Raw genomic sequence first — 922,746 nt, forward strand, 5'->3', positions numbered from 1 at the left:
AGGTACTAATCGGTCGAGGACTTGACCAGATTTTGCATTGTTTAATTTTGAAGGTACATTTATGTATCACATCTAGTGACAATAGCGAGGAGGCTACACCTGTTCCCATATCGAACACAGAAGTTAAGCTCCTCAGCGCTGATGGTACTTGGGCGGTAGCGCCCTGGGAGAGTAGGTCGTCGCTAGTTTAAAGCCACAGTGATTATAGTTATTGTGGTTTTTTATTGCGAAAATAACATATTCATTTACATTTTATCTATTGAATGATAATAAAAAAAGTTCTTGACAGGGAACAAGAAAAATGATAAGATGATTAAGTCGTCAAAACGACGGCTACTTAAAAAGAGATTGACCTTTGAAAACTAAACAGCACAAGAAATGACAAGCAAAAACATGCAAAATGCCAAAATGTTATTTTGAGCAAGAAGCACAAACCTCGAAGATTTTAATTGAGAGTTTGATCCTGGCTCAGGATGAACGCTGGCGGCGTGCCTAACACATGCAAGTCGAGCGAACAAATTTTTAGGAAGCCTTCGGGTGGAATAAAAAGGAGTTAGCGGCGGACGGGTGAGTAACGCGTGGGCAACCTGCCCTATACGGAGGGATAGCCTCGGGAAACCGGGATTAATACCTCATAAAACTCTAGTATGGCATCATATAGGAGTCAAAGATTTATCGGTATAGGATGGGCCCGCGTCTGATTAGCTAGTTGGTAAGGTAACGGCTTACCAAGGCAACGATCAGTAGCCGACCTGAGAGGGTGATCGGCCACATTGGAACTGAGACACGGTCCAAACTCCTACGGGAGGCAGCAGTGGGGAATATTGCACAATGGGCGCAAGCCTGATGCAGCAACGCCGCGTGAGTGATGAAGGCCTTCGGGTCGTAAAACTCTGTCCTAAGGGAAGAATAATGACGGTACCTTAGGAGGAAGCCCCGGCTAACTACGTGCCAGCAGCCGCGGTAATACGTAGGGGGCGAGCGTTATCCGGAATCACTGGGCGTAAAGGGTGCGTAGGCGGTCAGTAAAGTCTGGGGTGAAAGGCTACGGCTTAACCGTAGTAAGCCTTGGAAACTTACTGACTTGAGTGCAGGAGAGGAGAGCGGAATTCCTAGTGTAGCGGTGAAATGCGTAGATATTAGGAGGAACACCAGTGGCGAAGGCGGCTCTCTGGACTGTAACTGACGCTGAGGCACGAAAGCGTGGGTAGCGAACAGGATTAGATACCCTGGTAGTCCACGCCGTAAACGATGAGTGCTAGGTGTCGGGGGTTACCCCCCTCGGTGCCGCAGTTAACGCAATAAGCACTCCGCCTGGGGAGTACGGTCGCAAGACTGAAACTCAAAGGAATTGACGGGGACCCGCACAAGCAGCGGAGCATGTGGTTTAATTCGAAGCAACGCGAAGAACCTTACCAGGACTTGACATCCTCTGCATTACCCTTAATCGGGGAAATCCCTTCGGGGACAGAGAGACAGGTGGTGCATGGTTGTCGTCAGCTCGTGTCGTGAGATGTTGGGTTAAGTCCCGCAACGAGCGCAACCCTTGTCTTTAGTTGCCAGCACTTTGGGTGGGCACTCTAAAGAGACCGCCGAGGATAACTCGGAGGAAGGTGGGGATGACGTCAAATCATCATGCCCCTTATGTTCTGGGCTACACACGTGCTACAATGGCTGGTACAACGGGTAGCGAAAGAGTAATCTGGAGCCAATCTTAAAAGCCAGTCTCAGTTCGGATTGTGGGCTGCAACTCGCCCACATGAAGCTGGAGTTGCTAGTAATCGCGGATCAGAATGTCGCGGTGAATGCGTTCCCGGGTCTTGTACACACCGCCCGTCACACCATGGGAGTTGGGGGCACCCGAAGTCAGCGATCTAACCGCAAGGAAGAAGCTGCCGAAGGTGAAATCAATAACTAGGGTGAAGTCGTAACAAGGTAGCCGTATCGGAAGGTGCGGCTGGATCACCTCCTTTCTAAGGAGCAAATCATTTCTTGAGCTGTCTAGTTTTGAGAGGTTAACTNTCGCTAGTTTAAAACCACAATGAGTATAGTCATTGTGGTTTTTTATTGTGAAAATACCGTAGTCATTTACACCCTATCTATTGAATGATATAATGAAAAAAATAAAAAGACAAAACAAGAGCCATCTAAGTTTAAAAGGAATATTTAAAAAGGGAAGAGAATATATTATAGCTAAGGAGGAAAAAAAATTGAGCAATCCATTTTATGATAAAATAGGAATCAATCCTATTATTGCAGCTGTAAATAGCATGGAAAAGTTAGATTTAGCTATAGAATCTCCTTGTGAAATTATATTTTTACTCTGTGGAAATATTTTTAATTTAAAAGAAATTATTCACAAAGTAAAAGAAAATAATATGGATATCTATGTACATATTGATTTAATGGAAGGATTTTCAAAAGATTCTATGGCTCTCAAATATATCAATGAAAATCTAAAACCAGATGGAATTATTACAACAAAAAGCAGCTTAGTTAAAAAAGCTAAAAATATGAATATATTTACGATTCAAAGACTTTTTATGTTAGATTCTTTGTCTCTTGATACAGGAATTGGTTCTATTAAAAATACTCGACCAGATGCGGTAGAGATTATGCCAGGAATTATGCCTAAGATTATTAAGAAAGTATATGAAGATACAAATATTCCAGTAATTGGAGGAGGCCTCATTAGTGATAAAGAAGATGTGATTGAGAGTTTAAAAGCAGGTGCAGTTGGCATATCTACAAGCAAACAAGAAATATGGTATATGTAAATGACAAGTATTTACAAAATATTGTATTCGTGTTATAATTTTTTTATATTGTTATAGTACAGTATATAAAATGGCAGAGTAAAAGGAGAGCCGTGTAATTCAACCTATGAGAATAGGTTTGATTTACATGGCTTTTATTATTTATAAAAAAAGGAGGGATAAGAAAACGTTTTAATGTTAGTAAAAAATAATATGATTATGGGAGGGGTATCATGTCAGCATTTTTAGGTGAACTTATAGGAACTATGTTATTAATTATTCTGGGTGATGGAGTAGTTGGAGGAGTAGTGCTTAACAAATCAAAGGCACAAAACAGTGGATGGATTGTTATCACAGTAGGTTGGGGTTTAGCAGTAGCTATGGCAGCTTACGCAGTTGGAAGATTTAGTGGAGCTCATTTAAATCCAGCATTAACTATAGGTCTTGCAACTATAGGAAAATTTCCATGGAGTATGGTGCCATCTTATATTGTAGCCCAAATGATAGGTGGAATTTTAGGAGGCGTTGTTGTTTGGCTTCATTATCTTCCTCATTGGAAAGAAACAGAGGATGCAGATGGAAAGCTTGGTGTATTTTGTACAGCTCCAGCTATTAGAGATACAGTGCCTAATTTAATTAGTGAAATTATAGGAACATTTATATTGGTATTAGGGATTTTAGCAATAGGCGCGAATGTTTTTGCAGATGGAGTCAATACATTAATTGTAGGAGCTTTAATTATGGCTATAGGTCTTTCTTTAGGAGGTCCTACTGGATATGCTATTAATCCTGCAAGGGATTTAGGACCTAGAATTGCTCATTTTATACTTCCAATAGCAGGAAAAAGAGATTCTGATTGGGGATATTCTTGGATTCCAGTAGTAGGGCCAGTAATCGGAGGAATACTTGGAGCAGTTTTCTATGCTACATTCTTTGGTGCTTAAAAATATAGAGGGGGAAAGAATATGAAAACATATGTAATGGCATTAGATCAAGGAACTACAAGTTCTAGAGCGATTTTATTTAATCACGATGGAGAGATTGTAAAAGTTGCTCAAAAGGAATTTACTCAAATTTATCCAAAAGCTGGATGGGTTGAACATGATCCAATGGAAATATGGGGAACACAAAGTGGAGTAGCAAGAGAAGTATTGGAAACTACAGGGATAAGACCAGATGAGATTGCGGCTATTGGAATTACCAATCAAAGAGAAACTACTGTAGTATGGGATAAAAATACCGGAAAACCTATTTATAATGCTATTGTTTGGCAGTCTCGTCAAACAGCAGGGATTTGTGATGAGCTTAAAAAAAGAGGATTAGAAGAGTATATTAGAGAAAATACTGGTCTTGTGATTGATGCTTATTTTTCAGGTACAAAGATAAAATGGATTCTAGATCATGTAGAGGGAGCTCATGAAAAAGCAAAAAATGGAGAGCTTTTATTTGGAACGATGGATACATGGATTATTTGGAATTTGACACGTGGAAAAGTACATGTAACAGATTATTCGAATGCATCAAGAACAATGCTTTATAATATAAAGGAACTAAAATGGGATGAAAAAATATTAAAGGAATTAGATATTCCTATGAGTATGCTTCCTGAAGTAAAGCCTTCTAGTGAGGTTTATGGATATACGGATGAAAGAACATTTGGAGGAGCTCAAATTCCTATATCAGGGGCAGCAGGAGATCAACAAGCAGCTTTATTTGGGCAAGCGTGTTTTGGTGCTGGTATGGCGAAGAATACCTATGGAACAGGATGTTTTATGCTCATGAATACAGGAGAGGATAAAATATTCTCTAACAATGGACTTTTAACTACCATTGCTTGGGGAGTAGATGGAAAAGTAGAATATGCTCTAGAAGGAAGTATATTTGTAGGAGGAGCATCTATTCAATGGCTTAGAGATGAACTAAGGCTGATTAATGATGCAGCAGATAGTGAATATTTTGCTACAAAAGTAAAAGACTCTAATGGAGTTTATGTAGTTCCTGCTTTTGTAGGACTAGGGGCACCTTATTGGGATATGTATGCAAGAGGTACGATTGTAGGACTTACAAGAGGAGCAAATAGAAATCATATTATTCGTGCAACCCTTGAATCTATAGCATATCAAACAAGAGATGTATTAGAGGCTATGCAAGAGGATTCAGGAATTGATCTTAAAGCTTTAAAGGTTGATGGAGGAGCTGTTGCAAACAACTTCTTAATGCAATTTCAATCAGATCTTTTAGGAGTACCTGTAAATAGACCAAAGGTTATTGAAACAACTGCTCTAGGAGCGGCATATTTAGCAGGATTGGCAGTAGGATTCTGGAAAGATAAAGATGAGATTTCAAAGAGATGGAATGAAGATAGAATGTTTACACCAAATATGGATGAAGAAACAAAGGAAACAAAATATAAAGGATGGAAAAAAGCTGTACAAAGAGCTTTACAATGGGAAGAAGAATAGATTTTACAAAGCATAAAGAAAGTGTTATAATACACCTAAAGAGAATATAAGGCTGAGAATAAGAGAGCCACACAAAATACCTTTAGAAGTAAAGGGTATCTTTGTGTGGCATTTTTCATATAAAAAGGAGGAAGTCATATGTATGATGTAGCCGTGATTGGAGCAGGTATTACAGGTACATTTGTTGCAAGAGAATTATCTAGATATGATTTAAAAATAGTACTCATTGAGAGAGATATGGATGTTGCAAATGAAACGACAAAGGCAAATAGTGCATTGGTTCATGCAGGTTATGATGCAAAACCAAATACACTAAAAGCAAAATTAAATGCTATGGGAAATCCATTATTTGATCAGGTTTGTAAAGAGCTGGATGTTCCTTTTAAAAGAATAGGTTCTTTGGTCATTGCTTTTGATGAAGAAGACATAGAAAGTATAAAAGAACTTTATGAAAGAGGAATACAAAATAAAATCCCTCATTTAAAGCTTCTTTCTAAAGAAGAAGTTTTAAATATGGAGCCTAATATCAATCAAGATATTAAGGGTGCTTTATATGCACCTACAGCAGGAATTGTAAGTCCTTGGGAACTAGCTGTAGCATTAGCTGAAAATGCAATGGACAATGGAGTAGAACTTAAGCTAAATAGCGAAGTGACAGATATAAATAAAATAGATGATGGATACGAGATTTTTATAGGAGAGGAAATTTTAAAAACAAAGTATGTAATCAATTGTACAGGAGTACATGCAGATCAAATTAATGAAATGGTAGGACCTAAAACATTTGAGATTCATCCAAGAAGAGGTCAATACAATATATTAGATAAAAGTGCAGGAGATTTTATCAATCATACTATTTTCCAAGCACCAAACAAGTTAGGAAAGGGAGTTGTAGTAGCTCCTACTGTTCATGGAAATCTATTAGTAGGACCAGATGCAGAGGACTTAGATGATAGAGAAAATAAATCTACAACAAATGAAAGAATTTCATTTGTAAGAGAAACAGCAAGAAAGACTTCTAAAAATATACCTTTTCATGAAACCATTACAAGCTTTTCTGGACTTAGAGCAGTACCAAGTACAGGAGATTTTATTATAGAAGAATCAAAAGATTCAAAAGGATTCATTAATGTGGCAGGAATTGAATCTCCAGGCCTTTCAGCTTCTCCTGCTATTGCAAATTATGTAGTAGAAATTTTAAAAGGTAGTACCACATTAAAAGAAAATAAAGATTTTAATCCTATAAGAAAACCATTTATTCGTTTTATGGAACTAAGTGATGAAGAAAAAGAAGAAATTATTAAAAAAGATCCTAGATACGGAAAAATAATCTGTAGATGTGAAAATATTACAGAAGGTGAAATTGTAGATGTAATTCATAGAAATGCAGGAGCAACAACAGTTGACGGAATCAAAAGAAGAGCAAGACCTGGTATGGGAAGATGCCAAGGAGGATTTTGTGGACCAAGGGTTATGGAGATTTTAGCAAGAGAGTTAAATATTCAAATAACAGATGTAATGAAGGATAGCAAAAAATCTTATATTCTAACAGGACCTACTAAAAACTAGAAGGACAAGGAGTGATGACATGTTAAAGTATGATGTTGTAGTGATCGGAGGAGGACCTGCAGGACTTGCAGCGGCTATAGAAGCAAAAGAAAATGGAGTCCATAGTATTTTAGTGATCGAAAGAGATAGAGAACTAGGGGGAATACTTCAGCAATGTATTCATAATGGTTTTGGACTCCATATTTTCAAAGAAGAATTGACAGGTCCTGAGTATGCTCAAAGGTTTATTCACAAACTAAAAGATATGAATATAGAATATAAATTAGACACAATGGTTTTAGATATCAATGAAGAAAAAATCATTCATGCCATTAATGAAAAGGATGGATTAATGGTCATTCAGGGAAAAGCGATTGTTCTTGCTATGGGATGTAGAGAAAGAACAAGAGGGGCTGTAAATATTGCAGGAACTCGTCCAGCAGGAGTATTTACAGCAGGAACTGCTCAAAGGTTTGTGAACATGGAAGGATATATGGTCGGAAAAAAAGTAGTCATATTAGGATCTGGAGACATAGGACTTATTATGGCAAGAAGACTTACCCTAGAAGGAGCTGAAGTTTTAGCTGTAGCAGAGCTTATGCCTTATTCTGGAGGGCTTACACGTAATATTGTGCAATGTTTGGATGATTATAATATTCCACTACTTCTTAGTCATACAGTAGTAGACATCAAAGGAAAGGATCGAGTAGAAGAAGTCGTTATTGCAAAGGTAGATGAAAATAGAAGACCTATTCCTGGTACAGAAAAGCATTTTGAGTGTGATACACTTCTTTTATCTGTAGGATTAATTCCAGAAAATGAATTATCTAAAAATGCAGGAATAACAATAGATCCTATTACATCAGGACCTATTGTCAATGAAGCTATGGAAACAAATATAGAAGGAATATTTGCTTGTGGAAATGTAGTACATGTTCATGATTTAGTAGATTTTGTTACAGGAGAAAGCAAAAGAGCAGGAAAGAATGCTGCAAAATATGTTAAAAATCAATTAAAAAAAGAAGGACAAATCATAGAAACCAATGCAGGAGAAGGGATTCGATATATTGTTCCACATAAAATAAGAGTAGAAAATATAGAAGAAAAATTAGATTTATTTATGAGAGTAAGTGGGGTTTATAAAAATATGGACATGGTAGTATCCATAGGAGATGAAGAAATAAAAAGAATTAAGAAAAAGCATTTGGCTCCTGGAGAGATGGAATCTATTACCCTTTTTAAAAGCGATTTAAATCAAGATGGAATATTGACAGTTTCCTTACAAAGGGAGGATGTTTAAATGAAAAAAGAAATGATCTGTATTGTTTGTCCTATGGGATGTCATCTAGAAGTGGACAAACAAGGAGAAGAATATACAGTACAGGGAAATAAATGCAAAAGAGGACAAGAATATGCTGTAAAAGAGCTTACAGCTCCTACAAGAGTAGTAACGACTACTGTAAAAATAAAAAATGGAATTTTAAATAGACTACCTGTAAAAACCAAAGAACCTATTCCAAAGGATAAAATATTTGAGTGTATGAAGCTTATGGATTCTATAGAAGTTACAGCACCTATTCATGTAGGAGATGTAATCATAAAAGATATTTTAGGAACAGGAGTAGATTTAGTAGCAGCAAGAGATATGTAAATAAAAAAGATATAAGTACATCTTTATAAAAGAGGATGTACTTATTTTATTGTCAAAGATAAAAATATTATTAAATGTCCCTAAGGGCCTAAATTGATACTTTTTCTTAACCATTTTCTCGACAAAATATATTATAATGGGTATTGAATTTTATATAGTTCGTTGGAGGTATCAAATGGGGAGACTAAGAAGTAAGAAAAAGTACAATAGATATAAAAAAATAAAACTTGTTGTATGTATGATTTTGATTGGATTCATATGTATGATGACCTTGTGGATAGAGAAATGTATTGCAGATAGTGTTCCAAAAGAAAATGCTTTGATTTCTGAACAGCAAAATAATATGCCTAAAACAGTAAAGAAAGAAGATGAGAAGATTCATGAACAAAATGACTCGGCGATTAACGATTTAGTAGAAGCAAAAAAGGAGGAGAAAGAAAATGTAAACAAAGAGACTATAATAGAAGATGAAAAACAAGAAAATAAAAAATATAATTATAAAGAAATTTTTTATAAAGATGTATTCATAGGAGATTCTATTACAAATGCTTTATCCTTTTATCATTTATTAGAGGATAAAAAAGTAATTGCAAATTTAGGAGATACTCTTTCGAAAGCAGAGAAGAGAGTAGATGAAGTTGCAAAAATAAATCCAGAGAATATTTTTATACTATTTGGAGTAAATGACCTAAAAGCTTATCAAACACAGGAGGAATTTGTAAAGCATTATGAAAGATTGATTTGTAAACTAAAAGATCAATTACCAAATACAAATATTTATGTTCAATCTATATTACCTGTATCCGTTAAAGCTGAACAAAAGAATCCTTATATTACCAATAAAAAAATAGAAAGTATGAATGGTGTTCTTATGAATATGTGTGAAAAGAATAATGTAACTTATATTCATATAGCAACAGTAATAGAAAGTATGAATGAAGATTTACATGAAGGAGATGGAATTCATTTTCAATACAAATTTTATCCTTTATGGCTTAATTTTTTAATAGATTATACAAAGGAGGAGTATCAAAATGAAAATATTTAAAAATAGAGCATGGACAATGATACTTATTATATTAATCCTAGGAACTTTAGCAGGATGTGGAAAAGAAAAGTCAAAGGATGTATCTATTGAAGATATAAATCAAAAGATCAATCAAGAAGTGGATTTATCTTCTATGGTAAAGGGTGACATGGAACAACTTGAAAAATTATATGACATAGAGAAAGAAAAGGTAGATTCCTTTGTATTATATACAGCTTCTACAAATATAAAAGCAGATGAAATTGCTATAGTAAAAGTAAAAGATTCTAATGATATAGAAAAAGTTCAAGAAGCATTTCAAAATAGAATAGACAAACAATCTAAAGCTTTTCAAGATTATCTTCCAGAAGAATATTTTTTAATAGAAAATCATGTTTTAAAGAATAATGGAGAATATATTATTTTTATCATATCCAAAGATACACAAAAAATAGAAGAAATCGTGGATGGATGTTTTTAGAGGAAATGAATTGGAGGAATGAGGTTTGGTATTTAGCAGTTTAATATTTATTTTTTTGTTTTTACCTTTTATGATTTTTATATATTATTTATCACCAAGGTTTCTTAGAAACCTTGTTTTACTTCTAGGAAGTTTGGCATTTTATGCTTGGGGAGAACCCATTTATATACTCATTATGATTTTTTCTACTGTTTTTGATTATGTAAATGGTTTGCTGATAGAAAAATATAAAAATAAAAAAAGAGTTGCCAAAAGTATATTATTTTTATCTATGGTTGTTAATTTAGGAATATTATGTTTTTTTAAATACTATGGTTTTATCATAACAAATATCAATGGAATTTTTCATATGAGTATGACAAATATAGATCTTCCGTTGCCTGTAGGAATATCTTTTTATACATTTCAGACTATGTCTTATGTTATAGATGTATATAGAGGAGAAGTTTGTGCACAGAAAAATATTATTTCTTTTGGAACATATGTAGCCATGTTTCCCCAATTGGTAGCAGGGCCTATTGTAAAATATAAAGATATTTCAAAAGAATTATCTTATAGAAAAGAAAATATAAAATTATTTGGAGAAGGAGTACAGCTTTTTATTATAGGATTATCTAAAAAAGTACTTCTTGCCAATAACATAGGACTTCTTTGGGACAGCATAAAAGGACTGCCTAGCCATGAAATATCTATTGTCTCTGCATGGACAGGTATTATTGCATTTACATTTCAAATTTATTTTGATTTTAGTGGATACTCAGATATGGCTATAGGCTTAGGAAAAATATTTGGTTTTCATTTCACAAAGAATTTTAATTATCCATATATCTCTAAAAGTGTAACGGAATTTTGGAGAAGATGGCATATTTCATTAGGAACATGGTTTAGAGAATATGTGTATATTCCTCTTGGAGGAAATAGACTTAGCTCAATCAAGCAGTATAGAAATTTATTGATTGTATGGTTTTTGACAGGATTATGGCATGGTGCAAATTGGAATTTTATTCTTTGGGGAATATACTTTGGTATATTTGTGACCATAGAAAAGTTATTTTTACTTAAGTGGTTAGAAAATCGTTCTGCTTGGATTCGTCATATTTATACGATGATAGTTGTTATGATTGGATGGGTATTTTTTGAATTTGAAAGTATGATTTCAGCTGTAGATTTTATCGAAACTATGTTTGGATGGAATTCATCTTTATGGATTGATTCAAAGGGAATTTATGATTTGTATACAAATATTTTATTATTTGTGATTTTATTTATTTGTTCTACTCCTGTTCCTAAAAATATGATTCATAAGTGGAGACAAAAATATAGTGTAGGAAAAGATATACTTTTATCTTTTACAACTATGATTCTTTTGTTAATTTGTACAGCCTATTTAGTAAATGAAAGCTATAATCCATTTTTGTATTTTAGATTTTAAAAGAGGTGCTTATATGAATCAAAATAATCTTTATCAAAAGATGATTTCTATTCTTTTTTTAGCTTATATAGGAATGAGTGTAATATTTAACTTGATCAGTCCAGATTTAACTTTTTCAGAATCAGAAAATAGAATGCTCCAACAAAAGCCTTATTTTTCTTTTAAGAAAATAATAGATGGTAAATGGATTTCACAATATGAAAAATATTTTACAGATCAATTTATTGTAAGAGATTTTTGGATAGGAATTCGATCAGATACAGAAAGAATATTTGGGAAAAAAGAAAATAATAATGTTTATTTGGGAAAAGAGAGTTATTTGATGGAAGCTTTTCAAAAGCCTAGTGAAGAGAATTTTAATAAAAAACTAAAGGAGTTACAATCATTTTCAGATTCTACTCCCAATACAAATAAATATTTTTTATTGGTTCCCAATGCAGTAAGTATATTAAAAGATAAGCTTCCATCTTATGCACCTACAGATGATCAATTATTTTATATCGAAAAGTTAAAAAAGAATATGATTCAAAACATAAGATTTTTAGATATATACCCTACACTATACAATAGAAAAAATGAATATATTTTTTATAAAACAGACCATCACTGGACGACAAAGGGCGCTTATTATGCTTATGAAAAAATTGCTAAGGATATGGGATTTACTCCTTATAAAAAAGAGGATTTTAAAATTCAAAAGGTTACAGATAAATTTTATGGATCTCTTTATTCAAAGAGTGGATTTAGACATATAAAGCCAGATGATATTGAGTTGTATATTCCCAAAAAAGAAAATCAGTATAAAGTAGAGTATATAGAGGAAAATAAAGTGGATCATTCTTTTTATAAATTAGATAATCTGGAAAAAAAAGATAAATACAAAGTTTTTTTTGATGGAAATCATCCCCTTATAAAAATTTCTTCTGAGCAAGAAAATACAAAAAAATTATTAATGATTAAAGATTCTTATGCAAATAGCTTGATTCCTTTTTTAGCATTGCATTATAGTGATATATATGTAGTAGATCTTAGATATTATCAAAAAGATTTACAAGAATTGATAGATAAAAATCATATTGAAGATGTTTTAATTTTATATAATGAAAATACATTTTTTCAAGATTCTATAGAGTAAGGAGATAAAAATCACGGAAATTTTTCAAAAAATCTTATATAATAATAAAAAATCAGATAATATATAGGGGGATTTTTATGAAAAATATAGGAATTATCAATTGCTATAATGTATCCCAAAAATGTTCTTCTTCAGGATGTTTTAAAGCTTTATATAATGAGACAGGATCTTTTGAAAGATATAAAGGAGAAGGGGCGAGAATCATTAGCTTTGTTCATTGCAATGGATGCAGTGATCAAGTAGTCAATCAGTTTTTAGAAAGAGCTGAAAGAATGGTTCAAAAGGGAGTAGAGGTGATTCATCTTTCTACTTGTGTAAGGTCTAAATGTCCATGGTATGATGAAGTGATAAAAAATTTATCAGAAAAATATGAAATAGAAGGATATAGCCATGCTAAAAAAAACTCTAGGTAATAGAGTTTTTTTTAGCATTTTGCAAGAAAAAATTTATATAATTCTCTTTTAAAGTAAATAAAAAAATAGAAAATTATAAAAATATGGATTTATAGAGCTTGTGATAAACAATTCAGAATACTGCATAATAAGATTAAAGAATAAATGAAAGAATAAACTGTAAAACCTTCAAAATACTTGGAAATACTTGTATACATTGACATTATCGTATATTTGTATTACAATAAACTTGCAGGGAAAAAGGTTTCCTGCAAGTTTATAAAAAACGGAATAGGTAAAATATGTAAAAATGGAGGAGATTATGGCCAGAGATATTTTAAATGATGATCATACAGGTCTATCCCTAACGTCAAAAATTTTCAATATATTAAGAGAAGATATACTCAATGGAAAATATACAGAAGGCGAAAAGCTAGGAGAAGCAAAATTAGCAGAAGAGTTAGGTGTAAGTCGTACCCCAGTGAGAGAAGCTCTAAAACAACTTGAATTAGATGGGATTGTTGAAAACAAACCTAATCGTGGAGTGATGGTATTAGGTATATCCAAACAAGATATTGAGGACATATTTACCATTCGAACAGCTATTGAAGGAATTGCTGCAAGATGGGCAGTAGAAAGAATTACGAATGATGAAGTTAGACAATTAACAGAAAGCTATGAACTAATGGAGTTTTATACTTTTAAAAATGATATTGAAAAATTTTCAGAAATCAATACAATATTTCATGAAATTATTTATAAGGCTACAAAGAGCAGATATTTAGAGCAAGTATTAAAAGATTTTCAATATTATATGAAACAGACAAGAAGAAGATCATTACAAGTAGAGGGAAGAATGAAAATTTCATTGCAAGAACATAAAGCAATTTTAGATGCATTTTTAAATAAAGACAAAGAAGGTGCACAAAAAGCTTTAGCCAATCATATTGCAAATTCAAAAAAGAATGTAGAGAATAATACGGATCAATAAAAGACTACGAATGAGTAGTCTTTTATTTTTAAGGAGGAAGAGATGGATACTTGTATCATAAACAAACTAAAATCTATGAGAGATGAAAATATTATATCTTTTCATGTACCAGGACATAAGAATGGAAAAGCTTATGAGAAATATAATATAGGAAATTTATTATCTATAGATGTGACAGAAATAGAAGGGACAGATAATCTTCATGAGCCTGCAGGAATTATAAAAGACGCTCAAGATCATGCAGCTCAATTTTTTGGGGCGGATCATACTTTTTTTCTTGTAAATGGTACATCTTGTGGAAATATATCTGCTTTAATGGCCGTTGCAAATCCTAAGGATCAAGTGATAGTTCCTAGAGATTGCCATAAATCTGTTATGAATGGGTTGATTCTTGGAGGAATTGATCCTATTTACATAGAGCCTAAGGTAGACGAAAAAAATAGATTACCAATGGGGGTTACCCATGAAGAAGTAAGAAAAGCCATTATCAATCATCCAGATATAAAGGCTGTTGTTCTTACTTATCCCAATTATTATGGTATTTGTCCAGATATAAACAAAATAGTACAAGTAGTTCATGAATATAACAAAATTCTTATTGTAGATGAAGCTCATGGTTCTCATTTTATACTTAATGAAGATCTTCCTTGTAGTGCGTTACAGGCAGGAGCAGATATAGTTATTCAAAGTACCCATAAAACTTTATTTGGATTTACTCAAGCTTCTATGCTGCATGTAAAATCTAAAAGAGTAGATATAGAAAGACTAAGGTTTATGTTAACCATTCATCAAAGTAGTAGTCCTTCGTATTTGTTGATGAGTTCATTAGATATGGCAAGAGCCATTGCACAAAGAAAAGGAACAATTCTTATGGGAGAGCTTTTAAAAAATATAGATTGGTTTTCTGATGAATTACAAAAAATAGATGGAGTAAAAATTATAGATACAGTAAGTCCATGGAATAAAGATCAAACAAGACTTGTGATCAGTATGAAAAAATTAGGAATTAGCGGAGTAGAACTTGAAAATATTTTAAGAAAAGAATATAAAATTCAAATGGAAATGAGTGATTCTCATTATATTGTAGGAGTATGCACTATTGGAAATACAAAAGAAGATTTTAAAAAACTACTTTATGCTATAAAAGAGATTAAAGGTCAATCTAAAGAAATTCATGAAGAAGAAAAAATTTCATGTTCTTATGTATCTCCTATTGTTCGTATTTCTCCTAGAGAAGCAGTATTTTTACCTAAAAAAATCATTCCTATGGAGGAGAGCATAGGAAAAGTCAGTGGTGAATATATTATTCCATATCCTCCAGGAGTTCCTATGGTTTGCCCAGGAGAAGAGATTACAGAAGAAATTATCAATCAAATCATGTATATGAAAAAAAATAAAATCAATATGATAGGAATGGAGGATTCTTCCTTACAAAGTCTAAAAATCATTATAGAAAAATAAATATATTTTTGAGCTTGTAGACAGCGTGCCCAGCGAAGCTGTAATTTACTTGCTGATGAAAGTTCAGTCTAGGTAATTGCCAAGAAGCCTAGTAGCTATAAGACCAGTGCTATCAGAGATGGTAATACTGAAGCGTCTTGAAAATGTGCTCTAGTAGTGCTAGCAAAGATGCAGACCGTAACATAAAGTGAATCCTGCAGCACTGTTATCTCAACCCGTTAGGGAGAAAAGAGGAAGACGAGTCTCTTGTCTTAAGATGAAGTCCATGGAATGTGTGAAGAACTTGGATTACAGCACAGAAGAATCCTCTGGTGTATGGGGAGCGGTATGTATCGAAAGTAAATTATGGAACTGGGGAGACCCTACTTTACACAGCGATAGCTGTAAAGCAGATGCATATAAGCCGATAGGTGAAATTACATTCTAGTAGGGAGGGAGTCGGAGGGGAACATAGTACCAAATATGGAATGGACAACAAAACCATTCTTAGGAAAGGTTCCCTACTTTGTTCACGTTTTCTGAGGAGGTAAGAGTGAGTGAATGTCCAAAAGACTAACGACACCATAGATAAAGTTCGACAACTTCAAAGGAAACTATACCAATCAGCCAAGAGTAATAAAAGCAGAAGGTTTCATGCTTTATACGATAAGATATATAGAAAAGATGTACTTGAGAAGGCATGGAAACAAGTCAAAACTAATAAAGGAAGTGCAGGAGTAGATGAACAAACTATAGCAGACATTGAAGATATTGGGGTAGAAAAGATATTAGAGGAAATACAAATTCAAATATCAAAAGGAACATATAATCCACCACCAGTATTAAGAAAAGAAATTCCGAAGGATAATGGAAAGGTAAGACCTCTAGGAATTCCCACAGTAAAAGATAGAATAATACAAACAGCAACAAAGATAGTGATAGAACCTGTTTTTGAAGCTAATTTCAAGGAATGTTCTTATGGATTTAGACCTAAGAAAAATCAGCATCAAGCACTTGATAAAATAAGGCGAGCTTGTAATAACAAAGGAATGTGGGTGTTAGATGCAGATATATCAGGATACTTTGATAATATAAATCATATGAAATTATTACTGCTAGTTGAAAGACGAATAAGTGATAGGAGAGTAATTAAGCTTATACGAAAATGGCTAGAAGCAGGAGTAATGAAGGATGGGATAGTTGTTCAAAGTGAACTGGGAAGTCCTCAAGGAGGTGTGATATCTCCATTACTAGCAAATATTTACTTAGATTACCTAGATACGGTATGGGAGAAACATTACAAGCATTTAGGTAAACTAATTAGATTTTGTGATGACTTTGTAGTTGTTTGCAAGAACTATAAAGATGTAAAACATACACATAAAGCTATAAGCCTTATAATGCAAAGATTAGAATTGAATCTAAATAAAAGCAAGACGAAAATTATATCTTTATGGGAAGGAAAAGAAGGTTTTGATTTTCTAGGGTTTCATAATCGTAAGGTTAAGACAAAGACTATAGATGGTAGAATCTACTATACACTTATCCAGTGGATTAGTAATCAATCAATAAAGAAAATATATGACAAAGTTAAGAAGACTCTAGATAGGAAAACCCTATATGTCTCTAGTAAAGAAATGGTTAAGACATTAAATCGAAAGATTATAGGATGGCGAAACTATTATGGATTGTCACCATTCAATAAACTGGTGAAGATTGATAAATATATAAGAAAGCGGCTAGTCATTTGGTTTAACAACAAAAGACAGGCACGAAAGAGAAAAGAATTTTATGAAATAGTAAGTCGATTTAATGATATGGGCCTAAAATATGTTGCTTAAAAACTCGTAATGCAGATGGAAGAAGAACATCGGAAAGCCGTATGAGGGAAAACCTCACGTACGGTTTGATGAGGAGATGGTGGAAGAGATTAAATCAAATCCACCATTTTACTCTACAAGTCATAAAAAATGTCACTAAATTTTCAAAGTTGGAAAATATATAGAAACGGTCGAAAATAGCATTACAAACTCGCTATGCTCAAACAGTGTAATGCTAAGCATTTTCTTCCTTATTCTATATTTTCACAAATTCTCAATAATTGTTCCTTATTTTTATGATTTTGCTAAAATATACTTTGTCAGCAGTCTGAAAAATAAATATATTTTTGCTAAAACAATTTTTCTATTGAGATGAATATAAATAAGGAATATAGTATAATTTGTAAATATAAATAGATTTTTATCAAAATAGAGGAGGGTATATTATGCACCATATGAAGACTGTAGTCATTACTGGTGCTTCTAGAGGTATAGGAAAAGCAATGACTCAAATGTTTGCTCAAAAAGGATACAATGTACTTATGAATTTTAACAAGTCAGAAAAAGAAGCTACAGAATTATATGATTTATTAAAAAATCAAGGATGTTCTGTAAAAATTTTCAAGGCAGATGTATCCAAAAGAAATGAAGTAAATAATATGATAGAATTTTGTGTTCAAGAATTTGGCACAATTGATATCCTCATTAATAATGCAGGAATTAGTCAGGAAAAGTTATTTACAGATCTAACGGACGAAGACTGGGATACAATGATGAATGTCAATTTAAAAGGTGTTTTTTATTGTACACAAAAGGTTTTACAATATATGATTCCAAGAAAGAAGGGGAAAATAATTAACATTTCCTCTATTTGGGGCATGATTGGAGGTTCTTGTGAAGTTCATTATTCAGTAGCAAAAGCTGGAATAATAGGTCTTACAAAAGCTCTAGCCAAGGAATTAGGGCCATCTAATATACAAATCAATTGTATTGCTCCAGGAATTATTCAAACAGATATGCTTAGTCCTTATGATGAAAATGAGTTAAAAGCTCTTATAGAAGAGACTCCTTTAATGAAATTAGGAAACCCTTCTGATATTGCTAGCTGTGCGTATTTTTTAGCATCTAATCATTCAAATTTTATAACAGGTCAAATTATTAGTCCAAATGGAGGATTTGTCATTTAAATTTTTAGAAAATAAATTACTTGATTTTTGTATAAAAAATGGAATACCAATTGACTAAAAAGAAGGAAAATAGAGAATGTTGTCGAAATAGTAAAGAAAAATGATGGAGATGATTTTATGCAAAAGTTAAAACATCAATTTATCGCTATTATATTGTTAATTGTTGTCATACCCTTTGTGATTTCTAGTATCATTAATTATTATTTTATCTCTACCAATTACAAAAAAGAGATGGAAAAGAATAATCAATTTCTTGCTCATTCTATTGCTTCACAAGTGAATTTATTTATTGAAAAAGCTTATTCTACTACAGAAGAGTTGGCAAATAATCTCCAGATTCGAAAATTTGATCCTAATGATCAAAAGACTGTGTTAATAGACGTAGCTAAAAGGAATCCTTATTTTGATCTTTTGTACATCCAAGGAATAGATGGAATGCAAACAGCAAAGGATCAAGGAACTCTTGGAGATCGGTCTAATAGATGGTGGTTTCAAAAGTTTATGAAAGAACAAAAACCTTTTGTAAGTCAATCCTATTATTCTATCAATGGAAATATTCCTGTCACTTCTATATTTCTTCCTATTTATGACGAACAAAAAAATTTGAAGGGAATTATGGCATCAGACGTAAAATTAGATGCTCTGCAAAAACTTGTAGAGAAATTTAATCATCAACAAAGTCAAAGTGCTTATATTATTGATAGTGAAGGAGTCGTCATTGCTCATACAGATGAAAAACAAGTGCAAGAACAATACAATTATAAAAATATTACCAAAACTGTTTTAATGAAAGACTCAAATGGAGAAGTTTTATTAGATGAAGAAGGAAATCCAAAACAAGAAATCAAGCCCATTGAAGTACCTAAGGAAGTTCAAAAAATGGCCCAAGACGTGTTAAAGGGAAAATCAAGTGTTATAGAATATAAGGACCATAATGGTGACGAGGTAGTGAGTGCTTATACAAGTATTTCTGTACCAGGAAATTCAAAGCCGTGGGGAGTTATTACAGTACAAAAAAAATCTGTAGCTGTAAATTTTGTAACAGAGGTTCAAAAGAAAAATTTATTTATGATTTTTATTTTACTTATTTTAGCCATAGGTGTTGCTTATATGGTAGCACAAAAGATTACAAAACCCATTGTAGATATGATGAAGCTTATGAGTCAAGCGTCTAATGGAGAATTAGGGGTAAGATGTTCGGTGAAATCTAAGAATGAAATAGGGAAATTAGGAGAAAGCTTTAATAAAATGTTAGAAGGGATGAAAGAGCTTCTTTATAAAGTTCAAAATGTTTCTAATGAAGTTACAAAATCATCTCATCTTTTATCCACAACAACAGAAGAGTCATCGTCTGCTATAGAAGAAGTAGCAAGAACCATATCAGAGGTAGCAAATGGTGCAAATGATCAAGCAAGAGATGCAGAAACAGGAGTCATAGAAGTAGCTAAGCTTTCAGAAGAAATAGAAAAGGCCATAGAAAAAATCAAAGAAAGTAAAGAGTATGCAGATCAAATGTATACAGTCAATTCTAAAGGATTAGAAGTAATTCAAAATCTTGAGAAAAAAACTATCGAAAGTAATGAAGCAGGAAAAGAAGTGACAAAAGTAGTAAATGCTTTAAGTACAAAAACAGAAGAAATAGGAAATATATTAGAAACCATTATGGATATTTCACAGCAGACAAATCTTTTAGCACTCAATGCAGCTATTGAAGCGGCTCGTGCAGGAGAAGCAGGTAAAGGCTTTGCTGTAGTAGCAGAGGAAGTAAGAAAGCTTGCAGAGAGTACAGGACAGTCTAGCAATCATGTAAAAGAGATTATTACAGATATTCAAAAGGATGTAAAGATGGCTCAAATAACCATTCAAGGCTCAGAAAAGGTTATGAAGGGCCAAAATGAAGCTATTGATCATACTCAAAAGACATTTCATCATATTGCAAATACTATATCTAATATTATAAATAGAATTCATGACATGGGACAAAATATGGAGGAAATCTCTTCTTCTAAAGAAAAAGTTATGGCAGTTATTGAGAATGTATCAGCGGTATCAGAGGAAACAGCAGCAGCATCTCAAGAGGTATCTGCATCTACTGAGGAGCAGGCAGCTTCCATTCAAGAAATTAGTCATTTAGCAGAAGAAATGAAGCGTATGGTCAATGAATTAAATGAAAATATGAGTCAATTTAAATTTTAAAGGATTTCATTAGATGAGAGATACAAAAAATGAAAGCACTTTTAGAAAGTTATGATTCTAAAGGTGCTTTTTTATAATATAAGAAAATTATTTTATCTTTAAAATAATATTGGTAATACTAATAATATCTTTACTTAAAGTTTCTAAATCCTCCTTTTGTAGAGAGGATATTTTTTTTTGTAAACTATTTTTTATTTTTTTTTCTTCATTTTTTATAAATTGATGACCTTCATCTGTTAATTCAATATTTATGATTCTTCTATCATTAGGATCATAACATCTTTTCACTATATTTTTATCAATAAGTCTATCTATGATAGGTGTCATATTGGGTTTGGATATAGTAAGATTTTTAGCAATCTGAGAAATAGAAGAAGTGCCATTATGCCTAAGGTAGATAATGACTTTTACATGAGATGGTGGCAGTGGAAAGTTTTTCATCATTTCATTTGGATCAATAATTTTACTGTGTAAATATAAAAATAAATCATATAGATCTTCAGATAGTTTATTGAGTTGAATTGTATCCATATTATCCTCCTTATATAAATTCTATAAGTTTATTTATATTATAATGCATATATAATTATTATACAATGAAGAAAATTATTAACATATAAAAGTTATTGACATATAAATTTTATTTAAATATAATTGTTATGAAAACATAATTATATTTAAATAAGAATGATAAATAAATTTCAAGGATAGAAAGAGGTGCATAAAATGCTAAAAATCATAAAGTATCTTAAACCTTTTATGGTTTCCATCGTACTCATCATAGCTTTGTTATTTGTGCAAGCTATATGCGATTTATCTCTTCCTGATTATATGTCTAATATTGTGAATGTAGGGATTCAACAGGGAGGAGTAGAAAATGCTGTTCCTAAAATCATTCGAAAAAGTCAATGGGATAAGCTTATGTTTTTTATGAATGAAGAGGATCAGAAAAAGGTAGAAAAGCAATATATTCTTTTGGATCAAAAAACTCTTTCTAAAAGTGAGTGGAGTGAGTATTTAAAGGAATATCCAAAGCTTGAGGAAGAACCCCTATATCAGTTAAATACAAAAGATGAAGATAAAATAGATGAATTAAATCATATACTGGGTAAACCTATATTTATTGTAAGTGGAATGGAAAAGAAAGACTCAAATAAAAACTTATTTATAAATGATTCAAAAATGCCTAAAGGGCAGATCAATGAAATGCAAAAAAAGATATTTGAAAAATTAGAAGATATGCCTGATAGTATGATTACTCAATCAGCTACTATTTTTATTCATAAAGAATATGAGTATATAGGAATCAATACAGACAAGCTTCAATCTCATTATATATGGATTTCAGGTGGGAAGATGCTTGCTTTAGCACTTCTTAGTATGGTTGCTACTGTCATTGTCGGATTATTGGCTTCTAAAGTAGCAGCAGGACTTGGAAGAGATCTGAGAGGAAGGGTATTTAGAAAGGTGATTCATTTTTCTAATACAGAATTTGATAAATTTTCAACAGCTTCTTTAATTACAAGAAGTACAAATGATATTCAACAAGTGCAAATGCTCATGGTTATTTTGCTTAGGATGATATTTTATGCGCCTATTTTAGGTATTGGTGGAGTGATCAAGGTACTTCGTACAGATACCTCTATGGGATGGATTATAGCTGTAGCAGTCATGGCCATTCTTACATTAGTTGTTTTATTATTTTCATTGGCTATTCCTAAGTTTAAAAGAGTACAAACTCTTGTGGATAAGATCAACCTTATTGTTCGTGAATCATTGATAGGAATGTTAGTGATTCGTGCTTTTAATACTCAAAAATATGAAGAAGAGAAATTTGAAAAAGCAAATAGGGATTTAACCCATACCAATTTATTTGTGAGTCGTTTAATGACCCTTATGATGCCTATGATGATGCTGATTATGAATTGTATCACCATCCTTATTGTATGGGTAGGAGCGCATCAAATAGATACAGGGAATATGCAGGTAGGAGATATGATGGCTTTCATACAATATACGATGCAAATTATTATGGCTTTTTTAATGATCTCTATGGTATCTATTATGTTACCTCGTGCATCTGTATCTGCACAACGTATATGTGAGGTTTTAGATACAAAAGTGACGATTATAGATACAAAAGAACCTAATGAATTTAAAAATGATCATAAAGGGTGTGTAGAGTTTCAAAATGTTTGCTTTAGATATCCAGGTGCAAAGGAGGATGCTCTTTCAAATATTTCTTTTACTGCTAAGCCTGGTGAAACTACTGCATTTATTGGAAGTACAGGCAGTGGTAAATCCACTTTAGTACATTTGCTTACAAGATTTTATGATGTAACGAGTGGAAAAATACTAGTAGATGGAGTGGATATCAGATATGTATCTCAAAAGAAATTAAGAGAAAAGCTTGGTTATGTACCTCAAAAGGGAGTTTTATTCTCAGGAACTATTCAAAGTAATATTCAATATGGAAATAAAGATATGACTGAAGAAGAATTAATAAAAATATCAGAAATTGCACAAGCTATGGAATTCATTGGTACAAAACCAAAAGGATTACATTCTGAAATCTCTCAAGGAGGAAGTAATGTTTCAGGAGGGCAAAAACAAAGATTATCTATTGCTCGTGCCCTTGCTAAGAAACCAGAGATTTTTATATTTGATGATAGTTTTTCAGCTCTTGATTTTAAGACAGAGAAATTGCTTCGTAATGCATTAAAAAGTGAAATAGTAGAAAGTACTATTTTAGTAGTTGCACAAAGAATTAGTACTATTATGAATGCAGAACAGATTATTGTATTAGATGAAGGAAAGGTGGTAGGGCGAGGTACTCATCAGGAGCTTATGAAACACTGTGAGGTATATAAACAAATTGCTCTATCACAGCTTTCAAAGGAGGAGCTTTCATCATGAGTAATAAAAAAATAGAGAATAAAAAATCTGGTCATTTTGGTGGACCTATGGGAAATATAGGGAAAGTAGAAAAAGCAAAAGATTTTAAAGGAACTATGAATAAATTAATAGAGTATTTAAAGCCCTATAATATATGGATGATCATTGTCATTATTTTTGCCATAGGAAGTGCAGCTTTTTCTATTGTAGGTCCTAAAATTTTAGGAAAAGCTACAACCAAAATTTTTGAAGGATTAGTAAGTAAGATTATGGGGGTTGAAGGTGCTTTTATTGATTTTTCTTATATTAAAAATATCCTCCTTTGGTTGTTGGGACTATATCTAGTCAGTGCTGTATTTTCAATTATACAAGGCTATATTATATCAGGAGTGGCTCAAAAGGTATCTTATCATTTAAGAAAAGAAATTTCAGAGAAAATAAATCGTATGCCTTTAAAATATTTTGATCAAAGGACTCATGGAGAAGTATTATCAAGAGTTACAAATGATGTAGATACAGTAAGCCAAACTTTAAATCAAAGTATGTCACAGATGATTACATCTATCGTTACAATCATTGGAGTACTCATTATGATGTTATCGATCAGTTGGAAAATGACTATGGTAGCACTTTTAATACTTCCAGTATCTATGATATTAATTATATTTGTAATAAAGAAATCTCAAAAGTATTTTAAATCTCAACAAGAATTTTTAGGGCATGTCAATGGACATGTAGAAGAAATGTATGGGGGACACAATATAGTAAAAGCTTTTAATGGAGAAGAAGAAGCTATTGATCAATTTGAAACAATGAATCATACACTTTATCATTCAGCATGGAAATCTCAATTTTTATCTGGAATGATGATTCCGATTATGACTTTTATTGGAAATATCGGTTATGTAGCTGTATCTATTTTAGGTGGATGGCTTGCGATTCAAAAAACTATTGAAGTTGGAGATATATTATCTTTTGTTCAATATATGAGAACTTTTACTCAACCTATAGGTCAAGTAGCACAAATTTCTAATGTTTTACAATCCACAGCAGCAGCAGCAGAAAGAGTTTTTGAATTTTTAGAAGAGCCAGAAGAAGCTTTAGATCCAGAAAGTCCAGTGAAACTTAAAGAGGTGAAGGGAGAAGTTGATTTTTCTCATGTTCATTTTGGATATGATGAGGATAAGACCATTATCAATGATTTTTCAACTCATATTCGTAAAGGTCAAAAGGTAGCTATTGTAGGACCAACAGGTGCAGGAAAAACAACAATTGTAAAGCTACTGATGAACTTTTACCCTATTCAGAGAGGAGATATATGTATTGATGGATATCCTATCAATGATTTTAAAAAATCGGATTTACGAAGTATATTTGGAATGGTGCTTCAAGATACATGGTTATTTAAGGGATCTATTATGGAAAATATCCGTTATGGAAGACTGAATGCTACAGATGAAGAAGTCATGGAAGCAGCAAGACTGGCTCATGTAGAAAGCTTTGTGAAGATGTTACCAAATGGATACAATATGGAAATCAATGAAGAAGCAAACAATTTATCTGGGGGGCAAAAGCAATTAATTACCATTGCTCGTGCAATCCTTGCAGATCCTAAAATACTAATTTTGGATGAAGCCACAAGTTCAGTAGATACTCGTACTGAAATTTTTATTCAAAGAGCTATGGAAAACTTAATGAAGGATCGGACAAGTTTTATTATTGCTCATAGATTATCTACTATACGTGATGCAGATTTGATACTTGTTATGAAGGATGGAGATATTATAGAGCAAGGTCATCATGAAGAATTATTAAAAGATAATGGTTTTTATGCTTCTCTTTACAATAGTCAGTTTGAAAAATAATGAGGCATCCTTAGTACAGGATACTTTAGTTTGTAGACAAAGTCATAAAAAACGTCACTAAATTTTCAAATTTGGAAAATATATAGAAACGATCGAAAATAGCATTACAAACTCGCTGTGCTCAAACAGTGTAATGCTAAGCATTTTCTCACTTATTCTATATTTTCACAAATTCTTAATAATTGTTCCTTATTTTTTATGACTTTGCTACATTATACTTTGTCAACAGTATGAGGCATCCTTAGGATAAGATGCTTCTTTTTTAAAAAAAATCTGATATAATGAAAATAAATTTTTAAATTTTTAGAAAGGAAGATTTCATGACAACGGATGAAAGAAGAAGAGAAATTATCTCCATTTTAAAAAAGAATACAGATCCTATTACAGGAACAGAGTTTGCAAAAAAATTTGGTGTCAGTAGACAAGTCATTGTACAAGACATTGCAGTGATTCGGGCAGAAGGATATAATATTTTGGCCACTTCTAATGGATATTTAATTCCTACTATTGATGAAAAGAAAAGAAATATTCAAACTATTGTATGTTCTCATGAAAGATATGATCAAATTGAAGAAGAGTTAACCATTATGGTAGATATGGGTGCAAAGGTACTAGATGTGATTGTAGATCATCCTGTTTATGGAGAAATTAGAAGTTCTTTAATGATAGGGTCAAGAATGGATATAGAAGACTTTATGGAGAAAGTGAAAAAAAGTAGTGCACAACCGTTATCTTCTTTAACAGGTGGAGAACACATTCATACCATAGAAGTCCCTAATAATCGAGCTTATGAAAGAATAATAAAAAAATTAAGAGAAAAAGGATATTTTTTAAGCGAGTAATTTTGAATATAACAAATTTATCTTATTGTAAAAATACAAAAAATTTGTTATATTTTTTGTATGACAGGTGACAAGACACATGTAAAAACATAACGAAGGGATTGGAAAAAAATGACTCAAAAAGAAATGATAGAAGAAATTCAAAAGCTAAAAGAGAAAAAAAATGCAGTCATCTTAGCCCATAATTATCAAATTCCAGAAATTCAAGATATAGCAGATATAGTAGGCGATTCTTTGAAATTAAGTGAAGAAGCAGCAAAAACAAATGCAGATTGTATTGTATTTTGTGGAGTACATTTTATGGCAGAAAGTGCAAAGATATTATCTCCTAATAAAAAAGTATTACTTCCTGTAGAGGATGCAACTTGTCCTATGGCAGATATGGTTAATAAAGATGATTTAGTTAATTTTAAAAAAGAAAATCCTCATATTCCTATTGTCTGCTATGTGAATTCATCAGCAGAGGTAAAAGCAGAAAGTCATGTATGTTGTACTTCATCTAATGCATTAAGAGTGGTAGAGGGGTTAAAGGAAGATACTGTATTATTTGTCCCAGATGTGAATTTAGGAAGCTATATTAAAAGTAAATTGACTCAAAAGAATATAATCCTATGGACAGGTTATTGTATTACCCATCATAGAGTCAAAGGATCAGAAGTAGAAAAAGTAAAAACAAAGTATCCTCATACAAAGCTATTGGTTCATCCTGAGTGTAATGAAGACGTAGTAAAAAAAGCAGATTTTGTAGGAAGTACTTCAGAGATTATTCAGTATGCTTCCACTTGTGAAGATGAAGAATTTATTATTGGAACAGAGATGGGCGTATTACATTCACTTCAAAATAAAAATCCAAATAAAAAATTTTATTTATTATCCCAGCATCTTACATGTTTGAATATGAAAAAAACTACTTTAGAAGATGTATACAAAGCTCTTTATTATGAAAAAAATGAAGTAAAGGTAGAAGAAGAAATAAGGAAAAAAGCTTTACAATCTCTTAACAAAATGCTTGAATTAGGGAGATGAAAAAAATGAATAATAAAATATTTGGGAGTGTAGAGGAAGATCCTAAGAAAGAGATTTGTGATGTACTCATTTTAGGAACTGGGGTTTCTGGACTTTATTCCTCTTTAAATATTGATTCAAAGTATCAAATTATTCTTATTTCTAAAACAACCTTAGATCAAAATAATAGTTCTCTCGCTCAAGGAGGAATTGCAGCTTGTATAGATGAACATGATGATTTTTTTTCTCATTATGAAGATACCTTAAGGGCAGGAGCTTACTATAATAGAGAAGAGACAACAAAAGTACTAATCAAAGAAGCTCCAAATAATATTGAGAAGCTTTTAGAATATGGAGTCATGTTTGATCGTGATGAATTCGGTCATCTTAAAGTGACAAAAGAAGGAGGACATTCAAAGAGAAGAATTGTTCATGTAAAGGATGCAACAGGAAAAGAAGTCATAAGAGCATTAGGAGAAGAAGTGAAAAAAAGAAAAAATATCAAATTATATGAAAACACATTTGCAGTAAAGCTTTTCACTTATGAAGGAAAAGTATGCGGAGTATTGGCCATAAAGGATAATCAAAAGGTTATTTATCAAAGCAAAGTAGTGATTTTGGCAACAGGAGGGGCAGGTCAGGTTTATAAAAATACTACAAATCCACATACGGCTACAGGGGATGGAATTGCTATGGCCGTAAACGTAGGTGCTAAGATCAAGGATATGGAATTTATTCAGTTTCATCCTACAGCTTTGTATGATCAATATCATGATCAGAAATTTTTAATATCAGAAGCTGTAAGGGGAGAGGGAGCCATTCTTAGAAATATAAAAGGAGAAGCTTTCATGAAAAAATATCATCCAATGAAAGACTTAGCTCCAAGAGATATTGTAGCAAGAAGTATTTTTATAGAGAAAGAAAAGACAAAAAAGAGTCATGTTTATTTAGATATTACACATAAAAGCTCGGATTTTATAAAGGAGAGGTTTCCAACTATATATAATAGATGCTTAGAAGATGGTATAGATATGACAAAAGAATATATTCCAGTATCTCCAGTTCAGCACTATACCATGGGAGGAATTGATACAGACGTAAATGGAAAAACAAATATAGATAGACTTTATGCTTGTGGGGAGTGTGCTTGTAGTGGAGTTCATGGGGCCAATAGACTGGCTAGTAATTCTTTATTAGAAGGAATTGTATTTGGAAAAAGGGTAGCGGATCATATTCATAAAACTATAGATTCTCTAGATTTATTGCCTATTCATATAGAACAAGAACAAAAGGGATGTAGGATAAAAAATAATATAGATACACAAAAAATAAAAGAGAGAATAAAAAAGATGATGGATGCAAAAGTATTCATTATGAGAAACGAGAAAGACCTATTGTATGCTCATAAAGAAATAGAAAAAATAGAAAATATCATAAAAGATCAAACAAGTACCATAGATGAATATGAATGTATGAATCTTTGTATCGTAGCCAAACTAATTATAGATGCTTCGTTAAAAAGAACAAAAAGCATAGGAGCTCATTACAGAATAGATGAGGAGGGGAGAAATTGTATAATCAATTTTTAGTAGAAAAGATTATTAAAAATGCACTCATAGAAGATATGAATGATAAAGATTTGACTACAGACCTTTTAATAGAAGATGATTTATATTCTACAGCTTATATGATTGCAAAGGAAGAAGGCGTTTTAGCCGGAATTTTAGTTGCAAAAAAGGTATTTACAATGTTAGATACGGATATTTCATTTGAAATTTTAAAAGAGGATGGAAGTATTCTAAAAAAGGGAGAAAAAATTGTAAAAATAAAAGGAAAAACAAAATCAATTTTAAAAGGGGAAAGAACGGCTCTTAATTTACTTCAGAGAATGTCAGGTATTGCATCTTTAACGAATAAATATGTAGATACTATCAAAGAATATCCTACAAGAATTGTGGATACAAGAAAAACTACTCCTAATTTAAGGATATTAGAAAAATATGCAGTTTCTATAGGAGGAGGATACAATCATAGATTTAATTTATCAGATGCAGTAATGATTAAAGATAATCACATAAAAGCTGTTGGAGGTATCAAAGAAGCTATTCAAAAAGCGAAAAGAAATATCCCGCATACAGCAAAAATAGAAATAGAGGTTACATCCTTAGAAGAATTAAAAGAAGCTTTAGATGAAGGTGTAGATATTATTATGCTAGATAATATGGATCTACTTACAATGGAGAAAGCAGTAAAAATAAATAACAAACAATCTATATTGGAAGCTTCAGGGAATATTACAATAGAAAGAGTAAAAGAGATAGCAGCCATAGGAGTAGATATAATTTCAGTAGGAGCCCTTACTCATTCAGTGAAGGCTATGGATATAAGCTTATTATTTACAGATGGAGGAGAATAGATTGAAAAGTAGATTTTCTTTTAGAGATTATATAACAAATGCATTAAATGGAATGGCATTAGGACTTTTTTCTTCTTTGATTATAGGACTTATATTAAAACAAATAGGAGAGTATACAAATATTTCTTTCTTGATAAATTTTGGTAAAGTTGCTCAATTTTTAATGGGGCCTGCTATTGGTGCAGGAGTAGCTTTTAGTATAAAGGCACCTCCTCTTGGAATATTTGCATCTATTGTAACAGGAGCTATAGGAGCAGGAACGATTGTACCGATAGATACATCTTTTACTATTACTATAGGAGAGCCTGTAGGGGCATTTATAGGATCGTTAATAGGAGCTGAATTTGCCAAAATAGTATCAGGAAAAACAAAAGTAGATATTGTAATTATTCCACTAGGAACCATATTGGTAGGAGGAATGGCAGGAGTATTTATAGGTCCTTTTATATCATCTTTTATGAAAGGTTTAGGAGCAATGATCAATCATGCTACAGAGCTTCAGCCTATTCCTATGGGTATAGTAGTTGCAGCTTTAATGGGAATGATCTTGACGCTTCCTATTAGTAGTGCAGCTTTATCTATTTCATTAGGACTTAGTGGTCTAGCAGCAGGAGCTTCTGTAGTAGGATGTGCAACACAAATGATTGGGTTTGCTATTGCAAGTTACAAAGAAAACGGATTTGGAGGAGCAATTGCTCAAGGGATTGGAACATCTATGTTACAAGTTCCAAATATTATTAAAAACCCTCTTATCTGGATACCGCCTACATTGGCTAGTGCTATTTTAGGACCTATTGCGACTACTATTTTAAAGATGGAGAATAATAGCATTGGAGCTGGAATGGGAACAAGTGGATTGGTGGGCCAATTTGGAACCATTGCTGTCATGAAAGGAACAGAGCCTATGAATTGGATTGTGGGGAAAATTTTAATCCTTCATTTTATTCTTCCAGCTTTACTTACACTGATGATTTCTAATTATATGAGAAAAAAAAGATGGATTAAATTAGGTGATATGAAATTAAACCCATAGTTTGAAAAAAATTCTGCTCGATAGTATAATGAGACTATCGAGCTTATTTTTGCAAGAAATAGGGTATATTATACATAACTCATTTGTAAAGAGGTGAAAAGTGTGAAAAAATCATCAGGATTTTTATTAGGATTATTGGTCATAGGAGTGATTTTTGTACTGACTTCTTTTGGGACAATTATTCATTTTATTACTGATTATCAGTGGTTTTCCGAAGTAGGGTATACAAAAATATTTTTAACAAAACTTACTACACAATTTAAGATAGGAATTCCTTTCTTTATTGTACTTACTCTTTTTATTCATTTCTATTTACTGTCCATTAAAAGAAGCTATAACCAAAAAATTCATACATCTTATGTAGGAATAAGTGAAAAGAAAATAAACAGGATTATTCTAGGAATATCAGCGATCTTTTCCTTATTTGCAACCATTACAGTCAATAGCAGTTTATGGTTTGAGATTCTTAAATTTTTCAATGGAACAAATTTTAATATCAAAGATCCTATTTTTCATAATGATGTAGGTTTTTATATGTTTAAGCTTCCATTGATTGAAAGAATGTACTATTTATCCATTAGTTTTATTATATTTTTAGGAATCCTTACAGTGATTTTGTATATGATTTTAGTAAGTGTGAAAAGGCCTACTTTATTTGATGTAAATCATGATATGCAAGGTACTCCGAATAAAAGAATAGACATAGATAATCTAAAGCAGCTTTTTCATATTGCCTTTGGACAGATTATTATTTTAGGAACGATTCTATTTGTTTTATTAGGAATAGGATATGTATTAAAAATGTATGATCTTTTGTATTCTCCTAGAGGAGTAGCTTATGGAGCGAGTTTTACAGATGTTCATGTAACCTTGTGGGTATACAGAATACAAATTGTTTTAGCAGGTATCTCAGCTGTATTATTTATAATAGGAGCAAAAGGGAAAAAGCTAAGATTAGCTCTTACAGGACCAGTCCTTATGGTTTTGATATCTATTTTAGGAAATGTAGCAGCTTTAGGAGTACAAAACTTTATTGTAGCTCCTGATGAAATTTCAAAAGAAAGAAAATATCTTGCGGATCATATTGATTATACCAACAAAGCTTATGGATTAGATGAAATAGAAAAAAAGAAGTTTACAGCAGAACAAAATCTAACAAAAGAAGATATTAAAGAAAATCAAGAGACTTTAAATAATATAAGAATTAATGATTATAGACCTACAAAACAATACTACAATCAAAGACAAGGAATTCGTCTTTATTATCAATTTCATGATGTAGATGTAGATCGATACAACATAGATGGAAAATTGACTCAAGTTTTTCTATCTCCAAGAGAAATAGATGAAAATAAAATAAGCAAACAATGGATCAATCAACACCTAAAATATACTCATGGGTATGGAGTAGCATTGTCTTCTGTACGTGATATTACAGATGAAGGTCAGCCAGATCTTTTGATCAAAGATATTCCTCCTCAATCATTGATAAAAGATTTACAAATTAAACAACCTCAAATTTATTTTGGAGAGCTTACCAATAATTATGTTATTACCAATACAAAAGAAGAAGAATTCGATTATCCTAAAGGAGATGGGAATGCAGAAACTTTTTATAAGGGAAATGCAGGAATCAAATTAGGAGGACTCAACAAAATTTTATATGCCATTAAAGAGGGAAGCTTTAAGATACTCATATCAGGAAATATTACAAAAGATAGTAAAATTTTACTTTATAGAAATATAGAAGAAAGAGCTAGAAAAATCGCACCTTTTATTTACTATGATGATGATCCTTATTTAGTAGTAGAAAATGGAAAAATCTCTTGGATATTAGATGGATATACTTTAAGTGGGAATTATCCTTATGCAAAGCCCTTTGGAGAAGATGATACAAATTATATTAGAAATTCAGTAAAAGTAGTAATAGATGCATATAATGGAGATATTAAATATTATATATCTGATAAAAAAGACCCAGTGATCAAAACTATGGCAAAGATATTCCCTGATTTATTTGTAAGCATGGATCAAATGCCAAAGGAAATTAAAAGTCATATAAGATACCCGCAAGCTTTCTTTGATATACAAGCAGATATCTATAAAACTTATCATATGAATGATATAGATGTATTTTATCAACAAGAGGATTTATGGGATATTGCCAATGAAATATATGATCGAGAAAAACAACAAATGGAATCTAACTATTTTGTTATGAAGCTTCCAGAAGAAGAAAAAGAGGAGTTTTTGCTTACGATTCCATATACACCAAAAAATAAACCAAACTTAACAGCTCTTTTAATGGCACGAAATGATGGAGAAAATTATGGAAAGCTCATTATTTATACAATGCCAAAGCAAAAAAACATTTATGGACCTATGCAGATTGAGTCTAAAATTGATCAAGACACAAATATTTCTAAAGAATTTTCTTTATGGGGACAGAAGGGATCTACTTATATTAGAGGAAATGTAATGACCATCCCTATTGAGAACTCACTTTTATATGTAGAGACAATTTATTTAAAAGCAGATAATGAAAATAGCCTTCCAGAGGTAAAAAGAGTAGTTGTAGCTTATGGAGACAAGATTGCTTATGAAAGTACATTAGAAAAAGCTTTAGAGAGCTTATTTGGAGTAGAGGAAGAAATATCACCTACTATACCAACAAAAGAAGAAGAGGTAATGGATACAAAAGGATTGATTGTAAAGGCAAATGAATTATTTAAAAAGGCAGAAGAATCTCAAAGAAATGGAAATTGGGCAGAGTATGGGAAATACATTGATGAATTAAGAGGAGTTTTAGAAAAATTAAATCAAATGTAAAAGGGAATCCTATGGATTCCCTGATCTTGTAGACAAAGTCATAAAAAACGTCACTGATTTTCAAATTTGGAAAATATAAAGAAACGCTCGAAAATAGCATTACAAACTCGCTATGTTCAAACAGTGTAATGCTAATCATTTTCTTACTTATTCTATATTTTCACAAATTCTCAATAAATGTTCCGCATTTTATGACTTTGCTAAAATATACTTTGTATTTAGTATAAAAGGGAATCCTATGGATTCCCTTTTAACTATATAAATAGAAAAATACTTAAAAGCTGTTGATAGACCATTTGAATAGGAGGCCCCATAATTTTGTCTATCATATTGGTAATAATCAGTAGTGCTAAAATAAATCTTCCTTTTGAAGCAATTTCATAATAGATAGGTTTATCCTTCATCCCTAATATTCCAAATAAAATATGAGATCCATCTAGTGGCGGAATAGGAAGAAGGTTAAATACAAATAAAACTACATTGATCCATACAGTGTAATCAAAAACTTCCATGAAAGTATTGTAAAAGTTACCTAACAAGGTAGCTGGAGTAATTTTCATAATGGTAAGAAAAAATATTGCAATGAGTAAATTCATCGCAGGGCCAGCTAAAGATACTAAAATATCATCTCTTTTGGGATTTTTAAAATTATTTTCATTAATATGAACAGGCTTTGCCCATCCAAAACCAGCTAAAAGAATAAATAAAAATCCGAAAGGGTCGATATGTACGCCTGGATTTAAAGAAAGCCTTCCTTCATCTTGTGGAGTATGATCTCCTAACCAAACAGCTACTTGTGCATGAGCATACTCATGAAAGGCAAATCCTATAATGATACCAGGAATAATTAAAAGTGTTTGTCTAATATCCATTCATTTCCTCCTTTATTGGACCAAAGTATATGTATATATTATACCAAAAGATAAGATTGAAAAACACTTGCTTATGAAAAAACATATATTTTCATGAGAGGACATGACAAAGTCTATTTTAGGAGTTGAAGAATTTATAAATATTGTTTATAATATACTCAAAATATAAAATTGCAATAAAGGCAGAGTAGGTATTTGTGCGTCAAGTGCTAAAAGAACGGGAAGTTGTCTTTTAGACGAAGAGCAAAATTTAGCTTGCGATACATTCACCGCATTCCGCTGCCGCAAAAGGGTTTATTCTTTCTTTTGCCGGCATATTGCAGGAAAAGGAGGAGTAAAATGAAAAAGTCACAGAAGTTAGTGTATTTGAGTTTACTAGTATCCATAGAGATTGTGCTAACTAGGTTTTTTGCTATTGAAACCCCTATTATTAGAATTGGGTTTGGTTTTTTACCTGTAGCTATGTGTGGAGCTATATTTGGACCAGTTTCAGCAGGACTAACTGCAGCAGTAGCAGATATTTTGGGAATGATGATTTTTCCAAAGGGGGCTTATTTTCCAGGTTTTACTTTAAGCGCTTTTTTGGGAGGAACGATTTATGGAGTATTTCTTTATCAAAAAGAAGTAAATTTAAAAAGAGTAAGTATAGCTGTTTTTGTAATTACAATATTTGTTAATTTGTTTTTAAATACTTGTTGGTTAAGTATGATTACAGGAAAAGCGGCACAAATTTTAATGATTCCAAGATTAAAAAAAGAAATTATTATGTTTCCAATTCATGTATATTTAATTTTTACAGTATATAAGTCTATGGATAAAATAGGAATATTTTTTCCAAAGCTAAATCATAAAACGAAGTAATATAAGACGTAAAATCATTATATAGATTCACATTGATAAAATTATTGGAATGAAAAAAAGAACCTTATTTGATTTAATGGTAGTATGATCATACCTTAGTCAAGGGAGGTTCTTTTTGATTTACTATAATAATACAACAATTTTTGAAAAAAACTCCATGTTATTGTAAAATGTGTTAATTTCAAAATTATCTAAAAGAGTAAAAGGAGATAACTACGAAAGAAAGGGGAATAAGATTATGGATAATTCAAAGCATTTACCAAAAGGTACATTATTCTTAATTAGTATATTTATAATTATATTTATATTAGATAAAATAGTACTTAAAGGAATATTATTTGAATGGGGTGCTCTAAAAAAAGATGCAGTATTAATAAAAAGGGAATATTGGAGGGTTATAACTGCATCGTTTTTTCATGGAGGAATTATCCATATATTAGCAAATATAATAGGTTTGTATTGTGTAGGTCGATTATTAGAAAGAGAAATTGGGAGTGTTGGATTAAATAGTATATTTATAATTGGAAATATTATAACTAATATACTATTTATGGTTACATACTCTTTTGAGTCGTCTATTGGAGGATCCCCAGGGATTTATGCATTGATAGGTGTTGTTTTGATACTATGCTTTAAAGAAAAAAAGCTTTTAGAAACATATTTACACAATAGAGAATTGGATTCGTTAATAGTTTATTTTATTGCAGGCAATTTCAAAGGATTAGATGCATTATTTGTTCATTCGGTAGGATTTTCTACTGGTATTATAATTAGTATGCTATGCAGCAAGGTACGTTAATTTAAAATAGTTCCAACACAAAATAGTTGTAAGTTAGTTGCACATAAAAGTTTTTAGTAGGGGTAATGAGACGGTAGTTGTTACCAAAGGAACACTCAATTATATTTTTAAATAACAATCAGCTATACATATTGAAATTACTATATTTTTACTTTGATACTTTCTAAAATTTTGAAAAAACTAAGATTTGTCATAGATTACTTTAAAATAGAGTTATGATAAACTCAAAAATAAGTTTTCGCCAATATAAGAATTTTAAAAAAGCACAGTCAAGCTATTTTAATTACTTGACTGTGCTTTTTTATTTGTCAAAATGTTTATTGTGTAAAATGGAGTTTTCCTTCTATAACAGCTACCGTCCTATTATCCACTAATGTGGTTAGGTCAATTATCTGATCGAGGCAAGGAACTTAAAAGGATTAATACTAAACGTGTACGTCTGCTACATCTGAATATTTATTTGAATTTATACAAATACTATTTTTGAATATATTATTAAAGGAGGTGTCATATATGCCGGGAAAAGCTAAACAATACGTTGACCAAGGTATGTCATCAGTGCAAAGTACTGTTAACACATTACAACAAGCACTTAATTCTGCGGAAAAACCAGACAACAAAAACAAGATTCAACAAGCAATAAATTCACTTAATTCTGCAAATCAACAATTATCTGGGTATCAAGATTAGTAAGTATCTAAATCAATTTTTTATTAAAACCTATTAAAAACACTTTACTCTGACTTACTCAGAGTAAAGTGTTTCTTCATATGCGTCCACAGTATGGGTTCTTATAACTTATGCAGTGATGTCTTAGTGATTCAGGAGTTCTTATACTATGATAAAATAAGTAATACGCAGTTGTAGAAAAATACAAAGCAAATATTAATCCAGTATTGATTTATGACAATTACCTGATATTCTAAGTATAAATTAATGAATGAATTTCCTTTGGAATAGCGACCTTTGGTAGTTCACCATCCATACCTAAATAATAATGTCTTATTGGATTTAGGTTTTCATTTAACTCATATACAAGAGGTATTCCAGTAGGAATGTTTAAAGTTGAAACTCCATCATCAGGTATGTTGTCTAAATATCTTACTAAAGCTCTTAAAGTATTACCATGAGCAGATATAATCACTTTTTTCCCTGATTTAATAGAAGGTGCAATAGTATTATGCCAATAGACTAACACTCTCTTTTCTGTATTATTAAGATTTTCTGTAAGAGGAATGTCTGAGGTTCTCAAATCTTTATATTTTAATTCTAGACCAGGATATCTTTTATCTGTCTTTTCTATTGCGGGAGGTGTGACATATACAGACCTTCTCCATTTGTTAACCGGTTCTTCTCCATATTTTTTAGATGTTTCTTCCTTATCTAGACCTTGAAGTGCACCAAATGGCATCAGGGACGGTTAAGAACTTTTATTATTTATAAAATTCAAATGAAATGTTTTTAGGGGTTAGGTTAATGGGGTTTATAATGAAAAAAAAGCATTAACCGTCCCTGAGATTCCTGAGATTCTGAGATTCCTGAGATTTATTTAAAAATCTTTATCTACTATGAAAATAATATCAAAGAAAAAACTTGACTTATTATAGTCAAGTCTATTCACAGGTTGCTCATTCATTTAGATGAATAATAACAGTCTGTGTCTCTTCATTCCAATCTACTTTAGCCCCTAGCCATTCAGAAGCATATCTTACTGGAATAAATGTTCTTCCTTCTTTGATCTCTGGAGTAGTATCCATATATACTTCTTGTCCGTTTCGTAGAGCTTTAGGGCTACCAATAATCATATCTACTCTATTATTTCCTTTGATACCCCATACTTTTCTTTCATTTGGATTTGTAAAGTCATAATCTACCTCTGCCCCTAGAGCTTCAAAGATTGCCCTAAATGGAATCATTGTTCTACCATTTCTTAAATATGGAGGTACATCAACATTTACCTTTATTCCATTTACTTCAACTGTTAGTTCTTTTGGTGTTGTAACTTGTGGTACTTCTCCAACTGGTTTTCCTGTTTTTACATCTATTCCATCAAATACTTTACAATTATTTTTATATGCAAAATCTTGTATTTTTTTAATTGCTTCTTGTTCTGAAACATTAATTTTGTTCAGTCCTAAAACTTCACGATAAATATTCACTTCTTCTAATGCAGTTACTTCTGGAATCTTTCTTTGTTCACTTTTTTTATTAAGTTCTCTTAATCTTTCCATGTGATCAATATTTCCTGCCATATTTACATATTCTGTTTTTTCTATAGGAACACCATCAATAGAATAGATACTTTCTACTGCATAATCATACCATAGATTAATAACTGCTTCTTTCATAATTACTTTATTCATTGCTTCATCTAGTTTTTCATTGCCTGTAAATTTTTGCACTTTCGTATCTCTTTGTACTTCTCTTACGAGATAACTATTTTTACCATCTGGTACATGATTGTCGTATATTTTATAAACAATCTCTCCAATTTTAACAAAATCTTTTGACGCTTCTGTTGGCAACGGTGTTGATACATAAGTTCTATCATTTGCAGGGTGTGTTGGATCTTTGACGATATTATCTGCAAAGACAGGGATTGCCATAGTGCTAACAATTAATGCTGTTACTAACATTCGTTTTAAAGTCTTATGTTTTGCCATGTTCCTTCCTCCTTTTATTGTTGTTTGAATTTTTAATTACCTTATATATTAATAAATATAGGTTTTTCTAGCAATGTCAAGGTATTTTGGTATATATTAGAAAGTATTTCACGCACTAGATATTATACAGTATTTTGTAGAAATTTGTAATAGAAGATTACAAATTACACATCAGGGACGGTTAAGAACTTTTAGGCATTAGTTTTATTATTTATAAAATTCAAATGAGACATTTTTAGGGGTTAGGTTAATGGGGTTTATAATGAAGAAAAAGCATTAACTGGGTTAAGATTACTGGTGATCTAGGAGATTAATTAATACCTAAACATACATTTGAGGAATAGTTGAAAGTTAAATAGAAGTATATAACTATATGAAAAATTTACAAAAAATGTTAAAATGAATTTGGATAGTTTATACGCTAAACTAATGGTTAGTACTTATTAACATTATTAAAGGAGGTATTTAGACAGTGAATTGTAGGAAATATATATCAAATATTATTTTAACTATTTTTTTAATTACTTTAACAGGATGCTCAAGTGTTACTAGTACAGCCATAGAACTTCCAGAAATCAAAGAAGCACAATTGTCTTATCCTGCTAATATCGAGGATCTTTATATACTTCCAATAAATGAAAACAGGGTTATAGTATATGACTATGACACAGAATTATCTGGAATATATACTACAGAAGGTGAAGAAATTGTAGCCCCAAAGTCAATGTATCCATATAATTGTGAAAATGGATATGTTTTAGTTGGTGAAAATAAAAAAGAAGATGCACATTTATATGACACTGATCCTGATGTATATCAAACTTTCAAACTAATTAATGTTAATGGAGATGAAATAAAGAAGCTCGATCATCGAATAACGGGTATTTGTTTTTCAAAACTTTCATTAACACTAGTAAAAACTCCAGTATATTCATTTGAATCAAATAGAAAATTTGGATTATATAACTATAAAGGTGAAATTATTCACCCTTCAACTATAGACAGTGCCCCAATAACTCTTGGAGAAGGTTTCATAGGATTTACAGAAAACGACCAATGGGGATGCTTAGATATGTCTGGAAATGTTGTAATACAGCCACAATACGATCAGATATATAACTTTTCTAATAATATGACTCGAGTTTGTAAAGATGGTAAGTTTGGAATAATTAACAAGAAAAATGATTTTATACTTCCATTAAAATTTGATTTTTTAGATCCTTTTGAAAAAGATTATCTTTATAGTAGATATGCAATAAAAAATAAAAATTCAGAGTCCCAAGATAATGACATGAAATATGGAATTATCAATAAAGATGGAAACATTGTTGTTGAAGCAAAATATGATCAAATCAGATTATATGATGATGGTTATATTTTCTGCACAAATGAAAAAGAAGGATTCCAAAGTTTTAATAAAGATATATATATTCCAGCTATTTATGATTCGATTGAAATTTGTAAAAATAATAAAAAATTTTTTAATGTAAAAAAAGGTGAAGAAGAAGGCGTTATTAATAGTAAAAATCAAATAATAATTCCTTTTGCGAAACAGTTTATATGTCCTATTTATAAAGGCTTTTTAATCGAAAAAAATGGTAAAACCTCTATTTTTAATAAAGAAGGTAAATTTATCATGGATACTAAATATACATTTGAAAGCAGGGTACATCCTACAATAACAGACTTTTGTGAACCAGTAGTACTAAATAATAAATGGGGGTTAATAAATAGGGAAGAAGAAACACTGATTGAACCTAAATATGATTATCTTACTGTATGGGATAATGACAATATTATAGTTAAACTTAAAGATAAATATGGAGTTGTAAATATGAGAGGACAATTGTTAATTCCTATAGAATATGACTTGATTACACCTATTTTAAACAAAGATGAAAGTGTAAAGACTTTGTTTCTGTTTAAAGACAACAAAAGTTATTATTGCAACAGATAAAACCAATAAGGTATATGATACTGATCTAATAGTAAAAAAATTAAAAGACCCTTAAAATATGGGTCTTTTTTATATAAAACAATTCTATAAATAAAGGAAAATGAAAAAAGGATCCTTTGCTCAATAATCGCAAAGGTCTGATTGAAAAAGTGCTCCCAAAAGCCTTGTACGATTACATCAAGTGAATTTTGTTCCATCGTTCTGATAGAGGATTTGCTGTCAAAGGTGTTGAATAGTTTACAGTCATCAGTACAGTCATCAGCAGTCATCAGGTCATCAGGGACGGTTAAGAACTTTTATTATTTATAAAATTCAAATGACATCTTCTTAGGGGTGAGGTTAATGGGGGTTATAATGAAGAAAAAGCATTAACGGGGTTAAGATTACTGGTGATCTAGGAGATTAATTAATACCTAAACATAGATTTGAGGAATAGTTGAATTTAAAATAGAGATATAGAACTACGTTGATATTTACCATATGATGCTAAAATATGTTAATATTATGTATAAAATAAATTTTTTACAAATTAATGTTTATGAATAAAAAGCAAATATTATATGGGAGGTTGAAAAATTGTTTAGTTATATAAAAAATCAAAAAGAACTTATTAAAATTTTTATTCTGGTTAATACTATTATTTTCTTTATATCTACATATACTTTTGCTGAAAGCATGCCCAATTTTATTCAGAAGCTTCCATCTGATCCATGTTTTTTAAAACATCCAGGTAACATAGCAATAGATAATATAGGAAATATATATGTAACTGATGAAGTGAAAAATTGCGTACATAAATTAGATTCGAATGGTAATCATATAGTATCTTGGGGGAATGAAGGAAGTTCTAATGGTCAGTTTGATTATCCTCAAGACATAGTCTTAGATAACATAGGTAATATCTATGTAGTAGACACTGGGAATGATCGTATCCAAAAGTTTAATACTGATGGAAAGTATATTACTTCTTGGGGGAATAAGGGTGACAAGGATGGACAATTTAACTCTCCATTTGGTATAGCAATAGATCATGCAGGCAATATTTATGTAGCTGATACTTATAACAATCGTATCCAAAAGTTCAATGCTGATGGCAAATATATTACTTCTTGGGGTAGCGAAAGAGATAAACCTGGACAATTTAATTTTCCACGAGGTATAGCAATAGATCATATAGGAAATATATATGTAGTTGATACAGGTAATCATCGTATCCAAAAGTTTAATGCTGATGGCAAATACATTACTTCTTGGGGAGATAAAGGAGATAAGGCTGAGCAATTTGATGATCCATTTGCCATAGCAATAGATTATGTAGGAAATATATATATAGCTGATACGTATAACAATCGTATTCAAAAGTTTAATGCTGATGGCAAATACATTACTTCTTGGGGTAGCTTTGGTGATAAACCTGGACAATTTAATTTTCCACGAAGTATAGCAATAGATCATGTAGGAAATATATATGTAACAGATACGTCTAAAGAAGTTATCCAAAAGTTTAATTTTAATGGAACTTTTATCACCTATTTTGGAGATTCAGGTAACAAAAAAGGGCAATTTAAATATCCATCTGATATAACAGTAGACCACTTAGGGAATATGTATGTAGCTGATACATATAATCATCGTATCCAAAAGTTCAATGCTGATGGCAAATATATTACTTCTTGGGGTAGCGAAGGAGATAAACCTGGACAATTTAATTTTCCACGAGGTATAGCAATAGATCATATAGGAAATATATATGTAGTTGATACAGGTAATCATCGTATTCAAAAGTTCGATACTGATGGTAAATATATTACTACTTGGGGTAACGAAGGAGATAAAGCTGGGCAATTTAAATGCCCATATAGCATAGCAATAGATAGTAAAAGCAATATATATATAGCAGATCAGGATAATGATCGCATTCAAAAGTTTAATTCTAATGGACAGTATATTACTTCTTGGGGCTGTGAGGGGTATGACAAAGGTGAATTTAAAAGTATTGTTGATATAGCAATAGATAGTGAAGATAATATATATGTAGTTGATTTATCAACGAAATATATCCAAAAGTTTAATGTTGATGGAAAGTATATCACTTCTTGGAAAATAAATAAAAAAAATAAATTTACAAGTTCATACGGTATAGCAATAGATCATATAGGAAATATATATATATCAGACACATATAAAGAACAAATACAACAATTTAGTTCCAATGGAACTTTTATTACATATTGGGGCAGTGCAGGAAATAATGAGGGGCAATTCAACAGTCCTACTAGGATAATAGTAGATAGTAAAGGAAATATATATGTAGTGGATACAGGTAATCATCGTATACAATTTATGGATATGAAATTTCCAAGAACTAATCTCACTACCCTATCTAAATAAAAAGGTTAATTAACTTTCTTAGGGAGTGTAAATCATTCTGTGTATTCTCTCTTTTTATAGCAAAGAATATCATCAGGGACGGTTAAGAACTTTTATCATCAGGGACGGTTAAGAACTTTTATTATTTATAAAATTCAAATGAAATGTTTTTAGGGGTTAGGTTAATGGGGTTTATAATGAAGAAAAAGCATTAACCTTCCCTAAGATTCTTACCTAAGATTCTATTAACCGTCCCTAAGATTCTAAGATTTCTAAGTTATGATTTATAATGATATTAAATACTACTAAGGAGTTTAGCTTATGAATAAAACAACAAGAAATATGCATTGTGTAGCTCTAATACTTGCGGTACTATCTGGAAGTCTATTTTTGATATACTCAATTATTTCTCTTTATCTAGATAAAAATATGATCAATAGTATTCATGCCTTTTTAGCAGGTCTAATAATATTTTATGGAGTTTATATAGTGTTAAAAACGAAATCCTCTCCAAGTTATATGAGAAGAGTATCATTGTTATATTTTTTATGTGTTTTTTCTTTCAAGATTCCATTCGGACTAATAATTTTAATGATAATAATGATTTTATTAGCAAATAAATATAGAAACTTAATTAAGTTTCATAGATGATTTACAACTTAATTAACGCAATACAATGATAATTCTGTTGTGTTCATAAAAACAACCTAAAATATTGAAATTATAATCTTACAAGGTGGTTTTTATAATTTTCTTTTTATGTGTTATTTTTTTAATGCAACATATTACATAGTATATTTGTCATATGTTGATTTTGAAGTGAATGTATCATATAGTTGAACAATAGTAGAATCATCAAAAAAGAACCTTCTCTGACAGGTGTATTGGTATACTACCATTCAATCAAAGAAAGTTCTTTTTAAAATTTTTCAAATATAAATTTATATAAAAGGGATGGAATTATGTTTATCTATTTCTTAATATTTTTAATTCTTCTAAAGACATGTCATCTAAGTGCCTTGCCATATGAGAAAATTCTCTACGACTCATGAATCCTTTTTCAATCAAAATTTCTATAATAGTAGCAATAGCTAAAGTGTTTCTATAATCGATTTCTTTTAAATCACCAATTTGTGCATATAAATCAATATCATACATATTGTTACCCCCCTTGGATATTCTATAATGATTATTATTAACTAAATTTAAAACAAATATACATGATGGAGAAAAATTGTATATGGGTCACATAAATGAATTTTATACATAATATAAAATAGGTCTATTTCTTTAGGAGGAGGGGCTATGCAAAAGGAATATGAGATTACTACAGGAACTTATTGTGTAAAGATTATAAAGTATTTGTTTCAAGGTTTGTTTGCTTATCTACAAAGAAATGATCAAAAGCTTGAAAGAATATATTATGAAATGATGGATTTACATATGGATTATATAGAAAAATACTATGAGGATGAAGAAAAAGAAGAAAAATTAAAAGAAAGTATTGAGGAAATCATAAGTATAGTTTCTATAGTAGATGGGAAAGATTTATTAAAAGTAGGAGATGAAGAATATATAGGATTAAAATTAAGAGAAAATATTATACATGATTTGTATATAGAACTTTGGCTTATAGAAAAAGAATTATATTTATATATATTTAAAGGAAAAGAAAGAAAAGAAGAGATTATTCCATTTTGTATCAATGATCCTTACTTAATTCGATTAGACCAAGTATACGAAGCTTTGAGAGAGAAAAGAATTCCTGGACTTTTATCTTTTGTGAGTGAAAAAGGTTAGGTATAAAAAGATAAACATATTGAAATGATATATATAATATGTTAAAATATCTTAAACATGAGGAAAGACAATGATGGGAAATAGTAAATGATATAGTTTCTTTAGAGAGTCGGTGGAAGGTGCAAACCGATGAAGCTTATGATTGAATCCATCCCTGAGTTACAAACTGAACTAAAAGTAGGTTTTGTCGGGTGCGACCGTTATATCGCTAGAAGGTGGACTGAAATATTCAGCCAACAAGGGTGGCAACGCGGAAGAGTAACCTTTCGTCCCTATTTTTAGGGATGAAAGGTTTTTTTATATTTTTTTATAAAGCAGAAGGAGGAAGGAAAATGTTAGATATTAAAAGACTAAGAACGAATCTAGCTGAAGTAAAGGAATTAGTAGAAAGACGTGGACACGGAGATTATGGAATTCATACAGTGGTAGAATTAGATGAAAAAAGAAGAGGAATTCTCCAAGAAGTAGAGCAAATGAAAAATAGACAAAATACAGTTTCAAAAGAAATTCCAAAGCTTAAAAAAGAGGGTAAGGATGCAACATCAGTTTTAGAAGAAATGAAAGGGTTATCTAATAAGATAAAAGAATTAGATGAAGAAGTAAAAAATATAGAAGCACAAATAAAAGATATTCTTCTAGGTATTCCAAATACACCACATCCAAGTGTTCCTGTAGGAGATAGTGATGCAGATAATTTAGAAGTAAAAAAATGGGGAGAGCCTACAAAATTTGATTTTGAACATAAAGCCCATTGGGATATTGGTACTGATTTAGGAATATTAGATTTTGAAACAGCAGCCAAAATTACAGGTACAAGATTTACTGTATACAAAGGATCAGGAGCTAGATTAGAAAGAGCGGTTGTAAACTTTATGCTTGATCTTCATACAACAGAGCATGGATTTACAGAAATACTACCACCATTTATGGTGAATAGAGATAGTATGACAGGAACTGGACAGCTTCCAAAATTTGAAGACGATATGTTCCATATTCCAAGCAAGGACTTTTTCTTGATTCCAACAGCAGAAGTTCCTGTGACAAATCTTTATATGAATGATATTTTAGATGGCGCTAAACTTCCTATTTATCATACCGCTTATACACCTTGTTTTAGAAAAGAAGCAGGTTCAGCAGGAAGGGATACAAGAGGTTTGATTAGACAACATCAATTTAATAAAGTAGAGCTTGTGAAATTTGTAAATCCAGAAGAATCTTATCAAGAATTAGAAGCATTGCTTTTGGCAGCAGAAGAAATACTAAAAAGGTTAAATATTCCTTATAGAGTCGTTAAACTTTGTACAGGAGATTTGGGATTTAGTTCTGCTTGTACTTATGATATTGAAGTATGGATGCCAAGCTATGGAAGATATTTAGAAATTTCTTCTTGTAGCAACTTTGAAGATTTTCAGGCAAGACGTGCTAATATAAGATTTAGACCAGAGGGAAAAGGAAAAGTTGAATATGTGCATACATTAAATGGATCAGGACTTGCAGTCGGAAGAACAGTAGCTGCTATTTTAGAAAATTATCAACAAGAAGATGGATCTGTAATCATTCCAGATGCATTAAGAGGATATATGGGTGGCTTAGAAAGAATTACAAAATAAGAAGGCCTATAGCCTTCTTATTTTGTATACAAAAACTGTCTTGACTTGTCGCAATTTTCATGAGACGATAAATTAAGAAAATATTTACAATAATGAGACAGACAGAAAAATAAGGAGGAAATAGGAATGAGTGAAAGGGTAAAAGGAATAAGCAAAAAACAAAGTTTATTGGCAGATGTTTCTTTACTTTTAGTAGCGATTATTTGGGGTGGCGGATTTATTTTTATGAAGGATAGTCTAGACATTCTAAAGCCTTTTTATATGAATGGAATTCGATTTACATTAGCTTTTGTCACATTAGCCATTATATTTTGGAAAAGATTTATTAAGATTACTAAAAAGGATTTTATCTCTGGAACTATTGTAGGAATTTTTTTGTTTTTAGCATTTATTATCCAAACAATAGGATTACAATATACAACTGCTAGTAAATCTGCATTTTTAACAGGAACCAATGTGGTAATCGTTCCATTTTTAGTGTGGGGAATCACTAGAAAAAGACCAGATGGGTACAATATGATAGGTGCATTTTTGACAGCTATAGGAATCGGACTTTTAACTCTTCAGGGAAGCTTACATATTGGAATAGGAGATAGTCTCACATTATTATGTGCAGTATTATTTGCAGCTCATATTACTTCTGTAGGTCATTTTGCAGAGGATATGGATCCTATTGCACTTGCTACAATTCAAATAGGAGTTACAGGAGTATTGAGTTTAATAGGAGCTTTTATGTTTGAACCTGCTCCTGTATTTGAAGGAAATCTTAAAGATATAGGAATTGCAATTGGTTATATGACTTTTGTATCGACTATGGGTGCATTACTCATTCAGAATGTTGCACAAAAGTATACCGTTTCTACTCATGCAGCTATTATTTTATCTTTAGAATCTGTATTTGGAACTATATTTGGAGTACTTCTTTTAGGAGATTTGTTAACTTCTAAGATGATTTTAGGATGTTTCCTAATTTTCTGCGCCATTATTATTACGGAGACGAAATTAAGTTTTTTATTTCCTGATAAAAAAGAAAAAAATAATATGAGGTAATGAGTTTTATAATAGCTTTACCTAGCTGCTTGTAGGCAAAGTCATAAAAAACGTCACTAAATTTTCAAGTTTGGAAAATATAGTTTATCTTCAGTCTGTAGCTTTACCTAAAAGGTGAAGCTATTATCTTATGGAATAAAAGGAGGAAAATTTATGAAAAAATACAATATTGCAGTGATACCAGGAGATGGAATTGGGATTGAAGTGATGAAGGAAGGAATTAAGGTTTTAAACTTCTTGGAGAATATAGAGTTTACTTTTGATTGGTATGATTGGGGATGCGAATATTATTTAAAACATGGAAAGATGATGGACGATGATGGATTGGAAAAATTAAAAAAGTATGATGCAATTTTGCTTGGAGCTGTAGGATTTCCAGGAGTTGAAGATCATATATCCTTGAGAGGCCTTCTTCTAAAGATTAGACAAGGATTTAATCAATATATCAATCTAAGACCCGTTAGACTTTTAGATGAAAGAGATTGCCCTCTTAAAAATAAAGATGTTCAAGATATTGATATGATATTTGTAAGAGAAAATACAGAAGGGGAATATGCAGGAGTAGGAGGAATACAAAGAGAAGGAACAGATGATGAAGTAGCTATTCAAACTAGTATTTTTACCAAAAGAAACACAAAAAAAGTAATGAAATATGCATTTGAATTAGCTAAAAAAAGAAATAAATTTAATAAAGTAACAAGTGTAACAAAATCTAATGCACTCAATTATAGTATGGTTTTTTGGGATAAAGTTTTTGAAGAAACAGCAAAAGAGTATGAAAGGATACAAAAAGAATCTTTTCATGTGGATGCTACAGCCATGTATATGTTACAAAAGCCAGAAACTTTTGATGTGATTGTTACTTCTAATCTTTTTGGAGATATTTTGACAGATCTAGGAGCTTCCTTACAAGGTGGATTGGGTTTTGCAGCAGGAGCCAATATCAATCCAGAAAGAGAATATCCATCTATGTTTGAACCAGTACATGGATCAGCTCCTGAGATTGCAGGAAAAGGACTTGCAAATCCTATTGCTATGATTTGGTCTGTAAAAATGATGCTTGATTTTTTAGGACATGAGGATTTAGGAGATCAAGTGATGAAAGGAATTGAGAGAGCCTTAGAAGATAGAGAGAAACTTACTCCAGATTTAGGAGGAAAGGGTACTACATCACAAACAGGAGATATCATATGTGAATATATGAAAAAGTAAGATCTAAATTGTAGTGTATTCATGATTTTATGTTTACGTAAGTTTTATAGACAGATATAATAAATATAAAGGAATTCTTTAAAGGGTCATTTGGAGGTGAAAATATGAAATTTGATAGTATTGATGTAGCGAGAGCATCTGTTGAGATTGCTATTTCTTCTTCAAGAGCCATAGAAGAAGAACAAATACAAAAGTTAAAGGAAAAAGGAATAAAGGGTGCAGCTGTAGATATAGGAGGAAATTTAATTCAATCTATTCCTAAGATTATTGAAAGAGCCATTATTGCATCCAGAAAAACAGGAGTCATAAAAGAATCTCATGTTTATGATGGAGCTGTAGCAGGAGCAGCAAGAGAGGCCATTATGCAAGTGGCTATGAAGGCAAATGGATTGAATGTAGGAGGAAAGATCGGAATTGCCAGAAGTGGAGAACATTTAAGTGTATGTATTTTTATGAGTATAGGACTACTTCATTTAAATGAAGTAGTGATGGGACTTGCCCATCGTTCTGTTCCAGATCATATATAAAAATCAAACCTCTATCTTATGAAAGATAGAGGTTTTGCTATTATATTAATAGTTTTAATTTTTTTGCCATATATTCTGTAGTGCTTGCTTGCACAACTAAAGTGACTAATATAGTCATAAATACTACAGATGAAATAATATCATTATGAGGAATATGCATACTTGTAATCATTCCAGATAATGCTGCTGGGATAACTCCTGTTTCTCTTACCCATGTAATAAAAAGCTTATCGTTAAGAGTCCATTTTTCTTTTCTATAAAGACTTGTACAAACCCATACGACAATAGGTCTTGCAATAAACATAAGAATTAAAACAATGACAAGTGATAGTTTCCAATATTTAGATAGAGCGATAAAATCTACATGAGTTCCTAATAATATAAAAATGCTCATTCTCATCAATAATGATAAAGTTTCTCTTACATGAGTTTGAGTTGAAAAATTTTCTTCAGGAACAAAAAATCCAAAGTTTTTTTTATTTCCACAAACAAGTCCTAATATAAATGTTGCCATGTATCCACTTCCATGAATAGCTTCAGCTAAAGTAAAAGAAATGACCACACCTAGTATAGAAATAATAGGAGCATATTCTTTGAAAATACCATATTTTTCATCAATAGAAAATGAAAATAATATACCCATTATGATTCCTACAGCAGCTCCTCCTAAAATCATAATCAATAGATTTACTATATTTCCCTGTAGAGAAAAGGTTCCTGAGTGGATAATCGTTAAAATAGAAAATACCAATATAGCTCCAGCTGCATCATTAAAGGCAGATTCACTGATTACGGCTTGTTTTACGTTATCCTTTATATGTACCTTTTGAAATACAGGTACTAATGTGGCAGGATCTGTAGAGGCAATTACTGATCCTAACAGAAGAGCGTAAATAAAATCTATATGAAATACATACATAATAATGGTTCCCATAATTAAGGCAGATAAAAATACTCCTACAGTAGATAAAAGACCTACAGTAATTTTAATATTGTTAAGAATAGATAGTTTAATTTCTCTTCCTCCATCATATAGTATAAATGCGGAACCAAAAGTTAGAATAAGTTGATAAGTAATAGCGTTTCCATGGATATCAATAAGATTTAATCCAGCAGGACCAATAATAATTCCTGCAATTAAAAATAGAACCACATCAGGAAGTTTTATAAACTTACTAATTTTCCCAGAAACCATTCCAGCAATAATTACTGTAACAAAGGCAATAAACATTTTGTGTGTAGCTACAATAGCAGCAGTTTCCATAAAAAATCCTCCTCTCTCTTTTAAAAAACTATAGGTTAAAAAGTGAAAACTCAATCATTATATAACGATCTTTACACATATGCAAGAGGTCTTTTATATTTTGGAAAAAATGAATTTTTTCCGTCAAAAACTTGAAAATGATGAAATACTTCGATTTTTTACATATTAAATATGATAAATTATATTGGAGTTTGTAGAAAAAGTCATAAAAAACGTCACTAAATTTTCAAATTTGGAAAATATATAGAAACGATCGAAAATAGCATTACAAACTCACTATGTTCAAACAGTGTAATGCTAAGCATTTTCTCACTTATTCTATATTTTCACAAATTCTCAATAATTGTTCCTTATTCTTATGACTTTGCTAAAATATAGTTTGTTCACAGTCTGAAATATGATAAATTATATTGACATAATTATAGTATTAACATATAATAATATAAAAATTAGTAGGCAGTTGGTAGGTAGTTTTGTAGGATGGTAGGAATGTAGTTTATAAAAAAAGGTAGCTAAGGTAGAATGGTAGGGAGAATAGAAGTCCTTTTTAAGGATTTATTTGTGTATGCAAAACTCTCTTACTGGGAGTTTTTTTTATTACAAAAAATTAGGAGGATGGTAGAATGGTAGGAAAAAATTTATTGAAAAAAGTAGCAGTGTTTTTGGTAGGTTTGGTATTTTTGGTAGGATGCAGTGAACAAACTACATCAGATAATCAAGAGAAAATGATTCAAGTGGGCATTAGCCAAATTATTGAACATCCAGCACTAGATGCAGCGAGAAAAGGGTTTGAAGATGCTTTAGAAGAAGAGTTTTCAGGAAAAATAAATATTGATTTTCAAAATGCCCAAGGGGATATTCCTACAGCACAAGCTATTGCACAAAATTTTGTATCCCAAAAAAAAGATATGATTTTTGCTATTGCAACACCAGCAGTACAAGCAGCTTTTAATGCTACAAAGGAAATTCCAATTGTAATGGCTGCAGTTACAGATCCTGTGGAGGCAGAACTTGTAAAATCTTTAGAAAAACCAGGAACAAATGTTACAGGAACAATTGATATGGCACCTATGAACAAGCAATTTCAATTATTAAAAACAATTGTACCTAATGCAAAAAAGGTAGGTATTTTATACAATACAAGTGAAATTAATTCAGAAATTCAAATGAAAATGGCCAAAAATGAAGCAAAAAAATTAGGGCTAGAAGTGATTGCATCAGGAGTTACAAATGTAAATGAAGTATCCCAAGCTTTAAGTATTCTTTCAAAGGACATTGATGTTTTATATACTCCAACAGATAATTTGGTAGCATCTTCTATGACTTTAATTACAGAAGAATGCACAAAGAAAGGAATTCCTGTAATTGGAGCAGAAGAAGCTCATGTAAAAGGTGGAGCTTTAGCAACAGAAGGAATCGATTACTATAAATCAGGATTTGAAGCAGGGAAAATAGCCAGTGAAATATTAAAGGGAAAAGATCCAAAGGAAATTCCTATTGGACTACCAAAGGATACTCAATTGGTGATCAATATGGATACAGCTAAAAAGTTAAATATTCAAATACCAAAAGAGTTAGAAAGTAAAGCTGAAATGATAGGAAGTGGTGAGTAATATGGAGTTTTGGGTTAATATATTAGAGCAGGGATTGTTGTTTGGAATTATGGTTTTAGGCGTATATATTACTTATAAAATATTAGATTTTCCGGATCTTTCAGTAGATGGAACTTTTCCTCTCGGAGCAGCAGTAACGGCTGCTGCTCTTACAAAGGGAATAGACCCTATTTTTTCTATGATTTTATCAGTAATAGCTGGAATGATTGGAGGATTCGTTACAGGATACCTTCATGTAAAGCTTAAAATTACTAACTTATTATCAGGAATATTAGTCATGATTGGACTATATTCTATTAACTTAAGAATTATGGGAAAAGCCAATGTTCCTCTTTTTAATCAAAAAACTATTTTTAGTATAGGAATCAAACCGATTTGGATTATTTTATTGTTTGCATTATGTATTAAACTGTTATTAGATATTTTTTTAAAGACAAAGTTTGGATTTTTATTAAAAGCTACAGGAGATAATCCTCAATTGGTTACTTCTTTAGGAATAGATATAGGATTTACAAAAATAGTAGGACTCATGTTTTCAAATGGACTCGTAGCTTTATCAGGATCACTAGCAGCTCAATATCAAAATTTTTCAGATATAGGAATGGGTACAGGAATTGTTGTTATGGGGCTTGCATCTATTATATTTGGAGAAGCTGTTTTAAGCAAAATTTCATTTATTCTTCCTACAACTATGGCGTTAGTAGGATCTATTCTTTATAAAATGAGTATGGCTTTTGCACTAAGATTAAATTTTCCACCTACAGATTTAAAACTCATTACAGCTGTAATTGTAGCATTAGCATTAGCATTAAATGAGAAGAAAATTGGAGCTTCTATTAAAAAAATATTTATAGTAGGAGGGGATTGTCCTGTTACGAATACGAAATCTATCTAAAACTTTTCATAAAGATACGGTAAATGAAAAAAAGGTATTTGAAAACTTTTCAATACATGTAGAAAAAGGAGATTTTATTACGATTATAGGAAGTAATGGAGCAGGAAAGTCTACTCTTTTGAATTTGATATCAGGATCTATTCCTATGGACATGGGAAGTCTTCTTTTAAGAGATGAGGATATTTCTAAGAAGCCAGAATATAAAAGAACGAAAGTAATTGGAAGGGTTTTTCAGGATCCTACCATGGGTACATCTCCATCTATGACTATACTTGAAAATCTTTCTATGGCAGCTCATAAGGGGAAGAAGTTTAATTTAACTATGGGTATTTCCAAAAAAGATATTTCTCAATTTGTAGATTTAGTATCTCAACTTTCTTTAGGTCTTGAGAATCAAATTCATACGAAAGTAGGTTTATTATCCGGAGGACAAAGGCAAGCGTTGGCTCTTTTAATGTCTACCATTTCAAATCCTCATGTTCTTTTATTAGATGAGCATACAGCAGCACTTGATCCAAAGACTTCTGAAAGAATTATAGAGCTTACTCAAAAAATTGTGGAAGATAGAAAAATTACAACTTTAATGGTGACCCATAATCTTCATCAAGCTATCTCTATAGGAAATAGACTCATTATGATGCACAAAGGAAATATTATATTAGACATGAAGGGACAACAAAAAAAGGAATTGACCATAGAAAAGCTTTTAAATTGTTTTGAACAAATTCAAAAAGATGATGTATTTAGCGATCGCTTGTTATTTTCATAAAATAAAAAAATCAACCATATTGGTTGATTTTTTTATTTATTGGATTTTTCCATCCAAGCTTTTAATTGATCTGCAAGAGGATTAAAAGCTTCTTTGTTTTCAGGATCTTGATAGTTCATATTGTTTTTCTTTTGTTTTGGGCGACGAGGACGATTTTCTTGAGTAGTTTCTGGAGCAGGTTGTGTTTCACGAATAGAAAGTGAAATTTTTCCGGACGTTTCGTCTACAGAAAGTACTTTTACTTGTACTTCATCTCCAACAGAAAGAAAATCATTGATATCCTTCACAAATGCATGAGCTACTTGTGAAATATGAACTAATCCTTCTTTTCCTTCTTCAAGTGCTACAAAAGCACCAAAAGGTTTAATGGCAGTAACTTTGCCAGTAAGAATGTTTCCTGTTTGAATAGTATTTGACATAAGCACAACTCCTAATTGTTTTTTTCCTATTTAGTATACCACAATGACATAAAAAAACAAGGAAATGAGAATGATTTAAAAGTATCTTATTTTGTATTATCTACAAGGAAACGAGATTAATCCTAAAAGAAAGTGGTATAATTTAGGGAAATAGATATATTTGTAGAGGAATGAGTGTATAAGCATGAGAATTGTTTTTGACGAATAAATAGAGCAATCTTATAATTAATAGTTAGTTAATATAAAATACGCTGAGTTCTAAAAAGAAGCGGGGGACCCTTTATTAGGGGCGAATTCCAAAAGGATAGGATAACTCTTTCAATCCGAGCCCGACAGCTAACCTCGTAAGTGTTGAAAGAGGAGATGACAGGATAAAAAATCATGGTTTCTCCATGATTTTTTTTATTTTCAAAATTTGATAGTTGGTGGTGTAGTAATGAATACTAGAAAGAAGATGGACTTATTTCAATTAGATCCGAGCCAAATTTTAGTTTTGGGATTTTCGATTGTTATTATTATAGGATCTATACTTTTAAACCTTCCGATCGCTTCTAAAAGTGGTGAAAGTGTGGGCTTTATTAATGCATTTTTTACAGCAACATCATCAGTATGTGTTACAGGTCTTATTGTAGTAGATACAGGAACACACTGGACTGTTTTTGGTCAAACCATTATTATACTCTTGATTCAAGTGGGTGGATTAGGATTTATGACAATGGGGACGTTTATTGCATTTGTAGTGGGAAAAAAAATCACATTAAAAGAGCGTCTTGTCATGCAGGAAGCTTTAAATCAGTTTTCGATCTCTGGTATTGTTAGATTTACAAAATATATTCTTATTACTACCTTTGTAATTGAAAGTATAGGAGCTATTTTATTATCTATTAAATTTGTTCCTAGGTTTGGATGGACCAAAGGAATTGGATATGGAATTTTCCATGCAATTTCTGCATTTTGCAATGCAGGATTTGATTTGATAGGAAATTTTTCAAGTCTTACAGGATATGTAGATGATGTTTTAGTGAATTTTACAATCTGTGGTTTGATTATATGTGGAGGACTTGGATATACAGTAATTCTTGAAATGATTACAAAAAAAAGAGTGAGCAAATTTTCTCTTCATTCAAAAATGGTGCTAATGATTACAACTGTATTAATTGTAGCAGGATTTGTAGCTATTTTTGTATTAGAATATAATAATCCAGATACTTTACAAAAACTTAGTTTGAAAGGAAAAATTCTTGCATCTGTGTTTCAGTCTGTTTCACCAAGGACAGCTGGATTTAATACAGTACCTATAGATAAAATGACTATGGCATCTATATTTTTTACAATTCTTTTAATGTTTATAGGAGGATCTCCAGCAGGTACAGCAGGAGGAATTAAAACTACAACAGCAGGAGTACTCATTCTTACTATTATTTCTGTGATTAAAGGAAAAGAGGATACACAAATTTTTGATAGACGTATTGCAAAAGATTTGATTAATAGAGCCTTAGCTGTAGTAGGAATTGCTATGATGATTGTAGTTGTGATTACAATACTTCTTTCTATAACGGAGAAGGGTTTTCAATTTATTGAGATATTATTTGAAGTGGTTTCAGCGTTTGGTACAGTAGGACTTTCTGTAGGAATTACTTCTAAGCTTACTTCTATAGGAAAAATACTTATTGCTTTTACTATGTTTGCAGGAAGAGTAGGACCTCTTACCATTGCCGTAGCTTTAGCTAAAAAACAAAAGAAGGAAAAAGCCTGTATCAGATACCCAGAGGATAAAGTGATTGTAGGATAATTATTTAGATCAATAAGGGGAAAACAATATATAGTAGATATATTACATCTATCCACAAATTATTGTGGATAGATGTGGATAACTTACAAAAAAAGAAATTTCACACACATGGTTCCAAATTGTCACAAAAATATTAAAATTGTTTTTGGTCTATAGAAGATGAAAGAAAAGGGGAAAATAAATAAAAGATATGAAATAAGGAATAAAATACATATTGACATAAAATAATAATATATGATAGTATAAAATGAAAATAAATAACGAGCCTTTAAATCGGTCCAGAGAGACTGAAAAGGATATGAAAAGAAAAGATGCACATAAAGTGTGATCTATTCTTAGTGCAATCAAAACCTTTTGTCTCTTGGCAAAAGGTTTTTTTAATATATTAAATGAATATTTATGAAGCTATTATAAAATAAAAATTAAATTTTTTTAAGAATATGTGAATAAATATACAAATATACGAATAAATAAAACGGAGGGATAGGTATGACGGGCATATTGTATTTAGAAGATGGTACCATATACAAAGGAAAAGGGTTCGGAAAAAAAGGGATTTCAGTAGGAGAATTGGTATTTAATACTTCTATTACAGGATATCAAGAAATACTTACAGATCCGTCCTATGCAGGACAAATTATCACCATGACATATCCTTTAATAGGAAATTACGGCATGAATCAAGTAGGAAATCAATCCTCTCAGATTTATGCAAAAGGTTTTGTAACAAAGTCTATAGATCAAACTCCATCTCATTATATGAATGAAGAAAATTTAGAACAAATGTTAGAAAGAATGGGTGTTGTGGGAATTTCAGATGTAGATACAAGAAGTATTACAAAGAAAATTAGAAAAACAGGACCTTTAAAATGTGTCATATCTAATGAAGAAACATCTATAGAGACGTTAAAAGAACATCTTCATAAAGTAGATCTTCAAGAAGACTGGATGAAATATGTAGGAACGAAAAAGATACTTCATATACCAGGAAAAGGACCGAAAGTAGCAGTAATAGATTTTGGAATAAAAAAGAATATTTTAGAAAATCTTAAAGGTAGAGGCTGTGATATTACCGTATTTCCTTATGAAAGCTCGTATGAAGAAATTATGAATATGAGTCCTGATGGAGTATTTTTAAGCAACGGACCAGGAAATCCAGAAGCTGCAACAGAAGCAATTGATACGGTGAAAAAAATCATTCAAAAGATTCCTACCTTTGGGATTTGTATGGGACATCAAATCATGGCCTTAGCAGTAGGAGGGCATACTTATAAAATGAAGTACGGTCATAGAGGAGGAAATCATGGAGTGTATGATATACAACAAGATAGAGCTTATATTACCTCTCAAAATCATGGATATGCAGTAGATAAAAAAAGTGTAGAAGATAAAGGAATGATTATTACTCATATGAATCTTAATGATGATACAGTAGAAGGTATGATGCATAAGGAACTTCCGATTTTTTCTGTACAATTCCATCCAGAAGGAGCACCAGGACCTACAGATGCAACTTACCTATTTGATAAATTCGTAAGTATATTAAAGGGGGAGACAATATGCCAGTAAACGATAAGTTAAAGAAGGTAATGATTATTGGATCAGGACCTATTGTGATAGGGCAAGCAGCAGAATTTGATTACTCAGGAACTCAAGCTTGTAAAGCTATTAAAGAAGAAGGAATCTATACAATTTTAGTAAATAGCAATCCAGCAACCATCATGACAGATACAAATGTAGCAGATCAAGTTTATATAGAGCCTTTAACAATAGAGAGTCTCTCAAAGATTATTGAAAAAGAAAGACCAGATGGAATTTTAGCAGGTTTTGGAGGTCAAACTGCATTAAACCTTGCTATGGAACTAGAAAAAACAGGAGTATTAAAAAAATATGAAGTACAGCTATTGGGAACAGATTCTAAAACAATCAAACAAGCAGAAGATCGAGAAGCTTTTAGAGATTTAATGATACAAATTCATGAACCTATTCCTGAAAGTATTATTGCGACAAAATTAAAAGAATGTGAGGATTTTGTAGAGAAAAACGGATATCCTGTCATTATTAGACCTGCATATACTTTAGGAGGAACAGGAGGAGGTATTGCAAATAATCATGATCAGCTTATACAAATTTGCCAAAGTGGAATTGAAAATAGCCCTATTGGACAAATTCTTTTAGAGCAAAGTGTAGCAGGCTGGAAGGAAATTGAATACGAAGTCATTAGAGACAAAAAAGACAATTGTATCATTATTTGTAATATGGAAAATATGGATCCTGTAGGAGTTCATACGGGAGATAGTATAGTGGTTGCACCTTCCCAAACATTAAGAGATGAAGAATATCAAATGTTAAGAGCATCATCTATAAAAATTATAAGAAGTTTAAAAATAGAAGGAGGATGCAATATACAATTTGCGCTAGATCCTAAAAGCAATAATTATATTGTAATAGAAGTAAATCCTAGAGTAAGTAGATCAAGTGCACTAGCATCAAAAGCAGCAGGATATCCAATTGCAAAAATTGCATCAAAAATAGCCATAGGATATAGCTTAGATGAACTAAGAAATTATGTAACAACAAATTCAAGTGCTTGCTTTGAACCTTCATTAGATTATGTAGTAGTAAAATTCCCAAAATGGCCTTTTGATAAATTTCAAAGAGCGAAAAGAACACTAGGAACTCAAATGAAGGCTACAGGAGAAGTAATGGCTATTAGCAGAGATTTTGAAAGTGCTCTTTTAAAAGCTCTTACCTCACTTGAGGGAAAATTTACAGGACTTAGAATGTTTTCTATTATGGATATGACAGATGAAGAATTGATCAATAAAATAAAACTTTGTGATGATGAAAGAATATTTGCCCTTTCAGAAGGAGTTAGAAGAGGAATAACAGTTTCAAAGCTTCATGAAATGACCAAAATTGATTTATGGTTCTTAAACAAAATAAAAAATATTATAGATATGGAAAAAAGAATCAGTAATGAAAATATAGACGAAAATTTATTATATGAAGCAGAGAAAATGGGATTTACAGATAGGGAAATTAGTGATTTATCAGGAAGAGATCATGAAGAGATACATCTTATGAGAAAACAACATGAAATCAGACCGGTTTATAAGATGGTAGATACTTGTAGTGGCGAGTTTGAAGCAGAAACTCCTTATTATTACTCCTGCTATGAACAAGAAGACGAAAATATTATATCAGAGAAGAAAAAAATTATCGTAATAGGTTCAGGACCTATACGAATTGGACAAGGAATAGAATTTGACTACTCTTGTGTTCACGGAGTATGGGCCATTAAAAATGCTGGATATGAATCTATTATGATTAACAACAATCCAGAAACTGTAAGTACAGATTTTGATACGGCAGATAAACTGTATTTTGAATCCTTGTATATCGATCATGTAATGGACATTATTGAAAAAGAAAAACCAGAGGGAGTTATTCTCCAACTAGGAGGACAAACTTCTGTAAACTTAGCAGAAAAACTATATAAAAGAGGAGTCAATATATTAGGAACATCTTACAACTCTATGGATCTAGCAGAAGATCGAGATAAATTTAGAGACTTTTTAGAAGAAATCCATATTCCATCTCCTACAGGTATGGCTATTACAAGTATGGAAGAAGCATTAAAAGGGGTAGACAAAATAGGGTATCCAGTAGTGGTAAGACCATCTTATGTAATAGGTGGAAGAGCTATGCAGGTTGTACATGATGAAGTAGGACTGAGAAGATATATAGAAGAAGCTGTAACTCTTTCTAAAAAATATCCTGTTTTGATGGATAGATATGTAAAGGGAACTGAAATAGAAGTAGATGCTGTAGGAGATGGGGAAGATGTACTGATCCCTGGAATTATGGAACATATTGAAAGGACAGGAGTCCACTCAGGGGATAGCATTAGTGTGTATCCATATTTAAACCTAAGTGAAGAAACAGTTCAAAAATTAGTAGACTATACAAAACGAATTGTAAAAGGATTAAAAATTGTAGGACTTGTGAATATTCAATATGTATTTGATGGAAAAGACATATATGTCATAGAAGTAAATCCAAGGGCATCAAGAACCGTTCCAATCCTTAGTAAAGTAACAGATACACCAATGGTGAAGATTGCAGTAGAAACTATGTTAGGTAAAAAATTAAAGGATACTTCTTATGGAACAGGACTTATGAAAAATAAAGAGCTATATGCAGTTAAAGTACCAGTATTTTCAGGGGAGAAGCTTACAGACGTGGATATGTATCTAGGGCCTGAGATGAAATCTACAGGGGAGGTCCTAGGAATAGATAAAGATCTAAGGAAAGCTCTTTACAAAGGATTTAAAGGGGCAGGATACAAAATTCCAACCCAAGGAGGTATTTATGTATCTTTAAGAGATGTAGACAAAAAAGAAGGCATAGAGATTATAAAGGATTATGAATCTATGGGATTTATGATTTATGCATCAGAAGGTACAAGTGAATTTTTAAATGAAAATAAGGTTTCTTGTGAAACAATTCCTCTAGATGAGATTTCAAAGTATATTGTAGAAGGAAAAATTTCTATGATGATTAATACTCCTACAAGAGGAAATAACGAAAAGAGCCTTGGATTCAAAGTTAGAAGAAAAATGAGTGAATATAGGCTTCCTATATTTACTTGCATCGATACAGCTAAAATATTTAAAACAGCTATTCGTATGAAGAAAAATAATGAACACATTGAGTATAAGCCTCTAAGTGAATATCTGAAGTAAGAATGATGCTCATAGAAATTGAAAATTTCTATGGGCATTTATATGTTTATATATAATATATGAGTACATATATCATAGTATTGATAAAAATAGAGCCTATTATTTACCAATTATTTATTTCTATTATTCGTCTGTCCGTATATAATATGGATATGTAGAATAAAAGGACGGTTATCATATGGAATATATGTCTGCCCCAGAAGCCGCTAAAAAATGGGGTATGTAAGAATGGTAGGTGCAAAAACTTTGTGAGTAAAACCTCATACTGAGTGTTGAGAAATTTAGCCCTATTTAGCTGATAACGAAAAATGTATAGAAGCCTATTGACGGGCGAAGAAAGTTACATCTAAAAGTTGATAAATAGTTGGATATTATTAGCTATATTAGTTATTTAGGGAGGTGTGCAAATTGCGCAATAAAATTTTGATAGCTGACGATGAAGCAGATATTGTTTTAATGCTCACCTATTTTTTTGAAAGCAAGGGATATGATGTACTGACAGCTTCAAACGGAGTTGAAACCTTAAAGCAAGTTGAGCATAGTCCAGATATTATTTTACTCGATATCAATATGCCTGGATTGGATGGCTTGGAGGTTTGCGAACGTATCCGAGATCATGTATCTTGTCCCATTCTTTTTCTGACTGCACGAATTGAGGATACTGATAAAGTAAAAGGATTTTCCGTTGGTGGTGATGATTATATCGTTAAGCCCTTTTCACTTGTAGAATTAGACGCAAGAATACGCGCTCATCTGCGCAGGGAAGCACGCCATAATTTTGAAGCACAGATCAAGTTTGCAGGTGACCTTACAATAGATTTTTCGGAACGCTGCTTATTCTATAAAGGTGTAAAAATTACTCTTGCAAAAAAGGAATTTGATATTGTTGAACTTCTCTCTCAAAATTCAGGGCAAGTTTTTGACAAGGAACGGATTTATGAAAGAGTATGGGGATATGACAGCGAGGGAGACAGCAGCGTAGTGGCAGAACATATTCGCAGGGTACGGACAAAAATCGCTCCATTTACCGATAGAAACTATATTGAAACAGTTTGGGGGTGCGGTTACAAATGGACAAAGTAAAGCGACTTTGGGGGGATTTATCTTTGAGAAAAAGCATTGTGCTCTATGTGGTGGTATTCGTGATAGTTGCTCTTGCTTTGAGCGTGATAACCGCCTCTGTTTGTAATAGTATTGTTGAGAATATTCAAGACAAATATCCACCAACAGGTGAAAAATACTATCTGACAAATGAAATGGGAGAACAATTAGGAGAGGGGACTTATATAGGAACTGTACCTACTCCGTTATGTGAACAAGATCAACGCTTGGTGTTTATTTTGGAAATTCTTCCGATTGTAGCAGCTCCAATTTATTCTGCATTATGTATTATAGCTGCAGCATTGCTTTTTTACAGAAACAAATTGAAAAAGCCACTTGCAGAGCTAAAAGCTGCTTCAGAAAAGATTTCAAATAATAACTTGGATTTTTCTATTACATACAGAAGTAAAGATGAATTAGGACAGTTATGCGCTTCTTTTGAATTGATGCGCTCCACCCTTGTAAATAACTTTTCTGAAATGTGGCGGCAAATCGAGGAACGAAAGCAACTCAATGCTGTGTTTGCCCACGATTTGCGTACCCCGCTTACGGTACTCAAGGGGTATGATGAAATGCTACAAGCAAGTAATGACACACAAACAAGAGATACCGCCGCCACGATGGGAAAACATATAGGGCGGTTAGAGTATTATATTGATAGCATGAGCAGTTTGAGGCGGTTGGAAGATACGCAGCCGGAATACAAAGACATTTCTCTACAAGAATTTCTATCCTCTTTGTCCGAAAGTGCTTATGTTTTATGTGGGCGAAACAGGAAAAAATTGTGTCTGAAAAATAGGACAACAGCAGAGCGGCTGTCTGTCGATACAGATTTTATTTCGCAAGTATGTAATAATTTGTTCTCAAATGCTATTCGCTATGCCGCATCTACTGTTACAATTACCTTTGAAGAAACAAATAATGGATTGCTACTGTCTGTATCTGACGATGGCAAAGGATTTTCCAAAAACAGTTTATACAACGCAACAAGTCCCTACTTTACAGAAGAAAAAAACCATTCTGAACATTTTGGACTAGGACTATATATTTGCAAGGTACTTTGTGAACATCACGGTGGATACGTGAAAATCGAAAATCGTACTGCTGGGGCAACTGTGCTTGCTTTCTTCAAATCCTTTGTTTTGTAGATAAAAAGTAGAATATTATACGCTATACTCTCCATGTAAATACATGGAGAGTATTTTTTGTTCCCTATAACGAAAGGAGTTTTTATATGGAATTGGCAACGAATAATCTGACAAAGTGTTATGGAAACAAAACAGCCGTAAACCACTTAAACATTATTTTGTCAAATGGAGTTTATGGCTTGCTCGGCGCAAATGGCGCAGGGAAAACAACACTCATGCGCCTTTTATGTGCTATTCAAACGCCCACCTCTGGAAAAATTACTTTAGATGGCAAAAACATTATGCATATGGGAGAAAGATACCGAAAACATTTAGGGTATTTCCCGCAACAATTTGGGTATTATCCCGATTTTACAGCACGCGACTTTTTGCTTTATATTGCTGCCTTAAAGGGATTGAGTGGCACGGATGCAAAACAAAAGTCAAAAGAGTTACTTGAAGCTGTTGGTCTAATTGAGGAGAGTAACCATAAAATCAAAACCTTTTCAGGTGGTATGAAACAACGATTAGGAATTGCACAAGCTATGTTGAATGACCCGCATATTCTCATATTAGATGAACCAACGGCTGGACTTGACCCGAAAGAGCGTGTACGTTTTCGCAATTTGATCAGTGCATTTTCTAAAGACAGGATTGTTGTTTTATCTACGCATATTGTTTCTGACATTGAGTTTATTGCTGGAGAAATTATAATGATGAAATCTGGGCAAGTGCTTCACTTTGGAAAGCCAAATGAAATCACTTCTGAAATAAATGGAAAAGTATGGGAATGTGTTGTTTCAACTGATCGAGTGGAACAGTGTAGCTTAACTCTCAATATCAGCAATTTGCGGAATATGGAGAATAACCAAACTGTACTACGGATTATGGATGAACACAAGCCTATGACAAATGCTGTGGAGGTACAGCCAAATTTAGAGGATTTGTATCTTTTCTATTTCAAAGGAGGGAATAATTAATGACAACGTTGGTTCTATTTGAACTTCGGAAAATACTAACAAAGCGGATTACGCTTATTGGTATTGTTGCTGTTTTGATATTAAATTTTCTGTTGGTGTTTTCTACTTTGCAATCAATGTATTCCTTTGATGGCAGGAACAGGGAGGGAACGGGTATAACTGCTGTAAATATTGACAAAGAAATTGCCCAGAAATATCAAGGAACTTTAACAGATGAAAAAGTACAGAAGATGTTGAATGACTTCAAGCCTACAACAGATTTCCATGGATTGAATGTAGCTTATTTATACACAAACGCCACGCAGTCTTCTGTTCACGCTCGATTTTCTGACCAAAATGGAGATTGGAATGGGATAACTGTTGCAGACGTTTTTAGCCACGAGAAAATCACAATTGGTTATGTCAATGGTTGGCTTCATGTTAGTCAATACATGACGCGAGTTTTTATCGTTCTTTCTCTGCTGATTGTACTAATGATTGCACCTGTATTTTCTGGTGAATACGGTGGAGTTGATAGTTTAATTCTAACGACAAAGTATGGAAAAACAAGGTGCGGAACAGCAAAAAATATAGGGGCTCTGTTAGCGGCGCTTCTTGTAACTGCATTTTTTGTTGTTCTTAACATCGTAGCTGCACTTGTAATATACGGACATGAGGGGCTTGATTGCAGCATTCTTTTTGCACCGCAAGGATTTATTGAAGCCTATATCCCATTTAATATTACTTGTGCAACATTGATTAAATATCAAATGCTTTTGACATTTACTTGCATGATGAGTGTTGTAGGTATCACCATACTTTTATCATCAATTTGCAAAAATCAAATAGTAGCGCTTGTGACTTCTGCTTCAATTTTTATGCTACCACTTTTATTGCCTGTAGCAGAAACAAATTTGCTTTATAAGTTAGTAGTCCTTATGCCTGTCTATCAAGCACAATTCATTTCAATTATGTCGGTTGAGCAAATGAGTAATGGACTCTTGTACGCAATATGGGCTATCCCGATGGCAGTGATTTTGATAATGATTGGCTATATTATTTCACGCAGAGCTTTTGCTAAACATCAAGTTTCATAAATACCAATTTTTACAAAGTCGCACTTTTTCAAGAATAAGGCAGTATTTAAGGATATATCCCTGGGTATAGGGTTGCTTTCCAATACTCCTATGAGTTTTATCAATAAAAAAAGCTTATATCTCCCAACGGGATATTTTAGTTATCAAGATGAATACACTTCAAAAAAGATATATAGGTATGGAAATAATAGGAAAAATCAAAATGATTTTTATATATTTTTAAAAAATATATATTGACTTAATTGATTTTAGATAATATAATAGCAATAATTATAAAATTGAAGATCACTTTTTAAAAGGCTATGAACGGTAGTAGTAAATAATCCTTTGTTTGTAGAGAGTCGATGTGTGGTGAAAATCGATAGCAAAGCTTATTGAATCCGACCGGAAGCTGCATAGGGGTCATAACCTGTGCCGGGGCTCCCGTTATGAGTAAGAGGCTGTAATCAGCAAAAAAAGGTGGTACCACGTGGATATTATCCCCGTCCTTGTATATACAAGGACGGGTTTTTTATTTTTAAGCAACGGAAATTCCTAAAGAAATGAAGGAATTTTGTTGGCGCCATGAAGCGGTTTCCGTAAGGAATTGCGAAATTTCTACATGTAGAAGCTCCCATTTTAATAAAAAATACAATTTTGGAGGAGATTCGAATGGAAAATAAGAAAAAAGTAATTGTGACAGAAAGAGTAGATGAAGAAGGAATCAAGCTATTACAAAAGCATCTAGATGTAGATGTTTGTTTAAATATAACTAGAGAAGAACTATTAAAGAGAATTCATGAATATGATGCTCTTTTAGTAAGAAGTGTTACAAAAGTAGATGAAGAGCTTTTGTCTTTTGGTGAGAAGTTAAAAGTAGTAGGAAGAGCAGGAAATGGTACAGATAATATAGATATACCTGCTGCAACAAAGAGGGGAATTGTTGTTGCCAATACACCAGATAGTAATACGATGTCTGCAGGAGAATTAGCCATAGGACTTTTATTGGCTCAATCTAGAAATATCCCTCAAGCCAATGCATATATAAAATCAGGAAAATGGGCTAGAAATCCTTTTAAGGGAGTTGAGCTTTATAATAAAACTCTTGGGATTGTAGGTCTTGGAAGGATAGGATCATTAGTTGCTACAAGAATGAATGCTTTTGGAATGAAGGTGATTGCATATGATCCTTATATTTCAGATGAAAGGTTTAAAAGATTCCAAGTGGAAAAGAAAGATACTTTAAAAGAGTTGATCAAAGAGGCTGACTTTATCACTGTTCATACTCCAAAGACAAAAGAGACTTATGGTATGATTGGAGAAGAAGAAATAGAGTGGATGAAGGATGGAGTAAGAATCGTCAATGATGCAAGAGGCGGGATTGTCAATGAAAAAGCATTGTTAAAAGGATTAAAAAGTGGAAAGATTGCAAGCGCAGGTTTAGATGTTCATGATGAAGAACCTAGCTTTAATAATCCTTTATTTGAACTAGATAATGTGATCGTGACTCCTCATATTGGAGCAAGTACAACAGAAGCACAAATCAATGTAGGAATCACAGTAGCACAGCAAGTAATCAATGCATTAAAGGGAGAAATTGTTCCCAATGCAGTAAATTTACCTACTATGCACAGAGATGAACTAGCAGTGTTAAAACCTTATATTGAACTAATGGAGAAGTTGGGAAAAACATATTATCAATTGTATCAAGAGCCTATTGAGCATATTAGCATTGAGTATTGGGGAGGCATTGCAAAACAGGATATAGAAATGTGTAGTATTGCTTTTATAAAAGGAGTGTTAGAACCTGTATTAGAAGATAAAGTAAATTATATTAATGCTATGATTTTGGCAGAACAAAGAGGAATTTCTATTGATCAAAGAAAAAATAAAGAGAATTATAATGGATATTTAGATTATATAGAAATGAAAATTAAGACAAAGAATCAAGTATTTGAGATTGCAGGAAATCTATCTTCTAAAAGAGAAGGAAGACTTATAAAAATACAAGGATATGAAGTAGATGTAACCCCAAGCAATCATATGTTATTTATACAAAATAAAGACGTACCAGGAGTAATTGGTCATATTGGAATGGCATTAGGAGAAGAAGGGATAAATGTTGCAACTATGCAGGTTGGAAGAAATGCAAAAGGAGATAAGGCTTTAATGGTACTGACGATTGATGATGAAGTATCTAAGGAAGGGTTAAAAAGACTTACTCAAAAAGAAAATGTATTGTGTGCAAAATATGTGAAGTTATAAAATAAGAGGCGATCATTGCCTTTTATTTTTTTCTATATATTCATATAATGATAGTAAAGTAATTGTAAGGGGGGAAGGTTATGAAAAGAATAGAGTTTCAAATTGGGATATGGATGGTTATCATTACTTTGTTATTTACTGGGTGTACAAAAGAGGATGTACAAAAAAGACCTACTATTATAGTAGAGGATTATAATGGAACAGATATGAAAAAGATCAATCAGTATCATATGGATCTTGTTTTTGATCCAAAGAATAAAACCATAAAAGGAAATCAAAGGATCGAGTATATAAACCAAGAAAATATATCTTTGAACGAAGTGTATTTTCATTTGTATCCTAATGTATTTTCAAAGAAAGAGACAGCTCCATTTTGGGATGAAGATTTCAAAGAGGCATATCCTAATGGATTTGGGTTTGGTGGAATCAAAATAAAAGAAGTATCTATAGACAATCAAAAGATAAATTATACGATAGAAGGAAAAGATGATACGATTATGAAGGTTCCTCTATTAAAATCTTTAAAACCGGGAGAGAAAGTAACTATAGAGATGACTTATACCATAAAATTGCCTCCTGCAAGAGAACGGTTTGGATATGGAGAAGATATTTTTAATCTAGGAAATTTTTATCCTATTGCAGCTGTTTATGATGAGACAGGATGGAATTTAGATCCTTATTATGTGATTGGAGATCCGTTTTATAGTGATGTAAGTAATTATGATGTACATATTGAAACTCCAAAGGATTATATAGTTGCAGCTTCTGGAAATATTATAAAGGATCAAATGAAAGATCAAAAAAGAAAATGGGAAATAGAAGCCAAACTCATGAGAGACTTTGCGTTTGTAACAAGTAATAGATTTGAGGTAGAAAATCAAGAGGTAGAAGGAACTACTTTAAATATGTATTTTTTGAAGGATAAAAATATAGAAAAAGATGTAAAAAAACAAGCTACAAAGGCAGCTCAAAAATCTTTGCAAACCTTTAATAAAATATATGGAAAGTATCCATATGGACAATATTCTGTAGTTCAAACCAATTTTCCATCAGGAATGGAGTACCCTGGTATCGTATTGATTGATAAAAATTGTTATGATGAGAATTATATAGATTATTTAGAAATGGTTATTGTTCATGAATCAGCTCATCAATGGTGGTATGGAGTCGTAGGAAATGATGAAATTGATGAAGCTTGGTTAGATGAAGGCTTAACCAACTATTCAGAAGTTATTTATACAATAGAAAACTATGGGAAACAAAAGGGAAAAGAATATCATAAATATATGAATGAACAAGAATATGAAATGATCAAAAAAGATGGAAAGATAAAAAATGAAAGGATTTTAAGACCTCTCGATGAATTTGAGGGATGGGAAGATTATGGAGTATTGGTATATAATAAGGGAGCTATGTTTATGAATTCTCTTTATGAAAAATACGGGAAAGAAAAATTTTATGAGATGATGAATAAATACTATGAAACTTATAAATTTAAAAATGCTACAACAAAGGATTTTCAAAAAATATGTGAAGAAGTTATGGGAGAGAATATGGAGGATTTATTTAAAGAGTGGATCTATAAATAGATAAAGCTTGTAGACAAAATCATAAAATTCGTCACTAAATTTTCAAATTTGGAAAATATATAGAAATGCTCGAAAACAGCATTACAAACTCACTCCGCTCAAACAGTGTAATGCTAATCATTTTCTCACTCATTCTATATTTTCACAAATTCTCAATAATTGTTCCTCATTTTTATGACTTTTCTAAAATATAAGTTATCAACAGTTTGGACCTATAAATAGATAAATTTTATATGGTATAATACTAGCGGGAGGGATTGAGTTGAAAAAAATTACAGCATTGATTTGTGCAATGATTCTAGCAGCTAATATTTCTTTTTCTTATGGACAGGATATAGAAATAAAAGGGAAAGCAGCTTTATTAATGGAAGAGGAAACTGGTAAAATATTATATGAAAAAAATATAAAAGAAGTATTTCCTCCAGCTAGTATTACAAAATTAATGACATATCTTGTAACTATGGATGAGATTCAAAAGGGAAAGATCTCTTTAGAAGATGAAGTGATCATTAGTGAAAGAGCCTCTAAAGAAAGAGGAGCTTCCTATCACCTTGTTTCATTTGAAAAAATAAAGCTAAAAGAATTAATAGAAGTAATGATGATTGTTTCTGCTAATGATGCAGCTTTTGCTATTTCAGAACATGTAGGAGGAAGTATGGAAAACTTCGTAAACATGATGAATCAAAAAGCAAAAGATATTGGTCTTGAGGATACTCATTTTGACAATCCAAATGGAATGCCCCAAAAAGATGGTGGAAATTTAATGACTGCAAAGGATATTGCTTCTTTAGGAAAGTATATTATAGATCATCATAAAGAAATTCTTTCTCTTACAGATCAAGAATTTTATGAAAATCCTATGAGAGATTTCTATAAAGAAAATACCAATAAACTTTTAAAAATTATTCCTCAAGTAGATGGACTTAAAACAGGATATACAGATGCAGCAGGATATTGTCTTGCATCTAGCATGCAGGTTCATAAGAATAGTGAGGATGAAAAGGATTTTAGACTCATTGCAGTAGTATTAGGGACGGATAGTGAAGAAGCTCGGTTTAGAGAAAGCAAAAAGCTTTTAGAATATGGGTCAGAAGGTTTTGTGAAAAAGAGAATAGTAAAAAAGAATGAAAAAATAAAAACAATTCATTTATGGGGAGAAAAAAAGCTTCCCATAACACTTTTAGCAAAAGAAGATATTTGGACATTAGGACCTAAAGAGAAGATAGGAAAAAATAGAGAAATTCTGTTAGTGAAGAAAATGCCCTATCCTATATCTAAAGGACAAAAAATAGGGGAGTTAAAAGTTACTACTTATGATGGAAAGATGATCAAAACAGATTTGGTAAGTGATAGAGACATTAGAAAGCTTTCTTTTAAACTATTTATTACAAACTTTTTTCATATTTTTGCAAGTGTTTTTTCTAATATGTGGTAAATTATAGGCATCCTTGACAAAAATAAAAAATAGGATTATCATAGAAATGATTCCTATGCATCCGTAGCTCAGGGGATAGAGCGTCGGTTTCCTAAACCGTGCGTCGGAGGTTCGAATCCTCTCGGGTGCACCAAAATATAGCCTTACTTTCTTTGGTTTTCCAAGGAAGGTGAGGTTTTTTGTTTTGTGGGGGATTTTTAGTTAGTTGTGATTTGTTTCTAAAAAATCTTGGTTGTGGTCGGCGTTACGACGTCAAAAGGACGTCGTGGAGAATTTGGTGGGTGTTAGAGATTTTAATAGAAGCGAATTAAAGTGAAAAAATTTAGTGACAAAAAGAGATTTAGGATAATTAGAGCTGAACCATATCATAAATAACGGCGTTTTTGACAAATAGGTACCACAATTTTGACTAAATATTAAGAAAGAACTACATAAATAGCTATAATATTACTTTTATTTTGATTAAGGGATAAAAAAATGTATAATATAGGTAAGTATAATAAGGGGGTACAGAAGTGAAAGTTATAACTTTTTTCAATAATAAAGGGGGAGTTGGGAAGACAACTTCTGCAGTTAATATTGCAAGCTATTTTGCTAAAAAACTAGATAAAAGAATTCTTTTTATGGATCTTGATCCTCAATCAAATTCTACACAATTAGTAGTACGTGAAGAAGATTGGGGAAAATTTTATGGTCCTGATAGAACTGAAAAAACTATTTATGATTACTTTAGAAAAATAATTATAGGTGAGGCTAATATTCAGTTTTACGAAGTTCCAATAAAAACAAGTGATACTAGATATAATTTTCATCTAATTCCTGGACATCCTAAACTATCTATAATTGAAGAGAAATTAAGTAAGGCATGGACTTCTTGTTTTGAAGGAGATATTGGAGGGTTCAGGGTAACTAATTGGTTGAGACAGTTTGAAGATCATTATAAAGAAGAATATGATTATATAATTATTGATTTAGGACCATCATTAGGAGCATTGAATAGGAGTATTTTACTTAATTCACACTATTTTATTACACCGATGGGATCTGATATTTTTAGCTTGTTGGGCATTGATAACTTAAGTCAATGGTTTAACACATGGAAAACACTATATAAGGATGCTTTGAAAGTTTTGCATAGACAATACGAAGTAGAGGATTACGAATCATTTAATATAAATCATAACCCTGATGAAATGACTAAATTTATTGGGTTTTCAGTACAGCAATATGTTAAACGTAAATTTAAGTCTGGATATAGAGCGATAAGAGCATATGAAGAAGTTATAGAAAATATGCCAAATGAAATCAAGGAAAAACTTCAAATACATAGTTTTGAAAATCTAACTTTAGACGATTTAAAATTAGGAGATATTCCATATTTATATAGTTTGATACCTTTATCTCAAACTTCAAAAGCTCCGATATTTGAGTTAGAGTATTCTGATGGTGTACGAGGTGCTCAATCAATAGCTGCTGAAGAGTATGGTCAATTAATGGACTCCATTACAAAGAAAATTTTAAGTAATATGGAGGTGAACAGATGATAGTTAACTGGCCTGAAAATCTTCTAGAAGAAATTGCAGCACAGAGGTGTATATTATTTATAGGATCTGGACTAACTTCGACTTGTGTGGATGAAGGAGGTAGAAGACCTCCTGGGTGGGAACAATTCATAAGGAATTTTTTAGATGAGATAAAAAAAGGACATACAGTTGAAGAAAATATTAGTTTTATAGAGAATATGTTGAAACAGAAAAACTACCTTATGGCACTTCAGGGTATATATAATAATATAGACCCTGGAATGTATTCAAGATTCTTAAAGAGACAGTTTATGCTAAATGGTTATACAGAATCATCAGCATATAAAGATATAATAAAACTAAATTGTAAAATTACAGTTACAACAAACTTTGATAAGATGTTAGATAAACATTATCATAATGATAATTTTGTTGTTGCTGATTATCATGATACTTCAAGAATAATATCAAACATAAAGGCTCCACAAAATATATTAATTAAAGCTCATGGCACTATTGATAATACTAATAAAATGATTTTTACTAACCAACAATACTTTAAAGCAAGAACAGAAAACCCACAGTTTTACAAAATATTAGAAGCTTTATTTTTAACGAATACAGTATTATTCATTGGTTATAGCATGAATGATCCAGATATTCATCTAATACTAGAAGCTCTTTCGCATGTAAGTGCGGATTCTTCACCACATTATATATTAACTGAACAAAATAGTTATCCAAGTCAGATTACTGAGTATTGGAATAATGCATTTAACTTAAATACCATAACCTATACAGGTAAAAATTATGAGAACTTTTTACAAGCCATATCAACTTTGGTAAAAGAAGTGGATCAGTTTAGGCTATAATAAAAATAGGGTGAGGCATAGCATCACCCTTTTCTTAATATTAATATAGAGTCCTTTTATGATTAAAAAATTATACTTTTGCTCTACCATCTGTACCTTTTAATATTCTTGGAACATCAGAAGTTAAGACATCATGTTCAATTTCAATGATTATAACACAACCTTCCTTAAGATCATATCTTGCTTTGTTCCATACTTGAAAATAAGGTTCAAGTTCATCAAAATTTCCAACTCTATCTGTTAAGTACTTATACATTTCTTTTGACGGCAAGATAAGCACGCCACAAAGTAATTTGTCTTGCAAGAGTCCAGCTATAAGCTTATTTACAGCTCTATGGGAAACTAATATATTTCCAGTTTCTCACTCTACTGCAATATATTTTCGTGAATCATCTTGTAGTTGATATGTAGCATGAATTGGACCAGGTTTTCTTTGAGTAATACTAAGGTTCAGTCTATGTTCTAATTCCCAATTATCTGAAAAAAGAATGAGTCTTTGATAGATTTTAAACCATTACCCTTCATAGTTAAATTTAAGTGAAATGCTCCACTATTCTTTGGATGTTGCATATTATTAATATGCTTTGTTATTTCATTTAGTACATGTTTAACTCTATTATCCCTAAAAGCATCATTAATGTCTACTAAGGGAACTACTCTTAAAACTTTCATGAAAATACCTCCTCGTATTTATTAAAAGGACTACGAAAATAAAGGATTACATTTAAGAAGGTATTAACATAAATTGTATTTTATATCAATAGGTTTATATGTTAAAATTTTAGAGAGGTGAAACTATTGTGAAAAACACTATTCATATAAATAGACTTTACAAGATATTAGGTATTACTAATAACGATGAAGCTGTTAAAGTAGCGAGAAAACTTAAAATACCAAAAAAACAACTTGAATATTATAATAATGAGAGAATACTACCTATTGGAGCATGTCTTGAGAAGATAAAAGAACATCTTAATGTGGATACACCAAAATTAAAAATTATGCTTGGTATATTTGATAGAGATCTAATTGATTGGCTCTCAGATAATAATCACCTATTTTTGGAAGAGTATAATAACACACAAATAAATGATGTAATAGAGTTAAGACCAGAATTTACTACTGAAAATGGGCGATTATATAGAAGTGATTGTATTGAATTAATGCAGTCAATGGACGATAATAGCGTAGATACCATATTTGCAGATCCACCTTTTAACTTATCAAAAGTATATGAGTCAGGGATTGATGACAATTTATCAGAAGATAGCTATCTAATTTGGACCGAAAAGTGGTTATTAGAATGTATTAGAATATTAAAACCAGGAGGTGCATTATTTGTTTATAATATACCAAAGTGGTTAACTGAAACAGCATATATTCTGAATAATTATCTTGATTTCAGACATTGGATAGCACTTAACTTTAGAGGATATACACCACCAATTCCTAACAAATTAAATGTAAGTCATTATGGATTACTTTATTATACTAAGGGATCTCAAGTAAATGTATTTAATAAGCAGAGAATACCAATGAAAACATGTAGACATTGTGGTGGAGAGATACATGATTATGGGGGAAAGAAAAGAGATGTCCCTATAAATGGTCAAACTATCTCTGATACATGGGAAGATATACATCCAGTGAGACATAAGTCCCATAAAAATAGAGAAGAAAATGAATTACCATTAAAGTTACTTTTAAGAGTAATTTCATTGACAACTAATGAAGGAAATATAGTGTTTGATCCGTTTGGTGGAAGTGGTACAACCTATGTTGCATCGGAATTATTAAGGAGAAAATGGATTGGCTGTGAAATTGGAAGCTTAAATCCTATAATTAATAGATTTAATAATAATGAAAGAGATACTTCTATATACGGACAGTTTATTGAAGAAAGTAATACTATTTTTATAAATAAACAGAGGGAATTGAGAGCAGATAATGGATTTTGGTTGCCTGAAGATTATCAAAGAGAATAATATAATTAATGTAAGTTGTTAAAATACTACTATTAGTGAGATAGGTCAACGACACATCAGGAAAGGAAATAAGACAAATAAAATGTAAATAAATGGAATTAAAATATATATAATATTAATGAGAATCCTCTAACAGAAATTCTGTTAGAGGTGTTTCTATTTCAAATTAAAATGGATGGGAAATGTATGTTCACTAAAAACATACCACTAATACTAAATCAATTTTTCATAAGAGAATTTCAGCAACTAATGGACAAGTACAATTATGTAAATGAAGAGAATACAAAAAAGATACAAAGATTACTTAGACTTACAGAAGAGATTGAAGAAAAAAATATATTTTTCAAGACTGCAACAGAGCATTAGCACTAGCAAGGAAATATAAAGAAGATAATATTGAATAATTGGAGCTATACTTATGGGTAAATAATCATGTAGAGGAAATACAAAACTATGAAGTTGAATAAATAAATTTCGAAAGACAATAATAAAAAGTGAGGAAATATCTCATGAATTATTCACAAAAGCGATAGAATGTACTATAATAATATAAAGGAGTGAGTAAAATGCTCATACAATTCAATTTCAAAAACTTTAAAGGCTTTAGAGATGAAGTTTCATTAGATATGACAGCGACTTCATTAAAAGAGCATCCATATAATCTTATAGATACAAATAAAAAAGAATCATTTTTAAAAGTTACAGCTATATATGGTGCAAATGGAAGTGGAAAGAGTTCTGTAATACAAGCATTTGAGTTTATGCGTAAGTGGGTATTAACATCATTTAAAAGAGAGAGTGAAAAGAAAGGAATACCTATTAAAAGATTTGCATTCGATAATGTAAGTAGGAAAAAAACTGCTGAATTTGAAGTGTTTTTTAGATGTAAGTCTAATGAATATCAATATGGATTTACGGTAGATGATAAAAAAATTCATGAAGAATGGCTTTATAAGAGAGATTTTACAAGCAAAAATAAGTATGATACCTTATTTGAAAGAATTGGAGATAAAATAGAGTGTAGTAATAAATTAAAAAGTGCAGAAAATCTAGTTGAATTAGTAGAAGAATCTACCCTATTTTTATCCATAATAGCAAGTGCTAAAATTATGTATGCAAAAGAGGTTTTTAAGTGGTTTTTAGATACAGATATAATAGATTTTGGGGATATTGGGTTAGAGATGTTTTTAACTAGAATGTTACCTCCTTATATAGAGGAAGAAGAATACCTTGAAGGAATGAAAGCATTTTTAAAAGCAGTAGATATAAACATTGATGGAATAAGAGTTGAAAAAAAAGAAATATCTGATGAAGAAAGGGATGAATATAAAATTTTTTCAAAACATTTATCCCAAGACAAAAAAACAATATATGAAATTCCATTTACAGAAGAATCAAGTGGAACTCAAAAAATGTTTGCTTTATATAATTTTATTATATCAACCATAAAAAATGGAAATACATTAATCGTTGATGAGTTGGATGCAAAACTCCATCCTCTATTACTAAGATATGTAATAAATATGTTTCATAATGATGAGATTAATAAAAAAGGAGCACAACTTATATATACTACCCATGATAATTATACATTGACTAGAGAAATATTTAGGAGAGACCAAGTATGGTTTGTTGAAAAAAATGAAGAAGCTGTCTCAGATCTATATTCTTTGGCAGAATTAAAGCTAGAAGATAATACAAAAGTTAGAAATGATGCAACATATAATAAACAATACTTACTTGGGAGATATGGAGCAGTTCCTGTATTAAGAGGATTTGATATGTGGAGGAATGAATATGGGGAAGTTAAATAGAGGTGGAAAGAAGAGAAGTAGGGAAATTAATACTAGAGAAGTTGCTCCGGCGTATTGTTTAATAATAACCGAAGGTACTGAAACAGAGGTGAATTATTTTGAAAACATTAAAGATATAATCAATAAGAATTATAAAGGTAGGATAAAAGTACAGCCAATAGCTTTAAAAGTAAAAGGAATAGGCAAGAGTACTTGTGCATTAGTAAAAGAAGCAGTAAAGCGAAGAAGTTTAGGGAATTTTAGTGATGTTTGGGTAGTATTTGATAAAGATGATAATATTGATTTTGATGATGCTATAAAATTAGCAAAGAACGAAGGGCTAAATATAGCTTGGTCAAATGAAAGTTTTGAACTATGGTTATTACTACATTTCCAGGAGTTAAATTCGCCTTTGACAAGAAATTATTATGAAAGTAAATTAGATAGTCATTTTAAAAGATTGAATTATAATAATGGCAAATATGAAAAAAATATTAAAACTATATTTGAATTAATGAGAGATAATACTTTGAAAGCGATAGAACGGGGTGATAAATTATTGAATGAATATAAATGTAATAGAATAAATATATGTTCTAAAATGAATCCAGCAACTACTGTACAAGATTTGGTTAATATTTTATTACCTTATATTAAGTAAAGTAATTATTTGAATGAAGAAGAGATAATGGTAATTTCTATATGTTGCAATTTGTTCTAAGTTCTTCTCAGTAGTTTTTCCTACTACGTTGACAAACTGACGTCAAAATGGAAGCAACCAGTCACTCGGCATCGTGGATAGGGGGAGGATTAGAAGGATGTCTTAGACAGAAACACTGCATTGTCGGTGAAAAAAATCACCGATACAGAATTTCCTAAACTGTGCGTCGGAGGTTCGAATCCTCTCGGGTGCACCAAAATAAAACCTCATTTTTCTTGAAATTTCAAGAAAGATGAGGTTTTTTATATTGTTGGAGATTTTCTAGTAGTTGATATTCGTTTTTAGGGTGGGACAATAGGATTTTTCGAATCTGTCTCTTTTTATTCAATAGGATTTACATCTATACATGCTTGTGGATACTTTAAATAAGCTTTTGTTTTTTCTCCAAAAAGTACGGTGCATAGTAAGATGATGAAAAGGACTGACATAATAGGATTTTTCAAATGAGTTACGAGCTGTAATCCCAACAACCAACAAATCCATTTATAAGATCTTTTAGCAATACTTCTTAGAGTGGAAATAACTAAAATGATATGAAAAAAAATATAACCTTGAAATACAGCAACAAATTCTGGTCTAAGCAAACACATTCGTTTCACAAGCTCACTTTCAGTGTCTAACATATAAGCTAGACAGCTTAATAAAAATATACTTGATAAGATAATTAATTTTGTCCATAGTATGAAATTAATTAATTTTATACTAAATGTTTTTTTCATTTGCTTAGATTCCTTTCTACATGATGTGTTTTTGGGAGTTAGATTTATTTATAATTGCATTGAATATATTACCATATGCCTTAATAAATGGATATAGTGCAAAAGGATTATATAAGGTATTGGGACAAGTTCATTGTCTCTTTAGTAATACTATGAATGTTATAAGAACAAACCAGCTTGAAATAGTCACATTAAAATGTTGTTACTCATATCAAAACAAGATTCTATAAGGATAATGAAGAGTCTATGAAGCCTCATTTTTCTTGAAATTTCAAGGAAGATGAGGTTCTGTATTATAAGGGATGATGACAATATATATGAAAGTGAGAGCAGATTTTTTTCCTAAGGTATCTGGATACTATCCAAGTATGTAATTGAATTGTAAAAAAAATAGCATAATGTTAGAATAAAAATAGGTAGGGGAATTGCAAATAAAACTTATTGTTCAACCAATTATGGAGGATTTATGAAAAAGAGAAAGATCATAATCTTAACTATACTGCTAATTATGGGTTTCATTAGTATAAGGAAGTTAGACATAAATTTAAGATATAATATGGGGATGCGTGAATATTATAAATACAATACTCCATTAAGCGAAAAGGAAAAAGAGTTGTTAAAGAAAAAACCTTTTATTGTAGGGGTTTATAATGATCCCCCTTTGGCATTTATTAATGAATTTAATAATTATAATACTGGAATTATGGTAGATTATTTATCCCAGTTGGCAATTGAATTAAGTAGTAATATTCATTTAAAAGTAGGATCAAAGGACTATCTCCTTGATGCAATGAAAAGTGATGAAGTGGATGTCATGGTTGTGGAAAATACATATCAGAATAAAAAAGAGTTTGACATAAGTCAGCCACTTTGTGTTGTTAAGGTGAAAATACTAGTTAAGAACAACTCCAATATAGAAAATATTAAGGATCTAAAGGATATGACTTTAGTCACATTGGAGAGAGATAATATAGATGGGCGCATAAATAAATATTTTAAATATAAAAGTAATGTTAAAATCATTGAAGTAGACAATATCTATCAATGCTTTGCTTTAATCAATAAGAATAGTGCAGTTGGATTTGTGGGAGATGATATGGAAGCTGCACATTTTCTTAATGTGACCAATAGAGGTACAAATTTCAGGTTTTTAGAACCGACTCTTTATGAGAAAAAGATGTGCTTAGCTGTTAAAAAAGAAAATAGCTATTTACTTAATATATTGAACAAAGGTATATTAGAATTAAAGAAAAAAAATTTGATCGCACAGACTCAATATAAATGGCTTGGAGATTTTGACACTCATAGTATTGATTTAAGAAATATTGAGTTGGCCTATAAAGTAGTAATTGGCATTTTATTTATTATAGGTATCTTTTCTAGCTGGAATTATGTTATTACTCAAAGAGTGAATACCAAGACTAAGGAACTATCTGAGAGTAAAGAAGAATTACGTTTGATTATTGATACCATGCAAAGCGGTATTATGGTTATAGAAAATGATTGTATAATTGTGGAATGCAATGATGCAGTGACTAGTATAACGAATATGCCTAGAGAAGCTTTAATAGGGGTTGACTATAACCAGCTTAAAGTATTAGAGCCTTTTGTTGACAAAGATCAAATGAATAAGGTATTAAATGTAGGTAAGGCATATTATTATGTTACTAGTCAGAAAATTGCTAGCAATAAAAGTATGATTATAATTGAAAACTATACAGAAAAGTATTTAAATGAAAAGAAGGCTAGACAGGAAGCTAAATTGATAGCTGTTGGACAGCTATCAGCTGGATTGGCTCATGAAATAAGAAATCCATTAGGCTTAATAAAAAGCTATAGTTATATTATTGAAAAGTATTGTGTGAATGAAATTTGTGAGCATGCTATATTAGTGATAAATGACTCGGTAGCAAGAATTAACAAGCTTATTGAGAACTTGTTGAGATTTTCAAAGCTTTCAAATGATGAAATAAAATCAGTGAATATTGAAAACTTAGTAAGTTTAATACTAGATTTGGAAAAAAAGAATATTGAACAAAATGAAATCAATATGATCTGCAAGATCACAGGAAACCATTCAAAGCCAGTTTTAATCAATGAAGATGTACTAAGAATGGTACTGCTTAATCTAATAAATAATAGTATTAATTCATTTGAAGGTGTTGAGAGAGAAAAAAAGAATATCTACTTAACAATGAAAATTGAAGAAGACTATTTAAATATCAAGGTTATAGATAATGGCTGTGGTATAGAAAAGGAAAAGCTTGAGAACATATTTGATCCTTTTTATTCTACTAAAGAGAATGGAACAGGCTTAGGTCTCTATATTATTAGTACAGAAATATCCAATAATGATGGAAGGATATCTGTAAAAAGTAATTTTGGAGAAGGTACAGAGTTTGATATAGTTTTACCAATAAAGGGGTAGTGCAAATGGTTAAAAAAAAGGGATATAAAATACTAATTGTAGATGACGAAATTGAGTATCAAAAGGTTCTGTCTTTAATACTTTCAGATGTTGGATATGATATAGCGAGTTGTTCTAATGGGCATGAAGCGCTTGAACATATGGAGAACAATATCGTAAATCTTGTACTTACGGATTTAAAAATGCCAGTTATGGATGGAGTTGAGCTGATCAAGAGAATAAAAGAAAAATACGATGAGGTTGAAGTAATTGTTATGACAGCCTTTGGGAGCATTGAAAGTGCAGTTGATTCAATAAAATATGGTGCAATCGATTATTTTGTTAAGAGCAGTGATATAAAAGAATTGGTTATGAAAGTTGATCGGTTAGCTAAAATATATAGATTAGAGCGACATAGTTCATTTCTACTTAAGAATCAAAATGAAACTGAATTATTTATCGAGTCTAAAAATGAGGGATATTTGAATCTTTTGGAGATGTGTAAAAGAGTTGCGGATACAGGTATTAACATTTTGTTATTAGGAGAATCTGGAGTAGGTAAGGAGGTCATTGCCAATTATATTCACCGATTAAGTAAAAGAAGGCAAGAACCTTTTGTTCCTGTAAATTGCCAAGTTTTTCCTGAAGGAGTCATAGAATCTGAGTTGTTTGGTCATGAAAAAGGTTCATTTACAGGGGCCATTGACACTAGAATCGGAAAATTTGAACAAGCCAACTTTGGCACCTTATTCTTAGATGAAATTGGAGATTTGCCTATTGTAACACAAGGAAAATTACTAAGAGCTTTAGAAAGTAGGAAAGTAGAAAGACTAGGCAGTAATAAGACAATTGATTTAGATGTGAGATTTATTTCAGCTACTAATAAAGACCTTTCAAAGCAAATCGTTGAAGGAGATTTTAGAGAGGATTTGTTATATAGAATTAATACATTGACGCTGAATATACCACCGCTAAGAGAAAGAAGAGAAGATTTGCCAGAACTGATTCGTTTTTTTATTAAAAAAATTGAAATGGATCAAAAGAAAAAAATTAAGAAAATTGATGACGAGGTAATGGGTTTTTTATTAGGATATGATTATCCAGGAAATATTAGAGAACTTAAGAATATCATTGAAAGAATGATAGCATTAAGTAAAGATGGTGTGATTACAGTTAATGAAATATTAATGCCAATAGGTTGTGTTCAAAAGAGAAAATTGATGGATAATAATTGTGAAAAGACCTTAAAGGAGGCTCGTGCTAATTTTGAAAAGATTTTTATATTAGAAGCCTTAAAGAACAATAATGGAAATGTTACCAAAACAGCAGATGAATTAGAAATAAGCACAAGACAATTGTGGAATAAGATCAATCAATATAAGATAGAGTTGGAAAAAGTGTGAATAATTTTTCAGTGTTGAGTATGAAAGTGTGAAAAATAATTCACACTTTTTATTTTTATATAAATATTGATTATCTTAAAATAAGCATTACACTAAGATTACAGGTTATGAATTGATTTTAAATAATTGGCATGACAGTTGCAATTATAAAATAATGAGAACATCATGAATGTTAAAAATTAAAAGAAAGGATTGAAAAACATGAGAAAAGGAAGAATGCTAGCTTTTATCCTAACATTGGTGTTGACCATGAGTGTTGTAGGAGGTTGTGGAAGGAAGGATGCTACTACAGCAGAGAATGGACCAATTGTTATCAAAATTGGACATACGGATTCATCACAAAGATCGACTCACAAATGGAGTGAAGCTTTAGGAGAATATTTAGAAAAAGAAGCACCTGGTAAGTTTAAAGTAGAGGTTTATTCAGATGGACAATTAGGAGATACACCAGATTTAGTATCAGGCATTAAACTAGGAACGGTTACAATGATGTTTGACTTATCAACAGCAATTACATCTGCAGCAGGTCCGGCTTCAACTTGTATTGATTTACCTTATTTATATCCTTCGTTTGAGGCTTGGGAAAAGGGTACCTTTGACAATGGTGGGCTAGAGTTATTCAATGAAACTTTAAAAGATTCAGGATATTATTGTATAGATATGTATTATAACGGGATGAGACAAGTAATCAGTAGAGATAAAATTTATAAAACAAAAGCTGATTTTAAAGGACAAAAAGTTCGTATTGCACAAAATGATTTAAATATTGAAATTTGGAAAGCTATGGGAGCTAATCCAACACCTATGGCTTGGGGAGAAGTAGTAACTTCATTATCTCAAGGTCAGATTAATGCATTAGATCATTCTCTAGGTGTATTTAATGATTTTAATCTACATGAAATTGCTCCACATATAACATTAACAAATCATGCTTCTTCACCATTCCCAATTATCTGTTCAAGAGACTGGATTGAATCTTTAGATCCAGCGGATAGAAAAGTATTGGAAGCAGGAGTTAAAGAAGTTGCTAAGAAACAAAGAGAAGAGGAATTTGCTAAAGAGCAAGGTTATATAAAGAGATTTATAGATGAAGGTGCAGAGGTTCATGAATTAACTCCTGATGAAATAAAGGCATTTGAAGAAGCTGTAAAACCAGTATATGACTATCAACGTAAAATTGTTGGAGATGAAATGGTTGATAAATGGTTAAAAACACGTCCTTAGTTTAAATAAATACAAGAAGTAATATAGATATATTACTTCTTGTATGATGATACAAACTAGGATATTAAGGAGAAAAATATCTTTATCGAATGAGTCATTTTAAGAAGTCAGATGATTGATAAGATAGTATGAAAGGAGGTTAGGTCATTACTCTTTTACTAGGGTAATGGTATAACATGAAAAATAAAGTTTTGAAAGCTTTAGATAAAATCGAAGATACGGTTTTGATAACGATGTTTATGGCAATGGTAGGTGTAATCTGTTTTCAAGTTATTATGAGGTATGTTTTCAATAATTCACTATCTTGGTCAGAAGAACTAGGAAAATTTTTATTTGTGTGGCTTTCATGGTTAGGAATAAGTATAGGTCATAGAAGAAAAGAACATATACAAATTACATTATTGATTGATAAATTACCATATAAGTTAAAGAAATTGATAGAAGCAATAACAGAACTAATTGTAATTGTGATTTGTGGCGTTACAATGTATTACGGATTTACAATGATTAACATACAAATGAATGTTCCTTATGCAGGAATTAAAATCAGTACAGCATGGGGATATATGTCTCTTGTCCTTGGATGCGGAATCTTTATAATCAGGGCAGGTGCATACTTTTTAGAGGCAGTCCAATGCATTCTTAACAAAGAAGTAATTTCATAAGGAGGGAAGACAGAATGGCAGTACCTGTATTATTTATTGCATTGTTTGTGATGTTATTGATAGGTGTTCCAGTTGGATTTGCAATAGGTGGAGCTACTATGTTATCAATGTTTATGTATTCAGACTTGAACATGGCCATCAATGCGCAATATTGCTATAGTGGAATATTTTCATTTACTGTAATGGCAATACCGTTTTTTATGTTGGCTGGACTTATTATGTCAACAGGTGGAATCGCCAAAAGAATTGTTGATTTTGCATCAGCATTAATAAGCTTTGTAAGTGGTGCCATTGGTTGTGTAACAATCATTGCATGTATGTTCTTTGGGGCTTTATCAGGATCTGGAATGGCGACAACATCAGCAATTGGTGGGATGATGATTCCAGAAATGAAGAGAAAGGGATATGACCCAGCGTATGCAGCTACGATCGTTTGTTTTGGAGGTATTATCGGACCAATCATTCCTCCAAGTTTATCCTTTGTATTATATGGGGCTTCAACGGGAGTATCTATTTCACAATTATTCTTGGCAGGAGTATTACCAGGAGTATTAATGGGTCTTTTGTTTTTAGGAACAAACATTGTGATCTGTACTATAAAGGGAGTAGATTTAAAACAAAAAAGAAGTAATGAGACCGATGAAAAAGTACCGATTGGCGAAGCTATGAAATATAGATTTTCAGAAATTGCTAAAAGTATGAAAGAAGGTTTTTGGGCATTATTATCTCCAGTTATTATTTTAGGAGGTATTTATTCAGGGGTTTTCACTCCTACGGAAGCAGCTTGTATATCTGTTGTATACTCTATTATAATAAGTTTATATGTATATAAAGATTTAACATGGGCGGGATTAAAAAATGTATTTTTGGATACAGCAGTATTAAATGGAATAACTTCATTTTTATTAGGATATTCTACTGTATTTTCTACATTTATGACATATGAAAGAGTGCCACAGACTATTACAGAGTTTTTAACAAGTGTATCTACCAATCCTTTAATTGTATTATTGTTTGTTAATTTAATACTATTAGCTGTAGGGTTATTTCTAGATACAGTGCCAGCGATTATTGTTATGGCTCCAATGTTAATGCCTACAGTTCAAGTATTAGGTATTGATCCTATACACTTTGGAGTATTGATGACTGTAAACTTAGCACTAGGTTTATGTACTCCTCCTTATGGTTGCAATCTATTTGTAGGTGCAGCTGTTGCTAAGATAAAAATGGAAAGTATGTTTGCACATATTCTACCCTTATTCATAGTGGGATTAATTGGGTTACTTGTAGTGACCTATGTACCGTGGCTATCACTTGTATTTACAAATTAGATCCATAGTGGGAGTAGGAGTTAATAAATTCTTGCTTCTCAAAATGAAAGCCTTATTTTTCTTGTAAGTTCAAGGAAAATGAGGCTTTCATTTTGAGGATAAATATTTAGATTGAGAAAACAACAAATTAATTTATTTTAATTTTTATGATCTTCATCATTTTTTTAAATCTTGGGATACACCAAAGCAATCTCATACCTTTCCATCTTTTTCCACCTATATCAAAATGATACCATTCTTTTACAAAATGAAGGCGATGATCAAAGCATTCAATTTCTTTTCCTGATTTAAATCCGGATTGAAATTCAGATTGGGTTTTTAGTTTTTTGACGGATTCATGATGCTTTGCTTTCCCTACTATAATAGGATCAAATGTTTCAAAAACAATTTCAGAGTTTGTAAAATGATCTGCTAATTTTTGAAATAAATCTTTTAGTTGATCTATTTTAAAATACATAAATATACCTTCTGCTATAATGAAAACATTCTCTTTTTTATCTATTAAATCCATCCACGTATAGTCAAATACTGATTTTTCTATAAATGTAAGATGATCTGTTTCATTTATGAATTGTCTTCTGATGTTTATTCCTTCAGATAAATCTATATCATACCACGTGATGTTTTTAAGGTCTATTCTAGTGGGGCGTGTATCTAGACCAGAACCTATATTGATGATTGTACCATTAGGATTTTTTTGTATATATTCTTGCACTAGAGCATCTAGTATCTTAGTTCTTGCTGAAACACCAACCTGTGTTTTGTAAAATTGATTATAATCTCCAAATACGGAAAAATCGTAATCAACTTTTTCTACGATTTCTAAAGCTTTACAATCTTTTATAATGTGATCTTCCCTTTTTGTTTCTTGTGCTCTAGCCCATACAGGTATAAGCATTGTTTCTGGAACGCCTACTAATTTTTCTTCATATTTCTCCATACTATCCCATCCTTTCTTTACTTTGCAAATTTTTATAAAAAATATTATGAATAGATAAACTTAATAAACAATATTGAAAATCATTATCAATAAATTTTCAAAAAAATATGTATTTCCAATAAAATACATGATAAAAGTTATGGTTTTAATTTGTAAGATTATTTCTAATGGATAAAATTTTGAATTAAAATAATCAGATACAATGATATTCATTTGTCATTTTCATCTCTTTTTATGATATCATATAATATATTTTTTTTCACTATAATAAATGAAAGTATGAATAAATGATGAACCGTCCATATAATTTGCCTTATTAGGTTTTTTAAAATAAGAAAAGGATATTTAAGAATTTTGTTGAAATATTTAGAAATCAATTTAAAAAGTATTAATTCATATATAAAGAACTTTTAGAGAAAAATTATCTTTAGACAATGAAATTGCTGATGACAGAGTAGGAGGTTTTACTTTATGGATGATAAAAAGGTAACAATTGTTGTATCTGGGGATATATGCATAAATTCTCTTCGATGGATTACATATCCTCAAAATAATGATGGATTAAATTGGCAAACCTATTTGAATATGCATACTATTTTAAAACCTGGTGAATCTTTATTGTTATCAAAGCTTGTGGCTTTGGCAACGGGTGTCTCCGTACGTTCACCTAAAATTAAGGATATAGAGTTAGATGTACCAAAAGGATTTCTTCTTTCTAATGCAACAATAGAGTTATTTCCTGTATCTGCTGATGAAAAAGATAAGGATCAAGTATACAGAGTGAAAGATTTTATGGGATTTACAGGTCCATCAGCTGGTAACCCAAAGTTACTTCCTATTCATGACGATGATACAAATGCGGATCTTGTGATCATAGATGATGAAAATAATGGTTTTAATTCTAATGAAGAGTTTTGGCCATTGGCAATAAAATCATCTAAAAAATCACCTATCGTATTATATAAAATGAATAATCCTATTTCATCTAGTGATCTTTGGAAACACTTAGAAAAATTTCATATTAAAAATACCATTGTTGTGATCAATGCGGATGATTTACGTTCAAAGGGAGTGAATATCAGTAAAAGTCTTTCTTGGGAAAGAACATCTCAGGATTTTGTTTGGCAAATCAACAATAATCCAAATCTTGCATTTTTATCAAAATGTCATCATCTCATAGTGCCTTTTGGACTGGAAGGAGCTATTTATTATAGAAATGATGGCACAGAAGCTGAATCTAGATTATATTTTCTTCCTTATGAATTTGAAGGAGGTTTTGTAAAAGATACCCAAGGCAAAATGTATGGATTGACTTCTTGTTTTGTTGCTGGATTATCACGTAGTATTGTTGCTTTCAAAAATCATAATAAAAAAAGTCTTTCTTACTGGCTTGGAAAAGGAATTCGAGAAGGCATTGTTTTTGCACAAAAATATTTCATTGAAGGATTTGGTAAAAATATTGAAAAATTTATTTTTCCTAATGCTTCCATATTTGTTGAAGGAGAAAATGACTTTATATATAAAGAGTATGTACAAGATGTGAAAATACCTAATGAATCTCATATAAATGGATATTCTACATGGTATATTCTTGAAGAAAAAAGCTCTGCAAATTTAGCAGAAATGGCTTATGATATTGTTAAAAATGGAGAAAGAAAAGTACTAAAATCTATTCCTAGTGCCCAGTTTGGAAAATTAAAAACTGTAGATCGAACAGAGATTGAAAGCTATAGAAGTATAAAAAATTTGATGTTAGAATATATTTCTACAACCAATACGGTTCGGCCTCTTTCTATCTCTGTATTTGGCACTCCGGGATCAGGAAAATCCTTTGGGATCATGGAAATAGCTGCTAGTATTGCACCAAATCTTATTCAACCATTAAATTTTAATTTATCTCAATTTCGTACAACACAAGATTTAATCAATTGCTTTCATAAAGTAAGGGATTTATCTTTGGAAGGAAAAGTTCCATTAGTATTTTTTGATGAATTTGATTCTACTTTTGAAGGAAATTTGGGATGGTTAAAATATTTCTTAGCACCTATGCAAGATGGTGTTTTTAGAGAAGGAGATGTTCTTCATCCTATTGGAAAAGCTATTTTTGTATTTGGAGGAGGAACAAGCAGTTCTTTTAAAGAATTCTGTGGAGAAGATATTACAGATGAACAAGAACAAAAACAGTTTCTAAAAGCATTCAAAAGTGCCAAAGGACCTGACTTTATTAGTCGTTTGAGGGGATATGTAAATATTTTAGGACCTAATCAAGCAAATGGAAAATTAGATCAGCTATTTATTATTCGAAGAGCCATGCTGTTACGTTCGTTATTAGAACGTAAAGAACCTCATTTGATCAATGAAAAGGGAGAAGCTCAAATTGATAATGGAGTATTAAGAGCACTCCTTAAAATTCCAAGATATAAACATGAATCAAGATCTATGGAAGCGATCCTAGAGATGAGCATGTTAAATAAAGCAAAGAAATGGGAGCAATCTCATCTACCTTCTAGAGAGCAGTTAAAACTCCATGTAGACGAAGACCAATTTTTACGTCATTTAATGCAGGATGCATTCTTTAGTGAAAAAATTGAAAATCTTGCAAAAGCCATTCATGAAAAATATATTATGCTTAATAAAGATAATAAAAACATGGATATAGATTTTGTAAAGCCTTGGGAAGAACTGAGCGAAGATCTTAAAAGCTCTAATCTTGATCATGCGAAAAATATTCCTAGTGCGTTGCTTAAAATTAATTATGATGTTGTATCTGTTAAAGAGAAACCCAAATACATTCATTTTACAGAAGATGAACTAGATATTTTAGCAAACTACGAACATACTCGTTGGTGTCTCCATAGAAAAGAAGCAGGTTGGACTCATGGAAGCATAAAAGATATGGAGAGAAAAACAGATCCGGCTTTAGTGCCTTGGGAGTCATTACCTGAAGATAAAAAAAATAAAGTCTATCAAATGGTTAAGATTTGGCCAGAAATATTATCCAATTCAAATTTTAAAATAGAACCATTAAAGTTTTCATCTGATAAGCATTCAATCTAGGAAATCTTTTAATACAAGTTAAATAAGCAGAGGGACAATGAATTTGTCCCTCTGTTTTAATTATACGTTAAATTTACCAACTTGCTTTTTTAATTTGCTTACAAGTTGTACAAGTTCATCTGTATTTTCTGTAATGGTATGAATCTTGCTAGATTGTTTCTTAATGTCTGATACAGAATGAACAGTTGAGATAGAATAACCTTGTATGATATTTGCTATTTCCTTTGTATTTTTTAAAACAGATTCCATACTATTTAATAGGTCATAGAATATATTTTGAGTTTGCTGTGCGTTCATATCAGATATTTCTACTTTGTCAACAACAGTGGATAAAGCTTGACTACAATTATTAATGATGTCCCCTTGTTGATCAACTGCACACATACCATGATTCATAGTTTCAACGGTACTTTTCGTATCTTTTTGTATATCTTTTACTAAAAGAGATATTTCTTCAGTTGATTTTTTAGATTGCTCTGCAAGTTTTCTAATTTCATCAGCTACAACTGCAAAACCTTGTCCATGTTCTCCAGCCCTAGCCGCTTCTATACTAGCATTTAACGCAAGTAGATTGGTTTGTTCAGATATATCTTTTATAATAGTTACAATATTACCGATTTGTAAAGAATGATCATCTAATTTATGAATAGCTTCAGTAGCATGTTTTACAGTTTGATGAACAGAATCAAGATGAATAGTAGCTTCTTTCATAGAAGTCATACTTTTATATACAAGCTCTGTGGATTCTTTTGTGTTTATTGTATTTTTTTCAATTTGTTGTGTACCTTGGGTTACTTGCTTTTCTACTTTTTCTATCATTTCCATAATATTGTTTGTATAAGTGCTTTGTTGCTCCGCTGTAATTGCCATATCTTCTATTACGTTAGAAACTTGATCCATTGAAGTTTTTACTTCTTGTGTGGATAATAGCAATTGTTGTGAAAAGTTATCCACATGTCCAAAGCCACTACTTACATTCCCAACTATCGTCCCAAGATTCATAAGAAACTGATTTACAGCATTGCCGAGTTTGCCAATTTCATCGTGGCTTTTCATATGAATACGTGCTGTTAGGTCCCCACCATTCTCCGAAAGATTATTTAACTCAGTTTCCAAAATATTCAATGGCTTGATTACAATCATATTTGTAATCAAATAAATAATACATGTGATCATTAATAAAAGTACCAATAAAACAGCTCCAACAATCCAAACAAATTTTAGGGAATGTTTTATAACTTCCATATTAGACTGTACAAAGACTAAATACCATTGATTAAGGTAATTGTCATTTCCAAAATCATACTTTTGTATGGTATAGGTTTTATCTTGGCCTTGAAAATTTAGAGAGGTGTAGGTTTCGCCTTTAAGAATCTTATCTAGTAAAGGCTTGTACTTTGTAACAGCCTTCTCATTGAGTATATTTTCCTTTTGTGGATGTGAAATCAAAAATCCATTTTCGTCCATCATAAACATATAACCTGTATCTCCCAATTTAATATTATTCACAAATATGTCTGTGAAATGATTCATGGGCAGTGCCATATGTGCTGTACCAATGAGTTTTTCTTCATGCATAACAGGAACTGAAATAACAAACACTGGATTGCCATATATAAGACTACGGTATACATGAGTAACGACATGGGGTTTACCCTCACTATAAATGCCTTTTGCCATAGGATGATCTGCACTAGATTTTCCAACAGAAGCTCCGTTAGATGAGTCTACAAAGAAAGTACCTCTTTGTATGATATGCTCTTTTCCATCAACAGATGTAATATTTAAACTAGTTTCAGGACTAAGATTTGAAGCCAAAGCAATATTTTCATAATATTTGTTTTGGTCAGCTATGGATAAAAGAAGTTCATTTGCTTTTGCTACTGCTTCTTCGTTTGCTGGATTTAAACAAGCTTCTATAGTACGTGGGTCTTTTGCAATGATCAATAAAGTAGACATTTGATCATCTATCCATGTTTTTAGAGTTTTATTAGCTTGGTCTAACACTTTTACATTAAATTCTTTATTTGATTTTGTTTGACTGATTTTATTTAAATGGAATATTCCTGCTCCAAGTCCTACTAGTAAACATAACAATATGGGTAGGATCCACATAATATATGTATGTGCGATTTTTTTTTGTGTTACATTTTTTGATTTAAAAATATTTTTAACCATATATTCCTCCTACAAATGTGATTAATATTTATGAATGTTTTTTTGATAGAAAAAAGAAATAGAATGATTTATGAACCATATAAAAGATAAAAATAATGATGAACTTTTGGAGTATAAAGAAAAAATGAAAGTAACAGATGATTTTTTTAGGATGTGTTTGAGGATCGTTAGATTTATGGATATATATGAAGTATATTACTACATATTTCGATAAAACTATATAGTCCGAATGGATTATATGAGGCATTTTTCAGTTTCAAAACTGTGTCTTTTTTTAAAAAACAAATGTTACAATTAACAAATATGAACATAAACACAATAGAGGGAGGGGAGTTGTTTTGGATAAGTTTTTTATTACATTATGTGAAAGATATCATTCGAAAATCTTAAAATATCTATATTATTCTATAGGAAATGCAGAAGATGCCAAAGATTTGACTCAAGAAGTATTTGTTATTGTATATAATCGTATAGATGAATTGCAAAATCATGAAAATATAGGGGGATTCATTTATCAAACAGCAAAATTTGTAGCAGCTAATTTTAAGAGAAAAGCTATTCAAAAGAATTTAAAGGAAACTCCTATAAATATGGAAATAGGAAGTAAAGAGTTGGATTTGCATGAAGAACTCATTACAAATTATGATCGTAAAATTGATGAAAGTCAGTATGTGGATCATATATTATCATTGCTTTCAGAAGATAAGTACAAGCTTTATGAACTTTATTATATTGAAAATAAAAGTTATAAAGAAATAGCGAAAATACTGAATGTTAATGAAGTAAGCTTACGCATGAGATATGTGCGATTAAGACGTGAAATAAAAAAATTAACACATGATATAGCGAATAAAAAATTTGTTACAAATAAATATTGATGACATATATGAAGTGATAGGATATGAGCTCAATCCTAACGAAAAGGAGGATATTTAATGGAAAAAAATTTTAAAAATACTCCACAATTTCAAAGTATACATAATAAGCTTGACGAGGCTATTGACCATATGGATACGATAGAAATTGAAAGACAACTTGAAAGGCTATCTAAAGAAAAGCCCATGCCATATGAAATAGAAGATAGCAAGATATTTGCCAAAAGAATTATAAAACAAAATAAGAAAGGACATGGTATTATGAAAAAGAGTATAAAAAAATCAGGAATATTAGCAGCTTGTTTAGTTTTAACTATAGGTGTAACAGCAGCTTATGGGACAGATTTATTTAAAAACTTCAAATTTTACAATAAAGATACAACAGTTGAAATAAGAACAAACGCAAATATAAGTGATAAAGAGGCAGAAAGACTTGCAAAGGAAGCTAAAGATCATTATAATTCTCCAGATAAACAAGGGACAATTCAAGAAGCTAAAACAACGACATTTTCTAGCATAAAAGAGGTTGAAAAAGCCTTAGGGGTAAAAGTTATTTTACCTTCATATATACCAAAAGATTTTCAAATGGAAAAAGATATCATAGCTCAGGAGTTTTTGAATAATAATCACAATATATATATTACTTATAAATCAAAGGATCAAGAGAATCGATTGTTTGGAGTTACAATCATAACACAAGATATGCCAGAGGATAGTACTGTTGTAACGGTAACAGATTCCGTTCATAAAGAAGACTATAAGACTCCAGATGGAAGGAAATATTCAATATTAGAGGAAGGTGAAGGGATTATAGCAAACACGGATATTGACAATGTAAATTATAATTTAATTTTTATGGGAGTCAGTGAAAAAGAGATGCATAAAGTGATTAATAGTGCTGATTTAAGTGGTTATATTCAATAAGTTATATATGAGACTACTTTATAACATAAGGTAAAGGCCTTACGTATGAAGTGGTCTTTTTTATTGTTATGGTATAATGGAAAAAAACTTAAAATACGAGGTTGATAAAAGTGAAAATAGCTTATACAAAACACATAAAAATCTTATGCATATTATTATTTACATGTATGTTGATGACTTCATGTAATTTTGCTTCTGATGATTCTAAAAAGCCTGATGTGAGAAATGATAAGAGTGAAAAAATAGTGGTTAGTGATCCTGTAAAAGAGGAGAGTTCTGATTTAGCAAAAGCTCAGCAGATATTAAATGAAATGAGTCTTGAAGAAAAGGTGGGGCAAATGTTTATTGTCCGTTGTCCCCAGGAAAATGCAGTACAATCTATTTTAAAGTATCATTTGGGTGGCTATATTCTTTTTGGTCGTGATTTTAAAAATAAAACACAGAAAGAAGTTTCTCTAAATATCCAAAGTTATCAAAATGCTTCAAAGATAGACATGCTGATTGGTGTTGACGAGGAAGGAGGAACGGTGAATCGGGTTAGTTTATATGATCAATTTCGTTCTTCTCGGTTTAAGTCTCCACAGGATTTATATGAAGAAGGGGGATGGGATTTGATTGCAAAAGATACAGAGGAAAAATCTAACCTCCTTAAATCTCTTGGAATCAATCTCAACATGGCACCTGTTTGTGATGTATCTACCAATCCATCTGATTATATGTATGATCGTACATTTGGAAAAGATGCAAAACTTACTTCAAAATATGTCCAAAAAGTTGTAAGTGCAATGAATGACAACAAACTCGGTTGTGTTTTAAAACATTTTCCCGGGTATGGGAATAATGTGGATACCCATACGGGAATGGCTTATGATCATCGCAGTTATGAATCCTTTGTCAAAAATGATTTTTTGCCATTTATTTCAGGAATCAAAGAGGGAGCCAATTCAATATTGGTATCACATAATATTATAGATTGCATGGACTTACAATATCCTGCATCTCTATCTGCAAAGGTTCATAAAATATTGAGAGAAGATTTAAGATTTGATGGTGTTATCATGACAGATGATTTATATATGGATGCTATTCAAAAGTATACAAAAGCAAAAGAAGCAGCAGTAATTGCCGTATTAGCAGGAAACGATATGATTTGCTGTACAGATTTTGAAGCACAAATTCCTGCTGTTATTGATGCTGTTAAAAATGGAACAATTTCAGAGAGTATGATTGACGAATCAGTTCTTAGAATATTATGTTGGAAATTGAGTTTGGGCATAATCTAATAGTATAAAAAAAGATATGATCATAAAAAACTTTGGTGAATAGATACCAAAGTTTTTATGTATTTAAAGGGAGAAACAATGAAAAAGTAGAACCCTTTGATACCTTAGAGTGTACTTTAATATATCCATTTTGTCTTGTAATAATTTCCCGGGCAAGATAAAGCCCTAAGCCTACTCCATCTTCATCATATGTATTTTCTCCTCTATAGAATCTTTTAAAAATATTATTGATTTCTTTCTCATGGATGCCCATTCCATTATCAGTAATATTAATTCTTGCAAACATTTCATATTGTAAAAGATCAATAAGTATAGTGCCTTTATGATTTGTATATTTTACTGCATTGTCAATGATGTTGAAAACTGCTTCTACAGTCCAATTTTTATCAATATTTAAAATAATATTTTCTCTAGGATCAAATTTTATTTCTATATTTTTATTTTTTGCTTTTTCATAGGATTGTTTGATGGCAGTTAAACAAACGTTATTTAAACTAGTTTTAGTTTGAATAAGTTGAATAATACCACCCTCAAGTCTAGACATTTTAATCATACTTTCTAATAAGAAACTAAGATGTTTAATTTGAAGGTTCATATTATGACTAAATTCTTTATACTCTTCTTTTGAAAGGGAAGAATCTTGCATGAGATCATAATATAATCGCAGATTGGATAAAGGAGTTTTGAGTTGATGAGAAATATCAGAGATTAATGATTTTATCTCATCTCGTTCTTTTTTAATTCTTTTATTTTGAGCTTTTAGTATATTGGTTAGTTTAATTACTTGAGATTGTAGCTTTGAAAGCATATCATCATCAAAAACAGAGAATATTTCTTTTTCATTCATATTGATCATAGAGGAGATCATTTGTGAAAGCTGGATAAGGATATGTTGCATATATTTCTTAAAATGATATATAAACAATATAGATAATAAGATGATAATTGTACAAAACAAAGCAATAATAGTTAATAAAGTCGTGTTTTTGTATATAAACCATATATATAGATTTAGCAGAATACAGCAGATCAATATGGAAGAAAAATAGATGATTATTTTTGTGTTCATTTTCAAGATGATTCACCCCATGTATATCCAATTCCAAATACTGTAATAATATATTTGGGTTTTTTAGGATTATCTTCAATTTTTCGTCTTATTCTTCGAATATTTACACTTAATGCATTTTCATCAACAAAATTACCATCCACATCCCATAATTTTTCTAATATGGTTTGTCTTGAAATGACCTGACCTTTATTTTGGGTAAGTAATTCGATTAATTTATATTCTGTTTTTGTTAATTGAATGATTTCTGTTCCTTTTTTTAAAAGCATCCGATCATAATCTATATAGATATGATCATATTGAAATATATTTTTATAGGGCATATGTGTTCTTTTTAATATGGCCAGTATTCTTTGTTTTAAAATTTCTATAGAAAAAGGCTTGGATATATAATCATCACACCCAGTTTGAAAGCCTCTTATAATATCATGTTCTGTATCATTTACAGTTATAAATATGATAGGCACATGAGACGTTTTTCGAATCTCTTCGCATAGGTTCAATCCACTTTGCTCTTTTAAATTAATATCAAGAAGTACTAAGTCAATAGGATGATTTAAAAAAGTATTGTACCCTTCATCATAATCAAAAGCACTTAATACATGATATTGATCTTTTGTGAGAGCATACGAAATACCTTTGTTTAAGAGTTTATCATCTTCTACAATTAATATATTTTTCAAAAAATCACCACCCTATGATACATATTATATCACCTAATGAAGGATACACAAATCATGTGTATCCTTCATTATTATTTATTCAATCTCTCTTAATCTTTCAACAATAGTTTGTTTATGGATACTTCTATGAGAAATTAGAGGAACAAATACAGATATTAAAATTAAAATAGGTGATACCATTAAAATTGGACGGATAATAAATTTATACTTATAAAACCATATACTACTTGCAATTGGTTTGATAATTATAAAAGACACGATACTTCCTAATAGTATAGAAATGATTAGGGTGGATAAAGCATAAAAAAGACCTTCTAATATTAACATTTTATTTAACTGTTGATTGGTCATACCGATGCTTTGAAGCACGGCAAATTCTCTTTTCCTTGAGGTAATGCTTGTAAGGATAGCATTAATAAAGTTGAGTATTCCAATAAACCCAATAATAAAGCTAAGAACACCACCTACTAATAAAAACATGTTTTGAAATTGATAAAAATTATCTATATATTTCTTTTTAGATTCATAGTCCATTTGTGGGTCAATATGATTCGTATAATTGTTTAAAAAGTTTTCTACTTCATTGATAGATTGATCTTCTACATTAAAAATATAACTCATAGTTAAAGGTTTTTTGATTTGATTGACAAACTCATTTGCAGGAAGATACATGGTGCAAGAATCTACTAGGTAATATCTAACAGACATACTATGTATAAGCTCTGCTTTTGCCATCACCTCATATTCTTTTGTAATGTTATCTTCAAAGGTGATTTTAACTTTATCTCCTATATGATATTTGCTTGTTTCGTATCGGATATTTCTATTATCATCTGAAGAGACTCCTTCAATAATATAGTTGCCTGTCTTAAACTTTTCTAGATCTATTTCTCCTTCAAATATATTTAATTGGGATAGAGGAAAGTCCTCCAATCCGTATAATTGTATGATAGAATCTTGTTTATTCATGTGTGTCGTATAATAAATTCTTCCCTTGTCTTCTATGCCATCAAGTTTATTGATACGATCAATCATTTGATCTGATACCGTATCGCTTTCTGAATCGAAATGATTCATATTAAAGTAGTTTGCATGACCTGCTGTAAAATCTGTTATGACAAAGTTACTTAAAAATTTATCCATATCAAAGCCATTAGTTAATGTAAATACAGAATTTAGAAGTATGATACTTAAAGACATAGAAATCACTACTAAAATGTTTTTTTTCTTATTTCTTAAAAGGTTAGAAAATGCCATATGATGTACTTTTCCACCCTTGAAAGATTTTTTCTCTTTTTTATAAATGATGGGGACATCTATATATCTTGTTGCTTCTACTGGAGAAACCTTTGATGCCATATTACCTGGTTTTCTACAACTAATCCATACAGTAATCAGAGAAAAAATAGAAGAACCTATAAATATAATAGGGCTAAAGGAATTAGAAGCGATTTGAATATTGGATGTACTTATAATAATGGGTAAAAGAATATTTCCTACTACATAACCAATTACAAGACCTATAGGTATACCTATTATTGATAATAAAAAAGCTTGTTTTTGTATAATTTTTTTGATTTGTTTGGGTGTAGTACCAATAGTTTTTAATAAACCATAAAAACGAATATCTTTCATGACAGATATTTGAAATATATTATAAATAATTAAATATCCTGTAAATATAATTAAAAGACTTGCACTTAAAATAGCAAGGATTGTTGGAGGATCCATACTAAAGTTGGTAGATAAGTAGGCCCAGTTCACTCCTGTTTTGATATGATTAGGTGCATTTTTATTCATACTATAGCCGCTATCTATAAGGACTTTTTCCATATTCTTTTCAATATTTTGGCTATTTTTAAACATGACATCTAAAAAGATCAAGCCTGTTCCTATACTTTCTTGATTTTTTCTAGGAATATTCATAGATAAAATATTCTTATTAACAAAATCATAAGAAACAAATAACATACTTGCACAAGAAACTTCATCATACTCCCAAAATCCAGATAAAATAAGCTCTTTATGAAATTTTTTTTTTCCAATAGTATATTCAATGGGAATTTTTTCACCTATTTTATGAGGTATTTTTAATAAATCAAGAACTCTTGTATCCGTGGCCACTTCATTGATGTTTTGTGGCATTTTTCCTGTTGTAGGATAACTAAAAAACATTTTTGCTTGTGTATCTGTAGCGTATCTAATTTCTGTATGGTGTTTTAAAAACTCTTTGTTCTTGGCCATATTGACCATGATGGAATAACCATATTCTTGAATGAGAGGATGATTTTTAATTTTATCAAATTCTTCTTTGTTTAGTTCTTTAAAACTACCATGAGCATATCCTCCTACCTGTCTTAAGGTTTGTTGTTCCATAGATTCAATCAAACCCATTCCTATTGTAAATAAAGAGGTAAATAAAATTGTTGTAAGGGTGATAGCAATGATTGCAAATAAATTCCTTAATTGATTTGCTTTTATACTTTTTCTTGTTATTTTATGAATGATGGCTTGATTATTGTTTTTAAATTTCATTGAAGATCACCTCCTACGATGTTGCCATCTTCAATGTGAATGATTCTATCGGCAAGCTGTGCAATTTCTTCGTTATGGGTGATCATTACTATGGTTTGATTAAATTTTTTACTTGTCATTTTTAAAAGACCAATAACCTCCATACTTGTTTTGCTATCAAGATTTCCAGTAGGTTCATCTGCAAGTATGATTGTAGGTTTGGTGGCCAATGCTCTTGCTATGGCGACCCGTTGTTGTTGACCTCCAGAAAGATTATTTGGCATATTATGTATTTTATTTTCAAGTCCTAAGGTTCTTATAATATTATCTAAAAAGATGTGATCAATAGTGCCCCCATCTAGTTCTATAGGTAATGTAATATTTTCATATACATTTAATACAGGTACAAGATTGTAATTTTGAAATACAAAGCCTATATTTCTACGTCGAAATATTGTTAATTCTTCATCATTTAATGAAAAGATTTCTTTATTACCTATCCATACATCTCCACTTGTTGCCCGATCCAATCCTCCAAGCATATGTAAAAGGGTACTTTTTCCACTCCCCGATGTCCCTACAATAGATACAAATTCTCCTTCATGGATTTCAACATCTACGCCATCCAGGGCTTTTACAATATTTGGTCCATTTCCATAGTATTTTTTTAGTTTTTTGGTTTTTAATATGCTCATCAAAATCATCTCCGTATTTCTTTTTAGATTGAAGCTTTATATGTACAATATAGATTGTAAAGGATACTTCTTACAATCTCGTGACAAATTTATATTTTCATAATCAAAAAGTTTACATCTTGGAAATATTTTATTTATTTTTTAGAAAAGAAAAGAAGCTATAATTTTAATATAAGATGATGAAGAGGGGGAGAAATATGAAATCCAAATTGATAAAAAAAATAGTTTGTACTTCTTTAGTAGGAATCATTACTGTATGTGGAATGACTGCTTGTAGCTCAAATGAAAAAGAAAAGGAGGTTGTGGTACTTAACAATCAACAAGACGAGATTAATGACGTTTTATCTATCAAAAAAATTGATGAAATTGATAATTTTACAGGAGAGGCTTGGTTGGATAATGGAAAAATTTTAGGGATAAAGAACTTTAGTATTTCACATGAAAATAAAAAAATTCCTAATATAGCTATATATGATACAAATAGTGGAGAGCTTCAAACTTTGAGTAAAAATGAGGATAGTGGTAAAACGTTATTATCTACTAGGGACATAACAAAAGATGAAAGATATGTATTGTATACAAAAAGATTCGATTGGTATAGTTGGGATGATAGCAGAAATGTTTATGTGATTGACTTAAAAACTGGAGAAGAAAAGAAAATAGCAGAAAAAGTAAATACTGCATCTGGATTTCTGGATGAAAATAAAATAATTTGTTCAAAAGGTATGGAGCTATCTATATATGATGTAGATGGAAATGAAGAAAAAGTTAAGCTTCCAGATAAACTAGTTGAAAACTTAAATGATTTTAACGAATATAGCTTTGAAAAATACTTAAAATTATATTATGATGGAGAGTCTCTTGATGATAAAGAGCTTAAAGAAGCAAAAGAAAGATATCAATATGAAAAAGAAAATAACTCTATACGATTTCCTAGTAAAAAAGGTGATGAAATTTTACTAGAAACATATACTCGAGCTCCTTTTGTATATAATTTAAAAACGAAAGAATATAAAGTACCAACCAAGACAGAGGCTAAAAAGTTTTATTATCATAGAGACAAGCCACATACAGCTAAATTAGAAGAAAATGCTTCGGGAGAGAGAGAACTTTGGGAATTAGATGAAAATGGAAAACATAAAAAAATTATTGCAAAAGGTGATATAAGAGGAAGTGTTCAAGTTTCACCAGATAAGACAAAGGTTGCTTACCGTGTATATGGTGAAAAAGGAGAAAAGAATATGTTTGTTTATGACTTTGAAACAGAAAAAAGCTTTAAGATTTTTTCACAATGTGTTTCCGAAGCTTATTGGGATAAAGATTCAAATCAATTTTTTATGACATCTTATAAAGAATCAGATAAAGGATCACAAAATCCTCATGATTCTTATGTAACCAGTGTAGTAACTTTAAATTAGAAATATGATTTATTGAAAGAAGAGCAAATATGCTCTTTTTTCTGTTTAAAATATTATGCTAAAATAGGGTTAGATAAGGGGAGGTATATATGGAAATCAAAATATTAGTAGCAGATGATGAAGAAAATATAACAGATTCAATCGCTTATGTCCTAAAGCGTGAACAATATACAGTGTATAAAGCTTATGATGGGGAGGAAGCGGTAAGTCAGATACACAAGCTTCGTCCAGATTTATTGATTTTAGATATAATGATGCCAAAGCTTAATGGATATGAGGTTTGTAAAAAAATAGAAAATAATAACAATATAGGTATTATCATGCTTACAGCTAAAAGTGATTTGATAGATAAAGTATTAGGGCTTGAATTAGGTGCTGATGATTATATGACAAAACCATTTGATATGGTAGAGCTTCTTGCAAGAGTTAGATCTTTAAGTAGAAGAATAAAAAAAGGAAATAGCATAATAGAAAAAAGATCTGATGAAGTTTTAAAGCTACATGAAATAAAAATATGTTTAAGAGAAAGAGTCGTTTATATAGAAAATGATATGATAGATTTAAAACCGAAAGAATTTGATCTTTTATCATTTCTTGTGGAAAATAAGGAAAAAACTTTTACAAGAGATGAGATCCTAGATAGAGTTTGGGGACAAGATTATTTTGGAGGAACAAGAACTATTGATATACATATCCAAAGAATTAGAAAAAAGATAGGAAAATATAGTGAAATCATAAAGACTGTACCTAAAATCGGATATAAAGTAGTGGAGAAAATTTATGAAAGCTAGTATAAAAATAAAATGGGCTATATTTATTATTTTATTACTTATTTTTAATCTTTTTATCATAAGTTTTTTTATGTTAAAAGGAATAGAGAAAAATCAAAGACAATCTTATGAAGCATTCTTAAAAGACAATAGTAAAACTGCAAATCTTTATATAAGGGAGAAATTTCTTTCTAGTAATTATAAAGATTATGAAAAATTTTATACTGAAAATGCACAAGAAATTAGATTGAACTTAGGGAGAATATTAGATTTATATATTTCATTTTATGATATGAAAGGAAATTTAATATCAAGTATACACGATGATAGAGAAGATCAAAAAAAATTAAAAATAATGAAGGAAGCTTTAAATAATAAAATTGTATATGAAAAAAGTAATGAAAAGATATTGTATCTAGCTCCTGTGTATGATTTGAAAAAACAAATTGGTGTATTAAAATTTGAATATAATACAAAAAAAGAAAAAGATTTTTATAAAGAAATCAGACTGCTTTTCTTAGAAGTTGGAATGATTTCAATTGTTGGAACTTACCTATTGGCACGTCTTTATTTTTCAAAAATTGTTCATAACATATTAGGACTTAAAAAATCTGTAAAAGAAATTGAAAAAGGAAATTATGAAGGAGTAAAAATATTAGATGAAAAAGACGAGATAGGCGATTTAAGTAAAGGAATATCCTTTATGGCGAGTAAAATAAAAGAAAATATGAATGAGATTCATGATGAAAAAGAAAAGCTACAGCTTGCAGTAGACAAGCTTCAAAGTTTAGAGAAGCAACAGAAAGAATTTATAGGAAACATCACTCATGAATTTAAAACTCCACTAACTGTAATAAAAGCACAAATAGATTTGATGACCCTTTATCAAGATGATGAAGATATGGTATATAAATCAAAGGAAATCGCAGAAAAAGAATTAAAAAGATTAGATAGTATGGTTGAAAATATACTTTACTTATCTAAACTTGAAAAGTATGATTTTGAAATAAAAAAAGAAAAGATAGATACACAAACACTTCTTGTAGATATATGCAATAGAATGAGTGGAAAGGCTTCTAAATTTGGTATAGAGATCATAAAAAATATCCAGTCTGCTTATATTTTTATGGATTCTGAAAGCTTTATGCAGATCTTTATTAATCTTATAGATAATGCAATCAAATATAATGTGAGCGGTGGAAAAATATATATAAGAAGCTATGTAAAGGATGATTTTAACTATATTGAAGTTGAAGATACAGGAATCGGAATACCTAATGAACATAGAGAAAAAATATTTGAACCTTTTTATACAGTAGATAAAAATCGATCTAAAAAATTTTCGGGAACAGGTTTAGGACTTTCTCTTGTCCACAATCTTGTAAAAAGACAAAAGGGACGGTTAACGATTTTAGATTGTAAAGTAGGAACTATTTTTCAAGTTGCATTTCCTATTTATAATAAAAAAATAATGTGAAATAAAGATTTTGTTAGAATATATATTCCCTGTTTTATTAGTTGAAGTAAAGCAGGGATTTTTGTATTCATAAATTTTTATAAAATTTTTTAAGAGAAAACCCGTACTTAGTGTGTAGTAATATATGAAAGGAGATGAATATTTTGGAATACTCACAAAGTGCACTTGTGGAAGGAATGAAGAATAAAGATGTAGCCGCTTATGAATATATGATAAGCAAATATACAAAAACAATATATTACTTAGCTTATACTATTTTATCAGGGGCATTAAATAAGGAAGATATTGAGGAATGTGTATCAGATGTTTTTTTAGATGCCTGGATAAAAATTAATGAATTTGATGAAGAAAAAGGAAACTTTAGGACATGGCTTTTAATTTTGACAAAATATAAGGCACTTACATATAAAAGAAAGAAAAAGCTAACAAATATCATAAATATTGAGGAATTTGAAATTAAAGATAGTTACAATTTAGAGAAACAGTTTTTTCAAAGACAAGAGCAAGAGACGGTTATAAAAACCATCAATACTTTTAACAAGATAGATAAGGAAATATTTTTTAGAAGATATTTTTTTGGCGAAAAAATAAATGATTTGGCAAAAGCCTTTAATTTATCCAGATCAGCTATAGACAATAGGCTTTTAAGAGGAAGAATGGCTATAAAGGAGGAGTTAAATTATGAATGAAGATAAATTAATCGAATTGTTAAGCAATTTGGATGATGATTTGGCTGAAAAAGAAATCGATAAATTATTAGAAGGGGTGGAAATTGATATGAATTCTATCAATAAAAAAGCGAATGAGAAGTTAAAAAATCATAATAAAAAAAATAATGGAAGAAAAAAAATAAAGTATGTGGCTGCTGCTTGTATAGGATTACTATGCATAACTACTGCATATGCAGATGATATTTCAGAAGCAATAAAAGTGTTCTTTAATAAAACTCCAGTATATTCTACTATGGTTGATGGAGAGGCCTATTATTTAAAAGGAAGCTATTCTTTAAATGAAGATATTCAACTTAAAAGTTTAATGGTTTCAGAAGGAAAGTTAGAAATGGAATTGACTTCAAGTTTAAGTGAAGATGAACTAGAGGAGATCAATATTATACCTAAGAAGGATCCTAATACAGTTTATGGTGTAGGTGGTTACTCAAAAGAAGGAGGAGCATATTCTTTTAGCTTTATGAATAAGAATGAAGAGAATTATAACATAAAACCTTTTAAAGATCTTGAAATTAAAATAGCAGGAAAATCTTATGAAGTTTCATTAGAAGAAGCAAAAAGCTTAAATGGAAAAGATCAAATTTATACTAGCAATAATAATGTGAAAGGTGTAAATGTAGGTGCTACAAAGATTGATGAAAATGGAAAATTAAATATTCAAGTCATTACAGCGTTTGAAGATGAAGCTTTAAAATTAGCAAGCCTTGGAAAACCAAGCAAAACAAAGGTAGTATGTACAACAGAAAATACAGGAGAAGGAATCCTTGGTAGCGGTACAAGTAGTAAAACAGATGATATTTATGTAGTAGATGAAAAAAATAAGGAATACAAGCTTGAAATTCCAAAAGATTCAAAAGGTCGCCCTGTAACAATATTTGAAACAAATGCACCAAAGGATCAAAAATTAACATTAAAATTACCTGCTATGATTGCATTATATGAAAAAACAATTGATTCATTTAAACTTAATATTCCTAAGGAAGGAGAAGAAGCTTTAAATAAAGAACTTGATTTTAATATCCAAAAGGCTGTTATTAAAAACATTAAAAGAACATCAAAAACATCTGCTAAGTTAGAAATAGAGTTAAATACTGGTGGAGATGAAAGTGTAGATATAAGATCTTTTGATTTTTATAGTCCTGATGTGAAAAAAATATCTTCTGAATTTAAAGGTGATCAAGGGGTTATCACTTTAGAGTTTGATGAAAATATGGATACTACCGACATAGAGATATCTTATCCTGAATTTGTAATGAATGGAAATTGGTTAGTGGATATGAAGTAGAGGTATAGGATACAAACAACAATTCTTATGAGAACATGAGGATTGTTGTTTGAGGTTTTATTAGAATGTTTCACGTTTAAATTTATTCATTTTACGATAAAAATATTTATACATACTTCAATTTGAGTATGGATATTGACGTTTCGCTGATTTAGGGTTGTTTAAATTGATTTTTAATATTAAAATAACAAAATGAGTAAATTTTATTTGTTAGCAGGTGTATTTATTGAACAAAATAAGTAAAAAAATAATTGACTGGATGAAAAACTATATAGATCATCCTTCAGAAGAAGAAATAGAAATAGCAGAATATGGGATAACTTCTTTTTTAATTAATATCTATAAAATACCTATATTCTTTTTGATAGCTTATTTATTGGGTATTTTGAAATATTATATGCTCACTACCTTTTTATTTTCTATTATAAAGATGCATAGTTGGGGAATACATATGCGTAGTGGATTTACTTGCATATTAGCAACTTTAGTTTCATTTGTTTTAATTATATATATATCAATATTTTTTAATATATGTATATTTATAAAATTACTATTATCCACCATATCTTTATATTTTTTATATAAATATGCTCCAGCAGATACAGAAGAACGACCGTGCTTAAATGAAAATATTAGAAAAAAGTTTAAAAAAAGATCTATTATAATTGGTATGATATATGTAATTTGCTCATTTGCATATCCAAGTCAAATAGTTTCTAATATTTTTATACTTATATTATTTTTGCAAACTATTTGTATTTTACCTTTTACATATAATGTCTTTCATAGGAGGTATAACAATTATGAATATTACTAACAAAGTATTAAAAACAATAGCAAAGGCAATTTTTAGTATGGCTTTTCTTATTAGTTTTTTACCTTGTTCTTTTGCTACTGGATTTGAAGAAATAAAAGCTCCTGATTCAATTATAAAAAGATAAACTATTTTAAATAGTTTATCTTTTTATAATTAATTCAATATGAAATAAATGATCTTCGATAAATGTATTTAGGTCTATATTTTTATATTTTTTCTCTTGAAATTCTTTTACTATACTTAAACCAAGGCCACTATGATCAACTTTATTTGAATACCCATCTTCAAATAGCTTGTGTAGTTTAGGCTTTTCTTTATAAGAATTTGAAATAATGATGTAAATTTCATTTACATCATTGATTATTCCCAAATTAATAGTCTTGTCATTAGATTCTAAACTTGCTTCTATAGCATTATCTATTAATATTCCCAAAATTCTACAAATATCAATCTGCTTTATTACAAAATCTTCTATTTCATTTAAAATATTTAAATTGAAATAAATTCCATTATATATAATTTCTGAGATTTTAATGCTGAGTAATCCTTTAACAGGGATATCGTTTATATTGGCTAAATGATACATATTATTATGATTTATTTTATAATTTTTTAAAATTTGTTTATAAAAATACTCTTTTAATCCTTGTATATCTTCAGTTTGTAGATATCCTTCTATAGTTTTGAGAATATTATTAAAATCATGTTTATACTTTTTTGTATTTTCAAGAGATTTTTCAATAATATTGCTATATATTTCTAAATGTTTTTTTTCTATTCTTTCAATATGTAACCTATTCAAAATAAAAAATATTATAAAGTGTACAATAAGAATGCAACTAAATATTGTAATTAATATAAAAAAATATTCATTTAATTTCTGACTATATAAATTTAAAAAAATCAATGTAATTACATAACTTATAATTATAAAAATGCAATACATAAAAACTGCCAATTTGTCTTCTTTAGTTAAATAGTTACTAAAATTTACGAGGTTCAATTTTGATAGAAGATAAGAAATACTTATAAAGCAAGTTATTAAAGATAGATTTAATACAATCATGATATATATTTGGTTATTAAAATAATTCATGATCTTTAATTTATAAATAAGTAGATATCCCATAATATTATCACTAAAAATAAAGACTATAAAAGTTAATATAAAATAATTTAAAAATAAAACATTTTTATTTGAATATATTTTATATGCTGAGAGCATAAAGACAACATAATAAATTCCTAGTTGTATAGCTGTATTTTTTATATAAAAGGCTAGAAGTAATCGAAAAAATGAAATAGCTATAATGAAAAGTATTTCTTTTAATTTACTAATTTTATAATTTCCAAGTCTTTTCAATATATATGTATAAGAATACATGACAAAAAAATTAGATGTAAAGTTTAATAAGGAATTATACAATAGCAGTCAACCCCTTTAAACCACTCCTAGATAATAGACTTTTCTGTCCGTTTTTCATTAAAATATACAAATCATATGGATCTTTATTAATCATTTGAATATAATCTGTATTAATTAAACAAGCTCTATGAGATTGATAAAATCTTTTATCTAGCACAGATGAAAGATCTTTAAGTTTTCCATAAAACTCTATCTGACTATTCAAAGTAGTTACTCTTATTTTATGATTGATTCCTGTCATTTGAAAGTCTATGATTTCATCAAAATTTAGAATATAAGTTCTACTCCCTTTTTGAATGGTTATGGACTTTTGGTCTTTTTCTATATCTTTTCTTTTGAAATTATTCAAAATAGAGCAAAAAAAGGGACAGTTAAACATTAAGAATAATAAATCATAAAATACAAAAACTACTCCTAAACGAAGAAAGGAGTAGCTTTTATATGCCTAGAGCAGCACGAATAAAAAATGAAGAAGGAATTTATCATATTATGTGTCGAAGTATAAGTGAAGTTAATTTATTTTTAGAGGATCAAGATAAAATCAAATATTTTCAGTTGATTCAAAAATATAAAGAGAAGTTTCGATTCAAGGTATATGCATATTGTTTAATGGATAATCATGGACACCTAATTATAGATTGTAATGGAGTAGATATATCTAAAATTATGCATAGTATTAATTTTTGCTACGCTCAATATTTTAATAGGAAATATAATAGACATGGACATTTATTTCAAGATAGATTCAAGAGCAAACTGATCAAGGATGAAAAATATTTGATTACATTATCTGCTTATATTCATAATAATCCTAAGGATTTATCTGATTATAAATATCAAGTAGAAAGATATCAATTTTCTAGTTTAAATGATTATATAAAAGAAACAAATAGCTTTGAAATATTAGATACTTCTTTTCTAATTCAATTACTTAATTTAAATAATAAGAAAAATAAACGAGCATATATTGAATTTGTAAAAAAATGTGAAAGTGAAGATGATCCTATTGATGTAGAATTTGAAAGTGTTGAAAATGTATATAAAAGTGAAAGAAAAATTCTTTCAAGGCATTATACAGGAGAACAAGTCATAGAAATAGTAGCTAAATATTTAGATATAGAGGAAAATAGAGTACATGTAAAATACAAAAGGCAATATGTAAAATTAAGAGCTATTAGTTGTTTTTTGATGAGTTGCTATTGTAATATGAAGCAAAAAAATATATGCGAATTAATCGGAAATATTAGCCAAACTAGAGTGTCAAGTTTATCTATGATAGGAATGAAAATGGCGTTTGAAGAACAGAAATTATTAGATAAGTTTTTAAAAAGTGCTTAGGGTCAAATAAATATCATATGAAATGAAGGGTTTATTTTGAGTGCTCAAAAACAAAATATTATCTAATAAGATAGTCTTTTATCTAATGATAAAGGATTTTTTTGTTGAAGAATTATAATGATTAAAAACAATTAACCGTCCCTAACTGTACTATAATGATTAAAAACAATTAACCGTCCCTAACTGTAAAAACAATTAACCGTCCCTAACTGTCACCTAACTGTCCCTAACTGTACCTAACTGTATTCCTATATATAAGTTTACGTTATAGATATATTATAAATCATAATTTGAGATTATAATAAATGGGTGGTAATATAAAAATACAATAAAAATATGAAGTTTATTATAGCTTTGAATATGATTTTATGAAAATATAAGGAGGCTTATATATGAAAGTTAAGTTGACTACTGAAGAAATTGCTAGGTTAAAAGGACAAGGATTTATTTTGCAAAGAGATCAACAATATTTTGTATGCAGAGTGATTACAGTAGATGGAAATTTAAATGAAAAGGAAGCCAAAAAAGTTGCAGATATTGCAAAAAAATATGGTAAAGGATATATGAGTTTTACAATGAGATTGACAGTTGAAATTCCGGGGATAGAGTATGAAAATATTGAAAAGGTTAAAGAAGAATTAAAAGAAGTGGGACTGTACTCAGGAGGAACAGGAGCAAGAGTAAGGCCTATCGTAGCTTGTAAGGGGACAGTCTGTAAATTCGGTCTGCTAGATACTCAGAATTTGAGCCGTAAAATTCATGAAAGATTTTATTTAGGATGGTATGATGTAGCTCTTCCTCATAAATTTAAAATATGTGTGGGAGGCTGTCCAAATAATTGTGCAAAGCCTGATTTGAATGATATTGGAATCATGGGCCAGAAAAAACCTCAGGTTGATTTAGATTTGTGCAGAGGTTGTAAAAAATGTAATGTAGAAAGTGTCTGTAGAGTGGGGGCAGCAAAGGTAGTAGACGGGAAAATCAAAATAGATGCAGACAAATGCATTCATTGTGGATTGTGTATAGATGCATGTCATTTTAATGCTTTTCAAATTGGTCAAGAGGGAGTAAAGATTTTTATAGGAGGCATGTGGGGAAAAGAGCCTCATATAGGAGAATCATTTGATAAAATATTTACAGAGGAAGAAGCTATGGATATGATAGAAAAAATCATATTGTATTATAAAGAAAAGGGTATGCATAAAGAAAGATTTGGAAAAATGGTTCAAAGAATAGGTTTTGAAAAAGTAGAAAAAGATTTATTGCAGGATCAATAAAATATGCTCATTTTCCTTTGAGGAAAATGAGCATATTTCTTTTGACACAAGGACTAAAACATATGAGTATAATAAAATATAAATAAATGGATAGAAGGAGGAATTTTAATTGGCCCTTTCGGAAAATGTTCAACATGATTTATTGTTAGTAATTACTTCTATGTTATTTATTCTATTTGTTACAGGTTGTGCAGGTCCTTCTGAAATATCTGAGGAACCAACTATTATTCCAGGATAAGATATTGATCGAATAAACTTATAAAAAGGAGGAAAGATCAGTGGTTTCAAAGGATCCAATGGATTTGCTTCTAAAAAAAGTAATGGAAGGGTTTGGGATAAAAGAAGAATATGAAAACATCAATAAAAGTAGTAAAAATAAAAATTGTAATCAATCTAATTTGAAGCCGGGACAGATATTAGTAATTGCAGCATTGTTAGGGGGTGTATTAGAAGTAGACTCTATTTTAATAGATAAAGATCAAATTGTACAAATTCTTTTGACCGGATCACTAAAAAGACCAAAGGCTAAAACACAATTAGAACAAATTATGGATCAAGTGGGATGTATGCCTTTTGATCAAGTGATGAAAAATTTACTAGGCAGATATTGATGAAAAAAGTATATTTTTATATGGATAAATGAGTCTCAATAAATAATGGACAAGCATCGGAAAAATTCTGAAAATAAAGAAAAATAGATATAAAGAAATATTAAAATATAGTATTTTCAACAAAGGAGACAATGAATTACAAATAAACAAGTGAAAATTTTAATAAACCTAGCATATAAGTATGTAAAAATGAAAGATGATATGATATAATAGATAAAAAAATGAAGGAAATGGAAAAGAAACCATCATATACTATCTTCTAAGAGGATGAAAATAAAATGCATTATACTTAATCTAAAATCATTCAAAAGGTAAATATGCAGATAAGTCTATAAATTTTAAGATAGTTATGCATGATAAAAAAATTTTTTTCATATATTTGAGAAAAGGGGGGGGATTTTGAATTTGTATCATTTTGTAAGACCACAAAGAAAAATTAAGGGGGAAAAAATAATGAGAAAAAAAATGAAACTATTATCAGTATTCACAATATGTGCTATGATTGCAGGGTTATTAGGAGGATGTGGAGGACAAACACAAGATACAAGTAATGAGGCTCAACAAGTTTTTGTCAATATTGGAACAGGCGGAACAGCAGGTACATATTTCCCATTAGGGGGAGCTTTTGCTGAAATATGGAACAATAACATAAAAGGAGTTAATGCTACTGCTCAAAGTACAGGAGCATCTGTAGCCAATATTAACTTATTAAAAGATAAAAAAGTAGAAGTTGTAATTGTACAAAATGACGTTGCTTGGTATACAGAAAATGGAGAAGAAATGTTTAAGGATGCTAAATATGCAAACATTAGAGGGTTAACCACTATGTATAGTGAACCTCTTCAAATCATTACTACAGATCCAAATATTAAAAGTGTAGGAGATTTAAAGGGCAAAAATGTTGCTGTAGGAGCTATTGGTAGTGGAGTGGAAGCAAACGCTAGACAAATTATAGCTGCTGCTGGAATGGATTTTGAAAAAGATATCAATGCAAAATTTTTATCTTTCTCAGAAGCATCATCAGGTCTTAAAGATAAACAAGTAGATGCTGCATTTTTAACAGCAGGAATTCCAACAGCTGCAATTCAAGATTTGGGAGCTCAAAATGATGTACACGTAGTACCTGTAGATGGAGAAGTAGCAGATAAATTATTAAATAAATACAAATTCTTTACAAAGTTTACTATTCCTGCAAACACTTATAAAGGTCAAACAGAAGATATACAAACTTTAACAGTAAAAGCAATGCTTGCTGTAAATGCTGATTTGGATGAAGACTTAGTATATCAACTTGTAAAAACTCTTTATGACAATCATGATAGAATAGTAGCAGCTCACAATGTAGGAAAAAATATTACAAAAGACACAGGGTTAGAAGGAATGTCTATTACATTACATCCTGGAGCTGAAAAATACTTTAAAGAGGAAGGATTATTAAAGTAAGGAGATTGAAAGGATTTGGACATAAAGAGAGTGAGCAGATGGAAAATCATTGTTTTGTGTATTTTAATTGTAGGATTGATTTTGATTAGGAATATGAAATGTGAAAAGGTATTAGTAGTTGAAGATGTAGATGAACATGTAAAAAATGAATTCATCCTCTTGGATCCAAAGTTTACTATTGGATATACACATTCTGTATTACTGACTCCAGTAGAAGAATTTTTTCAAGTGAAGGATAGTCATAAGTTATTTCTTTATGAAACCATATATGAATCCTTTGGAGTAGGGCTTCCTTATTCACAAGAAGAAGGAGATTTTCAGATAAAGGATGGAAAGTTTATATTAAAAATACAAAGAAATTTTGATGCGATTCATTTAAGAGTATCACCAATTCCTAAACATTGGTTATCTGTTGGAGATCATCGATATGAACTTATAGATTTAGTAAAGAAACCTGATGATCTGATTAAAATTTATGTGGTAGATAGATGGGTCTTAAAGATTGGCAAAGATTATAAAACTTTTTAATGTTGTTTATTCTCAAACCTCTTTTTAAAAAGGGGTTTGGGTATACCCTTTATATTAAAGTTGAAGATAAAAATGTTTAAAGACAAGAGAAGATGTTGGGAAAGGGGATAAGAAATGAAACAAAATAAAGATATAAAACCCCAAGAAATAGGAGAAATGAGTGGGGGTGATACACAGGATATATTAAGAAAATATGATAAGGGTTCAGATTTTCGTCAGCTAAAAGGATTTGCAGGTAAAGTCATATCTGCTCTTTTAATATGTTTTACTCTTTTTCAATTATATACAGGTGTATTTGGAGTTATGGATGCTATGCTTCAAAGAGCAGTACATTTAGCTTTTGGTTTATCCTTGGTATTCCTTTTGTATCCATCTAGAAAAAATTGGCCAAGAGAAAAGATGCACCCTGTAGATATTTTACTTGCGATTATAGCGGCTACTGTCTGCATGTATGTAGTAGTTTTTTACAAAGAACTTGTATTAAGAGCTGGAACGGTAAATACTACGGATATGATTATAGGAGTTTTGGCTATTATTTTAGTATTAGAGGCTGCTAGAAGAGTGATTGGGTGGCCTATGGTAATTATTGCGGGCTTATTTATTCTATATGCTTTATTTGGAGCTTATATTCCAGGGCAACTTGCTCATAGAGGAGTAGATATCGAAAATTTAGTTCAACAATTATTTTTTACAACAGAAGGAATATTTGGTATTCCTATAGGAGTATCTTCTACTTTTATATTTATGTTTTTATTATTTGGGGCTTATCTTGAAAAGACTGGAATGGGAGAATTCTTTATTGATAGTGCCAATGCATTGGCAGGGTTTGCAGCTGGAGGACCTGCAAAGGTTGCTGTAATTTCTAGTGGTTGTATGGGAACATTAACAGGAAGCTCTGTAGCCAATGTAGTTGGAACAGGAAGCTTTACAATCCCTATGATGAAAAAATTAGGATATAAAAGTGAGTTCGCTGGAGCTGTTGAAGCTACTGCATCAACTGGAGGACAACTGATGCCACCTATTATGGGTGCTGCGGCTTTTTTAATGGCAGAATTTACAAATACCCCATATGTAAGGATTATTTCTGCTGCTTGTATTCCAGCTTTATTATATTATTTTGGAGTGTTTTCTGGAGTGCATTTTGAGGCAAAAAAACTTGGGTTAGAAGGGCTTCCAAAAGATAAACTTCCTAAGTTTGGGCGCATCATAAAGGAAAGAGGTCATTTGCTTATTCCGATTATCATTGTAATTTATTTATTGATTGCAGGGTATACACCTATTCGAGCAGCATTAGGTGCTATTGTTACATCTATTTTATGTGCTTCTATTAAAAAAGAAACAAGATTAAGCTTTAAAGATATAGTAGATGGGTTAGAAAAAGGAGCAAGAGGAGCTTTAACAGTAATTGCTGCATGTGCTTGTGCAGGAATTATTATAGGGGTTGTAACTCAAACAGGGTTAGGACTTAAAATGGGTTCTATTTTGGTTAGTATTGCAAAAGGAAAGCTTCTTCTTACATTATTTTTTACTATGATAACTTCCTTAATTTTAGGAATCGGTGTTCCTACTACAGCCAATTATGTAATCACATCTACCATTGCAGCACCAGCTCTTTTATTGATGAATGTTCCTGTAATGGCAGCGCACATGTTTGCTTTTTATTTTGGGATCGTTGCAGATGTAACACCACCAGTTTGTCTAGCAGCTGTTGCAGCTGCAGGAGTAGCAAAATCTGAGCCTATGAGAACAGGAGTGCAGGCAGCTAGACTTGCTATAGCAGCATTTTTGATTCCATATATTTTTGTATATAGTCCTGAACTTTTACTGATTGATGTAGAGCCTCTTGAAATGGTTGTAATTATTATTACGGCTTTAATAGGAATTGTATGTGTAGCAGCAGCTCTTACAGGGTATTTTAGAGCAAATATGTCTATGATAGAAAGAGGATTATTTGTTTTTGGAGGAATATTACTTGTGACTACAGATCTAAAATTGAATATAGCAGGTGCGATTCTTTTGGCAGCAGGATATTGGATGCAAAGAGGAAAAGTAAAAAAAGAAATGATTGCATAGTTTATATTATTTAGGTTCACTATAATGTATAGTGGACCTATTATTATGTTATAATCAGATAATATGTAAAAATATGTATAAATATTGATTAATTTGGCTATTGATGATATACTAACAGTTGAAATATTTATACTTTAGAGGTAAAGAATGAGAGAATATTATATGAAAGAAGCCTTAATAGAGGCAAATAAAGCTAGAGAACTAGAAGAGGTGCCTATAGGAGCAGTGATTGTGAAAGATGGGCAAGTTATTGCAAGAGCTCATAATTTAAGAGAGACAGCGAAAGATCCTACAGCTCATGCAGAAATATTGGCTATTCAAAAGGCAGCCAAATTCTTAGGGGGATGGAGATTATCAGGCTGTGAGCTTTATGTAACGGTAGAGCCTTGTCCTATGTGTGCAGGTGCTATTATTCTTTCTAGGATAGATACACTGATTATAGGAACTATGGATCCAAAAGGTGGAGGTGCAGGTTCTTTATTTAATATTCCAGAAGATGAAAGATTAAATCATAAAACAAAAGTAATAAAAGGAATATTAAAGGATGAATGCGCAACACTTATGAAAAATTTTTTTAAATATCTTAGAAATAAAAATAAATAAATGGAGAGATGGCAGAGCGGTTGATTGTGCTCGACTCGAAATCGAGTTTACTAATTTTAGTAACGTGGGTTCAAATCCCACTCTCTCCGCCAAAAAAATGGCTTTAGCAAATCAGCTAAAGCCATTTTTAAATACATAGAAACATGTAAAGTTTTTATTTTGTAGAGTGTCTTTTGTGAAATTTTAAGCAGCGAAAATATGAAATAAAATGAGATATTTTACTGGAAATATAACATTTGAATTGCTTTAAAAATTTAACTTTAGTAGTCCAAATAGAATATAATCTAGAAAGAGAAAAAGTTTCTAGTATAAAGCAAATAAAAATAATTGTTAAAGATAAGATAGAATAATATATGTTGTTTAAATAATCAGAAAGCATTCCTAATACGGCAGCAATGAGTACTAATAACAAAGTCATGTAAAATTTATTCATTTATGTCACCTCGAAATTTAGCATCTACTTTAGCATACATCATTTTTGCGTAAAAAAAAAGTTTAAAAATTGTAAAATAGTTATGAAATTCTTAACATATTATTAATGGAGGTTGTATTAGAAGTTATGAGGGGGATTAAAATGTTTATTTTAGTTTTTTTATTTATAGTATTGTTATGGTGTGCTTATTATATGGTAGAAAATAAAAAGGTTTCATTTATATTGAAATTTGTATTATGTTCTTTTTTATTTGGATTTTTAGGATATTGGTTAGAAGATATTTTATATGGTCAGGTAGACATTTTTACTGCCACAGGAGCTATATTAGGAGGATTGTTAGCTATAGGATTAAAAGAATAGTTTAAGTTTTTAATTTATGGGTATATTTAAGATATACCAATGGAAAAAAATAAGGGAGGTCTTAAGATGAAAAAAATATTGATTGCTTATGACGGTTCAGATTATGCTAAGAAAGCTCTTTTAAAAGGAAAAGAAATAGCTGAAAAGTTTGGAAGTTCTATAAAGGTTGTTTATGTTGTAGATGATACTCCATTTCGAAGAGGATTAATGGAAACAGATGTGGCATTTCAAAAATTGAAAGAAGCTGTTTTAGAAAAAAGTCACGGAATGTTAGAAGAGGGATTGAAGGATTTGAAAGATTTTTCAGGAAAAGTGGATTCAGCTATAGAATTTGGACATCCTGCCCATAAAATTATTGAGGTGGCTGAAAAAGAAGATATGGATTTAATTGTAATGAGTAATAGAGGTTTAGGATCTTTTCAAAAGGCTATGTTAGGAAGTGTGTCTCATAAAGTATTGAGTCATTCAAAGGTCTCCGTTTTAATTGTAAAATAATTTATAGATTTGTATATAAGTAGTTTGCACGGAAAATATTTTTATAAGTTAGTATCTATACGAATAGCCAAAAAGAAGAGGATGGTTTGGAAGTTGATTGAAACCATTCTCTTCTTTTTAGTTTTACAGCAAATTATGTATTGAATAAAATTGCAAGCTAGATTTTTAAAAAGGATTATCAAGAAAACTTCCTTTTTATATATGAATTGTTGAAAGTATTGTATATAAACTAGTGATTAGAATTTTTAATGACTTTTAAGATCGTATCTAAATAGTTACTAATCATATAAATATCAGCATCTACTAAGTCTTCATTATTGTTTATTTTACGAGTAATTAAGGTGTGGACAGAATCCATCAAATGAATAGTAGTATGCATAGTTCGCTCCTCCTTTTCTAAAAATTAAGATGTTGATTTTAATCTATATTCCTATTTTGTAACACATAGAAAATTATGTGATAAAAAGTGTTTTGTAAAATAAATAATATGTTTAAAAGAGTATTTATATATTAGCATACTTTATATATTTTTCAACTAAAAAGGAGGGGTGTGTATAAGAAAAGATGGCGTAAATTAATTTTTTGCAGGATCACTTCAATGTTCGTTTTTAATGAAATAAATATATTTGTTTATATATAAATACAAAAAATAATACTCAAAAACACGAACATTTTAAAATAAAAATAGAAAAAAGTTGACTTTTGTAGAATAATGGATTAAAATGACAATATCAATTTAATGTATAGGAGGATGAACATGGAAGTAATATGTAGATGGATGAATTTTTTTAAGCTAGAAGAACATGAAACAAATATAAAAACAGAAGCAACAGCAGGACTTACAACATTTATGACAATGGCATATATTCTTATTGTACAGCCAAGCATGATGTCTGCTGCTGGTATGGACACAGGGGCAGTTACGGTAGTAACAGCTTTACTTTCAGGAGTGTTTACACTATTTATGGCTCTTTATACAAACCTTCCGTTTGCTTTAGCACCTGCTATGGGAAGTAATGCTTTTTTTGCTTTTACATTAGTAGCAGGAGGATTAGTAACTTGGCAACAAGGACTTGGAATGGTATTTATATCAGGAATGATTTTTATATTACTTACGATCTTAGGACTTCGTGAAATTGTGGTTAAGATGATTCCTAAGAATGTAAAAATTGCTATTGGATCAGCTGTAGGATTCTTTATTGTACTTGTTGGATTTAAAAGTGCTAAATTTATGACGATTACAGAAGGTTCTATTAAGATGGGAGATTTAGGAGATCCTATTGCCAAATTATCTTTAATTGGATTAGCTGTAGCAGTGATTTTAATGTCACATAAAGTAAAAGGTGCTCTTTTGTGGGCAATGATTGGAACGACTATCATTGGGATTCCTATGGGAATTACAAAGGTACCTAGTAGCTTGATATCTATGCCTCCATCTATTTCCCCTATTGCGTTTCAATTAGATATTATGGGCGCATTAAAATGGAGCTTCTTTCCACTTATGTTTACATTCTTTGTAGGAGATTTTTTTTCTACATTAGGTACTTTACTGGGGGTATCGGCAAAAGCAGGATTTTTAGATGAAGAAGGAAATTTACCAAATATAGATAAACCCTTTTTAGTAGATGCTATAGCTACCATAGTAGGAGCTTTGTTAGGTTCTACGGTAGTTACAACTTATATTGAATCAGCATCAGGAGTAGAGGCAGGAGGACGTACTGGACTTACGGGAGTTGTAACAGGAATTTGTTTTTTACTTACTATGTTTTTTACACCTATTGCAGGTATGATTCCAGCAGCAGCTACAGCACCTGCGTTAATTTTGATCGGTCTTTTGATGTTATCGGGAATGAGTGAAATTGATTATTCAGATTTTACAGAAGCTTTCCCTGCATTTGCGACTATTATTTTTACTGCTTATACATCAAGTATTGCAAATGGAATCAGTATAGGAATTATTTCTTATACTTTTGTGAAACTAGTTTCAGGAAAAGCAAGAGAACTTCATTTTGGAATTTATATTTTATGTATTCCTCTAATTTTTTACTTTATGATTATGTAATTCTACAGATATTAGAAAGGGGTAAGGATAATGAAAATATTTCCGAAAGATAAAAAAGCATTGATTGAAGCTGCTATGGGAAAAAGACCATGTGATTTAGTTATTCAAAATGTAAATATGCTAAATGTATTTACAGGAGAAATTTATAAAGCAAATATAGGAATTTATGACGGATTTATTGCTCATATTCAGTGTGATCCAGATGATTTACATAGACAAGAAAACGAATTAATAGGAAAAGAGTATTATGATGGTTGTGGAAAATACATGATTCCAGGACTGATTGATGCACACATTCATATAGAAAGTACTATGATGACACCAAGAAACTTTGCACAAGCAGTTGTTCCTCATGGAACAACTACTGTTGTTACAGATCCTCATGAAATTGCAAATGTATGTGGAATAGACGGAGTTATGTATATGCATGAATCAAGTGAAGATATTCCTATGAGACAGTATATTTTAGCTCCCTCTTGTGTGCCTGCTGTTCCTGGCAAGGAAAATGCAGGAGCGATTTTTAAACACAAAGAAGTCAAACAATTATTAGAATTAAAAAGGGTAATCGGATTAGCAGAAGTAATGGATTATCCAGGTGTGATTCATAATGATCAAAGAATGGTAGACATATTAGATTGTGTAGAAAAAAGAAATCTTTTTATGCAAGGACATGCTCCTTTTGTAAGTGGAAGAGAGCTTTCAGCTTATTTATGTGCAGGACCAAGTAGTGATCATGAAAGTCGTATAGGACAAGAAGCAAGAGATAAAATGAGAGCAGGTATGTATGTAGATGCTAGAGAAAGTTCTATTTCAAAAAACGTAGAAGATATTATTAAAAATATAAAGGATTTTAGATATTTTACTTATCTGACTCTTTGCACAGATGATAGAGAAGCAGAAGATATTTTAAGAAGTGGACATATGAATGATGTAGTAAGAAAAGCAATACAATGTGGTATGAATCCTATAGATGCCATTAGAAGTGCTACTTTAAATGCAGCAAAAGAGATTGGAATGAACAATTTAGGAGCTATTGCACCTGGATACGTGGCAGATTTAGTCTTATTAGATTCATTAGAGGAAATGAGTCCTTGTGCAGTATTTTTTGAAGGCAAATTAGTTGCAGAAAATAAAGAGTTAAAAGCAGAGATTTTACATAAATCTTTTGAATTAGAAAATAAAAATACTATGTTTGTAGAGAATATATCAGTAGATGATTTTAAAATAAAAGCACCCATACAAGAAGGAAAAATAAAAACAAGAATTATACAGTATCAAGAGCTTAATTTTTCTACAACAGATTTTGTCATAGAAGAGCTTCCTGTAAAAAATGGATATTTAGATATTTCTCATGATCCAACTCTCAAATTTGTTATTGTGATCAATAGACATAAAGGATATGAAACAAAGGGGTATGGAATAGTGAGAAACTTTGGTACTCATACAGGAGCTGTAGGAAGTACAGTATCTCATGATTGTCACAATTTAACCATTGTTTATGATATTTCAAAGAATGCTTATATGGTTGCTAAGGATTTGATTGAGCTTGGTGGAGGAATAAATTGCGCAAAAGATGAAAAAATAATAGAGCATCTTCCTCTTCCGATAGGAGGACTTATGTCTAATAAATCTTGCTATGTCATTGCTCAAGAAGCAACCAAAATGAAAAAAGCTTTAAAAGATTTAGGACTTACAGAAATTGAGAATCCTCTTTTAAGAATTGCTACATTGGCTCTTCCAGTGATACCAAATGCAAAGATGTCTGACCTTGGAATGGTTGATGTACTAAAACAAGAAATTGTAGATTTATTTATTTAAACCACTGAACTTTTCAGTGGTTTTTTTATATAAAAAATAATATTTAATTTGAAATTAACAGACTTTTTAAATGTTGATAACATATTATAAATATAATAATGATGAAAATACTTAAAGGAGGTTTTTAGATTGAGAAGAAAAGGACTCTTAAAAGTTATATTTTCAGTAGTATTCATTGTTATGGTTGCTGTAAGTGGCATGAATTTGTTTCAACAAGATGAAGTTTGTGAAAATGTAGTAGAAGCTACGTTACAAGATTCACCTAAATATGTTTTTTATTTTATAGGGGATGGGTTAGGAGCAGGACAAAGGCAGATGGCACAATATTATTTGCAGCAGTTTAAAAACAATAAAGAAGAAAAATTATTAATTAATAATTTGCCTATATCAGGGATTAATACAACTCATGCTAAGGATACTTTAGTTACAGATTCAGCGGCAGCAGGAACTGCATTAGCTACAGGACATAAAACAAATAATGGAATCATTTCAATGCTTCCAGATGGAAAAAAAGTAAAGACTCTGATAGAGGCTGCCGAAGAAAAGAAAATGGCTACAGGAATTATTACAACGACTCGATTAACCCATGCAACGCCAGCAGTTTTTGCATCTCATAATGTACATAGAGATAATGAAAATGAAATTGCAGAGGAATATGTAAAAAGTGGAGTGGACTTCTTTGCAGGTGGAGGAGCAAGACATTTTATTCCTAAAAGTGGATGGTTAGACGGAGAGGTAAACATTCAATCAAAAAGAAAAGATGATAAAAATCTGGTAGACGAATTTAAAAAATTAGGATATCAAACTTTCTTAGGAAAAACATCAACCAATGGATTTAGGAATATGGTTGTAGATGGTAAAGAAAAAGTATTTGCTGTTTTTCAAGAATCTCATATGCCTTATGAGGTAGACAGATCACATAAAAAAGATACTCCTAGTTTAGCAGAAATGACGAAAAAGGGTATTGAAGTATTATCAAAATATGATCAAGGTTTTTTTATGATGGTAGAAGGTGGAAGGATCGACCATGCCTGTCATGCAAATGATGCAAAGAGTGCAATTGAGGATACATTAGCTTTTGATGAAGCAGTTCAACAGGCATATGAATTTTATAAAGTTCACCCAGAAGAGACCCTAATAGTAGTTGTAGGAGATCATGAAACAGGAGGTATGGGATTAGGATTTGGTAATAACTATTTTTTAAATATGAATCATTTAGATCATGTAAAAATTTCTGTAGAGGATGTTTTACAAGGAAAATATACAGGAAATCGTGAAGAATATTTTGGTTACATCGCTGAAAATTTTGGCCTAAAAAATTTAACAGTTGAAGAAAAATCTAAAATAGAAAAAGCAATGAATATGGTAGATCAAAAAATAAAGACCGATTCTAATGCGTATGGAGGATATGATCCAGTTGCAATTGAAGCCACTCATATTCTTTCAGAAAGAGTAAATATGCAGTGGACTAGTTATGCACATACAGGAACTTCTATTCCTATGTCTGCTGTAGGCACAGGGCAAGAAAACTTTTTAGGATATAAAGATAATACTGAAATTGCAAAAGCTATGGCAAGTTTAATGGGGTTTAAATTAACAAAATAAAACATATCAATAGCTAGGGCAATCCTGGCTATTGATGTTTTATCATAAGAAATTTTAATGATTATAAATATAGAGAGGATGTATTCATGAAAAAACGAATATATATGTTTTTGATGATAGGGATGGTTATTTCTATATTCACATTTTATAATCAATCCTTTAGAAAAAGTGAAAATACATTTGAATTAAGAGGTATGGTATTAGAAACAAATGATTCAGAAATGATACAAGCAGGGATTTCTAAAATAGGAGATCAATCTGTAAAGGTAATGATAAAAGAAGGAAAATATAAAGGGAAAACAATAGAAGCTAAAAATCATCTTACAGGAAATTTAGAATATGATAATTATTATAAAAAGGGAGATGAAATAGTAGTAGCCATATTAGAAGAAAATCACATTATTAAGCAGGCCGTAACGATAGATATATATAGACAGGGATGGCAGATGATTTTATTTATTTTATTTGTATTATGTTTAATTTTATATGCAGGTGTAATAGGGGTAAAAGCTATATTTTCTTTTATGGCAAGTGTATATATTATATGGATGTTTCTCATTCCTCAACTATTAATAGGTAAAAATCCACTAATTGTGACTGTTATTACACTTACTGTATTATCAGCAATTATTATTTTTTCTATAGGAGGATTTACAAAAAAAGGATATTCTGCTTTTGTAGGCACTATGACTGGAATTATTGTAACAATAGGAGTAACTACTTTTTTTGGCAAAAAATTAAATCTTTGTGGAATGACGAGTCCTTTTGCAGAAACTTTATTGTTTAGTGGGTATTTAAATTTGAATATGCAACAAATTTTTTATGCTGCTATTATTATAGGTGCTTCAGGAGCTGCTATGGATATTGCTATGGATATTTGTGCTTCTATAGAAGAAATTAAAATGAAAAAGCCAGATATAGATCGAAAAAGCTTAATACAATCGGGGTTGAATATAGGAAAGTCAGTGATAGGGACCATGACTACAACACTTTTATTAGCTTATTCTGGAGGATATTTAACACTGCTGATGCTTTTTATGAGCAAAAATACTAGCTTTACGAGAATGATGAATTTAAAAATTGTAGCAGCAGAAATTATGAGAACGATGGTGGGGAGTATAGGATTAGTTTTAGTAGCACCTATTACAGCATTTGTTGCTGGATATATTTTTAGCTGTGATTTCCCTTGTAGAAAAAATTATAAAAAACGTCACTAAATTTTAAATCATTGCTCTACCTTTTATGACTTTGCTAAAATATAGTTTAGCTTGCAAAAGAATCGTTTGTTTGATAGGCTGAGAAATATGAAAGCTTATGTAGAAAGAAGGAGAAAAATGAAATCTAGTTTCATAAGAATCAAAAGGGATATAGAAAAATTAAGTGAGTTTAGTGAGACTCAAATAGGATGTACTCGTTTTCCTTATACAAAGGAAGATAAAAGTGCTCGAAATTACCTAATAGAAGAAATGAAAAAAATAGGTTTATCTGTGAGGATAGATGGAATAGGAAATATACATGGGGTTTTAGAAGGGACAAAGGATTTGCCTAAGGTTATGATGGGCTCTCATATAGATACAGTTTTTGAGGGTGGAAATTTTGATGGAGTAGGAGGTGTAATCTGTGGTCTTGAGGTCATGAGAGTATTAAAAGAAGAAAAGATCATTCTTGATCACCCAGTAGAATTAGTAGTTTTTGTAGGAGAAGAGGGATGTGACTTTGATTCTCCATATATAGGAAGTAAAGTGCTTACAGGAAAATTTCATATAGAAGATTTAAAGAAAATAAGAAACAAAAAAGGAATATCTGCTTATAATGCAGCCAAAGATTTTGGACTTGATCCAGACACAATCCATAAGGACGTTCTTGTTTCCAAAGATATAAAAGCAATGGTTGAGCTACATATAGAACAAAGCCTTGTATTAGATCATGAAAATATTTCTATCGGAATTGTAGAAAATATTGCAGGACTCAGTAGGCTAGAGGTCATAGTAAAAGGAGTTGCAAATCATTCAGGAGCTACTCCTATGTATTTAAGACAAGATGCTTTATTAGCTTGTGCAAGGATGATTACAAAAGTTAATGAAATTACAATAGAAAAAGGAAACTGCTCTACAGTAGCAACAGTAGGCAGAATTTTATGTAGTCCTAATCAAGTGAATGCCATTGGGGGGGAAGTATCTTTTACGATTGATATAAGAGATATAGATAAAAAAATGATACAAACTATCACAGAAGAAGTCATAAAAAATATAAAAGAAATAGCGGTGAATGAGCATGTAGAAATTCAAATTTATAATATAGGAACAGGAGATCCTATGGAGCTTTCCTCAAATATTATAGATATGATTGAAGAAGTAGTGAAAAGTAAAAATATAAAAAGCAAAAGGATGAATAGTGGAGCAGGACATGATGCTTGTATGTTTGAAGATATTACAGATGTAGGAATGATTTTTGTACCTAGCGTAGGGGGAAGAAGTCATGTTCCAGAAGAATTTACTAAGTATGAAGATTTGCAGTTAGGATGTGAAGTACTACTAGATACCATTATAAAATTAGCTTTAGATTTTTATTCAAAATAACTAGATGGAGTGTGACAGATGAATAAAAAAATTTTAAAAGGATTATCTGTATTTTTTATATTATTATCTATTGTTTTAGTTTTTACAGGGTGTGATAATCAAGGAGCCATAGAGACAAGCAGTGAGTCAGAACCTTTAAAAGAACAAGCAACTACCCAAGTAGTAGGAGACTTAAAGGTTCATTTTATTGATGTAGGTCAAGCAGATAGTATTCTCATTCAAAATGAAGATCATAATATGCTCATTGATGCAGGAAATAATGGAGATGGCGATTTAGTAGTAAATTATTTAAAAAAGCAAGGGATTGAAAAATTAGATTATGTAGTAGGAACCCATCCTCACGAAGACCATATAGGTGGATTAGATGATGTGATTGACAATTTTCATATTGAAAAGGTATACATGCCAAAGGTTACTCATACAAGTAAAACTTTTAAAGATGTAATGACTTCTATTAAAAATAAAGGACTTAAAATATCTACTCCTCATGTAGGAGAAGAAATCATACTTGGAGATGCAAAAGGGATGATTCTTGCACCCAATAACCTAGAATATAAGGACTATAACAATTATTCTATTGTTATAAAATTAGTCTATGGAAATACTTCATTTTTATTTACTGGAGACGCAGAAAGTATTTCAGAAGCTGAAATGTTAAAGAATGGGTTAGATTTATCATCAGATGTATTAAAGGTAGGACATCATGGAAGTCATTCTTCTACAACTATTCCATTTTTAGATCAAGTAAATCCTAAATATGCAGTGATTATGTGTGAAACAGGAAATGATTATGGACATCCTCATAAAGAGACCATGGAAAAATTAGAACAAAGAAATATTTCTATTTACAGAACAGATCAGCAGGGAACTATTATTGCTAGTAGCAATGGGCAAGAAATAAATTTTAATATATCATCTACAAATGATGCTTATAAAAAAGATACAAACATAAATGATAAAAAAGAAATTTCTAAAGAGCAATCTACGGAAAGCACAGAAGGACTTATTAAAGGAAATATAAACAGCAAAGGAGAAAAAATCTATCATATGCCAGATGGGGTCTATTATGCAAAGGTCAATGCAGAAGTTTACTTTAAAACAGAAGAAGAAGCACAGAAGGCTGGATTTAGAAAATCAAAAAGGTAGGGGATAGAATGTATCTTGTAATTGACAGATTTGAAGGAAGTTATGCAATATGTGAAGATGAAGAAAAAAATATGATCTCTATGGAAAAAGAAAAACTTCCCAAAGAAGCAAAGGAAGGGGATGTATTATTTGTCTCTGAGGAAAGAATTATTATAGATTATGAGGAAACCAATAAAAGAAAAAAAGAGATAGAAAAAATAATAGATGATCTGTGGGAATAACCTTCTAGGAAACTAGGAGGTTTTTTGATGAAATTAAAAATAAGTTGACGGAGATTATATTTTTTATTATAATGAATAGTAATTCATTATAATATGAATCTAAATTCATAAAAGAGGTGAAAAAATGCCTAAAATCATAAAGGATATAGAGGAAAATATATTTAATGGAGCAATGGATTTATTTGGAGAGCATGGATATACAGAAGTAGATATGAAAATGATTTCAAAAAAGGTAGGAATCGCAGTAGGAACACTATATAATTATTATCCCAATAAACAAAAGTTATTTATGGATGTTTTGAGAAAAAGTTGGGAAATAACATTTGAAAAACTAGAGAATGTGTTACAAGAAAGTATAGATGTAGATGTGAAATTAGAAAAATTTATTTCTGTTTTATATGATGAGATATCTACAAGAAAAGGCTTGGGAGGAGCTTTAAATAAAGAAGATGTTTTTAAAGGAGAAGATCTATCACTTATTTTTAAAATGAAAGAAAATATTTTTGAAAAGATGATGAAAATTCTTGCTCTGATAGAATTGAAAAAAAATATTATATTAACAGAAGCAGTGAAAAAAAGAATAGGAATGAGTATGATCATTATGATTTCCGGTATGATTAAAGAATATCCACAAGAGAAGGATATAAACGTGGAGTTTGTTAAAAGTTGGATAACATGTTTATTACAATCAGTAAAGACTTGTGGTAATAAGTCAAGATAGAAAAAGATAGGTTTTGATTAAACTTACAATAATATTTTCTAAAAAAGTCAGCACTTAATAAACCTAAGGTAAATTAGGATTAAAACGAAAAGATTGCGCATCGAAGATTATTCGATATTATACACTCCTTTCTGGTGCATAAAGTTGGTGATTGCGTAGCAGCACATCCACCATGCGCACAAATTTTCTTGCAGTAAGGACGAGAGCTCTTTTATGTTGATGCTTAGGAACTTCATGATATTTCTTGAGATAGTATTCTCTATAAACAGGTTCATTACGCATAAGTGAATTGGCAGCTTCAATCAAGTAATAGCGAAGGTAATGATTTCCCGTTTTAGTCATTGTAGTTCTTTCAGATTCAAAATTACCAGATTGTTTTCGCTTCCAGTAAAGACCTGCATATTTGGCAATTTTGGATTCATTTTCGAAGCGTTGAATTTGACCAATTTCGGCTATTATGCCAGCAGCATAAACAGGTCCAATGCCTGGAATGCTAAGCAATGATTTGGATTCAGGTAAAATTTCAAATAATTGCTGAATTGCTTTATCAAGTTCTTTGATCTGTTTTTTTATGGTTTTAATCATCATAGCATATGAAGCCAAAATAACATCGACTGAATTCTGCATGACTTTTCCTAGTCGATAAGAGTCTCTAATGGCTTTTGAAAGTGATTTCGCAAGCTTTTCAGGATTGCTAAATCGACCACGGCCTTTTTCTTGTAAAATAGCAGCNAGGAATAGGACTCAATATCCAAGTCGATAGATGAAAATTTTTGAATTTAAATATATTATACGAGGAGAGTAATGTATGACAGAAAGAGAAAAAATGATGGGAGAAGAGAAAATTTCTAGCGTATTATTAAAATTGTCTATACCAGCAATTATAGGCATGTTGGTAAATGCTATTTATAATATAGTAGATACTGCCTTTGTAGGAATGTTAAAAAATACGAGTGCGATTGCTGCTGTTAGTGTGGCTTTTCCTATGTTTGTTATGATAGGCGCCATAGGACTGATGTTTGGAATAGGGGCTGCATCGTATATATCTAGACTTCTAGGAGAAAAGAATAAAAAATTAGCAGATCAAACGGCTTCTACTACATTTTTTACGAGTTTGATTTTTAGTATGTTTTTTACAATATTTGGGGTTGTGTTTATTGTTCCTATATTAAAAATGTTTGGGGCTACAGATACGATTATGATTTTTGCAAAAGATTATTCGAAGATTATTATGTTCGGATCTACTTTTACAATTATGAATATGACGCTTAATAATATGATTCGAGCAGAAGGAAATGCAAAATATAGTATGATGGCTATGAGTATAGGAGCACTTCTTAATATTATATTAGATCCTATTTTTATGTTTGTATTTGATATGGGTATCAAAGGAGCTGCAGTAGCTACAGTTGTGGCTCAAAGCATATCTTTTATATTTTTGATGAGATACTATATATTTAAAAAAAGTTATATTCATATTTCTATAAAATATTTTTCTTTTTCTATAAAGATTTATAATGAAATTATGAAAATAGGGCTGGCTACTTTTGCTAGACAAGCTTTAGGAAGTTTTGCTTTGGGCTTTATCAATCTAGCTGCAAAAGGATATGGCGATGCAGCTGTTGCGGCTATGGGGATTTCTTTAAGAGTATTTTCGCTAGGAATGTTTGTAATATTTGGATACAATCAAGGATTTCAACCTGTAGTGGGTTATAATTATGGAGCAAAAAAATACAAAAGATTAAAAGAGGCTATCGAAATATCTGTAAAATGGACTAGTATATTTTGCATCATAGTTACTATAGTATTTGCTATTTTTGCAAAAGAAATTGTATTAGTATTTAGTCAGGATATGGATGTGGTAACTATTGGAGCAAAGACTTTAAGAGTCATGAGCATATTATTCCCTTTATTTGGATTTCAACAAGTTTATGGAGTATTATTTCAAGCACTGGGAAAAGGAAAGGAAGCGTTAGCTTTATCTGTGGCAAGACAAGGGATATTTTTACTTCCTGCTATTTTTATTTTACCAAAATGGTTTGAATTAGATGGAGTCATCTGGAGTCAGACTGTTGCAGATTTATTAACACTGATATTTACCAGCATACTAGCTATTAGATTGCATAAAGAAATTAGAAAAGAGATGACAGATCAAAGGGCATAGAGTTAAAAAAGGGAGGAATGATATTTTGATAAAAATGATGAAACCAATGATTGTTGTTTTATTATGTATATTATTTGGAACTATGACTTATGCGCAAAGTCCATCAAAAGGAACGATCATAGAAAATGGAGCTATTTTATGCAAAGAGCCTAAGGCATCTTCTCAAGTTATAGAAAGACTTTCATTAGGAGAAGAGATATATATAGAAGACAATCACGGTAGATGGTATAAGATTTCTACAAAGAGAGGAACTTTTGGGTGGATTCATAGTGAATATGTACTTTTAAAAAAAGAAGAAAAGCCGTTTATACAAAATGCTTTTGTGAATACAGAATCTATAAATATATATAAAGAAGCAAATATAGAATCAGATATTGTAGGAAGGTTAGGTTTTTCTACTAAGATTGCATTAGTAAAAAGAAAAGATAGATGGATTGAGGTTTCTATGGGAGATGAGGTTTTAGGATGGGTAGTAGATGAAAATATACAAATTATTCCTCATATTTCAAAAGGAAAAGTGTTGATAGAAAGTGAAATTTTGTCTAAGCCTTCAGCAGGTATGAAAAGTATAGATACAATTAATAAAAATACCAAAGTCAATATTCTTAATTTACAAGATGGTTATTTTGAAATTGAATATCAAAGTAAAAAAGGATGGATTCTGGCAAGGAATGTAAGTCTTATTCATGAAGAATTTTTTTCTGAAAGTTTCATAAAGAAAGAAATAGATATCAAAGAAGAAAAAGAAGATAATGTTACAACATATGGACAGATTATAGAAGATGCAAAACTTTTAGGAAATGATTATAAAGTAATGGCTTATGATTTGTCTATAGGATCTTGTGGAAAAAGTGTAGGATCAAAATATAGAGGGTATACTCGAACAGGTATTAATTTAAATGGAAAACAATGGGGAGAAGTAATGGTTGTTGCTGTAGATTCAAAAAAAATTCCTCTTGGAAGTAAGGTACTTATAGTATTTGATGAAAAAGATTGGAGATCCAAATATAATGGTATTTATCTTGCCGCAGACACAGGTGGTGGAGTGCAGGGAAATGAGATGGATATTTATTTAGGAGATGGAGGAAATGACCGGATTCAAGCTGTAAAAGATTTTGGAACAGCTAATCATGTAAGTGTATATCTTTTAAATTAAGCCCTTATGGGCTTTTTTTGTATACAAAAACAAATGGATGGGAAAAATAACATGGGAGGTGAAAAATTGAAACAAATTCTTACTCATAGACAAATTTCATTTATTGTTTTTGGATTGACTGTAGGTTATGGGCTTATTAATTTACCACAAAAAGTAGCAGAAGATGGAGGAACAAGAGGATGGGTTTCTTTAGTCTTTGCCACACTTGTTACAATATTTTTTACCTATATTATTCTGAAGCTTAGTTGTAGTTACCCAAACCAAACCATTGAGGAATATAGTAAGACATTAACTAATGGATTTTTTTCATCTTTGATTGTCCTATTTTATATTATATATTTTTTTATTTCCTTTTGTATGATGACAAGAATTACTTGTGAGACTATTAAGCTGACTATACTCATTAAGACGCCTATATGGGTACTTTCTTTTTCTTTATTAATGGTTGTTTATTATGCAATGATACATAAAATATTTACAGTAGGAAGAATATGTGAAATTTATGGAACAATTATTATTATAGGTGCTCTTTTTTTATTTTTTTCCATTTTTTTAGAAGGAGAATGGATTCATTTACGCCCTTTTTTTGAAGTAAAGGAGTTGCCTAAATATATCTATCATTCTACAACTATTATTTTCTCTTTTCTAGGAATAGAAATTTTAATTATTATTCCAATTGAAAAAAAAGTTCATACTCATATCTATAAATATATTTTGGGTATGATTTTGTTTATAGGTTTTTTTTATATTTTAGATGTGGAAGCTTGTATATCTGTGATGGGGGCTGAAAATATTGTTTATTACAATGATGCATTATTGGCCACCTTAAGAAGAATAGATATTAAAGGACTCCAATTTATTAGAAGATTAGATGGAATTTTTATTATCATATGGATTATGTCTGTCTTTTGTAGTATATTGATTGAAGCCTATGCAACAGCTTATTTGATTCATAAAAAGGTTGAAAAAATATCTTTTTCTAAAATATCTTTTTTTGTAATCAGCATGGGATTTTTGGTATCCTTGGTGCCCGCAACATTTATGGAAACAGAAGAAATGTTAGATATAGTGAGTAAATTGGGAATTTGGGCTAGTGCTGTTATTCCTACCATATTGTTAATGATTGAAAAGGTGAAAAAAAATGCTAAAAAAAGTATATAAATGGATGATTTTAATTTTATTGGGCAACATTTTATGTGGATGCTGGGATTATAGGGATATTGATAAAAAATGTGTAGTGGTTTCTATAGGAGTAGATAGGATAAAGGATATGATTGAATTTTCAGCAGAGTTGGCTCAGCTTAATTCTCCGAAAGAGAAAAGTGAAAAAGCACAAGTAGCAAATGTATACAATATGATATCTCAAGGAAAAACCTTTGAAGATGCTAGAAGGAACTATGATGCAAGCAATCCATTTCCCATTTTTTTAGGAGCTTCAAGAGTAGTTGTTTTTGGAGAAGTTTATGCCAAAGAAGGAATAGGGGCTTATTTGAATAGAGTAGATCGTACTACAGATTATAGAAAGACAGTTTTAGCTGTAGTGAGTAAAGAAAGACCTTCTATTCTTTTAAATAGAAATATAAAAAAAGATATAGCCGTAGGATTTTTGGTTGAGGATATTATAGACAATTTATCCAATAGAGGAAAAACTATATATTCTACAGTGGGGGACCTTTTATCAGATGTAGAATTGCAACAAGGAGGATATATCATGCCTTATATAGGTATGAGAAAAAATAATATATCTTATTTAGGACTGGCAGTTATGAAGGATTCAAAGTTGATAGATGTAATTGATGAGAAAGATACCCAAGGACTTTTGTATTTGTTGGTCAAAAACATTTCATCATTTGAAGGAATAGAGGAGATAAAGAATAAAGACAATATGTATTCATTTTTAATATCTATTAGAAAAAGAAAAATAAAGATAGATTATGAAGAAAATACACCTACTATTTATGTTGATTTAAAATTAGAGGGACAGCTTTCCTATCAATATTATCGTGGTCATCTACATAAAAAAGATATAAAAAATTTAGAAGAAAAAATTTCTAAAATAGAAAAACAAAAAATACAAGAGATCATTCAAAAAGCTCAAAAAGAATACAAATGTGATATTTTTGGATTTGTTGAATATTTTAGAGCACAACATATACAAGAATATGAAAAGATGCAATGGAGAAAAATATTTCCAAATGCTAAAGTAGTGGTTCGTGTCAATACTAAGATAGTAAACACGAATCTAGTCAATCAAAATGCTAAAAAACCACTTGAGGAATGAATAGGATGAATAATAAAAAACTATGGATAGAAAGATTACAACAAATAGATGGGGAAATGCTTATCAAGAAAATTTCTATGAATGGTCAAGATATTTTTTTAGCATATCTTCCTTTATTAACAAATAAAAAAATGATTTCTGAATATATTATTAAACCCATATTAAACGAAAAAAATGAAAAAGTGGATATACAAAAGCTGTTGGAATCTATTCTTTATATAGATGATGCATTTTTAGATGAAGATATGGATAAATTAGAAAATTATATTTTGAAAGGGTATTCTATTATCTTTTGTTCTCATTGCAAAAATTATATTGTGGCCAATACGAAAAAGACAGAAAAAAGATCAGTGAGTCCTCCAGAATTAGAAACTACATTAAGAGCTCCTAAGGATGCATTTACAGAAAGTCTAGAAACAAATTTATCTTTGATTCGATCTAGAATTAAAGATAAATCATTAAAGATGGATTTTTATTGTATAGGAACAAGAACACAGACAGATGTAGTGATGATGTATATGGAAGATATAGCTAATGAAGAGTTTGTAGAGGAAGTGAAAGAAAAATTATCAAAAATACATATAGATGGAATTTTAGAATCAGGGTATATACAAAAGATTTTACTAGATAATACATTTGATCTGTTTCCTCAGACAGGAATTGCAGAAAGATCTGATACAGTATGTGCCAATATTTTAGAAGGAAAAATTGCTATTTTTGTAGAAGGTAGTAATTTGGCTTTGATCGTACCTAAAATATTTATTGAGTTTTTAGATGCAGGGGAAGATCATTATGACAATCTATATTTAGGGATTTTTTCTAAAGTTTTAAGAATATTTTCTTTGTTTTCATCATTATTACTATCTTCTTTATATGTAGCTGTAGTAAGCTTTCATACAGATATTTTACCTCCTCAATTTATATTAGCATTAGCTACATCTAGAACGGCAGTTCCATTTAATTCTATTATAGAGGCTGTACTAATGGAACTTGTAGTAGAAATATTAAGAGAAGCTAGTATTAGGCTTCCCAAGCAAGTAGGACCTGCAATTGGAATTGTAGGAGCCATTGTAATAGGGCAAGCAGCTGTTGCAGCAGGGGTGATAAGTCCTTTGATTGTAATTATTGTGTCTCTTGCTATGTTATGTTCTTTTGTGGCTCCAGATTATACAATCATGAGCCCTTTTAGAATTTTAAAATTTATGATTATTTTTTTTACAGGCATTCTAGGTTTGTTTGGATTGGTTATGGGTATTACATTGATTGTTATTCATCTTAGTAGTTTAACAACACTAGGGATTCCGTATCTTTCAGTCTTGTCGCCATTTCATAGAGAGGATCTAAAGAAATATTTTCTAAGTGAAATTACTTTAGCTAAAAAAAGACCAAGCTTTTTAAGAACAAAGAATCCAATAAGAAAATAAATGCTCCTGTAAAAGGGAGCTTGTTCATTTTTTGATAATTTTTGTATAGATACAATATAAAATGTATGGGCATTGTGATACAATATAAAAAGAATATGATAAAATAAAAATGAAAGTTATAGGAAAGGGGACCTTAAATTGAAAAAATACAATCATCTATTTGGACCTGTTCCCTCAAGAAGAATGGGATTGTCTATTGGAGTAAGTCCTATTCCCCCAAAATACTGCAATTATTCTTGTGTATATTGTCAGCTTGGGAGAACTACTAAAATGACCAATACAAAAGAAACATTTTTTGAAACAAATTTAATTCTTAAAGAGTTTAAAGAATATTTAAAAGAAAATATAGATTTTGATGTAGTGACCATCGTAGGAGAAGGGGAGCCTACTTTATATAAAAATATAAAAGAGCTTATTTTGGAATTAAAACAATTGACTCAAAAACCTATAGCAGTCATTACAAATGGATCTTTTCTGAATGAAGAAGAGGTCAGAAATAGTCTTTTAGATGCAGATATTGTCCTTCCTTCTTTAGATGCATATGATGAAGAAAGTTTTAGAAAAATAGATAGACCTTACAAAAAAATAAAATTTGATGAAATTTATAATGGACTTATAGATTTTTCAAAGATTTATAAAGGGCAATTGTGGGTTGAAACTATGATCATAAAAGATATGAATGATGATGAAGAATCCTTATTAAAATTTAAAAATATTTTAAAACCCATTGAGTATGACAGACTTTATATCAATACTCCAGTAAGACCTCCAGCAGAGGGATGGGTAGAGATGGCGAGTGAAGATAGTATAAAAAAAGCAGTAGAAATCCTAGGAGGAATTTCTATTGATATGTTAGGTACACAAGGCTTTTTTAGCGAAGAAGAGGATGATTATGAGGCAGTTTTAAGTATTATTAGAAGACACCCCATGAATCAATATGAGGTTGAGAGCTTTTTGAAATCTAGAGATTGTAAAAATATAAAAGATATATTTGATCAATTTAAAGAGGATGAAAGAATTTCTATTGTAAATTACAAAGGCTACAATACATATAGATGTCAATAGATTAGGGAGGAGGAAAATTATGGATAAACCTGTAAAAAGAGTAGCTGCCATCCATGACCTTTCAGGATTTGGGAGATCTTCTTTATCAGTGATTATTCCTATTTTATCTACTATGAAAGTTCAAGTCTGTCCGGTTCCTACTGCTGTTTTATCTACTCATACGGGAGGGTTTGAAGGATATAGTTTTGTGGATTTGACAGACACGATGGAGGATTATATTCAACATTGGAAAAAACTAGATATAGATTTTGATTGTATATATAGTGGATTTTTAGGTTCTCCTAAACAAATTGATATTGTCTCTCGATTTATTGATTTGTTTGGAAATAAAGAAAATCTAAAGGTAATAGACCCTGTAATGGGAGATAATGGACAGCTTTATAGTACCATGAATGAAGAAATGATAGATAAGATGAAAAAACTCATTAAAAAAGCAGATATTATCACTCCTAATTTTACAGAAGCAGCTTATTTATTAGATGAATCTTATGATACAAAAATGTCAGAAGAGATGATAAAAAATTGGCTTGTAAGATTAGCGGATATGGGTCCTAAGATTGTGATTATTACGAGTGTTCCAGAAAAAGAATGTAAAAACACCAGTGTAATTGCTTATGATCGAGAAGGAAAAAAATTTTGGAAAGTAAGTTGTCTATATATTCCTGCTCATTTTCCAGGGACAGGAGATACTTTTACAAGTGTATTAGTAGGAAGTCTATTACAAGGAGATAGTTTACCTGTTGCAATGGATAGAAGTGTACAATTTATTATTTCTGCCATCAGAGCAAGTTATGGATTTGATTATCCTGAGAGAGAAGGCATTTTATTAGAGAGAGTTTTAGAAAATCTAAAATTACCGGTTTTAGTCAATAGCTATGAAATTCTTAAATAAAAAGGCACATGAATCCTTCCTTCTTTGTACATAATAATCAGGAAGGAGTGTGATCATATGCAATTTTATGAAGTAATTGAAAATCGAAAAAGTATAAAATCTTTTAAACAGTCGCCCATTGAAAAAAATAAACTATCTAGAATGATGCATGCAGCTATGCAATGCCCTTCGTGGAAGAATCATACATCTTATAAATTTATTTTAGTAGAAGGTGAAAGAGAAAAAAAAGAATTATCTAAAGCAATTATGAATGAAACGCAAGAAGCTTCAAATGCAATTGTGGAAGCTCCTATGGTGGCAGTAGTGGTAGGAGAGCCTTTAAGTTCAGGGATTATAACAGACAAGGAATATTACTTAGTGGATGGAGCCATTGCTATGGAACACTTTGTCTTAGCAGCTACCAATGAAGGATATGGAACTTGTTGGATTGCTGCATTAGATGAAGAAAAAGTAAGAAATGCTCTTTCTATCCCTAATGAATTTAGAGTCATTGCCATGACTCCAATAGGCGAAATAGAAGAAGAAACACCTTATGAAGATAAAAAAGATGTGAGAGAACAGGTATTTTTAAATCAATGGGGAAAAACTTATACAGAAAATGAAGTACAGTCTATACATTAAAGCATTATCCACTGGATAATGCTTTTGTATATAGGATGGATAAAAGAATATGGAAAAATATAAAAATAGATGAAACTTTTATTAGGAATTTTCGTCTAAACAATTAAAATGAAAAAGGAGTGAGGATATGAAAAAGATGATAGTTTTTTGCATGGTATGTTCTTTATTATTTATGAGTGTACAGCCTATGAATGCATTTGCTCAGGAAGATGTAAAATTAGAAAAAGCTATTCAAAAGGCAAAAGAGGTGTTTGATATCCCTCAGGAATTTACAGAATTTGAGTATGATGTTTCTTCTTCTAATAATGGAAGTGAGTGGAATATGCAATGGTATAGTAAGGATCAGAAGGAAGGAAGAATTAAAGTTTCTGTAGATGAAAGAGGAAATATTATATCTTATTATAAAAATAAGAGAAAAGAGATTAAAAATCAACTTCCTATCTATAATAAAAATCAAGGAAAAAAAATCGCTGAGGATTTCATTAAAAAAGTAGATGAAAATCTTTTTACACAATTAATATATGAAGACAATACAAGATCAGGGATACAAGATACATATTATTATGATTATATTAGAAAGGTGAATGAGATTCCTTTTTATGAGGATTGTGTATCTGTGGGAGTAAATAGTTATACAGGAGAGATAGAGAGCTTTTATAAAAACTGGAGCAATCATATTTCTTTTCCAAAGAGTGAAAATATTTTATCTATAGAAGATGCAAAGAAAGCTTTTAAAAAAGAATTGGGATTAGAGTTAGCTTATAGATATAAATATGAACAAGATCAGGTAAAGCCATATCTTGTATATGCTACAAAATATGAAACAGATTATGCGATTGATGCTATTACGGGGAAAAAAATAAAAATTGCAAGTCCTATTATGTACAAATCAGCTATGGATCAAAGTGCAAATTTAGAAGCAGGGACAAGTAAAAATGAAATTTCTTTAAATCCAGAGGAATTAAAGGCTGTAAAAGAAGCTGAAAAGTTAATGTCTAAGAAAGATGTAGAACAAATTGCTAGAGATGAAGAATTATTAGGAATCACGAAAGATATGAAATTATCTTTTTCAAATATATATAAAGATTGGCCTATGAAGGATTCATTTATATGGAAATTGTCTTTTGAGAACCCAAAAGATGAAAAACATCAGTATGTGAGTGTAGAAATAGATGCTTTTAGTGGAAAAATAAAAAGTTTTTACATTGACAATCATGAAGAAAACAAAAAACCTGCATATGACCAAGAATATGCCAAGAAAGAAGTAGAAGAATTTTTGAAAAATTTTATAGGAGATCAGTATGCTCAAACTACCTATAAAGAAAATATACAAGATGAAATGATCATGAAAAATGAAAAATTACCTTATTATGATTTTAGTTATGTAAGAAAAATTCATGGGGTACCCTTTGATGACAATGGTATTCATGTACGATTCAATGCCATAACTGGGAAAATCCAAAGCTTTGATATAAGGTGGTTTGATATTTCATTTAAAGCTCCAAATCAATTAGTATCTATAGATCAGCTATATAATAAGTTATTTGAGGATATAGGATTTACTCTTAGATATAAACAAATTAGAGTAAATTCTCAACAAAATAATGAAATAAAATTGGTATATGGAATAGATGACAAAAAACCTGCTGTTTTTGATGCACATACAGGAGCAATATTGAAATACAATGGAGAACCTTATGAAGAGAAAAAGAAAATTTTATATAAAGATGTTGAGGGACATAAAGCTCAAAAGGAAATTGAAGCTTTGAAAGAATATAATATTGGTTTTAAAGAAGAAAACTTCAGACCAAATGACCAAATGACACAAAAAGATTTTTTATATCTTCTTGCACAAGCACTCAGTCCATATGGTGAATACGATGATACAAATCAAATGTATGAAGAGTTAATGAGACAAAATATAATAAAAGAAGAAGAAAAAAGACCAAATGAATTCTTAACAAAAGAAGAAAGTGTAAAATTTATCATAAGAGCTTTAAAATATGATGATATAGGAAAGATCAAAGGAATTTACAAGTATCCTTTTACAGATGAAAAAAGTGCTAATCCAGATTTAATGGGACATATTTCTATTGCTTATGGACTAGGCATTGTAAAAGGAGAGAATGGAGTTTTTGATCCTAAAGGAAAAATTTCTAGAGGAGATGGAGCAGTAGAAATTTATAATTACTTACAAAAAAGCAGGTAAATCCTGCTTTTTTTATGTGTTTGATGATATACTTATGATATAAAAATGATTTTTTAGGGAGGAGAAAAAATGATAGAAGAAAAAAACATTCAAGATTTTAAAGCAGGAGATGATATTCAAAGTTTTTTTATAGTAAAAAAAATAGAAAAAAAAACCTCTTCTAATAATAAATTTTTTTTGGACTTGACTTTAGGAGATAAAACAGGAGAAATAAACGGAAAAGTTTGGGATTACAAAGAAGGGCAAGAGGAAGAATTTAAAGCAGGAAGTTTAATAAAGGTAAGAGGGAGTGTTTCAGAGTGGAAAGGAAAGCCTCAAATCAAAGCAAATAAAATACGATTAGCCAATGAAGAAGATGAAAAAAAGATTGAAGACTTTGTACAATCTGCTCCTATTTCTAGTGAGGATATGTTCGATGAAGTGTATAGCTTTGTACATAAAATAAAGGATGAAAGAATAAAAAAAATTGTAGATCATATTATTTTAGATTCTAAAGAGAAGCTTATGTATTATCCAGCAGCAAAATCACTTCATCATGCCATAAGATCTGGTCTTTTATATCATATATTGAGGATGTTAAGAACCGGAGAACGATTAAGTGAAGTATATGAAAATATAAATAAAGATCTTTTATTTGCAGGAATTTTACTGCATGATATGCAAAAGCTTGAAGAACTTAATGCAGATTCATTAGGAATTGCAGAATATAGTACCAAAGGGCAACTTCTTGGACATATCAATATGGGAATTGATCAAATAGGAAAGGCAGGAGAAAATTTAGGCATAGATGAAGAAATTATTATGATTCTTCAACATATGGTTTTATCTCATCATTATGAACCAGAGTTTGGAAGCCCTAAAAAACCTATGATTCCAGAAGCAGAATTGCTTCATTATATTGATATGATTGATGCAAGAATGTATGATATGGAGGATCATTTAAAAAATATTGAGGCAGGGCAATTTACAGAACCTATCTGGTCCTTAGACAATAGAAGATTGTATAAACCTATTTTTTCAAAGTGAGTGTAAGCTCACTTTTTTTATTTAGAAGAATCAATCACCATGGTAGAATGGTAGTTTGTCATAAAATCATAATAATAGCATATATGTAATATAAAATCAAATGAATTTTACAAAAAAAGAAGGAATTTTGAATTAAAGGAAGAATTTTGTATAGGAATAAAGACCTAGAATACATAGGACTTTATTATTAAAACTTCATGTGGTCAATAGCAAACTTATTGAAAAATAAGGACGCAAAGCCATGGGTCTAAGGAAATTGATATTTCTATGATTGCCAGGCTACCAAAGCATGAATGTAGACGAATTGCCATGTTGAAAAAGGCTCCTACATCATAGGGGTCTTTCTATTTTGTTTATAAAAAAATGAAAAACATCAAAAGGGGTGCTTTCATTGAAAAATGGGGGATATGGAGATTATATGTGGAGAGGTATCGTGTATTTATCAAATGTATTGCTTTTTATGTGGAATATAAAAAATTATTTTTCTTGGGAGAGTTCTTTTTTGTATTTACTAGGAATTGCTATAGGATTTTCTTTTTTTCATTATATGAAGGATGTCAATCTTTATACATGTATTACTTTGATGATGAATATAATAGGAATTTTAATCGTACCATACATCGAAGTTGGAAAAGCTAGTTATTTTATGTACACACTATGTATACTGATTATCTTTTTTATGATTACTCGTAGAAGAATTCAAACAGAATGTAGTACAATCGAAAGAAAGTTATTTGAAAAAACAAGATTTGATCATATTAAAGATGGAATTTTAGTATGTAGATATGAAGATTTAAAGGTAATAGAATACAATGATACCATATATTCTTTTTTGCAAAAAAAGGAATTAATAGGAAAGTGCATACATGAAATTTTTGATGAGTCTATAACGATGACAATAACTCAAGAAAAACTAAAACATTATTTTGAGAATGCAAAGAAAGAAGTAATTTTTCAAAATAAAAAATTAGGTTCTAAATGGGTGGATTTAACGATGAAGATATTTGATGTTTTTGATCAAAAATATTTACTGCTTTGCATATCTGATGTAAGTGCTCATAGGAAGTATAAAGAGGATGTAGAGTATCTCGCTTATCATGATGATCTTACGAATTTACCTAATAGAAGGTATGGAAATGAAAAATTAAAAAGCATTCTTGAAAGAGCAAAAACTGAAAAAACAATGTTAGGGGTTATGTTTATAGATCTGGATAAATTCAAATTTGCCAATGATCTTTTAGGTCATGCAGCAGGAGATGAATTATTGAAAAAAGTTGCTAAAAGAATGCAACAAAGTATAAGGAAAAATGATTTGGTAGTTCGAATAGGTGGAGATGAATTTATGGTTTTAGTAGATGGCTTTTATTTAAAAGATGAAGTGATACAGATTGCAGATAGAATTTTAGGTACTTTTTCCAAAGCTTTTTGTATAAAGAATAGGGAAGTATTTGTAACTTGTAGTATAGGTATTTCCATTTTTCCAGACCATGGGATAAATATAGAAGAGATTCTAGAACGTGCGGATATAGCCATGTATGAAGCAAAAAATAATGGGAGAAACAACTATAAAATATATGATGAAAAAATGGATGAAAATATTCTGATTCAAAAAACAGTCCATTTTTAATGAGCTAAGCTTGCTAAAATATACTTTGTCAACAGTCTGAACAGTTCATTTTTAATGAACTGTTTTTTTAATGTATAGGTAGAATATATGTAATAGGTAAAAATATGAAAATGGATTATATTTCTTATTAATTTATACATTTTTTTATTGATTTTGACAAATACTAATGGTATTATGACATTATTATCAACTAATAATATTATGAGTAATAAGAAAAATTAAATTATAAAATATAGGTATGAATTAAATTTTAATTCATAAAAGGGAATTGGGTGAGACTCCTAAACTATCCCGTAGCTGTATTAGAAGAGTTTAAGTATACAATGCCACTTTTAAAAAGGGAAGGCGTACTTAAATGATGATTCTTAAGTCAGAAGACCTGCCTATATTTTGCACGATCAACTCTACGAGGAATAGAGAAGGTGTCATCATATTTAGTTTGCCAATTTTTAAAATTGTGTATGATGGATTATGTTTACCTTTTAACAAACTTGTTAAAAGGATTTTTTGATTGGAGCATAAAGGAATAAAAAGAAACAATACTATAAAATAAAGAGGTGATTGCATGTCAAAAAAATATCAAATTTCTTTAGGAATATTTTTGGCCTTATTATTCATACCTAAAACTGTATTTGCAATGCATATTATGGAAGGGTTTTTACCTCCTGTATGGGCAATTTCATGGGGAGGATTGTGTATACCATTTGTTGTAGCAGGGTTATTTTCTATTCACAAAAAAACAAAATCCAATCCGCGTATCAAAATGCTTATTGCAATGGCAGGAGCTTTTGCTTTTGTATTGTCTGCTCTTAAAATTCCATCAGTAACAGGAAGTTGCTCTCATCCAACAGGAGTAGGCTTGGGAGCTATACTCTTTGGACCAGCAGTTATGAGTGTTTTAGGATTGATTGTTTTGATTTTTCAAGCTTTATTACTTGCCCATGGGGGACTAACAACTCTTGGAGCAAATACTTTTTCAATGGGTATTGTAGGACCTATTGTATCTTATGTATTATATAAGGTTTTAAAGAAAATGAATGTGTCTCAATCAATTTCTATATTTATTGCAGCTGCTGTTGGAAATTTGATGACTTATATTACTACTTCTATTCAACTTGCATTAGCTTTTCCAGATCCAACAGGAGGATTTATATTATCCTTAGGAAAGTTTATGGGTATTTTTGCTGTGACACAAATACCACTTGCTATTAGTGAAGGAATTTTAACAGTTATTGTATTTAATCTTTTGACAAATTATAATAAAGATGAATTATTAGAGCTAGATGTAATTTCTAAGGAGGCATAAACATGAAAAAAAATAAAAGTATCATGAAAAAAAATATGATATTAGGATTTCTTGTAATAGTAATTGCTGTTACACCTCTTTTGTTTTTAAAAAATGCTTCCTTTGAAGGAGCAGATGCTCAAGCAGAAAATACCATTTCAGAGGTAGATGCTAATTATAAGCCATGGTTTTCTCCTATTTGGGAACCTCCAAGTGGAGAAATTGAAAGCTTATTGTTTTCTTTACAAGCAGCTATAGGAGCAGGATTTATAGGATATTATTTTGGATATGTCAAAGGCAAAAAAGGAAATAAGAAGAGTCAAGAACTATGATTTCAATAGATAAATTAGCTTATACATCTACCCTAAGAAGAGTAAATCCATTAGAAAAATTTATATTTGTTTTATCTACTATGATGATATGCCTTATCTGTAATCATATGATAGTTTCTATTGCTGTACTTTTTACTATGTCTTTTATGACTGTTGTAAGAGGAAAAATAAATTTTAAATTATATTTAAAATTTATGAGTATTCCATTGGCTTTCTTAATCATTGGGATTATTAGTATTGCCTTAAACATGGGATACTCTAAAGATTTTTTGTTTAGTTTTGGAGTATTAGGATTACAATTTGGATGCACAAAAGAAAGTATAGGATTGGCTGTGAATATATTATTAAAATCTTTTGCTTGTGTATCTGGTTTATATTTTTTATCTTTTACAACTCCTATGATTGAGCTTTTATCTGTGCTGAAGAAATTAAAGTTTCCTAGCCTTTTAATAGAATTGATGAGTTTGATCTATAGATTTATTTTTGTTCTTTTAGAAACTGTCAATATGATTTATATTGCTCAAGACTCAAGATTAGGATATGTAGATTTTAAGTCAAGTTATTATTCTTTAGGGAAGTTAATTACTTCCTTATTTGTTACTTCATATAAGAAAGCACAAGATTTGTATATTTCTTTAGAAGCTAGAGGATATGATGGAGAGATTCATGTCATAGAAAATACTTATTCAATTTCTTATAAAAATTTAGGAATGATGATAGTATTTGAATTATTTTTAGTGCTTATTTATATATATGTATAACTATATAAGAAGATCTATATACAAGCTAATTGGGGGAATAGTCCTATGAAAGAATATATTTTAAAGACGGAAAATTTAAGCTATGAATATCCAGATGGAACAAAAGCCTTAAAGAATCTTCATTTGAAAATAGAAAAAGGTAAAAAGATAGCCATATTAGGAGTAAATGGTTCAGGCAAATCTACTTTATTTTTAAATTTAAATGGGATTTTAAGGCCCACTAGTGGAAAAGTTGTCTATAATGGAGAAGAAGTAAAGTATGATCGAAAATCTTTACTTAACTTAAGAAAAAATATTGGAATTGTATTTCAAGATCCAGATAAACAGCTTTTTTCTGCAAGTGTATATCAAGAGGTTTCATTTGGTGCAATGAATTTAAAGCTTTCAGAGGATGAAGTTAGAAAAAGAGTAGATCATGCTTTATATAGTATAGAAATGTATGAATACAAAGATAAGGCAGTTCATTTTCTAAGCTATGGACAAAAAAAGAGAGTTTCTATAGCAGATATTCTTGTGATGAATCCAGAGATTATTATATTTGATGAACCTACCTCAAGTTTAGATCCAAGACATGCAAAGCAGATGATTGATATATTTGATGATTTAAATCAAAGGGGTATGACCGTGATTTTATCTACTCATGATGTAGAGCTTGCATATTCTTGGTCCGATTATATTGTTGTAATGAAAAATGGAGAAATTATTAAGGAAGGTACTCCTTATGAAATTTTTTCAGATGATGAACTTATAAAAAATGCTTATCTTGAAAAGCCTATTGTTTTAGAAGTGTTTGAAGTTTTATGTAAAAATGATCAAATCAACGATCAAAAGTATATCCCTAAAAACAGAGAAGAGCTTTTAAAAATGATACAAAATAAAAAAAAATAAGTTGCCCTAAAAATAAAATGTACTTTTACAGTACGTTTTATTTTTTTGCAATCTAATCCTATTTTACAGGAATGATTGTAATACCCTATAAATGATTGAAAAGAGATAAGAAAAATGCTACAATTAAGGTAAACGTTTTACTTAAACGTTTACCTCGATAAGGGAGGATAAATATGAAAATTACAATTAAAGATATTGCAAGGTTAGCACAAGTATCAACAGCAACCGTTTCAAAAGTAATTAATAATAAAGATGAACATATTAGTGATCCTACAAGAAAAAAAATACTAAACATTATGAATGAATATAACTATATTCCAAATACAGCGGCAAGAAGTCTTGTGACAAAGAAAACAAATACCATTGGACTGATTATTCCTGATATACGAAATCCATTTTTTCCCGAACTTGCCAGAGGGGTAGAGGATCAAGCAAATGAATCAGGGTATAATGTGATTTTATGTAATACAGATGATGATGAAGAGAAGGAAGAAAAATGTGTAAGTATGCTTATTGAAAAAATGGTAGATGGCATTATTTTTACTGCTTCATCTAAAAGAACAGGAGAATTTCGTCGTTTTAAAAACAATAAAATCCCTATTATTTTAGTCGATAGAGATCTTGATTTAAAGCATATAAAAGGAAAAATAACAGTAGATAATAGAAATGGAGCTTATGAAGGAGTTAAGCATTTGATTACATGTGGATACGAAGAAATCCTTTTCTTATCAGGACCTTATACATCTTATACGTCTGTTGAAAGGTTAGAGGGATATAAAAAAGCCTTAAAAGAATATTCTATACCATATAAAGGAGAGAATATCATAGAAGGAACCTATCAAAGAGGATGGGGATATGAAATTATCAAAAAACTTTTAGGAGAAAAAAGAAAATTTGATGGTTTGTTTTGTGGAAATGATTTGATTGCTATAGAAGCTATAAAGGCTTTGCAAGAAGAAGGTATAAAAGTCCCATATGAAGTAGGCGTGGTAGGGTTTGATGATATTTATATGAGTAGCCTGATTGATCCTTCTTTGACAACCATTAAACAACCTATTTATGAAATGGGATATAAAGCCGTGCAAATGCTTATAAATACTTTACAAGGACATATAAATAATCCGCAAAATATTTTATTAGAGACTCAATTGATCATTCGAAATTCTACTGTGAAGAAATAAGGAGGCAATATTGTGGGAAAAATTACAGTGATCGGAAGCATGAATATGGATTTAGTAGCAAACGTAGATCATATGCCCAAGACAGGGGAGACTATTATAGGAAAATCTTTTGAAGAAATTCCTGGAGGAAAGGGCGCCAATCAAGCTGTAGCTATGGCTAGATTAGGTGGTCAGGTGAATATGATTGGAAAACTTGGAGATGACGGCTTTGGAAAAACTCTTTTAAAAGGACTTCAAAAAGATGAAATTTCTGTAGAGGGTGTACAAATAGAAGAAAATACTCCTTCAGGAGTGGCACTTATTACTGTAAGTAAGGAAGCGCATAATTCAATTATTGTTGTTCCAGGAGCAAATTTTAAATTAAAAAAAGAAGATATAGATAGAAATATACAAATTATCAAAGAGTCAGATTTTTTAGTTCTTCAATTAGAAGTTCCAATAGATACAGTTAAGCATTCATTAAAGCGTGCTAAAGACTTAGGGGTATATACAATCTTAAATCCTGCACCTGCACAAAAACTAGATAAAAGTATTATTGAAAATGTAGATCTTTTAATTCCTAATGAAACAGAGCTTGAAATATTAAGCGGAATAGAAATAAATAACGAAGAAGATGTAATTAAAGCTTCAAAGAGCTTGATAGAAAAGGGAGTAGAATCTTTGATTGTTACATTAGGAGAAAAAGGGTCTATGTATATAGATGAAAAAGGATTTAAAAAATTTAAAGCCCATAAAGTAAAAGCAGTAGATACTACAGCAGCAGGAGATAGTTTCATAGGAGGAGTATGTGTTTCCTTATCAGAAGGAAAGACTATAGAAGAAGCAATAGGATACGGATCAAAGGTAGGAGCTTTAACTGTAACAAAAAAAGGAGCACAAAGCTCTCTTCCTTATAAAGAAGAAATAGAAGCACTCAAGGAGGCATAAAAATGAAAAAGACAACTTTAATTCATAGTGAAATTTCTTATATGATTTCTCAAATGGGACATACAGACAAACTAACTATTGCTGATAGTGGACTGCCTATTCCTAATGAAGTAAAAAGAATAGATCTAGCACTTAGAAAAGGAATACCTAGCTTTATGGATACTCTAGATACGATTTTAGAGGAATTAAAAGTGGAGGAAGTAATTGTTGCAAAGGAAATGGAGACAGCAAGTCCTATTCTTTATGAAAAATTTATGAGAAAAATTTACGAAGTAGAAGAAAATGAAAATACAAAAATAAAAATTACAAAAGTAGATCATGAGACTTTTAAGGATATGACAAAAGAATCAAAAGGAATTGTGAGAACAGGAGAACATACTCCATATGCAAATGTAATCTTAAAATCAGGTGTTGTATTTTAAGGAGAGATGGGAATGAATAAACCTATATTTGAAATGAAGGGGATTATAAAAGAATTCCCAGGGGTAAAAGCTTTAGATGGTGTAGATCTTAAAATTCATCAAGGAAGAGTAATGGCTCTACTTGGAGAAAATGGGGCAGGAAAATCTACTCTTATGAAAATATTAAGTGGTGTGTACACAAAAGATCAAGGTCAACTTATTTATAATGGAGAAGAAATTCATTTAAAAGGCCCAAAAGATGCCCAAGATCTTGGAATCAGTATTATTCATCAGGAATTGAATTTAATTCCTCATTTAACTATTGGAGAGAATATATTTTTAGGAAGAGAACCTGTAAACTCATTTAAAAAAATAGACTGGAAAAAGCTTTATCAAGATAGTGAAAAATTGTTAAAAAAACTCAAAGTAGATAAAGATCCTAGACAAAAGGTTTCTCAGCTAAGTGTTGGTCAGCAGCAAATGGTTGAAATTGCAAAGGCTATTTCTTTAAATACAAAAATTATTATTATGGATGAACCGACAGATGCTCTAACAAAAAAAGAAACAGAAAGTTTATTTGAAGTAATTGATGAATTAAAAAAAGATGAAAAAGGAATTGTTTATATATCTCATAGACTTGAGGAAATTTTTAGGATGTGTGATGATGTGACGGTTTTAAGAGATGGAAAGTTTATTGGGGAAGATGAAGTGAAAAATTTAGAAGAAAATCAATTAATAGAAATGATGGTAGGCAGAAAGCTTACAGAGCAATTTCCTAGAATTCCTGCACAAAAAGGAGAAATGTCCTTAGAAGTAAAGAATCTGTCTAATGAATATATAAAAGGTATTGATTTTACATTAAGAAAAGGAGAAATTCTTGGAATTTCAGGACTTATGGGCTCTGGAAGAACAGAGCTTGCAAAGACTTTATATGGAGCGATTCAAAAAAGTTCAGGAGAAATCTATATAGAAGGAAAAAAAGTAGAAATAAAATCCCCTCAACAAGCTTTACAAAAAGGAATTGCTTATGTATCAGAGGATCGAAAAGGAGATGGATTAATTTTAGGACTTTCTGTAAAAGAAAATATGACTATATGTTCTTTGAAAAAATTTGAGGAGTTTTTATTAAAAATTAGTCCTAAAAAAGAAAAAGAAGCTGTAAAAAAATATATTGATCACATGAATATAAAAACTCCTAGTGAAAATCAAAGAATTAAAAATTTAAGTGGAGGAAATCAGCAAAAAGTTTCTATTGCAAAAGGACTGATGACAAAACCTAAAATTTTAATATTAGATGAACCTACTAGAGGAGTGGACGTAGGAGCAAAAAAAGAAATATATGATTTAATTAATGAATTTAAAAAAGAGGGTATGAGCATTATTATGATTTCTTCAGAGATGCCAGAGGTATTAGGCATGAGTGATCGTATTTTAGTTATGTATCAAGGAACAATTAGTGGAGAATTTTCTATAGAAGATGCTTCCCAAGAAAAAATTATGAAATGTGCTGTAGGTATAAAGGAGGCTTAAACAAAGTATGAATAAAAAATTACTCATGAAATTTAAATCTATTATAGGACTCATTGTTTTTTCCCTCATTGTTTCTTTACTGAGTCCTAGATTTTTGACATTACCCAATATACTCAATGTATTAAGACAAACTTCAATTAATTCTATTATTGCAGCAGGTATGACTTTTGTTATTTTAACAGGAGGAATAGACTTATCTGTAGGTTCTATTTTAGCTTTTTCTGGTGCTGTATCTGCATATCTTATTTCATCAGGAGTCCATGTGTTTTTATCTGTAGCCATCGCTTTAGTGATTGGTGTGTTAGCAGGATGTTTTAGTGGAATGATTATTAGTAAGGGAAAAGTTCAGCCCTTTATTGCAACTTTAGTTACAATGACTGTTTTAAGAGGAGCAACTTTAGTTTTTTCTGATGGAAAGCCTATTACATTAGCAGGAGATCAGACCTCTGAGTTGTTTTCAAATATTGGAGGAGGATATTTCTTAAAAATTCCTATTCCAGTTTATTTAATGGTTTTAGTGTTTATCTTATCCTATTATATTTTAACTCAAACAAGAATAGGAAGATATATTTATGCTTTAGGTGGAAATGAAGAAGCATCCAAGCTTTCAGGACTTAGAGTGTCTAATATTAAACTTTCTGTATATGCCATCAGTGGATTTTTAGCAGCTTTAGCAGGAATTATTACTACATCAAGAATTTCTTCAGCAGATCCTAATGCAGGGATTGGATACGAATTAGATGCCATTGCAGCTGTTGTATTAGGAGGAACAAGTCTTGCAGGAGGAGCAGGAAGTGTATTAGGAACCATCATAGGAGCTTTAATTATAGGGATTTTAAACAACGCTTTAAATTTACTCAATGTTTCTTCGTATTATCAAATGATTGCAAAGGGAGCAGTTATATTAATTGCAGTATTATCTGATCGAAAAGAAAAATAAATAGTTTATTTTTCTTGAAAAGGGATAAAATAACATTGTCATGATGGGTTTGTTTTTTAAAATCCATATATATAAATTATAAAGGAATGGGGGAATTAAAAATGAAAAAGGTAGTATCTATTTTCATGGTAGCCATTTTGGCTATGGGATTATTAGCAGGTTGTACAGGGAAGCAAGCAGAGCCTCAGAAAGAAGAAGCTAAAAAAATAGGATTGATTATTTCCACTTTAAACAATCCATTTTTTGTAACATTAAAAGAGGGTGCTGAGGCAAAAGCCAAAGAATTAGGGTATGAGTTAATTGTATTAGATTCGCAAGATAAGTCAGAGAAGGAACTTTCTAATATGGAAGATATGGTAACAAGAGGCGTTTCAGCTATTATGATCAATCCAACAAACTCTGATACAGTAGGAAATGCCATTAAGATTTCAAATGATGCAAATATTCCAGTACTTACTCTAGATAGAGGAGCAAAAAGCGGAGAGGTAGTATCTCATATTGCTTCTGATAATGTAGCAGGTGGAAAAATGGCAGGAGAATACATTGTAGAAAAACTTGGAGAAAAAGGAAAATTAGTAGAGTTAGAGGGAATTCCAGGAGCTTCTGCTACAGTAGATAGAGGAGCAGGATTTAATGAAGCGATCAAAGGAAAAGAATTAACAGTAGTAGCAAAACAAACTGCAAACTTTAATAGAACAGAAGGTTTGACAGTGATGGAAAATATCTTACAAGCACAACCAGAAATCAATGCTGTTTTTGCTCATAATGATGAAATGGCTTTAGGTGCATTAAAAGCTATCGAAGGAACCAAAAGAGACATTATGGTTGTTGGTTTTGATGCTACAGAGGATGCAGTTACATCTGTAAAAGAAGGAAAACTTGCTGCAACTGTTGCACAGCAACCAGATAAAATAGGATCTTTAGGAATAGAAACAGCAGATAAAATAATCAAAGGGGAAAAAGTAGATGACTTTATTCCTGTTGATTTAAAATTAATAACAGAATAATAAGACTTTACAAAAAACAAAAATAAGAATACAATGAAAGCAACAAGATAGTTTTGCTAGGGGGGCCTTTTGGCTGAGAAGGATTTTTCCTGACCCTTATTACCTGATGCAGGTCATACTGACGTAGGGAAGCAACGAGAGATCAAGCTTACCTTCGGGTAAGCTTTTTTTGTAAGTAAAGCCATAAAATGAATAAACTGGGGAGCTCATAAATGGGCTGAGAAAGAGATGTGATCTCTGACCCGTATAACCTGATTTGGATAATGCCAACGTAGGGAATCTTTCTGCATGCAAAGTGGGAGTTCTCTGAGAATTCCCACTTTTTTGTATAATTTATAAAATTTCAATGAAGGGAGGGGAAAAGATGATTGTAAATGGAAAGATGATGAATATTCCACAAATGCATATAGAAGAATTTTTGAAACATTTAAATTTAGAAAAAGACAAAATAGTCATAGAAGTCAATGAAAAAATTATTGTAAAGGAAGAGTATAAAGAACATATTCTTAATGAAGAAGACAAGATAGAAATTGTAAGTTTTGTAGGAGAAGGTTGATATGAACATATTTGTGAATGAAAAAAGCTAGAAGTAAAGAGTGATGCAACTGTATTTCATGTGAAAAATTTTTATAAAAACGATGCAGATATTATGATACGAAATGGATTTCCAATCAAGGAAGATCAAAAATCAAAAGAAGGAGACCACATTATTCTTATAAGGAGAGCAGAACTTAGAGAAAACCTAATTCCTCTTGGAGTTACAAAAGTTTCTGCAGGAGTTACTACAGAGGTGGGGGGACATAGTGCAGAAGATAAGGGAGATGGACAGTTTGACATATCAGATACAAGAAGTGTAGAAGAAATGAAAAAAGCCATATTAGAAAAAGGATATCAGCCTATATTAAAAGACTGGATGATTATATAAAGGAGATGAAAGTATGTATACAACTCAAATGGATGCTGCTAAACGAGGGATTATTACTAAAGAAATGGAAATTGTATCAAAAAAGGAGAATATAGAAGTAGATATTTTAAGAAAACTTATTGCAGAGGGAAAAGTAATTATTCCTGCCAATAAAAATCACAAATCATTAGATCCTGAAGGAGTAGGAGAGGGACTTAAAACGAAGATCAATGTAAATTTAGGTATTTCTAAAGATTGTTGTGATATAGAAAAAGAACTTGAAAAAGTAAAGGTAGCTTTAGATATGAAAGCAGAGGCTATTATGGATTTGAGTTCTTATGGTAAAACAGAAGAATTTAGAAGAAAATTAATTAAAAGATCAAGTGCTATGATAGGGACTGTCCCTATATATGATGCGGTAGGCTTTTATGATAAGGAATTAAAAGATATTACTGCAAAAGAATTTTTAGATGTAGTAAGAAAACATGCAAAGGATGGAGTAGATTTTGTAACCATTCATGCAGGGCTGAATAAAAATACCGCAGAAACTTTCAAAAGAAATAAAAGACTTACGAACATTGTATCTAGAGGTGGATCATTGCTTTATGCATGGATGGAGCTAAATAATCAAGAAAATCCATTTTATGAATATTATGATGAGCTATTAGATATTTGTGGGGAATATGATGTAGCATTAAGTTTAGGAGATGCATGTCGACCAGGAAGTATTAATGACTCTACGGATGCAAGTCAAATACATGAATTAATGGTCTTAGGAGAACTTACCTTAAGAGCATGGGAAAAAAATGTTCAAGTAATGATTGAAGGACCAGGACATATGGCAATTAACGAAATTCAGGCTAATGTATTATTAGAAAAGAAGCTTTGCCATGGGGCTCCCTTTTATGTACTAGGGCCTATTGTTACAGATATAGCGCCTGGATATGATCATATTACAAGTGCCATTGGAGGAGCTTTAGCTGCAAGCTGTGGAGTAGACTTTTTATGCTATGTTACACCAGCAGAACATTTAAGACTACCAACCTTAGAGGATATGAAGGAAGGAATTATTGCAACAAAGATTGCAGCTCATGCTGGAGATTTAGGAAAGAATATAAAAGGTGCAAGAGATTGGGACCATGCTATGAGTACAGCAAGACAAAAGCTAGATTGGGAAAGTATGTTTTCACTTGCTATCGATGAAGAAAAAGCCAGAAAATATAGAAAAGAATCTATGCCTGCTCATGAAGATAGTTGTACCATGTGTGGAAAAATGTGTTCTATGAGAAATATGAATAAAGTGATGGAAGGAAAAAATATTAATATGTTAAGAGATGAGGATTAAATGTTATTTTTAATTACCAATAGGAAAATAATGAAATATTCTTTTGAAGAAATTATAGAAAAAATAAATTATTGATGGTCAATAGTAATTTATATGTGGCAAAAGAAGTGGATGCAGATGGAATAGCTGGCATGTCTTATATGATGGCATCAGATGATCCTTATAAATCATCAAAGAAAATAAAAGAAAAAATGTCATATTATTTTGAAAAAAACAATATTTATAATAAAAATAATATTGACAAAATAAGAAGATGTTGGTAGAATTAACAACAATATAAATATTTATGAAATAAGGCGATGAAGGAGAGAAAAATATACTCTTCGTTTCTAGAGAGTCAGTGGGTGGTGTAAACTGATAACAAGGTATATATAATATTCACTCCCAAGCTATGAGGTTGAAAAAGCTTTTGAGTAGATCGATTCGATTTGCAACCGTTAAATTGCAAGGTTTAAACCGATAAAGTGATGTTTGTATGTATAAACATAAAAAGGGTGGTACCGCGAGAAACGCTTCTCGTCCCTCTAGGGATGAGGAGCTTTTTATATATAAAAAAGATAAAGGAGGAAAATGAATGAGTTTGATGATGGCATTTTGTGTAGTTCTTTTGGTACTTGCCATTGGAGATGTTGTATCTACCAAAACAAAGGCATTCGTACCATCTGTGTTTGTATCAGCGCTTTTATTTTTATTTGGATTTTGGACTTTTTTCCCAGCAGATATTGTAGGGTTAGCAGGGTTTGAAAAGACGATTATTACATTATCTATGTTTTTATTAATTACTCATATGGGTACTATGTTAAGTATTAAAGAACTTATATCCCAATGGAGAACAGTAACTGTTGCTTTAGCTGGAATTGTAGGGATTTGTATTATGACTTTGACTATTGGTAGAGTATTATTTGGATGGGAAACAGTCATTGCTGCTACTCCTCCTTTAACAGGTGGAATTGTAGCTGCTATTCTGATGTCAGATGCAGCAGCAGCAAAAGGAATGGAAAATCTAGCAGTTCTGGCAATTGTCATGTATGTCATGCAGGGATTTGCAGGATATCCTCTAACAGCTATTATGCTTAAAAAAGAAGGAAATAGGCTTTTAACTTTATTTAGAAGTGGAGTCATAAATATTCAAAAGAATGTAATGGATGAAACAGCTGTAACCGTAGAGGAGAGTAAGTATAGAATTTTCCCTCCACTACCTGCTAAATATCAAACTACTTATATGCTTTTATTAAAATTAGGAATAGTAGCTTGGGCTGCAGTAGGATTTTCGGCTTGGTTTCAAGAGACTACTGGGTTTACTTTCTTATCTCAATATGTAGTCTGTTTAATCTTTGGAGTTATTTTTTCTGAAATAGGATTACTAGAAAGAAAGCCACTTAATCTTTCAGGATCTTTTGGATTTTTCATGACAGGTCTTATGGCTTTTATATTTACAGGACTTGCAAAAGCAACTCCTAATATGTTAGGACAAATTGCGGGACCTTTGATGGGAATTATTATTCTTGGTGTGATAGGAATGGCCATTTTATCCATGTTGGTAGGAAAAGCATTAGGATATACAAAAGAAATGGCTTTTGCTGTAGCACTCACTGCTCTTTATGGATTTCCACCAAACTATATTTTAACAGAAGAAGCTACAAAAGCATTAACAGAGGATGAAGAAGAAAGAAAATATTTAATGGATCAAATGCTTCCTAAAATGTTAGTAGGTGGATTTACAACAGTTACAATTGTATCTGTTATTGTTGCAGGCTTGTTTGTAAATATGTTTTAAATATTATAGATAGAGGTGAATAAACATGAGTGTAAAAGAATTATCAAAAAAGTACAAAGAATATGTAATTGAATTAAGAAGGGAGTTTCATCAAAATCCTGAGCCAAGCTGGCATGAAGAAAGAACTTCTAAAAGGATTAAAGAAGAACTAGATAAAATGGGTATTCCTTATGTATCTATAGCAAAAACAGGAGTTCTAGCTACAATAGAAGGAACAAATCCAGGAAAAACTGTAGCGTTAAGAGCCGATATAGATGCTTTGCAAGTAAATGAAGAAAATGATATATCCTATAAATCTCAAAATCCAGGGATTATGCATGCATGTGGCCATGATGGCCATGCAGCTATGCTTTTAGGAGCAGCAAAGATATTAAGTGAAATGAAGGAACAAATAAATGGAGTGGTAAAATTATTTTTCCAACCAGCAGAAGAGGCAGCTAGAGGGGCTCAGAAAATGATAGAAGAAGGTGCTATGGAAGGAGTAGATGAAGTATTTGGAATTCATTTATGGAGTGATCTAAAAAGTGGTGTCATTTCAGTAGAAGAAGGACCTCGTATGGCATCAGCAGATATGTTTACCATTCATGTAAAAGGAAAGGGAGGACATGGATCTTTACCTCATCAAGGGGTTGATGCAGTAGTAGTAGCTTCTGCTATTGTAATGAATTTACAATCTGTAGTAAGTAGAGAAATCAGTCCACTAGAGTCTGCTGTAGTTAGTGTAGGTCAAATTCAATCAGGAACAAGATTTAATGTCATTGCAGGAGAAGCTACATTAGAAGGAACTACAAGATGCTTTAATAATGATATAAGAGATCAATTTCCTAGTATTTTAGATAGGGTTGCAAAATCTACAGCACAGGCTTATCGTGCAGAGGCAACACTTGAATATGTAGCAGGAACACCAGCTACTATCAATGAGAAAAATTCTTCTATAAGAGCAGCTAAATCTGTTGAAAGGATTCTTGGAAAAGAAGGAGTAAGTCTTATGGAGAAAGTAACAGGTGGAGAAGATTTTGCTGAATATCTTAAATTAGCTCCAGGAGTGATTGCTTTTGTAGGAGTAAGAAATGAAGAAAAGGGAGCAGATTTTCCACATCATCATCCAAGATTTAATATAGATGAAGATGCACTACAGTCAGGAGCAGCTCTATATGCTCAATATGCAATAGATTTTTTAAGTGAAAAATAAGGAAATATGGTTTATCTTCAGTATGAACCCAGATCGAAAGATCTGGGTTTTTGTTATATTTACAAGAGGAATGTATGTATTTGTAATAAAAACACTAAATATTTTGGGAGGAACATATACATCTATATAGAAAGATATATTTATGTAAATAAATGTAAAGATATCACTAGATTTGTAGGTTATCAACAAGGGGGAGATAAAATTGAAGGGGACAGAAGTAGCGAATCTAAAGGGAATGGAAAAATGTAAATTTCACAATACTTTTATACGAAATTATATAGGACCATTTCTGACGTTGATACTATTAGGATGTATTCAAGTGATATATTATTCAGATATAAAAAGTCCAGATTTTGTTGGAATATTTTCAATTCTAGTATGTTATTCTGCATGGGCCGGAGAAAAACGAAGTGGCTATATGAGTGTTTTGATAACTGTAGTATATATCATACAATCCATATATATAAGAGTTTTTATTTTTCGTCATTCTAACATTTATTTATTATTTAGATCTATCAATAGTATTTTATTAATAGGAGGAGCTCTTCAAATAGGATGGATTACGAAAAGATTAAACATCTCCAATCAAAGATTATTTACTCAACAAATCCAAATTCAAAAAGCAGAGGAATTATCTTATGTGATGGTGGCTCGTAGTCATATGAGTGGCAAAGTAATCAAAGTGCCTCCTAAGTTTATAAAAATGATAGGATATGCCGATGAAGAATTTATGTCTATGAATATAGAAGATTTCACTCATCCTGATGATTTTAAAAAACAAATAAAGAAGATGAAAGATTTATGGAATAAAAAATATACTTCGTTTGATATAGAGAAAAGATATATTAAGAAAAATAAAGAAATTGTTTGGGTGTATATAAATATGTCTTTAGTGTGTGACGAAGATGGAAATCCCCTATACTTTTTAAATTATGTAAAAGATATTTCAAAAAGAAAAGAAGCCGAAGAAGCGCTGGAAAAGAGTGAAAAAAGGTTACGCCAAATTACAAATAGTATGTGTGATATGATTAGTCAGGTTAATGCTCAAGGAATGATTGAATATGTGAGCCCCTCATGTATGAGTATTTCAGGTTATAAAGAAGAGGAACTAATAGGAAAATCTATATTTGATTTTGTTCATCCTAAAGATTTAGATAGAGTACTAAGTATATCTCAAAAAGCAATAGAGGAACATATAGAAACTAGAGTAGAATGTAGATATCTTCATGCTGATGGACATTATATATGGATTGAAGAAGTAGGTAGGCCTTGTTATGATGGGAATGAAAAAAATATATATAGTACAATTTGTAGTCGTGATGTGACGTACCGAAAAAGGGCACAAGAAAATGAAAAATTATTAAGAGAAGCCAAAGAATACGATGAACTTCGAAATGAATTTTTCGCTAACATTTCCCATGAGCTAAGAACTCCGTTAAATGTCATATTAGGAGTAATACAACTACTAGAATTTTATAACGATTCTTTAAAGGATGAGAAGAGTGAAAAAAAAGTAAATAAATATATAAAAGTAATGAAACAAAATTGTAATCGATTATTAAGATTAGTAAATAATTTGATTGATATAACTAAAATTGATGCTGGATTTTTAGAACTTCATTTAAAAAATGTCGAAGTGATCAACATATTAGAGGAGATTACCTTGTCTGTAGCTGATTATGTGGAAAATAAAGGTATTGCCCTTGAATTTGATACAGCTGTGGAAGAAAAAGTAATGGCTTGTGATCCAGACAAATTGGAGAGAATTCTTCTAAATCTTCTTTCTAATGCAGTAAAATTTACAGATCAAGGAGGAAAAATTAGTGTAAATATAGAAGACCATGTGAAAAGTTTATGCATAAAGGTAAAGGATACAGGGATAGGGATTCCAGAGGAAGAATGTAATAAGATATTTGAAAGATTCAGGCAAGTAGATCAATCTTTAACAAGAAATCGAGAGGGAAGTGGGATTGGACTTTCCTTAGTAAAGTCATTAGTGGAAATGCACCATGGAACTATTCAATTAAAAAGTAAGTGGCAAAAAGGAAGCGAATTTATTATAAATATTCCTATTACTTTAGTAAAAGAGAAAGATTCTTGTGATCATGAATATGTAGACTGGGAGTGTAAAGAGAGAATTCATATTGAGTTTTCAGATATTTATGCATAGTGAATGGTGTAGGACGAAATATAGAAAGTATTATGATAAAATAGATTATAAAAAGGATTGTAGGAGGGATACAAGTGGAGTATAAGGATATGATTCAAAATGCTAAAAATATTTCTGATTTTAAATGTAGAGTATGTCCTATATGTAATGGAAAGGTATGTAGGGGAGAAATTCCAGGAGTAGGGGGAAAGGGAACGGGTTCTACATTTATACGCAATGTAGAAAAATTAGATGAGATTTTACTGAATATGGATACCATTTATGATTGTAATTATGTGGATCCTTCTATAGAATTGTTTGGGAAAAAGTTTACATATCCAGTTTTTGCGGCTCCTATAGGAGGTCTTATTCCTTGCTATGGGCAGAAGTTGTCAGATTATGAGTATGCAAAGGCTATTATTAGAGGATGTAAAGATGCAGGAACTATTGGGTTTACAGGAGATGGAGTAAAAGACGAATATTTTATGGATCCATTAAAAGTGATTGAAGAAAATGGAGGATGGGGAATTCCGACGATTAAACCTTGGAGTAAAAAAGAAATATTAGAAAGATTATATGCAGCAGAGCAAAAAAATGTTTTAGCAGTCTGTATGGATATTGATGCAGCAGGACTATCTATACTTGCAAAGGCTGGAAAACCTGTAAGTCCAAAATCAGCAAAAGATTTAAAAGAAATTATTGATTCTACAAAACTTCCATTTATTTTAAAAGGAATTATGACTGTAAAAGGTGCGATAAAGGCTATGAAGGCAGGAGCTTATGGAATTGTGGTATCTAATCATGGAGGAAGGGTATTAGATCATACACCTGCAACAGTAGAAGTTCTTCCTCAAATCGTAAAGGCTGTAGAAGGAAAAATGAAAATATTTATAGATGGAGGAATTCGAACAGGCTTAGATGTTTTAAAGGTTTTATCATTAGGAGCAGATGCAGTTTTGATTGGAAGACCTTATGCAGTAGCAGCTTATGGAGGAGATGCAGAGGGAGTAGCTATGTATACAGAAAAAATAGGAAAAGAATTAGTAGAAGGTATGATTATGACAGGATGTAGAAATCTAAAAGAAGTGAACGAAGAAATTTTGTTTAGACCGTCTTTTGAATAGACGGTTTTTTGTTTTGTAGGAGGGATCTATATATGATAGAATAAATTATAAAAGATAACATTTATAGGAGATTATAGTATGAAAAATAAATTAATGATTTATTTAACTATGATTCTAATTTGTTCTAATATTTTTTTAGTATCTATTTTTGAAAATTATGTGCATTATAAAATAGATTCATTATATGGAATGATCACTTTTTCTTTTTTTATAGCACTTTTTAATTTTTTAATCATTTATCAATCTTTTCATCAATATATGATGAGAAAAATTGATAGGATTAATGATGCATTAGATCAAATACATAAAGGAAAATATAATGGAACGATTTTTTCAGAGTCTAATGATGAATTTGAATTGGTGATTGAAAATGTAAATAAAATGAAGGAAAAAATCAAGCAAAAAGAAAAAGAATTATTAAAAAATCAAGAGAAAATTCAGTATTTAGCTTATTATGATCCTTTAACAGGACTTTATAATCGAGTCTTTTTTGAAAAAAAATTAGGTCATTTATTAGAAGACGCAAAAATAAAAAAAGAAAATGGGGCTCTTTTGTATTTTGACTTAGATAATTTTAAAAAAGTAAATGATACAATTGGACATATGTTTGGAGATCTACTTCTTAAGAATGTAGGGGGATTGATGAAAAAATATTTAGGAGACCATTCTATCATTGCTCGATTAGGAGGAGATGAATTTGTAGCTTTATTACCAAATGCACAAATGAGTCATGTTCAGAATATAGCAAAAAAAATTATACAGTCCTTTCAAAATCCTTGGATTTTAGATGATCGAGAATTCTACATTACAGTAAGTATGGGGATTACCATGTATCCAAAGGATGGAGAAAATGCAAGTATATTACTAAAAAATGCAGATACGGCTATGTATGAAGCCAAAAATAATGGGAAAAATAGTTATTCTTTTTATACCTATGATATGCATCAGAAGATGTTAGAAAAATTAGAAATGGAAAATGATTTAAGGCATGCTATAGAAAAAGAAGAATTTATTGTCTATTATCAGCCTAAAATAGGAATTCGAAGTGGAAAAATTGAAGGGACAGAAGCTCTTGTAAGATGGAATCACCCTACAAAGGGAATGATTTCTCCTAATATATTTATTCCATTAGCAGAAGAAACAAGGCTGATTATTCCTATAGGAGATTTTGTGTTAAGAACTGCTTGCAATCAAATTAAAAAATGGCAAGAAAATGGTCAATATACCATGTATGTGTCTGTAAATATATCAGTGATCCAAATTCAACAAGATGATTTTGTGGAAAAAGTAGTAAATATCATAAAAGAAACAGGAATTTGTCCTTCTTCTTTAGAGCTTGAAATTACAGAAAATACAATCATGCAAAACTTTGAATATACAAATGAAATTTTACAAAAGCTACGAGGTTTAGGAATACATATTTCTTTAGATGACTTTGGAAAAGGCTATTCTTCTTTAAATTATTTAAAACAGCTTGAAATCGATGTTTTAAAAATTGATAAATCTTTTATTGATGATATTACTCAAAACAAGAATCAACAGGCTATTGTGAAATCTGTTATTGAAATGGCTCAGAGTATGAATATGCGCGTTATTGCAGAAGGAGTAGAAATGTGGGAGCAATTTAATTTTCTAAAAGAGTTAGGCTGCGATGAAGTACAAGGATATTTATTTAGCAAACCCTTATGTGTAATGAAGATGGAGAATATGATAAAAGAAAAAAGAAAAGTTTGTTAGAAATTCACATGTTGTGATTACAACATGTGAATTTGTTATTCTTTAGGAAATTATACAAATGAATAAATTATAAATAACTTTAGAAAGTTAGATTTTCATCAAATTTTAAGCAACGGAAATTCTGAATGGAATGGAAGAATTTAGTTGGCGATATGAGCAGTTCCGATAGGAACATGCGAATTTTTATGATATAAAAAGATTGGATTTGTTATAATACATATAGGAATGTAAGAAAGGAAGATTTTATGGAAAGTATAAGAAATTTATTAGATGAAGTGATACAAGAAGAAAGTTTGATAGATTGTATGATTAGCAATGTAAGAAAAAAAGAGGAGTATAATAAAATAAGCATAAGACCTATTCTTTTAAAAGAGAAACTTATGTACCAATTTACATATCATTATGATAAAAAAGTAGTTCATGAAAATGTAGAGAAGGATCAAATGCTAGGAAAGATGATTTCTTTATTCGAAACAAATTTTAAACAAGGGCAAATTTATACAAAAGAAGCAGATTATCAAATACTCATTAGCAAAAAATTTAAAGTAAAAATTTTGAAAAAAGCTCCTACAAAAAAACAAAAAAATTTATCTCATAATAGAAAGAAGAATTATATTATTCCTGAGAATATTCCAAATCCATTCTTATATCGATTAGGAGTTATGAATGAAAAAGGAAAAGTCTTTTCTCAAAAGTATGATAAGTTTAGACAAATTAATAGATTTTTAGAAATGGTAAGAGATATAGTAGATGAGCTAAAAAATAAAGAAAAAATAAAAGTAATTGATTTTGGTTGTGGAAAATCTTATCTGACATTTGCTCTTTATTATTATTTTGTGGATATTTTAAATATGGATGTGGATATTATAGGCTTGGATTTAAAAGAAGATGTAGTGATGCATTGTAATGAAATTGCAAAGGATTTAAGGTATGAAAAATTAAAATTTATGATGGGTGATATTGCACACTTTAATCAAGCAAATCAAGTAGATATGGTGGTTACACTTCATGCTTGTGATACAGCAACGGATGCAGCCTTAGTAAAAGCCATAGAGTGGAATGCAAAGATTATTTTATCTGTTCCTTGTTGTCAGCATGAATTATTTGATAAAATTCATAACCCATTGATGATGCCTATGGAAAAGCACGGAATCATTAAAGAAAGAATGTCAGCTTTGATTACGGATAGTATAAGAGCAAATATATTAGAAATTATGGGATACGATACTCAAATATTAGAATTTATTGATATGGAGCATACTCCAAAGAATTTATTAATTCGAGGAGTAAAGGGAAATACAGGTTATGAAAAAGCAGTGAAAGAATATGTATCCTTTAAGGAATTTTGGGGGATCACTCCTTATTTTGAAAAAGAATTAGGGGAAAAATTACAAAAAAGAATTACTGAATAATTTGTGGATACTTTTATAAAAATATAAAATAATCCACAACTAAAATAGAAGCCTAAGGCTTCTATTTTAGTCTAATTTGATGATATGTTTTCTTTCCTTTTTTAATCATAAGGGCATTATCTTTAAAGTAATCTTTTGTAATAAGTGTATTTATGTCTGTTATTTTTTCATCATTGATAGAAACTCCACCTTGTTGGACTAGACGTCTTCCTTCACTACGAGAAGGAATTAAACTGGCTTTAGACAAAAGAGATAAAATATCCATTCCTTCTAATTCATCAGAAGATATTTCTGTAAAAGGAATATTATCTGTTTGAGGTCCAGAACCAAACAAAGCTTTTGCAGCAGCTTCAGCTTTCTTCGCTTCTTCTTCTCCATGAACTAAGCTTGTGATTTCAAAGGCTAGTATTTCTTTTGCTTTGTTAATTTCAGCTCCTTCTAAGCTACCAAGTCTTCTGACTTCATCCATAGGAAGGAAAGTAAGTAAAGATAGACATTTCTCTACATCTGCATCATCAACATTTCTCCAGTATTGGTAAAAATCATAAGGAGATGTTTTCTCAGGATCAAGCCATAAAGCCCCTGCTTCTGTTTTACCCATTTTCTTTCCTGTACTAGTAGTAAGAAGAGAAAAAGTCATACCATAAACAGATTTTTGATCTACTCTTCTAACTAAATCTACTCCTCCTAATATATTAGACCATTGATCGTCTCCACCAAGCTCTAGAGAACAATTATATTCTCTACTTAATTTTAAAAAGTCATAAGATTGCATGATCATGTAATTAAATTCAAGGAAAGAAAGTCCTCTTTCCATACGGCTTTTAAAACATTCTGCTGTAAGCATTCTATTGACTGAAAAATGTCTTCCAATATCTCTTAAGAAAGGAATATACTCAAGGTTTAATAGCCAATCTCCATTGTTAACCATCATAGCTTTTCCTTCTGAGAAATCAAGGAACTTTGAAAGCTGTTTTTTAAAGCAGTCACAATGATATTGTACAGTTTCTGGTGTCATGAATTTTCTCATATCTGTTTTTCCAGTAGGGTCTCCAATCATACCTGTTCCCCCACCGATTAATATAATTGGACGATGACCTGCACGTTGCATATGCATCATAGTAATAACTTGTACAAAGTGACCTACATGTAAACTATCTGCAGTAGGGTCAAAACCAATATAAAAAGTAACAGATTCCTTTCCAAGAAGTTCTCTGATTTCATCTTCATGAGTTGCTTGCTGAATAAAACCTCTTTCCTTCAGCACATCAAATACATTTGACATAATAAAACCTCCTCCATTTATACAAAAATAAAAGGACCTTCTCATCTAGTAAGGACGAGAAAGCCCGTGGTACCACCTTAATTCGCATAAAGCCTCTAGCCACGATAACGAGTGGAAACCGTCGAAGTTTTTAGTTTCGAAACTCCAGAGTGTAATTCATCTTTTATATCCTTCAGACTTTTCACCAACCAGTCTGCTCTCTATATGGTTATTATAAAAGACTACTGAATTCCTTCATAGTTTGTATAAATTTATTTTATCCATATCTTAACACAAATATGAATGATGGACAAGCTTTTTAATAGATTAGTAGAAAATAAATAAAAATACATGATTGAATGAATAAATTCAAATACTAAATAAAAATAATGCTGGAGGGACATGAATGAACATAGAGAAGATCTCTACAAAACAAGGAATTTCCTTGATTATTTTATTTATAGTGGGTTCTAGCTCTATATTTGCACAAGGGTTAGAAGCAGGGCATGATCTATGGCTTGCTTTTATCATAGGAATAGGTATGGTAATTCCTATGATCATGATTTATGCAAGACTTCATTGTCTTTTTCCAAACAAAAATTTATTTGATATGATAGAAATCTGTTTTGGAAAAATCATAGGAAAAATAATAGTTATACTATATACTTGGTTTGTTTTTTTTATGATGAGTGATATATTACTTAATTATAGTCAGTTTGTTCAAGGAGTAAGTTTTATAGAAACCCCCCATACCGTCATACACATATTATTTATACTCATATGTGCATGGGGGATTAAAGAAGGGATAGAGGTAATGGGTAGATGTAGTGAATTGTTTATATATATACCTATATTGTCGATCTGTTTTATTGTATTATTATCTATTCCAAATATGGAAATAAATAATATATTGCCTGTATTGTCTAAAGGTATGAAACCTGTTTTTAAAGGTGCTTTTAGTATAATGACATTTCCACTTATTCAGATTGTAGTGTTTACTATGGTTTTTGATGATATAAAGAATAATCAATCTATGTATAAAATTTATTTGTTGGGGATGATTATAGGAGGGGTATATTTATTTATGCTTTCTATAACAAATATTTTGGTAGTAGGAGTAGAAGGTGCAACAAGTTTATATTATCCTACTTATGGAACTATTTCAAGAATTAAAATAGGAAATATATTACAAAGAATAGAGGTAATCATAAGCGTTGTTTTTTTATTGGGAGGATTTATTAAAATTAGCATATTACTTTTATGTACATGTAAAGGAATTGCCAAAGTATTTAATATGAAAGAATATCGTTTCATTGTTTTACCTATGTCATTATTAGGGGTTAATTTAGCTTATTTTCAATATGATAGTGTAATGGACTATTTTGAATTCAATAGAGATATATGGCCGTATTATCATTTTCCATTTCAAATTATTTTTCCTATTATTTTATGGATTGTTGCTGAAAAAAAAAAGAACCCATTGACAATAGATCATAAAGAATGATAATATATCCACTGGGTTTATAGATATAGCGTCAGTTCGCAATATCCTGACGATAAAAAAAACTACGGAGGGTAAAAAAGTGAAAAGAACAAATTATATTGTACAAGCAGCATTTATTGCGGCTATTTATGCTGCCATGACTATCATGTTTGCACCTATTAGTTATGGACAAATTCAAGTCAGAATTTCAGAAAGCTTAACTGTTTTGCCCATGTTTACACCTGCTGCTATACCAGGGCTTTTTGTAGGGTGTATTTTGGCAAATATTTATGGCGGTGGAGGATTAGTAGATATAGTGTTTGGTAGCTTAGCTACTTTAGCAGCTGCCTATTTATCTTATAAGCTGCCTAAAAAATGGCTTGTTCCTATGCCACCAGTAATTGTAAATGGTATTGTAATCGGATTTATACTAAATTATCTTTATGGAGTACCGTTGTTTATCACTATGGGATGGGTTACATTAGGACAACTCATTGCCTGCTATGGATTAGGATATCCTTTGATCTTGACACTAGATAGATATAAGGACAAGGTATTTAAGAAATAAAACGAGAGATGAAAAAATTCATCTCTTTTTTTGTTGTATGAAAAATATATAGGTTTTTAGGATAAAAGTCTTATTTTTACATAATTTAGAATAAAAAGAAGGAATTTCTATAAATATGTCGAATGGTTTTGATAACTATGCTATTATTCTATAATATTTATGTCATCATGGATCAACAGAAAGAGGTGCTTAAGTATGAAATTTAACAAAATGCTAGAGAGAGTCAAGAAAAAAAAATTAGGAAAAGAGAAACAGAAAAAAAGTTCTAAAAAATTGAATGAAACGAAAGAGAAATTAAAAAAGTTTAGATGGAATCATTTAAGAATAGGATATAAATATGGGGCAGTTTTATTTCTGGTAGTCATGTTTTTCTTAACATCCACTGCCATAACGATTCAAGCACTAAATCATATCAACTACAATATTGATATTATTGATAAAGTAGGAAAAAGTGCATTAACTATTACTCAAATGGGATCATTATATAGAGAAAAGGATGCAAAGATTGGAGAATATGTATTCTTTAAACAAAATACATATTTAGAAGATTATGAAAAAGTGGAAGTAGAATTTCAACAAGTGCTTAAAGATATAGATGTAGTGATCAAAGAGATGGAAAGCTTTATAAATGTAGATGAATTAAAATTTTTATATACCCATATTCAATCCAATGATGAAAAAATGAATGATATATTACAAAAAGATATTATACCAGCTATCAAAGCAAATGATAATAAAAAAGTTATGGAAGCTAAGTTTGAGACATCTAAGCTTAGAACTAGAACCGTTTCTTTACTTGAAAATATGAGAGAGATTGTACAAGAGTCTAGACAGATGGCCATAGATCAAGCTCGTATGAGTATGCAAAAAGCTAAATTTATTTTACTTATTAGTGTGACACTATCTATTATATTTGGACTTATTATTATGATTATCATAGGAAGAATGATTCGAAAAAATTTAAATCAAGTTATTTATGTGAGTGATGAAGCTGCAAAAGGAAATTTACTTGTGGAAAAAATTGATTATGAAGGAAAAGATGAAATTGGACAATTATCATTTTCTATTAATCAAATGGTAGATAATTTAAGAGAGATGATGCAAGAAGTTATGAATGTATCTAATGAGGCAAACAATCAAACAGCATCTTTTGAAAATATATCTAAAGAAGTTAGAAGAGGAAGTGAACAAATCGCCTCCACTATGCAACAAATGGCAGTTGGAGCAGAAGAACAAGCAAATTCAGCCACAGAGATTGCACATGCTATCAATCAATTAGGAAAATTAATAGAAGAAACAAATGAAAAAGGGGAAGAATTAAATCAAAGTTCAAGAGCCGTATTAGATATTGCTCAAATTGGAAATCAACAGATCTTAGCATCTGTAGATCAGATTTATGTCATTAATGATGTAGTGAAAGATTCTGTGAATCAAGTACAAAGATTGAATGAAAAAGCTCAGAATATTTCCCAATTGGTAGAGGTCATTAATCAAATATCAGATCAAACAAATCTTTTAGCATTAAATGCAGCGATTGAAGCAGCAAGAGCAGGAGAAGCAGGAAGAGGATTTGCTGTAGTATCTGATGAGATTAGAAAATTAGCAGAACAAGTAGGACATTCTGCTACAGAAATTAGGGAAATTATACAAGGCATACAAAAAGAATCTCAAGATATGACAATTTCCTTACAAGATGGATATAAGCAAGTAGAAAATGGAACCAATCAAATTAAAAATACTGAAAAATCATTCCAAGAAATTAATGGGAAAGTAGAGAATATGGTATTAAGGATCAAACAAGTATCTCAAAATTTAGAAAAGGTATCGGAGCATAGTGTAGAAATCAGCTCTTCTGTTGAACAAGTTGCATCTATTGCAGAAGAAAATTCAGCTTCGATTGAGCAAACTTCTGCTTTAGCACAAGAAGAAAATAGTGCTATGGAGCTCATGAAAGAAGAAAATAATAAAATGGTTGTACTTATTGAAAAGTTAAGACATTCTATGAGCAAATTTAAGATATAGGTATATTTTCCTTTAATATGAAAAAACTTATAAAGTAGAAGGAATTTATACAATGTAGGAAGAATAATACATAAATTTAAATTTAGATTGAGTATTATTTTTACTTCTTTTGAATCATATTGTATAATTCAATTATATTGTATAATGTATAGGAATGAAAAAATTTACAAAAGAATATGAGGAGGTTTGATGATGGCTATTAGTTTACAAAAAGGACAAAAAGTAGATTTAACAAAAACAAACCCAGGACTTACAAAAGTATTAGTAGGATTAGGATGGGATACAAACAAATATGATGGAGGCCAAGACTTCGATTTAGATGCAGCAGCTTTTATGTTAGGAGAAAATGGAAAAGTTTCAAGTGACAATGATTTTATCTTTTATAATAATTTAAAAGATGCAGCTGAGTCTGTGACTCATCTTGGAGACAATCTTACAGGAGAAGGAGATGGAGATGATGAGCAGGTTAAAATAGATCTTGCTAAAGTTCCTGCTCATGTTCATAAAATTGATTTTACTGTAACGATTCATCAAGCAACAGAAAGAAATCAAAACTTTGGACAAGTATCTAATGCATTTATTCGAATTGCAAATGAACAAACGGGAGAAGAATTAATTCGATATGATCTTGGAGAAGATTTTAGTGTAGAAACTGCTGTTGTAGTAGCAGAATTGTATCGTCATAATGGAGAATGGAAATTTAATGCTATTGGTAGTGGATTCAGTGGAGGATTGGCAGCTTTATGCCAAAACTTTGGAATCAATATATAAGACAGAGCCCTATGGCTCTGTCTTTGTATCAAGTAAAATAGAGGGAGGCATTTATTTGGATTATAAAATATTATATGAAGGAGCTTTTCCATTAGTAGAAGTAAATTTACAAAGAGGAGAAAATATAAAAGCTGAATCAGGTGCCATGGTTTCTATGTCCAATACGATAGAAGTAGATGGGCGTATGGAAGGTGGTTTTATGAATGGTCTTGGAAGAATGCTGGCAGGAGAAAAATTCTTCTTTCAAACCCTCTCAGCAGCAAAAGGAGCTGGAAAAGTTCTTTTAGCAGCAACAGCACCAGGAGGAGTAGTAGATGTAAATTTAGATGGTTCTTATGATCTTTGTGTACAAAAGGATGGTTTTTTAGCAGCTACATCAGGTATAGAAGTTTCTACAAAAATGCAAAACCTAGCAAAGGGATTATTTTCAGGAGAAGGATTTTTTATTGTGAAGATTAGTGGAAAAGGAATGGTCTTTTTAAGCTCTTTTGGAGCTATTCATCCTATCAATCTTTCTGAGGGAGAAGAGGTAATTATAGATAATAGCCATCTTGTAGCGTGGCCTGAATATATGAATTATACTATTGAAAAAGCATCAAAGGGATGGATTTCAAGTATTACATCTGGTGAAGGTCTTGTTTGTAGATTTAGAGGACCAGGAACAGTACTTATTCAAAGTAGAAATCCAGGAGCATTTGGGGGTTGGATTAGACAATTTATTCCTTCTCAAAAATAAAGTATATATTTTTGGAGGAATTTTTTGAAAAAGTTAGAATTAATAAATAGGATGCAAAAATTTACAATAAAAAGTATTTATTTGGAATATTTATGATAGAGGAGGAATTATTATGGCAATTAATCTTCAAAAAGGACAAAGAATTGATCTTACAAAAGGAAATGCAGGACTTTCTAAAATATTAGTAGGACTCGGATGGGATCCTGTTGAAAAAGAAAGAAGTGGTGGCTTTTTATCAGGGTTATTTGGGGGAAGTAGTGCAAGTGCAGATATCGATTGTGATGCATCTGTACTTATGTTAGATATGAATGGTAAGCTTTCTAGAAAACAAGATCTTATTTATTTTGGAAATTTAAGAAGTATGTGTGGCAGTGTTATTCATACAGGAGATAATCTAACAGGAGAAGGAGAAGGAGACGACGAACAAATCCTTGTAGATTTAAACTTAGTTCCTCAAAATATTCATAAATTAGTATTTGTTGTAAATATCTATGATTGTATTAGACGTAAGCAAGATTTTGGACTTATAAAAAATGCTTTTATTCGTGTAGCGAATACAGATAATAAACAAGAGTTAATTAGATACAATTTAACAGATAACTATGCAGGAAAAACTACTTTAATTGTGGGAGAGATTTATCGTCACAGTGGAGAATGGAAATTTGCTGCTATTGGAGAAGGAACTCAGGATGCTTCATTAAGTGAAATTGTTCAAAAGTATTAGTAAAATAGGAGGGAAATATTATGTCTATCAATCTTCAAAAAGGACAAAGAATTGATTTAACAAAATCTAATCCAGATTTAAAAAAAGTAATTGTAGGTCTTGGATGGGACACAAACAAGTATGCAGGAGGATATGATTTTGACTTAGATGCATCCGCTTTTTTGGCAGCAGAAAATGGTAAAGTGCTACATGATGAGGATTTTGTATTTTATAATAATTTACAGGGCGGAAATGGTTCAGTCATTCATACGGGAGATAATAGAACAGGAGAAGGAGATGGAGATGATGAACAGATTAAGGTTGATTTTACCAAAATTCCAGAGCATGTTCATCGTATAGGCATTACAGTTACCATACATGAAGCGAAGGAGAGAGATCAAAATTTTGGACAAGTATCCAATGCTTATGTGAGAGTAGTGAATGAAGAAAATAATGAGGAAGTTCTTCGTTATGATCTAGGAGAAGAATTCTCAGTAGAAACTGCTTTAGTAGTTTGCGAACTGTATAGACATAATGGAGAATGGAAGTTTAATGCGATTGGAAGCGGATTTAGCGGAGGGTTAGCAGATCTTTGCAGAAATTATGGTCTTTCAGTGTAATCAAAAATAATAGAAACCTAACCTTAAGGTTTAGGTTTTTATTATTTTCTAATATAAAGGAGATAGAGTATGAGATATTTTAGTCATTTGACTCCTCAAGAAGAAAAGTCTATTTTTTATGAAATTCCTCATGATTTTCATAGAGAAAGTCCTAAAGAGATTCTTTCCTATGCTTTAGGAGCTACTCTTTATATGCCTGCTGTAAAGGAAAATATTGCAAAAGATGTATTGTCTTTTAAATATCCTATTACATCTATGGTCATTTGTTTAGAGGATGCTATTGGGGATTTGGCTGTTGAGAAAGCAGAAAAGAAAGTAGTAAAAGAATTCCAAATCATTGATGAAGGTGTAAAAAGTGGACAAATCCATATAAAAGATATTCCTTTTATCTTTTTAAGAATAAGAAATAAAGAGCAAATGGTAAGATTAGCATATGAACTTAAAGAATATAGTTCATATCTTATGGGGTTTGTATTTCCTAAGTTTTCAGTAGAAAATGGAATAGATTATTTTAAAAGTTTAAAAGAAATTTGTAACGAGTTTGGAAAAAAAATTTATGGAATGCCTATTTTAGAAACAAAAGAAATTATATATAAAGAAAAAAGAATAGATACTCTTTTAAAGATCAGAGATATTTTAATAGAGAATAAAGAGTGGGTTTTGAATATAAGAGTTGGAGGAACAGATTTTTCAAGCATATTTGGAATTCGAAGAAGTCCTAAAGTTTCTATTTATGATATTTCAATGATTTCAGATTGTCTTTCGGATATTCTCAATTTTTTTATAAGAGAAGAGGGAGAATTTGTAGTTTCGGGACCTGTCTGGGAATACTTTTCAGATAATCATATAGATGGATTTATTCATGAAATATTATTAGATCAGGAAAATGGATTTGTAGGAAAAACGATTATTCATCCAAATCATTTAAAAGTAGCTCAATCTCTTTATGTAGTAAGTCATGAAGAATATATGGATGCTTTAAGTATTGTAAAGAATTATAATGGAAATGTAGGAGTTTTAAAGAGTGAATATAAAAATAAAATGAATGAAATCAAGCCTCATTTGAATTGGGCAAAAAAGATACTCATAAAATCAAAAATATACGGGGTGTATCATGAAGGAAAAAATTTTACCCACCTATTTAATGGAAAAGGTTTATAATATGGAACAAGGATTATCAGTGAAAGTAAAGATCCATAAAAATATATATCATATTCCTATGGAATCCCTCTTTTTAATGGCGGCAAGAAAAAATAAAAAAAGAGCTTTTCTGTTTGTAAGTAAAGTCTTAGGAAAGCATATCCCAGTCATTCCTCAAGTTTCTCTTTTAACAAGTATGTTATTAGCTTATTCTTATGCAAACGAAATCTATAATATACATGGGTCTTATGAAGAGATCTCTAGAGGAATTATAAATGAAGAGGAAGGGTCAAGGATTTATGAAAAATTCAAAAAAGAAAAAATAAGTATAGATGAATCTCTTTTATTTATTGGATTTGCAGAAACAGCTACGGCTCTAGGACATGGAGTATTTGAATGCTTTGAGGGAGACGTAGGATATATTCATACGACGAGAGATGAAATATTAGGATGTTATGAGACGATTCAATTTGAAGAAGAACATTCTCATGCTACGACCCATAGGTTGTATCCTATAGAGGATAGGCTTTTAATGTCAAATTGTCCTATTATTTTTATAGATGATGAGATCACAACAGGAAAAACTATTTTAAATATGATCAAAGAGATTCAAAAGATTTATCCAAGAAAACAATATGCTGTATTGTCTATACTAGACTGGAGAAATAAAGAAGATATAAAAAAATATAAATGCCTTGAAGAAGAATTAGGAATAAAAATTCATACAGTTTCTTTAGTATCAGGAGAAATAGAGGTATCAGGAGAAGTAAAAGAACAATATGATTCTTTGGAAAATAAAAAGAAAATCATTCCAAATATAAAGAAAATAAAGCTTCAAGAAAGTAAACAGTTCTTTGAAAGTATACTTTTGTCTTCTGAAGATACAAAACAAAATATAAGCAATTGTCCCTATATAAAAGAAACCGGAAGGTTTGGAATTTATGAAAAAGATCATAAAAAGCTGGATGATGTATGTAAAAGAATAGGTATATATTTAGAAAAAAAGAGAATAGGAAAAAGAACTCTTTGTTTAGGAACAGGAGAATTTATGTATATTCCTATGAAGATCGCTTCTTACATGGGAGATGGAGTAAAATATCATTCTACTACAAGAAGTCCTATTCATCCACTGAATCAAGAGGAATATGGAGTAAAAAATGCATACTCATTTGAAAGCTTTGATGATCCTTCTATTTTAAATTATTTTTATAATGTTCCTTATAAGGGGTATGATGATTTATTTATTTTTATAGAAAGAGAAATATCATCTCAAAAATTACATTCATTTATAGAGAGTCTCAAATATACAGGTATTTCCAATATTTATATTATATTTTGTGCGGATCATTATTTGCATATTAAAATGCCTGATCCTATGGGAACTTATAAAAAAGAAGATGTGATTTTTTTATTAAAAGATTTAAGCTTTTTGATGAAGGAAAGAGGTACAAAGGAGAGAGAAGTGGCCATACAAAGTGGAACCCATTATTCTGAAATGCTTCCAGTGGAGTATATGCCATCTGATGAGTATATGGATATTTTTTATTCTTCTTTAAAAGAATCTTCTAAAAAAATGGCCATAGCAGTAGGAAGGGTAGCACAAAAGATTATAGAGAAAAAAGGAAAGGATACCATACTTGTTTCTTTGGCAAGAGCAGGTACACCTATAGGAATTTTGATCAAAAGATATATTTTATATCAGTATGGTATAGATCTACCTCATTATAGTATTTCTATTATTAGAGGAAAAGGAATAGATGAAAATGCTATAAAATATATATTAAAGAATCATCCTAGCTTTAAAATACAATTTATTGATGGTTGGACTGGAAAAGGAGCAATTGCAAAGGTTTTAGAAAATTCATGTGAAAGTTTTCAAAAGAAGTATGGAGTATTTTTAGATGATACATTAGCAGTACTTGCAGATCCAGGGTATTGCGCTTCTATATTTGGAACAAGAGAGGATTTTTTAATTCCTAGTGCGTGTTTAAATTCTACTGTTTCAGGACTTGTTAGTAGAACAGTTCATAGAAAAGATTTGATTGAAGAAGATGATTTCCATGGAGCAAAATATTATAAAGAATTAAAAGAAAAAGATGTATCTAATTTTTTTATTGATACCATTACAAAAGAATTTGAAAATGTAAAAAATGAGATAAGTATAAATTTAAAAGAAGAAGAGGATACTCCAACTTGGGAAGGTTTGAAAAACATCAAAACTATTCAAAAGGATTTTAAAATAGATGATATCAATTTGATTAAACCAGGAATAGGAGAGACTACCAGAGTTCTTTTAAGAAGAATTCCATGGAAGGTTTTAGTGAAAGAAAAAGGACGTCCTAATTTAGAACATATTGAACTTTTAGCAAAAGAAAAAAATGTTTTAGTAGAAGTATATCCTCATATGACCTATGAATGTTGTGGGCTGATAAAGCCTTTGAAGGGTGATCAAAAATGATATTTGCAAGTGATTTAGATAGAACACTTATTTATTCTGAAAAGTTTACACAAGATCTTTTACAAGATCAAATAGAGATTGTAGAAAAAAAAGAAGAAAAGCCTTTATCTTATATGACAAAAGAAGCTGTCAAAAATCTTAAAAAAATCCATGAGAAAATATTATTTATTCCTGTTACTACAAGGACAATAGAGCAATATAGAAGAATTCATTTATTTAAGCATATGGATATTGAGTATGCCATTACAAGTAATGGAGGCAATATATTAGTAAATGGAGAAGTAGACAAAGAGTGGAATCATTTTATTATGGATACAATAAAGAAAGAGTGTATTTCTTTTGAAGATGTATTTTTAAAATTTAAAGAAATAGAATCAAAAGAATGGATGATTAAAAACAGAGTAGCAGATGATTTGTTTATCTATTATATTATTCATAAAGATTATATTCCAGAGAGATTATATGATTTTATACAGTGGTTAGAAGATAGAAATTTTAGGGTATCTATTCAGGGAAGAAAAATGTATTTTGTTCCTAAATGTGTGTCAAAAGGGAAGGCATTATCTTATATCAAAGAAAAAGAAGGAATAGAAGATATGATTGTAGCAGGGGATTCTCTTTTAGATCTTCCTATGTTAAAAATAGGAGATCATTCTATCGCTCCAACTCACGGAGAAATTTATCAAATAAAAGAAAAAGTAGATTTTATAAATTTTACAGAAAAAGAGGGGATTTTTGCTGGAGAAGAGATTTTAAAAAAAGTATCAGAGTGTATGGAAAATGAAAAATGTTTTTGCTCATATTAAATAAAGGAGGTAAAATAGCTGCTGATAAAACCTTATAGAAGTTTATATAACCTTATTGGGTTTACCTAAAGATTATATTATGATAAATTCAGAGGTGATATAAATGAAATATTATTCTATAGGGCAATTTTCAAAATTAATAGGAAAAAATCCTCAAACATTGAGAGAATGGGATAAAAAACATATATTAAAGCCACATCATGTTGCACCAACAGGATATAGGTATTATTCGCAAGAACAACTTAATCATTTTTTAGGAATTAAAGGTATTGAAATTAAAACTAAAAAAGTAATAGGATATTGTAGAGTTAGTTCCCATAAACAAAAAGATGACCTTGAAAGGCAAATAGAAAATGTTAAAACATATATGATTGCTAAAGGTTATCAATTTGAAATTATCCAAGATATAGGAAGTGGAATAAACTACAACAAAAAAGGATTAAATCAACTAATAGATATGGTAACTAATTCAGAAGTTGAAAAAATAGTAATTTTATATAAAGATAGGCTATTAAGATTTGGGTTTGAGATTATAGAAAACCTATGTAATAAGTATGGGACTACCATTGAAATTATAGACAATACTGAAAAGACAGAGGAACAGGAACTAGTTGAGGATTTAATCCAAATTGTTACGGTTTTTAGCAAGAGAGCCAATAAAGCTAAAAAAATGATTAAGGAGTTGTTAGAAAGTGATATTGGGGAAGAAAGTTAGATTATACCCAACGAAAGAGCAGGAACAAAAATTATGGCAATCAGTTGGTACTGCAAGATTTATTTATAATTGGACACTTGCAAGACAAGAAGAAAATTATAAAAACGGTGGTAAATTTATAAATGATGGTGATTTGAGAAAAGAGTTAACTATTCTAAAGAAATCGGAACTTAAATGGCTTAATGAAGTATCTAACAATGTGGCAAAACAGGCTGTAAAAGATGCTTGTAATGCTTATAAAAATTTTTTTAAAGGGTTAACCGATAAGCCAAAATTTAAGAGTAGAAGAAAAAGCAGACCTTCATTCTATAATGATACATCAAAACTTAAAGTTAAAGAGAATTTAGTATTAATTGAAAAAGTAGGCTGGATTAAAATATCAGAACAAATACCAATGGATGTTAAATACACCAATCCAAGAGTAAGTTTTGACGGAAAGTATTGGTATGTATCTGTAAGTATTGAAAATGAAAATCATGTAATAGAATTAACTGATGAAAGTATAGGCATAGATGTAGGTATTAAAGACCTTGCTATATGCTCAAACGGAATGACTTTTGAAAATATTAATAAAACAAGATTAGTTAAGAAATTAGAGAAAAGATTACGTAGGTTGCAACGTAAAATATCTAAAAAATATGAGTTGAATAAAGAAGGGAGGAAGTTCGTCAAAACTTGCAACATTATAAAACTTGAAAAGCATATTAGACTACTTCATAGAAGATTATCTAATATTAGGAACAATCACTTACACCAAGCAACTACAAAGATAGTGAAAACCAAGCCATCAAGAGTAGTGATGGAAACACTTAATATCAAAGATATGATGAAAAATCGCCATTTATCTAAAGCAATAGCTAAGCAAGGACTATATGAGTTCAAAAGACAACTTCAATACAAATGTGAGTTCTATGGAATTGAATTTGTTGAAGCAGATAAATGGTATCCATCATCAAAAATATGTAGTGAGTGCGGACATAAAAAGACTAAATTATGGCTATTTGAAAGGACTTATATCTGTGAAGAATGTGGAGCAGTAATTGATAGAGATCTTAATGCTTCAATTAATTTAAGCAGATATTCAGCATAACTACTTAAACAGTTATGCTTGAGGTGTAGGATTCGTTGTATCCGAAGTTAAGCCCTCGGAGTGCTATACAAACCAAAGTAGCTACGGCAAAATGGAGTACGTTGAACAGGGAACTAAACCAACTTATAGAGTTTTATAAGGTTTTGGCAACGGAAAGCATATGAAGAATTTTAAATTGTATCTTCCAACAAAAATCATATTTGGTAAGGATACAGAAAGCAAAGCAGGGCAAGAAACGAAAAAATATAGCAAAAAAGTTTTGCTTCATTATGGAGGAGGAAGCATCAAAAAATATGGGCTTTATGAAAAGATTACAACATCTTTAAAAGAAGAAGGAATTGATTGTATTGAATTAGGAGGTGTACAGCCTAATCCCAGATTAAGTTTAGTACAAGAAGGAATCAAAATTTGTAGAGAAGAAAAAATAGATTTTATTTTGGCAGTGGGTGGAGGAAGTGTCATTGATTCTGCAAAATCTATTGCAATAGGAGTGCCTTATAGTGGTGATGTATGGGATTTTTATACAGAAAAAGCAAGACCTAAAGAAGTACTTCCTATAGGGGTTGTTTTGACCATTCCTGCTACAGGTAGTGAAGCAAGCATGGGCTCTGTCATTACCAATGAAGAAGGATGGTATAAAAAAGCATGCAATCATGATCTTTTGCGTCCTCAGTTTGCTATTATGAATCCTGAAGTTACTTATACACTTCCTCCTTATCAAACATCAGCAGGAGCTGTCGATATTATGGCACATGTGATAGAAAGATATTTTACCAATACAGACCATGTAGATTTGACAGATAGACTTTGTGAGGCAACTTTAAAAACAATGATTAAAAATACTCCTATGGCATTAAAAGATCCAAAGGATTATCATGCTCGTGCAGAAATTATGTGGGCAGGTACTATTGCTCATAATGGAATTTTAGGTACAGGAAGAGTAGAAGATTGGGGATCTCATAGAATTGAACATGAATTAAGTGGAATTTATGATGTAACTCATGGAGCAGGTCTTGCAGTAATTATCCCTGCGTGGATGAAGTATGTATACAAACATAATATCAATCGATTTGCTCAATTTGCGATGAGAGTATGGGATGTAGAGTATGATTTTGAATACCCTGAAAATACAGCATTAGAAGGAATTCGAAGACTAGAAAATTTCTTTCAAGAAATAAAAATGCCTACTACTTTAGAAGAACTCAATATAGGACAAGAACATTTTGAAGAGATGGCCCAAAAATGTACACAAAATAAAACACAAAGTGTAGGAAGCTTTGTAACTTTACATGAAAAAGATGTAGTGAATATATTTCAATTAGCAACAAAAGCGACCTAATAGGTCGCTTTTGCGTTTATTGAATATCTATTTTTTTTCCCTTTATTTGAGATGCTTCTTTTTTAGGAAGACAGATAGAAAGAATACCATTATTAAATTGAGCTGCTACTTTCTCAGGTTCTACATTTTCTATATAGAAATTTCTCATCATAGAACCATATTTTCTTTCTTTTCGAATATAATTTTCTTTTTCTTCATTTGTTACTTCATTTTTTTCAACAGAAATAGTAAGACGATCATCTTTAAGATCAATATGGATTTCTTCTTTATTTACTCCTGGTAATTCTGCTTCTACAATATATTCGTTTTCCTTTTCTTTAATATCTACCTTCATTTGACCCATAGTGGTATTCATAGGTGCAAAAAATGAGTGGGTAAAGAAATCTTCAAAGAAATTTTCCATATTGAATAAATCATAATTTCTCCTTAGCATTTGGTTTTTTCTGTTAAAAGGGGTCATTCCAAACATAGTTTAACACCTCCATAAGTATTTTGACTTTCTTTGACCTTAATTATTTTATATCATTTATATGATTTTTATACAATCCCTATTTTAGATTAATTTCATGGATTATCTTTGTTTTTGGTATGAATTTGAGGATTATTACATGATTTTATAAGTTTTCTATTTATAGCATATGCAAATGTCTTGACAATATATGCATAGCTCTAGAGTATACGAGGATCCCTGTTATTCATAAGAAGATGGGGATTTTTATGTGGCAATATAAAAATAAAGGGTTGAAACAATAATGATTATCATTTACAATTGATACAGAAGGACTGAAAAATTTAAAATCAACTAAGAAGCGGAGGAGAAGATATGAATCAAATTTTAAAAATAAGGATGAGCATTCAAAGTAAATTAATTATCATTTCTATGATTTTGATTGCTGTACCTTTAATTATTTTAGGACAAAATACTTATAAAAAATCAGTAGAAGTAACAGGAAAGGAACTAGGGAGGTCTTCTCTGGCATATATTAAGCAATTAGAAATTTCTATTAGAAATGAATTAAAAGGAGTAGAACAAGTGCTTGCCTTTATGAGTGAAGATTCTATTTTTCAAAAGAATGAAGACTTAGAATATATTTCAGATGAAATGATTTATCATTTTAAAAAATTAAAAGAAAATAATCCTAATATTTTAAATATATACTTTGTAAAAACAAATGGTACAATTTATGATTATCCTTCTTACTCAGATAAAAATCATTATGATCTTACACAAAGGAATTGGTATAAAGAGGCGGTTAAGAAAAAAGCAATGATTTGGGCACAGCCTTATGAAGATTTAGATACTCATCAATATGTAGTTTCTTTAGCCACTCCTATTTATGATGGGAACAGTCAACTATTAGGAGTATTAGGAGCAGATGTATCTATGGAAACTATCAATAAAATGATGAAACATGTAAAAATAGGACACGAGGGATATGCTTTTATATTAGAGGAGACAGATAAAGTAATTACTCATAAGAATAAAGACTTGGTAGGAAAGATCTTTCCATCTAAAGAAGTAATAGATGCAATCAAGAAAAATAAAGAAGGTGTAGTCCATTATTTATGGAAAGAAAACAATAAAAAGTACAAGAAATTTGCTGTATATACGAAACTAGAAGAACTAAATTGGACAATACTTGGAGGTATGTACATAGATGAAATTCAAGATCAGACTTCTGTGATTTTGGATTATATTTTATGGATCGGGGGGATATCCCTATTTTGTGCAATTTTTATTGCATATGTATTTTCAAACCGTATGTCCAAAGCAATAAAACTTTTGGTTAATAGTATGCAGAAAGTGAGAGATGGGGATTTAAATATTTACATACAAAATAATAGAAAAGATGAAATTGGACTACTTAATGAAAATTTTAATAATATGGTGCAAAAACTGAAGGATTTAACAAAGAAGATTCAAGATGTATCTATAGAGGTAACTTCTTCTTCTCAAAATTTAGTAGCCACTTCTGAAATTACTAGTGTTTCTTTAGAACAAGTTGCATCAGCATCAGAAATTATTGCACAAGGAGCATCAGAACAAGCATCAGAAGCAGAAAAAGCGGCTCATCTTACTATGAATTTAGCAGAAGTTTTTCAAAAATTAATAAAAAATATGGAACCTATTGAAATATCTTCTGAAGAAGCGATTTTAAGAGGTCAAGAAGGAATAGAGGCAGTAATAGAGTTGGAGGAAAAGACCAATGTGACTCAAGAAGAAATCAATGAAATAGAAAAAGCTGTCATTGATTTAGATGGAAGGATAAAAACTATTGGAAAGATTTTAGAGACTATGGATTCTATTTCAGAGCAAACAAATTTATTAGCTTTAAATGCTTCTATAGAGGCGGCAAGAGCTGGAGAATCAGGAAAGGGATTTGCAGTAGTAGCAGAAGAAATTAGAAAGCTTGCAGAGGAATCAAAAAATTCTTCTAATGGAATTAAGAACATCATTATGAGTATTCAATCAGAAAGTGAATATACAGTAAATACTATGAAAGAAGTAAAAACAACTACCTTAGCACAAAAAGAAGGAGTCGATAAAGTCAATGAATCTTTTCAAAAAATAGATGGGTCTATACAAGAAGTGACAAAAGATATTGAAAATATTCAAAGAATAATAGGAAAATTAGATGGACAAAAAGATGAAATTGTAAGAGCTATAGAAAATATTTCTGCTATATCACAAGAGACAGCATCTTCATCAGAAGAAGTAAGTGCATCCATTGAGCAACAAACTATGGCTATGAAAGAAATTGCAACAGCTACAGACGAGTTAGATGAATTAGCTATTCGTTTGAATGCAGAACTACTAAAATTTAAGATTTAATACAAACCCCCAAGGGACAATAAAATGTACTTTGGGGGTATTTTACATATATTTCATGGTATAAAAAAATCATTTCTATTGATTCATTCTCCATATTTCCTTATAATAAAGAAAAAAGAAGATATTTGTAGAAAAATATCAAAAAATACAATATAAAAGTTTGAAATGGATATGAATAAGGTATATTTTTAAATAATAATATGTATGTAACTAGGGTTTATGAAGGATTATAAGGGGGAGAATATGAAGAAATTTAAAAATATTACTATTTTTATTTTAATAGGAATGGTTATAGGATTAGGGGTATTACAATATGGAAATTTTAAAGATGAAAAAGAAAGTATAAGCGCTGAGGTTGTAGAACAAACTATATCTCAAATGTCTGAGTTAGTTACTATAAAATACAATTATAAAAATGTAGTAGCTTATAAAAATGCAAGAAAATTTAATGGAGTAGAGTTGCCATTTACAAAAAAATCATTTTTAATTGTTTATACAGGCTATATAAAAGCAGGTGTAGATTTAAAATCAGTAGATGTAAAAATGATTTCAAATCATGAGATAGATGTAACTATAGATCAAGCAAAAATTTTGGATAATGTACTTAATGAAGAAGATGTAACTATTTATGATGAAAATTCTGCTCTTTTGAATCCATTAAAGTTTGGTGATTTGATGAAAGTATTAACAAAAGAAAAGAAAAAAGTAGAAAAAGAAGTTGTTGAAAAAGGATTTTTAAAAGAGGCTAATGAATATACAAAAAAATTGATGGAAACCAATTTAAAAAGCATGGGTTTTGAAAAAGTAAATATTCGCTTTAGATAATCATATAAAATCTCTTCTTCTTTATAGTTTGGAAGAGATTTTTACGTAGAGGGGAGGAAAAGATATTTGAATATAGATAAAAATGGGTAATTTTATATAAAAGGAAAATTTAAAAAACAAAAAGGGGGGTTTTTATTGAAAAGTATAGGAAATAAATTAATCGTTTATTTTTCTGTATTATTGTTAGTAGTTTGTAGTATCATGGGATGGTTTGCTCAGTATGAAGTGGAAGGTACAGTAATTGATGAGGTACAAAAGACATTGCCTCAGACTGCTCAGGAAGCTTCAAATTTGATTCATACCTATGTAGATAGACAATATGTTTTTTTAGAAGGTGTTGCAAGTCGTGATAGAATTTCAAATTCACAAAATAATATACAAGATAAAATATCTATATTAAATGAGGCAGCTAAAAAAGAAGGATATTTGAGGATGGGTGTAGCAGATCTACAAGGAAATCTTTATTTGACAGATACATATGGTATAAATGGACAAGTTGTAGATGTATCTAGCAGGGAATATTATAAGGTAGCACTACAAGGGAAAAGGGGAGTAATGGAACCTACTGTTAGTATCAATCCAGATGATCATGGAGGGTTAGTGATGGTATATGCTGTACCTATTTATGATCATGGAGTTATGACAGGTGTTTTAGTAGCTATAGGAGATGGAAACTTTTTAAGCAATATTACAAATAATATAACTTTTGGAGAAACAGGCTATGCTTATATGATTAACAAAAATACAAAATTGATTGCGCACAAAGATAAAAATTTGGTAATAGAAGGAATTAGAATATTAGAAAGAGCTCAAAAAGATAAAGAATGGGAATCTATAGCAGAGCAAAGTCAAAATATGATCAATGAAAAAATTGGTTTTGGAGAATATGAATTTAAAGGAGAAGAGTTGTATGCTGGATTTTCTCATATAGAAAATACAGATTGGATTGTAGTGATTACAGTACAAAAATCAGAAATGCTTTCTATGTTGCCTGACATGAAGAAAAAAGTAATATTGGTTACTGTTTTGATATTATTGATAGGAATTGGTGTGGCATATTTCATTGGAAAAACTATTTCAAAACCTATTGTAGGGATCAAACATTATGCAGAAAAAATTGCTGATTTAGATGTGAGGGAAGATGTAGATGAGAAATATACAAAAAGAAAAGATGAGATCGGAATATTGGCAAATTCTTTTCAATTGGTAACCCATAATTTAAGAAAATTTATTGAGCATATACAAAGCTCTTCAGAGCAAGTAGCAAGTTCATCAGAGGAGTTAAAGGCTACATCAGAACAATCTGCATTAGCATCTGAACATGTAGCTACTTCTTCTACGGAAGTAGCATCTCATACAGGAAAACAGCTTAATGAAGTGCTCAATGCGACTTCTGCTATGCAGCAAATATCTGCAAGTATTGAAGAAATATCTGCAACTTCTCAAGAGGTAAATCAATTAAGTACTACTGTATATGAAAAGTCTAATATAGGAAAACAAGAAATCAGTGGAGTGATTCTTCAAATGAATCATATTGGAAATAGTACGAATGAAGTTCAAAATGCTTTGGTTCAAATTACGCAAAGTTCTAAAAAAATTGATAATATTATTAATTTAATTCAAGATATTTCTCAACAAACAAATCTGTTGGCTTTAAATGCAGCTATAGAAGCTGCACGTGCAGGGGATGCAGGTAAAGGATTTGCAGTGGTTGCAGAAGAGGTTAGAAAGCTTGCAGAAGAAACTCAAAGAGCTACGGAAGACATTAATGATTTGATTGAAGAAAATGGGAATAATATTCTTTATGCAGATCAAAAGATGAATGAAGGACTCAAAGAAGTAGATAAAGGAATACAAGCTGTAAAAGGAACAGAAAAAACTTTTGGTGAAATTTCATATTTAGTAGATCAAGTAAATAATCAAATAGAAACTATGACCGAATCCATTCGCCAAGTAGCAGAGGGTAGTCAAGATATTGTTTATTCTACAACTCAAATAGAAGAAACAAGTAAAGAAGTGGCAAGTCAAATTCAAAATGTATCGGCTGCTGCCGAGGAACAAACAGCGTCTATGGAAGAAATTGCATCAGCTAGTGAAAGTTTATCAGAGCTTTCTATGGAACTTCAAGAATTGGTGAAAAAGTTTAAAATTTAGTATAATGAAAGTGCCTGTATTATACAGGCACTTAGTTTTTGAAAAGGAAATCTTTTTAATTATTTAAAGGACTTTAAATAAATATTATTGACGTAGTTTATAATGTTTTTTTCAGCATCTTCCATATCTTTCTGAGGAATATCATTTAAGGGTTCCATGTTTTCATTTAACCAAAGTACTAGTTTATTGTCTTTAAATACATAGTAGGCAAAGGGCGCACGAAGAATAATAAGTTGGCCATTTTGAAAATAGTAATCAGATGTACCTGCCATTTTCCCTGTATCATCCGCTTCTGTTACGACCAATTTGACAGGTTTACCATTTTGACTCCAGAGAGTAAGGGTTTGTGCTTCCCATTCTTTTTTGATAGGAGGCAATTGAGATTTGTTTGTATCAAGACCATCCAAGTTTTGATTTATAGAGTTCATTTCATTTTTAACATTTTCAATAATATCTTGTGTAGACTGAGGATCTGTGGATTGAGATTTTTTATCTACAGAAGTAATAGTATCTTCTGAGAGGGACGGGTTACTAGTCACATTGTCCTTCTGAGAACATCCTACACTTAAAATTAAACTGGCACTTAATAAGCTATATAATAATAGTTTTTTCATATATTAAGCTCCTTTCTAAAATAAATTCTAAATTTAGTATAGTATGCTTTTTAGTTAATTGAGTTACAAAAGAGTTACAATAAGGTATAGGAGGAACAATTTCCATTGAGAATGGTTAGAAAATTTAATATTTGATATAATAAAATAACTTGTATATTTATTGAATATGGAAAGGAGGATTTTAATGGAAAAGCTAAAAAGGTATATAAAAAGTCAACAGATTCATGAAGTAAAGGAAATAGAAATAGATGATTTAATCATTCACAAAAAGGTAAGAGATGCGTGCATTCGTAATAAGTGTGGACAGTATGGAAAAAATTTTATGTGTCCTCCTTATGTGGGAGAAATAGAAGATTTTCAAAAAAGATTAAAAGAATACGAAAAAGGTTTTTTAATAACCATTCAAGATCATATTAAACAACCTTCTATTATGGAGAATTTTTATGTATCTGCTATAAAACTTCATCATATTCTTTTGGATATAGAAAAAGAAGCAAAAAAAATAGGATATGAAAAAGCGTATGCATTAATTGGGGGAAATTGCAAATTATGCAAGGTATGCAATGCAAAATTGGGAAAAGATATTTGTAATGATCCAAAGAGGGCAAGACCATCTTTAGAAGCAGTAGGAATTGATGTAATAGATACTTGTAAAAAAGTAGGAATCTCTATCGAATTTAAAAAAAATGAAGTGACTTGGGTAGGGCTTATTCTTATATAAGAAAATTTTTATAATATATAATAGAAAAAATGTTGAAAAAAAGCGAAAATAAGTATAAAATAAATAGAAAGATATAGAAAATCATTCCACAATCAGAAATATATTTATAGAGAGCATCTGAAGTGGAATTTATTTTTTATCTTTTCGCTTTATCTAAATAAAGCGAAAAAGCGAAAAAGGAGAGTGAAGAAATGTTAACAGATGAAATCAAAGCACTATCACAAAAATATTTTGAAAAAATGAAAGAATTAAGACATGAGTTTCATATGCATCCAGAACTAGCTTTTGAAGAATATGAAACATCTAGAATTGTAGCAGAAGAACTAAGAAAGTTAGGAATAGAAGTCAAAACAAATATAGCTAAAACAGGAGTAGTAGGACTCATAGAAGGTAAATATCCTGGAAAGACAGTTTTATTAAGAGCAGATATGGATGCTTTGCCTATTGACGAAGAAGCAGAGGTATCCTATAAGTCAAGAGTAAAAGGAAAAATGCACGCTTGTGGACATGATGGTCATACAGCAGGACTTTTAGGAGCAGCTATGATTCTAAATGAATTAAAAGATCAGATTCATGGAAATGTAAAACTTGTCTTTCAGCCAGCAGAGGAAGACGATGGAGGGGCAAAACCTATGATTGAAGAAGGAGTTTTGGAAAATCCAAAAGTGGATGCAGCTTTTGCGTGTCACTTGATGGGATTTGTTCCAAAGAATCATATTATGGTGAAATATGGACCTATGATGGCTGCTCCAGATAAATTTGTTTTTAAGGTTATTGGAAAGGGAGGTCATGCAGCCAGTCCTCATACATGTGTAGATCCTGTGATGACTTCTGTGCAAGCTATTAACAATATGCAATCTATCATTAGTAGAAGGCTCAATCCAGTAAAACCTGCTGTCATTTCTTTTTGTACCATTCATGGAGGAGAAGGACATAATGTGATTCCTAATGAGGTAGAAGTGAGTGGTACCATAAGAACCTTTGATGAAGAGATTAGAGAATGGATTCCAAAGACTATGGAAGAAATTTTAAAAGGAATTTGTTTAGGATGTGGTGCATCTTATACATTTAAGCTTACAAAGCATTTTCCGCCTTTGATCAATCATGATAATATGACAGATTTAGTAAAAGCTTCTGCTCAAAAGATTATAGGAGAAGAAAATATTTTAATTGGAAAAGAACCGAGCATGGGAGGAGAAGATTTTGCTTATTTTGCTCAAGAGGTACCTTCAGCCTTTTTCTTTGTAGGAATTGCACAGGATGAACAAAATCCTATTCAAATGCATCACCCCAAATTTAGCTGGAAGGATGAAAATTTACTTATATCTTCTCAAATTTTATCACAGATCAGTATAGATTTTTTAAATCAATGAAAGGAAGGATTGTATGAAAGCAGAACAAGTAAAAAAGAAAAAGCGGTTTGAAACCATATTAGAAAAAGCTTTATCTTTTATTGAAAAAGCAGGAAATAAATTACCTGATCCTATTACATTGTTTGTAATTTTTTGTGGATTGATTTTATTGATTTCATATATAGGAGCAAAGATGGGAATATCTGTAGTACATCCATCTACAAAAGAGACGATTCAGGTAGTAAATTTAATTACAAAAGATGGGCTCAGACAAATTGTTGGTGGCATTGTAGGAAATTTTCAATCCTTCCCTCCTTTAGGATTGGTATTAGTAGTCATGATTGGAGCAGGAGTTGCTGAAAAGTCAGGGCTAATGAAGGCTGTTTTGGAAAATTCAGTTACAAAGGTTCCTAAAAATTTTATGACAGCTATGATTGTATTGGTAGGTATTTTAGCCAATGCAGTAGGAGATGCTGGATTTATTGTTCTTCCTCCACTTGCTGCTATTATATTTTTAGGAACAGGGAGACACCCTTTAGTAGGTTTATTTGCAGCTTATGCAGGGGTATCTGGAGGATTTGCAGCAAATCTTATGATCAATATGTCAGATGTATTAGCAGCAAGTTTTACAATTCCAGCAGCTCAGATGATTGATTCAAGTTATCAAGGAACTCCTGCTATGAATCTTTACTTTATTGCTGTATCTACTATTTTTCTTGTAGGAGTGGGAGTATGGGTAACAGAAAAAATAGTAGAACCACGTTTCCCAAAATATGAAGGAGAAAATTTGGGAGAGCATACAAAAAATTTAAGTGAAATTGAGAAAAAAGGATTAAAGTATGCAGGATGGTCTGTAATGATTTTAATTCTTGTTATTATAGGTCTTTGTATAGGAAAAGATGCATTTATGCAGGATCCAAAGTCAGGTTCTATACTAGCTTATGAATCTACATTGATGCAAGGGATTATACCTATTGTTACATTTGTATTTTTAATTCCAGGTCTTATATATGGAAAGATTACAGGGACTATTAAAACCGATAAGGATGCAACAGCTATGATGGGATCAGCCATGAGTGATATGGGGCCTTATATTGTCTTGGCATTTGTAGCATCACAGTTTTTAGCTTATTTTAAATGGAGCAATGTAGGGATTGTACTTTCTATTAAGGGAGCAGAATTTTTAAAAGATGCAGGAATGACAGGATATGGATTGATCATTGGATTTATTTTTATTTCTTGTTTGATTAATATATTTGTAGGAAGTGCTTCTGCAAAGTGGGCAATTATGGCACCTGTATTTGTCCCTATGTTTTTACTTTTAGGATATGATCCAGCCCTTACTCAAATGGCTTATCGTATAGGAGACTCTATTACAAATACAATTAGTCCTCTATTTCCTTATTTTCCAATTCTTCTGGCATTTATCAATAAATATGATAAAAATGCAGGAATGGGTACAGTAATTGCTAATATGATTCCTTATTCTATTGCATTTGGAGTATTATGGACGATTTTATTAATTGTATTTATGGTTTTTCACATTCCACTAGGGCCAAACGCAGGAATTTATTATATGCTTCATTAAAAAACATCTCAAAAGATTTATATCTTTTGAGATGTTTTTTGAATACTATTAAATATGTTTTTATACTCTTCAAAATTTAAGGACTGAGGACCATCGCTTAAAGCTTTCTCAGGGTTTGGATGAACTTCGATCATAATGCCATCTGCTCCAGCTGCAATAGAAGCTTTTGTCATAGGTGCAATAAGCCTTCTTAATCCTGTTGCATGGCTAGGATCTACAACCATAGGAAGTCCGGTTTCTTCTTTCATAATAGGAATACAAGCTAAATCTAATGTGTTTCTTGTATACGTTTCAAAGGTTCGTATACCTCGCTCGCAAAGAATGATTTGATTATTTCCTTGGGATGCAATATATTCAGCAGCCATAATCCATTCTTTGATAGTAGCACTCATTCCTCTTTTTAAAAGAATAGGTTTGTTTAGTTTTCCTAAAGTTTTTAAAAGAGGGTAATTATACATATTTCTAGATCCAACTTGAATTATATCTACATATTCTAGAGCAATATCTAAATATTTTTCTTCCATAATTTCTGTTACGATAGGAAGATCTACTTTATTGGCAGCTTCTCTTAAAAGTTTTAATCCCTCAATCTCAAGTCCTTGAAAGTCATAAGGACTTGTCCTTGGTTTAAATACTCCACCTCTTAAAATATCTACGCCTATTTTTTTTAGAGCAGTTGCAGATTCAAATATTTGTTCTTTTGATTCCACAGAGCAAGGACCTGCAATCCAAACAGGAGGATGGTTTCCTCCTATTTTTATATCTTTTACTGAAACGATGATTTCTTTCCCTGTTAATATACGTGCATTATTCATAATAAACCTTCCTAACTTCTTCTTTTTCGTATGATTTAAAATTTAGTTATATAATTTAGAATACCCATTATTTTTTCTTCTTATCTATTATATCGGCTAATATTTATTCTATCAACTCATGAAATAAGCAATATTTTAGGAAGATTTTTTTATAATTGAATTTGAGTCCATTTTTGTCTTTTAAATCTTATAAACATAATAGATGCAAATACAAAGAATGAAAGAATTTCACTAATCCACATACCTGCAATCCCTATTTTTAATAAAATAATAAATACATAACATAGTGGAACGTACATAGACCAAGCCCTTAATGCACTGATGATCATAACAGTTTTTGTATCTCCCGCTCCTCTTAAAGCACCTGATATGATGATCATAAAATTAAGAAAAGGCTGATTAAATCCTGCAACATACATGGCTAGTAAGGAAGTATCAACAAGAATTGCTTCTTTTGTAAATAAACTTAAAAACATTTTAGGGAAACTAATAAAAATAATACCCATGAAAATACCCCAAGATACGCCTAAAAATGTAGCTGTATAACCTGTATCCAAGCTTTTTGGAATGTCTTTTTCTCCTAAAGATTTTCCAACCAAGGCAGAAGCTGCGATAGATATACCCATGGCAGGCATAAAAGACAATCTCTCAATACTGAGAACAATACGAAAAGCTGCTTCTCCATTTGTATCTAAAAGAGATACAATCATTCCTGCTGCAATATAAGAAAGACTCATAGAAACCTGTTCAATAGCTCCTGGATAACTAATATTCCAAAGAGGGATTAAAATATTTTTAGTAATTTTTAAATTTTCAGATACAATTTTCAAATGATGAGATCCTTTTGTTAAAAAGTAAAGATACAAAACCATCCCTATAAATCTTGAGATGCTTGTGGAAAGGGCAGCTCCCTCAATACCCATATTGGGAAAAATCCAAAAACCTGTCATTAAACAGTAATTACCTATAATATTTAAAATATTGGTAATAGCCGTAATGATCATAGGCGTCTTTGTATCACTTACTCCTCTTAAACATGCAGCTGCACAAAAGGAGATAAACATACAAGGAATACTATAAGAAAGAATACGAAAATATTGCAAAGACATATTTAAAACATCAGAGGACATATCATAAATCATTAAAATTTCTTTTGCAAATACAAAGGATAGAATAGAAATAATAAGCCCTATGATAAAATTTAAAGAGAGATTTTGCCCCATAATTTTATTTAAGCTTGTATAATCCTTCTCTCCATATCTTCTTGCAATCATAGCTGTCGCACCTGTATTAAAAGAAGAAAAAATAAATATTAAAGAAAATATGATTTCATTACAAAAGCCTGATGCAGCCAATGCTTCTTTTCCGATAAGTCTTCCAACCATAACTGTATCTGCAAGGTTTACTAAAGTATTTAGCCCCATTTCTGCAACGGCAGGAAGAGTAATCATTAGAATAGATAAAACTAATTTTTTATTTTTTATCATCATAGCACTTCCTTATCAAATATAAAAAGATTACGTATGATTATAACATATTTTTCCTATCAACTGTGTTAGAATATAGATAAGAAATAAGGAAATAAACAAACAAGAGTAGGACATTTTAATTAAGAGGGAAATAGATAAACTAAGAAAGGGTAGTGGACTTTTACATGAAGAATATCAAGTTAGAAATAGAATATGATGGAAGTCGATATAATGGATGGCAAAAGCTAGGGAATACCCAAAATACAATCCAAGGAAAAATAGAAGAAGTACTTTCTAAAATGACAAAAGAAGATATAGAGATTATAGGATCAGGCAGGACAGATGCAGGAGTCCATGCCATTTCTCAAATTGCAAATTTTAAAAGTGATACAGAGATAAATGTAGATGAAATAAAAGATTATTGCAATGAATATCTTCCCCAAGATATTGTTATTAAAAAAGTAGAACAAGTAGATGAAAGATTTCATGCAAGATATAATGCAAAAGGGAAGAGATATCTTTATAGAATATGGAATGGTGAAGTTCCAACAGCTTTTCATAGAAAATATACTTACTATATAAAAGATCCTCTTTATATAGAACGTATGAAAAAAGCAAGTCAATATTTTATTGGAGAGCATGATTTTAAATCTTTTTGTTCTTCTAGGTCTAAAAAGAAGAAAACTGTAAGAGAAATTTATGAAATAGATATAGAAAAAATAGGATCAGAAATACACATGGTATTCTATGGGAATGGATTTTTGTATAATATGGTTCGGATTATGGTAGGAACCTTAATAGAAATCGGACAGGGTAAAAGAGAGATAGATTCTATTGAAAAAATATTAAGTTTAAAATCTAGAGAAGAAGCAGGAGTGACTGCACCAGCACAAGGACTTTTCTTATATGAAGTATACTATGATTAAGGATTTGTAGACAAAACTACAAATCTTTTTTTGTATATAGGTAAAATTAATGAAACTATAGAGAATATATATAAGGATAATTATTGACAAATCCTATCAAAAAAAATATAATGAAATAGTTTTAGTTTTAATAAACTTTAAGGTTAGAAATACTAAATATTTATTTTTTATAAAACACGTACAAATAAGTAATTATAAAAGAAAAGGGAGGGTTATAAGTATGCAAGATTATATCATTGAATTAAGAGGCATTACAAAGAGTTTTGGAGACAAGGAAGTATTATGTCATATGGATTTGGGCATAAGGCCTAAAGAATTTGTAACCCTTTTAGGACCAAGTGGTTGTGGAAAAACTACAACCCTAAGAATTATAGGAGGATTTGAGCAGGCGACAAGAGGAGATCTATATTTTGAAGGAGAAAGAATCAATAAGGTACCTCCCTTTAAGAGGCAAATCAACACAGTTTTTCAAAGGTATGCTCTTTTTCCACATTTAAATGTTTTTGAAAATATAGCTTTTGGCTTACATATAAAAAAGATGGAAGAATCTTTAATCAAAGAAAAAGTAAAAGAAATGTTAAAGCTTGTAAACTTAGTAGGGTTTGAAAAAAGAAAAATAAATTCACTAAGTGGAGGGCAACAGCAAAGAATTGCTATTGCAAGAGCCTTAGTGAATGAACCAAGAGTTCTTTTATTAGATGAACCACTAGGAGCATTAGATTTAAAATTAAGAAAAGAAATGCAGATAGAATTAAAAAAGATACAGCAAAGGGTAGGCATTACTTTTATATATGTGACTCATGATCAAGAAGAAGCTCTGACTATGTCAGACCGAGTGATTGTTATGAGTGAAGGAGAAATTCAACAAATAGGTACGCCAGAAGATATCTATAATGAGCCTGTGAATCAGTTCGTGGCTGATTTTATAGGAGAAGGAAACATTGTAGATGGAATTATGGTTAAAGATTTTCAGGTTAAGATTGAAGAACAATTATTTACTTGTGTAGATAAGGGATTTGATGAGAATGAATTGATTGAGGTACTTGTAAGACCTGAGGATATAGATATTGTAAAAGAAGATGAAGGAATGTTAAAAGGAAATGTAAGGTCTGTAGTATTTAAAGGAGTTCATTATGAAATGGAAATAAAGGATGATAATGGATTATTATGGATGGTTCATAGTACAGATATGGCGAGAAAGGGAGAAAGAGTAGGACTTTTTATTGAGCCAGATGCCATACATATTATGAAAAAGGTGGTGTAGAAATGAATAAAAAGTGGCTTTCTATACCTTATGCATTATGGTCTTTACTTTTTAGTATTGTTCCAATCATTATTATTACTATATATAGCTTTTGTAAGAGATCTCCCTATGGAAATATTATTTATGAATTTACTTTAGATAATTATAAACAGTTTCTAGAACCAATTTATTTAAATGTTTTGTGGAGGTCTATTCTTTTGGCAGTTGTGAGTACTACAGCTTGTTTGGTCATTGGTTATCCTATGGCTATGATTATTTCAAAGACAAGCATAAAAAAAAGAAATGTGCTAATTATGTTATTTGTTCTTCCTTTATGGACCAACTTTTTGCTTAGAACATATGCGTGGATGGTTCTTTTAAGGGATCAAGGAGCCATTAACCAGTTTTTAATGTCCCTTGGTATCATCAAAGAGCCATTACATCTTTTGTATAATACAGGGGCAGTGATCATGGGAATGGTATATAATTTTCTTCCATTTATGGTACTTCCTATTTATTCTGTATTATCTAAAATGGATGATAGCTTAGTAGAAGCTGCTCAAGATTTAGGAGCAACCTCAGGAGAAGTATTTAGAAAGGTGATATTTCCTCTTAGTATGCCAGGAGTGGTATCGGGACTGATTATGGTATTTATGCCTGCTGTAAGTACATTTGTAATCTCTGATTTACTGGGAGGAGGTCAAACTGTACTTTTGGGAAATTTGATTCAAAATCAATTTTTAGTAGCAAGAAATTGGCAGTTTGGTTCTGCAATTTCTATGATTATGATGGTTCTTATATTAATTGCTATTCGTCTTAGTAGTAAGTATCAGGATGAAGAGGGGGGAGGATTATGGTAAGAAAATTATTAAAAAGAGGATATGCTTCTTTGGTATATTTGTTTTTGTATCTTCCCATATTTTTCTTAATTCTTTATTCTTTTAATGATTCAAAATATAGAGGAAAATGGAATGGCTTTACACTAAGATGGTATGAAGAACTTTTAAAGGATAAGGCCATTATGGCGGCTTTGTATAATACTTTTATGATCGCTCTTTTGGCAGCGATTATATCAACAATTGTAGGAACGATTAGTGCAATTGCTATACATAAAATGTCATCAAAGTGGAAAGTCATATTTATGAATGTAACCTACATTCCTGTAATGAATCCAGATATTGTAATAGGGATTTCTCTTTTAGCATTGTTTGTAGCACTTAATATGAGATTAGGATTTTTTACATTGCTTCTTGCTCATATTACTTTTAATATACCTTATGTAATTTTAGCTGTACTTCCTAAGTTGAAGCAGCTCAATCCATACCTTGAAGAAGCAGCATTAGATCTTGGAGCAACTCCTATTTACGCCTTCTTTAAGGTTGTATTACCTGAAATTATGCCAGGGGTAATTACAGGGGCACTACTAGCTTTTACATTATCACTAGATGATTTTATGGTAAGTTTCTTTACTACAGGTTCAGGAGTAAATACTTTATCTATAAGGGTTTATTCTATGACAAAGGTAGGCGTAAGTCCTAAGATTAATGCTTTGTCTACTGTACTTTTCTTGGGAGTTTTAGGACTTTTAATTTTACTTCAAAAAAGAGAAAAAAATTTAAATGAGTGAAAGGGTGGTTGGATTGAAAAAAATTGCAGTTTTCCTTGTGCTTTGTATGACAATAGTTTTGTTTAGTGGTTGTGGACAAGGAAAGGTAAATGAAAAGGGTTATTATGATACCCTAAATGTATACAATTGGGGAGATTATATTGATCCTTCTGTATTAGAAGATTTTGAAAAAGAATATGGTATCAAAGTAAATTATGATACTTTTGCCAATAATGAAGAAATGCTTGCAAAGATTCAACAAGGAGGAAATGATTATGATGTCATTTTCCCTTCAGAATATATGATTGAAACTATGATTAAGGAAAACTTACTTCAAAAATTAGATTATAAAAATCTTCCGAACTTTAAAAATATAGGGGAACAATTTAAAAATCTTCCTTATGATCCAAATAACAAATATTCTGTTCCATATTTTTGGGGAAGTATGGGAATTATCTACAATACAAAAAAGGTAAGTGAACCAGTAGATAGTTGGGATATTCTTTGGAATGAAAAATATAAAGGAAATATTTTTATGTTAGATAGTGTGAGAGATACAGTAGGGATTACACTTAAAAAACTTGGATATTCTTTAAATACAAAGAATATAGATGAGTTAGAAAAAGCAAAAGAAGAATTAATCAAACAAAAACCTCTTGTAAAAGCTTATGAAGTAGATAATTATAAAAGTATGATGATTGCAGGGGAAGGAGCGATGGCTCTTACTTGGTCAGGAGATGCTATGCTTTTGATTGATGAAAATAAAGATCTTGCTTATGCTATTCCAAAAGAGGGAACAAATCTTTGGTTTGATACGATGGCTGTTCCTGTAACAAGTAAGCATAAAAAAGAAGCTGAGCTTTTTATTGATTATATGATGAGACCAGAGGTTGCTGCAAAATGTGCAGGGTATGTAAAATATGCAACTGCTAATGTTAAAGCTCTAGAGCATCTTCCAAAGGAAGAAGTAGAAAATGAATTGGCTTATCCAAAGGGAAATATATTTGAAAAAGGAGAAGTATTTATAGACTTAGGAGATTTTACTAGAGAATATGATCGTATTTGGACAGAAATAAAAGCTCATTAAAAAATAAAATTTTATAAGATTTATATATCACTAGAAAACCACAAATTTCAATATAAGAGCATATGATATGAATTGTCATATGCTCTTATATTTTGAAAATAATTCAAAATAAATGGAAAAAGTTTATAATTTTTAGAGGAATCTTCAAAAATTTGGCGAATGTAAATATTAGTAGAGAACAAAATGGGAGTTATGTCCTATTTATGAAAAAAAAGGGGAATTCAAAATGGGAAATTGTATAGAGAAACTTTTAGCTTTTTATCAACACAATGTAGGTATTGATAAAGATCAAGAAGCTATTTTACGCTATGGATTGTATATATTCATAAGCGGAATGATTTCCTATGCCATGGCTTTAATAGCAGGATACTTTTTAGGAATTTTCGGGAATGTACTAGTAATGATGATCATTGTTTCTATACTAAGATCTTCCTCTGGAGGAGCTCATTGTGAAAGTATGTTCAATTGTGCTTTATTTGGAGCTATTGTTACCAATTTATTGGGATGGATTGCACAAGAAATTCCATTGACAGGAAAGATGGTATTTTCTATATGTTCTATTGTATTTTTATTTGGTATATGGGCTATAGGGAAATATGCTCCTGCAGATACACCTCAAAAACCTATTACATCACCAGAAAAAAGATATATATTAAAAAGAAAGTCTTTAATTTATATGGCTTTATGGTATATGGGAGTTGGAATGTATTTTTTACTTTTTCAAAAGCTGCATGTTTTTATGATTGCAACAGCTTTTGGAGTATTGATTCAATGCATGTCCATTACAGATTTGGGGTATAAAATTTGGCATAGAGGAGATTTTTTAATAGATAAACTAAAATTTCATTAAAGAGTAATTGAATTTATGCTATCTAGGAAGGCTGTAATAGCCATTAGATAAAAAACTAAAGACAAAGGGGGATGCCATATGAAGGCAAAATTATTACAAATTTCTATTGCTGTACTTACATTCCTAGCTTTTACTAGTGCTGTATCAGCTTGCTCTACTGTAAGTTATCAACCAGAATTGCCAGAGCAATTAAAGGAAATGTAGTAGGCTTGGTAGCAAAACACTTTGGTGTTTTGCTACCAAATTTAGCTTGTAGACAGAAGGTGAAAATATGATAATAGTAGAAAAATTGTTAGCTCATTTTATAGAGACTTTTTTAATGCTAGGGGCAGGACTAGGAGCATTAGGAATAAGACTAAAATTTAAACAAATAATGGGAATGGGGATTGTATTTTCACCAATTATATATGGAATTAGAGAGATATATGTGGATTATAAAATTCCATTTGGAACACATATATTTATATTATTTATCTGCTTTATATTGTTGATAAGATTCATAGGAAAACAAAGAATATTAGATAGTATCATTGCAGGACTTATTAGTTTTTCATTATTGCTTTGGGGAGAGGGGTTTTTTTTCCTTCCTATGCTAAAAGTTTTTAATCTTAATCCTACAACATTAATGTTTCAACCAGGAGGAACATTATTAGGAGGAGTTATATCTAATATACTTTTGATTATAGTATTTTTTATAGGGTATGTTCTTAAAATTACTTTGATTGATTTTTCGTATTTTCATAATTATGATAAATAAGGATGGTATGTATGAAACTTTCTATTCGTGCATATATTTTAGTTGGGCTTATATTATTACAAAGCTTTATGATTATGTTTTTAACTAATCATACAATTCTAAATTTAATGGGGAATATTATTATTCAATTTCAATATCCATTTTTTATGGGGATTGTGATTAATATTTTGGGAATTAGCGCAATCATTTGTGTTTTTTATATGGTGCATTTTTTAAAAAAAGAAAAAGAATCTATTATGAAGTTGAACCATTCCAAAGAAGTTATTGATGCATTACAAGGACAAAAGCATGATTTTATTAACCATTTAAATTTGATTGCAGGACTTTTGCAATTAAAACAAAGTGAAAGGGCTTTAGAATATATTTTTAAGATTTCCCAAAGAGTAGAAGAAGTATTTTCAATTTCTAAAATAGAAAATGTAGAAATTGCAGCTACTTTAGGAAGAAAATGTGCAATTGCACAAAGTAAAGGGATTAAAGTAGAGTTAGATATAGGATCTACATTAGATCATTTATATATTAATTCTATTGATTTATCCCAAGTGTTATTTAATTTGATAGACAATGCAATCTATGAATTAGAACATTGTAAAGAAGAAGATAAAATACTTACTATAGATATTCAAGAGTGTGAAGATGAATGTGTGATTGCCATAGGAAATTCCTATCCAATCTTATCAAACAGACTATATGATAAAATATTTGAAAAGGGATATTCTACTAAAAATGGTAATGATCATGGATATGGTTTAAACATTGTAAAACAATTTATTCAAAATAACAAAGGAAGAATTGAAGTAGAAAGTTATGAAGATGTAGGAACTATATTTACTATTTTTTTACCTATGAAAACGAAAATAGCTACATCTAGTTAAGAGGTAATATATACCTCTTTTTGTGTTTCAAATTTGATTTATATCCTTATAAAACCAGTATGAAATAATAAATTGACAAGAGAAAAATATGGTGATAACATAGTTGTGAAATACCTTTAAAAGAAGTCCAGTGAGGCTAACAAGGAGGATAAAAAATGAATATAAGTCAAGAAATAGCTAAAAATCTTTTAGAAATTGAAGCAGTTACTATTAGAAGTACAGACAATCTTTTTACATGGGCATCAGGAATCAAGTCACCTATTTATTGTGACAATCGTCTTACTATGAGCTATCCAAAGGTAAGAGATCTAATTGCAAAAGGATTTGAAAAATTGATTGAACAAAAATATGCTGATGTAGAGGTTATTGTAGGAACAGCTACAGCAGGAATTCCTCATGCTGCATGGGTATCTGAGAAAATGAATCTTCCTATGGCGTATGTAAGAAGTAGTGCAAAGGATCATGGAAAAGGAAATCAGATTGAGGGTCTTGTAAAAAAAGGACAAAAGGTTGTGGTGATTGAAGACTTGCTTTCTACAGGAGGGAGCTCTATAAAAGCTGTACAAGCTCTTAAAGAAGTAGGAGCAGAAGTTCTAGGGGTGGTAGCTATATTTACTTATAATTTTGATCAAGTAGATAAGCTGTTTTCAGAAGTTAATGTTTCTTATGATACATTAACTGGATATAATATTCTTCTTCCTATCGCCATAGATATGGGATATATCAAAGAAGAAGAAAAAGAAATGTTAACGAAATGGAGTAAAAATCCTTATATATTTACGAAAGAATAAAAGGATATGCCTTAGGCATATCCTTTTATTCTTTGAAAATATAATAAAATATAAAAGTAAGAACAGAAAAGAACTATAGAGGATATATATATAAATAGGTCAAAATCTGTAAGAATTCATTCAATAGAAAACTTGTCATAAATGGGGACAATGGTGCATAATATACAATATGTGGTGTGAGCAAGATCAAGAAACACAATAGGAGGGGTAACATGTCAGTTACAAAGGTTCAAAAGAGAAATGGAGAAATTGTCGACTTTGATAGTAGTAAAATCAAGTTTGCTATCTTTGCTGCAGCTAAATCTGTAGGAGGAAAAGACGAAATGGTAGCAGCGAGATTATCAAAAATAGTAGTTGATATTATTCATGAGACTTATGGAGCAAGTATTCCATCTGTAGAAGATGTTCAAGATATAGTAGAAAAAGTATTGATTGAGGAAGGTCATGCTAAAACATCAAAAGCATATATATTATATAGAAAAAAACATGAAGAAATTAGGGAAGTAAAAAATTTATTCATGGATGCAGAAAGAATGATTGAAGAATATGTGAATTTAGAAGATTGGCGTGTCAATGAAAATGCGAATATGGGATTTTCATTACAGGGACTAAATAATCATATTGTAGAGAGTATTACTAAAAAATATTGGCTTAATAAGATATATCGAAAAGAATTAAGAGAAGTACATATTAGAGGAGATCTACATATACATGATTTAGGTCTGTTGGCGCCTTATTGCTGTGGATGGGATCTTGAATCTTTTTTAAGATATGGTTTTAGAGGAGCAAAAGGAAAGATTGAATCTAAACCACCAAGACATTTAGAATCTGCTTTGGGACAGCTTGTGAATCTACTTTATACACTTCAAGGAGAATCAGCTGGAGCCCAAGCTGTATCTAGTATAGATACTTATTTAGCACCTTTTATTTATTATGACAATTTAAGTTATGAACAAGTAAAAAAAGCTTTGCAAAGATTTGTGTTTAATTTAAATGTACCAACTCGAGTAGGTTTTCAAACTCCTTTTACGAATGTTACACTAGATATTACACCTCATCCACTTCTTAAAAATCAACCAGTAATGATTGGTGGAGAGATGATGGATAAAACTTATAAAGAGTTTCAAAAGGAAATGGATATATTTAATAAAGCTTTTTGTGAGGTAATGATGGAAGGAGATGGAGCAGGAAGGGCATTTAGCTTCCCTATTCCTACTGTAAATATTACACCAGATTTTCCATGGAATTCTGAATCTGTCAATGCCATTATGGAAATGACAAGAAAATTTGGTACACCTTATTTTGCAAACTTTTTAAATTCTGATTTGTCTCCAGAAGATGTAAGAAGTATGTGTTGTAGACTTAGATTAGACAATAGGGAATTAAGAAGAAGAGGTGGGGGATTGTTTGGAGCAAATCCTTTAACTGGGTCGATTAATGTAGTGACTTTAAATATGGCAAGAATCGGATATCTTTCAAAAACTGTAGAAGAATTTAAAAGAAGAGTAAAAAATTTAATGGAAATTGCAAAAGAAATCTGTGAAACAAAAAGAGAAGTCCTAGAACAATATATGGATGCAGGACTATATCCTTATTCAAGATTCTATCTCCAAGGAGTTAAGGACGGAACGGGAGAGTACTTTAAAAATCATTTCTCAACTATAGGTTTAAATGGAATGAATGAAGCTTGTATTAACTTATTAGGAGTAGATATTACAACAGAAGAAGGAAATGAGTTTGCTGTTGAAATTATGGAATTTATGAATAGAGTGATTCAAATATTCCAAGAAGAGACTGGAAGCCTGTGGAACTTAGAAGCATCTCCTGCTGAAGGAGCAAGCTATAGATTTGCAAGAATTGATAAAAAAATGTATCCAAATATCTGCACACAAGGAGAAGATGAACCATATTATACCAACTCTACTCAACTCCCTGTAAATTACACAAATGATGTATTTGAGGCTATTGAGTTGCAAGAGAAGTTACAATCCCTTTATACAGGGGGAACTGTATTTCATGGATTTATTGGAGAAGAAATTGATAGTATAGAAACTTGTAAACTTCTTCTTAAAAAAGTAATGGAAAATAGTAGTATTCCTTATGTAACCATTACACCTACATTCTCTATTTGTGAAGATCATGGATATATTTCAGGAGAGCATTTTAATTGTCCTCATTGTGGAAAAGAATCAGAAGTATGGACACGTGTAGTAGGATTTCATAGACCAGTTCAATCATGGAACAAAGGAAAACAAGAAGAATTTAAGGATAGAAAAGAGTTTTCTCATATAGAAAGTTTAAAAAATAAGTCTGAGAGAGTAGCTATAAAAATTGGGTAATGATTTATTTATTGTAGGTCATGAGAAAACTTCATTTATAGATTATCCTGATAAAATATGTACCATGTACTTTTTAGGAGGATGTAATTTTTTATGTCCTTACTGTCATAATGCCCATGTAGTACATAGCAAAGAAAATTGTATTCGTAAAGAAGAGGTATTTGCATTTTTAAAAAGGAGAAAAAAATTTGTAGATTCTGTATGTATATCAGGAGGAGAACCTACAATTCATAAGGGACTTTATGAATTTATCTATCAAATAAAAGTAGAAGGATTTTTAGTAAAGCTAGATACCAATGGAACAAATCCTAGTATCATACAAAGATTGATAAATGAAAAGTTGATAGATTATATAGCAATGGATATAAAAGGTCCTCTTTCGAAATATGAAAAAATTTCTAATACTCATGTAAATATGGAGTATATCAAAAGAAGTATAGATATTATTAGAAATTCTCATATAGATTATGAATTTAGAACTACTGTATGCAAAGAACTTTTAACAAAAGAAGATATCTTAGAAATTGCAAAATATTTAAAGGATAGCAAAAAATATATATTGCAAAATTTTAGAGATGGAGAAACGGTTTTAGGAGGAAAAAATGTGTTTCATCCATACGAGCTTGGAATATTAGAAGATATAAAAAAAGAAATAGAAGGTTATTTTGAAATCTTTAAAATAAGATAGAGGGCATATGCCCTCTATTTATCTATTCCTTCTCTACTTAGTACTCCTTTTGTATAATAATGTTTTACTTCTTTCATTTCAGTGACTAAATCAGCTGCATCTATTATTTCTTGAGGACAATATCTTCCTGTAATAATGAGTTCTACATGATCAGGTTTGTTTTGGATTAAAGATAAAACATCTTTTGTATGAAGGAGATGAAAATAAATGGCGATTGTTATTTCATCTAAAATGACTAGATCATATAAACCAGTCATCAAAATGTCTTTTACCTCATTTAGACCTTCTTTAGCAGCTAAAATATCTTCTTCTGTGGGACTTTGATTGATAAAGCATCCATGACCATATAGTTTTACCTGTATAGAAGAAAGAGATTTTAAAGCTTTTAATTCATTATACTCCATTGATTTGACAAACTGAGCAATAAAAACTTTTTTGTTAGCACCACAAGCCCGTAAGGAAAGTCCTAAAGCAGCAGTGGTTTTTCCTTTTCCGTTACCCGTATATACTTGTACATAGCCTTTCATATGATTCACTCCTTTGTAAGATGAATGATTAGCTTGCAGACAAAGTCATAAAAAATGTCACTGATTTTCAAATTTGGAAGATATATAGAAACGATCGAAAATAGCATTACAAACTCGCTACGCTCAAACAGTGTAATGCTAAGCATTTTCTCACTTATTCTATATTTTCACAAATTCTCAATAAATGTTCCTAATTTTTATGACTTTGCTACAATATACTTTGTCAATACTCTGTGATAAATAATATATTTATCCATATTATATCAGACTGTAGAAAAAGTATTAGGTTAGAAAATCATAAGAAATTCGTAAACTTAAACTAAAGTTTATTTTTAAAGTTTTTATGATAAAATAATGTAGATAGAAATAGGGGTATATACAAAGAATATATAAGGAGAGGTAAAGTTGAAAAGTGATAAAATAAAAGTTTATAAAAGGGATTTTGATTACGAAGAAGATGATTATGATCGATTAAATAGAATGACTAAGAGAAGTACATTTACAAACAAAGCAAAACTAAAAAAGTTTGAATTTGACTATGAAGAAGATCCTTATGAACCTATACATAGACAATAATAAAAAAATATATAAAAATAGTTGACGAAGATAATAAAGTGTGTTATAGTTGATACTGTTCCTTTCAAAAGGAAAGTTTCATGAAAATAAATTTTAGAAAAAATATTGACATGAAGATGAAAATATGGTACAGTAGATATTGTCATCTGTGAGAAATGAAACGCACTTGACAAAAGCTGAAAAGTATGATATAGTAATGAAGTTGACCTTTGAAAACTAAACAGCACAAGAAATGACAAGCAAAAACATGCAAAATGCCAAAATGATATTTTGAGCAAGAAGCACAAACCTCGAAGATTTTAATTGAGAGTTTGATCCTGGCTCAGGATGAACGCTGGCGGCGTGCCTAACACATGCAAGTCGAGCGAACAAATTTTTAGGAAGCCTTCGGGTGGAATAAAAAGGAGTTAGCGGCGGACGGGTGAGTAACGCGTGGGCAACCTGCCCTATACAGAGGGATAGCCTCGGGAAACCGGGATTAATACCTCATAAAACTCTAGTATGGCATCATATAGGAGTCAAAGATTTATCGGTATAGGATGGGCCCGCGTCTGATTAGCTAGTTGGTAAGGTAACGGCTTACCAAGGCAACGATCAGTAGCCGACCTGAGAGGGTGATCGGCCACATTGGAACTGAGACACGGTCCAAACTCCTACGGGAGGCAGCAGTGGGGAATATTGCACAATGGGCGCAAGCCTGATGCAGCAACGCCGCGTGAGTGATGAAGGCCTTCGGGTCGTAAAACTCTGTCCTAAGGGAAGAATAATGACGGTACCTTAGGAGGAAGCCCCGGCTAACTACGTGCCAGCAGCCGCGGTAATACGTAGGGGGCGAGCGTTATCCGGAATCACTGGGCGTAAAGGGTGCGTAGGCGGTCAGTAAAGTCTGGGGTGAAAGGCTACGGCTTAACCGTAGTAAGCCTTGGAAACTTACTGACTTGAGTGCAGGAGAGGAGAGCGGAATTCCTAGTGTAGCGGTGAAATGCGTAGATATTAGGAGGAACACCAGTGGCGAAGGCGGCTCTCTGGACTGTAACTGACGCTGAGGCACGAAAGCGTGGGTAGCGAACAGGATTAGATACCCTGGTAGTCCACGCCGTAAACGATGAGTGCTAGGTGTCGGGGGTTACCCCCCTCGGTGCCGCAGTTAACGCAATAAGCACTCCGCCTGGGGAGTACGGTCGCAAGACTGAAACTCAAAGGAATTGACGGGGACCCGCACAAGCAGCGGAGCATGTGGTTTAATTCGAAGCAACGCGAAGAACCTTACCAGGACTTGACATCCTCTGCATTACCCTTAATCGGGGAAATCCCTTCGGGGACAGAGAGACAGGTGGTGCATGGTTGTCGTCAGCTCGTGTCGTGAGATGTTGGGTTAAGTCCCGCAACGAGCGCAACCCTTGTCTTTAGTTGCCAGCACTTTGGGTGGGCACTCTAAAGAGACCGCCGAGGATAACTCGGAGGAAGGTGGGGATGACGTCAAATCATCATGCCCCTTATGTTCTGGGCTACACACGTGCTACAATGGCTGGTACAACGGGTAGCGAAAGAGTAATCTGGAGCCAATCTTAAAAGCCAGTCTCAGTTCGGATTGTGGGCTGCAACTCGCCCACATGAAGCTGGAGTTGCTAGTAATCGCGGATCAGAATGTCGCGGTGAATGCGTTCCCGGGTCTTGTACACACCGCCCGTCACACCATGGGAGTTGGGGGCACCCGAAGTCAGCGATCTAACCGCAAGGAAGAAGCTGCCGAAGGTGAAATCAATAACTAGGGTGAAGTCGTAACAAGGTAGCCGTATCGGAAGGTGCGGCTGGATCACCTCCTTTCTAAGGAGCAAATCATTTCTTGAGCTGTCTAGTTTTGAGAGGTTAACTNCGGAGGTAGAGCACTGAATGTCCTAGGGGCCCTCACCGGTTACCGAAGACTATCAAACTCCGAATGCCGTAATCATATCTTTAGGAGTCAGACTATGGGTGATAAGATTCATAGTCAAAAGGGAAACAGCCCAGACCGTCAGCTAAGGTCCCTAAGTACAGGTTAAGTGGAAAAGGATGTGGGATTGCACAGACAACTAGGATGTTGGCTTAGAAGCAGCCATTCATTCAAAGAGTGCGTAATAGCTCACTAGTCGAGTGATCCTGCGCCGAAAATTACCGGGGCTCAAACCTGTCACCGAAGCTACGGCTTGTCGTAGTATGAATACTGATTTTAGAAAGAAGCAGAAAAGGTAATTTATACCGAAGGTATCATTAGATACAATCGGAGGCCTTCGGCCAAATTATCAAAAAGCTCAAACTAAAGCTAAGGTTAGTATTCATACTACGACAGGGGTAGGGGAGCATTGTATATGGGTTGAAGTCATACCGTAAGGAGTGGTGGACTATATACAAGAGAGAATGTTGGCATGAGTAGCGAAAGGCAGGTGAGAATCCTGCCCGCCGAATACCTAAGGTTTCCTGAGGAAGGGTCGTCCTCTCAGGGTTAGTCGGGACCTAAGCCGAGAACGAAAGTTGTAGGCGATGGACAACAGGTTGATATTCCTGTACCACCAAAGATCGTTTGAGTGATGGGGTGACACAGTAGGATAGGTCAAGCGCACCGTTGGTTGTGTGCGTCTAAGCCCGTAGGGAGTCTATATAGGCAAATCCGTATAGACAATCCTAAAAGGTGATGGGGAGCGAAATTTAAGTAGCGAACTTACTGATTCCACACTGTCAAGAAAAGCCTCTAGCGAGATCCTAGGTGCCCGTACCGCAAACCGACACAGGTAGGTGAGGAGAGAATCCTAAGGCGAGCGAGAGAACTATTGTTAAGGAACTCGGCAAAATGACCCCGTAACTTCGGGAGAAGGGGTGCCACGTTAGGGTGTTAAAGCCCGAGGTGGCCGCAGAGAATAGGCCCAAGCGACTGTTTAGCAAAAACACAGGTCTCTGCTAAGTCGAAAGACGATGTATAGGGGCTGACGCCTGCCCGGTGCTGGAAGGTTAAGGGGACGTGTTAACGTAAGTGAAGCACTGAACTTAAGCCCCAGTAAACGGCGGCCGTAACTATAACGGTCCTAAGGTAGCGAAATTCCTTGTCGGGTAAGTTCCGACCCGCACGAAAGGCGTAACGATTTGGGCACTGTCTCAACAATAGACTCGGTGAAATTGTAGTACCAGTGAAGATGCTGGTTACCCGCAGCAGGACGGAAAGACCCCGTGGAGCTTTACTGTAGCCTGACATTGGATTTCGGTATTGCATGTACAGGATAGGTGGGAGACTTGGATACATGGACGCCAGTCTGTGTGGAGTCGACGTTGGGATACCACTCTTGTAATACTGAAGTTCTAACCATAGACAGTTACCCTGTCTTGGGACATTGTCAGGTGGGCAGTTTGACTGGGGCGGTCGCCTCCCAAAAAGTAACGGAGGCGCCCAAAGGTTCCCTCAGCGCGGTCGGAAATCGCGCGTAGAGTGTAAAGGCACAAGGGAGCTTGATTGCGAGACATACAGGTCGAGCAAGGACGAAAGTCGGGCTTAGTGATCCGGTGGTTCCGAGTGGAAGGGCCATCGCTCAACGGATAAAAGCTACCCCGGGGATAACAGGCTTATCTCCCCCAAGAGTCCACATCGACGGGGAGGTTTGGCACCTCGATGTCGGCTCGTCTCATCCTGGGGCTGAAGTAGGTCCCAAGGGTTGGGCTGTTCGCCCATTAAAGAGGCACGCGAGCTGGGTTCAGAACGTCGTGAGACAGTTCGGTCCCTATCCGCTGTGGGCGCAGGAAATTTGAGAGGAGCTGTCCTTAGTACGAGAGGACCGGGATGGACATACCTCTGGTGTATCAGTTGTCGCGCCAGCGGCACGGCTGAGTAGCTATGTATGGACGGGATAAGCGCTGAAGGCATCTAAGCGCGAAGCCTCCCTCAAGATGAGATTTCCCACTTTTTAAGGTAAGACCCCAGATAGACCATCTGGTTGATAGGCCTAGGGTGTAAGGGCAGCAATGTCTTTAGCTGATAGGTACTAATCGGTCGAGGACTTGACCAGATTTTGCATTGTTTAATTTTGAAGGTACATTTATGTATCACATCTAGTGACAATAGCGAGGAGGCTACACCTGTTCCCATATCGAACACAGAAGTTAAGCTCCTCAGCGCTGATGGTACTTGGGCGGTAGCGCCCTGGGAGAGTAGGTCGTCGCTGGTTTGTTTTGGGCGCATAGCTCAGCTGGGAGAGCACCTGCCTTACAAGCAGGGGGTCATAGGTTCGAGCCCTATTGCGCCCACCAAAATAAAATATTTATGCCATGCGGGTGTGGCGGAATTGGCAGACGCACTAGACTTAGGATCTAGCGCCTTGTGCGTGGGGGTTCAAGTCCCTCCACCCGCACCATTTTTATATGGAGAAGTACTCAAGAGGCTGAAGAGGACGGTTTGCTAAACCGTTAGGCCGGGTAACTGGTGCGCGGGTTCGAATCCCGCCTTCTCCGCCAAAAAAGATATCTTTTATAGATATCTTTTTTTATTTTTAGAAAAATAAAAAATTTTATTAGCCATATGAATAGTTTTTATAGGAACATGGGAAATTTATTGACTTTTATAGATAGATATGATGGAATATCTTTATAGACTTTGTATATAAAGGGGGATTTATATGAATACAAAATATGTAGTTATGATTCAGTGTGATTTGGCTCATAGAAGATGTAGCGGTTTTGCCTGTACCAACACTTTTTATAAAAAAGAAGGAAAGTTTGAAGGGTATACACATAACGTTCCATATATTGCATTTACTTGTGGAGGCTGTTGTGGGAAAGGAGTAGCTGCTAAAATAGAACATTTTTCTAGGCAATTAAAAAAGAATGCAGATATAAAACAAGAAGAAGTAAGTATTCATTTGTCTTCTTGTATGACTACAGATAATCATCATTATGACCGATGTCCTCATATAGACTATATTAAAAATATTTTAAATAAAAAAGGATTCTATCATATTATAGAAGGAACATATATTACGAAAAGTGCTACTCACTTAAGGGAAAAAGGCGTTTATAAAACATACTAGTAAAAGAGGTGAAAAGATGAGCAGAATTGGAGATCAAATTAAGGAAGAAAGAATTAAAAAAGGGATGACGCCTAAACAGTTAGGGAAAAAATGTGGAGTTGCAGAATCTTTTATTATAGATATAGAAACAGGGAAAAAAATTATTAATGAAAAACAATTAAAGCAAATAGAAAAGATTTTAGGAAAAAACTTTGAAGAATCAGTGAGTTTTTCTATTGAAGAAAAGAAGGAAGAAACAAAACCTATATTCAAAGAAAAAACAGTTCATAGAAGAGATGTAAACCCCCTAGACCAGTGGGAGGATGCTTTATACAATATTATTAAAAAAGTGCCTATTTATAATTTGAATATGGACAAAATAAAAGAATATAAGTATTTTCCTATTATTGATAAAAAAGTGGAAGGGCTTAATCCTGAAAAAATAATATACATACAAGTTCCTAACGATGATTTAAAAGAGTTTAGAATTTGTAGAGGAGATTACATTTTAATTTATTTAAATAGTGAGATTGTCAATCATTCTATTGGACTTATTGAGTATGAAGGGAAAAAACAATTAAGAAAAATAAAGAAGATAGATGCCAATCAAATAGAAATCATATCTTTAGTGGATTCTAAAAGAGATGTGGTATCTATAAAAGATATAAAAGTTATTGGAAGAGGTATAAGAGTAGAGATGAATTTAAATCATTAAAGATGAACCAGCGGATGCTGGTTCATTCTATAAATTTTCTTTTATTTTTATATGAAAAAATTTATAAATATTTTTTTGAGGAATTTGAAGAATAAATATAGCCGATAGAATCAATACTCCTCCAATAATCATAGGAAGAGTTAATACTTCGTCTAATATAAAAAATCCAGAAACACAAGCTACTACAGGTTCAAAGGTACTAATAATTACAGCAGTAGAAGGACCAATAAGTTGAATTCCTTTACAAAAGGTAATAGTTGCAAAAACTGTAGAAAACGTAGCAAGTATAAGAATATAGATCCAGCCATTTGTAGTAGTTGGAATAAAGATCGTATGTTTGAAAAGGCCTACTATAAAATAGCTAATAGAACAGAAAAATGATACATATCCACTAATTACAATGGAATTCAATTTTCTTGTTCTCTTTTCATTTAGTCCTAGAGCATAAAAAGAGTAGCATATAGCTGATAATAAACTAAAAATAACTCCTAATATATTTAATTCTATATTAGGGCTCCATACAACTAAAATCATTCCTATAGTTGCACAGATTAAAGCTAAAATTTTTCTAATATCTCTACTGGTTTTCATCACAAAAAATTCATAGCATGAAATCATTGCAGGATGGGTAAATAATATAATTGTAGCCAAAGAACCAGAAATATAAGTATATGCTACATATATAAAATATGCTGTTCCTAAAAAACCTACAATGCTTAATATTCCTAAATAAAAAAAGTGGGACAAGTCTATTTTATAATTTAGTTTTTTTGTAAAAATATATGTCCAGGTAATGCATGAGGCAATAAAAAACCTAAAAAAAAGAACAGTAGGAATATTTAAATTTTCATGAAGTGCCAATTGAGATATTACAGGAATAGCTCCAAAGGCAAAGGTAGATAAAATAACAAGGATGCTTCCTTTTAATGCATGATTTTTCAATAAAGGTCACTCTCTTTCTTCATAAACTGACAAAATAATTATATCACAAATTATTTGTCATGAAAGACCAAATCAAAACAATTATGCGTATACTAATACTAAAAGAAAAGTAGAAAGGGTGGGAAACGTGTGAAAAAAAATAAGATAGTATTTTATATGGCTTTATTAATTATATTCCTATCCACTACTCGTATTTGTGCATTAGAGATCAATGAACCACAAGGATTCATGATGAAAATGGATATGATAAGAAATATGATTATAAAAACAGATATGCATATATCTATACAGAAAATAAAAGGATATATAGGAACAGTTTTTACCATATATACAATATTTATTGGAATTGTTATATTTATGGAAAATAAAAATCCATCTAAAACGATTGCATGGCTTTTAGTTTTAACGTTAGTTCCTGTTATTGGATTTATTGTGTACTTATTTATGGGGCCAAATGTAAGAAAGAAAAAAATATTTAATAAGAAAAAAAGTAAGGATTTTATATATTTCGAGCAAATAGCCAATGGGCAAAAAGACGCTATTGAAGGAAAAGCTTTATTTAAAGAAGATGAAAGCTTTGTAAAAAAGAGACTCATTAGTTTGATTTTAAATAGTGCAAAATCTCCCTTTACGGTAAACAACAAAGTAAAGGTTTTGAGTAATGGAGATGAAACTTTTTCATCAATTATTGAAGTTTTGGCAGAAGCAAAGGACCATATACATCTAGAATATTTTATTATTAAAGATGATAACATAGGAAAAATTATTAAAAATATATTAATGAATAAAGCAAGAGAAGGAGTAAAGGTAAGGGTAATTTACGATAGCGTAGGAAGCTGGAGGCTGAGTAGAAAATATTTGAGAGAAATGAAAGAAGCAGGTGTAGAAATCTATGGATTCTCTCCCGTAGTATTTCCTATTTTAAGTAGAAAGCTAAATTACAGAAATCATAGAAAGATTATTGTGGTAGATGGCAAAATAGGATTTGTAGGAGGATTAAATATTGGCGATGAATATTTAGGAAAAGATCCTTACTTAGGATTTTGGAGGGACAGTCATGCAAAAGTAGAAGGAGAAGCTGTGTATGCTTTGCAAAATATTTTTTTTAGAGATTGGATGTTTGTGAGCAAGGAAGAAATTCTCTTGTCTTCTCGTTATTATCCAAAGCTTTCTTATTATGGAGAACAGCTTGTGCAAATTATAGCAAGCGGTCCAGATACAGATTGGCAATCTATTATGCAGGCATATTTTTTGATTATTGCATCATCAGAGAATCGAATATGGATGAATACGCCTTATTTGGTGCCAGGAGAAAGTATTATGATGGCTTTAAAAACAGCAGCTTTAAGTGGAGTGGATGTACGAATTATTCTACCAGGAAAAGCTGACCATAAAACAGTATTCTGGGCGTCTTTATCTCATGTAGAAGAACTTTTGGAAGCTGGTGTAAAAGTATATCAATATAAAAAAGGCTTTATTCATGGAAAAATTATGTTAGTAGATGGAGAAGCTGCATCTATAGGAACTGCTAATTTAGATTTAAGAAGCTTTGAAATTAATTTTGAGGTGAATGCTTTTATTTATGACCAAGAGATTATAGCACAAATGGAAGAGCATTTTTTGATAGATATAAAAGATAGTGAAGAGATTATATTGGAAGAATATAAACGTAGATCTATATTCAATAAAATAAAAGAATCAACAGCAAGATTATTTTCTCCATTATTATAGAAAAAAAACCTATTTGTATGAACAAATAGGTTTTTACTTTATGATTTTTTATTTGCTGATTTTGCACGTTGATCTTTACTTAATATTTTTTTTCTTAAACGAATGCTCTCTGGAGTAACCTCCACAAGTTCATCTTCTGTAATAAATTCTAATGCTCTTTCTAGATACATATCTACAGGAGGAACTAATTTTAAAGCATCATCTGATCCTGAAGCACGAGTATTGGTAAGTTGTTTTTTCTTACATACATTGACTACAATATCTCCACTTCTAGCATTTTCTCCTACAATCATACCTTCATAAACTTCAGTACCTGCTGGGATAAATAAATTTCCTCTATCTTGTGCATTGAAAAGTCCATAGGCAACAGCTGTTCCTGTTTCAAAAGCAACTATAGATCCTCTTGATCTAGATGGAATGTCTCCTTTGTATGGAGTATATCCAGCAAAAGTATGATTTAATATTCCTGTTCCACGTGTATCTGTCATAAATTGAGATCTATAACCAATAAGTCCTCTAGCTGGAATATTAAATTCTAATTTCATGCCACCATTGTTATTAGGAAGCATATTAACCATTTCACCTTTTCTTTGTCCTAAGGTTTCAATGACTACTCCTGTATATTCTTCAGGAACTTCAATAATAGCATTTTCCATAGGTTCATGAAGTTGTCCATCTATTTTTTTAAATATTACTTCAGGTTTAGATACAGATAATTCATATCCTTCTCTTCTCATGTTTTCAATTAAGATAGAAAGATGAAGTTCACCTCTACCAGATACTTTAAAAGCATCTGCTGTATCTGTTGCTTCTACTTTTAAAGCTACATTAGATAAAAGCTCTTTTTCAAGTCTATCCTTTAAATGTCTACTTGTTACAAATTGACCTTCACGGCCAGCAAAAGGGCTATCATTAATAATAAAATTCATAGAAAGAGTAGGTTCATCAATTTTTACAAATGGAAGAGGCTCTATATTGTCTGTAGAACATACAGTCTCTCCAATATTAATATTATAATTTCCAGATATTGTAACAATTTCTCCGAAACCTGCTTCATTTATTTCTTCTTTTTTAAGTCCATTGAAAGTATAAAGCTTGCTAACTCTAAAGTTTTCAAACTTGCCATCACCAGTACATAAAACTACTTCTTGATTTTTTTTGACAGATCCTCTAGTGATTTTTCCAATTCCCATTCTACCTACATATTTATCATAATCAATAGAGGTAATTCTTAATTGAAGACCTCCCTCAAGGCTTCCTGTTGGAGAAGGCATTTCTTTTAATATCATATCTAATAGAGGGATAAGATCCATATTGTCATCAGACATATTATATCTTGCAAATCCACTTCTTCCAGATGCATAAATCACTGGGAAATCAAGTTGATCTTCATTGGCATCTAGTTCAATAAAAAGATCTAATACTTCATCTACGACTTCTTCTACTCTTGCTTCTGGTTTGTCTATTTTATTTACTACTACAATAGGTTTTACTCCTGCAGCTAAAGCTTTTTTGAGTACAAATTTTGTTTGTGGCATAGGTCCTTCAAAAGCATCTACTAAAAGAAGTACACCATCTACCATTTGCATAATTCTTTCTACTTCTCCTCCAAAGTCTGCATGGCCTGGAGTATCTACAATATTTACTTTCACATCTTTATATAGAATAGATGTGTTTTTAGAAAGAATAGTAATTCCTCTTTCTCTTTCTATATCATTAGAATCCATTACTCTTTCTGTTACTTGCTCATTTTGTCTAAATGTACCACTTTGTTTTAACATTTCATCTACTAGTGTTGTTTTACCATGGTCAACATGGGCAATAATTGCAACATTTCTTATGTTTTCTTGAATCATCGAATACTTCCTTTCAAATAAATTGTTCAACGTACTATTTTAACACAAATTGTGACAAAAAAAAAGGAGCAGAATTGCTCCTATTCTCTTGAAAATCTTTCCAAAAGCTCATCTATTACATTTTTTACAGATGTGATTTTGTCAATTTTATATACTTGGGAGCCAGTAAATGCAAATCCTCTTTCTAGATTTCCCTGTTGTGCTTGAATGAGAGCATCTGCTATACAATATGGTGTTTCTTTTGGATTGCAAGTTTTTAAACAATTAATACATGAAATAGGATCTCTTTTTTCTTGAGAATGAACTCTTTCTACAAAGGTATTTTTTAAAGCTCTACCAGGAAGACCCACAGGACTTTTAATAATAGTTACATCTTCTTTTGTCGCATCCACATAAGCTTTCTTAAATGCATCAGATGCATCACATTCATAAGTTGCTACAAAACGTGTACCAATTTGAGCAGCAGAAGCTCCTGCCTTTATGATGTCGTAGACATCATCTCCACTAAAGAGCCCTCCACCTGCAATAATAGGAATCTTTTTATTATATTTTTGTTCAAATGGTTCAATGGCTTTTAACACGTCTGCAACAATACTTTTAAGAGTGATATTTTTATTATAAAGATCATCTAATGAAAATCCAAGATGTCCTCCAGCTTCTGGACCTTCTACTACAATGGCATCTGGAATATAGTTATGCTTTCTATCCCATTGTTTACATATTAAATTTGCAACCTTTCCAGAGGATACAATAGGTGCAATTTTAGTGAAGGATCCTTTTACAAGTTCAGGAAGCTTCATAGGAAGTCCTGCTCCTGAAAAGATGATATCAATCTTTTCTTTTACAGCAACTTTTACCATGTCTTCAAATGTGGTAAGAGCAGTCATAATATTGACTCCAATAATTCCTTTTGGAGCTAATTCTTTTGCTTTTCGAATATGATACGTAAGACCATCTAGATTGGCCTTATGCTTATTTTCTTTATAGTAGCTTAAGTTAAAGCCTGGTTCTACTCCAGAAATTACACCAATGCCTCCACAATTGGCTACTGCTGCAGCTAATCCAGATAAGGAAATCCCAACGCCCATTCCTCCTTGGACAATAGGAATTTTAGCAACTAAGTCGCCTATTTTTAATTCAGGTATACGCATGACGCCACTCCTTTAAAATCAATAGTTAGAAATATTATATACCAAAAGATTATCATGTACAAATAATTATTTAAAGGGTGATGTGGAAATTTTGAGTAAAATTTTAGAAAAATAAATTTTGATTAATGTTTTTTTCTTGGGGTATACTTTCTAAAGAAACAAATGGAAAGGGGAAAGAATAGATGGAAAAAAGAACAGGAATCACTATGAAACAAAATCCAGTTACATTAGTAGGAAAAGAAATAAAAGTAGGAGATCAAGCTCCAGACTTTACAGTTTTGACTACAGATATGCAGCCTTTTTCTTTAAAGGATGTAGGAGATAAAGTAAAGATTATTAGTGTAGTTCCTTCATTAGATACGGGAGTATGTGAATTTCAAACTATTCATTTTAATGAAGAAGCAGCTTTATTAGGAGATGTAGCCATTCTTACTATTAGTGTAGATCTTCCATTTGCGCAAAAAAGATTTTGTGGAGCAAAAGGAATTGATGCAGTGATTACTTTATCTGATCATAGAGATCTCTCTTTTGGTTTAAATTATGGCTTTGTAATAGAAGAATTAAGACTTTTAAGTAGAGGAATTGTAGTTTTAGATCAAAACAATAAAGTGACTTATGTAGAATATGTGAAAGAAGTAACAAATCATCCAGATTATGAAAAAGCTATAGAAGAAGTGAAAAAACTAATATAAAAACCCGCCATTGGTGGGTTTTTATATTGTATAAGTTTCCCCAGGATTTAAAATAATTATTTCTGATGAGGTTTGTGTTTTCAATTTTTCTGGATCTGCTTTTATGAGAGGAAAAGTATTGTAATGCATAGGGATGACTTTTTTAGGCTTTATAAAATCTACTGCCAAGGAAGCATCTTCTATATCCATCGTAAAGTTTCCTCCTATAGGAAGAAGTGCTAGATCAATATTTTCTCTTTCTAAAAGCTTCATATCCATAGTAAGACCTGTATCTCCTGCATGATAGATTGTATTTTTTCCTATCTTTATTACAAATCCACAAGGATTTCCCCCATAAAGCATACCTTCTGTTGTTTCAATAGAAGAACCATGAAGAGCAGGAGTCATTTTTACAACTCCAAAATCAAAAGATGTTCTTCCCCCAATATGCATAGGATGAGTAGTTATGTCCTTTGTTCCAAGAAAACAAGCTATCTCATAATTTGTAATGACCATAGAATTGGTTTTCCTAGCAATTTCTATCGTATCTCCTAGGTGATCTCCATGACCATGGGTAACAAAAATATGAGTGATAGAAGAAAAGTCATCAGGAGACAGAGGGCAATTTTCATTACCAGTCATAAAAGGGTCAATCAAAGCTTTAAAATTATTTTCTTCCAAATAAAAACAAGAATGTCCTAAAAATTGAATTTTCATTTTAGGGCTCCTTTCTATCATAATTTTATATATATTATTAGGATAACATAAATTTTATGAAATTATGAACAGTGATTATGATAAGATGATTTTCGAATCCATCCCATATATCCATAGAAAATTGTAAGAATAGGGGTAATATAGCAAAAAATGCTAAAGGGAGCAAAATCAAGAACGTTTACATGAAAAAGAGTCATAATAAAAATAGCATTAGAATTAGAAGGAATTAAAGGAACAAGAACAATTGCAGTATCCGCTAAAGTACGAGCTAAGGTATTTTTAGATATATTTTTTCTTTCAAAATGAGTTTGTAGAAATTTCCCTGGGATAATAATAGATATGGTTTGATTGCTTGTTATAAATGCAATGATCAAGCTTAAGAAAGATGTTTTTAAAATAAGGTTTCCTGTACTTTTTACTTTTTTAATAAATGTGTCAATAATAGGTTGAATCATATTTGTACCGTCCAATATTCCAGTTAATGCAGTAGAAGCTACAATAATAAGAATAATATATCTCATAGAAAAAATACCTCCACCTGATACAATAGAAGAAATTTGTGGATGATTAGAATGAAATCCCCAAAAAGAAACATAAATAATTTTAGAAATAGAAAATTGTTCAATAAACAATGTGATGAAAAGACTCACCATGAGTCCAGTACTCAAACTTTTAATCATAGAATACCGAAATAGTGCCATAATCAAAATTAAAAAAGGAGAAATAAGCAAAAAACATGAAATGAAAAAATGTGTAGAAAGAATGTTTTGAAGGGTTATTATTTTTTCAAGGGGTGTAATACCCATATTTTTTTTGCCCATAAATGTATAAAAAATAATACATAGTATATAAGAGGGAATAAGAGTAGTCATCATATGTTTTAAGTTATCCATTAAATTTGTTTTTGTAATAATGGCAGTTAAATTGGCACTACTAGATAAAGGAGAAGAACGATCTCCTATATAGCTAGCAGAAACAATGGCTCCAGCCAATAAAGGCGTAGAAATATGAAGACTTTTACCAATTCCCATAAGTGCCATACCTATTGTACTGATACTCCCCAAAGAAGTTCCCAAAATTATAGAGATGATACTTGTAATCAAAAAAGCTACTAACACAAAGTTGAGATGAGACAAATAAGAAAAGCCCATATGCATGATGGTAGGGATGGTACCATTTAACATCCATATTCCTATAAGTATACTAATGATGATCATCATTAGTATGACAATAGATACACTTTTTAAACCTTTGGTCATCATATAAAATATTTCTTTATGAGAATAGCCATTGAAATATGAAAGGATGTATGCACATAAAAGTCCTAAAAATATACCATAAAGAGGAGAATAATTTAATTTTAAACATATGTAAATTCCAACAATTAACACAATGAATACAGCATAAGTGCATTTTTTAGAAATTACTTTTTTCATACGATTCCTCTTTTCTTACTATCATGGATAGCTGAATGGATCAATATCATTGTATAATAAATCCACTAAAAAGTGAATGCAAAATTTCATTGTTAATAAAATTCAAAAAATTAATTGAAACATATTCATTTATCATGTATAATGGAAACATGATATTTGAAAAATAGTCCATATCAAATGACTTTCTTATAAATGTTTTAAAGTGTACACAGTCGAAAGGAGGAGAAAGCAATGCATTATATCAAGAGACTATTAGAAAAAAGAGATTTGCTGATGAATAAATATGCTTTATTATTTCAAAAACCTAATTTAACAGAAGATGAAATGAAGGAAAAAAATAAAATAAATCAGGAAATTATTCATTTGGATTTTGAAATTGAAAATGTAAAAAGAGAGAAAAATATTAGTTAAGAAAAAATTAGGAAAGGAGTCTCCTTTCCTAATTTTTTTCTATATCATCTTCATCTTTTAATTCTTCTGATTCTTTTTGAATTTTGTGCCCACAGTGAGGGCAAAAATTTGGATTTTCTTCTATTTCATTACCACATGCATCACATCTTGTAATACCCTTTAGAAGTTTGATTTTTTCTTCATAGTCATTAATTCTTGCTAAAGTAGCATGAAGTTCCATAATGGAAAATTCTACTTCATCTGATAAGCTTATATCAGGGTTTTCTTGATAGAAATCATATAGTTTTCTTCCTAAATTATAATAGAGCTCATCTATTCTTGAGATATCTTTAGATAAAGCAATTTTCATTCTAGTTAATTCTGTCATATCCGAAGAAATTTCTTGAATAGCTTTTTTCCCATCGATCATTCCTTGTTTTACCTTATTTAATAAATTCATATTGCTTCCCCCTTTTATAAAGTGTATTTTAACTAAATATACTTTATGCTTGTAAAATGCAAAAAATTCACAAAAATCTAATGATAATGGCTATTGTTCATGTTTCTTACAATAGATTTCAAAAAAGAAAAAGAGCTACAAAAACAGATAAAGTGGCCTTTTTTCTTTTTTCAAAATTTATAATTATAAAATACAGAAATGTCTGAAAAAATGAAAAGGCTAAAGAAAATAAAAGGAAAGCATTAGCAAATTGTTAAAGATTTGTCATAGAGGGGGTTTTTATTTTTGTCCATAAGGTGTATAATTTGGAATAAGGATAGTAATATTAGGGGGTGCAGAAATGACATATCAGTTTATTCGAATTGAGCAACAAGAAAAGGTTGCCATATTAAAAATTAATAGACCAAAAGCATTAAATGCACTAAACTCTGAAGTGTTAAAAGAATTAGATTGTGCAGTATATGGACTTGAAACTGATGAAAATGTAGATGTAATTATTATTACAGGTGAAGGAAAAGCTTTTGTTGCTGGAGCAGATATTGGAGAAATGAAAGATTTAGGAGCAGAAGAAGGAAGAATATTTGGAAATTTAGGTCAACAAGTATTCAGAAGAATTGAAAAAATGGAAAAACCAGTAATTGCTGCCGTGAATGGTTTTGCTTTGGGAGGCGGCTGTGAATTAGCTATGTGCTGCGATATACGTATTGCTAGTGAAAAAGCAAAATTTGGCCAACCAGAAGTTGGTTTAGGAATTATACCAGGATTTTCAGGAACACAAAGATTACCTAGGTTAGTAGGAACAGGAAAAGCAAAAGAATTAATTTTTACAGCAGACATTATCAATGCTTTAGAGGCTGAAAAAATAGGACTTGTAAATAAAGTAGTAGCTCCTGAAGAATTAATGAAGGAAGCTATGAATTTAGCAAAGAAAATTGCTAAAAATGCTCAGAAAGCTGTAAGATATGCAAATATTGCCATCAATAGAGGCATTGAGACAGATATAGAAACAGGAATTGAAATGGAAGGAAATCTATTTGGATTATGTTTTGCTACAAAAGATCAAAAAGAAGGAATGACAGCTTTTTTAGAAAAAAGAAGTGCAGCTTTTCAAGGAGAGTAATTTTAAAAAATTATAATACATAGGGGGTAATCTTATGAAAAAAATTGGTATATTAGGAACAGGAACTATGGGTTCTGGAATCATGCAAGTTTTTGCACAAAATGGATATGAAGTTTATGTAAGAGCAAGAAGACAAGAATCTATTGATAAAGGAATAAAAACAGTTACTAAGAATTTAGATAAAAGTATTAAAAAAGGAAAAATGACAGAAGAAGAAAAAACTCAAATATTAGATAGAATTCATACATCTACAGAAATTGATATTATAAAAGATTGTGATTTGATTGTTGAAGCTGCGGTAGAAAATATGGAAGCAAAGAAAAAAATATTTGCTGAAATAGATGAAGTATGTAAAGCTGAAACAATTATTGCTACAAATACATCTTCTTTATCTATTACTGAAATTGCATCTGCAACAAAAAGAGCAGATAAAGTAATTGGTATGCACTTCTTTAATCCTGTACCAGTAATGAAATTAGTTGAAATTATTAAAGGAATTGCTACTTCTGAAGAAACTAAAAATGCAATTGTAGAGCTAACAAAAGCTATTGGAAAAACTCCAGTAGAAGTAGAAGAAGCTCCTGGATTTGTTGTAAATAGGATATTAATTCCAATGATCAATGAAGCAGTAGGAATTTTAGCTGATGGTGTTGCGAAAGCTGAGGACATTGATGAAGCTATGAAACTAGGTGCAAACCATCCAATTGGACCATTAGCATTGGGAGATTTAATAGGACTTGATGTATGTTTAGCAATCATGGAAGTATTATATACTGAATTTGGTGATTCTAAATATAGACCTCATCCACTACTTAGAAAAATGGTAAGAGGTAACTTATTAGGAAGAAAAACAGGTAAAGGATTTTATGATTATCAATAATGAAAAGCTCTCCGAAAGGAGAGCTTTTATCATTTATAAATTGTAATAAAATTTTAACCACTATAATGCAATGTTGTGATAAAATGTTTTCAGAAAACCTCTGAAAGGAGTATATTATGAAAACTTTTTTTAAAGTCTTTGCAATTTCTTTTTTATGTTTTACAGTAACTATGGGAGCAGGGCTATGGGCCTTTTCTAAATTTTATCATGCACAAGAAAAAGAGACAGAATCTATAGAGGTTGTAGAAAATGAAGAAAAACAAGAAGAAAATAAAGGAGAAGATATCAAGCAGTACCAAACAGAGTTGGAAAAACTTATTCATGAAAGCAGTAGAACAAATATATTGCTTTTAGGAATGGAAGGAGTAAGAACAGATACTATTGTTTTGGCAAGCTTTGATAAAAAAAGTAAAAATCTAGATTTAATATCTGTACCTAGAGATACCTATTATGAAAGAAGAGAGTATCGTGCAGCAGATAAACAAAAGATTAATGCTGTATATGGGGATTCTGGAATAAAAGGAACAAAGAGGGCAATTTCTGAGGTGTTAAATATACCTATTGACTATTATGTGAAGGTGACTTACAAAGGAGTAGAAAAAATTGTAGATTCATTAGGAGGGGTAGAGGTAAATATCCCTGTTAAAATGGATTATGATGACCCTTATGATAAACCGCCTCTTCATATTCATTTCAATAAGGGAAGACAAGTGTTAAATGGAAAAAATGCTGTAAAGTTTTTGCGCTTTAGAAAGGGAAACAAGGGTGGAGGATATCCTGATGGAGATTTAGGCAGAATGAAAGCCCAACAACAATTTATGAAAAATGCATTAAAAAAAGCATTTGGTTTCAGGCTTCCGGTAGTCGCAAATACTGTAGTTCAATATGTAGATACAGATATTCCTCTATCTCAAATTGCAATCTTGGCAAAGGATGCAGTAGGCATGGATATGGAAAATATAGAAGCTTATTCTCTTCCAGGAGAAGCTATAATGAAGAAATTATCTTATTTTATACCGGATGAAGATGAGGTAGAAGAATTAATGAAACAAATTTATAAAAGAGGAAAAGAAGAGTAGTATATAGGATATTACTGAGCTTGTAGACAAAGTCATCAAAAACGTCACTAATTTTCAAAATTGGAAAATATAAAGAAATGATCGAAAATAGCATTACAAACTCGCTATGCTCAAACAGTGTAATGCTAAGCATTTTCTCACTTATTCTATATTTTCACAAATTCTCAATAAATGTTCCTTATTTTTATGACTTTGCTAAAATATAGTTGGTCAACAGTTTGAGTAGTATCTAGGATACTACTTTTTAATATATGAAAAAATAAAAAATTTAGAAAATATGAAATGTTATAGATGAAGAAGGGTTTTTTGCAATAAATGTAGAATAATAGTTTTACCATATAGTTTTAGGAGTGGATAGAATGAAAAGAAGAAAGATAGGAGTTCTTTTGGGGACTTTTATAGGGATTGCAATTATTAGTGGTGCCATTACCTCAGCTGTGTTATTTTATCATCATAAAAAAAATCAAGATATGCAGGAGAAAATGGCTAGTCAATCTGTAGAAGAAGAGAAAGAAGAAAAGGCGAGTATCAAAGAGATTATACAAAAATCTGATGAAATGTATTTAGAGTCTTATTTGGGGTCAACTCATCTTGTAGAAATAGATCAAGAGGATAAGGAAGAAATATTAAATGAGATTAAAAAATTAGATGTAAAATTACTTGTTCATTCTAAAGAAGGAATGGAAGATTTAGAAGAGTATGATGAATTTTTATATGGGATTCATATTAAAAATAAAAATATGAAAATAAAAACAAATGAAAAATATATTATTGTAGAAGATACAAAAGGGGATACTAAATTTTTTGAAGGAGATTCTACCCATTTACAATCATTGAATGATAAATTAAAAAATATTTATATGAATAAATATAATGATAACAAATGGATTAAGCAAGCGAAAGAGATTATGATAGAAGCAAAAGATGAAAATCAAAAATGGATATTAAGAGAAAATGATAAGAAGAAATTATTAGAGCTCATAGAGTTAATGGCTCCCGTAGAAAAAAAAGAAATTATTGGAATTTGTAGTGAGTATCCAGATTATGTAATCGAGATTACAGCAGAAGAAAAAAAGTATAAAATTCATATGCTCAACAAAGAAATATTGAATTTAGATACATCAGATAATTATGTTTATTACCGATATAATTCTAAATTATGGGATTTTATTACTAAAAAATATCCAGTCAAATTTGCCAATACAGACCCTTGTAAAGAACTTTTAAAAGCTTCAAAGATTATTGTAGACGATGCATCAGATGAATTTGATTTTGAAGATACTACATTTTATCCGCTAGAAATGGCAAGATGGATTATTAAAGCACCTAAAGAAGAGGTAGATGAGCTTCCTATGTATGAACCAATCTCTTATGAAATAAAATTTCAGGGAAAAAATAAAATGATGGAAGTTAAGATTTATGAAGATTATATTGTATATGAAGGTAAAATTTATCGCAGTGAAAAAATAGGTGAAACCATAAGAAGTGCTTTAAATGTATAAAAGGTTAAGGAAATTCCTTAACCTTTTATATTTAAAAGTATTTTTCCAACATCATAAATATCTCCAGCGCCCATGGTAATAATGATATCATTAGGCTGTGCGTGCTCTTGAATATAAGAGGCAATTTTTTCAAAGTCATTTAAATATAAAACATCTTTATGATGATCTTTTATTTTTGTAACTAAATCTTTTGAATGAATTGTTCCTGGGTCTTTTTCCCTTGCAGCATAGATATCGGAAATAATAATTTTGTCTGCGTCAAAAAAAGAATTAGAAAAATCATCTAAAAGTGCTCTTGTACGAGTATAGGTATGAGGTTGAAAAACACACCAAATATGATGATGAGGAATATTGGATGCTGCTTTTAAAGTAGCTTTTACTTCTGTAGGATGATGAGCATAATCATCTATTATTTTTATATTTTGTTTTAAAGTACCTAATAAATCAAATCTTCTATGAGTTCCTGTGAAAGATGTAAGATATTTTTTAATATCATCTATATGAATTCCTAATGTATGAGTAGATGCAATAGCAGCTAATGCATTATACACATTATGGATTCCAGGGATAGAAAGCTTAAAACTATCTAAAAATTCATTTTGGTAAAAAGCATCAAAAGTAGGGTAGCCGTCTTCGTTAAATTGAATATTTTCTACTCTATAAGTACAATCAGGATTTGACCCATAAGTAATAATTTTACAATCAGCTTTTGATAGAACCTGTTGAACATAGGGATCGTCATTAAATCCTATTAAGATTCCATCTTTAGGAATGAGTTTGGCAAACTTCTCAAAGGTTTGAATAATATCATCCATATCTTTAAAATAGTCTAAATGATCTTTATCAATATTTAAAATGATTCCGAAGTTTGGGAAGAAGTTTAAAAAGCTTCCTACATATTCACAGGCTTCTGTGACAAAGTAATTTCTTTCTCCAATTTTCACATTTCCTCCAATAGCATCTAGTTCTCCTCCTACCATGATGGTAGGATGAAAATTACTATATTCTAAAATAAGAGAAATCATGGAGGTGGTAGTAGTTTTTCCATGAGTACCAGAAACTGCAATACTTGTTTTAAATTTTTTCATTAAAAGACCGAGCATTTGAGATCTAGAAATGATTGGAATATTTAAATCTTTTGATTTTATAAGTTCAGGATTATCCTTTTTTACTGCAGCAGTATATACTACTAGATCACAATGATTAATATTTTCCTCAGAATGACCAATGTAGATGGTAGCTCCTTTTTGAGATAGTTTTTCAGTCATATGAGAAGGCTTCATATCTGAACCAGATACTTTATAACCAAAAGTAAGTAGTGTTTCAGCGATGGCGCTCATGCTGATCCCACCAATTCCAATAAAGTGAATATGGTTTATATCATGTTTATCTAAATCAAAATCAATCATTTTTCAATTCTCCTTCACTAATACATTTTTTTATAGTATTACCATATTCATGTAATCCTATATATATTTCTTTTAAAAAGAAAATTCATGTAAAAATCTAGTCAAATTATATCACAAAATACTTTTAATGAAAAAGAAAAGAGAAATTAACCGTTGAATAATTTTTTAAAACCGAATAAAATGATATAGAAAAAATAAAAACATTCGGAATGGAGAATCAAAGAAATGAAAATTAAAAGAAATGGACGTATAGGGGCATTGATAAAAATTCTTTGCGAAAATCCTAATAAAATATTTACTTTAAGTTATTTCACAAATAAATTCAATGCAGCAAAATCCAGTATCAGTGAAGACATTGTGGTGGCAAAAAAAATAATGGAGGATTTAGAGTTAGGAAAAATAGAAACCATAGCAGGAGCAGCAGGAGGAGTAAAATATATTCCGTTTATTGGTAAAAGTGAAAGCAAAGAAATATTAGAAAGTGTATGTAATAAACTTTCTGAGTCTCAACGTATTATTCCTGGAGCTTTTTTATATATGGCAGATATTATATACAATCCTTCTATTGTCCGTAAGCTTGGACAAATTCTTGCTACTCAGTTTATAGGAGAGGATATAGATTACGTAGTGACAGTTGAAACAAAAGGTATTCCTATTGCTTTAATGACTGCCAATGCTTTAAATGTTCCTCTTATTATTTTAAGAAGGGATAGCAAAGTAACAGAAGGTTCTACAGTAAGTATTAATTATTTATCAGGTTCTACAGGAAAAATTCAAACCATGTCTATCTCTAAAAGAGCTATTAAAAATGGTGCAAATGTAATCATTATTGATGACTTTATGAAGGCTGGAGGAACAGCCAAGGGTATGATGGATATGATGAGAGAATTTGAAGCAAATGTTGTGGGCATTGGAGTGATGATCGCAACAAAGGAACCAGAAAATAAAGTGGTAAAAGACTATATTCCTTTATTAGTGTTAGAAAAAGTAGATGAACTTAATGAAAAAGTATATATTCATCCAAATGAGGACTTAATATAAAAATTCTAAATTTTTACAAAATACAAGAAGGATATTTAAAAAAATTGAAGAATATGTAACTAAGCTTAGAAGTTAAGACTGGGAAGGTGGTGAAAATTATGGAGGTTACTGATGTTCGCATGCGTAAAATCAGTGATGAAGGAAAGATGAAAGCTATTGTGTCAGTAACTTTTGATAATGCATTTGTAGTTCATGATATTAAAATCATCGAAGGACAAAATGGATTATTCATAGCGATGCCTAGTAGAAAAATAGGAGAAGGAGATTTTAGAGATATTGCCCATCCTATTAATTCAGAGACAAGAGAGAAACTTCAACAAAAAATATTTGAAGAATATGAAAAAGTAAAAAATGAACAGGAAGTATAAAAATAAATTTTATGATCTTCCTAAAAATGCCTCCTCTGGGAAAAAAATATTTTCTGAGTAAGGAGGTTTATTTTTGGAGACTTTTAGTATAATAAAAAAAGTGATATACTAAAGAACGAATGAAAAAGAAAGAAGTAAATGTATAAAAAGAGCGAACATTTACGAAAAAAATAAATTTTTCGATCAACACATGGCGAAAATAATGTATAATAGGGAGTGGTATGGATGGATCATATAACGGCTGTTATATTAGCTGCAGGGGCAGGAACAAGAATGAAATCTAAATTGCCTAAGGTATTGCATCCTGTTTGTGGCAAACCAATGATTGAACATGTCATAGATGTGACAAAAAAACATACCCAAAAGACTATTGTAGTCATTGGACATGAAGGAAATCAAGTAAAAAAATCTATAGAAAATAGAGAAGTATACTTTTCTTGGCAGAAAGAACAATTAGGAACAGGACATGCTGTCATGCAGGCAGAAGGTTTCATAGATAATGCAGGAGATGTTCTTGTATTATGTGGAGATACTCCTCTTATTAGTGAAGAAACCATAAAAAATTTAATAGATTTTCATCAAAAAAATCATTTTCAAGGAACCATACTAACAGCTGAATTTGAAAATCCAAAAGGTTACGGAAGAATTATTAGAGATCAAAATGAAAATGTACTAAAAATTGTAGAACAAAAAGATGCAACAGAAGAAGAACAAAAAGTAAAAGAAGTCAATTCTGGAATGTATTGTTTTGATGCCAATTTATTAAAAAAAGCTTTAAAGCTCATTACCAATCAAAATGAACAAAAGGAGTACTATATTACAGATGTAATTGAAATACTTAAAAAAGAAGGACATAAGGTAGGAGCTTATAGGGTAGAAGACAAAATGGATATTATGGGTGTTAATTCAAGAGTTCAACTTTCAGAAGCTGAAAGAGTCATGAAAGAAAGAATTTTGATCAAGCATATGGAAGAGGGAGTAACCATTATTGACCCGAACCATACATATATTGAGAAAAATGTAAAAATTGGAAGAGATACAGTAATCTATCCAGGAGTGATATTAAAAGGAAAGACTGAGATAGGTGAAGATTGTATCATAGGTTATAATAGCCGAATTGAAAATTCTACGATTCATACAGGAGTACAAATTCAGAGCTCTACAATTATAGATAGTTTTGTAGATGAATATTGTACCATAGGGCCATATGCTTATTTAAGACCAAAAAGTAAGTTAGGCAAAAAAGTAAAAATAGGAGATTTTGTAGAAGTAAAAAATTCTACAATTTCAGATGGTTCTAAGGCATCACATCTTGCGTACATAGGAGATGCAGAAGTTGGAAAAAATGTAAATATAGGCTGTGGAGTAGTTTTTGTAAACTATGATGGAAAAAATAAATACAAAACCATTGTAGAAGACAATGCATTTATAGGAAGCAATACCAACTTAGTAGCTCCTGTAGTAGTGAGAGAAAAAGGATATATTGCAACAGGCTCTACCATTACAAAAGAAGTTCCAGAGGGAGCATTATCTGTAGCAAGAGAAAGGCAAAAAAATATACTAGGCTGGGTGGAGAGAAAAGGGTTACTCTAAAAAGATGAATATAGGGAGGATTACAAATGAACATCAATGGACAAGAAATTAAAGTTTTTGCTGGTAATGCTAGCAAGGACCTAGCCCTTAAAATTTGTGAATGTTTAAATACAAAACTTGGGGATGCAGAAGTCGGTACATTTAGTGATGGAGAGATTACAGTAAACATCAATCAAACTGTAAGAGGGGCAGATGTATTTGTAGTACAATCTACTTGTGCACCTGGAAATAAAAACTTAATGGAGCTTTTGATTATGATTGATGCACTTAAGAGAGCTTCAGCAGGTAGAATTACAGCAGTAATCCCTTATTATGGATATGCAAGACAAGATAGAAAAGCAAAAGCAAGAGATCCAATTACAGCAAAGCTTGTAGCAGATATTTTGACTACTGCAGGAGCAGATAGAGTCTTAACAATGGATTTACATGCAGCTCAAATCCAAGGATATTTTAATATCCCTGTAGATCATCTTTTAGGAGTTCCTATTTTAGCAAAATATTTCAAACAATTAGAGCTAAAGGATTTGGTGATTGTTTCTCCAGATCTTGGAAGTGTTACAAGAGCAAGAAACTTCGCAAATATATTAGATGCAAATATTGCTATTATTGATAAAAGAAGACCAAAGGCAAATGTTTCAGAGGTTATGAATATTATTGGAGATATTAAAGATAAAAATGTAATTTTAGTAGATGATATGATTGATACAGCAGGAACGATTACACAAGGAGCAAAAGCACTAAAAGATTTTGGAGCAAAGGAAGTATATGCATGTTGTACCCATCCAGTTTTATCAGGACCAGCTATGGAGCGTATTAAAGATTCTGTCATCAAAGAGCTCGTAATATTAGATACTATTCCATTACCTGAAGAAAAGAAATTAGAAAATATCCATACTTTATCAGTAGCACCAATTTTTGCAGAAGCCATCAGAAGAATATATGAAAATGTATCTGTAAGCAGATTATTTGATTAAAAAAGTGGAGTTAAATCCACTTTTTTACATAGAATGAAAAAATATTTTATAAGCTGTGGGGAGGAATAGAGTATGAAACAAAGTCTTCAAAGAAAGCTTATGATTGCATTTGTTTTTTTGATTGTAATATCTATGATTGCTGTAAGTATAAGTTCTTTCACATCTTCTGCGAAAATTATGAAGAATGAATTGAAAATAAGTACAGCATCTACCATTCATGAAGTAGAGAATATGATCGACACATACTTAAGAAATATAGAGGAAAACATTTTCATGTTTTCCATTCATCAAGATGTATCTTCTGTACTAACTGGAGAGATGGCGGTACAAAGGACAGTACAATCTTTCACAGAGTATGGTAAAACTCACCCAGATGTATTAAGTATTTACATGGGTACAGCAGACAAAAGATTAATAGCTTATCCAATAGAAACAGATATGCCCGAGGGGTGGGATCCTACTACAAGACCGTGGTATCAAAAGGCTGTAGAGACAGGAAAAGTGATTTGGGAAGATCCATATAAGGATGATGATACAGGAAAAATAGTAGTTACAGCTGCCAAAGCTGTTTATGATCAAAACAATCAATTGGTTGGAGTAGTAGCAATAGATATTACACTAGATAAATTATCAAGCGTTATAGAAAACATTAAAGTAGGACAAAAGGGATATGCATTTTTAGTAGATAATAAAGGAAATATTTTAGCCCATAAAGACCGAAATCTTTTAGAAAAATCTATTCCAGTAAAAAAATTAGCAGAGGAAGTTTCCAAAGGAGGAAGCAATACTGTAGATTATGATCAAAAAGAAAATGGAAAGATTCAAAAGAAATTTGCTACTTTTATTACTTTAAATAGAATGGGCTGGAAACTTGTAGGAAACATGTATGAAGATGAAATTTATAGTAATTATAAAATACTTCTCTTCTCTATTCTAAAAATTAGTTTGATTACATTTATTATAGGGATTTTCATAGCTATGATGGTTTCAAAAGGAATTACCAAATCACTAAAAGCATTATCTATGGATATGGAAAAGATAAAAGAAGGAGATTTATCTGTTGTCTGTCTTGTGGATTCAAAAGATGAGATAGGAAAGCTTTCTGAAAACTTTAATTTGATGATTAAAGGATTAAAGGAATTGGTAGGACAAGTGACTCATGTGAGTAATAGTGTAAAAGAGTCAGCAGTGACTTTAGCTCATACTTCTGAAGAAACAAGTCATTCTACAGAACAAGTGGCAAGAGCAGTCGATGGAATCGCTCAGGGAAGTTCTGAGCAAGCTATAGAAACAGAAAAAGGAGTGTATAAAGTTTCACAGATTGCAAATAAACTAAAAACACTTACAGGGTATACTGGAGAAATGCTTAAAGAATCTGAGATTGTGAAAAAAGCAAATACAGATGGAATTCAAACCGTAAACCTCTTAAAAGAAAAAACTCAGATAAATTATGAAGTTACAGTAAGGATTGTAAACGCTGTTGAGAAATTAAGTATGGAATCTCAAAATATAGGTACTATATTAGAAACTATTAACAATATTGCACAGCAAACAAACTTATTGGCATTAAATGCAGCCATTGAAGCAGCAAGAGCAGGAGATGCAGGTAAAGGATTTGCTGTGGTGGCAGAAGAAATTAGAAAGCTAGCAGAAGAATCATCAAAATCTACACAAGAGATCAAAGATATGATCCAAAATATCCAAAATTATACTCATTCTACTGTTACCTTAATTGAAGAAGTCAAACAAGGAAACAAACATGAGGTAGATGCAGTAAAAGAGGTAAATAAATCTTTTGAAGAAATTGTGGGAGCCATTGAGAAGATTCAAGAAAGAATAGAAAATATAAGTGGATATGCAGTAGAAATGAATGAAGATGGTCAAAATATTGTATCTTCTATAGAGGCTATATCTAGTGTGTCTGAAGAAATGGCAGCTTCTTCCCAAGAAGTAAGTGCATCCATGCAACAAAATTCGTCTACTATGGATGAAGTTTCTTCTGTAGCAGATCATTTAAAGAGATTGAGTGAGGATTTAGAACAAGCATTAAATCGATTTAAAATATGATATAATATGTAAGAGTGTATATAGATAGAAAGGATGCAGAATATGATTGTCATTGTAGGACTAGGGAACCCAGGGAAGCAATATGAAAAAACTAGGCATAATGTAGGCTTTGATACAATAGATTATTTAGCAAGTGAGCATAATATTTTTATGAATAAAGTAAAATACAAGGCAATTGTTGGCGAAGGAAATATTTATGGTCAGAAGGTAATGCTTGTAAAGCCTCAAACTTATATGAATCTTAGTGGAAGAAGTATTATGGAGATCGTAAATTTTTATAAACTAAATGTAAAAGATCTTATTGTCATTTATGATGATATTGATACAGAGATAGGAAAGCTAAGAATTAGACAAAAAGGCAGTGCAGGAACTCACAATGGAATGAAGTCTATTATCTATGAAATTCAATCAGATCAATTTCCTAGGGTGAGAATAGGAATAGGAAAACCAACTTATGGAGATCTAGCAGATTTTGTATTAGGTAAATTTTCAAAAGAAGAAAGAGTTTATATTGATGAAACCATTCAAAGGGCATCCCAAGGGGTAGAGGCTTTTATCAAAGAAGGAATAGATATAGCTATGAATAGATATAATGGATAATAGAAACTTTCACTTAGCCCAGATAAATATCTGGGCTTAAAGTGCTTTGAAAATTAGAAGGATGTGAGGAGTTTGCAGACAAATATTTTTTTACAGACCATAAAAAATTTAAGAGAGTATAAAGAACTTGAGTATGGGATAGAGAAAGGTACGTATCCTATTCTTGTAAATGGCCTTATGGATGCCCAAACTGCTCATATGATATTTGCACTGAGCAAGAATTATAAAAAGCAATCTTTGATTATTACTTCTAATGAATATGAAGGGAAAAAGCTTTATGAAAATTTAAAATTTTTTAGGGACGAGGTATATTTTTATCCAGCAAAAGAACTTATTTTCTATCATTATGAAGCTCATAGTCATCAAAGACTTGAGGAAAGATTAAACGGAATGATTCAAATTCTTCAAAACCCAAATTGTATTGTAGTGGCTCCTATTGAGAGTATTCTTTATCCTATTATGCCAAAAGATGAATTTGAGAAAAAATCTATTAAGCTTATATACGGACAAGTGATTGAACTTACAAAGGTAATAAGGGATTTTATAGATCTAGGATATGAAAGAGTAGATATGGTAGAGGCAAAAGGACAATTTAGTGTAAGAGGAGGAATTATAGATTTTTTTCCTATTACCAATGAAAATCCTTATCGAATTGAGTTATTTGATGATGAGATTGATTCTATAAGAGCTTTTGATATTTATTCTCAGCTTTCTATACAAAATGAAAAAGAAGTCTGTATTCCACCTGCTCAAGAAGTGTTATTTAGTCAAGAAGTAAAAAAAGATTCTATAGAAAAGGTACAACAAGAGTTGAAAGAACAACTCAAAAAATTAAAAAAGGAAGAAAAAAATAAATTAGAGGAAAAGATCAATAGTTTTTTAGAAGGGTTACAAATAGAAGATCATCCTCAAGGGTTTGAAAATTATTTAAATTACTATTATAAAAAACTGGATTTTTTAACAGATTATATAAAAGACGAAGCATTTATTTTCATAGATGATCCTTCTAGAATGAAAGAAAGGGCAGTGACTGCCTATAAAGAATTTACAGATTCTTTTAAGGAGCTTTTACAAAGAGGGGCAGTTCTTCCCATGCAGGTAAATATGATGAGTAGGTATGAGGATTTTGTATTTTCATTAAAAGAAAGAAATGTATTTCTTCTTAGTCGTTTGCCTCAAAATATATCTGATTTTTCACCTGGAAAAATTGTAGGATTTTCTGCAAAAACCCCGTCTGCTTTTCATGGCAAAATGAATTTATTTGCTCAAGAATTAAAAGATTTAAAATATAAGGGTTATAAAACCATATTACTTTGTGGAACAAAAGAAAGAGGAAATAGACTAGAGAGAGAACTTAAGGAACAAGGAATAGAATGTACCTATTTAGATGATTTGAATCACTCTATTGAGTCAGGACAGACATTCATTTTACAAGGAAATTTAGGAAAAGGATTTGAATATGTTTCAAACAAATTTTTGGTGATTACAGAAGATGAAATATTTGGTAATCCAAAGAGAAAAAGAAGTTCTAAAAAAAGAAAAGATGGACGTCCTATCAAATCTTTTATGGATTTAAATATAGGAGATTATGTAGTTCATGAAAATCATGGGATAGGCAAATATGTAGGTGTAGAACAATTAAAAGTAGAAGGTGCAAAAAAGGATTATTTAAAGTTAAAATATTCTGGAGAAGATCTTTTATATGTTCCTATTGAGCAAATGGACTTGGTTCAGAAATATATTGGAGCAGATGGGACAGGTCCAAAGCTTAATAAATTAGGAGGAGTGGAGTGGAAAAAGACTAAGGCAAAGGCAAAAGGTGCTATTGTAGATATGGCAAAGGATCTTTTGAAGTTAAGTGCCCTTCGTCAATCATCAAAAGGGTATACTTTTTCAGAAGATACACCTTGGCAAAGGCAGTTTGAAGATAGCTTTCCTTATGAAGAAACTCCAGATCAACTTCGTTGTGCTGATGAAATAAAAAAGGATATGGAAAAAGCTATCCCAATGGATAGACTTTTATGTGGAGATGTAGGGTATGGAAAAACAGAAGTCGCTATAAGAGCAGCTTTTAAATGTGTTATGGATGGAAAACAAGTGGCAGTATTAGTACCTACTACTATACTAGCTCAACAGCACTACAATACGTTTTTAGATAGATTTAAAAACTTTCCTGTAGAGATTGAAATGCTTAGTAGGTTTAAAACAGGAAAAGAACAAGGTCATATTATGGAAAAAGCAAAGATAGGATCTGTAGATATTTTAATAGGAACCCATAGACTCCTTTCAAAAGATATTGTATTTAAAGATTTAGGGCTTTTGATTATTGATGAGGAACAAAGATTTGGGGTCCAACATAAAGAGGCTTTAAAGCATCTTAGAAAAAATGTAGATGTACTTACCCTAACAGCTACCCCAATTCCTAGGACTCTACATATGTCTTTAATTGGACTTAGGGATATGAGTGTCATAGAAGACCCTCCTGAGGAGAGATATCCTGTTCAAACTTATGTGTTAGAATATAATGATGAAGTAGTAAAGGATGCAATTCTTAGGGAAATGGGAAGGGGAGGACAAGTTTATTTTGTGTTCAATCGAGTCATAGGAATACAACAAATGGCTTCAAGAATACAAAAGCTGATTCCAGAGGTAAGAATTGCTGTAGGTCATGGACAAATGAGTGAAAGACAGCTTGAGAATATTATGCTAGCTTTTATGGATGGAGAATATGATGTATTACTTTGTACTACTATTATTGAAACGGGATTAGATATATCTAATGTAAATACTATTATTATTTATGATGCAGATAAAATGGGACTGTCACAACTCTATCAGTTAAGAGGTCGAGTAGGAAGATCCAATCGATTGGCGTATGCTTATCTTACTTATCAAAAGGACAAGATTTTGACGGAAGTAGCTGAAAAGAGGTTAAGAGCTATTAAAGAATTTACAGAGTTTGGTTCAGGTTTTAAGATCGCTATGAGAGATTTAGAAATAAGAGGGGCAGGAAATCTTTTGGGAGGAGAACAACATGGGCATATGGAATCTATTGGATATGATCTGTATTGCAAACTCTTAGAAGATACAGTAAGGGAAATGAAGGGAGAACAAATACAAGAAAACATAGAAACATCTATAGAAATTAATGTGAATGCTTTTGTTCCAGAAGGATATATTTCTAATGAAAATCATAAATTAGAGCTATACAAAAAAATTGCATCTATAAAAGATAGGCAAGATGTAAAAGATCTAGAGGAAGAGATTGAAGATAGGTTTGGAGATATTCCAAAGGCTGTTATGAATTTGATTTCTATTGCTCACATAAAAGCTATGGCTCAAAAAATAGGGATGATTCGTATTACAGAGACAAAAATGCATGCCAAACTAGAATTTCATATTTCAAGCAAAATGAATCCTTTTATGATTAGTGAAATGATTCAAGTCTATGGAAATAGAGTGTATGTCAATGCAGGAAATACGCCATATATTAAGTTTAGATATTCCATATTGGAACAAAGGGTAAAAGAGTTACAAAATTTGTTAGAAAAAATTAGTGGTTTGCAGGAAGACAAAATTTAGATATAATGGACTTTAGGAAGAAATTTGGATAAGGGAGAGGATATCGTGAAACCCATAATAAAGAATATGAAAGGTTTTGTAGTACTGATTCTAACGGTGGCATTGATTATTTCAGGATGTAGTACTCAAGGAGCAGGAATTAGCAAGAAGGAAGCTGTTGCTAAGGTAGGAAATGAATTTATTAGTATAGAAGCATATAATAAAAAGTTTACATTGATTAAAAAAGATATTGAACGTATGTATGGAGATAAAATTTGGAGTGAAGATGTAAAAGGAACTCCATATCTTAAAGTAGTACAAGAACAAGTATTAGAAACTATGATTAATGATGAGGCCATTATTCAATATATGGATTCTCAAAATATAAAAATAAGTCAAGAAGAAATAGAAAAAGAATATAAGGTTTTTGAAAAAAAGCTTAAAGAAAATAAAGAAGCAGAACAATTTTTTAAAGAGAGTGGAATGGATGCAGAATTAATAAAAGAAAATATTAAAATGCAAAAGTATGGATCAAAATTTCAAGAAAAGGTAATGAAAAAAATAGAAGTTACAAAGAAAGAAATACAAGAGAAAAAAGATTTTTATGTAAACAATCCATATGTAAGAGCGAGTCATATTTTAGTAGATAAAGAAGAAACGGCAAAAGATATTTTAAATAAAATCAATAGTGGAGAAGATTTTGTGAAACTTGCAAAAGAATATTCACAAGACCCAGGATCAGCTCAAAGCGGTGGGGAGTTAGGGATATTTGGACAAGGACAAATGGTTCCAGAATTTGAGCAAGCAGCTTTTGTATTAAAAGATGAAGAAGTAAGTGGACTTGTAAAAAGTCAATATGGATATCATATTATTAAAAGATTACCTATGACAGATGAATCTGTTAAAGTGGAAATTCAAAAAGAAAAATTTCCACAAGAGATGGATAAAGAGTTAGAAAAAATTAAGAAAGATTTAAAAGTAGAAAAATATCCTGAAAACATAAAAAACCAACCTAAATAATAGGTTGGTTTTCTTATGGAAATTTTTTTGATGAAAAATTTCCATGGATGCATAAAAAAAGTATCTTAGTAAATAATAAACTTACACAAATATTTACAGTATCACTTTATACCAATGACATTAGGAGGGAAAATAAGTGAAAGCGACAGGAATAGTTAGAAGAATTGATGATTTAGGTAGAGTAGTGATTCCAAAGGAAATCAGAAGAACTTTAAGAATTAGAGAAGGAGATCCATTAGAAATTTTTACAGATAGAGATGGAGAAGTAATTCTTAAAAAATATTCTCCAATAGGAGAGTTAAATGAGTTTGCAGTAGAATATGCTGAATCCTTATATGATGCATTAGGTCATATAGCAGTCATAGCAGATAGAGATACGATTATTGCTTTGGCAGGAGGATCTAAAAAAGAATTTTTAGAAAAAAGAGTGAGTAAATCTTTTGAAAAGGCAATGGAAAATAAAAAACCAGTACTTATTACAGAAAAAGATAACACATATTCTTTGACAGCAGATGGATCAGATGAAAATAAGTATACATCCCAAGTCATTGTTCCTATTATAACACAAGGAGATGCTATTGGAGCAGTGGTACTTTTATCTAAAGACCCAGACAAAATATTAGGGGAATTAGAAATAAAAGTTGCAGAAACTGCTGCAAATTTCTTAGGCAAACAAATGGAACAATAAAAGAGGAATAATAAATAAAATATTTTGTAGTAGCCTTTGGCTACTACTTTTGTATTTTTGTTGATAAATTACTTCCAAACAACCCTATTTCTGATATAATAGATTTGTTCACAGTCCAAAATTACTGTATTGGAGGAAAATTTATGAGCAGTAAATCATTTTTAAAAGGAGCTGCTATCCTTGGAATAGCAGGTATCATTGTAAAAATAATGGGGGCATTTTTTAGGATTCCCCTTGGCAATATGATTGGAGAAGAAGGAATGGGATATTATCAAGCATCTTATCCAATTTATGTGTTTTTACTTACTATCTCTACGGCGGGGATTCCTACTGCTATATCCAAGCTTGTTTCAGAAAAGAATGCAGTTGGAGACCGATATGGAGCCCATAGAGTTTTTAAGGTTTCATTTATTCTTCTTTTAGGAATTGGGATTGTTACTTCAGCCATGTTATTTTTTGGAGCAAAGGTAATTGTAGGATTTATTAAAAATGAAGGAGCATATTATTCTATGCTAGCCATTGCACCAGCTTTATTATTTGTTCCTATTATGGCTGCTTTTCGTGGATATTTTCAAGGACTTCAGGACATGATTCCTACTGCCATATCTCAAATCATTGAGCAATTTGGTAGGACAGTAGTGGGTATTGTCTTGGCCATTATTCTTTTAAAAAGAGGAACGGAAGTGGCAGCAGCAGGAGCTTCCTTTGGAGCAGCAGCAGGGGCCATTACAGGAGCTTTGATGATTATTTTCATTTATTATAAAAGAAGAAACAAGATTATGCATGAAATTAGTTTAAGACCTAGAGGATATGAAGAAGCGGCAGGAAAAATTTTAGCCAAAATTTTTGCAATAGCAGTGCCTATTACTATAGGGGCAGCCATACTTCCTATTATGAATATGATTGATGTGGCTATTGTTATGAGAAGACTTCAAGCTATTGGATTTTCACCAGAAGATGCCAATGGCTTATATGGACAATTAACAGGAATGGCGGCACCTCTTATTAATTTTCCACAAATCATTACAGTAGGACTTGCGGTGAGTCTAGTTCCAGCCATATCTGATGCTAGTCAAAGAAAAGATATGAATCTTGTAAGAGAAAATGTACAAATGGGAACAAGGGTATCATTACTCATAGGACTTCCAGCTGCTATTGGACTTGTTACTTTGGCAAAGCCTATTATGTTACTTCTTTTTCCATTAAGAGTACAAAGCGCAATAAGTGCAGCAGGATCTTTGGCTATATTGGGATTTGGAGTGATTTTTTTAACACTTGTACAAACATTTACAGGGGTTTTACAGGGACTAGGAAGACCTACTATACCAGTGATAAACTTATTTATTGGTTCTTTCTTTAAAATTTTAGCAACTTATTCTTTAACATCTATTCCATCTTTAAATGTAAAAGGAGCAGCGATAGGAACTGTAACAGCTTATATGGTAGCAGCTCTTCTTAATTTTTTTGCAGTAAAGAGACTGACAAAAACAAAATTTAGTGTGATACAGTTTTTAGTAAAGCCTATTATATCAGTAGGAGCCATGGGTATATCTGTTTTATTTGTATATACTAGGTTTATAGGTGTATTTGGAAATAGAATCACGACAGTTGCAGCAGTAGGCATAGGAGCATTGATTTATGGAATGATGTTGATTGCAACGGGAAGCATTACAAAAGATGATTTTGATATTTTACCAGGAGGAAGTAAGATAGGAAAAATATTGAGTAGTATAGGATTACTTAGGAAATAATAAAATAGGAGGTGGTGCTATGCATACTCTTACCATTATAGGATTAGGACCTGGAAGTAAAGAATATTTGACTTTAGGTGCTTTTGAAAAAATGAAGCAAACAAATAAGGTTTATCTTAGAACAAATAAGCATCCTGTAGTGTCTTTCCTAGAGTCAGAAGAAATTCATTATGAAAGCTTTGATTTTTTCTATGAAAAGGAAGAAAATTTTGATAAGGTTTATGAAAGTATTGTAAATTCCCTAGTAGATATGGTACAATCAGAGAATATTATTTATGCTGTTCCAGGAAGTCCATTTGTAGCAGAAAATACAGTACAAATGCTTATGAAGGAAGCTCAAAAAAATAAATTTTTGCTAGATTTTATTCCTTCGGTAAGTTTTATAGAGGCGCTTTTACACACCTTGAGAAAGGATCCAATACATGGCCTTAAAATCATTGATGGATTAAGCTTTGATGATCAAATCGATGTACAAACAGATACGATTATTACACAAGTATATAATCAATTTGTAGCTTCTCAAATAAAGCTCAAGTTAATGGAATATTATCCAGATGAACATCCTATTATTGTAGTGCGAGGAGCTGGAATCCCTAATGAGGAGAAAATGCAAGAGATTATGCTTTATGAGTTAGATCGTATTCATTGGTTAGATTATCTTACAAGTGTATATATTCCTAAAGTAGAAGGCAAAATAAGAAAAAAATATGAATTAAGAGATCTTATGAACCTTATGGTACTCTTAAGAGGAAAAGATGGATGCCCTTGGGATCAAAAGCAAACTCATGAAAGTTTGAAGCCTCATTTAATAGAAGAAGCTTATGAAGTTTTAGAGGCCTTAGATCAAGAGGATATGGTTCTTTTAGAAGAAGAGTTAGGAGACTTGCTATTACAAGTTGTATTTCACGCACTACTTGCTTCCGAAAGAGAAGAGTTTGATATGCATGATGTAATCAAAGGAATATGTACCAAGTTAATTTATAGACATCCTCATGTATTTAAAGATGTAGTGGCAGAGTCTTCAGAGGAAGCTATAAAAAGCTGGGAAGGCATGAAACGAAAAGAAAAAAATATCAAAACTTATACAGAAGGATTAAAAAGAATTCCAAACCATCTTCCAGCACTGATAAAAAGTTATAAAGTTCAAGGAAAAGCAAAAGAAGTAGGCTTTGATTGGGATCGTGTAGAAGAGGCTCTAAAAAAGGTAGAAGAAGAATATAAAGAGCTTTTAGAGGTATATAATACAGAAGAAAATGAAAAAATAAAAGAAGAAGTAGGAGATTTATTATTTGCAGTAGTAAATGTAGCGAGATTTTTAGAAATCAATCCAGAAATGGCTCTAAATGATACTGTAAAAAAATTCATTTCTAGATTTTCTTTCATAGAAGAAAATGCAATCAAAAATGATAGAAAGTTAGAAGAAATGTCTCTTGAAGAAATGGATGAACTATGGAATTTGGCAAAAATACATAAAAAAGAAAAAAATACAAAAAATATTGGTAAAGTAGAAGGATTTTTCAATAAAAGATAGAATATGCTTATACGTATTCTAAATATCAAGGAGGTAATGATTGTGAATAAAGCTGAATTAGTTGCTAGTATGGCAGAAAAGTCAGGGCTTACAAAGAAAGATGCAGAAGCAGCATTAAATGCATTTATTAACAGTGTAGAAGAAGCTCTTGCAAAAGATGATAAAGTTCAATTAGTAGGATTTGGTACTTTTGATGTAAGAGAAAGAAAAGCAAGACAAGGTAGAAATCCAAGAAACCCTGAACAAGTAATAGATATTCCTGCTTCAAAAGCACCTGTATTTAAAGCAGGTAAAGCATTAAAAGATATGGTGAACGCTTAAGAAAAAAGCAGCTAGTCTGCTTTTTTGATTTAGGAGAGAATAAAATGCGTTTAGATAAATTCTTAAAAAATTCAAGACTTATAAAGAGAAGAACAATTGCCAAAGAAGCCTGCGATCAAGGAAGAGTAAGTATCAATGGAAAAGAGGCAAAAGCATCTACTGAAGTAAATGTTGGAGATAAGATGGAAATTACCTTTGGAACCCGAACAACAAGGGTAGAGGTATTAGATATCTCTGAACATGTAACAAAGGATTTAGCAAAAGAAATGTATAAAATTATAGAATAGTACCTATTAGGTACTATTTTGTTTTTGGTATAAATTCTTCCATAGGAGCATATCTTTTAATAAGAATAATAGGAAAAGAAGGGAGAAACTATGGAGGAAAGAAGAAGTATAAAAAGCAAAAACCAAAATATTATTTTGGAAAATAGAGAAAAATTAAGCGTTTCAGGAGTAGAGCATGTAACGAGTTTTGATGAAAATACTGTCATATTAGATACAGCAAAAGGAGTCCTTACAATAAAAGGAAGCCATTTAGATATTAATAAATTAAATCTAGATGATGGAAATGTGATTGTAGAGGGAGAGATTGGGACTATGATCTATAGTGAGAAAGAGAGCTTTGGGAACAAAGGGATAGGATTTTTAGGAAAGATGTTTAAATAACCGCAAAGCGGTTATTTTTTTAACTGTTTTAAATCTTTGGTGAAAGCAGGGGGTCATATGATTACTTATGTATCCGAACAGATCTATGTATTTTTAGCTACTTTATATGGAGGAATTATTATAGGGTTTATATATGATTTGTATAGAATTTTTAGAGGTGTGTTTAAACCTAAGAAAATTGCTACAATGATTGAAGATCTTATTTTTTGGATTATTATTGGAGTGGCAGCAGTGTTTGTACTCCTTTTTTCTAATGATGGCCAAATTAGATTATATACATTTTTAGGATTTGTTGTAGGAGCTACTTTGTATTATAAAATTTTAAGTCGTTTTGTGATTTATTTATTGATAAAAATAATAAGGATCATTCAAAAAATATTTATGAAGATATGTAAAATCATTTTGTATCCTATAAATAAATTGATAAAATGGATAAAAAGACCTTGTAGAGTGATAAAAAAGAGAGTTTCTTTTGTTGGGTATAAAATTAAAAGGATAGCTTCATTGCCAGGGAGGGTATATAAAGAATGTAGAAAATATATAAAATGGATGAGAAGAAAAAAATAGAAGGAAAAAAAAGTTTGTTATAGAATTAATTAAAGAAATAATATAATGAGGGATGCAATCATGGATAAATATATAAAGAAACCAAAGAAAAAGAAAATAAATAAAATTCCTATCTTTTTTTTAGTGATAGGACTTTATATCGGTTGGATTTTTGTCAGACAGCAAATAGAATTAAAAGAGTTAAAAGAGCAAGAAAACATTTTATATAAGCAAATGGCAGAACTTAAAAAAGAAAAGGCTCAATTGGAAGAAGAAAAAAATATGGGTAATGATCCTAAATATATTGAAAAAATAGCTAGAGAAAGATTAAAAATGGTAAAGATGAACGAAATTATTTATATAGATACTCATAAATCTAGCCAAAATTAGATAAAAATTCAAATATAGTTGTAGCATATTGACAGGCTTATAAATATAATTTATAATGAGTGCAAATAGATTTGTAATTATTTAAAAGGAGGAAGATTTGATTTATGCCCGTTGAAATAGGAAAAGTTGTAGAGGGCACTGTGACTGGCATTACAAATTTTGGTGCTTTTGTTGAACTGCCAGAAGGAAAAACAGGGTTGTGCCACATTTCAGAGGTAGCAGATGATTATGTAAAGGATATTCGTAGTTATCTGAAAGAACAGCAAAAGGTAAAGGTGAAAATTGTTTCTATTGATGAAAAAGGAAAAATAAGTCTTTCTATTAGGAAAGCTATATCTAAACCTCCTCAAAAACCAATATCTAAGCCTGTAGAGGTAGATTGGAAGAAAAAGGAAAGCGAAAAGCGCTTGTCTTTTGAAGATAAATTGAGTCAGTTTTTAAAGGATAGCGAAGAAAAACAACAACAAGTGAAAAAGCATATGAATACAAGAAGAGGAAATGGATTCAATAGAAAAGAATTAGTTAGATAATAACCGAGACAATGTCTCGGTTTTATATATTTTAGGAGGATACAAAATGAAAAAGCTCGGGGCTATTGATATTGGAACAAACTCTATGAGAATATTGATTGCAAAAGTAAAGAATAATCAGATCATAGAAAGCTTCAAAGATTTAAGGAGTACTAGGATTGGTGAAGGAGTAGATAAAACAGGAGTTCTTTCAAATCATGCGATACAAAGAAATATAGATGCATTAAAAGAATTTGTAGAAATTGCACACAAGGAAAAGGTAGAAAAATTATCTATTATTGCAACAAGTGCAGTAAGAGATGCAAAGAATAAAGGAGAATTTCTAAGAAGAGCTTCTAAAGAAGCAGGAGTACAGATTGAAGTAATTAGTGGAGAAAGAGAAGCTACGCTTGGATTTTTAGGAGTTTTAAAAGGAATAGAACAAAAGAAAAACATATTAGTAGTAGACATTGGAGGGGGAAGTACAGAATTTATTTTAGGAAATGAAAAAGGAATCGATCATGTGATCAGTATGAATATGGGAGCAGTTCGAATGACAGAAAAGTTTGTTCATACAGATCCTGTATCTAAAGAGGAAATAGACCAAATGTCTAAAGATATAGATAAGCAAATTGAAATAGCTATGGATTCTATAAAAGACCTTTCTATAGATTGTGTTGTAGGAATTGGAGGAACCATTACTACTTTAGCAGCAGTACATAAGAAATTAAAAGTATATGATAGAAATGAAGTTCACAATACAAAGCTTAGACATGACCAAATTCAAAAGATTTTAGATGAGTTTTTATCTAAAAATATGGAAGAAAGAATAAAAATGGAAGGTGTTCATCCTAAAAGGGCGGATATTATTACAGCAGGTACCCTGATTTTAGACAGGATTCTTTCTTGGGTTCATAAAGATATTATAGTAAGTGAATATGATAATTTAGAAGGACTTATATTTGATGAGTTGCATTAGCAACTCATTTTTTTATCGATAAACTTTTGGTGTGCTCAACAAAGTTTAACAGCAAAAAAGTTTATGTTTTGGTTTGTATTTCAAAAAAAGAAAGAAGTCAACAGAATATACAAAATAAAATGTAAAAAGGGAACAATAGATGTCTGAAATTTCTAAAAATACGTACACACAACTTGACAAATGTTTTGAGCACTTATTGATATAATTTCTTTAAGAATAATCAATGGGTGGTGTAGAAATGGCAGAAAGAACAAGTATAATTCCTTATAAGAGGGAGTATGGTGGACAAGCTAGAGGGATTTTTAAAGACAGAAAGAAACAAGAAAGTTTTCATTTATCAAAAAATATGGGGGTACTATTGCTGATTGCTTTTCTATTAGGTAGAGCAACGATTTTAGAGAGTCTTGCTCCTTTTGGTATAGCTCTTTATATAACTCTTGTCGTGAAAGATAAAAGATATACTTATTTGGGATTATTTATTTTATTTGGAATATTTACAGCAGGAGATGGAATTAGTGTTGCTAAGTATTTTATAGCCATTGCACTTTCATTTATGATTTTTAGTTATATAAGAGAGAAGAGAGAGCTTAAAACTTTTATCTTAGCCCTTTGTGCAGGAGGGACCATGTTTGTTTCGGGGCTTATTTTTATGATGGCAACAGAATTTTATATGTATGATTTATTTATGACAGGTTTTGAATCTGTAGTAGTGTTTGTGTTTGTATATATTCTTGCCTATGCAGTACCAATTATTGTCCAAAGAAGAAATAGAAAAATTTTATCTAATGAAGAATTGGTTTGTATAGCAATTCTTATGGCTATTGTAGTTTCAGGTTTTTCTAATATTTCTTTAGGAGGATGCAGTCTTAAAAATATATTTGGTATGTTACTTACGCTTGTGTTTGCTTATAAAGGAGGACCAAGTATAGGAGCAAGTGTGGGAATTACTATTGGGATTATTACAAGTATGTCTACCATAGGAGCTCCTTTTATGATAGGAATATATGGATTTTGCGGATTGTTAGCAGGGATCTTTAAAGATTTAGGGCGAATTGGATCAGGGGTAGGAATTATACTAGGAAATGCTATTTTAACTTTTTATACAAATGGTTCTACAGAGGTGTTAATACAGATCCAAGAAATTATTGTAGCATTAGGATTTTTCATGATTACGCCAAAGTCTATTATGAAGTATATGGACAAGTTTGTAGGTACAAATGGTATACAAGGAGATCGAACCTATAGTGAAAGAATACAAAGAATAGTATCTGAAAAATTACAAGCTTATTCTAATGCTTTTTCTGAGTTAGCTGTAACTTATGGAAATATTGCAGAGACAAAGCAAGTCCTAGATCAAGGGGACATGGCCAATATGGTAGATGATATTGTAGAAAAACTTTGCAAAAATTGTGGTATGTGCAGAAGCTGTTGGCAAAATAATTTTTATGGTACGTATAATGATGTATTAGATGTTGTTACATATTTAGAAACCTATGGAAGCATTAAAGAAAGTCAAATTCCTAATACTTTAAGAAAAAGATGTATTAAATTAGACACTTTAATGGAAGTGATTTATGGAAGGTTTGAAATATGTAAAGTTCATTATGAATGGCAAAGAAGATTATTTGAAGGAAGACAATTGGTTGCAGAACAATTTAAGGGAGTATCTAATATTATCCATGACCTTTCGAAAGAAATAAATACAAAGATAGAATTTAAGATAGACATAGAAGATGCGTTATATGCAGCTTTTGACAAAGAAGAAATTTCTGTTGATAAAATTACTATAATGGAAAGGGAAGATGAAAAATTTGAAATAGAAATACAAAAAAGAGCATGCTTTGATAGGAATAGATGTGAAGAAGAAATTATTCCTATTGTATCTAAGGTCATTGGAAGGGAAGTAGTAAAAAAAGATAATCATTGCAGATGTGATGAAGATACAGGAAAGTGTACATTTACATTGGTAGAAGCAAAAAAATACAAAGTCCTTACAGGAGTAGCCAGGGTATCAAAAGATGATCGAGGTATTTGTGGAGACAATTATTCATTTATTGATTTAGAGGATGGAAAATACATGATGGCTTTAAGTGATGGTATGGGATCAGGAGAAAAAGCAGCAAAAGAAAGTCAAGCAACTATTTCTGTGTTGGAGCATTTAATGGAAGCCGGTTTTGAAAAAGATATAGCTATTAAAACAATTAATTCAATTTTGGTACTCAAATCTTCAGAAGAAATTTTTTCTACAATGGATTTGTCTATACTAGATTTATATACAGGAAAAATAGAGTTTGTAAAAATTGGTGCAGCTTCTAGTTTTGTTAAAAGAGCCAGTGGAAAAGTAGAAGTTATAAGATCGACTTCTTTACCTATAGGAATTTTAAATAATATAGATATAGAAAGCTTTGGACAAGAATTAGAAGATGGAGATTTTATCATTATGATGTCTGATGGGGTAGCAGATGCAGATAAAAATATGGAAGATGGATGGGTTGTGGAGGCTATAAAAGGAATTAATAGCAAAAATCCTGAAAAAATAGCAGACAAGCTTTTGGATATGGCGATCCAAAAGTATGGAAATAAAATAGAAGATGATATGACTGTGATGGTATCAAAAATTTGGAAAGTATAAAAAGAGCCGTAAGGCTCTTTTTTGGTGTATAGAAAAATATGGAAAAGACAATAATGAATAAAAAGAAAGGGGAGATTCAATTGGAAATGAAACAAATTATAGTTGTGACAGATGGGCAATCAAATATAGGTGGAAATCCTGTACTAGCGGCAAAAGAAGCGAAGAATGAAGGTGTTATTGTAAATGCTATTGGAATTATAGATGATCAGTCAGATGATGCTCTTTGGGAGGTTGAAAAAATTGCACAAGGAGGAGGAGGCATTTGGGAAAATACAATGATAAAAGAATTAGGACAAACTATGCATGCAGTGACTCAAAAAACTATTAATAAGACTATTGAAACCATTGTAGGAAAACAATTAAAACAAATCATAGGAACAGACCTTGAAAATATTCCACCTAAAGAAAGAAGTAAAATCATAGATTATATGGATAAAATCAGTGAAGAAATAGAGATCAAATGTTGTATTGTCATGGATTGTAGTGGAAGTATGAAAAATAAGATGGCGGTAGCAAGACAAAGCATTATAGAACTTATGAATTCGTTAAAGGGTAGAAAAGGAAGAAATGAAATAGCAATTATTGCATATCCAGGGGAAGATGGAGAATGTACAAAGGTAATTAGTAATTTTACACAAGATATTCAAAAAATAAAAGAAAAAGTTTTTTTACTGAAAGCTTCAGGAACTACACCTACAGCAGCAGCAATCAATCATGCTATTTCGTTATTTAAGCAAGATGTATCTATCAGTGAGGAAGTGCTTTTAGAGGAAAGTATGGTGTAAAACGACTATTCTTAGTCGTTTTTTTGTGAGAAAGGGAGAGATATATGAACAAAGTAAGACTTTCTCAAGGAGAGTATATTATCGGAAAGTGGAATAAAAATGTATATAAGATACTAGATATATTAGGGGAGGGAGGGGTTGGCAAGGTCTATAAAGTAAAGGATCAAAGTACAAATCAGATATGGGCATTAAAAGTTAGTGATGATTTACAGAGTATTACAAAAGAATATGATATGCTAAAAAAATTTTTTTATATGGATGCTATTCCTTGTATTAAAGAAATAGATGACTTTATATTTCAAAATCATAGATTATACTATATAGTTATGGAATATATACAAGGCAAAAATCTAAAAGAATACATAAAAACAAAAAAAGTAAGTATAAAAAGTACTCTAGGAATTATTTTATTTATTGGAAATGTATTTAAGAACCTTCATGATCAAAATTTTATATTTGGAGATTTAAAGCTTGAAAATATTATGATTGATGAAAAAAATCATAAGATAAAAATTATTGATCTAGGAGGTGTAGTATGTGTAGGGGATTCTATAAAAGAATTCACACCTAATTATGATCGAGCGAGCTGGAATATGGGGATTAGAAGAGCTGATGAGAAGTATGATCTGTTTTCTATTACCATTTTAATGATTCATCTTTTAACAGGTACTATTTTTTGTCCTCATGAAACAAGTATCAAAAAAATGATTCAAAAATTAAAAGAACTTAAATTTTCTACTCAATTGATCTTTTGTATTCAAAAATGTTTAAATCAAACGATTACTTTTAAAATATTTTTAATAGAGATAGAAAAACATTATAAAGCAGAAAGACATAAGAAAAATGTATTCGTTTTTGATGTATATAAAAGTATTGATATAGTATTTATAGGAAGTTTTATTTTTTTTATATTGGTTTTGTACAAGTGTTGTATAAAATAAAGAAAAAGTATTGAAAAGATAAAAACTATTTAGTTTTAGCAGGGTTTTAAGGGTAATATATAGAAGTATAGGATAGAAAAGTTAAGAACAGGAGTAAAGAGATGTTAAAAAAGTTTTTAAAGACAATACAGGAACATAAAATGATTCAAAGGGGAGACGGTATTGTTATAGGGGTTTCTGGAGGGCCTGATTCTATTTGTCTTTTGCACCTTTTGTGTAAGATTCAAAAAGAATATGATTTAAAGCTTTATGTGGTACATTTGAATCATCAATTTAGAGGAGACGCAGCAGATCAAGATGCAGCATATGTAGAAAAAATTTGTAAAAAGCTTAATATTCCTGCCTTTATCTATACAAGAAATGTAGAGGAGTATAGTAAAGATAGAGGAATTACTTTTGAAGAGGGAGGACGAGAAATAAGATATGATCTATTTGAAGAAGTTTTAAAAAAAACAAAATCTAAAAAAATAGCAGTTGCACAAAATATGGATGATCAAGCAGAGACAGTGCTCATGAGACTTATGAGAGGATCTGGTCTTGAAGGATTGTGTGCTATTTCTTATGTAAGAGATGAAAAAATTATAAGACCCATTTTAGACATTAGCAGGTATGAAATAGAAGATTATTGTGAAAAAAATAATCTTCATCCAAGAATAGACCATACTAATCTAGAAACTATTTATACAAGAAATAGAATAAGGTTAGAGTTTATTCCATACATACAAAAATATTTTAATCCTAATATTAAGGAAACTCTATCAAGAACAGCTAATGTTTTAAGGGAGGATAAAAATTTTATAGAAGATTATCAAAAAGATGTATATGATATAATTGTAAAAAGAAGAGATAAAGAAATTTGTATTGATAAAATTTTGCTTAAACGGCAACATAGAGCCATTCAAAAGAGGATACTTAGACAAGCCATATGGGAAATGGTCGGAAATTTAAAAGATATACAAATGAAACATATTCAAAGTATTATAAATCTTGTAGAAAAGAATAATTTAGGAAACAAAATAGATCTTCCAAGAGGTTTATGGGTTAGAATAGAAGAGGAATATTTAATTTTTTCTATAGAAAAAAAAGAAATAGAAAAGTATGATTTTGAATACAATATAAATATTGGTGAAATACTATACCTTCAAGAAACAAGCAGTGAAATTTTTTCTCATATCATGGATAGGAAAGACTTAAAACAGATTTCAAAGGAAGATCATGTAAAATTATTTGATTATGATAAAATTAGGGGAAATCTAGTGATTAGAAATCGAAAAGATGGAGATCGATTTTTTCCTTTAGGAATGAAAGGAAGTAAAAAGCTAAAGGACTTTTTTATTGATGAAAAAATACCAAAACAAAAAAGAGATGAAATTCCTCTTATATGTGATGAAAAAGAGATTATGTGGATTGTGGGGTATAGAGTAAGTGAAAAATATAAGATTGATCAAGATACGAAAAAAATTTTAGTGATGAGCTATAAGAAGAAAAAATAAAAATTTTTAAAATTTTTTAATCATACAGATAAATAGTCTTTGTTGTTTTACCAAAAAAAATATGGTAGAATAAAAAGATGTTACATGAAAGGAAATAATCGCATTGAAGGGAGGGCTTTTGTTGAAGAAGTTTTTTAGGGGAGCTAGCTTCTACATACTATTATTCATTATTATTATCTCTATTGTGCATTTTTATGGTCAGCCAACACAAGAGAGAGTGCCTTTAGGTATGTCTGACTTTGTCATGGAGCTACAAAAACAAAACGTTAAAGAAGTTTATATTGTTGAGAATTTAGTAAAGGGTGAACTGAAGAGTAATGGTAAGTCCTTTGAAACATATATACCTCCAGTGGTCCGTTCAGAAATTTTAACAGAAAAATATATACTTCCCCAAATGGAAAGTGGAGTTTTAAAAGTTTCGGGAGAACCACCAGCAAAGACACCTTGGTTTTTTGAAATATTACCTTCCATATTTATGGTCTTGATATTTGTTGTATTTTGGTTTGTATTTATGCAACAGTCTCAAGGTGGTGGGAGCAGAGTTATGTCTTTTGGAAAGAGTAAAGCAAAGCTCCATAAAGAAGATGAAAGAAAAAAAGTTACTTTTAATGATGTAGCAGGCTTAGATGAAGAAAAAGAAGAACTGCAAGAAGTCGTTGATTTCTTAAAAAATCCTAAAAAATATATGGAATTAGGAGCAAGGATTCCGAAAGGAATATTAATGGTAGGACCTCCAGGAACTGGAAAAACATATTTATCTAGAGCCACTGCAGGAGAAGCGGGAGTGCCATTTTTTAGTATTAGTGGTTCTGATTTTGTTGAAATGTTTGTAGGAGTAGGAGCATCTCGTGTAAGAGATCTTTTTGAACAAGCAAAGAAAAATTCTCCATGTATTGTATTTATCGATGAAATTGATGCAGTAGGAAGAAAAAGAGGAGCAGGTCTTGGTGGAGGACATGATGAAAGAGAACAAACTCTAAACCAATTATTAGTTGAAATGGACGGGTTTGGAATCAACGAAGGAATTATTATCATTGCAGCTACCAATAGACCAGATATATTAGATCCAGCATTACTTAGACCAGGAAGATTTGATAGACAAGTAATGGTAGGAGTACCAGATATTAAGGGAAGAGAAGAAATTCTAAAAGTTCATTCAAGAAATAAGCCATTAGAAGATGATGTAGACTTGAAAGTATTAGCAAAAAGAACACCAGGTTTTACACCTGCTGATATTGAAAATCTTATGAATGAGGCTGCCCTTTTATCTGCAAGAAAAGATAGAAAGAAAATCAATATGGATACGATAGAAGAAGCTATTACAAAAGTCATTGCAGGACCAGAAAAAAGAAGTAGAGTAGTAAGTGACGAAGATAGAAGACTTACAGCTTTTCATGAAGCAGGTCATGCAGTTGTAGCTAGAATGATTCCACATTCTGACCCAGTTCATCAAGTAACGATTATTCCTAGAGGAAGGGCTGGCGGATTTACTATGTATCTTCCTAAAGAGGAAAAATCTTATACTACTAAAAGAGAAATGGAAGATAGAATTGTACAATTATTAGGTGGTAGAGTAGCAGAAAAACTAGTATTAGATGATATTAGCACAGGAGCAAGTAATGATTTAGAAAGAGCTACAAATATTGCTATGGCCATGGTTACTAAATACGGAATGAGTGAGACTTTAGGATCTGTAAACTATAGCTCTGAAGATGAGGTATTCTTAGGAAGAGATTTTTCTACAAAGAGAAATTATTCTGAAGAAATTGCTTCTAAGATAGATAAAGAAGTAAGAAAGATCATTGATCATGCTTATGAAAGAGCAGAAACCATATTAAATGAAAATATGGATAAACTTCATCTTGTAGCCAATCAACTTTTAGAGGTAGAAACATTAAATGCAGAGGAATTTGAAAAATTATTTACAGGAGAAATAAACTTAGAAAAAACACAAGAAAAAGACGATCTAATAGACTTAGATAAAGAATAATCACAAGCCCCTTTTGTATATGAAAAGGGGTTGTTTTTTTAAAATGAAATAGAAGTAAAAAATGATGGAGAATATATAAAAATTTCCTAGGAAATACTTATATATTGACAAAAAATTTTTAAAATTGTTGTATAATGAATCATATAAAAGAACGAGGAGGTATAATCCATGGCAGATTATAATGAAATGGCACTAAAGTTACATAAAGAAAATAAGGGGAAGATTTCAATAGAAAGTAAAATCCCTGTAAAAAATAAGGATGATCTTTCTATTGCGTATACTCCTGGAGTGGCAGAGCCTTGTAGAAAAATTAATGAAAATAAAGAAAATGTTTATACGTATACATCAAAAGGAAATATGGTGGCTGTTGTAAGTGATGGCACAGCTGTATTAGGACTTGGAGATATAGGCCCTTATGCAGCTATTCCTGTTATGGAAGGAAAAGCTGTACTTTTTAAAGAATTTGCTGGAGTAGATGCTTTTCCTATTTGTTTAAATACAAAAGATGAAGAAGAAATTATAAGGACAATAAAGCTTATGGAGCCTATGTTTGGAGGAATCAATTTAGAGGATATTGCAGCACCTAGATGTTTTGAAATAGAAAGAAGGCTTCAAGAAGAATTAGATATTCCTGTGTTTCATGATGATCAACATGGTACAGCTATTGTATGCTTGGCGGCTTTAATTAATGCATTGAAGCTTGCAGGCAAAAAAATAGAGGATACAGAAGTTGTTATTAATGGACCAGGTTCAGCAGGAATAGCAATCGGAAAGATTCTTTTACAAGCAGGAGTAAAAGATATTATCTTTTGTAATAAAGCAGGAGCTATTTATGAAGGAATGGAAGGCTTAAATTGGGCACAAGAAGAAATTTCAAAAATAACTAATAAGAAAAAGCAAAAGGGAAAATTAAAAGATGTGATCGAAAATAAAGATGTATTTATAGGAGTATCTGTTCCAAATGTATTAACAAAAGAAATGGTATCTTCTATGAATCAAAAATCTATTTTATTTGCAATGGCAAATCCTACTCCAGAAATTATGCCTGATGATGCTAAGGAAGCTGGGGCCTTTATTGTAGGAACAGGAAGATCTGATTTTCCAAATCAAATTAATAATGTACTTGCTTTTCCTGGGATATTTAAAGGAGCATTAGCTGTTCGAGCAGAAAAAATTACTGAAAATATGAAGCTTAAGGCAGCTTATGCTATTGCCAATGTTTTGAGAGAGGATGAATTAGGAGTAGATCAAATTATTCCAAATCCTTTTGATCAAAAAGTGTCGCAAGCTGTAGCCAATGCAGTTATGAAAGCTGCAAGAGAAGAAGGAATTGCAAGAATATAAAAAGCCCGTAAGGGCTTTTTATATTCTTGCGTTTGTAGACAAAGTCATAAAAAACGTCACAAATTCTCAATAAATGTTTCTTATTTTTATAACTTTGCTCAAATATTCTTTAGGGGATGAATCGAGGATGATTTTAAAGAGAAAAAAGGTGTTTTTTTGAATATATAGAATTATATTAATATTACTCTGTATAGGAGTGAAATCAGTGAAAAGTTTAAAAATAAAAATACCTATGTTCATTATTTTGTTGGTTGTATTTACTATTTTGGCAAGCAGTTATGCATCTTATAAAATATTTTCAGAACAAATCAGAAAACATATTGTGAATGAAAATGAAAGAATCGGTAATATGGTTTCTGATCAAGTCAATCAATATTTACTAGATGCACAAAATACAGTAGAATATGTAGCAAAAAATGCTACAGGACAGAGCATGGAAAATATTCAAAAGCATATTTTAGAAGTTTATAATAGTTATAGATGGATGGATGTTATGTTTTTTATGAGTGTGGATGGTAAAATAGTTTATAGCATTCCTCATAATGATATTATCTATCATAGAGATTATGTAAAAAGAGAATATTATCATTATATTATAGAAAATAAGAAGACATATATTAGTAAAGTCTTTATCAGTAGCCTTCTGAATCAACCTCATATCATGATAGTTTCTCCTATATTTAAACCCCATAGTACCGTTATGAGTGGAATGATAGGAGGAGGAGTTCCGTTAGAATCTATTCGAGATATCATATACAAAACTCAAAAATCCTATGATGGAAGAATTTATGTAATTGATAATGATAGAAAAATATTAGTTAGTCCTGAACATGAGCATATAGGGAAAAAAGTATTTTTACAGAGAAAGATTCAAATGAATCATCAAACATATACTTTGGATGAAATCATAAAAAAGAATATAAAAGGTGTAGGAAAATATGAAAAAGGACTTCATACAGTTTATATTTCTTTTCATGATATTGAAAACTACGAAGGACTTGTAGTAGTTGAAAGAGATGAAGCTTATATTGGGGAAGAAATAAAGCGTATTCAAAAAGAATTGATTCCTTGGATTATTATGATTATGATTACAGCATTAATACTTAGTTTATTTATTGCATATACCATTACAAAACCTATTGAAAAATTAGTAATATACACAAGAAAAATAAGCAAAGATATAAAACAGGGGCTTAAAGGGTTTAGAGTAACAAAAAATAATGAGATAGGAGAATTACAACTTGCTTTTTATAGAATGAGTAAAGATTTAGATACAAAAATAGAAGATTTAAAGACATTGCATAAAAAAGAGCAGGATACTAGAAAGTATTTGAATAATATTTTAAGAAGTGCAGGAATGGGTGTTATTGTAATTAATGAAGAAAAACAAATTGTGATATTTAATAAAACCTCTGAAGATATTATAGGTGTGGCTGGAATCGATGTTATAGGAGAAAAAGTCGAAAGGCTAGTTTCTTCTTTATATTTTCCAGATGAAATATTTAGTATTTCTCAAAAAGAAAAAAATAAAATTATAGAAAAAGAATATAAAATACAAAATAGTAAAAAAGAAGAAGTTTTTATCAGTATGATTATTTCATCTGTATACAATGATGATGGAGAAATCATAGGAATTGTTTGTTTGATGAAAGATGTAACTCGTATAAAAATGTTAGAAGAACAATTAAAAAGAGAAGATAAATTAAAAACCATAGGAGAATTATCTTCTGCCATCATTCATGAAATAGGAAATCCATTAGCAGGAATGACAAATCTTTTAGAAGTATTAAAAGAAAATATGGATCATGAAGATGTAAGAGAAGAAATTATACATGCCCTTATAGAAGAAGTAGGCATGCTTAATAATATTGTAATCAATTATTTAGAGTTTACAAGAATGCATAATAATGAAAAGGTATATGTAAATATATTGCATATTATAGATAGTGCACTTAATATATTAAAATCAGAAATTAGATATAAGCAAATTCGAATTATGAAACAATTTCCATCTCAAGTTCCTTTGATCAAAGTATCTCCTTCTGCCATTCGACAAGCTATTGTAAATATTATTAAAAATGGAATACAAGCTGTTGACAATTATGGGATTATTCAAATCAAAGTACAAGGAGTAGAATCTAACAATGTAATGATTTCAATAAAAGACAATGGAAATGGAATGGATGAAGATGTAGTGGATAAAATATTTAATCCATTTTTCAGTACAAAAGAAGATGGAACAGGATTAGGCCTTTCTATTGTGCATAAAATCATTAAGGACAATAACGGAAATATTTCTGTAAAAAGTCAAAAGGAAGAAGGAACAGACTTTATATTGACCTTTGAAGGAGGAGATCCAACTGAAGGTACTGATTATTGATGATGAAAAAAGTATAAGATTATCTCTAAGAGTAGGCATTGAAAAAACAGGTGTAAAAATTTTTACTGCTGCTTCAGGAGAAGAAGGTATGGAAATTTTCTATAAAGAAAAGCCAAATTTGTGTATTGTGGATATAAATTTACCTGGAATCAATGGAATAGAAGTATTAAGAAAAATTCGAAAACAAAATAAAGATTGTATGGTGATAATGATTACATATATTAGTGAAGTAAAACTTGCAGTAGAAGCCATGAAATTAGGAGCAAATGATTATTTTACAAAGCCATTTCATATTAAAGAAATCACAGAAAGTATAGAAAATAATATAAAATATATACAAAAAACAAGAGAATTATCTGATCATAAAGAAAATGAAATGGAAATTATAGGAGAAAGTCAGTGGATTGAATATATTAGGCAGATTGCTTATAAAGTGGGAAATATGACTTATGATACTTTTATTTTTATTCAAGGAGAAAGTGGTACAGGAAAAGATGTTATTGCAAAGGCGATCCATTTTAATGGGTTTCGAAAAAATAAGCCTTATGTGGCGCTAAATTGTGCAGCTATTCCAAAAAATTTACAAGAGAGCGAATTATTTGGATATGAGAAAGGAGCTTTTTCTGATGCAAAAACTCAAAAAAAGGGACTCATAGAAGAAGCAAATGAAGGAACGTTATTTTTAGATGAAATAGGAGATATGGATATTTTACTCCAAGCAAAACTCTTAAGAGTGTTACAAGAAAAAAAATTTAGAAGAGTGGGTGGAGTAAAAGAGATTGGATTTCGTACAAATGTGATTGCTGCCACAAATAAAGATATTATACAAGAGATAAAAAATGGTAATTTTAGAGAAGATCTTTATTATCGGTTAAATGTCATTCCTATTTACACAAAACCCTTGAGAGAAAGAAAAGAAGATATTCCAGTTTTATTAGAGTTTTTTATCAATCAATACAATAAAGATTTAAATAAAAGTATAAAGGGAATGACACAAGAAGTCTTAAATATTGCAAAGAACTATGATTGGAAAGGAAATGTAAGAGAATTAAAAAATCTTGTGGAAAGAGTCATGATTTTTCAAGAAGATGAGTGGATTGATGTGGAGGATTTACCACAGAATCTAATTAGCTGCCAGAATATGAATCAAAATAATGAATTGAATATGAATCTTGAAAATGTTGAAATGGAAGCTATTCATTCTGCATTAAGAAAAAACGAATGGAATATTACGAAGACGGCAGAAACATTAGGTATATCTCGTGTGACTTTAAGGAGAAAAATTGAAAAATATAGTATAAATAAATAGGTGGTAAAATTTGAAACAAAGGTGGTAAATTATTTACCACCTTTGTTTTTTAAAAAAGAAAGAAATAATTATAAATTATAATTTCAAACAACTAAATAAACTAAATTGTTTGAAGATTAAACAAAATAGGAAAGACACTGAAAAAATAGAGACGCTTATTAGCAAGGATTACAGAATAAAATAACGAAAAATTCAGAAAAATACCTATATATTTTTTAAAACATACAAAATGTGGAATAGAATTTGCAATAAAAATCCATACAACTTAAAAATAAGAACATAATAAATCTGAATAATGTGAAAAATGTTAAAGGGGGGAAGATAGCAATAAAAGTAGTGAGCGGTTGGAGCCAATTTTTAAAAAATAAGGAGGCGAATTTATGAAATTTGATTTAGAAGCATGGATGATGAGCCCTTATATTCTTATGTTTATTGCTGTGTTTACAGGTTTATTATTTGGAAAAATAAAGTTTGGAAAATTCAACTTTGGAATATCGGGAACGTTGTTTACTGGACTCGTTATAGGATGGTGGGTATTAGGATATGCAAATGGGTTTACACAGTCTGATGCAAACTTTTCTACAGCTCAAAAATTAATTGAAGCAGGAGTGATTTCTAAAAATTTCTTTACTATCTTTTTAATTTTATTTGTAGCAGCAGTAGGACTTTTAGCAGCAAAAGACATGGGTACGGTTTTGAAAAGATATGGAATAAAGTTTGTAGTATTAGGAGTACTCATTACTTTAATGGGTGCTGCTGCAACTTATGGAATGACTCTTTTAAGTGACGATGCAAATCCATATCAAGTATCTGGAGTGTATACAGGAGCTTTAACTAGCTCACCAGGGCTTGCAGCAGCTATTGAAACAGCAACTGGACACTCTACAAAGGCTGTAGCAGATTATGAAAATGATACAAGAGAAGGAAAACAAAAGCTATTAAAATTATTAGATCCATCTGGAAGATTAACTCCAGAAAATACGCCTACTTTAACAGAGGAACAAAAAAAGCAATTTATAAAAGATGCACAAGCAGGAATTGGAGTAGGGCATGCCATTGGCTATCCTTTTGGAGTAATTATTGTAATTTTAGCAGTAAATTTAATTCCTAAGTTATTTGGAATCAATGTGGAAAGTGAATTGAATCAATTTAGAAAAGAGATGGAAGAAGCGAGGAAATCAAAAGGAGAAAAAGAAATTCAAGAAGTTTCTTTTGATTTACTAGCTTTTACAGTAGCCTGTTTCTTTGGATATACTATTGGGGTGATACAAATTCCTCTAGGACCTTTGGGAAATTTTAGTTTAGGATCTACAGGAGGAGTCTTAATTGGGTCTTTGATTTTAGGATATATAGGTAAGATTGGTTTTATGAATTTTAGAATGGATAATAAAATATTAGGTGTAATTCGTCAAATTGCTCTAGCATTTTTCTTAGCCATTGTAGGATTACAATATGGATTTAAAGTATTTGATGCTTTAGCTGGAAGTGGACTATATTTGGCTGTAGTATCTTTAGTAGTAGGTTTTGTAGCTTGTGTAGTAGGGTTTGTAGTGGGTAAATATATACTAAATATTAACTGGATTATGTTATCAGGTGCCATTTGCGGAGGAATGACATCTACTCCAGGATTAGGAGCAGCTATAGATGCAGTAGGAAGTGATGAACCGGCAGCAGGATATGGAGCTACTTATCCATTTGCTCTTTTAGGAATGGTACTTTGGACCATATTATTACACAATATGCCTATGTAAAAGAGAATAAAGATTAGATTTTTATATTTTTAAATATGTATAGGTGGGAGGAATAAGCATGTTAGAAAGAAGAATTAGAAGAGAAGATTTAAAAAGTAAAATTATGTCTGCACAAGAAGCTGCTATGTTTTTTAAAGATGGAATGACTGTTGCAACAAGTGGATTTACTCCTGCTGGATATCCAAAAGCAGTTCCTTCAGCATTAGCAAAAAGGTCAGAGGAAGGTGAAAAAATAGGTATTACTCTGATTACAGGAGCTTCTGTAGGAGATGAATTGGATGGAGCATTAACAAGATCTGGAGTGATCCAAAGAAGGTTTCCTTATCAAACACATAAAGATATAAGAAATAGTATCAATGAAGGAAGCATTTTGTATCAAGATATGCATCTTAGTCATGTTCCACAATATATAGATTATGGTTTCTTTGGAGAAATTGATATTGCACTGGTAGAAGCTTTGGCTATAACAGAGGATGGAGGAATTATTCCTACCATGTCGGTAGGATTGTCTCCTCATGCTATTAAAAATGCAAAAAAAGTTATTGTAGAAATTAATACAAGCCAACCTATGGAACTAGAAGGAGTACATGATATTTATATTCCAAATAAACCGCCACATAGAAAACCTATTCCTATTGTTCATCCAGGAGATCGTATTGGGACACATTATATTCCATGTGATCCAGAAAAAATTCAAGCTATTGTTATTACAGATATAAAAGATAAAGTAAGACCTCTTGGATCTATTGACGAAGATTCACAAAAAATATCTGGATACATTATAGATTTTTTAGAACATGAAGTAAAAATGAATAGAATGCCTAAAAATTTATTACCATTACAATCAGGAGTAGGATCTGTTGCCAATGCAGTTTTAGGAGGAATAGTAGATTCGAAATTTGAAAATTTAACTTGTTATACAGAAGTTATTCAGGATTCTATGTTTGATTTAATTGATGCTGGAAAAGTAACCGTAGCTTCTGGGACTTCCTTCACTCCATCAGAGGAAGGTTTAAAAAGACTCATTAAAAATATGAAGCATTATGCAAAACATTGTATTTTAAGGCCTATGGAAATTAGCAACAATCCAGAAGTAGCAAGAAGATTAGGTGTGATTGCTATGAATACAGCCATAGAAGTAGACATATATGGACATGTAAATTCTACCAATATCATGGGATCTAGAATGATGAATGGAATAGGAGGATCAGGAGATTTTACAAGAAATGCGTACCTTTCTATATTTACTACAGTCTCTACTGCTAAGAATGGAGATATTTCTTCTATTGTGCCTATGGTGTCTCATGTAGATCATACAGAACATGATGTGGAAGTCATTGTTACAGAACAGGGGATTGCGGATTTAAGAGGAACTTCTCCAGTAGAAAGAGCCAAAAAGATAATAAAAAATTGTGCCCATCCTAATTATAAAGATACCCTTATGGATTACTTAAAAAGAGCAGAGAATGGGAAAGCTAAACATGAACCACATCTATTAGATGAAGCGTTGTCTTTTCATCATAGATTTTTGAAAACAGGTAGTATGAAGATGAGATAAATGTTGTATGTTATATAACACAATGTATACAAACATACTTTCTAAAACAGGGTACAAAATTATAGTATTTATGATATTCTTAAAGTATATTAAACATCCTATATAGTCAGAAGAGGAGGAGGAGAAATATGTTTCAAAAAGAAAAACTAGACAAAATTAGAGAAAGATTCACAGCTTATGAGGAAAAGGTAGGAGAGTCTATACAAAAAAGACCAGAAAGAAAAGAAATATTTGAAAGTGGTTCAGGAGAGGTAGTCAATAGACTATATACTCCTCTAGATATTGAGGATTTTGATTATGAAAAAGATTTAGGAATGCCAGGAAGTTTTCCTTATACAAGGGGTGTTCAACCTAATATGTATAGAGGAAGATTTTGGACTATGCGTATGTATGCAGGTTTTGCTACAGCAGAAGAATCTAATAAACGTTATAAATTCTTAATTGAACAAGGGTCAATGGGACTTTCCGTAGCTTTTGATCTTCCAACTCAAATAGGATATGATTCGGACCATCCATTGGCTGAAGGGGAAGTTGGAAAAGTTGGAGTTGCTATTGATTCTTTAGCAGATATGGAAATTTTATTCGATGGTATTCCATTAGATAAAGTTTCTACTTCTATGACTATTAATGCACCAGCATCTGTGCTTTTGGCTATGTATATTGCAGTTGCTGAAAAACAAGGTGTTACTGCAGATAAATTAAGAGGAACTATCCAAAATGATATTTTAAAAGAGTATATTGCACGTGGAACTTATATTTTCCCAACAGAAGCATCTATGAGGCTTATTACCAATATATTTGAGTATTGCTCAAAGGAAGTGCCACAATGGAACACTATTAGTATTTCAGGATACCACATTAGAGAAGCTGGATCTACTGCTGCACAAGAAGTAGGCTTTACTTTGGCAGATGGAATTGCTTATGTAGAAGCAGCTATTAAAGCAGGACTAGATGTAGATACTTTTGCACCAAGACTATCTTTCTTCTTTAATGCTCATAATGATATTTTAGAAGAAGTTTCAAAATTTAGAGCAGCAAGAAGATTATGGGCAAGAATCATGAAAGAAAGATTTGGAGCGAAAAAAGAAAAATCTATGAAGCTTAAATTTCATACACAAACAGGTGGATCTACTCTTACAGCCCAACAACCAGAAAACAATATTGTACGTGTAGCTATTCAAACATTAGCAGCTGTTTTAGGAGGGACTCAGTCTCTACATACAAATTCTAAGGATGAAGCACTAGCTCTTCCTACTGAAGAATCTGTAAGAACAGCTTTAAGAACACAACAAATTGTAGCTTATGAAAGTGGTGCTGCAGATACGGTAGATCCTTTGGCAGGTTCATATTTTATTGAAGCCAAAACAAAACAAATAGAAGAAGAAGCGATGGAATATATTAGAAAAATAGATGAAATAGGTGGTGCACCTAGAGCCATTGATAATGGATATATTCAGCAAGAGATTATGGATGCTGCTTATAATTATCAAAAAGATATAGAAAATGGAAAAAGAATTATTGTAGGTATGAATAAATTTCAAGTAGAAGAACAGCCACCGAAGGGATTATTAAGAGTAGACCCGGTAGTGGGAGAACTTCAAAAGAAAAAATTAGAAGATTTAAGAGGAAAGAGAGACAATAATATTGTAAAAGAAAGATTAGAAGATTTAAGAAACGCATGTCAAGGAGACAATAATTTAATGCCATATATATTAGATGCAGTAAGAGCATATGCAACATTAGGAGAAATTTGTGGTGTTATGAGAGAAGTTTTTGGGGAATATCAACAAAGCGTGCAATTATAGAGAAATATTTTAAAAATATATAAAGGAGGAAAAATTTATGGATAGACCCATTAGAGTATTAGTAGCAAAACCTGGCCTAGATGGGCATGATAGAGGTGCAAAAGTAATTGCAAGAGCTTTAAGAGATGCAGGAATGGAAGTTATTTATACAGGACTTAGACAAACACCAGAACAAATTGTTAGTGCTGCTATTCAAGAGGATGTTGAATGTATTGCCATGAGTATTTTATCTGGAGCTCATAACACACTTCTTCCAAAAGTAGTGGAATTATTAGAACAAGAAGGAGTAGATGATATTTTAGTTTTAGGTGGTGGAGTGATTCCAGATGAGGATATTCCATTTTTAAAAGAGAAAGGAATAAAAGAAATTTTTACTCCAGGTACTCCAACTTCAAAAACAATTGAATTTATAAAAAATAATGTAAGAAAATAATAATATACACAAAAGCAGACGCAGATCAATGGGTCTGTGCTCTGCGTTATGACTGTTTGTATAGGCGGTGATGGAATGGATTTAGGAGATAGATTGTTAAAAGGGGAAAAAAGAGCAGTTGCAAGATTGATTACAATGATTGAGAATCAGGAAAAAGAAGCAATTGATATTTTGAAAAAATGTTATCATAAGACAGGAAATGCTCATGTGATTGGTATTACAGGACCTCCTGGTGCAGGAAAGAGTACCTTGACAGATAAGATTGTAAAAGCTTTAAGAAGAGAAGGAAAAACAATAGGTGTGATTGCCATAGACCCTACTAGTCCTTTTACAGGAGGATCTATACTAGGAGATCGGGTAAGAATGAATGAATTAAGTATTGATCCAGGTGTTTTTATAAGAAGTATGGGAACAAGGGGACATCTAGGAGGACTTTCTAAGGCTACACAAGGAGCTGTAAAAATATTGGATATTTATGGAGCAGATTACATATTTATTGAAACAGTAGGGGTAGGACAATCTGAAGTAGATATTGCAAAAAATGCAGATACTACGCTTATGGTCATGGTCCCAGGACTTGGAGATGATATTCAGGCTATTAAAGCAGGTATTATGGAAATAGGAGATGTGTTTGCTATTAATAAAGCAGATAGAGATGGAGCAAAAAGAACGGCAACAGAGATTGAAATGATGCTTGATTTTAATAAATCAGATCGAAGACCACCCGTACAAAAGGTCATAGCTATAGAAAATAAGGGGATTGAGGAACTAATTGGACATATCAAAGAACACATGAATTATTTAAAAGAAACAGGAAAACTGAAAGAAAAAAGAATGAAAAATAGCAAATTAGAAATTATTGATTTGATCCAGCAAAAGATGATGAGTATGATCTTAGATCAATCATCTAAAGAAGATATGGTCAATCAATTGGCACAGGATGTTGCCCTAAGAAATATAGATCCATATTCAGCTGGGGAAAAAATATTAGAGAAAATGAAATAGAAAAAATAAGGAGGAGATAAAATGAAAGTATTAAGAGTAGATCATATTGGTGTGGCTGTAAAGAGCTTAGATGAAACATTAAAATTTTATCAAGATATCCTAGGTCTTGATTTACAAGGAACAGAAGTAGTAGAAGAACAAAAGGTAAAAGTAGCATTTCTTCCAGTAGGAGATACAGAAGTTGAACTATTAGAATCTACAGACCCAGATGGTCCCATTGCAAAATTTATTGAGAAAAAAGGAGCAGGAATTCAACATATTGCTTTTAGAGTTCCCAATATTGAAGAAGCTATTGAGGAATTAAAAGAAAAAGGAGTTAGAATGATAGATGAAAAGCCAAGATATGGAGCAGGGGGCGCCAAAATTGCATTTTGTCATCCTAAGAGTACAAATGGAGTACTTGTAGAATTAAGTGAAAGACAATAGGAAACACTTTTATATATGATAGAGAACAGGAGGGCAAATTCATGGCAAATATGAAAATAGAAGATTTACAAAAACGCAGAGAAAAAATAATCCTTGGAGGCGGTCAAAAAAGAATTGAAAAGCAACATGCTTCAGGGAAATTAACAGCAAGAGAGAGATTGAATCTTTTGTTTGATGAAGGAACATTTGTGGAATTAGATGCTTTTGTCAAACATAGATGCACAAATTTCTCAATGGAAAAAGAAGAGGCACCAGGTGAAGGGGTAGTCACTGGATATGGTATGGTAGATGGAAGATTAGTATATGCTTTTGCGCAAGATTTTACGGTGATTGGCGGATCGTTAGGTGAAATGCATGCAGCAAAAATATGTAAGGTACAAGAAAATGCACTAAAGGTAGGTGCGCCTGTAGTAGGTCTGAATGATTCAGGAGGAGCTAGAATTCAAGAAGCAGTAGATGCACTATCAGGATATGGGAAAATATTTTATAGAAATACTATTGCTTCAGGAGTAATTCCTCAAATATCAGCTATTATGGGGCCTTCTGCAGGTGGAGCCGTATATTCTCCAGGAATTACAGATTTTATATATATGGTAGACCAAACAAGTAAAATGTTTATTACGGGACCTCAAGTCATTAAGACAGTGACAGGAGAAGAGGTTTCAGCAGAAGCTTTAGGTGGAGCTATGACTCATAATACAATTAGTGGGGTTGCTCACTTTGTAGCAGTAGATGATGAAGATTGTATTATGCAAATTAGAAGACTTTTAAGCTTCTTACCATCTAATAATATGGAAAATCCTCCGATTTATGAGACGCAAGATGACATCAATAGAATCATTCCAGAACTTGATGAATTGCTTCCAGATCATCCTAATAAACCATATGATATGTTTGATGTGATTTCAAGAATTGTAGATGATGGAGATTACTATGAAGTGCATCCTCATTTTGCAAAAAATATTATTACTTGTTTTGCAAGAATCAATGGAAGTACAGTAGGAATTATTGCAAACCAACCTAAATTCCTAGCAGGATGTTTAGACATTAATGCATCTGATAAATCCGCAAGATTTATAAGATTTTGTGATGCTTTTAATATTCCACTTCTTAATATTGTAGACGTTCCAGGATTTTTGCCAGGAACCAATCAAGAATATGGTGGAATCATAAGACATGGAGCAAAAATGCTTTATGCATATAGTGAAGCTACTGTACCTAAAGTGACGCTTATTACAAGAAAAGCTTATGGAGGATCTTATATTGCTATGTGTAATAAAGAATTAGGAGCAGATATCGTACTGGCATGGCCAAGTGCTGAAATTGCAGTAATGGGACCGGAAGGAGCTGCAAATATTATTTTTAGAAATGATATTAAAAATGCAGAAAATCCTGCTGAGGAAAGAGCTAAAAAAATTCAAGAATATACAGCTGAATTTGCTACTCCTTATAAAGCAGCAGAAAGAGGATATGTAGATGATGTAATTGAACCAAATGCCACAAGACCAAGACTTGTAGATGCACTAAATATGCTTATGTCCAAGAGAGAAACTAGACCAGCAAAAAAACATGGAAATATTCCTCTATAAAGTTAGTGATACTCTTAAAAGAGAGGTGAAAATATGGATAAACTTACTTTATTGGAAAAATTTTCTGATGAAAATTTAATTCATAGTTTGTCTATGGGAGATAAATTATTAGCTTCCATATATGTGATGATTCTAGGAATGAGTGTAACAATTATAGCGTTAAGTATTTTATGGGGGTTGATTGTTTTTATGTCTAAAGCTCTTCAAAACAAAGGAAAAGAAAGAAAAGAAGAAGTATTTGTACAACAAGAACAAAAAATAAATAATGAGACGAACGAAGAAGAATTGATTGCAGTTATTACTGCGGCAATTGCTGCGAGTATGAAAACTTCTACTCACAATATTGTTGTAAAAAATATTAAGAGAGTAGCAGATCCTACACCGGCTTGGGGTAGAGCGGGAAGGATGGAACAAATGAATCGCAGAGTACTTCATTAGGATGTATGAAGGATATAAAAAAGATAGGAGGATTAGAAAAATGAAAAAATTTAATATTACAGTAAATGGAAATAGCTATGAAGTGGAAGTAGAAGAACTTGGAGGCGTAACATCAACTCCGGCACAAAGACCTGTAGTACAAAGATCACAAGCCCCAGTACCAAAGGCAGCGCCAAAGCCACAACCACAAAAGGCAGCAAAAGCTCCAGTTGGAGGAAATACAGTTACAGCTCCAATGCCAGGAACTATTTTAGACATTAAAGTAAAAGAAGGAGATACAGTAGATAACGGACAGGTACTTTTAATTTTAGAGGCTATGAAGATGGAGAATGAAATTATGGCGCCTTTAGCAGGAAAGGTAGTTTCTATTCATACAACAAAGGGAGCTTCTGTAAATGCAGGAGATGTTTTGGTTGTATTAGGATAATTCTCAATTTCTTAAATACATAGGAAAGGAGATATAAATATGGGAGATACCATCATAAAGTTCCTGCATGATACAGGATTTAGAGGACTGTATGAACAACCAGGGAGTATTCTTATGATTGCCATTTCTTTTGTATTATTATATCTGGCAATTAAGAAAGGGTTTGAACCTCTCCTTTTGATACCTATAGCTTTTGGTATGTTTTTAGCAAATTTACCATTTGCAGATTTGATGAAGCCTCATGGACTTCATGGATCTCCAGGAGGACTCCTATGGTATTTTTTCCAGGGAGATGAACTAGGAATTTTTCCACCGATTATTTTTATGGGAGTAGGTGCCATGACTGATTTTGGACCTCTTATTGCAAATCCAAAATCTCTACTTTTAGGAGCGGCAGCTCAGTTTGGAATATTTACAACTTTTATTGGAGCTATTATATTAGGATTTACAGGAAAAGAGGCAGCATCTATAGGGATTATAGGAGGAGCAGATGGACCTACAGCCATTTTTTTGGCATCTAAATTAGCACCCCATTTATTAGGAGCTATTGCTGTGGCAGCTTATTCTTATATGGCACTTGTACCTATCATTCAGCCTCCTATTATGAAGCTTTTAACTACAAAAGAAGAGCGTATGATTAAGATGGATCAACTAAGAAATGTATCAAAAACGGAAAAGATTTTATTTCCTATTATGGTTACATTGGTAGTATCTTTAATGCTTCCTCCAGCAGCAACCTTAATTGGAATGCTCATGCTTGGAAATTTATTTAGAGAAAGTGGGTTAACAGGAAGGTTAGCAGATACAGCACAAAATGCTTTGATTAATATTGTAACTATATTTTTAGGACTTTCTGTAGGAGCTACTGCAAGTGCAAAGAATTTTTTAACAGAGGAAACTTTAAAAATAATTTTATTAGGAGTAGCAGCCTTTGCAGTAGGTACAGCAGCAGGAGTGATTATTGCAAAGATTATGAATAAATTATCTGGTGGAAAAATCAATCCACTGATTGGTTCAGCTGGAGTTTCAGCAGTACCAATGGCGGCTAGAGTTTCACAAGTAGTAGGACAAAAGGAAAATCCTTCTAACTTTTTATTGATGCATGCTATGGGACCAAATGTAGCAGGGGTTATAGGTTCCGCTGTTGCGGCAGGGATTATGCTTTCATTGTTCGGTTAAAAAACAGGCAGATGGTTCTGCCTGTTTTTTATTTAGATAAGAAATTTATAGCATAATAGAAGTTTTTTGTGTACCATATAGATAGGATTATATGAAGGAGAGATAGACTTATGAAAAAGCAAATTCTAAGTGCTTTAAAAAATAATCAAGATCAATTTATATCAGGAGAGGAATTAAGTCATCAAATAGGAGTAACAAGAACAGCAGTGTGGAAACAAATCAAAGGATTAAAAGAAGATGGATACGAGATAGAATCTATATCAAGAAAAGGATATAGACTTGTAAAAGAACCTGATATTTTAGATGGAGATATTTTAGAAATAGAAATAAAAAATAAATTAATTGGAAAAAAAGTATTTCATTTTGAAGAAGTAGACTCTACCAATACCATTGCAAAGAAAATGGCTAGTGAGGGAGCAGAGGAAGGGACTATCGTCATTGCAGAAGAACAAACTGTAGGAAGAGGAAGGTTAGGTAGAAGCTGGGTATCCCCAAAGAAAAAAGGAATATGGATGTCTATTATTTTAAGACCTTCCATAGATCCTATGGAAGCTTCGAAGGTAACACAAATTGCAGCTGCAGCTGTGGCAAAAGGACTTATGAACATTACTCATGGGTTTGTGGGGATAAAATGGCCAAATGATATTATTATCCACAACAAAAAAGTATGTGGGATTTTAACAGAAATGAGCGCTGAATTAAATTCCATGAATTATATGATTGTTGGAATTGGAATGAATGTGAATATGACAAATGAAGAATTCCCAAAAGAAATCCAAAATAAAGCTACTTCTATAAGAGAATTTATAGGAAAAGAGGTATCTAGAAAGGAAATTGTAAAAGAAGTTTTATATGCCTTTGAAGATTTGTATTTAGATTTTATTCAAAACAAAAATATAAAAAAAAGTATAGATTTATGTAAAAACTATTCAGTGACTTTAGGAAAAGAAGTAAAGATCAAAAGTCAACATGAAGAGATCATAGCTTATGCTATAGATCTTACCCATGATGGACAGTTGATGATTAGAAAGAATACAGGAGAAATGGAGACGGTTTTATCAGGAGAAGTATCTGTAAGAGGGATTACAGATTATGTATGAAGATGAATAAAGAGGTTATAATGAAATAAGGTAGATTTATACTTTTTTGTTGCAAAATAAATACTCAAATGATAACATATAAAAAGAAAAAAACAGATTTTAACATGATAAAGAACCAAGGGAGAAAGGTTGATCAAAAATATGTTATTAGCATTCGATGTCGGGAATACCAATATTGTTCTAGGAGCATATAAAGGAGAAAAACTACTAAATTATTGGAGATTTGCTACAGATAAGGCGAAAAGCTCAGATGAATATGGAATTTTGATTCATCAATTATTTGAATATGAGGGACTCAAACTAAAAGATGTAGAAGATGTAATTATTTCATCTGTTGTACCGCCTATTATGTATACACTTGAACATGCAGCTTCAAAATACTGTAATAAAAAAGCAATGGTGATCGGTCCTGGCATCAAAACAGGAATGAACATAAGATATGACAACCCAAAACAAGTAGGAGCAGACCGAATTGTCAATGCAGTTGCAGCATATGAAAAATATGGAGGACCTTTAGTAATAGTAGATTTTGGAACAGCTACGACCTTTTGTGCCATATCAGAAAAGGGAGAATATTTAGGAGGAACCATCGCACCAGGAATAAAAATTTCTAGTGAGGCATTGTTTGAGCATGCAGCCAAATTACCTAGAGTAGAACTTGTAAAGCCTGGAAAGGTAATATGTAAAAATACTGTAAGCAGTATGCAATCAGGAATGGTTTATGGATATGTAGGGCTTGTAGATTATATTGTTCGTAGAATGAAAAAAGAATTAGAAAATGAAAAAACAAAAGTAATCGCAACGGGAGGTCTTGCAAGTCTTATTATGACTGAATCAGAGACTATAGATCATATTGATAAGCTTCTTACCCTTGAGGGACTTAGAATTATTTATAAAAGAAACAAGGAATAAAATAAGAATTAGGGTCATGATTAGATTGTTTCTAAGAGTGACCCTAATTTATTACATAAAAAGAAATTATATTGGTTATAGATAAGAAACAGGGGTGAAAAAATGAAAATAGGAGATGTAGTACTCAAAAACAATTTATCTTTAGGACCCATGGCAGGAGTAACAGACTTATCCTTTAGGCTTCTTTGCAAAGAGCAAGAAGTAGGACTTGTTTATACAGAGATGATTAGTGCAAAAGGACTTTTTTATAATGATCAAAAGACTGAAAAGCTTATTGAAATTCATGAAAAAGAAAAACCTGTAGCTCTTCAAATATTTGGATCAGATCCTTATTTTATGGCCAAAGCTGCTCAAAAGTTAAATGATCATGATCATGCCATATTAGATATTAATATGGGATGTCCTACTCCTAAGATTGTAAAAAATGGAGATGGATCAGCTCTGATGAAGGACCCTAAGCTTGCAGGAGAAATTGTAGGTGCAGTAGTGAAGAACACAGAAAAACCTGTTACTGTAAAAATCAGAAAGGGTTGGGATGACGATCATGTAAATGCAGTAGAGATGGCAAAAAGAATAGAAGAAAATGGAGCAAAAGCTATTGCTGTACATGGAAGGACACGAGAACAATTTTATACAGGTAAAGCTGATTGGAATATTATTAAAGAAGTAAAAAATTCAGTGTCTATCCCAGTAATAGGAAATGGAGATGTGTTTACGATAGAAGATGCACTAAAAATGAAGGAAATGACAAATTGTGATGGTATTATGATTGCAAGAGGAGCCCAAGGTAATCCATGGATTTTTAAAAGAATAGCTCATTATATCAATACAGGAGAAATCTTATCAGAACCTACTATAGAAGAAAAAGTAAATATGATGATGAAGCATTTTTATTTATTGATTGAATATAAAGGAGAATATGTGGCAGTTCGAGAAATGAGAAAACATATAGGATGGTATTTAAAAGGAGTTAGAAATTCTAGTATTATTCGTGGAAGCTTAAATGGGATTCAAAGGAAAGAAGATATGGAACAGATGTTGCAAAAACTTTTAGACTATTGTGTATAAGTAGATTTCAAAATATTCAGGGCATAGCTTGACAATGAATACTATGTACATTATAATATTTCGCATATAGTGATGAAAAGAATCAAATATTTTGAAAATTGTATGCAGTATATAAGATGGATATAATACGAATAAAATTATGATGAAAACATATAATGATTAACAAGCATTTTATAAAAGGGAAAAGGAGAGAAAGTGGATGGCTGATAAGGAGATTATATTAACTCGTCAAGGATTAGAAAAACTAGAAGAGGAATTAGAGAATCTAAAAACTGTTAGAAGAAAAGAAGTAGCAGAAAGAATAAAAGAAGCGATTGCTTTTGGAGATATAAGTGAAAATTCAGAATATGATGAAGCGAAAAATGAACAAGCACAAGTAGAAGAAAGAATTGCAAAGCTTGAAGCGACTTTAAGAAAAGCAAAAGTTATTGATGAAGAAGATATATCTTTAGATGTAGTAGGAATTGGAACTACTGTAAAAGTGAAAGATTTAGAATATAATGAAGAAATGGAATATACTATTGTAGGTTCTGCAGAAGCAGATCCTTATGAATTGAAAATCTCTAATGAATCTCCTGTAGGAAGAGGATTATTAGGAAAAAAAGTAGGAGAAGTTGTAGATGTACAAGTTCCAGATGGAATTATAAAATATGAAATATTAGAAATTAGCAGGTAATTTTGGAGGTGTACAAAAGATGAGTGAAGAAATGAGTCTTAGCGAAGTATTACAAGTTAGAAGAGATAAACTTAAAAAACTTCAAGAGATGGGTAGAAACCCATTCCAAGTGGAAAAATATGAACAAACTGCATTTAGCCAAGATATAAAAGATGATTTTGACAATATGGAAGGGCAGGAAGTATCTATTGCTGGAAGAATTATGGCAAAAAGAACTATGGGAAAGGCTTCTTTTTTGGATATACAAGATAAACAAGGAAGAATTCAATCTTATGTTCGAAAAGATGCATTAGGTGACGAAGAGTATGAAATTGTTCTTACATATGATATTGGAGATATTATAGGGGTAAAAGGAAACGTGTTTAGAACGAAGAGAGGAGAAATCTCTATAAAAGCTCAAAATATAGAGCTTCTTTCTAAATCATTACAACCTCTTCCAGAAAAATGGCATGGTTTGAAAGACAAAGAATTAAGATATAGACAAAGATATGTAGATTTAATTGTAAATCCTCAAGTAAAAGAAACTTTCATAGCTAGAACAAAAGCTATAAAAGCATTAAGAAAATATCTAGATGATCGTGACTTTTTAGAAGTAGAAACTCCTATATTAGATTCTGTGGCATCAGGTGCTACTGCTAGACCTTTTGTTACCCATCATAATACTTTAGATATAGACATGTATATGAGAATAGCTACAGAACTACATTTGAAAAGATTAGTGGTAGGCGGAATAGATCGAGTATATGAAATAGGAAGACTATTTAGAAACGAAGGAATGTCTCAAAGACATAATCCAGAATTTACAACTATTGAATGGTATATGGCATATGCAGACTATGAAGTCATGATGAAAATGTGCGAAGAAGTAGTATCAGAAATGGCAATGGCTGCAGCTGGACAAACCAAACTAATGTATCAAGGACAGGAAATAGATTTTACTCCTCCATGGAGAAGAATAAGAATGGTAGATTTAGTTACAGAAACAACAGGTATTAATTTTGAAGAAGTAAGTACAGATGAAGAAGCAAAAAAAATTGCTAAAGAAAAAGGAATTGAAATAGAAAAAGAAACTACAAAAGGAGAAATTATTAACCTATTCTTTGAAGAATTTTGTGAAAAAACATTGATGCAACCTACTTTTGTTACGCATCATCCAGTTGAAATTTCACCTTTTGCAAAGAGAGATCCACAAAATCCAGGATATACTCATAGATTTGAGGCGTTTGCAAACACTTGGGAAATTGCAAATGCATTCTCAGAATTAAATGATGCTATGGACCAAAGGGGTAGATTTGAAGATCAAATAAGAAAGAAAGAATTGGGAGAAGATGAAGTTGCTATGATGGATGAGGATTTCCTAAATGCTCTTGAAGTAGGACTTCCACCAACAGGAGGAATTGGAATTGGTATCGATAGATTAGTGATGCTTCTTACGGATTCTCCAACCATTAGAGATGTAATTTTATTTCCAACAATGAAGCCTATTGAAAAGTAAATCATAGGGGATTGCCCCTGTGCTATGATTTTTAGACAAAGTCATAAAATTCGTCACTAAATTTTTAATAAATGTTCCTCATCTTTATGACTTTGCTAAAATAAAAACTTGTAAATAGTATGGAGCATAGGGGCTTACCTCTATGCTTTGATTTTTAGATAAAATTTTTAGTAAATGAAAGAAAATAAGAATATATTAAAAAAAAACGCATATAATGATAAATGTAGGCAAAAAATATAGTTGCATAGGATTGATATATATGCTATAGTATGTATTGTTGTTAGGAAATGTACAGTTTTGGAAACGATTACCTAACAAAAAATAATTGACATGACATATTATATTATGATATATTAGTACATGTCACTTGTTAGAGATTGACCTTTGAAAACTAAACAGCACAAGAAATGACAAGCAAAAACATGCAAAATGCCAAAATGATATTTTGAGCAAGAAGCACAAACCTCGAAGATTTTTTATGAGAGTTTGATCCTGGCTCAGGATGAACGCTGGCGGCGTGCCTAACACATGCAAGTCGAGCGAACAAATTTTTAGGAAGCCTTCGGGTGGAATAAAAAGGAGTTAGCGGCGGACGGGTGAGTAACGCGTGGGCAACCTGCCCTATACAGAGGGATAGCCTCGGGAAACCGGGATTAATACCTCATAAAACTCTAGTATGGCATCATATAGGAGTCAAAGATTTATCGGTATAGGATGGGCCCGCGTCTGATTAGCTAGTTGGTAAGGTAACGGCTTACCAAGGCGACGATCAGTAGCCGACCTGAGAGGGTGATCGGCCACATTGGAACTGAGACACGGTCCAAACTCCTACGGGAGGCAGCAGTGGGGAATATTGCACAATGGGCGCAAGCCTGATGCAGCAACGCCGCGTGAGTGATGAAGGCCTTCGGGTCGTAAAACTCTGTCCTAAGGGAAGAATAATGACGGTACCTTAGGAGGAAGCCCCGGCTAACTACGTGCCAGCAGCCGCGGTAATACGTAGGGGGCGAGCGTTATCCGGAATCACTGGGCGTAAAGGGTGCGTAGGCGGTCAGTAAAGTCTGGGGTGAAAGGCTACGGCTTAACCGTAGTAAGCCTTGGAAACTTATTGACTTGAGTGCAGGAGAGGAGAGCGGAATTCCTAGTGTAGCGGTGAAATGCGTAGATATTAGGAGGAACACCAGTGGCGAAGGCGGCTCTCTGGACTGTAACTGACGCTGAGGCACGAAAGCGTGGGTAGCGAACAGGATTAGATACCCTGGTAGTCCACGCCGTAAACGATGAGTGCTAGGTGTCGGGGGTTACCCCCCTCGGTGCCGCAGTTAACGCAATAAGCACTCCGCCTGGGGAGTACGGTCGCAAGACTGAAACTCAAAGGAATTGACGGGGACCCGCACAAGCAGCGGAGCATGTGGTTTAATTCGAAGCAACGCGAAGAACCTTACCAGGACTTGACATCCTCTGCATTACCCTTAATCGGGGAAATCCCTTCGGGGACAGAGAGACAGGTGGTGCATGGTTGTCGTCAGCTCGTGTCGTGAGATGTTGGGTTAAGTCCCGCAACGAGCGCAACCCTTGTCTTTAGTTGCCAGCACTTTGGGTGGGCACTCTAAAGAGACCGCCGAGGATAACTCGGAGGAAGGTGGGGATGACGTCAAATCATCATGCCCCTTATGTTCTGGGCTACACACGTGCTACAATGGCTGGTACAACGGGTAGCGAAAGAGTAATCTGGAGCCAATCTTAAAAGCCAGTCTCAGTTCGGATTGTGGGCTGCAACTCGCCCACATGAAGCTGGAGTTGCTAGTAATCGCGGATCAGAATGTCGCGGTGAATGCGTTCCCGGGTCTTGTACACACCGCCCGTCACACCATGGGAGTTGGGGGCACCCGAAGTCAGCGATCTAACCGCAAGGAAGAAGCTGCCGAAGGTGAAATCAATAACTAGGGTGAAGTCGTAACAAGGTAGCCGTATCGGAAGGTGCGGCTGGATCACCTCCTTTCTAAGGAGCAAGTCTTTCTGTGCTGTCTAGTTTTGAGAGGTTAACTCTCCATGGGCTTGTAGCTCAGGTGGTTAGAGCGCACGCCTGATAAGCGTGAGGTCGGAGGTTCGAGTCCTCCCAAGCCCACCAATGTACTTTGAGCAACGGAAATTGTGAATAATATGAACAATTTCGTTGGCGATGTACGTTTATGTACCTTGAAAATTGAACAATGCAAATGAAAAGAAATACAATTTCTGGTCAAGTTATTAAGAGCATAGGGCGAATGCCTTGGCACCAGGAGTCGATGAAGGACGTGGTAAGCTGCGATAAGCCACGGGTAGCCGCAAGCAGGCTTTGATCCGTGGATTTCCGAATGGGGAAACCTACCTAGGGTAATACTTAGGTACCCACTGCTGAATACATAGGTAGTGAGGAGACATACCAGGGGAACTGAAACATCTAAGTACCCTGAGGAAGAGAAAGAAAACTCGATTCCCTAAGTAGCGGCGAGCGAAAGGGGATTAGCCCAAACCTAAAAGTTATCTTTTAGGGGTTGAGGATATACTCGTTAAGAGCAAAGAATTTGTAGTCGAAGAGGTCTGGAAAGGCCCACCANTGTTGGTTGTGTGCGTCTAAGCCCGTAGGGAGTCTATATAGGCAAATCCGTATAGACAATCCTAAAAGGTGATGGGGAGCGAAATTTAAGTAGCGAACTTACTGATTCCACACTGTCAAGAAAAGCCTCTAGCGAGATCCTAGGTGCCCGTACCGCAAACCGACACAGGTAGGTGAGGAGAGAATCCTAAGGCGAGCGAGAGAACTATTGTTAAGGAACTCGGCAAAATGACCCCGTAACTTCGGGAGAAGGGGTGCCACGTTAGGGTGTTAAAGCCCGAGGTGGCCGCAGAGAATAGGCCCAAGCGACTGTTTAGCAAAAACACAGGTCTCTGCTAAGTCGAAAGACGATGTATAGGGGCTGACGCCTGCCCGGTGCTGGAAGGTTAAGGGGACGTGTTAACGTAAGTGAAGCACTGAACTTAAGCCCCAGTAAACGGCGGCCGTAACTATAACGGTCCTAAGGTAGCGAAATTCCTTGTCGGGTAAGTTCCGACCCGCACGAAAGGCGTAACGATTTGGGCACTGTCTCAACAATAGACTCGGTGAAATTGTAGTACCAGTGAAGATGCTGGTTACCCGCAGCAGGACGGAAAGACCCCGTGGAGCTTTACTGTAGCCTGACATTGGATTTCGGTATTGCATGTACAGGATAGGTGGGAGACTTGGATACATGGACGCCAGTCTGTGTGGAGTCGACGTTGGGATACCACTCTTGTAATACTGAAGTTCTAACCATAGACAGTTACCCTGTCTTGGGACATTGTCAGGTGGGCAGTTTGACTGGGGCGGTCGCCTCCCAAAAAGTAACGGAGGCGCCCAAAGGTTCCCTCAGCGCGGTCGGAAATCGCGCGTAGAGTGTAAAGGCACAAGGGAGCTTGATTGCGAGACATACAGGTCGAGCAAGGACGAAAGTCGGGCTTAGTGATCCGGTGGTTCCGAGTGGAAGGGCCATCGCTCAACGGATAAAAGCTACCCCGGGGATAACAGGCTTATCTCCCCCAAGAGTCCACATCGACGGGGAGGTTTGGCACCTCGATGTCGGCTCGTCTCATCCTGGGGCTGAAGTAGGTCCCAAGGGTTGGGCTGTTCGCCCATTAAAGAGGCACGCGAGCTGGGTTCAGAACGTCGTGAGACAGTTCGGTCCCTATCCGCTGTGGGCGCAGGAAATTTGAGAGGAGCTGTCCTTAGTACGAGAGGACCGGGATGGACATACCTCTGGTGTATCAGTTGTCGCGCCAGCGGCACGGCTGAGTAGCTATGTATGGACGGGATAAGCGCTGAAGGCATCTAAGCGCGAAGCCTCCCTCAAGATGAGATTTCCCACTTTTTAAGGTAAGACCCCAGATAGACCATCTGGTTGATAGGCCTAGGGTGTAAGGGCAGCAATGTCTTTAGCTGATAGGTACTAATCGGTCGAGGACTTGACCAGATTTTGCATTGTTTAATTTTGAAAGTATATATTTATGAGTTATACTACTGTTTTTAAAAAGGTATATAGAATAGACATAATAAAAAATAGATTATCTAGTGACAATAGCGAAGGAGTTATACCTGTTCCCATATCGAACACAGAAGTTAAGCCCTTCAGCGCTGATGGTACTTGGGCGGTAGCGCCCTGGGAGAGTAGGTCGTTGCTAGATAATTTTTTTTTATTGTAAGCAATGAAAAATTTGGTGGTGTTAGGATTAACAATTCTAAAAAACAATTTTTTACATATATATAAATTAAACCTTACTATATTTTTAAAACTTTTTAGAGAAGCTGTTGTTTTCATATGGATGAACGAAATAAGGGGGAGATCTAATGGATATACGAGAACTTTTCCAAAAGGGAATTTCTTTCATAGACTTTGTGAATCAAGACAAAGATACTTATAGGGAAAAAACACTAGAAATATATAATCACATTAAAATAGAGGAAGAAATTTTAGAAGGAATAGGATCTATTCATCATCTAGTTCATATTTTAGTATTTGCAGAAATATGGTGTCCTGATTGTATGATTAATGTACCTGCAGTACAAACGATAGCAGATCATAATTCAAATTTTAATATTTCTATTGTGTCAAGAGAGGGAAATGAAGATTATATGGAAGATTATAAAGTCAATGGAAAATCTAAAATTCCTACTTTTCTTATTATGGATGATGAATTTAATGTATTAGGTACTTTTGTGGAACAACCTCAAATGATTAAAGAAATAGAACAAAAAGGAAAACAGGTGGAAATTATTGTTGCTAAAAGAAAATATAGAAAAGGCGAGTATATAAACGAAACTATAAAAGAAATATTAGATATATCAAAAAAATAGATGGCTTTGAGCCATCTATTTTTTTGACAATATAACATTTAGCTGCTACAATATATAGTACTTCGAAAGAATACATATACTAAATAATGTGTAATATGTTAATCTATATTCTATATAGAGAATATATAGCGAGCATGTAAATAAAGTTATAAAATTCGCAAGCTCATGGCGCCAACGAAATTTTTTCATTTCATTCAAGATTTCCGTTGCTTAAAAAACGTCACTAAATTTTCAATAAATGCTCCTAATTTTTATAACTTTACTACAATTAGAAATAAAGGGATTTTTTATGAAAGGGGAATTTTATATTGGAAGTTATTAAAAGAAATAAAAAGATGGTTTCATTTGACTTAAAAAAGATTATAAATGCTATTGAAAGAGCCATGTCGGAAACAAAAATAGGAGTAGATTCAAATTTAAGTAAAGAAATTGCTAATTTAATATATGAAAAAATTAAAAAACAGAAACATCCCATACATGTAGAAGAAATACAAGATATGGTAGAAGAACTTTTAATGTCTAGCAATCGAAAAGATGTTGCAAAAACATACATAATTTATCGAGAAGAACATAACAAGCTTAGAAAGATAAAAAAAATAAAAAAAATTGGATTGTTAACAGATGAATTTATAAGTCAATACAAGCATAGATCTTCTCCCATGGGGCATCTTGGTAATTTTGTATATTATAGAACTTATTCTAGATGGCTTCCAGAACAAAAAAGAAGAGAATATTGGTGGGAGACAGTAAGACGTGCTGTTGAATACAATTGTGGTCTTGTTCCTACTTCTAAGGAAGAAGCAGAAAAATTATATGACAATGTCTATAATTTAAGACAATTTTTGTCAGGAAGAACTTTTTGGGTAGGAGATACTCCTGTGGCAAGAAATTATCCCATGGCAAACTATAATTGTGCATTTCTTATAATAGATTCCTTTGAGAGTTTTAAAGATCTTTTTTATCTTCTTATGATTGGATCTGGCGTAGGAGTTAGAGTATTAAAAGAAGATATAAAAACTCTTCCAAAGGTTCGTATAGATTATGAAATGATTCACAAGGATTATACACCTACTCCTATTTTAGAGAGAGAAGATTGTACAAGCTTAGAATTCTTTCACAATCATACTGTCAAAATTACAGTAGGAGATAGCAAAGAAGGGTGGACTCAAGCTTTAGATTTCTTTCTCAAATTAATTTATAGCAATGAATATAGAAATGTAAAAACTGTGATTGTAGATTATGATCATGTAAGACCAAAAGGGGAAAAACTCAAAACTTTTGGAGGAACTGCTAGTGGTCATTCTAGCCTTAAAAATATGTTTGTAAAAATAGATAAAGTTTTAAAAAGAAATAGAATAGAATATGCTCATAAAAGAGTGAAATTAAAGCCTATTGACTGTTTGGATATTGCTAATATTATAGGAGAAAATGTGGTAGTTGGAGGAGTTAGACGTACTGCAGAGATGATTTTAATTGATCCAAATGATTATGAATCCATTGAAGCAAAATCTAATTTATATAAAAAAATTAATGGACAATGGAGGGTAGATCAAGAAATTATTCATAGACAAATGAGTAATAATTCTATTTATTATACAGCTAAGCCTACAAGAGAAAAATTGCATTGGCAGATTGAAAAAATGAGATATTCAGGAGAACCAGGATGGGTCAATGCAGAAGCAGCCTCCAAGAGAAGACCAGATATGAATGGAGTAAATCCTTGTGGAGAAATATTACTAGATTCAAAAGGTCTTTGTAATCTTACAACCATTAATGTATATGCTTTTATAAAAGAAGATCACACCTTAGATGTAGAAGGTTTAGTAGAGGCTCAGAGACTTTCTGTAAGAGCTGGATATAGAATGACATGTGTAGAGTTAGAACTCCCTAAATGGAATGATGTACAACAAAGGGACAAACTTGTAGGATGTTCGTTAACAGGATGGCAAGACATGGTCAATATGACAGAGATGATGAAAGAAAATCAAGAAGAAGTATTGAAAGTTCTAAGAGATGCGGCTCATGAAGAAGTAGAAAAATACGCAAAAGAAATTGGACAAAATAAGCCTCTTTTAGTAACTACAGTAAAACCTGAAGGAACACTCAGTCAACTTCCTACTGTATCTAGTGGAGTTCATTATTCTCACTCTCCATATTATATAAGAAGGATTCGTATTAGTGCAGATGATCCATTGGTAAAGGTATGTGAAGAATTAGGATATCCTGTATTCCCTGAAGTAGGGCAAGAGTGGGATACTTGTGCTACAAAGGTAGTAGAATTTCCTGTAAAAGCCCCTTTCGGAAAAACCAAATATGATGTTTCTGCAATTGAGCAATTAGAGAATTATAGAATGTTTATGAAATATTATGTAGATCATAATTGTTCTATTACGGTTCATGTAAGAGAACATGAATGGGAAGAAGTAGAACAATGGGTTTGGGATCATTGGCATGAGGTAGTCGCTCTTTCGTTTTTATCTTTAGATGATAATTTTTATAAGCTGCTCCCTTATGAAGCCATAGATGAAAAAGATTATAACAAAAGAGTGAAAGAAATGAAACCTTTTGTACCTTCTTTAATTAGAAAATATGAAAAAGAAGAAATAGAGATAGATTTAGGCAATGAAAGTTGTGAAGGGGGCATTTGTCCAATTAGATAGAAGTGCTTTTAAGAAATTCTGAGTTTATAGATAAAGTCATAAAAAACATCACTAAATTTTCAATAATTGTTTCTTATTTCTAAGCAACGGAAATCTTGAATGAAATGAAAAGATTTCGTTGGCGCCATGAGTTTGCGAATTTTATGACTTTGCTAAAATATAGTTTGTCTTTAGTCGGAGAAGTGCTTTTAAGCACTTCTTTGTTTATAACTAAAAAGAAAAGTGATATAATAAATAAAAAAATAAGGAGGCAAGTATATGACCTTTCAAATGTCAACCTATGAACACTTAACAGGAGCCACAAAACAAACGCCTTCCTATTCTTGTGTAGCACAAGGAAATGGATTTTTCTTTGCAAAAAAAGGAGCTATGGTAGCAGATCAAGGAAGCTTCAAATATGAGAAGGTTCTTTTAGATCCTAATGCAGGAGCAGGAATTGCAAGAGGAATTATGAATAATATTTCTAGAAGACTAACAGGCGAGAATATGGAAATTATGAAAGTAACAGGAAATGGTATGTGTGTATTAGCTTTTCAAGGAAAGAATGTAACCATTGTACCTCTTCAGTCTGGAGAAAAAATAGGTGTAGAAGCAGAAAATATATTAGCATTTTCGGGAAATCTAACTTATGGAGTTCGATTCATAGGAGCAGGAGTTTTATCACAAAAGGGAATGTTTACAACAAATTTTGAGAATCGATCTTCAGAAGTAGGCTATGTAGCCATTATTACAGAGGGCAATGCCATTGTACTTCAAACTCCATGCAGGGTAGATCCTGATGCGATTATATGTTGGACAGGATCAGATCCTAATTTAAAAACAGATATTAATTGGAAGACATTTATTGGACAAACTTCAGGAGAATCCTATATGTTTGAATTTTCTCAAGGAGGACAAACTGTTGTATTGCAGCCTTCAGAAAGAAAAGCAGGATTAGATGTGGGGATTGATAGAGGAGGACCTATCGGAAGTCAATCTAGTGCATTTGAAAATTCTGTAGAGAGTGGACAAAATATGATGAATACTTTAGGAAACTTCTTTGGAAATAGATAAAGGAGGAAATAATATGGGGCTTAGTGGAATTTCAGGGTTAGGAGGAAATATAAATCCCAATCCACAAGAAGAAGGATTAAACAGCTTAGGAGGACTTACAGGAAGTAATGTAGTATCTTTAAAAAAGGGACAAAAAGTATCTTTAAAGAAAGCAGCGCAAGATGCAGGAGTAGCTGGAAGTTTATCTAAAATTCATGTGGGATTAGGATGGGATGTAAACAAATTTGATGGAAAAGATTTTGATCTAGATGTATTTACTTTTGCTGTAAAGGAAGATGGAAAAGTAAGAGATGAAAAAGATTTTGTATTTTATGGGAATCCTAATCCACAAGGTCTCTCAGTTTCTTTTGGAGGAGACAATCGAACAGGGCAGGGTTCAGGAGACGATGAGATAATTTTAGTAGATTTAGCAGGGATTCCTCTTGATATTCATAAAATAATTTTTGCCATTACCATTTATGAAGGAAAAGAAAGGGGACAAAATTTTGGAATGGTTGACAATGCTTTTGTCCGCTTAGCAGATAAAAATACAGGAAAAGAATTTTTAAGATATGATTTATCAGAAGAGTATAGTATGGAGACAGCAGTAGTAGTAGGAGAAATGTATAGACATAATGGAGAATGGAAATTTAATGCTATAGGATCAGGTTTTAAAGATGGATTGGTGGCACTTTGTGCTTGTTATGGAGTTAGTGCAGAATAAGGACTATAAAAATTCCTTCCTAGTGATCATTATGATGATTAGAAAGGAATTTTTTATGTGAATCAAAATAGTATATATAGAAAAAATAATAAAATTTTTTTTTGCTACATATATATATTAGAGACATTTATATAAGTAGGTTTCAACCATAGGTAAATATGTAAATACATAGGAATACCCAATTTTTGTAATTGTACTTTTAGAAAAACTGTATTATCATACAAGTAAGGAGAATATTTCGATGATTAAAAGGAGATGAATGAATATGAACCGAAAGTTCATAAATGTAGAGGGAAATATTCATCAGATTAAGCTTCAACAATTAGGAGCACAGGTTGAGGTTATTCAAGGGATTATGTATTTTGTACAAATGGATATTGAAGATACAAAGTTAAAATATGTTTATCATGTTAATGAAAAAGGAGATTATTTTATTCAGCGAAGAGCTCCATATCCTATTAATTTAGGTACATATTCTTCCCATGAAGATGTTGTAAATATTATTAAACATGATATATTACAAATGAAAAATGCAAAGAGAAGTAAAAAATTTGATAAATTCATAGAGATCAATCAAACACTTAGTGAAATTGCTCAAAATTTTGAAGAATTGTATTTATACTATAATGTAGCAGGCGTACAAACCAAAAAATTTGATGCAAAAATTGAAGAATTAAAAAGATTGATCAAAGAGACAAAGGATCAAAGTAAACGAGTATATTTTGAAAAAGAACCAGATCATATATAGAATATGTACAAATTCATATGAATAAAGTCAAAAAAATGAATTGCATAGAGCAATTCATTTTTTTGACTTTTCAGTAAACAATAAAAAGTAGAAGATTTTAATAGAAAACAGAATAAAAGCAGAGGAAATGAAAGATGTTGTAAGAGTTATACATTTATTTGACCATAATGAGCAGAAATTAATAAAAAGCATAATTAAAGTCAAGATATTACATTTTATTATTTGTAGAGAAAAGCATACAATGTATTCATTGTTATAATTTAAAGAGGAGGGGATGATGTTGACATTATTTTTAACCGTATCCATTTTTATACTAACTTATGCAGTGATTATATCAGAAAAAATTAATCGTATGACGATTTCTTTTTTTGGAGTTATTTTACTTGTATTATTTCATGTGATTGATTTAAAATTTGCTTTTTCATCTATTGATTTTGATACAATTTCTTTGCTAATTGGAATGATGATTATTGTAAATATTACAAAAAGAACAGGGGTTTTTCAGTATATAGCTATTCGATCAGCAAAACTTGCGAAAGGAGATCCTTGGAAAATATTACTTATTTTATCTATTATTACAGCAGTTTCTTCTGCTTTATTAGACAATGTAACTACTGTTTTACTGATTGCTCCTATTACTTTAGTTATGACAGAAGCATTAGAAATTGATCCTATTCCATTTATGTTTGCTCAGATTCTTTCAGCTAATATAGGAGGAACAGCTACTTTAATTGGGGACCCTCCTAATATTATGATTGGAAGTGAAACGGGATTAGGATTTATGGACTTTTTATTGAATTTATTTCCTGTTGTCTTCATTATATTTATTAGTACATTATTTTTATTAAAAAGAAGATATAAGTCTAGCCTTCATGTAGAAGAAAGATTAAAGAAAAAAATAATGAAGATGGATGAAAAATTAGCTTTAACAGATATTAAATTATTAAAAAAATCCATGACTGTCTTAATGTGTACTATTATTGGATTTGCCATTCATCAGTTTATAGGATTAGAAACTGCAACGGTAGCATTGTCAGGAGCAGCAATACTATTACTTATTAGTAATATAGATCCTGAAGAGATTTTACATGAAATAGAGTGGATTACTATATTTTTCTTTGCATTTTTATTTATATTAGTAGCAGCTTTAGAGAATGTAGGAGTAATTGATTGGATTGCCCATGGTATGGTAGATTTAACAAAAGGAAATCTAGTTTTTACAGCACTTTTAATATTATGGGTTTCTGCTTTAGCATCTTCATTCTTAGATAATATTCCTTTTGTAGCAACTATGATTCCACTTATCAAAAGTATAGGTGCTTTATCTACTTTTAACATTCTTCCTTTATGGTGGGCATTAGCATTAGGAGCTTGTTTAGGAGGAAATGGAACCATGATTGGAGCGTCTGCTAATGTAGTAGTAGCAGGAATATTAGAAAAACACAATCATAAGATTTCTTTTATACATTATATGAAAGTAGCATTTCCTTTAATGATCTTATCTATTATTATTTCTACTATCTATTTATATATATTTTATTTATAGTAAAAATAGAAAGGAGCTGATGTTCAGCTCCTTAAATTTTTACCTCCATTCCTAAAATACATATATCATCTTCAAAATCTTTAATTTTTTTATATTCAGAGATATCTTCATATATATGATGAATAAGAGAGGCAATATTTTCATTTTGATATTTTAATATAAATTCTTTTAAAGTGGTTGTATGAGATGGAGAATGGTCTATAGATTCAGTTAATCCATCTGTATAAAAAATAAGTTTATCCTTTGGCTTAAGGTGAATAGTTTTACTTTCAAAGTTGATATTTTCAAATACACCTAAAACAGTACTTCCACCTGTTTTTAATTCTATATATTCATGGTTTCGGATTAATATAGGATAGGGGTGGCCACATCTTATATAAGTAAATTCATGAGTTTTTATGTTATAAATTCCATAAAGAGCTGTTAAGTACATAGTTGTACCAATATTCATTAATTTCTTATTCAAATAGCTCATGAGTACAGCTGGATGATTAAATAAATATTTTCCTGTTTCCATAATAGCTTTTACCATTGCTGTAACCATGGCAGCAGGAACTCCATGACCAGATATATCACTTAAAAAAATCCCTATAGTATCTTCATCAATTTTTATAAAATCATACAAATCTCCACCAATTTCTTCAAGAGGTTGGTAAATAGAAGTTAATGAGATTCCTTCTAATTCAGGTATCTTTTTAGGAATTAAATTTTGTTGAACATTTTTTGCAAGGAATAGCTCGTCTTTCAAACGTTTGTGATAAGATTCAATCATCTTATTTCTTTCCTCTAATTTTTTCTTACTGATTTCTATTTGGGTAATGTCATCTAAAATGATGATAACCATATCTTCTTCATTAAAAGTAATATGTTTTGTAGTAAATTGAAAATATTTTTCTATACATTGATCTTTTATATAAAACTGTCTATTGAATACATTTTTGAAAGTAGGAGTTTTTTCTTTAAATGCTTTCATAATAGATTTTCTGATAAGACATTTATCGCAATTACTAGTAGAACCACAATTTTTTTTCTCTTCAATTGTATATTTGCATCCTATAACATTGCCACAAAGATTACCAATAATTTGATCTTCTCTTTTATTAAATAATATTTGAAAAGGTTCATTAAATTGTTGAACTTCTATATTTCTATCTACCAAAAGAATAGCAGAAGTAATATTTTCAAAAATTGTATTTAAAAAAAAGTTGGAATCTTTTAGTTCTTTTAAAGATACTTTCATAGGATCACCTCAAAGAAACTTTTTATTTATTGTATCATATATCATAAAAAGAATGTAAAAATTCTAGATATAAAAAAGGAAAATAAGATGAATTGTAGAATGAAAGCATATAGATTCAAAAGTTTTGGGTAAAATAGTTTTGACAGATTATTTCCTAAATATTATAATATCCATAATGACAAATATAGATAAATACAAGGACGAGAAGAGTACATATAAGATAAAGTCATAGCGAGTCAGTGACGGTGGGAGACTGATACAAAGCTTATATGGAAGAACATCTCTGAGTTTCTAACCAAAATCCGTGAGAAAGTAGGCTTAGACGGAATCAGGCCGTTACAACTGATGACCAAGTTGGCTAAGATTTAGCAATTAGGGTGGCACCGCGAATAAAACCTTTCGTCCCTTTCATGAGACGAAGGGTTTTTGTATGAAAAGGGAGGTAAAAATATGAAAACAACTTTAGTAAGAGATCTTTATAAAGATTATGAAAAATTTAATGATCAAGAATTGATTATTGCAGGTTGGGTAAGAACATTAAGAGCATCTAAAGCGTTTGGATTTATTGAAGTAAATGATGGAACTTTCTTTAAAAATATTCAAGTAGTTTTTGAAGAAGGGTTAGAGAATTTTGCAGAAATATCAAAGCTTACGATTAGTTCATCTATTATTGTAACAGGAAAGATTGTACTTACACCAGATGCAAAGCAACCTTTTGAAATTAAGGCAACAAATATTTTAGTAGAAGGAAATTCAGATGGAGATTATCCTCTTCAAAAGAAAAGACATAGCCTAGAATTTTTAAGAAGCATTGCACATTTAAGATTTAGAAGCAATACCTTCTCAGCAGTATTTCGTGTACGTTCTATTGCAGCTTTTGCAATTCATAAATTTTTTCAAGAAAAAGGATTTGTATATGCCCATACGCCTATTATCACAGGAAGTGATTGTGAAGGGGCAGGAGAAATGTTTAGAATATCTACTATAGATTTTGATAATATCCCAAGAACTGAAGAAGGAAAAGTAGATTATAAAGAGGATTTCTTCGGAAAAGAAACAAATCTTACAGTAAGTGGTCAGCTAGAAGCAGAAGCTTATGCATTAGCTTTTAGAAATGTATATACATTTGGACCTACCTTTAGAGCTGAAAATTCTAATACAGCAAGACATGCGGCAGAGTTTTGGATGATAGAGCCTGAAATTGCATTTGCAGATTTAGGAGATGATATGGAGCTAGCAGAAGAAATGATCAAATATGTTATGAAATATGTAATGGAAAATGCTCCAGATGAAATGAACTTTTTCAATCAATTTATAGACAAAGGATTGATAGAAAGATTAAATCATATTATTCATTCTGATTTTGAAAGGGTAACTTATACAAAAGCTGTAGAATTATTAAAAGAATCAGGTCAAAAGTTTGAATATGATGTAGAATGGGGCTGTGATCTTCAAACAGAGCATGAGAGATATTTAACAGAGAAAATATTTAAAAAGCCTACCTTTGTAACAAATTATCCAAAAGAGATCAAAGCGTTTTATATGAGATTAAACGATGATCAAAAAACTGTAGCAGCAATGGATCTTTTAGTTCCAGGAGTAGGTGAAATTATAGGAGGAAGTCAAAGGGAAGAAAGAATAGATATACTAGAAAGTAGAATGGATGAGATGAATCTTCCTAAAGAAGATTATTGGTGGTATTTAGAGCTTAGAAAATATGGAGGAACAAAGCACGCAGGTTTTGGACTTGGATTTGAAAGACTCATTATGTATATAACAGGAATGAGTAATATACGAGATGTGATTGCTTTCCCTAGAACTGCTAATTATGCGGAATTTTAGAGAATAAGGAGTGGGCGTATGCTTGAGTCTATTAAAGAGGGTATTAAAAAAGGAATAGAAACAACTTGGATGTTAGGTAAAATTATTATCCCTGTATATCTATTTATAACGATTTTAAAATATACACCTGTACTTGAATACATTGCTCAAATTTTTAGCCCATTGATGAAACTATTTAACTTGCCTGGAGAGGCAGCTATTGTATTAGTCTTAGGAAATTGCTTGAATATATATGCCGCTATTGGTGCCATTAAGGCTATAGATCTAACGCCTATGGAAGTAACTACCTTAGCAGTCATGCTATCTTTTTGCCATTCTTTATTTATGGAAACAGCTGTTGTAAAACAATTAAAAGTCAATGTGATCAAGGTGATTTTACTTCGAGCAGGACTTGCGGTAGGAGTAGGAATGGTTATAGGACAGGTAGGTGCATGGATATGATTATGATTTTGAAAGAAGGAGTTATAGGAAGTTTAAAATCAGTTTATACCATTGCAGTAATTGTAATTCCTTTGATGGTTATTTTACAGCTGGCAAAAGATTATCACATATTAAACAAAATTGCAGAAAAGTTTATATTTATTACGAAATTGTTTTCTATTTCCAAAGAAGCGATTGTACCTCTTTTAGTAGGACTTATTTTTGGAATATCCTATGGAGCAGGAGTAATTGTTCAAAGTTCTAAGGAAGGAGATCTTACAAAAGTAGATCTTGTTCTTTTGATTACCTTTTTAGTTACTTGTCATGCTATATTTGAAGATACATTAGTATTTGTAGCCGTAGGTGCAAATGGATATTTATTATTAGGGATTAGACTATTGATGGCTATCGTGATTACTTATTTCTTATCTAAAAGATTGTCTAAAAAAATATCTGTAAAACAACAAGAATAAGGATCTTTTAAAGATCCTTATTCTTGTGTTGTTGGAGGGACAAAGGTTCTTTGGGCAAGTTCTGTATCTAACATATAAAGGGCATTGCTATTTTCACTAATTCTTTCTAACTTTTTAACAAGAGCGCCAAAGTTTGATTCTTCTTCTACTTGTTCATCAATAAACCATTTTAAGAAGCTTATGGTAGCATGTTCTCTTTCTTCAGTAGCTAGATCTGTAAGATCATATATTCTTTTTGTTACTATTCTTTCATGAGCCAATCCCTTTTTAAAAACATCTAAAATAGATGCATATTCATTTTCAGGATCCTCGAAAGAAGAAATATTTACTCGTCCTCCCATTTCGGATATATAATTAAATATTTTCATGGCATGAAATCTTTCTTCTTCTGCTTGAACGATAAAGAAGTTAGAAAACCCATCTAAATCCTCTGAAGCACAAAAACCTGCCATAGCTAAGTATACATGAGCAGAATAAAACTCATAATTCATTTGATCATTTAAAGCATTCATCAATTTTTCACTAATCATTATAAATCCTCCTCTTTGCAATAAGTTATAGATTTTAAAAATAAGTATATAAAATTATGGATTCAAAATTTTATCTATATTTATTATGGTACCACAAAAGATTATGGTTTAAACAAAAATTTCCTATTTTGAAAATATTATATATATTGAGATGAAAAAGACGTTGACAAAAAAATAGAAAAATGGCAATATGAAAGAAAATTAGAAAGAAGGTGTATCATATGGAATTTACTTTTAATCATAATAATATCAATGTATTTGATCTTCAAAAAAGTATAGATTTTTATAAAGATGCATTAGGTTTAGTAGAGACCAAAAGAAAAGAAGCACAAGATGGAAGTTTTACTTTGGTATTTTTAGGAGATAGTAAAACTCATCATAAAATTGAATTGACTTGGCTAAGAGATAGAACGACACCTTATAATCTAGGAGATAATGAGAGTCACTTGGCATTTACTACAGATGATTATAAAAAAGCTCATGATCATCATGAAAAAATGGGATGTATCTGTTTTGAAAACAAAGAAATGGGATTATATTTTATCAATGATCCAGATGGGTATTGGATCGAAATTCTTCCAGAGAAAAGATAAGACAGGCTTTGCCTGTCTTTTATCCTATCATTCTTTGTTTCTTTTCATTTGGATAGATTCCAAGCATATAATAAGAACAAGGTTTTAAGAAATATTTATCCTTTGGAATTTGCTCTTTGATAAATTCTGCAATAAACGCACTTTCTAAATCACTTTGAATCATAACCAAAGGAAGATTTCCACCATATCCTCTTTTTTGACATTCTTTAGGAGTGAGAAGTTGACATTCATCTTGGATTTTCTCTTGCTTTAAAATAAAAAGAACTTCTTTGGCAGCGCTTGTTTTAATATATTGTATATATTCTTCGTAAAAAACATCAAAAGATTTTTTATTTGTTCTTCTTAACCAACTTCCATATTTTTTTATTCTCCTATTTTGACTACATTTATCTTTTTTGGGAACGCCCAACGCATTAAGATGTTCTTCATACATTTTTTTTGTAATTTTCATTTTAATACCCCCAATGAAACATTCTTTTGCAACATAATCTTACTTAATCTTTTCTTTAAAGTTATAAAGATTCCTCTAAGAAAAGAAAAAAATTCAGAATTTTCGTTCGACTACATTTTTTGTATATGTTTCATTTTTTGTTAAGGGATCAATGAATCAATCACATTTTGTAAAATTAGATAAATAATTGAATATCTGAGCCGAGTGCATCTTCTATGTATTCTTTTGAAGTAATCACTTCTAGTTCAGGCAGCAACTCTTCTTTTTGAAAGCCCATAATTTCCATGGAAAGTTTACATCCATAAAATTTGACACCTTTTTTAATAGCACCCTTTAAAAAGGCTGTTAAAGAAGGTGCATCATCATCCTTCATCATGGAAATGAGCATTTGCTTTCCTATTCCACTAAAGTTCATTTTAGATAAAGGAAGGTCTTCTGGACCCTTTGGAGTCATAGCAGCAAACATTTTTTCAAAATTTGTTTTATCTTCCATGCTCATTTTTTCAGGATCTCTTAATAATAAAAGACCCCAAAAGGCAAAAAATAATGTGACATCTATATTCATTTCTCTTGCTGTATTGGCTAGGATCATGGCAGCTAGTGCTTTATCGTAGTCTCCGCTAAATATAAGCAAACTCATTTTTTTCAATGATTCAAGCTCCTTTCTATAAAATATAATTGTGCTTTTAGTCTAACCTATTTTGTAAAAAAAAATCCTCCCTAAAGAGAGGAATCAAAATCTTTGTATTTGTTTATATAAAAATCTCTATTTTTAGAGATTTTTTTAAGCATATTTATGAATACATCAATTTCATCATAGTCATTATAAAGACCAAAACTAATTCGAACCATTCCAGGATGTACCATAAGAGGATCATTTATTCTTTCCTCAATATCTTCTTGTGAAAGACCTAAAAGATTTTGAATATAAGGTTGAGCACAAAAACACCCATTTCTAACAGCAATACCAGATTCACAAGATAATATATAGGCTAGTAGGTTATGAGGGATATTTTCCATATTAAAAGAGATAATACTAATCCGATCTTCATAATCTTCATCTCCATAAATTTTTATATAAGGAATATTCTTTAATTGTTTTAAGGTATATCGAATTAAATTTCTTTCATATTTTTCTATATGATCCATACCAATTTGAGAAAGAGTTTGGATAGCTTTAGTCAAAGCAAGGACTCCCATAAGATTTGGAGTGCCAGATTCTTCTTTAGAAGGAGGCTCAGTCCACTTAATAAAATCATGGGTAACCATATCTACAGTACCTCCTCCAGGATATTCAGGAGGTCCGTTTTCAAAGATATTTTTTGATCCTATTAATACACCACTACCAAAAGGAGCATACATTTTGTGAGCAGAAAAAACAACATAATCAATATACTCTAAAGGATGAGATCCTTTCATAGAAAAGGGTCCATGTGGAATAAGTTGAGCACCATCTACCAATATTTGTGCTCCATACATATGAGCTAATTTTCCTATTTCATGAATAGGATTTTTATATCCAGTTACATTAGAAGCTCCTGTAACAGTGACTAGTGCTACTTGATCTTTATATTTCTCAAGTTTATTCTTTAAATCATCTAAACAAAGTTTTCCTAATGTATTTACTTGAATATAGTCTATATGATAGTGATTTCTCCAAGGAAGGTCATTAGAATGATGTTCCATATAAGTAGATAATACAACCTTTTTTTCACTACATAATCGATAAGCAATTTTATTGATGGCTTCTGTAGCATTTTTTACAAAAATGACAGTATCTTTTTTTTCATCAGCTTCTACAAAATTTCTTACAATTTCTCTACATTTTTCATAAATAGAAGAAGAAAATTGAGATTTATATCCTGTCCCTCTATGAATAGAAGAATACCATGGAGAAAAATTTATAATTTCATAAATGACGGACCATAGGGGAGGTGTTGTAGCAGCATTGTCAAAATTAATAGCTTTTACCCATCTACCATTAGATAGGGGAATAAATGTATCTACACCAACAAAAAGATTTCTAAAGGGAGACTTTAAAAATTTCTTATTCAATAGAGTTCACCCGCCTTACAGGACTTTACTAATTATTTTATGCATAGAAGGAGAAAAGAGTGAAATAAATTTTATTGAATAAATTATAAAATAAGAAGGAATTTTCAGAATAGTAAAGAATATATTTAATAAAGTTGTCTAAAGATTACAACAAATTCTGGAATGAGGGGGAAGTAATATGAAGGAATATGGAAGTGATCAAATAAGGAATGTGGCATTCGTAGGACATGGGGGGTGTGGAAAAACTGCTTTAACAGAAGCTATTTTATATACAACAAAAGTTACAAATAGATTAGGAAAAACGGAAGAAGGAAATACTATATCAGATTTTGACAAACAAGAGATCGAGAGAAAACTTTCCATCAATACCAGTGTGATTCCTATTGAGTGGGATCGATATAAATATAATATATTAGATACACCAGGTTACTTTGATTTTATAGGAGAAGTCAATAGTACTCTTCGTGTAGCAGGAGGAGCAATTATTGTAGTAGATGCAAGTTCTGGTGTGGAAGTAGGAACAGAAAAGGCATGGAAGTATGCAAACAATAAAAAAATGCCTAAATTCATATTCCTCAATAAAATGGATAAAGAAAATGTAAATTATGATAAAGTCATTAACCAATTGAGAGAAAAATTTGGAAAGGCCGTTGCACCTTTTGCAATTCCCTTGGGAACGGACCATGGATTGAGGGGATTTGTAAATGTAGTAGATCTAATTGCAAGAGAATATAATGGAAAAGAATGTGTAGATGCTCCCATTAAAGAAGAATGGATGGAAAAAATTCTACCCATTAGAGAGATGCTTATAGAATCAGTAGCAGAAAGCGATGAAATGCTAATGGAAAAATATTTTGAAGGAGAGGAATTTAGCCAAGAGGAGATTCATGAGGGCTTAAGAAAAGGTGTATTAGCAGGAGAGATTGTACCTGTGTTAGTGGGTTCTGCAGCAAATAATATAGGTGTACATACACTTTTGGAAATGATCAATCATTATATGCCTAGTCCTAAGGATATGACAGGATATGAAGGAGTAAGTCCTCATGATGGAAAAAAAGTGGTAAGAAATATAAGGGAAGAAGAACCTTTTTCTGCATTGATCTTTAAAACCATTGTAGACCCATATATAGGGAAAATTTCACTAATGAAAGTAATTTCAGGTAGTCTTACAGGAGATATGGAAGTATATAACCCTGAAAAAGAGCAATTAGAGAAAATAGGAAATCTATTTTTGATGAGAGGAAAAAGTCAAATTCCAGTACAAAAAGTAGTAGCAGGGGATATTGTAGCTGTATCAAAACTTCAGTATACACAAACAGGAGATACTTTATGTGATAAGATTGCTCCTATTCAATACTCTAAAATAGAATTTCCACAACCTACTCTCTTTATGGCTGTAGAACCGAAGGCAAAGGGAGACGAAGAAAAAATAGGGACAGGATTACATAGATTAGCAGAAGAAGATCCAAGCTTTATGGTTTATCGTAATACAGAAACGAAACAAACATTAATTGGTGGCCAAGGAGATATGCATATAGATGTGATTACCAGCAAATTAAAAAATAAATTTGGTGTAGACGTAAATATTGTAGATCAAATCATTCCTTATCGTGAAACAATAAAAGGAAAAGCTGATGTACAAGGAAAGCATAAAAAGCAATCTGGTGGACATGGACAATATGGAGACGTAAAAATAAGATTCGAACCTGTAGAAGAAGAATTTTTATTTGAGGAAGAAATTTTTGGAGGTTCTGTGCCTAAAAACTATATTCCAGCTGTTGAAAAAGGACTTAGGGAATGTCTAGATTGTGGAGTATTAGCAGGATATCCTGTAGTAAATTTAAGAGCTATTTTATATGATGGATCTTATCATGATGTGGATTCATCAGAAATGGCATTTAAAATTGCAGCATCCTTAGCATTTAAAAAAGGAATGCAGGAAGCAAATCCAGTTTTATTAGAACCTATTATGCGTGTAGAAATTATTGTTCCAGATGATTATATGGGAGATATTATGGGAGATATGAATAAAAGAAGAGGAAGAATTCTTGGAATGGAGCCTTTAGAAGATGGAAGTCAAAAGGTTATTGCAGAGGCTCCTCAAGCAGAATTATTTAAATATGCCATTGACCTTCGCTCTATGACTCAAGCAAGGGGAAGCTTTACTATGGAATTTACTAGGTATGAAGAAGTTCCAGGTCAACTTACCCCTAAAATTATTGAAGCTACAAAGGCAAGAAAGTAAAATATAGTTTCTCAACAGTTTAAAGCCAATCTAGGATTGGCTTTTTTCTATGATAGATAAAAAGAGAGATAAAGGGTAAAAATATACAGAAAGATAAAGAAAAACAAGGATGATGATGATTAATTTTCAAAAAAAGGGAAATAAACAAGAAGATAGCCCTTGAAAATATGATAAAAATTCATTAAAATATACTAAAGTCAAAGAAAGTCAAAAAGGGAGATGACAATGGCAAGAATAAGTGATTTAATTGAAATATTTATAAAAGAATTGCTAGAAGAAGCCAATAATAGAAGTATTGAAATTCAAAGAAACGAATTAGCTAGTTATTTTAATTGTGCTCCTTCACAAATTAATTATGTACTTACTACTCGTTTTACAATAGATAAAGGATATTTGATTGAAAGTAGAAGGGGTGGAGGGGGACATATTAAAATTGCACAAACCAATATAGATAAAAATCAATATATAAATGTATTGCTTCGTGAAATTGGACATGGTATGAGTAGTATGAAGGCAGAAGCTATCATTGATTTTTTAACAGATAAAAAAATCATTACAGAAAGAGAAAAATCAATTATGAAATCAGCTATAAGTGACAGAAGTATTAGTACCCCTATGAATATAAAGGATGAAATTAGAGCAAATCTCCTTAAAAGTATGATTGTTGCGGTATTTAATTTTAAAGGGAGGGACTAAATATGATATGTGAAAGATGTAATAAAAGACCTGCTACTGTGCATTTGACTAAGATTTTAAATGATAAAAAAACGGAAGTTCATTTATGTGAACAATGTGCTAAGCAAACAGAACAAGTAACATTTGAAAACTCTTTTTCTATCAATAATTTTTTAACGGGCATATTAGATTCTATACAAGATTCTCCTATCAAGGTAGATTATATCCAAGCTACCAAGTGTGATCATTGTGGTATGACTTATGGAAAATTTAAGCAGTTGGGAAGGTTAGGATGTTCAAAATGTTATCATGCTTTTTACGAGAAACTCAATACATTGATCAAAAGAATACAAGGAAATGAAAGTCATATAGGAAAAATTCCCAAGAGAGCTGGAGGATCATTAAGAATTAAAAATCAAATTAAAGAATTAAAAATGAAGTTAAATGATGCTATTAGAAAAGAAGCTTTTGAAGATGCAGCTCTTTTTAGAGACCAAATCAAAGAACTTGAAAGTCAGATGAAAAGGGAAGATGAGGAGGTGTAGATATGACAAAATGGATGAATGAGGTAGGTCCAGATGGGGATATTATCATTAGTAGCAGAATACGTCTCGCTAGAAATCTTGAGGAATTTCCTTTTCCAATTGCTTTAACAAAAGGAAAAAGTAAAGAAGTATATGAGCTGATTTCTGATACCATATTAAAAGGAAATAGTGCTTTAAAAGACGAGAGTGAATTGATTAAGTTAGATGAAATTTCTCCACTAGAAAGGCAGGTGTTTGTAGAAAAACATATTATTAGTCCTTATTTAGCAACAAACTATGAAAAAAGCGCTGCTCTTTTGAACAAAGATGAGTCTATTAGTATTATGATTAATGAAGAAGATCATATAAGAATTCAATGTCTCTTACCAGGATTTCAACTAGAGAATGCTTTTGATTTAGCAGATAAAGTAGATGATGTTCTAGAAGAGGGAGTAAAATATGCTTTTGATGAAAAATTAGGATACTTAACATCTTGTCCTACAAATATAGGAACAGGAATGAGAGCTTCAGTAATGATTCATCTTCCTGCTTTATCTATGATTGGATATATGAATAGAATTTTGCAAGCAGCAAATCAAATTGGTCTTGCAGTGAGAGGTCTTTATGGAGAAGGAACAGAATTTATTGGCAATTTATTTCAAATATCTAATCAACTAACCCTCGGAAGAAGTGAAAAAGAAATCATCCAAAATCTTAAGGATGTGACAAAACAAATTATTCAAAAGGAGAGAGATGCAAGAAGTACAATTCTTTCTAATAATAAAACTCAGTTAGAGGATAAAATTTATAGATCTTTTGGAATACTATGTAATGCAAGAATTTTAACTACTCAAGAATGTATGAAGCTTCTATCTGATGTAAGACTTGGAATGGATCTAGGAATTTTAAAAGATATTTCTACTGAAAATGTAAATGAAATTATGGTTTTAATTCAACCTGCTTATCTTCAAAAACAAGCAAATAAGTCTTTAAGTAGTAACGAAAGGGATATAAGAAGAGCTACTATGGTTAGAGAAAAATTAAAATACTAGGAGGTGCATTGTTATGGATATGTTTAATAGATTTACAGAGCGTGCACAAAAGGTAATTATACTTTCTCAAGAAGAAGCTAGAAGTCTTGGGCATAATTATGTGGGAACAGAACATCTTTTATTAGGGCTTTTAAGAGAAGGGGAAGGTATTGCAGCAAAAGCTCTACAGAATATGAATGTAAATGTAGAAGAAATTAAGGAAAAAATAAAAGATCTAATAGGTTTAGGAAATATGGATGACATTCAAGTTATGGGATTTACTCCACGGACCAAAAGAATATTTGAGCTTAGTTTTGTAGAAGGAAGAAGATTAGGACATAACTATATAGGAACAGAACATCTTTTATTAGGGATTATACGTGAAGGAGAAGGAGTAGCAGCAAAGCTTTTAATAGATAGTGGTGTAAGTCTATCTAAGGCAAGAGAAGAAGTAATGAAGCTTTTAAGTACTCCAAATGGAGATCATATAGAAAAAGTATATCATAAGGAAACACCTACTTTAAATGAATATGGAAGAGATCTTACGAAGATGGTCAAAGAAGGAAAAGTAGATCCTGTCATTGGAAGAGAAAAAGAGATTGAAAGAGTCATACAAATATTAAGTAGAAGAACGAAAAATAATCCTTGTTTAATTGGAGAGCCAGGAGTAGGAAAAACTGCCATAGCAGAAGGTTTGGCTCAAAAAATTGTAGAAGGTAATATTCCACAGACTCTAAAAGACAAAAGAGTTGTAACGCTTGATTTAGCTTCCATGGTTGCAGGGGCAAAATATAGGGGAGAGTTTGAAGATCGTCTAAAAAAAGTTATGAATGAATTAAGAGAGTCAAAGGATGTTATTTTATTTATAGATGAGATGCATACAATTATTGGAGCAGGAGCAGCAGAAGGATCTATTGATGCATCTAATATTTTAAAGCCAGCTTTGGCAAGAGGAGAACTTCAAGCAATTGGTGCTACTACTTTAGATGAGTATAGAAAGCACATTGAAAAAGACCCTGCTTTAGAAAGAAGATTCCAACCTATTCAAGTGGAAGAACCTACTATAGAAGAAACCATAGAAATTCTAAAAGGATTAAGAGATAAATATGAAGCTCATCATGGAGTAAAAATTACAGACGAAGCATTAAAAGCGGCAGCAAATTTATCTCATAGATATATTACAGATCGATTTTTACCAGATAAAGCAGTAGATTTAATTGATGAGGCAGCCTCAAAGCTTCGTTTACAAATGGTAACTCAGCCTCCAGAGCTTAAGGATTTAGAAGAAAAATTAGAAGAAATAGCAAAGGAAAAGGAAGAATCTATCAGTATTCAAGATTTTGAAAAAGCTGCAAGATTAAGAGATAAAGAAAAAAGAGTAAAAGAAGAACTAAATAATAGACAAAAAAATTGGAAGGTAGGGCAAACGGGAAAAGCTACTGTAGCAGAAGAGGAAATTGCTCAAACAGTATCTAGCTGGACTGGAATTCCAGTAAATAAATTAGCAAAAGAAGAATCCAATAAACTACTAAATATGGAAGCTATTTTACATGAGAGAGTGATTGGACAAGAAGAAGCTGTTGAAGCCATTGCTAAAGCAGTAAGAAGGGCTAGAGTAGGACTTAAAGATCCAAAACGCCCAGTAGGATCATTCATTTTTTTAGGACCTACAGGAGTAGGAAAAACTGAGCTTTCAAAGGCATTAGCAGAAGTTTTATTTGGAGATGAAGATGCCCTCATTCGTATTGATATGTCTGAGTATATGGAAAAGCATGCGGTATCTCGTCTTGTTGGATCTCCTCCAGGATATGTAGGATATGATGAAGGAGGACAATTAACAGAAAAAATAAGAAGAAAGCCTTATTCAGTAGTATTATTTGATGAGATTGAAAAAGCTCATCCAGATGTATTTAATATATTGCTTCAAATTTTAGATGATGGAAGATTGACAGATTCACAGGGGAAGGTAGTAGATTTTAAAAATACAGTAATCATCATGACTTCCAATGTAGGAGCTCATACTATTAAGAAGCAAAAAACATTAGGATTTACAGGAAACATAGAAGATGAGAAAAAAGATGCCTATGAAAAAATGAAAGAAAATGTGATAGGTGAGCTAAAGAGAAGTTTCCGACCAGAATTTTTAAATAGAATTGATGAAGTTATTGTATTCCATGGATTAAATCAAAGTGATATTTATGAAATTGTAGATCTTATGATTTTAGATTTAACTAAGAGAATGAAAGAATTAAATATTCACATGGAAATTTCAGATGAAGCCAAGAAGTTGCTTGGAGAAAAAGGATTTGATCCAGAATATGGAGCACGTCCATTAAAAAGAGCTATACGAAAGATGATAGAAGATTCTTTATCAGAAGAAATTTTAAGAGGAAATATTTCTAAGAATGATGAAATTTTTGTAGATGTACAAAATGGAGAGATTATATTTAGAAATAAGTTAAAACTTGGAAAGAATGAATAAATAAAGCTGCTTTTATAAGCAGTATAGACAAAGTCAGAAAAAACGTCACTAATTTTCAAATTTGGAAAATATCTAGAAACGGTCGAAAATAGCATTACAAACTCGCTACGCTCAAACAGTGTAATTCTAACCATTTTCTCTCTTATTCTATATTTTCATAAATTCTCAATAAATGTGCCTTATTTTTTATGACTTTGTTAAAATATAATGTGATAACAGTTTAAAAGCTGCTTTTAGGAGCAGCTTTTTTTATAAAAAATATATTGTATATAAGAGAAAGATGTGGTACTATTAGAAATAAGTTCGCAAGAAAAGAACAAGTGTTTACATTAAAGAGACAAAAAGGAGTGAACTAGGTGAGTAATAGGAAGTTTTTAATTATAGATACTACGATCCTCCCAGATATTTATGAAAAGGTATTAGAAACGAAAGAATTATTAAGAAGAGGAAAAGCAAAAGGGGTAACGGAGGCAACTCAAATGACTGGAATTAGTAGAAGTACTTTTTATAAATATAAAGATTATATATCGACTCCATCAGAAGGAAGTAGGGGACAAAAGGTAACCATCACACTCTTACTAGAACATTCGCCTGGAAATTTATCAAAGATTTTAAATACAATAGCAAATTGTAATATGAATATATTAACCATTAATCAAGATATCCCCATCAATGGAATTGCTAATGTAAGTATTACATTTGATATATCAGAATCTAATAGAGATATTGATTATGTTTTAGAAGCTTTAAATAATATAGAAGGCACTACAAAAATAGAACTCATCGCTATGGAATAAGGAGGAAAATAAAATGAAATGGCAAGGACTCATTCATAAGTACAGAGAATATTTACCTATAGGAGAAAATACAAATATTATTTCCTTATGCGAAGGAAATACACCACTCATTCGAGCAAGAAATATTGAGAAAGAAATGGAAGGTTTAGAGATTTATTTAAAATATGATGGACTGAATCCTACTGGATCTTTTAAAGATAGAGGAATGACTATGGCAGTAACAAAAGCTGTAGAAGAAGGGTCGAAAGCTATTATTTGTGCATCAACAGGAAATACATCAGCGGCGGCTGCCGCTTTTGCAGCCAAGGCAGGGATAAAATCTATTGTGATTATTCCTAATAAAAAAATTGCTATGGGAAAATTAGCTCAAGCCATTGCGTATGGAGCTCAAATTATTGCTATAGATGGAAATTTTGATGATGCTTTGAATATGGTAAAAGAAATTTCAAAGAAACATCCTATTACTCTTGTAAATTCTGTGAATCCTTATAGAATCGAAGGACAAAAAACAGCAGCCTTTGAAGTATGTGATCAATTAGAAGAAGCACCAGATTATTTATCTATTCCAGTAGGAAATGCAGGAAATATAACTGCTTATTGGAAAGGATTTAAAGAATATAAGGAACATGAAAAAATTAATAAACTGCCTCAATTGTTAGGCTTTCAAGCAGAGGGAGCTGCTCCAATTGTAGAGAATAAGGTATTTGAAAATCCTGAAACTATTGCTACAGCTATTCGAATAGGCAATCCTGCTAGCTGGGAAAAAGCTGTAGCAGCCCTTGAAGAATCTAATGGAGCAATTAATAAAATTAGCGATGAAGAAATTTTAAAAGCTTATGGAATTTTGGCAAGTAAAGAAGGTATTTTTGCAGAACCTGCTTCTTGCATTTCTATCGCAGGAATATATAAGCTATATAAAGAAGGAAAACTAAAAAAAGGTAAGGTTGTATGTGTTCTTACAGGAAATGGACTGAAAGATCCTGATATTGCAGTAAACATGGGAGGAAATATTAAAGAAATAAAAGCAGATTTTGACCTTGTAGAAAAAGAGATTATAGGTTAGGATGATGAATATGTTTAAGGTACGTGTGCCTGCAACTACTGCAAATATGGGTCCTGGATTTGATACATTGGGAATGGCTTTATCTCTTTATAATGAATGGAAAGTAGAAAAGGTTGAAAAGGGATTTACGATGGTAGACTGTGATCTTTCTCTAGAAGATAACTTGGTTTATCAAAGCATGAAAAAGGTCTTAGATGAACATAAAACAAAAATAGATGGAATAAAAATTACACCGAGTATACAAATACCTATGAGCAGAGGGCTAGGGAGTAGTGCAACCGCTATCGTAGGTGGAATAATGATTGCAAATATATTACTTGGAAATGTACTGACAAAAGATGATATGATTCATATAGGAACAAAAATGGAAGGACATCCAGATAATATTGTACCTGCTGTTTTAGGAGGTATGTATGCATCTATTTATGAAAATGGAGAAGTCATCTATTCAAAAGTAAATGTTCCTAAAAATTTAAGATTTGTTGTAATGAGTCCTGATTTTTTTGTATCTACTCATGAAGCAAGAAAAGTGCTTCCACATTCTTATAGCAAAGAGAATTGTATTTTTAATTTATCTAGAGTGGCAATGCTTATTTGTGCTATGAATAATGGAGAAATAGATAAGCTTCGGATATCCATGGAAGATAAGATTCATCAGCCCTATAGAGCTCCACTTATCAAAGATATAAAAGAAATATTTGATCATTCCAAATTATTAGGATCAAAGGCAGAAGTCATAAGTGGTTCAGGATCTACTCTTCTTGCTATCGTAGAAGAAGATAATACCACATTTCAAGAAAAAATGAATGAATATTTAGAAAAATTAGAAAATAATTGGGATTTAAAAATGTTAAAAATGGATGAAATGGGAGTGCAAATAGGATAAACTCATGAGAGTTTATCCTATTTTTAAAATTTAGTAGGTATAAAGTCCCTGATTGACTATATAAGAGGGAAAGTATAAAATCAGAATAGATAGGCTATATTTTTGATAGAGAATAAGGATTTCGGAGGATAAAATGGCAAAAAAGGAAAAAACTATTTTTGTATGTCAAGAATGTGGATACGAAAGTCCGAAGTGGATGGGCCAATGTGTATGTGGAACTTGGAATAGTATGGTGGAGGAGAGGATACAAGAAAATAAGTATAAAAAATCACCTACCATTACAGGAATGAATAAACCTCTTCCTATTGGAGAGATCAAATCAGGTACTTATGATCGATTAGATACTCATATAGGAGAACTTAATAGAGTTCTTGGAGGAGGACTTGTGAAGGGTTCTTTGGTGCTTATTTCAGGAGAGCCTGGAATTGGGAAGTCAACCCTTATTCTACAGGCTAGTAGTACCATCGCAAAAGCATATGGAACCACTCTTTATGTATCGGGAGAAGAATCAGAAGAACAAATTAAAATGAGAGCAGAAAGACTTGAGGCTATTGAAAAAGATTTAATGATTGTATCAGAAACCAATGTAGGTAAGATTAAAGAACATATAAAAAGTTTAAATCCTTCATTAGTAATTATAGATTCTATTCAAACATTATTTCAACCGGAGCTTTCTTCTGCTCCTGGCAGTGTATCTCAAGTAAGAGAATGTACCAATCATATTATGCATGTGGCAAAGACAAAGAATATTCCTATTTTTATCGTAGCACATGTGACCAAAACAGGGGAATTAGCAGGACCTAGAATACTTGAGCATCTTGTAGATACGGTACTTCATTTTACGGGAGAAAGAACACAAGAATTAAGAGTGTTACGTTCCCTTAAAAACAGGTTTGGGACAACTAGTGAAATAGGTGTATTTGAAATGAGAGAAGAAGGATTAAAAGAAGTACTAAATCCATCAGAAACTTTTTTAGAAGGGGTAGTAGACACGGAAGGAGCTATTGTCATCAGTAGCTTAGAAGGAACAAGACCTCTTCTCTTGGAAGTGCAAGCTTTGGTAGCTCCTACTAATTTAGGATTTGCAAGAAGAGCTGCTATTGGAGTAGATCTGAATAGATTAAATTTAATTTTGGCTGTTTTAGAAAAGAAGGTAGGAGTTCCTCTTGCCAATCAAGATGTATATGTAAACGTAGTAGGAGGATTAAAGCTAGAAGGGACTTCAGCAGATTTGGGAGTAGCATTGGCTATATTTTCAAGTATGAGGGGATTGATTATTAAAACGACAAATACTATTGCTATTGGAGAAATTGGACTTACAGGGGAAATAAGACCTGTTTCAAATATGGAAAAAATGATTAAGGAAGCAGGAAAAATGGGTTTTAAAAGATGTATACTTCCTCAAAAAAGCATTAAAAAAATTCAAAATGCTGAAATGGAATTAATAGGAGTTTATTCTTTAAAAGATGCAATAGATCATATGTTTCTGAAAAATGAAACAAACTTTTAAAAAATCCTTTTATCCTAATGAATATATGTAATATAATAGAAAAATAGGAAAAATGATATTAGGAGGATAAAGCAATTGGTAAAAGAGGATAAAGTAAAAGAAAAAGGAATTATGGAGTCTATTAAGATCATAGCGCCAGGAGCTCCTTTAAGAGAAGGATTAGAAAATGTCCTAAGGGCAAAAACTGGAGGATTAATAGTTATAGGGGATAATGAAGAGGTGATGAATCTCGTAGATGGAGGATTTTATATTAATGTAGATTTATCTAGTGCTTATTTATATGAACTTGCTAAAATGGATGGAGCTATTATTTTAAGTTCAGATGTAAAAAAGATATTATATGCAAATACTCAACTCATACCAGATCCTTCTATTCCATCTTCGGAAACAGGAATTAGACACCGAACGGCAGAAAGAGTTGCAAGACAAACAGGACTTATTGTTATATCTATTTCTCAAAGAAGAAATATTATAACCATCTATAAAGGATATTCTAAATATATTATTCAAGATACAAATAAAATATTAAATAAAGCAAATCAAGCTATTCAGACTTTGGAAAAATATAGAAAAGTTTTAGATCAAGCTATGACTAACTTAAGTGGTTTAGAGTTTGAAGATTTAGTAACTATTCAAGATGTTTCTATAGTGCTACAAAGGACAGAAATGGTTATGAGAGTTGTAGTAGAAATAGAAAAATATATTAGTGAGCTTGGAAATGAAGGACGCCTTATTAGTATGCAGTTAGAAGAATTATTAGATCATGTAAAAGAAGATGGAAAATTTGTAGTAGAAGACTATATTATTAAGACAGAAGATCGTGATTATCCTATTACTGCAAGACAAATTAAAAACTTATCTTCTGAAGAACTTCTTGACTTATCCAATATTGGGAAAATCTTGGGATATGGAGGAGTAAATGATTTATTAGATATGCCTGCTTCTCCAAGGGGATATAGGATATTAAGTAAAATTCCTAGATTGCCTATGGGTGTTATTCAAAATGTAGTAAATCATTTTGGAGATTTTCAAAAAATTCTAAAGGCATCTATTGAAGAATTAGATGATGTAGAAGGAATTGGAGAAATAAGAGCAAGAGCTATTAAAGAAGGATTAAGAAGAGTTCAGGAGCAAGTTTTATTAGATCGACATATTAGATAATGAAAAAATCGCGTGTTCCCAAAGGAACATGCGATTTTTAGTATAAGCTGTATTTTCCTAAAGTTTGAATATGTTTAGATTGTTTTAATAGTATTTCATTTAAATCAAGATTTAAAGAATTGCATATTGCCACGAGATAAAAAAGATGATTTCCTATTTCTTCTTCTATTTTATCTTTACAAATTTCACAAAGCTCACCAGAAATATGGTTGTCCATAAAATTCTTTAACTCTTCATAAGAAATTTCATCTGGAATGGATTGTTTTTTTGCATCAATATGAAGACAGCCGCAATTGGTTGCTGATTTTATAATAGATCTATTGACTTTACTGCAACTTTCTTGGTATTTAGATATAATATCTAAAATACTTTTATGTCGAATTAATACATTCGATACGCTATCTTGAAATTGATTCAGTGGAGAATTATTCATAAATTTAGTCACCTCGATCAAAATAAATGAAAACATTTTCAACTTAAGTTTATTCTAGCATATTATGGGTAAAAATAAAAGGAATTATGATAAAATAGAACTTGGCAAATAATGATAAACTTTTCTGAAAAAATATATGAAATAAAAAATGATCAAAAGAACATTGACAATCTTATAATGGTATGGTAAAATTATTATTTTCTTGACAAAAGATCTTCCATGTTGTATACTAAATTATAGGTAAAGTGTAACTTGGGAGGTTTTGCCGTATGTTCAATATAGGTGATAAAGTGGTTTATCCTATGCATGGAGCAGGAATTATTGAAGCGATAGAGGAAAAAGAAATCTTAGGGAAGAAACGGAAATATTATATTATGAAGATGCCCCTAGGAGATATGAAGGTAATGATTCCACTAGAAAATGTAGAAGACATCGGCTTAAGAGAAATTATATCTTTTAAAGAAGTAGATCAAGTAATGGCTGTACTAAATGACGATATATCAAAGATGCCTAAAAATTGGAACAGAAGATATAGGGCAAATATGGATAAAATCAAAAGTGGAGATATTTACGAAGTGGCTATGGTTGTAAGAAATCTTACTCTTAGAGATAGAGAAAAAGGACTATCTACGGGAGAAAGGAAAATGTTAGCCAATGCAAAGCAAATTCTAGTAAGTGAATTAGTATTAGCAGGAAGCATAGAAGAAGATAAAGCAGAAGAATTGATCAATGAAGCGATTCAATAAATCAATTCCTAAGTGAAGCGTCTTATGACGCTTCACTTTTTATCATACATAGTATGAAATGACTAAAATATATAAAATAGGTTGAAAAGTGGTAGTATTTAGTTATAAAATAAAATTAGCATGGCTATACTTCTCAGATAGGAGGTGAGCATTTATGTTCAATAAAATTATAAGAGGAGCACTGACACTAGCAGGTGCTTCATTAGGATATGCAGTGACCATGCTTTTGTTAAAGCTTGCAAAGTTTCAGGAATTCATAGAAATACCTACAATTACCCCTCTTATGGCTTTTATAATTGGTATCATAGGTGCAGTTGGTGGCGGAATTATATTTTTTATTATTGCTCCATGGTTGATGGAAAAAGGTCTCAATTCTGCCAATTGGGTAGAAGGAGAGTTGCAAAAGATTCCTACCATGGATATGATTGTTGGGTCTGTAGGGTTGACTATAGGACTTTTGATTGCTTATTTAATTAGCAATATTTTAATGGGTATATCTATACCAATAGTTGGAACTATTTTATCCATTATGCTTTACATATTCTTAGGATATCTTGGAGTAAGTATTGCTACTAAAAAAAGAGATGATCTTGGAAATTTGGCTGTATTATTTAAAAGAAATGCAAAAGAGAAAACAGAAACAAAAGGAAGTAAAGCGGCAACTCCTAAAATATTAGATACAAGTGTTATTATTGATGGAAGAATTGCGGACATTACTCAAACAGGATTTGTGGAAGGAGCTATTGTGATTCCAGAATTTGTATTAGAAGAATTAAGACATATTGCGGATTCCTCAGATAGTTTAAAAAGGGCTAGAGGAAGAAGAGGTTTAGACATTTTGAATAAAATTCAAAAAGAACTAAATATGGAAGTACAAATTACAGATAAAGATTTTGAAGATGTTGCAGAGGTAGATATTAAGTTGTTAAAACTTGCTCAATTTATGGATGGGAAAGTAGTTACTAATGATTACAATCTTAATAAAGTAGCAGAACTTCAAGGAGTTCCCGTTTTAAATATTAATGAACTTGCCAATGCAATAAAACCTGTAGTGTTACCAGGAGAAGAAATGATTGTGCAAGTTATTAAAGAAGGTAAGGAATCGGGACAGGGAGTTGCTTATTTAGATGATGGAACAATGATTGTAGTAGAAGGTGGAAGAAAACATATTGGAGAGACTATGGGAGTATTAGTTACAAGTGTATTACAAACAGCGGCAGGAAGAATGATTTTTGCAAAGCCTAAAATGTTAGTAGATAAAACTGCATAATAATATATGTTATAATAAAATTAAGCCCAGCATATGCTGGGCTTAATTTTGAGAAGAGGTGAAAAAGTGCTAAGAGATCACTTTATATCAGTTATTATTGCAGCAGCAGGGCAGGGAAAAAGAATGAATCAAAAGATCAATAAACAATATATAAATCTTTTAGGCAAGCCTATTTTAGCTCATACCCTTGAAGTTTTTGAACAATCAAGTTTTATAGATGAAATAATTGTGGTTACACATCCAGATGAAATAAATTATTGCGATAAAAATATTATTTCTTTTTACGATTTTAAAAAAGTAAAAAAAGTGATATCAGGAGGAAAAGAAAGACAAAATTCTATTTATAATGGTTTACAAGAAGTAGATGCAAAATGTAGTATTGTAATGATTCATGATGGAGCAAGACCTTTTATTAAAGAAGAAAATATCATAGAGAGTATTGATGAAGCTATAAAATACAAAGCTGTAGGAGTAGGAGTACCTGTAAAAGACACAATCAAAGTGGTAGATGAAGATAAAAATATTGTAAGTACTCCTAATAGAAAGTTTTTATGGGCTATTCAAACACCACAAGTTTTTTGTTATGATCTTTTAATAAAGGCACATAAAAAGGCCATAAAAGATCAATATATAGGGACAGATGATACAGTGTTGATAGAAAGAATGGGACAGAAAGTAAAAATGTTAATGGGAAACTATGAAAATATAAAAATTACTACTCCAGAGGATTTATACATAGGAGAAGCTATTTTAAAAAGGAGGAATAAAAGTGAGAGTAGGAATGGGGTATGATGTACATAAGCTTGTAGAAAATAGAAAGCTTATTATAGGAGGTGTGGATATTCCATATGAAAAGGGACTCCTAGGGCATTCTGATGCAGATGTATTACTTCATGCTATTATGGATTCTTTATTAGGAGCAGCAGCTCTCGGAGATATAGGAAGACATTTCCCAGACACAGATGAAGAATTTAAAGATGCAGATAGTATAAAACTTTTAGAGGAAGTAAATAATATTTTAAGAAATAAAGGGTATAAAATTATCAATATAGATGCTACCATTGTAGCTCAAAAGCCAAAGATGGCTCCTTACATAGAAGATATGAGAAAAAATATTGCAAATACATTAAAGCTCCATATAAACCAGGTAAATGTAAAAGCTACTACAACAGAAGGTTTAGGATTTGTGGGACAAGGTGAAGGAATTGCATCTTATGCAGTTGCAAGCGTTGAATGATTTATATTGACAAACAAATTGTTATTGGGTAATATGTATATAAGTTAAAATGGATATAGGCTGTGATAGGAAATAGTAGATTGGAAGATCCTTTTAGAGAGCAAGGTTCTAAGGCTGAAAGACTTTGTATGTGATATCTTTTCGAACCCATCCTGGAGCTTAAGGCTGAAAAAAGTAAGTCTTTACGGTGCTAGTCCGTTATTTCTAGTATGAGGGCATTCTTTATGAAATGAATTAGAGTGGTACCGCGAAATAAAACCTTTCGTCTCTATAAGCAGATGAAGGGTTTTTTAAATTTTTGGAAAAGGAGATTGATTATGGGAAAAAAAGATAAACAATTTGTACAAGATATTACACCTATGGAAGTAGATTTTCCACAGTGGTATACAGATGTAATTTTAAAAACAGATTTAGTAGATTATTCACCTGTAAAAGGATTTATGGTTATTAAACCTTATGGATATGCAATATGGGAAAACATTCAAAAATATATGGACAAAAGATTTAAAGATACTGGACATAAAAATATGTATTTTCCATTACTTATTCCTGAAAGTCTTTTAAAAAAAGAAGAGGAGCATGTAGAAGGATTTGCACCAGAGGTTGCGTGGGTTACTCATGGAGGAAAAGAGGAATTAGCAGAAAGACTTTGTGTAAGACCTACTTCAGAGACTATTATTTGTTCTATGTACTCAAAATGGCTTAATTCTTATAGAGAACTTCCATATCTTTACAATCAATGGTGTAGTGTAGTCAGATGGGAAAAAGCAACAAGACCATTTTTAAGAACCTCAGAGTTTTTATGGCAAGAAGGACATACCCTTCATGAAACTTATGAGGAAGCTCAACAAGAAACTTTGCAAATGCTTAATATTTATAGAGAAACGGCGGAAGATTTACTTGCTATGCCTGTTGTAACAGGAAGAAAAAGTGAAAAAGAAAAATTTGCAGGAGCTTATGCAACTTATACAATGGAAGCTTTGATGCATGATGGGAAAGCATTACAAGCAGGAACTTCTCATAATTTAGGACAACATTTTACAAAAGCTTTTGATATTACTTATCTTGGAAGAAATGGTGAGATGGAACATCCTTATCATACATCATGGGGAGTATCTACAAGATTAATAGGTGGAATCATCATGGTACATGGAGACAATAGAGGTCTTGTATTACCTCCAAGAGTAGCTCCTATTCAAGTTGTTATCGTCCCTATTGCACAACATAAAGAAGGCGTATTAGATAAAGCATATGAGCTTAAGAAAGGGTTAGGAGACGAAATAAGAATTGAAATTGATGATAATGAAAACTACTCACCTGGATGGAAATTTAATGAGTGGGAAATGAAAGGGGTTCCAATTCGTATAGAAATAGGGCCAAGAGATATAGAAAATAATCAAGTAATGATTTTTAGAAGAGATACATTAGAGAAAGAAGCTGTTTCTATGGATCATTTAAAGGAAACAGTAGAAAAATTATTAGATGATATTCATAACAATCTTTTAGAAAAAGCGAGAAAGCATAGAGATGAAAAAACTTATTATGTAGAAAGCTTTGAAGATTTTAAAGAAAAAATGGATAAAGAGCCTGGATTTGCAAAAGCTATGTGGTGCGGAGAAAAAGAATGCGAAGAAAATGTAAAAGCACAGACAAGTGCTACTATTAGATGTATTCCTTTTGAGCAAGAAAATTTAGGACACAAATGTCATTTCTGTGGAAAAGAAGCAAAACATATGGTTTATGTAGCAAAAGCATATTAACTTTAGGATAAAACACCTGTTAGAGAAATCTAACAGGTGTTTTATTTTATGGGATTGATAATTTTGTATCTAAATATTTATATTTGCTATCATGATTTTGTATATATTTGTAATATTTTAAATGATGATGTAAAAAATGTAATATATTGGTTGAAAAATAATGACATATGGTATAAACTAGTAAAGTCAGATAAGTTTATAAACTTGAATGATACTGTTATAAAAAACTAAATAATTGTTTTTAGGTTCTTTGATATAAAATTCAAAGATGAAAAGGGAATTAGGTGAAAATCCTAAACGGTCCGGCCACTGTAAGTGGGAAGTACTTCTTTTATATGTCACTGGGAAACTGCTGGGAAGACAAAGAAAAACGATGATCCATAAGTCAGGAGACCTGCCTAAAAATTGTAGCATATGACCTTCCGAGAAAAGGATAGATGCAAGATAAAATATGTCTTATATATCATTACTTATCAATATAGAAGTGTGGATATAAGTCTATATTGTATGTTTAGAATAAAAAGTCTTGATCTTTTGTGGAGGTCAAGACTTTTTTATTTTTATAAGTGTTAAAAAATGAAAAAAGTGATAAATATGATGATCAATCATCCCTTAGATGAATTTTAAAAAAGGAAAGGAGAGATTTTATGTAAAAAATGAAGGAGATATATAAATAAAATATCAAATGAAAAAGTATGTGATTAGAAATAGCATTGATAGATATTGATTTTAATAAGATTATAAACATACTTATATTTTTAAAATCATAAGTAACTGAAAGCAGAATTATAAAATAAAACTAGGGGATGAATTATGATTTAAATAAAATGTAAAAAAAGGAGAGACATTATGAATATTTTTAAAGACATTCATAGGCGAATTAGTATTTTGTTAATAATGGTTTTGATTATAGGAGGAATACCTCAAGCTTCAATAGCTATTTCCGATGAAGAGAGTGTATCTATACAAGAAGTAAGCAGTGTAGATAAAGAAGAAAAGAGTCAGGATAAGACAGACCATGAAGTATCAGATGAATCTGATGAAGATGTACAAACTATAGAAAATAATAAAGAAAAGCAAGATATAGAGGATATAGATAAAAAATCAGATGATGGAATAGAGGTAACCGCAGAAAATGATAATGATGATGTAAAAGAAGAAAATGAAATAAAATCAGATCAAGATATAGAAGAAGTTATAGACGATACCCAAGAAAAACAAGATACAATTCATATAGAAAAAGAATCAGAGGAGACGGAAACAGAATCTAAAGAAAAAAATGATAAAGAGATCAAAGAAGACAGCAAAATAGAAATAGATGCAGAAACTTTAAAAAGTGAAGATCAAAAGCAAGAACAAGAAGATCAAGAAAGTTTAGATAAAAATCAAGTAAAAATAGAAAATAAAATGGAGGAAAAACAAGAGGAAGAAAACTTAGAACCAAAACCAGAACCAGAAAAACCAATTATAGAACTAAATAAAAATGGAACATATGAAGTAGAAGTAAAAGGATTACAAGAAAAAGAAGATAAAGAATCTATAGCAGGAGCTTATCTAGGAGAGAAAGCAAAAATCCAAGTCAAAGATTCAAAGAAATATATGATTTTGTTATTAAAGAGAAGTGACTGGATGAGCAATATAAAAATAAGTGTAGGTGGACAAGAAGTAAAACATGAAGCAAAAGTGATTAATAAAAATGAAGAAGAAGAAACAGAAAGTAGCATAAAATTTGAAATACCAAATTTAGAATCAGAAATTCAATTTAGTATGAATGTAGAACCAATGGGAAATATGCCAGCAATTTTTAGAGTAGTGCCCAATAAAGATACATTAAAATTTATGAAAGAAGATATAGATGAAGAAAAACCAGAACCAAAACCAGAGAAACCAAGTATAGAATTAGATAAAAATGGAACATATGAAGTAGAAGTAAAAGGATTACAAGAAAAAGAAGATAAAGAATCTATAGCAGGAGCTTATCTAGGAGAGAAAGCAAAAATCCAAGTCAAAGATTCAAAGAAATATATGATTTTGTTATTAAAGAGAAGTGACTGGATGAGCAATATAAAAATAAGTGTAGGTGGACAAGAAGTAAAACATGAAGCAAAAGTGATTAATCAAAATGAAGAAGGAGAAACAGAAAGTAGTATAAAATTTGAGATACCCAATTTAGAATCAGAAATTCAATTTAGTATGAATGTAGAACCAATGGGAAATATGCCAGCAATTTTTAGAGTAGTACCAAATAAAGATACATTAAAATTCATGAAAGAAGATATAGATGAAGAGAAACCAGAACCAAAACCAGAAGAACCAAATGTAGATATTAGTAAAAATGGAACATATGAAGGAAATGTAAAAGTACTTCAAAAAGAAAATAATGAACTATCAGATACTTTAGATTGGCTGTTAGCAGATCAAGGGAAATTACAAATTATAGATGGTAAAAAATACGTTGAAATTGCAATATTTAAGTCTGAAGGTATAAAGATAGGAAAAATAGCTGTAGATGGAAAAGAAGTAAAGTATACACAACGAACAGGTAAGATAAAAACTGACGATTATTTATTCATAAAATATGAAGTTCCAAGTATAGATTCTGAGATGATTATGACTATACCAATACATTATGAACCATGGAATTTAGAAGGTAGAATAGTATTTGACAAAAATACATTACATTTAATTGAAGAATCCAAAGATGAAGAAAAGCCAGAACCAAAACCAGAAAAACCAAGTATAGAATTAGACAAAAATGGAACATATGAAGTAGAAGTAAAAGGATTACAAGAAAAAGAAGATAAAGAATCTATAGCAGGAGCTTATCTAGGAGAGAAAGCAAAAATCGAAGTAAAAGATTCAAAGAAATATATGATTTTGTTATTAAAGAGAAGTGACTGGATGAGCAATATAAAAATAAGTGTAGGTGGACAAGAAGTAAAACATGAAGAGACAATTGTTAATAAAAATGAAGAAGGAGAAACAGAAAGTAGTATAAAATTTGAGATACCAAATTTAGAATCAGAAATTCAATTTAGTATGAATGTAGAACCAATGGGAAATATGCCAGCAATTTTTAGAGTAGTACCAAATAAAGATACATTAAAATTTATTAAAGAAGATATAGAAGAAGAAAAGCCAGAACCAGAAAAACCGGATACAAAACCAGAAAAACCAAGTACAGAATTAAACAAAAACGGAATCTATGAAGTAGAAGTAAAAGGATTAAAAGAAGATGTAGATGAAGAATCTAGAGCAGGAAAATATTTAGGAGAAAAAGCAGAAATTCAAGTAAAAGATGCAAAAAAATATATGATTGTTCAATTGAATCAAAGAAATATAATGAACAACATACAAGTAAGTGTAGATGGCAAAGTAGTAAAACATGAAGAAAAAATAAATGAAAGTAAAGAAACAGAAAGCAATGTAAAATTTGAAATACCAAGTTTAGATGTAGAAATAAAAATAAATATGAATGTGACACTAATGGGAAATAGGAGAACTGGATTTAGAATAGTACCTACTAAAGATACATTAAAGTTTATCAAAGAAGATATAGAAGAAGAAAAACCAGAAAAACCAGAAAAACCAAGTGTAGAATTAGACAAAAATGGAACATATGAAGTAGAAGTAAAAGGATTACAAGAAAAAGAAGATAAAGAATCTATAGCAGGAGCTTATGTAGGAGAGAAAGCAAAAATCCAAGTCAAAGATGCAAAGAAATATATGACATTGTTATTAAAGAGCAGTAACTGGATGAGTAATATAAGAATAAGTGTAGGTGGACAAGAAGTAAAACATGAAGCAAAAGTGATTAATAAAAATGAAGAAGGAGAAACAGAAAGTAGTATAAAATTTGAGATACCCAATTTAGAATCAGAAATTAAATTTAGTATGAATGTAAAACCAATGGGAAATATGCCAGCAATTTTTAGAGTAGTACCAAACAAAGACACATTAAAATTCATCAAAGAAGATACAGAAGAAGAAAAGCCAGAACCAAAACCAGAAAAGCCCAATACTGATCAACCAAAAGACAATGAACAAGTAATTGAAATTTCATTGGAAAAACCAATGGAATTACAAGTTACTGATCAATCTAAAAGAATAGTAATTCCTAAATTAACAGATGAAATCATTCAAAAAGGTCAACTTAATATTAATGTAGAAGATATAAAAAATGCAACGATTCAAGTACCTGTATCAGGAAATGAAAAGAAAGAAGTAAAACTTCCTAAAATAGCAATAGATTCAAATATAGCTCAAGTAGAAATACCAAAAGGCATTACAATAACCTCTGAAAATGGGAAATGGGATGGAACTATTAAAATGCCAACTCTTATAGAGAATGAAAATATATCTAATATTCAATTAGAAAGAGTAGTAGAAGTTGGTTTTGAAGATGGAAATTTAAACTTTGATCAACCAATAAGATTAGTGATGAAAGGTCAGGCAGGCAAAAAAGCAGGCTATTTAAAAGATGGACAACTTAAAGAAATTACAAATATACTTTCTCAAGATACTCAACAAGCAGCAAATCATATGCTGAGCAAAGATGCTAACAGACAAGAGGCTAAAATAGATGTAGGAAAAGATTTAGTAATTTGGACTAAGCATTTTACCAAATTTGTAGCTTATAAAGAATTAGACAGTAGTAATAATCCAGGAAATAATGGGGGTAGTAATGGAAACGGAGGTAAAAATGATAGCATTAATGAAAATGAAGATGGGATATATGGAGTAAAGATTAAAACTTTAAAAGAAAATGATGATTCAGAATCTATGGCGATTACATATTTAAGTGATGAAGCAATTTATGAAGTGAAGAATGGGAAAAAATATATAAAATTTGTTTTAATTCACAGTGATTGGATGAAAGATAAAGAAGTATTTGTAGATGGCAAAAAAGTAAACTATACCCTTACAACTATCAAAGAATATGATGAAAAAAATCAAGAAGGAAAAAACAAAATAGATAGTATGATTAAATTTGAAATTCCAAGTTTAGATTCAAAAATAGTGTGTAAAATGACTATTATGCCAATAGGTGATATCCGCGTAGCTTTTCGACTTGTCCCACAAAAGAATACACTTATAAAAAAAGATAGTGATGATATTAGTTATAACTCAAGAAAAGGACAAACCAATATAAATATAGAAATGGATAAAAACGGAATATATGGAGTGGATCTCAAACTTGTTAATGAAAAGGGCGAGGAAGTATCAGATTTAAAAGAATATATAGGACAAAAGGCTAATATTAAAGTGGAAGATTCAAAAAAATATATGAAAATGCTTTTAAAGAAAAGTGGACAAATGAAAAATATTGAAATAACAGTAGATGGCAATAAGGTAGAGCATAAGATTGAGGACATTAAAAAATATGAAGACGGAAAAATAGTGAGCACCATCCAATTTAAGATTAAAGACTTAGATTCAAAAATAAAATTACAAATGGATCTAGAGGGTAAAGAGAATAAAAAAGTTGTATTGGAGGTTCTTCCTCAAAAAGAAAGCGTCATAATTAAGGAAAAAGATGACTTTCAAGATGATATGAATGAATTTTCAAAGATCAATTTAGAGGAAGACGGTATATATGAAGCAGAAGTAGAAATATTAAAAGAAATTAATGATCATTCAGAAATGGTAAAACCGTATTTAAAAGACAATATAAGACTTAGAGTAGAAGATAAAAAAACATATATGACAGTATTTTTTGAAAAAAGTGAAGAAATAAAAGATCTTACAGCATTTGTGGACTGGTCAAGTGTAAAACATGAGTGGAAAGATACAGATCATAGTGAAGTAGAATTTGAGATACCAAATATAGATTCCAAATATAGATTTCATATGAATATAGACTCTATCAAAAATAAAAGACTTGAGTTTAGTATTATTCCAAAGAAAGAAACTTTTAAAGTGAAAGATCAAAAAAATAAAGGAGAGAGTCATGATGAAAAGTAAAGTGTTTAAAATCTGTACGATAACATTTGTAATAGGAGCTTTGTTGTTACCATCTACACAAGCTTTTGCTCAAAAGGGAAAGGTAAATAAAGTAAATACTACAAAAAAAACAGTACAAGTAAAAGAAAAGGAACCTTTAAAAATAGGAAAATATACTGTAAGTGCTGATGTACTTAAAATAAATGCAGATGAATTATCTATAGCAGGTCAATATATGGATCCACAGGCTGTTTTAGAGGTAACAAAAGATAAAAAAAAGAAAGAAAAAAAATATATAGAGTTAAAGCTTATAAGAAGTGATTGGATGAAAAATGTCAAAGTAACAGTGGATGGTAAAAATGTAGACCATACTAGTAAAGTAACAAAAACATACAAAGAAAAAAATGAAGAAGGAAAAAACAAAACAGATAGTACGATTCGATTTGAAATTCCAAAGCTAGATTCCAAAATTAAGCTAGGTATGACTGTGGTTCCTATGGGAAATGCAGATGTTGAATTTAGAGTACAATTACAAGATGATATTACAAAACTACAAGACAAAGCTGTAAATAAAAATACACCAAAGTCTAATAAAGTAGTGAAAAAGAAAAAATAGTAGATAGAAATTTATTAAAATAATCAGTTTTTGAATGATAACTCTGTTTTAAGCGAATTTATATTTTCTTAAAACGGAGTTTATTCATGGATATAGGGGGGATTATGAATGAAAAGAGTGGTAGCTATTATAATGGCGCTTATGATGAGTATGTTATTTGTTGGTTGTAGCGCAAAAGGGGCACAGGTAGATTCTAAAGAAACAGACTCCAAAAAAGAAGTAAGAATTGTGGCAGGAAGTGTAGCTGTAGCAGAGATGCTAGCAGAGCTAGATATAAAAATGGTGGCAAGACCCAGCACTCAATATGGTATATCTGATAAAATAAAGGATCTTCCAGAAATAGGATTGCCTATCAATCCAGATTTAGAAAAAATTCGAAGTTTGAATTCTGATATATTTATTACTTCTAGCGCTATTCAAGAATTAATAGGAAATAAATTTGAACAAAATGGAATCAACACTAGATATTGTGATTTGAACTCTTATGATTCTGTAAAAAATACTATAAGAGAATTATCCACTGAATTTGGTCAAGAAGAAAATGGAAAAAGATTAATCGAAGAATTTGAAAAAAAGGAAAAAGAAATATTAAAAGATATGGATCCAAACAAAAAAGTAAAGGTTATGATTTTATTTGGAGCACCAGGTCATTTTATGCTTGCTACTAAAAATTCTTTTACAGGAAGCTTAATTGATAAATTAGGAGCAGAAAATATTACATCACAAGTTAAATCGAAATATAAAGGAGCTTATGTACCTTTTTCCTTAGAAGTAGCATTAAAGGAAAATCCAGATGTTATTTTTAGAATGTATCATGGATACATAGATGAATCAAAAAAACAAGTAGCAGAGGAATTTGAGAAAAATCCTCAATGGAAAAAATTTAAAGCCGTAAAAGAAAATAGAATATATGATTTAGATCCAAAAGAGTTTGGAGTAACAGGAGATATACATGCAACTAAATCCCTAGAAAAAATGAAAGAATATCTATACAAATAATAAGGAAAATGGTGAAAATATGAAAAATAGAAAAGAAAAAAGAAAAATATGGATAATATTTTTCAGTTTAATATTGTTGATACTTTTAATTATTGCAACAATTGGAGTGGGAAGTGTAGATTTATCTATTAGAGAAATCATAGATACTTTTTTAGGAAAAGGGGATGAAATCAATGCCAGCATTATTATGGATATGAGATTGCCTAGAATTATATTAGCAGTATTTGTAGGGGCAAGCTTATCTATATCTGGAGCATTGCTTCAATCAGTTATGAGAAATCCATTGGCTGATCCTGGAATTACAGGAGTTTCTTCTGGAGGAAGTTTAGCAGCTATTTTAATGATGTTATATTTCCCACAGTTTTATAGATTATTGCCTCTTATGGCCTTTTTAGGAGCCATACTCGCATGTACATTAGTATTTATTTTATCCTGGGATAACGGCATTAAGCCTATTAGAGTGATCTTATCAGGAGTAGCCATCAATGCTATGTTTGCAGGAGCTACTGCTTTGTTAGCGATTATGAACAGTGATAAAATCCAAGGAGTTTTACTGTGGATTAATGGAAGTATTGCCTATAGAGGATGGAGGGAAGTGAGCTACTTTTTACCTTATTGTATTGTAGGGCTTATATTATCTTTATTTTGTATTCGAGGAGCCAATCTTTTAGCCCTAGGGGATGATGTAGCTACTAACTTAGGTATGAATGTAAATAGAGCAAGAATATTTATATCCTTAGTTGCAGTATTTTTAGCAGGAATTAGCACTTCTGCTGTAGGGATTATAGGGTTTATAGGAATTATTGTTCCTCATATATGCAGGCTGATCTTAGGATCTGACTATAAATATTTGATTCCTATGAGTACTATTTTAGGAGGAATAATCCTTCTTTTAGCAGATACTTTAGCTAGATATATTGCAAGACCTATAGAATTACCTGTAGGAGTAATGATGGCTATGATTGGCTGTCCATTTTTTTTATTCCTTCTAAGGAGGCGAAAATACAGTGCTTAAGGTGAATGATTTTAAAGTAGGATATGATGGAAAAACCATTGTAAAAGATTTTAATTTACATGTAAAAAAGGGAGAAATCATTACAATTATTGGACCCAATGGTTCGGGAAAGTCAACGGTTTTAAAGGCTATAGGAAGATTATTAAAGCCTATGGGTGGAACTATTTATTTAGACAAACAATTGCTTTGGAAAATGAATGGAAAAGAAATAGCAAAAGAGATGGCATGTCTTTCTCAACATAATATAGCTCCTGAAGATATGACTATAAGAAAAATCGTAAGTTTTGGTAGAAATCCTCATAAAGCATGGTTTGAGGGACTTAGTAAAAAAGATGAAGAAATTATAGATTGGGCTATTGAAAAAACAAATCTAAAATCTATGCAAGATAAGAAAATGATCCATATATCAGGAGGAGAAAGCCAAAGGGCATGGATTGCAATGGCTCTTGCTCAACAGCCAAAGATTTTATTATTAGATGAACCTACAACTTATTTAGATATTAACAATCAAATAGAAATATTAGAACTTGTGAAAGAATTAAATGAAAAATTAAAACTCACTGTAATTATGGTTCTTCATGATTTGAATCAAGCAGCCAAATATAGTGATGAAGTGATTGTCCTTAAAAATGGAGAGATTAAAGCTTTAGGAAAACCCGAAGAAATATTAAATCAGGATTTGATCAGAGAAATTTATAATGTAGAGATGAATATATTGAAAAATCAATTTGGAGAAAAAATTATATTGATTCCTAAAAAAATCTATGCAAAAGAAGCATAGAAAGTAGGAGGATGGTAGCATGTTTAATAAAAGATTAATCCAACTCGTACCAACTTGTAAAAGATGGATTTTTCTTACTGTATTCATCAATTGGTTAGGGTTGATATTGAATATAGGAGGAATATTTTCTATTGCTTCCTATATTGAGTATATATATTTATATGGAGTGAGTTGGGAAAAAAGTATAGTTACTCTATGGGTTCTTATTGGAATTGTCATGGGTAGGCTTCTATGCAATTATATAGGAACAAAAATGGCAGGCAAATGTTCGAAGGATGCAAGAATTACTCTTAGACATATTCTATACAAGAAATTATTAGATTTAGGAATACATTATCAAGAAATGACTTCTACTTCAGAAGTGGTTCAAGTTGCAATTGATGGAATAGAAAGATTAGATATGTATTTTGGAAGATATTTACCACAATTTTTTTATAGTTTAATTGCACCTATTACTTTATTTACGATCATAAGCTTTATAAATATAAAGATTGCAGTTGTTTTACTAGGATGTGTTCCTTTGATTCCTATATCTATAATTGCTGTTATGAAAATTGCTAAAAATCTTCTTTCAAAATATTGGGGAATTTATGTGAATTTGGGAGATACTTTTTTAGAAAACTTAAGAGGATTGACAACATTAAAAATATATGGAAGAGATGAAGAAAAAAATGAACAAATGAATCAACAAGCAGAAAATTTTAGAAAAATTACTATGAAGGTTTTAGCCATGCAATTAAACTCTATTACGATTATGGATTTCATTGCTTTTGGAGGAAGTGCTCTAGGCATTATTTTTGTTTTAAAGGAATTCATAAAATTGAATATAACTATTGGAGGCGGCTTTTTCATTATACTTCTTGCTTCAGAATTTTTTATTCCTTTAAGAGTTTTAGGTTCATGTTTTCATATTGCTATAGATGGACTTGCAGCAGCGGATAAAATATTTTCCATTCTAGATATCCCTGTAATAAAGTACCCAACAAAGAAGATTAAAGATTTCAATCATATAGATATCCGATTTAAAAATGTAAATTTTTCATATGAAGAAGATAGAAAAATTTTAAAAGATATTCATTTAGATATTGAAAATGGTCAAATCACTGGACTAGTAGGAAGCTCAGGTTGTGGAAAAAGTACAATAGCCAATATAATTATGGGCTTTTATAAAAATTATGATGGAGAAATTTTACTCAATGAATATGAGCTAAGAAGTATAGATCCTGCTCAACTTAGAAAAAAGATCAATGTAGTTACCAATAATAGCTATATTTTTACAGGAACCATTGAAGAAAACTTAAAAATGGGAAAATCAAATGTTACACAAGAAGAAATGTATGAGGTGCTAAAAAAAGTCAATTTATATGAATTTGTTTTGTCACTAGAAAAAGGTTTACAAACACAAATCAAAGAAGGAGGAGCAAATCTTTCAGGAGGACAAAGACAAAGACTGGCTTTGGCAAGAGCATTATTATATGATAGTGAAATTTATATATTTGATGAAGCTACTTCTAATATAGATGTAGAAAGTGAAAATATTATTATGAATTTAATTTATGAACTAGGAAAGGTAAAAACTGTAATTTTAATATCTCATAGACTTTATAATGTACGAGGAGCAGATAAGATTTATGTATTATCAAATGGAGAAATACAACAAGTAGGAAATCATCAAACGTTAATAGATGAGAAAGGTCTTTATGCTCAATTGGTTTATGAGCAAAATGAATTAGAAAATATAGGAGGTGAAAGTTGTGCGTAGAGACGGAATTGTGATTATGGGAAAGCTTATAGGTCTTGTAAAACCTTTAATACATATTATGGCTATTACTATTACTATGGGAGTGTTGGGATTTTTAGCTGCAATATTTATTACGATTTATGGCGGAATAGGTATTTTAGAGAGCATAGGTTTTGATATGGGGTTACCTTTACAAAAAATATTTATTATATTAGGAGGTCTAGCTATATCAAGAGGTTTTTTAAGGTACCTCGAACAATATACAGGACATTTTATAGCATTTAAATTATTAGCGATCTTAAGAGACGTAGTTTTTAAAAAGTTACGAAATCTTTCACCAGCAAAGCTTGAGGGAGAAGAAAAAGGAAATCTTATATCTATTATAACTAGCGATATAGAGTTATTAGAGGTCTTTTACGCCCATACGATTGCACCTATTATGATAGGACTTATAACATCTATGATCATGATTTTTTATATTGGGAAAATACATATTTATCTGGGAATCATAGCAGCTTTAGGCTATATTACTGTAGGCTTGATCATTCCTTATTTTTCATCTCGATTAGGCAATAAAGCAGGGGTAGACTATAGAAACTCTTTTGGAAAAATGAATAGCTTTATGCTAGATGCTTTAAAAGGAATGAAAGAGATTATGATGTTTCGTTTAGGAGAGCAAAGACTTTCTTTGATAGATCAAAAGGGAAAACTACTGAATAAAGAAATAGACAAGATGAAAAAGCATGAAGGTTTTGTTAGAGCTCTTGGAGAAGCAAGTGTATTTGTTTTTACAATGATTGTTTTGTTTATGAGTACATATTTACTTGATCAAAATGTAATAAGTTTTAAGGAAATGGTTATTGCGACCATTGCTATGATGAGTTCCTTTGGACCTGTGATTGCTTTAAATAATTTGTCTAATAATTTATTAGTAACCCTTGCAGCAGGAGATAGAGTATTAAATTTATTAGAGGAAAAGCCAATTGTAAAAGAAGTGGATGATCAAAAGGATATTTCTTTTGGAGACATCAAAATGAAAGAGGTATCTTTTTCTTATGATGAAAATATCCCTATTTTAAAAGATATAAATGTGACCTTTCCTAAAGGAAAAATTATTTGCATAGTTGGAGAAAGTGGATGTGGGAAAAGTACACTTTTAAGACTGATCATGAGATTTTGGGATGCAACAAAGGGAAGTATACAAATCAATGGGGAAGGAATTCAAAATGTTAATACCAATTCGCTACGAAGAATCCAAAGTTTTGTCACACAAACAACATTTTTATTTAATGATACGATAGAAGAAAATATACGTATAGGTAAAAAGGATGCAACTATAGAAGAAATTAAAGAAGCTGCAAAAAAAGCATCTATACATGACTTTATAGAAAGTCTTCCAAAAAAGTATCAAACAACAGTAGGGGAGTTAGGAGAAAGCTTGTCGGGAGGAGAAAGGCAAAGGCTGGGAATTGCAAGAGCTTTTTTACATGAATCAGATGTGATTTTATTAGATGAGCCTACCAGTAATTTAGATAGTTTGAATGAAAAGGTTATTATAAAAGCATTAAAAGATGAATGTAGTCAAAAGACAGTCATTTTAGTTTCACATAGAATGTCCACCATATCCATAGCAGACGAAGTATATGTGATGCATAAAGGAAAGATACAGAAAAAAGAAAGAGTTATGGCTCTTAATTAAATAGAAGCTAGAGTAAAACTCTAGCTTTATCTATCCTCAATATCACCTTCTAGTTCTAAAAAGGATTTTTGAAGTTCGTAGATTTGGTGATCTTGAGCATTCCAATAACCCCTTTGATTATATTCAAGCATTTGTTTGATCATTTCAATATAAGCATAGGGATTGTTTTCTTGCAGTTTATTTTTTACAGAAGGATCTAATACATATTGGTTATAAAGTGAATCATATACCCATTGATTGATTTGATTTGTGGTAGCGGCTAGACCTTGGATGTTTTCAAATCTTTTGGCAATAGCTGAAGCACCATGATATTTATGTTTAAGCATTTCATCAATCCATTTTGGATTAAGAAGTCGAGTTCGAATACCTCTTTCTATTGATTTCTCAACTTTCTCAGTTTCTATGTATTCTGTTGTAGTATCAGAGATCAAAACTTCACTTTTTTGTCCTCTTGTGATTTCTACAGATTTGGATAACCCCCCAAAGAATTCATAATAATGATCTAAATCTACAATTTCATATTCATGATTATTTCTTACTTGTGATATTAATTCGATCATGGATAAATTTTTCTCATATAAATTTTTAAAATGTACACCATGATGATTTTTGCTATAAACATGCTTCATGCTATCTATAAAGTTTTTTCCTATTTCTAATTCTTCTTCCCAATTTTTTTCTTTGATCAAAGAAGTAACATTGGTTCCATATTCTGATTGACTAGGACCAAATATTCTAGATTGTGATAATTCCATAGCAGTATCTTTTTCATACCCTTCTTTTATCAATTCATCATATAATCTTTTTGTGTTTATATGAAAGTAATTGAGATTGTTTTCGTTTCCTAAATTATAGATAGCTTCGAAAATCTCATTTAAAATAATAATAATATTTTCAAACATATCTCTAAAAAATCCACATATATGAACTACAACGTCTATTCTAGGTCTGTTTAATTCTTTTATTGGAATAATCTCAAATTCAGGCTCCCACACATTATTATTTTCTTTCATTTTCACACCAAGATAATATAAAATTTGTCCTATGGTTTCTCCTTGACTACGACAAGTTTCTAAACCCCATAATATGACAGATGTAACCTTTGGATATTCTCCATGTAATTTTTTATATATATTTAAAGTGTTTTGTGCAATTTTTTGTCCTCTCATCATGGCAACATAAGATGGAACAAATCTACTATCAAATTGATACAAATTATAGCCAGAAGGTAATACATGAGGATTTTTTATAGGATCTCCTGCTATTTTAGCTTTTAGGTACTCTCCGTTTAAAATTTTTATAAGTCCTTGTCTTTCATGATTTTTACGTATTTGATTACAAATATCAAATCCATATTCAAAAGTTTCTTTGATTTCATTGCCATAGACTTGAATTAATTTTTTATCAAAGGAAGAATCAAAATGGATTTGATTGAAAATATGTTCCACTTCTTGATCTAGTAATTTTAGCTTGTGAATATTATTTTCATCTATGATTTGATCGTAGTCTAAGTTGTTTTTTTGCGCAACAATTCTTTTTAAAGATTTAATTTTTCCTCTATCATATTTAAGTAAAGACCATAAAAAATCTTTTAATTCTGTATTGGAATAAGATTTACCAAATACATGAAGGCCTTTTGGAATAAGGGATGACTTCATTTTATATAATTCTTTTTCAATCCATTCTAGATCTTTTTCAAGATGTAAAGCATCAGAGATTTTAAATATTTCTTTTAATAAATCCTTACAGGATGCAGGGGACATATGCAATGCTTCGTGATATTGTGCAATAAGGTCTTCAAGCTTTGTATATTCTTCATAAAGATTGGCTGTAGTAAAAATAGGAGGTTGATAACTTACTAAAACAGCATGAGATCTTCTTTTTGCAGTCATTGCTTCTGCTGGATTTCCACAATAATATAGATAAGCATGAGGAATATCTCCAATTAAATAATCAGAGTAGCAATTATGAGTCATTCCACATTCTTTTCCTGGTAAAAGCTCTAATGTACCATGAGTACCTACATGGAGGATAATATCTGCATGAAAATCATCTTGTAACCATTTATAAAAAGCTAAATATTGATGATGGGGTATGGCATATTTATCATGGTATAGATGACTGTCGTTGCTATTGCTTCCTTTTGAAGGCTGAAGTCCTATAAAAATATTTCCGTTTAAGATTCCAGGAATCAAAAAATCTTTTTCTTTACACATGACAGATCCAGGAGCATTGCCCCAATGGTCTATGACATCTTTTATAGGAGGAAAATCTTTTGAGCTTTCTATATATTTTTGGCTAGGATAATTAATATAGCTTTGTTTTTCATAATAATAGTGAGGAGAATTAACTAGCCCCTTGTTTAAAAATGTATCCATTAATTCTTCAGAGCTAAGGACATTTAATTGATAGTCTTCTTCTTTTAAAGTCTTTAAGATTTCAGAGATAGACTGAAAGGTATCTAAATATGCAGAATGAAAAAGATGATCTTCTCCAGGAGGGTAATTATAGCCTATAATAGCTATTTTTTTCTGAGAATTATTTTTCTTTTGAAGACTAACCCAATTTTTTACACGATGGACTAATTTTTCTACTCGTTCTTCCATACAATCTATTTCATTGAGTTGAATATTAAGATTAGGATCTAGTCCCTTTGGGTGGATTGCCCCCACAGGATACGTTTCTATTGCACCATCCATTTCAGGAAGCATAATAGATAGCATAAATTCAGAGCTATTGATTCGATCCTCTGAAGTTTTCCAATCATCTATAGTTGTTCTAGAAAGGAAAAAAGGGTGTAGTACAGGCACGTTTAATTCTTCAAATAAATCAACTATTTCTTCAGCATTTCCTCCCATTGGACCTGCCCCAATTCTAAAGGATAAGAAGCTTATGATGATACTCACCTTTTGATCATATGGATGAAGAAGTCTTTTGATTTCTTTAGGATCATTTCCGGATGTCTTTGTAAATCCTATAGGGACTATATTTCCTATGGATCTAAGTTTTTCTACTATTTTTTCAATGGCTGATGAACAATCATTGGGATAAGTATGTCCATAGAAGAATACTCCAATATTTGGTTTTTCGGGATTGTATCCATGCAGATTTGCATAAGAGAGATAATCATCATGAAATCGCCTGTTATAAGGATCACATATTCCAACATCCATAAGTTCAATAGGTTTTTGTGGAATAGAGATGGATGGATATCCTCCATAAAATTTAAGGAGTAAACAAATCATGCTTTCGAGTTGGTCTGGGGATGCATTTTTAAAATATTTTGCAATATGTGACATATTCCTTATATCTCTTAATCTTCCAGGAAGTACTTTTCCTAATTTTTCAGCCATAGATATCATTTTTTGTATTTTTTTCATATCGGGTTTTTTGTCAGACTTCATCATTTTATTATTGGGTTTAAAGCTTCCCAATTTCATAAAAGCTCTTCCAAAACCTCCTATGGGAATAACATGTCCATTGTAATTTTCTAGTGCATCATATACAGCTTCTACGATTGGTTTTGGACTACCCATTAAATCTATAATGATAGCATGGGAAGATAAAATATCTTCTTTTATAATTGATAATTTATCATCAGAAGAGGTTGAAGCAGCATAATAAAGTGCTACTTCTAAGGAGTCGTTGATTTGAGAATTTATTTTACTTAGTATAGAAGAAATATTTGAAATAACAGTTGTAGAAACAGTTAAAATACAAATTTTCATCAAAATAACCTCCATTCATCTATTTACTTTCAAACATTTACATTATATTCTAATATATGGGAATCATCAAGATGACCACATAGGATCGAAAAAGGAGAAAAGAACAATGAATAAAAAAATATATCCGTTTACAGCTATTGTAGGACAGGAAAAAATGAAAAAGGCTCTTATGCTTAATGTGATCAATCCTAAAATAGGGGGAGTGTTGATTCGAGGAGAAAAAGGAACAGCCAAATCCACAGCAGTGCGAGCTTTAGTAGAAGTGCTGCCAACAAAAGAGGTGGTAAAGGACTGTCCTTTTAATTGTGAACCCAATAAACAGAATGAAATCTGTGATGGATGCAAAGAAAAAATAAAACGCAATCAAATTTATACAGAAAGAAGAAGAATGAAAGTAATAGAGCTTCCAATTGGTTGTACAGAAGATCGTGCTATTGGAACATTAGATATTGAGCATGCTATTCAAACAGGAGAAAAGAAATTTGAAGCAGGTATTTTGGCGCAAGCCAATGGAAATTTACTTTATGTAGATGAGGTCAATTTATTAAATGATCATATTGTAGATGTTTTATTAGATGTGGCTGCTATGGGAGTCAATCATGTAGAGCGGGAAGGGGTATCTTATTCACATCCATCTCACTTTATTTTAATAGGAACTATGAATCCAGAGGAAGGAGATTTAAGACCTCAACTTCTGGATCGATTTGGACTTGTGGTAGATGTATTTGGAGAAAGAAATGTAGAGGATCGAGTAAGAGTGATTCAAAGAAGATTATTATTTGAAAAAGATCCTTATGAATTTATGGAAGTATATAAGGAAGAACAAATAAAGTTATCACAAAAAATTGAAAAAGCTAAAGACATATTAAATAAAGTACATATAGAAGATCAATTACTATCTTTGACAGCTGAAATTTCAATTGAATTAGGAGTAGATGGTCATCGTGCTGATATTACTATGATTAAAACTGCAAAAACTATAGCTGCCTTGAATAATAGAAAAGAAGTAAATCGGGAGGATATTTTGGAAGCTGCTGAGTTTGTTTTGCCCCATAGAATGAGAACTCTACCTTTTGAAGAAGGTGTACTTAATAAGGAGTCTTTGAAAAAGTGGATAGAGGGAGAAAATCTATGAACAAAAGGACATATCCATTTACAGCAATTGTAGGAATGGAAGAAGTAAAAAAGGCTTTGATTCTTAATATGATCCATCCACAAATTGGAGGAGTTTTACTAGCAGGCGAAAAGGGTACTGCAAAATCAACGATTGTAAGAGCACTAGGACAATTGATGGGAAATAAGAAAGTTATTACACTACCTTTGGGAACTACAGAAGATCGACTAATAGGAAGTATCAACATGAAAGATGCTATGACAAAGGGAGTTAAAAACTTTGAATCAGGAATATTAGCAAAAGCTCATAATAATATTTTATATGTGGATGAAGTGAATTTATTATCCGAAACACTAACCAATACGATTTTAGATGTAGCATCATCTAAAATAAATAAAGTAGAAAGAGAAGGTATTTCTTATAGTCATCCTTGTGAATTTATTTTAATAGGAACTATGAATCCAGAAGAAGGAAATTTAAAACCTCAATTGTTAGATCGATTTGGACTATATGTAGAGGTAAAAGGAGAAAAAGACAAAGAAAATAGAGTTGAAATTATAAAAAGAAGATTAGAATATGAAAAAAACCCAAATATTTTTTATGATCAATTTTTAAAATCAGAAAGAATATTAAAGAATCATATTGTAAATGCTCAAAAAAAATTGAAAGACATATGTATTTCTAATGAAATTTTAAAAAAGATTGCAAGAATCAATATAGAAGGAAATACAGCAGGACATAGAGGTGATTTGGCTGTATCAATGGCTGCATTCGCTCATGCTGCATATTGTAATAAAGATCAAGTAGAGTTTGAAGATGTAAAAGAAGTGATTTCTATGTCTTTAGAGCATAGACTAAGAACACCTCCTAAAAAGAAAAAAGAGGATAGGGACGATCTTAATAATCAAAATTCAAAATCTCATTCAGAGAATTATGATCATAACTTAAAAAATGATAAAGATAGACCTATAGATTGGGGTAAAGATTTATCTAGTGATGAGGATGAATGTGAATGCAATCCTTCATCTATAGAAAAAGAATTTCATATTGGACATGTATTTGATGCTAGTGGTATCATGAAAAGTATTCAAGATGGAAAAACAAGAAAAAATGGAAGTGGAAGAAGAAGTAAAACAAAAATATCTTCTCATATAGGTAGATATATTGGATATAAAATTCCAAAGGGAAAAATAAACGATATTGCACTAGATGCGACTCTTCGGGCTGCAGCTCCATATCAAAAGCTAAGAGAAAAAAATGGGATGGCTTTTATTATTAAAAAAGAAGATATTCGAGAGAAAATAAGAGAACAAAGAGTTGGAAATACCATTTTATTTTTAGTAGACGCTAGTGGGTCTATGGGAATCGAAAAAAGAATGGTAGAATCTAAAGCCGCTATTTTGTCTTTGTTAAAAGATGCTTACCAAAAAAGAGATACGGTAGGAATGATGACCTTTAGAGGAGAAGAGGCATCTGTAATATTGCCACCTACTAGAAGTGTAGAGCTTGCTTACAAGTATTTAAAGGATATAAAAGTAGGAGGAAAAACACCTTTATCATTAGGACTTACAAAGAGTGTAGAATATATCAATCATTTGAAAGTAAAAAACCGAGAAATTATGCCAATGATTGTTATCTTATCAGATGGGCGTGGAAATGTTTCTATGAAAGGGAAAGATCCTTTGCAAGAAATTTTAGATATAGCAAAAAAATTTAAAAATGAAAAAATTAAATTTATAGTAGTAGATACAGAAACTGGTTTTTTAAGATTAGGACTTGCCAAAAGATTAAGCGATACTCTTTTAGGGGATTATTTTAAGTTAGACGATATAAGTCATAAGGGTTTAGAACAAGTGATTCGATCATCTTCGATCATTGGATATTAAGTATTAAAATTTTATAAAAAGAAGGGGAGTCTATGGAACTATCTAATGTATATGTGCATACTTATAAAGAAATTACTTCTGAAGTAGAAAAAATATCAGAAAGAAATCTCATAAAAGCAGGAATGCTTCAAAAAATATCAGGAGCATATGCTTATTTACCATTAGGACATAAAATGTTAACTCGTATTCAAGAACAAGCTAAAAAAGTCTTAGAACAAAACGGATTTGAAGAAATATTGTTTTTAGGAAATCAAGATGGTTTTTTAAAAAAAGTAAAAAAAGGTATGAAAAAAGATAAAGTATTTTTTTATCAAGTAGAACAAATGGTTCCTTCTAGAGAAAATAAAAGGGGAAGTCTTTTTATAAAGGGAGAAGTAGTGTATAAAGATGTGAAAGAAATAAAAAAAGATTTTTTCTTTATTGAAGATTTATGCAATGAGGTGTTAAGAATATGTGGATTAAATGGAGAGAAAATAAAAGATATCCACAATCAGGAGGATATTCTTTCATCTATTATAGGAATACCTTCAGAAGAAGGAAAAGAAAATATAGTTTCTTGTTCATGTGGATATAAAGCAACTCAAAGATATGCGCCTTGTAAAAAAGAAAGTTTTGAAAATGAAGTAGAGTTTTCTTTGGAAAAAGTATATACTCCAGATGTAAAAACAATTGATCAGCTTACAAAGTTTTTAGGAATTACTTCTAAGAAATTAATAAAATGTCTTTTGTTAAAAAATCAAAAAAACTTTATAGCAGCTTTTGTAAGAGGAGATCGAGAACTAAATTTAGCAAAATTAGAAAAAACTTTAGGATTTTCTCACAAGGAGCTTGTATTTTTAAAAGAAGAAGAAGTGGAAACATTAACTCATGCAAAGGTCGGTTTTGCAGGACCCATAGGGCTTGAGAATACAATTATTGTAGTAGATTATGAAGTAACTCATATGAAAAATGCAGTAGCAGGAGCCAATGAAACAGATTTTCATATAAAAAATATAAATTACGGAAGAGATTTTAAGGCCGATTACATATTAGATATAAAAAATATAGAACAAGGAGATTCTTGTGTAAATTGTGGGGAAGATATTAGTGTATATCCATATATGGAAATGGCAAGAATTGAAAAAGAGAAAGATAAAATTTCTTTTTCATTAGATATTACATCTATATTATCTGGGATAGCTTCTATCTATTATGATGAATATGGATTGACATGGCCTATTTCTTTGTCTTTTTATCCTATCATCCTATCTATTTTAAATATGAAGGATCAAGAGCAAGTTGATTTTGCAAATCAAATATATGAAAAATTAAAGGGAAAAAATATAGAAGTACTTTTAGATGATCGAAATGAAAAGATAGGAGTAAAATTTCAGGATGCAGAGCTTTTAGGAATTCCTATTCAGATAATAGTAGGAAGAGGTGCGAAAGATCATATTGTGGAATATAAGATACGGACAAAAGAATATAAAAAAGAGTTTGTATACAATGAATTGTTTTCTCAAATACAAAAAGATTTACAAGATGATATGTAAAAAAGAGAAAAAGTATAAAATGTATTTTCTTGATTCTAAAACTTTTTTTCGATATAATGAATGAATACAAGGAGTGTAATAGGAGGTAAGATTATGACAGTAAGAGTTAGATTTGCACCAAGTCCTACAGGATTTGTACATATAGGAAGCTTAAGAACTGCTCTTTATAACTATTTATTTGCAAAACAACAAGGTGGTAAATATATTTTAAGAGTAGAAGATACGGATCGAACAAGATATGTAGAAGGAGCTATTGAAAACATGATCAATGCTCTAAAATGGGCAGGGGTTGAACATGATGAGGGAGTTGTTTTAGAAAATGGAAAGCTCACTCAAAAAGGAGAATATGGTCCTTATATACAATCTGAAAGACTTGATATTTATAAAAAATATGTAGATGAATTAATAGAAAAAGGACATGCTTATTATTGTTTTTGTTCTAAGGAAAGACTGGATGCAGTAAGAGAAGAGCAAAAAAATAATGGACAAACTCCAAAATATGATGGTCATTGCAGAGATATTTCTATAGAAGAAGCGAAAAAACGCATTGAAGCTGGAGAAGAATATGTCATTCGTCTAAAACTTCCTTATGATTATAATATAAGTTTTTATGATGTGATTAGAGGAAATGTAGTAGTGAATACGAATGATTTAGATGATCAAGTTCTTATGAAGACAGATGGATTTCCAACCTATCATTTTGCAGTAGTGATTGATGATCATTTAATGGAAATCACTCATGTAATCAGAGGAGAAGAATGGATCATTTCTACTCCAAAGCATGTATATCTATATGAAGTATTTGGATGGGAAGCACCTAAATTTGTACATCTTCCAAATATATTGAATAAAGATCGAAAAAAATTAAGCAAGAGACAAGGAGATGTGGCAGCAGAAGACTTTAGAAAAAAAGGATATCTTCCACAAGGACTTGTAAATTATTTAGCTTTGGTAGGATGGAGTCCTGAAGACAATCAAGAAATTTTTTCTATGGAAGAATTAATAGAAAAATTCTCACTAGAGAGAGTATCTAAAAGTGGTGGAGTATTTGATGTTGACAAACTAAATTGGATCAATAGTCATTATATGAAGGAAGCTTCTTCTGAAGAATTAGTAAAGATATGTATTCCTTATTTAATAGAAGAAGGATATATTAAAGAAGAAGAGATAGATGAAAAATATGAATGGCTTAAGGATATGGTAACTGTTTTAAAAGAACGTATTGCTTATGGAAAAGAAATTGTGGATAAGGTGGATATCTTCTTTAAAACAGAAATTCATCCACAAGATGAAGAAGCGAAAGAAATATTAAAATTAGAACATCTTCCTCATTTGCTTGAAGTCTTTAAAGAAAAGGTAGAAATAGCAGACAATATTGATGAAGTATTTGGGAAAAAAGTATTTAAAGAAATACAAAAAGAAACTGGATACAAAGGGAAAAATCTTTTTATGCCTATTCGTGTAGCTTTAACAGGAGAAGTACATGGACCAGATCTTCCTCTTATGATTAAAGTTTTAGGGAAACAAAATATTTTATCTCGCATAGAATATGTAATAAAAAATTTATTATAAAATGCATGGATTAGGAGAGTAAGTTTAAAAAATCTGACAGAGAAAAGCTATCATAGGCTGAAAGTAGCTTAAGTATTTTTTAAACCCAAGTGCACCTAGGAGCAGCTGTCCGAAAATAAGTAGGAACAGACGACTTGCCTCGTTATAGGCAAAAAAGCTGAAGGAATGATCCTTAAGCAGAGTGGAACCGCGAAAAAACTTCGTCTCTGTACAGAGACGAGGTTTTTTACTTTTTGGGAAATTATATAAATGAATAAGTTATGGATAACTTTAGAAAGAAAGATTTTCATCAAATTTTAAGCAACGGAAATTTTGAATGCAATGAAAGAATTTCGTTGGCGATATGAGTAGTTCCGATAGGAACATGCGAATTTTTTATTTGTTAGAAAGGAGAATGGGCTATGATAAAATTCATCAAACAAATTAATGAAGACATACAAGCGGTTTTAGACAGAGATCCTGCTGCAAGAAGTAAAATAGAAGTACTTCTTTGTTACCCATCTATTCATAGTATTATCAGTCATAGGATTGCCCATGGCTTATACAAGAGGGGATTTGTAGTTCTAGCAAGACTCATTTCACAAATTAGCAGATTTTTTACAGGAATAGAGATTCATCCAGGAGCGACTATCGGAAAAAGATTATTTATAGACCATGGAATGGGTGTTGTCATTGGGGAGACTGCTGAAGTGGGAAATGATGTGACTATTTATCAAGGAGCTACTTTAGGAGGCACAGGAAAAGAAAAAGGAAAAAGGCATCCTACTATTGGGGATAATGTAGTGATTAGTAGTGGAGCCAAAGTATTAGGACCTTTTAAAGTAGGAGATAACTCTAAAATAGGTTCAGGATCTGTAGTATTAAAAGAAGTACCTCCTAATTGTACAGTAGTAGGTGTTCCTGGTAGAATAGTGGTAAAGGATAATGTGAAAATTAGAAGTATGCATAAACCAGAGATTGATTTAGATCAGGTTCATCTTCCAGATCCAATTATGCAGGAGTTAGATTGTTTATTTAAAAGAATTAGTGTTTTAGAGAAACAAATTATGAAAACTCAGGAAGGGGAAAGAAAAGATGAAAATTTATAATACACTTACAAGAAAAAAGGAAGAATTTATTCCTATAGATGAAAAGGAAGTAAAAATATATGCTTGTGGACCAACTGTTTATAATTATTTTCATATAGGAAATGCAAGACCTTTTGTAGTATTTGACACTTTAAGAAGATACCTTGAATATAGAGGATATAAAGTAAAGTTTGTACAAAATTTTACAGATGTAGACGATAAAATTATAAATAGAGGAAAAGAAGAAGGAATTACTCCTAGTGAAGTAAGTGAAAAATATATAAAAGAGTATTTTAAAGATGCGCAAAGCATTGGAGTAAAAAAAGCGGATATTCATCCAAAAGTAACAGAAACTATGGATGACATTATAAAGTTTGTACATGATCTTGTGAAAAAAGGATATGCCTATGAAGTAAAAGGAGATGTATATTTTGATACTTCAAAATTTGAAGAATATGGGAAATTATCAAAACAAAGTATTGAAGATTTAGAAGCAGGAGCAAGAATAGAAGTAAATGATATCAAAAAAAGTCCTATGGATTTTGCTCTGTGGAAAAGTCAGAAGGTAGGAGAAATTGCTTGGGATAGTCCATGGGGAAAAGGAAGACCAGGTTGGCATATAGAGTGCTCTGTTATGGCTACTAAATATTTAGGAGAGACTATAGATATTCATGGAGGAGGACAAGATTTGATTTTTCCTCATCATGAAAATGAAATTGCACAAAGTGAAGCTTGTACTGGAAAACCATTTGCAAGATATTGGATGCATAATGGATATATTACAATCAATAATGAAAAAATGTCTAAGTCAAAAGGAAATTTCTTTACAGTAAGAGATATTATAAAAGATTTTGATGGAGAAGTAGTGAGATTCTTTTTATTATCTGCTCAATATAGAAATCCTATTAACTTTAGTAGAGAATTAATGGAGCAAGGAAAGAGTGGACTAGAAAGATTGTATCATGCTAAAAATAATTTAAAACATCTTCTAGATCATGCAAAAGGAAATATAAGTGAAGAAGAAAAAGAAATATTTAAAGGATATGAAAAACATAAAGAAAAATTTATAAGTTCAATGGATGATGATTTGAATACTGCTGATGCTATAGCTTCTGTATTTGAGTTGGTAAAAGAACTAAATTCTACTATGAATGTAGATCATTCAAAAGAATTTATACAAAAGAGCTATGATTTATTTATGGAACTTGTAGGAGTACTTGGTCTTTTACAAAAAGAAGAAGAAAGTTTAGATGAAGAAATAGAAAAATTAGTAAAAGATAGACAAGAAGCAAGAAAAAATAAAAATTTTGCATTAGCAGATCAAATTCGAGATGAGTTAAAAGAAAGAGGCATTATTTTAGAAGATACTCCTCAAGGAGTAAAATGGCATATTCAAAAATAAATGAATACTAAAAACGGTTACTTTATATTGATCACAAAGTCATAAAATTCTTCACTAATTTTTATGACTTTGTTACAATATACTTTGCCAATATATAGTTTGAATACAATATAATAATATAGAATAAGTTTTAGTATTTTTGAAATATCTATAAGAATGAGTTATAATTATACCTAAAAAAGAAAAAAATGTGATAAAGGAAAGAATCAGAAAGGTTGTGTATCAATGGATAACCATACTCCATCAAATTTTATTAAAAATATTATTGTGGATGATTTAAAAACCGGAAAACATAAAGAGATCGTTACTCGTTTTCCACCAGAACCTAACGGATACTTACATATTGGTCATGCAAAATCAATTTGCTTAAATTTCGGATTAGCAGATGAATTTAAAGGAAAAACAAATTTACGCTTTGATGATACCAACCCAGTCAAAGAAGATACAGAATATGTAGAATCTATCAAAGAAGATGTAAAATGGTTGGGATTTGAATGGGATGATTTGTATTTTGCATCGGATTATTTTGATGAAATGTATAAAAGAGCGATCCTTCTTATCGAAAAAGGAAAAGCTTATGTATGTGATTTATCAGCAGAAGAAATAAGAGCATATAGAGGAACTTTGAAAGAACCGGGAAAAGAAAGCCCATATAGAAATAGATCTGTAGAGGAAAATTTAAATTTATTTGAGAAAATGAAGGCTGGAGAATTTAAAGATGGAGAAAAAGTATTAAGAGCCAAAATTGATATGGCATCTCCTAATTTAAATATGAGAGATCCAGTTATTTATAGAATTGCTCATGCTACACATCACAATACACAAGATAAATGGTGCATTTATCCTATGTATGACTTTGCACATCCAATAGAAGATGCCATTGAAGGAATTACTCATTCTATTTGTACATTAGAATTTGAAGATCACAGACCTTTATATGATTGGGTGGTAAGAGAATGTGAAATGGAGAGCATTCCACAGCAAATTGAATTTGCAAGACTAGATATGACAAATACGGTAATGAGCAAAAGAAAATTAAAACAGCTTGTAGATGAAGGATATGTAGATGGATGGGATGATCCTAGAATGCCTACTGTTTCAGGACTTAGAAGAAGAGGATTTACTCCAGAATCTATTAGAAATTTTGCAAAGGAAATAGGAGTATCTAAAAGTAATAGTACAGTAGATTATCAAATGCTAGAACATTTTATTAGAGAAGATTTAAAATTAAAAGCTCCAAGAACTATGGGTGTATTAAGACCTCTTAAAGTAGTGATTACAAATTATCCTGCTGATCAAGTAGAAATGTTAGATGCAGAGAACAATCCAGAAAATCTAGAAATGGGAGTAAGAAAAATTCCTTTTTCAAGAGAAATATATATTGAACAAGAGGATTTTATGGAAAATCCTCCTAAAAAATATTTCAGATTATTTCCAGGAAACGAAGTAAGATTAAAACATGCTTATTTTATTACATGTAATGAAGTGATTAAAGATGAAAATGGAGAGGTTACAGAAATTCATTGTACTTATGATCCTAAGACAAAAAGTGGAACAGGATTTACAGAGAGAAAAGTAAAAGGAACTATTCATTGGGTAGATGCAAAAAATGCTATTCCTGCTGAATTTAGACTTTATGAGCCTCTTATTTTAGATGAAGATCTAACAGATGAGAAGACATTTTTAGAGTGTGTCAATCCAAATTCATTAGAAATACTAAATGGATTCGTAGAGCCTAATATGAAAGAAGTAAAAGGACAAGATAAGTTTCAATTTTTTAGACATGGATATTTTAATGTAGATCCTAAATATACCACAAATGAAAAGATTGTATTTAATCGAATTGTATCCTTAAAAAGTTCTTTTAAGATGAATAAATAAAAAAATCCCCATCTAAAGATGGGGATTTGAGTTTGTAATTGTAATAAAAAGCAATTATTTCCCGAGAAATAATGAAAAGATGAAAACAGCTTTTATCATGTCTAAAATTATAGTATGATTGAGTAGAGAATAAAAAAAGGTAGGGTTATAGATGAAAAAAAACTTTTTTGATGAAGAGATTTGTGAACAAGAAATTGGATTGATTCCCCCTTTGGTATTGGCTTATATAGGGGATGCAGTATATGAGGTGTATATTAGACAATACGCCATCCATCATTGTAAAAAAAATGTCAATGATCTTCATAAGATGAGTACAAAATTTGTACAAGCAAAAGCACAAGCTAAAATTGTACATGTTTTAGAGGAAGAATTAAGTGAAGAGGAATGGATAATGGTTAAAAAAGGAAGAAATCAAAAGTCAAGTTCAGTTCCTAAAAATGCATGTCTTACAGATTATAAATATGCTACAGGATTTGAAACTTTGATTGGATACCTATATCTAAGTAAAAATATAAATAGACTAGAAGAAGTTATTCAAAGAGGAATAGAAATTATAGAAGAATCACTATAATTGAAAGAGGGTGTAGTGTTTGACCAAAAGGGAAAAATACATGCTTTATGTGATTCCTGTTCTTTTTGTTGTATTAATATGTAAATCTTTATTTTTAGATGAAGTGAAAGTTAGTGGAGACGCTTTGCAATTTAAAAATTTTGTAGAAACAATAGTGGAAAATGATAAAAGATATAATGGACCATTCAAAGAAATAGGAATTGCTCATTATAAAGTTGTATCTATTAAAAAAATAAAGGATACAGGAACATCTGTAATTTCTAATGGAAAAGAAAATATAAAGATTGCAGGTGCTTATGAGGGAAAAGTAAGAGGATATTTATTGTATATATTTCCTTATAAAGAATTTCGTATCAAAAGCAATTGGAAAAAATAAGGAGGAACAAAATGAAAGTAGAACTTATTCAATATACACCAGAGCCAGAAAAAGTGGTATCAGCAGCAGCAAAACTTTGTTATTCAAAAGTAGGCGTGGATGAAATTATGAAAGATTTAACAGATGAAAAAATAAGTAAATTTTTAAATATGTTAATGGGACTTGGGCATACATCCACTATTGAGCATGTAAATTTTACTTTTGCAGCAGAAGGAGTGAGTAGAGTACTTACTCACCAACTCGTAAGACATAGAATTGCATCTTATTCACAACAATCTCAAAGATATGTAAAACTAGATCAATTTGAATATATTATTCCTCCAAGTATAGAGGACATTCCTGAGGCAAAGAAAATGTTTATAGAAGCTATGGAAGAGGATCAAAGAAAATATAATGAACTAGTAAAAATTCTTCAAAAACAACATTTTGAGAATTTATTACAAAGTGGAAAATCAGAAAAAGAAGCAAAAAGATCATCAGAAAAAATGGCCATTGAAGATAGTAGATATGTATTTCCCAATGCCTGTGAAACAAAAATTGTATTCACAATGAATGCAAGAACTCTTTTGAATTTCTTTCATCATAGATGCTGTGAAAGAGCACAATGGGAAATTAGAGAATTAGCAACACAAATGTTAAAGCTTGTAAAACAAGTAGCTCCTACTCTTTTTAAATACGCAGGACCCGGGTGTTTGTATAAAACTTGTCCTGAAGGAAAAATGAGTTGTGGAAAAGCCGAAGAAGTAAGGGAGAAGTTTCATACATTATCATAAACTGGGTAAAATAAATGAAAATGATAAAAAGAGGTGTATTATGCTAGATAAAATAGAAGGAAGAAATCCAGTAATAGAAGTGTTAAAAGCAGATAGAGAAATAGATAAGATTATGATTTTAAAAGGGGCAGAAGGGTCTGCAAAAAAGATTATAGGTATGGCAAAGGATAAAAACATAGTGATTTCATATGTAGAAAAGCAAAAGCTTGATCAAATTTCAGAGTCTCATGCTCATCAAGGGGTAATTGCTTTTGTGGCAGCACATAAATATTCTGATTTAGAAGATATTTTTAAGAAAGCAGAAGAAAAAGGTGAAGATCCTTTTATTATTATTTTAGATGAAATCACAGATCCTCATAATCTAGGTTCTATCATAAGAACTGCAAATGCATCAGGTGCCCATGGAATCATCATTCCTAAAAGAAGAGCAGTAGGACTTACAGGTGTTGTTGCAAAAACCTCTGCTGGAGCTATTGAATATGTTCCTGTATGTAAGGTATCTAATATTGCTCAAACAATAGATTCACTAAAGGATAAGGGAGTATGGATAGCAGGAGCAGATATGGATGGAAAGAAAAAATATCATGAAGAAAATTTAACGGGAAGTATTGCTTTAGTGATTGGAAGTGAAGGAAAAGGAATTTCAAGACTCATAAAAGAAAAGTGTGATTTTTTAGTCAATATACCTATGAAAGGAGAAGTTAGCTCTTTGAATGCATCCATTGCAGCTTCTATACTTATGTATGAAGTAGCTAGACAAAGAGAGGGGAAAGAATAAGGTGAGTAAGATTTGAATAATTTTTTATTGATAGATGGATACAATGTCATTAATGCATGGCCAGATTTAAAAGAGATAGGGGAAAAAAATTTGGAAGATGCTAGAGATGTATTGATTCATAAACTTGTAGACTACAAACATTATACAGGATATCATGTGATGATTGTATTTGATGCCCATTATGTAAAAGGAAATTACGGAAAAACTATATTTGTGAAAGAAATAGAAGTAGTTTTTACAAAAGAAAACCAAACTGCTGACTCTTATATTGAAAAAAAAGTAGAAGAACTTATGAAGCATAGAAAGAACAAAGTGCTTGTTGCAACTTCAGATTGGGCGGAGCAACAAGTGGTTTTAGGAAGTGGTGCCATAAGGATTTCTGCTAGAGAGTTGGGTATTGAATTAGATCGAGTAGTTCAAAAAATTCATAAAAAAACTTTAGAAGTAAAGCAAGTGAGATCTACCCTTCAAGATCGAATTGATGAAAAAATTGTAGAAAAACTGGAAAGATTGCGTAGAAATCAATGATTTCCTTGACGATTGTCTAGGTATTAAGTTATAATGAATATACAATTTACACTGAAAATTTTGTATTTTGTATATTATAAAATGATAGTGTAAAAGAAAAACGTTTTGGAGGAGATGTTGGTGGGAATAAGTGGGGTACATAACCAGCTGGGAGATAAAACGGAAATGCTAATTGATGAGGAAGTTGTGGAAGATGCTAGACGTGGAAGTATAAGAGCTCAGGAATATTTGATTAAAAAATATAAAAATTTTGTTCGAGCAAAAGCAAGATCTTATTTCTTAATTGGAGCAGATCGAGAAGATATTATACAAGAGGGTATGATAGGATTATTTAAAGCTATTCGTGATTTTAAACCGGACAAGCTTTCTTCTTTTAGAGCTTTTGCAGAACTATGCATTACAAGACAGATTATTACAGCCATTAAAACGGCTACAAGACAAAAACACATCCCTCTAAATTCGTATATATCTTTAAATAAGCCCATATATGATGAAGAATCAGATAGAACTCTTTTAGACATCATATCTGGAGCAAAGATTTCAGACCCAGAAGAATTGATTATATCTAGAGAAGAATTAGCTCACATTGAATCCAAAATAGGGGAAATATTGAGTGATCTCGAGTGGACTGTGCTTATGTACTATTTACAGGGGAAATCCTATCAAGAAATGGCGGTAGAATTAGATAGGCATGTAAAGTCTATTGATAATGCCCTGCAACGAGTGAAGAGAAAATTAGAAAGATATCTTGAAATAAGAGGGAGCTAAACTTAGGCAAAAATAGAAATGAATACAAGACAAAAACTATTGACTTCCTTAAAATAAAATAGTAAAATAAATATTGGTGAGTGCCCATGTGGCTCAGTAGGTTAGAGCGTCGCCTTGGTAAGGCGGAGATCGGCGGTTCGAATCCGCTCGTGGGCTCCAAGAACATTTTGTGTATTTTATATACATAGATACACCCGGACGAGTTTACTGCAAAAATTTAAATAATAATTGAAATAAATCACATGAGGAGGAGAAAAAAATGGCAAAAGCTAAATTTGAAAGAAGCAAACCTCACGTAAATATTGGAACAATCGGTCACGTTGACCACGGTAAAACAACTTTGACAGCAGCAATCACAACAACATTAAATACAAGATATGGAACAGGTGGAGCAGTAGCATTTGACCAAATCGATAAAGCACCAGAAGAAAAAGAAAGAGGAATCACAATTTCAACATCACACGTTGAGTATGAAACACCAAACAGACACTACGCACACGTAGACTGCCCAGGACATGCTGACTATGTAAAAAACATGATCACAGGAGCAGCACAAATGGATGGAGCAATCCTAGTATGTGCAGCAACTGATGGACCAATGCCACAAACAAGAGAACATATCCTATTATCAAGACAAGTAGGTGTACCATACATCGTAGTATTCCTAAACAAATGTGATATGGTAGACGACGAAGAATTATTAGATTTAGTAGAAATGGAAGTAAGAGAATTATTAGACGAATATGAATTCCCAGGAGATGATACACCAATCATCAGAGGATCAGCATTAGAAGCATTAAATGATCCAAATGGAGCATGGGGAGACAAAATTGTAGAATTATTCGAAGCAATTGACGAATATATTCCACAACCAGAAAGAGATACAGACAAACCATTCATCATGCCAGTAGAAGACGTATTCTCAATTACAGGAAGAGGAACAGTAGCAACAGGAAGAGTAGAAAGAGGAATCCTAAAAGTACAAGATGAAGTAGAATTAGTAGGACTTACAGAAGCACCAAGAAAAGTAGTAGTAACAGGAGTAGAAATGTTCAGAAAATTATTAGATCAAGCGCAAGCTGGAGATAATATCGGAGCACTACTTAGAGGGGTACAAAGAGACGAAATCGAAAGAGGACAAGTTCTTGCAAAACCAGGAACAATCAACCCACATACAAAATTCAAAGCAGAAGTATACGTATTAAAGAAAGAAGAAGGTGGAAGACATACACCATTCTTTAACGGATACAGACCACAATTTTACTTCAGAACAACAGATATTACAGGATCAATTGCATTACCAGAAGGAGTAGAAATGTGTATGCCAGGAGATAACATCACAATGGAAATCGAATTAATCAACCCAATTGCAATCGAAGAAGGATTAAGATTCGCTATTCGTGAAGGTGGAAGAACAGTAGGAGCAGGTGTTGTTGCTCAAATTATTAAATAGTGTGAAATATACAGGACTAGGATTGAAACCCAAGCCTAGTCCTTTTTAATCAATAGAAATAAAATGAAAAAAGTTGGCTATACTATTAGAAATAACCATAAAGAAAAAAGCATTTGACAATAGAGATGTTTTTTTCTATGTGGTTATATGCGTGTTAAATGCATGGAAAAACTATATTGACACAAGGAAAAAATTATGATAGCTTTATAAAGTGATGGTGTCATACTGAGATAGTTGTGTCAAATTGCAATTTCGATAAAAGCTTTAATTTTGGGAGGTGTTAAGAATGAGAGTAAAAGTAACTTTGGCATGTACAGAGTGCAAACAAAGAAATTATCATACTACAAAAAATAAAAAAAATGATCCAGACAGATTAGAAATGAAGAAATATTGTAAGTTCTGCAAAACACATACTTCTCACAAAGAGACAAAATAATCCTTACAAGGATTTTGTATAATTACCATATAAGGATGTGAAAGATAATGGCAGTACAAACTAATACAAACAAGGCAGCAACAACGAAGAGCCTTGGAAAATTCTTTAAAAATGTAAAGTCAGAACTTAAAAAAGTTATTTGGCCTGATAAAAAAGAATTAACATCATATACTACCGTTGTACTGACAACATGTGCAATTGCAGCAATTGGAATGTGGCTGGTAGATACAGCGTTTGGGAAGGCTCTTCAACTAATCATCAAATAGTGAGGGAGGGACGAGTAGGAAAACTTATTATTTTCTACTCTCGTATATGTCTGAAAACCCTAAATGGTACGTTGTCCATACTTATTCAGGACATGAAAACAAAGTGAAAGCAAATATTGAAAAATTTGTTGAAAATAGAGGTATGGAAGATGTCATTACTGAAGTAATTGTACCCACAGAAGAAAAAGTTGAACTGAAGAATGGAAAGAAAAAGACAAAACAAAAAAAGATCTTTCCAGGATATGTAATCGTTAAAATGATTATGAATGATGAATCTTGGTATGTAGTAAGAAATACAAGAGGAGTCACAGGATTTGTGGGACCAGGATCTAAGCCGATTCCTTTAAGTGATGAAGAAGTGAAAAACATGGGCATTGAGCAGCCTATGGCTGAAATTGATATGGCTATAGGAGATAGCGTAAAAGTTATATCTGGACCCTTTGACGGCTTTATTGGAGTCATTGAAGGGATTAATCTAGAAAGACAAACTCTAAAAGTGCTTATTTCCATGTTTGGAAGAGAAACACCTGTAGAACTTGATTTTACACAAGTTGAGAATTTATAATTTGTTTAAAAAGCTTATATGCTTTTAATATAAAAACATATATAATATAGATGTATGAAAATGAGGAGGTGTACCAATGGCAAAAAAAGTTACAGGAATGGTTAAATTACAAATTCCAGCAGGAAAAGCAACTCCAGCACCACCAGTAGGTCCAGCACTTGGACAACAAGGAGTAAACATTATGCAATTCTGCAAGGAATTTAATGCAAAAACTGCAGATCAAGCTGGATTGATTATACCAGTAGTGATTACAGTTTATCAAGATAGATCATTTACATTTATTACAAAAACACCACCAGCAGCTGTTTTATTAAAAAAAGCAGCAGGTATTGAGAGTGCTTCAGGTGAACCTAATAGAACTAAGGTTGCAACTGTATCTATAGATAAAGTTAAAGAGATTGCAGAACTTAAAATGCCTGATTTAAATGCTGGTAGCTTAGAAACTGCTATAAGTATGATTAAAGGTACTGCTAGAAGCATGGGTATCATTGTTGAAGAATAATTACTTATGCTGAGGTGGGAGGTACAATAACCGTTATAACCACAAGGAGGGAAAGAAATGGCAAAAAGAGGTAAAAAGTATCAAGAGAGTGCAAAGTTAATTAATAGAGAAACTTTATACGATCCAGAAGAAAGTTTAAAATTAGTAGTAGATACTGCAAAAGCAAAATTTGATGAAACAATAGAAGCTCATATTAGACTTGGGGTTGACTCAAGACATGCAGACCAACAAGTTAGAGGTGCCATTGTATTACCACATGGTACAGGAAAAACTAGAAAAGTATTAGTTTTTGCAAAAGGTGAAAAAGCTAAAGAAGCTGAAAATGCTGGAGCAGACTTTGTTGGAGCAGAAGATATGGTTGAAAAAATTCAAAAGGAAAACTGGTTTGATTTTGATGTAGTAGTAGCTACACCAGACATGATGGGTCTTGTAGGAAGACTAGGTAGAGTATTGGGACCAAAAGGATTAATGCCTAACCCAAAATCAGGAACAGTTACTTTTGATGTAGAAAAAGCTGTAAAAGAAATAAAAGCTGGAAAAGTTGAGTATAGATTAGATAAAACAAATATCATCCATGTTCCTATTGGAAAAGCTTCTTTTGGATCTGAAAAATTAGCGGATAACTTCCGTGTATTAATGGATGCAATTGTAAAAGCAAAACCAGCAGCTGCAAAAGGACAATACTTGAAGAGTATTGTTATAACAAGCACTATGGGACCTGGAATTAAAATTAATCCAGTAAAAGTAATGGCATAATCATACAAATAAAGATCATTGACATATACAATATGGAATGATATACTATATGATAGTGTGTAATAAAAGCGAATATTCACCGTAGACAGTAGGTACCTTATGGTTTAAAGAAGCCTACCGAGGTCGTTCTATAGATTAAGATTCTAAGAGCCTCTCTATGTCTACGGTAGAGAGGTTCTGTTATTGATATGACAGAATAGGAATTGCTAATTGCAGAGGAGGTGGACATCCACATGTCAAGCAACTTAGAGATGAAAAAACAAGTAGTTGAAGAAATTAAAGAAAAGTTTCAAAAAGCTCAATCAGCAGTGGTTGCAGATTATAGAGGACTAACAGTAGAAGAAGTAACAGAACTAAGAAGCAAAATGAGAGAAGCTGGCATTGAATATAAAGTATATAAAAATACTTTAACTAGACTAGCTGTAAAAGGAACTGATTTTGAAGCTTTAACTGGAGATTTAACTGGACCAAATGCTGTTGCGTTTAGTTATGCAGATCCTGTAGTACCAGCTAAAATCTTAAATGATTTTGCAAAAGATCATAAAAATCTTGAATTAAAATCAGCAGTAGTTGAAGGTCAATATTATGGTGTTGACACAATTAAGGAAATTGCTGAAATTCCATCAAGAGACGTATTACTTGCTAAATTCCTTGGAAGTATCAAATCACCATTATCAAATCTTGCATACTTACTTCAAGGCATTGCAGATCAAAAAGCGAGTACGGAAGCATAAACTTTTAAATATTTTCGGAGGTGTAATAAAATGACAAAAGATCAAATTATTGAAGCTATCAAAGGTATGACAGTACTTGAATTAAATGAATTAGTAAAAGCATGTGAAGAAGAATTTGGAGTATCTGCTGCAGCACCAGTTGCTGTTGCTGGAGGAGCTGCTGCTCCTGCTGCTGAAGAAAAAACTGATTTCGAAGTAGTATTAGCTAGTGCTGGTTCACAAAAAATCAAAGTAATCAAAGTTGTAAGAGAACTTACAGGACTTGGATTAAAAGAAGCAAAAGAATTAGTTGACGGAGCTCCTAAAACACTTAAAGAAGGAGTAGCAAAAGAAGAAGCTGAAGCAATGAAAGCTAAACTTGAAGAAGTTGGAGCAGGTGTAGAACTTAAATAATTCAAATTATACAAAAGGGACTCTGGAGGAATCCAGAGTGCCTTTTTCTCATGTAAAGTTTATAATTTCTTCTATAAACTAAAAAAGTCAACCTTGAAATTCTTCTAAAGGAGGACTTTTTTCTTTTGAAAATTAACATGTATCTATGAAATTTATAAAATATATCGAATCCATTATACCATAAAAGCCAAGGGTTGACAACCAGTATAGTTTATGATAACATTATATACTGCCATAAGAGGCAAAATTCTAAATAATTTGTATAGAATATGTTGAAAATGGCAATATTAACAACTATGGAAAGAATAGCTTTTTTTAATTTTCAACTTTCAACATTTGAAAGTTGTTTATATAAAATTATGCATTAAAAGAAAAGACCTCATCTCACTAACAGCATATTTTTTTGTGTGATCCTAGAGGTTTTTTATATTAGTACAAGGGGTGAATAATATGCCACATCCTATTCAGGTCGGAAGAAGAACCAGAATGAGCTATTCAAGAATTGAAGAAGTTATCGACATGCCAAACCTTATAGAGATTCAAAGAGAATCCTATGTATGGTTTTTGAAAGAGGGATTAAAAGAAGTATTTGAAGATATTTCCCCTATTCAAGATTATACAGGAAATTTGATTCTTGAATTTATTGATTATTCTTTAGATGGAGATCCAAAATACCATATTGAGGAGTGCAAAGAAAGAGATGTTACATATGCTGCACCACTTAAGGTGAAGGTAAGACTAATCAATAAAGAAACTGGAGAAGTAAAAGAACAAGAAGTTTTTATGGGAGATTTCCCACTCATGACAGACAAAGGAACTTTTATCATCAACGGAGCTGAAAGAGTTATTGTAACGCAACTAGTTAGATCTCCTGGGCCATATTATGCAGTACAAGTAGATAGAACAGGTAAAAGATTATATTCTACTACTGTAATTCCAAATAGAGGAGCATGGCTTGAATATGAAACAGATTCTAATGATGTCATCTCTGTTAGGGTAGACAGAACTAGAAAACAGCCTTTAACTGTATTATTAAGGGCATTAGGTTTTGGTACAGATGCTGAAATTATTAATCTTTTAGGTGAAGATGAAAGACTTATGCATACCTTAGACAAGGACAGTACAAAATCTAGAGAAGAAGGTCTTTTGGAAATTTATAAAAAATTAAGACCAGGAGAACCTCCTACTGTAGAAAGTGCAAAGTCTTTAATTGATTCTTTATTTTTTGATCCTAAAAGATATGATTTGGCAAAAGTAGGAAGATATAAATACAATAAAAAATTAGGCCTTTTTAATAGAATTATGGGGCAAAAAGCAGCAGAAAATATAGTGAATCCTTATACAGGAGAAATCTATGTTGAAGAAGGACAAAAGATCGATAGAGAAGTTGCAAAAGACATTGAAAATGCAGGAATTAAGGTAGTACATGTACTTGGCGAAGAAGGAAAAATTGTAAGAGTGATTGGAAATCACTTTGTAGATATTAAAGAACATATATCCTTTAATGTAGACGATTTAAACATAGAATCAAGAGTACATTTTCCTGTATTAAAAGAGATTTTAGATACTTATGAAGATGAAAATGAAATTAAAGAAGCATTAAAGGAAAGAAGGAAAGATCTATCTCCTAAAAATGTGATTATTGATGATATTGTTGCATCTATAAGCTATGTTTTAAATTTAGCTCATGGAATAGGAGAAGTAGATGATATAGATCATTTAGGAAATAGAAGATTAAGATCTGTTGGAGAGCTTTTACAAAATCAATTTAGAATTGGACTATCTAGAATGGAAAGAGTAGTAAAAGAAAGAATGACCATTCAAGATATAGATGTAATTACTCCACAAGCATTAATTAATATTAGACCTGTAGCAGCTGCCATTAAAGAATTCTTTGGAAGCAGTCAGCTTTCTCAATTTATGGATCAAACCAATCCACTTGCAGAGCTTACTCATAAAAGAAGATTGTCTGCATTGGGACCAGGAGGATTATCTCGTGAAAGAGCAGGATTCGAGGTAAGAGACGTGCATCATTCTCACTATGGTCGTATGTGTCCTATTGAAACTCCTGAGGGTCCGAATATCGGATTGATTGGATCGTTAGCCACTTATGGTAAAATCAACGAATATGGATTTATCGAAGCTCCTTATAGAAAAGTAGATAAAAAAAGAGGAGTAGTAACAGATGAAATTCATTATTTAACTGCTGATGAAGAAGATCCAGTAATTGTTGCACAAGCCAATGAACCTCTTGATGAAGAGGGAAAATTCATAAATAGAAGGGTTACTGCAAGAACGAAGAATGGAGATATTGATGTTGTACCAAGAGATGAAGTAGATTATATGGATGTAACACCAAAACAAATGGTATCTGTTGCTACTGCGATGATTCCATTCCTTGAAAATGATGATGCCAACCGTGCATTAATGGGATCAAACATGCAACGTCAAGCTGTTCCGCTACTTAAAACAGATGCGCCTATTATAGGAACAGGTATGGAATATATAGCAGCTAAAGATTCAGGAGTAGTAGTACTTGCCAAAAATACAGGTATGGTAGAAAGAGTTGCAGCAGACGAGATTGTGATTAAAAGAGATTCAGATGGTGGACGTGATCGATATAAACTACTCAAGTTTAAAAGATCTAACCAAGGAACATGTATTAATCAAAGACCAATTGTCAATAAGGGAGAACATATAGAAAAAGGTGAACCTATTGCAGACGGTCCTTCTACAGACACAGGAGAAATTGCATTAGGAACAAATATCCTAATTGGTTTTATGACTTGGGAAGGGTATAACTATGAGGATGCTATCTTACTTAACGAAAAATTAGTTATGGAAGATGCCCTAAGCTCTATTCATATAGAAGAATATGAGTCAGAGGCAAGAGATACAAAGCTAGGGCCAGAAGAAATTACAAGAGATATTCCAAACGTAGGAGAAGACGCTTTAAAAGATTTAGATGAAAGAGGCATTATTAGAATCGGAGCAGAAGTGAAATCTGGAGATATTCTTGTAGGAAAAGTTACACCAAAAGGAGAGACAGAGCTTACTGCAGAAGAAAGACTTCTAAGAGCAATCTTTGGAGAAAAAGCAAGAGAAGTAAGAGATACATCTTTAAGAGTTCCTCATGGAGAAAGTGGAATTATTGTAGATGTAAAAGTATTCACAAGAGAAAATGGGGATGAATTGCCACCAGGAGTTAATGTTTTAGTAAGATGTTATATTGCTAAAAAGAGAAAAATCATGGTGGGAGATAAAATGGCAGGGCGTCATGGAAATAAAGGGGTTATTTCTAGAATATTACCTGAAGAAGATATGCCATTTTTAGAAGATGGAACACCTCTACAAATTGTTCTAAATCCTCTTGGAGTACCATCTCGTATGAATATTGGTCAGGTACTTGAAGTCCATTTGGGTCTTGCAGCAAAAAAATTAGGATGGCACGTAGCAACTCCTGTATTTGATGGAGCAAATGAGTATGATACTCAAGATGCCCTAAAGCTTGCTGGATATCCTGAAGATGGAAAGCTTCAATTATATGATGGAAGAACTGGAATGCCTTTTGATAACCGAGTAACAGTGGGATATATGTATATGTTAAAACTGCATCACTTAGTAGATGATAAAATCCATGCTAGAAGTACTGGACCTTACTCATTGGTAACACAACAACCATTAGGAGGTAAAGCTCAGTTTGGAGGACAAAGATTTGGAGAGATGGAAGTTTGGGCTCTAGAAGCTTATGGAGCAGCTCATACTCTTCAAGAAATACTAACAGTAAAATCTGATGATGTAGTAGGACGTGTAAAAGCATATGAAGCTATTGTAAAAGGTGAAAATATTCCAGAACCAGGAGTGCCAGAATCATTTAAGGTATTAATTAAAGAACTTCAAAGTTTATCGTTAGATGTAAAGGTATTGACAGAAGAAGATACTGAAATTGAAATTAAAGAGTCTGTTGACGAAGAAGGAAATGAATTGGATACAATTCTAGATGGTGATGAGTTCCAAATTCCTGATGAGCATCATGAAGAAGAAGTGGAAGAAGAAAATGAAAATGATGACAGTGAAGATGCAGACATTGATGAATCAGAACTTAATTTTGAAGAAACGAATTATTCTGATTTCGAAGATGACTATGATGATTTTAAGCTTTAAAAAATTTGAGAGATTAAGTCATAATGAAGGGAGAGAAACCCCTTGTTTGAGCTAAATAATTTTGAATCCATAAAAATTGGTCTTGCTTCGCCAGAAAAAATTAGAAGCTGGTCAAAAGGAGAAGTTAAAAAGCCTGAGACTATCAATTATCGTACATTAAAACCAGAAAAAGAAGGGTTATTCTGCGAAAAGATTTTTGGACCTACAAAGGACTGGGAATGTCATTGTGGGAAATACAAAAGAGTAAGATATAAAGGTGTTATTTGTGATCGATGTGGAGTTGAAGTTACTAAGTCAAAGGTAAGGAGAGAGAGAATGGGGCATATTGAACTTGCAGCCCCAGTATCTCATATATGGTATTTTAAAGGAATTCCAAGTAGAATGGGACTTCTTTTAGATATGTCGCCAAGGGCACTTGAAAAAGTATTATATTTTGCATCTTATATAGTAACAGATGTAGGTGAAACATCATTAAGCTATAAACAGTTATTAAATGAAAATGAGTATAGAGAATATAGAGATAAATTTGGAAATGCTTTTAAGGCTTCTATGGGAGCTGAAGCTATTAAAGACATCTTAAGTAAAATAGATTTAGAAAAATTATCTAAAGAACTTAGAGTAAAGCTTAGAGATAGCTCAGGACAAAAAAAGATAAGAGCCATTAGAAGATTAGAAGTAGTAGAAGCTTTTAGACAATCAGGAAATAGACCGGATTGGATGATTCTTGATGTAGTTCCTGTTATTCCTCCAGATTTAAGACCTATGGTGCAACTAGATGGAGGTAGATTTGCTACTTCAGATTTAAATGATTTATATAGAAGAGTAATCAATAGAAATAATCGTTTGAAAAGATTACTAGATTTAGGAGCACCGGATATCATTGTAAGAAATGAAAAAAGGATGCTACAAGAAGCGGTAGATGCTCTTATTGATAATGGAAGACGAGGAAGACCTGTAACAGGACCTGGAAACAGACCACTTAAGTCATTATCAGATATGTTAAAAGGAAAACAAGGACGTTTTAGACAAAACTTACTTGGAAAACGTGTTGATTATTCAGGACGTTCTGTTATCGTAGTAGGACCAGAACTTAAGTTTTATCAATGTGGGCTTCCTAAGAAAATGGCACTAGAGTTATTTAAGCCATTTATCATGAAAAGACTTGTAAATGATGGATATGCTCATAATATAAAAAGTGCAAAGAGAATGGTAGAGAGAGTCAAACCAGAAGTTTGGGATGTATTAGAAGAAGTTATCAAAGAACATCCAGTACTTTTAAATCGTGCTCCTACCCTTCATAGATTAGGAATTCAAGCATTTGAGCCAATACTTGTAGAGGGAAAAGCTATTAAACTCCATCCATTAGTATGTACGGCTTATAATGCAGACTTTGATGGAGACCAAATGGCAGTACACGTTCCACTTTCTGTAGAAGCACAAGCAGAAGCAAGATTTTTGATGCTTTCAGTGAATAATATATTGGCACCAAAAGATGGTTCTCCTATTACAACACCTACTCAGGATATGATTTTAGGAAGTTACTATTTAACTGTTGAAGTAGAGGGCGAACGTGGAGAAGGTATGGTCTTTAAAGATTTTGATGAAATGCTTATGGCATATCAAAATGGTGTAGCAGGACTTCATGCAAGAGTAAAGGTAAGAAGAAAATTAAGTGAAGAAGATCCTGGAAAGATCGTAGAAAGTACTGTAGGAAGATTTATTTTCAATGAAAGAATTCCACAAAATTTAGGTTTTGTAGATAGAAGTAAAGACTTATATAGCTTAGAAATAGATTTCCTTTGCGATAAGAAAAAACTTGGAAAAATTATTGATAAATGTTTTAGAAGATTTGGAAATACCACTACTGCTATTATGCTGGATAATATTAAGCAAATGGGATTCCATTATTCTACTATTGGTGCGATTACTATAGGAGTATCAGATATGGATATTCCTAAAGAAAAAGAAATCCTTCTTTCACAAGCGGATGAAATTGTAGATAAATATGAAAAAGCTTATAGAAGAGGATTAATATCTGATGAAGAAAGATATGAAAAGGTAATTAGAACGTGGGCAGATACTACTGAAAAAGTAACGGATGCCCTTATGGCTAATCTTGGAAGACTTAATAATGTATTTATCATGGCCCACTCTGGAGCGAGAGGTAGCAAAAATCAAATTCGTCAGCTTGCAGGAATGAGAGGACTAATGGCAAATGCATCAGGACATACAGTAGAGCTTCCTATTAAAGCTAATTTCCGTGAAGGATTATCTGTGTTAGAATATTTCATATCTACTCATGGAGCTAGAAAAGGTCTTGCAGATACAGCTCTTCGTACAGCTGACTCAGGATATTTAACAAGAAGACTTGTAGATGTCAGTCAAGATGTAATTATAAGAGAACTAGACTGTGGAACTACAGAAGGAATTGAAGTAGAAGACTTTAAAGATGGAAATGAATTAATCGAACCATTATATGACCGTATTGTTGGAAGATATGCTCTAGAAGATATCATTCATCCAGAAACAGGAGAAGTACTTGTAGAAGCAAAAACAGAAATCAAAGAAGACGATGCAGATAAAATTGTTGAAGCAGGAATTACAAAAGTAAAAATAAGAACAGTACTTCATTGTAAAACAAGACATGGTGTTTGTGGACATTGTTATGGAAGAAACTTAGCTACAGGAGAATCTGTAAATGTAGGAGAGGCTGTTGGAATCATTGCAGCTCAATCTATCGGAGAACCTGGAACACAGCTTACAATGCGTACTTTCCATACTGGTGGAGTTGCAGGAAATGATATTACTCAAGGTTTACCAAGGGTTGAGGAACTATTTGAAGCAAGAAAACCAAAAGGATTAGCCATCATTACAGAAATTGCAGGAACTGTATCTATTAATGAAACGAAGAAGAATAAAGAAGTAATGGTTACAGGAAATGATGGCGAACAAAGAGTATACTCTATTCCTTACGGATCAAGAATCAAAGTAAGAGAAGGACAAATTATCAAAGCTGGGGATGAGATTACAGAAGGATCTGTAAATCCTCATGATATTTTAAGAATCAAGGGTGTAGCTGGAGTACAAGAATATCTTGTAAAAGAAGTACAAAGAGTATACAGACTTCAAGGTGTGGATATCAATGATAAACATATTGAAGTCATTGTAAGACAAATGGTTTCTAAAGTAAAACTTGAAGATGCAGGAGACACAGATTTATTACCAGGTGGACTTTGTAATCTTCATGAATTTGAAGAAGTAAATAAAGAAGTAGAAGAAAAAGATTTAATGCCTGCAATTGGAAAAAGAGTTTTATTAGGAATTACAAAAGCATCTTTAGCTACAGAGTCTTTCTTATCAGCAGCATCATTCCAAGAAACTACAAGAGTTTTAACAGAAGCTGCTATTAAAGGAAAAGAAGATAATTTAATAGGGCTTAAGGAAAATGTAATTATTGGTAAACTTATTCCAGCAGGAACAGGAATGAGAAGATATAAAAGTATTGCTATTGAACATGCAGAATAAAAATCAAAAACTATTAGTTGACAGTGTAAAACTCTAATGCTAAAATGTTATAGTGTGTAAAATAACAGATAGTGGACTTTTTGAATACTAGGAAAGATTATGTGAATTCACATAATCTTTCAGGTGTTTAATAAAGGAGGAAACTATATGAATCATATGTTAGAAGAACTCAAAAAAAATAAAAAATTAGTAGTGGGTACCAAACAAGCATTAAAAGCAATCAAAGAAGATCAAGTAGAAACTTTATTTATTGCTAAAGATGCAGAGAAACATGTAATAAGAAACATAGAAGATGCAGCTAAACAAAAGAATGTTCAAATTGTTTATGCAGAGTCTATGCACAAGCTTGGGAAAGCTTGTGGAATTAATGTAAAAGCTGCTACAGCAGTGATATTAAAATAATTTACACATGTGATGGGTAGTAAGCATAGGAATTTCCTATGAAAAATAAACTAGTTTTTAAGTATTGGAAGGAGGTGTATAGTATGCCTACAATTAACCAATTAGTGCGCAAATCAAGAGAAAAAGTTGAATACAAATCAAATTCTCCAGCACTTCAAAGAGGATTTAACTCATTACAAAGAAGAGCTACAAAAATGAGTGCACCTCAAAAAAGAGGAGTTTGTACATCAGTAAAAACTGTAACTCCTAAAAAACCTAACTCAGCGTTAAGAAAGGTTGCCAGAGTAAGACTTACAAATGGTATAGAAGTAAGTGCTTATATACCAGGTATTGGTCACAATCTGCAAGAACATAGCGTTGTATTAATTAGAGGTGGAAGAGTAAAAGACTTACCAGGGGTTAGATACCACATTGTAAGAGGTACTCTTGATACTGCAGGAGTAAAAGACAGAAACCAAGCAAGATCTAAGTATGGTGCGAAAAAACCTAAAAAATAATTGATCGTCGAGCGAGAATATGCCCATCTTAGAGGGTGGGCTTTATATATATTTGAGCGCACGGCGGCAATCCATAAGGTTGTCGAGTACCGATGAGAGAAATTCATGTTAAGGAGGGAAGAAAAGTGCCAAGAAAAGGAAATGTACCTAAAAGAGAAGTATTACCAGATCCAGTATATGGAAGCAAAGTGGTAACAAAATTAATTAATAGCATTATGTTAGATGGTAAAAAAGGAACTGCACAAAGACTTGTTTATAATGCATTCCAAACAATCCAAGAACAAACTGGAGAAGAAGCTTTGGAAGTATTTGAAAAAGCAATGAACAATATTATGCCTGTTCTTGAAGTAAAAGCAAGACGTGTGGGTGGGGCAAACTACCAAGTTCCAATCGAGGTAAGACCTGAAAGAAGACAAACATTAGGACTTAGATGGTTAACTCTATATTCTCGTAAAAGAGGAGAAAAGAGTATGGAAGAAAGATTAGCAAAAGAGATTATGGATGCTGCAAACAATACAGGAGCATCTGTTAAAAAGAAAGAAGATACTCATAAAATGGCAGAAGCGAATAAAGCATTTGCTCATTATAGATGGTAGTTATTTCTTTTATGTTATATTGTCTCCATTTTGGGGGACAATATTTTCTGTAGCAATACCGATACTAGAAAGGAGGAGAAATTGTGCCTAGACAGTTTCCGTTAGAAAAAACTCGTAACATAGGGATTATGGCTCATATTGATGCGGGAAAAACAACAACTACTGAGAGAATTCTATTCTATACAGGTAAAACTCATAAAATAGGAGAAACACACGAAGGTGGAGCTCAAATGGACTGGATGGAGCAGGAACAAGAAAGAGGAATCACTATTACTTCTGCTGCCACAACTTGTCAATGGAAAGATCACAGAATCAACATTATTGACACACCGGGACACGTGGACTTCACAGTTGAAGTAGAAAGATCACTTCGTGTACTTGATGGTACTGTAGCTGTTTTCTGTGCAAAAGGTGGAGTTGAACCACAATCAGAAACAGTTTGGCGTCAAGCTGAAAAATATGGAGTTCCTAGAATGGCATTTGTAAACAAAATGGACATTATGGGAGCAGACTTTTATCATGTTGTAGACATGATGAAGGATCGATTAAAAGCAAATGCAGTTCCAATTCAATTACCTATAGGTGCAGAGGATACCTTTGTAGGAATTATAGATTTAATTGAAATGAACGCAAGAATTTATAAAGATGATTTAGGAAAAGAAATAGAGGTTACTGAAATTCCTGAAGATATGAAGGATCAAGCTGAAGAATACAGAATGGAATTATTAGAAGCTGTAGCTGAAGCTGATGAAGAATTAATGATGAAATATCTTGAAGGAGAAGAATTAACTATAGAAGAAATCAAAAAAGCAATTAGAAAATTGACGATTGATGGAAAAATGGTTCCTGTATGTTGTGGAACAGCATACAGAAATAAAGGTGTGCAACCAATGCTTGATGCTGTAGTTGCATTTATGCCATCTCCGCTTGATATTCCAGCAATCAAAGGACTTCTTCCTGATAGTCAAGAAGAAGATGAAAGACACGCAGATGATAAGGCACCATTCTCTGCATTAGCTTTCAAAATTATGGCAGATCCATATGTAGGAAAATTAGCTTTCTTTAGAGTGTATTCAGGAGTTTTACAATCAGGATCTTATGTATACAACTCTACAAAAGGTAAAAAAGAAAGAATTGGACGTATTCTTCAAATGCATGCAAATACAAGAGCAGAAATCACAGAAGTATATGCTGGAGATATTGCAGCAGCAGTTGGTTTAAAAGATACAACAACTGGAGACACTTTATGTGACCAAGCACATCCAATTATATTAGAATCTATGGAATTCCCAGAGCCAGTTATTGAAATTGCTATTGAACCTAAAACAAAAGCAGGACAAGAAAAAATGGGTGCTGCTTTAGCAAAACTTGCTGAAGAAGATCCGACTTTTAGAACTTTTACAAATACAGAAACAGGTCAAACAATTATTGCTGGAATGGGAGAACTTCATCTTGATATTATCGTAGATAGAATGCTAAGAGAATTCAAGGTAGAAGCAAATGTGGGTAAACCACAAGTTGCTTACAAAGAAACTATTACTACGCCTACAGATGTAGATACAAAATATGCTCGTCAATCTGGTGGACGTGGACAATATGGTCACGTTAAACTTAGAGTTTCACCAAGAGAACCAGGTGAAGGATACGAATTTGTTAACTCTGTTGTTGGAGGAGCCATTCCAAGAGAATATATTCAACACGTTGATGCAGGTATTCAAGAAGCAATGAAAAATGGTGTGCTTGCAGGATATCCAGTAGTAGACGTAAAAGTTGAATTATATGATGGTTCTTACCATGAAGTTGACTCATCTGAAATGGCATTTAAAATTGCTGGATCTATGGCTTTCAAAGAAGCTATGAGAAAAGCAAAAGCAGTAATTTTAGAACCATATTTCAAGGTTGAAGTTACTGTCCCAGAAGAATATATGGGAGATGTTATTGGAGATATCAACTCAAGACGTGGTAGAATTGAAGGTATGGAAGCTAGATCAGGAGCTCAAATTGTAAGAGGATATGTGCCACTATCTGAAATGTTTGGATATGCAACAGATCTTCGTTCAAAAACACAAGGTCGTGGAGTATATGTAATGCAATTTGATCATTTTGAACAAGTTCCAACAAGCATAGCTGAAAAAATTATCAATGGAAAATAGTTTGTTGTCAGACTTTTGTCTGACAACATAACAAATTTTAATTATAGATGCAAAGAGATGCATCATACTTAAAAGGAGGAGAAAAAAATGGCAAAAGCTAAATTTGAAAGAAGCAAACCTCACGTAAATATAGGAACAATTGGTCACGTTGACCACGGTAAAACAACTTTAACAGCAGCAATCACAACAACATTAAATACAAGATATGGAACAGGTGGAGCAGTAGCATTTGACCAAATCGATAAAGCACCAGAAGAAAAAGAAAGAGGAATCACAATTTCAACATCACACGTTGAGTATGAAACACCAAACAGACACTACGCACACGTAGACTGCCCAGGACATGCTGACTATGTAAAAAACATGATCACAGGAGCAGCACAAATGGATGGAGCAATCCTAGTATGTGCAGCAACTGATGGACCAATGCCACAAACAAGAGAACATATCCTATTATCAAGACAAGTAGGTGTACCATACATCGTAGTATTCCTAAACAAATGTGATATGGTAGACGACGAAGAATTATTAGATTTAGTAGAAATGGAAGTAAGAGAATTATTAGACGAATATGAATTCCCAGGAGATGATACACCAATCATCAGAGGATCAGCATTAGAAGCATTAAATGATCCAAACGGAGCATGGGGAGACAAAATTGTAGAATTATTCGAAGCAATTGACGAATATATTCCACAACCAGAAAGAGATACAGACAAACCATTTATCATGCCAGTAGAAGACGTATTCTCAATTACAGGAAGAGGAACAGTAGCAACAGGAAGAGTAGAAAGAGGAATCCTAAAAGTACAAGATGAAGTAGAATTAGTAGGACTTACAGAAGCACCAAGAAAAGTAGTAGTAACAGGAGTAGAAATGTTCAGAAAATTATTAGATCAAGCGCAAGCTGGAGATAATATCGGAGCACTACTTAGAGGGGTACAAAGAGACGAAATCGAAAGAGGACAAGTTCTTGCAAAACCAGGAACAATCAACCCACATACAAAATTCAAAGCAGAAGTATACGTATTAAAGAAAGAAGAAGGTGGAAGACATACACCATTCTTTAACGGATACAGACCACAATTTTACTTCAGAACAACAGATATTACAGGATCAATTGCATTACCAGAAGGAGTAGAAATGTGTATGCCAGGAGATAACATCACAATGGAAATCGAATTAATCAACCCAATTGCAATCGAAGAAGGATTAAGATTCGCTATTCGTGAAGGTGGAAGAACAGTAGGAGCAGGTGTTGTTGCTCAAATTATTAAATAGTTTAAAATAGCCGAGGGATTCCCTCGGCTAAAATATAAAATATTTTGTGGCATAAACTTATAATTAAACCACAAAAAAAAATAAAAGTCAAGACTTGTATAAAAAGCACAATTCTAATATACTATAGTAGTGTGTTTTTCGGGACTGCGATGATGTGAAAGGTTGCCAAATGAATAGATTGGGGAAATTTTCGCTGAGAATGTCCGTTCAAGAATCGGGCGACGGAATATCAGAGGGCTCTCTTTGTCAAAAATAAATAGCAACACCCGGGAGAGTGTACTGAGGTTCTAGTCGTACGTAATGAATAGAATGCGTGCGATGAAAAGGAGGGAAATACAATGGCAAATAGCAATGGAAAACAAAAAATCAGAATTAGACTAAAAGCTTTTGATCATAAAATTTTAGATCAATCATCTGAAAAGATAGTTGAAACTGCAAAAAGAACAGGTGCGGATGTATCAGGTCCTGTTCCACTACCAACAGAAAAACAAATTATTACTATTTTAAGAGCTGTTCATAAATACAAAGATTCTAGAGAACAGTTTGAACAAAGAACGCACAAAAGATTAATTGATATTTTAAATCCAACACCAAAGACTGTAGATGCTCTAATGAGATTAGATTTACCTGCAGGTGTGGATATTGAAATTAAACTTTAATAAATACAACTGCTAAGACGTAGGTTTATATAGATGTTCATATACCTCTCTTAGTACGATTACTTTATGTAATCCGCTGTAAGAAAATTAGGAGGTGTAAAAATGAAAGGAATTTTAGGAAAAAAAGTAGGGATGACACAAATCTTTACTGAAGAAGGAAGTGTAATTCCTGTAACAGTTGTAGCAGCTGGGCCAGTTTATGTAACACAAGTAAAAACTGGAGAAACAGATGGATACAACGCAATTCAAATAGGATATGAAGACAAAAAAGAAAATAAAGCCAACAAACCTGAAAAAGGACATTTTGCAAAAGCAAATGTAGCACCTAAAAAATATGTTCAAGAATTCAGAGTAGAAAATGGTGCTGATTATACAATTGGTCAAGAAATTAAAGCAGATATCTTTGCAGAGGGTTCAAAAATAGATATCACAGGAATTTCAAAAGGTAAAGGAACACAAGGGCCAATTAAAAGACATAATCAAGCAAGAGGACCTATGGCTCATGGTTCAAAATATCATAGAGGACCGGGTTCGCTAGGAGCAAGTTCATACCCAAGTAGAGTATTTAAAGGTATGAAAGGTGCTGGTAGAATGGGAAATGAACAAATAACCATTCAAAATCTTGAAGTAGTAAGAGTAGATGTAGAAAGAAATATTTTATTAATAAAAGGTGCAATTCCAGGACCTAAAGGTGGAGTTGTTACAATAAAAGAAAGCGTTAAAGCTGAGTAATAATCTAGCTACAGAAGGGAGGATGTAAAATGCCAAAGGTTGATTTATATAATGTTTCAGGTCAACAAGTAGGTGAAATTGAATTAAATGAAGCTATCTTCGGAGCTGAAATTAATGGAAGTGTTATGCATGAAGTAGTAAAAAACTACTTAGCAAACCAAAGACAAGGTACACAAAGTGCTAAAACAAGAGCAGAAGTTAGAGGTGGCGGTAGAAAGCCATGGAGACAAAAAGGAACAGGTAGAGCTCGTCAAGGAAGTATTAGATCACCTCAATGGATTGGTGGAGGAGTAGTTTTTGCACCAAAACCAAGAGACTATAGATATACATTGCCTAAAAAGGTAAAAAGACTTGCTATGAAATCTGCTTTAAGTTCTAAAGTAAAAGAAAACCAAATGGTTGTTTTAGATGAATTGAAAATGGATTCATATAAAACAAAAGATATGGTAAATATTCTAAACAGCTTAAAAGTAGAGAAAAAAGCACTAATCGTTTTAGATATTAAAAATGATTGTGTAGTAAAATCTGCAAGCAACATCCCAGGAGTAACAACTACTCTTGTAAATACATTAAATGTATATGATATTTTAAATCATGACAAGTTTATCGTAACGAAAGACGCGGTACACAAGATAGAGGAGGTGTACGCATAATGATGACATCATACGATATCATTAAAAAACCTCTTATCAGCGAAAGAAGTATGGACGATATGGCTGATAAAAAGTATACTTTCATCGTAGATATGAGAGCGAATAAAACAGAAATTAAAAAAGCAGTAGAAGAAATCTTCGGTGTAACAGTAGAAAAAGTAAATACTGTACGTATGACAGGTAAAGTAAAGAGAATGGGAAAAAATGTTGGGAAAAGACCTGACAGAAAAAAAGCAATTATTAAATTAACTCCTGATAGCAAAGAAATCGAGTTCTTTGAAGGAATGCAATAAGCATAAAGGAGAGAAAAGGAGGGAAAGATCATGGGAATCAAAAAGTTTAATCCAACTTCTCCAGCGATTAGACAGATGACCGTTTCTACATTTGAAGAAATTACTAAAAAAGAACCAGAAAAGTCATTATTAGTACCACTTAAGAAAAGTGCTGGTAGAAATGCACAAGGAAAAATCACCATTCGTCATAGAGGTGGTGGACAAAAAAGAAAATACAGAATTATTGATTTTAAAAGAAATAAAGACAATGTTCCAGCAAAGGTAACTTCTATAGAATATGATCCAAATAGAACTGCAAACATTGCACTATTGACATATGCAGATGGAGAAAAAACATATATTTTAGCTCCTAACAAATTAAAAGTCGGAGATATAATTGTATCTGGAGATCAAGCAGATATCAAAATTGGAAACGCACTTCCATTAAGAAGTATTCCAGTAGGTACAGTAATTCATAATATTGAATTGAAACCTGGAAAAGGCGGACAATTAGTAAGATCAGCAGGAAATTCAGCACAATTAATGGCAAAAGAAGGGAAATATGCGCAAGTTAGATTACCTTCCGGAGAAGTTAGAATGATTAGTATTAACTGTAGAGCAACAATTGGTCAAGTAGGAAACTTAGATCATGAAAATATTACAATCGGTAAAGCAGGACGTAAGAGACATATGGGTATTAGACCTACTGTAAGAGGTTCTGTAATGAACCCTAACGATCACCCACATGGTGGTGGAGAAGGTAGAGCTCCTGTAGGTAGACCTTCACCAATGACTCCTTGGGGTAAACCGACTATTGGATATAAAACAAGAAAGAAAAACAAAGCATCTGATAAGTTTATCGTTAAGAGAAGAAATCAGAAGTAATAGAGGAAAAGAGGTCATGGAAGTAGCGAGGACCTTGGCCTCGTAGTCCTCGGGTCACAGATAGTAACCGAAGGGAGGAAATAGTAGAATGAGTAGATCGTTAAAAAAAGGACCTTTTATTGAGCCAAAACTTTTAAGCAAAATAGAAGAAATGAACGATAAAAACGAAAAAAAAGTCATTAAAACATGGTCAAGAGCATCCACAATATTCCCACAAATGATAGGACATACAATTGCTGTTTATGATGGAAAAAAACATGTACCTGTTTATGTTACAGAGGATATGGTTGGTCATAAATTAGGTGAATTTGCACCTACAAGAACTTATAGAGGCCATGCTGACAATGATAAATCATCAAAAGTGAAGAAGTAATCACATAGATACGAAAGGAGGTTATCAACTTGGAATCTAGAGCGATTGCAAAATACGTACGTATATCTCCAAGAAAAATGAAGCCAATAGTTGATATGGTTAGAGGAATGAATACAGACGAAGCATTAGCAATTTTAGAATTCACACCAAGAACTGGTGCAGACATACTTTTAAAGGTAATTAAATCTGCAAGAGCAAATGCTGAAAATAACCACGAAATGGATACAGATAAATTATATATTGCAGAAGTTTATGCAAATCAAGCACCTACAATGAAGAGATGGAGAGCGGCTTCAATGGGGCGTGGAGTTAAAATTTTAAAGAGAACAAGTCATGTAGGAGTTGTTCTAAAAGAAAGATAATAGAAGGAGGGATAGTAGTGGGTCAAAAAGTAAGTCCACACGGCTTAAGAGTCGGCGTCATTAAAGATTGGGACTCTAAATGGTATGCAAACAAAGCAAATTTTGCTGATCTTTTAATCGAAGATAACAAAATCCGTAAGTATGTAAAAAAGAAACTTTATACTTCTGGAATTTCAAGAATCGTTATTGAAAGAGCTGCAAATAATAAAGTGAAAGTAAATCTGTTTACAGCAAAACCAGGTATGGTAATTGGAAAAGCTGGAGCAGGTGTTGAAGAATTAAAGGTTACATTAGAAAAATTAACAGGAAAAAGTGTTATCGTAAATGTAAATGAAATCAAGAGAGCAGAAATGGAAGCACAATTAGTAGCTGAAAATGTTGCTTTTTCATTAGAAAGAAGAGTATCTTTCAGAAGAGCTATGAAGCAAGCTATTCAAAGAACAATGAAATCTGGTGCTGAAGGAATCAAAGTAATGGTTTCTGGAAGACTAGGTGGAGCTGAAATGGCGAGAAATGAAAAATATAGCGAAGGAAATGTACCTCTTCACACTTTAAGAGCGGATATTGATTATGGATTTGCAGAGGCAGATACAACTTATGGAAAGATTGGCGTAAAAGTTTGGATCAATAAGGGAGAAATTCTTCCACAAACAAGTGAAGCAGTAAAAGAAATGAGAAGAGCAAATAGAGCAAAACAAGATTTTACTAAAAAGCCAAGAAGAGACAATAGAGACAATAGAGAGAATAGATATAATAGAGACAACAGAAGACACGAAGAAAAATAATTTCTGTTGGAGGGAAGGAGGAAATAGACGATGTTAATGCCTAAAAGAGTAAAACGTCGTAGAGTGCATAGAGGCAGAATGAAAGGCGTAGCACAAAGAGGCAATACAATCACTTACGGAGAATATGGATTGATGGCTCTAGAGCCTGCATGGATTACTTCTAATCAAATAGAAGCTGCCAGAATTGCAATGACTAGATCCATAAAAAGAGGGGGAAAAGTTTGGATTAAAATATTCCCTCATAAACCAGTAACTCAAAAACCAGCTGAAACACGTATGGGTGCTGGTAAGGGTTCTCCAGAATATTGGGTAGCTGTAGTAAAACCAGGTAGAGTAATGTTTGAATTAGCAGGTGTACCTGAAGAAAAAGCTAGAGAAGCTATGAGACTTGCAATGCATAAATTACCTATCAAATGTAAATTCGTAACACGTCAAGATACAGAAAAGGGTGGTGAAGCGAATGAAAGCTAATAAGCTTCATGAAATGACCGTACAAGAGTTAAATAATAAGTTAATGGAATTAAAAAATGAACTTTTCAATTTAAGATTCCAATTGGCTACAGGACAACTTGAAAATCCTATGAAAGTAAAAAGTGTACGTAAAGATATAGCACGCACAAAAACCATCCTTAGAGAAAAAGAAATCAAGAAAAACGCATAATTAAGGATATGGAAGGAGGGCTTTACTCGTGGAAAGAACAAGAAGAAAGACCAGAGTAGGACGTGTAGTGAGCGATAAAATGGAAAAAACTATCGTTGTTGCAGTAGAAGATTTCGTACGTCACCCACTATATGGAAAAGCAGTAAAAAGAACTAAAAAATTCAAAGCGCACGATGAAAATAATGAATGCAGAATCGGAGATCGCGTAAGAATCATGGAAACTAGACCATTAAGCAAAGATAAAAGATGGAGACTAGTAAACGTGGTAGAAAAAGCGAAGTAATTGTATAACTGGAAGGAGGTATAACTATGATTCAACAGGAATCACGCCTAAAAGTTGCAGATAACTCAGGAGCAAGAGAATTATTATGTATACGTGTACTTGGCGGTTCAAAACGCAAATACGCGAGTATTGGCGATGTGATTGTTTGCGCAGTTAAAGATGCAACACCAGGCGGTGTTGTTAAAAAAGGACAAGTTGTAAAAGCTGTAGTAGTAAGAAGTAAACACGAAGTAAGACGTGTAGATGGAAGTTATATCAGATTTGATGAAAATGCTGCAGTAGTCATCAAAGAGGATAAAACACCTGTAGGAACTCGTATTTTCGGGCCGGTTGCAAGAGAGTTAAGAGAAAGAGACTTTATGAAAATAGTTTCACTTGCGCCAGAAGTACTATAGCTTGGGGAGGTGTAATGGATGCATATTAAAAAAGGTGATACAGTAGTAGTAATTTCAGGAAAAGATAAAGGCAAAAAAGGAAAAGTATTGCAAGCTATGCCTAAAAAAAATAGAGTCATTATAGAAGGCGTAAACATGCTTACAAAACATCAAAAGCCAAATGCCAAGGTTCAACAAGGTGGAATTGTTCATCAAGAAGGACCTATTCATGCTTCTAATGTAATGCTTTGGGATGCTAAAGCAAAAGCTCCTACAAGAGTAGGGTACAAAATATTAGAAAATGGAAAAAAAGTAAGAGTATCTAAAAAGACCGGACAAGAAATCGAATAATAGTTATGTTTGAAGGGAGGGTTAATCGGTGACAGCTAGATTAAAAGAAGTGTATAGCAAAGAAATCACAAAAGCGTTAATGGAGAAATTTGGCTATAAAAATGTGATGGAATTACCAAAACTAGACAAGATCGTTGTGAATATGGGTCTAGGAGAAGCAAAAGATAATGCAAAACTTTTAGAAGCAGCTACAGAAGAGTTAGCTTCCATTACAGGACAAAAGCCTGTTATTACAAGAGCAAAAAAATCTGTTGCGAACTTTAAACTTCGTGAAGGTATGCCTATTGGTAGCAAGGTAACCTTAAGAGGGGAAAGAATGTATGAATTTGCAGACAGATTATTTAATGTTGCCCTACCAAGAGTTAGAGATTTTAAAGGAGTAAATCCTAATTCATTTGATGGTAGAGGAAACTATTCACTAGGAATTAAAGAACAATTAATATTCCCTGAAATAGAGTATGATAAAGTAGATAAGATAAAAGGAATGGACATAATCTTTGTTACGACTGCTAAAACTGATGAAGAAGCGCGTGAATTGTTAAGATTATTAGGAATGCCATTCGCTAGATAAGGAGGGAAAATAGTGGCTAAGAAATCTCTTGTAATTAAACAAAGCAGAAAACAAAAATTCTCAACTAGAGAATACAATAGATGTAGAATTTGTGGAAGACCACATGCTTACTTAAGAAAATTTGGTATCTGCCGTATTTGCTTTAGAGAATTAGCATATAAAGGAGAAATACCAGGAGTTAGGAAAGCAAGCTGGTAAGATCAGGAATATAGGGAAGGAGGTATTTATACCATGACGATGACAGATCCAATTGCAGATATGCTTACACGTATAAGAAATGCTAATGTAGTAAAACACGAGACTGTGGATGTTCCTGCTTCAAACATGAAAAAATCAATTGCTGAAATTCTTCTTAATGAAGGTTTTGTAAAAGGATATGATGTAATAGAAGATGGAAAGCAAGGAATTATTAGAATTCAAATGAAGTACGGACAAAACAAAGAAAGAGTTATTAGTGGTCTTAAGAAAATATCCAAACCAGGATTAAGAGTTTACGTAAAAAGAGATGAAATCCCAAAAGTTCTAGGCGGATTAGGAATAGCAATCCTTTCAACTTCTAATGGTATCGTTACAGATAAGGAAGCTAGAAAGCTAGGAGCTGGAGGAGAAGTTATCTGCTACGTTTGGTAATAGATGATTTTAAGGTATAGGAGGTGCAGATATGTCAAGAATAGGTAGAATGCCGATCACGATTCCAGCAGGCGTAGAAGTAAAAGTTGATGATAAGAATGTTGTAATCGTGAAAGGGCCAAAAGGACAATTACAAGAAACTATTCATAGAGATATGAAGATCGTTATAGAAGAAAATGAATTAACAGTACAAAGACCTACAGACAATAAAAACCATAGATCATTACATGGATTAAGTCGTACACTTATCAACAATATGATTGTGGGTGTAACAAACGGATATGAGAAAAAATTAATCATAAATGGTGTAGGTTATCGTGCAGCAAAACAAGGAAACAAATTAAATCTTTCTTTAGGTTTTTCACATCCAGTTGAAATGGTAGATCCTGAAGGAATAACAACAGAAGTTCCTACTCAAACAGAAATTATCGTAAAAGGTATTGATAAGCAGATCGTAGGTAATTATGCTGCTAAAATCAGATCTTGGAGAGAACCTGAGCCATATAAAGGTAAGGGAATTAAATACGAAAACGAAGTAGTCCGTCGTAAGGAAGGTAAAGCAGGTAAATAGTAGGAAAGGAGTGAAATGAAGTGATCAAGAAGGAAAGCAAAAACTTAAAAAGACTAAAAAGACACTTAAGAATTCGTAAAAAAGTGTCTGGAACTCCTAATCGTCCAAGACTTAGTGTATATAGAAGTTTAAACAATATGTATGCTCAAGTGATTGATGATATACAAGGAAATACATTAGTTGCTGCTTCAACTTTAGATAAAGAAGTAAAAGAAAAAATAGGCCATGGTGGTAACAAGGAAGCTGCTAAGTTAGTAGGAGAAGTTGTTGCTAAAAAAGCTATTGAAAAGGGAATCAAGGAAGTTGTATTTGATAGAAGTGGATATATTTACCACGGAAGAGTAAAAGAATTAGCAGAAGGTGCTAGAGAAGCAGGACTTAAATTCTAGTAGAAGGAGGGAAATGAATGAAACGTCAACTTATTGATGCTAATAAACTGGACTTAAAAGAAACAGTTATTAATATTAGCCGTGTAACAAAAGTTGTAAAAGGTGGTAGAACTTTTAGATTCAGTGCGACAGTAGTAGTTGGAGACGAAAACGGATACGTTGGAATAGGATCTGGTAAAGCACAAGAAATTCCTGATGCTATTAGAAAAGGAATTGAAGATGCAAAGAAAAATCTTATCTACGTTCCAAGAGTAGGTACAACTATTCCACATAGAATAGAAGGACGTTTTGGAGCTGGAAGAGTTTTAATTATGCCATCTAAAGAAGGTACAGGAGTTATTGCAGGTGGTCCTGTACGTGCCGTATTAGAACTTGCTGGAATCAAAGATGTAACAGCAAAATCTTTAGGAACAAATAATCCAAGAAACATGGTAAATGCAACAATTGCAGGATTAAAAGAATTAAAAACAGCGGAACAAGTTGCAAGACTTAGAGGAAAAACTGTAGAGGAATTATTAGGTTAGAGGGGGGAAAGACCTTGGCTAAATTAAAAATCACTTTAGTGAAAAGTACCATAGGGTCCAAGCCTCAACATAGAAAGACAATCGAAGCGCTAGGACTAAGAAAAATCAGACAAGTGGTAGAGCAACCAGACAATCCTCAAATTAGAGGCATGGTTGATCAAGTAAAACATCTTGTTGTAGTAGAAGAAATATAGACTAAGGAGGTGTAACCATGAAGCTACATGAGTTAAGACCAGCTGAAGGATCAGTTAAAAATAGAAAAAGACTTGGAAGAGGAACTGCTACTGGTCAAGGAAAAACTGCTGGACGCGGACAAAAAGGACAAAAATCTCGTAGCGGTGGAGGTGTAAGACCAGGATTTGAAGGTGGTCAGATGCCTCTATACAGAAGACTTCCTAAGAGAGGTTTTACAAATATATTCAAGAAACAATGGGCAATTATCAATATTGATGCATTCAATCAATTTGATGAAGGTACTATTGTAACTCCTGAACTACTTTTAGAAGCAGGAATCATCAAAAAAATTGCTGACGGCGTAAAAGTGTTAGGAGATGGAGAACTTCAAAAGAAAGTAACTGTACAGGCTCACAAATTCAGCCAGTCAGCTGTAGAGAAAATTGAAGCTGCTGGAGGAAAGGTAGAGGTGATCTAACGTGCTATCTACCCTAAAAAATGCTTGGAAAATTCCAGATTTAAGAAAAAGAATGTTATATACCCTAATGATGATGATCATCTTTCGTTTAGGGTCAGTGATTCCAGTTCCAGGAATCAATAGAGCGATATTAAAACAATTGTTCCAACAAGGAGAAAATGGTCTATTTGGACTATTCAATCTTTTTTCAGGAGGAGCATTTGGAAACTTTACTATATTTGCTTTAAGTATTACACCATATATTACATCATCCATTATCATGCAACTTTTGACCATTGCACTACCTAGTTTAGAAGCTATGGCAAAAGAGGGAGAAGAGGGTAGAAAAAAAATTGCCCAATATACTAGATATGGAACAGTTGTATTGGCTTTAATTCAAGCAATTGGTGTAAGCTTTGGTTTATTCCGACAAGCTTTAATATCACAGGCATTTTGGTCAGTGACTGTTGTTGTACTTACTTTAACAGCAGGAACTGCTTTCTTAATGTGGTTAGGTGAGCAAATTACTGAAAAAGGAATTGGAAATGGAATTTCCTTGATTATCTTTGCAGGAATCATTTCAAGAATTCCTGTAGAAATTACTCAGACTTTTCAAAAGATCAATGTAGGAGAAATTTCCTTCATTACTTTACTATTATTTGCAGTAATTGCAATCGTAGTAATAACAGGAGTTGTTGCTATTCAGCAAGGAACAAGAAAAATTCCTGTACAATATGCAAAAAGAGTAGTTGGAAGAAAAATGTATGGTGGACACAGTACACATATTCCACTAAAAGTGAATCAAGCAGGAGTAATCCCTGTAATTTTCGCTGTTTCACTTTTACAATTTCCATTAACATTAACTTATTTCTTCCAAGGTGGTGCTTTTTCTAGCTTTGTGCAAAAATATTTATCACCAGCAGGAAGTCCTGGAATTTGGATTTATTCTCTTTTAGATATTGTACTAATTATATTCTTCACATACTTCTATACAGCAGTTACTTTTAATCCGATAGAAGTTGCTGATAATATGAAAAAATATGGTGGTTTCATTCCAGGAATTCGTCCAGGAAAGCCAACATCAGACTATTTAACAAGAGTGTTAAATAGAATTAGTTTAGCAGGAGCAATATTCCTTGCAATTATTGCAGTAATGCCTACATTAGTTATGCAATTTACAAATCTTCCAATTAGATTTGGAGGAACTTCTTTGCTAATTGTAGTAGGGGTTGCATTAGAAACTATGAAACAAGTAGAAGCACAAATGATGATGAGACACTATCAAGGTTTCTTAAAATAGATAGAAGTATTCATGGGGGATACCCCATGGGCTGCTTCACTATAATTTAGGAGATGATTATAATGAGATTAATCTTATTAGGGCCTCCAGGGGCAGGTAAAGGAACACAAGCTTCATCCATTGTAGAAAAGTTTGCTATACCTCATATATCAACAGGAGATATTTTTAGAAAAAATATCAAAGAAGGAACGGATTTAGGTAAAAAGGCAAAAGAATATATGGATCAAGGGCTTTTGGTTCCAGATGAATTAGTAGTAGCTATTGTAGAAGATAGACTACAAGAACAAGATTGTAAAAATGGTTTCTTACTTGATGGATTTCCAAGAACAGTAAAGCAAGCGGAAGCATTAGATCAAGTCCTTGCAAAGATGAATGTAGCAATTGATAAAACTATCAATGTAGATGTAGATAAAGAAATGTTAGTAGAAAGAGCTGTGGGAAGAAGAATTTGCAAAAGTTGTGGAGCGACATTTCATGTGAAGTTTAATCCTCCTCAAAAAGAAGGAGTATGCGATAAATGTGGTGAAACTCTTCAACAAAGAGCAGATGATACAAAAGAAACTGTTTCAAGAAGAATTGAAGTATATTTAAATGAAACACAGCCTCTTATCGATTACTATAATAAAAAGCAAATTCTTGTTACCATTGATGGACAACAAGAAATCAGCAAGGTATTTAAAGATATCTTAACTGCTTTAGGAGCGTAATAAAATGATTATTATAAAGTCAAGTGAAGAAATTGAATATATGAAAGAAGCAGGAAAAATTGTAGCTTATACACATGAAGTTGTAAAAGAGGCTATACGTCCTGGGATTACAACGAAAGAATTAGATGAGATTGCAGAAAAAGAAATAAAAAAACATAAAGCGATCCCTACGTTTAAAGGCTATAATGGATTTCCCGCAAGTATTTGTGCTTCTATTAATGAAGAAGTTGTTCACGGAATACCCGGATTAAAAACCTTAAAGGATGGCGATATTATAAGTATAGACATTGGAGCTCTCTATAAAGGTTATAATGGTGATTCAGCAAAAACTCATCCTGTAGGAAAAGTAAGTGATGAAGCTTTAAGGCTCATTGAAGTTACAAAACAAAGCTTTTATGAAGGATTGAAATTTTGCAGAGAAGGCTATAGGTTATCTGATATTTCTCATGCAGTTCAATTATATGTAGAAAACAATGGATTTTCTGTAGTGAGAGACTATGTAGGACATGGAATTGGACAACAAATGCATGAAGATCCGCAGATTCCAAATTTTGGACCTCCAGGAAAGGGACCTAGACTTCAAGAAGGAATGACTATAGCTATAGAGCCAATGGTGAATATGGGAACTCATAAAGTGAAGGTTTTACAAGATAATTGGACAGTTATTACTTTAGATCAAAAACCTTCAGCTCATTATGAGCATAGTATAGCCATTACAAAAGATGATCCAATCATCCTAACTACCCTTTCATAAGGGCAAAGAGGTGAAAAAGTGAATAATATTCATGAAGTTTCAATAGGTCAGATTGTAAAATCTAAAGCCGGAAGAGATCAAGACAGATTATTTATTGTGATAGACATTATAGATGATCAATATGTTTTAGTTTCTGATGGAGACCTTAGAAAAATTGATAAGGCAAAGAAAAAAAAGGTGAAGCATTTAGCAAAATATAATATAATTAGTGAAGAAGTGAAAAACAGAGTTAAAAAAGGTGAAAAAATCACCAATCTGTTTTTAAGGCGTGAATTGGAAAAACTGGGTCTTCGCTAACCTAGGAATGGGAGGTTTAATTTCCTAATGGCAAAGAATGATGTTATAGAGGTTCAAGGTAAAGTCGTTGAAGCTCTGCCGAATGCCATGTTTAAAGTAGAACTAGAAAACGGACATGAGATACTAGCACACATTTCTGGTAAGCTTCGTATGAACTTTATCAGGATACTGCCTGGTGATATGGTAACAGTAGAACTATCCCCTTATGATTTGACAAGGGGGAGAATTACTTGGCGAGGCAAGTGATTAAGGAGGGATAACAGTGAAAGTTAGAGCATCCGTAAAACCTATATGTGAAAAATGCAAAATTATCAAAAGAAAAGGTAAAGTAATGGTAATTTGTGAAAATCCTAAACATAAACAAAAACAAGGTTAATGGATAGGCTAGTATATAAAAAATTATTAGACAGCAATATTAGTTTATAGGTGTGCGGCTGTGTTTCAAAAGTTTGGAACAACTTATAACTAATATTCATATATAAATGTAATTTTATAGGAGCATAGATTTGGGAGGTGTAAAACAAAATGGCAAGAATCGCTGGTATTGACTTACCAAGAGATAAAAGAGTTGAAATAGGACTAACATATATCTTTGGTATAGGCAGAAAAACATCTAATAAAATATTAGCAGAAGCAGGAGTGAATCCTGATACAAGAGTGAGAGATCTTACTGAAGATGAAGTAGGTAAATTAAGACAAATTATAGACACATATCAGGTTGAAGGAGATCTTCGCCGTGAAATTTCCCTAAATATAAAAAGATTAAAAGAAATTGGTTGTTATAGAGGAATTCGTCATAGAAAAGGTCTTCCAGTAAGAGGTCAAAAAACTAAAACAAATGCTAGAACTAGAAAAGGACCTAAAAAAACTGTTGGACGTAAGAAGAAATAGGTAAAGGAGGGCGAATGACATGGTAGCCAAAAAGGCAGATAAAAGAGGTCGTAGAAAAAGACGCGAACGCAAAAATATAGAACGCGGTCAAGCACATATTCAATCAACATTTAATAATACAATTGTAACACTTACAGATTTACAAGGAAATGCTTTATCATGGGCTAGTGCAGGTGGACTAGGCTTTAAAGGATCAAGAAAATCTACTCCTTTTGCAGCTCAAATGGCAGCAGAAGAAGCAGCAAAATCTGCTATGGAACATGGACTAAAAACAGTAGAAGTTTTTGTTAAAGGACCAGGAGCAGGAAGAGAAGCAGCAATTAGAGCACTTCAAACAGCAGGACTTGAAATTAACTCTATCAAAGACGTTACTCCAATTCCACACAATGGATGTAGACCACCAAAACGTAGAAGAGTTTAATAAGATTAGGAGGTGTAAAAATAATGGCAAGATATACAGGACCATCTTGCAGACTTTGTCGTAGAGAAGGACAAAAGCTGTATTTAAAAGGTGAAAGATGTTATTCAGATAAATGTGCAGTAAGCAAAAGAGGATATGCACCAGGACAACATGGGCAAGGAAGAAAAAAATTATCTAACTATGGCTTACAATTAAGAGAAAAACAAAAAGCAAAAAGATATTATGGATTGTTAGAAACTCAATTTAGAAAATATTTTGATAGAGCTGAAACGCTTGCAGGAATTACAGGGGAGAACTTATTAAGACTTCTTGAAACAAGATTAGACAATGTAGTATACAGAATGGGATTCGGAACATCTAGAAAAGAAGCTAGACAATTAGTAAGACATGGACATTTTACAGTAAATGGTAAAAAAGTAGATATTCCATCTTACGAAGTTTCTGTAGGAGATGTAATCAAAGTAAAAGAAAAAAGTGTAAGTTCACCTAAATTTAAAGAAATGGCAGAAGCAGCTACAACTGTGCCAAAATGGATAGAAACAAATTCTGAAAATTTAGAAGGAAAAGTTGTTTCTCTTCCAGTAAGAGAAGATGTTGATCTTCCAATCTTAGAGCATTTAATTGTCGAGTTGTATTCAAGATAATAATGTTTAGAATCAGTTACCCTCATCAAGTATAAATAGAAAAGTTATAAGGAGGGTTAAAGAGGTATGATTGAAATAGAAAAGCCTAAAATAGAATGCGTAGAACTAAACCCAGACAATACTTATGGAAAATTTGTAGTAGAGCCTCTAGAAAGAGGCTATGGAATTACGCTGGGAAATAGTTTACGAAGAATATTGCTTTCATCTTTACCAGGTGTTGCAGTTACATCTGTAAAGATAGATGGTGTACTTCATGAATTTTCAACAGTTCCTGGAGTAAAAGAAGATATAACAGAAATTATATTAAACCTAAAGGAATTATCTGCAATGCTTTATTCTGATGAACCAAAAATAGTTAGAATTGAAGCACAAGGACCTGGCAAAGTAACTGCTGGAGACATTATTGCAGATGCTGATGTGGAAATATTAAATTCTGATCTTCATATTGCCACTTTGGAAGATGATGCAAAGCTTGTGATGGAAATAACCCTTTCTAAGGGTAGAGGGTATGTTCCTGCAGAAAACAATAAAACACCTGGAATGCCTATTGGTGTATTACCAGTTGACTCCATATACACACCAGTTAAAAAAGTTAGCTATCATGTAGAAAATACAAGAGTGGGTCAAGTAACAGACTATGATAAACTTACATTAGAAGTATGGACGGATGGTAGTATTAAACCAGATGAAGGAGTCTCTCTAGGAGCTAAAATTATGAATGATCATTTAAGATTATTCATTGATTTGACAGATCATGTAGATAATGTAGAGATCATGGTAGAAAAAGAAGAAGATAAAAAAGAAAAAGTTATGGAAATGACTATTGAAGAACTTGAACTTTCTGTAAGATCTTATAACTGTTTAAAAAGAGCAGGGATCAATACAGTAGAAGAGCTAACGGATAAATCAGAAGAAGACATGATGAAAGTAAGAAATTTAGGTAAAAAATCCCTTGAAGAGGTACAGCAGAAACTAGAAGAACTTGGTTTAGGCTTAAAACCTAGTGAGGAATAGTATAGTAGGTCAAAGGAGGGAAACACATGGCAGGACATCGTAAATTGGGCCGTCCAACTGCACATAGAAATTTGATGTTAAGAAATCTTGTTACAAGCCTGCTAAGAGAAGGGCGTATCAATACTACTGAAACAAGAGCCAAAGAAATACGTAGACTTGCAGAAAAAATGATTACTCTTGGAAAAAGAGGAGATTTACATGCAAAACGTCAAGCTTTAGCTTATATATTTGATGAAACAGTAGTAAAAAAAGTATTTGATGAATTAGCACCAAAATATGCAGAAAGAAATGGCGGATATACAAGAATTTTAAAGGTAGGACCTCGTAGAGGAGATGCCGCTGAAATGGTTATTATAGAATTAGTGTAGGGATTAAGTATATACTTAATCCTTTTTTTTGAGCATTTTATCATAAAGATATTGACTTATTCTATTGAATGGTTTATTATAAATAGTAACTAAAAAATGAAATTCAACGATCAGGAGTAGTAATCAGAAAATCTAACTTATAGCGAGTCGGAGATAGTGAAAGTCCGATAGGATGATATCTGATGAATGGACCTGTAAGAAGCTAGGTGAAGTAAGAGTAGCCCATGCCGGGAGTTTCCCGTTATAGGAACAGGATATCGAGTAAACTCCGTATCTGTAAAGAGAGACATAATTGTCTAATTTGGGTGGTACCGCGGAATATAAACCTTTCGTCCCTATATGGGGATTGGAAGGTTTTTTTGTTATTTAGAAAATTATATAAATGAATAAATTGTGTATAATTTTAGAAAGAAAGATTTTCATCAAATTTTAAGCAACGGAAATTCTGAATGAAATGTAAGAATTTCGTTGGCGCCATGAGCAATTCCGATAGGAATATGAGAATTTTTTTATTTGTAAAAAAGGAGGTGATTGATATGTTGTGAACAGAAGAAGACTGGAAAATAGATCAAACAAATAAAATAAAAAACAAAAAAGGAGATGTTTTAAATGGGATTAAGAAAAAATATGATCACAGCATTATTAATTGCCTTAGGATTTATATTACGTCAGGTTGTACCAGGTTCTATTGGAGGAATGTCTTTTGATATTGTATTATCTATGATGTTTATTTGCCTAATCATAGATGAAAGTTTTAAAGGAGCATTGCTTACGGCTTTTTTAGGAGGAGTGATTACTGCTATGACTACTACTTTTCCAGGAGGGCAGATTCCTAATTTAATAGATAAAATAGTTACTTGCATTGTTTTATTTTTAGTGATAAAGATTATGGGACATTTGAAAAATAATATAATAGGAGTGGGAATATTAGCTTTTATAGGAACAATAGTAAGTGGAGGAGTATTTCTTTTATCAGCAAGCTATTTAGTAGGTCTTCCTGCCCCTCTTAAAGCTTTGTTTATAGGAGTAGTACTTCCGGCTACGATTATGAATATAGGGATTACTGTTGTAGTATATAAAGCAGTAAAAGTGTCATTGAAAGCTTTAGGACTTCATTATATACATGAATAAACTTAAAGGGATTTGTCAATCCCTGAGTTTGTTACAATATACTTTGTTAACAGTCTGAGGGTTTTGTTGATTTTTCTAAATACAAGTTTATGTAAATTTAAAAAATTGGATTTTTGGTAAACTATATGAAATAAAAAAAGAACAATCTATTGGTATTCTTATTTATACGAGGTATAATATATAGGTATACTATAGGTGAAGGACGGATACTATGAAGAACATTATTGAAATAAAAGACCTTATATATGAATATAGAAAAGATGAACATGAAAAGGTACAGGCACTTAAGGGTGTTACATTAAATGTAGAGCCAGGAGAATTTTTAGTAGTCATAGGTCACAATGGCTCAGGAAAATCTACTATGGCAAAGCATATTAATGCACTGCTCCTTCCTAGTGGAGGAAAAGTTTGTGTAAAAGGCTTAGATACCTTAGATGAGTCAAAATTATGGAATATAAGACAAAGTGCAGGAATGGTTTTTCAAAATCCAGATAATCAAATAGTAGCTACTGTAGTAGAAGAAGATGTTGCCTTTGGTCTTGAAAATTTAGGAATTCCTCCAAGTGAGATAAGAGATAGAGTAGATCGGGCTCTAAAGGCTGTAGGGATGTATGGATTTAGGAAAAAGGGTCCTCATCTATTGTCAGGAGGACAAAAGCAAAGAGTAGCTATTGCAGGTGTCATTGCTATGAAACCAGAATGTATTATATTAGATGAACCTACAGCTATGCTTGACCCATCTGGAAGAAAAGAAGTAATGGATACGATTCACAGACTCAATAAAGAAGAGGGAATTACTATTGTTCATATTACTCATTATATGGATGAGGCAGTATGTGCTGATCGAGTAATTGTTATGGAAGATGGAAATATGGTATTAGAGGGAAGTCCTAAGAAAGTTTTCTCCCAAGTAAATACTTTAAAACAATTGGGCTTAGATGTGCCTCAAGTTACAGAGCTTGCTTATCAATTAAAAAAAGAAGGAATTTCAATTCCTACGGATATACTAACAATAGATGAGATGGTGGAATATTTATGTCAATTTTAATAGAAAATTTAACTCATATATATAATCCAAATACTCCTTTTGAAACCACAGCTTTAAATAATGTAAATGTGGAGATAGAAAAGGGTGAGTTTATAGGTTTGATAGGACATACAGGATCAGGAAAATCAACACTGATTCAACATCTAAATGGACTTTTAAAGCCTTCATCAGGGAAAATTATCATTAATGACTTTGATATTACAAAAAAAGGAGTATCTCTAAAAGAAATAAGGCAAAGAGTAGGTCTTGTTTTTCAGTATCCAGAGCATCAACTCTTTGAAGAGACTGTATATAAAGATGTAGCCTTTGGCCCTATGAATTTGGGACTTACAGAAAAAGAAATAGATAAAAGAGTGAAAGAATCTATAGAACTTGTAGGACTTTCCTTTGAAGATGTAAAGGATAGATCTCCTTTTGAATTAAGTGGAGGTCAAAAGAGAAGAGTAGCTATTGCAGGTGTAGTGGCTATGAAGCCTGAGGTATTAATATTAGATGAACCGACTGCAGGCCTTGATCCTAAGTCAAGAGATGAAGTATTAAATCAAATTAAAATTCTTCATGAAAAATATAAAATAACCATTATTTTGGTCTCTCATAGTATGGAGGATATTGCAAGATTAGTAGATAAAATCTTTGTTATGCATCAAGGAAATTTAGTTCTTACAGGAGAGCCTAAAGAAGTCTTTAGTAAGGCTGAGTATTTAGAAAGCTTAGGATTAGGAGTTCCACAGATTACAAATTTAATGAAGAAATTAAAAAAAATAGGTAAAGATATCACAGAAGATATTTTTACAGTTGAAGATGCAAAACATGAGATATTAAAGTTGATAAGGGGAAAATAATATGTTAAAGGACATTACTATAGGACAATATTATCCAGTAGATTCTATCATTCATAGATTAGATCCAAGGATAAAAATTCTTTCTACATTTGCTTATATTTTAGCTTTATTTATTGTAAAGGATTTTACAGCTTATTTATATCCAGTAATTTTCTTAGGAGGAGTAGTGATTCTTTCGAAGGTACCACCTTCTTATATGTTAAGGGGACTCAAACCATTATTTTTAATTATTATTCTTACTTTTAGCATTAATATATTTATGACCAAAGGAGAAGTTATATATGAGTTAGGGCCATTAGATATTACAAAAGAAGGATTACATCAAGCAATTTTTATGGCTTTAAGGCTTATATTATTAATTATAGGAACATCTCTTTTAACACTCACTACCTCTCCTATACAACTGACAGATGGAATAGAGAAACTTTTGAATCCATTTAAAAAAATAGGGGTTCCAGCTCATGAGTTATCTATGATGATGACTATTGCCTTAAGATTTATTCCTACTTTATTAGAAGAAACAGATAAGATCATGAAGGCACAAATGGCAAGAGGAGCTGACTTTGAAAGTGGAAATATATTAAATAGAGCGAAAAGTTTAGTACCTTTATTGGTCCCTTTATTTATTAGTGCTTTTAGAAGAGCAGATGAACTTGCTATGGCTATGGAAGCAAGATGCTATAGAGGAGGAGAAAATAGAACAAGAATGAAAGAATTGTCTTTTCATACGAGAGATTTTATTGCTTCATTTGTTACAATGAGTATGATTGTATTAATCATAGTAGATCGATTCATATAGAAGGTGTGTAAATGAAGAATGTAAAGATGATTATAGAATATGATGGAACAAATTTTTATGGATGGCAAAAACAAAAAAATGCAAGAACGGTACAAGAAGAAATAGAAAAAGCACTAGAGAGAATATTAAAAAAAAATGTAAAAATTAATGGATCTGGAAGAACAGATGCAGGGGTCCATGCACTAGGACAAGTGGCAAACTTTTGTGAAGATTTTACGATTCCTGTTGAAAAGATTCCTATTGCTTTAAATTCTATTTTACCAGAGGATATTTCTATTACAGCTGCAAAAGAAGAAAATAAAAATTTTCATGCAAGATACGATGCTATAGGAAAAAAATATATATATAAAATATATAATGGTTCTGTAAGAAAGCCTATCTTTCGAAATTATTCTTATTTTGTTCCTCATTCATTAAATATAGAAGCTATGGAAAGGGCTTGTGAGTTTTTTATAGGAGAGTATGATTTTAAAGGATTTATGTCATCTGGAAGTAGCGTGATAGATACCAAAAGAATCATATATGAAATGAAATTATATAAAAAAGATGAAATGATCATACTAGAAACAAAGGGAAATGGGTTTTTATATAATATGGTGCGTATTATAGCAGGAACTCTTATAGATGTAGGAAAAGAAAAAATAAATTATTTAGATATTTCAGATATTATAAAATCAGGGAATAGAAAAAAGGCAGGACATACAGCACCACCACAAGGATTGTATTTGTCAGAAGTTTATTACAATCTTTAAATTTACCTTGACACACACGGGTCTATGTATTAAAATATATTGGTGATATGTATATAACAAAATCCACTAGCCCCGGGTTTTTTATATATAGATGCGTGTGAATTTTGAAAAGTAGTGTTAGGAGGGAAATATATGAAATCATTTGTTGCAAAGCCACAAGAGGTTGAAAGAAAGTGGTACGTAGTAGATGCTGAGGCAAAAACATTAGGTCGTTTAGCTTCACAAGTGGCATCGATTTTAAGAGGAAAAAATAAACCAACATATACACCACATGTAGATACTGGAGATTTCGTTATTGTAATCAATGCAGACAAAATTGCTGTAACAGGTAAAAAAATGAATCAAAAAATGTATAGACATCATACAGGTTATGTAGGAAACTTAAAAGAAGTTGCTTTTAAGGATATGCTTGCTAAAAAGCCTGAAAGAATTATTGAATTAGCTGTAAAAGGAATGCTTCCAAAAAATAGTTTAGGAAGACAAATGTTCAAAAAATTAAAAGTATATAGTGGTTCTGAGCATAATCATGAAGCTCAAAGACCAGAAACTCTAGATATATAGTCTTAGGAGAGGAGGAAATATAATGGCAAGTGTACAATACTATGGAACAGGAAGAAGAAAAACTTCTATTGCAAGAGTAAGATTAGTTCCTGGAGAAGGAAAAGTTACAATCAATGGAAGAGATATAGATAATTACTTGGATTATGAAACATTAAAAAGAGAAGTAAGAATGCCTCTTGTATTAACTGAGACGGAAGGAAAATTTGATGTGATAGCAAAAGTTCATGGTGGTGGATTCACAGGACAAGCTGGAGCATTAAGACATGGTATTTCAAGAGCATTATTAAAAGCTGAAGGAGAATTAAGACCTATTCTTAAAAAAGCTGGTTTCTTAACAAGAGATTCTAGAATGAAAGAAAGAAAGAAATATGGATTAAAGAAAGCAAGACGTGCACCACAATTCTCCAAAAGATAGTATTTTCTGTGATTATTTCATGGATCAAGATAGACCAAAAACACTACTTGGATATCCAAGTAGTGTTTTTTTGTAATACATGTGAATTTTCGTACACAAAAGGATATAATGATATATGATAAAGCTTAGTGGGGGGTGGTTGTATGCGACACTGGTTTTCAAAGAAAGAATGGAAACGTTCTGTACATACTCTAATCATTATTATATTGTCTATTGTATTTTATAAATTTATGGACAATATGAATGGATTGTATTCTTCTATTTATGAAAAGCTAGTAATTTTCATAGATGCTTGCAAACCATTTTTATTAGCAGTAGTGATTGCTTATATTTTTAATCCTATTGTAAAATGGGTTGAAAGAAAAGTAGTGGGGCAGGTATTATCAAAGGAGCGTCAAAAATACAATCGAATGATTAGTACCGTATGTGTATTTATCCTATTTATATTGATGATTGTACTTATATTGGTACATGGTATTCCAAGAATATCTATGAGTATAAAAGATCTTTTAAGTAGTTTACCTAATTTTGTTTATGATCATCAAAATAAAATTATTGATTGGGTACATAATCTTTATAAAAATGATGTGTACAATATAGCTCCAACCATTGAAAAAAATATTAATCATTTATTTTTAAATATTAGTAAAATTTTTCAAGGGATATTAAATAATATTTTAGATAGTGTCATTGAACTTACTTCAAAAACTTTAAATATATTTGTTACTTTGATTGCATCTTTTTATATTTTGATTGATAAAGATTCCTTGATCAAAGGATTAGAAAAAATTCTTAGAGCATTATTTAAGGAAGATCATATAGAAAGTCTTAAAAATTTTTCTAAAGAAGCAGATACTATATTTGTAAAATTTGTAATAGGAAAGTCTATAGACTCATTTATTATAGGTGTAATGGCATTTGTAGGATTATCTTTGATGAAAAGTCCCTATATATTATTGATTAGTTTAATTGTAGGGATTACAAATATGATTCCTTATTTTGGGCCTTTGATTGGAGAAATCGTAGGATTTATATTTGTCTCTTTTTATAGTCCTATAAAAGCTTTATGGGTACTATTATTTCTTGCGATTTTACAACAATTTGATAGTTTCTACTTGGGACCTAAAATACTTGGAGATAAAATGGGTATTAGTCCATTGTGGATTATTTTTTCTATTGCATTAGGTGGAAGTCTATTTGGAATCATTGGTATGTTTTTAGGAGTACCAGCTATATCAGTGATTATTGTAGTAGTAAGAAGGTTTGTAGATAAAAGGTTGGAGATGAAAAATCAAATAAAATTACAAAAATAAGCAAACATATATGTTTGCTTATTTTTTATAACGCATATATGTATTTTAAAAAAATTTTTACTTATAGATTTTTCAAAGGAAGAATTTTTTACGCATATAATCTACAATAAATTGATCTAATTTTTGGCTACATTGAATGATTTCATAGGTTTGGAGATCATAATCATTTTTACTCAATAAAACACATAATTCAGCATAAATAGCTTCTATTTTTTTCTTTTGTTCAATAGATGACATGGTTCATCCCCCTTTTTAAAAACTGACAAAAAACTCAAAAAGTCTCTTGTATTTTCAAGAGATTTTGTAAAAAATAGTAATTTAGTGACAAAAATGTAATTTAATGTAAAAGCTTTGCTTTTATTATATAAGAATCAAGATCAAAAAACAATACCATAAAAGGTTTTTTTATGATAAAAAAAAGTATAAAATATATAATAGAAAAGTAAAAGAAAGGAGCAATTCCATGAAGCAATATACAACTTTTAAACAGATTAGCTTACCTAAATTAAATAATTTACAACCAGGATTAGAATCCACTTGTTTAAAGCTTATGGAGGAAGCAGGAGAACTGGCACAAGCAATAGGAAAATTTAGAGGTTTAAATGGAGAAAAGATCAACATAGAAGAAGAAGAAGTCATTGAAATGATTTCGAAAGAACTTTTAGATGTAGCTCAAGTAGCCATATCCATGATGTTTGTTCTTGAAGAAGAATATCATATCAACATTAAAGAAAAAGTAGATGGACATATTCAAAAGTTAGTAGAAAAAGGATATATTAAATTAGAAAAATAAGAACAGAGTAAGCACTTTGTTTTAGCTTATAAACAAAGTCATAAAAAGTGTCACTAAATTTTCAAATTTGGAAAATATATAGAAACGCTCGAAAATAGCATTACAAACTCGCTATGCTCAAACAGTGTAATGCTACGCATTTTCTCACTTATTCTATATTTTCACAAATTCTCAATAATTGTTCCGCTTTTTATGACTTTGCTAAAATATAGTTTGTTTTCAGTCTGAAACAGAGTAAGCACTCTGTTTTTATTTTTTCATATATGATCATGACTATGAATAAAATAGATTATAAAAAATGTATAAAGGAGGAAGAAAGTTTGATTGTAGTCATGAAAAAAAAATGGATTCTTCGTTTTTTTGTATTATGTCTTGGATTATATATATTTAGTTTGTCTACACAAATTTTAGAAGTTTCGAATAGGATTATGCTCAACAAAGTGATTATCATTGATGCAGGTCATGGAGGGGTAGATGGAGGGGCTGTATCTAAATCAGGTGTATGTGAAAGTCATATAAATCTTTCTATTGCATTAAAGGTAAGAAAGTTATTAGAGCAAGATGGAGCAATAGTCCTTTTAACAAGGAATCAAGATGTAGGCCTTTATACTGAAGATGGAAGTATTAGAAAGAAAAAAAATGAAGATTTAAGAAATAGAAAAAAAATGAGGGATGAAAGTGATGCAGATTTATTTGTGAGTATACATATGAATAGCTTTGGAGATTCTAAATATTATGGAGCACAAACCTTTTATCCTAAAGATTCAAAAGAAAGTAAAAAAGTATCAGAATATATACAAGAAGAACTAATTAAAGTATTAGATAAAGGGAATACTAGAAAAGCTAAGGAAAAAAGTGATGTGTATCTTTTAAAAGAATCTAACATTCCCATGGTATTAATAGAATGTGGTTTTTTATCGAATCAACAAGAAGAAAAGCTTTTACAAGATTCTAAATATCAAGAGAAAGTTGCATGGAGTATTTATACGGGAATCATGAAATATTTTCAGCAAGATAAAATATAAAATCATTATAATGAGTGATTCAATAAGATGAATAGATTGTGGATAAAATGTGGATAAAAAAAATAAAAAATTTAAAACAAAGTAAAGTCAACAGTTACATGCATGTTATGTTATCCACAGAATTATCCAGAGTCAAAAATGTATTTTAGAATAAATATGTGGAAAAAGAGGATAAAAAAATAATATCTATGAAAAATCAATGTTTGTAGAGGGCATCATTTATTCACAAATATTATCCACATTTTTTAAAAAATGTGGATAATATTTTGATAAAAGTAAAAATATAAATATATATTTTATACCTAGTAAATTTACAGAAAATTATAAAAAATGATTCTAATTCGAAGAGATTGTTATTTTTCTAACAAGAAAATAGAACAAAAAATTTGTCTGAAAATTTATATTTATCTAACAAATACAGCGAATATCAGGGTTCTAATTTTTAAAACCATAAAAGGAAAATGTTTTCACCAAAAAAGATATGCAATTTTTAATTCTTTTTCAAAGAAAAAAATGAATAAGAAAAAGGATAATGTTCCATTCTTGTATAAGAGTATACCTAATTAAAACCTTTGCATATAATGAATTATGCAAGGAGGGGATATGTTGAAAAAAAGGGTATTATGGATACTTATGTGTATTTTTTGTATAGGGATATTGATAGGTGTAAATAGAATCATATGAAAAGATAGTATGTATATACATACTATCTTTTTTTATACTTATTAGAGAAGTGATAAGAATTTTAAAATTTAGAATCCATTTATTAATAAGATTCTATATAAACAACATTTATGTAATAATATGGTAAAAATAAGTTTTTAACTTTTTAATTTTGAGAAAAACGTTATAAATCTTGATAAAATTTTAACATGATAGTATACTAAAAGTAGAATATAAAAGGGTGAAAGAAGGGAGCGGAAGAGATGATAACCATTCATGTATGTATTGGAAGTGCCTGTCATTTAAAAGGTGCATACAATGTTATTCATGGCCTGCAAAAAATTGTAGAACAATATCATCTTCATGAACAAGTAACAATTAAAGCTGATTTTTGCCTTGGGGAGTGTACAAAAGCAGTATCTGTTAAAGTTAATGATGGCCCCATTATTTCAGTAAATGAAAAAAATATTGAGGAATTCTTTGAAGAAGCTGTTTTGAGGAGGTTATGATCTTGAGCATCTTAAACTTTTCAAAAGCAAATTGCAAAAATTGTTATAAATGTCTTAGAGCATGTCCAGTAAAAGCTATTCGAATTCAGAACGAACAAGCAGAGATTGTAGAAGATTTATGTATTGGATGTGGACAGTGTTTAATGATTTGTCCACAAAATGCTAGACAAATAAAAAGTGATCTACAACAAGTGCAAGATGCCATAAAATCACAAAAAACAGTCATAGCAAGTGTAGCACCTTCGTTTCCAGGAGCGTTTGATATGGAGAGTGAAGAGCAACTTGTAACGGCTTTAAAAAAATTAGGATTTTCTTATGTAGAAGAAGCTGCTGTAGGAGCAGATGTAGTAGCAGATTTATATAAAGAATATATAAAAAAAGAGAAAAAAAATAATTATATTACTTCTGCTTGTCCCAGTGTCAATGATTTAATTGAGAAATATTTTCCAGCTTTAATTGAATATTTGATACCTATTGTATCTCCTATGATTGCTCATGGGAAAATGATTAAAAAAGAGTATGGGATGGATGGTCATGTAGTTTTTATTGGACCATGTCCATCAAAAAAAATAGAATCTATTCACTTTCAACACGATGGAGTAGTAGATAGTGTTTTGACTTTTGAAGAACTTTATCAATGGCTAGAAGAAGAAAATATTCATCTCAAGAATTTAGAGAATACTCCTTTTGACAAAGAAGCTTTACAAAGTGGAAAAAGCTTCCCTATAGCAGGGAGTGTTTTAAAAAGTTTTTTGAAAGACGAAAAGGATTATGAAATGATTTATGTAGATGGAATTGATCAATGTATGAAAGTATTTGAGTCTTTACAAAACGGAACAATTAACAATGCCTGTATCGAGGCAAATATCTGCTTAGGAAGTTGTATAGGGGGGGCAGGTATGCCTAAAGGAGAAAGAGATTTTTATAAAGATCAAAGAAAAATTAAAGATTATATTAAAGAAAAAAAATATACAAAAACTTACTCTCAACCAGAAATAAAAGAATTAAATTTTTTTAAAAAGTTTTTAAATAAAGAAGTAATCAAACCAAAGGCTAATGAAGAACAGATCAAAGAAATACTCAAAAAAATTGGAAAATATCATATAGAAGATGAACTCAATTGTGGAGGTTGTGGTTATAATACTTGCAGAGAAAAAGCACAAGCTGTATTTGAAGGTATGGCACAAATTAATATGTGTATGCCTTTTATGAGAAATAAAGCAGAAAGATTGACCAATGTAATTTTTGAACATACGCCAAATATTATTATTTTAGTAGATGAACAATTAAATGTGAAAGAATTTAATCCTACGGCAGAGAAAGTTTTTAAAATCAAAGCAGAGGAAATAAAAAATAAACAGGTTTCTATTATTTTAGATGAAAAGTTATTTTTACAAGTGAAAAATACAAAAGAAAATATAACAGGATATAAGATGGCTTATTCTCAATATGAGGTAGTATTATTACAAAGTATTTTATATTTGGAAAAACAAAATGTTTTACTTGCAATTATGACCAATACTACATCAGAGGAAAAACATCGAAAAGAACTTGTTCGAGTAAAAGAAAGAACTATAGATGCTGCACAAGAGGTTATAGAAAAACAAATGAGAGTGGCACAAGAGATTGCAAGCTTATTAGGGGAGACTACAGCAGAAACCAAGATCATTCTTACAAAATTAAAGCAAATTGCTTTAGAGGAAAATGGTGATATAGAATGACTTATGTTATGGATGTATCTTCTGAAAGTTTAAATAAATATGGAGAAGAACTATGTGGGGATAAGGTAGAAATTAATCATACAAAGGATGGAACAATTATTGTTTTGGCAGATGGATTAGGAAGTGGAGTAAAGGCAAATATTTTAGCAACTTTAACTACAAAGATTGCAGCTACTATGCTCACAGAGGGAGTAAGCTTAGATGAAACAGTAGATACCATTATGAATACTCTTCCTGTATGTAGTGTGAGAAAAATTGCTTATTCTACTTTTACGATTATAAAGGTAAGTCATGAGGGAAATGTATATGCAGTGGAGTATGATAACCCGCCATTTATTTTAATTCGAAATAATAGATATTGGGAAATAAAAAAAAGAGAGAGTAATATTAATGGAAGAATTATAAAAGAGAGCAATTTTTCATTAAAGCCAGGAGACACCTTAACTATCGTAAGTGATGGAGTGATTCATGCAGGGGTAGGAGCTATTCTTAATTTAGGATGGCAATGGGATAATGTGAAAGATTATTTAGAAAAAACATCATCAAAGGAAAAATGCTCTAAGAATATAAGTAAAAACTTAATAGAAGTTTGTCAAAATTTATATGAGAATAAACCTGGAGATGATACAACCGTTGTAACCATAAAAATGAGAAAAGGAGAAGAAATAGATCTCTTTACAGGACCGCCAAAGGATAAATCTAATGATCCTATGGTTATTAAAAGTTTTATGGAAGGGGAAGGCAAAAAAGTAGTCTGCGGAGGAACGGCAGCTAATATTGTGGCAAGAGAATTAAAAGAAGAATTAGTAGTCAATATGGATTTTTATGATCCTGATATACCTCCTACAGCGACTATAAATGGAATAGAACTTGTTACAGAGGGTGTACTTACATTGTGTAAAGTAGTGGAGAAAATAAAAAAATATATGAATACGTTAGATATCAATACAGTTTATAAGCCAAGGGACAAAGATGGGGCTTCAAAACTTGTAAAAATGCTTATAGAAGATTGTACGCATCTTCACTTATGGGTTGGAAAAGCTATCAATCCAGCACATCAAAATACTGATTTTCCTATAGACTTGACCATCAAATTAAAAGTAGTAGATGAATTGGTAGAATTGATGAAAAAATTAGGGAAACATGTAAAAATAACATATGTATAAGGAGAGCTGTGATGAGAAAATTTGAAAATAATGTTCAGATGATTAAATATAAAGTTTTAAAAGAAGTATCTAGATTTGCCATGGAAGGAAAATTACATGAAAACCTAGGCAATATTCCAGATATTGTTTTAGCAGATCCAAATACAAGAAATAGATGTTGCATCTATAAGGAAAGAGCTATTGTCACAGAGAGGGTCAATCTTGCTATTGGAGGAGATAAAAATAATTCTAATATTATAGAAGTTTTAGAAAGTGCTTGTGATGAATGTCCTATAGATCGATTTACAATTACTGAGGCGTGCAGAGGATGTCTTGCACATAGATGTTCAGAGGTGTGTCCTGTAGGAGCTATTTTTCATGTGGGACAAAGGGCATACATCAATCAAGAAAAATGTATTGAGTGTGGAAGATGTAGAGATGCTTGTCAGTATAATGCAATTTCAGATGTAATGCGTCCTTGTAGAGGGGCATGTCCTACAAAGGCTTTATCTATTGATGAAAATAGAAAAGTAGTGATAGACAATGATAAATGTATACAATGTGGTATATGTATCATACAATGTCCTTTTGGAGCTTTAATGGATAAATCTTTTGTAATAGATGTGATTGAACTTTTAAAAAATGAAAAAGAAGAGACTCATGTATATGCTGTGATTGCACCGGCTATTGCCAGTCAATTTACAGAAGTAAAAATAGAGAAGATGATATCAGCCATTAAAAAATTAGGATTTCATGATGTAGTAGAAGCTGCTTTAGGAGCAGATATGGTAGCTTTACATGAGGCACATGAATTTAAAGATACAATAAAAGAAAAAGAATTTATGACAACTTCTTGCTGTCCTTCTTTTGTAGAGTATATCAAAAAAGAGTATCCTACTCTTTTAGATCATGTGTCTAGTACTGTATCTCCAATGATTGCTATATCAAGGCTTATCAAAAAAACTGATCCTATGGCGAAGGTAGTATTTATAGGTCCATGTACTGCAAAAAAGGCTGAAATTCAAAAGGAAGATATAAAGGGCAGTACAGATTATGTACTGACTTTTGAGGAACTTTGTGCTATGATTGACGCAGCAGAAATAAATGTAGAGGAATGTGAAGAAGATGTACTCAACAATGCTTCTTTCTTTGGAAGAATTTTTGCTAGATCAGGAGGAGTAACACAAGCTGTGAGCCATATTATAGAGGAAGAAGGAATGAATGTAGAGTTAAATCCTGTATGTTGTGATGGAATTAAGGAATGTGATAAAGCTTTAAAATTAGCAAAGTTAGGAAGAGTCCAAGGAAATTTTATAGAAGGAATGACATGTATTGGAGGATGTATCGGAGGAGCTGCATCACTTCATCATGGATCAAAGGATAAAAAAGAAGTAGACAAATATGGAGAAAAAGCATTAGAAAAGAAAATAAAGGATGCATTAAGAGTATTTGAAATGAATGATATTGATCTTCATACAACACATAAATAAACCACCTATTTCTTATAGGTGGTTTATTTATGTATTAGAATAGAAAAAATCAATTTAGCAAATAATACTGTAAACTATATAAGGATGTAGAGGGTGTTTATATGTTTAGGATCCTAAAAAATAAACTTTTCGGACAAGATCACACAAATAGAAATAATTTATATCAACCTACTTATCTTACAAAATCTCTAGATGAAAATATTTCTATATTCCAAAATATTTTTAAGCATGATGAGACTATTATTTTTAGGAAAATAGAAAGTAGAGAATGGCAAAGTTTAAAATGTTGTTTGATTCTTGCTGATGGAATGGTAAAAAAAGATGATATTCATGAATTTATTATTCAGCCTATTGTAGAAAGTAAAGATCCAAAAGAAAATATCAATATTTTAGATTTATTGTCTAATAAAATTATAACTACAGCAGAAATAGAGAAGCAAAAGGATATAGATGATTTAGTAGAAGCTATTTTATCAGGAAATAGTGTTCTTTTAATAGAAGGAATGAAAGAAGCTCTTATATTAGATACAAAGGGATGGGCATTTCGTGCCATTACTGAGCCTTTATCAGAACAAGTTGTAAGGGGACCTAGAGAAGGATTTACAGAGACTTTAATTGTGAACTTATCTTTGCTTCGAAGAAGAATTTTAACTTCTGACTTAAAATTTCAGTTTAAAAAAATAGGAACAAGAACAAATACCAAAGTATGTATATGCTATATTGAAAGCTTAGTCAATGAAAAAATACTAAAAGAACTTCATAAAAGACTAGATGATATAGAGATAGATGGAATTTTAGAGTCAGGATACATAGAAGAATTTATAGAAGATGCTCCTTTGTCTCCATTTTCTACGGTAGGACATACAGAAAGACCAGATATTATTGCAGGAGGGTTATTAGAAGGGAGAATTGCTATTTTAGTAGATGGTACTCCATTTGTATTAAGTATACCCCATTTATTTATTGAAGATTTTCAAGCAAATGAGGATTATTACAATCGATCTTTTTATGCAACTATCAATCGGATGCTTAGAATTTTATCATTTTTTTTGACAACCAGTGTACCAGCTGTTTATGTAGCACTCGTTACCTTTCACCAAGAAATGATTCCAACGCCTTTGATTCTTAGTATATCTGCAGCGAGAGAAGGAGTCCCATTTCCTACTATTGTAGAAGCTTTATTAATGCTATTAGCCTTTGAGCTTTTAAGAGAAAGTGGAGTTCGTCTTCCTGCTCCTGTAGGAACTACTATAGGCTTTGTGGGAGCTATTATTCTAGGACAGGCTGCAGTAGATGCAAAATTTGTAAGTGCACCTATTGTGATTGTAGCAGCTTTGACTGGAATTACAAATTTTTTAATACCTAAAATGATTGGACCTGTTATTGTCATAAGATTTACTTTTTTAATGCTTTCTGCATTCTTAGGATTATATGGGTATATTTTTGGAGTCATTGGATTATTTATTCATCTTATGTCTTTAAGATCTTTTGGAATTCCTTATATGTCTCAGATAGGAAGTGTAAAGCTTCAAGATATGAAAGATACTAGTATTAGAGCTCCTTGGTGGTATATGTACTACAGACCTAAGCTTTTATCTCACAATCCTATTCGAAAGAAGGATTCTCAGATTCCTGAAAAGAGGTAAAAAAATGAAAAAAATAATGGGTGTGATATTGAGTATAATTTTTTTATCAGGATGTTGGAATTACAGAGAAATTAATAATACATCTATAGCAGCAGGATTAGCAGTAGATTATGATAAAAATAAAAAACAAGTGATTTTAAATGCAGAAATTATTTATCCCACTATTGCAGGAGGAGAAACTACTTTAAAAAGTCAGATCGTAAGAGGTGAGGGGCGAAATAGTTTCGATGCTATTAGAAATATGATTCAGACAACAGGGAAAAAAATATTTTGGGCTCATGCAAAAATTATTGTGATCGGTGAAGAAGCAGCTAAAAATGAAAAGGTACTTATTAGTCTGATAGATTTTGCTAAACGAGATGCAGAAGCTAGAGATGATTTATGGGTACTAGTATCTAAAGAAAAAACAGCAGAGGAAATACTAACTATGAATCCTTTAATTCAAGATATCTCGTCTTTTCAAATAGAAGATATTCTAAAAAATGAAAAGGGGATATCAAAGTATGTAGCTACTCCCCTTTGGAAATTTGTTGATGACTTATCTTCAGAAGGTATTTCACCTGTTCTTCCTACAGCAAGTACAAATATATTTGAAGGAAAAAAAATTGTAGAGATATATGGCACAGAAGTTTTTAAAAAAGCAAAACCAGTAGGATGGTTAAATGGAAATGAAACAAAGAGTTTATTATTTGTTTTAGATAAGTTAAAAGGAGGGGCATTAGTAATTGATCAAAAACAAGAAAAAAGCTATCAAAAAATTGCACTAGAGATTCTTAAAAACAAGACAAAAATTGAACCTATTGATAAGGATGGACAGATAATTATAAATATTTCTACAAAGACTACTGTAAATATTAATGATTTAGAAAGTAAAATCAATTTTATGGATAAGAAGATTATGAGTGAAATTCAAAAAACAGCAGAAAAAAAAATAGAAGAAGATATTCAAAAAGTAGTAGAAAAAGTTCAAAAAGAATATAATAGTGATATTTTTGGATTTTCACAAAGTATAGAAAGAAAATATCCAAAACTTTGGACAGAAATGAAACCAAATTGGGATAGGGTTTTTAAAAATTTAAAAGTAAATGTACACTCAGATGTTTTAATTCGAGGAAGTGCACTAAGATCAAAACCAATTGAGGTGAAAAAATAAATATGGTGATTTTGATTATATTAGCATATTTGATTATTGGGGTATTAGAGATTGTACCTCTTGTTAAAAAGAAACAAAAAAAAGAGCTCATTCTTTACATGACTTTGTTTTTAACAGCTTTTGTAATGAGTATATTATTAAGTTTAGGAGTTAAGATTCCTAGTCCTGCTAAGCCTATAGAAAGAGTAGTAAAAGCAGTTATAGGAGGATAGTATGTTAAAAAAAATTTTATTAATAAGTATCCCTTTATTATTGTTAAGTGGGTGTTGGAATTACAAAGATATCAATACTACTAGATTGGTATCAGGAATGGCAATAGATTATGACTCAAAGAAGGATGAATATATTACTACCATTGAAATAGTAAATTTAAAAGCAGGAAAAAGAGGAGTGATGAAAGGACAATATTACCAAAGCAGAGGATCTCTTCCTTTTGAAGGAGTGCGAGATATTATTATGAAAACAGGAAGAAGATTATATTGGACACATGCAAAGGTTATTATTATTAGTGAAGAAATAGCAAAGAAAAAGATGATGCCTATTTTAGATTATATGCATCGAGATGCAGAGTTTAGAGAAGAAATTTATTTTATTGTTTCAAAAGAAAAAACTGCACAAGAGATTTTAGAAAAATATACAGCAGAAGAATTTAGTCCTATTCTTTCTTATCATATGTATGAAGGGATTCAATCAGAAAAAAATCTACCTAAATATATTGGAACAGAGTCTTGGCAATTTATTAAGACATTGTATGAAGAAGGAGCCTCTACTGTTCTTCCTACTGTTGAAAACGTAGAAAAAAATGAAGAAATATATCCTATTTTAGGAGGAGTGGCAGTATTTCAAAAAGACCATTTTGTAGGATATCTTACAGAATCAGAAACAACAGCATTTTTATGGGCAGTAGATCGCATAAAAGGAGGGCTAGTTACAGTAGATCCAAAAGTAGATAATCAAAAGGTCAATGTAACCTTAGAAATACTAAAAAACAAAACAGAGCTTAAGCCTATTTATAAAAATGGAGAAATCATTATGAATATAGAAATTATGACAGATGTAAATATAGCTGAAATTGATGGATCTATAGATGTAATTGGAAAGAAGGGAAGAACTGTCTTAGAGAAAGAAGCCGAAAAATATATTCAAAATCAAGTAGAAAGGGTAATACATAAGGTACAAAAAAAATATAATAGTGATATATTTCAATTTAGTAAAAAAATTAAAAATACTATGCCTCATACATGGAAAAATATTTACAAAGAGTGGGATAAAATATTTAGTGAAATAAAAGTAAATGTAGAAGTAAAAGTACATATACAGGGCAGTGCTTTGCAATCAAAACCTATTCAAATAAGATAAAAAACATTCTAAAAATAAAAAATATACTGACTAAATATGATAGAATAATAGATGGGAATATACTTTTGGATGATGGAAAAAAGGGGGATAAAGCCAGTGAGAGTAAAAGCAAAATTAATTATGATCCTGGTAACACTGTCAAGTATTGCATTAATTGTAGTTTCATCTTTAGGATTTATGAGTATGAAAAAGGAATTAATGGAAGATATACATCTACAAATGACCAACACTCTAAAAGATACAAGTACTTACTTAGATCAATGGGTATTGACAAAAGGAAAAGCAGTAGAAACCATTAAAAACATACTAGAAAATATCAATCAAGATGAAATTTCTTATAAAGAATATCTTCAATCTTATAAGGATGATGAGGATATATTTTCTGTATATATGGGTTTTGAAGATGGAAATTATGTAGATGGAGGAGATTGGATTCCAGAAAAAGATTGGGATCCTAGAAAAAGGCCTTGGTATGAGAAGGCAATCAAAAAAGGAGAAAAAATATATACAGTTCCTTATATAGATGCTGAGTATAAGGAATATGTAGTCTCTGTAGCACTTCCTGTAAAAAATAAGGAAGGAAAATTTAAAGGAGTTATTTCACAAGATATTATTTTAAGATCTATTGTAGAAGCAGTCAATCATATTCAGGTAAAGGGATATGGATATGGAATGCTTATGGATGAGGATGGAGTTATATTTTCTTATCCAGATGAAAAGCTATTAAATACCAATATAGTAGAAAATGAAGAATTAAAAGAAGTTGGAAAAGATATGCTCATCAAAGATTATGGAACAGCTCAGTTTTTAGCAGAGGGTCAAAATAAATTAATGGTTTATAAAAAGTTGCCGACAACAGGATGGGTTTTAGGTGTAGTAGTTTCAGAATCAGATGTGTATAAGCCTCTTTTAGCACTAAAAATAAAATATCTGTGCATCAATACAATTGCAATACTTTTTATTATATTATTTGCTTTATATTTTTCTAAAAAGTTAACTACTCCTTTGACTCAGCTTACTCATTATGCAGAAAAATTAGGAAATGGAGATTTATCTATAAAAACTAATATAAAAGGAAATGATGAAATTGGTTTATTGTGTAAAGTATTTAATACAATGGGCAATAATATAAAAGCAATGATACAAAAAAACCAAGGAATTGCTAAAGATGTTACAAAAGAATTTAATATGGTTACAAGTTCTATAAGAGAAATTAATATAGCAAACAAAGAAGTTGTAAAGGCTATTGAAGAAATTGCATCAGGAGCAAATCATCAAGCTATAGAAAGTAGTCATGGGTTTGAATTAACAAATCATTTAGCACAAAGGATAAAAGATATGAATATGCAAATTGAATCTGTCAATAAACAAGCTGTACATATGCATAAAAAAAATGAAGATGGAATTTTGTCTATGATGGATTTAAAAGATAAATTTCAGCAAAATATGGATGCCTGTGAAAGAGTAGAAAAATTCATTATGGAATTGGCAGAAAAATCAAAGTCTATTGATCAGATTATAGAAACTATAAGAAATATTGCACAACAAACAAATCTTTTGGCTTTAAATGCTGCTATTGAGGCTGCAAGAGCAGGAGATTCGGGAAGGGGATTTGCAGTAGTTGCAGAGGAGGTAAAAAAATTAGCAGAACAGTCCTCAAACGCTACAGGAGAAATACAAAATATTATAGAAAAAGTTATTTATGTGATTGAACAAGCAAATTCAGAAATGAAAAATTCTCAATCAGTTGTAAAAAATGTGAATGACTCTTTAAAGGAAAGTACAGAGATATTTACAAAAATGAAGATTTCTTCAGATGATGTCATAAAAGAAATTAAATTGTTGAATGAAAATATTGATCATATAGATGGATTAAAAGAAAATGTGGTGACTGCTATTGAAGCGATTGCTTCTGTGGCACAACAAGCAGCTGCATCTACAGAGGAAATGAATGCATCTACACAGGAACAAACTAATGCCATAGAAGATATAGCCCATACCATAGAAGAATTAGATAAGATGATGCAAGTTCTTGTAGAATCTATGAATATTTTTAAAGTGTAAGAGTCTGGTAGATTGCCAGACTTTTTTACACATATTAGATGCAAATGACTTGCATTTGCACTATGTTTTTGCATATAATAAGAATAGACAAAAATGGAAGGGAGTATGTATATGAAAAAAATTCTATATATTCTATGTATGAGTTTTATAGTTGTAATGTTTATAGGTTGCAGTCAAGAGACAAAGAACAATGACAAAATAAAAGTAGCTGTATCTATTGTTCCACAAAAGACTTTTGTAGAAGCTGTGGGGGGGGATTTAGTTGAAACAATAGAAATGATTCCTCCAGGAATGAGTCCTGAAAATTATGCACCTTCTCCTAAGGAGTTAAAAATGCTTAGTGAGTCTTCAGTGTATTTTTCTATAGGGGTTCCAGCAGAAAAAGAAAATATTTTGCCCAAATTAAAAGATATAAATAAAGATATTCAATTGATATCTTTAGAAGATGAGGTATCAAAAGTTTATAAAGATAGAGAATTTGCACCAAACAAAAGAGATCCTCATATATGGTTGTCTCCTAAAAGGGCAGTCGTAATGATTGCAGTGATTAAAGATGAGCTTATAAAAATTGATCCGAAAAATAAACAAATTTATGAAGATAATGCCAATCAATATATAAAAGAATTAAAGGAAATAGATGTAAAAATAAAAAAATCTATTGAAAAACTTCCTAAAAAATCTTTTATTGTATATCATCCAGCTTTTGGGTATTTTGCAGATGATTATGGGCTAGATATGATATCCATTGAAGAAGAGGGAAAGGAAGCAACCATAGAAGATATTAAAAGAGTAATTGATTTTGCAAAGAGTGAAAATATAAAAGTTATATTTTATCAAGCGGAAATTGACTCTAGACAGTCTAGAACCATTGCAGAAGAAATAGGAGGACAAACAAAAGAAATTGAACCTTTAGCAAAAGAGTATATAAAGAATTTAAAGGATATGGCGAAAACTTTTACAGAGGTTCTAAAATAGAGGTGAGAATATGATGGATGTATTAAAGCTTGAAAATGTAAATGTTTTTTATGATCAAGTACATGCTCTTTCAGATATTTGTTTGAGTGTTAAGGAGAAAGATTTTTTAGCTATTATAGGACCCAATGGAGGAGGAAAAAGTACTCTTTTAAAAACTATACTAGGATTATTAAAACCTACATCTGGTAAAATTATGTTATATGGAAAAAGAATTCAAGAAAACTTAGGGATGATAGGATATGTTCCTCAATTTACAAAATTTAATAAAAAATTTCCCATTTCAGTAGAAGAGGTAGTACATTTAGGGTTTTTAAAAAATAAGAATCATCCTTTTATAAAGTTGAAAGAAGTAAATAAAAAAAAAGCTGAAGATATTATGAAAGAATTAAATATTTTTGAGCTTAGAGACAGGCAAATAGGACAATTATCGGGAGGACAATTACAAAGAGTATTGATTGCTAGAGCTTTAGTGGTAGAGCCTAAACTTCTTCTTTTAGATGAACCTACTGCTAGTTTAGATGCAAATGCCAAAACCCAAATTCATGAAATATTACAAAGGCTCAATAAAGAAATGACTATTGTTATGGTTACTCATGATATGAGTGCTGTATCCACTTATGTAAAAAATATTGCTTGTTTAAATCAAAAACTATTTTATCATGGACAACCAAATTTAACAGAATCTATATTAGGGCAAGTATATGGATGTCCTATTGATATGATTGCCCATGGAGTATCTCATAGAGTATTGCATGAGCATGAGGAGGAATGATATGTTAGAAGAAATCTTTCGTTATGAATTTTTACAACATGCTATTTTAAGTGCTATTTTTGCAAGTATTGCATGTGGGATCATTGGAACAATTATTACAGAAAAAAATTTAATTATGATGAGTGGAGGAATTGCACATACGGCTTTTGGAGGAATTGGAATGGGTTATTTTATAGGAGTTGAACCTATATTTGGAGCTTTGGTATTTTCTATTGCAGCAGCTTTGGGAGTAAACAAAATCCATAAAAAAACTCATACAGGAGAAGATGTATTAGTAGGTATGTTCTGGTCGTTAGGAATGGCCATTGGGATTTTATTTATATGGTTAACACCTGGATATCCCCCAGAGTTATCTTCTTATCTTTTTGGAGATATATTGACAGTTTCTAAAATAGATTTGTATATGATTATTCTAGTAGATTTGATAATTTTAGGTATAGTAGGAGCTTATTTTCAACAATTTAAAGCATATTTATTTGATGAAGAGTTTGCAGCAGTAATTGGGATAAAGACTAGTTATTTAGAAAAAATAGTTTTTATTTTAATTGCTTTAACCATTGTAATTTTAATAAGGGTAGTAGGAATTATTTTAATTATAGCACTCCTTACAGTACCTACAGCTATTGCAAAGGAATTTACTTATGATTTAAAAAAAATTATGATTTTGTCAAGTTTAGTAGGAATTTTATTTTGTCTTTTTGGTCTGTTTGTTTCCTATATATTACAAATACCTTCAGGTGCAAGCATTGTAATTTCATTAGTCATATCTTATTTTATCCTTTGTATGATAAAAAATAAGACAAAAAAAGAAAAACTTTCTATTTAAAGAAAGTTTTTTTGTTCTTTAGAAGATTATGTATTTGATAAAATTGTGTTTTTTTTGTCTTTCATAAAATTGTAAAGTATCTTTCAAAATAAAATACATATACTAAAAGTCAAAAGGAAGTAAAAATTCCAGTAAAAATATGCAGATCAATAAGAAATGGTGTGAGATGCTCATCATGAAAAAAATAAAATGGTATATGTTATTGATTATTTTTTTGTTTCCAATAAAATGCTTTGGAATGGATGAAGATATAGATCATATGGTTTATATTGTAGTAAATGACCAGTTGATAAGTTTTGAAGAAACTTATCCTGTCATTCAAAATGGAACTACTTATGTTCCTATTAGATTTTTAGCACAACATTTAAAGGTAAAAATAAAGTGGGATAAAAAAAGCAATAATATTTTTCTCACAAAAGGGAGCAAACAGATTATACTGGATCTAAATTTAAATGCTTTATTTACCAATCAAGGACAAGTTATTATAGATAGTATTTTTTTAGAAGATGGAAGAACAATGGTGCCTTATAAGTTCATAGCTAAATATTTTGGATATGAAGTAAGTTATATTGATAAAGGCCCTATTGCAAGAGCTACCAATGAAAGTTTATGTGTAGAAGATAAAGATTTATTTAATATACTTCAAAATAAAATTCTACAGGAAAAAGAAAAAATTTTGACTCAAATAAAAAGAAAAAAAGAAGAACAAATAGCAAAAGAAAGAATTGAAATGAGAAAAAATCTTAAAGTTGTATATATTACTTTTGATGATGGGCCTACTCCTTATACAAAAGAAATATTAGATATACTCAATCAATACGATGCTAAAGCTACTTTTTTTATGCTTTCCGATAGAATTAGAAGCTATAAATCTGTAGTAAGAGAAATGATTTCTCAAGGAAATAGTGTAGGGCTTCATGGAGTCAGTCATAATGTAAAACAAATTTATCAGTCTGAACATACAGTAATTAAAGAAATGAATGAGTGTAATGACCAATTACAAGAAGTAGTAGGCATAAGAAGCAATTTAATTCGTGTTCCTTATGGAAGTGTTCCCCATATGAAGAAGAATTATGTAGATGCTGTAAAAACAGCTGGATATAGAATGTGGGATTGGAATGTGGATAGCAAAGATAGTTGTGGAAAAAATATTCTACCTAATGAGATAGTAGAAAATGTAAAAAAACAAGTAAAAAATAAAAAAGTTGCAGTCATATTACTTCATGAAAGAAAATCTACAGTCAAAGCACTTCCTTATATTTTGCAATACTTAAAAGATCGAGGATATATTACAGTTCCTATTGATTATAGAGAAGAACCTATAAATTTCTGGAATAAAAAATAAGACTATTTATAGTCTTATTTTTTAATGATTTATCCAATTCCTCCATAAATGACTCCTAAAATTAAAACAATTCCTGCTATAAATACAAATATATATTTAGCAAAGAACTCCCACCACTTTCCTAAAGGATTTTTTGCTCCTTTGTTGATTTCTTCTCTTGCATTTTCAATTCCATAAATCCAAAAAAATGTAATTGCAGCTAAAACAGCACTAAGAGGAAGAAGGTAGATGGAAATAAAATCTGCAAAATTACCAAACCAATTCATATTTAGATCAAGAGGAATTCCAAAGATAAAACCTATTCCTGCAGCAACAAATACGCTTTTTTTCCGATTCCAAGAGAATTGATCCATAAAAGATTCTACTAAAACTTCCATCAATACAATTTCAGTAGAAATAGCAGCAAATAAAATACATAAGAAAAATAATATACCAAATAAATATCCACCAGCCATTTCCTTAAATATGTGAGGCATAGTGATAAATAACAAAGGGGGTCCAGCTGTTACATCTAAGTGAAATGCAAAAGAAGCAGGAATAATAATAAATGCAGCTAAAAGAGCAGCAAAAGTATCAAAAAAAGCTGTATGAACAGCAGAAGAAGGAATATCTTCGTTTTTTGGAAGATAGCTTCCTAGTACTACCATACCTGCTCCCCCTAAGGATACAGTAAAAAATGCTTGGCCTAGTGCCATAATCCAAGTTATAGGTTTTGTAAGATAAGACCAATCAGGAACTAAAAGATATTTTACTCCTTCTATAGAACCAGGTAGTGATAAAGAACGGATCATAAGGAATAGAAACAAAATAAATAATGAAGGCATCATAATTTTATTCATTTTTTCAATTCCTTGTTTGATTCCTAGAATAACAATGCTTACGGTAATGGAAATAGCTAAAAAGTTCCAAATTATACTTTCTGGTTGCCCTACAAAACTATCAAATGAACGTGTAATATCAATATGATAAAAATCTCCTTTTATGGCAAATGAAAAATATTTGAGTACCCAACCTACTACTACTGAATAAAAGATCAGTACACCTGTTTGAGCAATAACAGGAATGCTTCCAACACATGTACCAAAGGGAAGATTTCTTTTTTGAAATACCTTTTTAAAGGCACCCATAGAGCCTCTTTGTTGAGATCGTCCAAAAGCAAATTCTCCCATAAGTCCTGTAGTTCCTAATCCAAATACAAATAATAAATATGGAATTAAAAAGGCAGCTCCTCCAAATTGGCCAAGTCTCCAAGGGAACATCCAAATATTACCTAATCCTATGGCAGAACCAATACAAGCCAAAATGAAACCTAGTTTACTTGTCCACGTTTCCCTTTCTATTTCATGAAAATTTTTCAAATAATATACCATCCTTTCTAAAGTTATCCACAGTGTATTCATTTATATAATTTCCTAAAGAGTAAAAAAAACTCTCCGTAGGAGAGTTTTTTTATACTAAAAATATCATTAGTAATAATTATATATTTTCTACTCAACTACGATCCTACTATTATAACTGCTATTTTTAAATTGATTTCCTACTAGGCTACCATCTACTTTTTTCATTTTATCTAAAAAATTTTTCACTGTCAATATAACTTTATAAATAAGGGAAAATAGAAATAAAATAATTTGGTTAAACTATATGATACAACTTGAAAAATAAGGATTGGAGAGGAAAAGTAGTGAATAAAGAAGTCATTTCAGATGGCCAAGGAATATCTATTGCTGTTTTATTTCTTTCAGGAACATCTACCATATTAGTAATGGCATTATGTGCCAAAGGTGATTTCTGGATTGCTATTATTTTAGCTGTTTTATTGGGCTTAATTATGTCGTTTGTATTGACTAAGTTAAATCATCAATTTCCAGGAAAAAATTTATATGATATCCATGAAATTTGTTATGGGAAATTTTTAGGAAAAATAATTAGCTTTTTATATATGTATTTTTTATTTGAAGAGGGAATTGCAGTTTTTTCTAATACAAAGCAATTTATTACAGAAACTAGTATTTTAGAGACTCCTCAGATCATTACTATTATTCCCTTAGCTTTACTATGTGTTTGGGCAGTAAAATCAGGAATAGAGGTAATTGGAAGATGGGCAAAATTATTTATCATTTTATTTGTGATTGTAGTGACTTGTATGTCTATTCTTTTATTACCTAAAATAGAACTAAGCAATATGGAGCCTATCTTATATAATGGAGTAAAGCCTGTTTTAGAAGGTACATTGATGGCTTTTGCTTTTCCATTTGGAGAGATAATTATATTAGCTTTTGTTTTTGAAAATTTTCAAACAAAGAAATCTCCTAAAAAAATTTATGTATGGGGGTTAATTTTGGCAGGGATTATTGCAATGAATAATTCAGTAATTACTGTTTTGTTTTTAGGTATTGATATTTCCACTACTTCTTATTTTCCTGTATTTCATGCAGCGGCAGGAATAGATGTAGGAGAGTTCATACAAAGGTTAGAGGTTTTTACAGTATTAATTGGTGTATTAGGAGCTTTTTTAAAAAATAGTATCTTGCTATTATGTGTTTGCAAAGGAATAGGAAAAATATTTAATATATTAGATTATAAATTATTCTCTCTGCCTGTAGTTTTAATGATGTTAATTGGGTCAGAAGTGTATCATCCTAGTAGAATGGATTTTATCTATTGGAATACTTATGTTTGGTCTTATTATGCAGTTTTATTTGAAGCATTGCCTATTTTACTTTTGGTTATTGCAAAAATCAAAAAAAATAGGCAATAAATCTATTTTTTTTGATTTTCTCCTAATATAAATTTGGCTTGCTGAACACTTTCAGTAGATCCTATTAACATAATTAAATCTTCTTTATGTAATATATTATTTCCATGAGGGATAATTTTTACATCTTTTCTAATGATGGATAAAATTAAACAATCCCCAGGAAGTTTTAAATTACGAATAGGCATATTATAATAACTTGAATTGGTTAAACAAATTTCTTCTATACAAAAATCATCATCTTGCTCAAATAAAAGAGAAAATGCTTGAGGATGTAAAATAAGATTTTCAGCCATAAATACAGTAGAAAATGCAGGAGAAATCATAGTGGCAAAAGGATTTTCACTCATATGACTAGATTGATTATTTGTAAGAAGAAGTATATTTTTAATGTTGAAGATGACCTTTAATTTTTGACAAATTTCAGTACTGATTTCATCAGAAGTTTTATAAACTACTACTGTATGAGCATTTTGGATATCTGTTTCTTGTAAAAAATGAATATCTAAAGGATCTCCTAGAAAAACTTTATATCCTTGACTAAATATTTTGTCATATTTTTCAGGGTTATGAGTAATAAAAATAATATCTATACCTTGTTTTTGTAATCTTTTTGCTAATAATAAAGTTTGCTGTTTTCCACCAATCATATAAACTGTTTTTTTCTTTTTTATAAAGGATGTGTTTGTCATTTTATTAAATAAAAGAGGAGAGAATGTACAAGTTAAAATTGCTACAAGCACAATAGCTCCATTTGTTTCTTTACTAATAATATTAAGCTTTAGCCCAATCGTACTTGTGGCAATAATTAAGCTTAATCTAGAAGATAATAAAAGTCCTGCTGCTAAAGATTCTTTCAAAGAAAATCTAAGTTTTAAAATAAAAGAAGGAATAATTTTTACTGCATATACAGCTACTAAGAGAGCTGGAAGTAAATAAATAGATTTTGGATTATGAAGAACATATCTAATATCAAAATTTGCACCTACCATGATAAAAAATATAGGAACAAAGAAGCCATAACCAATAGCATCAAGCTTCATATATAATTGAGAAGTCTCCCGTTCATTCAATAAAGATACAATTACTCCTGCTAAAAAAGTTCCCAATATGATTTCTGTGCCAAGCATCTTGGCTAATGCCATGAAAATAAGGATAAGAGAAAAAGCTCCTCTGACCTTTATCTGAGACGTAGCATGAGAAAGATCTTGTATAATTTTTTTACCTGTTATACGAAGCCCCATTTTATAAAAAATAAAAAACGCTACAAACAATAAAAGAATTAATAAAACTTTATAAGAAGCTGCAGAGGTATAAATGGAAATATATACAGTTACCAAAACCATTGTAGCAAAATCTGCAATGAGTGCAGAAAGTAAAATAGTTTGCCCATAGGATGTATGTAAAAGATATTTTTCTTTTAATGTAGGAACTACAATTCCTAAAGAAGTAGTACTTAAAATTAATGTAATCAAAGGAATATTTAAAATAAAATTCATACTTTTTAAAATATAGCTAATGATTGTTCCTAAAAAAAGAGTTCCTAAGAAAATGAAAAAAGCAAGAATAATGGATTTTTCATACCATTTTTCACTACTTTTTTTCCCAGAAGATTTAATAAAGTTAAAATCAATTTCAAGACCTGATAAAAACATTAAGAAAGCAAATCCGAAAGTATAAAGAAAATTTAGCCAAGGACTTTCATCTATTAAATTGAAACCGCTTTTTCCTACAATCATTCCTGAAATTACTTCTCCAACAACAATAGGGATAGGTAGAAATTTTATTTTTTTAACAAAAATAGGGACAAAGGTTGCCAATAAAATAATGATTAATAAAGAACTATAAGATATTACTTCATGTTCCATAAGTGACCTCCTGTTTTTGTATTTAAATATTTCTTTTAGTTATATCATAATCTTTTATGAATTTATCGTAAACATTTATTTTAAAGAAGAACGTAATTTTATTGTAAGAGATTTAGTTTTCTCACAAATAAAAGCATAAATAATGTCTGAGACATCTGCATTTTTTTGTTTTAAATGATATAAAAGCCAATCTTTATTTTTACCAAGAAGCTCTAAGTTCTTTTCTTGTATTTTTCCATCAATGATAACAGAAATAGGAAGACCTTCATCATCAATAGAAATGTTCATATGTTCTACAGTTACAGGAGTATTTTCTACTTTAGGAATAATGCTAATGGCTCCAATAGGCTCCAAAATAGCATAATCTATATCAGATACTTTAGGATAGCCTTCGCTTCTTAAAATAGAAAGAAGTTGAGCTATAGATAATCTGCTTTTTTTAAGATTGTTTTCAAGAATTTCACCTTTTTTGATGAGTATAGTAGGTTCTCCTAAAAAAAATTTATTACCTATTTGTTTTAAAGTTAAAAAAGAAAAGAAAAGATGAAAACATACTAAAATTAATAAATTGATTAAGGTGGGTTTATATTCTGTACTAATTAAAGGTTCAGAAGCGATGGTTCCAATAATAATAATGGCTACTAAATCATAAGGAGTCATTTGAACAATAGTAGATTTCCCCATTACTCGCATAATAAATATGGTGATTAAATAAAGAGATGCAATTTTTATAATAATCATGATTATTTCCTCCTATGTATTTATATTATTTTTTGTAAAAACAAATAAAAAAATTCAAATATTTCAATGTTTCATATGAAACGGCTTTTTTATGAACATATTACTGATCTAATACATAAAATGAATATAAATCATAATTTCATAGGTGGTGGTCATGTGAAAGATTGCAAAGATAATGAAGATAAATGTTTAAAGATTGGAATGAAAGCCCCTGATTTTTGTGCAATGACTACATTTGGGCCTTTAAAATTTTCACAATTAAAAGGAAAATGGGTAGTATTATTTTCACATCCTGGAGATTTTACACCTGTTTGCACTACAGAATTTATTGCTTTTGCTCAATGTGATCCATATTTTAAGAAAAGAAATGTACAATTACTAGGACTAAGTATAGATAGTAATCCATCTCATTTGGCGTGGGTATATAATATTTATCAACATACAGGCATAGAGATTCCTTTTCCGATCATTGCAGATAGAGATGGTTCTATTTCAAGGTTATATGGAATGATTTCACCTGATGTAAGTAGTACAGAAACTGTGAGAACTGTGTTTATTATTGATGAAAATCAAATCATTCGTGCCATTTTGATTTATCCACTGACCAATGGAAGAAATATATCAGAAATTCTTCGATTGGTAGATGCACTTCAAACAACAGACAGAGAAAAAGTAGCTACACCTGCAAATTGGGTACCAGGGCAACCTGTAGTAGTTCCTCCTCCTCAAACCTATCAAGGTCTTGTGGATAGAATGAATAATCCATGTGAATTGAGTTGTATGGATTGGTATTTATGCTTTAAACAAATATAAAAATAGGATAAGTACTTTTAATACTCTGAGTTTGCTAAAATATAGTTTGTATTTAGTATGGGAGGATAAATATTTTTTATCCTCTTTATTAAGCTAAATAAAAGGTTGAATAAAAGGTTGAAAAAAAGTATAGTTATGAATAGGCAATAGATTACAAAGGAGTAGATATAAAAAATGAAACAAGAAGAATTAAAACATATTGTTGAAAATGGAATACTAGGAGACTTTTCTGCAAATTGTGTACAAGTTATGAAGCCTAAATTTATTGAATACATAGAAGATGAAAGTTTAACTTGTGCATATCCTATTTTACATGAGTACTTAAATCCTAGAAATACTATGCAAGGTGGGTTTATGGCGGCGGCTTTTGATAATACTTTAGGAGTATTGGTACACTTATCTACAGGTAAGGTAGAATTTACATCACTAGATCTAAGTGTCCATTATCATAGGCCTATTTTTGAAAAAGATGAACTAACGGTCATTGCTAAAATTCAACATAAAGGAAGAAGAATTGTTCAAGTATTAGGAGAAGGATATAATAAAGAAAAGAAGCTTATTGCAACAGCTTCTAGTAAAATAATGATTTTAGAGAAAGAAAAATTTTTCAAAAATAAGTAACGCTCAAGGAATTGAGCGTTTTTTTAGTTCTGCCCAATTTATAATAAATCAAGACATGATGAATATAATAAATATTATGAAGATTATGTTTTGGATATAAACTTGAAGGGGAGAAATAAAAATGAGAACAAAAATATTTAAATCATTCATTTTTGCTATATTATTTTTTTTAATAGGAATCTATACATTTCAACAAGAAACAAGAGAAATTTTCAAACAAAGTGTTTGTACATTTTTAACTTTTGGAAATACTCATAATGAAATTATAGATCAAGGATCAGAAAATGAAAAAATAATTGCATTGACTTTTGATGATGGGCCTCATCCAAGATTTACTCCTCAAATTTTAGATCTATTAAAAGAATATGATGCAAAGGCTACTTTTTTTGTGATAGGAAAACATGTAGAAGCTTATCCAGATGTAATCAAAAGAGAAGTAATAGAAGGTCATGAAATTGGAAATCATACTTTTTCTCATATAGATACCAAACAAACAGCTTCTATCCAAATAGAAAAAGAACTGAAACAAACACAAGATCTTATTTTTGATATAACAGGTGTAAAACCAAAAGTATTTCGTCCTCCTTTTGGATTTTATGATTCTAAAATTATAAATATTGCGCACAATTATGACTGTAAGATTGTATTATGGTCACCTCATCAAGATACAAAGGATTGGAATAATCCTGGAGTTGAAAAAATTATTCAGCATACTCTTTCTCAGATCAAAAATGGAGATATTATATTACTTCATGATTATGTTGAAAAAGATTGTCAATCTATTGAAGCATTAAAAATAATTTTGCCGAAACTTAAAAAAAGAGGATATAAGTTTGTAACTGTATCTGAGTTAATAGAAAACTTATAGAAAAGAAGAACAATAAAAATTTGTATAATATTTTTAATACATGATGTATAATGAAATATATACCAAAACATTCGTATTTCCTGGGGAATAATGAAGAATATATAAAAAGAATATAAAGATATGATATAGAATATAAAACAAGGAGAAGTTTATGAATTGGATTCAAGAGTTTGACATGAATGTATTACACAATATACATTATTATACACAAAATCACATTTTTGATAAAATAATGCCATGGATTACTTTCTTAGGAGATAAAGGCTTGGTATGGATTATTTTTTGTATTTTGTTACTACTAAGTAAAAAATATAGAAAGGTAGGGTGTTTAGCTTTATGTGCATTAGTGATTAGTAGTGTTCTAGGAGAAGGAATTTTTAAACATCTATTTAAAAGACCTAGACCTTTTTTACAACTACCTAATTTACAATTATTAATTTCAAAGCCAACAACTTATTCATTTCCATCTGGACATACATCATCTTCCTTTGCAGTAGCAGGAGTGCTATTTAATAAGTTAAAAAGATTTAGAAAAACGATTCTTTTTATAGCTTTTCTAATAGCTTTCTCAAGATTATATTTATTTGTTCATTATCCATCAGATGTTTTAGCAGGAGTTGTATTGGGTGTAGGTTCAGCTATGTTTGTTATAAATTTAGATCATAAAAAAGTTTTGTTTGGGAAGAATTATTAAGTAAAAGTGATTTCTAATGAATTAGAATAAAAAAACTAAACCCTATATTTTCTCTATAGGGTTTAGTTTTTTTATTCTATAGGAATTTATATAAATGAATAAATTGCGAATAATTTTAGAAAGATAAATTTTCTATTAATTTAAGCAACGAAAATTTTGAATGAAATAAAAGAATGTTAATTAGGTCATGAGGAATGGCCATAGAGATGTGCAAATTTTTTATTCACCATATAGGACAATCTGAATAATATGTATTAGGGTATAGGACAAGAGAAGATTATATCCAATAAAGAATAAAAAATGAGGAGGAAAATGATAATGGCATGGAATAAATATAATCCAATACAAAATTTGCAAAAAAATCAAGTGGAGGTAAAAGAGTGCACATCTAGCTGTGTAGAGGTATCTGGAGGAACTTCAGAAGAATGTGTAAATACACCTGTTGACATTGGTTCACTTAGAACAGGTTCTATAGCTAAAATACCTGTAGTACTTGCTGAATTAACTGTAAAGGTAAATGTAGATTCTTTTATTACTCTACCAGAGGTTGCATGGGAAATTAAAAATATTAAAAAACGTGTAAAAATAACTCAATGCTTATTACTTCAAAATACCAATATGCTTTTTATCAAAGGATTTGTAAGAAAAAATATTGAATATGCTACAAGAAAATGTTCTAATGAAGAAGGTTTTTGTGGAGATATCAAGCACTGTACAGTAGATGTACCATTTAGTTGTACGACTCCAATTTCATTTAATGGTATTGAACCCATTCCACCACAATATAATAGAGCAAAAGAGTTTGAGTATTTTAGAGAAGAAGCTTTAAATTATGATGGATTTGGATCAAAAGATAAATTATTATCAGGAGATCTTCGTGAGTTTAATCAAATCAGTGAAGAATATTTTAATGAACTTCCTTTCTGCGAATTGATTAGAGCAAGAATTGTAGAATTTGATGAGATTCTTAACTATACAGATTGTAAAAAAGAAAAAATGCCTTTTGAAGAAAAAGCATTTAGAAAAATTGAAGAAAAAATGGTTTTATTTGTCACTCTTAAAATCCTTCAAAAAAGACAAGTTGCAATTGGTGCAGTAGAAGCTATATCTGATTGTCCTTGTGACTGCTAAGAAAGATATATAAATAAATGACCAGATTTTTCTGGTCATTTATTTTCTATAAAAGAGTATAGTAGTTGCAAAAATAGGTTAAGTTGTTTAAAAAGAATACGGTCTAGGACAATATGGAGGACAAGGTCTAGGATATGGATAAGGTCTACCCTTTGGCCAAATAGCAGTCAAAATTAAAAACCATAAAAGTAAGCTTGTTCCAGATACATATTGAGTTTGAGGGGCAGAAAGAGTAGAGCTTTCCATGAGTATATCTTTAATTTTATCAATGGTTTCTATTTGTTCTGGACTATAAATCGTTCCTGTTTCCATAAAATAATCAAGTTCATGTATATATTGCTGAATAAGGTTTTGAGGAACTTGATTTTTTAATTTATACATTTCATCCCAGATATCCTCTTGAGGTAGATTTGCATATTGAGCTATAAATTCATCATAAGGATTCATGGTATAAGGCATATACGGCATAGAACCCATCATATAATAATACATAGTAATTTTTCCTCCTTTTCATATCTCCCAAAATTATGTTCTCCTTTAATATAAAATATGAAATGAATTTAGTATGTGTGACTAAAGTTTTAGGAATAGGAATCTATTGATTTTTATATCCAATCATTATAAAATGAACTTAGATTCATGAAAATATAAAATTGGATCATGTAAGAATCTTCAGATATAATGAAGGTATTAGATGAATGATAAAAATTTTATATGAGTCAATATCAATAGGATCAATGAGATGGTGAGGGAAATGTCATGGATATTGTAAAAAAATTTATGAAAAAATATAAAAAGAAATTTATGTATTATCAAAGATTGGCTGAATATTGTTGTACCAAATGTGAAGAGCAACTTAGTAAAAATGGGATTCATAGTATTGTTTCTTTTAGAGGGAAAAATCCTAGAAGTCTTGAAAAAAAAATTGAGTATAGAATGAAGGAAAATCAATATCATTCTATAGAGGAAATTTCTAAGGATATAAGAGATTTAGCAGGAGTTAGAATTGCGCTATATTTCCCTGGAGATGCACAAGAAGTAGAAAAGGTTATTCTTTCAGAATTTATATTAGTAGAAGAACCGTCAAGATTTGATGGAAGTTATTTAAAGTATGATAAAAGATTTGCAGGATATCGTGCAAATCATTATAAAGTGAAATTAAAAGAAAATATATTGATTGAAAATATACCTTATCAATCAGAAATTATAGAGATTCAAGTGGCTTCAGTACTTATGCATGCTTGGGCAGAGGTGGAACATGATTTGGCATATAAAGTACCAGATGGAGGTATTTCAGATATGGAATATGCTCTTTTGGCCCAATTAAATGGATTGGTCCATAGTGGAGAGGTTACACTAGAACAACTTCAAATTGCATTAAATAAAAGATTAGAAAGTGAAGAAAGGCATTTCCTAAATCATTATGAATTGTCTTCTTATATTTCAACAAACTTATCTGAAAAGATTAAAAATAAAATTACAGAGCCTACATTAGGAAGAGTAGATTTGTTGTTTGGAATTTTAAAACAGTTAAATATGAATAAGCCCTCAGACCTTAGAAAATACTTAAAGTTGGTAGAAACAGAGATACAGGATCGACCTATTTGCTTTCAATTGATTGAGAAAATATTAGGAGAAAACAAAGAAAAGTATTTTTCTGTGTATGAAGATTTTAGCAAAAGGCTAAATGAGGAAGTAAATAATGTATTTAATAATGAATTTGAGATAGATTATAAAAAAAGTAAATTTTTGATTGATGAATTTTTATTAAAGTGGGTACAACTTCAAAGCAAAATAAGAAATGATTTAAAAATTCAAGAAATAGATATGGTAAAAATTCAAACTATGGTAGAGGAATATTTTGAACAAAAACAATCTATTTATAAAAAAATTCAGGAAATGTCTCAAATGCGAAATGATATTATCAATGGAATTATTATTCCTTCAGAAGAAGATCTAAAAGATGCTATTGAATATTTAGAAGATCTTCTTGAAGGGAGACTAGAAGAGAAAAAGAAGGTTATATAAAGAAGAGGATGATTAATCATCCTCTTCTTTATATATAACTTTTAAAATAGTAATTAAAACTTCATCAAGAGTTTTTGCATTTGGATCTTCTGAAAATGTATGTGTGACTTTATCCATATAAATCCCCTATATAGATATATGTAAGAAAATAAACGGATATGATACTTAGTTTTGTATAAAATTTTCATTTGTATGAATTTTATAATTTACTATCTCTATCGAAAAATAATGAAAAATGTAAAAAAACAATAAAATGTATGGACAACCGTACCAGTTTAAATTATAATGAAAAGGAAGAAATATACATTATAGGGGGATGAAGTTATATGAAAAAGGTATTATCTTTAATTCTTGCTATGTTTATGCTAATGGGATTATTAGTAGGATGTGGCGACAAACAAGAAGAAGCATCAAAAACAAAGGAAGAAAAAATCAAAATAGGAGCATCTCTTTTAACTCAATCACATCCATTTCAAGTAGCTATTAAAGAAGCAATGGAAGCTGAAGCTTTAAGTCAAAATGTAGATTTAGATATTGCAATTGCAGATCAAGATTTAAGCAGACAAATTTCAGCAATTGAAGATTTTATTAATAAAGGGGTAGATGCTATTATTATTACGCCAGTAGATTCTGATGGTGTAAAGGGAGCAATTATGAAGGCAAAAGAAGCTAACATTCCTGTTATTACAGTAGATGTTAAAGCAAATGGAGTAGAGGTAGATTCTCATATTGCTACTGATAATTACACTGGAGGAATGATTGCAGCACAAGCTATGGCACAATTCTTAGGAGAAAAAGGAGAAATAGGACTTATTACATATCCAGAAGTTCAATCTGTTAGAGACCGTATAGATGGTTTTAAAAAAATGGCAGATACATATAAAGATCTAAAAATTGTAACAGAGTTACCAGGACGTACTAGAGAAGAAGCTAAATCTGCTTCTGAGGATATGCTTACTAGCAATGCAAATTTAAGTGGAATTTTTGGATTTGGAGATGATATGGCTATTGCAGCTACTACAGCTATCAAAGAAAGAGGATCAAATACAATAGTTGTTGGATTTGATGGACTAGAAGAAGCTAGAAAGTCTGTAGATGAAGACAATGCTTTTAGGGCTGTTGTAGTACAATATCCAGACAAAATGGGAGCAGAAGCAGTTAAAAATGCTGTAAAATTAGCAAAAGGAGAAACAGTAGAAAAAGAAGTTCCTGTTACACCAGGTCTTTATATTAATGAAAAAGGATTTGTACCAGTAGATGTACAAGACGGTCAAGTAAAAATTAATATGAATTAATCACTCATACAGAAGAAATACCATATACAGGTATTTCTTCAAATTTTTTATGAGCAACAATGTCTACTGAATGGGTTGTATCAATATATCAATAGAAAAGATGGTGATTTTTTGAATGCGATTCTTGAAATGAAAGGAATTAGAAAAGTTTTTCCAGGAGTCATCGCTTTAGATGGAGTAAACCTAAACTTAAAAGAAGGACAGGTTTTAGGTTTATTAGGAGAAAATGGAGCAGGAAAATCTACATTAATGAAAATATTATCAGGAACCTATCAGCCAGATGGGGGAATTATTTTTATAAATGGTCAAAATGTAGTCATAAAGGATGTAACTCATGCAAAAACATTAGGGATTAGTATTATTTATCAAGAACTTAGTTTGAGTCCTAATATGACTGTAGCAGAAAACATATTTGCAATGAAGGAGATTACTTCCTTTGGAATCATTAATGATAAAGAAATGAATAGAAGAACACAACAATTATTAAATGAATTAGGAATAGATATTTCTCCTACAACTATTGTAGATGAACTATCTATTTCCAATCAGCAGATGGTTGAAATTGCAAAAGCTTTATCTACAAAACCTAAAATTATTATTATGGATGAACCTACATCAGCCCTTAGTAATCAAGAAACAAAAAAGTTATTTGATATTATAAAAAAATTAAAAAAACAAAAAACTTCTATTATCTATATTTCTCATCGTATGGAAGAAATTTTTGAAATTACAGATGAGATCAGTGTATTAAGAGATGGAACTTATATTGGCACCGTTTCTACAAAGAGTACTTCATCGGATGAATTAATTAAGATGATGGTAGGAAGAGAAATGGATCAAGTTTATCCCCATAAAGATTTTCCATATCTAAAGGATGAAAAATTACTTGAAATAAAGGATTATCATAAACAAAATTATTTTCATCATATCAATTTATCTGTAAGGCCAGGAGAAATATTAGGTTTATATGGATTGATGGGATCAGGCAGAACAGAAATTGCACAAGGAATCTTTGGAATCTTAAAGAAAGATTTTGGAGAGATGATGCTTCGAGGTAAAAAAGTAAATATAGATTCTCCTTTTTCAGCTATTGAACATAAAATTGCTTTTGTCACAGAAGATAGAAAAAATGAAGGGCTTATCCTTACTTCTAGTGTTCGAGAAAATACCACAATGGCAAACATTGAAAAAATATTAAATAAATTTAAACTCATAAATGAACAAAGAGAGATGCATATCACAAAGGAACATGTGAAGAATTTGCGTATTAAAACTCCTCATGTAGAACAGATGGTCAATAATTTAAGTGGTGGAAATCAGCAAAAAATTGTTTTAGCAAAATGGTTTGAAATAGATCCAGCGATTTTAATATTAGATGAACCTACAAGAGGAATAGATGTAGGAGCAAAATATGAAATCTATAAGCTTATGATTGAGCTTGCTAAACGGGGAGTAGGGATTATTATGATTTCTTCAGAACTTCCTGAAATACTTAATGTATCAGATCGCCTATTGGTTGTAAAAGAACATGAGATTGTAACTGAACTAGATCCAAAGAAAACAACTCAAGAAGAAATTATGTCATATATTACTGGAAGAGGTGAATAAATATGATCCAATGGAAAGAATTATTATCTAAAAAGTCTATTAAAAGCCATGGAGGAGTATTATTAGCATTAGTAGGGCTTATGATTTTATTTTCATTTTTAAGTCCATATTTTTTAAAGACAAATAATATATTAACCGTTTTAACTCAAGTTTCAATTATTGCCATATTAGCCTTTGGAATGACTTTTGTACTAATGATTGGCGAAATAGATTTATCTGTAGGATCTATTTTAGCTTTGTGTGGGATTGTATTAGGAGTGATGCTATCAAATGGTTATAATCCAGTTGTATCTATTATAGTAGTGATTATAGCAGGAGCATTGGCAGGATTAATAAATGGGTGGATTAGTGCTCAATTTAAAATTCCTACTTTTATTGTAACGGTAGCTACTATGGGAATATTTAGGGGAATCGGATATGCTATTACAGATGCAAAGCCAATTCAAATTGATAATGAATTTATATTGAGTTTAGGAAATAAAAAAATATTTCAAATAATACCTGTTCCTGTAGTAATTGTGTTTATTATTTTAATCATTGCTCATATTTTCTTGGGGAAAACAAAGTTTGGAAGACAAGCGAAAATGGTTGGAGGAAATAAAGTAGCAGCAGAATATGTAGGGATTCATACAAAAAAATTACAAATGAAAATTTTTATGATTACCGGAATAGCAGCAGCTGTGAGTGCTATATTAATGACTGCAAGACTTTATTCTGCTCAGCCTAATACAGCAACGGGATATGAATTAGATGCCATTGCCTCAGCAGTATTAGGAGGAACAAGCTTATCTGGTGGATATGGGACAGTATTTGGTACTTTTATTGGGGCTGTCATCATGGGTGTAATCAACAATGGAATGAATTTAGTTGGAATGCCTTATTTTTATCAACAAATCGTAAAGGGATGTATTATCATTATTGCTGTATTTATAGATGTGAGAAATAAGGAACGTATGTTAAATAAATAATTTTTCATTGGAGTGATTGAAATGTCTGAAATTATTACTATAGGAGAAATATTAGTTGAAGTCATGGCTAAAGAGATAGAACAAAAATTTTATGAAACAAAAGAGTTTGTAGGACCTTTTCCAAGTGGAGCACCAGCCATATTTATTGACCAAGCTGCAAAATGTGAAAGCTCAGCTATGATTGTATCAGCAGTAGGGAATGATGGCTTTGGAAAAATAAATATAGATCGTTTAAAAAAAGACAATGTAGATGTTTCAAAAATAAAAATATTAAAAGATCAGACTACAGGAGTAGCTTTTGTAACTTATAAAAGTGATGGAGATCGAGATTTTATATATCATATTTCTAATGCAGCTTGTGGGTTTATAGAAAAAGAAGATATCAATGAAAAAGATTTTATGGATTGCAAGTATTTCCATATTATGGGTTCTTCCATATACAATGAAAACATTCATGATACTATTTTAAAGGGAATAGAACTTGCAAATAAAAATAATTGTAAAATTACTTTTGATCCTAATGTGAGAAAAGAAATTGTAACAAATGAGGGAAAAAGAAAAATTTTAGTAGATATATTAAAACAAGCTCATGTGATTTTAGCAGGAGAAAATGAACTTTTTTATTTAACAGGAATAAAGAATGAAAAAGAAAGTGTTTATAGTTTAATGAAAGAAAAAGCAGAGATCATTATTATCAAAAGAGGAAGCAAAGGAGCAACCTTATACGAAAAAGAAAGTGTGATAGATATAGATTCTTATTTGGTAAAAGAGATAGATCCTACAGGAGCTGGAGATTGTTTTGCAGGAACATTTGTATCTTGTATCAATCAGGGAATGAAGCCTTATATAGCAGCTAGATTAGCTTGTATAGCAGGAGCAAAGGCTGTAACTAGAAAAGGACCCATGGAAGGAAATACAACTTTAGAAGAACTTAAAAAAATTTATAAGGAGATGTATAAATAGATGGATAAAGGAAATGAATTTGTTTCTACAAAAGAGATGTTATTAAATGCACAAAGAGAAGGATATGCAGTACCTGCTTTTAATATACATAATTTAGAAACTGCATTAGCAGTAGTTCATGCAGCAGAGGAATTAAAAAGTCCTGTTATATTAGCAGCGACTCCTTCTACATTTAAATTTAATGGAAGACCCTATATTCATGCTATTGTAAGCAGTATTTCAAAATATGCAAAAGTACCTCTAACACTTCATTTAGATCATCATGAATCCTTTGATGAGATTAAAGAATCAGTAGATTTAGGATGCAGATCTGTTATGATTGATGCTTCTCATTATCCCTTTGAAGAAAACATTCGTATTGTAAAAAAAGTAGTAGAATATGTACATGCAGTAGGAGGAACAGTAGAAGCTGAGCTTGGAAAAATAGGTGGGAAAGAAGATGATTTATCTGTAGCAGATAAAGATGCTATGTATACAGATCCATCAGCTGCAAAGGAGTTTGTCGAAAGAACAGGAGTAGATTCCTTAGCAGTAGCCATAGGTACTGCTCATGGCTTATATAAATTTGAACCAAAGCTTGATTATGATAGATTAAAGGAAATAAGAAAAGTAGTAGATGTACCTTTAGTATTACATGGGGCATCAGGAGTGCCTGATGAAAGTATAAAAAAAGCCATAGAGCTTGGAATTTGTAAAATAAATATTGCTACAGAGCTTAAAATACCATTTACAAAAGCCATAAGAGAATATTTAATCCTTAATCAAGATGAAAATGATCCAAGAAAATACTTCTTACCAGCAAAAGAAGCAGTGAAAAAAGTAACAAAAGAAAAAATATTGCTTTGTAAGAGCAATAATAGAATATAGGTATTAATATGATAGGAACGATCACTTTGAATCCATCTGTTGATATATGTTATCATTTAGATGAATTGAAAGAAGGAGTCAATAGATGCAGTAATTATGGAAAAACAGCTGGTGGAAAAGGGATTAATGTATCTAAAGTTTTAAAAGATTTAGGTTGTGAAGTAATGGCACTAGGTCTTTTAGGAGGAGATACAGGAAATTTTATTGAAAGAGAACTGAAAAAAATCTCTATCCATACTCACTTTACAAAAATAGAGGAAGCTACTAGAAATTGTATTGCTATTTTAAATCATGAAAAACAAATAGAGATTTTGGAATCAGGGCCATATATAAAGGATGAAGAATCAAAAAAATTTATATATGAATTTTCAAATTTAATCAAAAGCAAAGATATAAATGTATTGGTAGCATCAGGAAGTATTCCAAATGGATTAGAAAAAAATTATTATAATAAACTTATAGATATGGCAAATAAAGAAAATATAAGGTTTGTAGTAGATACAAGTGGACAAGCTTTAAAGGAAGTAATAAAAGGATCTCCATATTTAATCAAACCAAATATTGATGAACTACAAAATTTATTAGATATAAAAATACAATCAGAAAAAGAACTCATTAAAGCTATGTATAGATTAAAAGACTATAACATAAAGATGATTGTAGTATCTTTAGGAAAAGATGGATGCATGGCCATGTATAAAGGCCAAATTTATAAAGTAAGTATTCCAGAGGTTATAGGAAAAAATCCTGTAGGATCAGGAGATGCTATGGTTGCAGGAATGGTAAAAGAAATTGATAAAAATAGTAGTTATGAAGAAATTTTAAGAGTAGGAAGCACCTGTGGAATTTTAAATTTCATAAATGAAAAAACTGGAGCTATTCAAATTTGTCAATTTAAGAATTATTATGATAAAATAAAAATACAAATCATAAAATAACTTGATAAAATCAATGAATAAAGCAGGTGCTAAAATGATTAATAAAAATTTAAAAACACCTATGTATTATCAAATAGAAGAGTGGATTAAATCTCAAATTGAAAAAAATATTTTTCAAGTGGATAAGGCCATTCCTTCTGAGCGAGAATTGACTGAGAATCTACAAGTTAGTAGACATACAGTAAGACAAGCCGTAGGAAATCTTGTGAATCAAGGATATCTGTATAGAGTTGCAGGAAAAGGTACTTTTGTAAAGGATCGAAACTTAATTCATAAAGAAAATAAATATACAAGCTTTTCTGAGGATATGATTTATCTAGGAAAAGAAGTGCAAAATAAGGTATTAAGCTTTAAGGTGGAAGGAGCATCTAAAAGTATTGCCAACAGACTGTCTATTAATGTAAATGATCCTGTTATAAAAATCAAAAGGGTAAGAATTGTAGAAGGTATACCTCTTTCTTATGAGATGATTTTTATCCCTAAAAAAATAGTGGGAGAGATGCCAGAGCATGTAGCAAAGGGATCATTAATAAAATATTATGAGGATGTTTTAAATTTAAATATTCATTATGCTTTGGAAACCATTGAATCTGTCATGGCTATAGAAAAAACTTCTAAAAAGCTAGAGGTCAATGAAACTATGCCTCTTCTATTGATAAGATCAAAATTATTTTTAGAAAATGGAAAACAACTTCATTATACAAAGAATTACTATAGAGGAGATAAATATAAGTTTACGATTAAACTTATAAGATAATAATAAAAAAGTGATCGTTTGATCACTTTTTTATTATTTAGGAACATGTGAAATTTCTATTGTTTATGTATTGGTTTGTTTATCTTTTTTACCTTCAAATAAATAAATACTAAGGATGATAATCAATCCTCCGAGTAATTGATTGATCGTTAATTTAGTGGAGAATATAATGAAAGATAATAATACTGTCATTAAAGGTTCAAGTAAACTTATTACAGAAGCTTTGCTTGCACCTATCAAAGAAAGTCCTTTTAAAAATGCAAATAAGCCTACAATTGTTGACCAAAAAGCGAGTATAAGAATACATATAAAAGTTTTTAAATTGATATTAAAATTCAATGTATGGGTTGCTAATCCATAACATAGAAAGTATATACAACATCCTAATGAAACATAAGTTGTAGCAATTAAAGAATCTATATGATGTAAAACTTTTTTATTCATTGTAATATATATAGTACTCATGACAGCGGCCATAATTACCATGATTATTCCTTTAATTTGTAGATTATCCCAAGGAGAGATTAAAATAAAACAGCAACCTACTATTGATAATAGTACACATATGATTTTTTTAAAGGTAATGGTTTCTCCTAGAAATAGGAATGCAGAAAAGGTAACAAAAATAGGATAGATATGATATATAAGTTCTCCAATAGAAGGAGAAATATATTTAAAGGCTGCAAAAAATAACAAGCATTGTGTACCATATGCAATAGATGCAATAATAAAGAATTTATACAGTTTTTTACTTTCTAAAAATACAGTTTTATTTTTAAAATACAAGTAAGCTAAAAAAATAATGGCTGAGATTAAAAATCTATAAAACAACATAGTGGAAGAATTAGAGCCATTATTAAAACCTATTTTAGCTAGAATAGGAATAACACTAAACCCAATAGTTGAAATGACAATATAAATGGTTCCCTTTACATTATTTGTTAAAGATTTTTCTTTCATTATACATTCTCCTTACCCCACCAACATTCATTGTAATTACCAAAAACATCATTTGTATTTAAAAAAGCATCACCACGACACCCATAGAAACATGATTTTAATCTATGCTCACAGCTTTTACAGGCTCCTTTTATATTTTTATCAATGTTCCTTAGGTTGACTAGCCATTCATTTGACCAAAGATTTTTTAGAGAATTTTCATGATAATTATCTAATGATATATTAATTCCTGCACAGGGTTTTAAATATCCAAAATTATCTATTAACATACTATAGTACAATTCTGCACAAAAAAATCCTACAAAAGAAGGTGCAGGGAACCATTCGATGTTAAATTCTTCTTGGTCAATAGTTAGTAATCTATAGAAAATATCCTTAATTTGTTCATTAGTTAAATATAAATTTGGATTTTCAACAGCATTTCCTTTTTTTAATACTGTTTCAAAGTAAGGGAAGATATTATTATTGCGTGCAAATCGATACATATGAGGAATTTCTTCTATGTTATGAGGTGTCAAAATAGATTGAATGGCAAGCTTATGTGCATTATTCTTAGTATCATTATAATGTATATAAAGTAAATTATCCAATCCTTTTTTGATTTTTTTTCCAGACCCTTTTACACCAACAAAATAATCTTGTACCTCTGCTTTGAAGCTATTAAACTTCAAAACAATTGAAACATCTAATGAGAATAACTTTTCAATCAATTCTAATGAACTCATATGGTGAATTTTATAAGAAAGGTTATCGTCGCCTAAAAAAGTTCCATTGGTATAGATTATACATTTCATACCCAGTTCTTTTATATATTGAGCAATATCCAAGATCCGATCATCCATTAAAGGTTCTCCGGCTCCAGATATTTTAATCGATTTTATTCCAAGGTCTTTAGCTTCTTTTAATATATTGTAATATTGCTTTATAGTTAGTTCATTAAATTTTTCATCTGATGCTTCTATGAAACATGATGGACATTTTACATTACATATACCACGAGTGTATAAGGTAAGTAGCATAGGCTTATTTTCTTTTTTTGCTGTTTCTATGTCATTTAATGAAAAATTCAATCCGTCTATATTAGGTGTAATAGATTGTTTTATCAATGGTAATCCCCCTTTATTTGATTTTATAAATTTGATAATTTTTCCTTTATGTATTTAGGACAATTATGTTCAAATGATTTTGTTTCCATATACATAAGTGCCCAACAACCGTTATTACAATTAGTTTTAGAATTATTTTTATGGAAAAAATCACAGGCTGTACATTCTTGGTTGGCTTCATCTCTTACGGCACGAAAAACTTTATTATTATTCCAAACATCTAATACATCATTGGTATATACATTTGTATTCATCAAATGATTTGGAAGAAGGAAACAAGGCACAAAATCACCATTAGCTAGAAGATAAGCACTTTCTTTTCCATCTATACATTTATGAAATATAAATTCTGGATCATCGATTTCATATAATTTTGAAGCTTCTTCAATACAAGGAGTTAGATAACAGCATGTAAGTTCTAAAATACATCCTTTTTGTTTTTCTTTATATGTTTTAAGAACAGTATCTACTAATTTATTGTAAGGAAGCATCATATCCCAACTGGCATATCCTGTGGGAATTAAGAATTCAATTTTATGATGTTTTACACCTAAATCATATAGAAGTTTATGTATATTTGGGAGATCAGAAATGGTATCTTTTAGCAATATTGTTTCGACTTTAAGCTTTTTTTTACGTTTTTGTGTTATATATCTAATATTATCCATTAATTTTTCTCGATTAGTTAAATCACCACCTCTAACTCTATTGGTCATCTGTAAATCATAATCGTTAAATGACGTATGAAAAGTATGAACATTGTATTGATCTATTAATAAATCTATATCTTCATAATTTAATAGTGTCAGATTAGAACTAATAATAATTTCTATATCTAAATCTTTAACAAATTCTAATGCTTCGAGAAGTCTTTCCCATGCTAATATTACCTCACCTCCTGTGAATAAAACCTTTTTTGGTTTTAGTTTTAGAATGGTTTCTTGGATTACCTCTAGAGGTAACCAATTCTTATGATCGCTTCTTAACTTTGGACTATTACCACAATAGATACATGAAAGGTTACAATCGCTGGTTAATTGGATTTCTAATAAATTTAGTGGATGATAAGTTTTTGAACTGGGCATATACTACTTCCTCCCTAATAAATAAATTTTAAGTAAAGACAAGCTATTTTAATATATATTCTATGTATATGATAGATATGAAAATATTTACAAAAATGTAATTTACATAAAAACAAGATATTAGAAGATATTAAGAAAATAAAAATTTTGATGATCATTATTTTTACATTTTATATAAAAGAGTAGGATGATTTTATATAATAGAATATAAAGAGATGATTAAGAAAGAATTAGATTTTAAAGGAGTGAAAAAATGAAAATTTTACATACAGCAGATTGGCATTTAGGAAAGAATCTTGAAAATGCTAGTAGACTTGAGGAACAAGAAAAATTTATAGAAGATTTCGTAGATATTGTTGAAAAGAATTGTATAGATTTAGTGATCATTGCTGGAGATATTTATGATCATAGTAATCCAAAAGCTCAAGCAGAAAAATTATTCTATAAAGCATTAAAAGAAATATCAAAAGGGGGAGAAAGAATTGTATTAGTCATTGCAGGAAATCATGATAATCCTGAAAGATTAGTAGCTGCAAGCCCTCTAGCTTATGAGCAGGGAATTATTCTACTACCGTACCCAAAAAGCTGTGCAGAGATAGGAAACTGCGGAAGACACAAAATTATAGATGCAGGGCAGGGGTATTTAGAAGTAGAGATTCATAAAGAGCGGGCTGTGATTATTACCCTTCCCTATCCTAGTGAAAAAAGACTTCAAGAAATCATATATGAAGAGATTGGAGAGGAAGAAAGGCAAAAGACTTATAGTAGTAAAGTTGGAGAAATATTTAAAATACTTTCTTCAAAATACCGAGAAGATACTATAAATATTGCAGTTTCACATTTATTTGTAATGGGTGGAGAAGAAACATCATCAGAGCGAAATATTCAATTAGGAGGAAGTTTAGCAGTAAATGTATATGATCTTCCATTAGATGCTCAATATATTGCATTAGGACATTTACATAGACCCCAAGAGATTAAAAATAGTAAGACAAAAGTAGTTTATGCTGGCTCTCCTCTTCAATATAGTAAAAGCGAAATAGGATATAGCAAATGTTTATATATAATAGATATAAATCCTGGGAAAGAACCAAAGATAGACAAAGTATTATTACAAAACTATAAACCTATTGAAGTATGGAGATGTGAAAACATAGAAGAAGCTATAAAAACTTGTAAAGAAAATGGAGAAAGAGATGTGTGGGTTTATCTTGAGATTAAAACAGATGAGTATATTACCCAAGAACATATCAAAATAATGAAGGAATTAAAGAAAGATATACTAGAAATCAAACCTATTATAAAAGAAAGTGAAGCTCAGCTAAATGAATTTTATGATATAGAGGAGAAAAGTATAGAGGAATTGTTTGGAGATTTTTATTTTCATCAAAGAAAAGTGCATCCAACAGATGAATTAATGGATTTATTTTTAAAAGTTGTCCATGAGGAGGATGAAGAGGATTGAGACCTATTTGTTTAAAAGTAAAAGGATTAAATAGTTTTATAGATGAGCAAATTGTTGATTTTAAATCTCTTACAGAGAAAGGACTATTTGGAATTTTTGGTCCTACAGGAAGTGGAAAATCTACTATATTAGATGGAATCACTATTGCTTTATATGGAGAAATTGTAAGAAAAAATAAAGATTTTATCAACACAGATTGTGATGATTTATTGGTAAGCTATGAGTTTCAAATTGGAAAAGGAGATGAGAGAAAATCCTATATTACTCAAAGAAATTTAAAAAGAGATAAAAATGGAGCTGTTAAAACAAAATATGCTAGGCTTATAGAAAAAGAAACCAATGAAATCATTGCAGAAAAGCCTACAGATGTGAAAAGCAATATAGAAAAAATATTAGGTCTTACATTAGATGATTTTACTCGTTCGGTAGTATTGCCTCAAGGAAAGTTTAGTGAATTTTTAAAGCTCAAAGGAAAAGATAAAAGGGATATGCTAGAGAGGATTTTTAATCTTGAAAAGTATGGAAAAAAGCTAGGAGAAAAAATTAAAAAGGCTAGAAATAAAAATATAAAAAAACAAAATGAATTAAATGGAGAGCTCAAAGGATTTGAAGGAATATCAGAGGAAATTTATCAAAAAAACAAAGACGAATTAGATCAATTAAAGATGGAAGAAAAAGAAATCATAGACAAAAAAGAAAAGTCTCAAAGAGATTATGAAAGATATAAGGATATATGGAATCTTCAAAAAGAATTGAGAGAATATGAAAAAAAACTAAAAGAATATGAAATGAACAAAGATGAAATAGACAAGCTCACACAAAAAAGTCAAAGAGGAGAAAATGCATTTTTTATTAAACCCTATATAGATGAACTCATGAAAATAGAAAATGAGCAAAGAATAAATGAAAAAGAGCTTATAAAAGAGAAAGAAGAACTAAAAGAACTAGATGAAAAAATACTTAAAATAGAAGAAGAATACAAAAGATCACAAAAAATAAAAGATGAACAAATCCCTATTTTAAGCAAAAAAGAAATACAGCTTCAACATGCCATTGAGCTAGAAAAAGAAACAGACCAAATTAAGCAAGAAAGAGAAAAATTATTAAAAAATTATTATGAGATTTTAAAACAAAAAAATGATTTAGATGAAAAAAGAAAAGAAAATGAAGAGATACAAAAAAATATTACAAATGTGTTGAATGAAAAAGAAATAAGGATGCAACAGATAAGAATCAATAGAAATGATAAAGAAAAAATAGAAAATGCTTTAGAGATAGAAAGACAATATAAAGATCAAAAGAAAAGACAAGAAGATATACAGAAAAAATTAAAAGAAAAAATAGATAGTTTTTCTAAAAATAAAAAGGATTATGAAGAAGTTATTACAATAAAAAGAGCAAAAGAAGAAAATTTTAAAATCCTTTTAAAGGAACAAGCGAATTTAAAAAATCAGTGTCCAGGAGATAGCGATTTGCTTCTGAAAAAGCAAAGAGAAGAAAGTGAGTGGGCACAAAAGGTAAAAATTTATCAACAAGATTTTATGAAAAAAAATGAACTGAAGATTTTATATGATCAGAATCATAAAAAGAAAATAGATGCAGAAGAAAAAATAAATAAAGAGAAAAAGAAAATAGAAAAAAAAGAGAATATAAAAAAAATATTAGAAGAAGAAATTAGTGAAATGATAAAGAGTGACCAAGCTTTTATGATTGCTCAAGATTTGAAAAAAGGACAACCTTGCCCTGTTTGTGGATCTATACATCATGAAAAACTAGCAGTAAAAACAGATGATACTATTTTAGAAAATAAAAAAGAGAATGATAAAGCTTTACAAATAGAAATAGAGAAAATGAATCAACACATGAGAGAAGAGGAAAGCAATCTCATTTTTTATGAAAGAGAAGAAAAAAGATTAAAAAGTGAAATTAATATTTTAAATGAAAAAATAGGAGAAATAAATTTAGAGGAAATTTTAGTTTTGTATGAAAAAATGAAAGAAGAATTTAAAATTTTACAAAAAAAAATGAATCATTGGAATGAACAAAAAGAAAATATGGATGAAAAAGTAGAAAAAATAAAAAATGATAAAATTCATATAGAACAAAAAGAAATAGAACTAAAAGGATATATTACTTATGATGAAGAGAATATTATGGCTCTTCAAAAGGAATTATCCATACTCCAAGAGGAATTGGATATTTTATATGACAAGTATAAGATATATCAAGACCAACTCAAAATACAAAATTTCAAAGAAGAAATGGAAAAAATAAAAAAAATAGAAGAAGAAATAGAAAAGCTACAGGAAGAGCAAAAAAGTTCAAGGAAAGAAATAGACGAGAAAATACAAATGAAAGAAAAAATAAACAAGGAAATGAATTTATTAGATATAGAATTAAATAGTATTTTAGAGGTAGGGAAAGAAAAGAAAAATAGGATAAATAAAAATGAAAAGGAATTAAAAAATATTACAGATGGAAAAGACCCTAAGAACTATATAGGACAGATTCAAAATAAAATAGATGAAATCAATCATTGGGTAAAAAATTTAAATGATGAATTAGAAAATATAAAAAATAAAAAAGAAAATTTAAAAAACTTGATTAGTAGTACAAAGGGAAAAAATGAAAATCTTATCAAGCAAATACAACAATGTTATAAAAGAATAGATGAATTATTAAAAGAGTATTCTTTTGAAAGCAAAGAAGAAGTATTAAAATATTTTATTTCTAAAGAAGAAATAGAAAGTATGAATCAAAAAATTAAAAATTTTGAGGATGAATTTAAAAATATTTTAAGAAATATAGATAGAATTAAAAAATTGTTAAAAAATGATAGGATAGATGAAGAAACTTGGAATAAAATTGTACAAGATCAAAGAAAATATGAAGCTTTGTTTAAAGAAAAAATTATTCAGATTGCTTCTTTAGAACATACACTGAACAAAATGAAATGTGATTTAGAAAAAATAAAAGATCTACAAAAAATGTACTTAGAAGTTGAGCATCAATTAAGTATTTTGAGCGACATAGAAAAATTGATACAAGGAAATAAATTTGTAGAGTTTGTAGCCATGAATCAATTAAAATATATAGCTAGAGAAGCATCCAAATATCTTATGGGTATTACAGGAAGGTATGCATTAGAAATAGATGATGAAGGCAACTTTACCATAAGAGATGATAAAAATGGAGGAGTGGTAAGAGAAACAGCCTCTTTGTCAGGAGGGGAGACTTTCTTAACTTCATTAGCACTAGCATTATCACTATCTTCTCAAATTCAATTAAAGGGAAGTGCTCCTTTAGAATTTTTCTTTTTAGATGAAGGCTTTGGAACTTTAGATGCAGACCTTTTAGAGGTAGTTATGACATCTTTAGAAAAGCTTCATACAGACAAATTATCTGTAGGAATTATAAGCCATGTAGAGGAATTAAAAAATAGGGTTCCTATAAAGATTATCGTAACTCCAAGTGAGTATGGAGTTAGAGGAAGTCAAGTGAAGCTTGAATATAGTTAATTGAGAGTCTACAAATAAAAGAGTATTAAAATTATTTGTAAAATGATTTTGAGATTTCTTTTTTGTATTTTTATTGGTATTTTGAGGAGTTTTAATAGAAACAAGAAAATTTTTAAATGATATAATATAAGTATTAAAATCAACTATCATATACGATTTTAAATAGGAATTAGAGGTGAAAAAATTGATACTTCAAAATGTGGGTCTAGTTTTAGAAGGTGGAGGAATGAGAGGGGCTTATACAGCAGGAGTTTTAGATGCTTTTATGGATGAAAAAATTAAAACTTCTTATATCATAGGTGTTTCTGCTGGAGCTAATAATGGCGCTGACTTTATGTCAGACCAAAGAGATAGAAATAAAAAGGTTTTTGTAGATATAGTTAAAGATCCAAGGCATTCAGGACTACTAAATTTGTGTAGAGAAGGAAGCTATTTTGGAATGAATTTTATTTTTAATACAGTAGCCAATGAATTGATTCCTTTTGATTATGATACTTTTTATAATTCTCCGGTTACATTTAAAGTATGTACAACAGATTGCAAAACAGGAGAGGCTGTATATTTTAGTCATAAGGATTTTGAACCTAAATATTTTGCGCAAAAAATATTGAGAGCTTCCTGTAGTTTACCTATCATTTCATCTGCTGTAGAGATAAAGGGACGTAAATACCTAGATGGAGGAATGGTAGATCCTATTCCTATCCAAAAATCTATAGAAGATGGAAATAAATATAATATTGTAATTCTTACAAGAAATAAAGGCTATCAGAAAAAGCCTTCGAGATTTCATTTTATCATGAAAGCTTTTTTACATAAATATCCTGAGGTAGGGAAAGCCCTTAAAAATAGATATAAAAAATATAATGATTGTATAGATGAAATCAATAGACTTGAGGAAGCGGGAAAGGTTTATGTATTTCGTCCACAAAAAGAATTATTTGTAAATCGTTTAGAAAAAGATATTGAAAAATTAAATGATTTATATGAGCAAGGATATTATGAAGCAATGGAGCAAATGGATAGTTTTAAAAATTGGATAACAAATATAAAAAAATATAATAGTTTAAGTTTATAACATGCCATATTTCTTTTTTATTAAAGCAAGGATTAGAATCATAATAGGAAAAATGACTTGAAAGGGAAAAGCGTAATATCTCCATATGGCATTTGTCCATAAACTTACATCTATCATATTTTTATGTAGAAAATCTGATAAATTAAGCATAAATAAAGCTATTGGAGTGACGATGAATCTATAGTCTTTCATATTGAATATTTTTGTAATTCCTTTACAAGCAGCTAATAAACAAATAGATATTTTAACAAATCCACCTAAAAAGAAGGATATGGATACAATTACTTCAATTCTTTGTAAAAAATCACCGATCATAATTCTGCTTACAGAAGCATAGGAAGGGAAAAATAAAGATGTGTAAGAAGGAACTCCTAAGGTTAAAAGGTTTGTTAAACTAACGGTAAAAATTAGAATGCTTCCAATGATTAACCCTATAGAATATATTTTATAGGGTGATTTTTTATGTTTAAATTTTGAAAAAACAAAACAAAAAACGATAGTTTCTGCAAAAGGAAAGGAAAATATTCCAAAAGCTCCCTTCATAATAGGCAATATTCCATGTGATAATATGGGATAAATACGATTGATATTAAATTCAGGAATTAGCAATAAGGTGCCTATTACAACTGAACATATTACTCCTAATATACTAAGTTGTGCCCACCTACCTAATAGGGTTATTCCTTCTTTTATAGCCCAGGTACATAAAAAGATAATGCATATCATAGGAATCATTTTGGGAGTTTCAGATATAGAAATGATAGTAGGGAATTCACCAAAATCATTTAAGACTAATGTACCTAAATGAATAGAAAACCAAACATATAGTAAACATAGCGTTTTCCCTAAAAGTTTTCCTAATACGAGTTCAAAAATGTCAAATAAGTTCTTGTGAGGAAAAAGGGAATGAAGTTTAGCATAAATGATCAATACGGGAAATGCAAATAGGATAGACAATAAAATAGCTAGCCATGCATCTTGTTTTGCTTCTCCTCCTATTCCAAATAAGAGAGCACTTCCTCCTATAAACAAAACCATAAGGGATATAGCTTGATGGTCTGAAATCATTTCTTCTTTCATATTTTTCCCTCCACAAAATAGCATAGAATACATTTATTATTTCCTATAAGAGATCAATCTATCCAATAAATAAAAGGATGATTGTTTTAATGAAGTTTAAAATATAATATGGAACACATATAGGCCTTTCTACATAATCTGTATCAGGGAAAAAATTTTACAGATAAAAGGAGGTGTAGTAGATGGCTGATAAACAATGTGGAGGAATTGGTGGTATATTTGGTGGATGTGATGATAGTTTACTATTTTTCTTCTTATTACTTGTAATATTATTCTGTTCTCCATGGATTGGTGGAGGTTGTGGTAGAGGATGCTAAAGTTTTGAAGAGTTGGGAGATCCCAACTCTTTGCTTTTTTATTTTTTAGGAAATTATGTGTTTGATAAAATTGTGGATAACTCTAGAAAGTTAGATTTTCATCAAATTTTAAGCAACGGAAATTCTGAATGAAATGAAAGAATTCCGTTGACGTCATGAGCAATTCCGAAATGGATATGCAAATTTTTGATAAAAATAGTCAGAAAATTATACAATTTGTCGCAAAAAACATATGGAATATATTACTTATTTATCCAATTTTGTTATATAATAAGAAGTGGGTACTCTAGAGTATACAATAAACAAAAGGGGAGAGAGATTTATTATGAAAAAAGTAGTGAAATTTGTAGAAAAAAATTCTCTACATCTATTGTCAATGTGTGCATTATTTGTAGGAGCAACAGCAGCTTCAGCAGCTACAATGTGGTATAGCCATCAAGTAAAATGTCCAGAGGAATTATTAAAATAAAAATATAGTTTTATGTCATTCTTTAGAATACATAAAAAATAAATATTTTATGTATTTATTTAAAAAGGTTTCTTATGATGGCAAGCCCTTTCATAGGAGCCTTTTTTAATCATTTACGTTATAAAGTTTTAGATAATTCGCAATTTTAGATATTTATTTCAAAAAAATCTATCTATCTTATAAAGTGAGATCTTGTTCTTTAGTAGAGGAGTAGAATTATGAATATGTATAGTTTTGTAAATGAAATTTTATTTGCTGCTCTTGAAGGATTTGTGATTTTAACTATATTTTTAACTTTATTTAATAAAAAAAATTTTATACAACAAAATATAGTAAAGACATTTGTATTTGTATTTTTATATACAGTGTTTTCGTATTGGGCATCTACTTATATACCTGTAGGCTATCATACTATAATTATAGTTACTTTTGCAGTCATTAGTCTTTCGTTTATTACATCTTCCCATTTAATACATTCATTTATTGTAGTCATGATTAGTTCTATTTGTTTTATGATTATAGAAAGTACTGTTGTAATGATGTTTGCTATATTTAAAGATGTTAACTTTGCTGATATTATAAATATTTCAAAGATTAAATTTGAAATATCTCTATTAATTAAGGGCATAGAATTGTTTTTAAGTTTTCTTATTTATAGAAGTAAAAGAACTTATCTAAAGGATTTATCTATAAATTCAGGAAATAGTGGAATTACTTATTTATTATTAGGAATATTTCTGATGGGTGTTTTTATCTTTAGCATAAATTATATTATTGCCACTAAGGTAAATATTATTTTATATGAAATACTATTATTCTTCATTTTTGTACTTTTCATTTTTTGTGGTATTTTTGTATATAAAGAAAAAGAACAACTACTAAAAATGAAACATAAAGTTCATTTACAAGAAGAGTATATTAAAAATATTGAAACGGTTATTAATATTATCCGACAAGAAAAACATGATTTTATGAATCATATGAATACAATTCATGCCATATGTTCCTTAAAGAAATCTAATGCTATTGAACAAATTGATAAATATGTAAATAAATTAACGAATAATTTACAAGTGTCTTATCATTATTATAATACGGGAAACGACTATGTAGATGGCTTACTTGCAGTAAAAAGCAATTTTGCTTTTCAACATAATATTTCTTTTGAAGTAGATTTTGAAAATTCCTTATATCATATTGATTTGGATGAATATGATCTTGTGAGTATTATTAGCAATTTAATAGACAATGCTTTTGAAGCTATTATTGAAAATAAAAGATTAGAAGATGAAGTGGTATCTGTTTGTACATATATTGAAGATAGCATATATTATTTATCAGTTGCAAATACAGGACCTCCTATTTCACAAGAAATGATCAATAAAGTTTTTGATAAAGGATTTTCTACAAAACAAAACAATAAAGAGGATCATGGATTAGGATTATATATTATAAAGGAAATCATACAAAAAAACAAAGGAGAAATTATTGTTTTGAGTAATGAGAATGAAACACAATTTTTAGTAAAGTTTTATTTAAAGGAGTGTAGTTATGGAAAGGATAGCTCAAAATATCACAAACTCAATACAGCGTAATAATTCAAATTTAACTAGACTTCAAATTTTAAAAATAAAATTTGGACTAGAATGTTTATTAGGGGAACTGACAAAAACTATTCTTTATGTAGGTATATTTTCAATCTTTTCATTGACTAAAAATTTTTTAATAAGTTTACTATTTTTTTGTTCAATTCGCTCTGTAGCAGGAGGGTATCATGAGGCAACATATTGGAGATGTTTTTGTACGAGCTTTTTGATATTTAGCATTGCTGTAATCGCAGGAGTTCAATTAGATATATCTTCAAATGTAAGAGTAATTATGTTGCTTGTATCAATGGTATTAGTATGGATATATGCTCCAGTAGATCATCCTAATAAACCTATTATTAGTGAACTAAGAAGAAAAAAATTAAAATATATTTCTTTATTGCTAAGTATATGTATGGGAGGAATGAGCTTCTTCCTTTCAAAAAATTATGCCATTACGGCTATGATGGCTATATTACTTGAAGCATTATCTTTACCAATGGGAAATTTTTCAAAAAGGAGTATGGAAAGTGAAAGTGTTAAAAGGTGAAATAATAAACAATGGTATGGTAATGAATACATCTGCTGTACCTTATGATGATAAGAAGGGGTTTTTCATTGCACTAGTCGCCATTAGTGAATCTTTAGAAATAGATGTTCCCATATGGACATCAAGAGAAGATTATTTTCTACAAAGAAACAAAGAAGTGGTCATCTGTTTAAGAGAAAATATATTTTTAAGGATATATAGTGAGTAGCTGCATGACCATAAAGGAGTTTCTATTCAACTTGTAGAAACTTCTATTTTTATAATACATAGGAAATGATATGCTTAATAAAATTGTAAATAAGCTTATAATTTTTGTTATGTATTTCAAAAAAGTCTATCTATTAAATTTTTCTAAGGAAGACTTTTTTATATTTTTGATGTTTTTTATATGAGATAAAACATCATAATATTCATTTAATAAATGATCTAATTGTTGGCTAATAGACAATACTTCATAATCAAGAAGATCATTCTTACTTTCGATAATGATATGCATTTTATTTCTCAATTCTATGATTTGTTCTTTAAGTTCTTTTTGTTTACTCATTTTCAATTATCCCCTTTTGATTGTATAAAAAATTATGTATTTCAAAAAATTTTACTTATAAATCTTCCAAAGGAAGACTTGTTGATTAAAATAATCATCGGCAAGATTAATCTATATTTTAGCATTGTTGTAATTAAATGTCATGTGAAATGTGAAAAATAGGAAATAAGTTTTAATATGAATAAAATAAAATCATGAAATTTTAAATAAAAGAAATCTTCACTAATTGACAAATATATTCTGTTATAGTACAATTTTTATGGAACATGTTCCATGCAGTTTAAATATGAAAATATTTGAGAAGTGTATGGAATATAAAAACAAAAAAGAAGGAAATAAATATGATATATATAGGAATCGATTTAGGCACATCCTCTGTAAAACTATTAGCTTTAAATGAGAATGGAAATATATTAGGAGAGGTTACAAAAGAATATCCTGTTTATTATCCAAAATCAAATTGGGCTGAGCAAAATCCAGAGGATTGGTGGAATCAAACAAAACAAGGATTAAAAGAATTAATAAATAGATATGATTTGCCAAAAGATCAAATTCAATCTATTGGATTTAGCGGACAGATGCATGGGTTAGTAGCTCTTGATGAAAATGGAGAAGTATTGTTACCTGCTATATTGTGGAACGATCAAAGAACGGTGGATGAATGTATAGAAATTGAGAATCACTTTGGGCAAGAAAAGCTAACACAATTTGTAGGGAATAAAGCTTTAACAGGATTTACAGCACCTAAAATATTGTGGCTTAAAAAAAATCACAAAGAAGTATTTGAAAAGGTACAACATATTCTTTTGCCAAAAGATTATATAAGATATAGACTCACAAAAGATTATGCAACAGATGTATCGGATGCTTCAGGGATGCTTCTTTTAGATGTAAAAAACAGAAAATGGTCAAAAGAGATGATAGAATTTTTAGGTATTCATGTGGATATGTTGCCAAAGGTTTATGAATCTTATGAAGTAACAGGAGTATTATCAGATGAAATCAAACAATATTTAGAAATAGAAAACGAAGTACTCGTAGTAGGAGGAGCATCAGATCAAGCAGCAGGTGCTATTGGAACAGGAACTGTAGAGGATGGAATTATATCTATTACACTAGGAACATCTGGAGTTGTATTTGCTTCTTGTGATGAATTTGTAGTGGATGATGAAAATAGGCTTCATTCTTTTTGTCATGGAAATGGAAAATATCACCTTATGGGTGTGATGTTATCAGCTGCTAGTTGTTTAAAGTGGTGGGTAGAGGATGTAAATTGTGGAGTATCCTTTGAAGAACTATTACAAGAAGCACAAGAAAGTGAAGTAGGGGCAAATGGAGTGATTTTCTTACCTTATTTAATGGGAGAAAGAACCCCTTATGCAGATCCAGATGCTAAAGGAACTTTTATAGGGCTGAATATGAAAGTAAAAAGAGGAGATTTAACAAGAGCAGTACTAGAAGGTGTTTCATTTGGACTTCGAGATTCATTAGAAATTTTAAAGGATTTAAATATTCCTATTCATCAAATCAGAGTCATTGGCGGGGGAGCGAAAAGTCAATTGTGGAAACAAATCCTTGCAAATATACTCAATCATTCTATAGATGAAATAAATACCAATCAAGGTGGAGCTTTAGGAGCAGCTATTTTAGCAGCAGTTGGTGTAGGAAAATACAAAAACGTAGAGATAGGATGTAAAACATTAATCAAACGGATCAATCAAATAAACCCCCAAAAGGAATTTGTAAATACTTATGAACAAATATACAAAAAATATCAATTGCTTTATGGTTCTTTAAAAGATTGGTTTAAATCTTAAATCAGGAATCAAGTAAATAGATATTGTAGGAGTGTTTATGTCAAATATAAGAGAAATTGCGAAAAAAGCAGGAGTAGGTATTGCAACAGTATCAAGATATTTAAATGAAACAGGCTATGTAAGTGATGAAGTAAAAGTAAAGATTCAAAAGGTAATAGAAGAATTAAATTATAAACCTAATGCATTGGCTAGAGCAATCTTTACTAAGAATTCAAAGACAATAGGACTGATGGTTCCCAATATATCTAACCCGTTTTTTAATCAAATGGCATCTATTATAGAAGAATATGCAAGTAATATGGGATATAATATATTACTATGTAATACAGATGATAATGAAGAAAAAGAAAAAAAATATCTAGATGTGTTACAAAGCCATAGAGTAGCTGGAATCATTGTATCAAGAAGTCAATGTGGAGAAGAATATAAAAATATTGAAATTCCTATTGTTTCATTTGAAAATCATATTTCTGATAAAATTATTACTATTTCTTCCGATAATTATCAAGGAGGAAGAATTGCTTTTGAACATTTGTATGAAAAAGGATGTAGAAAAATTTTACATGTAAGAGGACCTCAAACTTTTGAAGCAACAGAGCTGAGATTTAAAGGATTTGTAGATGGGGCGAAAGAAAAAAATTTAGAAATCGATTACATTGAATTTGAAAGTGATTTTCAAGTAAAAATGCTTAAAGAGAATATTGAGAGCATAAAAAATATTAGAGATTATGATGGAATATTTGTTTTTAATGATATTGCTGCAGCTACAGTAATGAAATTTCTTAAAAAAAGAGGAGTGAAAATTCCTGAAGAAATTCAAATTATAGGTTTTGATAATAGCTTTATTTGTGAATTAGTACATCCTTCATTAACTACTATTAGCCAGCCAATACAAAACTTAGGAAAGACCACCATTGAATTTTTAATAGGTTTAATCCATGGAGAAGAGATTCCTATTAAGGATTATCTTATGGAAACAAAATTAATAAAAAGAGAGACAACATATTCTTGAAAATTTTAGTTCATGTAGAAAGGATAGTAACTTTTTACATTATAAGGAACTAGTTCCATATGGATTATGAAAAGCATCAAATCTTTAGAAGTCGAGGTGTTCACGTGGAATTAATAATGAAAGATATTCAAAAATCTTTTGGTGATGTACATGTTTTAGAAAATGCAGGACTTCACGTTAAAGATAAACAGATTCATGCATTGATGGGTGAAAATGGTGCTGGAAAGTCTACAATGATGAAAATTTTAACAGGTGTTTATACAAAAGATTCTGGAGAAATCATCATCAATGGGAAATCACAAGAAATACATAATATTCGAGAGAGTGAGAATCTAAAAATTGCTTTTATTCATCAAGAGTTAAATGTACTTCGTGAAATGAGCATTGTAGACAATATGTTTTTAGGAAAAGAGATTAAAAACAGGTTTGGATTTTTAGATAAAAAAACTATGATCCAAATTGCAAAAGAAAAACTTCAGTTATTAGGACTAGATATCAATCCTACTGTTCTTATGAAAGACATTTCTTTAGGATATAGGCAATTGGTTGAAATTGCAAAAGCTCTTTTGTTAGATGCAGAACTTATTATTATGGATGAACCAACAGCTGCTCTTACAGATCGAGAAATAGAACTACTTTTTAAAGTCATTAGAGATCTAAGAGACCAAGGGGTTTCATTTGTCTATATTTCTCATAGAATGGAAGAAATATTTGAACTTTGTGATGAAATTACGGTTTTGCGTGATGGCAAATATATTGGATGTAAAAAGATTGCTGACACTCATTTTGATGAAATTGTAAGCATGATGGTAGGATATGACATGGATGATCGTTTCCCTAAAGTAGAAACAAATCCAGGAGAAGTAGTTTTATCTGTAAAACAATTAACGAAAAAAGGAAAATTTGAAGACATTACTTTTGAGGTAAGAAGTGGAGAGGTATTAGGATTTTCGGGCCTTATGGGAGCAGGAAGAACAGATGTAATGCATGCCATATTTGGAAGTATGAAATATGATACAGGAGAAATTTATTTAAATGGAAAAAAGGTCAAAATAGATTCTCCTTTAACTGCAAAAAAATTAGGAATTGGATTTATTACAGAAGATCGAAAAAATGAAGGGCTTATATTAGATTTTGCGATCAATAGTAATATGGCATTACCTTCTTTAAAGGAATTTACAAACAATGGAATGATTCAAGATTCTAAAATATCCAAGGAAGTAGATGAATTTATAAAGAAATTAAAAGTAAGAACTCCTAGTCAAAATATTGAAGTGGGAAATTTAAGTGGAGGAAATCAACAAAAGGTTGTTATTGCAAAATGGCTCATGACAAATCCAAAAGTTCTGATATTAGATGAACCAACACGTGGGGTAGATGTGGGAGCAAAAAAAGAAATTTATGAAATTATTAATCAATTAAAAAAATCAGGAGTTGCAGTTATAGTAGTTTCTAGTGAACTTCCAGAGATTTTGGGAATTTGTGACAAAATTGCAGTGATGCATATGAAGAAATTAAAGAAGATATTTGATGGAAAAGAGGCTACACAAGAAAAAATTATGGAATATGCTACGGGTGGAGGAAAATAATTTATGGAAAAAATAGGTAGATTATATAAGAAATTTGGAACCGTAGGAAGTTTACTTCTTTTAGTGATTATTGTAACCATATTAAATCCAAAGTTTTTTACTATGTATAATATATTAAATATATTTAGACAAGTGTCTATCAATGGATTGATTGCTTTTGGAATGACCTTTGTTATATTAACAGGAGGAATCGATTTATCTGTAGGAGCAACCTTGGGGTTATCAGGCATGATTTTAGGTCTTATGGTATCCTCAGGATTTTCTGACGTAGTTTCTATACTTGCTGCATTAATTTTAGGAACTTTACTTGGAGCATTTAATGGAGTCTTAGTTTCTAAGGTAAAACTTCAACCATTTATTGCTACACTGGCTACTATGACTATGTTCAGAGGTATTACTATGATTATTTCAGATGGAATTCCATTTATGAAATTAACAAAAAATGCTCCTATATTAGACTGGTTTAGCCAAGGAGAATTTTTGAAAATACCTATTCCCATGATTATATTTATAGGGTTTTTAGTATTATTACTTGTCATTTTACAAAATACTACCTTTGGTAGAGGGGTGTATGCAGTAGGTGGAAATGAAGAAGCTGCAAGATTATCTTCTATACCAGTAGATAAAATAAAGACTTTTGTGTACGTAATTAGTGGTTTTTTATCTGCATTAGCAGGAGTGATCTTAACCTCTAGACTTAGTTCCTCTCAACCTACAGCAGGAATGGGATTTGAATTAGATGCTATTGCAGCTGTAGTTATAGGTGGGACAAGCTTATCTGGAGGAAAAGGAAAAGTTTTTGGTACTTTCCTAGGAGTATTAATTATTGGAGTTTTAAACAATGGACTCAATATTATAGGTGTTTCAGCGTTTTACCAACAATTTATTAAAGGGCTTGTAATACTTTTAGCGGTAATTTTAGACCGTAAAAGTAATGCATAATAAAAATAAGGGGGAACTATAATGAAAAAAATTGTTTCACTACTACTGATCCTTTCATTGATTTTTACAATGGCTGGATGTAGCAAAAGCGATGAAGCAGCAAAAAAAGAAGAAAAACAAAAGATTGCTTTACTAATGGCAGACCTAGGAAATCCATACTTCCATGTACTTCGTGATGCAGTACAAAAAAGAGGAGAAGAATTAGGTTATGAAGTTTTAGTGTATGATGGTCAAAATGATGCATCTAAGCAACCTTCACAAGTAGAAGACGCCATTCAACAAGGGGTATCCGCAATTATTATCAATCCTGCAGATGAATCATCAACTGCAAATGCACTAAAAGATGCAATTGCTCAAGACATTCCTGTAGTAACAGTAGATAGATCTGTAGAAGTAGATGGTATTTTATCTTATCTTGTTACAGATAACCAAAAAGGTGGAGAACTTGCAGGAAAATGGTTAGAAAAGAAATTACCAGAAGGTGGAAATGTAGTACATATAGAAGGAATCATTGGTACTGCTCCACAACGTGAACGTGGGGGCGGATTCTTAAGTGTTGTTGATCCTGCAAAGAATCCAAACAGTAAATTTAAAATTATTGATACAGCTGTAGGAGAATTTTCTATGGCACCAGCAGAAGCTGCTATGTCTGATTTATTAGCAAAACATGATGATATTGATGTAGTATTTGCACAAAATGATACAATGGCAGTAGGAGTTGCTCGTGCTATTGAAACAGCAGGAAGATTAGATGACGGAATTATTGTTATTGGATTTGATGGAGCAAAAGAAGCATATGAACTAATAGAACAAGGAAAAATGGCAGTAACAGCAGTTCAAGATTTCCCATATATAGGTAAAGAAGCAGTAAATTATGTAGATGCTTACTTAAAAGATGGTACAAAACCAGAACCACATGTATTAGTAGATGTATATATGTCAGATGAAAAATAGACAAAAATCCCTCTTATGAGGGGTTTTTTTTATTGTCTTTTTCATATAAACTATATAATTATATAGGAAATAAATTTTGTATGTATATGAGATAAAAAATAAAAAGGATATGAGGAGTGGAAAAATGTTTGAGATAAACTATAAGACCACAGATGAAATAGTTTGGCAGGGAAGAACAGATGATGATAAAAATTTTGATGCCTTTAGATGGCATCAATGGGTAGAAAATATGGATTTAAGAAAAGAAGATTTAAAACCCTATACAGGAAAACTTGGATTTGCATTTATTGGATTTTGTTGTGATCAAGGGGTAGAAAGAAATAGAGGAAGAGTAGGCGCTGCTAAGGGACCTAGAAGTATTAGAAAGGAATTATCCAATTTACCTTGTTGTTTTACACAAGAAGTAAAGTTATTTGATGCAGGAAATATATTTTGTGAAAATGCTACACTAGAAAAAAGCCAAGAATTACTATCAAAGGCTGTAGAGAAAATATTAAGTTTAAATCTTTTTCCTATTGTATTAGGAGGAGGACATGAAACTGCTTTTGGCCACTATAATGGAATACTAAGTAATTTAAAGAAAATTGAAGATAAGCCTAACATTGGAATTATTAATTTTGATGCCCATTTAGATATAAGACCTTATCCAAATGGAGGAAGCTCAGGAACTATGTTTAGACAAATTGCAGATATTTGTAAGGAAAAAGATTTAAAATATTCTTATCTTTGTATAGGGGCTCAAAAACATAGTAATACAGTAGACTTATTCAAAACAGCAGATCGATTAGGAGCTAGTTACATTTTAGCAAAGGATATTTTGAGTACAGATTATTGGAATTTATTAGAGGAGATAGATGATTTTATAAAATTTAGAGATCATATTTATATTACCATTTGTTCGGATGTATTTTCTTCAGCTTTTGCACCAGGTGTAAGTGCTACACAGTCATTAGGTTTAGATCCAGAAAAAGTTTTAAAATTTTTAAAATATATATTAAGATCCAATAAAGTAGTTAGCTTTGATATTGCTGAGGTTTCTCCAAGATTTGATCAAGATAATACTACTTCGAATTTAGCTGCTGTATTGATTTATTCAGTGATTCAAACTTTGTCTCAAATGAAACATCTTGCAATTTAAAAATCTGTTTATAGCAGGTTGAGCTTATAGATAAAGTCATAAAATTCTTCACTAATTTTCAAATTTGGAAAATATGACGAAACGGTCGAAAATAGTATTACAAACTCGCTATGCTCAAACAGTGTAATGCTAAGCATTTTCTCACTTATTCTATATTTTCACAAATTCTTAATAATGGTTCCGAATTTTATGACTTTGCTAAAATATAGTTTGTCTTTAGTATGAAACCTGCTGTGAAGCAGGTTTTTTTAATTGGCATTTGACAAGAATTAAAAAAGTAGTATAATATAATTAGCAAATGCCAATAATGAATATGAGTAGTTTATTTAATTTTATAAAATGGAGGGGTGTTTTATGAAAATCTGTGTTTCAAGCTTAGGAAAAGAAAAAACTTCTATGATGGATGATCGTTTTGGAAGATGTCAGTATTTTTTTATTGTAGATACACAAACAAATGAAGAAAAAGTTTTAGAAAACAAAGGATTAACAGCAACACAAGGTGCAGGAATTGCTGCAGGACAACAAATAGTGGATGAGAAAGTAGATGTACTTATTACTGGATATATAGGACCAAATGCTATGAAAGTATTACAAGGGTCTGATATAAAAATTTATAAAGGTAAAGGATTAGCTATACAAGAGGAAATAGATGCATTTAAAAAAGAAAACCTAGATGAAATCAAAAATCCAGGACCTGCTCACTTTGGAATGAAGAACCAGTAAGGAGAGGGTTGTAATATGAAAATTGCAGTACTTAGTGGAAAAGGTGGAACAGGAAAAACTACAGTTTCTGTAAATCTTGCAAAATCTATGGGATGGAGTTATATAGATTGTGATGTAGAAGAGCCTAATGGTTTTATCTTTTTAAAACCAAATATAGGTAAAGAGATGAATGTAAGTATTCCTGTTCCTAAAATAGATGAACAAAAATGTATTCATTGTAATCAATGTGTGAATATATGTCAATTTCATGCATTAGCAGGAACAAATAACGGGGTGTTGGTATTTGAAAAATTGTGCCATGGATGTGGTGCATGTACACTCACATGTCCTGTAGATGCCATAAAAGAAGAAGATAGGGTCATAGGAAAGATAGAGGTAGGACAAGATAAGGAGATATCTTGTATGAGAGGTGTTTTAAATATAGGAGAACCTATGGCTACACCTATCATAAAACAGTTAAAAAAGATAAACAAAGAACAAAATACAATTATAGATTGTTCTCCTGGAAGTTCTTGTACAGTCGTATCTGCTATTGAAAGAGTAGATTATGCTATATTGGTAACAGAACCTACGGAGTTTGGACTGCATGATTTAAAAATTGCTATAGAGCTTATGAGACAAATGGATATTCCTTTTGGAGTCATTATTAATCGAGTAGATCAGCAAAAAGATTTAATTGATGATTATTGTGAAAAAGAAAATATAAATATATTAGGCAAAATTCCTTTTGACAAAAAAGTGGCAGTATTATATTCAAAAGGGAAATTATTGATTGAAGATGTAGATTATGAGAAAAAGTTTAAAGAAATAGGTCAAAAAATTAGGGAGGTGTGCCCATGCAACTAGTTGTTATAAGTGGAAAAGGTGGAACAGGAAAAACTACAGTTGCAGCAGCATTTTCCTATCTCAGCAAAGAAAGTATAAAAGTAGATTGTGATGTAGATGCATCTAACCTTCATATTTTATTAAAAGGAAAAGATATGGATCAGGATAATTTTATTGGAGCAAAATTAGCTCATATTGATGAAGATAAATGTGTGCAATGTGGAGAATGTGCACGTGTATGCAGGTTTGATGCCATTTCTAATTTTTCCATAGATCCACTAAAATGTGAAGGATGTGCTGCTTGTAAAGTAGTATGTAAATTTGATGCCATTTGTCTAGAAGATGAAATTACAGGACAGACAATGATTACGGATACAGACCATGGCATTTTATCTAGAGCAGAAATGATTGTAGGAGCAGAAGGCTCTGGAAAATTAGTAACAGAAGTAAGAAAAAAAGCTATGGAATATAAAAAAAATGATGAATGGATCATACTAGATGGAACACCAGGAGTAGGGTGTGCTGTAATGGCATCTATTACAGGATGTGATATAGCTTTGATTGTAGTAGAACCATCCCAATCTGGAGTGGAAGATTTTCTAAGAGTATATGAATTAACTAAATTTTTTGGAGTAAAGCCATATGTCTGTATCAATAAATATGATATTAATGAAGAGATATCTAATGAAATACAGAGATTTTGCAAGGAAGAAAAAATTGATTTGATAGGGAAAATACCATTTGATCCTATGGTAAAAGAAGCTGTCAATCAATTAAAACCAATTGTAAGTATAAGGGGAAGTATAGCAGGAGAAGAAATTAAAAAAATATGGAATGTATTGAATGAAAAATATAAGGAGGCGTTGTAAAATGAAAATTGCTATTGCGAAAGAAGGAAGCTTTGTATCAGGACACTTTGGACATTGTGAAGGATTTGAAGTATTTGAGGTGGACAATCAAGAAATTAAAGAAAGAAAATTTATAGAAAATCCAGGACATAGACCAGGTTTTTTACCAGTATTTCTATCTGAAAAAGGAGTAAATGTAATTATTGCTGGAGGAATGGGTGCTACAGCACAAGATTTATTTAAGGAAAATAATATTTCAGTTATTGTAGGAGCACAAGGGAAACTTGAAGATGTAATGCATGCTTATATAAATAATCAGTTAAAATCTACAAACAGTGTATGTACAGAGCATGAACATGCAGGAGAATGTGAAGAACACTAGGCAGGAAAATTTTCCTGCCTTTTTCTATGCTTTAATAGCAGCGATGAAAGAACTTAAGGGAATGGTTAAAATAAGGCCAATACTGCCACATAAGGAACGAAATATTTCTTCAGCTATAAATTCCATATTTACAGCATCTAAAAAAGGAACATTCATGGTAGTAAAAAAAAGAAATAGAGGCAAAGAAGTACCAGCATAAGCTAAAATTAATGTATTTGCCATAGTAGACATAATATCTTTTCCAACGTTTATACCAGATTTTAATAAAGAAGAGGATGAAGTTTTTGGATATTTTTCTTTGATTTCAAAAATAAAAGAAGTAATAGACATGCTAATATCCATAACTGCTCCAATAGTACCTATGATTACCCCACTAAATAATAAACCACGATAATCTATAGATAAATCTGTATAACCAATAAAGGCTTGTATATATTCGTCAGATATACCAGTTAGGGCCATAAGATTTCCAAAATAAAATGCAAATAAGCCTGCTATAATAGTTCCGCCTATTGTAGATACAATAGCACAAAAACTTTTTTTGCTAAAACCACTTATAAGTATAAAGTTTATAAATATGGCTATAGAAGAAGTAATGATGGCGGCTAGAATAGGGTTGAATTCTTTAAGTATTAAAGGAATCAAACAAAATATAATAGATAATAAAGTGAAAATAAGAGAAAAAGCAGCACGAACTCCCTTAAGTCCTCCAAAAATAACTAATAAAATCAAAAAAGTTAGGCCTAGTATTTTGAGTGAATTTCTTCGATCTATATCAAAAAAGTTAGCTTGAGTAACTTGTCCATCTGACAATTGTAAATTTATAATAATAGGCATTCCTTTTTTTAAAACTACATTAGACGAAGTTCCTTCTATAGGTATATGTGTAAAGGTGATGAGCTGATCTTTATAGGGATCTTCTTTTAATTTGGCTTCAATTGTATATATATTACCGCCATTTTGAGTAGATTTTTGGATTTGAGTGATCATTCCTCTACATCGAATTTGTGATGTAGAATAGATAGAATTTCCATAGCTAAAATTGAAGAAAATAAAAGATAGGAATAAATAGATAAAAATAGACATTCTTAATATTTTTTTCATAAGTACCTCCTCATAGCTTGTCTTTATAAAATCTTCCTGTTTATAAACTATATGTTAGTAAAGTTTATTTATGAAAAAAGTTATGAGTGTTATGGAATAATTGTTCCTTATTTTTATGGTTTTGCTAAAATATAGTTTGTCAAAAGTTATGGAATAAATGGATTTATTTATTATTTTAAAATATTAGAATTCTATAGATTGTAAAAGTTTGGTAAACTATAGGTATCATCAATAAAGGGGTGGGGGATAAAAATGATTATAAAAAGTGAGCAAGCACAAATAGAAGCTGTAAAAACTATAGCTCAGTTGATGGTAGCAGCCGCGAGAACTGCACCAAAGGCAAATGCACTAGATCGATTAGAAATATTGATTATAGAAGGAAAAGAGAAAGATATTTTAGCAGATGAGATGAAAAGGATTTCAAAAGAAACAGGGGTAGAGTTTATTGGAAGAGATGGATATAATGTAGATGATGCTTTATTAGTTGTATTATTTGGAACTAGGATTGAGCCTATTGATTGCCCAAACTGTGGATTTTGTGGTCATGAAAATTGTGGAGAAAATCGTAAAAACAAAGGAATATGTGTTTTTAATCCAGGTGATTTAGGAATTGCAATAGGCTCTGCTATATCCATTGCTGCAAATCATCGCTGTGATAATAGAGTCATGTTTTCAGCGGGAAAAGCTGCACTCAATTTAGGATATTTTCATCCGGATGTAAAAATTGCTTATGGTGTACCTTTATCTATATCAGGGAAAAGCCCTTTTGTAGATAGATAAATAAAAGAAAGTAAAAACAAAAAATAGGATATGAGTAAATTCGAAAACCTGGTGTGTATATTAGATCAAACCAGGTTTTTTATTGTATTGGCATTTGGTATATAACATTATTACTAAAAATACATTAAAATCTATAGGACATAAGATGTATTTTTAATCAGACTACCCATATTTTTATAAATAATATGGTACAATTCAAATACAATATTGTAAAAATAGGAGAATCTGAAAATGAAAAAAATAGTTTTTATATTGTTGGTGATGGGTTTAGTTTTATTAATTTCATGTAAAGAGCAACCAAAAGATAGCTCTTCAGAAAAATTACAGGAAAAACAAAATTTATCTATTGAAAAATATAATGCTTATGTAGAAGTGAATAATTTTATGAATGAGCGTTTTAATGAAGTTTTAGCTTATTATTACAAAGGATTTGGATTAGATATGGATACCTATTCTACAAATGTAGGTAGTGTTGTTATTAGTTCTGTATCAGAAACAGAACTTGATATGGTTCTTAAAAATCTACAGGTGTATACAAAAGAGCCTGTCATAAAAGATTTGGATGCAGCAGCAAAGGATTTAGAGCCTACTATGGTAGAGCTTAGTCATATACTAAATGATGCAGAGTTTTATTATGACTCTAAAAATTATGTAGATGATCATTTTGAAGAGGGAAAGAAATTGCATACTCAAATTTGTACTAGCTATGAAGAGTATGAGAAGAAGAAAGAAAGATTTATAAAGGCTATGAGGGAATTATGTTATACACAAACTCAAAAAGATATGGAAAAATATATTAAAAATAAGGAGCATATTAAATATTATTCTATAAGTTATATGTTAATAGCAGTAGATATGTTTGATGAACTACAAAAGCAAAATATAAGTGATGAAAATATGATGAACATAGACCAAGAAAAATTTGCAGAGCAATATAATCATTTATCAAAAGAAATAGATAAACTTATGGAGGCAGTAAATAATTCATCAAGTCATGAAAAAACTCAATTTGAACCATATAATTTTAAGGATTTTATAGATTATGCACAAAAGACAAAGGCAGCAGCAGCAGACCTTTTAAATAGCTTGAATAAAAAAGATTCATCTTTGGGGTCACCTGAGGAATTTTATAGTAATTTGAGAACTATGATTTCTTACTATAATAGAGTAGTATATTTTTCAGATGAGGTAAAAAATCTAAACTATTTCCCTACTAGATAAATTGTAAGGACTTTTAAAAGTCTAGCAATAAATGATCTATACATATGAAGGAGGAACAATATGCTAAAGAAAATGGTAGTATTGATTTTATGCTGTACAATGCTTAGTGCATGTAATGTTAACACTAAGGAAAATTCCAAAGATACATCAAGTGAGGTGGAAATCAGTCAAGAACAAAGGCGTATAAATAAGGAGAATGTTTATGTAGAGTTGAATAACTTTATTACAGGACGTTACTTTACAGATATTATTGATAGATATTTTATCATGTTTGGGACAGAAGAATTTGTAAAACCTTCAGGGGCACCTTTTGTCAATACAGTTGCACAACATGAAGTAGAGTTGATAGAGAAAGCATTAGAATGTTCAAAAAGTGAGCCTAAAATAGAAGGATTTGACGCAGCAGTACAAGATCTAATTCCTAAGATGCAAAAATTAATCAATGTCATGAATGAAGCTCATACATATTATAATCAAAAAGATTATGTAGATGATAATTATGCAAAAGGAGCTGAATATCATAATCAAATTATAGAAATATATTTCAATGAATTTTATCCATCTCTGAAGGTATTTTTAAATAATATGGAAGAAATGGGTGAGAGAAAAAGAAAAGAAGATATGAAAAATATGAAAGACCATGATTTCATGATTCAATATCATATGCTAGATATATTATGTAAAGCTCAAGATATTCAAAATGAAATGTATAATCAAGGTATTGACTCTTCAAATATTTTGAAATTAAATATAGTTCCAGTGAAAGAAAAATATCAATTGTTAATTGAGTCTATTGGAAAGTTAAGAGAGTATGGAAAAGATAATAGTAGATTAGAAAAGGAAGGTTTTGTTGCAGCACAAATAGAGCAGTATTTAAAGGATGCAGGAAATGTAAAAGCTTCAGTAACAGAAATTATTCAAAGAGTTGAAAAAAAGGAACCAATAGATGCGTTTGATATTCAACATGGCTATGTAACATCTCGATCAGGAACTCCAGAAAATTTTGATTCTAAATTAGGAGATTTAATTGATTATTATAATAGAAGCATTACTCGATAGGGTATGACATAGGATAAAAGTGTAATATATTCTATGGTTAAAAAAGAAGACAAAGCGAATGAAAATCCCCTATAGGATGTATCCTATAGGGGATTTTCATTCATAGAAATGATTAAGCTACAGCAGTTGCATGGATAAAATGTACGATCTCATCATAGTTTACATCTATGAGGTATGTAAAATCTGTGTTGACTTCCAATTTGTTTTTAGAATTCAATTCATGAAGTTCGAATTTAAGGGAAGCTGTTTTACAGAGGTCACAGTATATTAAGGTACATAAAAAATGCTCTTCTTTTTCTAAATGTTCATCTAATGTAAAGGAATTAAGTAAAGTGTTTATAGACAAATTTTGAGATAAATGACTTTCTAAGTCTTCGAAGAATACTAAACCGTCACCTTTAGAAAAATTAAAAATTTCTTTTTCTTTTTTATATAATTTACAGGTATGACAATAAGGGTGATCTTTTTGGAAAAAGCCTGCGAAAAGACATCCTACAATCACTCCAAGAGCATCTATCATGGCAAATACCCAACCTACAATAGGATTGGAGATATCTCCTATAGAACGAGCTTTATAACTAAATGAAATAGGTGTGTTTTCAATCATATATTTTTTATAAGTAAAAAAATCAAATTGTCCATAGTCATCTGAATAGTAGTTGCTTACATGATCACCATCTAACGTATAGACAATTTCCATATTTTCAGGATTTATACAAGTGATCATATAGCTTGTATACTCAATTCCCAAAATACAAATAAGTGAAAGAACAAATCCGATTAAAAAATGTTTGCCAGTGATAAAGACATTTGATTTAAACAATCCCTTGTAATATCCATATCCACAGATATAGCCTGTAAATAATGCACCAATAGGGATAACAAAAAAGATAGAAAAATGTAAAGCTTCAAATCCTGTAAAAAATAAAATCAATACAGGTAATAAAATACTAACAATAAGTGATAATAGTCCTAAAAAAATACTCATGCATGTCCTCCTTGTATTTACATAAAATTAAATTTCTTGAAAATTATACAGACAAATATATATATTGTAAATATAAAATGCGAAATATAGTAAAATGTACCTAGATATTTATCTGTTTTAGAAGGACTCATGGATATATGAAAGGAGAGGTATATGGTCTTTTAATTTACACATACACCCGTACCATCTTTGATATGATCATATATCCATTTTGCATTATCTACACTGAGTCTAACACATCCATGTGAAAGAGACTTACCTAGTCTTGAATCTACAATATTTTTCCCTTTAGAATCAAATAAGATAGAATGGAAATAATAATTTTGAAAAAATCGTACCTTGTATTTTGCTTTTACTTTTCCATTATAAGATGTGAGCCATGGACCTCTACCACAAATTTCAAAATTACCTTTTATAGTTGGAGTAGATGCTGTTCCGTCTGTACAGAGCATTGTTTTAAAGAGACTCCAATTCTTATTTTTTCCTTCGAAAATATAAGTCTTATGTTTATTGGTATCTACCCATACAAAATAATTTGTTTTACTACTAAAATTTGTTTCATTGATCATTGCTTCTAATTTTTCTTTTTCTGAAAGAACATTTTTATATACTATAATTTCCTCTGAATATTCACTGATGCATTTTCCAGATAAATCTTTTACATATACAATTCCTTTATATACTCCAGGTTCATTTGGAGTATATAAAATACTATTATTTTCACTGAGTAAACCATCATAGACTACATTTGAATCCTTAAATATATACCAATGATAAACTAAACCACTTCCTTGTGCTGAAACGGAAAAATTAAGAGGTGTGTGAACAGGTTGTTTACTCTTTTGATCTATATCTACAGAATTTATTTTAAGAGGATGAATAATTTTAATTTCTTCTGATAATTTACTTATGGTCTTTTCTTGATCATCTTTAATGGTTACAACTACTTGGTATTTTCCTGATTCATTCATAGTAAAAAATAAAAAGTTTTCTTTACTATATTCTTTTTTATATATTTCATCAAAGTCTTTAAATACAGTCCATTCATAACTTAAATTTTTCCCTTCACAAATAGCTATAAATCTAAATGGAGTTCCCATTACCTCAATATTGCTTCTATCCATTTTGATTGCAGATATTTTTGGTGAAACTTCATTTTTAACTTCTTCACTAATAGGTGATTCTTCATTTTGTGCATAGATTTGATGAGATGATAAAACCTGTGCTTGAAGCAAAATTAAAGTAAAAATGAGTAAAAAACAAATAAGACATTTAAGATTACGCAATGCAGTCTCCCCCCATATTTTGATAAATTCCCCACAAAGTAAATGTATGTAGGTGGTATAGGTTATATGAATGAATTTTTATTTGATCTATATGAGAGAAAATTACTTTTACAGATAGAAAAAAATAAATTATAAGAAAAATTAGAATTGTTGAATAAATATTATTTTTTTAAACTATTGTAATATATTTTCAAAAGTGATAGAATAAATTAATTCTATTAAGTGATATAAAAATTTAGAATTAGATTTAATATGGTTAACAACATTTCCTCTTTTTAAGAAGATAATGTAAATCAATTTTAAATCTTAATCCATTGAAAAGGAGGAGTGTTGAAATGGCAGATAAAACTTTGGTTTGTAAAGATTGTGGAAAAGACTTTGTATTCACACAAGGTGAGCAAGATTTCTATAAAGAAAAAGGTTTTGACAATGAACCACAAAGATGTGCTGAATGTAGAAAAGCAAAAAAACAACAAAGAAATAACAACAATAGAGGATTTAGAAGATAATTGTATGTAAAAACCCCGACAGGATATATTCCTAGAGGGGTTTTTTAATATATGAAAATAGGATTATAAATGTATATACTGAAATGATCAATATATACAATAAAAAATGATAAGATAGATTTTTTAGAATGGGATAAAATATTTGAAGGGAGAAGTGATTATATGTATACCTATAAAGATACTCAAATTGTTGTTGTACAAGGAGATATTACAAAATTAAAAGTAGATGCTATAGTAAACGCAGCGAATAATAGCCTGTTAGGTGGGGGTGGTGTAGACGGGGCCATACATAAAGCTGGAGGAGCAGAGATATTAGAACAATGTAGAAAAATAGGTGGATGTCCTACTGGAGAGGCTAGAATTACTACAGCAGGAAAGATGATCAGTAAATATGTCATTCATACAGTAGGGCCTATTTATAGGGGAGGAAGTAATAATGAAAGTAAGCTTTTATATAATGCTTATTTTAACTCATTAAAATTAGCTACTGAGTATGATATTCAAACGATAGCTTTTCCATCGATTTCTACAGGTGTATATGCTTATCCTATAGAAGAAGCTTCTGATATTGCTATAAAAGCTGTTATGGATTTTTTGGTTAAAAATAGCCAAATCACTCAAATTGTTTTTGTTTTATTTAAAGAGAAAGACTTTGCAATTTATAAAAAAAAATTAGATAAGATTTTTTGCAAGTAAAAAATAGAGGAATATAAAATTTGAAAAAATAAAGGCACACAAAAAGGAACCTTCAAAAAAGTTCCTTTTGTAACTTTATATAGTATGAAAGTTTTATATATTATCTTTTATTTTAAATTTAGAAATACTTTCATTTAATAATATAGCTTCTCCGTTTAAAACTTCAGACATAGATTTTAATTCTTCCGCAGATGCCATTTCTTCTTGTGTAGTTGCTGCTAAATTCATAGTATTTGAATCAATTGTTTTTGATACTTTTTCAATTTCATTCATAGTTTCATTTATATTTGTAACTCTGGATACAATTTCACTAGCAGAATTTTTAATCTCACTTATTTTATTTTCTATATCTTTATTAGAGTTTCTTATGATTTTAAATGTATTACTAACATGATCTGTATATTCTTTACCTTCTGTAGTCATATCTACACTTTCTGAAATAGCTTTTTCGACATGATTTGTTTCTTCATTCATAAATCCAATAATATCTACTATTTCGCTAGCGGCAATATTAGATTCTACTGCAAGTTTTCTAACTTCATCTGCAACTACCGCAAAGCCTCTTCCATGTTCTCCTGCTCTTGCAGCTTCAATTGCTGCATTAAGTGATAAAAGATTTGTTTGATCGGCAATACTTGATATAGTTGTTAATATTCCCTGTATTTTACCCATATTTTGTGTTAAATTTTTTACTACTGAATTTGCATTATGGATACTACTTTCAATTTTATCAATTTGATTTTTGGTATTTTTAATGACTTCTGTTCCATTATTCACATTTTCTACTGTTTGATATGCAATTTGATTTGTATCTTGTATTTGAGTAAAGATATTTTGAATATCATCATCTAATTGATCTAAAACATTTTTTATATTGTGTGTGTTTGTGACTTGATCATTAGATATAGATGAAATTTCGTTGGTAGATATAGCTAGTTCTTCTGATGCTTTTGATGTATCTGATGAACTGATTAAAATGGCTTTAGATGCTTCTGTAACTTTTATACAAGAGGATTTGATCTTTTCTATCATATCCCGTAATGAATCTACTGTTTTACTTAAAGCTATGTTTATTTTTCCAATCTCATCTTTTCTAGAAGTATCAATATGTATAGTTAAATCTCCATTAGCAATAGTATGAATTGATTCTACAAGTTTGTTGATAGGCCTAAACATGACTTTTAATGCAATGAAATTAATAAAGATAGAAATTGCAATAAAAATAATAGTAATAGAGATAATCAGAGCTTTAAATTCATTTGTTTTTTGAGAAAGTTCTTTTCCTTCAAAATCATATTCTATTACACCTACTACTTGATTAGAAGAATTAAAGATTGGAACAAAAGCAGATATGTAGTATTTGTTAAATGTGTCTACGTAATAGGGTTCGCAAGTATATGATTTTCCTGTCTCAAAAGCCATCTTAGCTTCTTCTGAAAAGTCAGATTTCTTTTGCTTATGTCCTAATTCTACATGTGCATCACTACCATTAATAATATATGTGTAGTTGTTTGAATCATTAGATACTATCGTATATAACATACCATTTCCAATACTTATATTTAGCTCTTGTAATTTTTTTCTTGTATCTATATAGAAAGGATCTTGTTTATTTAAAGAAGTTGAAAGTTCTTTAAATTTGTCTCCATCTATTAATGATGAAGCTGATTTTGCAATATTAAGACCTTCTTCTTGTAAAAGCTTAGTAGTATGTTTGTACATATTATTATAAAAGACATATCCCATAAGAAGTGTAGACAACATAATGATTATGGATGTGATGATTATAATTTTAGACTTTAAAGATAAAGAAACATTAGATATTTTTTTTATTTTCAATAAAAACGCATCCCTTCGCAAAATTTTCTTTAAAAGTTAATGAAGATCATGGACTACTGGAATCTCAACAAAGCTTTCATTTGTATTTAATATAAAATTTGTAGTTTTAAAAGGTCTTAGGGTATATTCAGCATCTGTAGACAATATAATTAAACCAAGTCTATGTCCTTTTTTTAGTGTGTAATCCATAGGTTGCAAGTCTAATGTAAATGTATATTCTTTAATGGATACTCATGGGAGAATTAGTGTGAATGCTAATACCATAGATAAAAATTTTTTCATAATTGTAGTCCTCCTTGATGTCTTAGTTTGATTCTTTTAAAATAAGAATTATTAAATTGAAATTAGATGAATGGGCATATAATATAAGTATGAGGGATTTTGTAGGTTGTTTTAAATAGTACTTATTTACTATAATTCCCATATTATCATGTGAAGGGCAAATATTCAAATTTTTTGTAGAAGAGTAGCGATAATTGGAAGAAGTTCAGTAATTCAACCAAGAATAAGTATATAGAATTTGAATGGGTAAAAGGACATTCTAATCATTTTGAAAATACTATATGTGATCTATATGCCAAAGAAGCTGCGAGAGAAAATAAAATCTAGTCCATATCATATGATATGGACTAGATTTTATTATGTACCTAAATAAGATAATAGGCTATAAGATAGATATACTTGTTCCATAAGGAATATATTGTTGAATCCACTGGGCATCTTCTATAGATACTCTGATACAACCAGAAGAAAGTCTTTGTCCTAAAATAGGGTCTATCACATTTTTATTTTTATCCATAGGAATAGAGTGGATTAAATAAGCTCCATGAAATCTAGTCCAATATTTTGCTCCCATATTAAAGCGAGGTGCATAAAACCAATTTCCTTTATCTGTAATTGTATAAGTTCCTCGAATGGTAGGAGAAACATTTTTACCTGTCGAGCAAGGAATGGTTTTTAAAAGTTTGTCATCCATAAGTACATATAACTTTTGTCTATGGACATCACATAATAGAAAATATCTTGTATTACTTTTCAGATTTTCTTTATGAATAAAGTCAAAAATCTCGTTTTCTTGTAGAATAGAAGGATCTACAGGTATATCTGCATCAATATCTAAATGAGAAATATGAATCCAACCTATTAAATAATCTTTTTTTACTTGATACCATTGATACCCCTTATCTTGAATAATTTCTACTCGATCCCCAGACTGTAAATTTCCTATACTATATTTTCCTGGATTTTGATAGATCGTGCAAGGATATTTTATTGTTCCATAGACTATATAAGGGTTTATAGATTGTATTGGATTATATTCGGAAACCTCTTCTTGTACAGTTTGTTCATGTTCTACAACAAAGTCTTTGCCTTTAAAATTCTCCATCATATATTTTACAAATTCCTCTTCTGAATCTGCGTAAGAATATGAACTCAAACTCAATAGGCATATTAATAGTATGATTGCTTTTCTCAACATATATCATCCTTTCCGCTATTTATTATACAATATTCATCATTTTAAATATACCATTTTTATCTAATTATATAGAAAAATAATATGTAGCTGAGGGATTCATAAAGACTTGTGGTAATAAGTCAAGATAGAAAAAGATAGGTTTTGATTAAACTTACAATAATATTTTCTAAAAAAGTCAGCACTTAATAAACCTAAGGTAAATTAGGATTAAAACGAAAAGATTGCGCATCGAAGATTATTCGATATTATACACTCCTTTCTGGTGCATAAAGTTGGTGATTGCGTAGCAGCACATCCACCATGCGCACAAATTTTCTTGCAGTAAGGACGAGAGCTCTTTTATGTTGATGCTTAGGAACTTCATGATATTTCTTGAGATAGTATTCTCTATAAACAGGTTCATTACGCATAAGTGAATTGGCAGCTTCAATCAAGTAATAGCGAAGGTAATGATTCCCTGTTTTAGTCATTGTAGTTCTTTCAGATTCAAAATTACCAGATTGTTTTCGCTTCCAGTAAAGACCTGCATACTTGGCAATTTTGGCTTCATTTTCGAAGCGTTGAATTTGACCAATTTCGGCTATTATGCCAGCAGCATAAACTGGTCCAATGCCTGGAACACTAAGCAATGATTTGGATTCAGGTAAAATTTCAAATAATTGCTGAATTGCTTTATCAAGTTCTTTGATCTGTTTTTTTATGGTTTTAATCATCATAGCATATGAAGCCAAAATAACATCGACTGAATTTTGCATGACTTTTCCTAGTCGATAAGAGTCTCTAATGGCTTTTGAAAGTGATTTCGCAAGCTTTTCAGGATTGCTAAATCGACCACGGCCTTTTTCTTGTAAAATAGCAGCCAAATCCTCTAAAGACATATTGGCGATGTCTTCAAGAGTCATAGAGTCGGTTACTAAGTCCATCATGGTTGTACCAAAGACAGATGTATCAATTTCTTTAGTGAGGGTATTACACTTGTAATAAATATTTTCTAAAAAATGTTGCTTCATTTCAGTCAATTGGCCAATGAGCTGGTAACGTGATCTAGTTAATCTTTGTAAAGCCATATATTGTTCTTCTTTAATCAAGGAAGTATTGAAACGATCAAAGCGAAGAAAGTCAGCAATACGATAAGCATCTATTTTATCGGTTTTATCTTCTTCAAATAGGCCTTTAAACCGATGTATAGCCTTAGGATTCATAACAACAACTTCGACTCCTAAAGACTTAAGCTCACAGTCTTCTGCTAGAAAAGTTGAAGGGTGAAAGCTGTAAATAGAAGTTGCTTCCATACCGATTATAATACGATCATACTGAATTAGATCAGTGAAATGGCTAATATGTTCTTTGATTTTACTAGCACCAACAACATTATTGGGTAGAGAAACTTCTAGTAAAATTTGATCTTCACTGGTGAGAAAACAAGTATCAAGTTTTTCAGAACTAACATCAATACCAACAAATAATTTCATGGATAGGACCTCCTTTCTATGAATTTGGAACGGCTTGGATACTGAAACCTATCCCTAGTTACCAACCGGATGGCAACAACCTCGCGTATGAGTATTCAATACTTGTCCACCATAAGCTGCCCGAAGCTACTAACATTCGGTATGATAGGCAAGAGATACAGCTTGTGAGTTTGCAGTACACCTGTTGGCTGGGAGACAGTCTTTAAATGCAGTCTTGCTGCAGGAGAGAACAGCCTTAATCCAGATAGATCCTTATTCCATACTTCTATTATCTAGGAATAGGACTCAATATCCAAGTCGATAGATGAAAATTTTTAAATTTAAATATATTATACGAGGTGAGTATAATATGAAAATATAGTGAATATTCTTTTCATATAAGACGATGGAAAGGAGAGGATTTTATGGATTCAAAAGTAATTCTTCTATTAGAGAAAATGAATGATACTTTAGAAAAAATTTATGATACGTTAAAAGCTATGGATGGTGACAAAATTCAAAATCAATATATGACAAAAAAGAGTAAAGATCCAATAGAAAAACCAATACAAAAAGAAGATACGGATGATATCTTAAAAAATTGGGAAAGTAAGATGCCTTTCAATGAAGTGATGGATAAATTATATCCATATCATCAGCACAAGGAAAAATAAAGAGAGATTGTAAAATAAATAATGATTAAAATCCTCCTTTGTAAATTGTAGAAGGAGGATTTTTTTAGGAATTTAAGAAAAAGTATAAAAAGTAATACCTTATCTAGCTCTTTGCATATAATGAATTATGTAAGGAGGGATGAGATTGAAAAAGTGGTTTTTATGGATGTGTATTTGTATTATACATATGAGTATACTTCTTTATATAGGTAACTTTTTTGAGTATACAGGGAATAAGATAAAACTTAGTGCTCCTGTAAAAATACAAAAAGAAAATAAATATATCACATGGGAAGAAAGAAAAATTGAAGAGAATCCAGACTATAAAAATCTTGGAATTTACATAGATATCAATGAAAAGATATTAGAACTGATTAATCTTGATAATAATAATATATTAAAAAAATATGTGATTGCTAGTGGAAAATCAGACACCCCATCACCTATAGGAAACTGGAAGATTGTAGGGAAATCAAGCTGGGGAAAAGGTTTTGGAACTAGATGGATGGGGATTGATGTACCATGGGGCAAATATGGAATACATGGAACAAACAAACCAAATTCTATAGGATGGGCATCTTCACATGGATGTATAAGAATGAAAAATAAAGATATAGAAGAATTATATAAGTTGGTAAAAGTAGGAATGCCTATTGCTATAAGAGGAGGAGTATTTGGTCCTTTTGGTAATGGATTTAGAACATTAGAGCCAGGGGCTAGAGGGTCTGATGTATATGAAGTACAAAGATATATGAAGGAGAAAGGATATTATCCAGGATGGATAGATGGAATATATGGAGAGGGGATGAAAGTATATGTGATCCAATTTAGAAAGGATCATAATTTATCCCTTAGCCATAATGTAGATGTAGAGTTTTATAAGGCATTGGGAATAGAACTATTTGAATAAAAGTTTCTAATCAAGAGAAACTTTTATTTTATTGAGCAAATAGATAGGAAAAAAGTATTCATATGAGATCAAACTTGAAGAAAGTCCTACAAAATATATATTTCAAAGTTATGGACAAGTGTCTAAAAAATGGCAATAGGTAGTTTATCATTTTTGTGTATTGATTGTATTTCGTACTTTTAGAAAATAGCTATTTAGAGGATTTGCATTGCATAATAAGAAAAGAAATAGGAGCAGAGTACTATAAATATAGATCAGACCAGATCTGCAATATAAGGAATGCTGAGATTGAAAAGTATTTAGAATTATTGTAAACTGTTAAGGTCTTTCAAAAAATTTATTTGAATATTATACGAACTATTGAAGATTTGTATAATATATATCTTAGGAGGGAACTGTATGAAAAAAAATGTATGCAAAGTTGTAGTTTACGTTGTAGCACTTGTTTTGGTTATGTCGTTATTTGCTGGATGTTCAAGTAATGAATCTAAAGAAGCTACAAGTAAAAATGCAGTAGAACAAAACAATGAATCTAATACTCAGACAGAAGAAACTGGATATAAAAGTATAACAAGTACAGATAAAACATGTGAAATCAGCATACCAAAGTCCTGGTCAGAATTAGAGGATATTAATGAGGATGCTATCATTCAAGTAGCTTCTGAACAGCAAGATGACTGTACGATAGTTATATCAGACTCAAAGACTGATTTTGCAGAGACTATGACTATTGAAGATTACATGAATGAAGTTGTAGGAAATTTATTTGAAGAAACATCTAATATAGAAAAAAGTGATATAAAAGATGTAACTATAAATGGACAAAAAGCAAAACAAATTGAAGTTACAGAAGAAGAGGATAAGATCAAAACTGTATATATGATTACTATAGTGGAAACAGACAAGAATTATTATCAAGTTCTTACATGTACATCACCAAGTAGATTAAAAGACAATAGAGACGGACTAGAAAAAATAACCAATTCATTCAAGGAAAACTAAAATATTTTACAATCAAATATATTTTAAAAAAAGAGAAAACTCGTTATTGGAGTATTTCTCTTTTTTATAGAGTAAAACCGGTGATATTCATATATCCTTGTATTAGCTTTATTTGTAAAACAGCACTTAGAGAGTGTTTAAAACTCTATTATAGGCCATAATTTTATCTATAATTTTCAGTTATAATCATACTGTCTACATTTTTAAATTTAAAATTAAGTTTTTCTTTCCAAAACTAGTAATTGTAGTGCATCTCTACTTATACAAAATGATGTTATAGTATAGCAAGATGTAATTATTAGCTCATGAGCTGTTGGTAAGTGAGTAATATGTATGGATTAAATTTATGAATCCAATTCAATAGTTATTGTGCTAACATCGAATTTATCAAATGCATTATTGCTTTGTATTGAATGATAATACATTTTTCCTATATCAAATATCAATTTATTTTCTAGTAAGTATTTATTGAGTTTGGATACCTCTATTTCTACATTATGCTTATTGAAATTATTCTTACTTAGATTAGTAGTATAACTTATCTCATAAAAGTTTTTGCCATTAGGCTGTCCAATATTTAGCATGGCTTTATGTATGATAAATCGTTTCCCATCAATAATCGGACTGATAATAGCGTCACATTCTTCTTTGTGAGTCTTAATGAAGGTCTCCTTTTTCAATAAATACTTTTCATCCTTATATTGATAATATGGTATTTGTGTAATATATAAAGCAGCCTTGTATATTATACATGCAGGTACAATATATCCCTCTTTTTCAAGAGATTCTCCTTTTTCAAACCAGTAATTTTTATCAAATCCATCTATTGTGATTTTTTTACAAGTAAGGTTCTTAAATTTCCAACCATTTTCATATTGTAATACAAAAATTAATATTTTAGTTTCTGAATCTTGTTTTGATTTAAAGATTTTATATGCACGACATCCTTCAATAGGTAATTCAAGAGTATAGTTGTTATCGTTTGCAGATTCTACAGTGTAAGTAATCTTGTCTAAAGATTCACCATAATACTCATCAATAAGAATTGGATCAATGTTTTTAAAATTTTCAGATTGCAACATTAATCCCAATAAAATATCTTTTCTACTTGGATCATCAGAATTTTTAGATTTGTATATTGGTATGTTTTTTATATCACCATTTTGCATTTCATTTAAAAAATATTCAATGAATTCATCGGTTTGTTTTTTGATTTCAGGATTTATTTTATCAGCAACATTCACATATGACTCTGAAAGTAAGTTCCCTATTGGATTTTTTAATTCCTTTATTTGAGGGTTTAATTGAGCATTAGTGGGGATTTTTAGTTCTTTTTTTTCTTCCGTACATCCAGAAATTATAAATATAGAAGTTATTATTAGTGTAATTACTACGACTCTTTTCATTCATAGCTCTCCTCGTATAATATATTTAAATTTAAAAATTTTCATCTATCGACTTGGATATTGAGTCCTATTCCTAGATAATAGAAGTATGGAATAAGGATCTATCTGGATTAAGGCTGTTCTCTCCTGCAGCAAGACTGCATTTAAAGACTGTCTCCCAGCCAACAGGTGTACTGCAAACTCACAAGCTGTATCTCTTGCCTATCATACCGAATGTTAGTAGCTTCGGGCAGCTTATGGTGGACAAGTATTGAATACTCATACGCGAGGTTGTTGCCATCCGGTTGGTAACTAGGGATAGGTTTCAGTATCCAAGCCGTTCCAAATTCATAGAAAGGAGGTCCTATCCATGAAATTATTTGTTGGTATTGATGTTAGTTCTGAAAAACTTGATACTTGTTTTCTCACCAGTGAAGATCAAATTTTACTAGAAGTTTCTCTACCCAATAATGTTGTTGGTGCTAGTAAAATCAAAGAACATATTAGCCATTTCACTGATCTAATTCGGTATGATCGTATTATAATCGGTATGGAAGCAACTTCTATTTACAGCTTTCATCCTTCAACTTTCCTATCAGAAGACTCTGAGCTTAAGTCTTTAGGAGTCGAAGTTGTTGTTATGAATCCTAAGGCTATACATCGGTTTAAAGGCCTATTTGAAGAAGATAAAACCGATAAAATAGATGCTTATCGTATTGCTGACTTTCTTCGCTTTGATCGTTTCAATACTTCCTTGATTAAAGAAGAACAATATATGGCTTTACAAAGATTAACTAGATCACGTTACCAGCTCATTGGTCAATTGACTGAAATGAAGCAACATTTTTTAGAAAATATTTATTACAAGTGTAATACCCTCACTAAAGAAATTGATACATCTGTCTTTGGTACAACCATGATGGACTTAGTAACCGACTCTATGACTCTTGAAGACATCGCCAATATGTCTTTAGAGGATTTGGCTGCTATTTTACAAGAAAAAGGCCGTGGTCGATTTAGCAATCCTGAAAAGCTTGCGAAATCACTTTCAAAAGCCATTAGAGACTCTTATCGACTAGGAAAAGTCATGCAAAATTCAGTCGATGTTATTTTGGCTTCATATGCTATGATGATTAAAACCATAAAAAAACAGATCAAAGAACTTGATAAAGCAATTCAGCAATTATTTGAAATTTTACCTGAATCCAAATCATTGCTTAGTGTTCCAGGCATTGGACCAGTTTATGCTGCTGGCATAATAGCCGAAATTGGTCAAATTCAACGCTTCGAAAATGAAGCCAAAATTGCCAAGTATGCAGGTCTTTACTGGAAGCGAAAACAATCTGGTAATTTTGAATCTGAAAGAACTACAATGACTAAAACAGGGAATCATTACCTTCGCTATTACTTGATTGAAGCTGCCAATTCACTTATGCGTAATGAACCTGTTTATAGAGAATACTATCTCAAGAAATATCATGAAGTTCCTAGGCATCAACATAAAAGAGCTCTCGTCCTTACTGCAAGAAAATTTGTGCGCATGGTGGATGTGCTGCTACGCAATCACCAACTTTATGCACCAGAAAGGAGTGTATAATATCGAATAATCTTCGATGCGCAATCTTTTCGTTTTAATCCTAATTTACCTTAGGTTTATTAAGTGCTGACTTTTTTAGAAAATATTATTGTAAGTTTAATCAAAACCTATCTTTTTCTATCTTGACTTATTACCACAAGTCTTTATACATATATTATTGCTTTAAAATCTCTATTAAACATTAGTTTAAAGAATAAAACTAGTTTCTGATATTTTAACACTATTTACATATTATGGGTACTATTATATAAATATTTAGGTCAAAAGTATTACAATCTGATTTTTATGTAATGACAAAAAGCTTTTGATGAATTAAAAGTGTGAAAATTTTTCAGGTGCAAAGAAGAATGTGAAGAAAAGTTTGAAGAAGCTATAGTGTAGATGTGGAGTTCTATAAGACATTAAGAATAGAATGATTCGAATAAAAGTTTCTGTTTAAGGAAAACTTTTATTTTTTTTAGAAAAATAACAAAAGATTATGTATAAAATTTCCATAAGAGTGAATAGATAATGAAAAAGGGTTTTAGGGGGATAGACATGGATCATAAAAAAATGAAAGATTTTATAAATATTTTTAAAAAAGAATTAAAAAAAGAGATCATAAAAAAAGCGTTTATGATGCCTATTCCAGAAAAATTGTGGATAAAAGGACTAAAAAAAATTGTGGAGAACATGAGTTATAAATATTTTTATTGTTTTATTATTTTAGAGTATATGAGAAAAAAAGATATGATTCGTATAAAAAACTATACAAATCATCAAGAATTTTTCACAATTTGGGATGATTTATGTAAAGTGGTTCCTTTTGTTTTTCAACCTATCCAAGAAGATGAAAAAACTTTATTTCCTAATTCTCTTAATAATATAAAAAAAGTACTAGATGATTTTTTTGAATCAGAGTGTATGAAAAAAGTAGAGAATATAGGGTGGTTGTATCAATATTATTTTTTAGAAAAGCAAAAAAGTACAACAGGAATTCATAAAACAAGAATGAATGAAGAAGAGATGATTGTAGCTACTCAGATTTTTACACCTGAGTGGATATGTAAGTATATGGTAGACAATACTGTTGGAAAACTATGGGTTGAAGATGCAGGCAATGAAAACATTAAAAAATATTTATCTTTTTATATTTCACAAAAAGAAGTAAGTGATCGAAGGAAAATAGATCCTAAAAATATAAAAGTTATAGATCCCGCTTGTGGAGCAGGAAATTTATTGTCATATGCTTTTGATGTTTTATATCTTATTTATATACAGGAAGGGTACTCACCAGAAGAGATCCCCAAATATATTTTGAAGTATAATTTGTATGGATTAGATGTGGATGAAAAAGTAGTCTATATAGCAAGATTTATTCTTTTTACAAAGGCTTGGGAAAAAAATAAAAATATCTTTTATGAATTTATCTATCCCTCTATTTATTCTATACAAGAAAGTAATGATGTAATAGGAAAAGAAGAAAATTTTTTAAAATATGTTCCAAAAGAAAAAATTTATATAATGAAGAAAGAAGTAGAAAATCTTTTCAATACTTTCTATGATGCAAAAAAATATGGCTCTATATTAAAAATAAAAAATATAAATATAGAAATTTTAGAGGAATATATAGAATGGATGCCACAACAAATGAAGAAAATGATTATCCAGTGGAAAATTCTTTCTGATACTTATGATGTAGTGATTATGAATCCTCCTTATTTAGCAAATAAAAGAATGCATATAGATCTTAAAAGATATGTAGATGAACATTATAAAGATTATAAAGAAGATTTATTTGCAGCTTTTATCAAAAGGGCTATGGATTTTGCCAAAAGAGATGGTTATATAGGTTGTATGACAAGTTTTGTATGGATGTTTATCAAACGATATGAAAAAATAAGAAAATATATTCTTTCAGAAAAATCTTTAAAAAGTCTTATACAATTAGAGTATTCAAGTTTTGAAGATGCTACTGTTCCTATTGGCACTTTTGTTATGAAAAACTGTAAACAAGATCAACAAATAGATTTTATAAGACTTTGTAAATTTAAGGGAGCTAAAGTACAACCTCAAAAAGTAATAGAAGCTATAAAAAATGAAAGCATTTTTTATAGATATAAAAGAAAAGCTATAGATTTTCAAAGTATTCCAGGAGTGCCCTTAGCTTTTTGGATAGATGATTCTATTATCAATGTATTTCAATTGGGTGTACCTTTAAAAAAAATTGCACAACCCAGAGTAGGTCTTCAAACAAGCAATAATAAAGAATTTGTAAGGTACTGGTTTGAAGTAGATCCAAATAAAATAGGATTTGGTTATAAAAGTAGAGAAAGTGCAAAAATAAGTGGATATAAGTGGTTTCCTTATCAAAAGGGAGGAGAGTTTAGAAAATGGTATGGAAATCATATATATGTAGTAGATTGGGAAAAAGATGGAGAAAGAATTCGAGAGTACAATAAAAAGTTAAATGCTTCAAGAACTTCTAATATAGGAATTGCAAATACTTCTTATTATTTTAAAAAAGGAATTTCATGGTCCTTTGTAAATTCTTCAAGATTTTCAGCTCGATTTAGAGAGGAAGGTTTTTTATTTGACACTTCTGCGTCTTCGCTATTTTGCAAAAAAAATTTATATTTTATCATCGCTTTTTTATGTTCTAAAGTGGCATCGTATCTTTTAAATGGTATAAATCCTACTCTTAATGTACAACCTGGAAATATGGGGTTGCTTCCAATTATTTTTCCTGATGAAGAGACAAAAGAAGAGATACAAAAGCTTTCAAAGGAATGTATTGACCTATCTAAAAAAGATTGGGATCAAGAGGAGATGTCTTGGAATTTTAAAATACATCCCTTTGTGATTTATAAAAGAGAAAATATAAAAAATACATATCTATATTGGGAAGAATTCTGTGAAAAAAATATAAAAATATTAAAAGAAAAAGAAGAACGATTAAATAAGATATTTATTAAGCTTTATGGATGTGAAAAAATATTAAATGATTATGTAGAGGATCAAGAAATTACGATAAGAAAGATTGATAAAAAGCAAGAGCTAAAAAAATTTATATCTTATGGAGTAGGTTGTATGATGGGAAGGTATAGTTTAAAAGAATATGAGAGGAAAGGGTTTTATCCATGTAAAGATGGAATTATTCCTATTACAAATGGATTTTCTCATTCTATAGTACCTTTTTTTATAAAGTTTATAGATATTTTATTTGGAAAAGAAGATAGGGAGAAAAATATTTATTTTCTTTTTAATGGATTAGAAAAAGAAATAAAAAAATATTTTGAGTATGAGTTTTATAAAGATCATATGAAATTTTTCCATAAAAGACCTATCTATTGGATGCTTTCATCAGGGAAATATAAAAGTTTTGAGGCCTTTTTATATGTTCACAAATTCAATCCAAATACTATTTGTATTATACGAAATAATTATATTCAAAAAATAATGAAACAAAAGGAAAAAATGTATCAACAAGAACCTAATCATCTAGAGATTTATCATGAGTTAGAGGAGTTAAGAAGATATGATGAAAAACTTGAAAAATTAGAAGGAATTTCTATAGACTTAGACGAAGGGATACAAAAAAATTATAAAAAATTTAAGAGCATATTAAATAAATAGAAATTATCATCCTACTTTCTAAATTGTTTACATATAATTTTATAAAGTGAAATATAGATAAAATGAGTATGAATAGGATATGTTGTAAGGAGGGGGTAGGTTGATTGTATTAGTAACCATAAAGAAAAAATATATTGCTTTTGTTTTAGGGATATTGATAGTAATAGGATATTTATGTGTGAATACATCGATCCAACATGTTTTTGTACAGGATGAAACGAGGCAAAAAATACAAGACATATTCCATAAAAGAAATCAAGGGATTTTAGATAAAGATGAAAATACCATTCAAAAGCTCTATGATACAAAATTAAGATATGGGATATGGGCTTATGAACACGAGATAAAAAAAATGAAGTATCTTCATAAATGGGCATCGAAACAGGGAGTTGTATTTACAAAGATTGATTCTAATACAGTAGTAGGTAAAATCAATGATAAAGGAGAAAAAACCACAATAAATTTGATTGCATCTACTACTTATGAATATTTTTATGAGAATGATCCCAATATAAAAAATAACTTTCGTATAGGCACTTATCATTCTTTAGATGTTCAAAAGAGAGGAAATGAATGGGTGATTATAAGAGAATGGTATACGGATCCTTTTGCGGATTCTATGGAACTTGATGATATGAAAACAGAAGAATTTAAAAAATATATTACAGATCAAAAGGAAAGAGATTTTTCCAATATGATAGAGAGAAGAAAAAAGGCATTAAAGTATGCAGATGAGTATTGTGGAGCAGCAGCAAAAGAAAATTATATCTACAATAAAAAATATATCAATTATAATCATTTAGGAGGAGATTGTGCAAATTTTGCTTCTCAGATTTTATATGAAGGAGGAGAATTTAGGAAAAATTATACATGGAATTATACAAAAGAAGGAAGTAAATCATGGATCAATGCTCATGCTTTTAAGAATTATATGATTTATAGTGGTAGAGCTTCTACAGTAGCTTATGGAACTTATGATCAAGTATACAAGGGTGCTTATAAGCTATTGCCAGGAGATTTTGTGGCCTATGAAAAAAAAGGGAAAATAACACATATATCTGTTGTAACAGGAGCAGATTCTAAAGGGTATGCTCTGGTAAATTCTCATAACACAGATAGATACAGAGTGCCTTGGGATCTAGGATGGAGTGATAAAAAAATAAAATTCCATCTTGTACATGTTCATTTTTAAAATTCCTATAAAAATTAGGAATTTTTATTTTGTAAAAGAAGAATACTAATAGGAAAATGTACAAGGAGGTTTTTTATTAGTATGAAAGATTTATTAGAAAAGGGTGCAGTTTTACAAAGAGATAAGGATACTTATGCGATTGCACCTCATATACCAGGGGGAATTGTATCAAGTGATACATTAAGAAAGATTGCAGATGTAGCAGACAAGTACAACGCTCAAGCATTAAAGCTTACTTCTGCACAAAGAATTGCTATTGTAGGATTAAAAGAAGAGGATTTAGATCATGCATGGAATGATTTAAATATGAAGCCGGGAGCCGCTATTGGTCTTTGTGTACGAAGTGTAAAATTTTGTCCAGGGACTACCTTTTGCAAAAGAGGACAACAAGATTCAGTAGGTGTAGGAATGAAGCTAGACGATCTTTATCATGGCATGAGTCTTCCAAACAAGTTAAAGATTGGAGTAAGTGGATGTCCTAACTCTTGTGCAGAAAATCATTTTAGAGATATTGGAATTATGGGCATGCCTAAAGGCTTTACTATTGAAGTAGGAGGAAAAGGTGGAGTAAAACCTAGAATAGGTGATGTTTTGTATGAGAATGTAGATGAAGAAGAAATATTTCCAATTATTGATACGATTGTAAAGGTATATTCAGAAAATGCAAATAAGCATGAAAGACTAGGAGCATATATTGATAGAGTAGGACTTGAGCAGTTTAAAGCACAAGTTGAAAATGAAAAAAATTGCATGGTCTAAAAGGCCATGCAATTTTTTTCATGGTGGAATAATGTTTATGTAAAAAAATGTAGGGTATGTTAATATGATAGATAGAAAATAAAGGTATATCATATAGGAGGAGATATTATGTTTCGTAGTAAAAAAATTATCCATCAATTGAAAGAAATAGCTCAAAATTTCAAGAAAAATAATTATGAAATAATGGATGAAGAAAAATATGATGATCCATTAGTGAAATTTTTTGTTCGATTGATAAACATTATCAATAAAAATGTTTCTAATATACATCAATTGATGAAGGGTGTGATCAAAGGTGCTACACAGGTAAGTACGTTTAATGTGGAATTATCTCATATATCTAATCAAATGAAAGAAACATCTATAAAAGTAAAGGACTCATCTGAAACCATGGGAGCTGCCATTCAGCAAACTAATGCAAGTATGATGCAAGTTAGTGAGACGATTACTGAATATGCATCTTCTGCAGAACATGTTTCTATTCAAGCACAAACACTACTTTCTATTACAGAAAATAATGATCTATTGATGAAAAAAATTCAGCAAGTAAATGGTGAAGTATCTCAAAGGGCTATATCTATGAACGATGATACAAATCAGCTTTTAGATGTAATTGGAAATATGAAAAAAATTGTTGAAGGCATTAATGAAATTGCAGATCATACAAATCTTTTAGCATTAAATGCAAGTATTGAAGCAGCGAGAGCAGGAGAAAATGGAAGAGGTTTTGCTGTAGTAGCAGAGGAAGTAAGAAAACTTGCAGAAAATACAAGAGAACAGTTAAGTAGTGTAGAAAATCTTATGAGTAGTATGGAAGAAGCTTCCGTAAAGAGTAGGGAGAGTGTTACTTATACTATTCATTCTATTGATCATATGAATGCATTCATAGAAGAGATGTCAACCTCGTTTTTAGAAAGTACAAAAGCAATAGAATCTGTAAGTGAAGGAGTAAAGTCAATGGCTGATAGTATAGAAGAAATTGGTGCTTCTAGCCAACAAGTAAGTGCAGCCATGAATTCTATTGGAGAAGATAGTGATCAGCTTCTTTATATTGCAGATGATTTATATAGTAAATCAGAAAAAATCAATGATTTGGGAAAAGAAATAGAAGATATAGAAAAAAATATGACAGAACTTGCTCATATTAGTGGACAAATGGGAAATGAAGATTATTTTAAAATTACTAATGAAGACTTTATAGAAAATCTTGAGTATGCTATCAAAGGACATAAACAATGGATGAAGTCTTTAAAAAGTATGGTAGAGAATATGGAAGTGTATCCTATACAGATAGATGGTACAAAATGTAAATTCGGACATTTTTATTATGCAGTTACTCCTATGCATCCTGAGATTATAGAAATATGGAAAGAAATTGATGAAAAGCATTTAGATTTGCACAACACTGGACATAAAGTCATGGACTTGATCATAGATAAGAATAAAGATCAAGCATATATGGCTTATAAAGATGCAATAAAGCTATCAGAAAAAGTAATAGAAATGTTTGAGAAATTAAAGGATATGACAGAAAAGTTATCCACTAAAGGAATAGAAGTATTTTAGAAGATGCCATGCATCTTCTTTTTATTCCAATTTTTGTGTATACTGATAGTATAAAGGATGAAGGAGGAATAAGGGTGAGCGAAAAACTAAAATGGTACCATAGTATCAAATTCAAATTACTCGGAGTTATTATTATTACTCAATTGTTTAGTTCAACAGTAGGGAATATGGTCAATATGGGGATTGTCAAATCAAAAGATATTCTTGAAGGAATGGGTATATATGCAGATTTTCTAGGAGGAAGGGTAGGAATATTTGTATCTACTTTATTAGGAATTATTATTATGTCATGGATTACGATTATAGTTTATGATCGTTTGGTACTTAACAGATTGAATACTTTAATCAATGCAAGTAAAGAGTGGGCAGCAGGAAATTTATCTACAAAGGTTCAAGTACATGGAGAAGATGGAATTAGCATTTTAGGAGAAAATTTAAATCAAATGGCACAAAATCTATATCATACAGGGATAACTGTCAATGAAATGGTAGAAAAGCTTAGTGATGCTTCAGAGCAATTGGAGATTATTTCTAAGCAAACAACAGATACAATTCATCAAGTATCTAATTCTATGAATGAAATTGCTGAGGCTACAGAAGGACAAGCCCAAGAATCAGAAAATGGAGCATGGCAAGCCAATGAATTATCACAAAAAATTAATGAAATTTCTAAGCTCATTTACAATTTAAACAAAGAATTTACAGAAACAACTACATTAAATGAAAAAGGAGTTTCTTCTATTCAAAGATTAGGACAAAGATCTGAAGAGACAGCCCAGTCAGAGAAAAAAGTCAATACAGTCATTATGGATATGGCACAAAGTATTAATTCTATTGGAATGGTTATAGAAACCATTGGATCTATTGCAGAACAAACGAATCTGTTGGCTTTAAATGCTTCTATAGAGAGTGCTAGAGCAGGAGAGGCAGGAAAAGGATTTGCTGTAGTTGCAGAAGAAATTAGAAAATTGGCTGAAGAATCTGCCCATGCGGCAGAAGAAATTAAAGATTTGATCAAAGCTATTGAATCTAAATCTGCCCATGCTGTAGAATCTATTAAGAATAATCATGAGATTTTTAAAGAACAAATAGATTCAGTACAAGAAACAGAGAGTATTATTCATCAAGTAACACAAAAGGTACAATTGCTTTTCACAGATATGAAAAAGATCAAAACTTTTAATGAAGAGATGGTTGTACAAAAAGAAAAAATGGTTATGAGTATGGAAAAAATCTCCCAATCTTCTCAACAAATATCTGCTGGAACAGAAGAAGTATCTGCATCAGCAGAAGAAACATTAAGTACTATGGAGCAACTTTTAAATTATGCAGAAATCTCTAGGCAATCTGCAGAAAAATTAAGAAATCTTTCAGAAAAAATAGTACAAAAATAAGACTGTGATTTTTCACAGTCTTATTTTGTAGACAAAGTCATAAAAAACGTCACTAAATTTTCAAATTTGGAAAATATATAGAAACGATCGAAAATAACATTACAAACTCCCTATGCTCAAACAGTGTAATGCTAAGCATTTTCTCACTTATTCTATATTTTCACAAATTCTCAATAAATGTTCCTTGTTTTTATAACTTCGCTAAAATATAGTTTGTCTTTAGCTTGAGACTGTGATTTTTCACAGTCTTATTTTTGTTATTTATAGAAAAAATTAGTATTGGTATTTTTTCAAACAAACAATCTATTATAAAATTTTTCTATATCTATATAAGTCCTATAGAGTCATGTATTATAATCTAAGTAACTATATAAAAAGGGGGATAACAAATGGCTGATTATAGGGAATTATGGGGATCATTAGGGATGGATTTAGAAAAGCACGATCAACTTTGTGCAGTGCTGCCAGAATTTTATGGAGATATTTATTTATCTCAAGAAAATCGTGCTGAAGGAATGAATTATTATAATATGGTAGTTTCAGAAATTCATGGACTTCGTATTGCTGAGCTTGCGGAAGATAGAAAAAAAGGTAAAAAAGTATTAGGAAGTTTTTGTGTATTTGTACCTGATGAAGTAATTTTTGCAGCAGATGCCATTGGAGTAGGATTATGTGGAGGATCAGATTTTTGGGTACCAGATGGAGAAAAGGTTTTACCAAGAAATATGTGCCCACTGATTAAAGCCTCTGTAGGGGCAAAAACAAGTGGAACCTGTCCTTATTTTCAATCAGTGGACATGCTTGTAGGAGAGACTACTTGTGATGGAAAGAAAAAAGCTTGGGAAATATTAAAAGATTATGCTCCTATACATGTAATGGATCTTCCTCAAATGAAAAGGGAAAAAGATAAACTTCATTGGATAGATGAAATTAAAATATTTAAAGAAAAGGTAGAAAAATTAACAGGAAATGAAATAACCAGTGAAAAACTAAAAGAATCAACAAAACTTATCAACAAAAAAAGAAGAGCTCTTCAAAGATTATACAATACAAGAAAAAATAAAAATATTCCTATTAGTGGAAAAGATGCTTTATTGATTACTCAAATTGCTTTTTATGATGATCCTAATAGATTTATACAAAAAACAAATGAATTATGTGATGAGTTAGAATTACGTATTCAAAAAGGAGAAGGAGTATTTAAAGAAGATGCACCAAGGATATTAGTAGCTGGAACTCCTATGGCAGTTCCAAACTGGAAACTCCATCATTTAATAGAAACCAGTGGAGCAGCTATTGTCTGTGAAGAAACCTGTACAGGTACAAGATATTTTGAAAATCTAGTAAATGAAGAAGGAGATTCCGTAGAGGATCAAATGAAGAATTTAGCAGATCGATATTTAAATATCAATTGTGCATGTTTTACTCCAAACGAAGGAAGGATAGATGATATTATAAGACTTTACAAAGAGTATAAGGCAGATGGAGTAATTTATTATAATTTGCCATTTTGTCATACTTATGCTATGGAATATAAGATGGTAAAGGATGCTTTAGATCAAGAAGGTATTCCTGTAATGATGATAGAAACAGATTATAGTCTTCAAGATGCAGGACAAATTACAACAAGACTAGAAGCTTTCTTTGAAATGCTAGAAAATAATAGAGAAGCTGCAGTGACTAAATAAGGTGATAAAATGTTAAATACATATGTATTATTTCCTTCTCATACAGATGGTTTGGCTTTAGAGAAAATATTAAAGGTAGAAAAAGTAAATTACACTATTGTCCCTACTCCTAGAGATTTAAGTAAGTGCTGCGGAATATCTATTATGTTAGACCCTAAAGATAAACATAGAGTACAAAACCTCTTAACAAAGTACTCAGATATTAAAACAGAAGGAATATATACCATAGAGAGAAAAAAGAGAAATTGGTTTAAGTAAGGGGGAATTCATTTGTTTACAGTAGGAATCGATACAGGATCAGTGGCTACAAAAGGAGTATTATTTAATGGAAAAATAGTAAGAGCTATCACTATTCCTACAGGGTGGAGTCCTAAAAGATCATCTGAGGAAGCTTTTGCCATGCTTCTTAAAAAAGAAAATATAAACAAAGATGAAGTAAAAAAAGTCATAGGAACAGGATATGGAAGAATTTCTATGGATTTTACAGATAAAAATATAACAGAAATTACTTGTCATGCAAAAGGTGCACACTTTTTAAATCCTAATATTCGGACGATTTTAGATATAGGAGGACAAGATAGTAAAGCCATTCATTTAGATGAAAGGGGAAATGTACTAGATTTTTTAATGAATGATAAATGTGCAGCAGGAACAGGTAGATTTCTTCAGGTCATGATCCATCTTTTAGGAGAAGAAATAGAAAACCTAGATAGACTGGCAAAAAATGCAAAACCTCAGTCTATTACGAGTATGTGTACTGTTTTTGCAGAATCAGAAGTAATTAGTTTATTGGCAAATGGAGCAAGTAAAGAATCTATTGCAGGAGGAATTATTGAATCCATTGCAAACAGAGGAGTTTCTCTTTTAAGTAAAATAAATATAGAGAATGAAGTTTCTTTTACAGGAGGAGTTGCAAAAAGCCATTTAGTAAAACATTCTATAGAAGAAAAGATCAAAAGAAAGATTCATACAGCAGAAGATACGCAGATTGTAGGAGCATTAGGGGCTGCAGTATTAGGATGGAATATGATTGAATAAAAAAGTATTATTATGAGTTTGTATTCAGTCTGAAACAAGCTATTGAAAAATAGCTTGTTTTTTATACATATTGAGTGGATGTAATGATTATATTTCAAATTTTAAATACCAATTTTATACTATTTATGATAAAATATTATTGAATATTCTATAAACTTGATTTTAAGGATAAATTTAACAGATCCTTAAAATAAATAATGAATAGGAATCATATAATAAACACTACTATTCTAACGATAGTAGTGAGCTTGTACACAAAGTCATAAAATTCGTAAACTCATGGCGCCAACGAAATCTTTTCATTTCATTCAAGATTTCCGTTGCTTAAAAAACGTCACTAAATTTTCAAATTTGGAAAATATAAAGAAACGATCGAAAATAGCATTACAAACTCGCTATGCTCAAACAGTGTAATGCTAAGCATTTTCTCACTTATTCTATATTTTCACAAATTCTCAATAATTGTTCCTTATTTTTATAACCTTGCTAGAATATAGTTTGTCAACAGTCTGACTACTATTCTAATGATAGTAGTATATCAAAACATAATGAAGGTGGGACATATGAATATAAAAATTAAACCTAGGAATCCGGTAGAATCCACAAGAGTATATGTATATAATATTTTATATGATAATATTATTAATCTTCACTTAAAGCCAGGATATAGTATTTCTGAAAAGGAGATAGCAGATGTATTAAATGTAAGTAGAACGCCTGTAAGAGAAGCTTTTATACAACTTTCTCAGGAAGATTTAATAGAAACCTATCCACAAAAGGGAACATATATATCTTTAATTGATCTTGAATTAGTAGAGCAATCGAGATTTATGAGAGAGGTATTAGAAAATTCTGTAGTTCAATTAGCTGCAAAGGAATTTTCACGAGAATTATTATTTGATTTACAGTCTAATTTGAATATGCAAAATTTTTGTATTCAAGAAGAAAATTATCAAGAAATGATGAAATATGATGATGAATTTCATAAAATGTTATTTATAGGTACAAAAAAAGAGAGAGTGTGGGAAAGTATACAAAGGATTAGTTCTCAATTTAAAAGATTAAGGACTTTAAGGTTCTCTGCTACGCCTATATCTATATGGAAAACGATTTATCAAGAGCACTGTATGATTTTTAAATCTATTCAAGAAAAAAATATAGATACGGTGCAACAAGCTATGAAAGATCATTTGACTAAAATAGTACAATATAAAGTAGAGTTACAAAAAAAATATCCAGAATATTTCAAGTGAAAATAAGGATCTTCTCATTTAAAGGCATAGATGATTCTTGTTTTTTTTGTATCCAAATGTGGTATAATATCTTTTACCTAGCGTAAAAGAAAGGAAGAACGAGATGATTCGTGTTAATCAGATAAAATTGGATATAAAGGAAGATTTTGGAGTGTTACAGAGTAAAATCTGTAAAAAATTAAGGATAAAAAAAGAAGATCTTATAGATTATAAAATTTTTAGAGAATCTATAGATGCGAGGAAAGGAACAATTACACTTGTATACACTATAGATGTTGAAGTTAAAAATGAAGAGAATATTTTAAAAAAGAATAAGGGCATTCAAAAAAGTCCAGATCTATCCTATCATTCTGTACAATCAGGAAGTAACAATTTAATTCATAGACCTATTATTATAGGAACCGGACCTGCGGGCATATTTGCAGGCCTTATTTTAGCTCAAAGAGGCTATAAACCTATTTTACTTGAAAGAGGACAAGATGTAGATACAAGAACAAAAGATATAGAAAAGTTTTGGAAAGAGGGAACGCTAAATATATATTCAAATGTACAGTTTGGAGAAGGAGGAGCTGGAACTTTTTCAGATGGTAAGTTAACAACTAGAATAAAGGATATAAGATGTAGAAAAGTACTAGATGAGTTAGTAGAAAGTGGAGCACCAAAAGAAATATTATATTCTTATAAACCTCATATTGGTACAGATGTATTGAAAATAGTAGTTAAAAATATTAGAAAAAGAATAGAAGATTTAGGAGGAGAAGTTAGATTTAATAGTTGTGTGACAGATTTTTATATAGAGGACGGGAAGGTAACAGGTTTACAAATTAATAAAGAAGAACGCCTAAAAGGAGAAGAAGTCATATTAGCTATTGGACATAGTGCAAGAGATACTTATGAACAATTATATGAAAGAGAAGTTTTTATGACTCAGAAACCTTTTTCTATAGGAGTACGAATAGAACACCCTCAAGGACTTATTAATTATTCTCAATATAAACAGTTTGCAGAAAATGAAAGATTAGGAGCTGCTGATTATAGACTTACTTATCAAACAAAAGAAAAAAGAGCCGTATATACATTTTGTATGTGTCCAGGAGGATTTGTAGTAGGGGCAGCTTCAGAGGAGAAAATGGTAGTTACAAATGGAATGAGTGAATACAAAAGAGATCAAGAAAATGCCAATAGTGCTCTTTTGGTACAAGTAAATACAGAAGACTTTGAAGATGAACATCCACTAGCAGGAATTAATTTTCAAAGAAAGTGGGAGAAAAAAGCATTTGAATTGGGAGGAAAAAATTTTTATGCTCCTATTCAACTTGTAGGCGATTTTTTAAAGGATCAACCTTCCACAAAACTTGGAGAAGTAAAGCCTTCTTATCTTCCAGGAGTTACATTAACTAGTTTAGATGGGTGTCTTCCTAAATTTGTAATAGAAGCTATGAAAGAAGCAATTCCTCAAATGGATAAAAAATTAAATGGCTTTGCAAAAGAAGATGCTATATTAACAGGTGTAGAAACGAGAAGTTCAGCTCCAGTAAGGATACAAAGAAAAACTGATGAAATGGAAAGTGTAAATGTAGAGGGTTTGTATCCAGTAGGAGAAGGAGCCGGATACGCAGGAGGAATTATTTCTGCTGCAGTAGATGGAATAAAAGCAGCAGAAAGGATTATAAAAAAATATCATCCAATCAATAAATAGTCAGCAAGTGCTGACTATTCTAGCTTGTAGAGAAAGGCATAAAAAACGTCACTAAATTTTTAAATTTGAAAAATATATAGAAACGATCGAAAATAGCATTACAAACTCGCTATGCTCAAACAGTGTAATGCTAATCATTTTCTCACTTATTCTATATTTTCACAAATTCTCAATAATTGTTCCTAATTTTTATGACTTTGCTAAAATATAATTTCTTAATAGTCTGAAATAGTCAGCAAGTGCTGACTATTTATTATGTAACAAATAAATATAGGAGTGCATATGATAATAATGGAATGATAAAAATATTCACCTATTGAGAGGAGGGGGTATTTTGGAAGAGGTAAAAACAGATATAGAGGTAAAGAAGGATCGTGTAAAGTCAATGGGATGGGAGGATTTTATTCCTATTGCACTCTTTGCCCTCCTTGCAAAAGAGGAAAAAGAAAATGGAAATATAAATTTAAGCAAAGAACTAAAGATAGGATTACAAAAGGCAGAAAATATAGTAAATCTTTTATATGATTTACATGATTATGTAGGAGAAGATGATACTTATTTGGCATTAGAAATGATAAAGAGTAGACCCTTTGAAGTCTTGCAAGTGATTAGACCTCATATTCAAGGAAAAGGGAAACATAAAATTGATCAAGCATTAGCAGTACATGATCAAATGAATAGATTACAGAAAAATTCTTCTCAGAATCCAATTGAAAAATTTGAACAAGTTACAAATATTCTTGAAATTTTAGAAATAGAACAAGGACATGAATTAAAACAAATGATCCAAAAAACAAAACATATCATGAATATTTTAAGACAATAAAAACTTCTGGTGAAAGCATCAGAAGTTTTTATTGTCTTGAAATATTCATAGGTTTGAAAAGAATATTTTGAGGGAAAATATAAATAGGTTGACGAAAAAGAAAAATTATACTACAATAAAAATATACCACCCCACCTAGGGAGGGGTAAAAGGAGGTTGTAAAATGTATATAGATATATCTGAAAAAGCACAGGAAATGATAAAAGGCCAATTAAAAGATCAAAATAAAGAAGAAGTTTTTTTAAGAATTTTAATCAAAAGTTTTGGATGAGGTGGACCAAATTTTGGAATGGCCCTGGAAGGGTCAATAAATGATGAAAAAGATTATTATGAAGAAGTAGGTGGAATGAAAGTAGTAGTTGAACAAGATTTATTAAAGAAATTTAAAAGTTTTCATATAGATTATGTAGACAGATGGTTGTTTAAGGGATTTAAGATTACAGCATCATATGGGGGTTCATCTTGTTAGAAGGAGGGAAAAATGAAGCATAAAAATCATCAACAATGGAGTTGGATTATAATTATTGCTTTCTTTGTATTGTCAATAGTAAATATGTGGTTTGGATTATTTGGATTTGTATGTATGGGTATGCCTATTTATCATGCTTTAAGAGGAAGAGGAAAAATTCATTGTTCAAAATATTGTCCTAGAGGATCTTTTTTGGGGAAATTTCTTCCTAATATATCTTTAAATAAAACATTGCCATCATTTATGAGAACAAAATATTTCAAGAATTTTTTACTCATACTTATGATGACTATGTTTGGAATTTCTCTATATCATTCTCAGTTTATTCCTATAAAAGTAGCAAAAGCTATATTTAGATTGATGTTTGCATCTTTTATAGTTGGAACGATTATGGGAATAATTTTTAAGCCTCGTAGCTGGTGTCAAGTATTATCTATAGTTTGATGATGATTTTTTCAATACATTGATTAAATAGAGTGAAATCATATGATTAATGAGATTTATTAGTGAGATACTATAAGTTTCATTAATTATTTTTATATAAGGATATGCATAACTGAGACATGGGTATTTTAGGAATGTTTATTAAAAATAACATAGTATCTATAGATATACGACTCATAAATAACAATACATGCTAAAGCTAGATATATTAATATACCTGCTAATTAAATGTATGATAATTCAGCGCATGAATTAATTTTATGGGAATCAATTATAATACAAATATTAAAAAAATGTCTTGTAAAAATATATTAAGATTGTGTAAAATAATATAGAAGAACTTTAATTATCAGGGACAAATTTTTCTAAATGTAATAGCACAGGAAATATAAATAGAGCAATCTGTAAAAAAAAAAACTTGTGATGCTACCTATGCAATGAGTTTTTAATTTTACAGATTGCTTTTTTGCTTTTTTAAGAGCTTATATCTTTAAAATAATTTAAAGAAAGGAAATTAAGTTAATCATGGAGAGTAAATATGCACAACTAAAAATTGATGGAATGCATTATGTAAGAGAAGTAAAGGATAAAGGTGGTGATAGAGGAGGTTATTTATTGATAGATAACAATAATAAACCAGTCAAAGAGGTTTATAAGTATATAAAATATAGAAAAAAATATAATGGCGATAGTATTAATGGTTTAAAGAGAAAAGTGCATGACTTATGCCATTTTTATAATTTTATGTTATTTGAAAATATTGATTATAAATTAATAAATTATGAATGCATGTATAAATTTATATCTGAATATTTAATACAAATAGATCCATACATTCGAAAGAACGATTGTATTGAGAATAGTATGATTACTTCAATATCAATATTGGAAGAGTATAAAAATGATAAAGTGAAAGTTATGAGTAAAACAAAAACAAGAGGTTTGGCAAGTGAATCTATTCGTAGGATAGCTGACAACGTTAAGCTATATTTAATATACTTAGCAGATATATTGAAAGCAGATATAAACTTAGATGATATATATATTGCATATGCAACCACTAAAAAAGGAAATGAAGAAAGTATGTTAAATCATATAGCAAATAAAATTGAAAAGGTGTACTCGGCAAAGGGAATAATAAAAGCAGCTGAAATACCATATAAAGCTAATAATTATATAACCCCTGTAGAAGAAGAATGTATATTTGAAAAAGAAGAAGAAAAAGCATTTTTTAATGAATTGAGTAGATCTAATCCTATGTACCAATTATTTTTTTATTTACTCTCTATTACAGGGTTAAGAGTGTCAGAAGCACTAGCGTTAAAAATATATAAGGTAGATAGAATTAGAGGAAGTTTCGATTTTAATAGCCTTGTATCAGATGTTGAACTAGTTAACGAGACGAAATGTATTTGGAAGATACATATAAAGGTTGATCTTAATAATCCAAAAGATTTACAAATTAAAAATAATAAATCTAGGACAATAGAAATAGTAGATAAGACAAAAAAATTTGAAAGTATGCTTAAACAAGCACTTATATATAGAGATTTGCAAGAAAAAAGAAAGAAAAAAGTTAAAGAAAATCCATTTCTTTTTATAAATAGGAATGGAGATAGAATGAAATATCCGAGAACAAATCAAAAATTCAATGAAATTTTAAGTAAGTCAGGGTTAGGAAATAGAAAGGGTAGAGGACAATTAGTTATACATTCGTTCCGCCATACTTTTGCGAGCTATTGGATACGAATACATAGAATAAAAGGGATGGATGTGGAGTTAGACTTACTTAGTAGGAGTTTAGGACATGCAAGTATATCGGTTACTATGAAAATATATGTACATTTTTTTAAAGAAGATAGAGAAGAACTATTAGAAAAAATGAATAGTTTAGATAGGAATTGAGAGATGAAGATGATATTTCTAAATGTAGATGAGTATTTAGAATTCTGTTTGTTTTGTTGTCCACAGGCTAGAGATAAGGGACAACTAAAAAGAAGAAGAAGAAAAGAATATGATAATCTTACTAATAAATATAATACAATAGAAGAATTGTTAAATAGTAGGAAAGGTACAAAAGAACCAGGAGTAGACAATCTTATAATATATATTTTGCTAGCTGAAAAAATACAAGTTAAGGAGGACATACATAGTATATTAACCGTATATGGAAAGCGAATAATAGAATATTTTAAAATTTTAGATGGAATAGAATTGGATTTTTGGGAACAATTCGAATCATTAGACAGGGACAGGAAAGCAAAAAAATTTTTTATTAATGCTTTTCTTAGAGTCTTTATATTTTTAAATAAATATCATTTAAATGAGATTGAATATAGTGATCTAAAAATATTAAAATCAGAGAAATTTAACTATGATACTACATATAAATCAGGATTTTGTCATAATTTAATCCATATAATAATGAATCTAAAAACTACTGATAATAAATTAAAAATTCAACTTAAACAAGATGAAGATATAAATAAGTATGGAACTTATCATGTTGATCTTATTAATAAAATGAAAAACTATTTAGAACAAGAATATATTGATAGAAGGCAAAAAACTAAAACGTCTAGTTATGCAATTAGAGCTTTCTACAAATGGTTAAAAAATAATCATGAAGAAATATCTAAAGTAAAACATATTGATGAAGAACATTGGTACAGTTTTAAAAATTATATTTATAACTCAGAGAAAATTAAGCCAAGAACCAGACAAATTAGAACAAATCATACGAAACTGTTTTTACAATGGTTACAGAAGAATGGATATATAAAAAAAGAGATAGTTAATGCATCAGAGAAGTATAGAGGGTATGTAGAATGTGAACCTATGATGTTTGTTAATAGAGAGCATAAGAAAAAGATTATAGCAAAAGTAATTGGATATGTTCCAAAAAACGAGAAAGAAGAATTAATGAAACATTTTATATTGGTTATAGCAGATTCTGGATTAAGATTTAGCGAGTGTTTATGGATAGGACCAGAATGTTTGGTAGAAAATGAGGATGGCATTGGAGAAATTTTTCTTCAAATTAGAGAAAAGCTAGGAAGAAAAAATAAGACAACCTCTATATTGCCTTTAGGGCTCAAATCTATTGTATTTTTAGAAGAGCGATTTAGAAAAATAGAAAAGAAAAAGTTTTATCATGAACAAAGCGAAGAATACTTTTATTCCCTATTTACATACGAATCTAAACTTTTAACAGACCGTGCAGTCTATGCCTTTTATAATAAAATTATAAAAGACATAGAATTTAAAGATGATGATGGTAAAGTTATAGATTATAGTTATATAAAGTTTCATGCATTCAGACACCAAAAATTTAATGACATATATGAAGTCACAAACGGAAGCTTATATGCAGTAAAAGTAGATTCAGGTCATACACAAGTAGAAATGACTAGAAAATACACAAGACAGCAAGAGGAAAAGCGCAAGAGAAAAGCTATGGAATTAATAGAAGAAGGCAAAATAGTAGGAAAAGGGGCAGAAATACTAAAAGAACTATTAAAATCGCAGTATGAGCCTTCTAGATATCTTAAAATAGTAGAAAAAATGAATTTAGTAGAGATAAAAGAAAATGGAACAAAGAAATATGCCATGAAATATTTAGGATTTGGATATTGTTGCAATGAAAGCTGTGAAGTTACTCGTACATGTGAAGAGTGTGATTTTTTTTATACCTGTGATGAATTTAAGATAGATTTAAAGGATAGATATGCTAGAAACTTTTTATTGTTGAAAGCTAATATGGCTAAAAATATAAATTTAGAGGAAATAACACAGAATCAGTTCACATTGATCAAGAGTTTAAAGAGTCAAGAGAAAATACTAAGAGAATTAGGTATCAATCAAGAGGAACTTTTAAAATTAAGAACAATGGGTTGTGAGAGTGAATAATGAGTAGAGATATTATAGAAAACCATATAATTAAAGAGAATAATACAAAGTTTACGATAATGCAGGTTGTAAAAGTGTTAAAAATATCAGATGATAAAAAACATATATCAGAAAATGAGTATATACAATGTATAAAACTTCTAAATAGAGAATCGGATATTTTAGAAGCACTAGTTAGTAAACATAGAAATTTGTATAAAGAAATTATTAGGCGATTTCCTTCTATTAATGAATTACAAAAGTCTAATAATAAATTCTTTAAATACAAAAAAATGACAAATACCATATATTACTTTATTCTTGTTTACGCAGATAGGATGAAGGTTGATTTTCAAGATCTTTATAAGGTTAAATATATTCCATCTCTTTTAAAAGAAAATGAAAAAGAATTAATAAGACAAATAGCGATTGGATTAGAATATAAACCTAGTGGCATACAAAAAGAAATACTTAAAATAGAAAGAATGTTATATTACTATAATAAAAATTTGTATGAATTAGCAGAAAAAGAGATATGGGATTATAAAAATAAGATATTAGAAATATATCCATATAAAAGGGAAATAAGGATAACAAAATACACTTTCAACATAATGAAAGGTTTAGGCATATTATCACCCAAAGTAGTATATAAAACATCTCCACTAAGAGACTATAAAGGAATTTCATTAGATGTAGACAAAGAGTTTTTAAGATTGACATTAAATGATTATGAAGAATATATAGAAAAGAATATGTATTTTAAAACAGCTGAAAAAGCACGTAGAATAATAATAAAATTCATGAATTGGATTAGTAATGAATATCCAGAAATTAAAACTTTACAAGATATAGAGTTTGAGCACATTAGAGGTTTTAGTAAATACATTAAAAATTTACATATCCCAAAGACTGAGAAGCTATATTCTAGGGAAACTATAAATGGTTGGCTATCAAGATTGAAGGGATTTCTCATATATTTATCAAATAAAAATTTATTAAATAATGAATTGAATTATAAAATATATGATAGATATGATGGATATAATTATTTATATTTTACAAAAGGTAAGTCATTGCCAAGACCAATACCTCTTAGAGATAGAGAGCAAATAAGGAATATCATATATAATATTCAGGAAAAAAAAGCAGATGATTATCTTATTAAACGTATGCTAAAAATACTATATTTACTAGGATTAAGACCGTTTGAGTTAGAATGTCTTAAATTGGATTGCAAAAGAGGAACAAAAGAAATTCCTAAATTACATGTACATAGAGCAAAATTTTTCAAAGAACGTTTTATACCTCTCACGGAAGAAGCGAAAAAAATTATAGATGAATTAGTTGAATTTAATAAGAACAGTTTTGAAATATATTCCAGATACGATGAATTAACAATACAAAGGTTGTGCCATTGGCAGGGGAAAATATATGAATTTAGAACATTGAGTTACTTTTTTAAAAAAAGTCTAATTGATGCAGGGCTTACAGATAATGAAAACAATTCAAAATATACACTATATGACCTTAGAAGGATAAGGATTACAACATGGTTAGAAGCAGGTATAGCAGAGGAAGTTGTAGCAGATATGGTTGGACACAATGATGTAGATTCTCATAATGCATATTTAATTGGAAAAGAAATTAGAACTGAAAATGCCAAAAAGGTTCATAAAGAATTATATGAAGATTTTTTGAAAGAAGTTGAAAGTACTGGCATGTATACTGAAAAACAGATAGAAGATATAGAAACACGTGATTACATAGAGACGATACAAGAATCCTTGTTACAAATTGAAAATAAGAATATAAACATAGCTATGCTAGAATCTGCATTTAGAGAATTCCCAGAGCTGTCTATTCCTGTACCTTGTGGTAACTGTTTAGGAAAGATTCTATATGAAGAAGATTTTGATTGTTCACAGATGGAATTACCTTGCTTAGAATGTAATGAATTATTAGTGAAAGAATCAAATATAAAGCAACTGGATGATTTTATAGGGAGAATATATATAAACTTACAAATTCAAGAAAAGAAAGGCTTAGAGGGATTAATGGATAGGTCAGTTTCGATGTTAAAGCGATTAAAAAATTTTTATGTTTTAAAATTTAAATTTAAAGAAGATGAAGCTGAACAAAGATTTAATGAAATAAAAAATAAAGTTGCTCCCATCAAGAAAAGAGGCAGAAAAAAGAAATCTTAAAAAACTAAAAGGATGTGATATTATGGCTGATATGAGGGGAGAAGTTGGTGGTAAAGTATTAAAAAGATTAGCCAAAAGTAAAGTAAGAAACAATAAGATAAGTTTACAAAAGGCATTGAAAAAATTTAGAGATAATAAGATACCTTTAATAAAAACAGAGTTATCAAAGCTTGCAGGGATATCAGTAGCAACGCTTAATAGAAGCCCGTATAAGGAGATGATTAAAGAATATTTAGACGAAGAGAAAGTATTGCTTTCTCCGTGCGGGAAACAAGAAGTAGCTAGATTAATCCAAGAAAATAATAAATTAAAAGAAGAAATCAAAGAGTGGAAAGGAAAGTATAATAGATTAAAAAAAGAGATACATTATTCAAAGGAATTATTTGGATAGTATTATTCAAATAGCTTATTAATATCTATAGACAAAGCTTCGGCGATAGCTTTTAATTCATAATCTAATATATGACGTGTTTGATTTTCTATCTTAGAAATCATAGTACGATCAATCTCAATCCCAAGGACATGTAATCTAGCAGTTAATTGTTCTTGGGTGATTTTTTTGTTTTTTCTTATATTTTTCACTTGTTTTCCAATAATATTCCTTTTATCCATAGAAATCATTCCTTTAATTTCAAATATTATGTATTTGATTGTAATAGAAAGAAAATAATAAAATGTGAGATAATCGCACAAAAAGAAAAGTTTTACAAAAAATTATAAGAGGTTAGGTGAATGCTATGAAAATATATAGACCAAAGGTAAAAGATACATCAGTATTTAGAGAGATAGCACAAAATATTGTAAATCCATTGGAAATATTGAGAGAAGCAATTAGTAATTCACATGACGCAGAAGCCAAGAATATCTCGATCATAGTCTTTAGAAATGATATGGGTAAGTTTGTATTGGAAATACAGGATGATGGAAATGGTATGGATTTAGAAGAGATACATAGATTTTTTAATCTAGGGGATTCGAATAAAAATAAGATAGGAATAGGAGAAAAAGGATTAGGGACAAAGATATACTTTAAAAGTGATAGAATTACTATATTTAGTCAAAACAAAAATAAAAAGGCATGTAAAGTTGTAATGGAGAAACCATGGAAGTATTTGTGCAATGATACTATACCTGAATATACTGTAGAAATATTAGACTCTAAAGCTGGAAGGGGAGGAACTACAGTATCAATAGAAGGATATATGATAGACAATCCAGAGCGGTACTTTAATTTCGAGACTATAAAAGACTATATACTATGGTTTACAGCAGCAGGAAGTTTTAAAACATATTTTGCACATTATACAGAACTGAATAAATACGTTCAGAATATGCAAGTAGCACCTAGGATTTTCATAGAAGACAAAATAGCACGGAGAAAGGGAGAAATAGGGGGAGTACATCGCTTTTCTCAACCAAATGAGAATCCTAAGGTGGATGTTAATGAGGTAACATATAAAAAATCTGTTAACTATTGTAGACATTTTGGACCTTTTCATAGAGCTACTAATATTAATGGTGAATATATATCATTTCAGATGTATGGAACTATATCAGGGCTTAACTGTAGACGGAGAATATGTAAATTAAAGCAAGGAGAAACATTGAAATCTAGATTTGGTATATATTTAGCTAAAGATTTTATACCTCTTATGAAGAAGAACAATTTAATGACTGATCCTAACTATCATCACTACCATATACTTATAAATTCGCAAATATTTGAACTTACAGCAGATCGAAATAATATTTCTAATCAAGAAGATCCCAAGGTTAAATGGGTATTTTCACAAGCTAGAAAAATCATTAGAGAAGAGATAATACCATTAGCAGAACAGGGATATTTTAAATTAAGAAAAAATGAAGAAGCAGAATATAATAGAACAGAAAAAATTAAAAAGATAAATATGAGGTTAGATTGTTTTGATAATATAGATAATCTGTACATAAGGGAATTACCTATATTAAAACCTCCATATAACGAAGCGCAAGTAGCTTTATTATTTGCAGTGATTATGTCTAATCCTAAGATTAGTGATACTATGAGGTATATTAGCAAAATTGGTGATTACTCACATCAATCTACTACTGATATGATATGCTTAGATCATGATAACAACAAGGTACTAGTAGAGGTTGAATATAAATTAAGTAATTTATTTAAACATGATCATCCTTATGAAACGTTTGATTATGTAGTATGTTGGGAAGTGGATCTAGATATTAATGAGAAGAAAAGATTAAGAGATGGGAATATATTGTGCTTAATGCAGGAAAATGGACAATGGATTTTAAAATATGGGACTCAAAAGATTATACCGGTAATTGAATTGAAAAAAATAATTAATAATTTAAAGAATAGAATGACAGGATAAAAGGATTATTGAATGAACTTTATATTGCTATTGTGAAAGTAGGAAAATATATTCAAAAAAATCAGCTTAGATTAAAAAATCTGGGTTGATTTTTTTTATGAAGACGAAACTATAATGAATAATATTGAATACTGCTGATATATTTAATAGAAATTTGGAAGATTCTGATGCATAATGCGTTTGGAAATTTATTCCCAAAAAATATGTTGTAAAATTGATAATATTACTGATTCAAGTAAAAGTGAAAGGAATGATGTGTTTGTTATGCAGTGGATTTTAAACAAATTAAGCAGGGGAAGTAAAGCGTTTTGTTCTAACAATAGGGTCAAATGTATGCTATCTAACAATGCATATGATAAGAAAAAAGAAATGAAGGCTTCGGTTTCCAAGAAGAAATAGCTATATTTGTTAGTAGAATCCATTAGCATATTACTCAAAAAAAGGAAATATTTATGATATAATGGATTAGAAAAATATTCCAAAGTACTAAAGGGGAGATATTTATGGGATTACAAAAATACTTTGATGAGTTTAATAAGAAAATAAAAATGGATTATGATGAAAACTCACTTTTAGCAGAAAAAAGAGATATTCTTTTAGAAAAACTAGAAAAAGCAGAAGATTTGCCAAGTTTCAAGAAACTTGACCAAGGCAGTTATTCTATGTTTACAGGGGTAGAGCCATTAGACAAAGATTATGATATTGACGTTGGATTGAGATTTGAAATTAATAAAGATGATATAGAACCTGTGGAATTGAAAGAAAAAGTATATGATGTAGTAAAAAACCACACTCATAATGTTGAGATAAGAAAACCATGTATTACTGTTTATTATAAGGAAGACGGAGAAATTGCATATCATGTAGATTTAGTGGTGTATGCATATGAAGATAAAGAGGATACGGATAGTCAGTTATATTTAGCAAGGGGAACAAAATATTCAAAAGACGAAAATAAATATTGGGAAGAAGCAGACCCAAAAGGGTTAAAGGATAAAATAATGAATAAATTTGAGGAAGCTGAAGAAAGAGCACAATATAGAAGAATAATTCGATACTTAAAAAGGTGGAAAAATATCAAATTCTCTTCAGATGGAAACGCAGAACCACCAGGAATAGGAATAACGTTGTTAGCTTATGAATTTTTTGATCCTAAGGAATATGATATTTTACAATGCAAATATGTATTTAATGATTTGAAGGCATTGAAAAACTTGGTAGAAAAGATAATTGATAGATTTATACCAGTAGAATATTCACAAGTAAGAGAAGAATATTTATATGAAATAGAATTAAATTTACCAGTACAACCATATACAAATGTTTTTAGCAAGATGTCTAATAATTATATGACTGACTTTAAAAATAAATTAGAAAAACTACTTAAATGTCTTAAAGAAGTAGACGAAGAGTGTGATGTTATTGAACAGTGTAAATTATTAGCTAAAGAGTTTGGTGAAGATTTCCCAATTCCAACAGCTGAAGAAGTTTCTAAAAGGCAAGAAAAGTCTATTTTATCAAATAGTCATTCAGCATAAAAGGGAATAATGGATTATGAAAAGAATTGTAAAAGAATCATTTAGAATATTTCCAGAGATAAGTGAAATTGCGTTTTGGGATGATAAAAGATTATATAATAACAAGTTATATGAGATTTTGTTAAGTTTTAATCTATGTATATGTAATAAAAAAATAAAAATTATTATGGGAATACCCAAACTTTGGAATGTAGAATTGATTAATTTTTATATAGCTGACATAAATTTAATAGAATACATTCCTCATGTTGATGATAGTGGATATATATGTACATTTGATAAAGAAGGTATATTAATAGATAGGTATGATTTAAAAGGTGTTATAAAAGATAGTATATATAAATTAATTGATGTATTAGAAAAAGGACTTTTAGGAGTCAATAAAGTTGATTTCATAAATGAATTTACATCCTACTGGCTTTTATTAAAAAATAGAACATTTGCAAAGTCCATGGTTAGATTGGAAAACGGAGTAAAGAAAGTTAAATATATAGAAGAAAAAAGTAATAATTATATTATTGCTGATAAAGAAACGGATTTACAGATATATATAAAAGATAGAACGGTTAAAAATGGTATTTTTATTACAGTAAAAGCTAATGAATATATTTATCCACCAGATTGGAGAAAAGAACTTACTATAGATTTTTTTCATTATTTCATCAATGATAATGAAGTTAATATAGAAAAAATAAGAAATATATTAAATAAAGGATTTAATGGAGAGCGACTTTTTTTATTTAATATTATACAACCTAATGGAGTTCAATGTTTAATAGGATGCATATTTGAGATATTAGAAAAAGTAAAAGAACATCCTTTGATAGATAAAAACTTAACATCGATGATTGAGAACGGTCTAAAATTTAAATTAAAACCGCTATTCGTTGAAAGAGTGGATAAGACTTATTTATTAGATAGGTGTAGCTGCTATTCAGAGTTAATAGATAAGAAAGTATTATTAATTGGATGCGGGTCAGTAGGAGGATATATAGCTGTAGAAATTGTTAAAGCCGGAATTAGTAATCTAACATTGGTAGATGATGATAAATTGAACGAAGAAAATATTTTTAGGCATTTTCTTGGTATGCAATATATAAAATACTACAAAACAACTGCTTTAATAGATTATATAAATAAAAATATTCCTTATGTAAAGATGTCCAATTGTGAAGAAAAAATACAGGATGCACTTTTAGATAAAAGTATTGAATTAGAAGATTATGATTTAATTATTTCAGCTACTGGAAATATAAATGTTAGTTTATGGCTTAATAAATATATCTATGATAATGATATAAAAGTTCCTGTAATTTATGTTTGGAATGAACCATATGGTATTGGGAGTCATTCATTAATTGTAAGCAAAAACAATCAAGGATGTTTAGAGTGTTTATTTGATAAAGATGATACGGGGATATATGATAGAAGTTCATTTTGTGCAAAAGGACAGAATTTTGTAAAGGCTATTTCAGGCTGTGGATCAAGTTATACTCCTTTTGGTTCATTAGATTCTATAAGAACAGCGTTGCTATGCTTACGGGTTACTGTTGATTTTTTACAGAATCATGTGAGCGAAAACATGATAGTGTCTATTAAAGGAAATAATGCTGCTTTTGCATTTAATGGATATATTACCTCTGAAAGATATGATAAATCACAACAAAATGAAATATTGATAAGAGGACAAGCATTTAAAAATAAAAAGTGTATGTGTTGTGGAGGAATGTAAATTGGAGGTATTATTTCAAATTAAAGATATTAAAATCAAATTCACTGAAAAAGTGATAAATACAATAAATACTTATAAGCAACAGTCCAATGAAAGTCTTGAAGCAGGTGGAATCTTAATAGGAAGAGAAAATGTAGAAAATGGGAATACCATTATTGAATATATAACAGTGCCACTAAAAAAAGATTTAAGAAGGAGATATGAATTTATCAGAAGAGATAAAGGGCATCAAAAATATTTAGACAAGATATGGGGACAAGGAAATGTCCATATATATTTTGGTGAATGGCATACCCACCCAGAAGACTATCCGATGTACTCAACAATAGATTTAAAAAATTGGATTAAACTTAGTAATACCATTGAGACAAAAAGTAAATATTATTATTTCCTTATTGCTGGAAGACGCGAGATAAGAATATGGGCTTTAAATATATTAGATAAAAAATTAAAAAGGGTATATTGAAAATAATGGAGGTACTATGAAAGGGAAGAAAGTATTTGAAAAAATTTCTAAAATACCAAACAAAGTATTATCAGTAATGATATACATTGCAGTAGTTTTAGCTACATATTTAATAGCCAAACCAGTTTTGAATGCTATTGAAATTGATGACATTAAATGTATTTTAGTAACAATGGAAAATTTGTCAAAACTAGCTATTGAAAAAAATATGTCAATACGTAAAATAGCATGGGCTGTATTAATTATAGATATAATAGGTATTGTTATAGTATCAATATCCAAACGAATGGTTAATAAGCAAAGTAAAAAAAAGACCTTAAAATTAATAGAGCATAAATCATTAAACAATATGATTATATCAGTATATAGCAAAATATTAAGTCAATACAACATTGAAAGCTTAAGTATTGATTTAGAACAAGAGATGAATAAAGAACAGTTATCGAGAATGGATATACAGTATGCAGTGAAAAAACAAGATGAGTTAATTAAAAATTATTTAGGAAATATGAGCAACAAATACCAATATGGATATACTGGTATAGCACATACTCCTTTGATTTTCAGATTAGGATATCAAATAGGTGATGAAACAAGATTTCTTTTATTTCATAAAAATAGAAATGAAGAATATTTCAAACAACTGGAAGAAGAAGTAGGAGTTTGGAACATTAACGTAGAGAAAGAAAAGCTTGATGATGGATCAAAAGAGTTATTAGTATCAATTGCTACTACCTTTGAAATATCTGATGAACAACTAGAGGTTTTTAATATTGATGAAATAAATCTGATTAAATTTAAGACAAGTAATTTAGGATTTGATGTGATTCAAAATAGAAAGCAGATCGATAAGTATGTTAATAATATAATGACAAAAATACGTTCAATAGTAAATCAACAAAAAATAGAAAAAATACATTTAGTAATATCTTCATCGGTAGCATTTACATTTGCGTTAGGACAGGCTATTAGTAATCACTATGATCCAGAAATAATTATTTATCATTATGATAGAAATAATGAGAGACGATATCCTTGGGGAATAAATATTTATAAAAAGGTTGAAGAATGTTTAGTTGTAAATTAGATATAAAATTTTAGAAACGGATATTTAATTTAGGAGAAATAATATGTCTATAGATAAAGTACAGAAAATTTATGAATACAAAGATATAAATAGAGAATTAATAAATTCTCAAGAATTATCAAATGAAGAAAGAATTGTTATAAAATGCAAATTTTATACATATAAAAGAACTGAAGAATATACTTATATTCAATATTATATTTTAAGGAGTGAAAAAGAAGTTGATGATTTCCTACAAAAATACGGTTCAGCAGAGCTAAATAAAGATGACATTGGTGCTATAATAGCATGTGATTATATAATACACTCGAATGTTGTTTCGTATTTCTTAGTTAAAAATCTAATATTTCTTGAAAGTTTAGAAGTAGAATCTAGTTTTTTAAATGATGAAGTTTATTTTTATAATTGTATATTTGATGCTATATTCTTTAAAAACAACATTATTGAAGAATATTGTGGTTTTGATTATTGTGTTTTTAAAGATTTGGTGAGGTTCGAAAAATGCAAATTTGAAGGTACTGTTGAATTTGCAAACTGTTCTTTTGAAGAAAATAATTCGTATATAGAAAATGCTGTTAAATTTTATGAATGCGAATTTATAGATAGTATTAAGTTTATAGAATGTTATTTTAAAGTAAATACTTTTTTTACTAATAGTATTTGCAACAAAAATTTTAAAATATCAAATTCCTTATTCTATAAAAAACTTAGTTTTTGTGATTCAAATTTTTACAAAGAATGTCATTATGAAAAAATTACTTTTGAAGATATTTGCGATTTTTCAAGAAATAAATTTAAAAGTTTTTCATATTTTAAAGATATTAGATTAAATGAAAATGCTATCCTAAATTTTATAGAATCAAATTTTTATGATTGGGTGGATCTAAAGTTTGATTGTAATGAAAAAGTTAAAGGTAAAATAATATTTTATAGAACAAATTTTCATTCAAAGTGTTATTTAGATTATGAGATGTTAGAAAAAGATAAATTTAATGTCTTTATATTTGATCAATCTCAGGAAAAATATTTATTTTATATCAATAAGTATATTGGCACAATAAATAAGGTGAATAAATGGAGTTTATTTTATGCAAGTCAAATATATAAAAACAATGGGAAATTGGAACCACATTTAACAACATATTATTTGTATAAGAAATTTGAACGGCTTGAAAAAAAAGAACAATTAAAAAATACCCCTTTTTCTACGAAGAAGATTCTGAAAAAAATTGATTTAATCATGAGTTCTATTATTGAAAAAACAACAAATTATTTTACAAGTTGGAAGAAAACTCTGGTATCAATATTTTTAATTATATTTTGTTCTTTCTTTATTTATGCGTTATTTCCAAATTATTTAAAGAATAATGGTGTCCCTATCACAAATAAAAATACAATATCATTAATATGCTCTTATGTTAAAAATAACCAAATAAATCTATTACTTAGCAAGTTTTTAGATATAAATACATGGTATAAAATCTCAAATGTTTTTTATTTTTCAATTATAACCTTTACAACGATAGGATACGGTGATATATCTCCGACTTATATGATTAAACTTTTTGCTGGTATTGAAGGATTGTTGGGAGTGTTTTTTTCAGCAGCATTTTTAGTGAGTTTGTCTAAAAATTTTCTAGATTAGAAATATGAAAGAGTTATTAATTAACTAACCTATTCATTAGCATTCTTCTTCATAAGAAGAACTTGTTAAACTATGATATTGATCACCTATAGAGTAGGGAGAATGCTTTTAAAATAAGGAATAACATTTAATATACTATAAAATGTATTTATAAACTGAAAAATTTCCTGAATATTCATTTTGAATTTCCCTAGGGGATTTTTTTATTATCTGTTAAAAAAATTTGGGAAAATAAGGTTTTTATTTTGCTAGAAACCCATTGATACAAAGGTAAATATTTCAAAATTCTTCTGTGAAATATGATGTTTCTTAAGAAGACACTTTTAATCAACTGGAGGGAGATAAATGGGTAAATCAAAAAAAATAAATAAAAGGGAAACAACGTCACCTACTAAAAGAATAGTAAAAAAATTTTTAAACTATGCTAATATATTTTATCTAATTGTTGGGGCGCTTGTTGGGCATTACGCAGATATAATAACAATAAATAATAATAATATGGTACGTGCTAGGGAAAATTTTATCATTGGTAATAGGTATTTATGTGAAAGAAAAAATTATGATGATATGAAAGAAAAGAAATTTGCACTAAATAGTGCAATAAATAGTTTTGAATATACATACAAGAATGATAAATTTATAGACGGGTTGCTGTATAAATATGCACTTTCTTTAGAGCTAAGGGGTACAAAATCAGATAAATTACTAGCTAGAAAAATTTTATTTGAGAATTATGACTATGCAGATGTGTCTGGTAAAGCGTTACTAGGAATTATTGAGTATAATAACAAAAACTTTAAATCAGCATATAAAATTTTTGAGGAATTAAAAGATCCACTGATGATAGAGAAGGAAATTATTCATATTTATTTTCAGTGTTATATTGATACAGTGTTTATGGAATTAGATTATGATAGTGCTTTAGATAAAGTTGAGCAAGCTCTTATAATTCTTGAGAGAAGTACATACGAAAAAGATAGTTCAATCAATGAAAAGAAGATAACAATGCTGTCTGAAACAAGCAAAATCAATACAGATATATTGTTTTCAGATAAAAAGCTGATAGCAAGTAAAATTAATATTGGAAATATTATTTTTAATTATGCTTTTTTAAATAATGATGAGAAGAGAATGATAAAAGCTTTGTTGATAAGTAGTGATGGGCTTGGGACAATAGAATCTTCTCCAATTCACAAACAAAAATTTATCTATAATTTAAACTATATTATAACATGTAAAGAAATAGACTATATTGCATATGAAAGAGAACTGAAAGAGATTTTACAAAACGTCATGTTACTTAGTGATTCAGGTAGTATAGAGAGCACAGGGGATAGTATAGAAAAAATAAAATTCATCTATAATTGTCTAAGTGATACATATAATTTAAATTGGGAGAAGTACGATGTCCATTTTAGCAATGATGTTTTTTTAGATATGAATGGAGTAAATATTAAAGATTATATAGGACTATCAAAAATATACTTGATGAATGCAGATTATAATGATGGAAAATCTTTAAAAACTTTTAGACATGAGGAACATGTGAAAGAGTTTAATGATACTCTGACTATGAAAATTAATAAAGGTATTTATCCTAGAGAATATGATTTTAGAATAGGAGTGGTAGCTTGTAATACTGTAAACCTTAGCTCTGATCCATGTTATTATGTACCTAACTTAACTGATATAGATTTAGAAAGATATCTTCTTAAACATAAATATACTATGACAAAATTTAAAGTACAGTAGTTAGTATTTTAAATAGATATAATTGAAATGTACTCTTATATAGTGCTATAGGATGTTTAATGTTATCGGGTATACAGAGTCAAAAGATCAGATAGTTGGCTCTTTTGTTCTTATAAAAACTGTTATATGGATAGCATGATTGTCTTGAAGGAACTTCTTACAGTTCTCTAATGTACAAGGTTTAATAGTTTTTATACATTTAATAAAAAAGAGTTGAATTTTGAAGAAAATATTAATGAAAGGTATGATGGAGATAGTCGAAATGCAAATTGATGCTAAAAAATACGTATATAGATAATTGAGTATACGATAGAAAAAGTAAGAAAGTAGAATTTATAATATAATAATTTTATAAAAATTAATGGAGGAATAATATGTTGACAGAATCAAATAGAGAAAAGTGCATTGGAATAATTAGATCAGCAATAAAATACTGTAATGATAATTTATATAGATATAAAGGTAAGAAGATTGATATTGTTTTTGAAATTGATGAATCGCCAATTATAGGGAATATGCCTTTTAAAGCATGCTGCAAACCTGTAGATGATGGTTATAAGATTATAATTGATGCTAAGCTTTTTGAAAGAACATTTGAAGTTTTAAATGCACTATTAGCTAAAGAGAATAATTCGTTTTATATGATGTTATCTGGTGAGTATGATTATAATAATGAAAAAGCAAATTTATATCTAGATATTTTATATGAGATAGCTGTAAAATTAGTCATATTTCATGAATTAGGACACATATATAATGGGCATTTAGATTATAAAAATAGTAGAAATTATAGTGCAGAAACATCAATGTTTATGAGTTCTGAATGTAATAAGCTACCACCTATTGAGAGTCAAGTTCTAGAAATGGATGCGGATGCTTTTGCGGCAACATTAGGAATTGGTCAAATAACATTTGACAATAACATAAAAAACTTTAATAATATAATTAAAGGAATTATAAAAGATAAGAAGCATGCTCTTGTACTTTTTATAATTGGTTCAAATATTATATTTAGTCTTCAAGGATTAGGTAGAAAGAAGAAAATTAAAGATATTAAGGGATTGAAATACTTGCCATTAAGGGCTAGACAAGATTGTTATGTAAAATCTTCTTTAAATGCATTTACTTATTTGAATCCAAAAGAAACATTAATTTTTGGACAACAAATATTAAATATAGCTTTTTTTAGAGAGGTATTACCAAACATAGAGCAATATACCAACTTATTTTTCCGAGAAGCTTATGGTTTTTCATATGATCATTACGATATGAGTAACAATAAGAATGAACTTGGTCGAGATATTCTTAATCATTGCGATTATTTAAATGAATTTTGGTTAAAGGATATGAGAGATAAGCTGAAACCATATGCATATTTTGAACTTGCAAAATAAAACCTATTAATTAAAATTTTTTTACGTTTATAAAAAATAAAAACATATATGACAATATTCGAAAACTTAAGGGAATTGCTGGAGTTTTTTGTATATAAAAAATCATTTGATATGTGGGGGATTCTAAACAACTGTTGGTTCTGAATAAAAAATAACCTTGTTGGATGTTTGTTAACTGAGATCATGTAGTAGAGAAAATCTACGGATCAATAATTAAATTAATAAACACTGCATTTTCATAAATAACATATGGGAAAATTTGTGAAATGTTGATGATTTATTTTTATTTGAGTGCTATACTAAAAGAGTATCTAAATCTTAGGTATGATATAAAATAAAATTTTTATTTTAGGAGGTACTCAATATGAGTATAAAAATTTTTAGTAATACTATTGATGTAGCAGTTATTGGTTTGACTAATTCTGGAAAATCCACATTTATAACATCATTAGTTGATGTTAGTAAGTTTAATCCAGTATTAATTAAAGAGTTGTGTGATAATAATGGTGGTTTAACTAAGGTAACAACATTTTATGAACTTACAGATTGTGTGGAGCCTGAAGTAACAGAAGTAGAATTTAATATGGCATCTATTAAAAGAGGTATTCCTGCTAAAGGTGTTGAGTGCATGAATAAAAAATTGAATAGTTCGGATTATAAGAACTTTAAAATTGCACGAGTTATTAGTGATGAGAATGGTGAGTTTGAAGAATCTTTAAAAGACAACCTTAACGAATTTGCTGATAAGATCAAAAAGGATATAAAATTTGCTATTTCTATTATTAATAATAAGAATGCAGATAAATTGCTTAGACATATTAAAATACGACTTCCTGTAACAGGTGGAATTCTTGAGATAATGAGGGAAAATTCATTTGATACAGTAGTTCTTAGAGATACTAGAGGATTTTTGGATACAAGTGTGAATGAACTTGAGAAGAAAACACCAACTTTAGCTGATTCTGGTCTTGATGGTATTCAAGCTTGTATATTAATGAATGGTCAGAATTCTGTTATGCCTAATTTAGGAAGAGAAATTTATGGTGAATTTGTAAAAGCAATTTTTGAAGCAGTTCCAACATTTATTATTGAACGTAGTGCAAAATTGGCAGGTAAGTTAGAAGATATGGTAGACGATAAAATAAAAATTGACAGTGATATATATGATAATCTTGTTAAAAATCCAAGAATAGTAAAATTAAATTTTAAAGAAATGCATAAATTTCTTGCTGGATTAGGAGTTATAGATGATGAGGGAAATGCGGCTAACCAATTGATTGCTACACATAAAAGGGAATTGTTGTTGCCAGAAGTAACATGTTTTCCATCAAATGAAGAAATAGAGTATGATAGTGATGAATATAAGATATATAAATTTTGTACAACTGAGGTATTTAAAAGATTGTTAAGTAGTCTTAATGAGTTTAGAACTCTTTTAAATAAAATTATAACATTCTTTGACGATAAGGATAGAATTGCTACTGTACAGACTAGTTTTAGAGAATTATTCCATGATAATTTATTTTCACGTGTAATAAGTGAATATGCAGATTATCAATGTCATCAGTATCAACTAGTCAGACCTGTTACAAGTGGATATTCAAAGAATAGACTTTTGAATAATTTAGCAAAAGGAAGATTACTGGGAGAACGTGGAGGTATTACAACACGTTCTGGTTCTGAATATATGTATGGAGCAACTGGAGTATATGCAGCTACGAAATGGAATGCTATAAATATATTAATAACTACACTCCATAATAACGAGAACTTTGTGGAAGTAATTAAAGAACTTATCGATGAAACAGAAAATGAAAGTATTATTAATACATATATTAGTGAAATTCAACAATGCTTGAGATATGTGCTACAAAACTCATTTACAGATATATGGGCACATTTTAGTGGTTATCCAATTATTAAGAGATGGACAGTTAAGTCTGACATTGAAAATATGAGAAAATTATGGAATAAAGAATTAGGTGACAAATATGGAGAAGACGCAATCGATTCAGTATATTATGTTAATATTATGAAATACATGAAAAGTAGATTAGCAGATTATAACTTTAATACAGTTGATTATATTAGATTTTCACAGTTATGGCAGGTATGTTGTAATACAATTGATAGTTTTTTTGGATGTGTTTCACAGAATCATAGTTATGTTAAATATAATCAAGAACTAGATAAGCAAAGTTAGGGAACAAATTAGTAACATTAAATTCGAATTTTATTAAAAAATGGGACTCTTTAAAGGCTATGTTAATAATATAACATAGCCTTTAAATGATATAAAATCGCTTGTGCAGGATTTGAGGTATCGCTTGTGTTAGGATAGTTGACGTAACTAAACTAGGGCAGCGTAAACCAAAATGATATCAAATATGTGCGTAATATGGGTGTTTGATAACTTAGACGTGCTGTCATCTAGATTCTTTAAATGTTGGAAGAATTGTTACTAAGAATAATAAAAAAGAAAGAATAATAGCATTATGATATGTAATATACTAGCAATAGAAATTGTAAAATGTATAGGTAATGCAGGACAATATAGTCCTGTATTTTATTTTGATTAAAATCTATTGAAAATTATTTTCTAAATACTACTTGAATTATTTACAAAAAGATGCTAATATATAAATACACCCCATGTGGGGAGGGGTATTGAAAAGTATTTCGGAAGGAGGAAAATTATGAAACATAAAAGCCATTTAAATTGGAGTTGGATTATAATTGTAGCTTTCTTTGTATTGTCTGTAGTTAATATTTGGTTTGGATTATTTGGATTTGTATGCATGGGCATGCCAATATACCATGCTTTAAGAGGAAGAGGTAAAGTACATTGTTCTAAATATTGCCCTAGAGGTTCTTTTTTAGGAAAATTTCTTCCTTATATATCTTTAAACAAGACATTGCCTAAATTCATGAGAACAAAACAATTTAAAAATTTTTTACTAATACTAATGATAACTATGTTTTCAATATCACTATATCATTCTCAATTAGTTCCAATAAAAGTTGCAAAAGCTGTATTTAGATTGATGTTTTCATCATTTATGGTGGGAACAATCATGGGGGTGATTTTTAGATCTCGCAGTTGGTGCCAAGTTTGCCCGATGGGTCACGCTACGTTTTTAATAAAAAATGTTAAAGATAAAAATAAATAGAGTACAAAGGTTGAAAAATCAAAGAAATTTATTTATGATTATAGTAAAAACTATAGATACTGGGCTTGTCCTATGGGCCATGCAACGGGCTTGATTAAAGAAAAACAAGATGGAAAAAATAAGAAGTCGCTATAAATTTGTGTTAAAATTATATTTAAGGGTAAATAATAATTAGAGTGAAAAAGATAAAAAGGAGGAATTTTTAATGGATAAAAATGTAGTAGTTTTTTCAAGCAATACTTGCGTGTATTGTCATGAGGCAAAAAAATATTTAGATTCTATAGGAGTACAATATACAGAAAAAAATGTATCTACAGATATGGCAGCTAGAAAAGAATTGATGAAAAAAGGATTTATGGGTGTACCAGTTATTATGGTGGAAGATGAAGCCATCCAAGGATTTGATAAAGACAGAATAGATGAATTATTAAAATAAATAAAAAGTTCCTAGATGAAAATCTAGGAACTTTTTGTTTAGACAAAGTCATAGAAAACGTCACTAATTTTTAAATTTAGAAAATATGTAGAAACGATCGAAAATAGCATTACAAACTCGCAACGCTCAAACAGTGTAATGCTAATGATTTTCTCACTTATTCTATATTTTCATAAATTCTCAATAAATGTTCCTTATTTTTATGACTTTGCTAAAATATAATCTGGAGTTCCTAGATGAAGATCTAGGAACTTTTTGTTTAGAATAATAAAAAAATGTTAACAATGATAAAAGGACTTTGCATAGAAAGGATAGGAGAGTTATGAAAATTGGAATACCTAGAGGACTTTTATATGATTATTATCAGTATCTTTGGAAAGTTTTCTTTGAAAATTTAGGAGCTGAAGTAGTAGTATCTCAAAAAACAAATAAAAAAATAGTAGATGATGGGGTAGCCGTTACAGTAGATGAAGCATGCCTTCCTGTTAAGGTATATCATGGTCATGTGATGGATTTAAGGGATAAAGTAGATTTTATTTTTGTGCCTAAAATAATGAGTATTCATGAAAAAGAATATATCTGTCCCAAATTTTGTGGACTTCCAGAAATGATCCATACTTCTATTTCAAATTTGCCTATGATGATTGCTCCTACTATTGATTGGACAAAAACTAAAAAGCATATTCTTAAAACTGTATATGAAATAGGAGAATATGTAACACCTGACAAAAGAAAAATTAGATTTGCATTTAAAGAAGCTTTAAAATCTCATGAAATTTATAAAAACAAAATTAAACAAGGATTTTTTCCTATGGATTTAGATAAAAAATATGATGAAGAAAATCATGAAGATCAACAAAAAATTCTTCTTATTGGACATCCATATAATATTTATGATGAATATTTAAGTATGAATATTGTTGAGAAATTAAGAAAGAATCATATACATGTCATCACTCAAGATCATTTTTCAAAAGATCAAATCAATCCAAAAATGGATGAGTTACAAAAGAAAATGTTTTGGAGCTTTGGAAGAAAAATTTTAGGAGCAGCATTATATGGAATGGAGCAAGAGGATATTCAAGGGATTATATATCTTTCAAGCTTTGGATGTGGAATTGATTCAGTGATTGCAGATATTTCAGAAAGAAGAACAAGAAGAAATTCACAAAAGCCTTTTATACTTCTCACTATGGATGAGCATACAGGAGAGGCTGGAATAGATACAAGAATAGAAGCTTTTGTAGATATGATCAAATGGAGGGGAGAAAATGAAAATTACATTTCCGCACATGGGCAATACTTATCTGCCCGTTAAAGCTATGTTTGAGGATTTGGGAGTAGATGTGATTCCTCCTCCCATAAATAGTAAAAAGACATTAGAGATTGGAACAAAATATGCACCTGAACAAATATGCTTGCCTATGAAAATCAACTTAGGAAATTATATACAGAGCATAGAAAAAGGAGCAGATACTATTGTGGTTACAGGTAGTTGCGGCCCTTGTAGATATGGATATTTTATGGAAGTTGAAAGAGAGATCTTAAAAGATTTAGGTTATGAAGTAGAAATTATAAGCCTTGAGGCACCAGATGGTGATATAAAAGAATTTTATAACAGAGTGAGTAAAATGTTAGGAACAAAAAATATATTTAAGATGGCAAAAACTTTTAAAAATGCTTTTGCTGTTTTGAAAAAAATAGATGAAATAGAAGGAAAAATATTAAGATATAGACCTTATGAAAAGAATAAAGGAGAAATAGATAAAATTTATAATCATTTGATTTATCAATTAAGAAAAAGTACAGGATCCAAAGAAATGCTTCAATATATTAAAGAAGCAGAAAAAAGTTTTATGCATGTATCTTTGGAAAAAAAAGAAGATGTACTCAAGGTTGGGATTATTGGAGAAATTTATACGATTATTGAAGATTTTGCAAATATAGATATAGGTAAAAAGTTAAATGATTTAGGCGTAGAAGTATATAAGTCTCACAATACTTCTAGTTGGGTATTGGAACATTTATTTTATGAAAGTATAGGAAGTAGTAGAGAAAAAGATATACGAACAGCGGCAGCACCATATATAAAGACTATGGTAGGAGGCCATGGAAGAGAAACTATTGGAAATGCAATTTTATATGCAAAAGAAGGATATGATGGATTAATACAAATTATGCCTTTTACTTGTATGCCTGAAATTGTTGCTATGAGTATACTCCCTAAGATTCAACAGGATTATCATATTCCCATCTTAACACTTATTATTGATGAAATGACAGGAGAGGCAGGATATATTACAAGGCTTGAAGCCTACATTGATTTATTAAGAAATAGGAGGGACAAATTTAAAAATGAAAAAATGTTATCTTGGAGTTGATATAGGTTCTGTCAGTACAAATGTAATTGTGATGGATGAAGATGAAAATATAGTGGATACCTTATATATTAGAACTCAAGGAAGACCTATTGATACCATTCAAAAGGGACTTTATACAATAAAAGAAAGAATAGGCAATGATATAAAAATTGAAGGAATAGGGACTACAGGAAGTGGAAGACAGCTAGGAGGAATTATGGTAGGAGCAGATGTGATTAAAAACGAAATCACAGCTCATGGTGTAGCTGCTCTTCATTTTGTACCTGATGTACAAACTATTTTAGAAATTGGAGGACAGGATTCTAAGATTATTCTTTTAAGAAATGGAATTTTGTATGATTTTGCTATGAATACAGTTTGTGCAGCGGGAACAGGTTCCTTTTTAGATCGACAAGCAGAGAGAATGGGGATTCCTATTGAAGAATTTGGAGATCTTGCATTAAAGTCAGAGGCAACAGTCAGAATTGCAGGAAGATGTGCTGTTTTTGCAGAATCAGATATGATTCATAAACAACAGATGGGTCACAATCAAGAAGATATTATTAATGGACTTTGTGAAGCTTTGGTAAGGAATTATTTAAATAACTTAGGAAAAGGAAAAGAAATTCAAGCTCCTATTATTTTTCAAGGGGGAGTAGCTGCCAATGTAGGGATTAAGAAAGCATTTGAAAAAATACTAGGACAAGAAGTGATTGTACCCCCATATGCAAGTGTAATGGGCGCTATTGGAGTAGCACTTTTAGCAAAGGAAGAAGTTAGAAAAAGTGGAAGAACAAAATTTAAAGGCTTTGAAGTGGCAAATAGTACTTATCAAGTAAAAAGCTTTGAATGTGATCATTGCCCAAATATGTGTGAGGTAGTAGAATTTTTTAGAGATGGAAATATGGTTGCTAGATGGGGAGATAAGTGTGGAAGATGGAGCAATATTGAGGTGAAGAATACAAAGTTGGCATAAAATGTTTATATATTAATTTATGAAAAGACCGTGCACTCCATTTAAATATTTGTAAAAATCAAGCATCGATATTTTTCAAAATCCTAACGCGTCTAATCTGACGTCCTGTCAGTAGACGCTTATTTGGCATCGTGCCAAATATATGGATTTTGTCAATATTTCTGCTGATTTTTAATTAAATATTTAAAAGTCATTTACTGATCTTTTCCATAAATAAATATATATTTTACATCGTACACTTGTTTTTTATATGTGATTCGTAAAATATTTGTAAAAATCAAGCATCAATATTTATAGAGTATACTTTGTAACAGTTTCACAGTACTCGCATTGATAGGAAAGGGATTCTTTACATACCAATTCAAAGGTAGGATTTGCCATGGGCTCTGAGTGAGTGATGCACCTTGGATTGTGGCAAGTAAGAATTCCTTTTATTTTTTTGGGAATAGTAACTCTCTTTTTATGGATCACTTCTCCGTTTTCAATGGTATTGATGGTGATGTGCTCATCTATTAAACCTAAAAATTCTAAGTTTATATTTTCTATATTTTCTATTTTGATAATGTCTTTTTTTGACATATACTCACTAGATACATTCATAAGAAGTACTACAGGATTGTCAGTTTGTGTAGGCATCAATTTATTAAATATTTTAAGGCCATTTCCTGGGCTGATATGATCGAGTACAATTCCATTTTGGATTTGTGTTACTTCAAGCATGTACATTCCACCCCCAATAATTTTAATATGAGTGCCATTCGAATATATACACCAAAGCTTGCTTGTTCAAAATAAACAGCTCTAGGATCTTCATCGACTTCGTAGGCAATTTCATTTACTCTAGGAAGTGGATGCATAATAATCATATCTTCTTTTGCTAGCCTTAGCTTTGAAAGATCTAGTATATAGGAGTTTTTAAGTCGTTCATAATCTGCTTCATTAAAGAAACGTTCCTTTTGAATTCTAGTCATATATAAAATATCAATTTCTTCTATTACTTCTTCTATGGTAGAAACTTCTCGTAATGCTACATTATATTCTTCTATCAATTTGTTTTTTAGTTCATAAGGAAGCTTCAATTCATTAGGAGAAATGAGGATAAATTCTTTTATATTGTATCTACATAAGGTTCGAATGAGAGAATGAACGGTTCTACCAAATTTTAAATCACCGCAAAAGGCAATCTTTTGATTTTTTATACTTCCTTTTTTCATGTGAATAGTAAATAGATCCGTTAGGGTTTGGGTAGGGTGTTCATGGCCTCCATCTCCTGCATTAATAATAGGAATTGTTGAATATTTTGAGGCAAGCTTTGGAGCACCTTCTTTTGGATGTCTGATGGCTGCTAAATTTGCATAACTAGATATGATGCGAATGGTATCTACAATGCTTTCTCCTTTAGATACAGAACTTGTATTGGCATCACTAAAGCCTATTACATTTCCTCCCAAACGAAGCATAGCGGATTCAAAGCTAAGTCTTGTACGGGTACTAGGTTCGTAAAAAAGAGTAGCAAGTATTTTGTTTTTACAAATATCTTGATAATGTTGAGGGTTTTTGAATATATTGTGGGCAACATCAATTAATTCATTTAATTCTTGTATTGTAAAATCTTCTGGATGAATCAAATGTTTTATTTGCATAGACTTTCCTCCTTGTTGGTCTCTCAGTACCAGTTTAAAGGTAAAACAAAAAACCTTTTGACCTAAAAAGGTTAAAAGGCATAAGAAACTTAAAGTTGTGCCTTTTTAACCTCACAGGGTTAATTTAAAGGAATTATTATTTTAATTTAGATTAACATATGTAATGATTTCTGTCAATAAATCTAAAAATGCATTAACAAAGATAAGTAGAAGTCCTAAGAGCATCTACAATGACTTCTGCCATTTTCATTATTAAGTTTAGACGAATATTATGAATAGAAAAACAATCTTCATGATTGAATTGATCAACAATTCCTACAATAGATAAATCACCTATACGGGGAAGATTTTTTCCTACTCCTTTTCCAGGTGAAATAGGACCTTTTTTTATATGTATATGACCAATTAAATCTTCATTTCCCAAACAAGCATCTATTGCAATAAAAAATCCGCTAGGGTGTTTTGCTTTAATTTGACTAATAGATTCTTCAAGATTTACTGCATGAATGGGTTCTTCTAAAGTACCATAGACAGGAAACCGAAAGTTTTTATTTTTAAGTAGAGTACCTACTAAAGGGCCTAGTGCATCTCCAATGCATCGATCTGTTCCAACACAAATGATGACAGATTGTTCATTGATTTTTTCCTTTAGTGCATGGGACAATATAAGTGAAGCATTTTCTTTTGCATAATGAATACGTGTACGATATGGGTATGGATAAAATTGAGATTTCAAAGAAAAAACACCCCCTCATATGACTATATAAATAAGGAAGTGAAATTATGCTAAAATTATTGCTCCCATATATGAAGCTGTTTTTTGTTTTTTAATGCTTCAATGACATGATCCCTACCATTAGGTATTTCTTCATAAATTTGAGATAATAAATTTTTCATATATTGTCTTTTTGTTTTTCCATCAGCAGGACAAGGACTTTTTGCAATAGGAAGATTGTTTCTTGATACTGCATCTATGATCTCTTTTTCTTTGGCATAAATAAGAGGGCGAATCATAGTAAGGTCTATTCGATCTAAATAGGTTACAGGTAAAAAAGTACTAATGCGACTTTCATAAAAAATACTTAAAAAAAGAGTTTCTACTGCATCATCTCCATGATGTCCTAGTGCAAGCTTTGTCACACCATTTTCTTTACAAAGAGAGTGAAGTTTTCCACGCCTCATACGAGCGCAAAGGCTACATGGATTTTTTTCTTTTCGATCTTCAAATACAATTTTTCCTATATCTGTATGTTGTACGATATAAGGGATTTCTAATTCTTTGCAAAAATTTTTTATAGGAGAAATATCAAAATTATCAAATCCTAAAGTAAGGGTAAAAGCTTTAAGCTCATATTTTACAGGGGTAAATCTTTGAAAAAGCTTTAAGGCATATAAAAGAGCCATGCTATCTTTTCCACCTGAAACACCTACTCCTACTATATCTCCATCTTTAATCATATTAAAATCTAAAACAGCTTTTTTAACATATCCTAATATTTTTCTCATCATAAAATCCTTTCTCTTTTACCATAGTAATTACTATATGAAAAATTATAGCCAAATAAACAATAAATACATATTAAATTCTTGTTACAAACAAATATATCTTCATAAAAAATAAAAAATCATATATAATGATAATAGAAAATAGAAACTTGTTGAAAGTAGAAAATGAGGACAAAAAATGAATACAATATTAGAAATTTTATCGAATGAAGTCATGGTATTATTAGTATCAGCTATGCCAGTAATGGAACTTAGGGGTGCAATTCCTATAGGAGTTTCTCTAGGAATGACTCCTATGCATGCAATGATTATAGCACTTATAGGGAGTATGATTCCAGTGCCTTTCTTACTTCTTTTATTAAAACCGATTTTTAAAAAATTAAAAGAGAATCCATCATGGAGAAAACTTGTGGATTGGATTACAAAAAGAACCCTTAAAAAGACAACAACTATTTATAAATATAAAAGCTTGGGACTTCTTTTATTTGTTGCAGTCCCCATACCAACAACAGGGGTATGGACAGGTTCTGTAGCAGCATCTTTATTAAATATTCCTTTTAAGCATGCATTTCTTTCCATATTTATTGGGAATTGTATTGCAGGATTGATCATTACTACACTTAGTCATGTTGCAGTAAATATGTAGATAGAGTTGACTTTTGCAAATGTATGTGATAGAATTTTTTCGACAAAATAAAATATCAATCTTGATGCCTTATCAAGAGTGGTGGAGGGACTAGGCCCGAAGAAACCCGGCAACCGGTATGCAACGCGGTGCTAAATCCTACAGAAATGATTTTCTGGAAGATGAGGACAAATGAAATCTAACCTCTTCTTAAGTGTGAAGAGGTTTTTGTTTATATTTTTAGGGTAAAATAATAAACATAATGAATCAAGGAGGGATACAAATGGCAAAAAGATTATTTACTTCAGAGTCTGTTACGGAAGGACATCCAGATAAAATCTGTGACCAAGTTTCAGATGCGATTTTAGATGCTATTTTTGAAAGAGATCCAAATGCACGTGTTGCAGCCGAAACTTCAGTAACAACAGGCCTTGTATTAGTATCAGGAGAAATTACTACAAATTGTTATGTTGATATTCCAAAGGTAGTAAGAAAGACAATAGAAGAAATAGGATATACTCGTGCAAAATATGGATTTGACTGTGACACATGTGCAGTACTTACAGCTATTGATGAACAATCTAATGATATAGCAATGGGTGTAAATGAAGCATTAGAACGTAAAACAGGAACAATGAGTGATGAATTAGAAGCGATAGGAGCAGGAGATCAAGGAATCATGTTTGGTTTTGCTTGTAATGAGACACCAGAACTTATGCCTATGCCTATTGCACTTGCTCATAAATTAGCAAGAAGATTAACAGAAATCAGAAAAAATGGTACACTAGATTACTTACGTCCAGATGGTAAAACACAAGTTACAGTAGAGTATGTAGATAATAAGCCTGTAAGAGTCGATACAGTAGTTATATCTACACAACATAGTCCAGAAATAAGCCAAGAGCAAATTAGAAAAGATTTGATAGAACATGTGGTTCGCAAAATTATACCTCATGAGTTATTAGATGAAAAAACAAAATATTATATCAATCCAACAGGAAGATTTGTAATTGGTGGACCACAAGGGGATGCAGGGTTAACAGGAAGAAAGATCATTGTAGATACTTATGGTGGATATGCAAGACATGGCGGAGGAGCTTTCTCAGGAAAAGATCCAACAAAAGTAGACCGTTCTGCAGCTTATGCAGCAAGATATGTAGCGAAAAATATTGTAGCAGCAGGTCTTGCAGATAAATGTGAAATTGGACTTGCTTATGCTATAGGAGTTGCTCAACCTGTATCTATTTTGGTTGAAACTTTTGGAACAGCTAAAGTATCCGAAGATAAAGTGGCAGAATTAGTAAATAAACATTTTGACTTAAGACCAGCTGCCATTATTAGAGATTTAAATTTAAGAAGACCAATTTACAGACAAACAGCAGCTTATGGACATTTTGGAAGAACAGATATAGATCTTCCATGGGAAAATACAGATAAAGCAGAAATTTTAAGAAAAGAAGGATTGGGACAATAAAAATGAGGGATATCCCTCATTTTTTTGTAATAGAATCAAGGAGGAGATACATTTTTGGGTAAAAAAATATTTTATACATTTTTAGCTGGAATAGGCATAGGGCTCATTCTTTCTTCCTCTATTCATATGGTTTATAAAAAACAGGATCAACCCAAAATGATAGCAGAACAAAAGAAAGAAGATGAGTTTTCTAAAGAAGAAATCCTTGAAAATGAAAAGAAAGAGCAACAAAAAATAAAAGAAGCAAAAGACAAGGAAGAGTTACAAAAAAAAGAACAAGAAGAAGCTTATGTTACTATTCATATCGAACAAAATAATACATCAGAAGAAATTGCAAATATTTTATATGAAAAAGGCTTAATTCAGCATAAAGAAGATTTTAAGTTGTTGTTAGATTTAAAAAGACTAGATCCTTTTGAAGTTGGACAAGTACTTACGAAAAAAGGAGTCATCAGCGAAGGATGGAAAATCAATCAGCTTCTAGGAATTCTGAGTAAAAAATCCAGTGATGTTTCTTCTATTCTTTACCGAAACAAAGTTATGGAGAATCAAGAAAGTGTTTTATTTTTAATCCATACTTTAAATGAAAAAAGAATGATTGTGCCAGGGGATAAAACCATTCAAAAAGGTGCAAGTATTATTGAAATTATAGATATTTTAACAAAATAAATATATAAAAATCTAATACATCCACGGTCTTTACGTTTCATTTTGAGATTTCTATAATCTCATGAATTTCTAAAATCTAGAATTTTAAAAACTCGCTTTGCTTAAACAGTTTAAAATTCTTACGATTTTATCATTCATGGAGATTAGAAATCTTACAAAATTTACTAGATAAGACCTGATGGATAGTATTAGATTTTTATTGTTAAGAGTCCTTACTATATTGTAGCAAAGTTATAAAAAATAGTGACGTTTTTATGACTTTGCTACAATATAGTTTGTCAACAGTTTGATAGCTTCGTTTTTAGTTTTTAGGTATGTTTATGGACGGTTAAGCAATTTTAATTATTTAAAAACTTGCTAACCGTCTCTATTTATTTTCTATGTTATAATGAAAGTAATCATTATATATCGGGAGGAAATTATGTTTGTACAGATACAAGGAGTTTTGACAGATATTATCTTTCAAAATGAATCCAATGGATACACAGTAGGAATAGTTGAATCAGAAAAGGATCAAGTGACAGTAGTAGGTTATATGCCTATTTTAAACACTGGAGAGACTTTTTTGTTTTCAGGAAAATGGATTGTCCATCCTACTTATGGAGAACAACTAGAAGTGGATTCCTATAGGAGAGTGACGCCTAATACAATAGAAGGAATAGAAAAATATTTATCTTCAGGAATTATTAAAGGAATTGGTCCTAAAATTGCTCAAAAGATTGTAGAAAAGTTCGGAAAAGATACATTAGACATTATGCAATATACACCACATATGCTTACAAAGGTAAGTGGAATAGGAGACGCAAAAGCCCAAAAAATTGCAGAGGCTTTTAAAGAACAAAGAGAATTGAGTGAAGTCATGCTTTTTTTACAAGAGTATGGAATTACTCCTAAGTATGCAGTAAAAATTTATAAAAAATACAAAGAAAATACGATATCTTATATACAAGAAAATCCTTATCGGCTAGCAGATGATATTTTTGGAATAGGATTTAAAATTGCAGATGCCATTGCCAAAAGAATGGGAATCAGTCCTACTTCTCCTTATAGAATTATGTGTGGAATTAAATATATATTGACTCAATACAATCTAGAAGGACATACTTATACGAAAAAAGCAATACTTATAGAAGAGTCTGCAAAAACATTAGAAGTGCCAGCAGAATTAGTAGAGGAGTCACTTTTACAATTGGCTTTTTCCAATTCTGTTCATCTTGAAAATCTACAAGAGGAGATAGTGGTATTTTCTATGCCATATTTTTATGCAGAAACTTATGTTTGCAAAAAATTAATTGAATTGGCTCAAGTGAAGATAGATTCTATTTCAGAAGATTTAGATGAAGAAATTCAAAAGATTGAAGAAGAAGAAAAGATTACTTTGGCAGAAAAACAAAGAAAAGCCGTTGAAGAATCAGCAGAAAATGGCGTTTTAGTTATTACGGGTGGACCAGGAACAGGAAAGACTACAACGATTAATACTATTATGAAATTATTTGAAAAGCATAATTTATCTATGGCACTAGCAGCTCCTACAGGAAGAGCTGCCAAGAGAATGAGTGAAGCTACAGGAAAAGAAGCAAAGACTATTCATAGATTATTAGAATATAGTTATATGGATGAAGATATAGGTATGAGTTTTGGAAAAAATGAAGAAGAACCCCTTCCTGTAGATGTAGTGATTATAGATGAGATGTCTATGGTAGACATTGTTTTGATGAAGGGATTACTTCGAGCACTTCTTCCAGGAACTAGACTTATATTAGTAGGAGATGTAGATCAGCTTCCATCTGTAGGGCCTGGTAATGTACTTAAAGACATTATAGATAGTAAAATTATTCAAGTAGTACAATTAGACGAAATATTTAGACAAGCTCAAGAAAGTATGATTATTGTAAATGCGCATAGAATCAATAAAGGAGAATATCCATATATTAACAAAAAAGAAAAAGATTTTTTCTTTATGAATAGGAAAACACCAGAGCAGGTAGTTCATACTATTAAAGAGCTTTGCAAGGAACGACTTCCAAATTTTAATCATTGTGACCCAGTAAAAAGTATCCAAGTCCTAACCCCTATGAAAAAAGGACCTACAGGAATGTTTCAATTAAATAATATATTACAAGAGGTTTTAAATCCTCCAAGTAGATATAAAGATGAAAAGAAAATGAAGGACAAAACTTTTCGAGTAGGGGATAAAGTCATGCAGATGAAGAATAACTACAATCTCAAATGGAAAGGAATCGACGATGCAGAAGGAGAAGGAGTATTCAATGGAGATTTTGGATATATTCATAGTATAGATGAAGAAGAAAAAGAGCTTTGTGTACTCTTTGATGAAGAGAAAATAGTGACTTATGATTTTTCACAATTAGATGAATTAGAGCTGGCTTATTCTATTACCATACACAAAAGTCAAGGATCAGAATTTCCTATTGTAGTTATGCCTATATTTTGGGGGCCTCCAATGCTTCTTACAAGAAATCTTTTGTATACAGCAGTAACAAGAGCAAAAGAGCTAGTAGTGATGGTAGGAATAGAAGGAAGTCTTAAAAATATGGTAGACAATTATAGAGTCATTAAAAGAAATTCAGGTCTTGGAATTCGTCTAAAAAGATTTATGAATGAAAATTTGATAGAATTTTAAAAACCTTCGACAATATACAAAAATCATGATAAAATTTTTAAAAAGGGAGTAGAACCTCTTGGAAAACAAAGGTTTAAGTAGGGTATATAAACATATATGTGAGTATTTGGATATATTGCTAAATTTTATTTACCCTAGAAATATTTATTGTATCTTATGTAATGAACCTATCACAAAAGATCAAGAATATTCTTTGTGTGCATATTGTAGAGAAAAAATACATTTTATTGACAGGTGTTGTGAAAAATGTGGTAAACCTTTAGAGTTACTTTATCTTCCAAATAAATGTCCAGACTGTATGAAAATAAATCATTATTTTACAGAAGGATTTTCTTGTGTAGAATATAATGAAGAGATGAAAAAAATTATACATAGACTCAAGTATCAAAACCAGAGATATTTATCTTATCATATGGCACAAATCATGAAAGATCAGCTTCAAAAGCAAAATATAAAAGATATAGATTACATCTTCCCAGTTCCGTTGTATAAAGATAAGGAAAGAAAAAGAGGATTCAATCAATCTTACCTTTTATCAAAATATCTGGGAAAATGGATGAACATAAAAGTAAATCAAAAATGTTTATTGAAAATAAAAGATACTCTATCTCAAAATCAATTATCTAAAGAGGATCGAAAAAATAATTTAAAAGATGCCTTTTTCGTATGTCAAGAAAAGTTGGTTAGGAACAAAACTATATTGTTAATTGATGATGTATATACTACAGGAAATACTGTAGATGCTTGTTGTAAGGAAATTTTAAAATTTAATCCTAAAGAAATTTATGTATTGACCTTTGCTACAGGTAAAAATGTTTAGATAAAAATGAGGGGGAAAGATTATGGCAGAAATCAGAAATTGCAAAGAATGTGGAAGAATTTTTCAATATAATGGAGTTAGTAAGATTTGTTCAAGATGTCAAAGAAAAGATGATGATGATTTTAAGATTGTAAAAGAATATATTTATGAAAATAAAGGTGCTACTCTTACAGAAGTATCAGAAGAAACAGGAGTAGATGAAGATAAGATTCTTCGTTATTTAAGACAAGGAAGACTAGAAATTGTAGGAGATGATGCAGCACTATTTTTAGAGTGTGAAAGATGTGGAAAGGGGATTCGTACAGGAAGATTTTGTGATAGTTGTGCAAATGAATTAGAGAAAGAGTTAAAAAGCGGATTCTCCAAACCGAAACCAACACCTGCTAAAAGTTCAGGAGAAAAAATGTATACAGCAGAAAGAAAAAAGAGAATATAATAAATTTCATAAAAATAGGTAAACATATACCCTCCTTTTGCCGATACTAAAGTAGAATTATCGGTAGAGTGGAGGGGTTTTTTATGAAAATTAATCATAATCCAAATATACAAAAAATATTAAGTAATTACAATAAAAATATAAATCACGTAAACAAAACGGAAAAAGTCAAATCAATAAAAGACCAAGTGGAGATTTCTCAAGGGGCAAAAGATTATCAATTGGCAGTAGATGCTTATAAAAAGCTACCTGATGTTAGAAAAGATAAGGTGGAGAAAATAAAAAATGAAATTCAATCAGGAAATTATCATCCATCATTGAAAGAAGTAGTAGATTCTATGTTTGATCAAAAGATTTAAGGAGGAGACAAAATGTCCCAATCCGTTGAACAACTGATTTTAGCTTTAACAAAAGAATATGAAATCTATAAAGATTATTATACTTTAGGGGAGCAGAAAAAAGAAGTTTTAATATTAGGAGATATCAAAGAATTAGAAAAAATTATTAGCCAAGAACAAGATATTATTAGAAATACGCAAAAAATTGATCAAATCAGAACGGCTATTATTGGAAATATATTATTTGAACAAAAGATCAATTGGATTGAAAATATCACACAGCTATGTGAGTATATCGAAGATCCTTATAAAGAAAAAATATTAGAAATAAGAGAAAAGCTAAGTAAATTATTAGAAGAAATACAAAGCTTAAATGATACCAATCAACAGCTTACAAAACAGCAATTAGAATATATAGATTTTAATATAAATATTTTAAACAATGCACAAGTGACAACTACTTATGGAAACAAAACAGAGCAACAAATCATAAAACCATCAAGTTTAATTGATGCCAAAGGATAGGGTGATACAAATATGGGTTTTTTTGGACTCAACATTGCAAGATCAGGGCTCTTTGCAAGTCAAAGAGCTCTTGAAATAACAGGACATAATATATCTAATGTAAATACACCAGGATACAGTAGACAAAGACTTGAAATGAATGAATCTTTTCCTATGCCACTGCCTGGTGGTCAAGGAATGCAAGGAACAGGAGTAGATACAGCACATATCCAGCAAATCAGAGATGAATTTTTAGATTTTAAAATCAGACAAGAATTTATGACAGCTGGAGAATGGGATGCAAGATATGAGAGCTTGACTCAAATAGAAGCTATCTTTAATGAACCATCAGAAGACGGAATTAGAAAATCTATGGATGAATTTTTCAATTCTATACAGCAACTTAGCCAAGGGGAAAAAGCAGATAACCTAACTGTAAGAGCACTTGTAAGAGAAAGAGGAATACATCTTACCAAAACTTTAAATCATATGTATACTCAATTAGAAAATATGCAAAAGAATATAGACTTTGCAGTACAAACTACAGTAGATCAAGTCAATGGATATGCAGAACAAATTGCAAAGCTTAATGAACAAATATTTGGCTATGAGTTGGATGGAAGCAATGCAAATGACTTAAGAGATCAAAGAAATTTATTGATTGATGAATTGTCTCAGCTTGTAGATATACAAATCGATGAAATGCCTATACAAAATGCAGGAACAAATGCTAAAAAAATGAGGATTTTAGTAGGCGGTAATATGCTAGTTTCTCATGAGACTGCAAATAAACTCATTACAGTACCTAGAGAGCCTGGAATGGAGAAAAATAAAGGAATCGATCAACCAAAGCTTTTAGATGTGACATGGGAAAATGGTGGTTCTTTTAAATGTAGAGAAGGAAAATTAAAAGGACTTATAGATATGAGGGATAATATAGATGGAAGTGAAAAAGGAATTCCTTATTATATGGATCAACTCAATCAATTTAGCACTACATTTGCAGCGAGATTTAATATGCAACATGGACAGGGGTATGGATTAGCAGGAGCAGGAAATGAGCATGCCTTTTTTAATGTCCCTCCATTAGATTATACATCAGGAACTATGGGATATAAGGAAATAACAGTTGATACAACAAAGACGGATGCAGATATTAAAGCAGACTATAAAAAAGATCCTGCTAATGAAGGAAAAATTATTTTTAAAGCAAATGGAAAATGGTATGAAACAGAAATCATAAGAGCAAAAGATTTATCTATATCAGCAGATATAGCAAAAGATCCTAATAATATTGCAGCAGCAAAAATTGATAATGCTGTTGGTGATGGATCAAATGCATTAGAGCTTTTAAATTTAAGACAGGATGGAAATATGTTTGCTTGGGGAAAACCAGATGATTTTTTCAAATCTTTAATCTCAAACCTAGGAGTAGATGGACAAGCAGCAAAAACTATTGTAAAAAGTAAAGATGTACTTATAAAACAATTGGACAACAAACGTCAATCGATATCAGGTGTATCATTAGATGAAGAAATGGGAAATATGATTAAATATCAGCATGCTTATAATGCATCGGCACGTATGATTACTACAATAGATGAAATGTTAGATAAAATTATCAACGGCATGGGTGTTGTTGGAAGATAGGGGGAATAAAAAATGAGAATTACAAATTCTATGATGGTGAATACTACTCTTATGAATTTAAATTCTAACTTGTCTAGATTAGATTTTTACAATAAACAATTTAGTACCACTAAGAAATTTACTTTGCCATCAGAAGATCCAGTAGGAACATCTAAAAGCTTGACACTACATACGGCAGTAGCAGAATTAAAGCAAAATAAAGAAACGGCTAATGATGTAATTTCATTTCTTGAAATTACAGAATCAGCTATAGAGGATATAGGAAATGTACTACAAAGAGCCAGAGAATTAGCTGTTAGTGCAGACGGAACAGAAACAAAAGAAGACAAGCAAAAAATACAAGCAGAGATGGATCAATTAAAAGAACAATTGATCAAACTAGGGAATACTACGTATGCAGGAAAATATGTTTTCTCAGGCTATAAAACAGATAAAGAGCTATTTGATAAAGATGGAAAGTACAATATTGCTTTAGCAGATGATGAAAAAATGAATTACAAAATAGGTATTGCAGATGAAGTAACAGTAAATACTCTAGGACACAAATTATTTGGAGTAGGACCGGGCGATCAAGATAAAGTGAATACAACTACTGAGCCTAAAGTAAACGACTCAGCTCAACTTATAGAACTATTTCAAGATTTGAGTACAGCATTAAAAGAAGATAAGCAAGATGATATTAATAAAATATTAGGAAGAATTGACCAACATCATGAAAATATACTTGCTGTTCGTGGAGAACTTGGAGCGAAATATAATCGAATGGAAATGACTATGAAGCGTATTGATAGAGATATTATAAATTTTACAGGACTTTTATCTAAAAATGAAGATGCAGATATGGCACAAGTTAGCATTGATTTAAAAACTGCAGAAAGTGTCTATAGAGCATCATTAGCAGCAGGTTCAAAGGTTATTCAGCCAAGCCTTGTAGATTTTATTAGATAGGGAGAGGATATTATGCCTTTTCGTATAGAAACACAACCAGCACTGATTGGAATACAAACTACAAATGCAAAATTAGAAATTCAGCAGCCAAAAGCAGACGTGAACATGCATACAGAAAAGCCCAAATTAGAAATTCATACAGAGCCTATACAAGTACAAATTGATCAATATCCATGCCGTGCAGAAGCAGGACTAAAAAATTATAAGGATCTGACAAAAGATAATGTAGAATTTGCAAGGCAAAAGATGGGTGAAACCATAGACAAAATTGTAAGGCAAGGAAATGAGCTTATGGATATTCATGAAAATGAAGACACTATAGCCAATCAAGCAGAAGAAAATGCATATCTAATATTTAAAAAGGAATGGAATATAGGTTTTATCCCTACCAGTAGACCGATTATAGATTTTAAAGGTGGAAATGTGGATATACAAGTCAAAGAAGGAAAAGTAAATATGGATGTAAAAGTAAATAAGCCTATAGTAGATTATACTGCTGGAAAAGTAGACATTTATCTAAGACAAAAAAATAGCATACATATAGAGTATATGAGAGAAAAGTTCAACCAGCTTGGTTGAACTTTCTAAGTACAAAGAGACGAAATTATGCACAACGTCACTGATTTTCAAATTTGGAAAATATATAGAAATGGTCGAAAATAGCATTACAAACTCGCTATGCTCAAACAGTGTAATGCTAATGATTTTCTCACTTATTCTATATTTTCACAAATTCTCAATAATTGTTCCTTGTGTGTATAATTGCGTCACGTAGATAAAAATGTATTTATGTATATACAAGCATAGGAGGAAAATATATGATACTAAACACCAAGCATTTTGGAGAAATAGAGATAGATGATCAAAAAATTATTGAATTTAAAGAAGGAATACCAGGGTTTGAAAATATAAAAAAATATACGATTATCACAAATCCAGAAAAGGAAGTGCCTTTTCATTGGCTACAAGCTATAGATGAGCCGGAGCTTACATTTGTCATTACAAACCCTTTTTTATTTAAAAATGATTATGAATTTCATATTCCAGATAAAGTAATAGAAGAATTAAATATTGAAAAAGAAGAAGATTTAATGATTTTTACTATTGTAGTAATACCTGATGATATGAGTAAAATAACTATGAATACAAGAGCGCCTTTAGTAATTAATATGAAAAAGAAAAGTGGAAAACAACTATTACTTGATGATGAAAAATATCCTCTCAAATATTATTTACTAGAGGAGGAAGGAGCATGTTAATTTTAAGTAGAAAAAAAGATGAAAGTATTATCATAGATCATAAAATGGAAATAAAAGTAATAAGTATAGAAGATGGAAAAGTAAGACTTGGGATCAATGCTCCTAAAGAAATAGATATATATAGAAAAGAAGTATATATAGAAATAGAAGAAGAAAATAAGAAAGCTGCTATTGGAAAGCTTGATTTTGAAGGAATCAAAAATTTATTTAATAAAAAATGAAAAAATTAATATTTTTTTAAAAAAAATGCTAAAGTATGAAAAAGATGTACCGATAATAATAGTGTAAGTAAAAAAACATTCTTACATATAGGCCTATAGTAAGATTAACAACAAAATAAAATGATAGGACAGGATGTCCAACAAAAAACATTCAGGGAGGAATGCATTATGATAATCAATCACAATATGATGGCAATGAATACTCATAGACAAATGGGAATCAATCAAGGAAATGGTTCTAAATCAATTGAAAAATTATCTTCAGGATTAAGAATCAACAGAGCTGGAGATGATGCAGCAGGTCTATCTATATCTGAAAAAATGAGAGCTCAAATTAGAGGATTAGATCAAGCATCAAGAAATGCTCAAGATGGTATTTCAATGATCCAAACTGCTGAAGGAGCACTTCAAGAAACACATGCGATACTTCAAAGAATGAGAGAATTAGCAGTACAATCATCTTCTGATACAAACGTAGATGTAGACAGAGATGCAATACAAGGAGAGATTACTCAGCTTAAGAGTGAGATCGATCGTATTGGAGATACAACAGAATTCAATACAAAGAAACTTTTAAATGGAAATCTTTCATCCGCAGGTGCTGCAGGGGGAGTAAATGCAGTATCAGGTGCTCAAGTATTTAAACAAACAAGTGGTTCTTTAACTGGTGTAGCTGCAGCAGCTGTAAATGCAAGTGGAGCAAACCTTGATATGACAGCTAAAGATGCATTAGTAATTGATGGAGAAAAAATTACAATTGATTGGAATAAACATTTAACAGCAGAAGATAAAGCAGTTTTAAATGCGGATTACAGTACAACTAACTTAGATGCAACTACTAGTGGAAAAGTTAGAGATATTATGGAACGTGTGATCAATGCTTCTATTGATGAATCAGGTACAGGAGCAAGTCACATCAAAATAACAGATTCAACAGCAGGAACATTCAAAATTGAAAGCACTGCTGAAGGAAATGATTCAAAAGTTGAACTTTATCATGGTACTGACGGAGCTGCAACAGCTAAATTAGCAGATGGTACTACTACAGCAGTAGGAGCTAAATCAGTTCTAAGCTTATATGTAGGTGCAAATGCTGAAATGGCAGGAGGAGCTGTTACTCAAACTTCTGGAACAAATCAAGTATTAGACGCTATGGCAGGTACAGATAAATTCCAATTATCTATTGATGGACATACAATGGAAATTACTTCACCAGTAGCAGCAGCGGGTTCTGATGCGAACACATATGCTACTGCATTACAAACAGCTATCAATACTGCAATTGGAAACTACAACACGGCAGCAGGATTTACATCTGAAGAGCAAAAAATTAAAGATGTTGCTGTAAGTGTTGAAAATGGAAGATTAACAATTTCTAGTCCAAGTGGTCCTGTAGACCTTCAAGATGTTACAAATGGAGATGCATTATCAAAATTAGGTCTTGATCAAGCTTCTAGACAAAGTGGAGCTACAGGTGCAGTTACATTCCAAATCGGTGCAAATAAAGGACAAACTATGGGATTATCCATTAATGATATGAGAACTGGTGCTCTTGGAATCAATGGAATTGATTTAAGTACACAAACAGGTGCTTCTGAATCTATTACAAAACTTGAAACTGCAATTAAAAATGTATCTTCTGAACGTTCTAAATTAGGAGCTGTTCAAAATAGATTAGAGCATACAATTAAGAACTTAGATACATCTTCTGAAAACCTACAAGCATCTGAATCTAGAATCAGAGACGTAGATATGGCAAAAGAAATGATGTCATTCCAAAAGAATAACATCTTACAACAAGCAGCTCAAGCAATGCTTGCGCAAGCTAATCAGGCTCCTCAAGGAGTACTTCAATTATTAAGATAGATAATTTAAATATTTAGATTTCCTTTTGAAGATCATTCATGGACGAATGAGATGATTCAGGGACGAATAAAAAAAATAATAAGGGCATAACTCAGGGACGAGTTGATATCATCTATACAATTTGCAGGACGCAAAGAAGTATAGGTGTATTGACTCGTCTTTTGTTTATTAAAATTCTTTATTCGGATAGGAATGAATTGGTTAAATGGGTCAATTCATTCCTAAGGAAAAAAAATATATTTACCAGCAAATATGACATGTTTCGACAAAAATATTTAGTATTATATATATGGTTCTAAAGCATGAGTAAAATTAAGACCATAGAACTATACATATAACACTAAAAATATAGAAATCATTCAAGGAGGAAGAAATATGTTAGTTATAGGCAGGAAGCCAGGAGAATATGTAGTAATCAATGAAAATATCAAAGTAAAGGTAGTCAAAAGCAATGATGGTGATTTAAGACTAGCCATTGATGCACCGAGGGAAGTAAGAATTGTTCGTGGAGAATTATACGAACAAGAACAAATGGAGTTAGCAAAATAAAAAAAGATCAAACTCAGGGACGAGTTGAATTTTATGGATTTATTAGCAGGATGCTATATAAATTCATAAGTTTCAGTTCGTCTTTTTGTTTAGATATTTTAAGCTTCATCATCCTAGGCGATGAAGCTTATCATATAAATAAATTTATAGTGAGAAAGGAAGCTCACATTTAAAATTCAAGGAGGGAAATATTATGATTATCAATCACAATATGATGGCTATGAACACTCATAGACAAATGGGTATCAACACAAACACTGGAGCAAAATCAATCGAAAAATTATCTTCAGGATTAAGAATCAATAGAGCAGGAGATGACGCAGCAGGACTTTCTATCTCTGAAAAGATGAGAGCACAAATTAGAGGATTAAACCAAGCATCAAGAAATGGTCAAGATGGTATTTCAATGATTCAAACTGCAGAAGGAGCACTTCAAGAAACTCAAGCAATCCTTCAAAGAATGAGAGAACTTGCAGTTCAATCTTCAAATGATACAAACGTTGAAATTGATCGTGGTGCTATTCAAGGAGAAATTAAACAATTAAAAAATGAAATTGATAGAATTGGTAATACAACTGAGTTTAATACACAAAGTCTTTTAAAGGGTGATGGAAGTTCAAGCTTAGATAAAACGGGTCTTGTAACTAAATCAAACTTAACTGGTGGAGATGTGACTCATACTGATGCAACACAAGCACTTAAGGTAGGATCTGCATTTGTTAAAGGAGATACTGTTAAGCTTAACTTAAATGGAGAAGAAGTTACGATTACTTTTGCAGATACAGCTGATAATGGAAAAGGAGCAGCAAAAGTATTTGATGTAACTGGTAAATCTGCTACAGTAAACTTAGCTGCATCAGCAGATGCAACAACTTCTGCAACTGCAATCAAAGATGCGTTAACAAAGGTAATTGCAGCAAATGATAAATTAGCTGGAAATTATACTGTTGCTGCAAGTGGAGATACAGCTACTATAACAGCTGGAGGAGATTTTGAAGGTTCTAAAGGGTTTATAGGAGCATCTACTATAGGAGGATCAGGAACAGTTACTGGAGGAACAGATTCAATAGGAACTACAGTATATGATAAGGCAAGTGGAACAATAGATTTTAGTTCTGTTTCTACAGATGCTAAATTAGAAGATTTAATTAAAAAAGGAATTACTATTAATGGACAAAAGGTAGAATTTTATAATGCGAATGATGGAGCTTATAAAGGAGATGCTGTAGGAGTTAACATTTCTGATGCTTTAGCGGCAACTGCTAGTAAAGAAGTAGCTCTTTCTAAAGCTATTGCTGATCAATTAGGAGACAAATTAGATGGAGTTTCAGTTACAGACAATACAGATGGTACATTAACAATTACTGCTAAAGAAGGTGGAAAAGCAGGAAATGATATTACTGTATCTGATGGTGGAGTTCAAGAAGATTTTAAAGCAAGTTTCCAAATTGGTTCAAATGAAGGTCAAACTATGGAAATTAGTATAGGGGATATGAGAGCAGATGCGTTAGGTATTAAGGATGTTGATTTATCAACAAGAGAAGATGCACAAAAAGCTATTACTACACTTGAAAGTGCAATAGCTTCAGTATCTGCTCAACGTTCTGAACTTGGAGCATTCCAAAATAGATTAGAGCACACAATCAAAAACTTAGATACATCAGCTGAAAACCTACAAGCATCTGAATCAAGAATCAGAGACGTAGATATGGCAAAAGAAATGATGTCATTCCAAAAGAATAACATCTTACAACAAGCAGCTCAAGCAATGCTAGCTCAAGCTAATCAGGCTCCTCAGGGAGTACTTCAATTATTAAGATAATTATAATTGAATCTATATATAACAATAGAGGGTCAGAGGATTTTTCCTCTGGCTCTTTTGTAATATGTGGAATAAATCGTAAGAACAGGTACCTTGATTAAGTATAAATGAATATTTTTAAGTGTCTTAAAAAGATTAAAAAGAAAGCAGGAGACTTATGGCAAAGCAAGAAGTGATTCAAAAAACATTAGATCTTTTAGAAACAATGGAAGAAGGAATAGTCTATGTTAAGGAAAAACTAGAACAACTTAACATAGAAGCAACTATAACAGTGATGACAGATCTTATAACTGCCTTTATAGAGATTGAGAAAAGTATCACGCCAATCCTAGAGAAACAAGATAATAAAATAAAAGAAGCAACTTACAAATTAAGGAATGCATTGGATACTATGGTAAAAGAATACGAAACTACAAAAGGACAAAAGTCAGTAGAAATCATGCAATTGAACATAGAACCAGCTTTTAAAAACTGGAAGAAAGAATTAGAAAAAACTTTAAGACCTTATATAGTATCTTAAGATATACATGGAGATGAAGTAAAGAGGAATCAAAGAGACAGGTATATTGATTATAAAAAATCTCATGGAAAGACTAAACAATTAGTTGATCTATGAGATTTTTTGATAAAACAAATAAAACATAATTATAATTAAGTTAATTTTAAATAACTTATTCTTGTTTAAGTTAGCTTATTTAGGGTATAATAAAAGTATTATAAAATGAAAAAGGTGAAGAAATGAAATTTATAGGTAGAGAATATGAGAGAAAGATTCTTGAAAAATTATATAGTGAAAATAATTTTCAATTTGTAGTTATGTACGGAAGAAGAAGAGTTGGAAAAACAAGACTATTAAGTGAGTTTTGTAAAAATAAAAATTCTATATTTTTTGTAGCAGAAGAATATAATGACAAAGTAGCTTTAGAAAAATTTTCTAAAAAAATATTGGAACATTTTCATATGGATGAATGGATGCAAGGTTTTGATTCATGGGAGAAAGCTTTTTTATTTCTTAACCAAAAAGCTAAGAAAGAGCCTATTGTATTAATCATAGATGAATTTCCATATATAGTTGCAGCCAATCATTCTATACCTTCACTGATGCAAAACTTAATAGATCATCAATTGAAGGACAGTAAATTATTTATCGTGGTGTGTGGATCTTCTATGAGTTTTATGGAAAAAAAGATTCTTTCGTATAAAAGTCCTCTTTATGGAAGAAGAACATCTCAAATGAAAATAGAACCCTTTGATTTTTTTGATAGTATAAAGTTTTTTCCGAATTATAGTGTAGAACATAAGATAATAGCCTATGGAATTGTTGGAGGAATACCACAGTATTTGTTAAAGTTTAAGGATTCCTTTTCTATTGAAGAAAATATAAAAAATCATATATTAGACAAATCAAGCTATTTATATGAAGAGCCAGCAACTCTTTTAAAGCAAGAGCTTAGGCAACCAGCTTTATATAATTCAATTATTGAAGTAATCGCTACTGGAAGCTCGAAGCTAAATGAGATATCTACAAAGGTAGGTGAAGATAGTTCAAAATGCTCTAATTATATAAAATCACTTATAGAGCTTCAAATTGTAGAGAAAGAAGTTCCAGTAGGAGAGAAAGAAACTAGTAAAAAAACCATTTATTCTATAAAAGATCATTTGTTTCGGTTTTGGTATAGATTTATTTTTAATAACATAGGACTAATAGAACAAGAAATGATTGACTATGTATATGAACATAAGATTTTACCTGATTTAAATGATTTTCTAGGAAGTACATTTGAAAAGATTTGTGTGGATTTTCTCAAAGCTAAAAATAAAAGCATGAAACTACCTTTTGTTTTTGAAAAAATAGGGAGATGGTGGGGGAATAATCCTATTATGAAGAGAGAAGAAGAAATAGATATATTAGCCACCTCTAAAGATCATGCATTAATTGGTGAATGTAAATGGAGAAATCAGCTTTTAGACATGAATGTTGTCCATTCATTGATAGAAAAATCTCAAGCTTTGAAATATGAAAATAAATATTATATATATTTTTCAAAGTCAGGTTTTACAAAAGATGTTATAAATTTTTCAAGTCATAATGAAAAAATTATATTAGTAGATTTTTCTACAGAGATTCTTGGAGAATAAAAAGGATAGGTATCTTGATTATGAAAGATCTCATGGAAAGACTAAAAAATTAGTTGATCTATGGGATTTTTAATAAAGATATAAAGAATTTTAAAAAAATTGCCGATACTTTATACAGAAGGAGTTGATTTTATGGATATAGCAGCTTTATCAATGGGACTTAGTCAAATGAAAGTAGCGCAACAGTCTAGTGTGTCAGTTATGAAAATGGCAATGGATACGTCTAAAGAGCAAATGTCAGATTTGACAAAGATGATGGAACAGTCTGTAAATCCTCATATTGGAGGAAGTATTGATTTAAAACTTTAAAGGTTTTAAGAAAGAATTTGTTTGTCACATTTTATATAAAAATACCGAAAAAATAAAAAGAATCTACTCTATATATAAAGAGTAGATTCTTTTTATCCGATATAATAATAGAATATAAAATAGGGTGGTGTATGATGATGAGAATCGATGGAAGTATAGCTTTTCAAAATCAAAATCAATATCAAAATACAAGTCAGACAGCAGAATGTGGGACAAAAATAGAGGATAACAATGTAGATGTAGAGAATATTTCCAATAAACCCAATAATTTTCCAGGAGAGCATCAACTGATAGAAGCCATTGAAAAATCAAATAAAGATTTAAAATTAGATGGTACAAGTCTTCAATTTTCTATTCATGAAAAAACGAAACAAATAATGGTAAAAATAGTAAATGATCAAACAAAAGAAGTGATCAAAGAGATTCCATCAGAAAAAGTTTTAGATATGGTGGCATCTATGATGGAAAGAACGGGACTATTTTTAGATAAAAAAGCATAAAAATCGGACAGTAGAAGGGAGGGAATAAAATGAATGTAAATCGTTTTAGCGGAATAGCATCTGGTATGGATACAGAAAGTATGGTCAAAGAAATGATGAGAGTTCAGAGAGTTCGAGCAGACAAATATTATCAAAGTAGAGAGACAAATAATTGGAGACAAGAACAATATAATGATGTAAACAAAGATTTTGCAAACTTCATATTAGATGTAACAAAAGAGTTTGGAGTGGAAAGAAAAAGCTTTGGATCTTTAATAGGAGATACATCAAATCTTACTTGGGTAAAAAAAGCCGCTTCATCTAACGAAGACATATTTACTGCAAAAGGTACATCTAAAGCTCCAACGGGAACACATAAAATAAGAGTAGAGAGGTTGGCAGAAGGAGTTAGTGTAGCGAGTTCAGGCAAAATAGAAACTACATCAGGTACATTTATTACAGGACAAACAAAAATTTCAGAATTACAAGGTTTCGGTGGTAGTGGAAGTTTTGAAATTAATGGAAAAGAAATTACAGTAGATGAGAGTACTACTATTAATAGTTTGATACAACAAATCAATACAGGAACAATAGACCATGATAATAATCCTAATACTCCAGAAATTTCAATAGGAATACAAGCTAGTTTTGACTATATGCAAGGAAGATTGTTTTTATCTACAAAGGGAACAGGTAAAAATGCACAGATAAAGGTTCAAGAACTAGATGCAGGTGGGAACCCTAAAGATCCTACTTGGATGAAAGATATTTTTAAGTTAAGTGATGAGATTTTTTCTGAGAATGGAAAAACTGGTCAAGATGCTATCATAGATTTTGATGGTGCAGAAGGTTTAGAATACTCTTCCAATCAATTTACCATCAATGGAATCGAAGTAAATTTAAAAGCTGCAGATCCATCTAAAGAATACACTATAGGCGTAGATACAGATGTAGATGAAGTTTATAATAAAATTAAGTTTTTTGTAGATAAATACAATGAATTAATAGATAAAATGAATAAAAAAACTTCTGAAAAAAGATATAGAACCTTTCAACCATTAACAAAAGAGCAAAGAGATGCCATGAAGGAGAATGATATAAAACTTTGGGAACAAAAAGCCAAAAGTGGGTTACTTCGAGGAGATGAACATATCAATCGTACCCTTCAAAATATGAGAAGTGGGCTATATGAAAGTGTATATGAACAATATGATCCTGACAAGGGAATAGAGGAAAATAAAGAGAACTTATTATCTGGATTTAATCAATTAACGAAAATAGGCATTAAAACAGGTGAGTGGAAAGACAAAGGAAAACTTGTCATTGATGATATTAAATTAAAAGAAGCCATTCGAGAAGATGTAGATGGAGTACTGAATCTGTTGTTTAAACCATCTTCTGTTACAAGTGAGACAGAAGGTATGGATGATTCGTGGTCAGATGCGCAAAAATCAGAATATAAAACAAAAAAAAGACAACAGATGCGAAAAGAATCAGGTCTTATGAATCGTTTGTTTGATGATGTAATCACAGGAATGAAAGATATTGTCAATAAAGCTGGAACAGGAGAAAATGCTTCTATTTATAGAGATGTAAAAGCCAATTTATTAATTGATTTTGTAACCAAAATGGGTTCTATTAGTCATATAGATAAAGATACATTAGATCTAGAAAAGAAAATGACTAATGAAGAAAAAAGGCTTGTTCAAGTTGAACAAAGATATTGGGATAAATTTACTGCAATGGAGAAGGCATTAAGCAAAATGCAATCTCAAAGTTCTTGGGTTGCTCAGCAATTAGGTGGCATGTAATACAAAAAGGAGAGGATTTAGATGGCAATGAGAAATCCATATCAAAATGGATTTAATCAATATAAACAAAATACAGTAAATACAGCACCACCAGAGGAATTAACATTGATGCTTTATAATGGTGCTGTAAAATTTATGAATCAAGCTATTTTATATATAGATCAAAAAAATATTCAAAAATCCCATGAAGTGATTATAAGAGCAAGTGATATTTTGATAGAACTCAATGCTACATTAGACATGAAATATGATATATCAAAAGGCCTTCGCCCTATTTATGATTTTTTAATAGATCAATTAGCACAAGCAAATCTGAAAAAAGATAAAAAGGTGATAGAAGATATTTTACCTATTGTAAATGATTTGAGAGATACTTGGAAACAAGCTATAGAGCTTGCTAAAAAGAAGTAATGAGGGATCATATGCATATAGAAGGCTTGATGGATATATTGATAGAAACTTCAGTCAAAAAAGAAAGTGCTTTACGAGAATTACTAGATTTAACTATTGCTCAAGAGACATTGATCAAACAAGGGTCAATAGAAGAAGTCTTAGAAAAGATAGAACAAAAGCAAAATAAAATCCATCAAATCCAGAAAATAGATATCACTTTTTTGAGTAGCTACCATCAAATGAAAGAGATATTACAGGTAGAGTCTCTAGAGGAAATAGATGTCAGTAAGTATCCTACTTTAAAAAATTTAAAAAGAATTATAAAGGATATTACTGATCTTCTTAAAAAGATAGACGAATTAGATAAAAGAAATGTAGATCAGATGCAAAATGATTTTAAGCAATTAAAAGAAGAAATGAAAAAGTTAAAAGCAAAGCAACAAGGTTCAAAAATTGCTTCTACTTATGGAAATACATATGGACAAGTACAAGGTGTTTTTATTGATCATAAATAAGATAATAACAAATGCCACAGATATAGTGAGAATTAACAAAAGCATATGAGACTTTTAGACTACCAATAGATCGTTTAGGAAACGTCATTTTTAATACTTGAAATTTGAAAATATGGATGGTAGAATGTAAACATAAAATCATTGGTGGTGAAAGAATGGAAGATAAAATTTTATCTTTATTGAATCAATTAGTAGAAGGGCAAAAAGAATCAAACCAAAGGCTGGATAGAATTGAAAATAAATTGGATTCAGTAGTCGAACAGACAGCAGATTTGACAGAATTTAGAACAGAGATCAAAGATTTTAGAAATGATGCAATAAATCAACTTGAAGAAATTAAAGAAAATTTAAATAATATTGAAGTAATAACAGCAAGCAATTGGAAAGATATTGCTAAATTAAAAGCAGTAAAATAAAAGAGAACTATCTATACAGATAGTTCTCTTTTTACATCATCATATCTACAAGCATTCCACGTATATCATCTAATTTTTTTACTACTTTGATTCGATCTACTTCTTGGTTTAAAAAATCTTGTGTCAAATCAGCCAAGGCATGATCTACTTCTTTGACTTTTGAAAAAGTACGATGACGTCCTCTGCGATCTAGAAAACTATCTTTTGAAAAAGCATGAGAATTTTGAACAGTTAAATCTAAAAATTCTTTGACCAATTTTTTATAATCCAAAAGGTCTTGTAGGTACAGGCGATCTCCTATCTTTTCAGATTTTTCTACAATCTTGTCATAAAGATCGTGTACTTTTTCTTTTACTTCATCAGATTTTATTTTTTCAAACTTCTCTAAAAAAGCAGAAGGCATTTTAGTATCTTTTTTTAGAGCTACAGCATTAGGATTGGATATTTTTTGCAAAGCTGTAGGTTGAATAGGCTGTATAGTATTCAAAAGGACACTTCCTTTCTGTATATTCTTCTAAATTATATATCGTCAATTTTTACAAATAGATTAAGACTAAGCTTTATTTTGTCGATATATTTTTTAGAAAAGGGAAAAGGTGAAAAATATGAATGAACTCAATCAAATTAATTTATTTAAGGTTCAAAAGTATTATAACACAATTAAGAAGCCATTTGATATTAATGGAACATTAGTGGAAAAAAATAAAAATAAAGTATGTGTAGATATAGGAAATAATAAAATTGCACAAATGGTTTTAAAAAATAATATAGACCAAAAAATCGGAGATCAAGTATCTATTGATAAATCTAAAATTATTTCTTTAAGAATTTATGATAATAAAACAGATGATTCTATTCAAAATGAAGACTTATTACAAAAAAGTGGAATAGAGATGAGCAAGGAAAATTTAGATATAGCCAAAGCATTAGATGAATTTAATATTCCAGTGAACCAATCTTCTATAGAAAGTATGGTAGCTTCTAAAAAGTATCTCCAAACCATTCAACAAGAATTAAATCATGATATGGCTATTAAATTGATGGATAAAGATATAGATTTGGAAAATGATTCAGTAGAAAAGATTGCAAAAACTATAGAAGAAATACAAGAAGAAAAACTATCAACAAACATAGAAGAAAAAACAGAAATGACTACAGAAGAAGCAGAGGAAATAGCTAAGGAAATTTATGGGAGTAAAATGGGGAAAGAAATTACCAATGCTATTAAAGCCCTTCATAAGGAAAAGATTACAATTGATAAAAAAAATATAGAGAGAATTTATGACATAGTATATAAGCTACAAAAATTAAAAGAAGTAAAAGATGAAAATTATGTAGAGGTATATAAAAAAGGTGAAGTTATTTCAATTGACAACTTGTATCATACAAAAGAAGGGATCCAAACTGGAAGAATAGATTCTTTGGATGAGCGATCATTAATAGCTGTAAAGGCCTATGGTGAAAATATGAATCTTTTATCTAATGTAGAAGACTTCAGCAAATTACAAGAGAAGCTTATTCAGTATTTAAAAGAATTAGGGGTAGCAGTTACAACAGAAAATATAAAGATTGGAGAACTTTTTTTAAAGTTAGGAGTTCCTATAGAGAAAGAACGAATAGAAGAATTTTTGACCATTAAAAATAGTTCGAAGGTTTTACAATCTAGATTAAATGAAGAAATGATTTGCAAAGTTGAAAATGCAGGATGGGATGTGAAAAAACATGACATTCGTATGATTCATCAGATCATAGAAAATGGACAAACACAAAATCATGAATGGATTCAATATGATCAAATGAAAAATCTATCTAGTAGTGAAATGATAGATGTTTTTTCAAAGGTATTTAATACTCAACAAATATTACGTAAAATCCCTAATATGGATTTTTATCAAATTGCATTTCATATGAAGAGAAATATTCCTTTTACATTAAATACAATCCAAAATAGTTATGAAACATTAAATAATGAAAAAAGAGAAGAGATATCTTCTCACGAAAAAAATGCCATACAAAAAAGAATAGAAAATGAAAAAACATTTCAAAGCAAAGAGTTTTTTCTTAAAATGAATATGACTATAAAAGCAGGAGAAGCACTTTATGCAAATGGAATGATTTTAAGCGCTGTGAATGTAAAAAAGGCAATAGATGCTTATGAAACTTATACAAACGTTAGAAAAAATCTTTCCACATCTATGATATTAGATGGAATAAAGGATAAAATAGATTTACAAAATATGACTATTAAAGAGATAGATGAATATACAAAAGAACAAATGGATAAACAAAATAAAGAGCAACATTCTCATTCATCGAAAGAAAATACTCATCAATTGATAGAGGGGATTTCATGGATGGAAAAGGAAGAAGACAAAATTATATCTTTATTGATGAAAAATAATATGGATTTTTCATTAAGAGAAATGAACAAAATATCATATTTTCTAAAAAATCAAGATCAAATGGGTCAACAAATAGGGGAGATGATCAAGCTTCTTGAAGGAGTAGATCATCCTATATTAAAAGAGTATAGAATGAAGCTAGAAAATTTATCTAAAAGCTTTTCTCAAAAATTAAAGGAAGGAGTTTTTGATGAAAAAGACTATGATAAATTTGTAGAGGATATGAAGAGTTTTTCTGAGAATATGAGTTTTGGAGAAGATCAAGAAAATTTGAATCAGAATATGAAAAAAATGATGGAAATTATAAAGATCCAAAAAAATTTTAAAAAGAACAATATAGCTATACAGATGCCTGTATGGATGAATCATGAATGCAGAAATCTTCAAATTTATTCTAGCCAAAAAAATATAGACTCCAATAAGATACCTGTTAGTACGTTGATTCAACTAGACACCAATACACTAGGATCAATAAAAATGGAGCTTTTGATTAAAAAAAATACAGTAGATGTAAGAATACATACAAATCAACAAGAAAAATTTAAAAACCATATATCTTTCTTGGAAGATCATTTTAAGGAAATAGGGTATAATTTAGGAGAGGTTTCTTTTATTGGATAGATATAAAAGCATAGGAGTATGAATATATGAACAAAAAAAATATATTTTCTAAAATCAAAATAAATGAAAATAGATTAAGAAAAGCGTATTTTTTAGAAAATATAACACCGATAGAACAAAATAAAGAACAAATGCAAGAAGAAAAAATGAATTTGCCAAAGGATTTTTATAAAATACTAGGTAAAATGCTTATTTTTGTTGAGAAAATAGATCAATGAAAAAATAAGGGACTAAATAGTTATGAGGGGATTATATGCGTATAGAAGATTTGATAGATATACTGATAGAAATTTCAATAAAAAAAGAAGGGGCATTAAAGAAAATTTTGCATTTAACTATTGCTCAAGAAACACTAAGTAAAAATGGAGATATAGAGAAGGTTAAAGCTACAATTGAACAAAAGAAAAAGATTATACATCAAATTCATCAAATGGATATAGATTTTTTAAGTAGTTATAGCAAATTAAAAAATCTATTAAATGTAGAATCACTAGAAGAGATTCATACAAAAGAGTACCCGTCTTTAAAAGAATTAAAAATTAAGATAGAGGATATTACAGGGTTTCTTAAAAAAATTGAAGAAATAGACAAAAGAAATACCATACAAGTAAAAACGGATTTTGAAAAATTAAAAAAGGAAATGAAAGATTTAAATACAAAACAACAAGAATCTAAAATTGCTTCTATTTATGCAAAAAAATATGCTCAAATACAAAAAAATTTTCCTCCCAAGAAATAATCATTGAAAAATTCTTAAAAACCATGTATAATACTAAAGCATACTTTAGGTCTGTGGTTGAAAGTCCATGCCAGTCGCAGGCAAAGGGACCCACGTAAGGGAGCTCTAAAAAAGGAGCTACTGAGCATGGTGCGGCTTAGAAGTAAGACCTGCCAGATATAAAATTTGAGAGAGGTAATAGTGATAGTAACCCTAGAGCAAACCCTCCAGCAGGCGAGTGTGGGGGCAAAGACCAGGTCAGCTAAATATGTAAAAAAATTCTTGATATTATGTATCAAGATTTTTTTTGTTTTTTGGGAATTTTGTCGATGATATTTTTCAAAAATTCTACAAAAATAATGTGAAAAAATATGTTGTCAGTAAAAACTGTAAAATAATCAAGAAGAAATATGTAAAATTATAAATAAATACATTACAAATTATACTGTGATTCGTCAAAAAAATACTTGTCCACTTAAAACACACATTGTTTTCCACAATGAGAATATTGAAATATAGGTTATCAACAATATTGTCCACATTATCCACAGAAAAATACTAAACAAGTAATAAACATGTGGATAAATTGTGGATATTCATTGATTTACATAGTATGTATAAAATTTTTAGAGCATTTTAAAAGTAAAAAGGATGAAAAAATGAAAAATTAGAAAATTCTGTGGATAAAAAAGTGGATACTGTTGAAAACTTCTGTAAATAAAAATATAAAATATTTGTTTTAGAAAATATAAGATGGGTAAAATATAAATATAATAGTTGCCCTTAAATTTTTATAATACATAGGAAATTATATACTTAATAAAATTGTAGATAAGCTTATCATTTCCATTATGTATTTCAAGAAAGTTGACTGATAAATTTTTAAAAAAGGACTTTTTTGAAAATGAAGGAAATATAAGGGTGAATGTAGAATAAGTATATAAATAAGAAATGAAATTTGAGTTGATTTTAACTCATTCATTATATTTGCTGGAAGGAGCTGACGTATATGATAGTAAAAGTGAGTGGAAAAAATTTAGAGGTTACAGATGCTTTAAGGGACATGATTGAAGGTAAATTAGAAAAATTCGGCAAATATTTCAAGGAGGATGTAGAAGCTCAAGCTACCTTGAGTGTAGAAAAAAATAGACAAATTATAGAGATCACAGTTCCTATTAATGGATCTATGATTAGAGCAGAAGAGTCAACAGAGGATATGTATTCATCAGTGGACAAGGTTGTAGATAAGCTAAATAGACAAATTAGAAAGCATAAGACAAAACTTCAAAAAAGATATAAAGGCCATGATACCATTCGATTTGAAAATATACCAAATTTAGAAGGAAATAAAGAGGAAGCAAAAATTGTAAAAACAAAGAGATTTCCAGTAAAACCAATGGACCCAGAAGAAGCAATTTTGCAAATGGAGCTTTTAGGACATAGCTTCTTTGTATTTACCAATAGTGAAACAGAAGAAGCAAGTGTAGTATATAAAAGAAAAGATGGAAATTATGGATTAATTGAACCAACCTTCTAAAAGAACAGCATAAGCTGTTCTTTTTTATATGGATATCATAAATAAAGATTGATTCCTATTGAGGAATAAGTTTATAATAGACTTATTCAATAATGTAAAATCACAATAGAAGAGAAGTAGGGAGTGAGAGAATATGTTTGAGGGAGCAATCATAGGATTTTTATTAGGGAAAATAAGGGGAGGAAGGTTGTCAAATATCAAATTTTTACATATGAAATGGTGGCCTTTGCTTATTTTTGCGTTGGGGTTACAAATTTTAGGACTATTATTTCAAGATTTTACTTGGATCAGTTACTACGGAGGATTTTTAGACATCCTATCTTTATTGTGTATGTCATTAGTAATTTTTTTGAATAGAGACAGAAAAGGATCTAGTGCATTGTTTGTAGGAGTAGTATTAAATTTATTGGTGATTGTGATCAATAAGGGAAGAATGCCTATATCTATAGATAGTTTAGAGTTTGCTGGAAATGAATTATTGATTGAAGAGATAAAAAAAGGGGAAATGGTTCGATATATTGCATCTGGTGAAGCTGTAAGCTTTAGTCAAGCATTAGGAAAATATATTACGGTACCAAAGCCTTATCCATTTGCAAAGGTTTTAAGTATAGGGGATCTGTTTATGACTTTAGGAGTCATTTTATTTATACAAGGTGAAATGTTAAAAAGTAGATTTGGACAAACACCAGCAAATATGATAAAAATTCCTTATAAAGGGAAAGAATAAAGACAAGAATTATGATACAATGAAATTTGGAGTATGTTTTACTCGAGAGAGGATGGTTAATATGAATCTTTTAGAGAAGATTTTTGGAAGCTTAAATGATAGAGAAGTTAAAAAATTGTTTAAAATTGTAGATCAAATAGAATCATTTGATGAATCTATAAAAAAATTAAGTGACGAAGAGCTCAAAAATAAAACAAATGAATTTAAAGAACAACTAAAAAAAGGGAAAACACTAGATGATATTCTTCCAGAAGCCTTTGCTGTAGTAAGAGAAGGGGCATGGAGAACGTTAGGAATGAAGCATTTTCGTGTTCAATTGTTAGGTGGAATTGTTCTTCATCAAGGAAGAATCGCTGAGATGAAAACTGGAGAAGGAAAAACTCTTGTTGCAACCCTTCCTGTATACTTAAATGCATTAGAAGGAAAAGGTGTGCATGTAGTTACTGTCAATGATTATCTTGCAAAACGTGATGCTGAGTGGATGAAAAAAGTTTATAATTTCTTAGGATTATCTGTAGGATGTATTGTTCATGGCATTACAAATGAAGAGAGAAAAGCTGCATATCAGGCAGATATTACTTATGGAACAAATAATGAATTTGGATTTGATTATTTAAGAGACAACATGGTTTTATATAAAGAAGAAATGACTCAAAGAGGACAAAACTACGCCATTGTGGATGAGGTAGACAGTATATTAGTAGATGAGGCAAGAACACCTCTTATTATTTCAGGAGCAGGAGAAAAATCCACAAAACTTTATCAAATTGTAGATCAATTTATAGGAAATTTAAAACAAGATGTAGATTATGTAATAGATGAAAAAGCCAATACAGTAGTATTAACAGATGAAGATGGTGGAGGAGTAGGAAAGGCTGAAAAATTCTTTGCCATTGAAAACCTTGCAGATCCTGAGAATATGGAGATTTCTCACCATATTAATCAAGCATTAAAGGCTCACACTTTAATGAAAAGAGACAAAGACTATGTAGTCAAAGATGGAGAAATTGTTATTGTAGATGAATTTACAGGAAGATTGATGTTTGGAAGAAGATATTCAGATGGACTTCACCAAGCTATAGAAGCAAAAGAAGGCTTAGAAGTACAAAGAGAGTCAAAGACTTTAGCAACCATTACGCTACAAAATTATTTTAGAATGTATAATAAATTATCTGGTATGACAGGTACAGCCAAAACAGAAGAAGATGAATTTAAACATATCTATAATATGGATGTAGTTGTGATTCCTACGAATAAACCTATTCAAAGACAAGATTTACCTGATTCTGTTTATAAAACAGAGATGGGAAAATTTAATGCAGTTATTAATCAAATTGCTGAAAAACATAAAAATGGTCAGCCTGTACTAGTGGGTACTATTTCTATAGAAAGATCAGAAATACTGAGCAAAATGCTTAAAAAACAAGGGGTAGTCCATGAGGTATTAAATGCAAAGCAACATGAGAGAGAGGCAGAAATCGTATCACAAGCAGGAAGATTTGGTGCTGTAACTATTGCTACCAATATGGCCGGAAGAGGTACGGATATTGTTTTAGGTGGAAACCCAGAGTTTATGGCTAAAAAGGAAATGAAAAAAAGAGGCTATAGTGAATATATTCTTTCTATGGTTACAAGCTTTGCAAAAACAGAAGATGAAGAAGTTACAAAAGCAAGAGAAGAATATAGAAAGCTTTATGAAGAAATTAAAAAAGAAACAGATGCAGAAAGAGAGAAGGTCGTAGAGGCTGGAGGTCTTTGTATTTTAGGTACAGAAAGACATGAATCAAGAAGAATAGACAATCAGCTTAGAGGACGTTCTGGTCGTCAAGGAGACAAAGGATCTTCTCAATTCTTTATTTCACTTGAAGATGATTTGATGAGACTATTTGGCAGTGAAAGAATTCAAGGAGTAGTAGAAAAGCTTGGAATGGACGATGATGAACCAATAGAGGCAAAACTTCTTTCAAAATCCATAGAAGGAGCACAAAAAAGAGTAGAAGGAAGAAACTTTTCTATCAGAAAACATGTTCTTCAATATGATGATGTGATGAATAAGCAAAGAGAAGTTATGTATAGTGAAAGAAAGAAAGTATTAGAAGGAGAAAATCTTAGAGATCATATAATGGGTATGTTAGAAGGTCTTGTAGATAGAAGTGTAGAAGCTTATACAGCAGAAGCAAAATTTCCTGAAGAATGGGATTTAAAAGGTATGGAAGATTATCTTTCAACTTTATTTTTACCAAAGGGAAGTTTATCTTTTGATGATTTAGAAGATATGACAAAAGAAATGTTAAAAGATAGAATTATGAAAATTGCCAATGATTTATACAATATAAAAGAAGAAGAAGTAGGACCTGAAAGAATGAGAGAGCTTGAAAGAGTGATTCTTCTTCGTATTGTAGATACCAAGTGGATGGATCATATTGATGCAATGGATCAATTAAGACAAGGAATAGGCCTTAGAGCGTATGGACAAGAAGATCCAGTAAGAGCTTATCAAGTAGAAGGTTTTGATATGTTTGAAGCTATGACTTTTGCTATTCAAGAAGATACCATAAAACATTTGTTCCATGTAACGGTTCAGACAGAAACAGAAAGAAAACAAGTAGTAAAAGTAACAGGAACAAGTGGAACAGATGCCCCACAAAATCAGCCTCTTGTTAAAGAAAAAACAGTTGGAAGAAATGATCTTTGTCCTTGTGGAAGCGGTAAAAAATACAAAAAATGTTGTGGAAAATAGAAAAGAGGGATTGAGATATGATACAGCTAGAGCAGTTAAAACATGAGCTTAGCTTATTACAAGCTCCTATTAAAGATTTGAGTGTTTCTCTTTGACCTAGAAAAGCTTAAAGAAGATGCACATGATCTAGATCAAAAATCAATGGACCCATCCCTTTGGGATGATCCTCAAAATGCACAAAAAGTTTTACAGAGAGTAAAACATATTAAAGATAAAATGAAAAAATATGAAGATATTTATGAAAAATATGAAGAACTCAATTTATTATTAGATATGGCAATAGAAGAGGGAGATTTGTCAGTTGAAAAAGAAGTACAAGACGAGTTTGTGTCTTTAAAAGAAGCAATAGAGACCCTCAGAGTAGAAACTCTTTTGTCAGGAGAATATGATAGAAGCAATGCTATTTTATCTATTCATGCAGGGGCAGGAGGATTGGATGCTCAAGACTGGGCAGAAATGCTTCTGAGAATGTATACAAGATGGTCAGAAAAAAAAGGATATAAAATAAAAACATTAGATATTTTACCAGATACAGAAGCAGGTATTAAAAATATTACTTTTCTTGTAGAAGGAGAAAATGCTTATGGCTACTTAAAAGGAGAAAAAGGGGTTCATAGAATTGTAAGGATTTCTCCTTTTGATCCTTCAGGGAAAAGACATACGTCCTTTGCTTCTTTAGATGTGATGCCAGAGATTGATGAAGACATTGAGATTGATATTAATCCTGTTGATTTAAAGGTAGATACCTATAGAGCCAGTGGAGCAGGAGGACAGCATGTCAATAAAACAGATTCTGCCATTCGAATCACCCATATTCCTACAGGAATTGTAGTACAATGTCAAAATGAGAGATCGCAGCATAGTAACAAAGAAACGGCTATGAAGATGCTTATGGCCAAATTGATAGAGTTAAAAGAAAGAGAACATAAAGAAAAGATTGAAGATTTAAAAGGGGATTATAGTCAGATTGCATGGGGAAGTCAAATTAGATCTTATGTCTTTCATCCATACAATTTGGTGAAAGATCATCGAACCAATGCAGAGATGGGAAATATACAAGCTGTAATGGATGGAGATATAGATTTGTTTATGAATGAATACTTAAAGAGTATTTAAGTAAAGTCATAAAATTCATCACCGATTTTCAAATTTGGAAAATATATAGAAACATTCGAAAATAGCATTACAAACTCGCTATGCTCAAACAGTGTAATGCTAATGATTTTCTCACTTATTCTATATTTTCACAAATTCTCAATAATTGTTCTGAATTTTATGCTTTACTAAAAATATAATTTGTAGACAGTTTAAAAGTAGCCGAATGGCTACTTTTTTTGAAAGAATTTTTGGTAAATATTATTGAAAGAAAAAAAACATATGGATATAATGGAAATTATAAAGATTGGAAAGGAGATTTTAAAATTTGATCATACAACAATTAGCAAATGAATTTAATATTAAAGCTTCACAGGTCAAAGCTACCATTGATTTAATTGACCAAGGAAATACGATTCCGTTTATAGCTAGATATAGAAAAGAAATGACAGGTGGACTTAATGATATTATTTTAAGAGAAATGTCAGAACGTCTTATTTATTTAAGAAATCTTACAGGTAGAAAAGAAGAAGTTATAAGACTCATTGAAGAACAAGGAAAATTGACAGAAGAAATCAAGGGAAAAGTACAAAATTCAACTACATTGACAGAAGTAGAAGACATATATAGACCCTTTAGACCTAAAAGAAGAACAAAAGCTACCATTGCAAAGGAAAAAGGATTGGAACCTCTTTCTGACATTATTTTTTCCCAGAAAATATTCGACGGCAGTATAGAAGAGATAGCCATAAAATTTGTAGATGAACAAAAAGGAGTAAATAGTGTAGAAGAAGCTATAAATGGTGCTTTAGATATTATTGCAGAAAAAATTTCTGATGATGCTGAATATAGAAAAAAGATAAGAAATATGACTTATGCAAAAGGTATAGTAGTATCTCATGCTGTAGACGAAGAAGAAGAAACTGTTTATGAAATGTATTATGATTATAAAGAACCTGTAAATAAAATACTAGATCATAGAGTTTTGGCCATCAATAGAGGAGAGAAAGAGAAAAAATTAAAAGTAAAGATCGATGCACCTATAGAAGATATTTTATTATTTTTACAAAAGTCTATATTAAAACTGAAGAGTTTTACAAAAGAACTTTTACTTACAGCAATAGAAGATGCTTATAAAAGACTGATTGCTCCATCTATAGAAAGAGAAATCAGAAATGATTTAACACAAAGGGCAGAAGAAGAAGCTATCAAGGTATTTGCAAAAAATACAAAACCACTTTTATTAATTCCTCCCATCAAAGATGTTAGAGTACTTGCCATAGATCCAAGCTATAGGACAGGATGTAAGATTGCTATTTTAGATGAAACTGGAAAGTTATTAGATTATACGACTATCTATCCAAATGCACCCCATCATAAAGTGGAAGAAGCTAAAATAGTCATAAAAGATATGATTCAAAAGTATAATATAGATATCATTCCTATTGGAAATGGTACTGCATCAAGAGAAACAGAATTTATAGTAGCTGAGTTATTAAAAGAAATAGATAAGAAAGTATATTATACGATTGTAAGTGAAGCAGGAGCTTCTGTATATTCGGCATCTAAGCTTGCAGCAGAGGAGTATCCAGATATAGATGTATCTATAAGAGGAGCTATCTCTATAGGGAGAAGACTACAAGACCCATTGGCAGAGCTTGTAAAAATTGATCCAAAGAGTATTGGAGTAGGACAATATCAGCATGATTTGAATCAAAGCAAATTAGGAGAAAGTCTTAAAAATGTAGTAGAAGATTGCGTAAATAGTGTAGGGGTAGATTTAAATACAGCAACACCTTCTCTTCTTCAATATGTATCAGGAATTTCTTCATCTATTGCTAAAAATATTGTAGGATATAGAGAAGAAAATGGGAAATTTAAAAACAGAGAAGAAATCAAAAAGGTAAAAAGATTAGGGGAAAAGGCTTATGAGCAATGTGCAGGTTTTCTTAGGATATCTAATGGGGACAATCCATTAGATAATACAGCAGTTCATCCAGAGTCTTATCCTATTACTATGAAACTTGTAGAAAAATTAGGATACTTAAAAAATCATATTGAAGCTGGGAGATTAAAAGATATAGAGTCAAAAATATTAGAATATAAACCAGGAAATACACTAGAGCAAAATATAGAAAAGTTATCTATTGAATTAGAAGTCGGAATTCCTACACTGAAGGATATTATACAAGAAATAAAAAAACCTGGTAGAGATCCTAGAGAAGAAATGCCAAAGCCAGTATTTCGATCAGATGTACTAAAGATGGAAGATTTAAAGCTAGATATGGTAATGACGGGAACCGTAAGAAATGTAGTAGACTTTGGAGCATTTGTAGATATAGGAGTCAAACAAGATGGTCTAGTTCATATTTCACAGCTTAGTGAAAAGTTTGTAAAACATCCTATGAATGTAGTAGCTGTTGGAGATGAAGTAAAAGTAAAAATTATAGGATTAGATATAGAAAGAGGAAAGATTTCACTTACCATGAAGGGAGTATAAAATGACCATTAAAAATATATTATTTGATTTAGATGGAACATTATTAGATACCAATGAGCTAATTATTCAGTCCTTTCAATATACTTATAAAACACATCTCAAAAAGGATGTTCCTAAAGAAGAGATTATAAAGTCTTTTGGAGAAATATTAAAAGTTACATTAGATAGAGAATTTAAAGATTTAAGTGATGTGGCATTAAAAACCTATAGAGATTTTCAATTCAGTAGATTTGATGATTATATTACTATGCATCAAGGAGTAAAAGAAGGACTCAAAAGATTATATGATGATGGGTATCATCTAGGAGTAGTTACTTCAAGATTGAACGAATCTGCTAAAAGAGGATTAGACTTATTTCATCTAACGGATTATTTTGATGTGATTATTGGTGCAGATGATACGACTATTCATAAACCAGATCCTACTCCTGCCCTTTTAGCACTAGAAAAAATAGGTGGCCAAGTAGAGGAAAGTATGATTGTAGGAGATAGTCCCTATGATATTTTATGTGGAAAAAACGCAGGAATGATTTCTGTAGCCGTGGGATGGAGTGCTCTTCCTAGGGATATGTATATGAAACACGATCCTGATCATGTAGTAGAAAGTATGGAAGAATTAATAGATATTATAAAAAGTTTGTAGTGTAAAGTGGTAAAAATCTTTTTATAAATAGTATTGAATGGTATAATTGAAAGAAAATAACAATAAATGGAGGATGTTTTTATGTTACTTATCAAAAATGCTACCATTTGGACCATGGAAGGTACAAATTATGAAAGAGGAAGTATATTAATAGAAGAAGGAAAAATAAAAAAAATAGCAGAACATATAGAAGCTCCTGCAAATACAAAAGTGGTGGATGCTACAGATAAAATTGTCATGCCAGGATGTATTGATGCGCATTGCCATTTAGGCATGTGGGAAGATGCTATAGGTTTTGAAGGAGCAGATGGAAATGAAATGACAGATCCTGTAACTCCACATCTTAGAGCTATTGATGCTATTAATCCTTTAGATAAAAACTTTGAAGAGGCAAGAGAAGGTGGGATTACTACCGTTGCTACAGGACCTGGAAGTGCCAATGTATTAGGAGGTCAGTTTGCAGCTATTAAAACATATGGAGATCGTATTGACAATATGATTGTAAAGGCGCCACTAGCACAAAAGTGTGCTTTTGGAGAGAATCCGAAGAGAGTGTATCATGATCAAAAACAAACTCCTATGACAAGAATGGCTACAGCTGCTATTTTAAGAGATACTTTATATAAAGCAAAAAGATATAAAGAACAATTAGAAGCTTCAAAAGATGATTTATCTAAAAAACCTTCTTATGATATGAAATTAGAAGCATTACTTCCTGTACTAAGAAGAGAGATTCCACTTAAAGCTCATGCTCATAGAGCAGATGATATATTTAGCGCTATAAGAATTAAAAAAGAATTTAATGTGAAAATGACTCTAGATCATTGTACAGAAGGACATTTAATTGTAGATGAATTAAAAGAAGAAGGCTTAGCTGCTATTGTAGGACCAAGCTTTGGAGAAAGACCTAAAGTAGAGCTTAAAAATACTACCTTTGAAACTCCAGGTATTTTAAACAATGCAGGAATGAAAGTAGCTATTATGACAGATCATCCTGTAATACCTGTTCAATATCTTCCTATGTGTGCAGCATTTGCAGTAAAAGCAGGAATGAAAGAAGAAGAAGCTCTAAAGGCGATTACTATTTATCCAGCAGAAATTTTAGGCATTGATAACCATGTAGGAAGCATCAAAGAAGGAAAAGATGCAGATATAGCCATATGGGATGGGCATCCTTTCGACTTGCAATCAAAGGTAAGCTGTACCATTATAGATGGAACAATTGTATATGAAGAAAAGTAAATCATATGGAGAATGATTTATGTGATTTTTATTTGTAGAATTTTATATAGATACAAGTAAATTTAAAGGGGAGCTTTAGATGAATAGTATGCCTATAAGTGTAATGATTTTTGGCGCATTTCCAGAAGCAATACTTATGTTATGGGCAGGGCTTTTATTGATGGGAGAGAGACCTAATATAAAAAAAGTTATAGGAGTGGCTATATTTCAGGGCATTACTTCTTACTTTATTAAACAATATGCAGATTTTGATATGTATACAATAATATGGATAAGTACTTTTATCTTATATACTCATTGGATTACGAGAGTAAAATGGAAGACTAGCTTTTTTGCTATATTAATTTCTAGTGCAATTGTTTGTCTATTGGAAGGATCTGTATTTATTTTTATGAATATTAATCCAATTTATTTGCATTTTGTAGCTTGGAAAAGCATTTTGTTATTGTTACCTCATGAAATGGTATTGATTTTTATTATTTATTTTGTACATAAAAAAAATGTTTCTTTAGTAAGTGAATGTAACTAGATCAATAACTTGATCTGATAAGTATTGAAAAAGAAAAACAATTCATGTATAATCAATATAGAATAAAATAAAATCATGTGAATCTTCAGGGCAGGGTGAAATTCCCGACCGGCGGTATAGTCCGCGAGTGGCGAAAGCTACTGAACTGGTGTAACTCCAGTACCGACAGTAAAGTCTGGATGGAAGAAGATGAATTTTTTATGTGTTCATGTTGCCTGAAGATCATTCTTCAGGCTTTTTTGTGCCTGAAAAGACTTAAGGAGGTTTTTAAAATGAATAGAACATCTACAGTACAAAAAGGTTTTTTTGGATTTAGAACGGTTACAACAGCTCATGGATTGGTAAAAATTTCAATATTATCTGTTTTGGCTTACTTAATTATGTTCATAGAAATGCCTATCTTATTTTTTCCAGGCTTTTTAAAAATGGATTTAAGTGATTTACCTGCTTTGATCGGAGGTCTAGCCCTTGGACCTGCTGCAGGAATTATGATAGAGCTTGTAAAAAATTTACTTCATTTTTTAACAAAAACTACTACAGGGGGAGTAGGAGAATTTGCAAATTTTTTAATAGGAATTTCTTTAATTATTCCTGCTAGTGCTATGTATAGAATGAAGAAAAAGAAGACAGGAGCTATTATTGGATTGATTATTGGAGCTATATGTATGGGGATTGTGGGAGGACTTGCCAACTATTTTATGCTGCTTCCTTTTTATGCAAAGGTTATGCCCCTAGAACAAATTATAGCCATTAGTGCTTCAGCAAATGGTGCAATCAAAGATATAAAAACATTAGTTTATTATGGAGTAATTCCATTTAATATCATCAAGGCAATTATTATATCTATTTTTACCATATCATTATATAAAAAGCTTTCTCCTATTTTAAAGGAAAGATAGGCTAAGAGAAAGTTTTCTCAATCTGTAGCTAAAGTCATAAAAAACGTCACTAAATTTTCAAACTTGGAAAATATAAAGAAACGATCGAAAATAGCATTACAAACTCGCTATGCTCAAACAATGTAATGCTAAGCATTTTCTCACTTATTCTATATTTTCACAAATTTTCAATAAATGTTCCTTATTTTTATGACTTTGCTAAAATATAGTTTGTCTTCAGTCTGGGGCAAGGGAAACCTTGCTCTTTGGTATTTTTTTTGAGAAAATATATAAAGATAGTAGTATTTAGGGTAAAATACACTTAAGTAGATAAGATAGAGGTGTAAAAATGAAAATAATAAGTAGTAGTGAACAAAAGACTTATGATTTAGGATATAAGTTAGGAAAGTTTTTACAAAAGGGAGATGTAGTATGTTTAACAGGTGATTTAGGGGCAGGAAAAACTACTTTATCCAAAGCAATTGCCAAGGGTTTAGAAGTAGAGGAATGTGTAACCAGTCCAACTTTTACTATTATTCATGAATACGAAGGAAGAGTTCCTTTGTATCATTTTGATGTATACAGAATTGGAGAAATAGATGAAATGGAAGATTTAGGGTATGAGGAATATTTTTATGGAGAGGGAGTTTGCTTGGTAGAGTGGGCTTCCCAAATAGAAGAGATTATTCCAAAAGAACATCTATGGATTCATATCAAAAAAATCGATGATCATACAAGAGAAATAGAAATAAAAGGAACAAGTCATCATTTTCATACCATACTAGAGGAGTTGAAATAATCATGAAAATTTTAAGTTTTGATACATCATCTATGGTAGCTACCATCGCTCTTATAGAAGATGAAAAATTAATAGGGGAATATATCATCAATCATAAAAGAACCCATTCTCAAAAGCTTATGCCTATGATTGATGAGCTTTTAAAAAGCTGTGAAGTAAAAATAGAAGAGATAGATAAAATTGCAGTGGCAAAAGGGCCAGGATCTTTTACAGGAATAAGAATAGGAATCGCTACGGCTAAAGGACTTGCTCATGCTCTTAATATTCCTGTTGTAGGTATTTCTACACTAGATGGACTTGCATTTAATCTATACAATAGCAATGGATTGATTTGCCCCATATTAGATGCAAGAAGAAGTCAAGTCTATACTGCTATTTATAAGTGGGATGGAGGAAGTTTACATAGAATAGAGGAGCCTATGGCTATCTCTATAGAAGAGTTAGCGGAAATTCTTTTAAAAAGACCAGAGCCTGTTATTTTTTTAGGAGATGGAGTGGGAAGTAATAAAGAATATCTTGTAGAGGTATTAAAAGAGAGAGCTATATTTGCTCCAAATAGTCATAATATAACAAAAGCATCTTCTATTGGACAGCTTGCTATGCAAAAAGAGGAAGATGAAAATTGTTATGAGCTGGTTCCTACTTACTTGAGGAAATCTGAAGCAGAAAGACAATATGAGGAGAAACAAAAAAGGTGTGAAGAGAATGGACAATGTAAGTGTTAGGTTTATGGAACAAAAAGATATAGAAGAAGTTTTTCAAGTAGAAAAAAAATGTTTTACCATTCCTTGGTCTAGACACTCTTTTTTACAAGAGATGAGAAATGAAATGGCTATCTATGTAGTCATAGAAGATCATGAAAAGGTAGTAGGATATGGTGGAATGTGGAAAATTGTAGATGAAGGACATATTACCAATATAGCTATACATCCTACCTATAGAAAGAAAGGGTATGGAGACAAAGTTGTAAAAGCATTGATTCAGATTGCAAAAGAACAAAAAATAAATAGTATGACATTGGAAGTGAGAGCATCTAATGAAGTTGCTAAATGTCTTTATGAAAAAAATGGTTTTTATTCATGTGGAGTAAGACCCAAATATTATGAAGATAATGGGGAAGATGCAGTGATTATGTGGGCAGAATTTCAATAAATTCTGCCCACATTTGAGAAAATCATAAAATTCCCAAGCTCATGGCGCCAACGAAATCTTTTCATTACATTCAAGATTTCCGTTGCTTAAAAAACGTCACTAATTGTTCTTTATTTTTATGATTTTGCTAAAATGTAGTTTGTATTCAGTCTAGAATGGACTCATAGTCCATTTTTTAGTTTTTATATCATAATTGGAATTTATAGGATTGACATCAAAAGTAGAAAGTGGTAATCTAATACTGTATGAATGTACTATGAAGCATATTACAAAAGGTACAAAAAATCATATAAAATATGGATTGTATTTTTGAAAAATTTGGTGTAATATAAGGAAAAATCTACATAATACATTGCATATGAAAGGGGTTTAAATATGAAAAAAAAGAAAAAAATAATTCTCATTACACTAGGAATACTAATTTTAATAGGAATTATAGGAACTACAATAGCAATGAAAAATAAAAAGCCTAGTGGGATGATGGTTCAAACTACTGCTGTACAAAAGGAAGATATAGAATCTCATATTCAAGCAACAGGAAAAATCTTTTCTATGGATAAAAGAGATATTGTCTCTGATGTGGAAGAAAAAATAGAAAAGATGTTTGTCAAAAAAGGAGATTATGTCAAAGAAGGACAAATTCTTATGAAATTAGAAGAAACAAATATAGAGTATAAAATTAAAGATGCAAAGTTAAAGCTTGCTATGGAGGAGGAAAACTTAAAGCAACTCAAAAAAGAAGGAAATACAGAGCTTGAAATTGATTTAGATAATGCAAAAATAAAATATGAAGATGCAAAAAAAACATATGAACGAAATAAAAATTTGTATGAAAGTAGTGTGATTAGTAAAGCAGATTTGGAAAAATCTCAAAAGGATATGGATGAATCTTATAATGAGTATCTTTTAGCAAAAGAAAAATTGAAAAATTCTAATCATGAAAATGAAATCATTACTCAAAAACAAAAAGTAGAGTTAGCAAAATTAGAAGTTGAGAAATTAGCAGAAGATTTAAAGAAACATACCATTAAAAGTCCTATTACAGGAACTATTGTAGATACCAATATTTCAGAAAGTGGAATCATAGAATCTCATGTAACTTTAATGTCTATTCAAGATGTGGATCATTTAGAGATTGTAGTAGATATGAATGAATATGATGCAAGTAAAATAAAGTTGGGAGACCCTGTAAAAATTACAGGAGATGCATTTGAGAAAAAAGAGTATAAAGGAAAAGTAAAATATATAGGATCTATGGCAAAACAAGTAGAGGGTAGTCAAGGAAAAGAAGGAGTAATAGAAATAAAAATAGATATTGAAAATATTGATCAGTTTTTAAAGCCAGGTTTATCTGCAAAAGTGGATATTTTGACACAAAAGAAACAAGATGTACTTACTATTCCTTATGAAGCTATATTTACTAGAAAAAATGGAGACAAAATTATTTTTACTGTAAGAAACGGAAAAGTAAAAGAACATAAGATAAAAACAGGTATAGAAAGTGATTTTTGTGTAGAAATTATAGGAGATGTAAAACAAAAAGATGAAGTGATCTTAAATCCAACAGAAGATTTAAAAGATGGAGATCAAGTCATGACAGATCAGGTGATGTAATATGAGTATGATTAAGATAGAAAATTTAAAAAAAGTATATAAAAATGGAAATATTAGTGTAGAGGCATTAAAAAATATTCATCTAGAAGTGAAAGAGAAAGAATTTGTATCTATTATGGGTCCTTCAGGATCAGGAAAGTCTACTCTTATGAATATACTCGGATGTTTAGATAAACCAACGGAAGGAATTTTTGAATTAGATGGGCAAAGTGTTCAAGGAATGGATGAAAATGAACTTGCTGTGATTCGAAACAAAAAAATAGGTTTCGTTTTTCAATCATTTAATCTTTTACCTCGAATTAGCTCTTTAAAAAACGTGGAGCTTCCTATGATTTATGCAGGGGTACCTCCTAAAGAAAGAAGAGAGAAAGCTATAAAAGCTTTAGGGAGGGTAGGACTTAAAGAGAGAATGGATCATAAATCTAATGAGCTTTCTGGAGGACAAAGGCAAAGAGTTGCTATTGCTAGAGCACTCGTAAATGATCCTTCTGTAATTTTTGCAGATGAACCTACAGGAAATTTAGACACAAAGTCTGGAAATGAAGTTATGGCTATATTTCAACAGCTTAATGAAGAAGGAGCTACCATTGTCATGGTTACTCATGAACCAGATATTGCACAGCATACCAAAAGAGTTATTGTATGTAGAGATGGAGAAATTATAGAAGATCGACCTGTTGACAATCAAATTATTCTTTATAAACAGGAGGAGATCATATGAATATACTTGAAAGTATACAAGTAGCAATGGGTGCTATTTTTGTAAATAAAATGCGATCTCTCCTTACCATGCTAGGAATTATTATAGGTATATCATCTGTTATTACTGTAGTGGCACTAGGAGAAGGAAGTCAAAAGGTAATAGATAAAGAATTTGAACAATTTGGTGCAGGTAGAGCTTTTCTGATGGTCAATTGGAGAGAACAATATACTACGAAAGATATATTTACACATGATGATATAGAAGCATTAAAAAAGGCTTTTTCAAATGATTTAGAAGCTATTGTGCCAAATGTATCAGAAAGAGGAAAAATAAAAGCTAAAAATGAAAAGCTAGATGTAACCTTAACAGGTGGAGACGAAACTTATACCAAAATAGAAAAAATCAATATGCTACAAGGTAGGTACCTAATGGATGCAGATGTAAAGGGAAGAAGAGCTGTAGCTGTTGTAGATAAAGAAATGGCATTAGAAGTATTTGGAAGAACTAATGTATTAGGAGAAAATATTAGTGTGGAATTTGGAGAAAGTAATGCTTCCTTTGTGATTATTGGTATCTATGAAAATCCAAAAAGTACTCTTAGAAATATGGGCGGAAAAACTCTTGGAAATATTTTTGTCCCTTTTACAACTTTAGAAAAAATAATGGGAATGAGTGATCGAATTTTTGATGTTGAAATGAGTTTAAAAAAAGGAGTAAATACAGATTCTATTACAGATAAGATGATTCGTTTGATTGAAAGAAGACATGATAATGAAGGGGAAAATAAATATATGATTCAAACGGCAGAAAGTGAAATGGAGTCCATTAATAACATTACTGGAATCATAACTACTGTTGTAGGAGCTATTGCAGCTATATCTCTTTTGGTTGGAGGAATTGGTGTTATGAATATAATGCTTGTTTCTGTTACAGAAAGAACGAGAGAGATTGGTATCAGAAAAGCAATAGGAGCCAAGAGAAAAGATATATTGTTGCAATTTTTAGTAGAATCTGTAATTGTATCTGGAATAGGAGGAATCATAGGAACGATTATTGGAGTGGGACTTTCATTTATTGTTTCAAGCTTTATCAATATGCCTCCTAGTGTATCTATAAGAACAATAGTCATTGCTTGGATTTTTTCAGCAGGAGTAGGAATTTTCTTTGGTATTTATCCTGCTAATAAAGCATCTAAACTAGATCCTATTGAAGCTTTGCGTTATGAATAATATTTGTATATTTTTTTAAAATCTACAAATAATAAAAACAAGCTTTCATCTATTGAAAGTTCAAAGGAGGATGTTTATGGCAAGTAAAGAACAACTTCAATTAGTAGCTCATAACTGTAGTCAGTATGATTCTAAGAGTGGGAATTCATTTACTTCTGCTGTAGAAACTCAAATAAGTTGTGAAACTTGTAAGCATTTTACCAAGAATCACAAATGTGATATTCATTTAGTAGATCCAATTTTATCAAGAATTAATAATGATGAATGCTAGAAGAATAAAAATGTGAAAGGCCTAAAGATCTATAAAAGATCTTTAGGTTTTTTATTTTTGAATAAATAGTTACCAAAAAGTACTTATATTGCATATATAAAGAATAAGATAAAAAAAGGAGATGAAAAAATTGAATATGGAAATTACAAAAGGACTGTCTTTGTTTAATATGGAATTTTTATCTTCCGTTACAGCCATGGTGTTAGCTGTAAATTTAATCACTCAAGTGATTAAAGAGATCTTTTTAAGAGAAGATATATCTGGAAAAGTTCCTAAAATACTTACACTGATGGCATCTTTTATTGTAGTAGGAATGAATCATCAAAGACTTTGGTTAGACAATCCCAATATATTTCATAATTCTTTAGCAGAACTTATATTTTTAATTTTTTTAAATGGTATATTGATTACAGCACTTGCTATGGGAAATTACAAAGTTTTAAATTTAACAAAAGAAAGAGAAGTAAAAAGTATGGAAAATAAGTTGAAAATGGAAGAAAGAAAAAATTATTTTCAAAGAAAATAGACAAACTTTGCTATTTGAAGAGGTGTTGGATATAATATAGAAGATAAACAAAAGATAAGGAAGGTGCATATTTTGAATATAAAAGCCCCTAAAAACAAAGAATATTATCTAACTCTTTCTATAGAAACAAGCTGTGATGAAACATCTGCTGCAATTTTAAAAAATGGAAGAGAAGTTTTGTCAAATATTGTTTCTACACAAATAGATATACATAAAAAATTTGGAGGAGTTGTTCCTGAAGTTGCTTCAAGGAAACATGTGGAAAATATTGATATTGTTATTGAAGAAGCACTAAATAGTGCAAATGTAGATTTAAAAGAAATAGACCATATAGGTGTGACTTATGGGCCAGGACTTGTAGGGGCACTTTTAGTAGGTGTATCTAGTGCAAAGGCTATATCCTATGCGTTAGATATTCCATTAGTAGGTGTCAATCATATTGAAGGACATATTTGTGCTAACTATATAGAAGACAAAAATTTAAAGCCTCCTTTTTTATGCTTAGTAGTATCAGGAGGACATACCCATATTGTTTATGTAAAAGATTATGGAGTTTATGATATCTTGGGACAAACTAGAGATGATGCAGTAGGAGAAGCTTTTGACAAAGTAGCCAGAGCTTTAGGACTTCCATATCCTGGAGGACCTGTGATTGATAAACTTTCAAAGGAAGGAAATAAAGATGCTATTCATTTTCCAAGAATTTATTTAGAAGAAGGAAGCTTTGATTTTAGTTTTAGTGGATTAAAATCTTCTGTACTTAATTATTTAAATAGTCAGAGACAAAAGGACTTACCTATCCATGTAGAAGATGTAGCAGCTTCTTTTCAAGCTGCTGTGATAGAAGTTTTAGTAGATAAGACTATAAAAGCTGCGAAGCAAAAAAAAGTAGATACCATTGTGTTAGCAGGAGGGGTAGCAGCGAATAGTGGACTTAGAGAAGCACTTTTAAAAGAAACACAAAAAGAAAAATTTGATTTTAAATATCCTTCTTTAAAGCTTTGCACAGATAATGCGGCTATGATTGGTTGTGCTGCTTTTTACAATTATCAACAAGGAAATATTTCAGATTTGTATTTAAATGCAGTTCCAAATTTGAAATTAGGGAAAAAGTAATTGGATTGAAATTATTCAGAACATTTTGTGGATAAAAATGTGGATAGTGTGGATAATAGTAAGAATTCTTTGAAAAATATATATAAAATAATAAGAATTGTGGATAAAGTTGTGAAAATTGTGGGAAAACTGTGGGTATATATGGGTATAATTTTTATTTTTAAAAATATAGGATTGTGGATAGGGTAGGAAAAAGAAAAAACAAGTAGTTTGGATTCCCAAACTACTTGTTTTCTTCTACATAACTTACAATATCACCAATGTTTTTAAATCCTTCTGCATCTTCATCAGGAATTTCTACATCAAATTCATCTTCAATAGCCATGATGATTTCTACTGCATCTAGTGAATCTGCTTCTAAATCTCCCATAAGAGAAGTTTCTAAACCTATTTCTACATCATCATCTAATCCTAATTGATCAATAATAATCTCTTTTATTTTGTTAAATACCATATGTATACCTCCTACATAAATATTCTTAGCCATCTCTGTGGCTTTTTGACGTGATTATTTTACCACATCTAAATAGAAAATACTACAATAAATCTTACTTTCTATAGTTTAGCATATAAAAAAGTTTTTATTCCAACTTTTTAACTCAATCTTTATTCTAAATAGTATTCCCATTTTTCATAAAGTATTTCTAATTCTTTTTTGAATTCATTTGTTTTTTCATGAATTTTTTTACTTTCTTCTGGATTTGTATAAATTTCTTCTTTGCACATTTCATGTTCTAATTGTTTAATTTTTTCTTCTATGATGAGAATCTTTTCTTCTAATGCTTCTTGCTCTTTTTTGATTCTTTTTTCTTCCTTTTGTTTTTCTTTTTCTTTTTTCTTTTCATCTTTTAATTGTGTCTTTGTTTTTTGAGGTTGCGTTTCTTCGCTATATTCTATGGATTCATTTTTCTTTTCATGATAATATTCATAATTTCCTAGATATTCTTTTATTCCTTCAGATGAGAGATCTAAAATTTTTGTAGCTACTTGATTTAAAAAATAACGATCATGAGAAATCACCAGTAAAGTTCCATCATAAGATTTAAGAGCTTCTTCTAGAGCTTCTTTAGATGCAATATCTAGATGGTTTGTAGGCTCATCTATAAGCAAAAAATTAGCTTTAGAAAGCATAAGTTTTAATAGAGATACTCGACTTTTTTCTCCACCACTCAAGGTAGCAATTTCTTTAAATACATCTTCTCCTTGAAATAGAAAAGAACCTAGAATTGTTCTGACTTGAGTTTGGGTAAAAGAAGTATTTTGTTCCCATATTTCATCAATAATTTTATTAGAAAGATTTAAATCCGATTGTTCTTGATCAAAATAACCCATATTTACATGATGACCTAATTTTACAATTCCTTCTTCATAAGGGATTTTTTCTAATAACATTTTAAACAACGTAGACTTTCCAATGCCATTAGGACCAATTAGACCTACTCTTTCTCCTCTATAGATGGAGAAACTAACATTTCTAAATAGTTGATTTTCACCGAAGGATTTAGATAAATTTTCAACAAATAAAACATCTTCTCCACTTTTTATCTGAGTCTCAAAGCGAATTTTTGCTTTTTCCTCTAAAAATACTGGTTTTTCTAACATAGAAATATGTTCAAGTCTTTTTTCTCTACTTTTTGCCCTTTTTGCTAATTTTTCAGTGCCATGTTGTTTAAACTTCCTGATCATTTCTTCTTGTTTTTGAATTTCTTTTTGTTGTGCTAAATAAGCTTTTTTTTGTTGTTCATAATTTTCCTTTTTTTTCTTTACATAAAAACTATAATTACCTGTATATGGAGTGAGAAATTTATTTTCGATTTCATATATTTTTTCAACAATTTGATCTAAAAAATATCGATCATGAGAAATAAGAATAATACTTCCTTTGTAAGATTTTAAAAATCCTTCAAGCCATTCGATAGCATCCATATCTAAATGGTTTGTAGGCTCATCTAAAAGTAAAATATCAGGCTTTTTAAGGAGAAGTTTTGCAAGAGCTACCCTTGTTTTTTGTCCTCCACTTAAGTGATGAATAGACATATGAAATTCATCTTCAGAAAAACCAAGGCCCCTTAGTACTCCACGTATTTCACTTTTATATCCATATCCATTTTGATTTTGAAATTCTTCAGATTTGTGAGCATATAAATCCATTAATTTGTTTAAACTTTCAGAAGAAGTACTTTCTTTACTAATTTGTATTTCTAAATTTCTTAATTCTTCTTCCAGTTCAATAAGATGGGAAAATACTTTTAAAACTTCTTCAAAAATAGTATGAGAAGAATCAAAATTATTATTTTGTTCAAGATAACCTAAGTTTATATTTTTAGAAAGATAAAGTTCTCCTTTGTCATAAGGATAAATCCCAGTGATTATTTTAAAAAGTGTAGACTTTCCAGCTCCATTTGAACCTACAAGTCCAATTTTATCTCCAGTACTTATAGTAAATGATATATTTTCTAATATAGATTCTATTCCAAAAGATTTGTAAATTTCATTACATGATAAAACAATCATAAGCTTCCTCCTTCGTTAAATCTTTACCATCTTATTGTACCAAAAAAGGATAAAATATAAAATCAAAAGACATTTAAAACCGCAGATAGAGGGGAGATATTAGAGAAAAGCAAGGGTTTGCACAGATTGACATATTAATAACACAGTGATATAATTTTTTAACAAAATAATATAGAGATAAGGGAAGATCGATATGCAAAAAGGAAACACGAAAATTTCAATGGCAGTGATTAGAAGACTCCCTAAATATAGAAGATACTTATCAGAATTATTAGAAAAAAATATCAATAGAATTTCTTCTAGGGAGCTTAGTAAAATTATTGGATTTACTGCTTCTCAAATTAGACAGGATCTTAATAATTTTGGAGGTTTTGGACAACAAGGTTATGGATATAATGTAGGTGCCCTCTATGAAGAAATTGGGAAAATACTAGGATTAGATACAAGATACAAAACCATTATTATAGGAGCAGGAAATTTAGGACAGGCTATTGCCAACTACACAAATTTTGAAAAAGCTGGTTTTGTACCTATAGCAATGTTTGATATCAATCCTAAATTGATAGGTTTAAAAATTAGAGATATTGAGATTAGAGATTCAGATGAGATGGAACAGTACATCAAGGAAAATAATATTGATATTGGAATTATTTGTACAAGTAAAGAACAAGCAGAAGATGTGGCAGAGAGATTGGTTAAGAGCAATATAAAAGGAATTTGGAATTTTGCTCCTACAGATTTACATGTACCAGAAAATGTAATGTTAGAAAATGTGCATTTGAGTGAAAGCTTGTATACTTTATCTTTTTTACTGAAGCATAGAGATGAAAATATGATTTAGTAATAAGTATAAAGTGTTTTGAAAATCAAACAGTGTACAAAAAACGATACGATTTGACATGTAATTAACAATGATAAGTGACATATTTAACAAACTTAAAGAAGAAGGTGTACAAAAAAATGTACATCTTCTTCTTTAAGTTTGTTTGAAAACCTTTATATTCTCTATAAATATCCATTTAAAGAGAGATTTACCCATTAAAATACAAAAAAAAACACAAATTATAACATTGCAAAAATTTGTAATTTATTATAAAATTGCAAATGAAGGTTTAATACATGTTCATATTACTAAGGTATGGCTAATATTTTGAAAAAATATAAAAAAATTCAAAATATAAAGTCATGCATAAAATTGATAATTGTTATTGAAATATTGGCATGCTTTGTGCTAATATAATAATGGTGCTGTGAAAAAAATATCAATTTTTTAAATATAAAGAGGAGGGAATTAATGTGAATTTTCAATTAACCAAAGAACAAGAAATGGTTAGAAAGATGGTTAGAAGCTTCGCTGAAACTGAAGTACAACCGTTAGCAGCAGAAGTTGATGAAACAGAAAGATTTCCATGGGAAACAGTTGAAAAAATGGCTAGATATAGCATGCTAGGAACTTTCGTTCCGAAACAATATGGTGGAGCAGGAGCTGACGAAGTTGCTTATGCAATCACTGTAGAAGAGCTTTCAAGAGCTTGCGCTACAACAGGAGTTATTTGTTCAGCACACAGTTCATTATGTGCATGGCCAATTATGAAATATGGTACAGAAGAACAAAAACAAAAATATTTAGTTCCTCTTGCAAAAGGAGAAAAATTAGGAGCATTTGGTTTAACTGAGCCAAACGCAGGTACTGATGCAGCAGGACAACAAACTACAGCAGAATTAGATGGAGAAGAATGGGTTATTAATGGATCAAAAATCTTCATCACAAATGGTGGAACAGCTGAAACTTATGTAGTTATGGCTATGACTGATCCTTCAAAAGGAACAAAAGGAATCAGTGCTTTCATCGTAGAAAAAGGAACTCCAGGGTTCAGCATTGGTAAAAAAGAAGACAAATTAGGAATTAGAGGATCTGCTACTACAGAATTAATTTTTGAAAACTGCAGAATTCCTAAAGAAAATCTTCTTGGAAAAGAAGGACAAGGATTTAAAGTTGCCATGAGTACTCTTGATGGAGGAAGAATTGGTATTGCATCTCAAGCTCTAGGAATTGCACAAGGAGCAATGGATGAAACAATTAAATACACAAAAGAAAGACAACAATTTGGTAAGCCACTTGCTAAATTCCAAGCATTACAATTTGAAATGGCTGATATGGAAACTAGAATCCAAGCAGCTAGACATTTAGTATACAATGCAGCATTCAGAAAATCTCAAGGATTACCTTATTCTAAAGAAGCTGCAATGGCAAAATTATTTGCAGCAGAAACTGCTATGCATGTAACAACTAAAGCTGTTCAATTACATGGTGGATATGGATATACTAGAGAATATCCAGTTGAAAGAATGATGAGAGATGCAAAAATCACTGAAATCTATGAAGGTACTTCAGAAGTACAAAAAATGGTTATTGCAGCTAGTATATTAAGATAATAAGCTCGGGAAAAAGTTATCCAGGTAAAATAAAGGAGGAGAAAACATGAAGGTAATTGTTTGCGTAAAACAAGTTCCTGATACAAACGAGGTTAAAATAGATCCTGTAAAAGGAACTCTTATTCGTGATGGTGTTCCAAGTATTTTAAATCCAGATGATGCAAATGCATTAGAGGAAGCATTAGCATTAAAAGATAGATGCGATGATGTTCATGTAACAGTAATTACAATGGGACCACCTCAAGCAGATGAAATGTTAAGAGAATGTCTAGCTATGGGTGCAGATGAAGCAATTTTATTAACAGATAGAGCTTTTGCTGGTGGAGACACATGGGCAACATCTAATGCATTAGCAGCTGCAATCAGACAAATGGGAGAATATGATATCATATTTGCTGGTAGACAAGCTATTGATGGAGATACAGCTCAAGTAGGACCACAAATTGCAGAAAGAATCGGTATCCCTCAAGTAACTTATGTACAAAACTTTGAAGCAAAAGAAGGAGAAGTTTCTGTACAAAGACAATTAGAAGATGGATATGAAATAATCAAAGTAAAAACTCCAGTACTATTAACTGCAATCAAAGAATTAAATAAACCAAGATATATGTCTGTACAAGGTATCTATGATGCTTTCAGAGAAAAAGAAGTAAAAGTTTGGAACTTTGATGTATTAGGTATCGAAAGAGAAGAAGTAGGACTTAAAGCATCTCCAACAAAAGTATATCGTTCATTTGTTCCACAACCAAAAGGAAAAGGAACAATGCTTGAAGGTTCAGTTAAAGATATGACTGAAAAATTAGTAGTAGCTTTAAAAGAAAAACATATTATCTAGTGATATAATATAGAAACGGGAGGGAATACTATGCCAATAGTAAAAGATACTTCTGCATACAAAAATGTATGGGTATTTGCAGAACAAAGAGAAGGCAAAATTATGCCTGTAGCTATCGAACTTCTTGGAGAAGGTAAAAAATTAGCTAATGAAATCGGAACAGAACTTTGCGCAATTGTTTTAGGAAAAGGTATCGAAGGATTAGCTCAAGAGTTAATTTCTTATGGTGCAGATAAAGTATATGTTGCTGAACATGATTTATTAGAAAAATTCACAACTGATGGATATACAAAAGTAATTAGTGATGCAATCAATGAAGTAAAACCTGAAATCGTTTTATTAGGAGCTACACATATCGGAAGAGATTTAGCTCCAAGAATTGCTGCTAGAGTAGATACTGGACTTACAGCTGATTGTACAAAATTAGCTATTGATCCAGAAGACAAAAAAATTCTTCAAACTCGTCCAGCTTTTGGTGGAAACATCATGGCTACAATCATTTGTCCAAACCATAGACCACAAATGTCTACAGTAAGACCTGGTGTTATGGACAAAGCTCACAAAGATGAAGCTAGAAAAGGCGAAGTTGTTAAATTAGATGTTAAATTAGATCAAGCTGATGTTCGTACAGAAGTTGTTGAAATCGTAAAAACAACTAAAGAATTAGTATCTTTAACAGATGCTGATGTAATCGTAGCTGGTGGACGTGGACTTGGAAAAGCAGAAGGCTTCGAAATGATTAAACAATTAGCTGACAAATTAGGTGGAGTAGTTGGTGCATCTCGTGCAACAGTAGATGCTGGATGGATCGATCATTCTCACCAAGTAGGTCAAACAGGAACAACTGTTAAACCACAATTATACATTGCTTGCGGTATCTCTGGAGCAATCCAACATTTAGCTGGTATGCAAGAATCAGATATCATCGTTGCAATTAACAAAAATGCAAATGCTCCAATCTTTGATGTTGCAGATTTCGGTATTGTAGGAGATGTATATGATGTAGTTCCTGCATTAATCGATGCATTAGATAGAGCAGAAGATTTAGTAGAAGCTTTAAAAGAAGTAGCAGGAAAATAATAAATTTTAACAATATATACGGGCAACTGATCGAAATGACAGTTGACCCGTTTTTTGTTGAAAAAAATTATCATCAATGATATAATAGCAAAAGACTAAAAATCAGGTGATAAAAATGGCAAATTATTATCCACAAATTAATAAAATGATTGATAAGCTTATGCATCAGGTATTAATTTATGATAGAAAAGGATTTAAAATAGGAAATAAATTGGAAAATTTATCTTTATTAGATATTCATGCATTAAGAAAGATAGAAGAAAGAGATGATACAAAGATTTATGAGTTAGTAGAAGAATTAGGGGTTGATCGAGGTGTTATTTCTTCTGTAATTAAGAAATTAATGCAAAATAGCTATATTATAAAAGAAAAAAGCAAAGAAGATAAAAGAGTATATATATTAAAGCTTACAACAGAAGGAAAAGAAATGTGTACAAAAACTATGGAAATTCAAAAGAAGTTATTAAATTTTGTATTAGAAGATATGAGTTTTAATGAAGAAAAAGCAATTCTAAAATTTTTAAGTAAGATCAATCAAACTACGCTTATAAAAGAACAAAAAAATAATAACGCCCTATAGGGCATTATTATTTATGTAAGCTGATTAAGCTTGAACTGGTGCGTCTACTGGACAAACGTTAGCGCAAGCACCACAATCGATACATGCTGATTCGTCGATTACATATTGTCCATCTCCACAGCTAATTGCACTTACTGGACATTCTGGTTCACAAGCACCACAACTAATACAAGCATCTTTAATTACAAAAGCCATAATAAAATCCTCCTCTAAGTTTCAATTTAATTGTATACTTTTAATATGATTGCTCAACATGTTTATATTTTAACAAAAGAAAAATAATTGAACAATAAAAAAATCAAAATAATCGTCGAAAAACAAAAATATATAATGATAATCATTCTAAATTTTAAAAAGGAGAAAAGATATGAAGGTAGTTGCTTTAGTAGGAGCTAGTGGAACAGGAAAAAGCTACAGAGCGATTGGAGTAGCTTATGAAAAAAATATTGGGTATATTATAGATGATGGACTGCTTATTAAAAAAAATAAGATTATTGCAGGGAAATCTGCTAAAAGACAGGATACATCTATTGCAGCTGTAAAAACAGCGCTGTTTACTCATGATGATCATAGACAAGAGGTAATAGATATAATAAAGAGTGAAAATCCTAAGGGAATTTTAATTTTAGGAACTTCTAAAAGAATGGTAGACAAAATTGCCAATCATTTAGAGCTTCATTCTATTGATGAATATGTATATATAGAGGAAATTTCCACGGAAGAAGAAAGGAAACTAGCAAAAAAACAAAGACACGAATTAGGAAAACATGTAATACCTGTTCCAACTTTTGAAATCAAAAAAGATTTTTCAGGATATTTTATAGATCCTTTGAAGATTTTAAGAAAGAGAGAAAATCATCATTTGCATATATCTGAAAAGTCTATAGTAAGACCCACTTATAGCTATATGGGGAAATATACAATTTCTGACAAAGTCATTTTTGATTTGGTACACTACGCTTTAAAGAAAATAAAAGAGGTTCATAAGGTATTTGCTGTGGATATAAGAAACAGTCCAAATGGCACAGTGATTCATATAGATGTATGTGCCATATATGGAGTATCTCTTAAAGAGCTAGCTTTAAAAATTCAAAATCAAGTAAAAAAAGAAGTAGAATATATGACAGCATTAAACATTATGAGTGTAAATGTATTAATAAAGAAAATAATAATTTCTTCAAAAATTGAAAAAAATATATAAAAATTATATTTCAAATGAATGCGAAATATACGAATTAATTCTAAATTTTGAATATTGTAAAAAATGAGAGATGACGACACATTATGAGATATATTTACAATGAATTATAGGTATGTTATAATCACCTTAATGTGATAGAAAAGAAAAATTATTTAGAAAAGTCCAAAGAGAACAAAAGATATTTGTTTTTTTCAATGATGTAAAACATACATTCCATAAGGAGGTCTTTAACATGTCAAATCAAAATGCTCAAAATTATATTCATGAGGTAATCGAGAAAGTAAAAAAGACAGATGCTGATCAGCCTGAATTTATTCAAGCAGTAGAAGAAGTACTTCCTACTTTAGCTCCAGTTATGGAAAAACATCCAGAGTATATTAAAGCCAATTTATTAGAAAGATTTATAGAACCAGAAAGACAAATTTTATTTAGAGTACCATGGGTGGATGACAATGGAAATGTACAAGTAAATCGTGGTTTTAGGGTTCAATTTAATGGAGTGATAGGACCTTACAAAGGCGGACTAAGATTCCATCCTTCTGTATACCTTGGAATTATTAAATTTTTGGGATTTGAGCAAATTCTTAAAAACTCATTAACAGGTCTTCCAATTGGTGGAGGAAAAGGTGGTTCAGATTTTGACCCAAGAGGCAAATCAGACGGAGAAATTAGAAAATTCTGTGAAAGCTTCATGACAGAATTATATAGACATATTGGACCAGATGTAGATGTTCCAGCAGGAGATATTGGTGTTGGAGCAAGAGAAATCGGATACTTATATGGACATTATAGAAGAATTAGAGGAGCATTTGAAAACGGAGTGCTCACAGGAAAAGGATTGTCTTATGGTGGTAGCCTAATTAGACCAGAGGCAACAGGTTTTGGAGTAGCTTATTTCTGTGAAGAAATGTTAAAGCATGAAGGAGAAACATTTGAAGGAAAAACAGTTGCAGCATCAGGATTTGGAAATGTTGCATGGGGACTTTGTACAAAAGTTGCTCAATTAGGAGGTAAAGTTGTAACACTTTCTGGTCCAGATGGATATATATATGATCCAGATGGAGTAATAGGAGAAAAAATAGATTATTTATTAGAAATGCGTGCATCGGGAAGAGACAAGGTACAAGATTATGCAGATAAGTTTGGAGTAGAATTCTTCCCTGGAGAAAAACCATGGAACGTGAAAGTAGACATTGTTATTCCGGCAGCAACACAAAATGATATTCATATTGAACATGCAAAACAGATTGTTGCAAACGATATTAAATTTGTTTGTGAAGCAGCAAATATGCCAACTACCAATGATGCTATAAAATATTTACAAGAAAATAAAGTATTTGTAGGACCAGCAAAAGCTGCAAATGCAGGTGGAGTTGCTACATCAGCTCTTGAAATGAGCCAAAATAGTATGAGATACTCTTGGACAGAAGAAGAAGTAGATGCAAAACTTCATCAAATCATGGTAAATATTCATAATAATGCAATGAAAGCTGCTGAAGAATATGGATTTGGATACAATTTAGTTGCAGGTGCAAATATTGCAGGATTTATAAAAGTTGCAGAAGCTATGTATGCACAAGGAATTTACTAAAAACCAAAAACCCCTAATTTAGGGGTTTTTTTATATTACAATTTAGAGACAATTGAGATAATTGATAAAATTTGTATTACAATATGGATAAGGAGGGAAAAGTATGAAAAATAAAATGTATATTATAGTGTGGATACTCCTTATCGGGATATGGATCAAGGGGGTTGTTGGTTATGGGCAAGATACAATAGGGTATTTTCCTCCACAACCCAAAGATGTAAATGTATTAGTTATGAGACCTAATATTAGTATGCAGTTGATTGTCAATGATTACAAAGTACAAGAAATAGATATGAAGCTCAATGGAAAAAAAGTAGATGCTCAATATGATAGAAAAAAACAAGCTGTATTTTATCAACCAGATAAAAATTTATCTCCAGGATTTTATAAAGTAGATCTTCGCATTGTAATAGAAGGATTCAAACCTATTGTCCAAAGCTGGCAGTTTGCAATTAGTAAAAATGCAGTGAAAGAATTACAAACTCCATCTGATGAACAAAAAAGAGTTGTAAATTATTCAAATCGATATAGAAAATTTCTAAAATTGCCAGAGTTTCAAGTAAGTGATGCTCTAAATGCTGCAGCTATGGCACATTCCAATTACATGTCTATAAATAAAAAATTAATTCATGATGAATTTAATAATGATAAAGGATTTATAGGAGTAGAACCTTATAAAAGAGCAGGAGCTTTTGGATATATGGGAAGTTACATAGAAGAAAATTTAAGCTTAGGACAAAAAAATTATAAAGAAGCTATAGATGATTTGATAGATGCTCCTTATCATAGATTGAGCTTTATCAATCCAGATTTTATTCATATAGGATATGGAAAAAAAGATTCATACTATACTTTTGATTTCGGAGGAGAAAAAAATTGTCAAGATACAATTAAGGTATATCCTATGGAAGAACAAAAATATGTAGACATATGGTGGGAACAAGAAGAAACACCAAATCCTTTAAGAATTCATAACAAAAAAGGAAAGGTAGGGTATCCTATATCTTTATCTTATTTTGGAAAGAACAATATTAAAGAAATAGTAATTGAAAAAGCTACATTAAAGAATAAAAAAAATAATTTAGTAGAAATTTATTTAAATACGCCACAAAATGATGATAAACTTTCTAATAGCATACTGATAATTCCAACTAGATCTCTAGAAAAAAACGAAAAATATAATGTGTATGTAAAAGGAAAAATAATATTTCAAGATGGGAAAAGCAAAGGAATTGAAAAAAAATGGAGTTTTCAAACGGTAACAAATGAAAAGGATAAAAATAAATGGATGAAAGATTTTATTTATGATGACATAAAAAACCATTGGGCAAAAGCTTTTATCATAGAACTTGGAGAGAAAGAAATTATAACTTCTAAAGTAAACAATCTATATAAGCCAGATGATTTTATAACAAGAGGAGAATTTGCTGAGTTTATTGTAAATGCATTAGAAATTGCTACAAAGCCTTATAAAGGTGTGTTTAAAGATGTACGAAAAAATACTCAAAAAAATACATATATAGAAGCAGCTTTTCATAATGGGATCATTAAGGGAATGGGAGATGGTACTTTTCATCCTAATGATGCGATTACAAGAGAAGAGATGGCAGTGATGATTATAAAAGCTTATGAAAAGAAAAACAGTAGTTTAAAGATTAAAAAGTATTCTTTGGCATTTAAGGATGAAAAAAAGATTAGTTCTTGGGCATATAAATATGTAAAAATAGCTTATGAATTAGGAATTATTAAAGGAAGAGATAAAAAAGAATTTGCTCCACAAGATTTTGCATCAAGAGGAGAAGCAGCAGTCATGATTAAAAAATTATTAGAAGTACTTTAAAGAGAAAGGACTACGATTTAGTAGACAAAGTCATAAAAAACGTCACTAAATTTTCAAATTTGGAAAATATATAGAAACGATCGAAAATAGCATTACAAACTCGCTATGCTCAAACAGTGTAATGCTAAACATTTTCTCACTTATTCTATATTTTCACAAATTCTTAATAAATATTCCTAATTTTTATGACTTTGCTAAAATATAGTTTGTATTTAGTTTGAAATGGCTACGATCTAGTAGCCATTTCTTTTACCATAAATGTAGCAGCTTCTATAAAATTAAAGGCAAGAATTGCGCCAGAACCTTCTCCTAAACGAAGTCCCATATCAAACATAGGCGTAAGGCCTAAAAGTTCTATAGCTTTTTTTCCGCCTTTTTCAGCTGTATAATGAGAAGAAATTAAAAAGTCTTTTACTTTAGGTTCTATAGTAATAGCTAAAAGTGCAGCAGCCATTGCGATAAAACCATCTACTACTACGGGAATTCTATTGGCAGCAGCTCCTAAAAATACTCCAGCCATTCCACCTATCTCAAATCCTCCTACTTTGGATAAAATATCAATTCCATCTTTAGGGTTAGGTTGATTCATAGCAATGGATCTTCTGATTACATCCGCTTTATGAGACAATTTTTCTATAGGAAGACCTGCACCTACTCCTACAATCTCTAAAGGATCTACATTTCCAATAACAGAAAGTATGGCTGTACTTGAAGTAGTGTTGGCAATGCCCATTTCTCCTGGAGCTAAGAGATTTTTTCCTTTTTTGATTTCTTCCTTTGTAATTTCGATTCCAATTTCTAAGGATTTTATAGCTTCTTCTCTTGTCATAGCAGGGCCTTTTGCCATATTGCTTGTTCCATATCTTATTTTTCTCTGAATTACATTTGGATCTAAAATATCTTCAGCTACACCTATATCTACTACTATAACATCTGCTTTTGCTTGTTTGGCTAATGCACATACACCTGTTACTCCTTTTGCGAAGTTTGGGGTTTGAAGGGCAGTAAGACTTTGTGGATCAGGTGCTACCCCTTCTTCATAAACACCATGATCTGCTGCCATTACAATAACACCCTTTTGATCTACGCTAGGAAATGGATTTTTTGTAATTCCTGCTAAATGGATAGCAATCTCTTCAAGTCTTCCAAGGCTTCCAATGGGTTTTAAAAGATTATCGATATATTTTTTTGCTTTTTCCATAGAATTTTTATCTAATTCACCAATTTGAACAAGGGTTTCCTTTAATAAGTTCATAAAAATTCCTCCTTTGTAGTATGTTTCTGATTTTATAGTATAACCAAAAAAAGCCCATGGTTTGCTGATAGATCAAGCAAACCATGAACTTTTCCATCATTCATGACATATCAGCAGCTATAGGCAGGTCTCCTGGCTTTGCATCATCATTTGATAAACCTTCCCAGAAAAATCCAGTGGCATATTTTATCAAACTCTGCTTTACAGTGATGGGATCGCTGAAGAATTTCACTTCATTCCCTATTCTCCTAAATAGGCACCTATAACCTTATAAAGTTAATATTATTATAAAGTAATTTTTATATTTTTTCAATGTTTACAAAAGATATTATAGAAGGAATTAAGACTTATAAAAGGAATAGATACTATAAGACAAAATACGAGTAGCTTATAAGGAGGAGAAATGTGATTGTATAAAATTACAGAATCGGATGAAAAAATTATCATAAAAGGAATAAAAGACTTTGATCCTATTCATATATTTGAGTGCGGACAATGCTTTCGATGGAATAAAGAAGAGGATGGAAGTTATACAGGAGTAGCCCATGGAAAAATTTTAAATGTTTACAAAGATGGGGAATATATTATTTTTGATCAAACTACAAAGGATGATTTTATAAATTTATGGATGAATTATTTTGATTTGAAAAGAGATTATGGAATGATAAAAGAAAATCTATCTAAAGATCCTATTTTAAAAGAAGCCATAAAGCATGGACAAGGGATTCGAATTTTAAACCAAGATGAATGGGAAACGACAATATCATTTATCATTTCTTCTAATAGAGGAATTCCAGTCATTAAAAAATCTATTGAAGCATTATGTGAAAAATATGGTACATATATTGGAGTATACAGAGGAAGAAAATATTATGATTTTCCAACCCCAAAACAATTATTAAATTGTTCAGAGGAAGATATCAAACAAAGCCATACTGGATATCGAGCAAAATATATTGTAAATACTACTCATATGATTGAAGAGGCTCATGTAGATCTTTATGGACTCAAAAATTTATCTACTCATGATGCAAGAAACGAATTACTCAAACTAAGTGGTGTAGGACCTAAGGTAGCGGATTGTATATTACTTTTTTGTATGGGAAAATATGATGCTTTTCCAATAGATGTATGGGTAAAAAGAGTGATGGAATATTTTTATCTTCCTGAGGAAACATCTCTTAAAAAAGTACAATTATTTTCACAAGAAAAATTTAAAAACTTAGCAGGATTTGCCCAACAATATCTTTTTTATTATGCAAGAGAATTAGGGATAGGGAAAAAGAGTGTAGATTCATAGAATAAAGGGGAATTTTTATGTATGAAAAAATATTTGATCAAGATATAGAAAAAAAAATGGAGCGTTTTTTTGTCGATAATCTAGCAGATTATGGTAAAATTGAAACTTTTAAAAAAGGAGAATTAATTAATCCCAGTCATCCTGACAATATATATATTATTATTAAGGGAGAAGTCAATCAAATTATGTATTCCAAAAAGGGTGACGAAATTATTTTTTATCGAATGACAGAGGGAAGTATATTTGGAGAAATAGATTTTTTTGAGAGAAATAGAACCTTTGTGGTCATAAAAGCTGTAACAGATGGTCAATTATCTGTAGTTCATAGAGAAATGATAGAAAATAAATTAAAAGAAAAGCCTAAAATGTATGAATATTTTTTAAGTAGCATCATAAGAAAATATAGGGTTGTGACAGTGGAATTGGCAAATTTTCAGTTTAATAATTCTATAGGGAAATTAGCAGATTTTTTCATAAGACTATATTATACAGAAAGTATCAATTCAAAAAATAATATAAGTATTATACTGACACATGAGGAAATTGCCAACAGAATCGGACTCAATCGAATTACAGTTACAAATGGAATAAAAGAATTTAAGGACAAAGGATTTATAGAAATGAAAGATAGAAAAATTATTATAAAAGATATAGAAGGGCTTAAAACCCTTACAAATATACCTATATAAGAATCAGGAGAATATCCTGATTCTTTGTGCGAATGATATTTATCAATAATGTAATCTAGACTACAGAAAAAAAATCGATTTTTATGTAAAATTTTGATAATACCAAAAAATAAATAATTAACAGGAGGATCAATCATGAATGAAGTAAAAGAAAAAATTGAATTGAATTTTAATGAGTTTGTAAATGATCTTAAAGCTTTAATTCAAATACCAAGTGTTTATGAGGAAGACGAAAGTCCTTATCCATTTGGTAAGAATATAGATGAAGCTTTAAAGAAAATGTTGGCTATAGCTGACAAATTAGGATTTAAAACTTTTTATGAGCCTAACGGATACTATGGATATGCTGAATATGGAGATGGAGATGAAATGATAGGGGTTTTAGGACATTTAGATGTAGTTTCCCCTGGAGACTTAAAAAAATGGAATACAAGTCCTTTCGATCCTGTAATTAAAGATGGCAAATTATTTGGTAGAGGAACTCAAGATGACAAAGGACCTACTCTAGGGGCTATGTACGCATTTAAGGCTATTATAGATAGTGGCTTTAAAGTAAATAAAAAAGTTAGATTTATTTATGGAACAGATGAAGAAAATCTTTGGAGAGGAATTAATGAGTACAATAAAAAAGAACAAATTCCAGATTACGGATTTACTCCAGATGCAGATTTTCCATTGATTTATGCTGAAAAAGGACTTTTACAAGTTGATTTGGTTGCAAAAAATGAAACGGACATAAGACTCAAAGCAGGAGATGGATACAATGTAGTACCTTCACAAGCTTCTTATGAAGGAAAAGATATGGATGCTATTATAAAAGCGTTAGAAAAATTAAATTATGAGTATGAAAAAGAACAAGATAAAGTTACAGTCATGGGAAAAAGTGCTCATGCTAAAGATTCAGAAAAAGGAATTAATGCCATTTGTAGACTTTTAATTGCAATGAATGAAATTGGAATGGATTCAAAATGTATTCGTTTTATTATAGAAAATATTTTAGAGGATGCATTAGCAACTAAGATATTCGGAGAATGTAAAGATGAAGCATCAGGTAGTTTGAAATTTAATGTAGGACAAATACATATAGATGAAGAAAAAGAAATCTTAAATATAGATATAAGAATTCCAGTAACTGTAGAGAAAGAATTTGTTGTGAATAAATTAAATGAAGTAGTACAAAAGTATGGATTTGAAATAAAAGAACATGATTATTTAAGATCCATCTATACACCACTAGATTCTAAACTAGTAAAAACATTAATGGAGGCTTATACAGAAGTAACTAAAGATTCTGAAAGCTTGCCAATTTCATCAGGAGGAGCAACTTATGCAAGAGCTATGGACAATTGTGTAGCTTTTGGAGCAGCTTTTCCATATACAGAAGAAACAGAACATCAGCCTAATGAATATATGAAATTAGAAGAGATGAAAAAGGCAATAGAAATTTATGCATGTGCATTATTAAAATTATTAAAATAAAGGAGGATTACCATGAGTGCCAAGGCAGAAAAGAAAAAAAGAAGTTTCCCTACGGCGTATACGGTATTATTTATTGTTTTAATTTTAGCAGCAATTTTAACGTATATTGTTCCAGCAGGTTCTTATGCTAAATTAATGTTTGATAGTGAAAACAAAGTATTTGTAATCACTTCACCTGATGGAGAATCTACACAGGAGTATCCAGGAACACAAGCTACACTAGATAAGCTTGGAGTTAAGGTAGATATTACCAAGTTTACAGATGGAAGTATCTACAAAGCAATTGCTATTCCAGGAACTTATGAAAAATTAGAAAGTAAACCACAAGGAATTATTGAAATCATCAGAGCTCCGATTCAAGGTCTTTATGATACAGCAGATATTATTATGTTTGTATTTATTATAGGTGGAATTATTGGCGTTTTAAATAATAGTGGTGCCTTTGATGCAGGTTTTGCAAGTCTTTCAAGAATTACAAAAGGTAGAGAATATTTACTTATTGTAATTGTTACTTTTATCATTTCCTTAGGAGGTACAACTTTTGGTCTTGCAGAAGAGACCATTGCACTTTATCCTATTTTGGTTCCTGTATTTATGGTGGCAGGCTATGATGCCATTGTCTGTATAGCAGCTTTATATATGGGATCCTCTATTGGTACAATGTTTTCAACGGTAAACCCTTTCTGTTCTGTTATAGGATCTAATGCGGCAGGAATATCTTTTACAAATGGTCTTGTATTAAGAACTGTTGGACTTGTTATTGCTACGGCAGTGACTGTTATTTATATTGTAAGATATGCTGAAAAAATAAAGAAAAATCCTTCTGCGTCTTTAATTTTTGATCAAAAAGAAGATATAGAAAAGAAATTCTTTAATAGAAATGCAGAGGTTCCAGAGTTTACATTTAGAAGAAAGTCAATGATTTTAATATTTGCACTTGCATTTGGTGTAATGATTTGGGGTGTCTCTTCTCAAGGCTGGTGGTTTGAGGAAATGACAGCATTATTCTTAGCTGTAGGAATTCTTATTTGTATCATCTCTGGAATGGGTGAGAAAAAAGCTGTGAATGAGTTTGTGACAGGAGCCGCTGAGTTGGTAGGAGTAGCTCTTACTATCGGGGTTGCAAGAGCAGTAAACTTGATTATGGACAATGGATTGATTTCTGACTCTATTCTTTATGGAGCAACAAATATAGTAAGTGGAATGAATGCGGGACTATTCTCTATATTAATGTTGGTTATATTTTGTATTCTTGGATTTTTTATTCCATCTGCATCAGGACTTGCAGTGTTATCTATGCCTATCATGGCGCCTCTTGCAGATACAGTAGGTCTTCCAAGAGATGTAGTAGTAAGTGCTTATCAATATGGTCAAGGATTAATGGCGTTTATTACTCCAACAGGACTCATATTGGTAACTCTATCTATGGTAGATGTAACTTATGACAAATGGTTAAAATTTATTATGCCTCTGATGGGGATTGTTGGAGGATTTTCAGCAGTGATGTTATTGATTCAAGCATTAATTTAAAACAAAATGGAGGTTATCATACAAAAGAAATAATTTTCTTTTGAGATAACCTCTCTTTGCTATAGTAATATAGACTATAATTAAAATAGGAGGGAATAAAAATGGAAAAAGCTTGTGAAAAATTACTTAGATATGTAAAGATTAATACAAAATCAGATGATACTTCACAAACTGTACCAAGTACACAAACCCAGTTTGAATTGGCTCGTTTATTAGTAGATGAATTAAAAAATATGGGTATTGAAGATGCTCATGTAGATGAAAAATGTTATGTTATGGGAACTTTGAAGGGAAATGTAGAAAATGCACCTTCTATAGGTTTAATTGCCCATTTAGATACCAGTCCTGAGATGTCAGGTGAAAATGTGAAAGCAAATATAATTAAAGATTATGATGGAGAAGATATTGTTTTAAATAAAGACTTAAATATTGTGATGAAGGTATCAGACTTTCCATATCTAAAGGATTACAAAGGAAAAACACTGATTACTACAGATGGAACAACGCTACTTGGAGCAGATGATAAAGCTGGAATAGCAGAAATTATGACTGCTGTTGAATATTTTATCAATCATCCAGAGATTAAGCATGGAGATATTAAAATTGGATTTACTCCAGATGAAGAAATAGGTAGCGGTGCAGATTATTTTGATGTAGAAAAATTTGGAGCAGACTTTGCTTATACAATAGATGGAGGAGTACTTGGAGAGATAGAATATGAAAATTTCAATGCAGCTTCAGCTTATATTAAAGTAAATGGTTCTAATATTCATCCAGGAGAAGCAAAGCTTAAAATGAAAAATTCTATGTTAATAGGAATGGAACTTAATGGACTTTTACCAACCTTTGAAGTTCCTCAATATACAGAAGGATATGAAGGATTTTATCATTTAGACAAATTTGATGGTTCTGTTGAAGTGACAGAGATGGAATATATTATAAGAGATCATGATATGGAAAAATTCCAAAATAAAAAAGCTTTTATGAAAAAGGCTTGTGAATTTATAGATGAAAAATACGGTCAAGGTACAGTAGAGCTTAGAATAGAAGATTCTTATTTGAATATGAAAGAAAAAATATTGCCAGTAATACATATTGTAGATTCAGTAGTAAAAGCTATGGAAACTGTAGGGGTAACACCTATGGTAAAAGCTATCAGAGGAGGTACAGATGGAGCAAGACTATCTTATATGGGATTACCAACTCCTAATATATTCACAGGTGGCTTTAACTTCCATGGAAAATTTGAAGCCATATGTGTAGAAGATATGGAAAAGGCAGTGGAAACTATAATCGAAGTGATAAAAGGTTATGTAAAATAAATAATATCTTAAATGCATTGATAAAAAATTATAGAAATGTCGCCGACCTCCAATGGGGCAAAAATTACGGGAGATGGACGACATTTTTATTTAATTATTTTTAGATGATACTTTATATCAAATACATATCAATATATCATGCTTATATTATTTATATTTATGTATCAATATAAATATAAATAAATACAAGTTTCAGCTACTGATGCAAATAGGAGATACGAGCATATATTACATATAATGAAAAGAAGGGCGGATCAAAATGAAATATTTTTTGGCTATCATTATTGCTGTGTTTGCCTCCTTGTTATATGAAACTCTTAAAGTTGTAGATCATGCTATATTACAAACTGCTGCAGCAAAACCTTATGTAATTTTTAGACAAATTATTTTGGTAGTTTTTTCAGTGTATATAGTTTTGACTAGTTATAAAGATTATCAAAAGTTAGGGAAAAAAGCACTTATTACCCCTATAATCTTTTGTATAGGCATGGGGTATCTTATGATAATTACATGGAGACAAATGATGAGTGTTTTATAAGGCGTGAGAAAAAGATAAAGAATATACACAAAAGATGATAATAAAAACCTCTTAGTATGCTAAAAATTTACATATTAAGAGGTTTTTGAATGATTTTTTTATTTTGGGGTATACAAATTAGAACTTAGAAAACAAAAAAAGGGGAGATTGTATGAAAGCAAAAAGGCTAATTATTATAGGAGGGGATGCGGCAGGTATGAGTGCAGCTGCCAAAGCAAAAAGAATAGATCCTAGTTTAGAAATTATTGTTTTTGAAAAAGGAGAATATATTTCTTATGCACAATGTGGACTACCTTATTATATTTCTGATATTACAAAGGATAAAGAAAAATTAATTGCAAGAAGACCAAAAGACTTTGAAGAACAAGGAATATCTGTTTTTATAAATCATGAAGTGATGAAAATTAATGTAAAACATAAAACTGTAGAAGTAATGGATCAAAACAAAAATACATTTGAAACAAAATATGATACACTATTGATTGCTACTGGTGCAGACCCGAATATACCAAATGTTAGAGGCGTAAATTTAAAAAATATATTTACATTAAAAAGTATTTCAGATGCAGAAAATATAAAGAAAACAGTTCAAAGAGAAGACATTAAAAATGTAGTATTAATAGGTGGAGGATATATCAATGTAGAGCTTATAGAATCAATGCTTTTATTAGGAAAAGAAGTACGAATCATCCAAAGACCAAAAACTTTATTAAATATTATGGATGAGGAATTTGGAATGATGTTGCAAGAAAAAGTAAAAAAGCATGGATGCTTGGTACATACAGAGGAAAGCTTAGAGGAGATTATAGGAGAAGAAAAGGTAGAGGGAGTCAAGACGAATAAAGGAGAATATAAAGCAGATGTAGTGATTATTGCAGTTGGAGTGAAACCTAGGACTGATCTATTAAAAAATACAGGAATAGATATGTTAAAAAACGGAGCTATTCGAGTAGATGGTTATGGAAAAACATCGTTGCCAGACATTTATGCTGCTGGAGATTGCGCGAGTGCATATCATTTGGTTAAAAAAGAAGATGTATATATTCCACTTGCAACTAATGCAAACAAGCAAGGAAAATTTACAGGAGCATCCATTGCAGGAGAAATGAAAAAATTTCCTGGAACATTAGGATCATCTGTTGTAAAAGTATTAGATATGACATTTGCCAAAACAGGCATCAATGAAAAAGAAGCCAAGCAGATGAATATAGACTATGAAACAGTAACTGTAACAGCACCTAGTCATGCAAGATACTATCCGAATCCAAAAAAGATTCATATCAAGCTTGTATATGAAAAAGAAACAAAAATATTATTAGGAGCCCAAATGGCAGGAGAAGAAGGAGTTGCAAAAAGATTAGATATATTTGCATTGGCAATTGACCGAAAAATGACAGGGGAGGAATTAGGTTATATAGATTTTTGTTATTCTCCACCATATGCAACACCTTGGGATGCAGTACATATTGCCGCAAATAATATAAAATAAAAAGGATTTATTAGAAGGAAATTTCTCCTTAGTCTAGAATACTAGATTTTTATAGACAGAGGAGGAGTTTTTATGTTAGGAACGATTGTAAATACATTTGCTATTATAGGAGGAAGTTTGTTAGGATTATTCTTTAAAGGAGGAATTCCTAAAAAGTATAATGAAACCATTTTGAAAGCCAATGGATTAAGTGTTATTTTAATAGGAATTATGGGTGCTGTAAAAACTCAAAATTTACTTCTTTTGATTTTTAGTATGGTGATTGGAAGTATCTTAGGAGAATTTTTTAATATTGAGGATAATCTAGATAAACTAGGAAAGTTTATAGGAAATAAATTGGGAGATGAAGAAGGAGGCATTGCAAAAGGTTTTGTAACTTCAAGTCTACTATTTTGTGTAGGATCTATGGCAATTGTAGGATCACTAGAAAGTGGATTGACTGGAAATCATCAAACTCTTTTTGCAAAATCTGTATTAGATGGAATTACTTCTATTGTTTTTACTTCTACATTAGGAATTGGAGTGATTTTTTCTGCAGTTTCTGTATTTTTATACCAAGGAATGATTACTTTGTTGGCATCTTATATGAAAGATGTATTGACTCCTGAGGTAATAGGAGAAATGTCATCTATTGGTGGACTTTTGATTATGGGATTGGGATTGAATTTGCTTGAATTTAAGAGAATAAAAGTAGGAAATATGCTTCCAGCTATATTTATTCCTATATTGTATTATATAGGAAAATTAATTTATTTTAAAATCATCTAGAGACAAGAAATTGTCTCTATTGTATTTTTTGGAAAGTATTTATTTCGTAGTTATTATTTATATGAATGGTAATGATAAATATGATAAGGATTATATAAATTATGGATTAGGCTGAGTAAAGTTTTGAAATTTAAAGGAGTTAGCAAAAGTGATGCAATATATAACTTGCGAAATTGCATACAAGATGAAAATAAGATGGAAAGATGGTGTTGGTATTATTGAGTTTTGACATAAAAATCTGACAATAAATGAATTAATATACATGGTTCCCAAAAGAAAAGAAAAAAGATGAATTATTATACAACAAAGCCATACCCTTTGATAATACTGAGAAATATTAGCGCATTAAAGCGTTATCTCTTTAATATGATATAATATTTATAAAATAAATTGACAAAATATACGAAAACAAATATAATAAAATAAAATTCTAAACATTTACAAAAATAAATTTAAAACAGGAGGTACTGTCATGGACAAAATTTTGATAGACGGAAATAGTTTAACATTAGAGGATGTAGTAAAAGTTGCAAGAGAAGGTTTTACAGTAGATTTGACTCAAGAAGCATTAGAAAAAGTAAAAAAATCTAGAGCTTTTGTAGATAAATTGGTAGATGAAGAAAGAACAGTATATGGAATAACTACTGGATTTGGTAAATTTAGTGATGTAGCAATTTCTAAAGAAGAAGCAAAGGATCTCCAAAAAAACTTAATTATGAGTCATGCGTGTGGAGTAGGAGAACATTTTCCTGAAGATGTTGTAAGGGCTATTATGCTTCTTAGAGCAAATGCGTTGTCAAAAGGTTTTTCAGGTATTCAGCCAAAAACTCTTCAAACCCTTATTGAAATGATTAACAAAGGAGTTCATCCTGCTATTCCAGAAAAAGGATCTTTAGGAGCAAGTGGAGATTTAGCACCATTGTCTCATATGACGTTAGTATTAATAGGTGAAGGAGAAGCTTATTATAAGGGAGAATTGATGACAGGAAAAGAAGCTATGGGAAAAGCTGGAATTGAGCCTGTAGTCTTAACATCTAAAGAAGGGTTGGCATTAATCAACGGAACACAAGTAATGACTGCTGTAGGAGCACTTACTGTATATAATTCTATCCATATTTTAAAAACAGCAGATATTGCAGCTGCACTTACTATAGAAGGATTAAATGGAATTGTAGATGCATATGATAAAAGAGTACATGAAGTAAGACCACACAAGGGACAAATGATTACAGCTAAAAATCTTTTAAGACTTGTAGAAGATAGTGAAAGAACTACTAGACAAGGAGAGATTAGAGTACAAGATGCTTATACATTAAGATGTATTCCTCAAATTCATGGAGCTAGTAAAGATGCTATTTCGTATGTACTAGACAAAGTAAATATTGAAATCAATGGAGCTACAGACAATCCATTAATTTTTACAGAAGATGAATCAGCTATATCAGGAGGAAATTTTCATGGGCAGCCTATGGCTTTAGCTTTTGACTTTTTAGGGATTGCCCTATCAGAAATTGCAAATGTTTCAGAAAGAAGAATAGAAAGACTTGTAAATCCTCAATTAAGTGGATTACCTGCATTTTTAACAGAGAAAGGAGGACTTCATTCAGGATTTATGATTGCTCAGTATGCAGCAGCAGCATTAGTATCTGAAAATAAAGTACTAGCTCATCCTGCTAGTGTAGATTCTATTCCTTCTTCTGCAAATCAAGAGGATCATGTAAGTATGGGAACGATTGCAGCAAGAAAAGCAAAAGAAATTTGTGAAAATGTAAAAAATGTATTAGCTATAGAATTGATGGCAGCAGCTCAAGCTATTGACTTTGACAAAGAAAAGAATTTAGGAAAAGGAACTAAAATCGCTTATGAAAAAGTTCGTCAAGCAATACAAACCCTTCATGAAGATCGTATTTTATACAAAGATATTAATAAATGTGCAGAGTTAATTGGTAAAAGTAATATGTTAAAAGAAGTAGAAAAGACAATAGGTGCTTTGGAGTTACAATAAAAGCAAAAACTACTTTCGTTTATCGGTTTATCATGATAAAGTATAGGATATAAATAAAAACCAAAAATAAAAAGGAGGGGGCCTATGTTAACAAATCCAGTTGTGATTTCTGTAGTGATTATGAGTGTGCTGTGTCTTTTGAAGTTAAATGTTATTATTGCTCTTTTGGTAGCAGCTATTGCTGGAGGAGTAATTGGAGGCATGCCTGTTAAAGAAGTAATGGATACTCTCATTGGTGGAATGGGAGGAAATTCAGAAACGGCTCTAAGTTATATTTTACTTGGAGCATTGGCAGCGGCTATTCATCATACAGGTCTTGCTAGCATTTTGTCTAAAAAAATAGCAGGAATGATTCAAGGAAAACAAAAAACTCTTTTGATTATTATTGCAGTTATTAGTTGTTTTTCTCAAAATTTAATACCTGTGCATATTGCGTTTATTCCTATATTGATTCCTCCACTTCTTGGGATCATGAATAAATTAAAAGTGGACAGAAGAGGAGCAGCTTGTGCTTTAACATTCGGATTGAAAACACCTTATGTGGCACTTCCAGTAGGTTTTGGATTAATATTTCATGGAATTATTGCCAAAGAAATGACTGCAAATGGTATAGCCATGGCAAACACAGAGGTGTGGAAAGGAATGTGGCTTCCTGGAATAGGTATGATTGTAGGAGTATTGGTAGCTATATTTATCACCTATAGAAAACCTAGAGAATACAAAATAGATGAAAATATAGAAGAAGAAATGATCAAAGAAGAATCTGTTCAGTTGAATACATCTCATTTTGTAGCTTTGGCGGGGGCATTAGCAGCGTTGATCATTCAGCTTACAGTAGGTTCCCTACCTTTAGGAGCTTTAGTAGGACTTGGTATTATGGTTTCCTTTAGAGCCATTGACTGGAAACATATAGACAATCTTATGGATAGCGGAATAGGTATGATGGGTTTTATCGCATTTGTCATGCTTGTAGCATCTGGATATGCTAGTGTTATTAGAGAAACAGGTGGAGTAGAAGATTTGGTGAATGCTGCTGCTAGTTTAATGGGTGGAAGTAAGTTTATTGCAGCATTTGTCATGATTATACTAGGGCTTATTATTACCATGGGAATTGGGACATCCTTTGGAACGATTCCTATCATAGCAGTAATATATGTACCTTTAGCTTTAAAAATAGGATTTAGTCCACTGGCTACAGCAGTACTCATAGGAACGGCTGCAGCACTTGGAGATGCTGGATCACCTGCCTCTGACAGTACATTAGGACCTACAGCAGGACTGAATGCAGATGGACAACATGATCATATTTGGGACACTTGTGTTCCTACCTTTTTACACTTTAATATACCACTAATTATTTTTGGAATGATAGGGGCAATGATCTTTTAAAAAAAATAAAGCACTCATCTTAATGGATAAAGGTGAGTGCTTTGTTCATCTAAAAAGGAGGAATGAATATGAAGTTAAATTTTATAAAAGTGAATCCAACAGAAAATATGACGGTATTTATTAGAAATCAATTACCTAGAGACTGTTATATGGAAATAGCTAATAAAATAATGGAATATGGAAATATTTATGCAGAGCAAGTAGGTTTTATAGAAAAATCCCAAAGTGGAGAAAGTGTAAGATTACATATGATGGGCGGAGAATTTTGTGCAAATGCAACTCGATCATTAGCAGCTGTGTTAGCTTATGAAGAACATACGACTGTAATGAAAAAGGATAAAAAAATTATAATTCCACTAGAGGTATCTGGAATTGAAGAAATAATACAATGTTATATTGAAAAGACAGACGATCCTACAGAGTTTATTTCAAGTATGGATATACCTCTCCAAAAAGAAATAAGGGAGTTGAATATTTGTATTGACGGAGAATATTATCATATGCAACTAGTTAAATTTTCTGGTATTTTCCATATTGTTATAAAAAATATAGAAATTTTAGATAAAACCAAATTTTTCTTGAAGGTAAAAGAAAAATTAAAGGATTTAGAATATGATGCTTTGGGCATGATATTTTATGATGAGAAAAATACTTATATAGAGCCTCTGATTTATGTGAAAGAAACAGGAAGTCTTATTTTTGAAAGAGGATGTGGTTCTGGAACAGCTGCATTGGGAGTAGCTCTTTCTTATGAATACAAAAAACAGGTTCAGTTAGCAGTAAATCAACCTGGAGGAGCATTAGAGATTATTACTACATGGAAAAATAATGATGTTGAAAAAATTCATTTGAGAGGAAGAGTAAAAATTGTAGCAGAGGGAATTGTATATATTAGTTAAAAATTTCGATAGTTCAAATAAAAGAACAATGTATAATGTTTTGGTTATTTGATGAAAAATTTTAAAAATTAATTCTATATAGACGTTTTAATGACGAGAACATCTTATAATAAAAAAAACAACAAAAGGAGTGGAAAAAATGAGTATATTAAGCGATATAGAAATTGCTCAAAAAGCCAACATGTTACCTATTTCTCAAGTGGCAGATGAATTGGGTATTTTAGAAGATGAATTAGAACTATATGGTAAATATAAAGGGAAAATTTCTTTAGATATTTTTAAAAGACTACAAGATAAAAAAGATGGAAAATTAATTCTTGTAACGGCTATTAATCCAACTCCAGCAGGTGAAGGAAAATCTACTACAGCAGTTGGATTAGGGCAAGCATTGAATAAAATAGGAAAAAAAGCAGTAATTGCTTTAAGAGAACCATCGTTAGGGCCAGTATTTGGAGTAAAAGGAGGAGCAGCAGGAGGAGGATATGCTCAAGTTGTTCCTATGGAAGATATCAATCTTCACTTTACAGGAGATATGCATGCTATTACAACAGCTAATAACCTGTTAGCTGCTGTGATTGATAACCATATTCATCAAGGGAATGCCTTAAGAATCGATTCTAGACAAATTATCTGGAAAAGAGTTTTAGATATGAATGATAGAAATCTTAGACAAGTTGTGGTAGGCCTTGGAGGAAAACCAAATGGTTTTACTCGTGAAGATGGATTTATGATTACAGTAGCATCGGAAGTAATGGCTGTATTATGTTTAGCAACTGACTTGATGGACTTAAAAGAAAGATTTGGAAAAATGGTCGTTGCATATAATATGGATCAACAACCTATAACAGCAAAAGATTTGGAAGTACATGGAGCTATGGCGCTTCTTTTTAAAGATGCAATCAAGCCAAATCTAGTACAGACATTAGAAAATACACCTGCTTTGATTCATGGAGGACCTTTTGCCAATATAGCTCATGGATGCAATAGTATTATGGCTACAAAATTAGGTCTTAAATTAGGAGATTATTTAATCACAGAAGCAGGTTTTGGCGCTGACTTGGGTGCAGAAAAATTCTTAGATATAAAATGTAGATATGGAGACCTTACTCCAGATGGAGTTGTAGTTGTTGCTACCATTCGAGCATTAAAAATGCACGGAGGAGTTAAAAAGACAGAATTAGGAACAGAAAATGTAGAGGCAGTAGAAAAAGGATTTGCAAACTTGGCAAAACAAGTTGAAAATATTAGAACATTTGGTTTGCCAGTAATGGTATCTATCAACAAATTCACACAGGATACAGAAGAAGAAATTCATATGTTAAAGAAGAAATGTGCAGAAATAGGAGTAGAAGTAGCTTTAAATGAAGTATGGGCTAAAGGTGGAGAAGGCGGCATAGAAATGGCTCAGAAAGTCATAGATATGATAGAGAAGGAAAAGCCCCAATTTAAATTCCTTTACGATGTAAATGAATCAATAGAACAAAAGGTCAATAAGATTGTGACAGAGATATATGGAGGAAAGAGAGCTGTATTTACATCATCAGCTAAAAAGCAAATAAAAAAATTAGAAGATCTAGGTTTTGATAAATTACCTATTTGTATGGCAAAAACACAATACTCTTTATCAGATGATAAGGATTTATTAGGAGCACCAAAAGATTTTGAAGTGACAGTAAGAGAATTAAAATTATCTGCAGGAGCAGGATTTATTGTATGTCTTACAGGAGATGTTATGACTATGCCTGGACTTCCAAAGGTACCATCATCTAGCAGGATGGATATAGATAAAGATGGAAATATTATAGGATTATTTTAATTAAGGAGGCGTTTTTATGAACTTAAATCAATCTATTGCAAACAATATGACTATTAAATTAGACTCAGTACTTCCTGAGTACCCTGAATTTGAACAAGGAATTAGACGTGCACCAAGAAGAGAGCTCAACCTTACTAAAGAAGAAGTAGAACTTGCTTTAAAAAATGCTCTAAGGTATATTCCAGAAGAACTTCATGAACAATTGATTCCTGAATTTTTAGAAGAACTTATGACAAGAGGAAGAATTTATGGATATCGTTTTAGACCAAAAGGCCGAATAAAAGGAAAATCTATTGATGAATATAAAGGAAAATGTATAGAAGGAAAAGCATTCCAAGTTATGATTGACAATAATTTAGATTTGGACATTGCACTTTATCCATATGAATTAGTTACTTATGGAGAAACGGGAATGGTATGCCAAAACTGGATGCAGTATAGATTGATTAAAAAATATTTAGAAGTATTAACACAAGATCAAACATTAGTGCTTCAATCAGGACATCCTGTGGGGTTATTTCATTCTAAACCAGATTCTCCAAGAGTAATCGTTACCAATGGACTTATGATTGGTATGTTTGATGATTTGGATAATTTTAATAGAGCTGCTGCATTAGGAGTTGCAAACTATGGACAAATGACTGCAGGAGGATGGATGTATATAGGCCCCCAAGGAATTGTGCATGGAACTTATAATACTATCTTAAATGCAGGAAGATTAAAATTAGGTATTCCACAAGATGAAGATCTAAAAGGAAGATTGTTTATTACATCAGGTCTTGGAGGAATGAGTGGTGCTCAAGGAAAAGCAGTAGAAATTGCAGGAGGAGTAGGAATTATCGCAGAAGTTGATGAATCAAGAATTGAAACAAGACATACTCAAGGATGGGTTAGCAAAGTTGCAAAAACCTGCCAAGAAGCTTTTGATTTAGCAAAAGAATACATGAATAAAAAGGAAGCTTGTGCCATTGCTTTTCATGGAAATATAGTAGATTTGTTAGAATACGCATTAGAGAAAGACATTCATATAGATCTTTTATCAGATCAAACTTCTTGTCATGAAGTGTACACAGGAGGATATTGTCCACAAGGAATCACTTTTGATGAAAGAACAAATCTTTTAGCAACGGATCAAAAGAAATTTCATAAATTAGTAGACAAAACCCTTAAGAGTCATTTTGAAGTGATTAAAGCTTTAGTTGCAAAAGGAACTTACTTCTTTGATTATGGAAATGCTTTTATGAAAGCTATTTATGATTCAGGAATTAAAGAAATCTCTAAGAATAAAAGAGATGATAAAGATGGATTTATTTGGCCTTCTTATGTAGAAGATATTTTAGGGCCTCAATTATTCGATTATGGGTATGGTCCTTTTAGATGGGTATGCTTAAGCGGAAAACATGAGGATTTATTAAAAACAGACCATGCAGCTATGGAATGTATTGATCCAGATAGAAGATATCAAGATAGAGATAACTATATATGGATTCAAGATGCAGATAAAAATCAATTGGTAGTAGGAACTCAAGCAAGAATACTTTATCAAGACGCTCTAGGAAGAACAAAGATTGCACTTAAATTTAATGAAATGGTTAGAAATGGAGAAATTGGACCTGTAATGCTTGGTAGAGATCATCATGATACAGGTGGAACAGATTCTCCATTCAGAGAAACGTCTAATATTAAAGATGGAAGCAATATTATGGCAGAGATGGCAACTCACTGCTTTGCAGGAAATGCAGCAAGAGGAATGAGTCTTATTGCTCTTCATAACGGTGGAGGAGTAGGAATTGGAAAATCCATCAACGGAGGATTTGGTATGGTATTAGATGGTAGTCAAAGAGTAGATGATATCTTAAGATCCTCTATGCCATGGGATACTATGTGTGGAGTTTCAAGACGTGCTTGGGCAAGAAATGAAAATGCCGTAACTACTTGTATAGAATACAATGAGATTATGAAGGGGAAAGATCATATTACTCTTCCATATGTTCCAAGGGAAGAAGCTATAAAAAGTGCAGTAGACCAAATATGGGAAAAAATAGAGAAATAAGGGGGAAAAATCATGAGTGAATTAAAAAAAATAGTAGAGTGTGTTCCGAATTTTAGTGAAGGAAGAGATTTGGAAAAAATAGAGAAAATCGTAACGCCATTAAGAGGAAAAGAAGGCGTAAAGCTTTTAAATTATGAAGCAGATAAAGATTATAATAGAGTTGTAGTAACGGTAATGGGAGAGCCTCAAGCTGTAAAAAAAGCAGTAGTAGAAGCTATTGGAATAGCTACAGAGCTAATTGATATGACAAAGCATGAAGGTGAGCATTCTAGAATGGGTGCAACAGATGTAGTTCCTTTTATTCCTATTAAGAATATGAGTATGGCAGAAGTTGTAGAACTCGCAAAAGAGACAGCAAAAGAAATTAATGAACAACATGATATTCCTGTATTTTTATATGAAAAAGCAGCTACGACTCCAGAAAGAGAAAACCTTGCAACAGTTAGAAAAGGTCAATTTGAAGGAATGCCAGAAAAGCTTCAAAAGAGTGAATGGAATCCTGATTTTGGGAAAAGAGAAATTCATAAAACTGCTGGTGTGACTGCTGTAGGAGCTAGAATGCCACTTGTAGCATACAATATTGATTTAGATACAAAAGATATAGAAATTGCTAAAAGTATTGCAAAGGTAATTCGTCATTCAAGTGGAGGATTTAGATATATTAAAGCTGGTGGCGTTGAGATTAAAGAAAGAGGTATTACTCAAGTAACTATGAATATTACAGATTATACAAAAACATCTATATATAGAGTTTTTGAAACGGTAAAAATGGAAGCAAAAAGATATGGAGTAAATGTATTAGGAAGTGAAATTATAGGATTGGTTCCTATGGAAGCATTAATAGATAGTGCAAGCTATTATTTAGGACTCTACGGTTTTTCTATGGACAAAGTAATCGAAAGTAATTTAATGGAGTAAATTATGAAGAATATAATCATTAAAAATGCTGCCCAAATTGTAACGTGTAGTGGATTTTCTAAAAAGAGAGGAAAAGAAATGTCAAATCTGCATGTTATAGAAGATGGAGCAGTAATCATTGAAGATGGAAAGATTCAATCTGTTGGGAAAAATGAAGAGATCCTAAAAAATGTAGATGTATCTAAATATGAAGTGATTGATGCTTATGGAAAAGCTGTATTACCTGGCTTTGTAGATTCACATACTCATTTTGTATTTGGTGGATACAGAGCAGAAGAATTCTCTATGCGCTTAAGAGGAGCAAGCTATATGGAGATTATGGAAAAAGGAGGAGGGATTGTAAGCTCTGTTGAAAAAACTAGAAAAGCATCTTATGAAGAACTTATCCATTTAGGTAAAAAAAGATTAGATGATATGCTTTCCTTTGGAGTAACTACAGTTGAAGGAAAGAGTGGATATGGTTTAGATGAAGAGACAGAAATGAAACAACTTCATGTGATGAAGAAATTAGATGAGATTCATCCAATAGATATTGTGAAAACCTATATGGAAGCTCATGCAGTTTCTCAAGAATATAAAGGTCGTGAAGATGAGTTTATTGATCATATTATTGAAAATACACTACCTAAAGTAGCAAAAGAAAATTTGGCAGAATTCTGTGATGTATTTTGTGAAAAAAATGTATTTTCTGTAGATCAATCTAGAAGACTTCTTTTAAAAGCTAAAGAGTTAGGTATGAAAGTCAAAATTCATGCAGATGAAATTACAAGATTAGGAGGAGCAGAGCTTGCTGCAGAAATAGGAGCAGTATCTGCAGATCATCTTCTTCGTGCATCAGATGAAGGCATCTTAAAAATGGCACAAGAGGGAGTAGTAGCAACTTTGCTTCCTGCTACAGCTTTTAGCTTGAAAGAAGAATTTGCAAGAGGAAGATTTATGATTGATCAAAATTGTGCGGTAGCATTGGCTACGGATTTAAATCCTGGAAGCTGTTTTACAGAATCTATTCCTTTGGTTATAGCTCTGGCTACACTTTATATGAATATGACAACGGAAGAAGCTATTACTGCTATGACTATCAATGGAGCAGCAGCACTAGGCAGAGAAAAAGAAATTGGAAGTATTGATGTAGGGAAAAAGGGAGATGTGATTATACTAGAATATCCATCTTATCATTTCATTCCTTATCATATAGGAGTCAGTACGGTAGAAAAAGTAATCAAAGATGGAAAGATTGTATTTGATAAATCAAATCGTTAGGGGGCGAAAATATGTTAGCAGATAAGAATTTAAAGGAATTTTTAGATGAGACAGCATCTAATGCTCCTGTACCTGGTGGAGGAAGTATAGCAGCTCTAAGTGGAGCATTAGGAGCGGCTTTAACGGAGATGGTTGCAAATTTAACCATAGGAAAAAAGAAATATATAGATGTAGAAGAAACGATGAAAAAAGTTGCACAAAAGTCAATGGAATATAGAGAAGATTTTATTAAAGATATAGATGAAGATGCAGACTCTTTTCATGAAGTTATGAAGGCTTTTAAGCTTCCTAAAGAAACAGATGAAGAAAAACAGAAGAGAAGTGAAGCTATTGAAGAGCATACAAAAAAGGCTGCACAGATCCCGTTAAAAGTAGCTCAAAATGCTTATAAAATGATGGAAGTGATAGAATCTGTAATAGATCAAGGAAATAAAAATGCCATTACAGATGGAGCTGTAGCGGCTATGATGGCAAGAACAGCTGTCCTATCTGCTTTATACAATGTAAAAATCAACTTAGGCGGAATCAAAGATGAAGCTTTTGTAGAAAAATTATCTAAAGAAGTGAAAGAAATAGAAGAAAAAACTATACAAAAAGAAAAAGAACTTTTAGCAAAAGTTGTATTATAAAGAAAAACCTTAGCCTAAATTATAGGCTAAGGTTTTTTAATCTTCTTTGTATAGACCTGTCAGCATAAGAGCGATGGCTCCATCCCCTGTAACATTGCATGCAGTTCCAAAGCTATCTTGAATGGCAAATATAGCAAGTAAAAGACCGATTCCTGATGGATCAAAGCCGATGATACTCTTAACAATACCTAAGGATGCCATTACAGTACCACCAGGTACTCCTGGAGCTCCTACGGCAAAGATTCCAAGAAGGATGATAAAGGTAATCATTGTACTGATAGTAGGTAAAGTACCATACAAAACTTTAGAGACAACCATGATAAAAAAAGTTTCTGTTAGTACAGATCCACATAAATGAACAGTAGAACCAAGAGGAATAGCAAAGTCTACAATTTTTTTATCTAATATTTTTGATTTTCTTGCACAGCTCAAAGCAACGGGTAAAGTAGCTGCACTAGACATAGTTCCTACTGCTGTTAAATATGCAGGACCGTAGTTTTTTAATACTTCAAAAGGATTTTTCTTAGAAATCAGTCCTCCTAAGCCATAAAGTAATGTAAGCCAAATCAAATGACCAATAAGGACTAATACAATTACTTTTAAAAAGATTGGAAGCTGTTTTGTAATACTACCATTATAAGATAGAGTCGAAAAAGTTGCGGCAATGAAAAAAGGAAGAATAGGGATTACAACTTCATTGACTACTTGCAGCATCATATTTTGAAAATCATCTAAAAGTCTCTCAAAGGTTTCAGATTTTGCCCATATCACAGAAAGTCCTATTAAAAATGAAAGAACTAAAGCACTCATTACGGACATAATAGGTGGAATGTTTAGTTCAAATGCAACTTCTGGAAGATTTTTCAATGTTTCTGCTTCACTAATAATATTCAAATGAGGAATAATAGAATATCCAGATAGAGTTGCAAAAGTAGCTGCGCCTACGGAAGAAACGTAAGCAATTAAAACAGTAGTGCCAAGCATTTTGCTAGCGTTGGTTTGTAGCTTGACAATAGAAGGAGAAATAAAAGCTAAGATAATTAAAGGAACACAAAAGAAAATAATCTGTCCAAGAATGTATTTGATGCTTACTATGAATTTCATGACTCCTTCAGATGATTGCATACCAATGATGATTCCTAGAATGACTCCTAATGCTAGTTTAAAAATTAAATGATCTGTTATTTTTTTCATTGTACACCTCCTGAATAATTTTTTAAAATAATAATTCATATTTTATAATATACAAATTATCATTATCATACAAATAAAATTTTTAAAAATGGAAATTTACAATGAAATGAAGCAGTTTCTTTAAAGTATAGGAGTCATTGGAATAGGAATGTAGAAAATTTTATTATGAAGAAGAGGAAGTTTTTTGTGCATCATTTTTGATATAAATAAAGAAATAAAATATAGGAATCATAAGTGCTCCACCCAATAAATTTCCTATGGTTACAGGGATAATATTATGAAACCAAATATCCATCCAAGAAATATCCGATCCTAAAAATTTTCCCATAGGTATGAAAAACATATTGGCAATACTATGCTCAAAGCCACATAAAACAAAGAGCATAATGGGAGCCCAGCAAGCAAATAATTTACTTATTAAATCTTTTGCACCTGTACCCATCCATATAGCCAATACCACAAGCATATTACATAATATGCCTCGTAAGATTAATTCGGTTACAGGAATATTTATTTTAGATACAGAAAGAGATAATAGAATTTCTTTGATAGGTCCATTTGTAAGACCACTATAGAAAATCATTTGAGCAAAAAGAATAGATCCTATGAAATTTCCTGCATAAACTACAATCCAATTTCTGAGTACTTTTTTCATAGAGTATTCACCAGATAGTACCCCTAAAGACATAAGATGATTTCCTGTGAACAATTCAGCGCCACAAGTTACTACTAGCATAAGTCCAATCGGGAAAATCATTGAAAATAAAACTTTAGACAATCCAACATCAATAGAGCTCATACGTTGACTGATTGTAATTGCACCAAATCCACCAAAACCAATATATATCCCAGCTAGTATACTTAATCCTACCATTTGAATATATGATAGTTTAGTCTTTGTTATACCAGTTTGGATGATGCCTTGAGCAATTTCTTTTGGTGATAATAAAGTGTTTGACATAAAAGGCCTCCTTTTCTTTATTTGTTGTTGTTTAGGGAAATAATAAATGACGGATAAGGGTTGTGTATGACTTAGATGAGATTAGTGAGTATTTGCATGAAGTTAAAATTTCATATTGATTTTAGTTTGATTTGGATAAATGAACTCTTAGACTATAATAATAGAGGAACGTCTATAAAGTGTCAATTGCACAAGATATGGTTAAAAATGAATATATTCTATATAAACTCATATGTATATATTTGCAAAATATAAAGGAAATTCGATATAATACATTTATAATAAAGATGAGGTTAAGGTGAGAAAATGAATGATATATATGTAAAGTTATTAGGGATTCCTTCTGTGATTCAAAATGAAAAAAGTATTACTTTTCCTTTTAAAAAAGCAGAAGCATTATTTTATTATTTGTTAGTTTATGGAAAGTCAACTCGAGATATTTTAGTGAATTTGTTATGGGGAGAAGTAGATGATAAAACAGCTAAAAAAAATTTAAGACAGACTATGTACAAAATTAGAAAGACTTTTAGTATGGATATTATTATTTCTCCTAAGAAATCTATCGTTATGTTAAATCCAGATATAAAAATAAAAGCAGATCTTTATGATTTTTTACGAGATCAACATAAGGTAGAAGGATATGAAGAGTTTTTAAAGGGGTTTCATGTAAAAGATGCAGAAGAATTTCAAACATGGGCGTGTCAATATGACAGTTATGTAAAAGAATTGTATATGAAAAGACTAATGGAAAAAATAGAGGAAAGTATTTCAAATGAAGAAATTTCTTCTATTATTTATTATGGAAATTTATTTATGGAGATAGACCCTTTGCATGAAAAGGTTTGTATGATGTTGATGAGAACTTATATGAAAAAAGGAGAAATTCACAAATCTATCAATATTTATCATGAATTTTGCAAAAAATTTTATGACGAATTAGCTATTGAGCCAGGACTAGATATAAAAGAACTCTATGAAGAAATTTTAGTTTGTAGAAAAAATCAAGAGAAAAGAAAAAAAAGAGATTTTTTTTATGGAAGAGAAAAAGAAATTTTATCTATGCAAAAAGAATATGACTCCTTTAAGAAGAATAAAGAATTTAAATCATTTATTGTATTTGGAGAAGCAGGAGTAGGAAAAAGCAGGTTAAAAGATGAGTTTTTAGAGACTATTAATGACGAAATGATCTTTTTACAAACTACTTGTTATCAAGCTCAAAGAGAATATTTGTTAAATCCTTTTCATGATTTATTTATAAAACTAGAAGATCTAATCAAAAAAGAAAAGATCAATATTCCTGTTTTGTGGACAAATACTATCAATCATATATTCCCAGATTTTATGCAAAATGATCATCCAACAGTAAACCCAATAGAGAATATGGATACCATCACACAACAAGTAATTGAAGAAACTTTAGTAGCTGTATTAAAAAAGGTTTCTAAAAAAAGCAAAATGATATTAATATTTGAAGATATTCAATGGATGGATGATTTAAGTTTATTTCTTTTGAATCATTTATTTGTCGTGGAAGATATATTTTTATTGATGACTTGTAGAAGTGGAAATGAAGAGAGAATGTATCAATTTATGCATTCTGGTATTAGTTTAAGAAAACTTGAAAGAATGTATATTCAAAGGTTTGAACTTTCAGAAGTAAAAGAATTTATTAAACTGGCTTTACCAACATACTCTTGGAATGAAGAAATATATTTGAATATTTATAAAGAAACAGGCGGAAATGCATTTTTTCTAAGGGAAATATTAAACAGCATCAAAGAAATGGGGAAAATCACAAAATTATCTCATAAGACTCAAGATTTATTAAGAAGTAGATTTTTAGATATTTCTAATGAAGAAAAAGAGCTACTAAATATTTTGTGTATGTTTTTTGATCCAGTAAATTTAAATCTATTAGAAAATCTTTTGAACAAAAATATAGATGAAATAATAGATGGATTGGACACATTACAAGATAGAGGTATTATCAAAGAAGTTTATGATAGTGGAGAAGTATATTTTGAGTTTACACATCAAAAACTTAGAGAATTTCTTTATGATGAGCAATCCAATATTAGAAAAAGAATACTTCATGGAAAAATTGCTAATTTACTAAAGAGCAAATTACTTCATGATAAAAGAGATCGATATCTGTACCCAAAACTAATTTATCATTTTGAAAACAGTGGAAATTATTTATATGCTTTAAAGTACAAAATGAAAAATTTAGATGTATATTTTAATTTTGGACATGAACTATTTCCAATTTTAAGAGATGGAAATATTTATGAATATGGAAGAAGCTATTTGACCGATGAAGAAGAAAGGGATCAGCTCAAAAATATTGAAAGAGAACTTTTAAAGGTCATGAATAATAATTCGTATCAAGAAGAAATAAAGATTTTATATATGGATTTTTTGCATATGAGAGGAAGATATTTTATTCGAGAGGGTATGTATGAAGAGGGTGTCGAAGATATACAAAATATGATAAAAGAAGCACTAGAAATTCCAAATATAGAGTATGCATTAAAAGGATGTAGACAAATGATTTATTATGGGATTCAGACACACAATATGAATGGGATGAAAAAATATATAGAAGATGGATTGGATATTTCAAAAAAATGGAATAAGAAAAAAGATATAGGAATCCTTCTCAGATTACAAGGACTCCAAAAAATTATGGAGGGAGATCATCAAACAGCTGAGAATTTATTAAAAAAATCTATTACAATATTTAATCAAATTAATACGTATGAAGGGAAATATACTTTAAATATAGCAGCAGCATACAATTATATGGGAGAGATCAGAAGACAAAACTTGAAATTTATGAGTGCTTTAAAATATTATAATCAAGCTATAAAGTTGTGTACAAATCAAAAAATTATTGGAGGCTTGACTGTTTTTTACACAAATGCAGGACAAGCGGCTTTAGATATGGGTGATGATGATGGTGCTATGGATTATTTTTCAAAGGCATTAAAATTATATGATCAATTTAATACATTGTGGAAAAGATCTACTGCTGAAGGATATATGTCTCTTTTATTAGTCAAAAAAGGCAATTATCATGAAGCTTTGTTAGCTTTACAAAGAGCAGAGGACTATGCAAATAAACTAAAAAGTCCCTATGAATTAGGATTAATCTATAGAGTCAAAGCACAGATTAAGGTACACATGAAAGATAACATTCGTTTAAAGGAGGTATTTAAAGAGTATCTAAAAGAAGATATTCAGTTCTATTGTGAACAGGGTGTGAATATTTTAAAGAAATTAAAAGATCCCTATGAAATATATATATTAAATGTACTTAAAAGCAATTAAACTTCCATCATGAGAATTTTAATGAGAACCATTTTTTGCTTTCTGCATAATATGATCATAAAGTAAAAAAATATAGCAGGAGGATTTGAAAATGGAATCTATAAATAATTATGAAGTAAATGAAATGAACGAAGTGAATGAGATGGTCCCATATCCAGGGTATGGACCAGGAATGGGTTATGGACCAGGAATGGGGTATGGATTTAGGCCAGGTTTTGGATATAGACCTGGATATGGATTTAGACCTGGATTTGGGTTTGGACCTGGATTTGGATTTGGTCCATGGTTTGGATTTGGACCTGGATTTTATCCTGGATTTGGTCCATGGTTTGGATTTAGAAGATTTTAATAGATTGTATAATTTTAAAAAAGCTTCTGCCAAAAAACAGAGGCTTTTTTATTGCTAAAATGAAAACTAAAGTAAATAATAGAAATAAATAGATTTTGTTGAAAATAAGAATAAAAATTGATATAATCGTCTAAAATCATGAATATAATCTAAAAATAAGCAGGAATCATATTTGCTTAATGGAAAAAGATATAATACATTATAATTAGCACTCAACGAGAGTGAGTGCTAACAATGTAAAATATAAAAAAATTATACATATAATAATGAAGGAGGGATTTTGATGAACATCAAACCATTAGGTGACAGAGTAGTAATCAAAAAATTAGAAGCAGAGGAGAAAACAAAAAGTGGGATAGTTCTTCCGACTCAAGCGAAAGAACAACCTCAAATGGCAGAAATTGTTGCAGTTGGACCAGGTGGAATGGTAGATGGAAAAGAAGTAAAAATGGAAGTAAAAGTAGGAGATCAAGTAATTTTTTCTAAATATGCAGGAACAGAAGTAAAATATGATGGAGTAGAATATACCATCTTAAAGCAAAGTGATATTTTAGCGATTATTGAATAAATGAAAAAAGACTACATATAGGGAGGTAATGGAAAATGGCAAAAGAAATTAAATTTTGTGAAGATGCACGCCGTAAATTAGAAGCTGGTGTAAATAAACTTGCAGATACAGTGAAGGTAACTTTAGGACCTAAAGGAAGAAATGTTATTTTAGATAAGAAATTTGGTTCTCCTCTTATTACAAATGATGGAGTAACTATTGCTAGAGAAATTGAATTAGAAGATGCATATGAAAACATGGGAGCACAATTAGTAAAAGAAGTGGCTACAAAAACAAACGATGTAGCAGGAGATGGAACAACTACAGCTACATTACTTGCACAAGCAATCATAAGAGAAGGACTTAAAAATGTTGCAGCTGGAGCAAATCCTATCATTCTTAAAAAAGGTATTCAAGGAGCTGTAGATGCTGCAGTAGAACAAATTAAAAACATTTCTAAAACGATTGAAAGCAAAGAAGCAATTGCTCAAGTTGCATCTATTTCAGCAGCAGATGAAACAATCGGAAAATTAATTGCTGAAGCTATGGAAAAAGTAGGAAATGATGGAGTAATTACTGTAGAAGAATCAAGATCTATGGGAACTACATTAGACGTAGTAGAAGGTATGCAATTTGATAGAGGATATGTATCTCCTTACATGGTAACAGATGCAGAAAAAATGGAAGCGGTTGTAGAAAATCCATATATCTTAATTACAGACAAAAAAATAAGCAATATTCAAGAAATCCTTCCAGTACTTGAACAAATTGTACAACAAGGAAAGAAATTATTAATTATTGCAGAAGATATTGAAGGAGAAGCATTAGCTACATTGGTAGTAAATAAATTAAGAGGAACATTTGAATGTGTGGCAGTAAAAGCACCAGGCTTTGGAGATAGAAGAAAAGCTATGCTTGAAGATATTGCAGTTTTAACAGGAGGTACTGTTATTTCTGAAGAATTAGGATTAGATTTAAAAGAAACTACACTAGATATGCTAGGACGTGCAAATTCTGTTAAAATTGATAAAGAAAATACAACAATTATAGATGGAGCTGGAGATAAAAAAGCAATTGAAGATAGAGTAAGACAAATCAAAGCTCAAATCGAAGAAACTACTTCTGAATTTGATAAAGAAAAACTTCAAGAAAGACTTGCAAAATTATCTGGTGGAGTTGCAGTAATCGAAGTAGGAGCAGCAACTGAAACAGAATTAAAAGAAAGAAAATTAAGAATTGAAGATGCACTAAATGCTACAAGAGCAGCTGTTGAAGAAGGTATTGTTGCAGGTGGTGGTACAGCACTTATTAATGCTGTTAGTGCAGTAGAAAAATATATTGAAACTTTACATGGAGATGAAAAAACAGGAGCTATGATCATTAGACGTGCTCTTGAAGAACCAGTAAGACAAATTGCTGCAAATGCAGGATTAGAAGGATCTGTAATTGTAGAGAAAGTAAGAAACAGTGAAGTAGGAGTAGGATTTGATGCATTAAATGAAAAATATGTAAATATGATAGAAGCTGGAATCGTAGATCCTACAAAAGTGACTCGTTCTGCTCTTCAAAATGCAGCATCTGTATCAGCTATGCTTTTAACTACTGAAGCGGCTGTAGCAGATATTAAAGAAGAAAATCCTGCACCAATGCCAGGAATGGGTGGCGGAATGCCAGGAATGATGTAATAAATGAGAGAATGACTTTGAGTCATTCTCTTTTTGCTTATATGAGTTCGTTTTTTAGCATATTGAATTGCTGTTGAATACTTTTTAGGTCTTGTACAGAATATGGTATTAAATTGTTCCAACCTCTTTGACCCATAGCATTTAAAATGGATTCTTGATTTTTAGATAGATTTTGTTCGCATTGACTTAAAAGATCTTTTAAATGGGCACATGAAGATTCAGAGATTCCTATACTATAAGCAGATGAAACTTGCTTTTCAGATAATAATAGATCTTTCATTAAATCTTTTTCTGTAAAGCTCGTTTGATAATGCATTTTAGGTCTCCTTTCTATGAATCATTCGCTATATGTGTTTAAGTAATGTAATAAATTCTCAAAGTTGTCTTTATGTCTTTGAGCACCTTGTCTGCATATATATTGGAGTTGTGGATCAATAAAGTATTTTGCATATTCATTTAATTTTTTATTCATAATAGATTCATAGTTAAGTTGAGATTGTAGAATTTTTAAATTTGTAGGATCAAATAAATTGTAGGATTGATTATGGATAAGATAACCTCCTTTATAGTGAAAAAGATTCCATAAGTATAGTATTATTATGCGATGAAATATATAATATATAGCTTGAAAAATATAAATGTATAACTTGTAAATAACTTATTAAGATAAAACTATTAATTTTAGAAAAAAATTCTTAAAGGGTATCAAAAATGATAAAATAGAATCTGTAAAAGTCAGGATGCTAAAAGGGGATAAATATGAAAATTAAATTGGGGATTATTGGTTCGGTGGAAACAGTAGAAAGAGTAAAGGATATATTAATCGAATTTGAAGAGAAAATAGAAGCTTTTATTTATTGTTACAAACATAAGCAAGAAACTCTAAAAATTCTTAAGGAATGTCAGAAAAAAGTAGATGTACTTTTATTTACAGGGCAAGTACCTTTTGCTATTGCTCAAAAAGAGAATATGATTCAAAAACCTTTTGTTTTTATTCCTAGAACGGGTACGAGTGTGTATAGAGTTTTTTGGCAGATGAATGTAGAGGGAATGGATTATAAAAAGATTAGTTTCGATACTATTGAACAAAAGAATATACAAGAAGCTATAAAGGATTTAGAAATTCCTATTGAGAAATTTTATGTAAAATCTTATCCAGGAGACATTGATTATAATGAGTTGGTAAAATATCATTATGAACTATGGAAGGAAAAAAAGGTAAATGTTGTAGCAACTTGTTTAGGGGAGACTTATAGGAATCTAAAAAAATTAGGAGTTCCTGTATTTAGGCTTTATCCTACAAGACCATTAATAAGAGAATACATTACAAAAGCTATTTATAAAGGAAATGTAGAAAGAATAAAAGCAACACAAATAGCCGTTCAAATTGTAAAGACAAAAAATAAAAATCGAAGCATATCCTCAGAATATGAATTCTTAAAGTTAAAGAATAAATTAGAAAAGGGACTTATTTCTTATACACAAGATAACTTTGGATCCATTTTTCCATTTGGAAGAGATGAATATTTAATATTTACGACTAGAGGAGCTATTGATGCTCATTGTAATGAATTTAATATTCATCATTTTATTCAAGATGAGCAAAATATAGAAATTGAATTGGCATCTGGTATAGGATTTGGAAATACTATTCATGAGGCAGAAGTTCATGCAAGAATTGCATTAGATTATGCCATGAAGGAAGATTGTAATTGCTGTTATATTATGGATGAAAATACTGTGCTTTCAGGTCCTATTCAAGAAAAGGAATCTTTTTCATTAAGTTATGACCTTATGGTAGAAAATGAAGAAATTCAAAAAATTGCTAAAGATATTCAAATTAGTCCTACTTATGTTTGTAAGATGAAAGCAATTTTTGACAAAATTGGTACAAATACAATAGAAGCAGAAGAATTGGCAAATTACTTAGGCATTAGTGTAAGAAGTGCAAGAAGAATTTTAAAGCAAATAGTAGATGCAAAATATGGAAAAAATGTTGCGCAGGAAAGTAGAACGGGAATGGGAAGACCAAGAAAAATTTATAAAATTACATTTTAAAAATAGAAAACTAGGAAGAAAACTTCCTAGTTTTTTTGTTGTATAAAAAGGGTGTATGAAATACAAAAATGAAAAAAACAATTTTCAAAACTTCAATATAGACAAAAAAAAATATTTTCAAAAAATTTTATAATTTAAAAAGGAATTTTAGAAAACACATAGAATATACTCTATTAAGGACATGACCAAAATTAGACTGAAAGGGTGAAGCGTATGGTAGAAAATTGTGTAAAAAAGAAAGGGGCTTTCAGAAAGTTCTTAGATTGGGTAGAAAGGGTAGGAAATAAATTACCACATCCTTTTACTTTGTTTGTTATCTTAGCTGTGACGATTATGATAGTTTCAGCTATTGTTGCAGGGGTAGGGGTGAAGGTGATTCATCCTGGAACACAAGAAGAGGTGGCTGTAAAAAGTTTGCTTTCAAAAGATGGAATATTGTGGATTATAGGGTCTTTCTTAGATAATTTTATAGGATTTAAACCTTTAGGATTGGTACTTGTAATGACTTTTGGTATAGGGCTTGCTGAAGAAGTAGGATTTGTATTTACTTCTTTGAGAAAATTAATTTTAGGTGTTCCTAAATCTTTAGTGACTGCTACTGTGATTTTTGCAGGTATTATAGGAAATCTTGCGTCAGATGCAGCTTTTGTTGTGATTCCTCCCCTTGCAGCATTGATTTTTTTAGCAGTGAAGAGACATCCTCTTGCAGGGATTGCAGCAGGATTTGCAGGAGTTGGAGCAGGCTTTACTGCTAATTTATTAGTCGCAGGGACAGATGCACTTCTTGCGGGGATTACAAATGAAGCTGCAAAATCTGTAGTAAGTGGTGCAGTAGTATCTCCAGTATCTAATTGGTATTTTTTGATCGCTTCTACCTTTGTTTTAACTTTTGTAGGGTCATGGATTACGGATAAGATTGTAGAACCAAGGCTAGGAGAATATAAAGGTGGTGTAGAAAAAGAATTAGAAGAGTTAACACCTATTGAAAATAAAGGGTTAAGAAATGCAGGGATTGCGGCAATCATTTATATAGGTATTTTATTAATTGGAATTGTCCCTCAAAGTGGAATGTTAAGAAATCCTGAAACACATACCATTATTCCATCTCCGTTTTTAAGTGGTATTATTCCTATTCTAATGATGTTTTTTATTGTCATAGGTCTTTCTTATGGAATTACAGTAGGAAGCATTAAAAATGAAAAAGATATTCCTAAGATGCTTGGAAAAGTTATAAAGGGTATGTCTGGATATATTGTACTTGTTTTTGCTGCATCTCAGTTTATAGCATTTTTTAATTGGAGTAATATGGGTACGGTGATTGCAGTAAAAGGTGCAGCCTTTTTAGAAAAAGTAGGATTTACAGGGATTCCATTAATTGTAGGTTTTATTATTGTGACTACGATTGTAAATTTATTTATTGGAAGCGGTTCTGCAAAATGGGCCCTTCTTGCACCTATATTTGTGCCTATGCTTTCTTTGGTTGGTTTTTCTCCAGCATTTATACAATTGGCTTATAGAATCGGAGATTCTGCAACAAATCCTATGTCTCCCCTTTTTCCATATTTTCCTGTTGTATTAGCCTTTGTTCAAGAATATGATGAAAAAGCAGGAGTAGGAACATTGTTATCTCTTATGATTCCTTATAGTTTTGCTTTTATAGGAATATGGGTTGTGCAAATGATTATTTGGATGAGCTTTAATCTTCCATTAGGGCCAGATGCATTAGTATATTTGATGAAATAATAAAAGGAGGAATGGCATCATGGATAAAATAAAAGAAGAAATTCATAAGATTTATGAAGAAGTAGTAGCATGGAGAAGAGATTTTCACATGCATCCAGAATTAAGTGGAGAAGAAGAAAGAACATCACAAAAAATTGAAGATATATTAAAAAAATTACCTTTAGAGATTCAAACAGGAGTAGGGGGTTATGGAGTAGTAGGTCTTTTGAGAGGAAAAGAAAAAGGAAGCACGATTGCATTAAGAGCAGATATAGATGCTCTACCTATTCATGAACAAAATGATCATAAATATGCTTCCAAATATAATGGGAAAATGCATGCCTGTGGTCATGATGGCCATACAGCTATTTTGTTAGGAGCAGCTCATGTGCTTTGTGCTTTAAAAGATGAAATAAAAGGAAATGTAAAATTTATTTTTCAACCTTCAGAAGAAAAAGCTCCTATAGGAGGAGCAAAGCCTATGATTGAGGAAGGGGTTTTGGATCATCCAAAAGTAGATGCCATTGTAGGACTTCATATTTGGCCTAATCTTTCAAAGGGGAAGATTGCTATAAAAGAAAATGCCATTATGGCCTCTTCAGATCCTTTTCAAATTGAGATATTTGGAAAAAGTGGCCATGCATCAGCACCAGATGAAAGCATAGATGCTTTGGCTGTAGCTTGTCAGGTAGTCAATATGCTTCAGTATATTGTGAGTAGGAATACAAGTCCTCTAGAGTCTGCGGTTGTAACCGTAGGAACATTAAAAAGTGGAACAAAATATAATGTGATTTCAGATTATGCACTACTTGAAGGAACAGTCAGAACTCTACATCCAAATGTTCAAATGAATGTAGAAAAAAGAATTAAAGAAGTAGTAGAGGGAGTCTGTAGCTCTATGGGCGCTAGAGGAGAAGTTCATTATGAAAGAGGATATCCTGCTTTAATAAATGATAAAGATATGGTACATTTAATTGAAGAAGTAGGGCAAAAATTACTTTCTAAAGAAAATGTAATTCAAGTACAAAAACCTGCTATGGGAGGAGAAGATTTTGCAAATTATGTACAAAAAGTACCTGGAGCATTTTTTTGGCTAGGAGCAAAAGAAGAATCACTTTATCCTATTCATAATCCAAAATTTGATTTTGATGAAGAGATTATGAAGATAGGCATGGAGATATTTGTTCATACCGTATTAGATTTTTTAGGAAAGGAAAAGAAAAATGAATAATGCGTTGCTAAAAGAATTAATTGAACTTAGAAGAGAGTTTCATCAATGTGCAGAAACAGGATGGCTTGAATTTGAAACGACTATTAAAATAATTTCTTATTTACTAGATTTAGGACTAGAAATCAGGTATGGAAAAGCAATACATAAAAATAGATTAGGACTTCCTAAAGATGAAGAAATGAAAATACATAAAGAGAAGATTTCATATATAAATCCTCCTTTTGATACAGAAGAAATACTAAAAGGATATACAGGTGTAGTAGGAATTTTGGATACTCATAAAAGTGGGCCTACTATAGCCCTTCGTTTTGATATTGATGCAAATGGAGTAGATGAAAAAAAAGAAGGACATAGACCTTTTATGGAAGGATTTGCATCTAAAAATCATAAAATGATGCATGCTTGTGGTCATGATGGACATATTGCCATAGGACTTATGGTGGCCAAATATTTAGTTGAGCATAAAGAAAATATAAAGGGAAAAATATTACTCATTTTTCAGCCTGCAGAAGAAGGGGTAAGGGGAGCAAAGAGTATGGTGGAGGCAGGTGTTTTAGATGGAGTAGATTATATATTATCTGGGCATATTGGTTTTATGGCTAAAAGAAATGAAATTATATGTGGGGTAGGTGGATTTTTAGCCACAGAAAAAATGGATATTCACTTTTATGGAAAGCCATCTCATGCAGGAGCTTATCCTGAGCTTGGTAAAAATGCTCTTTTAGCGGGAGCAAGTTGTGCCATTCATCTTCATACCATTACTCAATTTAGTAGTGGTATGAGTAGAATGAATGTAGGTGTCTTTCATGCAGGGACAGGTAGAAATGTGATTCCAGATCAAGCAAGGCTTGAGATTGAAACTCGTGGAGAAAATAAAAAAATTAATGATGAGCTTATTAAAAGAACTTATGAAATTGTAGAAGGAAGTGCTAAATTATATGATGTAGATTATAAAATTGAGCATGTAGGAAGTGCCAAAGCTTATGAATACAAAAAAGATGATTTTAGTGAATCCATATCGTCTTTATTAAAAAAGAAAGGGTTTCAAATCCAAGAAAATGGATTTTTAGGAGGTTCAGAAGATATTACATATATGTTTGAAAATGTAGAAAATAGGGGTGGGAAAGCATTATATATGGTTTTTGGAACAGAACTAAAGGCTCCCCACCACAATAGTTGTTTTGATTTTGATGAAGATGTTTTATATGATGCTTATGAATGTTACAGATATATTATAGAGAAATTGATGAATGAATCATGAAGTGTCCATATGGACACTTTGTTTCATTATTAATATAAAATAATCCTAAATGAATACAAATTGTATTTTGCATATTGACAGAAAAGTACATATCTGATACGTTATATAGAAAAATAAAATAATTTTGTACCCTCATATATACTTGAGAATATGGCTTAGGTGTTTCTACCAGATTACCGTAAATAATCTGACTATGAGTGGAATTATTATAAAAAATTTTATGGATGACATTGAAGATCCATGTAATAATTTCACTCGTGAAATATACATGGAATTTTTTTGTGTCTACTGACTAAAACTATACTAAAAGATAAAAGAAAGGATGAATCACATGGAAGATAAGTTTGTAAAAGAAGGATTAACCTTTGATGATGTGCTTTTAATTCCTCAAAAATCTAATGTGTTGCCAAAAGATGTACAAACAAAAACAAATTTAACAAAAAAAATAAAATTAAATATTCCTTTTATGAGTGCGGGAATGGATACAGTAACAGAGGCAAAGTTAGCTATTGCTATTGCAAGAGAAGGTGGAATAGGAATCATTCATAAAAATATGTCTATTGAAGAACAAGCGTTAGAAGTAGACAAAGTAAAAAGAAGCGAGCATGGTGTTATTGTAGATCCATTTTATTTATCTCCAGAGCATTTAATTGATGATGCTTTAAAATTAATGGAAAGATATCATATTTCAGGAGTGCCTATTACAGATGAAAATAAAAAGCTAGTAGGAATACTTACCAATCGAGATATTAGATTTGAAAATAATGTAATGAAGAAAATCGGAGATGTGATGACCAAAGAAAATTTGGTAACAGCAAGAGAAGGTATTTCTATGGAAGAAGCAGAAAAAGTATTAAAAAGTAGAAAAATAGAAAAGCTTCCTATTATAGATGAGGAAGGATATTTAAAAGGACTCATTACAATTAAAGATATAGAAAAAACAATTAAGTATCCTAATTCAGCCAAAGATGAAAGAGGAAGATTAATAGTAGGTGCTGCTATAGGAATAACTGGAGATATGATGGAAAGAGCAGAGGCAATTGTTAAGGCAGGCGTAGATGTGATTGTTATTGATACAGCTCATGGACATTCACAAGGGGTACTTGAGGCAGTCAAAAAAATAAAAACTACTTTCCCAAATGTAGAATTAATAGCAGGAAATGTAGCTACTGCTGAAGCTACAGAAGAATTAATAAAAGCTGGAGCAGATGCAGTAAAGGTAGGAATAGGACCAGGATCTATTTGTACAACAAGAGTAGTAGCAGGAATTGGAGTTCCTCAAATTACAGCTGTATATGATTGCTCAAAGATGGCTAAAAAATATGGTATTCCAGTAATTGCGGATGGAGGAATTAAATATTCAGGAGATATTCCAAAGGCTATTGCAGCAGGAGCTAGTGTATGTATGTTCGGATCATTATTTGCAGGAACAGAAGAAAGTCCAGGAGAAACTGTGATCTATAAAGGAAGAAACTTTAAAGTATATAGAGGAATGGGATCAACAAGTGCTATGGCAGCAGGAAGCAAAGATAGATATTTCCAAGAAGATGCGAAAAAATTTGTTCCTGAAGGAGTAGAAGGAATGGTTCCTTATAGAGGATATTTAAAAGATATTGTTTATCAATTGGTTGGAGGACTAAAAGCTGGAATGGGCTATTGTGGAACTCCTACTATAGAAGATTTAAAAGAAAATGGAAAGTTTATTCGAATTACTTCTGCAGGACTTACAGAAAGTCATCCTCATGATATAAATATAACAAAAGAAGCGCCAAACTATAGTGTAAGAGGCTAAAGGAGGACCAATATGAATAGCAAAGAATTAGTACTTGTCATTGATTTTGGAGGACAATATAAGGAATTAATTGCAAGAAGAGTAAGAGAAGCTAATGTATATTGTGAAGTAGTTCCTTATACAACTTCTTTAGAAAAAATAAAAGAAAAAGATCCAAAGGGATTTATTTTTACAGGAGGACCAGCAAGTGCATATGCAGAAAATGCTCCTAGTATCACAAAGGAAATATTTGAATTAGGAATTCCGATTCTTGGAATTTGCTATGGGGGACAATTGATTGCCCACTTACTTGGTGGAAAAGTAACAAGAGCAAATACTAGAGAATATGGAAGAGTAAATTTAAATATTCAAAATAAAGAAGGAATATTTACGAATATAAAAGATGCTTCAAAATGTTGGATGAGTCATACAGATTTTATTGAAAAAGAAGCTCCTGGATTTGAAGTTATAGCTACTACAGATCATTGTCCAGTGGCAGCTATGAGAGATGTTGAGAAAAAAATATATGCAGTGCAATTTCATCCAGAAGTAGAACATACAGAAAATGGAAAAGAAATCATTAAAAATTTCTTATATGAAGTATGTAATTTGAGTGGAGCTTGGAATATGCATGATTTTACTCAAAAGTCTATTCAAGAAGTAAAGGAAAAAGTAGGAGATAAAAAAGTACTTTGTGCTTTATCTGGGGGAGTAGATTCATCTGTTGCAGCAGTACTTGTTCATAAAGCTATTGGAGATCAATTGACTTGTATATTTGTAGACCATGGACTTCTTAGAAAAAACGAAGGAGATCAAGTAGAACAAATATTTAAAGAAAAATTCCATATGAATTTGATTCGTGTCAATGCACAAGATAGATTTTTAGGAAGATTAAAAGGTGTAACAGATCCAGAAACAAAGAGAAAGATTATTGGAGAAGAATTTATCAGAGTATTTGAAGAAGAAGCTAACAAACTTGGAGAGATTGATTATCTTGTACAAGGAACAGTGTATCCTGATGTTATTGAAAGTGGTACAGATACAGCATCAGTAATTAAAAGTCATCACAATGTAGGTGGACTACCAGAAGATATGCAATTTTCTTTAATTGAGCCATTAAGACAATTATTTAAAGATGAAGTAAGAAAAGTTGGGGAAGAATTAGAAATTCCAGAAGAAATCGTATGGAGACAACCTTTCCCAGGACCAGGTCTTGCTATCCGTGTACTAGGTGAAATTACACCAGATAAACTTGAAATAGTAAGAGAATCAGATGCTATTTTAAGAGAAGAAATTAGAAAAGCAAATCTTCATAGAGAAATATGGCAATATTTTACTTGCTTACCTAACATCAGAAGTGTGGGTGTAATGGGAGATGAAAGAACATATTCTCATGCAGTAGGAATTAGAGCTGTAACCTCTTCAGATGGAATGACTTCAGATTGGGCAAGAATTCCTTATGAAGTTTTAGAAAAAATATCTAATCGTATCGTAAATGAAGTAGACAATGTAAATAGAATCATTTATGATGTAACAAGTAAGCCACCTTCAACAATAGAGTGGGAATAAAAAATAGAAAGCCTACAATCTTTATAAAATAAGGATTTGTAGGCTTTCGTTTTATCTTTTGATTTTTAGAGGGAAAAAAGACAATATATATAATTGTGTTAGTTTATAGACAAAGTTATAAAATTCTTCACTGATTTTCAAATTTGGGAAATATGACGAAACGGTTGAAAATAGCATTATAAACTCGCTACGCTCAAACAGTGTAATGCTAATGATTTTCTCACTTATTCTATATTTTCACAAATTCTCAATAAATGTTTCGAATTTTAGGACTTTGCTACAATATACTTTGGCAATAGTCTGTATTCTATATATAATTGTATTGTTAGTTTTTATAAATGACAAACTAGGGAAAATTGTCTATAATGAGCTAAAAAATGATAAAATGGTATAAAGGAGTATTTAATAGTAAAGCAGAGGTGAATGAGGGGGATAATATGTCTAATTTTACTTTTTTAAATAATAAGTGGAAAATATTGGCTAAGTTTGGAACTCAAGCAGAAAACTATCTTCATACGGATAGCAATGCATCCATGTTAAAGATGCGTATGTTTGGAGAACAACTGATAGATTATATATTAACAGCTTTAAAAATTGAAGTGGATAAATTTTCAACTCAAGATGATAAGATTAAACTTTTGAGAAATACAAGAATAAATGGAGCTATACCAGATTTGTTTGATATAGTGAGACGTTATGGAAATAAGGCCAATCATGAAGGCTATGAAAACAAAAAAGATGCTTTAGAATGTTTAGTAGCTATGTATAGGATATCGGCTTGGTTTTATATTAAGGTAACAAAAGATACTTCAATAAAACCATTAACATATAAAACTCCTAAGCCAGTTAAAGCGAAAGCACCAGCATATAATATAGAAGAGTATGCTAAAGAAAAAGAAGAAATAAAAGAGGAACATATTAAAGAAGTAAGATCTGTAAAAGAAGAAGTAAAAACAGTTGTTGAAACTGAAAATGATAAAAAGGTAGAAAAGGAAGTAGAAGAAACCTTAGAGCTTAATGAAGCGGAAACTAGAAAAAAATTGATAGACATCATGCTAAAGGATGCAGGATGGAATATTAATAATAATGAATTGGTGAAAGTAGAGTTTCTCTTAGAAGACCATAAAAAAGCAGGTAAAAAAGGATTTGTTGATTATGTATTGTTTGATAAAAAAGGTAAACCAATTGCAGTAGTAGAGGCTAAGAAATCTTTTGTTGATCCTATTATAGGGCGACAACAAGCAGTAGAGTATGCCAATACCATAGAAAGAGACTATAAAGTTCGTCCTATTATTGTTTATACCAATGGATATGAAATATATATGTGGGATGATAAGTATAGTGAGCCAAGACAAATTTGGGGATTTTATACACTAGAAGATTTAGAAGAATTATTTTTTAAACATAAATATAAGAAGGATTTAAATAAAGTTGAAATAGATAAAAATATTGCAGGAAGACCGTATCAAATAGAAGGGATCAAAAGAGTATATGAAAAATATTCAAGTGGATTTAGAAAAGCCCTTTTAGTAATGGCTACAGGAACAGGAAAAACAAGAACAGTTATTGGATTGACAAAAGGCATGATGGAAGCAAATTGGGCTAAAAGAGTATTGTTTTTAGCGGATAGAGATGAACTTGTAAGACAAGCTAAAGAAGATAAAAATAGCTTTAAAACCTTTATGCCAGAGCAAATATCTTGTAGATTTACTGGAAAAAATTCTGATAATAGAGAGGCTACACTTTATTTTTCAACATATCAAACTATGATTAATTATTATAGCAAGTTTAGTGTAGGATTCTTTGACCTTATTATTTGTGATGAGTCTCATAGAAGTATATATAAGACATATAGAGATATCTTAGAATATTTTGACTCTCGTATTATAGGGCTAACGGCTACACCTGTAGACTTTATAGAAAGAAATACTTTTGATTTATTTAATTGTGAAAATGAAGACCCTACATTTAATTTTTCCATAGACCAAGCTTGGAGTCATATACCTCCATATCTTATTGAGCCAAGAGTAATTGATGCTACTACTGACTTTTTAAGAAAAGGAATAAAATATAGCCAAATGACAGAAGAACAAAGAAGGCAGGTGGATGATGAAGGGTATAATGGTGATGAAATTGAATTTGATAAAAAAGAATTAGAGAAGAAAATAACAAATAAGAATACTAATAAGTTTATATTAAAGACATTAATGGATAAGGGAATTAAAGTAGGGGATCATTTAGGGAAAACAATTATATTTGCTAAAAATAAAAAACATGCTAATTTATTAGATTCGTTATTTAATGAAATGTATCCTCAATATAAAGGAAAAATGACGGCTGTTATTTATTCAGGTATTAAGGATAAGGAAAGACTTATAGAAAATTTTAAAAATGAAGAATTTCCTAGAATAGCTATCTCTGTAGACTTATTAGATACAGGAATAGATGTACCTGAAATAGTCAATTTAGTATTTGCAAAGCCTATATATTCAAAGGTTAAGTTTTGGCAGATGATAGGTAGAGGAACAAGAAGATGTGATAATCTATTTGACAATGGATTAGATAAGATGGAGTTTGTTATTTTTGACTCATATAAAAACTTTGAATTCTTTGAAATGAATCCAAAAGGATTTATTCCTAAACCACAAAAAACATCTATGCAAGTTAGATTTGAATCTTTGTGCAAGCTTTTAGAAACATATAAGTCAAAGAATAAAGAGAATATATGCAATGATTTTGTAGAAAAGTTAAAAAGAGATATAGAAGAGTTACCATTAGAGAGTATAGAAATAAAGAAAAATAGAAAGAAAATAGAACAGGTTAAAAAGGAAGAATACTGGAAGACTTTAAGTGAAGACTTTATTAAAAAATTAAAATTAGAGATTGCACCATTAATACAATGGATTGAAGCGAAAGACAATTCAGATGCTATTTCATTTGATAATTCCATATATAGAATACTTCAAAACTTTGAGAATAATGATAAAGATTCATTGATTAAAGAAATTAATATGACTATGGAAAAATTATCAAGACTTAAATTAAATATAAATCAATTTGATGGAAAAAGAGAACTTGTAAAATCATTATTAGAGCCATCAGGTTGGGAGAATCTTAGTTATGAAAGATTAGAGGAAATAAGAATCAATCTAAGAGATTTGATGAAACATAAAGGAGCTACATCAGGAGCTTTTGTAGTATTTGATATAAAAGATACTGCTGGAGTAGTAAAAGAAATTAGTGCGGGTTCTGTTCTATATGGTTCTAATATGGAGCCTTATGAAAAGAGAGTAAAATCAGCTATTGAGGAGAAGCTAAATGACCAGTTAGTGATTCGGAAAATTAGAAAAGGTGAAAAGCTTTCTCAAACTGAAATAGATGGTATATATTCCATATTTGGTGAAGAATTTGTTTATAGTATAGATGAGCTTTCAAGTAAAACAGATATAGATAAAGAGGATATAGTTGGTATTATTCGAAAGTTTGTTGGAGTTGATGAAATGGAATTAAATAAAAGGTTTGAAGAATTTATTCAAAAGCATCATAAAAAAATGAATGCTACTCAAATTAAAACTTTAGAAATAATTAAAAATGATATAGCTAAAAACAAAGGGATATCCTTTGCAGCATTATTTGCCCAACCCTATACATCTTTTAGTCCAAATGGAGTGGATGGTATATTTGGAAGAATGGCTGATGATGTTTTTGATTTGATAGCACCATTTAAAGCGACGTATATATCTTAAATTTAGGAGGAGTCAAAGCAATGTTAGGACCAGATATTAAAAGTAAAATTGATAAATTATGGAATAACTTTTGGTCAGGGGGAATATCTAACCCTCTGACTGTAATAGAGCAGATATCATATCTTTTGTTTATAAAAAGATTAGATGATATGGATAATGCAAATGAAAAAAGAGCCAATAGAATAGGTAGACCATTTCAATCTATTTTTCCAGAAGAGTTAATGAAGTGGAGTGAATTCAGACATTTAGATGTAAATGAAATGTTTGATATTGTATCTCAAAAGGTTTTTCCATTCATAAAGACTATGGGAGGAGAAGAATCTAGCTTTACAGCTGAAATGAAGGATGCAGTATTTATGATACCAAAAGCATCTCTACTTCAAGAATCCGTTAGACTTATAGATGGAATAAATATGGATGATGCAGATACTAAGGGAGACTTATACGAGTATCTTTTATCAAAGCTTGCAACATCAGGAGTAAATGGTCAGTTTAGAACGCCAAGACACATCATAAGAATGATGGTTGACCTTATGGACCCATCCATTGATGACGAAATATGTGATCCTGCTTGCGGTACTGCTGGATTTTTAATTAATTCATTAGAATATTTATTAGAAAAATACACAAATCCTGAAAGTGTATTTACGGATGAAGATGGAAATCTTCATAAAAGAATTGGGGATATGATGAAGGGTGAAGATTGGAATCATTTTAGGACTAAAATGTTCTACGGGTTTGATTTTGATCCATCAATGGTTAGAATCGCTTCAATGAACCTTATGCTTCATAGTGTAGATAATCCAAATGTAAGACAAATGGATACATTATCTAAAAATTATGAAGAAGAAAATAAATATACAGTAGTATTAGCAAATCCACCTTTTAAAGGAAGTATAGATAAAGAAGATATAAATTCTACCCTTGCAAAGGGAGCAAAAACTACTAAGACTGAACTTTTATTTATGAAGCTTATTGATAGAATACTTGATTTAGGTGGAAGATGTGCAGTAATCGTTCCGGATGGAGTTTTATTTGGATCAACAAAAGCCCATAAGGATATAAGACAAAATTTAGTGGAAGAAAATGCATTAGAAGGAGTAATTTCAATGCCTTCAGGAGTATTCAAACCCTATGCAGGAGTATCAACAGCGATACTTTTATTTACAAAGGGTGGAGAAACAAATAAAGTATGGTTTTATGATATGCAAAGTGATGGATTTTCATTAGATGATAGAAGAAACAAGCTTGATCATGATGGTGATATTCCAGATATAGTAGAAAAATGGAGAGCAGTAAAAAAAGATAACTCTATAGAGCCAACGAAAGAAGATCAATGGTTTTGGGTAGAAAAAGAAGAGATAGTAGGTAATAATTATGACCTTACTATTAATAAGTATAAGGAAATAGAGTATGAAGAAGTGGTATACGAAGAACCAGAGGTTATATTAGATAAGATTGAAGAGTTAGAAAGATCAATTTTAGAAGATGTAGCAGAGCTTAAAGGAATGGTGAAGTAGGATGAAGGAAAGTAATGGCACCAAATTTATTATAAAAGAACTTAGGGATGTAGTTGAAATTGATGGTGGATATGCATTTAAAAGTGATGAATTTATGCCCAATAAAACTCCTATTATTAGAATAGGAAATATTGTAGAAGGGAATGTAGTTATAGATAACAACATTGGGTATGATATTGAAAATCAAGATTTTGATAAATATATTATAAAGAATCAAGATATATTAATAGCTATGTCAGGTGCTACTACAGGTAAATTAGCTATGTATAAAAATAACACTGAAGCTCTACTAAATCAACGTGTAGGTAGATTAAATGTTATTTGTGAGGATATACTTGATAATAATTATCTATATTACTATTTAAGATCAGATTTTGTTCAGAATAAAATTAAAGTAATAGCAAGTGGTTGTGCTCAACCTAATATAAGTTCGAAACAAATTTTAAGTATAGAGATTCCAGTACCTCTCTTAGAAATTCAAAAGAAAATAGTTCGGGTTTTAGAAAAGGCTGAAAAGGCTTTAGAAAAGAGAAAAGAAGCTATTAATTTATTGGATGAATTAGTCAAATCAAGATTTGTAGAGATGTTTGGGGATTTAATTTCAAACAGTTATAATTGGAAAACCATTAAGTTAAAAGATATTTGTTCTTTAAAAAGTGGTGGTACACCAACAAGAAATAAACCAGAATATTTCAGAGGCGATATTCCATGGATTACTACAGTTGCATTAGGAAATAACTTAATAGATGAGAAAGATGCAGTTGAGTTTATAACACAAGAAGCAATTGATAATAGCTCAACAAAGTTAATTAAAGAAGGTTCATTGTTATTCGGGATGCGTGTTGGAGTAGGAAAAATATCTGTAAATGCTATTCCGATGTGTACTAATCAAGATATTATGGCAATAACTGAAATAGACACAAATAAATATAATTTATTATTTCTAAAAAAGGTTATTGAAAGTTATTCAGAGTATTTTAATAATCAAAAAAGAGGAGCAACTATTCAAGGTATAAAAAGTGATACGTTGAAAGGAATTGATATACCAATAGTTGAGATTAAAATACAAATTGAATTTGTTAATTTTGTTAATCAAACCGACAAATTGAAATGTAAAATGGAAAAGAGTTTAGAAGAATTAGAAAATAACTTTCATTCATTAATGCAAAGGGCTTTTAATGGAGAATTATTTAGTTAAATTAGAGGAGTTTTTATATATAATAAATTTGATATTTATTATAACTATAAAACAAGTAGGAGGATAGTGCGCTATGTTATATCATCCTTCAGGTGAAATAGTTGAATTGCCTGAAATTTGAAAGAAGTGAGGTTATTAATGAATGATGCTCAAAAAAATGATTTGTTTTATGTATGTTGTCTTATAGAATTTATAGGTAGAAAAACTAAAAATAGAAGGTTAACAATTGTTCAAATATTAGGTAAGGAAGAACTAACAAGACAATTAGATATTGCAGAGGTTAATCATTGTCTATCATTTGACCAAGTTTCAGATGAAATAATAGAGTATTTTAATATACCAGAAGGTGATTTTGATACTGTTGGATTATGTAAATACAATGTTCCAAGTGTTCAAGCAATAGGAAAAGTGTATCAGAGATTAATAATAAGTATAATTTCAGAACAAGATAATTTACTGGATGTTTTATTCAAAGTATTTGATTCATTTATAAGTGATGAAATTTCAGATTTCAATTCATCTGTTTATTATAGTAACCCAGAGTATTTAAAGTATTCTTACTTAGAAGGAAGATTATTAGACTAATTACTTTTTCATCTTCTTGAAACTTATCAGAAAATAAGATATAAATAGAATAAAGAGGAATATGATAAAGGAGTTGAAAAATATGAGAGGTATGAAACCCAAAACAAAAAAAGCAGTAGCTATTACTATTGCAGCTATGATGGTGATTAGTGCTTTTGCTACGGTAGTTTCGGTTTTTTAGATGGGTATATATTATATTATAAATATTTTAAATAAAAATAAATGAAAAGTGATTTCTATATAATAGGAATCATTTTTTTTATTTTAAATATATTTAAAAAGAAAGAGAGCTTTTAATAGAGATGGATTAATTTTACAAGATATTTTCAGAAAATTTAAAAAACAGAAAAAAGAATATGCTTTATGAATCATAATTTTAATACTCTTAGTTTATAATGAGGCAATCACAAAAGAAAGGAGGAAAATAAAAAAATATGCCTCGAATGATATAATAAAGGAGGAAAAAACATGGAAGGATTTTTAGCCCTTGTTGGGAAAATCTCAGGATGGATTTGGGGTATACCCATGCTGATTATTTTAGTAGGTGGAGGTATATGGATGACTTTTGCTTTAGGATTTTTTCAATTTCGCTATTTTCCGTTTATTATGAAAGAAACCTTTGGAAAGATCTTTGCAAAAGTAGAGGGAGAAGGAACCATATCTCCATTTCAAGCTGCAACCTCTGCATTAGCATCAACGATAGGGGCGTCTAATATTGTAGGAGTTCCAGTAGCTATAGCTTTTGGAGGACCAGGAGCAATATTTTGGATGTGGGTAACTGCAATTTTAGGATCTGCATTAAAATTTTCAGAAATTATATTAGGAATAAAATATAGAGAAAAAAATCCACAAGGAGAATATGTTGGAGGTCCTATGTATTATTTAAGAAAAGGACTTAAATCTCCATTATTAGCTGGAATATTTGCATTTTGTTTGATGATTGAGATTGTACCATCTATTGCAACACAAACCGTATCTGTTGTACAAACAGCATCTACTATAGGTATATCAGTATGGGTAACAGGAGCAGTAGTAGCAATTATAGTAGGTTTAGTAGTATACGGAGGAATCAAAAGAATTGCTCAAGTAACAGAAAAATTAGTTCCTTTTATGGCACTTTTATATTTTATAGGAGCTCTAATTATTATATTATCCAATATTAGTAAACTTCCTATGGCAATTGGACTTATTTTTAAACATGCGTTTACTCCTATAGCAGCTGCTGGAGGATTTACTGGAGCAGGAATTGCAGCTACTATGAGATGGGGGATTGCTAGAGGTGTTTATTCTAATGAAGCAGGTATGGGTACTGCACCAGTAGCTCACTGTGCTGCTGTAACGGATCATCCTGCTCGTCAAGCAATGTGGGGAATTTTTGAAGTTATTGTAGATACATTAGTTGTATGTACTACAACTGCTATAGTTGTTTTAGTGACAGGATTATGGAAGACAGTTCCTGCTTCAGAAGCTGCTTCTATACCAGCTAGGGCTTTTCAAGGATTAATGGGAGAAGCATTGGGAGGTACTATTGTTACCATTAGTATTCTTTTATTTGTATTATCTACCATTATTGTGATTGTATATTATGGAGAAAAACAAGCAGAATATCTTTTTGGAACTCAATTTTCAAGAATAATGAGGTTTGTATATATTATTGCCATCTTTTTAGGTGCAGTTGGAGGACTAGAATTTTTATACCAATTCCTTGACATTTTACTTGCAGCTGTTATTATTCCAAATGTGATAGGACTGTTGTTTATGACAAAAGAAATTAGACAAATTAAAGATGAATTTTTTTATGATCCCAAGTATTATCCAGGAGCAAGAATTAAAAATAGAAAATGATAAAATATATGATAAAAACCCTAAAGGTGTTCTTCTTTAGGGTTTTTATCATATACAAAATTTTCAGTATTTTTGCATACAATAATACTTTTAGATTTTTCAGAAAATATACTGACAAAGCTAATAAAATCATGTTATAATATTAACGTTAAAACATTAACAATAGTGGAGGGATGAAGGATGGATGCAAGGAAATATATGGAAGAATTAGTAGGGAAGTCAAGAGCTGCACAAATAGAATTTGAAAACTTTACACAAGAACAAGTAGATGCAATTGTAAAGGCTATAGGAAGAGTAGTATATGACCATGCAGAAGAACTTGCAAAAATGGCTGTAGAAGAAACAGGAATGGGTGTATATGAACATAAAGTAGCTAAAAACAAAGGAAAATCTAAAACGATTTGGAATAGTCTAAAAGGGAAAAAATCTGTAGGAATTATCGGCAGGGATCCAGAAAATGGTATTGTGGAAGTTGCAAAACCTATGGGAGTTGTAGGAGCTGTAACACCTACTACAAATCCTATTGTAACACCTATGTGCAATTCTATGTTTGCTATTAAGGGAAGAAACTCCATCATTATAGCACCTCATCCAAGAGCTAAAAAATGTAGCACGTATACAGTACAATTAATCAATGAAGCTATTAAAAAATACAATGCCCCACAAAATTTAATACAAGTGATTGAAGAACCATCAATTGAAAAAACAAATTTATTAATGAATGCTGTAGATGTAGTTGTAGCCACAGGCGGAATGGGTATGGTAAAAGCTGCTTATAGTAGTGGAAAACCTTCCTATGGTGTAGGGGCAGGAAATGTTCAAGTAGTTGTAGATAGAGAGATGGACTTTGATGATGTTGCAACTAAAATTATCACTGGAAGAACTTTTGACAATGGAATCATCTGTTCAGGAGAACAAACAGTCATTGCGCATGAAGATGATTATGACGGATTAATAGAAGCATTTAAGAAAAATGGTGCTTATTATGTAAATGATCCTAAGGAAAAAGAAGCTTTTAGAAACACTATATTTATAGATGGTGTGATTAATAAGGATGTAGTAGGACAATCACCACAAAAGGTTGCAGAGCTTGCAGGAATTAATATAGGAGAAGATGTGAAAGTTATTTTAATAGAAGCAGATGGAATTGGTCATGAAGATGTTTTATGCAAAGAAAAAATGTGTCCTGTTATGGCTACTTTTAAATGTAAAACATTTGAAGAAGGAATTCATATTGCACAAACAAATTTAAACTTAGAAGGAAAAGGACATAGTGCAGCAATTCATTCTAATAATCAAGAACATATAGATTATGCTGGTTTAAATCTTACAGTAAGTAGATTGGTAGTGAATCAACCGTCTTCTACTACTGCAGGAGGAAGTTTCTTCAATGGATTTGCACCTACGACTACACTAGGATGTGGATCATGGGGAAATAATAGTATATCTGAAAACTTCACTTATAAACATATGATGAATATATCAAGAATCGGACATTATGTATGTGATAGAGTAGTTCCTACAGATGAAGAATTGTGGGCTTAGATAAAAATATAACAAATTTGGAAAAATCAGCTATGAAAGTAGCTGGTTTTTCTCTGTCATTTGTCAATTAATTAACAAACTCAAAAAATTTCTTGCAGCAGTAGAGAGTGGAATTTTTTTGTGAGTTAAAATTCCTATGCTTCTACTGGGGGGCTTTGGAACTACATTTAATATAAAAATATCATCAGTTTTAGTAAGTGTTTGGATAGCATCCTCCATCACAAAAGATATTCCCAGTCCAATTTTAGTAAGTTCTATTAAAAGATCAATACTTTCTAATTCAATTTCAGGTAAGATAGATACTTGATTGGTTTGCAGGAAATCTTCAAAAAAATTTCTAGTGGTAGAATTCTTTTTAAGACTTAAAAAAGGATAATTTTCAAGATTTTTTAGAGAAATTTGTACATTTTTTAAGTGCTTATAAGATTTCCCTGCAATAAATACATCTTGTATTTTTTTGATTTCTGTATATTTTATATCTTTATTTTTTTGCTCAAAAACATTTACTACGGCTAGATCTACTTTTCCTTCATACAAAAGATTTGCACAAAGAGGAGATGGTTTATTGATAAGTTGAATTTTAATATTTGGAAAAGCTTCATGGAATTTTTTTATATAAGATAAAAGATAATATTTACAAATCGTATCACTGGCAGCAATTTTTACTTCTCCTGTATCTAAAGTATGAATGGATGCAATGAAATTTTCTCCTAAATGAATAAAATGAAAAGCATTTTTTATGTAGTCAAATAAAGCTTCTCCTTCAGAAGTAAATTTGACTTTTTTTGTATGGCGAACAAAGAGTTTAATATCTAATTTTTCTTCTAAGGCCTTAATAGACTGACTCACAGCAGATTGAGAAATATATAATTCTTTAGCTGCCTCAGAAAAACTCATATATTTTCCTACATAATAAAAATTTTTATAAAGCTCTAAATTGATTTCCATTTATAAGCACCCCTAATATATATTATTAACAGTATTAATTTTATTTATTAATTTTATTATGTTACAATCAAATTGTAAATACTAAAAGAAAAAAGGTGGGATAATATGAGTGCCATCAAAAGAATTTATGTGGAAAAAAAAGAAGGTTTCGATATAGAAGCAAAAAATTTACTAGAAGATGTTAAACAAAATTTAGGGATAAATAAATTAGAAAATTTAAGAATTTTAAATCGTTATGATATAGAAGGAATTTCAGCAGAAGAATATAAAAAAGTTAAAAATACTATTTTTTCAGAACCAAATGTAGATGATGTGTATGATGAAGTTTTTCCTATAGGAGATGAAGAAAAAGCTTTTGGAATTGAATATCTTCCAGGTCAATATGATCAAAGAGCAGATTCAGCAGAGCAATGTGTTCAAATATTTACTCAAAAGGAAAAACCTCATATAAACACAGCGAAGATTATTCTAGTAAAGGCAGATATGACACAAGATGAATTGAAAAAAATAAAAGAGTATTGTATCAACCCAGTAGATTCTAGAGAAGCAGAACTAAACAAACCAGATTCTTTAAAAATGCAGACTCAAAATCCAGAAAATGTAGAAGTCATCCATGATTTTTTGGAAAAAAGTGAAAAAGATCTAATGGACTTTAAAAATCATATGGGCTTTGCCATGAGCTTTGAAGATTTATTATTTTGTCAAAAATATTTTAAAGAAGAAAAAAGAAACCCAACCATTACTGAATTAAAAGTCATAGATACTTATTGGTCAGATCATTGTAGACATACTACTTTTATGACTGAAATAGAAAAAGTACAAATAGAAGAGCCATTTATACAAAAAGTATATGATGAATATCTTTCTTCAAGAAAATATGTATATGAAGATAAAGATCGAGATATGAATCTGATGGATTTAGCAACTATTGGTATGAAAGAGCTTAGAAAAAAAGGAAAATTAGATGATTTGGATGTTTCAGATGAAATTAATGCATGTAGTATCAATATTAAAGTAGATGTAGAAGGAACTGAGGAAGACTGGCTTTTGATGTTTAAAAATGAAACACATAATCATCCTACAGAAATAGAACCTTTTGGAGGAGCTGCAACTTGTTTAGGAGGAGCTATTCGTGATCCTTTATCAGGAAGAAGTTATGTCTATCAAGCTATGCGTCTAACAGGAAGTGCAGACCCAAGATTAGATATAAAAGATACATTAGATGGAAAATTGCCTCAAAGAAAAATTACTACCCAAGCAGCAGCAGGATATAGTTCTTATGGAAATCAAATTGGACTTGCTACAGGAGCTGTTGCTGAAGTTTATGATGAGGATTTTGTAGCCAAAAGAATGGAAGTAGGTGCAGTAATTGCAGCAGCACCAAAAGAAAATGTAGTAAGAGAAAATCCTGCTTTAGGAGATGTAATTATTTTAGTAGGAGGAAGAACGGGAAGAGATGGTGTAGGAGGAGCTACAGGATCTTCTAAGGAGCATGATGAAGAATCCATTTTAAATTGTGGAGCAGAGGTACAAAAGGGAAATGCTCCAACAGAAAGAAAAATTCAAAGATTATTTAGAAATCCAATTGTAAGTAAAATGATCAAAAGATGTAATGATTTTGGAGCAGGTGGAGTATCTGTTGCAATCGGAGAGCTTACGGATAGCTTAGAAATAGATTTAGATCAAGTACCTAAAAAATATGATGGATTAGATGGAACAGAAATTGCCATATCTGAATCTCAAGAAAGAATGGCTGTAGTCGTAAAAAAAGAAGATGCAAAGAAGTTTATCAACCTTTCTAATGAAGAAAATCTAGAAGCAACTGTTGTAGCAAAGGTTACAGATACAGGTAGACTTGTGATGAAATGGAAAGGAAAAATTATTTTAGATATCTCTAGAGAATTTTTAGATACAAATGGAGTGAAACAAAAAACTTTAGTTAGTGTGCAATCTTTAGATAAAGAAAATAATTACTTTACAAATAATATAGAAGAAAAAGATTTAGAAAAAGCTTGGATTAAAAATCTTAAAGATCTTAATATAGCCAGTCAAAAGGGATTGATAGAGAGATTTGATAGTACTATAGGAGCAGGAACTGTTTTAATGCCACTAGGAGGAAAATATCAACTCACTCCAGCAGAAGGAATGGCTGCTAAGATTCCTGTTATGCATAAAGATACTACTACAGGAAGTTTAATGAGCTATGGATATAATCCTAAAATTGGAAAATGGAGTCCTTTTCATGGAGCTTTGTATGCAGTAGTAGAAGCTATATCGAGAATAGTTGCTATGGGTGGAGATTATAAGAAAGTACGTTTGTCTTTTCAAGAGTATTTTGAAAAACTAGATAAAGATCCTAAAAAGTGGGGGAAACCTTTTAGTGCTTTATTAGGAGCATATTTGGCACAAAAAGAATTTGAAACACCTGCTATAGGTGGAAAAGATAGTATGTCAGGAACTTTTAAAGATATAACTGTACCTCCGACACTAGCAGCTTTTGCAGTAAGTACTGTAGATATTAGAAATGTTATTTCTCCAGAAATCAAAAAAATAGGAAGTAAATTGATATATATTCCAGCAAAAAGAAATGAAAATGAATTGATAGATTTTGAAGAATTAAAAAGAAATTTTGAAAAAATACATGAATTGGTTCAAAGCAAAAAGATTCTATCTATTCAATCTATAAGGATAGGAGGAATCGCTTCTGCAATTAGTAAAATGGCTTTTGGGAATAAAATAGGAGTGGTATTTGAAAAAGAAATGAATGAAAATGAGTTATTTGCTCCTAATTATGGATCATTTATTTTAGAGATGGATTCTGAAAATATTTCATCACTAAAAGGTATAAATTATGAAGTATTGGGAACGACTCAACAAAATGAAAATATTTTAATCAATCATATTCAAGTTTCATTAGAAAAAATAGTAAAAGAATGGGAAGAACCATTAGAAAGTGTTTTTCCAACTTATAAAAAAGAAGAAGGAGAAATTAAAGATATTTCTTTTGAAAAGGGAATTTGTAAGAAAGCATCTATAAAATTGGCGAAACCTAGAATATTTATTCCAGCATTTCCAGGAACAAATTGTGAATATGATACTCAAAGAGTCTTTGAAGAAGCAGGAGGAGTAGCAGAAACTTTAGTATTTAAAAATTTAACACCAAAAGATATAGAAGAATCTATTGAATATATGGTCAATCATATAAAAAATTCACAAATTATAGCTTTACCAGGAGGATTTAGTGCAGGAGATGAACCAGATGGTTCTGGAAAATTTATTGCAACCATATTTAGAAATGAAAAAGTAAAAAATGCTGTAATGGATTTACTCAAAAATAGAGATGGCTTAATGATTGGTATATGTAATGGATTTCAGGCACTGATAAAACTTGGACTCCTTCCTTATGGAGAAATTAAAGAGACATCATGTGATGCACCTACTCTTACTTTTAACAATATAGGAAGACATGTATCTACTATAGTTAGAACAAAAGTAGTTTCAAATCTTTCTCCATGGATGAGTTACACAAAAGTAGGAGAGATTCATACAGTAGCTGTATCTCACGGAGAAGGAAGATTTGTAGCAAATGAAGTAGAAATGAAAAAAATGGTTCAAAATGGTCAAATTGCTACTCAATATGTAGATATGAATGGAAATGCAACCCATAAAATGCCTTACAATCCAAATGGATCTTTCTATGGAGTAGAAGGAATTACAAGTCCTGATGGAAGGATTTTTGGAAAAATGGGTCATACAGAAAGAATGAAAGAATATACAGCCATCAATATAGATGGAAATAAAGATCAAAGTATATTTAAAGCAGGAGTAGATTATTTTAAATAAAAAAAATCACATGTTCCTATAGGAACATGTGATTTTTATCATACATAGGGAATGCTCATAAAACTTAGACTGTATAAAGTAGAATGAAAACTAAGGTACAAATGATGTACTTGGTAAGATTATAAATAAGTCTATATTTTTAGGTATGTATTTCAAAAAAGTATATTTATAAATACTTAAAAAGGAAGATGATTTTAATTAAAAAAATTCATACTGTATTGAGTTTCTATTGCATGAATTAAATTTTTCATGTCTTCTTTTTCTCTATGTATTCTAGGGTTATTTAAAGCAGATTCTAATTCTTTTTTTAATTCATTACGAAAATCGTATAATTGCTTCTTTTTTCTCGCTATAAGTAATTCTTTGAATTTTTTTTCTATAATTGCTTGAACCATATGATCAACTCCTTTTATATAATGATATACTAAGTAGATTCTAGAAAAGAGATAAGAATCCTTTTGTTATTTATAGGGAAGACTAAAATTATATGGATTGTTTTATGTTGAATAGAAAATATAATTCGAACTTTAGATAAAAAACAAAAACAAAATGTTCGTATATAAACATATCAATCTATAAATAATACAAAAAATATTCGAAAAAAGTATTGACCTTTTCAAAGTCATTTGATAATATAATAGTGAAACAAGAACACGACAATTGATGATCTACTCGTATAATTTCGGTAATAGGGTCCGAAAGTATCTACCAAGCAACCGTAAATTGCTTGACTATGGGTGAAAGCGTATCTAGGGTTCCGGCGAAAGCGACAGGTCCAAGTGATACGAGTATTACTTTTGTAATACTACACCGTGGGGAGAAAAGCCCGGACGGGGAGGTTTCACTTCATAAAACCTTCCTGTTCGGGTTTCGTTTTTTTCACTACAGTAAAAATAATCCAATTTAAGGAGGAGATCAGGTTGGAATTTACAAACAAAAAAACAAATGCTGGAATGCTTGAAAATATCTTTAAGCTTTCAGAAAGAAAAACTACTGTAAGAACTGAAATTTTGGCAGGTATTACTACTTTTATGACAATGGCATATATTCTTGTAGTTAATCCTGATATTTTAAGTAAGACAGGAATGGATAAGGGAGCTGTATTTACTGCTACTGCCATATCAGCAGCTTTTGCTACATTTTTAATGGGTTTTTTAGCAAATTTACCTTTTGCATTGGCACCTGGAATGGGACTAAATGCTTTCTTTGCTTTTACTGTATGTTTAACAATGGGATATAGTTGGCAGTTTGCTCTAACAGCAGTTTTAATCGAAGGAATTATTTTTATTATACTTACTTTAACAAATGTTAGAGAAGCTATTATCAATGGAATGCCTCCAGTTATTAAAAATGCAGTAAGTGTTGGAATCGGATTATTTATAGCTTTTATAGGTTTTCAAGGGGCAGGAGTGATTGTAAAAAATGATGCAGTTTTAGTAGGTCTTGGAAATGTAAAAGATCCAGCAGTACTATTAACATTAATAGGAATTATTATTACGGGAATACTACTTATCAAGAATGTAAAAGGTGCTTTATTATTTGGAATGATGATTATTACTTTGGCCGGAGTTTTTATTGGAAAAACTATCGTTCCTGATACATTGATAAGTATGCCTCCATCTATTGAACCTATATTTTGGAAATTTGTTGGAACAGATCAAATTTTTTCTTGGGACATGGTTGTTGTAGTATTTACTTTCTTGTTTGTAGACTTATTTGATACATTAGGAACTTTAATTGGAGTATCTACAAAAGCAAATATGTTAGATAAAGATGGAAAGATTCCAAATGCAAAGCAAGCTTTATTTGCAGATGCTATCGGTACTACAGTAGGTGCTATGATGGGAACCAGTACAGTAACAACTTTTGTTGAAAGTGCATCAGGAGTTGCTGAGGGAGGAAGAACAGGTCTTAGTGCCGTTACAACAGGAGTACTTTTCTTAGGATCTACTATACTTGCTCCAGTATTCACATCTGTTCCACCACAAGCTACTTCTGCTGTATTGATTTTAGTTGGAATGTTTATGATGAGTCCTATTTTAAAAATCAATTTTGATGATTTTACAGAAGCAATTCCTGCTTTTTTAACGATTATCATGATGCCATTAGCTTATAGTATTGCAGAAGGATTAGTATTTGGAGTAATTTCTTATGTATTCTTAAAAGCTTTAACAGGAAAAAATAAAGAAATTCATCCTATGATGTATGTAGTAACAGTCTTATTTATTGCAAAGCATATAGCAGGTTAAAATCAAATAGCCCGAAATAGATGCGTCTATATCGGGCTTTTTCCTTCAAACTAAAGTGAGAATATTTAAAAAATAAATGGTGTGATAAAGGAGGATGTTTATGAAAGTTGCAATTATTATGGGTAGTGATTCAGATTATAAAGTAGTAGAAAATGCAGAAAAAGTACTAAAGGATTTTGGAGTAGAAGTAAATGTAAGAGTCATATCTGCTCATAGAACACCAGAGCGCGCTGCTACCTTTGCTAAGGAAGCAGAAAATAATGGATTTGAAGTGATTATAGGGGCAGCAGGAAAAGCTGCTCACCTTCCAGGAGTATTAGCGTCTTTTACAACATTACCAGTTATAGGACTTCCTATCAAATCATCTACTATGGATGGATTAGATTCTTTATTATCCATTGTGCAAATGCCAAAGGGAATTCCAGTTGCGACAGTGGCTATTAATGGAGCTGAAAATGCAGCACTGCTAGCTATACAGATGTTGTCTTTAAAATATGATCTTTTAAAAGAGAAGCTTAAGAAATTTAGAGAAGAACAAGAAAAAGAAGTCATAAAAAAAGATGAAGCTTTTTTAAATAGATAAGGAGGAGATCAATATGAAAAAATTAGAAATGTTATATGAAGGAAAAGCAAAAAAGGTATATAAAACAGATGACGAAAAAAGATATATTGTAGAATATAAGGATGATGCAACAGCTTTTAATGGACAAAAAAAAGGTACCATTGCAGATAAAGGAGTCATTAATAATAAAATGTCAGCTCTACTTTTTAAGATGTTAGAAGAAAAAGGAATACCTACTCATTTTGAAGAACTTTTAAGTGATAGAGAAATGCTTGTAAAGGCTGTAAAAATATTACCCCTTGAAGTAATCGTAAGAAATGTAGCGGCAGGTTCATTATCTAAAAGATTAGGAATAGAAGAAGGAACTGCTCTTTCCCATACTATATTTGAATTTTGTTATAAAAATGATGATCTAGGAGATCCAATGATCAATGATGATCATGTACTTGCAATGAATCTTGCAACACAAGATCAAATAGATATAGTAAAAGAATATACTATGAAAGTAAATGAAACTTTAAAAGAATATTTTTTAGAAAAAGGAATGAAATTAATAGATTTTAAATTAGAATTTGGTACTTTTGATGGACAAGTGATTTTAGCAGATGAAATCTCTCCAGATACTTGTAGATTATGGGATGTGAAAACAAATAAAAAAATGGATAAAGATAGATTTAGAAGAGATTTAGGAGATGTAGAATCCACTTATCAAGAAGTTTTAGCTAGACTTCAATAGGAGGTAGCCATGTATAATGGAATAAATTTAGATAAATTAAAAGAAGAATGTGGAGTTTTAGGAGTGTATGCTCCTAAAGGAGAAAACATATCTCAAATGGTTTATTTTGGACTACATGCTCTTCAACATAGAGGGCAAGAAAGTGCCGGAATTGCTGCTAATCATGGTGGAGAGATTCATTATTATAAAGAGATGGGGCTTGTGCAAGAAGTATTTTCAGATAAAATTATACAAAGGTTGCAAGGAGATATTTCCATAGGTCATGTAAGATATTCTACTACTGGAGAAAGTTATGTGACCAATGCTCAGCCATTAGTAGTTCATCATAAAGGAGGAGCTATTGCTTTAGCTCACAATGGAAATCTTATTAATGCAGGAGAAATAAGAGAAGAGCTTGAAGATGAAGGAGTAATCTTCCAAACTTCTATAGATAGTGAAGTCATTGCAAATATGATTGCAAGAAAAAATAAATTAGGAATAGAAAATGCAATCAAAGAAACTATGAGTCAAATAAAAGGTGCTTATGCATTGGTAATTACCTATCAAAATAAATTGATAGGAGTAAGAGATCCTAATGGACTTAGACCTTTATGTATAGGAAAAATTGATGGAGGGTATGTATTATCATCAGAAAGCTGTGCTTTTGGAGTTTTAGGAGCAACTTTTATAAGAGATGTAGAACCTGGTGAGATGGTGATCATTGAAAATGATGAAATTAGAAGCATTCAATATAAGTGTAATGAAAAAAAATCATTATGTTCCTTTGAATTTGTTTATTTTGCAAGACCAGATAGCATTATAGATGGACAAAGTGTATATATCAGCAGAAAAAATGCAGGGATGATGCTTGCAAGGGAGTATCCAGTAGATGCGGATTTAGTCATTGCAGTTCCAGATTCAGGAACGGTTGCAGCTATTGGATATGCTCAAGAATCAAAGATTCCTTTTGGAGAAGGACTTATTAAAAATAGATATGTAGGAAGAACATTTATACAACCTGATCAAAAGATGAGAGAAAGAAGTGTAAAAATGAAGCTCAATGTATTGAAAGAAAACATTGAGGGGAAAAGATTGGTTATGGTAGATGATTCAATTGTAAGAGGAACCACTAGTGGCCAGATTGTAGAAATGTTAAAAAATGCAGGAGCAAAAGAGGTTCATGTACGGGTATGTTCTCCTCCTGTAAAGTATTCTTGTTATTTTGGAATTGACACTCCATCTAGAAAAAATTTAGTAGGAGCTGTTCATTCTGTAGAAGAGATTAGACAAATGATCGGAGCAGATAGTCTTGGATATTTAAGTATTGAAGGACTATTAAATTCTACTTGTATGAAAAATGATTTGTGCAGTGCATGTTTTAGTGGAGATTATCCAATGGAAGTTCCTAAGTCAGGAAATAAGTATTTATTTGAAAAGAAGTAGGAGGACAGGATATGATGGAAAAATCACTTACGTATAAGGATGCAGGGGTAGATGTGTCAGAAGGAGCAAAAGCTGTTCATCTTATGAAAGAGCATGTACAAAAGACTTTTTCAAAAAATGTATTATGTGGTCTTGGTGGATTTGGAGGATTATTTTCATTAGATCTAAAAGAATATAAAAATCCTGTGCTTGTATCTGGGACAGATGGAGTAGGAACAAAATTAAAAATTGCTTTTATGATGGACAAGCATGATACAGTAGGACAAGATTGTGTGGCTATGTGTGTGAATGATATATTGTGTCAAGGAGCAAAGCCGTTATTTTTCTTAGATTATGTGGCTACAGGAAAATTAGAGGCAGAAAAGGTAGCTGATATTGTAAAAGGAATAGCAGATGGATGCTTAAAAGGACAATGTTCTTTAATTGGAGGAGAAACAGCAGAGATGCCAGGATTTTATTCAGATGGGGAATATGATATGGCAGGCTTTGCAGTAGGTATTGTAGATCGAGAAAAAATTATAGATGGATCAAAAATAAAAGAGGGAGATGTGCTTATAGGCATTTCTTCAAGCGGTATTCATAGTAATGGGTATTCTTTAGTGAGAAAGCTTTTCTTTGATACATTAGATTATAAACTAGATCAATATATAGAAGAATTAGAATGTACTTTAGGAGAAGAACTTTTAAAACCTACTCGTATTTATACAGATGTAGTGATGAAATTAATAGATAAACATTCTATTAAAGGAATGGTTCATATGACAGGTGGAGGATTTTATGAAAATATTCCAAGAATCATTCCTGAAGGGTTAGGCGTGAATGTAGAACTTGGAAGTTTCCATGTCCTACCTATTTTTAAATGTATGCAAAAGCTTGGAAATATCAAACAAGAAGATATGTTTGCTACCTTTAATATGGGAATCGGTATGATTCTTGTAGTAGACAAAGAAGATGTAGATCATATCATGGAAGATCTAAAGAATGAAAAAGCTTATGTTATGGGAAGTGTAGTTAAAGGCCATGGGGTGAATTTATGTCAATAAATATTGCTGCGTTTGTATCAGGAGGAGGAACAAACCTCCAAGCTCTTATAGATGAAATAGGAAAGAAAAATATAGATGGGAAAATACAAATCATTCTCTCTAGTAATGAGAAAGCTTATGCACTAAAAAGAGGAGAAAAGCACGGAATAGCAAGTATTTATATAGGTAAGAAAAATTTCCCAGATATAAATGAAAGAAACGAAAAAATAATAGAGATTTTAAAAGAGAAAAATATTGATTTGATAGTACTTGCAGGATATATGAGTATATTAGATGAAAAATTAGTAAAACTATATAAAAATAAAATCATCAACATTCATCCATCTTTGATTCCAAGCTTTTGTGGGAAAGGCTTTTACGGAAAAAAGGTTCATGAAGGGGTCTTAGAGTATGGCGCAAAAATAACAGGGGCCACAGTTCATTTTGTAGATGAAGGAACAGATACAGGTCCTGTAATTATGCAAAAAAGTGTAATGGTTAAAGAAGAAGATACTGTAGATTCTTTAGCAGAAAGAGTTTTGAAGGTGGAGCATGAAATTCTTCCCTTGGCAGTTCAATACTTTTGTGAAGGAAGAATAAAAGTAGAGGGAAGAAAAGTAAGAATAGGGGGATTAAAGAATGAAACGTGCACTCATTAGTGTTTCGGATAAAAGAGGAATTGTAGAATTTGCAAAAAAATTACAAGATATGAATATAGAAATTATATCAACTGGGGGAACAGCAAAGGTTCTAAAGGAAAATGAAATTAGAGTTATAGGAATATCAGAGATTACAAATTTTCCTGAGTGTTTAGATGGAAGAGTAAAAACTCTTCATCCTGCTGTTCATGGAGGGTTGCTTGCAAGAAGAGATGATGAAAATCATATGAATCAACTTAAAGATTTAAATATTACACCTATTGATCTAGTAGTCATTAACTTATATCCTTTTAAAGAAACCATCAGCAAAGAAGATGTAACATTAGAAGAAGCTATTGAAAATATAGATATTGGTGGGCCTACTATGCTTAGATCTGCTGCTAAGAATCATAAAGATGTAGTGGTAGTATGTAATCCTGATGATTATGAAAATGTAATCCATGAAATGAAACAAGGTGAAATTTCTTATGATACAAAATATAGACTAGCCCTTAAAGTATTTGAACATACAGCCCATTATGATGCACTCATATCTGAGTATTTAAGAAAAGAAATCAATGGAGATCTTCCAAATACCCTTACATTGACTTACGAAAAAGTACAAGATTTAAGATATGGAGAGAATCCTCATCAAAAGGCGGTTTTTTATAAAGAAGTAGGAAGAAAAGAAGGTTCTTTAATAGAAGCTACAAAGCTTCATGGAAAAGAGCTATCCTTTAATAATATAAATGATACAAATGGAGCATTAGAGCTTTTAAAAGAATATGAAGAACCTACTGTAGTGGCAGTAAAACATACAAATGCTTGTGGAGTTGGAAGTGGCTATGATATTTATGATGCTTATATAAAAGCCTATGAATGTGACTCTGTTTCTATATTTGGAGGGATTATTGCAGCCAATAGAAAGATTGATAAAAAAACAGCAGAGGAAATCAATAAAATATTTATAGAAATAGTAATAGCTCCAGATTTTGATGAAGATGCACTAGAAATTTTACAATCTAAGAAAAATATAAGAATAGTAAAGCTTCCAAATATAAGTGTAAAACAGTCTAAAGGTTCACTAGATATGAAAAAAGTTAATGGAGGAATTTTGATTCAAGAAATAGATCATGATTTAATAGAGGATATAAAAGTAGTAACAGAAAGAATTCCTACAGAAAAAGAAATGAAAGATCTTTTATTTGGACTCAAGGTTGTAAAACATATTAAATCTAATGGAATTGTTCTTGTAAAGGATCAAAAGACAATAGGAATCGGACCAGGGCAAGTAAATAGAATATGGGCCGTAGAAAATTCTATCAAACAATCTAATGAAGAGGTCAAGGGAAGTGTACTAGCTTCTGATGCATTTTTCCCATTTTCAGATTGTGTAGAGGAAGCTGCAAAAGCAGGAGTAACAGCAATCATTCAGCCAGGAGGCTCTATAAGAGATGAAGAATCTATAAAAATGGCTAATGAATATGGAATAGCTATGGTATTTACTTCCATGAGACATTTTAAACACTAAGGAGGAGTACCGATGAATGTATTGGTGATAGGAAGCGGCGGAAGAGAGCATGCGATTATATATAAAATCAGTCAAAGTCCAAAAGTAAAAAAGATTTATTGTGCTCCAGGAAATGCTGGAATAAAAGATTTAGCACAAATTGTAGATATAAAAGATTATGATATAGAAGGACTTTTAAAATTTGCTAAGGAAAATAAAATCGATTTGACTATTGTAGGACCTGAAGTACCACTCGTTCTAGGAATTGTAGACAAGTTTCAAAGTCATGGACTGAAAATATTTGGACCAAATAAAAAGTGTGCACGTCTTGAGGGAAGTAAAGCTTATACAAAAGATTTTTTAATGAGACACAGTATTCCTACTGCTCAATATGAAGAATACACAGATTTTGAAAAAGCAAAAGAGAATATAGATAAATTTGGATATCCAGTAGTTTTGAAAGCGGATGGATTGGCAGCAGGAAAAGGAGTTGTCATTGCTCAAAATAAAGAAGAGGCTATGACAGCGTTAGAAGAGATGATGAAAGAGAAAAAGTTTGGGCAAGCAGGAGCCAAAATAGTCATAGAAGAGTACTTAACAGGAATAGAAGCTTCTATATTATGTTTTGTAGATGGAAAGACTATTGTACCCATGGTTAGTGCACAAGATTATAAAAAGGTATATGATAAAGACCAAGGACCAAATACAGGTGGCATGGGAAGTTATTCTCCAAGCTTTTTAGATAATGAAGGATTTCAAGAAGAAGTACAAAAGATGATATTAAGTTCTATTATAGAAGGCTTTCAAAAAGATCAATTAGATTTTAAAGGAATTTTATTTATAGGGCTGATGATTACAAATAAAGGTATTAAGGTATTAGAGTTTAATGTAAGATTTGGAGATCCAGAAACTCAGGTCATTCTTCCAAGATTAAAAACAGATTTGATAGATATTATGGAAAGTATAATAGATGAAAAATTAGATCAACAATCTATCTTATGGAGAGAAGAAAAAACAGTTTGTGTAGTTGTAGCCTCAGGTGGATATCCAGAAGATTACGAAAAAGGAAAAGTAATATATGGATTAGATGATATAAAAGATTCTATTGTATTTCATGCTGGAACAAAAGAAAAGGATGGAGAAGTTTTTACCAATGGAGGAAGAGTCCTAGGAGTTATGGCTTGTGGAAAAACTGTAGAAGAAGCTAGAGAAAAAGCTTATAAAGATGTTTCTAAGATATCCTTTGAAGAGATGCATTATAGAAAAGATATAGGGAAAGTGATAACACCTGCATAGAATTGCAGGTGTTATATTTATGACAAAGCAATAAAAAATATCACCTATTTTCGAATTTGGAAAATATAACGAAACTCTCGAAAATAGCATTACAAGCTCGCTTTGCTCAAACAGTGTAATGCTAAGCATTTTCTCGCTTATTCTATATTTTCACAAATTCTCAATAATGGTTCCTAATTTTTTATGACTTTACATAAATAAAGTTTGTTGATAGTTTGTAATACCTGCATAGAATTGCAGGTGTTTTTTTGTTGTAAAAATGTAATAAATGGGTTATATTGGAATATAAGTAGGAAAGGAAGTGAGTAACATAAAAGTGAATCAAAAAATTGAAGAAGAAAAGAAAATGATTGAAAAAATGATTTATATTTATTGTAAAGGAAATCACTCATTTAAAAATGCATTATGTAAAGATTGCAAAGAATTATTAGAGTATTCAAGGATGAGATTAGATAAATGTCCATTTCAAGAGAATAAACAGCCTTGTAAACAATGTAAAATTCATTGTTATGAAAAAAACATGAAAGAAAATATAAAAAAAGTGATGAGGTATTCAGGTATTCGTATGTTATGGATTGATCCGAAAGGGGTGATTGCACATTTATTTCATATGTTTATCAAATAAAACTTTGAGGTGATGAGATGAAGTTTAGTGTCAAAGAAATAACTTTAATTGGAATTACAGCAGCTATGATGGTTGCTATTGGATATGTTTTGTATGTGGCTGGAAGTTTTTTACCTATTCCAGGATCAAAATTTATAATGTTTTCACCTTTTTTAGGGTTTATACTTACTATGCCTATATATAAAATAAAAAAAATAGGAGTATTGTCTGCAATAAGCTTTGTATTTGGAATGATTATGTCGGGTATATCTATTTTTATGGGGTTAGCTATATTAGCCTCTGGAATATTTTCAGATCTATTATCTAAAATATTGTTTAAGAACTATAATTCTACTAACAAAATAATGTTATCTGTAGGATTGTATCCAATGTGTAGTTTAATCAATTCATTTTTAGTAGGGGTATATATAACTGGTAATAAAGCTTTTGCATTAGATGGAGGATATGAGATGCTACTTATTATTTCATTAATTATATATGGCTTAGGTGTATTTGGATCATATGTAGCATTAAAATTATTACCTTCAAGAGTGTTTAGTCAAAAATGTTAAATATAAAATATTAAATATTTGTAAAAAATCTTCCTTTAGAATTTCTAAAGGAAGATTTTTTTATAATACATAGGAAAATATGGTCTATTGGTAAATTTTATATTCACAATTTGTGTAATAAATTTCAATAAAGGCTACTTAATAAATCTGTCTAAGAAAGACTTTTTTATTGTTGAGGTAATGATGAAAATGGATAAATAGACAGCAATCTTACAAAATTCCTACAAATAAGAATAAATATTATAAAAAAGAAATAATAATAATAATTAATAGTAATTGAAAACGAATATCAATGATGATATAATAAAACCAAATTATGAAATATATGGCAAAGGAGTGACTATATGGAATAATAGTAGGTATATGTATCTGCATAATTAAATGGAGTGTATAACATCCCTCGGTAAAATTAAACTATTTTATTTGAAGTTAAATTAAAAAATAAAAAACAAAAGGAGAGATTTTATGTTTATATTAAAGAAAATCAATAAAAAAGGAAAAAATTTCATCATAAGTATGCTAGCAATTTTACTAGTATTTGGAGGGGTAGGTCAAATAGCTAGTGCCATAGGACATACAAGCCATTTATCTAAAGTACAAATAAATAGTTCTCTTTTAGATAGAGATGGAATATACGAAATAGATGTAAAGGCATTAAAAGAAAATAGTGATAGCACATCTATGGCAAATAAATATTTAAATTCAAAGGCACAAATCAAAGTATCCAATGGAGGAAAACATAAAGAAATGACATTAACATTTTCCAAACATTTTGAGGATATGGAAGATATTGAAGTAAATATAAATGGAAGAAAAGTACCTTATAAACAAGTAAATGAAATAAAAGGAATAACTTTTGAAATACCAAATGAGAAGGAAATTATTACAATAAGCATGAAGGTAAAGGTGATGATTATTTTTAAATCCAGTGTGACATTTAGAGTTGTACCCAATCAAGATAGTATTAGATTTATAAATTAATAATATTACTAGGGGGATGTTGAAGTAGTTTCATTGGCAAAATAAAAAAAGAAGGGGAGACAAAATGAGCATTTTTAAAAGAATACATAAAGGAATTAGTATGTTATTAGTTATGGCTTTAATAATAGGAGGAGTATCCCAAAATGTAGTAGCTATTGAAAATGAGTCAGATGTACAAGAAACTAGTAAAGATTCAACAAATGAGAATGTAGAAGTAGATGCAAGTAGTAAGGATATAGAACAAGGAACTCAAGAAAAAGAAAAGCAACAGAAAAAAGAGGAAGAAAAAATAGAATCAAATAAAGAAGAAAATAAACCAATAGAAGATAAAGCTAGTAAAGAGGTAAACTCTAAAAAAGAAGAAAAAAATAAAGAAGATGTAGATAAAGAAAGTAAAGAAGCAGAAGAAGAAAAGCAACAAGAAAAAGAAAAAATAGAATCAAACAAAGAAGAAAATAAACCAATAGAAGATAAAGCTAGTAAAGAGGTAAACTCTAAAAAAGAAGAAAAAAATAAAGAAGATGAAGACAAAGAAAGCAAAGAAGCAGAAGAAGAAAAGCAACAAGAAAAAGAAAAAATAGAATCAAACAAAGAAGAAAATAAGCCAATAGAAGATAAAGCCAGTAAAGAAGTAATTTCTAATAAAGAAGAAAAAAATAAAGCAGATGTAGACAAAGAAAGTAGAGGAATAGAAGAAGAAAAAGTATCTCAAGAAGAAAAGCAACAAAAAACAGAGATAGAAAAAATAGAATCAAACAAAGAAGAAAACAAAACAATAGAAGATCAAACTAATGACGAAGAAAAAAGTAAAGCAGATATAGTAAAAGAAGAAAGAGAAGCATCTATAAAAAAATTACAAAACACTACTAAAACAGATATAGGATTAAAAGAAAATTATACACAAAAAAGTTTAAATGCATATGAAAATGCACTTAAGCAAGCAAAAAATATAGATTTAAAGAAAGCAAAATTAGAAGAAATTAACAATAGCATAACACAATTAGAAGAAGCAATTAAAAATTTAGAAGAAAAAAAAGTAGAGACAATTCAAGACGGACTATATGAAGTAGAAAAAGAAGCAACTGATGAAGAAGGAAATCCATCTCCTTTTGCTAGGATGCATATAGGAGAAAAATTAAAATATGAAGTAAAGAATGGAAAACATTATGTAGAACTACGTCTTAGAAAAAGTGAATGGTCAAAAATTGATGAGATAAAAGTAGATGAAAAAGTTGTAGAGTATAAGAGTAAAGAAGAAAAAAATTGTAAAGACCCTTATGGACAATCAGAAACAGTAACAGATCAATTAATAAAATTTGAGGTTCCTAATCAAAAATCAGAAATTATTCTTCAAGGATCAATATTACCAGATGGAGATGAAGAGTTTGCAGTACCGTGTACAGTTTATTTAAGAATTAAAGAGGATACATTGAAGAAAGTAGAAGAAGAAAAACCAAATACAGATTTTGATAAAGATGGATTGTATCAAATAAATCTTAAAAGACTACATGGAGAAAAAGATGAAGCATCTATGGCAGCAGATTATATAGAAGAAATAGGAAATATTGAAGTGAAAAATGGAAAGAAAACATGCATTGTAACATTAAAGAGAAGTGACTGGATGTACTATATAAAAATAGAAGTGAATGGAGAAAAAGTTCCTCACCAGTTAAAGGTGATGAAAACCTATGATCAATTAAATGAAAAAGGAAAAAATCAAACAGACAGTATAATGAGCTTTGAAATCCCAGAGGCAGATGTCCAAATTAGAATGCACTTAAAGGCCATTCCAATGGGTGATATTGAACAAGTATTTAGAATAGTTCCTCAAAAAGATACAGCAAAATATTTGGGAGATAAAACAGATGGAGAAAGAGAAATAGCAATAAGAAGATTGCAAAATGCAATAGAAGCAAAAATAGACCCAGAAGAAAATTATACAAAAGAAAGCTATAAAGTATATAAAGAAGTATTGAATCAAGCAAAAAATATTGATGTAGAGAAAAAAGGCACAGAAGAAATTAGTCGTATAGCAGAAGATCTAGAAAAGGCTATAGCTACTCTGAAAATAAGAGAAGATATAATAAAATATGAAGGTAAAGTAACCAATTCAAACGAAGATTTAAATTGGATTATGAAAGATGAAGGAACGATACAGATTATAGACGAAAAAAAATATGTTGAGATTGCACTAAAAGATATACCTGGATTAAGAATAGATAAAATTTCTATAGATGGAAAAATTATGAAGCATAGTGAAAAAAAAGAGGGTGAATATTTATTCGTAAAATATGAAGTTAAAAGTATCGAGTCAGAGATGATTCTTACTATACCAGTTATGTATGAGCCATGGTATGCAGAGGGTAAAATTGTATTTGATGATGAAACTATTAAGAAGGTTAAAGAATATGAAGAAAAAGTAGAATTAAATAAAAATGGAGAGTACACTATTTTAGCATTAGCATTAAAAGAAGACTCAGAGGATCCATCCATGACAAACCAATTTATCAAAGAACCTGTTACTCTTAAAGTAAAGGATGGAAAAGTTATAGCTAAAATGGTTTGGAATGGCACAGAATTTATTACAATGGACATGATCGAAGAGTTAAAATATGAAAATAGTAATGGAGCGTTTGTAGATGTAAAGAGAAAATTAGATTCTAAAAACAATGCTGTGACCATTGAATTCGAGGTAGAAGATATAAACAAAGCAACAATCATGCAAGTATATGTACCAAGAGGAATGGGAGAAGGTAGACCAAAGTTTAGATTAGTATTTGATCTAGATTCTCTAAAGATTATCAAAGAATATAACAAAGACGAAAATCAAGAAAAATCTATTGAAATATCAGTAACAGCTCCTACAGAAGTAAAAATTTCAGATAACGAAAAAAATATAGTGATTTCTAAGATCACGGAAGAAATCATCAAAAATGGAGAATTAAAAATTCATGTAGGAGATACAAAAAATGCAACAGTAAAAATACCAGTAAAAGTGGAAAAGGAAAGTCAAATAAAGCAAGCAAAACTTCCAAAAATATCAATGGAGTCCAATATTGCTAATGTAGAAATACCAACAGGTGTTGATGTGAAATCTCAAAATGAAAAATGGGATGGAACAATTAAGTTACCAACTCTTATAGAAAATGAAAGTGTAAAGATTACTAATATAAAACCAGAAAAAGTAGTAGAAGTAGGCTTTGAAGGTGGAACATTAGAATTTAATCAAGCAGTAAGAATAGTACTAAAAGGTCAAACGGGTAAAAAAGCAGGATATATAAAAGATGACAAAATTATAGAGATTGAGCATACACTTTCTGAAAATACTCAAAAGGTAGCAAATGAAATGAAATGGCAAGAGACCAAAATAGATGATGGAAAAGATTTAATTATTTGGACAAAACATTTTACAAAATTTGTAGCTTATATAGATGATACAACAGGTGGAAATACAGGTGGAAATACAGGTGGTTCAAACGGAAATAAAGAAAGCAAATTTTATAAAATAGATGTTGAATTATTAAAAGGAGATACAAATCAAGAATCTACAGGAGAAAGATTCTTAGGTAAAAAAGCTATATATGAAGAAAAAGATGGAAAAAAATATATTAAATTGGTTGTGAAAAGAACGGACAAAATGAAAGATGTAAAAGTAATGGTTGATGGGAGTGTTAAGAAATTTGATGTACAAAATGTTAAGAATGAAGGAGGAAAAACAGTCAGCACCATTAAATTTGAGATACCTAATTTATCTTCAGAAATTGAAGTAAACCTAAGAAGTGAATTTATGGGAAATGTACTCACTAAATTTAAAATAAAGTTTAATGAAAGTTCAATGAAAGAAACAACAAATCCAGATGATTTAGATTATAGTTTAGATGGATTAAAAGATGATCCTACAATAGGTGAGGACATGAATTTAGATGGAGTAGAAATTGAAGTTTTAAAAGAAGATAGCAATGAACAATCTATGGCACATGCATATATAGGTAAAAAAGCAGGTTTTGAAGTCAGAGATGGAAAACAGTACCTTACAGTATATATTAAGAGAAGCGAATGGATGAAAAATATAGATATAACTGTAGATGGAAAATCTGTAAAATATGACCGTAAAGTAGTAAAAACAAGTTCAAAAGAAGGAGAAAATATTACTGTTGAATTTGAAATACCGAATTTAGATGCCAAAATCAAATTCCATATGAATGTATTACCAATGGGAGAAGCAAGAGTAGCATTTAGAATCGTTCCTAAAAAAGATACAATGAGCGAGAAAGCTAAAAGCAGTATGAGTAATAGTAGTACAGTAAAAGTTTCAAATATAGATAAAAATAAAGATGATTTATATCAAGCTACTATTAAGGTGTTAAAAGAAAATCAAGATGAGCCATCTATTGCAAAAGACTATATAGATGAAAAGGTAGATATAAAAGTAAAGGATAAAAAAATATATATGATCATGTATTTTAAGCATAGTAAAGATATTAAAGACTTAGAAATAAAGGTAGAAGGAAAAACAGTCAAACATGAAATGAAAACAATCAAAGAACATGAAGAAGGTAAAGCAGATAGTTTTGTTCAATTTGAAATACCAGAATTTGAATCAAAAATAATAGCAGAGATGAACATTCAAGCAGATAAAAATAAAAAAGTTACCTTTAGAATCGTACCACAAAAAGATACATTAGTGAAAAAAGTAAATACCAGTGTAACAAAAGATGGCTTATATGAGATGGGTATGGAAGTAGTAGACAAATATGATACTGTATTATCTTTAGCTAAAAAACATTTAAGTGATCAAGTAGATTTTGAAGTGAAGAATGATAAAAAATATGTTCAAGTATTACTAAAAGAAAAAGATGCAATAAAAGACTTGGAAGTAATCGTAGATGATAAAAAAGTAGAATATGAAAATGTGAATGAAAAGATTAAAGTAAATGAAGAAAAATTTGCAGCTATTCGATTTGAAATACCTAGCTTAGATTCAAAAATTAAATTTAATATTCTTACAAATGAAAATGATCTAGTAGAGGAAAACAAAGATATAAAAGAAGATAAAAAAGTAAATAAGAATGAAGAAAAGAAATATGTGACTATAAATGTAGTTCTTAAAAAGAACACAATGAAGCAAATTGAAAGTAAAGTTTATCTATATATAGACTCAAAAAATATCTATAGAGTAAACAGTGAAGGAACAGAAAAAATAACTTTAGATGTAGCACCAGTGATTGAAACAAATAGAACATTAGTACCTCTTAAAGGTGTTTGCGAAGCATTAGGAATCAATGTTTTATGGCAAGAAGAAACAAGAGGTGTTTTATTAAGTAAGGATGATGTGAAAATTCAATTACATATAGATTCCATGGATGCAGAAATAGGTGAAGAGTCTATTAAGCTTGAGGTAGCACCCAAAATAATCAATGATAGAACCTTTGTTCCGTTAAGATTTATGTCAGAAAACCTTGAGTATAGGGTGGACTGGATGAAAGAAGAAAATAAAATGGTGATTACAAAGAAAGCAAATGTTGATAAAAAGAAGATATAAAGGGAGGAAATTCAAATGAAAAATAAAATGTTAAAAATATGTACAGTAACTTTTGTAGTGGGAGCATTATTATTGCCATCTACACAAGCTTTTGCTCAAAAGGCTCAAGTAAGTAAAGTAAAAGCAACACAAAAAGTACAAAAAGTAGTAGAAAAGGAACCATTAAAGGTTGGAAAATATAATGTAGGAGTAACTGCTGTAAAAGCAAAATCAAATGAGATGTCTATGGCAGGGCAATATATGGATACACAAGCTGTATTAGAAGTAACTAAAGATAAACAAAATAAAGAAAAGAGATATCTAGAAATAAAGCTTACAAGAAGTGATTGGATGGAAAATATTAAAGTGAACGTTGGGGACAAGGAAGTAGCATATACTGCTAAAGTATTAAAAACCTATAAAGAAAAAAATGAAGCAGGAAAAAATAAGGCAGATAGCTCTATTAGATTTGAAATACCAAATTCAAAATCTGGTGAAAAACCTAATATAAAGTTAGGTATGAATGTGATTCCAATGGGAAATGCATCTGTTGAATTTAGAGTTCAGTTAGGAGATGAAATTACAAAAGTAGTAGAAAAAGCCATAAGCAATAATCCATCAACAGATAAAAAAGCAGCAAAAAAATAGGCGCTAGAGTTTATAGTAAATGAAAATAATGATCCTTTGAATCATAACTCTATTTTAGGAAAGGAGCTCCTTTCTTAAAATGGAGTTTATTCATGACAAATAAGGGGGAGCAGAAGTGAAAAGATTTTTAGCTATATGCATGATGATTGTAATAAGCATGATATCTATTGCTTGTTCTCCAAAAATAGAACAAGTAGATAGCAAAAATTTAGACAAAAAGGATGATGCAAGAATAGTAGCTGGAAGCGTGGCAGTAGCTGAGATGTTAGCAGAGTTGGATATAAAAATGGTAGGAAGACCAAGTACTCAATATGGTATATCTGATAAAATAAAAGATCTTCCAGAGGTAGGATTACCTATGAATCCTGATTTAGAAAAAATAAGAAGTTTAAAATCAGATGTATTCATCACATCAAGTGCACTGGAAGAATTAATAGGAGATAAATTTCAACAAAATGGTATTCATACAAAATATTGTAACTTAAATTTCTATGATTCAGTAAAGGAAAGCATCAAAGAACTATCTGTAGAATTTGGGAAAGAGGAAAACGGAAAAAAATTAATAGAAAAGATTGAAAATAAAGAAAAAGAAATATTAAAAGATGTAGATCAAAATAAAAGGGTGAAGGTTATGATTTTGTTTGGAGCACCAGGCCATTTCATGCTTGCTACTGAAAAATCATTTGCAGGAAGCTTGATTGAAAAATTAGGAGCGGAAAATATTACATCTAAGGTAGAATCAGAATATAAAGGAGCATATGTCCCTTTTTCCCTAGAGGTTGCATTAAAGGAAAATCCTGATGTTATTTTTAAAATGTATCATGGATATGTAGAGGAAGCAAAAAAACAAGTAGCAGAAGAATTCGAAAAAAATCCTCAATGGGAAAAATTTAAAGCAATCAAAGAAAATAGAGTGTATGATTTAGATCCAGAATATTTTGGCGTAACAGGAGATATCAAATTAACAGAGTCATTAGAAAAAATGAAACAATATTTATACAAAAAATAAAGGAAATGGTGAAAGTATGAAAAATATTAATGAAAAAACCAAAATATGGATAATATTTTCAAGTTTCATTATTCTAATACTTTTAATCATCGGAACTATTGGGGTAGGAAGCGTGGATATATCTGTTAGAGAAATAATAGATACCTTTTTAGGAAAAGGTGATGAAATCAATACGAGCATTATAATGGATATGAGACTTCCAAGAATTATACTTGCAGTATTTGTAGGGGCTAGCTTATCTATATCAGGAGCTTTATTACAATCGGTTATGAGAAATCCATTAGCTGATCCTGGAATTACAGGAGTTTCTTCAGGAGGAAGCTTAGCCGCTATTTTAATGATGCTTTATTTTCCTCGGTTCTATAGATTATTACCTTTTCTGGCATTTTTAGGAGCTATGCTTGCATGTACATTAGTATTTATTTTATCTTGGGATAATGGAATCAAGCCTATTAGAGTAATTTTATCAGGAGTAGCTATCAATGCTATGTTTGCAGGAGCTACTGCTTTATTAGCTATTATGAATAGCGATAAAATTCAAGGGGTTTTACTTTGGATCAATGGAAGTATAGCTTATAGAGGCTGGAGAGAAGTTAGCTATTTTCTTCCTTATTCCATAATAGGAATTATATTATCATTATTCTGTATTAGAGGTGCAAATCTTTTAGCTTTAGGAGATGATGTTGCTACAAACCTAGGTATGAATGTAAATAAAGCAAGAATAGGAATATCTCTAGTCGCAGTATTTTTAGCAGGAGTGAGTACCTCTGCTGTTGGGATTATAGGATTTATTGGAATTATTGTTCCACATGTAGCTAGATTGATATTAGGATCTGACTATAAGTATTTAATACCGATGAGTACAGTTTTAGGAGGAATTATCCTTCTTTTAGCAGATACTTTAGCAAGATATATAGCAAGACCTATCGAACTTCCTGTAGGAGTGATGATGGCTATGATTGGTTGTCCATTCTTCTTATTTCTTCTAAGGAGGCGTAAAGCTCATGCTTAAAGTGAAAGATTTTAAAATAGGATATGACAATAAGGTGATTGTAAAAAATTTTAGCGTACATGTAAAAAAAGGAGAGATTATTACAATTATTGGTCCGAATGGGTCTGGAAAATCAACTGTTTTAAAAGCTATAGGAAGATTATTAAAGCCTATGGCTGGAACGATTTATTTAGATAAAAAATTACTTTGGGAGATGAAGGGAAAAGATATAGCAAAAGAGATGGCTTGCCTTTCTCAACATAATATTGCTCCTGAGGATATGACCATTAGAAAAATAGTAGGTTTTGGAAGAAATCCTCATAAAGGATGGTTTGAAGGAATAGATAAAAAGGATGAACAAATTATAGATTGGGCAATTGAAAAAACCAATCTTAAAAATCTTGAAAATAAAAAAATGATTCATATATCAGGCGGAGAAAGTCAAAGGGCATGGATTGCTATGGCACTAGCTCAACAGCCGAAAATTTTATTGTTAGATGAACCTACAACTTATTTAGATATAAATAATCAAATAGAAATATTAGACTTAGTCAGTAAATTAAATAAAAAATTAGAGCTTACTGTGATTATGGTTTTGCATGATTTAAATCAAGCAGCAAAATATAGTGATCAAGTAATTGTACTTAAAAATGGAGAGATACAGGCAGTAGGTGAACCAGAGAAAATTCTAGACAATCATTTAATAAGAGATGTTTATAATGTGGATATGAACATATTAAGAAATCAATATGGTGAAAAGCTTATTTTTATTCCTAAAAAAATTCATGCTTGCAATACATAAGGTCGTATAGTGGATTTGTAGATAAGGTTATATTCTTATTTACAAATCCATTATGCAAATAAGGAGCAAAATACTAGGGGGAAAGATAGTATGATCAATACAAGATTAATGAAATTAGTGCATCATTCAAGAAAATGGATTTTTCTAACAGTTTTGATGAATTGGATCAGTTTGTTATCCAATGTGACAGGCATTCTTTGTATTACAAATTATATTCAAATGATTTATTCACAGGGAATTGACTTTAAAAAAAGCTTAATGACTATAGCTACATTAATAGGAGTCATTCTTGTAAGATTTGTATGTAATCATATGGCGGTAAAGTTTTCTAGTAAATGTTCACAAGATGCAAGAATATCTCTTAGAGATACAATATATAAAAAGCTTTTAGATTTAGGAATACATTATAATGAAAAAGCATCTTCTTCAGAAATTGTACAAGTTGCAATAGATGGAATAGAAAGATTAGAAATATATTTTGGAAGATATTTGCCACAATTTTTTTATAGCTTATTAGCACCACTGACTTTATTTGTAGTATTTAGCTTTATAAATTTAAAAGTAGCAATCATTTTATTAATATGTATTCCACTTATACCCCTATCTATCCTAGCTATTATGAAAATTGCTAAAAATCTTTTAGCAAAATATTGGGGTGTTTATGTAAATCTTGGAGACACTTTTTTAGAAAACTTAAGAGGACTTACCACTCTAAAAATATATGGTCAAGATGAAGCAAGAAATAAAAAAATGAATGTAGAAGCAGAGAGATTTAGAAATATAACTATGAAGGTTTTAGCAATGCAATTAAATTCTATTAATGTTATGGATCTAATTGCTTATGGAGGAAGCGTTGTAGGGGTTATTATTATTTTAAAAGAGTTATCATTAGGAAAAGTACATATAGCTGGAGCATTTGCTGTTATATTACTTTCATCAGAATTTTTTATACCTCTAAGAGTTTTAGGATCATGTTTTCATGTTGCTATAGATGGAGTTGCAGCATCAGATAAGATATTCAAAATAATAGATACACCAGTAATAAAGGAAGAAACAAAACAAATAAACGATTTTCACAATATAAATATAGAATTTAAAGACGTAAATTTTTCTTATAAAGAAAATAGGAAAGTGTTAGATCATGTGAATTTAACTATAGAAAATGGGAAAATAACAGCTTTAGTAGGAGCTTCTGGATGTGGAAAAAGTACTGTAGCAAATATGATTATGGGATTTTATAAAAAATATGAAGGAAAAATTTTATTAAACCATCAAGAACTTAGAAATATTGATCCAATACAGCTTAGAAAAAAAATAAATGTAGTTACAAATAATAGTTATATTTTTACAGGAACCTTTGAAGATAATCTAAAAATGGGGAAAGCTGATGCTACCGAAATAGAAATGTTTGAAGCATTAAAAAAAGTAAATTTATATGATTTCGTTATTTCTTTAGATAAAGGTTTAAAATCAGAAATAAAAGAAGGAGGAGCTAATCTTTCAGGGGGGCAATGTCAGCGTCTTGCTCTTGCAAGAGCATTATTATATGATAGTGAAATTTATATATTTGATGAATCCACATCAAATGTGGATGTAGAAAGTGAAGAATATATTATGAAGGTAATATATGAAATTGGAAAAATAAAAACGGTAATATTAATATCTCATAGGCTTTATAATGTAAGATTGGCAGATAGAATTTATGTATTAGAAAAAGGAAAAATAAAAGAGCTGGGTAATCACAAAGAGCTTATGAATAAAGAAGGTGTTTATTTTGAATTGGTATCTGAGCAAAATGAATTAGAACAGTTAGGAGAGAAAGTATATGCGTAGAGATGGAATTGTGATTATGGGTAAGCTTATAGGACTTGTAAAGCCTTTGGTTCATATCATGGTCATTACAATTATAATGGGTGTATTAGGATTCTTAGTAGCTATGTTTATTACGATTTATGGTGGAATAGGTGTTTTAGAGATTACAGGATTGAATATTGGAATATCTATAAAGAAAATATTTATAATATTAGGAATTTTAGCTATATCAAGAGGATTTTTAAGGTATTTAGAGCAATATACAGGGCATTTTATAGCTTTTAAATTACTAGCTATTTTAAGAGATATAGTTTTTAAAAAGCTAAGAGAGCTTTCTCCAGCAAAGCTTGAAGGAGAAGAAAAGGGAAATCTTATATCTATTATAACTAGTGATATAGAGTTGTTAGAGGTCTTTTATGCTCATACTATTGCACCTATTATGATTGCAATCATTACATCCATCATTATGATGATCTATATTGGAAAAATACATTGGTATCTTGGAGCTATTGCAGCCTTTGGGTATCTTACTATAGGTTTTTTGATTCCTTATATTTCTTCCAAAGCAGGAAGTAAAGCTGGAGTCAATTATAGAAATTCCTTTGGAAAGATAAATAGCTACATGTTAGATTCTTTAAAAGGAATGAAGGAAATCATTATGTTTAATTTAGGAGAGGAAAGGCTTTTAAATATCCATAAAAGAGGAAAAAAATTAAATAAAGAAATAGAAAAAATAAAAAAACAAGAAGGGATCGTAAGAGCATTTAGTGATTCAATTATATTAATTTTTACTATGATCATGTTATTTACAGGGGTATATCTTTTGAATAAAAATTTAATAGACTTTAAAGGTGTAATCATTTCAACTATAGGAATGATGAGTTCTGTAGGTCCTGTTGTAGCTTTAAGTAATTTATCAAATAATTTATTGTTAACTTTAGCAGCAGGAGATCGAGTTTTAAATTTATTAGAAGAAACACCTGCCGTAGAAGAAATATATGATAGAAAAGATATTATATTTGGAGATATAAAAGTAAGTAATGTAAATTTTTCTTATGATGAAAACAAATCCATATTAAAAGATATAAATATGAAATTAAACAAAGGAAAAATTGTAGGGATCGTAGGAGAGAGTGGATCAGGAAAAAGCACTTTATTAAGATTATTCATGAGATTTTGGGATCCAACAAATGGAAGTATCAAAATAAATGATGAGGATATGAAAAATATAAATACAAGTTCTTTAAGAGAAATAGAAGGTTTTGTCACACAAGATACTTTTTTATTTAATGAAACCATAGAGGAAAATATTAGGATTGGAAAAAAGAATGCAACTTTTGATGAAATTCAAGAAGCTGCAAAGAAAGCATCTATACATGATTTTATAGAAAGTCTTCCAAATGGTTATCAAACGAAAATAGGGGAGTTTGGGGAAAACTTATCGGGAGGAGAAAGACAAAGATTAGGGATCGCAAGAGCTTTTTTACATAATGGAGAGTTGATTTTACTAGATGAGCCTACTAGTAATTTAGATAGTTTAAATGAAAAAGCCATAGTCAAGACATTGAAAAATCAATGTGAGGATAAAACAGTTATTTTAGTTTCACATAAAATGTCTACAGTAGCTATAGCAGATGAAGTATATGTGATCAATAATAAAAAAATAGCAAAAAAAATTACGCAATAGATGATAATGATAATTATGAACAAATAAAAAAGAACATAGATAGGATAAGAAATAATAATTATAGTACATGACTAAGAGATAATTTTGATTTAAATAATTAAAATTTTAAAAAGATATAGATACGTCAATATGTATTAAGAATTGGGATATCCCAATTCTTTTTGTATAAAGTAAGAAATTAAATACATACAAAAGATTGTATATTTTTTAAATCTGTACCAAAATACATCCACCAAAATCCAGTCCATCGATAACCTGAAATAGATCTCCTACCTATATATACAGGATAAAACCAAAAGTTATCTCCATTGTTTAGCCAAATATAAGTGAATTTGTTCTTACATCTCCAAATAGATCCAGGATCAACAGCTCTAGGTTGTTTAGGTGGAAGCATTGATGGGGGAGGAGATGTAGGAGGAGGTGGCATTTGTGATGGAGGTTGAGGACTAAATGGAGGTTGAGGACCAAATGGTGGTTGAGGACCAAATGGTGGAAATAAAGGTGGCATAAACATAGCATACACTCCTTTCCTAGTGTGTACTATATTATATTCTCGAAAAAATGAAATGTGTATATGCATATGATATACTGAGAAAAATAAAATATAGAAAGATCATAATACTAAATATTACATATTAAAAATTTAGTAAATTTATGAGTGAATTATTCCGATAAAAAATTTAAGGAGGGAAAGGACAATGATTTTAGTAACTACAGATTTTATCACCGGAAAAAAAATAGAGACAATAGGTCTTGTAAAAGGAGCTACTGTAAGAGCAAAGCACGTTGGAAAAGACATTATGAGTGGACTTAAAACTTTAGTAGGAGGAGAAATCACTTCTTACAGAGAAATGATGGAGGAAGCCAGAGAAATTGCTACTAATAGAATGATAGAAGAAGGAAGGGCATTAGGAGCAGATGGAATTGTAAATATAAGATATGCAACAAGTGCCATTATGCAGGGAGCAGCAGAAGTAATGGTTTATGGTACTGCTGTTAAGTTCATAGAAGAATAGATGTATAAAAGAAGCTATGAAACTATAGCTTCTATTTATATATATGGAAAGAATAAAAACTTAAGGTTATTTTAATATTTATGTTGTAAAATAGAATAAAATAGGGAAAAAGTCATGTATTAGAGGAATGTAATAAATTTGTAAAGAATTTATGGTTATTTTGTTATATACTAATATATGGAAAAGGGGGTGTTTTTATCAAAAACGCAATAGAAATAAAGGATGTTCGAAAAGTATATAGAGTAGGAGACGAAAAAGTAGTTGCACTCAATCATGTTTCCCTGGAAATCAAGCAAGGAGAAGTTTGTTGTTTCTTAGGAACATCAGGTTCAGGGAAATCAACACTATTAAATCTTATGGCAGGTCTTGAAAAGCCTACAAAAGGAACAATCAAAATTAACGGACATTTTATTCAAAAAATGAATGAAAAACAACTTGCTAAATTTAGACAAAAGTATGTTGGATTCATTTTTCAATCTTATAACTTACTTCCTGCATTAACAGCCCTTGAAAATGTTAGTTTACCCCTTACATTTAGAGGAATAGGAAAAAGAAAGAGAGCAGAAATATCAAAAAAAATGTTAGAAGCTGTTGGACTAAAAAAATATATCACTCATAAGCCTACGCAGATGAGTGGAGGTCAACAACAAAGGGTAGGGATCGCAAGAGCATTTGTAAGCTATCCTCCTATTGTTTTTGCAGATGAGCCTACAGGAAATTTGGATTCAAAAACGACTCATGAAGTAATGAAGTTAATGCTTGAAATGGCAAGAGAGCATAATGAGACATTGATTATTGTAACACATGATAAAAGTATCGCAGAATATGCAGATAAAATTGTCTATATATTAGATGGAGATATACAAAAAGTAGAAGAAAAGAACAAGGGGGAGAATTATGAGAAAGAAGGTAGTTAGTTTATTTTTTGTTTTTTTGTTAATGGTGAGTATATTACCTATTCATCAAATGGCGTATGCAGAAGGACCTAAATTGGTCATAGGAAGAAATACGTCTACACCAACTTTTCAGCCTGGTGAAGATATAAGACTAGGTATTCCTGTAGAAAATATTGGATCAGAAAGTGTAAGCGATGTAGTTATATCTTTAGATACAAGTGATTTAAAAAATTTTCCTTTTGTAATAGATAAAATGACTACAACAAAAAGAATTTCATCTATCCATGGACATAGTGATGAAGATGTAGGATTTTATTTAAAAGTAGCTATGGATGCAGAAAGCAAAACATATCCAATAAAGGTGAATATGAGCTATGATTCAGAAAGTGGAGGAGGCAGTGCTGCTGAAACCATTTATGTAAAAATTGAAGACAATTCAAAAAAACCTTCATTAGAAGTAAAGGATGTAAAATTTAAAGGTGGAAGCGTTTTTAGTGGACAAAGTACCAATATGGAAATAGATCTTAGAAATGAAGGAGAAACTTTAGCAAAGGATATAGAGCTTAAATTTGAAGGATTAAAGGCAAATGAAATTCGCTTAGATAAGTACATGGAAAAGAAAAAGATTCAACAAATACAACCAAAACATTTTGAAACTGTATCTTTTCCTATTTCAGCAAGTAAGGAGTTAGCAACAGGAACTTATGAATTAGAATTGGTTATGAGCTATAAAGATCAATATGATCATATTTATGAAAAAAAGGCAAAAGTATATGTACCAGTAGATGGAGCAGGAGATCAGGAATTAGATTTTTCTTTTGAAAAACTTACATATCCTAAAGAGGGTGTAAAGACGGGTCAAGATTTTATCGTTGCATTTGATCTGAAAAATTCATCAGATCAAGATGCAAAAAATGTAAAAGTAACAGTAGATGGAGGAGAATTTATATTACCTAAATCGGCTTCTATCAAAAATATAAAGAATATTGCTGCTGGACAAATGAATCATTTAGAATTTAAATTTTTTGCAAAAGATGGAGCAGAATCAAAAAATTATCCTATTCAAATCAAAGTAGAATATGGACTCAAAAGTTCCAAGGCAGAAGATATGCGTTCTATGAGTCAGTATGTAGGGGTATATGTTGTGGGAGATAATTCTAAGCTTACTCCTAAAATTATTGTAGATAATTATAACTTTGGAGGAGAATATGTAAAAACAGGAGAGGACTTTTTATTAAATGTTTCTTTTTATAACACAAATAAAAGCAATACTATAAGCAATATTAAAGTGAGTTTAAGTTCAGAAGGAGAAATATTTACTCCTGTAGGAAGTAGTAATTCCTTTTATATAGATGAAATCAAAGCAAAGGGACATGTACAAAAGACAATCAAATTAAAACCAAAAGTAGATGCAGAGCAAAAAACTTATGGTTTGAATGTAGATATTGAATATGAAGATCATAATGGAAAACAATATACAGCAAAAGAAAATATTGGTATTCCTGTAGTTCAAGACTTACAACTTATGATTGAGCAAGTAGAAATTCCACCAGAAGTATTTGCAGGAACCCCTACTGGTATATCTGTAGCATTTTATAATACAGGAAGAAGTCTTCTTCGTAATGTAATGATTAAAACAGTAGGAGATTTTGAAATCAAAGATGGAAATGTTTATTTAGGAAATTTAGAGTCTGGAAAAGATGACTACTACGATGTAACTATTACGCCAAGTAAAGAAGGAAAATTTAAAGGAAAAATTATTTTTGAATATGATGATACTACAGGCAAACATTATATAACAGAAAGAGAATTTGAAATCAATGCAATGAAGGAAGAGATGCCTCCTATGCCAGAAGATGAAATGGGTATGCCAGAAGATGGTGAAAAAAATCCTAATAAAAAGTGGATTATTATTTCTATTGTAGGAGTAGGAATAGCTATAGTAGGATTTGTATTTTATAGAAAGCGTAAGAAAAGAAAAGCTGAGGAAGTGAGTATAGATGAATAGTATAGACCTTTTTAAAATGGGTTTTCATAATCTATGGAGAAAAAAGACAAGAACTTTTCTTACGGTTTTAGGAGTAGTGATAGGAACAAGCTCTATTGTTGTTATGTTATCATTAGGAATTGCAATGGATCAAAGTTTTCAAGAATATATTGATAGTATGGGAAGTTTAAATATTATTGAAGTAGATGGTTCAGGAAGATATTATATGGAGGAGTCATCTTCTAAAAATCAAAAGGAAGTACCATTAAATGATGATACTGTATCTAAAATAGAAGGAATAGAAGGAGTCAAGGCTGTTATGCCTATTAAAAGGGCAAATATGAAGATGGCAGTAGGCAAAATGATAGGTTATGTAAATGTTATAGGAATTGATCCCAATATTATGGAAGAATTTGATTTTAAGATAGACAGAGGAAGACTTTTGCTTCCTACAGATAAAGAAGTCATGATTTTTGGTAGTCGAGTTGCTTTTGACTTTAGAAATCCAAGACTAAGAAATGACAATGATGGGTTTTCAGATAAACCTCCTGTAGATTTAATTAGTAATAAAATGATTTTAACTTCAGATATGGATTATGGAGAAAGAAGAAGCAATTCTGAAAAAGATAAGGATTATAAGCCTCCAAAACCTCATGAAGTAAAAGGAGTAGGAATATTAACAGAAAGTAATGATGATAAAGGCTGGAATGCTTATATGAATATGACATCATTTAAAAAAATATTGAAAGAAGATGCAAAGTTTAATCGTGATAATAATCGATCAAGAGAAAAAAGTAAAGATGAATATGAAAGTTTAAAAGTAAAGGTAGAAAATATTGAGCAAGTAGAAAAAGTACAAGAACAATTAAAAGGAATGGGACTTCAAACTTATAGCTTAACAGATATGTTAAAGTCTATGAAGGAACAATCAAGAAAGATGCAAGCCATATTAGGAGGAATTGGAGCGGTTAGTTTATTGGTTGCAGCCATTGGAATTACTAATACTATGATTATGAGTATTTATGAAAGAACTAGAGAAATAGGAGTGATGAAAGTATTAGGAGCCAATCTTCCTGATATTAAAAAATTATTTCTAATAGAAGCTGCTATGATTGGTTTTGTAGGTGGGATATGTGGACTGGTATTTAGTTATTTAGTATCTTATGGACTTAATCAAATTGGAGGAGGATTTATGGGTGGTATGGGAGGAGAAACGGGTATTTCGGTGATTACTCCTATATTATCAGGATCTGCACTTATCTTTTCTACAATTGTAGGAATTGTATCAGGATATTTGCCAGCAAGAAGAGCTATGAATTTAAGTGCATTAGAAGCAATAAAGACAGAATAAGAGAAGGATTTCCTTCTCTTATTCTGTTTTTTACTATTAGGTTTTAAACTTCTGTTGGAGATTCTTCTGGAGGGAGTTTCTCCATAGTGATTCCTGTAAAACCATAGAATATGGAAACTAATGGATTGATGAGATTTAAAAATGCATATGGTAAATAAACAAATGGATGAATGCCTAAAGCGGTAGTCATAAAAGCTCCGCAAGTGTTCCAAGGAACTAAAGGAGATGTAATGGTACCAAAGTCTTCAAGACATCTAGATAAGTTTTTAGGATGGAGTCCTTTATCTCTAAAGATATCTTTATACATTCTTCCAGGAATTACGACAGATAAATATTGATCTCCTGTAGCTAAATTACAGAAAAGGCAAGTGAAGAATGTTGCAACTACAATAGACCCTGTACTTTTAGCAAAGGATAATATTTTTTGTGCAATAGCATTGAGCATTCCAGAACTCTCCATAACTCCTCCGAACGACAGGGCAATTAAAATTAAAGATACAGTCCACATCATGCCATGTAGTCCACCGCCAGAAAGTAAGGCATCTATAGATTCTACACCTGTTTCAGAAACATATCCCTTATGAGCAGCTTGGATAATTTCAGTCATTCCAGCACCTTGGAATATACCTGCAAATATAGCACCAAGTAGTGTTCCTCCAAATAAACCAGGAAGGGCTGGAACTTTAAATACTACCATTAAAATAACTAAAATAGGAGGAATGATTAATAGAGGATTAATAGTGAAGTTAGCATTAAGAGCATCTAGCATTACATTGATTCCAGCTACATCTAGTTCTTTTCCTGCATATTTTATACCTAATATTCCAAATAATACACAAGATATAAGCATACTAGGTCCAGTAGTGTAACACATATGTCTAATGTGTTCAAATAGTGTAGTACCAGCCATGGCAGGAGCTAAATTTGTAGTGTCAGAAAGAGGGGACATTTTATCTCCAAAATAAGCACCTGAGATAATAGCACCAGCAATAACTGGAGAAGGAATACCAAGACCTGTACCCACTCCGATCAAGGCAATACCTACTGTACCAGCAGTTGTCCAAGAGCTTCCTGTTGCGATGGATACAATAGAACAAATGATACAAGTTGCAATTAAGAATATACCAGGAGAAATAATTTTTAAACCATAATAAATCATAGCAGGTACAACACCAGATAAAATCCAAGTACCCATAATACAACCAATGATCATAAGAATAAGAATAGATTGCATACCCATTTTAATAGTACTTAAAATACCTTCTTCAAGATCTTCCCACTTTTGACCAGATGTTACTGCTACTAAGGATGCAAAAGCTGTTGTAGTTAAAAGTGGAATATGTGGATCTCCATCAAAGAACATCAAGCCTCCGATTAAAGCTACGACTAAAAATGCGATAACCAATAGAGCTTTTCCTAAACTGACCTTCGAACCATTGGATTCCATAAAATCATTCCCCCTTTTGAAATTTATTAGAATTTAAAAAATAATGAAATCCATATTCAGTATATATAAAAAATGAATGAAAATCAATAAAAAAATTCAATTAAAACAAAAATTAGAAAATTTAAAAAATGAATCTATATACAAATGAAAGAAAAAATTAGATATAAAACAAAAAAAAGAAACTGAAAAATGATGAAATTGGTAAATGATATGAAAAAAAACAAGAAAGAAGCATAAGAATAATGTGAAAAATGAATAAATGGAGAATAAATATAAAAGTCAAAAAAATGAAATTTAATTTTAAATATTATGTTGTGGAATAGAAGGAATAAATTTTTAATAGCATGGAGATATAATATATACATAGGTAGATACCTTCTTTTATTGACAAATATAAAAGCAATAGTATAATGTAAATAGCAAATGCCAACAATTATACTGGAGGGATAAAAAATGAATATACAAAAAGAAAAACCACAAGAAGGAACACATATAAAAAAGATTATTGCTATTATGAGTGGAAAGGGAGGAGTAGGAAAATCTTCTGTTACCTCTTTGATGGCTATCTCTTTACAAAATAAAGGATATAAAGTAGGAATTATGGATGCGGATATTACAGGACCTAGTATTCCTAAAATATTTGGAATCAATCATGAGAGAGCTTTTTCTGATGGACAAGCTATATTACCTGTAAAAACTTTATCTGGTATAAAGGTTATGTCTTTAAATTTATTAGTCAAAGAAGAAGATGATCCAGTAGTATGGAGAGGTCCTATGATCTCAGGTACAGCAAAGAGATTTTTTACAGATGTAGCATGGGGAGAATTAGACTTTTTATTAATTGATATGCCACCAGGAACAGGAGATGTACCTCTTACTATTATGCAGTCTCTTCCTGTAGATGGAATTGTAGTAGTATCTTCTCCTCAGGATTTAGTAAAATTGATCGTAAAGAAATCTGTAAATATGGCAAAAATGATGGGTACACCTATTTATGGTATTGTAGAAAATATGAGCTATTTTATGTGCCCGAACTGCAATGAAAAGCATTATATTTTTGGACAAGGAAGAGTAGAAGAGGCAGCAAAGGAAATAGGAATAGAAGTACTCTACAGCCTTCCTATTGATCGTGAATTTGTTTCTCTTTGTGATGAGGGAAAAGTCGAATTATATGGTAAAATAGAATTTGGAAGATGTGAAGAATTTGCACAAAAAATAGAAGAAAAAGTAGGAGGTAAGAAATAATGAAAATAGCTATTTCAGTTTTAGAAAAAGAAATGGATGCGATGATGGATGCCAGATTTGCAAGATGTTCATATTTTGCAATTGTAGACATGCAAAAAAATGAATGTGAATGGATAGAAAATCAAGGTACAGCGGCTTGCCATGGTGGAGCTGTACTTACTGCACAACAAGTAGTAAGCCAAGGAGTAGAAGCACTTATTACAGGGTTTGTAGGACCTAATGCTATGAAAGTATTAGAAGAAGGAAATGTGAAAGTGTATAGGGGAAAAGGTGGTACCGTAGAGGATGAAATCACTTTATATGAAGAAGGAAAGCTTGAAGCTTTACAGGCAGCTATACAAGGAAGTACATGTAGTTTTCATGAATAAGTAGGAGGTGTAGATTTGCCTAGACCTACAAAACCTAGAAAAATTGCATTTATGCCGGAAAGCAGGTATTTTATTCCTGTAGGGAAAGGAAAGTGTAATCTTGAGGAGATACAGCTTAAGCTTGAAGAATTAGAGGCCATGAGGCTTAAAGACATAGAAAAACTCTCGCAAGAAGAATGTGCAGAAAAGATGCATATTTCAAGACAAACCTTTCAGCTCATTATTGATGAGGCAAGAAAAAAAGTAGCGGAGGCTCTCACGGAAGGAAAGGCTATTTTAATAGAAGGTGGCAATTATACTTTAAATATATGCAAATATGAATGTAAAAGCTGTGGACATATATTTTGTGAAGCTTATGAAAAAGAAATTCATGTTTGTCCTGTATGTAATGAGAAAGAAGTTTCATGTTTAGAGCAAGGTAAATTTTGTAGAAGAAGATGTGAAAAGGGTTGGTGTAGACAAGACAAAGAATAAGTTAAGAATTTTCTTGGCTTATTCTTTATTTTTTCTTAGAATATAAAATAATAGAGTTTGAATAAAATTAAATATCTATGGAGAGGAAATAGGTTATGTCAGTAATTACAAAAATTGAACAACAAAAAAATCAAAAAAGGATTAATCTATATATAGATGATGAATTTTTTATGGGAATGGATTTGGAAATTTTTTATAAGCTGCATTTAAAAGAAGGACAATGTATAGATCAAGAAAAAATAAAAGAAATCATTCATGAGGAAATGTATCTAAAAGCAAAAAATAAATCGCTTCAGTTTTTAAAATTTAGTGGACGCACTCAAAAAGAAATGGAGAAAAAATTAAAGGATCAAGGATATGAGGATCATATTATACATAGAGTGATAAATTTTTTAATGGAATATGGATGGATTAATGATGAAGAAATGGCAAAATACCTAGTGAAAAGTAAATTAGAAGGAAAAAAATACGGAAAAAATAGAATCAAACAAGAATTACAACAAAAAGGAGTAGAGAATGAGTGGATTGAGAATGCGTTGGAAGAAGAGTTTAACGAAGAAAAGGAATACGAAAATGCACGATTGTTAGCTTTAAGAAAAAGAAAAAGTATAAAAGATGAAGATTCTAGAAAGATTTATGAAAAAATAGGAAGATATTTAGTTTATAAAGGATATGGATATGATTTGATTCGAAAAGTTTTAGACGAGATATTAAAGAAAAATTAAATGATTGATTTAAATAAGTGTGTTGGTAAATATTACAGTATTTTAATATATGGTTTTGCTGTAAATTGTTGACCTTTTTGCTATTTGTATGTATTATTATACACATAAGAAGTATTTTTATAAGACAAAATTAGACAGGGGGCGACAAGCATGGATGAAAACAAAAAGAAAAGGTTTTCTGTACCAGATACGTATGTAATTATATTTTTTGTAATCTTATTAGCAGCATTTTTAACTTATGTAGTTCCAGTTGGACAATTTGATACTCATGATGTGACATTTACACAAGAAGATGGAACAGAAAAAACAAAAACTGTATTAATACCTGAGAGCTTTAAAATCATTACAGATGATCAGGGACAACCTGTTAAAAATGGAATTAAGTTCTTTGAACCAGGTGGCGAAGTAGGAATTATGAACTATATGTTCGAAGGCTTGGTAAGTGGAGATAAATGGGGTTCAGCAGTAGGAGTAGTAGCCTTTATTTTAGTAATTGGAGGAGCCTTTGGAATTATATTGAAAACTGGTGCAGTAGAGGCAGGAATGTTATCTGTAATTAAAAAAACAAAAGGCTTTGAAATTGCAGTACTACCTATTCTATTTTTTATATTTTCATTAGGTGGAGCTGTATTTGGAATGGGCGAAGAAGCTATACCTTTTGTAATGATTTTAGTTCCTATTATTATTGCTATGGGGTATGATGCTATTACTTGTATTTTAGTTACTTATTGTGCAACACAAATAGGATTTGCGACTTCTTGGATGAATCCTTTTAGTGTAGCTGTTGCTCAAGGGGTATCTGGTATTCCTGTTATGTCAGGAGCAAGTTTTAGAATATTTATGTGGATTTTCTTTACTGCATTAGGAATTGTATATACAATGCTTTATGCTAAGAAAGTTAAGAAAGATCCTTTCAAATCTATTTCTTATGAAGAAGATGCTTTTTATAGAGATGAATTCCAATCTAAAGAAAATATAGAAGTAGATTTTGGAATAGGTCATGGTTTAGTTATATTAACGATAGTACTGGGAATGGCTTGGGTTGTATGGGGAGTTATGAAATATGGTTATTATATTCCAGAAATTGCTACACAATTCTTTATTATGGGGATTGTATCAGGAATTATTGGGATAGTTTTCAAACTTAATAATATGACAGTAAATGACATGGCTTCATCCTTTAGAGAAGGAGCAAAAGATCTTTTAGGAGCGGGATTAGTAGTGGCTATGGCTAAGGGAATTATTCTAGTTTTAGGAGGATCTGAACCTACGGCTCCAACAGTACTTAATACAATTTTACACTATACAGGAAATATTGTAGGAATGCTTCCGCCAGCTTTAGCAGCATGGTTTATGTTAGTATTTCAGTCTATATTTAATTTCTTTGTGGTATCAGGATCAGGGCAAGCGGCTCTTACAATGCCTCTTATGGCACCACTTTCTGATTTGGTAGGAGTAACTAGACAAGTTGCAGTTTTGGCATTTCAATTGGGAGATGGATTTACAAATTTAATTGTACCTACATCTGGAATACTTATGGCAGTACTAGGTATTACAAAAATAGAGTGGAGTAAATGGGCAAAATGGCAAATTAAATTTCAAGGATTATTGTTCTTATGTGCTTCTATATTTGTGATAGTAGCTGTTATGATGGGACTTCAATAAAGAGAAAGAGATATGCATAGCATATCTCTTTTGTTGTAATATAGTGATATAATAAATATATAGAAATGGAGGGATAAATTTGAAAACAATAGGTTTTATAGGAGCAGGAAATATGGGACAAGCTATGATGGGAGGAATTTTGAAGTCCAATATTGTAAAAAAAGAAGAAATCATGGTATCTGATCAAAATGAAAATAATATTTGTAAAATAGAAAAGACCTTTCAAGTAAAGACCACAAAGGATAATAAAGAGGTGGCAAAATTTGCAGATATTTTAATATTATCTGTAAAACCAAATATTTATCCAATAGTTATAGAAGAGATTAAGGATATAGTCAAAAAAGAAGTAATAATTATTACTATAGCAGCAGGAAAAGCTATAGAAGGAACCCAAAAATTATTTGAAAGAAAGTTAAAGGTAGTAAGAACTATGCCAAATACTCCAGCTTTGGTTGGAGAGGGAATGACAAGTGTAGCTTTTAATGAAGTATTGACAGAGGAAGAAAAGAAAAGAGTGATACAAATATTAGAGAGTTTTGGAAAAGTAGAGATCGTTAGCGAAAAATTAATGGATGTAGTCACATCTATTAGCGGATCGTCTCCAGCTTATGTATTTATGTTTATAGAAGCTATGGCAGATGCAGCTGTTTTAGATGGGATGCCAAGAGATCAAGCTTATAGAATGGCAGCTCAAGCTGTACTTGGTTCAGCTAAGATGGTATTAGATACAAAGAAACATCCAGGAGAACTTAAGGATATGGTGTGTTCTCCAGGAGGAACTACTATAGAGGCAGTAGCTGCTCTTGAAAAAAGAGGATTTCGTTTTTCTGTTATAGAAGCTATGCAAAAATGTACAAAAAAATCTATAGAAATGTCTAAATAAGGAATGGATATCCATTCCTTTTTCATTTTTTGATTTGGTAACACTCCCTTTTTAAGATCAATATTATAGTTATAGAAGAAAAAAAGGGGGTAAAGTTATGATTGAGTCATTATTTATTGCCTTGGCAATATGTATAGATTCATTTGCTGTTGGATTGTCTTATGGATTTAAAAATATAAAAATTCCAAAAAAATCTTTGATGGTAATTCATTGTATATCTATAGGAACTTTAGCCGTATCTATGTATTTTGGAAATTTAGTCCAGGAATTTTTAGATGCTCATGTGGCAGCTATGATTAGTTGTTTTATATTGGCTGGATTAGGAACTATTTATATCCTACAGGGTTGTTTACAATCTTTTATTGAAAAAAGAACAATGAATAAAGAAAATAAAATTGCGGAAATTAAATTTTCAGAGTTTAAAATTATGATTGATGTGATGAGAGATTGTACAAAAGCAGATACAGATACTTCAGGAATCATTGATTTAAAAGAAGCTTTGTATATAGGAATTGCTGTATCATTGGATTCTTTAGGTGTAGGATTTGGAACTGGAGTAGGAAACATTAATTGCTTACAAGTGTTATTGATGGCATTTATATTTAACTTATGTGCATTGACGGGAGGAATTTTTATAGGCAAAAAAGTAAACTATTATAATCAAAATTTAAAAACATTTTGGATTTCAGGAGGAATTCTTATTTTATTAGGTTTATCTAAATTAACATAAAAAGCTCTGTAAAAGAGATAAGCTTATAGACAAAATCATAAAATTCTTCACTGATTTTCAAATTTGGAAAATATATAGAAACGGTCGAAAATAGCATTACAAACTCGCTTCGCTCAAACAGTGTAATGCTAACCATTTTCTTACTTATTCTATATTTTCACGAATTTTCAATAATTGTTCCGAATTTTATGATTTTGCTAAAATATACTTGGTTAATAGTTTGAAGCTCTGTAGAAGAGCTTTATTTTTTTGCAAAATATAACTTTTTGTAAATAACAAATTTTACAAGGTGTAAAGAATGAAAAAACTCAAAAAATAGTTATATACCCCAAATATGAATTGAAAAGAGGAAGGAGAAAAAATATGAAATTTCATAAAAAAACAAGTATGCTTGTAATAAGCTCATTGATTCTAAGTATATTGATTGGTGGTTGTACACCAGCGAGAAAGCCTGTTGTACCAAATCCAACTCCAAATCCAGCACCTAATGTTCCGCCAGCAGTAAATAGAGAAAGAGATTCTGACACCATTGATCAATATGAAAATAATACTCCTATGAATCCAAATACAACTCCTGTGAATCCAAATACAACTACTATGGATCGAAATAGAAAGATGGAAAATGATGTAGAGAATGGTATAAATAAAATAACAGGAGTAAGTAATGCAACAGTACTCATCAACAATAATACTGCATATGTAGGGGTAGATTTAGCAGCAAATATAGAGAGTGCAAAAACAAATGCTAAAAAAGATGAGATTATAAAGAAAGTAAAAGATATGGAACCTGCTATCAACACTGTTTATGTTTCTACAGATGTAGATGTGGTAGGAAGATTTAGAAATTATGCAAGAGATGTAAGAAATGGAAAGCCTATTTCTGGATTCATTGATGAAATTGAAGAAATGTTCAGAAGACCGGTTCCTAGAAGCTAAAGTTATAACAAAAGGTGATCTTAGATCACCTTTTGTTTTTAGAATACAGGAATGATTGCTCCCTTGTAATTTTCTTCTATGAATTTTTTTACTTCTTCTGATTGAAGAGCTTTCATAAGCTTTTGAATTTTTTCAGAGTCTTTATCTTCAGATCGAACAGCAATAATATTTGCATATGGAGATTCTTCTCCTTCTATGATGATTGCATCTTTTTTAGGATCTAAATTTCCTTCTAAAGCGAAGTTTGTATTGATAACACTTGCATCTACATCATCTAGTGTTCTAGGAAGCTGTGCAGCTTCAATAGGTTTAAATTGTAAGTTCTTTGGATTTTTTTCAATATCTTTTTCAGTAGCTTCTAAACCTGCATTAGGTTTTAGTTTAATAATATTTTTTGCATCTAATAAAATCAAAGCTCTACCGCCGTTAGTAGGGTCATTAGGAATACTAACAATTGATCCATCCTTTAATTCATCAATAGATTTAATTTTTTTAGAATATAAACCAAGAGGTTCGATATGAACTTTTCCCACACTTACAAGATCAAGATTTCTTTCTTTAGCAAATGTATCTAAGTAAGGTTTATGTTGAAAGAAATTGGCATCAATTTCTTTATCTGCTAGAGCAAGGTTTGGGGATACATAATCTGTAAATTCAATAATTTCAAGATCAATACCTTTTTTTTCTAATTGTGGTTTTACAACTTTTGTAAGAATATCAGCATGAGGGTTTGGACTAGCACCTATTCTTAATTTTACTAATTCATTTTTACTTTCCTCAACATTTCCTTCTTTAGAGCATCCTGCAAAAATTAAAGATAAAGACAATACACATACAAGTAATAAAGCAATTTTTTTCATTTTTTATTCCTCCTATTTTTTATTTATAATTTGTGAAATTTTATTTCCTGTACTTTGAATGATTTGTACTAAAATAATCAATAGAATAACAGTTGCAATCATTACATCTTTTTGAAAACGCTGGAATCCATATCTTACTGCTAAATCCCCAAGACCACCTCCTCCAACTACACCAGCCATAGCAGAATATCCTATTACATTAATGATAGTAATGGTAATTCCAAGTACTAAAGAAGACATAGATTCTGGAAGTAAAATTCTTAATATAATTTGAAGAGGGGTTGCACCCATAGATATAGCAGCTTCTATAACTCCCCAATCAACTTCTTTGATACTTGATTCTACAACTCTTGCAAAGAAAGGTACAGCAGCTATAATAAGTGGAACAATAGCAGCATTTGTACCAATAGTTGTTCCTACTACAAATCTTGTAAAAGGAATAATAAAGATCATCAAAATAATAAATGGTAGTGACCGTAAAATATTAATTAAGTAAGAAAGTGCATGATTAAGCCAAGAGTTTGGTAAAATATGATTTTCATCTGTTACAACCAAGATGATTCCTAAAGGAAGACCTAATAAAATTGTAAAAAATACAGAAACAAATACCATATATAAAGTTTCTAATAAAGACGGAGTAAGAAGTTCTATCCATTCACTCATTGTTTGATCACCTCAACTTTCACATGATTTTTTTCAAAGTATTTAACAATATCTAAAAGCTTATGGCAATCAATATCCATTTGAATTGTAAGCTTTCCGATGGGTTGGTTTTGAATATATTCTATTTTACCAGATAAAATATTTACATCTACATCAAAATCTCTTGTAATTTGAGAAATAAGAGGCTGAGTAGCACTACCATGTGTAAATGAAAGATGAAGAACTTTTCCTTTGATAAAGGATTTTGGAAGATTTTCATCTTGTTCTATAAAATTTTTGGTAATTGAGTGTTGTGGTTTAGAGAATATGTCGATAGTAGCTCCTTCTTCTGCTATAGTTCCTCCTTCTAAGATAGCCACTCTATTACAAATTTCTTTGATTACTTCCATCTCATGAGTGATAATGACAATAGTAAGATTGAGCCTGTCATTAATACTTTGTAATAGATTTAAAATTTGTTTTGTAGTTTTAGGATCAAGTGCAGATGTAGCTTCGTCGCAAAGTAATACATCTGGATCATTTGCAAGAGCTCTAGCAATACCCACTCTTTGTTTTTGCCCTCCACTTAATTGAGAAGGATAAACATAAGCTTTATCGGATAGCTCTACGAGTTCTAATAAATGATTTACCTTTTCTTTGATAACTTTTTCGGGTGTACTTACAAGTCTTAAAGGAAAGGCAATATTTTCAAAAACAGTTTTGCTGTGTAAAAGATTGAAATTTTGAAAAATCATTCCTATCTTTTTTCTTGCTTTTCTAAGATCTTCATTTTTTAAATGAACAAGATTGATTTTATTGACCCATATATCACCTGATGTAGGTTCTTCTAATCTATTGATGCATCGAATCAAAGATGATTTTCCAGCACCACTTAAGCCTATAATTCCGTAAATATCTCCCTTTTTTATATCTAAATTGATATCTTTTAAAGCAACTACTTTATTTCTTCCTTTTGTATAAACTTTAGATAAATTTTTAATATGAATCATAACTTCACCCCTTTATAACTATACAGTACTAAACTGAAAAGATTATAAAATAAACTCTTCTATGGAAAGAGAAATTAAAAAAACCTCTTTCACGAGAAAGAGGTACTAAACAGTATCCTTTCTCTCATCTACCGATATAAATATATCGTAGGAATTGGCACCGTTGCTTATTGATATAAGCCGGTTGCCGGGTTTCATAGGGCCAGTCCCTCCACCTCTCTGGATAAGAGATATCCGTTTTATTTAATTTTATCCTTTGATTAATATTGAGTATAATGATTTTTTTGAATAATGTCAATACTTTTTCAAGAAATATTTTTAAATGAAAAAGGATATGGTAGTTATGTATAGAATATAACTATAAAAAGAAGAGTTTTGGGGTGATGAAATGGGTTATGAGTCAAAATTAAAAAGTAGTTTTGTAGATGAATTATTTGAAGCTATCCTTTTACTAGAAAATACAGAAGAGTGTTATAGATTTTTTGAAGATATATGTACTATTAAAGAAATACAAGCTTTATCTCAAAGATTAAAGGTTGCAAAATTGTTAAGAGAAAAAAAGACATACAATGAGATTGAGGAAATTACAGGAGCTAGTACTGCAACCATTAGTCGAATTAATAGATGTCTGACTTATGGAGCCGATGGATATAATATTATACTAGATCGATTAAAAGAGCAAAAAAAGTAATCTTATATAAGATTACTTTTTTAGTCTTTTTAGGACATGAGCAATTCCGGTAGGAATATGCGAATTTTTTGATAAAATATTGATTTTTGTATATACTTTATCTATTATTAAAAACAAAGAAGGTCAATAATTATAATAAAAAATCTATTATAAATAGTAGCTTAGAATATAGTCTTAGGAGGATGAAATATGGAGTACAAAGATTATTATCAAATATTAGGAGTAGAAAAAGAAGCATCACAAGGAGAAATAAAAAGTACCTATAGAAAGCTCGCTAAAAAATATCATCCTGACGCCAATCCCAATAACAAAGAAGCAGAGGAGAAATTCAAATCTATCAATGAAGCTTATGAAGTTTTAGGAGATGAAGAGAAAAGAAAAAAATATGATCAATTTGGAAGTGGATATAATTTTGAGCATGGTTCCAATTTTGATCCATCACAGTTTGGTTTTGGAGGATTCGCGTCCAGTAATAGAGGAGATTTCAGTGACTTTTTCAATACTATTTTTGGTGGTGGAAATGTTCATATGGATAATTTGTTTGGGGGATTTAGTCAAAGAGGTTGTGGCGGCTGCTCATCAAAAGGACAAGATGTGGAAACTAAAATAGATATTACACTAGAAGATGCTTATTGTGGAATTACAAAAAATATTTCTATCAAAATGGGTTCTCAGAAAAAAAGTGTTTCTGTAAAAGTTCCGTCGGGAATTTTACCTGGAAAGAAAATTAAGTTAAAAGGTCAGGGAAAAAATGGAGGGGATTTGTATTTAAAGGTTCATATAATAGAGTCTAAAGATTTTGAATTAAAAGGATTAGATCTTTATACAACTATTGATCTTACACCTTGGGGGGCAGCTTTTGGAGAAGAGGTTATAGTACCTACGCTTACAGGAAAAATAAAAGTAAAGATTCCTGCAAATATGCAACCAGATGGAAAAATAAAAATTTCTAAAAAGGGATATAAGGATCTAAAAGGAAATATGGGAGATTTATATATAAAGATACGTATTGTAAATCCACCTATTTTAACGAAAGAAGAGATAGAGTTATATAATAGATTAAGAGAAGTTTCTTCATTTCAACCAAGAGGTTAATATGAATAAATAAGCCTATTGATAGAAAAAACATCTATGAATAGGCTTTATTTATATTGGAATGAAAAGTTTTTTCATGAATAATTGATTGAATAATGGTATTTATTTCTAACATAGATACAATAATAGAAACAAAGAGTATTGGTTTTTAAAATGAAATATAATATGTTTATTGATTTGAAGATATATTATGGGGTATAAAAATAAGGGAATTTTTATAGAAAAGAAGTGAGAATATGATAAAAAACATAGGTTATGCTTGTATTAATACTCATCTAAAGCCTAGGGGATTTAAGGAATGTAGGATTGCCTCTGTTTATAAATATGGAATAGATTATTTAAAAAAAAAAAAAGCAATGATGAATAATTTAAGTTTAACAAAAGATATTTTAAAATGGAATATAGAACATGATATATATCTGTATAGAGTAACGAGTACTCTTTTACCATTAGTAACGCATAAAGATTTATTAAAAGATTTTTCGTGGAGATGGCAGCAGGATGATAACATTTTAGAAGGATTAGAGGAAATCAAAAAAATAGTTATAAAAGAAAATATTCGCCTTTCTATGCATCCAGATCAATTTACTGTTTTAAATAGTCCAAAAGAGGAAGTAGTACATAATAGTATCATTCATTTAAGATATCATCAAGAGGTTTTAACAAAAATGGGAGGTGCAGATTTAATTATTCATACAGGTGGGGTTTATGGAGAGAAGGAAGCTTCTATAGATAGATTTATAAAAAATTATGAAAACTTAGACAAGGAATTGAAAAAAACATTAAGACTGGAAAATGATGATAAGTCCTATACCATCCAAGATGTTTTAAAAATTTATAAAAAAATAAATATTCCTGTTGTATTAGATATTCATCATCATCATTGTCATCAAAAAGATCCCCATGTACCTATAGATGAAATTATATCTACATGGAAAAATACAAATTTGATTCCTAAAATGCATATTAGTAGTGGAAGAGAAGGAATCACAGATCGGCGTCATCATGATTATATTTTAGAAAGTGATTTTTTATCATTTAGCAATTTGATAAAAAATGTAGATGTGGACTTAATGATAGAAGCAAAAGAAAAAGAGAGAGCTGTACTTCAAATAAAAGAAAAATTTTTTATGGATAGGAGGTAAGTATATGGAAACCATTTTAAAGAATAAGATTTCAATAGGAATAAGTGCTTGCATATATGGATGTAGAGTAAGATACAATCAAAAAGGAATAGATATGGTAAAATATTTAGGAAGAAATATAAATAATTTTTCCTTTATGCCTGTATGTCCTGAATGTATGGCAGGACTGGGAACTCCTAGAAATGCAATAAAAATTGTAAAAGGTAGTGGAGAGGATGTATGGAGTGGAGCTGCAAAAGTTATAAGTAGTAAAGGAGAAGATTTAACAGAAAGATTAAAAAAAGGTTCTAGTAGATCTATGGATATTTTAGAAGATGCAAAAATGGATGCTTTTATTTTTATGGAAGGAAGTCCTTCTTGTGGAATTTATAGGACTACTCTTAAAAATAAAAGATTAGGTACACCGCCTGGAGTTTTTGGGTCTTTATTGCTAAAGGAAAAAATATTTTTAATTCCAGGGTTAGATCTTCAAAGTCCTATCAAAGCATGGGATTGGCTCAGAAGACTTTATGCATTTGTATGGCTTAAGAATTTATCTATTCAAAATAAAAAACAAGTCTATGGAATGTGGCATACTATGAAGTTTTTATGCCAAGAGATTGATGAGAAAAATGCTAGGCAAATAGGAAAAGAGCTTGCTAACTTTGACGAATGGAATGTAGAGTTTATAGAGAAAAAAAGAGAAGAAATTTTAAATATTTTAAGAAAACCTTCTACAGTAGCCAAAATAAAACAAATGCTTTGGAAAAATTATATTCATTATAAAAGAAAGTTAGGAAAAGAGCTTGAATTTATAAAAGAACCTACAACTTTAAGAGGAATGACACAAATTGCAAAAGAGCTTATGTTAATGGAAAAAGAATCATTCCAAAATAATTATGTATTTGGTTCCTCTCCTATATTACATAGAAGGTTATAAAAAGTTCTGTATTAAGGACTTTTTTCTCTATTGTGTTGTTCCACCATGCTAATATTGTATATATACCAAAAAATGGGAATCAATTATCCATTTCAATAAAGCAAAATGTAGTATTTGTGAGAGTTTTAGAATTCTGAAACGAACTATAGTAGATGGAATAAGGGGGAATTTAGATGAAGAAAATAAAGTATAAAATATCTATAGCTATTGTAATGACTTGTTTGATTCTTTCTGGAATCTTAGGTGGATATAATTTAATGAATATGAAAATTGATCATCAAAATGAAATTAATATATTTAAGAAAAATCTATTAAATGATTATGATGGAATGATTAAAAATGAAGTACATACAGCGATTGGTTCATTAGAATATGCATATGATCAGTATGAGTCTGGAAAGATGAGTGAAGAAGAAGCAAAAGAGTTGGGAAAATCCCTTGTAAAAAAATTACGGTATGGAAATGATGGATACTTTTGGATAGATGATACAAATGGAATATTAATTGCTCATCCAATGATTGAAGGTCAAGAAGGAGATAATAGAATCAATATTCAAGACCCTAAAGGAACCTTTTTAATACAAAATATTATTCAAGCTGTAAAAGATAAAGGATATACAGAGTTTATGTGGGAAAAACCAGAGGAGGTAGGAACGGGAAAATTATCTGAAAAAAGAACATATTCAGAACTATTTGCCCCTTGGAAGTGGATTGTAAGTACTGGAAATTATATTGATGATATTGATAGGATTGTTCAAGAAAGAATTACAGAACAAGAGAAACTTTTAAAAGAGAAAATTATTTTTACAGGGATATTTATAATTCTATCTATTGTGATTACTTCAGGTATTGCTTTATTCTTGAGTGGTAAAATAGCCAATCCAATCCTTCAAATTATAAAAAATATTAGTAAAGATGAATATGGAAACATACAAATAAAAGAAATTCATGTTCAAACCAAAGATGAAATTGGACAGTTGGCAAATAGTATGAATGAAATGCTCAATCAAGTAAAGAATTTTGTAAATAAAGTAAATTCATCTTGCCAGATATTGGTATACAATGGAGAAAAAACACAAAAAATAGCGACCATCTTAGAAGGACAAACAGATGAAACACGAATGGCTACAGAATCTATTACAAGTTATATGGAAGATTCCTCAGCAGCAGCACAGCAAATTAGTTCCGCTGTGGAAGAGATAGAAAAAGCTATTGATTCTATTGCACAAATGGCAGAACAAGGAGCTACTCTTTCAAATGATGTAAGTAAAAGAGCAAATCATATGACGCAACATACTATAAATGTTAAAGAAGAAACAAATACAATTTATACAGAAACAAAGGAAGCGTTAACAGAAGCTATAAAGGAAGCTCAAAAAGTAAAACAAATTTATATATTATCTGATGAAATTAGTAAAATTGCAGAACAAACCAATCTACTTGCCCTCAATGCCAATATAGAAGCAGCAAGAGCAGGTGAGGCTGGAAGGGGATTTTCTGTAGTTGCGAATGAAATAAGAGAATTATCAGAGCATACAGCTCATACTGTAAAATCTATACAACAAATAGTAGACGTAAGTATTGGGTCAGTAGATGGCTTAGTAGATCATTCAAAGAATATTTTAGATTTTATTGATAAAAAAGTTCTTCGTGAGTATGAAGAATTAGTAAGAGCAGGAGTACAATATGATGAAGATGCTAAAAATCTAAATGGATTTATGACAGATTTAAGTGCTACATCAGAAGAATTAAGTGCATCTATGATGGAAGTTTCTAAATCTACCAATGAAGTTGCAGTAAAGGTTTCAGAAGGAGCAGAAACCATAGGCTCTATCAATGAACAGGCTGCTACTATTGCAAATCATACAAAAGAAATAACTGATGGTGCAAAAGATAATATAAAAGAAATACAAGATTTAAAAGAAATAGTATCTACTTTTAAGATTTGAAAAATGTAGAATATAATGATGGATCAAAGTAGATTTTTAAAGCATATTTTCAAACAGAAGTTTCCATATTATTCAAAATATGATAACCTATCTATAGAGTTTCAAAATTTTATTTCAAATAGAGAAAATCAAAAGGGGATTCATTATGGAAATTCAAGATGCTTTTCAGACATGGATGCAAACAATACTCAACATAAACAACTTTTATACTATATCCAATTCCATCATGGTGATTAGTACTATAATTGTATGGGCTCGCTTAGCTTTCTTCATTTTTGTGATTTTTTATGTATATGAAGATGCTCCAAAGTATAGTATGAATAAATTTGTATGGCTTGCTATAGTTATATTTGTTCCTAAACATATAGGATTTATGACTTATGTGGTCATAAGAACAATTAAACAACATTTTCCTAAAGAAAATAAATTTTCCGTAGAACATTCCATAAACATATCAAATGAAAATAGTACGATGAATAAAAATTTGTTCTATAAAGTGATTAGCGTATGGATCATGATCACTATATTGGTTACTGCTATTTATATGGTTGATAAAGAAAAAATAAAATCTGAAGAGAATATAGAGTTTGGAGTGATTCGAGAAGAAAATTCCTTTAAAGATGAATATAAAGATTTTTCGGGAAAAGAAGTAAAAGAAATATGGTTTGGAGAAAATGGTATTTTAGAGATTCATTATGATTCAAAGGTAAAAAAAGGTGAGCTGATATTAGGAGTATATGAATATAATGGAGAGCCTATAGAAACATTTAAAACAAATAAAAGGGGAGTTACGACTATTAGTATAGAAAAAAATAGAATATATAAGTTGATTGCAGAGGGGAGCGATACAAAAGGCTATTATAGATTTTCTTGGGAATTCAACAAAGAGGAATAAAAGAGTGATAAAAAATTGTAGAAACTCAAATTTGCATCAAGACAGTATAACATACTATTGCATTAGCAGGGAGATAAAAAAGATGAAACAGAGAATTGTTTTATTGGTGTTAATTTTTATATTGACGTGTTTTAATTTAACTATAAATGCAGAGGCAATTTTAAACTCAGAAAAGATAATTGTTCCTTTATGTTTTATCAGGGAATCATTGAATTGTAAACATCAATTTACACAAGCTGAATTAGAAAAAATAGAAGAATTTATAAATATTTTTAGTACAGGTACATCATTGGTAACAGATAGAAATGGCAATTTTTCAAAGGAAAATATAAGAGATTTCCTTGTTGAATATTATTTATACAGGACGTGTTCACCTAATGTAGAATATACAAATTTATTCTATATAGGAAAAAAAGAAGATATAGAGCAACTAGCATATTTATATTTTGATATGGAAATTGAACATGGATTTAAGGATAAAGAGTGTTATGAATATAAAGATGGAAAATACTATAGACCTGATGGAGATTATGGAGATATCAGCTTTTTTAAATTAGACAAAATTAAATCTATTGGAAATAACAAATATATTGTACAAGGAAGACAAGTAATAGAAGATGTAGATATGTTTGGGAAAGAAAAGTTAGATGCCATTGAAACGGTTGAAGCTACAATTGAAAAGAAAGATGGTAGGTATGTTTTAAGAAAATTTAAAATGACTGATGTGAATAAAAATTAAGATATATTTTTTACTATATAAAGATGTAAACACACTATAAGGCTGTATTTTGTCAGAGAATCATTATAAAAATAGAAATCTTGCAATTGCAAAACAAATGTTCGATTAGGCTATGGAAAGACTAGAAAATATGATATACTATTTTCTAGTCTAAATTATTTTTATATGAGAATTACAAAAGAAAGGAGTAAGAGTATGGATCTATCCATGTTAAATCCTCCACAAAGAGAGGCAGTTTTAAAAACAGAAGGGCCACTTCTTATATTAGCGGGTGCAGGATCTGGAAAAACTAGGGTATTGACCCATAGAATTGCTTATTTGATTGAAGAAATAGGAGTGCATCCAGGAAATATACTAGCCATTACTTTTACAAATAAAGCTGCAAAGGAAATGAAATACAGAGTAGAAAGCCTATTAAAAGAACCAGCAAATATATGGGTAAGTACCTTTCATGCAGCTTGTGTAAGGATTTTAAGAAGAGATATCGACAGGATTGGATATACTAGTGATTTTGTCATTTATGATACAACAGATCAAAAGGTAGTTTTAAAGGAATGCTATAAGGAATTAAATATTAATGATAAAAATTATCCATTGCCTATGGTTCAAAGTAGAATTAGTGAGGCAAAAGATAGAATGGAGACTCCTGAAAGGTTTAGAAAGCTATATGCAGGAGATTTTCAAATGGAGAAAATAGGACAAATCTATGAGCTTTATCAGAAAAAATTAAAAAAGAATAATGCTCTAGATTTTGATGATTTGATTTTTAACACAGTAGAATTATTTACAAAAGATCCAGTAACCCTTTCTTATTATCAACATAAATTCCAATATATTATGGTCGATGAGTACCAAGATACCAATCAACTTCAATATAAATTAGTTTCTATGCTTGCAAAAATCCATCAAAATCTTTGTGTAGTAGGAGATGATGACCAGTCTATTTATAGCTGGAGAGGGGCAGACATAAGAAATATACTAAACTTTGAAGATGAATTTAAAAATGCTACAGTAATCAAGTTAGAACAAAATTATCGTTCTACTCAAAATATATTAGATGCTGCAAATAGTGTAATAAAAAACAATAGAGGTAGAAAAAATAAAGTATTATGGACATCTCAAGAGTCAGGTGAGAAATTAAAATATTATAGAGCTATGACAGAACAAGATGAAGCACAGTTTATCGTGAAACAAATTAAAGATCTGATGGATAGGGAAGAAAAAAATTATTCTGATTTTTCTATTTTGTATAGAACAAATGCTCAATCTCGTGTCATAGAAGATATGCTTATGAAAGCTTCTATTCCTTATCGTATATATGGAGGATTAAAATTCTATGATCGAAAAGAAATAAAGGATATGATTGCGTATTTAAGGCTTATTCAAAATCCTGTAGATGATGTAAGCTTAAAAAGAGTCATCAATGTACCTAAAAGAGGAATCGGAGATCGAACCATAGAAAAGCTCCAAGAAAAAGCAAACCAAACAGGAGAAAGTTTATTTAGTGTATTATTAGATGATGAGCTGATAGACGGATTTTCACGAAGGATTATAGCTGGAATTAAAGATTTTGTACTTTTGATTAGTAGATATGGTCAATTAAAGGAAGAATTAAGTATAGAAGAATTAATTGGTAAAATATTAGAAGAATCAGGTTATTTAGAAGAACTTAAAAAAGAAGGAACGGTAGAAGCACAAGGAAGAATGGAGAACTTACAAGAATTTTTATCTGTAGCTATAGATTTTGATCGAAATAGTGAGGAAAAGACATTAGAAGAATTTTTATCTAATATTTCACTAGTTTCTGATTTAGATAAAATGGAAGATGAAGAAAATACAGTAGTTTTGATGACGCTTCATAGTGCAAAGGGACTGGAATTCCCTATTGTATTCTTAGTGGGTATGGAAGAAGGAATATTTCCTATTGGAAGAGCAAAATCTGATGAAAATGATTTAGAAGAAGAAAGAAGACTTTGCTATGTGGGGATTACAAGAGCAGAGGAGACACTTTTTTTAACTCATGCAAAAATGAGAACTTTATACGGAAGAACAAACTATAATCCTATGTCTAGATTTATTGAAGAAATTGCAGAAGACTTGATAGATATGGATAGAGAAGCAATTAAAAAACAAGATCAAAGAACATTTGCTCCATCAAAGGGAATCTATAGAGGAGCTACTTTAAAGACAGAACCAAAGCCACAAGGAAGCAAAGGAGAAGCTAAACCAGGAAGCAAGATCAATCATGGAAAATTTGGAGTAGGTACCATTATATCTGTTAGTAAAAAAGCAGATCAAACTGAACTTACCATTGCATTTGATAACGCAGGAATTAAAAAACTGATTATGGAGTTTGCTCCTATTACACTTATATAAGGAGGAAAAACTTTATGAACAAAGATGAAGTATATCAAAAAATATATGATTTGGTACAAAACTTAAATGAACATAACTATAACTATTATGTACTAGATCATCCTACCATCACAGATTATGAATATGATATGATGATGAATGAGCTTATCAAGCTAGAAGAACAATTTCCTGAGCTTGTTATGGATAATTCTCCTACAAAGAGAGTAGGGGGAGAAGCACTATCTTCCTTTAATCAAGTAAGACATACAGTACCAATGCTTAGTCTTGATAATTCATATGAGTCTAAAGATTTGATTGATTTTGATCAAAGAGTAAAAAAAGTCATTATGAAAGAAGTAGAATATGTAGTAGAGCCTAAAATTGATGGATTGTCTGTAGCTTTAAAATATGAGAGAGGCAAATTTGTTCAAGGAGCTACTCGAGGAGATGGGGTTATAGGAGAGGATATTACAAATAATTTAAAAACAGTAAAATCTATTCCCCTAAAGTTAAAAGAAGAAGTAGATATAGAAGTAAGAGGAGAAGTTTTTATTCCCCGGGAAAAGTTTGTAAAAATAAATCAAAAGCAAGAAGAAAAAGGAGAAACTATTTTTGCAAATCCAAGAAATGCAGCAGCAGGCTCTTTAAGACAGCTTGATCCTAAGGTTACTGCTAAAAGAGGATTGGATATATTTGTATTTAATATACAAATTATGGATAATGATGACATTTTAAAGCATGATGAAGGCTTTGAATATTTAAAGAAATTAGGATTTAAAACGTCTATGTATAAGGTGTATAAAAATATAGAAGAAGTAGTAAAATCTTGTGAAATGTGGCAAGAAAAAAGAAGTAGCCTACCCTTTGATATTGATGGACTTGTGATAAAAGTCAATGATTTAAGACAAAGGGAAAAACTAGGTCTTAAATCCAAAAGTCCAAGATGGGCGATTGCATATAAGTTTCCAGCAGAACAAAAAAAGACAAAAATTGAAGATATTACTGTTCAAGTAGGAAGAACAGGAGCATTGACTCCTACGGCAGAGCTTACTCCTGTAAGAGTAGCAGGATCAGTTATTAGTCGTGCAACATTACATAATGAAGATTATATCAAAGAAAAGGATATTCGCATTGGAGATTATGTAATGATTCAAAAGGCAGGAGATGTGATCCCAGAGGTTGTTAGAGTAATTGTTGAGGATAGAAGTGGAGACGAAATTTCTTTTGAAATGCCCAAAATTTGTCCTTCTTGTCATGAAGAGACTATAAGACTTGAGGGAGAGGCAGTGACAAGATGTGTAAACGCTGCTTGTCCAGCACAGCTTAGACGAGGTCTCATTCATTTTGTATCAAGAGATGCTATGAATATTGATGGACTAGGAGAGTCTATTGTGACTGTTCTTTTAGAAAATAATTTAATAGAAGATGCAGCAGATTTATACAATCTAAAAAAAGAAGATTTAATTCACTTAGAAAGAATGGGAGAAAAATCTGTTCAAAACTTATTAGATGCTATAAAAAAATCTAAAGAAAATGATCTTTATAGAGTGATATTTGGCTTAGGAATAAAGCTTGTAGGAATAAGAGCAGCTTCACTACTCTCAGATGCATTTATAAGCATGGACAATTTAATGAAGGCAAGCTATGGAGAAATTGTAGTGATTCCTGAAATAGGACATAAAATGGCAGAAAGTATTGTAGCTTTTTTCAAAGAAGATCGTAATGTGGAAATTATTGAAAAGCTTAAAAAAGCTGGCGTCAATATGGAAAAGTATAAAGAGGATGATACAGAGGTAGAAAAGAAATTTGAAAAAATGACTTTTGTACTTACGGGAACTCTACAAAAATATAAGAGAAATGAAGCAAAGGAAATGATAGAAAAGTTAGGTGGAAAAGTAACAGGAAGTGTAAGTAAAAAAACAGATTATGTTTTAGCTGGAAGTGAAGCTGGATCTAAGCTTGAGAAGGCAAATGAATTGGGAGTAAAAGTAATTGATGAAGATACATTTGAAGAAATGATAAAATAAAGCCAGCTTTTGCTGATTGAGCTTATAAATAAAGTCATAAAAAACTTCACTAAATTTTCAAATTTGGAAAATATATAGAAAAGGTCAAAAATAGCATTACAAACTCGCTATGCTCAAACAGTGTAATGCTAATCATTTTTTCACTTATTCTATATTTTCACAAATTCTTAATGATTGTTCCTAATTTTTATGACTTTGCTTAAATATATAATAGTTAAAAACCAGCTTTTGCTGGTTTTGTTTTATTCTTTAGGAAATTATATAAATGAATAAGTTGTGGATAATTTTAGAAAGAAAGATTTTCATCAAATTTTAAGCAACGGAAATTCTGAATGAAATGAAAGAATTTCGTTGGCGTCATGAGCAATTCCGATAGGAATATGCGAATTTTTTATGTTAGGAAGGAGAATGAGGATGAATATAGATCATATTGCTGAACTTTCTAAAATCAAATTAAGTGAATATGAAAAAGAAAAAATGATAGATGATTTTGGGAGAACAATTGATTTTGTAGATGGGTTAAAAGAAGTGAATGTAGATGAAGTTTCTCCTACTTATCATGTTTTGAATATAGAAAATGTATATAGAGAAGATCAAATATTACCTTCTATGAAGCAAGATGAAGTTTTAAAGAATGCACCTAAAAAAAATGATGGATATTTTCAGGTGCCAAGGATGATAGAATAGGAGGGGTGATTATGAAGCTTTATGATTTGACTATGCATGAAGTTTTAGAAAAAATTAAAAAACAGGAAGTAAGTAAAGAAGATGTTTTAAATACTACTATGAATAGGATGAAAGAAATGGATCCTCATATAGGAGCATATCTTTATGTAAATGAAAAATTAGATAGCAAAGATGGAGAGCTTTCAGGAATTCCTATGTCTATTAAGGATAATATTTGTACTAAGAATATTCCTACTACTTGTGCATCTAAAATACTTAAAAATTTTATCCCTCCTTATGATGCAACTGTTGTAGAGAGACTTTATGAAAATGGATGTATTTTAATAGGGAAAACAAATATGGATGAATTTGGAATAGGGTCTTCTACGGAAAACTCTAGTTTTCAAATTACTAAAAATCCATGGAATACAGAGTATGTTCCAGGAGGATCTAGTGGAGGATCAGCAGCATCTGTAGCATCTTCACAAGCTTATTTTTCTTTAGGAGCAGATACAGGAGGTTCCATTCGACAACCATCAGCATTTTGTGGATTAGTAGGACTAAAACCTACCTATGGACTTGTATCTAGATATGGACTTATAGCTTATGGATCATCACTAGATCAAATAGGACCAATTACAAAGGATGTTAAGGATTGCGCTATTGTACTCAATCATATAGCAGGATATGATTCAAAGGATAGTACTTCTATAAAATGTGAAAAAGTAGATTATACAAAGGAGTTAAAAAAAGATATAAGTGGAACAAAAATAGGAATTATTAAAGAATATATAAATGAAAGTATGGATGAGTATGTAAAACATTCTTTTTTTGATGCATGTAAAAAACTTGAAAGCTTAGGAGCTATAGTAGAAGAAGTATCTATTCCCCATGTAAAATATTCTCTGCCTACATATGAAATTATATCTTCTAGTGAATGTAGTTCCAATTTGTCAAGATTTGATGGAATTCGTTATGGAGTTAGAGTACAAAAAGATGAATCTAGTGATTTGTTTGTAGATACAAGGTCTGAGGGTTTTGGAGAAGAAGTAAAAAGAAAGATTTTATTAGGGACTTTTTTTCTAACAGAAGATGCTTATGAACAATATTATGAAAGAGCATTAAAGGTAAGAACCTTAATCAAAAAGGATTTTAATGAAGCTTTTAAAAAGTTTGATGCAGTGATATCTCCTACATCTCCTAATCTTCCATTTAAAATAGGAAAACATACTATAGATAGATACATACAAGATACATACACAGTAGCTGCAAATTTAGCAGGAATCCCTGCTATTTCTATTCCTTGCGGATGCCAAGAAAACTTATTTATAGGTCTTCAAATTATGGGAAAAGCATTGGATGAAAAGATGATTCTAAATATTGCCTATGCTTTTGAACAAATTAATGATTATCATAAAAAAAGACCTAATTGGAGGGGATGATATGTATCAAACACTTATAGGACTTGAAATTCATGCAGAGCTTTTGACAAATTCTAAAATATTTTGTAGTTGCTCTACTCATTTTGGAAAAGAAGCAAATATACAGTGTTGTCCTGTATGTTTAGGGCTTCCTGGAGCATTACCAGTTTTAAATAAAAAGGTGATTGATTTTGCTATGAAAGCAGGAATTTCAATGAATTGTGAAATTACAAAGAAGTCTTTTATGGATCGAAAAAATTATTTTTATCCAGATTTACCAAAGGCTTATCAAATTTCTCAATATGAACATCCTTTGTGCAGAGATGGATATGTAGAAATAGGAAAAGACAAAAAAATTGGTATTCAAAGAATTCATATAGAAGAAGATGCAGGAAAGTCTATTCATGAGAAAGAGTATTCGTTATTAGATTATAATAGATGTGGAGTACCTTTAATTGAGATTGTTACAAAACCTGATATGCATTCTTCAGAAGAAGCTTATCTATTTTTAGAGAATTTAAAAAGTATCCTTGAATATACAGAGGTTTCAGATTGCAAAATGGAAGAAGGATCATTAAGGTGCGATGTAAATATCAATGTTGTATCAAGTGATAAAATGAAAACGAATATTGTAGAGCTTAAAAATTTAAATTCATTTAAAGCAGTTGCAAAGGCTATTGAGTATGAAGAAAAAAGACATATTTCTCTTTTAGAAAAAGGAGAAAATACAAAGAAAGAAACAAGAAGATGGGATGATCACAAAAACATTACCATTCCTATGAGAAGCAAAGAATACATAAAAGATTATAGATATTTTAAAGATCCAGATTTGATGATGATTCATATAGATGAGGAGTGGATAGATCATATAAAAAAAATCATACCCGAGCTTCCTAAAGATAAAAGAAGTCGTTTTATAAAGAAGTATCAAATTCCAGATTATGATGCAAAGGTACTTACTTCTTCAAGAAAAATAGCAGATTTTTTCGAAGAGGTGGTAAAGTATTTTTCAGATGCTAAGCTTGTAAGTAATTTTATCATGACAGAGGTTTATAGACTATTAAAGGAAGAAAATATAAATATAGAAGATATAAACATTACTCCAAACAATTTAGGAGAGCTTCTTAAACTTATAAAAGAAGGGATTATTAGCAATCATATAGGGAAAAAAGTTTTTCAAAAGATGTATATTACTGGACAAAAACCAAGAAGTATTATAGAAAATGAAGGCTGGATACAAATATCTGATGAAAATAGTATCAAAGAAATGATACAAAAGGTAATCAATGAAAATCCTGAGTCTATTGAGGATTATAAAAATGGAAAAGATAAAGCACTAGGTTTTTTAGTAGGACAAGTCATGAAACAATCTAGAGGAAAAGCAAATCCTAAGCTTGTCAATGAATATATCAATGAAATGATCAAGTAATTTCATTGAGTTTATGACAATAAAAGATAGGAGTATGCTAAATCTTGTAACTTATGCCTCCTTTTATGAATATTATGGATATAAACCATAAAAGGAGGTATTTTTCTTGATCGAGCTTACTCTAGTCCATTGGATTTATGTAGTAATGGTATTTGTTGTATTAGGGATTATGTTGATGAGAAAGGATACCATTATTCCCTGCGTATTAGGAATATTTTTTATAGGATTTGCAGCTAAAAAAACTATTTTAGGAGCTACAAAAGCAATATTTGATAGTTTTATTGTGGCAGGGATGGAGCTACTTGGGATTATACTAGTGATTTCATGTATTGTTGCTATGTCTAAGGTGTTAGAAGAAATCGGAGCCAATCAATTGATGGTAAAACCTTTTACAAGATTTATCAAAACACCAGATATAGCATTTTGGTTTATAGGAATAACTATGCTTTTAGTATCATGGTTTTTCTGGCCTTCACCAGCAACAGCTTTAGTAGGAGCCGTAATGCTTCCTGTTGCACTGAAAGTAGGACTTCCTGCTATAGGAGTGGCTATGGCTATTAACTTATTTGGACATGGTCTTTCACTATCTACAGATTATGTAATTCAAGGGGCACCTACGATTACAGCAACAGCTGCTGGTGTACCTGTTGAATCAGTTATAGGCAAAGGAACACCTCTCTTTTGGGTAATGGGTATTGTAACCATTACAACGGCTTTTATTCTTCTAAAAAGAGATATGAGAAATGGAAAAATATCAAATACCAATATAGATGAATATCATAAGGAAGAAGAAAAGAAAATAAAGCCTACTGCTAAAATATCTGCATTTTTAGTATTTATAGGATTTTTATTAGATGTGATAGCCATGTTTTTATTTGAGCTTAGAGGTGGAGATGCAACGGCTTTAATTGGAGGAACATCTATTTTATTACTTATGATAATTTGTGGAATGACTTATAAAGGGGAAGCTTTAGATAAAATTACAAAGTATATAAAAGAAGGATTTATGTTTGGAATGGAAATATTCGGACCAATCATTCCAATAGCAGCATTTTTCTATATGGGAGAAGTATCACCCTTTCAAGCTGTATTAGGAGAAGGAGTATTACCTGTAGGTTCTCAAGGAATATTATCTGATATGGGAAGTGCATTAGCTGCTGTTGCTCCCATGAATCGGCCTATGGCAGCAGGTATGGAAATGATTGTAGGAGCTATTACAGGCTTAGATGGTTCTGGATTTTCAGGAATGTCTTTAGCTGGATCTTTAGCAAAAGTTTTTGGAACAGCAGTTGGTGCAAGTATACCAAAACTTGCAGCTCTAGGGCAGATTGGTGCCATATGGGTTGGAGGTGGAACTATTGTTCCTTGGGGGCTTATTCCTGCAGCAGCTATTTGTAGAGTCATGCCTATAGATTTAGCAAGAAGAAATTTTTTTCCTGTAATGATTGGACTTATTGTTACAACTATAGTAGCTATATTTATCATATAACAATCTAAAACTAAGCCATAGGCTTAGTTTTAAATTGTTTCAGACTGTTGACAAACTATATTTTAGAAAAGTCATAAAATTCGAAAGTTCATGGCGCCAACGAAATCTTTTCATTTCATTCAAGATTTCCGTTGCTTAGAAATGAGGAACAATTATTGAGAATTTGTGAAAATTAGTGACTTTATTTGATCCATTATTACATCTGGGTTACAATTCAACAAACTACATTGACGAAGGTTTTGACGAAGTGATATAACTGTAGATAGAGAAAGATTGTCGAAAATAATATAAAGTTGTTTTTATTTTTGACAAAAGGAGGAATGCTATTAAAATTAGGGGGACAAGTGATGAAAAAAATACTATTATTTTTACTTATATTTACAATGTTTTTTTCCATAGTATCTACAGCTTTTGGACAAGAAGTAAAAAATAGCATACAAGTAACGGACGGGATGACAGGAAAAAATCAAAAAGTATATAGTGTAAACTTGGTAATGGCAGGAGAAGTTGTTCATACAGATGTACCTGCTCTTTTATATACTATAAACTGGAAAAGTCGTACATTGGTACCTATTAAGTTTATTGTTGAAAATTTAGGGGCAGAAATTAAGTGGAACCAAGAGAAAAAGGAAGCTACAATTATTGCTGATCAAAAAACTATTATTTTAAAAATAGATAGTAATAAGGCTTTAGTCAATGGAAAATCAGTTGCTCTTCCTGATCAAGTTCCTGCAAAGTTGCTAGGGTACAAGGAAAATTATAGAACCATGGTTCCTTTAAGATTTATTGCTGAACAATTAGGAATGAATATAGGATGGGATCAAGAAAGTGCTACGGTTACTATTGAAGCTTTAAAACCTACAGAACCTGTAGAACCTGTACAACCTAGTATTCCTGTAGAAGCTATTACAGATATTACATATGAAAATTCAAAAAGACCTCAAATCCTGATTAAAACTACTAATAAAGTAGATTTTAAAACAACTTATCTAGAAGGAAGTAAATATGGAAGTTGCGATCGATTGGTTTTAGATGTTTCAAACACTAATTTTAAGATCAATGATTCATCTATGATAGAAGGGGAAGGACTCATCAAAAAAACTATCAATAAAGATGGAATCATGACTATAAGAGGGTCTTTATTTGAGCCAGCACCTAAAAATGTAAGTCGTATTGTAATAGACTTAGCTATGCCAAAAGGATATCATGTTTCTTATGATGAAGATCAAAAGGGCATTAAAGTAGAATTTGTAAATAGTGTAAATAACATAAAAGTAGAGAAGAGAAATCTTGTAGATGCGGTTGTAATCCAAACGGAAGAAAAAGCTACTTATAATAAAATGGATCTAGGAAATAGAGTGGTTGTAGATGTATTAAATGCATCATTAAAGTTTAATAAAAGTGAAGTGCCTATTTCACAGGTAGGAATTAAAAAAATTAGAGTAGCTGAATTTGAACCAGATCAAAATTATGAAAAAGATGATAGAATTGTTCGGATTGTATTAGATTTAGACAGTATGCAAAGTCCTGAAAATGTTTTTATCAATCAAGAAGGAAAGGATATTGTTATCTATACTAGTCAAAAACCTATAGACACAATGAATTATGAAAAAGTAAATAATAGTCAATCGCTCCTTAAACTTTCTCTAAAAGATGAAGTAAAATATGATATAGATTATGATTTTAATAAGAATGAAATGTATATAACTGTGCCAAAGGACAAGATAGAATTAAAAAATGCTCTTCTTACCTTAGATGATCGTATGATTCAAACAATTAAAGTGGAGGGAAAAAATGATTCTTACTTATTAAGTATCAAAATGAAAGAAAAAACAGAATATAAAATAGAAAGTTCAAAAACAACAGATGAAATTAAAATAAGATTTACAAATAATACAATTATTTCACCGAGCACAGGGAAAAAATTAATTGTTATTGATGCAGGACATGGAGGAAAAGACCCTGGAACTCATAGCACGACTCCTTTATTATATGAAAAAAACTTAGCATTAGATACGGCAAAAAGATTAGAACAACTCCTACAAGCAGCAGGGTATAATACATATATGACAAGAAATGATGATACATTTATAGAACTTAAGGATAGACCTGGTGCTGCCAATAAGTTAAATGCAGATTTATTTGTCAGTATTCACTTCAATTGGATTGCAAATCCAGAAATTAGTGGAGTACAAACTCTTTATGTAGGAAATGATCCTAGAAATAATAAAGATTTTGCAACGATTATGCAGCAAGAGCTCGTAAAAGGATTAAATGCAACAGATAAACTGATTGTTCATAGACCAAACCTAGTAGTGATTCGAGATACAAAAATGCCAGCTGTTTTATGTGAGATTGCATTTTTATCGAATCTTCAAGATTCTATGAAAGCGAGTACACCAGAATATAGACAAAAAGCTGCTCAAGCAATGCTAAATGGAATTGAAAGATATTTAAATGAGGTAAAATAAATTAGACAAAGTCATAAAAAACGTCACTGGATTTTCAAATTTGGAAAATATATAGAAACGATCGAAAATAGCATTACAAACTCGTGATACTCAAACAGTGTAATGCTAATGATTTTCTCACTTATTCTATATTTTCACAAATTCTCAATAAATGTTCCGCATTTTATGACTTTGCTAAAATATAGTTTGTTTACAAAATCAGACTAAGCCTAGGGCTTAGTCTGATTTTGTATAGAAATATGATTGTATGTATTTTGAGGGGTAAAATACACACAGCTAGGATGGGGAGTAGAAGATAACGAAATAACATGAGTAAGATTGCATTTACCATCATTCTGAAAAAAACAAGGAAGAGAACAATTGATGTTAATCATTTAAATGATCACCTCTTAAAAATAGTATTTGAATATATAGGATAAACATACCTTGAAAAAAATGTATATCTGTATAAAAAACTTAAAAATTCATATCATAAACAAGAATAAGAATAAAGGAGGAAATGTATGTTTTTTGAGGATTATACAAAGACAAAAGTTTTGTATCATATTATCAGCTTGATTGATTTAAAAAGAGTATTAGAAAAAGGAATTCATTTTGATGATAAAATTACTTATCAAACCAAATATGATGGCTTTCATGAATCCATTGACAAAGAAAAACCAGACTATATTCCCGATTGGGTCATTAGAAATCAATCTATTTTTGCAAGTATGAATTATCCTGATAGCCATTATTTTCATTCTCATAGTGCAGTCTTAGCTATTCAGGTAAATCCTAAAAAATGTTGGATAGCCAATGAAAATTATGCCAATGAATTTTATGAACCTTTTGTATTACAACATATAAAAGATTTTGAAGGATGCAAAAAATACATTCAAAATCAAGGAAAGGAATTGCTAAAGAAATATTGGGAGACGTCTTTAAGCTTTGAAGAAAATTTAAAAGTTAGAAAAGATAAAGCAAAAGGATATGATGCAGAGGTTCTTATTTTACATCCTATTGAGTCTAAAGATATTAAGATAGAATATATTGTATCTGATCATAAAATGTTGACTTTAAAAGAATGGAAAAATACTTTTTGTGAATAAGGATGCAAGTTTGCATCTTTATTATTTATATGAATTTTTCAGAATAATCAATCAAAAAAGTTTTAGGAATAGAAAAAAGGATATATAATAAAAATAAATATTAATATTTATACAGGAGGAAGTTGGAATGGAGTTTATTTTAGGATATTTGATTATATTTTGTTCAAGAATTGTAGATGTATCTATTTCCGTAGTAAGAACAATTTTGATGGTGAGAGGGAAAAAATTTCAAGCAGCAGCTTTAGGAGTATTAGAAACATTTATCTATATCACAATTCTTACCAAAATCATGGGACAACTAGATAATATAGGGAATTTGATCGCTTATGCATTAGGATTTGGAACAGGTCAGATGGTAGGAATTTTTTTAGAACAAAAAATGGCTATTGGACATGTAACAGCTCAGATTATTACAAAAGTAGATGAAGAGGAACTTTTGGAAATATTAAGAAGAGAAGGCTTTGGTGTGACGGTTATTCAAGGTTATGGAAGAGAAGGAGTTAAAAATATTCTAAATATTGCATTACAAAGAACTATGCTTCCAAAATTAAATGAAATATTAAATGAATTTGATAAAGATGCATTTGTTACCATAATGGATACAAAGAATATTCAAGGAGGATATTTAAGAAGAATGAAAAGAAAATAATACAAATTTAAGGTTTTAGACATAGTGTCCATGCTTAACTAATATAATTTTACAAAGATATTGGTTAGGGGGGACATGAATGAAAATACGAAAAGGAATAGGGATCTTTTTAATATTGTGTATAATGATGGGTGCTGTTGTGTATACAAATCCTTTTAACATGGTAAAAGGGTTATTCAATGATGAAAAATCAGCTTCAAATATTATTGAAAGCAATGAAAATACCAAAGAAGATTGTGCTTTAAGAGATACAGTGCTTTATTATAAAGATGATAAAGGATTTTTAATTCCTGTTATGAGAAAAATTCCATGGACACAAGATAGAGGAATAGCTAGAATTGCTTTAAATGCTATGATTGATACACCTAGTAATAGAGAAGATATAAAAGAAATAGGATTACAGCCCATTATTCCTGCAAATACTCAAATTAGAGGAATGACTATTAAAGAAGGGTTATGTAAAGTTGATTTTAGCAAAGAATTTTTAAATTATTTTAGTAAAGAAGAAGAAGAAAGCTTAATAAAATCTGTAGTATATACTTTAACAGAGTTTCCAACTATTGATCGGGTACAACTTATGGTAAATGGAGAGGTTCCAAATGTTTTTACTTTTGGAACCAATGTAGCAAGTGTAATGACAAGAGACAACATTAATTATGTTAGTCAAGGTAGTAGCGATCAAAAGGTAGTAGTATATTATGAAAGTACAGCGAATGGATTATTGTCTTATTTTGTTCCTGTAACAAAATCTATTAAAAAAGAAGATACAACACCTGTCAATGTATTAGATGCTTTAGATGCACTAGTAGAAGGACCTCCAGAGGGAATAGGATTATATACTGAAATTCCAAAAGGGACACAAATTATAGGAGTAGATATGAATGAAAGCGTAGCTACTATAAATCTTACAGAAGAAGTGTTAGATGTAGTAGAAAACGATCAAGCAGCATCCAGTATGGCAAAGACTTTTGGATTGACTTTAAAAGAACAATATCCTAATATTGCAGGGGTAAAGCTTTGTGTCAATGGAAAAGAGCTAAGAATTGGAGAAAGCAAAACAGAGGAGCCTATTGTAGTACCTACATTTGCAAATCAATATGAATAAACCAGTGGAGAGACACTGGTTTTTTCATATTAAAATTTCAGCACAAACAGGGTAATGATCAGAAAATTTAACAGGAAACACATGGTAATTCATTAACTCTATAGAAGGAGATAAAAAGATATAGTCAATTCTTTTATTTAAAGGCATAAGGGTAGATAAATCTTCTTTATGAAACTTTGTTGCAGCATCTATCATTGGAATATTTAATTTTGGATTAGAAGTATTAAAATCTCCTAACAATATGAAAGGATCATTGAGTGTTTTTATATATTTTTCAATATAAGAAAGTTGTTTTTCTCTCTCTTTAGCATTTAGACCTAAATGTATGTTTAAAATATTTAGTTTTTTATTTCCTATTTTTAAAAGTGTGTGAATCATTCCTCTTTGTTCTTTTTTACTAGGTAAAGGAATATGCTTTTGATTTAAAATTTTAAAAAAGCTAAAAGTAGCAACCCCATAATACCCATCTCCTATTTTTACATTAGGAGAAAAGGCATGATTACACAAAAGATTTTTATAAATGGTACTAACTTGGTATCCTCTTTTATTATTTTCATTAATTTCTTGTAAAGCCATGATATGAAATTTTTCATTTTTAAGAAAATCCATAAGTTGATTAAGCTTAGGAATCATAAACAAGTCTTTACCACTATGAATATTATAAGTAAGGATTTTTAATATATATTTATCTTGTGCCATAGATACACATCCAATCTAAAAAATTTCTATATTATTATAGTTTCCTATGTATAAAAAAAATAGCTATATGAGTAGTATATGCTATATAGAGTGAATTGGGAAAGAGAGTATGATAAAATAAAAAGGTGATACAATAACTAATGATAATGACTAAAAAAGGGAGCTGAAAATATTTATGAGATTTGATGGAAGAAAAGAAGATGAATTAAGAAAAGTTACCATAACAAAGGATTATTTGGCTTATCCAGAAGGTTCTGTTTTAATAGAAATGGGAAACACAAAAGTGATTTGTACAGCATCTATAGAAGAAAAAGTACCTCCTTTTTTAAAGGGAAGTGGAAAAGGATGGGTTACAGCAGAGTATGGAATGCTACCAAGGTCTACTCAAACAAGAAAGATTAGAGAATCTAGTAGAGGAAAAGTAGATGGAAGAACTCAAGAAATTCAAAGATTGATCGGACGAGCATTACGTTCTGTAGTAAATTTAGATGTATTAGGAGAAAGAACTATATGGATTGATTGTGATGTAATTCAAGCGGATGGAGGAACTAGAACTGCATCTATTACAGGGGCTTTTATTGCTTTAGCACAAGGATTACATAAGCTTTATGAGAAAAAAGACATTCAAACATTTCCGATAAAAAATTATGTGGCAGCTATAAGTGTAGGAATTGTAGAGAATACACCAGTATTAGACCTTTGCTATGAAGAAGATTCCAATGCAAAAGTAGATATGAATGTAATTATGACAGATCAAAAAGAGTTTGTAGAGATACAAGGAACAGGAGAAGAAGCTCCTTTTACAAGACAAGAGCTTATGAAACTTTTAGAACTTGCAGAAAAGGGAAATGAAGAGCTTATTTCTATGCAAAAAGAAATATTAGGAGAAATAGTAAATTTAATAGGTATGGATATGAAAAATATGGAGGAGTAAATATATGAATAAAGTAGTGATTGCATCGCAAAATAAACATAAATTAGAGGAAATTAAAGATATTTTAAGAGATTTTCCACTAGAGATTTATAGTATGGATCAAGTTGGACTTTCAAACTTAGAAATTATAGAAGATGGAGATACATTTGAAGAAAATTCCATGAAAAAGGCAGTAGAGGTTATGAAAAGAACAAATGCAATTGCCATTGCAGATGATTCAGGACTTGAAGTAGACGCTATAGACAATCAACCAGGAGTATATTCAGCAAGATTTTCGGGAGAAGGGGCTACGGATGAAAAAAATAATCAAAAGCTTTTAGATATGCTTCAAGGCATTGAAATAGAAAAAAGAGATGCAAGATTTGTATCTGTAATTTCTGTAGCGTTCCCAGATGGAAAAAGATTAAGTGTAAGAGGAGAATGTCCTGGAGTTATAGGTTTTGAAGAAAAAGGAAATAATGGATTTGGATATGATCCATTATTTATTGTGCTTGAGTATAATAAAACATTTGCAGAAATAGATCCTCAGTTAAAAAATAAAATTAGTCATAGAGCAAATGCATTAACAAAATTAAAGAAAGAATTAAAAGAGTTTATATAGGAGGAAAATTGTTTGAAAGTTTTAGTAATAAGTGATACCCATAAAACGATAGATTTAGCTGCTCGTGTTATAAAAGAGATAGAAGATGTAGATATTTGTATTCATCTAGGAGATCATTATGAAGATGCTCTAGATATAGAAGAGTCTACAGGGGTAGAGATGATAGGAGTAAAAGGAAATTGCGATAGGGGAGATGGGGAATCTGAAATGGTCTTAGATCTTGAAGATCATAGATTCTTTATTACTCATGGTCATGAATATAGTGTAAAGATGAATTTAAACAGAATTTACTATAGGGCATTGGAATTAGGATGCGATGTAGTTTTATTTGGACATACTCATTCTCCATTGATAGATAAAATAGATGATGTATTGATTATGAATCCAGGAAGTATAAGTCTTCCAAGAGATGGACAAAATAGGTCCTATGGGATCATAGAAATAGATGAAGAAATACATGGACAAATTATAGAGTTAAAGTAAAAGGAGCAAGTGCTCCTTTTACAAATAGTAGTTTTAGAATTAGCAAAAAAGATGATATAAAAGGAAATAGAGTATAATGATAAAATATTTCTTTTTATGCTCATATATGGATTTTGACTTTATTGTATCAATTTACTATAATAGTTTTTGTTGTCGAACAAGATATAAAGAAGGCTGAAAATATTTTACCTAAATAAAAAAGTTGACAACAATTTAAATTTATGATAATATATTATCCTGTTAGAGATAATAAGTTGTGCGGATGTAGTTCAATGGTAGAACTCCAGCCTTCCAAGCTGGTAGCGTGGGTTCGATTCCCATCATCCGCTCCAAATATGGGTTCATAGCTCAGTTGGATAGAGCAACGGCCTTCTAAGCCGTGTGTCCGGGGTTCGAATCCCTGTGGACCCGCCATATGGTGGATGTAGTCAAGCGGTTAAGACACAGGATTGTGGCTCCTGCACGCGTGGGTTCGAATCCCATCATCCACCCCATATTTTGGGGTATAGCCAAGTCGGTAAGGCACCAGACTTTGACTCTGGCATGCGTAGGTTCGAGTCCTGCTACCCCAGCCATTTGACCTATTAGCTCAGTAGGTAGAGCACTTGACTTTTAATCAAGGTGTCCCGCGTTCGAGCCGCGGATGGGTCACCAACATGCGGATGTAGTTCAATGGTAGAACTCCAGCCTTCCAAGCTGGTAGCGTGGGTTCGATTCCCATCATCCGCTCCATTTCGGGGTGTAGCGCAGTTTGGTAGCGCATCTGGTTTGGGACCAGAGGGCCGCGGGTTCAAATCCTGCCACCCCGACCAAAAAATTGACAAAGTTTGATCTGTATGATATAATAAATTTCGTTAAAGATTCATAACATGCGGATGTAGTTCAATGGTAGAACTCCAGCCTTCCAAGCTGGTAGCGTGGGTTCGATTCCCATCATCCGCTCCATTTAGAAGTTAGCATATATATGCTGACTTTTTTATCTATCATGCGCCCTTAGCTCAGTTGGATAGAGTGGCTGACTTCGAATCAGTTCGTCGGGGGTTCGAGTCCCTCAGGGCGTGCCATAATATAACCGTTGCAAATACATAATTTTGTGACGGTTATTTTATTTTGTATTATTCTATAAAATAAAAAATGGGGACAATTTGGGGACAAAACAAACAATATTATACTATAATAAACATAAAAAAGTATATCATTTAATCTTTTTATCTTTAAATATAATATCTCCGATTCTATCAGCAGCTACTTTATCAGCAGATTTTAAAGCGTGACTATATATATTTAACGTTGTTGAGGTATTACTATGACCTAATCTTGCTGATAATGCTTTAATATTAAGACCTGCATTTATTAACATGGTAGCTGATGTATGTCTTAATTGATGAAATGTTATTTTTCTCAATTCGTGTTTTTTTAAGAATTTAGAAAACCAAGTAGAAGGGGTATTTGGATGCATAGGTAGTCCATTCCATTGAGTCAGTATATACTCTGTATCAGTCCACATATCTCCACATTGCAATCTTTTTTCTGTTTGTTCAATTTTATATTGCTTTAATATATCTATTACTGGATTAGGTAAAGAAATAATTCTTTTAGATGTTTCAGTCTTAGGATCTTTAGAAAAAACACCATTTTTAGGAATGTATTGATTAGCTTGTACTATTTCTATGGTGTTAGTATTAAAATCTACATTGTTCCATTTCAAACCCATTAATTCCCCTAATCTTAATCCTGCTGTAATAGTAACTAATATAGCAACTTTATATTTTAATTCTTCGTTTTCCAAGCAAGTAATAAGTTGTTTTATTTCTTCTTCATTATAAAAATCTGCTTCTTTTTTCTTAACCTTAGGAGGTTGTACATTATTAGCAGGATTTGATGATATTAATTGCCATTTTACAGCAGTTTCAAGTATATTTTTTATAAATCTATGATAATGAAGAATAGTATTATTTGAAAGTTTTTTGCCCCTGCCATCTATTCTTATTCCTTCTTCTTGAAGATTACTATAAAATTCAACTAGATGTATTGGTTTGATTTTTGATAAATTTAGATGACCTAACGCAGGAATAATTCTTAATTCTAGTAATCTCTCATATTCATAAATGGTTTTAGGAGCTAATTTAGGTTTTGCATAGTCAATAAGCCATTTTTCTGAAAATGATTTTAAAGTTAATTTTGAAGGCTCAATATAAGTGCTACTTTTAACCTTGGCAACAAATTTAACCAATTCTTTTTCAGCTTCTCTGTCACTTTTCACTTTTACTGTTTTTGTATATTTTTTTCTTTTACCTCCTGATCCTGTTCCTGCTGAAACCACTAGTCTATATGAATTGCCTCTTTTTTCACCATATTATCACCGCCTTATCAATTTACATTAAATTTTAATTTCACCAATTCAATAGGAACTTCTAAGTAGGATGCAATTTGGTTTATACATAAATTTTTTAATAAGTTTTTATCTAAACATTTTTCATCTATTAAAAGTTCTGCTGCAAATGTATTGGCTTGAATTTCATATTTCCCTGTTGGGAAAAGAGAATATTCTTTAAGAAAATAAATATCTTTAGATGAATGTAATATAGCATGTCCAAGTTCATGGGCTAGTACTATTTTGATGCTAGTATAAATGTGTAGACACGAAAAGTGAGATATAATAACTATATCTGAAAGGACGTGTCCACATGAAAAACAACGGAACTCGATATGATCAGGAGTTCAAAAAGATGATTGTAGAATTATACAATACAACTGATCACACATTTAAAAGTCTCGAAAGCGAATATGGCGTAACATCAGCTACAATTCAACGTTGGGTCAAAGCGATGACTCCAATGAATCCTGAAGATTCGGATTCAATGACTCCCCAGGAATTTGCCGAACTCAAAAAAGAAATGGCAAGAATAAGAGAAGAGAATGAAATCTTAAAAAAGGCTATGGCCATATTAGCCAAAAAGTAACTACTAGTAGCATTTTCGAGACAGCAAACATACTAGCAACAGACTATAACATTAAAAGCATTTGTAACGCTTTGGATCTCCCAAGAAGCACTTTCTATTCAATACAGAAACCACGATTTTCAAAGCGTGCTGTTGAAAACAAAATTCTTAAAGAACATATCACTAGAATATATATGGAGTCTAGTGGCCGCTATGGTTCACCTGAAATCCGTGAAAAAATGAAAACTGAGAAAATTCTAGCATAAATCCCAGGCATCAAAAGAATTAAACGTTTGATGAAACAGCTGGGTTTATTTCCTGTGACTGTAAAGCGATTCAAACCCCAAAGGAGCCAATCTACAACTGAAGATTTACCAAATTTACTTAATCGTGACTTTAGTGCTACAAAGCCTAACGAAAAGTGGGTTGCAGATATCACATATATCCATACTCTAAAAGATGGCTGGTGTTATTTAGCTTCAATTTTAGACTTATACACGCATAAAGTTGTTGGTTACAGCTCTAGTCAGAAAATAGATAAATCCCTTGTCATCAGTGCATTAGATAAAGCTATGCTTCGTCAAAGAAAACCTGAGAATGTCATTCTCCATACAGACAGAGGATCGCAATATCTTAGCACCGAATATATCGTAAAAACTGATGCATACAAATGTCGTAGATCCTACAGCGCCAAAGGAAATCCATATGATAATGCTATTATTGAATCTTTTCATGCAATCTTGAAAAAAGAAGAAGTCTACCGCAAAGTATATCGTGATTTTAAAGAAGCTCAGAAATCACTTTTCAAATATATCGAAGGCTGGTATAACAATCGGAGAATTCATGGAAGTATATTCTATATGACACCCAATGAATTTGAAGCTTTGGCAGTGTAATTTCTCACTTTTTGTGTCCAACGTATTGACCTAGATCCAAGGTCTATGAGAGAAATACCTGCATATTTAAAAATATAAGAAGTGGAATTAAATGTTATTTTTGTGGCCTATCAGCAATATATACTTTTTTATAAAAACTGTTTTGAAAGAATTTCTATGGGTATATATAAAACATAAAAAAGAAAAGGAGATGATTACAAAAACTAAAATTTCTAGAATTTTAAAAAGCAAACAACTTAAAGAAATTTAGATAAAAGAGGTGAGTCCACCAGAGTATGAATGATTCGCAATTAAATACAGAGTAAAAAAGACAACTCTACTAATATCAGTAAACGAGTTGTCTTTTTATGTTTGTGTTTTAATGCAATAGAATTTTCGGCTCTTTGTCAATTGTTGGGGTGGGATTGTCTATAATCCCGCTCCATTACTCTATTAAAGACTATTTTAATATATAGGTAAGTTCTACTTGTTTATGGGTACGCTTAATAAACCTAGCTAAAATATAGACTTTTTTATTAGTATTTAATTGGTATCTAACTCATAATTAGTTAGTACAATGAATAATTCTATTACGGAATCTATGGAAATTTTTAAGTCCGAAGGACACTCGTTTTAGTACTTTGACTTTGTTGTTAAAACCTTCGGTTGGACCGTTGGTATAACCATATTTAAAAGCATTTTTTATTTCCTTGGACCATCTTCTATATGTAGCAGCACACTTCTCGAATTCTGGTATTTTAGAGCTTTCTGCGTTTTGAATCCAATCATAAAGAGCAGTACGCTGATATGAGTATTTATTGCTCTGACAGATTTCATAAAACCATTCTTTAAGTTTATGAGCAACACGTAGATCATCATTGTATAATAACATTAAATCAACAGCTTTTTTATTTTCATCTTTAAGCTTGTGATATCTAGTGAGAATTAGTTTTCTACTTCGTTTATAGTATTTTCTAAGGTCATAAGGCATAGTTTTTTGTAGACGTTTTCTTACATTTTCTATAGCCCAAGTTACCTGCCTAATAAAATGATATTTATCAATAATAATCTCAGCATTAGGAAAGAAACATTTAGCTAAATCAACATAAGGTTGCCACATATCACAAACAAAGAATTTAACAGAATCCCTTTCTTTGCGTGGAATTTTTTTGAAGTAACTTACAAGATGACTTTGAGATCGATTAGGAAGAATGTCTAGAATTCTATTTTTCTTACCGTCAACAAGAATACATTGATATTTTCCAGTTTCAGCATTTCCTTTAAACTCATCAATACAAAGAACTTCTGGAAGAGTAGGTATACTATAATTAATTAGGTTAAAGATGCGCGTAACTGTTGAAATAGAGACATTAGCATCTTTAGCTACTGAAGTAATACTAGTTACTTTAGTAAGTTGTTGGCAAATATAATGTACTAAGCGATTAGTCATGCGATGATAACGAGGGAGAAAGTGATAAGGCTCATAAAACCTTTTACCACATGAGTATACATATCTTCTCTTTTGAAGAATAAGATATGTATGTTTAAACTGAAAGGGCAAATCCTTAATCACCTGTTCTCTATAATCATGAATCTTAGAAGTTAAAAAGCCACAGGCGGGGCAAGTATGCTCTTTGGGTTCAGTTTTAAGATAGATTTTTATAAAAGAATCTCCATGAGAAATTTTATTTACTTTTACCCCTTTTAAATTTAGTAATTTATTGATAAAATTAGAATGCACTTATTGAACGCCTCCTTTAATTTGGTCTGAGCAACTATATTTTAGCAGGCATTTTCGGTAAGTGCTTTATTTTTTTTTGCAAAAAATTAAATGTTGGAGTTTAAAGCACCCCAACATTTATTATAGAACCGAATTTTCAAAGATACATCTATGTTAAGTCAACAGATTTTAAAATCTGTTCTAAAAGCTTCACATATTCTTCAAATTCAAGCTTTCCATTTCGTGTTAATGAATAGGTAGTACAAGTTTTTTTCCCAATAAACTGTTTTTTTACATCTAAATATCCCATTTGCTCTAATTTTGTAAGATGAGAACTAAGATTACCATCCGTCCCTTTGGTAGTTTCTTTTATTTGATTAAAACTTTTTTTTTCACCTGTTATCAAAGTTGCCACAATTGCTAAACGCATTTTTGATTGAAATGCTTCAGGTATTGAGTTTATTTCCAAACAAATTCCCCCTAATTCTTTTTAATTCTAAATATCCTCCGAGTATTAAAAAAGTTGCATGATTAAATAGAGTGGCCCAATATATTATTATATAGTTCCTTTTACTTAGATCTAGTAAGTTACTCTCTAAGTTATTATATATTGGATTAAATGGTGTAGGTAAGTAGAAATATAGTACTGCAAAAATATATATTAATGCTAAAAATCCTGGAAATTTAAATCTTGTTAAAACACAGGTACATAATAAACCAAAGGTATGAATTAGAAAAATTATGACCATAGTATGGTTAATATAATATCGCATTCCAAAATATGTTTTTAACATTTCTGCTAATGGAAAAATTGATACTTCAAAAACAATAAGACATGTCCAAATTGTTATAAGCTGCTTACTTAATCCTTCTAAAGGAGCAGTTCGAGAGATTCTGTGATAAATTATAAATGCAAAAATAAGTAAAGGGACTAGAACTAGATAGTATCCCATAAAAGGTATGCCAAATATGCTTATAGGCATATGTCCCCATATTATCCCTGCAGCAAAATATAATATTCCCCATAGAAATATAATTCTGCTAAAAGAAACTAGCGAATTCGATGTAGAAGTAATTATCTGTTTGATGAGTTGAATGTCATTAGATGCTTTTTCCAATAATTCCTTATTCATATTAGTTATCCCCCTTTTTAATATAAAGAACTTTGTAATTCAAAGTATATAACATATCAAGATAAATGTCAATTTATTCCTTTTAAGTTCAGTAGGGTTACATACAATTGAAAATAAATGTTATCTTAGTTTATGAGCATTATATTCCTATTTTTTAATGTAAAACGTGTGGTTAGTGCATGAGTATTGGGAATATGATAGCTAACAAAATAGATATTATTGATAATAGCATAAGTAAATCTATCTTTATAAAACTCTTGTTATCCAACATTTTATCACTCTCTTATGATAAGAATGTACGGAAGATTAAAAGATTATACATTGCAAGATAAGAGCAGAAAAGATTATGAAAATATTAGTAGAATAGGTGGCAATAAAATGCCACTTTTTTTGTACCTTAAAACCAAACGTACGTTTTGATATAATATAATAGTCAAAAATTTTTACAAAAGGGGAATGGGTATGTTAACTAAAAGACAAAATGAAGTATTAAAAGCAATATATTATTACATCAATGCAAATGGAATTAGTCCATCTGTTAGAAATCTCTGTGATCTATTAGGTTATCAAAAGGTACAGTAGATAGTTATTTAAATGAGCTAGAGAGTCAAGGGTTTATAACTAAGGGGGGTACTATATTTCGATCAATCAAAATAACAGATATAGGATTAAGTGAAATAAGAGGGTAGATGAAACGGGTGGAAAAATGACTTCTTTACCTGTTTTTTTAAAAGGGATTTTGAGAATAATAATACATACTTTTAAAAAAGGAGGAAAACATATTGAAAGTCATTATTCATAGATCTATGGAAGATGCATCTAAAATATTAACGGAACAGCTTTTTTATATTTTTAGAAATAGAGTTGATGAATATGCAAAAGAAAACAATTTATCAGACAGAGAAAAGGCAGCAATATATAAACAACTAATTGAAGATATAGAAAAAGAAAATGGGGACAATTTGGGGACAAAATCAAAGAAAATGTCCCCAAAATAACCTTTGACAACTTAAAAAACAAACCGTAAAATTTGATTGAATCAATATATACACAAATAAATATAGATTGACAAAATGATATGTGACACACTTCGAATCAGTTCGTCGGGGGTTCGAGTCCCTCAGGGCGTGCCAGTGAAATCAAAGCTTGTAGAGTATTCTTAAATACTACTACAAGCTTTTATATATATACGCTATTTTGTGGCGGTTATTTTTATATTTAAGAGTTTTAGGAAATGAAAACATTGTAGAACTCATATAAATAGAAGATAAACTAAGTATAAAATAAAGTGTTTGTGATTGATGACTTGTTTGATAGGATACATAGACTTATAATGGAAAGAGACGAAAAATGGCTAAGATAGATAGTGGTATTGTCCAGAATGAATTAGAAGGCAATTATATAAATGGAAAAGAAATTGTTTTTCTACCTAAAAATGAAGATGTACAATATAGATAGGAGATCGAAATGGGAAGGAGTTATGAAAATAAAAAATATAGAAATTACAAAATGGATGAATAAAATATTTAATAGTTTTAAGGAAGGAATATTGATTGTTGATCAAAAAACAAGAATTGTATTTTTTAATCGGTCTTATTCCCAATTTATAAATAGAGATTTAAATGAAGTGCAAGGAAGGTATATAAAAGAAATTAGACCAGGAGCCCTCATACCAGAAGTAGTTAAGACAGGAATCCCTAAATTAGGTATTTTAAGAAAAGAAAATGATGATGAATATTTTTGTAACATGTATCCTATTTTATCTGATGAAGAGATTGTTGGCGGAATATCTACAGTGACATTTATAAAAGATGCAGTAGAATTAAGCAATAAGATTAAAGAATTGGAAAGAAAAAATAAATATTTAATGGAAAGAATTCATCATAATAATGGAACAAGATATAAATTTGAAGATATTATAGCTAAAAGCAAAGAATCTATAGATACAAAAAATATAGCAATAAAAATATCTAGTTCAGATATTCCAGTTTTGATTTATGGAGAAAGTGGAACGGGAAAAGAGTTATATGCTCAATCTATACATAATGAAAGTTTAAGAAAGGACCATCCTTTTATTGCTGTAAATTGTGCTACATTAACTTCTACTATGCTAGAAAGTGAGTTGTTTGGATATGAAGAGGGAGCTTTTACAGGGGCTAAAAAGGGCGGAAAAATGGGATTGTTTGAAGCTGCTAACAAAGGAACTATATTTTTAGATGAGATCTCAGAAATAGATTATAATTTACAAGCTAAATTATTGAGAGTACTACAAGAAAAAAAGGTTAGGAGAATTGGAAGTACAAAGGAAATTCTTGTTGATGTAAGAGTAATATCTGCATGTAATGTGGATATACTCAAGTATATTGAAGAAGGTAAATTTAGAAGAGATTTATATTATAGAATTGCTGTATTTCCTATAAATATATTACCATTAAGAGATAGAAAAGAAGATATCCCTTATTTAATAGAAAATTATTTGAATCAATTAAGTAATAAACATAAAAAGAGGTTTATGATGGCACAAGAGGCTACTATATTATTATTCAATTATCAATGGCCAGGAAATGTTAGAGAAATGAAAAATATATTAGAAATCGCTACGATTATGTCCCAAGATGGTGTAATTAGAAAAGAAAATTTACCATCCATAGTAGTAGACTCAAAATTAATCCATAAAGACATTAAGATTTCTAAATTATCCGATACTATAAAAAGAGTAGAACAGGAAGAAATTAATAAAGCAATTCAGCATTTTGGAAATCATCTAGAGGGAAAGAAAAAGGCAGCAAAATATTTAGGAATATCTTTAGCAACTTTATATAATAAGTTAGGAGATAAATGATCAAATTTCTAAATTTCTAGAAATGTAATCGTAGGATTTATAATATTTTAGAAATGAGATAAATACAGGGATATATTAGGACAAATTTATAAATAGAAGATAATCATTCTAATTTTTTAGAATGATTATCTTTTTACTTTTTTGAAAATATGTATATATCTAGATAAACAGGTTGGCATGACTATTGCTACTATAATATTTATGTAAAGTAATTTTAAAAGGAGGTAATAGAGTCATGAAGAAAATCAGAATTGGAAGTGGCGCGGGATACGCAGGAGATCGTATAGAACCAGCTGTAGAACTTATGGAAAAGGGAAATCTGGACTACATTATCTTTGAATGTTTAGCAGAAAGAACAATTGCTATTGGACAGATGGATAAATTGAAAGATCCAACAAAAGGATATAACCAATTATTGGGAAGTAGAATGAGAAAAATTCTTGGACTTGTGAAAGAAAAAGGAATTAAAGTAATTACAAATATGGGATCAGCAAATCCTATTTATGCTGTAGATGAAACTGTAAAAATAGCGAAGGAATTAGGAATTACAGGTTTAAAAATAGCTGCAGTTACAGGAGATGATATACTTACTCAAATTCCTAATTATTATGAAAACGATATTCTCGAGTTAGATTGTAAATTAAAAGATATCAAAGAAAACATTATATCTACCAATGTATATTTAGGGGCAGAAGGAATCATAGAAGCATTAAAAAATGATGCAGATATAGTTATTACAGGACGTGTTTCAGATCCAGCACTTTCTATTGGACCTTTAGTATACGAATTTGGATGGGACATACAAAAAAATCCTAAAGAAATGGGACAAGCTGTTTTAGTAGGTCATTTGCTGGAGTGTGCAGGCCAAGTTACTGGAGGATATTATGCAGATCCAGGGTATAAAGATGTAGAGGGACTTGAAAGATTAGGATTTCCTATAGTAGAGATTGATGAAACAGGCAATTTTATTGTAACGAAAGTAGAAGGCTCTGGAGGATTGGTAAGTGAATCTACTTGTCAAGAACAGCTTTTGTATGAAATTCATAATCCAGCTAGATATATGACACCAGATGCTATAGCTGACTTTTCTAAAGTAGAATTTACTCAGCAAGGTAAAGATGTAGTTCAAGCAACAAATGCTACTTCCCATGGAAAGCCAGATACATTAAAAGTAAGTATGGGATATAAAGATTGCTTTATTGGGGAAGGTGAAATTAGCTACGGGGGAGCAAATGCTTTGGCAAAAGCTCAGTTAGCAGCTGATATTGTTGAGAAAAGATTAAAAATTATAGGAGCAGAAATAGAAGAATTAAGAATGGATTATATAGGTTTTAATTCTTTATATAAAGATAAGATTTCTAAACAATATACTAAAGATATATTCCCTGAAATTCGATTACGTGTAAGCGGTAGAACAAAAGATAAACAAAATGCTGCATTCATAGGTAATGAAGTAGAAGCATTATATACAAATGGACCAGCAGGTGGTGCAGGTGCAACAAAGAAAGTAGCAGAGATTGTATCCGTTTGCTCTATATTTGTACCTAGGGATGCAGTGAATATAAAAGTAAGTTATAAGGAGGTATAATCAAATGAAATTAAAAGAAATTGCACATGGAAGAACTGGAGATAAAGGAGATATTTCTAATATATCTGTCATTGCTTATAAAAAAGAAGATTATGAAGTAATTAAAGAAAAGGTAACGGCAGAAAAAGTGAAAGAATATTTTAGTGAAATCTGTCATGGCAAGGTAATACGCTATGAAATAGATAGTATAGGAGCATTAAATTTTGTTTTGGATAAAACTTTAGGAGGAGGAGTTACAAGAAGTCTTGCTCAAGATAAGCATGGTAAATCTCTTGTAATGGCTCTTATGGAAATGGAAATATGATTAAAGTAATTTGATGAATGAGGGAGGGATAGTATGCTAGCGCTTTTAGGGCTTTTAACGATAGTATTATTATTAGTATTGGTTATGTCAAAAAAGGTATCTGCTACGGTAGCATTAATTATGGTTCCTATTGTTACTGCGTTAATAGGTGGGTTTGGACTCCAAATAGGAGAGTTTATTACAAGTGGTGTCAAAGGAATTGCTACTACAGGCGTTATGTTTATATTTGCTATACTATTTTTTGGAATATTAAATGATGCAGGAACTTTTGATCATATTATATCAGCAATTCTTAAAATAGTAGGAAAAAATCCAGTTAAAATAGTAATAGGAACAGCTATTTTAGCAATGGTTGTGCATCTTGATGGTTCGGGAGCAGTAACATTTTTAATTACAATACCAGCAATGCTTCCGTTATATGACGCATTGAAAATGAAAAGAACGACATTAGCAACCATAGTAGCTTTAAGTGCCGGTACCATGAATATTTTACCATGGGGAGGACCTACCATTAGAGCAGCTACAACTTTAGAAATTACACCAACTGAATTATTTAATCCAATGCTTATTCCATTTATATCAGGAATCATTTTTGTACTTATTGTAGCATTTTGGCTTGGTAAGAAAGAAGAAAAAAGAATTGGCAATGTAACATTGACTGAGGAAATAAATAGTGATGTAAAAGTGAATGAGGAAAAAGCAAAACTAGCAAGACCTAAATTGTTTATTGTGAATATGATTTTAATTATCATGGCAATCGCTGCTATGATTTCTAACAAATTAGCACCTCATGTCGTATTTATGATTGGGTTATGTTTATCACTTGTTATTAACTATCCTTCTGTAAAAGATCAGAAGGCTCGTATAGATGCTCATGCCAAAGAGGCACTAATGATGGCTAGTGTATTGTTTGCAGCAGGGTGCTTTACTGGAATCATGAAAGAGTCTGGAATGATTACAGCAATGTCAGAGGTTATTGTGAATATGATTCCAAATTCAATGGGAAGATTAATACCTTTAATGACAGGAATTGTATCTATGCCAGCAAGTTTATTATTTGATCCAGATTCATTTTACTTTGGAATTTTGCCTGTGCTTACTAGTAGTGCAGCTCAGTTTGGAGTAGATGGAGTGATGGTAGGAAGAGCAGCTATATTAGGACAAATGACTACAGGTTTTCCTATCAGTCCATTAACTGCATCTACATTTCTTTTAACAGGATTAGTAGGAATAGATTTAGGAGAACATCAAAAGAAAACAATACCTCTTGCGTTTTTATGTACGATGGTTATGCTTATAGTAGCTGTAATCGTAGGAAAAATCGCTATATAAAAATTTGAAAAAGTAAATATAAATTACAAGCCCCTGGAGTGAATCTACTTTAAGGGGCTTTTGGTATATTGTACATAAATTCTTTATGTGATTAAAAAGATTATTTTTTATAGATAATAAGTCGTTTTTACTATTTCAAAAATACGAAAAATTTAGTATAATAAAACAAAGTCGAAAAAACAAGAAAAATGTCGAAAATAAAAAGTAAGGGGGAAATTTAATGAGAAGAACAAAAGGTTATGTAGCTATGTTATTAGTATGTACATTAGTTTTTGCAAGTCCTATAAATTCATTAGCAGGAACGAAAAAAGGTGGATCTAAGAGTGGTACGTCAACTAAAACTGAGAATGTAAGTAAAAAAGGCGAAAGTAATAAGACAGAAAAAAAAGATAAACCAGATAAACCAGAGAAACCAGATAAAAAACAAGATAAAACTACTAAAAAAGTGAAAAACGAATCTATTGAACAAAATCAAGTAAATAATGAAAAAACAAAATCAATCAAAGAAGATAAGAAGATAAAAAAAGAATTAAAAAAGTCTATTAAAGAATTAAAAGAAGCAGCTAAAAAAGCTTATTCACAGGAAGAACTTACAAAGTTACAAGAAACAGTAAATGAAATGAAATTGGCCTATCCAGGAATTAAGACAATACCTGTTGAGAATATCATATCAAAACGTATGAACATAAAATTTGATACACCACCTGTTATCAAAGAAGGAAGAACATTGATTCCAGTTAGAGCATTGACACAAGCTTTTGGCGCACAAGTAAGTTGGAATGCAGAAGACAAAGTAGTTACTATTGTGAAAGATGATATGGAAATGAAGATTCAAATAGGTAGTAATGTAGCTTACATAAATGGTGAAGAAGTTCAGTTAGATGTGTCCCCGGAGACAATGAATGGTAGAACTGTAGTTCCGTTAAGATTTATCGTAGAGAAAATGGGACTTAAAGTAAATTGGGATGAAGAAAATCAAACGATAGAGATTGATGATGAAGAAGAAACTACAGAAATAAGTAATGAAGAAGAAACTACGAATGAAGATCAGTTAACAGATCAAGATAATGAACAGATCATAGAGGAATCTGATCAAGAAGAGCAACAAATTCAAGAAGAGCAACAAATAAATGATGAAGAATCTAATACAGAGATCATTATGGAAGATAAAACAGTAGAGGAGTCTTCAAATATAATATAAATGATAAAGGCACTCATTTAGGAGTGCCTTTATCATTTATTTGTAGGATGAAATGATTCTATTTAAATAGAGAATAAATAAAATTTGGATGTATTAAAAATCTCTCTTAGTATATTTGTAAAGAAATATCAAATAATAATTTATAAATACAACTAGGAGGAACATTGGATGAGAAAAGAGGTTTTGTCCAATAAACAAGCCATATCTATTATTGCTATATCCTTATGCGGATCTTTTTCTATTTTTACTACGGGAGTAGATGCTAAAAGAGATATATGGATAGCTATTTTATTGGCAAGTTTTTTGGTTATACCTATGATGATTGTATTTGCAAGAATACAGTATCTTTATCCCAATAAAGATTTATTAGATATTATACAAATCTGTTTTGGGAAGTGGATTGGAAAAGGAATCATTGTTATATTAATTTGGTACACATATTTTTGGGCTTCAGATGTTTTGTTTAATTTGGGAACTTTTATTGAAGTGGTTAGTCTTTCTGAAACTCCTAGAATTGTGTTGGTGATATTTTTGAGTATTTTATGTTGCTGGGGTGTGAAAGAAGGAATTGAGGTATTAGGAAGATGGTCAGAACTGTTTTTAATTGTGAATATTTGTATGACTATTATTATAATATTTCTATTGATTCCTGAATTTAAAATCAATAATATACTTCCTATTTTGAATGAAAAAAATAATTTTTTATTGAAAGGAGTTTTAAGTGTAGCTGATTTATATCTTCAAATAGCAGTATTTATGATAGCTTTTTCAAATTTTAAAGAAAAAAAATCTTCTTATAAAGTCTATTTTACAGGTTTAGGAATATTGACTTTATTTACTCTTGGGATTTCTCTAGTGAATATTTTAGTTATTGGAATCAATGAAATTACAACAAACTATTATCCAACGTATACTACTATGACAAGAATTGATATAGGAAATGTATTACAAAGATTAGAAGTAATCATTGGAGCTATATTTGTTTTAGGTATATTTGTAAAAGTAAGTATATTGATATTATGTACATCTAAAGGGATTATGAAAGTATTTGAATTGACAGATTATCGCTTTTTAGCAACTCCCGTTGTTTTACTGATTATAAACTTATCTTATTTTCAATACGATAGTGCCATACATTATTTTGAATTTAATATAGAAATATGGCCATATTATTTTTTTCCAATACAAGTGATTCTACCAGTAATAGTATTGATTGTAGCTGAGATCAAAAATAAGTTAAGCCTATAAAGGATTCCTTTATAGGCTTTTATAGTATATATAATTAAATTTGATTGGTAAGTTTTAAAATAATCTGAGCAATGATAGCAGAAGAAATATATGTTCCTATAAAAACAAAACAAGATAAAATAATTATCTTCCAGCTTGATTTTGCAAAAGCATCTAAATCTTTTCCAATAGAAATTCCTGTATAAGCAAGAATGGCTGTTGTTAAAGATAAAAAATTCACTTTTTCTACCATAGATGATATTTTTAAAGCAAATGGAAAATTAGGAAAAGTTGCCATGCAACCGATTAATACAATGTATGCAACACTAGGTATTTTTATAGGAATAATTTTAGATAAAGCTACACCAGCTAGACAAATTAGAACTAGAATCATCATACCTGGGATAGATTCTATAATACTTGTATGATAGCCAATAAAATTACTTACTAGAGAAAGAATGCTGATAATTAGTAGTACGAATAAAGTGTTTTTAAAATTCATTATTTTGCCTCCTCTGTGTTTTTACCATATTTTAATTGATAGCAAAAAGAATATAAACGCTCAGAAATAGGTAAGGCTAACCATAAAGACATATATAATCCATCTAGACCTGAGAGCATATTGCTTGCTGCACCAAAAGCAGCTAAGGTTTCTTGCATATGAGGATACATAGCAGACAAAGAGCCTACACTTGCTGTCATCATACTAGCACTTCCCACTCCAGACGCCATAGCTAATGCATAGGGATGAAGAGGAAGGTATGCGGCACAAAAGCTTGCTAGAACACCAAAGAATACAGTTCCAAATACAGTGCCACTGATATATACTCCCATAACCCCTTGTCCTTCGGGACCATCCATTCCATATACATCTGAAATTAAAGCTACATTTGGTTCACGTGCAATAGAATGAGCAGCTCCAATTGCTTCTCTTTTTAATCCTAAGAATACCGCTAAAGGAATGCCAAGTAAAACAGTTCCTACATTTCCCAACTCTTGGAGTATTAAAGCTGGTCCTGCAGAAATAATTTTAGGTAGACTTGGACCGATTAAAGTGCCATATCGAGCCATAAGGAGTAGTAAAGTTACGGTAATTAAACTACCTGCATCTTTCATATCTTTTTCGTTTACAGCTTTTAAGAATTTAGGACCCATAAAAATTCCAATGATCAAAGCATAAAGCATAGGAAGGAGTACAATTGTTCCAGGACCAAAGGAAAATTTAAATATTCCAATTAGTTCAGATATAATTACAAGAATAAGAGCTATAATATGAACTTTCCAATTTTTCATATACATTCCTCCGATTTATTTTAGATAATTTTCCATCATTTGAATATATTCTTCTTTTGTAAGGAGAGGTTTAAAATTATTTATAATTTCCTTTGAAAAATAACCTTTATTTCCAAGAAGATCGATAATAGTCATAGCGAATAATTTAGCAGGTATAATGCAAGCTGCATCATAATCAACTGTATGAAAACCTTCTGTATGTAATGCACCATCTACTCCTCCTACAAAAGGATGAATAGTTGGAATAAGATGAGATAGATCTCCCATATCTGTAGATGCTCCAAAATGGCCAGCATCGTGGATTTGATCTTTTGAAAGTAGTTTTTCTGCATTTTTAGCAAATAATTTATTTAATTTTTCAGAACAATTTAAAGGTAAATAAGCACCTACTGTTTTAATAATTGTTTGTGCACCAGTAGCCAAGCCACCTGCTTTTAGAGCGTTATCTACTTTTGTATTCGCATTTTCTATAGCTTTCATACTTTTAGCTCGGACATAAGTCTCCATTCGTACATCAGCTGGAACGCTATTGACAGAATCTCCACCCTTTGTAATGATAGGATGAACCCGAACATGATCGGTATCTATGAAGGTTTCACGAAGAGCATGTATACTTGTAAGACCAATCATAGCAGCATTTAAAGCATTGATACCATCATGAGGAGCTTCAGCAGCATGAGCTGTTTTTCCCAAATATTGAATAGATTTTGCAACAAATCCGTTACTTGTATTTCCTATAGAAATTTTAGCTTCTGGAGAATTTTTTTCTGAATGCATCATCATAGCCATATCCACATCATCAAAGGCACCATTGTAGATAAGCTCTTGTTTTCCTCCAAAGAAGCGTATTTTATTTTCTTGGCGAAGCTTTTCTCTATAAGCAAGATCAATAAATTCCTCTGCAGGTACAGCCAGAAAAGTTACATTTCCATAAAGCTGTTCGCTTACTCCTGATTTTTTCAAACCAAAGGCACTTCCGATCATAGCAGCCATTTGAAGATTATGGCCACAAGCATGGGCTGCATGAGTAAGTGGATTTGCCATTTTACTTTCAGGGCAAAATACAGCATCTAATTCTCCTAGAATTGCAATATTTGGTCCTTCCCATGAATCTTTTAGTTTTGCTTTTATTCCTGTAATTCCTAGATGATCTTCGTAAGGAATCTGTAGAGTATCAAATATTTTTTTAGTATTTTCTGAAGTCTCAAATTCCTTATATCCAAGCTCTGGACATGATTCTAGCTTTTTGGCAAAATCAATAATATCATTTTTATGTTCATCAATGGCATCACAAACTACTTTTTTTATTTCTTCAATATTCATTTTTATCACCCCGTATATTTGTAAAATTTATTTGTTGTTAGGTATAAAGGACCCTCCTCTCTTGTGTAATGGAAAAAATAGATAAGCTTTAAATGTTATTCTAGTATATACATGAAATAAATTCAATAAAATTGTCGAAAAAAGATATATATATGGATAAAGCCTATAGAGGAGATACTCCCTATAGGCTTGGTTTGGGACCATAATATTGATAATAGTCTACTTTAATTCTTCCGTTATATAATTTTCTTTTTTTATCAGCTTTTTTACCATAGAGCTTTTCAAAATTTTCATAAGAAGTAAGAATATATTTTGACCAGGTTGGAACTTTGTTAAACACTCTGCCCATTTCTTTATACATTTTTTCTACTTCTGGGATTTCGTTGAGTCTTTCTCCATATGGAGGATTACATAAAATGACTCCATATTCTTTAGGACTGTGAAATCTTACAAAATCTTTTGTTTCAAAATGAATACAATCGTCCACACCTGCTTCAAAAGCATTTTCTTTTGCAGCATCAATTGCTTTGGGACTAATATCTGATGCATATATTTTAAGGGATACATCTTGATCAATAGATTTTAAAGCTTTTATTCTTTCTTCTTTCCATAAATCTTTACTCAAAATAGGCCAATCTTCGGATACAAAGCTTCTATTGAGCCCTGGGGCAATATTCTTTCCAATCATAGCAGCTTCGATAGGAATAGTTCCAGAACCACAAAAAGGATCTACTAAAATTCTATCTTTATTCCAAAAGCTTAGCATAATCATGGCAGCAGCTAAAGTTTCTTTGATAGGAGCTTTTACACTTTCTACTCTATATCCTCTTTTATGTAAAGCAGTACCGCTTGTATCTATAGTTAATGTGGCAATATCTTTTAGAATAGATACTTGTATGGTGTATTCTGGTCCTGTTTCTTCAAACCAATCTATATGATATTTAGATTTTAATTTTTCTACTACTGCTTTTTTAACTATAGATTGGCAATCAGGAACACTAAATAATTTTGACTTTACAGATTTTCCTGTTACTGTAAATTTGCCGTCTTGAGGAATCCACTCATCCCAAGGAAGAGCTTTTGTTTTTTCAAATAATTCTTCAAAAGACAATGCTTTAAAATCTCCTAGTTTAAGGAGTATTCGATCTGCACTTCTAAGCCATAAATTTGCTTTTGGAATACTAGATAAATCTCCTTTGAAAGTAATTTTTGCATCTTCTACTTGAATATCTTCAAATCCTAAATGTAAAACTTCTCTTTTGACTACAGCTTCAAGTCCAAAGGTAGAAGTGGCGATGAGTTCAATTTGTTTCATAGAATCCTCCTAAAATATGAATTTGTTTCTAGGTTATTATAACAAATTATTTAAATAATATAAAAAATGTTTTGTAAATCAATCATATTTTTAATAAAAATAAATTTATATATTCAATATAATTTTATAAAAATTAAAAATGATGAATATATTTTAAAAAACGCAAAAAAGTGTCCTTGTATAAAATACAACTGAACTTATATAAAATATATTTTTAAATAATAGAAAAATATAAAGTAAATAACTGGATTTAGAAAATATTGGATTGAACCAAAGGAATAATCACAAAAAATAAGATAAAGAATAAATTATTTTTTAAAAATATGCTTAATATCAAAAAATAAAAAGATACAAAATATGGAATATGTCTTTGGTACGCGAATTATCTTTATTAACAATAATGAATAAAAATAAAATTAATCAATTGTATATAAAATATAAATAAATTCTTAAATACAGTGTTTTCAATGATAGGAAAACGATATTTTATATTAGTATGGTTATGTAAAATATCAATTTATAAATAAATATGCAATATTTTTGAAAAATAAGAAGGAGAAAGAAAAAAGTTGTCGAATATTAATCTAAATAATTCAAACAAAATTTTCCTTTTTAAAATGAAAAAGGTAATTTTGTTAAAATCAATAAGGGAGGAACAAAAATGTTAAAAAAAGCAGTATCTTTAGTGCTGATGATGTCACTAGTAGTAGGAAGTCTTGTGGGATGTGGGAATTCTACTAGTGAAACAGCAGGGGAAAAAAAGAACAATTTAGTAGTTGCTACAGCTTATGATGCAAAATCTTTAGACCCACATGCAACAAATGATATGGCTTCATCTAATGCAATGAAACAAATTTATGAAAATTTAGTTACATTAAATGACAAAAATGAAGTAGTACCACAACTTGCAGAAAAATTTGAAAAAATAGATGATAAGACTTATAAATTTTACTTAAAAAAAGGAGTAAAATTTCATAATGGTGAAGAGTTAAAAGCCAGTGATGTAAAGTTTACTTTTGAAAGAGCAATGAATGAAGGTGCAGCAGTAGAGCATATAGTAGGAGAAATTGATCCTAATGGAATAGAAATCATAGATGACTATACGATTGTGATTCAAACAAAAAAACCATCTACACCATTTTTAACATCTTTAGCTCATGTAGGTGGAGGATGTATCTTAAATGAAAAAGCAGTAAAAGAAGCTGGAAACAATTATGGAATGAACCCAGTAGGAACAGGTCCATTTAAATTTGAAAGCTGGGCAAAGGGAGATAAAATTGTTTTAAAAAGAAATGATGATTATTATGGAGAAAGACCAGCATTTGAGGAAATGGTATTAAGAGCTATTCCAGAAGCTACCAATAGAACCATAGAGCTTGAAAGTGGAGCAGTAGATATAGCTTATGATATTACTGCTAACGATGTAAGCAGAGTAGAGGAAAATCCTGATTTAGAAATATTAAGAAAAATAGATAATTCAACTACATACCTTGGAATGAATTGTGAAAAAGCTCCATTTAATAATGAAAAAGTTCGTCAAGCTATTAATTATGCTCTAGATACAGAATCTATTGTAAAATCTGTATTCAGAGGAGTAGGAGGAATTGCTACAGGAACTGTGGCACCAAATGTAAAATATTTTAATAAAGAATTAGGAAAACCTGATTATAATGTAGAAAAAGCAAAACAATTATTAAAAGAAGCAGGATTTGAAAAAGGATTTAAAACAGTGATTTGGACAAATGACAAAAAAGAAAGAATAGATATTGCAACGATTATGCAAAGTCAATTAAAAGAAATAGGAATTGATGTAGAAATAAAAGTATTAGAATGGGGTGCATTGTTAGAAGGATTAAAAAATAAACAACATGATATTGTAGTAGTTGGATGGACTTGTCAAACACCAGATCCAGATATGGCTATATATGCTCCTTTCCATTCAACGATGAAGGGAAAAAATAATTTTGCTTTCTTTGGAGACCCACAAATAGATGAGTTACTTGAAAAAGGAAGATTGTTAGAGGACTCTCCTGAAAGAGAAAAAGTATATTATGATGTTCAAAAATTACTTAGAGAAAAAGCTCCATGGGTAGTGATTAATAATGGAGAGCAAGTAGTAGGAGTAAGAAAAGGAATCACAGGATTTGCTCCAAGTGAATATGGATATCATGCCCTTTATAATGTTCAATTTGGTAGTCAAAAATAGATTTTTTTAAGTGAGAGCATAGGAAACTATGCTCTTATCTACTGATATGTATAAAAGTTTGTTTTATAAGGAGGATTTTGAATGCTAAAGTATATTACAAGGAGGGTATTGTTTCTTATTCCTGTATTGATAGGGGTTGCTTTTATGGTGTTTACATTACTTTATATTACACCAGGAGATCCTGCTAGGATGGCTTTAGGGGAGCAAGCTTCTCAAGAAGCAGTAGATCAATTAAGGGAAGAAATGGGAATTAATGACCCTTTTTTAGTCCAATTTGGACGATATGTATATAATGGAGTAGTCAAACAAGATATAGGGAGGTCTTATATTACCCATAGACCAGTAGCAGAAGAGCTTTTTAATGTATTTCCTACAACTTTAAAGCTTGCATCTTTGTCAATGCTTATAGCACTTATTATAGGGATTCCTTTTGGAATTATATCTGCTATTAAACAATATTCTATATTTGATTCTGTAGTGATGGTATTTGCCCTTATTGGAATTTCTATGCCTGTATTTTGGCTTGGATTACTACTGATATTATTTTTCTCTGTACAGCTTGGATGGCTTCCGTCTTCTGGATTTTACAGTTTAAAACATATGATTTTACCAGCAATTACACTAGGAGCTCAATCTATTGCAATTATTACTCGTATGACACGTTCAAGTATGCTTGAGGTAATCAGACAAGATTATATAAAAACTGCAAGAGCAAAAGGACAAAAGGAAAGCAAAGTAGTCTTAAAGCATGCTTTAAGAAATGCGCTTATTCCAGTTATTACAATTGCAGGAATACAATTTGGAATATTACTAGGAGGAGCAGTATTGACAGAAGTAATTTTCTCCATTCCTGGTGTAGGAAGGTTGATGGTTGAGTCTATAAAAATGAGAGATTATCCAATGGTTCAAGGTGGAGTTTTGTTTATTGCTGTTGCCTTTAGTATTGTAAACTTATTAGTAGATTTATTGTATGCATATATTGATCCAAGAATTAAAGCTCAATATAGATGATGAAAGGAGGAGAATTTTTTTGAGTACTAAAACATTAGAAAAAAAAGAAACAATAGTCAAACAAAAAAGAAAAAGTAATTTTTCAGAAACAATAAGAAGACTTAGAAAAAGTCATATGGCAATGCTTGGACTGTGTATTGTCTGTATATTGATTTTAACAGCCATATTTGCTGATTTTATTGCTCCTTATGAGTATGACGATCAAAACCTTAAAAATAATTTTCAAAGCCCATCACAAGATCATTTATTTGGTACAGATGAATTTGGAAGGGATATATTTAGTAGAGTAGTATATGGTTCAAGAATATCTCTAGAGGTAGGCTTTATTGCAGTAAGTATTTCAGTTATATTAGGAGGAATTTTAGGAGCTATAGCTGGTTATTATGGAGGAGTAACTGATAATTTGATTATGAGATGTATGGATATTTTATTATCTATTCCTCAAATCCTTTTAGCCATTGCTATTGCAGCTTCATTAGGGCCAGGACTTTTCAATCTTATGATTGCTGTAGGAATTTCTTCTATTCCTCAATATGCAAGATTGGTTAGAGCATCAGTACTTTCTATTAGAGAACAAGAATATATAGAAGCTGCTCGATCTGTTGGAGCGAGTGATGCAACTATTATATTTAAGCATATTTTACCTAATTGCTTAGCACCTATTATTGTACAAGCTACATTAGGAGTTGCTTTTGCTATATTAACTGCTGCAGGACTTAGCTTTATAGGTCTAGGAATTAAACCTCCTATACCAGAATGGGGAGCTATGCTATCAGGAGGAAGAGGATACATAAGAGATTGTTCTTATATGACTTTATTTCCAGGACTTGCTATTATGATTACTATATTGGCGCTGAATTTCTTAGGAGATGGTTTAAGGGATGCATTGGATCCAAAGCTTAAAAATTAGGAGTGTGGGAAGATGAGCACGAAAGATAAATTATTAGATATAAAAAATTTAACGATCCATTATAAAACAGATAACGGAATAGTAAGAGCTGTTGAAAATTTAAATCTTTATTTAAATAAAGGAGAGACATTAGGTTTTGTAGGAGAGACAGGAGCTGGAAAGACCACTACTGCATTGGGAATTATGCAGCTTGTACCCAATCCTCCAGGAAAGATTGTAAATGGAGAAATATTTTTTGAAGGAGAAGATTTACTAAAGAAAAGTTCTGATGAAATGAGAAATATATTAGGAGAAAAAATTGCAATGATTTTCCAAGATCCTATGACTTCTTTAAATCCTGTACTTTCTGTTGGAGATCAAATTGCAGAAATGATTGAGCTTCATGAAAATATCAGCAAAAAAGAAGCAATGAAAAAAGCAGGAGATATGCTTGAAAAAGTAGGAATTCGAAGAGAAAGAATGCATGATTACCCTCATCAATTTAGCGGAGGAATGAAACAGAGAGTAGTTATTGCCATTGCCCTTGCATGTAATCCTTCTTTAATTATTGCAGATGAACCCACTACGGCGTTAGATGTTACTATACAAGCACAAGTATTAGAGCTTATGAAGGAATTAAAGGAAGAGTACAATACATCTATGATTCTTATTACTCATGATTTGGGTGTTGTAGCGGAAATATGTGATCAAGTGGCTATTATGTATGCAGGAAATATTGTAGAGTATACAGACAAAAAAACATTATACAATCATCCCCTACATCCATATACATTAGGTTTGTTTGATTCTATTCCAGATTTAGAGGAAGAACAATATGAACTCAATGTGATTAAGGGATTGCCGCCAGATCCTACGAATCTTCCATCCGGATGTACTTTTCATCCAAGATGTAATAAAGCTATGGATCAGTGCAGTAAGTGTAAACCAGACATGATAGAGGTAGAGCCAGGACATTTTGTTTCGTGCTTTTTATACGAAAAATAATTCATGAGGGAGGGGATGATCTATGGCAAATATAGGAGAAAAATTAATAGAAGTAAATCACTTAAAAAAGCATTTTAAAACGAAAAAAGGAATGTTACATGCTGTAGATGATGTAAGCTTTTTTATTAACAAAGGAGAAACTTTAGGATTAGTAGGTGAATCTGGATGTGGGAAATCTACAACTGGAAGATTATTAATAAGATTATTACAAGCTACAAGCGGAGAAGTACTATACAAAGGAGAGAATGTTTTAAAATTTAATTCATCTCAGATGAAAGAGTTTAGAAAAAATGCACAAATTGTATTTCAAGATCCATACTCTTGCCTAAATCCAAGATTTACAGTATCAGAAATTATTGCAGAACCACTTCATGTCAATAAAGTATATAAAAATAAAATAGATATGAATAAAAGAATTGTAGAGCTTATGGAGATTGTTGGATTATCAGAAAGATTAATCAATGCTTATCCTCATGAATTAGATGGAGGAAGAAGACAAAGGGTAGGGATTGCAAGAGCATTGGCACTGAGTCCTGATTTTATTGTACAAGATGAGCCTGTATCTGCGTTAGATGTTTGTATTCAAGCTCAAATACTAAATCTTATGAAAAACCTTCAAAGAGAGCTTGGCCTTACATATCTTTTTATTGCTCATAATTTAAGTGTAGTAAAGCATGTAAGTGATAGGATTGCTGTTATGTATTTAGGAAAGATTGTAGAGCTTTCAGATTATCAATCTATTTTTAAAGACCCATTACATCCATATACACAAGCTTTATTATCTGCTATACCTATACCAAAGGTAGATATAAAAAGAGAAAGAATTATTCTACAAGGAGATGTTCCAAGTCCTATTGATCCTCCAGCAGGGTGTAGATTCTGTGGAAGATGTATGTATAAAAAGGATATATGCATGAAGGAAACACCAGATTTAAAAGAGATAGAGCCAGGTAGATTTGTGGCTTGTCATTTTGCTAAAAATTTAAGATAAATGAATATAGGAGGAAATGTTATGAATATTGATATGAAATATACAATAGATGTGATGAAGGATGTACTTTCTATTCACAGTCCAGCTGGATATACAGAAGAAGGAATTAATTATTTAAAAGATGAATTTGACAAATTTGGGATTTCAACAAAAATGACCAATAAAAAAGCACTAATCGCAACTATTGAAGGAGAAGATGATGAAAATCAAAAGGTCATTGCAGCCCATATAGATACTCTAGGTGCTATTGTAAGAGAAATTAAGCCAAATGGAAGATTAAAGCTTTTAGCCATTGGAGGCGTGGCATGGCCTTCTGTTGAAGGAGAAAATGTAATTATAAAAACTATGAATGGAGAAGAGTTTACAGGAACGATTTTACCAGAGAAAGCATCACTTCATGCTTATTCAGATGAAGTAAAAGAAATCATGAGAACAGATGATAATATAGAAGTAAGAATTGATGAATTTGTAAAAACAAAAGAAGATACATTAAATTTAGGAATCAATGTAGGAGATTTTGTATTTTTCCAACCAAGAACTCAAATTACAGAAAATGGATTTATTAAATCTAGATTTTTAGATGACAAAGCTTGTGTAGCAGCAGTATTTGGATTGGTAAAATATTTAAAAGACAACAAAATCAAACCTAAATATACGATTCATTTATATATGACCAATTATGAAGAGCTTGGACATGGAATATCCTATTTGCCAGAAAAAACAAAAGAAGTATTGGCATTAGATATTGGAATCGTAGGAGCTACCCAACAATCAGATGAAAGAAGAGTTACCATTTGTGCAAGAGATAGCCGTACTCCATATGATTTTGGATTTAGAAAAAAACTAGTAGATCTTTGTAAAGACAATCATATTGATTATACAGTAGATGTGCATTTTAGATATGGATCTGATGCGAGTCTTGCTATGATTCAAGGGTTTGATGCAAATTTTGCATGTGTAGGACCTGGAGTAGATGCAACTCATCATTATGAAAGAACTCATATAAAAGGTATAGAAGAAACTGTAAAATTATTAGTAAAATATGTGACAGAATAGGGAAAAAATTCGCATGTTCCTATGGTCACTGCTCATGGCGCCAACGAAATTCTTTCATTTTAAATGGGTATCATAATAAAAATTAGATATACTTTCAATCCTATAAATAGAAGGAGGAATAAAATGGAGAAAACTTTAGTGATTATAAAGCCTGATGGAGTAAAGCGCGGCTTAATAGGAGAAATTATTAAGAGATATGAAAGAAAAGGACTTAAAATAATAGATTGCAAAATGGTTCAAGCAGATAGAGAAATTCTTCAAAAGCATTATGATGAACATAAAGGAAAAGACTTTTATGAAGAATTATTAACTTATATGATGAGTGGCAAAATTTTGGTCATGATTTTAGAAGGAGAGAATGCGATACAAATCGTAAGAAAAATTCATGGAAAGACGAATCCAGTAGATGCAGACATAGGAACTATTAGAGGAGATTTTGCAAATAGTACTACACAAAATATTGTTCATGCTTCTGACTCTAAAGAATCTTCAGAAAGAGAAATTTTTATATGGTTTTCTAGATAAAAAAGATTGAGATGAAAAATCATTTATAGATAGTATCTAGCATTCATAAGAGACTTGATACTGCATTTGCTCAAATTCAGAAAACCCCCAAAATGAATTGACTACAAAAATTTATACAAACTTCCATAAGGCTACTTTTGAGGACTAAATCCTGTATTGTACAGGATTTAGTCCTTTTAATGATGCAACAAAAATCAGATTATATCACGATTAAGAAGTAATATCCCTTTATAAAAAATATAGATATTCTCCCTATTTTGAAATTTCTATAAAATAGAAGCAGGAGTATTGAGAAAAATGTCGAATTATGTTGAAATATATTTAATCACATATATACCATAAGGAATTTAACAATATAATTTGAAAATAAAATGATTCGTTTAAAAATTCAATAACAGTTAAATATATAACGATAATAAAAAACATGCTGTTTTTTATTTTATAAAAAGAGGTTCTATCAAAAAATAAAGGAGGTTTGAAAAATTAATATGAGAAAAAAAAGAAAAGAGTTTTTGCTTCAAACTAAAATTATTATTATAGTTTGTGTCTTAATTTTAATTATTGGAATTATATCTAGTTACATAGGGAATCGTTCTATAAACTTACTGGGTGAACAATTGCTAGGTGAAAAAGCACTTGGGATTGCACAATCTGTTGCGCTTACTATAGATGGAGAAAAATTTGAAAATCTATCTAAAACCATTGATTCATCTAACCCTTATTATGAAAATATAAGAAAACAAATGTTATCTATCAAAAAGAATGCAGGGGTTACATTTCTTTATACAATAGTTGAAGCAGATCATGAAAATTATAAGTATATTATTGATGGAAGTGATGAGGTTGGAGGTGATTCATTCTCTGAATTAGGAGCAATTGAAACAAAAGAATATTATCCTGAAGAAGCGGGTATTGCTTTACAAACAGGAACAGATGTTTATACAAAAATATATGATTCTGATGAATATGGTTATTTAATATCAGCTTTTGCACCCATTAAGGATTCAAATGGGCATACTGTAGGTATAGTTGGATGTGATGTTAATGTTGAAACGTTTCGCAGTTATATCTCATCATTTTTGATTAAGCTTATCTCAATTACTGGCGTACTTATGTTATTAAGTATTATAGTTATAGTATTTTTATTAAAAACTACACTTAAACCTTTAAATAGAATCGTTGCAAATATTAAGCAAATCTCAAAAGGAGATTTTACAGTACATCTTGATTTTAACTCTAATAATGAAATTGGACAATTATCTAACGCAATGAATTCTATGGTAGATCAGTTAAAAAACATGATTAATGAAATTCTTGGAATATCTAATAAAGTAAATGATCAAAGTAAAAAAATTACTCAAGCTGCTAATGAAGTAACACTGTCAAGTGAACAAATTGCTTTAACAATGCAGGAAATGGCGGCAGCATCTGAAGAACAAGCCACTTCTTTCAATAGAGTGGATCATTCTACTAGAGATCTTACGAATTTAATTGATCACTTAAATAAAAGTGGAATGGAACTTGAAAAATCTTCAAATGAAGTATTAGACATGGCGAATCAGGGAAATGATCAAATGGAAAACTCGGTTCATCAAATGAATATTATTTATAATTTAGTTAAAAATTCAGTTGGAAAAGCAAAAGGCTTGAATAAAAAATCCAAAGAAATTTCCACACTTGTGGAAGTTATTCAGCAAATAGCTGACCAGACCAATCTTTTGGCATTGAATGCTGCTATTGAAGCTGCACGAGCTGGTGAAGCTGGCAAAGGCTTTGCAGTAGTATCACAAGAAATTAAAAATTTAGCGGAACAAGTTGCTGCTTCACTAACTGAAATCATTGATATTGTAAATGGAATTCAAAACGAAACTCATGTTATGACCCAATCACTTGAAGCAGGATATAAAGAAGTAGAAGAAGGAACTGAGAAAATTGAAAATACAGGAACGACTTTTAAAAACATAAATGATAGAGTGGCTCAAATGGTTAAAAAAATTGAAACCATGTCAAATGACTTAGAATCATTATTATCTCATAGTAATGAAATTGGTACATCAATTGAACAAATAGCAACTGTTGCAGAAGAAAATTCTGCTAGTATTGAAGAAACTGCAGCCTCAGCACAGCAGCAAAATAGTTGTATAGAAGAAGTGACAAAGGATACTAGTTTATTAGTTGACTTATCTGAACAACTAAATAGTATGGTGAAGAATTTTAAAATATAATAAAATATATTTAGTGCCTAGCATAAAATTTTTTGGAAATGATGGAAAAACTCTATTTAATAGTCAAGAATCCAATAAAGAATAATCCAATATTTTAAAATTTACTCAAAAATTATTCTAGAGCCTAACAAGGCTCTTTTTTTAAAAATAATTTAAGAGAAAAATGAACCTTTTTGATAAAAAACTCCACTTTATATATGGTGCACCAAATGAAAGGAGTTACAACACAATGGTTGATATGAATTTAATTACTCGCTGCAAAGAGGGTGACATGTCCGCTTTTGAAGAACTATATGAAACCTGCTCCACCAAAGCTCTCCGAACTATTTTTTCCATTGTAAACAGATATGATCTGGCACAAGACATTCTTCAAGAAACCTTCTATGAGTGTTTTCGTGATATAAACAAGCTTCGTACTCCGGAGGCCTTTAAGGGTTGGTTTTACAAAATATTGGTTAGAAACAGCTGGAGGATGTTATACAATGAAAAAAAGTTCTCTCATAAACAGTTGGAAGCCTATGAAAGGAGCATAAAAGATCCTCATGACTATTTTGAAGATATTGGAAGTAATGACCTCATCAATGCAATCAATAGATTAAGTCTACCCATGAGAACGACAGTAATACTTTATTATTACAACGACCTACCCATCAAGGAGATCGCCCGGATCATGGGTTGCTTTCAGGGAACAGTAAAATCAAGACTTTTCAACAGCAGAAAAGTACTGGCCAAAGAGTTGAAGAAGCAGCCTTCGGAATTTTCAGGTAGAGAATATATTTGAAAGGGGTGTCGAGTTTGAAGAATGATGAAATGTTAAATTCGAAAATTAGGGAAGTTTTGTTCAAAAGAGTAGAAGATGTTCATCCCAAAACGGGAGGGTTTCATTTAATTAAAGAAAGATTATCAAGAAAGGAAGGAAATAAAGAGATGATGAAACGATATTATTATAAAATGAGACGACCCATTGCGTCCGTCTGCTGTGCTGCTTTGATGTTAGCATTGTTATGTACTTTTAATCCCTCAGTCAGAGCTTGGGCACAGGAAAGCATCCGTAAAATTTATGTTGTCGTCAAAGGAGAAGACGGTATGTATCAAACCAAACAAATTGAAGCTAAAGTAGAACAAGGACCAAAGATTAAGGTGTTGGAGGATAAAGATCTGGGCTTTAAGTATAAGGCGCCGAATACCATTGCGAAGAATTATACTTCAGAGGAAGTAATCTCTGGTGATGCGTCAGGAAATTCCCATTCATTGTTTTATCGTAATAAAGATAGCGTGCTTGTTCTATCCATGACTAATGAAGATTGGATGATGGGTTATGCTAAAACATCTGGTGACAACAAGAAAGAACTCAATGTTGAAGGTGCAAAGGTATATTATTTTGAAGATCCTCTTCCAGAATATCCTATGGTACAGGATGCTGATGGCCATTGGATACAGGATTTAACTCAGCATCCCACTAAGATCAAAACCATGCATAAGTTTGTGTGGGAATACGAAGGAATATCCTACAACTTAGACGATCTAGGCAACAACATTTCTTATAATGTTATGGAACAGGCAGTAAAAGATATTATTAAATATCAAATGGGGAAATAAGAATTTCTTAGGATTATAATATATTTGAAGATTTATTTTGAGCTTGTTTAAGACTATTATATTTTGAGTCCTAAACAAGCTCTTTATTACAAATATAATATTAATCAGTAAAGTTCTTAGATTTTTAGGAGATATTAGAGGAGATTTTGCAAATCGTACTACACAAAATATTGTTCATGCTTCTGATTCTAAAGAATCTTTAGAAAGAGAAATTTTTATATGGTTTTCATAGATAAAAAAAGGAATGTAAATGAAAATAAGGACATTCTTTCTTGTGTATTTTTACAAAAGTAAAATGTTTTCCTAATCAAATCGAGCATATGGGACAATATTCGAGTAAATTAAAGTATTAAAAAGGAAAACCTTTTTATTCTTTGATATTGGAAAAATATTTTGAAATATGGTTAAAAATGCTTGAAAAAAAATTAAAAAGTGATATAATAAAATTGTGATCAGGAAATAAATATAAAAGAAGAGAATTTATGAAAGGAGGTCATGATGATGCGAAATAAAAAATTTGTATTTTTCCCACTAAATAATATATTTAATGATAATTCTATTCGACTCAAAAGATTTGTATCTTATGGCCACTTTCCAGAACCTCCGGCCAGAAATTAAATTTCTTATTGAGTAAAAAAAAGAATTTTAATTTTAAGGAGGAATAGAAAATGATAACAAAAAAATTTCCATTTTTAAATTTATTAAATCCAGGAGAAAATTTTAGTGTAATTACAGGAAATAGAAAAGCAGATGAGGTTTATAAAGATATATTTATTGATAAATGTGCAAGAAATAAATCTCAACTTCAAAGAATTTTATTTAAAGAGTTGACAAAATAATAATAAAAACCTTCTTTGTTTAAAACAAAGAAGGTTTTTTACTATTATTTTAAAATAAATGGCTATTGGTATGACTTTATACATATTATGAAAAGAAATAATAAATCAAGAAACATGATTATTTTCATGAGCATATATAAAAAAAAGTATAAAAATTATAATATTCTTACTACATTTTTATCAAAAAAATGATAAGATTATATAAAGAAAAATTGGGTAATTATAAAAAAAGAAAATAACTTTGTCTGTTTGTATACATATGGGTCTTGCTGAGGGAGGAAAAATAATGAAAGAAAACAAAGGAATTTTATTAGAAAGTGGAACTGGAGAAGTAGAGGTATTAGAGTTTGTAGTAGAAGATAAACATTATGCAATTAATGTAATTAAAACAAAAGAAATTTTTGAAGTGAAAAATATTACTAATATTCCTAATACAAATCCTTCAATTGCTGGGGTTACATTAGTGAGAGGAAAGACCATTACTTTAGTAGATTTAAAATATGTATTAGAAAAAAAGAAAATAGATCAACAGACAAACAAAATGGCTCTATTATGTGAGTTTAATAAAACACAAGTTGCTTTTTTAGTAGATAAAGTACTAGGCATTCATCGTATAGGCTGGAATAAACTTGAAAAACCAGATGATATTTTAGACAATTCATTAGTGATTGGAAATATTGTGATGGATGATAAGATATTGATGTTATTAGATTTTGAAAAAATTATTATGGATATGAGATCATCCTATGGAAATTATGAAAAACCGATTCAAAATATTACGCCAAATGAAAAAAGATCTCAAGCAAGACTTATATTAGCAGATGATTCTACTATGATTCGATCTATGTTACAAGATGTACTTGCTAAGGCAGGATATACAAATCTTACTTTTTTTAATGATGGAGAGCAAGTACTAGAGCATTTAAAAATTCTATCTCAAAAATACGGAAAAGAATTTATAAAATATGTAGATGCTTTAATTACTGATATTGAAATGCCTCAAATGGATGGACACACTTTGACAAGAAAAATAAAGGAAGATTATATATTAAATGAACTTCCTGTTATTATCTTTTCTTCTTTAATTACGGAAGATCTTCACCATAAGGGTGAGTCAGTAGGGGCAGATGCGCAAATGAGCAAGCCGGATATAGATAGTTTAGTCAAAGTAATTGATAATTGTACTTGGAATAAAAAATAAATAATGACTATATAGCATAAGACCTAGTATAAATATGTACTAGGTCTTTGTGTTAAAAGGGAAGGAGGATATAAACATGTATCAAGAATATTTCTATGAAATAGAAAATATAATAAAGAAGAATCTAGAAAAAAGACATATGGAAAAAATAACTTTATTTGGGGAACTTGAAAAAGGAGCAAAGGAACTTTTTATAAGTAAAAGAGTCTTAATTATAACAGGATTTTTAATAAAAGGTACTCAAAAAGGAGAAACAGATGGTCCTATAGGAGCAGTAGCATTAGGAGCAGCACTTAAAGAATTAGGAAAAGATGTAGTAATCGTAACAGATATCTATTCAGAACAATTGATTCGTAAAGCATGTAAAGCAAGGAAAGTGAATATTGGTGTTGAAGTGATTCCATATGGAGCAGAAGAACTATTTTGTGATGATTTGTTAAGAAAATATAATCCCTCTCATATTGTGGGAATCGAAAGGCCAGGAAAATCAAAAAATGGAAAATATTATTCTATGAGAGGAGAAGACCTTACAAATGAAATTCCAAATGGGGATGTTCTTTTTGAAAATGCTAAAAAAAATAATATAACTACTATATGTATAGGAGATGGAGGAAATGAAATAGGAATGGGAAAAGCTTATGAATTAGTGAAAAAGCATGTCCCAAAAGGAGAATTAATTTGCGCAGTCTTTGATGCAGACTATCTTATTACAGCTGGAGTATCTAATTGGGGAGCACATGGTCTTGTAGCAGTTTTGTCTATATTAGCAGGAAAAAATCTTTTGTATGATGAAAATATGGAAAGAAGGATATTAGAAGGCATCATAGAAGCTGGTGGAATAGATGGATGTACGAAAGAAAATACATTAACAGTAGATGGGTTGAGTTTGAAAGAAAATACAGATATTCTAAATCATTTACATAGGGTTGTACAATTAACTTTTACAAAAAAATAAAATTTTTTAGTTTGTCGAATGATTTATGTAGGAATTTAAGAATCATTGTCGAAATAAATATATGAGGAGGGATGGAGGATGGAAAAATTAGATAAAAGAACAATTGAAATATTAGAAAAAATTCTTAAACTCCTTCAAGATGTTGGAGATGAGGTAGAATGGAATTATAAAGAAAAAAATAAGGAAGATATTTATTTACATTAAATATAAGCTAAGAATCATAGATTCTTAGCTTGTTTTTTTGTATAATATTTTTTAAATCTTCTCCAGATAAAATTTCTTGTTCAAATAATTTTTCAGCAATACATGTAAGACAGTCTTTATTTTCAGAAAGCAGATTTAGAGTATTTTTATAGGCTTCATGAATTATTTTTTGTATTTCTTTATTAATTTCTGTCATATTTCCATAAAGCATTTTTTCATTAAAAGTTCTATTTCCAAGATCACTCATACCATATTCACATACCATTGAAAGTACAATATCTGTAGCTTTATTTAAATCATCTTTTGCTCCAGTTGTAATTTGATGAAATATAATTTCCTCTGCAGCTCTTCCAGCAAGAAGAATTTTAATTTTTTGAATAAGATCTTCCTTAGAATAAAGAAATTGGTCTTCTGAAGAAGTACTGAGTACATATCCTAAAGATTGATGGGTAGGAACAATAGATATCTTTTCAATATTGTAAAGCTTAAAAATACTGCCTACTAAAGCATGACCTGCTTCGTGAAAGGAGACAATCCTTTTCTCTTTTATATTTACAGTAGGATTTTGAATTTTGAGTCCTGCAACGACTTTTTCAATTGCATTTTGAAAATCTTCTTGTAAGATTTGTTGTCGTTTATGTTTTACAGCTAATATAGCAGCTTCATTGACAATATTTGCAATATAGGCACCTGATAGACCATGAGTCTTAGAAGCAATAGAAGAAAGATTAACTGCTTCTGATAAAGGTTTGTTTCTTGTATGGACGTTTAATATTTGTTCCCTTGCCATCTTATTGGGGTTACCTATATATATATGTTTGTCAAATCTACCAGGTCTTAAAAGAGCAGGATCCAAAATATCTATTCTATTGGTAGCGCCTATAACAACAACGATATTTTCGTCCTCACTTTTAAAACCATCCATCTCTGTAAGAAGTTGATTTAAGGTTTGATTACATTCTGATTGACCTTCTTCTACACGTTTTGAGCCTATGGCATCAATTTCATCAATAAATATAATAGATGGAGAAGATTCTTTTGCCCTTTGAAATAAATCTCGTATTCTTCTAGCTCCTACGCCTACATACTTTTCCATAAATTCAGAGCCACTAGCTAATAAAAAATTTGCATCTGTTTCTGAAGCTAATGCAGAGGCTAAAAGCGTTTTCCCAGTACCGGGAGGCCCATATAAAAGAAATCCTTTTGGAATGTGGGCACCCATGCTTTTATAGTCTTGTGCATATTTTATAAAATCAATGATTTCCATGAATTCTTCCTTTACTTCTTCAAGTCCTGCAATGTCTTTTAATGTTACAGATGATTTTATTTTTGATTTTTCTTTTTCTTCATGGGGCTGTGGAGCATGAGCATAAGCTTTTGACTTACTATTTTTTCCATACATATAAAGTAGTTGAAGCAAACCTACAGTAATGGAAAATACAATGATTTTATCATTTTTAAAGAGAAAAAAGGTTTTCCCGCTGCGTAATAAAAAAATTCCTATAAAAGAATACAATAGATTTAAACAAAGAATGATATTGAAAACTTTTTTTTTCATAGAGGTTCCTCCTTTATGAACCTATTTAAATAAATATTCAGAATATTTAAAAAATATCTCGTTCAATTCATTATATTCTACAACGTTATAGATAATACCTTCTTAAATGTAAATTTTTTTAAAAAAATTCCTATAAAAATATTGGATAAGGTTTACATTTTAAAGGAGAATGGTATAATAAAAATAAATTAAAGACCAATGGATATCCATTGGTCTTTCCAATATGAATAGATTCTTAATACTGAGGAAATAATTAGCCCATAACATAGAAGTAGGTGAACACTCTAAAAAAATAGTTGACACATGAATTTTATGTTATAATATAAAGGTTATGAAGGGTAGAGAATACCAAAAGAATAATGATTGATAGAGGAGGAAAAAAAGGAATGAGTTCAACTGTTGTAAAAAAAGAAAATAATGAAATAACTTTAAAAATTCAAGTAAGTGCTCAAGATTTTGAGGCAGGAATACAAAGTGCGTATACAAAAATGAGAAAAAACTTCAATATTCCAGGATTTAGAAAAGGTAAGGCGCCTAGAAAAATTATAGAGGTTCAATACGGAGTAGAAGTATTTTATGAAGAAGCAATTAATCATGTGTTTCCTAAAGCATATGAGGAAGCAATTACAGAGCATAAATTAGAACCAGTAGATCGTCCATCTTTAGATGTAGAAGATATTGAAAAAGGTAAAGATGTAGAATTTACTGTTACAGTTACTGTAAAACCTGAAGTAACTCTTGGAGAGTACAAAGGTATAGAAGTAGAGAAAAAAGAGTATAATGTTACTGATGAGGATGTAGAAAAAGAAATTGAAAGTTTAAGAGAAAGAAATTCAAGATTGATTTCTGTAGAAAGACCTATACAAGAAAAAGATACAGTAATTATTGATTATGCAGGTTTTGTAGGAGAGGAACAATTTGAAGGTGGTACTGCTCAAAATCAAACTTTGGTAATTGGATCAGGACAATTTATACCAGGATTTGAAGAACAATTAGTTGGAGCACAAAAAGGATCTGAAGTAGATGTAAAAGTTACTTTCCCAGAAAAGTATCATGCACCAGATTTAGCAGGAAAAGAAGCTGTATTTAAAGTAACTATACATGAAGTAAAGGAAAAAGAACTTCCTAAAGTAGATGATGAATTTGCAAAAGATGTAAGTGAACATGATACATTAGAAGCACTAAAAGAAGATATGAAAAAGAAACAAGAAGAAGCTGCAAAAAAGAGAGAAGAACAAGATTTTAGAAATGCAGCAATAGAAAAAGTGGCACAAAATGCACAAATAGATATTCCAGAAATAATGGTAGAGAATGGTATTGATGATATGATCAATGAATTTAATTACCAACTTCAATATCAAGGATTAAATTTAGATACATATCTTCAGTATACAGGAACAAAAATGGAAGATATGCGACAACAAATGAAGGAAGAAGCATACAATAGAGTAAAAACCCAACTAACTCTTGAAGCTATTGGAAATATAGAAAATATAGAAGTGGCAGATGAAGAGGTAGAAAAAGAAATCGAAAATTATGCGACACAATATAAAATGGAGTTAGAAAAATTCAAAAAAACTTTAAGACCTTTTGATTATGAAAATATTAAAGAGGGTATCAAGGTAAGAAAGACAGTAGATTTCTTAGTAGAAAATACTAAGATTGCTTAAAATTTTTACAGCTAGGAGGGATTGAGATTATGGCTTTAATTCCAATGGTAGTAGAACAAACAAACAGAGGAGAAAGATCCTATGATATATATTCTAGACTATTAAAGGATAGAATAATATTTTTAGGAGATGAAGTAAATGATCATACTGCAAGTTTAATTGTAGCTCAATTGTTATTTTTAGAAGCAGAAGATCCAGATAAGGATATTATGATATATATTAATAGTCCTGGAGGATCTATTACAGCTGGAATGGCAATTTTTGATACAATGCAATACATCAAACCAGATGTATCAACAATTTGTATAGGAATGGCTGCAAGTATGGGTGCATTTTTATTGGCAGCTGGAGCAAAAGGAAAAAGATTTGCTCTTCCTAATGCAGAAATAATGATTCATCAGCCACTAGGTGGAACTCGCGGTCAAGCTGAGGATATTAGAATTCATGCTGAAAGAATTCTTAAGATGAGAGAGACAATTAATAAAATATTAAGTGAGAGAACTGGTCAGCCTCTTGATAAAATTTCAAAAGATACAGATAGAGATAATTTTATGGAGGCAAAAGAAGCTGTCGAGTATGGTTTAATAGACAAGGTGATCACTTCTAGATAATAGGAAAGAGAGGTGAGATAATGTCAAGATTTGACGAAAAAAAGCAACTGAAATGTTCATTTTGTGGAAAATCTCAGGATCAAGTAAAAAGACTTATTGCAGGTCCTAGTGTATATATTTGTGATGAATGTATTGAACTTTGTCAAGAAATCATTCAAGAAGAGTTTGATGAAAATGTTGAATTAGATCTTACTGATCTTCCAAAGCCACAAGAAATTAGAAATATTCTAGAACAATATGTTGTAGGACAAGACAAAGCCAAAAAAGCTTTGGCAGTAGCAGTATATAATCATTATAAAAGAATTAATCATCAAGGAAATAATGATGATGTAGAGCTTCAAAAGAGTAATATACTTATGCTTGGACCTACAGGATCTGGAAAGACATTACTTGCTCAAACTTTAGCAAAGATATTAAATGTTCCTTTTGCTATTGCCGATGCGACTTCTTTAACAGAAGCAGGATATGTAGGAGAAGATGTTGAAAATATTCTTTTAAAATTGATTCAAGCTGCTGACTATGATATTGAAAGAGCAGAAAAAGGAATTATCTATATTGATGAAATAGATAAGATCGCAAGAAAATCAGATAATCCATCTATTACTAGAGATGTAAGTGGAGAAGGAGTTCAACAAGCTCTTTTAAAAATATTAGAAGGAACAGTAGCAAGTGTACCTCCTCAAGGAGGAAGAAAACATCCTCATCAAGAATTTATTCAAATAGATACTACAAATGTTTTATTTATTTGTGGTGGAGCATTTGATGGAATAGAAAAAATCATTCAAAAAAGAACTGGTCATAAAGCTATGGGTTTCGGCGCAGATATCCAAAGAAAGGAAGAAAAGGATATAGGAGCTTTATTAGATCAAATTCAACCAGAGGATTTACTTCATTATGGATTGATTCCAGAATTTGTAGGAAGACTTCCAGTAGTTGTGACTTTAAAACAACTAGATGAAGAAGCCTTAGTTCAAATACTAAATGAACCTAAAAATGCTTTGGTAAAACAATATAAAAAATTGTTTGAAATGGATAGCGTGGAATTAGAGGTAGATGAAGAAGCACTAAGATCTATTGCTAAAAAAGCTATTGAAAGAAAAACCGGTGCAAGAGGGTTAAGAGGTATTATGGAAGGAATTATGATGAATATCATGTATGATATTCCATCTAGGAATGATATTACAAAATGTATTATTACTAAAGATAGTGTTGAAAATGGAACAGAACCTACTTTAGTACTTTCTGAGAATAAAAAAAGAACAAAGAAAAAAACAGAAGAAACTGCATCTTAACAAAAACCGTCAATCCTTGATTGACGGTTTTTAAAGTTTATATATAGTTTAATAATTCTATTGCATGAGTAAGCATAGGTACGATTTGTTTTTTTCTAGAAACAATATCTTTTGCAAATGCTCCTTGTATAGGATCTATATGAAAAGCATAGGATAATAAGTTTTCGTTAGATGAACTATAAAAGAAATATGATCCTTCGTTAATAATATCTGTAACAGTTAAAATAAGCATATGATATTCTTTTTGTTGTCTGAGTTGATCCATAAATTTGATTAAGATAGACTGTTTTTTATTTACTTCTTCTATATCTAAAGTAAATACTTGAGATATACCTATTTTCATATCATGTATTAAAAAGTCTTTAAAATCTCTAAAAAATATTTCTTCTTCTGTATATCCTTCTAAAGCTGTTCCAGCTTTAAACATGGATAGGGCATATTCATCTAGATTTAATTGAGTAATTTTATTTAACTCCTCTACGGCATGAATATCTCTTTGGGTACAGGTAGGAGATTTAAAATAAAGTGTATCAGAAATAATTCCACTTAACATAAGACCTGCCATAGAACAAGGAATAGAAATATGATTAGATTTATATAATTCATAAATAATTGTACAAGTAGATCCAATAGGGATATTCATAAAATTTATAGGTAGATTTGTAGATATTCCTCCTATTTTATGGTGGTCAATAATCTCTAATATTTGAGCGTCATCAATGCCTTCAGCGCTCTGTGAAAATTCATTGTGATCTACTAGTATAACTTGTTTTTTTTGAGGATTGAGAAGATGTTTTCTGCCTATAAATCCCATGAATTTTCTATTGGCATCTAAAATAGGATAATTTCTAAAATTAGTTGTAATAATATCATCTTTGATGTCATCTATATAATCATCTAAAGAAAATTTAACTAATGAAGATTTTTTCATGATTTTACATACAAAATTACATTGTTGAAATAGTTTACTGACAGTATAAGTATCTTTTGGAATTTTAATAATAGGAACACTATTTTTTTGTGCCAGGTCAATATATTTTTGAGGAATTTCACATTCTCCCGTGATAATGAGGAGTTGAACTTTATTTGAAATAGCCATTTCAATAATATCATATCGATCTCCTACAATAATAATGTCTTTAGATCCTAGTAAACCCACTATAGATTTGTAATAGTAAGCCATGACAGATACGTTTCCTTCTACCAGTTTATCTTCATCTGGAATATAAAGAGGAATTCCATCAAGGTCATTGATAATATTAGATAGTGAAGTTTTAATATGACGAAAATCTCCATGAATCATTTCCATAGCAATATCTTTCATTGTAAGGAGCCCTTTTAGAAATCTATTTTCATCTACAATTGGAATGGTTTTGAGCTGATTAGATTCCATATGATGATAAGCATGAAGAATAGAATGATGTTGTTGGATAGGAGATACTTGTGTATATTCTAAATCTTTTACCTGTATTTTTACATTTTCAAGAAAATCTGGATGATTTACATTAAATTTATCAAGTACATATAAAGATTCTTTTTGTATTGTACCTAAAACTTTTGGAACAGTGGACTCACCCATTTGATTCTTTAAATAAGAATAAGCAATAGCTGAACATACGGAGTCCGTATCAGGATTTTGATGACCAAATATGAGTGTTTTCATAATGCACCTCTTTCTAGTTCTTTAAAAAATTATATCAATGAATAAATTGTAGATGATTTTAAAAATAGTTTGATGACTGAAGTGAATTCATCAAAATATCTATATTGTATCATTGTATGTAGTAGGTTTCAACATTTTGAGTGAAATAGAATATTGTAAAATGAATAGAAAGAAAAGAAAGCGTTCACAAAAAAATAAAACCGATAGGTTATTTTGAACCTATCGGTTAGAAACTTGAATTATTCGCCAAATACTTGTCTTTGAAGCTCTTTTCCTGTAGGAGTAGCGGCTACTCCTCCAAGGGCAGTTTCACGTAATGCACATGGAAGACTTTTTCCTACTTCGTACATGGCAGATACTACATCATCAAAAGGAATATAGCTTTTCACACCACTTAAAACCATATCAGCAGTCGTAAGAGCAGAAACAGTTCCAGATGCATTTCTCTTTGCACAAGGAATTTCAACGAGTCCTGCTACAGGATCACAAACAAGTCCCAAAATATTTTTAATCACAATAGCAGCTGCATCTAAAGATTCTGATACTGTTCCTCCCATCATTTCTACTACGGCTGCAGAAGCCATAGCAGCAGCTGAGCCACATTCTGCTTGGCAACCTCCCTCAGCACCTGATACAGTAGCATTTTTTGCAATAATCATGCCGATTCCTGTAGCAGTTAAAAGACCTTTTACCATATCATCTTCAGATAGATTTAATTTTTCACCAGCAGACAAAATAGTTGCAGGGACAATTCCACAAGATCCAGCTGTAGGAGCAGCTACAATTCTACCCATAGCAGCATTGACTTCTGAACAAGAAATAGCTCTAGCCATTGCTTTTACCATAAAATCTCCTGTTAAAGTTTTTTTATTTTGGACATATTTATTAAGTTTGAAAGCGTTTCCTCCAATGAGCCCACTATGAGATTTTACTTCTTTATTTAAAGCTTCTTCAGCAGAAGCTTTCATTACTTTAAAAGAATTTCTCATTTTTTCAAAAACATCTTTTTCAGTTAAACTACTATCTTCAGCTTCTGATTTTAAAGTATATTTCCAAATGGTTAAATTTTCTTGTTGACAGACTTCTATCAATTCTTTTCCAGAGTTTACAAACATATCTATTCTCCTTCCACCATAGGATTGATAATTTTTACATCATCAATCAAAGATATGGATTTTATTTCTTCGATGACTTCATCGGATAATAAACCATCAGTTTCTATGACCATAGTAGCTTCTACACCTTTTTTCTTTTGATAAACTTTCATATTGGCAATATTAATATTTCTTTCAAATAATACTTTTGTAATTTGCCATATGACTCCAGGAACATCTTGATGTTTTGTAATAATGGTTGGATTATTTCCTGTAAATTCTACAGAAGTTCCATTGATATCAAAAATAAGAATGTTTCCTCCTCCAATAGAAGAGCCTGTAATCTCTGAAGTAGAACCATCTTTTTTGATAATGATAAATTTTACAGTATTGGGGTGAACATCTCCTAAATCTGTTTCTATGAATTCAAAAGAAATACCTTGTTCTTTTGCTAATTCAAAAGAATTTCGAAGCCTTTCATCCCAAGGGTCTAAAAGTAAGATTCCTGCTACTAATGCTTTATCAGTTCCGTGTCCTTTATATGTTTTTGCAAAAGATCCATGAAGTAAAAATTTTACTTTTTCAATATTCCCTCCAGAAATAATTCGAGAAGTTTTGGCAAGCCTTGCAGCACCAGCAGTATGAGAACTAGATGGTCCAACCATAATAGGTCCCATAATATCAAAGATACTGTAATTTTTCATTATTCTCACTCCTTAGTATGAGTATAAGATTAAGATTTTAATAAAAATTTTGAAAATTTGTTGAAAAATTTAAATTGAGTTCTATGTAAATCGTATATATAAATAGATACCCTGTTTCATAATATTCAATGTATTTATATTTAATTTTATTATAGCATACTCCTATTTTTTGTATATTATTTTCAATTATGTATACATTACAAAATAATATAAAATACCCATAAAAATAAAAAAAATTTTCAAAGTATGATAAAATATTCATAAACTATTTTAAGTTACTAAATATGATGGATCAATTCAAGAAGGAGAATAATATGAGAAGAAGAAAGAAAAAAGGAGCAGATGAGAAACTACTTAGTTATACTACTTATGTGATACAAGATCCTTGTTTATATAAAGGAAAATGGAATGAAGAATTTCAAAATGAAAATCCTATTTATTTAGAATTAGGGATGGGAAGAGGAAAGTTCTTGACTACTTTGGCTTTGAAACATCCAAATATAAATTTTATAGGAATGGAAATGAAAGAAGAAGTTTTGTTAAAAGCTGTGGAAAAAGCATATGAATTAGATCTTAAAAACATTCTTTTTATATGGGGAGATGTAAAAAAAATAGAGGAGTATTTTGATAAAAACGAAGTACAAAGATTATTTATTAACTTTTGTGATCCTTGGCCTAAAAAGAGATGGGCTAAAAGAAGATTAACTCATCATAATTTCTTAAAGATGTATAAAAATATATTAGAAGAAACAGGCGAAGTTCATTTTAAAACAGATAATGAAAAACTATTTGAGTTTTCACTAAATGAGTTTAGTAATGAGGGACTGTATTTAAAAAATATATCATTAGATTTAAAAGAAAGTGATATAGAGAATGTTACAACAGAATACGAAGATAAATTTATGAATCAAGGTCTTAAGATTTATAGATGTGAAGGAAAAATAGTAAATAATAACAATATCTAAATTCTATTGACTTTATTATAAAACTTTCATATAATACTTACAGTATAAAAATTAAATAGTATCTTATCCAGAGAGGTGGAGGGACTGGCCCTATGAAACCCAGCAACCTAGAATTTAATTCTGTGGTGCTAATTCCATCAGGTATTACCTGACAGATAAGAATGGAAGATAACTTCTTGCATTATCTGCAAGAGGTTTTTTATTTATTAAAATTAGGAGGAATAATAATGAATAAAAATCAAAAAAAAGGAAATCCATGGGCTTTGATTCCACTAGGTGTATTCCTAGTAATGTATCTAGCAACATCTATTGTTGTAGGGGATTTTTATAAAATGCCTGTGAGTGTGGCCTTTTTGGGAGCAAGTATTGTAGCTGTTGCAATGAATAGAAAGACTAGCATTCATGAAAAAGTAGAAGTATTTTGTAAAGGAGCAGGAAATACAAATATTATTTTAATGTGTATCATTTTTATTTTAGCAGGAGGATTTGCTCAAGTAGCAAAAGAGATGGGAGCAGTAGATTCAACTGTAAATTTAGGTCTTAGTATATTGCCGGGAAATATATTAATCGCAGGAGTTTTTGTAATAGGATGTTTTATTTCATTATCTGTAGGGACTTCAGTAGGAACTATTGTAGCACTTGCTCCTATGGCTGTTGGAATTGCACAAAAGACTGGAATTCCTATGGGACTTGCATTAGGAGCAGTTGTTAGTGGAGCTATGTTTGGAGATAATCTTTCTATGATTTCTGATACAACAATTGCTGCTGCAAGAACACAAGGATGTCAAATGAGAGATAAATTTAAGATGAATTTTGCGATTGTTATACCTGCTGCAATGGTCACAGCAATTTTATTTGCATCTAAAAATGTAGGAAATATGGTATTAGATGGAAATTATGAATATAGTTTATTAAAGGTATTGACTTATTTAACAGTTTTAATAGGAGCTTTATTAGGAGTTAATGTAATGATTGTTTTAGTAGGCGGAACATTATTTGCAGGAGTAGTTGGTATATACACGCATGCCTTTGATATATGGGGATTTGTGCAAGCTATAGGAAAAGGGATTATGGGTATGTCAGAGATTGTGATCATATCTATTTTAATTGGAGGTATGGTAGAAGTTATTAAATATAATGGTGGAATAGATTTCCTACTTGAATTTATTACAAGTAGAATCAAGGGAAAAAAAGGAGCAGAGTTTGGAATCGCTCTTTTAGTAGGAATTGTAGATGTTTGTACTGCTAATAATACCATTGCTATTGTAATGGCAGGACCTATTGCAAAGGATATTGCAGATCGATATGATATTGATCCTAAGAGATCAGCGAGCTTACTAGATACCTTCTCCTGCTTTTGCCAAGGAATGATTCCTTATGGAGCTCAACTTTTAGTTGCAGCTAGTGTAGCAGGAATATCATCTATATCTATTATGAAATATTTATATTATCCTTATTTAATGGGGATTTGTGTAATACTTGCAATTGTATTTGGAATTCCAAGACCTAAAGAAGCTTCTATAAAAGATTTAAGTTTTGAAAAATAGCCCCAATCTAAGATTGGGGTTTTGTACTAGGAAGGTGAAAAAATGAAATTTAGTGGATTTGAGTATGAAAGACCAGATATAAAAAATTATGAAGAAAAATTTAATCATCTACTACAAAAATTTTGTGATGGACAAAGTTTTGAGGAAGAGGATCAATTATTACAGGAGATCAATTTATTAAGAAATGAATTTGAAAGTATGAAAACTATTGTTTATATTCGTCACTGTATAGATACGAAGGATTCTTTTTATAAAGAGGAACAAAATTTTTTTGATCAATATACTCCTATTTATGAAAATTTAATTTCACAGTATTATAAAGCTTTGACAAAATCCAAATATAAAAATGATTTAGAAAAGAAATGGGGAAGTCAGCTTTTTAAAATTGCTCACATGAAAAAGAATGTAGTATCTTTTCTGATTTTAAAAGATTTAAATATTGAAAATAATCTCATGAGTGAGTATACAACTCTATTGTCTTCAGCAAAAATATATTTTCAAGGAAAATATCATACTCTTCCTCAAATGAGATTATTTCAAATGGATATAGATAGAAATATAAGAAAGAAAGCTGTAGATAAAAAATATGATTTTTTTATGAAAAATGAAAAGCACTTTGATGAAATCTATGATGAATTGGTAAAAGTAAGAGATCAAATGGCTAAAAAAATAGGATATAAAAATTTTGTACAATTAGGATATGATCGTATGATTAGAATAGATTATAATCAAGAGATGATTAAAAATTTAAGGGAGAATATTAAAAAATATATTGTTCCTTTAAGCTTAAAATTAAGAGAAGAACAAAGAAAAAAATTAAATTTAAATGAACTTTATTATTATGATGAACTCATTTATTTCAAAAAAGGAAATGCAAAATTAGAATTAAATCCAAATGAAATTTTACATAAGGGACTAAAAATGTATGAAGACTTATCAGAGGAGACAAAATACTTTTTTGAACATATGATTAAAAATAATTTATTAGATGTATTGAGTAAAAGTGGGAAATCTCCAGCTGGATTTTGTACTTATATCAAACAATATAAAACGCCTTTTATTTTTGCAAATTTTAATGGGACAGCAGATGATATAGATGTACTTACTCATGAGGCAGGCCATGCTCTTCAAATGTATTTAAGTAAAGATTATCTCATTTCTGAATACAACTTTCCAACTTTAGATGCTTGTGAAATTCATGCTATGAGTATGGAATTTTTCACATATCCTTATATGGATCATTTTTTTGAAAATGCAGATCAATATAGACAAGTTCATTTAAGGGAGTTTTTACACTTTATTCCTTATGGGGCATTAGTAGATGAGTTTCAACATCATATTTATGAAAACCCAAATATGTCTATAAAAGATAGAAAAGATCTATGGGCAAAATTAGAAAATGAATATATTCCTTATAGAAATTATGGAGAAAATGAGTATTTAAAAAGAGGCGGTTATTGGCATCAACAAGGACATATTTTTAAAAACCCATTTTATTATATTGATTATATATTGGCAGGAATTTGTGCATTGCAATTTTTTATGCAAGCTAAAAAAGATTTTCAAAGTACATGGAAAAACTATATGAATGTATGTAAAACAGGAGGAAGCAAATCTTTTTTAGAGCTTGTGAATATAGGAAAAATAAAATCTCCATTTGAAGAGGATTGTATCAAAAATATGGTACAGGAAATACAAAAACAAAATTAAAAACCACCTTATGGGTGGATAAGTTTGTAGACAAAGTCATAAAAAACGTCACTGATTTTCAAATTTGGAAAATATAAAGAAACGATCGAAAATAGCATTACAAACTCGCTATGCTCAAACAGTGTAATGCTAAGCATTTTCTTACTTATTCTATATTTTCATAAATTCTCAATAAATGTTCCTAATTTCTATGACTTTGTTACAATATACTTTGTCAACATTCTGACCACCTTATGGGTGGTTTTTTAGTTTCTTACGATATCATACTGTATGTAAATAGTTTTACATAAATGGAATAAACTATATTCATATATAAAAAATATATATGAATATAAGAATATATTTTATATGAATTTAAAAAATTAAAGAGAATAAATTTAAATAATAAAGAAAAAAGGAAGCAATTTATGGTACAAAGAAGAAAAGCTTTAAAAGATAGATATAATCTGTTAATATCGAAATATATAGATTAAATTAGCTGTTATAGAGGTATATAATAAGAAAAAGAATAAAAATTATATGGATAAAGGGGAGGGATGTGTATCTTATGAAGTTTGACAAATCAGAATCTATTCTCAAAACACATAAAGTAAGTAATCAAAATAGGTATCTCATTACAGGTGGGTATGCTATATCTTTAATTATATTTGGATTTTTAGTAGATGCTCCAAAAAAGATTTTATATGGAATGTATCGTATTATTGTACAACCAGATGCTTTAATTACAGATTATATAGGAGTAGGAGGAATGGGAGCCGCTTTTGTGAATGCAGGATTATTAACTCTTATTTTTTTGGGGTTATTGTATTATTTAAAGATTTATTTTAGTGGAGCTACTATGGCTGCTTTGTTTTTAATTGAAGGCTTTAGTTTTTTTGGGAAAAATTTATTTAATGTATGGTTTATTGTACTAGGGGTTTATTTATATTCAAAAGTACAAAAGGATAAATTTTCAAAATATATATATGTAGCTTTATTTGGTACCGCTATGGGACCTATGGTTACAGAAATATTTTTTTATACTCAGTTTTCTATCTATATAAGAATTGTTATTGGAAGTCTTGTTGGATTAAGTATAGGATTTATTTTACCACCGTTATCTGCTTATATGATGAAAGTTCATCAAGGATTTAATTTATATAATATAGGTTTTACAGCAGGAATGATTGGAACCATATTTGTGTCTGTATTTAAGTCCTATGGATTTTCACCTAATATTCAATTTATTTGGACTACAGGAAACAATCAAATTTTATCTATATTTTTATTTTTTATGTTTACATCTATGATTTTTATTGGTTTTTATTTTAATGATAAATCTTTTAAAAGAGTCAAACACATTATGCAATATGAAGGAAGATTGATTACAGATTTTATGTTATTAGAAGGGTTTCCTCCTACACTTATCAATATGGGTATAAATGGGTTACTATCAACTGTATATGTTCTCTTGATAGGAGGAGATTTAAATGGTCCTACCATTGGAGGAATTTTGACAGTAGTAGGATTTGGTGCATTTGGAAAACATTCTAAAAATATCATTCCTATATGGATAGGTGTTTATATTGGATCTATCACAAAAATGTGGAATATAAATGATCCTTCTATTTTACTGGCAGCTTTATTTGGAACTTCCTTGGCTCCTATTGCAGGAGAATTTGGGTGGAAATATGGTATTTTAGCAGGCTTTATTCATTCATCTGTTGTATTAAATGTAGGTGTTTTACATGGAGGATTAAATCTTTATAACAATGGTTTTGCTGCAGGCATTGTAGCTGCAGTACTATTGCCAATTATACAGGCTTTTAGAAAAGAGAGGGAGATGAATCATGAAACACATTAAACAAAGGATTAGTAAAATTGTAGATGAAATGTTAAATTATTTTTTCTTAATAGGTGCTACAGATATTGAAGTTCATCTAAAAGAGGAAGATGAGTTTTATAAAATTTTTCTAAAAAGTAACTATACAAAAGGACAAGAAAATAAAATAGAAAAGCTTATCCGATATTTAGAAGCTCCAAAGCAAGAAGAAATGGAAGAATACTATTGGGAGCTTGCAGGGTCTTGTGATATGGATACAGAACTTACTTTGATAGGTATGATGATCGACAAGGGAGAAATAAATTTTATACAAGATCAATTGGAAGTTACTTTGTATAAAAGAAAATAAATACAACATGCCTTTACTATTGTATTATGGATGAATGTTCTTATAAAAATATGATAAAAAGAATAAAAAAGGAAAGGATAAAGATAGGAGGGATATCAATGGATGCTATCGATTTAATGATGGAAGAACATAAAAACATAAAAAGAATGCTAAAAGTTATTAGAAAACTATGCATTAAAATTTTAAATCATGAAGAACTAGACTATAATGTTTTTTATGAAATTATAGATTTTGTAAGAAATTATGCAGATGCGCATCATCATAGTAAAGAAGAAAATATTTTATTTCAGAAAATGTCTAAAGTATTAGGAGAAAAGATAGCTAGAGGGCCTATTTATGGCATGCTTGCAGAACATGATTTAGGAAGATTGTTTATAAGTCATTTAGAAGAAGCAGTGAAAAAAGTACAAAACAAAGATGATGATGCGAAGGTAGATATTATTGCAAATGCTATTGCGTATACAGATTTATTAGAAAGACATATAGAAAAAGAAGATCATGCTATATATACTTTTGCTAAAAGAACACTTAGCAAAGAAGACATAAAAGAAGTAGAAGAAAAATGCGAGAGAGTAGAAAATTTAGCATTACAAAAAAATATTCCAAACCAATATATAAAACTGATTGAGAAATTAGAAAAAATGGTATAAATATAAAATAAATACAGAAAGATTTTTTGTAGGGGGAGAAAAATGAGAAGTCCAGATATAAAAGAAATTCTGGCAGTACCAATTTTAAAGGAACTAGATCATAAAACAATAGATATGCTTATAGAAAAAGGCTTTGTACAATACTTGGAGAAAGGAAGACAAATATTTTCTGAAAGAGATATGGTGAATTATATATATATCGTTTTAAAAGGGAAAGTCACCATATATAGATACACCAATAGAGGTCAAAAAAAAATTATATATATATTAGAAGAAGGAGAATTGATTAATGAAGTTGTATTTGATCAAGGGTCAGCTTCTATCAATTGTGAGGCCTTTCAAGATGCAGAAATTTTATATTTTCATAGAGATATATTTTTGAAAATAATGGAAAATAATTTTGAATTAACTTGTAAAATTATCAATTCTATGAGTACAAAAATTAGAAGACTTTATAGGCAGCTTAAAAATACTGTTCCTATCACAATAGATAAGAAAGTAGCAGCAAAGCTATGGAAACTTGGAAAGGATTATGGAGTAGAAGTAAAGGAAGGAACTTTAATTGATTTAAATTTAACCCTTACATATTTAGCAGATATGATAGGAAGCCCTAGAGAGAGTATTTCAAGAAGCATAAAAAGGTTAAAAGACTTAAAAATTATTCAATATAGGAATAGAAGGATGATTGTACAATTAGATAAACTTTCTCATTATTTTAAGGAAGAATAAAAATAGCAAAACTCTATAGCTAATAAAAAGTAAATCACTCAAAGGAGTGATTTACTTTTTATCATATTTAAATATAAAGTTTATTCATAAGATTTTTGACCGTTTTTTCAAATGCAATTAAATAATATTTATTATTTAATTCTTTTTCAAATTGTTTTATTTTTTCTAATTCTTCGGGAGTAAGAGTAGCAAAAGGGGGGTATTGTTTAAGTTGCTGATATTGTTGATAATTAATATATTGAAGCTGTAAGACATGATAAAGACATCTTTGATATCTTAAGAATAGATCATAATCAGATGGATAGCAATACATGGACACACCTCCTTTTGTAAAATTATATGTAGTAGGATGAAACATTGTCCATATTCTTTGATATAAAATAAAAAACATCCAATCTATTGTTTTTGAATAGATTGAATGTTTTTAATGAATCTATAAGAAAAATTTATTTTTTATTTATTTAATTCTTCTAATAATTTTTCAAGATCAATACCATGAACTTGTGCAGCATCTTCTAAGCTTTCCATTTGAGAAGACGGACATCCTAAACATCCCATTCCAAATGACATTAAAATTTCTGCTGCCTTTGGATTGATTTTCAATGCATCAACAATTAAAGTATCCTTTGTAATTTTCATAAAAATTCTCCTTTCTATTTTTTTAGAATTGTATAATTTTGACCATCTACAGTATAAGTATAGCTTTCATTAGCATTTTCAACAAATGCTTTAATCCAAGCATCTCTTAATTTGTAGAAGGTGTGGATATCTGCTCCTGCAATTTCCCAATAAGGCTTGTGTAAGCATGTAGTACTTGTCCACTGTAATTTTTCAGGTTTGTTGATGACAATATGATTTACATGATCGCAAGGCATACCATTTAAAATATAATCATTTAAAGCTTTATAAATAGAAGGCGCATCTTCTATATTGTGATTATTTTTTGCACTTTGGCCACATTCTAATCCTTGTTTTTTATAAATAGATAGAGCTGTATCTATATTATCTTTTCCATATTGTTCAAAAACTTTTTGTAAAAATTCTGCTTGTCTAGTTTCTACTATGGAAATTTGGTGTTGAAGCCATCCATGAATATTATTCACATTGATTAATTCATCCAAAGGCTTTGTTTCTAAGAAAGGGCCATATTTTCCTTGTGCTTGTTGAGATATTTTTTCTATAAGATTTCCATATTTTTCTTTGTAAGCCTGAATTAATTTTTTTTCTAGATCTTCGTAAAGATGAATTTTGTGAAATAGCCAATGATGAATGGGTCCTAAAAATTTACTCATTGTGTATTCCTCCTTAGATATAGTATATATTTTTTTAAGAAATATAAACTATGACTTATATCACAGTTTAAAATTTTTTTAAAAAAACATGAGAATAAGGGAAAAACGTTGAAAAAAAAAGGTTCTTTCTATATAATAATGTACTATAAGAAAAAGTTTGAAAATAAGTACATAGAGTATATATAAGAGAATAAATTCTTTTAAATTACAAAAAATAAACATGTAAGTGTACATAACAAGGAGTTGATGATTTTGACGGAGAAAAAAGTGAAAAAATATGAATTGCCTCTGATTCCTTTAAGAGGACTTTCAATTTTTCCATATATGGTATTACATTTTGATGTAGGAAGGGAAAAATCTATTCGGGCGTTAGAAGAAGCTATGTTAAATGATCAGATGGTGTTTTTAACTACTCAAAAAGAAGCAGAAACTGACAGTCCAACACCAGATGACTTTTACCAAGTAGGAACGATATCTAAGATTAAACAAATGTTAAAGCTTCCAGGAGATGCAATTCGAGTATTGGTAGAGGGAATAAGCAGAGCAAAAATTATAGAAATTGTATCAGAAAAGCCATATTTTAAATGTGAAGTAGAAGAAGTAGTATATGAAGAAGAAATAGAAAAAGAAAAAGAATTAGAAGCATTAATGAGGACGGTGATCAATTCTTTTGAAGATTATGTAAGCCTTAGCAATCGTACTTCTCCTGAAGCATTTATGAATATTACAGAGATAGAAGAGCCAGGAAGACTTGCAGATGTAATTGCTTCTCATTTGATTCTAAAGATTGAACAAAAACAAGAAATATTAGATGCATTTGATCCTAGAGATAGATTAGAAGTTTTATACAAAATATTATTAAGAGAAATAGAAGTGTTAGAAATTGAAAAAGATATTAATAGTAGAGTAAAAAAACAAATTAACAAAGTACAAAAAGAATATTACTTAAAAGAACAATTAAAGGCCATTCAAGAAGAATTAGGAGAAGAAGGAGGCCTATATGAAGAAGTAGATGAATATAAGGAAAAAATAAAAAAAACAAAGCTTCCTTCAGATGTGGAAAAAAAAGTAACCAAAGAATTGGACAGGCTTTTTAAATTATCTCCAAATTCAGCTGAGAGCGGAGTTATTAGAACATATGTAGATTGGATATTAGATCTTCCTTGGGCAAAACAAACGAAAGACACTATTAATATAAAAAAAGCAAAAAGTATATTAGATGAAGATCATTATGGACTAAAAGATGTAAAAGAAAGAATACTAGAATATCTTGCTATTAGACAGTTGGCAAAGGAAATGAAAGGGCCTATTATCTGTTTAGTAGGACCTCCAGGAGTAGGAAAAACTTCTATTGCAAAATCTATTGCTAGATCTTTAAATAGAAAGTTTGTGAGAATGTCTTTAGGAGGTGTAAGAGATGAAGCTGAGATTCGTGGACATAGAAGAACTTATGTAGGAGCTATTCCTGGAAGAATTATGTCTGCTATGAAAGAAGCAAATTCCAAAAATCCAGTATTTTTATTTGATGAAATAGATAAATTAAGTGGTGATTTTAGAGGAGATCCAGCTTCAGCCCTTTTAGAGGTATTAGACCCAGAACAAAATAAAGAATTTACAGATCATTACTTAGAAGTTCCCTTTGATCTTTCAAAAGTCATGTTTATTACTACTGCAAATAGCTTAGGAACCATTCCAAGACCACTTCTTGATCGTATGGAAGTTATTGAGGTATCAGGATATACAGAAGAAGAAAAACTTAAAATTGCACAAAGATATTTACTTCCAAAGCAAAAGAAAGAGCATGGACTGAAAGAAAAGGATCTACAAATATCAGAGCAAACTATAAGAGATGTAATTAATTATTATACCAGAGAATCAGGTGTAAGAAATTTAGAAAGAAAATTAGCAACAATTTGTAGAAAGACAGCAAAAAGAATTGTTGAGGAAAAAGTAAAAATTGTTCGAATCAATACGAAAACTTTAGTAAATTATCTTGGAAGTAAGAGATATAGATATGAAAAAATAAAAGAAAATCATGAAATAGGTATGGCTACAGGTCTAGCTTGGACAAGAGTTGGCGGAGAAACTTTATCTATTGAAGTGACAACTATGAAAGGAAATGGAAAACTTGTTCTTACAGGACAGCTTGGAGATGTAATGAAGGAGTCTGCACAAGCAGGAATTAGTTATATTCGTTCTAAAATTGATGAGCTTCATATTCCACAAGATTTTTATCAAACTCTAGATATGCATCTTCATATTCCAGAAGGAGCTATTCCAAAAGATGGACCGTCTGCAGGAGTAACTATGGCAACAGCAGTAATCTCAGAGCTTACCAAAATACCTGTAGATAAAAATGTAGCTATGACAGGAGAGATTACATTAAGAGGAAGAGTTCTTCCAGTGGGAGGAATTAAAGAGAAGGTATTAGCAGCAAATCGTGCGGGAATTACTAAGATACTTCTTCCTATAGATAATGAAAAAGATATAGAAGAAATACCAGAACAAGTAAGAAAAAAATTGGAATTTGTACTTATTGAAAATATGGATCAAGTATTAGAGCATGCGTTGGTTCGGAAGGAAGAAAAAAATGAAAATTAAAAGTGCAGAAATTATTATTAGTGCAGTAAAACCAGAACAATATCCAAGTATAGAAATGCCAGAGGTTGCTTTTGCAGGAAGATCTAATGTAGGAAAATCTTCACTCATTAATCTTTTATTAAATAGAAAAAAGCTAGCAAGAACGAGTTCAAGTCCGGGTAAGACTCAAACCATTAATTTTTATGGTATTAATGAAGCTTTTCGTTTTGTGGATTTACCTGGATACGGATATGCAAAAGTTTCTAAGGCTCATAAAGATCAATGGGGAAAAATGATGGAGACGTACTTAAATCATAGAGAAAATTTATTAGAAGTTTTTCAACTTGTAGATATTAGACATAAACCCACTATACAGGATAAACAAATGTATGACTGGATCAAATCTGTAGGTTTTAATGGAATCGTAATTGCAACTAAATTAGATAAAATTAAAAGAGGACAAAGGCAAAAGCATATTCAAATGATTAAAAAAGAATTAAATATGACTTCTGATGATATCTTAATTCCTGTATCAGCAGAAAGTAGAGAAGGAAAAGAAGAAATATGGAAAATTATCACTGAAATTTTTGAAGTGAATGGTTTTCAATTTGAAGAAGAGCAAAAGCAATCACTATAAATTTTTATAGTGATTGCTTTTATGTTAAAGAAGTGGATCTTTTCTTTTTTTAAATAAAGGAAGTTCTCCTCCTAGTTCAGCTAAAAGCATAGCAAAGATAATTAAAAATCCTCCAAACATTCCTTTAGAGCTTAAAATTTCCCCTAATAGAAAATATCCAAATATACTAGCAAATACAGGTTCACCTGTAAAAATAAGAGCTGTATGGGTAGCTGTAGTATATCTTTGTACAGCATTTTGGATAATAAAGGCTCCTGAAGTACATATGAAGCTTAAAAACAATACATCTGTCCATACTTTGGCACCTGTAGGAATAATAGGATTTTCAAATATGACGCTTACGATGGTACTTAATATGCTTACTACGGCAATTTGTAAAATAGCTAAATTTATAGGATCTACTTTTACTGCATATTTTGAAATAGCTAAAATTTGAAAAGCAAAACAAAATGTACATAAAAATGTATAAAAATCTCCTATGTTTAGAGATAATTTCCCATCTAATGTTAAAAGAGCAAGACCTATAGTTGCAATCACAACTCCTATGATACAAGGAAGGCTAGGAAGTTTTTTTAATAAAAGAGCAGAAAAAACAGGAACAAATACTACGGATAAACAGCTGATAAAAGCTGATTTAGAAGCTGTAGTATAATTGAGTCCAAAGGTTTGTAATGCATATCCTAAAAACATAATTACCCCAATCAATATTCCATATTTTATTGTAGTTTTATCTAAATTTAACATTCGTTTATAAAAAATTATTGCAGAGCTAGCTGCTGCAATAAAAAAACGAACAGCTAAAAAATTAAAAGTAGACATGGCATCTAAAGAATTTTTTGTAAGTATAAAAGAAACTCCCCATGTAAGGGTTACTACAAGTAATGCCAAATCTGCCTTATATTGCATCTTCATATATGGCTCCTCCTTATGGTATACTAATATTTCAACAAATATTTTATCACAAATATGAAAAATTTGCATTATGTTGTCGCATATGCTCATGTTTGGAATATATAATGAAAAAGAGCTTCCATAGATATTTATGGAAGCTCTTTATAACCTATGCTACAGGCTCAAACATATCTTTTCCTACGCCACAAACAGGGCATACCCAATCATCAGGAATATCTTCAAAAGCTGTACCAGGAGCAATACCGCTATCTGGATCTCCTACTTTAGGATCATAAATATAACCACAGGGTGTACACTCATATTTTTTCATAAAATGTTCTCCTTTCAAATATGTTAAAATCTTCTCTAAAACAATTTTACCCAACAATGCATTGAAATAAACAAAATAATACCTAGATCTCTACAAAATTGACAGAAAAATAGTTGTCATATACAATTTTAGTAAAAAGAATAATAGAGAGGAAAATATATGAATTCATTAATGAGGATGTTTCTGATTTTTATAAAAATAGGTACTTTTACATTAGGTGGAGGATATGCTATGATTCCACTGATTCAAAAGGAAATTGTAGAAAAAAATAAGTGGATTGAAGAAGAGGAGTTTATAGATATTATTGCGCTATCTCAAACTGTTCCAGGAGCATTAGCCATTAATGTTTCTACTTATATAGGATATAGACTCTTTGGAGTATGGGGAGGCGTTATAGGTTGTCTAGGAACTATGCTTCCTTCTGTCATTATTATTTTAATTGTAGCTACTTTTTTTACTCAGTTTCAAAAGCTTCCATTGACTCAAGCAATCTTTAAAGGAATAAGACCAGCTGTAGTAGCTTTAATTGTAGTAGCAGTAATGAAGCTTTCTAAATCTATTCCTAAAAATATGATTCATATTGTATGGGTGTTAGCTAGTGTCATTGGAATCAGTGTATTTCATATACATCCTATTTTAATTATTATATGTTCAGGAATTTTGGGATACAAATTATTTAAAGGAGAAAAGGATAATGGAAGTGATTCTTAAAATATTTTTTACTTTTATGAAAATAGGAGCATTTAGTTTTGGTGGAGGACTTGCTATGCTTCCTTTTATAGAAAAAGAAATTGTATATCACCATCATTGGATTACCTCAGAAGAATTTGTAGATATTATTGCGATTGCACAAATGACGCCAGGACCTATTGCTATTAATTCATCTACTTTTGTAGGATATAAGGTAGATGGGATAATAGGAGCCATGGTAGGAAGCATAGGAATAGTAATTCCATCTTTTATTCTTATTATGATTTTGGCAAAATATTTTTCAAATATGAAAGATAACAAAAGTACAAAAGCTGTTTTTAAAGGAATAAGACCAGCTGTATTAGGACTTATTTTAAGTGCTGCTATATCTGTTGGAAAAACTTCATTAGTAGATATAAAAAGTATATGTATTGCAATGATTGTTTTATTTTCACTTAAAAGAGTCAATATACATCCTATATTAGCAATTGTACTTGCTGGAATTATGGGGGCGATTTTATATTAGAAAAGGAGGAAGAATATGAAGTACTCAAAGAAAATTTTCATCCTCATATTTGCTACTTGTATGATGGTAGGGAGTATGATTGGTATGATGAAGTGGGGAACAAATAAAGAGATAAAACTTATCATTCATAATGAAGAAATAAAAGGGTATGCTCCTCCATTGGTAGAAAATACAGAAATTTATTTGCCTTTTGAGGTTATAAAAGATCATATTTATCAAGATATGTTCTTAAATACAGAGGAAAATCGAATGTATATTCATATGGATGATGAAATGAATATCAATATACCTACAAAAAAAATAGATGATCATGATTATGTTCCAATAAAATTATTAGAAAAACTTTTGGGAATATCTGTAGATTATGATAAAAAATATATTGTAGCTATTGACAAGTCTTTCATGGATATAAAAGATGTAGAGAAAAATATATTTATACAAAGAAAGCCATTTTCAACGCATGGAAAAAATATAAATATTGCATGGGAATATGTTTATGAAGAGTCTAAGGATATTTCAGGAGAAGATAAAATTCATTCTTTAGATGTATTGGTACCTACATGGTTTAGTATTATAGATCATAAGGGAACTGTTAAGAATAAAGGAGACAAGGAGTATGTATTCAATGCTCACAAAAAGGGATATAAAGTATGGGGACTTGTAGACAATAGTTTTGATCCTAAAATCACATCTAGTATATTAAATGATACAAATATAAGAAATAAAGTAATAGATCAGATTCTTATCTATGCAGATTTATATGAATTAGATGGAATCAATATTGACTTTGAAAATGTATATTACAAGGATCAAAAAGCTTTGGTCGACTTTATAAAAGAGTTAAGTCAATATACAAAAAAGAAAAATATTGTTTTATCTATGGATGTAACAGTTCCATCTAGTAGTGAGCAATGGTCTAAAGTATATGACCGAAAATCTTTAAGTAAAATTGTAGATTATATAGCGGTCATGGCATATGATGAACATTGGGCAAGCAGTCCTGTAAGTGGATCAGTTGCATCTATTGGATGGGTAGAGAAAGGAATACAAAATAGCTTAGAATATATTCCAAAGGAAAAAATACTTCTTGGATTACCTTTTTATACAAGAATTTGGAAAGAGTATGATGGTAAAGTAGAATCAAAATCTATTTCTATGACTTATGCCAAAAAAATTATAGAAGAAAAAAATGCATCCGTTAGCTGGAATGAAGAAGTAGGACAATATTATGCTCAGTATGAAGAGGATGGTATTGTATATAAAATATGGCTTGAAGATCCGAGGTCTATTGCTCTAAAGTTAAGTCTTGTAAAAAAATATGATCTTGCTGGAACGGGTTCATGGAGAAGAGGATTTGAAGCAGAGGAAGTTTGGATGGTTTTACAGAAAATGACTAAAGATCAAAAAACTTATGCTCAATTGGGGTATTAAAGAGAAAGCTTGCCTTTCTCCTTAATTATGATAGGTATGGCATATATGTATATATTCATGTATAATGAAAAAAAGGCAAAATCTTAGGGAGTTTATAAATATGAGTATTTTTGATGTAAAAAGAGATGAATATGAGAAATGGAAAAAAATAATTTTTTGTATATTTATATGTACAATTTTTATAAATTTTTCAGGGATAACATTTCAAATAGATATTCCTACAGAGATAGAAGATTCAAAAAAGTTATATTTTATACCTATGGATACTACTAGTTTTACTCATGTTTTTAAAATATCCAATAGGGAAAATAACTTAAGAATTCTATATACTTTATGTAGAATGATAGAATATTTTATGGTTATATTTTTAATGAATCTTTTGATAAAAGTAAAGATTAGAATTTATAAAAAAAGAAGCATTTATAGAATATATATAAAGTTACAAAAGCTTTTAATTCCTAAATATTATAAAAGTAGGTATCAAGACTTACTATTTGATTATTAGAAGAGAAAAATAATCAAATAGGGAGGAATTTTTATGAATTTTGAATGGACAACAGATAGTATAGTGATGTTATTGATTTTGATAGTATTTTGGATAGGTGGTATTGTTTTAAGTAAAAAGGCAGAAAAAACAATCAATAAAATGGAAAGTAATAAAGGTGAGGAAAAAAATAAATAGGATATAAAAAATATATTTTATATTTTTCTAAAGCTGGATTATTTCATAGTATAATGAAATAATCCAGCTTGTTTTTGAATGAGATCAGGAACGATTCGTATAATAAATAGAAGAGGTGTGGAGATGTATTTTTCATATATGCTTAGATGTAAAGATGGCTCTTTATATAGTGGATATACAAAAGGAAGTAGTCCTATGAAAAGAGTAGAAGTACATAATAAAGGAATAGGAAGTAAATATACTAGAGCAAGATTACCAGTAAAATTAGTATATTATGAACAATTTCAAAGTAAAAGTGAAGCCATGAAAAGAGAATATGAATTTAAAAGACTTACTAAAATGCAGAAGGAGAAGTTGGTAAAGGAATTTGGATTAGAATAAAAGAATAATAATTATGTTATAATGTAAGAAAGACTATGAAAATAAAAATATCGAGCATATTACATGCTCGATATTTTGTTGTAACATATAGATGAGTTGGTTATCAATTGTAGAGAAAGTGGAGTGTTTAAATGAGTAAGGCATTATATATTACAGAAAAACCTAGTGTGGCACTGGAATTTGCAAAGGTACTAAATATTAAAGGAAATAAAAGAGATGGCTATATAGAATCCAATGAAGCAGTTATTTCTTGGTGTGTAGGACATTTGGTAAATATGAGTTATCCAGAAAAGTATGATCCCAAATATAAAAAATGGACTTTAGAAGACCTTCCATTTTTACCTAAAGAATATAAATATGAAATCATAAAAAATGTTAAAAAACAATTTGATATTGTAAAGACTCAAATGAAGAGAAAAGATATATCTACTATATATGTTTGTACGGATTCAGGACGTGAGGGAGAATATATATATAGATTGGTAGATGATATGGTAAAAGCAAATAAAATAAAAAAAAGAGTGTGGATTGATTCTCAAACAGAAGAAGAAATAAAAAAAGGTGTAAAAAATGCAAAACCATTATCTGAATATGATCATTTATCAGATGCAGCTTATCTAAGAGCCAAAGAAGATTATTTAATGGGGATTAATTTTTCAAGACTTCTAACTCTTTGTTATGGAAACAAATTGAGTAAAGAGTTAAATAAAAAATATGTAGTTATTGCTGTAGGAAGAGTAATGACTTGTGTACTTGGAATGATTGTTCAAAGAGAAAGAGAAATCCGTGATTTTGTAAAAACTCCTTATTATAAGATTGTGTCTAAGTTTCTCTTTGAAGAAGTATTAGAATATGAAGGAGAATGGAAGGCTTTAGAAGGTTCAAAACACTATATGTCCAATTTATTATTTAAGGATATTGGATTTAAACAAAAAGATGATGCAATAAAGTTTATAGAAGATCTAAAAAAAGATAACGAAGAATGTATGGCGATTATTCATGATGTGAAGAGAAAAAAGGAAAAGAAAAATCCTCCCCTTCTTTACAATCTAGCAGAGTTACAAAATGAATGTTCTAAAAAATTCAAGTTAAGTCCTGATGAAACTTTAAAAGTTGTTCAAAAACTATATGAAAGAAAAATGCTTACTTATCCAAGGACAGATGCTAGAGTTTTATCAAAAGCTGTAGCAAAGGAGGTAAATAAAAATATAAAAGGTCTTTTAGATATAAAAAAATTATGTAATTTAGATAAAAAAAATGAAGAAATTGTTGAATTTGTACAAAAAATATTCTCTGAAGAGTTGTATAAGGGCTTAGAGAAAACGAAATATGTCAATGATAAAGCTATTACAGATCACTATGCTATTATTCCAACAGGACAGGGAATCGGAAATTTCAATAAATTAGCAGAAACAGAAAAAGAAATATTTTTACTTGTAGTCAGAAGATTTTTAGCAATTTTTTATCCTCAGGCTATATTTAATCAATTAGCTATTACTACTAAAATCAAGGAAGAATGTTTTTTTACCACTTCTAAAGTGTGTATACAAGAAGGATACTTAGAAGTATTAGGAGAAAATAAAAAAAACGAAGGGGCAAAAGCAGACCAAATAGAAACTCTTAAAAAATTAAAAAAAGGACAAAAAATAAAATTTAAAGACATATTTATAAAGGAATCAGAAACAACTCCACCAAAGAGGTATAATTCGGGTTCTATGATTTTGGCTATGGAGAATGCAGGAAAACTGATTGAAGATGATGAATTAAGAGAACAAATCAAAGGAAGTGGAATAGGAACGAGTGCTACTAGGGCTGAAATATTAAATAAATTACAAAAAATTCAATATGTGAAATTAAATAAGAAAACACAAATCCTTACTCCTACTCAAATGGGAGAGAGAATCTATGATGTAGTGTATAAGTCTATTCCTTCTTTATTAAAACCAGAACTGACTGCAAGTTGGGAAAAAGGATTAGGTATGATTGCAAATGGGGAAATAAAATCTGATGAATATATGACAAAATTAGAATCTTATATTATAAAAAATACACAAAAAGTATTAGGTTTTAGAAACGGAAGAAATTCTATGAACTTATATGCAATAACAAAGAATAAAGAAAATAGAAAAAGTAGAAATTCACTTGGAAAATGTATAGCTTGTAAAGATGGAGAAGTTTTAGAAAATAGCAAGGCTTTTTATTGTAGTCATTGGAAGAAAAATTGTAAGTTTACTGTATGGAAAAATAGTTTAGAATTATATGGCCAAAAAGTAACAAGAGAAATGATAGAATTACTTATTCAAGATGGAAGAATAGATGATTTTCATATGATTTTGCCTCAAACAAAAGAAAGATGTACAGCAACTCTACAATTTAAAGAAGACAAAAGTGGAGCATTACAACTAAAAAATGTAAAAAGAATAGAATCAAAAAATTAGAATTTATTTCAAAAATAATTGACAAGTATTAGAAGACATAGTATAATAATAACAAATTGAAAATATTGTACATTAGGTACTACTAAGTTTAATAGGGAAGTTCGGTGAAATACCGACACAGCCCCCGCTACTGTAAATGATGACGAAACCTTGTAAAACCACTGTGAAAACGGGAAGGAGAAGGGAGTAGGGTGATTCATGAGTCAGGAGACCTGCCTATTGTTCAGATTGCTACCTTCGGTGGGGAGGTAAAGCGTAATGTTTTATAACTATACGTAAGTGAAACCCTGCCTAAAAGCAGGGTTTTATTTAATATTATGAAAAATGGTCTAGTTTTTCAGAAATTTTTCCTCTTTTTAATCTCTCATTTATTGGGAGATTTTTTTTTATTTTCCTATAAACATTTGTGTAAACATTTTTCCATATTGACCACCATCTTTGATGCCAATTCCAATATGAGTAAAATTAGGGTTCAAAATATTTTCTCTATGTCCTTTAGAATTCATCAAAGCAGTGTGAGCAGCTTGTACAGATTGATTTCCAGCTAAATTTTCTCCAGCATATGCATACTCAGCACCAAATTTTTTTAACATATCAAAAGGACTTCCATAAGTAGGAGAATTGTGGCTAAAATAATTATTATCAATTAGATCCTGTGCTTTAATCCTAGCTACTTTTGTAACTTCCATATCTAATTGAAGAGGCTTTAAGCCTTGCTTTGTACGTTCTCCATTTACAAGACGAAACATTTCATCTTCGTTTGAAGTCAATTTTCCAGTAGTTGCTTCAGGCGCGGAAGTTTTTGTAGGTTGGACATGAGGTTTTGCCTCAGATGGAGATACAGTACCAACCTTTTTATCATTTGTTTGAATCACATACCAATCTTCACTTTGGCCTATTACATCATAAATATCTCCTTTGGAAAGATTTTTTACAATAGGAGTATTTTCTCCTTGTCCTGATCGACAAGTTGCATTGTCTTTTGTAATTTGAATTTGTTTGACTTGTCCCTTTTCAAAAATAGATGAAGCTATAGGTTTTGGTTTAGGTTTTTGCTGAGGAGTTGTACAGCTTGTTAATAAAAAAACTGAAAGCACTAAAAGACTTATTATTTTTTTCATAGTTTTATCACCTCAGTAATAGTATTACCTGCAAAAAAAAAATAATTTACACTTTAAAGTGTAAATTATTGTATGAATAAATATAATATGGTAATTCAACATTATATTTTATATTTTTTTAATTCTGCTCTTAAGCTATTTGCTAATAATTCAAGTTGATGGATATAATCCATTAAATCTTTTATTTTACTAGAATATTCTATGACATTTGCACTCATTTCTTGAGTTGCAGCAGAATTTTCTTCTGCAATAGCTGCTAAAGAATGTATATTTTGGAATACATTTGAAATTTTTTGAGTTTCAGATGATAAAGATTCTACTAAAGAAACAATTTGATTGGATACAATAGTAATTTCATTTGTGGCTTTTTCATTATCTGTGGCTACTGCATCTAAAATTTTATTGTTGTGTTCAAGATTATAAAATTGATGAGTTACTTGTTCAATCATTTGTTTTACGTCATTTGTGAACACTTGAAGATTTTGATTAATAGTTTTTACTGCATTTTTAGAATCCTCTGCAAGATTTCTAATTTCTTCAGCTACTACTGTAAATCCTCGTCCCATTTCTCCTGCACGGGCAGCTTCTATAGCTGCATTTAAAGCCAAAAGATTGGTTTGATCAGATATTTGTTCTACAGTAGTTACAATGTCTATAATATTTTGAACTCGTGTAGATAAATCTTCTCCTTGCTGATTGACAATAGAAAATTCATTTTTCATTTGTAATAAACTATTGGCTACATTTTGAACTTCTCCATAAGACTTACGAATATCTCCTACTGCTTTTTCAAGTTGAATTTTACTAGTTGCTTCCTGTTCTGCTAAATGATTGAGTGTTTCTATATTATCATTCAAAGTGTGTACGGAATGTTCTGTTTCTTCAGCTTGATGAACAGCTCCATGAGCTACTTCTTGAACCAAACTGGATATGCCATCAGATACGCCTTTCATTTCATTGGCAATAGTAGAAAATTTTACAATGAAATTATGCATATCATCTGTTCCACCCTTTAAAAATAGAAAATCCTTTTGAATATTTTCTTTGATTTGATTAATAGATTCTATATAATTTTCAAATTCATCTCCAGTTTTTATTTCAGCATTTCCTTCAAAATCTAAATCAGATAATTTGATGAGCTCTTCTTGAACATTTTTGATTGGAGATAAAACAATACTACTGATAAAAAATGATATACCTCCTATAAGAATAGTTTTTATAATTGGACCTAAAAGTGAAGCATTGCCAAATGGAATAAATAATAAAATAAAAGTAATAATACCAATAGATATGGAAATTTTTACAGGGATGCTTTTGATAAAACCATAAGATAAAATATGGTTGATTTTATATTTTTTACTTATTTTATTATCTTTTTCAAGGGTAATATGTACTTTCATATAATAAGTTCCATCTTTGTCTTTTCCTTTTTCCAAATTTTCTACTTCTATTTTTTCATTAAAAAAAGAAGCACTTCCTTCTAATAATCCTAAGAAGTAATCAGACATTCCTCTTTTGGACTTATATAAAATTTCAATTTTTTTAGGACCGATTTCCTTTGCAATAAGTCTTGGAGGTTTTGCACCACTGATCATTTTAGTAAGTTGTGAATGCACATGATCCATCATCATCAAAAAGCTTTTTAGACTATATCTTTCAAAATAAGATGGAAACCAAGAACGAAATGTTTCAATATTACTTTTTCCTAGCTCATGCCATATAGAGGATGAAGATTTTCCAACAAGTTTTCCGATAGATTCTATGATTTTCATAGACTCATCATCTGGAATATCTTCTAGGGGAGTGATGATTTTATCACTATCCCAACCTATTGATTGTGTAGCCTTTTGTACAGTTTCTTTTCCATATAATTTTTCTAGACTGTTTACCCAAGTAGATACTACAGTACCCTTCATAACATTTCCTCCTAAACATTCAATTAATAATTTTATTATATTATATCTAAGAACACAAAACAATCACATCTATGGTATGTATACCTAAAGAAAATTTTTTAAAACATGTATAAAAAAATAAAAATTGGAAAAAATTAAGATGGAAGAAAATCCATTCCATTTAAAAGTCTTTGGACTTTTGGATGCACCTTATTCCCACCCACAACTCATCATAAGAAAAGGGTAGCTATTAAGTTACCCTTTTCTTGTTTAAAGAAGAATATTTATTGAAAGAAGGAATAATATGAAAAAGATTTGGATTCCTCAACGAGTATACTTTGAACCTGCTGCCATGGAATTTCCTATAGGAAAAAGAATAGGGTCATTTTGTAAAGAGCATAATATTCCTATTTTACAAACTACTTCTCATAATCAAGTAAGAGGAATTCCTGGTAAAACAGAAAAAGAGAAATTTGCCAATGCTAAAAAAACATTAGTGGTAGGAACAAAAAAGAGTTTAAAATTAGAAGTATGCAAGCCTTCAGCGGATTATCAGTTTTCTCTTATGACCAATTGTCCAGGAAATTGTGAATATTGTTATTTATATACAACTCAAGGGAAAAAGCCTTATGTAAGGGTATATGTAAATACAGATGAAATTTTTAATACCATTCAAAAATATATACAAGAAAAAGCTCCCAATACAACAGTATTTGAGGTAGCTAGTACAGGAGATCCATTATCTGTAGAGCATATTACGGGAAGTCTAAAAGAGACAATTGAATATTTTGGAACACTTTCATACGGAAAATTAAGAGTAGTGACCAAATTTTCAAATGTAGACTCAATCCTTGATGCAAAACATAATGGAAATACTAGATTTCGATTTTCTATTAACTCAGATTATGTAAGTCATAATTTTGAACATAATACAGATTCTTTACAAAATCGGTTAGAAGCTGCAGAGAAAATAGGAAAAGCAGGGTATCCACTAGGTTTTATTATTGCACCTATTATGATTTATACCAACTGGAAAGAAGAATACAAAACATTGATAAAAATGCTCCATGAGCATATACATTTTGTAGAGAATGATTCTATCACTTTTGAACTCATACAACATAGATTCACAAAAAATGCAAAAGATGTTATTTTAAATCGTTATCCAAATACCAAATTAGACATGGATGAAGAAAAAAGACAATTGAAATATGGGAAATATGGGAGAATGAAATATGTCTATCCAAAGGAAGAAGCATTAGAAATAAAAAATTATTTGTCTGATTGGATTATGAAATATTTCAAAAACGCAAAAATTGAGTATTTTACATAAGTGTCATTGCCCAGTAGTTTATAATGTGGTACAATTTATTAAAATTCAAAGGAATGGGGGATGATTATGAAAACGGATATTCAAATTGCACAAGAAGCAAAAATGCTTCCTATCAAAGAGATAGGAGAGCAAATGGGATTAGAGGAAGATGATCTGGAGTTTTATGGGAAGTATAAAGCAAAAATATCATTAGATGCATATAAAAAGCGAAAAAATCAACCAGATGGAAAATTAATTTTAGTGACTGCTATTAATCCTACTGCTGCTGGAGAAGGAAAAACAACTACCAATGTAGGTCTTAGTATGGGACTGAATAAAATAGGAAAAAAAACCATTACGACTTTAAGAGAACCATCTTTAGGACCAGCTTTTGGGGTAAAGGGAGGAGCTGCTGGAGGAGGATATGCTCAAGTAGTACCTATGGATGATATTAATCTTCACTTTACAGGAGATATTCATGCCATTACCACTGCAAATAATTTATTAGCAGCTTTAATAGACAATCATATTCATCAAGGAAATAAACTGAATATAGATTCTAGAAGAATTATATGGAAAAGATGTTTAGATATGAATGATAGAGCTCTTAGAAATATTGTAATTGGACTTGGAGGAAAAGTAAATGGAGTTCCAAGAGAAGACGGATTTGATATTTCTGTAGCATCAGAAATTATGGCCATATTATGTCTTTGTGATGATATTGAAGATCTTAAAAATAGATTAGGAAAAATGATTATAGGATATACATATGATGATCAGCCTGTTACAGCAAAGGATTTAAATGCTACTGGATCTTTAGCTCTTCTTTTAAAGGATGCAATAAAGCCTAATTTAGTTCAAACTTTAGAAAATACACCAGCTATTTTACATGGAGGACCTTTTGCCAATATAGCCCATGGATGTAATAGTGTCATTGCTACAAAAATGGCTTTGAAGCTTTGTGATTATGTAGTAACAGAAGCAGGATTTGGTGCAGATTTAGGAGCAGAAAAATTCTTTGATATCAAATGTAGATTTGCAGGATTAAGACCAGATGCTACTGTTATTGTAGCTACAGCAAGAGCACTTAAAAATCATGGAGGAGTATCAAAAGAATATTTAAATGAAGAAAATTTAGAAGCTCTTGAAAAAGGATTTGGAAATTTAGAAAAACAAATAGAAAATATTAAAAAATATGGAGTTTCTACTGTTGTGGCAATCAACAAATTTCCTACAGATACAGAAACTGAATTAAAATTTATAGAAACAGCATGTGCCCACCTTGGAGTAAGTGTAGTATTATCAGATGTATGGGCTAAAGGAGGAGAGGGAGGTATATCTCTTGCAGAAAAAATCGTAGATTTGTGTGAAAATAATCAGTCAAATTTCAAACCTCTTTATGATACTAATCTCCCTATTAAGGAAAAAGTTTCTGTTATTGCCAAGGAAATCTATGGAGCAGATGGCGTTGAGTTTACATCTAAAGCACAAAAGGAAATTCAAAAGTATGAAAAATTAGGACTAGATCAAATGCCTATATGTGTAGCCAAAACTCAATATTCGTTGTCAGATAATCCAAAGCTTTTAGGACGACCTAAAGGATTTACCATTACAGTAAGAGATGTAAAGGTTTCAGCTGGAGCAGGATTTTTATTAGTACTTACAGGCGATATTATGACTATGCCTGGGCTTCCAAAAGTACCTGCTGCCAATCATATTGACCTATTAGAAGACGGAACAATTGTAGGACTATTTTAGAATAGAGGTGACTAGATGTCCATTATTGTAAATGAAGAAAATAAAGTATACGAAGGAAATGAAATTTCAAAAATTATTCATGATACAACAGAGTTTGATATTGTAAAAGACATTTCAGATCGAACAAAGAGAGAAGATGTTTTAGGGTTTATATTGCAGTGTGATGCAGAAACTTTAAAAAAGGAATTAGAAGAAGAGATAGATATTTCTATAGAAGAAAATGAAGAAGAGTACATATCAGAATTGATGAATAAAGCAGATGAATATGCAGTAGAGATCGAAGAAAATTTGCTTGAGGATTTAATTGCTTATTATTATGCATATGAATACGATGAAGACCAAGAAATTATTAAAAGTATATTAGTAGTATCCTTTGAAGAACTTGGAGAAAGAAAGCTTAAAGATGTAGGAAATAGAATGATTACTGTGGTAGGGGATTAAGATGAAGAATTTTCTTCATCTTTTTTCAATGAAAAATAAAGATGATTATGATACACTATGTAGATATAAGAATAAAATAGAGGTGAAGCAATGGAAAATAAAAGTATAATAGGAATTATTTTATTTTTTTTCTTTGTGATGATAGGAGGATTTGTAGGACTCTTTGTAGGACATGCTTTTTCGAAAACATCACAACCTGTTTCGATTCCTGTAGCTAAAGTACAACCTGAAACAACAGATGATGAAATTTCTGACTCAGAAGAGAAAGATAAGGAAATACCTTCCATTGAAATAGATGAGTTAGAGGATTTAAATTATGTACTAGATATATGGAAACAAATTATGCTTCAAACAGCAAATCAAAAGATGGATAAAAAAGATGCTATAGAAAAGATGTATACTCTCTCAAATGAAACATATAAAAGAAATGTTCCTCAAGGAGCTTCTTTATATAGAATAAAAAATATACTATTAAATAATGGAAAAGATAATTTTAAAGATTTTACTTATTCTAGTATTGATTATCATGGAGAAAATATAGCTTATGTTCATGTGAAAGAAACTTATGAAACAAAAGAATATTCATATATATTGAAATTTATCAAAGAAAAAAATCAATGGGGCTTTGCGGCTCAATTAAGAGAAAGAGGCATATAATGAAAAAATGGATTGTATTTTTTATGATCTTATTTCTTTTTCAAATAAAAGCTTATGCAGATCCAGTTATATTAGAAGAAAATAATATGACACCAGATAAAAATTCTTCTATGGACATCATTTCTACCAATAGCCAAATACATATAAAAAATAAAAAATGTTATATTGAAAATGATTTTATTTTTAAAAATTTTAAAAAAGAAAAGATGACGATGGGTATTTTATATGATGGGGTATATGATGTAAAAATTTCTTCGGAAGAGAAAGAAATATCTACTTTTATACACAAAGGACAAAAAAATCAAAAATGGTATATTTGGGAAATACCTACTACAAAAGAACAAGTAAATGTAAAGATTTCTTATTGTAAAGAAAATATTATAGATCCTTTAGGAGGAGAGAATATTAGATATTCTTTACCACAAAATCATATTCATTATGGAAAAGTTACCTTTATTTTTGATGAGGGGTTAGATCCTCAAGATATTAAAGTAAAAGGATATGAAAAATATGAGAAGAAAGAACAAGTAAATATAGAGATGAATCCTAAAGAAAATGAAATGGTTTGGACTATATATGATCATATGAATCCCTTTAACATTGAATTATACTATAGAGATTATAGAAAAATAGAAAAAGAAAAATTATTAGATCAAGAAAAAAGAACTCAAAAAGAAATAAAAGAGATAAAAGAATTAGGAAAAAAAGCATATGATTCTTATATAAATGGAGAATATGAGAAATCAATAGAGTATATAAATGATATGGATTTATATAAAAAAAATAAGAATAAAGAAGTTTCAGAGTATGCTTTAAAAATGACAAATTTTTTGGATTATTATAGAGGATGTATCTACCAAACAAAAGGAAATACCAAAGATGCCATTTATTATTTTAAAAGTAGTGGAATTCTTTATAATAGAAATCTTTATGATCTTATTAATCTATATCATAATACAGGAAGTTTAGATGAGTATACAAAACTTTTAAAAGAAATTATGGAGAAAGAAGAGAGACAATCAGGAATAAGAATATGGGCTGAGCAAGAAATAGATCATCTACCTAATGGATTGAAAGAGCAGTATGGGATAGAAAAAAAATATGAAATAAAAGAAGAGAAAAATATAAAAAAAGATGAACAAAAATTTTCTTTTAAGGGTTTTTGGTTTTTTCATATGGGAATTACGGTCTTATTTTTGGTAGTATTTTGGAATATTAAAAAAAGATAGCAAATTAAAAAGGCAAAGGATAATCCTTTGCCTTTTTAATTTATAACATAATTTGTGCTAATATTCCAGCCGTTAAAAAAGATATGATAAAGCTTCCGATCCATATAAGAGCTGATTCTTGCCAGCTTCTTTCTTTAAAGATTACCATAATGGCTGCAATACAAGGTACAAATAAAGTAATCGCTACTAAAGAGATCACTACTTGTATAGGATTTAAAAGACCTTTATCAGCTAGTCCAGTAAGTCCAGCAGCACCAAAATCTCTTCTAATAATACCCATAATAAAAGTTTGAGCTGTTTCTTTAGGAAGTTTTAAAAATCCCACAGTAATAGGTGATAAAGCATCAGATATCATATCAAGTGCATGAGTGTATTGAAGAATTGTAATAATTACAGCTCCTAAAACAAATAAAGGTCCTGCTTCTTCAATAAACATTTTAGATTTTAAATATGTTTTTTTCAAAACATTTTTTAAAATAGGCATTCGAATAGGAGGCAAATCAATTAATAGATCTGTAGATTCTCCAGGCATAACTTTATTTAAAATGGTTCCTGTGAGTGCAAATACAATAAATATTGTCATTACATATAATAAAAGCATTTTCCCCCCAAGTGGAGCAATGAGTCCCACAATAACCCCAAGCTGTGCAGAGCATGGAATGGCAAGACCTAAAAGCATAGTTGCAATAAATCTTTCTCTTTTAGAACCTAAAAGACGTGTAGTAATGGTTGCCATAGTTACACAGCCAAAGCCTAAAATAATAGGGATAATAGCTCTTCCATTTAAACCTAAAAATGTCAGTAGTCGATCTACCAATGCAGCAATTCTAGGAAGGTATCCTGAGTCTTCCATAATAGAAAGTACAAAGTAAAAACCAACTACTAATGGAAGAAGTAGACCAAATAAATAAATAGGTGCCATTGTGAGAATTCCAAATTCTCCTATTAATAATTGACCTATAAAGCTTCCTTCATGAACAAAATTTTTCAATAGATTCATAATAAAATCATAATAATATTGACCCATAATGATTTCTTCGGTGATTCCTACTATAGTTTGAGCTACAAATACTCCAATGAGCTCATAAGTTAAAAACAAAACAAAAAATAAAATAGGAATACCTGTAATAGGTTTAAGCATCCATCTTCCAAGTTTTGTTTTAAAGGATGCACCTTGATTGGTTTGGGATATGACTTCTTCTACAATATGATCTACTCTGGCTCTTCTCCATTTATAAATTTCTTCTCTTTGACCATACTTGTTTTCTAGATTATGACGAGTGAGTACATTTTCATCTTCTTCTACTACTAAAAGGGCTTCAGCTTCTACATCTACTTTATCAATAACTTGATCCATCAATTCTTTTACATTAGCAATTCTATTTCCTACCTTTGCTCTTTCTAAAGCTTCTAGTATTTGAGTGATTCCTTCTTTTTTAGTTGCAGTAGTAGGAATTACTTCAACACCTAACTTTTTAGAAAGTTCTTCTATATTAATTTTAAGGCCATTTCTTTTTACTTCATCCATCATATTTAATGCGATGACAACAGGAATGCCCATATCAATAATTTGTTGCGTTAAAAAAAGATCTCTTTCTAAATGAACGGCATCTACTACATTTAATATTACATCTGCAAATAAAATCACATCTCTGGCGACTCTTTCCTCATCATTGAAAGAGGAGACACCGTATACTCCAGGAGTATCCATAACAACATGATCCTTATATTGGCCCATACTGATATCTACAGTTGTACCAGGAAAATTGGAAACATCTACATAAAGGCCAGTTAAAGCATTAAAGAAAACGGATTTTCCCACATTTGGATTGCCTGCCAAAACAATTTTGTTTGCTCCTTTTGGTATGGCCATATTGCAGACAGGATTGTGACAACTCATAAAAAACCTCCTTCATAAAGACTATGATATAGATTGAATAGTTATTTTCTTTGCTAAATTTCTTCCAATGGCTATTTCTTGCATTCTATTTTGAAGGATAATAGGACCTGCAGGAAGTTTCTCAGAACAAATTAATTTTGCTCCCTCATAGATTCCCAAACGAATAGCTTGTGCTCGAATGGTAGCATCAGGGATATGAATAATTTCTAACTTTTGACCTTTTGAAATTGTATCTAATGTCATAAAATAACCTCCTTGAAAATACAAAATGAAAAATATTATCAAAAGAAAAAAATATGTAACTTTAAGTCGATATCATAAGAATACAACAAATGAGAATGATTGTCAATGTTTAAAGATATATTTCTAAAAATATTTATTTTCAAAAAATAAAGTGAGTGTATATTTTAAATTTGTAATATATAGTTGATACATATAATGTTTATATATTTTAGGGTGAATATTCAAAAAAATATTTCTCAATATTATTATGTTTCATATTTTTATAAATCAGTTTTAGTGATGAATGAAAGGGATATAGATTGATAGAAGAAATTCAATGAAAATTGTGTTATAATAGGAATATTAGTATTTTACAAGTGAGGAGGCGTGGCCTATGAAAGTAAAGGATTATACCATCTATAGTCCATTGTCTATTCAAGAGAATAAAAGCCTTGATCATGCAAAAACATTATTTAAAAATCATTTTTTAGAGTTTATTCCTATTGTGGATCAACTTGGTCATATTCAAAATATTATATCAAGAAATAGTATGTATGAAATTATGTTAGACCAACAGCTTTCATTTGCCAGCATTGATGAACTTATAAAAGAGAAATTTGTAATGGTAGAAGAAGATGATCATATAGAGAAGGTATTTCCAGTTATAGACCAATATATTGTAGTAGTAGATGAAAATAAATGTTTTAAAGGATTTATTCAGAAAGATAAAATTATAAAAGATTATTTTCATAACCAACAATATTTGGCAAATGAATTGTATACTATACTAGATTCTACTTATAATGGGATTATTGCTATTAATCAAAATCAAAATATTATTGTTTATAATCACTCAGCAGAAACGATCCTTGGGTATAAGGTAGAAGAGGTTATGGGAAAGAATATTTCTGAGATTTTGGAAGAAACTAGACTTCCCGAAGTTTTGAAAACTGGAGAAAAGGAATTAGGGAAAAAAGAAATTTTTAATGGAAGAATGTTAATTATAAATAGAACGCCTATTATAAAGAATGATGAAATTGTTGGAGCCGTTGCCATCTTTCAAGATATTACAGACTTAAAGAGAATGACTCAAGCATTAGAAAATGAAAAAAATGCTACAGAAATATTAAGAACTATTATTGATAAAGCATATGAGGGAATCATAGTAGTGAATGAAAATGGATATATAACTATGATCAATAAACCTTATGCAGAATTTTTGGAACGGAAAAAGGAAGATATTATAGGAAAACATGCTACAGAAATTATTGATACTACAAGACTTCACATTGTGGTAAAAACTGGAAAAGAAGAATTGGGAGAAGTTCAAAAGGTAAGAGGGAAAAATATTGTAGTCATGAGAGTTCCTATTTACAAAGAAGGAAAAGTAGTAGGAGCTATTGGAAAAATAATGTTTAAAGATATACAAGAAGTCAATGTATTAGCATCTCGCGTGAATCAAATGGAAAATGAACTAAAATATTATAAAAATGCACTCAAGGAAGTAAGTGGTGTAAAATATAGTTTTGAAAATATTATTGGAGTAAGTAGTAAATTAAAAGAAACAAAATATTTAGCTGAAAAAGCTACACACACGAATTCTAATGTGCTCATTCGAGGAGAGAGTGGTACAGGTAAAGAGCTTTTTGCACATGCTATTCATGCAGCAAGTAATAGAGTGATGGGACCTTTTATTAAAGTAAATTGTGCAGCCATTCCAGCAGAACTTTTAGAGTCAGAATTATTTGGATATGAAGAAGGTGCTTTTACAGGTGCCAAAAGAGGAGGAAAAATAGGAAAGTTTGAAATGGCCAATGGAGGCAGTATTTTTTTAGATGAAATCGGAGATATGCCTCATAGTATGCAAGCAAAACTTTTAAGAGTTCTTCAAGAAAAAGAAGTAGAAAGAGTAGGAGGAATAAAAAATATTCCTTTAGATGTAAGAATTATTGCAGCTACCAATAGGAATCTTGAAGAAATGGTGAAAAATGGAGAATTTCGAGAGGATTTATATTATAGATTAAATGTAATGAGTGTTCATATACCTTCTCTTTCTGAAAGAATAGATGATTTAGAACCTCTTATTCATTATTTGCTCAAAAAAATATCAGAACAAGTAGGAAATTATGTAACAAAAATTTCACAAGATGCTATCCATCATTTAAAAAATTATTCATGGCCAGGAAATGTAAGAGAACTTGAAAATGTTTTAGAAAGAGCGATTAACTTAGTCGATTATGGAAAACAAATAGAAGTAGATCATCTTCCTATGCATATTCGAAAAATAGAAGTAACTACAAAAACAAGAGGGGATAAAGATCTCAAACAAATATTAGATGAGGTGGAAAAAGAAACAATATTAGATTGCTTAAATAGATTAAATGGAAATAGAACGAAAGCTGCTAAAGTTTTAAATATTAGTAGATCTAGTTTATATGAAAAGCTTTGGAAATATGGAATTGAATAAATATTATTTTATGGAAAAAGAAGGAATATTGTAAGTTGTATAGAATAAGTACCTATTAAGAAGTTCCTTTTTAGATTTGGAAATGCTACAGAAGTGGGCACCTATAGGTGCCCAAATTTTTTTGTATGGGAATTTTAAAAAATTGGTACATCTCCTGACAATTGATAAATGACATCTTTTCTTTCTACAATGATTTGGATTTTTTTCTTCATTTCTTCATTTTTTTGTATATGTTGAATAAGTTCTTTTGTAGGATTGATAGCAACAGGATATTTAACCATTTCAAACATAGAAAAATCTCCATTTGTATCTCCATAAGCATAACTTTCATTCATGTGAATATTATATTTTTCTTTAAAGAAAAGGATCGCATCTTTTTTATTTTCAGAATCCCACATTTGTTTGATTTCACCTGTAAAATTTCCATTTTCATCTATTAGATACTCAGTTCCTTTAAAATCGTGTACTGCATATTTATTAGCCATTTTTTCTACAAGATGAGTAGGACTTCCTGAAATAAAAATCACTTTATGACCCTGTTGTTGATGCCATGTAATTTTCTCACGAGTATATCGATAAACTCGATCTCCTTTCAAATGAATGACTTGATTGGCAATAAAGTCTATTTGAGATTTATTAAGGCCCTTCATAGAATCGATATATAAAGTTGCGATTTCAAGAAGATAATCATCATAATTTCCTTGTCTTTTATCCCAATTATTATAAGTGTCTTTGACATGACTGTGCCAAAGGGTAGGATCTAACACTTCGTATTTTAGAAGCTTTTTAAAATGTTCTACCATTAGGGAGTTTCTGTATAAAGTTCCATCAATATCAAAAAAAGCTGCAATTGTCATATTTTTACCTCCTGTATATTTAAATCAATGTAATGTATATGTATTGTAATATATTATATTGTACTATGTTTTTATCTTTCATAATACCATTTATGGATTATATTAACAATGATTTTAAACGAAATTTTAATTTATAAATATGATATGATCATAAAGAGATAGTGTAAACATTAAATTACAAATAGTAATATAGGAGAGGAGGCTTTTTAATTAGATTTAAATGTATAAATTACATATATATTGTAAAAGATTAAGGTTTATTTAAGGTTAAGATGATAATAAATTAAGCTAGGTATTTTATAATGGGTAATATATTAAATATAAGGAGTGATCATAAATATGAAAAATAAATTTTTATTAACAGCTATGGTTATGATTTTAGCAGTATCCGTTTCTGTAGCAGGATGTGGCAAAACTGAAAAGGATAAAACACAAGATGATCAAACAAATATGGAACAAACAGATCAAAATACGGATGATATGAAAAAAACACAAAAATTTGAAAGCTTTGGATTAGAATATAAACTTTCAGATTCTTGGGCAAAGGCAGTTGAAGAAAATACCCTTAGTTTAGAACCATATGGGGGTCAAGAGTCAGACAAAGAAAGAGAGATATTTGGTGAATTTGGATTTTCTTTTGTATCCAAAGAAGATATTAAATATATACAAGATCAAATGAAAGATGTAAAAACAGAAGAAGAACAAATGAAATTAATGATAGATTTTCAAAGTAAGTTTAAACCATTATTGAATATAGTTATTTTTAATAAAGACAAAGTAACGGATACAGGAAAAAATGAAGCGATTCATAAATTTAAAAATCATGAAAAATTAGGAGAGAAAGAGAATTATGAATTTTATTTTTTATATAATGATCAATATGATGATACAGGATTAAGTGATAATTCTAAAAAAGAATTTAAAGAAATAGTGGATGGCATTGAAGAATTTAAGAAATCCATAAAAATTTTTACCCCAATAACAGAAGAAGAAAAAATTAAAAATAGTGGAGTACAAAATATTGGAGATATTCAAACAAAAGATATTCATGGTAAATCTGTAGATAAAAGCATTTTTAAAGAAAATAAGTTAACGATAGTGGATATATGGGCAACTACTTGTGGACCTTGTGTGCAAGCTATGCCTGAACTTCAAAAACTAAAAGAAGAATTAAAAAAAGATCAAATCAATGTAATAGGAATTGTTGCAGATGCTGTTGATGATGAAACTATTGAAATTGCTAAGAAAATTGTAGATAAAAAAGGTGTAAAATATATGGATCTAGTGCCAGATGAAACTTTACAAAATGGTATACTACAAAGTATAACAGGAACCCCTACATTTATTTTTGTAGATGGTGATGGAAATATAGTAGGCAACCCAATTATCGGTGCTGATATTGAAAATATAAAGAAACAAGCGTTGGATTTAGTACAAAATGTGAAATAAATATATTCTACAATTGAAATTTTCAAAAAGAAAAGATGGTTTGAAAGGGGATGTATATGAGCAAAAGTAAAACACTAACTTATGGAGTCTTACTAGGAAGTATATGTATGATAGGAGCTGGCATATACAGAAATGAAGTAAATATAGTTTTAAAAAAAGCAGTTAATTTATGTTTGGAGTGTATAGGAATTGGATAAAAGAACTTTAACTCAAATTATTGCAAGTATAGCTGCTAATGGGAATATCAAAGGCTTTTTTGAAGGAAATATATTTAAAGGTAATTCTAAAAAACTATGCGTTCCAGGGTTAAATTGTTATTCTTGTCCAGGAGCATTAGGATCTTGTCCAATAGGTTCTCTTCAAGCAGTGATAGGAAGTATAAAATATAATTTCTCATTTTATGTAATTGGATTTATGTCTTTGATGGGGATTATATTTGGTAGATTTATTTGTGGATGGATATGTCCTTTTGGATTTATTCAAGATTTATTCTACAAAATACCATTTCCTAAAGTAGATGTGAATAAAAAAGTCAATAACTATTTGAAATATCTAAAATATGTGATATTGCTTATATTTGTAATCATTCTTCCTCTGGTTTTAGTCAATGATGTAGGAATGAGTGACCCTTATTTTTGCAAGTATATTTGTCCTGCTGGAACACTAGAAGGAGGAATACCTTTAGTTTTAATGAATGAATCATTAAGAGATACGGTTGGATATTTGTTTACATGGAAAGTAACTCTTTTGATCCTTACGGTTATATCTTCTATGATGATATACAGACCTTTTTGTAGATATATTTGTCCTTTAGGAGCATTTTATTCATTATTCAATCCTATAAGTTTTTATCAGTTAAAAGTAGATAGGGATAAATGTACTGAGTGTAGAGCTTGTTCAAAAAAATGTAAAATGAATATAGAAATCTATAAAAATCCTAATAGTATGGAATGTATAAGATGTGAAGAATGTATAGGAAGATGTCCTACAAAAGCAATTACAAGAAATCTTATAAGGAAAGATTGATAGTTTAAAAAACCACAAACATAATGTTTGTGGTTAAATATATTCTGCAAAATTTTTACCAAGTTGAAAGCATTGTTCTAAAGTTTCTTCAGAAGGTGTAAATTTCTTTTGTAGGGGTTCAAAAGGCATTTTAAAAGCCATTTGTTTTAATATTCCATGTGCCATTTTGATTCCTTCTCCACTCCATCCGAAAGATCCAAAAACTCCTGCAATTTTCCCCATATTTGCCATAGGATCAATAATAGATAAAAGATCCCATATAGGTTTTACCATAGTTTTATTAATGGTAGGAGAACCAATTAAAATTCCTTTAGATGTATTGATCATTTCATGTAGAGTTGCAAGATCTTCTTTTTCTGCATCTACAAACTTTACTTTTGCACCAGCAGCTTCCAATCCTTCTTTTATTTTTAGGGCCATCATTTCGGTATTTTTGTAAGCAGAAAGATAAACTACAGTTACTTGTTTTTGATTTCTGGTATTCATTTCCTCTTGAGACCAGTTAAAATAGTTTTGTATATTTTCCTCTGGCTTTTCTGATAAAATAGGGCCATGAGACGTTAATATAATTTTGATAGGAAGATTTTTTATTTTTTCATGAGCTTTTAAATAATGTTGAGCAAAAGGCTTCATAATACAATTGTAGTAGTGTTTAGATGCATCCTCATATTCATTTTTATGAACCTCTAAAGCATCTATACTACAGTAATGAGAACCAAAGCAGTCACAACTAAATAATACTTGATCAGCTTCACTATAGACAAACATAGTATCAGACCAATGTAGAAAAGGAGCAGTAATAAAGGTGAGTTTTCGACTTCCAATATCTAAAGTTTCACCATCAGAGATAATATGCATTTTAAATTCTTGGTTAACTTGTTCTTTTAAAAAGATACCTGCAGCTTTTGTGCAAAAAACTTCTATATGAGGATTGACTTCTAATATGTATTTTAAGCTTCCTGCATGATCTGGTTCTGTATGATTGATAATGACATAGTCAATAGATTGAAGATCTATTAATTTAGAAAGTTTTTCAAGATATTCTCCTTTAAAATTACTTTTTACAGTATCTATTAAAACTTTTTTCTCGTCATCAATAAAATAAGAATTATACGTAGAACCGTACGGAGTATGCATGATAATATCAAACACTTCTAAATTTGGATCTAGTACACCTGCCCAATAAATTTTATTTTTGATTTCAAAAGTATTCATAAAACATTCCTCCTTCTTTGTTTATATGTACATATTATTATGTGCTCTATGAGGACATAATATTTCTTGACAAATGAGTTAATCATTTTCTTGAAGAATATCTACAAGATTTTTAATGATTCGAGCTGTCATTCCCCATATGACATATTCATTATAAAAATAAAATAAAACAGGATATTTACCAGTACGCCATTTATAGTCTTTTCCACTAGGAATCATATGAAAAGGAAAATCATTTGGCATCTGAGCATGAAGATCTACATAATGCAGAATAGGTTTATTTTCTATAAAAAAATTTAAAGGAACTGTAAAAATTTTTGAAACTTCATCTTTGTTAAAATGAATTTTTTCTATAGGTATATTTTTAAGAGTTCCTAAAAAAGGATAAAGAATAAGGTTATAAGGAAGGACTAAAAAATCTAAATCTCCTAGAATACATATATTTGTAGGAGAGACATTTAATTCTTCACAAGTTTCTCGAATGGCGCATTCATAAGGAGATTCATTTTGTTCTAATTTTCCTCCAGGAAAACATATTTCTCTTGGTTGGATACTTAAATTTTCAGATCGAACTTCAAATAAAAGTTCAAGTTCATCTTTAACTTTTATAATAGGTACCAAAACAGAAAAAATATCATATTTTCCTTCAGGAGTAGCTTGTCTTTCTTTTATTTTTTGTTTTATATTATCTATATTCATAAAATCACCCAATCTTAATGTTAAAGTTAATGTAAAAGTTTATATATGAAAGTATTTAGAAAGTACTGAGTTTGTAGACAAAGTCATAAAAAACGTCACTGATTTTCAAATTTGGAAAATATGAAGAAACGATTGAAAATAGCATTACAAACTCGCTATGCTCAAACAGTGTAATGCTAATGATTTTCTCACTTATTCTATATTTTCACAAATTCTCAATAAATGTTCCTAATTTTTATGACTTTGCTAAAATATAGTTTGTCAGCAGACTGAGTACTTAGAAAGTACTTACTTATAGTATACAATATTTTTGAACAATTAAAAATATTTTTTCTTTCCAAAAAAATATTTAAATAAACAAAAAGAACAGGAAAACCTGTTCTTTAATTTTTAAAACTGTGTATAGGTGCAGGAATCCTTCCTCCACGATTTACAAAATCACAACTAGAGAATTTACTAACTGGCATAATAGGAGCGCTACCTAAAAGACCTCCAAAATGAACTTCATCACCTAATTTCTTTCCGTATACTGGGATCAGTCTTACAGCAGTTGTTTTTTGGTTAATCACACCAATAGCTGCTTCATCAGCAATAATACCGGATATGGTTTCCCAAGGAGTATCTCCAGGTATTGCAATCATATCCAGACCTACAGAGCATACACAAGTCATAGCCTCTAACTTTTCTAAATTTAATGAGCCTATATTTACTGCGTGAATCATCCCTTCATCTTCACTTACAGGAATAAATGCACCACTTAATCCACCTACACGTGATGATGCCATAATTCCACCTTTTTTTACTGCATCGTTGAGTAAAGCCAAAGCTGCTGTGGTTCCTGGAGCGCCACAGCTTTCGATACCTATTTCTTCTAAAATTCTACCTACACTATCTCCTACAGCAGGAGTCGGAGCAAGAGATAAATCTATAATCCCAAAAGGAACATTGAGCCTTTTAGATGCTTCGGCTCCTACTAATTGTCCCATTCTAGTAATTTTAAATGCAGTTTGTTTAATGGTTTCAGAAACCATATCAAAACTTTTCCCTTTTACTTTTTCTAGAGCTGCTTTGACTACACCAGGACCACTTACACCAATATTGATAATAGATTCTGCTTCGCCTACACCATGAAAAGCACCAGCCATAAAAGGATTATCTTCTACTGCATTTGCAAAGACTACAAGCTTTGCACAACCAATACTATCTTGATCTTTTGTAAGGAAAGCAGTTCTTTTGATAATTTGTCCCATATCTTTTACTGCATCCATATTGATGCCAGTTTTTGTGGAACCAATATTTACAGATGAGCAAACCATATCTGTAGAAGCTAAAGCTTCTGGAATAGAATTGATAAGAATTTGATCTCCCTTAGAATATCCTTTATGAACTAAAGCAGAGAAGCCTCCTATAAAATTTACACCTACGGCTTTAGCTGCATCATCTAATGTTTTTGCAAAAGCTACATAATCTGTATCTGTACTAGATTGAGCAATGAGGGAGATAGGTGTTACAGAAATTCTTTTATGAATGATGGGAACTCCATATTCTTTTTCTATTTCTTCTCCTACCTTTACTAGATTTTGTGCATAATTTGTAATTTTATCATACATTTTTATTCTTGATTTTTTACCATCTGTATCACAGCAATCTAATAAAGAAATACCCATAGTAATCGTTCGAATATCTAATTTTTCTTTTTCAATCATGTGGATGGTTTCTAGAATATGATTAGAATTCATATTGTTCATCTCCTATTGTGAAATTTTGTGCATAGCTTCAAATATTTCTTCATGTTGAATTTTGATAGAAACTCCTAAGTATTCACCTATATTACTTAGTTTTTGTTGGATAGCTTCAAAGCTACAATTGATTTTTTGAAGATCTACAATCATAATCATAGTAAAATAATCTTGTAAAATAGTTTGACTAATATCTAATACATTGATTTGATTTTCAGCCAAAGTACTTGTGACTTTAGAAATAATCCCGATTTTATCTTTCCCAATTACTGTAACTACTGCTTTCATTACAAATCATCTCCTTGTATAATTGAATATAAACAAAAAAAGACTATATAGATATAGTCTCTGGAGAGTTATATCCTCTGTCCTTTTACCTGAGAGATTCACCATACTATGGCTTTCCCCTTCGGTGCTCTTAAGAGTCTCTCCAGAGGTTCGTCCAATAGCGGTTGATCATCTTCCACTATCTTCATCCGACCCTATTTAATTATGTTAAGTATTGTAACATAAAAGAGAAGAGACAATCAAGTGTAAATTATAAAAGCATCATGCTTAATAAAAATAAATAGTGATATTGGAAATGTATTGAATTTATTGAATATATTGATGTTTTCTATTTTTAACAAAATCCGATATACTATAACAAAGGAGGAGTGATATAATGAAAAAAGTATTAATTAGTTCAGCTCTAGCCCTTCTATTGTCTGCAACAGCGATGCCTTTAGGTGCTGAAGCTGCTACACAGTATTGTACAACTACATCAGGAAATACAACATGGAGATATGTGCAAAAATATCAAACTAAATTAAATTGGTATAAAATGAATCATTATACAGTAAGAACATCTGATTCAAAGCAAGTGACTAATCCAAGTACACCGGTTCAAGAACAAAAAAGTGTTCAGACACCATCTAATACAACACAAACCACTCAAACCACTCAAACCACTCAAAATAACTCATCTACCCAAACCTCTCAAACAGACACACAGCAACGTGCATATGAAAAAGAAGTAGTAACACTTGTAAATATAGAAAGAGAAAAAAATGGATTGAAGCCATTAAAAGAAAATACAGAGCTTTCAAGAGTAGCGAGATTTAAATCGGATGATATGAAAGAACAAGGATATTTTTCGCATACTTCACCAATTTATGGTTCACCATTTGAAATGATGAAGAATTTTGGTATAAAATATTCTTATGCAGGAGAAAACATAGCCAAAGGACAAAGAACTCCTGAAGAAGTAGTAAAGGCATGGATGAATTCAGCTGGACATCGTCAAAATATTTTAAATGCAAACTATACAGAAATTGGTGTAGGGTATACAAAGGATGCTAATGGAACGGCTTATTGGACTCAAATGTTTATAAAGCCACAATTATAAGAAATACATAGCATGCATATGTATGCTGTATTTCAAAAAAAAACTGAGGATATTTCCTCAGTTTTCATCTTTTTTGATTTCGTTTATTTCAACTCCAGTATGTTTAGAACCATAGCATTCAAGCACAGGTAAAACAAACATAAAGCCTACTCCTGGTTTATGAATATGATCTAATTCTTTATTGATCATATCTACAGCTTTTCTTAATTTTTCTTCTTCTCGAATGACACTAATAATTAATTTATTATAAGGTTTATTTCCATCTACGAGTTTTCGAATACTAGAGAATATGGGAATATCTACATCATGTTCTAGAAGTACTTTGCCCATTCCTACACTATCAATAGTAGTAGCCCCGACGCCTATTTCGTAAAATATATTATGAATATCATCGAGTTTGTGTATTTCGTTTAAGATTAAAAATAAAGCATACATACAAATTTCTCCTTTCATGATAAATGAGCTTCTTTAGCTTTTATTATAGCACTTTTAGTAGCTAATGGACCTATTATTTCTGTAATAATTGTAGTGGATAATAAAATAGTGATGACTAAAGAACCTAATTCTGTTCCTGGGAATTCTCTGCTTACTACAATTGCAAGTCCTACAGCAACCCCTACTTGAGATAACAATCCTAAGCCTATATATTTTTTAACAACTGTTGGAGCATTAGAAAGAATTCCTCCTAAAGAAGCACCTAATATTTTGCCTAGGATTCTAAATATTAAATAGGCAACCCCTAAGACTCCAATTTGAGGAAGTAATGAAATATCAAGTCGTGATCCTGCTAATGTAAAAAAAGCTGCAATAATGGGGGGAGAGAAGCTTTCGATACTTGAAAATACTCTTCTGGAATGTGTAGATATATTCACTACAATAATACCTAAAGACATGGCACAAAGCAAAGGAGAAAGATTAAACTTCAAAGCAATACCTACTAATAAAATAATTGTTCCAACGATAAAAGGAAGTAACTCTGTATCCTTTTTAGATATTTTAATAAGATAAGTTAAAACAATTCCTAATATCATTCCTACTACAATAGATAAAACAATTTCCATGATAGGGTGTAAAAGGATCTTGTCAATAGTGACAGCTTCATGATTGATAAATACTTTTGCAATAGAGGAAGCAATTGCATAAATCATAAGGCAGATTGCATCATCTACGGCTACAACTCCTAATAAGGTACTTGTAAGAGAACCCTTTGCATTATATTCTCTTAACACCATAACTGTTGCTGCAGGAGCAGTAGCAGAAGATACAGCACCTAAAATTAAAGCAGTAGAAATATTTTTAGTAAAAAGATAAGTAATACCTGTAACAAATAGGAAAGCACCAAAAGCTTCAAAAAAAGCAATGACAAAAATAGGTTTTCCAAGTTTCTTCATAACAGAAAATTCAAGCTCACTTCCAATATTAAAAGCAATGATTCCTAATGCAAAATCACTTAAAAAAGATAATTTTTCAATCATAGAAGCGTTTACTAGATTAAATCCTGACTTACCTAATAATAAGCCTGCAATAATATATCCAGCAACAGCTGGGACTTTTAATTTGTTCATCAATTTTCCAAAAAGAATACCTACAATAAGTGCGATTCCTAAACTTATAAATGGATTCATTGATATACACCTCACTTTTTATGGAATATGAATAAAATGCCTAACTTATATCATATTCTTTTTTAAAATATAAGTAAAAGCTTATTTATTGGTATGATATATTATAGATTAGGATTATATCTTCTAAAGAGAATTTATATGAGATGTATACAAAATAACTATAGATTCCTTTGCATTACTCTCAATATGAAAAAAGCACCCATTAAAGGGTGCTTTATATTAAGCATTTTTTCTTAATTTTGCTTTTTCTTCTTTTGTTCTTAATCTTACTTGTGGTTCAGCTGGTAGTGCAAACATAGGGATAAATCTGTCAAGACCAGTTAAAGTAAGGATTAAGATAGAACCTACAGCTACCATAGCCATAACATTGTATTTGATAATATCAGTAGCTACGAATTGATGTAGTGGATACACTGCAGAAGCAATACCTACATAGAATCCAATATATACATGCCATGGAATAAGCTGAGAACCAAATACTCCTAAAGCATCTCCGAAAGTAGCATTTCTTAAACGAAGTTTGTACATATCTTCTTCACTAGCTTCTACATTTTCATCTGTTAAAGATTTAAGGATAGGTCCAATTGTAACGATTTGAGCCATTTCATCAGAAAGTGCAGCATTACCTATGATAGAAAGTAAACCATTACAGAACATAAGTTGTCTAACACTTCCAACCATATTAGAAATTAAGTTAGAGATTGGAGCAAACGCTTGCATTTTACCCATGATACCACCAAAAGCTCCTACCCACATCATCATAACGATAACCCATTTTCCAGCACCTTCAAAACCTGAATATACAAGATCTAGGAAAGAGCTTACATTTTCAACAGTTCCTGCAAAAAGACCTAATATTAAAGCAGAAATAATTCCAAGTCCAAGGCAAGCAAGAGTAGGAAGTCCTTTAATTGCTACAGCCAATACGATTAATAAAGGAATAATCATATAAGTTGGAACGCCCTCTTGTACTTGATTTAAAAGTGAAACAGCAGCAGGTCTAGCTTCATTTAAGTTATCCCATACTTGTTGTGGAATTTGACTGATTGCATCAGCAGCATTTCCAGCTGTATCTGGAAGTCCCATTGTTACACTAAGACCAAAGATTAAAACACCTGCTACAACAAGACATAAAATAGACCAAACTCCTTGATGTCTAATTCTGTGAATTACTTCAACTTTTTGAATACCTGAACTTACTACTGTAGTATCTGAAATAAGACCGATGTTATCTCCAAAGCAAGCACCACCTGCGATAGAAGCAGTAGTTAATAATAAATCTCCACCAACAATATGATTTAACCATAAAAAGATTGGAGCACAAGCTGCAAACGTTCCCCAAGAAGTTCCAGTTGCAACAGAAAGAATAGCAGTAACAATAAATCCAGTAACGGCAACTGTTTTTGCAGTCATACCTAAGCTTAAAGCAACGTTAATGATAGATGCACCTACACCTGTAGACATGAAGGCTTCAGCCATAGCATAAGCTGCCATTAAGATAAAGAATACAAGTTGCATCTCTTTAACGTTTTCCACTGCAGAATCAACAATATCTTGAAACTTGAATTTTTCAGTAAGCATAGCTATAATTGCGGCATACACGGTAGATAATGGAGCTGCTAATAAAGCGTCCATTCCAGACATCATAAGTCCTGCCATTACAAAAACTGGCGATAATTTTAATAATCCTATCATTTTTAAAAGTCCTCCTCTTAAAGTTTTTTACTTTTAAAGAATGCAACTACAAAATTTTGAATTTATGGAATATTGCAAGGCCTCCTTCCTAATATGGATATATAAATGAATGGCATGTAGCAATAAACTTTTAACAATTCCAGTATAACATATTTTCAAGAGAAGGTTAAAATTCTTAATATTCAGAAAATAATAACAAATCAAATGAGTCAATAGGCTATATGGCTTGAAATTATAACATTTTTATGGGATAATACAAAAATGAAAATAGGAAAAGGTTTACCTGTGTTACCAAAAATTAATATTACTGATTATTTTCAAAATTCAAAAAATATACAACATTTAACTAAAATGGTATTTTATGAAAAATGAAATGTTAAACAATAAGATATTCTATATTTTAATGTATTTTATATAATCATTTACAAAAAATAATATTATAGTAAAGAAAAGAGGTGTATATAAATGAGCAGAAATGGACCTGTTGATCCAAATGCAACTATTGCTTTAAATAAATTAAAATATGAGATCGCCAATGAATTAGGAGTGCCTCATAACATGAGTGCAAATCCAAATGACTATACTCCAGGGCAAGATATTTATTTAGCAGGTAATGTAGGAGGACAAATGACTAAAAAATTAGTTGAAATGGGAGAAGAGATGTTGATCAATAAACACAATCAATGAAGATTGTTATAAATAGATAAAAATAGATTGATTGTTAATAAGGAGTTCTAGAAGAACTCCTTATAAATTTCATATTGACAAATAAAGTTTATTGCAATAAATTCGAATATGGACAATTTACAATAAGAGGTGAGATATGAAGAAAAATGATCTAAAAAATATTATCAATAAAAATAGAGAACAACCTAGTCGTGATACATTTCATTCTAAGATTGGCTTTATTTTAGCTTGTATTGGCTCAGCAGTAGGAATGGGAAACATATGGATGTTTCCATATCGAGTAGGCCAATTTGGAGGTGCAGCCTTTTTAGTTCCTTATTTTTTATTTGTAATCGTAATTGGGATTACAGGTGTAATTGGAGAGATGTCTTTTGGAAGGGCAATGGGGACAGGCCCACTAGGGGCTTTTGAAAAAGCATTAGAAAAAAAAGGTATAAAAAATGGATATTTATTAGGACTTATTCCAGTTATAGGTTCATTGTCGATTGCTATTGGTTACGCAGTTGTCATTGGATGGATTTTAAGGTTTACTGTAGGTGCAATTACAGGAGTTTTATTATCAGCACCAGATAGTGGAACTTATTTTGGAGAGATTGCTGGACCATTGGGAAGCATAGGATGGCATTTAGCTGGTTTGATTATAACTTTTGTAATTATGCTTATGGGAATTTCTAATGGAATTGAAAAGGCGAATAAAATTATGATGCCTGCTTTTTTCTTCTTATTTCTTATTCTTGCTATTCGTATAGCAACTTTACCAGATGCAATAGTAGGATATAGATATTTGTTTGTACCGAAATGGGAGTTCTTGAAGAATCCTAAAACATGGGTATTTGCTTTAGGTCAGGCATTTTTTTCTCTTTCATTGGCAGGTTCTGGAACAATTGTTTATGGTAGTTATTTGAAAAAAACAGAAGATATCGTAGGTTGTGCAAAAAATGTTGCTTTTTTTGATACTTTGGCAGCTATATTATCAGCTTTAGTGATTATACCATCTGTGTTTGTATTTGGTATGGATCCAGCAGCAGGGCCACCCCTTATGTTTATTATTATGCCAAATGTATTTAAAATGATGCCTATGGGGCGATTATTCTCTATTTTATTTTTTATAGCAGTATTATTTGCAGGGATCAGTTCACTTATGAATTTATTGGAGACACCTATTGAATCCTTACAAGATAGATTTAAGATTTCAAGAAAAGCTTCAGTAATTGTTATTGCAATCATTAGTTTTATGGCTGGATTGATGATTGAAAGTGGAGATAAACTGTCAATTTGGATGGATATGGTATCTATATATGTCATTCCTTTAGGGACATTACTTGCAGGAATTATCTTTTTCTGGGTTTGTGGATCTGAATTTGCTAGAGAGCAAACACAATTTGGACGAAATACAAAGATGGGATCATGGTTTGAGCCCATGACCAAATATGTATTCTGCGGACTTACAATTATTGTATATATTCTTGGAATTTTTTATGGAGGCATTGGTTGATGAAAAGGGTCGAATGCAACAAATAGCATCATAATACAGCAAAATTATATCACAATATTTTAAATAAATTTCAAAATATTCCTTGTAAAGCATTGATTTACAAGGAATATTTTTTATTTTAAATTGAATTTTTCTAAAATGAAGATCCATTGAATTCTTATATGGGCTGCTATAAAATATGAGGCAAATAGTTATGTAAGACTTATAAAAAGATGAAGGGAGAAGGATGATTATGAATGGAGATAATAGAATAAAGTTGATGAGGGAGGGAAAAGTCTCAACATCTTTGTTAAAATTTGGAATACCCATGGTTATTAGTATGCTTGTAACAGCTCTTTATAATGTGGTAGATACTTATTTTGTAGGGAGATTGGGAACAAGTCCTATGGCAGCAGTTGCTGTAGCTTTTCCTATTTCAATTATTTTTTGTGGACTTGGATTAATGTTTGGATGTGGAGGAGGTTCTTACATATCAAGACTCCTTGGACAAAAAAATCAAGAAAAAGCCAATCAAGTTGCCTCTATTGCTTTATTTAGCAGTATTATTATAGGAATCATTTTATCAATAATTATATTGATTTTTCTAGAAGAAATTTTAATTTTTATGGGAGCCACAAAGACTATATTACCTTATGCAAAAGATTATGCTGTGATTTTTATAATCAGTGCAATTTTTAGCACAGGAAACGTAGCAATAGGAAATTTAGCAGTATCACAGGGAGCTTCTAATATTACTTTAACTGCAATGATTACAGGAGCTATTTTAAATATGACACTAGACCCTTTGATGATTTATACCTTTGGATTGGGTATTAAAGGAGCAGCTATTGCAACTCTTATATCTCAAATGGTGAACACACTTGTATATGTATCTTTTTTCGCAACAGAAAAAAGTTATATCAAAATAAAAATGAAATATTGTAAGCTAGATCAAGAAATATATAGACAAATTTTTAAAATAGGAATTTCAATGTTGCTATTACAAGTATTTTCAAGTATATCTATGAGTTTAATTTCTAGAGAAGCAAGTAATTATGGAGATTCGGCAGTAGCTGCAATGGGGCTTGTATTAAGAATAATTACATTAGGAAGCAATGTTGTATTTGGATTTATTAAAGGATTTCAGCCCTTAGCAGGGTACAGCTATGGAGCAAAGAACTATGAAAGATTAAAAGAAGCTATTCATATCATTTTGAAATGGACGACTGTATTTTGTATTTTATGGACAATTGTAACTTTTATTTTTACCAATCCTATTATTTCTTTATTTAGTAATCATCAAGAGGTTATTGATATTGCTAAAAAAGCTTTAAGAGCAAATACAATTATGTTTTTTACTTTTGGATTTCAATTTGTATATTCAACTTTATTTTTATCCCTTGGAAAAGCTAAGATAGGTGGTATATTAAGTATGAGTAGACAGGGAATTTTTTTAATTCCTATCCTATGGATTTTGCCACAATTTATGGGGCTTAGTGGAGTCATGTATGCTCAAGCAATAGCAGATTTATTCACAACAATTTTGACTATTGTATTTGCAGTAAAAATTCATAAGCAGATTAATATACTGGAAGGAAAAAGTGTTTTAAATTAGATATTTTCATATAATTTACTTTAAAAAAGATTGATTTTGCTTTTTTTTTAGGCTTAGAAAAAGGAAAATGAGATAGTCTTGTAGAATAAAAATAGACAAATAGATGTATATTTCTATAATGGTGCAGTAAATATAGTAGTAAGTAAGAGCTACATCAATAATGGTAGGTGAAAAAAATGAGGAAGCCTAAAAATAGTCAATGTAAATCTATTGCAAAGTATGAAAAAATAGCATTAGATATAGCATATAGTATCTATAATGATGAATGGAAAGTAGGGGAGATGGTTAAAGGACGATCTACCTTAGCAGGAAAGTATAGTGTTTCACCTGAGACTATTAGAAGGGCATTAAAACTCCTTGAAGAGCTTCAAGTCGTATCTGTAATAGATAAAAAAGGAATTCTAATTCAGTCTAAAGAAGCAGCAAACACTTTTATTAAAGAGTACAAATCTAAAGATAGAATACTCACTCTTAGAGAAGATATTACAAATCTTATAGAGGAGAAAAAGCTTATTGAAGAAACCATTGTGAATCGATTAGATGATATTATTGAGCAAGCAATGATTTTAAGAAATATTGGCATTATTTATCCTTTAGAACTAAAGATATCTAAAAATAGCCATATAGTAGGAAAATCTATTGGAGAGGTAAAGTTTTGGGAATATACAGGTGCAACTATTATAGGAATTCATCGATGTGGACATCTTTATCTTTCTCCTGGACCTAAGCTAATTTTTTATCCTAATGATATTGTTTTTTATGTAGGCAATGCAGCTAATATATCTGAAAGAGTTAATAGATTTGTAAATGGATAAAAGACCCTTGTTATTTATAAATAACAAGGGTCTTTTTTTGTGGCATATAAAATGATATATATATAAATTTTTTCTATAAAATATTATAAAAAAAAATCATACAACTCTATTGATTAGTACAAGTTGTATCATGTATAATAATAGAAACAACTTATAAAATCGAAACGAGTAGTTAGATGATGAGTGCAAAGTAAAAGGGGGATATTCGGTATGGAATTAAAAAGAGGGATATTGGCAAAACATAATGGAGAAAATAGGATACAGGATTCATATATAATGAGATTAATAAAATGGCAAGAAGCAGAACAAGCAGTTTTACTTCAAAATTTTGTTTATGAACAATTGATCAACAAGCAAGTTTTATATACAGATTCTTATGAAAATATGATAAAGGATATGAAAGCAGGAGCTAAGATCATTGGAGTTTTTAACAAAGATAACGAGTTGATTGCTTATAGGCATATTGCTTTTCCTGGGGTATCAGATCGGAATTTAGGAAATGACATTCATTTACCAGAAAATGAGCTTTTAAAAGTAGCTCATTTAGAAAGAACGGTAGTTCACCCTGATTATAGAGGAAATAACTTGCAAAGTATAACATTGCAAGAGGCTGTACCTTTGATAAAAGAATTAGGGTATAGGCATCTAGTGTGTACTGTTTCTCCATTTAATTTATTTAGTCTTTATAATATTATAAAAAATGGACTCAAGATTAAAGCGTTAAAAGAAAAATATCAAACAGGAAAAGATACACACGATGGGTTATGGAGATTTATTCTTCATAGAGAATTAGAACCAGTAAATAATATAGAGCATACTCAAAGTTTTTCAGTATCACTAAATGATTTTAAAGCTCAAGAAGATTTGATCAATGATGGATTTATTGGACATTGGCTATTTAAAGAAAGTAAATTACTCAATTATGTAAGGTAAAAAAACAATGATATGGATTTCTATATCATTGTTTTTTGTTTAAGGAAACTTTTGTGCTTTTCTTAAAATATAGTATAATAGATAAGGTATATTTATTGAATATAAAAATAGAGGCTTTATTTTAAAAGGAGGATATTTGAGAATATGGAAATTATATTTTTAGTCATTCAATCTACTATTCTAGGAATTGTAGAAGGATTAACGGAATTTTTACCTGTGTCATCAACAGGACATCTTGTGATTTTTCAAAATTTAATAGGTTTTAAAGGAACAAGTGCAAATTATGTTGAGATGTATACATATGTGATACAATTAGGAGCTATACTGGCTGTAGTTATCCTTTATTGGAATAAAATAAAAGATACTCTTATCAATTTTTTCCCGCAAAAAGTTGGGTATGAAAGATCAGGATTTAGATTTTGGTTTATGATTTTTATTGCTTGTATTCCCGGTGGGGTTTTTGGAGTGTTATTAGATGACTTGGCAGAACAATATTTATTTTCACCAGTATCTGTAGCAATTACCTTGTTTTTAGGTGGTATATGGATGATTTATGCTGAAAAAAAATTCAGAAGAAATAAACATACAGGAGGAGAATTAAAAGTTACAGTCAAGCAGGCATGGATTGTAGGTATATTTCAATGTTTAGCTATTATTCCAGGAATGTCGCGTTCAGCTTCTACGATTATAGGGGGATGGGTATCAGGACTTTCTACTGTTGCTGCAGCTGAGTTTTCATTCTTCTTAGCGATTCCAGTTATGGTAGGAATGAGCTTTTTAAAGCTTGTGAAAATGGGAGGGCTGTTTATTCTTACAACTCAAGAAATCATTTCTCTTGCTGTAGGCTTTATCGTTTCCTTTATAGTAGCTTTAATTGTTATAGGTAAGTTTATTTCCTATTTAAAGAAAAGACCAATGAAGATCTTTGCCATATATAGAATGATTTTTGCGATTATAGTTTTGGGAACTGGATTTTTAGGAATATTTCATTAAAATGAAAAGGACAGTTAAATAATTTAACTGTTCTTTTGGTATTCATTGACATTTATGATTACAACAAATATAATAGCAGTATTATATATGAATAATGGCTCATAATTTTACAGAATATAAGATAATAACATTGTGGATGAAACAATTGGAATAGGGAGGTATGATGTATGGCTGAAAATAATATGGATTTTGAGAAATGTGATTGCAATGTTATTCATGAAGAGATCATAAAAAAAGTGAAAGAGAAAATGACTTGTGAGGAGAAATTAAACGATTTAGCAGAATTTTTTAAGGTGTTTGGTGATCCTACAAGAATCAAGATTATTTGTGCTTTATTTTCTTCAGAAATGTGTGTATGTGATATAGCTAGTTTACTAAATATGACTCAATCTGCTATTTCTCATCAATTGCGTGTTTTAAAGCAAGCGAGACTTGTCAAAAACAGAAAAGATGGGAAAGTAGTATATTATTCTTTAGATGATGAACATGTAAAACAAATATTTGACCAAGGATTAGTACATATTAATGAAATAAGATAAATAAATGAAATGCTATATATAAAGACTGTAAACAAAAGATTATGTTTACAGTTTTTTTATATATAAAAAAGCTCGAAAAAAAGAGAAAAATAAGATAAAATGTAGAAAAAGAATACAGAAATGATTTTAGGAGGACATATAGAGATGAAATCTTTTTTTAGTATAGAAAATAGAAAAAAACTCAATGCAAATAGGTATTTTCAGTATGTAGTATTCTTAACGATTTTTTCGGAAATATTTTTATATTGTGCGCATCATTCAAATATTTGTATGTATATATTGGGTTATATTTTAAAGATCATATCTTTTTATTATTTATATAAAGTATTTTTAAAAAAAGATTTTCAAAAATATGATACTAAGATGAATGATTATTTTATACAAGAAACTCAGCCATATAAAACAGAAGAAGAAAGGTTATTATTTAAGAAAAAACAATCAGAGAAAATAAGAATGAGACTAGAGAAGAACCTACAAATTTGTAAAAAATTCATAGAAATACTTCCCCTTCCTATTGTCATAAGAGATCAAGACAAAATTGTATATATTAATGATGAAACCAAAAATTTATTAAAATTAAAAAGTAAAGAAGATGCAATAGGAAAAAGTTTATTAGATTTTTTACAAGATGACTGTAAAGATATGGTGAAAGAAAGATTAATTTTAGAATCACAACAAAAGATTGGACTTCCCCTAGAAGAACAATTGGTATGTACAGATGGAAGTATAGTAGATGTAGAGGTATGTGTAACTTCTATAGACATTGATGATCAAGAATATTTTATGGGAATTTTAAGGGATATTACACATTTAAAAAAGTTCAAAAAAATAGAAAAGGAACTAGCGGAAAAGGACGAATATGACAGAATAAGAAGTGAGTTTTTTGCAAATATTTCTCATGAGTTGAGAACTCCGGTTAATGTAATTTATAGTGCTCTGCAATTAGAAGAAATGTATTTTGCTCAGCAAGACTATGAGTCTATTCGAAAATATAATAAGATGGTTAAACAAAATTGTATGAGATTGCTTCGTATTATTAATAATTTAATAGATATGACTAAAATTAATGCAGGGTATTTTGAACCTATATTAAAAGGTGTAAATATAGTAGAAGTAGTAGAAAATATTGTATTATCTATTGTAGATTTTATAAAAAGCAGAGATATGAATATTATTTTTGATACTCAATTAGAAGAAGATTATGTAAATTGTGATATAAATTTAATTGAAAGAATTATATTAAATATTTTATCAAATTCTATAAAATACGGAAAGGTAAAAGGATCTATTGAGGTAAATATATATGACGAAGAAGATCGGGTATGCATTAGTATAAAAGATGATGGAATTGGGATTCCAAAAGATCAGCAGGAAAGAATATTTGAAAGGTTTATAAGAATTGATCAATCATTGACAAGAAATTGCGAAGGAAGTGGAATTGGTTTATCTTTAGTAAAATCTTTGGTGGAACTTCAAAATGGAACGGTTACATTAATGAGTGATGAAAATATGGGTACGGAAATTATTATTAAATTTCCAAGAATTCAAATGGAAGAAGATATTTTTAATATGGATAGTGAATCCAAAGAGATGGACCAAATTATTAAAAAAGTAGAATTAGAATTTTCAGATATATATGAAGCTTAAATAACAGAAATATGAAACATACATTGTATTTTAGAGTCCATGAAATTTCACAAAAAATTTTAAAATATTATATAAGTTGATAGAATATAATATATGAATATATTTTCATATATAGTGTTGACATTCATAAAAAGAGAGAATATAATACATGAATAGTTGTTCATGCTTTTCAAAGTACAACGATGTATAAAATTGAAAAGGATGATTATTATTTTGAACTATACATGAATAAATGAACAAGTATTCAAACGAAAAATAAGGAGGGAATCTTATGAGTAAAATACAATGGACGCTGGATAATCTTGATTGTGCTCATTGTGCTTCAAAAATAGAAGACAAAATTCAAAAAATAGAAGATATAGAAAAAGCAACAGTAAATTTTATGACAAAAACTTTGACCCTTACTTTTAAAGAAGATAAGAATTTAGACAAAATTGAGGAACAAATAAAAGATATTGTTCAGAAATTAGAACCACATGTAATAGTAAAGAAAAAAATAGGAAAAACCCATTGTAAAACTTTATCAAAACAAATAAGCTGCTGTAGTGGACATCATCATGAACATCATATACATGATCATTGTGATTGTCACCATGAACACCATGAAGAGCATGGGCATGATCAGTGTGATGTTCCTCATGATCATCATGAGGAACATAGACATAGTCATGAAGATGGAGATACGAAAAAAACAATTTTAAAGCTTTTATTAGGTGGAGTAATATTTAGTATTGGATTGATGGGAGAATTTAAAGGAAATGTGGAATTAGGAATATTTTTAGGTGCTTATATTATTGTAGGTGGAGAAGTTATAGTAAGAGCGTTAAAAAACATTATGCGTGGGCAAGTATTTGATGAAAATTTTTTAATGACAATTGCAACTTTTGGAGCATTTGCTACTAGAGAATTTCCAGAAGGGGTAGCAGTTATGCTGTTTTATCAAGTGGGAGAACTATTTCAATCTATAGCAGTGAACAAATCTCGTAAATCTATTACATCCTTAATGGACATTAGACCTGATTTTGCAAATGTGAAAAGGAATGGAGAATTGATTAAAGTATCCCCAGAAGAAGTATTAGTTAATGAAATGATTGTTGTAAAGCCAGGGGAAAAAGTTCCATTAGATGGAGTGATTGCACAAGGAAAATCAATGGTAGATACTTCAGCTCTTACAGGAGAATCTATGCCTCGTCATGTAGAAGAAGGAGAAACGGTTTTAAGTGGATTTATCAATCAAAGAGGAGTTATTTGTATAAAAGTAAGTAAAGAGTTTGGAGAGTCTACAGTTTCTAAAATACTAGAGCTTGTAGAAAATGCAAGTAGTCGTAAAGCAAAAGCAGAAAATTTTATTACAAAGTTTGCTAAATATTATACTCCAGCAGTAGTAATCATAGCAGCTATGTTAGCTATAATTCCTCCAATTTTTATAGAGGGTGCAACTGTTGTAGAATGGTTATATAGAGCATCTATATTTTTAGTTATTTCTTGTCCTTGTGCTCTTGTCATATCTATTCCATTAGGATTTTTTGGTGGAATAGGAACTGCATCAAAGTATGGTATTTTAATTAAGGGAAGTAACTATTTAGAAGCACTTAATAATGTAGAAACAGTAATATTTGATAAAACAGGAACACTTACTCAAGGAATATTTCATGTGACACAGATAGATGCAACAAATGGATTTCATAAAGATGAAGTTTTAAAATATGCAGCTTATGCAGAAAGTTACTCTAATCATCCTATAGCTGTTTCGATTATTAAAGAATACAAAGATGAAATCTATAAAGATAAAATCAATGATTATGAAGAGATTTCAGGATATGGAATTGTAGTAAGTGTAGAAGGAAAAAAAATTTTAGTAGGTAACAATAAGCTTATGGATCATAAAAAAATAAAATTTAAAGAAATAGATTGTGTAGGAACCATATTATATATAGCTATAGATGAAGTTTATGCAGGAAGTATAGTTATTGAGGATACTTTAAAAGAGGATGCTATAGAGGGAATTCAAGCTTTAAAGGATCATCAAGTAAGAAATATTGTTATGCTAACAGGAGATAATAAAAAAATAGCCAATAAAGTAGCAAATGAGCTAAAGGTACATGAAGTTTATGCAGAATTATTGCCTCATGAAAAAGTAGAAAAGCTTGAGAATATAGATCATCAAAAAACATGCGGAAGAAATATTGTATTTGTTGGAGATGGAATTAATGATGCTCCCGTTTTGGCAAGAGCAGATATAGGAATTGCTATGGGAGGATTAGGATCAGATGCAGCGATTGAAGCTGCGGATGTGGTAATTATGACAGATGAACCATCAAAAATTGCTACAGCAATAAAAATATCAAAAAGAACAAAAAGAATAGTCATTCAAAATATTATATTTGCATTAGGGGTGAAAGCTTTAGTATTAGGACTAGGGGCATTTGGAATTGCTACTATGTGGGAAGCCGTTTTTGCAGATGTGGGAGTCTCTGTTATTGCCATACTCAATTCTATGAGAATTTTAAAATTTAAAAAATAAAATGAAGTGCAGCTAAAAAGTTTATTTTAGCTGCATTTGTTATAAAATTATGCTTCTATGCATAAAGGATCTTCTCCATATAAATTAGAACCATCTTATTTGTGAATTGGATAAGGAACAATTTGAATCATAGATTAATTGGTGAAAATATACTATAATGTATGTGGAAATGGTACAATTTTATATAAATGCTATATTATAGTAAACATATAAAATCTACTAGTATTTTTAGAAGGAGGGGGATAAAAATGAGAGAAAAAAAAGAAAGACAAAAGTGGAAAGAAATATTGCAAGAGAAAGTGCAACCAGCATTTTTGGCTCCATGGCAAGAGGAACATAAAGAGGAGGCATTTAAAGAGATTGTTAGAGAAACACTACACAATATTAATTCTTTAAAAGGGGATAAAGAAGAACAAAAGTGTTTTTTAGGACAAGCTAAATATATTATTAAAGAGCAAAATGATATTTTGAAAGTAAAGGAAAAAGCTCAAATGCCTAAAGAGTCTACTTCAATGAAAGAAGTAATGAAGGAGGTAGCTTCTTATTTTAATGGTATGTTTAATTGGGTACATCCAAAAGCTATGTTTAATGTAACACCACCTGCCGCTATTCCATCTGTTATGGGTAATTTGATGGGATCTATGTTTAATCCTAATTTAGTAGAAGAAGAATATTCAGGAAATGTTGCAGCTTTAGAGGTAGAAGTTGTAGGAATGATTTCAAAACTTGTAGGGTATGATCCTATCCATACTATAGGACATTTTACTTTTGGAGGAACTGGAGCTTATTTGTTTGCTACAAAATTAGCTTTAACCAAATGTCTCGGAAAAGAAAGTAGATGGGAAGGAATTCGAAAAGATCCTCAAATTTTAGTATCAAAGGTTGGACATTATGCTGTAAAGAATTGTACAGATTGGACAGGCTTAGGAATGAATAATGTAAGAGCAATAGATATTCATGAAGATAGTTCTATCAATCTAGATCATTTAGAAGAAGTTATGGAAAAGTGTTATGAGGAAGGTAAACCGATTGCTATGATTGTTGCAACTATGGGGACTACAGATGCTTTTGGGATAGATGATTTAAAAGGTATTTCAGAAATATGTGATAAATTTGTAAAAAAACATAACCTAAAAAATAGGCCTTTTATCTATGCAGATGCAGTAATAGGATGGGCATGGAGTGTGTTTAATTCTTATGATTTCAAAGAAAATCCTATGGAGTTTTCAAAAGATACTTTAGACGCTATAGAAGAATGTACACAGAAAATAGAGTACCTTCATCTTGCAGATGCTATAGGAATAGATTTTCATAAAACAGGATTTACATCTTATAATTCAAGTATGATTTGTTTAAAGGAGCAAACTTCATTAGACCTTTTAATTAGAGATAAAAATCAAATGGCATACTTATATCAATTTAGTGCATATACCCCAGGTGAATATACATTAGAATGTTCAAGAGCAGGAAATTACGCTCTTGGAGCTTGGTGTAACTTAAAGTATTTTGGACTTGAAGGATATAGAGCTATTTTAGGAAATTTAATAGAATCAGAAAAGACTTTACGTAAAGTGATAGAAAAAGAATCTTCTATGGTATGTGTAAATGATAAAGATCATGGATTAGTAACTTTATTTAGAGTATATCCAAAGAATTTAGGAGATACATTAGGAAGTAAGGAATTTGCTAAAGAGCAATATGACAGAGAGTTTAAAGATCCAAGTTATAAAGAAGCTCTTCACAAATACAATGAATATCAATTTAAAGTCGCAGATGAGTTACAAAAGATGCTATTTAAAGAAAATGGGCCTGCTCTAAGTTTTACAAGTAATTTTAGGGTAACGAGTTATAAAGAGCCTATAGCAGCTATAAAGGCATATCCTATGTCGCCTTATATGACTTGTGCTGAAGAAGAATTAAGAGAACATATTATTTCTTATATTTTAAAGGCAGCAGATCGAGTGGATCGTCAATTACAAAATAGATAGGTTTGAGCCGAAAGACAGCTAATGACAGCTGTCTTTTGTGGTCTATTGGCAGAAGGAAAAACATATGATATAATTCTTTTGCAATAAAAAATAATTTCATTTCTAAAGAGAAGCATTTATGAATTTTTAGTAAATAGAGTATAAGTAAAGAAGAATAAGACTATACTTACCTTAGATGAGGAATTTTATGGAAATTCATGAGCAGTGAAAGTTGAGGAGGAATGATCATGAGGAGAAAGTTTGTTTTATTATGTATGGTTTTATTTTTGCTAACTTCTTTTTCATATGCAGATAGTTTTAAGGTAGTAACTTTGGGAGCTGATTTGACCCAGGATCAAAAAAATAATATGCTCAAAGAATTTAATATAGAAGATGGAGATGGACAAATTATATATGTAACGAATGAAGAGGAAAGAGAATATTTAAAAGGGATTGCATCTTTATCGAAAATAGGTAATAGAGCTATATCTTGTGCGTATGTAAAACCTTTAGAAGAAGATTCAGGAATAAAGGTTTCTATTTCAAATTTAACTTGGGTAACTGAAGAAATGATTGCAAGTTCTTTAACAACAGCAGGAGTGAAGGACGTAGAGGTAAAAGCATCAGCACCTTTTAAAGTATCTGGTACGGCAGCCCTAACAGGAATTATGAAAGGATTTGAAAAGGCAACAGGAAAAGAATTAAGTCAAGATGCAAAAAATGCAGCGAATAAAGAAATTATTACAACAGGAGAATTAGGAGATCAATTTGGAAAAGACAAAGCGGTAGAGATTATGCAGGAAGTGAAAAAAGAAGTAATAGACAATAATGTAAAAACTCCTGATGATATTAGAACCATTATACAAAAAGTTGCAAAACATAATGATGTAAATTTGTCAGAAGAACAAATTCAAAAAATTATAGATGTAATGAATCAAATTAGCAAATTAGATTTAAATATGAAAGAAATATCTAATCAATTAAAGGATATTGGAGGAAAATTATCACAAGTTATTTCACAAAATGAAGAGGCAAAATCTCTTTTGACTAAGATTATAGACATGTTACAAAGTATTATGAATAAAATTAAAAACTGGATATAACTAAAATATGAAATCGAAAAGCATCTACTCATAAAGGGCAGATGCTTTTCGATTTTATATTTTGGCAATTGGTTAGGAGTATTGTTGAAAAAAATCTCTATAGAAGCTAAAAATAATTATAAATATTTTATAGTGAATGTATTTATTGATAAAAATATATTTTGTAAATTCAATAGGTTAGATGTTTTATAAGGGTGCAAATTTATACCATACATATTTTATAAAATACATATTCATAGAATAATTTTAATAATATATACCTATACAATCAATAGAGTTTTGTGTTTTAAAATAAAAATTTTGCTAAAATATATTATCTAGTAATCATTTAAACCATATATAAAAACATAAAGCTAGTATGAGAAGTCTAAAAATTAAAGATTAAAGAAGATTGTATTGGGATATATATATAAGATAAAAAATAAAATGATGAATAGAGGAGTGAAAATATGGAAAAAATAAAAATTGTTATTGTAGATGATTCTCCTTTTTCTATTAGTATTCTAAAAGATTCACTAGAGGAACAGGGATTTGAAGTAATTGGAGAAGCAAGTTCTTTAGAAGAAACTATAAAAACTGTAAAAGAGAAAAAACCAGATGTAGTGACTATGGATATGACCATTCCAGGAACAGATGGGTTGGAATGTACAAGAGCTATTCATCAAATAGATGAAAATATAAAAGTAATTATTGTAAGTTCAATGAAAGATGATGAAATTGTAAAAAAGGCAAAAGAAAATAAAGTAGCAGGATATGTGCAAAAACCAGCTGATCCAGATGAGCTTTCTATTGTCATAAAAAGAGCAATGGCAGATGATCATTTATTAAAAGAGTTACAAGAAATATGTTGTGATGTATTTAAAGAAAGTCTAGCAAATAATTTAAATCGAATTGCAAAAACAATTCCTACATATGAAGATAGAATGAAATCTAGTGAAATAAATGATTCTAGAGGGATTTCTGTAGTGATAGGAATCATAGGAAAATGCTCTGGACGAATGGTTATGGATCTATCTTACGAGGCTGGAAAGAAAATTACAGAAGTAGCTTTAAAAAGAGAAGTGAAAAGTATAGATGAAGAATTAGCTATGGTTGGAGAATTTGCAAATATTGTTGCAGGAAATGCATGTTCTATGCTTAACAAAAAAAATAAAATATTTGGTTTAAGAGTAGCTCCTCCTACTATATTTCATGGAGAATCTCTTCATTTATCAAAATCTAATATTCAAACTACTTCTATATTAGGACAAACCGATTTTGGAGAAATATGTTTAAATATAGGATTTAAAAGGGGTGAGGAACAATGGATGTAAGATGGATTAACCCGTTTATTGAGGCTTTTTTAAATGTTATGCCTCAAGTAGGGTTTCAAGAAATCAAAAAAAATAATGTGAGTGTCAAAAGTTCTAGTATTACTAGTTCTGGTGTTATGATGAATTTAGGAATTGTAGGAGATTTAAAGGGAAATGTAATTTATAATATAGATTTGGAAGATGCAAAAAATATTGCATCTAAAATGATGATGGGTGCTCCAGTATTAGAATTAGATGATATGGCTCAAAGTGCTATTTCTGAATTGTCAAATATGATTACAGCAAATGCAAGTATTAATTTTTCGAAAATGGATATTTCTACAAATATATCTATTCCTACTCTTATGTACGGAAAGGATTTTGAAGTAAAAGTGAATGTAGAACAGTTTATATGCGTTCAAATGTTAGTAGATCAGATTCCTGTAGACATTAATATTGCTGTCCATGAATAAAAATAGTCCGTATCCCCCTTATTGAAAAAGAAAAAAATTACTGTATAATAAATGATAGCATATATGAAAAAGGGGATGGCAAAATGGGAGTATTAAAATGTTTAATATGTGGAATGAATATTAGTTTGAATAGTTATCATTTCAATGAATATTCTTTTATAGAAAGAAATAGAAAAGAAGATATTATTCATTGTCCATTTTGTGGAGTTCAAAAAAATTATTTGGATGAAAAAAAAGAACTTTATAAGGTAGAATCTCAAAATTTAGATGAAGAGAGTATAAAAATATTAGATAAAGCTATGAAATTAGAGATATTTAATGGACAATTTTATGAAGAAGCTAGTAAATTGGCAAAAGATGAAACCATAAAAAAGATATTTAAAGATTTAGGCAATATAGAGCTTATGCATGCAAGAGTGCATCAAAGGCTTGGTGGATTTGAGAAATTACCTATTTTACATAAACCAGATTATACTAGACATGGTACAGATGAGTTGCTATTAGAAGAAGCTAATAAAAGAGAAGAACATGCTATAGCATTTTATGAAAGAAATAGTTATAAAGTTTCTAGTGTTACAATTAAAACAATATTTAAAGCATTGTCAGATGTGGAAAAACAACATGAAATGATTACACATAAATATGCATAAATGAAATAAAAATGTTCTCTTAAATAGAGGACATTTTTATTTTGTATATTTTAAAAGAATCTACATAGGATAAAGCTATAAGTTATTTGTATAGTGACTTAGAGTTTAGATATAAGTGTGAGGGATATAATGATCAAAAAAATAGTGATTTATTGCATAGTGTGGGTATTTATTTTAACAGGATGTTCTTTAGAGCCTTATACAAAAAATATGATTTATACACAAGAAGATATTTTTTATGAAACAAATATGAAGAGAGATTTATTATGTTTGATGATGGCTTATCCAGAATACATCATAAATGTAGAAAAAAAAGATGAAATTGTATATTTAATTATGAAATCAGGTAAAAAAATACTTTATGATGACAAAAGAAAAAAAGATATTCATGAGAGAGTAGAAAATGGAGATTTACAGGATATGATGGAGGAAATGTATCCTCTAGGCTCTGTAGAACATCTTATGGATGAAAATTTTGATCCAGGTCGTATAAGAAATTATGAGTTGATGAAAGAAGTATACGGACAAACCAAAGAAGAGATAGAAAAAAATCTTACAAATGTGCAAAATAGATATCAGAGTTTTCCTTTTAATCAAAATAACAAAGCTGCAAAATCTTTACAAGAAGCTATGAAGGAAATAGAAGAATTAATAGAAAAAAATAAAGAAATTTATTCTTTTGTATTTCCTATCAGTGGCACATTTAATTATAGACTGATTGCAGGAACTTATAGGCTAAGTCCTCATTCATTTGGTACAGCTATTGATCTTGCTCGAGATAAAAGAGATTATTGGAAATGGACAACTAGAAAAGAAGGGGAAAAAAGACTGATACATTACCCAAAAGAGATTGTTACAATTTTTGAAAAAAATAATTTCATTTGGGGAGGAAAATGGGGCCATTTTGATATTTTACATTTTGAATATAGACCAGAATTGATTTTAAAGAGTAGATATTTTGGTGATGATCATAAAACTGCTAAAGTATGGTATAGTGAAGTGCCTAATGATGAAAATATAAAAAAATATATTCAAATTATAGAAAATGCATTAAAATAAAAAAGGATGAATTTATCATCCTTTTTTATCTTTTTTTACCACTTGAAAGTTCCATGTTTACTTTTCTTCCTTTGATTCTTTTTTGATTCATCTTTTTAATTACGTTTTTAGTATATTGACTAGGAATTTCTACAAAAGAATATTTATCAAACATATCTATGGTTCCTACTTCGTTTCCTGGAATATTTGTTTCTCCAGTAATTGCACCTAATAAATCTCCCACTCTTATTTTATGACTTTTTCCTACGTTCATATATAATCGATCCATACCTTCTTTTGCTCCTGTAAAGGCTTTTTTCTCTTGAGAAGAAAGTTCTAGGTCGTCCCCTTCTTTAATAGAAAGATTCATAGTTAACAAAGCTGCAGCTATTTTTAAAGGTGAATAGTCATCTGTTGCATTTTCTTGAATAATGTTTATATAAGCATCAAGATTTTCTTTATCAATAATTTGTTTTGTTTTATCTAAGAAAGTATTTACTTTTGCTGCATTTACATCTTCAACAGAAGGAATATTAATTTTTTTAATTTTTTTCTTTGTATACTGCATTACATTATGAATTCTTCTTTGTTCAGAACGATTGACTAAAGAGATGGCTTTACCAGATCTACCTGCTCTACCAGTTCTACCAATTCTATGAACATAATATTCTTCATTTTCAGGAATGTCATAATTATAAACCATTTCAATATCATCAATATCTATTCCACGAGCTGCTACATCTGTGGCTACTAATATGTTGACCATACCTCTATCAAATTTTGATAGAACACTCAATCTTTGTGTCTGTTTGATATCTCCATGGATTTTATCACAAGAATATCCACGACTAAGTAACATATCAGAAACATCATCTACTCTTTTTTTGGTGTTACAAAAGATTAAAGATAATTTTGCATTATGAAGGTCAATAAGTCGAGTCAAAACTTCAAATTTATGTTTTTCTTTTATGTTTAGATAATATTGTTCAACTGTATCTGTAGTAAGTTCTTTGCTTTGAATTTTGATATGTTTAGGATTTTTTTGATATTTTTGTGCAATTTTAATGATTCCTTTGGGCATAGTAGCAGAAAATAATATCATTTGTTTGTCATGATGTATTTGATCTAAAATAGATTCAATATCTTCTCTAAAACCCATATTTAACATTTCGTCTGCTTCATCTAATACAACTGTATGGATATCATCAAATTTAATAGTTTTACGGTTCATATGATCCATTACTCTTCCAGGAGTACCTATTACGATTTGTACGCCTTTTTTTAAGGCTTTAATTTGATTGGTAATAGAGTCTCCTCCGAATACAGCTAATACATGAATATCATGTAGATGCTTTGTAAGTTTTCTAAACTCTTCTGTGACTTGAACAGCCAATTCTCTTGTAGGGCACAATATAATAGCTTGTGGGTGTTTTAAAGATCTGTTTACTTTTTCAATGACAGGTATAGCAAATGCTAGTGTCTTTCCTGATCCAGTTTTAGACTGACCGATCATATCTAAGTTTTTCATAGCGATAGGAATAGATTCTTCTTGAATTTTTGTAGTTTCCTCAAATCCCATATCCTGTATAGCTTTTTTTAAATCCTGTGAAATATTTAATTCTTCAAATTTCATAAAATGATCCTTTCTTTATATGTATTTTAATTTTAATTTATTATTTTGTGGAGATAGATAATAGATTATATTTTTCATTCATGTGATAGAGTATCATTTGACTAACTAATCTATTATATGCGTTAAATCAATAAAGATCAAGTCACATATAATAAAAATTTTAAAAATATTTTTAAAAAATCAATTTTGTTATGTATAGTATTGTCTTTTTTACAATAAATATTTGCATAAAGAATTGTTTTATAAAAAGATAAAATTAAATAAATAAGAACCAGAAGATATCTGGTTCTTATTTATTTAAAAATTTTTATTAATACCATCCGAATAATACAACTAGAAGTAAAAAGAAAAGTAACAATTCTGTTTGATTATTAAATAAGCCACATCCATATTGAGATGTATTTGCCATATGAGCACCTCCTGTATTATTTTCCCCTTATTATACTTTATGAAAAATAAAGAAAAATGTGATACAGAACATTTTTTAGATATAAAATGTTTTAAGAATGTTTTAAAAAAGTTTAATTAATTTCAAATGTTTTATTTTCATAAACAATTTTTAAAACATTAGATAATATAAAGAATTGTTAAGATAAAGATAATTCAAAGAAGGAGGTATATATATGGACAATGAAAACGTTTTAAAGGAGAAAAAACCAAGTTTTGCTGGTGCACTTTTTGTAATTTTATTTTTATGTGCAGTCATGTATATGCAAATATTTGTTTTACATCAAAATTGGGTGACACATATTAGTTTATTATTAGCCACATTAGTGGCAACAATAGTAGCAATGGCTTATGGATTTACATGGGAAGATGTGCAAGAAGGAATTATATATGGATGTAATATAGCTATGGTTCCTATGTTGATTCTTATGTTAGTAGGGGTACTTATTGCTACTTGGATTCCAGCTGGAACCATTCCAACACTTATTTATTATGGATTAAAGATCTTATCACCATCTGTATTTTTACTAACTGCAGCTTTTGTATGTGCAGTGGCATCCGTTTCTACAGGAAGTAGTTGGACTACCGGTGCAACTTTTGGAGTAGCTTTTATGGGAATAGGAATGGGTCTTGGAATTCCAGCGCCACTTACAGCTGGAGCTATTGTTTCAGGATCAATCTTTGGAGATAAAATGTCCCCTCTTTCAGATTCAACAAATTTAGCTGCAGGAGTTGCAGAGGCAGATTTGTTTGATCATATTCGAAGTATGCTTTATACAACAGGACCTGCTTTTATTCTTTCATTGATTTTTTATGCAGTATTAGGAATAAAATTTAGTGGAGGAGTTATTGATACAAGTCAAATCGATATTATTTTAAATGGATTAAAAGCAAATTATTGGATTCATCCAATTACTTTAGTTCCACCTATTGTTGTTGTCATATTAGCTATAAAGAAGGTTTCAGGACTAGCTGTAATGGTAATTGCATCTTTTATTGGGACTATGTTTGCAATCCTCTTTCAAGGATACGGAGTAGGAGAAATGTTTGCTTTTATGAATGATGGTTTTGTATCAGATACAGGAATAAAAGCAGTAGATGCATTACTAAGTCGTGGGGGACTTCAAAGTATGATGTGGACCATATCTTTAGGATTTATTGCACTAAGCCTTGGTGGAATACTGGAAAAAACAAGGATGCTTGAGGTATTACTGAATAAAATTTCAAATATTGTAAGTAGTACAGGAGGCCTTGTAACTACTCATGTTTTAGCAAGTATTGCAGTAAATATTTTCTCTGCTACTCAGTATATGGCTGTTATTCTTCCAGGAAGAATGTTAGTTCCTGCTTATAAAAAGCAAAGACTTTTACCTCAAGTCTGTTCAAGAACTTGTGAGGATTCAGCTACAGTAACATCACCTCTTATTCCTTGGGGATTATGTGGAGCATTTTTTACAGGGGTATTGGATGTACCTACTTTAGAATATGCACCGTATGTATTTTTAGCTTTTTTAACACCAATTATTGCTATTCTTTATGGATTTACAGGAAAGTTTATGTTTAAAGAAGGCGATATTTCATCTGTAAAAACTTATCATGATAGTGAAAAAGAAGAAGCAAAATAGAAAAAGGGGGAGTAGAATTTGAATATGGGATTAAAATGGATAAATGAAGAAAAAGTCATAGAACTTTTGATGGGTTTAGTAAATATTCGTAGTCCATATTTCCAAGAAAAAGAAATTATGGAGTTTACTTATAAATGGCTAGCAGATAGAAATTTAAATCCACAATTTCATTATTATGAAGAAAAAAAGATAATGAAGTTTAAAGGGATTAATATAATTGGACATTTAAAAGGAAAGAAAGAGGGTCCTAAGATTCTTTTAAATGGACACTTAGATACAGTAAATATATGTGAAGGATGGACAAAAGATCCTTTAAAGGCAACAATAGAACAAGACAAGTTCTATGGATTAGGATCATTAGATATGAAATCTGGATGTACTGCATTACTTCTTGCATTAGAAGCATTTCAAAAGACTATAAAAGATTTTAAAGGAGAGATTGTTTATTCTTTTGTATCGGACGAAGAAGGTCCCTATGGCTTAGGAACCAATGCAATTATAGAAGACGGAATTACAAATAATATAGATCTGGCCATTGTGACAGAACCAAGTAGTGGGTTTTGCTCTATTCCATTTCCATGTGTTTGTCTTGGAGCTAGGGGAGGATACAATTATACAGTTACTTTAAAAGGAAAATCTGCTCATGCAGCAAATCCAGAAAAAGGAACAAGTGCCATATTAGATGCTGCAAAGCTTATGATAGAACTAAAAAATTCAAAAATGATAGAAGATAAAAAACTTGGAAGAGGATCTATTTGTATTATAGAATCTGATGGAGGAGGCCAAGCTTGTAGTGTTGCAGATACAGCTTCTTTTACAGTTTTTAGGCATGTAGTAAGAGGGGAAGACCAGGAATATTTAAAAAAAGAATTATTAGATGCAGTAAAGAGAGCTGATATACAATCAAAAGTAAGTATGACCTTTAGAGAAGCGCCTAGTGAAGAAACACAAGGATTTAAGCCTTATATAGTAGATGAAAAAGATATATATGTGAAGAATTTTTTCAAAAGTATTCAAAAAACTTGTGGAAAAGAGCCTAATGTTGGATATTTTTCAAGTATTGGAGATTTTAATTATTTAGGAGCTCGATTAAAAGTACCTACTTTTGTATTTGGACCAGATGGAGAAAATTATCATACAGCTGATGAGTATGTAAAAATTCATACAGTAGTTGAAACTGCACAAGTAATTTATACATTTTTAGTAGATCTACTTGGCTAAATAGTAAAAGCTCATACAGGTAAATAGTGTGGGCTTTTGTTTTGTTGATTTGGATTGTATTTTCATTTTAAACAATGTTACAATATAAGGAAGAAATAAGATAGAAATTAATAAATCGGAAGAAGGATGGTTTATGGGAAAGATTGACTTACTTGTATATAATGGAAATATAATCACCCTAGATCCCCAAAATCCTATTGGTCGATGGATTGCTATTCAAGATGGGAAGATAGTGGATATAGGATATGAAAATGAATATAAGAGGTATTTGCCTATTTGTATAGATAATATTGATTTAAAAGGAAGGACTATGGTTCCAGGATTTTATGATAGTCATGTTCATCTTGTCCAGACAGGATTGAATATTTTAAGTTTAGATTTAAGTCACGTACAAAGTATTGAGGAGATATTAAAAAAGATTGAAGAGGAGAGTAAAATTACTCCTGAAGGGAAGTTTATAAGAGCCATTGGTTTAGATGAATTAAAAATTAAGGAGAAACGACTACCTAATCGGTATGAGTTAGATCAATGTGCTCCAAATCATCCTGTTTGGATTAATAGAGTAGAATATCATACAAGTATTATAAATTCCATGGCTCTTCATATGCTAAAGATACCTTATAATACAGATGGAATTATTCGCAATGCAAATGGCACACCATCAGGAGTGCTTACGGGAAGAGCGAGTGCCATTGTACGAAAACAAATTTTAAATAAATTTTCTAATAGAATGAGATTAAAAGGAGTCAACAAGGTACTGGAAATAGCAATAGAAAAAGGAATTACTTCTTTGAATGCAATGGAAGGTGGTTTTACTTTTCATGATAAAGATGCAGAGTTTGTTTATGAAAATATGGACAGTTTTCCTATTGATATTAGTCTTTTTTATCAAACTGTAAATGTAAATAAAGTAATAGAAAAAAAGTTATCTAGAATAGGAGGAGGAATTTTTCTAGATGGTTCTTTTGGTTCTCGAACAGCCGCATTAAAAGAGCCTTATATAGATGATTCTACTACCAATGGAAAACTTTATTTTACTCAGGAAGATTTAAATTCATTTATTTTAAAAACTTATGAAAATAATTTGCAAATTAGTGTTCATGCTATTGGAGATCGTGCCATTGAACAAATTTTAATGGCTCATGAATATGCTCAGAGAATTTGCCCTAGAAAAAATCATAGAAATAGAATTGAACATTTTGAACTTCCTACAAAAGAGCATATTAAAAGAGCAAAAAAACTTGGTTTGATTGTTTCTATGCAACCCTCTTATGAATATTTTTGGGGATATAAAGGGCAAATGTATGAGAAAAGGTTGGGAGAGGAAAGGAGAGTAAAAACTAATCCATTCAAAGAAATTTTGCAAGCAGGGTTAATGATTGCAGGAGGATCAGAAAGTGATGTGACTCCATTAGATCCAATACTTGGAATTTATGCAGCAGTCAATCATCCAGTAAAAGAACATAGAATAACTCATCTAGAGGCTTTGAAGATGTTCACTATTCATGGAGCTTATGCTGTATTTGAGGAAAATATAAAGGGTAGTATCGAAAAAGGAAAGTATGCAGATCTTGTAATTTTAAATGAAGATCCTTTAACAATAGATTCTACACAGATAAAAAATATAAAAGTATTGGCCACTATAAAAGAGGGAAATATTTTATATGAAACTAATTTGAGATAAAGGATGATCATCATTGGCAAAGTTAGAAATATATATGCTTGGTAATTTAAAAATTATATGGAATGGAAAATCTATAGTAGAAAAGTTAAGCAATAAAGCGACAGCACTATTGTGTTATCTTGCAGTAAATCAAGGAAAAAAATTTAGTCGAGATAAACTAGCAACCTATTTTTGGGATGCTAGTAATATGGATTCTGCCAGATATAATTTAAGATATAATCTTTGGTCCTTAAGAAAAATTATTAAACAAGATAAAGCAGGACAAGATATGATTATCAGTAGAAAAGATACGTGTATGATCAATCCAAATGCCAATCTTTATATTGATGTAATAGAGATGAATGAACTTTATGAAGGGATAAAAGATAAAAAAATTTATGATTATAGGAATGAATTAAACAAAATAAAGAACTTATATAAAGGAGAGTTTTTAGAAGAATTTTATATAAAAAAGTGTATGGAGTTTAATGATTGGATTTTTTATGAAAGAGAAAAATACCAGAGAAAATATATTGATATTCTTCATAAGCTGATCTATATTTATAAAAAAAATCATGAATATGTAAAAGCAATAGATTTATTAGAAGAAATGATTAAAATCAACCCATTAAAAGAAGAACTTTATGTAGAATTGATTCAAATTTATATAGAATTAGGAGATCGAGATGCTGCCATTCATCAATATGATAGATGTTGTACAACTTTAAGAGAAGAATTAAATATAGGTCCTATGGAATCTACTAAGAAAATCTATGAAAAAATAAAAGAAAGTAAAACAACTATTAATAGATTTGAAATGTTTGAAGAAAAAGGAACATCTTGTAAATTAGATATAAATAGCCATATTATATGTAATCCGAAAAATGATTCTCAAAAGATACAGAAACAGATTTATAAAGGAAAGAAAATTATAGAGAATCCTTGCTATCCATTAGGAATTGATTATTATTGGATTAGTAATTTAATAGAAACATTTATAATGAAATATGAAGAAGAAGATTTAAAAAAATTAAGACCTTATTACTGGAAGGATATATTAAGGATACAATCCAAAGTATTATCTATAGATGATACACTAGTAGTGACAGATCAGCTTAGTATAAAAACGGAAAAAAATAGAATTTTTAGTGGAGTAGAAAATCTTTTAAATCTACTTATTCAAATAAAACCTATGGTTATTTTTATTAAAAATGTTCACTATATAGATGAATATTCTTTTCAATTTTTGAAATATTATCTTTTTAAAAATCAATATGATACTTTACATTTAGTCTTATATGGAGATGAAAATCATAGTAAAATGAAAGAACTAAAAAAAATTGTAAATTGTTTGTAACCCATTTTTTACTATAAAAACATACAATGAGTATATAAAATGATTGGAGGTTACAAAATGAATAAAAAAATATTTTACAAAGGAATTGGAATGGTAGTATTAGGTAGTATATTATTATTTTCAACAGCTTGTACATCTTCTGTAAAAGCGCAAGAAGTAAAGAATGAACAAATGCATAAAATAGAGATTGCCCAAGAAGATTATAAAATAGACGAAAAATATATAAAAGGTACTTTGAAAATTCCAGTTGTGAAAAATATTGTAAATGAAGAAGCACAGGATAGAATGAATACTTTATTCAAGAATGAACTAATGGAGTTTGCAGATATGCAAATGAATTTTGCAAGAAATTCCCAAGATGAAAAGGAGTCATCAACTATTATAGGAAGTGAATATGAACTAACCTATCAAACAGACAATATGATAAGTATCATTATTAAAGAAGAAGTGAACCAAGGAAAGGAAGATGGATATGTTTTAAAATATCCATATACAATAGATTTAAATACTGGAAAACAAATTGAAATGTATAGATTATTTGATGAAAAAGAAGATTATGAAAAAGTTATCAAAGATTATATTTATAATAAATATAAGGATCAATATTATATTACCAAAGATGCGATAATGGATAGCTCCTATTATTTAAAGGGAAAAAATATAGGAATATGTTTTGAACCTTATTCAATTGGGTCATCAGAAAATGAAAAATGTATATTTGAAATTCCATTTGACGCTTTTAAAAAAGGAGTAAATACAAATATTTCTCTTAAGGCTCAAGCTGTAAAAGTAAGTACAAAGAATATGAAAGAAGATAATGAATATATCGTGTCAAATATAAATATGCCAATTATTTCAGGTTTAAAGAATGAAAAAATACAACAAAAAATTAATAAAATGTTTGAGAAAGATATACTGGATTTTAAAAATATGATGATTCAATCTGCAAAAGAAGGTTATGAAGATGCAAAAAAATATGAATATGAAATGCATCCATATTCTGCAGATGTTTTCTTTACAGAAAAGAAAAATGAAGAAAATATATTAAGTGTTTATGTGGTTTATTATAGTTATACAGGAGGAGCCCATGGAGGACATGATGATATTACCTATAATATAGACCTAAGAACAGGAGATGTAATGAATCTCAAAGATTTATTTAAAGATGGATATGATTATAAAAAGATCATTAGTGAAAAGGTCAGAAAACAAATGGATCAAATCAATCAAGAAGAAAAAGAAAGACTAATTAAAGAAGGAGAAGACCCTCAAAATATATATACTCGCTATGAAGGCTTTCATGAAATTAGGGACGATCAATCTTATTATTTAAAAGATGGAAGAGTTGGAATTTATTTTGGACTTTATGAGATTGGTTCTTATGCAGAAGGAATCCCTACTTTTGAAATTCCCATTTCTGAATTAAAAGAAGGAATCAATGAAAAATATTTAAAAGATTTTGAATAAAAAATAAGGCCAGGAATTTCCTGGCCTTTAGTATTAGTTATTATTTTATTTCTACTTAGCATCCGCATCCAGGGAAGAAGGATCCTAAAGTAGGATAACAAAATAAAATAACTAAAAGTAAGAAGAAGAATAATAAACTGTCACTGTCTCCAAATAATCCACATAAAGGACCTTGGAATAAAATTACTAACAACAAGAAGAAAAATAATAAGCTACTGTCATCACAACCAAAGATATTATTTGTACATGTTGCATCTGCCATATATTTCGCCTCCTCTTTTTATATAGCTTTGAATAGATATATCCTTTATCTACTACAAAGTATGCATTATGAAAATATTGTGTGACACATAAAATAGAAAATACTTTTTAACATTTTTCCTTCTTTTAGAATATGATAGTAGGAAAGAATATAAAAGAAGGTGAAAAGATGGCTAGAGAGAACCAAGTATATATTGTACAGCCTGGAGATACACTTTATTTAATTGCACAAAAGTTTAACACAATAGTAGAAAGTATTATGGAGTTAAATAACTTAACAGATCCAACTGTAGTACCAGGTCAAAGATTAAAAATTCCACTGTATACAGAGGCTGTAGTTACTGCAGATGTGGCAAATGTTAGATTAAGAGGAGGTATCGAGTATCCTGTTGTGGCACAAGTGAATAAAAATGCTCGTCTTCCAGTAACTGGTTTATCAAAAGGATGGTATAAGGTAATACTGTATAATGGAAATCATGGTTGGATTGATGGTACACTTGTTAAAAGATTTGTATATGATGGATCTAAACCTATTATTAGTAATCTTTCCTATTATACATTATCAGAAGGACCTGCACTTCCTAGTTCTTATGAATCTTTTGTAAAAAATACATCTCAGATATCAGAAGGAGCTTTATTTCTTTTTAGAATGGATAGAGAAAATCCAACACAAATCGAAAAATTTGGAGATTTTACAGATGAATATGTAAATAATATAGTAACAATTGGACATAGACAAAATATTAAAATGATGCCTGTTGTCCATAATCTTCTTTATAAGGATGGAGGAACAAGGGTTTCAAAGGATGTAGTTAGAAAAATGGTTTCTTCTAGACAAAACCGTCAAGATTTTATTCAAAATATTATTAAACTTATTGAAAAATATAATTTTGATGGTGTAAATATAGATATTGAGGATGTATATTTAGAAGATAGTAAAAATTTATCAGCATTTTTCAAAGAATTAGGAACAGCACTTAAAAGAAGAGGCTATTATTTATCAGCATCTATTCCTGCAAGAGTGAGTGATGAACCTTTTAATCCTTTTTCAGATCCCTTTGATTATGAAGCCATAGGAAAAGCGGTAGATGAATTTGTAGTTATGCTATACAATGAGCATGGATGGCCTGGCAGTGGACCAGGACCTGTTGTATCTATAGGATGGATGGATAGAGTTTTAAGATATACAATGACAAAAATGCCAAAAGAAAAAATTGTTGCAGCTGTTTCTGTTTTTGGATTTGACTTTAATCTTACAACAGGAAGAAATACTTATGTAACTTATGAGATGGCTATGAATTTAGCAAAAAAATATAATAAAAAAATTATTTTTGATGAAAAAACACAGACACCTACATTTTCTTATGTGGATGAAAGAGGTAATCAACATGAAGTATGGTTTGAAGATGCAGAAAGTATTTATGCCAAAGCACAAAAAGCATGGGAACTTGGGATCAAAGGACTTGCTCTTTGGAGATTAGGAATGGAAGATCCTAATATGTGGACTGTATTTAAAGAAGATTTAGTAATCAAAAGAGATTTTTAAGCTTATATTTCCTTGGAAATATAAGCTTTTTCTATAGAAAGATATATTTTTAGGAAGTGAAATAATTTGATAATTTTGAAAACTGAATATTGTAAAAATTTTATTGGTGAGATGAGTATGAGAATTTTTATATACATATATTTTTAAAAATGATAAAATAAATAAAGAAGAATAAAAAGCTATGTATTGGAGTGTTAAAATGGTTCATTGTGAGATAAAAATAAAAAGAGGTGATAAACATGATATCAGTAGACAATGAGAATTTTCAAGAAAAGGTTTTAGATGTAAAAACCTATGTAATCGTTGACTATTGGCATGAAGCATGTGCACCGTGTAGAGCATTGATGCCAGATGTAGAAGAATTAGAAAAAAAATATGAAGGAAAAATTCAATTTGTAAAAGTAAATACGGCAAAGGCAAGAAGGCTTGCTATTTCTCAAAAAGTACTAGGACTTCCTACAATAGCTTTATATCAAAATGGAGAAAAAATTGATGAAGTAACAAAAGATGAAGCTATAAAAAACAATATTGAAAAAATGATTCAAAAATATGTACATTAAAAATATTCAGTTATTTGATTGGAGTTTCTTCATATTCGAAAATTTTTGTTTTAATGATATGCAGTCCCCTAAAATTTCTCATTATTTTTAAATTGTAGATATTATTCTACATATAAAAAATAGACCTTATATTTTAAAATATAAGGTCTATTTTTTATGCCGCTGTTATTGTTGTTGATTATATTGAGGCTCTTCAGTTTTTACATAATTTACTCTGCTTTGAATGGTTTGCACAGCATTTTCCATAGTAGTAGATAATTGATTAAACATTTGTTTTGCTTGTTGATCATCTGTGTCTAATGAGAAAGTTTTTAAATCTGCAGCAAGACCTTTTGCACTAGCAAGAGTTTGTTCTAATTTGTTTATAGTAGTCATAAAAAAACTCCTTTCTATATAATTTTCTTTAATAGTATTTACAAAGAATCCAAAAATATTAATAAAAAACACATAAAAAATGAAAACAAGGTAAATACTTTATTTCAAGGAGGTGTTTAATTTGTCAGAAAGAAATGATCAAAGAAATGATATTAGCATAGGAAGTATGATTACAAGGGTATTGGTTTCAATGCTCATATTAGCTATTGTAGCTTTTTTTACTCCATTTTTTTCTATAAAAGGATTTATGCCTCTATTTATAGCAGCTATATTTATAGGGGTTATTGATTACTTAATAGAAAAGATGACAGGATTTGATGCAACACCTTTTGGAAGGGGGATCATAGGATTTGTTGTATCAGCAGTGATTATTTATATTACTGGAATGGTTGTAAGTGGAGTAAGAGTAAGCATGTTAGGAGCAGTTTTGGCAGCTTTGGCAATAGGGATTATCAATATGATTATACCTGGAAAACGTGTACTGTAAAGCCTAGTTTTCTAGGCTTTTTTTGTGATTAGCAATAAATATTCTATTGGATGAATGAATTTAATGAATAATTGAGAAAATAAATATAGAAGAGAGGAGTGATGATAATATGACAGTAGCTGCAAAGGTAAAGCAAACATTAGCTACTTTAAAAAGTGCACAAAGTACTTTGCAAACATATAGTATACAAAGTGAAGATCAAGACTTGAAAAATATCTATGAGAAAGCATTAGATGTTACTCATTATGCCATAGATGATTTAGAAGAAAGAATAAAAAAAATAGAATTTGAAGAACCTCAGTATAAGGGTTATTAGGAGAGAGAAAAATGGAAAATTGGATTGAAATTTTACTAAGATCAATAGGCTTATTTTTTATAACTTTTTTAATGATTCGAATCATTGGACAAAGACAAATAAGCAGGGTGACGCCTTTTCAATTTGTATATTATACTGCTATTGCTGTATTGGCTGCTTTAATCTCTGTAAATATGATTCCCAATCTTGCATTTGGCTTCATTGCTCTGGGCGTATGGACAATACTCCCGATTATATTTGAATATATCTCTTTAAAGAGCAAGGCTTTACATGATGTAATTTATGGAAAAGAAAATATACTCATTAGAAATGGAAAGATAATGGAAGAAAATATGAGTCAGTTAAAGATTACAGGAGAAGAACTTTTAAGAGAACTTAGGTATAAAAATATTTTTAATTTAGCAGATGTAGAATTTGCCATTATGGAGTCTACAGGAGAGTTAAATGTTTTATTAAAATCAGACAAGCAACCCATTACTCCATGTGATATGGGAAAGGAAGTACCCAATCAAAAAGTACCTCAAACCATTATATTAGATGGAAATATATTAGATGAGCCCCTCAGTACAATTGGGCTTGATAGAAATTGGGTAAAACTTCAACTAGATGGGCAAGGCATATCTTTAGATAATGTATTTTTAGGACAAGTAGATGGTGATTCGGAGCTTTATTTAGATTTGTTTGATGATGCTATACAAGTGGCACAACCTAAAGTAAAAGAACTACTGTATGCCAATCTTCAAAAATGTGAAGCAGATTTTTTTAGTTTTTTCATGGAAACGAAAGATGAAAATGTAAAGAAGATGTATCTGTATCATGCAAATCAAATAAAAGAGATACTCAATCAATTAAAACCGTACTTATTACATTAGAGGTGATTGTATGTCAAGTAAAAAAAATAAGAAACTTACGCCTATTCAACAAGAATATCAAGCATTTGCTAAAGAAAGAGAACCAAAAAGAAAGGTAGGAAGAAATGTAGTAAGAGCTTTTTTTATTGGAGGAATTATTTGTACTATAGGGCAAGGGCTTCAAATGATTTTTATTAAATATTTTGACTTTACACAAACTACAGCAGGAAACCCTGCTACAGCTATTTTGATTATTACAACGGTACTTCTTACCGGCTTAGGTGTGTATGATAAAATCGCTCAATTTGCAGGAGCAGGTACTATTATTCCTGTTACAGGCTTTGCAAATACAGTAGCATCAGCAGCTATAGAACACCGTAGTGAAGGTTATGTATTAGGAGTAGGTGGAAATATGTTTAAAATAGCAGGTCCTGTTATTGTATATGGTGTTTTTTCTGCTTTTGTGGTAGCTCTTATTAAAATTACAATTCAGTGGTTAGGGGGGATGTAAATGCTTAAAGGTCATAGTTCTTGGGTTTTTGATTCAAAACCTGTTATTTTATCTTCTGCAGCAGTAGGAGGACCTTTTGAAGCAAAGGGAAATCTAGCAGATGATTTTGATATTTTACATGATGATTTATGGTTAGGACAAGACAGCTTTGAAAAAGCAGAAAAAAAACTTTTAGAGCAAGCATGTGAAAAAGTTATTGAAAAATCAGGTAAGAAGAAAGAAGATATAGATTTTTTTATTAGTGGGGATTTGATGAATCAAATTACACCAAGCAGCTTTACAGCTAGAACTTTGGGAGTTCCGTATTTAGGAGTTTTTGGAGCTTGTTCTAGTTCTATGGAAGGATTATCTTTAGCTTCTCTTTTGGTAGATAGTAAAGCTGCAAATTATGTGTTAGCAGGAGCAAGTAGTCATAATGCATCGGCGGAAAAGCAGTTTAGATACCCAACAGAATACGGTGCTCAAAAGCCTCCTACATCTCAATGGACAGTAACAGGAGCAGGAGCAGCACTCATAAGTTCAAAAGGAGAGGGACCTAAGGTTACATGTGCTACTATTGGAAGAATCGTAGATATGGGAATTTCAGATCCCTTTAATATGGGTTCAGCCATGGCTCCAGCAGCAGTAGATACAATAGAAGCTCATTTCAGAGATTTGAATAGGGATCTATCTTATTATGATGTTATAGCTACAGGAGATTTAGGAGAAATAGGGCATAGGATTTGTAAAGATCTTTTGCATAAACATGGGATGAATATTCCAGAGAGTATTTTAACAGATTGCGGCATTATGATTTATAAAAAAGATCAGCCTGTAATGGCAGGAGCTAGTGGATGTGGTTGTTCTGCTACAGTGACCTATGGTCATTTTTTAAATAGAATGAGAAGAGGAGAGTTAAAAAGAATATTAATAGTAGCTACAGGAGCATTGATGTCTCCTATGTCTTATCAACAAAAGGAAAGTATACCTTGTATTGCTCATGCTGTGTCTATTGAAATGGAGGTATAGTCTATGGAAAAATTTTTTTGGGCTTTTGTAGTAGGGGGATTGATATGTGTAATTGGACAAATTATGTTAGATGTATTTAAACTGACTCCAGCTCACACTACTAGCACTTTAGTAGTGGTAGGAGCTATATTAGGAGGGTTTGGATTTTATGATCCTTTGGTAAAATTTGCAGGAGCAGGAGCATCTATTCCTATTTGCAGCTTTGGAAATGCTTTGGTCAAAGGGGCATTAGCAGAGGCAAAAACACATGGGTTAATAGGTGTATTAACAGGAATATTCGAAGTGACCAGTGCTGGAATTTCAGCTGCTATTATATTTGGATTTATGGGTGCATTGATTTTTAAGCCAAAAGGATAAGCAGGAAGTTGCCTGCTTTTTTGAGTTGACAGAATAAAAAAACTTTTTAAAAAATACTTGTATAAACGTACAATTTGTTATAAAATTGTATAATTATAAGTATACCCATATACTAAAAACAAAGGGGTTTTAAGGAGTGAAAATCTGTATGAAAAAATTTAAAAGAGTTTTAGTAGCAAATAGAGGAGAGATTGCTATAAGAATATTTAGAGCATGTAGTGAGCTAGGTATTCGTACAGTAGCAGTTTATTCTGATGAAGATAAGAATTCACTGTTTAGGACAAAAGCGGATGAATCCTATTTAATAGGTAAAAATAAAGGACCTGTAGAAGCTTATTTAGATATGGAAGAAATTATCAATATTGCGTTAAAAAAAGGTGTAGATGCCATTCATCCAGGATATGGGTTCTTATCTGAAAATTCAGAATTTGCCAGAAAATGTGAAGAAGCAGGAATTGAGTTTATAGGTCCTACTCATGAGATGATGGATCAATTAGGAGATAAAATCAAATCAAAATTGGTAGCAAATAAAGTAGGGGTTCCTACCATACCAGGGATTGAAAAACCTGTTACATCTGATGAAGAAGCTATTGAGTTTGCAAGATTTTGTGGATATCCTGTCATATTAAAAGCTGCTGCTGGTGGCGGTGGAAGAGGTATGAGAATTGTTCGAGAAGAAAAAGACCTTCTAACAGAGTTTAGAAGTGCAAAAAATGAAGCAAAAAAAGCCTTTGGAATTGATGATATGTTTATTGAAAAATATTTGGAAAAGCCTAAGCATATAGAGGTGCAAGTATTAGGAGATAGATATGGAAATATTGTACATTTATATGAAAGAGATTGCTCTATTCAAAGAAGACATCAAAAGGTTATAGAGTTTACACCAGCTTTATCTATTACAGAAGAACAAAGAAGAGAAATATGTGCCGATGCATTAAAAATTGCAAGAGCAGTAGACTATAGAAGTGCTGGAACTGTAGAGTTTTTAGTAGATATAAAAGGAAACCATTATTTTATAGAAATGAATCCTAGAATTCAAGTAGAACATACGGTAACAGAAATGGTAACAGGAATTGATATTGTACAAAGTCAAATTTTAATTGCACAAGGATATAAATTAGATTCTAAAGAAATTGGAATTAAAAGCCAAGAGGATATACACCCAAGAGGATATTCTATTCAATGTAGAATTACAACAGAAGATCCACTCAACCAGTTTGCACCAGATACAGGAAGAATTGATACTTATAGAACTGGTTCTGGTTTTGGAATTCGATTAGATGGAGGAAGTGGATTTACAGGTTCTATCATTAGTCCTTATTATGATAGTCTTTTGGTAAAGGCTACTTCATGGTCTAGAACTTTTGAAGATGCTATTCGAAAAGTAAATAGAGCCATTCGAGAAGTAAAGATCAGAGGAGTAAAAACAAATATTCCATTTTTAGTAAATGTATTGAATCATGAAGAATTTAAAAAAGGGACTTGTCATACAGGATTTATAGGAGAAAATCCAGAACTATTTGATATTATACCAAAAGCAGATAAAGAACTTAGAGTATTAAATTTTATAGGTGAAAAAGTAGTAAATGAAACAAAAGGAAATAAAAAAGAATTTGATGTTCCTGTAGTACCAAAACTTGAAATACCAAATTCTTTAGAAGGAAGTAAGCAAATTCTAGAAAAAGAAGGAGCCTTAGGTCTTGTAAGATGGATTAAAAATCAAGACAAACTTTTACTTACAGATACAACTATGAGAGATGCTCATCAATCTTTGATGGCTACAAGAATTAGAACAAAGGATATGGAAAGAATTGCAAAAGCAACTTCAGTCCTTGGAAAAGATCTTTTTTCTCTCGAAATGTGGGGAGGAGCTACTTTTGATGTAGCTTATCGTTTCTTGAAAGAATCTCCATGGAAAAGACTAGAAAGTTTAAGGGAGAAAGTACCTAATATTTTATTCCAAATGCTTATTCGAGGAGCCAATGGAGTAGGCTATAAAAATTATCCAGATAATGTGATTCGAGAGTTTATTAAAGAATCTGCTCAAAGTGGTATTGATGTATTTAGAATATTTGATTCTCTAAACTGGTTAAAGGGAATGGAAGTAGCAATAGATGAAGTATTAAAAAGCGGAAAAATTGCAGAAGCATGTATGTGTTATACAGGAGATATTTTAGATGATAAGAGAGATAAATATACATTAAAATATTATATAGATCTTGCAAAGGAAATTGAAAAAACAGGAGCTCATATACTAGCTATTAAAGATATGGCAGCTTTATTAAAACCTCATTCTGCTTTTAAATTAATCAAAGCATTAAAAGAGGAAATTAGTATTCCAATTCATCTGCATACTCATGATACAAGTGGGAATGGAGTAGCAACTGTTTTAATGGCTGCTGAAGCTGGAGTAGATATTGTAGATACAGCATTTAATAGTATGTCTGGACTTACGAGCCAACCAGCACTTAACTCAGTAGTAGCGGCACTAGAAAATACATCTAGAGATACAAAAATTTCTCTAGATCATATTCAAAAAATTTCAGATTATTGGAGAGATGTTAGACCTGTTTATGAAAAATTTGAATCAGGATTAAAATCTGGTACAGCAGAAATTTATAAATACGAAATTCCTGGAGGACAATATTCAAACTTAAAACCTCAAGTAGAAAGCTTTGGACTAGGACATAGATTCAATGAAATAAAAGAAATGTATAAAAAGGTAAATGAAATGTTAGGAGATATTATCAAAGTAACTCCTTCTTCAAAAGTAGTAGGAGATATGGCCATATTTATGGTTAAAAATGATTTAACTCCAGAAAATATATATGAAAAAGCAGTAGATATGGCTTTTCCAGACTCTGTAGTATCTTATTTTAAAGGAATGATTGGCCAACCAATGGGAGGATTCCCAGAAAAACTTCAAAAGTTAGTATTAAGAGGAGAAGAGCCTGTTACATGTAGACCTGGAGAATTATTGGAACCTGAAGATTTTGATAAGATAGAGAAGGTGTTAGAAGAAAAATTTGATATACATCCTACGAAAAAAGATGTTTTAAGTTATGCACTATATCCTAAAGTGTATGAAGAATATATGGAATATGTGAAAGAATATGGAGATTTTAGTCAAATGGGAAGTGATATTTATTTCCATGGACTTAGCGAAGGAGAAACTTGTGAAGTAGAAATCGAAGAAGGAAAAGTTTTAGTTATTAAACTTCTAGAAATTGGAAGATTAGATGAAGAAGGAAATAGAACAGTATTATATGAAGTAAATGATAGTAGAAGAGCTGTAAAAATTCAAGATAAAGACAATGGAGCTGTGAAGAAAGAATTAAATTATGTACAAAAGGCAGATCCCTCTGATCCATTAGAAATAGGAGCAAGTATTCCTGGAAATATTATTAAGATTTTAGTGAAAGAAGGAGAAGAAGTAAAAGAAAATCAAATTGTAGCTGTAGTAGAAGCTATGAAGATGGAGACAAACATTACAACATCTACAAGTGGAAGCATAGAATCTATTCCTGTAAAAGAAGGACAACAAGTGAATGTAGGAGATTTAGTGATAAAATTAAGTAAATAAAAAATTCGCATGTTCCTATCGGAACTGCTCATGTCGCCAACGAAATTTTTTCATTGCATTCAGAATTTCTGTTGCTTAAAATTTGATAAAAATCTAAATTTCTAAAGTTATCCACAATTTATTTATATAATTTCTTAAAGAATAAAATAAAATCCGTGCTCATAGCACGGATTTTATTTTATTTCTTCACAAGCAGTATCAGCTGCAATTTTTCCAAATACCAAAATATCTGCAAGAGAATTTCCTCCTAGACGATTTTTTCCATGAACGCCTCCTGTTACTTCTCCTGCTGCATAAAGATTTTTGATAATTTTTCCGTTATTGTCTATGACTTGAGCTTTTTCATTAATTTTTACTCCACCCATAGTATAGTGAATGGCAGGAGATACTTTGATTCCATAAAAATTAGATTGTTCTATTTTTGTTTGTAAAGAGCTTCTATGAAAATCATGATCTTCTTGTTTCTCCACATAGGTATTATAGGTAGTTAATGTTTTTTGAAGTGTATTTTCATTTATTTTTAGGTTTTGTCCTAATTCTTTTAATGTTTTCCCTTTTATAAGAAGACCTTCTTTGTCATAATCATCAATGGCTTTTAAGCTTTTTCTCACATTTTCATCAAAAATAAGAAAAGCAGCTTTTTCTTTTTGAGCTAGTATATTCTGTGATACTACATCTCTAGTATCTAGTTCATTGACAAATCTTTTGCCATCTTGATTGATGAGTATTGCACCATTTCCTCTTACAGCTTCTGTAATCATATAATTAGTTCCAAATACCACTGTAGGATGAATTTGAATTTCCGTCATATCTATAATGGAAGAATTTAAAGTTTCTAAAAGATTGATTCCATCTCCAGTAGCGCCTGGACTATTGGTAGTACCAAATTCTTTTAAATCTTTTCTATAAGAAGAAACCATATCTTTATTTGCTCCAAAGCCTCCGGTCGCAATAATTACACCCTTGGCATAGATTTTATAGGTGTTGCCCTCTAAATTTTGAACTTCTATTCCTGTCACTTTATTATTGTCAAATAAAATCTTTGTAGCTTTGCTACCAGTTCGTATCTCTACTCCTTTTGATCTTGCAGTTTTTTCTAAGGTGCTAAAAAGCATTTCTCCGACAGGGGCTCCTCCCTTTGGTCTATGAGCTCTATCTACACTAGCACCACCTAATCTTCCTACATCTGATAAATCCATTCCATAATTGGTAAGCCAATTAATCATAGAAGAAGAATTTTGAGCTAAAATTTTTACTAAACTTTTGTTATTTGTATTTTGACCACCTTCTAGAGTATCTTTTATGAAGAGGTCTGTATGATCTTGTATTCCTTTTTCTTTTTGATATGCAGTTCCTGAGGCATTGATTCCTCCTGTAGCGTATTTTGTATTTCCACCTAAAATAGGCAGCTTTTCTACTAAAAGCACTTGTGCACCTTTTTCTTTAGCTTCAATAGCAGAAGTTAAACCTGCACCTCCACTACCTACAACTACAATATCTGTATGAATATCATTTATTTTATTTTTTTTAGTAGAAGTAATAGGTACAATTGAAATCCCAGATTTCTTTATAGCATCTTCTATAGCAGCTTTTATGGTTTGACTGCTTTGAGTAGCTCCAGCTACATCATCTATATCAGCACTATTTTTTTCTATGACTTGTTTAGATATATAAGAAAAAACCTTTTGTCCCATACTAGATTCATTATTTTTTAATATCTCAATATTTATAATTTCATTATTTTCTATAGATAGAGCTACTTGTACTTTACCATTTTTGCCCATAGATTCTCCTATATATTTACCTTCTAGCTCAACAGATGGGTGATCTCTCATATGACGATATCCTATAACAAATAAGGTAAGCAAAAAACCAATGATAAGAAATATTAGTATTTCTTTAGTTTGTTTTTTCATTCTAACAACTCCTCTCTAAGATTAGAACAATCTATAATATATATAATTTCAAAATAAAGCATATCATAAAAATAAATTTACATAAATAAAATTTTATAAATTGTATATATAATATTTAAAAAATTCGACATTTTTTTTAAAAAAGATTACAATATATATAATTATTTTAATAGAATGATTATACAAAAAGATTATAAGAATAAAAAAAAGAGGATTTTTATTTAAAAAAAGTAAACGTTTACCTCGAGAGGTAATATATACAATATAAATCAAGAACAAGGTGATAATTAATAAAATAATATAAAAGTAATAGATATAAATTATAGTAGAGGACGATTCTATAGGAACGTTCTAGGGAGGAAAAAATAAGAATGCATCCACTCAATTGGCTAAGGGATTTTTTTGAAAAGAATAATGTAATCAAAAAATTATTTACTGGAAATCGGGAAAAAGATTATAAGAAATATAATAAGAAGATACAGATGGCAATTGATACGATACCTAACCCTGTTATTTATAAAGATTATAAGGGGGTATATAAATGTATAAATACAGCTTATATGGATTATATGGGATTTACAAGAGAAGAAGTAATAGGAAAAAAAATATATGATATTCTTCCTAAGGACTTAGCAGATGTACACTCTAAAATAGATGAAGAGGTTTCAAAAACAAAAAAGAAAAAAATATATGAATCTAAGTTAAGACATTTAGATGGAACATTACATCAGGTTCTTTTTACAAAGGGGCCTATTTTAGATGATCAAGGACATGTTATGGGGATTATAGGTGTATTAGTAGATATTACAGAAAGAATCAATGCAGAAAATAAGATAAAAAAATTATTAAAACTGCAAGAGAGAATGATAGAAGTGAATCATGCGATTATAGAATCTGCAAATATAGAAGAATTACTTCGATTGATTTTAGATAAAATTATTGGATGTATGGAAAATGCTCATGGAGGTTCTATTCTTACTTTAGATCAAAAAGATAATCTAAAAATTATAGTTTCTAAAGGATATGATGAAGGATCTAAAGATTTTTCTATTCCATTAAAAGAATCTTGTCAATGGTATGAATCCAAAGGAGTTTGGGATAAAATTATTTGTATTGATGATATAGATGAAAAAAAAGAAAGAAAATTTAAATTTATAGACGTAAAAGAAAAAATGAAATCTTTTATGAGTGCTCCTATTGTAATAGATGGAAAGTTAAAAGGATTTGTAAATGTAGATAGTCACAAAAAATATGCATTTGATCAAACAGACATAGAGCTTATGAAATACATGAAAAATCAAGTGGAACTTGCTATGAGTAAATATAAGCTTTATGAAACAGCTATGTACCTTTCTAAATATGATACATTAACAAATGTATATAATAGAGGATATTTTCAAGAACAATTTAATATATACCAGAAAAAAGCTATGGAAGATCATGAATATTTTTCTGTAATTTTATTTGATTTAAATGGACTTAAATTTGTAAATGATCATTATGGACACTTATCAGGAGATATATTAATCAAAGAATTTTCCTCTTTTATGAAAAGGAAATTTAAAAACTTAGGTATATTTGCAAGGTATGGAGGAGATGAATTTATTGCTTTAGTTCATGAAAAAGATATGGAGAAGATTCATGAAAAGATGGATGAATCTATCTATTATTTTAAAAACAATCCTATCCTATTTGATGACCAAAAGGTAGTCTGTAGTTTTAGTTATGGAATTGCAAGTTTTCCTCAAGATGGAAAATGTTATGATGATTTAATAAAAATTGCTGATCAGAATATGTACTTATATAAACAAAAAATAAAAGAAATAGATTCTAAAAGTATCATTGACAAAAAATAGAATAGGTCATAATATGGAATAAAGCATGTCAATAAAGGAGATTATCATGGAGATAAATGACTGGTATATCATTTTTTTAGGAATATTATCAATAGTATTTGGAACTTTTATTATTTTTAAAAAGCAAATGATTATATCAGGAAAGATATGTATAGTAGTATATGCTTTATTTATACTTTTTTCTACAGTAGAGTTAAAAGAAAATTTTATGGTGATGATATGGACATATTTACTTTTTTATATTATGTGGATTCCTCGGATGAAAGGTGATTATACAATATATAATGTAGAAAAAATAAAAGTGATTGAATTGATAGAGAATATTTTTAAAAAAAGGAATATGCCATATAAAATAGATGAAGAAGGAATTATTCTTACAGAAGAATATAAAGAGACAAAACCTTATTTAGGAGCAAAAGAGAGCGTAAAGATCTATAACAAAAGAATTGATTTTAATAATGATGAAAAGAATAGAGCGGTTTCACTTAATATAAAAGATATACAAAAGACAGATCTTCATTATGAAATTATAGCAGAGATCAAGAAAAATCTTTCTATTTTAAAAAGTAAAAAAAGAGGGAAAGAAGGAATTGTATATATTGTATTAGGAATCTACTTTATTGCTATAGTATTATGGGAAAAATATTATTTATTATAAGAGCCGTAGGCTCTTTCTTTTTTGCATAATACGAATTCTTTGTTAGGGTTGATACCATAAATATAGATATGTTATGATAAATAGGTATTTAACAAGTTTCGATAAAAAAAGAAGAATAACGACATTTTTATAGAAGAAAGTTTATGTAGTAAGGAAGGGAGAATTGAAATGTTTCAATTACCAAAATATAAAGGACCTAATTTTAATCAAGATATATTTTTATCAGCACCCAATGCAGTAGTAGAAAAAGTAGTAAAAGATGGAGTAGCGCCAGATCATTATCATACAACATCTATGTATCCAGAGTATTTTAAAATCAATGGAAAGTGGATTTTGGCAAATGAAAGTAGAATGGATGGGGTGCCAGTATTAGTAGGGGAAGACAAAATAGAGATCAAAGAATTTAGGAATCTACATGTGGGAGATCAAGTAGTTGTAGGAAGAACAGAAGATGCAAGTGAAGGAATTTATCTTTATGCCAATGGATTTGAAAAGGATGATTATAAAAAAGATGTATTTGCGTTTAGAACAGGTAGATCTAGGGAGACTGCTTTTACAAAGGACTATGAAAAATTATATGAATTATTAGAACATGAAAAAGAAAATGGATATATTGTATGGGTATTAGGACCGGCTGTATCTTTTGATCATAGATCAAGAGAATCTATGGCAAGCCTTATTCAAAACGGATATGCTCATGCAGTTTTAGCGGGAAATGCTTTAGCAACTCATGATCTAGAAGGTGGAATTTTTAGGACTGCTCTAGGACAAGATATATACCATCAAGACTCAAAACCAAATGGACATTATCATCATTTAGATGCTTTAAATAAAGCTAGAAAATCAGGATCTATTGAGCAATTAATTGAAGATGAAAACATAAAAGACGGAATTGTACATGCTTGTGTAAAAAGTAATGTACCATTAGTTTTAGCAGGTTCTATAAGAGATGATGGACCACTTCCAAGTGTATTTTCTAATGTATATGATGCGCAAGATAATATGAGAAGTCATGCAAGGAAAGCGACAACACTAATATGTCTTGCTACTCAACTTCATACCATTGCTACAGGAAATATGACTCCTTCTTATACGGTAGTAGATGGAGACATAAGACCCGTATTTATCTATGCAGTAGATGTATCTGAATTTGTTTTAAATAAATTACAGGATAGAGGAACATTAGAAGTAACAACGATTGTTGCAAATATTCAAGACTTTTTAGGAAAATTAAAAGATAATTTAGTAAAATAAGCCTAGGAAATCCTAGGCTTATTTTTTAGTACATATTATCATAGTATTTTAAAGTTTCTAATGTTTTTGAAGATATACAATATTCGTTGTGGTGGTTCTTTATTAAATATAATATATCAGCTTCTACTTTCATATTAGATAAAATATCATATCCTATTTTAGGATGATGATTTTTATAATATAGTGATTTTTGTATGAATTTAGGTAAAATATCTTTTTTAAAGTTTAATCTAATGCATATAACTACAATAGACTTATTTATAAGTGTAAGATTACTTCCTATTTTTCCTATATCATGTAAAAGAGCTGCTCTTATAAGAGTGATATTATGTGGAAATTTTGATGTACACCCATAGGCTACTTGGAGACTATGATATTGCTCTGATACTCTTAATTTCTTAAATAGTTTTATTTCTTCTTTATTTAAATATTTTTCTATGAAGGCAAGATCTTCTTTTGTGGTTCTTGCAAGTAGTCCTTGAATAAATTGTTTCATTCTATAGATCATAATAGTTCTCTTTTCAGTTTTTCTCATTTTTATTTAGTGAAATTTTGAAAATCAATTGAAATGTTTAGTTTATTTAATAGATTTAAGATGAGCAATATCGGTCATGTTTTTTCCAGTAACAGCTTCTACAACTGTTAAGTCTTTTGATAAGTTATCAATTTTATGATTAATTTCTCTATGTCTATCTGCATTTTTAGTATCCAATTGAATCAGATAATCCTTGATTTCTTGTTGGCCTTGTTCTAATTTAGCTTGGCCCTGTTCTAATTTAGCTTGACCTTGTTTTAAATCCTTAATGTCAGATTCCATATTATCAAGGCGGTTATTCGTTTGTATTTGATTTTGTTTAAGTTCTGCTAATTCATGTAGTATTTGTTGTAATATTTTTTCCATAATATTCATCCCTTCAATACAGTTTCTTTATATTATTTATATTTTATCATCAGAATGTGTTTTAGTCACGATCTTTCCAATATTAAAATAGATTTTTATATAATGATCAATTAGACCTCCCCATAATGGGAAGGCCTATAATAAAATAGAACAAGTCTAGCATCTTTATGAATACCTGCACTGTAACCTATTATTTCTCTGTTAAAAAGGTCAACTAATAAACATACATAATCCCACTTGTTTCCTACTCTAACGTATGTTAAATCACTTACTACTGCTGCATGTGGCTTTTCTGTTTTAAATTCTCTATTTAGCTCGTTTGCTACTTTTGATTCATTCATTTATGTACATAGGACTTATACTGTGTTACTGTATAATTAGATACCAATCCTTGAGTTTTCATTATTTTTCCTATTTTTCTTCTGGATACAATAAATCCTTGCTTTTTAAATTCTACTTTTATTTTTCTATTCCCATAATTGTTCCGACTGGCTTTAAAAATCTCTATTACTTTAAGTGTAATTTCATCGGGTAATTCTTTAGATTTTGATTCATAATAGTCAGTACTCCTAGGAACTTGTAGGACTGTACACATTGCTGATACACTGTATTTGTGAACATTATTTTTAATCATATTTATTTTCGTCCTAATATCAACGCCGCTTGCCTTAAAATATTATTTTAAGTTTACATGATGTAACCTATCCAAAGACTGCAAAGCCAAGTGCAGTCGCACTAGGCTTCTCGGCGTCTTGAACACGAAATGTTAACTGAAACTGTGAGTATAAAAAAGGATAATTTAAAGTATTAAAATTATTTAAATAAGGTATAGAGGTGCATAATGGTAGAAAATATATGGCTTGAAACAGAAAGATTGATTATTAGATCCTATACTATAGAAGATGTTACTGGACTTTATGAAACGCTTAATGATAGTGAAGTTTTAAAATACATTCCAGAAGGTCAGATAAATATTGAGCAAGCTAATGAAGCAATTAGATGGTTAATGTCAAATTATAAAATTGGTATAAACTCTGATTTTAAATATAGTTTCCCAATAATTTTAAAGGAGAGGAAGGCATATATTGGGTGGTGTGGTATAGGTTATTTGGATTATGATAATAGTAAAACAGAAATTTACTATACGTTGAAGAGCAAATATTGGGGTAAAGGATATGCTACCGAAGCTATGAAAGCTATTGTGAATTTTACTTTTAAAGAATTAAAAATAAGGGAATTGGTTGCAGTGGTAAAGCCTGAAAATATAGATTCAATCAAAGTAATTGAAAAACTAGGGTTTAAGTATAAATATATACTTAGAAATGTGCCAATTGGATTTGAATTTTATGAGGGGGAATTATTTTACTTATTAAAAAAAGATGAATATATGAAAGAAACTGAGTAGTAATTTCTCATATAACAAAAAATATAACAGAAAATTCAAAAACTCAACGGGTTGGATTTTTAAAAATAAAGATTTTAAAGAAAAAATGATTATATATTTGAAGTTAAATTATCATAGAACGAAAATATAATTTTAAGTTTATGGAGGAATTATATTATGAATAAATCAATAGACATTGTCTTAAGAGAATTAGAGATGAAAGATTTGGAAGATTATTTGTATTGGAATCATCCTTCTCGTAAATTCCATAGGTTCAATGGTCCTTATTACAAAAAAAGTAATGAAGAGGAATTAAGGAAATATGTTGAAGAATTAAAAGTACTATTACTAAAGGGCGAAAAAAATGTACTTAAAAATAAAAAAATAATAGCAAATAAAGATACTGATGAGATTATTGGGCAGGTGAATTGGTATTGGAAATCACAAGAAACTCTTTGGATGGAAATAGGGGTTGTTATTTTTAATGAAGATTATTGGGGGCAAGGAATAGGATTTAAAGTTTTAAGAATGTGGATTAATGAAATTTTTAACCAAAATCCTAACCTTATAAGGATTGGATTATCAACTTGGTCAGGAAATGAAAGAATGATGAAACTGGCTGAAAAATTAGGTTTAAAAAAAGAAGCTGTTTATAGAAAAGCAAGAATTGTTGATAATCAATATTATGATTCTGTGAGTTATGGTATATTGCGTGAAGAATGGTAAGAGTTGATAAAAAATAAAGAATAAATTGGCTAGTAACATTCATCCGTATGTTATATTGCATAATATGGACTTGAGCGTCATCTTAGTCATACTATAGATAGAGTTGAAGACGACGCTAAGTTTTAAAATGTGCCTCACTGGGAAGTATATTGATAAAAGAAATAGATTAAATATATTTATTAAGAGACACTATTTATAAATTCTTATAATTCCATATAATCTCTACTTTATCAGTTATAACAATCTTCTTTATAAAATTTCTAAGAATAATTCTTCGCTTTTCAAAATTTCCTAACATGGACAGAACCTCAGCCAAGGATACATGTAGCTGTTCTTCTTCAGAGATTTCTTTTTCAAATTCAGAAATAGTTTTTTGTGTTTTTTTCTGTCCTAATATAAATTTTCTATCCTATCCGATATCTGCGAGAAAATAAAAATTCTCCTACAATTACTCCTACTCAGGAAAGTCCTGCATTGATTTTTAATGAATTGACTATAGTAGGAATGCTTGCGGGAATAATAACTTTTCGAAGAACTTGAAGCTTCGTAGCTCCAAAGGTTTCTAGCATTTTAATTTTATCTTCATCAGCTTCTCTAAAACCACAATATACTTCTAATATTGTAACTACAATGGATACAGATGAAGAATTTTCTTCTTAAAGATTGATACATTCTATCGTGTATTTTAATGTCTAATGTTTCACCTGATAAATATTTATATTCTCCACTTTTTTATTCTGTTATGATTCTCCTCTTATTTTTGCCATGATAATAAGTCAGATCCATTCAGAAGAGATGTTGACATATTTAATTAATATTAGTATTATGGAGGATGAATTAATGACGATAATATTTTTAAAATTCAGATAACTATATTTTAAAATGAGAGGAGAAAATATATGAAAAAATTCACAGTAATTTTACTAATGATTAGCATAATATTAACTGGATGTATCGATAAAAAGGACGAAGAAAAAGAAGCTTTCAAGGATGAAAGAACAACAATCTCCAAAGATGAGGAAACTATGCAAAAAGAATTAAGTAAGAATAAAAAACAAAAGGAAGTTAAATCCCATAATACATACTATTTTAAAAAGTATGATGTGGAAAATGGCTATAGAGGAGAGGTTATTCTTGAAGCCTATGATAAAGATGAAAATGTTATATGGAATAAAAAGTGGAGTAATTTGGTTATAACAGAACTATCGTTGTCCTCTAAGCTAGCCGTAGATGATTATAATATTTATATAGGAGTATATGGTACTCTATATGCACTAAATAAAGAGACTGGTGAAGAGGTATGGCATATTGAAAATATAGGGGCTATTTCAAAGCCTTATATAAATAAGGATAGGATATATGTATCTGGATATTATGGGCCGTTTTTGACATGTGTGGATATACATAATGGAAAACAGATATGGCAATATGATAGCAAAGATATGTATTGGTCAACAACTATTTCAAAGGTTGATAATAAAATAGCGGTTGAATATGAAGGTGCAGATGAAACAAAATTAGCATTATTTAATGAAGATGGAAATCTAATCAGTGAAAATAATGGAAGATTATCAGAAAATATCATTAAATGGGATAGAGTTGTGGCTTCAAGTATTTTAGATTCTAATTATAAGAGATACGGAGAGACGAATGTTTTAGATGGAAAATCTGAAACAGCTTGGGTTGAAGGAACAAAAGGGTATGGAATTAATGAATGGGTAAAGATGGAGAGTAATTCATATAGAGAGATAAATGAAATCGAAATATTAAATGGATATCATAAGAATATAGATACCTATGAAAATAATGGAAAAATGAAAAAGTTTAGATTAGATTTTTCTAATAATGAGCATATGATCTATAGCGTAACGGGAAATAATAAACAATATTATTTTAGTGATATAGATATAATATTAGCAAAACCAATTCATACAGACTTTATAAAACTTACAATTTTAGATGTCTTTGAAGGTAAAAAATATCAAGATACATGTATATCTGAAATAACTGTAAAATGAGATATGAATCTATATGAGATTGATGCAATTTATGAGGAAAAATGGAAACAGGAAAAAATTTATTATTAATTAGGAAGATATATATACTATTATGACAGCAACAGGTTTAAGTAATAATGATATTGAGAAAATGAAATCGAAGACGAATTAAGTATGAAAAAGCAGATGTAGCTACATCTGCTTTTTTTATCTCCACTTCATTAATTTTTTCTCAAAATAAGCTACTCCTTGATACATGAGTGCTGCCAAAATAGCCAAAATAATCACACTGGTCATGACCAAATCAAGCTTAAATACCTGCCCTCCATAGACAATAAGGTATCCAATACCTGCTTGAGAAACTAAAAATTCTCCTACGATTACTCCCACCCAGGAAAGTCCTACATTGATTTTTAATGAATTGACTATAGTAGGAATGCTTGCGGGAATAATAACTTTTCGAAGAACTTGAAGCTTAGTAGCTCCAAAGGTTTCTAGCATTTTAATTTTATCTTCATCAACTTCTCTAAATCCACCATATACTTCTAATATTGTAACTACAATAGATACAGACAATGCAGTAACAATAATTCCTGTAATACCTGCACCTGCCCATAAAATAATAATGGGAGCTAAAGCAGTTTTTGGAAGTGCATTTAAAACTACCATATAAGGATCTAATACCTGAGATATAAAATCAGACCACCATAGTAAAATGGCAACAATAGTGCCTAAAACAGTACCAAGTAAAAACCCTATTACTGTTTCAAATGTACTTACTCCAATATGCTTCATTAAGGAACCGTCCTTTAAAAGATTTAAAAAGACATTCCACATTTGAGATGGATAGCTCGTTAAAAATGTGTCTATAATCTCTAGTCTAGCAGCTATTTCCCAAAGTAAAAAGAATACTACAATTAATGAAATTTGAGTAATGAATATAACTTTTTTCTTTTTTTGATGTGTACATAAAAAATCTAAATGCTCTTTTGAAAACTCATGATTTGTATTTTTACAGTTGATTTTATTGAACATGCACATCAAGCTCCTTCCATATGGTATTAAAATAATGTCTAAATTCAGGAGCTTCTCTAGAAGTAAGGGGAGTTCTTTCAGTTTCTAAAGTTAATTTTATGGTGTGAATACTTTTTACAGTGGCAGGACGATTACTAAGAACAATGATTCGATCTGCCATAGAGATAGCTTCTGCTATGTCTCCAAAAAGACGGACTATAAAGATAAAAAATTTGGCTAAATAATATGTGAAAAGTAGAAGACAAAAGAGTTAATTGGATATATATGATAAAATGTAATGAATCAATATACAAAGGTGGGATAATTCTATGTCTATTCTTGAAGTTGTATTGTTAATAGTAGCATTAGCAGTAACACTAGCATACCTATATCCAGTCATATTATTACCCAAAATTATTCTTTTGCTATTATCAAAAAAATATGGATCTAATACAGGTCCTTTATACAAAGAACTCAAAAAGTCTATAATTTCTTTAATATTGGAGGGTGTCTTATGGTGGCCTATAGCTATTATGGCAACTTTTAGCACAGATGCACCTGGTACGAGTAACTTTCATATCAGTGTAGTTGCGTTTTTAATATATGTACCAATATTTGCACTAGCCTGTGTGATCATTACAACTATAGCAATGATAATAGAATCTAGAAAAGCAAAGGTTAAGCAGGATTAATCATCTTTTGTATTTAAAGGTCGGGCAAAATATTGATTGTTAAAGTTTCCCCATCCCAAGTAATTTCATGGATGATTTCATTCATTATTTTCTTTTTTTCATGAAAAGTAAGACCATCTACGTTGGTTGCAAAATTTTTTATAAGACTGAGTAGTATATCTATATTCATTTTTTGTAGACTTGTAGATTCTTTTTTTTCGCTTACATTTTCTAATTCGGTTTGTATATTAACAATTTTATCATCAAAGCTTTCGATTTGTTCAATAATGTATTTGGATGCTTTTGAATCTTGATTTTTTGCTAACTGTAAAGTTAAGTTACCAATGGCAGCTTTGCATTCTTTTAATTCTTCATACAGTTTATCTTTATCAACATTATTTACAGAAGATAAATTGTTTAATTTCTTTCTTTCATTTAAAAGGAACTGATAAAATTCATGATCTTCATAACCCATTTTCTTCAGTTCATTTACCACGAATTCATCTGCTTCATTACCATTTAGATTTTTAACATTGCAGCGACTTCCCCTGGATCTTTCCTTCATTAAGCACTTGTAATAATAATAGGTGCCATACTTCTTTCTAGATATGGAGATTCTCATTTTAGAACCACAGTTTTCACACTGTAGTAAAGTAGTAATCAATCCAATATTACTAGTACCTACTCTAGGAGCTTTTTGACTATTTTTTTCTAATAAATTTTGTACCCGTATCCATTCATGAGAAGGAATAATCCCTTTATGCTCTCCTATAGCAATTACCCATTCAGAAGGGTCTTTTCTAATAATTCTATTTTTCTTTTCATCATGCTTGTTATAGACCATGAGTCCATGAGTACCATCAAATTCTTCAGTCTTGTTAGTTATATCAGCACCTAGATTTTGAAAGTACTCAAACATTACTTTATCAGCTATAGCATAAACAGGATTGGCAAGAATGACTTTTAAAATGCTTTTGTCAAAGTCTTTATTGTTTCGTGTTTTTATGTGATTTTCTAATGTACAGCTTTCAAGCTTTGTAAGAGAACCAAGTTCTAAATATTTTTTATAAAAGACTTTTACTAATTCTAGTTCCTCGTGGATGGGAGTAAGGTGATACATTTTTTTCTTTGTATTATCTATGTTGTAGTATGTACTTCCTTTACTCTTAAAACCCATAGGTGTCTTTCCTCCAAGCCACCTGCCTGTTCTAGCAAGGGCTAACATATTATCTCTGATTCTTTCTGCAATGGTCTCCCTTTCAAGCTGTGCAAATACAGAAGTAATATACATCATGGCACGTCCCATAGGAGTGGAAGTATCGAATTGCTCTCGAATGGATACAAAATCAATATTGTACTCTTGAAGGAGAGCAACCAAACTTGAGAAATCAGAAATATTTCTGCTGATCCGATCCAACCGATAGCAAATAAGGACCTGGAACTTTTTCTTTTTTAAATCCTTTAGCATCTTTTGAAACTTAGGTCGATTACTATTTCCACCTGAGTAGCCTTCATCTTCATAAACAAGAAAATTATTTCCTTGGAAATGCTTCATTGCATAGTCTCTACAAAGGTCTATCTGATTTTGGATAGATTCACCTTTTTCTGTAGTTTTCGATTTACGAGAATATATGGCAATAGTTAATATGTTTATCACCTACCTTTATGAGTAGTTATTCATATTTTTACGCAACAACGGTATTTTAGTACTTGTATTATTTATAAATACATCAATGAAGTGGACAATATTACACAATTTGGAATAGTACAACCCTATTTTCTAATATCTATTAGGTAAAGAAGGGGGATGTACAAATATGCCGCAACAAAAAATCAAAGTAATCGTCAACATTCCCGATAAAAGTGTTTTAGAGAAACGAATGGCAAGAGCTTTAGCGAAGGTGGTTATTGGGAGGGTGAATAAGCTTGATATAGATGAGAGGAAGATTGTGTATGATGAGATTTTGAGAAGGTTAAAAAATACATAACATTGATGCCAATTTGCTATATGGAAGAATTAAATTGAAAGGCAACATGGAATATAGTAAAATAATGGTAATATATAAAAGTAGTATATTTATAAATAAGATATACTCATGAATAAAATTTATAAAAAATACTTTCAAAGTGTGGAAAATATGGAGACAAAAAAATGGTACAAAAAAGATAGCTTTTGGGCAGTGAGTTTTATAATAGGTTTCATGTGGGTACATTTATTTATAAAAGATATGTCTTTTGATGGACAATTTCCATCCGTATGGATAGGATTATTAATAGGAAGTTTAATAAGAAATAAAACAAGAGATACAAAAGAAAAAGAAGGAATTATTATTTCCCTCATAATGATTAGTAATTATATTCTTTTTAGATGTGGGGTGTATATACCCAATTATATTCTCTTTTTTAGTGGATTTTCATGGATTATTATTAAGGCTTTCAATAAAGAAGATGTAACGTATAAGCTACAAAAAAAGATTTTAATTATCATATTACTGATTGGATTTTTTTCTGTAGATTATTATATGTATGCAAATAATATTATCGAAGATCAAAGTTTTTATAGGTATGTAAAAAAGGAATATAATATTAAGGGAAAAGTGAAAAAAGAGGATTTAAAGGGAATAGAAGAATTATTTTTAGGTGATGATGATCGTATAAATAATCTAGATGGGATTGAAAATTTTAAAGATGTTGAGTATATATACATATCTGATGGCTTCATCATTCATGATTTTAGACCTATTGGAAAGTTGAGTAATTTAAAACATCTATTGGTTTGGTATACAAATGTAGATAAACTTGAGAAAATCGAAAAATGGAGTTACCTGAATGGCTTGAGATTGTATATCCTAAAGGTAGTAAAATAGATAGTCTAGATAATTTTCTAAATTTAAAGAGGTTTGAGGTACAAGGTATGGATTTTGATGATTTAACAGGATTAGAAGGACCAACTAATTTAGAAAGATTAGACATTGGAGATGGACAAGTAATAAGCTTTGATGGCATCGAAAAGTTCCCACAGTTAAAGGAATTAGATTTCTATAAATTGCGGGTTACGGATATTAGTAAAGTATTTGAATTAGAACATTTAGAAAAAATCAGTATTCAGAGCGGTTATATTCCTAGTATGGAGGAATTTGAAGAGCAAGCTAAGAAAAAAGGGATTGAAGTTGAAAAAATTAAAATTAGTGTATAGAGTATGTATACAAATTAATTACTGTAAGTGGTGTATATAAAGGACTTTCTATTAAAAGGAAAGTCCTTTTGTACTTAGAGGAGAAAACGGTGGAGAAATGATTGAATAAGAAGATTATATAACTGCAAAAAGAGTAGGTTTCTGTAATAGTTTATCCGGAAGCTATTCTAAAAGCATAATACCTATTCATCCCCATAAAGAGCAATTAATAAAGCAGTATTAATAGCCAAAGACTGATTATGTGTGATATTCCTTGATTTAGCCATCTTTTCAATAATTCTTTTCTTAAGCTTAGAATTAATATTTACAGATTCCCTTTCTTTATTGGATGCAAAGATTTCTATGAAAGCTTCACTGAAATCTGTTTTAGCTTGAGGAGAATTTTTTTCTATGTAATTTTCTATTTGAGTTAATCTGGTATTAATACAATGAAGGTTTTTATCTATTGTTTGTAAATAATTCAATATTTGAGATGAATTATTAGAATCTGTAGAAGTATTTTGCGAAGTGTCGTTATTTTCTTTTTTATTATCTTTCAATTCAATTGAATGATGATTTTTGAATAAACGTACTTGGCCAGGAAGTTGGTTATCTTGATACTCATACTTTTTTAAAGAAGCAATCCAATGTTGCTTATAATGTTGGATCGCTTTATTTTTTACGGTAGTATAAGTTAATCTCTTGTTAAAAAGGTGGGTTGCAATATAGTTTGGGCTTCTATTTTCGTTAATCATCTTTTTTAATTCAGCAAGTTCATCGTTTGTTAATTCTTTATAATTACCAATATAACAGCACGTCCTTTATAATGATTTATTCCTTGGTATAAAGTATTTGGGATAGTACTGTTTTATGCATATCAAAATAATTGACATATGAATAATTGTAAAAGTCTAATTTTGAAGTTTTAAATTTGAAAACTTTAATTTTAAAAGTTAGCCAATTCCAATACTTTGAAGATTGATTAATAATATTTGAATAAAATCCGATACATAAAATATACAATAATAAAATTTTTAAATTTTAGTGAGGCAATATGTCTGTAACAGTATACTAAACCAGACTAAAAACACCACATGTACAATCTATAAAATGTTAATATTTGTCGTCATGTAGATGGTTAATTTGAGACCATCATTTATTTTGTTAACAACCACCTTGTCTATTAGCATATCTATGATCATTCTTTTTCGTTCATTGGATAAATGTTTAAAATCCTGTTTGAATAACTTCTTTAAGGCATTTACTAGATCTGATTCCGTTTTAAATGAATTAGCTGTGATAGTATTTAATTCATCCTTATAAGATTTTAGGATATTCAGTTCCCTTTGCAGAATAGGTCTTTGAATCTTTAAGGCTTCAAGAATGGTTTCGTTGTCTTCACATTGGATTAAATCATCTAATTTTGAAATATGTTGCGATTTCTTTGTAAGTTCTTCATCGATTCTTTTGATCTTATCTTCATTTTCCTTCAAAATCTAATCTCTTGTTTTGGAATAATAATACCACATGATATTTGTTTTTTCAGGAGTCAGATTCACTAAAAATTCATCTATAAACTTTTCTTCAATGATACTTTTTTTAAGAACCATTTTTTCATCCTGTTTAAGTTTTTTTGTACAATCGCAGCGATAGACTCCTTCTCGAGGATTACCATTTCTATTAAATCCATAGTTTTTAGCTTTCAAAATAGCTCCACAGTTGCCACATGCAAGCTTATCTCTTAATAAAAATGAGGTACTATAATATTTTGAATCCTTCATACTTACTTTCTTATGCCGTATATTTTTTGATTGTTCCCATTGATCAGTTGTAATAAATGCAGAACATTGTTCATCTGGGGAATATACCATAGATGCATTGTTTACATCATAACTTCTACGACTACGCCTACGCCTTCCCCATGCAATCTTTCCTGTATAAGTTTCGTTGGTAATAATGCTTTCAATTTTACTTTTGTTCCAATGATTTGTGTTGTCCTGTTCATTTAAAAACTTTGATATTTTTCTGTAGCTGTAACCATATTGATTGTGCAATCTAAAAATCTCTTCTATATACTTTTGCTCGTTTAATAAGGCAACCAAAATCCGTTTCTTTTTATGAGCATTTGGATTAATACATTCTGTAATATAGCCATAAGGGGGATACCCAGCAGGCCAATAGCCGTCTCGAACCTTTTGAGATAGACCATCTCTGGCTCTATCGGATATAAGATTGGCTTCAAGTTCAGCGATACTACCAAATACCAATTCTATAAACTTTTGAAGTCCCTTGTTTTCAATGTTCATAGATTCACTAGGGTTTGCAAAGTGAAGTTCTATGCCTTTTTTTTGTAGGAAAAGCTTGATACCCACATAAACTTCTAGATTTCTTGCAAGGCGGTGACGGGTACTGACAATAAGGTGTTTGAATTTTGATTGGTTGACTGAAGTGATGATCTTTAGTAGTTTTGGTCTATTCTTTAGAGCAGTATAAAGATTATTTTCATAGTCTATATCATCAAACTTTACTTTAGAGGCAGATTCGTATTCTTCAACAAATTGAATGATTTTATACTTGTGTTTTTGGGCATATTTTGTAGCATATACCTTTTGTGAATCAATGGAATGCCCATCTTTCTTTTGATCTTCTGTAGAAACTCTCAAATATACAATGGCTTTTTCTTTAGGATCATTCTCTATAGGTAATTGTGATACTGAAACTTTGTCCATTTAATTTTTTTAGCACCACCTTTTTAATAAATTTAGATAGCATATGGTGATAAGCTTGCCAGTTTTCCTTGAAGAATTGGATATCCGATGGGGTAAAAGTGATTAATTGCTTCTTAAAAGCATCTAGGTTATTTAAAATATTTAGCAGTTTTAGCTTTTCTTCACCTGCTTCATTAATTTTTTCTTGTGTTGATTGAATAGTACTTTGTAAGGATGCTATTTCTTCTTTTAGTGCTGCATCATTAGTAATAATGTATTCGTCTAATTTACTTCTCATGTTTTTTCTTGATCTAGCTAGTTCTTGTTTTGCTTCAGTAAGTTTTTCGTTACTTTCAGTAATCTTGGGTTGAAGAATGCTTTGAAAGTACTGAGCATTGATTTCGTGAATAATCTGTTCAAACACCTTTCCTATGACCTCATTTATGTGCACTTTCATACATTGCGGTTTACAGGTATAATAGTCGTCTTTAAGTATGAGAGGTTTCTTGCAGGTATTACAATATAATAGCTTTTTAAATAGATAGTCTTTATCTAAAGGTGAAATAGAAATGAAGGAATACTTCTTTCCAGTCTTTCCAATCTATAATCTTTGTAAAGTTTTCACACTTCATAAACTTCTCTTCATCTAATAGATATTCTCCGTTAGATTTATCCCAGATAACACAATCATCTGTGGTATCATCTTCTTCGATAATTATTTTTCCTCCGTATAAGGGACATTGTATGATTCTTTTGAGGAAGGGTTTGGTGATTTTTTTAATAGGATTGTTGTTTGAATTTTCAATCAAGGCATCTAAGGTGTTACCATCTTTAATGATAGAGTTCTTATAGGTAGCAAATATCCTTTTAACTAATGCTGATTCATCTGAGTTAATTTCAAAGTCATGTTTTTTACCTTTCACCTTGTTATAAGCAAAGGGAGGATTGCCACATTGAAAAGTTCCTTTATATCTAAGATTTTGTCTGCCACCTTTGGTTCTTTGATAAATATACTCAGGTTCTAATGTGCTGATGGACATTAAAATATTCTCTAAGAAATTTGTGATATAAGAGCTGGTGTCGAAATTGAGATTGCCTTCTTTTGCATAGAATACTTTCACATTATGCTTCTTAAAAATTCTTCTTAAGTGCATGAAATCATCTACTCTTCTAGAAAGACGATCTCTACGAATGAGTACTAAGTTTTTGAACATGCGTGTTTCCATATCACTTAGAAGCTTTTTAAACTCTTTTCGATCATAGAAATGTTTCATTCTTGCTGATTCCTTGTCTTCGTAGACTTTGTAGAGAAGTAGGTTATTTTCTTCAATGAACTTTGTACAGGTTTCTTTCTGAGAATCTAAAGAAAAACTGTCATTTTTTCCCGATATCCTAGCATAAATAGCAGCGTAATGCTCAGGGGTAGGATCTAATAATGTTTTTTTATGCCCATCCTTACCTAAAGTATCTTTATTTCTTATGTAATCATCAATTTTTCTTATTACTTGTTGAGAATTGGTTGGCATACATATTCACCTCAGCTATATGATGATCCATGAAATAATCCACCATGAATTTGATAAAGTTTAATTTTGCATTTTCATTTTCACTATAGACAAGCTCTATAGTCCTTGAGATAGATTGTTTTTTCATTTTGACCTCCCTAAAATATATTCAAAGCTCATAGATTTCATGAAAAAAATGACTAAGTCCTAAAAAGTAGCATAGAAAAAATGTCGATGAGCAAAAAAGCAGTGAATTTCATTGATAAAGGGGTACTTTTTTTACTTTAGTTTTTAAGGTTAGTATTTATATTGAAAGAATGAGTACATTTAAAATGCTACACAGCTGATAGTACTGGCAGTTTGATTTGCAATATGGGGTACTGTTGTGATGAAAATCTTTCGTTTTAATAATGGATGTGCATAGGTTGTGTATATTCATGCTTAAGTTATTGATCAATTCTTTTGTAACTTCCCTGGTATATTTTTTATTGTGGGATAAAAAGTAGTAGCTTACCAAGTTGGGATAAACCCCTAGCTTTTCTTTGGATAAAAATAAGTAGATGGGAAGCTGGAGGTTGTCTAATGGATACATATTACTGCCTGTTTTATAGTCAATGATTTCAAGATTGTTGTCATGAGTAACATAGACTTTATCCAGGACACCATCAAGGATGTATTCTTTTAAATCTATGGAAAGCATCTCTTCAATAAGAAGGATTTCTTTTCCTTGGTCTTTTGGATCTTCGTAATATCTAGTGAGCATATCCAAATCTCTTAGTCCAAAGGCTCTTTCCTCTTCAATAGAACTGTAACCTTCTCGACCCCAATTTTTTCTCAGAAGGTCATGAAGGGTATCTATGTTTCTTTGGGATTGATCTCTTATTCTATTGAATTTGGCTAATGCTTTGTGAATGCTTTTGCCAAAAGATAAATACTTCATGGATTGATTTTTAGGAATGTTGATCTTGTCTAAGTATTGATACTGATATTTCTTGTTGCAATCTAGAAAAGCCCTGATGCTTGAACAACTAAGGTGTGGATTCTGCTTTTTCATCTATTTCCTTCCTTGGGATTAGAATGTGCAGAAGTGAAGAAAATATTCAAATATAAAAATATTTTTTATATATTTGAATAAACAAATAAAAAAAGATTCCCTCAAAGGAATGAGGGAAATCATTGTATAGTTAGCCTATTTTTTTGATTAAATGTAATTCATTGATCAAATGATTGGTGATGGATTCGATAGCATCTTTATTGGTTTTAAATTTATCGATGGTAGCTAAGTAGGTAATGGCTAGAGCATTTAGCCATTTGTTGATGTATGCTAGTTCAGGAGAAGATGGGTTAGTAGCAATATTTTTTATAGCATGATCTAATAGTATATTCTTTAAATCCATGCATTCAAATTGAAGCAGTTCTTCTAGATTTATATTGAGTTCATCCGCAATTTTGAAGAGTAATTCTAAGCGAAATATGTCATATGTACCATTTTCGATATTGCTTAAATGTCCTGCTGAAATATTTAAAATGCTTGCAAATTCAGCTGTTGTGAGATTTTTGTTTTTTCGATATTTTTTTATTCTTTGACCAAGTGCTTTATATACTTCAGACATAGTGGATACCCCCTTAGGTGAAGTATTGACAATATAGACAGATAAGTATACTTAGATTTGAGGTGGAGTTTTTATATTTAAATCTGATTTTATAAGATCATGGAGATTTTGTAAGGTATCTAATTTTGCTATAATATAAATATTTATTATAATTTATATAGTGGTTTTAAAACTTTTAAGTGGAAGTCTTTAAATGACATCTAGTTATATGAGAACTTAGAGTAATCTTGTGTTTTTTATTTTGATAGTGTATAATGTTAAAAATGAAATTTCATAAATATTACCAAATAGGCATCATTTCTGTGATAAACGGAATGATTTAATGGGGAATCCGATGAAAGTTCGGAACGGTCCCGCCACTGTGAATCAGTATTTTATTTGCTGAAAGTCAGAATACCACCTATTTGGAATCGCAAAGCTACCTACGATGCATAGGGAGGTGATGGAATTTGTACAAATATAGTATAAAATCTATTTTTGGCTACATCCTTATCGTGTGATAAAGGATGTTTTTTTGTGAGCCCAGCATAGGCATAGGTGATAACTTGGCGATGAAAGTCCGCTGTGGGGTTGGTAGAGTGAGAACCATTAGCCGAAGGCAATGTTGTCCACCGTGAGGTAGAATTTGAAGGAAGCCATAAGCAAATCAGTCTGAGGAATACGAATCACATATAAAGGTTGCTTGAGAGGGACGAGTTTGTGTAACAAAACAAAGTCCAACACTACACGAATCTCAAGCAGTAAATGTGGCAGATAGATGAAATGAAGGCTATCGTTCTTACCTGGGAAGGCTTTAAGGATATGCTATGGAGATGGATTTTGAGATAGTAACTCATACAGTGATGTATGAGTGAATCTTCAGAAGTTAGTAGAAGTTATATTACTTATCTAGTCATTAATAGATAAGTAAGGACTGAACGTTAAGGAGGATGAAGAGGTTTTGAAGGTTTCAAAGGATATACTATGACAGCAGAAAACTTCATATGAAGGCTTCAGTGCAAAGGAGAGGTTGTAAACCCGAAGGTATGTACGGAGTGCCTACTATATCTTTGGCATCTCCAAAGGAGATATTCAGTGCAGATTCAGATACTTCTTTAGATAAGGATACTTTCAAGGAAAAAATATGCTTATGGCTCTAAAAAGAGTAAAAAAGAACAAAGGGAACCGGAATAAAGGTAAATTAGCTACCACCTTTCCTTAAACAAAATTGGCCAGTTATTAAAGAAAATATCCCAAAGGGTGAATATAAACCAAGTACTGTAAGAAAAGTTGAAGTACCCAAGACAGATGAAGGAATAAGATTATTTGGAATACCTACCGTATTAGATAGATTAATTCAACAAGCTATGGCATAAATCTTAACAGAAATATTTTTTGATAATAGCTACGGTGTTAGACTAGGAAGTAAAGCTCACGATGTTGTGCTAAATGTTAAAGAGCATATGAGTCAAAAATATAAATATGTAGTGGACATGGATTTAGAAAAATTCTTTGATAGAGTAAACCACGACATATTGATGGACAGGGTATAAGAAAGAATGAGGGATAAAAGAAATCTTTAAACTCATACGGTCGTTATCTGTAATCAGAAATTAGGTTAAATGGAATAACTGTAAGAAGTAAAGAAGGAACTCCTCAAGGAGAACTATTAAGTTCACTGCTAGTAAATATTCTATTAGATGATTTAGAGAAAGAACTGGAAAAAAGAGGACATAAACTTTGTAGATATTGTGATGACTGCAATATATACAAAAAATCCAAAAGGGTATAACAAAGAGTGATGAAAAGTGTAACGACATTGCTAGAAAAGAAAATAAAACCAAAAGTTAATGAATAAAAGAGTTTAGGGGATAGACTTACAAGAAGAAAATTTTTAAGTGTTACTTTCTATACTGCAAAGGGAGGATATAACATAAGAACACATCCCAAAGCCATTAAGAGATTCAAGGATAAGGTTAGAAAAATAACTTCAAGAAACTATAGCATAAGCATGAAAGAAAAAATTAGAAGACTTAACCAAGTGATAATAGGATGGGTAAATTACTTGTCACTTGCAAAAGCTATCATGAAAAGCCTTGAGGGATGGATTAGAAAAAGGTTAAGAATGTGTATATGGAGACAATGGAAAAATCAAAAGCTAAGGTTAAAAATTGCATATCTCTAGGAATAAATAGGCATAAAGCTTATGAATGGGGTAATATAAGAAAAGACTACTGACGAATAGCCAACAGCCCAATCTTATCCAGAAGTCTAACTAATGAATATTTTAAATCAATCTTTTATCAGAACCTATCGGCTAGATATTAGAAAATGGAAGTAATTTAATGAAACGTCAAGTACCGAACGGTTTGCTTGGTGGTGTGAGAAGTTGGGAAAATTATTTTATTTTACCTCTTACTCGATTGTATAGTGTATATTTGAACTTTTACGGTTATGTAACTTATATTAAAAGGGAGTTACTAAATAATAGATACAAGTAAAGAGATGCATACTTTATTTTATAAGGAATTCATAATAATTTAAATATCATGAAAAGAGGGAAGTTTTTATGTATAGTTTTAAAATAATTCATAAAAGGTTGATAGCTATTGTAATTTTTTTTAGCATAATAATCATTCAAGCTATAAATATCCCAAATGTAAATGGACAGAGTCTAGACAAAATAAAAGTTGTTTTATTGCTTGGGAGTGATAGTCATATTCCATTAGCAGTTGAAGCTTATAAAGAAATTCAGGATAAATATCCTTTAGAAATAAAAATATTTAGTAGTAATTGTTTAAATGATTTAAAGATTGTTGAAGAGTTACAAAGTGATATAAAAAAATCAAATGTATTATTGTTAGAAAAAATTGGACAAGATGAGATAAATTCAATAGGAACAATTATTTCAAAAACTCCTAAATCATGTTATATATACGGTACAAGAAGTGATGATTTTTCAAAACAATATTCAAATATTGATTATAGTAAAGATAACGAAATTAAAGTTTACTTTGAAAATGATAGCGTAGAAAATATGCGTTCTCTTCTACTATATTTAGGTATTCTAGCAGGAATGCAAGTAGATGAAGATATAGAAGTAAAAATAAAACCAAATAAGTTTTTTTATCATCCTGATGCAATGAAACTTTGTTTTGATATAGATAAACTAAGCAATAGCGTAAATGAGGCATTAGATAAAGCATCTGGGGAAGTAAATCTTGGATTAATAACTAATACAGTACATCATGCAGTCTATGAAACAGTCTATAATAATGTTTATAATGACAATGTGATACCTTTAGCACAAGAAATAATAAAAATAAATGTGGTTTCTTCAGAATTAGATGAAAAAGACTGGGAAAATGTATTTTATTCTATAATAGAATCACAAGATTTAGTTAATTCTGTTACAGATGCAGTTTATAAATCAATAGAAAATAAAAATGGTCCTAAAATGTCTATTGTAATAGATGCTGCCTATCATGCATTTTATGAAACAAAAGATAAAGATATTAAAGGACAAGATTTGTTTAATATTATCAATGATATTTTAAAAAGTTTTAATCAATCTAATGATTTCAATGATTGTAATGATTTATGTGAACAAATAAAAGAAATTATAAAAACAAAGCATATTTCTCTAGGAGCATTTAGAAATTTAAAAGACTATAAAATATGGTACAAAGTGAGTAATCATTATAAAAAAGATGCTCCATGGATAGGAATTACTGCATATGATAGTGTGGTTAAAAATAATGATATGGAGATGTATATATCTTTGTTAAATGAATTAGAAAATAATAATGCTAATGTTATTTTTATAATTACTGATGGAAATGTCAAGGGGCTACAAAAAGATTTGTTTATGGAAAATGGTAAGAGTGTTGTTGATATATATATTCCAACATTGGGATTTAACCATATTTGTAATAAACGAGGTTTTAATATGTTTATGAAAAGTATAACAAGGAAATATAATCTTTCACAAAATAATGAAAAGGTATTAAAATAACGGTATTTATATAAGTTTTTTTATATTTTATATACTATGAACGGGGATTATATTAAATGATTTTTTAATATTAGCAAAAATTATTTGAAATAATTTACCAAATATAGCTTTAGCAAAATTATAGTACTAAAAATCGAATATTAAAAACTTACAAGGAGGATACTATTGGCCATGAAAAAAATAATATTTGTAACAACATTTATCTTTATGTTGTTATTTTCATCCATAGCATTAGCAAATGAGTCTAATGAATTAATTGTTGAAATCAATGACCAAGAAATTGCATTTAATAGTGAACCTTTTATTGAAAATGGGATTGCTTTTGTTGAATTTAGGCCTCTTTTTGAAAAAGCAAAGTATCAAGTTAGTTGGGATGATTTTTCAAAATCTATTCAAGCTACTAAAGGAAATAGACAAATTATATTAATGACTAATAATAAAATATCAAGTATTAATGGTAAAACAATTTCATTAAGGGTAGCACCTAGAATTGTGGATAATCATTTGTTTTTTCCTATAAGAGATGTTTGTGAAAGTAATGGTGCAAAAGTTAAATTCATAGATGAGAATGGAATTAAAAAGATAACAGTACATTGTGCTAGCTGTTCTGAATAAAATATGAAGGGAAGATTTGTATGCTTTTTTCTAATAGGAAAAGAAATTTCTATAAAAATGCTGTATCGATTCTTTTGATTATCTCCATGGTATTTGTAAATTTATTTTTGCCAATTTCTAATAGTTTTGCAGACGTAAAAACTGAAGAAAAACAGTTATCTGAAAAAAAAATAAAAGAAGAAATAATTTCTCAAAGAACTAAAAATTCTAAAACTTTTTTTGATGAGAATAGTAAAACCTTTATGTGTGAAGTATATAATGAGCCAATTCATTATTTGAGTGAAGATAAAAGTTTAAAGGAAATAGATAATGAACTAATAGAAACAAATAAAAAAGGATTTAAGTATGAAAATAAAGCAAATGAGTTTAAGATATATTTTTGTGAGTTATCAGGCGAAAAAGATTTTATTTGGTTCCAAGCAGGGAAAAACGGTATTAGTATTAATCCAATTAGCATGAGATATGTAGGAAAAGAGTTTAAAAAGAATAAAGAAGATAGAAAAAAAAATAAACAATTAGTACGATCTAATAAAAAAAATGCGAAAGATAAAAAACCTGAGATAGTAAAAAAAGTTGTAGCTAAAAAAAATAAAAAAACAGAGGAAGTCAAAAAAGCTATAGATAAAAAAGCAGAGGAAAATAACAAATTAACATATCAAGGAATCTTTAAGGATGTAGATTTTTCTTATACAGTAAAAGGTGATATGCTAAAAGAAGATATTATTATGCATAGGTATAATGATAAAAACACATTTTCATTCGAGGTTAATTTAGACAATTTATATATGGAGAAAAGTAAAAACGGAAAAAGTATTTTGATAAAAGAAAAAGAAACAAATAAATTGATTACAGTTTATCGAGCTCCATACATGAAAGATTCTAAAGGGGTTAAATCTAAAAATATTTTATTAGAATTAAGAGAAGAAAATGATAAATATTATATTGACGTTATAATAGACGAAGAATGGTTAAAGAGTGAAAAAAGAGCGTATCCAGTAGTGATTGATCCAATACTATATCATACAAATTTTGGGCCGAAAGATACTTATGTAAGATCAGAGTGCCAACATTCTAATTTTTATGATGATTATAGTCTGGAAGTAGGATATAATCAATTGGCTTATGATTGGGAAGAAAGAATACAGGCGATGCAAGAATGGCCTTGGGATGCAGATGAATATTGTGAAGCATATATAAAATTCGATTTACCTAAATTACCTTCAGGAGCAATCGTTGTATATGCTAATTTTACTGCAAATACATATGAATATTATAGTTGGGATGGACATAAAAATCTAGGGAAAATTAATGTGCATAGAATAACTTCTCCTTGGAATCCTGACAAAGTTACGTGGGATACAAAACCAGCATATGGTCCAGTTGAAGCTTCTGCAAAGCTTATTGGTGGGGAATGGGGACTTTTTACACTTGAAGACGAATACACAGGGAAATTTTGGGGAGAGACTGATACCTATCGAAATGGTACTTATAGTGTTGATATAACACCACTGTGCGTAGATTGGTATAGTGGATTTCAACCTAATTACGGATTAGCTTTGACTGGCAATGATAAATTAGGAGTAGCATCATTTCGTTCGAGTGAGGTGTCAGATAGAAGTCAAAGACCGAGAATAACATTTTTTTATTGCTTAGATTCTTTAGGGGTAGATAGTGAATGGGGATTTACAAGTGAACTAACGAATGTATATAATGGAAACTTAGTGGAACAAGCAGTAGATATGTTTATTTCTGGGCGAGGAGAGCCAATCAATATCACGCGTACGTATAATAGCCGTTCAAAAAAAGAAGGGATTTTCGGAAAAAATTGGACATCTAATCTTGAGACTAGCTTAGAATATTCAGATGGTGCTATTAACTTATATGATGCTGATGGGACAGAATATATCTTTTTACATTGGATAGATAACGTATATATTTCTAAAACTACTCCAGGAGCTGCTACAGGTGGTGGTGCTTCACGGGCTAGAATAGTTAAAGAAAGTAATGGAACATATACATTAAAGCAAAATGATGGTACAGTAATATCGTTAAATACTAATGGAAAAATAACTAGAATTACTGACAAAAATAATAATATTACAACATACAACTATAATACTAGTACAGGAAAATTACAAAGTATTAGTGATCCATCTGGGCGTACTATTACTTTTTCATATGGTGAAAACGGAAAAGTCAAGCAAGCTATGGACTTTTCAGGTAAAAAAGTACAATATAACTATGATAACAGTAACCGTTTAATTTCAGTTGTTGATCAGAATAATAAGACTATCACATATCAGTATGATAGCAATAATAATTTAACTAAAATTATCTATCCTAATGGCAATTTCATTACTTATGGATATGATAAATATGATAGGGTTATTACAGTAACAAGAAAAATTACAGTAAATGGGACGTTATCGACGTCTACTTCAGTTATAACCTATGATCCAGCAAACTATTGTACAACAATTACTGATGCTAATGGACATAAAGTATCTTATGAATATGACTATATGGGTAAACTTATAAAAGTTTCTGAAGATCCTGAAGGCTTAAATTATCGTAATTTGATAAACTATGATACACGTAAAAAGCGACTTACATCTGTTGCAGATGCAAATACGGTTGCGTCTGGTGGTAATACTTCTTATGTAATTAATTATGATGATTACGGAAGAATAAATTCAGCTACAAATTCACTTAATCAAAGTACTGATATAAATTATAGTGGGACAAATCATATTGTTACATTTGGTGAGAGTACTGCACAGACAGTATCTGATATGAAAGGCAATATTATTCAGACTATAGATTCATTTAAACAAGGAAATACTATGAAGTATGATCGATATGGTAATATAGTAGAGCAAACGGAAACGATATCAGCAGCCGATAATATAGTGACTAATTCAAGTTTTGAGAATAATCTTACTGATTGGAAACTTTCTATACAACCAGATTGTAATGCGAATAAAATTATTACTCAAGAAACTTCAAAATTTGGTAATAAATCATTAAGGATTTCCAATCCAAATGGTTGGATAGAATATGCTAATAATAGTGCAGTTACCTATGATCCCACAAAAACGTATACTTTTAGTGGATATATCAAAGCAAATAATCTTTCTACAAATGCAGCTTACTTAAAAGTAAAATGCTATAATAGTAGTGGTGTTTTTTTAGGATCAGTAGATAGTTATCATATAAAAGATGCAGATGATTGGACAAGAATAAATTTGGTTTTATCATCTGATAAAGTTCCAGCAGGAACAACTAAAATTATACCAGCTATAGCAATGAAAGCTACATCGGGTACAGCTTATTTTGATGGAATTCAATTAGAAGAAGGAGCTAACTTAAGTACATATAACTATTTAAGTAATAGCAGTTTTGAGAAAGATGTAAATAAAGATGGTATTCCTGATGATTGGGAAGCACATGCTCCATATGAATTGAATAATGGAGAAAATCAGGTTTTTCATGGAGAAGTTAGTGTCAGAGTAATGGGTGATAAATCATTTTCAGATATTTATCTTTCACAATATGTAGACTTATCAATTCCAGCAAATACGGATTTAACTTTATCTGGGTGGTCTGAAGCTTGGTTAGCTAGTCAGCAAGGTGGTTTTTATGGTATTAGAGCTATTGTTAAATATAAAGATAACACAACAAAATCATATGATTTTGAATTTAACAAAAACAATAGCCATTCATGGGAGCAATTAGTAGGAAATATTCATTTAGAAAAAGAAGCTACTGGTATAACAATACAATGCAAATTTGATAGCCAAAATGGTTTTGTAAGGTTTGATGGTATTCGTTTGCAAGAAGGGAAGAATACTACTCAGATCCAATATGATTCATTAGGAAACTATCCAATTTCAGTTACTAATGTATTAGGCGATACAATCAACATGAAATATACCAATAGTGGTAATTTAAGTAAAGTAATGGATAGTGTTGGAAAGTCTATGTACTTTGGTTATGATAATTTAGATCGTATTACTAGTGTTAATGGACCTTTAGAAAGTAATAGTCAATATACCTATGATGCTAATGGGAATATGCTTTCTGCTAAGGACCCTAATAATCATATTATAGCATATCGATATAATGAAGTAGATGCAATAGCAACAATAACTGATCCTTTAAATAAAAGTACTCGTTTTTCTTATGATTTAGCTGGTAATCTCACAAAAACTACTTATCCAACAGGAGGTACTATTGGTTTTGGATATAATGCAGTAGATCGCTTAGAAGAAATAAAATATAATGGAGATACTAAATATATCTATAAATATGATCCTAATGGTAATTGCACGGAGATAACTGATAAAGTTACAAATAAGACCACATCTTTTAATTATAATAAATTAGATGCATTAACTAAGTCGATTGATTCTAAAGGAAATCAAACAAATTATTCTTATAACAATGGAGGGGAAATTACAGCTTTAACTGGTCAGTTTGGTAGTTATAGGTATAATGCAAATTATAATTATGATGATTTAGGAAGGGTAAGAAAAGTTATTGGAAATGGCATATCAGCAGAATATGCTTATAACGAAAAAGGTTTACCTGTTTCTTTCAAACTAGGAAATGGTGGTTATTCTGTTAATAGTTATGATGAAGCTAATCGTTTGTCAAAGATAGTAAATTATACTGATAATGGTAAAATTCTTAGCAGTGATAGCTACAAATATGATTCTAGAGGTAATATAATTGCAATTACTACTTTAAAAGGAATTACAAATTTTGAGTATGATGATTTATGCCGTTTGATCAAGGAAATTATTCCTAATGGTACTATAATAGAATATAGTTATGATGCTGCTGGAAATCGTTTAACAAAAAAGGTAACTAAACGTAGCAATAGACAAACTATTTGTTATTCATATGATGCAGCTAATCAAATGACAGTAGTTGATGGTCAGCGATACACTTATGATAACAATGGAAATTTGCTTAGTGATGGTAGTCGTAGATTTGTCTATAATGTAGCTAATGATCTTATAGAAGTAAAAAACTCTACAGGAGAAACTTTAGCTTCCTTTACTTATGATGCATTAGGTCGCAGGAATAGTATGACTACGGGAAGAAATACAGTGTATTATCATTATAGTGGAAATGGGAATAAAGTTATTTGTGAGACTGATTCCAACAACAATATATTGGCTTCATATACTTATGATGGTTATGGTAACCTTATTAGTATGACTAGAAATGGAAATAAATACTATTATCATTACAATGGACATGGTGATGTAATAGCTCTGACAGATAGTAATAGTAATACTGTTGCTACTTATGAGTATGATTCTTTTGGTAAGGTAATAAAAAGCTCAGGAAATGTGATTAATCCATATCGTTATGCTGGTTATCGCTATGATGAAAATATTGGATTATATTATTTAAATGCTCGTTATTACAATCCAGAAACAGGAAGGTTTATAACTCGAGACACATTCAATGGATTTATTGATAATCCTCAGAGTTTAAACTTATATACCTACTGCTACAATAACCCAATAGTATATACTGATCCAAATGGACATTCTCCTTGCTACTGTCCAGACGATCCGCTACAGGATGGTTTAACGGAAGTCTATGATTTTTTAATAGGAGATGATATAAACACTCTTGTAGATCCTAATGCTCATATAGGGATGGGAGTTCTAGCGGCAGTAAGCATTGGCAGTAACTTCTTTGGTGGTGGAATTGCCAAAGGTGCAAAATTACTACTGAAGACAAAGAAGGGTGCAAAATTATTAAAGTGGATGGGAAAAAGTGATGATCTTTTTAAGATTAATTTACAACTTTTTGCGAGTAAAGGTAAGCATATTTTTCCTAAATCTAATAGGGAATTTAAAAGCATTTTAGGAATAGATAAAAAAGTATTCCATAAGGAAGTGAAGCCAGTGATACTTAAACAGATAAAAGGTGATTCTTCTTACGGAAAAATTTTCAATAAGATGGGAAAGAATCCTGATATAGGAATAAACGAATTAGGCAATATAGTTCTTAAAGATGTAAAAAATGGAAAACGAATAGAAACGGACTGGAGGTTTGAACATTTTTTACCCTAAGTATAGAAGGAGGTTATTATGTCATTTGATTTAAATATAGTTGTAGTGCAACAACACAAAGCTGTTAAAATTGATTCAATAATTGATATAATAAGCGAAGAAGAAGAAAAATTAAGATATAATAAAATTTGGGAGTATATGAGTCAAGCTTCTGGAGTTTGGTATTCTCTAGGGAAATTTGAAAATGGATTTTTTAGTGCTTTACCGATAATAGATACAGATTTTGACAAAGAGTGTAAAGAAAAAATATTTTGGATACAGGATAGAGACATACTAGAAAATCTTACACCAATTATTATTAAAGATATGTTTGGTGAAGAGTTTAAAAAAATTCTAAAAGAAATGATAGAAATGTCACCAAGTAAAACAATATTATTTATGGCAAGGTATCAAGGAGGAGACACAGAGATTATTCAAGGGGTAGTTCCATTAAATCATTTTCTTATTTCAATTGAGAAGAATGAGATTTTATTTAATGTATGCTACATTGTGAAGGGATAGCATTGTGTAATTAAAATCAAGAAAAGGTCAAACGTAAAACAAAGTTAAGCTGGTGCATGGGAAAGATTTGAAAAACTTGTAGTCTAAAACTATACACTATATACAGTACATTGATTGAAAAAACACTGTATATAGTGTTTTTAGAGCTAACAAAATTACTTTTTTAGAGGTTTGCATAGCATCAACTTAACTTGTGATTTTTTTGGTAAGGTAATAAAAAGCTCAGGAAATATGATTAATTCATATTATAAACGTCAAGTTAAGAATGTAAACTTTTGATCATTTAAGAATGTAGTTTTTTACTCATTGTCTTGTTTTAAATGATCTTTTAGTCTATAAGATTTTCCACTAATAGAAATGATGTGAGCATGATGTAATATTCGGTCTAAAATAGCGTTAGCTACTATTGCGTCATAGAAAACTTCATCCCAATTATTAAAGTTTATATTTGTTGTAAGGATGGTGCTTTTTTTCTCATATCTCAGATCTATGAGCTGAAAAATGTTTATGATAATCTAAAATTGGTTCTTTCCCACTTTTGGTGAAGAAGTATGTATTTATATTAAAAATAAAAAACTATTTTTAAAAACTAATCTACATATAGGATTCTTTTTTTGAGCAAATCAAATTTAGCCCTGCCATACATTTGTCTTTTTATCATTTTGAGTCTATTAATTTGACCTTCTAACAGACCATTATTATAATCATATTTAAATGAATTCATAACCGCATCAAAATCTTTAATTATGCCATTAGAGAACCTTTCAAGTTCTTTTATGTCACTTTCCGAAGCTTCTTTAACCCATATTTTGAATTTTTCAAGATCTTTAGTTTTAAAGATGCTCCTAAAGCTTTGAATATACCTATATATTTTTTCTATAATAGGTTTGCTGTTAAAAACTAATTTTAAATCTTTCAATTGGTATTCTTCTAATTCATCATTATTTTTCCACATATAATTGGCTATATTATACCTAGATATTGTTTTATTTTTCGAGGTGTTATTCGTGGATAGGACACCTTCTTCTTTTTTGAATTTTCGTATGTAGTTTGTAATTGTACCATAGGAACCACTATAGCCTTTTAGCTTAAGTTTTTCTAATATTTCTGTAGCCTTCATGTTATTGTTAATACATTCTTTAATAAAGTCCTTATATTCATTGATAATACTTAGCTTTTGCGGTCTTGTATATATAACTATTTTCTCTTCATCTTCTTCAATATATTTTTTAATTGTTTTTCTAGATAATTTTGTAATTCTTGATATTTCCCACACTGAATCTCCCTGTGAATGTAAAGTTTTTACTTCTCTAATTAATTCTTTCTTCTTATTATGTCTCTCAACTTTTTCCTTATCTGCTTTTGTTATTTGAGTATTAGAGTTTTTCTCAGTGATTTCGTTAATTTCTTTTCTAGATACTTCCCCTTGTAGTTTGATTATTAATTTGCTTGATATTGTTCTTTTTAAAAAGTTTTTAACCCCTTCTAATAGATTATGAAAGATATGAAATCTATCAGCTATTTGAATGATTTCTTTATGTGCATCTTTTATTCCTTTTGCATAAGCTCCAGATCTATCCCTACTAACTATCTCTACTTGTGGATGTTGAATTAACCACTTTTCAAAGGTTTTAGATTTTCTATCAGGTAAAAGGTCGATTGGTTTATGAGATATTAAGTCACAAATTAATGTTCCATAATTATTCCCCTTTTTAAAAGCAAAGTCATCAACTCCAATATATTTAACATCACAATTTACTTGTATATCTGTATTTCTTAATATCCTAATGAGTGTATTTTTACTTACTGACATTGGTATTTTTTTCAAAATGTTAGCCATAGCATTCGAACTAGTACTAAAAGCAAAGAATCTTAAATAATTATCTAATCTATCAGTTCTTCTACTATATGGCTTAATGAAATCTGGGAATCTTTCAGTAAAAACCTTTCTATGACAGCATGGATTATCACAAAAGAATTTTCTACAGATCATTATTATTTCCAAAGGGTATCCTAGAATAGGAAGGTCTTTTAATGTACGATAATACCTACTATGTATTCTTTTGCTTGTCTTATTACATAAAGGACAAATAGATATGTTTTTAGTTGATATTACGTATAAGTATATATTTTTAGAAGATATTTCAATATTAAATATATTAAAGTCTTTCATAAAAAAGGGTTTAAGGTCTAGCATATCTACACTTCCTTTTTTATGAATATTTTTCCTTAAACATATTTTATTTAGTATAATTTTTGTTTCACCAAAAGTGAGAAAGAACCAATTTTCAATTGACAAATACAAAAAAATAGTTTTGAATCATCTTTATCTATTGGCAGATATCCTAATTCATCAATAATTAATAGCTTATATTTAGAAAAATGTTTTAGTCTTGCATCTAGCCTATTTTCTAGCCTAGCTTTTTTTAATTGCTGAAGAAGATCATGGTATTTTATAAAATATGTACTATATCTTTTTTTAGCTGCTGCGATTCCTATTGACGTAGCTAAGTGTGTTTTACCAACCCCACTAGAGCCTAGAAATACAATATTTTCTTTCGATTCTAAGAACCGTAGAGTTGCAAAATCTAAAATTTGTTGCTTATTAATACTTGGTTGAAAATCAAAGTCAAAATCCTTTATTTCCTTTGTATGAGGGAAAGCCCCTACCTTTACCATTGAACGAATCATATTTGCTTCTTTGAAGTCAATTTCATGGGTTGTCAGTTTAGTAAGTCCTTCTACAAAAGAAAGATTATTCTTGTTTATGAAATCTATTACATGGTCTAGGTGGGTAGTCATTTGCTTTAATTTCAAGTATTCTAGATTTTTTACTAATTGTGTGTATGAACTATTCATTTTGGTAGATCTCTCCTATCATCTTTAAGTTATTTTTTGCAATTGTCTTTATTTCCTCAAGTGAATTATTTAAAGTCAAAGAACTAATTGCTACATAATGTTCAGAATGATAATTTAGTTTCTGATTTTTCACCGTATGAATAGTAACTAAGTTTGTGTTATAATAAATGTGTATTTGATCATCATATATTTGTAGCTTTAACTTCTTTCCAATATACTCTGGGGGTACAGAGTATTGGTTTGATTTATAATAAATCATACTTTGAGGATTAACTGTTACAGATAATGTTTTGATCGTATAAAGGTTTCTTATTTGTTCCCTGGGAAGTTCAAATAAGGAGTCTTTTTCTTTTTCTAAATGCAAAATAGGTATTTTACCTGTTGCAGTATGACATGTACTATTTATTCTATTGTTAAGCTTTGTTACAAGTTGATGTAACTGATCATAATTTAAAGTTCCATTATATGCACGGATCTCATCTAATAGCTTCATTGGCGCTTCTACCTTTGCCTTTGTGTTAGGTCTTCCAGCAATACATGGACAAACCTTAAAGTTATAATCATTTGCAAACTGCTGAAATTTAATATTTACCCTTCCTTTTGAATAATTAGTTCTTGGTTCATCCATAACCGTCTTCATATTATCCGTTAATAATTCATGTGGAACGCCTCCAAAGATTTCAAATGCTTCATTTAAGAATGACAATAGAATATCTTGTGATTTACTAAGGGATAATCTGTAAATTCTAAATCTTGAGTAAGAAAGTATAATCACAAATATATTTATTTTAATTACCTCACCATCACTTAATACAAACTCCATGTTCTCCTTCCAATCTATTTGAGCCTGTTGTCCTTTGGACGTTTCATATCGCATAGGTGCAATACTAGATGTATAATTTTTTCGTCTTTTCTTAAAATAATTATTAAATTCTTCGTGTTTAGAAATATACCTACGAAAAGATGATTGAGCACAATCTAAGCTATAATTATCCTTTAAAAACTGCCATAATACTCGTTTATAATAAAATACTTGTATTGATTCATCACTAAGTAATTCTTTTATTATAGGATAAAATCTATCGATTTTGGATGAACTATTTCTTGTAGTGGGCTTAGTATAGCCATTTATATATTTAGTAACAGTACGAGCATCAACGCCTAATTCTCTTGCTATTTGGCTTTTATTCACTTTCAAGTTCCCTACCTCCATGAAAGGTTTCAGTTTATGAAGATCGTCTAATGTATTAATTTCTATATTTGTATTTATATCATTTTTTATTATCATAATTACCTCCATTAATTTCAGAGATAATTATATATTGTTTTGTATGAATTATGTATTCTTATGTTATCATTTATAGTCCGATATGCTGATGACTTTATTATCACAGCCAATTCAAAAGAAATAGCAGAAGAACTCAAAGATATTGTCAGCAGTTTTCTAAAATCTCGTGGATTAATGTTATCTGAAGAAAAGACTTTAATCACGCATATTGATGAAGGATTCGATTTTCTTGGGTGGACATTCCGCAAATTCAAAGGAAAGCTGATTGTCAAACCTTCTAAAAGTTCCATCAAAAGCTTGATTAAAAAATGTTCTACTATCATACTCAAAGAAGGAAAAGCAAGTACGCAATCAGATTTGATACGAAGGTTAAATCAAGTGATTAGGGGTTGGACTAACTACCACAAACACGTTGTAGCAAGTCAAGTATTTTCATACATCAACAACACACTCTATCACTTACTACATCAGTGGGCTAAGCATCGCCACCCAAACAAGAACAAATGGTGGAGATTGAACAAATACTGGCATGAAAAGGATAGCAAACCATGGGTATTCACAACAAATGACTATACTCTCATAAACCTTAGGAGAATAAACATTGTCAGATACCCAAAGTTACAAATCTCAAAAAATCCTTTCTTAAATAAAAAGTACTTTTATCAAAGAAAGATAAAACTTCACATGACTGTTGCTGCCTGAAAAGGTGAAGAAATGCTTGAGCCGTATGAGTTGGAAACTCTCACGTACGGTTCTTAGACGAGGGAAAGGGAGCAATCCCTTTTCTTTAGTCGATTACACAAGCATGGAATTTGGGAGTTACCTTAAATCTAAGGGGATACAGCATTCATTTAGTCGTAAAGGCTGCCCTTATGACAATGCTCCTATTGAATCATTCCACTCAGTATTGAAAAAAGAAGAAATTCATCATGTGAAATATATAGATTTTCATACCGCTAAATTAGCCATATTTGAATACATTGAAGGCTGGTACAATAGAAAGCGTATTTATGGATCATTAAAATATAAAACCCCTCAACAAGTAGAAGATGAGGCTAAAATTGCATGTTAAAAACTAACTTTTTGTTGTCCAAAATATTGACATAGATCCAGATATTATTTCGGCTTACCCTATTAAATAATTTTGAAAGGAGAAAACTAAATGCAATCAAATGGAGAAAAATTTAAATGCAGTGATGGAAAGATTTACTGTTCTGTTTGTCTAAATGGTGCATACGGTTTTGTTTATAAAGCTAGAATCAAAAACACAAATGAAGAGATTTTTATATGTGATGAATGCGAAGCTGTATGGGAATCAGAAGAAAATATACTAAACAATCATTTTGAAGAATTTGAACAATATATGTACAAGAAAGGGTTAAAACCTTTATGGTCAGAGCTTAAAGACATTAAAGAAGTTTGGTATAAAAAGTAATTCTTAATTAAAACTCCTTAAGAAGTTTTTTGAAAATTCTTAAGGAGTTTTGATGTTCTGATTATTATTGCTTGTTTTTTTAAAACGATGAGAAAAATGTATAATAGAGATAATTAGACATTATAATAAAAATTTTATGTATAAGATTATAACTTAGAGGACCCTCTGTGCTGTAGTTAATGCGTTGTCAAACTTTAAGGGTAAGAAAATGATGTTTGGTAGTGACACATTCTTGCTTGATAAAAGTGGAATGAAACATATACTTGAAAGACATCATCCAAACTTCTGGGATGGTTCTGTTAAGAAGGCTCAAAGCTTCTTGAACAAGAATATGAGTATTGATGATGTATCTGATGCTGTTCATGAAGTTATGAAACAAAATCGTGATACATTGATTAACAAAGGTACTACTGGCATGTATCAAATTACTGGTACTGCCAACTGTGTTGATTATGTAGTAGGATTCAAGAATGGTAGGGTAGGGCAGTTTTAGAAGAGATTAAGGTTGGTGATAAATTTGTTTAAAATACAGTCATATATAAAGAGACCCAAAGTGAAAATTGACAATCTTTCAATTCTAAATCAAAATTTCAGTGATTATTTTGTTAGACTTGATGATAAAGACTCGTTTATGAGCATCATGGGAGACAAAGAAGGCTAGCAAGTCATTAAAGTGATCAGCTAAAATTCTAAAAGGAGGAAGAGTTTCAATGATTAATGATGCAGGGTTAACAGCAAGACAAAGATTAACAAAAGGTATTGTAGATATAAGAAAACAATTTGGAAGGAAGTATAATGAAGGAATGCTTCAAATGATAGATTATACTAAAACACTTCCACAATACAGTAAGTAAGAGGTGATAAACAATGGCTATTTTAGGACCTTATACAGGAGATCCTAACAAATCTGCAAGCTATTTATATGGTATGGTGTGCATTGGAAAGGATTAAAAGGATTTAAGGTAGTTCAAGGAGAATTAATCTATAAGCATAGATTCGGCGATAGAACGTGGAAAATTCCTAAATGTGAGAATTGTCATGAATTATATCATCCAATATTTACCTTTGATTTAAATGATCCTAAATTAAAAGATATAAAAATAGATGATTTAAATGAATTACCATTAATATCGTGTTTAAATTGTTCAACAGCTTGGGAACAACAAATATTTAAAATTGATGCTAAAAATAAAGAAGTTAAAATTTTAAGCACAAGAGATACTACAAAATGGATATAAGATGAAGAAAACAAAATTCTCGTACCTTTACCAGAAGTTAAGGTTAAGCTAGTGGAAATGGATGCTGAAGATATCCCTATTGATAGTGACTTATACTATAGTATTCTTGATGCACTTGGTGAGAAATATATTTGTAGACTATTGGGAGCACCAACATATATGAAGTTTCCTATTAACAGAGAATGTCCTGTTTGTAAAAAAGAAATGCAATATATTGCAACTATAGGAAGCCAATCATATGATGCAGAGAATGCATGATAATAAAAACAGAGTGCCAAGGAACGTAAGCGTCAATCCCATTATACATAGAAATTTATCATAAAAACAATTAAACTAATAACACCACAATAGCATAGTGGCAACTTGCTAGAGTGGTGTTGTTTTTTAGTCTTTTGTTTTTAATCTGATTTTATTAGATATTAAATATGACCATAGTAACAAAGCGTCTAACTCAACGGTGTTTTTGGTATCGATGTTTGGAAATTTTTCAAAAATATAGGTTAGATATTTGAATGGCTTGAGCCTATTTTCTGTAGCTGTTTCAATGATGCTATATCAAACGCCACTAGCGGTTGTACCTTTCGGTGAAAATAAGTATTTATTGAACTATCCCAATAGAAAAACCCAATTATAACCTACCATCATATGTCCTTGGATTTTTTTTTATGCCACAAATTTGTCTGTCTTTTGGGAGACATAGCTTCTGCTATGTCATGCGTTACCATAATGGCAGTTTTCTTTTCTTTTTTTAGAATTTTTCCTATATCATCTGATACGGCAAGTCGAGTTTGATAGTCGAGAGCAGAAAAAGGTTCATCTAAAAGTAATAGTTCAGGTTCGATTGCTAATGTTCTAATGAGTGCTACTCTTTGTCTCATTCCTCCTGATAGCTGGCTTGGGTAGTGATCTTTAAAATCTCCTAATCCATACACATCTAATAGCTTTTGAGTTCTAGCTTTTGTTTTTTCATTCAATTTATTTTGAATTTCAAGACCAATGAGTACATTATTCAAAATATTTCTCCATTCAAATAAATGATCTTTTTGAAACATATATCCTATTTCTTTATTGGAACCATTTACTGTTTTTGCATTTACTCTTACTTCTCCAGAAGAAGGTTTTAAAAGTCCTGATATGATAGAAAGTATAGTTGATTTTCCACAACCACTAGGTCCTACAATGGCTACCATTTCACCTTTATATACACAAAAAGATAAGTTTCTAAGAGCATGAGTTTCACGTTCTAATGTATGATAATGCATAGATACATTTTTAACCTCCACAATTTTTTCCATAGACAGATTCCTCCCTAAGCCGTAAAATCCGTATATTCTATAGTATTCAATATGAATCTATTTGTTACTTTATAGGAGAGGAATTGAATATAAAGAGAAAATGTACCCATCTAGTATATTAATTTTGTAATTTTAAATAAAAGCTACTTTTATACAGTAGCTTTTAAAAAAATAAACTGAACAAAGTCCAGTTATTTAATAAGTTTTAATTTAGCAATATCATAAAGATTTTCTTTTGTTACTGCTTCTACAGCATTAATTTTATTATCAATATTATCAAGTTTTATATTTATTTCTGTACGAAATTCAGTAAGATTTGCAGTTTGATCATGAACAACATCTAATTTTTTTTCGATACGTTCTTGACCTACTTTAAGATCGTTCACATCAGTTTTAATTGATTTAAGTTCATTTAGTATTTGTTGTAGCATTTTTTCCATATGAATCATCCTTTCAATACAAGGTGCTTATAATTATTTATATTTTACCATCAGAAAGGTTTTTAGTCACTAAAAAAATAGAGGAAAAAACTTATTTGATCGAAAAATATATACTATTGAAATTTTTAGAAAATTATATTATGATAATATTGTAATAAATTATGGAAGATATACAAATAAAATATAAGACTAGATGAGAATAGCGAGAGATATCTTTACTAAGATAGCCGAAGAAGCAATGTAAAAACAGCCATGTTTTTATAGAAACTTTCAGGCAAAAGGATCGCTATTTGATGGAACTCTGAAGAGTCCTATAGATGGACGCCGAAGGAGAAGAATAAGTTATTTAAAGCTCTCAGGCTATGAAACAGAGGAATATAATGGCATGTTTATTTAGTATGCCATTATATTCCTCTATTTTTTTGCTCTTTAAGAAGTTATATACATGAGCAATTCTAAGAGAAATATGCGAATTTTTTATTTAAAACAAAAATTAAAGGGGGAGGACTAATGGATCAATTAAAAGAAACACCTTTATTTGAGTGCCATAGAAAATATGGAGGTAAAATTATTGATTTTGCAGGATGGGCACTTCCAGTGCAATATGAAGGGATCAAAGTAGAGCATGAAGCAGTTAGAAATTTTGCAGGAATTTTTGATGTATCTCATATGGGAGAGATAGAAATCACAGGAAAGGAAGCTTCTGATTTTGTGCAAAATTTGATTACTAATGATATTTCGGTACTTAAGGATCATCAGGTTGTATATACTTTTATGTGTTATCCTCATGGGGGTATTGTAGATGACTTTTTAGTGTATAAGTTTGATAAAAATCATTTTTATCTCGTGGTGAATGCAAGTAATATACAAAAAGATTTTCAGTGGATGAAAGAAAATAGTACAGATTATGATGTGAAAATTGAAAATATATCAGAAGATGTATCTGAAATCGCCATCCAAGGACCTAATGCACAAAAAATATTACAAAAGTTAACGGATACAGACCTTTCAGAAATCAAATTTTTCTATTGTAAAAGAAATGTATCTGTTGTATCTGCAAATTGCTTAATATCAAGAACTGGATATACAGGAGAAGATGGCTTTGAAATTTATTTATCTAATGAGGACGTAAAGATGTTATGGGAAAAATTAATGGAAGCAGGAAAAGAATATGGATTAAAGCCAGCGGGACTTGGAGCGCGCGATACTTTAAGATTTGAGGTAGCACTACCCCTTTATGGAAACGAACTTTCAAAAGATATTACTCCATTAGAAGCGGGATTAGGCTTTTTTGTGAAACTGGATAAACCAAATTTTATTGGAAAAGAAGGATTAAAAAAGCAAAAATCTGAAGGACTCAAAAGAAAAATTGTGGGGTTTGAAATGATAGATAAAGGAATTCCAAGAAATGGATATGAGGTAATGGCTGAGGGTAAAACAATTGGTTTTGTAACTACTGGTTATGCAGCTCCTACAGTAAAGAAAAATATTGGAATGGCAATGGTGGACATAGAATATTCAAAGCTAGATACGCCTATAGAAATAAAGATAAGAAATAAAATATTAAAAGCGAAGGTTGTTAATAAGAAATTTTATCAAAAAAATTATAAAAAATAAGGAGGAATATAAAATGAAAATTATAGAAGGATTGTATTATTCAAAAGAGCATGAATGGGTGAAGGTAGAAGGAGAAAAAGCTTATATTGGTATTACTGATTATGCACAGAATGCATTAGGTGAAATTGTTTATGTAGAGATGCCAGAGATAGATGATGAATTTAGGATTGGAGATGTTTTTGGAGTTGTAGAATCTGTGAAAGCAGCTTCTGATGTATACTTGCCTATTTCTGGAAAAGTTATAGAAATTAATGAAGAGTTAGAAGATCAACCCCAACTATTGAATGAAAAACCTTACGAAAGTTGGATATTAATAGTAGAATTGTCTGATCAATCTGAAATCAATCAGTTAATGGATTCTAAAGGATACGAGGAATTTTGTAAAGAAGAAAATCATTAATCGGATCAATAGATAAAGTAAGGAGGGAAAGTATGCATAGATATATACCCAATACAGAGGATGATAAAAGGTATATGCTAAATTCTATAGGGGCTAAGTCTATAGATGATTTATTTGAAGATATACCAAAGGAGCTTCGATTGAATAGAGAGCTTAATATAGGAAAATCTTTATCAGAAATAGAGCTTGTAAAACATATGAATGAATTGGCTAATAAAAATAAAAGCACCAATGAATTGATTTCTTTCTTAGGAGCAGGAGCTTATGATCACTATATTCCAGCAATTATAAAGCATATTGCTACGAAATCAGAATTTTTGACAGCATATACGCCTTATCAAGCAGAGATTAGTCAAGGAACTTTAAGAGTCATATTTGAATATCAGACTATGATTTGCAATCTTACAGGGATGGATGTATCCAATGCTTCTATGTATGATGGACCAACGGCTTGTGCAGAAGCTTCAATCATGGCTTGTGAAAGCACAAAAAGAAAATCTATCATAGTATCTAAAACAGTTCATCCAGAGGTAAGAAAGGTGTTACATACTTATATGAGATTTAGAAAAATTGAAGTGATAGAAGTAGATATGAACGATGGGGTAACAGATATTGAAAAATTAAAATCGATAGTAGATAAAAATACTTCAGGTGTTATTATTCAAAATCCTAATTTTTTTGGAATCATAGAGGATTTAACAGAAGTAGAAAAAATTATTCATGAAAATAAGGGAATGTTGATTACTTATGTAGATCCAATTTCTCTTGGAATATTAAAAACTCCAGAACAATTAGGAGCAGATATTGCTGTAGGAGAAGGGCAAGCATTAGGAAATAATCTTAATTATGGAGGACCTTATTTAGGATTTTTAGCAACAAAATCTAAATGGGTTAGAAAAATGCCAGGAAGAATTGTGGGGCAATCTGTGGATCAAGATGGAAAGAGAGCTTTTGTACTTACATTACAAGCTAGAGAACAACATATTAGAAGACATAAGGCAACTTCAAATATATGCTCAAACCAAGGACTAAATGCGTTGATGGCAGCTGTTTATCTAACTACTATGGGGAAAAAGGGACTGAGAGAAGTAGCTACAAGATGTGTACAAAAATCTCATTATGCACTAGATAAGATAACAGAGGGAAACAAGTTTAAACCTTTATTTCACAAACCATTTTTTAAAGAATTTGCAGTAACAAGTCATATAGATGGCAAAGTAGTAAATAAAGAGCTTCTTAAAAATGGAATATTGGGTGGATATGAAATAGGCAAGGATTATACAGAACTTAAAAATGGACTATTGTTTGCTGTGACAGAAAAGAGAACAGAGGAAGAAATTCATAAGCTTTCAAAAGTATTGGAGGTGATAAAGTGAAACCATATGATCCACTTATTTTTGAATTATCTAAAGAGGGAAGATTTGCATATTCTCTACCAAGCTGTGCTTTATGTGATAAAGAATTAATAGAATATATTCCTAAAGAGTTTTTAAATGATGAAGAAGTAAATTTACCAGAAGTTAGTGAAGTAGATATTATTCGTCATTATACAAATCTGTCACAACTAAATTATGGAGTAGATACAGGTTTTTATCCTTTAGGATCTTGTACAATGAAGTACAACCCAAAGATCAATGAGGATGTATCATCTATTGAGGGGCTTTGTCATATACATCCTTATCAACCAGAGGAAACAGTACAGGGTTCTTTAGAGCTTATGTATCATTTAGATCGTATGTTATCTGAAATATCTGGTATGGATAAAACGACTCTACAGCCTGCTGCTGGAGCTCATGGAGAGCTTACTGGTCTTATGATAATCAAAGCTTATCATGAAAGTCGAAAAGATTTTAAAAGAAGCAAAATTATAGTACCAGATGCAGCTCATGGTACAAATCCAGCAAGTGCTACAGTTTCTGGATTTGAAATCGTTGAAATTCAATCCAATCAAAATGGAGGCGTAGATGTAGATGCTTTAAAATCTGTTTTGAATGATGAGATTGCAGGACTTATGCTAACCAATCCAAATACACTTGGTCTTTTTGAGAAAAATATGAAAACAATTGCAGATCTTGTCCATGAAGCAGGTGGTCTTTTATATTACGACGGAGCCAATATGAATGCTATTATGGGAAAAACAAGACCTGGAGATATGGGATTTGATGTGATGCATTATAATCTACATAAGACTTTTTCTACACCTCATGGGGGGGGTGGACCAGGAAGTGGTCCAGTAGGAGTCAAAGAACATCTTATTCCTTTTTTACCCGTACCCGTTGTTGAGAAGAAAAATGATCAATATATATTAGAGTATGATCGTCCACTATCTATTGGAAAGGTTAAAGGATTTTATGGGAATTATGGTGTCATGATCAAAGCTTATGCATATATTTTATCAATGGGAGGGGAAGGAATCAAAGAAGTTAGTGAAACAGCAGTTTTAAATGCAAATTATATGATGAATAAACTAAAAGAATACTATTTCTTACCAATAGATCAAATATGTAAGCATGAATTTGTTTTAGGTGGTATAAAGGGAGAGGATTTAGAAGTATCAACTCTAGATGTAGCTAAAAGATTAATTGATTATGGATATCATCCACCAACTATATATTTTCCACTTATTATAAAAGAAGCTTTGATGATTGAGCCTACTGAAACAGAAAGTATTGAGACATTGGATGAATTTATTCAAGCTATGATAAAAGTAGCAAAGGAAGCAAAAGAAAATCCAGAGTTTTTAAAAAATGCTCCACATCATACACCTGTTAGGAGAATTGATGAAGCAAGAGCTGCAAGAAATTTAATATTGAAGTGGGAAAAATAAAGACTCAAAAAGCTTTGAATGAGAGGTGAAAAAATGGATAGAGATATTGTTATTTTAGGAGGAGGACCAGGCGGATATTATGCAGCTATAAGGGCAGCACAATTAGGAGCAAAGGTAACATTAATTGAAAAAGAAAATTTAGGTGGAACCTGTTTAAATTTAGGATGTATACCTACTAAAGCTTTATATAGAAATGCACAAATATTAAATACATTAAAAAATATAGATCAGTATGGGATCTATGTAAATGATTACAGTATAGATATTCCAAAGATACAAGAAAGAAAAGAAAATATTATTAAACAGCTTGTAGAAGGTATATCTAAGCTTATGGAAGCGAATAAAGTGGAAGTAATTTATGGAAAGGGGATATTCAAAGATCAAAATACTGTTTCTGTGACTTTAAAGGATGAAAGTCAAATAGATATAAAAGGTAAAAATATTATTATTGCTACAGGTTCTAAAGTCTTAGTTCCTCCAATCCCAGGAGCAGATTTAGAAGGAATTCTTACCAGCAAAGAAATTTTAAATTTTAAAGATATACCACAGAGACTTATCATTATCGGTGGAGGGGTTATAGGCATAGAATTTGCTACTATTTTTAATGCATTAGGATCAAAAGTTACTGTTATAGAATTATATAATCATATTTTAGATAAAGTAGAATTAGATTTAAGCAAAAGATTGACAGTTTCTCTTAAAAAGAAAGGGATTCAAATATATACTGGTACAGCAGCAAATAAAATCCAAAAAGAGAACAATAATTTTGTTGTTTATGCACAAGGGAAAAAAGGTGAATTAAAAGTAGAAGCAGATTGTGTTTTATTAGCAAGTGGAAGAGCTCCGCAAGTAGAGGGGATCAACCTTGAAGAAATAGGGATTGAATTTGATCAAAAAGGAATCAAAATAGATGAAAATTTTAAAACAAATATAGATCATATTTATGCCATAGGGGATAGTATTGGGAAAAAAATGCTTGCGCATGTAGCTTCACATGAGGGAATTATTGTTTCTGAAAAAATAATGGGAATACAAAGTACAATCAATCAAGAAGTGATTCCAGATTGTGTATTTACTTTCCCAGAAATTGCAAGTGTAGGAATGACAGAACAAGAGGCAAAGAATAAGGGAATTTCATATCATACAAGTAAATTTTTATTTGGAGCCAATGGAAAGGCACTTACATTAGGGGAACCAGAGGGAATGGTAAAAGTAATATCCAATGAAAAAGATGAAATCCTTGGTGTACATATTATGGGACCTCATGCGTCTGATTTGATTCATGAAGGTGCTTTGGCTGTTGGTAAAAAAATGAAAGCAGATGATATTTCAAATATTATTCATGCTCATCCAACATTATCAGAATCTTTTGCAGAAGCTATTTTAGGACTTAAAGGAGAAGCGATCCATATGGTACCTTCGAAAAGATAAAAATGAAAGAAAGTAAGAGGATTTCTTACTTTCTTTCATTATTCTGGGAGGTGAATTTGTGAAACTAAATGTTTTATTTCTTGGAAAATGTGAATATGAAAAAGCTTTAAAGATTCAATATGAGCTTTTAAGAAAAAGACAAAATAACGAGATAGAAGATACATTGATTTTAGTAGAACATCCACCAGTCATTACGTTAGGAAGACGAGCACAAAAGGGACATATTTTAAAGAGTAAAGAGTTTTTAAAAAAGGAAGGAATAGATGTATTTCAAATTAATAGGGGTGGAGATGTGACTTATCATGGAGATGGACAAATTGTAGGATATCCAATCATTCATTTAAAAAGCATTTCTATAGGTATAAGAAATTTTGTTAATAATCTTGAGGAATTATTTATTCAGTTACTCTATGATAAATATCATATTGTTGCAGGAAGAGATCCAAAGCATACAGGAGTTTGGGTGGGAGAACAAAAAATTGTGGCAATAGGTTTAGCTGTAAAACGTGGTGTTACAATGCATGGATTTGCTTTTAATGTAAATACAAATCTAGATCATTTTAAGTGGATTATACCATGTGGGATAGAAAATAGAGGCGTTACATCCATTCAAAATATGACTGAAAAAAATTTTGATTTTCAGAAGGCAAATCAATTTGTATTCAATTATTTTTTAAAAATATTTCATTATGAGACATATAAAGAAGTCACTTTAGATCAATTGCTTTTAGAGGATAGGAGGGAGATATATGAAAGTTTACAGAAAGCCACAATGGCTTAGAATCAATTTAAGTCAAGGAAGAAATTTAGATGATGTAGAGAATTTACTCAAAAAATATTCTTTAAATACTGTATGCAGAGAAGCAAATTGTCCCAACAGAATGGAATGTTTTAGTAAAAAAACAGCAACCTTTATGATTCTAGGGAAAGAGTGTTCTAGAAATTGCAAATTTTGTAATGTCTCCCATGGAGAATTAGAAGAAGTGGATGAAAATGAACCAGAAAATGTTGCAAATGCAGCATTAGATCTTAAATTAAAGCATGTTGTGATTACTTCAGTAACAAGAGATGATTTAGTAGATGGAGGAGCAGGTCATTTCGCAAAGGTCATAAAGACTATAAAATCAAATGATCCTAAAATCATTGTTGAGGTATTGATTCCAGACTTTAAGGGAGATGATGAAGCTTTAAGCAAAGTGGTAAAAGCAAAGCCTGAGATAATCAATCATAATGTGGAAACAGTTCCAAGATTGTATGAAAAGGTGAGGCCTATGGCTATATATGAACGTTCTTTACAATTATTAAAGAATGTAAAAATGATGGATAACAATATATTTACAAAATCAGGGATTATGGTAGGCCTAGGAGAAAGAGAAGAAGAAGTAATAGAGGTATTCAAAGATTTAAGAAAAGCAGGATGTGATTTTTTAACGATTGGACAATATTTGCCTCCTAGCAAAAAGCATTATCCACTTGTAGAATATATACACCCAGAAATATTTGAAAAATATAAAGAAGAGGCTTTGCAATTAGGATTTTGTTTTGTAGCTTCTGGACCTTTTGTAAGAAGTTCATATCATGCAGCGGAGGCTATGAAGAATTTTCAAGATAATGAAGAAGTTCTTAAATGAAATTTAAAAAATCCACTACTAGTCAAGATATAGATGAAAAAGTGGTGGATTTTTATATAACATGAATAAAAATGTGTCAATTATTCTATTCCATATTTACCATGTTTTTCTGTGTTGTTATTATTCTTTTTTGACAAATACATATTGTGTGTATCATCCACCCCGGCATAAAATACGTCTGAAGGATTTTGTATTCCATACATATGAATTTGAGATTGAAGCCAATCTATATTGAGGCCCATAGCTTTAATATTTTCATCTATTATATTTCCATCTATTATAATATCTTTCATTAATCCTTTACTTGTTGTTGGAATATTCATATGTGAAGGGGTAAGAGGCACTTTATCTGATTTAGGGAGTAAAGATAATTGTCCATTAGTTTCAAAAATAGCAAATTCTACATCAGATAAATTGAATATGTTCTTTTCACGTAATTGCATGGTAAGTTGTTCTATGGTAAGACGTACACGTCTTAAATTATCTTCAACAATATGCCCTTTATTGATTAAAATAACTGGCTCTGAATTAATGATTTTCCTTATTCTAAAGCTTTTAATATGGAGCAATCCTGTTAAGATTGCTAATAATGATAATGTAATGAGAGAAGTAGATGCAGTAGTAGGAGTGCTGTTTGGGCCCATTGCTAGATTAGCAGCCATTGAACCCATTGATACACCTACAACAAAGTCAAAAAAGGTCATTTGAGAGATAAGTTTTCTTCCCATGAATCTGCTAAGTGTCAATGTTAAAATGTATGTAATAATGCCTCGTATAATAGTAGAAAGTATTTTTTCATACATATAGGATTCCTCCTTTAAAGGGGCTTTATATATTGAATAATTATAATACAATTATTGTTCCAATTTGAATAAGAAATATGTATATTTCATAGATAAGGTGAATTGAAGAATTTATTTTATAAAAAAGATTTTAATATTGACATAAATCACGGAATGAATTAAATAAAATGGGTATCCTAATATTAAATAAAAGTTTATAGGGAGGAAAATATATGAATACACATTTAATAAAAAATATTGATTTTGCAAAGGTAATAGAAATGGAGTCACTAGTAGAATATCAAGAAGGTAGAGTAGTGAGTAGAACATTGGCACAGGGAAAACCATTAAGTGTAACTTTATTTGCCTTTGATCAAGGAGAAGAAATTAGTTCTCATTCTGCAGGTGGAGATGCTTTAGTTTATATATTGGATGGAGAAGCACAAATTACTATAGGAGAAGAAATTTTTACTGTAAAAAAAGGTGAAACTATTGTTATGCCTGCGAATATTCCGCATGCTCTTTTAGCAACACAAAGGTTTAAGATGTTTTTGATTGTTGTATTTAGCCTTTCTTAAATGGAATATAAGGCAAAATTCTTATAGCAAAAAATAGAAATGATACATATTATATCAGTAAGTTGAAAATGAAGGGGAGATATAATATGTATTATGATCCTATGTATTTTGTAAACTCAACGGATCTGAATCATCAAGACGACTATGTCCTAGATTGTAAAATGGGAGATGTAAATGGAGATGGAATGATAGATTATGTATACTTAATAGGAGATAAACCTTATGAAGACAGTCCATTTAGAAACAACATCAGATTAAAGATTGTAGATGGAAAAACTCATAAGCAGACGATTATACCATTAAAACAAAACGCAGGATATGGTCCAACTTTATTTTTAGGAGATTTTACAAAAGATAAGATAGATGATATTTTGATCAGCATAGATTCTGGTGGAAGTGGAGGATATGCTTTTTACTATATTTATTCTTTTGTAAATAATCAGCCAAAGATTTTATTTGATTTTGAAAAATTTGATAGTACTTTTATATATGAGGTAAATTATAAAGATTACTATAAAGTTGAAGTCATTAGCAAAAGTACCAATACAAAATATATATTAGATATTACTTATAAAGGGAAAGAATATTTATCAGAGATTTATGATGAAAATGGAAAACTCAAAGAGCCCATACAAGGATGGGTCAATCCATTAGGAGGATTATATCCCATTGACTTTCAAAGGGATGGTACTTATGAATTATATGCTGAGCAAAGGATTGCTGGAAGATATAATGCAGACGGATTAGGATATGTTCAAACATCTCTTGAATGGAAAGAAAATAATTTTGTGCCTTTTTTTCAAACAGTGGGAATATTTGGTGGCAATATAGATGATCAGGAAAAATTGCCTCTTCCTAATGAAGATATAAAAAAAGATTCTTATGAAATGATTACAGGTACAATAAAAGAAATCAATACTAGAGATGGGAAAAGGTCCTTGTTGATTGAAGATGAAAAGAATTTTGAATATATTTTTCATATCCATGAGAACACAATTGTAATAGATTTTGAAGAACTTAAAGTAGGGCAAAAAGTAGATATCATTTATAATGGAATTTTAACAAGAAGTATACCTCCTCAAGGAACAGCTATCATTGTAAATGGATTAAAGGTATAAGGAAAAATGAAAATTACAAATATTACAAAAAAAGACAATGAAAATTCTATTTTCATTGTCTTTTTTTTATGCAGTGAAATATTATAACGAGAAGTTATAATATTGACAGAAGAATAAAATAAGTTTATACTTATTGTTAACTAATACATAATGAAAGTTAACAATAAGAAGGGCGGGAATATAATGAAAGAAAAATATTCATTAAAAGAAATATGCATTACGTCTATTTTTACAGCCATTACAGCAGTTCTGAGTCAAATAGCTATTCCCATTCCATTTAGTCCTATACCCTTTGCCCCACAAATTTTTGCGATTTATTTATCAGGAATTATTTTAGGGAAAAAATTAGGATGTTTATCACAAATGATTTATGTGGTTCTGGGAGGCATGGGATTACCTGTATTTTCAAATTTTTCAGGAGGAATGCAAAGTATTTTAGGACCTACTGGAGGGTTTATTATAAGTTTTCCTATTATTGCATACATTATAGGATATGTCTCTGAAAATAATAAAAGTATTTGGATGAAAAGTGTTATTTTATCTTTCGCATTGTTTGTTTCATATAGTATGGGAATTATTCAACTTTCTATAGTTACTAAAATGTCTATCCAAAAATCTACTTTTTTAATGTTGCCATATATTCCTTTAGATATTGTAAAAATTATTTTAGCTTATGGAATTGGAACTAAAGTAAAGAAACGTCTTATGAAAGCAGGTTTTGAGATATAAAGAAAGAATACCAGAAAATAAATTCAAAAATCAGATATAAAAGTATCTGATTTTTTTTATACAAAAAAGTTAGAAAATTAAAATTTGAATAAATTTAATGTAAAATGAAGGAGGAATATAGGAAAATATATCGAATTATAGAAATGTATGTAAAAAATGTTCACATAAGGGAGGAAAACGAAAATGAAAAGTGACACAAATCCAAGGAAACCCTATATGTGGGAAGCATTAGTCCCAATTATAGGAATGGCAGTAATCATTGTTTTTTCCATGTTGGTGCTGGGATTGGAGCCTCATATCCCCATAGTGATCTCTACTGTAGTAGCGGCTTTGATGGCTTTAAGGGTAGGATATGATTGGAATACCATTAGAGATGGTATGCTTGAGAGTACTTTTAGAGCTTTAGAAGCATTAATTATTGTTATGATTGTTGGAATGTTAATTGGTACTTGGGTATTGTCTGGATCTGTACCAGCTATGATCTACTATGGATTAGATCTTATTTCCCCTAAATTTTTTCTTCCGACAGGAGCTATATTATGTGCTATTGTATCATTAGCTACAGGAAGTGCATGGACATCTTCTGGAACTGTAGGGATTGCATTGATGGGAGTAGCAGCAGGATTAGGAATCAATCCTGCATTAGCAGCTGGGATGATCATTTCTGGAGCATATTTTGGAGACAAATTATCTCCATTGTCAGACAGTACAAATGTAGCTGCAGCCGCTGCGGAAACAGATTTGTATGATCACGTAGGTGCTATGATGTATACTACGATACCAAGCTTTATTATTGCAGTGATTATCTATACGGTTATAGGATTAAACTTTCAAACTGGTGACTTTGATACCTCTAATGTTGAGTTAATTCAAAGTACTTTATCTGAAAACTTTAATATTTCACCATGGTTATTGATACCACCTGTATTTGTTTTCATTACTGCTATTAAAAAGGTCCCTGCAATACCATCCCTTCTAGGAGCTGCAACACTAGGAGGAATATGGGCTTTTGTATTCCAAGGAGTTTCTTTTAAAGAAATACTTTTAGCTTTCCACTATGGATATGAGTCACAAACAGGCGTAGAAGTAGTAGATAAGTTATTGACTCGTGGTGGTGTAAATGCTATGATGTGGACCATATCACTCATTATCTTTGCATTGTGCTTTGGTGGAATTTTAGAAAAAGCAGGATTTACAGAGGTTATTTTAGAAAAGGTTATTAAAAAGGTAAAAACTGTTGGAGGACTAGTAACTACTACAATTATTACAGGAATTATATGTGACTTTGTATTGACAGATCAATACTTAGCAAATATTATACCTGGTAGAATGTATTATAAAGCTTATGATGAAATGGGTCTTGAAAGACGTTTTCTATCAAGAACTTTAGAAGATGGTGGCTCACTATGGTCTCCTATGTTTCCTTGGAATGGATGTGGAGCTTATCAATCAGCTACATTAGGAGTAAGTACATTTGCTTATTTCCCTTATGCATTTTTGAATTTAGTAAATCCTTTTATAGCGATTATTATGGCTTATATGGGGATAGCAGTATTTTATAGAAAAGATAAAAAAGAAGCTTTGGAAAGTGTACATAAAGAGTAAATCATAACAACTCATGGAAATAAGATCCATGAGTTGTTGTTTTATAAGAAGTTATAAATTAGTTTGTAATGGCATAGACAGCCATAAAATAAGCAACCCAAGCAAATAAAGATACTAAAGATGATAATAAAAACTTAACAAAAATATTCATAGAGGACCTAAAAATCATACTGTTTATACTGATACCAATTGTACCTAGACCTGCTCCTATAGCACCACCTAAAAAAACAAGAGGAACAGGTACAAAACACCAAACTTTTGCATACCATTTAAGAGGTTCAACAATTTGAATTTCTTTACCATCTACTACTAATGAAGGTAGATCTAGACCTAAAAAATTATGTTTCCAAGTAGCAATAACTTCTTTGCTATCATTTCTCGTCAATAACATTTTTCTTTTTTTACCTTTAGGAACAGGTTGATCATTAATGAACAAACAAGGACCTTTTATACTACTCATTTGCACCTCTATTTTTTGACCTTCAAAACCATCTAAATTAATTAAATATTTCATGTGATATTCTCCTTGAATGATAAATTTAGAATAAAATAATTATATAAAAAGTACAAGGTGTATTTTATAATAGATCGCATTTCGTTTCAATGAATATAGGGAAAAACAGGAAATGAGACCTATGTAATTTGTAAAATAGACCTATAAAGAGGTAGAGTATTTTTAAAGAATTATAAAGAAAAGTATGTTAAAATAAATAGGGTAATAAATGGAAGAATGATAGAATAAAAAATTAAGAATTTAGAGGATATAGGAGGAGACAATGGAGGATTTTTTTGAGAGTATTAAAATAAGAAAAGTGGTAGGTGTATTTGTATTAATAACTATTATAGTAATGATGTTATCTATTATATCAGAAGGAATTTTTAAAAGAATTGAACAAGATGCTTATTTTTGGATGATATGGATAAATACAATATTGCTTTTTTGGTTTATATATAAAGTAAGGAAAAGTAATATAAAAGTAAAAGATGTAATCTATCGTTTTAAAGAACAAATAAAATGGAGTGAAGTATTTAAAATTATTATAATGGATATGAGTTTTAGTATAGGTTTTGTATTCTTTTTATTAGGATTATTATTAAAAATAAATCCAAATTTGGCCTATAAATTATTAGAAGAAGGAGATACGAATACATTATGTTCATTAATATATCAATGCATAGGAGCTGTATTATTGGCACCTATTGTAGAAGAACTTTTGTTTAGAGGAGTTATTTTTCATAGATTGAAGAAAAGATATAGTATAGGAAAAGCTATTATTATTTCTTCTATTGCATTTGGAATTATGCATATGGAGTTGGCTATAGTAGGAGCTTTTGTAACTGGAATTTTATTGTGTTTACTTTATCTAAAAACAAAAAATATATTGATTACAATGTGCGCACATTTTATTAATAATTTTATTGCTACATTGATGCAAATTATTGGCTTTTTTATGGATTCATCATCAGAAAATGAAGTATTTACTCCAAGAGAAATAGATATTTACTTTTTTACAGGACTATTTTTATGTATAGTAGCTGGTTATTTTGTTATAAAATATGTTAAAAAGAATTGGCCTAAAAAGGTGATTATGGATGAAATATAAAAATATATAAAAGGAGATACATATGAACATTATATTTGAAGATCAACATATTATAGTTGTACAAAAGCCACCAAAGGTTCCTTCACAAAGTGATCAAACATTTGATTTAGATATGTTAAGTATGATTAAAGCATATTTAAAGGAAAAGTACCCATCTGCAAAAGATCCATATATAGGACTTGTTCATAGACTAGACCGACCTGTTGGAGGAGTGATGGTATTTGCAAAGACCAAAGAGGATAATGCAAGACTTTCTGAACAAATTAGAACCAAAAAGTTTAATAAAAAATATTATGTTGTAGTTTGTGGGAAACCAGAAAATACAAAAGGAGAATTAAGAAACTATTTGAAAAAGCTTAGAGATTTAAATATGTCAAAGGTAGTAACGGATAAGTCAAAAGCTGGTAAAGAAGCTATACTTGAGTATGAGTGGATAGATAGTGTAGATACAGATGAATATGGAACTTTAAGTCTTTTAGAGGTCGATCTAAAGACAGGCAGGCATCATCAAATTCGTGTTCAGCTCTCTCATGCCAATTTATCTATATGGGGAGACAATAAATATAATAAAACATTTGTGAAAATGAAGAAATGGACACAAATTGCTCTTTGGGCCTATAGTCTTTCTTTTTATCATCCGAAGGATCAAAAGTTTATGACATTTGAATCTAAACCAACAGAAGAATATCCTTTTGCGCTTTTTAAAATCTAGAATAGAAAAGATCAAACCTCTTAAGAAATTGTAACTTCTTAAGAGGTTTTTAGATAAAGATAAGAACAAAAGTTATTAACCGTTCCTCGAATCCTTACAGCATAATGTTTTTGTAATTACTTTGTTTTATTTTGATCAAAATAAGGAGGTTCATGAATGAATGCTTTTAATATATCTTTTGTAGAATCTATGGTTTTAACAAATTTAGCTGTATAGATTATATTATCTTTTTTCCATATATAGCATTGTTGTAAATTTTCTTTAAAGACAAAAATTTTCATATGATCTATATAGATGGTATTTGCTTTGTCTTTTGTTTCTCTATCGTATCCGTTTTTTTCTAAAAAGTCATATCGATAAGGAGCTTTTGTTTGATAAAATTCTATTTTTTGTGTAGAATCATTTTTATTTTCAAATATGGTTTTTATTCTAGACCAAGGCTCAGTATCAAAATAGCATGATTCACCAGTGTTTGAAGATGTAGCAGTAAATTTCCCAGGCAATTGTAGAGGAAACTTTGGAATAAAGCCAAGAATATTTTGAGCTCTTTTTAAGTCTTTACTTCCGTATATATATAAATGGTTTTTCCATGACTCGGATTCATAGCTCATATTTTGTAATTCTTTAGGATATTTTAAAGAGGATAAAATTACTTTCATATCATCTTGAGAAACTTGTCGTTCACTGGAGTCCCCATAATAAGAAGTATCTTTACAATAATAATTGATACTATACCAAATACCATTATCTTCCCATATAAAATCTTTAAGAATAAAATTACTAATAGGTATACGTTTTGAATTTTTAGTATTATTTTTTTCTAATTTTTGAATACCTTCTTTTGTCCACTCAAAGTGAGTTTGGGTAGTGACACGAGTACCATGAATATTGCCAATAATCATAGGTTCTAGGATAGTTTTTGTACTGATTTTTTCACCATAAGTACCTATAGAGGTATCATTAGAAATTTTATGATCTAAAAGTTTTGTTTTAGAGATGATCAGACGAAAGGCAGAAGTATCCACAACATTTGCTACATCAAAGCTTATATTTAATTGATCTTTATGTAAAGAGATGTCTCCAAAAGTATATTTGTTGGTTATGAAATCAGGAACTTTAAAGTCAAAATCTACAAAATCCATTGCTCGCTCTAAGGTATTAAAATGCTTATTAGATGTGTTTAAATTAAATTCTTGATTGGAATATTTTATCTGGGCATTCGTAAGTGTAATAGAACTAAGTAAAATTAATATACTAAGGGCTAAAACAGATATTTTGTAAGAGCCTTTTTTAAAATTTTTAATCATGATAATTCTCCTTTTCAGTTCATGCTGACTTTGATAAAAATGTGTAGAAAGCATTTTTTGGCTATGATGGGTAGAAAAAATTTTAGAGAGTTGAATAAGAGTGAAACCATAAGAAATGGATTCATCAGGCTTTAGCATTTCAAGAACATAAGCATCACATGCTAGTTCTCTATCTACTCTCATTTTTTTCATTGCAAACCATACAATAGGATTAAACCAATGAAATAGAATAGCTATTGTAGAAAATAAGTTTAAAAATAAATCTTTTCTTTTATAATGACCTAATTCATGTAAAAGAATATGAATGAGCTGATGATCATGTAAGTTATTGAATAAATTTTTACATAGATAAATATTAGGATGAAAAAATCCATAAATAAATGGGCTTTTTAGTGATGGGCCATTATAAACTGAGATATCTTTATGGATATTTAATTTTTTTTTGCAGATATTCAAAAGATTTATGATCTGAGGGTCACTGATTTTGTCATAAGATCTTATTTTTTTATTAAACTGAATGAAAGCTAGTAAAAGAAAGATGGCTATAGATAAAAAACCAATACACCAAATATATGAACATATAGTGAAAAAATTTTTAGTAGATAATCTTGTGAAATGATTTTTTTTATTTTCTAGATGATGAACATTTTCTATGAAATAAGAATCTTTTTCAGTATATTGATTTTGTGTATTGTTTAAATCAAAATTTATTTTCATAGGATTTAAGTTTCTGTCTAAATAGGTTAAATATTCATGTTGAAAAGGTATAGACCCATTATATTCTGATAAATTGCTATAGCTTGTAGGGAAAAGATTTAACCAACTAAAATGACTTTCCAAAGAAAAAGGAATTAATAATTTTATTAATACTAAGAGCCATAAAGCATGACAAAACCTAGGATTAAGATAATTTTTTAAAATTTTTTGAATGCATAAAATAAGAATGATGATCATTGTACCTATAAAAGAAGCAGACAAAATCCATAAAAAAATTATCTCTATTAAATTCATAGATCCTTCTCCTTTTCACTTAAAGAATGAAGATCCTCTTTCTTTTCTTCTAAAATTTTTTGAAGGGTTTCAATTTCTTTAGTGGATAAATTTTCTTCTTCTAAAAATTTTGAAAAAAGCATACTCAACGCACCATCGTACATTTTTTGAAGGAAAGAACTGTTTTCTACTTTTACATATTCATCATAAGATATTAAAGGAAAATAGAGATAGTTTTTCCCATGTTTTTGAAAACTAATCACTTCTTTTTTTAGAAGCCTATTGATAAATGTTTTGATGGTTTGATTAGACCAATTCATTTTATCGTCTAGTAAAGAGATGATATCATTAGATGATAAAGGATGATTTTTCCATAAAAGTTTCATAATTTCTAATTCTGATTCAGATATTTTAGGAATAGGATGCATAGAAGATACCTCCATATTAGTTTTGTTTACAAATGTAAACTATAACCAAAGTTTACACTTGTAAACGATGATTGTCAATAGAAATGAAAGATGATTTAGAAATCATTTTTTAAAAATTTTAGTTTTAAATGAGTTTATATGAAAGCATAAAAATTCTGAAATATCCTTAAATGCTTAACTATGGTATTATGGAAAAATGTGTTAAAATAAAAACATGAACTAGAAGGAGGGATATAAATGCAGGAATGGTTTAGAGGTAAAATATCTGATGCAACTGTATTAGATCTTTCTGTAGAAGTATATAGAAAGAAATTAAAAAGTATTATTGGATATCAAATATTATTTACAATTATTATGATACTTTTATTTGTAGTAGGAATGTTTGTAATCGTTCCTATGATAACATGGATTACATTAGAAGGAGCAGGTGGACTATTTAGTTTTGTAGTATTTGTAGTGATAATGATTATATTGTTAGGAACATTAATGGGTATGAATAAGGCAGGAATTTTTTATATGGTATATAGCTATATAAATGGAGAAAATTTATGTGCTTCTGAGGGTGTTGGAAAAGCTTTCTCAAGCTTTAAACAAGTATTTAGGTTAGTATGTGCTTTTTCTATATGTGTATTACCTATCTTAATCATTTTAGGATTGGGCGGTATGACTGTTACAACTATTACTCTATGGCAAAGTAAGATGGCTTCTAGCACCTTAACAGCTATTTTAATAGGTGGAGTATTATTTTCAGTTGTATCTGCTATTTTAGGAAGTTATTTGTTTTATTCACTTCATATTGCGATATTTGATCATGAAAAAGGATTTGCATCTATGAAAAAAAGTATACAATTTGCAAAGGGTGAGGTTTTAAGAAATGCTTTTAGAGTTTTTAGTATATTCATATTTGAGTGGGGCGTGAGTATTTCTTTTTATTCAGCTATAGCAGCTATATCTGCGTTAGTATATTTTTTATTAGGAAAAGTAGCAGGAGGAGAATCTATTATAACTCAAATCATGCTTTGGGGAGATAAATTAAAGGTTCCTTTAGATTTTATACTAGGAATTCTATTAGCACCTATGTCTTCTATTATTTGGACTTTTTATTATATGAATATGAAATATAAAAAAGAAGGACTAAAAATACATAATATGATGGATGAACTTGAGGAAGAAGAAGAACTTCCTAAAAGTATAGATATACATTATGAATAAAGGAGAAAATAAGTGAAAGTTATGACTATTTCCTCAAAAGAAGTGTTTGAAAAAGCAGTAGATGAAGTGATTCATAGTTCTAAATATATGCATCTTCAAGAGAAGGAGAGTATATGGGAAAAAATTGTTGAAAAAATATTGCATTTATTGGATAAAGGATTAGAAAAAGGATATCCCCATTCTCATATGAATTCTCAAGGTTCTCAAAGCTTTTTTATCATAATTGCTTTCATTTTTATAGGTATATTAATTTATTATACATTTTCATCAAAACAAGATAAAGATTTAAATAAAAAAGAAATTTATGGAGAAGAAATTGATGAAAGAACTACTTATGAAAGTTTGTGTGAAAAAGCTCAAAACTTTGAAAAAAATAATAATTATAAAGAAGCTATAAGATATTATTTTATCAGTATATTGATTTTAATGAATGAAAAATCTTTATGTTTTTTAGATGATACAAAAACAAATGATGAAATTATAACAGAATTAAAGATAAAAAAATTTAAAGAAGTAAGATTATTTAAGAATATAGGAGATTATTTTTACTATATTTGGTATGGAGATAAACCAGTTGTAAAAGAGCGATATATGAATTATAAAGAAACAGTAAATGACCTTTTTTTGGAGGTTTACAATTATCATGAAGAATAAAAAAAAAGGAATAGCTTTGGTATTGATCATTGTATTTTTAGTGGCAAATTATTATTTTCATATTATAGATCGAAGTATTGGGGAAAACAGTCAAAATAATAAGGCACTACCTCTCAATACTTCTTATGAGGGGGTATCTATTTTTTATGATACACTTAAAAGTCTAGAATATTCTGTAGCAGTTCAGGGAGAAAATTTTCTAGAACATGGTTATGAAGATATTTATATTATTACTGAAGGTAAGTATGATAAAAATTTTGATATAAAAAAAGCACAAGATTGGATCAAAAATGGAGGAAAATTGATTTATCTAACAGAAGATTATAAAAAATATTCATATTCTAATATTTTAAAACAATATAAAGACAAAGCTTATTTATATCAAATCAAAAAAGGGAAATTGTTAATAGGAGATATAAATTTAATTACAAATAAAACTTTATTTAAGAATAAAGAAGGTGCCTATTTTATTTTAAATTGCATAAAAGATTTAAATGGAAATATTTATTTTAATGAATATTATAGATTTGAACAAGGAGAGTATCCATCTTTGTATAAAAATCTTCCTATACATATAAAAATAGTACTTTTTCAGATACTATTGCTTATCATAGGAGTTATTTGGTATTTAGGAAAAAGGTTTGGAAAAGCAAAAGAAATTTTAGATGAAATAGAAAGAGGAGAAAATGAATATTTATATGCAGCTGCTAATCTTTATGAAAAAGCAGGATGGACCAATGAAATTTATCATGTATTTTATAAAGAATTTGAAAATGAATATAAAAAGAATTTTAAACAATCGAGCTTACCTAGAGATTGGATAGATGTATGGAAAAAAAATCATCTTTCATGTGAAGAAGAGGCTATGAGGGTATTTCAAAATAAAAATAAAGATATAGGTATGATTTATGACCTAGATAAGATGACTCAAATGCTAATAAAAAGGAGAGAAGGGGCTTGGAAGAAATTAAAACAAAGGAATTTGTAAGAAGCATAAAAAAAGAATTAAAAAAAGTAATTGTAGAGCAAGAAGAAGTAATAGATTTAATACTTATTGCTATATTTACAAAAGGCCATGCTCTATTAGAAGGGGTCCCAGGTCTTGGAAAAACCTTATTAATAAAATCTTTAGCAAAAACTATGGGAATAGATTTTAAAAGAGTACAATTTACACCAGACTTGATGCCTTCAGATATTACAGGAGCAAGCATTTACAATACCAAAGAAAGAGAGTTTGAATTTAAAAAGGGGCCTATATTTACAAATCTTTTGCTAGGAGATGAGATCAATAGAACACCTCCTAAGACACAAGCTGGTTTACTTCAAGCTATGGAAGAAAAAATGGTAACAATGGATGGAGTAAGCTATGTATTAAAGGAGCCTTTTATTGTTTTTGCTACTCAAAATCCAATAGAATATGAAGGAACATATCCTTTGCCAGAAGCTCTTTTAGATAGATTTTTAATGAAAATATATATAGAGTACCCTTCTATAGAAGGAGAAAAAGAGATTATTAAAAGATATCATGAAGGTTTTGATAAAACATTAGAGAAGGTGTCTATTGAGTCAATTGGAGGAATACAAGATATTTTAGAATGTCAAGAAGAGGTACGAAAAGTTTTGGTTGAAGATCATTTACTTACTTATATTGTAGAAATTATTAAAGAAACAAGACAATTTCCTTTTGTAGAAATAGGAAGTAGTCCAAGAGGGGCTATTGCACTACTTGAGACATCTAAAGCAAATGCTTTATTAATGGAGCGTGATTTTTTAATCCCAGAAGATATAAAAAAAATGGCGTATCCTGTATTAAGACATAGATTGATTTTAAAACCAGAAGCTTATGTAGAAGGTATTCAAACAGAGGATGTAATCCGTGAAATTTTATCTAATGTGAAGGTTCCCCGCTAAGGGTGGTGAAAATATGTCTATTACAAGATTGTTTTTAGGATTATTAGCTTTAGGGATTTTCATTATAGGAGCAAGTATTAAAGCTCAATTATTTATAGAAAGCTTTATTTTTTATAATGGAATTTTATGCATATTGATGATTGTTGATTATTGGATGACTCCTACTAAAAATGTTTTTGAAATAGAGAGAATAGGAGATCAAAAGTTATCTTTACTAGAAGAAGAAAAGATATCCATAAAAATATACAATAAAAGCAAAAAGATAGCTCATATTCATGTATTACATGATTTTCCACAATCTTTTTTATATAAAGAGGATATAATAAAAGATTTTATTTTTCCTCATGATCAAAAGGAATTTGTATGGAATATCAAACCTAGTGAAAGAGGAGCATTTTTTCTTGAAGAAATTTACATAAGAAGAAGAGGTATATTAGGGCTTATTACAAAAGATATATTATTGAAAAATAAAGAAGAATATAAGGTATATCCTAGTCTTAAAAATTTAAAAAAATATCATATGATGCTTACAAAAGAAAATATTTTATATGGGCAAAATCATATTATAAAAAAAAGATCAGAGGGAAAAGAATTTGAAAGCTTAAGAGAATATATAAAAGGAGATGATATTCGAAAAATCAATTGGATGAAAAGTGCAAGAGAAAATAAATTGATGGTGAATCAATATGAACCTGAAAATAATAAACATATTTATATTTTATTAGATATAGGAAGGACTATGAGTTATAGAGTCAATAAATACAGCAAACTAGATTTAGCCATTAATGCTTCTGTTTTTTTATCTGATGTAGTTTGTCATAATAAAGACCAGTCAGGACTTATTGTATTTAATACAAAGGTAGATACCTATATAAAACCGTCTAAAGGGGATTATCATAGAAATCAAATATTAGAAGCACTATACCATGTGAAGGGAACAAAACTTACATCTAATTATGATGAGGTATTATTTTCTTTGAGTAAACATGAAAAAAGAAGAAGTTTAATATGTATGTTTACAGATATAGATACATTGCAAGAAGTTTACTATGTGGAAAAAGGATTAGAATATATAACAAAAAAGCATTGTGTGATTATATTTTTAGTTAAAGATGAAAAAATAGACAATATCATTAACCAAGTAGTACAAGACAAAAAAGATGCTTATCAAAAGGGAATGGCTTATGAAATGAAAAATGAAAAAAGAAAGATTATAAAAGCTTTAAATCAAAAGGGAATCATCTGTATAGAATGTGATCAAGAGGAGATTATCTATAAAGCCGTAAATGAATATATGAAAGTAAAAAATAGGGAAATGATTTAGAACTATGAAGGATCATCTATAGAAAGTAAAAAATCCTTATAAAGGATGTCTTTGTTTATAAGGATTTAAAAAGTATAGTGAAATTCCTATCAAAGTTAAGAAAGAAAAAAATAATTTGATGATAGGAGAAATAGATAATGGAGTAAAAAAACCTTCTATAATGGCTGCTATGATTAAGAATAGGATCGAACCTAATAATAGAAATACTCCTTCTTTTGCCATTTTTACTACAAAATCTAATCTTTTATATTTCCCGGGAATAAGAAGGGATTTTCCTAGAATCAAACCAGCACCGCCTGCAATAAATATGGCTGTAAGCTCTAATATACCATGAGGAAGAATCAAGGAAGCATATAAAAGAAGATCCCCTTTTAAAAATACCATACCTGTCAAAGCTCCTAACATACAGCCATTAAAGAACAATATATATATAGTACCTAATCCTAGAAATATTCCGTATACAAAAGCTACCAGACTTACTCTTATATTATTGATCATAATTTGGCTAGACATTAAAGGATAATCCCATTCCTTTGGAGAAAATGTAAAATCAATAGAATCTAATAAATCTTTAGGTAAAAAATACAAGCTAGTGGAAGAGTCATGAATGACCATAAAAAAGCTTATGAGTATGCCTAAAAGAAATATAAAAAAGCTAGACAATATAAATGGAAAATATGTATGAACTTTTTGAGGAAAGGTATGACATATAAAATTTTTAAAATCATACCAAGGATTTTTTTTCACTGTATATAAATGATGGTGTGCATTTCCTATTAAAGCATTTAAATATTTTTCAAGATTAGATTTAGGGTAAAAGGTTCGAACATAACCTAAATGATGACTCGTTGTTCTAAAAAGATATAAAAAACGTTTTATTTCATTGAAATGAATAGATGAAATATTATTTTTACCAAAGAGAGATATGAGATTTTCTAGTTCTTCCCAGTATCTTTGATTTTTTTCAATAAATATATTTTCTTTCAAAATCATCACCTCAATATTATTGTAACAAATTTCAATATGAGTAAAAAGGAGGAATTGTGATGAAGAAGATTTTTATTACTACTCCAGAGAATATAGAAATAGAATATAGACTAGCAGGAGTAGGGAGTAGAATAGTTGCAGGGTTTTTAGATTATTTGATTCAAGGAATTTTATATTTTATAATTTTTATGATTTTTTTACAAACAAATTATAAAATTGATTTTAAATCTCAAAATTCTTATTATATTGCCATTATTATGCTGATCCTTGCATTTATTAATTATGGATATTTTACTGTATCAGAAATGGTTATGGATGGAAGAACTTTAGGAAAAAAAGTATTAGGATTAAGAGCCATTAGAAAAAACGGACAGCCTATGGATATTAAACATTCTCTTGTTAGAAATTTATTAAAGATATTTGTAGACAATTATATGATAGGAATTATTATGATGTTTTTTAGAAAAGATGAATCAAGGATAGGAGATATTTTATCATCTACTATGGTCATAGAAGAAGAAAAAGAAAAGCTATATCTTATGAATTTGATTCCAGAGAATATAAAAAATAAGTTGGATAAAAAAGATGAAGAATTACTTATGATTTACTTACAAGAAAAAGATGAAGTATGGATTGATGAAAAAAAATTAGAAGATAGGATACTCAATTATTTTAAAAATAAATATGATGCTGTAGATGAAGAAGTTATTTTATTTATAGAAAAAGAGATTAGAACAATTTAACATATATTTGTATATTAGTTTTTTAGGAGGATCAATATGAAAAAAGTATTACTTCTGATCTTAATCATTATCAATATTCCTGTATATAAGTATTTATTTCATTTATTTTTTGAAAACATGAATGAGTTTAGGAATTGTATAAGATATGTTCTTACTCCTAATATTATTTCTTTGATAAGAGGGGAATATTGGAAGGATGTATGTAGAGAAAATCAATTAAGTCTCTATATCATTTGTTGTATTGTAATTGTAGCTTGTGAATATTTTTTATTGATCATATTAGCAAAAGAAGGAAATTGGAATATTGTGTTGAATTGAATCATATAAAAATGACAATAAAAAGGAGATGAAATGATTTGATTGAGACTCATTCTAATAAGAAGCTATCCAATATACATAAATATATGATCATAGGAATAGGAATACTATTTATTGGATCTGCCCTATATGATGGAGAATATCTAAAAATATTATTTGGGCTTGTTTTAATTTATGCTTCTTTTTTTGAAAAAAGTATTTTTATTGAAGAGGATGGATTATTGATTCAAATTAAAAAACTAGGAAAAGAGAGTGAAAGAAGGATAAAGTTTACAGAAATGAGTGAAATAAATATACATAGAAAAAATGATAAGGCAATGATTTTTTTTATTAAAGAAAATATAGGACATAAAGTAATTATAGATTTGTCCAATCTAGAAGAAACAATAAAACTTGCAAAAAAACAAAATAAAAAGATACAAGTGGATTATTTGTCATAGTCTGCATCTTAAGATGGAGACTATTTATTTTAAATAAATTATTGGAAATTTCAAAATAAAAGAGGTAATTCGGAAAATTTATTGAATATATATGATTAAGTGAAATATTATAAGAACATAAGGGGGAATTTGGGATGTCCAATCTTTATTACTGCAAAGAATGCAGAAAAATTGAAAAGAATGATTTAAAGTGTGGTTGTTGTAGTAGTGAAAATATGATGCCTTTGAAAGTAGGAGCCCCTGTAAATGTAATAGGTACAAAACAAAAGGGAAGAGTACTTAAAATGCAAGAGGATCAAGTAAGTTTATTAATTGTAAATGAATTAAATCAAAAAATGATTAAAGATCATCTGTATAATGAACTTCAAAAAATTTTATAATTTCCAAAAGCCAGAGAACATACTCTGGCTTTTTAATCTTTTAGAAAATTATATAAATGAAATGAAAGAATTGCCCTTAGGCTATGAGTAATTCTGAAAGGAATATGAGAATTTTTTGAAATTCAATTAGGAATGAAGTCATGATACAACCCTTCTTTAGAATATTTATAAAAAAAGGGGGAGTATGATGAAAATCATTTTAAATAAAAATGAAGATGAGGAGAAAACAGAGTTAGCAATGCTTTTGACAAAAATGTTTATGAATCAGATAGAATACAAAGATATGAATCAAGAGATGGTATACAATAAAATCCTTAAAAAATTAAAAGAGAAAAAATATTTATCTTAAAAGAAGTAAATTTATTTTTGCTTCTTTTTTATTTCGTTTCAATATATTATTATTGTTTTTCGATAAAAATATATTGAAAAACATTTCTTAACATGATAATATAATATTGAAAAATATAAGGGAGGTTGTTTATGTGAAATATTATGGAAAAAGTTCTTTAGCAAGTTATTTAAAAATAATGCTTAACATTTTAATGATTATTGGTGTTTTCATATTTGTTTATCTTGTAAAAAATATGATTACTTCTAATGATTTGAATCTAAATATGTTTCAAAAAAGTTTTATATTTATTTTATTTATATCTGGAAGTATTTCTTTGATGATGATTCTTTTTCATTTAAGAAAGATCGTACATTCTTTAATAGATGTAAATCCTTTTATTATGGAAAATGCAATTCGATTAAAATACATATCTATAGAATGCTTTATTATTACAACTTGTTATTTGTTGAATTTTTTTATTAGTCCAAAGTATACAGAATTTAATTTGATTACCATTGATATAAAAGGAGTACATACAGATATGGAATTTTTTATTTTTTTCTTTGCAGGATGTTTTTTATTGATTTTATCTAAAGTTTTTCAACAAGCGGTAGAGGTAAAAGAAGAAAATGATTTTACTATTTAAAGGAGGAGCATGATGAGTATTATTGTAAATTTAGATGTTGTGATGGCAAAGAGAAAAATTTCTTTATCTGAGCTAGCAGAAAGAGTGGGAATTACCAATGCCAATTTATCTATACTCAAAAATAATAAAGCTAAGGCTATTCGATTTACTACTTTAGAGGCTATATGTAAAGAATTAGATTGTCAGCCTGGGGATTTATTAGAATATGTAAAAGAGTAGAGGAGGGATATTGTGGATCATAAAATGACTTTCATAGAAAAAAGGTTATATATGGAATCGAAAAAAGAAGAATGTAGACAAGAAAAAATAAGCATGGATCAAGAAAAGAGTATCAATGAGAAATTAAGATTAATCTGTACAGCTTTTATGATGGCTATATTGTCTAGATATTTTTTTAGTGGAGAAGCATTTGGGATTTCTGTATTTCTTTTTAGTATGTGTATGATGGGAATGAGTATATGGGCTTTATCTAAAAAGGTGGATATAAAAAATACCTTTAGTTATGTTTTTGTTATAGCTGCTATCTTGTTATCTATGAGTTTTTCTATATTTAATAATGAAGTATTAAGAGGGATGAATATTATTGTAATACCACTATTGATTACAACTTATATATATATGATTAACTATGGGTATAAAGAGATTTCAATAGATTTTTTTGAAAAAATATTATATAGAATATCTAAAGAATCTTGTGGTGCTATCAATCGATTTTTTCCTTTTACAAAAGAAATTTTGTATTCTAAAAAATTTTCTAAAATGAATTCTAATCAAAGAAATATATTACATGGACTGGTCATTGCAGTTCCTCTTTTATTGGTGATCATAGGGCTTTTAGCATCGGCAGATATGGTATTTGCTTATTATATAGAAAATATGTGGAAAATATTAGGTAAGTTTAATATATGGAATGGTATAAGGCATATGATATGGGTTATGATCATAACGCTATATTTATTTGGATTTTTGTGGAGTTTTCAGTATAAAGAAACGTTAAAAGAACAAAAAAAGAAAGAGGAAATGATTGCATGGGAACCAGTTACTATTATAACAGTAATTTTTGCGATTTGTATTATATATGGGCTGTTTAGTATGATCCAATTTTCTTATTTGTATGGAGGGCATACTCCGAAAGGACTTAGTTATTCAGCTTACGCAAGAAAAGGATTTTTTGAGCTGATTTATGTTACATTGCTTAATTTTTTAATATTGATATTTAGTATGAAATTTAATAAAAAAGGAAGTCAAAAACTTAATAAAGTATTAAATACATCTTATACTTTATTGATTGCATTTACTTTTAATATGCTTTTTTCTGCTAGCTATAAAATGTTTTTATATGAAAAGGAATTTGGATTTACAAGACTTAGGATTTTTGTACAAGCATTTATGATTTTTTTAGGAATTCTTTTTTTTGTTGTTTTCATTGGAATATGGGTTCAAAGGGTACCTATTTTTAAAACAGGAGTGATTGCAGTTTTAAGCGTTTATATTCTTCTAAATTACATAAACGTAGATAAAATAGTGGCTAAGTATAATATTGAAAGATATGAAAATAAACACAAAATTGATATGAATTATTTAAAGAGTTTGTCTTATGATGCCACAGAAGAAATACTAAGATTATATGATGTAGGAGATGAAGAGATAAAAAAAGAAGTAAGAGAATATGAAAAAAAGATCGTAAAAGAAGTAAAAGATTCTTATGATTGTTGGTATGAATATAATTATTATAAAAGTAAAATAGTAAATGAATAGCTAAAAGGAGTAGAGAAGTCTACTCCTTTTTCTGTTAATAAATAACGAGTTATGTATAGTTGGCAGATGGGACAGTATATGACTCATAAAAATGGATAGATAAGGGGTAGATCTTTACCTGATACATATTTAGAAAGATTATATGTAAATTGAAGAGATGTATAGAAATTGGTAAACTATACATTACATTACTTTTATTTCTATATAATCAAGGGGGACTTTCATGAAATTAAAAAAGATGATATGTATTATTTTTTGTATACTATATGCTTTTATATTTACTGCATGCTATAGTAATGAAAATAATCATAAGAAAGAAGATCATAAGGCTTATGATTACAATCAACAAGGGATGAAGCTTATGGAAGAGGGGAAAGCAAAGGAAGCTATTGAATATTTCAATAAATCTCTAAATAGTCTTAGTTGGTATGAAGAGGATTTTGGAAAGCTTTCTACAACTTTAGAAAAATCCAAAGACTTATTTGATTCTCCATTAAATAATTTAAGTTGGGCTTATAACGAATTAAAAGAATATGAGAAAAGTTTAGAATATATTAATTTAGCTCTTAAAGCTTTGCCGAATAGTGAGGAAGAATATATTAATAAAGGAAATGCATTGTTTGGACTTAATCAATATGAAGAAGCATTGAAAAGTTATAAAGAAGCATTAAAAAAGAATTCTAATAGCAAATATGCATACTATGGAATAGGAGAAATAGATTTTGAGAAAAAAAAATATAAAGAGGCTCTAAAATCATTTAATAAGTATCTTGAACATGAGAATACAGATATAGATGCAGCTAGATATAAAGTTTATTGTCTTTTGAATTTAGAACAAAAGAATGAAGCTTTAAATTATGCAAATGAATGGATTAAAGGAAATAAAGAGGATTATAAATCTTATGAGTTAAAAGAAATTGTATTGCAATGGGTTGGAGAATATGAGGAGATTAAAAATTTTTATGAACAAAATGCGAAGAAGTTTTCTAAGAATTTAAGTGCACAAATGAAGTTAGGACGATTTTATTATGATGCCCAACAATATAATAGATCTTTAGAATATTTTTTAAATCTTTTGAATAGGTATCCTGAGCATATAGATGTATACATATGGGTAATGGATAATTATAGTGCTTTAGGAAAATATGATAAAGCTTTAGAATATAGTAATAAAGCTTTAAAAATAGATGATCAATCGGATGTTTTATATAATGAAATTGGAAATATATACATAGATCAAACAAAGTATATGGAATCTATTCAATATTTTGATCAAGCCATGAAAAAAAACAAAAATAATCAAGATGCATATATAAATAAATTATATGCACTCTATACTGGGAAAAGATATTCAAAATGTATTTCGTTTGGAAGACGGGCAGAGTCTAAATTTAGATATGTCTATAATATTCCTTGGTTTATAGGTGAATCTTATTTAGAATTAGGTCAGTATAAAGAAGCTATTGAAGAATATAAAAAATCCCTAAAGTTAAAACCCAAAAATGATGAAGTGTTATCTAAAATTGCATATGCTTATTTATTACTAGAAGATTATAAAAGTAGTAAAGAATATGTCAATAAAAGTTTAAATATCAATTCAGAAAATTATACGGCGTTATATGTAAAGGAGGCTTTAAAGGAAAAAGAAGTATCTCTTGGCATGCAGATAAAAGAATTCTTTGATGATCAGTACTTATATAAGGATTCATTACAAAGTGTAAATCATAATATATTAACAAAATTAGATCAAAAGAATATTTCAGGAAAAGAAATATCTCAAGTCATATCCAAAGCAAAACTACAAGATGATCCATTTACATTTGTAATATATGGGAAAGATTATGATGCTTTGATGAAAACAAGGGATATGGATATAGAATACAAAAAATATAATAAAGATGTATATTATTTGAGAATTAAAAATTTTAGTATGAATACAGGAAATAAAGTTATAGAAATTTTAGATAATATAGAAGACACAAAAGATAAGAATTTGATTATAGACTTAAGAGAAAATTATGGTGGAGATACAAAGAGTGCCAACAATATTTTAGATGCATTATTGCCAGAATGTGTAACAAGTACTTTAATTTATAGAGATGGCTATACTTATAATTATTATTCAGATGCATCACAAATTCTGTTTAAAAAAATATATATTTTTGTAGATGAAAACTCTGCTAGTGCATCAGAATTATTAACATTAGGACTTAAAACATATTTAAAAAATGTAATTGTTGTAGGAAGGAATACCTTTGGAAAAGGGGTAGGACAACATGTTTTTGAAGATAAAAAAAATAAAATCATGTTTTTTGCTGTAAGTCATTATTGGAATGTAAGACAAAAAAATATTATGAATCAGTATATTACTCCAGATATTTATGTAAAAGAAAAAGATATAAAGGATTTTTTAAGAGGGGCAAAAATAAACTAAGATAAATCTTTTTTGAATAAATGTGTTAAATCTGGTAGAATTTACGGTGAAGGTTCGTCCAATATATGATTGATACAATATACCTTTTGAATATGTTTAAGGGGGAGAGGTTATGAATAAGATTGCATTTATAGGTGGCTTGCTCATAGATGGAAATGGAGAAAAGCCTATAAAAGATTCATTAGTTTTAATTGAGGATAAAAGAATTCAATATGCAGGACCTATGATAGATATGGATGATGAATATAAAAAAATAGATATTACTGAAAAAACTATTATGCCAGGACTTATTGATACCCATCTTCATTTTAGTGGGAATAGAACAGATGATGATACAGAATGGGTATTAGAGCCTGTAATACAAAAGACTATTGTTGCTGTAGCTCAGGCGTATGAAGCATTAGAACATGGCCTGACCTCTGTAGGTGAAATATCTAGATCTGGGATACATATTCGAAATATGATAGAAGAGGGAATTATAAAAGGACCTCGTGTAGTTGCAACAGGACTTGGATTTTGTAGAACATCAGGTCATGGGGATTCTCATAAGTTACCATTAGAGTATAATAATGATTCTCATCCTTGGGCAGAAAGAGTAGATGGTCCTTGGGATTTAAGAAAAGCAATAAGAAAAAGATTGCGTGAAAATCCTGATGCCATTAAAATTTGGTCAACAGGTGGAGGAATATGGAGACATGATAAAAAAGCGGACTCTCATTATTGCATGGAGGAAATTCAAGCAGTTGTAGATGAGTGCAATATGGTTTCACTTCCTGTATGGTCTCACGCAGAAGGATATGAAGGAGCATTAAATTCTTGTAAGGCAGGAGTATCTGCTATTATTCATGGACAAGAATTAAATGAAGAATGCTTAGAAATTATGAAAGAAAAAGATATTACATTTTGTCCAACTTTGCAATTTTTTTATGAATGGTTTCGTGTGTATGAACCACCTTATAGACCTATTCATGATCAATATCCTGGTGAAACTACAGCAGAAAAGGAATTAAATCGCATTATTAGTAATTTACAAAATGCAAAAGAAAAAGGAATACGAATTACAGTAGGATCAGATTCTTTTTGTAGCAGCTTAACTCCTTATGGGAAATATGCTATTACAGAAATGTATGCTTTGCATAAAGCAGGATTTACAGAGATGGAAACCATTGTTGCTGCTACAAAAAATGGTGCTCAGATGCTTAAAATAGATGACATAACAGGAACTTTAGAAAAAGGAAAATTTGCAGATTTATTAGTTCTAACAGAAAATCCATTAGAAGAGATCCATCATATTTGTACTGAAAAGATGGAAGTGATTATGAAAGAAGGTCAATTTGTAAAAAAACATATATAAATATGGAAAGTTTTACTGCTTTTATTTATGGGAATAAATCCATTATCTATGCCATATGAAATAAGAGGAGATGATATTATGAATCCATTCTTAAATATATGGCATAGATTTTCTTTTATATTGTTAGTAGTTCTTATTTTAGGAGGAATAATAAATAGGTATATTTCATTAGGGGCTGTATTTTGTATGATTATACCAATTTTATCTTCTGCTACTGTAGGCAGTAGATTATGGTGTAGAAAAATTTGCCCTAGAGGGAGTTTGTATGAAAGAATAGCTCCTATTAGTAGAAAAAGGCCAGTGCCAAAAGTTTTTTATTCTATATATTTTAGAGGTTTTATTGTTTTGCTATTTATTATTTTGTTTATAAAAGGAATCATAAGGTGTCAGTTTAATTTTACAAAAGTAGGAAGTTTATTTTATTGGATGGTAACCGGTACCACAGCTATAGGAACTTTTTTATCTTTTTTATTCTATCCAAGAACTTGGTGTGTATTTTGTCCTATAGGAAGTATATCTTCTTTTATTATTTTTTTGAAAAAAAAGTAATAAAAATCAGGTTGTTTTTATACCTGATTTTTTCTATTCTATAAAATAGGGTATAATAAAATAAGGAATTTTTGAGAGGAGGATGATGATGAAAAAATTTTTAAAATATTATAAACCACATATACCTTTATTTGTACTAGATTTTTCTTGTGCTTTTTTTATGGCAGGTATAGATTTGATTTTTCCTATTGTTACAAGAAAAATGATAGATGATATTCTGCCTAAAAAAGATTTTTCTATGATTTTGTGGATTGGTATAGGACTATTGCTTCTTTATGGAATAAGATATTTGCTAGATTATATTGTAAATTATTGGGGACATGTACTGGGGGTGAGAATGGAATATGATATGAGAAAAGATTTGTTTGATCATATTCAAAAACTTTCTTTTACTTATTTTGACAATACCAAAACAGGACATATTATGTCTAGATTGGTCAATGATTTAAATGAAATATCTGAACTTGCCCATCATGGTCCAGAAGATTTATTTATAGCGGCCATTACTTTACTAGGATCCTTTGTAATTATGTTGACGATCCAGTGGAAATTAGCAATTATTATTTTTTCTCTTATTCCAATCATGCTTTTATTTTCTATATGGAAAAACAAAAGGATGCAAAATGCATTTAAAGATATGAGACTGAAAGTAGCAGATATTAATGCACAAATAGAAGACAGCATATCAGGAATTAGAGTTGTAAAATCCTTTACAAATGAATGGTATGAGCAAGAAAAATTTGAGGTGGGAAATAGTAATTTTAGAAAATCAAGAGAAAATTCATTTAAGATCATGGCAGAATTTTTTGCAGGGATTAATTTTTTCTCTAACTTTATTAATCTAGCTGTACTCATTTTTGGAGGTATATTTATTTATACTGGAGAATTGACTAGGGGAGAATTAGTAGGTTTTTTACTTTATGTATCTATGTTTTTACAACCTATAAGAAGAATTACAACACTAGTAGAAAATTATCAAAAAGGTATGGCAGGATTTAATCGTTTTATAGAGACACTACAGATGCAACCAGATATTATAGATAGTCAAGATGCTATAGATGTGAAAAGATTAAAGGGAGATATTCAATTTGAAAAAGTAACATTTTCTTATGATGATGGAGAAAGTGTATTAAAAAATATTGATTTATCTATTATGAATGGTGAAACAGTTGCACTAGTAGGTCCTTCAGGAGGAGGAAAAACTACTCTTTGTAGTTTAATTCCTAGATTTTATGAAGTGGATCAAGGAAGAATTATCATAGATAAAATAGATATTAAAAATATGACCCAAAGGTCATTGAGAGAAAATATAGGAATTGTACAACAAGATGTATTTTTATTTTCAGGAACTATTAAAGAAAATATTACATATGGGAAATTAGATGCAACAGATGAAGAAGTTATATATGCTGCCAAGCTTGCAAATGCCCATGAATTTATTATGAAAATGGAAAATGGTTATAATACTTATATTGGAGAGAGAGGAATTAAACTGTCTGGAGGACAAAAACAAAGAATTTCTATTGCAAGAATATTTTTAAAAAATCCTCCTATTTTGATTTTAGATGAAGCTACTTCTGCACTAGACAATGAAACAGAAAAAATCATTCAAAAATCTTTATATCAATTGTCAAAAAACCGAACTACACTAGTGATTGCACATAGACTAGCTACTATTCAAAATGCAGATCGTATTTTAGTTTTAACAGATGAAGGAATTGTAGAGGAAGGAGATCATCAAAGTCTTCTTCAACAAGATGGAATATATGCAAAATTATATAAAGCTCAATTTGAGCATATTGATTCTCATATTTTATAATGTATAAACATATTAAAATAGAGCAAAATAATAAAAGATGTTGACTTTTTGTAATAATTTTTTTATAATGATTTATAATTGTTACAATATTTTTATAAACGATGATGAGAAGAGTAAACTTAAGAAGTAGTTTTAGCGAGTTGGTGATGGTGAAAGACCAATACGAAGCTTATGTTGAAGAACATCTCAGAGTTTCTAACCGAAATCCTTATGGAGAGTAGATTTAGACGGAACCAAACCGTTATCTATTGGGCAGTATCGAATAAATTTCCGTACTGTATAAAGTGAGTATTTTACTAATGAAGGTGGTACCGCGGAAGAATAACCTTTCGTCCTTTTATAAGGATGAGAGGTTTTTTATTTATAAATGTTTATGTATTCAAAATATAATTTTAAATATAGGAGGAATTGGCATGAAATATACATTAATGGTTCCAAAAGAATATGATCCAAAGCTCAGTATTTTACAAACAGAAATTGCTATTAAGCAAGTAAAAGATTATTTTGAAATGAAATTGGCAGAGCAATTAAATTTAACAAGAGTATCTGCACCTTTATTTGTATTGCCTGAAACAGGAATGAATGACAATCTAAATGGTGTAGAAAGACCTGTTGTATTTGATGTAAAGGGAATAGGTGGAAAGGAAGTTGAGGTTGTACATTCTTTAGCAAAATGGAAGCGTATGGCTTTGTATAGATATGGTTTTTCCTTTGGAGAAGGATTATATACAGATATGAATGCCATAAGAAGAGATGAGGATTTAGATAATCTTCATTCTATATATGTAGATCAATGGGATTGGGAAAAAGTGATTCAAAAAGAAGATAGAAATGAAGAAAATTTAAAAGATATTGTAAGAAATCTTTATAAAGTATTTAAAAGTACAGAACGATATGTGTGTACTTTATATAGTGAATTTCAAGCTTTTTTACCAGAAGAAATTAGCTTTATTACAACACAAGAACTTGAAGATTTGTATCCAAACCTTTGTGCAAAAGAAAGAGAAAATAAAATCGCAAAAGAAAAAGGTGCAGTATTTATTATGAAAATAGGAGGCATATTAAAATCTGGCCAAAAACATGATGGACGTGCTCCAGATTATGATGATTGGGAATTAAATGGAGATATTATATTTTGGAATCCAGTTTTAGAGATGGCATTGGAGCTTTCTTCTATGGGGATTAGAGTCGACAAAGAATCTTTAGAAAGACAACTAAAAATTTCAGGTTGTGAAGATCGTAAAGAACTTGAATATCATAAGTTGCTTTTAGAAGAAAAACTTCCGCTAACTATTGGTGGTGGAATTGGTCAATCTAGAATTTGCATGTTCTTCCTTCAAAAGGCTCATATTGGGGAAGTACAAGCTGCTATTTGGCCACAAGCTATGGTTGAAGAATGTGAAAAAGCAAATATTCATATTTTATAAAAGCTACCGAAAGGTAGCTTTTAGTTTATAGAAAAAGTTATAAAAAACGTCACTGATTTTTAAATTTGGAAAATATATAGAAACCATCGAAAATAGCATTACAAACTCGCTATGCTCAAACAGTGTAATGCTAAGCATTTTCTTACTTTTTCTATATTTTCACAAATTCTCAATAAATGTTCCTTGTTTCTATAACTTTGCTAAAATATAGTTTGTCAACAGTCTGAGCTACCGAAAGGTAGCTTTTATATTAGAAAATATAGAAAATTTATAAAAAAATTCTATAAAATTGGAATATGCTGCTATAATATAGATAAGACAAGGGGGGATTGAAATGAAAAAAATTGATTTAAGAAGTGATACAGTAACACAGCCTACACAAAAAATGAGAGAGGCTATGTTTCATGCTGTAGTAGGAGATGATGTATATGAAGATGATCCAACCATTAAAGAACTTGAAGAGTATGCAGCAAAAGTAGTAGGAAAAGAAGCTGCATTATTTGTTCCAAGTGGTACTTTTGGAAATCAATTAGCTTTATTTACACACTGCAAAAGAGGAGATGAAGTAATCCTTGGAGATGACTGTCATATTGTCATGCATGAAGTAGGAGCAGCTTCTGTAATTGCAGGAGTACAATTAAGAACCCTGATTAGTAATAAGGGAGAGTTAAATCCTAATGAGGTAGCAGAGAAAATAAGAGAAGAGGATATTCATTTTCCTTCTACTGGATTGATTTGTCTTGAAAATGCTCATTCTAATGGAAGAGTAATTTCCATTGAAAATATGAAAAGTATTTACGAGATTGCTAAGAGTAGACAAATTCCTGTTCATGTAGATGGTGCGAGGTTATTTAATGCAGCTTCTTACTTAAATGTGGATGTAGTAGAAATTACAAAATATTGTGATTCTGTTATGTTTTGTCTTTCTAAAGGTTTGTGTGCACCTATAGGCTCCATGTTAGCAGGAAGTAAAATGTTTATAGATTGTGCAAGAAAGAAAAGAAAATTAATGGGTGGAGGATTGAGACAAGTAGGATTTTTAGGAGCAGCTGGATTGATAGCTTTAAAAGAGATGAGAGAAAGATTGAAAGAAGATCATGAAAATGCTTTAAGATTAGGAAAAGAGCTTTCTCAAATCCAAGGGATAGAAGTTTTATCAGATGATATACATATTAATATGGTATATTTTTCTATGGATCAGACAGGATATGATCCCGATCAATTGGTAGAAGAGATGAACAAAAGGGGAATACTTATCAATCCTATAGAAGATGGATTGATGAGATTTGTAACAAACTATTGGATCAATGAAGAGGATGTTGATTATATCGTAAAATCTATGAAAGAAATATTTTCATAGCAGGAGGAGAGATCCTCCTGCTTTTATATATGAAGAGATTGGTTTTAAAAAATTTTTAGTTTATCGCTTTACAAATTTATCACGCTAAAGTATAATACCATTATAATAAAAAATTGAGGAGGAGAAAGAAATGAAAAAACAATACTTATTTTTATTAATGGGGATTATGCTGGTGACATTTGTTTTTGCAGGATGTAGTCAGCAAGCAAGTACACAACAGGATCAATCTTTACAGGGCATAAAAGACAATGGAAAGTTTGTACTGGGTCTTGATGATAGCTTTCCACCTATGGGCTTTAGAGATGAAAAAGGAGAAATTGTTGGATTTGATATAGATCTTGCAAAGGAAGTTGCAAAGAGAATGGGTGTAGAATTAGAAGTAAAGCCTATTGATTGGGATGGAAAAGTTTTAAGTTTAAATAATCAGGATATTGATGTAATTTGGAACGGACTTACTGTTACACCAGAAAGAAAAGAACAAATACTATTCTCAAAAGACTATTTGAAAAATAGACAAATTGTTATTGTGAATAAAGATTCGAATATTGAAAATAAAAAGGATCTTACTAATAAGGTGGTAGCTGTACAATTAGGAAGCAGTGGAGAAGATGCATTAAATGCAGATGAAAAAACTAGCAAAGCTATAAAAGAGATAAGAAAATTTTCTAATTATACAGAAGCATTATTAGATTTAAAAGCAGGTCGTGTAGATGCAGTAGTCATAGATGAAGTTGTGGGAAGATATTATATGGGAAAAAGAGAAGGAGAATATAAAATAGCAAAAGAGGATTTTGGTGAAGAAGGATATGCAATAGGATTTAGAAAGAATGACATTTCTTTTCAACAAGAGGTAGATAAAATATTAGATGAAATGAAAAAAGATGGAACAACAGGAGAAATATCTAAGAAGTGGTTTGGGAAAGATATTGTATCCAAATAGGAGGGGTTTTCAGTGTCTTATATTAACAATGTAACAGGGTTTATACTACAAGGAAGTTTGATTACTATGAAATTATATGTAGTAACGATTATAGCGGCTATTCCTTTAGGTGTATTATTTGCCCTGGGAAAAATTTCTAAAATAAAATGGTTAAAGATACTCCTTCAAATATATACTTGGATATTTAGAGGAACTCCTTTGCTTCTTCAATTGTTTTTTACTTATTATGCTCTTCCAGTATTAGGAATAAGATTAGGACAATTCGAGGCAGCATCTATAACTTTTATTATGAATTATGCAGCTTATTTTACAGAAATATTTAGAGGAGGAATTCAATCTATTGATCAGGGACAATATGAAGCAGCCAGGGCTTTAGGTATGAATTATTGCCAAACTATGGAAAAAATTATATTACCACAAGCCATTAAGAGGGTATTGCCAGCTACTAGTAATGAAGCTATTACATTGATTAAAGACACAGCTTTAGTAGCAGCTATTGGAATGGGGGACATTTTAAGAGCTGCAAAGGAAGTATTAACAAGAGACTTTAAGATTACTTCCTTTGTGATTGCAGGAATTATATATCTTTTATTAACATCTATTATTGTAATGATGTTTAGAAAATTAGAAAGAAAATATTCTATATATGAGTAGGGGTTTTGATCAATATGATTAGAGTAGATGAAGTAAGTAAAAGTTTTGGAAATGTAGAAGTATTAAAAAATATATCTTTAGAAGTACAAAAAGGAGAAGTCATTTCGATTATAGGTCCTTCAGGATCAGGGAAAAGTACATTGTTAAGATGCTTAAATCATTTAGAAAAAATAGATGAAGGGTGTATCTATATTCAAGAAAAGCCTATTGCAGTTTATGAAAGAGGCAAAAAAGTATATATTTCAGATAAAGAGATTCGAAATAGATGTAAAAAAATAGGAATGGTTTTTCAAAGTTTTAATTTATTTCCACATAAAACAGTTCTTGAAAATATCATAGAAGCGCCTATTATAGTAGATAAAATAGAAAAAAAACAAGCAGTACAAAAAGGTGAGATTCTTTTAAAAAAAGTAGGACTTTTAGAAAAAAAAGATAATTATCCTAGTCAGCTTTCTGGAGGCCAAAAACAAAGAGTAGCTATTGCTAGAGCATTAGCTATGGAACCTTCTATTATGCTCTTTGATGAACCTACCTCAGCATTAGATCCAGAACTTGTAGGAGAAGTATTAAAAGTTATGAAGGATCTTGCAAAAGATCATATGACTATGATTGTAGTTACCCATGAGATGAGCTTTGCTAAGGAAGTATCAGATAGAGTAATTTTTATGGATAATGGAAAAATTTTAGAGCAAGGAAGTTCTCAACAAATATTTTATAATCCTAAGCATCCACGAATCAATACATTTTTAGAGAAGATTATTTAAGAATCCCCAATTGGGATTCTTTTTGATGTGTGAATTTTGAAAAAATTTAAATAAAATATTTTTCAAAAGAAGGATTTTTTAAATTTATGTCTAACATAGTAAGTGGAATAAGTTATTTACGAGGTGATTGTATGAAAAATCCTTATCCTAAGTTACTAGAAGATCAGGACATTGATAATCTAATAGATTTAGTAGAAATTTTTTTGGAGTTTTGTGATGATTTATTAAATAGAAGTATTATTACTCAAGATCAATATTTAGAAATAACTTATCAAAAGAGAAAGTTTTTACAGCAAATACATCATGAGGAACAACAAAGCCTCTCTATATACTAGAGAGGCTTTGTTGTTCTTAAGAAGTAAGTTTATTTCCAGATATTTTATTTACTAAAATAGCAATTGCACCATCTCCTGTTACATTTACAGCGGTACCAAAGCTATCTTGTGCAAGATATAGTGCAATCATTAAGGAGGTAAGAGTGGGAGTAAATCCTAACATAGATTCCAAAAGACCTAAGGCAGCCATAACAGCACCTCCAGGTACTCCAGGGGCTGCAACCATAGTAATACCTAGCATAGCAATAAAAGGAAACATAATAGAAAAATTTGTGCCCATTCCATTTAACATCATTACAGCCATAGCACAACTAGTAAGTGTAATAGTGCTTCCAGATAAGTGAATCGTTGCACAAAGAGGAATGACAAACTCTGCAACACCATCATCTACACCATTTATTTTAGTTTGTCTTAATGTAACAGGTATGGTAGCTGCAGAAGATTGTGTACCAATAGCTGTAAAATATGCAGGGATCATGTTTTTAATTAATCGAAAAGGATTAGCTCCTGCAAAAGATCCAGCAATAAAGTATTGAACAAGAATAATTGTAAGGTGTAGAATGATAATCATAGCAAAGACTTTTGCAAATACAGACATAATTGTGGCTACTTGTCCTGCATAGGTCATATTGGCAAATATACCTAAAATATGAAAAGGAAGAAGAGGAATAATAATATTAGAAATGAGTTTTTCAATAATCTGTTGAAATTCTTCCATAAATCTTTTTACGGTATCTCCTTTAATAGCAGCAATACCAAGTCCTAGGGTAAATGCAATAAGTAGTGCTGTCATAACACCCATAATAGGAGGCATATCTACTTTGAAAAAAGGAGGAAGCAAAGCTTCTTCTGGGTTGGTAGCATTTACGCTAAGTTGTCCTACAGTTAAAAAATTTGGTAGAACAATAGAACTTACAAAATAAGCAAAGGTACCGGCAATCAAAGTGGAAACATATGCAATTCCAGTAGTAATAGCTAAAAGTTTTCCAGCACCTCCTCCTAGTTCACCTATTCCAGGTGCTACAAAGCCTATAATGATTAAAGGAATAGAGAATCCTAAGAAGTTTCCAAAGATGTTGTTAAAAGTAGCAAATATTTCTACAAACCATTTAGGGGCAAAATTACCAAATAAAATACCCAATAAAATGGCAATGATAAGTTTAGGTAATAATCCTAATTTCTTCATTCTTTTCACTCCTCTATTAATATAGTTTTCAAATGAATGACAGCTTAGTTTATGAAGGATACGTTTATTATTTCCAAAAAATAAAAAACAATGACTTTTTTTCAAAATTAGTCAAAAGACTATCAGAATCATTTTCAATTGAAAATGAATTATGTCCAAATAAAAAGTTTTAATAATTGTTAACAAAAGGAGTTTAAAAGGATATAATATAAGTATAAGTATATCAATTGATAATGGAGGAGAAGGAAATGGATAGGCTCAAAGATCAAGAAAGATTAAGAATAGGTAATAAAATTATAAAAATAACCATTCTATTAAATATTTTATTGACTCTAGTTAAAGTAGGTGCAGGAATATTAGGAAATAGTAAGGCCATGATTGCAGATGGACTTCATTCTGGATCAGATATTATTACTTCTATTGGGGTAATTGCAGGGATGTTTTTTGCTTCTAAACCAAGAGATGAAAAACATCAATATGGTCATGAAAAAGCAGAATCCTTAACAGCTTTTTTATTAGCTATTATTTTGACATTAGTAGGAGTTCGAATAGGATATGAGTCCATCAAGATGATTCTTATGCATACTTATGAAAATCCTCAAGGATATACAGCAGTTATAGCAGTGGTATCCATTTTTATAAAAGAATATCAGTTTCGTATCACAAGAGATGCTGCAATGAAGTTAAATAGTAATGCTTTAATGAGTGATGCATGGCATCATAGATCAGATTCTTTATCGTCTATAGCAGTTTTAGCAGGAATTATAGGAGCAAAGCTAGGGTATACTTTCTTAGATCCATTAGCAGGAATTGGAGTATCTTTGATTGTTATAAAAATTGGAGTACAGATTTTAACAGCTTCTATAGATGAGTTGATGGATGCTTCTATAGAACAAGAGAAAATAGAAGGTTTTATAGAAAAAATAGAAAAAATAGAAGATGTTATGAAGGTTACAGATCTTAGAGTAAGAAAACATGGTTCAAAGGCATGTGTAGATATAAAAATATGTGTAAATCCTTTATTATCTGTTGTAGAGGGTCATACGATTGGTGAAAGAGCAGAAGATTTAATTTTAAAGGAAGATAGTATGATTAAAGAAGTGATTGTTCATATCGATCCATGTGAAGAAAAAAAGAAAAATTGCACAGATAGTTGTCCAAAAACAAAAAACTAAGTACAATTGTATCTAGAACACAATAGGAGGAGTTTTATGGAATTACATGCATTTTCTCGTACAGAGATGATTATAGGCACTGAAAATTTGAACAAATTAAAAGAAAGTAAAGTAGCAGTATTTGGTATAGGGGGAGTAGGAACTTTTGTTGTAGAAGGGCTAGCAAGATCAGGAGTAGGTCATTTGGTATTAGTGGATCATGATGATATATGTATTACAAATGTAAATAGACAGATTCATGCTTTAAGAGATACTATAGGACAATCAAAGGTAGAAATTATGAAAAAAAGAATATTACAAATTAATCCAAATGCGAAGGTTCAGACTTATAAAATGCTCTATACAGAAAAAACAGCATCAGAGCTTCTAAAAGATGATTATGATTATGTAGTAGATGCTATTGATATGGTTTCTGCAAAATTAGATTTAATAGAAAGATGCTATAAAAGAGGAATAAAAATGATTAGTAGTATGGGCACTGGAAATAAGTTAGATCCTACTCAATTCGAGGTGACTGATATATATAAGACTTCTATTTGTCCATTAGCCAAGGTCATTAGAAAAGAATTGAGAAAAAGAGAAGTGAAGTCGTTAAAGGTAGTATATTCAAAAGAAGAACCTATAAAACCAAATACATTTTCTACAGAAAGAAAACAAGTTCCAGGGAGTATGTCTTTCGTTCCTTCTGTTGCAGGAATGATTATTGCATCTGTAGTAGTAAAAGATTTAATAAAGGAAAGACCTTAATCTTATAAGATTGAGGTTTTTATTTTTTGATCTAAAAATCATTCATTGGATAATACTACTAAAAATTCATGTAAATTCTGTCAAAACAGTGGATTACCTTGATTCATGGATTATATAAATGATATGATAGGGGACATAAGTGACCTATATTTCAAATGTATATATAGAAATAGGAGGAAAAACCATGAAAAAATTTTTAAAAGGTTTAGTTTTGACTACATGCATTATTAGTACTACTACGATTGCTATGGCAGATGGATATTATTTTTCAAATAGTATATATAAAAAAAATATGCAACATAAAGATGTGCAAGTAATTCAACAGGCTTTAAAAAAAGATGGTGACTTTAATTATCCTCAAATAACTACATATTTTGGATCTATTACACAAAATGCAGTAAAGAAATTTCAAAAAAAATATGGACTAAAACCAGATGGTATTGTAGGAAAAAATACAATCAATAAAATGATAAGTTTAGGATTAATTGAAGGTACAACTTCTTCTAATAATGTAGTTAGTAGAGGGGGAGTTGGATTAAAAACAAATAGAGCTGAAGATTTAGATTGGTGGACACAAGTTTCAAATAAAATCATTCATCGAGGAGATATACTGACTATTAAAGATTATCAGGCAGGAGCAAGCTTTAAAGTAAAAGTAACAGCAGGGACAAATCATGCAGATGTAGAGCCATTAACGATAGAAGATACAAATATTATGAAGAGAATATGGGGAGGATTTAGCTGGACTAGAAGACCTGTTTTAGTATATGTGAATAGTAGAGTTATTGCAGCTTCTATGACAAATATGCCTCATGCAGGAGTAGATTCTAAACCTTTTGGACAGACTGTATCGGGTAGAAGTGGAGGATATGGAACAGGTTATAATTTCGATTTTATAAAAGGAAATGGGATAGATGGTCATGTGGATCTTCATTTTAAAAATAGTACAAGACATAAAGATAATAAACCAGATCCTCAACACCAAAATGCTATAAAGATGATAGTAGGAAAATAACAAATTCTTAATAATTGTTCCTCATTTTTAAGCAACGGAAATCTTGAATGCAATGAAAAGATTTCGTTGGCGCCATGAGCTTGCGAATTTTATGACTTTGCTACAATATACTTTGTCAACAGTATGACTCGAGAAATCGAGTCTTTTTTTTTGTATAAAAAATATTAAGTTTTCATAAATATACACTTGAATAATTATAATTAATTATGTATAATAATACAAAAGAAAAAAGGAAGGGGAATAAAATATGTTCAAAGGAAAAATGATAGCTATTTTTATGATGATTTGTATGATTGTTGTATCTGCAGGGTGTAGCCAAAACATAAGTAGTGCAGATAAAAGTAAATTAGGTGAAATTAAAAACAAAGGAAAAATTGTATTAGGTACATCTGCAGGGTATCCACCTTATGAATTTCATAAAGAAATCAATGGAGAAGATGTAATTGTAGGGTTTGATATTGAAATTGCAAAAGTTATTGCAGAAGAATTAGGAGTGGAGCTTGAAATTAAGGATATGAAATTTGATGGATTACTAGCAGCTTTAGTAGCAGATAAAATAGATTTTATTATAGCTGGAATGGCACCTACAGAAGAAAGAGCAAAAAGTGTGGATTTTACAAAAACATATTATAATGCACAACAAAGAATTTTAATTAGAGTAGAGGATCAAGATAAGATTAAAAGCATAGACGATTTAAAAGGGCTTAAAATAGGAGTACAAAAGTCAACGGTACAGGAGGAGATTGCAAAAGGGATAGAAGGAATACAAGTAAAATCTTTAAGTAAAGTCACTGATTTAGTCCTTGAACTTTCTAATAACAAAATAGATGGAATTATATTAGCAAAACCTGTAGCAACTGCGTATCAAAAGAAAAATTCTAAATTTATTGTACCAGATATTTCTTTAGGAAAAGATGAAAGTGCTGCTATTGCTATCAATAAAGGTAATGAAGATTTGGTAAAAGAGATCAATAAAATATTGGATCAATTGATAGCAGAAGGAAAAATAGATGAGTTTATTACAGAGGCCACAAAAATTTCTGAAGAGTAAAAAAAGGGTTATATAAAAATAATAAAAAAACATTTATATTTGTAAATATACACTTGAATAATTATTATTTAAGTTGTATAATATTACAAGAATAAATGATTGAGGGGGAAATAAATATGTTTAAAAAAATAATGACGATCCTATTAATAGGATGTATGGTATTCTCATTTGCAGGATGTAGCAAAGAAACAAGTAGTGCGGACACAAATAAATTAGATGAAATTAAAAGCAAAGGAAAGATTGTATTAGGAACATCTGCTGATTATCCACCCTATGAATTTCATAAAGTAATCAATGGAGAAGATGTAATTGTAGGATTTGATATTGAAATTGCAAAGGCTATTGCAGATGAATTAGGAGTAGAGCTTGAAATTAAAGATATGAAATTTGATGGATTATTAGCAGCGTTAGTAGCGAACAAAATAGATTTTATTATAGCAGGTATGACACCAGATCCAGACAGAGCAAAAAGTGTTGACTTTACCAAACCATATTATGCGGAAGAACAAAGTATATTAATTAATGCAAAAAATAAAGATAAAATAAAATCAAAAGATGATCTAAAGGGATTAAAAATAGGAGTACAAAAATCAACAGTACAAGAAAAACTTGCAAAAGGAATTGAAGGAGCACAAGTAAAAGGACTAAGCAAAATTACAGATTTAGTATTAGAATTATCTAATGAAAAAATTGATGCCATTATTATTCCAAAGCCTGTCGCTCATTCTTATGTAAGCAGCAACGAAAAACTTTTTGCTCCAGAAATTATATTGCAAAAGGGAGATGGAGCTGCAATTGCAGTAAATAAAGGAAACAAAGAGTTAGTAGATGAATTTAATAAAATATTAGATAAATGGATTGCAGAAGGAAAAATAGATGAATTTGTAACAAACGCAGTAGAACTTACAGAAAGTAAATAAAATATTAGAAAAAGGTTTTAAACCTTTTTCTAATATTTTAAGGAGTATTTAGGAGGTGTCAATATAATGATTTACATCACAACTTATATGGAGTTTATTCAAAGATATTATAAATTTTTTATCAATGGAACGAAAATTACTTTATTTCTTTCTTTTTTCGGTGTTATTTTCGGAGTAGTGATAGGTATATTTTTAGCACTTATGAAAATGTCTAAAAAATCTTTTATAAGAATGCCAGCATCTGCTTATATAGAAGTAGTGAGAGGAACTCCTTTATTGGTACAATTATTTATGATTTATTATGGAGTACCAATGCTTACAGGAATTGAATTTCCAGATATATTACTTGGAATTATTGCAGTTTCATTTAATAGTGCAGCTTATGTATCAGAAATTATTCGTGCAGGAATTCAATCTATTGATAAAGGTCAGATGGAGGCTGCAAGATCATTAGGAATGAATCATTATATGGCCATGAGATATATTATTATTCCACAAGCATTTAAAAATATATTACCTGCATTAGGAAATGAATTTATTGTACTTGTAAAAGAATCTGCTATTGTATCTGTGGTAGGAATTTATGATTTAATGTATCAAGCAGATACAGTAAGGGGAAATTCATATAAACCTTTTGCACCATTAGTGATTGCTGCAATTATTTATTTTATTATTACTTTTACTCTTTCCAAATTGGTAGGTAAGCTTGAGAGGAGGTTGAGTGCTAGTGATTCACGTAACTAACTTAAATAAAAGCTTTGGGTCATTACATGTACTCAAAGGAATAGATGAACATATTAAAAAAGGAGAAGTAGTAGTAATCATTGGACCTAGTGGATCTGGAAAAAGTACTTTTTTAAGATGTTTAAATTTATTAGAGAATCCTACAAGTGGAGAGATCGTATTTGAAGGAGTATCTATTACGGACTCTAAAAATGATGTGAATAAACAAAGAGAAAAAATGGGGATGGTTTTCCAACAATTCAATTTATTCCCTCACATGACGGTTTTAGACAATATTACACTTTCTCCTATAAAAGTAAAAAAGCTAGGAAAAGAAGAAGCTCAAAAAATTGCTATGAATCTATTAAAAAGAATTGGATTAGAGGATAAGGCACAGAATTATCCAAATCAATTATCAGGAGGACAAAAACAAAGAATCGCTATTGCTAGAGCATTGGCTATGTCTCCAGATGTAATGTTATTTGATGAACCTACTTCTGCGCTAGATCCAGAGATGGTAGGAGAGGTATTAGATGTAATGAAGGAATTAGCGGCTGATGGCATGACTATGGTAGTAGTTACTCATGAAATGGGATTTGCAAAAGAAGTAGCTTCCAGAGTAGTTTTTATGGATGGAGGGCAAATCATAGAAGAAGGCTCTCCTAAAGAAATATTTGAAAATCCAAAGCATCTAAGAACACAAGATTTTTTAAGTAAAGTGTTATAAGATATACATTGTTTTTATAAATGTATTTAGATATAATTGATTTAAAGTTAAAATCATAGTTGAGTGACTATGATTTTTTTACATCTATATTGTAGATAAATTAAAGAATTTGTAATGTAAATGTCATTGATTGTATACATGTATTTGTGGTATATATATAATTGGGAAGCAGAGACATATTATTGAAAATAAGGAGGCTGTATAAAAAATAAAAAAATGGCTGATACTATAATAGCTTTTATACAATAATTGTAACTATAAGGAGAATGTGAAATGAATAAAGTAAAAACCGTAATAGTAGCATCTATGTTTGTAGTGCTTTTATCAAGTTTTACAATTGGAATTACGAATTTAAGTAAAATGATTGCTCAATAAAATAATGGTCTTTGGACCATTATTTTTTTTTGCTATATACTTATTTTTAAATAAAAAGAATAAATTATCCATTTTTCACTCAAAATAAGAAAAGAATATTAGGAGGGAAATTGAAATGGAAAGAAAAAGAAGGATGTTCTTTTTATTAATGATAAGTGTTTTTATAAGTATTTTATTGATCAATATGACATATGCAGCAAGTATTTCGTGGGGAGCTAGAGGCAGTGAAGTAAGGCTCATACAAACTAAGCTTAAAAATTGGGGATATTATAAAGGAGCGATAGATGGAATTTATGGAAAGAAAATGTATGGAGCTGTTGTAAATTTTCAAAGAAAAAATGGACTTACACCAGATGGAAAAGTAGGAAACCAAACAAAAAAAGCACTAGGAATTTATAAAAAAACGTCTACATTAACATACAATAGCATTGTACAAGCAGCACAGAAAAAATTAAAACAATGGGGGTATTATACGGGAGCTTCAGATGGACTTTATGGACCTAAAACCTATAGTGCAGTTACAAAATTTCAAAGAAAAAATGGATTAAAAGTAGATGGAATTATAGGAGCAAATACCAAACGTGCTCTTGGGATACAAGAAAACAAAGGAACAAGTACTTATACTGCTACAAGCAGAGGTGTATCTAAAAATAATGATATTAATTTATTAGCCATGGCTATTTATGGAGAATCTAGAGGAGAACCTTATGTAGGACAGGTCGCTGTAGCCTCTGTAATATTAAATCGTGTAAAAAATCCATCGTTCCCTAATTCTATTGCAGGAGTTATTTTTCAACCAGGAGCATTTACAGCAGTAGATGATGGACAGATTTATTTAAATCCAAATTCACAAGCATATAAAGCTGCAAGAGATGCTCTTAATGGATGGGATCCTACAGGAGGCGCCATTTATTATTGGAATCCTGCTAAGGCAACTAGTAAATGGATATGGACAAGAGAGGTTACTTTAAAAATAGGAAAACATTGGTTCGCACATGAATAGAAATGGGGTCTTATAATGAAAAAAAGTTTACTAGCTTTGATTGCTGTATTTGTATTAGGTACGGGAATATGGGGATATACTCAATACAAAGAAAATCAATCCTATAGCATTACTCTTGAAAATCAATTTCAAAGAATGTTTCAGGACATGGTAGTAGATGTAGAAAATATACAAGTCAATTTATCCAAGATTATGATTACAGGAGCTGCAAAGCAAAATGTACTTTTACTTTCAGAAACTTCACATCTTTGCTATGATGCACAAGAAAAGCTTACCCAACTACCATTAGATCATAAAAATGTAAGTAAAACTCAGAAATTTTTAAGTCAAGTAGGAGATTTGAGTATTTCTTTAGCGAGAAAAAATTTAGAAGGAAAACCTTTGAATATAGATGAAAAAGAAACTTTAGAGGAATTGCATAATTACTCAAATTATTTATCTCAAGAATTTATTTCATTGCAAAATAATATGTTCAAGCAAGGACTGAAAATAGGAGAATTAAGAAAAAAAGCAAATCAAAATCTAAAAAAAATGAATTCTAATTTAATTAATACAAGTCTTGTAAACATTGAAGAAAGAATGCAAAAATATCCGGAGCTCATTTATGATGGACCTTTTTCAGAACATATAAAAAATAAGAAGCTACATAAAAAAGGAAGAACCATAGGAAAAGATGAAGCAATCAATATAGCAAAATATTTTTGCAAAGATTCTATAAAATATGATGCAAAGATTATTAGTGAATCTAATGATACAAAAATTCCAGTATATGTGGTAGAATTAACACCTCAAAAAGGAGATTATACAATTACTATAGCAATTACTAAAATAGAAGGAAAGGTTTTATGGATGATAGATACAAGGGAAGTAGGAAAAATAAAAATTTCAGAGAAACAAGGCGTAACAATTGCAACAGATTATTTAAATAAAATAGGATATATTAATATGGTACCTACTTATTTTGAAAAATATGATGGTCAATTGATTATTAATTTTGCTTATAAAAAAGACGAAATGATTGCTTATACAGATTTGATAAAAGTAAAAGTGGGACTAGATGAAGGTAAAGTTTTAGGATTAGAAACAGAAGGATATCTATTAAATCATCATGAACGTACATTTTCAAAACCAAAGATTACTAGGAATGAAGCTATGGATCAAATTAGTAATTATGCACAAACATCTAGACCGAGATTAGTAATTATTCCTACAGAAGGTGGAAAAGAAGTTTTATGCTATGAAATCAAAGCCACTTATAAACAAGATACATTTTTAGTGTATATCAATGCAGATACTGGAGAAGAACAAAAAATTTTACAAGTGATTGTGAAAAAAGATGGAGTATTGATGATGTAAAGCCTTCTTATATAGAGGGCTTTTTTAATATGCAAAAATTGGAACGAATGAATAAAAGACACATACTATGATAGTGCAAAGATACAAAGAGGAGGACAAGGAAATGAGAAGAATGAGAGGAATGAATCAAAAGTTAATGGAAATGGCAAAAAATGCTCATGCAAGTGATGAACAGTTACAGCAGCTTTCTCATTTGGCCAATCAATATGGAAATAAGTCTCAAAATGAAATTGAACAAGAGATGAATAAATTGATTGAAGGTTTTTCAAATAAAGAAAAAAAAGATTTAATCAATAAGCTTCAAATGCTTAAAGGAATGACAGATCTTTTAAATTCAGATCAAAGAAGAAAAGTAGATATGTTTATTCAAATGTTATCAAGATAATAAAAATAGAGAGTAAAAATACTCTCTATTTTTATTATCTTGTTTTTTCTCTTTCTTTGAAGAAGAAGCTAATTGCATAAATTCCAGATAAACCAACTAAAGAATATACAATCCGACTTAAAATAGATGCTGATCCTCCAAATAAAGCTGCAACCAAATCAAATTGGAATAAACCAATTAATCCCCAATTTAGAGCACCGATTACAACTAACAAAAGAGCTAATGTATCCATAAATTCAACTCCTTATTTCATAGTTTCATTTATTATTATTCCAATAAAAAAAAGAAAAATGCAAAATAAGAGTAACATTTTAAAAAGAGATGATAAAAATAAATGTAAGTTTTTACAAGTTATATTTATTAAAATAATGCACACAATATTTAATGTAAGCGCAAAGCTTATAAAATAAAAAAGTGGAGGAATGCCAATTATGTATAATACTATGGGAAACGTTCCTAACTTAAAGAACTCAAATACTATCGATCAAAGTGAAATACAAAAGGCAAAAAACAATATGTCTAACTATAGTCAAGGAACAAATATGATGTCTAATATGTCTAGTGGAACAAATATGACATCCAGTACAATGGGTATGGCATATGGGTCTTCAACAAACCTAAGTAATTCAAATAATATTGATCAGCTAGAAGTTCAACAAGCTAGAGAAAAAGTTCAAAATAGTGGCATTCAAAACACAATTTATTAATATCATTGCCTAGGACAATATGTCCTGGGCAATTGAATTTTTTGTATATGTTTTAAAATAAGGTATACTTGAATTGGCATAATTTGTGCATAGTATATAATTTAAAGATGTCAATTTGGAGGAATGAAAAATAAGATAATAAATATAAATATAAAAAATATAAGGAGGCAGAAAAAATGAAAATATACATAAGTGTAGATATGGAAGGAATTACAGGGGTAACTCATTGGAATGAAACTATATTAGGGCATAGTGAACATCAATGGGCAAAAGATCAGATGACAAAAGAAACTATAGCAGCATGTGAGGCAGCTATAGAAATGGGAGCAAAAGAGATTTTTGTAAAAGATGCTCATAGTTCAGGAAGAAATATAGATATTACAAAACTTCCAATACAAGCAAATGTAATAAGAGGTTGGACTGGTTCTCCTGAATCTATGATGGCAGGAATAGATTCTAGTTATGATGCGTGTATATTTATAGGATATCATTCACCATCAAGATGTAATGGAAATCCATTATCTCATACAATGAATCCTGAAAAACCAGTATATGTAAAAATAAATGGGGAAATTTCATCAGAATTTACAATGAATGCTTACATTGCTGCATATTATAATGTTCCAGTAATTTTTTTAAGTGGAGATGAAGTGATTTGTAATCAATCCAAAGATTTAATTTCAAATATAGAGATAGTTTCTGTAAAAAAATGTGATGGGGATGCTACGTTTAATATACATCCAGAATATGCGTGTGAATGTATAAAAAACGGTGTGAAAGAAGGAATGAAAAAAATTCAACAATGTAAAATACAATCCCCAAAAGAATTTGAAATGGAAATAAGATTTCAAAAACATCAAGATGCCAAAAGAGCATCTTACTATCCAGGAGTGACGGTTATAGATGATTATACAGTAAAATATAAAGCAAAAGATATACAAGATATGATGACAGCTAGAATGTTTATATTATAGTGAAGAAAAAGCAAAGTATGATGGATACTTTGCTTTTATCTTTATGAATTAAAATAATCAAATATGATTTTTCCTATTTTTTGCTGTATAGATATTCCAAGTCCATGATCAGAAAGTTCATCTGTAAGACATACAATAATAATTTTTTTGTCTTTAAGGGTGAGTATACCTGCGTCATGAATGACTCCATTGATTTCTCCAGTTTTGTGTGCAAAAGGAATATAAATTTGGTCAAAGTTTGATGCATGTTCATTACATTTTGAGCAGGTAGTTTTATGGCCTAAATACTCATGACAATTGCCACATAAAACCAAATGATGAGATATTCTATCGTTATATTGTTGATTGGAAAGGATATGAAGTCCTATATTTGCCATAGCTTGATTTAGATTTTTGCATATTAAAAATTCTTCTAATAATATTCCTAAATCTTTAGCAGTAGTATAACTATAACTATTAGAATCAGAAATCATAAGCTTTCGTGCGAAAAAAGTATTTTGAAGCTTTAAATTTTTTATAGACCCATTGATATGATCTTTACCTAAAAGATCATGAAGGATATTTGTAGCCACATTATCACTGACATCAATCATTAAAGTTAGTAAATCTTTTAATGTAACTTCAAGTCCAATATGCATAAGTTTTAATATGCCAGAGCCATCTACTATATCAGATGATTTTAATTGATATGTATCATTTAAGCTTAATTTTTTATTTTGTATTTGAAGTAAAGCATCATATAAAATAGGAAGTTTTATAGTACTTGCTGCATGAAATTTTCTATTTTCATGAATTTCTATCACTTCATGGGTAGAACAATCCTTAATATATACTCCTTTATGGCCATCTATAGAATTTATAATATTTTCTATTTTATTTTTTAAATTTTTCATGCTTTATTCCTTTTGATGATGATTTTTTTATTTGTTGCATCTAATTCACAAACCATTCCAAGAGGAAGGGTAATGGTGGGTTCACAATGGCCAGATTTGAAATTATATATAGTAGGTTTATTGAAAGGTTCAATGATCATTTTGAGTACTTCAAGTAAAGTAAATCCATCTTCATCATTACAATTATTAAAATCACCCAATATAAAACCTTCACAATCTTGTAATTTACCTGCTAAATAAAGCTGAGTCAACATTCTGTCAATTTTAAAAGGTGGTTCAGCTACATCTTCTATAAAAAGAATTTTTCCTTTTGTTTGAATTTCATAAGGAGTTCCTAGCGTAGATGTGATCAAACATAAATTTCCACCTACTAAAGTTCCTTTTGCAAATCCATCTACCATAGTTTTTAGCTCCTCATTTGGTGGATTTTGTAAAATAATATCATCATCACTACTCATAACTTCGAAAAATGATTTTTTAGTAAATTCATTAAAATTAAGCATATTAGAAAAAACCATAGGACCATGATAAGTAACTAAATTTGCCATTTGATTGAATAGAAGATGCAATGCAGTGATATCAGAATATCCAACAAATATCTTAGGATTTTGTTTAATGACATCTATATGAATTTTATCCATCATACGCATACAGCCGTATCCACCTCGAATACATATGATTCCATCTATATCTTGATCCATAAACATATCATTCACATCTTTGGCTCTAATATGATCTTTACCAGCCAAATATCCTCCAAAGGATAAAAAGCAGCTTTCTCCCATCTTTACTTTAAATCCCATTTCTTCTAAAACACATTTTGCTTGGTAAGCTTTTTCTTTTGGTACGGGTCCTGCTGGAGCGACAACTCCTATAGTATCTCCAATTTTTAATTTTTTTGGAATGATCATATAAAACTCCCCCTTCATGTTTATTTAAAATCAAAAGTGAGTGATTTTATTATATATCTATGATACTTGATATAAATGCAAAAGTCATACCAAATGATAGAGGGGATTTGTAGAGTTTGATCTATATTGACATAGATCTTTGGGAAAAATATAATAAAGTCTAAAAGAACAAAAGGAGATTTTTTATGAAAATAGAAAGATTAGTAGTAGGATCATTGCAAACAAATGGATATATTCTTTATGATGAGAAGAGCAAGGAAGCTTTTATTATTGATCCAGGAGATGAAGCATCAAAATTTTTAAATTATATAGAAAAATATGGATTGAATCCTATAGGAATTATTTTAACACATTATCATCATGATCATATAGGAGCTGTAAGTTCTATTCAAAAAAAATGTCATATACCTATTTTTATACATAAAGATGATGTAGAGGGACTTAAAAATCCATATTTGAATTATTCAGAGGATATATCTATTACCCCTAATAAAATCGTAAAAGATAAGGATGAAATAAAAGGAAGAAATATTATTTTAGAAGTGATTCATACACCAGGACATACACCAGGAGGCATTTGTTTAAAAGTAAAAAATGAAAATATTATTTTTACAGGAGATACTATTTTTAATATAGATATTGGTAGAACTGATTTGGCAGGATCAGATCCTTATGCTATGCTAGATTCTATGAAAAATAAAATATCTAAATGGGAAGATGATATAGTCATTTATCCAGGGCATGGAGAGAAGGCTACCATGAGTTTTGTCAGAAAAAATAATATGGAATATATTTATGCAATAACCAGATAAAAAATTTTATCTGGTTATTTAATTTTATATAAAATAGGAATACTAAAAAAGAGGAGGGATAGTGATGGACAAAAAATATGTGATTCAAACAGATCAAAGCATATCTAAGCCTATGAGTAGACAAGAAGCTATCAAACAAGTAAGAAAATATGACAAAGAAGGAATAAATGCTTATATTGTTTCACAAGCAGAAGGTGAAAGAATTAAAGATTCTCATTTTCATACACCAAAATGGAGCTAAATATAAAAGAGGTTCTTTCTTATAAAAGAAAGAACCTTCATTGGGAGGATTTAAATTTGTTTATTTTAAGCTTTCCATAGATTGTTGTGCAAAGCCTGTATTTACAATTTTGTCATAAGGAGCTCTTTGATCTAATTCACCAGCTAATTCGATAATATCCATCATATGATTTAAACCTTCTTCAGTTAAAATTAAATCAGGTTTCCAAGTATCTTGATCCTTATATCTTTTTGCTACTTTTGTAAGTATTTCTAAATCTGCATCAGGAAATTGGGAAGCAACGGATTTTGCAATTTCTTCTGGAGAATGGCTTTCTACCCATTTCATCCCTTTATAGATAGCATTTGTAAACTTTTGAATGGTTTCTGGATTTTTTTCAATAAAGCTTTTCTTTGCACTATAGCAGGTATAAGGAAGGTATCCAGCAGCTTCGCCTATAGATGCTACAATATATCCAGCTTTTTCTTTTTCTAAAGAAGATGCAACAGGTTCAAACAAAGTAACAAAATCTCCTTCTCCTCCAGTAAAAGCTCCAGCCATAACTGCAAATTGAATATCGGTTCTTACATTGACATTTTCTTGAGGATATACATTGTTTTTTTTGAGTACATATTCTAGTGTCATTTCAGGCATACCGCCTTTTCTTCCTCCAATAATGGTCCTACCTTCTACATCTTCAAATTTAAAGTTAGGCATAGGTTCTCTTGCTACTAAAAAAGAACCGTCTCTTTGTGTAAGTTGTGCAAAGTTTACAGCATAATCTTCTTTTCCTTGATTGTATACATAAACGGATGCTTCAGGTCCCATAAATCCTATGTCTACTTGATCAGATAATAAAGCAGTCATAGTTTTGTCAGCACCTTGACCGTTAATAAGCTCTATATCTAATCCTTCTTCTTTAAAGAAACCTTCTGTAATGGCTACATATTGAGGTGCATAAAAAACAGAATGAGTTACTTCTGCTACTCTAACCTTTGTTAAAGCTTTTTCTCCACAGCCAGTAAACACAATTGAGATTAGCATGACTAGAACAAGGAGAAATGCTGTTTTCCTAAAAAGTTTCATCATCATACCTCCATGACCAATAATTTTATATAATTTTATTATATGCATCATGAAATGAATGGTTCCTTTATACAATTCCTAAAGAATAAAAAAATACTGAGGAATATTTCTCAGTATTTTAGAAAGTTATAAATCCTAATAAATTAGCCAAGCTTGTTACTAGTAGAAAAATACCTATTAAAAGATAAACTATAGTTGCTCCACCATCACCTAGAAATCTTCTTAAGTTTTTTGCTTTACGACTTTCCCAATAAAAGGGAGGTTTTAAAAGAGTGCAGATGATTGTGAATATAGAAACTAATAAAATTAATATAGACATTCCCATAAATATGCTCCTTTTTAATTTGTAAAATACATAAAAATTTTATCATAAAAAAGGTGAAAATACTATAGGGTTATAGGAAGAATAATATTTAATGAAAATAAAAAAATAGAAAATATTCAAAAAATCTAGAAAAAAAGGTAAAAACCATAAATAAAAGTATAAAAGGAATAAATTAAGGATATTATGAATATGATGAGAAACAGATAAAAAATTATATAATGGAGGCGAAAAAAGTGGAAGAAATGCTTGTAAATATGGTAATAGATTTTATTGATTTGTGTGATGATTTATTGTCAAAAGGAAAAATTTCAGAACAAACTTATATAGAGTGCACAAAAATGAAGTTGGATTTTTTAGAAAATATGACAGCAAAGCAAAGTTAAATATTAGGATAAAAATAATGTATGATTAGCAATAAAGAAAAAATAAGAATACACAAAAGAAAAACATATCCTAAGAGATAATATAAAGTAATTCCTTCATAAAGACAAGCAGTCATAAGCAGTATGACCCATAGGAGTCCTAAAATTTTTAATATAGAATGTATATGATCAAAACGTACTAATATAAAATAAGCAGTATGAAAAAGTAGCCATAGGAATAATATAAATCCCATAATGCCAAGGACAATCCCTAATATAGAATGATTAGCTATACGATAGATCCATGAAGTTTCATAATAATAAAATACAGAAGTATTTGATGTGAGTATTCGGCTTCCTATACTGCATAAAAAAGCCAATATAAGTGTACATAAATAAAATGGGTATTGTTTTTTCATAAAAATCCCCCTTAGTTCTATTTGTGTATATTATGAATAAATGTAAAAAAATATTATTAAATGGATAGACTAAGAATATAACTATAATAGAAAATGTTATAAAAAGGTGGGGTTTTTATGGATTACAATATTAAGATAGAAGAAGGAAAGCATAGATATGGTTATATGAAAGGGATTGTAGATCGTTTTCGATGGTATGCATTAGTTCATAAAGAAGAAACAGAGCATGGGATTGATCCTATGAATTTAGAAAGTGGATGGGGAAGGATTACAAGACTGTGTGTCTATAAGGATGTAGTAGAATTTGGAGGAAGTCCCTATGCTCCTACTAGAAATGTACGACGATATATTTATGCAAATTACAAAAGAGAGTGGGATATATTGAGTACAAACCACATCCCTATGATTAAAGAGCTGATTAACTATTTAGAAAGAATATATTCTCTAAAATTGGTAAAATAAAAATAAAGTACATATTGACTTTTATCTTAAATGATATATAATTAATGAAAAAATACTATAAGAATAGACATTGAAGAAGAGGAGTAAATAAATAACCCCCTCTAGAGAAAGAAATCCAAAGGCTGGAAGGTTTCTTAGGGGAGTATTATTGAAGGTAGCTTCTGAGTTACTAAACTGAAATTAAAGTAGGTTTAGTCGGGATATCCCGTTATAGATACAAAAGAGCCAATTTTGGAATTAAGGTGGTACCGCGAAAGTCCCTTTCGTCCTTACAAGGATGATAGGGGCTTTTTTATGAATATTTTAAAAAGGAGTGTTTTTATGACAGTAAAAAACCTTGATAAAACATATAATCCTCAAGAATTTGAAAAAAGAATTTATGAGGATTGGATGGAAAAAGGATATTTTAAGGCCAATGTAAATAAAGAAAAAGAACCTTTCGCTATTGTACTTCCACCTCCTAATATTACAGGACAGCTTCATATGGGACATGCATTAGATCATACATTACAAGATATATTGATTCGTTATAAAAGAATGCAAGGATATGAAGCATTATGGCTTCCAGGAACAGATCATGCAAGTATTGCAACAGAAGTAAAAGTAGTAGAAAAGATTATGAAAGAAGAAGGAAAAACAAAAGAAGAAATAGGAAGAGATGAATTTTTAAAAAGAGCATGGGAATGGAAAGAAGAATATGGTGGAAGAATTGTAGAGCAAATGAAAAAAATAGGAAACTCATGCGATTGGTCTAGAGAAAGATTTACTATGGATGAAGGATGTAATGAGGCAGTTACAGAGGTTTTCATAAAACTTTATGAAAAAGGGTATATTTATAGAGGAAATAGATTAATTAATTGGTGCCCAGATTGTAAAACTTCTCTTTCTGATGCAGAAGTAGAGCATGAAGAAAAACAAGGCCATTTTTGGCATATTAAGTATCTTGTGAAAGATTCAGAGGAGTATTTAGAAATTGCCACTACAAGACCTGAAACTATGCTTGGAGATACAGCAGTAGCAGTTCATCCAGAAGATGAAAGATATGCTCATTTAGTGGGTAAGACTTTGATTTTACCTATTGTAGGAAGAGAAATTCCAATCATTGCAGATGAATATGTAGACAAAGAATTTGGTACAGGAGCTGTAAAAATTACACCAGCTCATGATCCTAATGACTTTGAGGTAGGATTAAGACATAATCTAGAACAAATTACAGTAATGGACGATACTGCAAAGATGAATGAACATGCAGGAAAATATCAAGGAATGGATCGTTATGAATGTAGAAAAGCATTAGTAAAAGACTTAGAAGAAGCAGGATATTTAGTAAAAATAAAAGAACATGATCATAATGTAGGAGTTTGTTATAGATGTAATACAGTAGTAGAACCAAGACTTAGTGATCAATGGTTTGTAAAAATGGAAGAGATGGCAAAGCCAGCTATAGAAGCAGTAAAATCAGGAAAGACAAAATTTGTACCAGAAAGATTTGACAAAATTTATTATCATTGGCTTGAAAATATAAGAGATTGGTGTATTTCAAGACAATTGTGGTGGGGACATAGAATACCTGCTTATTATTGTGAGGATTGTGGGGAAGTGATGGTATCTAAGGAAGCTCCACAAAAATGTAGTAAATGTGGAAGTACTCACTTCAAACAAGATGAAGATGTATTAGATACTTGGTTTAGTTCTGCTCTTTGGCCATTTTCAACTTTAGGTTGGCCACATAATACAGAAGAATTAAAATATTTCTATCCTACAGATGTATTAGTAACAGGATATGATATTATTTTCTTCTGGGTGATTCGAATGATGTTTTCAGGACTTGAACAAATGGGAGATATTCCTTTTAAATATGTATTTGTTCATGGACTTGTAAGAGATTCTCAAGGAAGAAAAATGAGTAAATCATTAGGAAATGGAATTGATCCATTAGAAATTATCAATGAATACGGTGCAGATGCCTTAAGACTTACTTTAGCTTCTGGAAATAGCCCGGGAAATGATATGCGTTTTTATATAGAAAGAGTAGAAGCAAATAGAAATTTTGCAAACAAACTTTGGAATGCTACAAGATTTGTACTCATGAATTTAGATAAGGACCAATTTGACAAAGAAGAATGCCAAAAACATTTTACTCTTGCAGATAAATGGATTTTATCTAGAATGAATACAGTAGCAAAAGAAGTCACAGATAATCTAGATAAATTTGAACTGGGAATGGCAGTACAAAAGGTTTATGATTTTATTTGGAATGAATATTGTGATTGGTATATTGAAATTGTAAAACCAAGATTATATGGAGAAGAAAGAAATACAAAGGATTCAGCTTTATATACACTAACTTTTGTTTTAGAAAATATATTAAAATTGTTACATCCATTTATGCCTTTTATTACAGAAGAAATATGGGAATATATTCCTACTACCAAAGAGGAAAGTGTAATTATTGCTAAATGGCCACAAAATGATTCTACTCTTTCTTTTGAAAAAGAAGAAAAAGATATGGAACTGATTATGGATGCAATCAGAAGTATTAGAAATATTCGTGCTGAAATGAATGTAGTACCATCTAAAAAAGCAAAAGTAATTATAGTGGCAACAGATGATGCACATGATGCAATGAATAAAGGAAAAGAGTATTTTAAAACTCTAGCAAGTGCTTCAGATGTAATCATTCAAAAAGAGAAAAAGGATATTCCAGAGGATGCAATGTCTTCTGTAGTATTAGGAGCAGAAATTTATCTTCCATTAGATGAGTTGGTTGATTTTGAAAAAGAAATAGAGAGATTAGAAAAAGAAAAAGAAAAGCTTCAAAAAGAATTAGACAGAGTGAACAAAAAATTATCTAATCAAGGATTCTTAGGGAAGGCTCCAGCAGCTGTCATAGAAGAAGAGAAAGAAAAACAATCCAATTATCAGTCTATGATGGAAAAAGTATTAGAAAGATTAGAAACTATGAAAAATAAAATAAAATAAAATCTAGCCGGGTCATGCACCCGGCTTTATATAAAGGAGGGTGAAAATGAACTATCAATATGCTTTAGAATATATTCACGGTACATATAAATTTGGGAGCAAATTAGGACTTGAAAATATTACTGATTTGTTAAAATTAATGGAAAATCCACAGAAAAATTTGAAAGTCATTCATGTAGCTGGAACAAATGGAAAAGGATCTACTTGTAATTTTATTCATTCTATTTTAAAAGAAGCAGGATACAAGGTAGGTCTTTATACATCTCCCTATTTAGAAGAGTTCACAGAAAGAATACAAATTAATGGAATCAATATTCCCAAAAAAGAGCTAGGCGATATTACATCTTTTGTAAAAGAAAAAGTAGATATTATGGTAAGAGAAGGAAAAAATCATCCTACAGAATTTGAGATTGTAACAGCTATAGCTTTTGAATATTTTAAAAGAGAAAGTGTAGATTTTTTAGTTTTAGAGGTAGGTATGGGAGGAAGATTTGATGCAACCAATGTAGTAAATTCTTTAGTATCTGTCATTACTTCTATTGATTATGACCATATGGATTATTTAGGAGATACCCTAGATAAAATTGCTTATGAAAAAGCAGGGATTATCAAAGAAAATTCTATAGCAGTTATTTATCCCCAAGCTGTTGAGGCTATGAAAGTCATAGAGGAAGTTTGCAAAAAAAGAAATACAAAGCTTATCAAAGCTCCTATAGAGAATATAAAAATCATCAATCAAACAGAGGAAGGACAAAGTTTTGAAGTAGTTATAAATGATGAAATACAAAATATTTTTATATCTATGCTAGGAGATCATCAAATAAAAAATTCTACTTTAGCATTAAGTGTTATAAAAGTTTTAGAAGATGAATATCATATATCTATCTCGAAGAAAGCTTTGAATGAAGGCTTTAGAAAAGCCATATGGCCAGGAAGATTTGAAGTGATTCGGAAAAATCCTACATTTGTTATAGATGGAGCTCATAATGTAGCAGGAATGAATGCATTAAAAGAGGGAATTGAAAAATTTTTTAAAGATAAGAATATTATTTTAGGAATAGGGATTTTAGCAGATAAGGATGAAAAAATGCTAGATATAATCATTCCTCTAGCAAATAAAGTAGTGATTACAAAACCTAATAACCCAAGAGCATTGGAAGTAGAAAAGCTAGGCAAGAAAATAGAAAAATATAAGAAAGAGATATGGATAAAGGAAAATATAAAAGATGCTGTAGATACTTCTTTATCTATAGCCAATGAGAGAGATGTCATTGTTTTTGCAGGGTCTTTATATATGATTGGAGAAGTAAGAAGTATCTTAAAAATAAAAGGATGATCCATATGCTTAAAAATGAAAGATATATCAGAGAATTTACAGACTTAATGTCAGAGGGATTCATTTTTATTGATGAGGAAGGAAAAATCCGTATTTATAATAAAAAGGCAAAAGAAATATTTGGAATCCGTCATGAAGGTGGAATAGGACATAAAAAAGGTCGTATTCATATAGGAGATATAGTGATTATTGCTGACAATGCTTTGGGAAAAGATGATGGAGGACTTAGTTGTAAAGATTTAGAGAAAATAGGAATCTATGACGAAAAAATAGGATATAAAGGTGCGTTTATAGGAATCGGTGTATATGGAAAAAAGATTCGACCTATTTATAAATACGAAAAAAATGCTAAAGATATATTATCTGTAGATACTCATTTTCAAAATGTAAATATTCGTGTGCAAATCAATTTTATGAAAAAGTTTATGGATATTACGGTGAAAGATAAAAATTTTCAGCTTTCTTATATTCATTCTATGGGACATATGGTAGTACTAGATCAAGATACAAAAGAAGTAAAATTTTATCAAAAAGAAGGATATACAGCTAGAAAAGAATCTATTAAAGATTTACTTTTAGGAAAAGAGTTTAGAGAAAAAGGAGAAGATGCAAAAGAGCTAGATGTCATAGGAAAAGATATTTTTGAAATTCATGAAGGTGGAGATACCATCAAAGAATTTTATAAAGCTTCTAAGGGAATAGATATTCATTATAAAGATAAATTTACTCAAATTAATGGGTTTCCTACTTTGTGTACATTAGTTCCTATCACAGTACAAAATAAAAGAGTAGGGGCAGCTTTAAAAGTAGAAGATATATCAGCTCTTAAAAAGTTAATCAAAGAAAGAGATGAAGCTTTATTATCTATACAGCATATGGAAATGAAAATGAGAGAAGAAAAAGATAGTCAAGATTTATTTGCAGATATCTTAGGAGAGAGTGAAGTCATCAACAATGTGAAAAAATTAGCTTATAAAGCGTCTAAGTCTAATTCTACAGTTTTGCTTTTAGGAGAGAGTGGTACAGGAAAAACACTTTTAGCTAAGGCTATTCATGAGGCCAGTAAATATAAAGATAAACCTTTTGTTCATGTAAACTGTGCATCTATTCCAAAGGATCTTTTAGAAAGTGAATTGTTTGGATATGAAAAAGGAGCTTTTACAGGAGCGTGCACGAAAGGAAAACAAGGACTTTTTGAGGTAGCTTCAGGAGGTACTATTTTTTTAGATGAAATAGGAGAAATTGAATCTTTTATACAAGTAAAATTATTAAAGGTTTTGCAAAACAAGACTTTTTATAGAGTAGGAGGAACAGTAGAAAAAACGGCAAATGTAAGAATTATTGCTGCAACCAATAAAAATTTAGAAGAAGAAATGATAAAAGGAAGATTTAGAGAGGATCTTTATTATAGAATTAATGTTTTTCCTATTTGGCTGCCACCTCTTCAAGAAAGAAAACAAGATATTTATTTTTTAGTACAAGCTATTCTTCCTAAAATATGCAGAAGAATGGAATGTGAAGAAAAAATCATATCTGGAGAGGTATTATATAGATTAATGGAATATGAGTGGCCTGGAAATATCAGAGAACTTGAAAATGTATTAGAAAGAGCTGTGAATATTGCAGAAGGAAATATTATAGATGTATCTCATTTGTATTTAAATGTTTTAAATCATAAAAATGAAAATACAAAACATATAAAACCTTTAAAGGATTACATACAACAAGCAGAAAAGGATGCTATTATAAAAGCACTAAAATATTATGATTATGATCGCAATGAGGCTATGAGAGCATTAAAAATAGGAAAAACAAGCTTTTATGAGAAATTGAAAAAATATGGAATTCGTTCTTTCAGAAAAACGGAAAATGGTTCGCAAATATGAACTGCTCTTGGGCGTGTATATAGGGAAAGAATATCATATAGAATGAGTAAGTTCAAAAATACGGAAAAGTTAATGAAATGTTTAGAAAAATCAATGAATTGCAATGGCATGATTCTTGCTCATTTACTATATAAACTGGAAATGAGGAAGGAGAAAAATGATGAGTAATATAAACGTAGAAAATAAACATTTTGTATTTGGTGGATGTGATATGGTTGAAATAGCAAAACAATACAAAACTCCTTTGTATGTTTTATCAAAAGATATAATTGATGAAAGAATATATGAAATCAAAAAAGATTTTTTACAAAAATATTCTAATACAAGAGCAGTTTATGCAAGTAAAGCTTTTTTAACTCTAGAAATGTGTAGAATTCTAAAAAAAGAAGGAATAGGAATAGATGTTGTTTCAGGAGGAGAATTGTATACTGCTATAAAAGCAGATTTTCCAATGGAAAATGTAATTTTTCATGGAAACAATAAAACTTTAGATGAAATTGAATTTGCGGTAAAAAGCCGTGTAGGAAGAATTGTAGTAGATAATTTTTATGAATTAGAAATGATCGAGAAGGTAGCAAAGGATTTGGGAGAAAAAGTAAAAATACTATTTAGAATTACTCCAGGAGTAGATAGTCATACTCATAAATTTATTTCTACAGGTCAAGTAGATTCTAAATTTGGAATTCCTTTAGTAGAAGAAATTCTTCATAAAGGAATTATAAAAGTTCAAAAATCATTAAACGTTGAACTAAGAGGGTTTCATTTTCATGTAGGAAGTCAATTATTTGAGAATACTTCCCACATAAAAGCATTAGACATATTAATGAGACTCATAAAAGAAGTAAAAGATACGGTAGGATTTGAAACAAAAGAATTAAATATTGGAGGAGGCTTTGGAATATATTATAAGGAAGGAGATGATCCTAAACCGTTACAATATTTTATAGATCCTATTATGAAGGATCTACAAGATAGGTGTACAGAACTAAATCTTTTCGTTCCACAAGTCATTATAGAACCTGGAAGATGGATTGTAGGAGAAGCAGGGATTACCTTATATACTATAGGTTCTATTAAAAATATTCCAGGGGTTAGAACTTATGTAGGAATTGACGGAGGAATGCCTGATAATCCTAGACCAGCATTATATGATGCACAATATGAAGGAGTAATTGCTAATAAAATGGATCTACCTAAAAGTAAAGTGGTCACTATTGCAGGAAAGTGTTGTGAATCAGGAGACATATTGATATGGGATTTAAAGGTACCTATTTTAGAATCAGGAGATATTTTAGCTGTGAAAAGTACAGGAGCTTATAATTATTCTATGGCAAGCAATTATAACAAGCTTCCAAGACCAGCTGTGGTTATGGTTGGTAAAGGAGAGAACCAATTAATTGTAAAAAGAGAAACATATGATGATTTAATAAGCAGAGATATATAAAAAAATATTAAAAAGGGGGAAAGAAAATGATCAATATCATTTGGTTAGGGTTAGTCGTGATAGGTATTGTGGTAGGCGTGATCAATGGTAATATTGAAGCGGTAACAGAAGCTGCTATTAATTCTGCGAATACAGGAGTGGAGTTATCTTTGGGGATGATTGGAATTATGGCACTTTGGCTTGGAATTATGAAAATAGCAGAGGAAAGTGGATTGATACAACTATTAGCTAGGGGATTAAGACCAATAACCGTTAAATTATTTCCTGATGTACCTCCGGATCATCCTGCAATGGGAGCTATTATTTTAAATATTGCAGCAAACATATTAGGACTTGGAAATGCAGCTACACCATTAGGACTGAAGGCTATGGAGGAACTTCAAAAATTAAATGAAGAAAAAGATACAGCTACAAATGCCATGTGTACATTTTTAGCTATTAATACATCATCTGTTACTTTAATACCTTCTGATACAATGGCTATTTTAGTAGCTGTGGGAGCAACAGGTACCCAAGTTACAGGAATTATTGGACCATCTATTATTGCTACTACTGCCTCTACTATTGTTGCTATTATTGCTACTAGATTACTTCAGAATGCAGGGCCATTTAAAATGAAATCCAATAAAGTGAAAAATATGGATTAGTAAAAAGGGGGAGAAGGTATGTTTATAAACATTCTTAGTGTAATTTCAAAATACGCAGTGCCATTTATGTTGATAACTATTCCTTTATATGGATATTTTAAAAAAGTTAAAGTGTATGAAGCATTTACAGATGGAGCGAAGGAAGGATTTACAACTGCCGTAAGGATTATTCCTTATTTGGTAGCTATGTTAGTTGGAATTGGTATATTTAGAGCATCTGGAGCCATGGATGGTTTAACAAAAATACTTAGTCCAGTGACAAATCTTTTAGGTATTCCTGGAGAAGTACTTCCTATGGCATTTATGAGACCTCTATCTGGAGGAGGAGCACAGGGGATATTAGGAGATCTTCTTAAAACTTACGGACCAGATTCTATGATAGGACATATTGCATCTGTTATGATGGGATCTACAGAAACTACTTTTTATGTGATTGCCGTTTATTTTGGAGCTGTTGCTATTAAAAATACAAGGCACGCTATTCCAGCAGGACTTTTAGCAGACTTAGCAGGGTTTATAACAGCAGTGGTAGTATGTAAAATTTTCTTTGCATAAAAAATGGAGGCCATATTATGAGAGTGATTGACTTGCATTGTGATACCATACTTCGATTAATGGAAGATAAAGAAAGCTTGGAATTAAAAAGAAATCTGTACAGTATAGATATTGAAAAATTAAAAAAAGCAAATTCTATGGCTCAATTTTTTGCATTATATATAGATTTAAAAGGAGAAGGTCCACTAGAAAATGCTCTAGAAATGTTAGATAAATTTTACATAGAGATGAACAAAAATAAAGATAGTATTTGTATTGCAAAAAATTATGAAGAGTTAATGAAAAATGAAAAAGAAGGAAAAATTTCTGCATTTTTAACAATTGAAGAAGGAGGAGCACTAAAGGGAAAAATTCATCATCTGAAAAATTTTTATAGATTAGGAGTTCGTTTGATTACTCTTACATGGAATTATCCTAATGAAATAGGGTACCCAAGTGCAGGAGGAGTATATCAAGACCAATGCCTTACAAAATTTGGAGAAGAAGTAGTTTATGAAATGAATAGATTAGGTATGTTGATAGACGTTTCTCATTTATCAGATGGTGGATTTTATCATGTTTCTAAACTCTCTAAAAAGCCTTTTATTGCATCTCATTCTAATGCTAGATCCATTAAAAATCATACTAGAAATCTAACAGATCATATGATTCAAATTCTAGCAAATAAAGGGGGAGTCATTGGAATTAATTTTGAAAAAGAATTTTTAGGAGAAGGATCTATGAGTAAAGTAGAGGATATGGTTGCTCATATTAAACATATTAAAAATATTGGAGGAATAGATGTTTTATCTATAGGAACAGACTTTGATGGCATTAGTGATGGATTAGAAATTTCTAATATGGGAGAAATTCATAAATTAATACATGGATTGCAGAAAAATAATTTTTCAGAAGAAGAAATTGAAAAAATTTTTTATAAAAATTCTTTAAGGGTGATTCAAGAAGTTTTAGGATAAGGTGTATATGAAATATTGCTTAGTAAGGAGGTTGTAATGTGATCGGAAGAAAAAAAACATTATGTAAAAGTATGTGGATTCTATTTTTAATTGTAACGCTGATTTTTCCTACCTTGACTTATGCAGATAGCAATACGGATGCAAATATCTCTCGAGAGTTTTCTGAAAATATAAAACAAATTTTAAATTCTGAAATATATAATGGAGCTATAGGAAGTATTGTAATACGATCAGCTGAAACTGGAGAAATCATTTTTTCTTATAATGAAGATATTCGACTTAATCCAGCATCAAATTTAAAATTAATTACGGGTGCAGCTGCTTTAGATACATTAGGAAAAGACTATAGATGGAGTACACAGCTGTATACAGATGGTATTCAAATTGACAGTACTTTAAAAGGAAATTTGTATCTAAAAGGTACAGGCGATCCTACTATGTTAAAAAAAGATTATGAATTTCTTGTGAATGAATTAGTAAGTAAGGGAATGAAAGAAATTGAAGGGAACTTGATCTTAGATGATACTTACTTTGATCATGTAAGGTTAAGTAATGATATGGAATGGGGAGATGAACCATATGATTATGGGGCTCAGATATCAGCTTTAACGATTTCACCAGATGAAGATTATAATGCAGGAACAGTTTTAGTAACTGTAAAGGCAGGAGATCAAATAGGTAGCTCAGTTAAGGCAGAAATCACGCCTAAAAATGACTATGTAACTATTGAAAATAAAGGAATCACTACAAAGAATGGAGAGCCTAATATTTCTGTGGAAAGAGAACATGGTACGAATAAAATTGTTATTACAGGAAGTATGCCTTTTCAAAAAAATATAGAAGAAAAAAATTATGTAAGTGTTTGGGAGCCTACTCAATTGGTAGGATGTATATTTTCTAATATTTTAAAAGAAAAGGGTATGAAGATAAATGGTAATGTATTGTATGAAAAAACTCCTAATCATGCAACTTTACTTGTACAAAAAAAATCTATGCCTTTATCAGAGTTAATGATTCCATTTGAGAAGTTAAGTAATAATGGTCATGCAGAAATTTTAGTAAAAACTATGGGGAAAATAAAATGTAATGAAGGAAGTTGGGATCATGGACTTAAAATTGTAAACGAGTATCTAAAAAAAAATAGGGATCAATATATCGACTATTTGCATTAAAGATGGTTCTGGACTCTCCAGACATGATTTGATTTCTACCAAAGAAATTTCTAAATTGTTATATGAGGTTCAAAATGAAGAATGGTTTGAAGAATTATTTCAATCTCTTCCTATCGCTGGAGTAGAAGAAAGAATGGTAGGTGGAACTCTTAGAAATAGAATGAAAAATACAAAAGCTTCTGGGAAAATTCATGCAAAGACGGGTTCGATGACTTCTGTTTCTGCTATTTCTGGATATGTTACAGAGGATGGAAAGAATAAATGGATTTTTTCAATTATTTCTAATAATTTTTTATCATCAGAGGATAAAAAATCTATGAAAGATATAGAGGATGAGATCATTATATCTTTATTAGAATTAAAGTAATATAGATACATATTTTATAAAGTTAAGAATGGAAGCTTAGAAAATTCTTAACTTTTTTTCATAATGAATAAAAAGAATAGGAATATATTGACTTACATGAAAAACTAATATTAAAATGAATAAAAGATCTATTCAAAAAAATAGTAAAGGAGGGCAATAAAATGGAGAATACACAAAAGCAGAGCTTATGGGAGGCTTATAGATTTCCTATTATTTTAATAGGCGCAATTATTTTAGGAAGTGTTTTAGGAATTGTTATGGGAGAAAAAGCAAATGTATTTAAACCATTAGGAGATATTTTTCTCAATGGTATGTTTACAATTGTGGTTCCATTAGTTTTTGTTACAATTAGTAGTGCTGTAGCGAATATGGCAAATATGAAAAGGTTAGGAAAAATATTGGGAAATTTATTTTTAGTATTTGCAATTACTGGACTGATTGCAGCATTTATTATGATTGTAGTTGTCAATGTATTTCCTCCAGCTCAAGGGGTACAATTAAAAATGGAGGCTGCACAAACCATTGAACCCTTTAAAACAGCAGATCAAATTGTAGCAGCCGTAACAGTACAAGACTTTCCAGATTTGATTTCTAGAAAGAATATGTTACCTTTGATTGTTTTTTCTATATTCTTTGGTATTTGTGTAAGCTTAGTAGGAGAAAAAGGAAAAGTTATTGCCAATGGACTCAATGTTTTATCTGAAGTATTTTTAAAAATGGTTTCAATCCTTATGTATTATGCACCTATTGGACTTGGAGCTTATTTTGCTTCTTTGATTGGTACCTTTGGACCAGAGCTATTAGGCTCTTATGCAAGAGCTATGGCTATTTATTATCCTATTTGTATTTTATATTTTTTTATTGCATTTACCGTATATGCTTATATTGCAGCAGGAAAGGAAGGAATTGGAACTTATTTTAGAGCTATTGTTTCTCCTGCAGTAACTTCTTTAGCTACTCAAAGTAGTATTGCAACTCTACCTGTAAATTTAGAGGCTTGTAAAAAAATAGGTGTGCCTAAAGATATTCGGGATATTGTACTACCTATGGGAGCCACTATGCATATGGACGGTACTTGTTTAAGTTCTATATTAAAAATTTCTTTTATGTTTGGAATTTTTGATATACCTTTTACAGGAATGGGAACTTATTTAAGTGCACTTTTATTATCTGTTTTAGGTGGAGTAGTTATGTCTGGTGTTCCTGGAGGAGGACTGATTGGAGAAATGTTAATTGTAAATATGTATGGTTTTCCTCCAGAAGCATTTCCTATTATTGCAACCATTGGATATTTAGTGGATCCTCCAGCTACTATGGTAAATGCTACAGGAGATACATTAGCAGCTATGCTTGTAACAAGAATGGTAGAGGGTAAAGATTGGATGCATAAAAAATTAACAGAAAAAGAAGATCGTTTATCTTAATATATAATAAAAAAATCCCCCTATTCATATAATAGAGTATATGAATGGGGGGATTTTATGAAAATATATAATTTTAGACCTTTTAAAAGGTTAAGTGATGAAGAATTGATACATAAGATGCATGATACTTTTGATCATTTAAAGGCAGATGATAGATATTATAAGGAAAAATTTACATTATGTGATCAATTAATAAGAGAAGCCAAAACAAGGAATATTTCTTGTTCTAAAGAAATGTTATACAAAAACTGTCTAAACAAATAAAGATTCTTTATCTAAAGAATCTTTATTTGTTTAGAAATGATCATTATTTTTTTATTTATGCAATTTGCTCCTTAAGAGCAAGAAGTGCTTTAGAAAATTGATCTGGACAAGATGTATTTTTATTTCCACAGCGAATACCACTAAGTTTTTTGATGGCTTCATCTATATCCATTCCTTGTACTAATCGACTAATGCCTTGCAAATTTCCGGAACATCCTCCTAAAAATTGTACATCTTTTATTTTATTGCTTTCTACTGAAAAATAAATTTCCTTTGCACAGACTCCTGTTGTTTGATAAGAATACATGACTAAACCTCCTATATATAATCTATAGAAGATAGTAATACATAAATCGTAAAAGGTCAATAGAAATCGTTCACAAGAAAAATTTCTATGCATAAGATGATATAAAGTAATGAAATCTTCAAAGAGGTGGATTTTAGGGGTGAAGGGATGGAGAGAAAATTAGAAAATACTGTTTTTGTTTTGAACATGGGAGAAGATACCATTTCAGTACTAGATTTATTCAGTAAAGCTCTATTATATAAAATTAGGTTGTATGAAGGCTTTTTCTATAAAGGAAAACAGCCTGTTTTTGGACCTCATGATGCGGATATAGATTATAATAGGAAATATCTTTATATAACCAATTCACATCATGGAAGCATTAGTATTGTGGATTTAATTCAGAATAAACTTGTAGATCAAGTATATGTAGGAAGTTGTCCAAGTCATATAGCCATATGTAAAAAAAATAAAATGATTTATGTATCCAATACAGACTCTAATTCTATTTCTGCTATTCATCTTGAAAAAAATAGTTTGATTACTCAAATTCCTGTAGGAACTATGCCTCATGATGTGAAGTTAAGTCATGATCAAAGAAAATTATATGTGACCAATGTAGATTCAAATACTATAACTATGATTGATACCATGAATAATGATGTAGAAAAAACCATATCTGTACATGAAAATCCTTATCATATTACTCTAAATAAAGACGGTAATCTTATATTTGTTGTAAGCACAAGCTTTTTAGCAATGGATCAAGGGAAAATTACTATTTTAGATAGTAAAGATATGAAAGTATTAGATGAAATACCAGTAGGAAAGATGCCTATTGAAGCTATCGTTGGAAAGGATGAGAATCTTTTATACATTACAGATGCAGAACTAGATGTAGTACATGTCTTAAATATTAAAACTCATAAAATTATAGATGAAATTCATGTAGGAAGAATGCCATCTAGTATAAAAAAAGATGAAAGAAATAAATTTTTATTTGTAGGGAATATACAAGATAATACTTTATCTATTATAGAAATAAAAACTTTAAAAGTTATAAAAAATATTTTGGTAGGAGTAGAACCTAGTGGTATTTTATGCACATAACCCCCTCGTTTAAATAAAATAACGTAGGGGGTTATGATTTGATCAAAAGACCAATAATGTCTCCATAAATATTGGGTGCTTCTTTTTTCCACTTTTCACAGATTTGCTTAGCGTGTTTATTAGAAACTACATTAAGCTTTAAATCAATGAGCATAATATTATTTTCGATGACTTTTAAATCCACTATATACTCATTTTCTCCATTCTTAGAATAATCTGCCATAACCTGCATTTCTTTTAGCAAAATCTGTTTCTTTTGTTCTATAGATTGATCTAATTGTTCAATTAAATCATTAGACAATCTATTTTTAAAATATTGTAAAGTCCGTCTTCCTTTTTCTGTTAAAACATAAAAAAAGTTATCTGAGTTTTTGCTGTATTCAAGCATTCCAGTATTGACTAATTCTCCTAAAAATTGTTGAAGTAAAAAGTAATTCATATAATCTTTTTCCATGACAAATTGTGTAATTTGTCCATTGGTTAAAGCCATGGAGAATTTATCAAATATGTACAATAAAATTAATTTGTGTTCTGCTAATTGTTTTGTGTTGTCATAAAACATATTCTCACCTACTTTATGAAAACATGGACTTTTCTATAATAATTATAGCATATTCTAAAGAAAATGGGAAAAATAAAAGGAGAAATGCTTAAGCACTTCTCCTTTTATTTTATTTATTTTCCAGCCATACTTCTTTCAGCAGCTTCTACAAGGCGTTTTGTCATGTATCCACCTACATAGCCGTTTTGTCTTGAAGTTAAAGTTCCCTTATCAATATTTTCATAATTAGCAAGTCCAAGTTCACTTGCAATCTCAGCTTTCATTTGATTTAATGCCATTCTTGCTTCTGGAACTACAGCTTTATTTCTGTTTGCCATTTGTATTCCCTCCCAAACGGTTGTTTTAATAGTTTTTTTAAAAAACATCTTATTAAGATGTTGTACTATTAATTTAACCAATTTTATAAAATATATGTTAGTATATTTTGTAATCATCTATAATTCATAGAGTAAATGGAAATAATAATATGCTTTTGAAAAAAATTCATTTGTATCAATAAAATATAAATCGTACAATGAAAGAAACAAAGGAGGAATTTCATGAATCAAACAGAAATATTAAGAGAAAAAATAAAAGAATGGGGAGCATCTAAAGTAGGGTTTGGATTCTTAGAAGATGTATTACCTAATGATTTAAAACATTTAAAAACAGGAATTTCTATTGGGATTCGATTGTCAGATGAAATTATTAGTCAAATCAAAGATGAACCTACTCACACATATTTTCATCACTATAGGACTGTCAATGCTTTTATAGATCAATTGACTTTAAAAATTTCTATGCACCTACAAAGTTTAGGATATTTAGCTATGGCAATACCAGCTTCTCAAAGTGTAAATATAGATGGAAAAGAATATAGTGGAATTTTTCAACACAGAACCGCAGCTACAAGAGCAGGTATTGGATGGATCGGCAAAAATGCTTGTTTGGTAACAGAAGAATTTGGCCCAAGGGTGAGACTTGGAACAGTCCTTACAAATATGGAATTAAATTATGATGATCCTATTACAAAGTCTCAGTGTGGAGCATGTACTAAATGCGTAAGAGCATGTCCGACATTGGCACTAAGAGGAGAACTATGGCATCCCAATATAGAAAGAAAGGAATTAATAGATGTAAGAGCATGTAGTACTCATATGCATAACCATTATCAGCACATAGGAAGAGGAGTAGTTTGTGGTATATGTATAAAGGTTTGTGAAAAAGGAAGCCATATTTTAAAAAGATAGGGTAGGAACCCTACCCTATGTGAGCTTTCTGTTCATTTTTACTTTTACATCTTTTCGAGTTCCATGTTGATGAGAACTTTCAAGCTGTGCTTTTTGAGATTTGGCTTCTCGTAAGAAATGTCTTTCTTCTGTTTTAAATGTTCTTCGTCCTAATTCTACACGATCACCTTTAATATTAGTGTATTGACTTCTAATAGTAGACAAAGAAAATCCTCCTTAAGAAGAAATTTTGAATGAATGAACATTCAAAATTAGTTTTTGTAATATTATAAAAAATATGAATGCCAGTATTTTTAAAAAATGCAAATTAAAACTTTTCAAGGAAATTATTTAATAAATTTATAATAAAAGCTAGTTATTCACAGTATATATTTTAGAAAAATAGGAGGCAGAGTTCATGAAATTACAAGAAAAACTGATTCTGATTATGGTAGGGGCATTTCTTTTATTAGGAGTGAGTACTACTACAATGGCAAAATATTTTATTACACAACTAGCAACAGAAGAAATAGAAAGAAAATTAGATGGGGATTTACATATGGGTTATGAGCTTTTAGAACAAAAATACCCAGGAGATTGGAAGATTGAGAATGAAAAAATATATAAAGGACAAATCTGTTTAGGAGATGGAAAAGAAGAAAATGGAAACTATGAATTAGTAGATACAATTCTAAAACAGACAGGTTCTGCTGCTACTATATTTATGAAAGCAGAAAATATATCCTTAGAAGAAACAAACGGATATAGAGAGGCTCCTTATGTGAGGGTTTCTACAAATGTACAAAATGCAAATGGAGCTCGTGCTGTAGGAACTAAAATATCTAAGGAAGTTGCAGATAAAGTAGAAGAGGGACAAGACTTTATAGGTCAAGCAAATGTGGCAGGTAAGTTATATCATACAAAATATACGCCTATTTACAATAAACAGGGGAAAGTGATTGGAATTTGGTTTGTAGGAGTACCAACAGATCATATTCAAGAAACAGTGAAAGCGGTGATATTCAAGTTTGTCGTAGTGATTATGATCATTATGATGATCACGATTGCTATATCAGTACTTTTTATCAAAAAGATTACAGGAAGAATCAAAAAAATTGTACAGACCATAGAAGAAATGAAAAATCAAAATTTAACGGTTACATGTAATGTAAATTCAAAAGATGAAACAGGAGATATTTCAAAGAATTTAAATTATTTGATAGATACTTTAAATGATCTTTTAGGGAAAATAAGTAATTCTTCAGAAATCGTAGCATCTACATCTAACTTTTTATCACAAACAACAGAACAAACTACTATTGCTATTCATGAAGTAGCAAAAGGAGTTGAAAATATTGCCCAAGGAGCATCTACTCAAGCAAAGGAAATGGAAGAAGGAGTTAAAAAAGCAAATGATTTGGCAGATAAAATTGAGAATGTGATTACATTAGCAGGTCAAATGTATAATATTTCTTTTCAAACAGATCAAAAAAGTAATCAAGGATTAAATATGGTAGAGTTATTAACTCAAAAATCACAAAAGACCACTCAAGCTACTACGAATGTTCATCAAAATATATTAGAAGTAGATGAACAAGCTCAAAAAATTGGTATGATTATAGAAACTATAGGGCAAATTGCTCAACAAACAAATCTTCTTGCTTTAAATGCTTCTATAGAAGCTGCAAGGGCAGGTGAAAGTGGAAAAGGGTTTGTGGTAGTAGCAGAGGAAATTAGAAAATTAGCAGAAGGATCTAGAGATGCTGTAGATCAAATTCAAAATTTAATACAAGGAGTACAAAATCAATCGAATGTATCCGTACAACTTATGAATGAAACACAAAATATTGTGAAGGAAAATGAATATACAGTAAAAGAAGCAAAAAAACTATTTGTGGATATTATTGAAGCTGTAAGCGAATTATCAGAAAAAATATCTCAAGTAGAAGAATATACTAAAGATATGGAAAAAAGTAAAAATGAAATTGTAAGTATGACGCAAAGTTTATCTTCCATATCTATAGAAACATCAGCTGCAACAGAGGAAGTTTCAGCATCTACACAGGAACAACTTGCAGCTATAGAGGAAGTTGCTTCTGCAAGTCAGGATCTTTCTAAAATGGCGGAAGAATTGAAACAGAGCATTCAACAATTTTTATTACAATAAATTATGGAATGATTTTTTTTGAAAAATCTACCATTTTATTGATAAATGGAAGGAAAATACACAAACTAATAAAGTTAAATAAAGTATGTGCATTGGCAATTTGTTTTATAGGATCTATAGGAGTTATAGAATAAATAAAATGAGAAAAAGTGTGACAAAAAGGATAAAATAGAATACTTCCTCCTATATTAAATAAAAGGTGAATCATAGCAGCTCGTTTTCCATTTTTATCAGTAATCATACTTGAAAAAAGAGTAGTGCTACAAGTTCCTATATTTTGACCTAGGATAATTGGAAAAGCTTGAAAAATTCCAATGGAATGATTGGCTGCAAGACCTTGTAAAATAGCAATGCCTGTTGAACTACTTTGTATAATAGTGGTAGTGATGGCACCAATGAAAATTCCTTTCATTTTTTGATTTTCTATAGAAAGAATCAGATTTTGAAATTCCATAATGTTATTTAAGGGTTTTAAAAAAATAACCATCATTTGAATTCCCATAAAAAGAAAAGAAAATCCTATGAAAAATTTACCTATGTTTTTGGTGAAAGAACTAAAATTGAGATAAAAAAGTAGAACTCCTACCATAAGAATATGGGGAATCCAAAAGAAGAAGTTAAAACTAAGCAACTGCCCTGTAAAAGTTGTGCCAATATTTGCACCCATCATGACAGAAGCTGCTTGATATAGATTCATCACTCTAGAATTTACTAAACTTACTACAAGTACAGAAGTTGTGCTACTGCTTTGGAGTACGGCAGTAACTAAGATTCCTACTAAAATACCTAATAATGGATTTTTAGTAAGGGAAGCAATGATTTTTTTTAAGTGATTGTGAGATAAGCTTTGCATAGAAGTAGTAATCATCATCATACCTATAAAAAAAATAATAATCCCTAAGATAGTTCCTATAAGAATAGAAAGCACATTGATTCTCTCCTTTTGATGTACTTCGTTTTATTATTTTATATTTATATGGATCTAACAGAATATATGACTAAAAAGTTTTTAGCATATTAGGATCATTTTAGAATATATTTAATAGTATCATTACATGGTGTGATAAGGGGGGAAAAAGATGAGAATATGGATTATTCATAAAAAAATTGTTTTGGGTGTAATCATGATTATCCTGCTGCTTGTGATGTCATTTCTATATCTTGGGGATTTTGGAAATGCAATTGTAGGTGTTATGAATAAGGACAAAGTTCTTCCTATATATTGTGTAGATACTTCACAAAAAAAATTAGCTATAAGTTTTGATGCAGCTTGGGGAGATCAATATACAGAAGGAATCTTAGATATTTTAGATCAATACAATGTAAAAGCTACTTTTTTCTTAGTTGGATTTTGGGTAGATAAATATCCTGATCAAGTAAAAAAAATTTATGATAGAGGTCATGAGATAGGAAATCATTCTAGTACCCATCCTCATATGTCCAAATTATCTGCACAACAAATTGAAAAAGAATTAAATGAAACAGGAGAAAAGATTGAAAAAATTACAGGAAAAAATCTAAATTTATTTAGACCTCCCTTTGGAGATTATAACAATCTTTTGATTGAAACAGCTAAAAAAAATGGTTATTATACCATTCAATGGGATGTAGACTCTCTAGATTGGAAAGAACTAGGAGATCAACCAGTAGTAGATCGAGTAACTCGAAATGTAAAGAAGGGTTCTATTGTACTATTTCACAATAATGCAAAATATATATTGAAATATCTTCCTTCAGTAATCCAAAAATTACAAAAAGAAGGATATGAAATTGTTCCTATATCAGAGCTCATTTTAAAAGAAGACTATTATGTTGATCATACAGGAATGCAGAAAAAGAATGGAAAAGAATAAGTTCTCATTTTTAAGTGAGAACTTATTCTTTTGTTTTGAAATACATATTCCTATAAGGATGAGGAAAAATATAAGAATATAAGATTTTTAAAAAGGAGATGAATCCGTGTATATTCAAAATGGAAGTTCAATGAAGATTATTGGAATTGCTGGAGGAAGTGGAAAAACAATAATGGCACAATGGATGGCTTATTTATTTGAAAAGCATGGATTAAAGATAGCAAATATTTCTTCAAAAGGTACATATATAGACAATGAAATAATAAATAAAAAAAACAATGTATTAGATGAAATGATCAAAAGAAAAGTAGATGTTTTGATCATAGAGATCAATCATAATAGTTTATCTGAGTTGTGCGAGAATTTCTACTTAGATACCATAATTTATACCTATATGAATAAAAATTATACACAAGAGGAGTTAGCTGTATATAAAAAAATACTAAATAGATTAAATGAAAATAGTATCATTATATGGAATGCAGATGATCTCAAAAATATAAATATTTTAGAGCATGCAAAAAATAAGATGATCATTACTTATGGCTTTTGCTCCAAAGCAACTATTACTGCTTCTAGTATAGATGAAGCTTCATTTGTAAAATTTTATTGTTGTATTCAAAGAGGGTTTACCACCCATGATCATATGGAAATATATCCTATGGAATTTCCTGTTGAAGTCAGAAGAGTAGATAGAAATCATATATATTCTATATTAGGAGCAATCACAGGGGTATTAATGTATGGAATACTTCCAGAATATATATGTAAATATCTAAATCTAGTAAAAGAGAAAAATTAATTTCTCTTTTTTTATTTCTCATTCATAATCTCGTCCGCTGATGAATAAATATAGTGTTAGATTCATCCAAAAAGTACACAAGAATGAAGGAAGGAGTGTGAGAGTTACATGTCTGATAAGGTAATTGATACGAACAAGGTAACAATTATAGGAGAGATACATAGTCCTTTGACATTTAGCCATGAAATGTATGGAGAAGGATTCTATATTTTTAAGATGAGGGTTCCAAGGTTAAGTGATCATAATGATGTACTTCCTGTTACCATCTCAGAGCGTATTATTATGGATGAAAATTTACATATGGGAAAAATTGTAAATGTAGAAGGGCAATTAAGATCGTACAATAAATATGCAGATGGAAAAAACAAATTGATTTTGACTATTTTTGCAAGAGAAATAGAACTATATGATGAAAATGATGAGATAAAAAACCCAAATCAAATTTATTTAGATGGCTATATTTGTAAAGATCCTGTGTATCGGTCTACACCTTTTGGAAGAGAAATTACTGATTTATTAATTGCAGTGAATAGGCCTTATAACAAATCCGATTATATCCCTTGTATTGCATGGGGAAGAAATGCAAGATTCTCAGAAAAATTAAAAGTTGGAGACCATTTGAAGATTTGGGGAAGGATTCAAAGTAGACAGTATCAAAAGAAATTAGGAGAAGAGCAAGTTATTACAAAAATGGCCTACGAAGTTTCCATATCTAAAATGGAAGTAAGTCAAGAAGAAAATAATCAAGAAGAGAATAATCAAGCAGAAAAGTAAAAACACACTGATTCAGTGTGTTTTTGTTTTCAAAAATTTTGATAAAAAAATATAAATGAATTATAATAATGTAAAAATCAAATGTAGGAGGGATAAATATGAATTATTGGATTGTTGGAGGAATCATATTTTTTATTATACTTGTAAGTATACAGTATTCTCTCAATAAAATGATTGTACTATTAAAAGAAATAAGAGATATATTATATAGATTAGATACAAAGGATAGAATAAAGGAGTAAAGTGATAAAAAACTCTTTGCAAAATTATGGATTTGTGTTTATAATAGATTTGTATCTTTTAATATTTTAGCAAAATGGAAA

849 protein-coding genes, 17 tRNA genes, 5 rRNA genes, 5 pseudogenes, 19 riboswitches and 13 other annotated features are annotated in these 922,746 nt (G+C 30.5%); of the genes and pseudogenes, 724 read left to right on the forward strand and 152 right to left on the reverse strand.

Going from position 1 to position 922,746, the window contains the following annotated elements; genetic code table 11:
- Window positions 1-71: 71 nt before the first annotated feature.
- From rrf (BN2409_RS03915) to BN2409_RS04000, 18 genes are all read left to right on the forward strand, one after another.
- A 5S ribosomal RNA gene (gene rrf / locus BN2409_RS03915) occupies window positions 72-188 on the forward strand.
- Window positions 189-445: 257 nt separating this feature from the next.
- Window positions 446-1,973, forward strand: a 16S ribosomal RNA gene (locus BN2409_RS03920).
- 237 nt (window positions 1,974-2,210) lie between these two features.
- Window positions 2,211-2,777 (forward strand): glycerol-3-phosphate responsive antiterminator, encoded by a 567-nt coding sequence (locus tag BN2409_RS03925; protein WP_053956196.1) that lies wholly within the window; start codon window positions 2,211-2,213, stop codon window positions 2,775-2,777.
- Window positions 2,778-2,989: 212 nt separating this feature from the next.
- Window positions 2,990-3,700 carry an MIP/aquaporin family protein gene (locus tag BN2409_RS03930; RefSeq protein WP_053955369.1) on the forward strand — a complete coding sequence of 237 codons (711 nt, stop codon included), beginning with the start codon at window positions 2,990-2,992 and terminating at the stop codon, window positions 3,698-3,700.
- 21 nt (window positions 3,701-3,721) lie between these two features.
- Window positions 3,722-5,218, forward strand: a complete 1,497-nt coding sequence (gene glpK, locus BN2409_RS03935) for a glycerol kinase GlpK (protein ID WP_053955370.1) — start codon at window positions 3,722-3,724, stop codon at window positions 5,216-5,218.
- A 138-nt stretch (window positions 5,219-5,356) separates the two neighbouring features.
- Window positions 5,357-6,787, forward strand: a complete 1,431-nt coding sequence (locus tag BN2409_RS03940) for an NAD(P)/FAD-dependent oxidoreductase (protein ID WP_053955371.1) — start codon at window positions 5,357-5,359, stop codon at window positions 6,785-6,787.
- A gap of 19 nt (window positions 6,788-6,806) precedes the next feature.
- Window positions 6,807-8,066, forward strand: coding sequence for an NAD(P)/FAD-dependent oxidoreductase (locus BN2409_RS03945; protein WP_053955372.1), 1,260 nt, complete (start codon window positions 6,807-6,809; stop codon window positions 8,064-8,066).
- Window positions 8,067-8,417, forward strand: a complete 351-nt coding sequence (locus BN2409_RS03950) for a DUF1667 domain-containing protein (protein ID WP_053955373.1) — start codon at window positions 8,067-8,069, stop codon at window positions 8,415-8,417.
- A 175-nt stretch (window positions 8,418-8,592) separates the two neighbouring features.
- Window positions 8,593-9,465: a GDSL-type esterase/lipase family protein gene (locus tag BN2409_RS03955; protein WP_053955374.1), complete on the forward strand. Its 873-nt coding sequence runs from the start codon at window positions 8,593-8,595 to the stop codon at window positions 9,463-9,465.
- Window positions 9,452-9,925, forward strand: a complete 474-nt coding sequence (locus BN2409_RS03960; protein WP_053955375.1) for a DUF4358 domain-containing protein — start codon at window positions 9,452-9,454, stop codon at window positions 9,923-9,925. Before BN2409_RS03955 ends, BN2409_RS03960 begins: the two co-directional genes overlap by 14 nt.
- A 25-nt stretch (window positions 9,926-9,950) precedes the next feature.
- On the forward strand, window positions 9,951-11,357 hold the full coding sequence (locus BN2409_RS03965) for an MBOAT family O-acyltransferase (protein ID WP_053955376.1): 1,407 nt from the start codon (window positions 9,951-9,953) through the stop codon (window positions 11,355-11,357).
- 13 nt (window positions 11,358-11,370) lie between these two features.
- Window positions 11,371-12,492: a DHHW family protein gene (locus tag BN2409_RS03970; protein ID WP_053955377.1), complete on the forward strand. Its 1,122-nt coding sequence runs from the start codon at window positions 11,371-11,373 to the stop codon at window positions 12,490-12,492.
- A gap of 77 nt (window positions 12,493-12,569) precedes the next feature.
- A complete protein-coding gene (locus tag BN2409_RS03975; protein ID WP_110942939.1) occupies window positions 12,570-12,905 on the forward strand; it encodes a CGGC domain-containing protein in 336 nt (111 codons plus the stop codon).
- Between the two features lie 301 nt (window positions 12,906-13,206).
- A complete protein-coding gene (locus tag BN2409_RS03980) occupies window positions 13,207-13,875 on the forward strand; it encodes a GntR family transcriptional regulator (protein ID WP_053955379.1) in 669 nt (222 codons plus the stop codon).
- Window positions 13,876-13,917: 42 nt separating this feature from the next.
- Window positions 13,918-15,336: an aminotransferase class I/II-fold pyridoxal phosphate-dependent enzyme gene (locus BN2409_RS03985; RefSeq protein WP_053955380.1), complete on the forward strand. Its 1,419-nt coding sequence runs from the start codon at window positions 13,918-13,920 to the stop codon at window positions 15,334-15,336.
- Window positions 15,337-15,872: 536 nt separating this feature from the next.
- Window positions 15,873-17,156, forward strand: coding sequence for a group II intron reverse transcriptase/maturase (ltrA, locus tag BN2409_RS03990; RefSeq protein ID WP_053955014.1), 1,284 nt, complete (start codon window positions 15,873-15,875; stop codon window positions 17,154-17,156).
- Window positions 17,157-17,581: 425 nt separating this feature from the next.
- A complete protein-coding gene (gene ymfI / locus BN2409_RS03995; protein ID WP_053955381.1) occupies window positions 17,582-18,322 on the forward strand; it encodes an elongation factor P 5-aminopentanone reductase in 741 nt (246 codons plus the stop codon).
- Between the two features lie 117 nt (window positions 18,323-18,439).
- On the forward strand, window positions 18,440-20,518 hold the full coding sequence (locus BN2409_RS04000) for a methyl-accepting chemotaxis protein (protein WP_053955382.1): 2,079 nt from the start codon (window positions 18,440-18,442) through the stop codon (window positions 20,516-20,518).
- Between the two features lie 87 nt (window positions 20,519-20,605).
- Here the strand turns inward: BN2409_RS04000 and BN2409_RS04005 are convergent, their stop codons facing one another.
- Entirely contained in the window at window positions 20,606-21,049 is a 444-nt protein-coding gene (locus BN2409_RS04005) for a MarR family winged helix-turn-helix transcriptional regulator (RefSeq protein ID WP_053955383.1), read from the reverse strand.
- A gap of 195 nt (window positions 21,050-21,244) precedes the next feature.
- Between BN2409_RS04005 and BN2409_RS04010 the strand changes: the two genes are divergently transcribed.
- The 8 genes from BN2409_RS04010 to BN2409_RS04045 all read left to right on the forward strand — a co-directional run bounded on the left by BN2409_RS04010 (window position 21,245) and on the right by BN2409_RS04045 (window position 33,403).
- Window positions 21,245-23,434 (forward strand): ABC transporter ATP-binding protein, encoded by a 2,190-nt coding sequence (locus BN2409_RS04010; protein WP_053955384.1) that lies wholly within the window; start codon window positions 21,245-21,247, stop codon window positions 23,432-23,434.
- A complete protein-coding gene (locus tag BN2409_RS04015; RefSeq protein WP_053955385.1) occupies window positions 23,431-25,278 on the forward strand; it encodes an ABC transporter ATP-binding protein in 1,848 nt (615 codons plus the stop codon). Before BN2409_RS04010 ends, BN2409_RS04015 begins: the two co-directional genes overlap by 4 nt.
- Window positions 25,279-25,598: 320 nt before the next feature.
- Window positions 25,599-26,120, forward strand: coding sequence for a transcription repressor NadR (locus tag BN2409_RS04020; protein WP_053955386.1), 522 nt, complete (start codon window positions 25,599-25,601; stop codon window positions 26,118-26,120).
- A gap of 111 nt (window positions 26,121-26,231) precedes the next feature.
- Complete coding sequence (gene nadA, locus BN2409_RS04025; protein ID WP_053955387.1) at window positions 26,232-27,146, forward strand: quinolinate synthase NadA; 915 nt, start codon at window positions 26,232-26,234, stop codon at window positions 27,144-27,146.
- Between the two features lie 5 nt (window positions 27,147-27,151).
- Complete coding sequence (gene nadB, locus BN2409_RS04030) at window positions 27,152-28,714, forward strand: L-aspartate oxidase (protein ID WP_053955388.1); 1,563 nt, start codon at window positions 27,152-27,154, stop codon at window positions 28,712-28,714.
- Window positions 28,696-29,541 carry a carboxylating nicotinate-nucleotide diphosphorylase gene (gene nadC / locus BN2409_RS04035; protein WP_110942940.1) on the forward strand — a complete coding sequence of 282 codons (846 nt, stop codon included), beginning with the start codon at window positions 28,696-28,698 and terminating at the stop codon, window positions 29,539-29,541. Before nadB ends, nadC begins: the two co-directional genes overlap by 19 nt.
- Entirely contained in the window at window positions 29,528-30,574 is a 1,047-nt protein-coding gene (locus BN2409_RS04040; protein ID WP_053955389.1) for a PTS sugar transporter subunit IIC, read from the forward strand. Before nadC ends, BN2409_RS04040 begins: the two co-directional genes overlap by 14 nt.
- Window positions 30,575-30,676: 102 nt before the next feature.
- The gene (locus BN2409_RS04045; RefSeq protein WP_110942941.1) at window positions 30,677-33,403 is read left to right on the forward strand and encodes a UPF0182 family membrane protein; all 2,727 of its coding nucleotides are present in this window, start codon (window positions 30,677-30,679) and stop codon (window positions 33,401-33,403) included.
- Between the two features lie 254 nt (window positions 33,404-33,657).
- Here BN2409_RS04045 and BN2409_RS04050 read toward each other — a convergent pair whose 3' ends face one another.
- Window positions 33,658-34,275 (reverse strand): site-2 protease family protein, encoded by a 618-nt coding sequence (locus BN2409_RS04050; protein WP_053955391.1) that lies wholly within the window; start codon window positions 34,273-34,275, stop codon window positions 33,658-33,660.
- 181 nt (window positions 34,276-34,456) lie between these two features.
- Window positions 34,457-34,559, forward strand: a riboswitch (THF riboswitch).
- Between the two features lie 55 nt (window positions 34,560-34,614).
- Between BN2409_RS04050 and BN2409_RS04055 the strand changes: the two genes are divergently transcribed.
- The 3 genes from BN2409_RS04055 to BN2409_RS17105 all read left to right on the forward strand — a co-directional run bounded on the left by BN2409_RS04055 (window position 34,615) and on the right by BN2409_RS17105 (window position 36,625).
- Window positions 34,615-35,136, forward strand: coding sequence for a folate family ECF transporter S component (locus BN2409_RS04055; protein WP_053955392.1), 522 nt, complete (start codon window positions 34,615-34,617; stop codon window positions 35,134-35,136).
- A gap of 238 nt (window positions 35,137-35,374) precedes the next feature.
- Entirely contained in the window at window positions 35,375-35,935 is a 561-nt protein-coding gene (locus BN2409_RS04060) for a rhomboid family intramembrane serine protease (RefSeq protein ID WP_053955393.1), read from the forward strand.
- A gap of 513 nt (window positions 35,936-36,448) precedes the next feature.
- Window positions 36,449-36,625, forward strand: coding sequence for a hypothetical protein (locus tag BN2409_RS17105; protein ID WP_199872917.1), 177 nt, complete (start codon window positions 36,449-36,451; stop codon window positions 36,623-36,625).
- Window positions 36,626-36,857: 232 nt separating this feature from the next.
- On the opposite strand, the gene BN2409_RS04065 is transcribed toward BN2409_RS17105, so the two are convergent.
- Window positions 36,858-37,346 carry a 2,3-bisphosphoglycerate-dependent phosphoglycerate mutase gene (locus BN2409_RS04065; protein WP_110942942.1) on the reverse strand — a complete coding sequence of 163 codons (489 nt, stop codon included), beginning with the start codon at window positions 37,344-37,346 and terminating at the stop codon, window positions 36,858-36,860.
- A 217-nt stretch (window positions 37,347-37,563) separates the two neighbouring features.
- Window positions 37,564-38,598: a stalk domain-containing protein gene (locus tag BN2409_RS04070; RefSeq protein WP_053955394.1), complete on the reverse strand. Its 1,035-nt coding sequence runs from the start codon at window positions 38,596-38,598 to the stop codon at window positions 37,564-37,566.
- Between the two features lie 472 nt (window positions 38,599-39,070).
- Here BN2409_RS04070 and BN2409_RS04075 point away from each other — a divergent pair, with 472 nt between their 5' ends.
- Window positions 39,071-40,555: a WG repeat-containing protein gene (locus BN2409_RS04075; protein WP_053955395.1), complete on the forward strand. Its 1,485-nt coding sequence runs from the start codon at window positions 39,071-39,073 to the stop codon at window positions 40,553-40,555.
- Between the two features lie 576 nt (window positions 40,556-41,131).
- Window positions 41,132-42,946, forward strand: a complete 1,815-nt coding sequence (locus tag BN2409_RS04080) for a 6-bladed beta-propeller (RefSeq protein ID WP_053955396.1) — start codon at window positions 41,132-41,134, stop codon at window positions 42,944-42,946.
- A 945-nt stretch (window positions 42,947-43,891) separates the two neighbouring features.
- Here BN2409_RS04080 and BN2409_RS04090 read toward each other — a convergent pair.
- A complete protein-coding gene (locus BN2409_RS04090) occupies window positions 43,892-44,083 on the reverse strand; it encodes a hypothetical protein (protein WP_053955398.1) in 192 nt (63 codons plus the stop codon).
- 147 nt (window positions 44,084-44,230) lie between these two features.
- Between BN2409_RS04090 and BN2409_RS04095 the strand changes: the two genes are divergently transcribed.
- The 5 genes from BN2409_RS04095 to BN2409_RS04115 all read left to right on the forward strand — a co-directional run bounded on the left by BN2409_RS04095 (window position 44,231) and on the right by BN2409_RS04115 (window position 49,124).
- Complete coding sequence (locus BN2409_RS04095) at window positions 44,231-44,725, forward strand: hypothetical protein (protein WP_053955399.1); 495 nt, start codon at window positions 44,231-44,233, stop codon at window positions 44,723-44,725.
- A 61-nt stretch (window positions 44,726-44,786) separates the two neighbouring features.
- Window positions 44,787-45,002, forward strand: a binding site (T-box leader).
- 55 nt (window positions 45,003-45,057) lie between these two features.
- Window positions 45,058-46,335: a serine--tRNA ligase gene (gene serS / locus BN2409_RS04100; RefSeq protein ID WP_053955400.1), complete on the forward strand. Its 1,278-nt coding sequence runs from the start codon at window positions 45,058-45,060 to the stop codon at window positions 46,333-46,335.
- 126 nt (window positions 46,336-46,461) lie between these two features.
- Window positions 46,462-47,385, forward strand: coding sequence for a DMT family transporter (locus BN2409_RS04105; RefSeq protein ID WP_053955401.1), 924 nt, complete (start codon window positions 46,462-46,464; stop codon window positions 47,383-47,385).
- A 153-nt stretch (window positions 47,386-47,538) separates the two neighbouring features.
- Entirely contained in the window at window positions 47,539-48,597 is a 1,059-nt protein-coding gene (locus BN2409_RS04110; protein WP_053955402.1) for a tartrate dehydrogenase, read from the forward strand.
- A 104-nt stretch (window positions 48,598-48,701) separates the two neighbouring features.
- Window positions 48,702-49,124, forward strand: a complete 423-nt coding sequence (locus BN2409_RS04115) for a HutP family protein (protein WP_053955403.1) — start codon at window positions 48,702-48,704, stop codon at window positions 49,122-49,124.
- Between the two features lie 40 nt (window positions 49,125-49,164).
- On the opposite strand, the gene BN2409_RS04120 is transcribed toward BN2409_RS04115, so the two are convergent.
- Complete coding sequence (locus tag BN2409_RS04120; RefSeq protein WP_053955404.1) at window positions 49,165-50,388, reverse strand: cation:proton antiporter; 1,224 nt, start codon at window positions 50,386-50,388, stop codon at window positions 49,165-49,167.
- Between the two features lie 623 nt (window positions 50,389-51,011).
- Here BN2409_RS04120 and BN2409_RS04125 point away from each other — a divergent pair.
- The 3 genes from BN2409_RS04125 to BN2409_RS04135 are packed head-to-tail and all read left to right on the forward strand — an operon-like array spanning window position 51,012 to window position 53,665.
- Window positions 51,012-52,001, forward strand: a complete 990-nt coding sequence (locus BN2409_RS04125) for an ABC transporter substrate-binding protein (protein WP_053955405.1) — start codon at window positions 51,012-51,014, stop codon at window positions 51,999-52,001.
- 1 nt (window position 52,002) lies between these two features.
- Window positions 52,003-52,896 carry an ABC transporter permease gene (locus BN2409_RS04130; protein WP_053955406.1) on the forward strand — a complete coding sequence of 298 codons (894 nt, stop codon included), beginning with the start codon at window positions 52,003-52,005 and terminating at the stop codon, window positions 52,894-52,896.
- Window positions 52,880-53,665 carry an ABC transporter ATP-binding protein gene (locus BN2409_RS04135; RefSeq protein WP_479691175.1) on the forward strand — a complete coding sequence of 262 codons (786 nt, stop codon included), beginning with the start codon at window positions 52,880-52,882 and terminating at the stop codon, window positions 53,663-53,665. The genes BN2409_RS04130 and BN2409_RS04135 overlap by 17 nt, the downstream gene beginning before the upstream one ends.
- Before the next feature lie 32 nt (window positions 53,666-53,697).
- Here BN2409_RS04135 and yugI read toward each other — a convergent pair whose 3' ends face one another.
- Window positions 53,698-54,084: a S1 domain-containing post-transcriptional regulator GSP13 gene (yugI, locus tag BN2409_RS04140; protein WP_053955408.1), complete on the reverse strand. Its 387-nt coding sequence runs from the start codon at window positions 54,082-54,084 to the stop codon at window positions 53,698-53,700.
- A gap of 239 nt (window positions 54,085-54,323) precedes the next feature.
- A riboswitch (cyclic di-AMP (ydaO/yuaA leader) is annotated at window positions 54,324-54,449 on the forward strand.
- A 50-nt stretch (window positions 54,450-54,499) separates the two neighbouring features.
- Here yugI and BN2409_RS04145 point away from each other — a divergent pair.
- The 13 genes from BN2409_RS04145 (at window position 54,500) to BN2409_RS04205 (ending at window position 72,571) form a co-directional block, all read left to right on the forward strand.
- A complete protein-coding gene (locus BN2409_RS04145; RefSeq protein WP_278320180.1) occupies window positions 54,500-55,876 on the forward strand; it encodes a TrkH family potassium uptake protein in 1,377 nt (458 codons plus the stop codon).
- 489 nt (window positions 55,877-56,365) lie between these two features.
- Entirely contained in the window at window positions 56,366-57,445 is a 1,080-nt protein-coding gene (gene carA / locus BN2409_RS04150) for a glutamine-hydrolyzing carbamoyl-phosphate synthase small subunit (RefSeq protein WP_053955409.1), read from the forward strand.
- Window positions 57,436-60,624: a carbamoyl-phosphate synthase (glutamine-hydrolyzing) large subunit gene (gene carB, locus BN2409_RS04155; RefSeq protein WP_053955410.1), complete on the forward strand. Its 3,189-nt coding sequence runs from the start codon at window positions 57,436-57,438 to the stop codon at window positions 60,622-60,624. The genes carA and carB overlap by 10 nt, the downstream gene beginning before the upstream one ends.
- 399 nt (window positions 60,625-61,023) lie before the next feature.
- Window positions 61,024-61,707 carry a response regulator transcription factor gene (locus tag BN2409_RS04160; protein WP_330375374.1) on the forward strand — a complete coding sequence of 228 codons (684 nt, stop codon included), beginning with the start codon at window positions 61,024-61,026 and terminating at the stop codon, window positions 61,705-61,707.
- Window positions 61,695-62,873: a HAMP domain-containing sensor histidine kinase gene (locus tag BN2409_RS04165; protein WP_053955412.1), complete on the forward strand. Its 1,179-nt coding sequence runs from the start codon at window positions 61,695-61,697 to the stop codon at window positions 62,871-62,873. Before BN2409_RS04160 ends, BN2409_RS04165 begins: the two co-directional genes overlap by 13 nt.
- An 86-nt stretch (window positions 62,874-62,959) precedes the next feature.
- Window positions 62,960-63,832: an ABC transporter ATP-binding protein gene (locus BN2409_RS04170; protein ID WP_053955413.1), complete on the forward strand. Its 873-nt coding sequence runs from the start codon at window positions 62,960-62,962 to the stop codon at window positions 63,830-63,832.
- Window positions 63,832-64,908, forward strand: a complete 1,077-nt coding sequence (locus tag BN2409_RS04175) for a hypothetical protein (RefSeq protein WP_053955414.1) — start codon at window positions 63,832-63,834, stop codon at window positions 64,906-64,908. The genes BN2409_RS04170 and BN2409_RS04175 overlap by 1 nt, the downstream gene beginning before the upstream one ends.
- Window positions 64,909-65,201: 293 nt before the next feature.
- Window positions 65,202-65,401, forward strand: a binding site (T-box leader).
- A 158-nt stretch (window positions 65,402-65,559) separates the two neighbouring features.
- Window positions 65,560-67,152 carry a phosphoglycerate dehydrogenase gene (gene serA / locus BN2409_RS04180; RefSeq protein ID WP_053955415.1) on the forward strand — a complete coding sequence of 531 codons (1,593 nt, stop codon included), beginning with the start codon at window positions 65,560-65,562 and terminating at the stop codon, window positions 67,150-67,152.
- An 80-nt stretch (window positions 67,153-67,232) separates the two neighbouring features.
- The gene (locus BN2409_RS04185) at window positions 67,233-68,741 is read left to right on the forward strand and encodes a M1 family metallopeptidase (RefSeq protein WP_053955416.1); all 1,509 of its coding nucleotides are present in this window, start codon (window positions 67,233-67,235) and stop codon (window positions 68,739-68,741) included.
- A gap of 262 nt (window positions 68,742-69,003) precedes the next feature.
- On the forward strand, window positions 69,004-70,176 hold the full coding sequence (locus tag BN2409_RS04190; protein WP_053955417.1) for a D-alanyl-D-alanine carboxypeptidase family protein: 1,173 nt from the start codon (window positions 69,004-69,006) through the stop codon (window positions 70,174-70,176).
- A gap of 57 nt (window positions 70,177-70,233) precedes the next feature.
- Window positions 70,234-70,309: transfer RNA gene (locus BN2409_RS04195), tRNA-Arg, on the forward strand.
- A 382-nt stretch (window positions 70,310-70,691) separates the two neighbouring features.
- Complete coding sequence (locus tag BN2409_RS04200; RefSeq protein WP_053955418.1) at window positions 70,692-71,720, forward strand: ParA family protein; 1,029 nt, start codon at window positions 70,692-70,694, stop codon at window positions 71,718-71,720.
- Window positions 71,717-72,571: an SIR2 family protein gene (locus BN2409_RS04205; RefSeq protein ID WP_053955419.1), complete on the forward strand. Its 855-nt coding sequence runs from the start codon at window positions 71,717-71,719 to the stop codon at window positions 72,569-72,571. The genes BN2409_RS04200 and BN2409_RS04205 overlap by 4 nt, the downstream gene beginning before the upstream one ends.
- Before the next feature lie 70 nt (window positions 72,572-72,641).
- Here the strand turns inward: BN2409_RS04205 and BN2409_RS04210 are convergent, their stop codons facing one another.
- Together BN2409_RS04210 and BN2409_RS17605 are read right to left on the reverse strand one after the other, a co-directional pair.
- The gene (locus BN2409_RS04210; RefSeq protein ID WP_110942944.1) at window positions 72,642-72,920 is read right to left on the reverse strand and encodes a PDDEXK family nuclease; all 279 of its coding nucleotides are present in this window, start codon (window positions 72,918-72,920) and stop codon (window positions 72,642-72,644) included.
- 113 nt (window positions 72,921-73,033) lie between these two features.
- Window positions 73,034-73,243 (reverse strand): PDDEXK family nuclease, encoded by a 210-nt coding sequence (locus BN2409_RS17605; RefSeq protein ID WP_053955421.1) that lies wholly within the window; start codon window positions 73,241-73,243, stop codon window positions 73,034-73,036.
- A 128-nt stretch (window positions 73,244-73,371) separates the two neighbouring features.
- On the opposite strand from BN2409_RS17605, the gene BN2409_RS04220 reads away from it, so the two are divergent.
- The 5 genes from BN2409_RS04220 to BN2409_RS17110 all read left to right on the forward strand — a co-directional run bounded on the left by BN2409_RS04220 (window position 73,372) and on the right by BN2409_RS17110 (window position 77,266).
- Entirely contained in the window at window positions 73,372-74,556 is a 1,185-nt protein-coding gene (locus tag BN2409_RS04220) for a DNA-methyltransferase (RefSeq protein ID WP_053955422.1), read from the forward strand.
- 186 nt (window positions 74,557-74,742) lie between these two features.
- Entirely contained in the window at window positions 74,743-74,922 is a 180-nt protein-coding gene (locus BN2409_RS04225; RefSeq protein ID WP_053955423.1) for a hypothetical protein, read from the forward strand.
- A gap of 200 nt (window positions 74,923-75,122) precedes the next feature.
- A complete protein-coding gene (locus tag BN2409_RS04230; protein ID WP_053955424.1) occupies window positions 75,123-76,370 on the forward strand; it encodes an AAA family ATPase in 1,248 nt (415 codons plus the stop codon).
- Window positions 76,354-77,010 (forward strand): RloB family protein, encoded by a 657-nt coding sequence (locus BN2409_RS04235; RefSeq protein WP_053955425.1) that lies wholly within the window; start codon window positions 76,354-76,356, stop codon window positions 77,008-77,010. Before BN2409_RS04230 ends, BN2409_RS04235 begins: the two co-directional genes overlap by 17 nt.
- A 177-nt stretch (window positions 77,011-77,187) precedes the next feature.
- Window positions 77,188-77,266, forward strand: a tRNA-Ser gene (locus BN2409_RS17110).
- 124 nt (window positions 77,267-77,390) lie between these two features.
- Here BN2409_RS17110 and BN2409_RS04240 read toward each other — a convergent pair.
- Window positions 77,391-77,789: a hypothetical protein gene (locus BN2409_RS04240; RefSeq protein WP_053955426.1), complete on the reverse strand. Its 399-nt coding sequence runs from the start codon at window positions 77,787-77,789 to the stop codon at window positions 77,391-77,393.
- Window positions 77,790-78,255: 466 nt separating this feature from the next.
- Between BN2409_RS04240 and BN2409_RS04245 the strand changes: the two genes are divergently transcribed.
- The 5 genes from BN2409_RS04245 to BN2409_RS04265 all read left to right on the forward strand — a co-directional run bounded on the left by BN2409_RS04245 (window position 78,256) and on the right by BN2409_RS04265 (window position 84,819).
- Entirely contained in the window at window positions 78,256-80,217 is a 1,962-nt protein-coding gene (locus BN2409_RS04245) for an ATP-binding protein (RefSeq protein WP_053955427.1), read from the forward strand.
- Window positions 80,218-80,222: 5 nt separating this feature from the next.
- A complete protein-coding gene (locus tag BN2409_RS04250; protein ID WP_053955428.1) occupies window positions 80,223-81,599 on the forward strand; it encodes a sigma-54-dependent transcriptional regulator in 1,377 nt (458 codons plus the stop codon).
- A 201-nt stretch (window positions 81,600-81,800) separates the two neighbouring features.
- Window positions 81,801-82,823, forward strand: coding sequence for a TRAP transporter substrate-binding protein (locus tag BN2409_RS04255; protein WP_053955429.1), 1,023 nt, complete (start codon window positions 81,801-81,803; stop codon window positions 82,821-82,823).
- 239 nt (window positions 82,824-83,062) lie between these two features.
- Window positions 83,063-83,488: a TRAP transporter small permease gene (locus tag BN2409_RS04260; protein ID WP_207642555.1), complete on the forward strand. Its 426-nt coding sequence runs from the start codon at window positions 83,063-83,065 to the stop codon at window positions 83,486-83,488.
- A 14-nt stretch (window positions 83,489-83,502) separates the two neighbouring features.
- Window positions 83,503-84,819, forward strand: coding sequence for a TRAP transporter large permease (locus BN2409_RS04265; RefSeq protein ID WP_053955431.1), 1,317 nt, complete (start codon window positions 83,503-83,505; stop codon window positions 84,817-84,819).
- A 127-nt stretch (window positions 84,820-84,946) separates the two neighbouring features.
- Here the strand turns inward: BN2409_RS04265 and BN2409_RS04270 are convergent, their stop codons facing one another.
- Window positions 84,947-85,759 (reverse strand): class I SAM-dependent methyltransferase, encoded by an 813-nt coding sequence (locus tag BN2409_RS04270; protein ID WP_053955432.1) that lies wholly within the window; start codon window positions 85,757-85,759, stop codon window positions 84,947-84,949.
- A 471-nt stretch (window positions 85,760-86,230) separates the two neighbouring features.
- Between BN2409_RS04270 and BN2409_RS04275 the strand changes: the two genes are divergently transcribed.
- Window positions 86,231-88,816, forward strand: a complete 2,586-nt coding sequence (locus BN2409_RS04275; RefSeq protein WP_053955433.1) for a RyR domain-containing protein — start codon at window positions 86,231-86,233, stop codon at window positions 88,814-88,816.
- A gap of 60 nt (window positions 88,817-88,876) precedes the next feature.
- Here BN2409_RS04275 and BN2409_RS04280 read toward each other — a convergent pair whose 3' ends face one another.
- On the reverse strand, window positions 88,877-90,994 hold the full coding sequence (locus BN2409_RS04280) for a methyl-accepting chemotaxis protein (RefSeq protein ID WP_053955434.1): 2,118 nt from the start codon (window positions 90,992-90,994) through the stop codon (window positions 88,877-88,879).
- A gap of 338 nt (window positions 90,995-91,332) precedes the next feature.
- Between BN2409_RS04280 and BN2409_RS04285 the strand changes: the two genes are divergently transcribed.
- From BN2409_RS04285 to BN2409_RS04295, 3 genes are all read left to right on the forward strand, one after another.
- Window positions 91,333-91,872: an RNA polymerase sigma factor gene (locus BN2409_RS04285; protein WP_053955435.1), complete on the forward strand. Its 540-nt coding sequence runs from the start codon at window positions 91,333-91,335 to the stop codon at window positions 91,870-91,872.
- Window positions 91,873-91,929: 57 nt separating this feature from the next.
- Window positions 91,930-92,793 (forward strand): hypothetical protein, encoded by an 864-nt coding sequence (locus tag BN2409_RS04290; RefSeq protein ID WP_053955436.1) that lies wholly within the window; start codon window positions 91,930-91,932, stop codon window positions 92,791-92,793.
- A 167-nt stretch (window positions 92,794-92,960) separates the two neighbouring features.
- Window positions 92,961-94,076 (forward strand): glycoside hydrolase family 3 protein, encoded by a 1,116-nt coding sequence (locus BN2409_RS04295; protein WP_110943025.1) that lies wholly within the window; start codon window positions 92,961-92,963, stop codon window positions 94,074-94,076.
- 55 nt (window positions 94,077-94,131) lie between these two features.
- Here the strand turns inward: BN2409_RS04295 and BN2409_RS04300 are convergent, their stop codons facing one another.
- The 4 genes from BN2409_RS04300 to BN2409_RS04315 all read right to left on the reverse strand — a co-directional run bounded on the left by BN2409_RS04300 (window position 94,132) and on the right by BN2409_RS04315 (window position 99,037).
- A complete protein-coding gene (locus BN2409_RS04300) occupies window positions 94,132-94,932 on the reverse strand; it encodes a sensor histidine kinase (RefSeq protein ID WP_242847906.1) in 801 nt (266 codons plus the stop codon).
- 215 nt (window positions 94,933-95,147) lie between these two features.
- Entirely contained in the window at window positions 95,148-95,828 is a 681-nt protein-coding gene (locus tag BN2409_RS04305) for a response regulator transcription factor (protein WP_053955439.1), read from the reverse strand.
- Between the two features lie 75 nt (window positions 95,829-95,903).
- Window positions 95,904-98,363 (reverse strand): ABC transporter permease, encoded by a 2,460-nt coding sequence (locus BN2409_RS04310; protein ID WP_053955440.1) that lies wholly within the window; start codon window positions 98,361-98,363, stop codon window positions 95,904-95,906.
- Window positions 98,360-99,037 (reverse strand): ABC transporter ATP-binding protein, encoded by a 678-nt coding sequence (locus BN2409_RS04315; RefSeq protein ID WP_053955441.1) that lies wholly within the window; start codon window positions 99,035-99,037, stop codon window positions 98,360-98,362. Before BN2409_RS04315 ends, BN2409_RS04310 begins: the two co-directional genes overlap by 4 nt.
- 197 nt (window positions 99,038-99,234) lie before the next feature.
- Between BN2409_RS04315 and BN2409_RS04320 the strand changes: the two genes are divergently transcribed.
- From BN2409_RS04320 to BN2409_RS17115, 7 genes are all read left to right on the forward strand, one after another.
- Entirely contained in the window at window positions 99,235-100,455 is a 1,221-nt protein-coding gene (locus BN2409_RS04320; RefSeq protein WP_053955442.1) for a TolB-like translocation protein, read from the forward strand.
- Window positions 100,456-100,544: 89 nt separating this feature from the next.
- Window positions 100,545-101,246, forward strand: coding sequence for a response regulator transcription factor (locus BN2409_RS04325; protein ID WP_053955443.1), 702 nt, complete (start codon window positions 100,545-100,547; stop codon window positions 101,244-101,246).
- Complete coding sequence (locus BN2409_RS04330; protein WP_053955444.1) at window positions 101,236-102,702, forward strand: sensor histidine kinase; 1,467 nt, start codon at window positions 101,236-101,238, stop codon at window positions 102,700-102,702. The genes BN2409_RS04325 and BN2409_RS04330 overlap by 11 nt, the downstream gene beginning before the upstream one ends.
- A 143-nt stretch (window positions 102,703-102,845) precedes the next feature.
- Window positions 102,846-103,391 (forward strand): sigma-70 family RNA polymerase sigma factor, encoded by a 546-nt coding sequence (locus BN2409_RS04335; RefSeq protein WP_053955445.1) that lies wholly within the window; start codon window positions 102,846-102,848, stop codon window positions 103,389-103,391.
- Window positions 103,384-104,715 carry a hypothetical protein gene (locus BN2409_RS04340; RefSeq protein ID WP_053955446.1) on the forward strand — a complete coding sequence of 444 codons (1,332 nt, stop codon included), beginning with the start codon at window positions 103,384-103,386 and terminating at the stop codon, window positions 104,713-104,715. Before BN2409_RS04335 ends, BN2409_RS04340 begins: the two co-directional genes overlap by 8 nt.
- A gap of 217 nt (window positions 104,716-104,932) precedes the next feature.
- Window positions 104,933-105,532 (forward strand): accessory gene regulator B family protein, encoded by a 600-nt coding sequence (locus BN2409_RS17800; RefSeq protein WP_053955447.1) that lies wholly within the window; start codon window positions 104,933-104,935, stop codon window positions 105,530-105,532.
- Window positions 105,519-105,656 carry a hypothetical protein gene (locus BN2409_RS17115; protein WP_199872919.1) on the forward strand — a complete coding sequence of 46 codons (138 nt, stop codon included), beginning with the start codon at window positions 105,519-105,521 and terminating at the stop codon, window positions 105,654-105,656. Before BN2409_RS17800 ends, BN2409_RS17115 begins: the two co-directional genes overlap by 14 nt.
- Window positions 105,657-105,671: 15 nt before the next feature.
- On the opposite strand, the gene BN2409_RS17120 is transcribed toward BN2409_RS17115, so the two are convergent.
- Window positions 105,672-106,334 (reverse strand): sensor histidine kinase, encoded by a 663-nt coding sequence (locus BN2409_RS17120; protein WP_199872920.1) that lies wholly within the window; start codon window positions 106,332-106,334, stop codon window positions 105,672-105,674.
- Between the two features lie 616 nt (window positions 106,335-106,950).
- Window positions 106,951-107,307 carry a LytTR family DNA-binding domain-containing protein gene (locus tag BN2409_RS04355; RefSeq protein WP_199872921.1) on the reverse strand — a complete coding sequence of 119 codons (357 nt, stop codon included), beginning with the start codon at window positions 107,305-107,307 and terminating at the stop codon, window positions 106,951-106,953.
- A 92-nt stretch (window positions 107,308-107,399) separates the two neighbouring features.
- On the opposite strand from BN2409_RS04355, the gene BN2409_RS04360 reads away from it, so the two are divergent.
- From BN2409_RS04360 to BN2409_RS04405, 11 genes are all read left to right on the forward strand, one after another.
- Complete coding sequence (locus BN2409_RS04360) at window positions 107,400-108,296, forward strand: transposase (RefSeq protein ID WP_053955450.1); 897 nt, start codon at window positions 107,400-107,402, stop codon at window positions 108,294-108,296.
- A gap of 392 nt (window positions 108,297-108,688) precedes the next feature.
- Complete coding sequence (locus BN2409_RS04365; protein WP_053955451.1) at window positions 108,689-109,573, forward strand: 4Fe-4S binding protein; 885 nt, start codon at window positions 108,689-108,691, stop codon at window positions 109,571-109,573.
- A 109-nt stretch (window positions 109,574-109,682) separates the two neighbouring features.
- The gene (locus BN2409_RS17610) at window positions 109,683-109,811 is read left to right on the forward strand and encodes a hypothetical protein (RefSeq protein WP_278320181.1); all 129 of its coding nucleotides are present in this window, start codon (window positions 109,683-109,685) and stop codon (window positions 109,809-109,811) included.
- 40 nt (window positions 109,812-109,851) lie between these two features.
- Window positions 109,852-110,184, forward strand: a complete 333-nt coding sequence (locus BN2409_RS04370) for a hypothetical protein (protein ID WP_053955452.1) — start codon at window positions 109,852-109,854, stop codon at window positions 110,182-110,184.
- A gap of 453 nt (window positions 110,185-110,637) precedes the next feature.
- On the forward strand, window positions 110,638-111,627 hold the full coding sequence (locus BN2409_RS04375; protein ID WP_110943026.1) for a TAXI family TRAP transporter solute-binding subunit: 990 nt from the start codon (window positions 110,638-110,640) through the stop codon (window positions 111,625-111,627).
- 15 nt (window positions 111,628-111,642) lie between these two features.
- Window positions 111,643-112,155 (forward strand): DUF1850 domain-containing protein, encoded by a 513-nt coding sequence (locus tag BN2409_RS04380; RefSeq protein ID WP_053955453.1) that lies wholly within the window; start codon window positions 111,643-111,645, stop codon window positions 112,153-112,155.
- A gap of 114 nt (window positions 112,156-112,269) precedes the next feature.
- Window positions 112,270-114,228, forward strand: coding sequence for a TRAP transporter permease (locus BN2409_RS04385; RefSeq protein WP_053955454.1), 1,959 nt, complete (start codon window positions 112,270-112,272; stop codon window positions 114,226-114,228).
- 147 nt (window positions 114,229-114,375) lie between these two features.
- Window positions 114,376-114,831 carry a tRNA adenosine(34) deaminase TadA gene (gene tadA / locus BN2409_RS04390; RefSeq protein ID WP_053955455.1) on the forward strand — a complete coding sequence of 152 codons (456 nt, stop codon included), beginning with the start codon at window positions 114,376-114,378 and terminating at the stop codon, window positions 114,829-114,831.
- A 2-nt stretch (window positions 114,832-114,833) separates the two neighbouring features.
- Window positions 114,834-114,923 (forward strand) — tRNA-Ser (locus BN2409_RS04395).
- A gap of 482 nt (window positions 114,924-115,405) precedes the next feature.
- Entirely contained in the window at window positions 115,406-115,624 is a 219-nt protein-coding gene (locus tag BN2409_RS04400; RefSeq protein WP_053955456.1) for a hypothetical protein, read from the forward strand.
- 66 nt (window positions 115,625-115,690) lie between these two features.
- Window positions 115,691-116,119 (forward strand): universal stress protein, encoded by a 429-nt coding sequence (locus BN2409_RS04405; protein WP_053955457.1) that lies wholly within the window; start codon window positions 115,691-115,693, stop codon window positions 116,117-116,119.
- Between the two features lie 229 nt (window positions 116,120-116,348).
- Here BN2409_RS04405 and BN2409_RS17125 read toward each other — a convergent pair whose 3' ends face one another.
- Window positions 116,349-116,498, reverse strand: a complete 150-nt coding sequence (locus BN2409_RS17125; protein WP_199872922.1) for a hypothetical protein — start codon at window positions 116,496-116,498, stop codon at window positions 116,349-116,351.
- 378 nt (window positions 116,499-116,876) lie between these two features.
- Here BN2409_RS17125 and BN2409_RS04410 point away from each other — a divergent pair, with 378 nt between their 5' ends.
- From BN2409_RS04410 to BN2409_RS04445, 8 genes are all read left to right on the forward strand, one after another.
- Entirely contained in the window at window positions 116,877-118,181 is a 1,305-nt protein-coding gene (locus tag BN2409_RS04410; RefSeq protein WP_199872923.1) for an NCS2 family permease, read from the forward strand.
- Between the two features lie 30 nt (window positions 118,182-118,211).
- The gene (gene ade, locus BN2409_RS04415) at window positions 118,212-119,999 is read left to right on the forward strand and encodes an adenine deaminase (RefSeq protein WP_053955459.1); all 1,788 of its coding nucleotides are present in this window, start codon (window positions 118,212-118,214) and stop codon (window positions 119,997-119,999) included.
- Window positions 120,000-120,128: 129 nt separating this feature from the next.
- Window positions 120,129-121,604: an alkaline phosphatase gene (locus BN2409_RS04420; RefSeq protein WP_242847908.1), complete on the forward strand. Its 1,476-nt coding sequence runs from the start codon at window positions 120,129-120,131 to the stop codon at window positions 121,602-121,604.
- A gap of 86 nt (window positions 121,605-121,690) precedes the next feature.
- Window positions 121,691-122,821, forward strand: coding sequence for a YibE/F family protein (locus tag BN2409_RS04425; RefSeq protein WP_053955460.1), 1,131 nt, complete (start codon window positions 121,691-121,693; stop codon window positions 122,819-122,821).
- A gap of 117 nt (window positions 122,822-122,938) precedes the next feature.
- A complete protein-coding gene (locus BN2409_RS04430; RefSeq protein ID WP_199872924.1) occupies window positions 122,939-124,183 on the forward strand; it encodes a M20 family metallo-hydrolase in 1,245 nt (414 codons plus the stop codon).
- Between the two features lie 18 nt (window positions 124,184-124,201).
- On the forward strand, window positions 124,202-125,329 hold the full coding sequence (locus tag BN2409_RS04435; protein WP_053955462.1) for a ComEC/Rec2 family competence protein: 1,128 nt from the start codon (window positions 124,202-124,204) through the stop codon (window positions 125,327-125,329).
- An 8-nt stretch (window positions 125,330-125,337) separates the two neighbouring features.
- Entirely contained in the window at window positions 125,338-125,550 is a 213-nt protein-coding gene (locus tag BN2409_RS04440; RefSeq protein WP_053955463.1) for a DUF3006 domain-containing protein, read from the forward strand.
- Window positions 125,551-125,674: 124 nt separating this feature from the next.
- The gene (locus BN2409_RS04445) at window positions 125,675-126,271 is read left to right on the forward strand and encodes a TetR/AcrR family transcriptional regulator (protein ID WP_053955464.1); all 597 of its coding nucleotides are present in this window, start codon (window positions 125,675-125,677) and stop codon (window positions 126,269-126,271) included.
- Window positions 126,272-126,388: 117 nt separating this feature from the next.
- Here BN2409_RS04445 and BN2409_RS04450 read toward each other — a convergent pair.
- Window positions 126,389-126,994 (reverse strand): annotated as a pseudogene (locus BN2409_RS04450) (IS110 family RNA-guided transposase); the annotation flags it as partial.
- Window positions 126,995-127,079: 85 nt separating this feature from the next.
- Here BN2409_RS04450 and BN2409_RS04455 point away from each other — a divergent pair.
- The 31 genes and pseudogenes from BN2409_RS04455 to BN2409_RS04605 all read left to right on the forward strand — a co-directional run bounded on the left by BN2409_RS04455 (window position 127,080) and on the right by BN2409_RS04605 (window position 161,628).
- Complete coding sequence (locus BN2409_RS04455; protein WP_053955465.1) at window positions 127,080-128,435, forward strand: MATE family efflux transporter; 1,356 nt, start codon at window positions 127,080-127,082, stop codon at window positions 128,433-128,435.
- Window positions 128,436-128,469: 34 nt separating this feature from the next.
- Window positions 128,470-129,591 carry an SH3 domain-containing protein gene (locus BN2409_RS04460; protein WP_242847926.1) on the forward strand — a complete coding sequence of 374 codons (1,122 nt, stop codon included), beginning with the start codon at window positions 128,470-128,472 and terminating at the stop codon, window positions 129,589-129,591.
- Window positions 129,592-129,657: 66 nt separating this feature from the next.
- Window positions 129,658-130,752: a GerAB/ArcD/ProY family transporter gene (locus tag BN2409_RS04465; protein ID WP_053955467.1), complete on the forward strand. Its 1,095-nt coding sequence runs from the start codon at window positions 129,658-129,660 to the stop codon at window positions 130,750-130,752.
- Window positions 130,733-131,872 carry a Ger(x)C family spore germination protein gene (locus BN2409_RS04470; RefSeq protein WP_053955468.1) on the forward strand — a complete coding sequence of 380 codons (1,140 nt, stop codon included), beginning with the start codon at window positions 130,733-130,735 and terminating at the stop codon, window positions 131,870-131,872. The genes BN2409_RS04465 and BN2409_RS04470 overlap by 20 nt, the downstream gene beginning before the upstream one ends.
- Window positions 131,873-131,877: 5 nt before the next feature.
- Window positions 131,878-133,296, forward strand: a complete 1,419-nt coding sequence (locus BN2409_RS04475; protein ID WP_053955469.1) for a spore germination protein — start codon at window positions 131,878-131,880, stop codon at window positions 133,294-133,296.
- Between the two features lie 138 nt (window positions 133,297-133,434).
- On the forward strand, window positions 133,435-134,361 hold the full coding sequence (locus tag BN2409_RS04480) for a radical SAM protein (protein ID WP_053955470.1): 927 nt from the start codon (window positions 133,435-133,437) through the stop codon (window positions 134,359-134,361).
- Between the two features lie 19 nt (window positions 134,362-134,380).
- A complete protein-coding gene (locus BN2409_RS04485) occupies window positions 134,381-135,253 on the forward strand; it encodes a pyridoxamine kinase (protein WP_053955471.1) in 873 nt (290 codons plus the stop codon).
- A 57-nt stretch (window positions 135,254-135,310) separates the two neighbouring features.
- On the forward strand, window positions 135,311-135,874 hold the full coding sequence (locus BN2409_RS04490; RefSeq protein ID WP_053955472.1) for a nitroreductase family protein: 564 nt from the start codon (window positions 135,311-135,313) through the stop codon (window positions 135,872-135,874).
- Window positions 135,875-136,001: 127 nt separating this feature from the next.
- Complete coding sequence (locus tag BN2409_RS04495; RefSeq protein WP_053955473.1) at window positions 136,002-138,083, forward strand: S-layer homology domain-containing protein; 2,082 nt, start codon at window positions 136,002-136,004, stop codon at window positions 138,081-138,083.
- Window positions 138,084-138,152: 69 nt separating this feature from the next.
- Window positions 138,153-139,109, forward strand: coding sequence for a 3'-5' exoribonuclease YhaM family protein (locus BN2409_RS04500; protein WP_053955474.1), 957 nt, complete (start codon window positions 138,153-138,155; stop codon window positions 139,107-139,109).
- 198 nt (window positions 139,110-139,307) lie between these two features.
- Window positions 139,308-139,396: riboswitch (cyclic di-GMP riboswitch) on the forward strand.
- Window positions 139,397-139,500: 104 nt separating this feature from the next.
- Window positions 139,501-140,736, forward strand: coding sequence for a GGDEF domain-containing protein (locus tag BN2409_RS04505; RefSeq protein ID WP_053955475.1), 1,236 nt, complete (start codon window positions 139,501-139,503; stop codon window positions 140,734-140,736).
- A 217-nt stretch (window positions 140,737-140,953) separates the two neighbouring features.
- A riboswitch (cobalamin riboswitch) is annotated at window positions 140,954-141,137 on the forward strand.
- A gap of 164 nt (window positions 141,138-141,301) precedes the next feature.
- Window positions 141,302-142,042 (forward strand): energy-coupling factor ABC transporter permease, encoded by a 741-nt coding sequence (locus tag BN2409_RS04510; RefSeq protein ID WP_053955476.1) that lies wholly within the window; start codon window positions 141,302-141,304, stop codon window positions 142,040-142,042.
- 2 nt (window positions 142,043-142,044) lie between these two features.
- The gene (locus BN2409_RS04515; protein ID WP_330375376.1) at window positions 142,045-142,353 is read left to right on the forward strand and encodes an energy-coupling factor ABC transporter substrate-binding protein; all 309 of its coding nucleotides are present in this window, start codon (window positions 142,045-142,047) and stop codon (window positions 142,351-142,353) included.
- Window positions 142,350-143,114: a cobalt ECF transporter T component CbiQ gene (gene cbiQ / locus BN2409_RS04520; RefSeq protein ID WP_053955478.1), complete on the forward strand. Its 765-nt coding sequence runs from the start codon at window positions 142,350-142,352 to the stop codon at window positions 143,112-143,114. Before BN2409_RS04515 ends, cbiQ begins: the two co-directional genes overlap by 4 nt.
- Window positions 143,115-143,159: 45 nt before the next feature.
- Window positions 143,160-144,002 (forward strand): energy-coupling factor ABC transporter ATP-binding protein, encoded by an 843-nt coding sequence (locus tag BN2409_RS04525; RefSeq protein WP_053955479.1) that lies wholly within the window; start codon window positions 143,160-143,162, stop codon window positions 144,000-144,002.
- Between the two features lie 173 nt (window positions 144,003-144,175).
- Window positions 144,176-145,183, forward strand: coding sequence for a LacI family DNA-binding transcriptional regulator (locus BN2409_RS04530; protein WP_053955480.1), 1,008 nt, complete (start codon window positions 144,176-144,178; stop codon window positions 145,181-145,183).
- A gap of 12 nt (window positions 145,184-145,195) precedes the next feature.
- A complete protein-coding gene (rbsK, locus tag BN2409_RS04535) occupies window positions 145,196-146,110 on the forward strand; it encodes a ribokinase (RefSeq protein ID WP_053955481.1) in 915 nt (304 codons plus the stop codon).
- 2 nt (window positions 146,111-146,112) lie between these two features.
- Window positions 146,113-146,532 carry a D-ribose pyranase gene (gene rbsD / locus BN2409_RS04540; RefSeq protein ID WP_053955482.1) on the forward strand — a complete coding sequence of 140 codons (420 nt, stop codon included), beginning with the start codon at window positions 146,113-146,115 and terminating at the stop codon, window positions 146,530-146,532.
- 12 nt (window positions 146,533-146,544) lie between these two features.
- Window positions 146,545-148,041 (forward strand): ribose ABC transporter ATP-binding protein RbsA, encoded by a 1,497-nt coding sequence (gene rbsA, locus BN2409_RS04545; protein WP_053955483.1) that lies wholly within the window; start codon window positions 146,545-146,547, stop codon window positions 148,039-148,041.
- Between the two features lie 7 nt (window positions 148,042-148,048).
- A complete protein-coding gene (gene rbsC / locus BN2409_RS04550) occupies window positions 148,049-148,981 on the forward strand; it encodes a ribose ABC transporter permease (RefSeq protein ID WP_053955484.1) in 933 nt (310 codons plus the stop codon).
- A gap of 101 nt (window positions 148,982-149,082) precedes the next feature.
- Window positions 149,083-149,988 (forward strand): ribose ABC transporter substrate-binding protein RbsB, encoded by a 906-nt coding sequence (gene rbsB / locus BN2409_RS04555; protein ID WP_053955485.1) that lies wholly within the window; start codon window positions 149,083-149,085, stop codon window positions 149,986-149,988.
- Between the two features lie 48 nt (window positions 149,989-150,036).
- Window positions 150,037-150,135: riboswitch (TPP riboswitch) on the forward strand.
- A 41-nt stretch (window positions 150,136-150,176) separates the two neighbouring features.
- A riboswitch (TPP riboswitch) is annotated at window positions 150,177-150,283 on the forward strand.
- A gap of 69 nt (window positions 150,284-150,352) precedes the next feature.
- Window positions 150,353-150,544 (forward strand): sulfur carrier protein ThiS, encoded by a 192-nt coding sequence (thiS, locus tag BN2409_RS04560; protein WP_053955486.1) that lies wholly within the window; start codon window positions 150,353-150,355, stop codon window positions 150,542-150,544.
- A gap of 33 nt (window positions 150,545-150,577) precedes the next feature.
- Window positions 150,578-150,913: pseudogene (locus BN2409_RS17785) on the forward strand (ThiS-like ubiquitin domain-containing protein); the annotation flags it as partial.
- Window positions 150,914-150,926: 13 nt separating this feature from the next.
- On the forward strand, window positions 150,927-152,237 hold the full coding sequence (gene thiC, locus BN2409_RS04570; protein WP_053955488.1) for a phosphomethylpyrimidine synthase ThiC: 1,311 nt from the start codon (window positions 150,927-150,929) through the stop codon (window positions 152,235-152,237).
- A 74-nt stretch (window positions 152,238-152,311) separates the two neighbouring features.
- Complete coding sequence (locus BN2409_RS04575) at window positions 152,312-152,500, forward strand: hypothetical protein (protein WP_207642556.1); 189 nt, start codon at window positions 152,312-152,314, stop codon at window positions 152,498-152,500.
- Between the two features lie 27 nt (window positions 152,501-152,527).
- Window positions 152,528-152,764: a binding site (T-box leader), on the forward strand.
- A 47-nt stretch (window positions 152,765-152,811) separates the two neighbouring features.
- On the forward strand, window positions 152,812-154,014 hold the full coding sequence (locus BN2409_RS04580; RefSeq protein WP_053955490.1) for a hypothetical protein: 1,203 nt from the start codon (window positions 152,812-152,814) through the stop codon (window positions 154,012-154,014).
- Window positions 154,015-154,039: 25 nt separating this feature from the next.
- Window positions 154,040-155,206, forward strand: coding sequence for a M20 family metallopeptidase (locus BN2409_RS04585; protein ID WP_053955491.1), 1,167 nt, complete (start codon window positions 154,040-154,042; stop codon window positions 155,204-155,206).
- A gap of 202 nt (window positions 155,207-155,408) precedes the next feature.
- On the forward strand, window positions 155,409-157,376 hold the full coding sequence (locus BN2409_RS04590) for a PAS domain-containing sensor histidine kinase (RefSeq protein WP_053955492.1): 1,968 nt from the start codon (window positions 155,409-155,411) through the stop codon (window positions 157,374-157,376).
- A 74-nt stretch (window positions 157,377-157,450) separates the two neighbouring features.
- Entirely contained in the window at window positions 157,451-158,479 is a 1,029-nt protein-coding gene (locus BN2409_RS04595; protein WP_053955493.1) for an alpha-hydroxy-acid oxidizing protein, read from the forward strand.
- A gap of 78 nt (window positions 158,480-158,557) precedes the next feature.
- Window positions 158,558-160,216: a putative bifunctional diguanylate cyclase/phosphodiesterase gene (locus BN2409_RS04600; protein ID WP_053955494.1), complete on the forward strand. Its 1,659-nt coding sequence runs from the start codon at window positions 158,558-158,560 to the stop codon at window positions 160,214-160,216.
- Window positions 160,217-160,461: 245 nt separating this feature from the next.
- Entirely contained in the window at window positions 160,462-161,628 is a 1,167-nt protein-coding gene (locus tag BN2409_RS04605; protein ID WP_053955495.1) for a class I SAM-dependent methyltransferase, read from the forward strand.
- A 61-nt stretch (window positions 161,629-161,689) separates the two neighbouring features.
- On the opposite strand, the gene tyrS is transcribed toward BN2409_RS04605, so the two are convergent.
- Entirely contained in the window at window positions 161,690-162,913 is a 1,224-nt protein-coding gene (gene tyrS / locus BN2409_RS04610) for a tyrosine--tRNA ligase (RefSeq protein ID WP_053955496.1), read from the reverse strand.
- A gap of 47 nt (window positions 162,914-162,960) precedes the next feature.
- Window positions 162,961-163,160: a binding site (T-box leader), on the reverse strand.
- Window positions 163,161-163,298: 138 nt separating this feature from the next.
- Here tyrS and BN2409_RS04615 point away from each other — a divergent pair.
- The 13 genes from BN2409_RS04615 to BN2409_RS04675 all read left to right on the forward strand — a co-directional run bounded on the left by BN2409_RS04615 (window position 163,299) and on the right by BN2409_RS04675 (window position 177,343).
- Complete coding sequence (locus BN2409_RS04615) at window positions 163,299-164,396, forward strand: GerAB/ArcD/ProY family transporter (protein ID WP_053955497.1); 1,098 nt, start codon at window positions 163,299-163,301, stop codon at window positions 164,394-164,396.
- A 79-nt stretch (window positions 164,397-164,475) separates the two neighbouring features.
- On the forward strand, window positions 164,476-164,943 hold the full coding sequence (locus BN2409_RS04620) for a QueT transporter family protein (RefSeq protein WP_110942949.1): 468 nt from the start codon (window positions 164,476-164,478) through the stop codon (window positions 164,941-164,943).
- Between the two features lie 195 nt (window positions 164,944-165,138).
- A complete protein-coding gene (locus BN2409_RS04625) occupies window positions 165,139-166,965 on the forward strand; it encodes a methyl-accepting chemotaxis protein (RefSeq protein WP_053955498.1) in 1,827 nt (608 codons plus the stop codon).
- Window positions 166,966-167,157: 192 nt separating this feature from the next.
- Window positions 167,158-167,736 (forward strand): TerD family protein, encoded by a 579-nt coding sequence (locus tag BN2409_RS04630; RefSeq protein WP_053955499.1) that lies wholly within the window; start codon window positions 167,158-167,160, stop codon window positions 167,734-167,736.
- Window positions 167,737-167,791: 55 nt separating this feature from the next.
- Window positions 167,792-168,472, forward strand: a complete 681-nt coding sequence (locus BN2409_RS04635) for a TIGR00266 family protein (RefSeq protein ID WP_053956202.1) — start codon at window positions 167,792-167,794, stop codon at window positions 168,470-168,472.
- Between the two features lie 112 nt (window positions 168,473-168,584).
- The gene (locus BN2409_RS04640; protein ID WP_053955500.1) at window positions 168,585-169,196 is read left to right on the forward strand and encodes a TerD family protein; all 612 of its coding nucleotides are present in this window, start codon (window positions 168,585-168,587) and stop codon (window positions 169,194-169,196) included.
- 20 nt (window positions 169,197-169,216) lie between these two features.
- Entirely contained in the window at window positions 169,217-169,795 is a 579-nt protein-coding gene (locus BN2409_RS04645) for a TerD family protein (protein ID WP_053955501.1), read from the forward strand.
- A 69-nt stretch (window positions 169,796-169,864) separates the two neighbouring features.
- Window positions 169,865-170,956, forward strand: coding sequence for an HpcH/HpaI aldolase/citrate lyase family protein (locus tag BN2409_RS04650; protein WP_053955502.1), 1,092 nt, complete (start codon window positions 169,865-169,867; stop codon window positions 170,954-170,956).
- Window positions 170,940-173,393: a phosphoribosyltransferase gene (locus tag BN2409_RS17700; protein WP_207642557.1), complete on the forward strand. Its 2,454-nt coding sequence runs from the start codon at window positions 170,940-170,942 to the stop codon at window positions 173,391-173,393. Before BN2409_RS04650 ends, BN2409_RS17700 begins: the two co-directional genes overlap by 17 nt.
- A complete protein-coding gene (locus tag BN2409_RS04660; protein ID WP_053955504.1) occupies window positions 173,390-174,199 on the forward strand; it encodes an HAD family hydrolase in 810 nt (269 codons plus the stop codon). Before BN2409_RS17700 ends, BN2409_RS04660 begins: the two co-directional genes overlap by 4 nt.
- Window positions 174,200-174,302: 103 nt before the next feature.
- Window positions 174,303-174,914: an IS607 family transposase gene (locus BN2409_RS04665; RefSeq protein ID WP_053955505.1), complete on the forward strand. Its 612-nt coding sequence runs from the start codon at window positions 174,303-174,305 to the stop codon at window positions 174,912-174,914.
- Window positions 174,892-176,004, forward strand: coding sequence for an RNA-guided endonuclease InsQ/TnpB family protein (locus BN2409_RS04670; RefSeq protein WP_053955506.1), 1,113 nt, complete (start codon window positions 174,892-174,894; stop codon window positions 176,002-176,004). Before BN2409_RS04665 ends, BN2409_RS04670 begins: the two co-directional genes overlap by 23 nt.
- 160 nt (window positions 176,005-176,164) lie before the next feature.
- Window positions 176,165-177,343 (forward strand): iron-containing alcohol dehydrogenase, encoded by a 1,179-nt coding sequence (locus BN2409_RS04675; RefSeq protein ID WP_053955507.1) that lies wholly within the window; start codon window positions 176,165-176,167, stop codon window positions 177,341-177,343.
- Window positions 177,344-177,359: 16 nt separating this feature from the next.
- Here BN2409_RS04675 and BN2409_RS04680 read toward each other — a convergent pair whose 3' ends face one another.
- Complete coding sequence (locus tag BN2409_RS04680; RefSeq protein ID WP_053955508.1) at window positions 177,360-177,812, reverse strand: Hsp20/alpha crystallin family protein; 453 nt, start codon at window positions 177,810-177,812, stop codon at window positions 177,360-177,362.
- Between the two features lie 354 nt (window positions 177,813-178,166).
- Between BN2409_RS04680 and BN2409_RS04685 the strand changes: the two genes are divergently transcribed.
- The 3 genes from BN2409_RS04685 to BN2409_RS04695 all read left to right on the forward strand — a co-directional run bounded on the left by BN2409_RS04685 (window position 178,167) and on the right by BN2409_RS04695 (window position 183,155).
- Window positions 178,167-180,176 (forward strand): methyl-accepting chemotaxis protein, encoded by a 2,010-nt coding sequence (locus BN2409_RS04685; RefSeq protein ID WP_053955509.1) that lies wholly within the window; start codon window positions 178,167-178,169, stop codon window positions 180,174-180,176.
- Window positions 180,177-180,419: 243 nt separating this feature from the next.
- Window positions 180,420-181,001, forward strand: a complete 582-nt coding sequence (locus BN2409_RS04690) for a DUF4230 domain-containing protein (RefSeq protein WP_053955510.1) — start codon at window positions 180,420-180,422, stop codon at window positions 180,999-181,001.
- 135 nt (window positions 181,002-181,136) lie between these two features.
- On the forward strand, window positions 181,137-183,155 hold the full coding sequence (locus BN2409_RS04695; RefSeq protein WP_053955511.1) for a methyl-accepting chemotaxis protein: 2,019 nt from the start codon (window positions 181,137-181,139) through the stop codon (window positions 183,153-183,155).
- Between the two features lie 59 nt (window positions 183,156-183,214).
- On the opposite strand, the gene BN2409_RS04700 is transcribed toward BN2409_RS04695, so the two are convergent.
- A complete protein-coding gene (locus BN2409_RS04700) occupies window positions 183,215-183,769 on the reverse strand; it encodes a hypothetical protein (protein WP_053955512.1) in 555 nt (184 codons plus the stop codon).
- A gap of 184 nt (window positions 183,770-183,953) precedes the next feature.
- On the opposite strand from BN2409_RS04700, the gene BN2409_RS04705 reads away from it, so the two are divergent.
- The 3 genes from BN2409_RS04705 to BN2409_RS04715 all read left to right on the forward strand — a co-directional run bounded on the left by BN2409_RS04705 (window position 183,954) and on the right by BN2409_RS04715 (window position 187,430).
- On the forward strand, window positions 183,954-184,490 hold the full coding sequence (locus BN2409_RS04705; protein WP_053955513.1) for a DUF2284 domain-containing protein: 537 nt from the start codon (window positions 183,954-183,956) through the stop codon (window positions 184,488-184,490).
- Window positions 184,491-184,681: 191 nt separating this feature from the next.
- Window positions 184,682-185,863, forward strand: a complete 1,182-nt coding sequence (locus tag BN2409_RS04710) for a M20 metallopeptidase family protein (protein WP_053955514.1) — start codon at window positions 184,682-184,684, stop codon at window positions 185,861-185,863.
- A gap of 13 nt (window positions 185,864-185,876) precedes the next feature.
- Window positions 185,877-187,430 (forward strand): AbgT family transporter, encoded by a 1,554-nt coding sequence (locus BN2409_RS04715; RefSeq protein ID WP_053955515.1) that lies wholly within the window; start codon window positions 185,877-185,879, stop codon window positions 187,428-187,430.
- Between the two features lie 17 nt (window positions 187,431-187,447).
- Here the strand turns inward: BN2409_RS04715 and aroF are convergent, their stop codons facing one another.
- Together aroF and BN2409_RS04725 are read right to left on the reverse strand one after the other, a co-directional pair.
- Window positions 187,448-188,245, reverse strand: a complete 798-nt coding sequence (aroF, locus tag BN2409_RS04720) for a 3-deoxy-7-phosphoheptulonate synthase (RefSeq protein ID WP_053955516.1) — start codon at window positions 188,243-188,245, stop codon at window positions 187,448-187,450.
- A 149-nt stretch (window positions 188,246-188,394) separates the two neighbouring features.
- Window positions 188,395-189,732 carry an MATE family efflux transporter gene (locus BN2409_RS04725; RefSeq protein ID WP_199872927.1) on the reverse strand — a complete coding sequence of 446 codons (1,338 nt, stop codon included), beginning with the start codon at window positions 189,730-189,732 and terminating at the stop codon, window positions 188,395-188,397.
- A 167-nt stretch (window positions 189,733-189,899) separates the two neighbouring features.
- Between BN2409_RS04725 and truA (BN2409_RS04730) the strand changes: the two genes are divergently transcribed.
- The 12 genes from truA (BN2409_RS04730) (at window position 189,900) to BN2409_RS04780 (ending at window position 200,876) form a co-directional block, all read left to right on the forward strand.
- On the forward strand, window positions 189,900-190,640 hold the full coding sequence (gene truA / locus BN2409_RS04730) for a tRNA pseudouridine(38-40) synthase TruA (protein ID WP_053955518.1): 741 nt from the start codon (window positions 189,900-189,902) through the stop codon (window positions 190,638-190,640).
- Between the two features lie 220 nt (window positions 190,641-190,860).
- The gene (potA, locus tag BN2409_RS04735; RefSeq protein ID WP_053955519.1) at window positions 190,861-191,904 is read left to right on the forward strand and encodes a spermidine/putrescine ABC transporter ATP-binding protein; all 1,044 of its coding nucleotides are present in this window, start codon (window positions 190,861-190,863) and stop codon (window positions 191,902-191,904) included.
- Window positions 191,905-191,906: 2 nt separating this feature from the next.
- Window positions 191,907-192,743: an ABC transporter permease gene (locus BN2409_RS04740; RefSeq protein ID WP_053955520.1), complete on the forward strand. Its 837-nt coding sequence runs from the start codon at window positions 191,907-191,909 to the stop codon at window positions 192,741-192,743.
- Window positions 192,737-193,510, forward strand: a complete 774-nt coding sequence (locus tag BN2409_RS04745) for an ABC transporter permease (protein ID WP_053955521.1) — start codon at window positions 192,737-192,739, stop codon at window positions 193,508-193,510. The genes BN2409_RS04740 and BN2409_RS04745 overlap by 7 nt, the downstream gene beginning before the upstream one ends.
- Entirely contained in the window at window positions 193,503-194,576 is a 1,074-nt protein-coding gene (locus BN2409_RS04750; protein ID WP_110942953.1) for an ABC transporter substrate-binding protein, read from the forward strand. Before BN2409_RS04745 ends, BN2409_RS04750 begins: the two co-directional genes overlap by 8 nt.
- 226 nt (window positions 194,577-194,802) lie before the next feature.
- Window positions 194,803-195,426, forward strand: a complete 624-nt coding sequence (locus BN2409_RS04755; RefSeq protein ID WP_053955522.1) for an accessory gene regulator ArgB-like protein — start codon at window positions 194,803-194,805, stop codon at window positions 195,424-195,426.
- Between the two features lie 78 nt (window positions 195,427-195,504).
- Window positions 195,505-195,630, forward strand: a complete 126-nt coding sequence (locus tag BN2409_RS16715) for a cyclic lactone autoinducer peptide (protein WP_110942954.1) — start codon at window positions 195,505-195,507, stop codon at window positions 195,628-195,630.
- 67 nt (window positions 195,631-195,697) lie between these two features.
- Entirely contained in the window at window positions 195,698-196,183 is a 486-nt protein-coding gene (locus tag BN2409_RS04760) for a hypothetical protein (RefSeq protein WP_053955523.1), read from the forward strand.
- Between the two features lie 11 nt (window positions 196,184-196,194).
- Entirely contained in the window at window positions 196,195-197,058 is an 864-nt protein-coding gene (locus tag BN2409_RS04765) for a sensor histidine kinase (protein WP_053955524.1), read from the forward strand.
- 155 nt (window positions 197,059-197,213) lie between these two features.
- Window positions 197,214-197,849 carry an orotate phosphoribosyltransferase gene (gene pyrE / locus BN2409_RS04770; RefSeq protein ID WP_053955525.1) on the forward strand — a complete coding sequence of 212 codons (636 nt, stop codon included), beginning with the start codon at window positions 197,214-197,216 and terminating at the stop codon, window positions 197,847-197,849.
- Between the two features lie 212 nt (window positions 197,850-198,061).
- Window positions 198,062-200,188: a ribonucleoside triphosphate reductase gene (locus tag BN2409_RS04775; protein ID WP_053955526.1), complete on the forward strand. Its 2,127-nt coding sequence runs from the start codon at window positions 198,062-198,064 to the stop codon at window positions 200,186-200,188.
- Window positions 200,181-200,876 carry an anaerobic ribonucleoside-triphosphate reductase activating protein gene (locus tag BN2409_RS04780; RefSeq protein ID WP_110942956.1) on the forward strand — a complete coding sequence of 232 codons (696 nt, stop codon included), beginning with the start codon at window positions 200,181-200,183 and terminating at the stop codon, window positions 200,874-200,876. The genes BN2409_RS04775 and BN2409_RS04780 overlap by 8 nt, the downstream gene beginning before the upstream one ends.
- A gap of 14 nt (window positions 200,877-200,890) precedes the next feature.
- Here BN2409_RS04780 and cobO read toward each other — a convergent pair whose 3' ends face one another.
- On the reverse strand, window positions 200,891-201,412 hold the full coding sequence (gene cobO, locus BN2409_RS04785) for a cob(I)yrinic acid a,c-diamide adenosyltransferase (RefSeq protein WP_110942957.1): 522 nt from the start codon (window positions 201,410-201,412) through the stop codon (window positions 200,891-200,893).
- A 396-nt stretch (window positions 201,413-201,808) separates the two neighbouring features.
- Between cobO and BN2409_RS17130 the strand changes: the two genes are divergently transcribed.
- The 7 genes from BN2409_RS17130 to BN2409_RS04825 all read left to right on the forward strand — a co-directional run bounded on the left by BN2409_RS17130 (window position 201,809) and on the right by BN2409_RS04825 (window position 207,721).
- Window positions 201,809-201,979, forward strand: coding sequence for a hypothetical protein (locus BN2409_RS17130; protein WP_199872928.1), 171 nt, complete (start codon window positions 201,809-201,811; stop codon window positions 201,977-201,979).
- 299 nt (window positions 201,980-202,278) lie between these two features.
- Window positions 202,279-206,010, forward strand: a sequence feature (most likely nonfunctional fraction of RNA operon).
- 42 nt (window positions 206,011-206,052) lie between these two features.
- Window positions 206,053-206,169, forward strand: a 5S ribosomal RNA gene (gene rrf, locus BN2409_RS04800).
- A gap of 6 nt (window positions 206,170-206,175) precedes the next feature.
- Window positions 206,176-206,251 (forward strand) — tRNA-Val (locus BN2409_RS04805).
- A gap of 20 nt (window positions 206,252-206,271) precedes the next feature.
- Window positions 206,272-206,355 (forward strand) — tRNA-Leu (locus BN2409_RS04810).
- A gap of 9 nt (window positions 206,356-206,364) precedes the next feature.
- Window positions 206,365-206,455, forward strand: a tRNA-Ser gene (locus BN2409_RS04815).
- Window positions 206,456-206,616: 161 nt separating this feature from the next.
- Window positions 206,617-207,027 carry a CGGC domain-containing protein gene (locus BN2409_RS04820; protein ID WP_053955529.1) on the forward strand — a complete coding sequence of 137 codons (411 nt, stop codon included), beginning with the start codon at window positions 206,617-206,619 and terminating at the stop codon, window positions 207,025-207,027.
- Between the two features lie 16 nt (window positions 207,028-207,043).
- On the forward strand, window positions 207,044-207,721 hold the full coding sequence (locus BN2409_RS04825; RefSeq protein ID WP_053955530.1) for a helix-turn-helix domain-containing protein: 678 nt from the start codon (window positions 207,044-207,046) through the stop codon (window positions 207,719-207,721).
- A gap of 27 nt (window positions 207,722-207,748) precedes the next feature.
- Here BN2409_RS04825 and BN2409_RS04830 read toward each other — a convergent pair whose 3' ends face one another.
- Entirely contained in the window at window positions 207,749-208,663 is a 915-nt protein-coding gene (locus BN2409_RS04830) for a DMT family transporter (RefSeq protein ID WP_053955531.1), read from the reverse strand.
- 129 nt (window positions 208,664-208,792) lie between these two features.
- Between BN2409_RS04830 and cls the strand changes: the two genes are divergently transcribed.
- Entirely contained in the window at window positions 208,793-210,394 is a 1,602-nt protein-coding gene (cls, locus tag BN2409_RS04835) for a cardiolipin synthase (protein ID WP_242847909.1), read from the forward strand.
- Between the two features lie 38 nt (window positions 210,395-210,432).
- Here cls and typA read toward each other — a convergent pair whose 3' ends face one another.
- Complete coding sequence (gene typA / locus BN2409_RS04840) at window positions 210,433-212,250, reverse strand: translational GTPase TypA (RefSeq protein ID WP_053955532.1); 1,818 nt, start codon at window positions 212,248-212,250, stop codon at window positions 210,433-210,435.
- An 80-nt stretch (window positions 212,251-212,330) separates the two neighbouring features.
- Window positions 212,331-213,401 (reverse strand): NAD(P)H-dependent flavin oxidoreductase, encoded by a 1,071-nt coding sequence (locus BN2409_RS04845; RefSeq protein WP_053955533.1) that lies wholly within the window; start codon window positions 213,399-213,401, stop codon window positions 212,331-212,333.
- A 182-nt stretch (window positions 213,402-213,583) separates the two neighbouring features.
- Between BN2409_RS04845 and tpx the strand changes: the two genes are divergently transcribed.
- Window positions 213,584-214,093 carry a thiol peroxidase gene (gene tpx / locus BN2409_RS04850; protein ID WP_053955534.1) on the forward strand — a complete coding sequence of 170 codons (510 nt, stop codon included), beginning with the start codon at window positions 213,584-213,586 and terminating at the stop codon, window positions 214,091-214,093.
- 21 nt (window positions 214,094-214,114) lie between these two features.
- Here the strand turns inward: tpx and BN2409_RS04855 are convergent, their stop codons facing one another.
- On the reverse strand, window positions 214,115-214,789 hold the full coding sequence (locus tag BN2409_RS04855; RefSeq protein WP_053955535.1) for a metal-dependent hydrolase: 675 nt from the start codon (window positions 214,787-214,789) through the stop codon (window positions 214,115-214,117).
- A gap of 62 nt (window positions 214,790-214,851) precedes the next feature.
- Complete coding sequence (locus tag BN2409_RS04860) at window positions 214,852-216,225, reverse strand: Na+/H+ antiporter NhaC family protein (protein WP_053955536.1); 1,374 nt, start codon at window positions 216,223-216,225, stop codon at window positions 214,852-214,854.
- Between the two features lie 231 nt (window positions 216,226-216,456).
- Here BN2409_RS04860 and BN2409_RS04865 point away from each other — a divergent pair, with 231 nt between their 5' ends.
- On the forward strand, window positions 216,457-216,636 hold the full coding sequence (locus tag BN2409_RS04865) for a hypothetical protein (protein ID WP_053955537.1): 180 nt from the start codon (window positions 216,457-216,459) through the stop codon (window positions 216,634-216,636).
- Window positions 216,637-216,664: 28 nt separating this feature from the next.
- Here the strand turns inward: BN2409_RS04865 and BN2409_RS04870 are convergent, their stop codons facing one another.
- The gene (locus BN2409_RS04870; protein WP_053955538.1) at window positions 216,665-217,075 is read right to left on the reverse strand and encodes a zinc ribbon domain-containing protein; all 411 of its coding nucleotides are present in this window, start codon (window positions 217,073-217,075) and stop codon (window positions 216,665-216,667) included.
- Window positions 217,076-217,415: 340 nt separating this feature from the next.
- On the opposite strand from BN2409_RS04870, the gene BN2409_RS04875 reads away from it, so the two are divergent.
- The 4 genes from BN2409_RS04875 (at window position 217,416) to BN2409_RS04890 (ending at window position 221,656) form a co-directional block, all read left to right on the forward strand.
- Complete coding sequence (locus BN2409_RS04875; protein ID WP_053955539.1) at window positions 217,416-218,195, forward strand: short-chain-enoyl-CoA hydratase; 780 nt, start codon at window positions 217,416-217,418, stop codon at window positions 218,193-218,195.
- 34 nt (window positions 218,196-218,229) lie between these two features.
- Window positions 218,230-219,075, forward strand: a complete 846-nt coding sequence (locus BN2409_RS04880) for a 3-hydroxybutyryl-CoA dehydrogenase (protein WP_053955540.1) — start codon at window positions 218,230-218,232, stop codon at window positions 219,073-219,075.
- Between the two features lie 116 nt (window positions 219,076-219,191).
- The gene (locus tag BN2409_RS04885) at window positions 219,192-220,154 is read left to right on the forward strand and encodes an LCP family protein (protein ID WP_053955541.1); all 963 of its coding nucleotides are present in this window, start codon (window positions 219,192-219,194) and stop codon (window positions 220,152-220,154) included.
- A 359-nt stretch (window positions 220,155-220,513) separates the two neighbouring features.
- Window positions 220,514-221,656, forward strand: a complete 1,143-nt coding sequence (locus tag BN2409_RS04890) for a hypothetical protein (protein ID WP_053955542.1) — start codon at window positions 220,514-220,516, stop codon at window positions 221,654-221,656.
- 17 nt (window positions 221,657-221,673) lie between these two features.
- Here the strand turns inward: BN2409_RS04890 and murC are convergent, their stop codons facing one another.
- Window positions 221,674-223,065, reverse strand: a complete 1,392-nt coding sequence (gene murC, locus BN2409_RS04895; RefSeq protein WP_053955543.1) for a UDP-N-acetylmuramate--L-alanine ligase — start codon at window positions 223,063-223,065, stop codon at window positions 221,674-221,676.
- Window positions 223,066-223,290: 225 nt separating this feature from the next.
- On the opposite strand from murC, the gene purR reads away from it, so the two are divergent.
- From purR to BN2409_RS05150, 50 genes are all read left to right on the forward strand, one after another.
- On the forward strand, window positions 223,291-224,106 hold the full coding sequence (gene purR, locus BN2409_RS04900) for a pur operon repressor (protein ID WP_053955544.1): 816 nt from the start codon (window positions 223,291-223,293) through the stop codon (window positions 224,104-224,106).
- A 98-nt stretch (window positions 224,107-224,204) separates the two neighbouring features.
- Window positions 224,205-224,474, forward strand: coding sequence for a septation regulator SpoVG (gene spoVG / locus BN2409_RS04905; RefSeq protein ID WP_053955545.1), 270 nt, complete (start codon window positions 224,205-224,207; stop codon window positions 224,472-224,474).
- Between the two features lie 225 nt (window positions 224,475-224,699).
- Window positions 224,700-226,067 carry a bifunctional UDP-N-acetylglucosamine diphosphorylase/glucosamine-1-phosphate N-acetyltransferase GlmU gene (gene glmU / locus BN2409_RS04910; protein ID WP_053955546.1) on the forward strand — a complete coding sequence of 456 codons (1,368 nt, stop codon included), beginning with the start codon at window positions 224,700-224,702 and terminating at the stop codon, window positions 226,065-226,067.
- A gap of 26 nt (window positions 226,068-226,093) precedes the next feature.
- Window positions 226,094-227,041, forward strand: a complete 948-nt coding sequence (locus tag BN2409_RS04915; protein WP_053955547.1) for a ribose-phosphate pyrophosphokinase — start codon at window positions 226,094-226,096, stop codon at window positions 227,039-227,041.
- 72 nt (window positions 227,042-227,113) lie between these two features.
- On the forward strand, window positions 227,114-229,108 hold the full coding sequence (locus BN2409_RS04920) for a methyl-accepting chemotaxis protein (protein ID WP_053955548.1): 1,995 nt from the start codon (window positions 227,114-227,116) through the stop codon (window positions 229,106-229,108).
- A 42-nt stretch (window positions 229,109-229,150) separates the two neighbouring features.
- Window positions 229,151-229,708, forward strand: coding sequence for an aminoacyl-tRNA hydrolase (gene pth, locus BN2409_RS04925; RefSeq protein ID WP_110942958.1), 558 nt, complete (start codon window positions 229,151-229,153; stop codon window positions 229,706-229,708).
- A gap of 72 nt (window positions 229,709-229,780) precedes the next feature.
- Window positions 229,781-233,290: a transcription-repair coupling factor gene (gene mfd, locus BN2409_RS04930; protein WP_242847910.1), complete on the forward strand. Its 3,510-nt coding sequence runs from the start codon at window positions 229,781-229,783 to the stop codon at window positions 233,288-233,290.
- 45 nt (window positions 233,291-233,335) lie between these two features.
- Entirely contained in the window at window positions 233,336-234,289 is a 954-nt protein-coding gene (locus tag BN2409_RS04935; RefSeq protein ID WP_199872929.1) for a peptidylprolyl isomerase, read from the forward strand.
- Window positions 234,290-234,425: 136 nt separating this feature from the next.
- Window positions 234,426-234,977, forward strand: coding sequence for a stage V sporulation protein T (gene spoVT / locus BN2409_RS04940; protein WP_053955551.1), 552 nt, complete (start codon window positions 234,426-234,428; stop codon window positions 234,975-234,977).
- 143 nt (window positions 234,978-235,120) lie between these two features.
- Window positions 235,121-236,728 (forward strand): putative polysaccharide biosynthesis protein, encoded by a 1,608-nt coding sequence (locus BN2409_RS04945; protein WP_053955552.1) that lies wholly within the window; start codon window positions 235,121-235,123, stop codon window positions 236,726-236,728.
- Window positions 236,729-236,747: 19 nt separating this feature from the next.
- Window positions 236,748-238,259, forward strand: a complete 1,512-nt coding sequence (gene yabN, locus BN2409_RS04950; RefSeq protein WP_053955553.1) for a bifunctional methyltransferase/pyrophosphohydrolase YabN — start codon at window positions 236,748-236,750, stop codon at window positions 238,257-238,259.
- Between the two features lie 42 nt (window positions 238,260-238,301).
- Window positions 238,302-238,580, forward strand: coding sequence for an HU family DNA-binding protein (locus BN2409_RS04955; RefSeq protein WP_053955554.1), 279 nt, complete (start codon window positions 238,302-238,304; stop codon window positions 238,578-238,580).
- A gap of 44 nt (window positions 238,581-238,624) precedes the next feature.
- A complete protein-coding gene (locus BN2409_RS04960; RefSeq protein WP_053955555.1) occupies window positions 238,625-238,867 on the forward strand; it encodes an RNA-binding S4 domain-containing protein in 243 nt (80 codons plus the stop codon).
- 90 nt (window positions 238,868-238,957) lie between these two features.
- A complete protein-coding gene (gene yabP, locus BN2409_RS04965) occupies window positions 238,958-239,248 on the forward strand; it encodes a sporulation protein YabP (RefSeq protein ID WP_053955556.1) in 291 nt (96 codons plus the stop codon).
- A gap of 57 nt (window positions 239,249-239,305) precedes the next feature.
- Window positions 239,306-239,815, forward strand: a complete 510-nt coding sequence (yabQ, locus tag BN2409_RS04970) for a spore cortex biosynthesis protein YabQ (protein WP_053955557.1) — start codon at window positions 239,306-239,308, stop codon at window positions 239,813-239,815.
- A 60-nt stretch (window positions 239,816-239,875) separates the two neighbouring features.
- Window positions 239,876-240,184: an FtsB family cell division protein gene (locus BN2409_RS04975; protein WP_053955558.1), complete on the forward strand. Its 309-nt coding sequence runs from the start codon at window positions 239,876-239,878 to the stop codon at window positions 240,182-240,184.
- Window positions 240,185-240,288: 104 nt separating this feature from the next.
- Complete coding sequence (locus BN2409_RS04980; protein WP_053955559.1) at window positions 240,289-240,714, forward strand: S1 domain-containing RNA-binding protein; 426 nt, start codon at window positions 240,289-240,291, stop codon at window positions 240,712-240,714.
- A gap of 46 nt (window positions 240,715-240,760) precedes the next feature.
- A complete protein-coding gene (locus tag BN2409_RS04985; RefSeq protein ID WP_053955560.1) occupies window positions 240,761-241,672 on the forward strand; it encodes a Ppx/GppA phosphatase family protein in 912 nt (303 codons plus the stop codon).
- Between the two features lie 238 nt (window positions 241,673-241,910).
- Window positions 241,911-244,304, forward strand: a complete 2,394-nt coding sequence (gene spoIIE / locus BN2409_RS04990; RefSeq protein WP_053955561.1) for a stage II sporulation protein E — start codon at window positions 241,911-241,913, stop codon at window positions 244,302-244,304.
- Window positions 244,305-244,342: 38 nt separating this feature from the next.
- Window positions 244,343-245,089 (forward strand): vWA domain-containing protein, encoded by a 747-nt coding sequence (locus BN2409_RS04995; protein WP_053955562.1) that lies wholly within the window; start codon window positions 244,343-244,345, stop codon window positions 245,087-245,089.
- A 44-nt stretch (window positions 245,090-245,133) separates the two neighbouring features.
- The gene (locus BN2409_RS05000; RefSeq protein ID WP_053955563.1) at window positions 245,134-246,030 is read left to right on the forward strand and encodes a serine/threonine protein kinase; all 897 of its coding nucleotides are present in this window, start codon (window positions 245,134-245,136) and stop codon (window positions 246,028-246,030) included.
- Between the two features lie 101 nt (window positions 246,031-246,131).
- Window positions 246,132-247,523 (forward strand): tRNA lysidine(34) synthetase TilS, encoded by a 1,392-nt coding sequence (gene tilS / locus BN2409_RS05005; protein ID WP_053955564.1) that lies wholly within the window; start codon window positions 246,132-246,134, stop codon window positions 247,521-247,523.
- A 121-nt stretch (window positions 247,524-247,644) separates the two neighbouring features.
- A complete protein-coding gene (gene ftsH, locus BN2409_RS05010) occupies window positions 247,645-249,513 on the forward strand; it encodes an ATP-dependent zinc metalloprotease FtsH (protein ID WP_053955565.1) in 1,869 nt (622 codons plus the stop codon).
- 168 nt (window positions 249,514-249,681) lie between these two features.
- Window positions 249,682-250,857: an NAD(P)-dependent malic enzyme gene (locus tag BN2409_RS05015; RefSeq protein ID WP_053955566.1), complete on the forward strand. Its 1,176-nt coding sequence runs from the start codon at window positions 249,682-249,684 to the stop codon at window positions 250,855-250,857.
- Between the two features lie 205 nt (window positions 250,858-251,062).
- The gene (locus BN2409_RS05020) at window positions 251,063-253,237 is read left to right on the forward strand and encodes a PAS domain-containing sensor histidine kinase (protein WP_053955567.1); all 2,175 of its coding nucleotides are present in this window, start codon (window positions 251,063-251,065) and stop codon (window positions 253,235-253,237) included.
- Window positions 253,200-254,546, forward strand: a complete 1,347-nt coding sequence (locus BN2409_RS05025; protein ID WP_053955568.1) for a sigma-54-dependent transcriptional regulator — start codon at window positions 253,200-253,202, stop codon at window positions 254,544-254,546. The genes BN2409_RS05020 and BN2409_RS05025 overlap by 38 nt, the downstream gene beginning before the upstream one ends.
- A 380-nt stretch (window positions 254,547-254,926) precedes the next feature.
- Window positions 254,927-256,297 (forward strand): aspartate-alanine antiporter-like transporter, encoded by a 1,371-nt coding sequence (locus BN2409_RS05030; protein WP_053955569.1) that lies wholly within the window; start codon window positions 254,927-254,929, stop codon window positions 256,295-256,297.
- A 58-nt stretch (window positions 256,298-256,355) separates the two neighbouring features.
- Complete coding sequence (locus BN2409_RS05035) at window positions 256,356-257,855, forward strand: acetyl-CoA hydrolase/transferase family protein (protein WP_053955570.1); 1,500 nt, start codon at window positions 256,356-256,358, stop codon at window positions 257,853-257,855.
- A gap of 128 nt (window positions 257,856-257,983) precedes the next feature.
- On the forward strand, window positions 257,984-259,660 hold the full coding sequence (locus BN2409_RS05040; RefSeq protein ID WP_053955571.1) for an acyl-CoA mutase large subunit family protein: 1,677 nt from the start codon (window positions 257,984-257,986) through the stop codon (window positions 259,658-259,660).
- Between the two features lie 37 nt (window positions 259,661-259,697).
- Window positions 259,698-260,093: a cobalamin B12-binding domain-containing protein gene (locus tag BN2409_RS05045; RefSeq protein ID WP_053955572.1), complete on the forward strand. Its 396-nt coding sequence runs from the start codon at window positions 259,698-259,700 to the stop codon at window positions 260,091-260,093.
- 75 nt (window positions 260,094-260,168) lie between these two features.
- Complete coding sequence (meaB, locus tag BN2409_RS05050; protein WP_053955573.1) at window positions 260,169-261,098, forward strand: methylmalonyl Co-A mutase-associated GTPase MeaB; 930 nt, start codon at window positions 260,169-260,171, stop codon at window positions 261,096-261,098.
- 21 nt (window positions 261,099-261,119) lie between these two features.
- The gene (gene mce / locus BN2409_RS05055; protein WP_053955574.1) at window positions 261,120-261,524 is read left to right on the forward strand and encodes a methylmalonyl-CoA epimerase; all 405 of its coding nucleotides are present in this window, start codon (window positions 261,120-261,122) and stop codon (window positions 261,522-261,524) included.
- A gap of 41 nt (window positions 261,525-261,565) precedes the next feature.
- Window positions 261,566-263,113: a methylmalonyl-CoA decarboxylase subunit alpha gene (mmdA, locus tag BN2409_RS05060; RefSeq protein WP_053955575.1), complete on the forward strand. Its 1,548-nt coding sequence runs from the start codon at window positions 261,566-261,568 to the stop codon at window positions 263,111-263,113.
- A 33-nt stretch (window positions 263,114-263,146) separates the two neighbouring features.
- A complete protein-coding gene (locus tag BN2409_RS05065; RefSeq protein WP_053955576.1) occupies window positions 263,147-263,551 on the forward strand; it encodes an OadG family protein in 405 nt (134 codons plus the stop codon).
- Between the two features lie 40 nt (window positions 263,552-263,591).
- The gene (locus tag BN2409_RS05070) at window positions 263,592-263,978 is read left to right on the forward strand and encodes a biotin/lipoyl-containing protein (protein WP_053955577.1); all 387 of its coding nucleotides are present in this window, start codon (window positions 263,592-263,594) and stop codon (window positions 263,976-263,978) included.
- Window positions 263,979-264,017: 39 nt separating this feature from the next.
- The gene (locus tag BN2409_RS05075) at window positions 264,018-265,157 is read left to right on the forward strand and encodes a sodium ion-translocating decarboxylase subunit beta (protein WP_110942961.1); all 1,140 of its coding nucleotides are present in this window, start codon (window positions 264,018-264,020) and stop codon (window positions 265,155-265,157) included.
- A 110-nt stretch (window positions 265,158-265,267) separates the two neighbouring features.
- The gene (locus BN2409_RS05080; protein ID WP_053955578.1) at window positions 265,268-266,257 is read left to right on the forward strand and encodes a biotin--[acetyl-CoA-carboxylase] ligase; all 990 of its coding nucleotides are present in this window, start codon (window positions 265,268-265,270) and stop codon (window positions 266,255-266,257) included.
- Between the two features lie 141 nt (window positions 266,258-266,398).
- Window positions 266,399-267,169, forward strand: coding sequence for a type III pantothenate kinase (locus BN2409_RS05085; RefSeq protein WP_053956208.1), 771 nt, complete (start codon window positions 266,399-266,401; stop codon window positions 267,167-267,169).
- A gap of 102 nt (window positions 267,170-267,271) precedes the next feature.
- The gene (dusB, locus tag BN2409_RS05090) at window positions 267,272-268,237 is read left to right on the forward strand and encodes a tRNA dihydrouridine synthase DusB (protein ID WP_053955579.1); all 966 of its coding nucleotides are present in this window, start codon (window positions 267,272-267,274) and stop codon (window positions 268,235-268,237) included.
- Between the two features lie 199 nt (window positions 268,238-268,436).
- Window positions 268,437-268,913: a transcription elongation factor GreA gene (greA, locus tag BN2409_RS05095; protein WP_053955580.1), complete on the forward strand. Its 477-nt coding sequence runs from the start codon at window positions 268,437-268,439 to the stop codon at window positions 268,911-268,913.
- Window positions 268,914-268,932: 19 nt separating this feature from the next.
- A complete protein-coding gene (gene lysS, locus BN2409_RS05100) occupies window positions 268,933-270,408 on the forward strand; it encodes a lysine--tRNA ligase (protein ID WP_053955581.1) in 1,476 nt (491 codons plus the stop codon).
- Window positions 270,409-270,882: 474 nt separating this feature from the next.
- Window positions 270,883-272,410, forward strand: a 16S ribosomal RNA gene (locus tag BN2409_RS05105).
- A gap of 52 nt (window positions 272,411-272,462) precedes the next feature.
- A tRNA-Ile gene (locus BN2409_RS05110) sits at window positions 272,463-272,539 on the forward strand.
- Window positions 272,540-272,648: 109 nt separating this feature from the next.
- Window positions 272,649-274,439: a sequence feature (23S ribosomal RNA rRNA prediction is too short), on the forward strand.
- A gap of 94 nt (window positions 274,440-274,533) precedes the next feature.
- Window positions 274,534-274,650, forward strand: a 5S ribosomal RNA gene (gene rrf / locus BN2409_RS05120).
- Window positions 274,651-274,813: 163 nt separating this feature from the next.
- Window positions 274,814-275,320 carry a thioredoxin family protein gene (locus tag BN2409_RS05125; RefSeq protein WP_053955582.1) on the forward strand — a complete coding sequence of 169 codons (507 nt, stop codon included), beginning with the start codon at window positions 274,814-274,816 and terminating at the stop codon, window positions 275,318-275,320.
- Window positions 275,321-275,628: 308 nt separating this feature from the next.
- Complete coding sequence (gene nrdJ / locus BN2409_RS05130; RefSeq protein WP_330375379.1) at window positions 275,629-277,980, forward strand: ribonucleoside-triphosphate reductase, adenosylcobalamin-dependent; 2,352 nt, start codon at window positions 275,629-275,631, stop codon at window positions 277,978-277,980.
- A gap of 258 nt (window positions 277,981-278,238) precedes the next feature.
- Window positions 278,239-279,033, forward strand: coding sequence for an AIM24 family protein (locus tag BN2409_RS05135; protein WP_242847911.1), 795 nt, complete (start codon window positions 278,239-278,241; stop codon window positions 279,031-279,033).
- Between the two features lie 13 nt (window positions 279,034-279,046).
- Window positions 279,047-279,736, forward strand: a complete 690-nt coding sequence (locus BN2409_RS05140) for a TerD family protein (RefSeq protein WP_110942963.1) — start codon at window positions 279,047-279,049, stop codon at window positions 279,734-279,736.
- Window positions 279,737-280,001: 265 nt separating this feature from the next.
- A complete protein-coding gene (locus tag BN2409_RS05145; RefSeq protein ID WP_053955583.1) occupies window positions 280,002-280,484 on the forward strand; it encodes a hypothetical protein in 483 nt (160 codons plus the stop codon).
- Window positions 280,485-280,761: 277 nt separating this feature from the next.
- The gene (locus BN2409_RS05150; RefSeq protein WP_330375380.1) at window positions 280,762-282,030 is read left to right on the forward strand and encodes an ArsB/NhaD family transporter; all 1,269 of its coding nucleotides are present in this window, start codon (window positions 280,762-280,764) and stop codon (window positions 282,028-282,030) included.
- Between the two features lie 31 nt (window positions 282,031-282,061).
- On the opposite strand, the gene BN2409_RS05155 is transcribed toward BN2409_RS05150, so the two are convergent.
- Complete coding sequence (locus tag BN2409_RS05155) at window positions 282,062-283,270, reverse strand: SpoIIE family protein phosphatase (protein WP_053955585.1); 1,209 nt, start codon at window positions 283,268-283,270, stop codon at window positions 282,062-282,064.
- A gap of 188 nt (window positions 283,271-283,458) precedes the next feature.
- Window positions 283,459-283,680, forward strand: a binding site (T-box leader).
- 40 nt (window positions 283,681-283,720) lie between these two features.
- On the opposite strand from BN2409_RS05155, the gene asnS reads away from it, so the two are divergent.
- Genes asnS through BN2409_RS05170 form a run of 3 tightly spaced genes read left to right on the forward strand, consistent with a single transcriptional unit; the run spans window position 283,721 to window position 286,005 of the window.
- The gene (gene asnS, locus BN2409_RS05160; RefSeq protein WP_053955586.1) at window positions 283,721-285,112 is read left to right on the forward strand and encodes an asparagine--tRNA ligase; all 1,392 of its coding nucleotides are present in this window, start codon (window positions 283,721-283,723) and stop codon (window positions 285,110-285,112) included.
- A gap of 18 nt (window positions 285,113-285,130) precedes the next feature.
- A complete protein-coding gene (locus BN2409_RS05165) occupies window positions 285,131-285,553 on the forward strand; it encodes a nucleoside recognition domain-containing protein (RefSeq protein ID WP_053955587.1) in 423 nt (140 codons plus the stop codon).
- Window positions 285,550-286,005, forward strand: coding sequence for a nucleoside recognition domain-containing protein (locus tag BN2409_RS05170; protein ID WP_110943031.1), 456 nt, complete (start codon window positions 285,550-285,552; stop codon window positions 286,003-286,005). The genes BN2409_RS05165 and BN2409_RS05170 overlap by 4 nt, the downstream gene beginning before the upstream one ends.
- Before the next feature lie 17 nt (window positions 286,006-286,022).
- On the opposite strand, the gene BN2409_RS05175 is transcribed toward BN2409_RS05170, so the two are convergent.
- Complete coding sequence (locus tag BN2409_RS05175) at window positions 286,023-286,535, reverse strand: ferritin (protein ID WP_053955589.1); 513 nt, start codon at window positions 286,533-286,535, stop codon at window positions 286,023-286,025.
- A gap of 221 nt (window positions 286,536-286,756) precedes the next feature.
- Here BN2409_RS05175 and BN2409_RS05180 point away from each other — a divergent pair, with 221 nt between their 5' ends.
- Window positions 286,757-287,128, forward strand: a complete 372-nt coding sequence (locus BN2409_RS05180) for a VOC family protein (RefSeq protein WP_053955590.1) — start codon at window positions 286,757-286,759, stop codon at window positions 287,126-287,128.
- Window positions 287,129-287,147: 19 nt separating this feature from the next.
- Here BN2409_RS05180 and BN2409_RS05185 read toward each other — a convergent pair whose 3' ends face one another.
- The 3 genes from BN2409_RS05185 to BN2409_RS05195 form a co-directional block, all read right to left on the reverse strand.
- Window positions 287,148-287,579: a C-type lectin-like domain-containing protein gene (locus BN2409_RS05185; RefSeq protein ID WP_053955591.1), complete on the reverse strand. Its 432-nt coding sequence runs from the start codon at window positions 287,577-287,579 to the stop codon at window positions 287,148-287,150.
- Between the two features lie 175 nt (window positions 287,580-287,754).
- On the reverse strand, window positions 287,755-288,219 hold the full coding sequence (locus BN2409_RS05190) for a DsrE/DsrF/DrsH-like family protein (RefSeq protein WP_053956211.1): 465 nt from the start codon (window positions 288,217-288,219) through the stop codon (window positions 287,755-287,757).
- A gap of 80 nt (window positions 288,220-288,299) precedes the next feature.
- Window positions 288,300-289,634, reverse strand: a complete 1,335-nt coding sequence (locus BN2409_RS05195; RefSeq protein WP_053955592.1) for an aminotransferase class V-fold PLP-dependent enzyme — start codon at window positions 289,632-289,634, stop codon at window positions 288,300-288,302.
- 178 nt (window positions 289,635-289,812) lie between these two features.
- On the opposite strand from BN2409_RS05195, the gene fusA (BN2409_RS05200) reads away from it, so the two are divergent.
- The 10 genes from fusA (BN2409_RS05200) to disA all read left to right on the forward strand — a co-directional run bounded on the left by fusA (BN2409_RS05200) (window position 289,813) and on the right by disA (window position 302,008).
- Window positions 289,813-291,879 (forward strand): elongation factor G, encoded by a 2,067-nt coding sequence (fusA, locus tag BN2409_RS05200; protein ID WP_053955593.1) that lies wholly within the window; start codon window positions 289,813-289,815, stop codon window positions 291,877-291,879.
- A gap of 225 nt (window positions 291,880-292,104) precedes the next feature.
- On the forward strand, window positions 292,105-292,575 hold the full coding sequence (locus BN2409_RS05205; protein WP_199872931.1) for a CtsR family transcriptional regulator: 471 nt from the start codon (window positions 292,105-292,107) through the stop codon (window positions 292,573-292,575).
- A 2-nt stretch (window positions 292,576-292,577) separates the two neighbouring features.
- The gene (locus tag BN2409_RS05210) at window positions 292,578-293,099 is read left to right on the forward strand and encodes a UvrB/UvrC motif-containing protein (protein WP_053955595.1); all 522 of its coding nucleotides are present in this window, start codon (window positions 292,578-292,580) and stop codon (window positions 293,097-293,099) included.
- A 2-nt stretch (window positions 293,100-293,101) separates the two neighbouring features.
- Window positions 293,102-294,130 (forward strand): protein arginine kinase, encoded by a 1,029-nt coding sequence (locus BN2409_RS05215; protein WP_053955596.1) that lies wholly within the window; start codon window positions 293,102-293,104, stop codon window positions 294,128-294,130.
- A 13-nt stretch (window positions 294,131-294,143) separates the two neighbouring features.
- The gene (locus tag BN2409_RS05220; protein WP_053955597.1) at window positions 294,144-296,591 is read left to right on the forward strand and encodes an ATP-dependent Clp protease ATP-binding subunit; all 2,448 of its coding nucleotides are present in this window, start codon (window positions 294,144-294,146) and stop codon (window positions 296,589-296,591) included.
- A 356-nt stretch (window positions 296,592-296,947) separates the two neighbouring features.
- A complete protein-coding gene (locus BN2409_RS05225) occupies window positions 296,948-297,388 on the forward strand; it encodes an ACT domain-containing protein (RefSeq protein ID WP_053955598.1) in 441 nt (146 codons plus the stop codon).
- 13 nt (window positions 297,389-297,401) lie between these two features.
- Window positions 297,402-298,451: a threonine synthase gene (gene thrC, locus BN2409_RS05230; protein WP_053955599.1), complete on the forward strand. Its 1,050-nt coding sequence runs from the start codon at window positions 297,402-297,404 to the stop codon at window positions 298,449-298,451.
- Window positions 298,452-298,461: 10 nt separating this feature from the next.
- A complete protein-coding gene (gene thrB, locus BN2409_RS05235) occupies window positions 298,462-299,337 on the forward strand; it encodes a homoserine kinase (protein ID WP_053955600.1) in 876 nt (291 codons plus the stop codon).
- 133 nt (window positions 299,338-299,470) lie between these two features.
- Complete coding sequence (radA, locus tag BN2409_RS05240) at window positions 299,471-300,847, forward strand: DNA repair protein RadA (RefSeq protein WP_053955601.1); 1,377 nt, start codon at window positions 299,471-299,473, stop codon at window positions 300,845-300,847.
- Window positions 300,848-300,958: 111 nt separating this feature from the next.
- Entirely contained in the window at window positions 300,959-302,008 is a 1,050-nt protein-coding gene (gene disA, locus BN2409_RS05245; RefSeq protein ID WP_053956212.1) for a DNA integrity scanning diadenylate cyclase DisA, read from the forward strand.
- A 37-nt stretch (window positions 302,009-302,045) separates the two neighbouring features.
- Here the strand turns inward: disA and BN2409_RS05250 are convergent, their stop codons facing one another.
- Complete coding sequence (locus BN2409_RS05250; RefSeq protein ID WP_053955602.1) at window positions 302,046-302,441, reverse strand: nucleoside triphosphate pyrophosphohydrolase family protein; 396 nt, start codon at window positions 302,439-302,441, stop codon at window positions 302,046-302,048.
- A 269-nt stretch (window positions 302,442-302,710) separates the two neighbouring features.
- Here BN2409_RS05250 and BN2409_RS05255 point away from each other — a divergent pair, with 269 nt between their 5' ends.
- The 12 genes from BN2409_RS05255 (at window position 302,711) to BN2409_RS05315 (ending at window position 320,248) form a co-directional block, all read left to right on the forward strand.
- On the forward strand, window positions 302,711-303,187 hold the full coding sequence (locus tag BN2409_RS05255) for a CarD family transcriptional regulator (protein ID WP_053955603.1): 477 nt from the start codon (window positions 302,711-302,713) through the stop codon (window positions 303,185-303,187).
- 154 nt (window positions 303,188-303,341) lie between these two features.
- Window positions 303,342-304,457: a PIN/TRAM domain-containing protein gene (locus tag BN2409_RS05260; protein ID WP_053955604.1), complete on the forward strand. Its 1,116-nt coding sequence runs from the start codon at window positions 303,342-303,344 to the stop codon at window positions 304,455-304,457.
- 66 nt (window positions 304,458-304,523) lie between these two features.
- Window positions 304,524-305,249, forward strand: a complete 726-nt coding sequence (ispD, locus tag BN2409_RS05265; protein ID WP_330375381.1) for a 2-C-methyl-D-erythritol 4-phosphate cytidylyltransferase — start codon at window positions 304,524-304,526, stop codon at window positions 305,247-305,249.
- Complete coding sequence (gene ispF / locus BN2409_RS05270) at window positions 305,227-305,694, forward strand: 2-C-methyl-D-erythritol 2,4-cyclodiphosphate synthase (RefSeq protein ID WP_053955606.1); 468 nt, start codon at window positions 305,227-305,229, stop codon at window positions 305,692-305,694. The genes ispD and ispF overlap by 23 nt, the downstream gene beginning before the upstream one ends.
- 53 nt (window positions 305,695-305,747) lie before the next feature.
- Window positions 305,748-305,967 (forward strand) — a binding site (T-box leader).
- Window positions 305,968-306,011: 44 nt separating this feature from the next.
- Window positions 306,012-307,454 carry a proline--tRNA ligase gene (proS, locus tag BN2409_RS05275; RefSeq protein WP_053955607.1) on the forward strand — a complete coding sequence of 481 codons (1,443 nt, stop codon included), beginning with the start codon at window positions 306,012-306,014 and terminating at the stop codon, window positions 307,452-307,454.
- Window positions 307,455-307,680: 226 nt separating this feature from the next.
- A riboswitch (cobalamin riboswitch) is annotated at window positions 307,681-307,870 on the forward strand.
- 433 nt (window positions 307,871-308,303) lie between these two features.
- A complete protein-coding gene (locus BN2409_RS05285; protein WP_053955609.1) occupies window positions 308,304-313,418 on the forward strand; it encodes an NEAT domain-containing protein in 5,115 nt (1,704 codons plus the stop codon).
- Window positions 313,408-314,013 (forward strand): NEAT domain-containing protein, encoded by a 606-nt coding sequence (locus BN2409_RS05290; protein ID WP_053955610.1) that lies wholly within the window; start codon window positions 313,408-313,410, stop codon window positions 314,011-314,013. The genes BN2409_RS05285 and BN2409_RS05290 overlap by 11 nt, the downstream gene beginning before the upstream one ends.
- 108 nt (window positions 314,014-314,121) lie before the next feature.
- Window positions 314,122-315,012 (forward strand): heme ABC transporter substrate-binding protein IsdE, encoded by an 891-nt coding sequence (isdE, locus tag BN2409_RS05295; RefSeq protein ID WP_053955611.1) that lies wholly within the window; start codon window positions 314,122-314,124, stop codon window positions 315,010-315,012.
- Between the two features lie 19 nt (window positions 315,013-315,031).
- Window positions 315,032-316,027 (forward strand): FecCD family ABC transporter permease, encoded by a 996-nt coding sequence (locus BN2409_RS05300; RefSeq protein ID WP_053955612.1) that lies wholly within the window; start codon window positions 315,032-315,034, stop codon window positions 316,025-316,027.
- The gene (locus tag BN2409_RS05305; protein ID WP_053955613.1) at window positions 316,020-316,808 is read left to right on the forward strand and encodes an ABC transporter ATP-binding protein; all 789 of its coding nucleotides are present in this window, start codon (window positions 316,020-316,022) and stop codon (window positions 316,806-316,808) included. Before BN2409_RS05300 ends, BN2409_RS05305 begins: the two co-directional genes overlap by 8 nt.
- A 19-nt stretch (window positions 316,809-316,827) precedes the next feature.
- Window positions 316,828-318,570 carry an ABC transporter ATP-binding protein/permease gene (locus BN2409_RS05310; protein ID WP_053955614.1) on the forward strand — a complete coding sequence of 581 codons (1,743 nt, stop codon included), beginning with the start codon at window positions 316,828-316,830 and terminating at the stop codon, window positions 318,568-318,570.
- Window positions 318,563-320,248, forward strand: coding sequence for an amino acid ABC transporter ATP-binding/permease protein (locus tag BN2409_RS05315; RefSeq protein ID WP_053955615.1), 1,686 nt, complete (start codon window positions 318,563-318,565; stop codon window positions 320,246-320,248). Before BN2409_RS05310 ends, BN2409_RS05315 begins: the two co-directional genes overlap by 8 nt.
- A 26-nt stretch (window positions 320,249-320,274) precedes the next feature.
- Here BN2409_RS05315 and BN2409_RS05320 read toward each other — a convergent pair whose 3' ends face one another.
- Complete coding sequence (locus BN2409_RS05320; protein WP_053955616.1) at window positions 320,275-323,976, reverse strand: cobaltochelatase subunit CobN; 3,702 nt, start codon at window positions 323,974-323,976, stop codon at window positions 320,275-320,277.
- Between the two features lie 106 nt (window positions 323,977-324,082).
- Here BN2409_RS05320 and BN2409_RS05325 point away from each other — a divergent pair, with 106 nt between their 5' ends.
- The 69 genes from BN2409_RS05325 (at window position 324,083) to BN2409_RS05665 (ending at window position 378,910) form a co-directional block, all read left to right on the forward strand.
- Window positions 324,083-325,111 (forward strand): magnesium chelatase ATPase subunit I, encoded by a 1,029-nt coding sequence (locus BN2409_RS05325; protein ID WP_053955617.1) that lies wholly within the window; start codon window positions 324,083-324,085, stop codon window positions 325,109-325,111.
- Window positions 325,108-326,976 carry a magnesium chelatase subunit D family protein gene (locus BN2409_RS05330; protein ID WP_053955618.1) on the forward strand — a complete coding sequence of 623 codons (1,869 nt, stop codon included), beginning with the start codon at window positions 325,108-325,110 and terminating at the stop codon, window positions 326,974-326,976. Before BN2409_RS05325 ends, BN2409_RS05330 begins: the two co-directional genes overlap by 4 nt.
- A 32-nt stretch (window positions 326,977-327,008) precedes the next feature.
- Entirely contained in the window at window positions 327,009-328,508 is a 1,500-nt protein-coding gene (locus BN2409_RS05335; protein ID WP_053955619.1) for a YbaK/EbsC family protein, read from the forward strand.
- A 93-nt stretch (window positions 328,509-328,601) separates the two neighbouring features.
- A complete protein-coding gene (gene gltX / locus BN2409_RS05340) occupies window positions 328,602-330,080 on the forward strand; it encodes a glutamate--tRNA ligase (RefSeq protein WP_053955620.1) in 1,479 nt (492 codons plus the stop codon).
- Window positions 330,078-330,291, forward strand: a binding site (T-box leader). It overlaps the preceding gene by 3 nt.
- Before the next feature lie 190 nt (window positions 330,292-330,481).
- Window positions 330,482-331,168: a serine O-acetyltransferase gene (cysE, locus tag BN2409_RS05345; protein WP_053955621.1), complete on the forward strand. Its 687-nt coding sequence runs from the start codon at window positions 330,482-330,484 to the stop codon at window positions 331,166-331,168.
- Window positions 331,155-332,549: a cysteine--tRNA ligase gene (gene cysS, locus BN2409_RS05350; protein ID WP_053955622.1), complete on the forward strand. Its 1,395-nt coding sequence runs from the start codon at window positions 331,155-331,157 to the stop codon at window positions 332,547-332,549. Before cysE ends, cysS begins: the two co-directional genes overlap by 14 nt.
- Before the next feature lie 225 nt (window positions 332,550-332,774).
- Window positions 332,775-334,430, forward strand: coding sequence for a glutamine--tRNA ligase/YqeY domain fusion protein (locus BN2409_RS05355; protein ID WP_053955623.1), 1,656 nt, complete (start codon window positions 332,775-332,777; stop codon window positions 334,428-334,430).
- A 151-nt stretch (window positions 334,431-334,581) separates the two neighbouring features.
- On the forward strand, window positions 334,582-335,001 hold the full coding sequence (locus tag BN2409_RS05360; RefSeq protein ID WP_053955624.1) for a Mini-ribonuclease 3: 420 nt from the start codon (window positions 334,582-334,584) through the stop codon (window positions 334,999-335,001).
- Window positions 335,002-335,020: 19 nt separating this feature from the next.
- Window positions 335,021-335,377 carry a hypothetical protein gene (locus BN2409_RS05365; protein ID WP_053955625.1) on the forward strand — a complete coding sequence of 119 codons (357 nt, stop codon included), beginning with the start codon at window positions 335,021-335,023 and terminating at the stop codon, window positions 335,375-335,377.
- 11 nt (window positions 335,378-335,388) lie between these two features.
- A complete protein-coding gene (thyX, locus tag BN2409_RS05370) occupies window positions 335,389-336,150 on the forward strand; it encodes an FAD-dependent thymidylate synthase (RefSeq protein WP_053955626.1) in 762 nt (253 codons plus the stop codon).
- 40 nt (window positions 336,151-336,190) lie between these two features.
- Window positions 336,191-336,928: a 23S rRNA (guanosine(2251)-2'-O)-methyltransferase RlmB gene (rlmB, locus tag BN2409_RS05375; protein ID WP_053955627.1), complete on the forward strand. Its 738-nt coding sequence runs from the start codon at window positions 336,191-336,193 to the stop codon at window positions 336,926-336,928.
- Between the two features lie 12 nt (window positions 336,929-336,940).
- A complete protein-coding gene (locus BN2409_RS05380) occupies window positions 336,941-337,456 on the forward strand; it encodes an NYN domain-containing protein (protein ID WP_053955628.1) in 516 nt (171 codons plus the stop codon).
- Between the two features lie 165 nt (window positions 337,457-337,621).
- A complete protein-coding gene (sigH, locus tag BN2409_RS05385; protein ID WP_242847928.1) occupies window positions 337,622-338,224 on the forward strand; it encodes an RNA polymerase sporulation sigma factor SigH in 603 nt (200 codons plus the stop codon).
- An 82-nt stretch (window positions 338,225-338,306) separates the two neighbouring features.
- A tRNA-Thr gene (locus tag BN2409_RS05390) sits at window positions 338,307-338,383 on the forward strand.
- Between the two features lie 100 nt (window positions 338,384-338,483).
- Window positions 338,484-339,677: an elongation factor Tu gene (gene tuf / locus BN2409_RS05395; protein WP_053955630.1), complete on the forward strand. Its 1,194-nt coding sequence runs from the start codon at window positions 338,484-338,486 to the stop codon at window positions 339,675-339,677.
- A 286-nt stretch (window positions 339,678-339,963) separates the two neighbouring features.
- Complete coding sequence (gene rpmG / locus BN2409_RS05400) at window positions 339,964-340,113, forward strand: 50S ribosomal protein L33 (protein ID WP_053955631.1); 150 nt, start codon at window positions 339,964-339,966, stop codon at window positions 340,111-340,113.
- A gap of 47 nt (window positions 340,114-340,160) precedes the next feature.
- Window positions 340,161-340,379, forward strand: coding sequence for a preprotein translocase subunit SecE (gene secE, locus BN2409_RS05405; protein ID WP_053955632.1), 219 nt, complete (start codon window positions 340,161-340,163; stop codon window positions 340,377-340,379).
- A gap of 46 nt (window positions 340,380-340,425) precedes the next feature.
- Complete coding sequence (gene nusG, locus BN2409_RS05410) at window positions 340,426-340,944, forward strand: transcription termination/antitermination protein NusG (RefSeq protein ID WP_053955633.1); 519 nt, start codon at window positions 340,426-340,428, stop codon at window positions 340,942-340,944.
- 76 nt (window positions 340,945-341,020) lie between these two features.
- Window positions 341,021-341,446 carry a 50S ribosomal protein L11 gene (gene rplK / locus BN2409_RS05415; RefSeq protein WP_053955634.1) on the forward strand — a complete coding sequence of 142 codons (426 nt, stop codon included), beginning with the start codon at window positions 341,021-341,023 and terminating at the stop codon, window positions 341,444-341,446.
- 57 nt (window positions 341,447-341,503) lie between these two features.
- Window positions 341,504-342,202: a 50S ribosomal protein L1 gene (rplA, locus tag BN2409_RS05420; protein WP_053955635.1), complete on the forward strand. Its 699-nt coding sequence runs from the start codon at window positions 341,504-341,506 to the stop codon at window positions 342,200-342,202.
- A gap of 61 nt (window positions 342,203-342,263) precedes the next feature.
- Window positions 342,264-342,392, forward strand: a sequence feature (ribosomal protein L10 leader region).
- 43 nt (window positions 342,393-342,435) lie between these two features.
- Complete coding sequence (gene rplJ / locus BN2409_RS05425; protein ID WP_053955636.1) at window positions 342,436-342,936, forward strand: 50S ribosomal protein L10; 501 nt, start codon at window positions 342,436-342,438, stop codon at window positions 342,934-342,936.
- Between the two features lie 30 nt (window positions 342,937-342,966).
- Window positions 342,967-343,329 (forward strand): 50S ribosomal protein L7/L12, encoded by a 363-nt coding sequence (rplL, locus tag BN2409_RS05430; protein ID WP_053955637.1) that lies wholly within the window; start codon window positions 342,967-342,969, stop codon window positions 343,327-343,329.
- Window positions 343,330-343,779: 450 nt separating this feature from the next.
- A complete protein-coding gene (gene rpoB / locus BN2409_RS05435) occupies window positions 343,780-347,493 on the forward strand; it encodes a DNA-directed RNA polymerase subunit beta (protein WP_053955638.1) in 3,714 nt (1,237 codons plus the stop codon).
- 42 nt (window positions 347,494-347,535) lie between these two features.
- Window positions 347,536-351,018 carry a DNA-directed RNA polymerase subunit beta' gene (gene rpoC, locus BN2409_RS05440; protein WP_053955639.1) on the forward strand — a complete coding sequence of 1,161 codons (3,483 nt, stop codon included), beginning with the start codon at window positions 347,536-347,538 and terminating at the stop codon, window positions 351,016-351,018.
- A 147-nt stretch (window positions 351,019-351,165) separates the two neighbouring features.
- Window positions 351,166-351,420 carry a ribosomal L7Ae/L30e/S12e/Gadd45 family protein gene (locus tag BN2409_RS05445; protein WP_330375384.1) on the forward strand — a complete coding sequence of 85 codons (255 nt, stop codon included), beginning with the start codon at window positions 351,166-351,168 and terminating at the stop codon, window positions 351,418-351,420.
- A gap of 83 nt (window positions 351,421-351,503) precedes the next feature.
- Window positions 351,504-351,917, forward strand: coding sequence for a 30S ribosomal protein S12 (gene rpsL, locus BN2409_RS05450; protein ID WP_053955640.1), 414 nt, complete (start codon window positions 351,504-351,506; stop codon window positions 351,915-351,917).
- Between the two features lie 125 nt (window positions 351,918-352,042).
- On the forward strand, window positions 352,043-352,513 hold the full coding sequence (rpsG, locus tag BN2409_RS05455; protein WP_110942967.1) for a 30S ribosomal protein S7: 471 nt from the start codon (window positions 352,043-352,045) through the stop codon (window positions 352,511-352,513).
- An 83-nt stretch (window positions 352,514-352,596) separates the two neighbouring features.
- Window positions 352,597-354,666: an elongation factor G gene (gene fusA / locus BN2409_RS05460; protein WP_053955642.1), complete on the forward strand. Its 2,070-nt coding sequence runs from the start codon at window positions 352,597-352,599 to the stop codon at window positions 354,664-354,666.
- 87 nt (window positions 354,667-354,753) lie between these two features.
- Window positions 354,754-355,947 carry an elongation factor Tu gene (gene tuf / locus BN2409_RS05465; protein WP_053955630.1) on the forward strand — a complete coding sequence of 398 codons (1,194 nt, stop codon included), beginning with the start codon at window positions 354,754-354,756 and terminating at the stop codon, window positions 355,945-355,947.
- Window positions 355,948-356,285: 338 nt separating this feature from the next.
- Window positions 356,286-356,606, forward strand: coding sequence for a 30S ribosomal protein S10 (gene rpsJ / locus BN2409_RS05470; protein ID WP_053955643.1), 321 nt, complete (start codon window positions 356,286-356,288; stop codon window positions 356,604-356,606).
- 102 nt (window positions 356,607-356,708) lie between these two features.
- Entirely contained in the window at window positions 356,709-357,338 is a 630-nt protein-coding gene (gene rplC, locus BN2409_RS05475; RefSeq protein WP_053955644.1) for a 50S ribosomal protein L3, read from the forward strand.
- A 29-nt stretch (window positions 357,339-357,367) separates the two neighbouring features.
- A complete protein-coding gene (gene rplD / locus BN2409_RS05480) occupies window positions 357,368-357,991 on the forward strand; it encodes a 50S ribosomal protein L4 (protein WP_053955645.1) in 624 nt (207 codons plus the stop codon).
- Window positions 357,991-358,284 carry a 50S ribosomal protein L23 gene (rplW, locus tag BN2409_RS05485; RefSeq protein ID WP_334291710.1) on the forward strand — a complete coding sequence of 98 codons (294 nt, stop codon included), beginning with the start codon at window positions 357,991-357,993 and terminating at the stop codon, window positions 358,282-358,284. Before rplD ends, rplW begins: the two co-directional genes overlap by 1 nt.
- Window positions 358,285-358,314: 30 nt before the next feature.
- Window positions 358,315-359,148, forward strand: a complete 834-nt coding sequence (gene rplB / locus BN2409_RS05490; RefSeq protein WP_053955646.1) for a 50S ribosomal protein L2 — start codon at window positions 358,315-358,317, stop codon at window positions 359,146-359,148.
- Window positions 359,149-359,236: 88 nt separating this feature from the next.
- Entirely contained in the window at window positions 359,237-359,521 is a 285-nt protein-coding gene (gene rpsS, locus BN2409_RS05495) for a 30S ribosomal protein S19 (protein WP_053955647.1), read from the forward strand.
- Between the two features lie 29 nt (window positions 359,522-359,550).
- Window positions 359,551-359,883 (forward strand): 50S ribosomal protein L22, encoded by a 333-nt coding sequence (rplV, locus tag BN2409_RS05500; RefSeq protein ID WP_110942968.1) that lies wholly within the window; start codon window positions 359,551-359,553, stop codon window positions 359,881-359,883.
- Window positions 359,884-359,900: 17 nt separating this feature from the next.
- The gene (gene rpsC / locus BN2409_RS05505; RefSeq protein ID WP_053955649.1) at window positions 359,901-360,668 is read left to right on the forward strand and encodes a 30S ribosomal protein S3; all 768 of its coding nucleotides are present in this window, start codon (window positions 359,901-359,903) and stop codon (window positions 360,666-360,668) included.
- Between the two features lie 30 nt (window positions 360,669-360,698).
- Window positions 360,699-361,139 carry a 50S ribosomal protein L16 gene (gene rplP, locus BN2409_RS05510; protein ID WP_053955650.1) on the forward strand — a complete coding sequence of 147 codons (441 nt, stop codon included), beginning with the start codon at window positions 360,699-360,701 and terminating at the stop codon, window positions 361,137-361,139.
- Complete coding sequence (rpmC, locus tag BN2409_RS05515; protein ID WP_053955651.1) at window positions 361,129-361,329, forward strand: 50S ribosomal protein L29; 201 nt, start codon at window positions 361,129-361,131, stop codon at window positions 361,327-361,329. The genes rplP and rpmC overlap by 11 nt, the downstream gene beginning before the upstream one ends.
- A gap of 28 nt (window positions 361,330-361,357) precedes the next feature.
- Window positions 361,358-361,612: a 30S ribosomal protein S17 gene (gene rpsQ, locus BN2409_RS05520; RefSeq protein ID WP_053955652.1), complete on the forward strand. Its 255-nt coding sequence runs from the start codon at window positions 361,358-361,360 to the stop codon at window positions 361,610-361,612.
- Between the two features lie 26 nt (window positions 361,613-361,638).
- A complete protein-coding gene (gene rplN, locus BN2409_RS05525) occupies window positions 361,639-362,007 on the forward strand; it encodes a 50S ribosomal protein L14 (protein ID WP_053955653.1) in 369 nt (122 codons plus the stop codon).
- Between the two features lie 18 nt (window positions 362,008-362,025).
- Window positions 362,026-362,337 (forward strand): 50S ribosomal protein L24, encoded by a 312-nt coding sequence (gene rplX / locus BN2409_RS05530; RefSeq protein WP_053955654.1) that lies wholly within the window; start codon window positions 362,026-362,028, stop codon window positions 362,335-362,337.
- 28 nt (window positions 362,338-362,365) lie between these two features.
- Entirely contained in the window at window positions 362,366-362,908 is a 543-nt protein-coding gene (rplE, locus tag BN2409_RS05535) for a 50S ribosomal protein L5 (protein WP_053955655.1), read from the forward strand.
- A 12-nt stretch (window positions 362,909-362,920) separates the two neighbouring features.
- Entirely contained in the window at window positions 362,921-363,106 is a 186-nt protein-coding gene (locus BN2409_RS05540; RefSeq protein WP_053955656.1) for a type Z 30S ribosomal protein S14, read from the forward strand.
- Window positions 363,107-363,139: 33 nt separating this feature from the next.
- Complete coding sequence (rpsH, locus tag BN2409_RS05545; protein ID WP_053955657.1) at window positions 363,140-363,538, forward strand: 30S ribosomal protein S8; 399 nt, start codon at window positions 363,140-363,142, stop codon at window positions 363,536-363,538.
- A 31-nt stretch (window positions 363,539-363,569) separates the two neighbouring features.
- Window positions 363,570-364,109 (forward strand): 50S ribosomal protein L6, encoded by a 540-nt coding sequence (gene rplF / locus BN2409_RS05550; protein ID WP_053955658.1) that lies wholly within the window; start codon window positions 363,570-363,572, stop codon window positions 364,107-364,109.
- Window positions 364,110-364,129: 20 nt separating this feature from the next.
- Entirely contained in the window at window positions 364,130-364,498 is a 369-nt protein-coding gene (gene rplR / locus BN2409_RS05555; protein ID WP_053955659.1) for a 50S ribosomal protein L18, read from the forward strand.
- 17 nt (window positions 364,499-364,515) lie between these two features.
- Complete coding sequence (gene rpsE, locus BN2409_RS05560; protein WP_053955660.1) at window positions 364,516-365,022, forward strand: 30S ribosomal protein S5; 507 nt, start codon at window positions 364,516-364,518, stop codon at window positions 365,020-365,022.
- 14 nt (window positions 365,023-365,036) lie between these two features.
- Window positions 365,037-365,216 carry a 50S ribosomal protein L30 gene (gene rpmD / locus BN2409_RS05565; RefSeq protein WP_053955661.1) on the forward strand — a complete coding sequence of 60 codons (180 nt, stop codon included), beginning with the start codon at window positions 365,037-365,039 and terminating at the stop codon, window positions 365,214-365,216.
- Between the two features lie 17 nt (window positions 365,217-365,233).
- Window positions 365,234-365,674 (forward strand): 50S ribosomal protein L15, encoded by a 441-nt coding sequence (gene rplO / locus BN2409_RS05570; protein WP_053955662.1) that lies wholly within the window; start codon window positions 365,234-365,236, stop codon window positions 365,672-365,674.
- A gap of 1 nt (window position 365,675) precedes the next feature.
- Window positions 365,676-366,953 carry a preprotein translocase subunit SecY gene (secY, locus tag BN2409_RS05575; RefSeq protein WP_053955663.1) on the forward strand — a complete coding sequence of 426 codons (1,278 nt, stop codon included), beginning with the start codon at window positions 365,676-365,678 and terminating at the stop codon, window positions 366,951-366,953.
- A gap of 62 nt (window positions 366,954-367,015) precedes the next feature.
- On the forward strand, window positions 367,016-367,660 hold the full coding sequence (locus BN2409_RS05580; protein WP_053955664.1) for an adenylate kinase: 645 nt from the start codon (window positions 367,016-367,018) through the stop codon (window positions 367,658-367,660).
- A 4-nt stretch (window positions 367,661-367,664) separates the two neighbouring features.
- Window positions 367,665-368,414: a type I methionyl aminopeptidase gene (gene map, locus BN2409_RS05585; protein WP_053955665.1), complete on the forward strand. Its 750-nt coding sequence runs from the start codon at window positions 367,665-367,667 to the stop codon at window positions 368,412-368,414.
- Between the two features lie 18 nt (window positions 368,415-368,432).
- A complete protein-coding gene (locus tag BN2409_RS05590) occupies window positions 368,433-368,711 on the forward strand; it encodes a KOW domain-containing RNA-binding protein (RefSeq protein WP_199872933.1) in 279 nt (92 codons plus the stop codon).
- A 27-nt stretch (window positions 368,712-368,738) separates the two neighbouring features.
- Window positions 368,739-368,957, forward strand: coding sequence for a translation initiation factor IF-1 (gene infA / locus BN2409_RS05595; RefSeq protein WP_053955666.1), 219 nt, complete (start codon window positions 368,739-368,741; stop codon window positions 368,955-368,957).
- A gap of 16 nt (window positions 368,958-368,973) precedes the next feature.
- On the forward strand, window positions 368,974-369,087 hold the full coding sequence (gene rpmJ, locus BN2409_RS05600) for a 50S ribosomal protein L36 (protein WP_029267374.1): 114 nt from the start codon (window positions 368,974-368,976) through the stop codon (window positions 369,085-369,087).
- A gap of 149 nt (window positions 369,088-369,236) precedes the next feature.
- On the forward strand, window positions 369,237-369,602 hold the full coding sequence (gene rpsM, locus BN2409_RS05605) for a 30S ribosomal protein S13 (protein ID WP_053955667.1): 366 nt from the start codon (window positions 369,237-369,239) through the stop codon (window positions 369,600-369,602).
- Between the two features lie 19 nt (window positions 369,603-369,621).
- Entirely contained in the window at window positions 369,622-370,023 is a 402-nt protein-coding gene (gene rpsK, locus BN2409_RS05610) for a 30S ribosomal protein S11 (RefSeq protein ID WP_053955668.1), read from the forward strand.
- Window positions 370,024-370,046: 23 nt separating this feature from the next.
- Window positions 370,047-370,667 carry a 30S ribosomal protein S4 gene (gene rpsD, locus BN2409_RS05615; protein WP_053955669.1) on the forward strand — a complete coding sequence of 207 codons (621 nt, stop codon included), beginning with the start codon at window positions 370,047-370,049 and terminating at the stop codon, window positions 370,665-370,667.
- 66 nt (window positions 370,668-370,733) lie between these two features.
- Window positions 370,734-371,681 (forward strand): DNA-directed RNA polymerase subunit alpha, encoded by a 948-nt coding sequence (locus BN2409_RS05620; protein ID WP_053955670.1) that lies wholly within the window; start codon window positions 370,734-370,736, stop codon window positions 371,679-371,681.
- Between the two features lie 26 nt (window positions 371,682-371,707).
- Window positions 371,708-372,049, forward strand: a complete 342-nt coding sequence (rplQ, locus tag BN2409_RS05625) for a 50S ribosomal protein L17 (RefSeq protein ID WP_053955671.1) — start codon at window positions 371,708-371,710, stop codon at window positions 372,047-372,049.
- Between the two features lie 97 nt (window positions 372,050-372,146).
- Window positions 372,147-372,389, forward strand: a binding site (T-box leader).
- 269 nt (window positions 372,390-372,658) lie between these two features.
- Window positions 372,659-373,180 (forward strand): tryptophan transporter, encoded by a 522-nt coding sequence (locus BN2409_RS05630; RefSeq protein ID WP_053955672.1) that lies wholly within the window; start codon window positions 372,659-372,661, stop codon window positions 373,178-373,180.
- A gap of 211 nt (window positions 373,181-373,391) precedes the next feature.
- Window positions 373,392-374,228, forward strand: coding sequence for an energy-coupling factor transporter ATPase (locus BN2409_RS05635; RefSeq protein WP_053955673.1), 837 nt, complete (start codon window positions 373,392-373,394; stop codon window positions 374,226-374,228).
- The gene (locus tag BN2409_RS05640) at window positions 374,216-375,070 is read left to right on the forward strand and encodes an energy-coupling factor transporter ATPase (RefSeq protein ID WP_053955674.1); all 855 of its coding nucleotides are present in this window, start codon (window positions 374,216-374,218) and stop codon (window positions 375,068-375,070) included. The genes BN2409_RS05635 and BN2409_RS05640 overlap by 13 nt, the downstream gene beginning before the upstream one ends.
- Before the next feature lies 1 nt (window position 375,071).
- Complete coding sequence (locus tag BN2409_RS05645) at window positions 375,072-375,869, forward strand: energy-coupling factor transporter transmembrane component T family protein (RefSeq protein ID WP_053955675.1); 798 nt, start codon at window positions 375,072-375,074, stop codon at window positions 375,867-375,869.
- 11 nt (window positions 375,870-375,880) lie between these two features.
- Entirely contained in the window at window positions 375,881-376,621 is a 741-nt protein-coding gene (gene truA, locus BN2409_RS05650; protein WP_053955676.1) for a tRNA pseudouridine(38-40) synthase TruA, read from the forward strand.
- Window positions 376,622-376,753: 132 nt separating this feature from the next.
- Window positions 376,754-377,182, forward strand: coding sequence for a 50S ribosomal protein L13 (gene rplM / locus BN2409_RS05655; RefSeq protein WP_053955677.1), 429 nt, complete (start codon window positions 376,754-376,756; stop codon window positions 377,180-377,182).
- Window positions 377,183-377,204: 22 nt separating this feature from the next.
- Window positions 377,205-377,597, forward strand: coding sequence for a 30S ribosomal protein S9 (gene rpsI, locus BN2409_RS05660; protein ID WP_053955678.1), 393 nt, complete (start codon window positions 377,205-377,207; stop codon window positions 377,595-377,597).
- Window positions 377,598-377,740: 143 nt separating this feature from the next.
- The gene (locus tag BN2409_RS05665; protein ID WP_053955679.1) at window positions 377,741-378,910 is read left to right on the forward strand and encodes an AI-2E family transporter; all 1,170 of its coding nucleotides are present in this window, start codon (window positions 377,741-377,743) and stop codon (window positions 378,908-378,910) included.
- A gap of 72 nt (window positions 378,911-378,982) precedes the next feature.
- Here BN2409_RS05665 and BN2409_RS16725 read toward each other — a convergent pair whose 3' ends face one another.
- Window positions 378,983-379,147, reverse strand: a complete 165-nt coding sequence (locus BN2409_RS16725; RefSeq protein WP_110942969.1) for an aspartyl-phosphate phosphatase Spo0E family protein — start codon at window positions 379,145-379,147, stop codon at window positions 378,983-378,985.
- 226 nt (window positions 379,148-379,373) lie between these two features.
- Here BN2409_RS16725 and BN2409_RS05670 point away from each other — a divergent pair, with 226 nt between their 5' ends.
- The 15 genes from BN2409_RS05670 to BN2409_RS05740 all read left to right on the forward strand — a co-directional run bounded on the left by BN2409_RS05670 (window position 379,374) and on the right by BN2409_RS05740 (window position 396,396).
- On the forward strand, window positions 379,374-379,703 hold the full coding sequence (locus tag BN2409_RS05670; protein WP_053955680.1) for a MazG-like family protein: 330 nt from the start codon (window positions 379,374-379,376) through the stop codon (window positions 379,701-379,703).
- Between the two features lie 275 nt (window positions 379,704-379,978).
- On the forward strand, window positions 379,979-380,728 hold the full coding sequence (gene cwlD / locus BN2409_RS05675; protein ID WP_242847912.1) for an N-acetylmuramoyl-L-alanine amidase CwlD: 750 nt from the start codon (window positions 379,979-379,981) through the stop codon (window positions 380,726-380,728).
- A 926-nt stretch (window positions 380,729-381,654) separates the two neighbouring features.
- On the forward strand, window positions 381,655-381,900 hold the full coding sequence (locus BN2409_RS05680; protein ID WP_053955681.1) for a (2Fe-2S) ferredoxin domain-containing protein: 246 nt from the start codon (window positions 381,655-381,657) through the stop codon (window positions 381,898-381,900).
- Window positions 381,901-381,902: 2 nt separating this feature from the next.
- Window positions 381,903-383,621 (forward strand): [Fe-Fe] hydrogenase large subunit C-terminal domain-containing protein, encoded by a 1,719-nt coding sequence (locus tag BN2409_RS05685; protein ID WP_110942970.1) that lies wholly within the window; start codon window positions 381,903-381,905, stop codon window positions 383,619-383,621.
- Entirely contained in the window at window positions 383,618-384,787 is a 1,170-nt protein-coding gene (locus BN2409_RS05690) for a SpoIIE family protein phosphatase (protein ID WP_053955683.1), read from the forward strand. The genes BN2409_RS05685 and BN2409_RS05690 overlap by 4 nt, the downstream gene beginning before the upstream one ends.
- An 11-nt stretch (window positions 384,788-384,798) precedes the next feature.
- Window positions 384,799-386,256: a 4Fe-4S dicluster domain-containing protein gene (locus BN2409_RS05695; RefSeq protein ID WP_110942971.1), complete on the forward strand. Its 1,458-nt coding sequence runs from the start codon at window positions 384,799-384,801 to the stop codon at window positions 386,254-386,256.
- A 101-nt stretch (window positions 386,257-386,357) separates the two neighbouring features.
- Entirely contained in the window at window positions 386,358-387,902 is a 1,545-nt protein-coding gene (locus tag BN2409_RS05700) for a spore germination protein (RefSeq protein WP_053955685.1), read from the forward strand.
- Between the two features lie 4 nt (window positions 387,903-387,906).
- Window positions 387,907-389,055 carry a Ger(x)C family spore germination protein gene (locus BN2409_RS05705; RefSeq protein WP_053955686.1) on the forward strand — a complete coding sequence of 383 codons (1,149 nt, stop codon included), beginning with the start codon at window positions 387,907-387,909 and terminating at the stop codon, window positions 389,053-389,055.
- A gap of 2 nt (window positions 389,056-389,057) precedes the next feature.
- Window positions 389,058-389,267 carry a hypothetical protein gene (locus BN2409_RS05710; protein WP_053955687.1) on the forward strand — a complete coding sequence of 70 codons (210 nt, stop codon included), beginning with the start codon at window positions 389,058-389,060 and terminating at the stop codon, window positions 389,265-389,267.
- A 1-nt stretch (window position 389,268) separates the two neighbouring features.
- Window positions 389,269-390,414 carry a Ger(x)C family spore germination protein gene (locus tag BN2409_RS05715; RefSeq protein WP_053955688.1) on the forward strand — a complete coding sequence of 382 codons (1,146 nt, stop codon included), beginning with the start codon at window positions 389,269-389,271 and terminating at the stop codon, window positions 390,412-390,414.
- Window positions 390,415-390,510: 96 nt separating this feature from the next.
- Window positions 390,511-392,478: a methyl-accepting chemotaxis protein gene (locus BN2409_RS05720; protein ID WP_053955689.1), complete on the forward strand. Its 1,968-nt coding sequence runs from the start codon at window positions 390,511-390,513 to the stop codon at window positions 392,476-392,478.
- Between the two features lie 111 nt (window positions 392,479-392,589).
- Complete coding sequence (locus tag BN2409_RS05725) at window positions 392,590-393,453, forward strand: metal ABC transporter solute-binding protein, Zn/Mn family (protein ID WP_053955690.1); 864 nt, start codon at window positions 392,590-392,592, stop codon at window positions 393,451-393,453.
- 10 nt (window positions 393,454-393,463) lie between these two features.
- A complete protein-coding gene (locus tag BN2409_RS05730; RefSeq protein ID WP_053955691.1) occupies window positions 393,464-394,225 on the forward strand; it encodes a metal ABC transporter ATP-binding protein in 762 nt (253 codons plus the stop codon).
- 1 nt (window position 394,226) lies between these two features.
- A complete protein-coding gene (locus BN2409_RS05735) occupies window positions 394,227-395,051 on the forward strand; it encodes a metal ABC transporter permease (protein ID WP_053955692.1) in 825 nt (274 codons plus the stop codon).
- 139 nt (window positions 395,052-395,190) lie between these two features.
- Window positions 395,191-396,396 carry a polysaccharide deacetylase family protein gene (locus tag BN2409_RS05740; RefSeq protein WP_053955693.1) on the forward strand — a complete coding sequence of 402 codons (1,206 nt, stop codon included), beginning with the start codon at window positions 395,191-395,193 and terminating at the stop codon, window positions 396,394-396,396.
- 29 nt (window positions 396,397-396,425) lie between these two features.
- On the opposite strand, the gene BN2409_RS05745 is transcribed toward BN2409_RS05740, so the two are convergent.
- Window positions 396,426-397,754, reverse strand: coding sequence for a sodium-dependent transporter (locus BN2409_RS05745; RefSeq protein ID WP_242847913.1), 1,329 nt, complete (start codon window positions 397,752-397,754; stop codon window positions 396,426-396,428).
- A gap of 296 nt (window positions 397,755-398,050) precedes the next feature.
- On the opposite strand from BN2409_RS05745, the gene BN2409_RS05750 reads away from it, so the two are divergent.
- On the forward strand, window positions 398,051-399,157 hold the full coding sequence (locus tag BN2409_RS05750; protein ID WP_110942973.1) for a GerAB/ArcD/ProY family transporter: 1,107 nt from the start codon (window positions 398,051-398,053) through the stop codon (window positions 399,155-399,157).
- 2 nt (window positions 399,158-399,159) lie between these two features.
- Here BN2409_RS05750 and BN2409_RS16730 read toward each other — a convergent pair whose 3' ends face one another.
- Both BN2409_RS16730 and BN2409_RS05760 read right to left on the reverse strand, forming a co-directional pair.
- A complete protein-coding gene (locus tag BN2409_RS16730) occupies window positions 399,160-401,022 on the reverse strand; it encodes a monovalent cation:proton antiporter family protein (RefSeq protein ID WP_110942974.1) in 1,863 nt (620 codons plus the stop codon).
- Window positions 401,023-401,097: 75 nt separating this feature from the next.
- Window positions 401,098-401,763, reverse strand: a complete 666-nt coding sequence (locus tag BN2409_RS05760) for a DUF421 domain-containing protein (protein ID WP_199872935.1) — start codon at window positions 401,761-401,763, stop codon at window positions 401,098-401,100.
- Between the two features lie 120 nt (window positions 401,764-401,883).
- Between BN2409_RS05760 and BN2409_RS05765 the strand changes: the two genes are divergently transcribed.
- The 5 genes from BN2409_RS05765 (at window position 401,884) to BN2409_RS05785 (ending at window position 405,890) form a co-directional block, all read left to right on the forward strand.
- Window positions 401,884-402,576: a peroxiredoxin gene (locus tag BN2409_RS05765; protein ID WP_110943032.1), complete on the forward strand. Its 693-nt coding sequence runs from the start codon at window positions 401,884-401,886 to the stop codon at window positions 402,574-402,576.
- A gap of 174 nt (window positions 402,577-402,750) precedes the next feature.
- Window positions 402,751-403,197 carry a PaaI family thioesterase gene (locus BN2409_RS05770; protein ID WP_053955696.1) on the forward strand — a complete coding sequence of 149 codons (447 nt, stop codon included), beginning with the start codon at window positions 402,751-402,753 and terminating at the stop codon, window positions 403,195-403,197.
- A gap of 121 nt (window positions 403,198-403,318) precedes the next feature.
- A complete protein-coding gene (locus tag BN2409_RS05775) occupies window positions 403,319-404,065 on the forward strand; it encodes a polysaccharide deacetylase family protein (RefSeq protein ID WP_110942975.1) in 747 nt (248 codons plus the stop codon).
- A gap of 151 nt (window positions 404,066-404,216) precedes the next feature.
- On the forward strand, window positions 404,217-404,759 hold the full coding sequence (locus BN2409_RS05780; RefSeq protein WP_053955697.1) for a phosphatase PAP2 family protein: 543 nt from the start codon (window positions 404,217-404,219) through the stop codon (window positions 404,757-404,759).
- Window positions 404,760-405,077: 318 nt separating this feature from the next.
- A complete protein-coding gene (locus BN2409_RS05785) occupies window positions 405,078-405,890 on the forward strand; it encodes a CsxC family protein (RefSeq protein ID WP_242847914.1) in 813 nt (270 codons plus the stop codon).
- A gap of 87 nt (window positions 405,891-405,977) precedes the next feature.
- Here BN2409_RS05785 and BN2409_RS05790 read toward each other — a convergent pair whose 3' ends face one another.
- Window positions 405,978-406,382 (reverse strand): hypothetical protein, encoded by a 405-nt coding sequence (locus BN2409_RS05790; RefSeq protein WP_053955698.1) that lies wholly within the window; start codon window positions 406,380-406,382, stop codon window positions 405,978-405,980.
- Between the two features lie 267 nt (window positions 406,383-406,649).
- Between BN2409_RS05790 and BN2409_RS05795 the strand changes: the two genes are divergently transcribed.
- The 8 genes from BN2409_RS05795 (at window position 406,650) to BN2409_RS05830 (ending at window position 415,314) form a co-directional block, all read left to right on the forward strand.
- Window positions 406,650-407,918: a RelA/SpoT domain-containing protein gene (locus BN2409_RS05795; RefSeq protein WP_053955699.1), complete on the forward strand. Its 1,269-nt coding sequence runs from the start codon at window positions 406,650-406,652 to the stop codon at window positions 407,916-407,918.
- A 326-nt stretch (window positions 407,919-408,244) separates the two neighbouring features.
- Window positions 408,245-409,213 (forward strand): substrate-binding domain-containing protein, encoded by a 969-nt coding sequence (locus tag BN2409_RS05800; RefSeq protein WP_110942976.1) that lies wholly within the window; start codon window positions 408,245-408,247, stop codon window positions 409,211-409,213.
- Between the two features lie 129 nt (window positions 409,214-409,342).
- The gene (locus tag BN2409_RS05805; protein WP_053956221.1) at window positions 409,343-410,821 is read left to right on the forward strand and encodes a sugar ABC transporter ATP-binding protein; all 1,479 of its coding nucleotides are present in this window, start codon (window positions 409,343-409,345) and stop codon (window positions 410,819-410,821) included.
- 2 nt (window positions 410,822-410,823) lie between these two features.
- Window positions 410,824-411,789, forward strand: coding sequence for an ABC transporter permease (locus BN2409_RS05810; RefSeq protein WP_053955700.1), 966 nt, complete (start codon window positions 410,824-410,826; stop codon window positions 411,787-411,789).
- Between the two features lie 21 nt (window positions 411,790-411,810).
- Window positions 411,811-412,752: a sugar kinase gene (locus tag BN2409_RS05815; protein WP_053955701.1), complete on the forward strand. Its 942-nt coding sequence runs from the start codon at window positions 411,811-411,813 to the stop codon at window positions 412,750-412,752.
- On the forward strand, window positions 412,753-413,619 hold the full coding sequence (locus BN2409_RS05820) for a tagatose bisphosphate family class II aldolase (RefSeq protein WP_053955702.1): 867 nt from the start codon (window positions 412,753-412,755) through the stop codon (window positions 413,617-413,619).
- An 8-nt stretch (window positions 413,620-413,627) separates the two neighbouring features.
- The gene (locus BN2409_RS05825) at window positions 413,628-414,557 is read left to right on the forward strand and encodes a 1-phosphofructokinase family hexose kinase (protein WP_053955703.1); all 930 of its coding nucleotides are present in this window, start codon (window positions 413,628-413,630) and stop codon (window positions 414,555-414,557) included.
- A 34-nt stretch (window positions 414,558-414,591) separates the two neighbouring features.
- A complete protein-coding gene (locus BN2409_RS05830) occupies window positions 414,592-415,314 on the forward strand; it encodes a GntR family transcriptional regulator (RefSeq protein ID WP_053955704.1) in 723 nt (240 codons plus the stop codon).
- Window positions 415,315-415,377: 63 nt separating this feature from the next.
- Here the strand turns inward: BN2409_RS05830 and BN2409_RS05835 are convergent, their stop codons facing one another.
- The 3 genes from BN2409_RS05835 to BN2409_RS05845 are packed head-to-tail and all read right to left on the reverse strand — an operon-like array spanning window position 415,378 to window position 418,465.
- Window positions 415,378-416,274 (reverse strand): DMT family transporter, encoded by an 897-nt coding sequence (locus BN2409_RS05835; protein WP_053955705.1) that lies wholly within the window; start codon window positions 416,272-416,274, stop codon window positions 415,378-415,380.
- Window positions 416,274-417,380 (reverse strand): radical SAM protein, encoded by a 1,107-nt coding sequence (locus tag BN2409_RS05840; protein WP_053955706.1) that lies wholly within the window; start codon window positions 417,378-417,380, stop codon window positions 416,274-416,276. The genes BN2409_RS05835 and BN2409_RS05840 overlap by 1 nt, the downstream gene beginning before the upstream one ends.
- Window positions 417,381-417,403: 23 nt before the next feature.
- Window positions 417,404-418,465, reverse strand: a complete 1,062-nt coding sequence (locus tag BN2409_RS05845) for a radical SAM protein (RefSeq protein WP_053955707.1) — start codon at window positions 418,463-418,465, stop codon at window positions 417,404-417,406.
- Window positions 418,466-418,718: 253 nt separating this feature from the next.
- Between BN2409_RS05845 and BN2409_RS05850 the strand changes: the two genes are divergently transcribed.
- The 3 genes from BN2409_RS05850 to BN2409_RS05860 all read left to right on the forward strand — a co-directional run bounded on the left by BN2409_RS05850 (window position 418,719) and on the right by BN2409_RS05860 (window position 424,523).
- Window positions 418,719-419,930 (forward strand): exonuclease SbcCD subunit D, encoded by a 1,212-nt coding sequence (locus BN2409_RS05850; protein WP_053955708.1) that lies wholly within the window; start codon window positions 418,719-418,721, stop codon window positions 419,928-419,930.
- A complete protein-coding gene (locus BN2409_RS05855) occupies window positions 419,927-423,448 on the forward strand; it encodes an SbcC/MukB-like Walker B domain-containing protein (protein WP_053955709.1) in 3,522 nt (1,173 codons plus the stop codon). Before BN2409_RS05850 ends, BN2409_RS05855 begins: the two co-directional genes overlap by 4 nt.
- A 175-nt stretch (window positions 423,449-423,623) precedes the next feature.
- Window positions 423,624-424,523, forward strand: coding sequence for a patatin-like phospholipase family protein (locus tag BN2409_RS05860; RefSeq protein WP_242847915.1), 900 nt, complete (start codon window positions 423,624-423,626; stop codon window positions 424,521-424,523).
- Here BN2409_RS05860 and BN2409_RS05865 read toward each other — a convergent pair.
- Window positions 424,518-425,603: a GerAB/ArcD/ProY family transporter gene (locus tag BN2409_RS05865; protein ID WP_053955710.1), complete on the reverse strand. Its 1,086-nt coding sequence runs from the start codon at window positions 425,601-425,603 to the stop codon at window positions 424,518-424,520. The genes BN2409_RS05860 and BN2409_RS05865 overlap by 6 nt on opposite strands.
- Window positions 425,604-425,785: 182 nt before the next feature.
- Here BN2409_RS05865 and BN2409_RS17620 point away from each other — a divergent pair, with 182 nt between their 5' ends.
- From BN2409_RS17620 to BN2409_RS05880, 5 genes are all read left to right on the forward strand, one after another.
- The gene (locus tag BN2409_RS17620; protein WP_278320184.1) at window positions 425,786-425,920 is read left to right on the forward strand and encodes a hypothetical protein; all 135 of its coding nucleotides are present in this window, start codon (window positions 425,786-425,788) and stop codon (window positions 425,918-425,920) included.
- Between the two features lie 325 nt (window positions 425,921-426,245).
- Window positions 426,246-426,389 carry a cyclic lactone autoinducer peptide gene (locus BN2409_RS16735; RefSeq protein WP_110942979.1) on the forward strand — a complete coding sequence of 48 codons (144 nt, stop codon included), beginning with the start codon at window positions 426,246-426,248 and terminating at the stop codon, window positions 426,387-426,389.
- Window positions 426,390-426,607: 218 nt separating this feature from the next.
- The gene (locus BN2409_RS05870; protein ID WP_053955711.1) at window positions 426,608-427,984 is read left to right on the forward strand and encodes a sensor histidine kinase; all 1,377 of its coding nucleotides are present in this window, start codon (window positions 426,608-426,610) and stop codon (window positions 427,982-427,984) included.
- Window positions 427,941-428,525 (forward strand): accessory gene regulator ArgB-like protein, encoded by a 585-nt coding sequence (locus BN2409_RS05875; RefSeq protein ID WP_053955712.1) that lies wholly within the window; start codon window positions 427,941-427,943, stop codon window positions 428,523-428,525. Before BN2409_RS05870 ends, BN2409_RS05875 begins: the two co-directional genes overlap by 44 nt.
- On the forward strand, window positions 428,506-428,733 hold the full coding sequence (locus BN2409_RS05880; protein WP_053955713.1) for a hypothetical protein: 228 nt from the start codon (window positions 428,506-428,508) through the stop codon (window positions 428,731-428,733). Before BN2409_RS05875 ends, BN2409_RS05880 begins: the two co-directional genes overlap by 20 nt.
- Before the next feature lie 126 nt (window positions 428,734-428,859).
- On the opposite strand, the gene BN2409_RS05885 is transcribed toward BN2409_RS05880, so the two are convergent.
- Window positions 428,860-429,072 carry an aspartyl-phosphate phosphatase Spo0E family protein gene (locus tag BN2409_RS05885; RefSeq protein ID WP_053955714.1) on the reverse strand — a complete coding sequence of 71 codons (213 nt, stop codon included), beginning with the start codon at window positions 429,070-429,072 and terminating at the stop codon, window positions 428,860-428,862.
- A gap of 341 nt (window positions 429,073-429,413) precedes the next feature.
- On the opposite strand from BN2409_RS05885, the gene xylB reads away from it, so the two are divergent.
- The 10 genes from xylB to BN2409_RS05935 all read left to right on the forward strand — a co-directional run bounded on the left by xylB (window position 429,414) and on the right by BN2409_RS05935 (window position 439,302).
- Complete coding sequence (gene xylB, locus BN2409_RS05890; RefSeq protein WP_053955715.1) at window positions 429,414-430,889, forward strand: xylulokinase; 1,476 nt, start codon at window positions 429,414-429,416, stop codon at window positions 430,887-430,889.
- A gap of 37 nt (window positions 430,890-430,926) precedes the next feature.
- Window positions 430,927-431,901: a LacI family DNA-binding transcriptional regulator gene (locus BN2409_RS05895; protein WP_053955716.1), complete on the forward strand. Its 975-nt coding sequence runs from the start codon at window positions 430,927-430,929 to the stop codon at window positions 431,899-431,901.
- Between the two features lie 116 nt (window positions 431,902-432,017).
- Window positions 432,018-433,490, forward strand: a complete 1,473-nt coding sequence (locus BN2409_RS05900; RefSeq protein ID WP_278320185.1) for a sugar ABC transporter ATP-binding protein — start codon at window positions 432,018-432,020, stop codon at window positions 433,488-433,490.
- Window positions 433,491-433,493: 3 nt separating this feature from the next.
- A complete protein-coding gene (locus BN2409_RS05905; RefSeq protein WP_053955718.1) occupies window positions 433,494-434,432 on the forward strand; it encodes an ABC transporter permease in 939 nt (312 codons plus the stop codon).
- 21 nt (window positions 434,433-434,453) lie between these two features.
- A complete protein-coding gene (locus BN2409_RS05910) occupies window positions 434,454-435,386 on the forward strand; it encodes a sugar ABC transporter substrate-binding protein (RefSeq protein ID WP_053955719.1) in 933 nt (310 codons plus the stop codon).
- A gap of 124 nt (window positions 435,387-435,510) precedes the next feature.
- Window positions 435,511-436,524: a formimidoylglutamase gene (gene hutG, locus BN2409_RS05915; RefSeq protein WP_053956222.1), complete on the forward strand. Its 1,014-nt coding sequence runs from the start codon at window positions 435,511-435,513 to the stop codon at window positions 436,522-436,524.
- A 354-nt stretch (window positions 436,525-436,878) separates the two neighbouring features.
- Window positions 436,879-437,247, forward strand: coding sequence for a NifB/NifX family molybdenum-iron cluster-binding protein (locus tag BN2409_RS05920; RefSeq protein ID WP_053955720.1), 369 nt, complete (start codon window positions 436,879-436,881; stop codon window positions 437,245-437,247).
- A 15-nt stretch (window positions 437,248-437,262) separates the two neighbouring features.
- A complete protein-coding gene (locus BN2409_RS05925) occupies window positions 437,263-438,093 on the forward strand; it encodes a nucleotide-binding protein (RefSeq protein WP_053955721.1) in 831 nt (276 codons plus the stop codon).
- Window positions 438,084-438,941 (forward strand): ATP-binding protein, encoded by an 858-nt coding sequence (locus BN2409_RS05930; RefSeq protein WP_053955722.1) that lies wholly within the window; start codon window positions 438,084-438,086, stop codon window positions 438,939-438,941. Before BN2409_RS05925 ends, BN2409_RS05930 begins: the two co-directional genes overlap by 10 nt.
- Window position 438,942: 1 nt before the next feature.
- A complete protein-coding gene (locus BN2409_RS05935; protein ID WP_053955723.1) occupies window positions 438,943-439,302 on the forward strand; it encodes a NifB/NifX family molybdenum-iron cluster-binding protein in 360 nt (119 codons plus the stop codon).
- A gap of 24 nt (window positions 439,303-439,326) precedes the next feature.
- Here the strand turns inward: BN2409_RS05935 and BN2409_RS05940 are convergent, their stop codons facing one another.
- Window positions 439,327-440,406, reverse strand: coding sequence for a YibE/F family protein (locus BN2409_RS05940; RefSeq protein WP_053955724.1), 1,080 nt, complete (start codon window positions 440,404-440,406; stop codon window positions 439,327-439,329).
- A gap of 252 nt (window positions 440,407-440,658) precedes the next feature.
- On the opposite strand from BN2409_RS05940, the gene BN2409_RS05945 reads away from it, so the two are divergent.
- The 3 genes from BN2409_RS05945 to BN2409_RS05955 all read left to right on the forward strand — a co-directional run bounded on the left by BN2409_RS05945 (window position 440,659) and on the right by BN2409_RS05955 (window position 443,466).
- Complete coding sequence (locus BN2409_RS05945; RefSeq protein ID WP_053955725.1) at window positions 440,659-441,186, forward strand: ferredoxin domain-containing protein; 528 nt, start codon at window positions 440,659-440,661, stop codon at window positions 441,184-441,186.
- Between the two features lie 231 nt (window positions 441,187-441,417).
- Window positions 441,418-442,407 carry a DUF3829 domain-containing protein gene (locus BN2409_RS05950; protein WP_053955726.1) on the forward strand — a complete coding sequence of 330 codons (990 nt, stop codon included), beginning with the start codon at window positions 441,418-441,420 and terminating at the stop codon, window positions 442,405-442,407.
- Between the two features lie 60 nt (window positions 442,408-442,467).
- Window positions 442,468-443,466, forward strand: coding sequence for a DUF3829 domain-containing protein (locus BN2409_RS05955; RefSeq protein WP_053955727.1), 999 nt, complete (start codon window positions 442,468-442,470; stop codon window positions 443,464-443,466).
- A 112-nt stretch (window positions 443,467-443,578) separates the two neighbouring features.
- Here BN2409_RS05955 and BN2409_RS05960 read toward each other — a convergent pair whose 3' ends face one another.
- Together BN2409_RS05960 and BN2409_RS05965 are read right to left on the reverse strand one after the other, a co-directional pair.
- Complete coding sequence (locus BN2409_RS05960) at window positions 443,579-444,454, reverse strand: hypothetical protein (RefSeq protein WP_053955728.1); 876 nt, start codon at window positions 444,452-444,454, stop codon at window positions 443,579-443,581.
- 161 nt (window positions 444,455-444,615) lie between these two features.
- On the reverse strand, window positions 444,616-445,740 hold the full coding sequence (locus tag BN2409_RS05965) for a L,D-transpeptidase family protein (protein ID WP_053955729.1): 1,125 nt from the start codon (window positions 445,738-445,740) through the stop codon (window positions 444,616-444,618).
- A gap of 335 nt (window positions 445,741-446,075) precedes the next feature.
- Between BN2409_RS05965 and BN2409_RS05970 the strand changes: the two genes are divergently transcribed.
- Both BN2409_RS05970 and BN2409_RS05975 read left to right on the forward strand, forming a co-directional pair.
- Window positions 446,076-446,249, forward strand: coding sequence for a zinc-ribbon domain-containing protein (locus tag BN2409_RS05970; protein WP_053955730.1), 174 nt, complete (start codon window positions 446,076-446,078; stop codon window positions 446,247-446,249).
- 162 nt (window positions 446,250-446,411) lie between these two features.
- On the forward strand, window positions 446,412-446,945 hold the full coding sequence (locus BN2409_RS05975; RefSeq protein ID WP_053955731.1) for an O-acetyl-ADP-ribose deacetylase: 534 nt from the start codon (window positions 446,412-446,414) through the stop codon (window positions 446,943-446,945).
- Window positions 446,946-447,038: 93 nt separating this feature from the next.
- Here BN2409_RS05975 and BN2409_RS05980 read toward each other — a convergent pair whose 3' ends face one another.
- The gene (locus BN2409_RS05980) at window positions 447,039-448,784 is read right to left on the reverse strand and encodes a methyl-accepting chemotaxis protein (RefSeq protein WP_053955732.1); all 1,746 of its coding nucleotides are present in this window, start codon (window positions 448,782-448,784) and stop codon (window positions 447,039-447,041) included.
- Between the two features lie 36 nt (window positions 448,785-448,820).
- On the reverse strand, window positions 448,821-449,009 hold the full coding sequence (locus BN2409_RS16740) for a CocE/NonD family hydrolase C-terminal non-catalytic domain-containing protein (RefSeq protein WP_110942980.1): 189 nt from the start codon (window positions 449,007-449,009) through the stop codon (window positions 448,821-448,823).
- Window positions 449,010-449,264: 255 nt separating this feature from the next.
- Here BN2409_RS16740 and BN2409_RS17805 point away from each other — a divergent pair.
- Window positions 449,265-449,393: pseudogene (locus BN2409_RS17805) on the forward strand (RNase H family protein); the annotation flags it as partial.
- Between the two features lie 55 nt (window positions 449,394-449,448).
- Here BN2409_RS17805 and BN2409_RS05985 read toward each other — a convergent pair.
- Window positions 449,449-450,222: a L,D-transpeptidase family protein gene (locus BN2409_RS05985; protein WP_207642558.1), complete on the reverse strand. Its 774-nt coding sequence runs from the start codon at window positions 450,220-450,222 to the stop codon at window positions 449,449-449,451.
- Window positions 450,223-450,509: 287 nt separating this feature from the next.
- Entirely contained in the window at window positions 450,510-451,736 is a 1,227-nt protein-coding gene (locus BN2409_RS05990) for an IS110 family RNA-guided transposase (protein WP_053955734.1), read from the reverse strand.
- A gap of 404 nt (window positions 451,737-452,140) precedes the next feature.
- On the opposite strand from BN2409_RS05990, the gene BN2409_RS05995 reads away from it, so the two are divergent.
- The 3 genes from BN2409_RS05995 (at window position 452,141) to BN2409_RS06005 (ending at window position 454,301) form a co-directional block, all read left to right on the forward strand.
- Window positions 452,141-452,389 carry a hypothetical protein gene (locus BN2409_RS05995; RefSeq protein WP_053955735.1) on the forward strand — a complete coding sequence of 83 codons (249 nt, stop codon included), beginning with the start codon at window positions 452,141-452,143 and terminating at the stop codon, window positions 452,387-452,389.
- 145 nt (window positions 452,390-452,534) lie between these two features.
- A complete protein-coding gene (locus BN2409_RS06000) occupies window positions 452,535-453,299 on the forward strand; it encodes a L,D-transpeptidase family protein (protein ID WP_053955736.1) in 765 nt (254 codons plus the stop codon).
- A 399-nt stretch (window positions 453,300-453,698) separates the two neighbouring features.
- Complete coding sequence (locus BN2409_RS06005; protein ID WP_053955737.1) at window positions 453,699-454,301, forward strand: PsbP-related protein; 603 nt, start codon at window positions 453,699-453,701, stop codon at window positions 454,299-454,301.
- Between the two features lie 344 nt (window positions 454,302-454,645).
- Here BN2409_RS06005 and BN2409_RS06010 read toward each other — a convergent pair whose 3' ends face one another.
- Complete coding sequence (locus tag BN2409_RS06010) at window positions 454,646-455,707, reverse strand: hypothetical protein (RefSeq protein WP_053955738.1); 1,062 nt, start codon at window positions 455,705-455,707, stop codon at window positions 454,646-454,648.
- 349 nt (window positions 455,708-456,056) lie between these two features.
- On the opposite strand from BN2409_RS06010, the gene BN2409_RS06015 reads away from it, so the two are divergent.
- From BN2409_RS06015 to BN2409_RS06100, 18 genes are all read left to right on the forward strand, one after another.
- The gene (locus BN2409_RS06015) at window positions 456,057-457,283 is read left to right on the forward strand and encodes an IS110 family RNA-guided transposase (RefSeq protein WP_053955739.1); all 1,227 of its coding nucleotides are present in this window, start codon (window positions 456,057-456,059) and stop codon (window positions 457,281-457,283) included.
- Between the two features lie 537 nt (window positions 457,284-457,820).
- Entirely contained in the window at window positions 457,821-460,898 is a 3,078-nt protein-coding gene (gene pglX / locus BN2409_RS06020; protein ID WP_053955740.1) for a BREX-1 system adenine-specific DNA-methyltransferase PglX, read from the forward strand.
- 100 nt (window positions 460,899-460,998) lie between these two features.
- On the forward strand, window positions 460,999-462,090 hold the full coding sequence (locus BN2409_RS06025; protein WP_053955741.1) for an amidase domain-containing protein: 1,092 nt from the start codon (window positions 460,999-461,001) through the stop codon (window positions 462,088-462,090).
- A gap of 81 nt (window positions 462,091-462,171) precedes the next feature.
- Window positions 462,172-462,849 (forward strand): nitrite/sulfite reductase domain-containing protein, encoded by a 678-nt coding sequence (locus BN2409_RS06030; RefSeq protein ID WP_053955742.1) that lies wholly within the window; start codon window positions 462,172-462,174, stop codon window positions 462,847-462,849.
- Between the two features lie 108 nt (window positions 462,850-462,957).
- Window positions 462,958-464,415, forward strand: coding sequence for a methyl-accepting chemotaxis protein (locus BN2409_RS06035; protein ID WP_053955743.1), 1,458 nt, complete (start codon window positions 462,958-462,960; stop codon window positions 464,413-464,415).
- 74 nt (window positions 464,416-464,489) lie between these two features.
- A complete protein-coding gene (locus BN2409_RS06040) occupies window positions 464,490-465,809 on the forward strand; it encodes a methyl-accepting chemotaxis protein (RefSeq protein WP_053955744.1) in 1,320 nt (439 codons plus the stop codon).
- 389 nt (window positions 465,810-466,198) lie between these two features.
- Entirely contained in the window at window positions 466,199-467,497 is a 1,299-nt protein-coding gene (locus BN2409_RS06045; RefSeq protein WP_053955745.1) for a double-cubane-cluster-containing anaerobic reductase, read from the forward strand.
- A 9-nt stretch (window positions 467,498-467,506) separates the two neighbouring features.
- Window positions 467,507-467,755, forward strand: coding sequence for a putative Se/S carrier protein (locus BN2409_RS06050; protein ID WP_053955746.1), 249 nt, complete (start codon window positions 467,507-467,509; stop codon window positions 467,753-467,755).
- Between the two features lie 12 nt (window positions 467,756-467,767).
- Window positions 467,768-468,535 carry an acyl-CoA dehydratase activase gene (locus BN2409_RS06055; RefSeq protein WP_053955747.1) on the forward strand — a complete coding sequence of 256 codons (768 nt, stop codon included), beginning with the start codon at window positions 467,768-467,770 and terminating at the stop codon, window positions 468,533-468,535.
- Between the two features lie 563 nt (window positions 468,536-469,098).
- Window positions 469,099-469,788: a GntR family transcriptional regulator gene (locus tag BN2409_RS06060; RefSeq protein ID WP_053955748.1), complete on the forward strand. Its 690-nt coding sequence runs from the start codon at window positions 469,099-469,101 to the stop codon at window positions 469,786-469,788.
- Window positions 469,789-469,891: 103 nt separating this feature from the next.
- Complete coding sequence (locus BN2409_RS06065; RefSeq protein WP_053955749.1) at window positions 469,892-471,487, forward strand: NAD(P)/FAD-dependent oxidoreductase; 1,596 nt, start codon at window positions 469,892-469,894, stop codon at window positions 471,485-471,487.
- Between the two features lie 334 nt (window positions 471,488-471,821).
- The gene (locus BN2409_RS06070) at window positions 471,822-472,313 is read left to right on the forward strand and encodes a hypothetical protein (protein WP_053955750.1); all 492 of its coding nucleotides are present in this window, start codon (window positions 471,822-471,824) and stop codon (window positions 472,311-472,313) included.
- Between the two features lie 289 nt (window positions 472,314-472,602).
- On the forward strand, window positions 472,603-472,782 hold the full coding sequence (locus BN2409_RS06075) for a hypothetical protein (protein WP_053955751.1): 180 nt from the start codon (window positions 472,603-472,605) through the stop codon (window positions 472,780-472,782).
- Between the two features lie 12 nt (window positions 472,783-472,794).
- Window positions 472,795-473,226, forward strand: a complete 432-nt coding sequence (locus BN2409_RS06080; RefSeq protein WP_053955752.1) for a hypothetical protein — start codon at window positions 472,795-472,797, stop codon at window positions 473,224-473,226.
- Between the two features lie 525 nt (window positions 473,227-473,751).
- Window positions 473,752-475,131: a tyrosine-type recombinase/integrase gene (locus BN2409_RS06085; RefSeq protein ID WP_053955753.1), complete on the forward strand. Its 1,380-nt coding sequence runs from the start codon at window positions 473,752-473,754 to the stop codon at window positions 475,129-475,131.
- A gap of 3 nt (window positions 475,132-475,134) precedes the next feature.
- Window positions 475,135-477,135 (forward strand): site-specific integrase, encoded by a 2,001-nt coding sequence (locus tag BN2409_RS06090; protein ID WP_053955754.1) that lies wholly within the window; start codon window positions 475,135-475,137, stop codon window positions 477,133-477,135.
- Window positions 477,135-479,321, forward strand: coding sequence for a tyrosine-type recombinase/integrase (locus BN2409_RS06095; protein ID WP_053955755.1), 2,187 nt, complete (start codon window positions 477,135-477,137; stop codon window positions 479,319-479,321). The genes BN2409_RS06090 and BN2409_RS06095 overlap by 1 nt, the downstream gene beginning before the upstream one ends.
- Window positions 479,322-479,343: 22 nt before the next feature.
- Entirely contained in the window at window positions 479,344-479,712 is a 369-nt protein-coding gene (locus tag BN2409_RS06100; protein ID WP_053955756.1) for a hypothetical protein, read from the forward strand.
- 2 nt (window positions 479,713-479,714) lie between these two features.
- On the opposite strand, the gene BN2409_RS06105 is transcribed toward BN2409_RS06100, so the two are convergent.
- Window positions 479,715-479,933: a helix-turn-helix domain-containing protein gene (locus BN2409_RS06105; RefSeq protein WP_330375393.1), complete on the reverse strand. Its 219-nt coding sequence runs from the start codon at window positions 479,931-479,933 to the stop codon at window positions 479,715-479,717.
- A gap of 125 nt (window positions 479,934-480,058) precedes the next feature.
- On the opposite strand from BN2409_RS06105, the gene BN2409_RS06110 reads away from it, so the two are divergent.
- The 14 genes from BN2409_RS06110 (at window position 480,059) to BN2409_RS06180 (ending at window position 498,252) form a co-directional block, all read left to right on the forward strand.
- On the forward strand, window positions 480,059-481,696 hold the full coding sequence (locus tag BN2409_RS06110; protein WP_053956223.1) for an ATP-binding protein: 1,638 nt from the start codon (window positions 480,059-480,061) through the stop codon (window positions 481,694-481,696).
- Window positions 481,697-482,199: 503 nt separating this feature from the next.
- The gene (locus tag BN2409_RS06120) at window positions 482,200-483,234 is read left to right on the forward strand and encodes a nucleotidyltransferase domain-containing protein (RefSeq protein WP_053955759.1); all 1,035 of its coding nucleotides are present in this window, start codon (window positions 482,200-482,202) and stop codon (window positions 483,232-483,234) included.
- Between the two features lie 16 nt (window positions 483,235-483,250).
- Window positions 483,251-484,966 carry a ThiF family adenylyltransferase gene (locus tag BN2409_RS06125; RefSeq protein ID WP_053955760.1) on the forward strand — a complete coding sequence of 572 codons (1,716 nt, stop codon included), beginning with the start codon at window positions 483,251-483,253 and terminating at the stop codon, window positions 484,964-484,966.
- A 1-nt stretch (window position 484,967) separates the two neighbouring features.
- Window positions 484,968-485,432, forward strand: coding sequence for a Mov34/MPN/PAD-1 family protein (locus tag BN2409_RS06130; protein ID WP_053955761.1), 465 nt, complete (start codon window positions 484,968-484,970; stop codon window positions 485,430-485,432).
- Between the two features lie 16 nt (window positions 485,433-485,448).
- Entirely contained in the window at window positions 485,449-486,519 is a 1,071-nt protein-coding gene (locus BN2409_RS06135; RefSeq protein WP_053955762.1) for an SAVED domain-containing protein, read from the forward strand.
- 43 nt (window positions 486,520-486,562) lie between these two features.
- On the forward strand, window positions 486,563-488,164 hold the full coding sequence (locus tag BN2409_RS06140) for a potassium channel family protein (protein ID WP_053955763.1): 1,602 nt from the start codon (window positions 486,563-486,565) through the stop codon (window positions 488,162-488,164).
- Window positions 488,165-488,509: 345 nt separating this feature from the next.
- The gene (locus BN2409_RS06145) at window positions 488,510-489,916 is read left to right on the forward strand and encodes a hypothetical protein (protein WP_053955764.1); all 1,407 of its coding nucleotides are present in this window, start codon (window positions 488,510-488,512) and stop codon (window positions 489,914-489,916) included.
- A gap of 374 nt (window positions 489,917-490,290) precedes the next feature.
- Window positions 490,291-491,310, forward strand: a complete 1,020-nt coding sequence (locus BN2409_RS06150; protein ID WP_053955765.1) for a hypothetical protein — start codon at window positions 490,291-490,293, stop codon at window positions 491,308-491,310.
- A 364-nt stretch (window positions 491,311-491,674) separates the two neighbouring features.
- Window positions 491,675-493,513 (forward strand): OLD family protein, encoded by a 1,839-nt coding sequence (locus tag BN2409_RS06155; protein ID WP_053955766.1) that lies wholly within the window; start codon window positions 491,675-491,677, stop codon window positions 493,511-493,513.
- 493 nt (window positions 493,514-494,006) lie between these two features.
- Window positions 494,007-494,480, forward strand: a complete 474-nt coding sequence (locus BN2409_RS06160; protein WP_053955767.1) for a hypothetical protein — start codon at window positions 494,007-494,009, stop codon at window positions 494,478-494,480.
- Between the two features lie 205 nt (window positions 494,481-494,685).
- Complete coding sequence (locus tag BN2409_RS06165) at window positions 494,686-494,916, forward strand: glutaredoxin family protein (RefSeq protein ID WP_053955768.1); 231 nt, start codon at window positions 494,686-494,688, stop codon at window positions 494,914-494,916.
- A 322-nt stretch (window positions 494,917-495,238) separates the two neighbouring features.
- Window positions 495,239-496,234: an acyl-CoA dehydratase activase-related protein gene (locus BN2409_RS06170; RefSeq protein ID WP_053955769.1), complete on the forward strand. Its 996-nt coding sequence runs from the start codon at window positions 495,239-495,241 to the stop codon at window positions 496,232-496,234.
- The gene (locus tag BN2409_RS06175) at window positions 496,188-497,297 is read left to right on the forward strand and encodes a CoA protein activase (RefSeq protein ID WP_053955770.1); all 1,110 of its coding nucleotides are present in this window, start codon (window positions 496,188-496,190) and stop codon (window positions 497,295-497,297) included. The genes BN2409_RS06170 and BN2409_RS06175 overlap by 47 nt, the downstream gene beginning before the upstream one ends.
- A complete protein-coding gene (locus tag BN2409_RS06180) occupies window positions 497,272-498,252 on the forward strand; it encodes an acyl-CoA dehydratase activase (RefSeq protein WP_053955771.1) in 981 nt (326 codons plus the stop codon). The genes BN2409_RS06175 and BN2409_RS06180 overlap by 26 nt, the downstream gene beginning before the upstream one ends.
- 291 nt (window positions 498,253-498,543) lie before the next feature.
- Here the strand turns inward: BN2409_RS06180 and BN2409_RS06185 are convergent, their stop codons facing one another.
- From BN2409_RS06185 to BN2409_RS06200, 4 genes are all read right to left on the reverse strand, one after another.
- Window positions 498,544-498,972 (reverse strand): aspartate carbamoyltransferase regulatory subunit, encoded by a 429-nt coding sequence (locus BN2409_RS06185; RefSeq protein ID WP_053955772.1) that lies wholly within the window; start codon window positions 498,970-498,972, stop codon window positions 498,544-498,546.
- The gene (pyrB, locus tag BN2409_RS06190) at window positions 498,960-499,895 is read right to left on the reverse strand and encodes an aspartate carbamoyltransferase (protein ID WP_053955773.1); all 936 of its coding nucleotides are present in this window, start codon (window positions 499,893-499,895) and stop codon (window positions 498,960-498,962) included. The genes BN2409_RS06185 and pyrB overlap by 13 nt, the downstream gene beginning before the upstream one ends.
- A gap of 193 nt (window positions 499,896-500,088) precedes the next feature.
- Window positions 500,089-500,631 (reverse strand): spore protease YyaC, encoded by a 543-nt coding sequence (gene yyaC / locus BN2409_RS06195; protein WP_053955774.1) that lies wholly within the window; start codon window positions 500,629-500,631, stop codon window positions 500,089-500,091.
- 56 nt (window positions 500,632-500,687) lie between these two features.
- Entirely contained in the window at window positions 500,688-501,401 is a 714-nt protein-coding gene (locus BN2409_RS06200) for a tRNA 2-thiocytidine biosynthesis TtcA family protein (protein ID WP_053956224.1), read from the reverse strand.
- Window positions 501,402-501,579: 178 nt separating this feature from the next.
- Between BN2409_RS06200 and BN2409_RS06205 the strand changes: the two genes are divergently transcribed.
- The 24 genes from BN2409_RS06205 to BN2409_RS06315 all read left to right on the forward strand — a co-directional run bounded on the left by BN2409_RS06205 (window position 501,580) and on the right by BN2409_RS06315 (window position 523,288).
- Window positions 501,580-502,047 carry a COG2426 family protein gene (locus tag BN2409_RS06205; RefSeq protein WP_053955775.1) on the forward strand — a complete coding sequence of 156 codons (468 nt, stop codon included), beginning with the start codon at window positions 501,580-501,582 and terminating at the stop codon, window positions 502,045-502,047.
- Between the two features lie 66 nt (window positions 502,048-502,113).
- Window positions 502,114-502,215, forward strand: a riboswitch (SAM riboswitch).
- A 94-nt stretch (window positions 502,216-502,309) separates the two neighbouring features.
- Window positions 502,310-503,500 (forward strand): methionine adenosyltransferase, encoded by a 1,191-nt coding sequence (gene metK / locus BN2409_RS06210; protein WP_053955776.1) that lies wholly within the window; start codon window positions 502,310-502,312, stop codon window positions 503,498-503,500.
- Between the two features lie 54 nt (window positions 503,501-503,554).
- A complete protein-coding gene (locus tag BN2409_RS06215) occupies window positions 503,555-504,169 on the forward strand; it encodes a hypothetical protein (RefSeq protein WP_053955777.1) in 615 nt (204 codons plus the stop codon).
- Between the two features lie 421 nt (window positions 504,170-504,590).
- Complete coding sequence (recD2, locus tag BN2409_RS06220) at window positions 504,591-506,813, forward strand: SF1B family DNA helicase RecD2 (protein WP_053955778.1); 2,223 nt, start codon at window positions 504,591-504,593, stop codon at window positions 506,811-506,813.
- 58 nt (window positions 506,814-506,871) lie between these two features.
- Window positions 506,872-507,633: a ComF family protein gene (locus BN2409_RS06225; protein ID WP_053955779.1), complete on the forward strand. Its 762-nt coding sequence runs from the start codon at window positions 506,872-506,874 to the stop codon at window positions 507,631-507,633.
- Between the two features lie 22 nt (window positions 507,634-507,655).
- Window positions 507,656-508,069, forward strand: a complete 414-nt coding sequence (locus BN2409_RS06230) for a TIGR03826 family flagellar region protein (protein WP_053955780.1) — start codon at window positions 507,656-507,658, stop codon at window positions 508,067-508,069.
- An 83-nt stretch (window positions 508,070-508,152) separates the two neighbouring features.
- Window positions 508,153-508,428 (forward strand): flagellar biosynthesis anti-sigma factor FlgM, encoded by a 276-nt coding sequence (gene flgM, locus BN2409_RS06235; protein ID WP_053955781.1) that lies wholly within the window; start codon window positions 508,153-508,155, stop codon window positions 508,426-508,428.
- Between the two features lie 12 nt (window positions 508,429-508,440).
- Window positions 508,441-508,932: a flagellar protein FlgN gene (locus BN2409_RS06240; protein WP_053955782.1), complete on the forward strand. Its 492-nt coding sequence runs from the start codon at window positions 508,441-508,443 to the stop codon at window positions 508,930-508,932.
- A gap of 12 nt (window positions 508,933-508,944) precedes the next feature.
- A complete protein-coding gene (gene flgK / locus BN2409_RS06245; RefSeq protein ID WP_053955783.1) occupies window positions 508,945-510,561 on the forward strand; it encodes a flagellar hook-associated protein FlgK in 1,617 nt (538 codons plus the stop codon).
- Between the two features lie 12 nt (window positions 510,562-510,573).
- Window positions 510,574-511,509: a flagellar hook-associated protein FlgL gene (flgL, locus tag BN2409_RS06250; protein ID WP_053955784.1), complete on the forward strand. Its 936-nt coding sequence runs from the start codon at window positions 510,574-510,576 to the stop codon at window positions 511,507-511,509.
- Between the two features lie 12 nt (window positions 511,510-511,521).
- Window positions 511,522-512,088, forward strand: a complete 567-nt coding sequence (locus tag BN2409_RS06255; protein WP_053955785.1) for a DUF6470 family protein — start codon at window positions 511,522-511,524, stop codon at window positions 512,086-512,088.
- Window positions 512,089-512,327: 239 nt separating this feature from the next.
- A complete protein-coding gene (gene fliW / locus BN2409_RS06260) occupies window positions 512,328-512,768 on the forward strand; it encodes a flagellar assembly protein FliW (RefSeq protein ID WP_053955786.1) in 441 nt (146 codons plus the stop codon).
- A complete protein-coding gene (csrA, locus tag BN2409_RS06265) occupies window positions 512,762-512,989 on the forward strand; it encodes a carbon storage regulator CsrA (RefSeq protein WP_053955787.1) in 228 nt (75 codons plus the stop codon). The genes fliW and csrA overlap by 7 nt, the downstream gene beginning before the upstream one ends.
- Before the next feature lie 168 nt (window positions 512,990-513,157).
- Window positions 513,158-514,855 (forward strand): flagellin N-terminal helical domain-containing protein, encoded by a 1,698-nt coding sequence (locus BN2409_RS17625; RefSeq protein WP_053955788.1) that lies wholly within the window; start codon window positions 513,158-513,160, stop codon window positions 514,853-514,855.
- A 375-nt stretch (window positions 514,856-515,230) separates the two neighbouring features.
- Window positions 515,231-515,404: a carbon storage regulator gene (locus BN2409_RS06275; protein WP_053955789.1), complete on the forward strand. Its 174-nt coding sequence runs from the start codon at window positions 515,231-515,233 to the stop codon at window positions 515,402-515,404.
- Window positions 515,405-515,597: 193 nt separating this feature from the next.
- The gene (locus BN2409_RS06280) at window positions 515,598-517,226 is read left to right on the forward strand and encodes a flagellin N-terminal helical domain-containing protein (protein ID WP_053955790.1); all 1,629 of its coding nucleotides are present in this window, start codon (window positions 515,598-515,600) and stop codon (window positions 517,224-517,226) included.
- 157 nt (window positions 517,227-517,383) lie between these two features.
- Window positions 517,384-517,746, forward strand: coding sequence for a DUF8042 domain-containing protein (locus BN2409_RS06285; protein WP_053955791.1), 363 nt, complete (start codon window positions 517,384-517,386; stop codon window positions 517,744-517,746).
- Window positions 517,747-517,964: 218 nt separating this feature from the next.
- Window positions 517,965-519,365 carry an ATP-binding protein gene (locus BN2409_RS06290; RefSeq protein WP_053955792.1) on the forward strand — a complete coding sequence of 467 codons (1,401 nt, stop codon included), beginning with the start codon at window positions 517,965-517,967 and terminating at the stop codon, window positions 519,363-519,365.
- 132 nt (window positions 519,366-519,497) lie between these two features.
- On the forward strand, window positions 519,498-519,674 hold the full coding sequence (locus BN2409_RS16750; RefSeq protein WP_110942986.1) for a YjfB family protein: 177 nt from the start codon (window positions 519,498-519,500) through the stop codon (window positions 519,672-519,674).
- 134 nt (window positions 519,675-519,808) lie between these two features.
- Window positions 519,809-520,174, forward strand: coding sequence for a flagellar protein FlaG (locus BN2409_RS06295; protein WP_053955793.1), 366 nt, complete (start codon window positions 519,809-519,811; stop codon window positions 520,172-520,174).
- A 29-nt stretch (window positions 520,175-520,203) separates the two neighbouring features.
- Window positions 520,204-521,964, forward strand: coding sequence for a flagellar filament capping protein FliD (gene fliD / locus BN2409_RS06300; RefSeq protein ID WP_053955794.1), 1,761 nt, complete (start codon window positions 520,204-520,206; stop codon window positions 521,962-521,964).
- A 21-nt stretch (window positions 521,965-521,985) separates the two neighbouring features.
- Window positions 521,986-522,375: a flagellar export chaperone FliS gene (gene fliS, locus BN2409_RS06305; protein WP_053955795.1), complete on the forward strand. Its 390-nt coding sequence runs from the start codon at window positions 521,986-521,988 to the stop codon at window positions 522,373-522,375.
- Between the two features lie 11 nt (window positions 522,376-522,386).
- Window positions 522,387-522,872, forward strand: a complete 486-nt coding sequence (gene flgN, locus BN2409_RS06310; RefSeq protein ID WP_053955796.1) for a flagellar export chaperone FlgN — start codon at window positions 522,387-522,389, stop codon at window positions 522,870-522,872.
- Window positions 522,873-522,976: 104 nt separating this feature from the next.
- Complete coding sequence (locus BN2409_RS06315; RefSeq protein WP_242847916.1) at window positions 522,977-523,288, forward strand: hypothetical protein; 312 nt, start codon at window positions 522,977-522,979, stop codon at window positions 523,286-523,288.
- A 31-nt stretch (window positions 523,289-523,319) separates the two neighbouring features.
- Here the strand turns inward: BN2409_RS06315 and BN2409_RS06320 are convergent, their stop codons facing one another.
- Complete coding sequence (locus BN2409_RS06320; protein ID WP_053955798.1) at window positions 523,320-523,775, reverse strand: YaaR family protein; 456 nt, start codon at window positions 523,773-523,775, stop codon at window positions 523,320-523,322.
- Window positions 523,776-523,893: 118 nt separating this feature from the next.
- Here BN2409_RS06320 and BN2409_RS06325 point away from each other — a divergent pair, with 118 nt between their 5' ends.
- The 21 genes from BN2409_RS06325 to tsaD all read left to right on the forward strand — a co-directional run bounded on the left by BN2409_RS06325 (window position 523,894) and on the right by tsaD (window position 546,330).
- Window positions 523,894-526,311 (forward strand): flagellar hook-length control protein FliK, encoded by a 2,418-nt coding sequence (locus BN2409_RS06325; RefSeq protein ID WP_053955799.1) that lies wholly within the window; start codon window positions 523,894-523,896, stop codon window positions 526,309-526,311.
- Between the two features lie 26 nt (window positions 526,312-526,337).
- Window positions 526,338-526,529: a hypothetical protein gene (locus BN2409_RS06330; protein WP_053955800.1), complete on the forward strand. Its 192-nt coding sequence runs from the start codon at window positions 526,338-526,340 to the stop codon at window positions 526,527-526,529.
- Window positions 526,530-526,564: 35 nt separating this feature from the next.
- Window positions 526,565-527,050 carry a flagellar export chaperone FlgN gene (flgN, locus tag BN2409_RS06335; protein WP_053955801.1) on the forward strand — a complete coding sequence of 162 codons (486 nt, stop codon included), beginning with the start codon at window positions 526,565-526,567 and terminating at the stop codon, window positions 527,048-527,050.
- 988 nt (window positions 527,051-528,038) lie between these two features.
- Window positions 528,039-528,566 carry a ribosome hibernation-promoting factor, HPF/YfiA family gene (hpf, locus tag BN2409_RS06340; RefSeq protein ID WP_053955802.1) on the forward strand — a complete coding sequence of 176 codons (528 nt, stop codon included), beginning with the start codon at window positions 528,039-528,041 and terminating at the stop codon, window positions 528,564-528,566.
- A 133-nt stretch (window positions 528,567-528,699) separates the two neighbouring features.
- On the forward strand, window positions 528,700-529,293 hold the full coding sequence (locus tag BN2409_RS06345) for a DUF5317 domain-containing protein (protein WP_053955803.1): 594 nt from the start codon (window positions 528,700-528,702) through the stop codon (window positions 529,291-529,293).
- Window positions 529,294-529,354: 61 nt separating this feature from the next.
- Window positions 529,355-532,033: a preprotein translocase subunit SecA gene (gene secA, locus BN2409_RS06350; protein WP_053955804.1), complete on the forward strand. Its 2,679-nt coding sequence runs from the start codon at window positions 529,355-529,357 to the stop codon at window positions 532,031-532,033.
- A 17-nt stretch (window positions 532,034-532,050) separates the two neighbouring features.
- A protein-coding gene (gene prfB / locus BN2409_RS06355; RefSeq protein ID WP_110942989.1) for a peptide chain release factor 2 occupies window positions 532,051-533,149 on the forward strand; the annotation gives its coding sequence in 2 pieces (ribosomal slippage) (window positions 532,051-532,125 and window positions 532,127-533,149; 1,098 coding nt in all).
- Between the two features lie 307 nt (window positions 533,150-533,456).
- Window positions 533,457-535,628: a Tex family protein gene (locus tag BN2409_RS06360; RefSeq protein WP_053955805.1), complete on the forward strand. Its 2,172-nt coding sequence runs from the start codon at window positions 533,457-533,459 to the stop codon at window positions 535,626-535,628.
- Between the two features lies 1 nt (window position 535,629).
- Window positions 535,630-536,271: a pyrophosphatase PpaX gene (ppaX, locus tag BN2409_RS06365; RefSeq protein ID WP_053955806.1), complete on the forward strand. Its 642-nt coding sequence runs from the start codon at window positions 535,630-535,632 to the stop codon at window positions 536,269-536,271.
- Between the two features lie 81 nt (window positions 536,272-536,352).
- The gene (locus BN2409_RS06370) at window positions 536,353-537,513 is read left to right on the forward strand and encodes an amidohydrolase (RefSeq protein WP_053955807.1); all 1,161 of its coding nucleotides are present in this window, start codon (window positions 536,353-536,355) and stop codon (window positions 537,511-537,513) included.
- A 79-nt stretch (window positions 537,514-537,592) separates the two neighbouring features.
- Entirely contained in the window at window positions 537,593-538,042 is a 450-nt protein-coding gene (locus BN2409_RS06375) for a hypothetical protein (RefSeq protein ID WP_053955808.1), read from the forward strand.
- A gap of 77 nt (window positions 538,043-538,119) precedes the next feature.
- Window positions 538,120-538,237, forward strand: a riboswitch (FMN riboswitch).
- A 77-nt stretch (window positions 538,238-538,314) separates the two neighbouring features.
- On the forward strand, window positions 538,315-538,941 hold the full coding sequence (locus BN2409_RS06380) for an ECF transporter S component (RefSeq protein ID WP_053955809.1): 627 nt from the start codon (window positions 538,315-538,317) through the stop codon (window positions 538,939-538,941).
- 328 nt (window positions 538,942-539,269) lie between these two features.
- On the forward strand, window positions 539,270-539,719 hold the full coding sequence (gene tsaE, locus BN2409_RS06385) for a tRNA (adenosine(37)-N6)-threonylcarbamoyltransferase complex ATPase subunit type 1 TsaE (protein ID WP_053955810.1): 450 nt from the start codon (window positions 539,270-539,272) through the stop codon (window positions 539,717-539,719).
- 2 nt (window positions 539,720-539,721) lie between these two features.
- A complete protein-coding gene (gene tsaB, locus BN2409_RS06390; RefSeq protein WP_053955811.1) occupies window positions 539,722-540,444 on the forward strand; it encodes a tRNA (adenosine(37)-N6)-threonylcarbamoyltransferase complex dimerization subunit type 1 TsaB in 723 nt (240 codons plus the stop codon).
- On the forward strand, window positions 540,425-540,871 hold the full coding sequence (gene rimI / locus BN2409_RS06395) for a ribosomal protein S18-alanine N-acetyltransferase (protein WP_053955812.1): 447 nt from the start codon (window positions 540,425-540,427) through the stop codon (window positions 540,869-540,871). The genes tsaB and rimI overlap by 20 nt, the downstream gene beginning before the upstream one ends.
- Window positions 540,872-541,246: 375 nt before the next feature.
- On the forward strand, window positions 541,247-542,485 hold the full coding sequence (locus BN2409_RS06400; protein WP_053955813.1) for an efflux RND transporter periplasmic adaptor subunit: 1,239 nt from the start codon (window positions 541,247-541,249) through the stop codon (window positions 542,483-542,485).
- Between the two features lies 1 nt (window position 542,486).
- Window positions 542,487-543,206 carry an ABC transporter ATP-binding protein gene (locus BN2409_RS06405; RefSeq protein ID WP_330375395.1) on the forward strand — a complete coding sequence of 240 codons (720 nt, stop codon included), beginning with the start codon at window positions 542,487-542,489 and terminating at the stop codon, window positions 543,204-543,206.
- Entirely contained in the window at window positions 543,203-544,417 is a 1,215-nt protein-coding gene (locus BN2409_RS06410; RefSeq protein WP_053955814.1) for an ABC transporter permease, read from the forward strand. Before BN2409_RS06405 ends, BN2409_RS06410 begins: the two co-directional genes overlap by 4 nt.
- Before the next feature lie 76 nt (window positions 544,418-544,493).
- The gene (locus BN2409_RS06415) at window positions 544,494-544,688 is read left to right on the forward strand and encodes a hypothetical protein (protein ID WP_053955815.1); all 195 of its coding nucleotides are present in this window, start codon (window positions 544,494-544,496) and stop codon (window positions 544,686-544,688) included.
- Window positions 544,689-544,818: 130 nt separating this feature from the next.
- Window positions 544,819-545,214 (forward strand): hypothetical protein, encoded by a 396-nt coding sequence (locus BN2409_RS06420; RefSeq protein ID WP_053955816.1) that lies wholly within the window; start codon window positions 544,819-544,821, stop codon window positions 545,212-545,214.
- A 72-nt stretch (window positions 545,215-545,286) separates the two neighbouring features.
- The gene (tsaD, locus tag BN2409_RS06425) at window positions 545,287-546,330 is read left to right on the forward strand and encodes a tRNA (adenosine(37)-N6)-threonylcarbamoyltransferase complex transferase subunit TsaD (protein ID WP_242847917.1); all 1,044 of its coding nucleotides are present in this window, start codon (window positions 545,287-545,289) and stop codon (window positions 546,328-546,330) included.
- 223 nt (window positions 546,331-546,553) lie between these two features.
- On the opposite strand, the gene acpP is transcribed toward tsaD, so the two are convergent.
- Window positions 546,554-546,784 (reverse strand): acyl carrier protein, encoded by a 231-nt coding sequence (gene acpP / locus BN2409_RS06430; RefSeq protein WP_053955817.1) that lies wholly within the window; start codon window positions 546,782-546,784, stop codon window positions 546,554-546,556.
- A 152-nt stretch (window positions 546,785-546,936) separates the two neighbouring features.
- Window positions 546,937-548,844, reverse strand: a complete 1,908-nt coding sequence (gene abc-f / locus BN2409_RS06435; protein WP_053955818.1) for a ribosomal protection-like ABC-F family protein — start codon at window positions 548,842-548,844, stop codon at window positions 546,937-546,939.
- 193 nt (window positions 548,845-549,037) lie between these two features.
- Here abc-f and BN2409_RS06440 point away from each other — a divergent pair, with 193 nt between their 5' ends.
- The 5 genes from BN2409_RS06440 (at window position 549,038) to BN2409_RS06460 (ending at window position 553,775) form a co-directional block, all read left to right on the forward strand.
- Entirely contained in the window at window positions 549,038-549,685 is a 648-nt protein-coding gene (locus BN2409_RS06440) for a redox-sensing transcriptional repressor Rex (protein ID WP_053955819.1), read from the forward strand.
- A 455-nt stretch (window positions 549,686-550,140) separates the two neighbouring features.
- Window positions 550,141-551,280, forward strand: coding sequence for an acyl-CoA dehydrogenase (locus tag BN2409_RS06445; RefSeq protein ID WP_053955820.1), 1,140 nt, complete (start codon window positions 550,141-550,143; stop codon window positions 551,278-551,280).
- A 46-nt stretch (window positions 551,281-551,326) separates the two neighbouring features.
- Complete coding sequence (gene etfB, locus BN2409_RS06450; protein WP_053955821.1) at window positions 551,327-552,115, forward strand: electron transfer flavoprotein subunit beta; 789 nt, start codon at window positions 551,327-551,329, stop codon at window positions 552,113-552,115.
- Between the two features lie 30 nt (window positions 552,116-552,145).
- Window positions 552,146-553,195: an electron transfer flavoprotein subunit alpha/FixB family protein gene (locus BN2409_RS06455; protein WP_053955822.1), complete on the forward strand. Its 1,050-nt coding sequence runs from the start codon at window positions 552,146-552,148 to the stop codon at window positions 553,193-553,195.
- A gap of 115 nt (window positions 553,196-553,310) precedes the next feature.
- Window positions 553,311-553,775: a MarR family winged helix-turn-helix transcriptional regulator gene (locus BN2409_RS06460; protein ID WP_053955823.1), complete on the forward strand. Its 465-nt coding sequence runs from the start codon at window positions 553,311-553,313 to the stop codon at window positions 553,773-553,775.
- 24 nt (window positions 553,776-553,799) lie between these two features.
- Here the strand turns inward: BN2409_RS06460 and BN2409_RS06465 are convergent, their stop codons facing one another.
- Window positions 553,800-553,970 carry a DUF362 domain-containing protein gene (locus tag BN2409_RS06465; protein WP_053955824.1) on the reverse strand — a complete coding sequence of 57 codons (171 nt, stop codon included), beginning with the start codon at window positions 553,968-553,970 and terminating at the stop codon, window positions 553,800-553,802.
- Between the two features lie 172 nt (window positions 553,971-554,142).
- Here BN2409_RS06465 and BN2409_RS06470 point away from each other — a divergent pair, with 172 nt between their 5' ends.
- The 3 genes from BN2409_RS06470 to BN2409_RS06480 all read left to right on the forward strand — a co-directional run bounded on the left by BN2409_RS06470 (window position 554,143) and on the right by BN2409_RS06480 (window position 558,407).
- On the forward strand, window positions 554,143-554,976 hold the full coding sequence (locus BN2409_RS06470) for an Asp23/Gls24 family envelope stress response protein (RefSeq protein ID WP_053955825.1): 834 nt from the start codon (window positions 554,143-554,145) through the stop codon (window positions 554,974-554,976).
- A 232-nt stretch (window positions 554,977-555,208) separates the two neighbouring features.
- On the forward strand, window positions 555,209-556,567 hold the full coding sequence (gdhA, locus tag BN2409_RS06475) for an NADP-specific glutamate dehydrogenase (protein WP_053955826.1): 1,359 nt from the start codon (window positions 555,209-555,211) through the stop codon (window positions 556,565-556,567).
- Window positions 556,568-556,670: 103 nt separating this feature from the next.
- Window positions 556,671-558,407, forward strand: a complete 1,737-nt coding sequence (locus tag BN2409_RS06480; protein ID WP_053955827.1) for a CAP and S-layer homology domain-containing protein — start codon at window positions 556,671-556,673, stop codon at window positions 558,405-558,407.
- 226 nt (window positions 558,408-558,633) lie between these two features.
- Here BN2409_RS06480 and cobT read toward each other — a convergent pair whose 3' ends face one another.
- The gene (gene cobT, locus BN2409_RS06485; RefSeq protein ID WP_053955828.1) at window positions 558,634-559,662 is read right to left on the reverse strand and encodes a nicotinate-nucleotide--dimethylbenzimidazole phosphoribosyltransferase; all 1,029 of its coding nucleotides are present in this window, start codon (window positions 559,660-559,662) and stop codon (window positions 558,634-558,636) included.
- Window positions 559,663-559,767: 105 nt separating this feature from the next.
- Window positions 559,768-559,941: riboswitch (cobalamin riboswitch) on the reverse strand.
- Between the two features lie 130 nt (window positions 559,942-560,071).
- Here cobT and BN2409_RS06490 point away from each other — a divergent pair.
- From BN2409_RS06490 to BN2409_RS06565, 16 genes are all read left to right on the forward strand, one after another.
- On the forward strand, window positions 560,072-560,962 hold the full coding sequence (locus BN2409_RS06490; protein ID WP_053955829.1) for a DNA-3-methyladenine glycosylase family protein: 891 nt from the start codon (window positions 560,072-560,074) through the stop codon (window positions 560,960-560,962).
- 17 nt (window positions 560,963-560,979) lie between these two features.
- On the forward strand, window positions 560,980-561,651 hold the full coding sequence (locus tag BN2409_RS06495) for a Crp/Fnr family transcriptional regulator (RefSeq protein ID WP_053955830.1): 672 nt from the start codon (window positions 560,980-560,982) through the stop codon (window positions 561,649-561,651).
- Window positions 561,652-561,786: 135 nt separating this feature from the next.
- On the forward strand, window positions 561,787-563,130 hold the full coding sequence (locus tag BN2409_RS06500) for a M20 family metallopeptidase (RefSeq protein ID WP_053955831.1): 1,344 nt from the start codon (window positions 561,787-561,789) through the stop codon (window positions 563,128-563,130).
- A gap of 12 nt (window positions 563,131-563,142) precedes the next feature.
- Entirely contained in the window at window positions 563,143-564,660 is a 1,518-nt protein-coding gene (locus BN2409_RS06505) for a YfcC family protein (protein ID WP_053955832.1), read from the forward strand.
- A 101-nt stretch (window positions 564,661-564,761) separates the two neighbouring features.
- A complete protein-coding gene (gene pepT / locus BN2409_RS06510; protein WP_053955833.1) occupies window positions 564,762-565,982 on the forward strand; it encodes a peptidase T in 1,221 nt (406 codons plus the stop codon).
- Window positions 565,983-566,241: 259 nt separating this feature from the next.
- Window positions 566,242-566,520: a hypothetical protein gene (locus BN2409_RS06515; protein ID WP_053955834.1), complete on the forward strand. Its 279-nt coding sequence runs from the start codon at window positions 566,242-566,244 to the stop codon at window positions 566,518-566,520.
- 151 nt (window positions 566,521-566,671) lie between these two features.
- Window positions 566,672-568,009 (forward strand): CoA-disulfide reductase, encoded by a 1,338-nt coding sequence (locus BN2409_RS06520; protein ID WP_053955835.1) that lies wholly within the window; start codon window positions 566,672-566,674, stop codon window positions 568,007-568,009.
- Window positions 568,010-568,081: 72 nt separating this feature from the next.
- Complete coding sequence (locus BN2409_RS06525) at window positions 568,082-568,777, forward strand: DUF554 domain-containing protein (RefSeq protein WP_053955836.1); 696 nt, start codon at window positions 568,082-568,084, stop codon at window positions 568,775-568,777.
- A 472-nt stretch (window positions 568,778-569,249) separates the two neighbouring features.
- The gene (hutH, locus tag BN2409_RS06530) at window positions 569,250-570,782 is read left to right on the forward strand and encodes a histidine ammonia-lyase (protein ID WP_053955837.1); all 1,533 of its coding nucleotides are present in this window, start codon (window positions 569,250-569,252) and stop codon (window positions 570,780-570,782) included.
- A gap of 84 nt (window positions 570,783-570,866) precedes the next feature.
- A complete protein-coding gene (locus tag BN2409_RS06535; protein WP_053955838.1) occupies window positions 570,867-572,171 on the forward strand; it encodes a Na+/H+ antiporter family protein in 1,305 nt (434 codons plus the stop codon).
- Window positions 572,172-572,239: 68 nt separating this feature from the next.
- Window positions 572,240-573,070 (forward strand): histidine racemase CntK family protein, encoded by an 831-nt coding sequence (locus BN2409_RS06540; protein WP_053955839.1) that lies wholly within the window; start codon window positions 572,240-572,242, stop codon window positions 573,068-573,070.
- 139 nt (window positions 573,071-573,209) lie between these two features.
- The gene (locus BN2409_RS06545; protein WP_330375396.1) at window positions 573,210-574,886 is read left to right on the forward strand and encodes a formate--tetrahydrofolate ligase; all 1,677 of its coding nucleotides are present in this window, start codon (window positions 573,210-573,212) and stop codon (window positions 574,884-574,886) included.
- 16 nt (window positions 574,887-574,902) lie between these two features.
- On the forward strand, window positions 574,903-576,939 hold the full coding sequence (locus BN2409_RS06550; protein ID WP_053955840.1) for a urocanate hydratase: 2,037 nt from the start codon (window positions 574,903-574,905) through the stop codon (window positions 576,937-576,939).
- Between the two features lie 12 nt (window positions 576,940-576,951).
- On the forward strand, window positions 576,952-577,857 hold the full coding sequence (gene ftcD, locus BN2409_RS06555) for a glutamate formimidoyltransferase (RefSeq protein WP_053955841.1): 906 nt from the start codon (window positions 576,952-576,954) through the stop codon (window positions 577,855-577,857).
- 3 nt (window positions 577,858-577,860) lie between these two features.
- Window positions 577,861-579,117 (forward strand): imidazolonepropionase, encoded by a 1,257-nt coding sequence (gene hutI, locus BN2409_RS06560; protein WP_053955842.1) that lies wholly within the window; start codon window positions 577,861-577,863, stop codon window positions 579,115-579,117.
- An 11-nt stretch (window positions 579,118-579,128) separates the two neighbouring features.
- On the forward strand, window positions 579,129-579,746 hold the full coding sequence (locus tag BN2409_RS06565; protein WP_053955843.1) for a cyclodeaminase/cyclohydrolase family protein: 618 nt from the start codon (window positions 579,129-579,131) through the stop codon (window positions 579,744-579,746).
- A 36-nt stretch (window positions 579,747-579,782) separates the two neighbouring features.
- On the opposite strand, the gene BN2409_RS06570 is transcribed toward BN2409_RS06565, so the two are convergent.
- Window positions 579,783-580,940: a dicarboxylate/amino acid:cation symporter gene (locus BN2409_RS06570; RefSeq protein ID WP_053955844.1), complete on the reverse strand. Its 1,158-nt coding sequence runs from the start codon at window positions 580,938-580,940 to the stop codon at window positions 579,783-579,785.
- Between the two features lie 163 nt (window positions 580,941-581,103).
- A complete protein-coding gene (locus tag BN2409_RS06575; RefSeq protein WP_053955845.1) occupies window positions 581,104-581,901 on the reverse strand; it encodes a formate/nitrite transporter family protein in 798 nt (265 codons plus the stop codon).
- Window positions 581,902-582,207: 306 nt separating this feature from the next.
- Here BN2409_RS06575 and BN2409_RS06580 point away from each other — a divergent pair, with 306 nt between their 5' ends.
- From BN2409_RS06580 to groL, 4 genes are all read left to right on the forward strand, one after another.
- Complete coding sequence (locus BN2409_RS06580) at window positions 582,208-585,231, forward strand: AAA family ATPase (RefSeq protein WP_053955846.1); 3,024 nt, start codon at window positions 582,208-582,210, stop codon at window positions 585,229-585,231.
- Window positions 585,232-585,322: 91 nt separating this feature from the next.
- Window positions 585,323-585,580, forward strand: coding sequence for a hypothetical protein (locus BN2409_RS06585; protein ID WP_199872939.1), 258 nt, complete (start codon window positions 585,323-585,325; stop codon window positions 585,578-585,580).
- Between the two features lie 283 nt (window positions 585,581-585,863).
- Window positions 585,864-586,148 carry a co-chaperone GroES gene (groES, locus tag BN2409_RS06590; RefSeq protein ID WP_053955847.1) on the forward strand — a complete coding sequence of 95 codons (285 nt, stop codon included), beginning with the start codon at window positions 585,864-585,866 and terminating at the stop codon, window positions 586,146-586,148.
- A gap of 35 nt (window positions 586,149-586,183) precedes the next feature.
- Window positions 586,184-587,812, forward strand: a complete 1,629-nt coding sequence (gene groL, locus BN2409_RS06595) for a chaperonin GroEL (RefSeq protein WP_053955848.1) — start codon at window positions 586,184-586,186, stop codon at window positions 587,810-587,812.
- A gap of 37 nt (window positions 587,813-587,849) precedes the next feature.
- On the opposite strand, the gene BN2409_RS06600 is transcribed toward groL, so the two are convergent.
- Window positions 587,850-588,128 carry a spore coat protein gene (locus BN2409_RS06600; RefSeq protein WP_053955849.1) on the reverse strand — a complete coding sequence of 93 codons (279 nt, stop codon included), beginning with the start codon at window positions 588,126-588,128 and terminating at the stop codon, window positions 587,850-587,852.
- Between the two features lie 443 nt (window positions 588,129-588,571).
- On the opposite strand from BN2409_RS06600, the gene BN2409_RS06605 reads away from it, so the two are divergent.
- From BN2409_RS06605 to BN2409_RS06660, 12 genes are all read left to right on the forward strand, one after another.
- A complete protein-coding gene (locus BN2409_RS06605) occupies window positions 588,572-589,870 on the forward strand; it encodes a helix-turn-helix domain-containing protein (protein ID WP_053955850.1) in 1,299 nt (432 codons plus the stop codon).
- A gap of 213 nt (window positions 589,871-590,083) precedes the next feature.
- The gene (locus tag BN2409_RS06610) at window positions 590,084-591,613 is read left to right on the forward strand and encodes an AbgT family transporter (protein WP_053955851.1); all 1,530 of its coding nucleotides are present in this window, start codon (window positions 590,084-590,086) and stop codon (window positions 591,611-591,613) included.
- Between the two features lie 19 nt (window positions 591,614-591,632).
- Window positions 591,633-592,823 carry a M20 metallopeptidase family protein gene (locus BN2409_RS06615; protein ID WP_053955852.1) on the forward strand — a complete coding sequence of 397 codons (1,191 nt, stop codon included), beginning with the start codon at window positions 591,633-591,635 and terminating at the stop codon, window positions 592,821-592,823.
- Window positions 592,816-594,084, forward strand: coding sequence for an amidohydrolase (locus tag BN2409_RS06620; protein WP_053955853.1), 1,269 nt, complete (start codon window positions 592,816-592,818; stop codon window positions 594,082-594,084). Before BN2409_RS06615 ends, BN2409_RS06620 begins: the two co-directional genes overlap by 8 nt.
- A 112-nt stretch (window positions 594,085-594,196) precedes the next feature.
- Window positions 594,197-594,298, forward strand: a riboswitch (purine riboswitch).
- Window positions 594,299-594,415: 117 nt separating this feature from the next.
- Complete coding sequence (gene guaB, locus BN2409_RS06625; RefSeq protein WP_053955854.1) at window positions 594,416-595,876, forward strand: IMP dehydrogenase; 1,461 nt, start codon at window positions 594,416-594,418, stop codon at window positions 595,874-595,876.
- Window positions 595,877-595,888: 12 nt separating this feature from the next.
- Complete coding sequence (gene guaA / locus BN2409_RS06630; protein ID WP_053955855.1) at window positions 595,889-597,424, forward strand: glutamine-hydrolyzing GMP synthase; 1,536 nt, start codon at window positions 595,889-595,891, stop codon at window positions 597,422-597,424.
- Window positions 597,425-597,861: 437 nt separating this feature from the next.
- Window positions 597,862-601,170 carry a type I restriction endonuclease subunit R gene (locus BN2409_RS06635; RefSeq protein ID WP_053955856.1) on the forward strand — a complete coding sequence of 1,103 codons (3,309 nt, stop codon included), beginning with the start codon at window positions 597,862-597,864 and terminating at the stop codon, window positions 601,168-601,170.
- Window positions 601,171-601,190: 20 nt separating this feature from the next.
- Window positions 601,191-602,690 (forward strand): type I restriction-modification system subunit M, encoded by a 1,500-nt coding sequence (locus tag BN2409_RS06640; protein ID WP_053955857.1) that lies wholly within the window; start codon window positions 601,191-601,193, stop codon window positions 602,688-602,690.
- A gap of 1 nt (window position 602,691) precedes the next feature.
- On the forward strand, window positions 602,692-603,888 hold the full coding sequence (locus BN2409_RS06645) for a restriction endonuclease subunit S (protein WP_053955858.1): 1,197 nt from the start codon (window positions 602,692-602,694) through the stop codon (window positions 603,886-603,888).
- Window positions 603,889-604,026: 138 nt separating this feature from the next.
- Window positions 604,027-604,473 carry a hypothetical protein gene (locus tag BN2409_RS06650; RefSeq protein ID WP_053955859.1) on the forward strand — a complete coding sequence of 149 codons (447 nt, stop codon included), beginning with the start codon at window positions 604,027-604,029 and terminating at the stop codon, window positions 604,471-604,473.
- 468 nt (window positions 604,474-604,941) lie between these two features.
- Window positions 604,942-606,318 (forward strand): alanine/glycine:cation symporter family protein, encoded by a 1,377-nt coding sequence (locus tag BN2409_RS06655; protein WP_053955860.1) that lies wholly within the window; start codon window positions 604,942-604,944, stop codon window positions 606,316-606,318.
- A gap of 180 nt (window positions 606,319-606,498) precedes the next feature.
- A complete protein-coding gene (locus BN2409_RS06660; RefSeq protein ID WP_053955861.1) occupies window positions 606,499-607,863 on the forward strand; it encodes an aldehyde dehydrogenase family protein in 1,365 nt (454 codons plus the stop codon).
- Between the two features lie 63 nt (window positions 607,864-607,926).
- Here the strand turns inward: BN2409_RS06660 and BN2409_RS06665 are convergent, their stop codons facing one another.
- Window positions 607,927-608,811: a LysR family transcriptional regulator gene (locus BN2409_RS06665; protein ID WP_053955862.1), complete on the reverse strand. Its 885-nt coding sequence runs from the start codon at window positions 608,809-608,811 to the stop codon at window positions 607,927-607,929.
- 105 nt (window positions 608,812-608,916) lie between these two features.
- On the opposite strand from BN2409_RS06665, the gene BN2409_RS06670 reads away from it, so the two are divergent.
- Window positions 608,917-612,654, forward strand: a complete 3,738-nt coding sequence (locus BN2409_RS06670; protein WP_053955863.1) for a phosphoribosylformylglycinamidine synthase — start codon at window positions 608,917-608,919, stop codon at window positions 612,652-612,654.
- 194 nt (window positions 612,655-612,848) lie between these two features.
- Here BN2409_RS06670 and BN2409_RS06675 read toward each other — a convergent pair whose 3' ends face one another.
- Window positions 612,849-613,049, reverse strand: a complete 201-nt coding sequence (locus tag BN2409_RS06675; protein ID WP_053955864.1) for a hypothetical protein — start codon at window positions 613,047-613,049, stop codon at window positions 612,849-612,851.
- A 257-nt stretch (window positions 613,050-613,306) separates the two neighbouring features.
- Window positions 613,307-613,408: riboswitch (purine riboswitch) on the forward strand.
- 166 nt (window positions 613,409-613,574) lie between these two features.
- On the opposite strand from BN2409_RS06675, the gene BN2409_RS06680 reads away from it, so the two are divergent.
- From BN2409_RS06680 to BN2409_RS06765, 18 genes are all read left to right on the forward strand, one after another.
- On the forward strand, window positions 613,575-614,903 hold the full coding sequence (locus BN2409_RS06680) for an NCS2 family permease (RefSeq protein ID WP_330375397.1): 1,329 nt from the start codon (window positions 613,575-613,577) through the stop codon (window positions 614,901-614,903).
- Window positions 614,904-615,003: 100 nt separating this feature from the next.
- Window positions 615,004-615,486: a 5-(carboxyamino)imidazole ribonucleotide mutase gene (gene purE, locus BN2409_RS06685; protein WP_110942990.1), complete on the forward strand. Its 483-nt coding sequence runs from the start codon at window positions 615,004-615,006 to the stop codon at window positions 615,484-615,486.
- A 13-nt stretch (window positions 615,487-615,499) separates the two neighbouring features.
- On the forward strand, window positions 615,500-616,201 hold the full coding sequence (purC, locus tag BN2409_RS06690; protein ID WP_053955866.1) for a phosphoribosylaminoimidazolesuccinocarboxamide synthase: 702 nt from the start codon (window positions 615,500-615,502) through the stop codon (window positions 616,199-616,201).
- 9 nt (window positions 616,202-616,210) lie between these two features.
- The gene (gene purF / locus BN2409_RS06695; protein ID WP_053955867.1) at window positions 616,211-617,623 is read left to right on the forward strand and encodes an amidophosphoribosyltransferase; all 1,413 of its coding nucleotides are present in this window, start codon (window positions 616,211-616,213) and stop codon (window positions 617,621-617,623) included.
- Window positions 617,624-617,634: 11 nt separating this feature from the next.
- On the forward strand, window positions 617,635-618,666 hold the full coding sequence (purM, locus tag BN2409_RS06700; protein WP_053955868.1) for a phosphoribosylformylglycinamidine cyclo-ligase: 1,032 nt from the start codon (window positions 617,635-617,637) through the stop codon (window positions 618,664-618,666).
- The gene (gene purN, locus BN2409_RS06705; RefSeq protein WP_053955869.1) at window positions 618,657-619,304 is read left to right on the forward strand and encodes a phosphoribosylglycinamide formyltransferase; all 648 of its coding nucleotides are present in this window, start codon (window positions 618,657-618,659) and stop codon (window positions 619,302-619,304) included. The genes purM and purN overlap by 10 nt, the downstream gene beginning before the upstream one ends.
- The gene (gene purH / locus BN2409_RS06710; RefSeq protein WP_053955870.1) at window positions 619,285-620,814 is read left to right on the forward strand and encodes a bifunctional phosphoribosylaminoimidazolecarboxamide formyltransferase/IMP cyclohydrolase; all 1,530 of its coding nucleotides are present in this window, start codon (window positions 619,285-619,287) and stop codon (window positions 620,812-620,814) included. Before purN ends, purH begins: the two co-directional genes overlap by 20 nt.
- A 12-nt stretch (window positions 620,815-620,826) precedes the next feature.
- Entirely contained in the window at window positions 620,827-622,089 is a 1,263-nt protein-coding gene (gene purD / locus BN2409_RS06715) for a phosphoribosylamine--glycine ligase (protein ID WP_053955871.1), read from the forward strand.
- Between the two features lie 301 nt (window positions 622,090-622,390).
- Entirely contained in the window at window positions 622,391-622,714 is a 324-nt protein-coding gene (locus tag BN2409_RS06720) for a nitrous oxide-stimulated promoter family protein (RefSeq protein ID WP_242847918.1), read from the forward strand.
- A gap of 17 nt (window positions 622,715-622,731) precedes the next feature.
- Window positions 622,732-623,265, forward strand: a complete 534-nt coding sequence (locus BN2409_RS06725; RefSeq protein ID WP_053955872.1) for a hypothetical protein — start codon at window positions 622,732-622,734, stop codon at window positions 623,263-623,265.
- A 465-nt stretch (window positions 623,266-623,730) separates the two neighbouring features.
- Window positions 623,731-624,246 (forward strand): NEAT domain-containing protein, encoded by a 516-nt coding sequence (locus BN2409_RS06730; RefSeq protein WP_053955873.1) that lies wholly within the window; start codon window positions 623,731-623,733, stop codon window positions 624,244-624,246.
- A gap of 64 nt (window positions 624,247-624,310) precedes the next feature.
- On the forward strand, window positions 624,311-629,788 hold the full coding sequence (locus tag BN2409_RS06735; RefSeq protein ID WP_053955874.1) for an NEAT domain-containing protein: 5,478 nt from the start codon (window positions 624,311-624,313) through the stop codon (window positions 629,786-629,788).
- 15 nt (window positions 629,789-629,803) lie between these two features.
- A complete protein-coding gene (locus BN2409_RS06740; protein WP_053955875.1) occupies window positions 629,804-630,415 on the forward strand; it encodes an NEAT domain-containing protein in 612 nt (203 codons plus the stop codon).
- A gap of 115 nt (window positions 630,416-630,530) precedes the next feature.
- Window positions 630,531-631,424 carry a heme ABC transporter substrate-binding protein IsdE gene (gene isdE, locus BN2409_RS06745; protein WP_053955876.1) on the forward strand — a complete coding sequence of 298 codons (894 nt, stop codon included), beginning with the start codon at window positions 630,531-630,533 and terminating at the stop codon, window positions 631,422-631,424.
- Window positions 631,425-631,440: 16 nt separating this feature from the next.
- Window positions 631,441-632,436: a FecCD family ABC transporter permease gene (locus tag BN2409_RS06750; RefSeq protein ID WP_053955877.1), complete on the forward strand. Its 996-nt coding sequence runs from the start codon at window positions 631,441-631,443 to the stop codon at window positions 632,434-632,436.
- Window positions 632,429-633,217 (forward strand): ABC transporter ATP-binding protein, encoded by a 789-nt coding sequence (locus tag BN2409_RS06755; protein ID WP_053955878.1) that lies wholly within the window; start codon window positions 632,429-632,431, stop codon window positions 633,215-633,217. Before BN2409_RS06750 ends, BN2409_RS06755 begins: the two co-directional genes overlap by 8 nt.
- Window positions 633,218-633,307: 90 nt before the next feature.
- A complete protein-coding gene (locus BN2409_RS06760; RefSeq protein WP_053955879.1) occupies window positions 633,308-635,050 on the forward strand; it encodes an ABC transporter ATP-binding protein/permease in 1,743 nt (580 codons plus the stop codon).
- Entirely contained in the window at window positions 635,043-636,716 is a 1,674-nt protein-coding gene (locus tag BN2409_RS06765; protein ID WP_053955880.1) for an ABC transporter ATP-binding protein, read from the forward strand. Before BN2409_RS06760 ends, BN2409_RS06765 begins: the two co-directional genes overlap by 8 nt.
- A 178-nt stretch (window positions 636,717-636,894) precedes the next feature.
- Here BN2409_RS06765 and BN2409_RS06770 read toward each other — a convergent pair whose 3' ends face one another.
- Window positions 636,895-637,230: a hypothetical protein gene (locus tag BN2409_RS06770; RefSeq protein WP_053955881.1), complete on the reverse strand. Its 336-nt coding sequence runs from the start codon at window positions 637,228-637,230 to the stop codon at window positions 636,895-636,897.
- 184 nt (window positions 637,231-637,414) lie between these two features.
- On the opposite strand from BN2409_RS06770, the gene BN2409_RS06775 reads away from it, so the two are divergent.
- From BN2409_RS06775 to BN2409_RS06790, 4 genes are all read left to right on the forward strand, one after another.
- Window positions 637,415-637,732 carry a YbjQ family protein gene (locus BN2409_RS06775; RefSeq protein ID WP_053955882.1) on the forward strand — a complete coding sequence of 106 codons (318 nt, stop codon included), beginning with the start codon at window positions 637,415-637,417 and terminating at the stop codon, window positions 637,730-637,732.
- Between the two features lie 215 nt (window positions 637,733-637,947).
- A complete protein-coding gene (locus BN2409_RS06780) occupies window positions 637,948-638,649 on the forward strand; it encodes an ABC transporter ATP-binding protein (RefSeq protein WP_330375411.1) in 702 nt (233 codons plus the stop codon).
- Window positions 638,630-640,636 carry a COG1361 S-layer family protein gene (locus tag BN2409_RS06785; RefSeq protein ID WP_053955884.1) on the forward strand — a complete coding sequence of 669 codons (2,007 nt, stop codon included), beginning with the start codon at window positions 638,630-638,632 and terminating at the stop codon, window positions 640,634-640,636. The genes BN2409_RS06780 and BN2409_RS06785 overlap by 20 nt, the downstream gene beginning before the upstream one ends.
- Window positions 640,629-641,966: an ABC transporter permease gene (locus BN2409_RS06790; protein ID WP_053955885.1), complete on the forward strand. Its 1,338-nt coding sequence runs from the start codon at window positions 640,629-640,631 to the stop codon at window positions 641,964-641,966. Before BN2409_RS06785 ends, BN2409_RS06790 begins: the two co-directional genes overlap by 8 nt.
- Window positions 641,967-642,009: 43 nt before the next feature.
- On the opposite strand, the gene nhaC (BN2409_RS06795) is transcribed toward BN2409_RS06790, so the two are convergent.
- The gene (nhaC, locus tag BN2409_RS06795) at window positions 642,010-643,413 is read right to left on the reverse strand and encodes a Na+/H+ antiporter NhaC (RefSeq protein WP_053955886.1); all 1,404 of its coding nucleotides are present in this window, start codon (window positions 643,411-643,413) and stop codon (window positions 642,010-642,012) included.
- Window positions 643,414-643,866: 453 nt separating this feature from the next.
- Between nhaC (BN2409_RS06795) and BN2409_RS06800 the strand changes: the two genes are divergently transcribed.
- The 8 genes from BN2409_RS06800 (at window position 643,867) to BN2409_RS06835 (ending at window position 650,439) form a co-directional block, all read left to right on the forward strand.
- Window positions 643,867-644,658 carry an Mrp/NBP35 family ATP-binding protein gene (locus BN2409_RS06800; protein WP_053955887.1) on the forward strand — a complete coding sequence of 264 codons (792 nt, stop codon included), beginning with the start codon at window positions 643,867-643,869 and terminating at the stop codon, window positions 644,656-644,658.
- Window positions 644,658-645,026 carry a NifB/NifX family molybdenum-iron cluster-binding protein gene (locus tag BN2409_RS06805; protein ID WP_053955888.1) on the forward strand — a complete coding sequence of 123 codons (369 nt, stop codon included), beginning with the start codon at window positions 644,658-644,660 and terminating at the stop codon, window positions 645,024-645,026. The genes BN2409_RS06800 and BN2409_RS06805 overlap by 1 nt, the downstream gene beginning before the upstream one ends.
- 15 nt (window positions 645,027-645,041) lie before the next feature.
- Complete coding sequence (locus tag BN2409_RS06810; RefSeq protein WP_053955889.1) at window positions 645,042-645,500, forward strand: DUF134 domain-containing protein; 459 nt, start codon at window positions 645,042-645,044, stop codon at window positions 645,498-645,500.
- Between the two features lie 95 nt (window positions 645,501-645,595).
- Window positions 645,596-646,225: a regulatory protein RecX gene (locus BN2409_RS06815; protein WP_053955890.1), complete on the forward strand. Its 630-nt coding sequence runs from the start codon at window positions 645,596-645,598 to the stop codon at window positions 646,223-646,225.
- A gap of 150 nt (window positions 646,226-646,375) precedes the next feature.
- Window positions 646,376-647,890 carry a putative basic amino acid antiporter YfcC gene (gene yfcC / locus BN2409_RS06820; RefSeq protein WP_053955891.1) on the forward strand — a complete coding sequence of 505 codons (1,515 nt, stop codon included), beginning with the start codon at window positions 646,376-646,378 and terminating at the stop codon, window positions 647,888-647,890.
- Between the two features lie 79 nt (window positions 647,891-647,969).
- Window positions 647,970-648,773, forward strand: coding sequence for a pyrroline-5-carboxylate reductase (gene proC, locus BN2409_RS06825; protein ID WP_330375398.1), 804 nt, complete (start codon window positions 647,970-647,972; stop codon window positions 648,771-648,773).
- Window positions 648,774-648,870: 97 nt separating this feature from the next.
- The gene (gene ytaF / locus BN2409_RS06830; protein WP_053955892.1) at window positions 648,871-649,503 is read left to right on the forward strand and encodes a sporulation membrane protein YtaF; all 633 of its coding nucleotides are present in this window, start codon (window positions 648,871-648,873) and stop codon (window positions 649,501-649,503) included.
- Window positions 649,504-649,866: 363 nt separating this feature from the next.
- Window positions 649,867-650,439: a YhcN/YlaJ family sporulation lipoprotein gene (locus BN2409_RS06835; RefSeq protein ID WP_053955893.1), complete on the forward strand. Its 573-nt coding sequence runs from the start codon at window positions 649,867-649,869 to the stop codon at window positions 650,437-650,439.
- 38 nt (window positions 650,440-650,477) lie between these two features.
- Here the strand turns inward: BN2409_RS06835 and BN2409_RS06840 are convergent, their stop codons facing one another.
- From BN2409_RS06840 to BN2409_RS06850, 3 genes are read right to left on the reverse strand one after another with little or no spacing between them, the layout of a single operon-like run.
- Window positions 650,478-651,299 carry a MetQ/NlpA family ABC transporter substrate-binding protein gene (locus BN2409_RS06840; protein WP_053955894.1) on the reverse strand — a complete coding sequence of 274 codons (822 nt, stop codon included), beginning with the start codon at window positions 651,297-651,299 and terminating at the stop codon, window positions 650,478-650,480.
- A 12-nt stretch (window positions 651,300-651,311) separates the two neighbouring features.
- Window positions 651,312-651,962 carry a methionine ABC transporter permease gene (locus BN2409_RS06845; protein ID WP_053955895.1) on the reverse strand — a complete coding sequence of 217 codons (651 nt, stop codon included), beginning with the start codon at window positions 651,960-651,962 and terminating at the stop codon, window positions 651,312-651,314.
- Entirely contained in the window at window positions 651,959-652,951 is a 993-nt protein-coding gene (locus BN2409_RS06850; RefSeq protein WP_053955896.1) for a methionine ABC transporter ATP-binding protein, read from the reverse strand. Before BN2409_RS06850 ends, BN2409_RS06845 begins: the two co-directional genes overlap by 4 nt.
- Window positions 652,952-653,072: 121 nt before the next feature.
- A riboswitch (SAM riboswitch) is annotated at window positions 653,073-653,181 on the reverse strand.
- Window positions 653,182-653,339: 158 nt separating this feature from the next.
- On the opposite strand from BN2409_RS06850, the gene BN2409_RS06855 reads away from it, so the two are divergent.
- From BN2409_RS06855 to BN2409_RS06935, 17 genes are all read left to right on the forward strand, one after another.
- Window positions 653,340-653,642 carry a YerC/YecD family TrpR-related protein gene (locus BN2409_RS06855; RefSeq protein WP_053955897.1) on the forward strand — a complete coding sequence of 101 codons (303 nt, stop codon included), beginning with the start codon at window positions 653,340-653,342 and terminating at the stop codon, window positions 653,640-653,642.
- A 189-nt stretch (window positions 653,643-653,831) separates the two neighbouring features.
- Entirely contained in the window at window positions 653,832-654,737 is a 906-nt protein-coding gene (locus BN2409_RS06860) for a DnaJ C-terminal domain-containing protein (protein WP_053955898.1), read from the forward strand.
- Between the two features lie 236 nt (window positions 654,738-654,973).
- A complete protein-coding gene (gene uvsE / locus BN2409_RS06865; RefSeq protein ID WP_053955899.1) occupies window positions 654,974-655,882 on the forward strand; it encodes a UV DNA damage repair endonuclease UvsE in 909 nt (302 codons plus the stop codon).
- A 4-nt stretch (window positions 655,883-655,886) separates the two neighbouring features.
- Entirely contained in the window at window positions 655,887-656,801 is a 915-nt protein-coding gene (locus BN2409_RS06870) for a 2-thiouracil desulfurase family protein (RefSeq protein ID WP_053955900.1), read from the forward strand.
- Between the two features lie 173 nt (window positions 656,802-656,974).
- Entirely contained in the window at window positions 656,975-658,750 is a 1,776-nt protein-coding gene (locus BN2409_RS06875; protein WP_053955901.1) for a methyl-accepting chemotaxis protein, read from the forward strand.
- A gap of 145 nt (window positions 658,751-658,895) precedes the next feature.
- Window positions 658,896-659,645, forward strand: a complete 750-nt coding sequence (locus tag BN2409_RS06880) for a hypothetical protein (protein ID WP_053955902.1) — start codon at window positions 658,896-658,898, stop codon at window positions 659,643-659,645.
- A gap of 82 nt (window positions 659,646-659,727) precedes the next feature.
- Window positions 659,728-660,384, forward strand: a complete 657-nt coding sequence (locus BN2409_RS06885) for a hypothetical protein (protein WP_053955903.1) — start codon at window positions 659,728-659,730, stop codon at window positions 660,382-660,384.
- A gap of 195 nt (window positions 660,385-660,579) precedes the next feature.
- Complete coding sequence (gene pcrA / locus BN2409_RS06890; RefSeq protein ID WP_053955904.1) at window positions 660,580-662,760, forward strand: DNA helicase PcrA; 2,181 nt, start codon at window positions 660,580-660,582, stop codon at window positions 662,758-662,760.
- Window positions 662,761-662,774: 14 nt separating this feature from the next.
- Window positions 662,775-664,766, forward strand: coding sequence for an NAD-dependent DNA ligase LigA (ligA, locus tag BN2409_RS06895; protein ID WP_053955905.1), 1,992 nt, complete (start codon window positions 662,775-662,777; stop codon window positions 664,764-664,766).
- A 414-nt stretch (window positions 664,767-665,180) separates the two neighbouring features.
- On the forward strand, window positions 665,181-665,453 hold the full coding sequence (gene gatC, locus BN2409_RS06900) for an Asp-tRNA(Asn)/Glu-tRNA(Gln) amidotransferase subunit GatC (protein ID WP_053955906.1): 273 nt from the start codon (window positions 665,181-665,183) through the stop codon (window positions 665,451-665,453).
- A gap of 11 nt (window positions 665,454-665,464) precedes the next feature.
- Window positions 665,465-666,874: an Asp-tRNA(Asn)/Glu-tRNA(Gln) amidotransferase subunit GatA gene (gene gatA, locus BN2409_RS06905; protein ID WP_053955907.1), complete on the forward strand. Its 1,410-nt coding sequence runs from the start codon at window positions 665,465-665,467 to the stop codon at window positions 666,872-666,874.
- Between the two features lies 1 nt (window position 666,875).
- A complete protein-coding gene (gene gatB, locus BN2409_RS06910) occupies window positions 666,876-668,282 on the forward strand; it encodes an Asp-tRNA(Asn)/Glu-tRNA(Gln) amidotransferase subunit GatB (protein WP_053955908.1) in 1,407 nt (468 codons plus the stop codon).
- A 106-nt stretch (window positions 668,283-668,388) separates the two neighbouring features.
- Window positions 668,389-669,771, forward strand: coding sequence for a hypothetical protein (locus BN2409_RS06915; RefSeq protein WP_110942994.1), 1,383 nt, complete (start codon window positions 668,389-668,391; stop codon window positions 669,769-669,771).
- A 347-nt stretch (window positions 669,772-670,118) separates the two neighbouring features.
- The gene (locus BN2409_RS06920) at window positions 670,119-672,242 is read left to right on the forward strand and encodes an N-acetylmuramoyl-L-alanine amidase (RefSeq protein WP_053955909.1); all 2,124 of its coding nucleotides are present in this window, start codon (window positions 670,119-670,121) and stop codon (window positions 672,240-672,242) included.
- A 503-nt stretch (window positions 672,243-672,745) separates the two neighbouring features.
- Window positions 672,746-673,330: a hypothetical protein gene (locus BN2409_RS06925; protein ID WP_053955910.1), complete on the forward strand. Its 585-nt coding sequence runs from the start codon at window positions 672,746-672,748 to the stop codon at window positions 673,328-673,330.
- A gap of 127 nt (window positions 673,331-673,457) precedes the next feature.
- A complete protein-coding gene (locus BN2409_RS06930) occupies window positions 673,458-673,979 on the forward strand; it encodes a DUF2179 domain-containing protein (protein WP_053955911.1) in 522 nt (173 codons plus the stop codon).
- 79 nt (window positions 673,980-674,058) lie between these two features.
- Window positions 674,059-675,084 (forward strand): GerMN domain-containing protein, encoded by a 1,026-nt coding sequence (locus BN2409_RS06935; RefSeq protein ID WP_053955912.1) that lies wholly within the window; start codon window positions 674,059-674,061, stop codon window positions 675,082-675,084.
- 24 nt (window positions 675,085-675,108) lie between these two features.
- On the opposite strand, the gene BN2409_RS06940 is transcribed toward BN2409_RS06935, so the two are convergent.
- A complete protein-coding gene (locus BN2409_RS06940; protein WP_053955913.1) occupies window positions 675,109-675,783 on the reverse strand; it encodes an endonuclease/exonuclease/phosphatase family protein in 675 nt (224 codons plus the stop codon).
- Between the two features lie 175 nt (window positions 675,784-675,958).
- Here BN2409_RS06940 and rph point away from each other — a divergent pair, with 175 nt between their 5' ends.
- The 12 genes from rph to BN2409_RS07000 all read left to right on the forward strand — a co-directional run bounded on the left by rph (window position 675,959) and on the right by BN2409_RS07000 (window position 678,865).
- Window positions 675,959-676,717, forward strand: a complete 759-nt coding sequence (rph, locus tag BN2409_RS06945; protein ID WP_053955914.1) for a ribonuclease PH — start codon at window positions 675,959-675,961, stop codon at window positions 676,715-676,717.
- 4 nt (window positions 676,718-676,721) lie between these two features.
- Window positions 676,722-677,318 carry an XTP/dITP diphosphatase gene (locus BN2409_RS06950; RefSeq protein WP_053955915.1) on the forward strand — a complete coding sequence of 199 codons (597 nt, stop codon included), beginning with the start codon at window positions 676,722-676,724 and terminating at the stop codon, window positions 677,316-677,318.
- Window positions 677,319-677,330: 12 nt separating this feature from the next.
- The gene (locus tag BN2409_RS06955; RefSeq protein ID WP_053955916.1) at window positions 677,331-677,801 is read left to right on the forward strand and encodes a metallophosphoesterase family protein; all 471 of its coding nucleotides are present in this window, start codon (window positions 677,331-677,333) and stop codon (window positions 677,799-677,801) included.
- A gap of 258 nt (window positions 677,802-678,059) precedes the next feature.
- Window positions 678,060-678,133, forward strand: a tRNA-Gly gene (locus BN2409_RS06960).
- 5 nt (window positions 678,134-678,138) lie between these two features.
- Window positions 678,139-678,215, forward strand: a tRNA-Arg gene (locus BN2409_RS06965).
- A gap of 4 nt (window positions 678,216-678,219) precedes the next feature.
- Window positions 678,220-678,295 (forward strand) — tRNA-His (locus BN2409_RS06970).
- Between the two features lie 5 nt (window positions 678,296-678,300).
- Window positions 678,301-678,376 (forward strand) — tRNA-Gln (locus BN2409_RS06975).
- A gap of 3 nt (window positions 678,377-678,379) precedes the next feature.
- A tRNA-Lys gene (locus tag BN2409_RS06980) sits at window positions 678,380-678,455 on the forward strand.
- Window positions 678,456-678,459: 4 nt separating this feature from the next.
- Window positions 678,460-678,533, forward strand: a tRNA-Gly gene (locus BN2409_RS06985).
- Between the two features lie 3 nt (window positions 678,534-678,536).
- Window positions 678,537-678,613, forward strand: a tRNA-Pro gene (locus BN2409_RS06990).
- 59 nt (window positions 678,614-678,672) lie between these two features.
- Window positions 678,673-678,746, forward strand: a tRNA-Gly gene (locus BN2409_RS06995).
- 42 nt (window positions 678,747-678,788) lie between these two features.
- A tRNA-Arg gene (locus tag BN2409_RS07000) sits at window positions 678,789-678,865 on the forward strand.
- 131 nt (window positions 678,866-678,996) lie between these two features.
- Here BN2409_RS07000 and BN2409_RS07005 read toward each other — a convergent pair.
- Window positions 678,997-680,124, reverse strand: coding sequence for a tyrosine-type recombinase/integrase (locus BN2409_RS07005; protein ID WP_053955917.1), 1,128 nt, complete (start codon window positions 680,122-680,124; stop codon window positions 678,997-678,999).
- 47 nt (window positions 680,125-680,171) lie between these two features.
- Complete coding sequence (locus tag BN2409_RS17810; RefSeq protein WP_110943038.1) at window positions 680,172-680,510, reverse strand: ImmA/IrrE family metallo-endopeptidase; 339 nt, start codon at window positions 680,508-680,510, stop codon at window positions 680,172-680,174.
- On the opposite strand from BN2409_RS17810, the gene BN2409_RS07010 reads away from it, so the two are divergent.
- On the forward strand, window positions 680,489-680,764 hold the full coding sequence (locus BN2409_RS07010) for a transposase (RefSeq protein ID WP_053955918.1): 276 nt from the start codon (window positions 680,489-680,491) through the stop codon (window positions 680,762-680,764). The two genes, BN2409_RS17810 and BN2409_RS07010, sit on opposite strands and share 22 nt — an antisense overlap.
- Before the next feature lie 263 nt (window positions 680,765-681,027).
- Window positions 681,028-681,639 carry an IS3 family transposase gene (locus tag BN2409_RS07015; protein ID WP_278320206.1) on the forward strand — a complete coding sequence of 204 codons (612 nt, stop codon included), beginning with the start codon at window positions 681,028-681,030 and terminating at the stop codon, window positions 681,637-681,639.
- Between the two features lie 544 nt (window positions 681,640-682,183).
- Here BN2409_RS07015 and BN2409_RS07020 read toward each other — a convergent pair.
- The 3 genes from BN2409_RS07020 to BN2409_RS07030 all read right to left on the reverse strand — a co-directional run bounded on the left by BN2409_RS07020 (window position 682,184) and on the right by BN2409_RS07030 (window position 684,471).
- On the reverse strand, window positions 682,184-683,359 hold the full coding sequence (locus BN2409_RS07020; RefSeq protein ID WP_053955920.1) for an ISL3 family transposase: 1,176 nt from the start codon (window positions 683,357-683,359) through the stop codon (window positions 682,184-682,186).
- Between the two features lie 148 nt (window positions 683,360-683,507).
- Window positions 683,508-683,807: a winged helix-turn-helix domain-containing protein gene (locus BN2409_RS07025; RefSeq protein WP_053955921.1), complete on the reverse strand. Its 300-nt coding sequence runs from the start codon at window positions 683,805-683,807 to the stop codon at window positions 683,508-683,510.
- The gene (locus BN2409_RS07030) at window positions 683,785-684,471 is read right to left on the reverse strand and encodes a hypothetical protein (protein WP_053955922.1); all 687 of its coding nucleotides are present in this window, start codon (window positions 684,469-684,471) and stop codon (window positions 683,785-683,787) included. Before BN2409_RS07030 ends, BN2409_RS07025 begins: the two co-directional genes overlap by 23 nt.
- 462 nt (window positions 684,472-684,933) lie before the next feature.
- On the opposite strand from BN2409_RS07030, the gene BN2409_RS16760 reads away from it, so the two are divergent.
- From BN2409_RS16760 to BN2409_RS07065, 8 genes are all read left to right on the forward strand, one after another.
- On the forward strand, window positions 684,934-685,053 hold the full coding sequence (locus BN2409_RS16760; RefSeq protein WP_199872940.1) for a LexA family protein: 120 nt from the start codon (window positions 684,934-684,936) through the stop codon (window positions 685,051-685,053).
- A 200-nt stretch (window positions 685,054-685,253) separates the two neighbouring features.
- A complete protein-coding gene (locus tag BN2409_RS07035; RefSeq protein ID WP_053955923.1) occupies window positions 685,254-685,469 on the forward strand; it encodes a hypothetical protein in 216 nt (71 codons plus the stop codon).
- 482 nt (window positions 685,470-685,951) lie between these two features.
- Entirely contained in the window at window positions 685,952-687,313 is a 1,362-nt protein-coding gene (locus BN2409_RS07040) for a sigma-54 interaction domain-containing protein (protein WP_053955924.1), read from the forward strand.
- Window positions 687,314-687,548: 235 nt separating this feature from the next.
- Window positions 687,549-688,901, forward strand: a complete 1,353-nt coding sequence (locus tag BN2409_RS07045; protein WP_053955925.1) for an acyclic terpene utilization AtuA family protein — start codon at window positions 687,549-687,551, stop codon at window positions 688,899-688,901.
- Window positions 688,902-688,905: 4 nt separating this feature from the next.
- On the forward strand, window positions 688,906-689,205 hold the full coding sequence (locus BN2409_RS07050; protein ID WP_053955926.1) for an AtuA-related protein: 300 nt from the start codon (window positions 688,906-688,908) through the stop codon (window positions 689,203-689,205).
- Window positions 689,206-689,238: 33 nt separating this feature from the next.
- Complete coding sequence (locus BN2409_RS07055) at window positions 689,239-690,537, forward strand: CitMHS family transporter (protein ID WP_053955927.1); 1,299 nt, start codon at window positions 689,239-689,241, stop codon at window positions 690,535-690,537.
- A gap of 220 nt (window positions 690,538-690,757) precedes the next feature.
- Window positions 690,758-691,738, forward strand: coding sequence for a copper amine oxidase N-terminal domain-containing protein (locus BN2409_RS07060; RefSeq protein ID WP_053955928.1), 981 nt, complete (start codon window positions 690,758-690,760; stop codon window positions 691,736-691,738).
- 168 nt (window positions 691,739-691,906) lie between these two features.
- Complete coding sequence (locus BN2409_RS07065; RefSeq protein WP_053955929.1) at window positions 691,907-692,986, forward strand: GerAB/ArcD/ProY family transporter; 1,080 nt, start codon at window positions 691,907-691,909, stop codon at window positions 692,984-692,986.
- A gap of 34 nt (window positions 692,987-693,020) precedes the next feature.
- On the opposite strand, the gene BN2409_RS07070 is transcribed toward BN2409_RS07065, so the two are convergent.
- From BN2409_RS07070 to BN2409_RS07085, 4 genes are all read right to left on the reverse strand, one after another.
- The gene (locus BN2409_RS07070) at window positions 693,021-693,467 is read right to left on the reverse strand and encodes a hypothetical protein (RefSeq protein ID WP_053955930.1); all 447 of its coding nucleotides are present in this window, start codon (window positions 693,465-693,467) and stop codon (window positions 693,021-693,023) included.
- Window positions 693,467-694,258: a DUF3100 domain-containing protein gene (locus BN2409_RS07075; RefSeq protein ID WP_053955931.1), complete on the reverse strand. Its 792-nt coding sequence runs from the start codon at window positions 694,256-694,258 to the stop codon at window positions 693,467-693,469. The genes BN2409_RS07070 and BN2409_RS07075 overlap by 1 nt, the downstream gene beginning before the upstream one ends.
- Before the next feature lie 15 nt (window positions 694,259-694,273).
- Window positions 694,274-695,581, reverse strand: a complete 1,308-nt coding sequence (locus tag BN2409_RS07080) for an amidohydrolase (RefSeq protein WP_053955932.1) — start codon at window positions 695,579-695,581, stop codon at window positions 694,274-694,276.
- 181 nt (window positions 695,582-695,762) lie between these two features.
- Window positions 695,763-696,896 (reverse strand): THUMP domain-containing class I SAM-dependent RNA methyltransferase, encoded by a 1,134-nt coding sequence (locus BN2409_RS07085; protein ID WP_053955933.1) that lies wholly within the window; start codon window positions 696,894-696,896, stop codon window positions 695,763-695,765.
- 661 nt (window positions 696,897-697,557) lie between these two features.
- Here BN2409_RS07085 and BN2409_RS07090 point away from each other — a divergent pair.
- The 15 genes from BN2409_RS07090 (at window position 697,558) to BN2409_RS17635 (ending at window position 711,602) form a co-directional block, all read left to right on the forward strand.
- Window positions 697,558-699,102, forward strand: coding sequence for an ABC transporter substrate-binding protein (locus BN2409_RS07090; protein ID WP_053955934.1), 1,545 nt, complete (start codon window positions 697,558-697,560; stop codon window positions 699,100-699,102).
- A gap of 81 nt (window positions 699,103-699,183) precedes the next feature.
- Window positions 699,184-700,113, forward strand: coding sequence for a nickel ABC transporter permease (nikB, locus tag BN2409_RS07095; RefSeq protein WP_053955935.1), 930 nt, complete (start codon window positions 699,184-699,186; stop codon window positions 700,111-700,113).
- 19 nt (window positions 700,114-700,132) lie between these two features.
- Complete coding sequence (locus tag BN2409_RS07100; protein WP_330375399.1) at window positions 700,133-701,023, forward strand: ABC transporter permease; 891 nt, start codon at window positions 700,133-700,135, stop codon at window positions 701,021-701,023.
- A 12-nt stretch (window positions 701,024-701,035) separates the two neighbouring features.
- Window positions 701,036-702,007 (forward strand): ABC transporter ATP-binding protein, encoded by a 972-nt coding sequence (locus BN2409_RS07105; protein ID WP_053955936.1) that lies wholly within the window; start codon window positions 701,036-701,038, stop codon window positions 702,005-702,007.
- 22 nt (window positions 702,008-702,029) lie between these two features.
- A complete protein-coding gene (locus BN2409_RS07110) occupies window positions 702,030-702,998 on the forward strand; it encodes an ABC transporter ATP-binding protein (protein ID WP_053955937.1) in 969 nt (322 codons plus the stop codon).
- Window positions 702,999-703,019: 21 nt separating this feature from the next.
- Window positions 703,020-704,054 (forward strand): M42 family metallopeptidase, encoded by a 1,035-nt coding sequence (locus BN2409_RS07115; protein WP_053955938.1) that lies wholly within the window; start codon window positions 703,020-703,022, stop codon window positions 704,052-704,054.
- A 123-nt stretch (window positions 704,055-704,177) separates the two neighbouring features.
- Window positions 704,178-704,579 (forward strand): nucleoside-diphosphate kinase, encoded by a 402-nt coding sequence (ndk, locus tag BN2409_RS07120; RefSeq protein WP_053955939.1) that lies wholly within the window; start codon window positions 704,178-704,180, stop codon window positions 704,577-704,579.
- A 488-nt stretch (window positions 704,580-705,067) separates the two neighbouring features.
- Entirely contained in the window at window positions 705,068-706,804 is a 1,737-nt protein-coding gene (locus tag BN2409_RS07125; protein WP_053955940.1) for a methyl-accepting chemotaxis protein, read from the forward strand.
- 229 nt (window positions 706,805-707,033) lie between these two features.
- Entirely contained in the window at window positions 707,034-707,585 is a 552-nt protein-coding gene (locus BN2409_RS07130; RefSeq protein WP_053955941.1) for an RNA polymerase sigma factor, read from the forward strand.
- A 14-nt stretch (window positions 707,586-707,599) separates the two neighbouring features.
- Entirely contained in the window at window positions 707,600-708,403 is an 804-nt protein-coding gene (locus BN2409_RS07135; protein ID WP_053955942.1) for a hypothetical protein, read from the forward strand.
- 133 nt (window positions 708,404-708,536) lie between these two features.
- On the forward strand, window positions 708,537-708,635 hold the full coding sequence (locus BN2409_RS17815) for a nucleoside-diphosphate kinase (protein ID WP_278320207.1): 99 nt from the start codon (window positions 708,537-708,539) through the stop codon (window positions 708,633-708,635).
- A 436-nt stretch (window positions 708,636-709,071) separates the two neighbouring features.
- A complete protein-coding gene (locus tag BN2409_RS17135; protein WP_199872941.1) occupies window positions 709,072-709,242 on the forward strand; it encodes a hypothetical protein in 171 nt (56 codons plus the stop codon).
- Window positions 709,243-709,528: 286 nt separating this feature from the next.
- On the forward strand, window positions 709,529-710,443 hold the full coding sequence (locus BN2409_RS07140) for a chemotaxis protein (RefSeq protein ID WP_053955943.1): 915 nt from the start codon (window positions 709,529-709,531) through the stop codon (window positions 710,441-710,443).
- Window positions 710,444-710,519: 76 nt separating this feature from the next.
- Window positions 710,520-711,398 carry a DUF4392 domain-containing protein gene (locus tag BN2409_RS07145; RefSeq protein ID WP_053955944.1) on the forward strand — a complete coding sequence of 293 codons (879 nt, stop codon included), beginning with the start codon at window positions 710,520-710,522 and terminating at the stop codon, window positions 711,396-711,398.
- Window positions 711,399-711,476: 78 nt separating this feature from the next.
- Window positions 711,477-711,602, forward strand: coding sequence for a hypothetical protein (locus BN2409_RS17635; RefSeq protein ID WP_278320194.1), 126 nt, complete (start codon window positions 711,477-711,479; stop codon window positions 711,600-711,602).
- A gap of 7 nt (window positions 711,603-711,609) precedes the next feature.
- Here the strand turns inward: BN2409_RS17635 and BN2409_RS07150 are convergent, their stop codons facing one another.
- Window positions 711,610-713,160, reverse strand: a complete 1,551-nt coding sequence (locus BN2409_RS07150) for an ATP-dependent metallopeptidase FtsH/Yme1/Tma family protein (protein WP_053955945.1) — start codon at window positions 713,158-713,160, stop codon at window positions 711,610-711,612.
- Between the two features lie 359 nt (window positions 713,161-713,519).
- On the opposite strand from BN2409_RS07150, the gene tig reads away from it, so the two are divergent.
- From tig to clpX, 3 genes are read left to right on the forward strand one after another with little or no spacing between them, the layout of a single operon-like run.
- Window positions 713,520-714,830, forward strand: coding sequence for a trigger factor (gene tig / locus BN2409_RS07155; protein WP_330375400.1), 1,311 nt, complete (start codon window positions 713,520-713,522; stop codon window positions 714,828-714,830).
- 29 nt (window positions 714,831-714,859) lie between these two features.
- Window positions 714,860-715,441 (forward strand): ATP-dependent Clp endopeptidase proteolytic subunit ClpP, encoded by a 582-nt coding sequence (clpP, locus tag BN2409_RS07160; RefSeq protein WP_053955947.1) that lies wholly within the window; start codon window positions 714,860-714,862, stop codon window positions 715,439-715,441.
- Between the two features lie 20 nt (window positions 715,442-715,461).
- On the forward strand, window positions 715,462-716,733 hold the full coding sequence (gene clpX, locus BN2409_RS07165; RefSeq protein ID WP_053955948.1) for an ATP-dependent Clp protease ATP-binding subunit ClpX: 1,272 nt from the start codon (window positions 715,462-715,464) through the stop codon (window positions 716,731-716,733).
- Between the two features lie 37 nt (window positions 716,734-716,770).
- Here the strand turns inward: clpX and BN2409_RS07170 are convergent, their stop codons facing one another.
- The 3 genes from BN2409_RS07170 to sdaAB all read right to left on the reverse strand — a co-directional run bounded on the left by BN2409_RS07170 (window position 716,771) and on the right by sdaAB (window position 720,194).
- On the reverse strand, window positions 716,771-718,396 hold the full coding sequence (locus tag BN2409_RS07170; protein WP_053955949.1) for a putative manganese-dependent inorganic diphosphatase: 1,626 nt from the start codon (window positions 718,394-718,396) through the stop codon (window positions 716,771-716,773).
- A gap of 239 nt (window positions 718,397-718,635) precedes the next feature.
- Window positions 718,636-719,511, reverse strand: a complete 876-nt coding sequence (gene sdaAA / locus BN2409_RS07175; protein WP_053955950.1) for an L-serine ammonia-lyase, iron-sulfur-dependent, subunit alpha — start codon at window positions 719,509-719,511, stop codon at window positions 718,636-718,638.
- A gap of 2 nt (window positions 719,512-719,513) precedes the next feature.
- Window positions 719,514-720,194, reverse strand: coding sequence for an L-serine ammonia-lyase, iron-sulfur-dependent subunit beta (gene sdaAB, locus BN2409_RS07180; RefSeq protein WP_053955951.1), 681 nt, complete (start codon window positions 720,192-720,194; stop codon window positions 719,514-719,516).
- 314 nt (window positions 720,195-720,508) lie between these two features.
- Here sdaAB and trmB point away from each other — a divergent pair, with 314 nt between their 5' ends.
- The 7 genes from trmB (at window position 720,509) to BN2409_RS07215 (ending at window position 727,966) form a co-directional block, all read left to right on the forward strand.
- Window positions 720,509-721,159 carry a tRNA (guanosine(46)-N7)-methyltransferase TrmB gene (trmB, locus tag BN2409_RS07185; protein ID WP_053955952.1) on the forward strand — a complete coding sequence of 217 codons (651 nt, stop codon included), beginning with the start codon at window positions 720,509-720,511 and terminating at the stop codon, window positions 721,157-721,159.
- A gap of 60 nt (window positions 721,160-721,219) precedes the next feature.
- Window positions 721,220-721,321, forward strand: a riboswitch (SAM riboswitch).
- A gap of 65 nt (window positions 721,322-721,386) precedes the next feature.
- On the forward strand, window positions 721,387-722,706 hold the full coding sequence (locus tag BN2409_RS07190; RefSeq protein ID WP_053955953.1) for a Na+/H+ antiporter NhaC family protein: 1,320 nt from the start codon (window positions 721,387-721,389) through the stop codon (window positions 722,704-722,706).
- A gap of 42 nt (window positions 722,707-722,748) precedes the next feature.
- Window positions 722,749-724,416: a M3 family oligoendopeptidase gene (locus BN2409_RS07195; protein ID WP_053955954.1), complete on the forward strand. Its 1,668-nt coding sequence runs from the start codon at window positions 722,749-722,751 to the stop codon at window positions 724,414-724,416.
- 547 nt (window positions 724,417-724,963) lie between these two features.
- On the forward strand, window positions 724,964-726,259 hold the full coding sequence (locus BN2409_RS07200) for a DUF1576 domain-containing protein (RefSeq protein WP_053955955.1): 1,296 nt from the start codon (window positions 724,964-724,966) through the stop codon (window positions 726,257-726,259).
- Entirely contained in the window at window positions 726,246-726,587 is a 342-nt protein-coding gene (locus tag BN2409_RS07205) for a hypothetical protein (protein ID WP_053955956.1), read from the forward strand. The genes BN2409_RS07200 and BN2409_RS07205 overlap by 14 nt, the downstream gene beginning before the upstream one ends.
- A 98-nt stretch (window positions 726,588-726,685) precedes the next feature.
- A complete protein-coding gene (locus BN2409_RS07210; protein WP_053955957.1) occupies window positions 726,686-727,237 on the forward strand; it encodes a hemerythrin domain-containing protein in 552 nt (183 codons plus the stop codon).
- 42 nt (window positions 727,238-727,279) lie between these two features.
- On the forward strand, window positions 727,280-727,966 hold the full coding sequence (locus BN2409_RS07215) for a Crp/Fnr family transcriptional regulator (protein WP_110942998.1): 687 nt from the start codon (window positions 727,280-727,282) through the stop codon (window positions 727,964-727,966).
- A gap of 67 nt (window positions 727,967-728,033) precedes the next feature.
- Here the strand turns inward: BN2409_RS07215 and BN2409_RS07220 are convergent, their stop codons facing one another.
- The 3 genes from BN2409_RS07220 to BN2409_RS07230 form a co-directional block, all read right to left on the reverse strand.
- On the reverse strand, window positions 728,034-728,279 hold the full coding sequence (locus BN2409_RS07220; RefSeq protein WP_053955958.1) for a hypothetical protein: 246 nt from the start codon (window positions 728,277-728,279) through the stop codon (window positions 728,034-728,036).
- A gap of 140 nt (window positions 728,280-728,419) precedes the next feature.
- Window positions 728,420-728,605 (reverse strand): DUF1858 domain-containing protein, encoded by a 186-nt coding sequence (locus BN2409_RS07225; protein ID WP_053955959.1) that lies wholly within the window; start codon window positions 728,603-728,605, stop codon window positions 728,420-728,422.
- Window positions 728,606-728,619: 14 nt separating this feature from the next.
- Window positions 728,620-729,258 carry a hypothetical protein gene (locus BN2409_RS07230; protein ID WP_053955960.1) on the reverse strand — a complete coding sequence of 213 codons (639 nt, stop codon included), beginning with the start codon at window positions 729,256-729,258 and terminating at the stop codon, window positions 728,620-728,622.
- A 246-nt stretch (window positions 729,259-729,504) separates the two neighbouring features.
- On the opposite strand from BN2409_RS07230, the gene lon reads away from it, so the two are divergent.
- Together lon and yihA are read left to right on the forward strand one after the other, a co-directional pair.
- Window positions 729,505-731,859 (forward strand): endopeptidase La, encoded by a 2,355-nt coding sequence (lon, locus tag BN2409_RS07235; RefSeq protein WP_053955961.1) that lies wholly within the window; start codon window positions 729,505-729,507, stop codon window positions 731,857-731,859.
- Entirely contained in the window at window positions 731,849-732,475 is a 627-nt protein-coding gene (yihA, locus tag BN2409_RS07240; protein ID WP_053955962.1) for a ribosome biogenesis GTP-binding protein YihA/YsxC, read from the forward strand. Before lon ends, yihA begins: the two co-directional genes overlap by 11 nt.
- A 24-nt stretch (window positions 732,476-732,499) precedes the next feature.
- Here yihA and BN2409_RS07245 read toward each other — a convergent pair whose 3' ends face one another.
- Together BN2409_RS07245 and rd are read right to left on the reverse strand one after the other, a co-directional pair.
- On the reverse strand, window positions 732,500-733,387 hold the full coding sequence (locus tag BN2409_RS07245) for a DMT family transporter (protein ID WP_053955963.1): 888 nt from the start codon (window positions 733,385-733,387) through the stop codon (window positions 732,500-732,502).
- A 148-nt stretch (window positions 733,388-733,535) separates the two neighbouring features.
- Window positions 733,536-733,697 carry a rubredoxin gene (gene rd / locus BN2409_RS16770; protein ID WP_110942999.1) on the reverse strand — a complete coding sequence of 54 codons (162 nt, stop codon included), beginning with the start codon at window positions 733,695-733,697 and terminating at the stop codon, window positions 733,536-733,538.
- Between the two features lie 159 nt (window positions 733,698-733,856).
- Here rd and BN2409_RS07250 point away from each other — a divergent pair, with 159 nt between their 5' ends.
- The 7 genes from BN2409_RS07250 (at window position 733,857) to BN2409_RS07275 (ending at window position 739,845) form a co-directional block, all read left to right on the forward strand.
- Window positions 733,857-734,408: a chromate transporter gene (locus BN2409_RS07250; protein WP_053955964.1), complete on the forward strand. Its 552-nt coding sequence runs from the start codon at window positions 733,857-733,859 to the stop codon at window positions 734,406-734,408.
- The gene (locus tag BN2409_RS07255; RefSeq protein WP_053955965.1) at window positions 734,392-734,913 is read left to right on the forward strand and encodes a chromate transporter; all 522 of its coding nucleotides are present in this window, start codon (window positions 734,392-734,394) and stop codon (window positions 734,911-734,913) included. Before BN2409_RS07250 ends, BN2409_RS07255 begins: the two co-directional genes overlap by 17 nt.
- Window positions 734,914-734,928: 15 nt before the next feature.
- Window positions 734,929-736,344 (forward strand): glycosyl hydrolase family 18 protein, encoded by a 1,416-nt coding sequence (locus tag BN2409_RS07260; RefSeq protein ID WP_053955966.1) that lies wholly within the window; start codon window positions 734,929-734,931, stop codon window positions 736,342-736,344.
- Window positions 736,345-736,444: 100 nt separating this feature from the next.
- On the forward strand, window positions 736,445-736,849 hold the full coding sequence (locus BN2409_RS07265; protein ID WP_053955967.1) for a hypothetical protein: 405 nt from the start codon (window positions 736,445-736,447) through the stop codon (window positions 736,847-736,849).
- A 33-nt stretch (window positions 736,850-736,882) separates the two neighbouring features.
- Window positions 736,883-737,026, forward strand: a complete 144-nt coding sequence (locus BN2409_RS17140; RefSeq protein ID WP_199872942.1) for a hypothetical protein — start codon at window positions 736,883-736,885, stop codon at window positions 737,024-737,026.
- A gap of 123 nt (window positions 737,027-737,149) precedes the next feature.
- The gene (locus BN2409_RS07270; protein ID WP_053955968.1) at window positions 737,150-737,407 is read left to right on the forward strand and encodes a GIY-YIG nuclease family protein; all 258 of its coding nucleotides are present in this window, start codon (window positions 737,150-737,152) and stop codon (window positions 737,405-737,407) included.
- Between the two features lie 131 nt (window positions 737,408-737,538).
- Window positions 737,539-739,845 carry a DNA topoisomerase gene (locus BN2409_RS07275; protein ID WP_053955969.1) on the forward strand — a complete coding sequence of 769 codons (2,307 nt, stop codon included), beginning with the start codon at window positions 737,539-737,541 and terminating at the stop codon, window positions 739,843-739,845.
- A 57-nt stretch (window positions 739,846-739,902) separates the two neighbouring features.
- Window positions 739,903-740,079: riboswitch (cobalamin riboswitch) on the forward strand.
- 152 nt (window positions 740,080-740,231) lie between these two features.
- Here BN2409_RS07275 and BN2409_RS07280 read toward each other — a convergent pair.
- A complete protein-coding gene (locus BN2409_RS07280) occupies window positions 740,232-740,966 on the reverse strand; it encodes a CAP domain-containing protein (protein WP_053955970.1) in 735 nt (244 codons plus the stop codon).
- Between the two features lie 101 nt (window positions 740,967-741,067).
- A complete protein-coding gene (locus BN2409_RS07285) occupies window positions 741,068-742,882 on the reverse strand; it encodes a heme NO-binding domain-containing protein (RefSeq protein ID WP_053955971.1) in 1,815 nt (604 codons plus the stop codon).
- Window positions 742,883-743,165: 283 nt separating this feature from the next.
- Here BN2409_RS07285 and splB point away from each other — a divergent pair, with 283 nt between their 5' ends.
- The 5 genes from splB (at window position 743,166) to BN2409_RS07310 (ending at window position 748,258) form a co-directional block, all read left to right on the forward strand.
- A complete protein-coding gene (gene splB, locus BN2409_RS07290; RefSeq protein WP_053955972.1) occupies window positions 743,166-744,194 on the forward strand; it encodes a spore photoproduct lyase in 1,029 nt (342 codons plus the stop codon).
- A 66-nt stretch (window positions 744,195-744,260) separates the two neighbouring features.
- Window positions 744,261-745,931, forward strand: a complete 1,671-nt coding sequence (locus BN2409_RS07295) for a formate--tetrahydrofolate ligase (protein WP_053955973.1) — start codon at window positions 744,261-744,263, stop codon at window positions 745,929-745,931.
- A 15-nt stretch (window positions 745,932-745,946) separates the two neighbouring features.
- The gene (locus BN2409_RS07300; protein WP_053955974.1) at window positions 745,947-746,372 is read left to right on the forward strand and encodes a hypothetical protein; all 426 of its coding nucleotides are present in this window, start codon (window positions 745,947-745,949) and stop codon (window positions 746,370-746,372) included.
- Between the two features lie 90 nt (window positions 746,373-746,462).
- Window positions 746,463-747,029 carry a hypothetical protein gene (locus BN2409_RS07305; protein WP_053955975.1) on the forward strand — a complete coding sequence of 189 codons (567 nt, stop codon included), beginning with the start codon at window positions 746,463-746,465 and terminating at the stop codon, window positions 747,027-747,029.
- Window positions 747,029-748,258 (forward strand): tetratricopeptide repeat protein, encoded by a 1,230-nt coding sequence (locus BN2409_RS07310; RefSeq protein WP_053955976.1) that lies wholly within the window; start codon window positions 747,029-747,031, stop codon window positions 748,256-748,258. Before BN2409_RS07305 ends, BN2409_RS07310 begins: the two co-directional genes overlap by 1 nt.
- 40 nt (window positions 748,259-748,298) lie before the next feature.
- Here BN2409_RS07310 and feoB read toward each other — a convergent pair whose 3' ends face one another.
- Both feoB and BN2409_RS07320 read right to left on the reverse strand, forming a co-directional pair.
- Window positions 748,299-750,158, reverse strand: a complete 1,860-nt coding sequence (gene feoB / locus BN2409_RS07315) for a ferrous iron transport protein B (protein WP_053955977.1) — start codon at window positions 750,156-750,158, stop codon at window positions 748,299-748,301.
- A gap of 21 nt (window positions 750,159-750,179) precedes the next feature.
- Complete coding sequence (locus BN2409_RS07320) at window positions 750,180-750,401, reverse strand: FeoA family protein (RefSeq protein ID WP_053955978.1); 222 nt, start codon at window positions 750,399-750,401, stop codon at window positions 750,180-750,182.
- 373 nt (window positions 750,402-750,774) lie between these two features.
- On the opposite strand from BN2409_RS07320, the gene BN2409_RS07325 reads away from it, so the two are divergent.
- Window positions 750,775-752,847 (forward strand): sigma 54-interacting transcriptional regulator, encoded by a 2,073-nt coding sequence (locus tag BN2409_RS07325; protein WP_110943000.1) that lies wholly within the window; start codon window positions 750,775-750,777, stop codon window positions 752,845-752,847.
- A 134-nt stretch (window positions 752,848-752,981) separates the two neighbouring features.
- On the opposite strand, the gene BN2409_RS07330 is transcribed toward BN2409_RS07325, so the two are convergent.
- Complete coding sequence (locus tag BN2409_RS07330; RefSeq protein WP_053955979.1) at window positions 752,982-753,704, reverse strand: HAD family hydrolase; 723 nt, start codon at window positions 753,702-753,704, stop codon at window positions 752,982-752,984.
- 339 nt (window positions 753,705-754,043) lie between these two features.
- Between BN2409_RS07330 and BN2409_RS07335 the strand changes: the two genes are divergently transcribed.
- From BN2409_RS07335 to BN2409_RS07340, 3 genes are read left to right on the forward strand one after another with little or no spacing between them, the layout of a single operon-like run.
- On the forward strand, window positions 754,044-755,153 hold the full coding sequence (locus tag BN2409_RS07335; RefSeq protein ID WP_053955980.1) for a TlpA disulfide reductase family protein: 1,110 nt from the start codon (window positions 754,044-754,046) through the stop codon (window positions 755,151-755,153).
- Window positions 755,154-755,209: 56 nt separating this feature from the next.
- A complete protein-coding gene (locus BN2409_RS17145) occupies window positions 755,210-755,350 on the forward strand; it encodes a CD1871A family CXXC motif-containing protein (RefSeq protein WP_199872943.1) in 141 nt (46 codons plus the stop codon).
- Complete coding sequence (locus tag BN2409_RS07340; RefSeq protein ID WP_053955981.1) at window positions 755,343-756,179, forward strand: 4Fe-4S binding protein; 837 nt, start codon at window positions 755,343-755,345, stop codon at window positions 756,177-756,179. The genes BN2409_RS17145 and BN2409_RS07340 overlap by 8 nt, the downstream gene beginning before the upstream one ends.
- 33 nt (window positions 756,180-756,212) lie before the next feature.
- On the opposite strand, the gene BN2409_RS07345 is transcribed toward BN2409_RS07340, so the two are convergent.
- The 4 genes from BN2409_RS07345 to BN2409_RS07360 all read right to left on the reverse strand — a co-directional run bounded on the left by BN2409_RS07345 (window position 756,213) and on the right by BN2409_RS07360 (window position 760,120).
- Window positions 756,213-757,394 (reverse strand): FprA family A-type flavoprotein, encoded by a 1,182-nt coding sequence (locus BN2409_RS07345; RefSeq protein WP_053955982.1) that lies wholly within the window; start codon window positions 757,392-757,394, stop codon window positions 756,213-756,215.
- A gap of 78 nt (window positions 757,395-757,472) precedes the next feature.
- Window positions 757,473-758,093 carry an NUDIX hydrolase gene (locus tag BN2409_RS07350; RefSeq protein WP_053955983.1) on the reverse strand — a complete coding sequence of 207 codons (621 nt, stop codon included), beginning with the start codon at window positions 758,091-758,093 and terminating at the stop codon, window positions 757,473-757,475.
- A 383-nt stretch (window positions 758,094-758,476) separates the two neighbouring features.
- A complete protein-coding gene (locus BN2409_RS07355; protein ID WP_479691174.1) occupies window positions 758,477-759,841 on the reverse strand; it encodes a DUF711 family protein in 1,365 nt (454 codons plus the stop codon).
- 3 nt (window positions 759,842-759,844) lie between these two features.
- The gene (locus BN2409_RS07360) at window positions 759,845-760,120 is read right to left on the reverse strand and encodes an ACT domain-containing protein (RefSeq protein WP_053955985.1); all 276 of its coding nucleotides are present in this window, start codon (window positions 760,118-760,120) and stop codon (window positions 759,845-759,847) included.
- Between the two features lie 67 nt (window positions 760,121-760,187).
- A riboswitch (glycine riboswitch) is annotated at window positions 760,188-760,276 on the reverse strand.
- Window positions 760,277-760,496: 220 nt separating this feature from the next.
- Here BN2409_RS07360 and BN2409_RS16775 point away from each other — a divergent pair.
- Window positions 760,497-761,219, forward strand: a complete 723-nt coding sequence (locus tag BN2409_RS16775) for a CAP domain-containing protein (protein WP_110943001.1) — start codon at window positions 760,497-760,499, stop codon at window positions 761,217-761,219.
- A 57-nt stretch (window positions 761,220-761,276) separates the two neighbouring features.
- Here the strand turns inward: BN2409_RS16775 and BN2409_RS07370 are convergent, their stop codons facing one another.
- The 3 genes from BN2409_RS07370 to BN2409_RS07380 all read right to left on the reverse strand — a co-directional run bounded on the left by BN2409_RS07370 (window position 761,277) and on the right by BN2409_RS07380 (window position 764,539).
- A complete protein-coding gene (locus BN2409_RS07370; RefSeq protein WP_242847920.1) occupies window positions 761,277-761,672 on the reverse strand; it encodes a P-II family nitrogen regulator in 396 nt (131 codons plus the stop codon).
- Complete coding sequence (locus tag BN2409_RS07375) at window positions 761,669-762,844, reverse strand: cation:proton antiporter (protein ID WP_053955987.1); 1,176 nt, start codon at window positions 762,842-762,844, stop codon at window positions 761,669-761,671. Before BN2409_RS07375 ends, BN2409_RS07370 begins: the two co-directional genes overlap by 4 nt.
- Window positions 762,845-763,063: 219 nt before the next feature.
- Window positions 763,064-764,539: a Na+/H+ antiporter NhaC family protein gene (locus tag BN2409_RS07380; protein ID WP_053955988.1), complete on the reverse strand. Its 1,476-nt coding sequence runs from the start codon at window positions 764,537-764,539 to the stop codon at window positions 763,064-763,066.
- A 465-nt stretch (window positions 764,540-765,004) separates the two neighbouring features.
- On the opposite strand from BN2409_RS07380, the gene BN2409_RS07385 reads away from it, so the two are divergent.
- From BN2409_RS07385 to BN2409_RS07455, 15 genes are all read left to right on the forward strand, one after another.
- A complete protein-coding gene (locus BN2409_RS07385; RefSeq protein ID WP_053955989.1) occupies window positions 765,005-765,226 on the forward strand; it encodes an alpha/beta-type small acid-soluble spore protein in 222 nt (73 codons plus the stop codon).
- Between the two features lie 136 nt (window positions 765,227-765,362).
- On the forward strand, window positions 765,363-766,721 hold the full coding sequence (locus BN2409_RS07390) for a sodium-dependent transporter (RefSeq protein WP_053955990.1): 1,359 nt from the start codon (window positions 765,363-765,365) through the stop codon (window positions 766,719-766,721).
- Window positions 766,722-766,953: 232 nt separating this feature from the next.
- Entirely contained in the window at window positions 766,954-768,315 is a 1,362-nt protein-coding gene (locus tag BN2409_RS07395) for an MATE family efflux transporter (RefSeq protein WP_053955991.1), read from the forward strand.
- Window positions 768,316-768,491: 176 nt separating this feature from the next.
- Complete coding sequence (locus tag BN2409_RS07400; RefSeq protein ID WP_053955992.1) at window positions 768,492-769,130, forward strand: GntR family transcriptional regulator; 639 nt, start codon at window positions 768,492-768,494, stop codon at window positions 769,128-769,130.
- Window positions 769,131-769,340: 210 nt separating this feature from the next.
- Entirely contained in the window at window positions 769,341-770,063 is a 723-nt protein-coding gene (locus tag BN2409_RS07405) for a GNAT family N-acetyltransferase (RefSeq protein WP_053955993.1), read from the forward strand.
- 144 nt (window positions 770,064-770,207) lie between these two features.
- Window positions 770,208-771,056, forward strand: a complete 849-nt coding sequence (locus tag BN2409_RS07410; RefSeq protein ID WP_053955994.1) for an undecaprenyl-diphosphate phosphatase — start codon at window positions 770,208-770,210, stop codon at window positions 771,054-771,056.
- Window positions 771,057-771,223: 167 nt separating this feature from the next.
- Complete coding sequence (locus BN2409_RS07415) at window positions 771,224-771,595, forward strand: ArsR/SmtB family transcription factor (protein WP_053955995.1); 372 nt, start codon at window positions 771,224-771,226, stop codon at window positions 771,593-771,595.
- A 144-nt stretch (window positions 771,596-771,739) separates the two neighbouring features.
- Window positions 771,740-773,242: a sensor histidine kinase gene (locus BN2409_RS07420; protein WP_053955996.1), complete on the forward strand. Its 1,503-nt coding sequence runs from the start codon at window positions 771,740-771,742 to the stop codon at window positions 773,240-773,242.
- 271 nt (window positions 773,243-773,513) lie between these two features.
- Window positions 773,514-775,766 carry a heavy metal translocating P-type ATPase gene (locus BN2409_RS07425; RefSeq protein WP_053955997.1) on the forward strand — a complete coding sequence of 751 codons (2,253 nt, stop codon included), beginning with the start codon at window positions 773,514-773,516 and terminating at the stop codon, window positions 775,764-775,766.
- A gap of 248 nt (window positions 775,767-776,014) precedes the next feature.
- Window positions 776,015-777,754, forward strand: a complete 1,740-nt coding sequence (locus BN2409_RS07430; protein WP_053955998.1) for a pyridoxal phosphate-dependent decarboxylase family protein — start codon at window positions 776,015-776,017, stop codon at window positions 777,752-777,754.
- A 227-nt stretch (window positions 777,755-777,981) separates the two neighbouring features.
- Window positions 777,982-778,836 (forward strand): DUF1002 domain-containing protein, encoded by an 855-nt coding sequence (locus BN2409_RS07435; protein ID WP_053955999.1) that lies wholly within the window; start codon window positions 777,982-777,984, stop codon window positions 778,834-778,836.
- 449 nt (window positions 778,837-779,285) lie between these two features.
- The gene (locus BN2409_RS07440; RefSeq protein ID WP_053956000.1) at window positions 779,286-780,149 is read left to right on the forward strand and encodes a response regulator; all 864 of its coding nucleotides are present in this window, start codon (window positions 779,286-779,288) and stop codon (window positions 780,147-780,149) included.
- The gene (locus BN2409_RS07445; RefSeq protein ID WP_053956001.1) at window positions 780,140-780,601 is read left to right on the forward strand and encodes a chemotaxis protein CheX; all 462 of its coding nucleotides are present in this window, start codon (window positions 780,140-780,142) and stop codon (window positions 780,599-780,601) included. Before BN2409_RS07440 ends, BN2409_RS07445 begins: the two co-directional genes overlap by 10 nt.
- A gap of 83 nt (window positions 780,602-780,684) precedes the next feature.
- On the forward strand, window positions 780,685-781,251 hold the full coding sequence (locus BN2409_RS07450) for a ferritin family protein (protein WP_053956002.1): 567 nt from the start codon (window positions 780,685-780,687) through the stop codon (window positions 781,249-781,251).
- Window positions 781,252-781,380: 129 nt separating this feature from the next.
- The gene (locus tag BN2409_RS07455; RefSeq protein WP_053956003.1) at window positions 781,381-782,310 is read left to right on the forward strand and encodes a M15 family metallopeptidase; all 930 of its coding nucleotides are present in this window, start codon (window positions 781,381-781,383) and stop codon (window positions 782,308-782,310) included.
- 25 nt (window positions 782,311-782,335) lie between these two features.
- Here BN2409_RS07455 and BN2409_RS07460 read toward each other — a convergent pair whose 3' ends face one another.
- Window positions 782,336-783,922, reverse strand: a complete 1,587-nt coding sequence (locus BN2409_RS07460; protein WP_053956004.1) for a DEAD/DEAH box helicase — start codon at window positions 783,920-783,922, stop codon at window positions 782,336-782,338.
- A 623-nt stretch (window positions 783,923-784,545) separates the two neighbouring features.
- Here BN2409_RS07460 and nhaC (BN2409_RS07465) point away from each other — a divergent pair.
- The 5 genes from nhaC (BN2409_RS07465) to BN2409_RS07485 all read left to right on the forward strand — a co-directional run bounded on the left by nhaC (BN2409_RS07465) (window position 784,546) and on the right by BN2409_RS07485 (window position 791,702).
- Complete coding sequence (nhaC, locus tag BN2409_RS07465) at window positions 784,546-785,994, forward strand: Na+/H+ antiporter NhaC (protein ID WP_053956005.1); 1,449 nt, start codon at window positions 784,546-784,548, stop codon at window positions 785,992-785,994.
- Window positions 785,995-786,018: 24 nt separating this feature from the next.
- Window positions 786,019-787,215 (forward strand): M20 family metallopeptidase, encoded by a 1,197-nt coding sequence (locus BN2409_RS07470; protein WP_053956237.1) that lies wholly within the window; start codon window positions 786,019-786,021, stop codon window positions 787,213-787,215.
- Between the two features lie 133 nt (window positions 787,216-787,348).
- The gene (locus BN2409_RS07475; RefSeq protein ID WP_053956006.1) at window positions 787,349-788,899 is read left to right on the forward strand and encodes an amidohydrolase; all 1,551 of its coding nucleotides are present in this window, start codon (window positions 787,349-787,351) and stop codon (window positions 788,897-788,899) included.
- A gap of 13 nt (window positions 788,900-788,912) precedes the next feature.
- Window positions 788,913-790,235, forward strand: coding sequence for an AfsR/SARP family transcriptional regulator (locus BN2409_RS07480; RefSeq protein ID WP_053956007.1), 1,323 nt, complete (start codon window positions 788,913-788,915; stop codon window positions 790,233-790,235).
- Window positions 790,236-790,292: 57 nt separating this feature from the next.
- The gene (locus BN2409_RS07485) at window positions 790,293-791,702 is read left to right on the forward strand and encodes a DUF3298 and DUF4163 domain-containing protein (RefSeq protein ID WP_053956008.1); all 1,410 of its coding nucleotides are present in this window, start codon (window positions 790,293-790,295) and stop codon (window positions 791,700-791,702) included.
- Between the two features lie 55 nt (window positions 791,703-791,757).
- Here BN2409_RS07485 and BN2409_RS07490 read toward each other — a convergent pair whose 3' ends face one another.
- Window positions 791,758-791,964, reverse strand: a complete 207-nt coding sequence (locus BN2409_RS07490) for a hypothetical protein (protein WP_053956009.1) — start codon at window positions 791,962-791,964, stop codon at window positions 791,758-791,760.
- A 132-nt stretch (window positions 791,965-792,096) separates the two neighbouring features.
- On the opposite strand from BN2409_RS07490, the gene BN2409_RS07495 reads away from it, so the two are divergent.
- Window positions 792,097-793,509: a glycosyl hydrolase family 18 protein gene (locus BN2409_RS07495; RefSeq protein ID WP_110943004.1), complete on the forward strand. Its 1,413-nt coding sequence runs from the start codon at window positions 792,097-792,099 to the stop codon at window positions 793,507-793,509.
- A 239-nt stretch (window positions 793,510-793,748) separates the two neighbouring features.
- The gene (gene trxA / locus BN2409_RS07500; protein WP_053956011.1) at window positions 793,749-794,069 is read left to right on the forward strand and encodes a thioredoxin TrxA; all 321 of its coding nucleotides are present in this window, start codon (window positions 793,749-793,751) and stop codon (window positions 794,067-794,069) included.
- A 165-nt stretch (window positions 794,070-794,234) separates the two neighbouring features.
- Here trxA and BN2409_RS07505 read toward each other — a convergent pair whose 3' ends face one another.
- Window positions 794,235-794,444: a DUF1657 domain-containing protein gene (locus tag BN2409_RS07505; RefSeq protein ID WP_053956012.1), complete on the reverse strand. Its 210-nt coding sequence runs from the start codon at window positions 794,442-794,444 to the stop codon at window positions 794,235-794,237.
- Window positions 794,445-794,565: 121 nt separating this feature from the next.
- Between BN2409_RS07505 and BN2409_RS07510 the strand changes: the two genes are divergently transcribed.
- From BN2409_RS07510 to BN2409_RS07540, 7 genes are all read left to right on the forward strand, one after another.
- Entirely contained in the window at window positions 794,566-794,931 is a 366-nt protein-coding gene (locus BN2409_RS07510; RefSeq protein WP_242847921.1) for a phage holin family protein, read from the forward strand.
- Between the two features lie 109 nt (window positions 794,932-795,040).
- Window positions 795,041-795,247, forward strand: coding sequence for a DUF1657 domain-containing protein (locus BN2409_RS07515; RefSeq protein WP_053956013.1), 207 nt, complete (start codon window positions 795,041-795,043; stop codon window positions 795,245-795,247).
- 11 nt (window positions 795,248-795,258) lie between these two features.
- Entirely contained in the window at window positions 795,259-796,119 is an 861-nt protein-coding gene (locus BN2409_RS07520; protein WP_053956014.1) for a DUF421 domain-containing protein, read from the forward strand.
- Window positions 796,120-796,129: 10 nt separating this feature from the next.
- Window positions 796,130-796,609, forward strand: a complete 480-nt coding sequence (gene spoVAC, locus BN2409_RS07525) for a stage V sporulation protein AC (protein WP_053956015.1) — start codon at window positions 796,130-796,132, stop codon at window positions 796,607-796,609.
- On the forward strand, window positions 796,610-797,617 hold the full coding sequence (gene spoVAD, locus BN2409_RS07530; protein ID WP_053956016.1) for a stage V sporulation protein AD: 1,008 nt from the start codon (window positions 796,610-796,612) through the stop codon (window positions 797,615-797,617).
- 3 nt (window positions 797,618-797,620) lie between these two features.
- Complete coding sequence (gene spoVAE / locus BN2409_RS07535; protein ID WP_053956017.1) at window positions 797,621-797,974, forward strand: stage V sporulation protein AE; 354 nt, start codon at window positions 797,621-797,623, stop codon at window positions 797,972-797,974.
- A gap of 148 nt (window positions 797,975-798,122) precedes the next feature.
- Entirely contained in the window at window positions 798,123-801,557 is a 3,435-nt protein-coding gene (locus tag BN2409_RS07540) for a pyruvate carboxylase (RefSeq protein WP_053956018.1), read from the forward strand.
- Between the two features lie 173 nt (window positions 801,558-801,730).
- Here BN2409_RS07540 and BN2409_RS07545 read toward each other — a convergent pair whose 3' ends face one another.
- Window positions 801,731-803,473 (reverse strand): flavocytochrome c, encoded by a 1,743-nt coding sequence (locus tag BN2409_RS07545; RefSeq protein ID WP_053956019.1) that lies wholly within the window; start codon window positions 803,471-803,473, stop codon window positions 801,731-801,733.
- A gap of 371 nt (window positions 803,474-803,844) precedes the next feature.
- On the opposite strand from BN2409_RS07545, the gene BN2409_RS07550 reads away from it, so the two are divergent.
- The 3 genes from BN2409_RS07550 to BN2409_RS07560 all read left to right on the forward strand — a co-directional run bounded on the left by BN2409_RS07550 (window position 803,845) and on the right by BN2409_RS07560 (window position 807,241).
- A complete protein-coding gene (locus tag BN2409_RS07550) occupies window positions 803,845-805,329 on the forward strand; it encodes a sensor domain-containing diguanylate cyclase (RefSeq protein ID WP_053956020.1) in 1,485 nt (494 codons plus the stop codon).
- Between the two features lie 46 nt (window positions 805,330-805,375).
- A complete protein-coding gene (locus BN2409_RS07555) occupies window positions 805,376-805,987 on the forward strand; it encodes a hypothetical protein (protein ID WP_053956021.1) in 612 nt (203 codons plus the stop codon).
- A 168-nt stretch (window positions 805,988-806,155) separates the two neighbouring features.
- A complete protein-coding gene (locus BN2409_RS07560) occupies window positions 806,156-807,241 on the forward strand; it encodes a putative NPN-dependent ornithine cyclodeaminase (protein WP_053956022.1) in 1,086 nt (361 codons plus the stop codon).
- Between the two features lie 25 nt (window positions 807,242-807,266).
- Here BN2409_RS07560 and BN2409_RS07565 read toward each other — a convergent pair whose 3' ends face one another.
- From BN2409_RS07565 to BN2409_RS17500, 3 genes and pseudogenes are all read right to left on the reverse strand, one after another.
- The gene (locus tag BN2409_RS07565; protein ID WP_242847922.1) at window positions 807,267-807,776 is read right to left on the reverse strand and encodes an HD domain-containing protein; all 510 of its coding nucleotides are present in this window, start codon (window positions 807,774-807,776) and stop codon (window positions 807,267-807,269) included.
- Between the two features lie 42 nt (window positions 807,777-807,818).
- Window positions 807,819-808,142, reverse strand: a complete 324-nt coding sequence (locus tag BN2409_RS07570) for a hypothetical protein (RefSeq protein WP_053956024.1) — start codon at window positions 808,140-808,142, stop codon at window positions 807,819-807,821.
- A gap of 149 nt (window positions 808,143-808,291) precedes the next feature.
- Window positions 808,292-808,812: pseudogene (locus tag BN2409_RS17500) on the reverse strand (IS3 family transposase); the annotation flags it as partial.
- 171 nt (window positions 808,813-808,983) lie between these two features.
- On the opposite strand from BN2409_RS17500, the gene BN2409_RS07580 reads away from it, so the two are divergent.
- Both BN2409_RS07580 and BN2409_RS07585 read left to right on the forward strand, forming a co-directional pair.
- On the forward strand, window positions 808,984-809,547 hold the full coding sequence (locus BN2409_RS07580) for a GNAT family N-acetyltransferase (RefSeq protein ID WP_053956025.1): 564 nt from the start codon (window positions 808,984-808,986) through the stop codon (window positions 809,545-809,547).
- 156 nt (window positions 809,548-809,703) lie between these two features.
- Window positions 809,704-810,252, forward strand: a complete 549-nt coding sequence (locus BN2409_RS07585; RefSeq protein ID WP_053956026.1) for a GNAT family N-acetyltransferase — start codon at window positions 809,704-809,706, stop codon at window positions 810,250-810,252.
- Window positions 810,253-810,710: 458 nt separating this feature from the next.
- Here the strand turns inward: BN2409_RS07585 and BN2409_RS16785 are convergent, their stop codons facing one another.
- Window positions 810,711-810,884, reverse strand: coding sequence for an ABC transporter permease subunit (locus BN2409_RS16785; protein WP_110943008.1), 174 nt, complete (start codon window positions 810,882-810,884; stop codon window positions 810,711-810,713).
- A gap of 267 nt (window positions 810,885-811,151) precedes the next feature.
- Here BN2409_RS16785 and BN2409_RS07590 point away from each other — a divergent pair, with 267 nt between their 5' ends.
- On the forward strand, window positions 811,152-812,270 hold the full coding sequence (locus BN2409_RS07590) for an NADase-type glycan-binding domain-containing protein (RefSeq protein ID WP_053956027.1): 1,119 nt from the start codon (window positions 811,152-811,154) through the stop codon (window positions 812,268-812,270).
- Window positions 812,271-812,456: 186 nt separating this feature from the next.
- Here the strand turns inward: BN2409_RS07590 and BN2409_RS07595 are convergent, their stop codons facing one another.
- On the reverse strand, window positions 812,457-813,284 hold the full coding sequence (locus tag BN2409_RS07595) for an ABC transporter permease (RefSeq protein ID WP_053956028.1): 828 nt from the start codon (window positions 813,282-813,284) through the stop codon (window positions 812,457-812,459).
- Entirely contained in the window at window positions 813,274-813,444 is a 171-nt protein-coding gene (locus BN2409_RS16790) for a sulfonate/nitrate/taurine transporter ATP-binding protein (RefSeq protein WP_110943009.1), read from the reverse strand. Before BN2409_RS16790 ends, BN2409_RS07595 begins: the two co-directional genes overlap by 11 nt.
- A 148-nt stretch (window positions 813,445-813,592) precedes the next feature.
- On the opposite strand from BN2409_RS16790, the gene BN2409_RS07600 reads away from it, so the two are divergent.
- Entirely contained in the window at window positions 813,593-813,955 is a 363-nt protein-coding gene (locus tag BN2409_RS07600; protein ID WP_053956029.1) for a hypothetical protein, read from the forward strand.
- Window positions 813,956-813,968: 13 nt separating this feature from the next.
- On the opposite strand, the gene BN2409_RS07605 is transcribed toward BN2409_RS07600, so the two are convergent.
- Window positions 813,969-815,591, reverse strand: coding sequence for a recombinase family protein (locus BN2409_RS07605; RefSeq protein ID WP_242847923.1), 1,623 nt, complete (start codon window positions 815,589-815,591; stop codon window positions 813,969-813,971).
- A gap of 160 nt (window positions 815,592-815,751) precedes the next feature.
- Between BN2409_RS07605 and BN2409_RS17150 the strand changes: the two genes are divergently transcribed.
- The 3 genes from BN2409_RS17150 (at window position 815,752) to BN2409_RS07615 (ending at window position 817,130) form a co-directional block, all read left to right on the forward strand.
- Window positions 815,752-815,922 carry a hypothetical protein gene (locus BN2409_RS17150; protein WP_199872946.1) on the forward strand — a complete coding sequence of 57 codons (171 nt, stop codon included), beginning with the start codon at window positions 815,752-815,754 and terminating at the stop codon, window positions 815,920-815,922.
- A 108-nt stretch (window positions 815,923-816,030) separates the two neighbouring features.
- The gene (locus BN2409_RS07610; protein WP_207642559.1) at window positions 816,031-816,801 is read left to right on the forward strand and encodes a hypothetical protein; all 771 of its coding nucleotides are present in this window, start codon (window positions 816,031-816,033) and stop codon (window positions 816,799-816,801) included.
- Entirely contained in the window at window positions 816,750-817,130 is a 381-nt protein-coding gene (locus BN2409_RS07615) for a leucine-rich repeat domain-containing protein (RefSeq protein ID WP_053956032.1), read from the forward strand. Before BN2409_RS07610 ends, BN2409_RS07615 begins: the two co-directional genes overlap by 52 nt.
- Window positions 817,131-817,312: 182 nt before the next feature.
- Here the strand turns inward: BN2409_RS07615 and BN2409_RS07620 are convergent, their stop codons facing one another.
- The 8 genes from BN2409_RS07620 to BN2409_RS07650 all read right to left on the reverse strand — a co-directional run bounded on the left by BN2409_RS07620 (window position 817,313) and on the right by BN2409_RS07650 (window position 822,935).
- Window positions 817,313-817,864: a hypothetical protein gene (locus tag BN2409_RS07620; protein WP_053956033.1), complete on the reverse strand. Its 552-nt coding sequence runs from the start codon at window positions 817,862-817,864 to the stop codon at window positions 817,313-817,315.
- A 348-nt stretch (window positions 817,865-818,212) separates the two neighbouring features.
- Entirely contained in the window at window positions 818,213-818,602 is a 390-nt protein-coding gene (locus tag BN2409_RS07625; protein WP_053956034.1) for a hypothetical protein, read from the reverse strand.
- 3 nt (window positions 818,603-818,605) lie between these two features.
- A complete protein-coding gene (locus BN2409_RS07630; protein ID WP_053956035.1) occupies window positions 818,606-819,838 on the reverse strand; it encodes a recombinase family protein in 1,233 nt (410 codons plus the stop codon).
- Window positions 819,798-820,241, reverse strand: coding sequence for a hypothetical protein (locus BN2409_RS07635; RefSeq protein ID WP_053956036.1), 444 nt, complete (start codon window positions 820,239-820,241; stop codon window positions 819,798-819,800). The genes BN2409_RS07630 and BN2409_RS07635 overlap by 41 nt, the downstream gene beginning before the upstream one ends.
- Window positions 820,242-820,365: 124 nt before the next feature.
- Complete coding sequence (locus tag BN2409_RS07640) at window positions 820,366-821,343, reverse strand: recombinase family protein (RefSeq protein WP_053956037.1); 978 nt, start codon at window positions 821,341-821,343, stop codon at window positions 820,366-820,368.
- Window positions 821,306-821,470, reverse strand: a complete 165-nt coding sequence (locus BN2409_RS17155; RefSeq protein WP_199872947.1) for a hypothetical protein — start codon at window positions 821,468-821,470, stop codon at window positions 821,306-821,308. Before BN2409_RS17155 ends, BN2409_RS07640 begins: the two co-directional genes overlap by 38 nt.
- A 156-nt stretch (window positions 821,471-821,626) precedes the next feature.
- Entirely contained in the window at window positions 821,627-822,376 is a 750-nt protein-coding gene (locus BN2409_RS07645) for a RecB family exonuclease (protein ID WP_053956038.1), read from the reverse strand.
- A 130-nt stretch (window positions 822,377-822,506) separates the two neighbouring features.
- Window positions 822,507-822,935 carry a helix-turn-helix domain-containing protein gene (locus tag BN2409_RS07650; protein ID WP_053956039.1) on the reverse strand — a complete coding sequence of 143 codons (429 nt, stop codon included), beginning with the start codon at window positions 822,933-822,935 and terminating at the stop codon, window positions 822,507-822,509.
- A gap of 271 nt (window positions 822,936-823,206) precedes the next feature.
- Window positions 823,207-823,354: riboswitch (cobalamin riboswitch) on the forward strand.
- Window positions 823,355-823,918: 564 nt separating this feature from the next.
- Between BN2409_RS07650 and BN2409_RS17160 the strand changes: the two genes are divergently transcribed.
- The 8 genes from BN2409_RS17160 (at window position 823,919) to BN2409_RS07675 (ending at window position 834,140) form a co-directional block, all read left to right on the forward strand.
- Window positions 823,919-824,074, forward strand: a complete 156-nt coding sequence (locus tag BN2409_RS17160) for a hypothetical protein (protein WP_199872948.1) — start codon at window positions 823,919-823,921, stop codon at window positions 824,072-824,074.
- 228 nt (window positions 824,075-824,302) lie between these two features.
- The gene (locus BN2409_RS17820; protein ID WP_422723680.1) at window positions 824,303-824,467 is read left to right on the forward strand and encodes a reverse transcriptase domain-containing protein; all 165 of its coding nucleotides are present in this window, start codon (window positions 824,303-824,305) and stop codon (window positions 824,465-824,467) included.
- A 74-nt stretch (window positions 824,468-824,541) separates the two neighbouring features.
- Complete coding sequence (locus BN2409_RS17825; protein ID WP_422723681.1) at window positions 824,542-824,706, forward strand: reverse transcriptase domain-containing protein; 165 nt, start codon at window positions 824,542-824,544, stop codon at window positions 824,704-824,706.
- A gap of 162 nt (window positions 824,707-824,868) precedes the next feature.
- Window positions 824,869-825,099, forward strand: a complete 231-nt coding sequence (locus BN2409_RS17165) for a group II intron maturase-specific domain-containing protein (protein WP_278320209.1) — start codon at window positions 824,869-824,871, stop codon at window positions 825,097-825,099.
- 384 nt (window positions 825,100-825,483) lie between these two features.
- On the forward strand, window positions 825,484-826,929 hold the full coding sequence (locus BN2409_RS07660; RefSeq protein ID WP_053956040.1) for a cobaltochelatase subunit CobN: 1,446 nt from the start codon (window positions 825,484-825,486) through the stop codon (window positions 826,927-826,929).
- Window positions 826,930-827,100: 171 nt separating this feature from the next.
- Window positions 827,101-827,544 (forward strand): copper amine oxidase N-terminal domain-containing protein, encoded by a 444-nt coding sequence (locus BN2409_RS07665; protein WP_242847931.1) that lies wholly within the window; start codon window positions 827,101-827,103, stop codon window positions 827,542-827,544.
- Window positions 827,545-827,630: 86 nt separating this feature from the next.
- The gene (locus BN2409_RS07670; RefSeq protein WP_207642560.1) at window positions 827,631-833,639 is read left to right on the forward strand and encodes a DNRLRE domain-containing protein; all 6,009 of its coding nucleotides are present in this window, start codon (window positions 827,631-827,633) and stop codon (window positions 833,637-833,639) included.
- 18 nt (window positions 833,640-833,657) lie between these two features.
- On the forward strand, window positions 833,658-834,140 hold the full coding sequence (locus BN2409_RS07675) for a hypothetical protein (protein WP_053956043.1): 483 nt from the start codon (window positions 833,658-833,660) through the stop codon (window positions 834,138-834,140).
- Window positions 834,141-834,439: 299 nt separating this feature from the next.
- On the opposite strand, the gene BN2409_RS16810 is transcribed toward BN2409_RS07675, so the two are convergent.
- From BN2409_RS16810 to istA, 4 genes are all read right to left on the reverse strand, one after another.
- Window positions 834,440-834,655 carry an ATP-binding protein gene (locus tag BN2409_RS16810; RefSeq protein WP_330375412.1) on the reverse strand — a complete coding sequence of 72 codons (216 nt, stop codon included), beginning with the start codon at window positions 834,653-834,655 and terminating at the stop codon, window positions 834,440-834,442.
- A gap of 74 nt (window positions 834,656-834,729) precedes the next feature.
- The gene (locus tag BN2409_RS07680; protein ID WP_199872949.1) at window positions 834,730-836,313 is read right to left on the reverse strand and encodes an ISL3 family transposase; all 1,584 of its coding nucleotides are present in this window, start codon (window positions 836,311-836,313) and stop codon (window positions 834,730-834,732) included.
- A gap of 71 nt (window positions 836,314-836,384) precedes the next feature.
- Window positions 836,385-836,999 carry an ATP-binding protein gene (locus BN2409_RS07685; RefSeq protein WP_278320196.1) on the reverse strand — a complete coding sequence of 205 codons (615 nt, stop codon included), beginning with the start codon at window positions 836,997-836,999 and terminating at the stop codon, window positions 836,385-836,387.
- Window positions 836,992-838,287, reverse strand: coding sequence for an IS21 family transposase (istA, locus tag BN2409_RS07690; protein ID WP_053956045.1), 1,296 nt, complete (start codon window positions 838,285-838,287; stop codon window positions 836,992-836,994). The genes BN2409_RS07685 and istA overlap by 8 nt, the downstream gene beginning before the upstream one ends.
- A 60-nt stretch (window positions 838,288-838,347) precedes the next feature.
- Here istA and BN2409_RS07695 point away from each other — a divergent pair, with 60 nt between their 5' ends.
- From BN2409_RS07695 to BN2409_RS07720, 7 genes and pseudogenes are all read left to right on the forward strand, one after another.
- Window positions 838,348-838,989 (forward strand): group II intron maturase-specific domain-containing protein, encoded by a 642-nt coding sequence (locus BN2409_RS07695; protein ID WP_110943011.1) that lies wholly within the window; start codon window positions 838,348-838,350, stop codon window positions 838,987-838,989.
- Between the two features lie 94 nt (window positions 838,990-839,083).
- Window positions 839,084-839,359 (forward strand): annotated as a pseudogene (locus BN2409_RS07700) (IS3 family transposase); the annotation flags it as partial.
- A 90-nt stretch (window positions 839,360-839,449) separates the two neighbouring features.
- Window positions 839,450-839,722, forward strand: coding sequence for a hypothetical protein (locus tag BN2409_RS07705; protein ID WP_199872950.1), 273 nt, complete (start codon window positions 839,450-839,452; stop codon window positions 839,720-839,722).
- Window positions 839,723-840,041: 319 nt separating this feature from the next.
- The gene (locus BN2409_RS17170; RefSeq protein ID WP_199872951.1) at window positions 840,042-840,215 is read left to right on the forward strand and encodes a hypothetical protein; all 174 of its coding nucleotides are present in this window, start codon (window positions 840,042-840,044) and stop codon (window positions 840,213-840,215) included.
- A gap of 217 nt (window positions 840,216-840,432) precedes the next feature.
- Window positions 840,433-840,576, forward strand: coding sequence for a hypothetical protein (locus BN2409_RS17175; protein WP_199872952.1), 144 nt, complete (start codon window positions 840,433-840,435; stop codon window positions 840,574-840,576).
- A gap of 78 nt (window positions 840,577-840,654) precedes the next feature.
- Window positions 840,655-840,960 (forward strand): hypothetical protein, encoded by a 306-nt coding sequence (locus BN2409_RS07715; RefSeq protein ID WP_053956047.1) that lies wholly within the window; start codon window positions 840,655-840,657, stop codon window positions 840,958-840,960.
- A gap of 51 nt (window positions 840,961-841,011) precedes the next feature.
- On the forward strand, window positions 841,012-841,218 hold the full coding sequence (locus tag BN2409_RS07720; RefSeq protein ID WP_053956048.1) for a hypothetical protein: 207 nt from the start codon (window positions 841,012-841,014) through the stop codon (window positions 841,216-841,218).
- A gap of 126 nt (window positions 841,219-841,344) precedes the next feature.
- On the opposite strand, the gene BN2409_RS17830 is transcribed toward BN2409_RS07720, so the two are convergent.
- The 3 genes from BN2409_RS17830 to BN2409_RS07730 all read right to left on the reverse strand — a co-directional run bounded on the left by BN2409_RS17830 (window position 841,345) and on the right by BN2409_RS07730 (window position 842,695).
- The gene (locus BN2409_RS17830) at window positions 841,345-841,509 is read right to left on the reverse strand and encodes a transposase domain-containing protein (RefSeq protein ID WP_110943045.1); all 165 of its coding nucleotides are present in this window, start codon (window positions 841,507-841,509) and stop codon (window positions 841,345-841,347) included.
- A 92-nt stretch (window positions 841,510-841,601) separates the two neighbouring features.
- Window positions 841,602-842,255: an ABC transporter ATP-binding protein gene (locus BN2409_RS07725; protein WP_053956049.1), complete on the reverse strand. Its 654-nt coding sequence runs from the start codon at window positions 842,253-842,255 to the stop codon at window positions 841,602-841,604.
- 191 nt (window positions 842,256-842,446) lie between these two features.
- On the reverse strand, window positions 842,447-842,695 hold the full coding sequence (locus BN2409_RS07730; protein ID WP_053956050.1) for a hypothetical protein: 249 nt from the start codon (window positions 842,693-842,695) through the stop codon (window positions 842,447-842,449).
- A gap of 193 nt (window positions 842,696-842,888) precedes the next feature.
- Window positions 842,889-842,991: riboswitch (glycine riboswitch) on the forward strand.
- A gap of 3 nt (window positions 842,992-842,994) precedes the next feature.
- A riboswitch (glycine riboswitch) is annotated at window positions 842,995-843,068 on the forward strand.
- A gap of 137 nt (window positions 843,069-843,205) precedes the next feature.
- On the opposite strand from BN2409_RS07730, the gene gcvT reads away from it, so the two are divergent.
- From gcvT to lipA, 7 genes are read left to right on the forward strand one after another with little or no spacing between them, the layout of a single operon-like run.
- Window positions 843,206-844,312 (forward strand): glycine cleavage system aminomethyltransferase GcvT, encoded by a 1,107-nt coding sequence (gene gcvT, locus BN2409_RS07735; protein ID WP_053956051.1) that lies wholly within the window; start codon window positions 843,206-843,208, stop codon window positions 844,310-844,312.
- Between the two features lie 13 nt (window positions 844,313-844,325).
- On the forward strand, window positions 844,326-844,712 hold the full coding sequence (gene gcvH, locus BN2409_RS07740; RefSeq protein WP_053956052.1) for a glycine cleavage system protein GcvH: 387 nt from the start codon (window positions 844,326-844,328) through the stop codon (window positions 844,710-844,712).
- A 32-nt stretch (window positions 844,713-844,744) separates the two neighbouring features.
- Window positions 844,745-846,088, forward strand: coding sequence for an aminomethyl-transferring glycine dehydrogenase subunit GcvPA (gene gcvPA / locus BN2409_RS07745; protein ID WP_053956053.1), 1,344 nt, complete (start codon window positions 844,745-844,747; stop codon window positions 846,086-846,088).
- Window positions 846,085-847,539 (forward strand): aminomethyl-transferring glycine dehydrogenase subunit GcvPB, encoded by a 1,455-nt coding sequence (gene gcvPB, locus BN2409_RS07750; RefSeq protein WP_053956054.1) that lies wholly within the window; start codon window positions 846,085-846,087, stop codon window positions 847,537-847,539. Before gcvPA ends, gcvPB begins: the two co-directional genes overlap by 4 nt.
- 33 nt (window positions 847,540-847,572) lie before the next feature.
- The gene (gene lpdA / locus BN2409_RS07755; RefSeq protein WP_053956055.1) at window positions 847,573-848,970 is read left to right on the forward strand and encodes a dihydrolipoyl dehydrogenase; all 1,398 of its coding nucleotides are present in this window, start codon (window positions 847,573-847,575) and stop codon (window positions 848,968-848,970) included.
- A gap of 58 nt (window positions 848,971-849,028) precedes the next feature.
- Window positions 849,029-849,751, forward strand: a complete 723-nt coding sequence (gene lipB, locus BN2409_RS07760) for a lipoyl(octanoyl) transferase LipB (RefSeq protein ID WP_053956056.1) — start codon at window positions 849,029-849,031, stop codon at window positions 849,749-849,751.
- Window positions 849,720-850,601, forward strand: coding sequence for a lipoyl synthase (lipA, locus tag BN2409_RS07765; RefSeq protein ID WP_053956057.1), 882 nt, complete (start codon window positions 849,720-849,722; stop codon window positions 850,599-850,601). The genes lipB and lipA overlap by 32 nt, the downstream gene beginning before the upstream one ends.
- An 80-nt stretch (window positions 850,602-850,681) precedes the next feature.
- Here the strand turns inward: lipA and BN2409_RS07770 are convergent, their stop codons facing one another.
- The gene (locus BN2409_RS07770) at window positions 850,682-851,404 is read right to left on the reverse strand and encodes a DUF421 domain-containing protein (RefSeq protein WP_053956058.1); all 723 of its coding nucleotides are present in this window, start codon (window positions 851,402-851,404) and stop codon (window positions 850,682-850,684) included.
- A 212-nt stretch (window positions 851,405-851,616) separates the two neighbouring features.
- On the opposite strand from BN2409_RS07770, the gene BN2409_RS07775 reads away from it, so the two are divergent.
- From BN2409_RS07775 to nhaC (BN2409_RS07790), 4 genes are all read left to right on the forward strand, one after another.
- The gene (locus BN2409_RS07775; RefSeq protein ID WP_053956059.1) at window positions 851,617-851,961 is read left to right on the forward strand and encodes a cupin domain-containing protein; all 345 of its coding nucleotides are present in this window, start codon (window positions 851,617-851,619) and stop codon (window positions 851,959-851,961) included.
- A gap of 86 nt (window positions 851,962-852,047) precedes the next feature.
- The gene (locus BN2409_RS07780; RefSeq protein WP_199872954.1) at window positions 852,048-853,079 is read left to right on the forward strand and encodes a DUF3221 domain-containing protein; all 1,032 of its coding nucleotides are present in this window, start codon (window positions 852,048-852,050) and stop codon (window positions 853,077-853,079) included.
- Between the two features lie 183 nt (window positions 853,080-853,262).
- Window positions 853,263-853,808, forward strand: coding sequence for a biotin transporter BioY (locus tag BN2409_RS07785; protein WP_053956060.1), 546 nt, complete (start codon window positions 853,263-853,265; stop codon window positions 853,806-853,808).
- Between the two features lie 183 nt (window positions 853,809-853,991).
- On the forward strand, window positions 853,992-855,413 hold the full coding sequence (gene nhaC / locus BN2409_RS07790) for a Na+/H+ antiporter NhaC (RefSeq protein WP_053956061.1): 1,422 nt from the start codon (window positions 853,992-853,994) through the stop codon (window positions 855,411-855,413).
- Window positions 855,414-855,471: 58 nt separating this feature from the next.
- Here nhaC (BN2409_RS07790) and BN2409_RS07795 read toward each other — a convergent pair whose 3' ends face one another.
- Entirely contained in the window at window positions 855,472-855,927 is a 456-nt protein-coding gene (locus BN2409_RS07795; RefSeq protein WP_053956062.1) for a hypothetical protein, read from the reverse strand.
- Between the two features lie 262 nt (window positions 855,928-856,189).
- Here BN2409_RS07795 and BN2409_RS07800 point away from each other — a divergent pair, with 262 nt between their 5' ends.
- Together BN2409_RS07800 and BN2409_RS07805 are read left to right on the forward strand one after the other, a co-directional pair.
- The gene (locus BN2409_RS07800; protein ID WP_053956063.1) at window positions 856,190-857,017 is read left to right on the forward strand and encodes a CPBP family intramembrane glutamic endopeptidase; all 828 of its coding nucleotides are present in this window, start codon (window positions 856,190-856,192) and stop codon (window positions 857,015-857,017) included.
- Between the two features lie 22 nt (window positions 857,018-857,039).
- Entirely contained in the window at window positions 857,040-857,729 is a 690-nt protein-coding gene (locus tag BN2409_RS07805) for an RluA family pseudouridine synthase (RefSeq protein ID WP_053956064.1), read from the forward strand.
- A 116-nt stretch (window positions 857,730-857,845) separates the two neighbouring features.
- On the opposite strand, the gene BN2409_RS07810 is transcribed toward BN2409_RS07805, so the two are convergent.
- On the reverse strand, window positions 857,846-860,047 hold the full coding sequence (locus BN2409_RS07810) for a M56 family metallopeptidase (protein WP_053956065.1): 2,202 nt from the start codon (window positions 860,045-860,047) through the stop codon (window positions 857,846-857,848).
- Window positions 860,044-860,454, reverse strand: coding sequence for a BlaI/MecI/CopY family transcriptional regulator (locus tag BN2409_RS07815; protein WP_053956066.1), 411 nt, complete (start codon window positions 860,452-860,454; stop codon window positions 860,044-860,046). Before BN2409_RS07815 ends, BN2409_RS07810 begins: the two co-directional genes overlap by 4 nt.
- Window positions 860,455-860,691: 237 nt before the next feature.
- Here BN2409_RS07815 and BN2409_RS07820 point away from each other — a divergent pair, with 237 nt between their 5' ends.
- Genes BN2409_RS07820 through BN2409_RS07840 form a run of 5 tightly spaced genes read left to right on the forward strand, consistent with a single transcriptional unit; the run spans window position 860,692 to window position 865,555 of the window.
- Window positions 860,692-861,666, forward strand: a complete 975-nt coding sequence (locus BN2409_RS07820) for a glycerophosphoryl diester phosphodiesterase membrane domain-containing protein (protein ID WP_053956067.1) — start codon at window positions 860,692-860,694, stop codon at window positions 861,664-861,666.
- A gap of 12 nt (window positions 861,667-861,678) precedes the next feature.
- Entirely contained in the window at window positions 861,679-862,320 is a 642-nt protein-coding gene (locus BN2409_RS07825) for a hypothetical protein (RefSeq protein ID WP_053956068.1), read from the forward strand.
- Window positions 862,310-863,308, forward strand: coding sequence for a hypothetical protein (locus BN2409_RS07830; RefSeq protein WP_053956069.1), 999 nt, complete (start codon window positions 862,310-862,312; stop codon window positions 863,306-863,308). Before BN2409_RS07825 ends, BN2409_RS07830 begins: the two co-directional genes overlap by 11 nt.
- Window positions 863,278-864,231, forward strand: coding sequence for an AAA family ATPase (locus tag BN2409_RS07835; protein WP_053956070.1), 954 nt, complete (start codon window positions 863,278-863,280; stop codon window positions 864,229-864,231). Before BN2409_RS07830 ends, BN2409_RS07835 begins: the two co-directional genes overlap by 31 nt.
- Before the next feature lie 13 nt (window positions 864,232-864,244).
- The gene (locus tag BN2409_RS07840) at window positions 864,245-865,555 is read left to right on the forward strand and encodes a DUF58 domain-containing protein (protein ID WP_053956071.1); all 1,311 of its coding nucleotides are present in this window, start codon (window positions 864,245-864,247) and stop codon (window positions 865,553-865,555) included.
- A 36-nt stretch (window positions 865,556-865,591) separates the two neighbouring features.
- On the opposite strand, the gene BN2409_RS07845 is transcribed toward BN2409_RS07840, so the two are convergent.
- Complete coding sequence (locus BN2409_RS07845; protein ID WP_053956072.1) at window positions 865,592-866,542, reverse strand: stage II sporulation protein M; 951 nt, start codon at window positions 866,540-866,542, stop codon at window positions 865,592-865,594.
- 59 nt (window positions 866,543-866,601) lie between these two features.
- On the opposite strand from BN2409_RS07845, the gene BN2409_RS07850 reads away from it, so the two are divergent.
- From BN2409_RS07850 to BN2409_RS07930, 18 genes are all read left to right on the forward strand, one after another.
- Window positions 866,602-867,285, forward strand: a complete 684-nt coding sequence (locus tag BN2409_RS07850; RefSeq protein WP_053956073.1) for an RDD family protein — start codon at window positions 866,602-866,604, stop codon at window positions 867,283-867,285.
- Window positions 867,286-867,321: 36 nt separating this feature from the next.
- A complete protein-coding gene (locus BN2409_RS07855; protein WP_053956074.1) occupies window positions 867,322-867,603 on the forward strand; it encodes a hypothetical protein in 282 nt (93 codons plus the stop codon).
- Window positions 867,604-867,641: 38 nt separating this feature from the next.
- On the forward strand, window positions 867,642-868,043 hold the full coding sequence (locus tag BN2409_RS07860) for a hypothetical protein (protein ID WP_053956075.1): 402 nt from the start codon (window positions 867,642-867,644) through the stop codon (window positions 868,041-868,043).
- A gap of 134 nt (window positions 868,044-868,177) precedes the next feature.
- Complete coding sequence (locus BN2409_RS07865) at window positions 868,178-868,423, forward strand: hypothetical protein (protein ID WP_053956076.1); 246 nt, start codon at window positions 868,178-868,180, stop codon at window positions 868,421-868,423.
- Between the two features lie 187 nt (window positions 868,424-868,610).
- Window positions 868,611-868,772, forward strand: a complete 162-nt coding sequence (locus BN2409_RS17180; protein WP_199872955.1) for a hypothetical protein — start codon at window positions 868,611-868,613, stop codon at window positions 868,770-868,772.
- Window positions 868,773-868,905: 133 nt separating this feature from the next.
- Window positions 868,906-869,400 carry a DUF2975 domain-containing protein gene (locus tag BN2409_RS07870; protein ID WP_053956077.1) on the forward strand — a complete coding sequence of 165 codons (495 nt, stop codon included), beginning with the start codon at window positions 868,906-868,908 and terminating at the stop codon, window positions 869,398-869,400.
- A 12-nt stretch (window positions 869,401-869,412) separates the two neighbouring features.
- Window positions 869,413-869,619, forward strand: a complete 207-nt coding sequence (locus BN2409_RS07875) for a helix-turn-helix domain-containing protein (RefSeq protein WP_053956078.1) — start codon at window positions 869,413-869,415, stop codon at window positions 869,617-869,619.
- Window positions 869,620-869,631: 12 nt separating this feature from the next.
- Entirely contained in the window at window positions 869,632-871,158 is a 1,527-nt protein-coding gene (locus BN2409_RS07880; protein WP_053956079.1) for a DUF4153 domain-containing protein, read from the forward strand.
- Window positions 871,159-871,381: 223 nt separating this feature from the next.
- Entirely contained in the window at window positions 871,382-873,592 is a 2,211-nt protein-coding gene (locus tag BN2409_RS07885; protein ID WP_053956080.1) for a tetratricopeptide repeat protein, read from the forward strand.
- A 112-nt stretch (window positions 873,593-873,704) separates the two neighbouring features.
- A complete protein-coding gene (locus tag BN2409_RS07890) occupies window positions 873,705-874,946 on the forward strand; it encodes a metal-dependent hydrolase family protein (RefSeq protein WP_053956081.1) in 1,242 nt (413 codons plus the stop codon).
- Window positions 874,947-874,973: 27 nt separating this feature from the next.
- Window positions 874,974-875,495: a 4Fe-4S binding protein gene (locus tag BN2409_RS07895; RefSeq protein ID WP_110943014.1), complete on the forward strand. Its 522-nt coding sequence runs from the start codon at window positions 874,974-874,976 to the stop codon at window positions 875,493-875,495.
- Window positions 875,496-875,583: 88 nt separating this feature from the next.
- Window positions 875,584-877,314, forward strand: coding sequence for an ABC transporter ATP-binding protein (locus BN2409_RS07900; RefSeq protein WP_330375401.1), 1,731 nt, complete (start codon window positions 875,584-875,586; stop codon window positions 877,312-877,314).
- Between the two features lie 92 nt (window positions 877,315-877,406).
- Window positions 877,407-877,654, forward strand: a binding site (T-box leader).
- A 73-nt stretch (window positions 877,655-877,727) separates the two neighbouring features.
- Window positions 877,728-878,741 (forward strand): aspartate--ammonia ligase, encoded by a 1,014-nt coding sequence (asnA, locus tag BN2409_RS07905; protein WP_053956084.1) that lies wholly within the window; start codon window positions 877,728-877,730, stop codon window positions 878,739-878,741.
- A 334-nt stretch (window positions 878,742-879,075) separates the two neighbouring features.
- Window positions 879,076-880,101, forward strand: a complete 1,026-nt coding sequence (gene ltaE / locus BN2409_RS07910; protein WP_053956085.1) for a low-specificity L-threonine aldolase — start codon at window positions 879,076-879,078, stop codon at window positions 880,099-880,101.
- A 130-nt stretch (window positions 880,102-880,231) separates the two neighbouring features.
- Window positions 880,232-881,041 carry an amino acid ABC transporter substrate-binding protein gene (locus tag BN2409_RS07915; protein WP_053956086.1) on the forward strand — a complete coding sequence of 270 codons (810 nt, stop codon included), beginning with the start codon at window positions 880,232-880,234 and terminating at the stop codon, window positions 881,039-881,041.
- A 12-nt stretch (window positions 881,042-881,053) separates the two neighbouring features.
- Window positions 881,054-881,695, forward strand: coding sequence for an amino acid ABC transporter permease (locus tag BN2409_RS07920; RefSeq protein WP_053956087.1), 642 nt, complete (start codon window positions 881,054-881,056; stop codon window positions 881,693-881,695).
- 14 nt (window positions 881,696-881,709) lie between these two features.
- The gene (locus BN2409_RS07925) at window positions 881,710-882,459 is read left to right on the forward strand and encodes an amino acid ABC transporter ATP-binding protein (RefSeq protein ID WP_199872956.1); all 750 of its coding nucleotides are present in this window, start codon (window positions 881,710-881,712) and stop codon (window positions 882,457-882,459) included.
- Window positions 882,460-882,545: 86 nt separating this feature from the next.
- Window positions 882,546-882,794 carry a hypothetical protein gene (locus BN2409_RS07930; protein ID WP_199872957.1) on the forward strand — a complete coding sequence of 83 codons (249 nt, stop codon included), beginning with the start codon at window positions 882,546-882,548 and terminating at the stop codon, window positions 882,792-882,794.
- A gap of 16 nt (window positions 882,795-882,810) precedes the next feature.
- On the opposite strand, the gene BN2409_RS07935 is transcribed toward BN2409_RS07930, so the two are convergent.
- On the reverse strand, window positions 882,811-883,980 hold the full coding sequence (locus tag BN2409_RS07935; RefSeq protein ID WP_053956089.1) for a dicarboxylate/amino acid:cation symporter: 1,170 nt from the start codon (window positions 883,978-883,980) through the stop codon (window positions 882,811-882,813).
- A 248-nt stretch (window positions 883,981-884,228) separates the two neighbouring features.
- Here BN2409_RS07935 and BN2409_RS07940 point away from each other — a divergent pair, with 248 nt between their 5' ends.
- From BN2409_RS07940 to BN2409_RS07985, 10 genes are all read left to right on the forward strand, one after another.
- Window positions 884,229-885,155, forward strand: coding sequence for a cation diffusion facilitator family transporter (locus BN2409_RS07940; RefSeq protein WP_110943015.1), 927 nt, complete (start codon window positions 884,229-884,231; stop codon window positions 885,153-885,155).
- A gap of 36 nt (window positions 885,156-885,191) precedes the next feature.
- A complete protein-coding gene (locus BN2409_RS07945; protein WP_053956090.1) occupies window positions 885,192-885,902 on the forward strand; it encodes a tRNA threonylcarbamoyladenosine dehydratase in 711 nt (236 codons plus the stop codon).
- 184 nt (window positions 885,903-886,086) lie between these two features.
- The gene (locus tag BN2409_RS07950) at window positions 886,087-886,917 is read left to right on the forward strand and encodes a peptidoglycan-binding domain-containing protein (protein WP_199872958.1); all 831 of its coding nucleotides are present in this window, start codon (window positions 886,087-886,089) and stop codon (window positions 886,915-886,917) included.
- 247 nt (window positions 886,918-887,164) lie between these two features.
- Window positions 887,165-887,968: a transporter substrate-binding domain-containing protein gene (locus BN2409_RS07955; protein ID WP_053956092.1), complete on the forward strand. Its 804-nt coding sequence runs from the start codon at window positions 887,165-887,167 to the stop codon at window positions 887,966-887,968.
- 116 nt (window positions 887,969-888,084) lie between these two features.
- Complete coding sequence (locus tag BN2409_RS07960) at window positions 888,085-888,888, forward strand: transporter substrate-binding domain-containing protein (protein WP_053956093.1); 804 nt, start codon at window positions 888,085-888,087, stop codon at window positions 888,886-888,888.
- A 66-nt stretch (window positions 888,889-888,954) separates the two neighbouring features.
- Window positions 888,955-889,632 (forward strand): amino acid ABC transporter permease, encoded by a 678-nt coding sequence (locus BN2409_RS07965; protein ID WP_242847925.1) that lies wholly within the window; start codon window positions 888,955-888,957, stop codon window positions 889,630-889,632.
- Complete coding sequence (locus BN2409_RS07970; RefSeq protein WP_053956094.1) at window positions 889,616-890,338, forward strand: amino acid ABC transporter ATP-binding protein; 723 nt, start codon at window positions 889,616-889,618, stop codon at window positions 890,336-890,338. Before BN2409_RS07965 ends, BN2409_RS07970 begins: the two co-directional genes overlap by 17 nt.
- Before the next feature lie 490 nt (window positions 890,339-890,828).
- A complete protein-coding gene (sleB, locus tag BN2409_RS07975) occupies window positions 890,829-891,716 on the forward strand; it encodes a spore cortex-lytic enzyme (RefSeq protein ID WP_053956095.1) in 888 nt (295 codons plus the stop codon).
- Window positions 891,717-891,731: 15 nt separating this feature from the next.
- Window positions 891,732-893,072 (forward strand): germination protein YpeB, encoded by a 1,341-nt coding sequence (gene ypeB, locus BN2409_RS07980; RefSeq protein ID WP_053956096.1) that lies wholly within the window; start codon window positions 891,732-891,734, stop codon window positions 893,070-893,072.
- A 103-nt stretch (window positions 893,073-893,175) separates the two neighbouring features.
- Entirely contained in the window at window positions 893,176-893,457 is a 282-nt protein-coding gene (locus BN2409_RS07985; RefSeq protein WP_053956097.1) for a hypothetical protein, read from the forward strand.
- Between the two features lie 34 nt (window positions 893,458-893,491).
- On the opposite strand, the gene BN2409_RS07990 is transcribed toward BN2409_RS07985, so the two are convergent.
- A complete protein-coding gene (locus BN2409_RS07990; protein WP_053956098.1) occupies window positions 893,492-893,689 on the reverse strand; it encodes a DUF378 domain-containing protein in 198 nt (65 codons plus the stop codon).
- Between the two features lie 199 nt (window positions 893,690-893,888).
- On the opposite strand from BN2409_RS07990, the gene BN2409_RS07995 reads away from it, so the two are divergent.
- Together BN2409_RS07995 and BN2409_RS08000 are read left to right on the forward strand one after the other, a co-directional pair.
- On the forward strand, window positions 893,889-894,164 hold the full coding sequence (locus BN2409_RS07995) for a hypothetical protein (RefSeq protein WP_053956099.1): 276 nt from the start codon (window positions 893,889-893,891) through the stop codon (window positions 894,162-894,164).
- Window positions 894,165-894,340: 176 nt separating this feature from the next.
- Complete coding sequence (locus BN2409_RS08000; RefSeq protein ID WP_053956100.1) at window positions 894,341-895,138, forward strand: M55 family metallopeptidase; 798 nt, start codon at window positions 894,341-894,343, stop codon at window positions 895,136-895,138.
- Window positions 895,139-895,179: 41 nt separating this feature from the next.
- Here the strand turns inward: BN2409_RS08000 and BN2409_RS08005 are convergent, their stop codons facing one another.
- Together BN2409_RS08005 and BN2409_RS08010 are read right to left on the reverse strand one after the other, a co-directional pair.
- Window positions 895,180-896,031, reverse strand: a complete 852-nt coding sequence (locus tag BN2409_RS08005) for a serine hydrolase (RefSeq protein WP_053956101.1) — start codon at window positions 896,029-896,031, stop codon at window positions 895,180-895,182.
- Complete coding sequence (locus BN2409_RS08010) at window positions 896,028-896,942, reverse strand: S66 peptidase family protein (RefSeq protein WP_053956102.1); 915 nt, start codon at window positions 896,940-896,942, stop codon at window positions 896,028-896,030. The genes BN2409_RS08005 and BN2409_RS08010 overlap by 4 nt, the downstream gene beginning before the upstream one ends.
- A gap of 185 nt (window positions 896,943-897,127) precedes the next feature.
- Between BN2409_RS08010 and BN2409_RS08015 the strand changes: the two genes are divergently transcribed.
- Together BN2409_RS08015 and BN2409_RS17185 are read left to right on the forward strand one after the other, a co-directional pair.
- A complete protein-coding gene (locus tag BN2409_RS08015) occupies window positions 897,128-897,754 on the forward strand; it encodes an MBL fold metallo-hydrolase (protein ID WP_053956103.1) in 627 nt (208 codons plus the stop codon).
- Between the two features lie 64 nt (window positions 897,755-897,818).
- Entirely contained in the window at window positions 897,819-897,995 is a 177-nt protein-coding gene (locus BN2409_RS17185) for a hypothetical protein (RefSeq protein WP_199872959.1), read from the forward strand.
- A 60-nt stretch (window positions 897,996-898,055) separates the two neighbouring features.
- Here the strand turns inward: BN2409_RS17185 and BN2409_RS08020 are convergent, their stop codons facing one another.
- A complete protein-coding gene (locus tag BN2409_RS08020; RefSeq protein WP_330375402.1) occupies window positions 898,056-899,060 on the reverse strand; it encodes an ABC transporter substrate-binding protein in 1,005 nt (334 codons plus the stop codon).
- Window positions 899,061-899,178: 118 nt separating this feature from the next.
- Window positions 899,179-899,385 (reverse strand): hypothetical protein, encoded by a 207-nt coding sequence (locus BN2409_RS08025; protein WP_053956105.1) that lies wholly within the window; start codon window positions 899,383-899,385, stop codon window positions 899,179-899,181.
- Between the two features lie 233 nt (window positions 899,386-899,618).
- Between BN2409_RS08025 and BN2409_RS17190 the strand changes: the two genes are divergently transcribed.
- Window positions 899,619-899,768 (forward strand): hypothetical protein, encoded by a 150-nt coding sequence (locus BN2409_RS17190; RefSeq protein ID WP_199872960.1) that lies wholly within the window; start codon window positions 899,619-899,621, stop codon window positions 899,766-899,768.
- Here the strand turns inward: BN2409_RS17190 and BN2409_RS08030 are convergent.
- Entirely contained in the window at window positions 899,765-900,166 is a 402-nt protein-coding gene (locus tag BN2409_RS08030) for a hypothetical protein (RefSeq protein WP_053956106.1), read from the reverse strand. The two genes, BN2409_RS17190 and BN2409_RS08030, sit on opposite strands and share 4 nt — an antisense overlap.
- Window positions 900,167-900,283: 117 nt before the next feature.
- Between BN2409_RS08030 and BN2409_RS08035 the strand changes: the two genes are divergently transcribed.
- The 12 genes from BN2409_RS08035 to BN2409_RS08090 all read left to right on the forward strand — a co-directional run bounded on the left by BN2409_RS08035 (window position 900,284) and on the right by BN2409_RS08090 (window position 913,661).
- A complete protein-coding gene (locus BN2409_RS08035; protein ID WP_053956107.1) occupies window positions 900,284-900,628 on the forward strand; it encodes a hypothetical protein in 345 nt (114 codons plus the stop codon).
- Between the two features lie 61 nt (window positions 900,629-900,689).
- Window positions 900,690-900,902, forward strand: a binding site (T-box leader).
- Window positions 900,903-900,949: 47 nt separating this feature from the next.
- Entirely contained in the window at window positions 900,950-903,610 is a 2,661-nt protein-coding gene (locus tag BN2409_RS08040; RefSeq protein ID WP_053956108.1) for a valine--tRNA ligase, read from the forward strand.
- A 46-nt stretch (window positions 903,611-903,656) separates the two neighbouring features.
- Window positions 903,657-904,946, forward strand: a complete 1,290-nt coding sequence (locus BN2409_RS08045) for a bifunctional folylpolyglutamate synthase/dihydrofolate synthase (RefSeq protein ID WP_053956109.1) — start codon at window positions 903,657-903,659, stop codon at window positions 904,944-904,946.
- A 5-nt stretch (window positions 904,947-904,951) separates the two neighbouring features.
- On the forward strand, window positions 904,952-906,832 hold the full coding sequence (locus tag BN2409_RS08050; RefSeq protein WP_053956110.1) for a sigma-54 interaction domain-containing protein: 1,881 nt from the start codon (window positions 904,952-904,954) through the stop codon (window positions 906,830-906,832).
- Between the two features lie 160 nt (window positions 906,833-906,992).
- Entirely contained in the window at window positions 906,993-908,276 is a 1,284-nt protein-coding gene (gene lysA / locus BN2409_RS08055) for a diaminopimelate decarboxylase (protein ID WP_199872961.1), read from the forward strand.
- A gap of 26 nt (window positions 908,277-908,302) precedes the next feature.
- Window positions 908,303-908,923: a nucleoside recognition domain-containing protein gene (locus BN2409_RS08060; protein ID WP_053956112.1), complete on the forward strand. Its 621-nt coding sequence runs from the start codon at window positions 908,303-908,305 to the stop codon at window positions 908,921-908,923.
- Window positions 908,924-908,941: 18 nt separating this feature from the next.
- Complete coding sequence (locus tag BN2409_RS08065; RefSeq protein ID WP_053956113.1) at window positions 908,942-909,478, forward strand: spore maturation protein; 537 nt, start codon at window positions 908,942-908,944, stop codon at window positions 909,476-909,478.
- 17 nt (window positions 909,479-909,495) lie between these two features.
- Window positions 909,496-910,434: a dipeptidase gene (locus BN2409_RS08070; protein WP_053956114.1), complete on the forward strand. Its 939-nt coding sequence runs from the start codon at window positions 909,496-909,498 to the stop codon at window positions 910,432-910,434.
- Between the two features lie 38 nt (window positions 910,435-910,472).
- Window positions 910,473-911,606, forward strand: coding sequence for a D-alanyl-D-alanine carboxypeptidase/D-alanyl-D-alanine endopeptidase (gene dacB, locus BN2409_RS08075; protein WP_053956115.1), 1,134 nt, complete (start codon window positions 910,473-910,475; stop codon window positions 911,604-911,606).
- Window positions 911,602-911,973, forward strand: a complete 372-nt coding sequence (locus BN2409_RS17640) for a D-alanyl-D-alanine carboxypeptidase (protein ID WP_330375413.1) — start codon at window positions 911,602-911,604, stop codon at window positions 911,971-911,973. The genes dacB and BN2409_RS17640 overlap by 5 nt, the downstream gene beginning before the upstream one ends.
- Before the next feature lie 161 nt (window positions 911,974-912,134).
- Window positions 912,135-913,397 carry a dicarboxylate/amino acid:cation symporter gene (locus BN2409_RS08085; RefSeq protein WP_053956117.1) on the forward strand — a complete coding sequence of 421 codons (1,263 nt, stop codon included), beginning with the start codon at window positions 912,135-912,137 and terminating at the stop codon, window positions 913,395-913,397.
- Window positions 913,398-913,454: 57 nt separating this feature from the next.
- Entirely contained in the window at window positions 913,455-913,661 is a 207-nt protein-coding gene (locus BN2409_RS08090; protein WP_053956118.1) for a hypothetical protein, read from the forward strand.
- Window positions 913,662-913,716: 55 nt separating this feature from the next.
- On the opposite strand, the gene BN2409_RS08095 is transcribed toward BN2409_RS08090, so the two are convergent.
- The gene (locus tag BN2409_RS08095) at window positions 913,717-913,968 is read right to left on the reverse strand and encodes a TIGR03905 family TSCPD domain-containing protein (protein WP_053956119.1); all 252 of its coding nucleotides are present in this window, start codon (window positions 913,966-913,968) and stop codon (window positions 913,717-913,719) included.
- A 147-nt stretch (window positions 913,969-914,115) separates the two neighbouring features.
- Between BN2409_RS08095 and BN2409_RS08100 the strand changes: the two genes are divergently transcribed.
- A complete protein-coding gene (locus tag BN2409_RS08100; protein ID WP_053956120.1) occupies window positions 914,116-915,057 on the forward strand; it encodes a YncE family protein in 942 nt (313 codons plus the stop codon).
- Between the two features lie 31 nt (window positions 915,058-915,088).
- Here the strand turns inward: BN2409_RS08100 and BN2409_RS08105 are convergent, their stop codons facing one another.
- Entirely contained in the window at window positions 915,089-915,619 is a 531-nt protein-coding gene (locus BN2409_RS08105; protein WP_053956121.1) for a DUF4364 family protein, read from the reverse strand.
- A gap of 113 nt (window positions 915,620-915,732) precedes the next feature.
- On the reverse strand, window positions 915,733-915,936 hold the full coding sequence (locus tag BN2409_RS08110; RefSeq protein WP_053956122.1) for an alpha/beta-type small acid-soluble spore protein: 204 nt from the start codon (window positions 915,934-915,936) through the stop codon (window positions 915,733-915,735).
- 222 nt (window positions 915,937-916,158) lie between these two features.
- Between BN2409_RS08110 and BN2409_RS08115 the strand changes: the two genes are divergently transcribed.
- The gene (locus tag BN2409_RS08115) at window positions 916,159-916,848 is read left to right on the forward strand and encodes a 4Fe-4S double cluster binding domain-containing protein (protein ID WP_053956123.1); all 690 of its coding nucleotides are present in this window, start codon (window positions 916,159-916,161) and stop codon (window positions 916,846-916,848) included.
- A 15-nt stretch (window positions 916,849-916,863) separates the two neighbouring features.
- Here the strand turns inward: BN2409_RS08115 and BN2409_RS08120 are convergent, their stop codons facing one another.
- The gene (locus tag BN2409_RS08120; protein ID WP_053956124.1) at window positions 916,864-917,052 is read right to left on the reverse strand and encodes a hypothetical protein; all 189 of its coding nucleotides are present in this window, start codon (window positions 917,050-917,052) and stop codon (window positions 916,864-916,866) included.
- A gap of 193 nt (window positions 917,053-917,245) precedes the next feature.
- Here BN2409_RS08120 and BN2409_RS08125 point away from each other — a divergent pair, with 193 nt between their 5' ends.
- A complete protein-coding gene (locus BN2409_RS08125) occupies window positions 917,246-918,994 on the forward strand; it encodes a methyl-accepting chemotaxis protein (RefSeq protein ID WP_053956125.1) in 1,749 nt (582 codons plus the stop codon).
- A gap of 1 nt (window position 918,995) precedes the next feature.
- On the opposite strand, the gene BN2409_RS08130 is transcribed toward BN2409_RS08125, so the two are convergent.
- Window positions 918,996-919,922: a Na/Pi cotransporter family protein gene (locus BN2409_RS08130; RefSeq protein WP_053956126.1), complete on the reverse strand. Its 927-nt coding sequence runs from the start codon at window positions 919,920-919,922 to the stop codon at window positions 918,996-918,998.
- A gap of 151 nt (window positions 919,923-920,073) precedes the next feature.
- On the opposite strand from BN2409_RS08130, the gene pdaB reads away from it, so the two are divergent.
- The 4 genes from pdaB to BN2409_RS17195 all read left to right on the forward strand — a co-directional run bounded on the left by pdaB (window position 920,074) and on the right by BN2409_RS17195 (window position 922,665).
- Window positions 920,074-920,847, forward strand: coding sequence for a polysaccharide deacetylase family sporulation protein PdaB (gene pdaB, locus BN2409_RS08135; protein WP_053956127.1), 774 nt, complete (start codon window positions 920,074-920,076; stop codon window positions 920,845-920,847).
- 106 nt (window positions 920,848-920,953) lie between these two features.
- Window positions 920,954-921,649 (forward strand): Mur ligase family protein, encoded by a 696-nt coding sequence (locus BN2409_RS08140; protein ID WP_053956128.1) that lies wholly within the window; start codon window positions 920,954-920,956, stop codon window positions 921,647-921,649.
- A 108-nt stretch (window positions 921,650-921,757) separates the two neighbouring features.
- Entirely contained in the window at window positions 921,758-922,423 is a 666-nt protein-coding gene (locus BN2409_RS08145; protein WP_053956129.1) for a single-stranded DNA-binding protein, read from the forward strand.
- Window positions 922,424-922,521: 98 nt separating this feature from the next.
- Window positions 922,522-922,665 (forward strand): hypothetical protein, encoded by a 144-nt coding sequence (locus tag BN2409_RS17195; protein WP_199872962.1) that lies wholly within the window; start codon window positions 922,522-922,524, stop codon window positions 922,663-922,665.
- Window positions 922,666-922,746 lie beyond the last annotated feature (81 nt).

Source organism: Inediibacterium massiliense (assembly GCF_001282725.1).
Classification (GTDB): domain Bacteria; phylum Bacillota; class Clostridia; order Peptostreptococcales; family Thermotaleaceae; genus Anaerophilus; species Anaerophilus massiliensis.

What these genes read in the sequence shown, in the direction of transcription:
- BN2409_RS07550 (WP_053956020.1), top strand. Translation starts at nt 803,845, where the DNA reads ATGCATCCACTCAATTGGCTAAGGGATTTTTTTGAAAAGAATAATGTA.
- BN2409_RS17625 (WP_053955788.1), top strand. Translation starts at nt 513,158, where the DNA reads ATGATAATCAATCACAATATGATGGCAATGAATACTCATAGACAAATG.
- BN2409_RS04050 (WP_053955391.1), bottom strand. Translation starts at nt 34,275, where the DNA reads ATGGATATTAGACAAACACTTTTAATTATTCCTGGTATCATTATAGGA.
- BN2409_RS04630 (WP_053955499.1), top strand. Translation starts at nt 167,158, where the DNA reads ATGGCTATTAGTTTACAAAAAGGACAAAAAGTAGATTTAACAAAAACA.
- BN2409_RS06875 (WP_053955901.1), top strand. Translation starts at nt 656,975, where the DNA reads ATGAAGAAAATAAAGTATAAAATATCTATAGCTATTGTAATGACTTGT.
- BN2409_RS07425 (WP_053955997.1), top strand. Translation starts at nt 773,514, where the DNA reads ATGAGTAAAATACAATGGACGCTGGATAATCTTGATTGTGCTCATTGT.
- BN2409_RS05360 (WP_053955624.1), top strand. Translation starts at nt 334,582, where the DNA reads ATGAAAAAAAACTTTTTTGATGAAGAGATTTGTGAACAAGAAATTGGA.
- rpsS (WP_053955647.1), top strand. Translation starts at nt 359,237, where the DNA reads ATGAGTAGATCGTTAAAAAAAGGACCTTTTATTGAGCCAAAACTTTTA.
- BN2409_RS05075 (WP_110942961.1), top strand. Translation starts at nt 264,018, where the DNA reads ATGGGAGATACCATCATAAAGTTCCTGCATGATACAGGATTTAGAGGA.
- trmB (WP_053955952.1), top strand. Translation starts at nt 720,509, where the DNA reads ATGAGAAGAAGAAAGAAAAAAGGAGCAGATGAGAAACTACTTAGTTAT.
- BN2409_RS07570 (WP_053956024.1), bottom strand. Translation starts at nt 808,142, where the DNA reads ATGGAAAAAATATTACAACAAATACTACATGAATTAGCAGAACTTAAA.
- BN2409_RS08020 (WP_330375402.1), bottom strand. Translation starts at nt 899,060, where the DNA reads ATGAAACTTTTTAGGAAAACAGCATTTCTCCTTGTTCTAGTCATGCTA.
- spoIIE (WP_053955561.1), top strand. Translation starts at nt 241,911, where the DNA reads ATGGCAGAAAGAACAAGTATAATTCCTTATAAGAGGGAGTATGGTGGA.
- BN2409_RS04300 (WP_242847906.1), bottom strand. Translation starts at nt 94,932, where the DNA reads ATGATCAATATGAATGAAAAAGAAATATTCTCTGTTTTTGATGATGAT.
- BN2409_RS06500 (WP_053955831.1), top strand. Translation starts at nt 561,787, where the DNA reads ATGAATGAAGTAAAAGAAAAAATTGAATTGAATTTTAATGAGTTTGTA.
- BN2409_RS04715 (WP_053955515.1), top strand. Translation starts at nt 185,877, where the DNA reads ATGAAAGCAGAACAAGTAAAAAAGAAAAAGCGGTTTGAAACCATATTA.
- BN2409_RS06495 (WP_053955830.1), top strand. Translation starts at nt 560,980, where the DNA reads ATGTATGAAAAAATATTTGATCAAGATATAGAAAAAAAAATGGAGCGT.
- BN2409_RS03955 (WP_053955374.1), top strand. Translation starts at nt 8,593, where the DNA reads ATGGGGAGACTAAGAAGTAAGAAAAAGTACAATAGATATAAAAAAATA.
- BN2409_RS05185 (WP_053955591.1), bottom strand. Translation starts at nt 287,579, where the DNA reads ATGAAAATTACAAAAAAAATGTATGAAGAACATCTTAATGCGTTGGGC.
- rpsI (WP_053955678.1), top strand. Translation starts at nt 377,205, where the DNA reads ATGGCAAGTGTACAATACTATGGAACAGGAAGAAGAAAAACTTCTATT.
- BN2409_RS05250 (WP_053955602.1), bottom strand. Translation starts at nt 302,441, where the DNA reads ATGAATAATTCTCCACTGAATCAATTTCAAGATAGCGTATCGAATGTA.
- BN2409_RS07930 (WP_199872957.1), top strand. Translation starts at nt 882,546, where the DNA reads ATGTCTAACATAGTAAGTGGAATAAGTTATTTACGAGGTGATTGTATG.
- BN2409_RS17180 (WP_199872955.1), top strand. Translation starts at nt 868,611, where the DNA reads ATGAAAATCATTTTAAATAAAAATGAAGATGAGGAGAAAACAGAGTTA.
- BN2409_RS04400 (WP_053955456.1), top strand. Translation starts at nt 115,406, where the DNA reads ATGTTTATTTTAGTTTTTTTATTTATAGTATTGTTATGGTGTGCTTAT.
- BN2409_RS05175 (WP_053955589.1), bottom strand. Translation starts at nt 286,535, where the DNA reads ATGATTAGTGAAAAATTGATGAATGCTTTAAATGATCAAATGAATTAT.
- yihA (WP_053955962.1), top strand. Translation starts at nt 731,849, where the DNA reads ATGAAAATTAAAAGTGCAGAAATTATTATTAGTGCAGTAAAACCAGAA.
- rplL (WP_053955637.1), top strand. Translation starts at nt 342,967, where the DNA reads ATGACAAAAGATCAAATTATTGAAGCTATCAAAGGTATGACAGTACTT.
- BN2409_RS07475 (WP_053956006.1), top strand. Translation starts at nt 787,349, where the DNA reads ATGGGAAAGATTGACTTACTTGTATATAATGGAAATATAATCACCCTA.
- BN2409_RS04330 (WP_053955444.1), top strand. Translation starts at nt 101,236, where the DNA reads ATGAAAGCTAGTATAAAAATAAAATGGGCTATATTTATTATTTTATTA.
- BN2409_RS07595 (WP_053956028.1), bottom strand. Translation starts at nt 813,284, where the DNA reads ATGTTCAATAAAATCAACTGTAAAAATACAAATCATGAGTTTTCAAAA.
- BN2409_RS08030 (WP_053956106.1), bottom strand. Translation starts at nt 900,166, where the DNA reads ATGAAAAAACAATACCCATTTTATTTATGTACACTTATATTGGCTTTT.
- BN2409_RS05865 (WP_053955710.1), bottom strand. Translation starts at nt 425,603, where the DNA reads ATGAAAGAAGAAATGATTTCAGACCATCAAGCTATATCCCTTATGGTT.
- BN2409_RS07985 (WP_053956097.1), top strand. Translation starts at nt 893,176, where the DNA reads ATGAGAAGAATGAGAGGAATGAATCAAAAGTTAATGGAAATGGCAAAA.
- BN2409_RS04405 (WP_053955457.1), top strand. Translation starts at nt 115,691, where the DNA reads ATGAAAAAAATATTGATTGCTTATGACGGTTCAGATTATGCTAAGAAA.
- BN2409_RS05730 (WP_053955691.1), top strand. Translation starts at nt 393,464, where the DNA reads ATGATGGATGTATTAAAGCTTGAAAATGTAAATGTTTTTTATGATCAA.
- BN2409_RS05040 (WP_053955571.1), top strand. Translation starts at nt 257,984, where the DNA reads ATGTTTCAAAAAGAAAAACTAGACAAAATTAGAGAAAGATTCACAGCT.
- BN2409_RS07195 (WP_053955954.1), top strand. Translation starts at nt 722,749, where the DNA reads ATGAAATTTAGTGGATTTGAGTATGAAAGACCAGATATAAAAAATTAT.
- sigH (WP_242847928.1), top strand. Translation starts at nt 337,622, where the DNA reads ATGCTAATTGATGAGGAAGTTGTGGAAGATGCTAGACGTGGAAGTATA.
- BN2409_RS06110 (WP_053956223.1), top strand. Translation starts at nt 480,059, where the DNA reads ATGAAAATATATAGACCAAAGGTAAAAGATACATCAGTATTTAGAGAG.
- BN2409_RS04680 (WP_053955508.1), bottom strand. Translation starts at nt 177,812, where the DNA reads ATGTTTGGAATGACCCCTTTTAACAGAAAAAACCAAATGCTAAGGAGA.
- meaB (WP_053955573.1), top strand. Translation starts at nt 260,169, where the DNA reads ATGGATTTAGGAGATAGATTGTTAAAAGGGGAAAAAAGAGCAGTTGCA.
- BN2409_RS06750 (WP_053955877.1), top strand. Translation starts at nt 631,441, where the DNA reads ATGAAAAATATTAATGAAAAAACCAAAATATGGATAATATTTTCAAGT.
- BN2409_RS05905 (WP_053955718.1), top strand. Translation starts at nt 433,494, where the DNA reads ATGGAAAAAATAGGTAGATTATATAAGAAATTTGGAACCGTAGGAAGT.
- splB (WP_053955972.1), top strand. Translation starts at nt 743,166, where the DNA reads ATGAAAAAGATTTGGATTCCTCAACGAGTATACTTTGAACCTGCTGCC.
- rpmG (WP_053955631.1), top strand. Translation starts at nt 339,964, where the DNA reads ATGAGAGTAAAAGTAACTTTGGCATGTACAGAGTGCAAACAAAGAAAT.
- BN2409_RS06540 (WP_053955839.1), top strand. Translation starts at nt 572,240, where the DNA reads ATGAAGTTAAATTTTATAAAAGTGAATCCAACAGAAAATATGACGGTA.
- BN2409_RS06240 (WP_053955782.1), top strand. Translation starts at nt 508,441, where the DNA reads ATGTCCCAATCCGTTGAACAACTGATTTTAGCTTTAACAAAAGAATAT.
- BN2409_RS05620 (WP_053955670.1), top strand. Translation starts at nt 370,734, where the DNA reads ATGATTGAAATAGAAAAGCCTAAAATAGAATGCGTAGAACTAAACCCA.
- sdaAA (WP_053955950.1), bottom strand. Translation starts at nt 719,511, where the DNA reads ATGTTTGTAAACTCTGGAAAAGAATTGATAGAAGTCTGTCAACAAGAA.
- gcvT (WP_053956051.1), top strand. Translation starts at nt 843,206, where the DNA reads ATGGATCAATTAAAAGAAACACCTTTATTTGAGTGCCATAGAAAATAT.
- BN2409_RS03970 (WP_053955377.1), top strand. Translation starts at nt 11,371, where the DNA reads ATGAATCAAAATAATCTTTATCAAAAGATGATTTCTATTCTTTTTTTA.
- rplM (WP_053955677.1), top strand. Translation starts at nt 376,754, where the DNA reads ATGAAATCATTTGTTGCAAAGCCACAAGAGGTTGAAAGAAAGTGGTAC.
- BN2409_RS04845 (WP_053955533.1), bottom strand. Translation starts at nt 213,401, where the DNA reads ATGCGTATACCTGAATTAAAAATAGGCGACTTAGTTGCTAAAATTCCT.
- BN2409_RS04020 (WP_053955386.1), top strand. Translation starts at nt 25,599, where the DNA reads ATGACAACGGATGAAAGAAGAAGAGAAATTATCTCCATTTTAAAAAAG.
- BN2409_RS08085 (WP_053956117.1), top strand. Translation starts at nt 912,135, where the DNA reads ATGGAGAATACACAAAAGCAGAGCTTATGGGAGGCTTATAGATTTCCT.
- ade (WP_053955459.1), top strand. Translation starts at nt 118,212, where the DNA reads ATGAAAATATTTCCGAAAGATAAAAAAGCATTGATTGAAGCTGCTATG.
- BN2409_RS04365 (WP_053955451.1), top strand. Translation starts at nt 108,689, where the DNA reads ATGAAAGTTAAGTTGACTACTGAAGAAATTGCTAGGTTAAAAGGACAA.
- BN2409_RS05760 (WP_199872935.1), bottom strand. Translation starts at nt 401,763, where the DNA reads ATGATTATTATAAAAATTGCATCTCTTTATTTAATCACCATATTTATT.
- BN2409_RS07140 (WP_053955943.1), top strand. Translation starts at nt 709,529, where the DNA reads ATGAAAGAAAACAAAGGAATTTTATTAGAAAGTGGAACTGGAGAAGTA.
- BN2409_RS04755 (WP_053955522.1), top strand. Translation starts at nt 194,803, where the DNA reads ATGGGAAATTGTATAGAGAAACTTTTAGCTTTTTATCAACACAATGTA.
- pdaB (WP_053956127.1), top strand. Translation starts at nt 920,074, where the DNA reads ATGAGAATATGGATTATTCATAAAAAAATTGTTTTGGGTGTAATCATG.
- sdaAB (WP_053955951.1), bottom strand. Translation starts at nt 720,194, where the DNA reads ATGAAAAATTACAGTATCTTTGATATTATGGGACCTATTATGGTTGGA.
- fliS (WP_053955795.1), top strand. Translation starts at nt 521,986, where the DNA reads ATGGCAATGAGAAATCCATATCAAAATGGATTTAATCAATATAAACAA.
- BN2409_RS06570 (WP_053955844.1), bottom strand. Translation starts at nt 580,940, where the DNA reads ATGAAAAAAATAACAGATCATTTAATTTTTAAACTAGCATTAGGAGTC.
- BN2409_RS07345 (WP_053955982.1), bottom strand. Translation starts at nt 757,394, where the DNA reads ATGAATACTTTTGAAATCAAAAATAAAATTTATTGGGCAGGTGTACTA.
- BN2409_RS03945 (WP_053955372.1), top strand. Translation starts at nt 6,807, where the DNA reads ATGTTAAAGTATGATGTTGTAGTGATCGGAGGAGGACCTGCAGGACTT.
- BN2409_RS16730 (WP_110942974.1), bottom strand. Translation starts at nt 401,022, where the DNA reads ATGGAACATGAAGTAATATCTTATAGTTCTTTATTAATCATTATTTTA.
- BN2409_RS17635 (WP_278320194.1), top strand. Translation starts at nt 711,477, where the DNA reads ATGGAAAAATTAGATAAAAGAACAATTGAAATATTAGAAAAAATTCTT.
- pcrA (WP_053955904.1), top strand. Translation starts at nt 660,580, where the DNA reads ATGGATCTATCCATGTTAAATCCTCCACAAAGAGAGGCAGTTTTAAAA.
- BN2409_RS07010 (WP_053955918.1), top strand. Translation starts at nt 680,489, where the DNA reads ATGAAAAACAACGGAACTCGATATGATCAGGAGTTCAAAAAGATGATT.
- BN2409_RS04870 (WP_053955538.1), bottom strand. Translation starts at nt 217,075, where the DNA reads ATGAATTTATTAAATAAGGTAAAACAAGGAATGATCGATGGGAAAAAA.
- BN2409_RS17135 (WP_199872941.1), top strand. Translation starts at nt 709,072, where the DNA reads ATGATAACAAAAAAATTTCCATTTTTAAATTTATTAAATCCAGGAGAA.
- BN2409_RS05770 (WP_053955696.1), top strand. Translation starts at nt 402,751, where the DNA reads ATGAAACAAGAAGAATTAAAACATATTGTTGAAAATGGAATACTAGGA.
- BN2409_RS07585 (WP_053956026.1), top strand. Translation starts at nt 809,704, where the DNA reads ATGAATAAATCAATAGACATTGTCTTAAGAGAATTAGAGATGAAAGAT.
- BN2409_RS07670 (WP_207642560.1), top strand. Translation starts at nt 827,631, where the DNA reads ATGGTATTTGTAAATTTATTTTTGCCAATTTCTAATAGTTTTGCAGAC.
- BN2409_RS06380 (WP_053955809.1), top strand. Translation starts at nt 538,315, where the DNA reads ATGAATAGAACATCTACAGTACAAAAAGGTTTTTTTGGATTTAGAACG.
- groL (WP_053955848.1), top strand. Translation starts at nt 586,184, where the DNA reads ATGGCAAAAGAAATTAAATTTTGTGAAGATGCACGCCGTAAATTAGAA.
- BN2409_RS07085 (WP_053955933.1), bottom strand. Translation starts at nt 696,896, where the DNA reads ATGAAACAAATTGAACTCATCGCCACTTCTACCTTTGGACTTGAAGCT.
- BN2409_RS05150 (WP_330375380.1), top strand. Translation starts at nt 280,762, where the DNA reads ATGTTGACATTATTTTTAACCGTATCCATTTTTATACTAACTTATGCA.
- BN2409_RS05705 (WP_053955686.1), top strand. Translation starts at nt 387,907, where the DNA reads ATGAAAAAAATAATGGGTGTGATATTGAGTATAATTTTTTTATCAGGA.
- BN2409_RS07705 (WP_199872950.1), top strand. Translation starts at nt 839,450, where the DNA reads ATGCAATCAAATGGAGAAAAATTTAAATGCAGTGATGGAAAGATTTAC.
- BN2409_RS08050 (WP_053956110.1), top strand. Translation starts at nt 904,952, where the DNA reads ATGCTTAAAAATGAAAGATATATCAGAGAATTTACAGACTTAATGTCA.
- feoB (WP_053955977.1), bottom strand. Translation starts at nt 750,158, where the DNA reads ATGAGTTGTCACAATCCTGTCTGCAATATGGCCATACCAAAAGGAGCA.
- BN2409_RS05835 (WP_053955705.1), bottom strand. Translation starts at nt 416,274, where the DNA reads ATGAAAGAAAAATCTTTAACAAATAATGTAAAGGGAACCATTTATATT.
- BN2409_RS04095 (WP_053955399.1), top strand. Translation starts at nt 44,231, where the DNA reads ATGCAAAAGGAATATGAGATTACTACAGGAACTTATTGTGTAAAGATT.
- BN2409_RS05785 (WP_242847914.1), top strand. Translation starts at nt 405,078, where the DNA reads ATGGCATGGAATAAATATAATCCAATACAAAATTTGCAAAAAAATCAA.
- BN2409_RS07940 (WP_110943015.1), top strand. Translation starts at nt 884,229, where the DNA reads ATGGATAGGCTCAAAGATCAAGAAAGATTAAGAATAGGTAATAAAATT.
- glmU (WP_053955546.1), top strand. Translation starts at nt 224,700, where the DNA reads ATGGATCATATAACGGCTGTTATATTAGCTGCAGGGGCAGGAACAAGA.
- BN2409_RS04865 (WP_053955537.1), top strand. Translation starts at nt 216,457, where the DNA reads ATGCATTATATCAAGAGACTATTAGAAAAAAGAGATTTGCTGATGAAT.
- BN2409_RS06880 (WP_053955902.1), top strand. Translation starts at nt 658,896, where the DNA reads ATGGAAATTCAAGATGCTTTTCAGACATGGATGCAAACAATACTCAAC.
- yabN (WP_053955553.1), top strand. Translation starts at nt 236,748, where the DNA reads ATGCATACTCTTACCATTATAGGATTAGGACCTGGAAGTAAAGAATAT.
- rbsC (WP_053955484.1), top strand. Translation starts at nt 148,049, where the DNA reads ATGAATAAAAAATTACTCATGAAATTTAAATCTATTATAGGACTCATT.
- nadB (WP_053955388.1), top strand. Translation starts at nt 27,152, where the DNA reads ATGAATAATAAAATATTTGGGAGTGTAGAGGAAGATCCTAAGAAAGAG.
- BN2409_RS04040 (WP_053955389.1), top strand. Translation starts at nt 29,528, where the DNA reads ATGGAGGAGAATAGATTGAAAAGTAGATTTTCTTTTAGAGATTATATA.
- BN2409_RS06100 (WP_053955756.1), top strand. Translation starts at nt 479,344, where the DNA reads ATGGCTGATATGAGGGGAGAAGTTGGTGGTAAAGTATTAAAAAGATTA.
- BN2409_RS04275 (WP_053955433.1), top strand. Translation starts at nt 86,231, where the DNA reads ATGGATGATAAAAAGGTAACAATTGTTGTATCTGGGGATATATGCATA.
- BN2409_RS05125 (WP_053955582.1), top strand. Translation starts at nt 274,814, where the DNA reads ATGGATATACGAGAACTTTTCCAAAAGGGAATTTCTTTCATAGACTTT.
- BN2409_RS06405 (WP_330375395.1), top strand. Translation starts at nt 542,487, where the DNA reads ATGAGTATGATTAAGATAGAAAATTTAAAAAAAGTATATAAAAATGGA.
- BN2409_RS07645 (WP_053956038.1), bottom strand. Translation starts at nt 822,376, where the DNA reads ATGAAAAAGCAGAATCCACACCTTAGTTGTTCAAGCATCAGGGCTTTT.
- BN2409_RS05065 (WP_053955576.1), top strand. Translation starts at nt 263,147, where the DNA reads ATGGATAAACTTACTTTATTGGAAAAATTTTCTGATGAAAATTTAATT.
- BN2409_RS05155 (WP_053955585.1), bottom strand. Translation starts at nt 283,270, where the DNA reads ATGAAAGTATCTTTAAAAGAACTAAAAGATTCCAACTTTTTTTTAAAT.
- BN2409_RS07190 (WP_053955953.1), top strand. Translation starts at nt 721,387, where the DNA reads ATGAATAAAAATCAAAAAAAAGGAAATCCATGGGCTTTGATTCCACTA.
- BN2409_RS06775 (WP_053955882.1), top strand. Translation starts at nt 637,415, where the DNA reads ATGATTTTAGTAACTACAGATTTTATCACCGGAAAAAAAATAGAGACA.
- typA (WP_053955532.1), bottom strand. Translation starts at nt 212,250, where the DNA reads ATGATTCAAGAAAACATAAGAAATGTTGCAATTATTGCCCATGTTGAC.
- BN2409_RS07045 (WP_053955925.1), top strand. Translation starts at nt 687,549, where the DNA reads ATGAAGAAAATCAGAATTGGAAGTGGCGCGGGATACGCAGGAGATCGT.
- BN2409_RS07435 (WP_053955999.1), top strand. Translation starts at nt 777,982, where the DNA reads ATGAGGAGAAAGTTTGTTTTATTATGTATGGTTTTATTTTTGCTAACT.
- BN2409_RS05000 (WP_053955563.1), top strand. Translation starts at nt 245,134, where the DNA reads ATGAACAAAGTAAGACTTTCTCAAGGAGAGTATATTATCGGAAAGTGG.
- sleB (WP_053956095.1), top strand. Translation starts at nt 890,829, where the DNA reads ATGGAAAGAAAAAGAAGGATGTTCTTTTTATTAATGATAAGTGTTTTT.
- BN2409_RS07420 (WP_053955996.1), top strand. Translation starts at nt 771,740, where the DNA reads ATGAAATCTTTTTTTAGTATAGAAAATAGAAAAAAACTCAATGCAAAT.
- BN2409_RS04760 (WP_053955523.1), top strand. Translation starts at nt 195,698, where the DNA reads ATGATAATAGTAGAAAAATTGTTAGCTCATTTTATAGAGACTTTTTTA.
- BN2409_RS07400 (WP_053955992.1), top strand. Translation starts at nt 768,492, where the DNA reads ATGAGGAAGCCTAAAAATAGTCAATGTAAATCTATTGCAAAGTATGAA.
- BN2409_RS06640 (WP_053955857.1), top strand. Translation starts at nt 601,191, where the DNA reads ATGTTAGGACCAGATATTAAAAGTAAAATTGATAAATTATGGAATAAC.
- BN2409_RS06940 (WP_053955913.1), bottom strand. Translation starts at nt 675,783, where the DNA reads ATGGCACAAGATAAATATATATTAAAAATCCTTACTTATAATATTCAT.
- BN2409_RS06850 (WP_053955896.1), bottom strand. Translation starts at nt 652,951, where the DNA reads ATGATTCATATTAAAAATTTATCTAAAGTTTATACAAAAGGAAGAAAT.
- murC (WP_053955543.1), bottom strand. Translation starts at nt 223,065, where the DNA reads ATGATTGATTTTGATTTAGATAAACATGATATAAACCATATTCACTTT.
- secE (WP_053955632.1), top strand. Translation starts at nt 340,161, where the DNA reads ATGGCAGTACAAACTAATACAAACAAGGCAGCAACAACGAAGAGCCTT.
- BN2409_RS17185 (WP_199872959.1), top strand. Translation starts at nt 897,819, where the DNA reads ATGGACAAAAAATATGTGATTCAAACAGATCAAAGCATATCTAAGCCT.
- gcvPA (WP_053956053.1), top strand. Translation starts at nt 844,745, where the DNA reads ATGCATAGATATATACCCAATACAGAGGATGATAAAAGGTATATGCTA.
- BN2409_RS06635 (WP_053955856.1), top strand. Translation starts at nt 597,862, where the DNA reads ATGTCTAATTTTACTTTTTTAAATAATAAGTGGAAAATATTGGCTAAG.
- BN2409_RS07310 (WP_053955976.1), top strand. Translation starts at nt 747,029, where the DNA reads ATGAAAAAATGGATTGTATTTTTTATGATCTTATTTCTTTTTCAAATA.
- BN2409_RS07060 (WP_053955928.1), top strand. Translation starts at nt 690,758, where the DNA reads ATGAGAAGAACAAAAGGTTATGTAGCTATGTTATTAGTATGTACATTA.
- BN2409_RS04385 (WP_053955454.1), top strand. Translation starts at nt 112,270, where the DNA reads ATGAAACAAAATAAAGATATAAAACCCCAAGAAATAGGAGAAATGAGT.
- BN2409_RS06120 (WP_053955759.1), top strand. Translation starts at nt 482,200, where the DNA reads ATGGGATTACAAAAATACTTTGATGAGTTTAATAAGAAAATAAAAATG.
- rplK (WP_053955634.1), top strand. Translation starts at nt 341,021, where the DNA reads ATGGCAAAAAAAGTTACAGGAATGGTTAAATTACAAATTCCAGCAGGA.
- BN2409_RS05045 (WP_053955572.1), top strand. Translation starts at nt 259,698, where the DNA reads ATGGATAGACCCATTAGAGTATTAGTAGCAAAACCTGGCCTAGATGGG.
- BN2409_RS04010 (WP_053955384.1), top strand. Translation starts at nt 21,245, where the DNA reads ATGCTAAAAATCATAAAGTATCTTAAACCTTTTATGGTTTCCATCGTA.
- BN2409_RS07990 (WP_053956098.1), bottom strand. Translation starts at nt 893,689, where the DNA reads ATGGATACATTAGCTCTTTTGTTAGTTGTAATCGGTGCTCTAAATTGG.
- BN2409_RS04745 (WP_053955521.1), top strand. Translation starts at nt 192,737, where the DNA reads ATGGTAAGAAAATTATTAAAAAGAGGATATGCTTCTTTGGTATATTTG.
- cysS (WP_053955622.1), top strand. Translation starts at nt 331,155, where the DNA reads ATGAAAATTTATAATACACTTACAAGAAAAAAGGAAGAATTTATTCCT.
- BN2409_RS05800 (WP_110942976.1), top strand. Translation starts at nt 408,245, where the DNA reads ATGAAAAAGGTATTATCTTTAATTCTTGCTATGTTTATGCTAATGGGA.
- BN2409_RS06840 (WP_053955894.1), bottom strand. Translation starts at nt 651,299, where the DNA reads ATGAAAAAAATTGCTTTATTACTTGTATGTGTATTGTCTTTATCTTTA.
- BN2409_RS07070 (WP_053955930.1), bottom strand. Translation starts at nt 693,467, where the DNA reads ATGAATTTTAAAAACACTTTATTCGTACTACTAATTATCAGCATTCTT.
- BN2409_RS05080 (WP_053955578.1), top strand. Translation starts at nt 265,268, where the DNA reads ATGAAAAAGCAAATTCTAAGTGCTTTAAAAAATAATCAAGATCAATTT.
- BN2409_RS04510 (WP_053955476.1), top strand. Translation starts at nt 141,302, where the DNA reads ATGTCAAAAAAATATCAAATTTCTTTAGGAATATTTTTGGCCTTATTA.
- BN2409_RS07360 (WP_053955985.1), bottom strand. Translation starts at nt 760,120, where the DNA reads ATGAAAGCAGTAGTTACAGTAATTGGGAAAGATAAAATCGGGATTATT.
- BN2409_RS07490 (WP_053956009.1), bottom strand. Translation starts at nt 791,964, where the DNA reads ATGGCAGATGCAACATGTACAAATAATATCTTTGGTTGTGATGACAGT.
- cwlD (WP_242847912.1), top strand. Translation starts at nt 379,979, where the DNA reads ATGAATAAAATAGATTATAAAAAATGTATAAAGGAGGAAGAAAGTTTG.
- aroF (WP_053955516.1), bottom strand. Translation starts at nt 188,245, where the DNA reads ATGAATAATGCACGTATATTAACAGGGAAAGAAATCATCGTTTCAGTA.
- hpf (WP_053955802.1), top strand. Translation starts at nt 528,039, where the DNA reads ATGATAGTAAAAGTGAGTGGAAAAAATTTAGAGGTTACAGATGCTTTA.
- nhaC (WP_053956005.1), top strand. Translation starts at nt 784,546, where the DNA reads ATGGACAATGAAAACGTTTTAAAGGAGAAAAAACCAAGTTTTGCTGGT.
- BN2409_RS07555 (WP_053956021.1), top strand. Translation starts at nt 805,376, where the DNA reads ATGGAGATAAATGACTGGTATATCATTTTTTTAGGAATATTATCAATA.
- BN2409_RS17150 (WP_199872946.1), top strand. Translation starts at nt 815,752, where the DNA reads ATGCCGCAACAAAAAATCAAAGTAATCGTCAACATTCCCGATAAAAGT.
- BN2409_RS05145 (WP_053955583.1), top strand. Translation starts at nt 280,002, where the DNA reads ATGAACCGAAAGTTCATAAATGTAGAGGGAAATATTCATCAGATTAAG.
- BN2409_RS07355 (WP_479691174.1), bottom strand. Translation starts at nt 759,841, where the DNA reads ATGAACAATATGAATTCTAATCATATTCTAGAAACCATCCACATGATT.
- rplP (WP_053955650.1), top strand. Translation starts at nt 360,699, where the DNA reads ATGTTAATGCCTAAAAGAGTAAAACGTCGTAGAGTGCATAGAGGCAGA.
- BN2409_RS07260 (WP_053955966.1), top strand. Translation starts at nt 734,929, where the DNA reads ATGAAGTACTCAAAGAAAATTTTCATCCTCATATTTGCTACTTGTATG.
- BN2409_RS04750 (WP_110942953.1), top strand. Translation starts at nt 193,503, where the DNA reads ATGAGTGAAAGGGTGGTTGGATTGAAAAAAATTGCAGTTTTCCTTGTG.
- BN2409_RS07800 (WP_053956063.1), top strand. Translation starts at nt 856,190, where the DNA reads ATGGAGGATTTTTTTGAGAGTATTAAAATAAGAAAAGTGGTAGGTGTA.
- BN2409_RS07615 (WP_053956032.1), top strand. Translation starts at nt 816,750, where the DNA reads ATGGAGTTACCTGAATGGCTTGAGATTGTATATCCTAAAGGTAGTAAA.
- BN2409_RS04765 (WP_053955524.1), top strand. Translation starts at nt 196,195, where the DNA reads ATGAAACTTTCTATTCGTGCATATATTTTAGTTGGGCTTATATTATTA.
- yabQ (WP_053955557.1), top strand. Translation starts at nt 239,306, where the DNA reads ATGATTACTTATGTATCCGAACAGATCTATGTATTTTTAGCTACTTTA.
- pglX (WP_053955740.1), top strand. Translation starts at nt 457,821, where the DNA reads ATGGATCATAAAAAAATGAAAGATTTTATAAATATTTTTAAAAAAGAA.
- glpK (WP_053955370.1), top strand. Translation starts at nt 3,722, where the DNA reads ATGAAAACATATGTAATGGCATTAGATCAAGGAACTACAAGTTCTAGA.
- spoVAD (WP_053956016.1), top strand. Translation starts at nt 796,610, where the DNA reads ATGCTTAAAGGTCATAGTTCTTGGGTTTTTGATTCAAAACCTGTTATT.
- BN2409_RS06465 (WP_053955824.1), bottom strand. Translation starts at nt 553,970, where the DNA reads ATGGCTTTTGTAATTAAAGATGCTTGTATTAGTTGTGGTGCTTGTGAA.
- hutH (WP_053955837.1), top strand. Translation starts at nt 569,250, where the DNA reads ATGGACAAAATTTTGATAGACGGAAATAGTTTAACATTAGAGGATGTA.
- BN2409_RS06815 (WP_053955890.1), top strand. Translation starts at nt 645,596, where the DNA reads ATGTCAGTAATTACAAAAATTGAACAACAAAAAAATCAAAAAAGGATT.
- BN2409_RS05645 (WP_053955675.1), top strand. Translation starts at nt 375,072, where the DNA reads ATGTTAAAGGACATTACTATAGGACAATATTATCCAGTAGATTCTATC.
- proS (WP_053955607.1), top strand. Translation starts at nt 306,012, where the DNA reads ATGGGAAAAAAAGATAAACAATTTGTACAAGATATTACACCTATGGAA.
- BN2409_RS06200 (WP_053956224.1), bottom strand. Translation starts at nt 501,401, where the DNA reads ATGAGAAAAATATTAGGATATGTTAAAAAAGCTGTTTTAGATTTTAAT.
- BN2409_RS05790 (WP_053955698.1), bottom strand. Translation starts at nt 406,382, where the DNA reads ATGTATTATTATATGATGGGTTCTATGCCGTATATGCCTTATACCATG.
- thrC (WP_053955599.1), top strand. Translation starts at nt 297,402, where the DNA reads ATGAAATGGCAAGGACTCATTCATAAGTACAGAGAATATTTACCTATA.
- BN2409_RS04980 (WP_053955559.1), top strand. Translation starts at nt 240,289, where the DNA reads ATGCCCGTTGAAATAGGAAAAGTTGTAGAGGGCACTGTGACTGGCATT.
- BN2409_RS04475 (WP_053955469.1), top strand. Translation starts at nt 131,878, where the DNA reads ATGAATAATAAAAAACTATGGATAGAAAGATTACAACAAATAGATGGG.
- disA (WP_053956212.1), top strand. Translation starts at nt 300,959, where the DNA reads ATGGAGTCTATTAAGATCATAGCGCCAGGAGCTCCTTTAAGAGAAGGA.
- tsaB (WP_053955811.1), top strand. Translation starts at nt 539,722, where the DNA reads ATGAAAATTTTAAGTTTTGATACATCATCTATGGTAGCTACCATCGCT.
- etfB (WP_053955821.1), top strand. Translation starts at nt 551,327, where the DNA reads ATGAAGGTAATTGTTTGCGTAAAACAAGTTCCTGATACAAACGAGGTT.
- BN2409_RS04705 (WP_053955513.1), top strand. Translation starts at nt 183,954, where the DNA reads ATGGAAAAGCTAAAAAGGTATATAAAAAGTCAACAGATTCATGAAGTA.
- BN2409_RS06785 (WP_053955884.1), top strand. Translation starts at nt 638,630, where the DNA reads ATGAGAAAGAAGGTAGTTAGTTTATTTTTTGTTTTTTTGTTAATGGTG.
- BN2409_RS05990 (WP_053955734.1), bottom strand. Translation starts at nt 451,736, where the DNA reads ATGAAATTATTTGTTGGTATTGATGTTAGTTCTGAAAAACTTGATACT.
- uvsE (WP_053955899.1), top strand. Translation starts at nt 654,974, where the DNA reads ATGATAAAAAACATAGGTTATGCTTGTATTAATACTCATCTAAAGCCT.
- BN2409_RS05775 (WP_110942975.1), top strand. Translation starts at nt 403,319, where the DNA reads ATGAGAACAAAAATATTTAAATCATTCATTTTTGCTATATTATTTTTT.
- BN2409_RS06145 (WP_053955764.1), top strand. Translation starts at nt 488,510, where the DNA reads ATGGGTAAATCAAAAAAAATAAATAAAAGGGAAACAACGTCACCTACT.
- BN2409_RS06050 (WP_053955746.1), top strand. Translation starts at nt 467,507, where the DNA reads ATGTTAAATACATATGTATTATTTCCTTCTCATACAGATGGTTTGGCT.
- BN2409_RS05255 (WP_053955603.1), top strand. Translation starts at nt 302,711, where the DNA reads ATGTTCAATATAGGTGATAAAGTGGTTTATCCTATGCATGGAGCAGGA.
- BN2409_RS07950 (WP_199872958.1), top strand. Translation starts at nt 886,087, where the DNA reads ATGAAAAAATTTTTAAAAGGTTTAGTTTTGACTACATGCATTATTAGT.
- rplQ (WP_053955671.1), top strand. Translation starts at nt 371,708, where the DNA reads ATGGCAGGACATCGTAAATTGGGCCGTCCAACTGCACATAGAAATTTG.
- ytaF (WP_053955892.1), top strand. Translation starts at nt 648,871, where the DNA reads ATGATTGAGTCATTATTTATTGCCTTGGCAATATGTATAGATTCATTT.
- tpx (WP_053955534.1), top strand. Translation starts at nt 213,584, where the DNA reads ATGGAAAAAAGAACAGGAATCACTATGAAACAAAATCCAGTTACATTA.
- purH (WP_053955870.1), top strand. Translation starts at nt 619,285, where the DNA reads ATGAAACGTGCACTCATTAGTGTTTCGGATAAAAGAGGAATTGTAGAA.
- BN2409_RS07030 (WP_053955922.1), bottom strand. Translation starts at nt 684,471, where the DNA reads ATGAATAAGGAATTATTGGAAAAAGCATCTAATGACATTCAACTCATC.
- infA (WP_053955666.1), top strand. Translation starts at nt 368,739, where the DNA reads ATGGCAAAGAATGATGTTATAGAGGTTCAAGGTAAAGTCGTTGAAGCT.
- BN2409_RS06085 (WP_053955753.1), top strand. Translation starts at nt 473,752, where the DNA reads ATGGAGAGTAAATATGCACAACTAAAAATTGATGGAATGCATTATGTA.
- BN2409_RS17140 (WP_199872942.1), top strand. Translation starts at nt 736,883, where the DNA reads ATGAATTTTGAATGGACAACAGATAGTATAGTGATGTTATTGATTTTG.
- BN2409_RS06015 (WP_053955739.1), top strand. Translation starts at nt 456,057, where the DNA reads ATGAAATTATTTGTTGGTATTGATGTTAGTTCTGAAAAACTTGATACT.
- BN2409_RS17145 (WP_199872943.1), top strand. Translation starts at nt 755,210, where the DNA reads ATGAGCAAAAGTAAAACACTAACTTATGGAGTCTTACTAGGAAGTATA.
- BN2409_RS07620 (WP_053956033.1), bottom strand. Translation starts at nt 817,864, where the DNA reads ATGATTAACGAAAATAGAAGCCCAAACTATATTGCAACCCACCTTTTT.
- rpsL (WP_053955640.1), top strand. Translation starts at nt 351,504, where the DNA reads ATGCCTACAATTAACCAATTAGTGCGCAAATCAAGAGAAAAAGTTGAA.
- purM (WP_053955868.1), top strand. Translation starts at nt 617,635, where the DNA reads ATGATGGAAAAATCACTTACGTATAAGGATGCAGGGGTAGATGTGTCA.
- isdE (WP_053955611.1), top strand. Translation starts at nt 314,122, where the DNA reads ATGAAAAGAGTGGTAGCTATTATAATGGCGCTTATGATGAGTATGTTA.
- BN2409_RS05445 (WP_330375384.1), top strand. Translation starts at nt 351,166, where the DNA reads ATGAATCATATGTTAGAAGAACTCAAAAAAAATAAAAAATTAGTAGTG.
- BN2409_RS05780 (WP_053955697.1), top strand. Translation starts at nt 404,217, where the DNA reads ATGAATTGGATTCAAGAGTTTGACATGAATGTATTACACAATATACAT.
- BN2409_RS06885 (WP_053955903.1), top strand. Translation starts at nt 659,728, where the DNA reads ATGAAACAGAGAATTGTTTTATTGGTGTTAATTTTTATATTGACGTGT.
- BN2409_RS06400 (WP_053955813.1), top strand. Translation starts at nt 541,247, where the DNA reads ATGAAAAAAAAGAAAAAAATAATTCTCATTACACTAGGAATACTAATT.
- BN2409_RS07505 (WP_053956012.1), bottom strand. Translation starts at nt 794,444, where the DNA reads ATGACTACTATAAACAAATTAGAACAAACTCTTGCTAGTGCAAAAGGT.
- BN2409_RS04700 (WP_053955512.1), bottom strand. Translation starts at nt 183,769, where the DNA reads ATGAAAAAACTATTATTATATAGCTTATTAAGTGCCAGTTTAATTTTA.
- BN2409_RS04585 (WP_053955491.1), top strand. Translation starts at nt 154,040, where the DNA reads ATGAGTGTAAAAGAATTATCAAAAAAGTACAAAGAATATGTAATTGAA.
- BN2409_RS05165 (WP_053955587.1), top strand. Translation starts at nt 285,131, where the DNA reads ATGCTTGAGTCTATTAAAGAGGGTATTAAAAAAGGAATAGAAACAACT.
- purD (WP_053955871.1), top strand. Translation starts at nt 620,827, where the DNA reads ATGAATGTATTGGTGATAGGAAGCGGCGGAAGAGAGCATGCGATTATA.
- BN2409_RS04265 (WP_053955431.1), top strand. Translation starts at nt 83,503, where the DNA reads ATGGCAGTACCTGTATTATTTATTGCATTGTTTGTGATGTTATTGATA.
- groES (WP_053955847.1), top strand. Translation starts at nt 585,864, where the DNA reads ATGAACATCAAACCATTAGGTGACAGAGTAGTAATCAAAAAATTAGAA.
- BN2409_RS08090 (WP_053956118.1), top strand. Translation starts at nt 913,455, where the DNA reads ATGAAAATATATAATTTTAGACCTTTTAAAAGGTTAAGTGATGAAGAA.
- BN2409_RS07925 (WP_199872956.1), top strand. Translation starts at nt 881,710, where the DNA reads ATGATTAGAGTAGATGAAGTAAGTAAAAGTTTTGGAAATGTAGAAGTA.
- BN2409_RS17160 (WP_199872948.1), top strand. Translation starts at nt 823,919, where the DNA reads ATGAAGGCTTCAGTGCAAAGGAGAGGTTGTAAACCCGAAGGTATGTAC.
- BN2409_RS07080 (WP_053955932.1), bottom strand. Translation starts at nt 695,581, where the DNA reads ATGAATATTGAAGAAATAAAAAAAGTAGTTTGTGATGCCATTGATGAA.
- BN2409_RS05330 (WP_053955618.1), top strand. Translation starts at nt 325,108, where the DNA reads ATGAACAAAAGGACATATCCATTTACAGCAATTGTAGGAATGGAAGAA.
- BN2409_RS04575 (WP_207642556.1), top strand. Translation starts at nt 152,312, where the DNA reads ATGGTCAATAGTAATTTATATGTGGCAAAAGAAGTGGATGCAGATGGA.
- BN2409_RS05975 (WP_053955731.1), top strand. Translation starts at nt 446,412, where the DNA reads ATGTATACCTATAAAGATACTCAAATTGTTGTTGTACAAGGAGATATT.
- radA (WP_053955601.1), top strand. Translation starts at nt 299,471, where the DNA reads ATGGCAAAAAAGGAAAAAACTATTTTTGTATGTCAAGAATGTGGATAC.
- BN2409_RS05710 (WP_053955687.1), top strand. Translation starts at nt 389,058, where the DNA reads ATGGTGATTTTGATTATATTAGCATATTTGATTATTGGGGTATTAGAG.
- BN2409_RS07285 (WP_053955971.1), bottom strand. Translation starts at nt 742,882, where the DNA reads ATGAAGGGTACTGTAGTATCTACTTGGGTAAACAGTCTAGAAAAATTA.
- purR (WP_053955544.1), top strand. Translation starts at nt 223,291, where the DNA reads ATGAAAATTAAAAGAAATGGACGTATAGGGGCATTGATAAAAATTCTT.
- BN2409_RS07610 (WP_207642559.1), top strand. Translation starts at nt 816,031, where the DNA reads ATGAATAAAATTTATAAAAAATACTTTCAAAGTGTGGAAAATATGGAG.
- BN2409_RS05070 (WP_053955577.1), top strand. Translation starts at nt 263,592, where the DNA reads ATGAAAAAATTTAATATTACAGTAAATGGAAATAGCTATGAAGTGGAA.
- BN2409_RS07245 (WP_053955963.1), bottom strand. Translation starts at nt 733,387, where the DNA reads ATGAAGATGCAATATAAGGCAGATTTGGCATTACTTGTAGTAACCCTT.
- BN2409_RS04740 (WP_053955520.1), top strand. Translation starts at nt 191,907, where the DNA reads ATGAATAAAAAGTGGCTTTCTATACCTTATGCATTATGGTCTTTACTT.
- BN2409_RS04165 (WP_053955412.1), top strand. Translation starts at nt 61,695, where the DNA reads ATGGACAAAGTAAAGCGACTTTGGGGGGATTTATCTTTGAGAAAAAGC.
- serA (WP_053955415.1), top strand. Translation starts at nt 65,560, where the DNA reads ATGGAAAATAAGAAAAAAGTAATTGTGACAGAAAGAGTAGATGAAGAA.
- BN2409_RS04170 (WP_053955413.1), top strand. Translation starts at nt 62,960, where the DNA reads ATGGAATTGGCAACGAATAATCTGACAAAGTGTTATGGAAACAAAACA.
- BN2409_RS07875 (WP_053956078.1), top strand. Translation starts at nt 869,413, where the DNA reads ATGAGTATTATTGTAAATTTAGATGTTGTGATGGCAAAGAGAAAAATT.
- BN2409_RS05135 (WP_242847911.1), top strand. Translation starts at nt 278,239, where the DNA reads ATGACCTTTCAAATGTCAACCTATGAACACTTAACAGGAGCCACAAAA.
- BN2409_RS08000 (WP_053956100.1), top strand. Translation starts at nt 894,341, where the DNA reads ATGAAAATATACATAAGTGTAGATATGGAAGGAATTACAGGGGTAACT.
- BN2409_RS04455 (WP_053955465.1), top strand. Translation starts at nt 127,080, where the DNA reads ATGACAGAAAGAGAAAAAATGATGGGAGAAGAGAAAATTTCTAGCGTA.
- cbiQ (WP_053955478.1), top strand. Translation starts at nt 142,350, where the DNA reads ATGATTTCAATAGATAAATTAGCTTATACATCTACCCTAAGAAGAGTA.
- BN2409_RS06415 (WP_053955815.1), top strand. Translation starts at nt 544,494, where the DNA reads ATGGCAAGTAAAGAACAACTTCAATTAGTAGCTCATAACTGTAGTCAG.
- BN2409_RS04920 (WP_053955548.1), top strand. Translation starts at nt 227,114, where the DNA reads ATGAAACAAAGTCTTCAAAGAAAGCTTATGATTGCATTTGTTTTTTTG.
- rplA (WP_053955635.1), top strand. Translation starts at nt 341,504, where the DNA reads ATGGCAAAAAGAGGTAAAAAGTATCAAGAGAGTGCAAAGTTAATTAAT.
- BN2409_RS07785 (WP_053956060.1), top strand. Translation starts at nt 853,263, where the DNA reads ATGAAAGAAAAATATTCATTAAAAGAAATATGCATTACGTCTATTTTT.
- secA (WP_053955804.1), top strand. Translation starts at nt 529,355, where the DNA reads ATGAATCTTTTAGAGAAGATTTTTGGAAGCTTAAATGATAGAGAAGTT.
- BN2409_RS17155 (WP_199872947.1), bottom strand. Translation starts at nt 821,470, where the DNA reads ATGAAAAAACAATCTATCTCAAGGACTATAGAGCTTGTCTATAGTGAA.
- BN2409_RS06645 (WP_053955858.1), top strand. Translation starts at nt 602,692, where the DNA reads ATGAAGGAAAGTAATGGCACCAAATTTATTATAAAAGAACTTAGGGAT.
- BN2409_RS05690 (WP_053955683.1), top strand. Translation starts at nt 383,618, where the DNA reads ATGACTTATGTTATGGATGTATCTTCTGAAAGTTTAAATAAATATGGA.
- rimI (WP_053955812.1), top strand. Translation starts at nt 540,425, where the DNA reads ATGGACAATGTAAGTGTTAGGTTTATGGAACAAAAAGATATAGAAGAA.
- BN2409_RS04490 (WP_053955472.1), top strand. Translation starts at nt 135,311, where the DNA reads ATGCAATTTTATGAAGTAATTGAAAATCGAAAAAGTATAAAATCTTTT.
- BN2409_RS07515 (WP_053956013.1), top strand. Translation starts at nt 795,041, where the DNA reads ATGACAGTAGCTGCAAAGGTAAAGCAAACATTAGCTACTTTAAAAAGT.
- BN2409_RS04055 (WP_053955392.1), top strand. Translation starts at nt 34,615, where the DNA reads ATGAAAAAGTCACAGAAGTTAGTGTATTTGAGTTTACTAGTATCCATA.
- rbsB (WP_053955485.1), top strand. Translation starts at nt 149,083, where the DNA reads ATGAAAAAGGTAGTATCTATTTTCATGGTAGCCATTTTGGCTATGGGA.
- BN2409_RS08070 (WP_053956114.1), top strand. Translation starts at nt 909,496, where the DNA reads ATGAGAGTGATTGACTTGCATTGTGATACCATACTTCGATTAATGGAA.
- BN2409_RS16735 (WP_110942979.1), top strand. Translation starts at nt 426,246, where the DNA reads ATGAAAAAAGTAGTGAAATTTGTAGAAAAAAATTCTCTACATCTATTG.
- BN2409_RS06505 (WP_053955832.1), top strand. Translation starts at nt 563,143, where the DNA reads ATGAGTGCCAAGGCAGAAAAGAAAAAAAGAAGTTTCCCTACGGCGTAT.
- BN2409_RS07455 (WP_053956003.1), top strand. Translation starts at nt 781,381, where the DNA reads ATGATCAAAAAAATAGTGATTTATTGCATAGTGTGGGTATTTATTTTA.
- pth (WP_110942958.1), top strand. Translation starts at nt 229,151, where the DNA reads ATGATTGTCATTGTAGGACTAGGGAACCCAGGGAAGCAATATGAAAAA.
- rd (WP_110942999.1), bottom strand. Translation starts at nt 733,697, where the DNA reads ATGAAAAAATATGAGTGTACACCCTGTGGTTATATTTATGATCCTAAA.
- BN2409_RS05810 (WP_053955700.1), top strand. Translation starts at nt 410,824, where the DNA reads ATGATCCAATGGAAAGAATTATTATCTAAAAAGTCTATTAAAAGCCAT.
- recD2 (WP_053955778.1), top strand. Translation starts at nt 504,591, where the DNA reads ATGTTTGTACAGATACAAGGAGTTTTGACAGATATTATCTTTCAAAAT.
- BN2409_RS04290 (WP_053955436.1), top strand. Translation starts at nt 91,930, where the DNA reads ATGGAAAAAAATTTTAAAAATACTCCACAATTTCAAAGTATACATAAT.
- BN2409_RS04255 (WP_053955429.1), top strand. Translation starts at nt 81,801, where the DNA reads ATGAGAAAAGGAAGAATGCTAGCTTTTATCCTAACATTGGTGTTGACC.
- BN2409_RS08065 (WP_053956113.1), top strand. Translation starts at nt 908,942, where the DNA reads ATGTTTATAAACATTCTTAGTGTAATTTCAAAATACGCAGTGCCATTT.
- BN2409_RS06125 (WP_053955760.1), top strand. Translation starts at nt 483,251, where the DNA reads ATGAAAAGAATTGTAAAAGAATCATTTAGAATATTTCCAGAGATAAGT.
- dusB (WP_053955579.1), top strand. Translation starts at nt 267,272, where the DNA reads ATGAAAATAGGAGATGTAGTACTCAAAAACAATTTATCTTTAGGACCC.
- BN2409_RS05715 (WP_053955688.1), top strand. Translation starts at nt 389,269, where the DNA reads ATGTTAAAAAAAATTTTATTAATAAGTATCCCTTTATTATTGTTAAGT.
- pyrB (WP_053955773.1), bottom strand. Translation starts at nt 499,895, where the DNA reads ATGCAAATAAAACATTTGATTCATCCAGAAGATTTTACAATACAAGAA.
- BN2409_RS06005 (WP_053955737.1), top strand. Translation starts at nt 453,699, where the DNA reads ATGAAAAAAAATGTATGCAAAGTTGTAGTTTACGTTGTAGCACTTGTT.
- BN2409_RS06375 (WP_053955808.1), top strand. Translation starts at nt 537,593, where the DNA reads ATGAATAGTATGCCTATAAGTGTAATGATTTTTGGCGCATTTCCAGAA.
- tsaE (WP_053955810.1), top strand. Translation starts at nt 539,270, where the DNA reads ATGAAAATAATAAGTAGTAGTGAACAAAAGACTTATGATTTAGGATAT.
- BN2409_RS06760 (WP_053955879.1), top strand. Translation starts at nt 633,308, where the DNA reads ATGATCAATACAAGATTAATGAAATTAGTGCATCATTCAAGAAAATGG.
- truA (WP_053955676.1), top strand. Translation starts at nt 375,881, where the DNA reads ATGAAGAATGTAAAGATGATTATAGAATATGATGGAACAAATTTTTAT.
- BN2409_RS04600 (WP_053955494.1), top strand. Translation starts at nt 158,558, where the DNA reads ATGAAAAATAAATTAATGATTTATTTAACTATGATTCTAATTTGTTCT.
- BN2409_RS07675 (WP_053956043.1), top strand. Translation starts at nt 833,658, where the DNA reads ATGTCATTTGATTTAAATATAGTTGTAGTGCAACAACACAAAGCTGTT.
- BN2409_RS07965 (WP_242847925.1), top strand. Translation starts at nt 888,955, where the DNA reads ATGATTTACATCACAACTTATATGGAGTTTATTCAAAGATATTATAAA.
- map (WP_053955665.1), top strand. Translation starts at nt 367,665, where the DNA reads ATGATTATTATAAAGTCAAGTGAAGAAATTGAATATATGAAAGAAGCA.
- BN2409_RS05795 (WP_053955699.1), top strand. Translation starts at nt 406,650, where the DNA reads ATGGATATTGTAAAAAAATTTATGAAAAAATATAAAAAGAAATTTATG.
- BN2409_RS06280 (WP_053955790.1), top strand. Translation starts at nt 515,598, where the DNA reads ATGATTATCAATCACAATATGATGGCTATGAACACTCATAGACAAATG.
- BN2409_RS06800 (WP_053955887.1), top strand. Translation starts at nt 643,867, where the DNA reads ATGAATATACAAAAAGAAAAACCACAAGAAGGAACACATATAAAAAAG.
- BN2409_RS04860 (WP_053955536.1), bottom strand. Translation starts at nt 216,225, where the DNA reads ATGAAAAAAGTAATTTCTAAAAAATGCACTTATGCTGTATTCATTGTG.
- BN2409_RS06345 (WP_053955803.1), top strand. Translation starts at nt 528,700, where the DNA reads ATGTTTGAGGGAGCAATCATAGGATTTTTATTAGGGAAAATAAGGGGA.
- BN2409_RS04710 (WP_053955514.1), top strand. Translation starts at nt 184,682, where the DNA reads ATGTTAACAGATGAAATCAAAGCACTATCACAAAAATATTTTGAAAAA.
- guaB (WP_053955854.1), top strand. Translation starts at nt 594,416, where the DNA reads ATGGAAGATAAGTTTGTAAAAGAAGGATTAACCTTTGATGATGTGCTT.
- BN2409_RS06605 (WP_053955850.1), top strand. Translation starts at nt 588,572, where the DNA reads ATGAAAATTAAATTGGGGATTATTGGTTCGGTGGAAACAGTAGAAAGA.
- BN2409_RS07995 (WP_053956099.1), top strand. Translation starts at nt 893,889, where the DNA reads ATGTATAATACTATGGGAAACGTTCCTAACTTAAAGAACTCAAATACT.
- BN2409_RS07040 (WP_053955924.1), top strand. Translation starts at nt 685,952, where the DNA reads ATGAAAATAAAAAATATAGAAATTACAAAATGGATGAATAAAATATTT.
- BN2409_RS07450 (WP_053956002.1), top strand. Translation starts at nt 780,685, where the DNA reads ATGGGAGTATTAAAATGTTTAATATGTGGAATGAATATTAGTTTGAAT.
- BN2409_RS05910 (WP_053955719.1), top strand. Translation starts at nt 434,454, where the DNA reads ATGAAAAAAATTGTTTCACTACTACTGATCCTTTCATTGATTTTTACA.
- BN2409_RS04825 (WP_053955530.1), top strand. Translation starts at nt 207,044, where the DNA reads ATGAGCAGAATTGGAGATCAAATTAAGGAAGAAAGAATTAAAAAAGGG.
- BN2409_RS07900 (WP_330375401.1), top strand. Translation starts at nt 875,584, where the DNA reads ATGAAAAAATTTTTAAAATATTATAAACCACATATACCTTTATTTGTA.
- BN2409_RS08005 (WP_053956101.1), bottom strand. Translation starts at nt 896,031, where the DNA reads ATGAAAAATTTAAAAAATAAAATAGAAAATATTATAAATTCTATAGAT.
- BN2409_RS05190 (WP_053956211.1), bottom strand. Translation starts at nt 288,219, where the DNA reads ATGAGTTTGCTTATATTTAGCGGAGACTACGATAAAGCACTAGCTGCC.
- xylB (WP_053955715.1), top strand. Translation starts at nt 429,414, where the DNA reads ATGATATATATAGGAATCGATTTAGGCACATCCTCTGTAAAACTATTA.
- BN2409_RS04375 (WP_110943026.1), top strand. Translation starts at nt 110,638, where the DNA reads ATGAGAAAAAAAATGAAACTATTATCAGTATTCACAATATGTGCTATG.
- BN2409_RS03960 (WP_053955375.1), top strand. Translation starts at nt 9,452, where the DNA reads ATGAAAATATTTAAAAATAGAGCATGGACAATGATACTTATTATATTA.
- BN2409_RS06515 (WP_053955834.1), top strand. Translation starts at nt 566,242, where the DNA reads ATGAAATATTTTTTGGCTATCATTATTGCTGTGTTTGCCTCCTTGTTA.
- BN2409_RS07430 (WP_053955998.1), top strand. Translation starts at nt 776,015, where the DNA reads ATGAGAGAAAAAAAAGAAAGACAAAAGTGGAAAGAAATATTGCAAGAG.
- nadA (WP_053955387.1), top strand. Translation starts at nt 26,232, where the DNA reads ATGACTCAAAAAGAAATGATAGAAGAAATTCAAAAGCTAAAAGAGAAA.
- BN2409_RS07130 (WP_053955941.1), top strand. Translation starts at nt 707,034, where the DNA reads ATGGTTGATATGAATTTAATTACTCGCTGCAAAGAGGGTGACATGTCC.
- BN2409_RS07215 (WP_110942998.1), top strand. Translation starts at nt 727,280, where the DNA reads ATGAGAAGTCCAGATATAAAAGAAATTCTGGCAGTACCAATTTTAAAG.
- BN2409_RS05170 (WP_110943031.1), top strand. Translation starts at nt 285,550, where the DNA reads ATGATTATGATTTTGAAAGAAGGAGTTATAGGAAGTTTAAAATCAGTT.
- BN2409_RS07895 (WP_110943014.1), top strand. Translation starts at nt 874,974, where the DNA reads ATGGGAATAAATCCATTATCTATGCCATATGAAATAAGAGGAGATGAT.
- BN2409_RS06075 (WP_053955751.1), top strand. Translation starts at nt 472,603, where the DNA reads ATGGCCCTGGAAGGGTCAATAAATGATGAAAAAGATTATTATGAAGAA.
- asnA (WP_053956084.1), top strand. Translation starts at nt 877,728, where the DNA reads ATGAAATATACATTAATGGTTCCAAAAGAATATGATCCAAAGCTCAGT.
- BN2409_RS07105 (WP_053955936.1), top strand. Translation starts at nt 701,036, where the DNA reads ATGAGCACGAAAGATAAATTATTAGATATAAAAAATTTAACGATCCAT.
- BN2409_RS06440 (WP_053955819.1), top strand. Translation starts at nt 549,038, where the DNA reads ATGCAAAAAGGAAACACGAAAATTTCAATGGCAGTGATTAGAAGACTC.
- guaA (WP_053955855.1), top strand. Translation starts at nt 595,889, where the DNA reads ATGAATAGCAAAGAATTAGTACTTGTCATTGATTTTGGAGGACAATAT.
- BN2409_RS06155 (WP_053955766.1), top strand. Translation starts at nt 491,675, where the DNA reads ATGAGTATAAAAATTTTTAGTAATACTATTGATGTAGCAGTTATTGGT.
- thyX (WP_053955626.1), top strand. Translation starts at nt 335,389, where the DNA reads ATGAAAGTAGAACTTATTCAATATACACCAGAGCCAGAAAAAGTGGTA.
- BN2409_RS06095 (WP_053955755.1), top strand. Translation starts at nt 477,135, where the DNA reads ATGAGTAGAGATATTATAGAAAACCATATAATTAAAGAGAATAATACA.
- BN2409_RS05930 (WP_053955722.1), top strand. Translation starts at nt 438,084, where the DNA reads ATGCAACTAGTTGTTATAAGTGGAAAAGGTGGAACAGGAAAAACTACA.
- BN2409_RS04340 (WP_053955446.1), top strand. Translation starts at nt 103,384, where the DNA reads ATGAATGAAGATAAATTAATCGAATTGTTAAGCAATTTGGATGATGAT.
- BN2409_RS07885 (WP_053956080.1), top strand. Translation starts at nt 871,382, where the DNA reads ATGAAATTAAAAAAGATGATATGTATTATTTTTTGTATACTATATGCT.
- greA (WP_053955580.1), top strand. Translation starts at nt 268,437, where the DNA reads ATGGCTGATAAGGAGATTATATTAACTCGTCAAGGATTAGAAAAACTA.
- nusG (WP_053955633.1), top strand. Translation starts at nt 340,426, where the DNA reads ATGTCTGAAAACCCTAAATGGTACGTTGTCCATACTTATTCAGGACAT.
- BN2409_RS06180 (WP_053955771.1), top strand. Translation starts at nt 497,272, where the DNA reads ATGAAAAAATGTTATCTTGGAGTTGATATAGGTTCTGTCAGTACAAAT.
- BN2409_RS06090 (WP_053955754.1), top strand. Translation starts at nt 475,135, where the DNA reads ATGAAGATGATATTTCTAAATGTAGATGAGTATTTAGAATTCTGTTTG.
- truA (WP_053955518.1), top strand. Translation starts at nt 189,900, where the DNA reads ATGAAGAATATCAAGTTAGAAATAGAATATGATGGAAGTCGATATAAT.
- flgN (WP_053955801.1), top strand. Translation starts at nt 526,565, where the DNA reads ATGCGTATAGAAGATTTGATAGATATACTGATAGAAATTTCAATAAAA.
- BN2409_RS07960 (WP_053956093.1), top strand. Translation starts at nt 888,085, where the DNA reads ATGTTTAAAAAAATAATGACGATCCTATTAATAGGATGTATGGTATTC.
- BN2409_RS04495 (WP_053955473.1), top strand. Translation starts at nt 136,002, where the DNA reads ATGAAAAAGATGATAGTTTTTTGCATGGTATGTTCTTTATTATTTATG.
- gatB (WP_053955908.1), top strand. Translation starts at nt 666,876, where the DNA reads ATGTATCAAACACTTATAGGACTTGAAATTCATGCAGAGCTTTTGACA.
- BN2409_RS08035 (WP_053956107.1), top strand. Translation starts at nt 900,284, where the DNA reads ATGGATTACAATATTAAGATAGAAGAAGGAAAGCATAGATATGGTTAT.
- BN2409_RS05325 (WP_053955617.1), top strand. Translation starts at nt 324,083, where the DNA reads ATGAATAAAAAAATATATCCGTTTACAGCTATTGTAGGACAGGAAAAA.
- BN2409_RS05765 (WP_110943032.1), top strand. Translation starts at nt 401,884, where the DNA reads ATGAATATAAATCATAATTTCATAGGTGGTGGTCATGTGAAAGATTGC.
- BN2409_RS04245 (WP_053955427.1), top strand. Translation starts at nt 78,256, where the DNA reads ATGAAAAAGAGAAAGATCATAATCTTAACTATACTGCTAATTATGGGT.
- rpsD (WP_053955669.1), top strand. Translation starts at nt 370,047, where the DNA reads ATGGCAAGATATACAGGACCATCTTGCAGACTTTGTCGTAGAGAAGGA.
- trxA (WP_053956011.1), top strand. Translation starts at nt 793,749, where the DNA reads ATGATATCAGTAGACAATGAGAATTTTCAAGAAAAGGTTTTAGATGTA.
- BN2409_RS04125 (WP_053955405.1), top strand. Translation starts at nt 51,012, where the DNA reads ATGGTAGGAAAAAATTTATTGAAAAAAGTAGCAGTGTTTTTGGTAGGT.
- BN2409_RS06610 (WP_053955851.1), top strand. Translation starts at nt 590,084, where the DNA reads ATGGTAGAAAATTGTGTAAAAAAGAAAGGGGCTTTCAGAAAGTTCTTA.
- BN2409_RS07230 (WP_053955960.1), bottom strand. Translation starts at nt 729,258, where the DNA reads ATGAGTAAATTTTTAGGACCCATTCATCATTGGCTATTTCACAAAATT.
- BN2409_RS04240 (WP_053955426.1), bottom strand. Translation starts at nt 77,789, where the DNA reads ATGAAAAAAACATTTAGTATAAAATTAATTAATTTCATACTATGGACA.
- BN2409_RS04410 (WP_199872923.1), top strand. Translation starts at nt 116,877, where the DNA reads ATGGAAGTAATATGTAGATGGATGAATTTTTTTAAGCTAGAAGAACAT.
- BN2409_RS06455 (WP_053955822.1), top strand. Translation starts at nt 552,146, where the DNA reads ATGCCAATAGTAAAAGATACTTCTGCATACAAAAATGTATGGGTATTT.
- BN2409_RS07370 (WP_242847920.1), bottom strand. Translation starts at nt 761,672, where the DNA reads ATGAAAGGAGAAATTTGTATGTATGCTTTATTTTTAATCTTAAACGAA.
- spoVAC (WP_053956015.1), top strand. Translation starts at nt 796,130, where the DNA reads ATGTCAAGTAAAAAAAATAAGAAACTTACGCCTATTCAACAAGAATAT.
- BN2409_RS08025 (WP_053956105.1), bottom strand. Translation starts at nt 899,385, where the DNA reads ATGGGAATGTCTATATTAATTTTATTAGTTTCTATATTCACAATCATC.
- yfcC (WP_053955891.1), top strand. Translation starts at nt 646,376, where the DNA reads ATGGATGAAAACAAAAAGAAAAGGTTTTCTGTACCAGATACGTATGTA.
- tadA (WP_053955455.1), top strand. Translation starts at nt 114,376, where the DNA reads ATGAGAGAATATTATATGAAAGAAGCCTTAATAGAGGCAAATAAAGCT.
- BN2409_RS06160 (WP_053955767.1), top strand. Translation starts at nt 494,007, where the DNA reads ATGAAACATAAAAGCCATTTAAATTGGAGTTGGATTATAATTGTAGCT.
- BN2409_RS07640 (WP_053956037.1), bottom strand. Translation starts at nt 821,343, where the DNA reads ATGCCAACCAATTCTCAACAAGTAATAAGAAAAATTGATGATTACATA.
- BN2409_RS04890 (WP_053955542.1), top strand. Translation starts at nt 220,514, where the DNA reads ATGAAAAGAAGAAAGATAGGAGTTCTTTTGGGGACTTTTATAGGGATT.
- BN2409_RS05735 (WP_053955692.1), top strand. Translation starts at nt 394,227, where the DNA reads ATGTTAGAAGAAATCTTTCGTTATGAATTTTTACAACATGCTATTTTA.
- tig (WP_330375400.1), top strand. Translation starts at nt 713,520, where the DNA reads ATGATTGATAGAGGAGGAAAAAAAGGAATGAGTTCAACTGTTGTAAAA.
- BN2409_RS05300 (WP_053955612.1), top strand. Translation starts at nt 315,032, where the DNA reads ATGAAAAATAGAAAAGAAAAAAGAAAAATATGGATAATATTTTTCAGT.
- potA (WP_053955519.1), top strand. Translation starts at nt 190,861, where the DNA reads ATGCAAGATTATATCATTGAATTAAGAGGCATTACAAAGAGTTTTGGA.
- BN2409_RS07115 (WP_053955938.1), top strand. Translation starts at nt 703,020, where the DNA reads ATGAATATTGATATGAAATATACAATAGATGTGATGAAGGATGTACTT.
- BN2409_RS08060 (WP_053956112.1), top strand. Translation starts at nt 908,303, where the DNA reads ATGATCAATATCATTTGGTTAGGGTTAGTCGTGATAGGTATTGTGGTA.
- BN2409_RS05825 (WP_053955703.1), top strand. Translation starts at nt 413,628, where the DNA reads ATGATAGGAACGATCACTTTGAATCCATCTGTTGATATATGTTATCAT.
- BN2409_RS07545 (WP_053956019.1), bottom strand. Translation starts at nt 803,473, where the DNA reads ATGAAAAAACAAACTAAAGAAATACTAATATTTCTTATCATTGGTTTT.
- BN2409_RS07805 (WP_053956064.1), top strand. Translation starts at nt 857,040, where the DNA reads ATGAACATTATATTTGAAGATCAACATATTATAGTTGTACAAAAGCCA.
- BN2409_RS05665 (WP_053955679.1), top strand. Translation starts at nt 377,741, where the DNA reads ATGCGACACTGGTTTTCAAAGAAAGAATGGAAACGTTCTGTACATACT.
- BN2409_RS07225 (WP_053955959.1), bottom strand. Translation starts at nt 728,605, where the DNA reads ATGAAAATTACAAAGGATACTTTAATTGTTGATGCATTGAAAATCAAT.
- BN2409_RS07125 (WP_053955940.1), top strand. Translation starts at nt 705,068, where the DNA reads ATGAGAAAAAAAAGAAAAGAGTTTTTGCTTCAAACTAAAATTATTATT.
- BN2409_RS03930 (WP_053955369.1), top strand. Translation starts at nt 2,990, where the DNA reads ATGTCAGCATTTTTAGGTGAACTTATAGGAACTATGTTATTAATTATT.
- BN2409_RS07630 (WP_053956035.1), bottom strand. Translation starts at nt 819,838, where the DNA reads ATGGACAAAGTTTCAGTATCACAATTACCTATAGAGAATGATCCTAAA.
- ppaX (WP_053955806.1), top strand. Translation starts at nt 535,630, where the DNA reads ATGACCATTAAAAATATATTATTTGATTTAGATGGAACATTATTAGAT.
- rplX (WP_053955654.1), top strand. Translation starts at nt 362,026, where the DNA reads ATGCATATTAAAAAAGGTGATACAGTAGTAGTAATTTCAGGAAAAGAT.
- BN2409_RS04485 (WP_053955471.1), top strand. Translation starts at nt 134,381, where the DNA reads ATGGATAAACCTGTAAAAAGAGTAGCTGCCATCCATGACCTTTCAGGA.
- BN2409_RS04650 (WP_053955502.1), top strand. Translation starts at nt 169,865, where the DNA reads ATGAGATATTTTAGTCATTTGACTCCTCAAGAAGAAAAGTCTATTTTT.
- BN2409_RS06735 (WP_053955874.1), top strand. Translation starts at nt 624,311, where the DNA reads ATGAGCATTTTTAAAAGAATACATAAAGGAATTAGTATGTTATTAGTT.
- lysS (WP_053955581.1), top strand. Translation starts at nt 268,933, where the DNA reads ATGAGTGAAGAAATGAGTCTTAGCGAAGTATTACAAGTTAGAAGAGAT.
- BN2409_RS04875 (WP_053955539.1), top strand. Translation starts at nt 217,416, where the DNA reads ATGACATATCAGTTTATTCGAATTGAGCAACAAGAAAAGGTTGCCATA.
- BN2409_RS04615 (WP_053955497.1), top strand. Translation starts at nt 163,299, where the DNA reads ATGAACATAGAGAAGATCTCTACAAAACAAGGAATTTCCTTGATTATT.
- BN2409_RS07935 (WP_053956089.1), bottom strand. Translation starts at nt 883,980, where the DNA reads ATGAAGAAATTAGGATTATTACCTAAACTTATCATTGCCATTTTATTG.
- BN2409_RS07410 (WP_053955994.1), top strand. Translation starts at nt 770,208, where the DNA reads ATGGAAATTATATTTTTAGTCATTCAATCTACTATTCTAGGAATTGTA.
- BN2409_RS05205 (WP_199872931.1), top strand. Translation starts at nt 292,105, where the DNA reads ATGGCAAGAATAAGTGATTTAATTGAAATATTTATAAAAGAATTGCTA.
- rpmC (WP_053955651.1), top strand. Translation starts at nt 361,129, where the DNA reads ATGAAAGCTAATAAGCTTCATGAAATGACCGTACAAGAGTTAAATAAT.
- BN2409_RS06140 (WP_053955763.1), top strand. Translation starts at nt 486,563, where the DNA reads ATGTCTATAGATAAAGTACAGAAAATTTATGAATACAAAGATATAAAT.
- BN2409_RS17620 (WP_278320184.1), top strand. Translation starts at nt 425,786, where the DNA reads ATGGCTGATAAACAATGTGGAGGAATTGGTGGTATATTTGGTGGATGT.
- nhaC (WP_053955886.1), bottom strand. Translation starts at nt 643,413, where the DNA reads ATGGAATCCAATGGTTCGAAGGTCAGTTTAGGAAAAGCTCTATTGGTT.
- BN2409_RS07270 (WP_053955968.1), top strand. Translation starts at nt 737,150, where the DNA reads ATGTATTTTTCATATATGCTTAGATGTAAAGATGGCTCTTTATATAGT.
- BN2409_RS07495 (WP_110943004.1), top strand. Translation starts at nt 792,097, where the DNA reads ATGATAGTAGGAAAGAATATAAAAGAAGGTGAAAAGATGGCTAGAGAG.
- BN2409_RS06660 (WP_053955861.1), top strand. Translation starts at nt 606,499, where the DNA reads ATGGATGCAAGGAAATATATGGAAGAATTAGTAGGGAAGTCAAGAGCT.
- BN2409_RS04250 (WP_053955428.1), top strand. Translation starts at nt 80,223, where the DNA reads ATGGTTAAAAAAAAGGGATATAAAATACTAATTGTAGATGACGAAATT.
- BN2409_RS07390 (WP_053955990.1), top strand. Translation starts at nt 765,363, where the DNA reads ATGAAGAAAAATGATCTAAAAAATATTATCAATAAAAATAGAGAACAA.
- BN2409_RS04270 (WP_053955432.1), bottom strand. Translation starts at nt 85,759, where the DNA reads ATGGAGAAATATGAAGAAAAATTAGTAGGCGTTCCAGAAACAATGCTT.
- lipA (WP_053956057.1), top strand. Translation starts at nt 849,720, where the DNA reads ATGAAAGTTTACAGAAAGCCACAATGGCTTAGAATCAATTTAAGTCAA.
- rpsK (WP_053955668.1), top strand. Translation starts at nt 369,622, where the DNA reads ATGGTAGCCAAAAAGGCAGATAAAAGAGGTCGTAGAAAAAGACGCGAA.
- BN2409_RS16750 (WP_110942986.1), top strand. Translation starts at nt 519,498, where the DNA reads ATGGATATAGCAGCTTTATCAATGGGACTTAGTCAAATGAAAGTAGCG.
- BN2409_RS07955 (WP_053956092.1), top strand. Translation starts at nt 887,165, where the DNA reads ATGTTCAAAGGAAAAATGATAGCTATTTTTATGATGATTTGTATGATT.
- BN2409_RS04515 (WP_330375376.1), top strand. Translation starts at nt 142,045, where the DNA reads ATGAAAAAAAATAAAAGTATCATGAAAAAAAATATGATATTAGGATTT.
- BN2409_RS07305 (WP_053955975.1), top strand. Translation starts at nt 746,463, where the DNA reads ATGGAAAATAAAAGTATAATAGGAATTATTTTATTTTTTTTCTTTGTG.
- BN2409_RS07795 (WP_053956062.1), bottom strand. Translation starts at nt 855,927, where the DNA reads ATGAAATATTTAATTAATTTAGATGGTTTTGAAGGTCAAAAAATAGAG.
- BN2409_RS04470 (WP_053955468.1), top strand. Translation starts at nt 130,733, where the DNA reads ATGCTAAAAAAAGTATATAAATGGATGATTTTAATTTTATTGGGCAAC.
- BN2409_RS07460 (WP_053956004.1), bottom strand. Translation starts at nt 783,922, where the DNA reads ATGAAATTTGAAGAATTAAATATTTCACAGGATTTAAAAAAAGCTATA.
- BN2409_RS07685 (WP_278320196.1), bottom strand. Translation starts at nt 836,999, where the DNA reads ATGAATAGTTCATACACACAATTAGTAAAAAATCTAGAATACTTGAAA.
- BN2409_RS04325 (WP_053955443.1), top strand. Translation starts at nt 100,545, where the DNA reads ATGGAAATCAAAATATTAGTAGCAGATGATGAAGAAAATATAACAGAT.
- BN2409_RS05725 (WP_053955690.1), top strand. Translation starts at nt 392,590, where the DNA reads ATGAAAAAAATTCTATATATTCTATGTATGAGTTTTATAGTTGTAATG.
- rpoB (WP_053955638.1), top strand. Translation starts at nt 343,780, where the DNA reads ATGCCACATCCTATTCAGGTCGGAAGAAGAACCAGAATGAGCTATTCA.
- BN2409_RS04985 (WP_053955560.1), top strand. Translation starts at nt 240,761, where the DNA reads ATGAAAAAGCTCGGGGCTATTGATATTGGAACAAACTCTATGAGAATA.
- BN2409_RS07520 (WP_053956014.1), top strand. Translation starts at nt 795,259, where the DNA reads ATGGAAAATTGGATTGAAATTTTACTAAGATCAATAGGCTTATTTTTT.
- BN2409_RS04130 (WP_053955406.1), top strand. Translation starts at nt 52,003, where the DNA reads ATGGAGTTTTGGGTTAATATATTAGAGCAGGGATTGTTGTTTGGAATT.
- BN2409_RS05900 (WP_278320185.1), top strand. Translation starts at nt 432,018, where the DNA reads ATGAAAGATATTCAAAAATCTTTTGGTGATGTACATGTTTTAGAAAAT.
- BN2409_RS06870 (WP_053955900.1), top strand. Translation starts at nt 655,887, where the DNA reads ATGGAAACCATTTTAAAGAATAAGATTTCAATAGGAATAAGTGCTTGC.
- BN2409_RS05640 (WP_053955674.1), top strand. Translation starts at nt 374,216, where the DNA reads ATGTCAATTTTAATAGAAAATTTAACTCATATATATAATCCAAATACT.
- BN2409_RS04460 (WP_242847926.1), top strand. Translation starts at nt 128,470, where the DNA reads ATGATGAAACCAATGATTGTTGTTTTATTATGTATATTATTTGGAACT.
- BN2409_RS07945 (WP_053956090.1), top strand. Translation starts at nt 885,192, where the DNA reads ATGGAATTACATGCATTTTCTCGTACAGAGATGATTATAGGCACTGAA.
- BN2409_RS06930 (WP_053955911.1), top strand. Translation starts at nt 673,458, where the DNA reads ATGGAGTTTATTTTAGGATATTTGATTATATTTTGTTCAAGAATTGTA.
- BN2409_RS06165 (WP_053955768.1), top strand. Translation starts at nt 494,686, where the DNA reads ATGGATAAAAATGTAGTAGTTTTTTCAAGCAATACTTGCGTGTATTGT.
- hutG (WP_053956222.1), top strand. Translation starts at nt 435,511, where the DNA reads ATGTTTGAGATAAACTATAAGACCACAGATGAAATAGTTTGGCAGGGA.
- BN2409_RS06325 (WP_053955799.1), top strand. Translation starts at nt 523,894, where the DNA reads ATGAATGAACTCAATCAAATTAATTTATTTAAGGTTCAAAAGTATTAT.
- BN2409_RS07560 (WP_053956022.1), top strand. Translation starts at nt 806,156, where the DNA reads ATGTTTCAATTACCAAAATATAAAGGACCTAATTTTAATCAAGATATA.
- BN2409_RS07660 (WP_053956040.1), top strand. Translation starts at nt 825,484, where the DNA reads ATGTATAGTTTTAAAATAATTCATAAAAGGTTGATAGCTATTGTAATT.
- BN2409_RS07650 (WP_053956039.1), bottom strand. Translation starts at nt 822,935, where the DNA reads ATGTCTGAAGTATATAAAGCACTTGGTCAAAGAATAAAAAAATATCGA.
- BN2409_RS04440 (WP_053955463.1), top strand. Translation starts at nt 125,338, where the DNA reads ATGTATCTTGTAATTGACAGATTTGAAGGAAGTTATGCAATATGTGAA.
- BN2409_RS17125 (WP_199872922.1), bottom strand. Translation starts at nt 116,498, where the DNA reads ATGCATACTACTATTCATTTGATGGATTCTGTCCACACCTTAATTACT.
- flgN (WP_053955796.1), top strand. Translation starts at nt 522,387, where the DNA reads ATGCATATAGAAGGCTTGATGGATATATTGATAGAAACTTCAGTCAAA.
- gatA (WP_053955907.1), top strand. Translation starts at nt 665,465, where the DNA reads ATGAAGCTTTATGATTTGACTATGCATGAAGTTTTAGAAAAAATTAAA.
- acpP (WP_053955817.1), bottom strand. Translation starts at nt 546,784, where the DNA reads ATGGTATTTAACAAAATAAAAGAGATTATTATTGATCAATTAGGATTA.
- BN2409_RS06725 (WP_053955872.1), top strand. Translation starts at nt 622,732, where the DNA reads ATGAAGTTTAGTGTCAAAGAAATAACTTTAATTGGAATTACAGCAGCT.
- BN2409_RS05035 (WP_053955570.1), top strand. Translation starts at nt 256,356, where the DNA reads ATGTTAGAAAGAAGAATTAGAAGAGAAGATTTAAAAAGTAAAATTATG.
- BN2409_RS05260 (WP_053955604.1), top strand. Translation starts at nt 303,342, where the DNA reads ATGTTCAATAAAATTATAAGAGGAGCACTGACACTAGCAGGTGCTTCA.
- ymfI (WP_053955381.1), top strand. Translation starts at nt 17,582, where the DNA reads ATGCACCATATGAAGACTGTAGTCATTACTGGTGCTTCTAGAGGTATA.
- clpX (WP_053955948.1), top strand. Translation starts at nt 715,462, where the DNA reads ATGTCAAGATTTGACGAAAAAAAGCAACTGAAATGTTCATTTTGTGGA.
- rbsA (WP_053955483.1), top strand. Translation starts at nt 146,545, where the DNA reads ATGAATAAACCTATATTTGAAATGAAGGGGATTATAAAAGAATTCCCA.
- BN2409_RS04295 (WP_110943025.1), top strand. Translation starts at nt 92,961, where the DNA reads ATGTTGATGACTTCATGTAATTTTGCTTCTGATGATTCTAAAAAGCCT.
- BN2409_RS06575 (WP_053955845.1), bottom strand. Translation starts at nt 581,901, where the DNA reads ATGTCAAACACTTTATTATCACCAAAAGAAATTGCTCAAGGCATCATC.
- BN2409_RS06755 (WP_053955878.1), top strand. Translation starts at nt 632,429, where the DNA reads ATGCTTAAAGTGAAAGATTTTAAAATAGGATATGACAATAAGGTGATT.
- BN2409_RS06950 (WP_053955915.1), top strand. Translation starts at nt 676,722, where the DNA reads ATGAATAAAGTAGTGATTGCATCGCAAAATAAACATAAATTAGAGGAA.
- BN2409_RS06655 (WP_053955860.1), top strand. Translation starts at nt 604,942, where the DNA reads ATGGAAGGATTTTTAGCCCTTGTTGGGAAAATCTCAGGATGGATTTGG.
- BN2409_RS04065 (WP_110942942.1), bottom strand. Translation starts at nt 37,346, where the DNA reads ATGCCATTTGGTGCACTTCAAGGTCTAGATAAGGAAGAAACATCTAAA.
- BN2409_RS05670 (WP_053955680.1), top strand. Translation starts at nt 379,374, where the DNA reads ATGAAGCAATATACAACTTTTAAACAGATTAGCTTACCTAAATTAAAT.
- BN2409_RS04320 (WP_053955442.1), top strand. Translation starts at nt 99,235, where the DNA reads ATGAAATCCAAATTGATAAAAAAAATAGTTTGTACTTCTTTAGTAGGA.
- BN2409_RS08095 (WP_053956119.1), bottom strand. Translation starts at nt 913,968, where the DNA reads ATGTATTCTTATCAAACAACAGGAGTCTGTGCAAAGGAAATTTATTTT.
- BN2409_RS04640 (WP_053955500.1), top strand. Translation starts at nt 168,585, where the DNA reads ATGGCAATTAATCTTCAAAAAGGACAAAGAATTGATCTTACAAAAGGA.
- BN2409_RS04175 (WP_053955414.1), top strand. Translation starts at nt 63,832, where the DNA reads ATGACAACGTTGGTTCTATTTGAACTTCGGAAAATACTAACAAAGCGG.
- BN2409_RS07200 (WP_053955955.1), top strand. Translation starts at nt 724,964, where the DNA reads ATGAAGTTTGACAAATCAGAATCTATTCTCAAAACACATAAAGTAAGT.
- BN2409_RS16790 (WP_110943009.1), bottom strand. Translation starts at nt 813,444, where the DNA reads ATGGCAGATCGAATCATTGTTCTTAGTAATCGTCCTGCCACTGTAAAA.
- BN2409_RS04185 (WP_053955416.1), top strand. Translation starts at nt 67,233, where the DNA reads ATGAAAAGAATAGAGTTTCAAATTGGGATATGGATGGTTATCATTACT.
- BN2409_RS07565 (WP_242847922.1), bottom strand. Translation starts at nt 807,776, where the DNA reads ATGAGAAAAACTGAAAAGAGAACTATTATGATCTATAGAATGAAACAA.
- BN2409_RS06600 (WP_053955849.1), bottom strand. Translation starts at nt 588,128, where the DNA reads ATGCATTATCAAACGAGCTTTACAGAAAAAGATTTAATGAAAGATCTA.
- BN2409_RS07275 (WP_053955969.1), top strand. Translation starts at nt 737,539, where the DNA reads ATGAGTAAGGCATTATATATTACAGAAAAACCTAGTGTGGCACTGGAA.
- BN2409_RS06205 (WP_053955775.1), top strand. Translation starts at nt 501,580, where the DNA reads ATGAATACAATATTAGAAATTTTATCGAATGAAGTCATGGTATTATTA.
- BN2409_RS07815 (WP_053956066.1), bottom strand. Translation starts at nt 860,454, where the DNA reads ATGCATCCTATTCCTAAAATATCTGAATCAGAATTAGAAATTATGAAA.
- rplC (WP_053955644.1), top strand. Translation starts at nt 356,709, where the DNA reads ATGAAAGGAATTTTAGGAAAAAAAGTAGGGATGACACAAATCTTTACT.
- BN2409_RS07405 (WP_053955993.1), top strand. Translation starts at nt 769,341, where the DNA reads ATGGAATTAAAAAGAGGGATATTGGCAAAACATAATGGAGAAAATAGG.
- BN2409_RS06580 (WP_053955846.1), top strand. Translation starts at nt 582,208, where the DNA reads ATGAATGATATATATGTAAAGTTATTAGGGATTCCTTCTGTGATTCAA.
- BN2409_RS04915 (WP_053955547.1), top strand. Translation starts at nt 226,094, where the DNA reads ATGAACATCAATGGACAAGAAATTAAAGTTTTTGCTGGTAATGCTAGC.
- BN2409_RS04435 (WP_053955462.1), top strand. Translation starts at nt 124,202, where the DNA reads ATGAATAAAAAAATTTTAAAAGGATTATCTGTATTTTTTATATTATTA.
- gcvH (WP_053956052.1), top strand. Translation starts at nt 844,326, where the DNA reads ATGAAAATTATAGAAGGATTGTATTATTCAAAAGAGCATGAATGGGTG.
- BN2409_RS07680 (WP_199872949.1), bottom strand. Translation starts at nt 836,313, where the DNA reads ATGAAAGACTTTAATATATTTAATATTGAAATATCTTCTAAAAATATA.
- BN2409_RS06290 (WP_053955792.1), top strand. Translation starts at nt 517,965, where the DNA reads ATGAAATTTATAGGTAGAGAATATGAGAGAAAGATTCTTGAAAAATTA.
- BN2409_RS07320 (WP_053955978.1), bottom strand. Translation starts at nt 750,401, where the DNA reads ATGACATTAGATACAATTTCAAAAGGTCAAAAGTTAGAAATTATTCAT.
- BN2409_RS05335 (WP_053955619.1), top strand. Translation starts at nt 327,009, where the DNA reads ATGGAACTATCTAATGTATATGTGCATACTTATAAAGAAATTACTTCT.
- rpsE (WP_053955660.1), top strand. Translation starts at nt 364,516, where the DNA reads ATGAAACGTCAACTTATTGATGCTAATAAACTGGACTTAAAAGAAACA.
- BN2409_RS04430 (WP_199872924.1), top strand. Translation starts at nt 122,939, where the DNA reads ATGAAATCTAGTTTCATAAGAATCAAAAGGGATATAGAAAAATTAAGT.
- BN2409_RS04120 (WP_053955404.1), bottom strand. Translation starts at nt 50,388, where the DNA reads ATGGAAACTGCTGCTATTGTAGCTACACACAAAATGTTTATTGCCTTT.
- BN2409_RS06035 (WP_053955743.1), top strand. Translation starts at nt 462,958, where the DNA reads ATGTTTCGTAGTAAAAAAATTATCCATCAATTGAAAGAAATAGCTCAA.
- BN2409_RS06285 (WP_053955791.1), top strand. Translation starts at nt 517,384, where the DNA reads ATGGCAAAGCAAGAAGTGATTCAAAAAACATTAGATCTTTTAGAAACA.
- BN2409_RS05805 (WP_053956221.1), top strand. Translation starts at nt 409,343, where the DNA reads ATGAAAGGAATTAGAAAAGTTTTTCCAGGAGTCATCGCTTTAGATGGA.
- pyrE (WP_053955525.1), top strand. Translation starts at nt 197,214, where the DNA reads ATGAATATAAGTCAAGAAATAGCTAAAAATCTTTTAGAAATTGAAGCA.
- BN2409_RS05635 (WP_053955673.1), top strand. Translation starts at nt 373,392, where the DNA reads ATGAAGAACATTATTGAAATAAAAGACCTTATATATGAATATAGAAAA.
- BN2409_RS04530 (WP_053955480.1), top strand. Translation starts at nt 144,176, where the DNA reads ATGAAAATTACAATTAAAGATATTGCAAGGTTAGCACAAGTATCAACA.
- thrB (WP_053955600.1), top strand. Translation starts at nt 298,462, where the DNA reads ATGTTTAAGGTACGTGTGCCTGCAACTACTGCAAATATGGGTCCTGGA.
- BN2409_RS04425 (WP_053955460.1), top strand. Translation starts at nt 121,691, where the DNA reads ATGAAAAAACGAATATATATGTTTTTGATGATAGGGATGGTTATTTCT.
- gltX (WP_053955620.1), top strand. Translation starts at nt 328,602, where the DNA reads ATGACAGTAAGAGTTAGATTTGCACCAAGTCCTACAGGATTTGTACAT.
- BN2409_RS06080 (WP_053955752.1), top strand. Translation starts at nt 472,795, where the DNA reads ATGAAGCATAAAAATCATCAACAATGGAGTTGGATTATAATTATTGCT.
- BN2409_RS06150 (WP_053955765.1), top strand. Translation starts at nt 490,291, where the DNA reads ATGTTGACAGAATCAAATAGAGAAAAGTGCATTGGAATAATTAGATCA.
- BN2409_RS06545 (WP_330375396.1), top strand. Translation starts at nt 573,210, where the DNA reads ATGAGTATATTAAGCGATATAGAAATTGCTCAAAAAGCCAACATGTTA.
- ligA (WP_053955905.1), top strand. Translation starts at nt 662,775, where the DNA reads ATGAACAAAGATGAAGTATATCAAAAAATATATGATTTGGTACAAAAC.
- BN2409_RS06670 (WP_053955863.1), top strand. Translation starts at nt 608,917, where the DNA reads ATGAGTGCCATCAAAAGAATTTATGTGGAAAAAAAAGAAGGTTTCGAT.
- BN2409_RS04675 (WP_053955507.1), top strand. Translation starts at nt 176,165, where the DNA reads ATGAAGAATTTTAAATTGTATCTTCCAACAAAAATCATATTTGGTAAG.
- BN2409_RS04665 (WP_053955505.1), top strand. Translation starts at nt 174,303, where the DNA reads ATGAAATATTATTCTATAGGGCAATTTTCAAAATTAATAGGAAAAAAT.
- BN2409_RS07470 (WP_053956237.1), top strand. Translation starts at nt 786,019, where the DNA reads ATGGGATTAAAATGGATAAATGAAGAAAAAGTCATAGAACTTTTGATG.
- BN2409_RS05950 (WP_053955726.1), top strand. Translation starts at nt 441,418, where the DNA reads ATGAAAAAAATAGTTTTTATATTGTTGGTGATGGGTTTAGTTTTATTA.
- BN2409_RS07695 (WP_110943011.1), top strand. Translation starts at nt 838,348, where the DNA reads ATGTTATCATTTATAGTCCGATATGCTGATGACTTTATTATCACAGCC.
- BN2409_RS04945 (WP_053955552.1), top strand. Translation starts at nt 235,121, where the DNA reads ATGAGCAGTAAATCATTTTTAAAAGGAGCTGCTATCCTTGGAATAGCA.
- BN2409_RS07250 (WP_053955964.1), top strand. Translation starts at nt 733,857, where the DNA reads ATGAATTCATTAATGAGGATGTTTCTGATTTTTATAAAAATAGGTACT.
- BN2409_RS04280 (WP_053955434.1), bottom strand. Translation starts at nt 90,994, where the DNA reads ATGGTTAAAAATATTTTTAAATCAAAAAATGTAACACAAAAAAAAATC.
- BN2409_RS06550 (WP_053955840.1), top strand. Translation starts at nt 574,903, where the DNA reads ATGAACTTAAATCAATCTATTGCAAACAATATGACTATTAAATTAGAC.
- BN2409_RS07385 (WP_053955989.1), top strand. Translation starts at nt 765,005, where the DNA reads ATGAGCAGAAATGGACCTGTTGATCCAAATGCAACTATTGCTTTAAAT.
- BN2409_RS07205 (WP_053955956.1), top strand. Translation starts at nt 726,246, where the DNA reads ATGAAACACATTAAACAAAGGATTAGTAAAATTGTAGATGAAATGTTA.
- spoVG (WP_053955545.1), top strand. Translation starts at nt 224,205, where the DNA reads ATGGAGGTTACTGATGTTCGCATGCGTAAAATCAGTGATGAAGGAAAG.
- thiC (WP_053955488.1), top strand. Translation starts at nt 150,927, where the DNA reads ATGTATACAACTCAAATGGATGCTGCTAAACGAGGGATTATTACTAAA.
- BN2409_RS04660 (WP_053955504.1), top strand. Translation starts at nt 173,390, where the DNA reads ATGATATTTGCAAGTGATTTAGATAGAACACTTATTTATTCTGAAAAG.
- BN2409_RS04960 (WP_053955555.1), top strand. Translation starts at nt 238,625, where the DNA reads ATGCGTTTAGATAAATTCTTAAAAAATTCAAGACTTATAAAGAGAAGA.
- rlmB (WP_053955627.1), top strand. Translation starts at nt 336,191, where the DNA reads ATGCTAGATAAAATAGAAGGAAGAAATCCAGTAATAGAAGTGTTAAAA.
- BN2409_RS07375 (WP_053955987.1), bottom strand. Translation starts at nt 762,844, where the DNA reads ATGAATCCATTTATAAGTTTAGGAATCGCACTTATTGTAGGTATTCTT.
- BN2409_RS06275 (WP_053955789.1), top strand. Translation starts at nt 515,231, where the DNA reads ATGTTAGTTATAGGCAGGAAGCCAGGAGAATATGTAGTAATCAATGAA.
- yugI (WP_053955408.1), bottom strand. Translation starts at nt 54,084, where the DNA reads ATGTCAAATACTATTCAAACAGGAAACATTCTTACTGGCAAAGTTACT.
- tilS (WP_053955564.1), top strand. Translation starts at nt 246,132, where the DNA reads ATGTTAAAAAAGTTTTTAAAGACAATACAGGAACATAAAATGATTCAA.
- BN2409_RS07830 (WP_053956069.1), top strand. Translation starts at nt 862,310, where the DNA reads ATGAAGAATAAAAAAAAAGGAATAGCTTTGGTATTGATCATTGTATTT.
- BN2409_RS07850 (WP_053956073.1), top strand. Translation starts at nt 866,602, where the DNA reads ATGAAGAAGATTTTTATTACTACTCCAGAGAATATAGAAATAGAATAT.
- BN2409_RS06765 (WP_053955880.1), top strand. Translation starts at nt 635,043, where the DNA reads ATGCGTAGAGATGGAATTGTGATTATGGGTAAGCTTATAGGACTTGTA.
- BN2409_RS07810 (WP_053956065.1), bottom strand. Translation starts at nt 860,047, where the DNA reads ATGAATTTAATAGAGATAATTTTTTTATGGATTTTGTCTGCTTCTTTT.
- BN2409_RS06135 (WP_053955762.1), top strand. Translation starts at nt 485,449, where the DNA reads ATGAAAGGGAAGAAAGTATTTGAAAAAATTTCTAAAATACCAAACAAA.
- BN2409_RS05630 (WP_053955672.1), top strand. Translation starts at nt 372,659, where the DNA reads ATGGGATTAAGAAAAAATATGATCACAGCATTATTAATTGCCTTAGGA.
- BN2409_RS04205 (WP_053955419.1), top strand. Translation starts at nt 71,717, where the DNA reads ATGATAGTTAACTGGCCTGAAAATCTTCTAGAAGAAATTGCAGCACAG.
- BN2409_RS06525 (WP_053955836.1), top strand. Translation starts at nt 568,082, where the DNA reads ATGTTAGGAACGATTGTAAATACATTTGCTATTATAGGAGGAAGTTTG.
- BN2409_RS04685 (WP_053955509.1), top strand. Translation starts at nt 178,167, where the DNA reads ATGAATCAAATTTTAAAAATAAGGATGAGCATTCAAAGTAAATTAATT.
- BN2409_RS07780 (WP_199872954.1), top strand. Translation starts at nt 852,048, where the DNA reads ATGTATTATGATCCTATGTATTTTGTAAACTCAACGGATCTGAATCAT.
- BN2409_RS06480 (WP_053955827.1), top strand. Translation starts at nt 556,671, where the DNA reads ATGAAAAATAAAATGTATATTATAGTGTGGATACTCCTTATCGGGATA.
- BN2409_RS05700 (WP_053955685.1), top strand. Translation starts at nt 386,358, where the DNA reads ATGTTTAGGATCCTAAAAAATAAACTTTTCGGACAAGATCACACAAAT.
- BN2409_RS07335 (WP_053955980.1), top strand. Translation starts at nt 754,044, where the DNA reads ATGAAAAATAAATTTTTATTAACAGCTATGGTTATGATTTTAGCAGTA.
- BN2409_RS04260 (WP_207642555.1), top strand. Translation starts at nt 83,063, where the DNA reads ATGGCAATGGTAGGTGTAATCTGTTTTCAAGTTATTATGAGGTATGTT.
- BN2409_RS05220 (WP_053955597.1), top strand. Translation starts at nt 294,144, where the DNA reads ATGGATATGTTTAATAGATTTACAGAGCGTGCACAAAAGGTAATTATA.
- BN2409_RS05935 (WP_053955723.1), top strand. Translation starts at nt 438,943, where the DNA reads ATGAAAATTGCTATTGCGAAAGAAGGAAGCTTTGTATCAGGACACTTT.
- BN2409_RS17115 (WP_199872919.1), top strand. Translation starts at nt 105,519, where the DNA reads ATGAATATTACTAACAAAGTATTAAAAACAATAGCAAAGGCAATTTTT.
- BN2409_RS17700 (WP_207642557.1), top strand. Translation starts at nt 170,940, where the DNA reads ATGGAAAAGGTTTATAATATGGAACAAGGATTATCAGTGAAAGTAAAG.
- ltaE (WP_053956085.1), top strand. Translation starts at nt 879,076, where the DNA reads ATGAAAAAAATTGATTTAAGAAGTGATACAGTAACACAGCCTACACAA.
- BN2409_RS05740 (WP_053955693.1), top strand. Translation starts at nt 395,191, where the DNA reads ATGCAGATCAATAAGAAATGGTGTGAGATGCTCATCATGAAAAAAATA.
- BN2409_RS04005 (WP_053955383.1), bottom strand. Translation starts at nt 21,049, where the DNA reads ATGGATACAATTCAACTCAATAAACTATCTGAAGATCTATATGATTTA.
- fliW (WP_053955786.1), top strand. Translation starts at nt 512,328, where the DNA reads ATGATACTAAACACCAAGCATTTTGGAGAAATAGAGATAGATGATCAA.
- BN2409_RS03940 (WP_053955371.1), top strand. Translation starts at nt 5,357, where the DNA reads ATGTATGATGTAGCCGTGATTGGAGCAGGTATTACAGGTACATTTGTT.
- carB (WP_053955410.1), top strand. Translation starts at nt 57,436, where the DNA reads ATGCCAGTAAACGATAAGTTAAAGAAGGTAATGATTATTGGATCAGGA.
- rpsJ (WP_053955643.1), top strand. Translation starts at nt 356,286, where the DNA reads ATGGCAAATAGCAATGGAAAACAAAAAATCAGAATTAGACTAAAAGCT.
- pepT (WP_053955833.1), top strand. Translation starts at nt 564,762, where the DNA reads ATGGAAAAAGCTTGTGAAAAATTACTTAGATATGTAAAGATTAATACA.
- BN2409_RS06010 (WP_053955738.1), bottom strand. Translation starts at nt 455,707, where the DNA reads ATGAAAAGAGTCGTAGTAATTACACTAATAATAACTTCTATATTTATA.
- BN2409_RS07770 (WP_053956058.1), bottom strand. Translation starts at nt 851,404, where the DNA reads ATGTATGAAAAAATACTTTCTACTATTATACGAGGCATTATTACATAC.
- BN2409_RS05815 (WP_053955701.1), top strand. Translation starts at nt 411,811, where the DNA reads ATGTCTGAAATTATTACTATAGGAGAAATATTAGTTGAAGTCATGGCT.
- BN2409_RS08105 (WP_053956121.1), bottom strand. Translation starts at nt 915,619, where the DNA reads ATGTTTTATGACAACACAAAACAATTAGCAGAACACAAATTAATTTTA.
- BN2409_RS07580 (WP_053956025.1), top strand. Translation starts at nt 808,984, where the DNA reads ATGGTAGAAAATATATGGCTTGAAACAGAAAGATTGATTATTAGATCC.
- cysE (WP_053955621.1), top strand. Translation starts at nt 330,482, where the DNA reads ATGATAAAATTCATCAAACAAATTAATGAAGACATACAAGCGGTTTTA.
- BN2409_RS05030 (WP_053955569.1), top strand. Translation starts at nt 254,927, where the DNA reads ATGAAATTTGATTTAGAAGCATGGATGATGAGCCCTTATATTCTTATG.
- gatC (WP_053955906.1), top strand. Translation starts at nt 665,181, where the DNA reads ATGAATATAGATCATATTGCTGAACTTTCTAAAATCAAATTAAGTGAA.
- BN2409_RS05355 (WP_053955623.1), top strand. Translation starts at nt 332,775, where the DNA reads ATGGATAACCATACTCCATCAAATTTTATTAAAAATATTATTGTGGAT.
- BN2409_RS04525 (WP_053955479.1), top strand. Translation starts at nt 143,160, where the DNA reads ATGAAAGAATATATTTTAAAGACGGAAAATTTAAGCTATGAATATCCA.
- nikB (WP_053955935.1), top strand. Translation starts at nt 699,184, where the DNA reads ATGCTAAAGTATATTACAAGGAGGGTATTGTTTCTTATTCCTGTATTG.
- BN2409_RS06770 (WP_053955881.1), bottom strand. Translation starts at nt 637,230, where the DNA reads ATGTTTATGCCACCTTTATTTCCACCATTTGGTCCTCAACCACCATTT.
- BN2409_RS05290 (WP_053955610.1), top strand. Translation starts at nt 313,408, where the DNA reads ATGAAAAGTAAAGTGTTTAAAATCTGTACGATAACATTTGTAATAGGA.
- BN2409_RS03975 (WP_110942939.1), top strand. Translation starts at nt 12,570, where the DNA reads ATGAAAAATATAGGAATTATCAATTGCTATAATGTATCCCAAAAATGT.
- BN2409_RS04445 (WP_053955464.1), top strand. Translation starts at nt 125,675, where the DNA reads ATGCCTAAAATCATAAAGGATATAGAGGAAAATATATTTAATGGAGCA.
- metK (WP_053955776.1), top strand. Translation starts at nt 502,310, where the DNA reads ATGGCAAAAAGATTATTTACTTCAGAGTCTGTTACGGAAGGACATCCA.
- purN (WP_053955869.1), top strand. Translation starts at nt 618,657, where the DNA reads ATGTCAATAAATATTGCTGCGTTTGTATCAGGAGGAGGAACAAACCTC.
- csrA (WP_053955787.1), top strand. Translation starts at nt 512,762, where the DNA reads ATGTTAATTTTAAGTAGAAAAAAAGATGAAAGTATTATCATAGATCAT.
- BN2409_RS04225 (WP_053955423.1), top strand. Translation starts at nt 74,743, where the DNA reads ATGTTCACTAAAAACATACCACTAATACTAAATCAATTTTTCATAAGA.
- BN2409_RS05895 (WP_053955716.1), top strand. Translation starts at nt 430,927, where the DNA reads ATGTCAAATATAAGAGAAATTGCGAAAAAAGCAGGAGTAGGTATTGCA.
- BN2409_RS05320 (WP_053955616.1), bottom strand. Translation starts at nt 323,976, where the DNA reads ATGAAAATTTGTATTTTAACTGTTTCTACAACTGTTATTTCAAATATT.
- purE (WP_110942990.1), top strand. Translation starts at nt 615,004, where the DNA reads ATGAAAGTTGCAATTATTATGGGTAGTGATTCAGATTATAAAGTAGTA.
- BN2409_RS08040 (WP_053956108.1), top strand. Translation starts at nt 900,950, where the DNA reads ATGACAGTAAAAAACCTTGATAAAACATATAATCCTCAAGAATTTGAA.
- istA (WP_053956045.1), bottom strand. Translation starts at nt 838,287, where the DNA reads ATGATAATAAAAAATGATATAAATACAAATATAGAAATTAATACATTA.
- BN2409_RS06370 (WP_053955807.1), top strand. Translation starts at nt 536,353, where the DNA reads ATGTTACTTATCAAAAATGCTACCATTTGGACCATGGAAGGTACAAAT.
- BN2409_RS07820 (WP_053956067.1), top strand. Translation starts at nt 860,692, where the DNA reads ATGCAGGAATGGTTTAGAGGTAAAATATCTGATGCAACTGTATTAGAT.
- thiS (WP_053955486.1), top strand. Translation starts at nt 150,353, where the DNA reads ATGATTGTAAATGGAAAGATGATGAATATTCCACAAATGCATATAGAA.
- BN2409_RS04880 (WP_053955540.1), top strand. Translation starts at nt 218,230, where the DNA reads ATGAAAAAAATTGGTATATTAGGAACAGGAACTATGGGTTCTGGAATC.
- rplF (WP_053955658.1), top strand. Translation starts at nt 363,570, where the DNA reads ATGTCAAGAATAGGTAGAATGCCGATCACGATTCCAGCAGGCGTAGAA.
- purC (WP_053955866.1), top strand. Translation starts at nt 615,500, where the DNA reads ATGAAAAAATTAGAAATGTTATATGAAGGAAAAGCAAAAAAGGTATAT.
- BN2409_RS07280 (WP_053955970.1), bottom strand. Translation starts at nt 740,966, where the DNA reads ATGAAAAAAATAATAAGTCTTTTAGTGCTTTCAGTTTTTTTATTAACA.
- BN2409_RS07395 (WP_053955991.1), top strand. Translation starts at nt 766,954, where the DNA reads ATGAATGGAGATAATAGAATAAAGTTGATGAGGGAGGGAAAAGTCTCA.
- BN2409_RS03980 (WP_053955379.1), top strand. Translation starts at nt 13,207, where the DNA reads ATGGCCAGAGATATTTTAAATGATGATCATACAGGTCTATCCCTAACG.
- BN2409_RS07865 (WP_053956076.1), top strand. Translation starts at nt 868,178, where the DNA reads ATGTCCAATCTTTATTACTGCAAAGAATGCAGAAAAATTGAAAAGAAT.
- BN2409_RS06460 (WP_053955823.1), top strand. Translation starts at nt 553,311, where the DNA reads ATGGCAAATTATTATCCACAAATTAATAAAATGATTGATAAGCTTATG.
- BN2409_RS07255 (WP_053955965.1), top strand. Translation starts at nt 734,392, where the DNA reads ATGGAAGTGATTCTTAAAATATTTTTTACTTTTATGAAAATAGGAGCA.
- BN2409_RS04725 (WP_199872927.1), bottom strand. Translation starts at nt 189,732, where the DNA reads ATGATAAAAAATAAAAAATTAGTTTTATCTATTCTAATGATTACTCTT.
- BN2409_RS06675 (WP_053955864.1), bottom strand. Translation starts at nt 613,049, where the DNA reads ATGGTTCAAGCAATTATAGAAAAAAAATTCAAAGAATTACTTATAGCG.
- BN2409_RS05955 (WP_053955727.1), top strand. Translation starts at nt 442,468, where the DNA reads ATGCTAAAGAAAATGGTAGTATTGATTTTATGCTGTACAATGCTTAGT.
- BN2409_RS07380 (WP_053955988.1), bottom strand. Translation starts at nt 764,539, where the DNA reads ATGATAGGATTATTAAAATTATCGCCAGTTTTTGTAATGGCAGGACTT.
- BN2409_RS06255 (WP_053955785.1), top strand. Translation starts at nt 511,522, where the DNA reads ATGCCTTTTCGTATAGAAACACAACCAGCACTGATTGGAATACAAACT.
- BN2409_RS07145 (WP_053955944.1), top strand. Translation starts at nt 710,520, where the DNA reads ATGTATCAAGAATATTTCTATGAAATAGAAAATATAATAAAGAAGAAT.
- BN2409_RS06565 (WP_053955843.1), top strand. Translation starts at nt 579,129, where the DNA reads ATGTTAGCAGATAAGAATTTAAAGGAATTTTTAGATGAGACAGCATCT.
- BN2409_RS16775 (WP_110943001.1), top strand. Translation starts at nt 760,497, where the DNA reads ATGAAAAAAGTATTAATTAGTTCAGCTCTAGCCCTTCTATTGTCTGCA.
- BN2409_RS07090 (WP_053955934.1), top strand. Translation starts at nt 697,558, where the DNA reads ATGTTAAAAAAAGCAGTATCTTTAGTGCTGATGATGTCACTAGTAGTA.
- BN2409_RS05885 (WP_053955714.1), bottom strand. Translation starts at nt 429,072, where the DNA reads ATGAGTAAACAAAAAGAACTTAAAGAACAAATCATAGAATTGAGAAAT.
- BN2409_RS05310 (WP_053955614.1), top strand. Translation starts at nt 316,828, where the DNA reads ATGTTTAATAAAAGATTAATCCAACTCGTACCAACTTGTAAAAGATGG.
- purF (WP_053955867.1), top strand. Translation starts at nt 616,211, where the DNA reads ATGTATAATGGAATAAATTTAGATAAATTAAAAGAAGAATGTGGAGTT.
- BN2409_RS06845 (WP_053955895.1), bottom strand. Translation starts at nt 651,962, where the DNA reads ATGAGTGAATGGATAGAACTTCTTACTCCGTCTTTATTAGAAACTTTA.
- BN2409_RS04315 (WP_053955441.1), bottom strand. Translation starts at nt 99,037, where the DNA reads ATGAGCATATTAAAAACCAAAAAACTAAAAAAATACTATGGAAATGGA.
- BN2409_RS04360 (WP_053955450.1), top strand. Translation starts at nt 107,400, where the DNA reads ATGCCTAGAGCAGCACGAATAAAAAATGAAGAAGGAATTTATCATATT.
- rpsM (WP_053955667.1), top strand. Translation starts at nt 369,237, where the DNA reads ATGGCAAGAATCGCTGGTATTGACTTACCAAGAGATAAAAGAGTTGAA.
- BN2409_RS04115 (WP_053955403.1), top strand. Translation starts at nt 48,702, where the DNA reads ATGAAATTTGATAGTATTGATGTAGCGAGAGCATCTGTTGAGATTGCT.
- spoVAE (WP_053956017.1), top strand. Translation starts at nt 797,621, where the DNA reads ATGGAAAAATTTTTTTGGGCTTTTGTAGTAGGGGGATTGATATGTGTA.
- BN2409_RS07050 (WP_053955926.1), top strand. Translation starts at nt 688,906, where the DNA reads ATGAAATTAAAAGAAATTGCACATGGAAGAACTGGAGATAAAGGAGAT.
- BN2409_RS05940 (WP_053955724.1), bottom strand. Translation starts at nt 440,406, where the DNA reads ATGAAAAAAATATTAAGAATGTCTATTTTTATCTATTTATTCCTATCT.
- lysA (WP_199872961.1), top strand. Translation starts at nt 906,993, where the DNA reads ATGAGTAATATAAACGTAGAAAATAAACATTTTGTATTTGGTGGATGT.
- BN2409_RS05210 (WP_053955595.1), top strand. Translation starts at nt 292,578, where the DNA reads ATGATATGTGAAAGATGTAATAAAAGACCTGCTACTGTGCATTTGACT.
- BN2409_RS06030 (WP_053955742.1), top strand. Translation starts at nt 462,172, where the DNA reads ATGAAAGATTTATTAGAAAAGGGTGCAGTTTTACAAAGAGATAAGGAT.
- BN2409_RS05845 (WP_053955707.1), bottom strand. Translation starts at nt 418,465, where the DNA reads ATGCCCAGTTCAAAAACTTATCATCCACTAAATTTATTAGAAATCCAA.
- BN2409_RS07415 (WP_053955995.1), top strand. Translation starts at nt 771,224, where the DNA reads ATGGCTGAAAATAATATGGATTTTGAGAAATGTGATTGCAATGTTATT.
- hutI (WP_053955842.1), top strand. Translation starts at nt 577,861, where the DNA reads ATGAAGAATATAATCATTAAAAATGCTGCCCAAATTGTAACGTGTAGT.
- BN2409_RS05680 (WP_053955681.1), top strand. Translation starts at nt 381,655, where the DNA reads ATGATAACCATTCATGTATGTATTGGAAGTGCCTGTCATTTAAAAGGT.
- BN2409_RS04690 (WP_053955510.1), top strand. Translation starts at nt 180,420, where the DNA reads ATGAAGAAATTTAAAAATATTACTATTTTTATTTTAATAGGAATGGTT.
- BN2409_RS07890 (WP_053956081.1), top strand. Translation starts at nt 873,705, where the DNA reads ATGAATAAGATTGCATTTATAGGTGGCTTGCTCATAGATGGAAATGGA.
- BN2409_RS06470 (WP_053955825.1), top strand. Translation starts at nt 554,143, where the DNA reads ATGAAGGTAGTTGCTTTAGTAGGAGCTAGTGGAACAGGAAAAAGCTAC.
- BN2409_RS06730 (WP_053955873.1), top strand. Translation starts at nt 623,731, where the DNA reads ATGTTTATATTAAAGAAAATCAATAAAAAAGGAAAAAATTTCATCATA.
- BN2409_RS04310 (WP_053955440.1), bottom strand. Translation starts at nt 98,363, where the DNA reads ATGAAATTTAAAAACAATAATCAAGCCATCATTCATAAAATAACAAGA.
- mmdA (WP_053955575.1), top strand. Translation starts at nt 261,566, where the DNA reads ATGGCAAATATGAAAATAGAAGATTTACAAAAACGCAGAGAAAAAATA.
- BN2409_RS06925 (WP_053955910.1), top strand. Translation starts at nt 672,746, where the DNA reads ATGTTTTTTGAGGATTATACAAAGACAAAAGTTTTGTATCATATTATC.
- BN2409_RS06585 (WP_199872939.1), top strand. Translation starts at nt 585,323, where the DNA reads ATGGAATCTATAAATAATTATGAAGTAAATGAAATGAACGAAGTGAAT.
- BN2409_RS06790 (WP_053955885.1), top strand. Translation starts at nt 640,629, where the DNA reads ATGAATAGTATAGACCTTTTTAAAATGGGTTTTCATAATCTATGGAGA.
- BN2409_RS17195 (WP_199872962.1), top strand. Translation starts at nt 922,522, where the DNA reads ATGAATTATTGGATTGTTGGAGGAATCATATTTTTTATTATACTTGTA.
- BN2409_RS07150 (WP_053955945.1), bottom strand. Translation starts at nt 713,160, where the DNA reads ATGAAAAAAAAAGTTTTCAATATCATTCTTTGTTTAAATCTATTGTAT.
- BN2409_RS07350 (WP_053955983.1), bottom strand. Translation starts at nt 758,093, where the DNA reads ATGAATATAGATAATATAAAACAAAAAATAAAAGAAAGACAAGCTACT.
- BN2409_RS07665 (WP_242847931.1), top strand. Translation starts at nt 827,101, where the DNA reads ATGAAAAAAATAATATTTGTAACAACATTTATCTTTATGTTGTTATTT.
- BN2409_RS05850 (WP_053955708.1), top strand. Translation starts at nt 418,719, where the DNA reads ATGAAAATTTTACATACAGCAGATTGGCATTTAGGAAAGAATCTTGAA.
- BN2409_RS07840 (WP_053956071.1), top strand. Translation starts at nt 864,245, where the DNA reads ATGTCTATTACAAGATTGTTTTTAGGATTATTAGCTTTAGGGATTTTC.
- gdhA (WP_053955826.1), top strand. Translation starts at nt 555,209, where the DNA reads ATGTCAAATCAAAATGCTCAAAATTATATTCATGAGGTAATCGAGAAA.
- BN2409_RS04070 (WP_053955394.1), bottom strand. Translation starts at nt 38,598, where the DNA reads ATGGCAAAACATAAGACTTTAAAACGAATGTTAGTAACAGCATTAATT.
- rplO (WP_053955662.1), top strand. Translation starts at nt 365,234, where the DNA reads ATGAAGCTACATGAGTTAAGACCAGCTGAAGGATCAGTTAAAAATAGA.
- cobT (WP_053955828.1), bottom strand. Translation starts at nt 559,662, where the DNA reads ATGAACTTATTAAAGGAAACCCTTGTTCAAATTGGTGAATTAGATAAA.
- BN2409_RS08115 (WP_053956123.1), top strand. Translation starts at nt 916,159, where the DNA reads ATGAATCAAACAGAAATATTAAGAGAAAAAATAAAAGAATGGGGAGCA.
- BN2409_RS08010 (WP_053956102.1), bottom strand. Translation starts at nt 896,942, where the DNA reads ATGATCATTCCAAAAAAATTAAAAATTGGAGATACTATAGGAGTTGTC.
- BN2409_RS07485 (WP_053956008.1), top strand. Translation starts at nt 790,293, where the DNA reads ATGAATAAAAAAATATTTTACAAAGGAATTGGAATGGTAGTATTAGGT.
- ftcD (WP_053955841.1), top strand. Translation starts at nt 576,952, where the DNA reads ATGAGTGAATTAAAAAAAATAGTAGAGTGTGTTCCGAATTTTAGTGAA.
- BN2409_RS04605 (WP_053955495.1), top strand. Translation starts at nt 160,462, where the DNA reads ATGGAAAGTATAAGAAATTTATTAGATGAAGTGATACAAGAAGAAAGT.
- BN2409_RS08015 (WP_053956103.1), top strand. Translation starts at nt 897,128, where the DNA reads ATGAAAATAGAAAGATTAGTAGTAGGATCATTGCAAACAAATGGATAT.
- BN2409_RS04855 (WP_053955535.1), bottom strand. Translation starts at nt 214,789, where the DNA reads ATGAAAATTCAATTTTTAGGACATTCTTGTTTTTATTTGGAAGAAAAT.
- flgM (WP_053955781.1), top strand. Translation starts at nt 508,153, where the DNA reads ATGAAAATTAATCATAATCCAAATATACAAAAAATATTAAGTAATTAC.
- abc-f (WP_053955818.1), bottom strand. Translation starts at nt 548,844, where the DNA reads ATGATTGTTTTATCATGTAATGAAATTTACAAATCTTTTGGAATAGAA.
- BN2409_RS04235 (WP_053955425.1), top strand. Translation starts at nt 76,354, where the DNA reads ATGGGGAAGTTAAATAGAGGTGGAAAGAAGAGAAGTAGGGAAATTAAT.
- BN2409_RS05960 (WP_053955728.1), bottom strand. Translation starts at nt 444,454, where the DNA reads ATGAGTATTTTTTTAGGACTATTATCACTTATTGTTAGTATTTTATTA.
- BN2409_RS06650 (WP_053955859.1), top strand. Translation starts at nt 604,027, where the DNA reads ATGAATGATGCTCAAAAAAATGATTTGTTTTATGTATGTTGTCTTATA.
- BN2409_RS07220 (WP_053955958.1), bottom strand. Translation starts at nt 728,279, where the DNA reads ATGTATTGCTATCCATCTGATTATGATCTATTCTTAAGATATCAAAGA.
- BN2409_RS08125 (WP_053956125.1), top strand. Translation starts at nt 917,246, where the DNA reads ATGAAATTACAAGAAAAACTGATTCTGATTATGGTAGGGGCATTTCTT.
- BN2409_RS06920 (WP_053955909.1), top strand. Translation starts at nt 670,119, where the DNA reads ATGAAAAAAATACTATTATTTTTACTTATATTTACAATGTTTTTTTCC.
- BN2409_RS06175 (WP_053955770.1), top strand. Translation starts at nt 496,188, where the DNA reads ATGAAAATTACATTTCCGCACATGGGCAATACTTATCTGCCCGTTAAA.
- BN2409_RS06170 (WP_053955769.1), top strand. Translation starts at nt 495,239, where the DNA reads ATGAAAATTGGAATACCTAGAGGACTTTTATATGATTATTATCAGTAT.
- BN2409_RS16725 (WP_110942969.1), bottom strand. Translation starts at nt 379,147, where the DNA reads ATGTCATCTATTGAACAAAAGAAAAAAATAGAAGCTATTTATGCTGAA.
- BN2409_RS05970 (WP_053955730.1), top strand. Translation starts at nt 446,076, where the DNA reads ATGGCAGATAAAACTTTGGTTTGTAAAGATTGTGGAAAAGACTTTGTA.
- BN2409_RS04975 (WP_053955558.1), top strand. Translation starts at nt 239,876, where the DNA reads ATGGATAAATATATAAAGAAACCAAAGAAAAAGAAAATAAATAAAATT.
- flgL (WP_053955784.1), top strand. Translation starts at nt 510,574, where the DNA reads ATGAGAATTACAAATTCTATGATGGTGAATACTACTCTTATGAATTTA.
- BN2409_RS07210 (WP_053955957.1), top strand. Translation starts at nt 726,686, where the DNA reads ATGGATGCTATCGATTTAATGATGGAAGAACATAAAAACATAAAAAGA.
- rpsH (WP_053955657.1), top strand. Translation starts at nt 363,140, where the DNA reads ATGACGATGACAGATCCAATTGCAGATATGCTTACACGTATAAGAAAT.
- BN2409_RS06740 (WP_053955875.1), top strand. Translation starts at nt 629,804, where the DNA reads ATGAAAAATAAAATGTTAAAAATATGTACAGTAACTTTTGTAGTGGGA.
- BN2409_RS04230 (WP_053955424.1), top strand. Translation starts at nt 75,123, where the DNA reads ATGCTCATACAATTCAATTTCAAAAACTTTAAAGGCTTTAGAGATGAA.
- BN2409_RS06045 (WP_053955745.1), top strand. Translation starts at nt 466,199, where the DNA reads ATGGCTGATTATAGGGAATTATGGGGATCATTAGGGATGGATTTAGAA.
- BN2409_RS04060 (WP_053955393.1), top strand. Translation starts at nt 35,375, where the DNA reads ATGGATAATTCAAAGCATTTACCAAAAGGTACATTATTCTTAATTAGT.
- BN2409_RS05085 (WP_053956208.1), top strand. Translation starts at nt 266,399, where the DNA reads ATGTTATTAGCATTCGATGTCGGGAATACCAATATTGTTCTAGGAGCA.
- ypeB (WP_053956096.1), top strand. Translation starts at nt 891,732, where the DNA reads ATGAAAAAAAGTTTACTAGCTTTGATTGCTGTATTTGTATTAGGTACG.
- fliD (WP_053955794.1), top strand. Translation starts at nt 520,204, where the DNA reads ATGAATGTAAATCGTTTTAGCGGAATAGCATCTGGTATGGATACAGAA.
- rplD (WP_053955645.1), top strand. Translation starts at nt 357,368, where the DNA reads ATGCCAAAGGTTGATTTATATAATGTTTCAGGTCAACAAGTAGGTGAA.
- BN2409_RS05995 (WP_053955735.1), top strand. Translation starts at nt 452,141, where the DNA reads ATGGATTCAAAAGTAATTCTTCTATTAGAGAAAATGAATGATACTTTA.
- BN2409_RS05285 (WP_053955609.1), top strand. Translation starts at nt 308,304, where the DNA reads ATGAATATTTTTAAAGACATTCATAGGCGAATTAGTATTTTGTTAATA.
- BN2409_RS07325 (WP_110943000.1), top strand. Translation starts at nt 750,775, where the DNA reads ATGAAAGTAAAGGATTATACCATCTATAGTCCATTGTCTATTCAAGAG.
- rplW (WP_334291710.1), top strand. Translation starts at nt 357,991, where the DNA reads ATGATGACATCATACGATATCATTAAAAAACCTCTTATCAGCGAAAGA.
- BN2409_RS06105 (WP_330375393.1), bottom strand. Translation starts at nt 479,933, where the DNA reads ATGGATAAAAGGAATATTATTGGAAAACAAGTGAAAAATATAAGAAAA.
- BN2409_RS07295 (WP_053955973.1), top strand. Translation starts at nt 744,261, where the DNA reads ATGAAAACGGATATTCAAATTGCACAAGAAGCAAAAATGCTTCCTATC.
- clpP (WP_053955947.1), top strand. Translation starts at nt 714,860, where the DNA reads ATGGCTTTAATTCCAATGGTAGTAGAACAAACAAACAGAGGAGAAAGA.
- BN2409_RS05180 (WP_053955590.1), top strand. Translation starts at nt 286,757, where the DNA reads ATGGAATTTACTTTTAATCATAATAATATCAATGTATTTGATCTTCAA.
- BN2409_RS05140 (WP_110942963.1), top strand. Translation starts at nt 279,047, where the DNA reads ATGGGGCTTAGTGGAATTTCAGGGTTAGGAGGAAATATAAATCCCAAT.
- BN2409_RS04625 (WP_053955498.1), top strand. Translation starts at nt 165,139, where the DNA reads ATGAAATTTAACAAAATGCTAGAGAGAGTCAAGAAAAAAAAATTAGGA.
- BN2409_RS07440 (WP_053956000.1), top strand. Translation starts at nt 779,286, where the DNA reads ATGGAAAAAATAAAAATTGTTATTGTAGATGATTCTCCTTTTTCTATT.
- BN2409_RS06535 (WP_053955838.1), top strand. Translation starts at nt 570,867, where the DNA reads ATGTTAACAAATCCAGTTGTGATTTCTGTAGTGATTATGAGTGTGCTG.
- BN2409_RS06620 (WP_053955853.1), top strand. Translation starts at nt 592,816, where the DNA reads ATGAATAATGCGTTGCTAAAAGAATTAATTGAACTTAGAAGAGAGTTT.
- BN2409_RS04015 (WP_053955385.1), top strand. Translation starts at nt 23,431, where the DNA reads ATGAGTAATAAAAAAATAGAGAATAAAAAATCTGGTCATTTTGGTGGA.
- BN2409_RS06060 (WP_053955748.1), top strand. Translation starts at nt 469,099, where the DNA reads ATGAATATAAAAATTAAACCTAGGAATCCGGTAGAATCCACAAGAGTA.
- serS (WP_053955400.1), top strand. Translation starts at nt 45,058, where the DNA reads ATGTTAGATATTAAAAGACTAAGAACGAATCTAGCTGAAGTAAAGGAA.
- BN2409_RS07330 (WP_053955979.1), bottom strand. Translation starts at nt 753,704, where the DNA reads ATGACAATTGCAGCTTTTTTTGATATTGATGGAACTTTATACAGAAAC.
- BN2409_RS04090 (WP_053955398.1), bottom strand. Translation starts at nt 44,083, where the DNA reads ATGTATGATATTGATTTATATGCACAAATTGGTGATTTAAAAGAAATC.
- BN2409_RS08110 (WP_053956122.1), bottom strand. Translation starts at nt 915,936, where the DNA reads ATGGCAAACAGAAATAAAGCTGTAGTTCCAGAAGCAAGAATGGCATTA.
- BN2409_RS17175 (WP_199872952.1), top strand. Translation starts at nt 840,433, where the DNA reads ATGATTAATGATGCAGGGTTAACAGCAAGACAAAGATTAACAAAAGGT.
- BN2409_RS07445 (WP_053956001.1), top strand. Translation starts at nt 780,140, where the DNA reads ATGGATGTAAGATGGATTAACCCGTTTATTGAGGCTTTTTTAAATGTT.
- BN2409_RS06185 (WP_053955772.1), bottom strand. Translation starts at nt 498,972, where the DNA reads ATGCTTGAAGTAACACAAATCCAAAATGGAATTGTACTCGATCATATC.
- lon (WP_053955961.1), top strand. Translation starts at nt 729,505, where the DNA reads ATGATTTTGACGGAGAAAAAAGTGAAAAAATATGAATTGCCTCTGATT.
- asnS (WP_053955586.1), top strand. Translation starts at nt 283,721, where the DNA reads ATGAAAACAACTTTAGTAAGAGATCTTTATAAAGATTATGAAAAATTT.
- rph (WP_053955914.1), top strand. Translation starts at nt 675,959, where the DNA reads ATGAGATTTGATGGAAGAAAAGAAGATGAATTAAGAAAAGTTACCATA.
- BN2409_RS04500 (WP_053955474.1), top strand. Translation starts at nt 138,153, where the DNA reads ATGATAGAAGAAAAAAACATTCAAGATTTTAAAGCAGGAGATGATATT.
- BN2409_RS05215 (WP_053955596.1), top strand. Translation starts at nt 293,102, where the DNA reads ATGACAAAATGGATGAATGAGGTAGGTCCAGATGGGGATATTATCATT.
- BN2409_RS08100 (WP_053956120.1), top strand. Translation starts at nt 914,116, where the DNA reads ATGGAGAGAAAATTAGAAAATACTGTTTTTGTTTTGAACATGGGAGAA.
- BN2409_RS07775 (WP_053956059.1), top strand. Translation starts at nt 851,617, where the DNA reads ATGAATACACATTTAATAAAAAATATTGATTTTGCAAAGGTAATAGAA.
- BN2409_RS06805 (WP_053955888.1), top strand. Translation starts at nt 644,658, where the DNA reads ATGAAAATAGCTATTTCAGTTTTAGAAAAAGAAATGGATGCGATGATG.
- BN2409_RS05820 (WP_053955702.1), top strand. Translation starts at nt 412,753, where the DNA reads ATGGATAAAGGAAATGAATTTGTTTCTACAAAAGAGATGTTATTAAAT.
- BN2409_RS07265 (WP_053955967.1), top strand. Translation starts at nt 736,445, where the DNA reads ATGAGTATTTTTGATGTAAAAAGAGATGAATATGAGAAATGGAAAAAA.
- tyrS (WP_053955496.1), bottom strand. Translation starts at nt 162,913, where the DNA reads ATGTCAAATGTATTTGATGTGCTGAAGGAAAGAGGTTTTATTCAGCAA.
- BN2409_RS04885 (WP_053955541.1), top strand. Translation starts at nt 219,192, where the DNA reads ATGAAAACTTTTTTTAAAGTCTTTGCAATTTCTTTTTTATGTTTTACA.
- BN2409_RS07075 (WP_053955931.1), bottom strand. Translation starts at nt 694,258, where the DNA reads ATGAAAAATTGGAAAGTTCATATTATAGCTCTTATTCTTGTAATTATA.
- BN2409_RS04110 (WP_053955402.1), top strand. Translation starts at nt 47,539, where the DNA reads ATGAAAAAATACAATATTGCAGTGATACCAGGAGATGGAATTGGGATT.
- flgK (WP_053955783.1), top strand. Translation starts at nt 508,945, where the DNA reads ATGGGTTTTTTTGGACTCAACATTGCAAGATCAGGGCTCTTTGCAAGT.
- rplJ (WP_053955636.1), top strand. Translation starts at nt 342,436, where the DNA reads ATGTCAAGCAACTTAGAGATGAAAAAACAAGTAGTTGAAGAAATTAAA.
- BN2409_RS06860 (WP_053955898.1), top strand. Translation starts at nt 653,832, where the DNA reads ATGGAGTACAAAGATTATTATCAAATATTAGGAGTAGAAAAAGAAGCA.
- BN2409_RS04580 (WP_053955490.1), top strand. Translation starts at nt 152,812, where the DNA reads ATGAGTTTGATGATGGCATTTTGTGTAGTTCTTTTGGTACTTGCCATT.
- BN2409_RS04995 (WP_053955562.1), top strand. Translation starts at nt 244,343, where the DNA reads ATGGAAAAGACAATAATGAATAAAAAGAAAGGGGAGATTCAATTGGAA.
- BN2409_RS07730 (WP_053956050.1), bottom strand. Translation starts at nt 842,695, where the DNA reads ATGGAAAAAATGCTACAACAAATACTAAATGAACTTAAATCAATTAAA.
- BN2409_RS07300 (WP_053955974.1), top strand. Translation starts at nt 745,947, where the DNA reads ATGTCCATTATTGTAAATGAAGAAAATAAAGTATACGAAGGAAATGAA.
- BN2409_RS07855 (WP_053956074.1), top strand. Translation starts at nt 867,322, where the DNA reads ATGAAAAAAGTATTACTTCTGATCTTAATCATTATCAATATTCCTGTA.
- BN2409_RS03985 (WP_053955380.1), top strand. Translation starts at nt 13,918, where the DNA reads ATGGATACTTGTATCATAAACAAACTAAAATCTATGAGAGATGAAAAT.
- BN2409_RS05925 (WP_053955721.1), top strand. Translation starts at nt 437,263, where the DNA reads ATGAAAATTGCAGTACTTAGTGGAAAAGGTGGAACAGGAAAAACTACA.
- rplN (WP_053955653.1), top strand. Translation starts at nt 361,639, where the DNA reads ATGATTCAACAGGAATCACGCCTAAAAGTTGCAGATAACTCAGGAGCA.
- BN2409_RS06295 (WP_053955793.1), top strand. Translation starts at nt 519,809, where the DNA reads ATGATGAGAATCGATGGAAGTATAGCTTTTCAAAATCAAAATCAATAT.
- BN2409_RS04645 (WP_053955501.1), top strand. Translation starts at nt 169,217, where the DNA reads ATGTCTATCAATCTTCAAAAAGGACAAAGAATTGATTTAACAAAATCT.
- BN2409_RS04105 (WP_053955401.1), top strand. Translation starts at nt 46,462, where the DNA reads ATGAGTGAAAGGGTAAAAGGAATAAGCAAAAAACAAAGTTTATTGGCA.
- BN2409_RS05015 (WP_053955566.1), top strand. Translation starts at nt 249,682, where the DNA reads ATGGCAGATTATAATGAAATGGCACTAAAGTTACATAAAGAAAATAAG.
- BN2409_RS08145 (WP_053956129.1), top strand. Translation starts at nt 921,758, where the DNA reads ATGTCTGATAAGGTAATTGATACGAACAAGGTAACAATTATAGGAGAG.
- BN2409_RS06330 (WP_053955800.1), top strand. Translation starts at nt 526,338, where the DNA reads ATGAACAAAAAAAATATATTTTCTAAAATCAAAATAAATGAAAATAGA.
- lpdA (WP_053956055.1), top strand. Translation starts at nt 847,573, where the DNA reads ATGGATAGAGATATTGTTATTTTAGGAGGAGGACCAGGCGGATATTAT.
- BN2409_RS07065 (WP_053955929.1), top strand. Translation starts at nt 691,907, where the DNA reads ATGAGAAAAGAGGTTTTGTCCAATAAACAAGCCATATCTATTATTGCT.
- BN2409_RS06835 (WP_053955893.1), top strand. Translation starts at nt 649,867, where the DNA reads ATGAAATTTCATAAAAAAACAAGTATGCTTGTAATAAGCTCATTGATT.
- BN2409_RS05695 (WP_110942971.1), top strand. Translation starts at nt 384,799, where the DNA reads ATGAGAAAATTTGAAAATAATGTTCAGATGATTAAATATAAAGTTTTA.
- BN2409_RS05830 (WP_053955704.1), top strand. Translation starts at nt 414,592, where the DNA reads ATGATTAATAAAAATTTAAAAACACCTATGTATTATCAAATAGAAGAG.
- rplB (WP_053955646.1), top strand. Translation starts at nt 358,315, where the DNA reads ATGGGAATCAAAAAGTTTAATCCAACTTCTCCAGCGATTAGACAGATG.
- ndk (WP_053955939.1), top strand. Translation starts at nt 704,178, where the DNA reads ATGGAGAAAACTTTAGTGATTATAAAGCCTGATGGAGTAAAGCGCGGC.
- BN2409_RS06665 (WP_053955862.1), bottom strand. Translation starts at nt 608,811, where the DNA reads ATGGAAATCAATTTAGAGCTTTATAAAAATTTTTATTATGTAGGAAAA.
- BN2409_RS04775 (WP_053955526.1), top strand. Translation starts at nt 198,062, where the DNA reads ATGTCAGTTACAAAGGTTCAAAAGAGAAATGGAGAAATTGTCGACTTT.
- BN2409_RS06935 (WP_053955912.1), top strand. Translation starts at nt 674,059, where the DNA reads ATGAAAATACGAAAAGGAATAGGGATCTTTTTAATATTGTGTATAATG.
- BN2409_RS04820 (WP_053955529.1), top strand. Translation starts at nt 206,617, where the DNA reads ATGAATACAAAATATGTAGTTATGATTCAGTGTGATTTGGCTCATAGA.
- BN2409_RS06410 (WP_053955814.1), top strand. Translation starts at nt 543,203, where the DNA reads ATGAATATACTTGAAAGTATACAAGTAGCAATGGGTGCTATTTTTGTA.
- BN2409_RS05875 (WP_053955712.1), top strand. Translation starts at nt 427,941, where the DNA reads ATGGAAAGGATAGCTCAAAATATCACAAACTCAATACAGCGTAATAAT.
- BN2409_RS05580 (WP_053955664.1), top strand. Translation starts at nt 367,016, where the DNA reads ATGAGATTAATCTTATTAGGGCCTCCAGGGGCAGGTAAAGGAACACAA.
- BN2409_RS06520 (WP_053955835.1), top strand. Translation starts at nt 566,672, where the DNA reads ATGAAAGCAAAAAGGCTAATTATTATAGGAGGGGATGCGGCAGGTATG.
- BN2409_RS06855 (WP_053955897.1), top strand. Translation starts at nt 653,340, where the DNA reads ATGGGTTATGAGTCAAAATTAAAAAGTAGTTTTGTAGATGAATTATTT.
- BN2409_RS05945 (WP_053955725.1), top strand. Translation starts at nt 440,659, where the DNA reads ATGATTATAAAAAGTGAGCAAGCACAAATAGAAGCTGTAAAAACTATA.
- tuf (WP_053955630.1), top strand. Translation starts at nt 338,484, where the DNA reads ATGGCAAAAGCTAAATTTGAAAGAAGCAAACCTCACGTAAATATTGGA.
- yabP (WP_053955556.1), top strand. Translation starts at nt 238,958, where the DNA reads ATGGAGGAAAGAAGAAGTATAAAAAGCAAAAACCAAAATATTATTTTG.
- BN2409_RS06230 (WP_053955780.1), top strand. Translation starts at nt 507,656, where the DNA reads ATGGCAGAAATCAGAAATTGCAAAGAATGTGGAAGAATTTTTCAATAT.
- BN2409_RS16760 (WP_199872940.1), top strand. Translation starts at nt 684,934, where the DNA reads ATGTTAACTAAAAGACAAAATGAAGTATTAAAAGCAATATATTATTAC.
- BN2409_RS04000 (WP_053955382.1), top strand. Translation starts at nt 18,440, where the DNA reads ATGCAAAAGTTAAAACATCAATTTATCGCTATTATATTGTTAATTGTT.
- BN2409_RS07915 (WP_053956086.1), top strand. Translation starts at nt 880,232, where the DNA reads ATGAAAAAACAATACTTATTTTTATTAATGGGGATTATGCTGGTGACA.
- mce (WP_053955574.1), top strand. Translation starts at nt 261,120, where the DNA reads ATGAAAGTATTAAGAGTAGATCATATTGGTGTGGCTGTAAAGAGCTTA.
- fusA (WP_053955593.1), top strand. Translation starts at nt 289,813, where the DNA reads ATGAAGGAATATGGAAGTGATCAAATAAGGAATGTGGCATTCGTAGGA.
- rbsD (WP_053955482.1), top strand. Translation starts at nt 146,113, where the DNA reads ATGAAAAAGACAACTTTAATTCATAGTGAAATTTCTTATATGATTTCT.
- BN2409_RS07170 (WP_053955949.1), bottom strand. Translation starts at nt 718,396, where the DNA reads ATGAAAACACTCATATTTGGTCATCAAAATCCTGATACGGACTCCGTA.
- BN2409_RS05920 (WP_053955720.1), top strand. Translation starts at nt 436,879, where the DNA reads ATGAAAATCTGTGTTTCAAGCTTAGGAAAAGAAAAAACTTCTATGATG.
- BN2409_RS17605 (WP_053955421.1), bottom strand. Translation starts at nt 73,243, where the DNA reads ATGAAAGTTTTAAGAGTAGTTCCCTTAGTAGACATTAATGATGCTTTT.
- BN2409_RS08045 (WP_053956109.1), top strand. Translation starts at nt 903,657, where the DNA reads ATGAACTATCAATATGCTTTAGAATATATTCACGGTACATATAAATTT.
- BN2409_RS03950 (WP_053955373.1), top strand. Translation starts at nt 8,067, where the DNA reads ATGAAAAAAGAAATGATCTGTATTGTTTGTCCTATGGGATGTCATCTA.
- BN2409_RS07590 (WP_053956027.1), top strand. Translation starts at nt 811,152, where the DNA reads ATGAAAAAATTCACAGTAATTTTACTAATGATTAGCATAATATTAACT.
- BN2409_RS06065 (WP_053955749.1), top strand. Translation starts at nt 469,892, where the DNA reads ATGATTCGTGTTAATCAGATAAAATTGGATATAAAGGAAGATTTTGGA.
- BN2409_RS07055 (WP_053955927.1), top strand. Translation starts at nt 689,239, where the DNA reads ATGCTAGCGCTTTTAGGGCTTTTAACGATAGTATTATTATTAGTATTG.
- BN2409_RS17105 (WP_199872917.1), top strand. Translation starts at nt 36,449, where the DNA reads ATGCCGGGAAAAGCTAAACAATACGTTGACCAAGGTATGTCATCAGTG.
- BN2409_RS07540 (WP_053956018.1), top strand. Translation starts at nt 798,123, where the DNA reads ATGAAAAAATTTAAAAGAGTTTTAGTAGCAAATAGAGGAGAGATTGCT.
- BN2409_RS07725 (WP_053956049.1), bottom strand. Translation starts at nt 842,255, where the DNA reads ATGGAAAAAATTGTGGAGGTTAAAAATGTATCTATGCATTATCATACA.
- BN2409_RS07600 (WP_053956029.1), top strand. Translation starts at nt 813,593, where the DNA reads ATGTCTATTCTTGAAGTTGTATTGTTAATAGTAGCATTAGCAGTAACA.
- BN2409_RS07110 (WP_053955937.1), top strand. Translation starts at nt 702,030, where the DNA reads ATGGCAAATATAGGAGAAAAATTAATAGAAGTAAATCACTTAAAAAAG.
- tuf (WP_053955630.1), top strand. Translation starts at nt 354,754, where the DNA reads ATGGCAAAAGCTAAATTTGAAAGAAGCAAACCTCACGTAAATATAGGA.
- BN2409_RS16715 (WP_110942954.1), top strand. Translation starts at nt 195,505, where the DNA reads ATGAAGGCAAAATTATTACAAATTTCTATTGCTGTACTTACATTCCTA.
- carA (WP_053955409.1), top strand. Translation starts at nt 56,366, where the DNA reads ATGACGGGCATATTGTATTTAGAAGATGGTACCATATACAAAGGAAAA.
- BN2409_RS05870 (WP_053955711.1), top strand. Translation starts at nt 426,608, where the DNA reads ATGAATATGTATAGTTTTGTAAATGAAATTTTATTTGCTGCTCTTGAA.
- nhaC (WP_053956061.1), top strand. Translation starts at nt 853,992, where the DNA reads ATGAAAAGTGACACAAATCCAAGGAAACCCTATATGTGGGAAGCATTA.
- BN2409_RS06615 (WP_053955852.1), top strand. Translation starts at nt 591,633, where the DNA reads ATGGATAAAATAAAAGAAGAAATTCATAAGATTTATGAAGAAGTAGTA.